This window comes from Microbacterium sp. SORGH_AS_1204, assembly GCF_030818935.1.
Taxonomy (GTDB): Bacteria; Actinomycetota; Actinomycetes; order Actinomycetales; family Microbacteriaceae; genus Microbacterium.
On sequence record NZ_JAUTBD010000001.1, the window covers coordinates 1,135,146 to 2,057,891 of the forward strand.

Here is a 922,746-nt window from a genome sequence, read left to right on the forward strand (position 1 = left end):
CAACCGGCGACGACGCCGAGCGTGGCGATGACGGCCACGGTGCCGAGCAGCTTCCTTGCTGTGTTCATCATTCTTCTTTCTTCAGTATCCGGAGATGTCCGGCCAGTGGATCTCCACCCCGGCGGCGGTGAGTCGGCTCTGCAGCCGCTGTGTCCACTCGGGGTCGGAGACGATCTCTTGGGGGGTGACCTGGTGCTCGAGGCACAAGGCCGCGAGTTCACCGGCGGATTCGCCGATGTTCCACTCCACGGGGTGCAGGCGGTACGCCCCGTTCGTGATGTGCGTGGTGCCGATGTTCTTCGCGGCGGGCAGGAGGTTGGACATGCGCACGGGGACGAGCGCCCCCAGGGGAATCTCGAACGGCGCGCATTCCACGTCGATGTAGTTGTCGCCGCCGGTCGAGGGGTGCAGGTCGATGCGGTACATGCCCACCCCCACCGAGTCGGGGAACGTCGCGGGTGCGGCGCTCCCGCGCACGGCGACCGAGATGTCCTGTTCGCGCACCGTACGCATCGCTGTGATACGCCGGGATTCGCGAATGTACGGGGCCTGCGCGAACCCGTCAGCCGTGCCCGTGACATCACCGCGCGGTCGCAGGCCGGGCCAGCCCCGACCCCCGTCGGGGCGCGGCGCTTCGGTCTGCAGCCAATACAGGTACGAGAGAGACTGCGCCTTGGCTTCGGCGAGGTGCCGTTCGCGATCGGGCGTGTCGATGATCGAGCCGCCGAGGTAGTCGAGCTGCGGCCAGTTGGCGAGCACGATGTCGCTGTCGTAGGCGCCCTCGATGAAGTTCTCGCGCGCGATGATCCGCCGGAACTCCCACAGGTCGCGATCACCGGCGTCGACGCGCGGATCCGCATCTTCTCCGCTCCGGGCCGACCGGGGCGGGTTCACGAGCAGGGTTCGCTCCTCGGGGGCGAGGGTGCGCGGATTCGGAGCGATGAACGACAACATCGGAGCGCCCCAGAATTCGGGTTCCACTGCCCGCCATCGGTCGTAGTCGACCGGGCGAGGGATGGTGTGATCGCCCGGGACGTGATCGAACACGAAGCACCACGAGATCGCCTGCACGTTCTGGGGGTCGGCGGTCTCCGGTGCGCTCGGCTCACCCGTGTCGCTTCGGGCCTCGGCGCCGACGACGTACTCCGTGCCGGTGAGGGGGAGCAGATCACCGGTCTCGGTGGCATCCAGGATCATGGACGCCTCGATGACCAGCTCGTCGTCGCCGCCGACCTCGCGCACGGTCACACTCTCGACGCGACTGCCGGTCACCACCGCGTCGGTGGGCGTATATGGCTGCAACACTGTCAGCCTGCCCGCGGAGAGGTGCGGAGCAAGCATCGCGGTGAGCACCGCGACGGCGACGGTGGGTTCGTGGCAGAGCTTGCTGACACGACCCAGACCCGGGTTCAGCGCGGGATCGGCGCGGGCGGCATGCGTGAGCGGGTAATTGTCGCGGTAGTACCGACGGATCGCATCGCGCAGAGCGCGGTAGCTCGCGGTGATCCCGAACTGCTCGACCCAGATGTGCTCGTCAGGCGGCACCGCCTGCGAGGTGAGCTGCCCGCCGAGCCAGGGATACTCTTCGGTCAGGACGACGCTGTTGCCGCGACGCAGGGCCGCCAGCGCGGCGGCCACACCGCCGAGGCCGCCGCCGATGACCGCGATGTCGGCGTGCACAGTGCGCGCGGTCATCGCTCGGACGCCGGGGACGCGAGGGTGTCGCCAGGCTCGACGGTGCCGGAAAGCAATTGCTGGACCTCGATCGCGGACCATTCATCGGCGGGAAGATGGATGAGCGACTGCACCAGATCGAGGGCGGCGGCGGCGACGCGCGTGCGGGGAATGTGGAAGCCACTGAGCGTGCGACCGGCGACCACGTGCCCGCGCACTTCGCCGAGCGCGGCGAGTGAGACGTCATCAGGGACGGAGAGTCCGCTGCGGTGCAGTGCGTGCGCCAGGTCCTCGGCGAGGAAGGTGTCTTCGGCGAAGAACACCGTCGCGTCGCCGGCCTGCGCGCGGGCGACCAGCGGGGCGAGGTCATCGCGGGCGACCGCCTCCGGGATCTGGATGCCGAGCGTGGCCGCAGAGGAAGCGATCTGGGCGCGGCGGTCGCGAGCGGCGGGCGAATCGGTATCGCGGTGGACGTAGAGTCCGCGTCGGTGGCCGCGGGCGTAGGCCTGGTCCACGAGCCCGGCCGTCATGCTCGCGTAGTCGATACCGACGTACGGCACACGCGCTGCCGTCTCGTCACGGCGTCCGACCGCGACGAACGGGAACCCTTCATCGACGAGCCGCTCCAGATCGCCGCCGTCCATGCTCTGGCCGAGCAGGACGCATCCGTCGGCCAGACGGAGGCGCGTCTGCCGGTGGAACAACCGTCGGCGCCCCTCTTCGACGGGTGAGCTCGTGAAGAACAGCAGGTCGCACTGGGCTTCCTCGGCGGCTCGCTCGAGTCCGGTCAAGAGCGGACCGTAGAAATCCATGCTTTCGGGGGACAGGGCCGGTTCATAGGTGAAGATCCCGATGATCTTGTTGTCGAGCCCGGCGAGGCGTCGTGCCGCGGGATCGGCGACATAGGTCGATTGCTCGATGGCCCGTTTCACACGCTCGCGTGTGGCGTCGGGGATGCGGACGTTCGTACCGTCGCGGTCGTTCAGGACCATCGACACGGTCGTCTGGCTCACCCCGGCGAGTTGGGCGATCTCCTTCTGCGTGACCTTGCGCGTCTTCGGTGACATGCGATGCCTATCTGCTCTGATAATGCCTATTAGCACTGGATGCCGCCACGCTAATACGTATCTGCAACCGGCGCAAGTCGTTCTTGACTCCGTTGTCTGGCCGCGGGAGACTCTCTGATCAACGGCTGCTAATGCGTATTAGCGGCCAGCCCGCATTCAACGGTGAAGGAGCCGCGATGACGCCCGCACGCACACCCCACATCTCGCGACGAGGATTCCTCGGTGCGACCGTCGCAGCGGGAGTTCTTCTCGTAGCCGACCCCACGCCCATTCGCGCGCATGCGGCGGCGGGAGACGTCACTCTGGCGGCGGGCGGCATCAGCGTCGTGGCGAGCGTCGGCGGCCGCATCGCCATCCGCAATGCAGGCGGCGTCGTTCGCTCTCAGGGCTCGAGATTCCAGATCAAGGACTCCGAGGCCGGAGCCGTGATCTCCACCGGCGGCAGTCCGTCGCTGATCACCCTGACCGATGGGACACCGGCGATTCGCATGGACTATTCCTTCCCCGCGACGGCCGGGGCGGTGAGCGTATATGCCCTCATCACGGTGACCACGCAGCGGGCGCACCTCGAGTGGCATGTGAGCGGCCCGTCGACTCTGCGACCTGAGGGGTTCTCGTTCAGCCGAGCGATCCAGTCCGCCACCGAGCCCGAACGCTTCGTGCCGGTGAGTTCCTGGGTGCGCGACGCGGGAGGCGGCATCCCGTACGAGGCGCCCGTCGGTGTCGCGTACGCCTCGTCGTGGGGCGACGAGCACGGCATGTTCCTGCTCGAGCGCTCGCGGCAGTCGTGGACGAACACGAGCTGGATCCACGCGCCGGCACAGTCCCAGCCCGACGGAACGTATCTGACCACCGCCGACTTCTTCTTCGGCGCGACGCGTCCTTCGGCGACCGCCGTGATCGGAACCGGCGAGAAACTCGGCGTGGAGATCTGGACCGACCGCGACTTCAATCTCTGTGATGCCGGTGGGCAGCAGATCACTGTCACGGCACTCGTGGCCAATGGCGACACAGCCCCCCAGACGGTGTCGCTGCGCTGCTGGGTTCGTGATTTCGACGGGGTCGTCCTTTTCGACGAGACAGTTCCGATCGCGGTCGGTGCCCGAACGGCCGTCCAGCACTCGTTCACGCTGCTGTCGCCGGATCAGGGCATCGTGACCACGGAGGTGTCGGCGACGGTGGGACCGGATGAGGCCTTCGCGCGCACGACGATCGCGACGCTCCCGGCTTTCGCCTACACGGCGGGACAGGACAGCATGTTCGGCATCGCGAACTACCCGTGGCTGCAAGTGCCCTCGGCGACGGCTCTACTGGACCTCTGGCAGCGTGTGGGGATCTCGTGGGTTCGCATCGCGTACGACGGCGGGCCGGGGCTGCCCCCCGCCGCGTACGACGCCCGGGGGATGTTCCACAACATCGAGCTGCAGCCGTCTCTGACCGTCAGCGACGCGGATGCCGAGGCGTGGGCCGAGGCCAACCTCGCTGTCGCCGTGAACGCCGGAGCGCGCTACTTCGAGGTCGGCAACGAGCTGAACCGTCCGTTCAACACCGGTCAGGCCGCACAGGCGTACATCGACAAGGCCCTCCGACCCGTCGTCGATCGGGCTCGTCAGCTGACGAACCCGCCGAAGATCCTCAACAACGGCCTCGCGGGCATGGACAAGCCGTGGGTGGAGAACTTTCACGCTGCGGGCGGCTGGGAGCTCATCGACGGGTTCGCGTACCACCCGGGACGTGGAAACTTCACCCCTGACTACATCCCTGGTGGGCAATCCTGGGAAGCGGGTGCGAACGGGAAGTACTGGAACTTCGGTGGCGGTCTCCGCGACATCCTTGCGCTCATGGAGCAGTACGGTCCCAAGGAGATCTGGCTGACCGAGGCGTATGCGTGCACGCGTCCGAACGCGTGGTGGAACGACACGTATCGTCACGCAGCGGAGAACGTCCTGCTCACTCTGGTGATGGCCAAAGCGGCGGGCGTGCGCGCGGTGTGCTGGTATCAGTTCCACGACAGCGTGCGGGGGATGCCGCAGGTGGCGAACGCCGAGAACGTGGAGTATCACTTCGGACTGATGAACCGGGACATCAGCGCCAAGCCCTCGCTCCTGGCGTACGCGACAGCCGCTCGTGTCCTCGATGAGGCGGTCTTCCTGCGTCACCTGAGCTTCCCCGACGAGCAGATCAAGGGTGAATTGTTCGCCACTCCCACCGGGCAGACCGCGGTCATCTGGGCGCGCCACGACGGCTATATCCTCAACGCCAACCACGACCCCGCCACAGATTACTTCCCCGCGCCCGAGGTCTGGGTGGACCCCTGGCCGACCAAGACCAACCTCTCCCTTCCGGCTGCGGGGGCGAGCGTGGAGGAGATCGATGTGATCGGTCGCGGGCGCGTGCTCTCGGCATCCGGTGGGGAGGTGTCCGTCGTCGTGGACGGGGCGCCGCGCATCTTCCGAGGTGTCAGCTTCCCCGCCGCGACCTGATCGGCCCGTCGATCCGCTTCTCTCAGCACGGTCGAAACGGTGTAGCCGCCGTGATCGTGGTGGCGAGCGCCGAGGCGGTCGTGCGCAAGGTCGGCGGGCGCGCGTGCGGGTCGACGCGCGAAGCCGTCGGACCTGAACCTGGGCGGGCGGCGCCGGGCTGCGCCGCGGTCTCCTCGATTCGGGTGCCGACGTCGCGGGCCCGCCAACCGATCCGCCGATCGCGGCGCAGTAGGCTGGACGCACCCCGCCTCCGTAGCTCAGGGGATAGAGCGCCGCACTCCTAACGCGGGCGTCGCAGGTTCGAATCCTGTCGGGGGCACCAGATCCGCCGCGTCCGGCGTCGAGCGATGGCCGCGGCGGGACCGGCACAGTGCCCGTGCGTGCCCTTCGGCCTGCGCACCGGCACCCCGCGGGCGGTGCCCGATCGGCCATCACCCGCCCGCACTCCGCGGCCGTCACGTGACGGGTGCCGATGTGCCGGAACACGTGCTCGCGGGGGTGTTTCGCGTTCGTTTCTTGGCGGGGGCGAGCACGCACCAGGTTCTGGGGCGGGAGGGCCGGGTGTTTCGGCTCCGTTTCGGAGGAGTAAAAGTCGATAGTGAAAGGTGATCGAAACAATCACATTCGTCGTAGTCTCATGAACATTCCACTCGGTAATCGATCGACCAGGAGACGAACAGTTCATGTCAGAGGCAGGGCGCAGCACCCGCGAGACGGTTCTTGCGACGATCGACGCCCGGTTCGACGGCTCGGTCCAGCTGCTGCGCGACATGATCGACGTCCCGAGCGTCGGACCGTGGTTCGGGGAGCCCGCCGAAGTCTCGGGCGAAGGGCGCATCCAAGCCCTCCTCCGGGCGCGACTGGAGGCACTGGGCGCTGAGATCGACGAGTGGGAACCCTCGGCGCTCGACCTCGCCCACCACGCGGGCGGCCCCGGGTACTTCGCCGACCGTGACTTCACGGGGCGTCCCAACCTCGTCGCGACGCTCGCGCCCACCTCCCCGGCGGCGGCTCCCGACGCGGGTGCGCTCATGTTCCTCGGACACTGCGACGTCGTCCCCGGCGGGACGGGATGGACCGCGGCCGAGCCGTTCCGCAGCACTCTGGCGGACGGACGCGTCTACGGCCGCGGGGCCTGCGACATGAAGGGCGGCATGGCTGCCGCGCTCGCCGCGATCGAAGCCGTCCAGACCTGCGGTGTCGCCCTGACCCACCCCGTGTCGTTCGCCTCCGTCACCGAGGAGGAGACCGGCGGGATGGGAACCCTCGCCCTCGTCGACCGCGGGTACCGCCCCGGGATCGGCATCGTGATCCCCGAGCCGACCAGCCTCGCCGTCGCCCCGCTGTGCCGCGGCATCCTGTGGGGCGAGATCACGATCCCCGGTCGCAGCGGCCACATCGAGATCGAGCAGCCCGGCTGGCGCGAGGGCGGCGCGGTCGACGCGATCGCCTACGGACGCCGCCTTCTCGACGCGATCGACGAGATGAACACGGCGTGGAGCACGCTGCCGACGAAGACCCACCGGTACATGCCGCTGCCGTGCCAGATGAATGTCGCGGTCATCGACGCCGGAACCTACCCCAGCGCATGGGCCAGCTCGTTCACCATCCGCTTCGACATCCAGTACCTCCCCGCCGAGCTCGACGAGCGCGGGGGAGGGGGGCTCGTCCGCGCGCAGATCGAGCGCCTCCTCGCCGACTTCGTCGGGGACGACGACTGGCTCACCGCGCACCCTCCCGTGCTGACCTGGTTGGTCGACGCGGACTGCGGCGAGACCGCCGACACCGAGGCCGTCGTGACCTCGCCCCTGCGCGCGCTCCGCGCGCTCGGCGTGGAGCCCGTCATCCAGGGCGTCACCGCGCACACCGACATGGGACTGCCGATCAAGGCGGGAGTGCCCTCGGTCACCTTCGGCCCCGGACAGCTGTCGATCGCGCACCAGCCCGACGAATTCCTCGACCTCGAGGAGTACCGCACGGCGATCCGCGCGATGGCGCTCATGATCCTCGACCTGTGCACCGACGCCGACCCGGACGGCGAGGACGAGGCATGATCGGCGTCGACGACCTCTCGGTCGATCTCGTGGACCGCGGGGTGAGCGGCATCCGTTCCATCAGCGCGACGCCCAGCGAGGCCGACCGCACCCTGCTGGTGCGCGCGGACTCCGGCGACGTCGTCGTCAAAGAGTTCCCGGCAGACAGCACGGCTGCGCGCATGCAGGTCGAGCTGTTGAACGCCGTCGCGGCGGGAGCGCCCGCCCTCCCCGTGCCCCGAGTGATCGCCGACGCGCGCACCGGCTCGGACCTCGACGCGACCGGGACCGTGTTCGTCTCGACCCTGCTTGCGGGCCGGCCGCTCGAAGACGCCACCGTGACGGAGAGCCTGGTCGACGAGATCGCCGACGCGCAGGCCCTGCTGCTGTCCGCGCTCGCAGCGGTCGACGCGGGCTCCGCCGGAGTGCCGCCGACGAACGAGTGGGCGATCGACGCGATCCGCCGGCACCGAGCGCTCTTCGCCACGCACCTGGATGCCGACGAGCTCCGCCGCGCCGAGCAGGTGTTCCACGCCTACACGGCGATCGAGCCCGCCGTCGCGGCCTTGCCCCGGCAGGTGCTCCACGCCGACTTCAACCTCTCGAACCTCCTCGTCACGGACGGTTCGCTGACGGGGATCATCGACTTCGGCGACGCGATCGAGGCGCCCCGCGTCTTCGACGTCGCCGTGACCTGCGCGTACCTGGCCATGCACCTCGGGTCTCTCACGCACCCTCTCGTCGAGCGCTACCTCGACCGGATCGCCGGTGCCGCGGAATTGGGCACCGCCGAGCTCGCCCTCGTGCCGACGCTTGCGCTCTGCCGCGTCGTCATCGTGCTCGCGCTCGGACGCGAGACGGCGACGCGGTGGCCCGACCGCGCCGCCTACCAGCGGCGGTACGACTCCCTCGCCGCGCGGGTTCTCGCGGACGCCGATGTCTCCGTCTCCCCGCCCCATCAGCCGCCAACGAAAGTGCCACCAGTGACGACGACCACGCCCGCCGGCGAACAGATGATCAACAGGTTCGACCCCGCCCGTGCGGCGGGTCTCTCGGAGGCGGACCAGGTGCTGCTCGCGCGTCGCCGCGCGACGCTCGGCGACATCTACCCCCTGTTCTACGACAAGCCCGTGCACGTGGTGCGCGGCAGTGGGGCCCGACTCATCGACGCCGACGGGATCGAGTACCTCGACGCGTACAACAACGTCCCCGCCGTCGGGCACGCCAACCCGCGCGTCGCCGAGGCGGTGTACCGCCAGCTGACCCGTATGAACACCCACACCCGCTACCTGCAGGACGGCGTCGTCGACTACGCCGAGCGCTTCCTCGCCACGTACCCGGCCGCCCTCGACCACGTCATCTTCACCAACTCCGGGTCGGAGGCCAACGACCTCGCCCTCGCGATCGCCGCGTGGCGCACCGGTCGCACCGGCGTCATCGTCACACGCGTCGCCTACCACGGCACGACCACGGTCCTGGCCGGGGTCTCGCCCGAGAACGGCCCCTCGATGCCCCTCGCCCCTTACGTCCGCGTCGTCGACGCGCCTGACACCCTGGTCCACGGCGACCGCGCCGGCGCCGTCTTCGCCGACGCCGTCTCGGCAGCGATCGCCGACCTCGACGCCGCGGGCTTGGGCGTACGGGCACTGCTCATCGACACGATCATGTCGACCGACGGCATCTACCCGGGCCCGTGCGGCATGCTCGCCGACGCGTTCGCGCGGGTGCAGGCGGCCGGCGGCCTCGTCATCGCCGATGAAGTGCAGCCGGGCATGGGACGTCTCGGGGAGCACATGTGGGGCTTTCAGCGGCACACCGACACGGTCGACATGGTGACGTGCGGCAAGCCGCTCGCCGGAGGCCTGCCGATCGGCAGCCTCGTCCTCTCGCGAGAGCTGTCCGACGACTACGCCCGCGAACACCGCTACTTCAACACGTTCGGCGGCAACCCGGCCTCGATCGCGGCCGCCACGGCGGTCCTCGACGAGATCGAGGACCGCGGACTCCTCGGCAGCGCCCTCCAGGTCGGAGGCCTGCTGCGCGACGGGATCGCCGTGGCGAGCCGCGACAGCGCCCTCGTCGCCGACGTGCGCGGTGTCGGTCTCTTCGTCGGCGTGGAGATGTCGGCCACCGACGACCGCTCCGCCCGCGAGGTCGCGCGCGCAATGGTCAACGGACTCCGCGACCGCAACGTGCTCATCTCCGCCGTCGGCATCGACGGGCAGGTGCTCAAGGTGCGCCCGCCCCTGGTGTTCACCGCTGACGACACCACGGAGTTCCTGTCCGTCTACGCCGACGTCCTCTCGGACGTCGAGAAGAAGGGAGTCGCGCGATGAGCGACGAAGTCCTCACCATCACCGATCTCGGCAAGAACTTCGGTGCCGTCACCGCGCTGCGCGACGTCAACCTCACCGTCCACGCCGGTGAGATCGTGGCCCTCCTCGGTGACAACGGCGCGGGCAAGTCGACGTTGATGAACATCATCTGCGGCTCGCAGCCCGCCGACGCGGGGTCGATCAAGGTCAAGGGCGGAGAACTCACCTCCCTCGCCGACGCCCGGCGTCTCGGCGTGGGCGTGGTCTACCAGGACCTGGCCCTCGCACCCGACCTGAGCGTGGCCGAGAACCTCTTCCTGGGCAACGAGATCGTGCGCACGGTCGGTCCGTTGCGCATCGTCGACCGCCCCGCGATGCGGTCGGCCGCGAAGAAGGCCATCGAACACCTCGGCATCTCGACACTGAGGGACGTGCGGCTGCCGGTCCTGAGCCTCTCGGGAGGTCAGCGCCAGGTTCTGGCCGTCGCCCGCGCGATGAAGTGGGCCGAGAACGTCATCCTGCTCGACGAACCCACCGCCGCCCTCGGACCAAAGCAGGTCGGCATGGTGCTCGACTCGATCAAACGCGCCGCCGATCACGGTCTGGGCGTGATCCTCGTCTCCCACGACATCCCGAGCGTCCTCAAGCTCGCGGACCGCGTCGTGGTCCTGCGCCACGGCACGATCGTGGCCGACGTCCCGCCCGCGGGACTCTCCGTTTCCGATGTCGTCACCGTCATGGTGGGGGAGGACTGACCATGAGCGAGGCAACCAAAGCCGCGCTGACCGCCGCGGACTCGACGACGGCGTCCGCGGGCTCCGCGAAGCACGGCATCGCGCGCGTGCTGTCGAACCGAGCCGTCCAGATCATCCTCGTCGAGGTCGTGATCATCGCGATCTTCCAGACGCTCTCGCCCGGGGGTGCGTTCCTGAGCGAAGCCAACATCCGCGGCATGATGCTCACCGCGTCGCAGGTCCTGCTGCTGGCCATCGGCCAGGCGATCCTGATGTCGGCGGGCCAGATCGACATCTCGCAGGGTGCCGCCGTGATCCTGGCATCCGTCATCTCGGGTCAGTTGATGATCGCCCTCGCCGACAGTGCACCCGTGCCGCTCGTGCTTCTGCTCGGGGTCGTGACCGCGATCCTCGTGGGGGTCATCATCGGTGTGGTCAACGGCGTCATGGTCGGGGTCGTCCGCGTCAACGCGCTCGTCGCGACCCTCGGCATGCTCTCGGTCGCCACGGGTGTCGCGCAGGTGGTCACCGGAGGCGTGAACCTCTTCGGGATGCCGAAGGAGCTGCAGACCTCATTCGGTGCGGTGTCGTTCGGCTTCCTGCCGTTGCCGATGCTCGTGAGCCTGCTCATCATCACCGTCATCTGGTTCCTCTTCCGCTTCACGCCGTGGGGGACGCACACCCTCGCGATGGGGTCGAACAGCCTCGCGGCGCGGCGCGTCGGCATCCAGACGCTGCGCAACACGATCGCGATCTTCGTCCTGTCGTCGGCCCTCGCCGGTGTCGCGGGGTTCATCGACCTCGCCCGCTACTCCACGACCAACATCTCGGGCCACCTCAACGACTCGCTCGCCGCCATCGCCGCGGCGCTGATCGGCGGCACGGCCTTGACGGGCGGCCGGATCAGCTTCCTCGGCGCGATCGTCGGCGCGTTCCTCGCGATCATCCTCCAGTCGGGACTCGTGATCGTGAACCTCTCGCCCTTCTACCAGACCATCGCGATCGGAGTCATGCTCCTGGTCGCGGTCAGCTTGGACCGCTCCAGCCGCGCCGCCGCCAAACGCACACAGTGACGGCCAGCGCCCAAGCACCCTGCTCCACCCTGCCCCACCCCTTCATACGCTCCACCCGTTCGTTTCCGCCCCATCAGGCTCACGAGGAGAAAAAGTCCATGTCTCACAGCATCCGCACGCGCGCCCGTTACGCGCTCGGCACCGGAGCACTGCTCATCACGACCGCGATCGTCGCGGGATGTTCGTCGCCCGCCGCGAGCAGCCCCGCGGGCTCCGGCGGCTCCAGCGACATCACCGTTGCGATGGTGACGCCCGAGAGCACCGGAGAGTTCTACGGCGCCATGTACTGCGGCGCGAAGGCCGCCGCCGCGGAGCAGGGCATCACCCTGAACATCCAGGGCTCGCCCGGCGTCTCGACCGAGGAGGTCATGCAGGTGCTGCAGTCGGTGCTCGCCACCGACCCCGACGGTCTGCTGCTCACCGTCTGGGACAACAACGCCTTCAACTCGACCCTCGAGCCCTACACCGCCGCGGGCCACCCGCTCGTCATGCCGGACTCGTTCCTGTCGGACGACAACTTCGTCCAGAGCATCCGCACCGACAACTACCAGTCCTCGTACGACGCCGCCGTCCAGGCGCTGGAGGACTTCAAGATCACGTCAGGCAAGGTGCTGATCGTCACCGACGCGCCCGGCAACGCGGTGCAGTCGTCGCGTGCCGAGGGCTTCCGCGACGCGATCGCCGACAAGAGCGACCTCGACGTGCTCGAGTTCCAGTACGTCGGCGGCGACTCGGCCAAGGCCTCGCAGGCGGTCTCGTCGGCGCTCGCGGCGAACCCCGACATCAGCGTCGTCTTCACGACGAACATCGGTGCGGGCACGGGTGCCGCCAACGGCATCAGCACCGCCGGTTCCGACGCGAAGCTCATCGGCTTCGACACGGCCTCCTCGCAGGTCCAGGAGCTGCGCGACGGCGCGTACGACGCGCTCATCGGTCAAAGCCCTTACCAGATGGGTTACGAGTCCACGACGCTGATCTCGAAGATCCTGAAGGACGAGGAGTCGGCCACCGACGTCACCGAGAAGGTGAAGTGGTCGCCCTGGGCCCTCGTGACGGCCGAGAACGTCGACAGCTCCGAGATCGCTCCGTACCTGTACTCGAGCACCTGCAGCTGATCCACCCCTCCCCGGGGATCCGGCCGACGAGTCTCTCGTGGCCGGGTCCCCGGCCCCTTCCCCAGACAGGACGAGAGATGACGCCAGTCCCCGCCGCGCTCCCCGGCATCGCCGCGGTGCGAGCCGACCTGCGCGCCGGTCGGACCACCTGCGTCGCCCTCGCCGACGCCGCGCTGGCCCGCTCGTCCGCCCTCCGCGATCTCGGCGCCCTCGCGGTCATCGACCCCGCGCTGCGCGAGAACGCGAGCGCGCGAGACGCCGAGCTTGCGCGCGGCGTCGACCGCGGTCCCCTGCACGGGGTGCCCTACACCGTCAAGGCGAGCTTCGCCGTCGCGGGTCTGCCGAACACCGCCGGCTCGCCGGCCTTCGCCGACCTCCGTGCCACCACCGACGCCGTCGTCGTCGAGCGCCTGCGCGCAGCGGGCGCCCTTCTCGTCGGCACGACCACGATGCCGCCCATGGCGATCGGGGGCGGGCAGGCCGGCCTCTACGGTCGTACCCGCAGTCCGTACTCCCCGCACTGGCTGGCCGCCGCCTGGCACTCGGGGTCATCGATCGGCTCGGGGGTCGCCGTCGCCGCCGGTCTGTGCGCGTTCGGCATCGGCGAGGAGACGGTGTCGTCCGGGCGCTCTCCCGCCTCGAACAACGCGCTCGTCGCCTACACGCCGTCCTGGGGCATCGTGCCGAGCGCGGGCAATTGGCCCCTGCATCCCTACCGCGACGTCGTGGTGCCGCACACCCTCGACGTCTCCGACCTGCGCGACGTGCTGGCCGTCATCGCGGGCCCGGACGAGCGCGATGTGTGGCAGCGACAGGATGCCGTCGACGTCTCGCCCGCGGCGGGCATCGCCGAGCGGCTGCGGCACGCGACGCCCGCGAGCGGCACCGCGCACGGCATCCGGCTCGGCGTCCCTCGCCTGTACCTCGGTGAGGACGACGGCGATGTCGCCGCGATCCCGCTGCGCCCCTCGATCCGGGCGCTCTGGGACGACGCCGCCGCACGGCTGGCGGAGGCGGGCGTCGAGATCGTCGCGGTCGACTTCCCCCTCGTCGAGGCGTACGAGCAGCGCTCCGCCTCGCGTCCGTCGCTGCGCGACGAGGGCCTACTGTCCGACGAGTGGACGCGCTTCGAACTCTCCGATCTGCTGACCACCGCCTGGCAGGAGCACCTGGACGCGTTCGGCGACGGCCGTCGCCTGCGCGACGTCGACCCCGCGCAGCTGCGACCGACGCCCCCCGGCGCCCTCGACGACATGGCGGGCGACCCGCATCCCGGTCGCGACAGCTTCGACTTCGCCGCCGTCCTCCGCGCCGACCCCCTGCCGGCGGGGCACGCCGCCGAGATCGCGCGCCCCGCTCTGCGCGGATTCGTCGAGGCGCGCGAGCGCTTCTTCGACGCGTGGATGGCAGATCGCGGAGTCGACGCCGTCGTCTTTCCCGCCAACAGCGACATCGGCCGCTGGGAGAGCGATGTCGACCTCGCCGCCGCGACCGCGTCGTGGGCCGACGGGACGCTGTTCTCGTCGATGAACCACGTGCTCCGCCGCGTCGGACTACCCAGCGTCACTCTGCCGATGGGGATCATGGCCGACACCGGGATGCCGGTGGGCCTGACAGTCGTCGCCCCGGCGTACGACGATGAACGCCTGCTCGATGTCGCGCAGCTCGTCGAGGCGATCCTCCCTGCCCGCGTCCCGCCGCCGCTCGCCCCCGTCCCGCTCCACCGATGAACCCGACCCGCCGCACCACCGGAGAGATGTCATGACACATACCGACGCCGATCAGCCGCTGTACTTCTGGAACGCCACCCGCCTGCGCGACGCCCTGCGCGACGGCGAGCTCACCGCGGTCGAGGTCATGACCGCCTTTCTCGACCGGATCGACGCCACCGACGACGCCGTCAACGTCATGGTCTACGTCCTGCCGCGTGACGAGGCGCTCGCGCTCGCCGCCGACGCCGACGCTCGGCGTGCCGCGGGGGAACCCCTGGGTCCCCTGCACGGCCTGCCGATCGCGATCAAAGACCTCGTCGACGTCGCCGGGATGCCGACGTCGCGCGGTTCGCGGTCGTTCGTCGGTCGCGGCCCGCAGCCCGAAGACGCCCCGCACGTCGCCAAGCTGCGCGCCGCAGGAGCACTCCTGATCGGGAAGACGAACTCGCCCGAGTTCGGGGTCGGCACGGTCACCTGGAACGACGTCTTCGGGATCACCCGCAACCCCTTCGACCTCGAGCGTCACGCCGGTGGTTCCACGGGCGGCGTCGCGGCGGTCGCCGCGGGCATGCTCCCCTTCTGCGACGGGTCCGACTCGGGAGGGAGCCTGCGGTACCCGGCATCCTTCTGCAATGTGGTCGGACTGCGGACGACGCCGGGCGTCGTCCCGGCGGTCGCGGGCGGAGGATCCTGGTCGCCGCACTCTGTCAACGGTCCCGTGGCGCGCACGTGTCGCGACGCGGCCCTGCTGTTGTCGGGCATGAGCGGACCGGACGTGCTCAGCCCGCTGTCGTCGATGACGCCCGCCACCGCCGAGCTCGGCGAGGTGCGCACGGGCCCGCTCCGCGTGGCGTGGAGCGAAGACCTGGGTGAACTTCCGATCTCGCGTGAGGTGCGCGAGGTGTTCGCGCGTACGCGCGCGACGCTCGAGGCCGCCGGGGTCGAGGTCGTCGACGTCGATGTCGATTTCACCGGGGCGGGCCGCGCGTGGGAGGTCATCGAGCTCGTCGGGTGGTTCTCCCTCCTCGGACGCGACCCGCTCGAACACCCCGAGAAGTACCGCGACGACTTCTCTCGCAACGTCGCCGAGGCGGCGGTGTTCTCCACCACCGAGCTCATCGAGGCCGAGGCGCTGCGCTATCGGCTGTTCACCGAGTTCGTCGCCCTGCTCGGCGAGTTCGACGCCTTCATCTGTCCCGGCGCGCCCGTCGTGGCTCCGCCGGCAGACCTCAAATGGGTGCCCCGGATCGAGGATGCCGAGTTCGACCGCTACTTCCAGTGGCAACGGCTCGCGTGCTACCTCGTCATGACCCAGCATCCGGTCCTCGCGATGCCCGCGGGCTTCTTCGAGGGGCTGCCGGTCGGTCTGCAGGTGGTCGGACGCTACGGCCAGGACGTCGACCTGCTGGCCGTCGGCGAGCAGCTCGAGCGGATCCTCGGAGTCGTCGATGTGCACCCGCAGCTGGGCTGACCCGGCCGGCGGAGCGCCTACCGCTAGGTTCACGTGTGGGGGCGGGAACATCCGATCGCCGCGAGGGGGACACCGTGGGTGACAAGAAGCAGCGTCAGCAGAAGATCGTCGAGCTGCTCGAGCAGGGCGGGAAGGTTGAGACCGCCGCTCTCGCGCAGCACCTGGGCGTGACCGAACTCACGATCCGTCGCGACATCGACCAGCTCGACGGCCTCGGCATCGTGCGCCGGGTGTTCGGCGGGGCGGTGCTGAACTCGGGACGCAGCTTCGAGCCGCCGTTCGCGGTGCGTCTGAAGGCCAACATCGAGGGCAAGAAGGCGATCGCCGCCGCGGCGGCGGGTCTCATCTCGCGCGGAGAGAACATCTCGATCGATTTCGGCACCAAGACCTACTACCTCGCCGCCGAGATGCGGCGACGGCACGTGCAGGTGCTGGCCGCGCCGACGAGCCTGCAGGTCATGGAGGTGCTGGCCAACGACGCCGACATCCGCGTGGTCACGCCCGGCGGCGACCTCAAACCGGGCGAGCTGAGTATCCGCGGCTCGGCCGCGGAGCAGTTCTTCCGCGAGCGCCGGTGGGACCTCGCCTTCGTCGGGGTGGCGGGCATCAACACCGAGACCAACGTCATGTCGGACTTCGACGAGACCGACGCCCGCCTCAAGGCCGCGATGGTGGCCGCCGCGGACCGCGTCGTGCTGCTCGCAGAGAGCAAGCACCTTGGGGCGACCTCGTTCGCCCCGGTCGGGCCGCTGGAGCGGGTCACCACCGTCGTGACCGACGCGGTCGGCGAGAACGACACCCTGTCCGCCCTCGAGCAGCGCGGCATCGAAGTCATCCGAGCGATGAAGGAATGAGGACGCAATGACGACGAGTGCACGACGCGTCGCCGCCGCCTATGCGGCGATCCGCGAGGCCGAACGGCCCGAGGTGTGGATCACGCTGCGGGCCGAAGCCGACGCCGTCCGTGAGGCCGCCGAGGTCGACGAGCGGGCGGCGACGGGGACGGACCTCCCGCTGCGGGGCATGGTCGTGGCGGTGAAAGACAACATCGACGTCGCCGGACTCCCCACGACGGCGGGTTACCCCGCGGCCGCCGCAGTGCCGGCGACGGATGCGACGGCCGTCGCGCTCCTGCGCGCGGCGGGCGCCGTCGTGATCGGCAAGACCAATCTCGATCAGTTCGCCACGGGCCTGGTCGGGACACGCAGCCCGTACGGGGCCGTCCGCAACGCGCTCCACCCCGATCGGATCAGCGGCGGATCGAGCTCGGGTTCCGCCGTGGCGGTCGCGCTCGGAATGGTCGACATCGCGCTCGGCACCGACACGGCGGGATCGGGGCGCGTGCCCGCGGCGCTCAACGCGATCGTGGGCATCAAACCCACCCTCGGGCTGGTCTCGACGACGGGAATGCTCCCGGCCTGTCACCCCTACGACACCATCACGGTCTTCGCCCGCGCGCTCGACACCGCCGTCCGGGCGACGGCGGTCATCGCCCGACCCGACGGCTCCGACCCGCGATCGCGCTCGTGGCCCGCCGACGTGCGCATCGGCGTCGCCGATCGCCCCGTCGTCGCGGTGCCCTCGGCGGCCGACCTGACCGCGCTCGACCAGGTCTCCCGGGCGTCGTGGGAGGCCGCGTGCGCGCGTCTGGCGAAGGTGGCCACCCTGCGCGAGGTGGAGATCGCCCCGCTGCTCGGGGCGGCGAAGCTGCTCTACGAGGGGGCTATCGTCGCGGGGCGGTACGCCGCCGCCGGTGCCTGGGTCGACGCGGCCGACGGGGCGGACGCGGAGTCGCTCGACCCGACCGTGGCCGGGATCGTCCGCGGAGCGCGAGACGTCCGCGCCGTCGACTACATCCGCGATCGCGCCGAGCTCGACGGCATCGCCGCGCTGGCCCGCGAGATCCTCGACGGCTGCGCGGTGCTGGCCGTGCCGAGTGCGCCGCTGCATCCGACGATCGCCGAGGTGAACGCCGAGCCGCTGGCAGTGAACGCGCGCATGGGGACCTTCACGAACTTCGTGAACCTCCTCGACATGGCGGCCGCGGCGGTCCCCGCATCCTCGCGCGCCGACGGCGAGTTCGGGGTGACGTTCATCGCCGACGCCTTCGACGATCAGCTCGCTCTCGACGTCGCGGCGTCGTTTCTCGCGGGCCTGCCCACGTCTGCTCCGCTGCTCGTCGGCGAGGACGCCTCGGTCCCGTTGGCGGTGTTCGGGGCTCACCTGCGCGGCGAGCCGTTGAACCCGCAGCTCGTCGAGCTCGGCGCGCGGTTCGTCGGCGATGTCGTGACGAGCCCCGACTATCGCCTCTTCGCCCTGAACACCGAGCCGCCCAAACCGGGTCTCGTCGAGGTCGAGGCCGACGGCGCGTCGATCGCCGGAGAGCTGTGGCGCCTGTCGCCGGCCGCGCTCGGGCGCTTCCTGGCGGCGTTGCCGGCACCCATGACGCTCGGCCGGGTCCGTCTCGACGACGGCAGCGAGGTCGTCGGCTTCGGATGCGCCCCTGGGGCGCTCGCCGCGGCCGACGACATCACGGCGTTCGGAGGCTGGCGCGCCTTCCGTCGGGCGGGGGCGTGACGGCCGCCCGTTGCGGCGATCGGATCAGAGGATGCCGGGTGCAGTGAACCGGTCCGCTCGGGGCAGCGCGTCGACGAGGTGGGCCGCGAGTCCGATGGTCCACTCGATGTTCGCGGCGATGCCCTCGTTGGGCAGATCGTCGGGCTGGTGGAGGCGATGCAGGTCGTTGAAGGTCATGAAGGCGCTCGGCACTCCGGCGCGGTAGAAGGAGGCGTCGTCGGTTCCCGTGGTCGGCGGGAACCGCGAGACCAGACGCAGCTCCCGTGACGTTCGCCGGGCGTACTCCTCGATCTCGACGTGCAGGGCGGTGTCGAACGTCTCGGGCGAAGCGAACGCCTCGAGGAACGATCCCCGCCCCAGCCCGTCGATGTTCAGCATGAAGTCGAGCCCCTCGAGGGACTCGGCCGCCCCGGCGCCGGGCGCACCGGCGACCTCGACATAGTGCCGGGATCCGCCCAGATGCCATTCCTCAGCGGTGAAGAACACCGCGCGGACCGACCGCGCCGGCGGATGCATCGCCCACCGGCGGACGAGGTGGAGCAGGGCGATGGTGCCGCTGCCGTTGTCGTACGCGCCGACGGTGTTGAAGAAGGTGTCGTAGTGCGCGCCGACGAGGACGCGGTCGTCGGATCGTCCGGGCACATCGACGACGAGGTTGTCGCCGACGGCGTCGTCGCTCGCCCCCGCGTCGCAGGCGACCTCGACGACCGGTGCCTTGCCGTCGACGATCCACTCGGTGAGCTGCTGCGCATCGAAGTGTCCGATCGCGAGGTGGGGGAGGGTGGCATCCGATCCCGCCGGCAGGGGCTGCGGGGCCGCCGGTCCGCCGTCGCGCCCGTGCAGGTAGGCGAGCGGGGTGCCGTCGTCGGCGAGCACGACGAAGCGCTGCCAGATCTGCGAGTCGCCCCACAGTCCCTGCGGCCCGAGTTCTTTCACGCGGCCGCGCACCGGACCGGGGGAGCCGCCGCTGCCGAGCATGGGCCACGCGGGAAGGGTGCGGTCCCACGGCTCGACGACGCGCACGCTCGATACGGTGCCGGGGAGCCACCCGGCGAGGTGCACGCGCTGGCGGCGCACGGACAGACCGGTGGCGGCGACGGCCATCCGCCAGCCAGTCCGCGGCGGCGTGGATCCCCGCACCGCCGTGGAAGCGGGGACCGAAGGCGACGAGGGCGGTGAGGTCGTCGAGGGCGGTGCTCATGCGCACGCACCCCCGGTGGGCTCGACGTGCCCGAGGTGGCGCGCGATGTCGTGGATGGTCGCGGAAGGCCCGCGGAACCACCACGTCAGGACGCGGTCGGTCACCGGGCGGTCGGTGCCGTCGGCGCAGCGGACCGCCGCGACCGGGGTGCCGCGCGCCTCGAGCTCGGCGAAGCCGCCGAGACCGCCGTCGTCGTTGTAGATGTGCAGGGCGTCTCCCCGGTGGCCCGGGAGGAAGTCGGGTTCCTCGCTGTACGCGAACCCGGGCCACACCGCGCTGCAGCGGACGACGAGCACCGCGCGGTCGTCGTCGAGCTCGCGCAGGTACGCCATCCGCCCCGACACGTGCGCCGCGGCGAACCCGATCTTGAACCGGTCGGCTCCCGTGATCGTCACGGCGCTGCCGCCGGGGCGCGGCCCTAGCAGGGCTCCGACGGGCTCGTAGTAGTCGGTGACCGTCTGTGCGGCCGCTCCCGCGATGAGGGCCGTACCTCCGGCGCGCACCTGCAAGAGCGTCCACGCCTCCGCATCGAGCGGCACGTTCGTCGCCTGCGACAGCGTGAGCTCGGTGCGGTAGCCGCCGTACTCGACCTCGTCGGCCCCCGCCACGGGCACCGGGAGGTGGCGCAGCGGGTCCGCAGTGGCGCGGATCCGGATGCCGAGATCGAGCGACCCGAAGACCTCGGTGCCGTTCGCCCGGGAGCGCTGGTGCCCACGCAGGCGCAGGTGCCGGTGCATGGTCGGCTCGTCGGCGTCTCCGGAGAGGACGTGCTCGGCCGGGTCCAGGACGGCGGGAAGGTCGTAGGTCTCCCAGTAGCGGTCCCGGTCGGGGATCATGTACTCGATCTCGGGGCCGATCCACACGCGGTCCCCGCCGACGTTCCAGGCACCGCTCTCGTGCAGGGCGGCGAAGCCGCTCGCGTCGGCGAAGGCGTCGGGCATCCAGGACTCCGACGCCTCCGAGCCGAAGAACGGACCGTACACCCGCGCCCCGTAGGCGGACACGACGATGTGCGCGTCCGGCCCCACGCGGACGCGACGGTGGGCGATGCCCCGCTCCGTCAGTCGGGTGACGACGGTCTCGAGGTCGAGGGGAGCGGTCACGGTGGCGGTCATCGGGGTTCTCCTCGATAGGCGGAATGGTGGAAGACGTCCTCGGCGGCGAGCATTCGCGAGAACCACTGGTCGAGCTGACGGTCGTCGACGTCCGTGCGGGTGGGGAGGCGGTCGACCATCGCGAGCCACGCCGCGACGCCGTCGGTGAACGCCGTCGTGGTGTGCAGGTCGATCCACTCCTGCACGGCCGCGGGACGCGACGCGGACTGGGCGGCGGCACGCGCGCACCACGACGCGTAGAGGGTCTCGGCCGCCGCGAAACAGACGGGGATCGCGGCCGTCCCGAAGTGGGACACCACCTCGAGCACGTGCGCGGTCAGGGCATCGGGACCCTCGTCGATGACGGCGGTGAGGCCGGCGGCACGGTCGAAGTAGGCGCGCTGGTCTCCGCGCAGGTGGGTCAGCAGAACCTCGAGTCGCGCCTCGTCCGCGGGGTCGGGACCGTCCTCGAGGAGGCGCTCCACGAGGACGGCCGCGGTCTCGACGAAACGCCCTTCGAGCGCGAGGTAGCGCGAGAAGACCGACGCCGGCACGGTGCCGTCGGTCATCGCCACCAGCAGCGGGTGCGCGGCGGAGGCCGCGACGGCATCCGCCTGCCGCTCGAGAAGGCGCGTCGATCGGGTCATCAGCGAGCGGTCACCCAGTCGACGATGCCGTTGAACAGCAGGCCGTAGCCGTCCCAGTCGTCGCTGAAGGCCGGCGGTGCCCAGTGGGGCGAGCAGTCGCTGGTGAAGACGGCCGAGCGTCCGGCGCCGTAGTCCCAGACGGCGACGAGCGGGTCGTCGCCGAGGGTCGCGAGCACGCTCGCGCCGTCTTTCGGCAGCACCCGGTTGTAGCCGAGAAGTGCCGGCCACTCGCCCTGGATGCCGCCCAGCGCGGGGTGCGCGGCATCGTGGATCGTGGCCACCACGCCCGCGGGACGCTCGACGTGGTCGTCTCCGGGGAGCATCTCGACCGGGAGCACCGCGGCGATCTCGGTCTCGCGGAACGCCGCGAGCGCCTGGAACCCGGTGAACGACAGGTATCCGCCGATCATGACGAGCGCGCCGCCCGCCTCGACCCACGCCGCCAGCTCGTGGAGCCGATCGCGCCCGGGGATCGATCGCTCGAAGACGTCGGGGGCGAGCTGGATCGAGTTGGATCCGATGTCGGAGAGGATGACGACGTCGAACGCCGCAAGCTCGTCCGGCGTCTCGGGGAAGTCGGTGGGGACGAGGTGACCGGGCAGGTGCACCACCTCGTGGCCACCGGCCTCGAGCGCGGCACGCAGCTGCGCGACGCCTTCGACGTAGGAGTGGACCGTGAACGCGTCGACGCCCTTGGTGTGCGTGCTCGTGGTCATCCAGCTCTCGCCGGCGATGAGGACACGGGACATGGTGTTTCCTTTCGATTCACACGCGCGCCGCGAGCTCGAACAGATCGCGCACGTTCGTGGTGTTGAGGGAGCGGACGACCGTCTCGTCGACGCCGAGGTCGAGAAGACGGTCGAGGAAGACCGCGGGGATGTAGGCGAGCCCGTTGCCGCCGTTCTTGCGCAGCATGCTCTTGAGGAAGAGGTCGTGGCTGATGAGGATCCGGCCGCCGAAGCCCGCCCGGCAGAGCCGCTGGATGGCGATCGCGCTCTCGTGCGGCGCGGGGGACTGGCCCTCTCCCGCCAGCGTGAAGCGGTACGGCATCCCGATCATGTCGAACTCGAGCCACACCCCGCGTTCCGCGAGCGAGCGCTGATAGTCGGGGTCGGCGCCCGAGGGGTCCATGTGGCAGAGGACGACCGCGGCGGGGTCGACGCGCTCCTCTTCGAGGACGACGTCGAGGACGCGGCCGCCGTGGCGGACGAAGCCGGGGAGGTGGATCCACATCGGCAGACCGGTGGCGAGCTGCAGCCGGCAGGCGGCGCGGAGCGACTTCTCCTCGCGCGCGGTGAACGCGGGTGACACACCGATCTCGCCGATGACACCGGAACGGGGACCCGCGCTGTCGTCCGTCCGTGCATAGTCGGCCAGAAGTATCCTGGTGAGGGCGTCGACGTCGTCGCCGCGCGTCGCGTCGGGGTGGAAGCGCTCGAGGTACCACCCACCGCCGGCGATGATCTGCACGCCCGTGCGGTGCGACAGCGACGCGAGCCCGGGACGGTCACGACCCTGCCCCTCGGAGGTGACCTCGATCACGGTCGTCCCGCCGAGCGCGCGGAAGTGGGCCAGCTCGGCCGCGGCGTCGTCGGGCTCGTCGAGCACGCAGTTGTCGCGGTTGGCGTAGGGGCGGTCGCGCAGGATCCACGCCAGTTCAGGGCCGACCGGCTGATCGAAGAGCTCGGGGAAGTCGGGGTCGGGGGTGAGGCCGCCTGCCTCGATGCTGTTGAGGAGGTGTTCGTGGGGGAGGACGAACCCGAGGGCGTCGCTCGACACCTCGCCGGTGACAGTGCGGACCGTGACCACGGTGCTCCCTTCATTGCGTCGGTCGGGGGCGGATCCTGGGATAACGATTACCCGCCGGTGATGCTCACCAGAGTGAGGTCTGGTCGTTTCGCCGACGTGCGCGCTGTATTAAGGCGCTGTAAATTGACGGCAACGCGGGAAAAGGATTGCCCAACTTTCGACAAGAACCGTCGCGAATGTGATGTGATGCACGTGTGAGCAGCGTGACCCTCGCCGACGTGGCCCAAGCGGCCGGCGTCTCGACCGCCACCGTTTCGCGCGTCCTGTCCGGCTCCCGGCCGGTCCGCGCCGACATCGCCCGCCAGGTGCGAACGACCGCCGATCGCCTCGGCTATCGCGGCAACGGCATCGCGCGTGCGCTGCGGCAACAGCGCACGGATGCCGTGGGCGTGGTCGTCCCGAGCATCCTGAACCCCTTCTTCACCGCGCTCGTCGACAGCATCGAGGGCGCGCTCCACGACACGGGCAAGCAGCTCGTGCTCTGCGACTCGCGGCAGGATCCCGAGCTCGAGGCGCAGCACCTCCGCCTCCTGGTCGAGCGGCACGTCGACGGCATCGTCGTCAGCCCGTGCGACGCGACCGCCAGCATCGACGCCGTCAGCCGCACCGCCGCGCTCGTGCCGCTGGTGCAGCTGGACCGGCGCGTCGACGTCGCCGAGACGGACTGGGTGGGGCTCGACGACGACCGGGCGCTGGGGATCGTGCTCGAACACCTGCACGCGCGGGGAGCGCGCCGCGTGGCCTTCGTCACGTCGCGCATGACCAACTCATCGACGGTCGACCGTCTGCGCGGCTTCGAGGACGGCGTCCGCCGGCTGGGGCTCTCTGTCGTTCCGGACGGCATCGTCCTCGACGACTTCTCCGTCGACAGCGGCGAACGGGCGGCGGGCGCCCTCCTCGACCGGGAGACCGACCGACGACCCGACGCAATCGTGTGCGCCGACGATCTGCTCGCCATCGGCGTGCTGCGCGCGTGCCATGAGCGCGGTGTGGCGGTGCCCGACGAGGTGCAGGTGACGGGTATAGACGACATCGTCTTCAGTCGCTACGTCTCGCCGCGGCTCACCACCCTCGCGCAGCCGACGGCGCAGATGGCCGAAGAGGCGCTGCGTCTTCTGGCGCAACGCGCCGTCGGGGCAGCCCGCGACGCTCCGACCATCCGTCTCGCGCTGCGCCCGAGTCTCGTCGAGCGCGAGAGCACGAGGGGACAGGCGTGACCGCGCCGATCGCGTCCACGGCATCCGTCATCGAGCTCACTCGGCACCTGCTGCGCCGCGACGCCACGACCGGCACCCCGGGAGAACGCGTGGCTCTCGCCGAGCTCGCGGAGCTGGTCGGCAGCCTCGTCGGCGACCTCGCCGACGTCCGCCTCGATTCCGATGGCGGCGCGCTGGCCGTCGTGCCCGACCGTACCGCCGGTCCGGTGCTGTTGTTCTCATGCCACATCGACACGGTGCCCGTCGACGACGCGGAGGCGTGGGAGCATCCCCCCTTCGGGGCCGTTCTGCGTGACGGCGTTCTCCACGGCCGCGGGGCGTCGGACATGAAGTCCGGACTCGCCGCGGCGATCCTCGCCGTGCGCGACGGCCTGCGCGGCGGCCGCGACATCGCTCTTGCGGTCACGACCGGAGAAGAGGCGGGATGCCTCGGGGCTCCCGCCCTCGGCGCGCTCCTCGGCGACGAGGTGCTGCGCCGGGTGGCTGCCGTGATCGTGCCGGAGTCGACCGACAATGCCGTCGCGCTCGGGCACCGCGGAGCCTTCTGGGTGAGCGTCGAGATGGAGGGTGTGGCCGCGCACGGCAGCACACCCGAGCGCGGCGTCAACGCGGTCCTGCGGCTGGCCGACGCGATCGGCGGCCTGAACACGCTCCCCCTGCGCGAGCACGCCGCCCTGGGCCGTGAATCGGTCAACGTCGGCACGTTCGTGGGCGGGATCGCTCCGAACATCGTCCCGGCCGCGGCGCTCGCCCGCATTGACCATCGCGTGGTGGATGCCGACGTCTCCGCGATCGCGGACTGGTGGCGCGCGCGGGCCGACGACGTGCGCACCGAGCTGAGGCTCGATCCGGTCTGGTCGGACGCGACCCACGACTGGATCGCGTCGCTCCCGGCGCCGCCTGCGCCCGGTCCGGTGTCGTACTTCACCGACGCCTCCGTGCTCGTCGGCCTTCTCGCGCCGTCCACCCCGATCGTCGTGTGGGGACCGGGCGATCCGTCGACCGTGCACGCTCGCAACGAACGGGTCGAGGCGGCTGCCGTCGAACGGGCCGCGGAGCTGTACCGCGTCGTGGTCGACGCGTGGCATCCCCGGGGCGGACGTCCCCGGGGCTGACGTCCGCGCCGCTACGAGGGGCCGCGGCACGCCTTCGGGCGCCCTCGGAGCGTGTGCGCTCGGCGGGAGCGTGTGGTTTCGGCGGGAGCGCACGCCGGGCGCCGGCCGGGGGCCGGGCCGCCGCGCGGCCTCGTTGCCTCCCGCGGCATCCTCTGGCATGATTACTGAACGATCGGTCGGAAAACCTCGCGGGTGAGGTGGAGGCGACCCCGCCAGAGTCGGCGGGGGAGAGGATGGCGATGTCGCAGGCGTTTCTCATCGGCGGTGCGCGCACCCCGGTCGGGCGGTACGGCGGGGCGCTGGCATCCGTTCGTCCCGACGATCTGGCGGCCCTGGTGGTCGGCGAAGCCGTGAGGCGCGTGGGCGTTCCCGTCGAGGCGATCGACGAGGTCATCCTCGGGGCCGCCAACCAGGCCGGCGAAGACAACCGCAACGTCGCGCGCATGGCGGTTCTGCTCGCGGGGCTCCCGGATGCCGTTCCCGGGCTGACCGTCAACCGCCTCTGCGCCTCGGGCATGAGCGCGATCGCGCTGGCCGCGCAGGCCGTGCGGGCCGGAGACGCCGACGTCGTCGTCGCCGGCGGTGTTGAGTCGATGACCCGCGCGCCCTGGGTGCAGGCGAAGCCCGAGAAGGCGTGGGCGAAGCCGGGAGCAACGTTCGACACCTCGATCGGCTGGCGCTTCACCAACCCGCGGCTCGCTGCGCGCGACAAGGCGACCTTCACGATGCCCGAGACCGCTGAAGAGGTGGCCCGCGTCGACGGCATCTCGCGAGCCGACGCCGACGCGTTCGCCCTGCGCAGCCACGAGCGGGCGGTCGGGGCACAGGATGCCGGGCGCTTCGCCGACGAGATCGTCGCCGTCGAGACCGCCCGAGGAACCGTCGACACCGATGAGGGGCCCCGCCGGGACACCTCCCTCGAGGTGCTCGCGGGCCTTCGACCCGTCGTGAAGGGCGGCGAGGTGGTGACCGCGGGCAACGCGAGTTCGCTCAACGACGGAGCGTCGGCGATCGTCGTGGCCAGCGCCGAGGCGGTCGAGCGATACGGCCTGCGACCGCGGGCCCGGATCGTCGCGCACGCGTCGGCGGGTGTCGCGCCCGAGATCATGGGACTCGGACCCGTGCCCGCGACCGAGAGAGCGCTCGCGAAGGCCGGGCTTTCGGCATCCGATCTCGGCGCCGTCGAACTCAACGAGGCGTTCGCCTCTCAATCGCTCGCGTGCATACGCCGGCTCGGCCTCGACTCCGAGACCGTCAACGCCGACGGCGGGGCGATCGCGCTGGGCCACCCGCTCGGGTCGAGCGGATCGCGGCTGCTGGTGACACTGCTCGGCCGGCTCGAACGCGAGGGTGCGCGATACGGCCTCGCGACGATGTGCGTCGGGGTGGGGCAGGGGGCGGCGATGATCGTGGAGCGGGTCGATGGGTGAGACCGCGGGGCCCGACGCAAAGTCAGCGATGGGCACAATCTCCGTTCCGAAAGCCGCGCGGGCGGCTGAGGATACGCGAATCGCTGAGGTTGTGCGCGAGTCCGCGCCCGCCGCGCAGTCCGACGCGCCCCGCCTCCGCATCGACGCCCGTGACGACCGCGTGATCGCGACCCTCGACCGCCCCGAGCGCCGCAACGCGATCGACCAGGCCATGGTCGACGAGCTGCACGCGCTGTGCGCCGACCTCGAGGAGCATCCGCGCACCCTCGTCGTCACCGGGGCGGGCGGGATCTTCGCCGCGGGTGCCGACATCGCCCAGCTGCGCGAGCGCACCGGCGACGACGCCCGCCGCGGCATCAACGCGACCGTCTTCGACCGCATCCGTCACCTGCCCATGCCTGTGATCGCCGCGGTCGACGGCTACGCGCTGGGCGGGGGAGCCGAGCTCGCGTACGCCGCCGACATCCGCATTGGCAGCCCGCGCGTGCGCTTCGGCAACCCCGAGCCCGGCCTCGGCATCATCGCAGCCGCGGGTGCCGCGTGGCGCCTGCCCGAGATCGTCGGCCACGCCCGCGCGAGCGAGCTGCTGCTGACCACCCGGGTGATCGACGCCGACGAGGCGCTCGCCTGGGGGTTGCTCTCGAGCGTGCACGAGCCCGACGACCTGCTTGCTGCCGCCCACGCGATCGCCGACCGCATCGCCGCCAACTCCGTGCGCGCGACGATCCTCACCAAGCGTGCTCTCCTCGCCCCTCGGTCGCATCACCCCGCGATCGACGGCGAGCTGCAGGCCGAACTCTTCGACAGCGCCGACAAGCGTGCGCGCATGACCGCGTTCCTGGAGAGGAAGAAGAAGTGACCCAGCTCGACACCACGTCTCCCGCCCGCGCGGGGGCCGCGCCCGGAACCGACACCGCGCTCACGCCCGACACCGCGTCGGCCGGCATCACGGCATCCCTCCCCGAAACCGTCGGCGTGCTCGGCGGCGGGCGCATGGGCGCCGGGATCGCGCACGCGTTCCTGCTCGCCGGCGCCCGCGTCCACGTCGTCGAGCGCGACGCCGCGGCAGCCGATGCCGCGCGCGAGCGCGTCGAGACGGCCCTGACCCGCTCGGCGCAGAGGGGCGCGAAGACCCCGGATGCCGACACCCTCACCCTCGGCACCGACCCGGCCGCGTTCGCCGACGCGGGTCTCGTCGTCGAGGCCGTCCCCGAGGACCGCGCCCTGAAGCTCGACGCCCACGCGCGCATCGAGGCAGCCGTGCGCGACGGCGCGGTCGTGGCATCCAACACCTCCTCCATCTCGATCGACGCGCTCGCCGCGTCGCTCGCCCGGCCTGAGCGCTTCCTCGGCCTGCACTTCTTCAATCCCGTGCCCGCGTCGGCGCTGGTCGAGGTCGTCACGGGAGCCGCCACCGCACCGGAGGTGGTCAGCGCGGCGACGACCTGGGTCGAGGCCATCGGCAAGACCGCCGTCGTCGTGCGCGATGCGCCGGGCTTCGCGTCGAGCCGGCTCGGCGTCGCCCTCGGCCTCGAGGCGATCCGCATGCTCGAGGAGGGCGTCGCCTCCGCGCACGACATCGACACGGCGATGGAGTTGGGCTACCGGCATCCCATGGGACCCCTGCGCACGACCGACATCGTCGGGCTCGACGTGCGTCTGGGCATCGCCGAAGAACTCGAGCGCGCGTTCGGCGCGCGCTTCACCCCGCCCGCACTGCTGCGAGAGCTCGTCGCCCAGGGCCACCTGGGCCGCAAGACCGGCCGCGGATTCTACGAATGGAGCGCACGATGACGTTTCTCCCCAGCTACGTGAACGGGTCCTGGTGGACGCCCGATGCCGATCCCGATGCCGCGGTCGTGCGCGACGCCTCCACGGGTGACGAGATCGTGCGGGTGAGCACGAAGGGGCTCGATCTGGCGGGAGCCATCGCCTACGCCCGCGAGACCGGACAGCGCAGTCTCGGCGCGCTCACCTTCCCCCAGCGCGCGATGGTGCTGAAGAACCTCGCGATCGCGCTGAACGAGCGCCGCGAGGAGCTCTACGCCCTGTCGGAGCGCTCCGGGTCGACCCGCCGAGACTCGCTCAGCGACGTCGACGGCGGCATCGGCGTGCTCTTCACCTTCTCGTCGAAGGCGCGACGGGAGCTCCCCGCGGGGACGGTCGTGCTCGACGGCCCGGTCGAGCCCCTGTCGAAGGACGGCTCGTTCCTCGGCCGGCACGTCTACACGCGCCTGCCCGGGGTCGCCGTGCAGATCAACGCCTTCAACTTCCCGATGTGGGGCGCGCTGGAGAAGTTCGCGCCCGCGTTCCTGGCCGGGCTCCCCACGATCGTCAAGCCCGCGACCCCGACGGCGTACATCGCCGAGGCGTGGGTGCGGATCGTCGTCGAGACCGGACTCCTGCCCGAGGGCTCACTGCAGCTGGTCAGTGGCAGCGTTCCGGGGCTCTTCGACCTGCTCAACCTCGGCGACACGGTCGGCTTCACCGGCAGCGCCTCGACCGCCGAGCGCCTGCGCGCCCAGGCGAAGCCCGGTGTGCGTTTCACGAGCGAGACCGACTCGATCAACGCCTCGATCCTCGGCCCTGACGCCGTGCCGGGAACCCCCGAGTTCGACGCGTACGTGAAGCAGCTCCTCGTCGAGCTGACCACAAAGGCGGGCCAGAAGTGCACGGCGATCCGCCGCGCGATCGTGCCCTCGGGAATGACGGATGCCGTGGCCGAGGCGTTGCGCGCGAAGATCGCCGAGCGGGTGGTCATCGGCGACCCGCGCGCCGAGGGCGTGACGATGGGGCCCGTCGTGTCGGTCGAGCAGCGCGACGAGGTGCTGCGTCAGGTCCGCGCGCTCGCCGACGCCGGCGGCCGTTTCGTCGTCGGATCCACCGAGGCCCCCGCGGGGGTGCCCGCCGAGGGGGCGTTCCTGCAGCCGATGCTCCTGTCCTTCGCGGATGCCACGACCCCGGCCGTCAACGACATCGAGGCGTTCGGGCCGGTCGCGAGCATCGTCGAATACGCCGACGTCGCCGAGGCGGCGGCCATCGTCGCCCGGGGTGGGGGTTCGCTCGTCACCAGCGTCGCCACCCACGACCCCGGCGTCGCGACCGAGCTGCTCACGCGCATGGGCGCGATGAACGGCCGCGTGCTCTTCCTCGACCGCGACGATGCCCGCACCTCGACCGGCCACGGTGCGCCCGTCCCGCACCTCGTGCACGGCGGCCCGGGCCGCGCGGGCGGCGGTGAGGAGCTCGGCGGCATCCGTTCGGTGCTCCACTACATGCAGCGCACGGCGATCCAGGGCTCCCCGCGTATGTTGACCGCGCTCACCGGGGTGTGGCATCCGGGAGCCGACGTCGACGCCACCGGCATCCATCCGTTCCGCAAACCGCTGTCCGATCTCCGGATCGGGGATGCCGTGGAGTCGGCCGAGCGCGAGGTCACCCTCGACGACATCGAGGTGTTCGCGCGCTTCACCGGAGACACGTTCTACGCGCACATGGACGAGGAGTCCGCCGCGGCGAACCCCTTCTTCCCGGGGCGCGTGGCGCACGGGTACCTGCTCGTGTCGTGGGCGGCGGGCCTCTTCGTCGACCCGGAGCCGGGGCCGGTGCTCGCGAACTCGGGCCTGGAGAACCTGCGCTTCGTGACGCCCGTGTCGCCGGGCGACCGCATCCGGGTGTCGCTCACGGCGAAGCAGATCACCCCGCGCGAGACCGACGAGTACGGCGAGGTGCGCTGGGATGCCGTGATCCGCAATCAGGATGCCGAGATCGTCGCGCAGTACGACGTGCTGACGCTCGTGGCGAAGACGTGGGCTCCGGCGGGAGCGCTCGAGGTGGAGCCCGCCGCGCAGCCCGCGGGAGTGCCCGCATGAGCCTGCGGCCGATGATGCAGCGCGACCGGGCGTCGGCGATGCTCGGGATGGTCGTCGAGCACGACGCCCCGGGGGAGTCGCGCGTGTCGATGACCGTGCGCGACGACATGCTCAACGGCTTCGCCATCACCCACGGCGGGCTCGTCTTCACTCTCGCCGACACCGCGTTCGCCATCGCCTGCAACGAGGACGAGCGGGTCACCGTCGCCGGCGGTGCCGACATCACGTTCCTGAAGTCGACGACCGCGGGGCAGACGCTCACCGCAACGGCCGCACGGCGGGCTCGAAGCGGACGCACCGGCCTCTACGACATCCGCGTCACCGATGAGACGGGCGACCTCGTCGCCGAGGTGCGCGGTCGCAGCATCACGACCGACCGGCAGCCGCCGGTGGCTGAGCCCGTTGAGGCCCGGCGGGCTCCGGTCCCTTCGACGGGCTCAGGGGCCTCGGCTGCTCCGGTGGCTGAGCCTGTTGCGGCCCGGCGGGCTCCGGTCCCTTCGACGGGCTCAGGGACCTCGGCTGCTCCGGTGGCTGAGCCTGTCGAAGCCTCCGGCCCCCGACCAGCGAACAACCCCGAGCGCGACGGCGCGCTCGCCACCACGGAGGTGTCTCGATGACCATGACCGTTTTCTCGCGCCCCGACTTCCTGGCATCCGTCGATCCCACCGGCATCCCACTCGAGAGGCTCCGCGCCCTGCAGCTCGAGCGCCTGCGGGGGACCGCGCGCCACGCGTACGACAACGTCGCGCTGTACCGCCGCAAGTTCGACGAGGCGGGCGTCCACCCCGATGACATCCGGAGCCTCGACGACATCCGCCTGCTGCCGTTCACGACCAAGGCCGACCTGCGCGAGACCTACCCCTTCGGCATGTTCGCCGTACCGATGTCGGACGTGCGTCGCATCCATGCCTCCTCTGGCACGACCGGGCGTCCCACGGTGGTCGGATACACCGCCGGCGACCTCGACCGCTGGGCCGACCTCGTCGCGCGCTCGCTCAGCGCGGCCGGCATCCGCGCGGGCGACCGCGTGCACAACGCCTACGGCTACGGCCTGTTCACCGGCGGCCTCGGCGCGCACGCCGGTATCGAGCGGCTCGGCGCCACGGTCATCCCGATGTCGGGTGGGCAGACCGCGCGCCAGGCGCAGCTCATCCAGGACTTCGCACCGGATGCCATCCTCTGCACGCCGAGCTACCTCCTCACCATCGCCGACGCACTGGAGGCGGCGGGCGTCGACCCGCGGTCGACCTCCTTGCGGGTCGCCGTGCTCGGGGCGGAGCCCTGGACCAACGAGATGCGCCGCGAGATCGAACGCCGCCTCGACCTCGTCGCCGTCGACATCTACGGCCTGAGCGAGGTGATGGGCCCGGGTGTGGCATCCGAGAGCGCGTTGACGAAAGACGGCCCGCACATCTGGGAGGACCACTTCCTCCCCGAGACGATCGACGGCGACACCGGTCAGCCCGTGGCCGACGGCGCGCTCGGCGAACTGGTGTTCACCTCGCTCACGAAGGAGGCGTTCCCGGTCATCCGCTACCGCACCCGCGACCTCACCCGCCTGCAGCCCGGCACCGCGTTCCCGGCGATGCGGCGCATCGAGAAGATCACCGGCCGCAACGACGACATGATCATCCTGCGCGGCGTGAACCTCTTCCCGACGCAGATCGAGGAGATCGTGCTCGGCATCGAGAAGCTGACCCCGCACTTCGTGCTCGAGCTGCGTCGCGAGGGGCGAATGGATGCCATGACCGTGCGCATCGAACGGCATCCGGCCCTGGAGCGAGAGGTGTGCGAGGCCGCCGGTGTCGTGCTGCAGCAGCGCATCAAGGTGCTGATCGGCACGACGGTCGACGTCCGCGTCGAGGAGCCCGGGGTGCTGCCCCGCAGCGAGGGCAAGTACAAGCGGGTGTACGACCTGCGCTGACCCGACGGCTCGCGGGCCGTGGCCGCGTGCCCGCGTGGCCCCGTGGCCCGTGGCCCCTGCCTGTGGCCCCTGCCTGTGGCGTGCGACTCGCGTCCGTGGGTGGGGTGACTTGCGCCGTGTGTTCGTCGGGAGGCTGTTGCGCCGTGCACAGAGCGCAAGTCATCCAGGGGTGGGGCGTGTGGGCGGGGTCGTTGCGGCGGTTCGCGCCCTCGCGTACAGTTTTACTGAACGATCGGTCTGTAAAAGGAGTCGACGATGACGATGACCGCACCCCCCACGGACGCCCTCGACGGCGAGGCGATGTTCGACGCCCTCATCGAGGCCGACGGGCGCATCGAACCGCGCGATTGGATGCCGGAGGGCTACCGCCGCACGCTGATCCGCCAGATCTCGCAGCACGCGCACTCCGAGATCATCGGCATGCAGCCCGAGGGGGCGTGGATCACCCGAGCGCCGAGCTTGAAGCGCAAGGCGATCCTGCTCGCCAAGGTGCAGGACGAAGCCGGCCACGGCCTCTACCTCTATTCCGCGGCGCAGACCCTCGGCATCACGCGCGACGAGATGACCCGGCAGCTGGTCGACGGCGAGGCGCGGTACTCCTCGATCTTCAACTACCCGACCCCGACCTGGGCCGACATGGGCGCGATCGGCTGGCTCGTCGACGGCGCCGCGATCTGCAACCAGGTGCCGCTGTGCCGCGCCTCGTACGGCCCGTACGGTCGCGCGATGGTGCGCATCTGCAAGGAGGAGTCGTTTCACCAGCGCCAGGGTTTCGAGATCCTGCTGACGCTCATGCGGGGCACCGACGCCCAGCGCGACATGGCTCAGGATGCCGTGAACCGCTGGTACTGGCCGAGCCTGATGATGTTCGGACCCCCCGACGACGACTCGCCGAACTCGGCGCAGTCGATGGCGTGGAACATCAAGCGCTTCAGCAACGACGAGCTGCGTCAGCGTTTCGTGTCGATGCTCGTGCCGCAGGCGGCCGTGCTCGGCGTGACGCTGCCAGACCCCGAGCTGCGCTACAACGACGAGACGGGGCGGTACGACATGGGCGAGATCGACTGGAGCGAGTTCCACGAGGTGCTCGCCGGCCGCGGGCCGCTGAACACGATGCGCCGCCAGCACCGCCGCGACGCCCACGAAGAGGGCGCATGGGTGCGCGAGGCCGCCGCGGCGTACGCCGCGAAGAAGAGCGTGAAGGCGGCGGCCTGATGGCCACCCCCGGCGGAAGCCCCGCCGAGACCTGGCCCCTGTGGGAGGTGTTCGTGCGCGCCGGGCGCGGCCTGAGCCACGTGCACGTCGGATCGCTTCACGCCCCCGACGCCGAACTCGCTGTGCGCAACGCCCGCGATCTCTACACGCGTCGCGGTGAGGGCGTGTCGGTCTGGGTCGTTCCCTCGGATGCCGTGACCACGAGCGACCCGGGACAGAAGGGCGCCTTCTTCGAGTCGCCGGCGGGCAAGAACTACCGGCACGCGGTGTACTACACCGCCTCCGAGGGGGTGCCGCACCTGTGAGCACCTCGACCGATTCCGATGGCGTGGGGGTGGCTGAGCTTGTCGAAGCCCCCGGCGTGACGGTCCCGTCCCTTCGACAGGCTCAGGGACCACTGCCGAGCGAGACGCACGACGACCCGCACGCCCACGACCCGCACGGCGACGACCCGCACGGCGACGACCCGCACGGCCACGACCCGCACGGCGACGTCTCGCTCGACGCCCGCGATCTCGCCGCCGAGCTCGCCGGGGGAGAGGACCGCGCCACCGACCCCGACGTCGCGGCCTACGCGTTGCGGCTCGGCGACGACGCGCTGATCCTCGCGCAGAACCTCTGCGGCTGGATCGCCCGCGCCCCGGAGCTCGAAGAAGACGTCGCCCTCGGCAACATCGCGCTCGACCTGCTCGGTCACGCCCGCTCGCTGCTGCGCTACGCCGGCAGCTACGACGGCCGCAGCGAAGACGACCTCGCCTACTGGCGCGACGAGCGCGAGTTCCGCTGCGCCTGGCTCTTCGAGCTCCCGAACGGCGACTTCGCGCACACGATCGCGCGCCAGCTCCTGGCATCCACCTACCTGCTCGAGCTGTACCGCGACCTGGCGGCATCCCCCGATCCGGTGCTCTCTGCGGTCGCCGCGAAGGCCGAGAAGGAGGTCGACTACCACCGCGATCACGCCGTGCAGTGGACGCTGCGCCTCGCCGGCGGCACCGACGAGTCACGCCGGCGTATGCGCGTGGCCCTCGACGACACGTGGGCGTTCCTCGACGAGGTGTTCCGCGACGAGCCGCTGCACGACCGCCTCGAGGGCATCGCCGTGCGGCCGTCGAGCCTGCGCGCCCGTGTCGACGACGTGCTCACCGCGGTGCTCGCCGAGGAAGGCGTGCCGGTCCCCGCGATCCCCGCCTCCTCCGCGGGGGGCCGCCATGGCATCCATCACCCCGCCTTCGGGCCGCTCCTCGCCGAGATGCAGGTGCTGGCACGCCGCCACCCGGGGGCGTCGTGGTGAGCGTCGAACGTGCGAGAGAGGTCGCGGCATCCGTCGTCGATCCGGAGGTGCCCGTGCTCACCATCGACGATCTCGGAGTGCTGCGCGACGTACGCCTCGACGGCGACACCGTCACCGTCACGATCACCCCGACCTACTCGGGATGCCCGGCCGTCGACGCCATCCGCGACGACATCGTGCTCGCCCTCACCGCCGCCGGTTTCGACCACGCCGTGGTGCAGACGACCCTGACCCCCGCGTGGACCACCGACTGGATGAGCGACGCCGGAAAACGCAAGCTCACCGAGTACGGCATCGCCCCACCCACCGGGCGCGCCCCCGCCGGGCCCATCCGCCTGACGCTCAGCGTCGCGTGCCCCCGCTGCGGCTCGCTCGACACCCGCGAGGTCTCGCGTTTCGGCTCGACCTCGTGCAAGTCGTTGTGGGAGTGCCGCGCCTGCCTCGAACCCTTCGACCACTTCAAGGCCCTCTGATGACGATGACGGATGCCACCCCCTCGGGCCCGGCGCACGCGCGACCCCTCGCTCCCACCGTGATGGATGCCACTCCCGCGGTCCCCGACGCTGCGGCCGCCGCCGCGCGAACCACCGGCCTCGGGCCGACGGATGCCACCCCCGCGGTCTCGGCCCCGGGCTCCGTGCGCTCGACCCGTGCGCGCGCCCGCTTCCACACCCTGCGCGTCGCCGACGTGCGGCCTCTCACCCCGACCGCGATCGAGGTGACCTTCGCGGTCCCCGACGAACTCGCCGACGCTTTCGATTACGCGCCCGGTCAGTACGTCGCCCTGCGCGCCACGGTCGAGGGCGAAGAGCTTCGCCGCTCGTACTCGCTGTGCCGCCCGCCCGCCCGCGGTGCGATCAGCGTGGGCATCAAGCGCGACCCCGACGGCCGCTTCTCGAGCTGGGCGCACGAGGGACTGCGTCCCGGCGACGAGGTCGACGTCATGAGCCCGCAGGGCACATTCGTGTCGACGGCGTCGACGGCCACCGGGCACGTCGTCGCGATCGCCGCCGGCTCCGGCATCACGCCGATCATGGCGCTCGCCGCGGGCGTGCTCGAACGCTCCGTCGACAGCCGCATGACCATCGTCTACGCGAACCGCTCCTCGACCGACGTGATGTTCGTCGACGAGCTCGCCGATCTGAAGGACCGCTACCCCTCGCGTCTCACGCTGCACCACGTGCTCTCGCGCGAGCAGCGCGCCGCGCCGGTGTTCTCGGGCCGGCTCGACGAGGAGCGCCTGCGCCTGATCCTGTCGCGGCTCATCGACCCGGCATCCGTCGACGAGTGGTTCCTGTGCGGACCCTTCGCGCTCGTCGAGGTCTGCCGCGAGGCGCTCGCCGGGGCCGGTGTGCCGCGCGAGCGCGTGCGCTTCGAGCTGTTCACCGCCGGCGACGGCGACGCCCCTGCGCACACGGGCGGCGCGCGGCCCGTACGCGTGCGCGCCGACGAGCCCGTCCGCTCGATCGACTTCACCCTCGACGGGCAGTCCGCCCACGTCGACAGCCCGGTCGCCGCGAACGAGACGATCCTCGCCGCGGCCCTGCGCGTGCGCCCCGACGTGCCGTTCGCGTGCGCCGGCGGGGTGTGCGGCACCTGTCGCGCCCGCGTCGTCGAGGGGTCGGTGTCGATGACCGAGAACTACGCCCTCGAGCCCGACGAGATCGAGCGCGGCTACGTGCTCACCTGCCAGTCGCACCCGACCTCCGACGCCGTGCGCGTCGACTACGACGGATAGGGGATGCCGTGATCGACTACGCCGACGCCGGTGACCTCGCCGTCATCACGCTGAACGCGCCCGCGCGTCGCAACGCGCTCGACCTCGACGCCCTGCGCGCGCTCGCGGAGGCGTACGACCGCGCCGAGGCCGACGGGGCGCGCGCCGTGCTGCTGCGCGGCGAGGGACCGTCGTTCTGCGCGGGCCGCGACATCTCCGGCGTCGACCCGGCCACCGACGACGTCGCCGGGTATCTCGACGGCACCCTCGCGCCGCTGCTGCGCCGCATGGCATCCTTTCCTGCTCCGACCTTCGCGGCCGCCCACGGGGCGTGCCTGGGCGTGGGGCTCGGGCTGCTCATCGCGACCGACGTCGTCTTCGTCGCCGACGACGCGAAGATCGGCTCGCCCTTCGCCGCACTCGGCGCAACCCTCGACTCCGGCGGTCACGCCCTCTTCGTCGAGCGCCTCGGCACTCACGCCGCCCTCGACCTCGTCTACACCGGGCGGATGCTGACGGGGGAGGAGGCCGTGCGCGCCGGACTCTTCTCGCGGGTGGTCCCGGCATCCGAGGTGCAGGACGCAACCGAGCTCGCCGCCCGTCGCACCGCGAGTGGTCCCACGGAGGCGTTCCGCGCGAGCAAGCGCATCGTCACGGCGATCCGCGACGAGCGGCTGGGGCTGTGGGAGGCGATGGCGCTCGAGAACCGCGCGCAGGCCGCCCTCGCGCGCACCGACGACTACCGCGAGGGCTTCGCGGCATTCCAGGCGAAGCGTGTCCCGGCGTTCACCGGTCGTTGACCCATCCGCACGGCGGGCGCTCCCGCACGGAGCGCCCTCTCGCACGGCGGGCGTTTCCGCACGGCGGGCGTTTCCGCACGGAGCGCCGCAGACCTCCCGCTGCCCGCGCCAACACCTGCGGCGGCGTCGAGTGCGCGCACCCCGCGAGAGCCGGGACATGCCCACCAGCCGGGGTGCCGCGCGACGCGAGCCGCTCCGCTTGATTGAATCGCCTCATGTCTTTCGACGACGACGCCGAACTCGCGCACCTGCGCCGCCGGGCCTACTCGCCCTCCGCGGACATCGCTGCCGACCCCGCCGCCCTTCGCCGACTCATCGAGCTGGAAGAGCGCGCGGGCACCACCAAGGCTGTCGCTGCGTCGGCCGAGGCGGTCGCGGAGCCCGATGTCGCGGACGCCGAGCAGACCCCGGATGCCGAGCCCGCCGCGCCCGCCGAGCCCGCCGCGCGCCCGTTCACCCTGCCGCGCCTGCGCCGGTCGACGGTGATCCTGCTGGTGGGCGCGGCCCTCGTGCTCGCGACCCTCGCCACGGCCCTGACCCTCGTACAGCGTGTGCAGGCCGACCCCCTGCAGGCGGGGGCGACGCAAATCGCTCGCCTGTCACCGGATCCGGCATTCCAGGTTCCCACCGCCCTCGCGCAGGGGATCACCGGCGAGATCACCGCCTACGCGGAGTTCGACGGCTTCCGCGTCATCACCCTGCCCTCCTATCGCAGCTCCGAGAACCCCTCCCGCTGCATGACGGTGTGGCAGCCCGCGCTGCTGTCGACGGTCGAGGCAGGCGGATTCTCGTACGACGGCGATTCGTTCCTGATGAGCATCTGCGGCGCCGGCGTCTTTCCCCCCAGCTCCACGATCTTCCTCCGCCAGGACTCACCCGAACGGGCGCAGACCAGCTTCCCCGCCGGCACGGCTCTGCAGTTCGTCTACGACGCGGCGAACGACGAGATCGTCGTCTTCCGCGGCTGACCGCCAGGCACCGCACGCGAGTTTCGGACGGACAGGGCGAACACCTTCCCCGCCGCGGCGACCGTGCGCCTGCTCCCCGGATCGCCCGAACTCGAGCACACGGACTTCCCCGCCGACACCGCGCTGCAGTTCATCTATGACCAGCCGACCAACGAGGTCGTGCTCTTCCGCGGCTGACGCGGGCGCGGCTCGCGCGCGGTCGCCCCAGGAAGGCCAAGAGACGGCATCTGGGCTGCGGCCCGCGACGGTCTCGGGCCGGATGCCGTCTGGCCGGCGGCGCGGCCGACGCGCGACCCCGCGCAGACACGACGATGCCCCGGCGCACGACCGGGGCATCGTTCGCACAGGCGACGTGCTCAGGCGGCGGTGGTCACCGCGAACTGCACAGCGCCCTGCGGGTCGATCTGCGCGTCGAGCACGCGGTCGTCGAGCACCGCGGCGGCATCGGTGTCGAGGAAGACACGCGCTCCGGCGTTCTCGACGACGGCGTCGCCCGAGACGGGTGCGTCGACAACCGACAGCCGGAACTGCGACTCGGGCGAGCCCGCGCCCTCGATGCGCACACCGCCCGCGGCGGCATCCGGGAACTGCGCGGTGATGGTCCTCACAGCGGTCGTGGCCTCTTCGGTGAGCGTCAGCATGGGTGACTCTCCTTCTCTGATCGACGACAGGAGTCAGCCACGATGCCGAGAATCGGCGGCGTCCTCAACCTCTGGCATCCATTGCCAGGGTTTTCCCACGTGCGTGGCCGCCGTCAGGGGAGCAGTCCCGCGCGACGCGCGCGGGTGACCGCGGCGTGGCGCGTGGAGGCGTCGAGCTTCGACATCGCCGAGGCGAGGTACGACTTCACGGTGGTCTCTCGAAGACCGAGGGATGCCGCGATCTCGCCGTTCGTCGAGCCCACGGCCGCGCACGCGAGCACGTCGACCTCGCGCCGTGACAGGTGCACGTCGGCGTCGGCCGACGTGCTCGGCGCGTCGCCCGTGAGGGCTGCGAGGCGGGCCTCGACCTCTTCGAGACGTCGTCGCACGGCGTCGTCGCCGATCGCCGCGGCGATGCTGCGCAACTGCGCGTAGCTCTCCCGGATCTCTTCGCGTGCTCCAGCGCCCAGACCACCCTCCGGCGCGGGGGTGTCGGCCAGCCGTCTCTCGACCTCGGCGCGCACGTGCAGCTCGACACCGAGTTCGCCGGCGACGTCGAAGGCGGGACGAGCCTGGATGTCGTCGACCGGCGACTGCGCCCACGACCCGCAGTACAGCACGCCGCGCGCGGCGCCGCCGACGAGCACGGGCACGGCGAACAGCGTCGCGATGCCCTCGCCGAGGATGGCGCGGTCGTAGTCGTGGGTGATCGAGCGGGAGGTGCGGTAGTCGAGCGTCATCCGCGGACGCCGTTCGACGAGTGCGCGGCCGCCGAGCCCGCGGGACGCGTGCACGACCAGGCCGTCGATGCTGCGGGTGCGCGCGCCGACGATCGTCGTGACGTGCACGGCGCCGTTGTGCTCCAACCCGCCGAAGGCGACGGGGAAGTGCGTGCGCCGAGCGAGTTCGGCGACCGCGTGCGACACCAGGCTCGCGTCGTCTCGAAGAGCGGACGGTGCTGCCACGCACTACCTACTTCCGGGGGTGACGGCTTCGTCGCCGCGTTTCGTAGCGTCGACCCTACCACCGGGAGCGTTTCCACAGCCCGGTCCCCCCAATGGCGCAGTGCTGCGTCGCATTCATGAGGCAAGGAGGCCACATGACGGATCGTCGCATCGACGACGCCCATACGGGCGGCATCGATTACATCGCGGTCGAGGAGTCCGCCCCGTTCCAGGAGTTGAAGCGGCGTCAGCGCAGTTTCGTCTTCCCGCTGGCCGTGGCGTTCCTCGTCTGGTACTTCGTCTACGTTCTGCTGTCGTCGTTCGCGCCCGGGTTTATGGCCCAGCCGGTGTCGGGGGCGATCACGGTCGGGCTGCTGTTCGGACTCGGGCAGTTCGTCACCACGTTCGCCATCACGATGGGCTACGTCGCGTACGCCAACCGGCGGCTCGACCCGGGTGCTGAGCAGCTGCGCGCCGAGCTCGAAAAGGCTGAGGAGGGCCGTTCATGAACGACGTCTTGACCCAGCTCGACGCGGCCGTGCAGACGGTCGAGAACAACCCGGTGCTGAACATCTCGATCTTCGGCGCGTTCGTGGCGGTGACGTTGTTCATCGTCATCCGCGCCAGCCGCAACAGCAAGACCGCGGCCGACTACTACGCCGCGGGCAGGTCGTTCACCGGCCCCCAGAACGGCTTCGCCATCGCCGGCGATTACCTGTCGGCGGCGTCGTTCCTCGGCATCGTCGGGGCGATCGCGATCAACGGGTACGACGGCTTCCTCTACTCCATCGGCTTCCTCGTGGCGTGGCTGGTGGCCTTGCTGCTGGTGGCCGAGCTCATGCGCAACACCGGCAAGTTCACGATGGCCGACGTGCTGTCGTTCCGCCTGAAGGAGCGCCCCGTGCGCATGGCCGCGGCCATCACCACCCTCGCCGTGTGCTTCTTCTACCTGCTCGCGCAGATGGCCGGCGCCGGCGGACTGGTGTCGCTGCTGCTGGGCATCACCGAGCGCGTGGGTCAGTCCATCGTGGTCGCGGTCGTCGGCATCCTGATGATCGTCTACGTGCTCATCGGCGGCATGAAGGGCACGACCTGGGTGCAGATCGTCAAGGCGTTCCTGCTCATCGGCGGTGCGCTGGTCATGACGGTGTGGGTGCTGGCGATCAACGGCTTCAACCTCAACACCCTGCTCGAGAGCGCGGTCGCCGCCTCTCCGAAGGGGGATGCCGTTCTGGCTCCGGGCCTGCAGTACGGCAAGAATCCGTGGGACTTCATCTCGCTGGCCCTGGCCCTCGTGCTGGGCACCGCGGGCCTGCCGCACGTGCTGATGCGCTTCTACACCGTGCCGACCGCCAAGGAAGCGCGTCGATCGGTGGTGTGGGCCATCTGGCTGATCGGTCTGTTCTACATCCTCACTCTCGTGCTGGGCTACGGTGCGGGCGCGCTCGTGGGATCCGAGGCGATCCTCGCCGCTCCCGGTGGCGTGAACGCGGCCGCCCCGCTGCTGGCGCTCGCCCTCGGCGGGCCCCTTCTGCTCGGGTTCATCTCGGCGGTGGCCTTCGCCACGATCCTCGCGGTGGTGGCGGGGCTGACGATCACCGCGGCGGCGTCGTTCGCGCACGACATCTACGCCAACGTGGTGAAGAAGGGCGACGTCCCGCCCGACGGCGAGGTCAAGGTGGCGCGGCGAACCGTCATCGTCATCGGTGTGCTCGCGATCCTCGGCGGTATCGGTGTGCAGGGGCAGAACGTGGCGTTCTTGGTGGCCCTCGCCTTCGCGGTGGCGGCATCGGCGAACCTGCCGACCATCCTGTTCTCGCTCTTCTGGCGCCGGTTCACCACGCGGGGCGCCGTGTGGAGCATGTACGGCGGTCTCGGTTCCGCCCTGGTGCTGATCCTGCTGTCGCCGGTGTTCTGGGGCACGCCCACCAGCGTGTTCGTGAACACCGGAGTGGCGATCTGGCCGCTGAACAACCCCGGGATCGTGTCGATCCCCCTCGGGTTCTTCCTCGGCTGGCTCGGTTCGGTCACCTCCCGCACCGCCGAGGACCGCCGCAAGGCCGCTGAGATGGATGTGCGCTCGCTCACCGGCTTCGGCGCGGAGAAGGCGTCGAACCACTGACACCACCCGATGCCCGGTCTCCGCTCGCGGGGGCCGGGCATCGTCGCGCCCAGGGCACGCCCGCGCTCATGCCGCCGTCTTCGCCCCGGACGTCACGGGCCGAAGATCCCGGTTCCCCACCGCGCCTGCCTCGGGGTCACCGCGCCACGAGCCCGCGCGTCGCCCGCGCCGTCACGCCCCGACGCGAAGCCCCTCGGCCAGCACCGTCTCGTTCTCGAGGGACAGCAGGAACTCCTTCACCTCGGGATGCCCGCCGTACTCCCCGAGGCCGCCGTCTGCCCGCACGACCCGGTGCACCGGCACGACGATCGAGAACGGACTCGACGCGCACGCCGTTCCGACCGCGCGTGCAGCTCTGGGGGCTCCGGCCATCACCGCCACCTCGCCGTACGAGGCGACCTCGCCGTAGGGGATCTCGAGCGACGCCTCCAGCGCCGCGCGGCTGAAACCGCGCACGAGGCGCCAGTCCAGAGCGAGGTCGAACGCCCGCCGCTTTCCGTCGAAGTACTCGTCGAGCTGCCGCGCGAGCGCGGCACCGGTGGTCGAGGCGGGTTCGGGCACGACCCCCAATCGCTGCGCGATCTCGGCCAGGGCCAGGTCGATCCCTCCGTGGGCCACCTGAAGCCGCACGAGGGCGTCATCGACGAAGGTGAGCAGGATCGGCCCGACGGGGCTGTCGTATTCGGTGCTGGTGACTGTGTTCATGGGCCCATCCTCATGAGGCGCGAGCTCCCGCGCTCGCGTCGTGCGGCGATCGGAGGAGGATGCCGCCGACCTCCCTGCGGGGGAGGAAGCGCCGGTGGTGCGGCGTGTCGCCGATTACCGCGAAACTCGCGCCCGCTGCAAGCGATCCTCAGGTGCCCGGCTTAGTCTGGCAGGTGTGTGGCGAGCTGAGGACGGTGCCGTGAGCGGCGCCGACGGAGACGAGACGGCGTCGTCCGTCGATCCGGGCGAGCTGCGATTGTCGGAGCCCGGCATCGTGGTCCGCCATGTCGCCGACCCCGAGCGCGACCGCATCCGCGCCGAGGCCGCGGCCCTCGGGGGACGCTCGACGCTCCTGCGTTTCGACGACGCACGAGATGCCGGCATCGACATCACCAAGGCGCACCCGGGCTCGCTCCCGCAGTTCATCACGGGCCGCGCGACGATGCTGTCGAACCTGTTCCGCGACGAGGTGGCGCTGCGCACGGCGCGTCTGGCCGCCGAGCGCATCACCGCCAAGAACGTCGAGCTGCGCACGGCGCGAGGGCTCGAGCCCGTGCACCTGGCCGTCGGTCTCTCCGCGTGGAAGATCGGGGGAGTGGAGTGGTCGGCCCCCGTCCTCCTCCGCCCGCTCGCCATCCGTCGCCATCACGGCGACTTCGAGCTCAAGCTGCACGGCGCCTTCGTCATGAACCCCGAGCTGGCCCGTGCCTTCCGCACGCACCTCGGCATCCAGATCGACAGTGCGGCCCTGGCGGGTCTCGCGTACGACCAGGGCGTGTTCAAGCCGCAGCCGGTCATCGACCACATCCGGCGCCTCACGACGCACGTGCCGACTTTCGTCGTGCACCCGCGTCTGGTGATCTCGTCGTTCGCCGACGTGTCGTCGGGCATGGCCCGCGACACGATGGATCTCGACGACACGCTGCTCAACGCGCTCGCCGGCCACCACGACGACCGTGCGCGCATCACCGTGCGTCGCGATGACCCGGTGATCGTCAGCCCCGACGAGCGCAGCCCCGCCGCTGACACGCTGCTGCTCGACGCCGACGCCGAGCAGGAGCGCGTGCTCGCGCGTATCGCCGCCGGCCACTCGCTCGCGGTGCACACCCTCCCCGGTACGGGTGGCACCCAGACCGTCATCAATGCGATCGGCCAGCTCGTGCGCGACAACAAGCGCGTGCTCGTCGTGAGCGCGCGCCGGTCGACGCTCGACGGCATCCGGCACCGCCTCGCCGGGGTGGGACTCACGGGCCTCGCCGTCTCGCCGAACCACGTGCGTCGCGACCTCATCCGCGCGATCAGCCGCAACGAGAAGGCCGAGCAGCCGAAGGTCGCCGAGATCGACGACGCGCTGGTGCGCCTTCGCACGGTCCTGCGCGACTACCGTTCGGCGGTGACGGAGCCGCACCTGGCGCTGGGCGTCTCGGCGCTCGAGGTCCTGCGCGCCCTGACCTCCCTGGCATCCACTTCTCCGGCGCCCTCGACCGAGGCCCGGTTCGACATCGCGACCCTCGAGAAGCTCGCCGGACGACGGGATGCCGCGGCGCGCGCGCTCGCGATGGCCGCTCGTCTGGGGGAGTTCCGGTTCGGACCCGACGACTCGCCCTGGTACGGCGTCAGCTTCACGCGCACCGAAGACGCCCGCGCCGCGCACGATCTGGCCGGCAAGCTCCACACGCACGAGGTGCCGCGCCTGCTCGAGCGCGGGTACGAGCTCATCGCCAAGACGCGCATGCGCCCCTTCCAGACGGTGTCGGAGCTGGGGGCGTACCTGAAGCTCCTGCAGGGCATCCGGGAGTCGCTCGACCGCTTCAGCCCGAGCGTGTTCGAGCGGCCGCTGGGCGAGCTGATCGACGCGCACTCGCCCCGCCGCGACGCCTCGGCGATGAGCGGCCCCAATCGTCGTCGCCTCAAGCGCCTGTCGAAGGAGTACGTGCGCCCCGGCGTCCACGTCCCCGACATGTACGAGGCGCTGGTGCGCATCCAGCAGCAGCGCACGGAATGGCAGCGCGTGGTCGAGGCCGGCGTCGCCCCCGAGGTGCCGCTGGGCCTTGCCGACGTCCACGTCGCGTGGCAGCGCACCGACGCCCTGCTCGGCGAGCTCGATCAGATCCTCGGCCGTCAGGGATCCGAGCGTCTCACGACGTTGCCGGTGCAGCGGCTCGTGCGCACGCTCGCGGGCCTGGCCGCGGAGTCGACGTTCTTCGACAACCTCGTCGAGCGCGCGCAGCTGCGTTCCGAGCTCGCTCGTCTGGGCCTCGAGCAGTTGCTGGTCGAGCTCTCGGTCCGCCACGTCCCCGAGGAGCGCGTCGGCGCCGAGCTCGAGTTCGCGTGGTGGCAGTCGGCGCTGGAGCACCTGCTGCGCACCGACCGGGCGCTGCTGGGTGCGAACACGAGCGTCGTCGACCGCCTCGAACGCGATTTCCGCCTCGTCGACGAGGCGCACGCTGCGGCGGCCGGTCCGCTGCTGGCCGCGCAGCTCGCGACGCGGTGGCGCATCGGCATCGTCGATCACGCCGACGAGGCCGACGCCCTCAAGCGCGCGCTGAAAGACGGTCTGCACAGCGCGCAGGAGATCTCGGATGCCGCGCCCCTGCTGCTGCGCACGCTCGCGCCCGTGTGGCTCGCCTCGCCGTACGAGGTGCCCGACGTGCCGAAGGATCTCGCGTTCGACGTGGTGATCGTCGCGGATGCCGCGGCCCTGTGCCTCGCCGAGGCGACGCCGGCGTTGCGCCGCGCCCGTCAGGTCGTGCTCTTCGGCGATCCGGTCGTGCAGAAGCCCACACCGTTCCGCGTGAGCGCCGCGATCACTCCCGCGCCCGACGACGCCGACGAGGTCCCGTTCGACGAGGTGTCGGTCTTCGAGCGCATCGCCGAGCTGCTTCCGGTCGAGACCCTGACGCGCAGCTATCGCGCGGGCGGCGAAGACCTGTCGCAGCTGGTCAACGACGCCTTCTACGGCGGCGAGATCGTGTCGCTGCCGTGGGCGGGGTCGTATCTCGGCCGCGGCAGCTTGAGCGTCGACTACGTCGAGGGCGGTGTCGGCGCGCCCGACCCGATCAGCGGTGCGGTCGAGAGCCCCGACGCCGAGGTCGCTCGCGTGGTGACCCTCGTCGTCGAGCACGCCGTGAACCGCGCGTCCGAATCGCTGATGGTGGTGACCGCCAGTCGCAGGCACGCCGAGCGCATCCGCGCGGCCGTGGTGGCCGCCCTCGCCGGTCGGTCCGATGTGGCGGAGTTCGTCTCGCGCGATGCCGCCGAACCCTTCGCCGTGCTGACCCTCGAAGAGTCCGTGGCCGAGAGTCGTGACCGCGTGGTCTTCTCGCTCGGTTTCGGGCTCACCCGCCACGGTCGCGTCCTCAGCGATTTCGGCGACCTCTCCACGCCCGACGGCGAACGACTGCTGACGGTCGGTATGACCCGTGCGCGCCGCTCGATGGTGATCGTGTCGTCGATCCGCCCGTCGGCGTTCGACGACGGGCGCCTCGAGCACGGTGCGGCCACGCTCATGGGCATCCTCGGCAACGTCGCCTCGCGCGGCCGCGAGAGCCGGCTCGAAGACCTCGCCGACCCGCTCACCCGTGCCCTCGCGCGGGAGCTCCGACGCCTCGGCGTCGAGGTCGACGTCGATTACCGCGGCCTGCTGCCGCTGGTCGCGCGATACAAGGGCAAGGCCGTCGTCGCCGAGAGCGATCCCGAGACAATCGGGGAGTCCCTGCGAGAGACGCTGCGCCTGCGCCCGCAGATTCTGCGGCGCCTCGGCTGGCACTACGTGCGCGTGCACGCGTTCGACCTCTACAGCGACCCCGCGGGCGTCGCGACGCGGATCGCCGAACTGCTCGGCGCGGTGCCCGACGCGGGCGCGCCCGAGTCGACGACCGAGCCGCTCGATCTCCCCGGCTGAGAGTCGATGACCGACAGCCTGGATGCCGCCCGGGGCGGCGCCTCACGCGCGGCCCCGGTCCCTTCGACAGGCTCAGGGACCTCCGCTTCGCCGCAGGAGGCCGAGCCCGTCGAAGCCCCGGAGCCCCGTGCCGGAACGCGGGAGGCTGAGCCTGTCGAAGCCTCCGGGACCCGTGCCGCAACGCGGGAGGCTGAGCCTGTCGAAGCCTCCGGGACCCGTGCCGCAACGCGGGAGGCTGAGCCCGTCGAAGCCTCCGGGTCCCGTGTCGGAATGCGGAAAGCTGAGCCCGTCGGAGCCTCCGGGGCCCGCGACCAGCCCGTGCGGCAGCCGGTCGTCCGCGTGCGCGGGTCGCGCCGCGCACGGCTTCTGCCGGCACCCGGCACCACGGCCGAACCCGCACCGGTCGATGACCGCGAGCGGGGTGCCGGCGCCAAGCCTGCGGCATCCGGCCCCAACGACGATCGCATGCTGCGCGACGTCCCGCCTCATTATTGAGGCGAGAACCGAAACGGCGCCCGCACCGGGAGGTCTCCGGGTGCGGGCGCCGTTCGCGGGTCACGCTCTGTCGTTCTGGCGCTCCAGCAGATCGCGGATCTGCACGAGCAGCTCCTGTTCGGTGGGCAGCTTGGGCTCGTCGGTCGCCGAGTCCTTGACGCCCGCGCGTGCCGCGGCCAGAGCCTTCCACCGGTTCATCGGGTAGACGAACACCAGGTAGACCACGAGAGCGACGGCGAAGAAGCTGATCACGGCGGTCAGCAGTCCACCGAGCGGGAACACGACCTGCTGCCCGTAGATGCCGGTGAATGTCGGCCCGACCTCGCCGCTCTCATTCGGCACGTAGAAGATCTCGATCAGCGGGTTGATGAGCGCCGTGACGATGGCGTTCACCACCGCCGTGAACGCGGCGCCGATGACGACGGCGACCGCGAGGTCGATGACGTTGCCGCGGAGGATGAACTCCTTGAATCCCTTGATCATGCGCTGGCTCCCCTTCTGCCGCGCCGACCGCGGCTCAGGAGGCCGAGGACGGGGCGGACGCCTTCGTTTCCGACTTCGATGATGTCGAAGATGACGACGAGCCGCCACCGCTTGCGTTCGACGACGCGGTCGAGCCGTTCGCTGACGATCCGCGCGAGTCGGTGCGGTAGAAGCCCGACCCGTTGAAGGTTACGCCGATCGACCCGTACTGCTTTCGCACCTCGCCGCCGCATTCGGGGCACTCGGTGAGGGCGGCGTCCGAGAAGGACTGCACGGCGTCGAAACGGTGGCCGCACTGTTTGCAGGCGTATGAGTAGGTGGGCATCGGGTTTCCTTCGGGTGTTCAGGCGGTGCGAGAGGTGATCGCGAGTGTCCGCGTGGGGGTGACCACGCCCGTCACGGGCTGGTCGTGCACGTCGCGGGGCACGTGGTCGACGAACTCGGAATCGAAGATCACGGCGTAGACGGGCGGGCACTTCTCCATCGAGCCCAGCGTCTTGTCGTAGTAGCCGCGGCCCCAGCCGAGTCGCATCCCGGTGCGGTCGACGGCGGCCGCGGGGATGATCAGAAGGTCGACGTCGTTGACCGCGATGGGACCGAGCACGTCGCCGACGGGTTCGGGCATGCCGAAGAGCCCCTCGGCGATCTCGGCGTCGGGGGTGGCGACGCTCCAATCGAGCAACCCGTCATCGCGGGAGATCGGGAGCAGGACCCGGATGCCACGGGCCACGGCGCCGGCCACGAAGGCGTGGGTGCCGGGCTCGGTCGGCGTCGAGAGGAAGCACGAGATGCTGCGCGCACCGAGACGCTCGACCAGCGCATCGAGTTGCTGCGCGACGCCGGCCTCGGCTACCTCGCGGGCGTGCGCTGAGAGGGTCTGGCGGCGTTCGCGCAGGTCGGCGCGAAGCGCGCGTTTGGCCTGCTCGATGCGGTCCGGCATGGGCGTAAGTCTACGTGCGCGGCTGTTACAGCAGCGTCATCGGTGCCCGCTAAGGTATGCCCATGCCTCATAAGCCCTTCAAGGCCGTCATCCCGGCCGCCGGTCTCGGTACGCGCTTCCTTCCTGCCACCAAGGCGATGCCCAAGGAGATGCTCCCGGTCGTCGACAAGCCCGCCATCCAGTACGTCGTCGAAGAGGCGACGGGAGCCGGCATCGATGACGTCCTGATCATCATCGGGCGCAACAAGAACAACATCGCCAACCACTTCGACTCCATGCCCGAGCTCGAAGCGAAGCTGCGCGAGAAGGGCGACGACGACAAGCTCGCCAAGGTCGAGCACTCGTCCGACCTGGCCGACATCCACCTCGTCCGTCAGGGCGAGCCGCGCGGTCTCGGTCACGCGGTGCTCCGCGCGCGCAGCCACGTGGGCGACCACCCCTTCGCCGTGCTCCTGGGCGACGACCTCATCGACGAGCGCGATCCGCTGCTCACCAAGATGATGGAGGAGTACGACAAGCGCAGCGCCACGGTCATCGCCCTCATGGAGGTCGATCCCGAGCACATCCACCTCTACGGTGTCGCCGCGGTCGAGCCCACCGACGAAGACGGTGTCGTCAAGGTCACCAAGCTCGTCGAGAAGCCCAAGGCCGAAGACGCCCCCTCGAACCTGGCGATCATCGGTCGCTACGTGCTCGGCCCCGACGTGTTCGGCATCCTGGAGCACACCGAGCCCGGCAAGGGCGGCGAGATCCAGCTGACCGACGCCCTCGAGGAGCTCGCCACCGGTGGCGGCGACGGCGGCGGGGTGTACGGCGTGGTCTTCCGCGGTCGCCGCTACGACACCGGTGACCGTGTCGACTACATCAAGGCGATCGTCCAGCTCGCCGCCGACCGTGACGACCTGGGCCCCGCCCTGCGTCCGTGGTTCAAGGAGTTCGCGCAGGGTCTCTGACTCCGCGAGGTTGCATGGATCTCTCCATCCCGAGGCGGCACGGTGAGGTGTCGATCCGTCTCATTCGCAATCGCGACGCACGCGTCCTTCAGCAGCAGCTGATCGACAACCGCACGTGGTTGCGGCGCTGGGAGGCGACGAGCCCGGATGGGCCGGTGTCGTTCGACATGCGGCTGGGTATCCGTCGCCTCCTGCAGCAGTACCGCGACGGCCTCGGCGTCCCCTTCGTCATGGAGTGGGACGACGAGGTCGCCGGTCAGCTTAACGTCTGGGGCGTCTCGCGCGGGTCTCTCGCCTCGGCCACCATCGGGTACTGGATCGCCGAGGGCTTCGCCGGACGAGGCATCACCACCGTGTCGGTCGCCATGGCCACCGACATCTGCTTCACGTCGCTCAATCTGCACCGGGTCGAGATCTGCATCCGTCCCGAGAATCACGCCAGCCTGCGCGTGGTGGAGAAGCTGGGCTTCCGTTACGAGGGGCTGCGCCGCAAGTACATCCACATCGACGGCGACTGGCGCGACCACTATGCCTTCGCCCTCGTGCGCGAAGAGGTCCCGCACGGCGTGCTCGACCGATGGGACCGCGGCCAGGTCCCGCCCGACGCCGCGCGCGTGCCCCCGTCCGACCGCATCTGAGCGCCCTCACGCATTCATTGCGCCACGGTCGCGGCGACACGCGGGGGGATGTCACGTCGTGATCTCCCGGTGACCTACCTTTGACCCATGGGTGGGCAGGTTCTGGGCGGTGGCGTGATCGTCTTCGTCGCGGTTGCGCTGTGGTTGGTGTACCTGCTGCCCTCGTGGCAGAGCCGGCACCGCTTCACCTCTGCCGAGCGCAATGCCGTCCGTCTCAATCAGGCCCTCCGCGTGCTCGCCGAGACGGCTGAGACCCCGCGAGAGGTGCGGCTGGAGCTGACCGCGCGCACCGCCCACCAGCAGCAGAAGCTCGCCCGCCAGATCCAGGCCAAGAAGACCAAGACCGAACTGGCGGCGGCGAAAGCCCGTCTCGAGGTCGCACGGCTCGAGAGCGCACGCGACCGCGACCTGGTGCGGGAGCAGCGCGCCGCGGCGGTGCAGGTCGCTCGCGCCGAACGTGCGGCGGCCGTCGAGCTGGCCCGTGCGGAACGTGCGGCGGCTGTCGAGGTCGCTCGTGCCGAGCGCGCCGCGGCGCTCGAGAAGACGCATGCCGAGAAGATCGCGGCCGTCGAGCGCGCCCACGCGGAACGCGCGGCGGTCGCTGTTCGGCCCGAAGCGCGCCGGGCTCAGGCGCGTCGACGCTTCCGCCTCGCTCTCACCGCTTCCGGGCTCGTCGGTCTCGCGGCGCTCATCACGGGTGTCGTGCCGGCCGTCGGAGCGGCGGCCCCCGTGCTGCTCATCACGGGCACCGTCGTCGTCGTGGCGTCTCTCGTCGCGCTCCGCCGCCTCGCGGTCGTCGCCGCCCGCGGAGCGAAGGCTCCCCGCGCGGCCGTCGTCGTCCGCACGTCGTCGCCCGAGCTGCAGGATGTCGCCCTGGTACCGACGCCCCGCCCCACGTGGACGCCGCGTGAGCTGCCACGCCCCCTGGTCGCGTCGGCGGGCTCGCGCGCCGCGGCCGTCGTCGACGAGCAGATCGCCCGCGAGGCCCTCCGTGCCGCCGCCCGTGAGGAGGCGGCCCGAGAGATCGCCGCGGAGCAGGCGCCCACACCGATCGAGTCGGTGCGGCCCGCGGCGGCAGCCCCTTCGCCGTACGCCGCGATGGGCTACGTCGACGACACCGAGATCGAAGACCACGTGCGCCGTCTGCTGGAACGCCGCGCGTCGGGGCAATAGGGTCCGCTTCGACGCCGTCTCCGCGCGAGCTCGGCCACTCGAGCGCCGCACCGGGTGTGCGGCGTGCCGACGATCGGACTCACCGCGCGGGTGAGAGCCTGTGCCATCGCCGGGGGGCTTTTATGCGAAGCACGGCATGCGATGGATGCCGAGACTCGCCGACGTCGCGCGGCGTCCGGTCGCGGGCGCCGGACGTGATAGTGTTTACGAGGTTTCCGGGCCTGTGGCGCAGTTGGTAGCGCGCCTCGTTCGCATCGAGGAGGTCAGGGGTTCGAATCCCCTCAGGTCCACCGACTGAAAGCCCGACCAGGCACACGAAAATGCGTCTGGTCGGGCTTTCCTCATTCCCTATCGGGACATGCCCGGGCACGTTCCAGCCCTCTCGGGTCAACGCGATCTCCGCCGAGCGGGGGAGTCGCTCGTAGACCGGGCTTTCGCTGATACCCCCGTTTCATGCCACTCCCTTTCCGGCTGTTTGCAGTCGTCAGGGTGCTGCCTCGGCGCGGCTACGACGCGCTCTGACGAGAGCAACGGCGAGAAGCGTGAACGCGGTCGTCGTCAGTGTCAGGACGCCGAGGGTGATCGCGTTCTCAAGAGTGATCGATTGCGTCGATGTCCATCCCTCTGCGATGAGGGGGCCGCTGGTTGATGCGGCGACGACCAAGCCGACGATCACAATGCCGATTCCGGCGGCGAGCTCTTGTGCGGTGTCGTTGAGGGCGGCACCGATAGATGTGCGGTCGGAGGGGAGGCCGCGCATGACGTTGATCGTGGCGGTGATCATGGTCACGCGCATGCCTGCGGCGACGAGCATGATCGCAATGGCAATGAGGACATAGCTCAAGCGCGCGAAGAGGGCGTAGAGCAGGAGCCCGGTGATGACCGCGCAGGAGCCGAATAGCGCGGATTTGTCGATGCCGAATGTCTTGACGATTCGTTCGACGAAGGGTCCGATCGCGATCATGGTGATGACTTGCGGAAGCACACCGAGTGCGGCGAGTGCAGGTGGCCATCCCCACACGAGCTGCAGTTGCAGGGTGACGGTGTAGCCGAGGCCGGCGGTCGCGAGTCCGAGCGCCGCTTGATAAATCAATCCCGTCGAGACGGGGCGGCGTCGGAGTAGCGCCATGTCGATGAGCGGGTGCGACGCTCGGCGCTGACGGACGACGAAGGCAGCGAGGGCGACCACGGCTGCCACGCCGACCGCCCATGCACCTGGAATCGCGTCGAGGAGCATCGTGGGGGTGAGTAGCGCGAGGACAATCGCGGCAGTGCCCAAGATAGCCCCGAGCACATCGATGGGAACAAGGCGCAGCTCATCCGGACGGTCGGCGCGGATCCCGAGACGAATCCCGAGAAAAGCCAGTACAGCGATGGGGACGTTCATCAACAAGAGCGTCTGCCAAGGAGCGACCTCGAGAACCAGCCCGCCGATTGTCGGTCCGACTGCGAGGCCGACGAGTCCGACCGTGGAGATCAGGGCGGTCGCCCGCACGCGGAGTGCATCGTCATCGAAGAGTCGAAACGACAACGCCATCGAACCGGGGGCGGTCATGGCCGCGGCGACACCGATCAGCGCCCTAAGAAGGACCAGTTCCTCGGGAGTCGACACGAACAAGACTGCCGCGCTTGACACGCCGAACAGCGCGAGGCCGATGAGCATCATGCGGCGGCGACCGAATCGATCAGCGATGGATCCGAAGACCAGCATCAATGCGCCGAACATCAACGCATAGGCGCCGCTCACCCACTGCAATTCTGATGCGGAGGCTGCCAGATCCTTCGCGATCGTCGGCAGTGCGACGTTCAGCACAGAGGTGTCGAGCATTTCGATGAGGAACACTGCCGCAAGACCCGTGAGGGCAAGCCCCGCAGCGCGAAGCGACTGCGGGCGGGTGCCCGCGTTCGGGTGCTGCTGTGAATTGGATCGCTGTTCCATAATCTCATATTGGATTGCCGTTCCATTTGTGTCAAGATGGAAGCATGCCTGCTTCACACACCACGGGTCGGCGACGCAAAGACGCTTCCCTGTCGAAGGAGCAGATCGTGCGTGTGGCGATCGAGATCCTCGAAGAGTCCGGCGAAACGGGGCTAACCTTTCGAATGCTCTCAGAACGGTTGCGTAGCGGGTCGGGCGCGATCTACTGGCATGTCTCGAATCGAAACGAACTTCTCGACCTCGCCTGCGAGCAGGTGCTCGCGAACGTCGCCACGGCAAACGACCAGAAGCCCATACGGGAGCTTGAGGCCATCCGCAGCATCGCGCTGTCGCTCTTCGATACCCTCGACCGCCACCCCTGGGTAGGCGCGCGACTCCCCAAGAGTCCCGGGCTCCACGGAACACTGAGAGTGCTGGATCGGATCGGCGGACTCCTCGACTCCTACGGCGTCCCGGCCAAACGCCAGTTTTACGTTGCAACGGCAATCGTCACCTACGTGATGGGAGTGGCCGCACAAATGGCCGACAACGCCCAGTCGGTGACTCCCGGGCAGACGCAGGACGAGTGGCTCATGGAACAGTCCAAACGATGGGAAGAGCTTGACGCCGAGCGGTACCCGTTCCTTCACGCCACCGCGTCGGACTTCCGTCACCATGACGACCGAAGCCAGTTCACCGTCGGATTGGACTTGATCCTGCTGGGAATCCAGAGAGACGTCGATTCCCCCGGGCGGTGAATGATCCTAGGCGCTGAGTCGGGTCCTCTTCGGCGCCGGTGGTTTCACTGCATTCAGTGAGGTTGTCGCCATCCAGGGGCCGCTCCACCAGCCGCGCCAGCCGAGCGGTTGGGTTGTGACGTGTAGGCCCGCTGCGCGGAGGTCTTGGGCGTACTGCTTCGTGCGTCGGATGTCCGCGATGAGGATCGTCCCTCCGTCCGAAAGCACTCGCACGGCCTCGTTGATTGCGTCGCGGCGTCCTTCTCGGGAAGGGATGTTGTGAATGGCGAGGCTGGCAGTGATGAGGTCGAACGAGTTCGACTCGTATGGCAGCGCGGTCATGTCTCCGGTGTCGAATCGGACTCGATCATCGACGCCGTTCATCCTTGCGTTCGCCTGTGCGGCCTCCGGGGTGTTCCCGGATTGGTCGACGCTACGCCAGAGATCGATACCGACGACGGTCATCGCTGGGGCTCGTCGTGCCGTCATGATTGCGACCATGCCGTGCCCGCACCCGAGATCGAGTGCGTTCCGGCGATCGCATACGTTCGCGGACCGCAGAATCTGCTCCCAGAGGATGAATTTGCCGCGCAGTGAGGCATACCAGAACAGCGCTGCCCCGAGTACCGAGGCTAAGGCGACGACGCAGAGGAGGACTGTGATGGGCCGCCACGCAGACCATAAGACCACCGATGCGATGGCAAGGCAGGTGTAGAGGATGGCGTAGCCGATCCACATCCACGGAACCCAGGGGGCGTCCACCCCGTAGCTGCCTAGCGGTCTTTCGCTTCTCATGTCATCATGGTACTATAGTTTTAGTAACGAGCATGGGACGTGGTTAATGTCACGGCAGACGACAAAGATCATGGTGTTGGGAATCGTTGCGTATCGCGGTCCCATCGGTGCGTACGGCATCGAGAAGGTGCTGAAGGAGTGGGCGGTCTCTCGCTGGACGACCATCGCCGCACCGTCGATCTATCAGCAGCTCCGCACCCTGAGCTCGCGCGGTTTCATCGACGTGACGAGCGGCGAGAGCGAACGGGCAACGCAATACGTCTGCACTACAAAGGGTCGTGAGCAGTTGCTCTCCTTGCTGCGGTCACTGCTGGAAGAGCGAGACTTTCAACCGCTGAGCCTGATTCCGCTGCTCTACTTCACGCCCACACTGACGATTGATGAACTTCGTCGCGGACTCTCTGCACGAGTGGCCGCTATCGAGACGGTGCTCGCCCATGAGCAGGAGTTTCTTGATCAGTCGCGAGATCTCGGACCCGCGCATGCCATGGAGATCCTCCGCCTCACGTGGCATGGCTTTCGGGCCGATCGAGACTGGTGTCTCGATTACCTGGCACGTCTTCCGGAATCATGGCAGGTCGCTGGCTGGATTGATTGCGACTGATCTCAGGCGGCCTTACCTTCGCCCACTCGAACACACGCCGCTGACTTCCCTCAGTTGACTGCCACGCCAATCGGCGACCGCTGGCGTACGAGTGACCGCTCTCGTCATGAGGCTCAGTCGAAGTCCGGGTTCGAGCAGATTCCCAAGCGCCGGTGCGGCTCGCGAGAGAACGTCGCGCGGAGTGGCATCCCCCTTCGTTTTCCGAGGGCATATGAACTGCCGTCAGCGTGGTCCTTGGCGGTCGCGCCCGGGACGCGCGCGGATCGGAACCTCAACGCTTCGCAGTCCGTTGAGCACGGTCTGCGGGTCGAACCCGAGTCTGCGTCCGATGATCGCGGCCGAACGTCCTTCGCGATACAGCGCCGCCGCGGTCGAGATATCCGCCTCGCTCATCCGGCGAACGGTCTGGATTCCGCGCGAGGCGAGATGCGCACCGACGGTCTGCCGTGTGACACCGAAGTGTCGTGCTACCTCGGCCACGTTGCGCACTTCCTGGTAGTGAGCGACCAGGTCATCTACCTGCGCAGCGCGTAGCTGGCGAGCAGTACCACTCCGCTGCGTAACGGATCGTACTCTGCGGGACTGCGCTGCTTGCACCGCCAGCTCTGCCGGACCGCGGCCGTCGCAATGTTTGGAGTAGGCGTGCAGTAGGTCCACCAACGAGATAATGATTCCCATTCGCAACAGGGGTTATGTTCGATCCGACAGGCCCACCGGTACATGCTGGTGGGCTTTTTGGATGGGGAGGTAGTTACGCGCGACCCCTGTTGATCTGTTCGTATCCGATTAAGGTCCTTCGCACCGGTACGTTCGAGCGGGCAAAACGCCACCTCTGGTGGATGTACCGGTGGTGTTGTGCCGTAAGCAACAAGGCCGATGTTCAGGCACTTGCAAAATGAGGTCACAAGGCGCATAAATAGGGCACATGAGCGAGACAGAGCAGCCCCGCGAGAAGCCACCGATTGATGCCCCGATCAAGTCGTCAGCTGATGATGACCTCGGGCGAGCTCCTGTTGCGCACGACTTCGTCGAGTCGATCCGAGAACTAGACGCCAGCGAAGGTCTGGTCGTCGGCGTGCTCGGCCCCTGGGGACATGGCAAGAGTTCGTTCATCAATCTGATGCGCGAGCAGTTCGAGCAGGAACCGAAGCTGACGGTCGTCGACTTCAATCCGTGGATGTTCTCCGGCTCGAACCAGCTCGTCAATTTCTTCTTCACGGAGATTGGCGCCGAGCTAAACGTGAAGAACAAGAGCAAGTTCGGCCAGGCGGCTGACTGGCTCGCGAAGTACGCAGGCATACTCAAGCCGGTTTCGCAGTTCGTTCCGGTCCCTGGAGCAAGCATCGTCGGAGAGGCCGCTGCAGCTGCATTGGGCGGATTGGCGGACACTACCAATGCCGATCGGAGCGCGAAGAAGGTACGGGACCAGATAACCAAGGAGTTGAGAGCGCTTGCGGAGCCCATTGTCGTGGTGATCGACGACATCGATCGGCTTACGACTCGAGAGATACGTGAGATCTTCAAGCTTGTTCGCCTGACGGCCAGCTTCCCGAACATCGTCTACGTGCTCGCGTTCGACCGCGCGAGGGTAGAGCAGGCACTCACCGAGGATGGCGTCCCGGGCCGCGCCTATCTCGAGAAAATCGTTCAGCTGAGCTTCGACGTTCCGCAGGCTCCAGAGGTACTTCTTCGTTCCCAGGTCTTCAGCGAGCTCAACCGTGTCCTCACGCCAGTCGCCGATGTCGAACTCGACGAGGATCGTTGGGGAGACGCTTACTTCGAGATTATTGACCCGCTGCTCTCAAACATGCGGGACGTCACCCGATACGCAATTTCGTCGAAGGCGACGATTAAGAGTCTCGGTGCGGAAATCGACCTCGTCGACCTCTTGGCGATGGAAGCCGTTCGCGTGTTCCGTCCTGACCTCATGCAGCGGCTGACGCAGCTCCGGACTGAGCTCACGAAGACGCGCGGCTACTCATCGGGTAAGGACGACGAAGCGCAGAAGGCGATAGATGCACTTCTAAAAGACTTTCCCGACGACGCACTGCTCATACGGGCGCTGTTCAACCGGCTCTTCCCGGTCGCGCTGCAGTACGTGGAGAACAGCACCTACGGCTCAGACTGGCTTGGCACCTGGCGCACCGCACATCGGATGGCGCACGCCGACTACCTCAACCTCTACTTCGACCGAGTCGCACCCGACACCCTTGTCGCGTTCAGGAGTACCGAAGGCGCCTTCGCCGTGCTCGACGACGCAGAAGCGCTCAAAGCGCTCTTGTCGGAGCTGGACCCAGACCAGCTGGACACAGTCCTCGAAGGCCTAACGTCATACGAGGCGAAGTTCACAACGGAGATGATCGTCCCCGCGGCAACGACCCTGTTGAACCTCATCGACAAGATCCCAGAGAAGAAGCATGCTGGGATGTTCGACCTCAGTCGTCCGGACCTCACGGTAGGACGAGTAGTTCTTCGCCTTCTTCGCAACGTTCAGGATGAAGCCGATCGGGAAGCGCTGGTTACCGAGATCATGGCGGGCATCGAGACGTATTCGTCGCAGCTCGACTTCATTCACAGCATGGGCCACCGTGAAGGCTCCGGCCACAAGCTCGTGAGCGAGACCTTCGATCAGCAACTGCAAGACGAGTTTGTGAGCCGACTTCAGGCGTCGCCGCCAGCCGAGCCCGAACGCGAATGGGACGCGTGGCGCATCTACGACGCGGTGCGCGACGCGACTGGCGAGTCGCCGCTCACAGCCGCCTCGGACCCAGTCTTGGTCAGGTCGGTTCTCCGATCAGCGAAGTCGACGGCTCGATCTCAGTCGATGGGTTCAAGGAAAGTCCGGACTGAGGACCGCCTCGCGTGGGAGTTTGTAGTGGGGTTATTCGGCTCAGAGGAGGAGGTCAAGCAGGCCGTGGCGGAAGTCCGGGAGAAGATCGGCGATGACGACATTCTCCGACTGGCCGACAAGTATCTTGAGGGTTGGCGACCTGAACGGTAATGCCGCGAAGCTCCGGTAACGCGCACCTCCGTCATCCGCGCTGCTTTGATCGTGAATCCTGAGCCGGACTACGAAAAGCTGGCCGGTGCGTTCTTCGAGCTGGCCCGACTCATCCGTGAGGGGAAGGATCGAGATCCTGACTCTGGATCATCTTCTTGACTGTGGCTGGATCACGCTTCAGCTGCCGACTAATCTCCGCGTAGGTGGTACCACTTTCGAAGAGCTCTCGAGCTTTCGCTTTCTCGCTGTCTGTGATCGTTCGTCTCATCACAACGCCAGCCGCGGTGAGGTGCTGGGACACGGTGTAGCGGTGTAGTCCGTGCTTGCGAGCTAGTTCGTAGATGCCAAGCCCAGCACGGTAGTCCGCCGCGAGCTGATCGCGAACGAGGGGGGTGACCTGCTTCATCCGTCTCGTCCCAGGCGGGATTTGACGGACCGGGCTGATGAGGACTCGGGTGATCTCACCCTCATGTAGCGCCGCCTTGAGCGCCAACAGGGGTCGTGAATTAATCGAAAGCGCTTCCGATGGGGCCACCGACTGAAAGCCCGACCAGGCACACGAAAATGCGTCTGGTCGGGCGCTTCTTATTGGTCGCCTTCCGGGTCGTACTGCTTCTCAGGCTTATAGGCCAGAAATAGTGGATGGGTCGGGCGTGTCATCCTCGTCCTGCCCATCCTGTTCTGAGCCAGAGGCCTTCTGAGGCGTCGAGGCCCTTGTCGTAGAGGACTGGGGTCGGGTCCTGGAGTTCGACGGTGGAGTCGGCTTTCAGCGTGTGTGTTGCGGGGGCGTGGGCGTATGTGTGGGCGTGGTCGATGGGGACTTCGTGCAGCAGGAGGAACCATTCGACGGCGCGGCGTTGATGCGGGATCGGCATGCCGCGGTGATGGCGGAGCAGGTGCCTGATCTGGGAGTTGAGTCCTTCGAGGCGTGAGGTGGTGCGCGGGGCGTCATGGCGGACGAAAGTGAACATGTGTTCGTTCTCGGCGACGCGGTGCAAGATCGCCCAGGCTTTGCGGAGCGGTTTGTGGGTGTAACCGAAGTGGCCGTTGTCGTAGAGGGTGCGCTCGCGCAGGAGGTGCCCGTGGGTCTTCCACCAGGCTTCCAGCGTGAGGCGCCAGGTGATGGCGTCGTCGACGGTGTGGATGCTGCTGAGGGTGAGGGCGATTTGGCGCAGGTCTTTGCCGGCGCGTAGGCGCGGGTTCCTTGTCAGTTCGCGGGTGACGTTCAGTTGGAGGTGGAAGATGCAGCGTTGGATGGCCGCTTCGGGCCAGTGTAGGGCGAGAGCGGAACGGATTCCGGAACCCCCGTCGGTGACCACCACCGTCGGCGCCGGGATGCTCTCGAACAGCGCGCCCCACGCAGCAGCGGATTCGCGGGCTGCCCACTGCCATCCCACGACGGTGTTGGTGGTGGTGAGGGCAATCAGCAGGCACCACGTTTCGATCCAGATCCCATCGACCAGGATCACCTCGTGTACTTCGCCTGTAACAGGCAGGCGTGGTTCGAGGTCCCAGCACCAGGCGGTATCGCGCCGGAAGGAGCGGGCGCTGCGGGCGCCGGCGAGCTCGGCCTGTGAGGCCTTGCCCATCAGCCAGGTCAGGAACCGGTGCAACTGTTCGCGGCGGGTGACGTCGGGCCGCCGACGGACGCTGGAGGACCCGCACGACCGGCACCGCCACCGCTGCGTCCCCGAGGGATGCCGGCCGTTCTTCACCAGCTTCGACCCGCATACCACGCACGAGCCCTGATTCGAGGGAAGGTCCACGACTAAGGGTCGCGGACCATACCAATCCCCGTTTCACCGCGGAATCACGCGGCTAGATCGAGGTTCCATCCACTATTTCTGGCCTATAAGCCGCTTCTCATCTGTCCCCACGCCCACGCCCACGCGACCGCTGTGGAGCACGTGAATCCGATCAGGCTCATAGGCCGGAAATGGTGGATGGGCCGGGCGTGTCATGCGTGGCCTGCCCATCCTGTTCTGAGCCAGAGGCCTTCTGTAGCGTCGAGACCCTTGTCGTAGAGGGCTGGGGTCGGGTCCTCGAGTTCGACGGTGGAGTCGTCCTGCCCGGGGGGTGCTCCTATGACCTTTGTCAAGCTGCGGTGGGTGTTCGGGGTTCGTAGATGGTGCCGTCGCGGAGCATGGCGAAGAGGACGTCGGATCGGCGCCTGGCTAGGGCTATGAGGGCCTGGTTATGGCGTTTGCCTTGGGTGATTTTGCGGTCGTAGTAGGCGCGTGATTCGGGGTCGCGCAGCGCTGCGAAGGCAGAGAGGAGCAGGGTTCGTTTGAGGATCTTGTTGCCGCGGCGGGAGGGGTGCTCGCCGCGGATGGAGGTGCCGGATCTGCGGGTGACGGGAGCGAGGCCGGCGTAGGCGGCGAGGTGGCTGGCGGTGGGAAAGGTTTTCCCGGCGACTTCGGTGAGGAGTCTGGCTGCCGTCCTGACGCCGACTCCCGGCATGCTCGTCAGGACGGGGTGAAGAGGGTGCGCCTCGACGAGGCGTTCGACTTCGGCGGCGATCTGGTTGCGTTGGGTGCGAAGCGTTTCGAGCTGTTCCGCCAGTCGCGGTAGGACGAGGGCTGCGGCGTTCGTGCCGGTGACGGTGACGCTCTGCTGCCCGAGTGCTGCGGTGATCTCCTCTGCCCAGACCTGTCCTTTGCGGGGTGCGTGCTTGAGGAGCAGGTTCCCGAGGCGCTTCACGCCAGCGGTGCGCAGCGCGTCTGGGGAGGGGTGCTTGCACGATCCCTGACTTGAGGGAAGGCCCACGCCTGCGGGTCGCGGACCATACCGACCCCCGTGTCACCGCGGAATCACGGGGCTAGATCGAGATTCCACCCACTCCTTCTGGCCCTATAGGCCTCCGAACACAGTGGGTCTGATGTGACGAACGGAGGGCGCATCGATGGCGGCCGTGCCGCTCAACGATCCGTTTTCAGCCTCAATCCCGGGTGTCGTGTCCCGGACGGCAGCGACCGGCTCGATGCGTACCTCGCGCCGCAGCATGCGTTGCCATCCGGTCTCCGTCTTCGGCGGCACCGCGAAGATTACGGAACTACGTTGGGCTGGTGCCTGGGGCGACGGAAATATCTCGCCGGACACGTTCGAGCGCATGGGCGAGACGCCGCAGATAGGTCTCGGAGTCGCCGCTGAGGAGCCATTGTGTTTGCAGCCCGTCCATGAGTGCGATGGTTTCCGCGGCAATCCCGCCGGCATCTGTGTCGGGTCGGGCGTGCCCGGACGCGGTCGCGGCGCGGATAGCGGATGTGATCTCGTCGCTCAAACTCGCGTAGTGGTGGCGGAACCAGTCGGCGGCCGGACTCTCCGTCGCCACGGCCTCTCCGAGCAGCACGGCGAAACCTCGTGTTCGCACCTCATCGGCAACGTCGCGTCGGGCAACGGCGAGGAGCGTGTCGAACACGCGCAGTGAGGACGGCTCGCGCCCGACGTCGGCTAGGGCCTCGTTCTCCCGTGCCGTGAGCACCGCGTGGAGCAGATCGAGCTTGGTGGCGAAATGGTGAAGGAGGCCGGGCTTGGTGATGCCGGCATCCTGGGCGATCCGGTCGAGCGACGAGCCGTTGAACCCTTGACGGGCGAAGGCCGACCCGGCGGACTCGAGGATGCGAGCTCGGGCCTGATCGCCACGCACGAGGTGCGCCGCGCGCTCCTGGACGTATCCCACGGTGCCCTCCGGTACTCGGTTCGGTTCGATTCACATACTTCACCTCGATGGTATGTCGTGGAGCTTTCGCCTCCGACCGGACAGGCACAGGGCGGCGGACGGATCAGGCGTCCTCGAGCCACTCCCGGCCGGCCAGCATCACCTTGATCGCGCGGCGCTCGTGCATCAGCCGATATCCCTCCGGTGCTTCGTCGAGCCGCATGCGATGCGTGAACACCGCGCCGGGGTGTGCGTTGATGGATGCCAACGCGTCACGCGCGTGGTGAATGGTCGCACGCGGCGAAGACATGCCGCCGGCGACCGTGATGTTGCGGGCGAACAGGGACGCCAGATCAATGGTCGTCCCATGCGGCAGTCCGACGGTACCAACCCGACCCCCCGATCGGACGCATCCGAGGGCGGTGTCCAGGGCTTCTTGCGTCCCCACGCACTCGATGACGCCGTCGGCGCCACCCGGGAGCAGGGTGCGCACCGCGTCGACGGCACCCGGCCCGCGCTCGCCGATCACCTCGGTCGCACCGAAGCTGGCACCCAATCGCGCGCGTTCCCCGTGGCGGGACAGCAGGATAATGCTCGCCGCCCCCGCCACGTGGGCGGCGAGCACGGCGGACAGGCCAACGGCACCGTCGCCGACCACGACGACGGCGTCACCCCGCCCGACGGCGGCCGAGCGCACGCCGTGCAGCCCCGTGCTGTACACATCGCACAGGGCCAGCGCGTCGGCCAGCTCGTCGATCGTCGTCGGGGCGGGAACGGCCACGAGCGTGGCGTCGGCGAACGGGACCAAAACCTGCTCGCCTTGCCCTCCGTCGATTCCCGGTGATCCGAACGGGGCTCCGTTCTCGCACGCACTGTAGACCTCGTGCGCGCAGTTCTCGCAGGTGCCGTCGGAGAACGTGAACGGGGCGATCACGAAATCGCCCGGGCGCACCGACGCGACGTCGGGCCCGACGCTGTGGACCCTGCCGACGAACTCGTGGCCGAGCCGGGCCCCTGGAGCCAGGGCGGGCTGCCCACGGTAGAACCAGAGGTCTGTGCCACAGATACCGGCGGCCTGTACCGAGATCACCGCCGCGCCTGGACCGGGAGGGGGGCAATCGTCGACCTTGCCGACCCGCACGTCGAAAGGACCGTTCCACACGACGGCCTTCATTTGGCGATTCCCGCTCCTCGAACGACGCCATGCCAGGACTTGGAGATGATTCCCCATCCGCCCGAGGTGCGAAGCAGCGTGAGTTCATCGGTGTAGTCGGTCTCGGCGTCCACGTCGTGGACGCGCGCGAGGGCGGTCACGGGGCTGCCGGTGGTGATGAACTCGATGCGGTCTCGACGGGTGACGCCACGGGCCTGCAGCGACGGACCGACGGTGACGGCGGCGACGAACTCGTCCCGAGAGAGCGCGATCACCGTGCCGTCGCCGGCGACCGAGGTGAGACGGCATTCGGGGAGCATCGCCCCGGTGAGTGCCGTGGCATCGCCGAGGAAGAACCCGTCGAGGTACGCCTGCACCGCTGATTCGGCTGTCGCGTGCCTCATGATCGCGTCCCAACAGAAGCCGCGGACGGGACGGAGACGGGAGGGGTGGCCGCGTCGAAGACGATGCGGCCACCGATCACGGTGACGTGTGTCTGCGTCGTGAGCAGCCCCTCGACGTCCTCATCGTCGGGCCATGGCCCGTCGAGCACGACAAGATCGGCGAGCATGCCCGGGCGCAGCGCGCCCCGCAGATGCTCTGCGTTCTCTTGTCGGGCAGGCATCACCGTCAGCATGGCCAGCGCATCGATTCCGCTGACGCCTTCGGTGTCGTCCGGGCGTGGTGACCGGTACAGCTGCGAACGCCGGACGGCATGCACCAGGTTCGGTCTCCAGTCCGGATGCACGATGGGGGAGTCGGTCATCGTCGAAACGGTCACACCGGCGTGAAGCAACGAGCGAAGCGGCTCATGGTGGTTCTGAGGTGCGGCGGGCTCGGGGCGCTCATCCCGGCCAAGGCGCGTGATAACGGGGTTCGCCGCCAGACCGATGCCTGCGGCCGCCATTCGCGGCCGCAGGCCGGGGTCTACGACCGAGGCGTGGATCAGGTAGTGGCGTCGTGGGTCGCCTCCCCGCGTGCGTTCGATCCGCGCGAGGATCTCCACCACGGCGTCCGCGCTGGCGTCACCGATCGCGTGGACGCCTGCGCGCAGTCCCGCGTCGTCGATGGCCTCCAGGATGCCGCTGAGTTCCTCGAGTCGTTCCTGCTCGGTGTCGCCGACGACGACGAGGGCTCCGCGATCGTTCTCGTCTCCGTAGGGTTCGTGGAACCAGCAGGTGTGGTTCATCGGCACGCCGTCGGAGAACACCTTCACGCCCGAGATACGGAGCCTCGTGGGATCGAGACCATCGAAGACATGGCGCAGCGGGCCTGCGATCCCCTGGGCGACGGCGGCGCGGTTCGCTCCGCCCGTCCCGGTGAACAGCAGGAGCACGCCGATGCGAAGGGTGAGTTCGCCATCCCGGGCCATCTTCGCGAGCGTCTCGAGCGCCTCGCGGTCACCCGTGCCATCCAGGAGTGCCGGCGCACCGGGACCGAGACCCGGCTCGGTGAGCGCTGTGATGCCGAGGCTGTGCAGCTCGCGTTGGGTCGAGCGGTAGGCGTTGAGGCGAACGAATCGGTCGATGGGAGGCATCGCGGCAGTCACCAACGCCATGGCACCGTCACCGACGAGTCCCGTCGGCTCGCCGCGCTCATCGCACTGGATCATTCCGCCCGTCGGTACGGGGGTGTCGCGCTCGATCCCGGCCCGTTGCAGTGCTGCTGTGCCGGCGACGAGCGTGTGACCCGACCAGTCGAAGAGCACCGTCGGCACATCGAGGATGCCATTGGCCAGGAGTGCTCGGTCGACGTCGTCCTTCGTCCCGCAGCGACCCAACGCGATCTCACTCCATCCGTGAGCACGTATCCAGCCGTCCGGCCCCACCGCGTCGCGGGTGAGCACGGTCGAGAGCTGCGACCATTCCGTCACGGCGGTGGGGCTCACGTCGATGTACGCGCCGCGGGCCATGCTCAGCGCGTTGAAGTGCAGATGCGCATCGGCGATGCCGGGGATGACACAGCGCCCGTCGAGTGCGACGACGCGCGTGGACGGCCCGATGAGTGCACGAGAATCCTCGTCGCCGACGGCGATGATGCGATCACCGCGGATGGCGAGAGCGGTCGGAGCGGTGTCCCGGACGCGCGAGGTGTCGGCGCCCGGCTCCCACCCGTCGAGCGTGAGGATCGGCCCTCCCAGGAAGACCAGGTCGGCGGCGGGAGGTTCGGTCATAAAGGGTGTCCTTTCGCTGTGCCTTCACTCTCATCCGCGCACATTGCCGTCCGGGCGTTCGCGGGTTTCGATAAGGTTAATTATCTCCAGCTGTAGATACAAAGTCGCGAACTGCGTTGTTGACGAGGCGCGTCTTATAGTTGCGATGAGGAAGGTGAGCGGATGCCGAAGGTCGTCGACCATAATCAGCGTCGCCGTGACATCATCGATGCCGCCTGGCGTTTGATCGTGCGAGGTGGCTTCGAGACGGCAACGATGCGCGAGATCGCCGCCGAGACGGGTTTTGCCAACGGGGCACTCAAGCTCTACTTCTCGACGAAAGAACAGCTCGTGCATGAGCTGTTCGAGACCACGCTCGCTCAGTTCAGCGCTCGTATCGCCGCCGAGACCCAAGGGTTGCGCGGTCTCGACGCGCTGCGACGGTCGGCCCTGATCACGCTTCCCATCAGCGTCGAGGCGACCACGGCGTCGCATATCTTCATGGCGCTCTGGCACCTGTCAACTACCGACGTCACCCTCCGCGAGCGTTACCGCGTACACCTCGTCGATTGGTACGAGGGGCTGAGCGGGTACGTCCGTGACGCCAAGGCGGACGGCGAGGTCGCGGCCGGAGTGTCCGAGTCCGCTGTCGCAAAGCAGCTCATCCACTACGTGATCGGCGCGAACGTGCTCGTGGCGATCGGTGGGAACTTCGCCGGGGGGCGTGACCATCGCGCATACCTCTCGGATCTCCTCGAGAGTCTGCGCGTCACGGCGCGCGTCTGAGCGCACCGCTTCTCGTCGAACGCCGCGCGGATCCGCGCGGCGTTTCGTTCGTCGAGCGCACTTCGGCGACCCCGCTCGCGAAACGAACTTGTAACCGAGGCGACACGCGTTTTTCTACAACAGGAGAAATAATCGATCCGACCCCGAGTCATCCGGGTGCGACCCGGTGCACCAGACCCGCTGCATTCCTTTCGCCGATGGCCCCCACCTGGCCGTCCGGCCCTTCACAGAGACGGATCATCTATGAAGCACCTCCCGCTGAAAGTCGGCGCGGGCCTCCTCGCGCTCGCGCTGCCCCTCTCGCTCGCCGCGTGCGCCGGCCCGACCGGTGAGTCATCCTCGTCGGCGCTCACGATCGCCGTCCCCTTCGACGTGACCAACTGGAACCCCGCGCTGACGGTCAACCCCGCGATGGAGGCGCTGTACGACAACCTCATCGACGTCGGACTCGATGGCAGCTACCAACCGAACGTCGCCACGTCCTGGGAGTGGGACGCCGCGGCCACCACCCTCACGATCACGCTGCGGGACGACGTGGTGTTCACGGACGGCACGCCTGTGACCGCGGACAGCGTCGTGACCGCACTGCAGTTCCAGAAGGATTCCGGTGCCAACGGGTACGACATCATCACCGGGATGACGGTGGTCGACGCGCACACCGTCGCGCTCACGGTCGCCTCTCCCAACCCGGGGCTCGTCGCCGCTCTCGCCGAATCGAGCGAGATCGTCGAGCCCGCGGCCGATCCCTCCGCGCAACTCTCGTCGCCGCTGGTGGGCACAGGCCCGTACACCTACGATGCGACGTCGTCGGTGACCGGCTCGTCCCTCGTCTTCCAGCGCAACGCGGATTACTGGAACAAGGCTGCCTGGGACTACGACCGCATCACGCTGAGCATCATCGGCGACGCCAATGCACGATTCAATGCCGTGCAGTCCGGCCAGGCCGACGCCTTGCAGTTCGGTACCCCCGCGATGGTCAAGAACGCCGAGGGGGCGGGCCTGACGGTGGAGAAGGCATCGATCGACTGGTTGGGGTACAACATCAGCGATTGGGAGGGCAAGGTCAACGCGCCCCTCGGGAACAAGCTCCTCCGGCAGGCGATCTTCTACGCGCTGGATCGCGACGCGCTCCTACAGACGGTCGATCTCGGCATGGGCACTCTCACCAACCAGGTGTTCCCGACGACGAGCGACGCGTACGTCGCCGCTCTCGATGACGTCTACAGCTACGACCCGGCGAAGGCCAAAGAGTTGGTGGTGAAGGCGGGTTACCCGGACGGCGTCACCGTCCCGATCCCCGCCTCCGAGGCCGACCGGCCCTACCAGCCGCTCATCGAGCAGAACCTCAAGGACGTCGGCATTACTGTGCAGTGGCAGAGCGTTCCGCTCAGCGACTACTTCAACGCGGTCGACAAGTACGGCGTCTTCAGCATGCGTCTGTCGTCCTCGCCGTCCGCCTACTTCGACGCGGTGCGCAACTTCGGCACGAGCTCCGTGCTGAACCAGAACGACGAAGTGGATCAGACCGCGCAGGACTTCCTCGAAAAGGCGCGGCTGACATCGGACGAGGCAGAGCGCAACGGCATCCTGCAGCAGTTGAACGCCTACATGGTGGACCAGGCCACGATCATCCCGTGGTACCGGGTCGACGCGATCGCCGTGACGAACTCGAAGGTCACGCTCGACTTCGAGACGGCCCAGGGCTCGGCCATGGGTCTCCTGCGCAACTACCACCCCGCGAAATGACCCCGCGAGGGGACGGGGCATCTACCCGTCCCCTCCGCCTTCCCGAGGACACGCGATGATCCCCTTCCTTCTCCGGCGCGCCGTCGCTGCGGTCGTACTCGTTGCGATCGTCTGCACGGCGGCTTTCTTCCTCCTCTTCGCAGTCTCATCCGACCCGACTTCGGCTCTTCTCGGGAACAATCCGACCGACGCACAGCGCGCCGCGCTTCGTGCACAACTGGGTCTGGACCAGCCCGTCTACGTTCAGTACCTCAGATGGATCGGCGGCGCGCTGCACGGCGACCTCGGGATGACGTGGAGTGGTGGACAGCCGGTGCTGCAGGTCCTGGCCACGCGACTCCCCGTCACCCTGTCGATCGTGATCGGCGCGCTCATCCTGTCGGCCGCGGTCGGTATCGTCGCCGGCCTGTACGCCGGCGTTCATCAGGGAACCGCGGTCGATCGCACCATCCTCGGGCTCTCTGTGGCCGGCTTCGCCCTCCCGAGCTTCTGGATCTGCCTGCTCCTGGTCTACTTCTTCGCGATCACCCTCCATTGGTTGCCTGCCACCGGATACGTGCCGATCGAACGGTCTATCGACGGATGGCTGAGCTCCATCATCCTTCCCGTCGTTGCCCTGTCCCTCGGGTGCGTGGCGGCGTTGGCCCAGACCCTGCGCACGAGCACGATCGAGGTCTACCGCCAGGACTTCGTGCGAACACTACGCTGCCGGGGGCTGTCGGAGCGGCGGATCCTCTTCACGCATGTTCTCCGCAATGCCGCACCCGCGGGGCTCACGGTGCTCAGCCTGCAGTTCGTGGGACTGATCGGAGGCGCGGTCGTCGTGGAGTCGATCTTCGCGCTCCCCGGCATCGGCTCGTTTGCCAGCCGCAGCACGATGGTCGGTGATCTTCCCGCCGTGCTCGGGGTGGTCGTGGTCTCGGTCATCGTCGTCGTTGTGGTCAACCTGCTCCTCGACCTCGCGGTCGCCTGGATCAATCCGAAAGCGAGACTCTTGTGAGCGCTGACCCCATGCCGACGGCCCCCGGGGCCGTCCGCCGGTTCTTCCGCAATCCGTTCGCCCTCATTCCCCTGGCCATCGTGGCCGTGCTCGGCCTCCTGTCGGTCCTGGCACCCCTCGTCGCCCCCGTCGATCCCAACGCGGTGTTCACGGCCAGCGTGGGTGGGGGCCCGACCTCGGGGCATCCGCTCGGGTTCGACGCCTCCGGACGCGACGTATGGTCCCGCCTCGTCTATGGCGGGCGCACGAGCCTGAGCTCCGCACTGATCGTGGTGGTGATCGCCGTCGCGTTCGGGACCCCTGTCGGCTTGGTTGCGGGCTACTTCCGCGGCACGTTCGAGCGGATCGCCAGCGCCGTCAGCGACATCCTGCAGTCGGTGCCGGCGATGATCCTGCTCCTGGTCATCGCCGCTGCCACATCCAACAACTACGTCGCCGTCATGACGGTCCTCGGGGTGATGTTCGCCCCCGGGTTCTATCGGCTCACACGTTCCTCGGTGATCGCGGTGCGAGGCGAACTCTTCATCGATGCGGCTCGGGTGTCCGGCCTCACCGACGGACGCATCATCGCGAGACACGTACTCGGCGTTGTGCGCGGACCTCTTCTGGTCAACGCTGCCCTGTCGAGCGGACTGGCGATCAGCATCCAGGGTGGTCTGGAGTTCCTCGGACTCGGCCTGCCGGGCGTGCCGAGCTGGGGGGGAATGCTCAACGACGCGTTCAAGAACATCTTCAGCTATCCCCAGCTGATGATCGCACCCGGCATCGTCATGGGAGTCGCGATCGCCTCGCTCGCGCTGATCGGATCGGGAGTGTCCGACGCGCTCTCCGTCTCGGCGGTGCAGGCCCGCCGCACGAGCAGACGCGGCCACGCCGAGGCATCCGTCGGCGGGCGGCCTGAGAGCGCCGTGTCGGTGAGAGGCCTGCGTGTGTCCTACGGCGGCAGGGAGGTGGTGCACGGCACCGACCTGGATGTGCGAGTCGATCGCGTCATGGGCATCGTGGGGGAGTCCGGGTCCGGGAAGACGCAGACCGCCTTCGCGATTCTCGGAGTCCTCCCTCCCGAGGCGGAGGTCAGCGCCGGTGCCCTTCTGGTCGACGGCGTCGATGTGCAGGCATTGTCGCCGTCCCGGCGGAGCGCCCTGCTCGGAACGACTGTCGGGTACATCCCGCAGGAGCCGAGCGCCAATCTCGACCCCACCTTCACGATCGGTCATCAGCTGACGCTTCCGCTGCGGAAGAAGCGGGGGATGAGCCGCGCCACTGCCTCCGCTGAGGCGGCACGGTTGCTCGCTCGAGTGGGCATCGTCGACCCCGCTCGCACGATGCGCGCCTACCCGCACCAGATCTCCGGAGGAATGGCGCAGCGTGTTCTCATCGCCGGTGCCGTGTCGCTGCGGCCGCACCTGCTCATCGCGGACGAGCCCACGACGGCACTCGATGTCACGGTGCAGGCGGAGGTTCTCGACCTCCTGCGCGACCTGCGCGAGGAGTACGGCATGGCGCTGGTGGTCGTCACGCACAACCTCGGGGTCGTCGCCGACATCTGCGACGAGGTCACCGTGATGCGCGCGGGGGAGATCGTCGAGCGCGGTGACGTGCGGGAGGTCCTCACCGCGCCGCGCTCGGATTACACCCGGGCACTCCTGGCGGCGTCCCTCGAGGGAATGCCCGACCGCCGGTCGCGGGACCGCGACGCTGCGAGAGCTGGCGTCCCGTCCCAGCCGGCTCTCTCCGAAGACGACACCGAGGCGGTGCGGCCATGAACCGGACATCCATCGACCCGGGGCCGCTCCTCGCCGTCAACGGTCTCGACGTCATCTACCCGGGCGTGCGCGGTGGGGCACCGTTTCCGGCGCTGCACGACGTGTCGCTGAGCGTGGCACCCGGTGAGTGCGTCGGTCTCGTGGGCGAATCCGGCAGCGGGAAGACGACGCTCGGCAAGGCCGTGCTGGGACTCGCGCCCGTCAGCGCGGGAACGGTGATGTACGGCGACGAGGAGATCTCGCACGCCTCACGGCTGACCCGTCGGCGTCTGGCCAGCGAGCTGCAGGTGGTGTTTCAAGACCCCTACCGCTCGATGAACCCCTCGATGACGGTCGGCGACGTTCTCGCCGAGCCCCTGATCATCACCGGCCGCGGTCGTCGGGCCGCGCGGCAGCGCGTCGTCGAGCTCTTGGACCGGGTAGGCCTTCCCGCTGACGCCGAGCGCCGGTATCCCGGCGAGTTCTCCGGCGGACAACGGCAGCGCATCGCGATCGCGCGCGCACTGTGCCGTTCTCCGCGCCTGGTCGTGTGCGATGAACCCGTCAGCGCTCTGGACCTCACGACGCAACAGTCGGTTCTCGACCTCTTCATCGAGCTGCAGCGCGACCTCGGCATCGCCTACCTCTTCGTGACGCACGACCTCGCGGTCGTGCGCTACGTCGCGCACCGGGTCGCGGTGATGCGCGGGGGTCGCATCGTCGAAGAAGGCGAAACGAGCCTCGTCACGACCACGCCCCAGCACGCCTACACGCGTTCGCTCATGCTCGCGTCGCCGGTCGCCGACCCCGACGCGCAAGCGGAGCGACGTTCTCAACGACACGCGTTCGCTCGATCCGCGGAGGCGAGAGCATGAGCGTGCGGGTCCACCTCGTGCGTCACGGGCGCACGGTGTACAACGACGAAGAGCGCTTGCAGGGCTGGTCGGACTCCGCCCTCACGGAGGTCGGACGTGCCGCGGCCCACCGCGAGGCATCTCGGTGGGCGTCGACGGACGTCGTGGCCCTTTACAGCTCCCCGTCCCCGCGCGCCGCGGCGACCGCGCGTCTTCTCTTTCCCGCCGCCGAGCCGATCTTCGACCCTGACCTGCGCGAGTATCACTTCGGGGAGTGGGAGGCACGGCGCGCCGAGGACATCGTGCGCGACCCCGACGTCCTCGCCCTCGGCTGGTCGTTCGAATCGCTGGTGGACGGAACGGCGCCAGCGCTTCCCGGCGGAGAGTCCGCGCAGTCCTTCGACAGCCGCGTCCTCGCCGCCCTCACGCGTATCCGCAGCGCTCACGAATTCGGAGACGTCGTGGTGGTGACACACGGGATCACGATCGCTTCGCTCATGCGCCAGCACGGGCGTCCCGCCCGTCCCGTCGAGAACCTCGCAGCCGTGACTCTCGAGTTCTCCCCGGTGCGCAGGGGGTCGACTCGATGAACACGACAGCTGCCGAGATGCGCCCCCTCGCGACCGCGTCTCTCGACGATCTCGTCGCGGAGCTCACACTCGCCGAGAAGTGCGCCCTGGTCTCGGGGGCGACCTTCTGGGGCACCACGGCGATCCCGCGCATCGGACTGGCTTCCATGACGCTCTCGGATGGGCCCGCGGGAGTACGCGGGCGCGTGTGGAGCGAGAAGTCGCCGTCGTACGCGCTCCCGTCCGCCACGGCGATCGCGGCGGCGTTCGACGACTCCGTGGCGGAGCGTCTCGGTCGACTGATCGGCGACGAGGCGAGGAGGAAGGGGATCGATGTCGTCCTCGGTCCGACCGTCAACCTGCATCGTTCACCCCTGGGCGGACGCAACTTCGAAGCCTTCTCGGAAGACCCCGTGCTGACGGGGCGGACCGGGGCGGCGATGGTGCGTGGCATCCAATCCCGAGGGGTCGCTGCGTGCGCCAAGCACTTCCTCCTCAACGATGCCGAGACGGACCGCTTCGACGTCGACTGCCGAGCGAGCGAGGACACGGTGCGGCGCGTGTACGCGGCGGCCTTCGAGCCGCTCGTTCGCGAGGCCGCGGTGCAGACGGTCATGACCAGTTACAACTCCGTCGACGGGGTCCGTGCGACGGAGTCGACCCGGCTCGATGACCTGCTGCGAGGCGAGTGGGGGTTCGAGGGGGTGGCGCTGTCGGACTGGGGCGCGGTCCGATCTGTGGCCGCAGCCTTCGCCGCCGGGACCGACCTGGCCATGCCGGGGCCCGACACCCCCTGGAGTGCGGGGCTTGAGGCGGCAGTCCTCGCCGGTGAGATCGACGTGGACCTCGTCGATCGACGCGTCCGCCGCCTGCTCGGCCTCGCGGCGCGCGTGGGCGCGCTCGTGACGGACGAGCGGGGAGCCTCCGTGCATAGATCAGCCGCCGCCGAGCGCGATGACCGGGATGCCGTGCGAGAACTGCTGACCGACGCGGCGGCCCGAGCAGCCGTGCTGCTGCGCAACGATGTCGGCGCGACGCCGGGCTCACCGATCCTTCCGTTCCACGGCGGGATCCGACGCATCGCCGTCTTCGGCGCGCACGCGGTGCGTATGCGCACCGGCGGCGGCGGGAGTGCGAGCGTCGTCCCCGAGCACACGACGGACTTCCTCGCCGGCATCGAGGATGCCTTCCCCGCCGCAGAGGTGCGCTGGAGTGTCGGAGCGGACCCCTTCGCGTACTTTCCCGACGGGATCGCCCATATCGAGGACGCGCGCGTCGATGTCGAGTTCGTGGATGCCGATGGGGTGGTCATCGGTTCCGAGGAGCGCGCGAGTCTGGACCTGGTCTATGGCCTGGGCTATCCGGACGGGCTCGACGCCGCCAGGGTCGCCGAGATCCACGTGAACGCGGTGCTCATGCCCGGGCGTTGGAATCTGGAGTGCGCCGCGGTGGGAGACGTGCGACTGACGCTCGACGGCGTCGCGACCATCGACGAGCAGCTGCACGCCGCACCGGGTGATGAGATCGGCAGCCTCAGCGCCCCGCCGAAGACCCGCGCGACGGTGTCGATCTCCGACGCTGCCGTCCTGCACGTGCGCTACACACCGCAACGCGACATGATCGCCGCCCTGCGTGTGGGCATTGTGCCGGAGGGTACGGGCGTGGATGCCGAGGAGGTCGCCGCACTGGTCGACTGGGCAGATGCCGCCGTGGTCGTGGTCGGGACGACCGAGCTCGACGAGTCCGAGGGCTTCGACCGGGCGAGCCTGCATCTTCCAGGCGACCAGGATGCGCTCGTTGAGACGGTGGCTAGGAGCGACGTCCCCACCGTGGTCGTCATCAACGCGGGAGCCCCCGTGGCGACCCCCTGGCGAGAGAACGTCGAGGCGATCCTCCTGATGCACTTCCCCGGGCAGGAGGGCGGCGCCGCCCTGGGACGTATTCTCTCCGGAAGAGCCGAGCCCACCGGTCGTCTGACGACGACCTGGCCCTCCGGCGACCATGTCGCGGTTCCCCCCGTGGATCCGGTCGACGGCCTGCTCGTGTACGAAGAGGGCGAGGCATTCGGCTACCGCGCGCGCCGCCATCCGGGGGATGTGGCGTACGCGTTCGGCGAGGGCCAGGGTTTCGCCTCTTGGCGCCTCGACGACGTGCAACGCGTTTCCCGAACCCGTGTGCGCGCCACACTCACCGTCGATGCCGCGGGCACCGCACGCCCCGAGAGCGGAGTGTTCGTGCAACACGTGCAGCTGTATGCCCTCCGGGATGGTGCGCATTGCACCGTCGACGACACGCGCGTCCGGTTCCTCGCGAGCTCCCGCATCGAGCTGGTCGCGGGCGAAACGGCGCTCGTGGACATGGACGTCGACCCGGCGGTATGGAATCGCATCCTCGCCCCCGACGAAGAGATCGAGCTCGCACTCGGCTTCTCCTCGCACGACCTGACGCGCGCGGCACCCCACCCGCGAGCGGACCATCTCGCCACCACCCAGGAGGACTCATGAACACGCACACAGGTCTCATCAGGCCCACAGCGAGCGGACTCACCGAGCAGGACGTGCTCGACACGCGATCTATCCTGACGGCAGCGGGGCTCGTCGACGAGAACACACGTTTCGCCTACGTCATGCCCGACGACGCCGAGACACGTGTCGTTACCGGTCTGCTCGTGGACCTCCCCACGGCACGGACCACGTTCGTCGTGGTCGATCTGACGCTCGGATCAGTGCGGTCCACGCGCGAGCTCGACACTCGGGCCGAGGGGCACGCACCCGTCTTCGACGAGGACTTCGCCACCGCGGATCGCGCGGTCAAATCGGATCCGGAGTGGCTGGCGGCGATGGCGCGGCGCGGTATCACCGACCTCACACTCGTGCGTATCGTCGCCCTCTCCGCCGGGTCGTTCGGGTACGACGACGAGGTGGGCATCCGCGTCGCTCGAGCCCTCGCCTTCCGTGCGGACTATCCGGCGGACTCGCAGTGGGCCCACCCGATCGACGGCGTCATCGCGCACGTCGATGTCACCAACGGGCGCGTCCTGCGTGTGATCGAGACCGACATCGAGCACGTGCCCGCAGAGTCGGGTGACTACCTCGCTCCGGCTGTCCGTGGCCCCGAACGTGCCGACCTGACCCCGTTGCACATCGTGCAGCCCGCCGGTGTCGGGTTCGACATCGTCGACGGTGTGCTGACGTGGCAGAACTGGCGCTTCACGGTGGGCTTCAACGGGCGTGAGGGCCTGACCCTGCACGACATCGCCTTCCGTGACGGTGGCGAATGGCGCGATATCGTCCGCCGCGCCTCGATCTCGGAGATGGTCGTTCCGTATGCCGACCCCACCCCCACGCACGACTGGCAGAACTACTTCGACGCGGGCGAGTATCAATTCGGTCGTCTGGCCAACTCCCTCGAACTCGGATGCGATTGTCTCGGGGAGATCCGCTATCTGGACGCGGTCGTCGTCGGTGACGACGGGTACCCGCGGACCATCCGCAACGCGATCTGCATCCATGAGGAAGATTTCGGCGTGCTCTGGAAGCACAACGACGGTTTCGCCGGCACGAACGAGACGCGCCGTCAGCGTCGCCTGATCGTGTCGTTCTTCGTCACGGTCGGGAACTACGACTACGGGTTCTACTGGGCGTTCAGTCTCGACGGGGCGATCGAGCTCGAAGCCAAGGCGACGGGCATCGTGTTCACCGCGGGGTACCCCGAGGGACGCGACGACTACCCGTACTCGAGTCAGCTGGCGCCCGGACTCGCCGCGCCGTATCACCAGCACCTGTTCTCGGCGCGTCTGGACATGGCGATCGACGGCGACGCGCACATCGTGGAGGAGATCGATGCCGTCCGGGTGCCGATGGGCCCGGGCAACGAGCGCGGTAACGCCTTCACCAAGTCGACCTCACGTTTGACCAGCGAGCGGCAGGCCCGCCGCGACGCGGCGACGGACCGCGGTCGCGTGTGGTTCGTCGGTAGCGCTGATCGCCGCAACCGCATGGGTGCCCCCACGGGGTACGTCCTCGTTCCCGAGGGTCTTCCGCTTCTGCTGGCTGACGATGACTCGTCCATCGCGGCGCGCGCCGGCTTCGCACGGCATCATCTCTGGGTCAGCCGCTACGAGCCCGGCGAGCTCTGGGCGGCCGGATACACCCCCAACCAGCATCCGGGTGGCGCGGGGCTTCCCCAGTACACCGCCGGCGACCGTTCCATCGACGGCGAGCACGTCGTCCTGTGGCACACCTTCGGGTTGACGCACTTCCCGCGGCTGGAGGACTGGCCGATCATGCCCGTCGACTACGCCGGGTTCGCCCTGAAGCCGCACGGATTCTTCGACCGGAACCCGACGCTGGACGTGCCCGATCTCGCCCGCGTCGGCTCGACCGGCGAGTCCTGCGCCTCGTCGGAGACGCGGTCCCCTGATCTCGCCGGTGTCCCTTCATGCTGCGCGGCGCCGGAGGGCGCACCGCTCGACTACGCCACGCACATCACGAACGGAGACGCGCGATGACCGAAGTCAGTTTCGACCGCAGGGATTGGGTTGCTCTGGAAGAGATGGCGGACGGCTTCGACGAATACCTTCCCGAGAGTTCGAATGCTCTCGCCGGTCGCACCCTGCACGTGTCCCTGCAGACCGATCACGTCGCGGGCACGGGCCTCGAGCTGCACTTCGGCACCGCCGACATCACCGTCACCGGGCCCGCGGCCGAGGCGCTCGCCGCGACCGCCGCGCGACCCGTCCCGTACACCGCGGTCGAGCTGACCACCGGACTCTTCTTCGTGCACGTGCGACTTCGCGAGCGCGCGGTGATGAGCTTCTCCTGGGACGAGGTCGCAGGTTCCCTCGTCGGTGCCGTGGGCGACCTCGGTGAGGGGGACGGCTATCACGTGGCTCAGGCGTGGTTCACGGGTGTCGATGCCTCCCGGCCCGACGCTGCCCTGCCCCGGCCGACCACTGAGCTCGTCGGTCGGCGGATGCGGTACCGCTACAGCTCCGACGACGTGTACGACCACGTCTACGTCACGCCGGACCGCTACACCTGGGTGTGCATGTCGGGTGCGGAAGCAGGCCAGTGCGACACGGAACCCACCCGTGCCTACCACGTTCGCGAGGGCGTGGTGCTCTTCTCCTGGCTCGAACGAGTGCTCGGTGTCGAAGGAATGGTCCTGATCGACTTCGCGCAGGAACGGACCGTCGGCATCCAGTTCGCCGTCGATCAGTTCAGCGGGGCCGTCATCGACCTGTTGATGGGTGCGTACGCGGCCGAGGTCAGCACCTCGCCGGGCCTGGATGCCATCGACCCACGCCCGGGCGCCGTCTGAGGGGTCGGAGATGAAGTCGAGCGCAGCGCACGGCGTCGCGGACGTCGTCGTGCGCGGTCCGATCCACACGATGGCGGACGGCGACGATGTGCCGCACACGGCCGCAGCGGTGCGCGGCGGCGAGTTCGTCGCGATGGATGCCGAAGCGGAGTCCCTCATCGGCCCGGAAACGCATGTGTTGATCACGCCGCCCGGGGCCTGCGTGATGCCGGGACTGGGGGATATCCACACGCATCTCGAACTCGCCGGCGGGTCCCTGTTCGATCGTGTGCAGCTAGACCCGGCGGCGGGCGTGGACGAGATGATCGAACGGATCAGCGAGGCGGCCCAGAGGACACCCGAAGGCGAATGGATCGTGGGCGGCCTCTGGGGAGTCGGGCTTCTCGAGGAGCTGGACTCCCTGGAAACCCGTGCGCGGATCGACGCCGCGACAGCGGAACATCCGCTCCTCTTGCGTGACGAGACGGCACACCACCGACTCGTCAACTCGGCCACCTTGCGTCTGATGGGCTTGGGCGGCGACGCGTCCTCGTGGGCACCAGACGTCTCCATCGACTCGCTGTCCGGTCGAGCGACCGGTGTGCTCGTCGAGTCCGGCAGTCGCCGTGCCGAGGAGTGTCTCGAACGCGAGCGTCCCCGCACGGACACCGAACTACGGGACGTAATGCGCGCTGCCACGACGGTGCTCTCGTCGGTCGGGGTGACCATGACCCAAGAGGCCGCGACGGGCGAGCGTGCCCTGGCCGCCTTGGCCGCTCTCGATCGGACGGACGATCTGGGGTGCTGGATCACAACGAGTGCGTCGGTGAACGATCTGATCTTCGGCTTCACGCCGGTCGGCGAGCGGTTGCTGGATCGTGTGGCCGAGTACGCGACACCGCGGGTGCGGCCGACGTACGCCAAGATCTTCCTCGACGGGACGCCTCCGACCTTCACTGCGAGCTTCCATGACCCGTACCCGGCGTCGTTTGCCCCCGAGCACGGTCGCGGCCCCGACTTTCGGGGGACCACCACGATGCCCCTGGCGCGCCTGGTGGAGTGGTTGTGCCAGCTGCACGCACGGGGCCTCGGCGCCAAGGTGCATTGCACCGGCGACGCCTCCGTCACGATGGTGCTGGACGCGGTGGATGCCGCGCGCGAGCGCGGCGTCGTCCTTCCGGTGCAGCTCGCGCACGCGCAGTTCATCGCGTCAACGGACTATGCCCGACTCGCCGAAGCGGACATCCCCGTCGATATCTGTCCGCAGCTCTGGTACCCCTCGACCTTCCAACGAGCCGCGGTGGCGATGGTCCCGGTGAGCGTGCGCGCGACCATGTGTGCGTTCCGGGAGCAACTCGATGCCGGCGTGCGCCTGGTGGGGGGATCGGACTGGCCGGTCTCTCCGTCTCCCAATCCGTGGCCGGCGATTCACGGTCTCGTCACCCGTGCCCATCCGGAAGGGACGTTCCCGGGGGTGTTTCTCCCCGAACAGGCCGTCGGCGTGCGCGAGGCGGTGGCGATGTTCACTCGGGAGTGCGCACGGGCGATGGGGATCGCCGCGCACACGGGCACGATCGAGGTCGGCAAGTCGGCGGACTTCGTCGTCATCGATCGCGACCCGTTCGCCATCGCTGCGACACGACTCGGCGGCACGCGCACGCTGCAGACGTGGATGGGAGGACGTCCGCGGTTCGCCGCGTGACGGGAACGACCGGCATGGACGTCATCGCGCTGGGGTTCGCCGTTCTCGGCGCAGTGGGCGCCATCATCGGTGCGCTGATGCCGGGCAGGGCCGACCCCTCCCGCGTCGAGCGCGGGCGAGTGGTCGTCATCGCGATCGGGATGGTGGCCGCGATGGCGGTGATGACCCGGCCACTCGGCCCTCTTGAAGCGCTCGTGCTCGCCTGCGCGGGGTTCGTGTGGGCGGTCGTCGCTGCTGCGGGTGACGCTGGTGCATCCCTGCGGGTGCATCGGGGAATGGGGTTCGTCGCCATGAGCGTCCTGCTCATCGCGTGCGGCCTGCCCCGAGCGGGTGATCGGCAGGACACCGCCCCCTCCCCGCACGTGCACGCATTCGCCGCGGGTGCACCCGACGTGGTGACCATGCTGTTCGTCCTCGCCACTGTCGCCGCTGCGGTGAGCACTGTGGCCGGCGCAGGGGCCGTCGGGGGTCATGCGCGCGCGATGTCGACGGCGGGCCGAGCGTCTCTGCTCGTGAGCGTGGAGTGCGGGGCGATGACTCTGGCGCAGCTCGCGTGCGTCGCGCACACCGTCCTGGCGTGAGGACGCCGGACGGTCGAGCGCGTCGGGACACGGCCGCCCCGACCGCGGAGGGTCTACGGCGTCGTCAGGATCCGCCGCAGCCACGACGATCGCGCGTCGAGAGCGGCCCGGGTGATCTCCGCGTCTGGGCAGAACATGTCGAATCCGTGGCATCCGCCCGACCAGACGTGCAGCTCGGCGCTGCCGCCCACGCGCCAGATACGCGTGGCGTAGTCGACGTCCTCGTCGCGGAACATCTCCGCCGAGCCGACCTCGATGAAGGCCGGGGGAAGACCGCTCAGATCCGTCGCTCGGGAGGGGGAGGCGGCCGGAGGGGCGTCGGGGGAGGTCGCGTCTGCGCCGAGAACGCATTCCCACGCCATCAGGTTCGACGATCGTTGCCACGTGCCGATTCCGTCGAACTGTCGGCTGGATGCCGATGAGTTGGTGTTGTCGAGCATCGGGCACAGCAGCAGTTGTCCCCGCGGACGCGGGCCGGACCGTTCACGCGCCAGCAGTGAGACCGCCGCGGCGAAGCCGCCCCCGGCGCTTCCTCCCATCACGATGATGCGGTCGGGGTCGATCGCCAGCTCGGTGGCATTGTTCGCGAGCCAGACGAACCCCTCATAGCAGTCCTCCACACCGGCGGGGTACGGGTGCTCCGGGGCGAGACGGTACTCGACGGTGACACCGACGATCTGGTGTTCCTCGACGAGGTCGACCACCCGTGCGGTCTCCCATGAGCGATGCCCGACGACCATTCCGCCACCGTGGATGTTATAGAGCACCGCGAGCCGCTCGCCCTCGTGTCCTCGCGGACGAAACACCGACAGCTCGATGTGCTCCCCGGACTCCGGACTCGTGAATCGGTACTCGCTGACATCGATGGCACGTTCGGCGATGACGGTGGGGGCATCGGGGAACATGGTCGCCACGCCGTCGCGGGGCAGCGACTCGCGCCGCAACGGAGCCGAGAGCGCGGGTTCGGCGGCCAGCACACGCGCGACGGCGGGGTCGAACGCCGGCGCGGGGCCGACGGATGCTGTCGGAGGAGGGAGGGTCATCGGGGCCGGCCTTTCCATGGTCATCCGCGCGACGGGATCGCGCTATATTCTACGCACATAGATTAAAAAGACTGCGATGGGCATCGCCGCACGGTCCATCTCCTCGAGCAAAAGGGAAGTCAATGACCGTTCACGTGACAGCCGACCGCATCCTCCGCATCGCGACGGGGTACATGGACTCGCAACTGCTGTTCCAGGCCAGCCGGGTGGGGCTCTTCGACGCGGTCGCGGCAGGCGCGACCACGGTCGACCAGATCTCGGATGCCACCGGGATCTCCCCGACGATCGCCCGCATCCTGGCAGACGCGATGGCCGCTCAGGGGATGCTGCAGCGCCAGACCGATCGGTATGCCCTCGAGGCCGACGCTGCGGCCTACTTGACGGGCGGGCCCGAGTCCTTGCATCCCTTCCTGCATTTCCTCGACCAGATCAGCTACCCGCACTGGATGCAGTTCGCGCGAACGGTCGATTCGGGGGAGCCGGGTGACTTGGGTATGAATCCGGAGCGGTGGGACGTGTTCCTCGACGGTGTCATGACCTACAACCGCCTCCACGCGAGGGAGTACGCGCGCTTGATCGACCTCGCCGACGCGAGGACGGTGCTCGACTTCGGCGGTCTCTCGGCCGCCTTCGCGGTCGAAACCATGCTTCGACATCCTCTGCAGCACACGACATTCCTCTACGAGGAAGCGTTTCTCGGCGGTGTGGCCGAGGCGATCGACGCGGCGGGTCTGTCGGATCGAGTCGACATCGTTGCCGGCGAGACGGCCACGGCCGAGCCGATCGGTGCCTACGATGCGGTCTTCGCGAACCACGTGATCCATCGTTTCGACGCCGAAGCGAATGCCGCGATCTTCGCGCGCCTTCGTAGGGCGGCGAGGGCGGGGGCGGTGCTGACCGTGCTCGACTTCTTCTCGGATGTCGACGACGTCCCGCGTCGCCTCGACGCGCGCCACGCGGCCGAGTACCTCGTCATCGATGGCACCGTCGTCTACCCGGAAGTACAGGTGCGGCGGTGGCTGGCCGATGCGGGATGGCGTGTCGAGCGGCGCGTCGCCCTTCCGGGTAGTCCTCGCGTTCTCGTCGCTGTGGCGGTCTGACCGGGGCAGGCGTCCGCGTGCGCCCTCAGTCCGCAGCGTAGACGGTGCGTCCGCCGCATATCGTGCGGCGGACGGTGATCTCGGGGAAGGGTGTTCCCGGCTCCAGCGGATCGGCGGAAAGGACGACGGCGTCAGCGGCCATGCCGACGTCCAGCGTGCCCTTCCAGCTCGCTGCGCCGTCCTGCACGGCGGGAGCGGCGGTGACGGCGCGCATCAGCAGCCGTCGGAGGTCGACATCGTCGCGGCCCACGAGGGTGAGAGCGGCATCGAGAGCCCTCCTCCAGTCCGGCTCGACGACCGGTGCATCGCTGGAGATCGTCGCGAACGGGAGTGTGCGCAGTATCCGCTCGATCGGCCAGGCGGCAGCCGCCCGCTTCTGCCCGATGACCTCCGACGCCCAGGCGCGCGTCCGGAGGGCGATCAGGGGCTGTATCGTCGCGCCCAGGCCTGCCGCGCTCATGGCGGCGAGTTCGTCCTCGCCCGCCATGTCGGCGTGGACGATGTAGGACGGTGGCGCGCTGCGGGCAGCCCCGTTGAGCTGCGCTGCCGCGGCGGTGAGGGCGATCGTGCGGTCTCCCGTGGCGTGGACGGCGAGCTGACGTCCGCTGTCGTGCACGAGAGCGATCATCTCTGCCAGCGTGTCCTCTCGCGCGCGCTCGTGTTCGTCGTCGTACGTCAGAAGGCTGCCGTGAGTCCCGTCGTCGTAGGCGTGCGAGACGCACGCGGTGCGGAGCGGGGGGATGCCGTCCGCAAAGACCTTCACGCCCGATATGTTCAGCCACGATCGGTCGGTGTGGGGGAGGGCTCGTGCGAGTCCCGCGCGGAGGGCGCGCAGCGTCCCCTCTCCGTCCAGCCGCCCGAACAGTTGAAGAAGGGTGACGCGGACCGTTCGGACTCCTCGGTTGTGGAGGTTCAGGTAGGCCTCGAGCATCTGGGTGTCGAATGCCCCGGTCCCGTCGTCCTCTCCGGGACCGATGCCCGGCTCGGTGTAGCTGGTGATGCCGAGGGCGGCGAGGATCGTCCAGGTCCTCTCGAGAGCGGCTGCGCGTTCGGCTGGCGATTGGAGCGTCGGCTCCGCGGACAGGGGGGAAGGCGTCGTGTCCGACGCGGGAAGGATCGTATGCGGCCAGCGGGCGCCGAGCCACCCCGCGTGCAGGTGGGCATCGTTGACACCGGGTACGACGACCGCGCCGTCGAGGTCGACGACGGTCGCGCCCCCCTCGCGCGCCAAGGGTTCTGCGGCGGGCCCGAGGGCGACGACGCGCCCGCCCGCGAACGCGATCGCCGAGCGGGATGCGGAGCCGTCCAGCGTGTGCACGACGCCGCCGCGCAGGACTGTCATCGTCATGATGGTCTCCCTCTTTATTTCTCCCACTGTAGGCATAAAAGCGGGTCGACGATGGTCGGTACCGAATCCTCGAATGTGTCGAAATCGACACAAGCCGGAAACCTACCATCCGATCGGTAGTGCTTGACTGCTTCCATCGTCGGTCGCATCTTCGAGTGGTGGAGCCGACGAAGGTCCGTCCGATCGTCATCTTCAGGAGCCCTCATGTCCACTGCTGCCGCGTCTCACGACGCACCCGGTGTCGCGACTCCCGCTCGTCCCGGGACGCCGCTTTTCGTCGCGCTCGTCGTGGCCTATTTCGGCGCCTACATCGGCGTGCTGGGTCCCGGCATCCTGGCGCTCTACACGCGCCTGGCGGAACTCTTCCCGGCTGAGGGTGTCGGGGTCACGTCGGTGGACGCGCTCGCGATCGTCTCCGGTACGGGCGCCATCGCCGCGGCTCTGGCGAACCCCTTCATCGGCCGGCTCAGTGACAGAACGACGTCGCGATCGGGGATGCGTCGTCCGTGGATCCTCGCGAGTGCGGCCATCTTCGCCGCGGGTCTCCTCGTGGTCGCCTTCGGGCCGGCGAACCTCGCGGTCATCACGATCGGGTGGGCCATCAGCCAGGTCGGATGCAACGGGCTCCTCGCCGTCTACACCGCGATCCTCCCGGACCAGGTGCCCGAGCGCCGGCGTGGGGCCGTGGCATCCTGGCTCGGGGTGGCGATGAACGTGTCCGCCCTCCCCGCCATCTGGCTCGTGGGCCTGTTCGCGGCAGGGTCGGTGACCTTCGACGAGGCCGGTGTCGCGACGGGTGGAGCGGCGGGAAGCCCGTGGCGTTTCCTCGCACCTCTGGCGGTCGCGATCGTGACGGCTCTCGTCCTGTACATCGCCCTCGCGCCCTTTGACCGTCGGCTGGGTCGCGACTCGGTGCCGGGCTATTCGGCGCGGGAGTTCTTCGGATCCTTCGTCTTCAACCCCCTGCGCAATCCCGACTTTACCTGGGCGTGGATCAGTCGCTTCTTCTTCATGCTCGGGATCGCCTACCTGCTTGTGTACCAAGCGCCGTACTCGCAGCTTCATCTCGGATTCGAGGGTGCCGAGCTGGACGCCGTCGTGCTGTGGGGGACGATCGCGACCGTCGTCGGTGCGTTCCTCACGGGCTATGTGTCGGGTCGGCTGTCCGACGTGCTGAAGCGTCGAAAGGTCTTCGTCATCGTCTCGGCGTCTTTGTACGCCGTCAGCCTCCTCTTCCTCGTCTTCGCCGCGCCCGACCCCTCCGGGCTCCCGGTCGCCCTCATCGGTCTCTTCCTCGGCGGTCTTGCTCAGGGTGTCTACTTCGGCGTCGATCTTGCGCTCGCCACGGATGTGCTGCCGGACTCGGAAGCCGATGCGGCGAAGGATCTCGGCGTCTTCAACATCGCCTCCGCCGTACCGCAGTTCATCGCACCCTTCGTCGCCCCGGTGTTCCTCGGACTGCAGGTGTTCGGACGGGAGGGCGGTTCCAACTTCGCAGCACTCTTCCTGTTCGCCGCCATCTGTTCGGCCGCCGGGGCGGTGCTCGTCGGGTTCATTCGCTCGGTGCGCTGAGTTCGGTCGTTCGTAGAGCCAGCTGCACTCTGCACTCGGCTACGAGGGGTAGCAGAGCTCGCGTGGGCGTGTCTAGCGCTCTCGTGGGGGGAGACTCTCCGAGATGCGGGCGGTTGGAGTACGTCGGTCTTTGAGGAGACGCCGCTGAGCGGCCGGGCTCACTCTGCATCTGATCTGAAGCTCGAAGTGGCGAAGTGTGATGAGAAGACGAAGCGCGCTGAGCATGTTGGAGGCTCCTGACCTTGCAAACGAGGCTGGGGTTATGCCGAAGGAACACTCTGCGGGGAAGCCGCCAACGCGTCGCGATTCGACTCGGATTCGGGGGTGAGTCCGTACGAACTTGGGAGAAGCAGGCAGGCGTGAGGAACGAAATAGTGAAGACGTGACCGATCCGGTCCTCACGCCCGTGCATTTTGGGCGGGCGCACTCTCAGTAGACAACTAAGGCTGCTGTTTCGGCTTTGTCCTGGGCGCGCCGTACGAGTGACTGGACTTGATCCTGCTTGGAACCGACGGGAAGTCACTTCTTGCGGCGCTTGACAGAGATAAGTCTCCATGCGTGGGGTTCAGTAGATGATTGAACCCGAGCGGTCATTCAGAGTGTCCAAGTGATTTCTCCGGAACCGGCGAGCGCGCGCCTCTACGATGCTGTGGGACGCATGATCATGCGGACATCAGGGCCGCACACCTCCTCGACTACCTTGGTGTTCTGCCGGGTCGTGGCCGGATCGGAACCCCGACACTGCGAAGGCCCTTGATCACAGTCTGCGGGTCGAACCCCAACCGGCGTCCGATCGTGGCAGCCGAGTGCCCGTCGCTGTAAAGCGCAGCAGCAGTCGTGATTTCGGTATCGCTCATCCGGCGAACGGTCTGGATTCCGCGCGAGGCGAGGTGGGCACCGACGGTCTGCCGTGTGACACCGAAGTGTCGTGCAACCTCGGCTATGTTGCGCACTTCCTGGTAGTGAGCGACCAGGTCATCTACCTGGGCAGCGCGGAGCTGGCGAGCAGTACCACTCCGCTGCGCAACGGATCTTGCTCTGCGGGACTGCGCTGCTTGCGCCGCCAGCTCTGCCGGACCGCGGACGTCGCAATGTTTGGAGTAGGCATGCAGCAGGTCCACCACACGGGTTTTCCCGTCATCCAATCACTGCACAACGGCGCCCCTCGAGGCGCCGTTGTTCGTTTCGGTGAGGCCCACCTCGCGCAGCGAAACGCTCTGCGCCGCTCCGAGCTCCGCTCTCTTTCGCGCACCGCGTGCGGTGCGGTGTCGATGTTCCGACGTCTCGTCCGGCTCGACATCGCGGGCTCGCTCGTGCTCTCGCCCCGGCCCGCACCCCGCTGATTGACGACACCTGAAGGGGGAGTGCCCGCCTTCCGGGCCTCCGCGCCAGGATGAAGCGCGGGGGCAGGGAACAATGGACACCATTTCGTCCTCGGATGGCACGATATGCGCACGAACAAGACGCTGAGCGACCAGTGTGAGACGTTGCCCGAAAAGACCGAGTGAATCGACGAGGCTCGCCGAGACTGCGCCGCTCATGTCCTCGTCGCGCACGAGAAACGAGGAGGCCACGCCATTTCGATAATGTCCTTTTGTGGGCAGAGAGAGACGCCGCATAAAAGCGCATGATCGGCGTACGAACGTTCACGGTGCCCCGTCCGTCCGCCTCGCCAAGACTGTCTCGAGTCTGCTCGTCGCGCTTTTCGTCGCGCTGACGGTCGGCGTCACTCCGGCTGCGGCGACGACGCGAAGCCCCTCCGACGACCTCGTTCCGGCGTCCGGGGCGTACTTCGGCTCCATCCTCGACTGGGGGAGCGACAGCGTGGCCGACCAAGCCGATCGACTCGGCTCTCCCAGCGCGCTTTACCAGCGAGAAGTGGCGTACCCGCTCACCGACGCAGAGCGCACCTATCTCGCCGGGTTCTTCCAGCAGACGGCCGCCGCTGGCGCCATCGCGTTGGTGGTGCTTCGGCCCACGATGCCGCTCGCCGATCTGGGGGAGGCCCAGGCGCAGGATTTCGTCGCCGCGCTGCAAGAGGTGTCACGTCCCGCCGGAGCGCCCGTCTACCTCAGTTTCGCGCCCGATATGAACACCACGTGGGCGCCGTGGGGACAGCGGCCTGCCGCCTACCGCGCCGCGTTCCAGAGGTTCGCCGACGTGGTCCACGATCGGCTTCCGCGCGCGGCCGTCGTCTGGTCGCCGTTCTGGGGCGGCGACTATCCCTTCCGCGGCGACGCGCCCGCCGCAGCAGACGGAGCGGACACCGACGGCGACGGGGTCCTGACCGGCGGCGACGATCCCTACGCTCCGTACTACCCCGGCGATGCATCGGTGGATGCCGTGGGACTGTCGCTCTACTTCGACGCGACCGGCGGACAGGGGGCGCGCAACGTCGTACCCGGGCCCGACGACTTCGTCTCGCGCCTCACCGGGACCGACGGTTCCGGCGCCCCCGACTTCTCCGGTGTCTACGCCTCAGCCGAGCGCCCCCTCCTCATCCAGACGGCCGCCTTCTACAGCTCCAGCGTCGGCGGACCGAGTGAAATCGAGGTGAAATCGGCATGGTGGCGTCAGATCATGGCGGCGGTCGGATCGGGGCAGGTCGACGATCTCGATGCGGTCGTGTGGCAGGAGACGGCCACCACGCGCGGCGTCGTCGGTGAGACGGTCATCGACTGGTCGGTGACGCTGACCTCCGACGACGTGCGCTCCGCCTTCGTGGACGATCTCCGCTCGTCGGACCTCGTGCTCGGTCCGGTCCGAGATCGAACGGGCTCGTCGGCGGCCTCGTCGCAGGCAAGCGGAGCGATGAGCTGGGCGGTCGCGGCGATCGTCGCGGCTCTGGCCGCGGCACTCGTCATCTTCGCCGTGCGCGGATCGCCCCGCGCGCGGCGATGGCGGTACGCCGGTGTCCCTTCGCGAGACGCCCGCATCGACCTCTTCCGCGGTCTCGCGATCGTGTTCGTCGTCGTGAATCACCTGGGCCTGATGAGCTTCTTCCAGATCGGAACGCAGGAATTCCTCGGCGTCGTCTCGGGCGCCGAGCTCTTCGTCCTCCTCTCCGGCCTGGTCCTCGGGCTGGTCTACCGCCCGAAGCTGGTCTCCGGCGGGATCGGCGAGGTCGTCATCCGCACGTTCGGCCGGTCGGCGAAGCTGTACCGCACGGCCCTCGCGGTGGTCGTCCTCATCTTCTTCCTCGCCCTGATCCCCTTCCTCCGCGGCCAGGCCGTGACGACCTTCACCGACCAGGGCACGGGGGCTGCGGGCCCCGGTGCGACGGGCCGGGTGTACGACCTCTACGCCGGAGCCGACCGCCTCCTGCAGTACCCCGTCGACCCGCAGGTCGTCGTCGATTTCCTGCTGCTGCGCATGGGGCCGTGGCAGTTCAACGTCATGGGTCTGTACGTCGTCCTGCTGCTGCTCTCACCGCTCGTGCTGTGGGCTCTGGGGCGTCGGTGGTGGCCGTGGGTGCTGGGCATCAGCGCGACGCTCTACGTCGTCGGCTACACCACGAGGCTCCGCCTGCTCCCCTCGCAGTTCGAGGATTCGTTCCCCCTGCTCGTCTGGCAGCTGCTCTTCGTGGTGGGCATGGTCGCGGGATTCCATCGCCGGGAACTGCTCGGCTGGTTCGCCACGCGAACGGGGCGGTTCGTTCTCATCGCTCTGGTCGTGGTCGCGGTGGCGCTCATGCTGTTCTCCTGGAACAACCCCTACAGCCCGGCTCCCGGAGATCCGCGGCTCAGCCTCGTGCCCGACAACACCTTCCGCGACGTGTACGCCACGCTTTTCGAGCGCACGTACCTCGCGCCCGGTCGCCTGGTGAACGTGCTGGTAGTGGTCGTCGTCATGTACGCGCTGCTCACGGCGTACTGGAAGCCGATATCCACGGTCGCGGGTCGATTCCTCGTCCCGTTGGGCGAGGCCACGCTCTACGTCTTCATCATGCACGTCTTCTTCGCGCTCGCGGTCGCCAGCATCCCGCTGCTGAACGAGGGCGACCTTCTGTACAACACGCTCGCGAACGTGCTGATCCTCGCCCTGCTCTGGGTCATGGTGCGGACGCGATTCCTCTTCGGGGTGGTGCCGCGATGAACGCGACGGAAGAGAACGACCGGATGCCGGAGGACACCCGCATCAGCGAAGGACGCCTTCTGCTCATGCGGATCGTCGTGGTGCTGACGATCCTGCTCGGCGTCAACTACGTCACCTGGCGCTGGCTGTTCTCGCTCAATTGGGACGCCTGGTGGATCGCCGTGCCCCTCATCGTCGCCGAGACCTACAGCCTGATCGATGTGTGCCTGTTCGGGATGATGATGTGGAAGGCGCGCGGCCGGTCCGCACCGCCCGCGCCGCCCTCGGGCCTCGAGGTCGACGTCTTCATCGCCACCTACAACGAACCCGTGGAGCTGGTCATGACGACCGCGCTCGCCGCGCAGCGCATCCGCTACCCGCACCGCACGTGGATCCTCGACGACGGATCACGTGAAGAGATGCGCGAGCAGGCGGAGGCGGCGGGCATCGGTTACATCTCCCGGGGCACGGAGTGGGACGACCGACCGCGGCACGCCAAAGCCGGCAACATCAACAACGCCCTGCAGATCACCGACGGCGAGTTCATCCTCATCCTGGACGCGGACATGATCCCGCGTCCCGAGATCCTCGACCGCACGCTCGGCTACTTCACCGATCCGCTGGTCGCCCTCGTGCAGACGCCCCAAGTCTTCAGCAACGTCGCCACCGGCGACCCCCTCGGCAGTCAAGCGCCGCTGTTCTACGGTCCGATCCAGCAGGGAAAGGACGGCTGGAACGCCGCGTTCTTCTGCGGGTCGAACGCCATTCTCCGCCGCGACGCCCTCATGCAGCTCGGCATCGTCGGATACGTGCGCGAACTCGATCGCTCGGTCGCCACCGCCCTGCGCAGCGCGGGGCGGGTCATCGAGAAGGCGCGGGCACACCCCGCGGCATCCGATCCCGCCATCGCGACGGCGCTCGACGACGTCGCCGATGCGGTCCGGGATGCCCGAGAAGCGCTGCGCGCCCGCCAGCCTCTCGGGGAGGTGACCTACCGCCTGCATCGACGGGTGGATGCCGCGACGCAATCGATCGTCGCCTCCGACGTCGCGGGGATCGAAGCCGACCTGCGCGAGCTGGCGGCACTCGCCGGCCCCGGGGGCGCCGGTGCCACCCCGGAGGAGCAGGCGTTCGACGTGGAGCAGGCCGTCAACGCCCTCGCGACGCGCGAGTTGTCGCCCCTCAACGCGCTCGAGGCGGTGCAAGCGGTGCTGCGCACCATCGGCGTGGATCGTGCCGCGGAGGCGCAGCCGGTCATGCCGCTGGCGACCATCTCGGTGACCGAGGACATGGCCACGTCGATGCGCATGCACGGGATGGGGTGGAAGAGCGTCTACCACCACGAACTGCTCGCCGACGGCCTCGCGCCCGAGGACCTCGGAACGATGCTCACCCAGCGGCTGCGCTGGGCGCAGGGGACCATGCAGGTGCTTCTGCGCGAGAACCCGCTCGTGCAATGGGGGATGTCGCTTCCGCAGCGGCTGATGTACTTCGCCACGATGTGGAGCTACCTGTCGGGGTACGCCGCGGTCGTCTACTTCGCCGCGCCGATCATCTTCCTCGTTCTCGGAATCCTTCCCGTTCACGCGTATGCCGTGGAATTCTTCGCCCGGTTCATCCCCTTCATGATCGTGAACCAGCTGCTGTTCGTGATCGCGGCGAGGGGCGCGCCCACCTGGCGTGGGCAGCAGTACAGTCTCGCCCTTTTCCCGGTCTGGCTGAAGGCGTGCTCGACCGCGTTCAACAACGTCGTGCTGCGTATTCCGCTGGGCTTCGCCGTGACCCCGAAGACGCGTCCGAGCAACGACGGGCCGCAGTGGCACCTCATCAAGACCCAGCTGGTCGTGATGGTGCTCCTCGTGCTGGCGATCATCGCCGGCTGCATCCGGTTGTTCGTCGATGGGGCCGAGCCGGTGGGCACCGCGGTGAACATCGCGTGGGCCGTCTACGACCTCGTCGTCCTGAGCGTGCTGTTCCAGGCGGCGACCTTCAAGGGCTACGCCCCCGTCGCCGAGGCGCAGCGCCTCGCTGATCACGCCCGGAATCCTCGCAGGAAGGCCTCCCGATGACGATTCACCCCGTACCCCTCGACGATGCGGCGAGTCAGATCGCGATCGAAGCGCTCGGCATCCTCGATACGCCCCGCGACGAACGCTTCGATCGCATCACCCGCATCGCGCAGGAGATGTTCGCGGTGCCGATGGTCAGCGTGACCCTGCTCGACCGCGACCGGCAGTGGCGTAAGTCCGAGATCGGTCTCGGAGGTCGTGAAGCGCCGCGGCAGGACGCGTTCTGCGACTTCACGGTTCGCGAGGGACGCACGGTGGTCATCCCCGACGCGAGCATCGACGAACGGTGGGCGGCGAACCCTTTCGTCGAGGGCGAGCCGCACCTGCGGTTCTACGCGGGTCACCCCCTGCAGGCGGGACCGGGCGAACGAATCGGCACCCTGTGCCTCATGGACACCCGGCCGCGCGTGCTCGACGAGCGCGAGAAGACCCTCTTGCGGGACCTGGCGAGCTGGGTGCAGTCGGAGATCCTGCGGCAGAACGAGATCGATGACGCGTCGAGCATGCAGCGGATGCTCCGACCGCGGACCACGGCCGAGATCGCCGGATACGAGGTCGCGGCCGTCACCATCCCCGCGGGGCTGATCGCGGGCGACTTCTACGACTGGTACTCCGTCGGTTCCCGGGTACGGTTCACCCTCGCCGACGTTATGGGCAAAGGCCACGCCCCCGCGCTCCTCGCGGCGGGGCTGCGAGCGTCACTGCGGACCGAGCCCGGTCGCGACCTGCTGGAGACCGTCCGCGAAGCCGACCGCCTGCTCAGCGCCGACCTCGAAGACCTCGGCACGTTCGTCACCGCCTTCCACGCCGAGCTCGACCCGGCGAGCGGATCGCTGCGCTTCGTCGACGCCGGTCACAGTCTCGGCTACGTCCTGCGCGCCGACGACACGTGGGAGCACCTCACTTCTACGGGAGTCCCCCTCGGCATGGGCCTGCAAGAAGTGCGCGCGGCGTCGCAGGTGCAGCTCTCGCCGGGCGACATCTTCATGGTCTGCAGCGACGGACTGCTCGACGTCCTCGATCCTCACGACCCCCTCGGGCACGTTCTGCGCGTCATCCGGGAGCGGGGGATCACCGGTGCCCTCGACGAGGCCGCGCGTCTCACCCGCCAGACGAGCGACCCCGACGACCTGACCCTGCTGGTGGTGGAGCGCACGCACGCCTCCACCGAGAAAGGAACGGCATGAACATCGAACGACGAGACCTCGCACACGCGGTGGTGCTGGAGGTCGAAGGTCGCCTCACGGCGGCCGTCGCCCCGCAGCTCCGCAACGAGGTCGCCCATCTCGTCGCCGCCGGGCGCACGAGCGTCGCGATCGACCTCGCGAAGGTCGACTTCATCGACTCCTCGGGCCTCGGCGCCCTGATCGGCGCGCTCAAGGCCACCCGTGTCGCGGGCGGCGACCTCCGCATCGCGGCCGCCGGTGACCAGGTGAAGCAGGTGCTGCGATTGACCAACCTCGACAGGGTACTGGCGGTGTACCCGGACGCCGAGCGAGCCTTCGATGGCTCCTGACAGTGTCGTCACCCGCGAAGGGGTGGCGACACTGGCGTTCGTCGAGACCCTCCACGACGCCCTGTCCGAACTCGCTACGCGAGCGCCCAGCATCCCGGAGGCCGACTTCAGCCTCTTCTCCTTGGCGGTGATCGAGATCGCGACCAACATCGCGGTGCACGGCGCGCGCGGGGAGGAAGACGTGAAGCTGGCCGTCGAACTGTCGGCGGGGGAGGCGCTGCGCGCGACGCTCCGCGACGACGCGCCGCCCGTCGACTTCGATCCGACCGCCCAGACCATGGTCGACGCGCTCGCCGAGTCCGGCCGCGGACTCGCTCTCGCGGCCGCGGTGTGCGACGAGCTCTCGGTCGAACGGCGAGGGGGCAACCTGTGGAAGCTGGCCCGCCACATCGGATGACCCCGGGTCCGGCGAGGAGAGTGCGAGGGCTCAGGCGCCCTCGGCCCACCCTCCGGGGGCGGCGATGTTGAACATCCAGGCCACACCCCACGGGTCGATCACTTCGCCGTAGAGGTCGCCCCACACCTGCTTCTCGAGCGAGGCAACCACCTTGGCGCCGCGCTCGACGAAGCGGCCGTAGAAGCCCTGTACCCGCTCGGTCTCGTCGCTCATGAAGGCGGCATGGATGCGGCCCGTGCCCCACCCACCGTCGGGCTCGGTGAAGGAGTCCGCGCCCATGACGGTGAAGCCGTCGGCGCGCAGCTCGGAGTGCATCACGCCCTCGGCGGGGGCGTCGGTGATGCCGAAGTCGGAGAAGGTGTGGACGGCCAGCTCACCCCCGAACACCGTCTGATAGAACGTCATCGCTTCGCGGGCGGAGCCATCGAACGACAGGTACACGACGAGCGAGGTCGACATCGGGGCATCCTTCGGTCGGAGACGAGTGGCCCCACCCTATTCCCGGAGCGCCCCGCAGCGAACACCCCGGACCAGGGTGTCGGCGGGCGGACGGCGTGGTCCCGGGCTTCGCGATGAAGAACAGCGCCGAGGCCGTGGCATCCCTCTCCTAGACCGGCCGATGCGACCGACGGGGCGCATCAGTAGCGGATCGCGTCGATCACCTTCACGCGCACGGCGACGAGCGCGGGCAGCAGTCCCGCCAGTGCGCCGACGGCGGTCGCCGCGACGAGGCCCGTGATCGCGGCGTCCACGGGGAAGGGCAGGAAGTCGCTGACCATGCCCTGACCGACGAGATCCCGCACGGCGGGGGACTGCACCACCAGGATCGAGACGATCACGCCGACGGCGCCGGCGACCACCGTGGCCACCACGCTCTCCATCATGACGGCGAAGAACACCCGGCTCGCCGTCGCGCCGAAGCTGCGCCGGATGCCGATCTCGCGCACGCGCTGCTTCACCGTGACGAGCGCGATGTTGACCAGGCCCAGCGCGCCCAGCAGCAGCACGAGCACGGCGATGCCGATGACGACCGTGCGCGTGACAGCGAACGGATCGTCGCCGTAGGTCGCCCAGTCCTGCCGGTTGATGTCGACCTGGGCGCCGTCGCCGAGCGCCCCGGCGAGGTCGCGCGTGACGAGGGTCGTCAGCTGCTCCGAGAGCTCCGGAGGCACCCACATCTCGTACTGCGTCTGCGGCGCACCGCCGCCATACGGGTCGGAGGCGGCCACTGCTCCCGATCCGCGCTCACCGGCGGCGGCATCCTGGAGCGCCTGCAGGTGATCGGCGAGCATGAACATCGACGGGTAGGTGTCCCACGTCGGCGACGGGGTGACGCCGACGACGACGGCGCGCACCCCGCCGGAGGGGATGCCGGATGCCGAGCCGGGCACGCCCTGACCTCCGAGCGCGACGACGGGGTGGCTCGACAGGGGCGGGCGTCCCATGCGGTCCCAGAAGACCTCGTTCACGATCACCTGGGGCGCGAGCTGCTGGGCGTCGAGCGGGGTGAACCACTCGCCCTCCTGCATCCGCACGCGATGCATCTCGCCGTAAGGCTGGTCCACGGCCTGCGTTCCGACGTCGACGACCCCGTCGGGGAAGGGCACGCGTTGCATCGTGGACTGCATGCGGCTCGCATAGGTCACGCCGTAGCGATCCACGACCTCGGCCCAGGCGGCATCCACCAGGTCGGGATCCAGGGGCTGCCCGCCGGTGGCGTACATGGAGACGAGCAGGGTGGCGGGGCGACCGGAGGAGCGCTCGCTGAGCTCTAGGTTCGCCTGCTGCACGATGGCGCCCAGAGCGACCACCGTGGTGAGCGAGCACACGGCGACGGCGACGCCCACGAGCGAGAGGAGCACGCGGGTGCGGTGCACCCGCACCTCTTGCCACGCCTCGAGCAGGGCGCCGACGAAAGCGGTGAGGGCGCGCATCAGCCCTCCGTCCGTTCGGGGTCCGTGGCCGTGGCGGAGACGAAACCGAGGCGGGCGAGGTCATCGTCGGCGTCGCGGGGTTCGTCGGTCGTGGACGCCGGGGGATGCGGGGCCGTCTCCCGCCGGTCGCGGCGCGTGAGGGGTTCGAGCGTCGGGTCGTCGACCGCCGTCAGCACGCCCCGCTCGAGCCGGAAGTGCCGGCGGGCACGTCGGGCGATGGTGGGGTCGTGCGTGATCGTCACCTGCGCGGCCCCCGTGCGGGCGGCGACGTCGTCGATCAGCTCCATGACGCTCTGGCCGGTGTCGAGGTCCAACGCGCCGGTCGGCTCGTCGGCGAGGATCAGGCGCGGACCGCGCACCAGGGAGCGGGCGATGGCGACGCGCTGCTGCTCACCGCCGGACAGGCGGTCGGGCATGCTGCTGAGACGGTGACCCAGCCCCACGAGCTCGAGCATCTCGGCGGCGATCCGCTTGCGGCGCCAGAACGTACGGCCGGTCGAGTACAGCAGCGGCATCGTCACGTTCTCGAGCGCCGTGCGCCCGGGGAGCAGATTGAACTGCTGGAAGACGAACCCGATGGCGGCCCCCCGCAGCCGGTCGCGTTTCGCGGCGGAGTACGCCTTGACCGGGCGGTCGTCGAAGGTGATCTCGCCGCTGGTGGGGAGGTCGAGAAGCCCCAGCATGTTCAACAGGGTCGACTTGCCCGACCCCGATCGCCCGACGATCGACACGTGATCACCGGGATCGATCTCGAGATCGATGCCCGACAGGATCGTCAGCGCAGGCTGATCGGGCGGGATCACCGTGCGGGTGACCTCGCGCAGCGTGAGCAGGCTCACGACGCGGGGGCCTGGTCGCAGAACATCGAGCCGTCGGGATAGACGGTGCATCCGTCGTCGGGAACCGACAGCGCGCCGGGAGCGAACTCGAGGATCTCGTCTCCGTCGTTCAGTCCCTCGGTGATCTGCACCTGCGTGCCGTCGGTGAGGCCGAGGGCGACCGGGCGCTCCTCGGTGGAGCCGTCGGCCGCGGTCACCCAGACGGTGCCGCTCTGCGCGGCACCCCGCACGGCGGTGGTGGGAACGACCAGCACGTTCTCGGCGCGGCCGCCCGCGATGGTCATCTCGGCGGCGAGCCCGGAGAAGACGGTGACGTCTCCCGGAACGGAGCACGTGGCCGTCGTGCCCGAGCCCGTCGTGCCCGATGCCGTCCCGCTGGCGGCGTCGGCCGCGCCGGTGCCCGCGCCGTCGCCGCCGGTGCTGCCGGCCAGCGGCGTCGTGATGCGCAGGTTGCCGCAGGTGAAGGCCGCGGGGCCGCCGGTGATGGTCACCGACGCCTCGGTCGGCCGGTCGAGCAGGCGGTACTGCTGCGCGGGCTCGAGCGTTCCCGTCACGGAGAAGGTGGGGGGAGCCACGGTACCGGCCGTCATACCGATCGTGACCTCCTGGCCGGCGATGACCGACAGCGAGCTGAGCGTGCCCGCGGCGGGCGCCGTGACCTCGACGTAGCGGAAGATCGCCGGCTTCGTCTTGCCCTCGGCATCGACGCTGTCGGCGGGGTCGCGCTCGATCGGCACCTTCACGTCAAAGACGACGTCGCCCTGGGCGACGGTGGCACCCTGCGCGACGAAGATCTTGTTCACGGTGCCCGCCGCCGTCGCCTTCATGGGCACGGCGGCATCGGCCGAGACCGTGGCCTTCAGCACGACGTCGTTGGTGATGGTGCCGAGGGCTGCGACCGTGCGCGGCTCGACGATCGCCCCCGTGGGCACGGCCGGCGAGGCGTCGGCGGGCCGATCGGGGAAGAACGCCAGTTTGATCAGCGCGGCCGCCACGAGGGCCACCAGAAGAAGACGCAGAATCGGAAAGACCCACGTGCGTGCGATCCCCATGAAACCCCCCGGAACGGAAACCGTCGTCATCGAACGCTCCCCACCCTAGGGGGCCGGAGGCGGAGCCGACGCGCACAGCTCATCCGCTGCGGCGGTTCCGGCCGGACGCAGCCGGCGAGGTTCATCCTTTCGGGTGAGCCTGCGATCGCCGGCGGGTGCGGGTCGAGAGGGGCTTCGGACGACGGATGCCACGACCCCGGCCGCGGTGGGCGGCGGGGCCGTGGCATCCGGTGCTTGCTCTGCTCTCACTCCTTCGGGGGAGCGACCACGCGCGGGGCGAGGAATTCGCCCGTGCCGAGCCGAGAGTTGCGGCGCGAGTACGCGAAGTAGATCGCGAAACCGAGGGCGAGCCAGATGAGGAAGCGCAGCCAGGTCTCGACCGACAGGTTGAGCATCAGGTACGTGCAGATGAGCGCCGACAGGATCGGCAGCACCGGGCTCAGCGGCACGCGGAATCCGCGCTTGAGGTCGGGACGCTTGCGACGCAGCACCAGCACGCCGATGGAAACGAGCACGAACGCCGAGAGGGTTCCGATGTTGACCATCTCTTCGAGCACGCCGATGGGGGTGAGACCCGCCACGACCGCCACGATCACGGTGACGAGCAGCGAGATGACCCACGGGGTGCGGAAACGCGGGTGCACCTTCGCGAGACCGCCCGGCAGCAGCCGGTCGCGCGACATCGCGAAGATGATGCGGGTCGCGCCGATCATCAGGGTGAGTACCACGGTGGTGAGGCCCGCGACGGCGCCGGCGGCGATCACGGTCGCCATCCACGTCTGCCCGTGGAAGGCGAAGGCGTTCGCGAGCGCCGCAGACGGGTTCAGTTCGCTGTAGGGGACCATGCCCGTCACGACGACCGCGACGGCGCAGTAGAGGATCGTGCAGATCACGAGCGACGCGATGATGCCGATGGGCAGGTCGCGCTGCGGGCGCTTGGTCTCCTCGGCCGTGGTGGCCACGACGTCGAAGCCGATGTAGGCGAAGAACACCAGCGCGGCACCGGCGAGGATGCCGCCCACACCGAAGGTGGCGGGTTCCAGGCCCGACAGGAACTGCAGCAGCGGCTGCGTGAGGCCCGACGTCGACTCGGTGGGCACCGATTGCGGCACGAAGGGCGTGTAGTTCGCGGGGTTGATGAACATGATGCCCGCGATGATGACGAAGAGGACGATGAAGAGCTTGACCGCGACGAGGACGAGGTTGACGCGCAGCGATTCTTTGATGCCGAGGGTCATCAGGCCGCCGAGCACGAGCACCAGCAGGATCGCGGGCAGGTCCACGACACCGCCGTACGAGATCGCCTCGGGAAGGACGATGCCGATCTGCTGGAGGAAGGTGCCGAGGTAGGCGCTCCACCCCTGTGCGACGACGCTCGCCCCGAGGAACATCTCGAGGATGAGGTCCCAGCCGATGATCCACGCGAAGAGCTCGCCGAGCGAGGCGTAAGAGAAGGTGTACGCCGATCCCGACACGGGGACGGTCGAGGCGAACTCCGCGTAGCACATGGCGGCGAGACCGCAGGCGATGGCCGCGATGATGAAGCTGATGACGACGGCCGGTCCGGCGACGTCGTGAGCGGCACGGCCGGTCAGGGTGAAGATGCCGGCACCGATCACGACGCCCACGCCGAAGACGGTCAGGTCGACGGCGGTCAGCGACTTCTTGAGCCGGAACTCCGGCTCGTCGGTGTCGGCGATGGACTGCTCCACCGACTTGGTACGGAAAAGGCTCACGCGGTGCTTCCTCTGTCTCGGGCAGCGCCCGGGGAGCGGACACCACCCCCGGAGGATAGTCGCTCGCGCGCCTCCTGCCTATCCGTCGACGTGCGCGCGCCCGCGATGATGACACACAATTCGCGATGTCGTGTGTATCAATTCCAATAGGTGTATTCTTTTATGCATTATGGCTATGAAGCACATCACCCACCTCGTGGATGACCTCGACGGCACAGTTCTCGAAGACGGTCAGGGAAAGCAGATCACGTTCTCAGTCGAGGGGCGTGCCTATGAGATCGACCTTTCCGATCGCAATGCAGACAAATTCTTTTCGGCGATCGCCCCCTACGTGGATGCCGCTCGCTCGGTATCGCGCGGGAACTCGGCGCCTCGTCGTGGACGCGCGGCACGTCGTCCGAGCGACGTCGATCTCGGCGCCGTCCGCGAATGGGCGCGCGCGAACGGACACACCGTGAGCGACCGCGGTCGTGTGCCCGGAACCGTCCTCGACGCCTATAACGAAGCGAATTCCTGACTTTCGTCGGGACACGTCCGAAACGGACATGCCCGTCCGATTGGCGTCGGGCGCCGTCACGCAATTCGCGGTGCTCGACGCGCTTCTCGCCGGTGTGTATTCGCAGGGATCACCGGCCGCAGATGTGAGGGCCGCCGGCGACACCGGCGTGGGGTGCTGCGAGGGGCTCGGCGGCGAGGTCGTCATCGTCGACGGCGAAGTGTGGGAGTGCACGGCCGACGCCCCGCCGCGCCCGATGGCCGACGATGAGTTCCTGCCGTTCGTCGACGTCTGTCGTCTCGGGGACGCTCGCGCCGACCCGGTCGCCGACCTCGACCTCGCCGGCCTGGACGCGGCGGTGCAGGAGCGCCTGCTCAGTCGCAACCTCTTCCATGCGGTGCGGGTCGACGGCGTCTTCGCCCACGTCCTCACGCGTGTCACGCATCGTCAGCGACCGCCTTTCCGGCCGCTCGCCGACGTCGCGGCGAAGCAGCTCGAGACCACCACTCGTGAATGCGCGGGATCTCTCATCGGATTCTGGCTGCCGCGCCTCTATCAGGGCATCACGGTGGCGGGTCTGCATCTGCATTTCCTCAGCGACGACCGCAGCATCGGGGGGCATGTGCTGGATGTCAGCGTTCACGAGGGTGGGCTCCGACTCTCGGCGTTCGCCGACCTTCATCTTCGGCTGCCCCGCGACGGTGAATTCCTTGCGACGGAACTCACGCATGACGATGACCATCGGATCGTCGCGGTCGAGAGCAGCGGCGGAACGGCGGCTTCTGCACAAGAATGACGCCGCCGTCGGGATTGTGGGCGAATAAGAGGGTGAATTCTCATTGCATCCGGCGGCTCGGTTGTGGCGAGCGCCCTAAGGTCGGCGCATGGCGAAAAAGCACTTCACACAGGTAATCGACGATCTCGACGGATCGGTCATCGACGATGGCGCGACCGTGCAGTTCTCGTTCGACGGGCGCGCGTACGAGATCGATCTGTCGACGCAGAATGCCGAGAAGATGCGTGACGCGCTCCGGCCGTACATCACCGCCGGTCGCAGCGCCGAATCGCACCATGCCCTGCCCCGGCGCACGCCGCGTGGCCGTGCGATTCCGTCGAGAGATCTCGCTGATGTGCGGTCCTGGGCCCAGAAGAACGGGCATTCCGTCAATACGCGGGGGCGAATCTCCGCCGCGGTCCTCGAGGCGTACGACGCCGCCCACTGATCGCGAAGAGGGAACCGGATGCCGCGGGCTGGTGGCATCCGGTTCTCTCGTGCATCGTCGAGGCGGCCCCGTCGAGAAGTCGGCCTCGTCGGGCGGTTGAGCGTCAAGCCGTACGCGTAGATCCTCGGACGACGCTCGGGGCAGTGGCGACGGTGCGCGGAGTCCTCGGGCGCCACCCGATGTCGTCTTCTCGCAGTCGGTTCAGGTCGTCGCGCGCAGTCGGTGGGTCAGACGAGGGCGGTGCTGCAAGCCCCCACCGCGAGGCGCTCGGCGGCCAGTCCTTCGGCCGCTGCCAGCGGGGTGACCCGGCGGGCATCCGCCTCATCGAAGACGCGGCGGATCGTGTCGCCGATCGCCGCGACCCGACCCATGATCTCGTCCATCGTGCCGCGCTGCTTCGCGACGCCGTCGAGGTAGATCACCCCGCCGGCGTTCACGACGAAGTCCGGCGCATACAGGATGCCGCGCTGCGCCAGGCGGTCGGCACCCGAACGCTCGGCCAGCGGGTTGTTGGCGGGGCCGCACACCGCGCGGGCATCGAGGGCGTCGATGACGTCGTCGGTGAGCACACCGCCGATACCGGCGGGCACGAAGACGTCGGCGGCGACGAGGTGCGCCTCGCTCGGCTCGACCCACGCGGCGCCGAGGTCGGCGGCCAGCGCCCGCTTCGCGGGGTTGACGTCGGTGACGGTCAGGGCCGCGTGCTCGGAAGCGAGGCGTTCGGCCAGACGGCCTCCGACCTGGCCGAGACCGGCGATGGTGATGCGGCGGCCGGCGACGTCGGCGGTGCCCACCGCGCGTTCGAGCGTGGCGACGAGCGAGGCGTAGACGCCGAGGCTCGTGGGCCCCGCGGGCTCACCGGAGCCGCCCACCGAATCGGGCAGCCCGACCACGTGCGCGGTGCGCTCGCTGACGACCAGCATGTCGTCGGTCGTCGATCCCACGTCTTCGGCCGTGCGGTACAGACCGCCCAGGCTCTCGACCGCGTCACCGAGGTCGAGGAAGGCCGCGCGGCGGCGGTCGGCGTCGAGCACGGTGCCCTCGGGCAGACAGATGACGCTCTTGCCGCCACCGGCGTCGAGTCCGGCAGCGGCGTTCTTCAACGTCATGGCGGCCGACAGGCGCAGGGCATCGCCGAGCGCGTCGGTCCACGAGGGGTAGGTCCACAAGCGGGCACCGCCGAGGGCGGAGCCGAGCACGGAGGAGTGCAGCGCCACGGCGACGAACAGACCGCTGCGTCGTCCCGTGATCACCTCCACACGTTCGTGCGTGAAATCGGGCAGGGGCAGAGCGTTGGTCATCGCGTTCCTTGTCGTCGGCCGCTTCGTGGGCGGCACTGTGCGGATGCCGCAACGTCGCGGCATCCGTCTCCATTGTGGCGCGCGTGGGCTGCGCATGCGAGGGCTGTGCGGGCGAGGGGTGTGGGCGCGAGGGGTGTGCGTGTGAGGGCTGTGCGGGCGAGGGCTGTGAGTGCGAGGGGTGGGCGTACGAGGGCTGCGCGCGTGAGGGCTGCCCTCGTGAGGGCTATGCGTGCGAGGGCTGTGCGCGTGAGGGGTGGGCGGGCGAGGGCTGTGGGCGCGAGGGGTGTGGGCGCGAGGGGTGGGTCGCCGGGCCGGGTCGTGTCGCGGGTGGGCGGCCGAGGTCGCACGCTCGTCGCGAGGCCACGCCGTCCCGCGGGCGGGAGCCGGTGACCTCGTGCGCATCGCACGACCTCGTGGACGGGGCGCCCCTAGGCTGGCAGGCATGACCGATGCGCTCCCCGCCCGCAGCCGTCTCGTCGCCGCCTCATTGCAGGCGGCGGGGATCCCCGGTGAGATCGTCGTGCTCCCGGATGCCGCGTCGACGGCCGCCCTCGCCGCGGCGGCACTCGGTGTCGAGGTCGGCGCCATCGCCAACAGCCTGGTGTTCTGGAGCGACGACGAGCCGCTGCTCGTCATGACCAGCGGCGCGCACCGCGTCGACACGGCGGCGCTCGCGCAGCGGCTCGGGCGGGGCGGCATCCGCCGGGCGACGCCCGAGCAGGTGCTCGCGGCGACGGGGCAGCCGATCGGGGGCGTCGCGCCGACCGGCCACCCGGCGCCGTTGACGACGATCGTGGATGAAGCGCTGTCGGCGTTCCCCGAGATCTGGGCCGCGGGTGGCACGCCGCACACGGTGTTCCCGCTGACCTTCGACGAGCTCGTGCGCCTGACGGGCGGTCCGGTGATGCGCGTCGCGTGAGTGCCGAGGGTCGCCGGCGCGGGGCGCCGCCGGTCCGAAGGTGCCGGGGCGCGAAATGTGCAGTGGGGCGCATGGTGCCCGCCCCGGTGCACATTCCGTGCCCCGAGCCGTGATCGCGAGCCGACCGCGAGAGGTCGCGGGGAGCGCCATGGGCAGCGCCACCGACGAGACGGTGCGCTGAGGCGCGGGGGTTCGGGCGCGAGGACGCGGGGTTCGGGCGCTGAGGCGCGCAGGTTTGTGCGGCGGGGCGCGGGGCTTGGGCGCCGGGGCGCGGGGCCTGTGCGCCGAGGCGCGGTCGCCTTTGGTTTGGGGCGGGATCGGCCGGTTGGGGCGGGTGAATCACGCCCCGAGCCGCGGAATCTGCCCCAATCGGCGGGATCTGCCCCGAACCGGTGGTGGTGCGTGAGCACCGGGGCGGGGAATGTGCACCGGGGCGGGTGGTGTGCGCCCCGGTGCACGTATCGTGCCCCGAACCGGCGGGGGTGGGATGCCGCGGTGGTCGCGCGTGCCGCGGAGGGTTTGGGGCGGGATCGGCCGGTTGGGGCGGGTGTATCACGCCCCGAACGGCGGGATCTGCCCCGAACCCGACTCGGTGGTGGTGCGTGAGCACCGGGGCGGGTGGTGTCCGCCCCAAGCGGGCAGGGGGATGCCGCGGTGGTCGCGCGTGCCGCGGAGGGTTTGGGGCGGGATCGGCCGGTTGGGGCGGGTGTATCACGCCCCGAACGGCGGGATCTGCCCCGAACCCGACTCGGTGGTGGTGCGTGAGCACCGGGGCGGGTGGTGTCCGCCCCAAGCGGGCAGGGGGATGCCGCGGTGGTCGCGAGTGCCGCGAAGGGTTTGGGGCGGGATCGGCCGGTTGGGGCGGGTGAATCACGCCCCGAGCGGCGGAATCTGCCCCGAACGGCGGGATCTGCCCCGAGCAGCGGGTCTGCCCCGAACGGCGGGATCTGCCCCGAACGGCGGCGATGCGTGAGCTCCGGGGCGGGGAATGCGCAGCGGGGCGGGCGGTGGGCGCCCCGGTGCACGTCGTGCACCCCGCACCGGCGGGGGCTCGGCAGCGGCGGCCGGCCGGCCTGTGCGTCAGGCGTGGCGGCCGATGCGGCGGGCGAGCTCGGCGGCGGCGGTGGATGCCGCGGAGGCCAGGGCCGTGGCATCCCTCTCCGCGCCGTCGCTCGGCCACGTGATCGCCACGGCGGCGGCGGGCCAGCCGGCGTGATCGAGCACGGCCGCGGCGACCGAGCGGAACCCGGGTGTGACCTCGCCGTCTTCACTGGCGTAGCCCGCGGCGCGCACCTCCCGCAGCAGCTCCCGCAGCGCGCGCGGGGTCGCGGGGCCCAGACCGTGGCGTTGCGTGAGGGCCGTGGCATCCGGGAACGACGCCCGCACCTGCTCGCGGGGGAGAGCGGCGAGCATGGCGCGGCCCGTCGCGGTGAGGTGCGCGGGAAGGCGCACGCCGACGTCGGTCACCAGCGCCGGCCGCCGCGGGGCGCGCTCCTCGACGATGTAGAGCACGTCGCGGCCGGCGAGCACGGCGAGGTGCGCGGACTCGCCCACGCGGTCCGACAGCGCGGCCAGCACTGGTCTGCCCAGGCGCGCGAGGGGCTGCTGGCGGGCGTAGCCGCCGCCGAGCTCGAACGCGGCGGTGCCCAGCCCCCACCGCCGGTCGCCCGGGAGGTGCACGACGTATCCGTGCTGTTCGAGGGTCGCGAGCAGGTGGTAGGTGCTCGAGCGGGGGATGCCCAGCGTTGTGGCGATCGATTGCGCGGCCATCGGTCCCGGCTGCCGTGCGAGCAGCGAGAGGATCCGCAGCGTCTGATCGGCGGCGGGAACCTGCGGGCGCGGATTGTCTGGCATGACAGACACAGGATGCCAGAACACCCTCGCCGAGGGCCATCGCCCGCGGTGGAATCGGCGTATGAACGACAGCGTCACCCTCGGATCCCGGCCCCTCACCCCGCGCGAGGTGGTGGATGTCGCGCGGCTCGGCATGCGGGTCGACGTCGACGCCGACGCCCTCCAGCGCGTGGCCGACACGCGCGCGCTCATCGAGGGCCTCGCCGACGACCCGCAGCCGCACTACGGCATCTCGACGGGCTTCGGCGCCCTCGCGACGACGTTCATCGCGGAGGACCGCCGCGCGCAGCTGCAAGCGAGTCTCATCCGTTCCCACGCGGCCGGCACCGGCGCCGAGGTCGAGCGCGAGGTGGTGCGCGCCCTCATGCTGCTGCGGCTGCAGACGCTGTGCACCGGTCGCACGGGCGTCCGCCCCGTCGTCGTCGAGACCTACGCCGCGCTGCTGAACGCCGGCATCACCCCGGTCGTGCGCGAGTACGGCTCCCTCGGCTGCTCGGGCGACCTGGCCCCGCTGTCGCACGTCGCGCTCGCGGTGATGGGCGAGGGCGAGGTGCGCGATGCGTCCGGCACCCTCCGGTCGGCCGCCGAGGCCCTCGCCGCGGCCGGCATCGAGCCCGTGGCCCTGCGCGAGAAGGAGGGGCTCGCCCTCATCAACGGCACCGACGGCATGCTCGGCATGCTGCTGCTCGCGCTGCACGACCTCGAGGTGCTCCTCACCACCGCCGATGTGGCGGCGGCGGTCTCGATCGAGTCGCAGCTCGGGACGGCTGCCGTCTTCGCCGCCGACCTCATGGCGTTGCGGCCGCAGCACGGGCAGGCCGAGTCGGCCGCGCACCTGCGCGCGTTCCTGGCCGGCTCGGCGATCGTCGCGAGCCACCGCGGACCCGAATGCACCCGCGTGCAGGACGCGTACTCGCTGCGGTGCGCACCCCAGGTGCACGGCGCCGCCCGCGACACGATGGCGCACGCGACGGTCGTCGCCGAGCGGGAGCTCGAGTCCGCCGTCGACAACCCCGTCGTCACCGTCGACGGTCGTGTCGAGTCGAACGGCAACTTCCACGGCGCGCCGGTGGCGTACGTGCTCGACTTCCTCGCGATCGCCGTGGCCGATGTGGCATCCATGTCGGAACGGCGCACCGACCGCGCACTCGACGTGGCGCGCAGCAACGGCCTGCCGCCGTTCCTCGCCGACGAGGTGGGGGTCGACTCGGGGCTCATGATCGCGCAGTACGCCGCCGCCGGCATCGTGTCGGAGCTCAAGCGCCTCGCCGCTCCCGCCTCGGTGGATTCGATCCCCTCGAGCGCCATGCAGGAGGACCATGTCTCGATGGGCTGGGCCGGGGCCCGCAAGCTCCGTCGCGCGATCGACGGTCTCGCGCGGGTGCTCGCCATCGAGGTGATGACCGGATGCCGCGCCCTCGACCTGCGCGCTCCGCTGACGCCCGCCGCCGCGACCGGTGCCGTGCGCGACCTCGTGCGCACGCGCGTCGCCGGCCCGGGCCCCGACCGCTTCGTCTCGCCCGAGATCGAGGCGGTGACCGAACTCGTCGCCTCGGGTGAGATCGTCCGCGCCGCCCTCGCCGTCGCGTTCCCCGGGTAGGCCCCGCCCGCTTCCGTCCGATCGAAGGAGATCCGCCATGACCGACACCCCCATGACCGCCGACCCGACCACGACCGGCGCCACCCTGGCAGCCGATGTCGCTGGCGATCCCGCACCGGGCGGCGACCCCACTGCGGCCGCCCCCGCCGCCGTGGCGTCCGTCATCCGCGCCGCCCGCGGCACCACGCGCACCGCGAAGAGCTGGGGCGCCGAGGCCGCCAAGCGCATGCTCATGAACAACCTCGACCCCGAGGTCGCCGAGCGCCCCGGTGACCTCGTCGTCTACGGCGGCACGGGCAAGGCCGCGCGGTCGTGGGCGGCGTACGAGGCGATCGTCCGGACCCTCGACCAGCTCGAACCCGACGAGACCCTGCTGGTGCAGTCGGGCAAGCCCGTGGGCGTCTTCCGCACGCACGAGTGGGCGCCCGCGCGTGCTCATCGCCAACTCGAACCTCGTCGGCGACTGGGCGACGTGGCCCGAGTTCCGCCGGCTCGAGGAGCTCGGTCTGACGATGTACGGCCAGATGACCGCGGGGTCGTGGATCTACATCGGCACGCAGGGCATCCTGCAGGGCACGTACGAGACCTTCGCGGCGGTGGCGCGGTCGCTCGGACGCGCCTCGCTCGCCGGCACCCTCACCCTCACCGCCGGCTGCGGCGGCATGGGCGGCGCGCAACCGCTCGCCGTGACGATGAACGGCGGGGCGGTGCTCATCGTCGACGTCGACCGCGCGCGGCTCGACCGCCGTGTCGCTCGTGGCTATCTCGACGAGGTCGCCGACGATCTCGATGCCGCCGTGGAACGGGTGACCGCCGCGCGCGATGCGGGTGAGGCGCTGTCGGTCGGCGTCGAGGGGAACGCGGCCGAGATCTTCCCGGAACTCCTCGCCCGCGGCATCCGCTGCGACATCGTCACCGACCAGACGAGCGCCCACGACCCCCTGTCGTACCTGCCGATCGGCACGTCCCTCGAGCAATGGCAGGCTGAGGCCGCACGCGACCCCGCGGACTTCACCCGCCGCGCGCGCGAGAGCATGGCGGTGCACGTGCAGGCGATGGTGCAGTTCCAGGATGCCGGCGCGGCGGTGTTCGACTACGGCAACTCGATCCGCCGAGAGGCCGAGCTCGGCGGGTACGACCGCGCGTTCGCCTTCCCGGGTTTCGTGCCCGCCTACATCCGTCCGCTCTTCGCCGAGGGAAAGGGACCGTTCCGCTGGGTGGCGCTCTCGGGTGACCCGGAGGACATCGCCAAGACCGACCGGGCCGTCGCCGAACTGTTCCCCGAGGACGCCGCCCTGCACCGGTGGCTGCAGACGGCCGGAGAGCAGGTGCACGTCGAGGGACTCCCGGCGCGCATCTGCTGGCTCGGGTACAAGGAGCGCCACCTCGCCGGCCTGCGGTTCAACGAGATGGTGGCATCCGGTGAGCTGTCGGGACCCATCGTGATCGGCCGCGACCACCTCGACGCAGGCTCCGTGGCCTCGCCCTACCGCGAGACCGAGGCGATGGCCGACGGATCGGATGCCATCGCCGACTGGCCCCTGCTCAACGCGCTGCTCAACACCGCGAGCGGCGCGTCGTGGGTGTCAATCCACCACGGCGGTGGCGTCGGCATCGGCCGCAGCATCCACGCGGGACAGGTGTGCGTCGCCGACGGCACCGCCCTGGCCGCGGAGAAGCTCGCACGCGTGCTCGTCAACGACCCCGGCACCGGCGTCATGCGACACGTGGATGCCGGATACGACCGGGCGCGGGAGGTCGCGGCCGAGCGGGGCCTCACGGTGCCGATGTGGTGAGCGTGCCCGCGCCGACGGGGGCGGATGCGGTGGGCGCCTCCGTGCTGTCCGGAGCGCTGGGCGATCCCGCGCGGACCGATGGGGGCGTTACCTTCCTGCTGACCAACATCGGCGAGCTCACGACGAACGTCGCCGTCGACGGCGACCCGTGCGGGACCGTCCGCGACGCGGCCGTGCTCGTGAGCGACGGGCGGGTGGTGTGGGCCGGCTCCGCGCACGCCGTGCCCCCACGCCCGGATGCGCTCGTCATCGACGCCGGCGGTCGCGCCGTCGTCCCCGGGTTCGTCGACAGCCACACGCACCTCGTGTTCGGGGGAGACCGGGCGGAAGAGTTCGCCGCGCGCATGGCGGGGGAGCGTTACGCCGCCGGCGGCATCCGCACCACCGTGGCCGCCACCCGCGCGGCCAGCGATGACGACCTGCGGGCCCGCCTCGCCGCCCTCGTCGTCGAATGCCGTGCGCAGGGCACCACGACCCTCGAGATCAAGACCGGCTACGGCCTCGACGTCGCCACCGAGAAGCGGCTCGCGCGTCTCGCCGCCGAGGTCACCGACGATGTCACCTTCCTCGGCGCGCACGTCGTCGCCCCCGAGTACGCCGACCGCGCGGACGACTACGTCTCCCTCGTCACGGGCGACATGCTGGCCGCCGTCGCACCGCACGCGCGCTGGATCGACGTGTTCTGCGAGGACGGCGCGTTCACGGCCCGGCAGAGCCGGCGCGTGCTCGACGCAGGTCGGGCGGCGGGACTCGGCATCCGGGTCCACGGCAACCAGCTCGGGTTCGGCGACGGCGTGCGGCTGGCGATCGAGCTCGGCGCCGCCGCGGTGGACCACTGCACGTACCTCTCCGACGACGACGTCGCCGCGCTCGCCGCGTCGGACACCGTCGCCACGCTGCTGCCGGGCGTCGAGTTCTCGACGCGACAGCCGTACCCGGATGCCAGGCGGTTGCTCGATGCCGGGGTCATCGTCGCCCTCGCCAGCGACTGCAACCCGGGCTCCAGCTTCACCAGTTCGATGCCGCTGATGATCGCGCTCGCCGTGCGCGAGATGGGGATGACGCCGGCCGAAGCGGTGTGGGCGGCCACGGCCGGGGGTGCACGGGCGCTGCGACGCGCCGACGTGGGCGTCGTCGAGCCCGGTGCGCGCGCGGACCTCGTGCTTCTCGACGCGCCGACGCGGGTGCACCTGGCCTATCGGCTCGGCGTTCCGCTCGTGCATCGCGTGTGGAAGGACGGCCGAGAGCAGGGGAGCCGGAACCCGTTCAGGGACAGCCGACGATGAGGGCCTTCGCGAATCCGCCCGTCTGATAAGCGAACTGGTAGATCCACTGCCCCAGGTCGATGGTCGTCGGAACGGCCACGACGGTGACCTCTGCATCGGCGCAGCGTTCGGCGATGAAGCGCGTGCGGCTCACGTGCGGGGTGAAGGTGATGACGATCGCGCGCGTCGAGGCGTCGTAGCGTTCGTTCAGGGCCGCCGTCTCCCCGGCGGTGGTGAACGGCTCCGGGTGCACGCAACGCACGTAGGCCTCTTGGCAGGCCGCCAGCTTCGCCGCCGACTGCTCTCCGTCCGTGGGGACCGAGATGAGGATGTCGTCGGCCACTCCGTCGGCGTGCAGTTGTTCGGCGAGGGCGATGCGTCCCTCGGTGGGTGGGCCGATGACGTAGATGACGTCGGCGTGGGCGGGTAACGGCGCCACGGCGGGGAACACGTACGCCGGCACGGTGATCGATGCCGCCACGAGGATGACGCCCGACACGACCGCGATGATCGCGACCCACCGGCGGCGGAGCGTGCGTGCGGCGCGGATGTCAGCGTCCCCGTCCGGTCGCGAGGCGGTGGGTCTGCAGCCGGCGTCCCGTGACGCGCTGAACCGAGGCGGGGAGGGGGAAGATGCCCGAAACGGAACCGACGGCGCGGCGGACGACGAGCGCCATGGTGGTCTGCCAGATGTCGGCGGTCATGACCATCCCCCTCCGGGTCGATCGGGCGCGCTCAGCGCATCCGGCACGGCGGCGCCTGCACTCCGGCGCTGGTCCAGTCCTATCAGACGGATATCCGCGTTGACGGCGACCCGGATGACGAGCGGATGACGAAAAGCCGATGACACGCTGCGAGGCCCCCGGAGTTGCGGGGAAGGTCCCGTGCAGGCCGTCGGCTCCTGGCGTTGCGGGAGCTCAGGGCGTGTAGAGGGTGAACTCGTCGGGCGGGATCGCATCGACGGCGTCCCAGGTCGCGTCGTGCCAGGTGAACACGGCGACCGCGCAGGTCACCATGCGCTCGTGCCGGTCGGCGAGACGCGACACCAGGGCGCTCATTCCGGGATCGTGCGCCACGACCATGACCTCGTCGGCGCCGCTGGAGCGGGCGGCCCGGAGCAGCCGGTCGGGCGGGGCGAGGTAGAGCTCCGGCTGCTCGGTGATGTCGATCTCGAAGGCGTCTGCGAAGACCGCTGCCGTCTCTCGTGCACGTACGGCCGTGCTCGACAGCAGCATCGTGGGCCGCACCCCGGCCCGTCTGAGCGTGCGCGCCATCGCGGGCGCGTCGCGCCGCCCGCGGTCGTCGAGGGGGCGGTCGTGGTCGTCGAGCCCGTCTTCGGCCCAGTCCGATTTCGCGTGTCGCGCGAGCACCAGTTGGATCATCGTCGTTCCACCAATCCAGCGAGAAGTTCGAGAACGCACAGAGCGGCGAGCCGCACGGTGCGGGCGTCGGCGGCGTCGGCCGTGGCATCCACTTCGACGATGTCGGCGCTCGTGACGTGGGGGTCGCGGGCGAGGCGGCGCACCAGCGCGCGCAGCTCCCATGCGGCGAGCCCTCCCGGGACGCTCGCGGGGCAACCCGGTGCCACGGATCGATCGCAGACGTCCACGTCGATGTCGAGGTGGATGCCGCCGGGGTGGATGCCGTCGAGCGATGCGTGCGGTGCGATCCCGGGTCCCGCGCCGGCCGCGGGCGTAGGGCCCGATTCGTCCTCCGCGCCCGCCGCGGTCGCGGCGCCCGATTCGTCCTCCGCGCCGGCCGCGGTCGCAGCACCCGATTCGTCCTCCGCGCTCGCCGCGGGTTCGGCGACTGCTTCGGGCCGGCTGTGGGCCGCGGGTTCGGCGCCGGGTTGGCGGTGAGACGCGGGTTCGGCGCCGGGCTGGCGGTGAGACGCGGGTTCGGCGCCGGCTCCGGGCTGATGGCCCGACGCGGCATCGGTACCGGCTCCGCGGTGGCGGTCCGACGCGGTCGCCACGTCGGTGCCGGTCGCGATGCGCAGAGCCTCCGCGGCGACGGCATCGATGCCGCGCCGGCGTACGTCGTCGAGCGTGATGACGGTGATACCGGCGTCGGCAGCGCGCCGCGCGTACGCCGCGGAGTTGGCGAAGTCGGCGATGCCGATCTGCACGACCCGCCGCGGGTCGAGGCCGTCGTCGAGCAGGCGCCGCACGGGCGAGCCGTTCGACTCGCCGTCACGCAGGTCGAAGTGGGCGTCGAGGGTGATGAGGCCGCGCGCCCCGCGCCCCTGCGCCACCGCGTAGGTCGTCGAGTTGTCGCCGCCGAGCGCGATGAGCAGGGCCGCGTCGGCCGATGCTGCCACGGCCGCGCGCACGCGCGCCTCGCCCTCCCGCCCGTCGGGTTCGTCGACGTCGCCCGCATCGGCGACGCGCAGGTGTGTGTTCAGGTCGACGGGTGGCGGACCCACGAGAGTGGGCGAGTACCGGCGCAGCGCTGCGCGGATGGCCGCGGGCGTCTGGCCCGCGCCCGTCGGCGAGAGCGACGTGCGCCAGGCGGGAACGCCGAGCAGGACGGCATCCGGCGCCTCGTCGCTCACCGGCGTGGGCCAGTCACCGGCGCGCGGCCACAGTGGGTCGATGGGGAGGGCGCTCATGCGGCCACGTAGACCCAGGCGGCCACCCCGCTGACCAGCACGACCGAGACGCGGCGCGAGCCCGACATCAGGTACTCGTCGGCGGCCTCGAGTTCGGCCGGGCTGAGATGAAGCACCGTGCCGAAGACACGGTCGAGGGGATCACCGGTGTGGCGCAGGGTGCGCCGGCGATGACCGTGCATCGTCGCAGCGCCCCGCTCGGCGGGGCCCTCGCCGTCATCGAGGCGGAAGCCGGAGAGGGTGTCGTCGTCGCCACCGACGAGACGACCGAAGGTGTCGAGTTGCACATCGGGCGCCTGCAGCGCCCCATAGGTGAAAAGAGACTCCCTGGTCCCCGAACCGTCGTTCACGGGGCTCACAGTACTCACCCGCTCACGGGGCACGACATCACGACGCGGGCCCCTGCGCATACCGGCCACCACGTGCGGAACGCCGCCGCCGGCGGCCCGCCTCGAAGGGTGCCGCCCGACGCATACGAACTCCCTCATGGCGGACGGCGTCGCGCCTCGCCGTCCAGCGGAGCTCACGAGCCCCACGTGAAGTGGGCGATGGTGAAGATCACCAGCCCCGCGAGCGCGCCCACGACCGTGCCGTTGAGCCGGATGTACTGCAGGTCGCGGCCGACCATGAGTTCGATCTTCTCGGTGGTCTCGTCGGCATCCCACCGCTCGACCGTGTCGGTGATGATCGAGGCGATGTCGTGACGGTAGCGGCCGACCACGAAAACGGCGGCGTCGGTGATCCACCCGTCGACGCGCTTCTGCAAATGGTCATCGCGCTGCAGGCGGGAACCGACCTCGGCGAGGGCGGCCGACGCACGGCGGCGCAAGCCGCTCTCGGGGTTGGCGAGCGAGCGCAGCAGACCCGTTTTGGCGGTGTTCCACGCGTCGGCGGCGAGCTGGCGCACCCGGGGGCTGTCGAACACCGCCGCCTTCGCCTCTTCGAGGCGCACCATGGTCGCCGGGTCGTGCTGCAGGTTGTCGGCGAGGCGCCGCAGGTAGCCGTCGATGGCACCGCGCGCCTGATGCCGCGGGTCGGCGCGTACCGCGTCGACGAACTGCACGGCCTCGCGATAGACGGTGTCGTCGACGAGGCGCGCGGCGACGCCGGGGACCCAGGCGGGCAGTCGCCGCGACACCAGGCCGTGGAAGGTGTCGCGGTTGTTGCCGAGCCAGACGCCGATGTTGTCGAGCGCGAGGTCGACCGCTCCGTGATGGGCTCCGGAGTCGACGACACGCTCCAGCCACCCGCCGATCGATGGACCCCAATCCGGGGAGAGCAGGTGCTCGCGCGCGAGGTCTTCGATGAGACCCTGCACGTCGTCGTCGTCGAGTGCGGTGAGCACGCTCGAGGCCAGGGTCGCCGCTTCCGCAGCGACGCGGTCGGCGTGCGCGGGGTGGGCGAGCCAGGCGCCCGCGCGGGCGGACAGCGGCGTCGATTCGAGCTTGGTGCGCACGACGTCGCCCTCGAGGAAGTTCGTCTCGACGAACTCACCCAGTTGACGGCCGATCTCGTCTTTGCGTCGCGGGATGATCGCGGTGTGCGGGATGGGCAGCCCGAGCGGATGCCGGAACAGCGCCGTCACCGCGAACCAGTCGGCGAGGGCGCCGACCATGCCGCCTTCGGCCGCCGCGCGGACGTATTGCAGCCACTCCACCTCGCGTTGCAGCGAGAACGAGATCGCGAAGACGATCGCCATTGCCCCCAGCGCGCCGAGGGCGACGCCCTTCATCACGCGCAGGGCGCGACGACGTTCTTGATCGGCCGGGCTCAGCTCGGCCAGGGGAGTGCGGGCCATCAGCCGGTCACCGGTCCGAGCCACGCCGATGCGGCGGTCGAGTGTGCGGATTCGGCGTCGGAGGGGTGGAACATGCCGGCCAGCACGTCACGGTAGAGGCGGCTGAGTTCGTTCTGCGTGAAGTACGCCGACCCGCCCCCCACCAGGATGGCGTCGTCGACGACCTCTTTGGCCATCGCGACCGCGCGGTACTTCACGCCGGAGAGAAGCGAGAACCACCGCCCTGCGTGGTCGGCGACGTCGTCGACGTCGCGTGCCAGTGCCGCGAGTTGCGGCGGCAGCGCCTCGTAGGCCAGCGCCATGTCGGCCACCCTCCAACGGATGTCGGGGTCGTTCGCATACGTCGTGCCCGTCTTCTTCGAGCGGCGAGACGTGGCCGCGTCGACCGCGAGGTCGAGCGCACGCCGCGCGATGCCGGTGTAGACCGAGGCGAGCAGTATTTCGAAGACCGCGAAGATGCCGAAGACCAGCGGGTCGGGCTGGGGTCCGGGGTCGATCCTGCGCACGACGCGGTCGGCGGACGCGTGCGCTCCGTGGAGCTCGGTCGTGCGGCTCTGCGTACCCCGCATGCCGAGGGTGTCCCAGTCGTCGCGGGTGACGACGGCGTCGCTGCGGTCGAGGAACGCGAAGACCATCTTGGGCCCGTCGGGCGAGGTGGAGTCCAACCCGTGCACACCCAGGTGCTGCCAGACGGGCGAGAGCGACGTGAAGATCTTCGTGCCGGTGAAGGAGTAGCCGCCCTCTCCGTCGGGCTCGGCGACGGTGTCGCTGCCGAACAGGACCAGGTCGTTGCCGGCCTCGCTGATGCCGAACGCGAACACCTCACCGGCCGCGGCGCCCGCCTCGATGAACGCGAGGTCGTCGATACCGCGGTCGCGCAGCACTTTGGCCACGCCCGTCCACACGAGGTGCATGTTGACGGCGAGCGCCGTCGCCGGCGCGGCGCCCGCGAGACGCTGCTGCAGCAGCGACGCTTCGGCGAGACTCAACCCCGCGCCGCCGGCCGCTTCGGGAACGAGGATGCCGAGATAACCGGCGGCTCGAAGCTCATCGAGGTCGTCGTGGGGGAACGTGTTCTCGCGGTCGTGCACGGCCGCCCGTTCCCGGATGCGCGCCAGCAGGTCGTCGGGCAGATACCGAGCCGGATCGAACGAGGTCATGGCATCCATTCTGCTCGCGACCTCCGACATCGCACCCGGGGGTGACACGGAGTGCGCAGACGGTCACCCTCCTCTGCGACGCACCGCCCGCCTACCGCAGTGCGTCGAGCAGCGCCTCGACCGCGGCTTCGGGCCGATCGCGGTGCGGTGAGTGCCCGGCGTCCGCGACGACGCTCATGGTGACGGCGGGGTTCCGCAGCACCTCGGCAGCGAGCTCGCCCGTGAAGATCGAGTGCACCGCCGGGTCGGCGCCGATGACGTGGGTGGGCACCGTGAGCGCTGCGGCTTCGGCGCGGACGTCCCACCTGGCGTTCTGAACGCTGGTCTGCTCGACCGCCCAACGGCTCGCGCGCCGGGTGGCCCGGGCCTTGAGCTCGACGTCGATCGGATGCCAGGTCGGGTGAGCCGCTCGCACCGCCGCCTCGCTCGGGTCGGCGAACGCCTGCTCCTGGCTCGTGCGCACGATCTCGCGATCTTCGTCGGAGAGCGCGATCGCCGGGTCGATCAGCACGAGCCGCCGCGTCCAGTGGGGCCGGTCGGCGGCCGCGACGGTCGCCGCGGCGCCTCCGAGCGAGTGCGCGACGACGGCGTCCCACGGAGCATCCGTCCCGGGGGTGGTGCTCGCGAGGTCGGCGGCGTACGCCGCGATCGAGTAGTCGAGGGCGCGCGGGGCGACCCCGTGCCCGCGCAGGTCGACGGCGACGGCCTGCCAGCCCGCGTCGGCCAGCGCCGTTGCGTACCGCCACATGAGCGCACCGTCGGATCCGAGGCCGTGAGCGAGCAGGGCTCGGGGGCCGCCAGGCGACCCCCACGTCAGAGAAGGAAGCGTCACGGGTGCGGGCATGGCATCCATTCTTCCTCCGTCGAGCGGCGCGCAACGGACCCTCAGCGACGTATCCCCGCCAGAATGGATGCCATGATCTCGACCGAGATGGCCCTGGCTCTGCGCGCGGCGGGACTGGTGTGGCATCCGCGTTCCGGCGACCGATTCCAGCTGGACGAACCCGAGTTCGAGGCCGACGTCTTCACGGTGAGCGACATGACCGTCGAGCCGCGCGACTATCCCACCGGGCGCATTCTGGCCTTCAACGGCACGACGGAGTGGGCGCTGGACTCCGTCGCCACCGAGGATGCGTTGTGGCTGCCGTCGGAGTCGCAGTTGCGCGAAATGCTGCGCGCGACGTTCCGGTCACTGCGCCGCTTGTCGGACACGTACGAGGTCGAGATCTCGATCGGTGGATCGACAATGGTCTTCGATCACCCCGCGCCGGCCGACGCGTACGCGCTCGCCGTGCTGGAGCTGCTGCGCCGCACGCATTGACGCGCGCACCCTCGTGCGGCGTGACGCCGGGCTGAGCCGTCCGGGACGGGGCCCGCGCGTTCGGGGCGGATTCTGGCGTTTGGGGCGGGATTTTTGCGCCCCGATGTGCGGATCGCGCCCCAAACCCGTGTGCTCGGTAGGGGTTGCTGGGTTTGGGGCGGATTCTGGCGTTTGGGGCGGGTTTAGTGCGCCCCGATGTGCGGATCGCGCCCCGAACCGCTGTGCTCGGTAGGGGCTGCTGGGTTCGGGGCGGATTCTGGCGTTCGGGGCGGGATTCTTGCGCCCCGATGTGCGGATCGCGCCCCAAACCCGTGTCCTCGGTAGGGGCTGCTGGGTTTGGGGCGGATCCTGGCGTTCGGGGCGGGATTTTCGCGCCCCGATGTGCGGATCGCGCCCCGAACAAGGGGGCCCATGTGCATCTCGGGCCCAAGGAGAGGGGATGCCGGGCCCACCGGCATCCGGGGTCAGGTGATGGTCTCGACGGGCTCGGTGTCGGGGATGGGGCTCGCGTCGCGGTGGCGGAGGTCGGGGAAGCCCCGCACGAAGACGGCCGAGACGATGAACCCGGCGACCGCGAACCCGGCTGCGGCGATGTACGCGCCCGTCGGGCCGACGCCGTCGACGAGGAAGCCCGCGACGGCGGAGCCCGCCGCCGCGCCGATGAGCTGACCGGTGCCGATCCAACCGTAGGCCTCGGCCGTCTCGCTGAAGCGCACGCTCGCCGAGGTCATCGCGAACATGACGGCCAGGGCGGGCGCGATGCCGGCGCCCGCGACGAGAAGGGTCGCGCCCAGCCACCACGCGTTCAGCGACACGACCGTCAGCGACAGACCCAGTGCGACGATGGCGAAGCGGCGTGCCATCGCCCACGGACCGATCGGGATGTGGCCGAACGACAGGCCGCCGGCGAGGCTGCCCACCGCGAAGACGGCGAGGATGAGGCCCGCCTCGAGTCCGCCGTGGTCGAACGTCGCCACGACACCCGCTTCGACGGCCGCGCACGCGCCGATGAGGAGGAAGCCTGTGGCGGTGGCGAGGATGACGGGTGGCTTGGTCAGCACGCGCCCCAGCGCGCGGCGGCTGCGTGGGATGCGGACCCGGCCCACCTCGGGACTGAGGATGAACCACGCGCCACCGCCCAGCAGGATCAGCACCACCAGCAGCAGACCCGGCACGGTGCCCACCTGGGTCGCGACGAGCGTGATGACCACGGGCGCGAGCACCCAGATGATCTCTTGCAGCGAGGCGTCGAGCGAATAGAGCGGGGTGAGCTGCGTGGACGGCACCATCTTGGGGTAGATGGTGCGCACCGCCGACTGGATCGGGGGAGTCGAGAGGCCCGCGAGGAGGCCGAGCGCCATGTAGAGGGGGAGCGGCATCTCGATGAGCGCGAGGGCCGCGATGGCGGCGGCGCACACGAGCAGCGTGACCGTGAGCACGCGCCGCATGCCCCAGATGCCCATCCAGCGACTGGTGACCGGGCCGGCGATGGCCTGACCGATGCTGGTGGCCGCGAGCACCAGGCCCGCCGCGCCGTACGAACCGGTCACGTGTTCGATGTGCAGCAGGACGGCGAGGCTCGTCATGCCGTTGGGAAAGCGTGCCGTCAGCTGCGCGGCGATGATGCGCCCCACGCCAGGGGTTCGAAGGAGTACGCGGTAGCCGGCCACCGAACCACGCTACCGCCCACCCCCGACACCCGCTTCGACCCCTCGGATGCCGGATGCCACGACACGCCGCGACACGCCGGTCGACGAAATCGACGCCCTGTGCGATGTCGGAACCCCCGTCTACCGTCCGAACTGTGGACAACGACCGGCAGACGCTCCGACAACCGCGGAATCGCGCCTGTCAACACGACGCCGGAAGGGGGTCGATCTGTGGATGAAATCGTGGACAACCTGTGTTGTACATGGGGAGAGATGGTGGAAAATCACACTGATGTAACTACTACCCCTTGTGGTGCCTCCCGATGTCCGCACCCATATGTAGTATTGAGGTCCCGGCGAGCCCTGCCCGCCCGGATGACGAATTTCCAGGGGAGAGAGAGAACGACATGGCGATCACGGTCTACACCAAGCCGTCCTGCGTCCAGTGCACCGCGACCTACCGCGCACTCGACTCGAAGGGTATCGAGTACAACGTGCTCGACCTGTCCGAAGACCCGTCGGCGCTCGAGCAGGTCAAGTCGCTCGGATACCTGCAGGCACCCGTCGTCATCACCGACGAAGACCACTGGTCGGGCTTCCGTCCCGACAAGATCGACGAGCTCGCGTCGCGTCTCGCCTGATCCCGCGACAGGCTCTCAGACCCCCGTCATGAGCGCTGTCATGTCGGCGACCCAGGCTCCGCTGCTGGTCTACTTCTCGAGCGTGTCGGGAAACACCGCGCGTTTCATCGAGAAACTCGGCAAGCGGGCCGTGCGCATTCCGCTGTTGCCGACAGACCCGCCCCTCGAGGTCGACGAACCCTTCGTCCTGGTCACCCCCACCTACGGTGGGGGTGCCGGTCGGGGCGTCGAGAAGGGCGCGGTCCCCAAGCAAGTCATCCGGTTCCTCAACGAGGAGCGGAACCGACGCAACATCCGCGGAGTGATCTCCGCAGGAAACACGAACTTCGGCGAGGCGTTCTGCCTCGCCGGCGACATCGTCGCGCGCAAGTGCGCGGTGCCGCACCTGTACAGGCTGGAAGTTTTCGGGACCCCCGACGATGTCGAACGGGTCAACGAGGGATTGGAACGATGGTGGAAGTTGAGCTGACCGACGTGGACTTCAAGACCGAAGCGCGCTTCGAGGGACTGGACTACCACGCCCTCAACGCGATGCTGAACCTCTACGACGCCGAGGGCAAGATCCAGTTCGACGCCGACAAGCGCGCGGCGCGGGAGTACTTCCTGCAGCACGTCAACCAGAACACGGTCTTCTTCCACTCGCTCAAGGAGCGCCTCGACTACCTCGTCGAGAAGGAGTACTACGAGCCCACCGTGCTCGCGAAGTACTCGATGGAGTTCATCCAGGAGCTCAACGACCGCGCCTATGGCGCGAAGTTCCGCTTCGAGACCTTCCTCGGCGCGTTCAAGTACTACACGAGCTACACGCTGAAGACCTTCGACGGAAAGCGCTACCTCGAGCGCTTCGAGGACCGCGTCGTCATGACCGCCCTCGCCCTCGCCGACGGCGACCAGCGTCTCGCGGTGCAGCTCGTCGACGAGATCATCTCGGGCCGCTTCCAGCCCGCGACCCCGACGTTCCTCAACGCCGGCAAGGCGCAGCGCGGGGAGCTCGTGTCGTGCTTCCTGCTGCGCATCGAAGACAACATGGAGTCGATCGCCCGCGGCATCAACTCCGCGCTGCAGCTGTCGAAGCGCGGCGGCGGCGTCGCCCTGCTGCTGTCGAACATCCGCGAGTCGGGTGCGCCGATCAAGCAGATCGAGAACCAGTCGTCGGGCATCATCCCCGTGATGAAGCTGCTCGAAGACAGCTTCAGCTACGCCAACCAGCTCGGTGCACGTCAGGGCGCCGGGGCGGTGTACCTCAACGCGCACCACCCCGACATCCTGCGCTTCCTCGACACCAAGCGCGAGAACGCCGACGAGAAGATCCGCATCAAGACGCTGTCGCTGGGTGTCGTCATCCCCGACGTCACGTTCGAGCTCGCCAAGAACGGCGAAGACATGTACCTCTTCTCGCCGTACGACGTCGAGAAGGTCTACAAGAAGCCGTTCGGCGACATCTCGGTCACCGAGAAGTACCGCGAGATGGTCGACGACCCGCGCATCAAGAAGACGAAGATCAACGCGCGCGAGTTCTTCCAGACCCTCGCCGAGATCCAGTTCGAGTCGGGCTACCCGTACATCATGTTCGAAGACACGGTGAACAAGGCGAACCCCATCGCCGGCCGCATCAACATGTCGAACCTGTGCTCGGAGATCCTGCAGGTCAACACGCCTACGACCTACAACGAAGACCTGTCCTACGCCGAGATCGGCAAAGACATCTCGTGCAACCTCGGCTCGATGAACATCGCCCTGGCGATGGACGGCGGCGACCTCGGCCTCACGGTCGAGACGGCAATCCGCGCCCTCACCGCGGTCAGCGACCAGAGCCACATCGCCTCGGTGCGCTCCATCGAAGACGGCAACGACCGCTCGCACGCCATCGGCCTCGGCCAGATGAACCTGCACGGCTACCTCGCTCGCGAGCACGTGTACTACGGCTCCGAAGAGGGCATCGACTTCACGAACATCTACTTCTACACGGTGCTGTTCCACGCGCTGCGGGCCTCCAACCGCCTCGCGATCGAGCGCGGCACCTCGTTCGACGGGTTCGAGAACTCGACCTACGCGTCGGGGGAGTTCTTCGACAAGTACACCGAGCAGGTGTGGGCACCCGAGACCGAGAAGACGAAGCAGCTGTTCGCCGGCATCCAGATCCCCACGCAGGACGACTGGCGTGAACTGAAGGCGTCGGTGCAGGCTCACGGCATCTACAACCAGAACCTGCAGGCGGTGCCCCCGACCGGCTCGATCTCCTACATCAACAACTCGACGAGCTCGATCCACCCGATCGCGTCGAAGATCGAGATCCGCAAGGAAGGCAAGCTCGGTCGCGTCTACTACCCGGCGCCGTTCATGACGAACGAGAACCTGGAGTACTACCAGGACGCCTACGAGATCGGCTACGAGAAGGTCATCGACACCTACGCCGCCGCCACGCAGCACGTCGACCAGGGCCTGTCGCTGACGCTCTTCTTCAAAGACACCGTCACCACGCGCGACATCAACAAGGCGCAGATCTACGCGTGGCGCAAGGGCATCAAGACCATCTACTACATCCGCCTCCGTCAGCTGGCGCTCGAGGGCACCGACATGACCGAGTGCGTCTCGTGCATGCTCTGAGCCGCTGACCACCCCACTCACACACCGATAGAGGACGCAGGAACCGCCATGGCTGAGAAGCTGCAGCTGTTGAACCACGTGCAGGCCATCAACTGGAACCGCATCCAAGACGACAAAGACCTCGAGGTCTGGAACCGTCTGGTGAACAACTTCTGGCTGCCCGAGAAGGTGCCGCTGTCGAACGACATCCAGTCGTGGAACACGCTCACTCCCGAAGAGCAGACGCTCACCATGCGCGTGTTCACGGGGCTCACGCTCCTCGACACGATCCAGGGCACGGTCGGCGCGGTATCGCTCATCCCCGACGCGATCACCCCGCACGAGGAGGCCGTCTACACGAACATCGCGTTCATGGAGTCGGTGCACGCGAAGAGCTACTCGTCGATCTTCTCGACCCTGTGCTCGACGAAGGAGATCGACGAGGCGTTCCGCTGGTCGACCGAGAACGAGTTCCTTCAGAAGAAGGCGCGCATCGTCATGGACTACTACCGAGGCGATGACCCCCTGAAGCGCAAGGTCGCCTCGACCCTGCTCGAGTCCTTCCTGTTCTACTCGGGCTTCTACCTGCCCATGCACTGGTCGAGCCGCGCCAAGCTCACCAACACGGCCGACCTCATCCGCCTCATCATCCGTGACGAGGCCGTGCACGGCTACTACATCGGCTACAAGTTCCAGCGCGGTCTCGAGACCGTCGACGAGGCCCGTCGTCAGGACATCAAGGACTACACGTTCTCGCTGATGTACGAGCTCTATGACAACGAGGTGCACTATACGCAGAGCCTCTACGATTCGGTCGGCCTGAGCGAAGACGTCAAGAAGTTCCTGCACTACAACGCCAACAAGGCGCTCATGAACCTCGGCTACGAGGCCATGTTCCCCGCCTCGGTCACGAACGTGAACCCGGCGATCCTGTCGGCCCTCTCACCGAACGCCGACGAGAACCACGACTTCTTCAGCGGATCAGGCTCGTCGTACGTCATCGGCAAGGCCGAGGCGACGGAAGACGACGACTGGGACTTCTGAGCGTCAATAAGACGTCCTCGAAGCTGGCCGATCGATACGACGAAGGTGGCCAGCCATTTCGAACGTGGCTTAATCCGACCCATCGGGAAGCCCGCTGACGACGGAACGAAGACGCATGGGCGAGCGACCCCGCTGAGCCGACCACCGAGTGACCGGCTCAGCGGGGTACGAGCCACCACGTCAACGTGCTCGCGGAACTCCTCCGGGTACGGATCGGGCGGGATGGCATCCTCCCCGCCAGCGACTCTTGACAGTGACGGTCAGTTGTCGCCCGCTCGTGCCTCACACCGCATTGGCCCCTCGTGCTGAACGTGAGGCGTTCCGCACGGTCTTCCTCGGCTGTCTGCGCAAACGCGCTTCCGTAGAAGAGCGGGCGCTCGGCACGAGTTACCGCACCCGCCCCACGATGACCGCGCGGCTGTCCTTCAGTCTCGGATGAGGCGGCGGGCGACGTCGACGAATCGACGGAGCCCCTCCTCGAGGTGCGCATCGTCCGAGGCGAATGAGAGACGGACGTGTCCCTCGCCCGACGGGCCGTACTCCGACCCGGCGCGCAGCAGGACACCCCCGTCGGCGAGACGTTGCACGAGCGTCTGCGAATCGACGTCGGTGTGCACCCGCGGGAAGGCGTAGAACGCGCCCGCGGGGCGGGCCAGGTCGATGCCCGGGATGCCATCGAGATGGTCGACGACGAGGTCGCGGCGGCGCTGGTATGTATCGCGCATCCGCACGAGTTCGCCGGGAGGAGTCCGGAGCGCGACCAGGCCGGCATCCTGGACGAACGTGGTGAGGGCCCCGTTCAGGGTGCGGTGCACCAGATTGATACGCGCGGCGTGCTCCTCGTTCGCGACGACGTAGCCCAGGCGCCACCCGGTCATCGCGTACGACTTCGAGAAGGTGCCGACGAGGACGACCTGATCGCGGATGCCGGGGAGTGCGGCGGCGGAGAGGAAGTCGGCGCCGTCGAAGACGATGTCGCAATACGCCTCGTCGGACACGAGGACCAGCGACGGGTGCGCGGCCACGATCGCGGCGATCTCAGCCAGCTCCGCCGCGGTGTGGACGGCACCGGTGGGGTTCGCCGGATTGCACAGCACGAGCATGCGCGCGTCAGCGGCGAGGGCGCGCAGGCCGACGAGGTCGATGCGACCGGCGGGGGTGGGGGCGAGCCACACCTGTTCCGCGCCGATCATGGCCAGGTGATCGGTGTAGAGCGAGTAGGTCGGCTCGGGCACGATCACGCGGTCGCCCGGACGGAGCAGGGCGAGCATGGTCGCTGCCAGCCCCGCGCTGCCCCCGTGCGTCGTGACCACCTCTGCGGCGCTGGTCGGCCGGCCGGTGCCGCTGGTGATGTGCTCGGCGAGGGCGCTGCGCAGCGCGGGCGCTCCGGTCAGGGCTTCGTAGCGGGTGCGTCCGGCGCGCAGCGCGGTGACCGCGGCGGTGGTTATGGCGGGGGAGGTGTCGGCGTCGGGTTCACCCATCGCCAAGGAGATCGCACCCGCCGGCGTCGCACCCAGCCCGGCGGGGCGGCGGGAGGCGGCCATGATGCGGTCGGTGACGGTGGGTGAGGACGTGAGGACGGGGGAGAGCAATGTCACTCCTGGGGGGAGAAGGTGTCGTCGTGTCGGGGCACGACGAGGGGCAGGGCATGGGTCTGGCAGGCGGGGGTGGCCGTGAGGCCGCACACCCAGCAGAACGAGCGGGCGGAGGGCGATGTCATCAGGAGTCCTCGATGCGGTTCTAGGGGGCGGAGGCCGCTTCCGACCTCCGCCCACCGGTCACTGGATGGGCTTTCGTGCTCCGTCCTTCATGAACAGCGCAGCGATGCCGCTGCCCACGGCGGTGAGCACGACGTAGTACGCCGGGATCGCCGTCTGCCCGGTCGCCGCGATCAGGCTGGTCATCACGAGCGGGGCCGCCCCGCCGAAGATGGCCGTGGCGATGTTGTAGCCCAGGGAGTACGCGGTTCCGCGCACGCGGGTGGGGAAGAGCTCCACGAGACACACCGCGATCAGGGCGGAGTGACCGGCGAAGCACAGGGCCATGAGCGCCGCGCCGAGGACGGCGAGTCCGAAGTCGCCCGTCGAGGCGAGGGCGTACCCGGGGATGGCGGCGATCGCCGAGGTGGCGGCGGCGGCGATCATGACCGGCTTGCGGCCGATGCGGTCGGACAGGCGGGCGAGCGACGGCATCGCGACGAGCATGACGACGATCGACAGCGAGGTGATGGCCAGGCCGTTGCCGGTCGTGAACCCGAACTCGCGCGTGAGGAAGCTCGGCATGTAGTTGAAGAGGATGTAGTAGCCGCTGCTGTTGAGCAGGGCCAACGCCACGGCGAAGAACACCTTGCGCAGGACGCTCTTGTCGCGGATGGTCTCGGCGAGCGGGTTGTGCGCCACGTCGTCGTTCTTCTTGGTCTCCAGGAACGCCACGGTGTCGTCGAGGCTGCGGCGGATCCAGAAGCCGAGCAGGCCGAGGGGCGCGGCGACGAGGAACGGCACGCGCCATGCCCACTCCTCGAGCGAGCCGGCGGGAAGGAAGGTCGCCAGCGCGACGCCGAGGCTGGTGCCGCACAGCATGGCCAGGTAGGAGCCCACCTGGGGAAGGGAGGTGAGGAAACCGCGGGACTGGTTCGGAGCGTTCTCGGCGACGAACGAGTAGGCGCTGGCCACCTCGCCGCCGGCGGAGAAGCCCTGGATGAGGCGCAGGAGCAGCAGGAGGATGGGTGCGGCCACCCCGATGACGGCGTAGCCGGGCAGCAGGCCGATGCCGACGGTCGCACCGGACATGAGGGTCAGGGAGAGGACGAGGGCGGGGCGGCGTCCGATGCGGTCGGCGATGGAGCCGATGACCAGTCCGCCGATCGGGCGGACCAGGAACGTCAGGGCGAAGATTCCCCACGTCATGATGATGCCCGCGGTGGGTGCGGTGGGCGGGAAGAAGACCAGCGCGAGGGTGCTGGCGAGGAATCCGTAGATGCCGTAGTCGAAGAACTCGACGAAGACGCCGGCGGAGCCTCCGAAGACGACCTTGCGGAGTTGCTTCTTGCTGAGCTGCGTCTGCGGTGCGGCAGAGGTGGTGGTCATGCGCTCGCTTTCTGTGCGGGTGAGAGGGTGGAGCAGGTTCGGGAACGGTCGAAGAGACCGCAGGCGTCGTACATCGCGGTGGCCCGCCGACGCAGATCGTTCAGCGACGTGTCGATGTCGGCGAGGCGACGCAGCGCGTCGGCGCGGTCGACGAGCCGCAGACGCACGTCGTCGCCTGGGCGGACCTGCGCGAGCAGGTGGTGCGAGGCGCGCGCGACGACGACGGCGACGGGATAGCCGGCGGTCATGGGGCGCCCACGCTGGAGGGCGATCAGCCCGCCCGCCGGGGGGATCTCCACCGCACCCAGCGGGACACCGCGCGACAGGATCTCGTGCGAGGCGATGCGCCGGAACGTCTGGCCTTCCAGACGCGTGCCGGCCTGGTCGCTGTCCGTGCCGACACTGAAGACGGTATGGGGCAGCGCATCGATCAGGCCGGGGAACTGCCCGGCCTCGGGACCCGCGAGAACATCCAGGGTCCACGTATGCGTGTGCTCCGGTGCCGGAGCGTTCAGACGGAAGAGGGGGAGGAAGGGCGGCAGGTTGACGTCGGCGTCGTCCACCTCGACCGAGTCGCCGGCGGCGAGTCGACGACCGCGCCCCAGCAAGGGGTCGACGGCGACACTTCCGCGGAACAGGTCGCCGCGCAGTGTTCCATGGACCGCGAGGTACGAATGAACGCCGGCCCTCGCCGGCTCGATGCGCACTTCGGCGCCGGGCCAGGTGAGTACAGGCGTGCGCAGGGGCAGCTCGACGCCGTCGATCGTGGCGGCGCCGACGGCACCGGTGACCGCGATGAGTGCCGTCGTCTGCGTGCGGACGCCGAGGGGAGTGAGGGACGTCTCGAGCACGGGTGCGCCGTCGGGGTTGCCGACGAGGATGTTCGCTGTGCGGGCGGACACCTGGTCGGCAGCGCCGTTCACCTGGATGCCGAGATGAGCAGACCCGAACCGACCGAGGTCGGTCACGGCGGCACGGGTGGCCTCGACGACGGTGAGATTCGCGGTCATTGCCGACTCCCGACGAACTCGGGCTTGGTCGCGGCGAACTCGGCGGCCGAGATCGGACGAAAACGCAGGACGTCGCCGGGCTGGATCGCGACGAACTCGGGTCGCTCAGGCGCGATGAGGCGCAGCGGGGTGCGACCGATCAGACGCCAGCCTCCGGGAGCGGGAATCGTGTAGAAGGTGCCCTGATGACCGGCGACGGCGAGGGAGCCGGCCGGGATACGGATACGCGGTTCGGGACGTCGGCGGATCGATGAGGCGAACGGCGACCCTTCGTGCAGCGGCGCGCCGCCGGGCGCTCCGTTGAACGCCACCCGCCAGGATGCCGAGGAGTGCTGGTCGACGAAGTCGTCGGGCGTCATGCCCAGTTCGTCGGCGACCGCGACCATGTCGGGCCCGGCGTCGCCGCCGTACAGGATCGGGATGACCCACTCGCGGCCGGGCGCCGCCCCACGGGCCGGAGCGGCGCTCTCCGCGAGCAGACGGGAGGTGAGCTCGGCGACATCCGTCCGGAGCGGGTCGAACTCCACCACCAGGGTGTCGAAAGTGGCGATGATCCCCTCCACACCGGGGGGAGTCGACGCGCGCAGCGAGGCGCCGAGCCGGTGGGCGGCCTCCCACCTCTGCGTGACGTGCGGTGCGTCGGATTCGACGAGGAGAGCTGAGTCCCCGAACGGCGTGACGCGGGTGGAGTTCACGGGTTCAGGACCTCCCGCAGCGGGGCGATGCGGGCTCCGCTCGCGCGGAGCGTGTCGCGGATGCGCAGGGCCAGGGACACCGCCCCCGGTGTGTCGCCGTGGAGGAGGATCGAATCGGCGTCGGCCGGGATGACGGTGCCGTCGACGGCCGTGATCGTGTCCGTCTCGACGAGCTGGGCGAGCCGGTCCAGGATCTGTTCCGGGTCGTGGAGGACGGCTCCGGGCCGGCGTCGCGAGACGAGCGTTCCGTCGGGTTCATACGCCCGATCCGCGAGGACCAGGCGGGCCACGGTCAGCCCGCGCGCGCGGGCGATGTCGACGATCACGCCGGGAGGAGTGACGATCGGCAGTGTCGGGTCGAACTTCTCGACCGCGTCCACGATGCCCGTCGCATAGGTCCGATCGGTCATGCTGAGGTTGCCGAGACGTCCGTGCGGCGTGACGTGTTCGAGGGGGACCTGCTCCGCTCGTGCGAAGGCCGAGATCGCGCCCAGCTGATAGAGCACGTCCTGGCGGACTTCGTCGGCGGTCATTTCGATCGTGCGCCGTCCGAACCCGCGACGGTCGTCGAACCCGGGGTGGGCTCCGACCGCGACGCCGAGATCGCGGCACCTCGACACCGTCGACTCCATCACCGCGGGGTCTCCGGCGTGGAAGCCGCAGGCGATGTTGGCGGACGTCAGCAGAGGAAGCAGCTCGGCGTCGTCGCCGAGTTCGTAGGGGCCGTACCCCTCGCCGACGTCGGCGATGAGGTCGATGGTGCGCGTCATCTCTGCTCCTAAAACACAAACGTTGTTGCATTTATGGTGTGACGGACGGAGGGCGGATGCAAGTGTGACGCGGGGAATTTCAGCGCTAGAAACACGAATGAAACATCCGCAGCTCTCGGTATGGGGCGATACGAGATGGTGAACCTCGTGCTTGAAGTGAGAGTTGTGTTAGTTTTTCTTCGCGCTTTGGAGAGAGGACCACCCGTGGCGAGAAGACCCCGCAAAGACGTCGTGCGAAACAACCGTGCGATCCTGCGCGCGACCGGTGAGCTTCTCCGCGATGATCCGACGGGCGTCAACATCCCCGCCGTCGCGGGCAGAGCGGGCCTGTCGGCGCCGACGGTGTATCGGTACTACGCCTCCACGGACGCCCTGCTGGGGCGTTACATGATCGAGGTCCTCGCGCAGCTCAGGGACTTCTCGCACGAATGCGAGGCCCCCGGCATCCATCTGTTCGCCCAGGTTTTGACCGAGTGGGGATCGATCATCGAGGTCTACGGGTCGGGGCTGGTGCAGTTGCGGTCGCGGCGCGGATATCTCGAGCGCTTGGACGCGCAGGACCCCCTGATCTCCACCACTCGGGAGGCGTGGGAGCGACCGCTGCGACGGCTGCTGAAGGCGGAGCAGATCGAGGAGGACCGCTTCGAGAGCGCCCTCTTCCTCCTCAACCTGATGTTCGACCCGCGCGATCTGCTCGACCTCTCCGCCCGCGGCCATGCCATGCCCGACGCGATCGAGCTGATGCGGATCGCCTATGTCGCCGCTCTGCGCGAGTGGCGTTCTCTCGACGCCGCGCGCGTCTGACCCTCCCCCCGACAGAAAGAGACCTCATGCCCGATCCCCGTTACACCGCCCTCGCGGCCCTCGGCGCGGCGACCGTCTACGAAGCCAACGGGCAGCGGGGCGCCATCGACCCCGCGATCAAGCCCCTGGACCCGACGTCGCGCGTCGCCGGACGAGCGGTGACCGTCCGCTTGGAGCCGGCGGACAACTGGTTCATCCACGTCGGTCTGCTCCACGCGGGTCCCGGCGACGTTCTCGTCGTCGACGCCGGGGGCTACGTCGAAGCCGGCCCGTGGGGCGACGTGCTCACTCTCGCGGCGCAACAGCGAGGCCTGGCGGCCCTGGTCATCGACGGTGCCGTTCGCGACAGTCAGGACATCGTCGCGGCGGGGTTCCCCGTCTTCACGCGCGGTGTGTGCATCCGCAAGACGACCAAGGTGCAGCGCGGAGACGTCGACATCCCGGTCACGATCGGGGGACAGCTCGTGCGTCCCGGCGACGCGATCCTCGGAGACGCCGACGGACTCGTCGTCGTCCCGGCCGCCGAACTCGATCAGGCCATCGCGAGCGGGCAGGAGCGCGAACGCAAGGAGAACGAGATGCGGCGGCGGATTCTCGAGGGCGCCACCACCCTCGACCTGCTCGGTCTGCCTCAGCCGAGCTAGCGCCCTCGATCGTCACCGCCGGTCGCGGGTGGAGCGCTTCGGGGGGAGCGAATCCTTCGCCGAGCGCTCCGAGCGTGATGCGGCGCACCACGGCGGTGCGAGTGCTCTTCACCGTGCGGGCGCGGGCTGCAGCAGGTCGGTCATCGCCGCGGTGATTCGAGAACTCTCGGCCGGTGAGCGGTAGCGGCCGACGATGTGAGCGTCGGGACGCACGAGCACGGCCCCGTCGGGGAGGAGCCCGAGCAGTTCGGGCCACCAGGCATCCTCTTCCGAGGCGGGCTCGACTTCGAAGACGCGCAATGCGGGTGTCGACCCGGCGAGAGCCGCCTCCCAGGTGACGCCGCTGCCGGGTGCGACCAGCAGGGAGAAGCCGTTGCGATCGATGAGCGAACGGACTCCTCCGCCGAGTGCGAGACGTACCGCCGGTACGTGGTCGCCGACTTCCGCCGTGGGCTCGTGGGTCAGGACCGTGATCTCCTTCCCCCCGCCGTAGCGGTAGCCCAGTTGCAGGCCGATGGTGTTGACGGCGGCCAGCTGGCGGTCGATCTTGTGCTGCAAGAGTTCGTCGTCGCGGTGCTCGTCGTACGTGAGCATGGCGGGGTACAGCTGCATGAGGTCGACGAGGTTGGCCAGGCTCTGGTCGCGGTTCTGCTCGCCCACCGGCCGTCGCTCGCTGTCGTAGGTGTCGAGCAGCGCGGGAGCAGCCCGGCCCTGCAGGACGGCGGAGAGTTTCCAGGTCAGATTGTCGGCATCGCCCAGCCCGGTGTTCAGGCCCAGACCCCCGGTGGGCGGGAAGCGGTGCGCGGCGTCGCCGACAAGGAAGGTCCGGCCGTCGGTGTAGCGCTCGGCCACCTCAGCGGCCACGGTCCACGAGGAGATGCCCCGGATCTGGAAGGGATGATCGGCTCCGATCGCTGCGCGGATGATTTCGACGGCGTCCGTCTCCGCCGTCTTGGGGTCCAGTGGGGCGCACAGGTACGCCCACGTGGAGGCGGCGTCGTAAGCGAGGAGCGTGCCCTCGGTGCGCGGATTCGCCACGAAATACAGCATCCCCTGGCGATCGTCCACGAGCTCGCGCAGGTCGGCTTCGAAGTGGATCGTCGCGCGGGCGTCGGGCGGCGGCGGGCCTTGCATGCGGATACCGAGGGACTCGCGGATGCCGCTGCCCGCCCCGTCTGCGGCGATCAGGTACGAGCTCCGGAGGCGATAGGGCCCGTCCGGACCGACGACCTCGGACACCACGGCGTCGTCATCGGTGAGGGAGCTGATCCACCGGTGCTCGGTCCGCAACGCGCGGGGTGCGACGGACCTGAGGCGCTCTCGGAGTTCGCGCTCGAGGAGGGGCTGCGCGATGTTGAGGCGCTCCGCGAACTGACCCCGCTCGGCGCCGGGCTCGTAGGGCCGCGAACCGAATGCCCGACCCGCGAGGGAGTCGACGTACCACGCCATGGTGTTGCGGGAGCGTGGCGGGGCGAGGGCCTCGAGGCGTTCCAGACGGACGCCGGCGGCGTCGAGGATCTCGAGCGAGCGGGGGCTGACGAGGTGCGCCTTGGGTGCGGCGAGCATCGACGGATAGCGTTCGAGCACGACCACGTCCAGCCCGGAGCGGATGAGCAGAAGGGCCGCGACGATGCCGACCGGTCCACCCCCGACGATGGTCACGGCGACTTTTTGATCTGCGGTGGGGACGGACACGGTGGACATTCCTTCGGTGGGGGTGCTGAGGGCGGTGAGTGGCTGCGCGGACGCCTCAGCCTTTGAGCTCGACGCGCAGCAGGCGGATCGGTGCGTCAGTCGGGTTCTCGACGTAGTGCAGGGCCTCGGACTCCTTCCACACCGCGGACATCGGCGCCAGAGGTCCGATTCCGTCGCGGGTGTCGAGGAGCACCTCTCCGGTGACTCCGTCGTGATCGATGAGATGCTGCCCCTCGAGCATGCAGACAAGGCTCGGCCAGCGGTGGTGGTGCGCGGGCTCGATCGAGTGGAGCGGTTGGAGCACCTCCAGCACGCGGATCCGCTCGTTCTCGAAAAGGAGACGGTGGTTATCGGGAGCGGCCGACAGCGCGTCCAGCTCGGGCGCCCAGGTGCTCGGGTCGGAACCGACGGGCTCCGGCACCGGGAGAGTCTCGGGCTTTCGATCCACGGTCATCGTGTTCTCCTTCTCGCGTCGGTGCGATCGCCGTCACGGGGCGGCGTCGTCAGGCTACCGAGGACAACATCGACAGTCAACCTAAATATCGATATTAAGGATGCCTGTCGTCCAGAGGGCTGACACGTACGGGGCCCGCGGTCGGGAAGAAACGAAGCACAATATCGAGATTGTGCTAAGTTCTCGAATATCTCGGCGAGCTCCGCGCGGCGGAGCGGCCCAGAGCGCACCGTGTCGTGCCGCGTCAGAATCGAGGGATCCAGAATGAGTGTGGCCAGGAGCGACAACGCCCGGTCGGGCGATCAAGGATCGGCCATCCCCACGCGAGGAGAACTGGCGTACGAGGTCATCCGCGAGGCGATCATCGCGGGGGAGTTCGAGCCGGGGATGCGCCTGCGACTGGGGGAGCTGACGAAGAGGTACGGGTTCGCGGCCGGCGTCCTGCGCGAAGCATTGCCCCGCCTGGTGGCTGAAGGTTTCCTGGAATCGCAGGCCCAGCTCGGGTTCCGCGTCGTGGAATTGACCCCGACCGACCTGATCCACCTGACCGAGGTCCGTCTGCTCATCGAGGCCGAGGCGCTGCGCCAAGCGATCCGTCACGGTGACAGCGCCTGGGAGGCCTCGATCGTGTCGAGTGCGTATCTGCTCGAGAAAGCGACGACCGCGTCCACGGCCGATGCGCTCGCGCCGGAATGGCTCACGGCGCACAGTCGCTTCCATGCCGCGCTTCTCGCGGCCTGCCCCAACACCCATCTCCGCGAACTCTCGAACCATCTCCGCGACCGCGGGGAGATCTTCCGAGCGTGGGGCCGGGGGGCCGGCACCCATCGCGACGTCGCCGCGGAGCACCGCGCCATCGCGGATGCCGTGCTCGCTCGTGACGAGGACGAGGCGGTGTGGCGCAGCTCGAGAGTCACATCCGACTCACCGCATCCGTGTACCTCGAGTCCGACCGCTCGCGGCTCGTCGAGGAGGACTGAGAAGTCATGCACCTGGGCATTTCGGGGCGGCGCGCGCTCGTCGCGGCATCCTCCGGCGGGCTGGGGCACGCTATCGCGGAGTCGCTCTGCCGCGAAGGGGTCGGTGTCGTCCTCAACGGGCGGAACGAGGAGCGTCTCGACGCCGCTGCGGCCCGGCTACGCGAACGGTATCCCGTGCAGGTCGAGGCGGTTCGGTCCGACCTCGATGAAGCGGACGGATGGCGTCGCCTGGTCGATGCGGGCGGCGACGTCGACATCCTCATCACCAACAACGGCGGCCCGGCGCCCGTCCCCTTCGCCTCGACGACACGGGTGCAGTGGGACCGAGCCATCCAGGCCCAATTCCTCAGCGCCATGGCCCTCATCCAGGCCTGCCTGCCCGGCATGCGTCAGCGTCGCTTCGGCCGGATCGTGAACATCACCTCCGCGATGGTCACGTCGCCCCGACCGATGATGACGCTGTCCACCGTGCCGCGGGCGGGACTCACGGCCCTGTCCAAGGCACTGTCGCGCGAGGTCGCCGGAGACAACGTGACCATCAACAACGTGCTCCCGGAGCGGATCGACACGGATCGCCAGAAGTACATGGTCGCCCAGCAGGCGGCGCACGAGAACCAGTCCGTCGAGGTGATGCGATCGCGCATCACCGCCGGCATCCCCGCGGGACGGTTCGGTCGTCCGGACGAGGTCGCCGACACCTGCGTCTTCCTGTGCAGCGAGCAGGCGGCCTTCATCACGGGCCAGAATCTCCACCTCGACGGTGGGGCCTACTCCGGGCTGGTGTAGCGCGACCGGTCGTGCAACGGGCCGCGCGACCGGCGGCGAATGAGCGCCGGTCGCGCGGCCCGCGGCGGTCAGCGGGCGACCGCCGAGCCGTGATCGGGTCACGCCCCTGTCAGCAGAACCCCTCGCACGAACCCGGCGGCGAACGCCAGCTCGGTCCGCGCTTCGGGAACGGCGGCGCCATTCGTCAGGAAGCCGTGCACGTGCGCGGGCATGTGACGTCGGACCACTCGCACCCCCTCGTCTTCGAGCCGATCACCGAGCGCCAGCCCTTCGTCGCGCAGCGGGTCGTGCCCGACGGTGAGCAGGAACGTCGGAGGACTCATCGCCAGGGAGCCGGCGCGCAGCGGCGACGCCCGCCAGTCGTCGGCGAGATCCGGTGAGGGCAGGTAGGAGCGTGTGAACCAGAGGCCGTCCGGGCCGGTGACCGGGTACCCGGACGCGATTTCGTGGAACGACGCCGTGTCGCAGTGCAGATCGGTCGCGGGATAGAAGAGGCACTGTGCGGCGATGCGCTCGCGGCCGGGCGCCCCGATCGACATGACCGCGGCGAGGCACGCCCCCGCACTGTCGCCGGCGAGCACGATGCGATCGGCGTCCACATCGAGTTCGGAAGCGGCCTCGACGACGGCTTCGATCACCGTCAGCGCGAAATCGGGAGCAGCGGGGAAGGGATGCTCGGGTGCCAGGGGGTAGTCCACGGCGATGACCGGCAACCCGCTCGCTCCGCTGAGCTCCTTGCAGACGCTGTCGTGGGTCTCGAGGTCGCCCATCACGAACCCTCCGCCGTGCAGGTACACGATCGGCGTCAGAGCGCGGCGGGCGCCGCGCGGGCGGTAGACGCGCGTTCGGCCGAGGTTCGCGAGATCGACGTCGCGCGCGTCGACGGGATACGTCGGCTCCCACGCGCCGCGCGCCGTGGAACGTCGGTACGCGGCGCGCGAGCCCTCGGCACCCGTCCGGGCGTAACCGGGCGCCCCACTGCGCGACCATGCCGCCATCGCCTCCGCCATCTGCGGCGTCAGCTCCGACATCAGCGTCGACGGGCCGCTCATCGGTCCCCGGCCGCCGTCCCGTTGAAGCGGAAGTCCTCGGCGATCGGCCCGCGAGTCATCTCGAAGTAGGCGCGCATGTCGTGCGGCCACGTCTGCGACGCGCGGCCCTTCTTGTTCAGATACCAGCCGCGCACGCCGGACCACGCCCGAAGGTCGTTGGCCGCGTCGATCTCGGCGATGAACCGGTCCAGCGCCTCCTGCGTCGGCTCGAGCGACCTCGCGCCGCTCTCCAGCAGCACCCGCACGCATTCCAGGGTGAAGTCGGCGGCGCACTCGGCCAGATACGTACCGCTGCCGTTCGCGGCGATGGCGGTGTTCGGCCCCGAGGTCAGGAAGAGGTTGGGGAACCGGGGCACCATGATCGTGTTGTAGGCCTTCGTGTCGCCGTTCCAGTAGTCGTGGATCTCGGTGCCGTCGCGACCGGTCACGTCGAGTCCGTACAGGTGCTCCTCCGCCCGGAATCCCGTGGCGTACACGATCGCATCGACCTCGTGGAGGGTGCCGTCGGCGGTCCGGATGCCGGTCGGCTCGATGCGGACGATGTCGCTGCCGACGAGCTCGACGTTCTCGCGCTGTAGCGTCTGCGCCCAGACCCCGTTGTCGCGCAGCATCCGCTTCGCCCCGGGCGGATAGGGCGGGATGACCTTCTCGATCAGGTCCGGCCGACGTGAGTACTGCGCCGTGATGTGACGGATGAGGGCTTGGCGCAGGTCCTGATTGATCGCGGACACGCTGCCGGGCGTCTGCCAGGCGGGGTCGCGGGTGACCGAGGGGAGCCGCCCCTCCGTCGCCTGCCACAGCTGCCACAGCCGGAACCAGTCGGCATAGCCGGGCACGTGTCGAAGCAGCCAGAGCATCCCCTCGGGGACGTCGGCGTAGTAGGCGGGCGTCGGCATTCCCCACGGGGCCGTCCGCTGGAAGAGCGTCATGTGACGCACGATGGGCGCGAGGGCCGGCCCGACCTGGAAGGCGCTCGCCCCCGACCCGATGACCGCGATACGTCGACCCGCGAACTCGATGTCGTCATCCCAGCGCGCCGTGTGCACCTGGGGTCCGGTGAAGGTCTCCCGCCCCTCCACATCCGGGATCTTCGGGGTGTTGAGCTGCCCGATCGTGGGGATGACGACATCCACCCGTACCGTCTGCTCGGAGCCGTCCGACGAACGCAGCAGCACCTCCCAGAGGTCAGCGGCGGCGTCGTAGGCCATCCGCACCACCTCGGTCTCGAAGCGGATGTGTCGGCGGAGGTCGAAGCGGTCGGTGACCTCCCTCAGGTAGTTCAGGATCTCCGGTTGCCGCGAGAACTGCTGCGGCCAGTCGCCCTTGCGGGCGAAGGAGTAACTGTAGGCGTAGTTGTTCGTGTCCAGACGGCATCCGGGGTACCGGTTGTTCCACCAGGTCCCGCCGACCTCGCTCTCCTTCTCGACCGCGATCACGTCCACGCCGGCCTGGGCGAATCGATGCAGCAGAGCGATTCCGGACACGCCGACGCCGATGACGAGTGCGGTGAAGGCGCGGTCGGGTGCGACGGTGGACTTGTGCCACCGGGGTGCTCCCGGGTCCTCGTTCTCGACCTCTCGGAGCAGGTAGCCGCGATACGCGTCGATGTCCTTCGCGATCACGAACCTCATCGCCCTGTCGAGTTCCTCGGCGGATGGGGGGCCGGACGGGCCGGGCGTATCGCGCAGGGTTCGCAGACCGCGCAGGGCCAGTCGGCGTGCCTCCGCCTGCTGGGCTTCGTCCCACCCGCCGTGCGGCAGGGGCACCCAGTTCTCGCCCTTCGTGTGCGGGGGCGTGAGGTGAGAGGGGATGAGGTCGGCGTCGTGCGTCGCCAGGGCGAGCGCGATCAGCAACGCGGGCAGTTCCGCGTGCGCGACGAACGCCTCGAGCTCGGCGTCGGTGGCATCGATCGGGTCGATGCGGGTGAACGGGTACCGGGCGTCGACCGGCGGGCTTGAGGGGAGGTCGCCGGTCGGGGCCGTGGGGGTGGTGGTGGTCATGATGCGCTTTCTTGGCGGGGGTGAGCCGTCGTCGGGGTGGCGAGCGGGGGAACGAGGTGGTCGAGAACGATGACCTGGCGCAGAGCGCGACCCTCGCGCAGCGAGTCCATCGCCTCGTTGATCTGGGAGAGCGGGATGCGGGAGGAGATCAGCCGTTCCACCGGCAGTCGCCCCTCGCGCCAGAGGCGCTCGAAGAACGGGATGTCTCGCGACGGCACGGCGTTGCCCAGGTAGCTCCCGGTGATCCGACGTGCCTCCGCGGTGAGGACGAGCGGGCTGATGAGCGAACGCTCGGACGGGTCGGGCAGTCCGACCGTGACGGTGTTGCCCCCGGGCGCCGTCAGTTCGAAGGCGGTGTCGAAGGCGCGAGCCCGGCCGGCCGCCTCGATCACGATGTCGAACCGTTCGCCCTGGCCCACGGCCTCGTCGGGGGTCGATGCGGCCGTCGCCCCGAGGGTCAGAGCGAGGGCGAGTTTGTCGGATGCGGTGTCGACCGCCACGACACGGCGGACCCCGAGGGCGGCGGCCGTCATGACGGCCGCCATACCGACGCCGCCGAGCCCCACGACGGCGATGGTGTCCGTGGGGGCGGGGGCTGCGGCGTTCACGACGGCGCCGCCCCCGGTGAGGACCGCGCACCCGAGCATGGCCGCCACCTCGAACGGCACGTCGTCGTCGATGCGCACGACAGAACTCCGGTGCACCACGGCATGCGTGGCGAACCCGGATACGCCCAGGTGATGATCGAGCGGGTGGCCATCGCGATGCAGCCGGCGCTCGCCGGAGAGCAGGCGACCCTCGCCGTTCGCGACCGAGCCGGGGATGCAGGGGCGACCGGAGTCCGCCAGACACGCCTCGCACGTCCCGCACCGCGGAAGGAAGACCAGGACGACGTGGTCCCCTTGCGCCACGTCTTCGACACGGTGTCCGACGGAGACCACGGTGCCCGCGCTCTCGTGCCCGAGCACGAGGGGAGTGCGCCGCGGGCGGGAGCCGTCGACGGTGGAGAGGTCGGAGTGGCACACGCTGGCGGCGGCGATCCGTACGAGAACCTCCTCCGGCCCCGGCGGATCCAGTTCGAGGTCGGACACCGTGATCGGCGTGGATCGCGCGTACGGTGCGGGTGCTCCCGAGCGCTCGAGCACCGCCCCGATGACGGCGGTCATCGGGGGGTCTTCCGGGACGAACACGTGGTGCGTCGGGGTGGCGCGGACGGGCACCGCGCGGTCGTGGGCAGACCGATCGACATGATTCTCCTTCGAATTCCGGCGGTACGCGGGGTCCGAACACTCCCCGACGAACCTGTCGTTCGCCCCACTATCGGTGACGCATCGTCGCTCACCCATGTCAAAATCTCCATAAAACAGCCCCCTGCAGGGAGGATTCTCCATCCATGAGCGCTTCCGTCGAGAAGAGCGAGACGATCGCCCGCGAGCTGATCGAGTCCGTCGACGTCTTCGCGGGGGCTCAGGATGCCGGTGCCCTGCGCGCCCAGATCCTGCATCGTGCCCGCGTCCTCGTGCCGTCGGACGCGGCCCTGCTCGTCAGCAGGCGAGACGGAGCGGATGGGACGAGCACCGTCCTGGCGGAGGGGCTTCACGGACGGACGGTGGCCCGGCTGGAAGCGGTGCTGGCCGACCCCGCCTTCGCACCAGGTCTGCCCTCGTTCGCCCTGCCGTGGGATGAGGCCGTCCGGGGGGACGAGGATGCCGAGATCACGGCTGCCGTCGCCGCGGACGGGATGACATCGGTCCTGGGTGCGCCCCTGGAGGGGGCGGATGGTCGGGAGGGGATGCTCCTGCTCGCCCGCCGGTCCAGCTCGGGCTTCGATCGCGAGGAGGCCGATGCGCTCGAGATGCTCGCGCGCTGTGCCGCTGCGCTGCACCGCCGCGCCCGCATCGCCCAGTCCGAGCGAGAGCGCCTGGTCGCCCTCGAGCAGAGCTCGGCCGAGGCGGTCGCGCGTCTGAGCGGTCTGCGGGAGCTCGTCGCGATGGAGCAGGACCTCCTCGCGGCGATCCTCCCGTCCGTGCGCCAGGATGCCTTCGCCGAGCGCGTCAGTCGGACGCTCGGATTCCACGTCGACGTCGTGGACGCGGGGGTCCCGCTGTGGGACCAGCCGCTGGAGGCCGATCTGGTCGAAGTCGTGTCCCGACAGCTCCACGTCGGACAGTCGACGCTCGAGCCGACGGCCGTGGGGACGACCGTCGACGGTCGCGCCGTCGTGTGGATGGCGGTGGGCGTGCAGGGCGAGCTCCTCGGCGGCGTCGCGACGTCCGAGGTGCTGAGCGAAAGAGACCGGCAGCGGCTGCGTCACGCTCGAGCGGCCGTATCGGCCTACTTGGCGTGGATGCGTTCCCTTCGCGAACTGCAATTCCGCGAGCAGGTGGAGCTCGTGGAGGAACTGCTGTCGGCCGACCACGGAGCGGACTCCTCGCTTCTGAGTGCGCGGCTCGCCGATCACGGGTTGACCTCCCCGCCGTTCTCGGTGGTCGTGGCGGCCGTCGACCCCGCCCACCGCACCGAGGGCGTCAAGGCGCTCTCGCGCGCCATCCGCCCCAGCGTCAGTGCTGTTCACGGGGGCAGCCTGTGCGTCATCGGTCGTGCGGAGCCCTCGCTCGCTCTGGCCGAGCGGGTGCGCCGGGTGCTGGCCGATCACGGGATCCCCGCCGCGGTGGGGTGCGATGGTCCCTCCGTCTCCCCACTCGGCATCCGCGCCAACTACGACGTCGCCCGCTCGATCGTCGGGACGCTGGTGGCCACGGGCCGCACCGACCAGGCGGGCGACCGCTTCACGGTCGGTGCCCTCGGCTTGTTGATCAGTCACGGTGGGGCGGAGAGCTCGCGGATCCTGGTGCAGCGCATGATCGGCGCCGTTCTCGCTCACGACGCGGATCGGGGCACGCCCTTGGCATCGACGGCGCTGGTATACCTCGACGCCAACCAGAGCGTTCGCGCCAGCGCCCGCGAACTCCGGGTGCACGAGAACACCGTGCGGCAGCGATTGGAGCGAATCGATCAGCTGCTGACGGATGCCTGGCGCGTGGGCCCGCGCGCGTTGGACCACCACGTGGCGTTCCGTCTGTGGTCCACCCTCGAACACTTGCCGGACTGAGCCGCGATATCGACGGGTATATGGAATATCGATATTCTTCTTGACTGTCGACGTTCTGCTGTTTACGCTCGCGAAAGCGGGTGCACCGATGCGCCCCGAGGTACGCGGCACGAGCCGGCGACCGCGAGGAGATCACATGGGCGTGACGACGACATCCCCCCGACCGCACCGTGATGGCGGGTCGCCGTGTCGGATCCCGTGAACCGTTACCTGCGCCGCTTCGAGCCGTCGCGACTCGATCGCGACGCGTTCGACTACCAGGTTCTCGCCGACCTGGAGAGCTGCCTGCTCGTCGGATGCCGGGCGCCCGGCGCATCGCGGGGCTACCCGCGGCACCGTCATCCCCAGAGCGATCAGATCTACTACGTGTTGCGCGGGCGGATGGTGCTCGAAGCGGAGGGCGTGAAGTACTCGGTGGAGCCGGGCACCGCCGTGGTGATCCCGGCCGGCACGGCACACCAGAACAGGTATCCGGAGGCGAGTGAGGAACTCCATCTCGATCTCCTGGTGCCTCCGCCCGAACGCGGCCACCCGCTGGCAGAGCCCGCGCCGGAGGGCGCGGCATCCCTCGCACCGCCGGACCGGGGCCTCGTCATCCGCACGGTGGCGGAGTCGACGCCCTCTCACCCGGTCCCCGGTTTCACCGCCCGGCCCCTGCTGACGCCGGGACTCGGCTCACCGGAGCTCATCCTGGTCGACGCCTCCGTCGACGCGGAGGAGGGAGCGGGCGTGCCTTGGCACATCCACCCGGTCGATCAGCTCTACTTCCTCCTGGAAGGACGACTGCACGTCGAAGTGGCCGACGTCATGTTCGTGGCCGAACCCTTCGACCTCGTCGTCCTGCCCGCGGGCGTCCCGCACCGCAATTGGAACCCCGGCCCGGGCGTGGAGCGCCACCTCGCGGTCCTCGTTCCCGCCGTCGGGCTCGGACGGGACCTCGACACGTTCGTCGACTTCTCTCTCCGGGACGAGCGCATCCGCGTCCTCTAGGACTGTGAAACCCCGCGTGCGCTCTCCCGACTCGACACTCGATCAGAAAGACCAACGACCATGATCTTCGGCAATCTCTCCGGCCGTTCGACCCTCTTCTCCGACGCCCTCGCCTACGACGTCGCCACGCTCAGCGGCGGTTCCTTCAGCGATGATCCGATGCGGGTCCTCGCCGTCTGGGACCACTTCCGCGACTGGGCGTCCCGGGCGACGCTGACGGGCGGTCGCGCGTTCGCCGAGGCCGATCTGGGTGCGCCCGCCCCGCGCCCCGGGCAGATCTTCGCGATCGGGCTGAACTATCGCGACCACGCCGCCGAGGCGGGCCTTCCCCTGCCGGGCGACCTCACCGTCTTCACCAAGTTCTCCTCCTCGCTCACCGGTCCCGTCTCCGAAGTGACCCTGTCCGGCTCCTCCGTCGACTGGGAAGCCGAACTGGTCGTCGTCCTGGGCCGGACGGCGCGCCGGGTCTCGGCGGAAGAAGCCTGGTCGTACGTCGCCGGCCTGATGGTCGGTCAGGACCTCTCCGACCGGGTCGTGCAGACGGCCGGTCCGGTCCCGCAGTTCAGCCTCGGCAAGTCCTTCGCCGGGTACAGCCCCGTCGGACCGTGGCTGGTCACCCCCGACGAGGTGTCCGATCCCGACGATCTGGCGATCGAGACCCGAGTCTCGGGTGTCATCGTGCAGAGCGGGCGAACCAGCGACATGGTGTTCGGGGTGTCCGAGGCGATCGCGCGACTCTCGCGCATCGTGACCCTGGAGCCGGGCGACCTCATCTTCACCGGAACCCCCGCGGGCGTCGGGATGAGCGCCAAGCCGCCCCGCTTCCTGCGCGACGGCGACACCCTCGAGACGACGATCCACGGCATCGGCTCTCTCCGTCAGTCCTTCGCCGCGGCCGGCGAGCCGGTCGAGGTCGCCTGAACAGCACGACAGCGTCGCCGCGGCGGCATCCGAACAACCCGCACCACCCGAACCGAAGGAGATGCAATGAAGCAGTCACCCCTCACCCCGCCGCGCTCCCGCGCGCTCACCCGCACCCTCGCGGCGCTCGCCGTCGCCGCGTGCGCCGCCTCGATGCTCTCCGCCTGCAGCGGCGCGGAGGCGGCACAGGAGGGATCGTCGGAGGACTTCGCCGCCGCCGTCTCGGCCGCGGCGGATCGCGTCGACAGCCTCAAAGGCCCGATCGACGAGGTCGCCCTCGATGCGCCGGCGCTGCCCGCGGGCGCGGCCGACCTGTCCGGCAAGACGATCATGGTCATTCCCCTGGCCACCACTATCTTCGCCAACGTCATCGACGCGATCGACGCCGCTCTCGCGCCGACGGGATCCGCTCTCACGGTGTGCGACGGTCAAGCCCAACCGACCGAGATCGTGAACTGCATGAACAACGCCGCAACCCTCGGAGTGGCCGGCGTCATCACCCTCGCCGTCTCGCCGGAGGTCGCCTCGACCGGGTACACAGCGCTGGAGAAGGCGGGGATTCCCACCCTGAGCGGGTGGCAGCCCGCCGAGGGGACCGCCGAGACGGACACCCTGCGCTTCGTGGATTCTTCGACGCCACTGCAGACGGCGCTCTCGAGCGCGGTCGACTACACGGTGTCGACGGCGACGTCCCCGCGCTCGACGATCTTCGTCCGTCTGGCGGACTCCGGTACGACCACGCGGATCAGCGACGACGTCGCGTCCTATTACGAGAAGGTCTGCCCCGGATGCGACCTCGTGCAGGTCGACACCACCAGCGCTCGCGTCTCGGACGCGGCCAGCGCCATCTCGGCGCAGCTCCTCGTCGACGACCAGGTCGACAGCATCTTCGCTTTCAACCTGGACACCCTCGGGACCTCGATCGTCGACGGGATCGGTTCAGCCGGCACCGTGAGCGCGGCGGACCTCGAGGCCGGGGGACAGGGCGGATCCATCCAGACCCTTCAACTCGTCTCGCAGGGCGCGCTGGACTACGTGGTCCTGCAATCCTCCGATTTCATGGGCTGGTCCATCAGCGACGCCTTCCTGCGGCTGTACACCGACCAGGCGGCCATCGAATACCCCACGGTGCAGCGTCTGTTCGACTCCGAGAACATCGGCGAGATCACCCTGGATGCGGCGCAGGCGTCGAGCTTCGACTGGTTCGGCACTCCCACGTTCCACGAGACGTTCCTCTCCTCGTGGGGGCTCGGATGACGTCGGTCGTCGACGCCGGGGGCGCCCCGGCCCTCGAGGCCGCGGGAGAGGAGCTGCTCCGTCTCGAGGGGATCACTGTCCTCTTCGGCGGGAGGGCTGCGCTGGACTCGGCCTCCCTGACGGTGCGGCGGGGCGAGGTGCACGCCATCGTCGGGCAGAACGGATCCGGCAAATCCACGCTTATCAAGGTGCTGGCCGGCATCCACACTCCGGCGCAGGGGCGGCTCGTCGTCGACGGTCAGCACCTCAGCCTGCCGCCCTCCTCCCATGACCTCATCCGCCATCGCGTGTCGTTCGTGCACCAGGATCTCGGACTCATCGACGCGCTCTCGGTCACCGACAACATCTGCATCGGCAAGCTCGAGCACAGCCGGATCCTGCGCTACATCGCCGACGCGCGCCAGGCGGTGAGCGCTCGCCGCGTGTTGGACGCGCTCGGTACTCCCCTCGACGAGAGCACGAAGGTCGCGACCTTGGCGCCCGCCGAGCGCACCATGGTGGCGATGGCGCGCGGCCTGCTGGTCCAGGGCGACAGGCCGGGGCTGATCGTGCTGGACGAGGCCACCCGGACACTGACCGAGGCCTCGGCCGAGCCGATCTACGCCGCGATCCGCTCGATCGTCGCGGCCGGTGGCGGGGTGCTCCTGATCAGCCACAACCTCGAGGAGGTCCTGGCCATCGCCGACAGGGTGACCGTCCTGCGCGACGGTCGCGTCGTCGCCGCGGGTGCGCCCGTGGAAGACCTGGACGAGCGCGAGATCGCACGCCTGATGCTCGGGCGCGACGTCAGTCCCGACTTCCTCCACTCCGCCGCGGCCCCCGCATCCACAGAGCCGCTCGTGAGAATCTCCGATGTGCGCGGGCGCCGTGTGCACGGCGTCGACCTCACCCTCGGCCGAGGTGAGATCGTCGGGATCACGGGGCTGGAGGGATCGGGCTTCGAGGACCTGCCGTACCTGGTCTCCGGTGCTCTGGAGGCATCGGGCGGAACGGTGTCGCTGCCGTCGCACCGGCTGGACGTGCGACGCACGAGCGTGCGGACGGCTTTGCGTGCGGGCGTGGTGGTGGTGCCCGAGGAGCGGCACCGCGACGGGATCGCGCTCTCGGAGAGCATCGAGGCCAATGTGTCGTTGCCCCGCATCGCGTCGCGCAGCAGACGGTGGTGGCTTGCGCGTGACTGGCAGCGTCGGGAGGCGCGGGAGGTCATCGAGAGGCTGGGTGTCTCGCCTCCCGATCCCCAGATGCTCGTCGGTCGGCTCAGCGGGGGGAATCAGCAGAAGGTCCTCGTCGGCAAATGGCTCCTCGACGACCCGACGCTGCTCTTCCTGCATGAACCGACGCAGGCCGTCGATGTCGGCGCCCGCATGGACATCCTGTCGGCCATCCGCGAGTTGACGACCTCCGAGGTCTCGATCGTCCTGGTGTCGCGCGAGGCCGGCGATCTGGCGGCGATCTGCGATCGCGTTCCCATCTTCCGCGACGGACGGATCGCCCGAGAACTGGTCACCAGCGACCCTGACGACATCATCGAAGCGGTCTACGGGACGCCCCGCGCTGCCCGAGGCCCGATCACGACCGTGGAAAGAGGTGGAGCATGACCTCCCGTATCGATGCCTCCGTGGCATCCCCCTCCCTGGTGACCCCGTCGAGGGCGCCCCGTAAGACCCGAACGGGTTCCCCGTTCTGGCAGCGTTATCTGCTGGTCGGACTGTGGCTGGCGCTGATCGTCGTGTTCGTCTCGATCAGTCCGGAGCGGTTCCTCTCCCTGCCCGTGGCGCTGAGCGTGTTCAGCTCCGCCGACGTGTACGTCTTCCTCGGGCTCGCCGTGCTCTTGACGTTCTACGTCGGCGAGATCGACCTCTCGGTGCCGTTCGTCTTCGGCCTGTCCGCCACGCTCGTTCCCTCTCTGTCGGGCCTCTACGGTGTCCCGCTCTGGCTCTCCATCGCCCTCGCCCTCGTGGCCTCTGTCGTCGTCGGGATCGTCAACGCCTTCTTCGTCCTGCGCATCGGCGTCGATCCGCTCGTGACGACTCTCGGAGTCGGGGCGGTCGTGCAAGGTCTCGCGCTCGTCGTCTCGAACGAGATGCCGCAAGCGGGCCTTCCGCCCGCGTTCACTGCTTTCGCCTCGACGCGCCTGCTCGGTCTGACCGTCACGTTCTGGTCGGGTCTGCTGCTCGCGATCCTCCTGGCCTACATCCTGTATCGGACTCCGCTCGGGCGTCGGATGACGTTCGTGGGCGCCAATCACGAGGTCGCGCGGCTCTCGGGGATCTCGGTGGATCGCGTGCGCGCGGGCAGCTACGTCTTCGGCTCGCTGATCGCTGGAATCGGCGGGGTGTTCGTGGTGGCACGGCTGGGCGGATTCGATGCGAGCAGCTCCACGAGCTACCTGATGCCGATGTTCGCCACGGTCTTCGCCAGTGCTGCCGTGATCACCCTGGGCCGCTTCAACCCGTTCGGTGTTCTCATCGGCGCCTACTTCATCTCCACGGGAACGCTCGGTCTGAAGGTGCTCGGGCTGACCGGATGGACCCAGCAGGTCTTCTACGGGGGCGCGCTGATCCTGGCCGTGTCGATGGTCACCCTGGTGCGCAAGAGGAGCGGCGGCGCATGACGACGGTGTCGCGGGTGCCGGGACCGGCATCCAGGATCGAAGGAGGACACGCATGACGACGACGAAGGACGCACGCTCCGCAGCGACGATGAGGGCGGTGCTGTTCGACCGGGTCGGGGAGGCGCGGACGGCGTTACGCGTCGTCGAACGACCGATCCCCGTCCCCGGCCCGGGCGAGGTGCTCGTGCGCATCGAGGCGGCGGGAGTCAACTACTCGGACACCGTGCGTCGGCGCGGTGAGCCGTATCCGACGAACCTGCGACCGCCCTACGTCCTCGGCGGTGAGGCCGTCGGAGAGGTCGTCGCGCATGGCGATCGTGCGACGGCGGAATGGGACGGACGCCGGGTGTTCGTGTGGCCTGACTCGGGCTGCTACGCCGAGTACGTCGTCGCCGCCGTGTCGGAGATCGCGGAGGTACCCACGGACCTGCCGGCAACCACCCTGCTCGCCCTCGGGATCCAGGGGATGACGGCGTGGGGTGCTCTGACGGACGCGGGGCGACTCGCCCCCGGCGACCGGGTCCTCGTGTGGGGGGCGGCGGGAGGCGTGGGCACCATGGCGGTGCAACTGGCGCAGATCCTGGGAGCCGGCGCCGTCCTCGGCGCGGCGAGCAGCGAATCCCGTCGGTCCGAGGTCGCCCGCTCCGGCGGCATCCCCGTCGATCCGGCGAGCCCCGACTGGGTCCGCGCGGTGCGTGAGGCGACCGAGGGCAACGGGGTAGACGTCGTCCTGCAGGTGGCGGCCGGGCGGAGCTTCCGTCAGTCGCTCGATGTGCTCGCATACGGCGGACGCATCGTCATCGTCGGAGCGATTCCCGACGAGGACGGGGATACCGATCTCACGGTCGCAGCGCCCCGGATGATCGCGGGAGGCGTGGGCGTTCGCGGCTACTTCCTCGGCCACCACCTCGCCGAGCCCGGTTTCGCCGACTCCGCGATGGCCCGACTGGCCGACCTCGTCCGCGGCGGGCGGTTGCGCGTCGCTGCGTCCGACGAGTTCGGCCTCGCCGAGGCCGCCGCCGCTCACGAGGCTCTCGAGCAGCGCAGCCGCGTGGGAAAGGTCGTCCTGCGCGTCAGCGGATGAGCGGGCGTTCCGGGTTCGCCGGCTGAGGGGCAGTGAAGGCGTCGCGTTCCTCGGCCCCACGACCGCGCGACGCGCGTGCGCCGGTCGCAGCACCCGGGACGCTCCGACGGCGCCGTGGGCCGTCAGCCGTCGCGCGAACTGTCCGGGTCGGTGGGGGAGAGGACGCGCCGCAGCAGGGCGACGCACGAGGTCATCGCGACGCGGGGTTCGAGGATCCACTGGGTCTGCAGTCCGTCGAGGGCCGCCACCGCGAGGGTGACCAGATCGCGGGCTCGCTCAGGCGAGAGGGCACCGCCCCACTCGGCCTGGATCTTGTCGGTGAGGTGACCGCGCGTCTGCGCGAACCGCGCGCGGAAGAACTCCTGCGCGGGATGCTCCTCGGTCGTGCTCTCGGCCGAGAGCACCGCGTAGAAGCGCACCAGGTCTGCGCGGCGCTCGTTGGTGGCGGCGGCGAGCTCGAGGTAGTCGGGAACCGGCATCTCGTCGATGCCCCGGCCCTCGGGATCGCGCAGCGTGCCGTGTTCGTCGTAGAAGTGCTCGAGCGTGGCCAGGAGCAGCTTCTCCTTGGTGGAGAAGTGGTGCAGGATCGCGGACTGGACGATGCCGGCGTCGGCGGCGATACGTGCGAGAGAGGTTCCGCGATAGCCGAATCGGCCGAAGTTGTGCACGGCCGAGGCGAAGATCGCCTCCCGGGTCGAGTCGCCCTGAGCGACGATCCGGGGGGCACGGGGCATGGTTCTCATCCTAGGGCGGCGGCCTCGCGGACCGCCGCCCGGTCGGATCAGCGCACGCCGCGGATGACGGCGATCGCTGCTGCGCCCAGCAGGGCGAAGACCGCCGCGCCGACGTAGAGCGCGACGTAGTTCTGGCTGCCGGGCGTCGCCCCGATCAGCAGAAGCACCGGCGCGAGCACGGGGGCGACCGTCTGGGGCACGGTGCTGGAGAGGTTGAACACGCCCATGCCCTTCGCGGCCTCTGTGTCGGAGTCGGGCAGCACGTCCGAGACGAGCGCGTAGTCGACGCCCATGTACGCCCCCTGCGACAGGCCGCCGATGACCACGCCGAGCAGGAACCCGTCGAAGCCGGTGGCGGTGGCCACCACGATTATCGCGGCCGCGTAGCCGAGCGACGCGGCGATGACGAAGACCTTGCGTCGCTTGACGATGTCGCTCAGCCAGCCGGCGAGCAGGCTGCTGACGAACACGCTGGCGGCGAGAGCCAGCATGGAGATGAACAGCAGATTCGGCAGCGACTCCTTGGGGAGGCCGAGGTGGTCGCTGAGGAAGTAGGTCTTGTACGTCGTCAGCAGGGCCAGTGCGGTCCAGACGAGGAAGCGACCCACCCACGCCAGTCCGAAGGCCCGGAACGGAACGGGTTGATCCACAGGGCGGTGAAGATGTCGGCGAGACGGAACCGCCCGACCTCCGCGCGGGTGCGCGGCGCTTCCTTGAGACCGGCGACGAAGATGACGACGAGCACGAGGGCGAGCGCGGCGGGGGCCAGGAACATCCACACGCCCTGCGTGCCCGTCCCCTGCACGAGGAACGTCCCGGCCACGGCACCGACCTGACTGCCCGAGCCGAGCCACGCCGACACCCGACCCCGCTTGTGTGCGGGAACGCGTTCGGGCAGCACGGCCACGGTCGCGGCGAGGGCGGTGTTGAAGCCGACCTGCGCGATGCACCAGGCGACGGCGATCATCGGAATGGTCGTCGCCGCTCCGAGGAAGAACGTCGCGATGATTCCCACGAGCACGCCGCCGAGGATGAAGGGGCGCCGCTGGCCGAAGCGCGAGGTCGACTTGTCGCTGAGGCGCCCGAAGATCGGGTTGGCGAACAGCGCACAGGCGGCGCCGAGCCCGGCGATGAGCGAGAGGGATGCCGCTTTGTTCGCCGGATCCACGTCGCCGACGCGAAGCGAGAGGGTGACGGCGGCGGGGGTCATGAGGGCGATCCACACCCCCAGCTGGCCGAGGACGTAGCGCGTGATGAATCCGGCGCCGACGTGCTGGCCCGTCAGCCGCATCATGCGCTCGGCGGTGCTCTCGGCCGTGCTGCCGGCGGTCGCCGGGACGGGATGCTGTGTCTGTGTCATGGTGTCTCCTTTGACGAGGGGTGGGGGGTGGGGGTCAGGCCTGCGGGGTGAGGCCGTGTCCGTAGGGGAACAGCGGCGCTTCGGTGTCGAAGGGCACGTCTTCGCGCGAGCGCTCGACGGCAGCCATCGACGAGGGGAGCTCGAACGGCAGCCGCCCCTCCGCGCGCGCACGGCCGAAGAGGACCTCGAGGTATGCGCGATCTCCGCTGCCGAACGATCCCGTCACCGCCGCCGCCGCGGCGACGACGTCGGTGAGGATGGCCGGTCGGTCCAGGAACACGTCGACGACGGTCGGCACGGCGCGGCAGAGCGCGTCGATGTGGGCGGCCTCGTCGGGCGAGAACTCGAGCGAGCCCTGGTGGAAGAACGTCTCGAAGTAGAAGGTCTGTCGCACCTCGCTCGGCGCTTTCACGCGGAGGATCGCGATGTCGGCATCCCGGGGGTCGTCCGCCACCTCGGCGAAGTCGGCCAGGATCGCCGGGTCCACGCCCTCGGCGTAGACCCGCAGGCCGGCCGCGAGCGGGACGACCGAGCGGCCGGCGTCGCCGTTGGCGAGAACGGTGATGCTGCGCTGCTGGGCCGCGTGACCGGCGGCGACCGCGTCGGCGGCCCCCGCGACGGCGCGCGCGTGATCGAGGTCGAGGAACGGGTCGTCGAACAGTCCGAGGGCGAACTTCACCCGCAGCAGACGCCGCACGGACTCGTCGATGCGCTGCTCGGTGATCTCGCCGCTCTCGACGAGGTCGACGACGATCTCGGGGCACTTCTCGCCGCCGAGCTGATCGGCTCCGGCATCGAGGATCTTCTTCACGCGTGTGCGTGCGTCGGCGTGCTCCATGCCCCATGCCTTCGGGGGCAGCTCTCGCCCGGGCGTCGTGTACCCGTGCACGAGGGCCCAGTCGGTGCAGATGACCCCGTCGTAGCCGAGCTTCTCGCGCAGCAGACCGGTCAGGATCTGCTTGTTGAAGCCGAACCCGACTTCTTCGACCGGCTCGCCGTCGAGGACGAGTCCCTCGGGCAGGCCGTAATAGGGCATGATGCCCGCCGTGCCCGCCGCGATCGCGGCGCGGAACGGCTCGAGGTGGTAGTCGAAGTTGTCGCCCGGGTAGACCTGCTCCCGCCCGTAGGGGAAGTGCGCGTCCTCGCCGTTCTTCTGGAGACCGCCGCCGGGGAAGTGCTTGGTGGTGCAGGCGACCGACGTCGCGCCCAGCTCGGCACCCTGGAACCCGTCGAGGTAGGCGCGCACGTAGGCGGACGCGAGCTCGGCATCCTCTCCGAACGTGTGGATCTGGCGTGCCCAGCGCGGCTCGGTCGTGAGGTCGACGGTGGGGTGGAGTGCGGCGCGGATGCCGACGGAGGCATACTCGGCGCGCGCGATGTCGGCGAATTCCCGGACCGTGTCGACGTCGCGGAGAGCGGCGAGCCCCAGGGGCTCCGGCCACTTCGAGAAGAACGCGGAGGGGAGCGACGCGCCGACGTTGCGGACGAAGGCGTGCCGCGGATCGGTGGAGAGGGTGACGGGGATGCCGAGTCTCGTGCGCGACGCTGCGTCTTGCAGGGCGTTGCTCCAGGCCACGGCCTGCTCGACGCTCTCGAGCTCGAGGACGTTGAAGTGCGTCATGTGCTTCTCGCCGAGCAGATCGCTGGTCGCCGTCTTGTTGTAGCGCTCGGCTCCGACGACGTCATCGTCGGGGGTGTCGTGCTCGACGACGACTCCGCCGCGTCCGGACTCGATGACCGACTGGAACATCTGCCCGGCCTTCTCGGCCAGTGTCATCCGCGACAGCAGGTCGTCGACGCGGTCGTCGATGCGTGCCGTCGGGTTCTCGTAGACCGCCATGATGCCGTCGTGGTCGAGGTCGCGGAAGCGGGTTCCGTCGGGCGCGGTGCGCACCGAGCGCGCCGCGGTGGTGGGGAACGATGTGACTGACATGGGGGAGCCTCCGGAGTGATCTGCACTGACTGTATGAACAGTCAGTCTGTTTTGCAAGCATGGGGGAAGGGGACTTTCGATTCGCAGGACGCCACGAGCCCGCGTGATCACCGGGCGAGTACCTCACCCAGCACGCGCTCCGCGAACTCCCGCTCGCCCGGGGTGATGTTGGTGAGCATGATCAGCCCCTTCCACAGGGTCCAGCCCGCCCCGCGCGCCCACGTGGCATCGTCGAGGTCGAGCACCTCGCAGAAGACGCGTCGAGCCGGCCCGCGGAATTGGCTCCAGCGGATAACGGTGTCGCACGCGGGATCGCCGACCGCCGAGCAGCCGAAGTCGATCACCGCCGACAGGCGGTGCTCGGCATCGACGAGCAGGTTGCCGATCGCGACGTCGCCGTGCACCCACACCGGCGGCCCCGTGGATTCCGCGGCGAGCGCATCGCGCCACACGCCCTGCGCGCGGTCTCGCTGCGCTCCATCCAGCAGATAGAACCGGCGCGTGACCTGCTCGTCCCACTGCGACACGGGGTCGCCGCGGAACGCGCTGTGCTCACCGGGGGCGGGGCCGCCCGTGGCATCCGTGGTCCGGAGGGCGACGAGGAAGTGGGCGAGCCGCTCCGCGAGCGCCACATCGTCTCGAACGCGGACGGCGTCGGGGCGGATGCCATCGAGCCAGCCGTACACCGACCACGGGGACGGGAACCGAGGCGAGGCTCGCCCGACGCCCACGACCGCGGGGATGGGCACCGGCAGGTGCGGAGCCAGAAACGGCAGGTACTTCTGCTCTTTCGCGACCTGCGGGACGAATCCGAGGTCGGCGGGCAGGCGGGCCACCAGTGCGTCGCCCAGGCGGAACGTACGGTGGTCGTTGCCCGACTCCCGGACAGCGGCCACCGTGAGCCCCGCCCACTGCGGGAACTGTTCGCGGACGAGCGCTGCGGCGAGCGCCTCGTCGATGGCATCCCGAGCGGGGAAGGCGGCGGGCATCGGCCCAGGCTAGCTCTTCGCCTCGTACGCTGAATGACATGGAACGCGACGCGGACGAGCAGGAGCGTCGAGCCCTCCGGTCGATCGAGGCCATCAACGCCGGCGCCGACGTCGGCGCGGAGGCCCTTGCGCTGTCGAACGAGTTCACCGACCGCCACACCGACCGCATGAAGGCGTGGGTGAAGCGGCGGTTCCGCCGCACGGAGGGCGACTCGCCCACACGATGACGTTCGCCGACAGGGGCCCGTGCTTCCCGCGCGTGGCCGGCGGGTGCGTCAGAATGAGCACATGATCACCGGACGCACACGCCGATACGTCGCCGCGGCCGCGTCGGTCGTCTTCGCCGCGGTGCTCACGTCGTGTTCCGACGCCGGCGTCGCCGACTCGCGAGCGCCCGGCGTGCCCACTGGCATCCCCGTGGACGGCCCCGGTGCCGAACCGGCGGTCCACCTGCAGTCGGATGGATCGATCGCGGTCGTGACGTGGGGGAGCAGCAGTTGCCCGCCCACGGCGACGGCGTTCGACACCACCGGGGAATCGCTCGTCGTCTCCTTCTCGACGTCGAGCAACGGTGTGTGCACGGCCGACCTCGCGGCGACGACGCACATCTTCTCCGCCGATCGCGTCGGCGACACCGTGCCCCTCGAGGCAACCGTCTCGTACCCCGAGTTCGACGAGACACTCGTCGTGGAGATCACACGGCCCTAGCAGTCGCCCGCGGCCGATCTCACCCCGGCCACTCCCGCGCCTCCAACCGCGCGAGCAGCAACTCCACCGCCGACCCCTCCATGCCGCGCACCCACCGCTGCGTCGACGACCCACGCGACGACACGGTGCGCCCGCGTTCACCGCGCTCGAGCCGCACCTGCACCTGACCCGACGACACGCTGACGCCCCGCAGCGAGCCGGCGGCGACCATCGCGGCCAGCGGATCGTGCAACGCGCACCGCCGGTCGGCGAAGACGCGACCGGCGTAGAAGTCGAGGTAGAGCGGCAGCATCGCGGCCAATGCCTGCGGAAGCGCGCCGGGGATCGCTTCGAGGCGCACGAGGTCGGCGGCATCCAGTGTCTGCGTCATCGTCACGTCGAGGGGGACGAGAGTGGTGTCCCAGTCCTGCGCGAAGACGAGGGCGGCGGCCTCGGGGTCGTTGTGGATGTTGGCCTCGGCCCACGGCGTGACGTTGCCCGAGTGCGCGAACGCGCCGCCCATCACGACGAGGCGGTCGAAGCGGGTGACGTCGGGCGCCTCGGCGTAGGCGGCGAGGTTGGTCAGGGGGCCGAGGGCGAGCACGGTGAGGTCCGGATGCCGTCCCGCCAGGTGATCGATCAGCTCGACGGCCGCGCGGGCATCGTGTGCGCGGGCCGCGGCCGTCAGTGCGATTCCGCCGACACCGTCGTCGCCGTGCACGTGCGGCGCGCCGCCCGCGTACGCGCGGGTGCGGAAGTCGTGCGCGCCGACGGCGACGGGGATGTCGTGCTCACCGGCCAGATCGAACAGCGACAGGGTGTTGGCGGCGGCGCGGGCGGCATCCGTGTTGCCGGAGACCGTGGTGACGCCGACGATCTCGACGGCGGGCTCGGCCAGCAGGTAGGCCAGCGCGAGGGCGTCGTCGATGCCGGTGTCGCAGTCGACGAGGATCGGACGGCGGCTCACAGGGTCGCTCCGTACGCGTCGAGGGGCTGCAGTGCGGGTTGCGAGGCGTCGTCGGCGACGGCGGCGGCCCCGACGGCGCAGGCGCGAGTCAGGGCGTCGACCTCGGAGTCGCCGCGCAAGAGCCCCACGACGAGCGCGGCGCAGAACGCATCCCCCGCGCCGACCGTGTTGACGACGGTCGTCGCGACCCCGGGGGCGGATGCCACGAGCTCACCGTGGCGGTACAGCCGCGCGCCGTCGGCGCCGAGCGTGACGCACAGCAGTGGCGCGCCGTGCACCTCGGGCAGCTGCGCGTACTCCGTCTCATTCACGATGACGAGGTCGCAGCGTTCGAGCACGCCATCGGGCAGGTGGCGGGCGGGGGCGGCATTGAGCGCCAAGAACCCCGCGGCGCGCGCGGCGGCCGAGACCACGGCATCCGACACCTCCAACTGCATGAGCACCGCGGCGCCGTGTTCGATGCCGAGCGTCTCCGCGTCGATCGCCGCGTTGGCGCCCGCGCACACGACGATCGAGTTCTCACCCGTCGCATCGACGACGATGAGGGCGGTTCCGGTGGCGGCATCCGTGGTCTGGACGCGAGTGGCATCCACCCCGAGGGAGGCGAAGCGGTCCCGGATGCCACGGCCCTCGGCGTCGTCGCCCACGGCGCCGATCATGCGCACGGCGGCGCCGAGCCGGGCCGCGGCGACCGCTTGATTGGCGCCCTTGCCGCCCGGTCCGCGATGGAGGACGCCGTCGGCGACGGTCTCGCCCGCCGCCGGCGACCGCTCGACGCGGGCGGTGAGGTCGACGTTGATCGCACCGACGACGGTGAGCTGCGGAGCCGGGGGAGAGGGGGTCACGAGAACCCACCCTGTCACGACGCCCTGCGTCCGTCGCTGCGACACGGGATGATGTGAGACGTGACCGACTTCGACGAGGCGCTGCACGCGGTGGCGGAGGCTCTGGATGCCATGGGCCACGGCGACCCGCGCCCGTTCGCGGCCCTGTGGACGACGACCGACGACGCCACTCTCATGGGCGGGTTCGGCACGCACGCGCTGACAGCGGCCGACGTCGCGTCGACACTCGCCGCGGTCGCGCGACGGTTCCGCGGCGGTGCGCTGGTGCCGGAGTACGACCGGGTGCTCGTCTCGGGCGACTGGGCGATGACCGCGGGACGCGAACGCGGCGTGCTGTCGGTCGACGGGGCGGAGCCCGGCGAATTCGTCGTGCGGGTGACGCACGTGTGGCGCCGAGAGGAGGGCGGCTGGCGGATCGTCCACCGCCACGGCGATCACACGACGAGGGCGGTCCGAGCAGAACCGGCCCCGCCGAACACGGAAGGCGCGGTCTGAACGCAGGCGCGCCGGGTCGGCATCCAGGATGCCGCCGGGTCGCGCGCCCGCGCGTCAGTGCAACAGCAGCTTCGCCACGATCAGCAGCGCCGAGATGACGGCCGCCCCGATCGCCGTGAGCACGACGACCACGGGGGAGGAGCCCCGCAGGCGCGCACCGGCGGTGGCAACGACGACGAGGTACGACATCGCGACACCGACACCCCACAGCAGCGCCGTCTCGAGCCCCACGCCCGCCGCGGACAGGATCACCACCAGCAGCAGCGGCAGGAACGTCACCGACACCATCGGCGCCCCGACCGCGAGGTGATGACGGACGATCGGCCACGGGCGCCGCGACGACGTGTCGCCGAGCGAGTAGGCGAAGACGTGCGTGGCGAAGTAGACGATGTTCGTCAGCGCGACGACCGCGATCACGTCGCCCAGGTCGGCGTCGCCCAGGCCGATGAGGGTGGATGCCGAGACGAGGGCGCCGTAGCACCCCGCGCTGATGCGTTCGGCGGCGTCGTGTCCGAGGCGGGGTCGGGCGGGCGAGGCGGTGTCACTCATATCGGGTGTCACCCTAGCGGCGAACGGTGCCCGCGTCGTGGCGGGTCAGGCGTGCGGCGATCGACGGCGCAGGACCGCCGAGACGATGGCGACGACCGTGCCCACGGCGACACCGATCACCGTCTCGAGAACCCGGTCGCGCAGCAGGATCTGGGGCGCGACGGGGGAGGCGAGCGACACCATCAGCAGTGCGAGCGGGGTGATGAACAGCATCGCGATGCCGTAGTTGCGGCCGACGAACAGCTCGGCGCCGGCCTGCATCACGACGGCCACGACGACGACGAGCCAGGGCGGGAGCTGGAGGGCGAGCAGTCCGGCCGCGATCAGCACACCCAGCAGCGTCCCGGTGAGGCGTTGCACGCCGCGGATCAGCCGGGCGGTGACATGCGCCCCGCCGACGGCGGCGACCGCGCCGACCATCGCCCAATACCAGTGGGTGCCGACGAGCAGCACACCCGCGACGCCCGCGAGCAGGGCGGCGATGCCGACGGTGGCGGTCATCTCCCACGCGACCGGCCCGATCGGCGGACGAGGCCTCTTCGGGCGTGCCCACGATCCGCGGCGCAACAGCACGAAGGCCGTCGTCACGATCAGGCTCCACGCCACGCTCGCGCCGCCCACGAGCAGCGCCGTTGCGAAGGTGGCGGCCGTCGCCGGGAAGCTCGCGGTCGCCCCGGCCGCGAAGACCGCGAACAGCGCGCCGGGCGGATGCCACTGCGCCCGGTACGCGAACAACGTGACGGCTGCCGCGAGGGCGGCGACGACGGCGACGCTCCCGAGCGCGGGAACGGCGAGGAACGACACCGCCGTGCCCACGAGCATCGAGGCGACGAGGATCGCGCCCGCGGTGACCTGCATGCCGACGCGTGCGCGGGGGCCGTCGGTGCGTCCGTACAGAGCGGCGAAGGCGCCGAAGCTGGCGTAGACGCTGAGGTCGAGGCGATCGGTGAGCAGCAGCACCAGCAGGGGGACGCCGACACTCAGCACGGCCCGCAGGGCGACCCGGTGATCGCCGCGGTGCGGCCCGACGCGGATGACCCCGGTCCACACGCGCCCCCGGGATTCCGCCACCCGTCCACCTTACGCGGGCCGCGCGGGGCGGGCGGCGTGCGTCGGAACCGGCGGGCGTGTGCGGTGGGGCGCGGGGCGGGCGGCGTGCGCGGACGGGTAGGCCGGGGCCGCCGCGCGCGAGGTCGTTCAAGACGGCGCGGCGGACACGACTCCGGACGGAGTGCGTCTTCGGCCGGGTCCGACGGGCGGCTCGGCGATCTCTGCAGGAGTCGTGCGCGCTCGCGGGGCGAGGGTGAGCGAGCCGAGGGCGGCGGCGTCAAGGCCGTGGCATCCGTCGCCGCATCTGATGGGGTGGGTGCATGGATGCCGAACGCGAGAAGCCCCCGATCGAGCCGGGCCCGGAGCCCGATACGTCGACGGCGGGCGAGGCCTCGACATCCGATCCGTCGCTCGACGACGACGACCAGCCGATCGAGTGACTCCTCGACGTCGAGGCGAGCGGCCGGGTCGGGGGGACGCCCCTGCGTAGGGTGGGGAGTCCGTCCCCGAGCCGAGGAGAGACGTGTTCCGCACGCCCCTGAACCTGTTCCGCACGCTCGCGATCGCCGAGGCGGTCTCATGGACGCTGCTCATCGGCGGCCTGATTCTGCGCGCCGCCGCTGACCTCCCCGTCGCGGTGACGATCGGCGGTGGCATCCACGGGTTCGTCTTCCTCGCTTACGGCGCGACCGCCGTGCTCGTGGCGCTGAACCAACGGTGGGGCGTCGGCCCGACGGCGCTCGCGGTCGTGAGCGCCGTCATCCCCTACGCCACGGTGCCGACCGAGATCCGGCTGCACCGCACCGGACGGCTGCGGGGTGCGTGGCGGCTCGACGAGACCGACGATCCGCGCGACAGGCGACCGATTGATCGGCTGCTGCGCTTCTTCCTGCGGCGCCCGTGGGTGCTCGCCGCCGCGCTCGTCGTCGCGGTGGCGGTGGTGTTCGTCGTGCTGCTGATCGTGGGCCCGCCGGGCGGCAAGGGCTGAGTCGAGGCTGCACGCAGGTCACGCCCGCCCGGGCGCGAGGCAGGGCCGACGCTGCTCCGGCGTTGCGTCGCGGCGGGCCGGTCGCCGGGGCTCAGCGCAGGTGCACCCGCACGCTCGCCGGCGCGATGCGGCACGTGGCCGCGAAGGTCTCGACGGTACCCGACATCGTCGCGGTCGCCCGTCCGACCCCGAGGAACGCGATCGTGCTGCCGGCCGCATGGGGCGCGGGTTCGCGCATCGAGAAGCGCCGCATGGTGCCTCCCGCTCGGCCCGAGAACGCCGCGTCGAGCTCGACGTCGACGATGGGCCCCGAGGTGGATGCCACGCGCCACGCGATCGTGGCGAGCCCCCCGCCACGGCTGGTCACCGTCAGAGAGGCCGTTCCGCACTCCTCGCCGCCGACGGCTTCGACGCGCAACGGTCGATCGAGCGGGATCGTGTCGGCACCGCACAGCGCGATGCCGTGGAGCTGGGCGTAGCCGCGACCGTTGACGGTCATAGTCGAGCAGTCGACGAGCAGGGGCGAGGACACGGTCTCGGACAACGGCATCCGGGGAATCTCGGCGGAGCTCGCCGGGCCCGTCGCCCACAGCGCGGTCACCACGCCGATGCCGCCCAGCGCTGCGGCGGTCGTGCGCACCCGCATGCCGCACCTCCCTGTGGACGTCTGCGAATCTACGCCCGACCGGGGGTCGCCGCCATGGGGCGTGCGCGTGGCTGCGACACGCACGCCCCACACGACGCGCGAGGTCGGCGAGGGATGCGCTGCCCCTGCCCGAGACGCCGTGCGAGGCGGGTCAGCGTTTCGTCGACACCGTCACGGTGAACTTGCGGTCGCGCGCGACCTGCCGGGTCGGTCCGACGAGGCGTTCGAGCGCGGGACGGTACTGCAGCGCCGAGTTCCACACGGTCCACAACTCTCCGCCCGACTGCAGCACCCGCGCCGCATCGGCGAACATGCGGGGAGCCAGCCGCTGGTCGATGGCGGCTCCCGCATGAAAGGGCGGATTGAGCGCGATGAACGAGGTGCTGGCATCCGGTCGCGAGCGCAGGATGTCATCGCGCACCACCGTGACGCGGTCGGCGACACCGTTCGCGTCGGCGGTGGCGCGGGCCGAGGTGACGGCCACGGCGGACTGGTCGCACGCGATCACCCGGAGGGACGGATGCCGTGCGGCCAGCGCTGTCGCGACCACCCCGGTGCCGCACGCGAGGTCGATGGCCGTGCCCCCGCGCGGCTCGGGAAGGTGCGCGAGCAGCAGACGCGTTCCGATGTCGATGGACGCGCCGGCGAAGGCGCCGCCGAAGGCACGGATGCGGATGCCGTCGACGTCGGCCTCCTCGGGCGTGGGCTCAGCGCCGTTGCGCGGCTCGCGGGCGATGAGCACGCGGGATTTCTGGCGGGCGTGCGTGACGTCGAGGCGGTCGAAACGCGCCCGGAGCACGTCGTTCATCGACACGCTCATGTGCTTGAGGCGTCCTCCGGCGAAGACCACGACGTCGGGAGCCGCGTGGAGGGCGATGAGCCCTGCGACGTCATCGAGCGCGCGAAGCGAACGGGGCAGGCGCACGAGGACGACCCGGGCTCCCTCGAGCAGGGCGGCGTTCAACCCGTGCGGCTGGAACGTGCCGGTCAGCCCGGTGTCGTCGGCGTTCGCGGCGAGCGCTTCTTCGCCGAGCAGCTCGTCCTGGTGCACGCGGATGCCGCGGGCACCGGCATCCGCCGAGCCGAGGGTGAGAGCACCGTAGGCGTCTCCGATGACGACCAGGTCGCCCGGCGCGAGACCCGCGCGGGCGTCGACGGACTCGTCGAGGATCAGCCGGTCTGCGGCGTCGACGGCCGGCAGCTCCGAGCCCTCGAGGTCGGGGCGGCGGCGGAGCGCATCGAACGAGAAGGGCACCGGCTCGACCGAGGCGGCGCGTTTACCGGGTGCCGAAGTGGAAGGGGAGGGCCAGCGAGGCCGACACGAGGATGATGCCGAGCGCGAAGAACAGCGCGGGCGCGGCGAGCGAGAACGACAGCCCGAACAGCAGCATGCCGCCGACGAACAGGATGAGCGAGACGATGAACATGAGGATCCCTTCGGTCGCTCCAGGCTATCGTGCCCGATCGGTCGGTTCGGTCGCCGATGGCGCGGGTTGCGCAGTCCGAGGCGCGTTCGGGGCGGGCGCGGAGGCCGGGTCGGACTCCGAGGGGCCGGTGCCGCGGGTCGCGAGTCGCGGGGCATCCGCCGGGCGGGCGCCGTTCGAGCCCGCCGTGCGGGGCGTCAGCCCGAGCGCGGCGTGCGCCCACAGGGTGCTGCCCGCCACCGCGGCGGGCATCACGGCCACGGCTCCGAGCGGCACGAGGAAGCACAGCTGCGTCGCGACGCCGAAGCCCAGCGCGCGGGCACGGTTCGCGCGCAGGAGTGCCCGGCGAGCGCGACGATCGAGTCCACGAGCCGAGAGCGCGCGCGAGGTGAGCTCGTCGGCGAGGAGCCAGCCCGTCAGGCTCACGCCGGTGACGAAGCCGAGCGCACCTCCGACGAGCGGCACGAGCCCGACCGCCCACGCCACGGCGGCGGCCAGGACGCCGCGGAGGACGAGTCGCGCGCTGTCGCCCGCTGCGCGCCAGAATCCGTAATCGGCGTCCGGGACCGTTCCGATCGCGCTGCGCTCGGTCGCACGCCAGATGCGGTCGTAGACCGGTTCGCCGATGGCGAGGGTCACGGCCGTGAACGACACGATGGCCACGAGCGCGGCCGCGCCGAAGGAGGCGATGCCGATGGCGGTGCGCAGCACGCCCGCCCAGGTGGGCGACCAGTCCTCGGCGAACGGGGTCCAGTCGTCGACGAGCCCGGGAAGCGCGAGACCCCATGCGACGAGGGCCGCACCGAAGACGAGCCCGACGACAGCCCCCGGGATGAGACCGAGCGCCATCGCGCCGGGCGTGCGACGCCATTGACCGAGCCCGTGGGCGAGCATGCCCGCTCCCGCGAAGAAGTCCTTCATGACGGAGAGTTTCTCAGTCGACGGGCGTCGACCCCAGGAATTTGACAGCCGAGGTCGCGGGGCGACAGGATGAACCCGTTCTTTTGATAATCATTATCAATAACGCCGCCGGGCGAAGGAGGCATCGTTGACACCCCCTCCCCACCTCCATGCCGCCGGTCACCTGGCGGCGGGCGGCGTGCGTCGCTGCGGGTGCGCGCCGGCTCACGCCGCCGAACCACCCGTCCTTCCGGCGCCGGCGGCGCAGCTTGCGTGGACCCCCTTCCGTCGCAAGCGCGTCGCCTTCGTGCGCGCGCACCTCATCTACTCCGACCGAATGCTCCGCCTCGGAGCCTGACGCCCCGTCTCACGACGGCGACCTCGATCGCGCGCGGACACAGGCATCCGAGTCGCGTCCGCGCGTCCGCGCGTTCGTCATCCCCTTTCCTCTTCCTCGTTTCAGGAGAACCACCGTCATGAGCATCACCACCGAGGCGACGTACGCCTCCCCGTCTCGATCGGCGCGGAGCCCGATCGCCCGTATCGTCCTCGCCCTCGTCGCCGCTCTCGCGTTGACGCTGGGTGTCAGCGCCCCGTCCTATGCCGCCACGGGCGCGCAGACCGGCGAATGGGACATCCTCGCGCTGTCGGCATCCGCGTCGCCACGTCTGCAGAGCTACAACCACTCCACCGAGTCATGGGACACCGTCCCCAGCGGTTCCGCGTCGTTCGCCGTGGGGAGTGGCAAGCTCATCGATGGCGACGACGAGACCGCCACGTCTGCCGTCTCGGGCGGCGGCATCCGCTTCAAGAACACCGCCGCGACGACCAAGACGGCGGCGTTCACCATCACCGTGCCCAACGGCACGGGCTTGAGCATCACCGATGTCGAGAGCGGGCAGGTTCGCAGCGTCGCCGTGTCGGGCGGCACGCGCACGATCACCCTGTCGAGTGGGGCGGTCGCGGCCGGCGGCGAGGGCCACCGTCACTACACCTGGCAGTTCAGCGGAAGCAGCACCGCTGTCACCCTGTCGGTGTCGGCGAGTGTGAGCGGTTCGGGTGCGGGCAACTTCACCACCTCGTCGAGCTACGACTTCACCTTCTGATCCCTCGTGCGGGGGCGGCGATTCGTCCCGCCCCCGCACTCCCTCTCTGGAAAGACCTCGAATGCCGCGCCCCGTTCGTCCCCGGTTCATCGCTCCCGCCGCTCGAACGCCGGCCGTGCGCGCGCGCGTCGCGGCGGCGATCCTCGCCGCCGCCATGATCGCGACCATGGTCGCCCCCGCCCACGCCAGCGCTGATCCGGCGCAGGATGTCGGGTCGATCGCGGATACCGCTGATTCAGGGGGGCTCGACGGCGGTCCGGCCTCTCCTTCGGCCTCCCCCACCCCCACCTCCACGTCCACTCCGAATGCGATGCCCGCTGACTCCCCGGCCCCGGAGGCGACCTCGGCGCCGGACGCTCCTACCGTCTCCTCTTCTGCTGCCGCGACGGCTGACGCCGACGTCGAGACGGCCGCCGAGCCCGGTTCCGTCGTCGTCGACGAGGGCCAGGTCGCCCTGGCGTCGCGGATCGTCGACGGCGACCTCCGCGTGGACCTGACCAACGCCGGGGGGATTCTCGATCCCGCGAAGACGGTCTTGGTCGTCCGCGATGCCGAAGCCTGGCCGGGCGAGGCCGAGGGGCAGGACCCGGCGTTCTGGACCGAGATGTCGCCAGAGCGCGCGCCGATCTGGAGAACCCCCACCCCGTCGACACCCGGTACCGGGCCTTCTCTCGTCCTGGATGCGAGCGGCGTCGACCCCACCTCCCTCTTCGTCCCCGTCTCCGCCGTCGAAGCGACCATCCGTACGTCGCTCGTCGCCGCATCGGGTCCGGCCACGATGGGCCTGCTCAGCGACGGGGCCTACGACCTCGGCACGTCGCAGCGTCCGGCGCGCAGTATCCCCGTCGCCCAGACCTACCCCCAGCCGGACAGCGTCTGGGGGCCGACCAGGCTGCCGCTCGGAGCGGCGTTCGCTGCGGAGGGTGCATACTGCGTCACGATCGGCACGCACGCCCAACTCGTCGACGGGACGTTCGTCAACCACGACGTCACGATCACCTTCGCCGTCGGCGCCGTGGACATCGCGACGGTGACTCCCTGCGCGCAACCCGCCGCGATCCCGCCGCAGGAACCGCAGCCCCGCCCCGCGACCACGACGGGCGTGACCGTGGTGTCGTCGGGAACGGCACTGCTGGCCACGACCCTGCGCGAGGGGTCCCTCTCGCTCGACGCCGTCGTCGAGGATCGCGGACGCACCACCTCGTACGACCCGTCTCGCGTGGTGTTCTCGCTGCCCACCCGCGACACGCGCTGGCCGGCGACCGGGTACCGGGCGACGCAGCAGGACATCTGGGCGCGCCACCTCGCCCCGGAGGAACGGGCCTACCGGACGCTCGGGCGCTTCATCGCGCCGGGCACCGCACCGTCGGAGCGCGACGAGTGGAGCAACGACCTCACGCTGGACCTCGAGGCACGCTTCGTCGACGCGGCGTCGCTGGCGCCCGATTCCGGGGTCGACTACTCCTTCCTGGGAGCGACCAGCACCGCGCAAAGCGGTCGGTTCTTCGCCTATTGGCAAACGGGTGCCGTCGTGCCGTCCCCGGATGCCATCGGCTTCTGGAGCACGCGCGCTCCCGAGGAGGCCGTTCCCCAGTGGCGCCCGGCCTCCGGACCAGATGCCCCGTTCTACGACCGCGAGAAGCAGTACACCGGTGCGGAGGCTCTCGGCACCGCCTTCACCGAGCCCGGCGTGTACTGCGTCACGCTGGAATCGTCGACGAGACTCATCGACGGCACCCCCGTGTCCGACCGGGCGACCTTCACGTTCGCCGTCGGCACGGATGCCGACGCCGTCGTGCCGTGCGCACAGGACACCGACGCCACCACCGTCGTCCGGGAGGGCGACGTGCGCGTCGCCGCGCACGTGACAGACGGCGATCTGGTGCAGGAACTCGTCGTGGGAGACACCGTGCTCGATCCCGCCCGCACGGTGTTCGCCCTTCCCACGAGCGAGCAGCGCCCGGAATCCGCCGACGGTCAGGGCTCCGCCTTCTGGGACGAGGTCGCGCCGCAGGGCGGCGCCATCTGGCGATCGCGGACGCCCGAGAACGCCGGAAACGCCCTCTCCTTCGCCCTCGACACCAGCGGCATCCCGTTGACCGCTCTGTATGACCCCGAATGGGCCCCAGAGCAGGCCAAGCTCCGCACCTGGCTCGGATCGGTGCTCGGTTCTCGGGGCGGACTGCTGGCGGACGGCAGGACCGACGCCGGAACGAGCAGTCGTGCCGGTGATGCGGCCCCGCGCCTGCGCACACGGGTCGGCGAGGGGACCGAGCCGCGGCCTTTCTCGCTGGCGTTCGGGGAAGCCGGCCGCGCCTGTGTCACGCTCGACAATCACGCGCAGCTCGCCGACGGCACCTTCGTCAACCGCGACCTCACCCTCACCTTCGCGGTGGGCGTGGATCCCCAGACGGTGGAGCCGTGCGCGCAGCCCGCCGCCATCGCGCCGCAAGCGCCGCACCCGATCGCATCGGCGGCGACGGGAACCACCGTGCTCGACTCGGGCACGGTGCTGATGGCGCCCACCCTGGCCGACGGCGCGCTCACCCTGAACGCCGTGACCGTGGATCGCGGCCGCACCACTGCTTACGACCCCGCGCGCGTCGTGTTGTCGGTGCCGTACGAGGACACTCAGTGGCCCGCTCACGACGGCACGGTCAACGACAAGGAGATCTGGGCGCAATACCTCCCCGAGGGGAGCACGGCATACCGTACCTCCGGTCGGTTCGTCCCGGACGACCGTCGCCTCGACGACGAGCACGCGAACGATCTCGTCGTCGACGTGGACGCACGCTTCGTCTCGGCGGACGGCCTCCGCGTGATGCCGGACGAGGGTGCGACCGTCGCTTTCGACTTCAGCGGCACGACGAACGCTTCGGGGAACGGGCGGTTCTTCACCTACCGGCAGGACTACTCCCGGCACGTGGACGGACCCGAGAACATCGGGTTCTGGGACAGCGCCCCCGAGGCGGAGCGGATGACGATCGCGCGCGCAACCGCGACGACCGAGGAATGGGGCGAGCCGTTCTACAACCGCGCCGAGGAGTACGCGGGAGCGGGAGCCCTGGGCACCGTCTTCACCGAAGCGGGCGTGTACTGCGTGAGCGTGCGCTCCTCGGCGACGCGCGTCGACGGCGTCGCCATCGAGGACAGCGCGACGTTCACCTTCGCCGTCGGCGTGGACGCGTCGGCCGTGAAACCGTGCGACCAGGACGACCCGGACGGCCCCGACGACCCGGACGGCCCCGACGACCCGGACGGCCCCGACACGCTGGACCCCTCCGTCGCGTGGCTGCAGAAGGGGCACACCGATCTCGCCGTCCGCGAGAACGGGCGAGGCGGCATCGAGTTCGCCACCGGCGACGGGCACACCGACGTCGGCATGCACGGCTTGAAGGACACGGTGTGGGTCGGGCGCGGCGAGTACGCGCGATTCACCGTGCGTGAGCCGGACGCCGGCGACGACAGGACGTTCATCGGACCTCCCGGTACGACGTACTACGGCTTCTCCGCCGGCAGCCAGTACGTCGACTACACGCTCTGGCCGGGCCTGAGCACGCTGTATCTGCCCGTGGGATTCACTCAGCGTCACACCACCTGGTCGCTGCAGAAGGTCTCCGGCCCCGGGGAAGCGTACGCGTGGTCGAACAGTTCGTTCATGCTCGATTCGCGCCGCTCGACCCCCGTCCCCTTCTCCCTGGCGCGCACGCACCGGCACCTCAACTGGGCGTTCACCGAGCCCGGCGTGTACTGCCTCGCCGTGCGCGCCGACCTCCGCACCACCGCCGACGAGAGCCGTGATGTCTCCACAGCCTCGCTGCTGACGGTGGCCGTGGGCGACATCGATCTGTCGACGGTCCAGCCGTGCGAGCGCACGACCGCGATCCCGGATGCACCGTCACCCGGGGGCGTGGCTCTCTCGACCGCTCCCGCCGTCGTCGACGGCGAGACTCTCGCGCCCTCCCTCGAACTGCGTCGTGTGAACGGCGTGCCCGATGTCGTGGGGTCGACGGAGGAGAAGAACACCCCCCGCACGATCTTCTTCGACCCGGAGCGGACGATCTACTCGGCGTCGGCGACCGCCGAGACGTACCGAATTCAAGACCGCTGGCGCACACTCGAATGGGATGCCGGAGGCAGCGACGTCACCCTCACCCTCGGGGACGTGAGAGGCCCGGGCTCGTACGCACGCCGTGGCAACAGCATCGATTCTCAGGCGGTGCAGCTCGACTCGGGTTCGACCCCCGCGAGAACGACGGAGACCCTCTGGCCGAACTCGAATTTCCCGGCCACCCACGTCTTCTCGGCGGCCGGGGTGTACTGCGTGCCAGTGACGTGGTCGGGCACCCTCGCTGACGGCACCGCCTTCCGCGTGACCAAGACGCTGACCTTCGCCGCCGGTGTCGACACCGCGGGCATCACCCCCTGCGCCGACGGGGGCGGCGGCACCGAGCCCGTCGATCCCGACCCCGAGACGCCCGACGCGGAATGGGACGTGCCCAACCACACGCGCACCGAGTCCGGTGCCACCATCGTGGCCGCCGGTCACGTCGACGTCGCGGCGCGCCTGGACGGCGATCGGCTGACCACGGTGATCGCCGACGCGAGCGACGCCGCGCAGGAAGAGGCGCTGCGGGCACCCTCCGACACCGTGCTGCAGGTGCGTCCCGAGGCGCAGAGCACCGTCCCCGCCGATGCCGCGTACGCGTTCCTCGGCGCGGCGGGTGCGAAGACCTGGCTCCTGCCCGAGACGGAGGCCGAAGGCATCCTGTGGCCGGGGTGGTCCACCGAGGCCATTCCCACGACGGCGACGACCGGCGGGGTGACGTGGTCCCTCGATCGCGCCGAAGGACCGGGGGAGTTCGCGCTGTATCAGACGCCGTTCACCGGCCCGCGGGTCTTCTTCGACACCCGTGACGGCATCGACGCGGCCGATGCCTTCGAGATTCCGAAGAACATCCACGCGCACGGTACCTGGGCGTTCAGCGCGGAAGGCACGTACTGCCTCGGCTTCACGCGCTCGGCGACACTCGCCTCGGGCCAGGCGGTGAGCGATTCGTTCACGCTCGCGTTCGCGGTCGGCGCCGTCGCGGTCAAGAAGGTCGACCCCACGCGCTGCTTCCAGGCACCCGACGGTGCGCCGACGGAACCCGACACGACGCCCATCGCCCGCGACGGTCTCACGGATGCCACCCGCGGCGGTGTGCAGGTGCTGAACGCCGACACGGGGATCACCGCGGGCCAGCTGGTCACGGTGCAGGTCGACCGGGCCCGCGCGGGCCAGTGGGTCTCGCTGTGGCTCGACGACACCGCATGGCTCGGCTGGGCGCGCATCGGCTCGTCCGGCGCGGTGCAGGTGCGCCTGCCCGCCGACGCGGACACCGGAGCGCACGTCGTCGTCGTCAAGGATCGGGCGGGCGCCCTGTCGGGATGGGATGACCTGCAGATCGTGGCATCCTCCGTTCCCGAGAACCCGGGGGACCCCGAGCCCGCGACCCCCGGGGCGTGGGACGTGGCGAACGGCACGGTCAACCGTGCGGGTGCGGTTGTGCTGAACGACGGACACGTCGACATCGCCTCACTCGTGCAGGACGGCACGCTCGTCACGCGCATCAAGGACTCGGCATCCGTCACCGAACCCGTGTACCGCGACGTCTCCCGCACCGTGCTGCAGCTCAAGCCCGGCTCGCGTGCGAGCGTGCCCGACGGCGACGCATGGCGGTTCCTGGGCGACCCCGGCTCGCCGTTCTACCAGGTGACGCAGACGCAGCAGAGCGGACTCGTCTGGCCCGGCTGGTCGACCGAGGGCATCCCGCTGTCGGCGACGACCGGCGGCGTGACGTGGTCGCTGGTCGACGTCTCGGGACCGGGACGGTTCGCCCTGTACGAGACCGGTGCCTTCGGGCAGCCGACGGTGCTGTTCACCACGCACGACGGCATCTCGTCCGCCGATCGCGTGACGATCCCGAAGAACACGCACGCGCACGGCTCGTGGGCGTTCAGCGCCGAGGGGAACTACTGCCTCTCGATGCAGCGCACCGCCGAGCTGAGCGACGGGCGGGTGTCGAGCGACACGTTCGTGCTCGCCGTGGCCGTCGGCACGGCCGACGTGATGTCGGTGAACCCCGCGCGCTGCGGACAGACCGTCGACACCGGGACGATCGAGGTGCCCGTGCCGCCGCGGGACGACGCCCGGTCCGCAACCCCCGCGGTGCAGCAGCTCGCCGCCGCCGCGTGCGTCGCGAGCGCGAGCGTCGTCTCGTCGGGTCACGTCGACTACGCCTCGCGCATCGTCGACGGGTCGCTGCAGTCGCTCATCGGCGACGACACCTCCGGCACCAAGGTGTACCGGGAACCCTCGAGTACGGTGCTCTGGCTGAAGCCCTCGGCGCGAGTCACCCTGCCCGCCGGCTTCGGCCAGGTCGGGGCGGCCGGATCCACCGTCTGGCAGGTGCCGCAGACGCAGAACCCCGACCTGGTCTGGCTCGGCTGGAACACCGAAGCGCTCAACGCCGGGAACACGGCGGGACCGGTGCGGTGGACGATCGACGGCATCGACGGGCCGGGACGCGTGAGCGTGTACCTCTCCGGTGCCTTCGGCGGCATCCAGCAGACCATCTTCTCGGACGGTGGGTCGTACGACATCCCGCTCGGAGTCCACGCGCACGCCAACTGGGCCTTCAGTGCGGAGGGGGTCTACCGGATCACCTCGACCCAGACGGCCACTCTCGCCGATGGCCGCGTCTCGCGCGACCGCGAGACGCTCACGATCGTCGTGGGCGACGTCGATCCGCGCACCGCCGTCGCAGGCGGAGCGGGGTGCGCGGTCACTGCTGCGCTCGTCACCCCCGCCCCGGCTGCGGTGGCGGCGGAGCAGGCCGCGGTAGAGGCCGCGGACGCCGCCCGACGCACCCTGCCCGGACAGGGATCGGATGCCGACGGCTCCGCGGATCCGCTGGCCTCGCTGGCATCCGCGGGCCCCGTTCCCCTGCTGCTGGCGATCCTCGGCGGACTGTTGGCGGTCGGTGCGGCCGGGTCGGGTGTGCTGTGGTGGCGTTCGCGACGGCGACTCGGCGGGCTGGCTCCGTGAGGCGTGGCGGCGCGGTCGCGGCGGTGGCGGTCTGCGCGCTCGCGATGACCGGCTGTGCGGGGCCGCCCTCGCTCTCCGCCGACGGCGGTCGCTTGCGCGTGGTCACCACCACCGGCATCCTGCGGGATCTCGTGCACAACGTCGGCGGTGATCGCGTGGACGTGGTCTCGCTCGTGCCCGACCGCGCCGACCCTCACGCGTACGAGCCGACGCTGCGCGACGCCCGCAACGTCGTCTACGCCGACGTGGCCTTCTCGAACTACGCGATGCTCGAGGAGCAGGCGGTCATCAAGACCCTGGATGCCAACCTGCGCGGCGACGCGGTGAGCGTCTCGCTCGCCGAAGAATCGGTGAAGTACGCGGCCGAGATCATTCCGCTCGTCGAGGACGTCTCGCTCGACACCGTGTGGCTCGGGCTCCGCGCGCACGGGCGGGGGGCCGCGTACGAGGCGACCCGGACGTCGGAGGTGGAATTGTCGGCGGTCGCGGCGACCGGGCCGGGCTCCATCGTGGCGTACCTCACCGGGTCGTTCGGCGACACCGACCGCTACATCGACTCGTCCGACGGGTTCGACCCCGCGGACGGGTATCGCGACGACACGGTGACCCTTCCTGCCGACGCGCACACGCACCTGTCGTGGGCGTTCACCGAACCCGGCACCTATACGCTGACGCTCCGCGCGCGCCTGCAGGTCGACGACACCGCGCGCCCGGTCGACCTCGGCGAGGCGACCTACGTCTTCGCCGTGGGCATCGACCCGGGGGAGGCCGCGGTCGACGCCGGGCTCACCGATCCCGTCGTGCTCGACAGGGGGCACGCCGATCTCACGGTCGACGTGGATGCCGCCCGCCTGGGGGTGCGATACGACCCGAGCGGCGGAGGAGACCACACGCAGCAGACCCTTGCCGCTGACCGCGTGATCGTCGCGGTTCCCGGGAAAGCGCGAACGGAGATCCCCGCGGGGGAGGAGTTCCGCTTCCTCGGGCGCGCGGGTCAGCCCGTGTACCAGCTCGCGCAGGCGGTGCTCGGCAAGCACGTGCACGGCGAGATCGACCCGCACCTCTGGCAGGACGTGCGCAACGCGATCGCCTACGTGCAGCTCATCCGCGACACCCTCATCGCCGCCGACCCCGCCCACGCGCGCGACTACACCGAGAACGCGCGACGCTACCTCGCGGAGCTGGATGCCGTGGATGCCGAGGTGCGCGCGGTGTACGCGAGCATCCCGCCGGGGGATCGCTCCCTGGTGACCACGCACGACGCCTTCGGCTATCTCGCTCACGCCTACGGACTCGAGATCGCCGGTTTCGTCACGCCGAACCCCGCGGTCGAGCCCTCGCTCGCCGACCGCCGCCGCCTCGCCGACACGATCCGGAACCTTCACGTGCCCGCGGTCTTCCTCGAGCCGAACCTGGCGGCGCGCTCGTCGACCCTCACCGACGTCGCCGACGACCTCGGTGTCCGGGTCTGCCCCATTTACGGAGACGCCTTCTCCGACACCGTGACCACCTACGTGCAGCTCGTGCGCGCCAACGCCGACAGTGTGCGCTCGTGCCTGTCCCCCTCCGCGGAAGGAACCCCATGATCCCGTCCCTGCGTGCGCGTGCGCGGGCTGCCGTCGTCGTTGTGGCGGCGGTGCTCGTGTCGGGCCCCGCCGCTGCGGCATCCGCTCTCCCCGGCGGTCCCGGAGCGCCGTCCGCTCGTACCGCCGCGGCATCCACTCTGCCCGCTGTGCGCTCGGCGACCGGTGAGGACCCGAACCTCGACCAGACGCTCGGCGAGCTTGCGATCGTCCACGGCGAGCGCGTGCTCGAGGCGGGCCACCTCGACATGGGCCCGAAGTACGACGACGACGGGGTGTGGCGCTTCCTCATCCACGACGACGTCGCCAAGGCCGATGCAGGCGCCACGAGCGTGTGGCGCTACCCGGATGAGACCGTGCTCCACGTGCGCGACGAGGGCAAGCTCGTCGTGCCCGACGATGCCGCGTACGCCTTCGTGGGCGCGGACCCGGGGAGCGAGGTGTGGGTCGCGCCGCAGACGCAGGATCCCGACGTCGTCTGGATCGGATGGAACACGCAGGACCCCACGGTCATGCAGACCGTCGACCGCGGCGTCACGCTGTCGCTGCGGGCCGTCGAGGGACCCGGGACCATGACGACCTACCTGCAGTCCGGCTCGTTCGGCGCGCCGCAGGTGCTCTGGGACTCCCGCGTCGCCGAGGCGCAGCCGGTGTGGGTCGACGTGAACACCCACACCCACGCGAACTGGGTCTTCACGGCCCCGGGGGTCTACCTCGTCGAGCTGACCGCCGAAGCCGACCTGATCGACGGCTCGCACGTGTCGGACACGCAGCGTCTGCGGCTCGCCGTGGGTACGGCCACCTCGCCCGACGAGGCGTTCGCGGCGACGTGGGCCGGGGGAGGGGATGCCGAATCCGCGGCGCCGATGGATGCCGAGACCGCTGCGCCGAGCTCCGAACCACCCCTCGTGCCGATCCTCGTCACGGCGATCGTCGTCGTGGCGGCGGGCATCGTCGGCGGGGCGATCGCCGTCTCCGTCCGCTCGGCGCGGGCCAAGCGCGTCGCCCTCGGACGAGGGGCCTCGGGAGCGGATGCCGACGCGGGGGTGCGATCGTGACCGGCGCGGCAGCGGCTCTCGAGGTGAGCGATGTCGCGGTCGATCTGGGCGGCCGACGCGTGCTGCAGGACGTCGACCTCGTCGTCGAGCGGGGAGAGCTCGTCGGGCTCCTCGGGCCGAACGGCGCGGGCAAGACGACGTTGCTGCGCACGGTGCTCGGGCTCCAGCCGACAGTCGCGGGCCGGGTCCTCGTCGAGGGGCGGGTGACTCGCCCGGGCCGCGCGGCCATCGGCTACGTGCCCCAGCGGCACGAGTTCGCCTGGGACTTCCCGATCTCGGTCGCCGATGTCGTGATGACGGGCCTGACCGGACGGCTGGGACTGCTGCGCCGACCCGGTCGCCGGGAGTGGGAGGCCGTGGCCGAAGCCCTCGAGCGGGTGCGGATGTCCGAGCTCGCCGAGCGCCCCGTCGGGCAGCTGTCGGGCGGCCAGCGACAGCGCGTCCTGGTGGCACGAGCTCTGGCCCTGCAGCCCGCCGTCCTCCTGCTCGACGAGCCCTTCACGGGTCTCGACATGCCGACCCAGGGCCTGCTCGCGGCGCTCTTCGCCGATCTCGCCCACGAAGGGCACGCCGTGCTCATGACCACGCACGATCTGCTCGGCGCGATCGACGGCGCCGATCGCCTCGCGTTGCTCAACCGCACGATCGTCGCTGCCGGAACGCCCGCGCATCTCGCGCGAGACACACGGGCGTGGCGCGGGGCTTTCGGTGTCGGACCGGACTCCGCGCTCGTCCGCATGGTGCGGAGCGTCGCATGAGCCCCGTCGACTTCGTCGCAGACCTGCTCAATCCCGACCTCGCGTTCCTCCCGAAGGCCCTGGCGGTGGCGGTGATGTCGTCGATCGTGTGCGGCATCGTCGGCACCTATGTGGTGCTGCGCGGGATGGCCTTCATCGGCGACGCGGTCGCGCACGCGGTGTTCCCGGGACTCGCCGTCGCCTTCGTCGTGTCGGGCAACCTCGTGCTGGGCGGGACGATCGCCGGCGTCCTCACCGCGGTACTCGTGGCCGTGTTCGCCCAGAACCGCCGGCTCAAAGAGGACTCGATCATCGGGATCTTCTTCGTCGCCGCCTTCGCGCTCGGCATCGTGGTCATCTCGCAGGCGCCGGGGTACGCGGGATCGCTCCCGCAGTTCCTCTTCGGCTCGATCACCGGCATCCCCGACGAGGACCTCCCCGTCATCGCCGCGACGTCCGTCGTCGTCCTCGCCGCGGTGCTCCTGCTGAACAAGGAGCTCGTCACGGTGAGCCTGGACCGAGAATCTGCCCGGGCGCTCGGCCTGCGGGTGTTCTGGCTCGACCTGGCGCTCTACGTGCTGGTGACCCTCGCCGTCGTCATCAGCGTCCAGACCATCGGCAACATCCTCGTGCTCGCGCTGTTGGTCACCCCGGCCGCCACCGCGCGGCTGCTCACCGACCGCCTGGGCATCATGATGCTGCTCGCGCCGGCCATCGGAGCGGGCGCCGCGCTCATCGGGCTCTACCTCTCGTGGTCGTGGGCCCTGCCCACCGGCGGGACGATCGTCCTCGTGCTGACCGCGGTGTTCCTCGGGGCCTGGACGCTGTCTCCGCGCCAGGGGGTGATCGGCCGTGTCCTCGCTCGGCGCCGGCCGACGCCCTCGTCTCGCGACCGCCTTCCGCCCGGAACGACCCGGTCGGAGGCCGCCCCTCTCGCGCCCGACCTCGCTCCGGAAGGACGACCATGACCGCCCCCGAACCTCTGCTCCCGCCCGTCTCGCGCTCGCGGCTGTGGCCCGTCGTGACGGTCGCGCTCGCGCTGCTCGCCGCGGGCGCCCTCGCCGGTGCCGTCGGCGCGCTGGCGGTGACCCCCTCGGCTCCGCAGGGCGTCGTCTCGTCGTCGACCTCCCCGGGGGGAGCCGACTCGGTCGCGTCGCCTGCGCCGACCCCTGAGCGCTCCGTCGCCGTGACCGAAGCGGTGGACGGCGCGGCCGCGGCGCGAACGCCCGTGTCGGCGCTTGCCGACCCGGACTGGATCGACCGGGTCTCGGCATCCACCGGCATCCCGGGCCGGGCGCTCGCCGCCTACGCGGGCGCCGTCATCGACGTCTCTCGCACCCACCCCGGCTGCGGGATCGGGTGGAACACCGTCGCGGCGGTGGGTCTCGTCGAGAGCGAGCACGGCAGCATGAACGGCGCGCACCTCGCGGCCGACGGCACGGTGTCGCCCGCGATCATCGGCATCCCTCTCGACGGGAACGGCACCGAGGTCGTGCGCGACACCGATCAGGGGGCGATCGACGGCGACGCCGTGTGGGACCGCGCCGTGGGGCCGCTGCAGTTCATTCCTTCCACGTGGGCGCAGGTCGGGCGTGACGGCAACCGCGACGGGGTCGTCGACGTCAACCAGATCGACGACGCGGCCCTGTCGACCGCCGAGCACCTGTGCGACGTGGGCGGTGACCTCAGCCGGCCGCAGAACTGGATCGCCGCGGTCCACGCGTACAACCCGTCGGTGGAGTACAACAACCGTGTGGCCGCCGCCGCGGAGCAGTACGCGGCGGCGCGCTGAGGCACACCGCCGCGGTGTCGGAACCGGATGCCACAGTGCCCTCGTGCGCCTGCGGACCGCCTCGACGCAGCGGACGTACCCGCGTGGGAGCGTCTGCGCACCCTCGAAGAACTCCCGCATGCCTTCCGGATCTCAGGCTCGACGGGTGGCCGCCCGAGGAGCGCGGGGCGGTGTCACCGCGCGGGGAGTTGCTGAAGGGTCCACCGGTTGCCGTCGGGGTCGGCGAAGGTGACGAAGCGCCCCCACGCCTGCTCGTCGACGCCCTCCGCGGTGGCGCCAGCGGCCCGAAGCTGTTGCAGGGCCGCAGCGGCGTCGGCGACGACGACCTGGATGGTGTCTTGCTGCCCGGGCTCGAGGGTGAGCCCGAGCCCGGTGCCGAACGCGATCGAACACGCGGAGCCCGGCGGAGTCATCTGCACGAAGCGCAGGGCCTCGTCGACCTGTTGGTCGTGGTCGGCGTGGAAGCCGATCGATTCGTAGAACGCTTTCGCCCGGTCGACGTCGGAAACCGGCACGAAGATGAGCTCGATCTTCCAGTCCATGTGCACACCCTCCTCGATGTGCGGCCAGTATGGCCCCGGCCTCCGACATCGGAAAGGGGGGCGGTGTCGGAACGGGATGTCAGGATGCCGGTATGCGCGTCCGCACCACCTCGACTCAGCGCACCTACCGCTACGTGCGGCTCGCCCTGATCGGCGCGACCGTCCTCGTCGGTGTCGCCGTGGGGATCGAGCTCGTGGCCGGAGCATCGCTGCCCTCGATCAGCGCGGCGTATTACGGTCCCGCGGGTCCGGTATTCGTCGGTGGGCTCACCGCGATCGCCCTCGCGCTTCTCGCGCTGTCGGGTCGGAGTGTCGAGCAGGCTCTGCTCGACATCGCCGCCGTCCTCGCGCTCGCCGTGGCCTACATCCCCACCACCGTCGCCGCGGGCGCATGCGAGCCGGTGCTGAGGTGTGTGCCGCCCGACGTACGAGCGACGGTGGTCAACAACGGTGCGGCCGTCGCATCCATGGTCCTGCTCGGGGCGGTCGCGGCGGCGATCATCGCCCTCGTGCAGCGGACCGCGAGCCGTGGAGTGGGGGCAACGATCGGGGTGATCGTCTCGCTCACGGTCGCGGGGGTGGCGTGGGCTCTGGTGTCGCCCGAGAGCTTCCTCGCGCGGGCGCACGAGGTCGCCGCCGTGGCGTTCTTCGTGCTGATCGCGGCGGTGGCGGCCATCGCCGCGTGGCGTCCGCACGCGATCGGCCGCCGGGGTGTCTTGCTGCGGCGCATGTACGCAGCCTCGGCGGTCGGCATCCTGTCGACGCTCGTGCTCATCGTCGTCGGACTCCTCTCCGGCGTCGCCCGCTCGGGCTTCCCCGTCGTGCTCGTGGGGGAGTCGGTCGCTCTGGCGTTGTTCGGGGTGTTCTGGGTGGTGCAGACGGCGGAGCTGTGGAACGAGCCCGATCCGCGCCTGCGGGAATAGCCGCGACACCCTGGCGTTGAAGTTGATACGAGCGCGCTCAAGTCGCGTTCGCATCCACGGATCACAGGAGACGGAATTGCCCGAAGACTTCACCCCCGGCGCCGGGGACGACGGCGCCCAGTCGTTCGACGAGTTCCTCGCGCGCTACCTCGCGGGCGAGCAGGCGCGCGCCGAGCGTTCCATCGACCTCAGCCGCTTCCTCAGCGCCCGCACTCAGGACGCCCTGCAGGCAGCCGGCCGCTTCGCCCTCGGACGCGGTCAGCGCGAACTCGACGCGCTGCACGTGCTCCACGTGCTGGTCGGTCGCTCGCCCGCCAAGGACGCGGTCGCGCGCCTCGGCGCCGACCCCGCGGCGATCGCCCGTGCCGCCGAGAGCCGCCTGCCCGCCGCGGGCGCCCCGGCGCACGTCGACGGCGCCGTGGTCGCCGGTTCGGTGCAACGCGCCCTGTTCCACGCGTTCCAAGTCGCTCGCGCTGCGGGCTCGACCTACGTCGACCCCGACCACCTGTTCTTCGCGCTCGTGCTCGCGCAGGACGCCCCCGCCGGGCAGATCCTCGCGCAGGCCGGTGTCACCGCCGAGGCCCTGACCCAGGGCGTGCGCGAGACCGTGGTCGGTGAGCCCGAGACCCCCGCGGAGGCGATGAGCGCCACCCCGAACCTCGACCGCTTCGGCACCGACCTCACCGCGCGCGCCGCCGCCGGCGAGCTCGACCCGGTGATCGGCCGCGCCGACGAGATCGAGCAGACGATCGAGATCCTCAGCCGTCGCACCAAGAACAACCCCGTGCTCATCGGCGAGGCCGGCGTCGGCAAGACCGCCGTCGTCGAGGGGCTCGCGCGTGCGATCGTCGCGAACGAGGTGCCCGAGCAGCTGCGCGATACGCGCGTGGTCGCGATCGACCTCGCCGCGATGCTCGCGGGCGCCCGCTATCGCGGTGACTTCGAGGAGCGTCTCACCCAGACGATGGACGAGATCGCGGCATCCGAGAAGCTCGTCGTCTTCATCGACGAGGTGCACACCCTCGTCGGTGCGGGCGGCAGCGGCGACGGATCCATGGATGCCGGCAACATCCTCAAGCCCCGCCTCGCCCGCGGCGACGTGCACCTCATCGGCGCGACCACCCTGCGCGAGTACCGCACGATCGAGAAGGACCCGGCGCTCGAGCGTCGCCTGCAGCCCGTGCGCGTGGGTGAGCCGTCGATCCCGGATGCCGTGGAGATCCTGAAGGGGCTCCGCCCGGCGTACGAGCAGCACCACGCCGTCAGCTACACCGACGACGCCCTGCGCGCCGCGGTGGAGCTCAGCGACCGCTACCTCTCCGACCGTGTGCTTCCCGACAAGGCGATCGACCTCATCGACCAGGCCGGCGCGCGGTTGCGGCTGCGACTGGGCGTCTCCGTCGACACGTCGTCGCTGATCGAGCGGCTCGCGACTCTCGAGGCCGACAAGAACGCCGCCGTCTCGGGCGAGCACTACGAGGAGGCATCGCGTCTGCGCGACGAGATCGCCGCGGTGCAGACGCAGCTCGAGGAGGCGACGGCCGGCCCCCGTACGGCCGCGATCGTCGACGAGCCCGAGATCGCCGCGGTGATCAGCCGGGCCACCGGCATTCCGGTCGCGCGTCTCACCGCCACCGAGCGCGGACGCCTCGCCGACCTCGAGACCGAGCTGCACGCCCGGGTCATCGGACAGGATGACGCGGTGGCCGCCGTGGCGAAGGCCGTGCGCCGCAACCGCACGGGCATGGGCGATGAGAACCGTCCGGTCGGATCGTTCCTCTTCCTCGGACCCACGGGCGTCGGAAAGACCGAGCTCGCGAAAGCCCTCGCCGGGTCGTTGTTCGACGACGACGGCGCGGTGATCCGCTTCGACATGAGCGAGTTCGGCGAGCGGCACACCGTCTCGCGGCTGATCGGCGCCCCTCCGGGATACGTCGGCTACGACGAGGCCGGTCAACTCACTGAGCGCGTGCGCCGCAACCCGTATGCGGTCGTGCTCTTCGACGAGATCGAAAAGGCCCACCCCGATGTCTTCACGCTGCTGCTGCAGGTGCTCGACGACGGTCGCCTCACCGACGGCCAAGGGCGCACGGTCGACTTCCGCAACACGGTCATCGTGATGACCTCGAACCTGGGCGCCGAGGTGCTGGCATCCCGTTCCGGGGCCATCGGCTTCACCACGACCGGGCGCGACTTCGCCGAGAACGACCTGCGCGACCGGGTGATGGGTAAGCTCCGCGAGGCCATGCGGCCGGAGTTCCTCAACCGCATCGACGACATCGTGCTGTTCCGCAAGCTCGAGAAGGACCAGCTGCGCGAGATCGTGCGGCTGCTGCTGGGAGCCTCCGCGCGGCGGTTGGCTGCGCGAGGCATCTCGCTCGAGGTCACCGAGGCGGCCGTCGACCGGCTCGCCGATGTCGGCTACGAGCCCGAGTACGGTGCGCGGCCGCTGCGCCGCGTCATCCAGCGAGAGGTCGACGACCGGATCGCCGACCTGTTCGTCTCGGGTGAGCTGAGCGACGGGGGCCGGGTGCACGTGGATGCCGACGGCTCGGGCTTCGTCGTGAGGGCTTCGGCCGCGGCCGTGCTCGCGGCGTGACGCGACGGCTGGACGCCGCCGGTGCTTCGGTGCCGGCGGCGTTTCGCTGCGCGGGTGGGCTGCCCGGCGGGGTGTTCGCCGTGCGGGCGCGGGTCTGCCGGCCGCGTGGGTGGGGTGCCCGGCGGGGTGTTCGCCGTGCGGGCTGCGGGTCCGCCGGCCGCGTGGGTGGGCTGCCCGGCGGGGCGTTCGCCGTGCGGGCTGCGGGTCCGCCGGCCGCTTGGGTGGGGTGCCCGGCGGGGCGTTCGCCGTGCGGGCTGCGGGTCCGCCGGCCGCGTGGGTGGGTGTCCGTCGCGTGGGTGCGAGGCTGCCCACGGCGGAGTCGCACAACTCCTGCAGAGTTCGGCAGAACCGGCGCCTGCCCGCCCGCAGCCCCGCACCTGCAGGAGTTGTGCGGCACGCGAAACCCCCTGCCGCGATGTCGGAGGGGCGCGGCAGAGTAGACGCATGAGTCGTATCGGCACGATCTTCAGCCCGTACCCGCATCCGCCCGAAGAACTGCGCGACGCCGCGCGGGCGGCTGAAGACGCGGGGATCGAGGAGCTCTGGCTCTGGGAGGACTGCTTCCGCTCGTCGGCGTGGGCAGCGGCGGCGGCAGCCCTCGCCGTCACCGACCACCTTCGCATCGGCGTCGGCATCGCGCCCCTGCCGCTTCGCAACGTCGCGGCATCCGCCATGGAGATCGCCACCATCGAGCGCATGTTCCCCGGTCGCCTGCTGCCCGGGTTCGGCCACGGCGTGCAGGACTGGATGCGACAGGTCGGCGCCAAAGCCGCCTCGCCGCTCACGCTCATGCACGAGCAGCTGCCCGCCCTGCGCGCGCTGCTCGCGGGCGAGACGGTCACCACCGAGGGGCGATACGTCCGGCTGCGCGACGTCACGCTCGACTGGCCGCCCACCCAGGCCCCCCTCGTCTACGCCGCAGCCGAGGGCCCGAAGACCCTCGCCCTTGCGGGAGCCGTGGCTGACGGCGTCGTGCTCGACAGTCGTCACACCGTCGCAGAGGTCGCCGCGGCGGTCGAGACCGTGCAGGCGGGCCGATCCGGCGCCGGACGCGAGGGTCGCGCCGATGTCGTCGCCTACGTGCTCACCGCCTTCGGTCCCGGCGCGCGCGAGCGGGCGACCGCGGTGCTCGGCGACCGCCCCGACGCGGTCGATCGAGTGCTCGCGGGCTCCGTGTCGGAGGTGGCCGAGGGGGTCGCGCGGTTCCAGGCGGCTGGCGTCGACGACGTGGTGCTGCTTCCCACCGACGACGTCGACCTGGCGGCCTTCTTCGCCGCCGTCGGTCAGGTCGCGGTGTCGGTGCCGCACGCCGGAGGCGTCTCGTGAGCCGCGGCGTGGTCTCGCTCGGGCTCGCCGGGTCGTTGGGACCCGAGGCGATCGCCCGCATCGCGCCCGCGGTCGAGAGTGCCGGTTTCCACACGCTGTGGGTCAACGACACCCCCGACGGCGACGCACTGGCGGCTCTGGCCGCCGCCTCGCGGGTGACCGAACGGCTGCACCTCGCGACCGGGGTCGTGCCGGTCGACCGCCGTCCGGCTCATGCGATCGCCGCCGACGTCGCATCGCTCGGCCTTCCTCTCGACCGGCTGACGCTCGGCATCGGTTCAGGCGCGTCGAAAGCGGGGGCCCTCGCCCGCGTGCGCGACGCGATCGAGGTGCTTCACGACGAGGGGATGCCCCGCGTGCTGGTCGGAGCACTCGGGCCGAAGATGCGCCGTACCGGAGCCGAGCAGGCCGAGGGGGTGCTGCTCAACTGGGTGCCGCCCACCGAAGCACACGCGCAAGCCGGCGCCCTGCACGCGATCGCCCCCGCGGCCCACGTCGCCGTCTACGTGCGCACCGCGATCGTCTCGGCCGCCCGCTCCCGGCTCGACGCCGAGACGGCGCGCTACGCGTCGTTTCCGAATTACGCCGCCAACTTCGAACGGATGGGGGTGAATGCCGCTGACACGACCATCCGCGATGTCACCGAACTGGGCGATGCGCTCCAGGCGTACACCGCAGCCGCCGACGAGGTGGTGCTGCGCGCCATCGTGCCGGAGGACACCGTCGAGGCGTACGTCGAGTTCGCCCGCCGGACGGCCCCGTCGCCGGGGTGAGTGCGCGTCGCGCTGCCCGGGTGAGCGCGCAGCGCGCTGCGCGGCGGGCGCGCCGTGCGGTGCCTGGGCGAGTGCGCCGCGCTGCCTGGGTGATCGCCTGCGGTGTTTCCCGGGTGAGTGCCCGCCGCACCGCGCGGGGGAGCGCCCGCCGCACCGCGCGAGGGAGCGCCTGCCGCACCGCGCGGGGGAGCGCCTGCCACACCGCGCGGGGGAGCGCCTGCCGCACCGCGCGGGGGAGCGCCCGCCGCACCGCGCGGGTGAATGCGCAGCGCCCTGCCCGGTCAGCGCGCACCGGGTTGCCGGGGCGGTCGTCGCCTGCGACATAGCATGGGCCCATGCGACGACTCCTGGTGACGGCAACGGCCGTCTTCGCCGCCACGGCTCTTCTCGCCGGGTGTGCCGGCGTGCCCGCGGCCGACACCGCGGCGGTGACCGAGACGACCCCCCGTGTCGGGCCGCCGCCCGCGACGCAGGAGCCGTACCTCGGTTCCGAGCCGTCACCGACGGCCCCGGCCACGCCCGACCCCGCCGCCGCCGTCGCACAGGCTGCCGCCTGGCTCGACGCGATCGTGCTGCCCGAGGGAGCGGCGCGCGTCGACGGCGGAGCCGTGGGCTTCTCGTCCCACACGGGCTGGATCTGCAGCCCGATCGCCGAGGAGGGCGCCGTGTGGCGCATCCCCGGGGCGAGCGTGGCACAGACGGTCAATTGGATCCGTGAGAACCCGCCCGCCGATCTGGTGAGCACGGCCTACGGCTTGCTTTCCGACGACCCGGTCGTTTCGTCCGCGGCGACCGGCTTCACCCCGGCCGATCGCTCGCAGCAGGGGGTCGTCCTCACCGTCGAGAAGAACGGCGACGGGGTGGCCGTGCGTGCCGAGGTCGCGGCCCTGTCGGCGGGATCGGTGTGTCAGCCCCCGCCCGCCGGCAGCACCTGGGGACTCCCCGGGCAGGGCTGAGGACCGCACCCGCAGCGCCGGCGGGAGCGGCCCGCCCGCGGGGCCCGTACGGTCGGAGCGCGCCCGCTACCGTGGACGACATGCCCGACCCTCGCCGTGCCCTCGACGCCATGGTCGCGGCGATCGACGACGAGGGGCTCGAGGCCCACGGGGTGCACGTCCTCATCGGCGACGAGGGCGTCGAGCATCGATGGGCCCCCGATGAGCCCGCCGACGTGTACTCCGCGTCGAAGGGGGTGAGCGTCGTCGCCGCCGGCATCGCGGTCGACGAGGGCGTCCTCACACCGGATACGCGAGCCGTCGACGTGCTGCCTCTCGGCGACGTCGGCGCGGGCGCCGAGGCGGTCACCCTGCGGCACCTGCTGACGATGACGAGCGGCATCGACTTCGAATGGTTCGCCGGCGACCCGATCCCCGACGTCGATCTCGCCGCGGCGGTGCTGCGCACGCCGTCGCGGGGACCGGGCCGCGTATTCCAGTACTCCGATGCGAGCACGTACGTCGCGATGCGGATGCTCGCGGCCCGCGTCGGCGACGTGCACGACTGGCTCCGCCCGCGCCTGTTCGAGCCCCTCGGCATCCTCGATCCGACATGGCGGCGGTGTCCGCTCGGACACATGCTCGGCGGCAGCGGGCTCGAGCTGCGCACGAGCGAACTAGCGCGCATCGGACGACTTCTCCGCGACGGCGGTCGCGTCGGGGATCGGCGAGTCGTGGATGCCACCTGGGTCGCGGCGATGCACGATGACTGCTTCGACACCGGCGCGCCGTCCCCCTGGTCACGCTACGGGCGGGGGTGCTGGAGCGGGCCGGGCAGCGGGTGGCGCCTCGACGGCCTCTATGGCCAGTACGTTCTCGTCGTCCCCGCGCGCGACGCCGTCGTCACGATCACGGCACACGAGGAGGAGCGCGATCACCGCCTCGTCGAGATCGCGGCCGAGGCGATCGAGGCGGCCTGATGCGTGGGCGGGCTCAGCGGACGAGTCGCACGGTGCGGGGGATCGGCCCGAACGACGACTCTGCCCCGTCGGGGCGGAAGCCGTTGCGCCGGTAGAACGCGTGCGCGCGGGGATTGTCGGCGGCGACCCACAGCTGCGCCGGACGGTCGCCGAGCACGGCGTCGAGCAGCGCCTGACCCGCGCCGCTGCCGTGGGCGCGGGCGAGGACGTAGAGCATCGTCAGTTCTTCCGCCCGCGCCGCCGCCGGATCGTCGACCGCCTGGACGGCGGCGAAGCCCACGACCTCGCCATCGATGCGGGCGACCAGCGTCGTGAAGGCGCCGTGGTCGAGGTTCTCGCGCCACATGCCGATCCGCCGATCGACGGCGAACCACGGGCTCGTGTCGGGGTCGTCGACGAAGCGTCCGTAGGTCTCGCGCCACGATGTCGCGTGGATCGTCGCGATCGTCACGGCGTCGTCGCGCTCCGCGGGGCGGACGTCGAGGGCATCGTCGTCGGTCGTCGGCATGTCGGGAGCCTACGGCCCGAGGCGGTGCAGCGGGTGCAAGACTGACCGGATGCCACGTCGTCGAGGTCTCACCGTCCGATCGGCCGCGCGCGGGGCGCTCGCCCTGCTGCTGGTCGGAGCCGGAAGCGGCCACCTCACGTGGGGGAGGCGTGGCTACCGCATCGTCGTGCCGGGCTGGGCGACGCGTCTGCTGCACACCGACAAAGACGCCATCGTCGTGGCATCCGGTGCCGTCGAGATCGTGCTCGGCGTCGCGCTCATCGCGCTGCCGGGGGAACGCCGACGCATCGGTACGGCCATCGCGGCCTTCTTCGTCGCCGTGTTCCCCGGCAACGTGCACCAGTGGCGCACCGGTCGATCGGCGCCGGGACTCACCACCGATCGCGCGCGCCTCGTGCGGCTGTTCCTGCAGCCGGTGCTCGTCGCGTGGGCGTGGTGGGCGACGCGCGCACGCTGACGCGCCCCCGGGTCGCCCGTCCGCGCGGACTCGCACGGCTACGCCGCCTCGCCGAGCTCCAGGATGCCGCTGTCGAAAGCCGCGCGGGCGAGCACCTTGTACCCGTGCTCGGGGAAGAACACGGTGAGCCGGTCGTCTTCGATCCCCATGACGGTGCCGGTGCCGAACTCGCCGTGCTCCACGATGGAGTCGATGCGGATGCCGTCTCCCTCGGCGTCTTCGGTCGGGGCGTCGGCGGGGGCCGATGCGCCGGCGTCGCAGCGGTCGCACGCCCCGCACTGCGCCGGCGTCTCCACGCCGAAGTACTCCAGCAGTGCCCGCCGGCGACAGCGGGTCGTCTCGGCGTAGCCGCGCATGATCTCGATGCGCGAGGCGCGGATGCGCTCCTCGGCCTCGTCGCGCTCGCGCACGGCATCCACGGCATCGCCGGCCGTCACCTTCTTCACCACGGAGACCCCCTCGGGTCCTGACGCCGCCAGTCCGCACGCGACGAGCTGGTTCAGCACGCGGCCGATCGCGCGCGTCGAGCGCCCGCTCTCGTCGGCGATGGCCTTCGCGCGCAGCGGCTTCTCCGCCCGTCGCAGCGCGTCCCACACCCCGGCGATGTCGGCGCGCTTGGTGTGCCCGCCGGCGAAGAACGACCGGAGCGAGAAGTCCTCGGCACGGTAGTGCAGTATCGCCCGTGCCGGCTCCCCGTCGCGGGCCGCGCGGCCGATCTCCTGGGCGTACGAGTCGAGCGACTCGGTGACGTCGGCGTGCACGACCAGGCGCACATCGCTCTTGTCGACGCCCATGCCGAACGCCGACGTCGCCACCACGACGTCGAGCTCGCCCGCGCTCCAGGCGGAGTGCACCTCGTCGCGCTTCTTCTGCGCCATGGCCCCGTGGTACGCGGCGGCCCGCAGCCCCAGGGCGGTGAGCTCGTCGGCGTACGCGTCGGTCTCTTTGCGCGTCGCCACGTACAACAGCGCCGGGCCACCGGCATCCTGCACGTCGGCGACGACCGCGCGACGCTTGTCGGCGTCGTGCTCGTGACGGCGCACGGCCATGTGGATCTCGGGGCGATCCATGCCGCGCACCTCGAGGTGCGGTTCGCGCATGCCGAGGCTCGACACGATGTCGTCGCGCACGGGAGCGGATGCCGTGGCCGTCAGCGCCAGCACGGGCGGGTGCCCGAGGGCGTCGACGGCGTCGCCGATCCGGGCGTAGTCGGGTCGGAAATCGTGGCCCCAGGCCGAAACGCAGTGCGCTTCGTCGACGACGACGAGGCGCACATCGGCGTTCGCCAGGCGGTCGAAGACCTCGGTGTTGGCGAGCTGCTCGGGAGCCAGGAAGGCGTACACGGCGTCGCCGCTCTCGATCGCGGCCCACGCCGCCTTCTTCGCGGACGCGCTGGTGCGGGAGTTCAGAGCGACCGCGGCGGGAGCGTCGGGGGCGGCGTCGATCGAGTCGATCTGGTCGCGCTGCAACGCGAGAAGCGGCGAGATCACGACGGTCACGCCGCCGAGCTCGCAGCCCGCGATCTGGTACACCGCCGATTTGCCCGCGCCGGTGGGGAAGACGACCAGGGTGTCACGACCGCCGACGACCGCGTCGATCGCCTCGGCCTGCCCGGGCAGCAGGTCGTCCCAGCCGAACACCTCACGGGCGGTGCGGGCGGACTGTTCGAGAGTTGCGGGAGCGTTCACGGGGACCTCATTCCTGGGGAGGCACCAGCACACCTCAGACCTCCGACATCGCGCCGGGGGTTGCGGCCTCGGGCGACGTGTGGTGTGCGTCATCCGTCCTCGCGCTCGAGGTGCATGGTGCGGGCGGCGCGAGCAGGACTCCTGCGATCCGGTGCGGTGTGGGCGGTGCGCTCGCGTCCGGAGCCGGTTCCGCAGGAGGTGTGCGCGACCGATCGGCTCTGAGCGTCGGGGGAGCGCGGGTCAGCGGCGATCGGCGCCGCGGATGCGGAGCCCCCGGGGAGGACGGATGCCACGACAGCGGCGCCGACGCAAGTGCGCGGGCGATGTCGGAGGGGGATGCCAGGATGCCGACATGCTCTTCGGCGACATCGAGACGGCCCTCGCGGCGGTGACGAAGACGCGCTCGCGCCTGGCCAAGGTCGACGCGCTCGCGGAGGTCCTGCGCGCGCTGTCGCCCGACGAGGTCGTCCCGGCGGTCGGCCTGCTCACGGCGGCGCCCCGCCAGGGGCGGCTCGGTGTCGGGTGGCGCACCCTGTCGAGCCGCGGCGGAACGCACGCCGACACGCCCATGCTCACGGTGGGCGACGTCGACGAGACATTCACGCGGTTGACCGAGATCGGCGGCGCCGGTTCGGCGGCGCGACGCACCGCCCTGCTCGACGACCTCGCCGAGCGTGCGACGCTCGCCGAGTGGCAGTTGCTCATCCGCGTCATGACCGGCGAACTGCGCACCGGCGCCCTCGAGGGAGTGCTCCTGGATGCCATCGCCCGCGCATCCGACCGCGACGGTGCCGCGGTGCGGCGCGCCGCGATGCTCTCGGGCGACCTGGGCGAGACCGCCCGCGTCGCCCTCACCGGCTCGGCCGACGATCTCGCCGAGGTGGGCCTCGTCGTCGGGCGCGGGGTGCAGCCGATGCGCGCCTCGACGGCCGGCTCCGTCGCCGAGGCGCTCGAGATCGCGGGCGTCGCGTCGGTGGAGTACAAGCTCGACGGGGCACGCGTGCAGGTGCATCGCCGGGGCGACGAGGTGCGCGTCTTCACCCGCACGCTGGCCGATGTCACGCACCGGGTCCCCGAGATCGTCGAGGTGGTGCGCGCTCTGCCGGTGACCGACGTGATCCTCGACGGTGAGACGCTGTCGCTCGACGATGACGGCGCTCCGCGCCCGTTCCAAGACACGATGGCCCGCTTCGGAGCCGAGACCGCGAGAGAGATCGCGCTGAGGCCGTGGTTCTTCGACGTGCTCCACGTCGACGGCCGAGATCTTGTCGATCACCCGCTCTCGGCTCGGCTCTCCGAGCTCGATCGCATCGCCGCTGCCTGGCGCATCCCCGCCGTGACCACCGGAGATCCCGAGGCGGCCGACTCCTTCGCCCGGTCGGCTCTCGCGGCCGGCCACGAGGGCGTGATGGTGAAGGGGCTCGACGCCCCGTACACGGCGGGCCGGCGCGGCAAGAGCTGGCTGAAGGTCAAACCCGTGCACACGTTCGACCTCGTCGTGCTCGGCGTCGAGCGCGGCTCGGGCCGACGCGCGCAATGGTTCAGCAATCTGCATCTGGGTGCCCGCGATCCCGACGGGCTGTTCGCTGAGCCGGGCGGCTTCGTCATGGTCGGCAAGACCTTCAAGGGCCTCACCGACCAGCTGTTGACGTGGCAGACGGCGCACTTCGCCGAACGCGAGACGGGTGAGGTGCCCGGCGGCATCCGCGTCGTGCCCGACACCGTCGTCGAGATCGCCATCGACGGCGTGCAACGCTCGGTGCGCTATCCCGGCGGTGTGGCCCTGCGCTTCGCGCGCGTGAAGGCGTACCGCCCCGACAAGCCTGCGGCCGAGGCCGACACCATCGACACATTGCGGGCCATGCTGCCCGGCGGCGGCCCCGACGACGAAAGGACGACGCGATGAGTCTGGCCCCCTGGCTCGACGGCGAGCTCGGCTACCGCAGTTTCGGCACCCCGGGGGCACCGCGCGCGGTGTTCGTGCTCCGCACCGGGGACGTGGCGACCACCGATCCCGATGCGCGGGTCACGTCCGCCTACGACGTCCGGGTCGTCGCGGTCGGGCTCGATGCCCCCGAGCTCGAAGATCCTCCGGTCTTCGGCGGTCAGACCCCCGCGGGCCTCACCGTCGAGGCTCTGCGCGCGTTGCTGGAACGCGAGGCGCCCGAGGCGAAGGTGGGGCTGGTGGGGGAGCGCTCCGCCGGGCCGATCGCGATCTACCTTGCGGCGGCTATGGGACCGATCGTCGACCGCCTCGCGATCGTCGGCGTGCAGAGTCCGTCCGACCCGCTCAGCCGCGACCTGCGCACGCCGCTGCTCGACCACCTCGACGCCGAGGTCCTCGTCGTGGTCGGCGGCGACGGTCCCGCCGACGCCGCCGATGCCGACTGGTACGTCGACCGGATGAGGTCGGCCGAGGCCGAGGTCGTTCCCTCCGACGAGATCGCCTCGGTCAACGGCCACGTGACGCTGACCTCGGTGTGGGACCGTGTCCTCGCTCACGTCGCACCGGGCGCCGAACGACGCTGACCCGCCGGCGTGAAGGCGTCGCCCGCCGCGTCGCGGCGCGAGGGTCCGCGCCTCAGGCCCGAGTGACCGCCTTGACCTGCACGACATTGGACTCCTCATCCACCTCGACGTGGTCGGTCTGCGCCTTGAGGAAGTCGGAGAAGCTCCGGAATCCGAGCGCCTTCTCGCTGAACGACGGGTCGAGACGCTTCATGAGGTCCTTCACGGCCGACGCGTGCAGCCATTCGCCGTCGGCGCGCTCTCCCTCGAGCTGCATGGCACGCTCGAGCAGGTCGACGGCGGGATCCTTCGAGCGCTTTCGCGTACGGGGACGTGAGGGTGTGGCATCCTTCTTCGTCTCCGACAGCTTCGGGATGCCCGGCAGCGAGTCGTACGCGTCGAAGCGATCGCACGCCGCCGCGAGCGATTTGGCGGTCGAGCCCGCGACGCCGACGCCGACCACGTAGCGACCCAGCCGCTTGCACCGCTGGGCGAGGGGCACGTAGTCGCTGTCGCCGGCGACGATGACCACGTGCGTCAGATCGGGCAGTCGGAACATGTCTTCCACGGCATCGACCGCGAGGCGGATGTCCGCACCGTTCTTGGCGTACGCCGCGGCCGGGAACAGCTGCACGAGGTCGACCGCTCGGGCCACGAGCTGAGAGCGGTACTCGGCGTTCACCGGTGCGGACCAGTCGGCATATGCCCGCGTGAGAACGAGCGTGCCGAAGGATGCCGCGTAGTCGATGATCGCGCCCACGTCGATCGTCGCTTTGGTCAGGCGCTCGGTGATCTCGGGGTCGACGGGGGTGTCGGCGATCTTCTGCCGGTCACGCGAGTAGGCGTTGCGCCCGTGCACGCGGTCGTACCACGACATGACGATGTTGTCGAAGTCGAGGTAGACGGCGACGCGGGCGCTCTGAGTGTCGGGCATGCGTCCAGTCTGGCCCGTCTGCGCGGGCCGCACATCAGCCCGCCCCGTGAGGCAGCGCCGCACACCAGCCCGCGCCGTGGAGCAGCGCCGCACCCCCTGCGCCGTCGACCCGCGTCGCAACCCTGCGCCGTCGACTCGCGCCGCACCCGGTGCGCCGTCGACCCGCGCCGCACCCGGTGCGCCGTCGACCCGCGCCGCAGCCCCGCGCCGTGGGCCTGTCCGAAACCACGCCGAGGACCCGCGCCGGCGATCGCGCGCCGTGACCAGCGCGTCAGCCCGCTGCCGGACTGCTCAGCGCTCCCCGGGGTAGACGACGCCGATCTGCCGGCGCACCTCGTCGAGCACGCCCATGATCGCGACGCTCTCGTCGATCGAGAGCACGTCGTTCGTCGTGCCGTCACCCGCGGCGAAGCGTTCCGCGGCGAGGGCCTGATACTGCATCCCGCGTCCCTCGACCTCCGAGACGAAGTCCTCGAGCACGTCACCGTCGGGCGAGACCACCCGGAACGAGGTCGGGGTGTACCAGACGCGATCGATCTCGATGCGGGCCTCGGTTCCGACGATCTGCGCCGCGTTCGCACCGGCACCGCGCGACGACGACACGGTGGTCGAGACGGCCCCACCCGCGTGGGTGAAGATCGTGGCGACCTCGGCGTCGCTCTCGGCATCCGAGAGACGGGCGAGCGCCGTGATGCGCTCCGGCAGACCCAGCACGTCGACGGCGAACGAGATCGGATAGATGCCGAGATCCAGCAGCGCGCCGCCCCCGAGCGCGAGGTCGTTCAGCCTGTGCGCGGGGTCGCTCGGCAGTTTCTGCGTGTGGTCGGCCGAGACGACGCGCACCTCGCCGAGCGTGCCGGCGGCGAGGATCTCGCGGATGCGCACCATGTGCGGCAGATAACGCGTCCACATCGCCTCCATGGCGAGCAGCCCCTTCGCCGCCGCCCGGTCGCGGATCATCGCGGCCTCGGTGGCGTTGAGGGTGAGTGGCTTCTCGACGAGGACGTGCTTGCCGTGGTCGAGTGCCAGCAGTGCACTGTCGACGTGCCCGGGGTGGGGTGTGGCGATGTACACGATGTCGACGTCGGGGTCGGCGACGAGTTCTTCGTACGAGCCGTGCGCGTTCGGGATGCCGTCCTGCTCCGCGAATTCGCGGGCGCTGTCGAGCCGGCGCGAGCCGACGGCGGCGATGTCGAGACCCGCGGTGCGCAGGTCGGAGGTGAAGGCGTGGGCGATGCCGCCCGTCGCGAGGATGCCCCAGTGCAGTCCGGTCATGGCCTCCACCGTATCGGCGTGGAGCGAGGACGCGGGCCGTGCTCCGTGGCATCCGTCCGCTCGCGCCTCCACGGCGGCTGGTCCGCAGGCGCCTCTCCCTCCGCCGCGCAGCCCCGACGAGCCCGACGGCCCCTCGAGACGGACGCCCCGCACACTCGGCACGCCTGTCGTCGCGTCGTCGGTTATCCTCGTGTGACCGGTCACGCCAGAGCGCGTGACCCGCAATGAGGCGGATCATGAGCGACACCGACATCCCGGAGGCGACGGGGCGCGCCCCGAGCATCCGTGACGTCGCGCGGTTGGCAGGGGTGTCGTACCAGACCGTCTCGCGCGTCATCAACAACAGCTCGCAGCTGCGCCCCGAGACGGCCGAGAAGGTGCGTTCGGCGATCGCCGAGCTGAAGTTCGTGCCGAATCAGGCTGCCCGGGCGCTCGCGACCAGTCGCTCGCGCCTGATCGGGGTGCTGGGTCCGCGCGTGACGACCCATGGCGCGGCCTCCACCGTGCAGGCCATCGAATCCGCCGCCCGCGCAGCGGGGTACCGCCTCACCGTCACCAATCTCGCCACGAGTGATCCCGACGACGTCCGCGCCTCGATCGACCACCTCATGCATCAGTCGATCGAGGGGCTCATCGCGGTGGCGCCGCAGACACGGGTGGTCCCCGTCCTCGAGGAGCTGAAACTTCCCGTTCCGGTGCAGACCGTGGCGTCCACCGGCGTGTCCACCTCGCACAACGACCAGGCGGCGGGGGCGCGCGCTGCGGTGCGTCACCTCATCGAGCTCGGACACACCCGCATCCTGCACATCGCCGGACCCCGCGACTGGATCGAGGCCGACCACCGCATGCGGGGCTACCTCGCCGAGATGGATGCCAACGATCTGACGCCGCGACCCCCGGTGCTGGGCGACTGGTCGGCGCAGTTCGGGTACGAGGCGGGTCTGGAGCTGTTGCGGACCGAGGATGCCACGGCGGTCTTCGCGGGCAACGATCTGATGGCTCTGGGGTTCATGCATGCCGTTCGCGCCATAGGTCGCTCGGTGCCGGAGGACATCTCGGTCGTCGGCTTCGACGACGTGCCCGAGTCGGCGCACCTGTGGCCGCCGTTGACGACGGTGCGGCAGGACTTCGTGGGGATCGGCACCCGCGCCGTGGCCGATCTGCTCGCGGCTCTGGGGGAGTCGCCGGGCGACGCTCCCGCGGCGGTGCCCGACCACCTGCGGCTGATCGTCCGATCGTCGACGGCTCCGCCCTCCCGCTGAATCGTCACGTTTCGGCAACGGCGACACGTCATTCGTACCGGGACTTGACAGGTCGGCCTGAGGGCGATGTACCATCGCACACACAATGTGAACGGTCACATGACCGGGTCACACGGCCGACGGGACTCGCTGCGGAGCGGATCCGTCGAGACGAAGACGTTTCGAACGACGCGGGTGCACCGGGTCGCCGACCGGCCCTTCGTTTCGCCCCCGAGGTCGTGCGCCTGATCTGGTCCGTCAGCAGTGCCGGCGGTGAACTCCCGAGAGACACCGCGACTAACACCCAATGGAGGGAACCAGAGTGAAGAAGCACAGCATGCTCAAGGCGGTCGCCGGAGCCGGCGTCCTGGCGCTCGGCATCGGTCTGGCCGGCTGCGCCGGTGACCGCACCGGCGGCGGCAGCGGCGAGGGCGAGCAGGAGGCGGGCGGCATCATCGGTGTCGCGATGCCCACGCAGCAGTCGGAGCGCTGGATCGCGGACGGCAACAACGTCAAGTCGCAGCTCGAGGAGCTGGGCTACCAGGTCGACCTGCAGTACGCCAACGACGACATCCCCACCCAGGTCTCGCAGATCGAGAACATGATCACCACGGGCGCCAAGGCCCTGATCATCGCCTCCATCGACGGCACCACGCTCACCGACGTGCTGCAGCAGGCCAAGGACGCGAACATCCCCGTCATCGCGTACGACCGCCTCATCAACGGTACCGAGAACGTCGACTACTACACGACGTTCGACAACTACAAGGTCGGCGTCCAGCAGGCCACCTCGCTCCTCACCGGCCTCGGCGTGCTCGACGCCTCGGGCGCCGACACGGGCGCGGCGGGTCCCTTCAACGTCGAACTGTTCGCCGGCAGCCCCGACGACAACAACGCCACCTTCTTCTGGAAGGGCGCGATCGACACCCTGCAGCCCTACCTCGACAAGGGCACGCTGGTCGTCCCGTCGGGTCAGACCGACTTCGGTCAGGCCGCGATCCTGCGCTGGCTGCCCGAGACGGCGCAGAAGCGCATGGAGAACATCCTCACCGTCATCGGCGGCACCAAGCTCGACGGTGTCCTCTCGCCCTACGACGGCCTCTCGATCGGCATCATCTCGGCCCTCACCTCGGGCGGTTACGCGGCCGACGCGCTGCCGGTCATCACCGGTCAGGACGCCGAGGTCGGCTCGATCAAGTCGATCATCGCCGGCGAGCAGTACTCGACGATCTTCAAGGACACGCGCGAGCTCGCCAAGCAGGCCGTGAGCATGGTCGACGACATCCGCAAGGGCGAGACGCCCGAGGTCAACGACGAAGAGACCTACGACAACGGCAGCAAGGTCGTCCCGTCGTACCTGCTCGAGTCGACGATCGTGACGAAGGACAACTACAAGGAGATCCTCGTCGACAGCGGTTACTACACCGAGGCCGACCTGGGCTGATCCCGCGGGGAGGGCTCCGGCCCTCCCGCTCCGCCTCCGCCGCGGCCCGTCCGGGTCGCGGCGGAGGTTCCCGCGGGTGCGCACGATGCGCGCCCGCCCCATCATCCCGACCGGCCGAGAGCCGGTTCTGCAAGGAGGACCTCGTGAGCACCATCCTCGAGATGCGCTCGATCACCAAGGAGTTCCCCGGCGTCATCGCGCTCGCCGACGTGTCGCTGACCGTCGAGCGCGGAACGGTTCACGCCATCTGCGGCGAGAACGGCGCCGGGAAGTCGACCCTCATGAAGGTGCTCAGCGGTGTGTACCCCGCGGGCGACTACCGCGGCGAGATCGTCTTCGACGGCAACACCGTCGAGTTCAAAGACATCCGCGACAGCGAAGCGGCCGGCATCGTCATCATCCACCAGGAGCTGGCCCTCAGCCCCTACCTCTCGATCGCCGAGAACATCTTCCTCGGCAACGAGATCACCCACCGCGGTCTCATCGACTGGGATGCCACGAACCGCGAAGCGGCGAAGCTCCTCGCCCGCGTGGGTCTCGGCGACAGCCCCGACGTGCCCGTCAACGAGATCGGCGTCGGCAAGCAGCAGCTCGTCGAGATCGCCAAGGCGCTGTCGAAAGACGTCAAGCTCCTCATCCTCGACGAGCCGACCGCCGCACTCAACGACGACGACTCCGAGCACCTGCTCGACCTGATCCGCCACCTCAAGGGCCAGGGGATCACCTCGATCATCATCAGCCACAAGCTCAACGAGATCCGCGCGATCGCCGACGAGGTCACCATCATCCGCGACGGTCGCACGATCGAGACGCTGGATGTGGCCACCGGCGGCACCAGCGAAGACCGCATCATCCGCGGCATGGTCGGCCGCGAGCTCGAGAACCGCTACCCCGACCGCGACGTCGAGATCGGCGACGAGGTCCTGCGCATCGAGGACTGGAACGTCAGCCACCCCACGGATGCCACCCGCACCGTCATCCATCAGGCGAACCTGAACGTGCGCGCGGGCGAGGTCGTCGGCATCGCCGGCCTCATGGGCGCGGGCCGCACGGAGCTGGCGATGAGCGTGTTCGGCAAGAGCTTCGGCTCGCGCATCTCGGGCACCGTCTACATCAACGGCAAGAAGGCCGACACCTCCACGGTCCCCAACGCCATCCGCAGCGGCCTCGCGTACGTGACCGAGGACCGCAAGGGCGCCGGACTCAACCTCATCGACACGATCAAGCGCAACATCTCGCTCGCCGGGATGCGCAAGCTCGTCAAGGGCGGGTTCGTCGACGGCGATGAGGAGTACATGGTCGCCAACCGCTACCGCAAGTCGATGAACATCAAGGCGCCCAGCGTCGATGTCGTGGTCGGCAAGCTCTCGGGCGGAAACCAGCAGAAGGTCGTGCTGTCGCAGTGGCTCTTCTCCGACCCCGAGGTGTTGATCCTCGACGAGCCCACCCGCGGCATCGACGTCGGAGCGAAGTACGAGATCTACACGATCATCAACGCCCTCGCGGCGCAGGGCAAGGGGGTGCTGGTCATCTCGAGCGAGCTGCCCGAGCTCCTCGGCATCTGCGACCGCATCTACACCCTCAGCGAAGGCCACATCACCGGCCAGCTGCCCATCGAACAGGCCACTCCCGAGGCACTCATGGTGCTCATGACGAAGGAAAAGGAAGCCGACCATGTCAGCGCTTGACAACACCGTGACCCCGAAGGGTCCCGCCACGCCGAAGGGTCCCGTCGGCGGCGGCGCCGGCAGCGGTGCCGGGGGCATCGTGCAGTTCTTCACCTCGCGCCTGCGCGAGATCGGCATCTTCATCGCCCTCATCGTCATCGTGCTGCTCTTCCAGGCACTGACCGGCGGGCGCCTGCTTACCGCGGGCAACGTGTCGAACATCATCGTCCAGAACAGCTACATCCTGATCCTGGCGATCGGAATGGTGATGATCATCATCGCCGGCCACATCGACCTGTCGGTCGGATCGGTCGCCGCCTTCGTCGGTGCCGTCTCGGGTGTGCTCATCGTGCAGTGGGGTCTGCCCTGGTGGCTCGGCATCACGCTGTCGCTGCTGCTCGGTGCCGTGGTCGGCATGTGGCAGGGCTTCTGGGTGGCCTACATCGGCATCCCGGCATTCATCGTGACCCTGGCGGGCATGCTCCTGTTCCGCGGTCTGACGCAGATGACCCTGGGCAACACGCAGATCACGCCGTTCCCGACCGAGTACCGCCAGCTCGGCGGCGGGTACCTCTTCCCCGACCTGTTCCCGGCGTCCTCGTCGCCCGCGGAGTGGATCACCGTCGCCCTCGGCGTGCTGACGCTGGTGCTCTTCGTGACGTCGCAGGTGCGTCAGCGCACCAAGCGTGCGGCGCTGGAACTGCAGAACGAGCCCCAGGTGGCGTTCCTCGTCAAGGTCATCGGTGGCGGTGCGCTCATCGCCTACCTGACCTACCTGCTGGGCGTCGCTCCCGGCTCGCGCGGCACGCCCATCGTGCTCGTGGTGCTCGCCGTGCTGATCATCGGCTACTCCACGGTCATGAGCCGCAGCGTCTTCGGCCGCCACATCTACGCCATCGGTGGCAACCGCACCGCGGCGAAGCTGTCGGGCATCAACACCCGTCGCGTCGACTTCATGCTCTTCGTCAACATGGGCGTGCTCGCGGCCCTGGCCGGCATCGTGTTCACGGGCCGCCTGAACTCCGCCGGTCCCGGCGCCGGAAACCTCTTCGAGTTGGATGCCATCGCGGCATCCTTCATCGGTGGCGCCGCCGTGCAGGGTGGTGTCGGCCGCGTGGTCGGCGCGATCGCCGGTGGTCTGGTCATGGGTGTGCTCAACAACGGCATGTCGCTCATGGGCATCTCGACCGACGTGCAGCAGTTCATCAAGGGTCTCGTGCTGCTGCTGGCCGTCGCCTTCGACGTGTGGAACAAGAACCGCACCCGCGGTTGATCCACGCTCTCCCCGAACGCCCCGTCGCTTCTTGCGGCGGGGCGTTCGCGCGTCCCCGGCAGCCCGCGCGCCGCGTGAGGGGTCGCCTTCTGTCGCCTAGGACCGCCTGCGGCGACAAGAATCGACGCCTCACGCGCGTTCGGGATAACCCGAACGGCGCCGGGGGCTGACCGGGCGGTGCCGCGCGGGGCGGAGTCATAGCGTGGATGCCATGACTTCGGCATCCGTTCTCCCGCCCCCGCCGCCGCTGCCCGGCGCCTCCTCCGCGCCCGGTGCCTCCGCGCCCGACGCCCCCGCCTCGCGCGACGCCGCGACACCCACCGCACCGCCCGCCCCGTCCCCGGTCGCGGTGCCGCCGAAGGTGCGCATCTCGTCGCCCGGGCGCGTGGCCGGCGCCGCAGCCCACCTCGCCGCCCTCGGCGTGGTCGGCCCCGCCGTCTTCACCGCCCTGTTCAGCCTGTTCGGCTCGGGGTTCGGGCTGCTTCCGGCTCTGCTCATCGGCGTCGTCGTTCTCGTCGCCTTCGTCTACGCGCTGTTCGCGGTGGCCTGGTTCGAGCGGGCCCGCGTCGATGGCCTCTACCGCCTGGGGCTCGCGCCCTTCCGCCCGCGTCGCAGTGAGAAGCCGGGCTTCGTCGGCGTGCTGCACACGATCTGGCTGCAGGCCATCGATCCGTTGCAGTGGCGGGCCGTGGCGTCCTTCGCCATCGCGACCGTGCTGGGGCTGATCACCGTCACGGCCATCGGCATCGTCTCGTGGGGCATCGGCCTGGTCGTCAGCCCGATCTTCGGCTGGTCCGACACGCGCCTGCTCGGCATCGTGCCGCTGCCGGGCGTCGCCGCGCCCCTCACCGGAGCGGCCGCCATCGTCGTCGCGCTCGGCGCGATCGTGGGACTCGCGATCCTGCACGGCGTGATCGTGCGGGCGATCTTCGTCCCCTCCCGCGAGGCGCAGCTCGTGGAGCAGGCCCGCACCTCCGATACGCGTCGAGCCGGCGCCGTGCGCGCCGCCGAGGTCGAACGAACCCGCATCGAGCGTGACCTGCACGACGGCGTCCAGCCGCGCCTGGTCTCGATCGGCATGACACTGGGCCTGGCTCAGACGAAGATCGACGACGACCCCGAGGCGGCGAAAGCCCTCGTCGCCGAGGCGCACGCCTCGACCAAGTCGGCCATCACCGAGCTCCGGCAGCTCGCCCGCGGCATCCACGCCTCGGTGCTCGAAGACAGGGGACTGGATGCCGCGCTGTCGGCCCTGGCATCCCGATCCCACATCCCGGTGACCCTCGACGTACGGCTGCCCCGCCGCTGCGGGCGCGCTGCCGAGGAGGCCGTGTACTTTGCCATCGCCGAGACCCTCACCAACGCCGCCAAGCACTCCCGCGCCGCCGCGTGCCGGGTCGACGTGCGGGTGCGCGAAGACGGGTCGCTGTGGGCGCGCGTCGAAGACGACGGGCTCGGCGGGGCGCGCGTCGTGCCCGGAGGCGGCCTCGACGGCATCGTCAACCGGGTCACCGCGGCCGGCGGCACGGCGCGCATCGACAGCCCCCAGGGTGGACCGACGACGGTGGAGGTGAACGTCCCGTGCGCGTCCTGATCTGCGAAGACTCGGTGCTGCTGCGCGAGGGGCTCGTGCGTCTGCTCGCCGACGACGGTCACGAGGTCGTCGCCGCGCTTCCGGATGCCGCAGGCCTCGAGGCCGCGGTCGCCGAGACGACGCCCGACCTCTGCATCCTCGACGTACGGCTGCCGCCGACCTGGACCGACGAGGGCATTCGCGCGGCGATCGCGCTGCGACAGCGGCATCCGGGGCTCGCGGTGCTCGTGCTGTCGCAGTACGTCGAGGAGCGTTACGCCAGCGATCTCATCGCCGACGGACAGGGAGCGCTCGGCTACCTGCTGAAGGACCGGGTGGCCGACGTCGCCGACTTCCTCGCCGCCGTCGCGTCGATCGCGGGCGGGGCCACCGTGCTCGACCCGGAGGTCGTCGCGCAGCTGCTGACGCGTCGCCGCCGTGACGAGCGGCTGCAGAGCCTCACCGAACGCGAGAGGTCGGTGCTCGCTCTCATCGCCGAGGGACGCTCGAACCAGGCGATCGCGAACGCGCTGTTCGTGTCGGAGGCCAGCGTCGAGAAGTACATCACCGCCATCTTCACCAAGCTCGGCCTGGAGCAGGACGAGACCGGCAACCGCCGCGTCATCGCCGCTCTCGTGCACCTGGGCCACGACCACACCGGAGCGACCTCATGACCACTTCCGCCCCCACCCCCGCGCCCTCCGCTTCCGAGCCGCCCCGTCGCCGCGGCGCCGCGTTCGCCGTGTCAGTGATCACCATCGCGGTCGGCGCCTGCGTGGCCGTCGGCACCCTCGCCGGCACGGGAGTGTCGGCCGTGGCGAGCATGGCCGACTGGCGCGGACAGACCGCCACGTACGACAGCTCGACCGATGGCACGACGGAGCAGCTGACCGAGCTCGACATCGACCTCGCCGGTGGCGCGCTGACGGTCGAGTTCGGCGACGTCGCGTTCGCGCAGCTCGATGCCGACAGCCACGGTCGGAAGGGCTGGACGTTCGAGCGCGACGGCGACTCCCTGCGCGTCGTATCGCCCTCGGGCTCGTTCGCCGATTGGGGGAGCGGCTCGCGCGCCACGCTCGTCTTGCCGCAGGACCTCGATGGATCCGGCATTCGGGCCGACATCCAGGTCACCGGCGGGGCGCTCGAGATGACCGGCGGATTCGGCGACGTCACGGTGGAGGTCGCGGGCGGCACGGCCTCTGTCGACGGCGTCGCGCGCGACATCGACCTGACGCTGTCGGGCGGTTCCGCGACGGCGCGGCTCACGGATGTCGAGACCGCAGCGTTCGAGGTCGCCGGTGGCGAACTGACCGCAACGCTCGACGGGGTCGCCCCCACGCGCACCGACGTCGAGGTGACCGCCGGCTCCGCCGACATCACCCTGCCCGACGACGAGTACGACGTGCGCATCGACGACGGTCTCGGCTCGGTCGACAACGGCCTGCTCACGAGCTCGTCGGCCGTCGCCGAGGTCGACGTGCAGGCGACGATGGGGTCGGTGCGCCTGCGCTGACGCGCCGCGCTCGCGCGAGACGGCCGGGGGCGGGCGATTCACTCACGCCGGTTCACGCTCGTTGCCGGCCTCTCGCGCCACGGGTTTCAGGCCCCTCCCACCGCTCGTGACGGCGATCGCTGCGAGCACCAGCAGGATGCCGAGCACCTGCGCCGGCGCGAGCGACTCGCCGCCGACGGCAACGCCGAGCAGCACGCCGGTGACGGGGTTCAGCAAGCCGATCAGGCCGACCGTCCCCGCCGGGAGGTGCCGCAGCCCGGTGAACCAGCACACGAAGGCCAACGCCGTGGCGACGACCGCGATACCGGCGTAGGCGGCGACGCCCGCGGCATCCACCCGCGGTGGGGGACCCTCGACGACACCCGCGACGGCGACCAGCACGATGCCTCCGGCCGTCAGCTGCCACGAGGTGGTGGCCAGCAGGGGCGTCTCGTCTCGCCACCGGGTGGTGAGGATCGCACCCAGCGACGACGCGAGAAGCGCGACGACGGATGCCACCACTCCGGCCGCGGATACCGCGCCGGTGCCGAGGCCGACGACGAGCAGGACGCCGGCGAGGCCGCCCGCCGCCCCGACCGCCCACCGTGCCGTGGGGCGTTGGGAGAGCAGGGGCCACGCGAGTCCGGCGAGGGCCAGCGGGGCGAGGGCCATGATCGACGCGGCGATCGATGACGGCAGAAGCTGGGCTGCGACATAGACGAGCACGAAGAAGGCGCCGAAGTTCAGCATCCCCAGCACGGGCGCTCTCCACCACCACGCCCCGTGCGGCCGCCGTCTCGCGAGTGCACACAGCAGCAGGCCCGCCGGCAGGGCGCGAAAAGCCGCACCCCACAGCGGCGCGTCCGCCGGCAGCAGGTGCCGCGTGACGACGTACGTCGCGCCCCACGCGATCGGTGCGACGGCGGTGACGGCGACGATCCGCCATGTGTTTTCCATGGAAGACACTATAGTTTCCACGGAAGATATAATGGATGCCATGACTGAGACGACGGACCGCGTCGACACCATCACCGCCCAATGGAGGGCCGAAAGACCCGACATCGACGTCACGCCGATGCAGGTGATCGGACGTCTGCACCGCCTCGCCGATCATCTGCGCGACGAGCTGCTCGCGGTCTACCGCCGGTACGGCCTTGGCGAGGGCGAGTTCGACATCCTCGCCGCCCTCCGCCGATCGGGGGAGCCGTTCGCCGCGGCCCCGGGCGCGCTCGCGCGCCACACGATGGTCACCAGCGGGGCGGTGACCAAGCGCGTCGACCGGCTCCTGGCATCCGGTCTCGTGGTGCGCGACGACGACGCCGACGACGGGCGGGCGCGCGTCATCCGGCTGACGTCGGCCGGACGGCGGCTGATCGACGAGGCCTACACGGCGCACATCGCGAACGAGCAGCGCCTGCTCGCCGGGCTCGATCCCGACCAACGGCGTTCACTCGAGGCACTGTTGCGTGCGTGGGGTGCGTCGCTCGGCGTGTGAGCCGCCGACGACTATCGATTCGTCGGTTGCGCCTCAGGGGCGGGGGAGCAGGGGCCGCTGGATCCTTCGCTCGTATCGCACGATGCAACGCGTGCGCTGGGCGAGTTCGTATGCCTCGACGCTGTCGGGGTCCACGAGCGATGCCTCCCGATATCGTTCGTACTCCGCCAACGACGGGAACGAGAACAGCGCGAAGGCCTCGTCGCTGTCGCCTTCCGCGGGCAGGAAGTATCCGTGGTGGGTGCCGCCGAACCGGGGGATGATCTTCATCCATCGCTCGGCGTACTCGACGAACGAGTCGATCGCCGCCACGTCGATCCGGTAGCGGAGGTGGATCGTGATCATGCTTCTCTTCTTTCGCCGAGGCGTGAGTGATTCAGCGCTTCCGTGTTGGACGACAGAAGGATGACGTCGCGGTGAGGCGCTCTCCTCGCCGGGGCGTATCCGATCGTCACTCCGCCCGGCTCGCTGCTGATCCGACGATAATCCGGCGGCGCCCTCCGACGAGGTCCGGTCAGCGGACAGGTCTCCGCGGAAAACTGCCACGAGACGGCAGGCCCGACCGTGCGACGGCCGTGAAACGTTGCACGTCAGTCGCCAGACGATGTCGCCTCGGGTGTTACGCAGGCGACATCGTGTGGCGACTCACGCGCCCTTCAGGGCCTTTGCGATGCGCTGGGGCGAGACTGGCTCGGCGGTGCCGAGGCGCTGGGCGAACAGGCTCACGCGGAGTTCTTCGAGCAGCCACCGCGTCTGCACGAGATTCGCCGGCGCGTCCGCGGGGAGGGGCACCGAGCCCCCGGCATCCACGAATCCGGCGGCGGCGCGCTCGTACTCGGTCATGCGCTGGCGGTCGCGGCCGGGGTTGTCGGACAGCGTCTTCACCCGCTCCAACGCGCCCGCGAGGTAGCGGGGATAGTGCTGCAGGCGCTGCAGGCCGGTGCGCACAAGGAAGCCGGGGAAGAGAAGCCCCTTCACCTGGCCGCGCACGTCGTTGAGGGCTCCCAGCAGCGTGATGGATGCGGCATCCTTCATCGCCCGCTCCACCTCGCGCTGCGCGAGCAGGATCTTCGCCGCCAGCGACACGGTCTGGAACGTGCGCTCGACCGACGCGGCCGAGAACGCATCGCGCACCTTCTCGAATTCTGCTCTCGTGCGGACCACGCCCGTCGGGGCCTCACGCAGGAGGATGTCGTCGGCGAGAGCCACCCGTGCGTCCTCGATGAGGGCCTTCGCGTTCTGGTACGGGGATGCCGCGAGCGCGAGCTTCTCGTTCGCGGTGAGGTGGTCGAGCACGTACGTGGCGGGGGAGGGGACGGCGAGCAGCATCAGACGCCGGATGCCGGCGCGGGTGTGCCGCGCAGCATCCTCGGGTGTCGCCTCGACCCGCAGCGCGACGCTGTCGCCCTCGTCGACGAGCGCCGGGTAGCCGCGCACGACACCGCCGGCGACGGGGGTGTCGACGACCTCGGTGAGCTCGTCGAAGTCCCAGGTGGTGAGCTTCGTGCGCGAGGCGAAGGCGGGGGAGGCCTCGGCGACCTTGGCGGCGGTCCGAGCCGCGGGGCGTGCGACCGTCGCTTCCACACTCGAGCGGGCCCGGTCGGCGAGACGTCGCTGCAGGGCACCGAGGTCACGATCGCTGCCGATGGCCCGCCCACGGGCGTCGACGGCGCGGAACGACGGCAACAGGTGCGCGGGAACCCGGTCGAGCTCGAAGTCGGCGGCGCTCACGCGCTGGTTCGCAACGCGCTGCACGAGCGCGGCGAGGGCATCGACGAGCGTCGTTCGCGGCAGGCCGTTCGCGTGCTCGGGGCCCTTCTCGGCGAGCTCGGCGCTGAATTTCTCGGCCCAGTCCGCGGCCGGAACGACGTTGCGTCGGATCGTCTTGGGCAGCGCCCGCAGCAGCGCGGTGACCAGCTCATCGCGCATGCCCGGGACCTGCCAGTCGAAGCCGTCGGGGCGAAGCTGCGCGAGCAGCGGCAGCGGCACCACGACCGTGACGCCGTCATCGGGCGCACCCGGCTCGAATCGGTACGCGAGGTTGAGGGTCTGGTCGCCCTGGCGCCAGCGCGCGGGGAACGCGCGGTCGTCGCCCTGCGCCCGGTCACCGGTGAGGTCGGACTCCCGCAGGTCGAGCAGGTGCGGCGTGCGGTGGACGGCATCCTTCCACCACGCCTCGAACGAGCGCACGTCGGTGACGTCGGCGGGGATGCGGGCGTTGTAGAACGCGAACACCGCCTCGTCGCCGACGAGGATGTCGCGGCGACGCTCGCGCTCCTCGATCTTCTCGAGCAGTCGGCGCTGCTCGACGTTGCGTCGGAGGAACGCCGTGAGGCGCTTGTCGAGCACCGACGGGTCCCACTCGCCCTCCACCAGCGCGTGGCGCACGAACATCTCGCGGGCGAGTGGACGGTCGAAACGTGCAAGCTGCACCCGGCGGCGGCCGACGAGCTCGACCCCGAAGAGGGTGACCTTCTCGTAGGCGGCGGCGGAGCCGGCATCCTTCGACCAGTGCGGTTCGCTGAGCGAGCGCTTCACGAGGTCGGGGGCGAGGTCTTCGGCCCACGCCGGGTCGACGGCGGCGACGGTGCGGGCGAACAGGCGCGAGGTCTCGACGAGCTCGGCCGCCATGACGGCGGAGGGACGCTTCTTCTTCAGCCCCGAGCCGGGGAAGATCGCGAAGCGCGCGCCGCGCGCGCCGATGTACTCGCCCTTGGTCGGCCGGGCGTCGCCGGGAGCCTTTCGGTCCTTCGTCTGCGCGATCGTGCGGGGGTCCAGGATGCCGATGTGCGACAGCAACCCGGAGAGGATCGCGCGGTGGATGGCATCCCCCTGCGCGTGGCCCTCCGGTGCGGCGCCGTCGCCACGCTGCGATCCGTGTCCCGATTTGTGCGAAGCGTGTCCCGAATCGTGCGGCCTGGAGGGGTCTGAGGCAGCCGAAAGTGGGACACGGTTTCGACTGCCGCGCTCGCCCTCGCCCCGCTCGGCACCGAGCGACCGCAGCTGTCGGTGCACGTCGACCCACTCGCGCACGCGCACGTAGTTGAGGTGCTCGCTGCGGCACAGCCGCCGGAAGGCGCTCGAACCGAGTTCGGCCTGCTTTTCCTGCAGGTAGTCCCACAGATTGAGCAGCGACAGGAAGTCGCTGGTCGGGTCGGTGAAGCGCGCGTGGAAGCGGTCTGCCTCCTCGCGGCGCTCCTCGGGGCGTTCGCGCACGTCTTGGATGGACATGCCCGACACGATGGCCAGCACCTCGGACTGCACGCCGGTGCGCCGCGCCTCGATGAGCATGCGGGCGAAGCGCGGGTCGATCGGCAAGCGGGCGATCTCGCGGCCGATCTCGGTCAGGCGGGGGCCGCGGTCGTCGTCTCGTCCGCCGCGGCCGGCGCGCTCGCGGGACGGGTCGCGGTCGGGGCGGTCGTCACGCGACCGCGCGCCCGGCGCGGGCAGTTTCACGGCGCCGAGTTCGACGAGCAGGTCGAACGCGGCCTTGACGCCCCGCGAGTCGGGCGGGGTGAGGAAGGGGAACGCCTGGATGTCGCCGAACCCGAGCGACAGCATCTGCAGGATGACGGATGCCAGCGACGTGCGCAGAATTTCGGGCTCGGTGTACTCGGGGCGACGGGTGAAGTCGTCTTCGGAGTAGAGCCGGATGGCGACGCCCGGCGAGGTGCGTCCCGCGCGGCCCGAGCGCTGCTGCGCCGACGCCTGCGACACCGCCTCGATCGGCAGGCGTTGGATCTTCGACCGGTTGCTGTAGCGCGAGATGCGGGCGGTGCCGGTGTCGACGACGTACCGGATGCCGGGGACGGTGAGACTCGTCTCGGCGACGTTGGTCGCGAGGATGACGCGGCGGCGCACGCCCGCGACGGTGGAGCGCTCGAACACCCGGTGCTGCTCGGCCGCGGAGAGGCGACCGTACAGGGGCAGCACCTCGGTGGGCGCTGCGTCACGCTGGTACGCCCCGCGGATGGCATCCGCCGCATCCCGGATCTCGGCCTCACCGGGGAAGAAGACGAGCACGTCGCCCGCCGGCTCGCGGTCGAGTTCGCGCAGGGCCGCGACGACGGCTCCGACCTCGTCGGCGTCGTCTTCGGAACGGCCGGGTCTGCCCGTGGGCCGGGCCGGGCTCCGGGGCTTCTTCGGCTGTGGCGCCGGGATGCCGGCATCCAAGGTCGCGTCGTCGGAATCCTCCGGAGCCTGGTCCGCTCCATCGAGCGGCCGATACCGGATCTCGACCGGGTAGGTACGCCCCGAGACCTCGATGACCGGCGCCGGCACCGGGTCGCCGCCGGGCTGAGCGGGGACCGCGGCGAAGTGGCGCGCGAAGCTCTCCGGGTCGATCGTGGCCGAGGTGACGATGACCTTGAGGTCGGGTCGCTTCGGCAGGATGCGACGGAGGTAGCCGAGCAAGAAGTCGATGTTCAGCGAACGCTCGTGCGCCTCGTCGACGATGATCGTGTCGTAGCGGCGCAGCAACCGGTCGCGGTGGATCTCGTTGAGCAGGATGCCGTCGGTCACCAGCGCCACGCGCGTGTCGGCCGACACCTTGTCGGTGAAACGCACCTTGTAGCCGACGGTCGACCCGAGAGGCACCTGCATCTCTTCGGCGATGCGCTCGGCGATCGTGCGTGCGGCGATGCGGCGCGGCTGCGTGTGGGCAATCGAGGTGCGGCCGAGCTCGAGGCAGATCTTCGGCAGCTGCGTCGTCTTGCCCGACCCGGTCGCGCCGGCGACGATCACGACCTGGTGGTCGCGGATGGCGCGCGCGATCTCGTCCCGCGCGGCGCTGACGGGCAGCTCGGGCGGGTAGACGATGACGGGTTCGGCAGACACAGCCTTCCAGTTTATCCCGCACGCACGACGGAAGAGGCGCCCGTCCGGCGCCCGTTCGGTCGGGGCCGCCCGGGCCGGCTGGTGTGGTCGGTCGCTGCGAGCCGCGACGAGAAACGCTCCGCCGCGCGGGAAACGTCTCGTCGCGCCGTGTACGGCGGCGAACAGCGTTTCTCGCCGCGCATGCGCGCTCTCGCCGCTGCGCACGCCGCCGCCCCTCGTCGACCCACGCCGCCGCCCCGTGTCGCCGCGCCGCCGTGTCGCCGCCGCCCCGCGCCCCCGCCGCTGTCGCATCGATAAACGCCTTCCCGCAGAAGAAACGCCCCAGCACGCCGTGTCTCGCACGGGGCGGCGTTTCTCGGGGCCCCGCCGGCAACCGCAGCGCCACGGGCCCCCGCGTCAGGGCATCGACGCCTTCTGGGCCAGAATGCGCACCACCGCGGCATCCACCTTCTCGGCGAACGCCGGGTCGGCCTGGGCGCGCGAGCGCACGGCATCCCGCATCTCGGGATAGACCGACGGGTCGGCCGACACCAGCAGCAGGTCGACCCCCGCGTCGACGGCCCGCGTCGCGCGCTCGCCGGGGGAGTACTCCTCGACCTGGTCGGCGGCCGAGAGGTCATCGCACGTCACGACCCCGTCGAAGCCGAGGGTGTCACGCAGCACGCCGACGACCGCGGGCGAGAACGCCGCGGGCACACCGGGGTCGATCAGCGCGTAATCGGCCGTCGAGAGCATCACCACCGCCGGGCCCTGCGGCAGCACCGTGGAGTACACGCCCACGTCGGGTCCGTCGGCGGTGACGACGTCGTCGGTCACCCCGGTGGAGTAGTCGGTGTTGTCGTCGACGTGACCCAGCCCCGGGAAGTGCTTGAACGTCGGCAGCACGCCGCCGTCGCGCATCCCGGCGGCGAACGCCCCGGACTTCACGGCGACCGTGGCGGCGTCATAGCCGTACTCCCGCCCGAGCGCCCCGATCGGGGGGTTGGATGCCGCGAACTCGGGGCTCGTGACGATGTCGGCCACCGGCGCGAGATTCATCGTCACTCCGGCCTGCGCGAGCTGACCGGCCCACGACGCCGCGCTCGCGCGCAGAGCGCCGTCGTCCTGCGCCGATTGTTCGAGCGCAGACGGGATGTCGTCGAATCCGGGACCCGACAGCACCTGCACGGTGCCGCCCTCCTGGTCGGTGGCGACCCACAGCTCGGGTGAGCCCGCGCCGACGGCGGCGGTGAACTGGCCGACGAGTCCGGCGATCGCTTGCGTGCCGGCATCCGAGCGTCCGTGCAAGAAGATGCCGCCGATGTGGTCGTCGGTCACGGCGGCGAGCGTGGTCGGGTCGGCGCCGTCGACCGAGGTGCCGACCATGAACATCTGCCCGACCTTGTCGTCGAGGCCCATGCCCGCCAACGGATCGGGCGTCGGAGTGGGGGTGGGGCTGGGTGTCGGCGTCGGCGAAGCCGCCGCCGATGACGACGGCGGGGGCGCGGGAGTCGGCGCGCACGCGGTGAGCGCCAGCGCCGCGAGCAGCAGGGCGGCCGGGCGCACGAGACTCTTCACCCCTCGATCGTCGCTCATGATCCTGAGCGCTCCGAGCGTCTTGACTCTGCCGCAGCGTCGACCGGCAGGGCGGATGCCAGGGACGAACAGCTCATCGCCGAGGTCGCCCGCGCGGTGAGCGCGCCGCCGCCCGACCTCGCCGGAACTCAGCCGAGGCCGGCGGAGCAGGTCGCTTGGCCCGCTTTGCTGCCGTTGATGTTCTCGGGCAGCTCGACCGTTCCGGGCGTCGCGCTCGGCGCGGGAGTGGTGTCGGCGTCCGGGGTGGGTGTGTTCTCGTCGGGGGCCGGCGCGCTCGGCTCCGGGCTGGGTGCCGACGGGTCGGCCACCACGCCGCGCCCCGCATCGCCGGTGACGACGAGGGGTGCGTTGTCGTTCAGCGCCTGCCAGAGGATGCCAGCCGAGTACTCGTCGGGGATGACGTGGTTGCTGTTGTCGGGATCGTCGAGCACCGGCATCTGCACGAACGTGATGTCGTCGAACGGGACGTCTTTCAGCGTGTACGCGAGCTGCGCGATGCGCACCGGGTCGGCCAGACTCTCGCTCGGTTGGATGTTGCGCACGGCCGTGCTGGCGAGGTTCAGCAGGGTACCGGGGTTGCTGAGGACCTCGTCGCTTCGGAGCTTGGTCATCAGGCGCGACAGGTATTGCTGCTGGTTGCCGATGCGCGCGATGTCGCTCTGGTCGCCGATGCCCTTTCGGGTGCGCAGGAACGCCAGGGCGTCGAAGCCCTGTACCGTCCGAGGACCCGCCTCCCACGAGATCCCGGCATCCGGGTCGTCGATGCCGTCGCCGCCGATGCAGACCTCCACCCCGCCGATCGCGTCGGTGATGTTGACGACGTTGCCGAAGCTCACCTTGGCCGCGAACGGGATGCTCTGACCGCTGAGCTGCGAGACCGTGTCGGCCACGCACGACAGGCCGCCGGCCTCGTAGGCGGTGTTGATCGACGCTTTCCAGGCGCCCGGGAAGACGGTGCCGTCTTCGCTCGTGCACTCGGGGATCTCGACCTGCAGGTCGCGGGGGAACGACACCACGCTCACGCGCCGCGGGTTCGCCGACACGTGCACGAGCATGTTGACGTCGTTGCGCGTGCCGGCGTTCTCGGGGTCGGTGCAGCGCTCACCGAATGCCGATGACACCACGTCGTCGCACTCGTCGGTGCCGACGACGAGCACGGCGAACGGCTCGTCGTAGGTGCTCAGCGCGGGCGGCGCCGACGGGGTGTCCTTGAGCGGAACGGCCGCCTCTTTGAGCGTCTGCGTCAGAGACAACGCGTAGAAACCGCCGACGGCGACGGCGGCGACCACGGCCACGATGACACCGATGGCCAGCAGCTTCGCACCCCGGCGCCACGCCGAGACGGGCGGGCGATGCGCGTGACGGGCGGGAGGAGGCGTCATGTCGCCAGTCAACCATGCACCGCCCGCCGCGTCACGGACGCCACGGTGGGACGGTCGCCACCGGCGACCGCCCCACCGGACGACGGGCTTACTTGCCGCCCTCGGTGAGCGTCACCTCGATCGGCGTGTAGTCGCCGTCGACGGTGACCCCCTCGTCTTTCAGCTCGCTGAGCGCGGACTCGATGTAGTCGTTCGAGTACGCCGAGTCGGCGGGCTCGGTGGTGATGAGGTTGAGGCCGTCCTGGTTGACGGCCTTCAGGGCGCCCTCGACCGTCTTGTCCCATGCAGCGGAGTCGATCATGCCGAACTCGCCACCGGTCCAGATGAGCTTGTTGACCTCGTTCATCTGCCACAGCTGGTGCGTGGGGCCGACGGGGAACGCGTCGACGCCCGGAGCGGTCGCGGCGGCGTAGGTGATCTCGGCCGCTTCGGTGGGGTTGTCGCGGGCGAAGACCCAGCCCTTCACGACGGCCTTGAGGAAGCGCTTGGCGGCGTCGGCGTACGCCGGGTCGTCGGCCAGGCGCTGCGTGTCGGCCCAGATGGCATCCTGCAGCATCGCGCCCGCGGTGTCCTCGTACGAGATGATGTCGACGTCGGCCTCGGTGTAGAGCTGGCCGGTGGCGGGGTTGACCGTCTCGAACAGCTGCGCGAGCTCGTTGTAGGTCATCGCCTGCGCGGCATCCACGTCACGGTCGAGCAGGGCGTTCATCGAGAAGTCCTGCGTGGTGATCTGCACCGTGGAGGCGTCGAGGCCCTTGTCGGCCATCGCGGCGAAGATCTCCCACTCGTTGCCGAAGCCCCACGAGCCGATGCGCTTGCCCTCGAAGTCGTCGACGCCGGTGATGTTCGAGTCCTTCCACGACACCTGGGTCGTGCCCGACTTCTGGAACACCTGGGCGATGTCGGTGAGTTCGACGCCCTGGTTCTCGAGCGTGCCGAGCACCTTGGGCACCCAGGCGACGGCGAAGTCGACATCGCCGGCGACGAGGGCGTCCTGCGGCACGATGTCGCCGCCCGAGGGCAGCACCTCCACGTCGTCGAAGCCCTCTTCCTGGAAGTAGCCCTGGTCGAGGGCGACGTAGTAGCCGGCGAACTGCGCCTGCGGAAGCCACTGCAGCTGCAGCTTCACGGAGGTGAGAGGAGTGAAGTCTTCGTCGGATGCCGCGGTGTCGGAGCCGCCGCCCGAGCAGGCGGAGAGGGTGAGGGCAGCGATCGCGACTCCCGTGATCGCACCGAGGGTGCGACGGGTGCTGTGTCTCATGGGTGGTCCTTCCGGTTCTGGTGGAGCAGGTGTCGGGTGGAGCAGGCTGTGAGGTCTAGGGGCGCAGGGCGCCGAGGCGGCGCGCGACGAGTCGCTCGAGCAGGGCGGTGACGACGAAGAAGATCAGGCCGATGGCGATGCCTCCGCCCACGAACGCCCACGCGAGGGCCGCACGCCCCGATTTGGCGTAGGTGGCGATTGCGGTGCCGATGCCGTCGGCAGGGCCGCCGAAGTACTCGGCGACGAGGGCGGAGATGACGGCGAGAGATGCCGCGACCCGCACGCCCGTGAGCAGGTACGGCAGCGCGACGGGCAGCGTCAGGCGCCAGAACGTCTGACCGCTCGTCGCGGCCGTGGCCCGGAACAGATCGCGTTGCACCGGGCGGGTCTGCCGGAGCCCGCGGAGGGTATTGACGAACACGGGCACGAACGCGGCGATCCCAGCTACGGCTTGACGGCCGAACTGGCTCGACGCGCCGAACATCGTGTTGAGGATGGGGGTGAGGGCGACGATCGGCACCACCGCGAGGGCGGCGACGAGCGGCGCGGTCATCCCATCGACAGGGCGCCAGGTCGCCGCCAGCGCGGCGAGCAGCACCGCGATGACGGTGCCCGCGAGAAGACCCACGAGCGCGTTGGTGCCCGTGACCCCCGCGGCCTCCCACACCAGAGGGAAGCGCTCGACCAGCTCGGTCGCCACGGCCACCGGATCGGGCAGCATGCGCGGGGCGCTGCCCGAGGCGACGAAGGCGTACCAGGCGAGCAGGCCCGCGAGGCCGACGACGACGGGGGCGACCAGGCGCGCCCAGGCGGGAAGGCGAACGGCGTTCATCGCGCACCTCCGGCGGTGGTGGATGCTATGGGGCGCCGGCTCACGGCATCCGGTGACACACTCACGGCGGCAACGGATGCCACGGTGTGCCGGCTCACGGCATCCGCTGTCCCGCTCCGGCCTGAGGATTCCACGGCGCGCCGGCTCACGGCATCCGGTGTTCTGGTCGCGAACGCGGATGCCGCGGCATCCCCTGCCCCGAAGTACGGCGCGGCTCCGGACGCCACGGCATCCCGCACCGCGCTCATCGCTCGTTCGCCCGGTGGACGGGGGCGCCGTGCAGCGCTTCGCGGACGGCGGTGACCCGCGCGAAGAACTCCGGCGACTCGCGCAGCGCCTCGTCGCGCGCGCGTCCGGGGCGCGTGTCGATGACGTCGGTGATGCGTCCGGGCCGCGGGCTCATGACCACGACCCGGTCCGAGAGGAACACCGCCTCGGGGATCGAGTGCGTGACGAACACCACGGCGGCGCCGGTCTCGGCGGCGATGCGGGCGAGCTCCGACTGCAGGCGTTCGCGGGTCATCTCATCGAGCGCGCCGAACGGCTCGTCCATCAGCAGCAGCTTGGGCTGCGCGGCGAGGGAGCGGGCGATCGCGACGCGCTGCTGCATGCCGCCGGAGAGCTGGTCGGGGTAGCGGCCGGTGAAGTCGGTGAGCCCCACGAGCTCGGCGAGCTCGGCCACCCGCGCATCGCGGCGGGCCTTGGGCCACTTGTGCAGGTCGAGCGGCAGGGCGATGTTCGCCGCGACCGTCAGCCACGGCAGCAGCGCCGCCTGCTGGAAGGCGATGCCGTAGTCCTGGTCGAGCCGCGCCTGGCGCGCGGTCTTGCCGTACAGCGTGAGCTCGCCGCCGGTCGGGCTGTCAAGATCGGCGATGAGGCGCAGCAGCGTCGACTTGCCGCAGCCCGAGGGGCCGATGAGCGAGACGAACTCGCCGGCGGCCACCTCGAGTTCGACGCCGGTGAGGGCGGTCACCTCGCCGCCCGCGCTCGGGAACACCTTGCCGATGCCGGTTGCCCGGACGGCGAGGTCGGTGAGAGTGGTCATGCGGTGTCCTCCCCGCGACGGAAACGATGAAGCGCGACGCCGATGAGGGCGACCCCGCCGGCGGCGAGGAGTCCCATGACGACGGTGCCGAAGGTGGGCGCCCAGGGGGCGGCGGGATCCGACGACGCCTGCCCCGCGAGCTGGATGAGCATGCGGCCGATGCCGCCGCGCAGACCGATCGACACCTCGGCGACGACGGCGCCAACCACGGCGGAGGCCGCGGCGAGGCGCAGGGCGGGCAGCAGGTGCGGCACGGCCGCGGGCAGCCGCAGGCGCAGGAGCGTCTGCCACCACCCGGCCGAGGTGGCGCGCATGAGGTCGAGGTGCATCGCATCCGGCGCCGAGAGCCCGCGCAGCATGCCGATCGCGACGGGGAAGAACGCCAGATACGACGCGATCAGCGCGACCGAGAACCACGGCGGCCAGGGGAAGCCGGAACGGTCCACCTGCGTGCCGATGGCGTTGACGACCGGGGCGAACGCGATGAGCGGAACGATCTGGCTGACGACGATCCAGGGCAGCAGGCCCGCTTCGACGAGGCGCCAGCGCTGCATCGCGATGCCCAGGAGCGAGCCGACCACCACGCCGATGAGCCAGCCGAGCGCGGCCAGGCTCAGCGTCATCCCAGCGGCTCCCGCGACCGAGACGATCAGCGGGGGCGTGTCTCCACCGCTGGTGGGGGCGAACATGCGCGCGAGCATCTCCCACACGTGCGGCATGGCGCGGTCGTTGGTGCGGGGAAGCAGGATGACGCCCGACCCCGCCGACCCGTCGGAGCCGACGGTCAGACCGTCGGCGGGACCCAGCAGCTTGTACAGCTCCCAGACCGCAACGACCACCGCGACACCGGCCACGCCCCAGCCGACGCGGGTCGCGGTGGCGCGCCCCCGGGAGGAACGGATGCCACGCGGCATCCGCTCCTCGGCGACGACCTCGGTCGTGGCCCCGGGCGCCAGCAGCTGGTCGGTCACCGCTTCGCCGTCACCGGGGGAGTGAGAGCGGGGATCACGGTTTCGCCGTAGACCCGCATCGTCTCCTCCTTGTTGTCGTGCTGCAGGTAGCCAGCGAACTGGGTGACGCCGAGCGCCCGCAGCTTCTCGAGCTTGGCGATGTGCTCCTCGGCGGTGCCGAGCACGCAGAAGCGCTCGACGATCTCGTCGGGCACGAAGTCGACGTGGTCGTTGCTGCTCTTGCCGTGCGAGTTGTAGTCGTACCCCGTGCGTCCGGCGATGTAGTCGGTGAGCGCTGCGGGGACGTCCGAGCCCGTGCCGTACTTCGACACGATGTCGGCGACGTGGTTACCCACCATCCCGCCGAACCACCGGCACTGCTCGATCATGTGCGCGCGGGACTCGGGGGTGTCGTCGCCGATGTACATGGGAGCGGCGACGCAGAAGGCGATCTCGTCGGGGTCACGGCCGACGTTCTCGGCGGCCTTGCGCACGGTCGCGATCATCCACTCCGCGATGTCGAGGTCGGCCAGCTGCAGGATGAAGCCGTCGCCGACCTCACCGGTGAGCTTGAGCGCGAGGGGGCCGTACGCTGCGACCCACACGTCGAGCTTCGATCCGCGACTCCACGGGAACCGCAGCGTCGCACCGTTGTACTCCACCGCGCGGGAGTTGCCGAGTTCGCGGATGACGTGGATCGACTCCCGCAGCGCCTTGAGCGTCGTGGGCCGGCCGTTGGTCACCCGCACGGCCGAGTCGCCCCGGCCGATGCCGCAGATGGTGCGGTTGCCGTACATCTCGTTGAGGGTCGCGAAGGTGGATGCCGTGACGGTCCAGTCACGGGTCGCGGGATTCGTCACGAACGGCCCCACCGTCACCCGGCGGGTGGCGGCGAGGATCGCCGAGTGGATGACGTAGGGCTCCTGCCACAGCAGGTGCGAGTCGAAGGTCCACACGTGACTGAATCCGTGCGCCTCGGCCAGCTGCGACAGCTGGACGGTGCGCGCTGCGGGCGGGTTGGTCTGCAGGACGACGCCGAAGTCCATGTCGTTCCTCTCAGATCAGGTACTGGCTGAGGCCGCGCTTGACGAAGCGACCGTCGCCCTTGGTGCCGATGTACGAGCCGTCGTCGACGACGACCTTGCCGCGCGAGATGACGGTGTCGACGTGCCCGTCGATCTCGTAGCCCTCCCACGCGGAGTGGTCCATGTTCATGTGATGGGTCTTCCCGACGCCGATCGAGGTGTGCCCGGCCGGGTCGTAGACGACGATGTCGGCGTCGGCGCCGGGGGCGATGACGCCCTTCTTGCCGTACATGCCGAACATGCGCGCCGGCGTCGTGCTGGTCAGCTCCACCCAGCGCTCCAGCGTGATCTGCCCGGTGACGACGCCCTGGTACATGAGGTCCATGCGGTGTTCGACCGAACCGATGCCGTTGGGGATCGCGCGGAAGTCGCCCTGGCCGAGCGTCTTCTGGTCCTTCATGCAGAACGGGCAGTGGTCGGTCGAGACCATCTGGATGTCGTTGGTGCGCAGCGCCTGCCACATGTGGTGCTGGTGGCCCTCGTGCTTCGAGCGGAGCGGGGTGGAGCACACCCACTTCGCGCCCTCGAAGTCACCCCACTCCTCGCTCGATGCGCCGAGCTGATCTTCGAGCGAGAGGTAGAGGTATTGCGGGCACGTCTCGCCGAACACGTTCTGGCCGTTGTCGCGGGCCCACGCGAGCTGCTCGACGGCCTGTTTCGCGCTCACATGCACGACATAGAGTGGCGCACCGGTCAGGTGCGACAGCATGATCGCCCGGTGCGTGGCCTCTTCTTCCATCTGCCAGGCGCGCGCGACGCCGTGGAAGTACGGCGAGGTCTTGCCCTTCTCGATGAGCTGCTCGGCGAGCACGTCGATGACGGGGCCGTTCTCGGCGTGCATCATCGTCAGGAGCCCCGTGTCGGCGGCGACCTGCATCGCGCGCAGGATCTGCGCATCGTCGGCGTAGAAGACGCCCGGGTACGCCATGAACATCTTGAAGCTCGAGATGCCCTCGTCGATCAAGCCGGGCAGGGCCGCGAGCGAGTCGGCATCCACCCCTCCGACGATCTGATGGAAGCCGTAGTCGATCGCGCAGTTGCCCGCGGCGAGCTCGTGCCAGTGCGCGAGGCCGTCCTGCACGCGCTCGCCGGCGCGCTGCACCGCGAAGTCGACGATGGTCGTCGTGCCGCCCCAGGCCGCGGCGCGGGTGCCGGTCTCGAAGGTGTCGGAGGCGCTCGTGCCGCCGAAGGGCAGCTGCATGTGCGTGTGCGCGTCGATCCCGCCCGGGATGACGTACTTGCCCGTCGCGTCGATGACGGTGTCGACGGATGCCGCGAGGTCGTGGCCCAGCAGAGTGGAGCCCGGCGCGAGGACGGCGGCGATGGTCTCGCCGTCCAGCAGCACGTCGGCGGCGGTGCGCCCGGTCGCCGAGACGACGGTTCCGCCGGTGAGCAGGGTGGTCGCCATCTCAGGCCTCCACGATCTCGCCGTAGGTGTCGGGCCGGCGGTCGCGGTAGAACTGCCAGTCGTCGCGCATCTGCTGCACGAGGTCCATGTCGAGGTCGCGGATGAGCACCTCCTCGTGCTCCGACGAGCCGACGGCGCCGACGTGGTTGCCGCGCGGGTCGATGACCTGGCTCGTGCCGTAGAAGGTCACGGCATCCTCGCCGTACTCGTTGTCTTCGCGGCCGACGCGATTGGGCTGCAGCACGAAGTAGCCGTTGGCCACCGCGGCGCACGGGCCCTCCACCTCCCACAGACGGTTCGACAGGCCCGGCTTGGTGGCGTTGGGGTTGAAGACCATGTGCGCGCCGTTCAGGCCCAGCTCGCGCCAGCCCTCGGGGAAGTGCCGGTCGTAGCAGATGTACATGCCGACCTTGCCGACGGCGGTGTCGAAGACGGGGTAGCCGAGGTTGCCCGGGCGGAAGTAGAACTTCTCCCAGAACTTGTCGAGGTGCGGGATGTGGTTCTTGCGGTAGCTGCCGAGCACGGTGCCGTCGGCATCGACGAGCACCGAGGTGTTGTAGTAGACGCCGGTCTGCGCCTCTTCGTAGATGGGCAGCACGCTCACCACACCCAGCTCCTTGGCGAGGGCGGCGAAGCGCTGCACGATGGGTCCGTCGACCGGCTCGGCGTAGCGGTAGTACTTCTGGTCCTGCGTGATGCCGAAGTAGGGGCCGTAGAACAGCTCCTGGAAGCACACCACCTGGGCGCCGCCCGCGGCGGCATCCCGCGCGAACTGCTCGTGCTTGTCGAGCATCGATTCCTTGTCGCCGGTCCACGTGGTCTGCGTGATGGCTGCGCGCACGGTCGTCATGTCTGATTCCCCCGATCTCACGGCGCCTGCCGTGTTCTGTTACTGTCACGCCTGAACATTTCCCGACCATTTCCACGAGTGACACCGCCGTAAATTGGAGGCCGATGTTCTCGCCTGACGTCCTCGTCGAGCGCTCGTCCGCCGGGATAGCCGCCGAAATCGCGCGTCTCGTGCGCGACGGTGTGATCCAGGCCGGGGAACGGCTGCCGACGGTTCGCGAGGTCGCGGCGGTGCGGGGAGTGTCGACCGGAACCGTCGCCACTGCGTGGCGGGCTCTCGCCGACGCCGGGGTGATCGTGTCGCGCGGACGAGCCGGGACCTTCGTGCGGGCGGAGCGGCGCGAGTGGCTGAGTCCGCGCGTTCGTGGCCTGGCGGCGCCCGAGAGCCCGCGCGCGCCCGCACCCCCGCGCGGCCTCGGCGGCCGAGTCGCGGCCTCAGCGCTCTTGGACCTGTCGCTCGGAACCCCCGATCCCGCGCTGCTGCCCTCCATCGAACGCGCATTGTCGCTCGCGCGCCCCCGCGCCGATACCGGGCGCTATCACGATCTGCCGGTGCTGCCCGAGCTGTACGACGTGCTGCGCGAGCAGTGGCCCGTGAGCGGTGTCGAGGCGCTGACGGTGGTCGACGGCGCGTTCGACGGGATCTCCCGCACCGTCGACCAGGTGGTGCGCTTCGGTGACAGGGTGGCGGTGGAATCCCCCGGTTTCCCCTACATCTTCGACCTCGTCGAGGCTGCCGGCGGCATCCCGCTCGCTCTCCAGAGTGATGCCGACGGCATCCTGCCGTCGTCGCTCGCGCGTGCTCTTGCCCACAGGCCGTCGGCCCTCGTCCTGCAGTCGCGCGCGCAGAACCCGACCGGGGTGTCGATGTCGGCCGAACGAGCGCGGCGCCTGGCCAACGTGCTGCTGACCATGCCCGGGGGCCGCCGGGTGACGGTGATCGAAGACGATCACTCGGCCCTCATCGCGACGGCTCCGGCGGTGACCCTGGCGCGCTGGATCCCCGGTCAGGTGGTGCACGTGCGCGGATTCTCGAAATCGCACGGTCCCGATCTGCGCATCGCGGCGCTGGGGGGCCCGGCCGACATCGTCGAGCGCATCGTCAGACGACGAATGCTCGGCCCGGGGTGGACGTCGCGTCTGCTGCAGACGGTCCTGCGCGCATTGCTGACCGACCCGAGCTCGATCGCCGCCGTGAGCACCGCGCGGCTGATCTACCGCGACCGCCTCGACCGGCTGGCCGCGGCCCTCCGGCGCCTCGGCGTCGACGTCGGCGCTCCCGACGGCATCAATCTGTGGCTGCCGGTGCGCGATGAGAGGGCGGCGATCGTGCACCTGGCCGCCGAGGGCATCGCCGTCGCGGCGGGGGAGCCGTTCGTCATCGAGGCGCCTCCGGGGTCGATCTCTGCGGACGCAGGTGTCGCGGCGAACGATGACAGCGCGCGCGAGGGTGTCGTGCCGCCCGGCGCCCGTGTGCGCGTGACCGCCGGCTCGGTGTCGGAGAACGTCCGGCTGGTCGCGGAGGCTCTCGCACGGGCGGCCTCGGCACCTCCGCTGTCATAGCCCGCGCGTCAACCCCGAAGGAGCTTCGAATCGATTCGCCTAGGCTCGTCGCATGACCGTTCCTTCTGTTCAGCTCAACGACGGAAACTCCATCCCCCAGCTCGGTTACGGCGTGTTCCTCGTGCCCGCCGACGACGCCGAGCGCGCCGTGTCCGAGGCCCTCGAGGTCGGCTACCGCCACATCGACACCGCGGCGATCTACAAGAACGAGGAGGGGGTCGGCCGGGCCATCGCCGCCAGCGGCATCCCCCGCGACGAGCTCTTCGTCACCACCAAGCTCTGGAACGACCGCCACGACGGCGACGACGCGCACGCCGCGATCGACGAGAGCCTCCAGAAGCTGCAGCTCGACGCTGTCGACCTCTACCTGATCCATTGGCCCACCCCGAAGAACGACAACTACGTCAACGCGTGGCAGAAGCTCATCGAGATCCGCGAAGCCGGCAAGACCCGGTCGATCGGCGTCTCGAACTTCCTCGTGCCGCACCTCGAGCGCATCGTCGCCGAGACGGGTGTGACGCCCGCGGTCAACCAGATCGAGCTGCACCCGGCTCTCAGCCAGCGCGAGATCGCCGCGTGGGGTCACGAGCACGACATGCACATCGAGTCGTGGGGTCCGCTTGGCCAGGGCAAGTACGACCTGTTCGACCTCCCCGCGGTGAAGGCCGCCGCCGAGGCACACGGAAAGAGCCCGGCGCAGGCGGTGCTGCGCTGGCACATCCAGCACGGCTTCATCGTGTTCCCCAAGTCGGTGCGCCGCGAGCGCCTCGAGGAGAACTTCGACCTGTTCGACTTCGAGCTCACCGCCGACGAGATGGCCGCGATCGACGCCATCGACCCGGGCGACGGCTCGGGCCGCGTGGGCACGCACCCCGACGACCTGAACTGACCCCGCGCACCCGGGCATGAACCGCCTCGCGAACGCCTCGAGCCCCTACCTGCGGGCCCACGCCGACAATCCCGTCGCGTGGTACCCTTGGGGGGCCGAGGCGTTCGCGCTCGCGGCCGAGAGAGACGTGCCCGTCATGGTCTCTATCGGTTACAGCACCTGCCACTGGTGCCACGTCATGGCGCGCGAGTCTTTCCAGGATGCCGAGACAGCCGCCGTCCTGAACGAGGGCTTCGTCGCGATCAAGGTCGACCGCGAAGAGCACCCCGACGTGGATGCCGCCTACCTCGACGCCGCCAGCGCCTTCACCCCCCACCTCGGCTGGCCGCTCACCGTCTTCGCCAGCCCCGAGGGGCGCGTCTTCTACGCCGGCACCTACTTTCCGCCGACGCCCCGGCCCCCGCAGCCCTCGTTCCGGCAGGTTCTCGCGGCGGTCCGTGAGGCGTGGACCGAGCGGCGCAGCGAAGTGGATGCCACCGGTTCCTCCCTGCGCGAAGCCCTCGCCGCGGCGGCTACCGCCCCCGCCGACGCCCCGCCGTCGCTCGAACAGCTGGCAGCCGCCGCGCGCACCGTCGCCGCGCGCGAGGACCGCGAGTACTTCGGCTTCGCGGCCGGTCCCGCCTTCGAGACGCCGAAGTTCCCCAACACCCCGGTGCTGCGCTTCCTGCAGCACCCCGCTCTGGCGACGGAGGCTCCGGATGCCGCGGCTGTGGCATCCCGTGCCCTGGCGGCCATGGCCGGCTCCGACCTGCACGACACCGTCGAGGGCGGCTTCTTCCGCTACGCCACCCGCCGCGACTGGAGCGTGCCGCACTACGAGCGCATGCTCACCGACAACGCCGGTCTGGTGGAGGTCGCCCTCGCCGCCGGCGATGAGGCAACCGCGACCGACGCCGCCCGCTTCATGGTCGACGTGCTGCAATTACCTACCGGCGGCATCGCCGCAGCCCAGGACTCCGAGTCGATCATCGACGGCGTTCGCAACGAGGGCGGCTATTACCGGGTGACCGACCGGTCGGGTCTCCAGCCCCCGGCTCTGGATGCCAAGGTCGTCACCGGCTGGAACGGCCACGCGATCGCCGCGCTCGCGGCCGCCGGTACCCGCACCGACCCGCGGTTCGTGGAGGCCGCGCGGTGGGCGGCGGATGCCGTGCTCGAGAGCAACGTCGCCGACGACGGAACCCTCCGCCGCGCCTCGCTCGACGAGATGCGCTCCACCGCTCCCGCAACGCTCGAGGATTACGGCGGACTCGCGCGGGGCCTTCTCGCGCTCGCGCGTGCGACCGGCGAGGTCGCCTACGCCGAGCGGGCGCGGGCCCTGGTCGACCTGTGCCTCGGCGACGACGGCATCCGTCCTCCCGGCGGTGGCGATCCGGTGCTCGTCGCGCAGGGCATGCAGCCGCACGGTGTGCCGAGCGATGGCGCTTCCCCCTCCGGGCCGTCGATCTTCGCTGCCGCGGCTCTCGACCTGTGGCGCCTCGGGGCGGGGGAGCGCTACCGCGACGCCGCGGAGGCGCTCGTGCGCGCGGCGGCGGACGCGGCGCTGGCGACGCCTCTCGCGCACGGAGCAATCCTCGAGGTCGCGCTGGGGCTGGCATCCGCTCCCCGCCAGGTGGTCGTGGTGGGCGAACCGGATGCCGAGATCGCCGACGCCGCCCGCCGCGTCGCCGCTGACGTGGTCGCGGTGGTCTCGCCCGCGCAGGCGCTCGCCTTCGCCGGCGCGGGGTTCGAGTTGTTCGAGGGCAAGGCCGCCCTCGGCGGCGAGGCCACGGCCTACGACTGCCGCGCGTTCACGTGCGCGCTGCCCACGTCGGACCCTGCCGCGCTGGTGTGACCCCCCGCCGTCCCTCGGCACGCGGGCGAGCACGGCGGAGAACGCGAGGGGCCGCGTCCCAGCGCGCCAGGGGGGTCCTGCACCAGGTACCCCGCACTACAGTGAGCGGGTGGCTCACGTCTCCACCCCACGCTGCCCGCATTGTCGACACTTCCTGTTCCTCGACAAGCTGATCTGCCCGGAGTGCGACGGGCAGCTCGCGTACCACCCGCGTCTGCGCCAGTTCGTCGGCATCCACAAGGGAAAAGCCGTCGTCGGCGGCGAGACCTGGTACACCTGCTCGAACCGCGGGTGGCGATGCAACTGGCTCGTCCGCGACGACGCGCCCAGTGGTCGCTGCTTCTCGTGCCGGCTGACCCGCGCCACCCCCGACGGCGACGACACAGTCGCCCTCGAGAAGCTTGCGAAGACCGAGGAGGCGAAGCGTCGGCTCGTGCTGCAGCTCGGCGACCTCGGACTGCCGATCAGACCCTGGTACGAGGGCGCGGGAGGCCTCGGATTCGACTTCCTGTCGAGCATCTCGCTCGGGCGATCCGTCACCATCGGCCACAAGAACGGCATCATCACGCTCGACCTCGCCGAGAGTCTCGACGACCGCCGCGAGGCCCTGCGCATCAAGCTCGGCGAGCCCTACCGCACCATGCTGGGTCACCTGCGCCACGAGGTCGGTCACTATTACCAGAGGGTGCTCATCACCGATGAGCAGACGTGGGCCGAGTGTCGCGCGCTCTTCGGCGACGAGCGGGCGAACTATCGCGACGCCATCGCCCGCCACTACCGCGAGGGGGCGCCCGAGGGGTGGGCGCAGGCGTACATCTCCGAGTACGCCACCATGCACCCGTGGGAGGACTTCGCAGAGACCTTCGCGCACTACCTGCACATCACCGCCACCCTGCAGACGGCGAATGCCACCGGTATGCGGCTCGACGGCGAAGCGTTCGCCCACCGCGACTCCGATGTGAACCCCTTGCCCAGCTACGCCGACCAGCCCGTGCACCGGCTCGTGGGCGACTGGCGGTGGATGTCGCATGCGTTCAACCGCGTCAATCGCTCGATGGGCATGGGCGACCTGTACCCGTTCGAGATCGTCGCGACCGTGGTGCGCAAGCTCGCGTTCATCCACGACATCGTCACGCGCTCGCCCCAGCCTGCCGCCGAGCAGCAGGTCGTGGCGCTGGCCGCCGCCACCGCCGCGGCGACGACGCCCGACACCGGCTTCGCCTGACGGGTGCCGGCTGCGCGCCGCCGCCTCAGTCCAGCAGGTGACGCAGGAACCGCTGCGGCGCGTCGAGGAAGTTCCGGTGCAACCGCACCACCACGAGGTCTTCCCACGCGCTCTCGCGGATGCCCCACTCACCCAGCTCGAGGATCGTCGCGCCCGGCAACGCCGCCAGCACGGGGGAGTGGGTCGCGCAGATCACCTGCGTGCCGCGCGAGCGCATGCGATCGAGGGATGCCAGCCAACGCAGCGTCGACGAGAACGACAGCGCCGCCTCCGGCTCGTCGAGGCACGCCAGACCCGCGACGTACTGCGGATGGTCGAGGGCTTCGTCGAGCAGGGCGTTGAACGACTCGCCGTGGCTCATCGGATGCAGACTCGGCGGCGCGTCGGGCAGGTCGTCGCGCCACGAGTAGTAGCTGTGCATCGTCTCCGCCCGCAGGAAGAAGCCCCAGCGCGGCGCGCGCGGGCTCCGCTCGATGCGCAGCCACTCGCTCAGCGGGCTCTCGGTGCGCCGCGTCTCGCCGCCGCCGTTGCTCGACCCGCCCTCGGCGGGCAGGCCGTACGCCTCCGCGATCCCCTCGATGAGGGTCGACTTGCCCGACCCGTTCTCGCCCACGAGAAAAGTCACGCCCGGTGCGAACTCCCACCCGTCGCGGCCGGCGACGTCGAAAAAGTGCGCGACGGCGGGGATGCTCGCCGGCCAGGCTCCGGGCTGCACAGCCGCATCAGAGAAGACCTTGACCCGCTGTATCGGCCGGGGATCATGCAGCCAGTCGTCGCCGCGGCCCACGTCAGATCCAGCTGGGCAGCCAGTTGTGCAGCCGCCAGAACTCGTACGAGACGGGCAGACCCGCCCACACGGGGTACCAGAACGCCGAGATGCCGACGCACGCGACCACGAACACGGCGACGAGCACCTGCCCCCGGGCGCGCGACAGGCCGCCCACGCCCCGCGCGATGTCCTGCAGCGCGAAAGTGAGTGCCAGCACGAGGAAGGGCACCATCGCCACCGTGTAGAACTGGAAGATCGTGCGCTCGGGGTACAGCAGCCACGGCAGATAGGTGGCGGCCAGCCCCGTCAGCACGAGCGCGTGGCGCCAGTCGCGCACCAGGATGAACCGCACGAGCAGATACACGGATGCCGCGATCCCCGCCCACCAGATGAGCGGGTTCGAGTTGCTCGCAATCGCTTCGGTGCAGCCGTTCGGCAGGCCGCAGCCGTTCACCCCGACGTCGTCCTGGTGCCAGTACATCGAGGTGGGACGGATGAGGAACGGCCACTGCCACGCCGGGCTGGCGTAGCTGTGCGGGGTGACGAGTCCGACGTGGAAGCCGTACATCGACTGGTGGTAGGCCCACAGGTTCTGCAACGGTCCGGGCAGCAGCGCCATCAGCCCCGTGCCGGCCGGCTCGTTGCCGCGGTCATATCCGCCGGTCGTGAAGAGCCACCCCGACCAACTCGTCACGTAGACGACGAGCGACACCGGCACGATCAGCACGAACGAGATGAGGCCCTGACGCACGGCATCCATCGGCCACTGCACGATCCCGACGCGGCGGCGGGCGATGGCGTCGGTGACGACCACGTAGATGCCGATCGCAGCCAGCACGTACAGCCCCGACCACTTCACCGCCGTCGCCGCGCCGGCGGCCGCGCCGGCGGCCAGCAGCCACGGGCGGTCCCACAGCAGCGGACCCCAGTTGTGGGTGGAGCCGGGCAGACGATCCATGGCGGCGTCGAGGATGTCACCGGTGCGCCGATGATCGAGCACCACGAACCAGAACGTCAGCACGACGAAGAAGGTCAAGAACACATCGAGCAGCGAGATGCGGCTCAGCACGATGCTCACGCCCTCGACGGCGATCAGACCGGATGCCACGGTCGCGAACGGGATCGAGCGGGTGATGCTGTGCGCGATCAGGTAGACCAGCAGCACGGTCGCCGTGCCGAACAGCGCCGCCGACAGGCGCCACCCGGTCGCGGAGTCGGGGCCCAGCAGCGCCATGCCCGCGCCGATCAGGATGCGGCCGAGCGGGGGGTGCACGACGTAGCTGCCGACGCCGGTGAAGATGTCGGTGTCACCCGCGATGAAGCTCGCGTCGGCGTTCTCGGGCCACCCCGAGGGGTAGCCGAGCACCCACTGGCTCCATGAGTCCTTGACGTAATAGGTCTCGTCGAACACCAGGGCGTGCGGGTTTCCGAGGTCGAACAGGCGCAGCACGGCCGCGACGACGGTGACGAGCGCGGGAGCGAGCCAGCGCCACAGACGCGCGCTCCGGGGGGCCGCGAGCACGGCGTCGCGCCATCGGTCGAGGCGCGTGTACTCGACGGCGTCGGGGCGCAGCACAGGGGCGTCGGAACTCACGGGCCCCAGCCTAAGGTGGAACGGTGATCATCCTCGCGGCGACCCCGATCGGCAACCTCGGTGACGCCTCGAAACGCCTCGTGGAGGCGCTCGAGAACGCCCGCGTCGTCGCCGCCGAAGACACCCGCACCACGCAGCGCCTGCTGGCCGGTCTCGGCATCGAGAACCGCCCGCGACTCATCGCCCTGCATGATCACAACGAGAAGGAGCGCGCCGCCGAGCTCGTCGAGCTCGCGCGGGAGGACGACCTCCTCGTGCTCAGCGACGCCGGCATGCCGACCGTCAGCGACCCGGGATTCGGCCTCGTTGCCGCCGCCGCGGCCGCCGGCGTGACGGTCACGGCCCTGCCCGGACCGAGTGCCGTCGTGACCGCGCTCGCCGTCGCGGGTCTTCCCACCGACCGGTTCGCCTTCGAGGGCTTCCCCCGCCGCAAGCCCGGCGAGCGCCGCAAGGCCTTCGCGCAGCTGGCGTCGGAGGAGCGGACCCTGGTGTTCTTCGAGTCGCCGTCGCGGCTGGCATCCACCCTCGACGACCTCGCGTCCGCCTTCGGTGCCGACCGCCCGGCCGCCGTCTGCCGCGAATTGACGAAACTGTACGAGGAGGTGCGGCGCGGAACGCTCGGCGAACTGGCCGCATGGGCCGCCGAGGGCGTGCGTGGCGAGATCGCGATCGTGGTGGGCGGTGCCGAGGCGCGCGAGGTGGCGTTCCCGGATGCCGTGACCCAGGTGCTCGAGCTCGTGAGAGGCGGCGCGCGCCTGAAGGAGGCCGCAGCCGAGGTGGCGTCGCAAACGGGCCACTCCTCACGCGAGCTGTACCAGGCGGCCCTGGCCGCCAAGCGCTGACCCCCGCTCTCCTCTCGCGTGAGGGGTCAAGAAGTGTCGCCGGGCAGCGGCCCAGGCGACAGAAACTGACCCCTCACGCGGCGGGGGCGGGGCGCCGTCACACGCGCCGGGGCCTTCGGCGCGGCCCCGTAGAATCCTTCAGTGACTTCCGGCCGATCCTTCTACATCACGACGCCGATCTACTACCCCAGCGATCTGCCCCACATCGGGCACGGGTACACGACCGTGGCCGTCGACACGCTCGCGCGCTGGCACCGCCAGGCGGGCGACGACACCTGGATGCTGACCGGCACCGACGAGCACGGCCAGAAGATGCTGCGTGCCGCCGCCGCCAACGGCGTGACGCCGCAGGAGTGGGTCGACAAGCTCGTCACCGAGTCGTGGTTCCCGCTGCTCGAGACCCTCGATGTCGCCAACGACGACTTCATCCGCACGACCCAGCCCCGCCATGAGGAGCGCGTGCAGCAGTTCGTGCAGGCGCTGTTCGACCGTGGCTACATCTATGCGGGCGAGTACGAGGCGCTCTACTGCGTCGGCTGCGAGGAGTTCAAGCCCGAGGCGGAGATCGTCGACGGCACCGGGCCCTTCGAGGGGCTGAAGGTCTGCGCCATCCACTCGAAGCCGCTGGAGCTGCTGCAGGAGAAGAACTATTTCTTCAAGCTCAGCGAGTTCCAGGACCGCCTGCTCGAGCTGTACAAGACCGAGCCCGATTTCGTGCGGCCCGAGTCGGCCCGCAACGAGGTCGTGTCGTTCGTGCGCAGCGGGCTGAAGGATTTGTCGATCTCGCGCTCGGCATTCGACTGGGGCATCACCGTGCCCTGGGATCCCGCGCACGTCATCTACGTGTGGGTCGACGCGCTGCTCAACTACGCAACGGCGGTGGGGTACGGCAACGACCCCGAGCAGTTCGCCCGCCGCTGGCCCGCATTCCACGTGGTCGGCAAAGACATCCTGCGCTTCCACGCCGTCATCTGGCCCGCCATGCTCATGGCGGCCGGTCTCGACGTGCCGCGCGGCGTCTTCGCGCACGGCTGGCTGCTGGTCGGCGGCGAGAAGATGTCGAAGTCGAAGCTCACCGGCATCGCCCCGACCGAGATCACCGACGTGTTCGGCTCCGACGCGTACCGGTTCTACTTCCTCTCGGCGATCGCGTTCGGCCAAGACGGCTCGTTCTCGTGGGAAGACCTCTCGGCCCGCTACCAGGCCGAGCTCGCCAACGGCTTCGGCAACCTGGCATCGCGCACCGTCGCGATGATCTCGAAGTACTTCGAGGGCGTCGTGCCCGCACCCGGCGAGTACACCGAGGGCGATCTGACGATCCAGAAGATCGTGGCGGATGCCGCGGCGAACGCCGATGCCGCCGTCGAACGCTTCCGCATCGACGAGGCCATCGCCGCGATCTGGACCATCGTCGACGCGCTGAACGGGTACATCACCGAGAACGAGCCGTGGGCCCTGGCCAAAGACGAGGCGACGCGCGAGCGCCTCGGCACCGTGCTGTACACCGCGGCCGAGGGCCTGCGCGCCCTCGCGGTGCTGCTGTCGCCGGTCATGCCCGCCTCGACCGAGAAGCTGTGGGTCGCCCTGGGCGCGTCCGAGGGCCTGGGTCGTCTGCACGACCAGCCGTTGCGCGAAGCCGGAGCGTGGGGCGTGCTGCGTCCTGGCGCGACGGTCGAAGCACTCACTCCGCTCTTCCCGCGCGTCGAGCAGGCGTGACGACCGTGCCCGGCGCCGCGGCGTCCTCTGAGCCCGGGGCGGCCCTGGAGCGCGCGGCGTCCGCGGAGCCCTCGGCGTCCCCTGATTCCGCAGCGTCCCGTAATCCCCCGGCGGCCCCTGAGCCTGTCGAAGGGTCCGCCCCCCGAGCTGCGGCCCCCGGCTCCACCCCCGTCGAGCGTCCTCGCGACACGATCCAGGGTGGCGACCCCAGCCAGTACGTGCGCGAGCGCTCGGCCGACGGTCGCCGCGATGTGAGTTATCCGCCGGCGCCCGAGCCCCTCGGCATCCCGGTCTACGACAATCACACGCACCTCGAGATCGAAGACGGCGAGACCGGTCTGTCGCTCGACGCGCAGCTCGAGCGGGCTCTGGCGGTCGGTGTGCACGGGGTCGTGCAGGCCGGTGGCGACATCGATTCCTCACGGTGGTCGGCGTGGGCCGCGCGCACGCATCCCCGCGTGCTCGCGGCGGTGGCCATCCACCCCAACGAGGCGCCGGTGTACGAGCGGGCGGGGGAACTGGATGCCGCGATCGCGATCATCGACGACCTCGCCGCCGAGCCGCGCGTGCGGGCGATCGGCGAGACGGGCCTGGACTTCTTCCGCACCGAGGCCGATGGCATCCCGGCGCAGATGCGCTCGTTCGAGGCGCACATCGCGCTGGCCAAGAAGCACGGCATCGCCATGCAGATCCACGACCGCGACGCCCACGACGCGGTGCTCGAGACGCTCGAGCGTGTCGGTGCGCCCGACAAGACGGTGTTCCACTGCTTCTCGGGCGACGCCGATATGGCGCGCATCGCCGCCGACCGCGGGTACTACCTCTCGTTCGCGGGCAACGTCACGTTCAAGAACGCGCAGAACCTGCGCGACGCCCTCGCCGTCACGCCGCTCGAGCGCATCCTCGTCGAGACCGACGCGCCTTTCCTCACCCCGGCGCCCTATCGGGGCCGCCCGAACGCGCCGTACCTGATCCCCGTGACGTTGCGGTTCCTCGCGGCCGAGCGGGGCGTCGACGCCGACGAGCTCGCCGCGCAGGTCGCCGCGAACACTCAGCAGGTCTACGGCCCGTTCGAGGACTGACTTTCGCGCCCGCAGCTCCGACCGGGCGGATGCCGCCGCGCCGGTAGCCTGACCGGGCGGATGCCGCCGCGCCGGTAGCTCCGACCGGGCGGATGCCGCCGCGCCCGCAGCTCCGACCGGGCGGATGCCGCCGCGCCTATCGCTGAGGTCGCGGGCAGGCCGGGATGCCGCGTGCATAACCTCCGTGATGTGCACATCCTCCGTCGCGTGGCCCCGGATGCCACTGACTTCGTGCGGATCGCGGAGGTTGTGAACGCGCCGGCTCCACACCGACACGCAGAAGGCCGGCACCCCGCGGGGCGCCGGCCTTCTGGCATCCGTCACGCCTTCGCTCGGGCCTTCGGCTTGTCGACGAAGAGGGTCTCGGTCTGCTCGAGCTCCATGCCCTTGGTCTCGGGGATGCGGAACGCGACGTAGAAGAACGACAGCGCCGCGAACAGGGCGTACATGCCGTAGGTCAGCGGCAGCGACCAGCTCGACATCGCCGGGAACGACACCGTGATGGCGAAGTTCGCGATCCACTGCGCACCCGCGGCGACACCCAGCGCCTTGCCGCGGATGCGGCTGGGGAAGATCTCGCCCAGCAGCACCCAGACCAACGGGCCCCACGAGGCGCCGAAGCCGACGACGAACAGGTTCGCCGCGACCAGCGCGACCGTGCCCCACGGGGCGGGAAGCGAGACGTCGTCGCCGCTTCCCTGCGCGAAGGTGAACGACAGAGCCATCGCCGCCAGAGACACCGTCATCAGCACCGAACCGGTCAGCAGGATGGGCTTGCGACCCACGCGGTCGACGAGGAAGATCGCCACGAGCGTCACCAGGACGTTCGTGACCGACGTGATCACCGAGATGAGCAGCGAATCGCTCTCCTGGAAGCCGACCGCCTTCCACAGGGTCGTCGAGTAGTAGAAGATCACGTTGATGCCGACGAACTGCTGGAACGCCGACAGGATGATGCCGATCCAGACGATGCGCTGAAGGCCGAGCACGGGTCCGCGCAACGAGACGTTCGCGTTCTTCCGGTCGGTCTCGATCGCCTGCGTGAGGTCTTTCATCGTCTTCTCGAGATCGGCCGGGGGCACCAGCCGGGCGAAGATCGCACGGGCTTCGTCGACCTTGCCCCTGGCCAGCAGGAAACGCGGCGATTCGGGCACGGTGAACGACAGGATGCCGTAGACCGCCGCCGGAACGACACCGACGAGGAACATCCAGCGCCAGGCCTCCATGCCGAGCCACAGCTCGTTCGCGGCGCCGCCGGCGCTGTTCGCCAGCACCGCGTCGGACAGCAGCGCGCCGAAGATACCGAGAGTGATCGCGAGCTGCTGCAGCGAGGCGAGCGAACCGCGGATCTGGCGCGGTGCGACCTCGGCGATGTAGGCCGGGGCGACGACCGAGGCGATGCCGATACCGAGGCCACTCATCACGCGCCACAGGATGAGATCCGGGACGCTGAAGGTGAGCGCGGCGCCGATGGATGACACGCAGAACAGCACGGCGCCCAGCAGCATGACCTTCAGACGACCCCAGCGGTCCGACAGCGCGCCGGCGACGACCGCGCCGACCGCGCAACCGAGCAGAGCCACGGCGACGACGAAGCCGGTGAGCACCTGCGTCAGCTCGAAGTTGCTCTCGACGGCATCGACGGCGCCGTTGATGACGGAGGAGTCGAATCCGAAGAGGAACCCGCCCACGGCGGCGGCGACGGACAGCCCGATGGCCCGGCGGCCATATGGGCTGCGGAGCGTGAAGGCGTTGGATGGGATGGACTGCGTGTGATTCACCCGCCTACGCTACTCCCGCGCCGCGGGGAGGGGTTACGGCGGCGCCCTGACTACAGTGGAACAATGCCCGTTTCGCTGCTCGGCGCCACCGAGATCCGCCGGCTCGCCGCCGACCTCGACGTCACCCCGACGAAGAAGCTCGGGCAGAATTTCGTCGTCGACGCCAACACGGTGCGCAAGATCGTCCAGGCTGCGCGTGTCACGGCATCCGATCGGGTCGTCGAGATCGGTCCCGGGCTGGGCTCGCTCACGCTGGCGATCCTCGAGACGGGAGCCTCGGTGGTGGCGGTCGAGATCGACCACCGTCTGGCCGAGCGTCTGCCGACGACCGCCGCGGCGCACGACGTGCCCGCCGATCGCCTCACCGTCATTGATGCCGACGCGTTGCGCGTCGACGAGCTGCCGGGCGAGCCGGCCGTGCTGGTCGCGAACCTGCCGTACAACGTCTCGGTGCCGGTGCTGCTGCACTTCCTCGAGACCTTTCCGTACCTGCAGCGCGGGGTCGTGATGGTGCAGGCCGAGGTGGGGGAGCGACTCGCCGCCCCTCCCGGGTCGAAAATCTACGGCGCCCCGAGCGTGAAGGCCGCGTGGTACGGCTCATGGCGGCTGGCGGGAACGGTGTCACGGCAGGTGTTCTGGCCGGTCCCCAATGTCGACAGCGTGCTCGTCGGTTTCGACCGGGATGCCGAGCCTCGCGGCACCGAAGAGCACCGGCTCCGGACTTTCGAGATCGTGGATGCCGCGTTCCAGCAGCGCCGCAAGATGTTGCGGCAGGCGCTGTCGGGGGTGCTCGGCGGCTCGGCGGCCGCGGCGTCGGCGGTGCTCGAGAGCGCCGGTGTCGACCCGACGCTGCGCGGCGAGCAGCTCACCGTCGACGATTACGCCCGCATCGCCGCCGTCTGACGCGGCCGCCTGCCCGCCGGCGGGCGCTGCCGTGACGCGGGCCGGTGCACAACGGCGGTGTTTTCGTGCGGCGCGCCGTTCGGCGGGGCGTGGAGGCGGTATGTCGGGGAAATTCCTGCCGTTGTGCTCGCGGGTGGTCTCGGGGCGGTGTGCGGTGTGCGGCCCCGGTGCACAACGGCGGTGTTTTTGCGCGGCGCGCCGTTCGGCGGGGTGCGGAGCCGGCGTGTCGGGGAAGATTGCTGCCGTTGTGCTCGCCAGTGGTCTCGGGGCGGTGGGCGCCGCGGGCCGGTGCACAACTGCGGTGTTTCCGTGCGGCGCGCCGTTCGGCGGGGTGCGGAGGCGGCGTGTCGGGGAAGATTCCTGCCGTTGTGCTCGCGGGTGGTCCCGCGGGCCGGTGCACAACTGCGGTGTTTCCGTGCGGCGCGCCGTTCGGCGGGGTGCGGAGGCGGCGTGTCGGGGAAGATTCCTGCCGTTGTGCTCGCCGGCGGCCCCGTCGCCGCGCCGCGCCGGTGGTGAGGGCGACGCGGGGACGGAGCCCCGCATTACCGAGCGTGACGCGTCAGGGTGAATTCTCGACGTGTTCATCGCGCGTTCGCGAAACATGTCTGTAACATTTCGAGGCACCGGGAGCATCACGCCGGTGACGAGGCCGCGCCCGACGGCCCGAAAGGAACTCGAGATGCGCTACTCCGAATACCCCCGTGCCGAACGCGTGCTGCTGCACCTGAGCGACACGCACCTGCGCGCCGGCGGCACGCCCCTCTACGACGACGTCGATTCCGAGGCGTACCTCGCCCGTGCGGTCGCGGCGATCGAGGGGTCCGGCATCCGCCCCAACGCCTTGATCTTCACCGGCGACCTGGCCGACTTCGGAGAGGCCGACGCCTACGAGCGCGTGCGCGCCCTCGTGGAGCCGCTCGCCGAACGCCTCGCCACGCGCGTGGTGTGGGTGATGGGCAACCACGACGACCGCACGGCCTTCCGCGCCAGCCTGCTGCCCGGCGACGACGCCGACCCCACGGCGCCGGTCGACCGGGTCGACGAGTTCGACGGCCTGCGCATCGTCACCCTCGACACGTCTGTGCCGGGCGCGCACCACGGTGAGGTCACCGCCGCGCAGCTGGCGTGGCTGGCCGACGTGCTCGCCACTCCCGCGCCGCTGGGCACGATCCTCGCGATGCACCACCCGCCGGTGCCGAGCGTGCTCGACCTGGCCGCCTCCGTCGAGCTCCGCGACCAGCGGAGCCTCGCCGCCGTGCTCCGCGGCACCGATGTGCGGGCGATCCTCGCCGGCCACCTGCACTATTCGACGTTCGCCACCTTCGCCGGCATCCCCGTCTCGGTGGCGTCCGCGACCTGCTACACGCAGGATCTGATGGTCCCGGTGGGCGGCACGCGCCCGCAGGACGCGGCGCAGGGCTTCAACATCGTGCACGTGTACGACGAGACGGTCGTGCACTCGGTCGTGCCCCTCGGTTCCGCCGAGGCCCTTCAATACGTGGATGCCGCTGAGTCGCAGCGACGCCTGCGGGAGGCCGGGTTGGTCGTGCCGACCTCGCGCGATCTCAGCGGACGGGTGTCGCCGCCGACGACGCCGTTGCCGATCCTGCGCTGAGCGCCGGCTTCTCCCACGGTGCCGCGACCGGGAAGTACCGTTCCAGACACGCGCGGAGCGCCGGAACCCGGACCTCTTCGGGGATCTCGGGAACGCTGCCGTCGTTCAGGCAGAACATGTCGGTGTCACGTCGTGAGACGAGGCGCTCCATGGTGCGCAGCGAGTCGAGCTGCGTGGTCTGCACGTAGCGGGTGCGCGGCTCGGTGGTCACGATCGCGCGTCCGGTCGCCAGTGCGTAGTAGTGGTACAGGCTGTTGGTGACCGAGATGTCGGTGGCCGAGCGGAAGCGGCTCGCGGCGGTTCGGGCGTAGTCGTCGGCGAACTCCTTCTCGAGCTCGAACGCCACCGAGCGGCGCAGCGGCGTCGCGCAGTGCTCGAGGTCGAGGGTGATCACGCGCCCGAATCGCTCCTTGAGCAGGGCGCGGTTGACGCGCAGGCCGTTGTCGTGACCGGAGCGATCGATGTGCGCCGGGCCACTGCCGATGCGCACGCCGCTCTCGACGAAGCGGCTGACGCCGCCGCCGCTGAAGAACAGCTCGGGGGTCACGGGCCGACCGAAGAACATGTCGTCGTTGCTGTAGAGGAAGTGCTCGGCGAGACCCGGGATGCGATGCAGCTGCGCTTCGACGGCGTGGGAGTTGTGCGTGGGCAGCACCGACGGGTCGGCGAAGAACTCCTCGCTGCGCACGATGGTGACCTTGGGGTGGTCGGCGAGCCACTCGGGCGTGGGGGAGTCGGTCGCGATGAAGATGCGGCGCACCCAGGGGGCGTACATGTGGACGCTCCGCAGCGCGTAGCGCAGCTCGTCGACCTGGCGATAGCGGGCGGCGTTGTCGTCGCCGTCGCCGACGACGTACCCCTTCATGCGGGCGGCGCGCTGGCGCTGGAATTCGCTGGACGAACCGTCCACCCACGAGAACACCATGTCGACGTCGGCGGTGAATTCGTTCGGGTGCGGGTCGAACATGCCCGAGATGGTCGTCCAGCGGCGTCCGTAGCGTTCCACTTCGACGAGATCGAGGTCGGCTGCGGCGAAGCGCCGGCGGCTGAGGGCGCTGGGGCGCGGGGCCTCGATCGTCTTCTCGCCGAAACGCCACAGTTCGAGGCGGGGAGCGAGCGATGAGCCGTAGCGGTAGGAGCCCTCTGTCGAGGTGCGCGGGCGGAACACCGCGAAGGCCTGCACCGAGCCGGCCGAGGGGCGCACGCTGTGCGCGGGCACCGGGTCTTCGCCGCGGGCCTTGAGATACACCGGACCGAGCTCGGGGTCGTGCAGCGCGGTGATGGCGGCCTCGGCGTCGGCGGTGTCGACGACGAGCTTCGGGCGACGGTTCGCGTCGCGCACCAGCAGCACGCGCACGCCCGCGGCTTCGATGGCTGCGGCGGCCGTGAGCAGGTCGTCGCGCTCGGCCAGGGCGGGCGTCGCGGTGTCGTCGACGATGTGCAGGATGCCGTCGTGCATCCGGATGTCGGGGCGTGACAGCAGGGCGCGCCAGGGGTCGGCGTCGATCGACAGGGGGACCATCGGGCGCATGCTGCCTCCTCGGGGGTGGGGGACGGGATCCCGTCACCGTACGGTTGCGGGGTTTCGAAGACGTTTCGGCGACGGCGGCGAACGTCGGGGAGCGGAGCGCTACTGTCGAAGAGTGACTCAGATCGCTCGCTCCGGCCCGGACCTGCCCGTACCGCCAGGCGAGCATCGGGAGGACGCGGACCGAAGCATCAGTCTCGCACACGCCGCTCCCGCCGGGCGCGCGGAGAGAGGGGCCAGCAGATGACGCCGCACACCCCGGCATCCGTGCGTGTCCGCGCGCCGGGCAAGATCAACGTCTTCCTCGAGGTCGGAGACGTGCAAGACGACGGCTACCACGAGCTCGCCACCGCGTTTCAGGCGGTGTCGCTGTACGAAGAGATGACGGCGACGCCCGCCGACGATTTCTCGCTCGCGGTGTCGGCGCGCGGGCCCGTCGACGTCGAGGGCGTGCCCACCGACGACAGAAACCTCGCGATCCGCGCGGCGAGGCTGCTGGCGCAGACCGCCGGCATCGACGGCGGCGCGCACCTCTCGGTTCGCAAGTCCGTTCCGGTGGCCGGCGGTATGGGTGGGGGATCGGCCGACGCGGCCGCCGCCCTCGTCGCCTGCGACGCGCTGTGGGGGCTCGGGATGCCCACGAGCGAACTCGCCCGTCTGGCCGCTCGCCTCGGGGCCGACGTGCCTTTCGCCCTGATGGGGGGGACCGCGGTGGGAACGGGGCGAGGCGACGAGCTCAGCCCGGCCCTCGCCCGCGGGCGGTTCGACTGGGTGCTCGTGCCGAACGAGGTCGGCATGTCGACGCCGGTCGTGTACGGCGAGCTCGACGCGCACCGGGAGCGCCACGCCGTCGACATCGGCCCGGCACCGCGCGTGCCGGCGGTCGACCCCGACGTGCTGCACGCCCTGCGCCAGGGCGACGCGAAGATGTTGGCTGCGACACTGCGCAACGATCTGCAGGCGCCCGCTCTGCACCTGCGTCCCGACCTGGCGGCCGTGCTGGAACGCGGTGAGAGTTCGGGCGCGCTCGCGGGGCTGGTCTCGGGTTCCGGTCCCACGCTGGCCTTCCTCGCTGCCGACGAGGCCTCCGCCATCGATCTGCAGGTGACCCTGAGTGCGGCGGGTCTGGTGGCGCTGCACGTGCATGGGCCGGTGCCGGGAGCCCGCGTGGTCTGACTCCGGCGGCCGGTTCCGTCCTCCCCGACGGGCCGGTAGGCGGGATGCCGTGGACGCGCCGCTCGACGGGCGCAGCGACGGCGCGCGCGGTGCGAGACGGCGCACGCGGGGTCGATCGCCCCGCGGAGGTCGCTCGGGTGAGGGCCGGGGCCCTCGCGCCGCGGCACCATAGCCCAGGTCGACATACGGGGCAATGTTCGGATTGCGCGATGGGTGCCTCGCTAGCCTCGACCGAGAGTGGTCCGCCGCCGACGGGTGCCGTGCCCGCGGGGGCCACGGAGGGGGAATCCCATGAAGGCAACGCTCGACGGCGTCGTGATCGCCGAAGCCGACCGCGACGACCTGGCCTCGATCGAGGGCAACTGGTACTTCCCGCCGCAGGCCGTGCGCGAGGGGGCCCTGCAGCAGAGCCCGACGCCGTACACGTGCCCGTGGAAGGGTGCCGCGCAGTACTGGAACATCTCGCTCGACGGCGCGGAGCTGACCGACGGCGCCTGGTCGTACCCCGACCTGCGTCCGGGCGCGGTCGAGCGTGTGGGCAAGGACTTCGCCGGCTACGTCGCTTTCGACCGCAGGATCGTGGTCTCCGACTGAGGTCGGTTCACCCCATGATCGAGTTCTCGGCCGTCTCCAAGGTCTTCCCCGACGGCACCCGCGCCGTCGATGACTTCCACCTCGTCATCCCGTCGCGCAAGACCACGGTGTTCGTCGGTTCGTCCGGCTGCGGCAAGACGACCCTGCTGCGCATGATCAACCGCATGGTCGAGCCCTCGTCGGGCACGATCGCGATCGACGGCGACGACATCGGGGCCAGGCCCGCCGTGCAGCTGCGCCGCAGCATCGGTTACGTCATGCAGAACTCCGGCCTGCTGCCGCACTTCACGGTCGCCGACAACATCGCGACGGTGCCGGTGCTGCAGGGCCAGAACCGCAAGACGGCCCGCGCCCGCGCCCTCGAATTGATGAAGACCGTCGGACTCGACGTCGCCATGGCCGACCGTTACCCGAGTCAGCTCTCGGGCGGTCAGCAGCAGCGCGTCGGCGTCGCCCGCGGCCTCGCGGCCGACCCCAACATCCTGCTGATGGACGAGCCGTTCGGCGCCGTCGACCCCATCGTGCGCGACGAGCTGCAGCAGGAGCTGATCCGCTTGCAGAACGACATCGGCAAGACCATCGTCTTCGTCACCCACGACATCGACGAGGCGTTCCTGCTGGGCGATCAGGTCGTCATCCTCGAGAAGGGCGCAAAGATCGCGCAGGTCGGCACCCCGAGCGAGATCGTCGAGAACCCGGCATCCGACTTCGTGGCGAGCTTCATCGGGGCCGTGAAGGGCAAGCGCGCGCTGCACCTCAAGCAGACCGCGAACGGCACGGTCGTGGTGGATGCCGAGGGTCGCACGCAGGGCGCCCTGGTGGAGGACACCCGCCCGTGAACTGGGTAGGGAACAACCTCGAGCTCATCGGGGATCTGACGCTGGTGCATCTGCGCCAGAGTCTCATCGCCCTGATCGCGGGCTTCATCGTCAGCATCCCGCTCGGGTGGGTGGCGTGGCGCTACCGGCTCGTGCGCAGCAGCGTCATCACCATCACGGGCCTGCTCTACACGATCCCCTCGCTCGCTCTGCTGATCCTCGTGCCGGTCGTCACCGGCTGGTACAGCATCGTCAGCGAGACGAATCTGATCGTGGCCCTCGCCATCTACGCCGTCGCCATCCTCGTGCGCGCGGTCGCGGACGGTCTGGACTCCGTGGATGCCGGGGTGCGCCAGGCATCCACGGCGATCGGCTACGGCTCGTTCCGACGGTTCTGGGCGGTGGAGTTCCCGCTCGCCGGTCCCGTCGTGCTGGCGGGTCTGCGGGTCACCTCGGCGAGCACCATCGCCCTGGCCACGGTCGGCATCCTGGTCGGCATCCAGAACCTCGGCTACCTGTTCACGAACGGACTTCAGCGGCGCATCATCCCCGAGGTGTTCGCCGGCGTCGTCGCGGTCGTCGTGCTCGCGCTCGTCATCGACCTGCTGCTCGTGATCGCGGGGCGCCTGCTCATGCCCTGGACGCGCGGCGCGAAGACCGTGTCGCGCCAGGGCAACCGGACGTTGGTGAAGGCATGAACCTCGTCGGCGAAGCGATCGCCTGGATCTTCTCGGGAGATCCGGGGCAGTTCGACTCGATCCCCGTCGCGATCGGCGTGCAGCTGCTCTACACGCTCATCTCGATCCTGATCGCGGGAGCCATCGCCATCCCGCTCGGCTGGTACATCGGTCACACCGGCAAGGGCCGCGAGACCGCGGTCGCGATCTCGGGCGCGGCGCGCGCGATCCCGTCCTTCGGCCTGCTCATCCTGCTGACGCTGCTGCTGGGTGTGCTGCACAAACCCGAGGCGGCGGTCATCTCGTTCGTCATCCTCGCCATTCCCTCGCTGTTGGCCGGTGCATACACCGGCTTCGAGGCGATCGACCGGCGTGTCATCGACGCGGGCCGCTCGATGGGCATGACCGAGACGCAGATCCTCTGGCGCATCGAAGTGCCCCTCGGGCTCCCCCTTCTCGTCGGCGGCATCCGCGCGGCCACGCTGCAGGTGCTGGCGACCGTCACGATCGCCGCCTACATCGGACTCGGCGGACTGGGGCAGTACATCATCGCCGCGATCCCGCTCCGCCGCTTCGACATCCTGATCGGCGGCGCGATCCTGGTCGCCCTGCTCGCGCTGATCACCGACGGGCTGTTCGCCCTGCTGCAGCATCTCGTCGTGCCCCGTGGCATCCGCGCCGCCGGCGTTTCCCAGCCCCAGCGCCGCTCCGCCCGGCAGCGTCGCGCCGAGACCATCGCCGTGGGCGCCCCGACGGCGCCGCCGGCGACTCCCTGACCCACCCGAACCCTGTTCACCAGAAAGAGAGCACCCATGTTCACAGCACGAACCCGGAAGGGCCTCGGCGTTCTCGCCGGCCTCGCTGTCGCCTCGATCACCCTCGCCGGTTGCGCCGGCGGATCGAGCGACCCCCTCAGCAACGGCGGCGGAGACGCCTCGGCTTCGTCCGACACCATCGTCGTCGGCTCGCAGGCGTACTACTCGAACGAGATCATCGCCGAGATCTACGCGCAGGCGCTCGAGGGCGCCGGCCTGAACGTCGAGCGCCAGTTCCAGATCGGTCAGCGCGACGCCTACATCCCGCTGCTCGAAGACGGAACCGTATCGGTGTTCCCGGAGTACACGGGCAACCTGCTGCAGTTCTTCGACGCCGAGACGACGGCTCGCACCTCCGAAGAGGTCTACGGCGCTCTGCCCGCGGCGCTGCCGGAGGGTCTCGAGGTGCTCGACCAGTCCGAGGCCACCGACCAGGACTCCTACACCGTGACCTCGGCGTTCGCCCAGGCGAACGGCCTGACCAGCATCGCCGACCTCGCCAAGGTCACCTCGGGCCTGACCCTCGGCGGCAACGCCGAGCTGGCCGAGCGCCCCTACGGCCCCACCGGACTGCAGTCCACCTACGGCGTGACGGTCCAGTTCTCGCCCACCGGTGAGACGACGGTCGACGACCTCGTCGCCGGCACGATCCAGGTCGCGAACGTCTACACGGCCGACCCGCGCATCCAGACCGATGACCTGGTGACGCTGACCGACCCCGAGGGTCTCTTCCTCGCGTCGAACGTCGTGCCCGTCGTCAACTCGAACATCGCTTCCGAGGTGTCCGACGTGCTGAACAAGGTCAGCGCGGCGCTCACGCCCGAGGGCCTGGTCGAGCTCAACGTCAAGTCGACCGTCGACCAGGAGTCGTCGGCCGACATCGCCAAGGAGTGGCTCGCCGCCAACGGCTTCTGAGCCGTTCGTTTCTCGCGGGGTCGTCCGGTTCGCCGGGCGGCCCCGCTGTGGTTTCGGTCGGGTGGGTCGTCCGGTTCGCCGGGCGGCCCCGCTGTGGTTTCGGTCGGGTGGGTCGTCCGGTTCGCCGGGCGGCCCCGCTGCATTTCGCGGGTGCGGCGCCCGGGTCGGGCATCCGCGAGACTGCACGCGGCTGCAGCAGAGACGTCAGCCGGATGCCGTCTCGCGGCCGCGGCGGGTCTTGTCGCTCGAACCGGCGGATGCCGGGCGTCCGGGCACCGCGTAGCCTGGGACGGATATGGCACATCTGCTCGGGGGCGAAGCCCTGCACCTGGAATACCCGACCAAGGTCGTCTTCGACTCCGTCTCGCTGGGCGTGAACGAGGGCGATCGGATCGGCATCGTCGGCCGCAACGGCGACGGCAAGTCGAGCCTGCTCGGCATGCTCGCCGGCATCCGCGAACCCGACGGCGGGCGCGTCACGGTACGCGGCGGGGTGACCGTGGGCGTGCTCGACCAGCAGGACACCCTCGACGACGACGACACGATCGGCCACGCGGTGGTGGGCGACCGGCCCGAGCACGAGTGGGCGGGCGACGCGCGCACGCGCGACGTCATCGCAGGTCTCCTCGGCGACCTGGCCTGGGACGCGCGCCTCGGCGACCTCTCGGGCGGGCAGCGCCGCCGCGTCGCGCTGGCGAAGCTGCTCTCGGGCGACTGGGACGTCATGTTCCTCGACGAGCCCACCAACCACCTCGACGTCGAGGCGATCACGTGGCTCGCCGGACACCTCAAGAAGCGCTGGGCCCCGAGCGCCGGCGGCCTTCTCGTCGTCACGCACGACCGGTGGTTCCTCGACGAGATCTGCAACACGACGTGGGAAGTGCACGACCGCATCGTCGAGCCCTTCGAGGGCGGGTACGCCGCGTACATCCTGCAGCGGGTCGAGCGCGACCGCCAGGCGGCATCCATCGAACAACGCCGTCAGAACCTCGCCCGCAAAGAACTCGCGTGGCTGCGCCGTGGGGCGCCCGCCCGCACGTCGAAGCCGAAGTTCCGCATCGACGCGGCGAACGAGCTCATCGCCGACGTGCCCGAGATTCGCGACAAGGTCGCCCTGCAGTCGCTCGCCGTCGCGCGCCTCGGCAAAGACGTCGTCGACCTGCTCGACGCGGGCGTCTCGTACGGCGACCACGTCGTGCTGAAAGACGTCGAGTGGCGCATCGCGCCGGGGGAGCGCACCGGCATCCTGGGGGTGAACGGCGCCGGGAAGTCGACGCTGCTGAACTTGGTGACCGGCTCGCTCGAGCCGACCACCGGGCGGGTGAAGCGCGGCAAGACCGTCAAGGTCGCGACGCTGACCCAGCGCTTGGACGAACTCGACCAGCACCTGAACGACCCGGTGCGCGTGGTGATCTCGAACCTGCGCACCACCTACGCCTTCGGGACCGGATCCAAGGCGCAGGAGCTGACCCCTGGGCAGCTGCTGGAGCGACTCGGGTTCTCCAGCGCCCAGCTCTCGACACCGGTGAAAGACCTCTCGGGCGGACAGAAGCGGCGCCTGCAGCTGCTTCTGGTGATCCTCGACCAGCCGAACGTGCTCATCCTCGACGAGCCCACCAACGACCTCGACACCGACATGCTCGCCGCGATGGAAGACCTGCTCGACTCGTGGTCGGGCACCCTCATCGTCGTGTCGCACGACCGCTACTTCCTCGAACGCGTCACCGATCAGCAGTACGCGATCCTCGACACCAAGCTCCGCCACCTCCCCGGCGGCGTCGACGAGTACCTGCGCCTGCGGGCGATCCAGGATGCCGAGCCCTCGCGGCCCGCACCGTCGGGCGCGGCGGCAGCAACGCCGGGTCTGCAGGGCGCGGAATTGCGCGCGGCGCAGAAGGAGGCCTCCGCCACCGAGCGACGCATCGAGAAGCTGCAGCAGCAGATCGACAGGGCCAAGGCGGCCCTCGCCGGTCACGACCAGGCGGACTACGTCGGCCTCGGCAAGGAGATGCAGCGCATCTCGGAGCTGGAATCCGAGCGCGACGAGCTCGAGACGCAGTGGTTCGAGTTGACCGAGGCGATCGGCTGAGCCCCACACCGCCGGGAACGTGAGCGCCGCGAGCGGAGGGGATTCCGGGTGCGCAGGACCGGCGCCGCGGCATCCGATTTGCGTTCCCGGAATGCCCTTCCGGCACGAAGGGGCGGCGGCCCGCGGCCTCAGTGCACCGCGTACTCGAGCACGACGATGAACAGGCCCAGGCATGCGGTCGCGAACGCGCCGAGCAGGCGCATCACCAGGTGCGCCCTGCGCCGCGCGTACGCGAAATAGCCGAGGATCCCCAGCACCACGAAGGTCGCCCACCCGCACAGCTCGGACGCGTCGTCGACCGACATCCCCGCCGCATCGGCGAACACCAGCGCCAGCACCAACGGCACCGAGGCGTACAGCATGCCCACGCCATGACGGATGCCGTCGGCGGTGGCGTGGCGCAGACCGTGCTCCGCGTGCTGGGTGAGGGTATACGCGAAGACGTGGGCGATGAAGAACACCACGAGCGAGCTCGACGCGCTGAGCAGCACCTCGCCCACCGTCTCGGCGTGGTCGTCGGCGATGGTCACGAACGCGGCGAAGACGATCAGGCCGTAGATCGCGGCGGGGGAGCGGAAGCGCACATCGAACCAGGTGCGCACGCCCCGCCAGCGCGACGGCGACGTCACGGGGCCGCTCATGCGTCAAACCCGAGGCTGAGCTTGCGCAGCAACGTCGCCAGGCGCTCCCGGTCGCCGCGCGAGAGGCCCTCGAGCAGGAGCGCTTCGGCATCGACGAGGCGGGTGATGGCGGCATCCACGCGCACGCGGCCGTCATCGGTCAGGGTCACGAGGATGCTCCGTCCGTCTCCGGGATCGGCTTCTCGCCGCACGAAGCGGCGGGCGACGAGACGGTCGATGCGGTTGGTCATGGTGCCGCTGGAGACGAGGGTCTGCTGCAGCAGCTGCTTCGGACTGAGCTGATAGGGCTCGCCGGCACGACGGAGCGCCGAGAGCACGTCCCATTCCCATGACTCGATGTCGCTGCGGCGGAACGCCTCTTTGCGTGCGATGTCGAGATGACGCGACAGTCGCGCCACCCGGGACAGCACCTCGAGGGGCGAAAAATCCAGGTCGGGACGCTGCCGGATCCAGGCGTCGACGATGCGGTCGACCTCGTCGCTGTCCCGGCTCACGGTCTCATTATGGCGGTCCGTGTGTGAAGGCGCGGGTGCGGGGCCGCGCCGTCTGGCAGACTTGACCGGTGCCCGCGGGCACGGTCCGCCGTGGTGTAACGGCAGCACGACAGCCTTTGGAGCTGTTAGGTCTAGGTTCGAATCCTGGCGGCGGAGCATGACATCACCCACCGAGTTGGCCGTCGTCGTCCTCGCTGCGGGCCAGGGAACGCGCATGCGCTCTCGTACTCCCAAGGTGCTGCATCCGGTCGGCGGTCGTCCGCTCGTGGGCCACGTGCTCGACACCGCGGCATCCCTCGATCCGGCGCGCATCGTCGTCGTCGTCCGGCATGAGCGCGAGCTCGTCGCCGAGACCGTCGCGGAGCTGGCGCCCGGAGTCATCGTCGTCGATCAAGACGAGGTGCCCGGCACCGGACGCGCGGTGGAGGCCGCGATGGGCGCGCTCGAGGGCTTCGAGGGCGACGTGCTCGTCCTGAGCGCCGACGTGCCCCTGCTCGAGACCGGCACCCTCACCGAGCTGCTCGCGACCCACCGCACGGGCGGCACCGCCGTGACGCTGCTGAGCGCCCGCGTCGACCAGCCGTTCGGCTACGGCCGCATCCTGCGCGACGAGGTCGACGGCGTGCGCCGCATCGTCGAGCAGAAGGATGCCACCGACGACGAGGCGGCCGTCACCGAGATCAACGTGGGCGTGTACGTCTTCCAGGCCGCCCCCCTGCGCACCCAGCTCGCGCTCGTCGGCACCGACAACGCGCAGGGCGAGAAGTACCTCACCGACGTCATCGGCCTCCTGCGCGATGCGCAGCTCGGGGTCGCGGCATCCGTCACCCCCGACGCCTCGGCCGCCCTCGGCGTGAACGACCGGGTGCAGCTGTCGGAGGCGGGGCGCACGCTCAACGCCCGCACCGTGCGGCGCTGGCAGCTCGAGGGCGTCACGGTCGTCGACCCCGCCACGACGTGGATCGACGTGACGGCGACCCTCGCCCCCGACGTGACGATCCTGCCCAACACGCACGTGCGCGGCGCCACCGTCATCGCCTCGGGCGCGACGATCGGCCCCGACACCAGCCTCGTCGACTGCGAGGTAGGAGAGGATGCGACGATCACCCGCTCCGACGCGACGCTCGCCGTCGTCGATGCGGGCGCGACCGTCGGGCCTTTCGCCTACCTCCGCGCCAACGCCCGCGTGGGCGTGAAGGGCAAGGTCGGCACCTTCGTCGAGGTGAAGAACTCCTCCATCGGCGAGGGGAGCAAGGTGCCCCATCTCTCCTACATCGGAGACACCGACATCGGCCGCGGGGTCAACCTCGGCGCCGGCGCGATCACCGCGAACTACGACGATCTCACCAAGCACCGCACGGTCATCGGCGACGAGGTGCACAGCGGGTCGCACAACGTCTTCGTGGCGCCGGTTACGATTGGTGACGGCGCCAAGACGGGTGCCGGCGCGGTCATCCGCAAGGACGTCCCGGCCGGTGCACTGGCACTGAGCGTGGCACCCCAGCGGAACATCGAGGGGTGGGTCGAGAAGAACCGACCGGGCACCGCGGCGGCTGACGTGGCCGCGCGGGCTCGGGCTGAACAGGAAGCGGCCGATGGCTCGTAAGAAGAACCGTGTAGACCTCGACCGCGACAACGGCATCGCCCCCGGGCTCGTCGCGAAGACCAAGAAGCGTCTCGTCGTCGCCTCCGGGCGCTCTCACCCCGAACTGGCCGCGCAGGTGGCTCAGCACCTGGGCACCGAGCTCGCCCCGACCGAGCACCGCACGTTCGCCTCGGGTGAGATCTACACCCGTTTCGAGGTGTCGATCCGCGGATGCGACGTGTTCGTCGTGCAGTCGTTCGGTCCGCCGGTCAACGAGTGGCTCATGGAGCTGCTCATCATGCTCGATGCGCTCAAGCGCGCGTCGGCCAAGCGCATCACCGTGGTCGCGCCGTATTACCCGTACTCGCGTCAAGACAAGAAGGGCCGCGGCCGCGAGCCGATCAGCGCCCGCCTCGTCGCCGACCTGCTCAAGACCGCCGGCGCCGACCGCATCATGAGCGTCGACCTGCACGCCGCCCAGATCCAGGGCTTCTTCGACGGCCCCGTCGACCACCTCTTCGCCAAGCCCGTGCTGCTCGAGCACTTCGAGCAGAAGCTCACCGGCGAAGATCGCGAGACGCTCACGGTCGTCTCGCCCGACATGGGCCGCGTGCGCGTGGCCGACACGTGGTCCGACAGCCTGGGCGCGCCGCTGGCGATCATCCACAAGCGTCGCGACCCGAAGGTCGCCAACCAGGTCTCGGTGCACGAGATCGTCGGTGACGTGACAGGCCGCACCTGCCTGCTCGTCGACGACATGATCGACACGGGCGGGACGATCCAGAAGGCGGCGCAGGCGCTCAAGGCCAACGGCGCCCGCAAGGTCATCGTCGCGGCGACCCACGCGATCTTCAGCGACCCGGCCACCGAACGGCTCCAGGATGCCGCGATCGACGAGGTCGTGATTACCGACACCGTTCCGCTGGCCCCTGAGCGTCACTTCGAGCGCCTCACCGTGTTGCCGATCGCCCCGCTGCTGGCCCGCGCCATCCACGAGGTCTTCGAAGACGGCTCGGTCACGAGCATGTTCGGCGGCGACGCGTAAGCGCCGCACACCCTCTTTCGGCCACCTCCTCGCGCGGGAGGTGGCCGAATGCGTCTCCCGGCGCCCCGCGTATCCTCAGCGATCCGCACAAAGTCCGTGCGAGGGGGCGGATGCCGGCGGGAGGTTGGGCGGATCGCGGAGCGTGTGCGCGGTACCCCGGGACGTTCCGCCTCGGCGGAACATGCCGCCACTTGCCGCGAGACAGCCGTCTCACAGCCCGCACAAAGGTATGAACCGGAGCGTCGTCAAGGTCGTGTCCCTACCGTGAGCAGCACCCCGCCGCGAGGCACGACCGAAGGAGGACCCTCATGATCCGCACCACAGCCGTACCCCGTCCCGTCCGCATCGGCACCGCTCTGCTGGGCGTCGCCGGCATCGTGACCCTCGCGGGCTGCGCAGGCGGCACCGACAGCGATGCCGCCGCCCCCGCCGAATCGGCCTCCGCCCCCGCCGCCACGTCGGCGCCGAGCGCCGGCGCCACCGCCGGCGCGAGCGCCGCCGCCGGCAGCGCGACCTCGTCCGGCACTTACGCCGACGGCACGTACGAGGCGACCGGCCAGTACGCCACCCCCGAGAGCGTCGAGACGGTCGACGTGACCCTGACGATTGCCGACGACACGATCACGGCGGTCGAGGTGACCGGCGATCCGCAGGCCGCGGAGTCGAAGCGCTATCAGAGCGAGTTCATCGGCGGTATCCAGGGCGAGGTCGTGGGCAAGAAGCTCGACGAGATCTCGGTCAGCAAGGTGGCGGGTTCGTCGCTGACCAGCGGCGGATTCAACAACGCCGTCGAGACCATCAAGACCGAGGCCAAGGCCTGACGATCGTGACCACCCCGACCGCGACGGGCTCGACCTGGGACTTCGCCGCGATCGGCACGTCGTGGACGATTGATACGGCCGAGCCGCTGTCGACGCTCGCCCGCGGCGCCGTGTCGGGCCTGGTCGAGCAGTTCGACCGCGATTGGTCGCGCTTCCGCGATGATTCGCCCGTCACGGCTCTTGCGCAGGGCCGCGCGGCATCCGTTCCCGCACCCGTCGATGCGGATGCCATGCTCTCGCTGTACGACGAGCTCGACCGGGCGACGGCTGGGGCCGTCAACCCGCTGGTCGGCGACGCGCTCGCCCGCCTCGGCTACGACGCCCGGCTGTCGCTCGCCCCGTCGGGTGAGCCCGAGCGGTCGCCGTCGTGGCGCGAGACGGTGTCTCTGCGCGAGGGGCGGCTGAGCGTGACGGCGCCGTCGACTATCGACGTGGGGGCGCTGGGCAAGGGGCGCCTCGTCGACCTCGTGCTCGCTGTCGTGCGCGCGCACGTCGACGGCGACGTCGTCGTCGACGCCTCCGGCGACCTCGCGGCGTGCGGAACGCCGCTGCGGGTGGGGCTCGAGCACCCCTACGACCCCAGGCTCGCGATCGGGGTGGTCACGGTCACCGACGGCGCGCTGTGTGCGTCGGCCATCAACCGCCGCGCCTGGGGCGACGGTCTGCACCACGTGCTGGATGCCCGCACGGGGGCGCCGGTTCGCGCCTTCGCCGCCACGTGGGCGCTCGCCGACACGGCCATGCGGGCCGACGCCCTCGCCACGGCGTTGTTCTTCGACGGCGGGCCCGAGCTCGCGGCATCCTGGAAGGCACACTGGGTGCGCATGCGCACCGACGGCCGCGTGGAGTGGTCGCCCGGATTCCCTGGAGAGGTCTTCTCATGAGCGCCACCCTCACGGCGGGCTCGACCCGTGTGCTCGGTGTGATCGGCCGCGTGTCGATGTACCGGCTCGTCTTGTCATCGCTCGGCCTGCTCGTGCTCGTCGCACTTGTGCTGTCGTTCGCCGGGCTCGTCGTACCCGAGCCCCTCGAACTCGTCGCGAGCGCCCTCGTGCTCGCGCTCGCGTGCGCCGCGACGGACCTGGTCGCGCAGAGCGTGCTCCGGATGCCACGGCGCCTGGAGTCTTCGCTGATCACCGCGCTGATCCTGCTGTTCGTGCTGCGTCCCAGCATCGAGCCGGTGGGCCTCGCCGGTCTCGCGGTGGCCGGGGTCGTGGCATCCGCGTCGAAATACCTGCTGGTCTGGCGCGGGCGACACGTCTTCAACCCGGCCGCGACCGGCGCCAGCGTGCTGACGATCGTGAGCATCTGGGTGCCCGACCTCGGCTCGTCGGCGTGGTGGGTGGGCTCGCCCTGGCTCGCCGCGCCCGTGCTGGGGCTCGGCGTGCTGCTGCTGCTGCGCACCGACAAACTGCCGATCGTCGCAGTGTTCTGGGTCGTCGCCATGGTCGTCGCTTTCACCCGGACGACGGTGCAGTTCACGGCCGCGGGCTTCCCCGTCGACGTTCCGTCCGTGCTGCTGCAGGTGGCGTTCTCGTCGCCGTTCCTGTTCCTCGGTGCCTTCATGCTGTCGGAACCGCTCACGCTCCCTCCGCGCCGCCGGCAGCAATACCTCGTCGCGATCGTCGTCGGCGTCCTGGCCGGCTGGCCGTTGCCCGTCGGTGAGATCACCCTCGGTCAGGAGCGGGCCCTGCTGATCGGCAACCTGCTGGCGTTCCTGCTGTGCCTGCGGGCGGCCGTGCGGCTGCGCGTGGAGCGGCGCCGCGACCTCACGCCCACCGTGCGCGAGGTGACGTTCCGCGCCGCGCGACCCTTCTCGTTCTCGCCGGGGCAGTACCTCGAACTCGACGTGCCGCACCGCCGGCCCGATGCCCGCGGCACCCGCCGGGAGTTCTCGATCGCCTCGGCGCCCGAAGACCTGCCCGAGGTGCGCATCGCCTTCAAGGACGGGTCGCAGTCGTCGTACAAGCGGGCCCTCGCCGCGGTCGAGACGGGGTCGACCCTCACCGTCACCGGCGTCTGGGGCGACTTCGTGCTCCCGTCGCGCCCGACCGAGCCCGTGCTGCTGGTGGCCGCCGGTGTCGGTGTGACACCGTTCGTCTCCCAGCTGCGCCACATCGCTGCCACGGGTCAGGAGCGCGACGTGGTGCTCGTCTACGTGGTGGCGGAGGCGGCAGAGCTGGCGTTCCGCGACGACATCGCCGCCAGCGGCATCCCGGTTGTCGTGTACTCGCGCGACGAGCCGGTCGACCTGCCGGCGCGCTGGACGTGGGCGGGTCCCGATCGGGTGGATGCCGAGGGGCTCGTGCGCGCGGTCCCCGATATCGCGCAGCGCGCGGCCTACGTCTCCGGCCCGCCTCGGCTGATCTCCGCTCTCGCGCCCGCGTTGTCGAAAGCGAAGTCGCTGACGACCGACGCGTTCGCGGGGTACTGATCCGGTAGCCGTCGGTGGGCGTCGTGCCCACGTCTGCCGATCACGACGAGAGCGAGCTCCAGAGCTGCCACCACGCATAGCCGTTCATCGTGACCCCGACGAGGGCGACGACCGCCCCCGCGACTCCGACCCGGAACGGACCCTGCAGACGTTCGGTGCGTTCGCCGGGACCGCTCGTAACCCGTCGCTTCGGCGCCCGCACCGCGGCTGCATACACGGGGCCGCGATACCTCACGATCAGGAGTCCGCCGACGAGGACCATCATCCCGACGAGCAGGTTGGCCACGGTGGGGACGGGAGCTTTCTGCGTCGACGTCGGGCGCATCGCCGCGCCCGACCCGGCCGGTTCTCGCGCAACCACGGGGGACGGTGACGCGGTGGCGCCGACGGGGGTGGGCGACGTGATGCCGACACCGGGGGAGGGCGATGTGGTGGGGAGGTCCGGCCGCTCCTCCTCTGGCTCGACGCTTCGAGGAGCGGGGGAGGTGGTGCGGGGCGCCTCAGCGCCCGTCCCGCCCGGCGTCGTCGCGTTTCCCGAGCGGAAGTATTCGACGACGGTGCCGACGGGGCGGGTCGGCTCGAAGGTCGCGGTGCCCACGGGCGCCGGGGGAGGCACGATCGGCACGGCAGTCGGCACCGGCTCCGTCGGAGCGGGCTCGACGCTCTCTTCTGGTGCCGAAGGCTCGGAGGAAGGGAGCGGGTCCGGAGTCACCGGCTGATCGACGACCTCGTCGACGGTCTCCTCCGGCGCGGGGATCACATCAGCGTGTGCCGGAACGGCGGTCGAGATGACCAACGCGAAGACGGCAACCGCGAAAGCTCCGCAATCGCGTGCACGAATCAGCACACATACCTCCGAATGCTCCACCTCGATAGCCGCGAGAAGGACCTGGGTTCCCAGGTGTCGCTCAGCTTATCGAAAGGGACATTCCCGGCAGAAAATCGACTCCGCATTCACCATTCCGGTATCCGCGTGAATGCGAGCCCCGGCCTTCAGGCCGGATCGGCCGGCTTCGCCGGCAGCCGCACCTCGAACGTGGTGTCGCCGGGGGTGCTGCGCACCGTGATCGTGCCACGGTGGGCCTCGACGATGGCGCGCGCGATCGAGAGTCCGAGGCCCGTACCGCCGGTCTTGCGGTCGCGCGAGCGGTCGGCCCGAGCGAAACGCTCGAACAGCTGCGGCGCGACCGACGGATCGATGCCGGGGCCGTCGTCATGCACCCGCAGCACCGCTTCGGCGCCTTCGTGCGCGACCGACACGGCGACCTCGCTTCCCGGGGGAGTGTGGGTCCGGGCGTTGGCCAGCAGATTGGCCACGACCTGGTGCAGGCGCGAGGCGTCGCCGGCGAGTTCGACCGGCTGGTCGGGCACATCGATCGTCCACGAGTGGTCGGGGCCGGCCGGACGGGCGTCGCCGACGGCTTCCACCGCGAGGCGTGTCAGGTCGACGGAGCCGTAGACGAGCTCCTGCCCCTCGTCGAGGCGGGCCAGCAGCAGCAGGTCTTCGACCAGCGTGGTCATGCGGATCGACTGCGCCTGGATGCGTTCGAGCGACTGCTCAGTGGTCTCCACGGCCAGGGCGACGCGCTGGCGGCTCTCATCGTCCTGCGCCTGCCGCATGGCGCGCAGCGACAACTCGCTGAACCCGCGGATGGATGCCAGGGGCGTGCGCAGTTCGTGACTGGCATCCGCCACGAATCGGCGCATCAGGTCTTCGTTGCGTTGGCGAGCGGTGAGCGAGGCGTCGACGCGGTCGAGCAGGGTGTTCAGCGCCGCACCGACCTGCCCGATCTCGGTGGTCGTGTCGACCTGATCGGCCGGGACGCGCTCGGTGATCGAGACGTCGCCCTCCTCCATGCGCAGCGAGGCGACGCGCGTGGCGGTTTCGGCGACGGCGCGCAAGGGGCGAAGGCCCAAGCGGATGACGATCGCGATGATCACGGCGAGAAGCAGCAGCCCCCCGGCGGTCACGAGGGCGACGGTGGTGAGGATCGCGCCGATTGTGCCGGTCACGTTCGACAGGGGCAGGCCCACGAGGAAGGCACCGCCGCCGGGAGCGGCGTACGAACGCACGAGGTACTCGCCCAGGTTGGGCAGGTCGACGGTCAGCGCCGAGTCGTCGGCGGCCTGCAGGCTCTTGGCGATCTGGCTGAGGTCGTCGTCGGTGAGGGCACGGGGCCCGTCGGAGTCGACGACCGCCGCGGTGATGCGTTCCGAGGTCAGCGAGTTGAGCACCAGGAGGGTGCCGTCGGGGAAGCGCGTCGATTCGAGCACGCTCTCGGCGCTGGATTGGAAGGCGGCACGGGGCTGAATGGATGACGCGGTGTCGGTGACGGAGGCGTCGAGGTTGTAGATCAGCACCTGACTGAGGATCGCGCTGGTCGAGATGCCGATCATCACGAGGATGAACGCGACCATCCCGATCACCGCGGTCATCAGACGCGCCTGCAGCGTCCACGGACGTCGCAGCCGCGCGCGCACGCCCTCGCGCGGGGCCGCGTCCGCAAGCGGGGGAGCGGGCCGGGGCGGAATGCTCACTGAGGAGCTTTGATCATGTAGCCGACGCCGCGGACGGTGTGGATGAGCGGCTCGTGGTCCGCGTCGATCTTCTTGCGCAGGTACGAGATGTACAGTTCGACCACGCTGGAGCGGCCGCCGAAGTCGTAGTTCCACACGCGGTCGAGGATCTGCGCCTTCGACACCACGCGACGCTGGTTGCGCATGAGGAAGCGCAGCAGCTCGAATTCGGTCGCCGTCAGCTCGATCTCCTTGCCCGCGCGCACGACCTCGTGGCTGTCCTCGTTCAGAGACAGGTCGCCGACGCGCAGGATCGGCTCCGAGTCACGCGTGAGGGCGGTGCCGGCGCGTCGCATGAGGCCGCGCAGGCGCGCCACGACCTCTTCGAGGCTGAAGGGCTTGGTGACGTAGTCGTCGCCGCCCGCGGTGAGACCGGCGACGCGGTCGGCCACGGCGTCTTTGGCGGTGAGGAAGAGCACGGGCACGTCGTTGCCGGAGTGCCGCAGCCGCTGCAGCACCGCCATGCCGTCGAGGTCGGGCATCATGATGTCGAGCACCATGGCATCCGGTTCGAACTCGCGAGCCGACTGCAGCGCGTCGAATCCGGAGCCGGCGGTCTTGACGTCCCAGCCCTCCATGCGCAGGGCCATCGACAGCAGGTCGGTGAGCATCTGCTCGTCGTCGACGACGAGCACGCGCAAGGCGCTCCCGTCGGGGCGGGTGAAGGCGGGGGCGGCGGCGGTCGCGGTCATGGAACTCATTGTGCTCTCGTATCTATGAGCTTTCTATGGCGACGCTTATGCGGTCGCTGTGAAGCCGCGAAGCCGCGAGAGCGAGAGCGACGCCGATCATCGCGCCGGCCGTGTTGGCGACCAGATCGCGCACATCGGCAACCCGCGTCGGCAGGAACAGCAGCTGAATCGTCTCGATCAGCGCGCTCGTCAGCACAGCGATGAGGATGCCGTGCCACCACCGCCCGCGCCACGCGATGACGAGCATGCCCAGGGGCACGAACAGGGCGACGTTGGCGACGAACTCGACCAGGTCGAGGGTGACCCACGCCGTCTGCTGCCACGACCGGAGCGTGCTCACGACGGTGTCGAGGACGCTCGCGGTGCCCGCGTCATAGATCGAGGGGCGCAGCGTCATCCACCAGAGACCGAACGCGTACGACGCCGAAGCGGCGACGAGCAGTGCCCGTCGCCGCTTCGTGATCTTCGAGGTCAGTGGGTGTCCTCGGCCTCGATCTCGGTGCGGTCGCCCGACCAGAGGGTGTGGAAGGTGCCCTCCTTGTCGATGCGGCGGTAGGTGTGGGCGCCGAAGAAGTCGCGCTGGCCCTGGACGAGGGCGGCGGGCAGGCGCTCGGCGCGCAGGCCGTCGTAGTAGGCCAGCGACGAGCTGAACGCGGGAGCCGGGATACCGCCGGCGGCGGCGAGCGAGACGATGGTGCGCCACGAGTCCTGGGCGCGGCCGAGGGCCTCGACGAAGTACGGCGCGGTCAGCAGCACGGGCAGCTCGGGCTGTGCGTCGTAGGCCTCGGCGATGCGGTTGAGGAACTGCGCGCGGATGATGCAGCCGCCGCGGAAGATCTTCGACACGGCGCCGAGGTCGATCTTCCAGTCGTACTGTGCGGCGCCGGCACGGATCTCGTCGAAGCCCTGGCTGTAGGCGACGATCTTGGAGGCGTACAGCGCCAGACGCACCTGCTCGATGAACGCATCGGCATCCTCGCCCGAGAGCACGTCGGCGCCCGAAGGGCCGGGGAGCTCACGCGAGACCTCGCGCTGCTCCGGGTGGCTCGACAGCGACCGGGCGAAGGTGGCCTCGGCGATGCCCGAGACGGGAACGCCCAGATCGAGCGCGGTCTGCACGGTCCACGCGCCGGTGCCCTTGGCGCCGGCCTGGTCGAGGATGATGTCGACGAGCGGCTTGCCGGTGTCGGCGTCGACCTGGCGCAGCACCTCGGCGGTGATCTCGATGAGGTACGACTCCAGCTCGCCACGGTTCCACTCGGCGAACACGTCGGCGATCTCGGCGGGGGTCTTGCCGGTGGCGTGGCGGATGAGGTCGTACGCCTCGGCGATGAGCTGCATGTCGGCGTATTCGATGCCGTTGTGCACCATCTTGACGAAGTGCCCGGCGCCGTCGTGGCCGACGTGGGTGACGCACGGCTCGCCCTCGGCCACCGCCGCGATCGATTTCAGGATTGGGCCGAGCGTGGCCCAGGCCTCGTCGGAGCCGCCGGGCATGATCGAGGGGCCCAGCAGGGCACCCTCCTCACCGCCCGAGACGCCCATGCCAACGAAGTTGATGCCGGTGTCGCGCACGGCCTTCTCACGGCGGATCGTGTCGGTGAACAGAGCGTTGCCGCCGTCGACGATGATGTCGCCGGGCTCGAACACCTTCACCAGCTCGTCGATGACGAAGTCGGTGGGGCGGCCGGCCTTGACCATGATGATCGCGGTGCGCGGCTTCGACAGCGACGCAGCGAAATCCTCGTACGAGAACGACGGCACGAACTCCGCCTCGGGGTGCGCCTCGAGCAGCTCGTCGGTCTTCGAGCGCGAACGGTTGAACACCGCCACGGTGTTGCCCTCGCGGCTGGCGAGGTTGCGGGCCAGGTTCGACCCCATCACGGCGAGTCCGACCACGCCGATGTTCGCGGTGGCGTCGCCCTCACCCTCCGGCGCGGAGTCGGCCTCAGCGGTGGGGCGGTCGACCTCTTCGATACCGGGCGCACCCTCGTGCACCTGCGCGGCCTCGTGCGGGGCCTGGTCCTGGTCGGTCGAGGGGCCGGTCGGGGAGGAAGTGGACGTCATTCGTTGCTCCGTAATTCGGCTGCGAGGAAAGGGGTTCGGGCGCACGTGGGGTTGCCGATGACACTTTATCGGCTCGGGTCCCGCGTGTTTCAGGCGGGGGAGAGGCGGAGGCGATCGACGACCTCCTGCACCTGCTGCGGGGGCGTGAGGTCGAGGTCTATGCGGATCGCCCGCTCATCGGCATCCGGCATCTGCAGGGTGTCGAACTGGGAGGTGAGCAGCGACGGCGGCATGTAGTGGCCCTGGCGGCGCAAAAGCCGCTCGAGCACGAGGGCGGGGTCGCCCATGAGGAGCACGAAGGTCACCTCGTCGCGGCGCAGCACGTCGCGGTAGCTGCGTTTGAGGGCCGAGCACGTGATGACACCGGGGCGACCGGCGGCGATCTGTCCGTCGATCCAGCCGGCGACACGGTCGAGCCAGGGCCAGCGGTCGTCGTCGTTCAGAGCGTGGCCGGAGGCCATCTTGCGGACGTTCGCCTCGGGGTGCAGGTCGTCGCCTTCCTGGAAATCCCAGCCGAGGCGACCGGCGAGCATGCCGGCGACGGTGGACTTGCCGGTACCGGCGGGGCCCATGAACACGAGGACGGGAACGGTCATAGCTTCTCTCTTCATCGGGGGAAGGGGGTCAGATGGTGAGGCGGACTTCGCTGAGCACCGCGGCGACGTACTGCCGCGTGTGCTCCTCGGCGGCGTCGGCGTCGGCTCGCCCGATGGCGGCGGCCGTCGCCACGTGGTTCTCGAGCGCATCGGGGTTCGGGATGCCGGGAGTCAGGCCGTGCATCGCGCGCCCCTCGATCGCGGCGGCGATGGGAGCGCGCGCGGCGGCGAGCATGAGGTTGCCGCTGGAGAGCAGGATCAGGTCGTGGAAGGCGATGTCGGCCGCGAGGTACTCGGGGGAGTTTCCGAGACCGGCCGCGCCGAGTCGCTCCAGCTCCTCGGCCAGGCGCAGGATCTCGCCGCGCTGCAGGTCGGTCGCCCGACGTGCGCTCAGACGCGCCGCCACGGGCTCGATCGCGGCGCGCAGTTCGGTGGTGTTGACGATCAGCTGGTCGCGCCGGCGCCCGGCCAGCTGCCAGCCGATCAGCCGCGTGTCGAGGGCGCTCCAGTGGGCGGCGGCGCGCACGGTGATGCCCACGCGGCGGCGCTGCTCCAGCATCCCCATCGCCTCGAGCACCCGCACGGCCTCGCGGACCACCGTGCGCGAGACGGCGTACTCCTGCTCGAGGGCGGCGAGGGTCAGCACGTGGCCGGCCGGGAGGTCGCCGTCGACGAGCCGCATGCCGATGGCATCGATCAGCGATCCGTGTGACGCGCGGGCCATGACCCCTCCTCAGGTCGTTTCGTACGACCATATCTTGTCAAAAATATGATCATTGTGTGAAGATGCCGTGACCCCCGGCGGACGCACGGCGCTCACAGCACGCGCACATCGCATCCGATCGACTGAATCAACGGAGATCCCTTGGACGACTGGACCCAGACACTCGGCACGGCGCCACTGCTCGCCATCGCCGCGGGCGCGATCGCGCTCATCCTCGTGCTCATCATCTGGCTGAAGGTGCACGCCTTCCTCGCGCTCATCATCGTGTCGCTCGTGACGGCGTTCGTCGCCGGCATCCCGGTGTCGGCGATCGTCACCACCCTGACGGGAGGATTCGGAGGCACCCTCGGCACCGTCGCGCTGCTCGTCGCCCTCGGTGCGATGCTCGGCCGCCTGATCGAGCACTCCGGCGGCGCGCAATCGCTCGCCGAGACCTTCGTGCGCGTCTTCGGCGAGAAACGTGCGCCCTTCGCCCTCGGCATCGTGTCGCTGATCCTCGGCTTCCCGATGTTCTTCGACGCCGGCCTCGTCATGATGCTGCCCATCATCTTCGCGATCGCCCGCCGCGTCTCGGGCAACAACGTGCTGCTGTTCGGCCTCCCGGCCGCCGCCGCCTTCTCGGTCATGCACGTCTTCCTGCCGCCGCACCCCGGTCCGGTCACGGCGACCGAGCTGTACGGCGCGAACCTCGGCCTGGTGCTGATCGTCGGCCTGATCATCGCCTTCCCGATCTGGTACCTCTCGGGTTACCTGTGGGGGAAGTTCATCGCCCGCCGCATCGTGCTGCCGGTTCCGGCGCTCTTCGGCGACGTCGACGCCGACCAGCCCAGCAACCCGCCCAAGCCCGTGACCGTGATCGCGGTGCTGCTGCTGCCGATGCTGCTGATCTTCCTCAACACCGGCCTCACCACCCTCGGTACCGCCGGGGTCGTCGACCCCGACAACGTCGTCGTGCAGGTGCTCGTGCTGCTCGGCAACTCGCCGGTCGCGCTGCTCATCACCGTGCTGGTCGCGACCGTGGTCTTCGGCTTCCGCCGCGGCGAGAACGGCACGGCGCTCGAGAAGGTCGTCGACTCCGCGCTCGGCCCGGTGTGCTCGGTCATCCTGATCACCGGCGCCGGCGGCATGTTCGGCGCCGTCCTTCGCGCGTCGGGCATCGGCGACGCCCTCGCCGACAGCCTGAGCGATCTCGGCATGCCGGTCATCGTGGCCGCTTATGTCATCGCCGTCATCCTGCGCCTCGCGCAGGGCTCGGCCACCGTCGCACTCGTCACCGCCGCGGGTCTGGCGGCGCCCGCCGTCATGTCGGGGGACTTCTCGCCCCTGCAGGTCGTCGCGATCACGCTCGCCACCGCCGCCGGATCCGTCTTCGCGGGCCACGTCAACGACTCGGGCTTCTGGCTCGTCGGCCGTCTGATGGGCATGGACGTCAAGACCACCCTCAAGACCTGGACGGTTCAGCAGGCGATCGAATCGGTGCTCGGTTTCATCGCCGCCCTGCTCGTCTTCGGGATCGGAGCCCTCCTGTGACCGGTTCGAACGCCGACCTCTTCGACGTCTCCGATCGTCTCGCCCTCGTCACGGGTTCGTCGCGCGGCCTGGGGCGAGCCCTGGCGCTGACGCTCGCCCGCGGCGGGGCCCGCGTCGTCGTGCACGGGCGCGATGCGGGCGCGGTCGAAGACACCCGCGCCGAGGCCGAAGAGCTGTCCGGACGCCCCGCGCACGCGGTGACCTTCGACGTCACCGACGCCGCCGCCGTCGAGTCCGCGGTGGGCGGTCTGCTCGACGACGTGGGCGTCCCCGACATCCTCGTCAACAACGCCGGCGTGCAACGCCGGGCGCCGATCCACGAGTTCTCCGTCGCCGACTGGGACGACATCGTCGCAGCGAACCTGTCCGGGGTGTTCTACGTCTCGCGGTTCGTCACGCCGGCGATGGTCGCCCGCGGGTCGGGCAAGATCGTCAACGTCGCCTCGGTGCAGTCGCGCCTCGCGCGGCAGACGATCGCGCCGTACTCGGCCACGAAGGGCGGCGTCGCCCAATTGACGGCCGGGATGGCCGCTGACCTCGCGCGGTTCGGCATCCAGGTCAATGCGCTGAGCCCGGGATATTTCGCGACCGAGATGAACAAAGCCCTCGTCGACGACCCCGAGTTCACGCGCTGGCTGACCCAGCGCACGCCCGCCGCGCGCTGGGGCGACTTCGACGAGTTGCGCGGGGCGCTGCTGTTCCTCGCCTCCGACGCGTCGAGCTTCGTCTCGGGCCAGAACATCTTCGTCGACGGCGGGATGACGGCGGTCGTCTGACCGCGGAGAGGAATGACGATGAAGTCTCTGCTGATCGAGAAGGCGCTCACCGCCGATGTGCGCGAGGTCGCCGTGCCCCAGCCGGGCGAAGGCCAGGTGCGTCTGCGGGTGCAGTACGTCGGCATCTGCGGATCCGACCTGCACTATTTCTACGAGGGCGCGAACGGCGCGTTCGTCGTGCGCGAGTCGCTGGTCCCGGGCCACGAGCTCTCGGGGCGGGTCGACCTCGACCCCTCCGGCGTCCTGGCGGAGGGCACGCCCGTCACGGTGCACCCGGCCCGCTTCGGCACACCGCGCGAGGGCATCGAGAACGCGCCCCACCTGTGGCCGGGCGGCTCGTACCTCGGCAGCGCCTCGACCTGGCCGCACACCCAGGGCGCCGCGTCGGAGTACCTCGTCGTCGAGGCCGGCATGGTTCGCGTGCTCCCCGACGCGCTGCCGGTCCGCCGTGCCGTGCTGGCCGAGCCCCTCGCCGTCGCCCTGCACGCGCTCGGCAAGGCAGGCGACGTCGAAGGACTCGACGTGCTGGTCACCGGGTCGGGGCCGATCGGCCTCATGGCCGTGGCCGCCGCCGTCGCCGCGGGCGCGCGCGTCACCGCGACCGACGTCCTCGCCGGCCCCCTCGAGCGTGCCGAGGCGGTGGGCGCTGCGGCGACCATCGACGTGACGACCGAGGCGGTCGAGCCGAACGCCTACGCCGTGGTCCTGGAATGCTCGGGCGTGCCGGTCTCCATCTCGACCGCGTTGAAGGCCGTGCGCCCCGGCGGCACGGTCGTTCAGGTCGGGATGCTGCCCGACGATCCGCGACCGGTCAATCTCGCCCCCTTCATCTCGAAGGAGGTGCGTTACCTGGGCGCGTTCCGTTTCCATGACGAGATCGACCAGGCGATCGCGCTGCTGGCGGCGAACCCCGGCATCGAGAGCGCCGTGACGCACGAGTTCGCGCTGACGGATGCCGACCAGGCCTTCGCCACGGCACGCGACTCGCAGCGCTCGGGCAAGGTCGTCTTCGCGCTCTGACGAGCAGACGCGACCCGGGGCGCCCGCTCGAGGGCGTATCCCGGGTCGTGCGTCGGTTCTAGCCGTCGCTGCGGACCGCGGTGAACCGCCGCGTCACCGCGATGTCGCGCTCGCCCAGACCCCGGTCGACGATCTCGTCGAAGGCTGCGCGGAGAGCGGGCAGGAGTGCCGGTCGCGTGTCGGTGGCCGTGGCGATGTCCGCCGCGAAGCGCAGGTCTTTCACCATGTACGCCGCGACGCCGCTGGGGGAGTCGTCGCCGGAGACGAGCTTCTCCCGGCGGCTCTCGAGCAGGTTCGACCCCGCGTATCCGCCGCCGAGCAGCGCCCACAGCGCGGCCGGGTCGACGTCGGAGCGGGCGGCGAGCTCCGTCGCCTCGCCGAGGGCCAGGATCGTCGCCGCCACGACCATTTGATTGCAGGCCTTGGCGACCTCGCCCGCGCCCAGCGGGCCGAGGCGCACCGGCGTGCCGCACGGGGCGAGCAGGGCGGCGGCGAGGTCGGCATCAGCGGGGGAGCCGCCGAGCATGATCGACAGGCGCCCGGCTCTGGCTCCGTCTTCCCCGCCCGAAACGGGGCAGTCCACGACCCGGATGTCGGAGGGCAGGCGCTCCGCGAGCTCGCGCACGCCGACCGGTGACGACGTCGAGCCGATCATCAGCAGGAACTCCCGCTCACCGATGCCGGCCAGCAGCCCGTCGGGCCCGTCCAGATGTTTTTCGAGCTGGGGCAGATCCGGCAGCATCACCAGCACCGCGTCGCAGGCGGTACCGAGCTCGCGTGCCGTCGCGGCCCAGGCTGCGCCGGCCTCGGTCAGGCGGGGCCGTTCGCGCCGGGCGTGCACGGTCAGTGCGCCGCGCGCACCGAGAAGGTGCTGAGCCATGGGCTCGCCCATGGCGCCGAGGCCCCAGACGCCGAGGCGGATGGATGCGAGATTCTCTTCGTCGAGTGCGCTCATGATGTCATCCTATCGGCTGGACAACTGGTTGAACAGGATTCAGTATGGTGGACGAGGATTCATGCGAGTCGTGACGGTCGCACCCGTTTCGGCAGAGGGAGAGACGACGATGTCGACGAACGAAACACTACGCGCCGTGGTCGCGGTGCCCCTGAAAGAGGAACACTGCCGCCTCATCGAGCGTCTCGAGCCGCGTGTGGAACTCGTGCGCGATGCGCGTCTGACCCACCCCATGCGAGGCCCCGCCGACTGGTCGGGCGACCCGCACCACACGCGCACGGCGCAGGAGCAGGCGGAGTTCGACGCCATGGTCGACTCGGCCGACGCGCTCTTCGGCATCCCCGATGTCGACCCCGCGGCCCTCGCCCGCACGGTCGCCGCGAACCCCCGTCTGCGGTGGGTGATGACCACGGCGGCCGGCGGTGGCGGACAAGTCAAGGCCGCCGGTCTCGACCGCGGCGCGCTCGAGCGCGTCGTCTTCACCACCAGCGCCGGTGTGCACGGCGGTCCGCTCGCCGAATTCGCGGTGTTCGGCGTGATGGCCGGAGCGAAAGACCTCCCGCGCCTCGCGCGCCAGCAGGCCGAACGACGATGGACCGACCGGTGGGAGATGCGCCAGGTCGACGAGATGACGGTCCTCGTGGTGGGGCTCGGGGGGATCGGCGCCGAGTGCGCGCGTCGCTTCCATGCCCTCGGTGCCGAGGTATGGGGCACCACCCGCTCCGGCGCCCCGGTCGACGCGGTCGATCGCCTGGTTCCACTCGACGATCTGGAGCGGGCCGTCGCCGAGGTGGATGCCATCGTGGTCACCCTCCCCGGTACCGATCAGACGCACCATCTCATCGATGAGAAAATTCTCGCCGCGGTCAAGCCCGGTGTCATCCTCGCCAGTGTCGGTCGTGGCTCGGTCATCGACGAGGCGGCGCTGCGGGGCGCGCTCGACGACGGCCGGGTGTCGTTCGCAGCCCTCGACGTGTTCGAGGTGGAGCCGTTGCCCGCGGACTCCCCGCTGTGGCGGCATCCGAATGTGCTGGTGAGCCCGCACACCGCCGCGCTCAGCAGCAAGGAGGAGGAGCGTATCGCCCGCCGCTTCGCCGAGAACGCCACGCGCCTGCTCGACGGTCAGTCGATGCGTGCGGTTGTCGATACGGTCGAGTTCTACTGACGCGTCGCCCACGGGCGGTGCCGGCACGACGGGAGGTCGCAGTGAGCGATGACGCAGCGGGCGGGGTCGCGCGGGATCCCGCGCCGGCGGTGGGGCGCAGCATCCGCCTGCTCGGTCTGCTGGCCGAAGCCCGACGAGCGCTGACGCTCACCGAACTCGCCGCGGGGCTCGGCCTGGCGAAGTCGTCGACGGCCAACCTGTGCCTCTCGCTCGAGGCCGAGCGCATGATCGAGCGCGTGCCGCTCGGCTATCGCCTCGGCATCCGCACTGCCGAGCTGGGCGGCGCCTTCGCCGCACAGTTCAATCAGGTGCGCGAGTTCTACGCCGTCTGCGAGACGTCGCCGGTGCTGGCGACCGAGCTCGTGCAGGTGGCCGTGCTCGACGACACCGACGCTCTGTACCTCGCCCGGTACGAGGGGTCGCGTTCGGTGCGGTTGGGAACACCGCTCGGTTCGCGGCTGCCCGCGGCCTTGTCGGCCACGGGCCGCGCGCTGTTGATGACGCGCACCGACGACGACGTCCGCGAGATGCTGTCGACAGGGCGCCCTCTGCCGCAGCTCACCTCGCACAGCACCATCGACGTCGATGCCGTGCTCGCCAAGATCGCTGCCGCGCGTGAACGCGGCTGGTCGGTCGACGAGGAGGAGTCGTTCCGCGGCATCGTGGGTGTCGCCGTGCCCCTCGAAGGCTGGGCGCCGGGCGACCCGCAGCTGGCGCTGGGGGTCGGCCTTCCGGTGGCGGATGCCACGTCCGAGCGCATCGCGCGCGTCGGCGCCGCGTTGCGCGAGGCCGCCCGGGCGCTGACGAATCCGTTCAGCGCGTCCCGCTCCGCCTGACGTCGCCGGCCCCGGGCGGCGCATCCGAGCCGCGCCCGCCCGCGCGCCGACCTCACCCCGCCCACCGCGCCCGCTCGCGCCCACCGCGCCCGCGCGCGCCCCGCGCCCGCTCGCGCCCCCGTCCGCGCCCCGCGCCCGCGCCCGCCCGCGCCCCCACGCCCTCCACCGCCCCTGCACGCGTTTGGGGCAGATTCCGCGTCTTGGGGCGAAAACCGCCCGCCCCAGTCGGCCGACACCGCCCCAATACGCCGTCACCGCCGACCGCCTCCCGACTTCTGTTCAACATATTGAACTCTGTACACAGGGTTGGTACAGTCGCCTCGTCGCAAGACCCCAGCCGATCGAAGGAGATGGCCGTGACCACAGCATCCACACCGACGCCGCAGCCGACGGATGACCCCGAATACGCCGCGAACCTGCGGCGCGCGACGCTCGCCTCGAGCATCGGCAGCGCGTTGGAGTACTTCGACTTCGCGCTCTACGGTCTCTCCACGGCGCTGATCTTCAACGTCCTGTTCTTCTCGCAGGACGACCCGGCCCTCGCCACCGTCGCCGCCTTCGCGACCTACGGCGTCGGCTTCCTCGCCCGACCCTTTGGTGGACTGTTCTTCGGCGTCCTGGGTGACAAGCTCGGCCGCAAGTGGGTGCTCGTCATCACGATCCTGCTGATGGGCGGTGCCTCCACGGCCATCGGTCTGCTGCCCACGTACGAGGCGGTCGGCATCCTGGCCCCCATCCTGCTCGTGATCATGCGCCTGCTGCAGGGTTTCGGCGCCGGCGCCGAGCAGGCGGGTGCCACCGTGCTCATGGCCGAGTACGCGCCGGTCAAGCGCCGTGGGTTCTTCTCGGCGCTGCCGTTCATCGGCATCCAGGCGGGAACGCTGCTCGCCGCCGTCGTGTTCAGCCTGATCTCGCTGCTGCCGGAAGGACCAGCTGCTCAGCTGGGGCTGGCGCGTGCCGTTCCTGGCGTCGTTCGTGCTCATCCTGCTCGCGCTGTTCATCCGCATGCGTCTGCGGGAGACGCCCACGTTCATCGAGCTCGAGAAGAGCGAGCAGATCGCTGAGCGTCCCATCCGCGACATCTTCACCCGCGGCCTGCCCGGAGTCATCGTCGGCATCGGCCTGCGCATGGCCGAGAACGGCGGCTCGTACATGTTCAACACCCTCGCGTTGACCTTCTTCGTCGCCAGTGTCGGCGGTCAGGCCGACCGCAGCCTGCTCACCTGGGGTGTCACGCTGGGCTCGCTCATCGGCATCTTCTCGGTGCCGCTGACGGGGGCCCTCTCCGACCGCATGGGTCGCCGCACCGTCTACCGTGCGGGCGCGCTGTTCATGCTGCTGTTCACCTTCCCGGCGTGGTGGCTGATGTCGCTGGGCAACTACCCGATCACCATCGCCGTCATCGCGATCGGCATCGGTGTCGCGGTCACAACTCCATGCTCGGACCCCAGTGCGCCATGCTCCCCGAGCTGTTCGGCAACCGCCACCGCTACCTCGGCGTCGCGATGGCGCGTGAGATCTCCGCCGTTCTCGCCGGTGGTCTCGCCGGCGTGCTGGGCGCGTACATCATCGCCGTCAGCGATGCGAACTGGCTGCTGCTGGCCATCTACATGGCGACGCTCGCGCTGATCACCACCGCCTCCACCTTCCTGGTGCCCGAGACCCTGCGCCGCGACCTCACCCGCACCGATGACGCGATCAAGGTGTCGCGTGAAGAGGCCGGCGAGGGCGTGGATGCCACCACCGTCACCGTCCGGACCATCCGATGACCGGCGGGTTCCCCCTCACCGGCACCCCCGCACTCGCCTCGGGGTCCCGCCTCGGGGTGCGCCGCACCCTCGCCGGGGGACGCGCCGGGGTCGGTGCCCCGGTGGTCCTGCACGGGCCGGATGCCGCCACCGTCGGACGCCCCGCCGACGGCGGCACGTCGGCACCTCGCACGCAGACGCGCACCCCGGCGGGTCGAGGGGAGTGCGCCGGCGTCCCGGTGGGGGCGCCGGCGTCGCTTCCCCGTTCGACCCGCGATCCCGTGCACGGTCGGCCGATCGTCGTCGACCTCGGTACGACGGCGGTGCTCTGATGCGTATCGCTCGCGTGGTCACCACGCACGGTGTCCAGACCGTCCGCGTCGCCGAAGACGGACGTTACGTGCCGATCGACGACCCGTACGCCGCATTCGCGGCGGGTGCGGAACCTCGGGATGCCGCTGGCCCCGTCGAGGGAGAGCTCACCGCCCCGTGCGCGCCGACGGTGGTCGTCGGCATCGCGCAGAACGGTCCCGGTCACGCGTCGCCCGTGCAGGCGTGGCTGAAGAGCCCTCGAACGGTCGTCGGTCCCGCGACGGCCGTGCGTCTGCGTCGTGACGCCGGTCAGACCGTGGCCGAGGCCGAAGTCGCCGTCGTCATCGGGCGTGGTACGACGGGACTCACGGCCGGCAACGCGCACGAGTACGTGCTCGGCATCACGGCCGTGAATGATCTGTCGAGCCCCGACCGTGCCGCCGCCGACCCGCGCAATTTCGAGTCGAAGTCGGGGGTGGGGTACACCCCGCTGGGGCCCTGGATCGACACGACGCTCTCCCTCGACGACGATCTGCCGATGACGCTGCGAACTGCCGGCGAGACCCGAGCCGAGACGTCCGCCGGCCGACTGCCCATGACGCCGCGCGAGTGTCTCGCCTACGTCGCGGGGTGGTCGACCCTCGGCGCCGGCGACGTCGTCATGATGGGCGCCCCGCACTCGCAGGCCACTGTCCGTCCCGGTGAGCTGATCGAGGTCGTCATCGGAGACCTGCACCTGGCCACCCCCACCTCCTGAGCGACCTCGATCGGCGGCGGCCCGCCGCCATCGGCGACCTCGACCTCGACGACGGCGGTGCGCCCCCACCGGATGCCGCTGAGGGGCCGTCCGGGTCGCTTACGGCGGGGTCTGCGGCTGCGAGCCGCGCTCCCCACGGCGCGGCACAGCCGGTGCGAGGGGGTGGCCGCCGTCGTTCACGCGCCCGCCTGCGCGTCGATCGACGTCGGCGGGATCATCACGCTCATCGCACCGACCCCGGCTGCCACGGCCGCTTTCGCAATCGCCGCCGACGCGTCCGGGTCGGCAGGCGTGGGCGCGCTCCGCGAGAGCCGGAAGGGGTGTCGAGCGCCGCCTCGTCGGGAGGCTGCGGCGTCAATGCTTCTTGTAGCCGGCGTTGCGGCCCATCGAGAACAGGGCGCCGACGGTGCCGACGAGGCCGATCGTGGCGATGCCGCCGATGACCCAGAGCACGACGTGTGAGAAGAAGCCGCTGTCCATGATTGTCCTCCGGGTCGGTGTGGCACATCGATCCTACCGGCGCGCGAGGGGGCTTTCCGCCCGCGCTCGGGGGAGCCGTTCGTCACGCGGGCGTGTCGCTGGTAGACTTCCCGGGAACTTCGGCGAGGGATTGCCGCGCACCTGTCGGTGCACGTGGCATCCGTGATCGACGCGGTGATGCAGGCTCCCCGGCTTTCCTCACGCGCTCGCGTTCGAGTCGAATCCAGACCACACAGGCGCGGGCCACGTCCCGCGCACGAGCTGCGGGCCGCGTGCTCGCGAGGAGAACATCATGTCGGAAGACAACAAGGTCGTCGCGGAGCTCCGCGAGAACTTCGGCAAGGGCTTCGCCCGTCGCCTCCGCGCCGCGGGCAAGATCCCGGCCGTCATCTACGGTCACGGCACCGAGCCCCAGCACGTCGCGCTGCCCGGCCACCAGGTCGCGCTGCTCATCCGTCGCGCCAACGCGCTGCTCGACCTCGACATCGCGGGCAAGAGCCAGCTGGTGCTCGTCAAGGACGTGCAGAAGGACCCCGTGCGTCAGATCATCGAGCACATCGACCTCATCGTCGTGAAGAAGGGCGAGAAGGTCCAGGTCGACGTGCCCGTGATCGTCGTGGGCGAGCCCTTCTCCGGCACCATCGCCAACCTCGACAACGCCACCGTGTCGCTCGAGGTCGAGGCCACCCACATCCCCCAGAACATCGAGGTCGACGTCGAGGGCGCCGAGGACGGCACGCAGATCACCGCTGCCGACCTGAAGCTGCCGCAGGGCGCCACCCTCGTCACCGAGCCCGAGACCCTCATCGTGGGCGTCTCGGTTCCGCTCGACACGATCGCCGCCGACGCCGAGATCGCCGAGGCCGACGCCGAGGTCGCCGAAGAGCAGGCCGAAGACGCCGAGGCCAACGAGGGCGACGACAAGTAATCCCGGGCGGGCTTCGCTCGCCGACCACGAGGGGGCGCGTTCTCGCGCCCCCTCGTTCTCATTCCCCGGGTCGTCACGGCCCGCTCACCCCGCGCGGACCCGGTTCGCCCTTCCGGAAGGATGGATGCCATGGCAGACACCTGGCTCATCGTCGGTCTCGGCAACCCCGGCCCGCGCTACGAGGCGACGCGGCACAACATCGGTCAGATGGTCATGGACGAGCTCGCCGCCCGCCGGCGCGAATCCTTCCGCGCCCACAAGGCCAACGCGCGCGTCGTCGAGACGTGGCTGCGGCCGGGGGCGGCGAAGCTCGTGCTCGCCAAGCTCAACTGCTTCATGAACGTCTCGGGCGGGCCCGTCGCATCCCTCGCCCGCTTCTACGGCGTCGAGGCCGACCGCGTCGTCGTCGTGCACGACGAGCTCGACATCCCCTACGACACGATCAAGCTGAAGATCGGCGGCGGCCACGGCGGACACAACGGCGTCCGCGACATCGCCAAAGCGCTGAGCACGGCCGATTTCCCCCGCGTCCGCGTGGGCATCGGTCGTCCCGTCGGTCGTCAGGACCCCGCCGACTGGGTGCTCGATCCGTTCGGCTCGGCCGAGCGTCAGACGCTCCCGATCCTGATCTCGGATGCCGCGGATGCCGTGGAGCTGCTCGTCGACGAGGGCGTGATCGCCGCTCAGCAGCGCTTCCACGCCCCGCGTTCCTGAGGGTCGCGGTCCCTGGCGGGGTCTGCGAGCCCGTCGATGCTCGCGTCTCGATCCGATCCGCCGGCCCCGGCCATGCGGAGGTCGACATGCCGGGCGGGGGTCCGTCACCCACCGCCCACCTTCGACCCTGTCATCTCACGACGAGACCCCGGCCTCGAAAGGCCGGGGTCTCGTCGTGAGACTGACTGTCACATCGTCGAACCGACTCCGGCGGCCGCCCCGACGCCCAGGGCGGTGATGACGACGATTCCACCGAGTACGGCGATGACGATCGCGGCGATGCCCCACCCGCGCCCGCGGTTCTTGATCGCGGCGACGATGCCCTGGATGAATCCCCAGAGGCCCAGGATGCCGTACACGGCGAATGCGGCGACCGAGAGTCCGGCGACCGCGATCGCGGTCTGCTCGGCCCCCGGGGGAAGCGTGTTCGGATCGAGCTGGCCGGTCGAAGTGTCGGCGTACTGGGCGATCTCCGCCGTCTGCAGACCCGCGACGAAGGCGAGGATCGCACCGATCACCACGCCGAGCAGGGCTGCGACGAAGGCGATGATGCCGAGCTTCTTCGACACCGGTGCGCGGTGCCCCGGTGCAAAGGGGGGTGCGTTGTATCCGGCGGCTGCGGCGTGCGCATCGTTGCGCGTCGGGGGCGGGTCGTACGGCTCCGGCGGCGGCGGGGTGGTGCTCACGAGATGCTCCTCTGGTCGTCACGGGCAGAAGCTGCCCGGATCGGCGTGTAGTGGGTGCGGTGCGCCCGTTGCCGCGAGTGTAAAGACGTTCCGGGTGCGACCTCGCGGGGCTGGACGCGCCCCCTACCGGCGGGGTAACGCACTCACACCGGGGTGACGCCGCTCGTCGTGACGGCAAGGCCGGCCATCAGGCCGACGGCGGTGAGGCCCCCGAAGACGAAGGGGCCGAGCGCGGAGACGACGATCGCGGCGATACCGGCGCCGCGCCCCGAGCCGAGAGCCGTCGCGACGATTCCGAGAACGAGCGCCGCGATGCCGATGACGCTGCCGGCCCAGAAGGCGACTTCGCCGACGAGCACGACGTCTCGCACGGGCGACAGCACACGCCAGTCGAAGGGGCCGGCGGAAAGCGTTTCGAGACCGGGCGCCGCGCCCCGGGCGGTGCGGAAGGCCGCGAAGCCCCCGACGGCGGATGCCAGGACGGTGGCCACGATCGACAACAGCAGCGCCGCGGTCCCGAGCGGGCGCCGGCGGCGGCGGGAAGGCGGGGGAGTCAGCAGCGTCCCGACGGGCGGCGCGACGTGCGGCGCAGCGAAGACCGGGCCGTCCGGCGTGCGGGGGGAGGTCATGCGGTCACTCTACGAGACGCGGGCGCCGCCGCAGCCGGCCCGATGTCGGAGGCCCCGCGTAAACTCATCCGAGTGACAGTTCCCGGGATCGTGCGCGCCCTCGAGCAGGCTGAGTCGTACCGTGGGGCCGCTTCCGCGGCATCCGCCGACCTTTCTCTCTCCCTCGTCGATGGCCTCGACGCCCCCGTCATCGGCGGGCTCGTCGAGCGGCGGCGCGCCGCGGGCCAGCCCGGCGCCGTGCTGGTGATCGCCCCGACGGGACGCCGCGCCGAGTCCTTGGGGCCGGCCCTGGATGCCGTGCTCCCCGGTGCTCATGTGCTGCATTTCCCCGCGTGGGAGACCTTGCCGCACGAGCGCCTCAGCCCCAGCCCCGAGACGGTCGGTCGGCGCCTCGACGTGTTGCGCCGGATCGCCGCCTGGGACGGGGAGACGCCGCTCATCGTGACCGCGTCGGTGCGCAGCGCGCTGCAACCCCTCGCCCCCGGCCTCGGCGACGTCAAACCCGTCGAGCTCGTCGTCGGCGGTCGCGGGCACGAGCTCGAGACGGTGACGACGCGCCTGGTCGAGCTGGCGTATCACCGCGTCGACATGGTGTCGCGCCGAGGCGAGTTCGCCGTGCGCGGCGGCATCCTCGATGTCTTCCCGCCGGTGGCCGACCACCCGTATCGCGTGGAGTTCTTCGGCGACGAGGTCGACCAGATCCGCGCCTTCTCCGTCGCCGATCAGCGCTCGCTCCCGGGCGAGGTCACCACGGTCACCCTCGTGCCCAGCCGCGAGTTGCTGCTCACCGCCGAGGTGCGGGCGCGCGCCGCCGAGCTGCGCGACGGCTACCCGGGCCTGCGCCAGCTGCTCGAGAAGATGGCCGAGGGCATCCCGGCAGAGGGCATGGAGTCGCTCATCCCGGTACTCATCGACGACCTCATCACGCTCGTCGACTATCTGCCTGGCGGCAGCGCCGTGGCCCTCGTCGACCCGGAGCGCTCGCTCGCGCGCGCGACGACCCTCGGCGACACCAACCGCGAGTTCCTCGAGGCCGCATGGTCGGCGGCCACCGCGGGTGCCGACACCCCGGTCGACCTGGACTCCGGCGACTTCGTCACGCTCGACGACCTGCACGAGCGGGCCGGCGGCCGCGGCGGCGTGTGGTGGCAGTTCAGTGCCTTCGACTCGGGCGCGGCGGATGCCGAAGACGAGGGTCTCGTCGTCGGTGACGACTCCGCCCACCGCATCAAGGCCGACGCCGTGCCGTCGTTCCAGGGCAACGTCGACGGTGCCACGGCGCACGTAGGTCAGCTCCTCAGCGACGGGTGGTCCGTGGTCGTCACGGCATCCGGCCCCGGCATGGTGGATCGCGCCCGCGACGTTCTCGCCGAGCGGGGGATCGCCGCGCGCCGCGTCGACGACGTGCGCACCGTTCCCGAGCCGGGGGTGGCGCACGTCGTGTGCGCACCGCTCGAGCGCGGCTTCGAGCTGACCGAGGCGAAGTTCGCCGTCATCACCGAGACCGAGTTCTACGGGCGGTCGGTGAGCGGCGACAACCGGGGCGTCAAGAAGCTCGCGTCGCGTCGGCGCAACGTCGTCGACCCGCTGCAGCTCAAGCCGGGCGATGTCGTCGTGCACGCCACCCACGGCATCGGCAAGTTCATCGAGCTGACGCAGCGCGAGGTCTCCAGCGGCGGGCGCAACGCGGTGAAGACGACGAAGGAGTACCTCGTCCTCGAGTACGCGCCGTCCAAGCGCGGGTACCCGGGCGACAAGCTGTTCGTGCCCACCGATCAGCTCGACCTGCTCTCCAAGTACGTCGGCGGCGAAGCGCCGACGCTGTCGAAGATGGGCGGCAGCGACTGGGCCGCGGCCAAGGGGCGCGCGCGCAAGGCTGTCCGCGACATCGCGGTCGAGCTGGTGAAGCTGTACTCGGCACGCATGGCATCCAAGGGCTACGCTTTCGGGCCCGACACCCCGTGGCAGCGTGAGCTCGAAGAGGCCTTCCCGTTCGCCGAGACGCAGGATCAGCTGCAGACGATCGACGAGATCAAGGCCGACATGGAGAAGCCGATCCCGATGGACCGCCTGCTCTCGGGCGACGTGGGCTTCGGCAAGACCGAGGTCGCGGTCCGCGCGGCGTTCAAGGCCATCCAGGACGGCAAGCAGGTCGCGATGCTCGTACCGACGACGCTGTTGGTCAAGCAGCACCTCGAGACCTTCGCCGAGCGTTTCGCGGGTTTCCCGGTGACCGTGCGTCCGCTCTCGCGCTTCCAGAGCGACAAGGAAGCGAAGGCGACGCTCGCGGGCCTGACCGACGGCACCGTCGACATGGTCATCGGCACGCACCGCATCCTGACCGAGAAGGTCATCTTCAAGGATCTCGGGCTGATGATCATCGACGAGGAGCAGCGGTTCGGCGTCGAGCACAAAGACGCGCTGAAGAAGCTCAAGACCAACGTCGACATCCTCGCGATGAGCGCGACGCCCATCCCGCGCACGCTCGAAATGGCCGTCACCGGTATCCGCGAGATGTCGACGCTCGCGACGCCGCCCGAGGATCGGCATCCGATCCTCAGCTACGTCGGTCCCCGCAACGACAAGCAGATCGCCGCCGCCATCCGCCGCGAGCTGCTGCGCGAGGGACAGGTGTTCTACGTACACAACCGCGTGTCGTCGATCCAGCGGGTCGCCGCGCACCTCGCCGAACTCGTGCCCGAGGCGCGCATCGTCGTCGCCCACGGGCAGATGGGGGAGCACGCGCTCGAGCAGGTCGTCGACGACTTCTGGGAGCGCCGCGCCGACGTGCTCGTGTCGACGACGATCATCGAGACCGGTCTCGACATCTCCAACGCGAACACGATCATCATCGACCGCGCCGACAAGTACGGCCTGTCGCAGCTGCACCAGCTCCGCGGGCGCGTCGGCCGCGGGCGCGACCGCGCGTACGCGTACTTCCTGTACGACGAGATGAAGCCGCTGTCCGAGACCGCGGCAGACCGCCTCGAGACCATCGCCGTCAACAACGACCTCGGCTCCGGCATGCAGGTCGCGCTGAAAGACCTCGAGCTGCGCGGGGCGGGAAACCTCCTCGGCGCCGAGCAGGCCGGTCACATCGCGGGCGTCGGGTTCGACCTGTACCTGCGCATGATCGGCGAGGCCGTGTCGACGTTCCGCGGAGAGGACGTCGACGGTCCCACCGAGCTGCGCCTCGAGCTGCCGGTCGACGCGCGCCTGCCCGAGTTCTACATCGACAGCGAGCGGCTGCGCCTCGAGGCGTACCAGAAGCTGTCGGCCGCGGCATCCGCCACGGCCAAGGACGACGCGATCGACCTCGTCGTCGAAGAGCTGCGCGACCGCTACGGCGAGCCGCCGGCCGAGGTCGAGGGGCTCATCGCGGTCGCGCGCCTGCGCCGGCGCGCCGCGCAGGCCGGTCTCGCCGACGTCGTCGCAATGGGCTCCAACCTGCGCATCGCCCCCGCGAACCTGGCGGAGTCCATGCGCGTGCGCCTCCAGCGCCTGTATCCGAAGGCGAAGCTGGTGGCGGGAGGGGATGCCATGGTGGTGCCGCTCCCGCAGGACGCCGACGATGCCAACCTCATCGCCTGGGTGCGCCAGCTGCTCGATGCGCTGTGGCCGCTCGCCGTCGAGAAGACGGTGGAGACGGCGAAGGCCTGAGCGATGCCGCGGGCGATGACGCCTGACGAGAGCCCGATCGACTGACCGTCGATCGGGCTCTCGTCGTTCAGCCGCATGTTTCCGGGACTTCACGCGTGCGACACGCCCGGGATGCGGTGCGGATTCGACCGATCGTGGGATCGCACGTAAGTTATTACTTGTTCGCCCCACAGGGGAGAGCGGAGCGGCCGGAAGGCCCCGCGTCCTCTCAAGTGGTGAGCCGCCCCGAGACCTGCGCTGGATGGTGTAGAGTTTCGGTTCTAGTCATTCGACCGGTTTTCACGACGTTGATCTTTTGATAGGTCCCACGGTGAGAGCCAGAGGGTCGAGTGGTCTCGTATTGAAGTGAACTGCCTCATGGGTTGGTCGAGATGACTGTTTCTGTGGGTGCGTCCGTTCCTTGAGAACTCAACAGCGTGCACTTGTCAAATGCCAATTTATTCCTCGTTGGTCTTCGGACTGCGAGAAATTCCTTTGGATCAAAGACCAGCCCTTTTGGGGGTTGGCGATGGATAGTCAGTAATGATTTATCTCTTTGGTCAGTTTCAAACTCGCGGCGGCATCGTTTTCCCGGTGTTGTTTGCATTTTTTCTTTTACGGAGAGTTTGATCCTGGCTCAGGATGAACGCTGGCGGCGTGCTTAACACATGCAAGTCGAACGGTGAAGCCAAGCTTGCTTGGTGGATCAGTGGCGAACGGGTGAGTAACACGTGAGCAACCTGCCCTGGACTCTGGGATAAGCGCTGGAAACGGTGTCTAATACTGGATATGAGGCGTGATCGCATGGTCATGTTTGGAAAGATTTTTCGGTCTGGGATGGGCTCGCGGCCTATCAGCTTGTTGGTGAGGTAATGGCTCACCAAGGCGTCGACGGGTAGCCGGCCTGAGAGGGTGACCGGCCACACTGGGACTGAGACACGGCCCAGACTCCTACGGGAGGCAGCAGTGGGGAATATTGCACAATGGGCGGAAGCCTGATGCAGCAACGCCGCGTGAGGGATGACGGCCTTCGGGTTGTAAACCTCTTTTAGCAGGGAAGAAGCGTGAGTGACGGTACCTGCAGAAAAAGCGCCGGCTAACTACGTGCCAGCAGCCGCGGTAATACGTAGGGCGCAAGCGTTATCCGGAATTATTGGGCGTAAAGAGCTCGTAGGCGGTTTGTCGCGTCTGCTGTGAAATCCCGAGGCTCAACCTCGGGCCTGCAGTGGGTACGGGCAGACTAGAGTGCGGTAGGGGAGATTGGAATTCCTGGTGTAGCGGTGGAATGCGCAGATATCAGGAGGAACACCGATGGCGAAGGCAGATCTCTGGGCCGTAACTGACGCTGAGGAGCGAAAGGGTGGGGAGCAAACAGGCTTAGATACCCTGGTAGTCCACCCCGTAAACGTTGGGAACTAGTTGTGGGGACCATTCCACGGTTTCCGTGACGCAGCTAACGCATTAAGTTCCCCGCCTGGGGAGTACGGCCGCAAGGCTAAAACTCAAAGGAATTGACGGGGACCCGCACAAGCGGCGGAGCATGCGGATTAATTCGATGCAACGCGAAGAACCTTACCAAGGCTTGACATACACCAGAACACCGTAGAAATACGGGACTCTTTGGACACTGGTGAACAGGTGGTGCATGGTTGTCGTCAGCTCGTGTCGTGAGATGTTGGGTTAAGTCCCGCAACGAGCGCAACCCTCGTTCTATGTTGCCAGCACGTAATGGTGGGAACTCATGGGATACTGCCGGGGTCAACTCGGAGGAAGGTGGGGATGACGTCAAATCATCATGCCCCTTATGTCTTGGGCTTCACGCATGCTACAATGGCCGGTACAAAGGGCTGCAATACCGTGAGGTGGAGCGAATCCCAAAAAGCCGGTCCCAGTTCGGATTGAGGTCTGCAACTCGACCTCATGAAGTCGGAGTCGCTAGTAATCGCAGATCAGCAACGCTGCGGTGAATACGTTCCCGGGTCTTGTACACACCGCCCGTCAAGTCATGAAAGTCGGTAACACCTGAAGCCGGTGGCCTAACCCTTGTGGAGGGAGCCGTCGAAGGTGGGATCGGTAATTAGGACTAAGTCGTAACAAGGTAGCCGTACCGGAAGGTGCGGCTGGATCACCTCCTTTCTAAGGAGCATCTGGCGTCACAGTCTGTGGGTTGTGGTGTCCAGGCGCCAGGTCGGGACCGAATGTGTCTCGCTGGTTAGCTCATGGGTGGAACATTTGACGAGGCCTCATTGGTGGGGGTTTCTGCTGAGTACATCACTTCGGTGGTCGGAAAGGTGGGGGCTCTCGGTGGTGGGGCATGCACGCTGTTGGGTCCTGAGGGGCCGGGCGCTGATCGCGCTAGTCGGAAGGCTGGTGGTGGTTGGTGTGTGTTCCTCTGGGCCTCTTTTGTGCCTGCCGGTTGGTGGGTGTGGAGGGGGTTCCGCCCGTACTTTGAGAACTACACAGTGGACGCGAGCATCTTCCATGCAACTCTTCGGGGTTGTGTGGTGAAGATGATCTTAAAGATCATTAGTCAATTTTTTGACGATTCAACTCATGTGATTTCAAGTCTTTAAGAGCAAACGGTGGATGCCTTGGCATCTGGAGCCGAAGAAGGACGTAGCAATCTGCGATAAGCCTCGGGGAACTGATAAGCGAGTTTTGATCCGAGGGTGTCCGAATGGGGAAACCCCGCCAGGGCGCGTGCGTACCTGGTGACTCCCGCCTGAATATATAGGGCGGGTAGAGGGAACGTGGGGAAGTGAAACATCTCAGTACCCACAGGAAGAGAAAGCAACAGCGATTCCGTGAGTAGTGGCGAGCGAAACCGGATCAGGCTAAACCTTATGCGTGTGATACCCGGCAGGGGTTGCGTGTGGGGGGTTGTGGGACTTTTCGGATTGTTCTGCCGAGCAGTCGACGTGACAAGAGGGTATAGACGAACGGTTTTGAATGGCCGGTCATAGAGGGTGCGAACCCCGTAGTCGAAATGCTTGTTCTTGGCGTGAAGAGTATCCCAAGTAGCACGGGGCCCGAGAAATCCCGTGTGAATCTGTCAGGACCACCTGATAAGCCTAAATACTCCCAGATGACCGATAGCGGACAAGTACCGTGAGGGAAAGGTGAAAAGTACCCCGGGAGGGGAGTGAAATAGTACCTGAAACCGTTTGCTTACAAACCGTTGGAGCCTCCTTAGTAGGGGTGACAGCGTGCCTTTTGAAGAATGAGCCTGCGAGTTAGCGATACGTGGCGAGGTTAACCCGTGTGGGGTAGCCGTAGCGAAAGCGAGTCTGAATAGGGCAATTCAGTCGCGTGTCCTAGACCCGAAGCGAAGTGATCTATCCATGGCCAGGTTGAAGCGACGGTAAGACGTCGTGGAGGACCGAACCCACTTAGGTTGAAAACTGAGGGGATGAGCTGTGGATAGGGGTGAAAGGCCAATCAAACTTCGTGATAGCTGGTTCTCTCCGAAATGCATTTAGGTGCAGCGTTGCGTGTTTCTTGCCGGAGGTAGAGCTACTGGATGGCCGATGGGCCCTACAAGGTTACTGACGTCAGCCAAACTCCGAATGCCGGTAAGTGAGAGCGCAGCAGTGAGACTGTGGGGGATAAGCTTCATAGTCGAGAGGGAAACAACCCAGACCACCAACTAAGGTCCCTAAGCGCGTGCTAAGTGGGAAAGGATGTGGAGTTGCTTTGACAACCAGGAGGTTGGCTTAGAAGCAGCCACCCTTGAAAGAGTGCGTAATAGCTCACTGGTCAAGTGATTCCGCGCCGACAATGTAACGGGGCTCAAGCACGCCACCGAAGTTGTGGCATTGACATTTTTGGTAGGCCTTCGTGGTCCAGCCGTGTTGATGGGTAGGAGAGCGTCGTGTGGCGAGTGAAGCGGCGGGGTGACCCAGCCGTGGACGCTACACGAGTGAGAATGCAGGCATGAGTAGCGAAAGACGTGTGAGAAACACGTCCTCCGAAAGACCAAGGGTTCCAGGGTCAAGCTAATCTTCCCTGGGTAAGTCGGGACCTAAGGCGAGGCCGACAGGCGTAGTCGATGGACAACGGGTTGATATTCCCGTACCGGCGAAGAACCGCCCCAGTCAATCCAGTGGTGCTAAGAGTCCTAGCTCGGAATGTTCCGGATCCCTTCGGGGTGATGGTCGTCCGTGTGAACGCTCGACCCCATGCTGGTGCGGCTAGCGTATTAACAGGTGTGACGCAGGAAGGTAGCCCAAGCCAGGCGATGGTTGTCCTGGTGCAAGTGCGTAGGCCGACTCTTAGGCAAATCCGGGAGTCATGCAGGCTGAGACACGATGCGGATAAAAAGTGGGTGATCCTATGCTGCCGAGAAAAGCATCGACGCGAGGTTCAAGCCGCCCGTACCCCAAACCGACTCAGGTGGTCAGGTAGAGAATACCAAGGAGATCGAGAGAATCGTGGTTAAGGAACTCGGCAAAATGCCCCCGTAACTTCGGGAGAAGGGGGGCCATCCACTTATTAGGACTTGCTCCGAAAGGGTGTGGTGGCCGCAGAGACTAGTGGGTAGCGACTGTTTACTAAAAACACAGGTCCGTGCCAAGTCGCAAGACGATGTATACGGACTGACGCCTGCCCGGTGCTGGAAGGTTAAGAGGACCGGTTAGCCGCAAGGCGAAGCTGAGAATTTAAGCCCCAGTAAACGGCGGTGGTAACTATAACCATCCTAAGGTAGCGAAATTCCTTGTCGGGTAAGTTCCGACCTGCACGAATGGCGTAACGACTTCCCAACTGTCTCAACCGCGAACTCGGCGAAATTGCATTACGAGTAAAGATGCTCGTTACGCGCAGCAGGACGGAAAGACCCCGTGACCTTTACTACAGCTTGGTATTGGTGTTCGGTGTGGCTTGTGTAGGATAGGTGGGAGACGGTGAAGCATTCACGCCAGTGAGTGTGGAGTCATTGTTGAAATACCACTCTGGTCACTCTGGATATCTAACTTAGGACCGTGATCCGGTTCAGGGACAGTGCCTGGTGGGTAGTTTAACTGGGGCGGTTGCCTCCCAAAATGTAACGGAGGCGCCCAAAGGTTCCCTCAACCTGGTTGGCAATCAGGTGGCGAGTGTAAGTGCACAAGGGAGCTTGACTGTGAGACTGACAGGTCGAGCAGGGACGAAAGTCGGGACTAGTGATCCGGCAGTGGCTTGTGGAAGCGCTGTCGCTCAACGGATAAAAGGTACCTCGGGGATAACAGGCTGATCTTGCCCAAGAGTCCATATCGACGGCATGGTTTGGCACCTCGATGTCGGCTCGTCGCATCCTGGGGCTGGAGTAGGTCCCAAGGGTTGGGCTGTTCGCCCATTAAAGCGGTACGCGAGCTGGGTTTAGAACGTCGTGAGACAGTTCGGTCCCTATCCGCTGCGCGCGTAGGAAGTTTGAGAGGATCTGACCCTAGTACGAGAGGACCGGGTTGGACGAACCTCTGGTGTGTCAGTTGTTCCGCCAGGAGCACCGCTGATTAGCTACGTTCGGGATGGATAACCGCTGAAAGCATCTAAGCGGGAAGCCGGCCTCAAGATGAGACTTCCATGCCCCTTGTGGGTGAGAGGCTCCCAGCCAGACTACTGGGTTGATAGGCCGGATGTGGAAGCGTAGTAATACGTGAAGCTGACCGGTACTAATAAGCCGATGACTTGATAACACACCTGTTTTTGGTGCTTGCGTCCACTGAGTGGTTCTCGATGTACGGTCGAGAACAACAACAATGAAACAATCGTTGTTGGTTTACGAACACATCAATAGTGTTTCGGCGGCCATAGCGAGAGGGAAACGCCCGGTCACATTCCGAACCCGGAAGCTAAGCCTCTCAGCGCCGATGGTACTGCAGGGGGGACCCTGTGGGAGAGTAGGACACCGCCGGACTTCCTTTAACGAAATGGCCACCCAACGCTGGGTGGCCATTTCGCATTTACGGACACAATCGCCGGGCAGCGGATACCCGGCACAACCCCGCGCGCGAGGGCGGGTGGGCCCTCCGCCCCACCCGCCGCGAAGTACTGTCGAACGGTGAGCGACTTCTCTGGACACCTCCCGGGGAGCCGCGCATACCGGCGACTGCTGATCGGACTCTTCTTCGGCGGTGTCGCGACTTTCGCGCAGCTGTACGCGACCCAGGCCGTGCTGCCGGTCATCGCCGCAGACGTCGGAGCCTCTCCGTCGGGCGCGGCGCTGACGGTGTCGGCATCCACTCTGGGGCTTGCCGTCGCCGTCATCCCCTGGTCGATCGTCGCCGACCGGGTCGGCCGGGTGCCGGCCATGGCCATCGGCCTGATCGCCGCAACCCTTCTCGGCGGCATCACTCCGTTCGCGCATGATCTCGGCATCCTGCTCGCCCTTCGTCTGCTCGAGGGCGCGGCGCTCGGGGCGGTACCTGCCGTCGCGCTCGCGTATCTGAGCGAAGAGGTCGACGCGCGCCACGTCGCCGCGGCGGCGGGGTCGTACATCGCGGGCACCACGGTGGGCGGGCTGACCGGCCGCGTCGTCTCGGGGTGGGTCGCGGAGCTGGCCGGATGGCGGTGGGGCGTGGCATCCGTCGTCCTGCTGTGCGTGGTGGCGGCGGTGCTGTTCCTGGCGCTCGTGCCGGCCGCCCGGGGTTTCATGCCGGGCAGATTCCGGTCGACGCCGGGGCCATCGGTGCGGCGTCGGCTGTGGCTGAACCTGCGGTCACCGGTTCAGCTCGCCCTCTACGCACAGGGCTTCCTGCTGATGGGGGCGTTCGTCGCGGTCTACAACTACCTCGGCTTCCATCTGAGCGAGCCGCCCTTCTCGCTCCCGCCCGTGGTGATCACGCTGCTGTTCCTGGCCTACCTGGCGGGAACGGTGTCGTCCCCGCGCGCGGGAGCGCTGGCGGTTCGGCACGGTCGGCTCCCCGTCCTGCTGGCGTGCGCTGTGGTGATGACGGGTGGTGTCGCTCTGATGTTCGTCCCGGCCACGGCGGCGGCGGTCGTGGGACTGGTCGCCTTCACGGCGGGATTCTTCGGCGCGCACGCCGTGGCATCCGGATGGACGCCGGTCGCGGCGGACCCGCGGGCTCGCGCCCAGGCGTCGTCGCTGTACTACTTGGGCTACTACGCCGGTTCGAGCGTCTTCGGGTGGGCGCTGGGCCTGGTCTTCGGCTCGGCGGGGTGGGGATGGTTCCTCGGGGCGGTGCTCGCGATGTGCGTCGTGGCGATGGGGCTCGCCTTCGCCGCCCTGCGGCCCGTCTCACCCTGAGCGGAACAGTCCCGGTTTTCGTCGTTCAGGTCAATGCCTCCGTGCGTTGTCGGTGCGACCGACTAGCGTCGATGAAGACGTGAGGGAGGTCGGGAGTGGACGATGCCGGCGAGCGCAGCATGACGGACGATGAGAGGGCGGAGTCGGTCGCGGTCGATGCCGAAGAGGTGGTCGAGACGGTGACCGAGATCAGTTACGACGAGCAGCGCTATCCGGCACGCCCGCGGCGATTGCGCCCGCGCGACCAGTTCCGCGGCGGTACGCTGCGTCGTTTTCTCACCGACCCGCGCAATGCCAACGGTCTGAACCCGTCGTACGTCGAGTGGCTCGTCCGGCAGTCGATGCTCAAGGACGCCGACGTCTTGAGCCGACAGTTGTCGGGGCAGCCGTCGATGTGGCGGAACCCGTACGCGCGTCCCGACGCCCGGCGGGCGATCGAATCCACCGACGTGTGGTTCACCGCATACCCCATCTCGCTCATCACCCGGCCGGGGGAGTCCTTCCTCGACGCCCTCGGTGACGAGGCGCTGTGGGAGGCCTTCGAGTGGGTCGGCATCAACGGCATCCACACCGGTCCGGTCAAGCGGGCGGGCGGGATCACGGGATGGCAGGAGACTCCGAGCGTCGACGGGCACTTCGACCGCATCAGCACCCAGATCGACCCCGAGTTCGGCGACGAGAACGCTTTCCGGCGCATGGCGGACATGGCGGAGGCGCACGGTGGCAGCGTGATCGACGACATCGTGCCCGGTCACACGGGCAAGGGGGCGGACTTCCGCCTCGCGGAGATGGCCTTCAAGGATTACCCCGGCATCTACCACATGGTCGAGATCCCCCGCGAGGACTGGGAGTTGCTGCCCGACGTGCCCGCCGGACGAGACTCGGTCAACCTCGATGCCGAGACCGAGCGCGAGCTCAGCGCACGCGGGTACATCATCGGCGAGTTGCAGCGCGTGATCTTCTACACGCCCGGGGTGAAAGAGACCAACTGGAGCGTGACGGCGCCCGTCGTCGGTGTCGACGGTCTCGAGCGCCGGTGGGTCTACCTGCACTACTTCAAGGAGGGTCAGCCGTCGATCAACTGGCTCGACCCGACCTTCGCGGGCATGCGTCTCGTCATCGGCGACGCACTGCACTCCCTCGGCGATCTGGGGACGAGTGCACTCCGCCTGGACGCGAACGGCTTCCTCGGGGTGGAGAAGAGCGCGGAGGGGCTGCCGGCGTGGTCGGAGGGGCACCCGCTCTCGCACGCCGCGAACCACATCATCGCGGGCATGGTGAGAAAGGTCGGCGGCTTCACCTTCCAGGAGCTCAACCTGACGATGGAGGACATCCGCGACACCGGTGCGGTCGGGGCCGATCTGTCGTACGACTTCGTCACGCGTCCGGGCTATCATCACGCTCTCGCCACGGCGAACACGGAGTTCCTGCGGCTCGCGCTGAACACCGCGCTCGAGACCGGGGTCGAGCCCGTGCAACTCGTGCACGGCATGCAGAACCACGACGAGCTGACCTACGAGCTCGTGCACTGGGCGACGACGCACCGCGACACGGTCTATCCTTTCCGTCACGCCGAGCACACGGGAGGGGAGATCGCCGAGATGGTGCGCGCGGACCTGACCGAGAAGCTCACCGTCGAGGCCGATTACAACCTCGTCTTCACGCAGAACGGGATCGCCTGCACGACGGCATCCCTCATCGCCGCCACCCAGGGGAAGGCGACGCTCGGCGACATCACCGACGCCGACGTCCCCGCCATCCGCGACGCGCACCTGCTGCTGGCGAAGTGACAACTCGTGGCAGCCCGGGGTGTTCGCCTTGTCGGGGTGGGATCTCACCGGCTCGCTGACGCTTCCCGCCGACGAGGTGCGCCACCTCATCTCGTCGGGTGACACGCGTTGGATCGAGCGAGGCGCCCACGACCTGCTCGACGTCGCTCCCGAGGCGGCGTCATCGGTCTCGGGGATGCCGCGGGCGCGGTCGCTCTACGGATCTCTCGGTGATCAGCAGGCGGACCCGGAATCGTTCCTGTCGGGGCTGCGGGACGTGCTCCGCATCCGCGGCGAGCACGGTATCGCCATCGCCTCGCAGGTCGACATCCCGCAGGTGGGTCACCCCAGCATGCTCGTTCTGGTGCACCGACTCGACGGCGGCGATCGTCGTGCGGACGATGCGCCGCTGCAGATCACGGTGCTGAATTTCTCGGGCGAGACCATCGAGGGCACGGTGCGCTCGGAGTATCTCGTGCCGCAGAGCACCGCGGTGGATGCCGCAACGCGCGAGGTCGTCGGTCGTGTCGACGAGCTGCAGAGCTTCTCGCTCGAACTCGGCCCGTACGCGGGACTGTTCCTTCTGCTGGAGGCCCCCGAGAGCGACGACTGAGCCGATGTCGGGGGCCGGGCGTAGCGTGAACGCATGCCCGCCCCCGTCTGTCTCGTCGACGCGTGCACCGGAGCGGTGATGCCCTCCGCGCCCGTGGCGCTGTGCGCGTGGCACGCTGCGGTGAGCGCGGACTGGGTCACCGCGCACGACGGGGTGACCGACGTCCTCCCGGCACCCTGCCGACTGTGCGGATCGCGGCTGGGGGTGCGATGGCCGAGCGGGTGGCTCTGCGCGGTCTGCGAGTGGCGGATCGGCGACCCGGTCGACGACGAACTGCCCCCGCCCCGCGTCGATGTCGTCTACTACCTCCGGTACGGCGACCGGATCAAGATCGGCACGACGGCGCAGCCCCGCCGGCGACTCGCCGCCATCTGGCACGATGAGCTGCTCGCCTTCGAACGCGGCGACCGCATGGTCGAGAGGCGACGGCATGCGCTCTTCGCCGAAGAACGGTTCGAGCGCACGGAATGGTTCCGGCGATCGCCGGCCCTCGACGCGCACGTGGCTTCCCTGGCTGCCGGAGTCGATGATCCGTGGGCGCTGTTCGCCCGATGGACGAGTGAGGCGATCGCGAGGCGGGGCTGAGGAACACTCCCTCCCACAGGCGGCAAGCCCCCGTCTCCGGTCCCGCGTCGCGTCTACCGTGGGAGGACACGACGCGGAAGGTGATGCAGCATGGGCTTTCTCGACCGACTCTTCGGTTCCGGTGACGACACGCCGCCGCGAACGTCGGCGGCACCTCGACCGACCGCGAGCGACTCGCGCGACGCCGACGGGCGCTACGCGCCGCCGCCGGCCGGGGGCGGTGCGCCCGTGGCATCCGGGTCGGACGAGGACCGGCAGGCGGTCGAGCGCTATCGGTACCTCCTGCGGACGGCCCCGCCGGAGACCGTGGAGCAGGTGCACGCCGAGGCGTTCGGCAAGCTGACGCCGGCACAGCGTCAGCAGGTGCTTCAGGATCTGTCATCGGGGCTGGCGCCGTCCGAGCGCCCCGCGAACGACGACCCCGCGACGCTCGCCCGCGCGGCGACCCGCGCGGAGTACTCGCAGCCGGGCTTCATGGAGCGCACGTTCGGCGGGAGATCCTTCTCGGGCGGCCCGGGCTTCGGCTCGATGCTGGGCGCGTCGATGCTCGGCACCATCGGCGGCTACGTGGTCGGATCGGCGCTGGTCGGGGCGATGTTCGACCCGGGCTACGACGCCGGGTACGCCGACGGCGCGGCGACCGAGGCCGGGACGGGGGAGATGGGGGCGACGGATGCCGGCGCGGTCGACCCGGGCGCCGGCGGCGACGTCGGGGCGGACTTCGGCGGCGATCTCGGCGGGGACTTCGGGTTCTGATCCGCCGGGAGCGCCCGCGCGGGGTTCGCCGCGGACGGGCGGGTATGTGGCATCCTCGTCGGGTGCCTCTTCTCGCGCTGACGGGTGGGATCGCCTCGGGCAAGTCCACCATCGCGATCGCCCTCGCCGCCCACGGAGCCGTCGTCGTCGACGCCGACGCCATCGTGCGGGAGGTGCAGTCGCCCGGATCGGCTGTCCTCGAGGCGATCGCCGGCGAGTTCGGCGCCGACGTCGTCCGCGCCGACGGTTCGCTCGACCGGCCCGCGCTCGGCGCACGGGTCTTCGGCCGGCCCGACCGGCTCGCGGCGCTGAACGCCCTCGTGCACCCCGCCGTCCGGACGGAGTCGCAGCGGCGCTTCGACGCCGCGTTCGCCGCGAATCCGGATGCCGTCGTCGTCTACGACGTGCCCCTGCTCGCCGAAGCGCGTGCCGGTGACGCGTGGGACCTCGTCGTGGTCGCGCACGCGCCCGTCGAGGAGCGCGTGCGACGGCTCGTCTCGATCCGTGGCCTCAGCGAGGCCGACGCGCGCGCCCGCATCGGCTCCCAGGTGAGCGACGAGGAGCGCCTGGCGCTCGCCGACGTCGTGATCGACACGAGCACGACACTGGAGGCCACGCGGCGGCAGGTCGACGAGCTCTGGGAGCGTGTCGCCCGCTCCTCGTGAGGCTGCCCGGGCGCCCTCCGCTCGCGCACGGCGAACACAACCCGACCCCGATGTCGGAGGCCCCGCCTACGCTGGAATCATGCAGGCAACGCGTTCCGTCCGCCCCTTCGAGGTCGTCAGCGAATACTCGCCGTCCGGCGACCAACCCCAGGCGATCGCCGATCTCGCGGCGCGCATCAACGCCGGTGAGACCGACGTGGTGCTGCTCGGCGCGACCGGTACCGGAAAGTCGGCGACGACGGCCTGGCTGGTCGAGCAGGTGCAGCGCCCGACGCTGGTGCTCGCGCACAACAAGACGCTCGCGGCCCAGCTGGCGAACGAGTTCCGCGAGCTCATGCCGAACAACGCGGTGGAGTACTTCGTCTCGTACTACGACTACTACCAGCCCGAGGCGTACGTGCCGCAGACCGACACCTTCATCGAGAAGGACTCCTCGATCAACGCCGAGGTCGAGCGACTGCGCCACTCGACGACGAATTCGCTGCTGTCACGGCGCGACGTCGTCGTGGTGTCGACCGTGTCGTGCATCTACGGCCTCGGTGCGCCCGAAGAGTACCTGCGCGCCATGGTCGCCCTGCAGGTGGGGGAGCGCTACGACCGTGACGCGCTCATCCGCAAGTTCATCTCGATGCAGTACAACCGCAACGATGTCGACTTCTCGCGCGGCAACTTCCGCGTGCGCGGCGACACGATCGAGATCATCCCGGTGTACGAGGAGTACGCGATCCGCATCGAGATGTTCGGCGACGAGATCGAGGCGCTGTACACGCTGCACCCGCTGACCGGCGACGTCATCGAGAAGATGGATTCCGTGCCGATCTTCCCCGCCTCTCACTACGTCGCCGGCACCGAGACGGTGCAGCGCGCCATCGGCACCATCGAGCACGAGCTCGAGGAGCGGCTGAAGGAGTTCGAGTCGCAGGGCAAACTGCTCGAGGCGCAGCGCCTGCGCATGCGCACGACCTTCGACCTCGAGATGCTGCAGCAGCTCGGTTTCTGCTCGGGCATCGAGAACTACTCGCGGCACATGGACGGCCGCATGCCCGGCGACCCCCCGCACACGCTGCTGGACTTCTTCCCCGACGATTTCCTGCTCGTGATCGACGAGTCGCACGTGACCGTGCCGCAGATCGGCGCGATGTACGAGGGAGACGCCTCGCGCAAGCGCACGCTCGTCGAGCACGGCTTCCGACTGCCCAGCGCCATGGACAACCGCCCGCTGCGGTGGGATGAGTTCAAAGAGCGCGTCGGCCAGACCGTCTACCTCTCGGCGACCCCCGGACGCTACGAGATGGGCATCGCCGACGGCGTCGTCGAGCAGATCATCCGCCCGACCGGCTTGGTCGATCCCGAGATCATCGTGAAGCCCTCCAAGGGACAGATCGACGACCTGCTCGAGGAGATCCGCGTGCGCGTGGAGCGTGACGAGCGTGTGCTCGTCACGACCCTGACGAAGAAGATGGCCGAGGAGCTCACCGACTTCCTCGGCGAGCACGGCGTGCGCGTGCGCTATCTGCACTCCGACGTCGACACCCTGCGCCGCGTCGAGCTGCTGACCGAGCTGCGGGCGGGCGTGTACGACGTGCTCGTCGGCATCAACCTGCTGCGAGAAGGACTCGACCTCCCCGAGGTGTCGCTGGTGGCGATCCTGGATGCCGACAAAGAGGGGTTCCTCCGCAGCGGCACCTCGCTCATCCAGACCATCGGCCGCGCCGCACGAAACGTGTCGGGTCAGGTGCACATGTACGCCGACAAGATCACCGACTCCATGCGCAACGCGATCGACGAGACCGAACGCCGCCGGGAGAAGCAGATCGCGTACAACACCGAGAACGGCATCGACCCGCAGCCCCTGCGCAAGAAGATCGCCGACATCACCGAGGTCCTGAACCGGGAGGCCACCGACACCAAGAAGCTCCTCGCTCGCAACGACAAGGCGAGCAAGGGCAAGTCGCCGACACCGTCGTTGCGGCGCACGGGCATCGCCGCCGAGGGCGCCGATCAGCTGGAGTCGACCATCGCCGACCTGACGCAGCAGATGCTGGCGGCAGCGGCCGAGCTCAAGTTCGAATTGGCCGGGCGGCTCCGCGACGAGGTGCAGGACATGAAGAAGGAGCTGCGGGCGATGGAGCGGGCCGGGCACGCCTGAGCCCGAACGCGATCATGGATCAACGGGTGACTCTCGTGACCCTGGGCGTGCACGATCTCTCACGCGCGGTCACGTTCTACGAAGCTCTCGGCTGGGAGGCGCACACGGCATCGGTCGGCGGCGAGGTGGCGTTCTTCGACGCCGGAGGGATGGTCGTCGCGCTCTGGGGCCGCGACAAGCTCGCAGAGGACTCCGGCGTCGTCGACCCCGGCGGGTGGGGTGGTGTGACGCTCGCGCACAATGTCTCGGAGCCCGCGGAGGTCGATGCGATCCTGGCGGTCGCCCGCGCGGCGGGTGCGATCGTGGCGCGGTCTGCGGCGCCGACGCCGTGGGGCGGATACTCGGGCGTCTTCGTCGACCCCGACGGCCACCCGTGGGAGGTGGCCGTCAACCCCGGCTGGCCCTTGGATGCCGACGGGCGGCCGCAATTGAACTGAGCCGTCCGTCAGACGACGTACCCGAGTCGATCTGAGGAGGGCGGCGAACGAGAGCGCTTCGCCGCCCCGGAGGTCGCGTGAGGCCGGCTGGATCAGGGGCAGTGCAGCAACGGCTTCGGGCCGGAGCGGTCCACGCTGTGCTCGGCCATCGGATGACCGCACAGGGGGCAGGGACGACCCGTGCGGACGGGCTCGGGCGTCGTCTCGTAGGGTCCGACCGAGGCGGGTCCGGCCACGCGGATCAGTCGGGTGTTGAGGTACTGGTACCAGCCGCCGGCTTCGCGCACACGCTCTCGGAGCGGCGGGCGATCGGCATCCTTTCGTGTCATGATTATTAGTGTACTAACGATTTGGAGGGATGGCGCATGCAAGATCCGCTCGCGCTCGAGAATCAGGTGTGCTTCGCCCTCGTCACGGCGGCGCGCAACGTCGTATCCATCTATCGGCCCGTGTTGGAGCCGCTCGGTCTCACCCATCCGCAGTACCTCGTGATGCTGGCGCTCTGGGAGCAGTCGCCGCGATCGCTCCGTGCGCTCGCGGCGGAACTTGCCATGGAGCCGGCGACGTTGTCGCCACTGGTTAAGCGACTTGAGGCCCAGGGGCGGGTGGTGCGTTCCCGCCGCGCCGACGATGAGCGAGTGCTCGACATCGGCCTCACCGACGAGGGCCGCGCGCTGCGCGAGGCCGCGCTCGCGGTACCCGGCCAGGTCATGGCGCGAGTCGGCGTCGACGAGCCGGCGCTGATCGCCCTGCGAGACGGTCTGGCACCCTTCGCGGGCAGCCTCCGCGAACGGGAGTGACGGCCCCTCGGAGCCGCCGCACCTTCGCACATCCGTGCGCTCGCGGCGAACCCGGGACCGATGTCGGAGGCCCGACCTAGACTTAACACGTGCCGATCGTTCCTGTTGATACCCCCTCGTCGTCCGCCGTTTCCGGTGCCAGCGCAAAGCCCGGCGCCAATGGAAAGCTCACCGTGCGGGGTGCGCGCGTGCACAACCTCAAAGACGTCGACCTCGACATCCCCCGCGACTCGCTCGTCGTCTTCACCGGTCTGTCGGGGTCGGGCAAGTCGAGCCTGGCGTTCGACACGATCTTCGCCGAGGGCCAGCGGCGCTACGTCGAGTCGCTCAGCGCGTACGCGCGGCAGTTCCTCGGGCAGGTCGACCGCCCCGACGTCGACTTCATCGAAGGGCTGAGCCCCGCCGTCTCGATCGACCAGAAGTCGACGAACCGCAACCCGCGCTCGACGGTCGGCACGATCACCGAGATCCACGACTACATGCGTCTGCTGTGGGCCCGCATCGGCGTGCCGCACTGCCCCGACTGCGGCGCCCGCATCCAGCGTCAGACGATCCAGCAGATCGCCGACCAGCTCATGGAGCTTCCCGAGCGCACGCGCTACCAGATCGTCGCTCCGGTGGTCACGCAGAAGAAGGGCGAGTTCGTCGACCTCTTCAAAGAGCTCAGCGCGAAGGGGTACGCCCGCGCGGTCGTCGACGGTGAGCTGATCCAGCTCGCCGAGCCCCCGACGCTGAAGAAGAGCTACAAGCACGACATCGCCGTGGTGGTCGACAGGCTGGTGGCATCCGGAGACAACCTCAGCCGTGTGACCGACTCGGTCGAGACGGCGATGGGGCTTGCCGGCGGCATCATGCAGGTCAATTACGTCGACGAAGAGGGCGACGACGCATGGCAGTCGTTCTCCGAGAAGCTCGCGTGCCCCAACGGCCACCCGCTGCAGCTCACCGAGATCGAGCCGCGCACGTTCTCGTTCAACGCCCCCTTCGGTGCCTGTCCCGTCTGCTCGGGCCTGGGAACGCGCATGTCGGTCGACGTCGACCTCATGCTCGGCGACGAGGAGCTGTCGATCCGTGACGGGGCGATCCTGCCGTGGACCACGCAGGGCAAGGGTCTTTTCCAGTACTACGAGCGTCTCCTCGAGGGCCTCGCGCGCGACCTCGACTTCTCGCTCGACACACCGTGGAACAAGCTGTCGAAAGACGTTCAGCAGGCGGTGCTGCGCGGCGAGAACTACAAGGTCACGGTCAAGTGGAAGAACCGGTACGGCCGCGAGATGCGCTATTCGTCGGGCTTCGAAGGTGTGGTGCCGTACATCGAACGCCAGTACCTGCAGGCCGAGTCCGACGCGCAGCGTCAGCGCTGGTCGGAGTACCTGCGCGAGGTCCCGTGCGCGGTGTGCGACGGCGACCGCCTCAAGCCCGAGGTGCTCGCCGTGCTCGTCGACGGCACGTCGATCGCCGCGGCCTCGCGCATGAGCCTCGCCGACGCGCGCGAGTTCTTCTCGCAACTGACACTGACCGATCGCGAGGCGACCATCGCCGCGGCCGTGCTGCGAGAGATCCGCGCCCGCCTGGACTTCCTGCTGCAGGTGGGGCTCAACTACCTCAGCCTCGGCCGCGCGGCCGGAACCCTCTCGGGCGGCGAGGCTCAGCGCATCCGCCTGGCGACGCAGATCGGTTCCGGACTGACCGGCGTGCTGTACGTGCTCGACGAGCCCTCGATCGGACTCCACCAGCGCGACAACCGGCGCCTCATCCAGACGCTCGAGACCCTCCGGGACCTCGGCAACACCCTCATCGTCGTCGAGCACGACGAAGAGACCATCCACGCGGCCGACTGGGTCGTCGACATCGGGCCCCGGGCCGGCGTCGACGGCGGCAACGTCGTGCACTCCGGACCCCTCGCCGAGCTGCTGGACGACGAGCGATCGCTCACCGGGGCCTACCTCTCGGGTCGTCGCGCGATCGAGGCGCCGAAGAAGCGTCGCAAGATCGACAAGAAGCGACAGATCACGGTCGTCGGCGCGCGCGAGAACAACCTCCAGAACGTCACGGTCGACTTCCCCCTGGGCGTCCTGACGTCGGTCACCGGCGTGAGCGGGTCGGGCAAATCGACGCTGGTGAACGGCATCCTGTACGAAGTCCTCGCGTCCAAGCTGAACGGCGCGCGTCGCGTGCCCGGCAAGCACACCCGCGTCACGGGTCTCGACAACCTCGACAAGGTCGTGCACGTCGACCAGGCGCCCATCGGCCGCACCCCGCGCTCCAACCCGGCGACCTACACCGGCGTCTTCGACCGCATCCGCAGCCTCTTCGCGGAGACGCCCGAGGCGAAGGTGCGCGGCTACCAGGCCGGGCGCTTCAGCTTCAACGTCAAGGGCGGCCGCTGCGAGGCCTGCTCGGGCGACGGCACGCTGAAGATCGAGATGAACTTCCTGCCCGACGTCTACGTCGACTGCGAGGTCTGCCACGGCAAGCGGTACAACCGTGACACCCTCTCGGTGCACTACAAGGGCAAGAACATCGCCGAGGTGCTCGAAATGCCGATCTCGGAGGCGGCGGAGTTCTTCGAGCCCATCCAGGCCATCCACCGCTACCTCAAGACCCTCGTCGACGTGGGCCTCGGCTACGTGCGGCTCGGACAGTCGGCCACCACCCTGTCGGGCGGTGAGGCGCAGCGCGTCAAGCTCGCCACCGAGCTGCAGCGTCGGAGCAACGGCCGCTCGATCTACGTGCTCGACGAGCCCACGACAGGTCTGCACTTCGAAGACGTCTCGCTGCTTCTGAAGGTGCTCAACGGTCTCGTCGACAAGGGCAACTCGGTCATCGTCATCGAGCACAACCTCGACGTCATCAAGAGCAGCGACTGGGTGATCGACCTCGGGCCCGAGGGCGGCGCCGGCGGCGGCACGATCGTGGCCACCGGCACGCCGGAGCAGGTCGCGAAGGTCGAGGGCAGCCACACCGGCGCCTTCCTCGCCGAGCTGCTCGAGACCGGCCGCACGGGGACGCAGCGCAACGCGCCCCCGCTCGACGCGGACGACGCCGAGCGGGAGCTCGTGAGCGCGGCGGGCTGAGCCATGGCATCCCGAGAACGGATGTCGCAGCTGCCCTACCGTCCGAAGGCCGGTGAGATCCCCACCAATCCGGGGGTCTACCGCTTTCGCGACGCCGAGGGCCGCGTGCTGTACGTCGGCAAGGCGAAGAACCTGCGGGCGCGCCTGTCGAACTACTTCGCTCCGCTGTACTCGTTGCACGAGCGCACCCGTCGAATGGTGACGACCGCGGCGAGCGTCGAGTGGACGGTCGTTCCCAGCGACATCGACTCGCTGCAGTTGGAGTACATGTGGATCAAGGAGTTCGATCCGCCCTTCAACGTGCGCTACAAGGACGACAAGTCGTACCCCTTCATGGCCATCACCCTGGCCGATGAGGCGCCGCGGGTCATCGTCACGCGCAACCCCAAGATCCGCGGGGCGAAGTACTTCGGGCCGTACCCGAAGGTGTGGGCGGTGCACGACACGATCGACCTGATGATCAAGGTGTTCCCGATCCGCACGTGCAGCGACTCCTCGTACAAGAAGGCGATGGCATCCGGCCGGCCCTGCTTCCCGGGGCAGATCGGCCGTTGCGGCGGACCGTGCTCGATGAAGGTCACGATCGAGGAGCACCGCGCGATCGTCAACGACTTCGTCGCCTTCATGTCGGGTGGCGACCAGCGCTTCGCGAAAGAATTGACGTCTCGCATGAAAGAGGCGTCCGCGGCGATGGACTACGAGTCGGCCGCGCATTACCGCGACCGCCTGCAGGCCATCGACGCCGTGCTGGGCAAGAGCGCCCTGGTACTGGCGTCCGACACGGATGCCGACCTGTTCGGCATCGCCGAAGACGAGCTCGCCGCGACCGTGCAGCACTTCGTCGTGCGTGGGGGCCGCGTACGGGGAGTGCGGGCCACGACCATCGAGAAGGAGATCGACATCTCCGGAGCCGAGCTCGTCGATCAGGTTCTCCAGCGCACGTACGGCGATGCGGATGCCGACGACATCCCCCGTCAGGTGCTCGTCCCCGAACTGCCCGACGACGCCGACCAGCTCGAGGACTGGCTGCGAGAACGGCGCGGGCGGCCCGTCACCCTCCAGGTCGCCCAGCGGGGGCGCAAAGCCGACCTGCTGAAGACGGCGACCCTCAACGCACAGCAGGCGCTCATGCTCCACAAGACGCGCCGCACGAGCGACTACGTCGCCCGGTCACAGGCCCTCACCGATCTGCAGGAGGCCCTCGGCATGACCGAGGCGCCGCTGCGGATCGAGTGCTTCGACATATCGCACCTCTCGGGCACCAACGTCGTGGCATCCATGGTCGTCTTCGAAGACGGGCTGCCCCGCAAAGACCAGTACCGCTCGTTCGGTGTCGCCGAGACCACGGACGACACCGATTCGATGTACCAGGTGCTCACGCGACGTCTGGCGTACCTCGACCGTCCGGAGGAGATCGAGCCCGAGACCGTCGGCGGTGCGATCGTGGCCGCACCGGAGTCCGCTGAAGCAACGGCCGACGGGGAGGTCGTGACGGCGCGGAAGCGTCCGCGCTTCGCCTACCGGCCCCAGCTGCTCGTCGTCGACGGCGGTCAGCCGCAGGTCGCGGCGGCGGCTCGTGCACTCGCCGATGCGGGCCACGAGGAGATCGCGCTCTGCGGGATCGCCAAGCGCCTCGAAGAGGTCTGGCTGCCGGGGGAGGAGTACCCGGTCATCCTGCCGCGGACGTCGGAGTCGCTGTACCTGCTGCAACGTCTGCGCGACGAAGCCCACCGCTTCGCCATCGTGCATCAGCGCAAGCGTCGTAAGCGCGACATCACCAGCGTGCTCGCGGAGGTCCCGGGGCTCGGCGAGGCCCGCATCAAAGCCCTGCTGCGGCACTTCGGATCGGTCTCCGCACTGAAGGAAGCCAGCGCGGAGGAGATCACGGCTCTGCCCGGCATCGGCCCGACCCTCGCCGACGCGATCCACGCGCACCTGGCTCGGTAGGCTGGAACGACACGACGGGAGGCTCACGCGCATGGATCCGGCACGCGATGAACCAGGCGAGGTGCTGATCGTCACCGGGATGTCGGGGGCCGGGCGATCGACGGTCGCCAACGCCCTCGAAGACCTCGACTGGTACGTGGTCGACAACCTGCCGCCGCAGATGCTGCGCCCCCTGCTCGAACTCACCGAGCTCGCCGGTGGGGCCGTGCCACGGGTGGCGGTGGTCGTCGACGTCCGCGGTCGCTCGCTGTTCAGCGACCTCCCCGAGGCGATGCGCACGTTGCAGGCGGGCCGTCAGGTGCGCGTCGTCTTCCTGGATGCCAGTGACGCCGTGCTCGTGCGCCGGTTCGAGGCCGTACGCCGACCGCATCCCCTGCAGGGCGACGGAACCATCCTCGACGGCATCCGTCGCGAGCGGGAACGGCTCGCACCGTTGCGCGAGGCCGCCGACGTCGTCATCGACACCTCGGCGCTGAACGTCCACCAGCTGTCCCTGCGCACGGTGGCGCTCTTCGGGGAAGAGGGCGCGGCCCGGCACACGATCACCCTCATGAGCTTCGGCTTCAAGTACGGCCTCCCGCCCGACGTCGACCTCGTCGCCGACATGCGCTTCCTGCCGAATCCGTTCTGGAACGAGAATCTCCGCCCGCTCACCGGCGAAGATCCCCAGGTGCGGGAATACGTGCTGGGCCAGACGGGCGCGTCGGACTTCCTCGACGCGTACGCGGCGGCTCTGCGACCGGTGTTGGAGGGCTATCAGCGCGAGAACAAGCGCCATTCCGTGGTGGCCGTGGGGTGCACGGGCGGCAAGCACCGCTCGGTCGTGATGGCGCGGGAACTCGCTGCACGTCTGGCCGACGTGCCCGGGGTGGCGGTGCGAGTGGCTCATCGAGACCTCGGTCGCGAGTAGGCTGTACCGTCGTCCCCGCCGCCCCCACCCGAGGAGAACCGTGCCGCTGACCGCCGACGTGAAGGCCGAACTCATCACCGTTCGCGACCCGCGCCCGACCGCGCGCGTCGCCGAACTCACGGCCCTCCTGCGCTTCTCCGGTGGTCTGCACTCCATCGCCAACCGCGTCGCCGTCGAGGCCGAACTGGACTCCGACATCCTCGCGCGCCGCGTCGCCCGCGACCTGATGGAGCTCTACGGCGTGCGTCCCGAGCTGCACCACGTGCAGGGCTCCGGCGGGCGCACCGGCGGCCACTTCGCCGTCCGCGTCATCGAGGCGGGGGAGACCCTCGCCCGTCAGACGGGTCTGCTCGACCAGCGCCGCCGGCCCGTGCGAGGGCTCCCGAACAAGCTGACGACCGGTTCGCGCCCCGACCTCAGCGCCATCTGGCGCGGCGCGTTCCTCGCGAGCGGGTCGCTCAGTGACCCGGGTCGTTCGGCGGCCCTCGAGATCTCGTGCCCGTCGTCGGAGGCCGCGATGGCGCTCGTCGGCGCGGGGCACCGCATCGGCATCCCCGCCAAGGCCCGCGAGGTGCGCGGCGTTCCGCGCGTCGTCGTGCGTGACGGCGAGGCCATCCGCGGCGCGCTCTACGAGATGGGCGCCCGCCGCACCGCGGGCGAGTGGGACCAGATGCGTCAGCGCCGAGAGGTGCGTGCCGGCGTCAACCGTCTCGTCAACTTCGACGACGCGAACCTGCGTCGATCGGCGCAGGCCGCGGTGGCCGCGTGCGCCCGTGTCGAGCGCGCACTCGAGATCCTCGGCGACGAGGTTCCCGATCACCTGCAGCAGGCCGGCGAGCTGCGCCTGGCGCACCGCGACGCCAGCCTCGACGAGCTCGGCCACCACGCCGACCCGCCCCTCACCAAGGACGCCGTGGCCGGCCGCATCCGCCGACTGCTGGCCATGGCCGACAAGAAGGCCGAGGCCGACGGCATCCCGGGCACCGAGGCCGCCGTGCCGGTGGGCGCGGACGACTGACGTCCCCGGGGCGGGGTTGCCCGGCATCCTCCCGCCGTCGCGGAACGCGCGACGCGCCCGGGCGGGCTATCCACCGTCATCCGGGGAAGCAACCCCGATGCGCCGTGGTTAGCCCTCAGTAGGATGAACTCGTCACCCTCGCTGCTCGATTCCTCGGCACGTCGTCACGGCGAAGAGGTCTCGGCAGCGCCCGATTCGGAAGTTGAGATCATGGCGAAGTACACGCTGCCCGAACTGCCCTACGACTACTCGGCGCTGGAGCCGCACATCAGTGCGACCATCATGGAGCTGCACCACAGCAAGCACCACCAGACCTACGTCAACGGTGCGAACACCACTCTCGACCTCCTCGCCGAGGCGCGGGAGAAGGGCGATTTCGCGAACATCAACCGCCTGCAGAAAGACCTCGCGTTCAACCTCGGCGGTCACACGAACCACTCGATCTTCTGGACGAACCTCTCGCCCAACGGTGGTGACAAGCCCACCGGAGACCTCGAGTCCGCGATCGACGACCAGTTCGGCTCGTTCGACGCCTTCCGCGCCCAGTTCACCGCCGCCGCCCTCGGCGTGCAGGGTTCGGGTTGGGCGGGGCTGTTCTGGGACTCGATCGGCGAGAACCTCGTCATCCAGCAGTTCTTCGACCAGCAGGGCCAGATCGTCGCGGGCACAGTGCCGATCTTGCTCCTCGACGTCTGGGAGCACGCGTACTACCTCGACTACAAGAACGTCCGCGGCGACTACGTGAAGGCGTTCTGGAACATCGCCAACTGGGATGACGCCCAGAAGCGCTTCGCCGCGGCCCGGGAGAAGACCTCGGGTCTGCTGGTACTGTCGTAAACGGTGCGGCGTCCCGGTGGGACACCTCACCGGGACGCCGTTGTCCGCCAGCGAACACCGCAATCACGCGCATATCGCGCACAACTGATTCAGGAGAAATTCCGTGACCGTCAAGATCGGAATCAACGGCTTCGGCCGTATCGGACGCAACTACCTCCGCGCGGCTCTCGCGCAGGGTGCCGACCTCGAAATCGTGGCGGTGAACGACCTCACCGACAACAAGTCGCTGGCGCACCTCCTCAAGTACGACTCCGTCGGCGGCGTGCTGACCGAAGACGTCTCGTACACCGCAGACTCCATCACCGTCGGCGACAAGACCATCAAGGTCTTCGAAGAGCGCGACCCGGCCAACCTCCCCTGGGGCGAGCTCGGTGTCGACATCGTCATCGAGTCGACCGGTCGCTTCACCAAGGCCGAAGACGCCAAGAAGCACATCACGGGCGGCGCCAAGAAGGTCCTCATCTCCGCACCCGCCACGGGCGACGACGCCACGATCGTCATGGGCGTCAACGAAGAGACCTACAACCCCGAGACCGACGTCATCATCTCGAACGCGTCGTGCACCACGAACTGCCTGGCGCCCCTCGCGCAGGTGTTCCACGAGGCCTTCGGCATCGAGCGCGGCTTCATGATGACCGCGCACGCCTACACCGCAGACCAGAACCTGCAGGACGGCCCGCACAGCGACCTGCGTCGTGCCCGCGGTGCCGCGATCAACATCGTGCCCGCCTCCACCGGTGCCGCGAAGGCCATCGGCCTCGTGCTGCCCGAGCTGAACGGAAAGCTCAGCGGCTCGTCGTACCGCGTTCCGGTCCCCACCGGCTCGATCGTCGACCTCACCATCGTCACCCCCACCGAGGGCCTGACCGCCGACCAGATCAACGAGGTCTACAAGAAGGCCGCTGCCGAGGGTCGCCTCAACGGCATCCTGCAGTACACCGAGGACCCGATCGTCTCCAGCGACATCCAGGGCAACCCGCACTCCTCGATCTTCGACGCCGAACTGACCAACGTCAGCGGCAACCTGGTCAAGGTGTCGTCGTGGTACGACAACGAGTGGGGTTACTCGAACCGCCTCGTCGACCTGACCGAGTACGTCGCCGAGCGCCTGTAATCCTTCATGGCTCTGCGCACCCTCGATTCGCTGGGGTCGCTGGCCGGCACGCGTGTCATCGTCCGTTGTGACCTGAACGTCCCTCTCAAGGACGGCGTCATCACGGACGATGGCCGCGTGCGCGCGTCGCTGCCGACTCTCAACGCACTGATCAACGCCGGCGCGCGTGTGGTCGTGTGCTCGCACCTGGGCCGCCCCGATGGGGCGCCCGACCCGAAGTACTCGCTCGAACCGGTCGCTCAGCGCCTGTCCGAGCTGCTCGGCCAGCCGGTCGCGTTCGCGCGCGACACGGTCGGCGAGTCGGCTCAGGATGCCGTCGCCTCGCTCGAGAACGGTGAGGTCGCCGTCATCGAGAACCTCCGCTTCAATGCGGGCGAGACCTCGAAGGACGAGGGCGAGCGTCAGGCGTTCGCCCGCGAGCTCGCCGCCCTCGGCGACGCTCTCGTGTCCGACGGCTTCGGCGTCGTGCACCGCAAGCAGGCGAGCGTCTACGACCTCGCGCAGCTCGTGCCCTCGGCCGCGGGTCTGCTCATCCAGAAGGAGCTCGAGGTCCTCGACCGACTGACCGAGAACCCCGAGCGCCCCTACACGGTCGTGCTCGGCGGCTCGAAGGTCAGCGACAAGCTGGGCGTCATCGAGCACCTCCTCCCGCGCGTGGACAAGCTCCTCGTCGGCGGCGGCATGATGTTCACGTTCCTCGTCGCCGAGGGCCACAAGGTCGGCTCGAGCCTGCTCGAGCAGGACCAGATCGACACCGTGAAGGGCTACCTCGCCACGGCGAAGGAGCGCGGCGTCGAGATCGTCCTCCCCGTGGATGCCGTCGTCGCGGCGTCGTTCTCCGCCGACGCCGACCACGTCGTCGCCGACGCCGACAAGCTGGAGGACACGTCCTTCGGCGCCTCCGGTCTGGGTCTCGACATCGGCCCCCGCACGGCGGAGCTGTTCGCCGAGGCTATCCGCGGTTCGCGCACCGTCTTCTGGAACGGCCCCATGGGCGTGTTCGAGATGAAGGCGTTCGAGGCCGGCACCAAGACGGTCGCGAAGGCCCTCACCGAGGTCGACGGCCTCAGCGTCGTCGGCGGTGGCGACTCCGCCGCGGCCGTGCGCCAGCTCGGCTTCTCCGACGACGAGTTCGGACACATCTCCACCGGCGGCGGTGCCAGCCTGGAGTTCCTCGAAGGCAAGAAACTCCCCGGACTGGAGGTCCTCGGATGGGTGTGACCAGAACCCCCCTCATCGCCGGCAACTGGAAGATGAACCTCGACCACCTGCAGGCGGTCGCGTTCGTCCAGAAGCTGCACTGGACGCTGAAGGAAGCGAAGCACGAGAACGGCAGCGTCGAGGTCGCGGTGTTCCCGCCGTACACCGACCTGCGCACCGTGCAGACGCTGCTCGATGCCGACAAGATCGAATTCGCGCTCGGCGGGCAAGATTTGTCGGCACACGATTCCGGTGCCTACACCGGCGAGATCTCGGGCCAGTTCCTCGCCAAGCTCGACGCGACGTACGTCATCATCGGGCACTCCGAGCGTCGCCAGTTCCACCACGAGACCGATGAGGTCATCGCGGCGAAGACCCAGGCGGCACTGCGTCACGGCCTCGTGCCCGTGATCTGCGTCGGCGAGACCAGCGAAGACCTCGAGAAGTTCGGCGCCAGCGCCGTTCCCGTGGGGCAGCTCGAGGTCGCCCTCGAGGGCGTGTCGGCGGACGCCGACATCGTCGTCGCGTACGAGCCCGTCTGGGCCATCGGTTCCGGTCAGGCCGCAACTCCCGACCAGGCTCAGGAGGTCTGCGCGAAACTTCGCGCGGTCGTCGCCGACAAGCTGGGGGCCGACGCCGCCGCACGCACGCGCGTGCTCTACGGCGGTTCGGTGAAGTCGAGCAACATCGCCGGCTTCATGCGTGAGCCCGATGTCGACGGCGCCCTGGTGGGTGGCGCGAGCCTCGTCGTCGACGAGTTCGCGGCGATCATCCGCTTCCAGAAGCACGTCGGCGTCTGACGCCACCGGATGCCCGCGGCGACGAGCCGCGGGCATCCGTGCGTCGGGACACCCGCCCCCTATACTTGACGCTTGTGCGGTCGACAGTGCCGCGCGCGAAAGGCTTTCGACAGTGCAGATTCTCGAGTTCGTCCTGCAGGTGCTGCTGGGTGTCACCAGCCTCCTGCTGACCCTGCTCATCCTGCTCCACAAGGGTCGCGGTGGCGGTCTGTCCGACATGTTCGGCGGCGGCATGAGCTCCGCCCTCGGCTCGTCCGGACTCGCGGAGCGCAACCTCAACCGTTTCACGGTCGTCCTGGCGCTGGTGTGGTTCGTCACCATCGTCGGACTCGGCCTGCTGACCAAGTTCGCGGAGCTCTGACATGGCCACTGGCGGCAATGCGATCCGCGGCTCCCGCGTCGGCGCGGGCCCGATGGGCGAACAGGACCACGGCTTCCACGCCGATCGCGTGGCGGTGTCGTACTGGGACGCACTCGGCAACGAGACGGTGCGCTACTTCGCGGCGGGCATCCCCGACGACGAGATCCCCGAGACCATCGACTCCCCGCACTCCGGTCTTCCCGCCGGTCGCGACAAGGCGAACCCGCCGGCTCTGGCCAAGGCGGAGCCGTACAAGACACACCTGGCCTACGTGAAAGAGCGCCGAAGCGACGAAGAAGCCGCCTCACTGCTCGACGACGCGTTGCAGCAGTTGCGCGAGCGCCGCGGTCAGTGACGTCGAAGAGGGCCGGATGCCATGGCATCCGGCCCTCTTCTCATCCAGCCGTCCACGGCACGGGCTCACCGCACGGGGCTGCGGGTGATCAGCTTCGTCCAGGGGCCCGGCGGGACATCGTCGTCGTCGACGAACGCCCAATCGACGCGGTCGCCGTCGCCGTCGAGGTCGGCGAAGCCGAGGCATCCGTTCAGCGCCGGTGAGACGTCCAGCCCCGCCCCGTTGAAGCGCGTGTTCGTCGGACGTCGATCGTCGTCGCCGAACACGTACGCGGCGTCACGGTACTCGCCGGGTCCGGCATCCTGGATCTGCCCGTAGCAGACCCGTCCGTCGCGGTGCAGCACGACCCAGCGGTTCTTCATGAGGCTGATGTCGGGGTCGTCGACCGCGGACGCGTAGAGCGGGTCGGCGGCCCAGGGCACGACCTCACCTCGGGTGGCGAAGCCGGTTTCGTCGTTGAGGTCGTCGAACGGCAGGTCGAGGTAGAAGGGGTTCTCGCGCGGGGTCATGCGCGTCGGGAAGTAGTCCGCCTCCGCCGTGCGCGGCTCCGTCCGGCATTCCCCGTCGGCCTCGATGCCGTCGCATCCGCCGTAGGAGCCCAGCCAGTCGGAATCGTAGGTCGAGACCCGCTGGCTGCCGTCCGCCGCGCCGGGGTCGAACACCTCGCCGACCCAGAACGTGGTGGCGACGATGTCGGTGTGCCAGGGATAGCCCGTGTCGGGGCGGGGAGATGGCATCCCGGCGCAGGCGGGCAGCGCGACGGCGACGACCACCGCGAGGGTGATCGTCGCCGTCGGCCGGTGGCGCCGCGTCATCCGGAGACGGTGCTCTCGGTGGGCCGGAAGACCTCGACCGGGCCGGCGGGCGGCTCCCCCGAGGTGTCGGCGGTGGATCGCGTCACAGCGCCGGCCGCCGGCAACGGCGGGGCGCCGGCGCTGTCGTAGAGCTGCAGGTCGTCGGTGCGCAGGGTTCCGTCGGCGAAGATCGTCAGCGCGAAACTGATTCCGTCGTAGCCCGCCGGGATGGCGGGGGTCGTCCAATCCGCCTGCGTCCACGCGGTCGCCGAACCGAACCACGGGCTCGACGTCCAGTACGTCCACGCGCCGCTCGAGGCGCGGAGGTAGACCGCGAACTGGGTGACGCCGCTGGAGAGGTACCACTCGCGCAGGGTGTACGTCCGGCCGGCGGTCACGGTCGGCGCGCACTGTCCGAGATCGAACTGGGGCAGCAGCTTCGCGTCGCCGTCGACGTAGTCCGACATGGTGATGCCGCTGGCGATGGCCCCGGTATGCGCCGGAGACCCGGTGCTGAACACGGGGGAGTTGCTGCCGTATCCGCCGCGCATCCAGCAGTCCGGCGCACCGACCTCCAGGCTCGGGTTCACGATGCCGTTGGTCGCGCCGGTGGGCGCGGGGACGGCGGGCCCGCTCACGACCGGTTTCGCCGCGCCGCCGATGACGTCGCCGACCGTGCGCACGACCGTCCCCACCGCCTGGCGCGTCTTGAGCCACGTCAGGAAGCGCGAGAAGACGGCCGGGGTGACGGCCAGGTCGCTGCAGGCGTCGGCGCACACGTCGTGGAAGGTGTACTGCACCCACCCGCCGCCGTTGCGTTCGGCGTTCGTGACGCCCGCCTTGAGATCGTCGAGCGTCCAGGTGGCATCCACCTGATCGAGCGCCCGCAGAGCGAAACGATCGGCGGGCGGGGTCGACTCGGCGAAGGAGCATTCCGGGCAGCCGAAGCGGCTGCGGATGTCGCCGAGAAGCCGTGCGCTGCTGTAGCCGCAGGACGCCGCCGCCTTCTCGACCTCGGGGGTGCTGGATGCGAAGGGATAGGCGAAGCTGCGTACGACGAAGCCCCACGACGTGAGGTTCTTGCGGTCGGTGCAGATCTGCCGCTTCGCCTCGTCGACGCTGACCTGTGCGAGGTCGGGGTGGTTCACGGTGTGGCCGCCGATCTCGTGACCGGCGTTCTTCAGCGACGTGAGGTCGGCGCGCGTCATGTGACTCGCGGCGCCGATGAAACCGGACGGCACGTAGAACGTGGCCTTCATCCCGTTCGACCGCAACGCCGGGAGCGCTTGCAGCTGATTGGCGTTGGCATCGTCGAACGTGAGACTCACGATCGTGCGGGTGGCGGCCGTGGCGGGCGGGGCGGGCGCGACCCCGATGAGACCGCCGAGGACGGCGGCGACCGCCGTCACGACGGCCAGGGGGCGGCGGACCCGTCGCGCCGCGACCGACGTCGGGGGGTGCGGAATCCGGATGCGCATCACACCACACCCCGGAACGTCGCCGCGCCCGCCAGGGGCATGGCATCCGACCCCAGCCGCTCACGCGAGAGCAGGTCGGCGGCGACGCGCATGATCGTCGAGGTCAACGACGTGTGCGGTTCGTAGCCGACGAGCGCGTGGGCCTTGGTGTTGTCGGGGACACGGCGGCGCATGTCTTCGAAGCCGGGCGCATACGCGCGCTCGTACGGCACCAGCTCGACCGTGCTGCGACTGTCGAGCGTGCGGATGATCTCGTGCGCGAGGTCGAGGATGGAGATCTCGCGGGCGCCCCCGAGGTTGTACGCCTCGCCGCGCGCTCGCGGGTCGCGCTCGATCGCGACCATCGCGGGGACGACGTCTTCGACGGCCGAGAAGCAGCGCGTCTGCCGCCCGTCGCCGAAGACGGTGAGGGGTTGATTGCGCAGGGCCTGACCGACGAGGTTGGGCAGCACCATGCCGTACCGCCCGGTCTGACGCGGGCCGACCGTGTTGAACAGTCGCACGATGGACACGTCGAGGCCTTCTTGATCGCAGTAGGCCTTCGCGAAGGCTTCGTCGATCCCCTTCGCACCCGCGTACGTCCAGCGCGAGAGGAGGGGATCGCCGAGCACCCGATCGGAGTCCTCGCGAAGGCGGTCGGCGGTGTTCTTGCCGTAGACCTCGCTCGTGGACACCAGCAGCACGGATGCCTGGTGCTCGATCGCGGCGGTCAGCACGTTCTCGGTGCCGTGGATGTTGATGCGCAGACCCCGCAGCGGCTGCTCGACGATCAGCTTCACCCCGACGGCCGCCGCGAGGTGGAACACCCGGTCGCACGATCGCATCGCCTGTCCGACGGTGGTGGGGTTGAGGATGGAGCCGTGGATCATCGTCAGGCGCGGGTTGTCGGCGACGCCGGCGAGATTGCGCGCCGAGCCGGTGGAGAGGTCGTCGAGCACGACCACCTCGTCGCCGAGGTCGAGCAGATGCTCGACGAGATGGCTGCCGACGAACCCGGCGCCGCCGGTGACCAGGGACGTGCGGCCCGTCCCGCGGCCGGGGTAGATCGGCACGCTCACAGCAGCACCCGCCCCGCGATGTCGGCGCTGCGGTAGGTGCCGTCGACGACGACCGTGTCGGCATCCAGCCATCCGAGGTCGCTGTCGTGGTGCCGGGTGTGCACGAGCACGACGTCGGGGTGGAACGCGCCGGGATCGGCGAGCGAATCGCGCTCCCTCCCGGATACGAGGTGGATGTGCGGCGCGTGCGTGTCGACGTACTGCACCTCGGCGCCGAGGTCGGCGAGCAGGTCGATGATCTCCAGCGCGGGCGATTCGCGCAGATCGGCGACGTCGGGCTTGTACGTCACGCCCACGACGAGGACCCGGGCGCCCAGGGTGCCCTTGCCGGCTCGTCCGAGCACGTCGCGGATGCGCTCGACCACGCGGCGAGGGCGCGCGGCGATACGCGTCATCGCCTCGGTGATGACGCCGGCATCTACGTGCAGGGCCTTCAACTGCCAGAGCAGATAGTGCGGATCACACGGGATGCAGTGGCCGCCGACGCCCGGACCCGGGTAGAACGCCATGAACCCGTACGGCTTCGTGCTCGCCGCTTCGATGACCTCGGTGACGGGCACGTCGAGTGCGCCGCAGATGTCGGCGAACTCGTTCGCGAGCGCGATGTTGACCGCGCGGAAGGTGTTCTCGAGCAGCTTCGTCATCTCGGCCGTCGCCAGGCTCGACACCCGGTGCACGCGGTCGGCGTAGCGGGCGAGCAGGCGCGCGCCCTTCTCCTCGCACGCCGCGGTGGCCCCACCCACCACGCGGGGGACAACCTCCTGGGCGAAGCCGACGTTGCCCGGGTCGATGCGTTCGGCGCTGAAGGCGACGAAGACGTCGACGCCGACCTCCATCCCTCGTTCGCGCAATGGCCGTTCGACGAGATCGCGCGTGCAGCCGACGTAGGTGGTGGAGGTGAGCATGACGAGTTGCCCGGGCCGCGCGGCGGCGACGACGGTGGCGCACGCCGCGCGGAGTGCGGTGAGATCGGGTACCTGGCGGGCGTCGACGGGCGTGGGGACGCACACGACGACGGCGGCGGCGCGCGACAGCTCAGTGACGTCGCCGGTGAGACGGAAGGCGGCGGGGGCGCGCAGGGCGACGTCGAGTCGCTCGCGGTCTGAGTCGATGAGGTCGGCGCCGCGCGCAGCGATCGTGCGGAGGCGGCGGGACGAGGCATCCACCGCGATCACGCGCGATCCGCTGGCGTGGTAGGCGAGCGCCGTCGGGAGTCCCACGTAGCCGAGTCCGACGATGGCGACGTCGTAGTCGAAGGCGGCGGTGGGGGGCGGCGGCGGGGACGGGGCGTCCCACAGATCGGCCCGGACATCGAGTGTGGACATCTTCATCCTCCAGAGTGCAGGTACCGGTGGCCCCTCGCTTCGGGGCGCCGGACGATTCGGGTGCGGTGCGGGCGGCGCGTGCTGGTCGCGCCGATCCACCGCTCACCCTCATCCCGTCTCTCGCCGAGGGTCAAGGATCGGGCACCGATCATGCGGGTCACCGCGCGCGGCCGCGATTCGTGCGGGAAACCGCAATGCCCGTGCGGTTCGAGTGGCACGCGTGCGGGGGACGCGCCGCGTACGGTCGAGCCGAGACCGCGATCGGGGAGGATGCCATGACCCACACCGCCGAGGGGACGCCGGCGTTTTGTCCGTCGCCCGCGCCGGTCGTCGCGTCGCGGCTTCAGCGGGGCGGGGGCGCGTGAGCACGCTCGCCGCGCTCCTTGTCGCGGCCTGCACCATCGGCGTCTCCACCCTCGTGTGGGGGGCGGTGGCGCTGTGCCGCCTCGCCGCCGCGGGACGCAAGGACTCGGGGCTGCTGACGCCGTCGATGTACTTCCGGCCGGAGGAGGTCGCGGTGCTGATTGCCGCCCACGACGAGCAGCTCGTCATCGCCGACGCCGTTCGCGCCGCCCGCGCCCTCGTGCCCGCGCAGAACGTCTTCGTGGTGTCGGACGGCTCCCACGACGACACCGTGGGTCGGGCGCGCGAGGCCGGGGCCACGGCGTGGGATCTCGTGCCCAACCGCGGCAAGGCCGGTGCCATCCGCGCGGGCCTCGCGCACTTCCGCATCCCGGATCGCTTTCCGCTCCTGCTGCTGCTCGATGCCGACTCGCGGCCGCGGCCGGACTACCTGCGCACGGGCCTGCCCCTGTTCACCGACGACGAGGTCGTGGCCGTGGCCGGCCGCGCGACGACCGCGACGGATGCCATGGCGGGCGGCATGGGGCGGTTCTTGACGTCGTACCGCGAGCGCACCTACGTCTTTACGCAGTACGTGCACAAGTTCGGTCAGGCCGCGCGTGCCGCTGACGCGGTGGCCATCGTGCCCGGGTTCGCCAGCATGTATCGCACCGACGTCCTCGACCGCATCGACATCGATGCCCCGGGTCTGTCGATCGAGGACTTCAACATGACCTTCGAGGTGCACGCCAAGAGGCTGGGGCGCATCGCCTTCCGTCCGGACTGCGCCGTCGCCGAGACCCAGGATCCGGCGATCTTCCGCGACTACTCCGCGCAGATGCGGCGGTGGAGTCTCGGTTTCTGGCAGACCGTCCGCCGCCACGGTCCGCGGCGCGGGCTGTTCTGGTCGTCGGTGGGTGTGTTCGCCCTCGAAACCGTCGTGTCGAGTCTCGTGCTCGCCGCGATCCTGCCCATGCTGCTGCTCGGGGCGATAGCGGCGTCGGCGAGTGTCGTGCTGTCGGGTGAGGCGGCGGCGACGGCGGCAGCGGTCGCCGCGTTCCTGCCCGTCATCCCCCTCGCCGCCGGGTTCCTGGCGGCGGACGCGGCGATGACGGTGTTCGTGTGCGCGGTGTCGCGCACGCGTCCGCATGTCTGGATGCTGCTCTACCCGCTCATGCGGGTATGGGATGCCGTGCTGTGCCTGCGCGCGCTGCTCGCGGCGCTCGGACGTCCCTCCGACGGGCGGTGGCGGAGCCCCGATCGACGCGCGGCGCTGTCCCACGCCCCGCTCTCCGCCGTCGACGGCCGGTGAGGCCGGGCGCCCGGCATCCGGATTCTAGGAGCGCGTCGCGCCGTGCAGGAGGGCGACCAGCTGCACGCGCGAATTCACGCCCAGTTTGCGATAGATGCCGGTCAGGCGCAGCTCCACGGTGCGCAGCGAGATGAACAGGGATGCCGCGATCTCCCGGTTGCGCAGGCCGCGGCCCACGAGAGCGACGACCTCGCGCTCTTGCGAGGTGAGGGTGCGGCTCCTCTCGTTCGTGCCCGAGGGCGGGGTAGGGAGCGGGGGATCGCTCGACGGAAGGCACCTTTCGCGTGCCGCCGCCAGCCGGACGCGCTCGTACGGCGCGTCGTCGGTGCGCAGGATCGCCTCCGCCGCCCGGAACGCGGCGGCCCCGTCGGCGTCGCTGCGGCACACGGCCCGCGAGCGGGCGACGGCGATGGTGGTCCACCGGCGGGGACTGCGCGCCGACGCCGCTTCGAGATGGGCCAGCTCGACGCGTGCCTCGGTGCGCAGGCCGCTCAGCCAGAGCGCTTCGACGAGGTCGGCGTCGGCGCGCAGGAACGAGGGGTCGTCGACGGGAACCGCTTCCTTGGCGGTGCGGAGGGCGGTGACGGCATCGTCGAAACGCCCCTCGGCCAGCGCCGTTCCGCCTTCGATGACGGCGAACCACGGCAGCAGCGTCGGGGTCCCCTCGCGCCGACACAGGTCGCGTCCCTGTCGAACGAGGTCGGCCGCGCCCGGACCGACGGGATCGAGCGCGGCGGCACTCGCCAGCACGAGGATGTTCGCCACATCGGGCGCGCGGCCGGGAAACCACTCCCGCCGCCAGTCCGCGACGGCTTCGCGCGCCGCGGCCGGATCGCCGCCGCGCACCTCCGTCGTCACGAGCAGGCACCCCACCTGGTCACGCCAGAACGGCGCGAGCCGCGGCGTCTGATCGAGGAGCACGCGGATACGTCGGCGGACGAGGGCGTACTCCTCGCGCATGATCCCGACACTCAGTTCGATGAGGGTCTGCTCCAGGGAGGCCGGAGGAGCGGCCGCTGCGGAGCCGACCCCGGTGTCCACGGTCACGGGGAGGACGACGTCGGCCCCCACCTCTTCGAGGAGCCGCGCGACCAGCGCGCTCTCGACCGAGGCCAGACCCCTCTCGACCGCGATCTCGAGCAGCGTCCGCGCTCGGGCGGCCTCCCCGCGCCAGAGGTGCAGTCGCGCGCTCTCGCACAGCAGGCGTTCCACGGCACGGGGATCGTCGAGCTCGGCGGCGACGTCGAGCATGGCGTCGTCGACGACGTGATCGGTGGCCGCGGTCGCCCGGAGCCACGCGAGCGCGGCACGTGCACGCACGGCGGGCTCGCTCGATGTCCCGGCTCGCCGGAGGTAGAACCGCGCCCGCACGTCGTCGCCCTGGAGCACGAGCGCCTCGCCGAGGTCGACGAGCAGACGGCAGCGCGCTGCGGCGTCGAGTGGGCCGGCCAGCGCGCGTTCGGCGAACTCGACCGCCGTCGACGGCTCTCCCGTCTGGGCGAGGTCGACCGCGGCGACGAGCAGACGCTCGCGGTCGATGCCGGGGTCGGCGAAGCTCTCGTGCCAGAGCACGGTCGCCGGGTAGGCGCCCGCGTGTTCGGTGGCGGCGCGCGCGTGCAGCCGGTGTCGCTCGTCCGCGCTCAAAGCGCTCAGGTGTCGGAGACGGCGTGCGGGATCCGCGATGCGTGCGAGTTCGCCGTGGACGTCGACGAGGCCGTCGTCGATGAGCGCGTCGACCTCGACGCCGAGGGCCGCGGCCGCCCCGCGCAGGCGGTCATGGCCGAACACGGGAGCCACCGACAGCAGATCCATGACCGCGGCGACCGCGGGGTCGCGCACGAGCGTGTCTCCGGCGCCGCGTCGGCCGGCCGCGTCGTCCGCCAGGCGCAGCGGGAAGGGGAGAGGGACATCGCCCACCGTCTCGCGGGGCGTGAGGCGCACGCGGGCGAGAAGCCCGGGGTGCCCGCCCGTGCTCGCCACGACGTTACGGAGGACGGCGGGGGCGGCATGCGTGCCCAGCACCGCACGGGCGAGCTCGAGGGACTCCTCCACGCCCAGCCGGCCGATGACCTCCCGCCGCATCCCGGCGAAATCGGATCGCCCGCCCAGCGGCCCCGAGGTCGCGATCACGTGCAGACCCGTGCCGCGGAGTCGACCGAGGACGTACGAGAGCACGGTGACACTCGCGCCGTCCAGCTGGTCGATGTCATCGACGACGACGACATCGGGTTCTTCGCGCACGAGCTGGAGCGTGCGGCTGAGGTGTTCCGCGAGAAGGTGCTCGGGCCAATCCCCGCCGCGATCCAGAAGAGCGTCGACGGCCGCTCGGCGTTCTCCGCCGAGGCCCGCCGCCACGGCGGACAACCCCGAATAGGGCCACATGCGCTCGCTCGGGCTGGCCACCACCACGACGGCATCGTGGCCGGCGGCGATGTGGCCGGCCAGCGCCGACTTCCCCACACCCGGTTCGCCGGTGAACAGGCAGGCACCACCGCCCGCGGACCCGATCAGCTCGTCGGCGATCCGGTTCTCGCGCGCGCGACCAAAAAATGGCATCCGGACGCTCCCTCGTGCGTCGGCCGGAGCAGGGATACGGATCCCCTCCCGGGCAGATGCCCCCCGTCGCCAGGCTAAGCGGCGGTGTCCGCGCAGGCAAGGGTGCTTCTCCCCTCGGGCGGAGGCGAAAGAAGGGGGCCCGGATGCCGTCGGCATCCGGGCCCCCTAGGGGTCCCTCGCTCAGTACTCGCGGTCGATGAGCTGCGGCGGCACCTGATCGGCGGCGACCTCGTCGACGAAGAAGGCCGTACGACGGCGCCCCTTCGCGCCCGCGGCGGGGACGCTCTGGTAGCTCGCTCCGGCCAGGGCGAGGCCGAGGGCGGCGGCCTTGTCGGCGCCGGCGATGACCATCCACACCCGCTTGGAGCTGTTGATCACGGGCCGTGTCAACGACACCCGGTCGCTCGGCGGCTTCGGCGACTCGCGCACCGGCACGGTCGCCCGGTCGGTCACCGAGATCTCGGGACGATCGGGGAACAGCGAGGCGATGTGCGCGTCGGGACCGACACCCAGGAAGCAGATGTCGAACGACGGCCAGGGACCCGTCTCGCTGCGGTCCGACGGCGCGAACTGCGCGAGCTCGTCGGCGTACGCGATCGCCGCGGCATCCAGGTCGACCCCGTCGTCGCTCGAGGCGACGGAGTGGATGTTCGCGGCGGGAACCGCGAGGTGGTCGAGGAACGCCTCGCGCGCCTGCTTCTCGTTGCGGTCGTCACTGTCGCGCGGCACGAACCGTTCGTCGCCGAACCAGAAGTGCACGAGCGACCAGTCGATGTCGGCGACGCGCTCGTCGCGCGCGGCCGCCCGCAGCACCGCCCCGCCCATCGTGCCGCCGGTGAGGCAGATGTGCATGCGCTTTCCCTCGGCGACGCGCTTGACGATGCGATTCACGAATCGCGTCGCCACGTACTCGGCCAGCGTGTCGGCGTCGGGCTTGATGATGACGCGCTTGGCCGCGCCGCCGTCGGTCACGACCCGCTCTTCTCGCGCGCCGCATGCAGCAGGTCGTGCCCGGCGGTGATGACGCGACCGTAGAGCAGGTCGGGGTCGAGTCGGCGCAGTTCCTCGGCCAGGCACTCGCGCAGCGTCCGCCGCGGGAAGGCGAGGTCGTGCGTGGGCTGGCCGGGCTGGCTGAGGATCGCCACCCCCGCCTCCGGACGCTCGAGCAGCGTGTCGCCGCTCGCGCGCGTGAGGCGCACCGACTTGATGCCGCTGGCCCACTCCTCGGCGGGGAGGTAGGCGTAGTCGACCGGGGCGTCGAGCTTCATCCCGAGCCAGGCGGCGAGCAGCGCCGTCGACGGGGAGTCCGATGCGCCGCGCACCTCGATGGCGGTGACGGGCTCGTACGGCGGCTGGTCGAGAACCGCCGCGAGCTGCTCGCGCCAGCGGGTGACGCGCGTCCATGCGAAGTCCGTGTCGCCGGGGGCGTAGTGCTCCCCGAGCTCGGCGACCCACGCGGCCGGGTCGGCCTGGGAGGAGGCGTCGGTGATGCGGCGCTGGGCGATGCGCCCGATGGCCGAGCGCGCCGGGTCGGCGGGAGCCTCGGCGGGCCACCACGCGACGACGGGGGCGTCGGGCAGCAGTAGCCCCGTGACGAGGCTCTCCGCATTGGAGCCGGCGGCACCGTGGGCGCGCAGCACCACGACCTCACTCGCGCCGGCGTCGCCGCCCACACGGATCTGCGCGTCGAGGCGCGGCTCTTCGTCCTCGTCGCCGAACAGCACGGCGATGACGCGCATCGGGTGCTCGCGCGAGGCGTCGTTCGCGGCCTCGATGACCTCTTCTTCGGCGCCGTGGTGCGTGACGATGATGAGCGTCAGCACGCGCCCGAGGGCGACGGCACCGCCCTCTTCGCGGACGCTGACGAGCTTCTTCGAGATCGCGCTGACGGTGGTGTCGGGCAGGTCGATGATCACGGGCGCCTCCACGTGCGGCCATCGCGGGCCAGGAGCTCGTCGGCGGATGCCGGCCCCCACGACCCGGGCGAATACTGTTCCAACGGACCGCCCTCGGCGGCCCAGAACTCCTCGATCGGGTCGAGGATCTTCCAGCTGAGCTCGACCTCTTCGTGCCGCGGGAACAGCGGCGGGTCGCCGAGCAGCACATCGAGGATGAGGCGCTCGTAGGCCTCGGGGCTGGCCTCGGTGAAGGCGTGCCCGTAGCCGAAGTCCATGGTCACATCGCGCACCTGGGTGCCGTCGCCGGGGACCTTCGAGCCGAAGCGGATCGTCACGCCCTCGTCGGGCTGCACGCGGATGACCAGCGCGTTCTGCCCCAGCTCCTGCGTCTGGCTCTGCGAGAACAGCTGCTGCGGCGCGCGCTTGAACACCACGGCCACCTCGGTGACGCGGCGCCCGAGGCGCTTTCCGCTGCGCACGTAGAAGGGCACGCCCGACCAGCGGCGCGTGTTGATCTCGAGCTTGATCGCCGCGTACGTCTCGGTGACCGATTCGGGATTCATGCCGTCTTCTTCGAGGAAGCCCAGCACCTCCTCGCCACCCTGCCAGCCGCCGGCGTACTGACCACGAGCAGTCGCCTCGGCGAGGTTCTCGGGCAGGCGCACCGCGGCGAGCACCTTCTCTTTCTCGGCGCGCAGGTCGGCGGCGTTGAAGCTGATGGGCTCTTCCATCGCCGTGAGCGCGAGCAGCTGCAGCAGGTGGTTCTGGATGACGTCGCGCGCCGCGCCGATGCCGTCGTAGTAGCCCGCGCGACCGCCCACGCCGATGTCTTCGGCCATCGTGATCTGCACGTGGTCGACGTAGTTGCGGTTCCAGATGGGCTCGTACAGCTCGTTCGCGAAGCGCAGCGCCAGGATGTTCTGCACCGTCTCTTTGCCGAGGTAGTGGTCGATGCGGAAGATCGAGTCGGCGGGGAACGCGCTCTCGACGACCTCGTTCAGCTCGCGGGCCGAGGCGAGGTCGTGGCCGAAGGGCTTCTCGATGACCACGCGGCGCCAGCCGGTCGTGTCCTCGGACGAGTCGCCGACGAGCCCCGACGCCTTGAGCTGAGTCGTGACGAGCGGGAAGGCCTTGGGCGGGATCGACAGGTAGTACGCGTGGTTGCCCATCGTGCCGCGCTCGGTGTCGAGCTTGTCGACCGTGTCGCGCAGACGCTGGAAGGCCTCGGGATCGTCGAACTCGCCCTGAACGAAGCGAATGCCCTGCAGCAGCTCCTTCCACGTCTCCTCCCGGAATTCGGTGCGCGCGTACTTCTTGACCGAGTCGTACACGACCTCGGCGAAGTCCTGGTCCTCCCAGTCGCGGCGCGCGAAGCCGACCAGGGCGAACCCCGGGGGCAGAAGGCCGCGGTTGGCGAGGTCATAGACCGCCGGCATGAGCTTTTTGCGCGAGAGGTCGCCGGTGACGCCGAAGATCACGAGGGCGCTGGGCCCCGCGATCCGGCTCAAACGGCGATCCTCGGGATCGCGCAGGGGATTGTGACCCGGTGTGATCTTTACGACCATGTCTTACTGTGCCGCCTCGAAGAGTGAGAGCACCTCGGCCTGCGGGTCGGTCAGCGTCAGCGTGACGACGGGACGGCCGTGACCGTCCGCCAGCACGCTCGCGTCTCCCGCGGCCTGTGCCTGGATGAGTTGTCCGAACGTGAACGGTCGACCGGGGATCTCGAGGTCGACGTCGGTGCGTTCGAGGATTTGGAGGAAGACACCGGTGGCGGGTCCTCCCTTGTGGTACTGGCCCGTGGAGTGCAGGAACCGGGGACCCCAGCCGAAGGTGACGGGGCGACCGGCGTCAGCGGCCACGAGCTCGCGAAGGCCGACGAGCTGCGGGAGCTCGAGGCGGTTCACGTAGGCCTGGATGCCGATGTAGCCATCGGCCGGCACTTGCGCGTACAGCGCCGCGAGGACGCTCGCGACGGTACCGCCGGCCGCCAGAGCCGGGTCGGACACGCGCACCTCGACGCCGTCGGCGACGAACGCCGGGGCGGTGGGGGCGGGCTGCGCGTCGAGGAGACCGCGAGCGGCCTCCTTCGCCGACTCGACGTCGGGCTGGTTGAAGGGGTCGATGCCGAGCAGTCGTCCCGCGATCGCGGTGGCGTACTCCCACACGACGAACTGCGCGCCCAGCGAACCGCTGACCAGCACCTCGTCGGTGTGACGTTCGAACAGGTGGAATGCCTGCGCGTCGTCGACGAACCGCACGATCTGCAGATCGTCGGGCGTCGCTTCGACCTCCGGCGAGACCGGCAGCAGCACGACGGGAAGGATGCCGGAGCCGTCCTTGCCCGTGGACTCGGCGACGAGCTGCTCGATCCAGTCGGGCAGCCCGATGATGTGCGTGCCGTCGGTGATCAGGCCGAGCTTGTCACGACGCCGAGCGCCCCCGCCGGCGATCGCGGCGGCGAGCACAAGTGCGGGGTTCTCGGGCGAATCGATCGCGACCTCGAGCAGGGTGGCATCCGCCTCGTCGAGGAGCTCGTCGATGTCGACGCCCGCGAGCCCCGTCGGGACCAGGCCGAAGGCGGTGAGCGCCGAGTAGCGGCCACCCACGTCGGGGTCGGCCGTGAAGACGCGGTAGCCGTCGGCACGCGCCGACGCCTCGAGCGGCGAGCCGGGGTCGGTCACGACGACGATGCGCTCGGTGGGATCGATGCCGAGATCGCGGAACGCGGCCTCGAAGGCGCGCTTCGCGGAATCGGTTTCGATGGTCGAACCGGACTTGCTCGACACCACCAGCACGGTCCGCGCGAGCCCGCCGGTCTCGGCGTCGCCGTCGATCGCGGCGAGCACCTGGCCGGGGGCGGTGGAGTCGAGGATGACCAGCGGCACGCCGGCCGTCTGCGCGATGACCTCGGGCGCGAGCGACGAGCCGCCCATCCCCGCGAGAACGACGCGGGTCACGCCCTGCGCGACGAGCTCGTCGCGCAGGGCGGTGATCTCGGGCACGAGCGGGCGCGAGACGGAGACCGCCCGCACCCACCCGAGACGACGAGACGCTTCGTCTTCCGCGGCCGGGCCCCACAGGCTCGCATCGCCGGCGGTGATGCCCGACGCGATCAGCGAGCCGGTCAGGCCCGGCAGCTCGGCCTGAACGACCGAGCCGACGCGACCCGTGACCTTGACCGCGAAGCTCACTTCGCGGCCTGGGCGCTTCCGGCTTCGAGGGCGGTCTTGACCGTGTCCTGCAGTTCGTGCCACGAGGCGATGAACTTCTCGACACCCTCGTCTTCGAGCGTCTGCGTCGCGTCGGCGACGTCGACGCCCGCGGCGGCGAGACGGTCGAACACCTCGTGGGCCTCGGCGTAGGCGCCGGTCACGGTGTCACCCGTGATGACACCGTGGTCGAAGGTCGCTTCGAGGGTCTTCTCGGGCATCGTGTTGACGGTGCCGGGGGCGACGAGCTCGGTCACGTAGAGCGTGTCGGGCAGCGCCGGGTCCTTCACACCCGTCGAGGCCCACAGCGGACGCTGGACGGTGGCACCGGCATCCAAGAGCTTCTTCGCGCGGTCCTCGGCGAACTTCTTCTCGAAGAGCTCGTACGCGAGGCGTGCGTTGGCGATGCCGGCCTTGCCCTTGAGCTGGGCGGCCTCGTCGGTGCCGAGGGCGGCGAGACGCTTGTCGATCTCGGTGTCGACGCGCGAGACGAAGAACGAGGCGACCGACTGCAGGGTCGAGATGTCGTGACCGGCGGCCTGCGCCTTCTCGACACCCGCGAGGTACGCGTCGATGACCTCTTCGTAGCGCTCGAGGCTGAAGATCAGCGTGACGTTGACGGAGATGCCGGCACCGATGACCTCGGTGATGGCCGGAAGGCCCGCCTTGGTCGCGGGGATCTTGATCAGCACGTTCTTGCGGTCGACCCGCGCCGACAGGTCTTTCGCCTGTGCAACGGTGCCCTCGGTGTCGTGGGCGAGGTCGGGGGAGACCTCGATCGACACGCGGCCGTCGACACCGTCGGTGGCCTCGAAGACGGGCAGGAAGATGTCGCACGCGTCGCGGACGTCGTCGGTGGTGATCGAGAAGATCGCCTCGTCGACATCGGCGCCGGCGGCGGCGAGTTCCTTGACCTCGCCCTCGTAGGCCTCGCCCTTCGAGAGGGCGCCGGCGAAGATGGTCGGGTTGGTCGTGACGCCCGAGACGTTGCGCGACTCGATGAGCTCGGCGAGGTTGCCGGACTGGATGCGCTGACGCGACAGGTCGTCGAGCCAGATGCTGACGCCTGCGGCGGCGAGGTCTGCGGTGGGAGTGCTCATGTCGTTAATCTCCTCGGATTACTTCTTGGCCGCGGCGAGCGACTCGCGGGCGGCCTCGACGACGGCCTCGGCCGTGATGCCGAACTTCTGGAACAGGGTCTTGTAGTCGGCCGACGCACCGAAGTGGTCGATCGCGACCGAGCGGCCGGCGTCGCCGACGATGCCGGCCCAGCTGAGGGCGGAGCCGGCCTCGACCGACACGCGCGCCTTCACCGACGACGGCAGAACCGACTCGCGGTACGCCTCGTCCTGCTCGGCGAACCACTCGAGCGACGGGGCCGACACCACGCGGGCGTGCACGCCCTCGGCGGCGAGGGTCTCGCGGGCCTGGACGGCCAGCTGCACCTCGGAACCGGTGGCGATGAGGATGACGTCGGGCTCGCCGCCTGCTGCTTCGGCCAGCACGTAGGCGCCCTTGACGGCACCTTCGGCGGAGGCGAACTCGTCACCGGATGCCGCGCCCTCGCCGCGGGCGAAGACGGGGATGTTCTGACGGGTCAGCGCGATACCGGCAGGACCCGCGGTGCGGCGCAGCATCTCGAGCCACACGACACTGGTCTCGTTGGCATCCGCGGGCCGCACGAGGGCGAAGTTCGGGATGGCGCGGAGGGTGGCCAGCTGCTCGATCGGCTGGTGGGTGGGTCCGTCTTCGCCGAGGGCGACGGAGTCGTGCGTCCAGACGAAGATGGTCGGGATGTTCATCAGGGCGGCTAGACGCACCGGCGGGCGCATGTAGTCGCTGAAGATGAGGAACGTGCCGCCGAACGGACGGGTGGGTCCGTGCAGGACGATGCCGTTGAGGATCGCGCCCATCGCGTGCTCGCGGATGCCGAAGTGCAGCACGCGGCCGTAGGGGTCGCCCGACCACTCGTGCGTCGACCACGACGAGGGAATGAAGCTCTTTGCATCCTTGATCGTCGTCAGGTTCGATTCCGCGAGGTCGGCCGAACCGCCCCACAGCTCGGGGAGCGAGGCTGCGAGGGCGTTGATGACCGTGCCGCTCGCCGCACGGGTCGAGACGTCTTTACCGGCCTCGAAGGCGGGAAGGGCATCGGCGATGTCGGCGGGGAGCTCGCGGGCCTGCAGGCGGTCCCACAGCTGCTTGCGCTCGGGGTTCGCGGCGGCCCACGCGTCGAACGTCTCCTGCCAGGCGGCCTTCTCGGCCTCTCCGCGCTCGACGAGCTGACGGGTGTGGGCAATGACGTCGTCGGCGACGGCGAAGTGCTGCTCGGGGTCGAAGCCGAGCACCTCCTTGGTGGCCTTCAGCTCGTCGGCACCCAGAGCGGAGCCGTGGATCTTGCCGGAGTTCTGCTTGCCGGGCGAGGGCCAGCCGATGATCGTCTTGAGGATGATGAGCGAGGGCTTGCTCGTCTCGCCCTTCGCGGCCTCGATGGCGGCGTGGAGCTCGGCGACGTCTTCGACGTACTCGCCGGTCTTCTTCCAGTCGACCGTCTGCACCTGCCAGCCGTAGGACTCGTAGCGCTTCGCCACGTCTTCGGTGAAGGCGACGTTGGTGTCGTCTTCGATGGAGATCTGGTTGGAGTCGTAGATCGCGATGAGGTTGCCGAGCTCCTGGTGGCCGGCGAGCGAGGAGGCCTCGCTCGTCACGCCCTCCTGGAGGTCGCCATCGCCGGCGATCACGTAGACGAAGTGGTCGAACGGGCTCTCACCGGCCGGGGTCTCGGCATCGAAGAGACCGCGCTCGTAGCGGGCGGCGTAGGCGAAGCCGACGGCGGATGCCAGTCCCTGGCCCAGCGGGCCGGTCGTGATCTCGACGCCGTCGGTGTGGCCGTACTCGGGGTGGCCGGGGGTGAGCGATCCCCACGTGCGCAGCGCCTCGAGGTCTTTCAGCTCGAGGCCGAAACCGCCGAGGTAGAGCTGGACGTACTGCGTCAGCGAGGAGTGACCCGCCGACAGGATGAAACGGTCACGACCGGGCCAGTGCGTGTCGGCCGGGTCGTGGCGGAGGACCCGCTGGTACAGCAGGTACGCCGCGGGTGCGAGCGACATCGCGGTTCCGGGGTGGCCGTTGCCCACCTTCTCGACGGCGTCGGCCGCCAGAATGCGAGCGGTGTCCACCGCGCGCCGATCGATGTCATCCCATTCGAAGTCCGACAAAACGGTGCCTCTCTCGATCTGCGCCCGTTCACGGCCGACGTCCGCGCTCACCACCGTAGGAGTGGGAGGGGGGTGGGGGTGTCGTCGCGGGGCGCGCGTTCATCGTCAGCATAGCGAGAACGACGGCGGCTGTTGTGGATCGTGACGGGGGTCGACAGGCGGCCGGGCGTGTGGTGCGGATGCCATAGAATCGGTGAGGATCATTACGCTCTACCCCGGGGGACGATGGACATCTCGACGACGTCGCACGTCATTGCGACGACCGATCGCCGCTCCGTCGGACGCACCGTCCGGGCCTACGTCGCGCTGACCAAGCCCCGCGTCCTCGAGTTGTTGCTGGTCACCACCGTTCCGGTGATGATCCTCGCGCAGGGCGGCCTGCCCGACCTGTGGCTCATCTTCGCGACGGTCATCGGCGGATCGCTGAGCGCCGGTTCGGCGGCGGCGTTCAACATGTACCTCGACCGCGACATCGACGCGCACATGCAGCGCACCGAGAACCGCCCGCTGGTCACCGGCGAGGTCTCGCCGCGCGGTGCCGTCGTCTTCGCGTGGACGCTCGCCGCCGTCTCGACGGTGTGGCTCTGGGCGTTCACCAACCCTCTCGCGGCCGGTCTGTCGGCCGCGGCCATCTTCTTCTACGTCGTGATCTACACGATGATCCTCAAGCGCCGTACCGAGCAGAACATCGTGTGGGGCGGCATCGCGGGCTGCTTCCCGGTGCTCATCGGCTGGTCGGCCGTCACGGGGTCGCTCTCGTGGGCGCCGTTCATCCTGTTCGCGCTCGTCTTCCTGTGGACGCCGCCGCACTACTGGCCGCTGTCGATGAAGTACGCCGCACAGTACGAAGAGGTCGATGTGCCCATGCTGGGCGCGACCCGAAGCGGCTCGCAGGTGGGCCTGCAGGTCATCCTCTACGCGTGGGCGACGGTGGCGTGCTCGCTGCTGCTCATCCCGGTCGCCTCCATGGGCCTCGTCTACAGCGTCTCGGCGCTGGTTTTCGGCGGGTGGTTCATCTACGAGTCGCACCGCCTGTACTCGCGCGCCGTGCGCGGTGGGGAGCCCCGCCCGATGCGTGTGTTCCACGCGTCCATCACGTACCTCACGCTGCTGTTCGTCGCGATCGCCGTCGACCCGCTGCTGCCGTTCTGAGCTGATCCGCGAGCGCCCGTCCCTTCGGGGGCGGGCGCTTTCGCGTGCGGCGTCGTTCCGGGCGGCGACGGGGGTGGGTGCCGTCCAGATCCCGGATGCCACGCGCTGCGGCATCGACGACCGATGTGCCGCGATCCGAGGGCGAGCGTGCGGGTTGCTGCGCGGGGACTCGGGGAGCGGAGGAGATCCCGCGACGGGGGACGGGGTCGCGATATCCCTCGTCCGCTCCGCAAAGCTCCTCCGTCGGGGAGCCGTGGCGAGCGGGAACGCGAAAGCGCCCGCCCCGGTGGGATCGGGGCGGGCGCTTCCACGTACGGGATCAGCGACGCGGGGTGTCGTCTCCCGCGTCGAGCCGGGGCTCGTCGTGGCGCGCGGCGGAGGCGGCCTGCGGCGGGGCCGTCGCGGTCGACGGTGTCTCGACGTCGGCATCCTCGACTGCCAGGGGAGCGGCGGAGGTGTACGGAGCCGGCGCAGGCTCGAGAGCCGTCTCGTCGTCGCTGTTCCAGTCGATGGTCTCGACGGCGACGTCGGGGCGGCGGGTCAGGGCGCTGGCGGCGGCGAGGGCCAGCACGGCCACGATGCCGACGGCACCGGCGCCGAGGACGGCGGCACCGACGACGACCCAGGACTGGCCGACGTAGACCTGCACGACGGTGGCGTTCGGGTCGTTGAGAACCTGCTCCATCGCGTTGATCCCGTTCAGGACGATCGCGAGCCCGCCGATGATGGCGGCCAGGGATGCGACGACGAGCACCCAGAACGGGATGCTGGTCAGCAGACGGGGACGAGTCTTCATGGGGAGTACTCCTTGTCGTTCCGACCCGGGGGAGTCGGACAGCGTCACCCGACGCGGTGGCATCGGGTGGGTCACGGGCGGCGATCACCCGGATCACCAGCCTGTCTCATCCGCCCTCACCGCTCCTAGGGGTCGCCGATGAAAGCCCTATGAGCGTATAAGGGCGTCACACGCCTTCCGGGCGGCGGGGGCGTCAGCCGCGTACCGAGGCCGTTTCGCGCGGAACGACCCGCCCGGTCGCGACGACGGGCCGCTTCAGGCGCAGCACGACCACCGTCATCGTCGCGGCGGCCAGCGCTGCGAGCACCATGTGCGTTCCGACGGCGATCTCGGGCAGGCCGTTGCGGGCCTGATAGAGACCGACGGCGATCTGCACGAGTTCGACGGCCAGCAGCGCGACGGCCCAGCGGCGCACATCGAGACGCAGGCGCCGCGCGAACACGGCGACGACGAGCGTGAGGGCGAACAGCGCGTACCCGGGCCACGCGTGCACGTGCTCGAGCACCTCGGCGTTGAAGCCGTTGCGCACCGACGCCTCGTCGCCGGAGTGGGGTCCCGCGCCCGTGGTGAGCACGCCGAACACGATGGTCAGCGCCAGCACCGCCGTGGTCGCGTGCACGAGACCGGCGAACCACCGGGGGGCGGCGAGCGTGCGGGGCCCCGCCGGCTGGTACATGCGCACGAGGAACGCCGCGCACACCGCGACGAGCGAGACCGAGGCGACGTAGTGGAATCCGACGATGAACGGGTTCAGTCCCGTGAGCACGGTGATGCCGCCGACGACGGCCTGGGCGACGATGCCCAGCAGCACGACCAGCGAGAGCACGAAGAGCACGCGGCGCTCGCGACGCATGCGCCACACCAGCACGACGACGGCCAGGGCGAGGATGCCGACCAGCCCGGTGAGGGTGCGGTTGCCGAACTCGATGATGCCGTGGATGCCCATCTCGGGGGTGTTCACGAGCGAGTCGGGGGTGCAGCGGGGCCAGGTCGGGCAGCCGAGCCCCGATCCGGTCAGACGCACGGCGCCGCCGGTGGCGATGATGAGCACCTCGGCGACGAACGACAGCCAGGCGAACACGCGCACTCGCCGGTCGACGTCGGCGGGCAGCCACGCGATGACGCGCTGCAGGGGCGCCGGAACGCGTGACGGGGCGGTGGGGGACGAGGCGGAGGGCATGCGTGCGGCTTCCTGGCATCGAGGCGGCCCCGGCGTACCCGGCGTGCGGGGGAGCGGTGCTGCCATGCCGGGAGCGGGTGTTGCCTGTAGAATCGAAGGGTCCGGGTGCAGCGCTCACGCGATCCGCACCACAGACAGTCTAGGCGCGCAGCCAGCGCCTTCGAGCGGGCCCACCAGCGACATTCCTGGGACTTCGTCCGGAGTCCGGAATGCCGGGGCGGATGACACCGTTGGAGCCCGAGAAGGAGAGTGATCACCATGTCCGATGTCCTCATCGACCGACCCGAGCTCGAAAGCCTGGGGCAATACGAGTTCGGCTGGCACGACACCGATGCCGCCGGCGCGATCGCGCAGCGCGGGATCAACGAGGACGTCGTGCGCGGCATCTCCTCGTTGAAGTCCGAGCCGGAGTGGATGCTGAAGACGCGCCTCAAGGGCTACCAGCTCTTCGGTCGCAAGCCCATGCCCACGTGGGGCGCCGATCTCAGCGAGATCGACTTCGACAACATCAAATACTTCGTGCGGTCCACCGAGAAGCAGGCGCAGACCTGGGAAGACCTTCCGGAAGAGATCCGCAACACCTACGAGAAGCTCGGCATCCCCGAGGCCGAGCGTCAGCGCCTGGTCGCCGGCGTCGCCGCGCAGTACGAGTCCGAGGTGGTCTACCACCAGATCCGCGAAGACCTCGAGCAGCAGGGTGTCATCTTCATGGACACCGACACGGCGCTGCGCGAGCACCCCGAGTTCTTCGAGGAGTACTTCGGCACCGTCATCCCCGCCGGCGACAACAAGTTCGCGGCGCTGAACACGGCGGTGTGGTCGGGCGGCTCGTTCGTCTACGTCCCGAAGGGCGTGCACGTCGAGATCCCGCTGCAGGCGTACTTCCGCATCAACACCGAGAACATGGGTCAGTTCGAGCGGACCCTGATCATCGCCGACGAAGACAGCTACGTCCACTACATCGAGGGCTGCACCGCCCCGATCTACAAGAGCGACTCGCTGCACTCGGCCGTGGTCGAGATCATCGTGAAGAAGAACGCCCGCGTGCGTTACACGACGATCCAGAACTGGTCGAACAACGTCTACAACCTCGTCACCAAGCGCGCGGTCGCCCACGAGGGCGCCACCATGGAGTGGGTCGACGGCAACATCGGCTCCAAGGTGACGATGAAGTACCCCTCCATCTACCTGATGGGCGAGCACGCCAAGGGCGAGACCCTGTCGGTCGCCTTCGCCGGTCCCGGTCAGCACCAGGACGCCGGCGCGAAGATGATCCACATGGCGCCGTACACGCAGTCGTCGATCGTGTCGAAGTCGATCGCCCGCGGCGGCGGTCGCGCCGGCTACCGCGGCGAGGTGCGAGTGGATGCCAACGCGCACCACTCCGCCAACACGGTGCGCTGCGACGCGCTGCTGGTCGACACCATCTCGCGCAGCGACACGTACCCCGCGATCGACATCCGCGTCGACGACGTGCAGCTCGGCCACGAAGCAACCGTCTCGAAGGTCAGCGAGGAGCAGCTCTTCTACCTGCAGTCGCGCGGCCTGCCTGAAGACGAGGCCATGGCCATGATCGTGCGCGGGTTCATCGAGCCCATCGCGCGTGAACTGCCCATGGAGTACGCGCTCGAACTGAACAAGCTCATCGAGATGGGCATGGAAGGATCCGTAGGCTAAATGTCGACTGCGACGCAGACCCCCGCAGCCGCCGCGGAGGGTCACATCGACCCTGCCGCCCTCGTGGCATCCGTCGTTCCGGTGCAGACGCGCTCGGAGCGGGCGACCTCGTTCGACCCGGCCGATTTCGGCACGCCGACGGGCCGCGAGGTCAACTGGAAGCTCAGCCCGATCGACCGGCTCGCGCCGTTGTTCGCCGATGAGGCCGGACCGACCGGCGTCATGCGCGTCGAGGTCGAGGCACCGGCCGAGGTGCAGCAGTCGCGCCTCGCCGCCGGTGACGCCCCGCGCGGCGAGCACTTCCGTCCCGAAGACCTGACCGCCGCCCTCGCCTGGACGCACGAGAGCGAGGCGCCGTTGCTGCGGATCCCCGCGAACGTCGAACTCGACGCGCCCGTCGTCGTGCGGCTCACCGGCACCGGTGGCCTCGCGCACGCCCATGTCGTGATCGAGGCGCAGCCGAACTCGCGCGGCACCGTCGTGCTGCGACACGAGGGCACGGCCCAGCACGCGCAGAACGTCGAGATCATCGTGCGCGACGGCGCCGACCTCACCGTCGTGTCGGTGCAGAAGTGGGATGACGACGCGATCCACGCCTCCGCCCACCAGGCCCGCGTCGACCGGGACGCGAAGCTGACGCACGTCGTGGTCAGCTTCGGCGGCGGTGTCGTGCGCGTGAATCCGTCGGTCGAGCTGGCGGGTGCCGGGTCGGAGGGGCGCCTGTACGGCCTGTCGTTCTCCGACGCCGGCCAGCACCTCGAGTCGCAGGTGTACCTGCACCACAAGGGACCGCACACGGTCGGCGACGTGCTCTACAAGGGGGCTCTGCAGGGCGCCAGCGCCCGCAGCGTCTGGATCGGCGACGTGCTCATCGGACCGGATGCCACGGGCACCGACTCCTACGAGGCCAACCGCAACCTCGTGCTCACCGACGGTGCCCGCGCCGACTCGATCCCGAACCTCGAGATCGAGACCGGTGACATCCAGGGCGCGGGCCACGCCAGCGCCACGGGTCGTTTCGACGACGAGCAGCTGTTCTACCTGCAGGCCCGCGGCATCGCCGAAGACGAGGCGCGTCGCCTGGTCGTGCTCGGCTTCCTCAGCGAGATCGTCCAGCGGATCGGCATCCCCGAGCTCGAGACCGAGCTGACCGAGGCGATCGAGCGCGAGCTGGCCGAGGGAGCTGCCGCGTGAGCGCCTCCCGCGCCTGCGCGCTGAGCGACCTCGTGCAAGACGAAGCACACCGCGTCGAGATCGACGGCGTCGCGATCGCCGTCGTGCTCGACGGCAACGGCGACGTGCACGCGATCGGCGACGTCTGCACCCACGGCGACATCTCGCTCTCGGACGGCTTCGTCGAGGGCGAGACGCTGGAATGCTGGGCGCACGGCTCGGCGTTCTCGCTCAAGACCGGTCGCCCGCTCAACCTCCCGGCCTTCGAGCCGGTGCCCGTGTACGAGGTCGTGATCGACGGAGACGACGTGCTCATCGATCCGTCCGTCACCAAGGCGACGGCCTGAGCCTCGCCACCACGACCCAGATTTACGTAAGGAAACCCATGTCTGTCCTCGAGATCCGCGACCTCCACGTGACGGTCGAGACGGAGAACGGTACGACCCCGATCCTCAACGGTGTCACGCTGACGCTGCGCACCGGTGAGACCCACGCCATCATGGGCCCCAACGGCTCCGGCAAGTCGACCCTGGCGTACACGATCGCCGGTCACCCCAAGTACACCGTCACGAGCGGCTCGATCATGCTCGACGGCGAAGACGTGCTCGAGATGAGCGTCGACGAGCGCGCCCGTGCGGGTCTCTTCCTGGCGATGCAGTACCCGGTCGAGATCCCCGGCGTCACCGTCACCAACTTCCTGCGCACGGCCAAGACGGCCATCGACGGGGAGGCTCCGGCCATCCGCTCGTGGACGAAGGACGTCAAGGGTGCCATGCAGAACCTGCGCATGGACGCGAAGTTCGCGGCCCGCAACGTCAACGAGGGCTTCTCGGGTGGCGAGAAGAAGCGCCACGAGATCCTGCAGCTCGAACTGCTCGAGCCGAAGATCGCCGTGCTCGACGAGACCGACTCCGGTCTCGACGTCGACGCGCTGAAGATCGTGTCGGAGGGTGTGAACCGCGCCAAGGAGCAGACCGACCTCGGTGTGCTGCTCATCACGCACTACACCCGCATCCTGCGCTACATCCGGCCCGACTTCGTGCACGTCGTCGTCAAGGGCAAGATCGTCGAAGAGGGCGGCCCCGAGCTCGCCGACCGTCTCGAAGAAGAGGGCTACGACCGTTTCCTCGAGGCCGGTACGCCGGTCGACGCGTAAGATCGTTACATGACCGCAACCCTCGCGCCCGAAAAGTACGACGAGGTCACCGAGGCCCTGAAAGACGTCATGGACCCCGAACTGGGGATCAACGTCGTCGATCTGGGACTCATCTACGACCTCGCGTGGGATGACGAGAACGACGCCCTCGTCATCCACATGACCTTGACGTCGGCCGGCTGCCCCCTGACCGATGTGCTCGAAGAGCAGACGGCTCAGGCCCTCGACAACGTCGTGGACCGCTTCCGCATCAACTGGGTGTGGATGCCGCCGTGGGGTCCCGAGCGGATCACCGACGACGGCCGTGACATGATGCGCGCCCTCGGCTTCGCGATCTGAGGCTGAGTCCCGACCGCGGCGGACGAGTGATGTGTGCCCGCGATCTGAGATCGAGTCCCGAACGCCCGTCCCTCCATGGGGCGGGCGTTCGCCTTTTCCGGGTGCGGGGGCCCACGCCCGTGTTTCGCTGTCTGACGCCGTGATTCCGTGGCATCCGCAGCCCTCAATAGGCTTTGCAGATGAGCGTTCCTCCGTTGCAGGCCCTGCCGCTCGAGCTCCTGCGTCAGCGTTCGAGCACGAAGTGGCGCTCGTACGGCGACGACGTCATCCCGATGTTCGTGGCCGAGACCGACTTCGCCCTGGCGCCCGCGATCACCGCGGCGCTGCAGCGCGCCGTCGAGATCGGCGACACCGGATACACCCCGCCGCGGCCGGGGATCGACCTCGACTTCGCCGACTACGCCGAGCGCCTGTGGGGCTGGCGACCCGACACGGCGCGTATCCGCTGGACGGGCGACGTGATGATGGGCGTCGTCGAGGTGCTGCGCGCGGTGACGGCCCCCGGCGATCGGGTCGTCGTCACTCCTCCCGTCTACCCGCCGTTCTACGACACGGTGGAGGAGGCCGGTGCCGTGGTCGAGCGGGTGCCGCTGGTCGACGACGGCGAGCGGTGGTCTCTCGATCTCGACGGCATCGAACGAGCGCTGGCCGACGGCGCGCGGTCGGTACTGCTGTGCAACCCGCACAACCCGACCGGTACGGTGCACTCCCGGGAGTCGCTCGCCGCCCTCGCGCGCCTCGCGCACCGTTACGGTGCCACGGTCGTCAGCGACGAGATCCACGCGCCGCTGACGCATGCGCCCGCCGTGTTCACCCCGTTCCTGGATGCCGCGCCCGAGGCGGCGGCGGTGGGGTACACCGTGACCAGCGCGAGCAAGACCTACAACCTCGCGGGCCTGAAGTGCGCCGTGATCGTGACCGGCTCCGAGGAGACGGCCGCGGTGGTGCGGGCTCTGCCGTGGGAGGTCGAGTGGCGGGCCGGGCTGTTCGGCGTGATCGCCAACCGCGCAGCGTTCGCGCCCGACAGCGACGAGTGGCTCGAGGGGCTGCTGGCGGCCCTCGATCACAACCGCCGGTTGCTGGCCGACCTGTTGGCCGAGCACCTGCCGCTGGCCCGATACCGGACCCCGGATGCCGGCTTCCTCGCCTGGGTCGACGTCTCGGCCTACGGGTGGGGTGACAATCCCGCGCCGTTCATCCGCCGCGAGGCGAAGGTCGCGCTGCACCACGGACCGCTCTTCGGCGAAGAGGGCGTGGGGCACGTGCGCATCAACGTCGGGTGCGACCCGGAGGTGCTGCGCGACGCGGTCGAGCGGATCGGTCGTCTCGCCGTCGCGGCCGGTGCGGACGCGGGCGGATCGCCCATCGTCGAGAGGTCGCTCGTGGCATCCGAAGATAGGTAAGGGTATCCTTATCGAGTGATCACCGCCACGCGCCCCGCCTACCGCCCGTACGTCGCGACGGTGAAGGCCGCGCAGCGGCTGTCGCCGCACTTCGTGCGCGTGACCTTCACGTGCCCCGACTTCGACGTCTTCGGCACCGATCGCCGTGATCAGCGCGTCAAGCTCGTGCTGCCCGGGGCCGATGGGCGCGTCTGCGACATCGGGCAGGACGATCCGGATGCCATCGCGAACGGCGAGTGGTACACCCGGTGGCGCGATCTGCCCGATGAGGAGCGGATGCCGTTCCGCACCTACACCGTGCGACGCATCGATCCCGATGCGCTCGAGCTCGACATCGACTTCGTCGTGCACCACGACGCGGGTCCGGCGGGGTCATGGGCGGAGGCGGCGACGGTCGGCGACCAGCTCGTCGTGGTGGGCCCCGACGCCCGCAGCCCGGAGTCGGCGCAGGGCATCGACTTCCACCCCGGCACGGCGCGTCGCATCCTGCTCGCCGGCGACGAGACCGCGGCTCCGGCGATCTGCGCCGTGCTCGAGGGGCTGGAGCCCGGCCTCGACGTCGACGCGTTCATCGAGGTGCCGACCATCGACGACGCCCTGACGGTGCGCTGCGGCGACGCGCGCGTGCACTGGTTGGCGCGCAGCGACCGCCCCCACGGGGAGGCCCTGATCGAGGCCATCGAGGGGTGGACGACGGCATCCTCCGACGTGCTGGCGCGCGCGGCGGCGCCGCGTCCGCAGGTTCTCGAAGACATCGACCTCGAGGTCGAGCTGCTGTGGGACAGCCCCGACGACGCCGAGGGTGAGTTCTACGCGTGGATCGCGGGGGAGTCCTCGACCGTCAAGCTGCTGCGTCGCATGCTGGTGTCGGGGTGCGGCGTCGACCGCGGCCGCGTGGCCTTCATGGGGTACTGGCGCGCGGGTCAGGTCGAACGGACGGCCTGACACCGGCACCCTGCCCTGGATGACGACAAGCCCCGGCCGCGGCCGGCGCTTGTCGTCGTTACTCGAGCGTGTCAGCGGGTGTGCGCCTGCGCGGTGGCGCTGCGCGTGCGCGGCCGTCTGCACCTCCCGGGCGGGCTATACGTGCGAGACCGTCTCCGCCTGCTCGGGCTCGGTGACGGTGTGGTGGCGGCCGATGGGGATGACCATGGGACGCCCGGTCAGCGGATCCGGTACCACGCGGCTGTCGAGGCCGAAGACGCTTCGCACCGTCTCTTCGGTGAGGACCTCGGCGGGGTCCCCCGCGGCGATCACCTGACCCTGCGCCATGGCGACGAGGTGGTCGGCGTAGCGCGCGGCGAGGTTCAGGTCGTGCAGCACCATGGCGACCGTCGTGCCCCGCTCGCGATTGAGGTCGGTCAGCAGGTCGAGCACGTCGATCTGGTGGCTGATGTCGAGGAACGTGGTGGGCTCGTCGAGCAGCAGCACGTCGGTCTCCTGCGCCAGAGCCATGGCGATCCACACGCGTTGGCGCTGCCCACCGCTCAGCTCGTCGACCGGACGATCGGCCAGGTGCGTGACGTCGGTCGCCTCGAGGGCTCGGGCGACGGCGGTGTCATCGGCGCTCGTCCACCGCGACAGGGCGCCCTGGTGGGGGTGTCGGCCACGGCTGACGAGGTCGGAGACGGCGATGCCGTCGGGGGCGATCGGCGACTGCGGCAGCAGGCCGAGCACGCGTGCGACCTGCTTGGTCGGGAGTCGGTGGATGGCCTTGCCGTCGAGGAGCACCTGACCGGACGACGGGGTGAGCAGCCGCGCCATCGCCTTGAGCAGCGTCGACTTGCCGCACGCGTTGGCGCCGACGATCGTGGTCACCCGGCCGGCGGGGATTCGAAGGTCGAGGGAATCGACGATGGTCCGGTCGCCGTAGCCGAGGGTGACGCCCTCGGCCGCCAGGGAGCGCTCGATGGTCATAGCGTGGTACCTCCGGATCGACTGCTTCGAACGAGCAGGTAGATGAGATAAGGGGCGCCCAGCACGCCCGTGATGACGCCCACCGGCAGTCGCGTGCCGAAGGCGAACTGCGCGCAATAGTCGGCCACGAGCACCAGGAGTGCCCCCACGAGGCCCGCCGGCAGCACGGGGGAGCCGACCGGGCCGAGCAGGCGCACGGCGATGGGGCCGGCGAGGAACGACACGAACGCGATGGGGCCGGCGGCGGCCGTGCCGAAGGCGAGCAGACCGACCGCCGCGACGATCAGCAGCACCCGACTGCGCTCGACGGGGAGGCCGACGGCCGCGGCCGTCTCGTCGCCCATGCGCAGGATTTCGAGACGGTGCGCGAGCACCAGGAGGACGGGTGCGAGCACGATCACGGCACCTGCCACGGGCAGCGCGCGGTCCCAGGTGGCGTCGTTGAGGTTGCCGGTGATCCAGCGCATGGCGGCGGGGAGGTCCCACTCGGCCGCGCGTGAGATGACGTACGAGACGACGGCCTGGCACATGGCGGCGACGCCGATGCCCACGAGGATGAGGCGCGCCCCCGAGCCGCCCTTGCGGTAGGCGAGAAGGTAGATCGACAGGGCGACGGTGAGGGCGGCGGCCATGGCCATGACCGACACGGCGGTCTCGCCGACACCCAGCACGACGATGCCGATCACGGCGGCGGCGCTGGCGCCGGTGTTGATGCCGATGACGTCGGGGCTTGCGAGGGCATTGCGGAGCATCGACTGGAACACGACTCCGCCCATGCCGAAGCACAGGCCCGTCAGCAGGCCCGTGACGGCGCGCGGCAGGCGCAGCTCGCCGACGGTGAAGGACGCACCGGGCACACGCTGACCGATCAGTACGCCCCAGACCTCGGCGGGGGAGTATACGGTCTGGCCGAGCATGAGCGAGAGGACGAAGGCGGTCACGACGGCCGCGGCCAGGATGCCGGTGACCACCGCCCACCGCGTGCGACGGCGGCGGCGCCCTGCCCGCACGAGGGTGGCGGCGTCGACCGCGGGCGTCGGGAGGAGGTCGGTGCTCACAGGGCCCTCATCTTCTGGCGGCGCACGAGGGCGATGAAGAACGGCGCGCCGATCAGAGCGGTGACGATGCCGACCTCGATCTCTTCGGGACGCGCGATGACACGGCCCACGACGTCGGAGACCGTGAGCAGGATGGCGCCGCCGGCCGCGGACACGGGCAGGAGCCAGCGGTGATCGACCCCGACGATGAGCCGGCAGATGTGGGGGACGACGAGACCGACGAAACCGATGGGACCGGCGACGGCGGTGGCCGCGCCGCACAGGATGACGGCTCCCGCCGATGCGGTGAGGCGTGCGGTGCGCACGCGGGCGCCCAGGCCCGCGGCGAGTTCGTCGCCGAGGGCGAGGGTGTTCAAGGCGGAGGCGCTGAGCAGGCAGATCACGAAGCCCACGACGAGGAAGGGAAGCACCTGACCGATCGTGTCGGGGGTAGCGCCTCCGACACCGCCCACCTGCCAGAACCGGAAGACGCTCATCACGTTGATCCGGGGCAGCAGGATGGCGCTGATGAGCGAGCTGAAGGCGACCGCGGTGACCGCGCCCGCCAGCGCGAGCCGCAGAGGGGTCGGGCCCCCGCGGCCGAGGGAACCGATCGCGTAGACGAAGACGGCTGCGGCGCCCGCACCGATCATGCCGGTCCAGATGTAGCCCGAAGCGGAGCTGAGGCCGAAGAACGCGATACCGGTGACGATCGCGAGCGACGCGCCGCCGTTGATGCCGAGGATCTGCGGGTCGGCGAGCGGATTGCGGGTGGCTCCCTGCAGCACGGCCCCGGCGACCGCGAGGGCGGCACCGACGAGCATGGCCAGGATCGTGCGAGGGACGCGCTTGCCGACCGCGGCCGCCGACGCGGTATCGGTCGACCCGGTCAGGCCCGCCCAGATGTCGGCGAACGCGACGTCGCGCGCGCCGAAGGTGACCGAGAGCACTCCGGCGACGAGAAGGGCCGCCACGAGCACGACGAGCCAGAGCACGCGTCGCCGCCCCCGGGCACGCGAGCGCGTGACGCCGGGGGCGGTCGAGGCCGGAGCGAGAACGGTCATCGCGCCGAGGAGTGCCGCTGCGGCATCAGGAGCCGGCCTTCTCCGAGGCGGCGCCCACGAGGTCGATGTACTCGTCGCCGTAGGACGTGCCGATCGACAGCGGGCTGGGGTTGGCCGCCGCGGCGATGGTGGTGTCGTCGGTCAGAGTGGCGAAGGCCCCGGACTTGATGGCCGGGATGCGCGACCACAGCGGGTCGGCCTGCAGCTGAGCGAGCAGCTCGGGTGTGCCGTAGCCGACGATGACGTCGACATCGGAGAAGGTCTCGATGTTCTCGGTGCTCTGCGTGAACCAGAAGGTCGCGGCATCCTTGCTGGACTCCTCGACGGCCGACGACGGGGTGAGCCCGAGCTCGGTGAGGTACGCGGCGCGCGGGTCGAGCGTCGAATAGTAGCCCAGCGTGCTGAGGTCGGTCGGGTCGAGGTAGGTGAAGAGCGTCTTCTTGCCCGCAAGGGCGGGGTAGTTCGCGGACGCGTCGGTGACGTGCTTCTCGAGGTCGGCGATGAGCTCCTCCGCCTGCTCCTCGCGGCCGAGGGCCTTGGCATCCGTCAGGGTCATCTCCTGCCACGAGGTGCCCCAGGCGACCTCGGGGAACGCCACGACGGGGGCGATCTTGCTGAGGGTGTCGTACTGCTCCTGCGTCATGCCGGAGTAGGCGCCGAGAATGACGTCGGGCTGAGCGTCGGCGATGGCCTCGTAGTCGAAGCCGTCGGTCTCATCCATGAGGGTCGGGGTCTCGGCGCCGAGCTCGTCGAGCTTGTCCTTGACCCAGGGGAGCAGGCCGTCGCCGTCTTCATCGCCCCACGTGACCTTCGGCATGGCGACCGGTACGACGCCGAGGGCGAGGGCGGCCTCCTGGTTGCCCCAGCTGACGGTGACGACGCGCTCGGGCTGGGCCTCGATCGTCGTCTCGCCGAAGGCGTGGTCGATCGTCACCGGGAAGGAGCCGCCGGCGGACTCGGTCGAGCCCTCCTCGGCGCCCGGTGCGGCGGAGGTGCCAGCGCAGCCGGTGAGGACGAGGGCGGAACCGGCGGCGAGGGCCACCAGAGCGCGGAATCGGGACACGAAGAGCCTCCTGCGTGTTAGGTAAGGATAGGCTTAGTTTAGGTCAGGCATCGGGTGAGAACGCAAACCCGGATGCTGATCGCCCGGGCGTTCGTCTCGACGCCGAGACAACGGCATCCGGGCTGTTCGGCGACCGTCGGAGGCGGCGGAGGGCCGGTGGAACGGGGTCTCGGCGACGAGGCTGTCGGCGGGCTCGCAGGGGCGCCTCTTATACTGGGTGGCTGGCCTCTTCGGCCGGTTCCCCTTCCCCGACTGAACGGACGTTCGCTGTGCTCGCCGTGCACGACCTCGAGATCCGCGTGGGCGCCCGCGTGCTCATGTCCGACGTGGCGTTCCGCGTCTCCGACGGCGACAAGATCGGCCTCGTCGGACGCAACGGCGCGGGGAAAACCACGCTGACCAAGGTGCTCGCGGGCGATCTGCTGCCCTCGAACGGCAGCGTCGACCGGTCGGGCGAGCTCGGCTACCTGCCGCAGGACCCGCGCTCGGGAGATCCCGAGATGCTCGCGCGCACGCGCATCCTCGACGCCCGTGGGCTCGGTTCGCTCGCCCTGGGCATGCACGAGGCGTCGCTGGCGATGGCCGACGATGACGCCGCGGTGGCGGCGAAGGCGATGAAGAAGTACGCCCGGCTCACCGAGCAGTTCGAGGCGGCCGGTGGGTACGCGGCCGAGGCCGAGGCGGCATCCATCGCCCACAACCTCTCGCTGCCCGACCGCATCCTCGACCAGCCGCTCAAGACCCTCTCGGGTGGTCAGCGCCGACGCATCGAGCTCGCGCGCATCCTCTTCTCCGACGCGCAGACGATGATCCTCGACGAGCCGACCAACCACCTCGACGCCGACAGTGTCGTGTGGCTGCGCGAGTTCCTCAAGGGCTACAAGGGCGGGCTCATCGTCATCTCGCACGACGTCGAGCTGGTGGGAGAGACGGTCAACCGCGTCTTCTACCTCGATGCCAACCGCCAGGTCATCGACGTCTACAACATGAACTGGAAGAACTACCTGCGCCAGCGGGTGGCCGACGAGGAGCGCCGCAAGAAGGAGCGCGCCAACGTCGAGAAGAAGGCGACCGCGCTGCAGCTGCAGGCCGCGCGCTTCGGCGCCAAGGCGTCGAAGGCCGCCGCCGCGCACCAGATGGTCGCCCGTGCCGAGAAGATGCTCTCGGGCCTGGATGACGTCCGTCAGGACGAGCGGGTCGCCAAGCTCCGCTTCCCCAAGCCCGCGCCGTGCGGCAAGACCCCGCTCATGGCATCCGGTCTGTCGAAGTCGTACGGGTCGCTGGAGATCTTCACCGACGTCGACCTCGCGATCGACCGCGGCTCGCGCGTCGTCATCCTGGGTCTGAACGGTGCGGGCAAGACGACGCTGCTGCGCATCCTCGCGGGCGTCGACAAGCCCGACACCGGGCAGCTCGAGCCCGGCCACGGCCTGAAGATCGGCTACTACGCGCAGGAGCACGAGAACCTCGACGTGCACCGCTCGGTGCTCGACAACATGATGTCGGCCGCGCCCCACATCACGGCGACCGAGGCGCGCAAGGTGCTGGGGTCGTTCCTCTTCGTCGGCGACGACGTGCTCAAACCCGCGGGCGTGCTCTCGGGCGGCGAGAAGACGCGCCTCTCGCTCGCGACGCTGGTGGTGTCGTCGGCCAACATGCTGCTGCTCGACGAGCCCACGAACAACCTCGACCCCGCCTCGCGCGAGGAGATCCTCGGTGCGCTCGCGCACTACGAGGGCGCGGTCGTGCTCGTCTCGCACGACGAGGGTGCCGTCGAGGCGCTGAACCCCGAGCGCGTGCTCATCCTCCCCGACGGGGTGGAAGACATCTGGGGCCGCGACTACGCGGATCTCATCACGCTGGCCTGAGCGCAGGGCCCGGACCGAGCGCAGCCGAGACCGAGATCTCGCTCTGCCCTTGCGGATGCCGGAGTCCTGGCATCCGCGAGACTCAGCGGGCGTCGAGCAGCGCGTCCTCGTCGTCGGCGTCGTGGTCGCGCGGGCGTTTGCGCGACCGGTGCAGGGCGACCGGGTCGACCCGTCGGCGCTCGGTCGGCGCCTTCTCGCGAGCCGGGGCCGGGAGCTCCTCATCGTCGTCGTCGTCGCCTTCGCGGCGCAGACGGCGCTCGTTCACGATGACGTAGCCGATGAAGGCGAAGCCCATCACGGCGAACAGGATCCATTGGATCGCGTACGACAGGTACGGGCCCGGGTCGTCGCTGGGGGGATCGACGGGTTGGGGCGCCGTCGCGGGCGCGGGCGACTCGGACACGAGCAGACCGTAGGCGCCGGGCTCGATCGGGCCGGTCTGCTCGGCGACGAGCCCGAGGTTGATCGTGGGGACCTGTCCCGCCTCGGCGGAGCGGCCCGAGGTCGGCGCGGCCTCTTCGGGACGAAGGCGCACCTCGACCGTCACGTCGCCCGGCGGAGGCGCGGGGATCTCGTCGGGCAGGGACTGCCGGTCGCCGGGGGCGAGCCATCCGCGGTCGACGAGGAACGTGCGCCCGTCGATCAGTTGGAAGGGCACGAGCTGCTCGTAGGCGGCCGATCCTCCGTGCGCGCGGTTGCGCACGAGCAGTTGGTCCTCCGGCAGGTAGCGGCCCTCGAGGCGCACCGGGCGCCATTCGTCGGTCGGGTCGAGCGTCGCCCCGGGGGTGAGCAGCGTCTCCAGCGGCACCGCGGGCTGGTCGTAGTTGTTCGCGACGAGCTCGAGCTGCTCGGTGCGTTCGGCGTTGCGCGAGAACTGCCAGTGCGAGAGGAACGCGCAGGCGACCGCGAAGAGGATCGCGACGCCGATGTACATCGCCCAGCGCGCGGCGGCGGGGGTTTCGCGCACGCTCACGGGCGGTCTGGCGTCGACGCGCGCTCCGCGATCGCTCACGTCGTCTGTCTTCGCCACATCTCCCAGGGTACGTCGCTCAGGCCGCGGGCGCGCTCACGCCGGATCGGCCGCGAGGGAGCCGACCTCGACGGGGAAGTCGCGCGCCGTCAAGAACTCGCGGAGGTACACGACGTGCTCATCGCAGGCGACCCACGTCTTGCGTCGGTCGACGGCGTGGATACGAGGATTGCGCCACCGCAGGGCCCAGACGGCCTGGTCACGGCATCCCGCTCGTGAGCACTCGGTCTGTTCGGGGGTCACGCGTCGTTCTCGCGCGGCGGATCGATGCGGGGTGTCTCGGCGATGCGGATGACGACGGGGGCATCGGATGCCGTCGGCGCGGTCGGTGCGGCACGCGGCGCCTCGATGGCGCGTTCGGGGTCGATCCGCGTGGTCTCAGCGGCATCTTGGCCCACGTTGGCGACGATGACGGCGATGTACGGGAGGAAGATCGCGCCCGCGGCGAAGACGAAGGTGTACCAGCCGTAGGGCGTGACGACGGCCATCGCGATGAAGCATGCGATGCGGATCCCCATCATCAGCATGTACTTCGCGAAACGACCATCGGCGTCCTCCCGGGGAGCCGTGGGGAGCGACGTCGCAGACTGGGCGCGGTTTGTCTTCACAGTGGTCTCAGGGTACGCCCGTCTCGGCGGGGTGCGGCGCGTTCGGGCGGCCGTCTTCTCGACGTCATGACAAGCCGTCCGAGAACAGCGATGCGGGTGCCGCCCACACAGGCGGCACCCGCATCGCGGCGTCGTGGTGTCAGGCGCCGTAGCGCACGTCGGACCCGCCCGTGGTGGCGATGACGATCGCCGTGAAGACGATGAGCAGGATGCCGAGTCCGAGGCTGATGTATCCGATCAGCACGCCCGACAGTGCCATGCCGCGTCCGCGTTCTCCGGTCGTCTTGATCTGCTTCAGCGAGATGTGGCCGGTGATGATGCCGACGATCTGGCCGATGACGGGGATGACGAACAGGCCCACCAGTGACGAGACGAGCGCCACGATCGCCAGCGGGTTCACACGGGGAGTCGCGCCGTAGCCGTACGCGGGCGCGTTGTAGCCCTGCTGGCCGTAGCCCTGCTGGCCGTAGCCCTGCTGCCCGTAGTCCTGCTGGCCGGAGGGCGGCGTGCCGGTGCCCGACGCCGACGGGGCGGGGGGCGGGGAGAAGGGCGCGCCGTAGGGCGGAGCCGGGGGCACGGGGGAGTCCGACGACGTGGCCGAGGTGCCGGATGCCGCGGGAGCCTCGTACGGGGGCGCGGGAGGCACGCCGTCGTTCGCCGGCCGCGACGGCGCGTCGGGGCCGGTCGGCTCGGGCGCACGGCCGTACGGGGAGGGGTCGTTGGTGCGGTCGTCGCTCACAGGATGCCTTTCGTCGTGCTCCCCTTCAGCGTTTCAGCGGCGCTCGCCCCCTGTCAAACCACCCGTCACGAACACTCTCCGCTTTCACCCCGCGGTGCGGGCGCGATCGGTGCACGTCGTGCTCGCTAGGCTGGGCCGGTTACGTCCCCGCACGCACAGGAGTGTCACCATGTCCCAGGACCGCGTCGTCGTCGTCACCGGAGGAAACCGGGGCATCGGTCGTGCCATCGCCGAGCGTTTCGTCGCCGAGGGGTGGAAGGTCGCCGTCACCGCCCGCTCGGGTGAGGGGCCCGAGGGAACGCTGACCGTTCGCGCCGACGTCACGGATGCGGCCGCCGTCGACGCCGCTTTCTCGCAGGTCGAGGCCGAACTCGGTCCGATCGCCGTGGTCGTCGCCAACGCCGGTGTGACCAAGGACACCCTGCTGCTGCGCATGAGCGAAGACGACTTCGACAGCGTCGTCAGCACCAACCTCGGCGGTGCGTTCCGCGTCGTCAAGCGCGCGTCGAAGGGCATGCTCAAGGCGCGTTGGGGGCGCGTCATCCTCATCTCCAGCGTCGTGGGGCTCTACGGCTCGGCCGGGCAGGTCAACTACGCCGCCTCCAAGAGCGCACTCGTCGGCTTCGCCCGTTCCCTGACGCGCGAGCTCGGCGGTCGCGGAATCACCGCGAACGTCGTGGCTCCCGGCTTCATCGAGACCGACATGACCGCCGAACTGCCCGCCGACACGCAGGCCGAGTACAAGAAGAACATCCCGGCAGGGCGCTTCGCCTCGCCCGACGAGGTCGCCGGCGTCGTGACATGGCTGGCCGGCGACGGCGCGGCCTACATCTCCGGCGCCGTCATCCCGGTCGACGGCGGTCTCGGTATGGGGCACTGACACACCTCGCGTCGTCGCCGCGAGGGCGCGCTGCGCAGATGCCGTCGCCGCGAGCGTCCTTCGCCGTGCGGTGCATCCGGCCGGTCCCGCGCGCGGCGCGCGGCACTCGATTCTCGTCGTTCGACGCCCGTTTCTCGTCGCCCGACGCGCGTTCCTCCTCGCCCGGCGCGGGCCGTTCATCTCACCGCGGCGACCAGCTTCTTCGAGAACTCCGCGGGCTGCGAGAACTGCGGCCAATGGCCCGAGCCCAGGTGCACCACCTCGACGTCGTCGAGGCGACCGAATTCGGCGGCGTAGGCGCCCCAGTCGGCCAGCACGCGCGGCAGGGCCTCGGCATCGAGCTGACCGGACAGGATCGTCACCGGAATCGCGAAGCGTCGGTCGTCGCCGAGCGTGACGGGTGAGGTGGGCACCCGGCCCGGGACGTCGACCACCTGCTTCGCGGTCCGGCGGCGGGTGTCGTCGTCGATGTCGGCGACGTCGTCGGCGTCGAAGGAGTCCCACCCCGGGAAGTGCACGACACCGTCGTCGACGGGGAACTCCGAGATCATGGCGCCCGGGTGCGGCACGATCGTGTCGACCAGGATGACGCGTGCGACGCTGTCGGGTCTGCGGTCGGGCCGCGCCCCAGGCGACGTTGCCGCCGCCCGAATGCCCGACGAGGACGACCGGGTGGTCGAATCGATCGATCTCGGACGCGACCGCGTCGACCCAGTCGTCGATCACGAGGTCGCCGACGGCCGGCCCGGGCAGGCTCAGCGGGTGCGGTCGGTGCCCCGCCGCTTCGAGGGCGGGGATGACGGCGTCCCACGACGACGCGGTGAGCCAGAGACCCGGTATGAGGATGATGTCCATGCCGGGATGGTAGAGCGGGGTCCCGACATCGGGAAGCGGGGTGTGGGACGGGTCCGGGGCGCTGCGACGGGCCCGGGCCCGGGGCGTCGGGCTCCGGGCGGATCGGGTCAGCGCGGGAGCAGCGGGATGACCTCGGCCAGGTCGACGGCGCCGATCACGAGGTCGGCGCGCTCGCGTACCGCGGGTTTGGCGTTGAAGGCCAGACCGAGACCCGCAACGGCCATCATCTCGAGATCGTTCGCGCCGTCGCCGATCGCGAACGTCAGCTCCCGGGGCACGCCGTGCTGGGCCGCCCACTCCTGGAGCGTCTCGGCCTTGGCCGTGGCATCCACGATTCCTCCGTCGACCTCGCCGGTGAGGACGCCGTTCGACGCCGCCAGCCTGTTGGCGCGCCAGAGGTCGACGCCCAGGTCGGGTGCGACGGTGTCGAGCACCTCGTGGAACCCGCCCGAGACGACTCCCACCACACCGCCGCGCTCGTGCACGGCCGCGATGAGCTCGCGCACGCCCGGAGTGGGCTCGATGCGCGCGATCGCGCGGGCGAAGGCATCGGTGGAGACCCCGGCGAGAGCGTGCACGCGCGAGCGCAGGCTGCTGGCGAAGTCCACCTCGCCGCGCATCGCGGCCTCGGTGGCCGCGGCGACCTCGGCGCCGCGGCCGGCTTCGTCGGCGAGGAGTTCGATGACCTCGTTGCGGATCAGGGTGGAGTCGGCGTCGAGCACGACGAGGAAACGGGCGGGCGCAGGCACGCGCTCGACCCTAGCGGGTCGGGAGGAGCCGCATCGCGCACTCGGGCGTCGACGGCCGCGCCGATGGGTCTCAATGTCTTCCCACGTCTTCCGCGGCTCGCACGTCGGCGGTCGCGCGTAGGCTCGTCCGGTACCCCAGACCTTCAGAAGGGACTCCTCCATGGCCGATGTCGAGAGCTTCACCCTGGACCACACCGCCGTGCTCGCGCCCTACGTCCGCCTGATCGGCACCGAGGCGGGGCCGCGCGGCGACGTCATCTCGAACTTCGATCTGCGTCTCGTGCAGCCGAACGAGGGCGAGATCCCGACCGCGGGTCTGCACACCATCGAGCACCTGCTCGCCAGCCTCGTGCGCGACCGCATCGACGGCCTGATCGACATCTCGCCCTTCGGATGCCGCACCGGCTTCCACGTCATCATGTGGGGCGAGCCCGACGTGGCCGCCCTCGTCGACGCCATCAGCGATTCGCTGCGCGCCATCGCGGAGGACGTGCAGTGGGAAGACGTGCCCGGAACCGACGCATACAGCTGCGGCAACTACCGCGACCACAGCCTGCACAGCGCCCGCGAGTGGTCGAAGGCCGTGCTCGAGAAGGGAATCTCCCGCGACGCGTTCGCGCGCGTCGGCGTCTGACCCGCGCCCTCCCGCGTGGTGGCGTGATCGCACACGTCTCAGGATGCCGAAGAGGCGGTGACCCACTCGGGCACCGCCTCTTCTGGCATCCGCGCATCCTGGCATCCAGGACCCGGCGCGATGTCACGCGTGGACGTGCACGTCCTTTCCGACGACGGTGATGCCCGTCTCGGTGACGGTGAAGCCGCGGGCCACATCGCGGTCACGGTCGACGCCGATGGTGGCGCCGGGCTCGAGCACGACGTTCTTGTCGAGGATCGCGCGGTGGATGCGCGCTCCCGCACCGACCTGCACGCTGTCGAACAGCACCGAGTCGGTGATGGTGGACCCGCCTCCGGCGAGGGCCCACGGGCCGACGACGCTGTGCTCGAGGTGTGTTCCTGAGAGCACCGAACCGAGCGAGACGATGGAGTCGATCGCGTTGCCGATGCGTCCGACCGAGTCGCGGACGAACTTCGCCGGCGGGGCGTTGAAGGTCTGTGAGTAGATCGGCCAGTCGTTGTTGTACAAGTTGAACACGGGCAGCGTCGAGATCAGGTCCATGTGCGCGTCGTAGAACGACTCGATCGTGCCGACGTCGCGCCAGTACGACCGGTCGCGCGGCGTCGACCCCGGCACGTCGTTGCGCTGGAAGTCGTAGACGGCGGCCTCACCGCGGTTGACGAAATAGGGGACGATGTCGCCGCCCATGTCGTGCGCCGACGTCGGCAGTTCGCCGTCGTGCGTGACGGCCTCGACCAGGGCATCGGCGTCGAAGATGTAGTTGCCCATCGACGCGAGCACCTCGTGCGGCGCGTCGGACAGTCCCGCGGGGTTCTGCGGCTTCTCGAGGAACTCGCGGATCCTCGTCGGGTCTTCCGGGTCGGTGTCGATGACACCGAACTGGTTCGCCAAGCCGATGGGCTGACGGATGCCGGCCACGGTGGCGCGCGCGTCGGACGCGATGTGCGCGTCGAGCATCTGCTTGAAGTCCATGCGGTAGACGTGGTCGGCACCGATGACGACGACGATGTCGGGCTTCTCATCGCGGATGAGGTTCATCGACTGCAGGATCGCGTCGGCGGAGCCGGAGAACCAGCGCTTGCCGAGACGCTGCTGCGCCGGCACCGAGGCGACGTACGCACCGAGCATCGGCGACATGCGCCAGGTCTGCGAGATGTGGCGGTCGAGACTGTGCGACTTGTACTGCGTCAGGACGACCAGTTGTCGAAGCCCCGAGTTGATGAGGTTCGAGATCGCGAAGTCGATCAGGCGGTACTGACCGCCGAACGGGACGGCGGGTTTCGCGCGATCGGCCGTGAGGGGCATGAGTCGCTTTCCCTCGCCGCCGGCGAGGATGATTCCGAAGACCTTCGGCGCTGCAGGCATGGCACAACACTAGGGGTCACGAAGGCGTGCGGGAACACGTTCCCGGCGCGCCGTCCGCTGTACTACGGTTCGTCTCATGCGCGTCGACATCGTGACCAAGGAGTACCCGCCGGAGATCTACGGGGGAGCCGGGGTCCACGCCACCGAACTCGTCAAGGCGCTCCGCGCCGAGGGCACCGAGGTGCAGGTCCGCGCGTTCGGCGCGTCACGCGAGGAGGCCGACACCACGTCGTACGGCGTACCCGCTGAGCTGTCCTCCGCGAACGGCGCGATCCAGACCCTGGGCACCGACCTCGAGATCGTCTCCGATGTCGCGGGTGCCCACGTCGTGCACTCGCACACCTGGTACGCGAACTTCGCCGGGCACCTGGCATCCCTTCTCCACGGCATCCCGCACGTGGTCACCGCCCACAGCCTCGAACCGCTCCGTCCGTGGAAGGCCGAGCAGCTGGGCGGCGGCTACGCCGTGTCGAGCTACATCGAGAAGACCGCGTACGAGGGTGCCGCGGCGGTCGTGGCGGTGAGCTCGGGGATGCGCGACGACATCCTGCGCAGCTACCCGTCGCTGGATCCCGACAAGGTGCGGGTGATCTACAACGGCATCGACACCGCGTCGTGGCATCCGGTGTCGGATGACGCGTTCCTCGCGTCGCAGGGAATCAATCCGTCGCGTCCGTCGGTCGTCTTCGTCGGACGCATCACACGGCAGAAGGGGCTGCCGTACCTGCTGCGCGCTGCCGAGCTGCTGCCGCCGGAGGTGCAGCTCATCCTGTGCGCGGGCGCGCCCGACACTCCTCAGATCATGGCCGAGGTGCAGGAGCTCGTGCGCGGGCTGCAGGCGACCCGCGACGGTGTCGTGTGGATCGAGAAGCTGCTGCCGCGAGATGAACTGTGCGCGATCCTGACCTCGGCGACGACATTCGTCTGCCCGTCGGTGTACGAGCCGCTCGGAATCGTCAACCTCGAGGCGATGGCGTGCGGTGCCGCCGTCGTCGGCACGGCCACCGGGGGCATCCCCGAGGTGGTCGTCGACGGCGTCACGGGTCGTCTCGTGCCGATCGAGCAGGTGCAGGACGGCACCGGCACGCCCGTCGACCCCGAGCAGTTCGTGTCGGACCTCGCCCGCGTGCTCACCGAGGTGGTGACGGATGCCGACACCGCCCGCGCGTACGGAGAGGCGGGGCGTCAGCGGGCCATCGACGCCTTCAGCTGGGCGGCCATCGCGAAGGAGACGGCGGCGCTGTATGCGGAGGTCGCGGCGAAGTAGGGCGCGCTGCGACGGTGCGCCGGCGGCGTCGCCGCCGATCGTGTCTCGGCCCTCCACAGCGGGCCGCGTGGCATCCGGTCGCCCGGGGTCGGGCCAGTAGGCTAGCGTCATGCCGCAGGTGCTCGAGTTCTCCGATGTCGTCGTCCGCCGCAACGGTCGGGACATCGTGTCCCACCTCGACTGGACGGTGTCGGATGACGAGCGCTGGGTGGTGCTCGGACCGAACGGCGCCGGCAAGACCACCGTGTTGCAGCTGGCCGACACGCTGCTGCACCCCACGTCGGGCGCGGTGACGATCCTCGGTGAGCGTCTCGGTCGGACCGACGTATTCGAGCTGCGTCCGCGGATCGGGTTCGCCTCGTCGGCGATGGCGCGTCGCGTGCCGCCGGAGGAGACGGTGCTCGACGTCGTGCTGACCGCGGCGTTCTCGGTCGTCGGGCGATGGCGCGAGGACTACGACGACATCGACGAGCGCCGCGCGCTGCGCGTGCTCGCCGAGTGGAAGCTCGACCACCTCGCCGACCGCACCTTCGGCACGCTCAGCGACGGCGAGCAGAAGCGCGTGCAGATCGCGCGTGCCGTGATGACCGATCCCGAGCTGCTGCTGCTCGATGAGCCCACCGCCAGCCTCGACCTCGGTGCGCGTGAAGAGCTGCTCGGGCTGTTGTCGGGCTATGCGCAGGCGCCGACGACGCCGGCGATGGTCATGGTCACCCATCACGTCGAGGAGATCCCCGTCGGCTTCACGCACGTGCTGCTGCTGCGTGACGGCGAGGTCGTGGCATCCGGTCCTCTCGACGAGGCGCTGACGGCCGAGAACCTGACGGCGACGTTCGGACTCGAGATCACGCTGACGCACGAAGCCGGGCGCTACGCGGCGCGGGCGGTGTAAGGCGGCATCGAGTGCCGCGTCTCCTGCTCGGGGCGCGCTGACCGAGGCTCTGCGCCGGGCCTGATAGACTCTGTCGTTGGTGCCTCCGGCGCCGCAGACTTTGACGTCCTGGCAGAATCCAGGGCACCACTTCTCAAAGGACCTCCCATGAAGACTGACATCCACCCCACGTACAAGGCCGTCGTGTTCCGCGACCTCGGCTCGGGCGACACGTTCCTCACGCGCTCGACCGTCTCGAGCGACAAGACGATCGAGCTCGACGGTGTCGAGTACCCCGTCATCGACGTGGAGATCTCGTCGGCTTCGCACCCGTTCTACACGGGCAAGCAGCGCATCATGGACTCGGCCGGTCGCGTCGAGAAGTTCAACCAGCGCTTCAAGAACTTCGGCGGTCGTTGATCCTCAGCGGATCCGCTTCGAGAGCCCCTCGTCCTTCGGGACGGGGGGCTCTCGTGTTTCGCGGGGCTCTGCGAGCAGATGGGGTGCGCTGCGGGCGTTACAGCGGTGCCGGACGCGGACCATGCGGATCTAGTTCACCCGAACGCTCGAAAAGACCCAGGTCTGCGCGGCGATCCGTCCACATGCGCTGGTCGCGGCGGACCTCGTCGACGACAGCGGAGTCGATGTCGACGACCGCCAGGCCTTCGCGCCCGTCGACGGCGGTGACGCGATGGCCGAGCGGGTCGAAGACGGCCGAGCCGCCGATGAACCCGCTGGGGGCTCCGACCAGCCCGCTGTAGACGACGTACATGCTGTTGTCGAGGGCGCGCGCAGCCAGGTGAAGGTCGCGTCGGCGTTCTCCGCCCGGGAAATACGCTCCGCTGTTCAGGTAGACCGTGGCTCCGGCGGTGGCGGCTGTCGCGGCGTGCTCGGGAAAATTCGCGTCGTAACAGACGGACAGGGCGAGGTCGACGTCGCCGAGCCGGAACGAGTACCCGCCCGCGCCCGGGGTGAAGAGCTCGCGCTCGGAAGCATAGAGGTGTTGCTTGGCATAGGCGGGCAGCGGGGGCCTGCCGGGGGCGATGACGAGGTCGGTCAGCGTGCGGTGCGCGCCTCGCTGAAGTGCGGTGTTCACGACGGCGATGACGCGGGTTTCGTCGACGGCGTCCTGCAGGGGGCTGAGCCACCCGAGATCGTCGAGGCGCGGCAGGACGCCGGCGAAGACGGTGTCGTCATAGCCGGTGAGGAAAGCCTCGGGGAAGAGGATGACGTTCGCACCGGCGGTCGCGCTGTCGCCGACGTAGCGCGCAGCCTGAGCGACGTTGCGGCCGATGGCGCCGGGGACGGCCTCGGCCTGCACGGTGGCGATGCGGACGGTCACGGAATCAGTGTGGCAGGGGCGTGGACGGTCACGGAATCGGTGTGGCGGGGGCGTGGACGGTCACGGAATCGGTGTGGCGGGGGCGTGGACGGTCACGGAATCGGTGTGGCGGGGGCGTGGACGGTCATGGAATCGGTGTGGCGGGGGCGTGGATGGTCGCGAAATCGGTGTGGCGGGGGCGCGCGGATGGACACGCGGTCAGTTCGGCGAGGCGCGGACGGGGGCGTACTCAGAACGGCGGCGGGTCGGTGCCGTATCTGCCGCCCAAGGGAGAGACCCAGACGGTGTCCTCGCCGGGCGGGTGGTCGATATCCCACCGACTTTCGTGGCGCAGACGGTGGTGATGTCGGCACTTCGGATCGAGGTTGTCGTCGTCGGTGGTTCCGCCGTCCGCCCAGGCGGTGCGGTGGTCTATGTCGCACTCCCGAGCGGCGCGACCACACCCGGGGAAGACGCAGGTGGGCGAGGTCACTCCGAGCCACCGGCGAAGAGCCGTGGGCACGCGGTAGGCCTTCCGGTCGAGCACGAGCGGTGCGCCGTTCACGGGGTGGGTGAGGAGTCGGATCCAGGATGTCGCCGAGCCCGCCAAACGCCGAGCCGTGTCGAGGTCGATCGGTCCGTAGCCCTCGAGCACGGCGGGCTCCGTGCCGCGGCCGAGAAGCGTCAGCGCCGGAATGGTGACGACGACGGTTGCCGGCGGAGCGGACCGGAACGTGCGTGGCGCATCGAACGGCGGAGGCGCGTGGCATCCGTCGGTCTCGGGCGGCGGATGCGCGGCCGACGGCTCCGCCGGTGGGCTCTCCGTCATCGTCACGAGGTCGGCGAAGGCGTCTGCCCGTAACTGCGCGAGCGTGCGAGATTCGTCGGGGGCCGCACGAAGATGCCGTGCGGCGCGGTCGAGTCGCGACATCACGGCGCGAGCGCGGTCCCCCGGGAGCAGCGCATGAAGCGACGCCATGCCGTCGAGCTCGGCCGTCATCCACACGCCGCGGTCCTGAGCCGCGCGACGATGACGGCTCTCGATCGACTCGGCATGCACGCGCTCGCGAATCGCCCGGGCGGCCACCGCGAACGTGGCCGGAGGCAGCACCAGCGCGGACGGGCAGGCCTCCTCGTCGAAGCGATCGAACGTTTCGTTGTCTCCCGCTGGGAGGGTCGACGCGAGTCGGGCTGCGTCGACGGCGTGCTTCTCGGAGAGGCGTCCGTCGCCGAAGGCGGCCCACAACCGCGGGCACCCCTCGGCCAGGGTGCGCGCATGCGCGGCGCGTGTACGGACGGTCTGCTCGGACAGGTGAAGGCGCACCGCGATCTCGGCGACGGCGGCACGTTCGGCCAGGTCGATGCGGTCGCGACGCACGGCGCGCGGCGTGCGGCCGCGAGGATCCTGCCGGGCGCAATCGACCGTGGGATCGGGGCCAACCCAGGGCGTCGGGTCGAACGCGGCATCGTCGAGGATCGCCAGGATCAGGCGGTACTCGTCGGCGGTCGCTCGCCGTCGATCGCGTACGACGCACTCGAGATGTCCGAGCCGCGCGTCGAGATCGACGACCGAAGCGACGGCCTCAGACAGCGGGTTCGCACAGTCATCCGGATGCCACAGCGCGGCGTCGTCGAGCGCATCGTGTTCGTTCGCGCGTTCGTGGTCGAGGCGCCCGTCTGCGGTGAATGGTGAGTCGGTGGACGCGAGCGCCGCAGTCCCGTGCCGTTTGTGGGCGCTCTCGCGGAAAGCCGCCCACTCCGCGTCGAGATCCAGCTCGTTCTCGGTGGGCCAAGGCGCTCCGTCGCACGCCCGGAACACCGGCCGGGGCCGGTCGGCGGAGCGTGCGGTGCGGGTCATGGAAGAACGCTATCGGCGACCTCCGAAATTGCGCCGGGAGCGTGCGATGCGCGCCGAGCGCCGTCGAGAGGGTCGGCTATCCGGTCTGCCGGATGTCGCCGGGCGCAATGCCTTCGGCGGAGATGCCCCACTTCGGCGAGGGATTCCGGACCGGACGGCGCTGTCTAGGCGTCTCTCATGTCGACGGATGGGCCGTGTTCTGTAGAGCGGGGCGTCGCGGTATCCGGGTGTCCGGCGCCTCTGCGGATGGTTCACATTCCGTCGGGCGGGTGTCGCGGTCTCCGGGTGTTCGGCATGTCAGTGGATGGTTCACGTCTCGTCGGGCGGGGGTGCCGTGGCATCCGGGTGTTCGGCGCCTCTGCGGATCGTTCACGCCCGGTAGGGCGGGGCGCCGTGGCATCCGGGTGTCCGGCGCCTCTGCGGATGGTTCACATTCCGTCGGGCGGGGTGCCGTGGCATCCGGGAGGCCCGCGGTTCAGCGGATGGGCCACGCTCCGTCGAGCGGGGCGTCGCGGTATCCGGGTGTCCGGCGCCTCTGCGGATGGCTCACATTCCGTCGGGCGGGGGTGCCATGGCATCCGGGTGTCCCGCGGTTCAGCGGATGGGCCACGCTCCGTCGAGCGGGGGAGCCGTGGCATCCAGGCGTCCGATCTTGACGAAGTACTCGGTCAGACTCGCGGCTTGAGCGCGGGCCCACGCGATCTGGCGGGTGTGGAGTTCGTCGAGGGTGGGTGGCATCCACGGTCCGAACTTCTCGGCGAGGGCCAGGGCCACGCGGCCGGCGGCCACCGCGTCGGCGCAGGCTTCGTGCGCGGCGTCGAGCGAGACCGCGTAATGCTCGGCGACGACCGACAGGGTGCGCTTGCCGCGACGATAGCGGTCGTAGGTCTTGTCGACGACGAGCGGGTCGATGACGGGAGAGGGCGCGTGGATCGGTGCCACGCCGTGACGCACGGCCTCGTTCTTGAGCATCGAGAAGTCGAAGGGCGCGTTGTACGCCACGACGGGAATGCCGGCGGCGAACAACGCCCCCAACGCCTCGACGACTTCGGCGACCACACGAGGCGCCGGAGCGCCGTCGGCGCGCGCCCGCTCCGTCGAGATGCCGTGAATGGCGGCGGCGCCGGCCGGGATCTCGACGCCGGGATCGGCCAGCCAATCGCGCGCGTCGACCACGTTGCCGTCGGCGTCGAGCACGCCCACGTGGGCTGAGACGATGCGATCGTTCTCGACGTCGATTCCGGTCGTCTCGAGGTCGAACACGCCGACGAGGCGCGCCCAATCGGGCGTCTGGAAGAGGGGGAGCGGCTCGGCCTGCCACGTGGTCATGTCGTCACCGTAGAACGGGGCTCCGACATCGCCGTCGAGGCGCGCAGAACGGGGTGGATGCCGGGGCTCGAGCACATGGAGGGCGGGCCTGGGACGAACGGTAATGGATGCCGGGGCGCGAGCGGCGAGAAGGCGGGCGTGCGGAGAGGGGAACCGTATGCCGGGATGCGCGGCTGCGAGGTGTGGAGCGTCGCGACGGGGACGGGATGCCGCGGGGTGAGCGGGTGCAAGGTGTGGAGCGTCGCGACGGGGACGGGATGCCGCGGGGTGAGCGGGTGTGAGGTGAGGCGTAGGGAGATGGGAACCGTATGCGGGGGTGTGGCGCCCGCGCGGGGGAGGGGTGGGGTGCGCGGAACCGCCCAGAACGGGGGTGAACGCGCGCGGTGAACACGTGGAAGGGGGCGAGCAGTTGCAGGGGCTGGATGCCGGGGTGCAGGACGATCGCGCGCTGAAACGGCGGTGTTCGCCGGGACGGGACACCCGCTAGCGACCGCGGGAGGCCGTGAGCGCAGGAGATTCGGGCGGTTGCGGACACGGCCCACCGGCGACGCGACGGGGAGGGCGCGACCGGCACGCGGCATCCTCCGCTCCGCCGATCTCCTGCGTTGCGGGCCCGGCCCACCGGCGACGCGACGGGGGAGGGCACGACCGGCACGTGGCATCCTCCGTTCCGTCGGTCTCTTGCGTTGCGCGCCCGGTCCACCGGCGACGCGACGGGGAGGGTGCGACCGGCACGTGGCATCCTCCGTTCCGTCGGTCTCCTATGTTGCGGGCCCGGCCCACCGGCGAGGCGCCCGCGGACGCGGCGATGTCGGAGGCCCCTCCTAGACTCGATTCCATGCCCAATCCCTACGCCGACCGCCTCGCCGCGATCCCCGTCGACCGCCGTGAGGCCGGGGTACTGGGCGGTACGACGGCCTACTGGGTCTACGGTGACGACGACGCCGACACGACGATCGTGGCGGTGCACGGGTTCCGCGGCGAGCACCATGGACTCGATCCGGTCGTGGCGCACCTGCCCGGCATCCGGGTCGTCTCGCCCGACCTCCCGGGCTTCGGCGAGTCGGCCCCCCTGCCGGGTCGCGCGCACGATCTCGGCACGTACGCGCGCTGGCTGCGCGCGTTCGTCGAGACGGTGGCTCCGCAGGCCGTCGTGCTCGGCCACTCCTTCGGCTCGATCGTCGCGGCGGCGGCGGTGGCGGGCGGACTGGCGACGCCGAAGCTGATCCTCGTGAACCCGATCGGGGCACCGGCGCTCGAGGGGCCCCGCGGCATCCTCACCCGCCTCGCGGTGTTCTACTACCTGGCCGGGGCGAAACTTCCGCGCGCGCTCGGCGAGGGGCTGCTGCGCAACCGGCTCATCGTCCGCGTGATGAGCAACGCCATGGCCAAGACCCCTGATCCCGAGCTTCGACGCTTCGTGCACGAGCAGCACGACGAGTACTTCTCGCGCTTCGCCGACCGCGACGTGCTGCACGAGGCGTTCGTGACGAGCGTGTCGCACGACGTGCGCGAGTTCGCTCCGCGCATCTCGCAGCCGACGTTGCTCATCGCCGCCGAGAAAGACGACATCACCCCCATCGAGGCCGAGCGGCACCTCGCGACGCTGTTTCCGCATGCCGAGCTGGTCGAGATCCCCGAGGTGGGGCACCTGATCCACTACGAGACGCCGCAGGCCGCGGCAGAGGCCATTCGGAGGTTCCTGGGGTGACGAAGGCCCGCCGACGCCACGTCGGTCGGTGGGCGCCGACGATCACGGCCGTCGTCGTCATCGTCGGGGGAGCAACCGGCGGAGCGACGATGCGGGTCGCGATCGGCTGACGCGCCACGAGATGCCGGCGGCGACGAAGGTCCGTCGCGGCCCGTCGTGTCACTCGAGCCCGTCGAAGCACCCGACAGCTCTCGCTCGTCAGGCGGGTGCCTCCGCCTTGCGCTTGCGGTACGCGTTGACGTTCATGCGGTTGCCACAGTTGCCGGCGTCGCAGTAGCGCTTGGAGCCGTTCTTCGAGAAGTCGACGTAGACCCCGTCGCAATCGTCGGCGTCGCACACGCGCACGCGGGCGTACTCGTCGGCGCGGATCACGTCGACGAACGCCAGCGCCGACTCCACGAGGATGCGAATCGCCAACGGATCGTCGGGGTCGCTGGCGTGGATGTGCCAGTCGAGACCGTCGTGCCGCACCAGCTGGGGCAGCGCCCGACCGTCGGCGAGCATCGCATTGACCAGCGGCACCGCCCCGTCGCGATCAGTGCTCCACAGTTGCAGCAGGCGGGGACGGATGCCGCGCACCGCGGCGAGCTCGCGTGCGTCGCGCGTGCGCGAACCGGTGTACCCGTGCCGCTCGGTGAACGCCTCCAGATCGGCGACCTCGACAAGGGTGTCGACACCGCTGACGTCGGTCTGCGGCAGCGTGTTCACCAGTTCGACGGCAGCACGCAGCACCAATTCGGTGTCACGGATGAAGACCATGTTGACTCCTGACAGGTGCGGCCCGTACTGTCACGAGTGTAAACGCTCTTCACTCCTGACAGCAGGCCCGCATGACCACGTCGTCCGTCACCCTTCCGCGCTCCACCCGCCACGGCTCTGGAGCCGTCACCGGCCTCCTCATCGCCGTCGCTTCCGCGCTGGCGTTCTCGTCGAGCGGCCCGTTCGTCAAGCCGCTGCTCGACGGCGGCTGGTCGCTCGGCACGGTGCTGCTCGTACGCATGAGCTGCGCCGCGCTCCTGCTCTCACCCGCGCTGATCATCGCCATCCGGCGTCAACCCGGATTCCTGCGTCGCCACGGCCTGCTCATCGTCGCGTTCGGTCTCACCGCCGTCGCCGGATGCCAGCTGTTCTACTTCGCCGCCATGCAGCGGATGCCGGTGGCCGTGGCCCTGCTCATCCAGTACATCGCCCCTGTGCTCATCGTCATCGCCGTGTGGGCGCGTACACGGCGCGCACCGTCGAAGGCGGTGCTGATCGGCTCGGTCGTCGCCATGGCGGGCCTCGTGCTCGTCGTCGACATCAGCGGCGCCCGCTTCGACCTGCTCGGGACCGTGTTCGCCCTGTGCGCCGCAGTGTGCGCCGCCGCCTACTTCGTCATCGCCGGCCGCGCCGGAGACGACCTCCCCCCGCTCGCCCTCGCCTCCGGCGGCCTGCTCATCGGCGCCCTGGTCATGGGAGTGCTCGTGGGCACCGGCATCCTGCCCTTCGCCGCCCCTTCGATCACCGTGTCGCTCGCGGGCTTCGAGGTTCCCGGCATCCTGCCCCTGCTCTGGGTGGGTGCGGTCGCGACGACCCTCGGCTACGCGCTCGGCGTCATCGCCGTGCCGCTGATCGGGTCGCGCCTGGCCTCGTTCGTCGGACTCAGCGAGGTGCTTTTCGCCCTCGGTTTCGCCTGGTTGCTGCTGGGTGAGACCCCCGCGCCGGTCCAGTTCGTGGGCGGCGCGCTGATCCTCGCGGGCGTGGTGCTGGTGAAGATGGATGCCGGCAGCCCGGCCGAACAGAAGACCGAGACGGCGAGCATCCCGGTGGTGCCGGCGCCGTAGAGTCGCGGCGCCCCCGTGGTCGAGCGGGCGTCCGCGCGTGCACAACGGCAGGGGAAACGGGCGACACGCCGGGGGTGGAGACCGTGTGGCGGCGTGTCGCGCGAAAGTCCTGCGGTTGTGTCCGGGATGCCGCTGGCGCCGTCGGGCCTCGTCAACGGCCGCTGCCCGTGCACAGCGGCGGAGGGAAGGGGCGACACCCCGGGGGCGGAGACCGTGTGGCGGCGTGTCGCGGGAAAGTCCTGCGGTTGTGTCCGGGATGCCGCTGGCGCGGCCGGGTCTCGTCAACGGCCGCTGGTCGTGCACCTCGGCTGTCGGCTGTGCACAACGGCAGGTAAAGGGGCCGACACGCGGCGGCTATGCGCCGGGCGGCGGCGTGTTGCGGGAAAGTCCTGCGGTTGTGTCCGCGGTGCCGCTGGCGCCGCCGGGCGTCATCGACGGCCGCTGCCCGTGCACAACGGCTGCCGGCTGTGCACAACGGCAGGAAAAGGGGCCGACACGCCGCGGCTGTGCGCAGGGCGGCGCCGTGTCGCGGAAACGTCCTGCGGTTGTGTCCAGGATGCCGCTGACGCCGAGCCGCGGTGTGAGCAGTGACGTGCTTAGCGATCCGGCACCGGCCCGTCGGTGGAGGAGGCCGCTACACGCCGTCGCGCGCCAGCTCCATCAGCGGGCCGACGCGATACCCGATCACCTCGCCCATGACGAGCGACGTCTCGGTGCGCTCCACGCCCTCGATCGCGAGGATCCGGGCGTCGGTGTCGAACAGATGCTGCGTGTCGCGGCAGGCGACGCGCACCAGCAGGTCGACCTGACCGCTCAGGCCGTGCGCCTGCAGCACCTCGGGCACCTTCGCCAGGTCTTCGCGGATCGCCGGCAGCTCCGCCTGGCGCACTGTGACCTGCAGGAACGCCTCGATCGGAAACCCCAGCGCCTCGGCCGACAGCGTGCGCTCGAACGAGAGGAAGACGCCCCCGCGCTCGAGGCGGCTCATGCGCGCCTGGACGGTGTTGCGCGAGAGTCCGAGCTTCTCGGCGAGCGCGACGACGGTGGCGCGCGGATCGGCGGACAGGGCGCGGAGGAGGTCGAGGTCGACCGCGTCGAGCTTGCTCATGATGCGAAACATTAGCAGCGTCGAGACCGAGCGCAATGGGCACTGTGCTCAACATGACGTCGAGGTCTTGAGCGGGGTGCGTTCCGAGCGTACCGTCGCGCGTGTCGGCACCGCAGCCGACGCCCGGACCGCCGCGGCTCTCAAAAGGAACCCCGGCCGCACCTGGAGGGATGACGATGACGTACACCCAGACCTCGCCGGATCACGGAGCCGCGAACCCCGCCGGCGACGTGGCCGACGCCGCCCGAGTGCTCGAGCCCGACGGCACACGCGTGCCCGACGCGGCGCTCGACCCGTGGATCGCCGACCTCTCGCCCCACGATCTGCGCGCCCTGCACCGCGACATGGTCCTGACCCGTCGAGTGGATGCCGAGGGCGTCGCCCTGCAACGCCAGGGTCAGCTCGCGCTGTGGGCACCCTGCCGCGGACAGGAGGCCGTGCAGGTCGGAACCGCCCACGCGCTCGCCCCCGGCGACTTCGTGTTCCCGAGCTACCGCGAGCACGGCGTGCTGCTCGGCCGCGGCGCACGACCCGCCGACTACGTGCTCGCCTGGCGCGGCGAGGAGCACTCGGCCTACGACCACACGACCATCAACGCCGCTCCTCCCCAGATCATCATCGGCGCGCAGTCTCTGCACGCGACCGGCTGGGCGATGGGTGCTCAGCGCGACGGCTCCACCGACGTCGCCGTCGCCTACTACGGCGACGGTGCCACCAGCCAGGGCGACGTCAACGAGGCGATGGTGTTCGCCTCGTCGTTCCGGGCCCCGGTCGTGTTCGTCTGCTCGAACAACCAGTGGGCGATCTCCGAGCCCGTCACCGTCCAGGCGAAACACCCGATCGCGGGCCGAGCGCCGGGTTTCGGCATCCCCAGCATGCGCATCGACGGCAATGACGCCCTCGCCTGCGTCGCCGCGATGCGGTGGGCGCTCGACCGCGCCCGCCGCAACGAGGGTCCTTCGTTCATCGAGGCGGTGACCTACCGGATGGGACCGCACACCACCAGCGACGATCCGACCCGTTACCGCGATGCCGACGAGGTCGAAGCATGGACGAGGCGCGACCCGATCGCGCGCCTCGAGGCGTACCTGCGCGCCGAGGGGATCCTCGACGACTCGGGACTGGCCGAGGTCGCCCGTGCCGCCGACGCGCTCGCCGCCGAGGTGCGCGCCGCGTGCATCGGTGCGACCACGCGCGATCCCGCGACGATGTTCGACCACGTGTACGCCGAACCGCACGGTCCGCTCGAGAGACAGAAGGCGGAGTACGTGGAGTACCTGGCGGGGTTCGAGAAATGACCGCGCTGACACTTCGCGCGGCGCAGGCTGCCGGCCGGCCGGGCACCCGCGGGATCGACGAGGGGGTCTCGCGATGACCGCGCTCACGCTCGGCGCCGCGATCAACGCCGGCCTGTCGAAGGCCCTCGAGACCGACGACAAAGTGCTGATCATGGGCGAGGACATCGGCAAGCTCGGCGGCGTCTTCCGCGTGACCGACGGCCTGCAGCAGCGCTTCGGCGCACAGCGCGTCGTCGACACCCCGCTCGCGGAAGCCGGCATCGTCGGCACCGCCGTGGGTCTCGCGCTCCGCGGCTACCGGCCGGTCGTCGAGATCCAGTTCGACGGCTTCGTCTACCCCGCCTTCGATCAGATCGTCTGCCAGGTCGCCAAGCTCCACTACCGCAGCAACGGGCGGATCCGGATGCCGTTGGTCATCCGCATCCCGTGGGCCGGGGGTGTCGGAGCGGCCGAGCATCACTCCGAATCGCCCGAGGCCTACTTCGTGCACACCGCCGGCCTCCGCGTCGTCGCCGCCAGCACCCCCCAGGACGCCTACGTCATGCTGCAGCAGGCCGTGGCATCCGATGATCCCGTCATCTTCTTCGAGCCCAAGCGCCTCTATCACGCGAAGGGCGAGGTCGATCTGGATGCCGACCTCGCCGACGCCCCGCCGATGCACCTCGCCCGCGTCGCCCGCGAGGGCACCGACGCCACGATCGTGACCTACGGTGCGCAGGTGCGGACGGCTCTGGACGCCGCGCTCGCCGCGGAAGACGAGGGGCTCTCGCTCGAGGTCATCGACCTGCGTTCGCTCTCACCGATCGACATGAACACGGTCGCGGCATCCGTCCGCAAGACCGGGCGCGTCGTAGTGACCCATGAGGCCGCCCGCGAGGCGGGGGTGGGGGCGGAGCTCGTCGCGAGCATCACCGAGCAGTGCTTCGAGTACCTCGAGGCGCCGCCGCAGCGCGTCACCGGGCACGACATCCCCTACCCGCCGTCGAAGCTCGAGAAGCATCACGTGCCGGATCTCGATCGGATCCTCTTCGCGGTCGACCGTGTGGTGGAGCGCGGGACGGCTCCCTCGGCGGCGAGCGCGGCGGCGATCGAGGGAGGCGTCCGATGATCGCGGAGTTCCTGCTTCCCGACCTCGGCGAGGGGCTTCCCGAGGCCGAGATTGTGCAGTGGCACGTGGCCGAGGGCGACGACGTCACCCTCAACCAGACCATCGCCGAGGTCGAGACGGCCAAGGCCATCGTCGAGATCCCCTCGCCGTACACGGGGACCGTGCAGGGACTGCACGCCGCCGCGGGCGACGTCGTCGCGGTCGGATCGCCGTTGGTGTCGTTCGCGGTGGAGGGGGCGGATGCCGTGAGCGCGGCGCCCGCGGGAACGGCCGAGGCAGCAGCGGGCAAGGCCGAGGCGGAGACGGGGGAGCCCGCTACGGGCTCGACCCAACGTCCTGCGGAGTTCCGTTCCGACGCGTCCCGGCTGGAGACCGCCGAGGCGCAGCCCGGCGCGGGCGTGGCGCGTGGCGCGGCCGAGGTGCATGGCGCGGGCGTGGTGCATGGCGCGGGCGTGGTGCATGGCGCGGGCGTGGTGCGTGGTGCGGCCGAGGCGCAGCCCGGCGCGGGCGTGCGTGGCGCGGGCGTGGTGCGTGGCGCGGCCGAGGTGCATGGCGCGGGCGTGCGTGGTGCGGTCGAGGCGCGTGGCACGGCCGAGGGGCGTGGTGGCCCCGACGGTCGCACGACGGCGTCGGCAGCGGGCGACCTGGAACGCGCCACGCCCAACCTCGTCGGATACGGCGCGGCGCCCGCGTCGGGGAGCCGACCCCGGCGACGCGCGCGCTACAGCGGCACCGCGGTCGTCGAGAGCGACCACGCCGTGCGCGAAGCGGCACCCCACGATGTGCTGCACACCGGACCGATCGAGATACCGGGGGAGCGTCCCCGGTCCACCCCGCCCGTGCGCAAACTCGCGAAAGACCTCGGCATCGACCTCGTGCTCGTCGCCGCGGCCCATCCCGGAGAGGCGGTGACCCGCGCGCACGTCGAGGAGTTCGCGTCGCGTGAGCCCGCGGCATCCGGTGTCTCTTCGCAGACGTCGGAGGGCCGCCCGACGGCGAGGGATGTGTCCTCTTCCGCATCGACGGTCGGCCCGATGGAGGCCCGGCCGTTCTCTCCTTCCGCGTCGACGGTCCCCCCGGCCGTGCCCGCAACGCCGCTCCGGCCCGGTCAGGACCGCGCCGCGCGCGTCACGCGGACGCCGATCCGCGGCGTGCGCAAGCACACGGCGGCGGCGATGGTGCGCAGTGCCTTCACCGCTCCGCACGCGACGACCTTCCTGACGGTCGACGTGACCGCGACGACCGAGCTGCTGGCATCCCTGAAGTCCGATCGAGCCCTCGACGGGCACAGGATCGGGGTGCTCGCGATCGTCGCGAAGGCGGTGTGCCTCGCGCTCGGGCGTACTCCCGCGCTGAATGCGGAATGGGACGACGCGGCGGGCGAGATCGTCGCGCACCACTACGTCAACCTGGGCATCGCCGCGGCAACCGAGCGCGGGCTGGTGGTGCCCGTCATCGCGGACGCCGACGCCCTGCCGCTCGTCGACCTCGCCGACGCGATCGCCGATCTCGCCGCGACCGCCCGCGCAGGACGCACCGCTCCCTCCGCCATGACCGGTGGAACGTTCACGATCACCAACGTGGGCGTGTTCGGAGTGGATGCCGGCACGCCCATCCTCAACCCCGGTGAGGCCGGAATCCTCGCCGTCGGCGCCGTACGCCGTACGCCGTGGGAGCACGACGGCGACATCGCCCTGCGCGATGTGCTCACCCTCAGCCTCTCGTTCGACCACCGGCTGGTCGACGGTGCCGAGGCGGCGCGTTTCCTCACCGACGTGGCCGGGGTGCTGCGCGAACCCGGGAGGGCCATGCTGCTGCGCTGAATCGCGGCGTCGGGCCCCGGCTACGCGGCGCGGCTCGAGGCCGGCGCGGACCGGGTGCCGGGGGAGTGGTCGCCCTCGGCACCTTTCCGCCGGACGGCGTTACGGGGGGTCTCAAAGACCCGGACCGTGGCTCCGGGGCCGGAACCCGCTCGGCGCCGCCGGCGCGAGCGGACCGCTCGGTCCAGACGGCGGAAGGGGATGTTCCCCCGCCCCGTCACGCCGTCAGGGCGGCCAGCGCCATGCGCGCCAGGGCGGGGCGCACGCGCGCTGCCGGAACGCCGCGGACACTGTGCGGTGTGGAGTTGATGAGCCCGAAGCAGGCCAGCGCCCGCACGCGGCGTTCGGCCGGGGTCTCGGCATCCGGGAACGCAGTGGCGAGGGCGTCGGTCCACACGGTGACGTAGGCGTTCTGCAGGCGCCGGACGGTGCGACGGTCGGCGTCGGAGAGGCGGTCGAGGTCGCGGTCCTGCACGCGGATGACGTCGGCTTCGGCGAGCGCGAAGGCGACGTGGAAGTCGACCAGCGCGCGCAGCACGGCATCCGGGTTCTCGGGACCGTCGGGGAGGGATGCCGTGTGTGCACTGCTGCGGGGGTTGTCGGCGACACGCCGGTCGCGGGTGGCCTGGGACGGCGTGTCGTCGTGGATGTCTGCCCTTGTGCTCGTGTCGCGGGGGTGGCCGGCGATGTTCGGGGCGAGTGCGTCGGGGTGTGGCGGCGGTGCGGGGGCGGATGCCGTGTGTGCACGGCTGCGGGAGTTGTCGGCGACACGCCGGTCGCGGGTGGTCTGAGACGGCGTGTCGTCGTGGATGTCCGCCGTTGTGCTCGTGTCGCGGGGGTGGCCGGCGGTGTTGGGGGCGAGTGCGTCGGGGTGTGGCGGCGGTGCGGGGGCGGATGCCGTGCGTGCACGGCTGCGGGAGTTGTCGGCGACACGCCGGTCACGGGTGGCCTGGGACGGCGTGTCGTCGTGAATGTCTGCCCTTGTGCTCGTGTCGACGGGGTGGCCGGCGATGTTCGGGGCGAGTGCGTCGGGGTGTGGCGGCGGTGCGGGGGCGGATGCCGTGTGTGCACAGCTGCGGGAGTTGTCGGCGACACGCCGGTCGCGGGCGGCCTGGGACGGCGTGTCGGCGAACACGTCTGCCGTTGTGCTCGCGGCGACGGCGCGCCCACCCCGCAGCAACCGCTCGCTGACGTCGACGAGGATCGCGCCGAGCAGCGCCTGCTTGCTCGCGACGTGCCGGTAGACGGCGGGGCCGCTCACCCCGGCCGCTTCGCCGATGTCGCCGAGGGTCACGCCGTCGAACCCGCGCTCGGCGAACAGACGCGCGGCGGCGGCGAGCAGCGCCGTGCGGCGCTCCGCCTTGGCGCGGTCGCGTGCGGTGCCGGCGGGGGTCGGTGCCGGCGTCGCACTGGGACGCGCCGGGCCGGTCCCCGTTCGCGGGTCGTGGCCGGCTTCCGCCTGGGGCGCGTGGCCGGCGCCCGGCACGGGCTCCCCGCCGGTGCCCGTCCGGCGCGCGTGGCCGGCGCTCGGCGGAGACTCCCCGCCGGTGCCCGTTCGGGGCGCGCGGTCGGTGCTCGGCGGAGGCTCCCCGCCGGCCCCCGGCACGGGCTCCCCACCGGTGCCCGTTCGGGGCGCGTGGCCGGCGCCCGCTCCAGGCTCCCCACCGGTGCCCGTTCGGGGCGCGTGGCCGGCGCCCGCTCCAGGCTCCCCGCCGGTGCCCGTCCGGGGCTTTTCGTTGGCTCTTGTCATCGGCATCCGCTCGGGCTAGCCTGGCATCTCAGTTAGCCAACATTAACTGAAACCCCACCCCGCGGGAACGACCCCGACGGGAACGACGGTGCCGTCGACGACGCGGCGCCGAGACGGAGCCGCCATGAGCACAGCACCGGTCATCGAGACAGCGTCCGCCGTGCCCTCGCGCGCCGAGGCAGCCGCGACACAGCTCGAGCTCGCCGCTCAGCTGCGCGCCATCCTCGCCCGCGCCGCCCGCGGAGGGTCGGACACCGCGCGCGAGCGCCACACGGCCCGCGGCAAACTCCTCGCGCGCGAGCGCATCGACCGGTTGCTCGACGAGGGGAGTCCGTTCCTCGAAATCGCCCCGCTCGCCGCCCACGGCCTTTACGACGGGCAGGCGCCCGGCGCCGGGGTCGTCGCGGGGATCGGGCTCGTGCACGGGCGTCACGTCATGGTGATCGCCAATGACGCCACCGTGAAGGGCGGGGCGTACTTCCCCCTCACCGTGAAGAAGCACCTGCGCGCGCAAGAGATCGCGCGCGAGAACCGCCTGCCCTGCGTCTGCCTCGTCGACTCCGGCGGCGCCTACCTGCCGATGCAGGACGAGGTGTTCCCCGACCGCGACCACTTCGGCCGCATCTTCCGCAACCAGGCGCAGCTGTCGGCCCTCGGCATCCCGCAGATCGCCGCCGTCATGGGCTCGTGCACCGCGGGCGGCGCCTACGTTCCCGCGATGAGCGACGAGAGCGTGATCGTGCGCAACCAGGGCACGGTGTTCCTCGGCGGTCCGCCCCTGGTCAAGGCCGCGATCGGCGAAGACGTCACCGCCGAGCAGCTCGGCGGCGGCGACCTGCACGCCCGGCGCTCGGGGGTGGTCGACCACCTCGCCGACGACGACGAGCACGCGCTCGAGATCGTCCGCGACATCGTGCGCACCCTGTCGCCCACCCCGGCGCCGATCTGGCACGTCGAACCCGCGAAAGACCCCGTCCGCCCCGCGGAGGACCTCTACGACATCGTCCCCTCCGACATCTCGCAGTCCGTCGACATGCGCGCGATCATCGACACCCTCGTCGACGCCGACTCGCTCCACGAATTCAAAGCGCTGTACGGCGACACGGTCATCACCACCTTCGCGCGCCTGCACGGCCACCCCGTCGCCATCATCGCCAACGACGGCGTGCTCTTCCGCGAATCCGCCCTCAAGGCCGCGCACTTCATCGAGCTCGCCGACCAGCGCGGCATCCCCCTGCTGTTCCTCCAGAACATCACCGGGTTCATGGTGGGCCGGGATGCCGAGGCCGGCGGCATCGCGAAAGACGGCGCCAAGATGGTCACCGCCGTCGCCTCCACCCGCGTTCCTAAGCTGACGGTCATCGTCGGCGGGTCGTACGGCGCCGGCAATTACGCGATGTGCGGGCGGGCCTACGACCCGCGGTTCCTCTGGACCTGGCCGTCGAGCCGCATCTCGGTCATGGGCGGGGCGCAGGCGGCATCCGTGCTCTCCACCGTGACGCGCGATCAGCGTGCCGCGCGCGGCGAGGAGTGGACGGATGCCGACGACCAGGCGTTCCAAGCACCGATCCGCGAGCGGTACGAACAGCAGGGCAGCCCGTACTACGCCACCGCCCGGCTCTGGGACGACGGTGTCATCGACCCCGCCGACACCCGCACGATGCTCGGGCTCGCCCTCGACGTCGTCAGCCGGGTGCCGCTCGCAGACCGCGGCTTCGGCCTGTTCCGGATGTGAGCGGGGTGAGGGAGATGATCGATTACGCCGTGCCGGGCTCCGTCGCCGCCCCGCGCCCGGGCTCGGACGGGCCGCCCCCGGGCCCCCGCGCCGGCGCGGGCCACTTCACTGCGCCCCGCCTGTTCTCGTGCGTGCTCGTCGCCAACCGCGGCGAGATCGCACGCCGCGTGTTCCGCACGCTCCGGCGTCTCGGCATCCGTTCCGTCGCCGTCCACACCGACACGGATGCCGATGCGCCCCACGCTCGCGAGGCCGATCACGCTGTGCGGGTGCCCTCGTACCTCGATGTCGACGCGGTGGTCGCCGCCGCGATGGCGACGGGGGCGGATGCCGTGCACCCGGGCTACGGCTTCCTCAGCGAGAACGCCGGCTTCGCGCGGGCGTGCGCGGCGGCGGGCATCGTGTTCGTCGGTCCGGGCGTCGAGGCGCTCGAGGTCATGGGCGACAAGATCCGCGCGAAAGAGCACGTCGCGCGGCATGACGTGCCGACGGTGCCGGGGTTCTCGGCGGCAGGACTCTCCGATGCCGAGATCGCCGCCGAGGCCGACCGCGCGGGGTACCCGTTGCTCGTGAAACCGTCCGCGGGCGGTGGGGGAAAGGGGATGACGGTCGCCCGCGGTCGCGACGACCTCGCCGACGCGCTCGCCACCGCCCGTCGGGTCGCCGCCGCAGCCTTCGGCGACGACGCGCTGCTGCTCGAGCGACTGCTGGAGCGCCCACGCCACATCGAGGTGCAGGTGCTCGCCGACGCGCACGGCACGACGATCTCGCTCGGCGAGCGCGAGTGCACGCTGCAGCGGCGACATCAGAAGGTCATCGAAGAAGCACCGTCGCCCGTGGTCGACGCCTCCGCGCGGGCCCGCCTGGGTGAGGCCGCCGTCGCCGCCGCCCGCAGCGTCGGCTACCTCGGCGCGGGGACGGTGGAGTTCCTCACCGCCGGAGATCGCCTCGACGAGCCGTTCTTCATCGAGATGAACACGCGCCTGCAGGTCGAGCACCCCGTGACCGAGCTGGTCACGGGCATCGACCTCGTGGAGCAGCAGCTGCGGGTCGCCGCGGGCCTCGCGCTCGACCTGCCGCAGATCCGGCTCGACGGGCACGCGATCGAAGCCCGGGTGTACGCCGAGACGCCCGCGCGCGGCTACCTCCCCGCCACCGGCACGGTGAGCCTGTGGCATCCGGGAACCGCCCGCGTCGACAGCGCCGTCGAGACCGGCAGCGTGATCAGTGCGCTGTACGACCCCATGATCGCGAAAGTCATCGCGCACGGGCCCGACCGCGAGACCGCGCTCGCCCGCCTCGACGCAGCCCTCGCCGACACCGTCGTGCTCGGCGTCGATACGAACATCGCCGACCTCCGGGCCCTGCTGGCAGACCCCGCCGTGCGCGCGGGGGATCTCGATACCGGACTGCTCGACCGCCGGGGCACGCCCGAACACCCGTCGCCGACGCCCGCCGCGCTCGCCGCGGCGGCGCAGAAGGTCGTGGATGCCGAAGCCCCGGCCGACGGTACGGTGTGGGGCCGCGTCGGTGCCTGGCGTGCCGGGGGAGCGCACACCGGTCGCACGGTGTGGCTCGAGGACGACGCGGGGCGCGTGTACGCGACCGAGCCGGCGCCGGGTGACGCGGTGGTCGTGGGCGGCCCCGAGGAGTTCTGGGTGCACGCCGACGGCGCAGCCCACCGTGTGCGCGTGGTGTCGCGGCGCGATGCGTCGGCGCGCCGCCGCGCCGCGACGGGGCGCGCCGAGGGAGCCGTCGATCCCGATCTCGTCGCGCCTCTTCCGGGAACCGTCGTGGCCGTGCACGTCTCCGACGGCGACGCCGTCGACGCCGGTGCCCGGGTCGTGACGATCGAAGCCATGAAGATGGAGCACACCGTGGCCGCGCCGCACGCCGGCACCGTGCGACTGCGCACGACGGCGGGTGCGCAGGTCGCCCGCGACGCGGTCGTCGCGACGGTGACCCCCGACGCCCAGGCCGCTGAGCCCCAGGTCCCTGAGCCCGAGGTCCCTGAGCCCGAGGTCCCTGAGCCCGAGGTCCCCGCGCCCGAGGTTCCCGCGCCCGAGGTCCCTGAGCCCGAGGTCCCCATGCCCGACGTCCCCGCGCCCGAGGTCCCGGCGCCCGAGGTCCCGGCGCCCGAGGTCCCTGAGCCCGAGGTCCCTGAGCCTGTCGAAGGGTCCGGCACCCCCGCGCACCTCGCACCGCACGACATCGCCGGCATCCCGGCATCCACCCCATCCCACAAGGAGACCCTCTCGTGAGCATCGACAGCCAGCAGGCCTTCACCGACGACGAGCGCGAGCTGAGCGCCATGGTGCGCGAGTTCGCCGACGAGGTGATCGCGCCCCGCTCGTACGACGCCGACCGCGCGCACGAGCTCCCCCTCGACATCGTCGAGCAGATGGGCGAGATCGGCCTGTTCGGCCTGCCGTTCCCCGAAGAGGTGGGCGGACAGGGCGGCGACTACGCCAGCCTGTGCGTCGCGATCGAGGGCGTGGCGCGCGTCGACCAGTCGCTCGCCATCACGCTCGAAGCCGGAGTGGGCCTGGGCGCCATGCCGCTGTACCGCTACGGCACCGTCGCGCAGAAAGAGAAGTACCTGCCCGACCTCGTCGCCGGGCGGGCGCTCGCCGGATTCGGCCTGACCGAGGCCGAGGCCGGCAGCGACGCCGGAGCCACGCGCACGACGGCGCGGCTGGACGGCGACGAGTGGGTGATCGACGGGTCGAAGCAGTTCATCACCAACTCCGGCACCGCGATCACCCGTTTCGTCACGGTCACCGCGGTCACGGGTCGCGCCGGCGACCGGCCTGAGATCTCGGCAATCATCGTTCCGAATGGCACGCCCGGGTTCACCGTCGGCCCCGCCTACGACAAGGTCGGCTGGAACGCCTCCGACACCCACCCCCTCACCCTCGACGGCGTCCGCGTCGCCGCCGACAACCTGCTCGGCGAGCGCGGGCAGGGCCTGAAGAACTTCCTCCGCACGCTCGACGAGGGTCGCGTCGCCATCGCCGCCCTCGCCACGGGAGCTGCCGAGGGCTGTCTCGAAGCCGCCGTCGACTACGCACGCAGCCGCACGGTGTTCGGCGAGCGCCTGTCGACGCGGCAGAGCATCCAGTTCCTGCTCGCGCGCATGCACGCCCGCGTGCACACCGCCCGCCTCGCCTGGGTGCACGCCGCGCGCCTGTGCGACGCCGGCAAGCCGTTCTCGGTGGATGCCGCGGTCGCCAAGATGACCGCGAGCGACGCCGCCATGGCCAATGCGCGCGATGCGACGCAGGTATTCGGCGGCAACGGGTTCATCAACGAGTACCCGGTCGCCCGGCACTACCGCGACTCCAAGATCCTCGAGATCGGCGAGGGCACCACCGAGGTGCAGCTCATGGTGATCTCGCGCGCGCTGGGACTCACCGGTACCGTTGCCGCATGATCGAGCAGCGCGGCCTGTTTCTGGAGGAGTTCGTCGTCGGCGAGCGCTACGCGCACCGGCCCGGACGCACCGTCACCGACGCCGACAACGTGCTGTTCACCACCCTCACGATGAACACCCAGGCCCTCCACCTGGATGCCGCTTACTCGGCGACCCAGCCCTTCGGCCGGCCGCTCGTGAATTCGATGTGGACGCTGTCGACCCTCATCGGCCTGTCGGTCGCGCAGCTGACGCAGGGCACGCTCGTCGCCCAGCTCGGCCTCACCGATGTCAGCTTCCCCGCGCCGCTGTTCGTCGGTGACACCCTCACGGCCGAGACCGAGGTGATGTCGGTGCGGCCCTCGGCATCCCGTCCGGGCCAGGGGGTGGTCGTGCTCGCGCACACCGGTCGGTCGCAGAACGACGAGGTGGCTGTCACCGCCACCCGAACGGTGCTCGTGTGGACGAAAGACGGCGCGGCGTGAGCGGCGCGCAGCCCGATGCGCGCGCCTTCGCTCCGGGGCCCGCGCTGCTGTTCGTCCCGGGTGATCGGCCTGAGAGGCTCCCCAAGGCCCTCGACCGGGCGGATGCCGCAATCCTTGACCTCGAAGACGCCGTCGCCGGGCACGCCAAGACCGTCGCGCGCGAGGCGATGATCGCCGCCGATCCTGACCCCGACCGTGTCATCGTGCGCGTGAACGGGCCGAAGACCCCCGACTTCACGCGCGATCTCGCCGCACTGGCAGAGACCCGCATCCGCACGGTCATGGTCGCCAAGGCCGAGGACCCGGCATCCCTCGCCGCTCTCGAGGGGTACGACGTGATCGCGTTGTGCGAGACCGCCCGCGGAGTGGCGAATGCCGAGCACTTCGCGGCGCTGCCGCAGGTCGTCGCCCTCATGTGGGGCGCCGAAGACCTCGTCGCAAGCCTCGGGGGCACCTCCAGCCGGTTCGCGGACGGGACCTACCGCGATGTCGCCCGCCTCGCACGGGCTCGGGTGCTGCTGGCCGCCGGCGCCGTCGGCAAGCGCGCGATCGACGCCGTCCACGTCGACCTTGACGACCTCGACGGCCTGGCGTCGGAGGCTCAGGATGCCGCCGCCTCGGGGTTCGTCGCCAGCGCGTGCATCCACCCGGGGCAGGTCGAGACGATCCGCGCCGCGTACGCCCCGACGGCGGAGCAGCTGCGGTGGGCACGTGGAGTGCTCGCGCAGGCCGAGGAGGGCGCGTTCCGGTACGAGGGGCGCATGATCGACGAGCCCATCCTGCGCCACGCGCGGTCGCTCGTCGCACGGGCGAGGAAGTAGCGGGCCTGCGAGGCGGTGGCTGAGCCTGTCGAAGCCGCCGGGTGCGCGCGTGGTCGTGGGGAGGTGGCTGAGCGTGTCGAAGCCGCCGGGCGCGCGCGTGGTCGTGGGGAGGTGGCTGAGCCTGTCGAAGCCCCAGGGGGCGCGCGTGGTCGTGGGGGAGGCGGCTGAGCGTGTCGAAGACCCAGGGAAGCCGCGCCGGCCTAGCCGGCGACGCCCGCGTACGCGAGCATCTCCCAGGAGTCGCCGTCGAGGCGGAACGTCGTCGCCGAGCAGTTCGGCAGCCGCTCGCCCTCGCGGGGGAACTCCCCGGCGGTGGCGAACATGATGACCTCGCGGATCAGCGCGCCGTGCGCGACCGCGATGACGTCGACGCCGTCGGGTGTCTCGGCGACGACCTCGGCCAGCGCGGCGAGCGCGCGTTCGCGTACCACCGGCCACGACTCGGCGTTCGGCACGTCGGCGGCGTGCCACGGGCCGTACGTCTCGTAGAAGGTGGGGGCGTCCATGCCCTCGGCGTCGCCGTAGGAGCGCTCCTGCAGTCCCGGCATCCGTCGGCTGACCGTCGTTCCGAGCGCCGCGGCGATCACATCGGCGGTCTCGGCCGCGCGCGACAGGTCGCTCGAGACGATGACGACGTCGTGCCCCGCGTACTCGGCGGCGAGACGCTCGGCGAGCTCGCGCGCCTGCGCGCGACCGGTGTCGTTGAGGGGGATGTCGGTCGAGCCCTGGATGCGACCGCCGGAGTTCCAGTCGGTTTCGCCGTGGCGTACGAGGGTGAGGATCGTCACGCGTCGAGCCTAACCCGGGGTGGCATCCGTGGTCCCGGCGGAGACGGGGCGCGACCCTCGCGCCCGGGGACGTCATGGCGCGAGCGGCGTGGGGAGCGGAGGAGATGGGGGGAGGGGAGGATGCCCGGCGGCGGTTCATCCTCCGCTCGCCCCTCGTCCTCCGCTCGTGACACCGGACCGCGCGGACGCCGAGAACATTCCGGGCAGCCGCTCGGCCAGTGCCTGTCAGGCGTCGGTCGTGGCGCCGCGCGCGGGAGCGGCGTCAGAGCAGTCCGGGCAGCCGCTGCGCCAGCGCCCGCAGCGCGTCGGTCGTGCCGCCGTCGATCTTGACCGTCGCGCGCTGATCGGCCCGTGTCTCGCCGCGGTTGATGATGACGACCGGCAGGCGCTTGCGCCGTGCGCGCTCGACCAGCCGGATGCCCGAGTTCACGACGAGCGACGACCCCGCCACGACGAGCGCGCCGCTGGTGTGGACGAGCTGCTCGGCCTCGCGGAACTTCTCCACCGGGATGTACTCGCCGAAGAACACGACGTCGGGCTTGAGCGTGCCCCCGCACACCGAGCACACCGGCACGATGAAACCGTCGGCGGATGCGGGTGTCACATCGCCGTCGGGACCCAGTTCGACGTTGTCGGGCAGGGTGATCCACGGGTTGTCGGCCTCGACCCGCTCGGCGAGGTCGCGCCGGTCGAAGACCTGGCCGCACTGCAGGCAGCCCACCCGGCGCATGGTGCCGTGCAGCTCCACGACCCGTCCGCTGCCGGCGCGCACGTGCAGTCCGTCGACGTTCTGCGTGACGACGCCGTTCGCGACCCCCGCGGCCTCGAGTTCGGCGAGGGCGTGATGCCCGTCGTTGGGTTCGGCGGCGGCGAACACCTTCCACCCGAGATGACTGCCCACCCAGTAGCGCCGGCGCGCGTCGGCACTGGCGAGGAACTGCTGCGCCGTCATCGGCGTCCGCGTCGGCGCACCCTTGCCGCGATAGTCGGGGATCCCCGAGTCGGTCGACACGCCGGCGCCCGTCAGCACCGCGATCCGGCGGCCGGCGAGCACCTCGACAGCCCGATCGATGGATGCCGAGAACCCGGCATCCTTCGTCGTGTCGGTCATGCACACCTCCGTCGCATCGAGTCTAGAGCGGGGCGCCGACACCCGAGGCGCGATGCGCGCCGCGCGGCTCGGGCATCCCTGCGGTTCGTGCGGACACCGGGGCGAGTGTGCCCGACACCCGGGCCGTCTTCGCCGGCGTCCGCGTGCCGGGGACACCGAACGGACGGGGGCGCTCGACGCGGGCGGGGCGAGGCGAGGGGGAGCGCGGCTGGCACGATGGGACGATGCCCGTCATCCCCCTCGACTCCGCCGACGACCCGCGCCTCGCCGACTACCGCGACCTCACCGACGTGTCGCTGCGGCGCGTGACCGAGCCCGCGGGCGGGCTGTACATCGCCGAGTCGTCGAAGGTGCTCGACCGGGCGCTCCGCGCCGGCCACCGCCCACGGTCGGTCCTCGTGCAGGAGAAGTTCCTCGCCGACGCGCTCGCTCTCGTGGGGGAGGATGCCGAGGTGTACGTCGTCCCGGCCGAGATCGCCGAGCAGGTCACCGGATACACCGTGCACCGGGGGCTGCTGGCATCCATGCATCGCCCCGCCCTGGCATCCGTCGCGGAGGTCGTGAAGGACGCCCGTCTCGTCGTGGTGCTCGAAGACATCGTCGACCACACCAACATCGGTGCCGCCTTCCGCTCGGCCGCTGCCCTCGGAGCGGATGCCGTGCTCGTGACGCCCCGGTGCGCCGACCCGCTCTACCGGCGCAGTGTGCGCGTGAGCATGGGCACCGTCTTTCAGGTGCCGTGGACGCGGCTGCCGGAATGGTCGGATGCCGCGCCGCTGCTGCACGACGCGGGGCTGCACCTCGCGGCGCTCGCGCTCTCGGACGACGCGGTCACCCTCGACGTGTTCTCGGCCGCGGGTCATGAGCGCGTCGCCCTGCTGCTCGGCGCCGAGGGCGACGGCCTCTCGCGCCGCGCGCTGGACGCCGCCGACACGGTCGTCACCATCCCCATGGCCGGGGGAGTGGACTCGCTCAACGTCGCCGCGGCGAGCGCCGTCGCGCTGTGGGAGTTGGGGCGCGGGCGGCGCTGAGGCGGGCGCACGGGTCGTCGCCGAGGACTCAGGCCGCGTCGATGGGGTAGATGTCGCGGTACAGGCGCAGCCGACCTGCGCGATGCGAGGGTCGCGGTCTGTCGTGCGTGCGCTGCGGCGCTCTTCTGTCGTGCCGGCGTGCGGCCGCTCCCGGCCGACCCTCGACCTCGGCGCGGGAGGTGTTACCTGACCGAAACACCCGCGTCACCCATTCGGCAAGCGTCAATGCGTCAATAAGTCATGACACATTCACGTCGGTCGCCGGCCGTCCCTCGGTCCGGTGATCGCAACGCTCGACGGAAGGACCGAACATGGCCGTGACCCGCCCGACGAAGGACGACGTGAGGGCGTTCGCGCAACGCTTCCGCTACGACTACGACGAGTCCGAGGTCCACGAGCTGCACGCTCTCGCGGTCGGCGGGCTCGCCAGCTACGACGTGGTCGATCGGCTCTACGCGGCGCACGTCGAGGTCGAACCGCCCGTCCGGGAATCCCACCGCCCCCGCGACGAGGACAACCCGCTCGGGGCCTGGTATGTCCGCACCGAGATCGCTCCCACCTCCGGGGGAGTCCTCGACGGGCGCACGGTCGCCGTCAAGGACAACATCGCGGTCGCCGGCGTCCCGATGACGAACGGCTCGCGGACTCTTGAGGGCTACGTGCCCCGCGAGGATGCGACCGTCGTCACGCGCGTCCTTGCGGCGGGAGCGACGATCCTCGGCAAGGCGGTATGCGAAGACCTGTGCTTCTCCGGGTCGAGTTTCACCTCGTCCACCGGGCCGGTGCGCAATCCCTGGGACCACGGGCGCACGACGGGCGGATCCTCCAGCGGCAACGCCGCGCTGCTCGCCTCGGGAGAGGTCGATCTCGCGATCGGCGGCGACCAGGGCGGCTCGGTGCGCCTCCCGGCATCCTTCTCGGGCGTCGTCGGACACAAGCCGACTTTCGGCCTCGTCCCCTACACCGGAGCCTTCCCGATCGAGCGGACGATCGACCACCTCGGCCCGATGGCCCGCACCGTCGAAGATGCCGCGCTGCTGCTGTCCGTGCTCGCCGGTGCGGACGGGCTCGACGCGCGTCAGGCGGAGGCTTTCCGTGGTCCGGGAGATCTCTCGACCATCGGCGCCGGAGTCTCGGGGCTGCGGATCGGCCTCGTCACCGAGGGATTCGGCATCCCGGGCCTCTCCGATCCCGAGGTGGACGACATCGTCACCGCGGCGGCCGAGGCGCTGTCCGCGGACGGTGCCACGGTCACCCGCATCAGCGTTCCCGAGCACGCCGACGCCGGCGCTCTGTGGGGTGTCATCGCGACCGACGGGGCGACGTACCAGATGCTCGACGGCAATGGCTACGGCCTGGGTGTCCCCGGCTATTACGACCCGCACCAGATGGAGCACTTCGCGCGGGGCAAGCTCGAGCGCGGTCACGCGCTCGCGGAGTCGGTCAAGGTGACGGCCCTGACGGGCGCTTGGGGGCTGCACGGCCTCGGCGGTGCCTCGTACGCCAAGGCCCAGCGCCTCGTGCCGTACGTGCGGGCCGGGTACGACGCGGCGCTGGCGCAGGTCGACGTGCTCGTCATGCCCACCGCCCCATTCACCGCGCTCGAGCTGCTGGAGGCCGGCGACGATCGCCCCGAATACCTCCGCAAGGCGCTCAGCATGATCGGGAACACGGCGCCCTTCGACGTCACCGGACACCCCGCCACCTCGGTGCCGGCGGGCTTGGCATCCGGTCTCCCGGTCGGACTCATGGTCGTCGCGCCGCGCTTCGACGATGCGCTCGCCCTGCGCGTGGCCGCCGCCGTTCAGGCCCGGTGCGGCACTCTGACGCCGCCCGCGCTGGCCCAGCACGCCTGAGACACCCCCACCTCACCCCTTCCACGCAACCCCTACAGGAGAAATTATGAGCACTCACTCCGAGGTCCTGGCCGTTCCCACGGTCCGCACCGCGAGCACGGCCGTCCGCGTCCTCTGGATCGCCGGCGCGGTCCTCGTCGCCGTCGCGGCCTCCTATTTCGTCGGAATCGACCAGGGTGTCGTGTCGGTCTTCGGATCCGACACGCACATCCACGAGATGATGCACGACGGCCGCCACCTGCTCGGCTTCCCGTGCCACTGAGGACGGATGTTATGAGTGCGGAGTCGCGGATTGTCCTCGCCGGCGCGGGTGCCGGCCTCGTCGCCGGCCTGCTCGGTGCGGTGGTGTCGCTGATCACCGTGGAGCCGTCGCTGTCGGCCGCGATCGACTACGAGTCGATGCGGTCGGCGGCCGAGGCGGCGATCGGCACCGGAACCGCGACCGGCGGCCATCACCACGGTGCGATCGACCTCGCGGCGGGCGGCAGTGAAGAGGAGGTCGTGCCGCGCGCGGTGCAGGCGAGCGTCGGCGTCTTCCTGTCGGTGGGGCTGTTCGGGATGGCGATGGGTCTTCTCATCGCCGTCGCCGCGTACGGGCTGCAGAAGGTGGTCCCCGACCTGTCCGCCCGCCGGGCGGCGCTCGTCGCGGGAACCCTCGCTCTCATCGGCGGGTTCCTGGTGCCGTACGCGAAGTACCCGAGCAACCCTCCGGCGATCGGCTCGCACGACGACCTCGTCGCTCGGACGCTCGCGTGGTATTCGATGTTCGCGATCTCGGTGTTCGCCATGACGATCGCCGTCGTGGTCGCTGCCCGGCTGTCCGCCCGATGGGGATGGTTCGCCGCCATCGTGGCCGTCGGCGTGGGGTACCTCGTCGTCGTGCTCGCGGCCGCGGCGTTCCTGCCCTCGGTTGCACAGATGGTGGGGGCGGCGTCGGAGATGCCGGGGCCCGTCATGGACGGCGACGACATCGTGCTCGACGGTTACCCGGCCGCGGTCATCGGCGGCTTCCGGCTGGGGTCGCTGCTGGTGGCGACGACGATCTTCGGCGGCGCGACCGTGCTGCTGGCCGCGGTGCTCGGATTCCGGGGGCGCGGGCGTGGTGCCGCCGTCGCCACGCCGGGCACCGCTTCGGGTGAGCTCGTGCCGGCGCGGTGAGTGTCGTCGACGGGAGCGCCGCCCGCGCGGAGATCGTGTTCGTCGTGCAAGCGACGACCGCGTCCCAGCTGCGGGCGGCTTTTCCCGCGTCGGACGACGAGCTGGCGGCATCCGGCCTCCAGCTGTGTCGAAGGTCGTCGCTCCATCCGGGGCGCCACGAGGTGCTCTCGGCGCCCGAATCGACGTGCGTGCAGACCGTCGCCGCGCTCGGCTGGTCGGCACCTCGCATCGTGACCGACCTGCGCGACGGGGGCGCCGGCGAGTGGCGCGGCAGAGACCTGGCGTCGCTCTCACCCGATGAACTCCAGCGCTGGCGATCCGGGGAGGCGCCCCCCGGCGGGGAGTCCGTCGACGATCTGTGCGGGCGCATCCGTCGCGTCATCGCGGGGGTCGGTGGCGGGCGATACGTCGCGGTCGTTCCGCAGGGAGTCGCGCGCGCGGCCGTGCTCGTCGCACTCGGGCTGCCGGCGTCGAGGATCTGGCGGATGGATGCCGAACCCCTGGCGGCCGTCGCCGTCGCGCGCCGATCGGATGGCGAGCTTCGATTGCGGCTGCGGACGGTATGAGCGTGCGGCGGGGAGGTGCCGTCGCGCCTGACGGCGATGAGTCCGCGGCGGGCGGTAGACTCGCGGCACCAGGACGGCGACGAGGAGAAGAGGGAGAGCATGGATGCCGATAGCGTGTTCGACTCGCTCTCGAGTTCCGTCCGCCGTGACATCCTGACCTTCCTCTCGACGCACGGCGACGCCAGTGCGGGCGAGATCGCCGATGCCATCTCCGACGTCGGGCGGACGGCGGTGTCCACGCATCTGAGGATCCTTCGTTCGTCGGGCCTGGTCAGCGAGCGTCGTGCCGGCAGGCAGCGGTTCTACTCCCTCGATCGCGAGGGTTCGGCGATGATCGCCGTCGGGTACTTTCAGGCGCTGATGAACAGTGCACTCGAGCAGGCCGAGGGCGAGACGCTCGCGGCGCCCTCCCTGTCGGCCCCGCCCGCCGCGCGGGCTCGACGCGCCGGCTGATCGACGCGCGTGTCGAGCATCGTCCTCACGGCGACGCGCGACGTGGCGTTGACGCCCGAGGCTGTTTTCGAGACCCTCGGCGGCTGGTTGTTCGACGCGTCGTTCGAACGGCTCGAGGTCGGCCGGCCGATAACGTTGACCGTGCCGTTCGGGGGTGCGGCGTCGGGCTTCACCATCTTCGGGCGGATCAGGCGGATCGTCTGGGGACAGTCGATCGTCATCGAGCACTCGCAACCGTGGCGCGGCGTCGTGCGTCTTCGCCTCACGCCCCTGCCGACCGGTGCGCGCGTGACGATGATGTGCGACGTCGATGACGCCGGCGTCGACTGGATGGTCCGCCGCGCCGGCATGCCGTCATCCGTGCCGGACAGCGCGCGGGGGCGCCGCTGGGGCCTGTTGACGACCAAGTCCGGATCGGGTGCGGTGTTCGCCCTCGGCACCGAGAATGCGGCGCTGCTGGCGATCGACGAACTCAACGCGGCGAGCGCGAGCGGCGAGAACGACCTCATCGTCGGAGACGACGGGACGGATCCGGCGATGGCGGCTCTCGAAGCCGAGCGCCTCATCGCCGCGGGGTGTCGGATCATCGTGGCCGCCGTGATTTCGGCAAGCTTCACGGCCGTGCAGCAGGTCGCGCGTCGCCACGGCGTGCTGGCGGTCCATTCGGTGCTCAACGAGGGCGGCCGCCCGGCGCGTTCGGCGCTGCGACTCGGTGAGCGGCCGGCGCACCAGCTGCGGGCGGCGCTCACGCCGCTCATGCGCGAGACCGGCGGGTCGCGCTGCTACATCGTGGGGCACACGTACTCGTGGTCGCGCTCCGCGGCTCGCGTCGCGCGAGGAATGCTCGCGGAGCGGGGAGCCTGCGTGGTCGGTGAGGCACGCCTCCCGTTGCGCCACCCCGACTACATGCCCGTGGTCGAGCGCATCCGGCGGTCGGGTGCCGACCTGGTGATCTCGACCCTCGTCGGAGACGACGAAGTGCGTTTCGAGCGCGCCAGCCACGAGCTCGGACTTCGATCGACCGCCACCACACTGTCGCTCGTCCTCGACGAATCGACCCGCGAGCACATCGGGGCTGAGCAGAGCGCGGGGCTCTGGGCGGCGATGGGGTATTTCGAGGCATCGTGCTCTCCGGTCAACCGGGCGTTCGTCGCCCGCTATCGCGATCGCTTCGGTGCCTGGGCGCCGCCGTTGTCGAGCATGTCGGAGTCGGTCTACAGCACGATCCTGCTCCTCGACCGCGCCCTGGTGACCGAACCGGATGCCGCGCCCGCGGCGCTCGTGCGGGCGGTGCGCCGCGTGCGACTGGAGACGCCGCGCGGCTTGCTCCGCTTCGGTGACGAAGAGACCTACGCGTCCACGACCCGCGTGGCCGTCGCCGGGCAATCGGGCTTCCATCTGCTCTGAACCCACATTTGTGTCGGGCGTGTGAAGTTTTCCGCGCGATGCGATGTCGCCGCTTGACGGCCCGGACCGATGCGCGTTCTGTATATAACAACGTGTCAGTACGTGTTGACGCAATGACACGAGGGGGATATTCCGTCCCCGTCTGATCGAGAAAGAGAGCGAGATATGAACGGAGTGTTCGACCTCGCCGGCACCGACGGAATCGGCCCCGTCGTCGTGCCGGAGAGCGAGCCTGTCTTCCGCAGCGAGTGGGAGAAAGCCGTCTTCCCGATGTTCGCGATGTGCTTCCGTGCGGGCTTCTTCGGCGTCGACGAGTTCCGGCACGGGATCGAACTCATCGACCCCGTGGTGTACCTCACGTCGCCGTACTACGAGCACTGGGTGCACACCGTCGAGCATTACGGCGAGAAGCGCGGCGTGCTGGATCTCGAGGAGCTGGACCGCCGCACCGCGTATTACCTCGCGAATCCCGACGCCCCTCTGCCGGAGCACGCCGACGACCCCGAGCTGCTCGCGTTCGTCGAGGCCGTCGTGAAGGCCGGCGCCACCGCGAAGCGCGAGTCCGAGGCACCGGCGGCCTTCGCGGTCGGAGACCTCGTCCGCGTCGAGCGCGACGCGCCCCAGGGGCACACCCGCCGAGCGCGCTACGTCCGCGGGGCGGTCGGGGAGATCGTGATGGCTCACGGGGTCTTCATCTACCCCGACACCGCCGGCAACGGCCTGGGTGAGGCGCCGGAGCACGTCTACACCGTCAAGTTCACCGCCCAAGAACTCTGGGGATCCGGCGCCGATCAGCCGCGGGACTCCGTCTATTTCGATGTCTGGGAGCCGTACATCGAGCTCGTCGAGCGCAAGGGAGAAGCCGCAGCATGAGCGCACACATCCGCAGCCGGGAAGAGATCGCCGCGCGCGTGAAGGCGCTGGAGTCGATGTTGATCGACAAAGGCATCATGACCACGCAGGCGATCGATCGCATGGTCGAGATTTACGAGAACGAGGTCGGCCCCCAGTTGGGCGCTCGTGTCGTCGCCAAGGCATGGGCGGACCCGGAGTTCAAAGCCCGCCTGCTCCACGACGCGTCGGAGGCCTGCGCAGAGTTGGGCATCAGCGGCCTGCAGGGCGAGGACATGGTCGTAGTCGAGGACACCCCCGAGGTGCACAACGTGATCGTCTGCACGCTGTGCTCCTGCTACCCGTGGCCCGTGCTGGGCCTGCCGCCGAACTGGTACAAGGACCCCCAGTACCGCGCCGCGATCACGCGCGAGCCGCGGAAGGTGCTCAGCGAAGCGTTTTCGTACGATCTGCCGACTGACGTCGAGGTACGCGTATGGGACTCCAGCAGTGAAATGCGGTACTGGGTCCTCCCGCAGCGCCCCGCGGGCACCGAGGGATGGTCCGAGGAGCAGCTCTACGAGCTCGTCACGCGCGACTCCATGATCGGTGTCGGAACAACGAAGAGCGCAGAGGACGTGGCATGACGCCGGTGCTGCCGTCGCCGTACGTCGACGAGAGCGATCTGGAACGGGATCGTCGCCTCGTCGAGGAGCTCGTGTGCGACCTGCCCGGCGGCTCGCCCGATCAGCTGTCGTTCGAGAGCCCGTGGGAGATTCGCGCGTTCGCTCTCGCCATCACCGCCTACCACGCCAAAAAGTTCGACTGGGAGCAGTTCCAGGGCGCGTTGATCGCTTCCATCTCCGAGTGGGAGGCCCGGGGCGGTGATCGCGAGAGCGAGCCCTGGTCGTACTACGCCCACTGGGTCGTCGCTCTCGAGGACGTGATGGTGCAGGCCGGCGACCTCGATCCCGCGGCGCTCGATGCTCGCACGGCCGAGGTGCTGGCCACCCCGGCCAACAGCAACCACCACGAGGCCCACCCGGAGCCGATCGCGATCGATCCCGCGCGCTGACTGTCGTGGTGAACGAGGGGGACGCGATCGCGTCCCCCTCGTTCCGCGTTCGCCGGGTGAGAGCCTGGCGCGAGCGCGGCGCGGAGCTGGGCGGGTCGGGTGCCGTCAGCGTCGAAGCCACGCCCTGGCGCTCGCCCGGAATGTGTCCGGCTGCTCGATCCAGGGGTAGTGGCCGCAGTCCGCGAGCATCGTCAGGCTGGCGCCGAGAGCGTCGGCGTAGGACCGCACCGGTGCCACGCCCGTCAGCAGGTCGCGGTCGCCGCCGATGACGAGCGTGGGCGGCAGATCCGCGCCGAGGATACGTCCGGCAGCGTCGGCGGGAATGTCGCGGAACCACGCGTGTGCGGCATCCCGGTCCAGCCGTCCGACGCGGGCGTGCGCGCTCTCGCGGGCTGTCCAGTGCGCGTACGACGCCGGAGCCTGGCGCAGGAACTGCTCCTGGAAGGATGCCGGGGTGTCGGCGTCGTTTTCGGCGAGCGCCCGGTAGCCCGCGCGGACCTCCGGATCGGCGTCGGTGAGGAGGGCCTCGGCATCGGATGCCGTGCCCGTCAGCCATGACGCCGGCGGGGTGATGAGCGCGAGCGAGCGGACGCGGTCGGGGTGTCGGACCGCCGCCGCCAGTGCGAGCCGCGTGCCGGCGGAGTGGCCGACGAGGTCGACGCGGTCGAGACCGAGCGCGTCGGCGAGGAGCACGACGTCGTCGGCATCGGTCCACCACCCGCGCGAGAGACCGCCGGTGGTCAGCGTGCCGCGTGGATGCAGCACGAAGAGCGACCGGTCGTCGCCGAGCCCGGCGAGATCGCCGAGGTACTCCACCCCGCGGCACGGCCCGCCGGGGAGGACGATCGCGGGCTCGCCCATGGAGGTGCCCAGCGACGAGGCAGCGAAAGGCAGATCGGCGAGGCTCACCGTGCCAGCTTCGCATGCGCTTTCCAGCCGAGCGGTGCGGTACCGTGCGGAAGCAGTCGACTCGAGGAGCATCCCGATGAGCATTGCGTTCCTGCTGACCACGCTGGTCGTCGTCGCCACACCCGGCACCGGTGCGGTGTACTCCATCGCCGCGGGTCTCTCGCGCGGATCGCGTGCCGGTGTCAGCGCGGCCTTCGGCTGCACGCTGGGCGTCGTCCCGCACATGATCGCCGCCATCACGGGCCTTGCCGCCATCCTCAACGCCTCCGCGATTGCGTTCCAGACCATCAAATGGCTGGGCGTGGCGTATCTGCTCTACCTCGCATGGCAGGTGTGGCGCGATCGTTCGCTCATCGACGTGGATGCCGACACCACCCCCGTCTCGTTTTGGCGCGTCATCCGCACGGCGGTGCTCATCAACCTCCTCAACCCGAAGCTCACGATCTTCTTCTTCGCGTTCCTGCCGCAGTTCGTCCCCGCGGGGGAGGCGGACGGCACCTGGCACATGATCGGTCTGAGCCTGGTGTTCATGGCGCTGACGTTCCTCGTGTTCGCCCTCTACGGAGTCTTCGCCGCCGCGATGCGCGCCCAGGTCATCACGCGCCCGAAGGTCATGGCGTGGCTCCGCCGCACCTTCGCGGCGACGTACGTGCTGCTCGCGGGGCGTCTGGCGTTCGAGAGCCGCTGAGTCCACGGCATCCCTCGCCCCTGTCCCTCGGGAACGGGGATGCCATGACTTCCGCGCTCTGGCCCGCTCACCGCCGCCGCACGCCGATGAGCAGCGTCAGCAGGTACGCCCCGCCGAGGGAGAGGGTGACGAGACCGACGGGAGCGGCGATACCCGCGAGACCCAGCGCGAGCGCGACGAACTGCGCGGAGGTGAGGAGGAACGCCCCGGCACCGATCGCCGGGATGAGCCCCGTGCCGGGAGCGAGGCGCCGGGCGACGTGAGGAGCCGCGAGCGCGACGAACGCGAGCGGACCGGTGTTGGCGGTTACGACCGCGGTCACGACGACGGCGAGAGCGATCAGCGTCAGACGCAGGCGCACGACGGCGACGCCGTGAGCGGTGGCGACGTCGTCGCCGAGATCGAGGCTGCGCAGCGATCGGGTGGTGAGGAGCGCGGCGGCGCCGACGAGCACGAGGATCACCACGCTCGGCACGAGGCTCTGCCACGACACGCGGGTGAGCGAGCCCGCTCCCCAGAGGCCGACCGACATCGCGTCGCCCACATCGGCACGCGTCACGAGGTAGGCGTTGATCGATCCGAGGGCCGCGGCCACGGCGATGCCGACGACGATGAGGCGGAACGTCGACAGCCCGCCCCGATACGCGAGCGCCGTCACCAGCGCGGCGGTGAGCAGACCGCCGAGGGATGCCGCGGCGGCGATCGGCCAGAAGCCCTTGGCTCCGAGCAGGATCATCGCGATCGCCACGCCCGTGAAGGCGCCCACGTCGATGCCGACGAGGTCGGGGGAGCCGAGCGGGTTGCGGGTGAGGCGCTGAACGATCGCGCCGGCGAGGCCCAGGGCGGCACCGAAGACGACCGCGGCGATCGCCGTCGGCAGTCGCCACTCCATCAGCACGAGTCGTTCGAAGTCGCTACCGGTGCCCAGGGCCAGGGCGAGGAGGCGGTCGGGGGAGATGGGGTACTTCCCGAGCGTGAGGCTGAGGATCGCGAGCGCCACAGCGCCGAGGAAAAACCCGACCGTCACGAGGACGACGCGGCGCGTGGCGCGGCGGCGCGGGGGCGCCGGGCGGGCGGTGTCGGCGACGACGCTCACAGCCCGCTCACCTCCCGACGGCGGACCATCGCGATGAGCACCGGTGCCCCGACGACCGCGACGACCACGCCCACGGGGATCTCTCCGGGGGCGGCGATGAGCCGCCCGATGACGTCGGCGACGAGCACGAGCGCGGGGCCGGCGAGCAGCGACGTCGCGAGGATCCCGCGTTGGTCGGGGCCGACGACCCAGCGCATCGCGTGCGGCACCATGAGGCCCAGGAAGACGATCCCGCCGGTCAGGGCCGTCGCCCCGCCGGCTGTCAGGGCGATGGCGACGACAGCGGCGCCGCGCACCCAGGCGGCCCGCGTGCCGAGCGCGGTGGCGAGTTCGTCGCCGAGCGCGAGGGCGTTGAGGCCGGGCGCGCACACGAACGCCAGCACCACCCCGGCGGCGATCACGAGGCCCATGACCCGGGCCTCGTCGTATCCGGTCGCCACGATCGACCCGAGCGCCCAGTTGCGCACCGCCGTGAACGCCGTGCTGTCACGCAGGGAGATCGCCGTCGACAGGCCGCCGAGGATCGCCGCGATCGCGACTCCGGCCAGAAGCATGCGCGCTGAGCCGCCCGGGCGCCCGGCGCGCCCGATGGCGAGCACGACGGCGGTGGTGAGCAGGGCACCGGCGAAGGCCGTCCCGGCCACGGCGGAGGGCGAGGCGATGCCCCACACGGCGGCGGCGAGCGTCACGGCGAACCCGGCGCCGGCACTCACGCCGACGATTCCCGGCTCGGCGAGGGGGTTGCGCGACACGGCCTGGATCAGCGCTCCGGCGACGGCGAATCCGGCGCCGGCCAGGATTCCGACTACGGTTCGCGGCAGACGCAGTCCCCAGATGACCGCGGCCTGATCGGCGGTTCCGGGTGCGATGATCGCATCGGCGAACGCGGTGACGGAGATCTCCCGGCCTCCCAGCATCAGGCTCAGGCCCACCGCGACGACCAGCGCCACGGCGAGCAGCGGCAGCGCCACCCGGCGCCGGTGCTGTGCGGGCGGCATCCGGCGATCATGCCGTGCGGGCATGCGGGAGCGTGTCATGTCTCCGGGGTCCTTCCGATGCTCCCCCTGCGGCACGACCCGCAGCCCGAGCGAGACGGGAGAAATCTGTGCCTCAAATATCGACGTCGAAGTCGTCGGCGCCGTCGGCCGACCCCGTCGACGTGAGCAGCGCGGCGAAGTGATCGAGTCGTTTGGCGTCGATCACGCTGTTGCTCACGCCGCGCTTCCAGTAGCCGAAGACACGGAGGTCGGCCTTGTCCATGCCGGCCGCGATGCACCGCGCGCGCAGAGCTCGCATGTCGTCGCGCTCTCCGGCCGCCCACAGCACTGAGTCGATCGGTGCGGTGACGTCGGCCACGGCAGTGATGCGCTCGACGGTGACTCCGGGCACCGCGGGCAGCTGGCTCAGCACGACCTCGTCGAGGCTGGGGGAGCGCACGCGTCCGCGGCTGCCGTCGGGCCACGCGGCGAGGATGGAGGCGACAGCGGGAAGCGCGGAGTCATCAGCCACGAGTTCGATCGGGCGTCCGTCATGAGGGGGAAGCAGGTGTGTGCGCGGACCGATCACGCGAACGCGGTCGCCGGGGCGGATGCCGCTGAGCCACGCCGTCATCGGGGTGCGATGACCGTGGCGCACCACGTCGACTTCGATCGTGCGCGGCGCCTCGAAACGGCGGACCGTGTACACGCGCGAGACGAGCGCGGTGTCGTCGTCGAGCGCGGGGACCTCGATGCGGATCGCTGTGTTGGGTTTCGCCCACTCCGCCGCCTCCGGCTCGCCGCCCAGATCGATCGTGACGCGCGTGACGAGCGACGACACCTTCACGGCTTCGCGAACGAGCGCCATCTCGTCCACTAGACCGTGGGCGTGTGCGGTATGGGCGATCACCTCGCGCTGGGTCTGGGTCAATCGCAGCTCGCGGCTCATGGGGTCCCCTCGTTCGTCGCCCGGTCACCTCGACGACTCGCGGGCGTCGATGTCTCTAAGGTTAGGCTAACCTATCCCGCGGGGCTGGACGAGCCGCGCGCCGGCCGCCTCTCCCCCCGCCGTAGTTCGCCATCCGAAGGAGTTCCATGTCTCTCGCCCGCTTCCTCCGTCCGGCCCGCGCGGTCGCCACGGCCGCCGCCCTCGCGGTCAGCGCCGCGCTGCTGTCGGGCTGCGCCACGGGCGCCGCCGACGCCGGCAGCACGCCCGCATCGACCTCGGGCGGGTTCCCCGTCACGGTCGACCACGCTTACGGCGAAGCCAGCATCCCCGCCGCTCCCGAGCGTGTTGTGACCCTCGGCTGGATGGAGGCCGACATCGTCACGGCGCTGGGCGTGGAACCTGTCGCGACCTCGGCGTTCCCCTTCGACACGTCCGGCATCGCCCCCTGGCTCGCCCCGAAGCTCACCACGACACCCGCGCTCATTCAGACCGCCGCCGCCGGTGCCGACCGCGCGCCTCTCGACCTCGAGGCCATCGCGGCACTGGACCCCGACCTCATCGTCGCAACCTCGTACGTCGACCTCGAGGCGAACTATGCCGCACTCTCGGCTATCGCGCCGGTCGTGGGCCCCAGCGCGAAGAACATCCACCACCTCGATTGGAAGGTCGAGGCTCCGCTCATCGCCGAGGCCCTCGGCACCTCGGATGCCGTGCAGCCGCTCATCGACACCGACGCAGCCGTGTTCGCCGAGGCGGGCGCGAGCCACCCCGAGCTGAAGGGCCTGACCTACACGCTGTCGCTCGGGACCCCCAACGCCCTCAAGGTCGTCAACGACCCCGAGGACGGCAGCGTCCGCGCCTTCGACGCGCTCGGCATGACGTTCAGCACGACCGCGGCCGCCCTTCCCTCCCTCGATGACGGCTCGGGGGCCGCGGGCCTGTCATTCGAGACCGTCGACAAGGCGGACGCCGACCGCATGTACATCGCCTTCCTCAGCGCCGACGTGAAGACCGCCTGGGAGAACAGTGCCGTCTACCCGACGCTGTCGGCGGTCGAAGACGGTCACGTCGTCGCCCTGACGATGGTGCAGATCGCGGCGCTGCGCAATCCGTCCCCGTTGAATGCGTCATACGCGTTGAGTGCGATCGCAGGCTCGTGACGCATCGGTGAGGTCCGTCCCCGGGCTCGTCCGACCTACGCCGCTCTTTGCTGACCCCCGTCGAAATCGGGGGTCAGGAGGGGCGTGGACGGAGAGTGCGGGCCGGATCTCACGGCGTCGAGATCGCGATGGTCACACCGGCGTCCCCGGCGAGGCCGCGGCATCCTGACCCGGCGCGAGGGTGATGACGGGCAGCGGCTCGGGACGCTTGGCCTGGATGTGGTCGCCCGACGACTGGTGCCGCAGGCGCCGCAGCACCCAGGGCACGAGGTACGACCGCGCCCACACAAGGTCTTTCTCGCGCGCGGCGCGCCACGTCGTGGCGGTCACGGCCTCGGGTTGCTGCGGCTGGAGGTCGTTCGGCACGTTGAGCGCGCGCAAGACCATCCGGGCCACCTCGTGATGGCCGAGGGCGTTGTAGTGCAGCCGATCGTCGTCGAAGAAGCGCATGTCCTGCACCTCTTTCAGCCCCCACTGATCGGCGACGACGCAGTCGTGGGCGTCGGCGATCGCGCGGATGTTCTCGTTGTAGATCGCGACCTTGCCCCGGATGCCACGGAACACGGGCGTGAACTCGGTGTCGATCCCCGTGAAGACGACGACGGTGGCGTTGTCTCGGCGCAGGCGGATGACGGCATCCTCGAACTGCTGGGCGACCGCGTCGGGATCGGAACCCGGACGGATGACGTCGTTGCCGCCGGCGGAGAACGTGATGAGGTCGGGCTTCAGCGCCAGCGCGGGCTCGATCTGGTCGGCGACGATCTGCCCGATCAGCTTGCCGCGGACGGCGAGGTTTGCGTAGGCGAAGTCGTCGACCTGCGCGGCGAGCACCTCGGCGACGCGATCGGCCCACCCGCGGTGGCCGCCGTCGGGCAGAGGGTCGCCGATGCCCTCCGTAAACGAGTCGCCGAGGGCGACGTACCGGCGCCAGGGGTGCGGGCCGGGGTTGTCGGGCGAGGGCGAGGTGCGGGGCGAGTGCGGATCGAGTGTCATCGAAACCTCCGACCTCCAGGCTAACCCCGGCCTCCGACAGTGCCGACGAGGGCATGGGGGGCTCGCGCCGGTGACCCCGCAGAAACGCGATTCGCGCGCAGAAACGCGCTGTCATCGCGTTTCTGCGCGTGAATCGCGTTTATCGCCGATGGGAGGGCGGAACCATTCACAGGGCGACGCCGGCCCGCGGCAGAACCGCCTATCGTGGATGTTCGCGCTCGCGAGGGATGGAGGTTCGATGCTGGAAGAAGAAGCCCGCACCCCGAACCTTCCGCCGTCGCCGACGGGGACGGATGCCGCGAAACCGGCGCGCATCGCCAGTCCCGGTCCCGTCGCATCCCCGGCGCGCATCGCGAGCCCGGGCCCGGTCGCCAGTCCCGGCCTCGTCGCGGGCCCGGTTGCGAGCCCCGGCTCGGTCGCGAGCCCCGGCCCGGTTGCGAGCCCCGGCCCGGTTGCGAGCCCCGGCCCGGTCGCGAGCCCCGGCCCCGTCGCGAGCACGCTGCCCACGGCGTCCGCGCCCGTCACCGCCCCCGCGGCGCCGGACGTCGCGTCCGCGCCGGTCCCCGCGGCATCCCCCCTCGCCGACCCGGCGCACGCCACCTCCCCGATCGCCGACCACCCCATCGCCGGTGACGCGCCCGCGCCCATCGACGGCGTCGAACCCCACTTCGGCTCCTTCGCCGCCGAACACCTGTCGCCGTCGTTCCCGCAGCGCGCGCCGTGGGGCACCGCCCAGCGCCTGCGCGCGTGGCAGGCCGAGGCGCTCGACCTGTACTTCGGTCTCGACGGACCCGACGGCGAGGGCAAGGGACCCCGCGACTTCCTCGCCGCCGCGACCCCCGGCGCCGGTAAGACGACGTTCGCCCTGCGTCTCGCGTCCGAGCTCATGCGCCGTCGCGTCGTCGACCGCATCGTCGTGGTCGCCCCCACCGAGCACCTCAAGACCCAGTGGGCCGAGGCGGCCGCACGCGTGGGCATCCGTCTCGATCCGTTCTTCTCCAACCGTCACGCCACGCCCTCGCGGCAGTACCACGGCGTCGCGGTCACCTACGCGCAGGTCGCGGTGAAGGCCGAGGTGCACCAGCGCCTGACGATGGATGCCCGCACCCTCGTCATCCTCGACGAGGTGCACCACGGCGGCGACGCCCTCAGCTGGGGCGACGCCCTGCGCGAGGCGTACAGCCGCGCGACCCGCCGCCTGCTGTTGTCGGGAACGCCGTTCCGCAGCGACACCGCGCCCATCCCGTTCGTGGAGTATCACCCGAACGCCAAGGGCATCCGCCTCTCGCGCACCGACTACGCCTACGGCTACAAACGCGCCCTCGAAGACGGCGTCGTGCGCCCGGTCTTCTTCCTCGTCTACGCCGGCCAGATGCGCTGGCGCACCAAGGCGGGCGAAGAGATGGAGGCCCAGCTCGGCCAGGACAACACCAAAGACATCACGTCGCAGGCTTGGCGCACCGCGCTCGACCCGAACGGCGACTGGATCCCGGCCGTTCTCCGTTCCGCCGATCGTCGCCTGACCGAGGTGCGCGAGACGGTGCCGGATGCCGGGGGCCTGGTCATCGCGACCGACCAGACCGCGGCGCGGGCGTACGCCGCCATCCTCGAAGACATCAGCGGCGAGAAGGTCACCGTCGTGCTCTCCGACGAGGCCGAGGCCTCGGGCCGCATCGAGACGTTCTCGAAGGGCACGAGCCGCTGGATGGTCGCCGTCCGCATGGTGTCGGAGGGCGTCGACGTTCCACGCCTCGCCGTCGGCGTCTATGCCACGAGCGCTTCGACGCCGCTGTTCTTCGCGCAGGCCATCGGCCGTTTCGTGCGCGCTCGCCGTCGTGGTGAGACGGCGAGCGTGTTCCTGCCGAACGTGCCGCAGCTGCTCGCCCTCGCCGGTGAGATGGAGGCGCAGCGCGAGCACGCCCTCGACCGCGACAGCGACGCGGACGACCAGTGGAACGCCGAAGAAGACCTGATGGATGCCGCCGAGCGCGAAGACAAGGCCTCCGACGCGCTCGAGCAGGAGTTCGAGTATCAGGCGCTCGGCTCGCTCGCCCACTTCGACCGCGTGATGTTCGACGGGCAGGAGTTCGGTCAGCTCGCCGTGCCGGGAACCATCGAGGAGGAGGAGTTCCTCGGCATCCCGGGTCTGCTCGAACCCGAGCAGGTCCACGAGGTGCTCATGTCGCGCGCGACCCGGCAGTCGCGGCATCGCTCCACGCGTGAGGCGACCGAGAAGGAGAACGGCGTCGAACCGCCGAGCGTCGACGACGGCGGGCTCCCGGCACCGCTCCACCGCACGCTGAAGGAGCAGCGGCAGCTGCTGAACACCATGGTCGGCCTGTACGCGCGTCAGAGCGGCGAGCCGCACGGTCTCGTGCACGCCGAGCTGCGGCGCATCTGCGGCGGTCCCGCGGTGTCGCACGCGACCGTCGCGCAGTTGCAGGCGCGCATCGACGTGCTGCGCAAGCGCGTGCACTCCTGATCGTCCCGGGGCCATTTCGCGTGCCCGAAACGCTGGCACCGTGACGCGGCATCCGCGTCTTTCCAGGCTTCGGAGGCCCGAAATGCTGTCAGTTTCGATCGACGCGCCCGGGGGAGCGCGGTCGCCTCATTACGGTTGTGGGCGACCCGAAGGAGCCCCAGTGACGACCCTTGCCACCCCCACCGCTCGCGACCGCCGCCGCTGGGCGCGCTATCTCGTCGACGAACGCGCCGAGGCACGCGTGTACCGCGAACTGGCCTCGCGTCGCACCGGCGAGGAGCGCGACATCCTGCTCGCGCTCGCCGAGGCCGAGGGGCGCCATGAGCAGCACTGGATCGAGCTGCTGGGGGAGAAGCCCCAGCGACTCCCGCAGCCCGGCATCGGAACGCGCATGCTCGCGTGGATGGCCCGCCGTTTCGGCTCCATCTTCGTGCTCGCGCTCGCGCAGAACGCCGAGGCCCGTTCGCCCTACGCCGATGAGCCGTACGCGACCGCCGCGATGGCCGCCGACGAGCGCGTGCACCACGAGGTCGTGCGCGGGCTCGCCGCCCGCGGCCGCCGCCGCCTCTCCGGCACCTTCCGCGCCGCCGTGTTCGGCGCCAACGACGGCCTCGTGTCCAACCTCGCGCTCGTCATGGGTGTCGGGGCGACTGGCGTCGCCCCGAGCTTCGTGCTGTTCAGCGGCATCGCGGGCCTGCTCGCGGGAGCCCTGTCGATGGGCGCGGGGGAGTTCGTCTCGGTGCGCTCGCAGCGCGAGCTGCTGAAAGCCACCGAAGAGAGCGACTTCGCCGACTCGGCCCTGCCCCACCTCGACCTGAATGCCAACGAGCTCGCCCTCGTGTACCGCACGCGCGGCATGGATCCGGATGCCGCACTGACCAAGGCCCGCGAGGTGGTCACGGCCGCGCAGTCCGGCACCGCCCCGGCGGCCGCCGCCCCGGGGGAGAGCGCGCACGACGTCGTCGGCAGCGCGTGGGGCGCGTCGATCTCGAGCTTCCTGTTCTTCGCGTCGGGTGCGGTCGTCCCGGTGCTGCCGTGGATCTTCGGCATGAGCGGCGTCGGCGCGGTCGTGCTCGCTCTCGTACTCGTCGGCATCGCCCTCATGGCGACCGGCGCCATGGTGGGGCTGCTCTCGGGTGCCTCGCCGCTCAAGCGCGGGCTGCGCCAACTCGCGATCGGCTTCGGCGCCGCCGCCATCACCTACGTGCTCGGCCTGCTGTTCGGAGTCTCCGCGGCCTGACGAGCGCCGCCGCCGCGGCGCGGGCGGTAAGAGCGGCTCGACCGGCGGCAGCGACTCGACCGGCGGCGCCGCCGAAAAACGCTCTTTGCGTCGAGACACGTCGCGTCGTGGCGTTTCCCAAAGCGAACGGCGTTTCTCGCGCGCGGGGGCGCCGGCGCGGCGGGGCTGCCGACGGCGACTCGACCGGCGGGGGCGCCGGCGCGGCGGGGCTGGCAACGGCAACTCGACCGGCACTGCCGCCGAGAAACGCTGTTTGCGACGAGACACGCCGCGTCGTGGCGTCTTTCAGAGCGAACGGCGTTTGTCGCGCGCGGCGGCGCCGCTGCCGCCGGCGGCGGCGCCGCTGTCGCCGCGGGGCCGGTGCCGCGGCGGGGCCGGCGATAGCGGCGGGGCCGGTGCCCCCATCGAGAAACGCCGTTCGTGACGAGACACGCGCCGTCATGGCGTTTTTCAGAGCGAATAGCGTTTCTCACGCGCGTCGCCGGCGGCGGCGCCGCGGCGGGTCCGGCGCCAGCGGCTCGGTCGCCGCCGCCGCCGAGAAACGCTGTTCGCGATGAGACACGCGGCGTCGTGGCGTTCCCGGTCGCGAACGGCGTTTCTCCCACGCGGCGGCGCCGCTGTCGGCACCAACGCGCGGCGGCGGCGCCGCTGTCGGCGCTGGAGCGCCGCTGCCAGCGCCGGAGCGCAGAGGCGCCGAAGTACGGGGCCGGCGTCAGCCGCGCGTCGCCGCCGCCACCCGTGCGGCCTCGCGCACCGCGCCGACGTTCTTCCGACCCGCGCGTGAGCCCGCGAGTTTGGCCGTGATGTGCTCGCGCACCGTCACGGGGTCGTACAACGCCGGTGCCTCGGGCGACACGAAATGCGGCAGCGGTGCGATGACGGCATCCGCGTTCCCGTCGTGGAAGAACGCCGCCGACCGCCGCCGCTCGATCGTGCCGTCGATGACGGGCGGCTTCACCCGGTGCAGCGTCGACAGCCACTTGTCGTTCGTGAGGCGCGCGGCCACGTCGCCGAGGTTGACCAGCAGAGCGCCTTCGGCGGGCGCCACGTCGTTCCACGAGCCATCGAACCCGAGCACCTGGAGCCCCGCCACCCGATCCGCCCACAGCACCGTGACCAGACCGAAGTCGGTGTGCTCGCCCATCCCCGTCAGCTCCGCGCCGAGCTCGATCGACCCCGGCGGCAGGGCGTAGTTGTTCATCCGCAGCACGTCGATGGAGTGACCCGTGATGCCGTCGAAGAAGTCGTCGGGCACCCGCAGCGCCGCCGCGAACACCCGTGTCAGCGTCCGGGCCACGCGTCGCGCTTCGTCGTAGTACGCGGTCACGGCCGGCTCGAAGGTCGAGGCCTCATCGGGCCAGGTGTTCTCGGCGTAATCGGCGGGCGTCGCGGTCGTCCCCGGATACTCCCGCCACGACGTCCCCACGTTGAACGCCTCGAAGAAGTCGTTCATCCGCGTGACGGGGTCGACGCCGAGGCTATAGCTGAGCGACTCGCTCTTCGGCGGGCTGTACCCCCGGTTCTCGGCCCCCGGTCGCACGTACCGCTTCTTCTCGTCCAGCGGCAACGCGAAGAACGCGTCGAGCGCCGCCGTGAAGTCACTCAGAACCCCATCCGGGATGCCGTGCCCCACCACCTGCATGAATCCGACGGTGCGGCACGCGTGATCGACGGCGGCGACGACCGCCGCGCGCGCATCGGGCGAGCCGGGGCCCTCCCACGCGGAGATGTCGATCGTGGGCACACGGAAGGAAGGCATGCTCCGACGCTAGGCGGGGCGTGTCACGCCGGTGTTTCGCGGGAGTCACGCGCGCGTGGATGCCGGGAGGCCAGCGCGGATAGATGGATGCCGCGGAGCCCGGCACGAATGGGCCGGGAGCGGGTGACGCCGCCGCGGGCGGGCGTGCGGGGCGGCCACGAGCGGCGTGGGCCCAACCCCGAACGGGTTCGCGGCCGACCCGCCCGCAGATAACGAAGAAGGCCCCGGGATGAACCCGGGGCCTTCTTGTTCTGTGCGCGAGGGGGGACTTTCCCCACCGCCCCTCCACCCGCCGCTACGCGGCGCGCGGAGCCTCCGGCGGCGTGGGCCCAACCCCGAACGGGTTCGGGGTTATAGGTCAGGAATAGTGGATGAATCCTCGATCTAGCCGCGTGATTCCGGGGTAGAACGGGGATCGGTATGGTCCGCGACCCTTAGTCGTGGACCTTCCCTCGAATCAGGGCTCGTGCGTGGTATGCGGGTCGAAGCTGGTGAAGAACGGACGACACCCCTCAGGAACGCAGCGGTGGCGGTGCCGGCCGTGCGGGTCCTCCACTATCCGTCGGCGCCCTGACGTTACCCGCCGCGAACAGCTGCACCGGTTCCTGACCTGGCTGATGGGCAAGGCCTCACAGGCCGAGCTCGCCAGCTCCCGCAGCGCCCGCTCGTTCCGTCGCGACACCGCGTGGTGCTGGGCCCTCGAGCCGCGCCTGCCCGTCACAGGCGAAGTACACGAGGTGATCCTGGTCGATGGGATCTGGATCGAAACGTGGTGTCTACTCATCGCCCTCACCACCACCAACACCGTCGTGGGATGGCAGTGGGCCGCCCGCGAATCGGCTGCTGCCTGGGGCGCGCTGTTCGAGAGCATTCCCGCCCCGACGGTGGTGGTCACCGACGGCGGCTCCGGGATCCGTTCCGCCCTCGCCCTGCACTGGCCCGCCACCGCCATCCAACGCTGCATCTTCCACCTGCAGCTGAACGTCACCCGCGAACTGACAAGGAACCCGCGCCTGCGCGCCGGCAAAGACCTGCGCCAGATCGCCCTCGCCCTCAGCGGCATCCACACCGTCGACGACGCCATCACCTGGCGCCTCACGCTGGAAGCCTGGTGGAAGACCTACGGGCACCTCCTGCGCGAACGCACCCTCTATGACAACGGCCACTTCGGTTACACCCACAAACCGCTCCGCAAAGCCTGGGCGATCTTGCACCGCGTCGCCGAGAACGAACACATGTTCACCTTCATCCGCCACGACGCCCCGCGCACCACCTCACGCCTCGAAGGACTCAACGCCCAGATCAGGCACCTCCTTCGCCATCACCGGGGCATGCCGATCCAGCATCAACGCCGCGCCGTCGAATGGTTCCTGCTGCTGCACGAAGTCCCCATCGACCACGCCCACAGCTACGCCCACGCCCCCACAACGCCAACCCCGCACGAGGACGCCACCATCGACCTCGAGGACCCCACCCCAACCCTCTACGACAACGGCCTCGACGCCACCGAAGGCCTCTGGCTCAGAACAGGATGGGCAGGACGAGGATGACACGCCCGACCCCATCCACTATTTCTGGCCTATAAGCCCCGCCTCGCGGCCGCCCCTCCCGCAGATAACGAAGAAGGCCCCGGGGATGAACCCGGGGCCTTCTTCGTTCTGTGCGCGAGGGGGGACTTGAACCCCCACGCCCGTTAAAGGGCACTAGCACCTCAAGCTAGCGCGTCTACCTATTCCGCCACCCGCGCATCTGGGTGAATTGTCGCTTGCGCAACGAGGAACGACATTACCACGCCGCGAAGCCCGACTCGAACCAGCGACGCAGCCCGGGCGCGTCCGACCGCGCCACCCACAGCGGACCCCGGTCGTCCATCGGCCGGCCACCCGTCCTCCCCAGGGCGCGCGGCGAGGGAACCGAGGGACATGCGACGGGAGTCGTCCTCGCGTCCCGGTACGGTAGTGCGCATGTCCGAGCCCGAAAACGTCGTCCCCGAGGTCGCGCGCATCGCGTCCGACCTCATCCGGTTCGACACCTCGAACTACGGCGGAGGCCGCTCCAACGGCGAGCGCGAGGCGGCCGAGTACGTCGGCGCCTATCTCGAAGCACTCGGGCTCGACACCGACTACTACGAACCCGTCGCGCGCCGCACGAACGTCTGCGCCCGCGTCCCCGGCCGCAATCCCGACAAGCCCGCGCTCGTGCTGCACGGCCACCTCGACGTCGTGCCCGCCGTCGCCGACGACTGGAGCGTCGATCCCTTCGCCGGCGAGATCCGCGACGGCATCCTCTGGGGCCGCGGAGCGGTCGACATGAAGAACATGGACGCCATGATCCTCACCGCCGTCGCCGACCTGCTGCGGGCGGGCGAACGGCCCGAGCGCGACGTGATCGTGACGTTCTTCGCCGACGAGGAGAACGGTGGCGTCGAAGGCTCGGGTCGGGTGGTCAAGGACCGTCCCGAATGGTTCGCCGGGGCCACCGAGGCCATCAGCGAGGTGGGCGGCTATTCCATCGCCGTCGGCGACCGGCGCGCCTACCTGCTGCAGGTCGGAGAGAAGGCGCTGCTGTGGATCAAGCTGGTGGCCCGCGGCCGTGCCGGCCACGGGAGCCGCCTGCATCCCGACAATGCGGTCACCCGTCTCGCCGAAGCCGTCGCCGCCCTCGGGCGCACCGAGTGGCCCATCCGGCTCACCGACACCACCGCCGCCCTGCTGGCGGGATTGGCCGAGATCACGGGTGACCACGCGGGCGATCCTGACGCCCTCGCGCGGCGTACCGGCGCGGCGGCGAGCTTCGTCCAGTCCACCCTGCGCACCACGACGAACCCGACGGGCCTGACCGCCGGCTACAAGCACAACGTGATCCCCGATCGCGCCGAGGCGCTCATCGATGTGCGGGTGCTGCCCGGCACCGAGGAGGCCGCCCTCGCCGACGTCCGTCGGATCGTGGGCGACGGCGTCGACATCGAGATCGTCCATCGAGACGTCGGACTCGAGGTGCCCTTCGCCGGCGACCTGGTCGACGCGATGGTCGCGCAGCTCGGTCGCCACGACCCGGGCGTTCCCGTCGTCCCCTACCTGCTGGGCGCGGGGACCGACAACAAGGCCCTCTCCACCCTCGGAATCTCCGGTTACGGATTCGCGCCGCTGCGACTTCCCGCCGATCTCGACTTCACCGGAATGTTCCACGGTGTCGACGAGCGCGTCCCCGTCGACGCGCTCGAGTTCGGTCGACGTGTTCTCGCCGACCTCCTCCGGACGTACTGAAGGACCGCATGCATATCTTCGAGGTCATCATCCTCGGGCTCGTTCAGGGCCTCACCGAATTCCTCCCCATCTCTTCCAGTGCGCACCTGCGCATCGTGGGCGAGTTCCTCCCGTCGCAGACCGACCCCGGCGCGACCTTCACCGCCATCACGCAGATCGGCACCGAGCTCGCCGTGCTGATCTACTTCCGCGCGAAGATCGCCCGCGTCATCTCGCGGTGGTTCCTTTCGCTCAGCGGCAAGGTGCCGCGCAACGACCCCGACGCCCGCATGGGCTGGCTCGTGATCATCGGCACCATCCCCATCGCCCTCCTCGGCGTGCTGCTGCAGAGCCTGATCCGCGACAACTTCCGCAGCCTCTGGATCACCGCTGTCGTGCTCATCGTCTTCGGCATCCTGCTGGGCCTCGCCGACCACTACGGCAAGCGCCGCCGCGACCTCGACGACCTCACCTACCCGCACGGCATCGCGTACGGATTCGCCCAGGCCCTCGCCCTCGTTCCCGGCGTCTCGCGGTCGGGCGCCACCACCACGCTGGGCCGCGCGCTCGGCTACAAGCGCACCGCCGTGGCCGAGTACTCGTTCCTGCTGGCGGTGCCCGCCGTGTTCGCTAGCGGACTGTTCGAGCTGTACAAGAGCTTCGACGAAGGCACCGGCCCCTACAACCTGGGCGAGACGGCCGTCGCGACGGTCATCGCGTTCGTCGTCGGTTACCTCGTGATCGCCTTCCTGATGCAGTACCTCAAGCGCGGCAGCTTCCTGCCGTTCGTGATCTACCGCGTGGCGCTCGGCATCCTCGTCATCGTGCTGCTGCTGCTCGGTGTCGTTCCGGCCGAGTCGGCCATCATGGCCGGCTGACCGCCCGTCTCACTCCACCGGCGCCGAGCCCTACGGAGTCGGATGCCACGGCATCCGTCGTTCCGCGGGGCTCGGCGCCGTCGTTCCTGCCGTAGCGCGCGGAGCCGGGTCCCCCAGCGTCCGTCCTCCCCAGGGCTCGGCACCGTCGTTCCCGCCGAGACGGCGGCGAGCCTGCGCGCGAGCGATTGGCAGCGAGCGGCCGACGTGCTCGTCCTCGTTCGGCACCACCGGCCGGCGGCCCAGTCCGCCCCGCAGCGGCAGAGCGAAGGCCCGCCCCCGATACGGGAGCGGGCCTGTCGGCATCCGGGATCAGAACCCGATGGCCGCCCGGTAGCGCGGCTTGTGTCCGGTGCGGATACCGGTGACGCTCGGCTTGTTCTCGTACACGCCCGCGCCCCAGTTGCCCTCGACGAGCACGGGGCCGTCGGGGCCGACGACGATGTCCCAACCGACGTACTGCACCTGGGGCACGACGCGGGCGACCTGGTCGACGAACGCCGTGACCTCGTCGATCATCGGCAGCTGGAAGTCGGCGATGCGCACGCCCGAGTCGGGGTGCACCTCGTGCACGTGGCCGTGCGAGTCGTAGCCGGCCCCGAGGGCGTGACCGTTCTCGTCGAGCATCGTGTAGAAGCCGCCGAAGGTCATCTGGTCGCTGACGGCGCCGCGGCCGAACTTCTGCGCCATCGCGAGGATGTGGGTCTTCTGCCCGTCGAAGAACGCTGTCACGCGCGTGGTGTTCACGGTTCCGGGGCAGACGGCAGCGAGGTCGTCGTGCTGGCGGATGACCTCTTCGACGAGGATCTCGCCCCGCTCGAGCAGGCCACGGTGGAATGCGCCCCAGTCCTCGACCTCGGCGGCGTGGTAGCGGTGCACGCCGGTGCCGGCCTGACCGACCGGCTCCTTGGTGACGATGGTGCCGAGGCGCTCGGTGAACGCGCGCAGCTCGTCGGCGTTGTCGGCATCCACCACCATCCAGTCCCGGCGCAGGAACTCGCTGAAGCGGCGGTCGAAGGCCACCTTGTCTTGGAAGATGCCGCGGAAGTCGGGGTGGTCGTACTTCTGCGAGATCTGGTTCGACACCGGGTGCGTCATGTAGGTCGCACGCTCGGCCGGGGTGAGGATGGCGAAGTCGTAGTCGATGTAGTCCTGGAACCCGACGTTCTTCACGCCCGCCTGGAAGAGCATGTCGGCGACGACCAGCGGCATGGCCTTGCCGTGCTGGGCCGACGCCTCTTTGGCTCGTTCGATCACCGAGCCCACATCGATGCGGCGGGCGCGATCGGCGAGGTAGCGCAGACGGGTGACGGGGGAGAAGCCCTGGCTAGGCATGCACGCTCCGGGGTCGGGGATGACGGACCCCGTTAGTCTAGATGCGTGACCTCCACGCTCCCCGCCCGCACGCCCGGGGCCGGGGGAGTCGCCCCGGTGGCCCTCCTCTCCAAGGCCGCGCTACGGCGCAATGCGTCGCGGGCGGTGGGCGGTGACGACGACGTGCTCGCTGCCGACGGCTGGGGCCACGGTGCCGAGTGGGTGGCATCCGTGCTGTCTGAACAGGGCTTGGATGCCGCCGGCCTCGACGCCGCGACACTGTTCGGTCTGCCGGGCTCCGACGCGCGACCGGTGCTGTCGCTGCGCGGCCGCGCGTTGGGTACGAAGCCGCTGCTGCGGGGCGAGGGAGTGTCGTACGGGTACACGCACCGCGCGGCGGACGACACCACCGTCGCCCTGGTGACGGGGGGCTACGCACAGGGCATCGTGCGTTCGCTGGGGAACACCGCCACCGTCGCGATCGACGGGCGCCGCCACCGGATCGTGGGCCGCGTGGCGATGGACGTCTGCGTCGTCGACGTCGGCCACACGCCGGTCTCCCGCGGGGCGGAGGTCGTGTTCTTCGGCGATCCGGCGCGCGACGAGCCCTCCCTGGCGGAATGGACGGATGCCACGGGCTGGAGCGCAGCCGAGATCGTCGCCGTCGTGGGCGCGCGAGCCGAGCGCCGGGTGTCGGCGTGAGCGCCGAGTATCGCGTCGACCTGGGCGCCTTCCGTCAAAACCTCCGCCGCGTCCGCGAGGCCGTCGCCCCGGCGGCGCACATGCTCGTCGTGAAAGACGATGCGTACGCCCACGGTCTCGAGACGCTCGTTCGCGAAGCCCGGGACGAGGGCGTGCGCTGGTTCGGGGCGTTCGATGTCGCCACCGGCGCGGCCGTGCGGGCGATCACCGGCCCCGACGCGCGCATCTTCGTCTGGCTGATCGGGGGCGCCGACGACCTGCGCGCCGGCGTCGCCGCCGACCTCGATCTCGGCATCGGCGACGAGGCGCTCCTCGACGACCTCGCGGCTCTCTCAGCCGCTCCGGCCCGCCTGCACCTGAAGATCGACACGGGCCTGCACCGCAACGGCATCCGTCCGGAGCGCTGGGATGCTGCGCTCACACGCACCGCCGAGCTCGTCGGTCAGGGCCGAGCGGTTCTCGAGGGGATCTGGTCGCACATCTCGGAAGCCTCGGATGCCGACGACGACGACGCCCGCGCGCTCTTCCTCGCCGCGCGCGACGCGGCGCGCGCCGCCGGCCTCGTGCCCCGTTACTCGCACCTCGCCGCCAGCGCCGCCGGATTCGCTCGCGGAGAGTTCCGCGAAGACCTCGTGCGCGTCGGGGCGTTCTCGTACGGCATCCGTCCTGCCGGAGGCCCGGGCGAGGCGGAGCTCGGCATCGAGCCCATCGCGGCCCTGGTCGCCACGGTCACCGCCGTCGGCCCGGCGGGCGTGCATCTCGACATCGGCAGCCTGCACGGGCTCCCGAGCGCCCTGAGCGGTCGGTTCGATGTCGCCACCCCGGCGGGGCCGCGCCGCGTGGAGGCGATCGGTGCGACCTCGACGGCCGTCGCCGTGTGGGACGACGCGCGGGTCGGCGACGAGATCGCCGTCTTCGGGCGGGGAGCCCTGCGAAGCGCGACGGACCTCGCCGAGCTGATCGACACCATCGGCGAAGAGATCGCGTTGCGCGTCTCCCCGTCGATACCCCGGGTGTACCGGGGCTGAAACGCAGAACGGGCCCCGCCTCACTCGCTCAGGGAGTGATCGGGGCCCGTTGCCGACGGAGGGCTCAGTCGGCGGAGGTGAGGCGTGCCGTCTCGTCGTGCCACGAGGTGGCGACGCTGCGGAGCTTCTCTTCGTACTTGCGGCCGTGGTGAGCGCAGAACAGCAGCTCGCTGCCGTTCACCTCCGCGGCGATGTAGGCCTGTGCGCCGCAGGAGTCGCAGCGATCCGCCGCCGTCAGGCGGTGGTCGAGAACAGTCGCGTCGGGTGCAGTCGTGGTGGTCATCTCGGGTGCCCTCCTCATGTGGTCGTGGGCGAGTCTCCATATACAACCACGCGGATGTTTCCCCTATGCCGCGCCTTGATCACATTTCGCTGTGCGCGTACGGTGGCCCAGGCCCGCTGTGTGTCTGGCAGGCGATGTCGGTGGCCCCGATTACGCTGGCTAACCGTGACGTCCGAGTACTCCGCCCACCACCTGCAGGTCCTCGAGGGTCTCGAGGCCGTGCGCAAGCGCCCCGGCATGTACATCGGCTCCACGGACTCCCGCGGCCTCATGCACTGCCTCTGGGAGATCATCGACAACTCCGTCGACGAAGCGCTCGCCGGTCACGGCAGTCGCATCGACATCGTCCTCCACGCCGACGGCAGCGTCGAAGTCCGCGACCGCGCGCGCGGCATCCCTGTCGACGTCGAGCCGCGCACGGGTCTCACCGGTGTCGAGGTGGTCTTCACCAAGCTCCACGCGGGCGGCAAGTTCGGCGGCGGCTCGTACGCGGCATCCGGTGGTCTGCACGGTGTGGGCGCGTCGGTGGTGAACGCGCTGTCCGAGCGCCTCGACGTCGAGGTCGACCGCGGGGGCAAGACCTACGCGATGTCGTTCCACCGCGGCGAGCCCGGCCTCTTCGCCGGCGACGGCCCCGACTCGCCCTTCACCCCGTTCGAGCGCAGCAGCGAGCTGCGCGTCGTGGGCAAGGCTCCTCGCGGCGTGACGGGCACCCGCATCCGCTACTGGGCCGACCGGCAGATCTTCACGAAAGACGCCGCCTTCGGCCACGACGAGCTCGTGCAGCGGGTGCGCCAGACGGCGTTCCTCGTGCCGGGGCTCGAGATCGTCGTGCTCGACGAGCGCGCCGAGAAGCATGTCGAGACGAGCTACCGTTTCGACGGCGGGATCTCGGAGTTCGCCGAGTTCCTCGCCCCGGATGCCGCGGTCACCGACACCTGGCGCCTCACCGGCACCGGAACCTTCACCGAGACCGTTCCGGTGCTGCAGCCGGGCGGATCGATGGTGCCCACCGAGGTGCAGCGCGAGTGCGCGGTCGACATCGCGGTGCGGTGGGGCACCGGCTACGACACCACCTCCCGTTCGTTCGTCAACATCATCGCCACCCCCAAGGGCGGCACGCACCAGCAGGGCTTCGAGCTGGGCCTGATGAAGGTTCTCCGCGCGCAGGTCGAGCAGAACGCCCGCAAACTCAAGGTCGGCAACGACAAGATCGAGAAAGACGACCTGCTCGCAGGGCTCACTGCCGTGTTGACGGTGCGTCTGCCCGAGCCGCAGTTCGAGGGCCAGACGAAAGAAGTGCTGGGCACTCCCGCGGTGCGGCAGATCGTGGCATCCGTCGTGCAGAAAGAGCTCGCGGCACGCTTCGCGTCGGTCAAACGCGACGACAAGACGCAGACCGCGCAACTGCTCGAGAAGATCGTCTCCGAGATGAAGGCGCGCATCTCGGCGCGCACGCACAAAGAGACGCAGCGGCGCAAGAACGCGCTCGAGTCGTCGTCGCTGCCGTCGAAGCTCGTGGATTGCCGCTCGAACGACGTCGACAACTCCGAGCTGTTCATCGTCGAGGGGAACTCCGCGCTCGGCACCGCGCGCGACGCCCGCAACAGCGAATACCAGGCGCTGCTGCCGATCCGCGGCAAGATCCTGAACACGCAGAAGGCCTCGATCAGTGACATGCTGTCGAACGCCGAGTGCGCGTCGATCATCCAGGTGATCGGCGCGGGGTCGGGGCGCTCCTTCGATCTCAGCGCAGCGCGCTACGGCAAGATCATCCTCATGAGCGACGCCGACGTCGACGGCGCGCACATCCGCACCCTGCTGCTGACACTGTTCTTCCGGTACATGCGGCCGCTCGTCGAGGCCGGCCGCGTGTTCGCCGCCGTCCCGCCGCTGCACCGCGTCATCGTGATGAACCCCGGCTCCAAGCCGAACGAGACGATCTACACCTACAGCGAGCAGGAGCTGCACGCGCTGCTCGCGCGCCTGAAGAAGGCGAACAAGCGGTGGCAAGAGCCCATCCAGCGGTACAAGGGACTCGGAGAGATGGATGCCGACCAGCTCGCCACCACCACGATGGACCGTGCCGGCCGCACCCTGCGGCGCGTGCAGGTGGAGCACATCGAGCGGGCGGCGGAGGTGTTCGACCTGCTGATGGGCAGCGAGGTCGCACCCCGCCGGGAGTTCATCATCGACTCGAGCGACCGCCTGGCGCGCGAGAGCATCGACGTCTGACCGCACCGCCGCACGGGCCCGCTCGGTGCGGCGGTGCGCACGCGCCACGGGACGTGGGCGATACGCCGCGCCGCCGCCGTTTCGTGCCGGCGCGCCGCTGACGATCGCCCCGCGGCCGTGCCCGGGCGTCACCGCCGCACGGCCGCGCCCGTGCACAATGGCAGAGATCCCGCACGACACGCCGCGACGCCGGCGTCTGCACCGGCGTGTCTCCCACAATCCCCGCAGCTGTGCACGGGCACCGCGACCGCGGGGCCTCCCCGCAGCTGTGCGCGGGCACCGGGGCCGCGGGGCATTCCCGCAGCGCCGCCGCGGGCACCGCCGCCCCCGTGCACAACGGCAGAGGTCATACCCGACACGCCGCGTCGACGGCGTCTGCACCGGCGTGTCTCCCACAATCCCCGCAGCTGTGCACGGGCGCCGCGACCGCGGGGCACCCCGCAGCTGTGCACGGGCGCCGCGACCGCGGCGACGCCCGCCGGCTCGGGCTCAGCGCACGACGGTGCCGATGGCGCCGACGACGGCGTCGAGCGGTTGGCCCGACGCGTCGCGCTTCGCGCCCGGCTCGGGCAGCGTCCGCATGGACCCGTCGCTGCCGACCGCGCGCGGCTCGGTGCCGATCCATGCGAGCACGAGCGCGTCCTCGCCGCGAAGCAGACGCTGCGCACGCACACCGCCCGTGGCACGCCCCTTCGCCGGGAATTCGGTGAAGGCTGAGACCTTCGCGCTCCCGGCATCCGTTCCGGCAAGCGCCGCCGTGGAGCCGGCGACCGTCACCACGACCGCGTCGAACGACGAGGCCCCGACGACCGCGAAGGCGATCACGCGCGCGCCGTCCGACAACCGGATGCCGGCCATGCCTCCGGCGGAGCGTCCCTGCGGCCGGACCGACGAGGCGTCGAAGCGCAGCAACTGCGCGTCGCTGGCGACGAAGACCAGCTCGGCGTTGTCTCCCGCGGGCGCGGCGCCCACCACCCGGTCGCCGTTGCGCAGCGCGATGATCTCGATCTCGTCCTTCGCGCCCAGCTCGCTCGCAGCGACGCGCTTGACGACACCCTGCTCGGTGCCGAGGGCGATCGTCGGACCACCGGTGAGGGGAACGAGGGCGACCAGCTGTTCGCCCTTGCCGAGCGGCAGATACTGCTCGACCTTGATCCCCGCGGCCATCTGTACCGAATTGGCCGGCACGGACGGCAGGTCGACGGGGGAGAAGCGCACCAGACGCCCTGCCGATGTCACCGCGCCGACGTCGCCGCGCGTCGTCGTGTCGACCGAGGACCGGATCGCGTCGTGCTTCGAGCGGCGCGTCGGAGCCACCACACCCCCGCCCGGTGCGTCGGCGACGAGCTCGGCGCGCACCATGCGTCCGGTGGCCGAGAGGTAGACGCGGCACGGGGCGTCGGCGATCTGCAGGTCGGCGGCGGCCGCGGCCTTCGCCGACCGCGGTTGCACCGGCCCGCCGTTGAGCAGCATCGTGCGCCGCGGGGTGCCGTACGCCTCGGCAGCGGCATCCAGTTCCTTCGCGACCTGCTGGCGCAGCAGCGTCTGGCTGCCGAGCAGCTCGACGAGCTCGGCGATCTCGGCGTTCAACTGGTCGCGCTCGGCCTCGAGCTCGATGCGCGAGAACTTCGTCAGGCGCCGCAGCCGCAGCTCGAGGATGTACTCGGCCTGCGCGTGCGACAGATCGAAGACCTCTTGCAGACGCGTGCGTGCGGCCTCCCCGTCATCGGAGGAGCGGATGACCTGGATGACCTCGTCGATGTCGAGGATCGCGATGAGCAGACCCTCGACGAGGTGCAGGCGCTCGCGCTTTCGCGCCAGGCGGTACTCGCTACGCCGCGTGACGACGCGGATGCGGTGATCGAGGTACACGCGAAGCAGGTCGCGGAGCCCGAGCGTCTGCGGCTGGCCGTCGACGAGGGCGACGTTGTTGATGCCGAACGAATCCTCGAGCGGGGTCAGGCGGTAGAGGTGCTCGAGCACGGCCTTGGGGTCGAACCCGGTCTTGATGCCGATGACGAGACGCAGACCGTGGTGGCGGTCGGACAGGTCGGTGACGTCGGCGATGCCCGTCAGCTTCTTGGCCTGAACGGCATCCTTGATCTTCTCGATGACGCGCTCGGCGCCGACGAGGTAGGGCAGTTCGGTGATGACGATGCCGGTGCGTCGCGGGCCGAGCGACTCGATCGACGCCTTCGCGCGCGTGCGGAAGGTGCCGCGACCGTTGGTGTAGGCGTCTTTGATGCCGTCGAGGCCGACGATGATGCCGCCCGTCGGCAGGTCGGGTCCGGGGACGAACTCCATGAGCTCTTCCACCGTGGCATCCGGATGCTGGAGCAGATGCGTCGCCGCGGCGACGACCTCGACGAGGTTGTGCGGCGCCATGTTCGTCGCCATACCGACCGCGATACCGGTCGCGCCGTTGACCAGCAGGTTGGGGAACGCCGCCGGCAGCACCTCGGGCTGCTGGAACTGTCCGTCGTAGTTGGGGATGAAGTCGACGACGTCTTCGTCGAGGTTCTCGGTCAGGGCGAGGGCGGGGGGAGCGAGGCGCGCCTCGGTGTAGCGCGAGGCCGCGGGGCCGTCGTCGAGCGAACCGAAGTTGCCGTGACCGTCGACCAGGGGTACGCGCAGCGTGAAGTGCTGCGCGAGACGCACGAGCGCGTCGTAGATCGGGGCGTCGCCGTGGGGGTGGAGCTTTCCCATCACCTCGCCCACCACGCGGGCGCTCTTGACGTGCCCGCGGTCGGGCCGCAGGCCCATCTCGGCCATCTGGTAGAGGATGCGCCGCTGCACGGGCTTCAGTCCGTCGCGGGCGTCGGGGAGCGCGCGCGAGTAGATGACGGAGTAGGCGTATTCGAGGAACGACCCCTGCATCTCGGTCGAGACATCGACGTCTTCGATGCGCTCGGCGACGGCGGACGACGCGGAGGAAGAGGAACGGGAATCGGGCATGTGAAGGGCCTCGGGTCGAGCGGGCGTCCGGGACGGACGGGGATCGGGCGTCGTGTGGAAGACTTGCCCCGATGTCACTCAGCCTACCGGCGGACCCGCCGCGTTCCCGGAGCCTCACCGGTGTGCTGGCGCAGTCGATCGCCGCACTCGAGGGCGCGTCGCACTGGCTCCCGCCGGCCCGCAGCGTGATCGTCTTCCTCGTCGACGGCCTCGGCGCCCACAACCTCGCCGCCCGCCGCGGTCACGCGCGCTTCCTCGCGGCGGCCGGCGGTCGGCGCGATGTGGCCCGCACCGTCTTCCCGTCGACGACGGCCGCCGCCCTCACGAGCCTGCTCACCGGTGTCGATCCCGGCACCCATGGCATCGTCGGCTACCGCACGCGAATCCCCGGCACCCTGAGCGCACCGAACCAGTTGCACGGGTGGGAGACCGACGGACTGGACCCGCTCACCTGGCAGCGGGCGGAGCCGCTCTTCGCCGAGCGTGCCGGCCGCGCCTTCGTGGTGTCGAAACCCAGCTACACCGGCACCGGCTTCACCGAGGCCACGCTGCGGGGGGCGTCGTTCTTCCCCTCCGACGACCTCGACGAGCGCGTGCGCATCGCCGCCGACCTGGCCGCACGGCATCCGGGATCCGTCACCTATCTCTACGCCCCCGAGCTCGACACCGCGGGGCATCGCGACGGGTGGGAGTCGGATCGCTGGACCGACACCCTCGAGCGCGTCGACGCCGCCGCCCGGCGACTCGCCGGCCTCATCGACGCGCGCACCGGTGTGCTCGTCACCGCCGATCACGGCATGGTCGACGTGCCCGCGCACAAGCACGTGCTGCTGCGCGCGGGCAATCCCCGGCTCGACGGCGTCGCCCTGCTCGGCGGGGAGCCGCGCATGCTCCACCTCTACGCGGAGGAGGGGCGGGCGGATGCCGTGGCCTCGACGTGGGCGCAGAGCGAGGCAACGCGCGCCTGGGTCATGACGCGCGACGAGGCGATCGGCGCCGGGTTGTTCGGCGCGGTCGACGACGAGGTGCGCCCCCGCATCGGCGACGTCCTGGTCGCTGCGCGCGGACGCACCGCGTACTACGACGACCGCGAGCCCGACAAGCGTCCCCAGAAGATGGTCGGCCAGCACGGATCGCTCACCGATGAGGAGCGCACGGTCCCGCTCCTGCGTCTGGGTGCGTTCGCCTGACGGTGCCGGATGCCGGGCGCCCGGCATCCGTTCCGCTCGCCGCTCCGCCGCACGGTGACGATGCCGTCACCGCCGCGGCATCCGCTCGAGGGATTCAGCTCTCGTCGGAGCGGGCTCCGAAGACGATCTCGTCCCATGACGGCATCGACGGTCGGCCTTTCGCGCGTCGCGCCGGGTCGGGCTGCGCACGCTCGGGCTCCGGCGCCGGCGGCTCGGGCTCGGCGACGTATTTCGGCTCGACGGCGTCGAACAGTGCGACGGGGGGACCGACCGGACGCAGCTCGGGCTCCGTCTCGGTCGTGCCGGGGAGCGGCTCGCGCTGACCGCGACGGCGCCGGAGCGCCTCGAGCAGGTCGGCCGTCTCCGACGACGTGACGGGGGCGTCGGGGGCGCGCTTGATCGCCGCGGCCTGCACGGCGGGGGCGACCGGGCCGGTGGCCTCGACCCCCGGTTCGTCCTCGATATCGAGGCGGCGCGGGCCGAAGGATCCGCTGTCGAAGCGGGACTCGTCCTTCTGCACGCTGTCGAGGGCGCGCAGACGGGGGATGAGGCCCTCGGGCAGCGAACCCTGGCGCGAGAGTTGGATCGCGTCGGCGTTCTGCGGCGAGAGGGTGCTGCGGCGCGGATCGAAGCCCCATCGCGCGTCGTGGTCGATGCCGTTGGCGGTGAACTCGAGCTTGACCATCCAGCTCGTGCCCTCCTTCCAACTCGTCCATCGCTCGGCCGAAGCGCCGGCTTCGGCGAGTTTCGCGCGCACCGCCGCGCCGAAGGTGATCGGGGCGTCGTGCTCGAGCGTGCCGCCGAGCAGCACCGGCACGGCCAGCGCTTGGCTGACGACGTGCTCGCGCTCGGCGAGCACCGGACCCTCGAAGCGCTCGATGTCCTCGACGCGTGCGTTCAACAAAGACGCCACCTCGCGGGCCGACATGCCGGCTCGGATGTGCGCCTGGATCTCGCGGGGGCTGGGACGCGGGGCGCGGTCGTCGTCCTCGCGGTCCCGGCGGGCACGGCGCGCTTCGGCGCGCAGTACCTCGTCGAGGGGGAGGGCGAAGCGCTCTCCCGCCTGGGTCGCCACGACGAGGACGTCATCCTCGGTTCCGATGACTTTGAGCTGTTCCATGCGAAACACCCCTCCGATCTGCGGTCAGCGCCCATGCTGACATGCGCGCGGCGCGCATCACGGAATATCGCGGGCGCGCCGCGAGTTTCACGCCTCGCCCGACATGCACACGCCCGCAAGAGCATTTGCTTATCGAAGACGTGTCATGCAAACTATGGCCGCCCGATCGGGCACCCGATGGGGCACAGCACCACGAATTCCGGAAGTTGAGACCTGCACGCATGGCAACCGATTACGACGCACCGCGCAAGACCGAGGACGACAGCGAGTCGATCGAGGCCCTCAAGGAGCGCGTGCCCGACAAGGCGTCGGGGTCGATCGACAACGAGGATGCCGACAACCCCTCGGGCTTCGAACTGCCCGGCGCCGACCTCTCCGACATCGAGCTCGACGTCGTCGTGCTCCCCGCTCAGGAAGACGAGTTCACCTGCATGAACTGCTTCCTGGTGAAGCACCGCTCGCAGATCGCGGAAGAGAGCGGCCCCGGCTTCATCTGCCTGGAGTGCGCAGCCTGACCTGAGCGCGCTGGATCGCCGCCACCAGGCGATCCGGCGTGCGGGTGGAGATCACCCATGACGGCGTCGGGTCATCGGGATCGATGACCGGCACCACGACGATGCCGTCGATGCCACCCCGGATGACGTGCCACGCCCGACGGTCGAGACCACTCCCGCGGGCCGTACGCGCCTCTTCTGCGACGACACCCGACGGCGAACCGAGCAGCGCGACGGGGATGTGCGCACGCCCGGCACGCAGCTCGCCGCCGCTCACCTCGACCACGGGCGATACGGCGAGCAGGCCCGCGACGATCGCGACCGACACGACGAGTCCGATGAACAGGGCGAGCGTGGTGTCGAGCGGGGAGAACACCACAGCGGCCATCGGCCCGCACACGGCGGCGGCCGCCAGAGCCCACAGGGATGGACTCAGACGCTCGCGGTACTCGATTGCGGTGCGGATGCCGCACCCCCTCTTCTGCATTACCCTCGTGGGGTGACCGAAACGGTGGATGTCCTCATTGTCGCATCCGAGTCCCCGCTCTTCGCCCACCCGGGCGACGCCGGGGCCGACCTGACGGCTGCCGAAGCCGTGCGGCTGGAGCCCGGTCGCCGGGCTCTCGTGTCGACGGGCGTGCGGATCGCGCTGCCGGAGGGCCACGCGGCGTTCGTGGTGCCGCGCAGCGGCCTGGCGGCCAAGCACGGCATCACCATCGTCAACTCTCCGGGGACGATCGACGCGGGTTACCGCGGCGAGATCAAAGTCGCGCTGCTGAACACCGACCTCGACGAGGCCTACGACATCGCGGTCGGAGACCGCATCGCCCAGCTCATCGTGATGCCCGTCCCGCCCGTGCGCTTCGTCCCCGTCGACGAACTTCCCGACAGCGTGCGCGGCGACGGCGGTTTCGGATCGAGCGGATACCAGAGCCTGCAAGGGAGCACCCGATGACCGACGACGAGACGCAGACCACCCCCGAGGTGGAACAGGCGGCCGGCCCTGCGGCGCCGCCCGTCAAGAGCGCGCCCATCGACCGTGAGAGCGCGGGCCCCTTCGACGAGTCCGAGGCGAACCCGGTGCGCCCCTACATCGACCTGGGCGGCATCAAGATCCTCCCGCGCGAGGGCCTCAACCTCCGCCTCGAGGTCGAGGAGCAGACCAAGCGCATCGTCGCCGTCGGTCTCGACTACGCCGACTCGACGCTGCAGGTGCAGCCCTTCGCCGCCCCCCGCACGAGCGGCCTCTGGGAAGAGACGCGCGAGCAGATCCGTCAGCAGGTGAAGCAGCAGGGCGGTCGCGTCGAGGAGCGCGAGGGTCCGCTCGGCCCCGAGCTGCTCGCCGAAGTGCCCGTCACGGGCGGCGCCGACGCCGATTCGAAGCGTCTGGCGAGGTTCGTGGGTGTCGACGGTCCGCGGTGGTTCCTGCGCGGCGTCGTCGGGGGAGCGGCGACCAGCGACATCGAGGCCGCGGCCGCGGTCGAAGACCTCTTCCGCTCCATCGTCGTCGTCCGTGGATCCTCGCCGATGCCGCCGCGCGATCTGATCCCGCTCCGGATGCCGGCCACCCCCGGCACCGCATGAGCGACGACACGACCAGGCCGGGGCCCGACGGCGACCGGGTGCCGCTCGATCCCCCCTCCGCCGCCGACAGCGTCGGTGCGGCGCTGGGCAACGCGGCACGGCGCGCGGGGCTCGACCCCGCGGCGCACGGCTCCACCGGAGCGGCCGTGTGGTCGGCGATGGGGGGAGTGCGCGGCATCCTCGAATCGGTGCTGCCGTCGCTGGCGTTCGTCGTGCTGTTCACCCTCACGATCGACCCGGAGACGCGCCAGGGCAACCTCTGGCTGAGCCTCGGGGTGTCGGTCGGACTCGCGGTCGTGTTCACCCTCGCGCGGCTGATCGCGAAGTCGCCGCCGAGCGCCGCGATCGGCGGCCTGCTCGCCACCGCCGGTGCCGCGGTGCTGGCGCTGGTGACGGGGCGCGGGCAGGACAACTTCGTCTTCGGCTTCTTCACCAACGGCGCCTACGGCACGGCCTTCCTCGTCTCGGCGCTCATCGGCTGGCCGCTCATCGGCCTGGCCGCGGGCTACCTGCTGGGCGAGGGCACGCGATGGCGGGCGGACCGCCGCAAGCGTCTGGCTTACACCTGGCTGTCACTGGCGTGGGCGGCGCTGTTCGCGGCGCGGCTGATCGTGCAGCTGCCGCTGTATTTCGCGGGCGACGTCACCGCGCTGGGCACGCTGAAGATCGTCATGGGCTTGCCGCTGTTCGCCCCGATGCTCGCGGTGACGTGGCTCGTAGTGCGTTCTCTCTCACCTCGCCGCGAGTCCTGATATTATCTTGACATCAAGATAAATCCGTCCGTCCGCACGGTTAGGTCGACCTTCCTGGAATCGGCTCCGCCACGCGGGGAAGATGGACGACAGCGGGCCGACGCCTGCGCATTCGCCGACGAAGGAGACGATCGTGTCCACGGTTGACAGCTTCGGTGCCAAGAGCACCCTGACAGTCGGCAGCACCGACTACGAGATCTTCCGTATCGACACGGTCGCCGGTCACGAGAAGCTCCCCTTCAGCCTCAAGGTGCTGCTGGAGAACCTGCTTCGCACCGAAGACGGCGCCAACGTCACGAAGGAGCAGATCGAGGCCCTCGGCTCGTGGGTGCCCACGGCCGACCCCGACACCGAGATCCAGTTCACGCCCGCGCGCGTGGTCATGCAGGACTTCACCGGTGTTCCCTGCATCGTCGACCTCGCCACCATGCGCGAGGCGGTCACGGCGCTGGGCGGCGACCCCAACAAGATCAACCCGCTCTCGCCCGCCGAGATGGTCATCGACCACTCCGTCATCGCCGACCTCTTCGGCAGCGAGAACGCGCTCGAGCGCAACGTCGAGATCGAGTACGAGCGCAACGGCGAGCGGTACCAGTTCCTGCGCTGGGGCCAGACGGCGTTCGACGACTTCAAGGTCGTCCCCCCGGGCACCGGCATCGTGCACCAGGTCAACATCGAGCACCTGGCCAAGGTCATCTACGACCGCACCGTCGACGGCGTGCTGCGCGCCTACCCCGACACCTGCGTCGGCACCGACTCGCACACCACGATGGTCAACGGCCTGGGCGTGCTCGGGTGGGGCGTCGGCGGCATCGAGGCCGAGGCCGCGATGCTCGGCCAGCCGGTGTCGATGCTCATCCCGCGCGTCGTCGGCTTCAAGCTCTCGGGCGAGATCCCCGCCGGCGTGACCGCGACCGACGTCGTGCTCACCATCACCGACATGCTCCGCAAGCACGGCGTGGTCGGCAAGTTCGTCGAGTTCTACGGCGAGGGCGTCGCCTCGGTGCCGCTGGCCAACCGCGCCACCATCGGCAACATGAGCCCCGAGTTCGGCTCGACCGCCGCGATGTTCCCCATCGACGACGTCACGCTCGACTACCTGCGTCTCACCGGCCGCGACGAGCAGACCGTCGCGCTCGTCGAGGCGTACGCCAAGGAGCAGAAGCTCTGGCACGACCCGGCCCGTGAGCTCGTGTTCAGCGAGTACATGGAGCTCGACCTCGGCACCGTCGTGCCCTCGATCGCCGGTCCGAAGCGCCCGCAGGACCGCATCCTGCTCTCCGAGGCCAAGAACCAGTTCGAGAAGGACATCCTCAACTACGCCGGCGGCGCGGTGTCCGACTCGGTCGTCGACCTCGAGGTCGACGGCACGTTCCCGGCATCCGACCCGGGCTCCGTCCCCGGCGAAGAGCACGAGCACGTGACCGAGAGAGAGGTGCTGATCTCCTCCGGGCACCCCGCCAACGCGTCGAATCCGGTCAAGGTCACCACGCCCGAGGGCCAGTCCTACCTGCTCGACAATGGTGCGGTCACCCTCGCGGCGATCACCTCGTGCACGAACACGTCGAACCCCTCCGTCATGATCGCGGCCGGCCTGCTCGCCAAGAACGCCGTCGACAAGGGCCTGAAGCGCAAGCCGTGGGTCAAGACGACCCTCGGCCCGGGCTCCAAGGTCGTCACCGACTACTACGAGAAGTCCGGCCTCGACAAGGCGCTCGAGGGCCTCGACTTCTACACCGTCGGCTACGGCTGCACGATCTGCATCGGCAACTCCGGCCCGCTGATCGAAGAGGTCTCCGAGGCGATCAACGAGAACGACCTCGCCGTCACCGCCGTCCTCTCGGGCAACCGCAACTTCGAGGGTCGCATCAGCCCCGACGTGAAGATGAACTACCTGGCATCCCCGCCGCTGGTGGTCGCCTACGCCCTCGCCGGGTCGATGAACTTCGACTTCGAGACCGACGCCCTCGGTAAGGACCAGAACGGCGACGACGTCTTCCTCAAGGACATCTGGCCCGCGCCCGACCAGGTGCAGACCATCATCGACGCGTCGATCTCGCGCGAGCAGTTTATCCAGCAGTACGCCACCGTCTTCGAGGGGGACGAGCGCTGGAAGAACCTGCCGACGCCGACCGGCCCGGTCTTCGAGTGGGATGCCGACTCGACCTATGTGCGCAAGGCTCCCTACTTCGACGGCATGTCGATGGAGCCGTCGCCGGTCACCGACATCACCGGTGCACGCGTCATGGCCACCCTGGGCGACTCGGTCACGACCGACCACATCAGCCCGGCCGGCAACATCAAGGCCGGCACCCCGGCCGCGCAGTACCTCACCGAGCACGGTGTCGCGCAGAAGGACTTCAACTCCTACGGCTCGCGCCGCGGCAACCACGAGGTCATGATCCGCGGCACGTTCGCCAACATCCGCCTCAAGAACGAGCTCACCGCGGCGGTCAACGACGGCACCGTCGTCGAGGGCGGGTACACCCGTGACTTCACGCAGGAGGGCGGCCCGCAGTCGTTCATCTACGACGCGAGCAAGAACTACCAGGATCAGGGCATCCCGCTGGTGATCTTCGGTGGCAAGGAGTACGGCTCGGGCTCGTCGCGCGACTGGGCGGCCAAGGGCACGAACCTGCTCGGCGTCAAGGCGGTCATCACCGAGAGCTTCGAGCGCATCCACCGCTCCAACCTCATCGGCATGGGCGTCGTGCCGCTGCAGTTCCCGGCCGGCGAGAGCTGGAAGTCCCTGGGCCTCGACGGCACCGAGATCGTCTCGATCGAGGGCATCGAGCAGCTCAACGAGGGCGTCACGCCCAAGACCGTGAAGGTCACCGCCGAGCCGAGCGAGTTCTCGCCCGAGGGCAAGCAGACCATCACGTTCGACGCCGTGGTCCGCATCGACACCCCCGGTGAGGCCGACTACTACCGCAACGGCGGCATCCTGCAGTACGTGCTGCGTTCGCTGGTCTGATCCCGCACGCACCGTCCGAGCGCCCGTCCCGATCCGTCGGGGCGGGCGCTCGCGTGTCGCCGAGACCGTCGCATCCCCTCGAAAAACGGTCGCCGCCGGCAGAAACGCCCCGTGCCCGCGTTTATCGCCGCAACAGGCGTTTATCGGTGCAGCGAACTTCGGTGCGGCGCGGTCTCGTCGGCGCAGCGGACGTTTCTCGCGCGCGGGCCGGTGCTGTGCGGTTTCGTCGGCGCAGCGGGCGTTTCTCGCGTGGGCGATCGGATGCCAGCGCGCACCGCTGCGAGACCGCCCCGCAAGCCGTTGCCGGGCCGCTGTCAGCCCCCGAGACTAGAATCGACAGATGCGCAGGCCTCTGCGCGCACCGCACGAGAGGAGTCGTATGGCTCTGCTGCCCGGCATTCACGGACCCCGCAATCTCGACGCGCTCACCCCCGACCAGCTGCGTCAGCTGGCCACCGAGGTGCGTTCGTTCCTCGTCGAGAACGTCGCCCGCACCGGCGGACACCTCGGGCCCAACCTCGGTGTCGTCGAGCTGACGATCGCCCTGCACAAGGTGTTCGACTCGCCGTCAGACCCCATCATCTTCGACACCGGCCACCAGTCGTACGTGCACAAGATCCTCACGGGCCGGCAGGACTTCTCCGAGCTCCGCTCTCGCGGCGGTCTCGCCGGCTACCCGCAGCGCTCTGAGAGCGAGCACGACGTCGTCGAGTCGTCGCACGCCTCGAGTTCGCTGAGCTGGGCCGACGGTGTGTCCCGCGCGTTCCACCGCACCGGGCGCCGCGACCGTCACGTCGTCGCCGTCGTGGGTGACGGCGCCCTGACGGGCGGCATGACGTGGGAGGCGCTCAACAACATCAGCGACGACAACGACCGCAACCTCGTCATCGTCGTCAACGACAACGGCCGTTCCTACGCCCCGACGATCGGCGGCATGGCGCGCTACCTCAACCGGGTGCGCACCAACGACGCGTACCGCACGCTGCACCGCGGCTCCGACACGCTTTTCCGTCGTCTCGGGCCCGCCGCGCGCGCGGTCTATCGGGGTGTGCGCGGAGGAACGCACGGCTTCCTCTCGCGCTTCACCAACAACGAAGCGCTCTACAGCAACCTCGACATCAAGTACCTCGGCCCCATCGACGGCCACGACTTCGAGTCGCTCATCGAGACCCTCGAGCTGGCGAAATCGTACGGTGCGCCGGTCATCGTGCACGCGATCACCGACAAAGGCAGCGGTTATGCCCCGGCCATGAGCGACGAGGCCGACCAGTTCCACGCCGTTGGCAAGATCGACCCGATCACCGGCGAGGCACTCGGTGCGGGCGGCGGACTGCAGTGGACCGACGTCTTCGCCGAAGAACTCGTGACGGTCGGCGCCGAGCGCCACGACGTGATCGCGATGACCGCGGCGATGCTGCGTCCCACGGGTCTGCAGCAGTTCGCCGAACGCTTCCCCGAGCGCGTGTACGACGTCGGCATCGCCGAGCAGCACGCCGTGGCATCCGCCGCCGGTCTCGCCTTCGGTGGCCTGCACCCCGTCGTCGCCATCTACGCGACGTTCATGAACCGCGCGTTCGACCAGGTGATGATGGATGTCGCGCTGCACAAGGCCGGCGTCACCTTCGTGCTCGATCGCGCCGGCGTCACCGGCCCCGACGGCCCGAGTCATCACGGCATCTGGGATCTCGCGATGCTGCAGTTGGTTCCCGGCATCCGCATCGCCGCCCCCCGCGACGCCGCGCGCCTGCGCGAGGAGTTCCGCGAGGCCACCGCCGTCGAAGACGCGCCCACGGTGGTCCGCTACCCGAAGGGCAAGGTGCCCGCCGACCTCGAGGCGATCGAACGCCTGCCCGACGGCGTCGATGTGCTCGCCCGCGGCGGCGGAGAAGACGTGCTGCTGATCGGCATCGGCCCGATGGTGCACCTCGCGATGGAGGTCGCCGAGCGGCTCCGCGCGCAGGGCATCGGGGCGACGGTGATCGACCCGCGCTGGGCGATTCCGGTGCAGCCGTCGATCGTCGACCTCGCCCGCGAGCACCGCCTCGTCATCACCATCGAAGACGGCATCCGCGTCGGCGGCGTCGGCACGCGGGTGCGCCAGGTGCTGCGCGAGGCCGGCGTCGACACGGCCGTCGACGAGCTCGGCATCCCCGACGAGTTCATCGACCACGCCACGCGTGAGCAGATCCTCGAAGACGCCGGCCTGACGGCATCCAAGATCGCCCACGACGTCGTCGCCCAGGTGCTCGGCACCCGCATCCCCGTCGCGCGGCAGACGCCGACCGGCTCGATCCCCACGATGGACGAATGGGAGAAGTCGCGCCCCTGAGCCGCTGACGAACGGGCCGGGATGCCGACATCCCGGCCCGTTCTTCGCGCCCGCGCGTCACCAGAACAGGGGATGCCACGAGAACAGGCCGGACAAGCTGGCATCGCTCTCTTCTCGGTGCACCGGCCTGCTCTCATGACCGGTCGAACTTCCCGCGCGTCTCCGCCGCCTAGCGACCAGAACAGGGGATGCCACGAGAACAGGCCGAACCAGCTGCTATCGCCATGTTGTCGGCGCACCGGCCTGTTCCCATGACGAGGGCCGGCACGAACGACGGCGGCGCCGCCCCCGGAGGAGCGGCGCCGCGTAGCGAGCCGGATCAGTCGCCGATGCCGCGGATGGGCGGGTGGTGGAACGTGTCGCCGAAGGCGCGCTCCGACGCCCCCTCGCGGTCGAGGTAGGGCGACGCTCCGCCGTCGATGAAGGGCCAGCCGGCGCCGAGGATGAGGCACAGGTCGATGTCCTGCACCTCGGGGACCACGCCCTCGTCGAGCATGATCTTGATCTCTTGCGCCAGACCGTCCTGCACGCGAGCCAGGATCGTCTCGGGCGCCACCGGGGTCTTGCCGGTGACGAGCACCTTCTGCGCGGCTTTTGTCCACCCGGTCACGCGGCCGCCCTTGTCTTTCTCGACGACCTCGGGCAGCGCCGCGAGCTCGTGGAAGTTCTCGGATGCGAAGAACCGGTCGGGGAAGGCGTGCGCCATGGTGTCCTGCACATGGGCGGCGACCTTCCAGCCCACGAGGTCGATGAGCTGGAACGGTCCCATCGGCAGGCCGAGGGGCGCGAACGCCTTCTCCACCGTCGCGATGGGGGTGCCCTCGTACACAGCTCGCGCTGCCTCGCCCATGACCTTCGCCAGGAGGCGGTTCACGACGAAGCCCGGGGCATCGGCGGTGAGCACCGCGTTCTTGCCCAGGCCCTTCGCGACCACGAAGGCGGTGGACAGAGCCGCGTCGCTCGTGGCATCCGTCTTGACGACCTCGATGAGCGGCATGACCGCGACGGGGTTGAAGAAGTGGAAGCCGACGAGGCGCTCGGGGTGCTGCAGCACGGAGCCGATTTCGGCGACCGAAAGCGACGACGTGTTCGTGGCGAGGATCGCATCCTCCGCGACGATTCTCTCGATCGCGGAGAACACTTCCTGCTTGACCCCGACCTCTTCGAACACCGCCTCGATGACGAAGTCGCAGTCCGCGAACTCGGTGCGGTCGGTCGTCCCGTGCACGAGGGCCCGCAGCTGATTGGCGGTGTCGCCGTCCAGGCGGCCCTTCGCCTCGAGCTTGCCGATCTCCTCGTGAATGGATGCCACGCCCTTGTCGACGCGACCCTGATCGAGGTCGGTGATGATGACGGGCACCCGCAGCTTCCGCACGAACAGCAGCGCGAACTGCGAGGCCATGAGTCCGGCACCGATGATGCCGACTTTCGTGACCTTCTTCGCCAGCGTCTTGTCGGGTGCTCCGACCGGACGCTTCGCGCGCTTCTGCACGAGGTCGAACGCATACATGGATGCCGCGAACTGGTCGCCCGTGATGAGATCGGCGAGCGCTTCGTCTTCGCGGGCGAACCCCTCGGCCTTCGTGCCGTTCTTGGCCTTGTCGAGGAGGTCGAGGGCGACGTAGGGAGAGCGGGGGACGGTGCCGATCTTCGACTCGAGCATGCCACGGGCCATCTTGATCGCGATGGGCCACTTCGTCAGGCGCTCGAGCTTGCCCGGCTCGTTCTTGCGCTCGACGCGCACGCGGCCGGTCAGCACGCCGTCGGCCCACCGCAGCGAGTCCTCGAGGTAAGAGGCCGCCGGGAAGATGGCATCCATGATCCCGAGGTCGAAGGCCTGCTGCGGCTTGAGCATGCGGTTCTGCTTGAGCGGGTTCGAGATCACGACCTCGAGCGCGTTCTCGATGCCGATGAGGTTCGGCAGCAGGTAGGCGCCTCCCCAGCCGGGGATGATTCCGAGGAATACCTCGGGCAGCGCGATCGCCGCTGCCGAAGAGTCGACAGTGCGGTAGGTCGAGTTCAGCGCGATCTCGAGACCGCCGCCGAGGGCGAGGCCGTTCACGAACGCGAACGAGGGCACACCCAGGTCGGACAGCGAGCCGATGACCTGATGCCCGCGCTGCGCGATGAGCCGCGCGACCTCTTTCGACGGGAGCTTCGCCACGTCGGAGAGGTCGGCGCCGGCGGCGAGGATGTACTGCTTGCCCGTGATCGCCACCGCGTGGATCTCACCCGCGTCCGCCCGCTTCTTCAGCGTCGCGAGGGTCTCGCCGAGCTCGGCGAGGGTCGCGGGCCCGAGGGTGTTCGGGCGGGTGTGGTCGCGGCCGTTGTCGAGCGTGATCAGCGCGAGCACGTTGCCCGATGGCAGGCGCACGTCGCGGACGGGGGAGTGGGTCACCACCTCGTCGCCGGTGAGGGCGTCGAGGGGCGAGAAGTCGATCGTCGAGTAGTCGGTCACTTGCGCTTCTTCTTTCCGTCGAAGAACGGGTTCTCCCAGATCACCGAGCCGCCCTGGCCGAGGCCCACGCACATCGCGGTCAGGCCGTAGCGCACGTCGGGTCGCTCGGCGAACTGCGCGGCGAGCTGGATCATCAGGCGCACACCGGATGCCGCGAGCGGGTGGCCCAGGGCGATCGCGCCGCCCCAGGGGTTCACGCGCGGATCGTCGTCGGCGATACCGAAGTGATCGAGCAGCGAGATCACCTGGATGGCGAAGGCCTCGTTGAGCTCGAACAGGCCGATGTCGTCGATCGTGAGACCGGCCTTCTTCAGGGCCTTCTCGGTCGACGGGATCGGGCCGATGCCCATGATCTCGGGCTCGACGCCGGCGAAGGCGAACGACACCATGCGCATCTTGGGCGCGAGGCCGAACTCCTTCACGGCGCCGGCGCCGGCGAGCAGGCTGATCGTCGCGCCGTCAGTAAGAGGCGACGAGGTCCCCGCGGTGACGCGGCCGTGCGGACGGAACGGCGTCTTGAGCGTGGCGAGGCCTTCGAGGGTCGTCTCGGGGCGGCGTCCCTCGTCCTCGGTGGCGAGGCCCCAGGCGCCGTCGGCGTTCTTCACAGCGACCGGCACGAGGTCGGGCTGGATCTTGCCCGCCTCGTACGCCGCCTGCACCTTGTGCTGGCTGGCGACGCCGAAGCGGTCGGCGCGCTCCTTCGTGAGGTGCGGGAAACGGTCGTGGATGCGCTCCGCCGTCACGCCCATGTTCAGGGCACCCGGGTCGACGAGCTTCTCGGCGACGAAGCGGGGGTTGGGGTCGACGTTGCCGCCGATGGGGTGACGACCCATGTGCTCGACGCCGCCGGCGAGGGCGAGGTCGTACATGCCGACGCCGATCGAGGCACCCATGGTGGTGACGCTCGTCATCGCGCCCGCGCACATCCGCTCGATCGCCAGGCCGGGAACGGTCAGGGGCAGTCCCGCGAGGATCGCCGCCGTGCGTCCGAGGGTCAGCCCCTGGTCACCGGTCTGCGAGGTCGCGGCGATCGCCACGTCGTCGATCCGGTCCTTCGGCACGTCGCCGTTGCGCTCCATCAACCCGATGATCGCCTTGACCACCAGGTCATCGGCGCGGGTGTTCCAATACATGCCCTTTTCGCCGGCGCGCCCGAAGGGTGTGCGCATTCCGTCGACGAAGAAGACGTCCGTCATCTCGGCCACTCTGCCTCCTATGTTGGGGTTGGACCCAGCCTAGGAAGGGCGGTTTCGCGCCGAAGAATCGGTTGTCCGAACCTACGAATCCGCGCCGGGCGCCTCATCGACGGTGTTGACGGAAGCTACAAAGCTATCCGCGATCACCTGTGCAGTCTGGTCAACCTGCCAGGGGCGCGCGCCGAGCTCGGAGAGGGCGGCACCCACCGACTCCGCCGAGATCTCCGCCGGGGGCGCCCACGCCACGCGACGCAGCGTCTCGGGCGTCAGCAGGTTCTCGGTCGGCATCCGGAGCTCCTCCGCCCGCGCCTCGACGGCGGGGCGGGCCGCCTTGAGCCGGCGATCGGCCTCGGGGTTGCGATCGGCCCAGGCCCGCGGGGGCGGCAGGGTGTCGCTCGGCACGCGATCGGGGGGAAGCTCCGTCGACTCACGGCCGGCCACGATCGCGTTCCACCACCGGTCGAGCTGCGTGCGGCTCGCGCGCCCGTTGAACTCCTTGACCCCGGCCAGCGCCTGCTTGCTCGCAGGATCCGCCAGCACCGCCGCGACCAGGGCGCGGTCGGGCACGAGGCGTCCGGGAGCGACGTCCTGCTCGCGCGCGAAGTCCTCGCGGGCCTGCCAGAGGGAGCGGGCGACGGCCAGCGCGCGACGCCCGCGCACCGCGTGCAGTCCGCTCAGGCGGCGCCACGGGTCGTCGCGGGCGGGCTTGGGCAGGCGGTCGAGGACGGCCTGGAACTCCTCCCGGGCGAACTGCGTCTTGTGCTGCTCGTCGAGCTCCGCGGCGAGCACGTCGCGCACGTCGATGAGATGCTCCACGTCGAGGGCGGCGTACTCGAGCCAGGATGCCGGCAGCGGCCGTGTCGACCAGTCGGCGGCCGAGTGCGCTTTGGCGAGGGTGATCCCCAGGGTGTGCTCGACGACGGCGCCGAGGCCCACACGCTCATGACCGAGCAGGCGCGAGCCCAGCTCGGTGTCGAAGATCGACGGCGGCTCGAGCCCCCGCTCGCGCAGCGACGGCAGGTCTTGGCTGGCCGCGTGGAACACCCACTCGGTGTCGCCGATCGCCGCCTGCAGCGGGGCGAAGTCGTCGATGGTCGACGGGTCGAACAGGAAGACGCCGGCCCCACGGCGGAACACCTGGATCAGATACGCGCGCTGCGAGTAGCGGAAGCCCGACGCCCGCTCGACGTCGACCGCGACCGGGCCGCTCCCCGCGGCGAGGGTCTCACAGGCGGCGAGGAAGCCCTCGGCATCCTCGATGACGATGTACTCAACCACGCGGGGGCCTCCGGGCTCCGAGAACAGCGACGCCCTCCGACCCCGGGGGGAGGCCGGCGAGCATGCACACGAGCTCCGCCCACGCCTCCAGGTGCGGGCGGAAGGGACCGCGCGGCGACCACGACGCGCGAAGTTCGATCTGCGACCCCTCGCCCTGCGCGGCCAGCGCGCCGAAGCCGGTGGAGAGGGTCTTGGTGGCGGTGCCCGACTCGGAGTGCCGCTTCGCGCCTCGCGAGTCCAGAGCGTCGATGAGCCACGACCACGCCACCTCGGCCAGCAGGGGGTCGACGCCGATCTCCGGCTCGAGGGGGGCCTGCGCGAAACAGACGACGCGCCACGCGCCACCCCAGGGCTCGGGCTCCTCGGGATCGTGCAGCAGGATGAAGCGCCCCGTGCCGAAGGGCGAATCCGTCGCGTGCTCCTCGGGGCGCACGTCTCCGGCCAACGCCAGCGAGAACGGTGCGAGACCCGCCGGGGAGGGGATCTCACGGACCACGAGGTCTTCTCGGAAGCTCGTCGCGCGCATCTCGTCGGCGGTCCGCGCGAAGGGGCTGGCGGCCTCCGCCGGGCGCTGGTCACTCACGGCCACAGACTAGAGTGAGGCCTCGATGAACGGTCCCAGGCGCGCCGCAGGTCTGCGCGCAACGCAGCGCCGCGCCACCGGCATCCCGCTCGCCCTCTCGGTGCTCACCGTCGCGCTCGCCGCGTCGTCCGCCGCCCTGACCGCGGTGTCGCTGCGCGTGGCCCGGACCGTCGTGCGCCCCGCCGGACGTGTGCCCGACACCCGCATCGTCGGTCTCGACGCCGCCGCCCAGACCATCACCCTGGCGCGCACACCCGATACGGCGCTGCCGGGCCGGTACGGCCTCTTCACGGTCGGCTCGGTCGACTACCTGCGCCTGGGGTCCATCGTGGGTGGCGACGACGACACCGTGACCCGCAAGCTGCTGACGCACGTCGCCGCCGACGGCGACCTGGCTCCCGAAGCGGCGTTCAGCGGGTGGTACTACGACCGGCCCGACGATCTGCACCGCCCGTTCCGCACGGTCGAGATCGAAACCGGGGTCGGCCCGTGCCCGGCGTGGGAGTTCCCCGCCGCCGCTGACACCGACGTCTGGGCCATCCAGGTGCACGGCCGGGGCACGACGAAGGCCGAGGCGCTGCGGGCGGTGCCCGTCTTCCACGACCTGGGGATCACGAGCCTCGTCGTGTCGTACCGCAACGACGGCGAGGCCCCCAGGAGCCCCTCGGGCACGTACGCGCTCGGCGCCACCGAATGGCGCGACGTGGATGCCGCGATCGGCTACGCGCGCCGTCACGGCGCTCGGCGCATCATCCTCATGGGGTGGTCGATGGGCGGAGCCCTCGCCCTGCAGGCGGCATTCGAATCCCCGCACGCCGATGTCATCGCGGGTCTCGTCCTCGAATCCCCGGTCGTCGACTGGCGCACCGTGCTGCGTTTCCATGGACGCCTCATGCGGCTGCCCGCGCCCGTCATCGCCGTCGCACAGAGCGCGATCGCCTCGAACTGGGGAGCGACGGTGCTGCGCAGCGGCGAGCCGATCCCGCTCGACCGGCTCGACGGCGTCGCCCGCGCGCGCGAGCTGCGGCATCCGATCCTCGTGCTGCACAGCGACGACGACGGGTTCGTGCCCTCCGACGCATCCCACGCCCTCGCCGCCGCACGGCCCGACCTCGTCACGATGGAGACGTTCCAGGTGGCCCGCCACACCAAGCTCTGGAACTACGACGAGACGCGCTGGGTCACCGCCATCACCGACTGGGTACGCGCCCGGGGGCTGACGCGCGGCTGATCCCGGATGCCACGTCGGTGCGGCTTCAGCCCATCCGGTTCGGCGCCGCGCGCCCAGATGTCTGTGGTTCGGGGCGGGATCGGCCGGTCGGGGCGGTCGTTTCGCGCCCCAAGGCGCCAAGTCCGCCCCAAACCCGACGAGGCGAACGCGCGCCCCGTCGGGCGTGAGGATGCCGAGGCTCAGGCGGCGCGCTTCGCGCTCACCTGGCGCTTCGCGCGCATCAGCATCCCGGTCATGCCCGCGATGCGCAGCGGACTCACCGCGCGGGTGAGGCCGATGCTCTGCGGGAAATCGTCGGGAACGGCGAGCACCTCATCGGCGCTCAGACCGGTCAGCCCCTGCGCGAGGATGCTGGCGAACCCGCGCGTCGTCGGCGCCTCCGCCGGCGCGGTCGCGTGCATCGCCACGGTGTCGTCGGCATCGACGGTGACGATGATGTACACGGGCGACTGGCACTCGACGACGCGTTCGCGCATCTCGGGATGGTCGGCGTACTCCGCCGGCACCTCGGGCAGTTCCTGGGAGAACTCCAGCAGCAGCTGCAGCCGGTCGGGCTCGTCGAGCTCGAGGAACTCGTCGCGGATCGCGGCGAGGGTGGCGGGGAGGGCGTAGTCGGACATCACCGTCATCCTCCCACGCCCGCGGCCGTCAGGCTCGGGATGCCGCCGCCCGGCGGACGAGATCACACGATCGGTCCGACAGGACACGTCTTCGGCGGCGCGGATCGCGTGACCTCGAGCCGAGCGTGCGACCTCGGCGGGGGGCCAGGCGGAGCGGGCTCAGCGCCCGGGAACCTCGCCGGGCTCGGAACCCGAGACGATCGGCACGCGCACCGCGCTGCCCCACTCGGTCCAGGAGCCGTCGTAATTGCGCACGTCGTCGAAGCCCAGCAGGTGCTTGAGCACGAACCACGTGTGGCTCGAGCGCTCGCCGATGCGGCAGTACGCGACGATCTTGTCGCCGTCGGCGAGGCCCGCGCCATCGCGATAGATGGCATCCAGTTCTTCGCGCGACTTGAAACCACCGTCCTCGGCGACGGCCTTGCCCCACGGGACGCTCTGCGCGCTCGGGATGTGACCGGCCCGCAGCGCCCCCTCTTCGGGGTAGGCGGGGGCGGTGGTGCGCTCACCCGAGTACTCCTCGGGGGAGCGCACGTCGATGAGCGGGTTGCCGAGGTGGGCGAGCACGTCGTCTTTGTATGCGCGCAGGAGCGAGTCGTCGCGCTCGACGACGGGGTAGTCGGTCGGTGTCACGTCGGTCTTGTCGGTGGTGAGCGGCCGCCCCTCGGCGGTCCACTTATCGCGGCCGCCGTCGAGCAGGCGCACGTCTTCGTGGCCGAAGAGCGAGAACACCCACAGCGCGTACGCGGCCCACCAGTTGTTCTTGTCGCCGTAGATGACGACGGTGTCGTCGCGGGAGATGCCCTTGCGGCTCAGCAGCTTCGCGAAGCCCGCGCCGTCGACGTAGTCGCGCACGACGGGGTCGTTCAGCTCCGTGTGCCAGTCCACTTTGACGGCGCCCGGGATGTGCCCCGTCTCGTAGAGGAGCACGTCTTCGTCGGACTCGACCACGACGAGACCCGGCTGGCCGAGACGTTCCTGCAGCCACTCCCCGGTGACGAGCCGCCCGGGCTCGGCGTACGCGGCGAACTTGGACGAGGTGGTGTCGAACTCGACGGTCACGGGAACTCCTCGGTCGGGGCTGTGGATGCGGCGGCATAGGCTGGACACCGCACCTTCGACCCTAGATCCGCCGCGTCGGGGCAGGCACCCTCTTGTAAGACTCGGACACAGGACGACCATGACTTCGACTCCCGCCACGACCGGGCTCATCCACCTCACCGAGCGCGAGCCTGCGGTCACGGGCGCCGAGATGGTCAGCGCCCTCGTGCCCCCGCCGCAGTTCGACGGGGCGACCTTCGAGTCGTACCGGGCGGATGCCGCCTACCCCTCGCAACAGGAGGCGAAGGAGCTGCTGCAGGCGTTCGCGGGCACGCAGGCCGCCCCGGCGAAGAAGGGCGGGTTCTTCCGCAGGGCGGAGAAGGCGGCGCCGGTCAAACCCGGCGTCTATCTCGACGGCGGATTCGGCGTCGGCAAGACCCACCTCTTGGCGTCGATCTACCACGCCATGCCCGCCCGTCGGAAGTACTTCGGCTCGTTCATCGAATACACCGCCCTCGTCGGCGTGCTCGGCTACGCCAAGGCGGTGGAGTTGTTCCGCGGCTCTGACCTGCTGTGCATCGACGAGTTCGAGCTCGACGACCCGGGCGACACGATGGTCATGACGCGTCTGCTCGGCGAGCTCGTGGCATCCGGGACCCGACTCGCGGCTACCTCGAACACCCCTCCCAACGCGCTCGGCGAAGGGCGCTTCGCGGCGCAGGACTTCCTGCGCGAGATCCAGTCGATGGCCGACAGCTTCCGTACGATCCGCATCGACGGCACCGACTACCGCCAGCGCGCGATCGACGGCGCGGCCCGCGTGCTCGCCGACGACGAGTACCGCCAGGCGGTGGATGCCGCCTCCGCCGGGGGAGTGGCATCCGATGACGCCTTCTCCGACCTCGTGGGCCATCTCGCGCGCGTGCACCCCTCGCGCTTCATCCGCCTCATCGACGGCGTCACCACGATCGGCCTGCGCGACGTGCAGGTGCTGCACGACCAGTCGGCGGCGCTGCGTCTGGTCGCCTTCGTCGACCGGGCCTACGACGCGCAGATCCCCATCCGCGCCACCGGCGCTCCGTTGAGCAGCGTGTTCAGCGACGAGATGCTCGCCGGCGGGTATCGCAAGAAATACCTGCGCGCCGTGTCGCGCATGGTCGCGCTCACGCATTCTTGACCCGTTCATCAGCGGCATCCAGTTTCGCGAAACGCACTGTTTACCTCCGTGAGGTCGCTGTAACGTGCACGAAACACGAGGCGAACGGCGGCGGTAACCGGGGGTCGGAACACTGAAGGGACCCGACGCTTTACCTGCGTCCCTGCAGAGAGGTTCCCTCCGAGATGGATCAAGGCAACACCGCATTCATCCTGATAGCAGCCGCCCTCGTGCTGCTCATGACGCCAGGACTCGCGTTCTTCTACGGCGGTCTGGTCAAGGCCAAGAGCGTCATCAGCATGATGATGATGAGCTTCGGCGCCATGGGCCTGATGGGCGTGCTGTGGGTGCTCTACGGCTACTCCATCGCCTTCCCCACCACCGCTGAGGGCACCACCCAGGTGCCGTGGGCGATCGACTTCACCAACTTCAGCCTCGCCGGCGTGCTCGAAGCGCCCGAGGGTGCGGCCTACCCGCCGCTCGCGTTCGTCGCGTTCCAGGCCACCTTCGCCATCATCACTGTCGCCCTGGTCTCGGGTGCCATCGCCGACCGCGCCAAGTTCGGCGCGTGGATGGTCTTCGCGGCCATCTGGGCGACGGTCGTCTACTTCCCCGTCGCCAGCTGGGTGTTCAACTTCGGCCTCGCCGAGGACGGATCCTTCGCGTACGGCGGCTGGATCACCCACGGTCTGCAGGACGTCTTCGGCGTCGGCGCGATCGACTTCGCCGGTGGTACCGCGGTGCACATCAACGCCGGTGCCGCCGCCCTCGCTCTGGCCCTGGTGCTCGGCAAGCGCGTCGGCTTCCAGAAGGGCGCGCACGTTCCTCACAACCCGCCGTTCGTCCTGCTGGGTGCGGGCCTGCTGTGGTTCGGCTGGTTCGGCTTCAACGCCGGCTCCGAGCTCGCCGCCGACAACACCGCCGCCCTCGCCTTCGTCAACACGATCGCCGCTCCCGCCGCTGCCCTGCTCGCGTGGCTGATCGTCGAGAAGATCAAGGACGGCAAGCCCACCTCGGTCGGCGCCGCCTCGGGTGCCGTCGCGGGTCTCGTCGCCATCACCCCGGCCTGCGCTTCACTCGACCCCATCTGGGCGATCGTGCTCGGCCTCATCGCCGGTGCCGTCTGCGCCCTGGCGATCGAGCTGAAGTTCAAGCTCGGCTTCGACGACTCGCTCGACGTCGTCGGCATCCACCTCGTCGGCGGTCTCATCGGCACCCTCTACCTCGGTATCTTCGCCCGGGGCACGGGCCTCATCGAGAGCGGCTCGATCAACCAGCTGCTCGTGCAGGCCATCGCCGCCTTCGCGGTGCTGATCTACTCGTTCGTGCTCGCCTTCGTCATCGGCTTCGCGGTCGAGAAGACGATCGGCTTCCGCGTCAAGAACGAGGACGAGATCGCCGGCATCGACACCGTCGTGCACGGTGAAGAGGGCTACGTGCTCTCCGACACCCGCGGCTGACCCGCTTTACCCCGAACGGGGCGTCACCGAGGAATCGGTGGCGCCCCGTTCAGTGTGTCGCCCGCTCACGCATCGGACGGCATGGTCTCCACGCGCTGCCAGACCCCGAAGCGGCTGCCGCTCGGGTCGGAAAGATGAGCGAAGCGGATGACGCCGGTGTCGATGATGGGTCGTACGACCTCCGCTCCCGCCTGCACCGCCGCGTCGACGATCGCCCGGATGTCGGTCACCTCGATGTAGAACACCGCCCATGCCTCGGCGCCGATGTCTGCGGTGTTCCACAACCCGCCGGCGTTGCCGTTCACGGGCGCGTAGTCGCCGTCGGCCGCACCGAACTCCCACCCGAACACCGATCCATAGAATCGCCGGGCCGCCTCGGGGTCGGGGGTGCCGATCTCGACGTAGTTCGCGGGGTTCACGCTCGTCGACTCACTCATGTCGCCTTCGTCCTGTCTCTCTGCGGCTGCGCCGGATGCGCAGCCCTGGCGAAGACGAGCGTGAAGCCTCCCACCGTGAGAGGGTCAAGTGCACGACGTCAACCGATGGGGATGTTCACCTCGGTCATCCACTTCGACGGGTCGAGCTGTCGTCCGGGACCGACCACATACAGGTTGAACGGGGGCCCGACGCGGCGCAGTCCGCGGTGAGCAATCCATCGACCCACCTCTTCGAGCGCGGACTCGATGCCCTCGTAGGGACCCCGGTGCGTGGTCCACGCCACGCGCTGCGGGGGAAGGTCTGCAACGGAGAACCCGTTTCCACGACCGAGGGGGCCGTCGTACTCGCGCCATACAGCCATCTCGACGTCGTCGTCGCGGTACTCCTCGTCGTAGTAGGTCGAGCCGACCGTCGCGCCGAGGCGGTCGGCATCCACTGCGCCAGGCGTGTTCAGGAAGTCGCTGAAGTCTGCCCAGAGTTCATGTTCCGCCGGGTACGACGAGACGGTGCGCCGCAGAAGGAGCACACGCGCACCCGGGACGGTCCGCTCGCCCACACGTCGCGGGGCCGCCAGGACGGAATCCGCCAGCGCGAGCGCGAGTCGTCGTTGCACGGCCAGATCTGCAACCGTTCGATCGAGCGACGCGACATGGGCGTCTAACCGTGCCCGCAGCGTTTCGGGATCTGCGAAGAGCGGCAGCAGTTCCGCGATCAGCGTGATGCCGCATCCGGCGTCGCGGAGGTCACGGATGCGACCCGCGACGCGCAACTGGTCCGGTGAGTAGCGGCGGTAGCCCGACGAGCGGTCCACCTCGGCCGGCGGCAGGAGGCCACGCTGGTCGTAGTGTCGCAGCATCCGCACGCTGAGGCCGGCGTATCGCGAGAAGTCGCCGATACCGAGCAGGGGTTCCGAGGCGTTCTTCCGGTCCATCGGTCAAGTCCCGTGGCGTGGTGTTATTCCGTTGTTTCCTGATGGTGGGTGATGGTCAGGCGGTGAGGTAGAGCTCGGGGCGTGCGGGTTCGACGGTCTCGTGGAGGGTGTGGACCAGTTTCCGCATGGAGATGTCGGAGAAGTAGCGTCGTTCGCCATAGGACCATTCCTCGTGCTGCTCTTGCAGGACGGCGCCGATCAGGCGGGTGACGGAGTCGCGGTCGGGGAAGATCTGCACCACGTCGGCGCGGCGTTTGATCTCGCGGTTGAGGCGCTCGATCGGGTTGTTCGACCACACCTTCTGCCAGTGCTCCCGTGGGAGCGGCGCGAACGCGGTGAGGTCGGGTTCGGCGGCTTCGAGCATCGCTGCGATGTCCGGGAAGGAGCTGCGGAGGCTGTCGATGACGGCCTGGTACTGGGCGAGCACGGCCTCCGTCGTGGTCTGCGCGAAGATCGTCGAGATCAGCGCGTTGACGGGCTTGGAGCGCGCCGAGCCAATCTTCTGAGTGACGTTACGGGCGAAATGGACCCGGCATCTTTGCCACCCGCTCCCGGGCAGGATCGCCTTGACCGCAGCCTTCAGCCCGGCATGGGCATCGGAGGTGACCAGGGTGACGCCGAGCGAGTCGGTGGCGGTGGCGACCTTCAGGCCGCGGTCTCGCAGGCCGCGGAGGAACTCGGTTCAGAAGTCCGTGGTCTCCGCGTCTCCGAGCGCCATGCCGAGGATCTCCCGGCGGCCCTCGCCGCTGACACCGGTCGCGACGACGAGGGCTTGCGAGACGACCCGGCCGCGGACCCGGACGTCGAGGTAGGTGGCGTCGAGGAACAGGTACGGGAACCAGGTGTGATCGATCCGGCGGTGCAGGAACTCATGCACGGCCTCGTCGATCTCGGAGCAGATCCGCGACACCGTCGACCTCGAAATCCCGGTGTCGTTGCCGAGGGCGCGGACGAGCTGGTCGACCTTCCGTGTGGACACTCCGTCGATCCAGGCTTGGCAGATCACCGCGTAGAGCGCCTTATCGACCCGGCGCCGCGGGGACAGCAGCGACGGGAAGAACGACCCTTCCCGCAGCTTCGGAATCGCCAGGTCGACCTCCCCGGCGGGCGTGGCGAGCGTCTTGGGGCGTGTGCCGTTGCGGCGGGTGGTACGTTCCGGGGTGCGCTCGTGCGGGGCTGCACCGATCTTCACGGTCGCTTCCGCGTTGATCAGGTCCTGCAGGCCGGCTTGCAGCATCCGACGGAACACGTCCGAGTGGGCGAGGTCAGGGTCGGCGAGGACTTCGCCGATGAGGGTCGTCAAGGCAGACTGGTTGTGGGTCATCGTGGGATTCACTTCTTTGCTTCTTGCCGGAAACAACTGGGTATCCCACGGTGGCCCGTCATTCGTCTACGACGACGACGACCCCGCGGGAAATGACACCACGCTACGAGACTCACCCGGTCCATCGAGTCGCTCACGGCCCGATTATGGTCAACCGCTCGTCGGTACGATGACAGCCGTGTCCGCGGAGCACGCGGACCATGAGCCTCGCCGGCGCCGAGGCGTCGGTCGATACCGCAGAAGATGCACCGCGTCCCTATGGTGAAGGCATGGGAACTGCTTCTCGCATCGTGTCAGCGCTCATCGACCTCGCACGCTCCTCGTTGTCGGGGCCGCGGCCGAAAGCTCACGGCTCACCTGAGAAGACGTCGGCGAACGCGGGGCGGCGAGCCTCTGCGCCGGCGGGACGGCCGACGTTCCGGGGTGCGTCCGCCTCGGCTCGCCGCGAGCGTCCTCGCCCGAACGCCGCGCCCGATAACGCATCCGATGCGGTGCCGACCGGCCTGGCGACCGTCGAGATCGACCCTCCGCGGCGTCTGACGCTGACGTACGCCCCCGAGCGCGACAGCGCGCCCGACGGCGGCGAGATCGTCTGGACGTGGGTGCCGTACGAAGAGCGCGACGGCCGCGGCAAGGACCGCCCCGTGCTCGTGATCGGGCGGGCGGATGCCAGCCGCTCGTACGCCGTGCGCCTGACCAGCAAGCCGCACGACGGCGATCGGCAGTATCTTCCGCTCGGTGCGGGGGAGTGGGACCCGCAGGGCCGCCCCTCGTGGGTCGACGTCGATCAGCTCTACCTGGTGCACGACGCGGGTATGCGCCGTGAGGCCGCGGCACTCGACCGCACGCGCTTCGACGCGGTGGCCGCGGCATTGGCGGCGCGGTACGGGTGGGTGAGGGGCTGAGGGGGCGTCACCCGCCCGCGTGCAGCGCGTCACGGGCAGGTGAGGGGCGGAGCGGATGCCAGCATCCCAGGGGGACGCGCCGAGAGCCGGCGCGGCGGCCGCGGTACGGCCGCGTGCGGCGGTGGAACGACGAAGCCCCCGGCGAACCGGGGGCTTCGTTTCGGTGGGCGATACCAGACTCGAACTGATGACCTCTTCCGTGTGAAGGAAGCGCGCTACCAACTGCGCCAATCGCCCGCATCCCGAACGGGACTCATCGATCGTACCGGATGCCGAGAGGTGGTTCTGACCATGAAGGCAAGACACACCCGGGCCGCGCGTGGTTTTGCGTGACCGCTCAGATCGGGTAATGTCTTACGAGTGCTCGGGGCAAGCCCCGGGAACGAAATGCGGATGTAGCGCAGTTGGTAGCGCACAACCTTGCCAAGGTTGGGGTCGCGAGTTCGAGTCTCGTCATCCGCTCGAGTGGAGGGATCTCCGTCAGGGAAACCGATGGAGCATCACGACACGTGGGTCGAACCACACACGGTGGCGTGGCCGAGCGGCTAGGCACCGGCCTGCAAAGCCGTTTACACGGGTTCGAATCCCGTCGCCACCTCACCTCACAATAGAACAGCCTGTATAGGCGCGATTGGCGCAGCGGTAGCGCGCTTCCCTGACACGGAAGAGGTCACTGGTTCGATCCCAGTATCGCGCACCGAATGAAACCCCCGGCTTGCCGGGGGTTTTTGGTTTTCCCGCGGCCGACGTGACCGGACCGGCGCGGCGCCCCGCCCGCGACCGAGTCCCTGCAGATGCAGGCGGCGAACACCAAGACGCCGGCGCCTGCCGTGCGGTGTCGAACACCAAGGCGCCGGCGCCTGCCGTGCGGCGTCGACCGCCGCCTCGTCGAGAGCGGGGAGCCGCCACGCTCGACTCGGCGCGTGCGGGGTTGTCGCGCTGACGCGGGCGCTCGGCGAGCAGGCGTCGACGTCCGCCCGTCCCCGTCGCGGGGTGCGCGCGGCGGCCCTCGTTCCTGTTCGACTCGCCGCGTGCGAAGGCGGCGGCAGGTGAACCGGCGGCGCGTCACACGATCGCCGCGGCCGGAGCCGGCGGGAGAGTGGTCGCCCCCGCCGCCAGTAAGGGGGGCTGCGGAGTGCCTGGCGGCGGGGACACTTAAAAGGTATCCCATGTCCGCCAAATGGGGGACATGAATCCGTACATCTTCGTGCGCTCTTCAGACGATGTTGAGCTTGCGCAGAGCTGCGCACAGCTTCGACGAGTCCGCGACCACGACTCGGCTCGACGCGGGCCAGACGACTCCGCATCCTCACCGAGCGGTCGTCGGCGGCGGAGCAGGCCGTGCGGTGAGGAGCTCGCGGCAAGCGCTCGACTCGAGGGGGAATCGTCCCCGCCGCTGCTGGAACGGGTGTGGGGTCTGACCGTGCGGCGGGGACACCACGAACGTAGAGGACGGGGGAGCCCCGAAATCGCTCTCCGACCGATCCTTGCCATGCTCTTGCGTGTTCCTTGCGGCGCCCTTGACCCTCAGGCGGTGCCGTCGTCCAGATGCGGCTCGCCCTGCCGGTGCCGCCCGTCGACGGCGCAGTAGCCTGACGGACATGACTGTTCCCGACACCCTGTGGCGTGAGATCGCGGCATCCCCGTTCGTCTCCCTCGGCACGTACCGACGCAACGGCGCCCTCGTCGCCGTACCGGTGTGGATCGCGCGCGACGGTGACGAGCTCGTCGTCACCAGCGAGCGGGCGACGGGCAAGGTCAAACGCCTCCGCAACGATGGCCGCGTCACGCTCCGACCGTGCAGCCGCATGGGTGCTGTCGAGCCGGATGCCATCACCGTCGAGGCCACCGGCCGCATCGCCGGCCCCGCCACCGACGATGCGCGCGCCGACACCGCGCTGCGCCGCAAGTACGGGCTGCAGTATCGGGCCATCCTGGGAGTCGAAGCCTTCGTGCGACGGCTTCAGCGCAGACCCGGCGACCGCGTCATCGTCCGTATCTCGCGCGCCCCGTAGCGAAACACCGCCGAACGAAGCGGGCTATCCACGAAGCGACACCCCAGCAAGGGGGTTTGCCGCGCTCGTCCGTCCGCGAGACAGTACAGACAAGACAGCGGTCAACGCCCCCGAGTTCCGCGTTCGAATTCTCGCCTGGAGATGCGCACACGGTGGCGGCCCGATGGAGGCGTCATGGGCAAGTTCATCTACGACGGAGATGTGAAGGTCGACTTCGAAGACCGCCTCCTCGCCCATCTCCAGGCTGTGATCATGGCGAAGGTGCGGCGTGGTGAAAGCTTCCCCTTCACGTGGAAAGACGACCTCAGCACGGGCGGAGGACGCACGACGGTCTACATCCACCCCAACGTGTCGCTCGTCTTCAAGTACCACGGCAGCCGATCGCCGCAGATGAGTGCCGCGTGGCTTCACGCACTGACGTACAACGCCAACTCGGGCCGAGGGTTGTACGTCGTCCCCGAACCCGACGAATTCGCTCCCCGCGAGGGGTCGCGGCGTGACGAGATGGTGTTCCGCGAGGTGCCGAACGAGCAGGCGCCGGCGTAAGCGGGAATTCGCGGAGTCCGTTGCGGTTGACACGAGCATGAGCGACTGGACGCTGGCCAAGCCCTTCTTCGAGACGGATGCCGTGGCCCACCTGGCGACCCTCATGCGTGACGGGTCGCCGCACTCGGTGCCCCTGTGGGTGGGCGTCGAGGGGGACCGGCTCGTGATCTTCACCGAGGTCGATACGTTGAAAGACCGCAATCTGCGGCGCGACCCCCGCGTGGCGATCTCGGTCACCGGCGCCGACAATCCCTACGCGATGGCCTTCGTGCGCGGCGACGCGGTCGAGCGGATCGACGGCGACGACGCGTTGCCCTACGTCGACCGCATCTCGGCGCTCTACACCGGCGCCCCCTACGGAATGCGCGAGGGCCTCGCCGTCTGGTTCATCGAACCGCGCAAGGCCTGGGCGCGCACCTACGAGGACTGAAGCGGGCTGCGACCGCCGCCTCACCGCCCGCGTCACCGGCCGAGCGGCAGCACGCCCAGCAGCAGGATGAGCGGCGCGATCACGGCGCCCAGCACGATGAAGCGGCTCCATTTCACCTCGACGCCGGCGGCGACGAGACGGTCGTGCCACAGCAGTGTCGCCAGCGACGCCCACGGCGTGACGATGGGCCCCGCATTGACCCCGACGAGCAAAGCGGCCAGGCGCGCGGGGGAGCCCGCGACCGACTCGAGCGCAAGGTACGCGGGCAGATTGTTGATGCCGTTGGCCGCGAGGGCGCCGACGCCCGCGAGCTGCCAGAGCGAGGGAAGGTCCTCACCCGTGCCGGCCAGCACCGCGGTGACCTGCCCGATGCCCAGCGACTCGAGCGCTCCGACCGCGAGGAACAACCCGCCCGCGAACACCAGCAGCGACCAGGGCACGAGCCGGATGCCGAGCGCCCGCGGCGCGCGCCACGCGAACACGGCCACGAGCACGATCGCGGCGCCGAGTGCCGGCATCCACGGTTCGAGCCCGACCACGAGCAGCGGGAGCAACGCCAGCGTCACGACGCCGGACACACGGAGCAGGACCCGATCCGAGACGGTGGGAGAGGCGGCATCCGGATACGTCTTCGGCAGCTTCGGGAGGAACGCCACCGTCAGCACGACGACCGAGACCGCGATCGCGATGAGCGCCGAGGGGCCGAGCAGGGCGAGGAATGCGATCGGGTCGTGCCCGCCGCCCAGGGCCTCGGATGCCAGCAGGTTGGTGAGATTCGACACCGGAAGCACGAGGGAGGCGGTGTTGGCCAGCACGACGGTGACGAACGCGAAGGGCAATGGGTCGAGCTTGCGCGCGACCGCCATGGAGACGACCACCGGAGTCAGCAATACCGCGGTGGTGTCGAGGGAGAGGAACGCCGTCGCCACCGTCGCCAAGGCCACCACGAGCACCCAGAGCCACACCGTGCGGCCCCGCGCGATGCGGGCCAGGCGTGCGGCGACGACGTCGAAGAGTCCCGCCTTGGATGCCAGCTCGGCCACGACCGTGACGGCGACGACGAACAGCAGGATTGGCCACACGCGATCGGCGACCGCGACGGCCTCGTTCGCGGGGAGGGTGCCGGTGAGCAGCGCGACGATCCCGAGGATCCAGAGCACGCCGCCGATGATGGCCAGAGTCACCGCTCCACTATGGGGCACGTGCCGTGCGAACGAGACCATGCCCGCCCGGTAGCCTGGAATCGACCCCTTCAGGAGATGTGCTGTGACTGATTTCCCCGCCGATGGCTTCGCCCTCTTCCCCGACCGTTCGGTCGTCGCGCTGCGCGTGAACGGAGAGCTGAAAGACCTGGCCACGACCGTGACCGCCGACGACGTCGTCGAACCGGTCACGATCGACAGCGCCGACGGCCTTTCGATCCTGCGGCACTCGACGGCGCACGTGCTCGCGCAGGCCGTGCAGCGTGTCAAGCCCCAGGCGAACCTCGGCATCGGCCCGCCCGTCACCGACGGCTTCTACTACGACTTCCAGGTCGACGAGCCCTTCACCCCTGACGACCTCAAGGTCATCAAGAAGGAGATGGAGCGCATCGTCCGCGAGAACCAGCGGTTCGTGCGTCGCGTCGTCACCGACGACGAGGCCCGCGCCGAGCTCTCCGACGAGCCGTTCAAGCTCGAGCTGATCGGCCTCAAGGGCGGTTCGGCCGAGGCCGCCGAGGGCGCGTCGGTCGAGGTCGGCGCCGGCGAGCTGACGATCTACGACAACGTCACCCGCGACGGCGAGACCGCGTGGAAGGACCTCTGCCGCGGACCCCACGTGCCCGGCACGCGTCTCATCGGCAACGGCTGGGACCTCACCCGCATTGCCGGCGCCTACTGGCGCGGCAGCGAGAAGAACCCGCAGCTCCAGCGCATCTACGGCACCGCGTGGCCCACCAAAGACGAGCTGCGCGCGTACCAGCATCGTTTGGAAGAGGCCGCCAAGCGCGACCACCGCAAGCTCGGCAAAGAACTCGACCTGTTCTCGTTCCCCGACGAGATCGGCCCCGGACTCTCGGTGTTCCACCCCAAGGGCGGCATCATCCGCTACGAGATCGAGCGGTACATGCGCGAGCGCCTGCTCGCCAGCGGCTACGAGGTCGTGAACACCCCCCACATCACCAAGGGCGACCTGTTCATGACCAGCGGTCACCTGCAGTGGTACGCCGACGGCATGTACCCCCCGATGGTGCTCGACGAGGTCGTGGATGCCGACGGGCACGTGTCGCGTGAGGGCCAGGAGTACTACCTGAAGCCCATGAACTGCCCGTTCCACAACCTGATCTTCCGCTCGCGCGGGCGCAGCTACCGCGAGCTGCCGCTGCGCCTCAGCGAGTTCGGGTCGGTCTACCGTTACGAGAAGAGCGGCACCCTCTCGGGCCTCACCCGTGTGCGCGGGATGACGCAGGACGACACCCACATCTACGTCACCGCCGACCAGGTGAAGGGGGAGCTGACCCACAGCCTCGACTTCGTGCTGCAGACGCTGCGCGACTACGGCCTGAACGACTTCTACCTCGAGCTGTCGACCAAAGAAGACGGCAACCCGAAATTCATCGGCGACGACGCCCTCTGGACCGAGGCGACCGAGACGCTGCGCGAGGTCGCCGAGGCCTCCGGTCTCGAGCTCGTGCCCGACCCGGGTGGAGCGGCGTTCTACGGCCCGAAGATCTCGGTGCAGGCGCGCGACGCGATCGGCCGCACGTGGCAGATGTCGACCATCCAGCTCGACTTCAACCAGCCCGAGCGCTTCGAGCTCGAATACACCGGCCCCGACGGCGAGAAGCACCGCCCCGTCATGATCCACCGCGCCCTCTTCGGCTCGGTCGAGCGCTTCTTCGCGATCCTGCTCGAGCACTACGCCGGCGCCTTCCCGGTGTGGCTCGCGCCGGTGCAGGTCGTGGCCGTCCCTGTCGCCGCCGAATACGGCGACTACCTGCAGGGGATCGTCGCCGATCTCAAGACCAAGGGCGTCCGCGCCGAGGCCGATCACAGCGACGACCGCATGCAGAAGAAGATCCGCACGCACACCACGCAGAAGGTGCCGCTCATGCTGATCGCCGGCGAGCAGGACCGCTCCAACGGCACGGTCTCGTTCCGCTTCCGCGACGGCACGCAGCTCAACGGCATCCCCGTCGGCGAGGCGGTGGCGCGCATCACCGGCGCGATCTCGGCGCGCACGCTCGTCAACACCGCCGAGGATCTCGCGTGACGAGCGATCCGGATGCCGCGGCCGCGGGCTCGTCGCCGGTGACCGGTGCGACGTCCGCCGTCGGCGGGTCCGGATCGGCGAACCCCGACGCGGAGCTCGTCGACGCGATGACGATGGGCGGCGTTCCCGACGAGTTCCAGCGCCTGTGGACGCCCCACCGCATGGCGTACATCTCGGCGGGACGCGAGCCGATGGAGAAGAACTGCCCGTTCTGCGCGGCGCCCGACAAGAGCGATGAGGACGGGTTGATCGTCGCGCGCGGGCGGACGGCCTACGTGCTGCTGAACCTCTTCCCCTACAACTCCGGGCACCTGCTCGTCTGCCCCTACCGTCACATCGCCACCTACGACCAGGCGACCGACGAAGAGGTGGCCGAGATCGGAGCTCTCACGCAGCGCGGAATGCGGGTGCTCCGTGCGGTCTCACGCTGCGATGGCTTCAACCTCGGCATGAACCAGGGAGCGATCGCCGGGGCCGGAGTCGACGCTCACCTGCACCAGCACATCGTGCCGCGGTGGGCGTCGGATGCGAATTTCTTCCCGATCATCGCCAAGACGAAGGCGCTCCCGCAGATGCTCGGCGACGTGCGGCGCACGGTCGCGGAGGCCTGGGGGAACTGACGGCGGTCGGCGCTTTCGCCACGGAGTACAGAAAGCGCTTGACAGGGGCCGTAAAACGACGGCAGAATCGCCTGCAAGCGGATTGTGAGCGATAACACCGGTGTTGTCGCCCCGCGATGATGCGTCTCGGTGTCTCTGTGAACAGGGCGCCGGCGGGCCGAGTACCCCCCTGCTTGGCGACGCGCCGTCGCGCGCCCGAGGTCGGTTCCGGCGGCCCACGGCGCTCGGCGTTCCCCCACCCCGGATCGCCTCGCGGCGACCCGGCACAACGGAAGGTAATCCCCATGTCCCGGACGACGACGTCCCGCATCACGGGTCGAGGATGGAGCGCGTGCGGCGCGCTGCTGGCATCCATCGCCCTCGGCCTCACCCTCTTCGGCGCTGCCTCTCCCGCCTCGGCAGCCGCGCCGGTGGGCACGGGCACGAACCAGGAGATCCGAAACCAGCAGAACACCCTCTGCATGGACGACTACGCCTTCAACACCCAGCCCGGCGCGGAGGTGCGTCAGTGGACGTGCCTCGAGGGCCAGAACCAGCTGTGGGCGATCACCGACCTGGGCAACGGCTATGCCGAGATCAAGAACAAGCACAGCAACCTCTGCCTCGACAACTTCAACTTCGCCACCGCCCCCGGTTCCGAGGTGCGGCAGTGGACCTGCAACGGCGCCGACGTGCAGCAGTGGCAGCTCACCGACGTCGGCGGCGGCTGGACCGAGATCCGCAACAAGTACAACAACCTCTGCGTGACGAGCGACGCCTCACCCGTCGACGGCGTGCTGCTGGCCCAGCAGACCTGTAACAACTCCGGCGTGCAGCGCTGGCGTCTGACCGACCCGAACGTGTCGAAGATCACCTGGAGCCTTTCGCGGTCGGCCAACCCCACGGAGGACGAGGCCGATGCCTACGCCCGCATCACCGACGCGATGAACCGCGCCGTCGCTCGCTACAACAAGTTCAACAACACGTGGCGGCACCTGACGGTGGAGTACGCGCCCTGGGTGCAGACGGCTGACGCCAGCATCAACGGCAACATCCGCTTCGGCTCGAACCGTGGCTTCATGCAGGAGGGCACGGCCCTTCACGAGATGTCCCACACCGTCGGTGTCGGCACCGCCGGGCACTTCCAGGGCAAGTGCGACGCGCAGGACTGGCCCTCCGCCCTTCCCCTGCTGCGCACATGGGACGGCCCCGATGCTCGGATCAACTGCGGCGGCAGCCACTTCTGGCCCTACGGGCTGAACTACTCGAACGAGTACAACGAGACCAACTTCGACCGCAACGTGCGACTGGTGCAGGCGATGCACCACGACGGCCTCTGATTTCGTACACCGCGTGACCGACGCCGGTCCCGTCGAGTCGCCCCGAACGGGCGGGTCGGCGCGACCGGCGTCGCCGTGTCAGCGCACCTGGCGCACCGAGAACTGCAGTCGAGGGTGGGCGTAGGCCTCCTGCGACTCGATGAGGCGGAGCTCGCGCGAGCCCGCCTCGTACGTGTTGCTGAGCAGGTCGAACACACTGGATGCCGTGCGAGCCAACGCGTCGGCGGCGTCACCGCCGCTGCGGCGGTAGTGCGCCGTGAAGAGGGCGGCGGTCACGTCGCCCGAGCCGTTGGCCTTCATGGGGATGAGCGGGGTCTGAACGATCCACGCGCCGGCGTCGTCGACGACCATCATCTCGATGGTGTCGGGCTCGCGGTCGGGGCGCTCGACGCTTGTGGCGAGTATTGTGCGGGGGCCGCGGGCGCGGAGAGCATCCGCCGATTCCAGGGTGGATTCGATGCTGCCGGGCTCCGTGCCCGTCAGGAAGCCGAGTTCGAACTGGTTGGGGGTGAGGATGTCCGCGACCGGCACGACCCGCTCGCGCAGCAGCTCGGGGATGGCCGGCGCGACGAAGCAGCCCGACTTGGCATTGCCCATGACGGGGTCGCAGGCGTACACGGCATCCGGGTTCGCCTTCTTCACCCGCGCAACGGTGTCGATGATGACGTCGGCGATGCCCTCGCCGCCCTGGTACCCCGAGAGCACCACGTCGATCTCGGGGAACACCCCGCGATCCTCGATACCGGCGATGACGGCGGCCACGTCGTCGGGCGAGATCAGCGGGCCGCGCCACGCGCCGTAGCCGGTGTGGTTGGAGAAGTTGACCGTGTAGACGGGCAGAACCTCGACGCCGATACGTTGGAGGGGGAAGACGGCGGCGGAGTTGCCGACATGCCCGTACGCCACGGCGGACTGGATCGAGAGAACCTTCATGCCTCGATCCTTCCACCTCGCGAGCCCGGGCGACGCGTCCCCGCGGCGGCGGCGATGTCGTCGGCGAGGGCCGCCGCGGACGCCTCGTCGAGGTCGTGCACGGTGAGGCGCAGGAAATCGCCGGCGGGGGCGGGGGAGAGGAAGAACGGATCGCCCTCGCGCACCAGCCAGCCGCGGCGCATGAGGTCGTCGCGCACGGACGCCGCCGGCACCGGCAGCGGCACCCACAGGTTGAGTCCGTCGCCCGGGGTGGTGGGCAGTCCCCGCTCCGTGAGGCTCCGGGCGAAGGCGGCGTTGCGCGCGGCGTAGTGCACGGCCGCCCTCTCGATGTCGGCGCGCACCTCGTCGTCGGTGACGAGCGCGAGCGTGAGGCGCTGCAGGATGTGACTGACCCACGTGGTACCGGGGGTCAGGCGCACGGCGAGCCCGTCGGCGGTGTCGGGATCGGATGCCGTGACGGCGAGGCAGGTGTCGGGTCCGAGGAATTTCGACATCGACCGGATGCGCGCCCAGCGCTTCTGCGTCGGGCCGATGACCGAATGCAACGGTGACCGGGACAGCAGCGAGAAGTGGTCGTCTTCGATGACGAGCACGTACGGGTGCTCGGCGAGGACCGCGCGAAGAGCGGCGGCACGTCGCTCGCTCAAGCTCGCGCCCGTGGGGTTGTGCGCGCGCGGTGTGCAGATCACGGCCCGCACCCCCGCCTCGAGGGCGGCGCGGAGGCCGTCGACCGTCATGCCCTCGGTGTCCACGTCTACCGGGACGGCGCGGTAGCCGCCGGTGCGCACGGTGTGCAGCGCCGAGAGGAAGCAGGGGTCCTCGAGTGCGACCGCGTCGTCGCGTTGGAGGGCCTGAGCGAGCAGTCGCTCGATCGCATCGCTGGCGCCGCTGGTGACGGTGATGCGCACGTCGTCGTGGGGGAGCTGATCCGTCATCCACGCCCGCGCCCACGCTTCGAGACCGGGGTCGATGACGGGCTCGCCGTACAGGACCGGCCGCGCCGAACGGGCGAGCGCGGCGGTGGGGTCGGGGATGCGGGCGGGGTCGGGGTTGCCCGTGCCCACGTCGCGCAGCACGGTGTCGGGCGCGTACCCCTCTTGCGCGACCGCCGCGCGATCGGCCACTCGCGTGCCGCCGCGCCCGCGCGTCTCGACCAGACCCGCCTGCGCGAGCTGTCGGTAGGCGGCGACGACGGTGTTGCGGTTGACGCCGAGGTCGACGGCCACGGCGCGCACCGAGGGCAGAAGCGTTCCGGGAGCGAGTTCGCCGCGTTCGATGCGGGTGCGCAACGCGGAGGCGATACCGGATGCCGAGTTGCCGGTCATGTCGATGCTCATACGCCCCCTCTCGCGTGCTCCCAGCTTATGTCCTCAGCCATGCTACGGTTTGGCCTAAGCCAAATGAATCGCGCCCCGAAGCGCGGAACGTCGCGCCGCCGGGCGCGGAATGGAGTGGACATGACCGACACCGGAACCGCCCGCGTCAAGCGCGGCCTCGCCGAGATGCTCAAGGGCGGCGTGATCATGGACGTGGTCACCGCCGAGCAGGCTCGCATCGCCGAAGACGCCGGCGCCGTCGCCGTCATGGCGCTGGAGCGCGTGCCCGCCGACATCCGGGCCCAGGGCGGCGTCGCCCGCATGAGCGACCCCGACCTCATCGACGACATCATCGCGTCGGTGTCGATCCCCGTCATGGCCAAGGCCCGCATCGGCCACTTCGTCGAGGCGCAGATCCTGCAGGAGCTCGGTGTCGACTACATCGACGAATCCGAGGTGCTCTCGCCCGCCGACTACGTCAACCACATCGACAAGTACGACTTCACCGTCCCGTTCGTGTGCGGCGCCACCAACCTCGGCGAAGCGCTCCGCCGTATCACCGAGGGAGCGGCGATGATCCGTTCCAAGGGCGAGGCGGGCACCGGCGACGTGTCGGAGGCGACCAAGCACATCCGCACCATCCGCGGTGAGATCAACGCCCTGCGCGCCAAGACCAAGGACGAGCTCTACGTCGCCGCGAAAGAACTGCAGGCGCCCTACGACCTCGTCGTCGAGATCGCCGAGACCGGCACGCTCCCTGTCGTGCTCTTCACCGCGGGAGGGGTCGCAACCCCCGCCGACGCCGCCATGATGATGCAGCTCGGCGCCGACGGCGTCTTCGTGGGCTCGGGCATCTTCAAGTCGGGCAACCCCGCCCAGCGCGCCGCGGCGATCGTGAAGGCAACCACCTTCCACGACGACCCCAAGGTCGTCGCCGAGGCCTCGCGCGGGCTCGGCGAGGCGATGGTGGGCATCAACGTCGCCGACCTCCCCGCCCCGCACCGCCTCGCCGAGCGTGGCTGGTAAACCGCGCGTCGGCGTGCTCGCCCTGCAGGGCGACGTGCGCGAGCACCTCGCGGTGCTGACCGCCCTCGGCGCCGACGCACGACCCGTGCGTCGGCGCGAGGAGCTCGCCGCCGTGCAGGGCCTCGTCCTCCCCGGCGGCGAGTCGAGCGTCATCGACAAGCTCGCCCGCGCCTTCGGCCTGTTCGACCCCATCCGCGCCGCGATCGCCGACGGCATGCCGATGTACGGCACGTGTGCCGGCCTCATCCTGCTTGCCGACCGCATCGACGGCGCCATCGCGGGCCAGCAGACCTTCGGCGGCCTCGATGCGCGCGTCGCCCGCAACGTGTTCGGGAGCCAGACGGCCTCGTTCGAGACCGACCTCGACGTCCCCGCCCTCGGCGACCCGCCCGTGCACGCCGTCTTCATCCGCGCTCCCGCGGTGGTGGAGTGGGGTCCGGATGCCGAGCCCCTGGCATCCCTCCCCGATGGGCGCGTCGTCGCCATCGAGCAGGGCGCGCTGCTCGGCACGGCGTTCCACCCCGAATCGACCGGCGAGACGCGCTTCCACCAGCGCTTCCTGGCCCGTGTGCACGCGCGGAGCGGCGCAGACGCGCCCGCGTTCTAGACTGGAAGCTATGTCCGGACACTCCAAATGGGCCACGACCAAGCACAAGAAGGCGGTCGTCGACGCCCGCCGCGCCAAGTCGTGGGCCAAGCTCATCAAGAACATCGAGGTCGCGGCCAAGCTCGGCGGCGCCGACCTGCAGGGCAACCCGACCCTCTTCGACGCCGTGCTCAAGGCCAAGAAGACCTCGGTCCCCAAAGACAACATCGACCGTGCCATCAAGCGCGGAGCCGGTATCGGCGGCGAAGCGGTCGAGTACGCCTCGATCATGTACGAGGGCTACGGCCCCAACGGTGTCGCTTTCCTCATCGAGTGTCTGACCGACAACAAGAACCGGGCGGCGGCCGAGGTGCGCACCGCCCTCAGTCGTAACGGCGGCACGCTCGCCGACCCCGGCAGCGTCGCGTACAACTTCAGCCGCAAGGGCGTCATCGTGGTCCCCGCCGAGGGCACCAGCGAAGACGACGTCATGCTCGCCGTCCTCGAGGCGGGCGCCGAAGAGGTCGAGCCCCACGGTGAGGGCTTCGGCGTCATCACCGAGGCGAGCGACCTGGTCTCGGTCCGCAGCGCGCTTCAGGATGCCGGCATCGAGTACGACTCCGCCGACGTCGAGTTCGTCCCCTCGCTGAAGATCGAGGTCGACGCCGACACCGCCCGCAAGGTGTTCCGCCTCATCGACGCACTGGAAGACAGCGACGACGTGCAGAACGTCTACACGAACTTCGACCTCACCCCCGAGGTGCAGGCCGAGCTCGAGAACGACGAGTAAGGGCGCGCCCTTCACGACGACACGGCCCCTGCGCATAGCGTGGGGGCCGTGTCCCGTTCTCTGCGCGTTCTCGGCATCGACCCGGGCCTGACGCGGTGCGGCATCGGCGTCGTCGACGTCTCGCCGAACCGCACGGCCTCGCTCGTGCACGTCGGCGTCGTGCGGTCGGAGACGTCGGATCCGATCGAGAAGCGTCTGGCGGCCATCGCCGCCGGCATCCGCTCCGTGCTGCAGGAACACGACCCGATGGTCGTCGCCGTCGAGCGGGTGTTCGCGCAGAACAATCGGCACTCGGTCATGGGAACCGCGCAGGCGAGCGGCATCGCCCTGCTGCTCGCCGCCGAGCACGGCATCCCCGCGGCCACGCACACGCCCAGCGAGGTCAAGGCCGCCATCACCGGCTACGGATCGGCGGACAAACTCCAGGTGCAGACCATGGTCGCCCGGGTCCTGCGCCTGGACGCGCTGCCGCAGCCCGCGGATGCCGCCGACGCCCTCGCGATCGCGCTGTGTCACGCCTGGCGCGGGGGAGCGGCTCCGGCATCGTCCGATTCGGCGCTGACGCCCGCCCAGCGCGCGTGGAGGGATGCCGAGAAGCGGCGTTCTCCACAGCCACGTGTCGCTCGAACGCATGTACGAACGGGCGCGTAAGCTGGCCGCATGATCTCTTCGCTGCACGGCACGGCGGCCCACGTCGCCGACGATTCGCTGGTGGTCGTGGTGGGGGGCGTCGGCTTCTCCGTCGCCGTGACCGCGCAGATGGCGCGCACCGTGCACGCGGGGTCGGAGGTGCACCTGCACACGAACCTCATCGTTCGCGAAGACGCCCTGTCGCTCTACGGGTTCGAGAGCCGTGAAGAGCTGACCGTGTTCACGCAGCTCATCAGCGTGACCGGCGTCGGGCCGAAGTCCGCGCTCGGGGTGCTCTCGTCGCTCACGGTGCCGCAGATCGCCCAGGCCGTGGCCGACGACGACGACGCTCCGTTCCGCCGGGTGTCGGGCATCGGCCCGAAGACGGCGAAGCTCATCGTCGTGCAGCTCGCCGGCAAGCTCGCCGTCGTCCCCGCCGCCGCCCCGGCGGCCGTCGCCGCGCACGGGCAGGTGCCGCTGCAGGTGACGCAGGCCCTCGTCGGCCTCGGGTGGACCGAGCGCACCGCGGCCGAGGCCGTGGCATCCGTCGCCGAGAACGCCTCCGACGCCGACCGCGCGTCGGTGCAGGCGCTGCTGCGCCTGACGCTGGCCCTGCTCGGTCCCGCACGCAAGGAGACCGTGGGTGGCTGACGTCCGCGACGCCGGTACGCCCGACGACGAGACCGAACTCGCGATCGAAGGGGCTCTGCGCCCCGTCTCGCTCGCCGAATTCGTCGGACAGCACAAGGTGCGCGGCCAGCTTCAGCTGCTGCTCGACGCCGCGCGCATCCAGCAGCGCTCGCCCGACCACATTCTTCTGTCCGGCCCTCCCGGCCTCGGCAAGACCACGCTCGCGATGATCGTCGCGCACGAGAGTGGCCGTCCCCTGCGCCTCTCGAGCGGTCCGGCCATTCAGCACGCGGGTGATCTGGCTGCTCTGCTGTCGTCGCTCACGCCGGGTGAGGTGCTGTTCATCGACGAGATCCACCGCATGGCGCGTTCCGCCGAAGAGATGCTGTACCTCGCCATGGAAGACTTCCGCATCGACATCATGGTGGGCAAGGGCGCAGGCGCCACCAGCATCCCCCTCGACCTGGCCCCGTTCACCCTCGTGGGCGCCACGACACGCGCGGGACTGCTGCCCAATCCCCTTCGCGATCGCTTCGGCTTCACCGCCCACCTCGAGTACTACGAGCCGGAAGAGCTCGAGCAGGTCGTGTCGCGTTCGGCATCGATGCTCGACGTGGGACTGCCTGCCGCGGCGCGTTCCGAGATCGCGCGACGGTCGCGCGGGACGCCGCGAATCGCCAACCGCCTCCTGCGCCGCGTCCGCGACTATCTCGTCGTCCACGGCCCCTCGGCGGGTGCCGACGACGGTCACGCCGATGTCCGCACGGTCAACGCCGCGCTCGATCTCTACGACGTCGATGCCATCGGTCTCGACCGTCTGGACCGGGCGGTGCTCGACGCCCTCGTGCGCCGGTTCCGTGGGGGACCGGTCGGCCTCAGCACCCTCGCCGTCACGGTGGGCGAGGAGGCCGAGACCATCGAGTCCGTCGTGGAGCCGTACCTCGTGCGCATCGGATTCATGGGTCGTACGCCGCGCGGTCGCGTCGCCACGCCCGAGGCCTACGACCACCTCGGTGCGCCCCACCCCGACGGCCTTCTCCGGTTCAGCCAGGGCGTATGACCTATACTCGGCGGGGGATTCCCCGACCCTCGCAAGGCAGTGCCGCACGGCGCGCCTGATCTGAAAGGTGCACCGCCTCCATGGATAGCTTCCCCCTTCTGATTCTGCTGGCCGGTCTGCTCGTCTTCATGTTCGTGAGCTCGCGCCGCCGCATGAAGAAGCAGAAGGCCGAGCAGGAGAAGAAGGCCCGCGAGACCGTTCCCGGCGCCGAGGTGCTGCTGCAGGGTGGCCTCTACGGCACCATCGTGGAGTACGACGGCGAAGACCTCGACAAGCCCGCCCTGGTCGAGATCGCCCCCGGCACCGTCATCAAGGTGCACAGCCAGGCCATTCTGCGCATCGTCGACCCGGCCGAAGGAGTCGTCACCGAAGACGAGTTCATCGACGCCGAAGAGGCCGAGGCCGAGTACGTCGCCGGCGTCGCCGACGGCGACACCAGCTCGATCAGCGACGACCAGCGTGCGGCCCGTCAGCGCGCCGTCGACCCGGAGCGCGACGACAAAGACCGCCCTGCGGTCTGATCGCCCCCCTCTTTCCGTTCACCGCCGCACAGAAAGCCGACTTCGTGGCGCCCTCTACCCCTGTCCGTCATGCCTGGCGCGTGTTGACCGGATTGCTCGCCATCACCGGCGTGCTCTTCGGTATCAACGCCCTGGGCGTGCACGTCTTCAACGCCAGTTCCTGGACCCCCGATCTCGCCCTCGACCTCCAGGGCGGGACGCAGATCATCCTCCAGGCCCAGACCACCGACGGTGCCGCGCCCGACAGCGAACAGCTGCAGCAGGCCGTCACGATCATCCGCCAGCGCGTCGACGCGTCCGGCGTGGGCGAGACCGATGTGGCGACCGAGGGCGGTCGCAACATCGTCGTGCAGATCCCCGGTCAGGCCGATGAGGCCACGCGTGAGCGCATCCAGAGCTCGGCGCAGCTGCAACTGCGCCCGGTGCTCTTCACGGGCGCGCAGGCCACCTCGTTCGTCGGCGCGGACGGCAACTCCACGCCGTATCCGACGCCGGACCCCGCGCTGCCGGCGACACCGACCGCCTCGCCGACCAATGCGAGCGACCCCGCGTACATCACGCCGGCGCTCCAGGCGCAGTTCCTCGCCTACGACTGCGCCAACCCGCCGTCCAACCCCTCCGAGGCGCCCGCGGATCAGCCGATGATCACGTGCGGTATCGAGGACGGACAGAAGTACATCCTCGGCCCCGTCGAGCTCAACGGCACCGACATCTCCGACGCCACCAACGGCCAGGAGCAGAACACGGGCCGCTGGGCCGTCAACCTCGTCTTCAACGACCAGGGCACCCAGAAGTTCGGCGAGATCAGCCAGCGCCTCGTCGCGCTTCAGGCGCCGCTGAACCAGTTCGCCTTCGTGCTCGACGGCTCGGTGCTGTCGGCCCCCGTCATGCAGGGCACCATCCTCGACGGTCGCCCGAGCATCACCGGCAGCTTCACCCAGGAGTCGTCGAAGGCCCTCGCCGACCAGCTGAAGTACGGCGCGCTGCCGCTCAGCTTTACGGTCGTCAGCTCCGACACCGTCTCGGCCACCCTCGGTTCGCAGCAGCTGCAGATCGGCTTCATCGCGGGTCTGATCGGTCTCGGTCTCGTCGCGATCTACTCGCTGATCGTCTACCGCGCCCTGGGCACCGTGATCATCGCCTCGCTCGGCGTGATGGCGGTCCTGACGTACGTCGCGCTGTGCATCCTGGCGTGGCGGGCCGGCTTCCGCCTCTCGCTCGCCGGTGTCGCAGGTCTGATCGTGACGATCGGCTTCACCGCCGACTCGTTCATCGTCTACTTCGAACGCATCCGAGACGAGCTGCGCGACGGCAAGTCGATCACCGCGGCCGTCGAAGACGGCTGGGCCCGCGCGAAGCGCACGATCTACATCTCGAAGTCGATCAACATCCTGGCCGCCGTCGTGCTGTACATCCTCGCGGATGCCACGGTGAAGGGCTTCGCCTTCACGCTGGGCCTCACGACCGCGATCGACATCCTGATCTTCGTCCTGTTCACCCACCCGGTCATGCAGCTGCTCGCCCGCACGCGCTTCTTCGGCTCCGGGCACCCGCTCTCGGGTATGGACCCGACCGCACTGGGCGCCGTCTACCGTGGTCGCGCGCAGTTCCGGGCGCCGGTCGTGGACGCTCCGCGCGTGCAGCGCTCCCGCGGGGAGGCGCAGCGCCGTCAGACCATCGCGGAACGCAAGCAGGCGGAGCTCGCCGCCGCCGGCCGCGGCGATAGCCGCTCCACGAAGGAGGGAGACAACTGATGCGCTCCATGTCGCAGCTCGGCAACGACCTCTACTCGGGCAAGACCTCCTTCCCGTTCGTGCAGCGTCGTCGCCTGTGGTTCATCATCGCCGCGGTGCTCGTCATCGGTGCGGCCCTCGTGCCGCTGTTCCGCCCCGTGCAGTTCTCCATCGAGTTCACCGGTGGCGCGCAGTTCACGGTGTCGAACCCGGCGTCGCTCGATCAGTCCCTCGCGACCGACGCCGTCGCGTCCGTGCTCCCGGGTGCCACCACGCGCGTCTCGACGATCAACGACCAGGCCGTGCGTGTCCAGACCGACCAGCTCGACAACGACGAGGCGCAGGCCGTCTCGGCCGCCCTCGCCACCGCCTACGACGTTCCGACGTCGGAGATCACGAACTCGTTCATCGGCCCGACCTGGGGCAACGACGTCACCCGGCAGTCGCTGTGGGGTCTGTCGATCTTCCTGGCGTTGACCTTCCTCATCCTGGCCATCTACTTCCGCACGTGGAAGATGTCGGTCGCAGCCATCATCGGCCTCGTCGACGTGCTCGTCATCACCATCGGCGTGTACGCCGTGTTCGGGTTCGAGATCTCACCGGCGGCCGTCATCGGCTTCCTCACGATCCTCTCGTACGCGCTCTACGACACCACCGTCGTCTTCGACAAGGTGCGCGAGAACACCAGAGAAGACGGCGAGATCTCGGGCCGCACCTTCGCCGAGTCGGTCAACCTCGCCGCCAACCAGACCCTCATCCGCTCGATCAACACCACCGTGGTCGCGATCCTGCCGGTCGGCGCGATCCTCTTCATCGGTGTGCCCCTCGGCGCCCGGACGCTGAGCGACATCTCGCTGTCGATCTTCGTCGGAACGATCGTCGCGGCCTACTCCACGCTGTTCGTCGCCGTGCCGATGTACGCGCTGCTGCGCGAGAAGGAGCAGCCCGTCGCGCAGCGCGATGCGCGCGTGCTCGCCGCGCGTGAGAAGGCAGGCGTCCCGGCCTGACCAGGAGCGACGTGATGACAGGTGGGGCCCCGGCGTGAGCCGGGGCCCCACCTGTCTGGGCATAGACTTGACCGACCGGCCACAGGGAGGGGTGGAGATGACCGAGACCGCTTCCGCTGCGCCGCCGCCGTCCTCGCTGCGCCGCCTCGTTCCGCGCATCTTCTCGCGCGCCGCGCGCCGCGACGACGTCGACAAGCTGCTGCGCACCGTCCGCACGCACCACCCCAAGGGTGACCTCGCGATCATCGAGCGCGCCTACGCCGTCGCCGACAAGGCGCACGACGGACAGAAGCGTCAGAGCGGCGAGCCCTACATCACGCACCCGCTCGCGGTCGCTCAGATCCTCGCCGAGCTCGGTCTGGGTCCGAAGGCCATCGCCGCCGCCCTGCTGCACGACACGGTCGAAGACACCGGCTACCCGCTCGACGAGTTGGCCGCCGATTTCGGTGACGAAGTCGCCATGCTCGTCGACGGCGTCACGAAGCTCGACCGGGTCAAGTACGGAGACAGCGCTCAGGCCGAGACCGTGCGCAAGATGATCGTGGCGATGTCGAAAGACATCCGCGTCCTGCTCATCAAACTCGCCGACCGTCTGCACAACGCGCGCACGTGGGGGTTCGTCCCGCCGCACAAGGCCGCGAAGAAGGCCACCGAGACGCTCGAGATCTACGCGCCCCTCGCTCACCGCCTCGGCATCCAGGCCATCAAGAGCGAGCTCGAAGACCTGTCGTTCGCGGTGATGCACCCCAAGCTCTACGCCGAGATCGAGAGTCTGGTCAAGCAGCGCACCCCGCAGCGCGAGCAGTACGTGCAGAACGTCATCGACGCGGTCGACGCCGACCTTCGTGAGCTGCGCGTGCGGGGCCGCGTCATGGGCCGGCCGAAGCAGCTGTACTCGGTGTACCAGAAGATGGTCGTGCGCGGCCGTGAATTCGACGACATCTACGACCTCATCGGCATCCGGATCCTCGTGGGCACCGTCCGTGACTGCTACGCGGTGCTCGGGGCGATCCACGCGCGGTGGACTCCGCTGCCGGGGCGCTTCAAGGACTACATCGCCACCCCGAAGTTCAACCTCTACCAGTCGCTGCACACCACGGTCATCGGCCCCGGTGGCCGCACCGTCGAGATCCAGATCCGCACGCACGAGATGCATCAGCAGGCCGAGTTCGGCGTCGCTGCGCACTGGAAGTACAAAGAGCGGATGGCCGGCGGCAAGGCGGATGCCAAGGCCGTCGACGCCGACATGGCCTGGATCGCCCACATCTCCGACTGGCAGGCAGAGACCGCAGACCCGGGGGAGTTCCTCGACTCGCTGCGCTTCGAGATCGGCGCCAAAGAGGTCTACGTCTTCACCCCGAAGGGACGCGTCGTCGGGCTCCCCACCGGGGCGACGCCCGTCGATTTCGCCTACGCCGTGCACACCGAGATCGGGCACCGCACGATGGGGGCCAAGGTCAACGGTCGTCTCGTGCCGCTGGAGTCCACGCTGCAGAGCGGCGATGTCGTCGAGGTGTTCACGTCGAAGAACCCCGACGCCGGCCCGAGCCAGGACTGGCTCGGCTTCGTCAAGAGCACGCGTGCGCGCAACAAGATCCGCGGCTGGTTCACGAAGGAGCGTCGCGAAGAAGCCATCGAGCAGGGCAAGGACTCCATCGCCCGCGCCATGCGCCGGCAGAACCTGCCGCTGCAGCGGCTGATGAGCCAGGACTCCTTCACCGAGGTGGCCCGACTGTTCCACTACGAGGACGTCTCGGCGCTGTACGCGGCGGTCGGCGAAGGCCACGTCTCCACGCAGTCGGTGATCGAGAAGGTCACCGCCCTCGTCAGCGTCGAAGAGACCAACACCGGCCCGATCGACATCCCCGTCGGGCGCAGTCGCGCCCCGCGCGGCGGCGACTCCGGCGTGCTCGTGCGCGGAGCTCCCGACATCCTCGTCAAGCTCGCCAAGTGCTGCACTCCCGTGCCCGGCGACGAGATCGTCGGATTCGTCACGCGCGGCAGCGGCGTGTCGGTGCACCGCGGCGACTGCACGAACGTCAAGGCGCTGAAAGAAGAGCCCGACCGTCTCATCGACGTCGAGTGGGCGCCGACCACCAAGAGCGTGTTCCTCGTGCAGATCCAGGTCGAGGCGCTGGATCGCTCGGGCCTGTTGAGCGACGTCACGCGAGTGCTCAGCGAGCACCACGTGAATATCTTGTCGGCCACGGTCTCGACGACGAACGACCGACTGGCGCTCAGCAAGTTCGTCTTCGAGATGGGCGACACCGTTCACCTCGACCGCGTCCTGAACGCCGTCCGCCGCATCGACGCCGTCTACGACGTCTACCGCGTCACGTCGTCCTGACGGGGTCGTCACATGCGAGGCGGAGGGTGTGCCCCTGTGCCGGCGGGGCACGGCTCATGAACCGATCTTCGCCGCGGTCACCCGGTGCGCTACGCGTGACGGGCGTCGACGCCGCCACCTGCGGCGTCGCACCCCGCCGTGGTCGCGGCGCCGGGGTCGTGGCATCCGTTCGCGATCGCCGCCGTCTCGCCGCCAAGGACAGCCCCCGCGCGTCGCGCGTGCGGAAACCGCGGATGCCACGCGAGCCACGCCTCGGCGGCGCGCTTCGTCAGCGGGTCGGTGGAGGCCCACGACCGTGCGAGCGCGAGGTCGACGTCGTCGTCGGAGCGCGCCAGGTCGACGAGCGTCCGCTCCGGGGTCGTCACGTGCACGCCGGCCACCCGGCGGACATCGCCCGGGTCGAGGCGCACGTCGTGGTACACGGTGCGGGCGTCGGAACGCGTCCGCACCCGCGTCGCACCGGCTCGCTGCACATGGTGCGGTGAAGGCTCCGAAGCGAGCGCGCCATGGATCCACGCGGCGCTGCGCCGCACGGCCGCCCAGCGTTCACCCAGGAGGGGGCGCAGACTGCGCGCGCGCATCCAGGGCGTCTCGGCCGCGTCGGCGGGCATGAAGCCCTCACCCAGCGGGACCAGCAGCCCGTCGAGACACGCGGCCGACAGCTCGGCGAGCGAGAGGCGTTCGTCGGCGAAGAACAGGAAGGGCGACACCATCCCGCCAGTGTGGCGGGGCGATGTCGCCCGTGACGCCGCAGCGTCAGACCTGTGGAGAACCCGCTCAGCCGCCGAGGGCGCGCAGCCAGGTGCGGCGAGCCTCGAGCGCCTCCCGCGCCTGAGCCGCGGCGCGCTTGTCGCCGCGCGCCTCGGCCTCGGCGACCTCGGCCTCGAGCTTGTCGATCGCATCGGTCAGCTGGCGCGTCATGTCGTTGGCGCGCGCCTTCTGTTCGGGGTCGTTGCGCTTCCAGTCGGCGTCTTCGCGCGTGCGCACGCTCTGCTCGATCTTGCGCAGCTCGTCGTCGAGCGCCCGCTCCTTGTCGCGCGGGAAGATGCGACCGATCTCGTCCCACTGGCGCTGGATGGCGGTGAGCTTCTGACGGGCGGTCGCGAGGTTCTTCTCGTCGACGATCGGCGCAGCCTCGTCGAGGAGTGCGCGCTTCTGCTCGATCTTCTCTTTCGACGCTTCGTTCTCGGCGGACTCGCGCTCGATGCGCGCCCCGTACAGGGCGTCGCCGGCGGCCTTGAACCGCGCCCAGAGCGCGTCGTCGACCTTGCGGCCGGCACGCCCCGACGCCTTCCAGGCGTCGAGCAAGTCGCGGTACGCCCCGATCCCGTCCTCACCGCGTGGTGCGAGGGCCTCGGCGCGCTCGACGAGACGCGTCTTGGCTTCGCGGGCGGCCTTGTGCGTCTCGTCCAGGGAGGAGAAGAACTCGCGACGGTGACGGTCGACCGTCGCGCGTGCGTCGCGGAAGCGGCGCCACAGCTGCTGGGCGGTCGACTTCGACAGGCGCGGGCCGTTCTGCTGGTGGGCCTGCCACCGGTCGAACAGCGCCGTCATGTCGGCGGTCATCTGCTTCCACTGCACCGTCTGCGGGTCGCGGGCGGCGAGCGCCTCGGCTTCTTCGACGATGACCGTGCGCTCGCGCACGGCCTCTTCGCTCGCCTGCTTGGCGGCGGCGGCTTCGCTCTCGCTGGCCTCCGCCAGCTCGGCGGTCAGGGCGTCGACGCGGGCGATGAGCGCGGCGAGGTCGCCCACGGCGGCCGCACCGTCGAGCTTTCCGCGGAGGGCCTTCGCGGTCGAGCGCAGATCGGATGCCGATGCGCCGCCGCGGCGGTGACGGGTCTCGAGCAGCGTGACTTCGCCTGCCAGGTCGGAGAACTTGCGCTGGTAGTACGCCAGCGCCTCGGCGGGGGTGCCGTCGGGGTACTGCCCGACCTCGCGCCACTCATCGCCCTCGCGGACCGACACGGTGCCGTCGTCGTCGACCCGTCCCCAGGGCAGGGTGGTCGTCTTGGATGCCGTCGCGCCCGGGGGTGGTCCGGGCAGACGCGGGCCGGGGCGGGCCGCCGGCTGTGCGGGGGCGGGCGGGGCGTCGCTCGTCGCGCCCGAGGCGGGCTCGGCGTCGGCCGCGGGCTCGGCCTCCGGCGTGCTCTCCGCGTCGGCGGGAGCCTCGGCGTCGGGTGCCGTGTCGGCCGCGGGCTCGGCCTCACCGGCATCGGCGGGTTCTTCCTCGGCGGAAGTGCCACCCTCGGACGGGGCGTCGACGTCTACGTCGGTGACGGACGCGGCCTCGACGGCCGATTCGTCGGTCGTCGCCTGGTCGGCGTCGGGACCGGTGGCCCCGGCGTCGGCCTCGATCGTGGAAGGAGCGTCGACCTCGGCGTCGGTCGCGGCGTCGCGCGGGTCGGAGGTCTCGGGGGTGGAAGCGGAAGACACGGATAGCACCTCATCGCGGCAGAACCGCCTGGGGGAGAAGGACCCTCCGAGCCTAGTACGACCGGCCGCACCGGCACAGGATCAGGGTGCCGTCGTCTCCGTGGCATCCGGAGCCGGCGTCGCCGGTGCATCGGTCGCCGGCGTGCTGGGCGCGTCGGTCGTGGGAGCGGTGGGCGTGGTGGACGGCACGGGCTCGGGAGCTCCCGGACCCGCGACGAAGTACGCCGTCTGCGCACCGACCGCACCCAGGATGACGACCAGTCCGACCACGACGGCGGTCACGTTGTCGCGCGTGCGGCGGCGGAACTGCCGCTGGTGCAGCTCCACTCGCGCCGCATAGGTGCGGGCGCGTTCCCGCTGCTCTCGCGTCTGCCGGTCTCTCCCGCGCGTCGCCACATCGACCTCCTCCGCCCGTCCGGGCGACTCGATCCTACAAAGCCCCCGTCCTTCGCCCGCGATAGGCCGGAGGCCGCGCCGACCCGATGTCGGGGGCCCCGGTTAGCCTGGACCGGTGACCGCTTCTTCCGCGCTCTTCCAGGGCCAGACGCCGCTGGCCGTGCGCATGCGCCCCGTGAGCCTCGACGAGGTCGCCGGTCAGGGGCACCTGCTGCGGCCGGGCTCTCCGCTGGTCACGCTCGCCACGACCGACTCGTCGTCATCCGGGTCGGCCGTCTCGGTCATCCTGTGGGGGCCGCCCGGCACAGGCAAGACGACCCTGGCCCAGGCGATCGCGCGTTCGTCGGGGCGGCGGTTCGTGGAGCTGTCGGCGATCACCGCCGGCGTCAAAGACGTGCGCGAGGTCATGCAAGAAGCACTGACCCAGCGCGATCTCTACGGGCAGTCGACCATCCTGTTCCTCGACGAGATCCACCGCTTCACCAAGGCCCAGCAAGATGCCCTGCTGCCGGGTGTCGAGAACGGATGGGTCGTCCTGATCGCGGCCACCACCGAGAATCCATCGTTCTCGGTCATCTCGCCCCTGCTCTCGCGGTCGCTGCTGCTCACCCTGCGGCCCCTGGGTGACGACGACCTCGGCGCCCTGGTGGACCGGGCCGTGACCGACCCCCGCGGTCTCGCCGGTCGCGTCGTGCTCGACGACGATGCGCGCGCCGCCCTCGTGCGCCTGGCATCCGGCGACGCTCGTCGGGCACTCACCGCCCTCGAGGCGGCGGCCTCGGTCGCGGGCGACGACGCGAGCGCGGCGGTGCCGGGCGTCGACGACGACGAATACGAAGACGAAGACGACGCGCACGACCCGGGGCCGTTCACCGGCGACGGCACCGAGGTTCCTGTCATCACCGAGGACCACATCGCCCAGGCCGTCGACCGCGCGCTGCTGCGCTACGACCGTCAGGGCGATGAGCACTACGACGTCATCAGCGCATTCATCAAGTCGGTTCGGGGGTCCGATCCCGATGCCGCGATCCACTACCTCGCGCGCATGATCGAGGCCGGCGAAGACCCGCGTTTCATCGCCCGGCGGCTGGTGATCTCGGCGGCCGAAGACATCGGCATGGCCGACCCCCAGGCGCTGCAGATCGCCGTGGCCGCCGCCGACGCCGTCGCCTTCATCGGTATGCCGGAGGGGCGCATCCCGCTGGCCGAGGCCACCGTCTACCTCGCCACCACCGCCAAGTCGAACGCCGCCTACAACGCCATCAACGCCGCCATCGCCGACGTGCGCGCGGGCGGCTTCGGGCGCGTGCCGATGCACCTGCGCGACGCGCACTATCCCGGTGCCAAGCGGCTCGGCCACGGCAGGGGCTACAAGTACGCGCACGACAGCGAGATCGGCATCGTCGCGCAGCAGTACCTGCCCGACGAGCTGCGCGGACGCCGCTATTACGAGCCCACGAACCATGGCGCCGAGCGCGATGTGTCCGCCCGGCTGGAGAAGATCCGCCGCATCCTCGACGGGCAGTGACGCCCTCGGCTGGTTCTTGACGGCCTCTGCTATCATGAATCGGCTCGAAACAGGGTTTTCGGGCATCCCCTCCTTCCAGTGATCACCTTCCGGTGCGCCCCGGCGTGCGCCCCGGACCGGGCGGAAGGGGGCGATACGCCCGCGAGCCGCGAAAGGCGCGGCCGCGTCATCGGAAGGAGAACTTCGTGACCACGAAGTCTCAGGACCGCCGCAAGGTGCGTCTGTCGCGCGCCCTCGGCGTCGCGCTCACCCCCAAGGCCGCCCGCTACCTCGAGAAGCGTCCCTACGCTCCCGGCGAGCACGGCCGCACCAAGCGCAAGGCCGACAGCGACTACGCCGTGCGTCTGCGCGAGAAGCAGCGTCTGCGCGAGCAGTACGGCATCCGCGAGAAGCAGCTGCGCATCGCGTTCAACGAGGCCCGCCGCACCGACGGCCTGACCGGTGAGAACCTGGTCGAGCTGCTCGAGATGCGTCTGGACGCCCTCGTCGTGCGTTCGGGCTTCGCCCGCACCACCGCGCAGGCTCGCCAGCTCGTCGTGCACCGCCACATCCTGGTCGACGGCCAGCTCGTGGACCGCCCGTCGTTCCGCGTGAAGCCGGGTCAGCAGATTCACGTCAAGCCCAAGAGCGAGGGCCTCGAGCCCTTCCAGGTCGCCGCCGCCGGCGGGCACGCCGAAGTGCTGCCCCCCGTTCCGGGTTACCTCGAGGTCGACCTCTCGACGCTCCAGGCGAAGCTCGTGCGTCGCCCCAAGCGCGCCGAGGTACCCGTCACCTGTGACGTGCAGCTCGTCGTCGAGTACTACGCCGCCCGCTGACACCAGCGAGCACACGAAGGGCGTCGGGGTTCCCCGGCGCCCTTCGTCGTCTCCGCTCGCCAGACGGCTGCGATGCCGAACCCCTGCCGACCGCGACGGGGGAGCGCCTCCGACCGAATGCATGGCATCCACCCGGTCACCGGTTGCGCAGCGCACAGGGGCCCTCGCCTACGATGGGGGATGCCGCGAACGCGGCGTCGTATCGAGGAAGAAGTGGTGATCGTGAAAAGCCTCGTCTGGTTCGCGTTGGGTATCGCCGGTGGGTTCGTCGCCGCCCACCTCGTCAACAAGGACCCCCGCGGGCAGGAGCTGTTCGCGCAGCTCGACGCGCGCATCGGCGAGTTCACCGACCACATGAGCGACGCCTATCACCAGCAGGAGACCCGCCTGTCGGAGATCATCGACGACGCCAAGGGCGTCGCCGCCTCCGCCGTCGACCGGGCCTCCGAGGCCGTCGGCGACGCCGCCGCCGCGAAGACCGCCGCCACCTCGTCCGACTGACCTCCCCGGCATCCGGCCCCCGACGCCCGGGGGCCGTCACCGCACGCGCACCGAAAGACCCGCCATGAAAACCGCCGAGATCGCCCAGCGCTTCCTCGACTTCTTCGAGAAGAAGAACCACACGATCGTCCCCTCGGCCTCGCTCGTCACCGACGACCCGGCCCTGCTGTTCACCGTGGCGGGCATGGTGCCCTTCATCCCCTACCTCAGCGGTGTCGTGCCGCCGCCGTACCCGCGTGCGGCCGACGTGCAGAAGTGCATCCGCACCAACGACATCGAGGAGGTCGGCAAGACCCCTCGTCACGGCACCTTCTTCCAGATGCTCGGCAACTGGTCGTTCGGCGACTACTTCAAAGAAGACGCGATCCGCTTCGCGTGGGAGCTGCTGACCGCTCCCGAGGCGGAGGGCGGCCTCGCCTTCGACCCGAAGGACCTCTGGGTCACGGTGTACGAGGAGGACGACGAGGCGCACGAGCTGTGGCGCCGTCTGACGCACCTTCCCGAGGAGCGCATCCAGCGTCTCGGCAAGGACACCAACTACTGGTCGACCGGGCTCCCGGGCCCCGCCGGCCCCTGCTCCGAGATCTTCTTCGACCGCGGACCCGCGTACGGCATCGACGGCGGCCCCGCCACCGACGACGACCGCTACGTCGAGATCTGGAACCTCGTGTTCATGCAGTACGAGATCACCAACGTGCGCTCGAAGTACGACTTCGACATCGTGGGCGAACTCCCCGCCAAGAACATCGACACCGGCATGGGCCTGGAGCGCATCGCGTTCATCAAGCAGGGCGTCGACAACATGTACGAGACCGACCAGGTGCGCCCCGTGCTCGATCTGGCGGCGAAACTCGCAGGCAAGTCGTACGGCGCCGAATCGCACGACGACGACGTGCGCCTGCGCATCGTCGCCGACCACGTGCGCTCGTCGCTCATGCTGCTCGCCGACGGCGTCACCCCCTCGAACGAGGGCCGCGGCTACATCCTCCGCCGCATCATGCGTCGCGCCATCCGCTCGATGCGCCTGCTCGGCGTCGAGGGCGCCACCTTCCCCGAGCTCTTCGCCGCGTCGCGCGACGCGATGAAGGAGTCGTACCCCGAGGTCGAGGCCGACTACGCACGCCTCTCGGCCTACGCGATCGCCGAAGAGCAGACGTTCCTGCGCACGCTCGCGGCGGGGTCGGCCATCCTCGACCAGTCCGTCGCCGAGGCGAAGACCGGCGGCGGGACCACCCTGTCGGGCTCCGAGGCGTTCCTTCTGCACGACACGTACGGTTTCCCGATCGACCTCACGCTCGAGATCGCCGAAGAGGCGGGTCTCACCGTCGACCGCGGCGCCTTCGATCAGCTCATGCAGGAGCAGCGCACCCGCGCGAAGGCCGACGCCCGCGCCCGTAAGGGTGCCATCGCCGACCAGAGCGCCTACCGCGAGTTCCGCGCGCTCGGCGAGACCGTATTCACCGGGTACACCGAGCTGCAGACCGAGTCGACCGTCCTCGGCATCCTGGTTCAGGGTCAGGGCACCGACCGGGCGTCCGAGGGCCAGATCGCCGAGATCATCACGGCCGAGACCGCTCTCTACGCCGAGTCGGGCGGTCAGGTCGCCGACAAGGGCGTCATCGTCGGCCCCGGCTACGAGCTCGAGGTGCTCGACGTGCAGCGCCCCGTTCCGGGCCTGGTCAGCCACACCGTCGAGGTCACCACCGGCGAGGTGTCGGTCGGCGCCCCCGCGACCACCGTGGTCGACGCTCTGAACCGCCACTCGGCCCAGCAGGCGCACACTGCCACGCACCTCGTGCACGCGGCCATCCGCGACACACTCGGCAAGACCGCCACCCAGACCGGGTCGCTCAACCGCGCCGGCTACATGCGCTTCGACTTCAGCTGGGGCTCGGCGCTGTCGCCCGAGACCCGCACCGAGATCGAAGACATCGCCAACAACGCCGTGCGCGACAACCTCGAGGTCACCACGCGCGTGATGTCGCTCGACGAGGCGAAGGCCGCCGGCGCCATGGCGCTGTTCGGCGAGAAGTACGGCGACACCGTGCGCATGGTCGACATCGGCGGCCCGTGGTCGCGCGAGCTCTGCGGCGGAACGCACGTATCACGCAGCTCCGAGATCGGTCTGGTCAACCTCGTCGGCGAGCAGTCGGTGGGCGCCTCGAACCGCCGCGTCGAAGCGCTGGTGGGCCTCGACGCGTTCCGCGACCTCGCCGCCGAGCGTGCGATCGTGTCGCAGCTCAGCACGAGCCTGAAAACCCCGCGCGACCAGCTCACGTCGCGCATCGCCGAGCTCGCCGCGAGCTTGAAAGCCGCGGAGAAGAAGATCGCCGCGTTCGAGGCGCAGGCCCTGACCGGGCGCCTGCCGCAGCTGGTCGAATCCGCGAGCACGGTCGGCACCGTGCGCGTCGTCGCCCAGAGCCTCGGCGAGGGCGCGTCGGCCGACGACGTGCGCTCACTCGCGCTGCAGGTGCGCGACCGTCTCGGCACCGACCCCGCCGTCGTCGCGCTGGCTTCGGTGACCGGCGGTCGGGCCACGGTCGTCGTCGTCACCAACGACGCCGCTCGCGAGCGCGGTATCGCCGCCGGCGCTCTCGCCAAGGCCGCCGCGGGCGTGCTCGGCGGTGGGGGAGGCGGTCGACCGGATGTCGCACAGGGCGGTGGAACGGATGCCGCGGCCCTGCCGCAGGCGCTCGACGGCATCGTCGCAGGCGTTCGGGCGACCACCGCGTGACGACGTTCCGGCGCGGCATCCGGCTGGGGATCGATGTCGGGCGCGCGCGCGTCGGCGTGGCGCGCTCGGACCCGGACGGGGTGCTCGCCGTTCCCGTCGAGACGGTTCCTCGCAAGGGCGAGCCGGTCCGGCGCATCGCGGCCCTCGCGGCCGAATACGAGGCGTTCGAGGTGCTCGTCGGTCTGCCCCTGAACCTCCGGGGCGAGGACACGCCGTCGACGACCGACGCGCGCCGATTCGCCGAGGCCCTCGCGGCGTCGCTCCCGATGCCCGTCCGACTGGTCGACGAGCGGCTCAGCACCGTTTCGGCGCACGGTGTGCTGAGAGAAGCAGGGCGTTCCCAGCGGGATTCTCGTAGCATTGTGGACCAAGTCGCCGCTGTGGTGCTGCTGCAGCAGGCGCTCGACGTGGAGCGACAGTCCGGTGCCCCGGCCGGACCCGCCGTATCACCGGGACAGGAGCCCGCCTGACATGCCCGAGAACCAGCCGCCCGAGAGCGATCCGTTCGCCGACCTCTACGGGCGACTGCCCGACCCGCGCACCACAGCGCGAGCCGATGACGCGCCGCCCTCGCGCAGGGCCGCCCGCGAAGCCCGTCGCGCCGAGAACGGCACGACCGACGTCGGCGACACCGCACGGAGGTCGCCGGGTGCGACGTCATCGACGCCCTCGCCCGCATCGCCCAGCGGGGCGCCCACCCCGGGCCGACCGGCTCGCGCCGAGGCGGCACCCCGCAGCGCCGCAGCCGCTGCGGACTCGGCCCGCTCGAGCGCGGATGTTTCGGGTGCCGCTGGCGCCCCCGCGGCCGGCGGCACCCCCGCCGGTGCCGGCCGTCGCACCGCCGCTGACAGCGACGCCCCCGCCGGTGCCGGCCGTCGCACCGTCGCTGACAGCGGCACCCCCGTCGGTCCGCGCCGCAGCGTTGCTGCCGCGGCCGAGACCCGCCCGGCACGCGAACCCGCACTCGTGGGCGCCGGTTCCGCCGGGGCCGCCGTCGCGTCGACACAGGGTGCCGTGGCATCCGGATCTCTCGAGCAACTCTTCACCGGCCAGACCACGACGCACGAGATCGGTCACGCCGCACCGGAGCCGACGCGCAGGCGACGTCGCGTGGGGCCGTGGATCGCCCTCGCGGTCGTGGTGCTGCTCGTCGGCGGCATCGCCGGCGGCGGTCTCGCCCTCTGGAACACCTACGGCGAGCGGGTGCAGGCGTTCTTCGGCGGCGACGAGCCCCTCGACTACGAAGCGGGTCAGGCCACGGGCGAGACGCGCGTCACCATCGTCTCGGGCGACACCGGAGCGTCGGTCTCGCCGAAGATGTTCGAGGCGGGCGTGACCAAGGCGTCGAACTCGCTCTACAAGTACATGGTCGACAACAACGTCGCCTTCACCTTCCAGCCGGGCGTCTACAAGCTCCAGCAGCAGATGACCTCCGAGGCCGTGCTGCTCGCCCTCCGTCAGCCCGAGAACCGTCTGAACTACTCCGTGCAGCTGCGCGAGGGTCTCACCCTGGCACAGTCGCTCGACCTCATCACGGAGCAGCTCGGCATCGCTCGCGCCGATCTCGACGCGGCCGTCGCCGACCCGTCGCAGTACGGCGTACCGGCGTCGACGCTCGAGGGATGGATCTTCCCGGCCACCTACGACTTCGACGAGGGCGTCACCGCACAGCAGGTCATCGACACGATGGTCGCGCGCACCGTGCAGTCGCTCGACGCGGCCGGCGTGCCCGAGGGCGACCGCGAGCGGATCCTCATCATCGCGTCGATCATCGAGCGCGAGGCGCGCAGCAGCGAGGACTTCTACAAGGTGTCGCGGGTGATCGAGAATCGCCTGCAGCCCACCAACCAGGAGACCTTCGGCAAGCTCGAGATGGACTCCACCGTGCAGTACGGCGCGGGCGAGATGGGCAGCGGGTCGGTGAGCACCTCCGAAGAAGCCCGCAACAGCGACAACCCGTGGAACACCTACATGTACCCGGGTCTGCCCATCGGCCCCATCGCGAACGCCGGCGATCTCGCCATCGACGCCGCGATGAAGCCGGCCGACGGTCCGTGGCTGTACTTCGTCACCGTCAACCTCGACACCGGCGAGACCGTCTTCACCTCCACGCTCAGCGAGCACGAGCAGGCCGTCGCGCAGTGGCGGGCGTGGTGCGCCGAGAACCCGAACTCGGGATGCTGACCGACCGCACGCGCCTCGCCGTGTGGGGCGACCCGATCGCGCACTCGCGGTCGCCCCGTCTGCACGCCGCGGCCTACGGCGTGCTGGGGCTCGACTGGGACTACGAACGCCGTCAGGTCGGTGAGGCGGGGTTCGCGAACGCCCTCACCGATATGGATGCCACGTGGCGGGGCCTGTCCCTCACCATGCCGTTGAAGCACGTTGCGGCGAAGACGGCCGTGTCGCTCGATGACGCGGCGCGGTTCACGGGCGCGGTGAACACCTACCTGCTCACGGACGACGGTCCCCGCGGCTTCAACACCGACGTGGGGGGACTGGCGCGCGCGCTGCACGAGGCGGGAGTCGCCGAGCCCCGCGCCGCCCGCATCCTCGGCGCGGGTGCGACGGCGACCTCCGCCGTCCTCTCGCTGAAGGAACGGGGTGTCCGGCGTGTCGAGGTCGTCGCGCGGCGCCCCGAGGCGGTGGCGTCGCTCGCGCAGATGGGCGAGGCCGTCGGCGTCGAGGTGGTCGGGTCCTCCTTCGCCAACGCCGAGACGCCGGCGCCGGTCGACGTGACGATCGCGGCCCTGCCGGGGAACGTCGATGCGGGTCCCGGCATCCGCCCCTTCGCCGAGAACGGCGGACTGCTGGTCGATGTCGTGTACGGCACCTGGCCGACCGCGCTCGCGCAGGAATGGATCGCGGTCGGCAACGAGGCGATCAACGGCCTCCCGATGCTGCTGCACCAGGCCCTGCTGCAGGTGCGCGTGTTCGTCAACGGCGACCCCGGCAGACCGCTCCACCGCGAGGATGCGGTGCTGTCCGCGATGCGCACCGCGCTCGTGGGAGACTAGACGAATGCTTCGCGTTCTCACGGCCGGCGAGTCCCACGGCCCCGAACTGATCGCCCTCATGGAGGGGATGCCGGCCGGCGTGCCCGTCTCGTCCGCGCAGATCCGCGCCGAACTCGCGCGTCGTCGCCTGGGGTACGGCCGGGGCTCGCGCATGAAGTTCGAAGAAGACGAGCTCACGCTCTCCACCGGCATCGTGCACGGTTTCACCATCGGCAGCCCGATCGCGCTGCGCATCGGCAATACGGAGTGGCCGAAGTGGACCGAGGTCATGAGCCCCGAGCCGATCGAGCTGTCCGACCGCTCGCGCGGCCGTGGCGCCGCGCTCACGCGCCCGCGACCCGGGCACGCCGACCTCGTCGGCATGCAGAAGTACGGCTTCGACGAGGCCCGCCCGATCCTCGAGCGCGCCTCGGCGCGCGAGACCGCGGCGCGCGTCGCCCTGGGTGCCGTCGCCCGGTCGTTCCTCAACGAGCTCGGCATCCGCCTGGTCAGCCACACGCTCTCGATCGGCCCGGTGCGCGTGCCCGACGACGCGCCGTTCCCCGCGCCCGACGACGTCGACCTGCTCGACGCCGATCCGTTGCGCTGCTTCCACCCCGAGACCAGCGCCGCCATGGTGGCCGAGGTCGACGACGCCAAGAAGGCCGGTGACACGCTCGGCGGCATCGTCGAGGTGCTCGCCTACGGCCTGCCGCCGGGGCTCGGCTCGCACGTGCAGTGGGACCGCCGACTCGATGCCCGGCTCGCGCAGGCGCTGATGAGCATCCAGGCGATCAAGGGCGTCGAGGTCGGCGACGGCTTCCTCACCACGACCCGTCGCGGCTCGCAGGCGCACGACGAACTCTTCGCGACCGGCGACGGCATCACGCGCTCGTCCGATCGCGCGGGCGGCACGGAGGGCGGCATGTCGACCGGCACCGTGCTGCGCGTGCGCGCCGGCATGAAGCCGATCGCCACCATCCCCAAGGCCCTGCGCACGGTCGACGTCGCCACCGGCGACACCGCCGCGGCCCACCACCAGCGCTCCGACGTGTGCGCCGTACCGGCGGCCGGCGTCGTGGCCGAAGCCATGGTCGCCGTCACCCTCGCCGACGCGATCCTCGAGAAGTTCGGCGGCGACAACATCGTCGAGACCCGCCGCAACGTCGAGACCTACCTCGCGAACCTGCCCGAGACGCTGCGCACGACCGACGCGTCCGACGCGGCGCTCCTCGCGCATGACCTCGCCTGAGTCGGTATCCGACGCGGTGCCCGGTCCGGCCGTCGTCCTGATCGGACCGATGGGCGCCGGCAAGACCAGTGTCGGCCGCCGCGTCGCGCGGGCGCTCGGCACGCCGTTCACCGACACCGACAAGCTGGTCGTGCGCGATCACGGGCCCATCCCGGCGCTCTTCGTCGCCCACGGCGAGCCGCACTTCCGCGCCCTCGAACGTGACGCGGTCGCCGAGGCGCTCGCCCGCGGCGGCGTCGTCGCACTCGGCGGCGGGGCCGTGCTCGACCCCGTGACCCGCGAGCGCCTCACCGCGCACCGCGTGGTGCTGCTCACGGTGGCGCCGCACGTCGTGGCATCCCGTATCCACGGTGACGAGCGTCCGCTGCTGGGCGGGGAGGACCCCGTCGCCCGCTGGCAGCGCATCTACGACGAACGCCGGTCGGTCTACGAGCGGACCGCCGACATCACCTTCGACACCTCGTCGGGACCGCTCGTGCGCGTCGTCGACGACATCGTGGCCTGGGCACGCCGTGTGCCGGCCGGAGAGACGGCATGACCGACACCACCACCATCAGCGTCGCCGGTGACTCCGGCTACGACATCACGATCGGTCGCGGCCTGCTGGCCTCGCTCGGCGAGAAGCTGCCGGCGGCGGCGCAGAAGGTGCTGGTGGTGCACCCGCCGACCCTCGCGAAGCAGGCCGAGGCCCTGCGCGCCCAGCTCATGGGCGATCGCCAGGTGCTGCTCGCCGAGATCCCCGATGCCGAGGCCGGTAAGCGCGTCGAGGTGGCGGCGTTCTGCTGGCAGGTGATGGGGCAGGCCGACTTCACCCGCACCGACGTCGTCATCGGCTTCGGCGGGGGAGCGGTCACCGACCTCGCCGGTTTCGTGGCGGCGACCTGGCTGCGCGGCGTCGCCCTCGTGCAGGTGCCGACGACCGTGCTCGGCATGGTGGATGCCGCGGTGGGAGGGAAGACCGGCATCAACACCGCCGAGGGGAAGAACCTCGTGGGCGCCTTCTGGCCCCCGATCGTGGTGGTGTGCGACCTCGACCTGCTCGACACGCTGTCGAAGAACGAGGCGACCGCCGGCTTCGCCGAGGTGGTCAAGGCCGGGTTCATCTGGCATCCGGAAATCCTCGATCTCATCGAGGCCGACCCCACCGGGATCGTCGACCCGCGCGGTGATGCGTTCCGGCGCTGCGTCGAACTCGCCATCGACATGAAGGCGCGTGTGGTCGGCGAAGACCTGCGCGAGGCGGGGCTTCGCGAGGTGCTCAACTACGGACACACCCTCGGCCACGCGATCGAGCACGCCGAGCGCTACCGCTGGCGTCACGGTGCCGCGATCTCGGTGGGTATGGTGTTCGCCGCCGAGCTGTCGCGCCTCGCCGGACGGCTGTCGGATGACGTGGCTCAGCGTCACCGCACGATCCTCGAGTCGCTCGGGCTGCCGACGACCTACCGGGCGGGGGCGTTCCAGACGCTCAAGGCCACGATGCAGCGCGACAAGAAGAGCCGCGGCGCGATGCTGCGGTTCATCGTGCTCGACGACCTGGCACGTCCGACGGTGCTGCAGGCGCCCGATGAGTCGCTGCTGTTCGCGGCGTACCAGGAGGTCGGGGCGTAGCCTCGGCGGCCTCGCACGGCAGCGCGAACCTCGCAGGATCGGCCGGGACGTCGGGAAGATCTGCGACGTTGTGACAGCAATCGGCGCTCCGGGCACCGGATGCCGCGTCATCCGGTCCCCGGTTCCCTAACCGAAGCGCCCGGATCTCGACGTATTCGCCCCGGGGACGGCGGGTGGCGCCGCGGTCGCGAGAGGCGCAACGCCCCCCACTCATACGCGGAACGGCCCCGCCTTGATGCAAGGCGGGGCCGTTCCGCGTACCGGATCAGACCGAGACGCTCTCGCGACGCTCGGCGACGAGGCCGAGCCGGTCAGTCGGGACGTCCTTCGTCTCGCGCGCGGTGAGGGCGCTGACCGACGCGATGATCGCGATCGCGGCGGTGAAGAGGCTGATGACGACCCAGCCCCCCGCGCCGCCGCCACCGAGGGCCGCGACGATGCTGGGCGCGAACCCGGCCATGAGGAAGCCGAGCTGCGTGCCGATGGCCATGCCCGAGAAACGGACGCGGGTACTGAACATCTCGCCGTAGAACGACGGCCACACGGCGTTGGCCGCGGCGTATCCGCAGGAGAACGTCAAGATCGCGAGACCGAAGGTGAGCAGGTCGTTCCCGGCGCCCATCGACAGCATGTAGAACGGCATGAACGCCGCCGACGACAGGGCGCCGTAGATGAAGACGGGCTTGCGGCCGACCCGGTCGGCGAGCTTGCCGAACAGCGGCTGCGTGAACAACGCCACGACATTGGCGACGACGACGAGCCAGAGCGTCACGCTAGCGGCGAGGCCGACCTCTTTGCCGTACGCGATCGCGAGGGTGCCGAACACGGTCGAGACCGCGGCGATGAAGGCGCAGAAGATCACGCGGAGCACATCGCGCCAGTGGTTCTTCAGCAGCGGGACGAGCGGCATCCGGGCGATCTGTCCCGTCGCCTTCGCCTGCTCGAACTCCGGCGTCTCGTGCAGGCTCCGGCGGATGAAGAACGCCACCACCACGACCACCGCGCTCAACCAGAACGGCACGCGCCAGCCCCACGAGAACTTGATGTCGTCGGGGAGGGCGACGACGGGGATGAAGACGAGCGCCGCGAGGATCTGCCCGCCCTGGGTGCCGGTCAGGGTCCACGAGGTGAAGAACGAACGGCGGCCGTCGGGCGCGTGCTCGAGCGTCAGCGACGACGCCCCGGCCTGCTCACCGGCGGCCGACAGGCCCTGCGCGAGGCGGCACAGCACGAGCAGTGCGGGGGCGAACCACCCGATCTGCGCGAAGCCGGGGAGGCAGCCGATGATGAAGGTCGACAGGCCCATCAGGAGCAGCGTGAACATCAGCACCTTCTGGCGGCCGATGCGGTCGCCGAAGTGACCGAGGATGATCGCGCCGAACGGACGCGCGATGTAGGCGAACCCGAAGGTCGCGAACGACATCACCAGAGCCGCCTGGTCGCCCGAGGGGAAGAACACGGTCGGGAAGATGAGGGCGGCGGCGGAGCCGAAGAGGAAGAAGTCGTAGTACTCCACGGCGCTGCCCATGAAGCTGGCGGTGGCCGCCTTCACGGGGGTCTTCCGCGTCGTTGCGGTGGTGGTCATGGGCAAGGGCTCCTTAGCGGGCGAGGGCCGGATCGACGGGGCTGTCGGCGGCGACGAGATCGAGGAAGTGGGCGGTCATGCGGTCGGGATCGGGTCGCGTCCCGGTGATGAGGGCGAACGCGTCGACGGCCTGGTGGACCGCCATGCGCCCGCCGCTGAGGGTGCGGCAGCCGCGCTCGCGCGCGGTGACGAGGAGTTCGGTGTCGAGCGGCCGATACACGATGTCGGCGACCCACAGGTCGGGGCGCAGCAGCGCGGCGTCGAGGGGGAGCCCCGGGTGCTCGGCCATGCCGACGGGCGTGCAGTGCACGAGACCGTCCGCGTCGGCCAGGATCTCGGCGAGCTGCGGAGGTGCCGCGGTGTCGACGGCGGCGAGGGGATGCCGGGCGGCCAGATCGGCTGCCAGCGCTCCGGCTCGCGCGGGGTCGAGATCGACGATGCTGAGACGCGCGGTACCGAGTCGGAGCAGCGCGTCGGCCACGGCGGAACCCGCCCCGCCGGCGCCGAGCTGGACGACGTGGCGGGTCTCGGCATCCGGAAGCCCGTCGGTGAACGCGGCGGCGAAGCCCGTGGTGTCGGTGTTGTAGCCCACGCGACCGGCGGGGGTGAAGAGCACCGTGTTGACAGCGCCGAGGGCGGCGGCGACCGGATCGATGCGGTCGAGGTGGGCGAGCACGCTCTGCTTGCAGGGGTGGGTGACGTTGACGGCGTCGTAGCCGAGACGCTCGGCCCACGCGAGCACCTCGCCGATGCGATCGGGGTCGATGCCGAGGGCGGTCAGGTCGAGCGGGCGGTAGACGTACGTCAGCCCGAGGGCCCGTGCTTCGGCCATGTGCATCGGCGGCGTGAGCGAGGGGAGGACCCCCGTGCCGATGAGGCCGACGAGGTACGGGTGCGCGTCGATCACGGTACTCCTTCGTTTCCGCGAGCCGGTTATGTACTAACCGGTACGTTCAGAGGAAACCACGGCGAGGGCGTGGTGTCAACGATGCGTCGGGATCCCCTTCGACAGAGGTCCGAGGGCGGCGTTGCCCATGCGCCCGCGTCGGCGATGCACAACTCCGGCATATCGGGGCATTGCGCGAGCCCTGAAGCTTCGGGGGCGGGGAACTTATGAGATGTGCAGCTACGAACACCACCGGCCGATGAGCAGCAAACCCGCCGGCGACGGCGAGGCCGGGGAGCGCGCACGGTGAGGCCGGGGAGCGCGCGCGGCGCCGAGCGGTGCACAACTCCTGCAGAAGGGGGCTCCGAGTCAGCCGTGACCCCGCACGATCCCCAACAGCAGGAGTCGTGCATCGCGGGGGCGGTGGGTCGGTCGACGGGGCAGCGCCTTCACGTGCCGGTGGTCAGGCCGCCGGAGCCGTCAGCCAGCCGACCACGACATCGCCGATCACGCCGCGGAGGTGGGCGCGACGGTCGGGGGAGGACAGGTCGACATCGAAGAGGTGACCGAAGGTGTACTGGTTGGCCACCTGGAAGACGCAGTACGAGCTGATGACGAGGTGCACGTCGATTGCATCGACGTCGGAACGGAACACGCCGGCGGCGCGACCGCGTTCGAGGATCTCGTCGAGCAGACTCTTCGCCGGCTGTGACAGCGTGCGCAGGCCCTCGATCTGGCGGATGAACTCGCCGCGGTGGATGTTCTCGATCGCGACGAGGCGGATGAAGGCGTCGTGGCCGACGTGGTGGTCGAAGGTCAGTTCGGCGAGGGCGCGGATGGCATCCACCGGGTCGGCGTGATCGACGTCGATCGAGCGCTCGGCCTCGCGGATGCCGCGGTAGGCCTCCTCGAGCACGGCCCGGTAGAGGCCCTCTTTGCCGCCGAAGTAGTAGTAGATCATCCGCTTCGTCGTGCGGGTGCGCGCGGCGATCTCATCCACCCGGGCACCCGAGAACCCGTCCTCGGCGAAGACCTCGGTGGCGACGGCGAGGAGTTCCGACCGAGTCCGTTCGGCGTCTCTGCGTGCCTCGGCCATTCGGTCAGACTAGTGGACCCACTTTGTACCAGATGGTACATTCGGCGCCCATGAGGACCTCGATGGCGACCGTCTGTATCAGCGGCACCCTGGCCGACAAGCTGCACGCGTGCGCGGAGGCCGGCTTCGACGGCGTCGAGATCTTCGAGCCCGACCTGCTCGCCGCCCCCGAGAGCCCCGAGGAGATCGCCGCGCTCGCCGCGCGCCTGGGCCTCGGTCTCGACCTCTACCAGCCGATGCGCGACGTCGAAGGCGTCGACGAGGAGACGTTCGCCGCGGTCCTGCGTCGCGCCGACGCCAAGTTCCGCCTCATGCGGCGTCTCGGCATCGACCTGGTGCTGTGCTGCAGCAACGTGGCGACCGCCACCATCGACGACGACGCCGTGTCCGCCGACCAGTTGCGGCGCCTCGGCGACCTCGCCGAGGGGTATGGCATCCGCATCGCCTTCGAGGCCCTCGCGTGGGGCCGCTTCGTCGACGACTACCGCCGCGCGTGGCGCATCGTCGAGCTCGCCGACCACCCCGCCGTCGGGGTGTGCCTCGACTCGTTCCACATCCTGTCGCGCGGCCACGACCCGGCCGCCATCAGCGGCATCCCGGGCGAGAAGATCTTCTTCGTGCAGCTCGCCGACGCCCCGCGCCTGAGCATGGACGTCCTGTCGTGGAGCCGGCACCACCGCCTCTTCCCGGGCGAGGGCGACTTCGACCTCGCCGACTTCACGGCACGGATCGTGGATGCCGGATACGCGGGCCCGTGGTCGCTCGAGGTGTTCAACGACACCTTCCGCCAGACCGACGCCCGTCGTACGGCCCGGCACGCCCGCCGGTCGCTGCGGTGGCTCGAGGACGCGGTCTCACGTGCGCTGCCGGCCTCGCCCGACGGCTTCGAGATGCTCCCCGACTCCGCCGCCCCCTCCGGCGTCGACTTCGTCGAGGTCAAAGCCGAGGACACCTCGACGATCGAGGAACTGCTCGGCCAGCTCGGCTTCACCTCGCGCGGACGCCACCGCACCAAGCCCGTGACGCTGTGGACGGCGGGGGATGCGCGCGTCATCCTGAACGAGCAGCACGCGCGCGGGTGGGAGCCGCGGCTGGCGGCCATCGGCCTCGAGGTCGACGACGCCGAAGCGGTCGATCTGCGCATGGGCGAGCTGCGCGTACCGCGGGCCTACCGGCGCACGTACGCGACCGAGGAGCGCCTCGACGGCGCGGTGGCGCCCGATGGCACCGAGGTGTACTGGGCCCAGGCGGCCGACGAGGGTGATCCGGCCTGGGTCGCCGAGTTCGAACACGGCGAGCCGCTCCGCGAGAGCGCCGTCACCGGCGTCGACCACGTCAGTCTGAGTCAGCCCTGGGATGCCATCGAAGAGGCGACCCTGTTCTACACAGCGGGCTTCGCCCTGCGCGTCGACAGCAGCACGGAGGTGCCCGGCCCGCGAGGTCTCGTCGCCAGCCGCGTGCTCGTCGCGCCGGGAGGGACCGTTCGGCTGCCGCTGAACGTCGCCCCGCCGATCCTCGCCTCCGAGCGGGCCGGCGCAGCCCTTCCGCAGCACGTCGCCTTCTCGTGCGACGACGTGCGCGAGGTCGCCCGCACCGCCCGCGACCGCGGCTTCGCTCCGCTGGAGATGCCCGGCAACTACTACGACGACATCGCCGCCCGCTTCGAGCTCACCGACGCCGAGGTCGACGAGCTCCGCGACCTGCACCTCGGGTACGACCAGGATGCCGCGGGCGCCTACCTCCACTTCTACACGCGCACGATCGGTGAGGTGTTCTTCGAATTCGTGCAGCGCGTCGACGCGTACGCGGGGTACGGCGCGGGCACCGCACCCGTGCGCCTCACCGCGCAGGGACGGCGCTGATAACGTGCCGGGAATGACCACGCCCCGCCGCCTGCTGCTCGTCAACGGTCCGAACCTCAACCTGCTCGGCACCCGCCAGCCCGAGATCTACGGCTCCGACACCCTCGCCGACGTCGAGCGCGTGACGACCGCAGCCGCCGCCGCGCACGGGTTCGAGGTGCGCGCGCTGCAGAGCAACCATGAGGGCGTGCTGATCGACGCCATCCACGCCGCGCGGCTGGACTGCGCGGGAATCGTCATCAACGCCGGAGGGCTCACGCACACCTCGGTCGCGTTGCGCGACGCCCTGGCATCCGTCGCCCTTCCCGTCGCCGAGGTGCACATCTCGAACATCAAGGAGCGGGAGGAGTTCCGGCACTTCTCGTACATCGAAGACGTCGCCGCGGTGCACGTCGTGGGCGAGGGCGTGCAGGGCTACGCGCGGGCGGTCGACCTGCTCGTCGAGGTGATCGCGGGGCGTGCCGACGGGTGAGCGGCCGGTAGTCGAGGTGATCGCGGGGCGCGCTCAAGGTCGCGGGGCCCTGGCGCGGCGCGGTGTCCACACGGTCGACCGCGTCCGAGGGAGGCATCGCGTAGACTCGGTCGCTGGGTGTGCGCCGGAGCGCCGCCTCTCCTCACACGAAACGGAACACGGGCACTCATGGCATCCACCGCAGACATCAAGAACGGCGTCGTCCTCAGCATCGACGGTCAGCTCTGGAGCGTCGTGGAGTTCCAGCACGTCAAGCCCGGCAAGGGCGGCGCGTTCGTGCGCACCAAGCTCAAGAACGTCATGAGCGGCAAGGTCGTCGACCGCACGTTCAACGCCGGCGCCAAGGTTGACATCGAGAACGTCGACCGCCGCGACTTCACCTACCTCTACAACGACGGCGAGGGCTTCGTCTTCATGGACGTCGCCGACTACGACCAGATCACCGTGGGCGCCGCCACCGTCGGCGACGCCGCCAACTTCCTGCTCGAGAACCAGCAGGTGCAGATCGCGCTCAACAACGGCAACCCGCTCTACGTCGAGATGCCGCCGTCGGTCGTGCTCGAGGTCACCTACACCGAGCCGGGCCTGCAGGGCGACCGCTCGTCGGCCGGCACCAAGCCCGCCACGGTCGAGACCGGCTACGAGATGCAGGTTCCGCTGTTCCTCGAGACCGGCACGAAGATCAAGGTCGACACTCGCACCGGCGAGTACCTCGGCCGCATCAGCTGACGTTGTCCGCCCGCACCAAGGCGCGCAAGCGCGCCCTCGACATCCTCTTCCAGGCCGACGTGCGCGGCGAGGAGCTCGCGATCATGCTGGCCACCGAGGCCAAGCGCGCGGCATCCGAGCCCGACCGCCAGGCGTCGTGGCTGTACGCCCGCGACATCGTCGACGGTGTCATCGATAACCGTGACGCGATCGACGAGCAGATCACCACGTTCGCCAAGGACTGGTCGCTGCAGCGCATGCCCGCCGTCGACCGTGCCCTGCTGCGCATCGGCACGTGGGAGATCCTCTACAACGACGAGGTCCCGACGGCCGTCGCCATCGACGAGGCGGTGGAGCTCGCGAAGGAGTTCTCGACCGACGACTCCGGCTCGTTCGTGCACGGCGTGCTGGCGCGGATCGCTCGCTCGTCCTGAGCGCTGCACCTTCGCTGCGACGCGGCCTCGGCTCTTGGCCGGCGGCCGCGTCGCGGCGTTTGCGGGGACCGCGAGGTGCGGGGGCCGACGCGGAGACGGCGGCGCCGGGAGCTGCGGTTCCGGCCCGCAGCGACGCGCTGCCGGCACTCATAAACGCGATGCGCGGGCGCAAACGCGCCGCCCACGCGTTTCTGCGCGCCGATGCCGTTCATCGACGAGGGGTTCCGCGGCCGGGCGATCGGGCGCCCGGCCGGATGTCGGAGGTCTGCGACAGGATGCTGTGGTGACTTCGTGGCGTGACCTCCTCCCCGCGGGCGCGCCGGTGGCGTTCGAGCCCCTCGCCCTCGGCATCGAGCTGCGCCAGCGCGAGGCATACGACCCGGCCCGGTGGGAGGCTCGCGCCGTGGCGCCCGTCACACCCCGCATGCTCGCCGCACGCAGCGACGACCTGCAGCTGGTCGCGCGTCCCCTCGTGCGAGGCGCGCGCGACGGCTGGATCCGAGCGGATGCCACGTGGGATGTCGTCCGTCGATCCTCCGGCCGCTTCGATCCGGCGCATGTGCGCTGGTTCGCCGAGCTGCACGCGCTTTCCCAGGCCCTGCGCACCGCCGGGCCGTTCGCCGCCTCGGGTGACACCGTCGCCCTCGACACCGTGGACTCGCCCCTGCTGTGGCCGCATCTGGCCGCGGCGGCGGATCTCGGCATCCCCATCGTGTCGATGCACGCGCAGCAGCACGTGCGCCTGGGCAGCGCGGCGGTCGCCCGGGTCGCCGTCGACGCGGTCGGCGGGGGATCACTGCGCGTCTCGGCCGACATCGAGATCGACGGGCACCGGGTGGATGCCGCCCGAGTGCGCGCCATCGGCACGTCGGGGCTGTTCGCGTTCGAGCTCGATCGAGATCCGGTGCCGCTCGTGCTCGCCGCCGTCGACCTGCCCGCGCCGCTGCCCGTGCTGCTGGGCGGCCGGGTCGTCGAGGTTCCGGCGGGCGAGGCGGCGGACTTCGTCGCGCAGGTCTACCCGCGGTTGGCGCGTCGTGTGCCGCTCTCGGTGGGTGCGGGCGTTCCGCCGCCGCCGCCGGCCCGACCGACCCTCACGGTCGAGGTGTCCTACCTCGACGGTGACGAAGTGCAGTACCGCCTCGATTGGGTGTACCCCGGGGGACACCGCGCCGCCTGGGACGACGACGGGGAGCACCCCGATCGCGACGACCGCGCCGAGGCGCAGATCGGCGAACGTTTCGAGATGGCGTGGCGTGCGGCATCCGATCTGCCGGTCGAGCCGCGGGCGCACCTGCGCGATGTGGATGCCGTGGTGTTCAGCGCGCACGTGCTGCCCGCGATCGACGTGCTCGACGAGGTGCGGGTGCGCATGCGCGGCACCCGGCCGACGTTCCGCGAGCTGCGCGGTGACCCGTCGCTGCGCCTCACGACGGTGGAGTCGCCCGACCGCGATTGGCTCGACCTCGGCATCGCCGTGACGATCGACGGCCGACTCATCCCGTTCGGCGTCCTGTTCACGGCGCTGTCGCGCGGGCGCACGCGCATCAAGCTGTCCGACGGGGCGTGGTTCTCGCTCGCGCACCCGGCGCTGCAGCGGTTGCGCGAGCTGCTCGAGGAGGCAGCCGCGCTCGACGAGTGGGAGACAGGTCCGCGCGTGCCGCGCACGCATCTCGCGCTCTGGGCGGAGTTCGAAGACCTCGCCGATCAGTCCGACGCGGCGGTGGAATGGCGCCGGCTCGCCAAGGCTCTGCGCGACGTCGCCGACGTGCCCGAGGTGGCGTCGCCGCCCGGTTTCCTCGCCGACCTGCGTCCCTATCAGCGCGAGGGCCTGTCGTGGCTGGCGCTTCTGCACGCTCACCGGCTCGGCGGCATCCTGGCCGATGACATGGGGCTCGGTAAGACGCTGCAGCTGCTCGCGCTCATCGCGCACACACGGTCGCGGGGCGATGCGCGGCCGTGGCTCGTGGTCGCCCCCACATCGGTGCTGCCGACCTGGCGCGCAGAGGCCGCACGCTTCGCTCCCGACCTGAGGGTCGCCGTCGTCGACGCCACGTCCAAGCGGCGAGACAGCCCGATCGCCCAGATCGCCGAGGACGTCGATCTCATCGTCGCGCCGTACGGGGTCGTGCGAACGGATGCCGACGAGTTCGCCGCGCCGCACTGGTGCGGCGTGGTGCTCGATGAGGCGCAGTTCGTGAAGAACCCCGCCACGCGCATCCACCGCGCCATCGCGGCGCTGCGCACCGACGCGGTCTTCGCCGCCACCGGCACGCCGATCGAGAACGGCCTCGACGACCTGTGGGCTTTGCTCGCGCTGACCGCGCCGGGGCTGTTCCCCTCGATACGGCAGTTCCGCGAGGACTACACCCGCGCGATCGAACGACTGCCCACCGACGCCCCCACCGCGCTGTCAGCCGCCGCGACCGGTGCGCACCGCGACAAGACGCTCGAGAAGCTGCGTCGTCGGGTGCGGCCGTTCCTGTTGCGCCGCACGAAAGACGTCGTGGCATCCGATCTCCCCGCGAAACAGGAGCAGGAGATCGCGGTACCCCTGCGCCCCGCGCACCAAGCGGTATACGACCGGGTGCTGCAGCGCGAGCGGCAGAAGGTGCTCGGCCTGCTCGACGATCTCGACCGGCAGCGCTTCATCGTGTTCCGCTCCCTCACGCTGCTGCGCATGCTGGCGCTCGCGCCCGGCCTCGTCGACGAGCGTGACGCGCACCTCGGCTCCGCCAAGCTCGACGTGCTGCTCGACCGGCTCGTCGAGGTCGCTGCCGAGGGGCACCGCGCGCTGGTGTTCAGCCAGTTCACCTCTTTCCTCGACATGGCGGCCGAACGACTGGATGCCGCGGGCCTGGCGTACGCGCACCTCGACGGCAGCACGGCGCGGCGTGGCGAGGTGATCGCGGGGTTCCGCGAGGGTGACGCGCCCGTGTTCCTGATCAGCTTGAAGGCCGGAGGGTTCGGTCTGACTCTCACCGAGGCGGAGTACGTGTTCCTGCTCGACCCGTGGTGGAACCCCGCCGCCGAGGCCCAGGCCGTCGATCGCGCCCACCGGATCGGCCAGGACAAGAGCGTGTTCGTCTACCGGCTCATCGCCGCGGGCACGATCGAAGAGAAGGTGCTCGCGCTGCAGCGTCGCAAGGCGGCCCTGTTCGGTGCGGTGATCGACGACGACGACGCCTTCGCGGCTGCTCTCGATGCCGCCGACATCCGGGCGTTGCTGGGGCCGTGACGTCGAGGGCCTCGCGCGGTCAGAACAGGCCGTCGAGCACCGCCCCCGCGGGATCCAGAGCGTGGTCGGCCGTGACGTCGAGGGCCTCGCGCGGTCAGAACAGGCCGTCGAGCACCGCCCCCGCGGCATCCAGAGCATGGTCCGTCGCGAACACGATGTTGACCACGCCCTTCACCGTCGCCTCGATATCCATCACCTGAAGGAACCCGTCGCCGACCTCGGCCAGCGTGTGCGGAGACGTCTGGCCCAGCTCGTCGTAGCCGATCTTCAGGGTGGTGAGCCACTCCGGGGTCAGGCCGAACATGACCGCGTACGGAAGCAGGCGCTCGTTCACCGCGAACCGTTCCACGGCGTCACCCGCCTGCTGGCGTGATCCCGCGGGCGACTGCAAGACCCGCAGTCGATCGGCCTCGGCGAGCGTCAGGTACTGACGGATGCCGTCAAGGTGCTCTCGCCGGGGCGTCGCCGCGGGTGTGAAGCGACGCGCGAGACCCCGCGGAACGACGGCGAGCGCGACGAGCGCCAGGGCCAGCGCTGCGACACCGACCCCGAAGGCGGCGGGTGCGGGTGCCGTCGACAGGAAGAACCCGACCCCGAGGACGAGGAGCGCGCTGCTCCATCGGATCACCGACCGACCGGGATGCCATCCCCTCAGGAGGCCCTCGCGCTGGAGGCGGCGTCCGCGCTGGGCGACGAACGCACGGACGCCTCGCGCGATCCGGCGTCGGTCGCGAGACAACCGGCGGGAGTACCCGCTGGGTGTCTCCGGGCCGCACACCACCTCGAGCAGACGACGTTCGTCGTCGGTCAGAGTCTCGGGGGCGATGACCTGCACCGCCATGCTCTTGCGTGAGACGCCGTTCTCGGTCAGCAGGTGGACGCGACCGCGCACGACGAGGTCGACGAGACCGGCCGCGACCGCGCGACGCTCCTGTCCCGCGAGGATGGCGTCGTCGACGACGGTGGCTCGCGGGCGCGGCGCGTACTCCACCACCAGCGAATGCGGCAGACGCAATGAGCGCACCCGTACGACGATCGCCGCGACCACGAGCGCGGTCGCCACCGCGAGGAGCACGAGCGCACCCGCCATCTCGTCATCGTACGATTCCCGCACCGCGCCCACCGCCCACCCAGGCACCCCCGCGTAGACTCGACAGGTTCCGTCCACGACACAGGAGCGACATGAAAGTCACCGGCCTCGGCCACGCAGGCATGTTCATCGAGACGGCGGGCGGCAGCATCCTCTGCGACCCCGTCATCGGTCCGAGCTTCTTCGGCTCGTGGTTCCCGTTCCCCGACAACCGCGCCCTCGACTGGGAGCGCTTCGGCCAGGCGGACTTCCTCTACATCTCGCACCGCCACCGCGACCACTTCGACCCGGCACTGCTCGAGCGCTACGTGTCGAAAGACATCCAGGTGCTCCTGCCCGAGTACCCCACCGACGACCTCGAGCAAGACCTGATCGCCCTCGGCTACACGAACCTCGTCCGCACCGAGGCCGGTGTACCGCTGCAGTTCGGCGACCTGAAACTCATGGTGACGCCGCTGCGCGCCCCCTCCGACGGCCCCATCGGCGACTCGTCGCTCTCGGTCGACGACGGCACGGCATCCATCCTCAACCAGAACGACTCGCACCCCCTGGATCTGGAGAAGCTCTTCGACTTCGGCAAGCCCGACGCGTACTTCACCCAGGTCTCGGGCGCCATCTGGTGGCCCATGGTCTACGACCTGCCGCAGGATGCGAAGCAGAACTTCGCGCAGCTCAAGCGCGACGCGCAGAACAAGCGCGCGATGTACTACATCGAGAAAGTGGATGCCGAGCACGTCTTCCCCATGGCGGGCCCGCCGATGTTCCTGCGCGAGGCGCTGTTCCGCTACAACGGCACGGGCCTCGAGAACGACTCGATCTTCACCGATCAGCGCGAGTTCCTCGCCCACATGAAGCAGCAGCGCCCCGACCAGAAGGGCTACCTGTTCCTGCCCGGCACGGAGGTCGAGGTGCAGGGGCCCGACGTCACCGTCACGCAGACGCTCTACACCGACGACGAGATCGAGCGCGTGTTCGGCGACAAGTGGAACTACCTCGCCGAGCAGCGCGACAGCCGCCAGGGCGAGATCCAGGCCGAGGAGGCCTCGCGCGCCGAGATCCTGCCGCCGGCGGAGATGCTGGCGGCGATCAAGGAGTGGTGGGAGCCGCTTCTGCGTCGCGCCCGCACCATCCGCAACGGCGTCGGGGGAGCGGTGCGTTTCCGCATCGGCGAGCTCGACCTCGTCGTCGACTTCCCCAAGGCGAAGGTGCGCGAATACGCCGGCGAGGAGTGCATCTACTGGTACACGATTCCCGCCGACCTCGTGTCGACGAACATCCGCGACCACGAGATCGACTGGTCGAACTCGATCTTCCTGTCGATGCAGTTCGAGGTGGGCCGCTCGGGCAAGTTCAACGAGTTCCTCACCACGTTCCTCAAGTGCCTCTCGCGCGACCGCATCGAGTACGTCGAGAACTGGTACGCCGAGCAGTCGGATCAGACCGAGGACGCCGAGATCGACGGCTGGACCGTGCAGCGCCGCTGCCCGCACCTGCGCGCCGACCTGACGAAGACCGGCAAGATCGAGAACGGCGTGCTCACCTGCTCGCTGCACGACTGGAAGTGGGACCTCGCCTCGGGCCGCTGCCTGACGACCACCGGTCACCCGATCCGCTCGACGCCCAGCGGGGAGCGCGCCGCCGCCGAGCGTGCCACCGCCGAGGTCGCCGCGGGCTGAGCCCACGGCATCCGCTCGCCCGTCGTCCGCGCCGGTGACCGCCGGAGGACGAGGGACGAGCGGAGGACGGATGCCGCGTGGCGGCCCTCCCGTCGCCCCGAGCCCTCCGCTGGTCACCATCGCGCGCGCCCGCCCCGATGGAGAGGCCCCCGTCACGCCCGTTCGTCGCGCGCCGCACGGGCTGCGACGGTGCCCCCTCGCTCCCGAGGGAGCACCCATGTCGCACATCACACGTGAGGCGGCGTGGCCGCGATCGTCGCGGCGCTCATCGGACGCATCCCCGTCTTCTTCGGCGCCCCCGAGGTAGCGCCGCTCATTCGACTCATCCCCGTCTTCTTCGGCGCCCCCGAGCTCGCGCCGCTCGTCGGCTGGGAGGTTGCCGCCGGTGTGTTCCTGGCCCGTGGCCTGGCCCGTGGCCTGGCCCGCCGACCCCGAGAGGCCACGGCTCCCCGGCGAGCGACCGGCGCCGCACGGCCCGGCATCCACGCATAAACGCGATTCACGCGCATAAACGGGGGGAGATCGCGTTTCCGCGCGTCGATCGCGTTTATGCGCACATCACAGGTGCCCCGGATGCCACGACCTCGACGCCGTCACACGATCGAGGCCAGAGCATCCCGACGAGCGCCCGTCGGCGCCGCACCACGTATAAATACGATTGGCGCACATAAACGCGGGGAGATCGCGTTCATGCGCGCCGATCGCGTTTATGCGCACACTGCGAGTCCCCCGGATGCCACGACCCCGACGCCGTCACGCACCTCGGCCCCGACGCACGCCACACACGCCGCGCCGCACCACCCGGCATCCGCCCGGCGCACCCGCTAAGATTGCTTTCGAACCACAGCAACCTTTAACCCCGTCCCGTGAGGCGGAGAAGGGAGCAGCGGATGAGTACGCGCACCGTCATGCACGATGCCGATATCGCCCGCGCTTTGACGCGCATCTCGCACGAGATCCTGGAGTCCAATAAGGGACCGGAGGGACTCGTCCTCCTCGGCATCCCGACCCGCGGGGTCACTCTCGCCGAACGCATCGCCTCGATGATCGGCGAGTTCGGCGGCGCACAAGTCCCGGTCGGCGCGCTCGACGTGACGATGTACCGCGACGACCTGCACCGCAACCCCACGCGGGCACCGCGCAAGACCGAGATCCCCGCCGGCGGCATCGACGGCAAGACCGTCGTGCTGGTCGACGACGTGTTGTTCTCGGGCCGCAGCATCCGCGCCGCGCTCGACGCCCTGCAAGACATCGGGCGTCCCGCCGCCGTGCGCCTCGCGACGCTGATCGACCGCGGCCACCGCCAGCTGCCGATCCGCCCCGACTTCGTGGGCAAGAACCTCCCCAGCGCCCGTGACGAGCGCGTGAACGTGCGCCTCGCCGAGACCGACGGCGTCGAAGAGGTGACGATCGAGTCATGAGGCACCTTCTCGACACCCAGCACCTCTCGCGCGACGAGGCCCTGACGATCCTCGACGTCGCCGAAGACATGGCCGACACCCAGCGCCGCGAGGTCAAGAAGCTCCCGACGCTGCGCGGCAAGACCGTGGTCAACCTCTTCTTCGAGGACTCCACGCGCACGCGCATCTCGTTCGAGGCCGCAGCCAAGCGCCTGAGCGCCGACGTCATCAACTTCTCGGCGAAGGGCTCCAGCGTCAGCAAGGGCGAGTCGCTGCAGGACACGGCGCAGACGCTCCAGGCGATGGGGGCGGATGCCGTCGTCATCCGCCACGGCGCGTCCGGAGCCCCGCGCACGCTCGCGACCTCCGGTTGGATCAGCGCGGGCGTCGTCAACGCCGGCGACGGCACGCACGAGCACCCCACGCAGGCGCTGCTCGACGCGTTCACCATCCGCAAGCGCCTGTTCGGCGACCACAGCCGCGGCCGCGACCTCGACGGCATCCGGGTCACCATCGTCGGCGACGTGCTGCATTCCCGGGTCGCACGGTCGAACGTGTGGTTGCTGCGCACTCTCGGCGCCCACGTCACGCTGGTCGCCCCGCCGACACTCGTTCCGCAGGATGTCAGCGGCTGGCCGGTCGAGGTCGACTACGACCTCGATCACGCCATCTCCACAGGCCCCGATGCGCTCATGATGCTCCGCATCCAGCTCGAGCGCATGTCGGCGGCGTATTTCCCGACTGAACGGGAGTATTCGCGCCGTTACGGGCTCGACGCGCGACGTCTGGAGGCCCTGCCGACCGATAGCATTGTCTTGCACCCCGGTCCGATGAACCGAGGTCTGGAGATTTCCGCCGAAGCCGCCGATTCGCCTCGTTCGACGGTGCTCGAACAGGTCACGAACGGCGTCTCCGTGCGGATGGCCGTGCTCTACCTGCTGCTCGCGGGCGAGCGCCCCGACACCGAGAAAGAGGACCTCCGATGAGCCACGCCACCCCCCAGACGCTTCTGGTGCGCGGCGCGCGCATCGAGGGTCAGGATGCCACCGACCTCCTCGTCCGTGACGGCGTCATCGCCGAGACCGGCACCGGCCTGTCGCACACGGGCGCCACCGTCGTCGACGCCGACGGACTCATCGCCCTGCCCGGACTGGTCGATCTGCACGTGCACCTGCGCGAGCCCGGGTTCGAGGCATCCGAGACCGTGCTCACCGGGTCCCGCGCCGCCGCGGCCGGCGGCTTCACCACCGTCTTCGCGATGCCGAACACCTCGCCCACCGCCGACACCGCCGGCGTCGTCGAGCAGGAGCTCGCGCTCGGCGAGGCCGCCGGGTACGTGCACGTGCAGCCGATTGGGGCCGTGACGGTCGGGCAGAAGGGTGAGCGGCTCGCCGAACTCGGCGCGATGGCCGACTCCCGCGCCCGCGTGCGCGTGTTCAGCGACGACGGCTTCTGCGTCTTCGACCCGCTGATCATGCGCCGGGCGCTGGAGTACGTGAAGGCGTTCGACGGCGTGATCGCCCAGCACGCGCAAGACCCGCGGCTCACCGAGGGCGCGCAGATGAACGAGGGCGTCGTGTCGGCCGAGCTCGGCCTGACCGGCTGGCCGGCCGTCGCCGAAGAGTCGATCATCGCCCGCGACGTGCTGTTGGCCGAGCACGTGGGCTCGCGCCTGCACGTGTGCCACCTCAGCACCGCCGGCTCGGTCGACATCATCCGCTGGGCCAAGAAGCGCGGGGTGAACGTCACCGCCGAGGTGACCCCGCACCACCTGCTGCTGACCGACGAGCTCGTGCGCGACTACGACGCCCGCTACAAGGTCAACCCGCCGCTGCGCCGCGAAGAAGACGTGATGGCCGTGCGCGAGGGCCTGGCCGACGGCACGATCGACATCGTCGCGACCGACCACGCCCCGCACCCCGCCGAGGCCAAGGCCTGCGAGTGGGCCGCGGCGGCGAACGGCATGGTGGGCCTCGAGAGCGCCCTGCGCGTCGTCCACCACGCCATGGTCGACACCGGCCTGCTGGAGTGGACGGACGTCGCCCGCGTGATGTCGGCGGCCCCGGCGCGCATCGGTCGCCTCGACGGCCATGGCACGCCGGTCGCCGTGGGGCAGCCCGCGAGCTTCACGCTGTACGACCCGCGCCCCTCGCGCACGTTCGGCCTCGACGACCTGCGCGGCCGCAGCAAGAACTCGCCGTACCTCGGGCGGGAGCTGCCCGGCGAGGTCCGCTGGACCGTGCGCGCCGGCATCCCCACCGTCGTCGACGGCGCGCTGCTCGACGCCCCCGGAGCGCTCGCGTGAGTCGCGAGGGCGCCCTGCTCGTCATGGCCGGTGTGGCCGTCGTGCTGCTGGCCCTGCTCGCGTGGGCGTGGGTGCGACGAACGCGGCGCGATGCGCGCTTCACCGCCCCGGTGGGGGAGCTGCCCGCGGACGCTGTCGAGACGGCGGTGTTCCCGGGGCTCTACGTCGCCACGACCCGTCACGACGAGCCGCTCGAGCGTCTCGCCATCAAGGGCCTCGGCTTCCGCTCCCGCGTCGACGTCACCGTCACCACGGCCGGCGTCGCCCTCGACCTTCCGGGCCAGCCCCGCATCGCGCTCACCCGCGACCGCCTGGTGGATGCCGCCCAAGCCACCGTCGCCATCGACCGCGTGGTCGAGCCGGGCGGCCTGACGCGCGTCAGCTGGCGCATCGACGACGACACGGTCGTCGACACCTACCTCCGTCCTCAGGATGCCTCGGCGAAAGCCCTCGCCGACGCCATCCGTCCCCTCATCACCACGACAGGAAGCGACGCATGACCGCCCTGATCCCTTCCGCGCGCCTGACGCGCGACCCGGCCGTCCTCGTGCTCGAAGACGGCACCCGTTACACCGGCCGCGCGTACGGCGCGCGCGGCGAGACCCTCGGCGAGGTCGTCTTCGCCACGGGCATGACCGGCTACCAGGAGACGATCACCGACCCCTCGTACGCGGGCCAGATCGTGCTGCAGACCGCCCCGCACATCGGCAACACCGGCGTGAACGACGAAGACCCCGAATCCCGCCGCATCTGGGTCGCCGGCTACGTCGTGCGCGACCCCTCGCGCATGGTGTCGAACTGGCGCGCCAACCGCTCGCTCGACGACGCGCTCGTCGAAGACGGCATCGTCGGCATCTCCGGCATCGACACCCGCGCGGTGACCCGCCGCATCCGCTCCTCGGGCAGCATGCGCGGTGGCGTCTTCTCGGGCGAGGCGGCCGATCTCGATGCCGACGAGCAGCTGCGCCGCGTGCGCGAAGCGCCGGGCATGGCGGGCCGCAACCTCTCGGCCGAGGTCTCGGTCACCGAGGTCGAGGTGACCCCCGCCACCGCCGAGCGCATCGGCAACCTCGCCGTGCTCGACCTGGGTGTGAAGAAGTCGACGATCGACAACCTCGCCGCCCGCGGGTTCGACGTGCACGTGTTCCCGCAGTCGGCGACGATCGACGAGATCCGCGCCATCGAGCCCGTCGCGGCCTTCTACTCCAACGGCCCCGGCGACCCCGCGGCATCCGACCAGCACGTCGAACTGCTGCGCGCCGTGCTCGGCGACGGGCTGCCCTTCTTCGGCATCTGCTTCGGCAACCAGCTGCTGGGCCGCGCACTCGGCTTCGGCACGTACAAGCTGCCGTTCGGCCACCGCGGCATCAACCAGCCGGTGCTCGACAAGACCACCGGCCGCGTCGAGATCACCTCGCAGAACCACGGCTTCGCCGTCGACGCCCCCCTGAACGAGGTCGTCGACAGCCCGAACGGCTTCGGCCGCGTCGAGGTGAGCCACATCGGTCTCAACGACAACGTCGTCGAGGGTCTGCGCGCCCTCGACATCCCCGCGTTCAGCGTGCAGTACCACCCCGAGGCCGCCTCGGGCCCGCACGACGCCAACTACCTGTTCGACCGCTTCCGCGAGATGGTTCTCGCGACCCTTCGACAGGCTCAGGGCACCGCCCTTCGACAGGCTCAGGGACCGGACGCTGCGGCTCAGGCCCCGAACGACGCTCAGGACTCGACCCAGGAAGACACCAATGCCTAAGCGCGACGACATCAACTCCGTCCTCGTCATCGGCTCCGGCCCGATCGTCATCGGTCAGGCCTGCGAGTTCGACTACTCCGGCACCCAGGCGTGCCGCGTCCTGCGTGAAGAGGGGGTGCGCGTCATCCTCGTCAACTCCAACCCGGCGACGATCATGACCGACCCCGACTTCGCCGACGCGACCTACATCGAGCCCATCACCCCCGAGGTGATCGAGTCGATCATCGCCAAAGAGAAGCCGGATGCCGTGCTCCCCACCCTCGGTGGGCAGACGGCCCTGAACGCGGCGATCCAGCTGCACAAGCGCGGCATCCTCGAGAAGTACGACGTCGAGCTCATCGGCGCCGACTTCGACGCGATCAACCGCGGTGAGGACCGCCAGATCTTCAAGGAGCTCGTCATCGAGGCGGGCGCCGACGTCGCGGCATCCGTCATCTGCCACACGATGGACGAGCTCCTCGCCGGTGCCGAGAAACTCGGCTACCCGTTGGTGGTCCGCCCCTCGTTCACGATGGGGGGCCTCGGCTCGGGCTTCGCGTACGACGAAGCCGACCTGCGCCGCATCGGCGGCGCGGGCCTGCACGACTCGCCCACCAACGAGGTGCTGCTCGAAGAGTCGATCCTCGGGTGGAAGGAATACGAGCTCGAGCTCATGCGCGACACCGCCGACAACACGGTGGTCGTGTGCTCGATCGAGAACGTCGACCCCGTCGGCGTGCACACCGGTGACTCGATCACCGTCGCCCCCGCGCTCACGTTGACCGACCGCGAGTACCAGCGGCTGCGCGACATCGGCATCGACATCATCCGCGCCGTCGGCGTCGACACCGGTGGCTGCAACATCCAGTTCGCCGTCGACCCGAAGACGGGCCGCATCATCGTCATCGAGATGAATCCCCGCGTGTCGCGTTCGAGCGCGCTGGCGTCGAAGGCCACCGGCTTCCCGATCGCGAAGATCGCGGCGAAGCTGGCCATCGGCTACCGCCTCGACGAGATCCCCAACGACATCACGAAGGTGACCCCGGCCAGCTTCGAGCCCACGCTCGACTACGTCGTGGTCAAGGTGCCGCGGTTCAACTTCGAGAAGTTCCCCGCCGCCGACACCACGCTCACCACCACCATGAAGTCGGTGGGCGAGGCGATGGCGATCGGCCGCAACTACACCACGGCCCTTCAGAAGGCGCTGCGTTCGCTCGAGAAGCGCGGCTCCAGCTTTCACTGGGGCGAGGAGTCGCGCTCGGTCGACGAGCTGCTCGAGATCGCGAAGACCCCGACCGACGGCCGCATCGTCGTGCTGCAGCAGGCTCTGCGCAAGGGCGCCACGCCCGAGCAGGCGTTCGACGCGACGGCGATCGACCCGTGGTTCATCGACCAGATGGTGCTCATCAACGAGGTCGCCGCGTTCATCGGCGCGGCTGAGGACCTGGATGCCGACACCCTCCGCGTCGCGAAGGAGCACGGTTTCAGCGATGCCCAGATCGCCGAGATCCGCGGCCTCGACGAGGCCGAGGTGCGCGAGGCGCGTTACGCGCTCGACGTGCGCCCGGTCTACAAGACCGTCGACACCTGCGCGGGGGAGTTCCCGGCTCTGACGCCGTACCACTACTCCTCGTACGACGCCGAGACCGAGGTCACCCCCTCCGACCGCACGAAGGTCGTCATCATCGGCTCCGGACCCAACCGCATCGGCCAGGGCGTCGAGTTCGACTACTCGTGCGTGCACGCCTCGTTCGCGCTGTCGGATGCCGGCTACGAGACCGTCATGGTCAACTGCAACCCCGAGACCGTGTCGACCGACTACGACACCTCCGACCGCCTGTACTTCGAGCCGCTGACGCTCGAAGACGTGCTCGAGGTGCTGCACGCCGAGAGCCAGTCGGGCACCATCCTCGGCGTCGTCTGCCAGCTCGGCGGTCAGACGCCGCTGGGCCTGGCGAAGGGCATCGAGGCCGCCGGTTACACCATCCTCGGAACCAGCCCCGAGGCGATCGACCTCGCCGAGGAGCGCGAGCTGTTCTCGCGCCTGCTCGACGACGCCGGCCTCGTCGCCCCCCGCAACGGCACCGCGATCGACGTCGAGGGCGCGGTCACCGTGGCCGAGGAGATCGGCTACCCCGTGCTCGTGCGTCCGAGCTTCGTGCTCGGCGGCCGCGGCATGGAGATCGTCTACTCGACCGAGGCGCTGCGCGACTACTTCGTGCGCGTCGCCGACCAGGCGATCATCGGTCCCGGACTCCCGCTGCTCGTCGACCGCTTCCTCGACGACGCGATCGAGCTCGACGTCGACGCGCTGTACGACGGCACCGACCTCTACATCGGCGGCGTCATGGAGCACCTCGAGGAGGCCGGCATCCACTCCGGCGACTCGTCGTGCACGCTCCCGCCGGTCTCGCTCGGTCGCACCGAGGTCGACCGCGTGCGCGAGGCGACGCTGGCGATCGCGAAGGGCGTCGGCGTCCGCGGCCTATTGAACGTGCAGTTCGCGATCTCGGCGGGCGTGCTCTACGTCATCGAGGCGAACCCCCGCGCCAGCCGCACCGTGCCGTTCGTCTCGAAGGCGCTCGGCATCCCGCTCGCCAAGGCCGCCAGCCGCATCATGGCCGGCAGCACGATCGCCGAGCTGATCACCGAGGGTCTGCTGCCCGCGCAGGACGGGTCGCGAGTGCCGCTCGACGCGCCCGTCGCCGTGAAGGAGGCCGTGCTGCCCTTCAAGCGGTTCCGCACCGCCGACGGCCACACCGTCGACAGCGTGCTCGGACCCGAGATGCGCTCGACCGGCGAGGTCATGGGCATCGACCGCGACTTCCCGACCGCGTTCGCGAAGTCGCAGGAGGCGGCCTACGGCGGCATGCCGACCTCGGGCACCGTGTTCATCTCGGTCGCCGACGCCGACAAGCGCGCCGTGATCCTGCCCGCGCACCGCCTGCAGGAGCTCGGCTTCGAGCTCATGGCCACCGAGGGCACGGCCGAGATCCTCGCGCGAAACGGCATCCGGGTCCAGGTCGTGGAGAAGTACTCCGAGACGCAGGGGTCGGGCCAGCAGAACGTGGTCGACCTCATCAACGCGGGGCAGATCGACATGATCGTCAACACGCCCAGCGGCGGTTCGGCGCGCGCCGACGGATACGAGATCCGTGCGGCCGCGGTCGCCGCCGACAAGGCCCTCTTCACCACCATGGCCGTGCTCGGCGCGGCCGTCAGCGCGCTCGGTGCGATGAAGGACGGCTTCGCCGTCCGCAGCCTGCAGGAGTACGCCGGCGATCGCGCAGGCCGTCTGTGAGCGAGACGTTCGGTCAGCGGCTCTCCGCCGCGCTCGACGCCCACGGCGCCCTGTGCGTCGGCATCGACCCCCACGCCGCACTGCTGTCGGCGTGGGGGCTGGATGCCACGGCCGACGGCGTGCGCGAGTTCGGCCTGCGAGTGGTCGAGGCGGCAGCCGGCCGCGTCGGCGTGGTGAAGCCCCAGGTGGCGTTCTACGAGCGATACGGCTCCCGCGGGTTCGCCGCCCTCGAGGACGTGATGGCCGCCGCCCGCGCGGCGGGCCTGCTCGTCATCGCCGACGCCAAGCGCGGCGACATCGGCACGACCATGCAGGGGTACGCCCACGCGTGGCTCGAGACCGGTTCGCCCCTCGAGGCGGATGCCGTGACGCTGGCGCCGTACATGGGCGCCGACTCGCTGCGCGAGACGCTCTCGTTCGCGGTGCGCCACGGCAAGGGTGCGTTCGTGTTGACGGCGACGAGCAATCCCGAAGCTCGTGCGCTACAGAGCGCCATCGTCGACGACGCCCTCGCCGTGGGCGACCACGAGTACGTCGCGGCCCGCGTCGCGCACGACGTCAATGAGGCGAACATCGGCGCTCCCGGGGCGTTCGGTTCGATCGGCGTCGTCGTCGGCGCCACCGTCGACCGGGCGGCGTTCGGCCTGGGCGATGTGGCACTGGCGGGCATGCCGATCCTCGCGCCCGGCTTCGGGGCGCAGGGCGCCGAGCCCGCCGACCTGCATCGGCTCTTCGGCTACGTCGCGAAGGCGGTCGTGGCGAACGAGAGCCGGAGCATCCTCGCGGTCGGCCCCGACCGCCTGACCGCCCGCATCGAGCAGCGCGCCGCGCTCTACCGGGAGACCCTGCATGGTTGACGTCCGCCGCCCGCCCGAGGTCGACCGCGCCGCAGCGTCCCGCCGCGCCGTCGAGGCGCGCCGCGAACGCGCCGCGCTCAAGCGCGATGTGTCGAGCCGTGTCATCTCGCCGCAAGAACTGCTGCGGCGCGGCCTCGCCGACCCGCTGTCGTCGGCGGGCGCGATGCGCGTCACCGAGTTCCTCACCGCGATCCCGGCGATCGGCGAGAGCAAGCGCGACCGCATCCTCGCCTCGCTCGGCATCTCACCGGTCAAGCGTCTCGGCGGTCTCGGTACGCGTCAGCGCGACGCGCTGCGGGCTTTCCTCGACAGCCGTTGGCCCGAGCCGGGTCCCCGCGAAGGACGCAGCCGCCTGATCGTGCTGGCCGGGCCCACGGCCGTCGGCAAGGGCACGGTGGCCGCGCACATCAAGCAGAACTACCCGCAGATCCACCTCTCGGTCTCGGCGACGACGCGCAAGCCCCGTCCCGGCGAGGTCGAGGGCCAGCACTACTACTTCGTCGACGACGCGGAGTTCGACCGCATGGTCGCCGCGGGGGAGCTGCTCGAGTGGGCGGTGGTGCACAACCAGAACCGTTACGGCACGCCGCGCGCGCCGATCGAGCGCGTGCTGGACGCGGGCGGCACCGCCCTGCTCGAGATCGACCTGCAGGGCGCTCGTCAGGTGCGCGCCGCCGACCCGTCGGCGACGCTGGTGTTCCTCCTCCCGCCGAGCTGGGACGAGCTCGTCCAGCGTCTCGTCGGACGGGGCACCGAGGATGCCGAGGAGCGCGCGCGCCGCCTTCGCACGGCCCGGGTCGAACTCGCCGCGCAGAACGAGTTCGACTATCGCGTCGTGAACGAAGACGTGGCATCCGCCGCTGCCGAGGTCGTCTCCCTCGCCGCCGCGCAGCGCTGACGCGGGTCTTCTGCAGGTTCGGGGCGGATTACGCGTTTCGGGGCGTGCGTTTCGCGCCCCGAAGGGCAGAATCCGCCCCGAACCGGGGATACCAGGTCACCCCCACATGGCCGGAGCGAGGCCGCTCGCGCGCCCATGCCGTCGATGTCGGGCGGCCTCCCTGACGGACGAAACCCGCCCCGGACCGTGAGAGCCCGACCCACCCGACGCCCCTCCGCACGCGCCGTGCCGGCGTCGGCTAGAATCAGAGGATGCTTCGGCGCTTCCGGCGCCGCATCCACCCCATCCCGCCGAACCAGGAGGTTCCCCATGGCCGGACGTGACAAGGGCATCATCGACCCGCCCATCGACGCTCTGCTCGACAAGGTCGACTCGAAGTACCAGCTCGTCATCTACGCGTCCAAGCGCGCGCGCCAGATCAACGACTACTACTCCGATCTGCACGAGGGAAACCTCTTCGACAACGTCGGCCCGCTGGTCGACTCCACCGTCGAAGACAAGCCCCTCACGATCGCGCTGCACGAGATCCACGAAGACAAGCTGCGCCTGCGCGCTGCGGAGTGATCCACAGCCCCGCACTCTCGTGATCTGTTCACAGATGTGACGATGCCCCGGGCGGCTCATCGCCGTCCGGGGCATACTTGTGCCCATCCCCGCTCGCTCACCCTCGGAGTCACCTTGACCGACCTGCGCCTGTTCACGTCCGAGTCCGTCACCGAAGGACACCCCGACAAGATCTGCGATCAGATCTCCGACAGCATCCTCGATGCCATCCTCACCGACGACCCCACCGGGCGCGTCGCCGTCGAGACCCTCGTCACGACCGGGCTTGTGCACGTGGCGGGTGAGGTGTCCACGAGCGCCTACGTCGAGATCCCGGCGATCGTGCGCGACGTGGTGAACCGCATCGGCTACACCTCGAGCGAGACCGGCTTCGACGGCGAGTCGTGCGGCGTGTCCGTGTCGATCGGGGCGCAGTCCTCCGACATCGCCGCGGGCGTCAACAAGGCGTTCGAGCAGCGCGAGCGCGGTTCGGTCGACCCCCGCGACCTGCAGGGCGCCGGCGATCAGGGCATCATGTTCGGCTTCGCCACCAACGAGACGCCGCAGCTCATGCCGATGGCGATCTGGACGGCGCACCGCATCGCCGAGCGCCTGGCCGCCGTTCGCACGAGCGGAGCGTTGCCGTTCCTTCGCCCCGACGGCAAGACGCAGGTCACGCTCGGCTACGACGGCCTCGTGCCCCGCACCGTCGACTCCGTGGTGCTCTCGACGCAGCACCACCCCGACATCTCCCAAGAAGACCTGCGCGCGCAGGTGCAGGCCGAGGTCATCGACCCGGTGCTCGCCGAGACGGGACTCGACCTTCCCGACGTCAAGTACTACATCAACCCGGCCGGGCCGTTCGTCATCGGCGGCCCCAAGGGCGATGCCGGTCTCACCGGCCGCAAGATCATCATCGACACCTACGGCGGGGCATCTCGTCACGGCGGTGGCGCCTTCAGTGGCAAAGACCCGTCGAAGGTCGACCGCTCCGCCGCCTACGCCATGCGCTGGGTCGCCAAGAACGCGGTCGCGGCGGGCCTCGCCGACCGCCTCGAAGTGCAGGTCGCGTACGCGATCGGCAAGGCCAACCCGGTCGGTCTGTACGTGGAGTCGTTCGGTACCGCGCACGTGGCCGACGACGTGATCGTGGGCGCCATCCGCGAGGTGTTCGATCTGCGCCCCGCGGCCATCGTCGAGCAGCTCGACCTGCTGCGCCCGATCTACGCGCAGACCGCCACGTACGGCCACTTCGGGCGCGAACTGCCCGCATTCACGTGGGAGCGCACCGACCGCGTCGACGAGCTGCGCGCCGCCGCCGGTCTCTGACCGTGCGGGCGGGCGTCGTGGGTTGCGGCCGCGGCGGCATCTCGACGGCGCCGCGTTCTCGGCGTTCCGACGGTGCGGGGCGGCCGTCGGCGACGAAAGAGGCGCGCTCGTGCGGTCGCTTCCGGGCCGCGTGGCGGCGTGGCACCGAGTCGGCGCGCGAGGGGCGCCGATCGGGCTCCAGCGGCGCGGCATCGCGCCCTGACGCCGGCCGCGCACCGTCGGCGCACTCCTCCGGCCGCGCACCGTCGGCGCACTCCTCCGGCCGCTCCCGGCCCGGGTCGCGCTGCGCGTGCGACCCGGCGCCCGTCGGCGGCGGCGTCGAGAGCGGCCCTGTCGCAGACGGCGGGCGTTCGTGAGCGAGCGTCGCGTCGCGCGGGTGCAGCTCGAATCACCCGTGCCCCAGCTCGACCGTCTGTTCGATTACGCCGTTCCGCACCCCCTCGTCGCCGACATCGCACCGGGCGTGCGGGTGAAGGTGCCGCTGCGCTCCGCGGGGCGCATGATGGACGCCTTCGTGGTCGACGTGGTCGCCGACGACGGCACGGAGCGACCGCTGTCGTCGGTCGAGGCGGTGGTGTCGCCGACGCCGGTGCTGCCCCGACGTCTGTACACGCTCGCGCGGCGCGTGGCCGACCGCGCCGCCGGTTCGGTGAGCGATGTGCTGCGCCTCGCCGTGCCCAAGCGCATGGTCCGCGCCGAGAAGGCGTGGGCCGCCGCTCCGCCGCCCGAGCCGCCCGAGGTGGGACCCGCCGCCCGCGAGCGCTCCGACGCGCTGCTGCAGCCCTACCCCGGTCTCGCCGATGCGCTCGACGCGCGACAGCGCATCGCGCTCGATGCGCCCGCGCGGCCGCACGCCGAGCTGCCGCGCGGCGCGTGGGCCGACCTGCTCGCCGCGTGCGCGGTGCACACCCTCGCGCAGGGGCGCAGCGCCGTTCTCGTCGTCCCCGACTACCGCGACCAGGCGCAGCTGCTCGCCGCCCTCGGTGAGCTCGTGACCCCGGATGCCATCGTGCGCGACGACGCCGACCAGTCGGGCCCCGCGCGCTACGCGCAGTATCTGCGCACTCTCGCACCCGTGCCCTGCATCGTCGTGGGCCGCCGTTCCGGGGTGTACACGCCCGCGCACGACACCGGTCTCGTGGCGATCTGGGACGACGGCGACTCCCTGCTCTCGGAGCCGCTCGCCCCCGGCGTGCACGCACGCGACGCCGCTCTCGTGCGCCAGGAGCTCGAAGGGTCGGCCCTCGTCTTCGCCGGCCACACCCGCACGACCGACGTGCAGCGGCTGATCGATGTCGGCTACGTACGCGAGATCGCGCCGGCACGCCGATCGAGCCCCCGTGTCGTGCTCAGTGCGACCCGCGAAGGCGAGCAGCGGCAATCACGCGTTCCGTCGTCGGCGTTCGCCGCCGCGCGCGAGGCGTTGCAGCACGGTCCCGTGCTGGTGCAGGTCGCCCGCCCCGGTTATGCGCCGTCGCTCGTGTGCGCCGACTGCCGCCGCCCCGCCCGGTGCCCGCACTGCGCGGGGCCGCTGCGCGCCGCCCGCCCCGGTGCGACGCCCGTATGCGCCTGGTGCGGACGCAGTGCACACGCGTGGACGTGCGGGCACTGCGGCTCGGCGAAGCTGCGCATGGCGTCGTCGGGCAGCGAACGCACCGCCGACGAGCTGGGCCGCGCCTTCCCGAACACCCGGGTCATCGTCGCCGACGGCGCACACCCCGTCGCCGAGGTCGACCCCCATCCCGCCCTCGTCATCGCCACCCGCGGCGCCGAGCCGATCGCCCGCGGCGGGTATCGCGCCGTCATCCTGCTCGACGGCGACCGGATGCTGCAGAGCGAGGCCCTGCGCATCGGCGAGAGCTGTCTGCGCTGGTGGTCCAATGCCGCCGCCCTGGCGGCACCCGGCGCCCCCGTGCACCTGGTCGGCGTCGCCGGCCCCGTCGCCCGCGCCCTCGCGACGTGGACGCAGCCCGCCTACGCCCGCGCGGAGCTCGCCGACCGCGCCCCCCTCCGCATGCCCCCGGCCGTGCGCGTCGCCGGCATCGACGGACACGCGCGCAGCGTCGACACCCTGCTCGCCTCGCTGCGTGAAGCGGTGCCCGAGCTCGACGCCCTCGCCGTCCTCGGCCCGGTGGACACGTCGCAGACGCCCGAGATCGCGACCTCGCGCGCTCTCGTACGCTTCGACTACGCCCACGGTCGGGCCGTCGCCGAGGCTCTGCGCGCGGGTGTCGTCGCCGACGCCCTGCGTGCGCGCAAGCCCCGCAAAGACCGCGGTCCGAAGCCGCGCAGTACGCTCAGAGTTCGTCTCGACATCCCCGAGCCCGATCTGTGAGCGGTGCCCGCACCGAGCCGGCGCAGCCCGCGTCCGGCGAGAGAACGCCCCGACCCGCCTGAGGAGAACCATGCGCCTCGTCTTCGCCGGCACGCCCGCCGTCGCCGTCCCCTCCCTCCGCGCGCTGGCGGCCGGCCCGCACGAGGTCGTCGCCGTCGTCACCCGCGGCGACGCACCGCTCGGACGCAAGCGCGTGCTCACCCCGTCGCCGGTCGCGCAGGCCGCGGACGAGCTCGGCATCCCGATCATCAAGGCCGACCGCCTCGACGCCGACGCGACCGCCGAGATCGCCGCCCTGGCACCCGAGCTCGGCGTGATCGTCGCGTACGGCGGACTCGTGCGCGAGCCGCTGCTGTCGACTCCCGCGCACGGCTGGATCAACCTGCACTTCTCGCTCCTGCCGCGCTGGCGCGGCGCCGCGCCCGTTCAGCGCGCCCTCATCGCGGGCGACACCGTGACCGGTGCGAGCGTTTTCCAGTTGGTGGCCGCCCTCGACGCGGGCGACGTCTTCGCCGAGGAGCGCTACGCGGTCCCCTCCGGCGCCACCACCGCCGACGTGCTCGAGGACCTCGCCGGGATCGGCGCGCCGCTACTGGCCCGCGTGGTCGACGACATCGCCGCCGGCACCGCGATCGCCCGCGCGCAACAGGGTGAACCCACGCTCGCTCCGAAGCTCACCCTCGAAGACGGCGCCCTTGACTTCGCGCAGGATGCCAGGAGCCTCCTGCACCGCATCGCCGGTGTCACCCCCGAGCCCGGCGCCCACACCACGCTCGACGGCGCGCGCTTCAAAGTGTTGCGCGCCGCCCCGAGTGATGCGCCGCCGCTTCCGCCGGGGCGCGTTGCGGCCTCCGGAAAGAGCGTGATCGTCGGTACCGGCACGACGCCGCTCCGCCTCGAGACGGTCCAACCCGCGGGCAAGGGCGCCATGGCCGCCGGAGATTGGTTCCGCGGCCTTCGCTCCGACGAGCCGGTGCTCGGCGCATGAGCGTGCAGGGAGCGCGTGCCGTCGCCTATGAGGTCCTGCGCGCCGTGTCGGGCGACGAGGCATACGCCAATCTGCTGCTGCCGCACGCCATCGTGCGGGCGAAGCTGGATGCCAAGGACGCAGGTCTCGCGACGGAACTGACCTACGGCACGCTGCGTCGGCGAGGCACCTACGACGCGATCATCGCCGCCGCGGCCGATCGCACAGTGGACCGCATCGACCCGAACGTGCTCGACGCGCTCCGCCTCGGCGTGCATCAGCTTCTGTCGACGCGGGTCGCCTCGCACGCGGCGGTCAACGAGTCGGTGGAGCTGGCGCGCCGCCACGGCGGCGGCAAGGGGGCGGCGGGCTTCGTCAACGCCGTGCTCCGCCGTGTCTCGCGCGACACGCCCGGAGAGTGGATGCAGCGCATCGCCGCCGGCGCGCGCAGCGACGACGAGCGCATCGGCCTCACGACCTCGCATCCCGTGTGGATCGTGCGTGCCCTCCGGCGCGCCCTGACCGCCGAGGGCCGTGTCGAAGAGCTGGGTGCGCTGCTCGAGGCCGACAATGTCGCTCCCCGCGTGGCCATGGTCGCGCTGCCGGGGCTCGCCGAGGTCCCCGACGACGCCGCCGCGGCGCGTTTCGCCCCGACGGCGTTCACGACCCGTGGGGGAGACCCCGAGAAACTCATCCGCGCCTCCGACGGCCGGATCCGCGTGCAAGACGAGGGGTCGCAGTTGGCCGCCCTCGCCCTCAGCCGGGCGGTGCCCGTGCGAGAGGGGGAGCGGTGGCTCGACCTGTGCGCCGGCCCCGGGGGCAAGACCGCCCTGCTCGCCGCCGAGGCGCTCGCTCACGGCGCGACCCTGGACGCCAACGAGATCGCGCCGGCGCGCGCAGGGCTCGTGCGCCAGGCCGTGGCATCCGTGCCGCTCGACGTCGAGGTGAGCGAAGAAGACGGGCGCGAGCGCGCGGCCCGGATGCCGGGGGAGTACGACCGCATCCTGGTCGACGCCCCGTGCACCGGCATCGGCGCGTTGCGGCGGCGGCCCGAGGCGCGGTGGCGCAAGACGCCGTCCGACGTGCCCGACCTGACGGCGCTGCAGCAGGAGCTCGTGCTGGCGGCGTTCCAGGCGCTCGCACCCGGTGGCGTCGTCGCCTACGTCACGTGCTCGCCGCACCTCGCCGAGACCTCCGGCGTGCTGGCCGAGGTCACGCGCGAGCTCGGCGACGCGGTCGAAGAGCTCGACGCCCGTGCGGTCGTGCGCGCGATCGCCGTCGCTGAGATCGACCTGCCCGAGCAGGCCGACGGATCGCTGCGCGCCCAGCTGTGGCCCCACCGCCACGGCACCGATGCGATGTCGATCGCGCTGCTGCGCAAGCGCTGACCCGCCCTCACCTCGGATTCCCGCGCCCGGTTCGCGCCAGTCCGCGACACGCCGCGTCCGGCGAGCGAGGTGCGGCGTGCCGACGACACCGACGATCGGAGGCGGGCAGCCGAGCGCCCGCGCGGTGGACGCTCGCCCGCGCGGGGTGGACGCGCGCCCGCGCGGGGTGGACGCTCTCCCGCGTGGGTCGGACGCTCGCCCGCGCCGGGTGGACGTGCACCCGCGCCCATAATGGTCGGGTGCCTACCGACGCCCCCCGCATCAACCCGAGCATCCTCGCCGCCGACTTCGTGAACATGGAGGCCGAGCTCGCGCGCATCGCGGGCGCCGATTTCGTGCACGTCGACGTCATGGACAACCACTTCGTGCCCAACCTCACGTTCGGGCCGCAGATGGTGGGTCGCATCCAGGAGACCAGCCCGGTGCCGCTGGACGTGCACCTGATGATCGACGACCCCGACCGCTGGGCTCCGGTCTACGCCGAGCTGGGCGCGGCATCGGTCACCTTCCACCTCGAGGCCGCGGCATCCCCCGTGGCTCTCGCTCGCCAGCTCCGGTCGATCGGCGCGCGCGCCGGCGTCGCGGTGAAGCCCGGCACGCCCGTCGAGAACCTGTTCGAGGCGCTGAACGAGTTCGACCAGATCCTCGTCATGACCGTCGAGCCGGGCTTCGGCGGGCAGTCGTTCATGCCCGAGACAATGCCCAAGCTCCGCGCCCTCGCTGACGAGGCCAAGCGGCGCGGTTCGAGCGTCTGGCTGCAGGTCGACGGCGGCATCGGTGAATCGACGATCGCGCAGGCCGCCGAGGCCGGTGCCGACACCTTCGTCGCCGGATCCGCCGTGTTCGGCGCCGACGACCCCGACCGCGCGATCCAGTCGCTCCGCGCCTCGGCCGCGCGCCACCGCCACTGACGCGCGCCGTCGGCGTTCGCGTCCTCCCGTCGCCCCCGCCCGCCGCCGCCCCCACGCATAAACGCGATCCGCGCGCAGAAACGCGCTCTCCCCGCGTTTCCCCGTGCAGGAAGTGTTTCTGCGCGCCCGGCACCCGGCATCCGGATGCCCCGACCTCACGGCACCGCCCGCGGCCACGCCGCACCGCGCACTAGGCGACGTCGCCCGGGGCCCCATGCACGCCGCGGCTCTGCCGCCCCGGTGTCGCCCCCACGCATAAACGCGATCCGCGCGCAGAAACGCGCTCTCGCCGCGTTTCCCCGTGCAGGAAGCGTTTCTGCGCGCCCGGTACCCGGCATCCGGATGCCGCGACCCCACGGCCTCGCCCGGGGCCGCGCCGCGCAACGCACCCCACGCCGCCGCCCGGCGCCCCATGCACGCCGCGGCTCTGCCGCCCCGGCGTCGCCCCCCCCGCATAAACGCGATCCGCGCTCAGAAACGCGCTCTCCCCGCGTTTCCTCGTGCAGGAAGCGTTTCTGCGCGCCCGGCCCCCGGCACCCGGATGCCACGACCCCACGGCGCCGCCGGGGGCCGCGCCGCACCGCGCGCCCCACGCCGCCGCCCGGGGCCGCGCCGCGCAACGCACCCCAGCCGCCGCCCGGCGCCGCGCCGCACCCCGCACTCCACGCCGCGCCCGGGGCCGCGCCGCACCACGCACTCCACGGCCCCGCCGGGGACCGCGCTGCACCACCGGCCCCCCGGCAGCGCCGGCCCGCGTCGCCCCCCGCGGCACCGTCCACCCCCGCCGACCCGATACCCTGGATGCGTGAAGACCTTCGACGACCTGTTCGCGGAACTCAGCGCCAAGGCCGTCGAGCGACCCGAGGGGTCGGGCACCGTCGCGCAGCTCGACGCCGGCGTGCACGCCATCGGCAAGAAGATCGTCGAAGAGGCCGCCGAGGTGTGGATGGCCGCCGAGTACGAGTCCGACGCTGCGGCCGCCGAGGAGATCTCGCAGCTGCTGTACCACCTGCAGACGCTCATGCTCGCGAAGGGCCTGTCGCTCGAAGACGTCTACCGACATCTCTGAGCCCGCGCCCCGCCCCGCTCACCCCAACACGAAAGCCCCCGTCATGCTGCGCATCGCCGTGCCGAACAAGGGGTCGCTCGCCGAGACCGCCGCCGAGATGCTCTCGGAGGCCGGGTACACCGGACGACGCGACTCGAAAGACCTGTACACCGTCGACCCCGTCAACGAGGTCGAGTTCTTCTACCTCCGTCCGCGCGACATCGCGACCTACGTCGGCTCCGGCGCGCTCGACGTCGGCATCACCGGCCGCGACCTGCTGCTGGATGCCCGCATGCCGGGCGCGCGCGAGGTCGAGTCGCTCGGTTTCGCGGGCTCGACCTTCCGCTTCGCCGGCCGCCCGGGCCGCTTCACCGATGTGAGCGACCTGCAGGGCCTGCGCGTCGCGACGGCGTACCCGGGCCTGGTCGACGCGTTCCTCGACGAGCGCGGTATCGCCGTCGACATCGTGCCGCTCGACGGCGCGGTCGAATCGGCCGTGCAGCTCGGAGTGGCGGATGCCGTGGCCGACGTCGTCTCCACCGGCACGACGCTGCGACAGGCGGGGCTCGAGATCTTCGGCCCCGTCCTGCTCGAGAGCGACGCCGTGCTCATCGCCGGCCCGAACGAGGTCGAAGGAACCGAGACGCTCCTGCGGCGTCTTCGCGGCGTGCTCGCCGCGCGTAAGTACGTGCTCATCGACTACGACCTGCCGGCCCACCTGGTCGAGCAGGCGATCGCCGTGGCGCCCGGCCTGGAGTCGCCGACGATCTCGCCGCTGCGCGACCCCGAGTGGGTGGCCGTGCGCGTGATGAGCCCGCGCCGAGACGTGAACCGCGTCATGGACGAGCTGTACGCCATCGGTGCGCGCGCCATCCTCGTCACCGAGATCCTCGCCGCGAGGCTCTGATGACCCTCGCGCGTCGCGTCATCCCGTGCCTCGACGTCGCGGCCGGCCGCGTCGTCAAGGGCGTGAACTTCCTCGACCTGCGCGACATGGGCGACCCCGTCGAGCTCGCCGAGCTCTACTTCGAGCAGGGCGCCGACGAGGTCACCTTCCTCGACGTCACCGCCACGGTCGACGAGCGTTCGACCACCTACGACGTGGTGCGCCGCACCGCGGAACAGGTGTTCATCCCGCTCACCGTCGGCGGGGGAGTGCGATCGGCCGACGACGTCGCGCGCCTGCTCGCGGTCGGCGCCGACAAGATCGGCGTGAACTCCGCCGCGATCGCCCGCCCCGCGCTGATCGGCGAGATCGCCGACCGGTTCGGGGCGCAGGTCGTCGTACTGTCGCTCGACGTCAAGCGCGCGGCATCCACCCCCTCCGGGTTCGTCGTGACCACACACGGTGGCCGCACCGAGACGACGCTCGACGCCCTCGAGTGGGCGCGCGAGGCCGTCGAGCGCGGCGCGGGTGAGCTGCTGGTGAACTCGATCGACGCCGACGGCACCAAGCAGGGTTTCGACCTCGAGCTCGTCCGCCTCATGCGCCAGGTCGCCGCGGTCCCGGTCATCGCCTCGGGCGGCGCGGGGGAGCTGGAACACTTCGCCCCTGCCATCCACGCCGGCGCCGACGCCGTGCTCGCGGCATCCGTCTTCCACTCCGGGCAGCTGACTGTCGGACAGGTGAAAGAGGCGATGGCCGCCGAGGGGATCGAGGTGCGCCGATGAGCGTCGACCGCGTGACCTACAACGCCGACGGCCTGGTCCCCGCCGTCATCCAGCAGTTCGACTCGCGCGAAGTGCTCATGATGGGGTGGATGGATGCCGAGGCCCTGAACCGCACCCTCACCACCGGCCGCGTGACGTTCTGGTCGCGCTCGCGTCAGGAGTACTGGCGCAAGGGCGACACCTCGGGCCACTTTCAGCTGGTGAAGGGTGCGCGCCTCGACTGCGACGGCGACACCCTGCTCATCGAGGTCGACCAGATCGGCGCGGCCTGCCACACCGGCGACCACACGTGCTTCGACGCCGACGATCTGCATCCGGTCGTGGGGGAGCGCTGATGCGGCGCGCCCGCTCCACGGCGGTGCTGGGCATGCTGTTGGCCGGAGCGGTCGGTGTCATCGCGTCGACGCAGACGTGGATCGACGTCACCCTCGACGACGGCGCGCAGCAGACCCTCGCGGTCGCGGGCGCCGAGGCCTTGCCGGTGCTCACCCCGCTCAGCCTCGCGGCGCTCGCGCTCGGGGCCGCTCTCTCGATCGTCGGTCCGGTGCTGCGCTACGTCTTCGGCGTGCTCGGCGCGATGATCGCCGTCCTGACCGGCGTCGGAACGGCCCAGGTCGTCTTCGCGACACCGGTCTCGGCGACGGCGGCCACCGTGACCGACGCCACCGGCATCTCGGGAACGGATGCCGTCGCCTCGCTCGTGACGGACCTCTCGCTGACACCGTGGCCCGCCGTGACGCTGCTGGCCCAGGTGCTGCTCGCCGCCGCGGCCGTCTTCACCCTCGTCACCGCGCGTCGCTGGACGTCGGGAGCGAGCCGCAAGTACCGCACGGCCACCGAGGCGGGGGCCGACACGGGTCGCCCGCACGACGCGATCGACTCGTGGGACGACCTCTCCCGCGGCGACGACCCCACGGCCTGACGACCTTGTCGTCGGCCAGGGCGACGGCCGCGCTCGAGAGTTGTACGCGAGAAACGCCATCGGCGTGCAGAAACGGCACGAGCGCGCGTGTGTCGCCGTCGATGGCGTTTCTCGGCGGGAACGGCGCACGCCTCCGCGCCGGAACCGCGCACGCCTCCGCGCGGGAACCCCGCACGCCTCCGCATGGAATCCCCGCCCGCGCCGGCGCCGCCGACCTCGCGACATCGAGACGTCGACGCCGGGACCGGCCTCGCGTTTCGATAGACTGATCGGACGCTTTCCCCCGCGCCCGCGCGCGACTGTAAGGAGCCCCATGAGCAACCCCATCGGCGATCCCGGCCACGGACACTCGCCCGCCGCCTGGACGGCCGTGATCATCATGCTCGTCGCGATCACGCTCGGCACGCTGTTCTTCTGGTTCGACATGCCGGTGCTCGTGTGGGCGTCGGTCGGTCTGCTCGTCGTCGGCGCGATCGTGGGTTGGGTCATGACCAAGGCCGGTTACGGCGCGAACGGCGCGAAGTCCAACCCGAAGGCGCACTGACCGTGCTGGCCGATCTCACGGCCGGAGCGGTTGAAGATGCCGAGCAGCGCGCCGAGACGCGTTCGCTCGCCGACGTCGAGCGCGACGCCCTGGCGCAGACGCCCGCGCGAGACGCGCTGGCCATGCTCGCCCCCGCCGACCGGGTGAAGATCATCGCAGAGGTCAAGCGCGCGAGCCCCTCGCGCGGCGACCTCGCCGCGATTCCCGACCCCGCTCGTCAGGCGCGCCTGTACGAAGAGGGCGGCGCTTCGGCCATCTCGGTCCTGACCGAAGGACGCAAGTTCAAGGGAAGCCTCGCCGATCTCGAGGCCGTGCGCGCCGCCGTGAGCGTGCCGGTGCTGCGCAAAGACTTCCTCGCCACGCCCTACCAGGTGCTCGAGGCCCGTGCCTCCGGCGCCGACCTCGTGCTGCTGATCGTCGCGGCGCTCGATCAGAAGACGCTCACCGAGCTGTACGCACTCTCGACCGAGCTCGGTATGACGGCGCTCGTCGAGACGCACTCGGCCGACGAGCTCGAGCGCGCCAAAGATCTCGGTGCGAAGCTCATCGGCGTCAACGCCCGTAACCTCTCGACGTTCGAGCTCGACCGCGACCTGTTCGGCTCGCTCGCCGACCGCTTCCCGGGCGACGCCGTCAAGATCGCCGAGTCCGCCGTGCTCGCGCCCGCCGACGTCGCCCACTACCGCGCCGCGGGCGCCGACGTCGTGCTCGTGGGCGAGGCCCTCGTCACCGGCGACCCCGTCGCCACGCTCCGCGCGTTCCTCCAGGAGGGTTCATGACCACGCCTCTGCGCGACCAGCCGACGAGCCTGCGGGCGCAGAAGGGGCCGTTCTTCGGCGACTTCGGCGGCCGGTACATGCCCGAGTCGCTCATCGCCGCCATCGACGAGCTGACCGAGGTCTACGAGTCGGCCATGGCCGACCCGGCTTTCCACGCCGAGCTCACCGCACTGCTGCGCGACTACGCGGGCCGGCCCTCGGCGCTGACCGAGGTGCCCCGCTTCGCCGAGCACGCCGGCGGTGCCCGCGTCTTCCTCAAGCGCGAAGACCTGAACCACACCGGCTCGCACAAGATCAACAACGTCCTCGGTCAGGCCCTCCTCACCAAGCGCCTCGGCAAGACCCGCGTCATCGCCGAGACCGGCGCCGGCCAGCACGGTGTCGCCACCGCCACCGCAGCCGCGCTGTTCGGTCTCGACTGCGTCATCTACATGGGCGAGGTCGACACCGAGCGTCAGGCCCTCAACGTCGCGCGTATGCGCCTGCTGGGCGCCGAGGTCGTGCCCGTCACGACCGGGTCTCGCACCCTGAAAGATGCGATCAACGAGGCCTACCGCGACTGGGTCGCCTCGGTCGAGACGACCAACTACATCTTCGGCACCGCCGCCGGTCCGCACCCGTTCCCGGCGATGGTCCGCGACTTCCAGAAGATCATCGGTGAGGAGACGCGCGCCGAGTTCCTCGAGCGCCTCGGTCGGCTTCCGGATGCCGTGTTCGCCTGCGTCGGCGGCGGATCCAACGCCATCGGCATGTTCGACGCCTTCCTCGACGACCCGAGCGTCGCGCTGTACGGCGTCGAGGCCGCCGGCGACGGCGTCGACACCCCGAAGCACGCGGCATCCATCGGTCGCGGTCGCCCCGGCGTCCTCCACGGCGCGCGCACCTACGTGCTGCAGGACGAAGACGGTCAGACCACCGAGTCGCACTCGATCTCAGCCGGCCTCGACTACCCGGGCGTCGGCCCCGAGCACGCGTGGCTCGCCGACCTCGGTCGCGCGCAGTACATACCGGCGACCGACGACGAGGCGATGCAGGCACTGCGCCTGCTGTCGCGCACCGAGGGCATCATCCCGGCGATCGAGTCCGCCCACGCCCTGGCCGGAGCCCTGCGCATCGGTCGCGAGCTGGGTCCGGATGCCGTGATCGCGATCAACCTGTCCGGTCGCGGTGACAAAGATATGGACACCGCGGCGCGCTACTTCGACCTTTACGACGCCGAGCACGCGCCGGAGGTGGCGGAGGGCCGGGGCCAGACGCGTGCCGCCGAGGCCGTGGCATCTGCTGACGGCTCACCCGTCGACGTCGTGCCGGGGCCCGACGCCGCAAGTGGCGCGGGGGTCGAGCTGTGACCTCGCGCGTCTCGGCGGCCATCGACGCCGCCCACGCCGAGGGCCGCGGCGCCTTCGTCGGCTACCTGCCCGCGGGATTCCCCGATGTCGCCACCAGCATCGAGGCGGCCGTCGCCCTCGCCGAGGCGGGTGTCGACGTCATCGAGCTCGGCCCGCCCTACAGCGACCCCGTGATGGACGGTCTGGTCATCCAGGAGGCGACGCAGACGGCACTCGCGAACGGGTTCCGCATGCGCGACCTGTTCACGATCATCCGCGAGGTCACGGCGCGCACCGACGTTCCCATCCTCGTCATGACCTACTGGAACCTCGTCGAGCAGTACGGGGTCGATCGCTACGCCGACGAGCTCGTCGCTGCGGGCGGCGCGGGTCTGATCACGCCCGACATCACCCCTGACGCCGGCAGCGCGTGGATCGCGGCGAGCGAGCGTACGGGACTCGATCGTGTCTTCCTCGCCGCCCCCACCTCGTCCGACGAGCGCCTGAAGATGATCGTCGAGGCCTCCACCGGCTTCGTCTACACGGTCTCGACCATGGGGATCACAGGGGAGCGGGCGCAGCTGGATGCCGCCGCCCGCGGCCTCGTCGAGCGTCTGCGCACGTTCGGCGTGCAGCACGCGTGCGTGGGCATCGGCATCTCCAACGCCGATCAGGTCGCGGGCGTCGTCGACTACGCCGACGGCGCGATCGTCGGCACGGCGCTGGTGAAAGCACTGCGTGACGCCGGGGTCGACGGCCTGTCGACGCTCGCGCGCGAGCTGTCCGCGGGCACCGCGCGCCGCGCCTAGACTCGTTCGCATGACGTTCGCCCTCTCGAGCGCCGCCTCCGGCGTGCTCGCCAGCATCCCGAGCCCGACGATCTCCTACGTCGATCTCGGTCCGCTCCGCATCCACTTCTACGCCCTGTGCATCGTCGCGGGCATCATCGTGGCGATCCTCCTCACCAACGCGCGCCTGACGCGTCGGGGCGCCGAGAAGTGGGTCGTCATCGACATCTGCCTGCTGGCGGTTCCGCTCGCGATCGTGGTGGCACGCATCTACCACGTGGTCACGCATCTCGGCTTCTACTTCGGTCCGGGCTCCAACCCGTGGAACATCACGCAGCCGGGTTCGGTGTGGGCGATCTGGGAGGGCGGCATCGCCATCTACGGCGCCCTGATCGGTGGCGCCATCGGTGCGATCCTCGGCTGCAAGTGGACCGGCATCCGGTTTCTGGACCTTCGCCGACGCCGTCGCCCCCGGCCTCATCATCGCGCAGGCGATGGGCCGCTTCGGCAACTGGTTCAACCAGGAGTTGTTCGGTCAGCCCACCGACCTGCCGTGGGGTCTCGAGATCGCCGCGGGCAATCCGGCCATCCCCGTCGGACTGCCATCCGGCACGCTTTTCCAGCCGACCTTCCTCTACGAAGTCGTCTGGAACCTTCTCGGTGCCGCTGTCATCCTGTGGGCCGGTAAGCGCTTCGGGCTGCAGTGGGGAAAGCAGTTCGCGATCTACCTCGTGTGGTATTCCGCGGGCCGTATCGCCTGGGAATCCATCCGTATCGACCCCAGCGACATCATCCTGGGTCTGCGCACCAATGTCTGGGCCGCCATCTTCGGCGTCGTGCTCGGCGTCGTCATCTTCCTCGTGCAGTCGCGTCGTCACCTCGGTCTGGAGCCGTCGCCGTACGTGCCGGGGCGCGAGAACACGGCTGCGGGGGCTGTAGACTCAGGCGACCCCTCTGACTTCGTCGATGTGAGCGAGCCGCCCGCGACGAGCAGCACCGTCGGCACCAGCGCCACAAGCAGCTCCGCGACGAACTAATACCTGGGCCGACGTCGTCCCATCCCGAAGCATCAACGTGAGGACGGTTGATATGGCTTCCAGCCTGCGTTCCGACACCGTCGGAGGCTCATTCCCGGCCCGACAGGGAATGTACGACCCGTCGTTCGAGAAAGACGCCTGTGGCCTCGCCATGGTCGCCACTCTCCGCGGCGAAGCCGGTCACGACATCATCGATCTGGCGCTGACGGCGCTGCGCAACCTCGAGCACCGCGGTGCCATCGGCTCCGACGCGGGCACCGGTGACGGTGCCGGCATCCTGACCCAGATGCCCGACGCGTTCCTGCGCGCCGTCGTCGACTTCGACCTGCCGCCGGTGGGGGAGTACGCCGCCGGCATGGTCTTCCTGCCTCTCGGCCACGACGAGCGTGCCGCGATGAAGAGCGGGATCGAAGAGATCGCGCGCCACGAGAACCTCGAGGTGCTCGGCTGGCGCGGGGTGCCCGTCGAACCCGAGAACCTCGGCAAGCTCGCGTACGACGCGCGACCCGCCTTCGAGCAGCTGTTCGTCTCGCGCCCCGCCGTCGGCGATCAGCCCGCGCTGTCGGGCATCGCGCTCGATCGCCGCGTGTACCGGTTGCGCAAGCGCGCCCGCCGCGAGCTCGAGGCCTACTTCGTCTCGCTGTCCAGCCGCACGCTCGGCTACAAGGGCATGGTCACGACGCTGCAGCTCGAGCCGTTCTACCCCGATCTGCAAGACGAGCGCTTCGCCTCTGAGCTCGCCGTCGTGCACTCGCGGTACTCGACCAACACCTTCCCGTCGTGGCCGCTCGCGCAGCCGCTGCGCATGCTCGCGCACAACGGTGAGATCAACACCGTCAAGGGCAACCGCAACTGGATGCGCGCCCGTCAGTCGCAGCTCGAGTCCGAGCTGATCGGCGACGTGCGCCCGCTGCTGCCCATCTGCACCGAGGGCGCCAGCGACTCGGCATCCTTCGACGAGGTGCTCGAGCTGCTCACGCTCACCGGGCGCAGTCTGCCCCACGCCATCATGATGATGGTGCCCGAGGCCTACGAGAAGCAGGCGACGATCGCCCCCGATCTGCGTGCCTTCTACGACTACCACTCCATGCAGATGGAGCCGTGGGACGGCCCCGCCGCGCTCATCTTCACCGATGGGACGCTCGTGGGCGCCACCCTCGACCGCAACGGTCTGCGTCCGGGCCGGTGGACCGAGACCACCGACGGCCTCGTCGTCATCGGGTCCGAGACCGGTGTGCTCGACTTCGCGCCCGAGCGCATCAAGCGCCGTGGGCGCCTGCAGCCCGGTCGTATGTTCCTCGTCGACACGGCCCAGCGCCGCATCGTCGAAGACGAAGAGATCAAGGCCGAGCTCGCCGCCCTGCAGCCCTGGCAGGAGTGGCTCGACAAGGGCCGCGTCAAGCTGAGCGAGCTGCCCGAGCGCGAGCACATCGTGCACCCGATCGCCTCGATCACCCGCCGCCAGCGCACCTTCGGCTACACCGAAGAAGAGGTGCGCATCCTGCTGACCCCGATGGGTCAGGGTGGTGCCGAGCCGCTCGGCGCCATGGGCAGTGACGCACCGGTCGCGGTGCTCAGCGACCGCCCGCGCCTGCTGTTCGACTACTTCTCGCAGCAGTTCGCCCAGGTGACCAACCCGCCGCTCGACTCGATCCGCGAAGAGGTCGTGACCTCGCTGTCGCTGGGCCTCGGCCCCGAGCGCAACCTCCTCGACTGGGGCCCCGAGCACACCCGTACGGTGACGCTCGACTTCCCCGTCATCGACAACGACGAGCTCGCCAAGATCCAGCACATCGACACGGCCCTCCCGGGTCGGTCGTCGGTGACGATCCGTGGCCTCTACCGCGTCGAGGCCGGTCACAAGGGGCTCCAGAAGCGCCTCGTGCAGATGTGCTCCGAGGTCGACGCGGCCATCGAAGACGGCGCCGAGTTCATCGTGTTGAGCGACCGCGACTCCAACAAAGACCTCGCTCCCATCCCGTCGCTGCTCATGCTCGCGGCCGTGCACCACCACCTCATCCGCAAAGAGACCCGCATGAAGGTCGGTCTCGTGGTCGAGGCCGGCGATGTGCGCGAGGTGCACCACGTGGCCACCCTCATCGGCTACGGCGCCTCGGCGGTCAACCCGTACCTGGCGATGGAGACGGTCGAGTACCTCGTGCGCGCCGGTTTCATCACGGGCGTCACGCCCGAGAAGGCCGTCAAGAACCTGATCTACGCGCTCGGCAAGGGCGTGCTCAAGATCATGTCGAAGATGGGCATCTCGACCGTGTCGTCGTACGCGGGCGCCCAGGTGTTCGAGGCGGTGGGCCTGTCGCGCGAGTTCGTCGACGCCTACTTCACCGGTACGGAGTCGAAGCTCGGCGGTGTCGGGCTCGACATCATCGCGGCCGAGAACGCCGCGCGCCATGAGTACGCCTACCCGCAGGATGCGGCCGCCCGGGCGCACGAGCGCCTCTGGACCGGCGGCGAGTACCAGTGGCGCCGCGACGGTGCCCCGCACCTGTTCAACCCCGACACGGTGTTCCGCCTGCAGCACGCCACGCGCGAGCGCCGGTACGACATCTTCCGCGAGTACACGCAGCTCATCGACGACCAGGCGCACGAGCTCAAGACGCTCCGCGGGCTCTTCGGCCTGCGCACGGGTCTGCGTCCCGCGGTGCCGATCGACGAGGTCGAGCCGGTCTCGGCGATCGTCAAGCGGTTCTCCACCGGCGCGATGAGCTACGGCTCCATCTCGCAGGAGGCGCACGAGGTCCTCGCCGTGGCGATGAACCAGATCGGCGGCAAGAGCAACACCGGCGAGGGCGGCGAAGACGTCGACCGGCTCCTCGACCCCACGCGGCGCAGCGCCATCAAGCAGGTGGCATCCGGTCGCTTCGGTGTGACGAGCCTCTACCTCACCGAGGCCGACGACATCCAGATCAAGCTCGCCCAGGGCGCCAAGCCCGGCGAGGGCGGTCAGCTGCCGCCGACCAAGGTGTACCCGTGGGTGGCGCGCACGCGTCACGCGACCGCGGGCGTCGGGCTCATCTCACCGCCGCCGCACCACGACATCTACTCGATCGAAGACCTCAAGCAGCTCATCTTCGACCTCAAGCGCGCCAACCCCAAGGCCCGTATCCACACCAAGCTCGTCAGTCAGTCGGGCATCGGTGCGGTCGCGGCCGGTGTGGCCAAGGCGCTGAGCGACGTCATCCTGGTCTCGGGGCAAGACGGCGGAACGGGTGCGAGCCCGATGAACTCGCTCAAGCACGCGGGCACGCCGTGGGAGCTGGGCCTCGCCGAGACCCAGCAGACGCTCATGCTCAACGGCATGCGCGACCGCGTCGTCGTGCAGGTCGACGGTCAGATGAAGACCGGACGCGACGTCATCATCGGCGCCCTGCTCGGCGCCGAGGAGTTCGGCTTCGCCACCGCGCCGCTGGTGGTCTCGGGCTGCATCATGATGCGCGTGTGCCACCTCGACACCTGCCCCGTGGGCGTGGCGACGCAGAACCCCGTGCTGCGCTCGCGCTTCACCGGCAAGGCCGAGTACATCGTCAACTTCATGGAGTTCATCGCGCAGGAGGTGCGCGAGTACCTCGCCGCCCTCGGCTACCGCTCGATCGACGAGATCGTCGGGCGCTCGGAGCTGCTCGATGCGAATGAGGCGATCCAGCACTGGAAGGCGCGCGGTCTCAACCTCGCACCGATCCTCGAGGGACCCCGTTTCGCCGACGACGAGCCGCGCCGCCACGCGCGCAACCAGGACCACGAGCTCGAGGACCACTTCGACGTGCAGCTCATCGAGCGCGCGCAGGACGTCATCGCGCACGGCGGCCAGCTGACGGTCGACCTGCCGATCCGCAACACCGCCCGTGCGGTGGGGACTATGCTGGGCCACCACGTCACCAAGGCGCGGGGCGAGCACGGTCTGCCCGAGAACTCGATCGACGTGCGCCTGACCGGCTCGGCCGGGCAGTCGTTCGGCGCCTTCATGCCCGCGGGCATCACGCTGCGCCTCGAGGGCGACTCGAACGACTACGTCGGCAAGGGCCTGTCGGGCGGCACCATCGTCGTGCGCCCGCCGCGCGGGTCGTCGTTCGCGGCCTCCGAGAACGTCATCGCCGGAAACGTCATCGGCTACGGCGCCACGCAGGGACAGATGTTCCTGGGCGGTGTCGTGGGCGAGCGGTTCCTCGTGCGAAACTCCGGCGCCACGGCCGTGGTCGAGGGCGTGGGCGACCACGCGCTCGAGTACATGACCGGTGGCCTCGCCGTGATCCTCGGCGCCACGGGCCGCAACCTCGGCGCCGGCATGTCAGGCGGACAGGCCTACGTCTACAAGCTCGACCGCGACCTCGTGAACCGCGAGGCCATGGCATCCGGTGAGCTCGTGCTCGGCACCCTCGGATCCGGGGATGCCGAGATCCTCCGCGACCTGCTCGAGAAGCACGTCGCCGAGACCGATTCCACGCTCGCTCGTCGTCTGCTCGACGACTTCGAGGCCGAGGTGGACAATTTCGTCCGGGTGCTGCCGCGTGACTACGCCGCTGTGCTGCAGACCCGCCAGGAGGCGGTCGCCGAGGGGCTCGACCCCGACGGCGACGTCGTCTGGACGCGCATTCTGGAGGTGACGGGTGGCTGACCCGAAGGGCTTTCTCAAGACCACGGAGCGCGAGCTCCCCAAGCGTCGACCGGTGCCCGTGCGCATCATGGACTGGAAAGAGGTGTACGAGCCGGGGGATTCGGCCGTCATCCGTCGCCAGGCCGGTCGCTGCATGGACTGCGGCATCCCGTTCTGTCACAAGGGCTGCCCGCTCGGGAACCTGATCCCCGAGTGGAACGACCTGACGTGGCGCGGCGAGGGCCGCTCCGCGATCGAGCGCCTGCACGCGACGAACAACTTCCCCGAGTTCACCGGACGCCTGTGCCCCGCGCCCTGCGAGAGCTCGTGCGTGCTCGGCATCAACCAGCCGGCCGTCACGATCAAGCAGGTCGAGGTCTCGATCATCGACGAGGCGTTCGCCAACGGCTGGGTCGAGCCCGAGCCGCCGGAGCGTCTGACGGGCAAGACCGTCGCCGTCGTGGGCTCCGGCCCCGCCGGCCTCGCCGCGGCCCAGCAGCTCACGCGCGCCGGCCACACGGTCGCGGTGTTCGAGCGCGACGACCGCATCGGTGGTCTCATGCGTTACGGCATCCCCGACTTCAAGATGGAGAAGCGCCACCTCGAGCTGCGCCTTCGCCAGATGCAGGCCGAGGGCACGCGCTTCCGCGCCGGCGTCGAGATCGGCAAGGACATCTCGTGGAGCGATCTGCGGGCGCGCTATGACGCTGTCGTGGTGGCCACCGGCGCCACGGTGCCGCGCGACCTGCCGATCCCGGGCCGTGACCTCGACGGCGTCCACTACGCCATGGAGTACCTCGTCGAGGGCAACAAGGCCGTCGCGGGCGACCAGATCCCGCAGCAGATCACCGCAGAGGGCAAGCACGTCGTCGTCATCGGCGGTGGCGACACCGGCGCCGACTGCATCGGCACCGCGCACCGCCAGGGTGCGCTGAGTGTGACGAACCTCGCGATCGGCAAGCAGCCGCCGTCGGAGCGCCCCGCCGAGCAGCCCTGGCCGATGATGCCGAACCTGTTCGAGATGGCATCGGCCCACGAAGAGGGCGGGGAGCGCACGTTCCTCGCCTCGACCGTGGAGTTCCTCGGCAATGCCGCGGGCGAGGTACGTGCCCTGCGGGTGGCCGAGACCGAATACGTCGACGGCCGTCGCGTGCCCAAGAGCGGCACCGAGCGCGAGATCCCGGCCGACCTCGTGCTCATCGCGATGGGCTTCACCGGTCCGGAGCGCGAGCACCTCGAAGACCAGCTCGGGACGCAGTTCACCGGACGAGGCAACGTCGAGCGCGACGCCACGTACGCCACGACGACGCCCGGTGTGTTCGTCGCCGGTGACGCGGGCCGCGGCCAGTCGCTCATCGTGTGGGCCATCGCCGAGGGCCGCGCGGCCGCCGCCGAGGTCGACACGTTCCTCATGGGCGAGACGGTGCTTCCCGCGCCGGTGCGCCCGACCGATGTCGCCATCGGCCTCCTGCCCGCCTAAGCTGGCAAGGGCCGATCGGCCACTTCCCGAAAATCCTCACGGAGCTTGAAAACGGATGAGACGCGCCAAGATCGTCGCAACACTCGGGCCCGCCACGTCGTCGTATGAGATGGTTCGCGCCATCATCGACGCCGGGGTGGACGTCGCCCGCCTCAACCTGAGCCACGGAGACTACTCCGTGCACGACGCCAACTTCGCCAATGTGCGCAAGGCCGCAGAGGACGCCGGCCGCCCGGTCGCCGCCCTCGTCGACCTGCAGGGCCCCAAGATCCGCCTCGGCAAGTTCGAGAACGGCCCCCACGACCTGCTGCCCGGTGACATCTTCAAGATCACCGTCGAAGACATCCTCGGCACCAAGGAGATCGTCGGCACGACGTTCAAGGGCCTGCCCCAAGACGTCAAGCCCGGTGACTTCCTGCTCATCGACGACGGCAAGGTGCGCGTGCGCGTCGTCGAGACCGACGGCACCGTCGTGACGACCGAGGTCGTCGTGGGTGGTCCCGTGTCGAACAACAAGGGCATCAACCTCCCCGGCGTCGCCGTCAACGTCCCCGCCCTGAGCGAGAAGGACGAGTCCGATCTGCGCTGGGGTCTGAAGGCCGGCGCCGACCTCATCGCGCTGTCGTTCGTGCGCGACGCCTCAGACATCGTGCGCGTGCACGAGATCATGGCCGAGGAGGGGCGCTACGTGCCCGTCATCGCCAAGATCGAGAAGCCGCAGGCCGTCGACAACCTCGAGGAGATCATCGACGCCTTCGACGGCATCATGGTCGCCCGTGGCGACCTCGGCGTCGAGCTGCCGCTGGAGGCCGTGCCGATCGTGCAGAAGCGCGCGGTCGAGCTGGCCCGTCGCATGGCCAAGCCCGTCATCGTCGCGACGCAGATGCTCGAGTCGATGATCAGCAACCCGGTGCCCACGCGCGCCGAGACCTCCGACGTCGCCAACGCGGTGCTCGACGGCGCGGACGCGGTCATGCTCTCGGGCGAGACCAGCGTCGGCGACTACCCGGTGGTCGTCGTCGAGACGATGGCGCGCATCGTCGAGTCCACCGAGGAGCACGGTCTCGAGCGCATCGCGCCGCTGACCAACAAGCCCCGCACCCAGGGTGGCGCCATCACCCTCGCCGCCGTCGAGGTCGCGGACTTCGTCGAGGCGAAGTACCTCTGCGTCTTCACCGAGTCGGGCGACTCCGCCCGCCGCATGTCGCGCCTGCGTTCGACCATCCCCATGATCGCGTTCACGCCCGAGCCCGGTATCCGCCGTCGCCTGGCGCTGACGTGGGGCGTGCGCTCGACGCTGGTCGAGCACGTGTCGCACACCCGACAAGATGTTCCTGCAGGTCGACGACTACCTGCTCTCGCACGACCTTGCCAAGGTCGGCGACAAGGTGGTCGTCATCTCCGGTTCCCCTCCCGGAATCGCCGGTTCCACCAACGACCTGCGCGTGCACCGCGTGGGCGACGCCGTGCACGGCGCGGCACCCGGGTACCAGGAGGTCTGATCCCTCGCGACGCGCGCCGGTGCGAACCGGCGCGCGTCGTGGCGTTCCCCCTCGATAGGGTGGGAGCGCAACACTTGCCGGTGTGGCGGAATGGCAGACGCGGGGCACTCAAAATGCTCTGTCGAAAGACGTGTGGGTTCGAGTCCCACCACCGGTACCCGTACAGCATCCCGTGCGATCCAGGGCTTGTCGCCCTTCCAGACTTAGGATGGTTCCGTGACTGATCAAGAAGCCGTTCCCGCCAACGCCCCCGCGGCTCCGCGCCGCGTCGTCGTCGCGGAAGACGAGTCGCTCATCCGCCTCGACATCGTCGAGATCCTCCGCGACAACGGCTTCGACGTCGTCGGCGAGGCCGGCGACGGCGAGACCGCCGTGCAGCTGGCCACCGAACTCCGCCCCGATCTCGTGATCATGGACGTCAAGATGCCGCAGCTCGACGGCATCAGCGCCGCCGAGAAGCTCAGCAAGAATCACATCGCCCCCGTCGTGCTGCTCACGGCGTTCAGCCAGAAAGAGCTCGTCGAGCGCGCGAGCGAGGCCGGCGCCCTGGCGTACGTGGTCAAGCCCTTCACGCCCAACGATCTGCTGCCGGCGATCGAGATCGCCCTCGCCCGCTACGAGCAGATCATCACGCTCGAGGCCGAGGTCGCCGACATGGTCGAGCGCTTCGAGACCCGCAAGCTCGTCGACCGCGCCAAGGGCCTGCTGAACGAGAAGATGGGCCTGAGCGAGCCCGAGGCGTTCCGCTGGATCCAGAAGGCGTCGATGGACCGCCGCCTCACCATGCAAGACGTCGCGAAGGCGATCATCGAGCAGCTGGCCCCCAAGAAGGCCTGACGAGACTCGTCGTGAAATGGATGCCACCGCGGTGGCATCCATTTTTCGTGTGCGGGGGAGTGGGGTGCGGTGGCCCCGCGCGCTCAGGTGGCTGAGCCTGTCGAAGCCACCGGACGCACACGCGGGTTCCGGGCCCTTCGACGAGTTCAGGGTCCTCCCGCAACCTCGCGTCAGGCCTGGGGGGCGTCTTTGATCATGTTCGTGATCCGCACGGTCGAGCAGCGGCGACCCTGCTCGTCGGTCACGGCGATCTCGTGCACCGTGAGCGAGCGACCGAGGTGGATCGGCGTGCAGACGCCGGTCACGATGCCCGACGTCGCCGAGCGCGTGTGTGTGGCGTTGATGTCGATGCCGACGGCGAGGCGACCCGCGCCCGCGTGAAGATTCGCCGCCATCGACCCGAGCGATTCGCCGAGCACGACGTATGCGCCGCCGTGGAGGAGCCCGACGGGCTGCGTGTTGCCCTCGACGGGCATGGTGGCGACGCAGCGCTCGACGGTGAACTCGACCCACTCGATGCCCATCTTCTCGGCGAGGGCGCCCATTCCGCGCTGCTTCGCCCAGTCGAGACCGGAGGTGTTGCCGTGGGAGGTGGAAGTCATCGTCGCCTTCGTGGTGAATCGGCGCAGGCCGGGGGAGTGTCCGAGGTTCTCGTTACGCTGGAGGGGTGACGGATGCCGAAAAGCCTACTCTCCTCGTCGTCGACGGCCATTCGCTGGCGTACCGGGCGTTCTACGCCCTGCCGGTCGACAACTTCTCGACGAAAGACGGCCAGCACACCAACGGCATCTACGGCTTCCTGTCGATGTTCGTGAACCTGGTCAAGGCCGAGAAACCGACGCATCTCGCGGTCGCCTTCGACACGTCGCGGCAGTCGTTCCGCACGCAGCAGTACGCCGAGTACAAGGCCAACCGCAGCGAGTCGCCCGTCGAGTTCAAGGGGCAGATCCCTCTGCTGCAAGACTGTCTGCGCGCGATGGGCGTGCCGGTGCTGACGAAAGAAGAGGTCGAGGCCGACGACATCCTCGCCACCCTCGCCACGCAGGGCGAGGAGCAGGGCTACACCGTGCTGGTGTGTTCGGGCGACCGCGACACCATCCAGCTCGTCAACGACGACATCACGCTGCTGTACCCGAACGTGCAGGGCGTCTCTCAGCTCAAGCGCTACGACACCGACGCGGTCATCGAGAAGTACGGATTGCCCCCCGCGCAGTACCCCGAGATCGCCGCTCTCGTCGGTGAGACCAGCGACAACCTCCCCGGCGTGCCGAAGGTCGGCGAGAAGACGGCCGTGAAGTGGCTCACCCAGTGGGGATCGCTCGAAGCGCTGCTCGACAACGCCGACAAGATCACCGGCGTGGTGGGCAACAATCTGCGCGAGCACCTCGACGGCGTGAAGCGCAATCGCGCGCTCAACCGCCTGCTGCGCGACGTCGAGCTGCCCGTCGGTCCGGGCGACCTCGAGATCAAGCCGCTCGACGCGCAGGCCGTGCGCGACATCTTCGCGCGACTGGAGTTCCGCACGCTGCTGCCGCGGGTGTTCGACGCGCTCGGCGGCGACGCGGGCGAGGTCGAAGAAGCGCGGCCCACCGCCACCGCCCCGGCCCCGACGCGCCTCGACGCCGACGCCCTGGCGGCGTGGGCGGCGGCAGCCGACGGCTCCGTGGGCGTCACGCTGACCCTGGTCGGCGCCGCACCCGTGCAGATCGGGCTCGCCTCGGCATCCGCCGCGGTCGAGGCCGACTGGTCGCCGGCGGTGCGCGACGCGCTGGCCGGGTGGCTGGCATCCGATGCCCCCAAGGTGTTCGCCGACGCGAAGCCGCAGCTGAAGGCCCTCGCGAAAGAGGGCGTGACGGTGGGCGGGGTCACCTTCGACGTGATCCTGGCCGGATGGCTCGTGCGCCCGAGCTTCCCCGACAAGACGCTCGGCGACCTCGTCGAGCGCACCCTCGACGAGAAGCTCCCGGTGGCCGACCCGACGCAGCTCGTCCCCGAGACAGAGGGGGCGACACCCGGGCAGCTGTCATGGTTCACGCGACGGGTGGCCGAGGCGCAGCGCGCCGAGATGCCCGAGCGGGTCGCCGAGGTGCTCGATGACATCGAGATGCCGACGCTCACCGCCCTGGCCGACATGGAGCTCGCCGGCGTGGCCGTGTCGCACGAGAAGCTCGCCGGGTTCTCGGCCGAGTTGGGTGCCCGCGCCGACGCCCTGGCGCGCGATGCGTACGCCGCCATCGGGCACGAGGTGAACCTCGGCTCGCCGAAGCAGCTGCAGGAGGTGCTGTTCGACGAGCTGCAGTTGCCGAGAACCCGCAAGACGAAGAGCGGGTACACCACCGATGCCGCAGCCCTCGCCGATCTGCAAGAGAGCGCCCCGCATCCCTTCCTCGACCTGCTGCTCAAGCACCGCGAGGCGACGAAGCTCAAGCAGATCATCGACGCGCTCGACACCGCGACCGGCGCGGATGGACGCATCCACACCACGTACGTGCAGACCGGCAGCCAGACGGGCCGCCTCTCCAGCACCGACCCGAACCTCCAGAACATCCCGATCCGTACCGAAGAGAGCCGGCGTATCCGCGCGGCGTTCGAAGTCGGCGAGGGCTACGAGACGCTGCTGACGGCCGACTACTCGCAGATCGAGATGCGCATCATGGCGCACCTGTCGGGCGATCCGGGGCTGATCGAAGCCTTCAACTCGGGCGAAGACCTGCACCGCTTCGTCGGCGCGCGGGTGTTCGGCGTCGAGCCGTCCGAGGTGACCCCCGCCATGCGCACGAAGGTCAAGGCCATGTCGTACGGCCTCGTCTACGGCCTGTCGGCGTTCGGGCTGTCGAAGCAGCTGCGCATCGAGCAGTCCGAGGCTAAGAAGCTGATGCTGGAGTACTTCGCCCGCTTCGGCGCGGTGCGCGACTACTTGCGCGGATCCGTCGAGCAGGCCCGCCAAGACGGCTACACCGAGACGATCTTCGGCCGTCGGCGCCCGTTCCCCGACCTGACGAGCATGAACCGCGTGCTGCGCGAGAACGCCGAGCGCGCCGCGCTGAACGCGCCCATCCAGGGCAGTGCCGCCGACATCATGAAGGTCGCGCTGTTCCGTATCCGAGACGAGCTGGCATCCGCGGGACTGCGCTCGCGCGTGCTGCTGCAGATCCATGACGAACTCGTCGTCGAGGTGGCGGCGGGGGAGTGGGATGCCGTGGAGCAGATCGTGCGCGCACGCATGGCCGACGCGGCCGAGTTGACTGTGCCGCTCGACGTGCAGATCGGCCGTGGCGGCGACTGGGACGAGGCGGGGCACTGAGGCGAGGGGGCGCTGACTTCCAGCCCGCGCCGCCGTGCCGGGATCCGTCGTCCGGGGTGTGCGCGCCCGACCACGCTTCCCTAGGCTCGGAGGATGACTGACGCACAACGCACCCCCACGCCGATCGACACGATCGCGGACGCGTGGGTCGACACCCTGGCCGAGCGCGAGCCGACGCTCGCGACTTACATCGGGCGCTTCGAGCACAACGGACGCTTCGGCGACTACAGTCCCGAGGGCGCCGACGCTCTGATCGCAGACGCCCGGGCCGCCAAGGCCGCCCTCGACGCCGCGGAAGCGGTCGACCCCGTCGACACCGTCACGAAGATGGACCTCTCCCGCGAGCTCGATCTGCTGATCGAGAAGCACGAGGCCAAGACGCATCTGCGCGACCTGAACGTCATCGCCTCTCCCGCGCAGGACATCCGGTCGACCTTCGACCTCATGCCCACCGCGACCGTCGACGACTGGGCGACGATCTCGGTGCGACTCAAGGCCCTCCCGGCCGCCATCGACGGGTACGTCGCGACGCTGCGCCGCGGTATCGCCGAAGGCGTCGTGCCGGCTCGCCGCCAGGTGCGCGAGGTCGTCACGCAGATCGCGCGCTACACCGCCGACACGGGGTTCTTCGCCGAGTTCGTCGGCGACGCCGCTCCCGACGAGGGCCAGCTGCCGGCATCCCTCGCCCGCGACCTGTCGACGAACGCCAACGCCGCCCGTCTGGCGTACGACGCGCTGGCGAGCTTCCTGTCGTCGGAGCTGGCCCCGGCCGCGGGCGACTCGGATGCCGTCGGGCGGGAGCTGTACGCCCTGCACTCGCGCCACTTCCTCGGGGCCGAGATCGACCTCGACGAGACCTACGAGTGGGGCGTCGAGGAGCTCGCGCGCATGGTGGCCGAGCAGGAGGCGATCGCGAACGAGATCCTCCCGGGCGCCGGCGTCGAAGAGGCGGTGGCGTTCCTCGAGAACGACGAGTCGCGCAAGCTCCGCGGCACGGCGGCGCTGCAGGAGTGGATGCAGCGCACGAGCGACGAGGCCGTCGAAGAGCTCGGACGCACGCACTTCGACATCGCCGAGCCCATCCGCCGCCTCGAGTGCATGATCGCGCCCACGAAGGAGGGCGGGATCTACTACACCGGTCCGACCGACGACTTCTCGCGGCCGGGGCGTATGTGGTGGTCGGTGCCCGAGGGCGTCGACACCTTCGACACCTGGCGCGAACTGACGACGGTTTATCACGAGGGCGTTCCGGGCCATCACCTGCAGATCGCGCAGGCAGTGTACAACCGCGCCCAGTTGAACTCGTGGCGGCGGCTGCTCGCCGGCACGAGCGGGCACGCCGAGGGCTGGGCGCTGTACGCCGAGCGCCTCATGGAGCAGCTCGGCTACCTCGACGACCCCGCCGACCGCCTCGGCATGCTCGACGGACAGCGCATGCGCGCCGCCCGCGTGGTGCTCGACATCGGTGTGCACCTGCAGAAGCCGCGCCTCGACGGCACCGGCACCTGGGACCACGACTACGCGCTGGCGTTCATGCGGAAGAACGTCAACATGAGCGAGGAGTTCGTGCGCTTCGAGGTGAACCGCTACCTCGGGTGGCCGGGCCAAGCGCCGTCGTACAAGGTCGGCCAGCGCATCTGGGAGCAGGTGCGCGACGAGGAGCAGGAGCGCCGCGGCGCCGACTTCTCGATGAAGCGCTTCCACACCCGCGCCCTCGACATCGGCGGCGTCGGTCTCGACACGCTGCGCGCGGCGCTGGCATCCGCGTGATCTTCCGGAGGGGCATCGCCGCGGCGGTGCCCCTCCGACGGTCCGGTCGTCGTGACGTCGTCGGTTGTCGCGTCGGTCGAGCGGCTCCCTCGGCGCCTACGGCGCCTGACACCTCTCGCGATGCGGGGGAATACCCTCCCGTCCCGTAAAGTTCATGCATCCGAATGCAAGGAGACCCCATGGGCGACCGTCCCCTCGAGCTCGGGCTCGACACCTTCGGAGACATCTCGCGCGGCCCCGACGGGTCGCTGCAGTCCGACGCCCAGACGATCCGCAACGTCGTCGAGCAGGCCGTCCTCGCCGATCAGGTGGGCCTGTCGTTCTTCGGCGTGGGGGAGCACCACCGCAAGGACTTCGCGGTGACCAGCCCCGAGATCGTGCTCGCGGCCGCCGCGGCCCGCACGACGAGCATCCACCTGGGCACCGCCGTGACCGTGCTCTCGAGCGACGACCCCGTGCGGGTCTACGAGCGCTTCGCGACGCTAGATGCCGTGTCGAACGGTCGCGCCGAGGTCATCCTCGGTCGCGGGTCGTTCATCGAATCGTTCCCGCTCTTCGGCTATGACCTCGCCGACTACGAGCAACTGTTCGAAGAGAAACTCGAGCTGTTCTCGCTGCTGCGCGACGAGAAGCCCGTCACCTGGTCGGGACGCACGCGCGCAGGGCTGCAGGATGCCGATGTGTACCCGAAGACCGAGAAGGGGCTGACCGCGTGGGTCGGCGTCGGCGGGTCTCCCGAGTCGGTGGTGCGCGCCGCGCGCTACGGCTACGGCCTCGTGCTCGCCATCATCGGCGGGTCGTCGGCGCGGTTCCGTCCGTACGCCGACCTCTACCGTCGGTCGCTGCAAGAACTGGGCAGGCCGCAACTGCCCATCTCCGTGCACTCGCCCGGGCACATCGCCGAGACCGACCAGCAGGCGTGGGACGAGGCGTACGAGGGCGTCGCCGAATTGAACACCACGATCGGACGCGAGCGCGGCTGGCCGGCCTACAACCGCCTGCGCTTCCAGCAAGACGTCGGCCCCGACGGGGCGATGTACATCGGCTCGCCCGAGACCGTCGCACGCAAGATCGTCGCGACGGTGCAGGCGTTGGGGAACACCCGCTTCCAGCTGAAGTTCGCCAGCGGCTCCATCTCGCACGACCGCCTCATGTCGAGCATCAAGCTCTACGGCACGCGCGTTCTGCCGCTCGTGCACGAGATGCTCGCCGATGCTCCCGCAGGCGCCGACTCCGCCGGCATCCGGTGAGCACGACGACCGACACCATCCGGGTGTCCGAACGCCTCGACGCCCTGCCTTTCACCCGTCGCCACGGGCGGATCCTCGGTGGATCGGGGCTGGGGTGGGCCCTGGATGCCATGGACGTGGGGCTCATCTCGTTCGTCATCGCCGCGCTCAGCGTGCAGTGGCAGCTGGCCCCGACCGAGGCGTCGTGGATCGCATCGGCCGGCTTCGCCGGTATGGCGATCGGTGCGAGTGTGGGCGGGCTCCTGGCCGACCGTTTCGGTCGCCGGCACGTCTTCGCATTGACGCTGCTCGTCTACGGCCTCGCCACGGGCGCGAGCGCGCTCGTCGGGGGGCTCGCGGCTCTGCTCGTGCTGCGTTTCATCGTGGGGCTCGGGCTCGGCGCCGAGCTGCCGGTCGCCTCCACCTACGTCAGCGAGTTCGCCCCGGCGCGTATGCGCGGCCGGTTGATCGTCTTCCTCGAGGCGTTCTGGGCGATCGGGTGGACCGCCGCAGCGCTCATCGGCTATCTCGTCGTACCGGCGTCGGCCGACGGGTGGCGCTGGGCGTTCGCGCTCGGGGCGATCCCCGCGGTCTACGCGCTGATCGTGCGCTGGGGACTCCCCGAATCACCGCGTTGGCTCGCCTCGCGGGGCCGAAACGCCGAGGCGATAGTGATCGTGCGCGATCTCGAGGCCGCGGCGGGTCGCATCGCGCTGGAGGCGTCGACGGAAGGGGTCTCGGCATCAGCCCCGGCAGCCCGGCCGAGGGTGAGCGCCCTGTGGGCACCCGCGCTGCGAGCGCGCACGGCGAGCCTGTGGGTGCTGTGGTTCTGTGTGAACTTCTCGTACTACGGCGCCTTCATCTGGATCCCCACGATCCTCGTCGCGCAGGGCTACGACCTCGTGCGGTCGTTCGGGTTCACCCTCATCATCACCCTCGCGCAGCTGCCCGGCTACGCCGTGGCCGCGTGGCTCATCGAGGCGTGGGGGAGACGTGCGACCCTCGCGACGTTCCTCGCCGGCTCCGCCATCGCGGCGGTGCTGTTCGGCACCGCGTCGGGCGAGACGGCCGTCATCGCCACGGGCATGATGCTGTCGTTCTTCAACCTCGGCGCCTGGGGGGCGTTGTACGCCGCCACCCCGGAGACCTACCCCACCGCTCTGCGGGCGACGGGTGCCGGCTGGGCGGCCGGGATCGGGCGCATCGCATCGATCCTCGCGCCCCTCGCGGTGCCGCCACTGCTCGGCCTCGGCGGCGCGCCGTTGCTGTTCGTCGTGTTCGCGGCGTTCTTCGCCGTCGCGGTGGTGGCGGCGCTGTTCCTGCGCGAGCAGCGTGGGCGGTCCCTGGCGTAGGCCTGCTCGGGCTCGTGGCGGGTTCGGGCTCGGGCTCGGGCTCGGGGCGGGGTCGGGTTCGGGGCGGGGTCGGGTTCGGGGCGGGGTCGGCTTCGGGTTCGGGGCGGGACCGGCGCCGTGGGGCGGGGGATCCGCGCTCCCTCGGCCGAGAGTGCCCACCCGGCCGAAAGCGCGCCGAACGATGCGCGGGTGCACGCCCGGTCTCGGTCCCGCTGGCGCGCGGCCGGTGCCTGTGTGCCGGCATCGGGGATCGGGGCGGATTCTGCCTTTCGGGGCGGGAGATTCTCGCCCCAACCGGCGGAATCCGCCCCAATCCGGGGTGCCGGCCGCCCGGCGCGCCCCGAACGGCGGCACGCGCCCCGAACCGCACGAACGGCGGCGCGCGCCCCGAACCGCGCGAACGGCGGCACGCGCCTCGACCCGCGCGAACGGCCTTGGGCGGCAGTTCCCCTGATGCGCGCGCGTAGGCTCGGGGAATGGCATCCGTCCGCTACGTCGCGATCGGCGACTCGTTCACCGAAGGAGTCGGCGACGAGCTGCCCGACGGCACCGTGCGGGGGTGGGCCGACCTGGCAGCCCAGGGATGGGCGGATGCCGCGGGCGAGCCGATCCAGTACGCGAATCTCGCAATCCGCGGGAAGCTCATCCGGCCGATCGTCGAGCAGCAGCTCGAGCCCGCGCTGGCGCTGAAGCCGACGCATCTGTCGTTCAACGGCGGGGGCAACGACATGCTGAGGCCGCGTGCCGACCTCGAGGGCATCGTCGGGGTGTTCGAGCACGTTCTGCGCCGCTGCGACGAGGAGGGCGTGCAGCTCATCGTGCTGTCGGGGGCGAACCCGTCGGCGGGACTCCCGCTCGGGCGCGTGCTGAACGCGCGCGGCGATCGGCTATCGAGCGCGGTCGAGCAGCGCCTCGCCGCACGCACCGACGTGCTCACCGCCTACAACTGGTTCGATCGCGAGCTGGCGGGCGGGGAATTCTGGTCGGTCGATCGCCTGCACATGAACACCCGCGGACATCACCGTGTCGCCGCGCGCGTGATCTCCGCGGTGGGGCTGACTCCGCCGAGCGACTGGTGGCATCTGCGCGAGATCCCTGAGATCGAGCGCCTGAAGGGCACGGCCTACTACCGCGAGCACGTGGGCCCATGGGTGCGGCGCCGCCTGGCCGGTACGTCTTCGGGCGACGGTCGTTCCGCGAAGTTCGGCGGTCAGTGGGTCGAGCTGACGCCGGGCGGGTGATCCGGTCACCGCCACCGCCAGGATCGCTTCGCAGCACCTCGGTGTTCGCACGCCCACGACGCTCCCTCCGCGCGCACGACCAGGCCGTCGGACACCGGTCCGCGAGACGAACGCCCACACCCCGCGCATCGGATCCCGGCGCATGATGAGGGCATGACTCTCGCGCTCGTCACCGGTACATCCAGCGGCATCGGCCTGCACACCGCCATCGGTCTGGCACGGTCGGGGATCGACGTCGTCGCCACCGTCCGCGACGACTCCCGCGCCGCAGCACTGCGCTCCGCGGCATCCGAGGCGGGAGTGAAGCTCGACATTCGCTCCCTGGAGGTGACGGATGCCACGGCGGCGCGCGCGCTCATCGGAGCGGTCGGGCCCGTCGACATCCTCGTCAACAACGCCGGCCGCGGCGCCGTCGGCACGCTCGAGCAGTTGAGCGACGACGAGCTGCAGGAGCAACTCGAGACGAACTACCTCTCGGCCGCGCGCCTGACGCGTCTCGTGCTTCCGGGCATGCGCGAGCGGGGCCGCGGACGCATCGTGACCGTGACCAGCGTCGGGGGAGCGGTCGGTCAGCCGTTCGCCGACCGCGTACTGCGCGGCCAAGTTCGCCGTCGAGGGTCTCATGCAATCGCTCGCCCCGGTGGTCGCTCCGTTCGGCGTCGACGTATCGATCGTCGAGCCCGCGGCCGTGGCGTCATCGTTCACCGAGTCCGTGCATCGTGCCGCGCCCGGACCGTACGCCGACCTGCAGCAGGCATACCTCGACCGCACGTCTCAGGCGTTCGCGTCCGCCCAGCCGGCGGAGGATGCAGCCATGACGGTCGTCGAGGCCGCCACGACGTCGGCGCCGCGTTTCCGGTGGCAGACGTCCGACGCGGCGATTCGCTTCGCAAGCCTCTCACTGGGCGACCTCGACGGCTCGCGGGTGCTCGGCGTCACACGCACGTGGCTGCGCTCCGACACCTGAGGCGGCGGTAGGGGCGCCATCGGTCGGTGTCGACGCGTCCAGCGGCGACGCAGAGGAGGTGGGACGAACGCAAACTGACATAATGTGCATTATCGGCGCGACCGAGCAGGCCGAGAGTGAGGTCGACTCACCGACGTCGACGTGGCAACGACACCGGCCCCGAGTGAATGCCGCAGCGAGACCCCGGGCGGGCCTGCGGTATCCGGAGGGTCACCGTTCTGCGCGGTCCCGAGTGGATGCCGCAGCGACGGCCCCGGGCGGGCCTGCGGTATCCGGAGGGTCACCGTTCTGCGCGGACGGCGGTGGGCGGCGCGTCTTGTCGCGACCGACCGTTAGCGATAACATTTCTCCCGTTCCCCGGAACTTCCCTCGCGGCCAATGCTGGCCCTCGAAAGGATCGCAATGAAGCAGACCCTTCCTCGGCGTGCCCTCGCCACGACCACGGCGCTCGCGCTCGCGCTCACCGGCGCGCTCGTCGCCTCTCAACCAGCGGCCGCAGCCGACTCCCGGTTGGTCGCCCACTACCCCCTGACCGAGACCTCGGGAACGACCGCGGCCGACGTCTCCGGCTCGGGGCGCAACGCCAGCTACGTCGGCGGGCCCGCACTCGCCGGCGGCGAGGGCGTGCGTCTCGACGGCAGCGACGACTACGTCGACCTGCCCGACAACCTGCTCGCCGGGCTCGACTCGATCACCGTCAGCACCGAGGTGCTGATCCGCGCCGACCAGGGCACGCCGTACTTCATCTACGGTCTCGGCAACACCTCGGGCGGGGCCGGCAACGGCTACCTCTTCTCGACGGGCAACTCCTACCGGACGTCGATCGCCACGGGCAACTGGCAGACGGAGCAGACCGCCAACAGCAACGCCGACCTCCCGCGCGATGTGTGGAAGACGATCACGTACACCCTCGACGACGCGACCGACACGGCTCGCATCTACCTCGACGGCACGCAGGTGGGTCAGGCGACCGGCGTCACGACCAAGCCGAGCGCGATCGGAGGCGGGGTGACGACGGCCAACTACATCGGCCGTTCCGTGTACGACGCCGACCGCCGCCTCGCCGGCAGCGTCCGCGATTTCCGCGTGTACAACGCGGCCCTCTCGGCATCCGAGGTGGCCGCGCTCGTCCCGACCGACGCCACCCGACTGCAGCGCGACGCCGCGGCCCTCTCGCTCGGCGACCTGAGCGCCGTCACGGCCGACCTCGCCCTGCCCGCCACCGGCGTCAACGGCTCGACGATCGCCTGGTCGACGAGCAACGCCGACGTCGTGAGCGCCACCGGCAAGGTCACGCGTCCCGCCGTCGGCCAGCCCGCGGCCACCGCCACCCTGACGGCGAAGCTCACTCGCAACTCGGCCACCCAGACGAAGACCTTCGCGGTCACCGTCGCGCCGATGCCCGGTGCCGCCGAGCTCGCCAAGGCCGACCTCGACGCCATCAGCATCCCCAACGCGAACGACGTGCGCGGCAACATCACGCTTCCCGCCAAGGGATCGGTCAACGGCACCGCCATCACCTGGTCGGCCTCTCCCGCCGGCGTCATCACCACCTCGGCGGCCGGCGGCAAGGCCGCGGGTGTCGTCACCCGCGGCGGCACCGACACGAAGGTGACATTGACCGCCGCGGCATCCGGAACCTCCGTCACCCGACAGATCGAGGTCACCGTCAAGGCGGCGCCCGCAGGGCTCGACAAGGACTACTCGGCCGGCTACCTGTGGACGCACTTCGGCGTCGAGGGCGGCTACGAGAAGATCTTCTACGGCCACAGCACCGACGGTCTGCACTGGGAGAAGCTGAACGACAACCGGTCGATCCTCGCCAACCTCGGCGGTGACCTCGGCGTGCGCGACCCGCACCTCGTCCGCTCCCCCGAGGGCGACAAGTACTGGATCATCGGCACCGACCTGCACGCCGAAGGCGGCGGCGCGGGCGGATCGGGGTGGGACCAGCTGAACGCGAGCAAGAACCTCGTCGTCTGGGAGTCCACCGACCTCGTCAACTGGAGCGACCAGCGCATCGTCTTCGCCGGTCTCGACAAGGCCGGCTGCGTGTGGGCACCCGAGGCCATCTACAACGAGGCCACCGGCGAGTACTACGTCTACTGGGCTGCACGCGACCAGACCGACAACAACACCCCGGACTGGGCCCTGCGCATGTACCTGACGAAGACCCGCGACTTCGTCACGTTCACCACGCCCGAGATCTGGACGACGATGAACCCCAAGGGCGACGGCCAGAGCGGTCGCAACATCATCGACTCGACCATCGCCAAGGAGGGCGACACCTACTACCGCTTCTCGACCTCCGACTGGGACACGCTCGTCGACACGGCGCCGTCGCTCGACGGCCCCTGGACGCGGAAGATCGAGCCCGGACAGGCCGCAGCCGCCGGCATGCGCACCCGCATGGAGGGCCTGACGGTCTACCGGCTGCCCGACGGCCGCTGGTCGGTCATGGGCGACGAGTTCAGCTACTACGGTCACATCGCCGACACGCTGTCGAGCCTGAAGTTCCGTCAGCTCAGCAGTGGGTCGGGCGCCGACCAGTTCTCGTTCGACCAGACCTTCCGTCACGGGTCGGTCCTGCGCCTGTCGAAGGCGGAGGAGGCGCGTCTGCTCGCCGCCTACGGCGACCAGCCGGTCGAGCCGGAGGAGCCGCAGCAGGGCCCGATCGCCGAGTACACCTTCGAGAACGGCTCGCTCGCCGACTCGATCGGTGACGCCGACCTCACGGCATCCGGCACGGCCGCCATCGCGACGGATGCCACGAAGGGATCGGCGCTGAAGCTGACCGGTGCGACGGGCGGGTTCGCCTCGTTCCCGACCGGCTTCTTCGACGGCCGCAACACGATGACCGTGTCGATGGACGTCAAGTCCGAGCGCACGAGCGGCAACTTCTTCACCTTCGCCTTCGGCCAGAGCCAGGACCGCTACTCGTTCCTGCGGGTTCGTGGCGACGAGGCGCGCAACGCCATCACGAAGGCGACGTGGCAGGGAGAATCCGACGTCACGGGCACCATCTCGAGCGGCCAGTGGCACAAGTACGACCTCGTATACGACGGCCGAATCATGCGCATGTACATCGACGGTGTGAAGGTCGACGAGAACCTCGCGCTGAACGCCACGGTGAGCGAGCTCGGCTCGAACCTCGCCGGGTATCTGGGCCGGTCGTTCTACGGCGCAGACGGCTACTTCCAGGGCTGGTACGACAACATCCGCGTGTACAACCGTGCACTGTCGAGCATCGAGATCCTGCAGAATGCGGGTGTCGAGGACCAGCTGGTCGACGTCTCGTTGACCCAGCCCGAGAAGCTGAAGATGGCGCCGATCGTCGACAACGCGGCGCGCACGGTGAAGCTGCCGGTGGTCAAGGGAACCGACGTGACGAAGCTGGCTCCGACCTTCGGTCTGGTCCCCGGGTCGACGGCGTCGCCGGCGTCGGGCACCACGGTCGACCTGCGCTCCCCCGTCACCTACACCGTGACGACCTCGAAGGGGGCCAAGACGGAGTGGAAGATCGAAGCGCTCGTCGTCAACAGCCCCGTGCTGCCGGGTCTGTACGCCGACCCGAACATCGCGGTGTTCGGCGACACGTACTACATCTACGCCACGACCGACGGCTTCGACGGCTGGGGCGGCAAGGAGTTCTACGTCTGGAAGTCGAAGAACCTGGTCGACTGGACGCGCTCCGACAAGCCGTTCCTGACGCTCGACGGTGCCAACGGCAACGTCCCGTGGGCGACGGGCAACGCGTGGGCGCCGACGATCATCGAGCGCGACGGGAAGTACTACTTCTACTTCAGCGGCCACAACCCGACCTACGACCGCAAGACGATCGGCGTCGCCGTCGCCGACAGCCCCGAGGGGCCGTTCACGGCGGAACCGAACGCGATGATCCTCAACAATGAGGCCGTCACGTCGGGCCAGGCGATCGACCCCGCGGCGTTCCACGACCCGGTGACGGGCAAGTGGTACCTGGGCTGGGGCAACGGTTCACCCGTGCTGGCGGAGCTGTCCGACGACATGAAGTCGATCAAGCCGGGGACGTATCAGCGCATCAACGGTCTGACCGACTTCCGCGAGGGCGTCTTCTTCAACTACCGCAATGGGCTGTACCACCTGACGTACGCCATCGACGACACCGGAAGCGAGAACTACCGGGTCGGCTACGCCACGGCCACCAGCATGAACGGCCCGTGGACCTACCGCGGGGTGATCCTCGAGAAGGACCTGTCGCTCGGCATCAAGGGACCGGCCCACAGCTCGATCATCAACGTGCCCGGCACCGACGACTGGTACATCGCCTACCACCGCTTCGCGATGCCGAACGGCAACGGCACCAACCGCGAGACGACGATCGATCGGGTCGAGTTCGGCGCCGACGGTCTGATGAAGAAGGTCACGCCGACGCTGCAGAGCGTGTCGGCGCAGACGGTGCCCTCTCCGGGCCCCGAGGTCGAGACGACCGCCTCGACCCGCTGCGTCGCCGGCAAGGTCGTGCTGACGACCCAGATCGTCAACCGCGACGACGAGGCCGTCTCGGTGAACGTGACGACGCCCTTCGGAACCAAGTCGGTCGTCTCGTTGGCACCGGGCAAGACGGTGTCGCAGGCGTTCACCACGCGGCAGGTGTCGATCGCGGCCGGCTCGGTCTCGACGGTCGCCACCGCGGGCGGGCAGTCCAAGACCACCACGACGGCGTACAGCTCTCGCAGCTGCGGCTGATCTCCGGCGGGAGGCGGGCGTCGGTCTGACCGGCGCCCGCCTCTTCGTGTCCGCGCGGGCGATCGACGCCGGATCGGCGCCCGCCGGCGGCGATAGGCTGGAGGCGATGCCTCTCGATCACCCCTCCCGGTCACTCCGCGCATGACCGGCGTGCTCACCGGGTTCGCGGTCGTCGGTCTCGCCGTCGTCGTGGGCTACGTCATCGCGCGGATCGACCTGCTCGGCCCGCATGCCCGGCACGTTCTCAGCCGCCTGACGTTCTTCGTGCTGTCGCCGTTCCTGCTGTTCACGGTTCTGGCCCGGGCCGATGTGGCCACCCTGTTTTCCGCGCTGCTCCCGGTCTCCATGATCACGGCCGCCGTCATCATCGCCCTCTACGTCCTCGTCTCGACGCTGATCCTGCGCCGCCCCGCCGGCGAGACGGTGATCGGCGCCCTGTCGGCCGGGCAGGTCAACAGCAACAACATCGGCATCCCGATCTCGCTGTACATGCTCGGCAACGCCGCGTACTCCGCGCCGGTCATCCTGTTCCAGCTGCTCCTGCTGATGCCGATCGCGCTGTCGATCCTGGATGCCGCGACCTCGGGCTCGCGCAACATCGGGCGCATCCTGCTGCAGACGGCGAAGAACCCGATGCTCATCGCCTCCGCCCTCGGGGTGGGCGTGGCGCTGCTCGGCGTCGAGCTGCCTCCGATCGTCTTCGACCCGCTGCACCTCATCGCCGGCGCGTGCGTGCCGGTGCTGCTGATGTCGTACGGGATGTCTCTGTACGGGCAGCGGGTGCTGACCGAGCCGGGCCGTCGCGTCGACGTGGTGATCGCCTCGATGCTCAAGCTGCTCGCCATGCCGGCGCTGGCCTTCCTGGTGGCCACGCTGTTCGGCTTGCCCGCCGACCAGGTGTTCATCGTGGTGGTGCTGGCGGCCCTGCCGACGGCGCAGAACGTGTTCAACTTCGCGCAACGCTACGGTGTCGGCGAGATCCTCTCGAGGGATGTCGTCTTCATCTCGACGCTGGGCTGTCTTCCCGTGCTCTTCGCGGTGGCCCTGCTGCTCCCCCACACCGCGACCGGATGACTCGCGCCGCCTGAATCGCCGGGTCTAGGGTGAGACCTGTTCTCAGGTTTCACTCAGAAAGGCTCGCCATGTCTTCCGCCACCGCGTCCAATCCCGTCATCGGAGCAGTCCGTACCGCTCTCGGCGTCAGCGGCGTCCTCTCGCTCGTGATCGGCGCCTTGATCCTCATCTGGCCGGGGCGCACCGCCGAAGTGGCGGTCGCCATCGTCTCGGTCTACGTCATCATCGCGGGTCTGGTTAACATCGCCATCGGCCTGTTCTGGCGCTCTGGATGGGCGCGTCTCGGCTACATCGCGCTGGGCGTGCTGTTCATCGTCGCGGGCATCTTCTCGTTCGCGAACCTCTCGGCCACGACCGCGTGGTTCGGCGTCTTCATCGGCACGCTCGTCGGTATCCTGTGGATCATCGAGGGCGTCGTCTCGCTCACCACCCTCGGCCACGGTTCCAAGGCCCGCGCGTGGACGATGTTCTTCGCGATCGTCAGCATCGTCGCGGGCGTCGTCCTGCTCTTCTCGCCGTTGCTCGGCGCGGTCACCCTGTTCCTGCTGATCGGCGTCTCGCTGGTCGTCTTGGGCATCTTCCAGATCGTCCGCGCGATCCAGTTCGGCAAGGCCGTGTGAGACGGGGACCGGATGCCATGGCATCCGGTCCCCCCTCGCCTCAGCGGATCGGAAGGTACCGGCTCCACCAGTCGAGCACCGCGTCGAAGCGCTGCACGCGATGCCGGGGCCGACCGGCGCGCGTGAGCTCGTGGTCTTCGCCGGGGAAGATCAGCATCTCGGCTTCGGTCCCCTGCGCCTTCAGCGCCGCGTAATAGCGGGTGGCCTGCTCGATCGGGCAGCGGAAGTCGCGTTCGGAGTGCAGCACGAGGGTGGGCGTCGTGACCTGATGGACCACGGCCATCGGACTCTGGGCGGCGACCCGCAGCGGGTCGGTGCCGACGTACTCCTGACCGAAGAACGAGCCGATGTCGCTGGCGCCCGGGAAGGCGGTGGGGTCGAGGAATCCCCGTTCCACGATCGCGCCGGCGAAGCGGTGGTCGTGGGCGATGACCCACGCGGTCATGTACCCGCCGTACGAGCCGCCCATCACGCCCACCCGCTCGCCGTCGAGGCGCGGGTCGGCCGCGACGACGCCGTCGAAGAAGTCGATGACGTCGAAGAAGTCGAGGGTGCCCATGCGGCGGCGGATCGACCGCCCGTGCGCGCGGCCGTAACCGGCGCTCCCCCGCGGGTTGCTGTAGACCACGGCGTAGCCGGCGTCGACGAGCACCTGGGTCTCGTCGAACAGGTGCACGCCGTACGATGCGTACGGACCGCCGTGGATCTGCAGGATGACCGGGAACGGCCCCTCCCCCTCGGGCGTCGCCACCCAGCCGTGCACCGGGTAGCCGTCACGACCGGTGATCTCGTGCTCGACCGGCAGGACGATGCCGGCATCGCGTGCGGCCGCGCCGAATGCCGTGAGCGCCCGCATCTCGTGCCCGTCCACCACGACGAGTTCGCCGAACGACTCGGGAGAAGAGACGGATGCCACGACCCGCCCGCCCGCGACCGCGTGGCCCGCGACTTCGAGGTCGCCGCCCAGCACCGGGGAGACCCGTCCGTCGCGCGAGACGCGCAGCAGCCGCAGCCGACCGCGCGTGCGGTCCTGCACCAGCACGTCGCCCCCGTCGAACGACAGGTGGCTGCCGACCTCGCCGAGGTCGATCGTCTCGGGGTCGGTGAGCAGGCGCGGCCCGTCGGCGTCGAGGGCGAAAAGCGCGACGCCGGGCGCCACGAAATCGGTGCCCTCGTCTCCCACGTCGTTCGCGAGCAGGAACACGGCCCCGTCGGGCGCGACGTCGACCGACGCGACCGAGAGGTTCTCGGCCGTGCTGAGCACCTCGCGCTGCTCGCCGCTGTCGACGGCGATCGCGACGACGCGGTCGCGCAGGTCGCGGCGCGCGGTCTCGATCACGTCGGGCACGCCGAGCAGCTCAGCGCCGTCGGCCGACCAGACCACACCGTTCCAGCTCGTCTCGCCGTGGGTCAGCTGCACGGCGGGCGCGGGTACGACGCGCCTCTCCGGCGCCTCGAGTGCCGGTGCCGGTTCGTAGAACGGCTCGAGATCGGGAGCGGGCGCGTCGACGACGAAGACCTGCGCGGGCCGATCGAGGTAGCCGAGACCGTTCGCGTGCCACCGGATGCCGGTGATCCGGCGCGGCGGCTCGGCGGTGGCATCCCGCCCCTCGACGGTGCCGTAGCGTCCCGGCTCGGGCACGCGCGCGGTGAACGCCAGCCGCGAACCGTCGGGCGAGAACGCCAGGTCGGTCACTCCCCCGGGCTGATCGGTGACCTGCACGGGTTCGCCGCCGTGCGCGGCGACGACGAACACCTGCGCGCGGCCTTTCGCATCGGAACGGAGGAACGCCACCGTGCCGTCGTCGGGAGACAGGCGCGGAGAACGGTCGGCGACTCCACGCGTGATGCGACGCGGGGACCCCGCGGGCAGATCGACCCGCCAGAGCTGTCCGACGGCGCGATCGGCGTCGAGATCGGGACGCGAGGTCGCGAAGATCGCGAAGACCCCCGTGGCGGCGATCGCGGGCCGACCGACCCCGATCAGTGTCTGGATGTCGGTCGGCCGCATGCTCACTCGTCTCCGAACGAACCCGTGTCTCCGACGAGGCGGGTGTTGTCGGCCGGGACCGGGTCGACGGCCGCCTGAGCGACCTCGGCCGCGAATTCCGACACGTTGTAGAGCTTGCCGGCGTCTTCGCGGCGTGCCGAGATGGCGCCGGGGTTCGCCCGCTCGAGCAGGGTCGCCGTGATGGTGCCCCCTCGATCATGTCGCCCGAGACGACGGTGAAGCCGATGCCGCGCTCCTCGAGGGCGGGGATCTTCTCGCGCAGCGCGTCTTCGCCGGCCCGCTTGGAGAGGGCGACGGGCTCGTACTCGGGCATGGTCGGGGTGGAGCGGATGAAGTGCGCCTGGTGGCTGGTGACGAAGACCACGCGGGCGTCGTCCTTCAGCAGGGGCAGAGCCGTCTCGAGCACGTTGACCTGCGCGTCGCGGTTGAGGAGCAGTGCATAGTCCTCGGCCATGCCCGACTCCATGCCGCCCGAGGCGTTCAGCACGAGGATGTCGAGGCCGCCGAACGTGCGCTGCACCTCGTCGAACATCGCGCGCACCGACTCGGGATCGGTCAGATCGGCGCCGACCACGAGGGCCTCGACACCCAGCTCGCGCAGCTGCGTCGCGAGCTTCTCGGCGCGCGGCGCCTTGTTGCGGAAGTTGATGACAACGTTCGCGCCGGCCTCGGCGAAGTAGCGCACGGTGTCGGCGCCGATGCCGCGCGACGAGCCGGTGACGAGGGCGGTCTTGCCGCTCAGGGATCCGGACGGAAGGGTCTGAGACACGCGTTTCTCCTGACGATGAATCGGTTGTCGTCGGCCGACGCGGGCGCACACGACACCCGCCAGCCTATCGACCCGGCCGTCGCCGCCCGGCGATGCGTGCCGGCTGCGCGCACCGTGTCCAGGCCCGGAATGCCCCCCGCGCCGCGTGCTACGTTCGCGATCGGAGGCCCCGATCATGAACGCATCCCCCGCCGAGCGGCATCCGTACCTCTCCCCCGACGCCCCGCGCGTGCTCGCCCACCGGGGTCTGGTGAGTCCGGATGCCGCCGCACACGGCGTCGCCGAGAACTCCTTCGCCGCGGTCGCGGAGGCGCACGCCGCGGGACTCGCCTACGTCGAGTCGGACTGCCACCTCACCGCCGACGGGCAGGTGGTGCTCTTCCACGACGACGACCTCCGGCGAGTCGCCGACGACCCGCGCCGGATCGCCGACGTACGCGTCCACGAGCTCGAAGAGATCATGTCCGATCGCGGCGGCCTGATCACGCTCGCCCAGGCCCTCGACGCGTTCCCCGAGGTGCGTTTCAACCTCGACGTCAAAGCCGCGGCGGCGGCCGGGAGCGTCGGACGGCTCGTCGCCCCGCACGCCGAGCGAGTGCTCGTGACGAGCTTCTCCGATGCCCGCCGCCGGGAGGCGCTCGACGCCGCGCGGTCGGCCGGCGCTGTGCGACGACCCGCCACCTCGCCCGGTCTCGACACCGTGAGGCATCTCCTCGTCGCCCGGGCGCTGCGTCAGACGACCCGCGTGCGGGCCCTGCTGGCCGATGTGGACGCCCTGCAGCTCCCCGAGCGGCGTGGCCCGATCCGCGTCGTCACCCGCGGTCTCGTGCGCGACGCCCACGCCGCCGGCGTCGAGGTGCACGTGTGGACGGTCAATGCCGAAGACGACATGGAGCGGCTGCTCGATCTGGGCGTCGACGGACTCGTCACCGACCGCGCCGACGTCGCTTTCGCGGTGGTGAAGAGACGGGGAACGACAGCTGTCTGAGCATCGTCTGTGAAAGCCGCCGGGAGACGCGAGGTTCGAATAAAGCGCACAGGTGCAGACGTTATACATGGTGACCGACGAGAGGACCACACAATGGCAGACCGCAGTCTCCGCGGCATCCGACTCGGCGCCCAGAGCCTCCAAAGCGAAGATGGCGTCGTGTTCCACGACCGTGCACAGCACACCTACACCTGCAGCACGTGCGGACGTGACACCACCCTCACCTTCGCGGCCGACGCCGAGGTTCCCGAGGCGTGGGAGTGCCGCACGTGCGGCGCCGAGGCGCTGCTGCGCATCGGTGACGGCACCGCGACCGTCGACCACAGCGGCGACAAGGCCGCGCGCACGCACTGGGACATGCTCCTGGAGCGTCGCACCCTCCCCGAGCTGGAAGAGCTGCTCGAAGAGCGCCTCGCCTTCGTCCGCGCCCGCCGTGGCGCCGGCGGCGAGAAGCTCAGCGCCTGACGCTGACAGACGAGTTCAGACGTCGGCCCCTTCGGGGGTCGGCGTCTTTCTCGTTCTGCGAGCGCGCACGCCGACCGCGAGGCCGGCGTACAGCAGGGCGGCGAGACTCCCCCAGCCCAGCACGATCTTCACCGCGGGCCCGATGACGACGGCGGGGGTGAGACCGGTGCGCAGCGGAACGTCGGTGAGCATGTGGCCCGCCGTGTCGATGGGCAGCGCGTCGATGGTCGACCCGTTGGGCGCGATCACCTGACTGGTCCCGACGGTCGAGAGGTTCACGACCGAACGACCGGTTTCGATCGCGCGCATCTGCGCGAACGCGAGCTGCTGCAGGTTCTCGTCGGTGCCGCGGAAGTCGGCGTTGTTCGTCTGGAACATGTATACCTCGGCGCCTTCGCTCGCGCCGTCCCAGACGACGTCGTCGTAGATGACGTCGAAGCAGATGGCCAGGCCCACGTCGACGCCGTTCACGTCGATGAGCGGCGGCGCGCTGCCGGGGGTGTACTCCCGGCCGATCAGTCCGATCAGGTCGGGGGCGAAGGGCTCCCAGAAGGCGCGGTCGGGCACGTACTCGCCGAACGGCACCGGGTGGCGCTTGTCGTAGGTGGCGCCCTGCTGCCCGTCGGCGGTCCACAGCAGCGAGGAGTTGAACAGCTGCGACCCCCGCTCCGTGACCGCCGAGATGAGCAGCGGCGCGTCGACCCGTCGCGACAGCTCCCGCAGCACGCGCGACGTCGTCTCGTTCGCGGTGGGGTCGGAGTCCACCCCGCCCTCCGGCCACAGCAGCACGTCCATGTCCTGTCCGAGCAGCGGGGCGGATGCCGCGAGCTGCGCATCCAACACGGCGCCGCGGGCGCGCTGGTCGAAGTATCCCGCCGGGCCGTTGCCCTGCACCGCTCCCACGCGCATCGACCCGGCCTCGGTCGTGGGGAACTGCGGAACGGCCACGAGGGCGAGCGCGACGAGCGCCGGCGCCGCGGCGCCCAGGTGACGACCGCGATGCCGCCCTCGCGTCGGCCGAAGCCGAACGACCTCGACGGCCGCGGCGCACACGAGCACGACGAGGAAGGACAGCCCCGACATCCCCACCCACGAGGCGACCTCGGCGAACGGACCGTTCACCTGCGAGACACCGATGCGCCCCCACGGGAACCCGCCGTACGGCCACGAACCGACCACCTGCTCGCGCAGCGTCCACAGCCCGGCGACGAGAGCGGGCAGCACGATGACCCGGCCCACGACTCCCGGGGCGACCCGCGGCATCCAGCGGTAGGCCAGGGCGATGGGCACGGCGAACACGGCGGTCAGCAGCGACTCGAGGAGCGACAGCGCCACCCACGGCACGGGACCGAGGTAGCGGGCGGTGAAGAGCAGATTGACCGAGAAGAACGCCGCTCCGAAGAGGAAGCCGACGAGCACGGCCGACCAGAACCGTCGGTCGACGAGGGTGACGAGCGCGAGCGCGACCGCGGGCAGCGCCATGGGCCACCAAGCCAGCGCGGGGTAGGCGGTCACCAGCAGCAGACCGGCCACGACGGCGAGCGGAGCGGCGAATGCCAGACGTAGGAGCGGTTCGGGCGCCGCGGCCGGCGCAGCGGCGCGTCGGCCGCGGGAGGGTGCGGCGCTCATGCAGAGGTGTACGCCACGATGCCGCGGCGCACGGCATCCAGCGCCGTCCGCGCCGTCTTGGCGAGCTTGGGCTCGGCCACCAGCGAGATCTGATCGAGCAGGTCGATCGTCTGCTTCGCCCAGCGCACGAAGTCACCCGCCGCCATGTCGGCGAGGGTCAGCACACTGTCGAGCGGCAGACCCTTCGCCCACGCGTGCATCGCCGGTGCGAGACCCGACGCCGGAGATTCGGAACCGGGCAGACGGTGGTCGCGCTCGAGATCGTCGAGCTGCTGCCACAGGGTCTGCGTGGCATCCAGGGCTCCGCGGAACGCGCCGCGCGGCAGGCCCCGCTCCCCCGGGCCCGCCTCGTCGCGGCGCGGTTCGTACACCAGGCAGCAGGCGAGGGCGGCGAGCGAGGGGGCGTCGAGGCCCTCCCACAGCCCCTGACGCAGCGACTCGGCGACGAGCAGGTCGCGTTCGCCGTAGATGCGGCGCATGGTGCGGCCGGACGGGGTCAGTACGGTGCCGCCGTCTTCGTCGATGCCGACGTACTCGAGGGCCGCGAGCACCTCGACGACGCGGTCGAACACGCGCGCGACGGTACCCGTGCGCTGGTCGATCTGCTGCCGGGTCTTGTCGGTGGAGCGCTTGAGCTTCCAGTACCGCTCCGCCCAGCGCGCGTGCGCCTCGCGGTCGGGGCACGAGTGACACGGATGCCGTTGCATGCGCTTGCGCAGGGATTGGATCTGATTCTGCCGCTCGTCGCGCAGGCGCCGGGGAGCCGTCGCGTCCCGACGGTTGATCTTCTCGAGATCGCTGAGCTCGCGACGGATGGTGGAGTACTCGCGGAAGTCGCCCCGGTCGCACGTCATCGCCTGCTCGTAGCCGGCGAGCGACTCCTCGGCATCCTTCACCTGACGCGCCAGGCCCACGACCGAGCGATCGGCCTGAAACTGCGCGAACGACGACTCCAGGATCTCGCGCGCTCGGGCACGCCCGAACTGGTCGATGAGGTTCACGGCCATGTTGTACGTCGGCCGGAAGCTGGAGTTCAGCGGATACGTGCGGCGCGACGCGAGGGCGGCGACCGACTGCGGGTCGAGCCCCTCGGTGAACTGCACCACGGCGTGGCCCTCGACGTCGATACCGCGGCGGCCGGCGCGACCGGTGAGCTGCGTGTACTCCCCCGAGGTGATGGCGACGCGCGCTTCGCCGTTGAACTTCTCGAGCTTCTCGAGCACGACGGTGCGCGCGGGCATGTTGATGCCGAGGGCGAGGGTCTCGGTCGCGAAGACCACCTTGACGAGCTTGCGGCGGAAGAGCTCCTCGACGACCTCTTTGAACGCCGGGAGGAGTCCCGCGTGGTGGGCGGCCATGCCGCGCTCGAGGTTGTCGCGCCACTCCCAGAAGTGCAGCACGGCGAGGTCTTCGTCTTTGAGGGTGAAGGTCAGCTCGTCGACGATCTGCCGGATCTCGGCCCGTTCCTCGGCCGAGGTGAGCCGCACGTTCGCCCGGCGCAGCTGCTGCACGGCGGCGTCGCACCCGGCGCGGCTGAAGATGAAGAAGATCGCCGGCAGCAGGTGGTTGCGCTGCAGCAGCTCGACGACCTCGGGCCGATCGATGCGCTCGATGCGGGGACCCTGCTGAGCACGCAGCGGCTTGTGTCCGCCGCGGCGCTGATGCGCGTGACGGGGACCCCCGGCGTGGCGTTGCGAGCGGTACTCCTGCGCGCGACGGTTGTTCTCGTACCCGCCGGCGTTGCCGCCGCGGATGCGCAGCAGCTCCTGGTTGACCTGCGCGGTGGCGACCCCCGCGCGGTCGTCGAAGAGCGGCAGCAGATCACCGCGCACGAGCACATGCTGCTCGAGCGGCACGGGACGCGTCTCGCTCACGATCACCTCGGTGTCGCCGCGCACCGTGTCGAGCCAGTCGCCGAACTCCTCGGCGTTCGACACCGTCGCCGACAGCGACACCAGCTTCACCGACGGCGGGAGGTGGATGATCACTTCCTCCCACACCGCGCCGCGGAACCGGTCGGCGAGGTAATGCACCTCGTCCATCACGACGAACCGCAAACCCCGCAGCGCCGGCGAGTCGGCGTACAGCATGTTGCGCAGCACCTCGGTGGTCATCACGACGATGCGCGCCGAGGCGTTGATGTTGGTGTCGCCGGTGAGCAGGCCGACCTCGTCGTCGCCGTAGACCTCTTGCAGTTCGTGGAACTTCTGGTTCGACAGCGCCTTGATGGGCGTGGTGTAGAACGCCTTGTCGCCGGGTTCGAGCATCGCGAGGTGGATCGCGAACTCACCGACGATGGTCTTGCCGGCGCCGGTGGGAGCGGCCACCAGCACGCTCCCGCCCGTCCTCGAGGGCGTGGCATCCGGCGAGCTGGAAGTCGTCGAGCTCGAAACGCTGCATCTCGGCGAAGTCCGCGGTGTGCGGGTGCGTCGAGCGGGCGCTGGCCCGAGCGAAACGCTCGGCCGGACTGGGGGAACTCACGCGATGGGCCCCGATGCCATCTCCGCCGCGACACGACGCGCCTTGCGGCGGTCGAACAGCATCGAGAGCCCGGCCGCGGCGAAGAACAGCACGATCAGGATGCCGGCGAGCATGAGCATGCTGACCACGTCGGCCGCGGGCGTCGCGAGCGCCGAGAAGATCGTCGCGATGAGGATGGCCACGCGCCATCCCTTGAGGATCGCCTTGCCGCTCATGACGCCCGCCACGTTCAACGCCACGAGGAACACCGGCAGCACGAACGAGACGCCCACCACGATCAGCAGTTTGAAGACGAAGTCGTAGTAATCGACGGCGTTGTAGAAGTTCACGCCGCCCTCGGGGGTGAAGCCCCACATGAGTTCGATCACGTGCGGCACGATCAGAAGACCCACCCAGCAGCCCACGAAGAACAGCGGGACGGCGGATGCCACGAAGGCGACCGTGTAGCGGATCTCTTTCCGCGTGAGCCCGGGCATGATGAACGCCCAGATCTGCCACAGCCACACCGGTGCCGACAGGAAGATGCCGATCGAGAACGCGATGCGCATGCGCAGGTCGAACGCCGAGGTCACCGAGGTGAAGTTCAGCGCCGAGAAGTCGTCGCCGCGACGCTCCGCGATGACGCGGATCGGCTCGGTGATGAGGTGGATGATCGGGTCGGTGATGATGAACGCGACCACCATGCCCACCACGAGCGCCGCAGCCGCCCACATGAGGCGCTTGCGGAGCTCGACCAGGTGCGCCCCGATCGACATGCGCTTGTCTCGCCGCGGCCCCTCGGGTACGTCGATGCGCGGCGGTCCGGCCGTGGCCACCGGTTAGACGGTGGGGTCGTTCGACCTGCGCTGCTCCGGCGCCACGGTCGGAGACGTGCCGGCGTCGGTCGGACGCGGGGCCTCGGAGGACTGCGCGGCGATCTCGTCGTCGCGCTTCATCTCTTTCATCTCGCTCTTGAAGACGCGAGCGGACTGCCCCATGCTCTTCGCGAGGGCGGGAAGCTTCGCGGCGCCGAAGAGCAGCAGGATGACCGCGAGGACGACCAGCAGGTGCCATCCGGTGAGGTTGCCGAACATGAGGACTCCTCGTCGTTGTCGGGCGTGGCTCTCAGTCTAACCCGGCGACCTCTTCACAGGCCGGGAAGCGAAGCCGGTCGGTGCACCGGGGCGTTCACGACGATGTCGGCGCGTACTGCGCGAGGCCCGCCGCCGCCCATTCGGCCGCGGCTCGACGCGCGCCGGCGGGCTCGAGCAGCTCGACGTCACCGCCGCGGCGCGCGGCGAGGCGCTTGAGACTCTGCTCGTCGGCGAGGCGCAGGGATGCCACCGAGGTGTCGTCGTCGATCGGCGTGATCTCGGCCCGTTCGAGGTAATCGGCCAGCAACGGAGCCACCGCCCGAGGGAAGCGCAGACGCGCCACCACCTCGTCCTCCGACGGTGCGAAGAGCTCGGGCACCTCATCGCCGCCGTGCGCCGCCGGGATGTCGGTGACGACGGCGTCGCTCACGCGGTCGAGGTGGAACGTGCGCACCGCCTGGCGCAGATGGTCCCAGCCCTGGAGGTACCACTGGTCGTTGGCGATGTGCACTTTGATCGGATCGACCGTGCGGGTGGCCGGCTTCGCTCCGGGCGCGCGATAGGTGAAGGTCACGGCCACGCGCTCGCGTAGTGCGCGGTCGACGACGTCGCGCACCCCGTCCACGGGCCCGGGGGCGACGATGACGGCGGGTGGCGCGGCCGCCGCGCCCCGCGCGAGTTTGCCGAGGAGCCCCGTGACGAGCTCGCTGTCGCCGAACCCGGGCAGACTCCGCGCCAGCTGCAGGCCGGCCAGCAACGCCGCCGCCTCTCGGGCGGTGAGTCGCGGGGAGCGTTCGAGGCCCACCGTGTTGGTGATGGCGATGACATCGTCGCGGTCGAGCAGATCCCAGTCGATGTCGAAGAGGTCGTGCGGCAGCTGCCAGTATCCGCTCTCCCCGGGGAGGCCGATCACGGTCAGTCGCTCGACCATCGCGCGCATCTCCGCGGGCGCCACGTCGAAGTCGGCGGCCGCCTCGGCGACCGGTACCTCGCCCTTGCCCAGCAGATACGGCACGAGCTGCAGAAGAAGCGCCGCGCGATCCAGGGCCGCGACCGGACGCTCCGCGTTCACGCGGCGCCTCCGTGCAGTGCGACGGTCGCCTCGAGCCGACGCACGACCTCGGCGCGGAGGTCGGCGGGCTCCACCACACGCACCTCCGGGCCGTACGAGGCGAGCTCGTCGGCGAAGACGTGCAGGTCGACGAACGGCACGATGATCCCCTGCGGGGCCTCCTCGGCCCGTCGGGCGAGCCGCAGCGCAGCCTCGGTGCCGGGATGCACCTCGAGCAATGCCCGTTGACGGCCGGCGACGGCGTGCAGGCCCGCGAGCGCCCGCTCCCCCGCTCCCAGGCGCAGTTCCGCGGGGAAGGTGGCGCGCGTCACGGTGACATCGCCGACGATGCGCGACAACAGGAACGTGCGGTCGGCATCCATGTTCAGATCGAACCCGAAGACGTGCCACCGTGCCTCGTACTCGAGCAGCGCCAGCGGGCGGATGCGTCGCTCCCGCGGGCGCGCCTCGCCGGGACGCAGGTAGGTGAAGGTCACGACGCGGCACTGCTCGATCGCACGCTGCAGCGCGGGGAACGACGCGTCGCGCACGCGGATGCGGGGGGCGTAGCCGATGATCGGCTCGTCGACGGGGATGCCGAGGGCGCGGATCTTGCGCAGCCCGCTGCGCGCGTCGGCCGACAGCGACTCGCTCCCCCAGACGCTGCCCGCGATGTTGAGCAGCGCGACCTCGGCCGGGCTGAACGAGATGTCCTCGGGCAGGGCGTACTCCGCGGTGGGGACCCGGTACCGCGCCTCGCGGAGATCGTCGGGATCGGTGCGGTTGCCGATCGTCTCGATCGGCACACCGAGGCCTCGCAGGTTCTCCTTGTCGCGCTCGAACATCTTCTCGAGTGCATCTTTCGAAGCGCCCGTCTCGAGCTGTTCCCGGTATCCGGCGACGGAGGCGAGGATCGTGTCCTTCGTCAGACCCTGTTCGGTCGCCATCAGGGCCACGACGAGGTTCACCAAGCGCTCCTCGGGAGCACTACGGAAAGAGGCGGCGGACACCCGCCCATCCTAGGCGTCGCGAGCGGAGACACCGCCGACGAACGTCGTCGGGTCGGCCCGTCGAACAGACCGACGGGTCTCACTCCCGCGGGATCAACCCGCGGTGCCCAGGATGTCGACGACGTACACCAGGGCCGTGCCGGAGGGGGCCCGCAGGATCTGCTGGTCCTGCTCGGTCTGGTCGGCGGGCACCACGATCAGCACCTGCGACCCGACGGTCTGCCCCTCGAGGGCGGAGGCCATCGCCGGGGGCAGCACCGAGACCTGCGCCTGGCCCGGCGCGCCGTTCTTCCACGTGGAGGCGAAGGTCGTGTCGGCGCCCCAGGCGACGCCCTGCACGTGGATGACCACGGAGGAGTCGGCGGTGAGGGTCTCGCCGTCGCCCTTCTTGATGGTCTGCGAGCGCACCTCGGTCGGGGCGTTGCCCGCGGGGATGACCACACCGGGCTGCCCGTCGGGCGCGCGTACGACCGACGGCATGCCCGAATCGGCGTTGTACTGGTCGGCGCCGTCGGCGGCGGGGAGGAAGACCTTGCGCACGTCGAACAGGAAGATCGCGCCCTCACCCTCGGCGACACCGAGGGCCTGTGCGCCCTGCGCTCCGAGATCGTCGCCAGGAATGGCGACGGCGACGCGCGAGCCCTCGGCCACGCACTGCAGCAGGGGTGCCAGCGACGGGACGGCCTGCGTCAGGCGCGGCAGCGGAGTCGCCGTGGCGACGTCGGCGTCGTAGGGCGTCGCCACGAGCTCTTCGCCGGATGCGGCGTCGAATACCGTCACGTCGACGAGGGCCAGCTGCGACTCGGTGGTGATGCGCGGGCCGTCGCCCTCGATGAGGGTCGCGGTGCCCGCCTCCGACGGCACGAAGGGCGACCGCACCGATGCGGTGGGGAGCGTACCGACCTCACCCGGCGCGTCGACGACCGACGCGATCGCGTCGTCGGTGGGCGTCGGGCACGACGAGGCAGCGGATGCCGAGCACCCGACGAGGCCGAATCCGGCCAGGGCGGTCACGGCAACGAGAGCGGGGAGTCTGCGCACCGGAACAGTTTAGGCGGTCGAGCCGGGCTCCCCCGACGCGGCCCCCGCGACGGACTGCCGGACGCCCTCGGCGGACTTCTGCGCCTCGCGCACGCGCTTGCGGAGGTTCTTGTCGGTGATCTCGCGATCGCCCACCGCACCCGGGGTCCACAGCTCCACGTCTTCGTCGCCGTAGCTGGACTTCGACGCGCGACGCTTCACCTCGGGCGGGATCGCACCGGGCGCCAGACGGCGGGCGGTGATGAGGAAGCCGGTGTGCGCGACCATGCGGTGGTCGGGGCGCACCGCGAGCCCCTCGACGTGCCAGCCGCGCACCATCGTCTCGCTGGCATCCGGTTCGGTGAAGAGGCCGGTCGCGCGGATGTACTCGGCCACGCGGCTGAGCTGCGTGGCGGTGGCGATGTAGCAGAGCACCACGCCGCCAGGGGTCAGCGCGTCGGCGGCGGCGTCGATGCATTCCCAGGGCGCCAGCATGTCGAGCACGATGCGATCGACGGATGCCGGGGCCACGGCATCCGGAAGGCTCTCGACGAGATCGCCCACGATCACCTGCCACGTGGCCGGCAGCTCGCCGTGGAAGGTCTCGACGTTCGCGCGGGCGACGTCGGCGAACTCCTCGCGGCGCTCGAACGACAGCAGGCGGCCGGCGGGACCGATCGCCCGCAGGAGCCAGAGCGACAGCGCGCCCGACCCGACGCCGGCTTCGACGACCGTCGCCCCGGGGAAGATGTCGGCCTGCGCGAGGATCTGGGCGGCATCCTTCGGGTAGACGATGGCGGCACCGCGGGGCATCGACATGACGAAGTCGCGCAGCAGGGGACGCACGGCCAGATAGTCGTGCCCGGAGCTGTTGGTGACGACGCTGCCGTCGGGCTGGCCGACGAGGAGCTCGTGTTTGAGCACGCCGTTGTGGGTGTGCAGTTCGCCTTGATCGCGCAGGGTGATCGTGTGCATGCGGCCCTTCGGGCCGGTCAGCTGCACCCGGTCGCCGACCCGGAAGGGGCCGCTCAGGTGGGGGGTCTCGCTCATCGGTTCACTCGCGTTTCAGTGGGGCGGGCCAGCGCGTGCGCAGCGTGCAGGTCGCGCAGGTCGGCGGTCGTGCGGCCCGCGAGGCTCGGCCAGAGGGCGTGCGCGCCGACGCCGTCGAGCGGCACCATCAGCGGCACGCCCAGCGACACCGCGCCGCTGGCGAGAGCCGAGCGCAGGCCGTTGGGGCTGTCTTCGACGGCGACGGTGTCGCGGATGTCGACGCCGAGGACCGCCGCGGCCTGCAGGTAGGGGTCGGGGTGGGGCTTGGGCCGTTCGACGTCGTCGCCCGCGACCACGACGTCGAAGGCCGCGAAATCGATCAGGCCGACGACGGAGAGAGCCATGCGCCGCATCGACATCGTCACCAGCGCCGTCTTGACCCCGTTCGCCTTCAGATCGGCCAGCAGCTCTCGCGCCCCGGGCCGGAACGGCACACCGGTGGTGGCGAGCTGGCGCAGCACCTCGTCGGTGAGGTAGGCGATGATGTCGTCGACACCCCACGGCACGCCCGCGTTCTGCAGCAGGCGCGCGGAGTCCTCGAGGGCGAGGCCCACCATGCCGAGGGCTTGTTCGTGCGTCCACGTGCCGCCGAAGCGTTCGACCAGCGGAGTCTCGGCGGCCATCCAGTAGGGCTCGGTGTCGACGAGCGTGCCGTCCATGTCCCAGAGGACCGCGGCGGGGGCCGGAGAAGTCATCGTTCCATCGTATCGACGGCGGACGGCGGCGCCGTCCGGCCCCTCGCTCGTGCGCCTATTCTGGAAGCCAGCCCCGACGGGGCAGAGGAGGTTGCGTGGACGCACTGGGTCGCCGGATCATCGTCGCTGCTTTCGACGGCTGGAACGACGCCGGAGAGGCCGCGTCGGCGGCAGCGTCCCTGCTGCGCGCCGACGTGGAGTACGAGGTCGTGCACTCGGTCGATCCCGAGCTGTACTTCGACTACCAGTACACCCGGCCCCAGATCGGACTGGATGCCGAGGGGCGTCGCACCCTGACCTGGCCCGAGGCCACGCTGCTGCGTCCGGTCGGCCGTTCGGACGACGCCGAGATCTGGTTGCTCGTCGGTGTCGAACCCGCGCGCGCCTGGCAGGCGTTCGCGGCGGAGTTCATCGACGTCGCCCTGCGCGAAGACGTCACGGGGTTCGTCGCGCTCGGCTCGATGATGTCGGACGTGCCGCACACGCGCCCCATCTCCGTCTTCGCCGGCAGCGACAACGAGGCCGTCCGTCAGTCGCTCGGGCTCGAGCGGAGCCTCTACGAGGGGCCCGTCGGCATCCTGAGCGCCATCGGCCACGCGTCCGAGCAGGTCGGGATCCCCACGGCGAGCCTGTGGGCGAGCGTGCCGCACTACGTCGCCGGCCACACCCCGTCGCCGAAGGCGACCCTCGCGCTGCTGGAACGGCTCGAGTCGATCACCGGCATCACCGTGCCGCGCGGCGACCTCGAGGCCGAGTCACGGCAGTGGGAGGCATCGATCGACGCCGCCGCGGCCGACGACGAAGAGATGAGCGACTACATCCGCCAGCTCGAGCAGACGCGCGACACGTGGGACTCCCCCGAAGCCTCGGGTGATGCCATCGCGCAGGAGTTCGAGCGGTACCTGCGTCGCGGCGGCGAGGGGCCGGCCAAACCCGGGCGCGACGACCCGCCGCGTCGCTGACGCCCTTCGTCGACGCCGTGCCGGCGCCTGCCGTGGGCACCCCGTATGTCGGCGTGTTCGCGCGCTCCCGTTGAGCGTCCCGCCCACCGCTGCGTCGGCGCCTTGCATGCCGCTGCGCCTGTGCGCTGCGTGGCGCCGCCGGGGCGCCCCGGCCGCCGCCCGGCATCCGGAAACGCTCGAGGCCCGCCCCGCGTACGGGACGGGCCTCGAGGGTGGTGCTGTCAGCCGTGGCGGACGATGCCGAGCGGTGTCGACTCGTGGCCCTGGCCGAGCGGGTTGTCTTTCAGGATCGCGACGAGACGCTTCTCGCCGGCCTTGTCCATGGTCGAGCCGAGGATGTTGCCGCCCAGGTCGTTGATGTCGACCACGGCCACCTGCAGGTCGCCGCCGAGCAGCTTCTTGAGGCGCGCGGCGACCTCGCGAGGCCGCTCCGGGCCGAGTACGACGGCCTGGTTGTAGGGCGGAATCGTGCCGCTGGTGGGGCCGTCGATCGCGCGGGCCTTGTCGCCGGCGATGCGGTAGAAGTCGCCCTTGCGGCCCAGCGCCTTGGTGACGGCCGAGACCGCCGCGGCGACCAGGATGCGGGGCGTTCCACACTCGCGCAGCGCCATCTCCATCGTCTCGGGCATGCCCAGGCCGATGCCGTAGGGCGTGCGGGTGACGTACTTCGACAGGAACAGCGCGAGCTTGCGGGGCTTGATCGCGTCGAGCTTGTAGGAGCGGCCCTGCGTGATCGCCACGATCTTCTCGGTGACGAACAGCAGGTCGCCCGGCTGCACGGCATCCTTCGCGTATTCGAGGATGAAGGCGTCGAGGTCGTCGCCCGGCATGACGACCCGCGTGCGGATCGGAATGCGAGCGTACGAGGTGCCCTCGACGGTTCGGGTGAGCGCCTTGCCGGCGTTGGCCTCGCCGCTCATTCGAGGTAGTCCCGGAGCGACTGCGAGCGGCTGGGATGACGCAGCTTCGCCATGGTCTTCGACTCGATCTGACGGATGCGCTCACGCGTCACGCCGAACGTGTCGCCGATCTGGTCGAGGGTCTTGGGCTGACCGTCGCCGAGGCCGAAGCGCATGCGGATCACGCCGGCCTCGCGCTCGCTGAGCGAGTCGAGGAGCGACTCCAGCTGGCGCTGCAGCATCGTGAAGCCGACCGCGTCGGCGGGCACGACAGCCTCGGTGTCCTCGATGAGGTCACCGAACTCGCTGTCGCCGTCTTCACCGAGGGGCGTGTGCAGCGAGATGGGCTCGCGGCCGTACTTCTGCACCTCGATGACCTTCTCGGGGGTCATGTCGAGCTCGCGGCTCAGCTCTTCCGGAGTGGGTTCGCGACCGAGATCCTGCAGCATCTGGCGCTGGACACGGGCGAGCTTGTTGATGACCTCGACCATGTGCACGGGGATGCGGATGGTGCGGGCCTGGTCGGCCATCGCGCGCGTGATCGCCTGACGGATCCACCACGTGGCGTAGGTCGAGAACTTGAAGCCCTTGGTGTAGTCGAACTTCTCGACCGCACGGATGAGGCCCAGGTTTCCCTCCTGGATCAGATCCAGAAACTGCATGCCGCGACCGGTGTAGCGCTTGGCGAGCGAGACCACCAGACGCAGGTTGGCGCCGAGCAGGTGGCTCTTGGCGCGCTGACCGTCGCGGGCCACCCACTGCAGGTCGAGCCCGAGCTGGCTGGTCTTCTCGGCGGCCGACATGTTCGACAGCTTCTCTTCCGCGAACAGGCCCGCCTCGATTCGCATGGCGAGCTCGACCTCTTCGGCCGCGTTCAGCAGCGGGACCTTGCCGATCTGCTTCAGGTAGTCCTTGACCGGGTCTGCCGTGGCGCCGGTGATCTGCGCCGAGTAGACGGGGACGTCTTCGTCGTCGCTGGAGGAGATGACGATCGCGCCCTGGGGCAGCGCCTCGGCCGGCTTGACGGGAGCCTCGTCATCGTCGTCGTCCGACTTCTTCGCGTCGCCCTTGGCGGCGTCGTCGGAGTCATCGGCGTCGTCGCTGTCGTCGACCTCGATCTCGACGTCGTCCTCGTCATCGACGTCCTCTTCGTCTTCGAGGTCGTCGTCGGTCTTCGCCTTGGTCTTCGCCTTGGCGGGCGTCGCCTTGGCTTTGGCGGGGGCCTTCTTGGCGGGAGCCTTCTTCGCGGCCGTCGTCGTCGACGCCGTTACGGTCTCCTCGGAGTCCTCGAGCTCGGTGTCCTTCGCACTCCGGGAGCGGGTCTTGGTTGTCGTGCCTGCCACGTTTCGCCTTTCACCGGGAACGTACGTTGCACGGCCGCCGGTCGTTCTCGGACACTAGTAAGACCCTTGTCAAGTCCCGAGCCGAGGAGCGGGGGCTCCTGGTCCGGTTGACAACGGGTCAGGTTCTTCATTGTCTCACATCCTCGGACCGGGACTTGACGCGGACCGGGGATCTATGCGTAGACAACGCTCCGCGACATCCATGCATTCCCGGATGCCGGTGACCTGGCATCCGATGATCTCGGGGCGACCGCGGGATCGGCGCGAGAGGCTCAGCCGAGCTTGCCGCGGCGATCGTCGTCGCCGGGGCGCGACGCGAGGAAACGCTCCAACTCGGCGGCGAGTTCGTCGGCACTCGGCAGATCACCGGTGTGGATGATCGGCGTCGCCTGGGTGGAGCCGGCCATGTACGCGTCGTAGCGCTCCTCGAGGTTCTCGAGCATGCGCGTCAGTTCGTCGCTGGCTTCGACCTGCTCGGTGACCTTGGCGAGGAACTCGCGGTTCTCTTCGCGGAGCACCTCGCCCGAGAAGACGAGTCCGGTCGCGACGGTGAGGCTGTCGAGGGCGGCCAGAGCCGCTGCCGGGTACTCGGTGTCGCCGAGGTAGTGCGGAACGAGGAGTGCGAAACCCGCCACCTTGGCGCCCGCTTCGGCGAAGCGGTACTCCAGCAGATGCCCCGCCGTGGAGGGGACTTGCGTGTGCGGACGCCACACCGAGTGCGCCTCGGCGAGGTCGGGACGCGTGCCGCTGACGGTCGTGCCGATGGGGCGGGTGTGCGGCACCGGCATGGGGATGGCGTGGACCCAGGTGATCGACGACACCTGCAGCCCGGCGGCGAGTTCGAGGACCGACTCGGCGAACGCCTCCCAGAGGAAGTCGGGCTCGTACCCCGCGAGCAGCAGGAACGGCGCACCCAGCGAATCGTGCGCCAGCGACAGCTCGAGACGCGCGGGGCGGTAGTCGGTGAGGTGGTCTTCGACGAAGGTGATGAGGGGACGGCGAGCCCGGTAGTCGAGCAGCGTGTCGTTGTCGAAGACGACCAGCGGATTCGGGTCGAGGTCGTTGCGGAAGTACTCGACCAGGCGCGTCACCGCGCCGCCGGCGTCGGTGAACCCGGTGAGCGAGATCACCAGCGGCAGGCCCGACGGCACGGGCGGCGCCGTGGGGGCACGGTCGTACAGCGGTGCGGATGCGGGCATACGACCACTTTACGAGCGGTCGCGGATGACTCGGCCGCGGTGCGTCCCGCTGCTAGCGAACACACCCGAACCTAGGATGGATGCCATGCCCTTCCCCTCTGTGGCGTACACCGACGCCCCCGTACGCGAGTCCGACGCCGACGCGATCCTGCTGATCGTCCCGACCCTCTCGGAAGGGGCACCCGACCCCTACGGATGGGACGGCCTCGGCGCCGCGCTGACGGCGGTCGGCTTCACGGGAGCGACCGGTTCGTTCCAGCGTGTGCACGTACCGGGCGTGCAGACGCCGCTCGCTGTCGCGGGAGCGGGCACCGACCCGGGGGAAGCCGCCCTGCGGGATGCCGCGGGCGTGGGCCTTCGCCAATTGACCGGTTTCGCGCACGTGGCGGTCGAGGCGCTCATCGACGCCCCGTGGCGCCCGCTCGCCGAGGGCGCGGCCCTCGGCGGCTACCGCTTCGCCGACTACAAGAAGAAGTCGCCCAAGGCGCGGGCCGCCCGCGTGAGCGTGGCCGCCTCCGCCGCACCGTCGGAGGCCGACGTCGCGGCCGTGGCGGCCATCGGCGGTGCCGTGGCGCTCGTGAAGGATCTCGTCACCACCCCGGCCGAGTGGCTCGGGCCCGCCGACTTCGCCGACGCCGCCGTGAAGGCGGTGGACGGGCTGCCCGTCGACGTCGAGGTGCTCGACGAGACCGCGCTGCGCGACGGCGGGTACGGCGGCATCCTGGGCGTGGGGCAGGGCTCGGATCGCCCGCCCCGTCTCGTGCGACTCGACTACTCCCCCGCCGGTGCGGTGCGTCACGTCGCCCTCGTGGGCAAGGGCATCACGTTCGACACCGGTGGTCTCTCGCTCAAGCCGGCGGCATCCATGGTCGGCATGAAGTACGACATGTGCGGCGCGGCGACGGTGCTCGCCGTGCTGAAGGCCGCCGCCGAGATGCAGCTGCCCGTGCGACTCAGCGTGTGGTTGTGCATCGCCGACAACATGCCGTCGGGTCGGGCCACCCGCCCGGGCGACGTGCTGCGCACGCTCGACGGCACCACGGTCGAGGTGCTCAACACCGATGCCGAGGGGCGTCTCGTGCTCGCCGACGGCCTGGCTGCCGCGAGCCGTGAGAAACCCGACCTCATCGTCGATGTCGCGACGCTCACCGGCGCCATCACCGTCGCCCTCGGCAACCGCCACACCGGCGTCATGGGAGACGACGATGCGGTGGCCTCGTACCTGGCCGCGGCCGGCCGTGCCGCCGAGCTCGCGTGGCAGCTCCCGCTGCCCGACCACATGGTCGACGACCTCGACTCCCCCATCGCCGACCTGCAGAACGCGAAGATCGGTGACCCGGCCGGAGGCTCGCTGTTCGCAGGCCTCTTCCTCCGGCACTTCGTCGGTCGTGTCTCGGAAGACGCCGACGCCGCCCGCATCCCGTGGGTGCACCTCGATATCGCGGGTGTCGGCATGAACAAGTCGGCGCCCTTCGGATACACCGACAAGGGCGTGACCGGCGCAACGGTGCGCTCGCTCGTCGAGATGCTCGCTGCTGAGGCCGCCCGATGACCGACTATACGGCCGACGTCGTCGTCCTGGGCGGTGGAAGCGGCGGGTACGCGGCCGCTCTGCGTCTCGCCGAGCTGGGCAAGGACGTCGTCCTCGTCGAGAAGGACAAGCTCGGCGGCACGTGCCTGCACCGCGGGTGCATCCCCACCAAGGCGCTGCTGCACGCCGGCGAGGTGGCCGATGCCGCCCGCTCGGCCGCCGACATCGGCGTCGAGGTCACTCTCGGAGGAATCGACCCGGTACGCGTGCGCGCTTACCGCGAGGGCATCGTCGCCAAGAAGTTCAAGGGCCTCGAGGGGCTGATCTCCGCCCGCGGCATCCGTGTCGTCTCGGGTGAGGGCGCGCTCGAGGCGGGCCCCGCCGTGCGCGTCGGAGACGACCTGTACCGCGGCGCCGACGTCATCCTCGCCACCGGCTCCTACAGCCGGAGCTTGCCGGGTCTGGAGATCGGCGGCCGCGTGCTCACCAGCGAGCAGGCCCTCGATCTCGACGTCATCCCGGAGCGCGTCATCGTGCTCGGCGGCGGTGTCATCGGCGTCGAGTTCGCGAGCGTGTGGCGCTCGTTCGGCGTCGACGTCACCATCGTCGAGGCGCTGCCGCACCTGCTCCCCGCCGAGGACGTCTCCTCCAGCAAGGCGTTGGAGCGGGCTTTCCGTAAGCGCGGCATCGCATTCCAGCTGGGCCGACGCTTCGCCTCGCTGACGCAGACGGCGGATGCCGCGACGGTCACGCTCGACGACGGGTCGGAGCTGTCGGCCGACTACGTCCTCGTGGCCGTCGGCCGCGGCCCCGCCACTGCGGGCCTCGGATACGAGGAGGCGGGGGTCGTGCTCGACCGCGGCTTCGTGCAGACCGACGAGCGCCTGCGCACCGCCGCCGCGCACGTCTGGGCCGTGGGTGACATCGTTCCCGGCCTGCAGCTCGCCCACCGCGGGTTCCAGCAGGGGATCTTCGTCGCCGAGGAGATCGCGGGTCTCTCGCCCGTGCTCGTTCCCGACGTCGACGTCCCGCGCGTCGCGTATTCGCACCCGGAGGTGGCCTCCGTCGGGCTCACCGAGGCCCAGGCTCAGGATCGTTATGGATCCGAGGCCGTGAAGGCGTACGAGTACAACCTGGCCGGCAACGGCCGCAGCGAGATCATCGGCACGTCAGGCATCGTCAAGATCGTTCGCCGGGTCGACGGGCCCGTCGTGGGCGCGCATCTCGTGGGCGATCGCGTCGGAGAGCTGATCTCCGAGGCGCAGCTCGCCGTCGGCTGGGAGGCGCACCCCGAAGACATCGCGCCGTTCGTTCACGCGCACCCCACCCAGAGCGAGGCGCTCGGCGAGGCCTTCCTGGCCCTCGCCGGCAAGCCCCTGCACGCACTCTGACCGCCAACCGGTCACTAAGCTAGATACCGCATCCGGTACGAAGGAGACATATCCATGAGCACTTCCGTCGTCCTCCCCGCTCTCGGCGAGAGCGTCACCGAGGGAACGGTCACCCGCTGGCTCAAGCAGGTCGGTGACACCGTCCAGGAGGACGAGGGCCTGTTGGAGATCTCGACCGACAAGGTCGACACCGAGATCCCCTCCCCCATCTCGGGAGTCATCGAGGAGATCCTCGTCCAGGAAGACGAGACCGTCGAGGTCGGTGCCGTCCTCGCCAAGATCGGTGACGGCTCGGGTGCCGCGTCGTCCGACGATGCCCCGCAGGCCGCTCCGGCCGAGCAGGAGTCGGAGCCGGCTCAGGAGGCCGCGCCCGCCGAGGCCGCTCCGGCTGAGCAGGCTGCTCCCGCTGAGCAGTCCGCCCCCGCCGCCGGTGGCGACTCGACCGAGGTGAAGCTCCCCGAACTGGGCGAGAGCGTGACCGAGGGCACCGTGACCCGCTGGCTGAAGGCCGTCGGCGACGATGTCGCCGTCGACGAGCCGCTCCTCGAGATCTCGACCGACAAGGTCGACACCGAGATCCCGTCGCCGGTCGCCGGCACGCTGCAGGAGATCCTCGTTCAGGAAGACGAGACGGTCAACGTCGGCGCTGCGCTCGCGCGCATCGGCAGCGGCGCGGCCCCCGCCGCGCAGCCCGAGGCGCCCGCTCCGGCCGCGGAAGAGAAGCCCGCTGCTCCCGCCGCGGAAGAGAAGCCCGCCGCTCCCGCCGCGGAAGAGAAGCCCGCCGCTCCCGCCGCCGAGGAGAAGCCTGCTGTTCCTGCCGCCGAGGAGAAGCCGGTTGCTCCCGCTGCCGCCGCGTCGTCGAACGACGACATCACCTACGTGACCCCCCTCGTGCGTCGCCTCGCGCAGCAGCAGGGCGTCGACCTCTCGTCGGTGATGGGGAGCGGTGTCGGCGGTCGTATCCGCAAGGAAGACGTCTTGAAGGCGGCGGAGGCGGCCAAGTCGGTGCCCGCCGCGTCGTCGGCACCCGCGGCCGCGGCTTCGGCCGCCGCTCCGGCCCCCGTCGAGGTCTCGCCGCTGCGCGGCACGACGCAGAAGATGTCGCGTCTGCGCAAGGTCATCGCCGAGCGCGCCGTGGCGTCGATGCAGGCCACTGCGCAGCTGACCACCGTGGTCGAGGTCGACGTGACGAAGGTCGCCGCCCTCCGCGATCGTGTGAAGGGCGAGTTCCAGCAGAAGACCGGCGACAAGCTGTCGTTCCTGCCGTTCTTCGCGATCGCCGCCATCGAGGCGCTCAAGACGTACCCGATCATCAACTCCACGGTCGAGGGCGACGAGATCGTCTACCCCGCCCAGGAGAACATCGCGATCGCGGTCGACACCGAGCGCGGTCTGCTCACCCCCGTGATCAAGGAGGCGGGCGACAAGAACATCGCGCAGCTCGCTCGTGAGATCGCCGACCTGGCGGCACGCACGCGCGACAACAAGCTGAAGCCCGACGAGCTCGCGGGCGGCACGTTCACGCTGACCAACACCGGTTCGCGCGGCGCGCTGTTCGACACTCCGATCGTCTTCCTGCCGCAGTCGGCCATCCTCGGTCTCGGCGCCGTGGTGAAGAAGCCGGGCGTCGTGTCGGTCGACGGCAAGGATGCGATCTCCGTGCGCTCGTACGTGTACCTCGCGCTGTCGTACGATCACCGCACGATCGACGGTGCCGACGCCGCCCGCTTCCTCGGCGCGGTCAAGGCCCGCCTCGAGGCGGCGCAGTTCGAGGGCGACCTCGGCTACTGACACCGCTGACCACCGGCTCATGATGGCTGGTCCGCGCCCCCGACGGCGCGGACCAGCCATCGGTCTTTCTGCCTCACGATGGTCACGTAGTGCGCTGTCGACTCGACCGTGAGGCGCACGACGAACACCCCGCCGAAGTCGTCGATCAGCTCGATGTCGGCCTCCGCCGCGCCGGCGGGGAGCGGTTCTCGCAAATCGGCCGAGATGTCCGTGAACGAGGTCACGCAGGCGACGTCGTCGGCGCACCGGTCGACATCCGCGAAGAGGGTACGCGCGATCTCGACGGGGTCGTCGGACGGCGCAGGAGCAGAGCTGCGCGATGGGGCGGTCGAGGCGTCCTCCTCGGCCTCCCCCTGCACCGGGATGGAGGGGGTCGTCGTCGGAACCGACGCCGTCGACGGCCCCGCGGTCGGAGCCGCGACGCGGATGACACCCGCGGGGAGGCCGCCGGGGTCGGATGCCCTTTCGTGGTTCGGCTGCGGCCACAGCAGCACCGCCGCGACGATGATCAGCGCGGCGGCCGCACCGGTCATGCCGAGTCGTACCGCTGGCGAGGTGCGCCACCGCTCGCGGAGATCTCGCAGCGCCTCCTGCACGGTGAGCGCCAGGTCCGCATCGACGAGCGCGAGTACGCGCGACACCGGCGCGACGGTTTCGGGTGCGGGGGGCGGGGGCGGCTCGCCGCCGACCGGCGTCAGCGGGCCGAGGATGAGCGGCAGGGGGTCGGCGTGCTGGAAGAGACGCCTTTCCAGCGATTCCCACTCCCGCGGCGGCAGGGTGAGCACGCTTTCTCGCGCTCGCGCCAGGATGCCGCGCGTGGAGTCGTCGGACGCGTTGGCCGCGACCCTCTCGAGGACGTCGGCCGTTGCCGCGACGGCATCCGGACCGTCCCCCTCCTCCCGCACGATCGGACACCCGTCCGCCCGGAGCCACCACCGCGTGCCCACGAACGTCCCGGTCGCCCGGCGGCACCCGCGCAGGAGCGCGACGGCCGCGGTCACGGCCTCACCCGGAGCGAACGGGAGGTTGCTGCGCGCACGACGATCGAGATAGGCCTCGAACGGCTCGGCGAGAACGGATGCCGGGGAATCGCTCATTCCCCGATGGTCTCGGACCGAGGCCCCTGGCCGCGGCGTGACGACACCCGATCGGGGATGGTCGGCGTGATCAGGAGGCTGGGGAGGAGGGGGCGGCGGCGAAGATAGAATCGACCCATGGCCGCTCGCACTTCCACGCCCGAGAAGCGTCCGGGCTTCTTCTCGCAGCTCAAAACGCTCTACACCTTCACCCAGAAGGAGTACCGGTGGCTGCCGTTCCTGCTGGCGGGCATCGTGCTCGTGGGCATCGCCCTCGGCGTGCTCATCGGCTTCCTGATCCCACCGCTGGCGGTCTGGAGCATCATCCTCTGGGGTGTCACGGGCCTGCTGGCCGGCATCCTGGCCTCGATGATCACCATGACGCGTCTGTCGACCACGGCGATGTATAAGAAGATCGACGGGATGCCGGGGGCCACCGGCCACGTGCTGTCGTCGTCGCTCGGCCGCAACTGGCAGGCGTCGGAGACCCCCGTCGCGGTGAACCCGCGCACGCAAGAGGCCCTGTACCGCGCCATCGGGCGTGGTGGTGTCGTCCTCATCGGCGAGGGCAACCGCAGTCGTCTGACCCGTCTCGTGGGCGAGGAGCGCGGTCGCGTGCAGCGTGTCGCCTCGGGCGTGCCCGTCACGGTTCTCTACGTCGGTCACGGCGACGACGAGGTGCCGATCGCCAAGCTCGCCTCCTCCATCAAGGCGCTGCCCAAGAAAGTCGATCGGGCCACGATGGCCGCCGTCATCAAGCGCGTGTCTTCGGTCTCGCAGGGCCTGTCGTCCTTGCCGATCCCGAAGGGCGTCGACCCGACGAAGATGCGGTCGCCGCGACCACGCTGACCCATGACATGACGAAGGCCCCCGCCGGTGCGGGGGCCTTCGTCATGTCATCAGGTGCGGACGAGGACGGTGTCGACCGCCTTGTCGTGAAGGCCGCGTTGATCGGCGTCCCATACGACCGCGGGGATGATGAGTGCCAGGAGCACCGTGCGCACGATCGGCCGCCATACCCCCACCCATCCCCCGGCTGCCCGTTCGAGACGCATGCCCATGATGCGGTGGCCGGGGCTTCCCCCGATCAGCGGGATGAACAGGATCTGCACGGCGAAGAAGATGACGTTGGCCGCGACCGGATTCGCGAACGGGACGCCGGTCACCGGATCGGGGGTCGAGAAGAAGGCGAAGCCGACGAGCCCGGCGCTCGCGACGTCGATCAGCAGAGCGGCGATCCGGCGGCCCGGGCGGGCGATGGAGCCGCGTCCCTCGCGGGGAAGGCCGAGCCGCTGGCCCGGGTATTCGTACTCGGCGGGTGCGGTCACGGCATCCACAGTAATCGGCTCCGCGTAACATGCCGGAAACATGCGAGATATCGCCGAGACACCGGTTCTGTATAGGGTCGAGGAGGCTGGGCGAGGCCCGCCAATCCCGAATGTTCTACCTCTGGAGTCTTCATGTTCAAAGATTCGTCCGAGGTGCTCAAGTTCATCCAGGACGAGGACGTCAAGTTCCTCGACATCCGCTTCACGGATCTTCCTGGTGTGCAGCAGCACTTCAACATCCCCGCCTCGACCGTCGACGAGGAGTTCTTCACCGTCGGACAGCTGTTCGATGGCTCGTCGATCCGCGGGTTCGCGAACATCCATGAGTCGGACATGCAGCTGATCCCCGACGTGACCACGGCGTACGTCGACCAGTTCCGCGAGGCCAAGACCCTCGTGATGATCTTCGACATCTACAACCCGCGCAACGGTGAGATCTACTCCAAGGACCCGCGTCAGGTCGCCAAGAAGGCTGAGAAGTACCTCGCCTCCACCGGCATCGCCGACACCGCGTTCTTCGCCCCCGAGGCCGAGTTCTACATCTTCGACGACGTTCGTTACGAAGTGAAGCAGAACTCGAGCTTCTTCTCGGTCGACTCCGAGGAGGGCGCCTGGAACACCGGTCGCGTGGAAGAGGGCGGAAACCTCGCCAACAAGACCCCCTACAAGGGCGGCTACTTCCCGGTCTCGCCCGTCGACAAGACGGCCGACCTGCGCGACGACATCACGCTGAAGCTGATCGAGGCGGGCTTCGCCCTCGAGCGCTCGCACCACGAGGTCGGCACCGGTGGTCAGCAGGAGATCAACTACCGCTTCGACACGATGCTGCACGCGGCCGACGACATCCTGAAGTTCAAGTACATCGTCAAGAACACCGCCGAGCTGTGGGGCAAGGTCGCGACCTTCATGCCCAAGCCGCTCTTCGGTGACAACGGCTCGGGCATGCACACCCACCAGTCGCTGTGGAACGACGGCAAGCCGCTGTTCTACGACGAGACCGGTTACGGCGGCCTCTCCGACATCGCGCGCTGGTACATCGGTGGTCTGCTGGCGCACGCGCCCGCCGTCCTCGCCTTCACCAACCCGACCCTCAACAGCTACCACCGTCTGGTGAAGGGCTTCGAGGCTCCGGTCAACCTGGTCTACTCGGCCGGTAACCGCTCCGCGGCCATCCGTATCCCGATCACGGGCACCAACCCCAAGGCCAAGCGCATCGAGTTCCGCGCCCCCGACGCCTCGGGCAACCCGTACCTCGCGTTCGCGGCGCAGCTCATGGCCGGCATCGACGGCATCAAGAACCGCATCGAGCCCCACGAGCCCGTCGACAAGGACCTCTACGAGCTCCCCGCCGAAGAGGCCGCGAACATCCCGCAGGTTCCGAACTCGCTGCTCGACTCGCTCGAGGCACTGCGCGCCGACCACGAGTTCCTGCTCGCCGGTGGCGTCTTCACGCAGGAGCTCATCGACACCTGGATCGAGTACAAGATCGAGAACGAGATCCAGCCGATGGCCCAGCGCCCGCACCCCTTCGAGTACGAGCTGTACTTCGGGGTCTGATCGCCTCAGCATCACGTCGACGCCCGTCCCCGCCGTTTCGCGGGGGCGGGCGTCGTCCGTTTTCGACGCGCTCGCGTCATCAGCCCGTTCGTCAGAGGCACCCCGCGGATCTGCCGCGGATCGTCGACGTCTTCTGATCGGCTGGTCAACGATGCGGGAGACGACGGAAGTACCCCTCCCCACGACGGTGCGAGAGCGGCGTCTGCCGATTCCCTCGAGTCCGTCGAGGCAGAGGCCGTCACGCTCGCGTTCACATCGGCGGTGGCCGAGGTCCATCAGCTGAGCGGCCCGCTGACCGCAGTGCCCGAGGACACCGGCATCCCGGATCTGGAGAGCGCCGACGCCACTCCCCTGTTCGAGCGCTTCGCAGAGGGGTGAGCGCGTTCTACCCGGCTCGTTCGGCTCTCTTCTGCTCCTGGAACACCCGGATCGCTTCGTATCGTTCGGCAGAGCGCGCCTGGCGCTTGGCGGCCTCGACCTCGCGGACTTTCGGGGGCGCGGCGGTGACGAGGCCGTCGAGGAGCACACGAACGGATGCCGCGATCTCGGTCACGGCGTGATCGAACACCGCCTGGTTGGCCCGCGACGGGGTGGTGGTGCCGACGATCTTGCGCACGAACTGCAGCGCGGCGTCGTGGCACTCGGCATCCGTCGCCGGAGGCGTGAAGTTGTGCAGGGGAACGATGTTGCGGCACATGTCCGACAGGCTAGGCCGATCGCGCGACCCGCGCGAGGGGTGCTCAGCCCGCGGGGATCTCGACCAGCCGGAACCACCGGCCGAGCGGCTGCAGACGCACCAGCGTGGGCAGGAAGTGAGGGTCGCTCACGTGCCCGTCGAAGTCGACGCGGGCGTGTCCGCGATCGGCCAGCCGGTCGAGCGACCGGCGTACGCACCCCTCGACGAGAAGCTCGCCATCGGGCTGCGCACGCGAGGTGGTCTCGGTGACGACGAGCGCCGGATCCCCGTCACTGAAGACCAGCGACAGGGCCAGGATGCCACCGGCGGGGTCCACGGCGACCGACGACGCGTCGACGTCGATCTCGTTCCACAGATCCTCGTTGAGGGCGTCGGCGAAACCGTCACGGACGGAACTCCACGACTCGTGGACCCAGCGATACATGTCGGCGTGGGCCGCCTCGACCCGGGAGCGGTCGACTCCGGCGAGCGGTTGCACGCGGGAATCGGAGCGCAACGCCTCGCGCATCGTCAGCTCCACCCGCACCGGGGGGATGACCTGTGTCGTCGTCGCCCCGAGGGCGTCGGCGAAACGCAGTGACTCGTCTCCGACGTATCCCCGCGCCGCGAACGGGAGGTCGCGACAGCGCAGGGATGCGAGATGGCGCACCAGCCCGGAACCCACTCCACGTCGGCGATGCGCCGGATGCACGACCACCTCGAGCCAGAACCGATCGTCATGCACGCGCGACAGCCAGATCGCCCCGGCGCCGATGATCTCGCCGCCCTCGAGAGCGACGGCCGAGCGCGTCTCGTCTCCTCGCCAGCGGTCTTGCGCCAGTGTGCGCCCCTCCCACCAGTCGGGCGAGGCGGACAGGTCGGTCTCGGTCAGCGCGCGATAGGCCACGTCCCCATCGAAGCAGACGACCGGCGCCGCTGCGGTCAAGCGCCGAGGCGATGTCGGAGGGGCTTGGAAAGATGGAGTCATGCCGGACTCCCCCTACGCCTCGCGCCCGTGGTCGACGTCGTACGCCGAGGGGGTGCCGCTCGAGATCGACCACCCCTCGCAGACGCTCCCCGAGATGCTGGCGGCCGCGGTCACGACCTACGGCAAGAAGGTCGCGCTCGAATTCTTCGGCGCATCGACGACGTACGCCGAGCTCGGAGATCAGGTCTCACGTGCAGCCGAGGGCCTTCGCCGCCTGGGCGTGCGCGCCGGCGATCGGGTCGCCCTCGTGCTGCCCAACTGCCCGCAGCACGTCGTCGTGTTCTACGCGGCGCTCCGCCTCGGCGCGATCGTGATCGAGCACAACCCGCTCTACACGGCCCGCGAACTGCGCCACCAGTTCGAAGACCACGGCGCTCGATTCGCCGTCGTGTGGGACAAGCTGGCCGACACCGTCGCGGACTTCCCCTCCGACCTGGCGCTCGAGCACATCGTGAGCGTCGACATCACGGAGGCATTGCCGCTGGGTAAGCGTCTCGCCCTGCGCCTCCCGGTGGCGAAGGCACGGCAGGCCCGGGCGCAGCTCACCGCGGCGGCCACGTCGAAACGGCCGTCTCGCTGGAAGACGCTGTCGACGCACGGCCGCCTGTCGAAGAAGCACTCCGGGCCCCGACTCGACGACATCGCCCTGCTGCAGTACACCAGCGGCACGACAGGCACCCCCAAGGGAGCGATCCTCACACACGCCAACCTGCGCGCGAACGCGATGCAGGGACGGGCCTGGGTACCCGGCCTGCACGACGGTCAAGAGACGTTCTACGGCGTGCTGCCGCTCTTCCACGCCTACGGCCTGACCCTGTGCCTGACGTTCGCGATGAGCATCGGGGCGAAGCTCGTGCTGTTCCCGAAGTACGACCTCGACCTCGTCGTCGCCGCGGCGAAGAAGAGCCCCCCGACGTTCCTGCCGGCGGTGCCGCCGATCTACGACCAACTGGCCCGGGCGGCCGCACGGGGCACGATCGACCTGACCAGCGTGCGATTCGCCATCTCGGGGGCGATGAGCCTGCCGGTCGCGACCGTCGATCGTTGGGAGCAGGCGACCGGCGGCCTGCTCGTCGAGGGGTACGGCATGACCGAGTCCTCCCCGGTCGCGCTCGGCAATCCCATCGGCCCCTCGCGACGTCTGGGCACGGTCGGTGTGCCGTTCCCCAGCACCGATATCCGTGTCGTCGACCCCGAGAACCCCTCCGTCGACCGCGCGCTCGGAGAGGCGGGCGAGTTGCTTCTGCGCGGTCCCCAGGTCTTCCAGGGCTACTGGCAGCGACCCGCCGACACCGCCGACACGCTTCTCCCCGGCGGGTGGCTCCGCACGGGAGACATCGCGACGGTCTCGTCCGACGGGTTCGTGACGATCGTCGACCGGCTGAAAGAGATCATCATCACCGGCGGGTTCAACGTCGCGCCGAGCGAAGTCGAAGACGTCCTCGTCTCGCATCCCGACATCGATTCCGCCGCGGTCGTGGCGCTCCCCAAGCCCCGCGGCGGAGAAGACGTGGCCGCGGCGATAGTCGTGCGCGACGGCGTCGAGATCGAGCCCGAGGCCGTGCGCGACTTCTGCAAGACGCGGCTGGCCGCCTACAAGGTGCCGCGGCGCATCGTCGTCGTCGACGAGCTGCCGCGCTCGCTCATCGGCAAGGTGCTGCGGCGCGAGGTGCGCGAGCGTCTGATGTCGTGACGGTGAGGGTCACCGGGGCGTCGAGTAGACGGCGCCAGGCGGTGCGGATGCCAGGGCTCCCGGCATCCGTCCCCCGGCGACGCGAGAGCCGACTCAGCCGTAGAACAGCTTGTCGAACACCCGTCGGGCGCGTCGCGTCGCGCCGAGGTAGTCCTCCTCGACGCGCGTGGCGGAGCGCGGCGGGTACTCCAGAATGCGTCCGATCCCGTCGAGTCGCACCCGGTCAGCCGGCAGCACGTCGCTCGTCTGGCCCGAGAGCAGGGTGTTGGCCGACCGCAGGCGGCTCGCCAGGTGCCATGCCGCGGCGAGCTTCTGCCCCGCGTCGGGCTCGACGATCCCCGCGTCGACCGCGGCCGCCAGGGCCGTCAGGGTGGAGGTCGTGCGCATCGCCGGCACGGCGCGGGCATGCTGCAGCTGCAGCAGCTGCACGAGCCACTCGACGTCGCTGAGCGATCCGGGCCCGAGCTTCAGGTGGCGGGCGGGGTCGGCGCCCTGCGGCAGACGCTCGTTCTCGACGCGGGCCTTGATGCGTCGGATCTCGCGCAGGCCGTTCTGATCGGCCGACTCGGGGTAGCGCACCTCGTCGGCGAGGTCCATGAACGCCCGGATGAGCTTCACACTGCCCGCCACGCCGCGCGCTCGAAGCAACGCCTGGGCCTCCCACGACAGCGACCAGCGCCGGTAGTACTCCGCGTACGCCTCGATCGAGCGGGCGAGCGGACCGCTCCGGCCCTCGGGCCTCAGTTCGGCATCGAGGTCGAGGGGCAGGCGATGGTCCTCGGAATGCTCGCGGAGGCCCGCCACCAGCTTCAACGCGAGCTGGCTCGCGCGCTGCGGGTCGACGCCGTTCGCACGGTAGACGTACATGACGTCGGCATCCGATCCGAAGCCCATCTCCCGCCCGCCGAAGCGGCCCATCGCGATGACCGCGAAGTCGAGGTCGTCGTCTTCGGGAGGCACGACGACGCGTCGCACCGCGCGCAGCGTCGCCTGGATCGTGACCTCGGTGATGGTCGAGAGCGCGTCGGCCAGTTCTTCGAGCGAGACGGTGCCGAGGACGGCAGCCATCGCCACCCGCAGCATCTCGCGGCGGCGCAGCGCCCGAACCGACCGCATGGCGTCGTCGATGTTCTGCCAGCGGGTCTGGATCGCCCGCGCCTCTTCTTCGAGCGCTTTGCCCGAGCGGGGCCGTAGCAGCGCGTCGTCGTCGAGCCAGGCGACGGACTCGGGGATCCACTCCATCAGCTCGCCGATGTAGCGCGAGCCCGACAGCACGCGGGTGAGGCTCTCGGCCGCCCCTGCGGAGTCGCGCAGCATGCGCAGGAACCACGGGGTGTTGCCCAGCCGCTCGCTGATGCGGCGGAAGACGAGCAGGCCGTAGTCGGGGTCGACGCCGTCGGCGAACCACCGGATCATGACGGGCATGAGGTGCCGCTGGATCGTGGCCTTGCGGCTCAGACCGCTGGTCAGCGCCGCGATGTGGCGGAGTGCGCCCGCGGGGTCGCGGAAGCCGATCGCCGCGAGACGGTCGCGCGCCTGCTCGGTCGACAGCGTCCGCTCCCCTTCGGGGAGAGACGCGACGGCCGACAGGAGGGGGCGGTAGAACAGGCGCACGTGGATGTCGCGCACCTCGCGTTTGATGCTCTCCCACGCCGCCTGCACCCCGGATGCCGAGTCGGCCAGGCGCGTGGCCCGTGCGAGCACGCGCAGGTCGTCGTCTTTCTCGGGAAGCAGTGCGGTGCGACGGAGGCCGCGAAGCTGCAGACGGTGCTCCAGCAGGCGCAGGAGGCGGTAGTCGCGTCCGAAGGCCTCAGCCTCGGAGCGCCCGATGTACCCCTCGGCCACCAGAGCGTCGAGCGCCTCGAGGCTGCCGCGCTGACGGATGCGCTCGTCGGTGAGGCCGTGCACGAGCTGCAGCAGCTGCACGGTGAACTCGACGTCGCGGATGCCGCCGGGTCCGAGCTTGAGCTGACGGTTCACCTCGCCCGCGGGGATATGCTCGGTCACGCGCTCGCGCATGCGCTGCACGCCCTCGACGAAGTTCTCGCGCGCCGCGCTGTGCCAGACGAGCGGCTGCACCGCGGCCACGTACTCGGCGCCGAGCACGGGATCGCCGGCGATCGCCCGCGCCTTGAGCAGCGCCTGGAACTCCCAGCTCTTCGCCCAACGGTCGTAGTACTGCCGGTGCGAGGCCAGGGTGCGAACGAGCGCTCCCTGCTTGCCCTCGGGGCGGAGGTTCGGATCGACTTCCCACAGCGGCGGTTCGATCTCGGGGTTCGAGATGCCGCGCATGGTCTGCACCGCGAGGCGGGTGCCGATGTCAATCGCCCGTGCTTCCGACACGACCTCTTCGTCGGCCGTGCCGCCCACGAAGATGACGTCGACGTCGCTGACGTAGTTGAGCTCGCGCGCGCCGGTCTTGCCCATCGCGATGATGGCGAAGCGCGTGGCCTCGACCTGCTCGCGCGGGAACGCCCCCGGTCCGGGCGTCGACACGCGCGTTCGCGCGACGCTCAGCGAGGCTTCGAGCGCGGCCCCGGCGATGTCGGCGAGAGCGGCCGAGACGACGTCGATCGCGCCCGCCGGGTCGTCTTGCGCGAGGTCATAGGCGGCGATGCGGGCCAGCAGACGGCGGTACCGCACCCGGAGGGCGACCCACGCGGCATCCGTTGCGTCGGCGGCGAACCCGTCGACGTCACCGACGGATGCCAGCAGCTCGGCGCGCATCGTCTGCTCGTCGGGGAGGGTGAGCCCCGCCCCGGAGAGGTGGACGAGTTCGCCGGGGTGGCGGAGGTAGAACTCGGCGAAGCCGTCGGAGGCGCCGACGAGATCCCAGAACGCCCGCCAGGCGCCCGCGTCGGCGGCTGCCGCGCGCACCGCGGCGACGTCGCGACGAGCCACCTGCAGAATGGCGCGGAGGGCGCCGTCGGGGTTGGCGACGCGTTGCGCCGACTGCATGGCATCCGCCCGATCGACGCCGACAGTCTCCTGGAGCTCGCCGAGGAGGGTGTCGGCCTCGGCGAGCCGGGAGAAGCCGGTGCGAGCGAGCGCGGTGAGCGCGGTGGAGCGGTCGCCCGAGCTCATCGGTCGACCGTCAGAGTGCTTCGAGGTTGCTCGCGAGCTCGAACGGCGTCACCTGGGCGCGGTACTGCTGCCACTCGCGACGCTTGTTGAGCAGCACGTACTTGAAGACCGTCTCGCCCAGCGTCTCGGCGACGAGCTCGGACTCCTCGAGGTATTCGAGAGCGTGGTCGAGGCTCGCGGGCAGCGGCGCGTAGCCGAGAGCACGGCGTTCGGCGTCGCTGAGCGACCAGACGTTGTCTTCGGCCTCGGCGGGGAGCTCGTACTCTTCCTCGATGCCCTTCAATCCCGCCGCGAGCATGAGCGCGTACGACAGGTACGGGTTGGCCGCGGAGTCGAGCGCGCGGTACTCCACGCGGGTGGACTGGCCCTTGTTGGGCTTGTACAGCGGCACGCGCACCAGGGCCGAGCGGTTGTTGTGGCCCCAGCAGATGAAGCTGGGCGCCTCGTCGCCGCCCCACAGGCGCTTGTACGAGTTCACGAACTGGTTCGTCACGGCCGAGATCTCGCTGGCGTGACGCAGCAGCCCCGCGATGAAATGACGGCCCACCTTCGACAGCTGGTACTGCGCGCCCTCTTCGTAGAACGCGTTCATGTCGCCCTCGAAGAGCGACAGGTGCGTGTGCATGCCGCTGCCGGGCTGGCCGCTGATCGGTTTGGGCATGAACGTTGCGTACACGCCCTGCTCGATCGCCACCTCCTTCACGACCGTGCGGAAGGTCATGATGTTGTCGGCCGTCGTGAGCGCATCGGCGTAGCGGAGGTCGATCTCGTTCTGACCCGGGCCGCCCTCGTGGTGGCTGAACTCCACCGAGATGCCGAGGTCTTCGAGCATGCGCACCGAACGGCGGCGGAAGTCGTGAGCCGTGCCGCCGGGGACGTTGTCGAAGTAGCCGGCCGAGTCGACGGGCTGCGGGCGCCCGTCGGCGCCGAGCTGCGACGACTTGAGCAGGTAGAACTCGATCTCGGGGTGCGTGTAGAACGTGAACCCTGCGTCGGCGGCCTTGGCGAGCGTGCGCTTGAGCACGTGGCGCGGGTCGGCGACGGCGGGCTGGCCGTCGGGCGTGGTGATGTCGCAGAACATGCGCGCCGTCGGGTCGATCTCGCCGCGCCACGGCAGGATCTGGAACGTCGTGGGGTCGGGGTGCGCGAGCAGGTCGGACTCGTACGAACGGGTGAGCCCCTCGATCGCCGAACCGTCGAAACCGAGGCCCTCGGTGAAGGCCCCCTCGACCTCGGCCGGGGCGATCGCCACCGACTTCAGCGTCCCCACCACGTCGGTGAACCACAGGCGCACGAACTTGACGCCGCGCTCCTCGATCGTGCGCAGGACGAAATCACGCTGCTTGTCCATCGTCATCCCTCGTATCGGTGCGGTCAGCGAGCGGAGCTCGAGCCCCAGTCGTCGTTCGCTTCATCTTCGGCCCACTTCTTCGAGCGCTCCTTGAAGAGCTGCGGCGCGTTGGCCGCCTCCTCGGCGGTGTCGAAGGGACCGGCGCGGTCGATCGCGGGCGACTCGTACCCCTGCTCGACCTGGCCGGTCTCGAGGTTGTACCAGTACTTCGTGTTGTCGTCGCTCACGATGCTCCTCACATGGGTCTCGCGTCTCGGCGCGAACCGCCGGTGCTCCCCCGATCCTACTGATGCCGACCGTGCGGCTGGATAGGCTGAGGGGTATGGCAACGAATGCGTCTCGTGCGGTCGGAGTGGACATCGGTGGAACCGGCATCAAGGCCGGAATCGTCGATCTGGACGCCGGGGAGCTCATCAGCGATCGCGTGAAGGTCGCGACCCCCGCCGGAGCCGAACCCGCCGACGTCCTCACCGCGGTGCGCAAGGTGCTCGAGACCCTCGAGGCCCCCGCCGACCTGCCGCTGGGCGTCGCCTTCCCGGCCATCGTGAAGAGCGGCAAGACGCTGTCGGCGGCGAACGTGTCGAAGTCGTGGATCGGTTTCGAGGCCGAGAAGTTCTTCGAAGACGGCCTGTCGCGTGGCATCCATTTCGCCAACGACGCCGACGTCGCCGGCATCGCCGAGGTGCGGTACGGCGCGGCGAAGGGCGTGGAGGGGCTCGTCATCCTGACCACCCTCGGCACCGGCATCGGCTCGGCCATGATCTACGACGGCGTGCTCGTGCCCAACAGCGAGCTCGGGCACCTCCAGCGCGCCGGTCACAAGAAGGATGCCGAGCACTTCGCGGCGTATTCCGCGATGGAGCGCGAGGAGCTGTCGTGGGACAAGTGGGCCAAGCGCCTGCAGTGGTACTACGACTACGTCGAGTTCCTCTTCAGCCCCGACCTGATCGTCGTCGGCGGTGGCGTGTCGAAGCACTCCGAGCACTTCCTGCCGCTGCTGAAGCTGCGTGCGCCGATCGTCCCGGCGAAGCACCGCAACAACGCGGGCATCATCGGTGCGGCGTCGCTCGCGGTGCCGGTGCCGGAGGCTCTGCCCGCGGTGAAGTAGGCCCGGCCGGCGCCGTCGAATGCCGCCGGCGCCGAGAGTGCGTCACGCTCGCCGTCTGGCGAATCAGGCCGCTTCGTCGATCCGGCGCACGCTGACGGCGTTCCGCCAGACGACGGGCGCCCAGTGCCCGCCCTCGCACGGCACCTCGAGCATGATCACGCGGTCGTTGCCGCCGGTCGCCCACGCCGGCTCCCGTGTCGCGGCGCGGTTCGGCCACGTCACCCACGCCCACACCGGGCGTTTGTGTGCGTACCACTCGATGGGTCGGGCGCCCCACGTCTCGGGCTGCAGCGTGCAGGGGGCGATGGATGCCAGCACCCGCGCGACCATCTCGTCGCTGACTCTCGTCGACCCCATGCACCGGACCCCTTCCCCGGCCGTGCTCGATCGTAGAACATAACTACGACATTCGCCCGGGGCTGGACGGACGGCGCAAGCGGTTCACCCGCTCATACGAAGCGACCCTCCCGAGGCAGGGGGCCAACGGGAGGGTCGATGGGTATTCGGCGCCGATCGCCGATCGGGTTGGACGCGTCACAGCGTCGGCGTGTCGCGGTAGCGTCGCTCGCCGCCTGCCGGGCAGCACCACCCCGTGGCGTTGCCCGCCGTCTGCCGGGTGGCATCTCGGCGGCGTCCGACATGCGGCCGCCCGAGGTGTCCCCGCTCACGGCAGGGGGCGAATGGGCCGGCCTGTACGCCGGGTTCTGTCCGGGGGCCCTTCGACAAACTCGGGGCCCCGTGGACGGTCATCTCTCTCGGCGACACGTTGCCGTGCCGCTCCAGCGGCCTACCCGGGGACTCGGCGAGCCGCGTCGTCATCCCCTGTCTGGCCTTGCTCCGGACGAGGTTTACCTGGCGGGTCGTGTCACCACGACCCCCGGTGGTCTCTTACACCACCCTTTCACCCTTACCCCGACGGCCCTTCGACAAGCTCAGGGACCGATGAGGCGGTCTGCTCTCTGTGGCACTGTCTCGCGGATTGCTCCGGGTGGGTGTTACCCACCGTCCTGCCCTGTGGAGCCCGGACGTTCCTCGGCACGGGCGAACCCGTGACGCGACCGTCCAGCCGACCCATTCGCACCGCCCAGTCTACTCGGGCGACTCCGCGGCTCTCGTGCGCTCTCAGCCCTTCTCGGCCGTCTCGCCGATGCGCAGGTCGAGCGGGAAGTCGATCGGGAACGTCCCGAACAACAGCCGGCCCGCGGATGCCGCGGACTCCCGCACCGCGTCGGCCACGGCATCCGTGTGCTCGAGCGGGGTGTGCACGACGATCTCGTCGTGCAGGAAGAACGCCAGGTGCGGCCTGCGCTGGAACACCGGTCCCGACGCGGCCGCCGCGCGTGTGGCATCCACCTCGGGGAGGGCGGCGAGGCGCGCGCGCAGGTCGGCCAGCCAGGCGAGCGCCCACTCGGCGGCCGTGCCCTGGACGACGAAGTTGCGGGTGAAGCGCCCGCGGTCGCGGGCCGAGCGGCGGGCGCGGGTCTCGTCGATTCCGGATGCCGCGGCGTCGCTGGCGAGAGACTGCAGCGCTCGCCACGACTCCTCCGCGGCCGGAGACGTGCGCCCGAGCCAGGTCTGCACCACTCCGCCGTCCTCACCCGTTCGGGCGGCGTCGTCGACGAGCTGCATCGCCCGCGGGAAGGTGCGCCGCAGGCGCGGAAGGAGCCGCCCGCTCTCGCCGGTGGTCGCGCCGTACATGGCGCCGAGCATCGCGAGCTTCGCCTCGCCGCGGCTGGCGACGGCACCGCGCTCGACGATGCCGGCGTAGAGGTCGCGTCCGGATGCCGCCTCGGCCAACGCCGTGTCGCGCGCCATCGCGGCGAGCACGCGCGGTTCGAGCTGTGCGACGTCGGCGGTGACGAGCGTCCAGCCCGGGTCGGCGCGGACGGCCGTGCGCAGCGACCGCGGGATCTGCAGCGCTCCCCCGCCCGACGACGCCCAGCGGCCGGTGACCACGCCTGCGGGGACGTAGACGGGGCGGAACCGATCGTCGCGCACCCACTCGTCGAGCCAGGCCCAGCCGTTGGCCGTGTAGAGGCGCATGAGCTTCTTGTACGCGATGAGCGGGGCGACGGCGGGGTGGTCGTGCTCGGCGAGCTCCCAGCGGGAGGTGGACTGCACCATGAGCCCGACGCGATGCAGCGACCGCAGCAGCCGAGGCTGCGAGTCGAGTGAGGCCGCCGGGTCGTCCAGCGCGGCGCGCACGACGGCGGCGGTCTGCTCGATGCGGGCGGGTAGCCCTCCCCCGCGGCGCGCGCCGAGCTCGCGCTCGAGCAGGTGCTCGTGGGCGGCGCGGCTCCACGGCACGCCCGCCGTGTGCAGCTCGACCGCGATCAGTGCACCCGCCGACTCGGCCGCGCACAGGAGGCGCAGCGCTCCCGGCGCCTCCGACGACGCGATCGCGGCGACCTGACGGCGGTATTCGGCGACGGCGGCTTCGACGGTTTCGGGGATTCCGGATGCCGCGTCGCCCAGGTCGAAGAGGGTGTCGCCGTCTGCGGGCGCCGCGGTATCGGCATCCCATTCGGTGCGCGTGCGGAGACCGTGGTCGTCGGTCACCGTCCGGGCGTTGCGGAGGATGGCGTGCACGAGCCGCAGGTCCCACGCGCGGGCGACGCGGACACCCGCCTCGATCAGGCGCGGGTAGATGGCCGCGGTGTCGGCCCAGACCCAGCGCACGTCGCCGTCGTTCTCGCGTGCCGCGACGGCGGCGGCGAGGGCGTCGATGTCGATCTCGGTCGCCACGGGATGGTCGACGAGGGCGACGAGGGCCATGCGGCCGGTGGCGGTGCGTCCGACGATGACCGTGTCAGAGGCCACGGCCGCCGCTCGGTGTCATCGTGATTCTTCGGTGCGTACGAGGATCGCCCCGCACTCGGGGCAGAACACGACCTCGTCGGTCTGCGAACGGCGCACGGTCGCCAGGTCGCTGGGCGGAAGCACCATGCGGCAGGCCTCGCACGCGCCGGCACGGAGGAGGCCCGCGCCGTTGCCGCGCGACGCCAGGCGCTCGTAGAGGGCGAGCAGGTCGGTCGGAACGGCGGCGGCGACGGCGTCGCGATCGCGCCGCGCGCCCTCGAGACGCGTCGTCGCATCGGCGACGGTCGCCTTGCCCTCGGCGCTCAGTTGCGCGCCCTGCGCGTTGGTCTCGGCGATCAATGCTTCTTGCTCGGCGACGGCGGCATCCGCCGCTTCGAGGCGCTCCATCAGGGCGATCTCGGTGTCTTCGAGATCGCTCTTGCGGCGCTGCAGCGACGCGAGCTCGCTCTCGAAGCCCTGCGCCTGCTTGGCGTTCGACGACGCGGCGAGGCGCTCGGTGTCGCGCGCGATGCGGGCGTCGACGACGGCGACGTCGGACTCGAGACGCTTCAGCTCGGCGGTGATGTCGTCGCGCGCGTTGGCGCGGGCACCCAGCTCTTGCGACAGGGTCGAGCGCTGGGCGATCAACGCGCGCACGCGCTCCGCCTGGGGCGGGTTCGCGGCGACCTTCTGGTCGCGGTGGATCCGCGCGTCGAGGTCGGCGAGGTCGAGCAGTTTGCGCTGGTCGGCGGGGTCGGCGTTCACAGGTTCCACGCTACCCCGGGGGTGGGACATCGGCGGTGCTGGGTAGCCTGGATGCCCGGACCCCCGAGGAAGGAACGCCCGCCGTGCCTGACCCACTCGAGCCCCTCCACAGCCGATGACCGGCGGCATCGTCGGAAGCGTCGTCTTCCTCCTTCTCGGCGCGCTCGCGTACTCCGGTCGCTGGAAAGGCTGGATCAGGGTCCGCCGCGGGTACGGGTCGACGATGGGTTTCGCCTGGCTGTGGCTCGGTCTCGCGTTCGCGGTGTGCACCGTCGCGCTGCTGACGGAGCCGTACTCCCGTCCCGCGTTCTTCGTCCTCTGTGCGGCGGCGGCGTTCTTGCTCGTCGTCAGTCTCGTCGCGATGTTCTGGCTCCCGCGTTTCCTGCTCCCCGCATGGTTCCGCGTGCTGCGCGGAGACCGGCCGGCGGTTGGGCGTTCGCGCGACGCCCGGTAGACTCGTCGAATCCAGGGCCTTTAGCTCAGCTGGTAGAGCGCCACGTTTACACCGTGGATGTCGTCGGTTCGATCCCGGCAGGGCCCACAGCAAAACACCCCCGGAAATCCGCGGGTCTTTCACTTTGTGCGGGGTGGTCCCCCGTTCCCAGTTTCTCCTCGTGTCTCCCGGCGTCCCTGATCGCGCCGGGCGTCTGGGGTTGGTGGTCGGCCGATCCCCCACGCCACCGCGGCTCGCGACACGCCGGCGACACGCCGGTACGCCGATTCGACACCCTGTGCGATGTCGGGCCCCACTCGTACAGTGCAATCTGTGGAGAAAATCGTACAGATGTGCGAAAAAGCCGGAGATTCCGCGGTTCCTGGGAGCGCAGCGCAACCCTCAAGCTGTGGATGAAAGAGTGGACAAGCTGTGTTGTATATGGGGATGGTCGTGCGAAAACCACACTCGTGTAACTACTGACCCCTTGTGGTTCCCCCCGATGTCCGTCCCCATATGTAGCATTGAGCCTGAGAACGCAGCACGACCCCGGCACCAGTCGGGGAAGCCGAGCGGTTCGGGGTCGAGGCACCAGTTGGGAAGCCGGTCGTCCGACTCTAACACCGCAGAGCAGGAGCGCCGGTCAACCTGACCGGGGCACCTGTCGGCCTACGCGAGGCTCGTTCCTGATTGGAACTGAGATGGCTAAGAAGCCCACTCTCTCGCCCGGCAACATCACTCCCGACTCGGGCCAGTACGAGATCGTCGGCCCTCGTGGCGGGCGTACTGGTCGTGAGCGCACGTCGACTGAGGGTCACCCCCTCCCGCCGACGCCGCAGCGCGGTCAGGGCTACATCCTCGTCGACCGCACCCGGCACTGAGCATGGTTATCAAGCGGGTCAACGGCCCGATCTTTGTGACCTGCCCGAACCCGGGTTGTCGCCGTAAGCTCGGCCCTTACTCGCGGCTGAGTAGCGGTAACGCCCGCTGCGCCCACTGCGGCACGGCGTTCACCGTTCGCATCTAAGCGGTCCAGCGAGCAGAAGGCGCACTCCCTCCGGGGGTGCGCCTTCTGTCTGTCACGCGGCGTCGTTGGGTATGACCTCGAAGGTCACCATCCACCGTCCCCCAGTTACCTCATCGCGTCGGCCCACGATCCGGTAGTCCCTGATCGGTACCTTCTCGCGGACAATTTTGATGCGGCCCTGGATGTCGAGGCGTGCGGCGAAAACCGGGTCTTCTTGAGCGTTCAAGCGAATAGAGGAAATGCACGGGAACGGGACAGAGTAGTCCTCGACCACGGCAACCGTTCGGGCGTCGTAGATGGTCGAGTCCTGGTGGCGTCACAACCCGAGGACATCGAAGAAGTACACCTGGGAGTCATCCTCCGACACGGAAAAGCCGTCTCGGTACGGCTCGTCATCGACCGCGGGCGCAACGCCACGAACGGCGGCAAGGCCCGGACGGTGCCCTTGACCACCGAGGCGGCGTCGATCGTCCTGCCGCTGCTTGCGGGGCGCTCCCCCGACGATCTTGTGTTCCCTCGGCATCCGGGAACTTTCGAGCGGATAACAACTGGAAGCGGGATGTCCGCTGGAAGGACTACGGCAAGGGGCGTCGGGTCCAAGACCTCCGTCACACCGCCGCCACCCGCTGGGTGAGCCACGGCGTAGACCTCAAGACGGTGCAGTCATGGTTGGGTCACTCGTCCGCGAGCCCCGCGCCGACCGCGAGGGCGATGAGCACCGGCCACCGGTGCTCGGGACGGGTGCGGAACGCGGCGGGATCCTGCGGGCTCACGTGCTCAGGCTAGACCCGCGAGGGCGGCAGTCCGGCGCGATCCGGCCGGTCCTGGCATCCCTCTTTCCCGCTCCTCGGATGCCGCAAACTTCTCGACGTCGAACGGTCGCCGTGACCGTACGGCGAGGCGCGTCGTCGCCGCGCATCCGATGTCGGCGCGACTCGCTAGGGTGGACTCTGGTTGATTGTGCGGAGCAGACAAGGGTTGCCGCACTCGTATGGCGATTCTCTGGCATGACCTGCCAGACGACGAAAGGTCTTCCGTGACTGTTCACGACCAGGATCCGTATTCGCAGGGGCCGCAGGACAGCGACCCGGAAGAGACCGGGGAGTGGCAGGAATCCCTGCGCCAGCTGGTCCAGGCCAAGGGCCCTGCCCGCGCGCGCGAGATCATGCTGAGCCTGCTGAAGGGCTCGAAGGAACTGCACCTCAACGTGCCGATGGTTCCGACCACCGACTACATCAACACCATCTCGCAGAAGAACGAGCCCGAGTTCCCCGGTGATGAGGAGCTCGAGCGCCGCTACCGCAAGTGGATCCGCTGGAACGCCGCGGTCACCGTGCACCGCGCGCAGCGCCCCGGCATCGGCGTCGGCGGCCACATCTCGACCTACGCCTCGTCGGCGGCGCTGTACGAGGTCGGCTTCAACCACTTCTTCCGCGGCCTCGACGACCCCTCCGGCGGCGACCAGATCTTCATCCAGGGCCACGCCTCCCCCGGCGCCTACGCCCGCGCATTCCTCGAGGGCCGTCTCACCGAGGCGCAGCTCGACGGCTTCCGCCAGGAGAAGTCCGCCGCGCCCAACGGCATCCCGTCGTACCCCCACCCTCGTCTCATGCCGGAGTTCTGGCAGTTCCCGACGGTGTCGATGGGTCTCGGTCCGATCAACGCCATCTACCAGGCGATGTCGAACAAGTACCTCGCCAACCGCGGCATCAAAGACGTCGGCGACTCGCAGGTGTGGGCCTACCTCGGTGACGGCGAGATGGACGAGGTCGAGAGCCGCGGTCAGCTGCAGGTCGCGGCCAACGAGGGTCTCGACAACCTCAACTTCATCATCAACTGCAACCTCCAGCGCCTCGACGGTCCGGTCCGCGGCAACGGCAAGATCATCCAGGAGCTCGAGAGCTTCTTCCGCGGTGCCGGCTGGAACGTCATCAAGGTCGTCTGGGGCCGCGAGTGGGACGACCTGCTCGCCCGCGACACCGAGGGTGCGCTGCTCAACCTGATGAACACCACCCCCGACGGCGACTACCAGACCTACAAGGCCGAGAACGGCGCCTACGTGCGCGAGAACTTCTTCGGTCGCGACCCGCGCGCCCTCGAGCTGGTCAAGGACTACACCGACGAGCAGGTCTGGGGCCTCAAGCGCGGTGGACACGACTACCGCAAGGTCTACGCGGCGTTCAAGGCGGCGGCCGAGCACAAGGGCCAGCCGACTGTCATCCTCGCCAAGACCATCAAGGGCTACGGCCTGGGCCCCCACTTCGAGGGTCGCAACGCCACGCACCAGATGAAGAAGCTGACGCTCGACGACCTCAAGTCGTTCCGCGACGCCATGGAGATCCCGGTCACCGACGCGCAGCTCGAAGAGAACCCGTACCAGCCGCCGTACTACACCCCCGGTGAGAAGGACGAGACGATCCAGTACATGCTGGAGCGTCGTCGTTCGCTCGGTGGCTTCCTGCCCGAGCGCCGCACCACCCACGTCGGTCTCGAACTGCCCGGGGATGCCGCCTACGCGCTGCCCAAGAAGGGCTCGGGCACGCAGGAGATCGCCACGACCATGGCGTTCGTGCGTCTGCTGAAGGACCTGCTGCGGGTCAAGGACTTCGGTCACCGCATCGTTCCGATCATCCCCGACGAGGCCCGCACGTTCGGCATGGACGCGTACTTCCCGACGGCGAAGATCTACAACCCCAAGGGTCAGCACTACACCTCGGTCGACCGCGAACTGCTGCTCGCCTACAAGGAGAGCCCGCAGGGCCAGATCGTGCACGTCGGCATCAACGAGGCGGGCGCCCTCGCGGCGTTCACCGCGGCGGGCACGGCCTACTCGACCCACGGTCAGCCGCTCATCCCGGTGTACGTCTTCTACTCGATGTTCGGCTTCCAGCGCACGGGCGACGCCCAGTGGGCCGCCGGCGACCAGATGGCGCGCGGCTTCATCATCGGCGCGACTGCCGGCCGCACGACCCTGACCGGTGAGGGCCTGCAGCACGCCGACGGCCACTCGCAGCTGCTGGCATCGACCAACCCGGCGACCGTGTCGTACGACCCGGCCTACGGCTACGAGATCTCGCACATCGTGCGCTCGGGCATCGAGCGCATGTACGGCGGAAACCACCCCGACCCCAACGTCATGTACTACATGACGGTCTACAACGAGCCGTACGTGCAGCCCGCCGAGCCCGAGGGGGTCGACGTCGACGGCATCGTCCGCGGCATCCACCACATCTCGTCGGGTGAGGGCGACGGCCCCCGCACGCAGCTGCTCGCCTCGGGCGTCGGTGTGCCGTGGGCGTTCGAGGCCCAGCGTCTGCTGAAGGACGACTGGGGCGTCGTCGCCGACGTCTGGTCGGTGACCTCGTGGAGCGAGCTGCGCCGCGACGGTCTCGCCGCCGACGAGCACAACTTCCTGCACCCCGATGAGGAGCGCCGCGTGCCCTACCTCACCGACAAGCTGAAGGAGGCCGAGGGCCCGGTCGTCGCCGTCAGCGACTGGATGCACGCCGTCCAGGACCAGATCCGCCAGTGGGTCCCGCAGAACTACTGGACGCTCGGCGCCGACGGCTTCGGCTTCTCCGACACCCGCGCCGCGGCCCGTCGCTTCTTCAAGATCGACGGCCCCTCGCTCGCCGTCCGCGCCCTCCAGGCGCTGGCCGAAGAGGGCAAGGTCGACCGTGCGGTCGTCGGACAGGCGATCGAGAAGTACCGCCTGCACGACGTCAACGCCGGCACCAGCGGCAACGCGGGCGGCGAGGCCTGATCCACGTGACGGATTCCCCCGTCGGACCCGGTTCCCCCTCCACGGGCGGGACCGGGTCCGACCGGTCTTCGGGCGAGAACGTGCGTGCGGAGGCGGCCGTCGAGAAGGCCGAGACGCTGGCGTGGCTGCGCCGCATCTCGGGCGACCTCGCCACCGCCACGATCCAGCGCCTCGAAGAGACACTGCCCTGGTACGCCGAGATGCCGCCGGCGCGGCGCTCGGCCGTCGGTCTCGTCGCGCAGGCCGGCATCACGTCGTTCCTGCAGTGGTTCGAAGAACCGGCATCCACTCCGGCGATCGCGGCCGACATCTTCGCCGCCGCCCCCCGCGAGCTGCTGCGCAGCGTCAGCCTCACGCAGACCCTGCAGCTCGTGCGCGTCACCGTGGAGGTGATGGAGGAGCGGGTCGCCGGCCGCAGCGAGAAGGTGCGCGAGGCGATGCTGTCGTACTCGCGCGAAGTGGCGTTCGCCGCCGCCGACGTCTACGCGCGCGCCGCCGAAGCGCGGGGCCTGTGGGACGCCCGCCTCGAGGCCCTCGTCGTCGACTCGATCCTCACCGGCGAAGCCGATGACGAGTTGCCCAGCCGCATCGCCGCGCTCGGCTGGCACGGCCACGGCGAGGTGTCGGTGCTCGTGGGCACCACTCCCCCCCAGCTCGACGTCGATCAGGTGCGCCGGACGGCACGCAAGCTCGGGGTCGACGTGCTCATCGGCGTGCAGGGCCTGCGCCTCGTGCTCGTGCTCGGCCGCGCCGACCTGCCCGCGCGCGGCGGCGCCGAGGTGGCCGAATTGCCGTTCACCGATATCGCGAAGCGTCTCGAGCCCGGCTTCGGCTCGGGGCATCTCGTGCTGGGCCCCCCGGTTCCCGCCCTGGTCGACGCGGGTCAGAGCGCTCGCGCCGCCCTCGCGGGCTTCGCCGTCGCCCGCGCCTGGCGCCACGCCCCACGCCCCGTCGAGGCCGACGACCTGCTGCCCGAACGCGCTCTCGCCGGCGACACGGTGGCCAAGCAGACGCTCGTCGACCGGGTGTACCGACCGTTGCACGCGCACAGCGCCGACCTCGTCGCCACACTGTGGAGCTACCTCGACAACGGACGCTCGCTCGAGGCGACGGCGCGCGAGTTGTACGTGCACCCCAACACCGTCCGCTACCGCCTGAAGCGCGTGTCGGAGGTCATCGGCTGGGATGCCACGGGCCCACGCGAAGCGCTCATCCTGCAGACGGCCCTCATCCTCGGCTCGATCGGAACCGACGCCACGCGCCGGCGCGGGGTCGGAAAACGGCGACCGCCACAGCCCCATTGATGCACGGCACGCACAAAGACACGCCGCATATCTGTGTCGATATCTCCAGAAGTGGTCGCCGGATGCCTGTCAGGATGGATTCGTGATCATCGCCGTCTTCCCGGGTCAGGGTTCGCAGACCCCGGGCTTCCTCACCCCCTGGCTCGAGCTCGACGGGGCGCGCGAGCGCCTCGAGGTCTTCTCCGAGCAGTCGGGCGTCGACCTCGTCGCCGCCGGAACCGAGTGGGATGCCGATCGCATCCGCGACACCAGCGTCGCCCAGCCCCTGATCGTTGCGGCGAGCCTGCTGTCGTGGGCCGCGCTGAACGAGCGGGCCGGTCAGCCGGTCGCCGGTGTCGCGGGACACTCGGTCGGTGAGATCGCCGCGCTGGTGGCATCCGGTGTCGTGAGCGACGACGACGCGCTGCGCCTGGTCGGCCTGCGCGGGCGTGCCATGGCCGAGGCCGCGACTGCGGTCGAGACGGGCATGAGCGCCGTCGTCGGCGGAGACGAGGCGGCCGTGCTCGAGCGGCTCGAGGCCCTCGGCCTCACCCCGGCCAATTACAACGGCGGTGGCCAGATCGTCGCCGCCGGAGAGCTGCCCGCCCTCGCCGAGCTCGCCGCCGATGCGCCCCGCGCCGCCCGTGTCATCCCGCTGCAGGTGGCGGGCGCTTTCCACACGCGCTTCATGGAACCCGCCGTCGAGGCGCTGCGCACGGCCGCGGCCGACGTCACGGCATCCGACCCGACCACGCTGCTGTGGACCAACTCCGACGGCTCCGTCGTCGCCGACGGCCGCCACGCGCTCGACCTGGTCGTCGCACAGGTCGCCTCGCCCGTGCGCTGGGACCGGTGCATGGCATCCTTCGCCGAGAGCGGCGTGACCGGCATTATCGAACTCGCCCCCGCGGGCGCCCTCACCGGGCTCGCCAAGCGCGCCCTGCGCGGCACGCCCACCGTGGCGGTGAAGACCCCTGACGACCTCGACGCGGCCGTCTCACTCCTGAAAGAAGACCAGGCATGAGCACCCCCACCCTCCGCCAGCTGCAGGGCCCGGCCCACACGCGCATCTACTCCTACGGCGCGGCGCGCGGCGAGAACTTCGTGCCCAACGACGACCTCGTCGGGCCCATCGACTCCAGCGACGAGTGGATCCGTCAGCGCACGGGCATCGTCACGCGCGTCCGCGCCAATAAGGAGACGGATGCCATCGACCTCGCCGCCGACGCCGCGCGCGAGGCCGTCGAGAAGTCGGGCGTCGCACCCGAAGACATCGACGCCGTGATCGTGGCCACCATCAGCAACCCGAAGCAGACGCCGTCGGCGTCCGCCATCGTCGCCGACCGGATCGGCGCCAACCCCGCTGCCGCGTACGACGTCAACGCCGCGTGCGCCGGGTTCGCGTACGGCGTGGGTCAGGCCGATGCGCTGATCCGTGGCGGGCTCGCGAAGCACGTCGTCGTCGTGGGCGCCGAGAAGCTCAGCGACATCGTCGACCCGACGGACCGCAGCATCTCGTTCCTGCTGGGCGACGGCGCGGGCGCCGTGGTCGTCGGCCCGAGCGACACTCCCGGCATCGGACCCACCGTCTGGGGCTCCGACGGCTCGAAGGCCGACGCCGTGAGCATGAACGCCCCCCTCACCGACTTCCGCGACGGCACGGCCCCGTGGCCGACGCTGCGCCAGGAGGGCCCGACGGTCTTCCGCTGGGCCGTCTGGGAGATGGTCAAGGTCGCGCGTCAGGCGATCGAGGCGGCCGGTATCGAGCCCGCCGACCTCGCCGCCTTCGTGCCCCACCAGGCGAACATGCGCATCATCGACGAGTTCGCCAAGCAGCTGGGACTTCCCGAGACCGTCGTCATCGGGCGCGACATCGAGACCACGGGCAACACGTCGGCGGCATCCATCCCGCTCGCCACGCACCGCCTGCTCGAGGAGCACCCCGAGCTCAGCGGCGGACTCGCCCTGCAGATCGGTTTCGGCGCCGGACTCGTGTTCGGCGCGCAGGTCGTCGTCCTCCCCTGACACGTCGTCGTCGAACCCTAAACTGATCCAGGCTCGTTAGGGCCGACCCCCAAGAAACAGGAGACATCATGGCATTCACCAACGACGAGGTTCTCGCCGGCCTTGCCGAGCTCATCACCGACGAGACCGGTATCTCGGCCGACGAGGTCGCCCTCGAGAAGTCCTTCACCGACGACCTCGACATCGACTCCATCTCGATGATGACGATCGTCGTCAACGCCGAGGAGAAGTTCGGCGTCACGATCCCCGACGACGAGGTCAAGAACCTCAAGACCGTCGGCGACGCCGTGACCTTCATCACGTCGAACCAGTCCTGACACCTCCCGGTGGGGGCTGCGGCCCCCACCGGTCACGACCCATCGCCGCACCAAGGATTCTTCGCTCATGAGCACACCCCGCATCGTCGTCACCGGTATCGGTGCCACCTCGCCCATCGGCGGCACCGCCCCCGAGAGCTGGTCGGCGCTGCTCGCCGGCACCTCGGGAGCGCGCACCCTCGAGCACGAATGGGTCGAGAAGTACAACCTGCCCGTCACCTTCGCCGCCGAAGCGCTCGTGCGGCCCGAGACGGTGCTCGAGCGCCCCGTCGCCAAGCGGCTCGACCCCTCGTCGCAGCTGGCGATGGTCGCCGCGAAAGAGGCGTGGGAAGACGCCGGCTCCCCCGACATCGATCCCGATCGCCTGGGCGTCGACTTCGCCACCGGCATCGGCGGTGTCTGGACGCTGCTCGACGCCTGGGACGTGCTGCGCGAGAAGGGCCCGCGCCGCGTCATGCCGATGACGGTGCCCATGCTCATGCCGAACGCCGCAGCCGGCAACCTCTCGCTGCACTTCAACGCCCGTGCGTTCGCGCGCACCGTGGCCTCGGCGTGCGCCTCGAGCACCGAGTCGATCGTGAACGCGGTGCAGCACATCCGCGACGGCCTGGCCGACGTCGTGATCGCCGGCGGTACTGAATCGGCGATCCACCCCATCACCATCGCGTCGTTCGCGTCGATGCAGGCGCTGTCGAAGCGCAACGACTCCCCCGAGACGGCGTCGCGTCCGGCCAGCATCGACCGTGACGGCTTCGTCATGGGCGAGGGCGCCGGCGTGCTGATCCTCGAGACCGAGGAGCACGCCAAGGCGCGCGGCGCGAAGATCTACGCGTCGATCGTGGGTGGCGGCGTCACCGCCGATTCGTACCACATCACCGCCAACGACCCCGAGGGCACCGGTGCGGCGCGCGCCGTGCGCATGGCGCTCGAGATGGCCGGCGCCTCGGCCGACGACGTCACGCACATCAACGCGCACGCCACCTCGACCCCCGTGGGCGACCCCAACGAGTACAAGGCCCTGCACACCGTCTTCGGCGACCGGATCGACGAGATCCCCGTGTCGGCGACGAAGGCCTCGACCGGTCACCTGCTCGGCGGGACCGGCGCGCTGGAGGCCATCTTCACCGTCCTCGCCCTGCAGAACCGCGTCGCCCCGCCCACGATCAACCTCACCGAGCAGGACCCCGACGTCCCGTTCGCCCTGTCGGGCTCGCCCGTCGAGCTCGGCGCCGGCGACCAGCTCGCCATCAGCAACTCGTTCGGCTTCGGCGGCCACAACGCCGTCGTCGCGATCGCCTCGGTCTGATCCGAACGAACGCCCCCTGGCATCCCCCCGACGAAGATCGAGGATGCCAGGGGGCGTTCGCCGTGCCGAGCGAGGGATACGCGGTCCCGGTGCCGGGTGTGGTCACCGACCTCCGGTAATGGCGCCTCCCCCGTCGACGTCTGGGGCGCTCAGCCGACCTTGTGGAGCCAGATGATCTGCTGATCGTCGCCGGCGTGGCGGAAGGGCTCGAGCTCCTCGTCCCACGCGGAGCCGAGCGCGACGTCGAGTTCGCGCTGCAGCTCGAAGGGATCGCCCGCGGCGACCTCCATCGCGTAACGCACCCGGTCTTCACCGATGACGATGTTGCCGGTCGCATCGGTCTGGGCGTAGTGGATGCCGAGACCCGGCGTGTGCATCCACCGTCCACCGTCGCTGCGCGGCGTGGGGTCTTCGCTCACCTCGAAGCGCAGGTGCTCCCACCCGCGGATGGCGCTGGCGAGGGCCGCGCCGGAGCCGACCGGGCCCTCCCAGTAGAACTCCGCGCGGCGGCTGCCCACGAGCACGGGCTGATCGGCCCAGTCGAAGTTGACGGCGCGGCCGAGAGCGCGTCCTACTGCCCACTCGAGGTGGGGGCACAACGCGCGGGGCGCGGAGTGGATCAGGATCACTCCGCGCGAAGACGTGATCGCCATGTTCTCTCCTTCGTCAGGTACGTCTTCCCCTACGACCTGTGATGGAGTGCGGCGAGTGTTCGGTTGTCCCGGCAATTATCGCCGCTGCATAACGAAATCACAACACTGTGATTCCCGTGGTCCGGATCACGGGGGTGGGCGGTGTTCGCAAGCTCGGTGATCTGCACAGGGTCAGTGGCATCCGGTGGCTGAGGGCTGAGCTTATGCGGATCGCTGAGCGTGTGCGACGATCAGCTGAACCAGACGGCCCTGAGGTCATGCGGATCGCTGAGTACGTGCGGCGGTCAGGCGAACCAGAGGGCCCAGTACAGGGCGAAATTGCGGTTCCCATAGGCGGAGCATCCGTCGCCGGTGCCCCAGCGGGCGGCGAGGGCGGCGGGGTTCGGCTGGTAGGGCGTGTAGTTGTACAGCGCCGCGGTCGCCTCGTTGGTGATCGTCACGTCGGTGCCCCCGCACGTCGGGTCGGGCGAATAGGCGATGTAGTGCGTGCCCGGCTGCCGCATGAAGTCGGAGGCGCTGTACGACTTCAGGTCGGTCGCGCCCTGGGCGACCTGATCGGCGAAGCCGGCGGCGCCCGGATCGCAGGCGGCATCGTCGGGGCAGCGTGCCCCCATCGCCGCGCCGAGCTGCTCCGCCGTCGGGGCGCGGGCGACGCGTCCCGAGACGAGACTCTGCTCTTTCTGCAGGGTGACCAGCAGCACCTTCGCCGAGATGCCGCACGCGCGCTGCACGCGGTCGATGATCTCGGCCGCGGTGAGGTCACCGCCGTCGAAGCCCTCGCAGACCGTCTCGCCCGTCGAACTCGAGACGACCGGGTCGCGGCTGTCTACCGGCATCCTCAAGCGGGCGAGGCAGGAGTCGTTCGCGCACCGTCCGATCTGCTCGTCGAGGAAGCGCTGGATGTCGTCGGCGGTCATCGCATCGGCGTCGTAGAAATCCTCGTCGGAGATGAGCGTGCCGGGGTCGAAGCCCGTCAGATCGACGCTCTCGCGGCGTGCCTCGGTGTTCCACGCGGCGTTCCACCCCGAGACGAGCGAGACCAGCGGTACCACGGTCACGACGACGAGGGTGACGAGCACAGCCGCCAGCACGCCGAAGACGATCCGGCGACGACGGAGCACGCGTGCCCGGGTCGTGCGGCGCCGCCGCGTGGGTGTTCTCGCCACCCCTCGATCGTGCCGCACCGCGCTGACCGCGCGCTGCACATCTCACGATGTGGCGCGCCGGCCAGCGCGGTCGCGGGCGCACGGATAACCGGCGGCGTGCGGCGCTCAGCTGCGGGGCTGCGCCGGCGGGGTGGGGGCGCTGCCCTCGGCGGGCGGGGTGGGGGCCGTTCCGTCAGCCGGGGGCGCCGGCGGGGTGGGGGCGGTGCCGTCGGCCGGCGGGGTGGGGGCGGTGCCGTCAGCCGGCGGCGTGGGCTTTTCGCCCTTTCCTTCGCCCTTCGGTCCGTGTCCGGCACCGGCGGGGCCGCCCCCGGGACCGCACTCACCCGGACCGCCGCCCTCACCCGGAGCGGGAGGCGTCGGCGTCGTGCCGTCGGCGGGCGGGGTGGGGGCGGTACCGTCGGCGGGGGCGCCGGTCGGTGCGGAGCCGGGCGTGGCTGCCGGGCCCGGGGTCGGTGCGGTGCCGGGACCTGTGGACCCGCCGTCGGCGCTGGGCGCCGACGTGGCCGCGGTGAGGGTCGATCCGCCGTTGGTCTGCGCGGCGAGGGCGGCGCTTCCGCCCGTGAGGCCGGCGGCCACGATGACCGCACCGGCGATCAGTGCGGGGCGTCGCCACGACCGGCGGCGGGGCTCGGCGGTGTCGTCCAGTCGCGGCAGGGGCATGGTGGGGTTGTCGTCGTTCATGTCGTCCTCTCGGCCGGTGGCGTTCACCGGCGCTGAGACCAGACTTGGAGCCGGGACTGAAGCGAACCTGAAGCCGGATGCCGACGGGCATGCGCATACGCAAGCCATATCCGCCGTTCAGCAACCGCCCCTATCGTCGGCCGAATGTCCGCTGCCGCCCGTGTGCTCGTCGTCGACGATGACGAGACCATCCGCCTCGCCGTCTCGACGGCTCTGCGCGCCGAGGGATTCGCCACCGACGCCGCCGCCGACGGCGTCGATCTGGCGGAGCGCCTCGCGGCGTTCCGCCCCGACCTGGTGGTGCTGGACTGGATGATGCCGGGGCCCAGTGGCATCCGGTTGCTCCCTCTCGTGCGCGCCGCCGGTGACGCCGCCGTCATCATGCTCACTGCGCGCGACGAAGTGGACGACCGTCTGCGCGGGTTCGCCGAGGGAGCCGACGACTACGTCATGAAGCCCTTCACGATGGCCGAGCTCGTCGCGCGCGCGGGTGCCGTGCTGCGCCGTCGGGGGCGGCTCCCCCAGACGATCTCGGTGGGCGATCTCGTGGTCGACCCGGATGCCACGACCGCCCACCGCGCCGGAGTGGCGCTGGATCTGACGGCCACCGAGTTCCGCCTGCTGCACCTGCTCGCCGACGGGCGCGGCCGGACGCTGTCGAAGGCGCAGATCCTCACGCAGGTGTGGGGGTACGAGGACTACGACCCCAACCTCGTCGAGGTGCACCTCAGCGCCCTGCGACGCAAGATGGAGCAGCACGGTCCCCGCTTGATCCACACCGTGCGCGGGCTCGGCTACCGCTTGAGCGCGGCGACATGACCTCCACGCCGACGCTCCGGTCGGGGTCGCTGCGTCGCCGCACGATCCTGGCCGTCCTGGCGCTCGTCGCGCTGCTTCTCGTGGTGCTGGCCGTGGTGGTCGACCTCGCGCTCGGCGCCCGGCTGCGCGGACAGATCGAGGAGCGGCTGCGTGACCGGGCCGCGGCGGCTGCGTCGCTCGTCGGCACCGTCGACGACGCCGACCTCGCCGAGCGCCTGTCGTACCAGGGATTGTCGGTGCGCATCGACGGCGCGGGCGGCGACTCCGTCGTCGCGGGTCCGAGTCCCGAGCAGTTGCGCGATGCTCCCCCGGGGCCGGGCGGCGGACCCGGGCCGGGTGAGCGGTCGGCGCCGCAGCCCTCCGCCTCCAGCGACGTGCAGGTTTTGGCATCCGAGGTGTCGGGCGACGACCAGCTCGTGACGCTGCGCTCGACGCTGAGCGACGGGTCGACGCTGAGTCTCACCGCGTCCGCGGTCGGCGTCGGCGAGACGCTCGGGCAGGTGCGGTGGATCATGGCGGTCGCCTCCGTCGGAGTGCTCGTGCTGGCCGCCGGTGCCGTCACCGTCGTCGTGCGCCGGAGCCTGCGGCCCCTCGACCAGGTGTCGCAGGTCGCGCGGGCCATCGGCTCCGGCGAGCGGGAACGACGTCTGCGTCCGACCCGACCCGATACCGAGATCGGACGCGTCGCCACAGCCCTCGACGACATGCTCGACGACGTGGTGGGGGCGGAGCAGGCAGCGCGCGATGCCGAGGCGCGACTGCGGGCGTTCCTCTCCGACGCCGCGCACGAGCTGCGGACGCCCGTCGCCGGCATCCGGGCCGCCGCCGACACCCTGGTACGCGCCGATCTCGACGGGCCCGAGCGCGAGCGGCTCGCCGCGCACGTCGCTCGTGAGGCGACGCGAGCGTCGCGGCTCGTCGACGACCTACTGACGATGGCCCGGGTGGATCGGGGTCTCGAGCTGCACCGGGTCGACGCAGACCTTCGAACCGTCGTCGAGGCCGAGGCGCGTCGCGCGCCGCTCGTGCATCCGTCCCTGCGGATCCGGGCGGAGATCCCGGATGCCGCGGTGCCCGTGCACATCGATGTCGACCGTATCGCTCAGGTGTTGTCGAACCTGGTCGAGAACGCCGCACGCGCGACGGCGGGGCGGGGGTCGGTCACGTTGTCGGTCCGGACGGAGGGCCGCACGGCCCGCGTGGTCGTCGACGACGACGGGCCGGGGGTTCCGGCCGCCGATCGCGAGCGCATCTTCGAGCGGCTCGTGCGGCTCGACGAGGGACGGGCGGCCTCCGGCGGAGTCGGCCTCGGCCTGCCCATCGCCCGCGGCATCTCCCGGGCGCACGGCGGAGACGTGCGCTGCGTTCCGGCGGCGAACGGCGCGCGGTTCGAGGTGACGGTGCCGCTCAGCTGATCCGCGCGACGTCACGGCATCCGTCGTCTTCGAGAAAGACGGATGCCGCGTCGTTGGACACCTGCGCGCACACGCCCCGCTGGGGGGCGGCAGTCGGCGGGGGCGTGCACGGCGGACCGCTGCGGTCACCGGCGCCGCGGGCCCAGCGGGCGGTCAGGGGCGCGCGCGGCCGCCGACGGGCTGGCGCGTCGGAGTCGGCTGCGGGGCGATGCCGGCGGCGGTCAGGGTGAGGCCGTCGGCGCCGCTCGCGTCGTGCATCATCTGGTCGACCAGGTTGCGGTCGATCGCCGGTTCCCGGCCGCCGTAGAACTGCATGACGAGGGCGTTCGAGGCGTGGATCCACAGGCTCGCCTGACGGACGCCCTCGTTGACGGGCAACTGGAGCATGAACCCCTCGTTGCGTCGGAGCTTGTTCATCACGACGATGCGGAGGTGAGCGAGGATGCGGTCGTCGATGTCGAACGATGCGCGGTCTCGGTAGATGAGGCGTCCCACGGCTGGTCCTTTTCTGGCGCGCCAAGGCGTGCCGGTTGAGCAAGGGGCGGGACCACGCCGGGAAGCGAGGCAATGCGGGGACTTCAGTATCCCACTTCGCGAGGCATATCGGTCGCGTCCTGCCGATATATCGCGGAACTCCCGCCGAGGCCCTCGCCCGGACGGATCGAGCGTCGGCCGACCGACCTCTTGACATCCTCCAATCCGTTGTTGCATGGTTACCTAGTCAACTAATGAACCAGTACACGGAGGTCGCATGATCGACGACGGCAGAGCGCTGTTCCTCCAGATCGCCGAGAGCGTGGAGGACCAGATCGTCGACGGTTCCCTCCTCGAAGAGACTCGCGCGCCCTCGACCAACGAGCTGGCCGCCTTCCACCGCATCAACCCCGCCACCGCAGCGAAAGGAATCGCCATGCTCGTCGATAAGGGAGTGCTCTACAAACGCCGTGGGATCGGGATGTTCGTCGCATCCGGGGCGCGCGATCAGCTGCTCGGCGAGCGGCGGTCCGCTTTCGCCGACCGTTTCGTCGATCCCCTCCTCTCCGAGGCGCGCACGCTGGGACTCGGACCCGACGACCTGACCGAACTGATCCGCCAGCGCGCGGCGCTCGCCGCGTCGTCCGATCGTCCGGAGCGCTCGACCGCAGGGACCGCACGATGACCGCCGTCATCCAGGTCGAGGGTCTTCACAAGCGCTACCGCGACGCCGATGCCCTGGCCGATGTGTCGTTCTCCCTCGAACAGGACGCGATTCACGGGCTTCTCGGCCGCAACGGCGCCGGTAAGACGACCCTGATGTCCATCCTCACCGCCCAGAATTTCGCGACCAGCGGAAGGGTCCGGGTGTTCGGCGAGAACCCCTATGAGAATCCGCGCGTGCTGTCGCGCATGTGCTTCGTGCGTGAGAGTCAGAAGTACCCCGACGACGCGAAGCCTCGCCATGCTTTCGCGGCCGCGCGCCTGTTCTTCCCGAACTGGGACGAAGCCGTCGCCGGCGAGCTGATCACGGCGTTCCAGATCCCGGTCGAACGCCCGATCAAGAAGCTCTCGCGTGGACAGCTCTCTGCGGTCGGCGTCGTCATCGGAATCGCTTCCCGTGCAGAGGTCACGTTCTTCGACGAGCCGTACCTCGGCCTCGACGCCGTCGCTCGCCAGACCTTCTACGACCGTCTGCTGCGCGACTACTCGCTGCATCCGCGAACGATCGTCCTCTCCAGCCATCTGATCGACGAGGTCGCCAACCTTCTCGAACGCGTCATCGTGCTCGACGGCGGGCGCGTGGTGATGGACGAAGACACGGATGCCGTGCGTGATCGCGCGGCGACCATCGTCGGCGACGCCGCCGCCGTCGACGCCTTCTGTGCGGATCGCGACGTGCTGCACCGTGAATCGTTGGGGCGCGTCGCGTCGGCCACGGTCCTCGGCCCTTTGGCATCCGAGGACCGCCGCGCCCTGGCGGACGCTCGCCTGGAGGTGTCCCCGGTCTCCTTGCAGGAGTACATCGTCCGATCCACCCAACGGGCGGCGCACGTGCCGGCCGGTGTCGCGCAGGAAGGAGCGCTGCGATGAACCGCGCGCTGAACGTCGTCCGGCTGCAACTGATCAATCGCCAGACCTTCGTCTGGATCCCGCTCATCATCCTGTTCGGGTCGCTCGCGATCAGCCTTCTGATCTACGGCATCATCCAGTCATCGGGGGCTCGAGGCGTCATGATCAGCGGTGGCGTGCAGGCGCCGCTGTGGTATTTCGGCGTCATCGGCGCGCAGGCACTGACCCGGACGTTCCCGTTCTCGCAGGCCATGAGCATCACCCGACGGGACTTCTTCATCGGGACGCTGCTGACGGCCGTCCTCACCGCGGGCCTGCTCGCGGTGGTGTTCGTCGTCGGGGGGCTGATCGAGCAGGCGACGAACGGGTACGGGATGAACGGGTGGTTCTTCTACCTGCCCTGGGTCTGGGAGGCAGGTCCTCTCGCTGCCGGTGTCGCCTACTTCGCCCTCGCGATGCTCGCGTTCGTCATCGGTTTCTGGGCGGCGACCGTCTTCAAACGCTTCGGGTCCTTGGTGACGGTCGTCACGCTCGTGGGGGTGGGCCTCGTGGCGGTCGCGGTGGCGTGGCTCGTCACAGCGACGCGATCGTGGCCGGCGGTCGTCGACACGGTCGTGACGCTGGGGGCGTTCGGCCTCGCCGTGTGCGGCATCCTCGTCACCCTCGTTCTCGCAACGTCGTCGTTCGCGACGTTGCGTCGCGCGGTCCCCTGACACCGGATGCCGGGGCCGGGCCGCGCGTGCGGCCCGGCCCTTCGTCGTCCGGAGGGTGAGGCGACGACAGGCGTGTTGCACGCCGTGGTCGCGTGGACCTAGCCGGCCCGTCAGGCACATGGCGACCGCGGGGCACGCCCGCGCGTCGGTGCGGCGGAAGCCAGGTGTCGAGGCGAATCCCCAGCATCGGCGGCGGCGATCTCGGTATCGTCGAAGAGATCTGCGATCACCCGACCCACGAGAGAGAAAACCCGTGAGCCATCACCGCACCTCCCCCGACCAGGAGGGCCGATCTTCGAGCCCCCTCTTTCCGAGAGGGGGTGAGATCTGATGCTGGCTGCGGCCCTGACGCTCCTGGTGGGCGTCATCGTGACACTCGCGATCATCGTCGCGTGCGGCTTCTTCGTCGCGCAGGAGTTCGCGTACATGTCGGTGGACCGCTCGCGCATGGCGGCGCTGGCCGAGAAGGGCGACGCGCAGGCCAAACGCGTGCTCGCCATCACCAAGCGCACGTCATTCATGCTGTCCGGCGCCCAACTGGGCATCACCGTGACCGGACTGCTGATCGGTTATGTCGCCGAACCGCTGATCGGCGAATCGATCGGCACGCTGCTGGGCGGCGTGGGAATCGACCCGGCCGTGTCGATCCTCATCGGAACCGTCGGCGCGCTGCTGCTGGCGACGGTCGTGACGATGATCTTCGGTGAGCTGTACCCGAAGAACCTCGCCATCGCGAGCCCCGAGCCCCTCGCCCGCGCGCTGGCCGTGCCGACGCGCATCTACCTGATGCTGTTCGGCTGGCTCATCACCGTCTTCGACGTCGCCGCCAACGCCCTGCTGCGCCTGCTGCGCATCGAGCCGCTCGAGGATGTCGACGAGAGCGCCACCGCGCGCGACCTCGAGGCGATCATCGAGGAGTCGCGCCAGAGCGGTGACCTCCCCGACGACCTGTCGATGATCATCGACCGCATCCTCGACTTCCCGCAGCGCGACGTCGAACACGCCATGGTGCCGCGCTCCCAGATCGACTCCGTCACCCCCGACACCACCGTCGGCGAGGTGCGCGCGCTCATGGCCACCGGCCACACGCGCTACCCGGTCATCGGCGACGAGGACTCCCCCGTCGGCGTCGTCGAGCTCATCGACCTGCTCCGCGAGCAGCCCGCAGACGACGCACCCGTGGCCTCCGTCATGCGTGCGGCGGTCGTCATCCCCACCTCGATGCTGCTGCCCGTCGCCCTCGACCGCATGCGCCAGTCGCGCAACGAGCTGGCCTGCGTCGTCGACGAGTACGGCAACTTCGACGGCATCCTGACCATCGAAGACCTCACCGAGGAGGTGATCGGCGAGCTCTCCGACGAGCACGACGTCGAGATCGCCGAGGCGGCGTCGGTCGGTGAGGACGCCTGGAGCGTGCCGGGCGACCTGCACCTCGACGAGCTCGAGCGTCTCATCGGGCACGATCTCGCCGAGAGCGATGTCGAGACCGTGGCGGGCCTCGTGATCGAGACGCACGGCGACCTGCCGACGGTCGGCGCCGTCGTGCGCATCGACCTGTCCGAGCGTGCGAGTGAGACCGTGCAGGGCCTCGACATCGAGCGCTGGCTCGCGGTGGAGGTCGCCGAGGTCGACCGCCACGTGCCGTCGCAGCTGAACGTGCAGCTGCACGAGATCGATCGGGATGCCGAGCCCGCCGACGAAGCGTCCGCGTCGAACGAGGAGGTGGCCCGATGAACGGCTGGACCGTCGCCCTCGTCACGACCGCACTCATCGTCGCGAGCGCGTTCTTCGTCATCGTCGAATTCGCGTTGCTCGCTGCCCGCCGCCACCGCCTGGAGGAGGAGGCTGCGACCAGCGCCTCCGCCCGCGCGGCGCTGCGCGGTGTGAACGAGCTGACCGTCATGCTGGCGTTCGCGCAGCTCGGTATCACCGCGTGCACCTTCCTGCTCGGCGCGATCACCAAACCCGCCATCGATTACGCCCTCGCGCCGGTGTTCGAGATGTGGGGCCTGCCGTACGTGCTGGCCGACATCATCGCGTTCATGCTGGCGCTGATCGTGGTGACCTTCCTGCACCTCGTCATCGGCGAGATGGCGCCGAAGTCGTGGGCGATCGCGCACCCCGAGACCGCGGCGAAGGCCACCGGCATCCTGGCCCGTGCACTGACGTGGCCGCTGCGTCCGTTCCTGCTGTGGATCAACCACATCGCCAACCGCCTCGTGAAGGCCTCGGGCGTGGAGCCGGTCGACAAGGCCGCCGCGGGCGGGCAGGACGCCGACACGATCCGCGAGCTCGTCGCGCACTCGCGCCAGGCGGGCACACTCGAGCAGCAGTACTCCGAGCCGATTGCGCAGGCGATCGCCCTGGGCACGCTGACCGTGGGCGACATCGTGCGCACCGATCGCTCCCCCACCGCGGTGTCGATGGATGCCACGGTCGCCGACATCCAGGCGGTCGCCGCCTCGTCGACGCACCTGCGCATCCTCGTCGGTTCGGGTGCGGCGTCCCGCGTGGCGCACGTGCGCGATACGCTCGCCGTCGACCCGGCGACGCCGGCGCTCGACATCGCGCGGGAGCCCCTGCGGCTGGAACCGGGTGCCTCGGCGTACGACGCCCTCGCGCGCATGCGTCGCGGACGTGTGCAGCTCGCGACGGTGGTCGAGGGCGAGCGCCTCGTCGGCGTCGTGACGCTGGACGATCTGCTGCGCGAGATCCTGCCCGGGCCGGGCGAGCTGGCGGAGGTTGCGGCGCGGTAGGCGCGGTTTCGAGTTCGGGGCGGGTTCTGCGCGTCGGGGCGGGATTTCTCCGCCCCGAGCGGCGGGATCCGCCCCGAACCGTGTGGGACGGGGGTGCGATGGCTCCGAACCGCGCGAGGCGGCTGCGCGATGGCCGCGAACCGCGCGAGGCGGCCACGCTGGGCCCGAACCGCGCACCGCTCCGAACCTCGGGGGCCGTGGGCCTATCGCTCGCGCACGGGGTGTCAAGCCGTCACGGGCCCGGGGTGCAGCGGCGTACCGTCGCCCGCGTTCACCCCTCCCCTCTTTGCAAGGACTCCCATGAGCAAGATCTGGTTCATCACCGGCGCATCCAAGGGCTTCGGCCGCGAGTGGGCCGAAGCGGCCCTCGAGCGCGGCGACAGCGTCGCGGGCACGGCGCGCAACCTCGACGACGTCACCGAGCTCGTCGACGCCTACCCCGACACCTTCCTGCCGCTGCAGCTCGACGTCACCGATCACGCCGCCGACACGGCCGCCGTGCAGGCGGCGCACAAGCGGTTCGGGCGTCTGGACGTCGTCGTCAACAACGCCGGATTCGGGCACTTCGGAATGGTGGAGGAACTCGCCGAGGACGAGGTGCGCGCGCAACTCGAGACGAATTTCTTCGGTGCCCTGTGGGTGACGCAGGCGGCGTTGCCGATCATGCGTGCGCAAGGATCCGGACACATCATCCAGGTCTCGAGCATCGGCGGGATCAGCGCCTTCCCGACGGTGGGCGTCTACCACGCGTCGAAGTGGGCGCTGGAGGGGCTGTCGCAGTCGCTCGCGCAGGAGGTCGCCGGCTTCGGCATCCACGTGACCCTCATCGAGCCCGGGGGCTACTCCACCGACTGGTCGGGTGCGTCGGCGAAGCGCAGCGAGGAGATCGCGGCGTACGCCGGGGTGCGCGAGCAGGCGGCGAACCGCCCGTCGGCTGCCGACCCCGGAAAGCCGGAGGCCACGCGTTCGGCGATTCTGAAGGTCGTGGATGCCGAGAACCCGCCGCTGCGCATCTTCTTCGGCAAGGCGCCCCTGGGTATCGCCGAGAAGGACTACGCGTCGCGCCTCGAGACGTGGCGCGAGTGGCAGCCGGTGTCGGAGGAGGCGCACGGGTCCTGAGCCGACGCGTGGCATGGGGCGACGGGGTCAACGCAGGTAGGAGTCGACGACGAGTGGACCGCGGATGCCGCGGAGCACGTCGATGAGCTTTGCGAGGCCTGCCGTGTTCCAGCTCGACAGTTGCAGGTCGTGGGGCCCGAGCGGTTCGAGGCGTCCGATGCGCAGCCGCACCACCTCCCACCCGGCTGAGCGCAGCGCCCGATCCTTGCGTCGGTCGGCCTCCTCTCGGCGTCCGACGTGTTCGAGACCGTGGCGGCCGATCGTGTCGTACTCGACGGCGATCCGGAGCTCGGGGAAGACAATGTCGGGCCAGACTTCGAGATGGTCGAAGAACGGGCGGGCGACCCGGACGGCGTTGAAGCCCTCGGCGAGTGCCAGCCGGTCGCGCAGGTCGGCGCGCACGCGGTCTTCGACGGCCGAGGCGGGCTTCGGCGCGCAGACCGAGACGAAGGCCTCGCCGACGGCGACCGGCGGCGTCTTGCGGCAGAGCTTCGACGGGGGCCGAGGGCGGCGGGGACGCAGCACCGCGTTCGCCGTGATGGCCGGCGCTTCGACCGACTCGCGCATCGGCAGAGCGACGACCCGTGCGGGATCGGCCAGCTCAGCGCACTCGGGACACCAGGCGCTGCGCCGGCGCTCCCGGCCCGGCCGGTGCCGCTGCTCATGGGGCGTCGCGGCGAAGCGGTGCCCCGCATCGCACTGCCAGAGCAGGAGCACCTCGGCCGCGGGCGGGACCTGGCTGAGGGCGATCCCCGCGTTGAGATCGGGGTGGTATTGCCGGATCAAGGCGGGGTAGGCCGCCCACGCTTCACGGTAAGCGCCCACCGCATAGGGCACGTCGAGCCCCTTCGACCACTGCCGTCGGGCCCACCACGCCTGCACTCTCTCCGCCACGCGAGGGAGGCTATCGATGACCTCCGACACTGCCTGTCAGCGGAGCAGCTGCTCCCTGGGCCGCCGCCGCAGCGCGGTCTGGGTGGCGGGTCGTGGTCGGCACGAGAAGAGCCCTCCGACCAGCGTGCTTCTGGCGGAGGGCCTCGGTAGGGCGGGTGGGACTTGAACCCACGATCGTCGGGTTATGAGCCCGCTGCCTTGACCAGCTTGGCCACCGCCCCCAGCGACGACGAGCCTACCGGCATCCGTCCTGCCGTGCCGACAGCGGTCGCGTCGCCGCCGCGTCGGGCGGTCGCGGTCCGAACTCGTCGCGGTCCGCGTGAGCATGCGTGGCAGCGCGCCGCGCGGCCGCCAGACGTCTTCGCGGAAGCCAATGAGGCCGCACGCGTTCGACGAGGCCGCACGCGATCGGCATCCATCGGGTGCGTCCTCGGCGAACCCCTGCGGTCTCGGCGGAACCGGCGCTCCACCGGGCCATGCGCCGCATCGACCTCGGGATCAACGACCCCGCAGGCCCGTCAGTGCACGCGCGGCTTCTTGGGCTTGCCGTCGGCGGTGATCTGCGGGTGGTGCTTGGTCAGCTGGATGACGCCCCATGTGGCGATCGCGCCGGCGATGACGAAGCCGATGAGCGCCCAGGCGGGAGCGGTCGAGGCCTCGCCGAGCACGAGCAGGCCGATCAGCACGGCGACGATCGGGTCGATCACGGTGAGGCCGGCGATGACGAGATCGGGCGGGCCGACCGAGTACGCGGTCTGCACGAAGTAGGCGCCGACGGCGACGGCGGCCAGCAGCGCCACGAGGCAGAGCAGGGTCAGCCACTCGAAGTTCCCCGCCTGCGCGCGGCTGATCACGACCTTGGCGAGGGTCGCGACGAAGCCGTAGATGACACCCGCGGCCATGATGTAGAACAACGCCTGCGCGCGGCGGCGCACGAGCACCCAGAAGACGCCGAACACGATGACGACCACGGCCAGGATGCCGAGGATGATCAGCAGCTCCCGCTCGGTGATCAGCTTCTCGGTGGCGAAGAAGGCTGCGATGGTGACGAAGATGAAGATGCCGCCCACGCACAGCGCGATGGCGATGAGCGACTGTCGCGTCGGCTTGTGCCGTGAGACACGTGCGTTGAGGACGGTGGTGATCACCAGGGCGATCGCGCCGAGAGGCTGCACGAGGATCAGCGGGGCGACCGACAGCGCCGCCAGCTGACACACGATCGCCAGGCCCAGCATCACCGTGCCCGCCACCCACGACGGCCGGGTCAGCAACGAGGTCAGCTGCGAGCGCGAGAGGCCGCCGGTGGTCTTGCCGCCCGAGAGGCGCTCGACCTTCTGCACGCCGCGGTGCTGGTACTGCGCGCCGAACGACATGAACACCGCGCCCAGCAGGGCGAGCGGGATGCCGAGCAGGATGCGCGGGTCGCGGAAGACACCGACGAGTTGGTCGATTCCATCGGTGAGGGTGGTATCGAGCGGAATCACCCCTCGACAGTAGCCGCCGCTCCCCTGGTTAGGCTGGAGGCGTGGCCGTACTCCCGATTCGCATCATGGGCGACCCCGTGCTGCACGCTCCCGCCGCCCGCGTCGACGAGATCGACGACGAGGTGCGCCAGCTCGTCGCCGACATGTTCGAGACCATGGATGCCGCGCCGGGCGTCGGCCTCGCCGCGCCGCAGGTGGGCGTGGGTCTTCGCATCTTCACCTTTACGTACGAAGACGACGAGGGCCTGCCGTGGCGCGGTGTCGTCATCAACCCGGAGCTGTGGATCCGTCCGCTCGAGCCCGGCTACCCCGACCCCGACGAGGAGAGCGAGGGATGCCTGTCGTTCCCCGGCGAGCGCTTCCCGCTGCGGCGCTCCGAGGCGGCTCTGCTGACGGGTGTCGACCTCGACGGACAACCCGTGCGCATCGAGGTGACGGGGTGGCGTGCCCGCATCCTGCAGCACGAGTTCGACCACCTCGACGGCGTGCTCTACGTCGACCGCCTCGACGACGAAGACAGCCGCGTGGTCGCCAAGATCGCGAAGAAGCGCAAGTGGGGCAAACCCGGGGCGCAGTGGATGCCGGGAGTCGACGACATCGACGCGTGAGCGCGCGTGGCGCGGGGTCGCGGCATCTTGGATCACCGCGGGCGCGCGAGCGCTGAGGCCGTGACGGCGGATCCGCGGCGCCGGGTCGCGGCATCCTGGATCACCGCACTCGCACGAACGCCGAGGCGGTGAGAACGGGTCGACGGCCGGGGCGCGTGAGTCTGCGCGGCACCGGGCGCGCGGCATCCGGGATCAGGGTTCGATGATGTTCGGCACGAACCGGCAGAAGTAGTCGGTGATGGGGCCGTCGGACTCGCGGATGCCGACGCCGTACGCCTCGTCGTTCACGACCCATGAGCCGAGCACCGGGTGATTGCTGCCGTTGGAGCCGCGGAAGTCGGGCAGCTCGTGGTACTGCTGCCAGACGCGTTCGCGGCCGGTGCCCTCGCGGCGGTACTCCTTGCCGTTCGAGGTGACCGTGCCGTCGGCGCGGTGGACGTGGATGCCGTCGCCCTCACGGCCGAAGACCGGTTTGACGACGTAGTCCGTGAGGCCGTTCGGGCCGTCGGCGTAGGCGGGGAGCAGGTTGGGGTGGCCGGGGAACAGTCGCCAGAGGGCGACGAGCAGCAGCTTGTTGGAGAGGAACATCTTCCACGCCGGCTCGTACCACCGGCCGAACAGTCCGCGCCCGGCGATGAGCAGTGCGCCGAACTCCTGGTCGCCGACGACGCGGTCGTCGCCCGAGACGAGGTCTTCCCACGGGTACAGCTTGAAGAGGTTCCGGATGACGGGGTACTGCGTGCCGGGCTCGTCGCCCGGCAGCGCGGCGATGCTGCGCGAGGATCCCCACGGCTCGGGGACGCCGACGAACTGGCGGGCGCCATGGTGCCAGCCGATGTCCTTCATCTCGATGCCGGTGTGCTCCCACCCGGCCTCGCCGGCGAGGTCGCGCATGTAGGCGACGGTGTCCCAGTCCTCGCCGTAGATGTCGGCATCCGAGTGGGCGACGAAGAGGCGTCCGCCCTCGCCCTCGCTGAGCGAGCGGTGAAGGAGCGCGCGCCAGCGGTCGACGAGGGCTTCGTGCAGGCCGTTCCACTGGTCGGTGTCGGCGGCGACGGCGCCGGACTTGAGCCGATCCTGCAGCCAGAACCACTGCGTGACCGAGGCCTCGATGAGTCCCGTCGGGGTGTCGGCGTTGTACTCCAGCATCTTCGCGGGGCTGCCGTCGCCGGCATAGGCGAGGTCGAACCGCGCGTAGACGTCGGGTTCGTCCTGCTCGAGCGACCATTGCGCGAACTCGAACGCTTTCGTGTCGAGCCCCAGATGACCGAGTTCTCCGGATGCCAGGTAGCGCGCGGCCTCGCGGCTCATGCGGTGCAGCTCTTCGGTCTGCTTCTCGAGCTGTTCCACCTCGGGCAGGGTGAAGACGTAGGCGGCGCCGTCGTTCCAGTAGTCGACAGCGGTGCCGTCGTCGCGCACGGAGTGCGAGTAGATGAGGCCGGACTGCTTGATGGTTCGTTCCCAGTCGGGGCGCGGGGTCAGTTCGATGCGGCGCATCAGCTGCCGTGGCTGCCGTCGGAGCCGGAGCCGCCGAAGCCGCCGCGCGAGACGCTCGCTCCGTCACCGGAGATCCCGCGCGCGGCGGTCTTGCCCGCGGGCAGGGTGTCGGTACCGCCGGTGGCCGGCTGCCCCACGGCGGGGACCGTGCGGCTGTTCGAGCCGAGCGCGTAGTAGTACCAGCCGGCGCTGCCGCCGTGGTTGTTGCAGTCGTCGTCGGGCAGGCGCTTCTCGGTGGAGTTGTCGCGGCAGATCTGCGCGTAGTCCTCCGACACGTTGCTGCCCTGCCCGCAGCCGGTGAGGGAGGCGGCGAGCGCGGCGACGACGCCGACGGTGACGGTTCGCGAGGCGCGGCGGCGCGCGACGGGATGCATGCGCCGATGCTCTCACATCGTCGTTGCCTCCTCGTCCACTCGCGCCCTTCATGGCGGTGCGGGAACGACGACCTCGCGGCGGCTGCGCTGTCAGACGAGCTGGTGGTCTCAGATCAGAACAGGCACCGGCGCGAGGGTGGTCGCTATCTTGTTCGCCTCACCATGACCAGTCCTTCCACCGACCTTCCAATTGAGGCGATCTCGCCGATCGCACCACCCCGAAGTCTGCGCTCCTCGGGGACGCCGCACCGGAGGATGACCGCTCTATCGGGCCGCACCCCGGCGAAGTGATCGGCTGGGCGGTCGCGCTCAGCGTCGCAGCTGAGCGGATGCGCCGGCGCACCATCTCAGGGGCATGCCCGGCCGGTATCGGCGGCCGGCGAGCGTTGCCGGAGAAGGGGAGACGCCGGTGATGCATACGGTCTCCGGCGGCAGCTGCGAGTGCACCTCGAGACCTCACCACGGGCCTGGTTCAACCAGGATGCGCCGCTGGATAGAAGCATGATCAAGGACGCTCCCTCGCCGCGGGCTGATTCCTATCGACTACGGGTGCTTTTCATCCGACAACGGATGCAGGAGGCGACGGCACTCCCGCGGGGTACGACTGCGCAAGGCCGCACCGATCCATTCGTCGCCGCCGAGAGGGGTGTACTTGCCCACCTTGAGCGGCTTGTCTGCGCGTCGTCGACCCGCCCAGAGGTAGAGACCCAGCACGATGCCTGCGGCTGCGGTGGTAGCCCCGACCGTTTGTTCTCTCCCTGCGACGAGAAGCACCACCGCGAGAGTGAGCGCCCAGGTAGCCGTGGCCAAGACAGCTGCCCTTCGGCGGACGCGGCCTCGAGCCGATACCAATACCTGGGCGGTGGTCGTGTGCCACAGGTCCTTGTAGAGTCGGGCCTCCTGCCGCGCGTTCTCCAGATCCGTGCGATGTGTTCGTTCTTGGGACGCCTCTCTCTCCTGTCTCTCTCGCGCCTTACGCTTTCGGATGGCTTCGTCGGCGCGCGCACGGGCCTTCAGCCGAAGGTGCAGAATGCTTTTCGCGGCGTGTGTCGGCGTGTGCCATGCGTAAGTAGCCACCTGCCCTGCAAGGAAGTCGTCATCGTGGGTGTGCCCGACAGCAAGGCCCACCGGGACCGGTCGTGCTGCGATGGCCCGCACAACCTGTTCGTCGTCGAAAGCCCGAAGAGCAAACCGATCCCCACCACCACGAAGGATGATGATCGCATCGGCTCCGTCGTGCTCCTTGAGCTGTGTGACGATGGAGGCCGGCGCGTCTGGGCCCTCCGTCACGATGTGGCGGTAGGAGAAGCTGACGCCCGCGTTGTCGAGACGTGCAACGGAAGTTTTGAAGTCTTTCAGGCCGGCACTGCCGACGGGCGCCAGGACCAGAATCCGACGAGCGTCCTGGAACGCCTCGAGGCCCCGCTGACTTTTCGAGGACAGCACCCCCTCCTCCTCGAGCTTTCGCCGAACTTCGCGACGCTTGGTATGAAGAGGACCGAGCCGTCCGGCCTCGATGCGAATGGAGCTCGCAGCGAAAGCGACGGTCATGAGCTCCCCGCGAAGGGTTGGTATGCCCTCGAAACGACATACCGCTCCGGGAGCGAGTGCGGTCGGCGCGGAACCAAACAGGCGCACAGTGAGAACAGTCATCTGACGCTCGGCGTTCTGAGCGGCGACGCGAATGAGGGCGAGGCGATCCCGCCGATCGACGCTGATCACTTCGGCCTCGTCGAGGCTCAACTTCTGCGCGGGAGTCAGCAGACGCTCCAACTGCTGACGAAGCTCCGAAAGGTCCATCCGCCGATGGTGACACGAAGCATCGACACTACTGTGACGAGGCTCGTGCCGGGATCGAATGGACAGGCTCAACCGGAGGTCGTGCTGCGGCGCGTTCGCTCAGAACCACGACGCTTCGTCGTCGTGGGAGCTTCGCAGCGCCGCTGTCGGCGACGGTCACGCCGATCGCGATAATTCACCCCGCGGACGAGGTCGGACGGCTCGCCTACTCGGCTCGACAGGTCCACATGAACGATGGCCTGCGTCTCCAAGGCCTCTGCGTGATCAGGCGACCTGCAGCCGGCTATCTCCGGCGACGTACTCGATGACGAGGTCTCCCCCGACGGCCTCGACGTACTTGCGGACCGTGCTGATCCGTGCGCTGTCGAGATCGCCGTTCTCGATCTTCGAAACTTGACGCTGACCGACGCCGATCCGCTGGGCGAGCTGCTGCTGAGTGAGTCCGAGCTGCTCGCGGAGTTCGCGCAGCCGGTACGCCCGTACCTCTCCCCGCATCCGCTCTTTGTGTGCGTCAACGCGCGCGCGGTTCGCAGGACGCTTCTCGAGCAGCTGCTGCGGGGTAAGAGCCATCGCGATCACTTCCCTTTCGTCTTGTCGTTCTTCGTCGTCTTCACTCGAGCCAAATGCTCTGCGAACCGGGCGTCCGCGATCGGGATGTTCTCCCGGTACCACTTCTTCCAGTTGCCGGACTTGTCGCCCGCGACCAGCATGATCGCTTGGCGCTTCGGGTCGAAGGCGAAGAGCACCCGCAGCTCTGACGCGCCGGAGGAACCGGGACGAAGCTCTTTCATGTTCTTGTATTTAGACGCCTTCACCGTGTCCACGATGGGGCGTCCCAGCTGTGGACCGTGCTCTTGGAGGAGCTCGATGGCGGCGATGACCTGGTCGTACGTGTCATCGTCCAGTCCCAACAGCCACCCCTCGATCGGCTCGAGGTCGACGGTCCACACATTCAGAAGTGTAGACCTCTTATGGTCTGAAAGGAGGCGTGAACTGCGCAGCCTGTTCCGGCGAGCATGCCCCTCGACGGGTCAAGAGCGCCACGATCCTTGCAAGTCAGTGCAGCTGGCACGAGTAGGGCCTGTGTTCTGGGGTGTTCCACAATCCGAGCCCTCTGCGCCCCCGCAGACGTCCACCACTCCATCGCTCGCTACTCGTCAGCGCGCGGCGAAGCTGTGCAGATGCAGGTCGTCGCTGAGCGCTTCGCTCGCGAGCCGGCCGCGGACGCTGGTGCCCTGGACGTCGAGGGGCGGGCTCACCACCGCCGCGCCGAGGCGTCCGGGAGCGGCGAGCACGATGGCGCCCGACACGCTCGATTTCGCCGGGATGCCGACCGCGCGCATCCACCGCCCCGACCCGTCGTAGACGCCGCAGGTCGCCATGACCGACACGACATCGCGGGCCACGCGCTCGGGCACCACACGTCGACCCGTGCGCGGGTTCACCCCGCCGCACGCGAGGGTCGCGCCCATGACGGCGAGGGTCTCGGCATCCACCAGGGTCGCGCAGGCGCGCGCATAGACGGCCACGGCGTCGTCGGCGCCGACCCGCATCGTCCCTTCGGCGCGCATGAGGTGCGCGAGGGCGTGATTGCGGTCGCCGAGCAGGTGCTCGTTGTGCGCGACGTCTTCGTCGACGGCGAGGTCGCGTCCGGCGAAGGCGGCGAGCCCCTCGGCGATGCGCGCGTCGCGCTCGGCCGCGTCGGATCCGCGGACGAGGGATGCCGTGAGCAGGGCGCCCGCGTTGACCATCGGGTTGGGCGGACGCCCGGTGTCGCTCTCGAGCTTGATGGCGTTGAAGGCCTCCCCCGTCGGTTCGATCCCGACCCGGTCGAGGGCGGCGCCGTCGGTGTCGAGCAGCGCGAGGGCGAAGAGGAACGGTTTGACGGCGGACTGCACGCTGAAGGCGACGTCGGCGTCGACGCTGGTGCGGGTGGTGCCGTCGGGCAGCACGAGGGCGATCGCGCACAAGGCAGGGTCGGCGGTGGCGAGCTGGGGGATGCTGTCATCGACCTCGCCTTCGCTTCCGCCGTCGTCTTCGCCGTGGTCGAGGAGGCGCGAGCGCAGCGCGTCGAGGTCGTAACGATGGGGATCGGGGGTCACTCCCCCACCTTCGTCCACCGACGCTGCCGCGCCGACCGGGTTGCACGGGTCGACGTCGTGCGGCAGAACCCCGCATTATGCGCGCCGCGTCTCAGCGCCGCCAGCCCCCGTGGCATCCCTTCGCCCGCGCAATAGTGTGCGTGCAGACGGCGATCCCGCGCCGTCGTCTCGCAGCATCGCGAAGGATCCGATGAGTCACGCTCCCGACCTCTCGCTGGCGCACACGGGCGACATCCTCGGTGGGCGCTACATTTTGCGCGAGCGCCTTGGTGCCGGCGGAATGGGGCGCGTCTTCCGTGCCCGCGACGAAGTGCTGGCGCGAGATGTCGCGATCAAGATCTTCCACGCTGACGGCGCCGGCGGACCCGAGCCGTTGCGGCGCATGTCGGAGGCGCGCGCACTGGCGGCCCTCGACCACCCCTCGCTGGTCACCCTCTTCGACGCGCGGCTGGTGGGCGAGGACCACGTCTACCTCGTGATGGAGCTGATCACCGGTCCGTCGCTGCAGCGTCGGATCGAGCAGGAGGCCGTTCCGTCGCGGGAGCTGGCCGGCATCCTGGGCGATCTCGCCGGGGCGCTCGCGGTCGTGCACGGCGCGGGGATCGTGCACCGTGACGTCAAACCCTCCAACGTGCTGCTGCGTCCGCTCCACGGGGCGCCTCGAGAGGCCGAGGCCGTGCTCGCCGACTTCGGTGTCGCCCACCTCATCGACGCCACGCGGCTGACCACCCCCGGCACCGTCATCGGCACCGCCGCGTACCTCGCGCCCGAGCAGGTGCGGGGCGAGGCGCCGCAGGCGGCGTCCGACATCTACGCTCTCGGGCTGCTGGCCATCGAGGCGCTGACGCGTCTGCACCCGTTCGGCGGCGGATCGCTGCAGGAGACCCTGCTCGCACGCCTGGCCCGTCAGCCCGACGTTCCGGGGTCGCTGAGCCCACGGTGGCGATCCCTGCTGACCGCCATGACAGCCACGGATGCCGCGGCGCGACCGTCGGCGGCGGAGGTCGCGCGGCGCGCGGAGGCGCTCGCGGAAGAGGAACCGGCGCTCGTTCCGGATGCCACGCAGTATCTCGCGGGGTGGATGATGCCGACCGCACCGATTCCCGCGTCCACGGTGGCCGCCGGGGCCCTGGACGCGGGCGCGTCGACGGCGGCCACCGGGCCCATGCCCCCGGGCGGGTCGACGGCCGCCGCCGAGGCCCTTGTCACGCGGGCGTCGGAAGAGAGCGCGTCCGGGCAGATCGCTCTTGCGCCCGGCGATCGGACTGCGGCGCATACTGCGGCGTCGCGTCGCGCGTCCGCCCGCCGTCCGCGTCGCCGCGGTTGGACATGGGTGGCCGCGAGCGCCGGTGCGGCGCTCATCGTCGGCGGACACCTCGCGGCCTTCTCGCTCGGGGCGGCGCATGACGTGACGACGGATCGCGCCCGCGCCTCAACCCCTGCTCCGGCGCGCAGCGATTCGCCGCCGGTGGCCGACGACACCCCCGTCGCCACGCCCGCCCCTGTCGCGACGTCGGCACCCGTCTCGACGTCGGCACCCGTCGCATCGCCGTCGCCCGTGGTCGAGACCGACGCCACGGTACAGCCGAGCCCCGATGCGTCGACGCCGGCGCAATCAGCGCAGCCCGCGCCCGTCGTGGTCGAGCCGGTCGTCTCCCGGGCGACCGGTCCGAGCGGTGGCGGCGAGACGACCGGCGCCGCCGCGAACCCGGCGCCGCCCGTCCCCTCCGCGGAAGCGACCCGCTCTCCCGGCCGGGGAGCGCCGGAGGGCACAGGACGGCCCGACTCCCCCGGGAGGTCGGAGGACGCCGGCCCTGGCCGCGGCGTCGGCCCTTCGGGGTAGAACTGACCGCTGTCAACGGTGATGACCGACGCGGCGGCGCCGTGGTGACATCCCGAGTATGAGCGATCCTGACCGTCTCCCCGTGCCCGACCCCGCCGCCCAGAAGACCGACCGCGACGACACCTCGATCGTGCCCGATATGGAGGCCGATCCCGTCGAGCGCGAGCGACAGCGAACCGAACAGGGCGACGCGGGCGACGACGTTCCTGCCTGAATCCGTCGGCGGTTCTCGGGGCGACGGGAGCGCAAGCCCTGTCTCCGCGGTCGTCGGCGCGCAGCGGGTGAGAAGCCTGGTGGCACGTCCGCCACGGTCCGATGAAGTGCTCCCCGTCGCGATCGGTCGACCCGGGAACGACGAAGGCCCGCCTCTGACGAGACGGGCCTTTCGCTGGCTCCCCGGCTTGGACTCGAACCAAGAACCTATCGGTTAACAGCCGATTGCTCTGCCAATTGAGCTACCGAGGATCATACCCGCCTTGCGGTGGGCAACCCCACGATACTAACAGCACGCGGGGCCGGCGAGAAAATCAGGGGGCCGAAAGACGACGCTCGGGCGTGCCGTCGGGCGTCCACTGCAGGGCTTCGCCTCCATGGCCGAGACCCACCGCGTGACCCGCGTGCAGCACGAGCACATCGGCATCCAGCTCCCGGGGTGCTTCGGCGTCGTTCGTGACGATCAACGACGCCATCCCCCGCTCGTCGCGTCGGCGGGTGATCGCCGAGCGCGCCGCGGCCCGCACCTCGAGATCGAGGTTGGCGTAGAGGTCGTCGGCGACGAGCAGGCGGGGCTCGAGCACGAGAGCGCGGGCCAGGGCGACGCGCTGTCGCATCCCCGCGCTCAGTTCGTACGGGTACTTCGGCGCGGTGCCGAGCGGCAGCTCCATCTCGTCGAGGAGCGTGGCGACCCGCACCGCGAGCGCACGCGTGTTGACGCGACGGTCGCGGCTGGTGATCGGCTCCGAGATGACGTCGTGCACGGTCAGCCGCGACGGGAGCGCCGCGCCCGCGCCCTGCGGTAGGTAACCCGTGTGGAACACCCACTCGCGACGCGCGCGCCCGGGGTGGCGCGCGGAGATGCCGTGCACCCGCGCGTCTCCTCCGACCACGCCGAGGCCATCGTCGGGGTCGCCCGACAGAAGCGATACGAGCGATGTCTTGCCGGAACCCGTCGCTCCCCGCACCACGAGCGTCCGCCCCGGCAAGAGGGTGAAGGTGATGCCGTCGATGACCCGCACGCCGTTGCGAGCCAGGGAGAGGTCGTCGGCGCGGAGGACGACGTCGGTGTCGAGAGTCCGGGGCATTCCTTCATCCTCGCCCACCCGGAGAACGGATGCCAGCGGCGCGCCCGAGCAGGCCGGTTCGGTACGGTCGCGCACGCGTGGGCACGCAGCGCGTGTCGCCGCCGAAATTCCGGTCACCGTCGAGGTGGCCTGCCTCGCCGGCGTCGCATGCGCCGGCCCGCCGCAGAGGTCTCACGCGGGGGCCACGCAGCGCGTGTCGCCGCCGAAATTCCGGTCGCCGTCGAGGTCGCCTGCCGCGCACGCGGCGACCCGCCGCAAGGGGCCTCACGCGGCGACCCATCTGTGCGTGAGCCCCGGCACCCGCGTCGACGCTACGACGCGATCAACCTCTGCCGGTCGGCATCCAATTCCCGCAGGCGCAGGCGCAGCCGACGCCCCTCTTCGGAGTCGGCGGGCACGCGCTGGATCCCCCGCAGCAGTTCGTCTTTCTCGCGCTGCAGCTCGCGCACGAGCAGGCCGCGGGCGAGGTCGTTCGCCGACGCGACCGCTCCCCCTCTTCGGTGCGGGCGGGGAACTCCGCCGTGAGCAGTTCGGCCGCGAGCGACCGGAACGGCTCCCGCACCGCCTCGACAGCAGCCACCGCCCAGCCGGGCTGCGACAGATCGGTGGATGCCAGGGAGCTGCGGACGGCTTCGAGGGCGGGGTGGCCGAAAGGTAGCTGAAGCGCGCGCAGGAACACGTCGGGGTCGATCCGATGCCCGTACTGCAGGAATGCCATCATGGCGCCGCGCTCGAGGGCGACGTCGCGGGTGTTGGGAAGGGAGGCCATCGTGACCGAGACAGCAATAGGGACGGGCTCGGCGACGCGGGCGTTCTCGCGCTGCTCAGCGCGGTCGGCTCCGCGCGCGGCGCGCTCCACCGCGGCCTGCACCTCGGGCATGTCGAGGCCCAAACGGCGGGCGAGCACGCGCACGTATCCGGGGCGAAGAGAGGGATCGCGGATATCGGCGACGATGGGTGCCGCCGCGCGCAACGCGCCCGCGCGGCCCTCCACACTGCCCAGATCGAAGTCTTTCAGTCGCTGGTCGATGACGAACTCGAACATGGGGTTCTTGTTCTCCATCAACGCACGCACCGCCCCGTCGCCGCGCTGCAGCCGCAGGTCGCAAGGATCGAGTCCCTCGGGGGCGACGGCGACATAGGTCTGGGCGGCGAAGCGCTTCTCGTCGGCGAAGGCGCGCAGCGCCGCCTTCTGCCCCGCGGCATCCGGGTCGAAGGTGAAGACGACCTCGCCCGAAGAGCTGTCATCGCCCATCACGCGACGCAGCACGGTGATGTGGTCGCTGCCGAACGCCGTACCGCACGAGGCGATCGCGGTGGTGACACCGGCGAGGTGACAGGCCATCACGTCGGTGTACCCCTCGACCACGACCACCCGGTGCGAGCGCGAGATGTCGCGCTTGGCCAGGTCGAGGCCGTAGAGCACCTGCGCCTTCTTGTAGATCGGCGTCTCGGGCGTGTTGAGGTACTTCGGGCCCTGATCGTCGTCGAACGAGCTTGCGCGCGCCGAATCCGATGACCTGACCGGTCACGTCGCGGATCGGCCACACCAGTCGCCCGCGGAAGCGGTCATAGACGCCGCGCTGGCCCTGCGACACCAGCCCCGCCTGCACGAGCTCGTCGCGGCTGAACTTCTGCGTCGACAGGTGGTCGAGCAGGTTTGACCACCCCTTCGGGGCATAGCCCACGCCGAAGTGCGCCGCCGCCCCGGCGTCGAAACCGCGCTCGCCGAGGAACCGGCGTCCGGTCTCGGCCTCGGGGCTCATCAGCTGCGCGCGGAAGTACTCCGCCGCCGCCGCGTTCGCGGCGTACAACCGCGAACGGCCGGTCGTCTCGGGGGCCGCTCCCCCGTCTTCGTAGTGCAAGGTGTAGCCGACGCGCGCAGCCATGCGTTCGACCGCCTCGGTGAACGACACGTGGTCCATCGCGCGCAGGAACGAGTAGACGTCGCCCGACTCGCCGCAGCCGAAGCAGTGGTAGTACCCGACCTGGGGGCGCACGTTGAAGCTCGGCGAGCGTTCGTCGTGGAAGGGGCAGAGTCCCTTCATCGAGCCGACGCCGGCGGGCTTCAAGGCGACGCGTTCCCCGATGACGTCGGCGATGTTGACCCGCGCCTTCACCTCATCGACGTCGGCTTGGCGGATGCGGGCCATCAGGCATCCGCTCCCCGGGCGGCGCGGGCGCCGGGCGCCCAGACGCCGAGCTCGGCGGCATCCACTTCTCCGACGAGTCGGCCGTGCCACGCGATGGCGAGCTGGTCGGTGAGGCTCGCGACCTGGTCGACGACCACGCGGCGCCGCGCGGTGTCGTCGGTGGCCGCGGCGAAGTCGGGGGCGTGCAGGGCGTCGAGCGCGCCGGGGTTCTCCCACAGGGCGGATGCCAGGCGCTTGAGCACATTGCGTTGCTCGCGGTACAGCACCTTGCGGCCGTCGATCGAGACCACGGTGGCACCGATGATGCCCTTGAGCACCGCCATCTCGACCTCGACGTCGGCGGGCACGACGACGTGCGCCCGGTAGCGCGTGAGCTGATCGGTCGGGTACGCCTCGCGGGTGGCCGAGGTCGCGGCGCGCGCGAAGCGGCCGATGAGGTCGGACGTGAGGTTCTTCAGACGCGCGAGGGCGGGACGCGTGCCATCGAACGAGGGGATCCACTCCGGCATCGCCATCAGGCGCTCGAGGCCGGCGTCGAGGTCGTCGCGCACGAAGTCATAACCCACCCAGCGCTGGATCGCGTCGAGCAGACCCTCGCGGCCGACCCGGGATGCCAGGCGCGCGGGGTCGACGTACCGGTTGACGACCGCGTCTTCGAAGTCGTGCACCGAGTAGGCGATGTCGTCGGAGAGGTCCATGACCTCGGCTTCGATGCAGCGCCGGCGGGCGGGGGCCTCCCCGCGCATCCAGTGGAACACCGGCTCGTCGTCGGGGTACACGCCGAACTTCAGGCGCCCGCCCGGGTCGGGGACCGGCTCATCGGCGGTCCACGGGTACTTGCACGTGGCGTCGAGGCTCGAGCGCGTCAGGTTGAGCCCGAACGGCTCGCCCTCGGCTCCGAACACCTTCGGCTCGAGGCGAGTCAGGATGCGCAGCGTCTGCGCGTTGCCCTCGAAGCCGCCGATGCCCTCGGCCCACTCGTTCAGCGCCCGCTCGCCGTTGTGGCCGAACGGGGGGTGGCCCAGGTCGTGGCTGAGGCACGCCGTGTCGACGACGTCGGGTGACAGCTGAAGTGCGGTCGCCAGCTCGCGCCCCACCTGCGCGACCTCGAGCGAGTGCGTGAGGCGGTTGCGGGCGAAGTCGGCGGGGCTCGCCGGGCTCAGCACCTGGGTCTTGGCGGCGAGACGGCGAAGGGCCGCCGAGTGCAGCACGCGCGCGCGGTCGCGGGCGAAATCGTCGCGCTGCGAGCGATGCTTCTCGACGTGGAACCGCGCGGCATCCGCGTCGTCGTAACCGAGGGGGCGGGCGGCGGTCACCGCCACCTCACCCGCCACTGTGGTGCAGTTCTGCTGCGGCGAGCTCGCGGCCGGCCTCGTCGCCGATCTCGTGCGAGTCGAGCCAGCGGTCGGGAAGCGCCGGACGCTTCGGGGTGCCCGCGCGACCGCGCTGGCCTTCGGCCGCGGCCCCGGGGTAGGGCGCGTCGAGCTCCATCGTGGCGAGCAGCTCGTCGATCTCGTCGAGTGTCGAGGCCGTCGCCAGCGCTGCGCGCAGTTCGCCCCCGACCGGATACCCCTTGAAGTACCAGGCGACGTGCTTGCGGATGTCTCGGCATCCTCGCCCCTCGTCGTCGAAGAACTCCACCAGCAGCTCGGCGTGCCGGCGGAACGCGCGCGCAACGAAGCCGAGGGTCGCGTCGACGGGTTCGCCGTGCGCGGCACCGGGGCCGCCCAGGGCACGCGCCAGGTCGCCGAAGAGCCAGGGGCGCCCGAGGCAGCCGCGACCGACGACCACGCCGTCGCAGCTGGTCTCGTCCATCATGCGCACGGCGTCGTCGGCCGACCAGATGTCGCCGTTGCCGAGCACGGGCACGCTCGTGACCGTCTCTTTCAGCTTCGCGATCGCCGACCAGTCGGCGTGGCCCGAGTAGAACTCGCTGGCGGTGCGGGCGTGCAGGGCGATGGATGCCACCCCCGCCCCCTCGGCGATACGGCCGGCCTCGAGGTAGGTGAGGTGATCGGCGTCGATGCCCTTGCGCATCTTGATGGTCAGCGGCTTGTCGCCCGCGGCGCGTACCGCTCGCTCGACGATCTCGCGAAACAGCGTCGTCTTCCAGGGAAGGGCGGCGCCGCCGCCACGGCGGGTGACCTTGGGGACCGGACAGCCGAAGTTGAGGTCGATGTGGTCGGCGTGGTCTTCGTCGACGATCATCGTCACCGCCGCCTCGACGGTGGCCGGATCGACGCCGTAGAGCTGGATCGAGCGCGGTGTCTCCGACTCGTGGTGACGGATGAGTCGCATCGTGGTGTCGTTGCGTTCGACGAGCGCGCGCGTCGTGATCATCTCGCTGACGTAGAGACCGGCACCGTACTCGCGGCACAGCCGGCGGAACGCGGTGTTCGTGATGCCGGCCATGGGCGCGAGCACGACCGGAGCGTCGAGCTCGATGTTGCCGATGCGGAGCGTCCGCGCCGGAGCCAATGCCGTGGTCATCGTTCCATTCTCCCAGACGGTAACCGACGGCGGACCTCATCCACAGGTGGTTCGCTCAGACTTTACTTCACCCACGAACGGCGAAACCGGTGTTGCGCGAAGGTGAATCGTCCCCGGTTCTCTGCCGTTCCTCTGCGGGTGTCAGCGCCGGGTGGGCTCGTGTTTTGGAGTCAGCGTGGTTCGCGGTCTCGAATTCCTCGGGTGGGACGTCGCCGAGGGTGCGGTGTAGGCGCTGGTTGTACCAGTCGACCCGGGCGAGCGTGACCCACTCAACATCGGCGAGCTGACGGAGCGGGCCGTCGAGAAATGGGGAGTCGTCGCGGATCGCTTCGTGTGAGAACAGCCCGATGGTAGGGTCCGCGAGAGCATTGTCGTAGGCGTCGCCGGCGGATCCGATGGACGCGGCGATGCCTTCCAACGCGGGCGTCTCGGCGAAGCTGACCGAGGTGAACTGGCTGCCGGTGTCGCTGTGGTGTGCGAGTCCGTCGCCCGCGGGGCGGCTGGCCCGATCACGGCGCCAGAGCCCCATCCGCAGCGCCGTGGTGAGATCAGGAGCCCGCGCCGCATTCCGATCCGGGATCGTGGTGCGGACTCCCTGCCCGCGAACACGTCCGTTCAAGTCGAGGTGGCGCATCAGCCGGTCGACCTGCCGCGCGAAGACGTCGTGGCGTCGGCGACGGAGGAGCGCGACCATCTTCCGTCGCCCATACATCGCCTTCGCCGTCCCGAAGGTCGCCAGCAGCGCGTCGATGATGACCGCGTCCGCCAGGTCACGGTTGCTGGGGTGGGCTCGGGTCCGTGCCCGGCAGGTTTGCGCGGCGACCTGCACGCCCTGCTCGTGCAGAACCTGGCAGATCGACTCGACCGCGCGACCTCTGGCTCGTTGTTCGTCGATCAACGCGACGATCAGCGGCGTCGGGGGTCGAGTTTCCCGGCGTAGGATCCGCCGCATCCCTCAAGATCGCGTTGGCCCCACGCAGCTCCCGGCGCAACGCTCGAACTTCCTGGTTCTCCATGGAGGTCACCCGCCCCGGCCGGGCACCCTCGTCGACCTGCGCCTGACGCACCCACCGGCGCAACGACTCAGCCCCAACCCGAGGCGCTTGGAGATCGTCTCGCACGCAGCCGTGATGTTTGGGTACTCATCGAGGTGATCCGACACGAGCCGAATCGCTCGCTGCTGCTGCTGCTCCTCCTCGGGAATCCTCTTCGGCATTATCAACATCTTCCTTCCAGGCCCGAAAGGAAACGGCATCAAACCGGAGACGGTTCAGGTCATGGGTTGTCCCGATCGGTATCGGTCCGCCCACCGCTTGGCCGTCGCCGGCGCGCACTGAAAGCGCTCAACAGCCCTCCGCAGCGACCAGTCGTCCTCCATGATCAAGACAGCCAGACGACGACGCCCCTCGGGCGCCATGGGCGCGTCACCGTGAGGCACGAAGACCTCCGTGGAACGAGTGTGCGGCTGTTACCCACATCGTCCCGGAGGTCTTTGCCTTACCTCGGCTGTTCACAACGTGTCGGGGAAGCACACCCGGGTCTTGCGGAAGCTTCGGATGGCTGGCACTCTCTGGGTGACTGACCGCGCCGCTGCGATACAACAACGACGCTTCCAACCGGCGCTCTTCCATCGGGAATGGAGTTCCACTGTGTACAACATGCCTCAGAAGGCTCTTGCCGCCGGAATTGCAGCAGTGCTGGCGCTCGGCATCGGTGCGGTCGCCCCGGCTCAGGCGGATACTAGGAGCTACGGGGGCGCACAAGATTGGACCATCCCGACCGCTGCCTCTCCGGGCGTGACGGACCTACCGTTGGACGCCTTTCCGGAGGACGCCTTGAGTCCGGTCCCGCTGGCGGTTCACTCAGTATTGGCTGGTAACGCCTTCGGTGCAGTCGCTCCCGTGGTTCACGGCGTCGCCTGGGATCATGGTGCCGGTGTCGCTCGTGTGTATGCAGACAGGGATGTTTCGACAGCGTGGCCGCTGCTCTCCAACCTCACTCGTCGCTCTTCGCCGTGACTCCGACACTTTTCACGAACCGGGAGCTGAGTGATGCGACCTATTTGGTCATCGAGCGATGGCGCCTCATCGCCGGCGGCAATGATTCCTTCTCGGTCATCCCGGCCCTCGATGGCAGCTCTCTTCATCTCGAGATTGAGGATGGGCCACGAGAGTCTGACCTTCTCGATCGGGCTCCCGGGCTTTCCGAGGAGTCATTCGGTAACCTCGGTGTTCCTTACGAGGTCAGCAAGTCATCTGCCGAAGCGGCAACTCGCTATCAGACGCAACCGCCTTACGCGGCCGGTAGTTCGGCGCTGTACCGAGTCTCGAATGGGGAATGGCGCAGCTGCACTAACGGCTTCTATGTGATCGACACCGGAACTCGTGCCACGTACAACCTCACTGCTGATCATTGCTCTGATGCGATCGGACAGATGTGGTGGATCGCGAACAATGAGGCAGGAGTCACCCCGTCGCTCACTGCCGGTACGCGTCTTGGCCAATCTCTCGGCCAAGCGAATGGCGGCAACAATAATACGGATCATGAACTTCTCCGGGCCTTCAATTCTCAGGAGCCGTATGTGCTGACTGGCGGCCCGGACAACCCCGGGCCCAAATCGCCGATCCGGGGCTGGACGGCGCCTGTCGTTAATGATGTCGTCTGTTACTCAGGATCGCCGTCCGGTCTTCGTTGTGGAAACATTGTGGGAGGTACCGAGATAACCACTTGTTACAATGGCATCCCATATTGCTATTACGGTTTGACGCGCACGTACCAGCAGAATGGCCTACCGGCAGCAGGTCAGGGAGACAGTGGCGGCCCGGTCATTCAAGTGTTCGCGGGTTCTGGTGGCACGGCGCGGGTTTTCGCAACCGGTGTTGTGAGCGGCATCTATGACTACGCAGGCAAGCCTTGCGCGGGCAAACAGGGCCGGTCTTGCTCTGACCTCGTGTCGTACGCACCACTCAGTCGATTCTTCCCGAACAACCAGCAGTATGGTCTCGCGATTGTCCCTTAGCCGCCGTGGGGTTCCCGGTCGAGGAGGCGCAGCTGCTCTTGGAGCAGCGTTCCTCGCCCTACATCTCACGGGCTGTGCCGGCGTCGAGGCATGCCCACCAATCGGTTTGCTCGCGACGCTTGAGGTGCAGACAGATGCGTCAGCCCATTTGCTGTCCGCGTGCGCAGACGAGTGTCCCGGTGAGGTTTCCGCAAGTGTTCAGCGTGTAGATGACACGTCTTGGATCGTGTCGTTTGACCAGGCGCAGGAGACTGTTGAACTCGTCGTTACCGATGTAGTGGGTGGGGAAGAAGTCAGTGTGGTGGTCAGGCCCGACTGGGGCGGGACTCAAGCCGCAGGTTGCGGCAATCCGGTGCATGCTGAAGTAGATATCGGCGGTCGCGGAGTCATGTGACCAGCGCTTGATCCGATAGACGGAGCGGCAGAGACTGTTCAAGAAGGACAGCGTGAGCATCCGACGTGTCTTCGTCCTTCTCTTTCCGACGCTTCCACGGCGTTGCTGACGCCCGAATGATCGTACCCACTACGAGCAGGGGCACGCTGAGCCACGGAACACACAGAACAACGAGGCCGCCCGCCAAGAGCAACCCGAGACGGTCAGCGTGACAGACGCGAAACGGTGGGCGTAGTGTCTCAGCCACCGCCACAAGCCGACCAACGGGTCCGCGGGCGGGCTCTCGGGCAATCCGGGAAGCGTAGCGTCTGGCCGGGGTCGAACCGGAGGCGGACACCGCTGTGGAGGAAGAGTCAGGCGTCGGCAGTCGCGGATGCCTTGCGGCGCTCGCCCCACACCTGACGGGCGATCTGGCTGAACGCCTCGACCGGCTGCGCTCCACTCACCCCGTACTTGCCGTCGATCACGAAGAACGGCACGCCCGTGATCCCGAACTGCTGCGCCTGCTCTTGATCGGCACGGACCGCGGCACGGTAGCGCTGCGATGCGAGCGCCTCGCGGGCGGCATCCTGGTCGAGACCGACCTCGACCGCCAGGGCGACGAGGTCGTCGTCGCGACCCACGTGCTTGCCCTCGAGGAAGTACGCCGACATGAGCACCTCGGCCAGCTCCAGCTGCTTGCCGTTCTGCTTCGCGAAGTGCAGCAGCTCGTGCGCTTTGACGGTGTTGGTGTGCTGGAGGATGTCGAAGCGGTAGGCGAGACCGGCCTCGGCGGCGACGCCGGTCACGCGGTCGAGCATGTCGCGCGCCTGCTCGGGTGAGATGCCCTTGTGCTGCGAGAGGTAGTCGACCTCACCGCCGTGGAAGTCCTCGGGGGTGTCGGGCGAGAGCTCGAACGAGTGGTACTCGATCTCGACGACGGGAGCGTCGTCATCGGCGGCCGTGGCGGCCAGGCCGTTCTCGAGGTTGCGCTTGCCGATGTAGCACCAGGGGCAGGCGATGTCGCTCCACACGTCGATCTTGATGGCATCCGTCATATCGCGTGCAACCTTCCGGGTCGGGGATCTATTCCGTTCGCGGCATCCGTCCGTGCCGGCTCTGCTGGGTGCGAGAGCGGCTACGCCGTCGGCGCGTCCACGGCCCCGCCGAACCGCCGGTCGCGCGAGAGGTACAACCCGATGGCATCCCACAGGTGGGTTCGGCGGAAGTCGGGCCACAGCGTGTCGAGGAACACCATCTCGGCGTACGCCGACTCCCAGAGCAGGAAGTTCGAGGTGCGCTGCTCGCCGCTGGAGCGCACGAAGAGGTCGACGTCGGGCATGTCGGGCTGGTAGAGGTGCTTGCGGATCAGCTTCTCGGTCACGGCCGACGGCTTCAGCTTTCCCGCGGCGATGTCGTCGCCGATGCGGCGCATGGCATCCACGATCTCCACGCGCCCCGCCGTAATTGACGCACATCGTCAGGGTGAGGGTGGAGTTGCCCTCGGTGAGACGCTCGGCGTGCTGCAGTTCTTTGATGACCGAGCCCCACAGGCGCGGCTTACGGCCCGACCACCGGATGCGAACGTCCCACTCGTTCAATTGGTCGCGGCGGCGGTGCAGCACCTCGCGGTTGAAACCCATGAGAAAACGCACCTCATCGGGTGAGCGCGACCAGTTCTCGGTCGAGAAGGCGTACACCGACAGGTGCTTCACGCCCGCCTGGATCGCCCCGGCGACGACGTCGAGCAGAGCCGCCTCACCCGCGCGGTGCCCCTCGATGCGCGTGAGGCCCTGGCGGTTTGCCCAGCGGCCGTTGCCGTCCATCACGATCGCGACGTGCTCGGGCACCGACCCCTTCGGGTACGCCGGTGGGTACTCCCCCGTCCAGTCGAGGGGGCGGTAGGGCACGGCGTCGCGGTGCGTGAACGGCTTCGGTGTCATCGATGCGACTCCAGGTGCGTGAGGGAACGGATGCCGCGTTCCAGGTGGAACTGCGCGTAGGCGGCCACGAGGCCCGAGGCGGCCGCGACCGTGCGGCCGGGTGCGTCGTCGATGGTCTCCCACTCCCCCGCCATGAGGGCGCGGAGCATGTCGACCGTGTCACGGGCCACCCGCGGGGAGCCCGCCGGCGCGCAGGTCGAGCAGACCACACCGCCGAGCTGGGCGAGGAAGTACGGGTGATCGCCGACCGTGCCGCACCGCGCGCACTCGGTGAGCCCGGGCGCCCACCCCGAGAGGGCCATGGCGCGCAGCAGATACGAATCGAGCACGCTGCGCTCGGAATGATCGCCGCGCGCGAGCGAGCGCAGCCCGCCGACGAGCAGCAGATACTGCTGGGGCGTGGCCTCGGCCTCGTTCAGCCGGTCAGCGGTTTCGACCATGGCGCTGGCGGTGGTGTACCGGTCGTAGTTCACGACGATGTCGGCGCCGTACGACCCCAGCGACTCGGCCTGCTGAACGATGTCGAGGTTGCGTCCCTTGAACAGCTGCACGTCGGCGACCATGAACGGCTCCAGACGAGAGCCGAAACGCGACGAGGTGCGCCGCACGCCCTTCGCGACGGCGCGGATCTTGCCGTTGCGCCGGCTGAGGAGGGTGAGGATGCGGTCCGCCTCCCCGAGTTTGTGGGTACGCAGGACCACGACTTCGTCGCGGTAGGTGGGCACAGTCCATTATCGACCTCGCCCGCTGCGAGGGGCCTGCGCGGCGCACCGCCCGGCGCGCCTCGCGAACGGAACAATGGATGCCGTGGACACGCCGACCTTCGTCATCCCCCTGTGGGCGGATCTCACCGCCGTCGCCCTCGGCGGCGTGCAAGGGGCGCTGTTCGCCTCCGGCTTCCAGGGTCAGCGGCGCCTCGACCTGCTCGGGGTGGCGATCATCGGCATCCTGCTGGGAATGGGCGGTGGCCTCATCCGCGACCTGTTGTTGGGGCTGACCCCCGCGACGTTGCAGAGCAACTGGTACCTCGTCACCGCGACCCTGGCATCGCTCGTCGGTATGCTGCTGTCGGGCATCTTCCAGCGCCTCAACCGCGCGATCGTCATGCTCGATGCCCTCGTGATCGGCCTGTTCGGCGCGTTCGGCACGTCGAAGGCCCTCGCGCTCGGCATGCCGGCGGTGCCCGCGATCTTCGTCGGTGTGCTCGCGGCCGTCGGCGGCAGCGTGCTGCGCGACGTGCTGATGGGCCTTCCCGTCGCGATCATGCACGTCGGTTCGCTCTACGCGGTGGCGGCCGGCGGCGGATGCGCCGTGCTCGCCCTCACGGCGTCGTTCGGCGTGCCGCTTCCGATCGCGGCGGTGGTCGGACTGGCCGTGACCACCGTGGTGCGCGTGCTGGCGGTGCTGTTCGACCTGTCACTCCCCGAACAGCGCAAGCTCTACCGCCGCAAGGTCGCGGTCGAGACCACCGGCATCCCGATCATCCGCCCCGACGACGCGTGATCGCGCGAGGGGTCAGGAAGTGTCGCCTCCGCGGCGCCCCGGCGACACTTCTTGACTCCTCACGCGATGAGGGTGACCTCGTCGCCGATGCGGATCGTGCCGCCGCCGTCGGTGGGGAGGAGCAGGATGCCGAGGGTCGGCTCGTCCTGGCCGAACGCGGTCGTGAGCACGCGCAGCAGCCGCGCATCGCGGACGCCCGTGTCGGGGTTGGCGGTGATCGCGGCGCAGCGCTCGATGGGCTTCTGCACCTCGAACTCCACCCCACCGATCCGAACGCGTCCGCGCCAGTCGAGCTCGGCCCACGCCTCGACGCCCGACACCACGATGTTCGAGCGGAAACGCCGGTCGTCGACGGGCGCGGGCACCGCGGCATCCAGTGCGTCGACCGAGGCCGCGCCGTGCAGGGAGACGAAACCGCGGGGTCGGTCCTGAAAACGCGCGGTCACGCCGTCGCCGAGGAGGCCGAGGGGCAGGATGCCGTCGGCGTCGAGGAGCTTCGCGTCGCTGGTCGTGCGCAGGTACGCCGTGACGGCGTCGGAGAGGCGCGCGCGGCCGGACTCGCTGAGGTCGGCCGTGAGATCGATGTCGTCGACGCGAAGGCGAAGTGTGCCCGCCGCGTCGTCGAAGGTGAGGTCGACACGAGCGAGCGTGGGGAACGTCATCAACGCGAGTCCGCGGCTCTTCGGATAGGTGGCGTCCGCGGGCTCGAGGGCGTCGGCGAAACGGAACACGAGCGCGCGGTCGCCCTGCACGCGACCGTCGGACTGGATGACGAGACTCTCACGCCTCTCGGGCGTGAAGCCCTTCACGGGGTAACGGTAGAGGGCGTCGACGCGGATCACGCCTTCATCCTCGCAGGCGGAGGCTCGGAGACGGCGAAGCGCCGCCGAGGTCTGCTCGGCGGCGCTTCACACGCGGTCAGACGCCGGCGAGGGCGGCGGTGGCCTGACGCGTGCGGATGGCGCGGTTCACGCCCGACACGATCGCCTTGAGCGACGCGGTCGAGATGTCGTTGTCGATGCCGACGCCCCACAGGCGCTGGTCGTCGACCTGCAACTCGACGTAGGCGGCGGCCTGCGCGTCACCGCCAGAGCTGAGGGCGTGCTCGACGTAGTCGTACAGCGTCACGTCGAAGCCCTGCGACCGGACGATCTCGAGGAACGCGGCGACGGGCCCGTTGCCCACGGCCGAGGCCGGGTGCACCGCCTCGCCGTCGCGCAGCGAGACGTCGAGGTGCACGTCGCCCGACATGTCGCTCGACGAACGCGTCGAGAGCAGCTCGAAGCGGCCCCAGCGCTGGTCGTCGTCTTTCGACGGCAGGTACTCGTCGGTGAAAATGTCCCAGATCTGGCTGCTGGATACCTCGCCACCCTCAGCATCAGTGCGGGTCTGCACGACGCCCGAGAACTCGATCTGGAGCTTGCGGGGCAGGTCGATCGCGTGGTCGGCCTTCAGCAGGTAGGCGACGCCGCCCTTGCCCGACTGCGAGTTGACGCGGATGACGGCCTCGTACGAGCGGCCCAGGTCTTTCGGGTCGATCGGCAGGTACGGCACGGCCCACTCGATGTCGTCGATGCTCTTGCCCTCGGCCTGCGCACGGGCCTCCATCGCCTCGAAGCCCTTCTTGATGGCATCCTGATGCGAACCGCTGAACGCGGTGAAGACCAGGTCGCCGGCCCAGGGGCTGCGCTCCGGCACGGGCAGCTGGTTGCAGTATTCGACGGTGCGCTTGACCTGGTCGATGTCGCTGAAGTCGATCTGCGGGTCGATGCCCTGCGTCAGCAGGTTGATGCCCAGGGCGACGAGGTCGACGTTGCCGGTGCGCTCACCGTTGCCGAACAGGCAGCCCTCGATGCGGTCGGCGCCGGCCATGTATCCCAGTTCCGCGGCGGCCACGGCGGTGCCGCGGTCGTTGTGCGGGTGCAGCGACAGGATGACGTTCTCGCGGTGGTTGAGGTTCCGCGACATCCACTCGATCGAGTCGGCGTAGACATTGGGGGTCGCCATCTCGACGGTGGCGGGCAGGTTCAGGATGACCTTGCGCTCAGGCGTCGGCTGGAAGACCTCGAGCACCTCGTTGCAGATGCGCAGCGCGAACTCCAGCTCGGTGCCGGTGTAGCTCTCGGGCGAGTACTCGTAGTAGACCTCGGTCTGCGGGATCGTCGCCTCGTACTTCTTGCACAGACGCGCGCCCTCGAGCGCGATGTCGACGATGCCCTGCTGGTCGGTGCGGAACACGACCTCGCGCTGCAGCACGCTGGTCGAGTTGTACAGGTGCACGATCGCCTGCTTCGCGCCGGCGATGGCCTCGTACGTGCGGGCGATGAGGTGCTCACGGGCCTGCGTCAGCACCTGGATGGTGACGTCGTCGGGGATCAGGTCTTCTTCGATCAGCTGGCGCACGAAGTCGAAATCGGTCTGGCTCGCGCTGGGGAAGCCGACCTCGATCTCCTTGTAGCCCATCTTCACGAGCAGGTCGAACATGACCCGCTTGCGCTCGGGGCTCATCGGGTCGATGAGGGCCTGGTTTCCGTCGCGCAGGTCGACGGCGCACCAGCGCGGTGCGACCTCGATGCGCTTCGACGGCCACGTGCGGTCGGGCAGGTCGACCCGGATCTGCTCGTGGAAAGGACGGTACTTGTGCACCGGAGCGGACGTGGGCTTCTGGGTGTTCTTCATGATGTGTCGCTTCTTTAGATTCGTTCGGTGGGGCCGACGACGATCTCCGCGACGAGGGAGGCCCTTAGAACGAGGACTCGTCGCGGCAGCTAAGAAGAAGCAGGCCACCGAAGCGCATCCTGCGATCGTAGCAGTGTCGCGCGGGGCGCTCGACTCTCACGGCAGCAGCGCCACCTTGCCGCCGGGGTGCCCGTCCATCACGAACCGCACGGCCGCGACCGCGTCGGCGAGCGGGTAGGTACGCGCGATGGGCACCTCGAGGGCACCGGATGCCGCGAGCTCGAGCACCCGCGCGCGGGCGATGTCGCGAAAGCGTGCACTTTCAGGTCGCGAACCGGCGATCCACAGCACGCCCTCCGTCTTCGCCCGCTCGGGGTCGACGATCGTGACGATGCGGTCCCGCTCCGCGACGAGGGCGAGAGAGACCTCGAACGCCTCGTCGGTGCCGACGGCATCCCACGCGGCAGCGACGGGGGCGCCCTCCGCGGCCGCCTCGACGCGCTCGCGCAGCCCGTCGCCGTAGGCCACCGGGATTCCGCCGTACCGACGCACGCGTTCGGCCGAGAGCTCGGCATCCGGGCCCACCGTGCCGATCACGCGCACACCGAGCTCGCGCGCCTGCTGGAGCAGGCTCACCCCGACCGCGCCGGAGGCGGCGTGCAGCAGAACGGTCTCGCCCTTCCCGACGCGGGTCACCTGGATCATCTCGGCCGCGGTGGTGCCGGCGAGCAGCAGGTTCGCTGCCTCGGGGTGGGTGAGCTTCGCCGGCTTGGCGAAGACGTCGCGCGCGGGGACCGTGAGCTCGGTGGCGTACGCCCCCTGCACCCGGAACGCGACGACCTCGTCGCCCACCGCGAGAGCGCCCGAGCCGCCGACGGCATCGGGGCCGACGGCCGTGACCTCCCCCGACAGCTCGTAGCCGATCGGCATCGGGTAGGCGGCACCGGGGCGCGCTGTGGCGACGTGCTTGGCATCCGCGGGGTTGACGCCCGCCGCCCGGATCCGCACGGTCACCTCGCCCGGGCCGGGAGGCGCGACCTCTGCCTCGTCGAAGCGCCAGTCCTCGATCGGGCCCGGAGCGGGTGCCGTCCACCTCATCGCCATGGTCACGCCTTTCGTCGCGGTCGGTCGGCGCCGAGCGCAGCCCGCACCGGAAGAGTCGGGTGGGGCCCGTCAGAAGCCGAGACGCCCCAGCTGCTTCGGGTCGCGCTGCCATTCCTTCGCCACGCGCACGTGCAGCGACAGGTACACGCGACCGCCGACGAGCGGTTCGATGCCCTGACGCGAGCGGGCCCCCACATCGGCCAGGCGCGAGCCCTTCTTGCCGATGATGATGGCCTTCTGACTGTCGCGCTCGACCACGATGTTGGCGTACACGTCGGTCAGGTCGCTGTCTTCGCGCTTGGCGACGTCGTCGACGGTCACGGCGATGGAGTGCGGCAGCTCGTCGCGCACGCCGTGCAGCGCCGCCTCGCGGATGATCTCGGCGATACGGTCTTCGAGCGTCTCATCGGTCACGACGTCGTCGTCGTACAGAGCGGGACCCACGGGCATGAGCGCGAGCAGTTCGTCGCTCAGCACGTCGAGCTGATCGTTCGTGACGGCCGAGAGCGGGATGACGGCGGCCCAGTCCTCGCGCAGCGCGTCGACCTCGACGAGGCGCTCGGTGATCTGGTCGCGCGTGGCGGCATCGGTTTTGGTGACCAGCGCGACCTTCTTGGCGCGCGGATAGCCTGAGAGCGACTCGGCGATGCGGCGGTCGCCGGGGCCGACCTTTTCGGTCGCCGGGGCGCAGAACGCGATCACGTCGACATCGCCCAGCACCTGCTCGACGAGGTCGTTCAGCCGCTGGCCGAGGAGGGTGCGAGGGCGATGGATGCCGGGGGTGTCGACGACCACGAGCTGACCGCCGGGGCGGTTCACGATTCCGCGGATGGCGCGGCGGGTGGTCTGCGGCTTCTCGCTCGTGATGGCGACCTTCTCGCCGACGAGGGCGTTGGTCAGCGTGGACTTGCCGACGTTCGGTCGACCCACGAAGGTCACGAATCCGGAGCGGGTGTCGGTCATCTGTCGTTCCTCTCACGCGCCGGGGCATCGGCCTCGGCGTCTTCGTCTGCGGGGGTCTCGGCGCGTTCGACGATGACCGTGGCGATGCCGCGGTTGCGGCCGCGCGAGGCGCCGCCGGTCAGCACGAGACCCGAATGCTCGGCCGTGGCCCCGGGCTGCGGGATGCGCCCGAGCGCCTTGCCGAGCAGCCCGCCGACCGAGTCGACGTCGTCATCGTCGAGTTCGAGGCCGAACAGGTCGCCCACCTCGTCGAGGCTCAGCCGGGCGTTGACCCGGTAGCGCCCGTCGCCCAGCTCGACGACTTCGGTCGAGGGCGCGTCGTACTCGTCGGCGATCTCGCCCACGAGTTCCTCGATGAGGTCTTCCATCGTCACCAGGCCCGCCACGCCGCCGTACTCGTCGACGACGAGGCACACGTGCACGGCATCCTTCTTCATCTGCTGCAGCAGGGTCTCGGCCTTCATCGACTCGGGCACGAAGACCGCCGGACGGGCGATGCGGCGGATGGGCGCGTCACGCCAGCCCGCCTCGTCGCGGAAGCCGTACTGGACGAGGTCTTTGAGGTAGAGCATGCCCACGACGTCGTCGGCCTCGTCGTCGGCCAGCGGAACGCGCGAGACGCCCTTCTCGAGGAACAGCGACAGTGCTTCGCGGGAGGTGGCCGCGGCATCCACGCTCACCATGTCGGTGCGCGGCACCATGACCTCGCGCACGTAGCGGTCGGTGAAGTCGAAGACGGAGTGGATCAGCTCGCGGTCGTCTTCTTCGATGAGCTCGTTCTCGGCGGCCTCGTCGATGATGCTGAGCAGCTGCTCTTCCGACGCGAACGACGTCGAGTGCGAGACACCCGGTGTGACGCGGTTGCCGACGGCGACCAGACCGTGGGCGAGCGGGCCGAGCAGGATGCGCATGCCGCGCACGACCGGTGCGCCGCCGGTCAGCAACCCTCGCGCGTGCTGCCGGCCCACAGACCGGGGGCTGGCGCCCACCGCGACGAACGAGATGCCGGTCATCAGCACGGCCGCGGCGATCACCGCGAGAAGGATGTTGTCGAACATCAGCATGAACGCGGCCGCCACGAGCACGGCGGCCGTGGTTTCGGAGAGCACGCGGATAAACGACACCGCTGTGATGTGCGCGTTGGTGTCGTCGGCGATGCGCCGCAATGCTCGGGCGTTGCGGCCGGAGACGCCGAGGTCGAGCAGGTCGGCTCGCGAGGTGACTCCGAGTGCTGCCTCGAATGCCGCCATCAAGCCGCCGAAGGCGACGAGCAGGAAGGCGACGACGAGGAGCAGCGCCTCGGTCATGCGCGACGCTGGCGCTCGACGGCCTGGAATCCGGCGATGAGTTCGCGCTGCAGACCGAACATCTCGCGCTCCTCGTCGGGTTCGGCGTGGTCGAAACCGAGCAGGTGCAGCAGACCGTGGGTCGTGAGCAGGATCAGCTCGTCTTGCGTGGAGTGCTTCGCGGCGACGGCCTGCGTCTCGGCCACGGCCGGGCAGAGCACGATGTCGCCGAGCAGGCCCGCGGGCGTCGGGGCGTCTTCGGAGCCGGGACGCAACTCATCCATGGGAAAGCTGAGCACGTCAGTGGGACCGGGCTCGTCCATCCACTGCACGTGGAGCGACTCCATGGCACCCTCGTCGACGAGCACGATGGCGACGTCGGCGTCGGCGCTGACGTGCAGCTCGGCCAGGTTGTACTCCATCAGACGCAGCAGCACCTGCTCGTCGATCTGGTGGTCGGACTCGTTGTTGATCTCGATCGTCATGAGCGGCTTCGTCTCGGGAGGTGATCGCGGGGACCGGCGGCGCCCTGGCCGCGTCGCTCCGCACGGGTGGCGAATTCGGAGGCTTCGTCGCGCTCGCGGCGCGCGGCGAGGCGTTTCTCGTCGTACTCGCTGTAGGCGTCGACGATGCGCCCGACGAGCGAGTGGCGCACGACGTCGTCGCTGGTCAGGCGCGAGAAGTGGATGTCGTCGATGTCGCTCAGCACGCGGGTGACAAGCCGCAGACCCGAGGCACCCTGGGGCAGGTCGACCTGGGTGATGTCGCCGGTCACGACCATGCGCGTGCCGAAGCCGAGGCGGGTGAGGAACATCTTCATCTGCTCGGGCGTGGTGTTCTGCGCCTCGTCGAGCACGACGAAGGAGTCGTTGAGCGTGCGACCGCGCATGTACGCCAGCGGCGCGACCTCGATCGTGCCCGTGGCCATGAGCTTGGGGACGATGTCGGGGTCCATCATCTCGTTGAGCGCGTCGTAGAGCGGACGCAGGTAGGGGTCGATCTTGTCGGTGAGGGTTCCGGGCAGGAACCCGAGCCGCTCGCCCGCCTCGACCGCCGGGCGCGTGAGGATGATGCGGTTGACCTCTTTGCGCTGCAGCGCCTGCACGGCCTTCGCCATGGCGAGGTAGGTCTTGCCGGTACCGGCGGGACCGATGCCGAACACGATGGTGTTCTCGTCGATCGCGTCGACGTACTCTTTCTGGCCGGCGGTCTTCGGTCGTATCACCTTGCCGCGCGACGAGAGGATGGCCTCGCCCATCACTTCGGAGGGACGCGGGCCCCCGTCGGAGCGCAGCATGCGGTTGGAGCTGGACACGTCGGACGGGTCGAGACCCTGTCCGGAACGCTTCATCGACAGCAGCTCGTCGACGAGCCCGCGAGCTGCCCGCACCGCGTCGGGCGCGCCCGACAGGGTGATCTCGTTGCCGCGCACGTGCACGTCGACATCGGGATGCTCTTTCTCGACGACGCGCAGCAGACGGTCCTGCGGGCCGAGGAGCTGCACCATGGCCACGCCGTCGACCTCGATGCGGTCGGAGACGGTCTCTTCGGGGAAATCAGCCACCCAGGCTCTTTTCGTTCAGGCCACCCGCGAGGACGTGGGCGTGCACATGGAAGACGGTCTGACCGGCGCCCTCGCCGGTGTTGAAGATCAGGCGGAAATCGCCGTCGGCGTGCTCGGCGGCGACGGCGTTTGCAAGGCCCACGACCTCGGTGAGCAGATCGGGGTCGCCCGCGGCCAGCTCGACGACGTTGCGGTACTGCGACGTCTTGGGGATGACGAGCAGATGCACCGGCGCCTGCGGTGCGATGTCGCGGATCGCGAAGGCGTTCTCGGTCTCGGCGACGATCTCGGCGGGGATCTCGCCCTGCAGGATGCGCGTGAAGATCGACGGTTCGCTCATGGCATCCAGTCTAGTGAGGGCCTCCGACACCGGGGCGGGCGCGCCGGCGAGCGGTGGCAGGCATGGGCGAGAGGATGCGAGCCGTGGCGTCGGCCGCGGCGGCGCTGCTTCTCTCGGCGTGGGGCGGATTCGCCGGTTGGGGCGGGTCTCGCCGGTTGGGGCAGGTCTCGCTGTTCGGCGCAGGATCCGCCCGCCCCAAGGCGCCGATTCCGCCCCGAACCCGGGGAACGTCTTCGTTCCGCGATCCGCAGACGCGCCGACGGGTCGCGCCGCCCCCGACCGCGCGAGCCGCTCGCCCCGCAGCGCGTGAAGCCGTGCGCGTCACCAGCGCCCGTGCGCCGCCGACAGCACCGAGAGGGCCGCAGCGCCCGCGGTCGAGGTGCGCAGCACCGTGTCGCCGAGGCGCACGAGCCGGGCGCCCGCGTCGGCCAGCGCCGACAGCTCCTCGGGCGCGATGCCGCCTTCGGGACCGACGATCAGCACCACGTCGCGCTCGTCCGACGGGTCGGTCGCGACAGCCGTCAGCCGAGTGGATGCCGAGGGCTCCAGCACGAGCACCAGCGCGGTCTGCGCGAGGGAGACCAGGTCGGCCGTTCGTGCGACGCCCCCGACCTCGGGTATCCACGCGCGGTGCGCCTGCTTGGCGGCCTCGCGCGCGATCGTCTGCCAGCGGGCGATGCCCTTGTCGGCCTTCGCATCCCACCGCGAGACGCTGCGCGCGGCCTGCCACGGCACGATGGCGTCGACGCCGAGCTCCGTCGCGGCTTGCACCGCGAGCTCGTCGCGATCGCCCTTGGCCAGGGCCTGCACGAGCACGAAGCGCGGCGACGGGGCCGGGCGTTCGTCGCGCGCCGTCACAACGACCTCGACCTGCTTCGGGCTGGTCGCGCTCACCGTGCCGTCGAGCCAGACGCCGCGACCGTCGCCGAGCGTCACCGCTTCGTCGACCCGCACACGCCGTACGCTCGCGGCGTGGTGCGCCTCAGCGCCCGTGAGCACCACGGTGTCGCCCGGCTGAGCGGATGCCGCCTCGTCGGTGACGAAGTGCAGCGCCATCGTCAGTGCCGGAAGCGGTCGCGGAACTTGCTGAACATGCCCTGCTGGTGCTCGGCGAGCCGCGGCTTGGGGGCCTTCGTGCGCTTCGCGAACTCCTCGATGAGGGCGCGTTCCTTGTGGTCGAGGCGTGTGGGTGTGACCACGTGCACACCGACCTTCAGGTCGCCGCGCTGACTGCCGCGCAGTGGCGTGATGCCGCGGCCCTTGATGGTCAGCACGTCGCCGGACTGCACGCCCGGACGCACCTCGAGGTCGACGCTGCCGTCGAGAGACTGGATGGTCGTTGTGGCGCCGAGGATGGCATCCGGCATCGAGACCTCGAGGGTCGCGACGAGGTCGTCTCCTTCGCGGCTGAAGGCGTCGTGCGCCTCGACGGTGATCTCGAGGTAGAGGTCGCCGTTGGGGCCGCCGGCGGGGCCCACCTCACCCGACCCGGGCAGCTGCAGGCGCAGCCCCGACTCGACGCCGGCGGGGATGTCGACCGACACGGTGCGGCGGGCGCGCACGCGTCCCTGGCCCTGGCAGGTGCCACAGGGGTACGGGATGGTCGTGCCGTGGCCCTGGCAGACGGTGCAGGGGGCGCTGGTGACGACGTTGCCCAGCAGGCTGCGGACCGAGCGCTGCACGTGACCGGAGCCGTGGCAGATGTCGCACGTGACCTCGCTCGTGCCGGGCTGCGTGCACGCGCCCTGGCACGTCTCGCACAGCACGGCCGTGTCGACCTCGAGGTCGCGGTGCGTGCCGAACACGACATCGCCGAGCTGCAGGGTGACGCGCACGAGGGCGTCCTGTCCGCGCTCCCGGCGCGACCGCGGACGCGGGCCACGACCTCCGCCGCCCTGGGCGCCGCCGAAGAACGTCTCGAAGATGTCGCTGAAGCCGCCGAAGCCGCCCGCTCCCCCGCCACCGAAGGGGCCCTGATCGCCACCCATGTCGTAACGGCGGCGCTGCTCGGGGTCGCTGAGCACGTCGTAGGCGTGCGTGACGAGCTTGAATCGCTCCGACGCATCGTCGCCGGGGTTCACGTCGGGGTGCAGTTGGCGTGCCAGGCGTCGATACGCCTTCTTGATGTCTTCGGGGCTGGCGTCGCGTTCGACGCCCAGGACCTCGTAGTGGTCAGCCACAATCGCCTTCCTGCCCGCTCGCGCGGGGTCGTTCGGGTGGGATGCTCGTCAGCGCGCGCTGTCGTCGTCTTCGAGCATGCGGGTCAGATAGTGCGCGACGGCACGGACCGCCGCGAGGTTCGAGGAGTAGTCCATGCGCATCGGTCCGAGCAGGCCCACTCGGGCGCCGCCGGTCGAGCCGTCGTACCGGCTGGCGAGCACGGAGGCCTCGACCAGACCGAACGGCTCGTTCTCCCGGCCGATGCTTGCCGACAGTCCCTTGTCGTCGGCCACCATCTCGCTCATCAGTCGCAGCAGGGTCACCTGCTCTTCGATGGCCTCGAGCAGAGGGTAGATGCTGCCGCGGAAGTCTTGCTCGCGCTTGGCGAGCGTGGCCGCGCCCGCCATGACGAGGCGGTCTTGACGGAACTCTTCGAGCTCCTCGCCCACGATGCGCAGCACCGCGTCGGCGATGGCGTCGAGGGCGACGCCCGGGCGCGGTCCGGCGGCGACCGCGTCGGCCACCCGCTGGACGCAGTCGGCGACGCTGCGCCCCACCAGCACGGCGCCCACGCGGGCACGGAGTTGGATGATGTCGGCTTCGGTCGGCTCGGCGGGCACGAGGGCGATGCGCTGCGAGACCCGGCCGGTGTCGGTGACCAGGATGACGAGCACACGGGGCCCGCCGAGGGCGACCAGCTCGACGTGCGTGAGGTTGGCGCGTGCGAAAGAGGGGTACTGCACGATCGCGACCTGGCCGGTCAGTTGCGTGAGCGCGCGCACGGTGCGGGCCAGGAGGTCGTCGAGATCGCCCGCTTCGTCGAGGAACGAGGTGATGGCGCTGCGCTGCGCGCTGGAGAGCGGGCGCAGCTCGGCGAGATGGTCGACGAAGACGCGGTAGCCCTTGTCGGTGGGTACGCGCCCCGACGAGGTGTGCGGGGCGACGATGAGCTCCTCGTCTTCGAGCAGCGCCATGTCGTTGCGGATCGTCGCGGCTGACACACCGAACGCGTGACGGTCGACGATGGCCTTGCTGCCGACGGGCTCGCGCGTGTCGACGTAGTCCTGCACGATTGCGCGGAGCACCTGAAGGCCGCGTTCCGACACCATGCGCTGCTCCTCCCGTTTGGCACTCGGCTCGACTGAGTGCCAATTCTACGCGATGGGTGCGACACCGCGTCGGGGGCTCGCTGCGCGTCTTCCGCCCCCCTCAGCGGCGCAGCGCGGCGTGCTGCTCTCGGGAGGAACGCTCCGCCGGGCGCGGCGCTTCCGCGAGAAACGCTCCGCCGGGCGCGGCGGTCTTCCGAGAAACGCTCCGCCGGTTGCGGCGCTTTCGCGAGAAACGCCTCGCCGGTCGCGGCGCCTCCGCGAGAAACGCCTCGTCGTAGAGGAAACGGCGCGACGCGGCGTTTCTGCCGGGCGATCGCGTTTCTCGGCATCCCGGTCCCCATCCCGCCGTCGGCGACTGCGCGCGCGGTCACGTCGAGTCGAGGATGCGGCGCGCGGGGCGCGCGCGGTCGCGACAAACGCTCCGCCGGTCGCGACGCCTCCGCGAGAAACGCCTCGTCGTGGAGGAAACGGCGCGACGCGGCGTTTCTCTCGGGCGATCGCGTTTCTCGGCATCCCGGTCCCCATCCCGCCGTCGGCGACTGCGCGCGCGGTCACGTCGACTTGGGGATGCCGCGCGGCGGGCGCGCGCGGTAGCGACAAACGCTCCGTCGGGCGCGCGCGGTCACGAGAAACGCTTCGACGGGCGCGGCGCTTCCGCGACAAACGCCTCGCCGTGGAGGAAACGGCGCGACGCGGCGTTTCTGCCGGGCGATCGCGTTTCTCGGCATCGATCTGCGCGTCCCGCCGCCGGCAGATCCTCGAACGGCCGCTCCGGCCTCGGGATGCTGCGCGACGGCCGCGCGACGTCGCGGGAAACGCTTCGACGGGCGCGAGCTCGGGTGCGGCGACCGGAGGGCGAGGGCTTCGTGAGAAACGCTCCGCCGCCGAGGAAACGGCGCGACACAGCGTTTCGTCCGCGCGATGCCGTTTCTCGGCGATCCGCGGGAGACCGCGGCCCCGACGCGATCGCACCGGGCGACTGCGACGCCGACGCGACCGCTCCGGGCGACCGCCCTACTCTGTCAGCGCCCGCACCACGGCATCCGCCAAGAGGCGTCCTCGGCGCGTGAGCACGATGCGCCCGCGCACGGCATCCGCCCCCTCGACGAGTCCGTCGGCGATGAGGGATGCCACGGCCTTGCGCCCTGCGCCCTGAATCTCGGATACCGCCAGGCCCTCGCGGATGCGGCTCCGCAGCAGCACCGACTCGAGGCGCCGGGCCGTCTCGTCGGGCCGTTCGCGGGCGGCGGCGGGTGATTCGCCGGCGGCGAGTCGCTGCGCGTAGGCGGCGGGGTGCTTGACGTTCCACCAGCGCAGGCCGGCCACATGGCTGTGCGCGCCGGGCCCGAAGCCCCACCAGTCGGTTCCGCGCCAGTAGGCGAGGTTGTGTCGCGAGCGGTGGGTCACGCCCCGCGACCAGTTCGACACTTCGTACCAGTCGTACCCGGCGGCGGCGAGCAGATCGTCGGCCAGCTCGTACATGTCGGCCTGCAGGTCGTCGGAGGGCTGCGCCACGACACCCGAGCGGATCTGCCGGGCGAGCTTCGTGCCGTCTTCGACGATGAGCGCGTACGCCGAGATGTGATCCGGCTCGAGCACGATCGCCGCCTCGAGTGACGCGCGCCAGTCGCCGAGCGACTCCCCCGGTGCGCCGTAGATGAGGTCGAGCGACACGTCGAGGCCTGCGCGGCGCGCGGCGGCGACGGCGGTCGCAACGTTGGCGGGGTCGTGCGTGCGATCCAGAGCGGCGAGCACGTGCGGCCGGGCCGACTGCATGCCGATCGACACACGGGTCACGCCGGCTGCGGCGAGGGTCGCCATGACGGCGTCGTCGACGGTGTCGGGGTTGGCCTCGACCGTGACTTCGGCGCCGTCGGCGATGCCGAACTCGGCACGCACGGCATCCAGCATGCGAGCCAGATCACCGGCCGGGAGCAGCGTCGGCGTCCCACCCCCGAAGAAGACGGTGGATGCCGTGCGCCGGCCGCCCGCGACACCCATGACCGCACCTGCCAGGCGCACCTCGGCGACGAGCGTGTCGGCGAAGTCATCTTGCCGCGCGCCGCGGAGCTCGCTCGCGGTGTAGGTGTTGAAGTCGCAGTAGCCGCATCGCACCCGGCAGAACGGGACGTGCAGGTAGACGCCGAAATCGGTGGCGTTGTCGATCGGCAGGTCGCCGGGGAGGCGACCGTCGGCGGGAGCGGGGTCTCCGAGCGGAAGGGGACCGCCCATCAGGACGTGTACAGCGGCGAGATCGCGCGCAGATACCGCGCGAACAGCGCCTTGCGGCGGCGGCGCACGCGGCTGGTGAAGAGCTTGTAGGTGGGCGCGGTCGGACGATCGAACGCGCGCACGACGAACCAGACCTCGTCGTTGTCGCGCCATTCGAGCGAGAACAGCTCTTCGCCGCTGACGATGGAGTGACCGACGGTCCCGAGGATGAAGCCCACGCGGCGGGGCTCCTCGAAGACGGAGATGACCCGCAGCTCGGCGTCGGCGCGGTGACCGTCGACCTTGCCGTGCAGTCGGACGCCCGTGCCGGGGCTCACGAACGGGGTGCCGTCGGCGGCGAAGCGCTGTTCGGCCTCGAGGCGGCTCGGGGCGACGGGTGCGCCCTCGGCGTCGAAGCCGACGCCGGCGTAGCCCTCTCCGGAGGCCGGCCGCACGTCGGTGATGCTGAGCTCCTCGACGCGCAGCGGCGCCCACGACAGCAGCAGCTCGCCGGCCGCGGCGAAGCGTTCCTCGCCGCTGCCGATACGCCAGGCGTCTTCGGCGGGCACGGAGTGCTCCGGCGGATACTGCATCAGATCGGGCGCCTGAGTCGCACCGACTGCCGCGTAGTCGACCGTGTCATCGGTGAAGTTCTGCCGTCGCATGATCCACCCCTCTCGGTTGTCGTGCGTTACTTCTTGGCTTCGACGTCGCCCGACAGCGCCGCGATGAAGGCCTCTTGCGGCACTTCGACGCGACCCACCATCTTCATGCGCTTCTTGCCCTCTTTCTGCTTCTCGAGCAGTTTGCGCTTGCGGGTGATGTCACCGCCGTAGCACTTGGCGAGCACGTCTTTACGGATCGCGCGGATGGTCTCGCGCGCGATGATGCGGGCGCCGATCGCGGCCTGGATGGGCACCTCGAACTGCTGGCGCGGGATGAGCTTGCGCAGGCGCTCGGCCATGAGCGTGCCGTACGCGTAGGCCTTCTCGCGGTGCACGATCGAGCTGAACGCGTCGACCTTCTCGCCCTGCAGCAGGATGTCGACCTTGACGAGGTCGGCGGTCTGCGATCCGGCCGGTTCGTAGTCGAGGCTCGCGTAGCCCTGGGTGCGGCTCTTGAGGTGGTCGAAGAAGTCGAACACGATCTCACCGAGGGGCATGTGGTAGCGCAGCTCGACGCGGTCTTCGCTGAGGTACTCCATGCCGAGCAGGGTGCCGCGGCGCGACTGGCAGAGCTCCATGACCGTGCCGACGTAGTCCTTCGGGAGCAGGATGCCGACCTTGACGATCGGCTCCGACACCGAGGCCACGCGCCCGTCGGGGTATTCGCTGGGGTTCGTGACCGACACGGTCTCGCCGGTGTCGGTGGTGACCTCGTACGTCACCGACGGGGCGGTGGTGATGAGGTCGAGTCCGAACTCGCGCGAGAGCCGCTCGGTGATGATCTCGAGGTGCAGCAGGCCGAGGAAGCCGGCGCGGAAGCCGAAGCCGAGCGCGACGGAGGTCTCGGGCTCGTACTGGAGCGACGCGTCGGACAGCTTGAGCTTATCGAGCGCTTCGCGCAGTTCGGCGTAGTCGCTGCCGTCGATCGGGTAGATGCCCGAGAAGACCATGGGCTTCGGGTCGGTGTACCCGGCGAGGGCCTCGGTGGCGGGCTTGCGCTGGTTGGTGATGGTGTCACCGACCTTGGACTGGCGCACGTCTTTCACGCCCGTGATGAGGTAGCCCACCTCGCCGACGCCGAGACCCCTGGTGGGGATCGGCTCGGGGCTCGAGACGCCGATCTCGAGCAGCTCGTGCGTCGCGGTCGTGGACATCATCTGAATGCGCTCGCGCGGCGACAGGGAGCCGTCGACCATGCGGACGTACGTGACGACGCCGCGGTAGGCGTCGTAGACGGAATCGAAGATCATCGCGCGCGCCGGGGCGTCGGCCGTGCCGACGGGGGCGGGGATCTTGTCGACGATGAGGTCGAGCAGTTCTTCGACGCCCATGCCCGTCTTGCCGCTGACGCGCAGCACGTCGGCGGGGTCTCCCCCGATGAGGCCGGCGAGCTCGGCAGCGTACTTCTCGGGGTCGGCCGCGGGCAGGTCGATCTTGTTGAGCACGGGGATGATCGTCAGATCGTTCTCGAGCGCGAGGTAGAGGTTGGCCAGCGTCTGCGCCTCGATACCCTGGGCCGCGTCGACGAGCAGGATCGCGCCCTCGCACGCGGCGAGCGATCGGCTGACCTCGTAGGTGAAGTCGACGTGGCCGGGCGTGTCGATCATGTTGAGGGCGAACGTGCCGTCGGCGGTGGACCACGGCATCCGCACCGCCTGCGACTTGATCGTGATGCCGCGCTCGCGCTCGATGTCCATGCGGTCGAGATATTGCGCGCGCATGTCGCGGTCGGCGACGACGCCGGTGATCTGCAGCATGCGGTCGGCCAACGTCGACTTGCCGTGGTCGATGTGAGCGATGATGCAGAAGTTGCGGATCTGCTCCGGCGGAGTGGCAGACGGCTCGAGGGGCTTCAGGGCGCGCGGTGACATGTTCCGTCGATTCTACGGTGGCCCGCCGACATCGCCGTCCCCGGATGCCCAGGCAGGTGGCATCCCGCGTCCCGCACGCGACTCATTGGGCGCGAGATCACGTGATCTGGACGAGACCACACGTCAATTCGTGCGATCTCGCCGAATGCACGTGATGTCGTCGGAGCGTCGGAGCGTCGGAGCGTCGGAGCGTCGGAGCGCCGGAGTGCCGGGTCCAGGGGGATGCTGCGCTCGTAGGGTGGATGCCATGGCGGTCCAGGTCGTGCTCGTGCACGGCATCCGCACGTCGGCAACGATGTGGCGAGCGCAGCTCGTATACCTCGCAGAGCGGGGCACGACGGCGGTCGCCGTCGACCTGCCCGGTCACGGCACGCGCCGGGGTGAGCCGTTCACCCTCGACGAGGCGTTCGAGACCATCGATCGGGCGGTTCGGGATGCCGCCACCCGCGGCCCCGTGCTGCTGGTGGGGCACTCGATGGGCGGGCTGTTGTGCATCGAGTACGTCGGGCGGGAGGAAGCGCCGCCGGTCGCCGCCCTCGTCGCGGCGTCGTGCACGTCGATCCCGCGCGGCGCGGGACTCGCGGCCTACCGGTTCTTCACGCGGCGCTTCGACAGCCTCCCCGACCGCGGTCTCGGGCTGACCAATCGCGTGCTCGATCGCACGCTGCCGCCGGAGACGCGTCCGGACTTCGGAGCCGGCGGGTACGCCTTCGACGCGCAGGACACGGCGCTCGCCTCGCTCTCAATGCTCGACCTGCTGGCATCCCTTCGACGGATCGAGATCCCGCTGTGGTTCGTCAACGGCCAGTGGGATCAGCTGCGTATGAACGAGAAGCTGTTCTTGTCTGTGGCCCGTCATGCGGAGCTCGTCGTTGTGCCCCGCACCACCCATCTCGTGACCGCAATGCGGCCCAGGGTGTTCAACGCGGTGCTGAACGTGGCGCTCACCACGGTGGAGGCGTGTTGCTGATAGACTCGGCTCTTGGCTTGCGTGTGGGGTTTTTCCCGACCTCCACGATCGCCGGTGCGGCGTCCCTCTACCGCTCGCCCGGCACTTCCAACACCCATTTCAAACGAAAGACCGTCGACGTGGCGAACATCAAGTCGCAGATCAAGCGCAACAAGACCAACGAGAAGGCGCACGAGCGCAACAAGGCCGTCAAGAGCGAGCTGAAGACGCACGTGCGTCGCACCCGCGAGGCCATCCTGGCCGGTGACAAGGAGGCTGCCGAGAAGGCCCTCCTGTCGGCGACCCGCAAGCTCGACAAGGCCGTGAGCAAGGGTGTCATCCACCAGAACCAGGCCGCGAACCGCAAGTCGGCCATCGCGAAGGCGGTCGCCGCTCTCTGAGCCGCCCGACTTCTTCGACAGCCCGTCCCGCTTCGGCGGGGCGGGCTTCGTCGTTTCGGAGGCGCTTCCCCGCCGGAGCCGGCGCCATCGAGCGCGCATTCTACGCTCACCGGCCAGGTGGGCCGTCTCCGGCCGTCTGACGTCGGGTGACCGGCGACAATCGAGCGATGCCGACAACATCCGCAGACCTGACCGCCGTGCGACCGGGCGTCGATCCCCGCGTCACAGCCCTGATACTCGAGCACCGCGGGCTGACGCTGCGCGGCTGGCAGTGGGATGACGGGGCGCCCGCCGTGGACGCACCTCGGGTGCTTTTCGTCCATGGCTTCAGCAGCACATCGGCGGGTTCGACGCAGCTTTTCGTGCAGGCAGCGCGGCACCTCGTGTCGCGGGGCGCCGTGGCGCGATCCTACGATCGTCTCGGGCAGGGGGTGAGCGACGGCGACTTCTTCGAGATCACCGTGCGCGACGAGGTCGACCAGGTCGTCGCGATGATCCGCGAGACCGCGGGTGACGGACGTGTGCACGTGGTCGCTCACAGCCTCGGCGGGGTGGAATCGGCCCTCGCCGCGGCGCGGGAGCCTGATCGAGTGGCATCGGTGACGCTGTGGTCGCCGGCGGGAGTGGTGGTCGACGACATCACCGTGCACGACCGCGTCATGGGCGAGCCGCTTTCGGCGATGCGGGAGCGCGGCTTCGTCGATCTCGGGGGCATGGCGGTGGGCCCGGCGCTCGTCGAAGACGTGCGCGATGGCCTCGACGTCTATGGACCGGTCGCCGCGTACACGGGGCCTGTTGACGTGATGCACGGCTCGGCCGACGAGGTGGTGCCCTTCTCGTACGGGCAGCGGTACGCCGATGCGATGCCCGGCGGCACGATGACCCTCGTCGACGGTGCCGATCACGGGTGGTCGTCGCTGGCGTGGCGCCGTCTGCTGTTCGACGCGCTCGACCGGCGGCTGGACGCGACGGCCTGAGGGTGCGCACGCAGCGGGCGTGGCGTCGTCGGTGTGACGCGCTCGACCGGTGGCTGCACGCAACGGTCTGACGGTGCGCACGCAGTCGGCGTGGCGTCGTCTGTGTGGCGTGCTCGACCGGTGGCTGCACGCGACCGCCTGAGGGGGCTCCCGTGCATCCGGTGCGATGGCGGGATGCCGTGCACCCGCGGCCGTCGAGCCGGGGTCGGCCCGGCGGATCAGTCGCCGTAGGGCGCGCGGGTGGCGATGATCGTGATCATGCGTTCGAGGGCGAACACGGGGTCGCGCGATGCGCCCTTGACCTCGGCGTCGGCGCGGGCGGTGGCGTGGATGGCCATGCCGAGCGTGTTGCCGGTCCACCCGACGAGGTCGCGGCGAGCCCGGTCGACCTGCCAGTCCTTCATGCCCAGCCGCTGGGCGAGCATCGACGACGACTCACGGGTGCCGGCGACGCGCGCCATCGTGCGCAGCTTCATGGCGACGGCGGCGACGAGGGGCACGGGGTCGGCTCCGGATGCCAGGGCGTGCCGCAGCGCGAGCAGCGCGGGCCCGTACTGACCGGCGATGGCGGTGTCGGCCACGGTGAAGGCGGAGGTCTCGACGCGGCCGCCGTAGTAGCGCTCGACCGTGCGCTCGTCGATGTCGCCGGGTACGTCGGCGATGAGCTGCTGGCAGGCGGCGGCGAGCTCGGTGAGGTCGTCGGCGAAGGCGGAGACGAGCGAGCGCAGGGCGACGGGGGCGATGCGCTTGTGCGCCGCCTTGAACTCCCCGACGGCGAAGTCGAACCGGTCGGAATCGCGCTTGACGGCGGGGCACGCGATCTCGATCCCGCCGCCCTGGCCGGATCGGATGCCGTCGAGCAGCTTCTTGCCGCGCACGCTCGCCCCGGTGTGCCGGAGCACCACGGTCGCGCCGTCTTGCGGGTGGGCCAGGTACGACACAGCCTCGGTGAGGAAGGTGTCGCTGCACTTCTCGACCCCGGTTACACGGACGAGCCGGGGCTCGCCGAACAGCGACGGCGAGGTGACGCTCAGCAGGGTGCCGGCGGCGTAGTCATCGGCGCGGATGTCGGTGACCTCGAGGCTCGGGTCTTCGCTCTTCAGCATGGCCCGGATGCCGGCCGTCGCGCGCTCGGCGCAGACCTCTTCGGGACCCGAGACGAGCACGATCGGCGCCGGCTGGGGGCTGCGCCACGACACCTGCGGGATGGCCGACTTCGCCTTCGCGGGGGCTGCGCGTCGAGGAGCCGGAGTCACTCCCCCAGCCTACCGACCGGCTCCGACATCCCGTCTCGGAGGGTCCCGAGCGGGCGACGCGGTAGACGCGGTCGACGCGCCGAGCCACGACGCCGTCGTCGCCCGTTCCCGCCAGAACGTGAGGCCGCCGTCGGCGTCGATCCACAGGGCCAGCGCCCCGTCCTGATCGGTTCGCCCGACCGTCGCACCGAGCGCGGTCAGCATCGAGAGCAGTTTCGCCGTCGGGTGACCGTAGGTGTTGTCGGCGCCGACGCCGATCAGACCGACGGCGGGATGCAGCGCCCGGTACAGTCCGGCATCCTGATCCGCGCTGCCGTGGTGCGACACCTTGACGACCTGCACGCGGGGGACGTCGACGCGCGCGCGCAACGCCGCTTGCGACCGTTCGCCGAGGTCTCCGAGCAGCACGGTGCGGGGGAAGCCCACACCGGCGACGTCGATCGCGACGCTCGCGTCGTTGCCGGGCGCGGCACGGGGAGGCGGCCCGAGAGCCTGCCAGCGGGTCGCGCCGAGCGTTCCGCTCGTGCCGGTCGTCGCTTCCTGCAGCCGGGCGCCCGCGGCCTCGAAGCGATCGAGCAACCGCTGGTCGGCAACGCCGTCGATGGGACCGTGCACGACAAGGGCCGCGTGCCCGATGACGGCGGGCGAGCCTCCGACGTGGTCGAGATCGAAATGCGTCAGAACGAGCAGGTCGAGTCGCTCGATGCCGAACTGCGTCAGACAGCGTGCGAGAGCCTCGGGCTCGGGACCCGTGTCGACCAGGGCGACGGCGGTCCCGGAGCGCCACAGGGTCGCGTCGCCTTGCCCGACGTCGCACATCGCCACCTGCCAGGCCGATGGCACGGTCAGCGGCCCCGCGACCGTGCGCACGGCGGTGCTGCCCAGCACGAGTCCCGCCACGACGGCCATCGCCACGGTGGCCACGCCGACGAGGCGGGGCGCACTCCGAGGCCGCACCACGACGAGAGAGATCGCCGCCCCGACGAGCGCGAGCATCGCTGCGCCCGTCAGTCCGTCGGGCCAGGGGAGGTTCTGCGCGCCCACCGATGCGCTCGTGTGCGCCACCGCGGCGATCCACGCCGCCGGTACCCACGCCAGCGCCGTCAGCCCGTCGCGCAGCCAGGGGAACGGCGCGATGCAGGCGAGGGCTCCGGCGATGGTGGCCGGAGCCGCCGCCGGGTCGGCGACGATATTGGCGGCGATACCGAGCAGCGGCACGTGCGGATCGATCAGCACGACGAGCGGCCCGCAGACCAGCTGCGCCGACGTCGGCACCGCAATGGCCAGGGCGAGGGCGCGTGGCATCCATCGCTCGAGTCCGCCGGCCAACGGGCGCGCGAGCAGGAGCAAAGCAGCCGTCGCCGCGGCCGAGAGCGCGAAGCCCAGGGAGCGCGCCAGCCACGGATCGAGCACCAGCAGCACGGTGACCGCGAGCGACAGCACCGCGATGCCCACGGCGGGGCGGCCCAGCGCCAGCGCGAGCATCGCGACCGATGCCATGGCCGCCGCTCGCACGACGCTGGGTTCTGGTGTGACGAGGGCGACGAAGGCGGCGAGCACGACGAACGCTCCGACGACGCGGAGCCCCCGCGAGGCCCCGCACAGCGCGAGAAGGGCGAAGGCCGCGCCGACGACGATCGCGCAGTTGGCACCCGAGACGGCCGTCAGATGAGACAGCGACGAGGCGTTCATCGCGGCTTCGGTCGCCGGGTCGAGACTCGACGTATCGCCGACGGCGAGTCCCGGTACGAGCCCCGCGCCCGGCTGCGGCAGACCTGTCGTCGAGGCGACGAGTGCGTCGCGCAAGTTCTCGAACCACGCCCAGACGCCGCCCGGTTCGGTGGCCGAGTCGATGTCGCCCGCGCGGACGATCAGCGCCGCCCGCTCCCCCGGGTCGGCGGGGATCGCTCGGCCCGACAGCGCCACGACGCTTCCCATGCTCGCCCGCGTCAGCGCGGCTCTGCCGTCGGCGTCGACGAGCACGCGGGCGGGGATGGCGCCGGCCACGGTCGCATCGCCCGCGCGCACCGTCGAGGCCACCGCATCGAACCACGCTCCCCCGTCTGCCGAGCCGTCGATGCGCCCGGTGACCGTCACGTCGAGCTCGAGGTGCCGACCACCGTCGGCCTGCAGCGCGGCGATCTGCGACCGGACGGGAGCGAGGGATGCCACCGTGCCCGCCGTGGCGGCGGCGCAGGCCAGCGCGACAGCGGCGACGGCGATCGCCGGATGCCGCCACCGCACCAGGACGACGGTGGCCAGGCAGGACAGGAGGCCGCATGAGACGGCGAGGAGGATGGCATCCGGGATCGACGTCGCCACGCCCGCGCCGACCCACGTCGCCGCCGCGACGGAGACCGGCCGCAGCGCCCGGCGCCGCAGCGCCTTCACACCCGCACCAGGTCGCGGAGAGCCGCCAGCATCTTCTCGCCGAATCCGGGCACGGACTGCAGGTCGTCGACGCTGGTGAAACGGCCGTTCGTCTCGCGCCACTCGATGATGCGGTCGGCCATCGCGGGACCGACACGGGGAAGCGTGTCGAGCTCTTCGCGGGTCGCCGTGTTCAGGTCGATCAACCCGTCGCCGGCGGCACCGCCCTGCGCGTTGCCGGACGGCTCCGCCCCGACCACCGGTACGACGATCTGCTCGCCGTCGGCCACCTGTCGCGCGAGATTCACGGCATCACGGGCCGCGTCATCGGCGAAGCCGCCCGCCCGCGCGATCGCGTCGGCCACCCGGTCGCCCGCATCAAGGCGGTACAGCCCCGCCGCGCGCACGGCCCCCGCGACGTGGACGAACAGGCCGGCCTCGGCGGGCAGGAGCGGTTCAGACGATGCCGTCGACACGGGCTCGACGACCTGCGTCCCCGTCGCGCCGCGCAGCATTCCGATGCCGATCGTCACCGCGAACGCCAGCAGCACCAGCACGATGACCGCGCCGATGCCGAGCCGCGTGCGCGGCGGCAGGCGGTCGCTGGCTCCGTCGGTCGGGGGTGTCTCGGTCACGGCACGAAGCTAGACAGTCGTGCGCGTGCGCCGTCGTCGACACCGTCCGATCCGTGGACGCGCCGAAGGATCCGAGACGCGGGGAGGAGCCGCGCCCAGCCTGATGTCCGAAAACTCCCGGCATCCCCTCGTCGATGACCGGGCTCGCGAGGTCTACGCGCACCTCCGCAGCACCGTGACGAACGACGGATGCCACGCCCCCGACCCTCCGCAGAGAGCCGGCCGACGTGGCATCCGGTCGTCGACGCTTACTTCGTCGAGAAGCTGACCACCTTCGGCGGGCGCACGACCGCGCGGACGATCTCGCGGTCGCCCAGCGCTCGGCGCACCTTCTCGTCGGCCCGGGCGAGCTTCTCGAGCTCGTCGGCGCCGATCTTGGCCGAGACCTCGAGGGTGCCGCGCACCTTGCCGTCGATCTGCACGACGGCCACGACGTTGTCTTCGACGAGCAGAGTCGGGTCGGCCTGACGCCAGGTCGCAAGACCCACGAAGCCGTCGTAGCCGAGCGTCTGCCACATCTCTTCGGCCGTGTGCGGCGCGAACAGGTCGAGGGTCATCGCGATGACCTCGGCGGCCTCGCGCACGGCGGGGTCGCTCGCGCCGGCCGCGCCGTCGATGGTCTTGCGGGTGACGTTGACCAGCTCCATCAGGCGCGCGACGACGACGTTGAACTTCGTCTGCTCGACGAGGTTCGGCGCCTCGGCCAGCAGGCGGTGCGTCGCGCGGCGGAGCGCCTTGTCGCCCTCGGCCCACACGACGTCGGTCTCGCTGTCGACGTCGTGCGCGATGCGCAGGGCGCGGGCGAGGAACTTCGCCGCACCGGTCGTGGAGACGTCGTTCCAGTCCTTGTCGTCCTCCACCGGGCCGGCGAAGGCGAGGGCCACGCGCAGCGCGTCGGCGCCGTGGGCGTCGAGCTCCTCCTGGAACAGCACGAGGTTGCCCTTGCTCTTCGACATCTTGGCGCCGTCGAGGATGACCATGCCCTGGTTGATGAGGCTCGAGAACGGCTCGGTGAACTCAACCAGCCCCATGTCGAACAGCGCCTTCGTGATGAAGCGCGCGTACAGCAGGTGCAGGATCGCGTGCTCCACACCGCCGATGTAGAAGTCGACCGGACCCCACTTCGCCGCCTCGCGACCCGAGAACGCCTCGGTCTCGCTGTTCGGCGACAGGAAGCGCAGGTAGTACCACGAGCTGTCGACGAAGGTGTCCATCGTGTCGGGGTCGCGCAGCAGCGTCTGACCCGTCTCGGGGTCGGCGACCTGCACCCACTCGGTCGCAGCTCCCAGCGGCGAGGTGCCCTTGGGCTTCAGGTCGAGACCCTCGACAGAGGGCAGCACGACCGGCAGCTGGTCGGCCGGCACGGGCGTGATCGACCCGTCTTCGCCGTGCAGCATCGGAATCGGCGTTCCCCAGTAGCGCTGGCGCGAGATCAGCCAGTCGCGCAGGCGGTAGGTCTTGGCCGCACGGCCGACGCCCTTGGCCTCGAGCTCCTCGATCATGCGGGCGATCGCGTGACGCTTGGACAGTCCGTTCAGCGAGCCCGAGTTCATCATGCGGCCGTCGCCGGTCAGGGCGATGCCGGTCTTGACCGGGTCGAGATCGTCGATGTCGCCGAACGGGTCGATCGGCACACCGTCGTCATCCAGCTCGATGACCGGGATCGCACCCGTGACGGGGGCGTTCGTGTCGACGACCACCTTCACGGGCAGGTCGAACGCGCGGGCGAAGTCGAGGTCGCGCTGGTCGTGCGCGGGCACGGCCATGACGGCGCCGTGACCGTAGTCGGCCAGCACGTAGTCGGCGGCCCAGATCGGCAGCTTCTCGCCGTTGATCGGGTTGATCGCGTAGTGGCCGAGGAACACGCCCGTCTTGGGACGGTCGGTCGCCTGACGCTCGATGTCGGTCGCGCGCTGCACCTGCGCGAGGTACGCCTCGAACGTCTCGCGCACGCCCTGATCAGCGGATGCCGCCAGCTCGGCCGCGAGGTCGGACTCGGGCGCCACGACGAAGAACGTCGCGCCGTGCAGCGTGTCGGGGCGCGTGGAGAAGACCGTGATCTTCTCGTCGCGGCCCTCGATCTCGAACTCGATGTCGGCGCCGACCGAGCGGCCGATCCAGTTGCGCTGCATCTGGATGACCTTGCTCGGCCAGAAGCCCTCGAGCTGGTTGAGGTCGTCGAGCAGGCGGTCGGCGTAGTCGGTGATGCGCAGGAACCACTGCGTCAGCTTCTTCTTCACCACGACGGCACCGCTGCGCTCGGACGTGCCGTCGGGCAGCACCTGCTCGTTGGCGAGCACGGTCTGGTCGACCGGGTCCCAGTTGACCAGCGCGTCCTTGCGGTACGCCAGGCCCTTCTCGTACAGCTTCTGGAACAGCCACTGGTTCCAGCGGTAGTACTCGGGGTCGCTGGTGTGCAGCACGCGGCTCCAGTCGAACGAGACGCCGTAGTCCTTCAGGCTCGCCTTCTGCTGGGCGATGTTGGCGTAGGTCCACTCGACGGGGTCGGCGCCGCGCTTGATGGCGGCGTTCTCGGCGGGCAAACCGAACGAGTCCCACCCGATGGGGTTCAGGACGTTGTAGCCGCGGTGGCGCCAGAAGCGCGCCACGATGTCACTGTAGAGGTAGTTCTCGGCGTGGCCCATGTGCAGGTCGCCCGAGGGGTACGGGAACATCGCGAGCACGTACTTGCGGGGGCGGGTATCGTCGTCGCCGCCGGCGCGGAACGGGTCTTTCTCGGCCCACGCCTGCTGCCACTTCGCCTGGATGGCGTGGGTGTCGAAGCCACCGTCGCGGGCGTCGGGTGCGGAGTTCTGAGACACGGAAAAGCCAATCGTGTGAGTCGGGAGGCCGCGAGGCCAGCGTCCAGGCTATCGGAACCGCGCGTCACCACCCGGGCGGCACCACGGCCCCGAGGGCCGCGAGCGGGGCGCGCGCCTTGATGCCGACCTCGGCGACCTCGGATGCCGCGGCCGACCGCCACGTGATCCCTCCCCCGGCGCCGACCCAGGCGGCATCCGGTTGCGCGACGATGCTGCGGATCACCATGGCGAGATCCGCCGCCCCGTCGTCGCCGATCCACCCGAACGCCCCCGAGTACAGACCCCGCGGGGCGGCCTCGAGATCGGCGAGGATGTGCATCGCCGACTCCTTCGGCGCGCCGGTCATGCTGCCGGCCGGGAAGGTCGCGTCGAGCAGCGCGCCGATCGTCGTGCCGGCCGTCAGCCGACCCGACACCTCGCTGACGAGCTGGTGCACGTGCGGGTAGCTCTCGACCTCGAGCAGCCGGTCGACGCCCACCGTCGACGGCTCGCACACGCGAGAGAGGTCGTTGCGCATCAGGTCGACGATCATGACGTTCTCGGCCCGCTCCTTCGCATCCGTCCGCAGGTCGTCGGCGAGGGCCGCATCGCGCGCCGGATCGGCCGCACGAGGGCGGGTGCCCTTGATCGGGTGCGTGTGCACGGCACCGCCGCGCACCTCGAGGAAGCGCTCGGGCGATGCGCTCACCAACGTCGTCTCCGCGATGCGCACGAAGCCGGCGTGGTGCGAGGTCGACGCCCGGCGGAGCCGCCGGAACACCGCCAGCGCATCCGTGGGCCCGGCGACGGTGAAGCGCGTGGTGAGGCACAGCTGGTACGCGTCGCCCTCGCGGATGCGGTCGCGGCACGCGGCGATGAGCTCGGCGTAGCGTTCGGGGGTGACGCGGGCGGATGCCACGCCGCGGTCGTCGGCGGGGGCGACGTCCCGGGGCGCGGGGGCGTCGGCGATGCGCTCGGCGAGGGCCGGGTCGCCGATGGCGTACGCCTGCCGCGACGCGTGGTCGAAGGCGAGCATCGCGTCGACGCGCAGCCACGACCCCTCGCCCTCGTACGTACGCCAGCCGACCCATCCGCCGCGGAACGGACCGCCTTCGCCTCCACGGGCACCGGATGCCGCGGCATCCTGCTGCATCGGGCGGGACGACGCGTCGAGGTGCCCCGTGCCCATCCAGCTCCACCCGGCGGTGGCGGCGGGCCCCGCATCGAGCCAGAAGGCTCCCGGAGCGTCGGCGAACAGGTGCAGGAACGCCGCCTCGGGATCGACCCACGCGGCGCGGGTGAACGAGGGGGCGGAGTGCGGCACGCTCCCAGGCTAGGGGTGCGTGACGGCTCTAGGCTGACGGGGGTGAACGAGATCCTCACGTGGCTGCTCGACGTCGTCCAGAACGTCGACCCCGTGCTGCGCACCGTCATCGCCGGTATCGCGGTCATGCTCGAGACGAGCGTGCTGGTGGGTCTCATCGTTCCCGGCGACACGATGGTCATCGTGGCGGGGACGGCCGTCGGGTCGCCGCTCGAAGGCGTGGTGCTCGCCGCAGCCGTGGTGCTGGGCGCGCTGCTGGGCGAGAGTTTCGGGTTCTGGCTCGGACGCTACTTCGGTCCTCGCATCCGCGCGTCGCGACTCGGCCGCAAGCTGGGCGAGCGCAACTGGGACCGCGCCGACCGCTATCTCCGGCGCCGCGGCGGCCTGGCGATCTTCCTGTCGCGGTTCCTGCCCGTGCTGCACTCGCTCGTGCCGCTCACGGTGGGGATGAGCGGCTACAGCTACCGGAGATTTCTCGCCTGGACCACCCCGGCGTGCGTCATCTGGGCATCGCTGTACATCTCGGTGGCGGCGACCGCCGCGGGAACCTATCGCGAGCTCGCGGATCGCCTTCATTACGCGGGGTACATCTTCGTCGGCATCCTCGTGGTCTTCCTCGTGCTCGTCTTCGTCGGCAAGAAGCTCATCGAGCGGGCGGAGCGCCGACATCTCGCCGAAGACGAACAGAACCTCGAACACGCGGACGGTGACGTGAAAGACTGAGGCGGATGCCTCGTTCTTCCCGCTCCACTCGCGTCAAGGTGCTCTGGTTCGCCCGTCTCGAACGCCGCTTCCACCGCTGGCGCGAGCGGCGCGCCCGCGCGCGCGGCCTGCGGCCCTCCGTCGTGGGCTTCCCCGGCTACGGCACCGAGGAATGGGTCCGCGTCCTCGGGCGGGTGCTCATCGCCCCGCCGCAGAAGCGCACGTCCACCGGCGAGTTCGCCAGCCTCCGCGGGTGGCGCAGTTTCGCGGCGGTGCCGGTCGGCATGGCCAAGGTCGAGGTGGTCATCGACGGCGTCACCCACCGCCTCGCGGCCGATCGCGGCGGCGTCATCGACGCGAAGCTCCCCGCAACGCTCGCGCCCGGGTGGCAGACCGTGACGATGTCGGTGGAGGGCAGCGAACCGACCGAGACGCGGGTCTTCATCGTGGGGGCCGACGTGCGTTTCGGCGTCGTCAGCGACATCGACGACACCGTGATGGTCACCGCCCTCCCCCGCCCGCTGCTCGCGGCCTGGAACTCGTTCGTCGTCGACGAGCACGCGCGTCAGCCCGTGCCCGGCATGGCGGTGATGCTCGAACGGCTCTCGCGCGAGCACCCCGGCACCCCGGTGATCTACCTCTCGACCGGCGCGTGGAACGTCGCGCCGACGCTGACGCGTTTCATGCGCCGACACCTGTTCCCGTCGGGGTCGTTCCTGCTCACCGACTGGGGGCCGACGCACGACCGCTGGTTCCGCAGCGGCCGCGACCACAAAGAAGTGAGCCTCCGCCGCATTGCGCAGGAGTTCCCGCACGTGAAGTGGCTGCTCGTCGGCGACGACGGTCAGCACGACGATGCGATCTACACGGGCTTCGCGATCGAACGGCCGCAGAGCGTCGCCGCGGTCGCCATCCGCCGCCTTCTGCCCGCCGAGGCCGTTCTCGCCGGTGGACGCACGGTGGTCGACGACCACTCCGCGGCCGAGGTGCCGTGGGTGACCGGCTCCGACGGCGCGGCGCTGCTCGACCGGCTGCAAGACGTCGGGGTCGTCTCGCGCGACGCCTGACCCGCGCACGGCCGGCCCGCACGGATGCCGCCGGCGCACCCGGCAGGGCGCGATGTCGGAGGGGGCGCGTACGGTGGAAGCATGTGCGGTCGATTCGTCGTGGCCAATGTGGCATCCGAGCTCGTGGGGGTGCTGCGCGTCGATGTCGAGGCCGACGAGCTGCCCCCGCCCTCGTACAACATCGCACCGACCTCGCGCGTCGGCATCGTGCTCGACTCGATCAAGAGCGAGCCGCCCGTGCGGCGGCTCGAGGTCGCCCGGTGGGGGCTCGTTCCCGGGTGGGCGAAAGACGTCAAGATCGGCGCGCGGGCGTTCAACGCCCGCTTCGAAGAGGTCGAAGACAAGCCGATGTTCCGCAACGCCCTCATCAAACGGCGCGCGGTGATCCCGGCATCCGGGTACTACGAGTGGAAGACCACCGACGCGGGCAAGACGCCCCATTACATCCATCCGGCCGACGGCTCGCCGCTGTTCTTCGCCGGGCTCTACGAGTGGTGGAAAGACCCCGCGCTGGCCGACGACGACCCCGCTCGATGGGTGTTGAGCTGCACGATCCTCACGCGCGACTCCATCGGGCGACTCGGGTCGATCCACGACCGCATGCCCCTGTTCATGGACCCCGACTTCGCCGACGCCTGGCTCGACCCGACCACCGAGAACGTCGGTGACATTTTGGATGCCGCGATCGACGCCGCCCCCGATGTCGCCGAGACCCTCGACGACCATGTCGTCTCGCTCGCGGTCGGCAACGTGCGCAATGATTCCCCCGACCTCATTGAAGCGGTCGAGTGAGCACGCTGGTCGACACCCCCACGCTGACCCGCGCGGAATGGACCGCTGCCGCGGCCGCGCACGCTGAGCGCGCCGACGCGCTCACCGCCGACCATCGGGCGCGCGCGAGCCGCGCCGAGAAGCACCCGGTCGAGGACTTCCTGTTCACGTACTACTCGTACAAGCCCGCCATCCTCCGGCGCTGGCATCCCGGGCCCGGCGTCGTGCTCGCCGACGCGCACGAGCGCGCCGGCTGGCGGTGGTACGTCTCGCACGGCGAGGGCGTCGAGGTGGATGCCGCGCGCTTCCGCGTCGAGCGCGGATCGCTGTACCGCGGGGTCGTCAACCTGCTGCGGGCGACGCGCGACCGTCCGGCGCAGTTCGGTTGCTTCGGTCTGCACGAATGGGCGATGGCCTACCGCGTCGACGATGTGCGCCACGCCGTGCCCCTGCGACTCGGACGCGACGGCACCGACGCGGTCGTCGAGGCGCACGAGCTCAAGTGCACGCATTTCGACGCGTTCCGCTTCTTCACGCCCGACGCCGTACCGCGCAACCGTCGGCTCCTCTCGCGCGACGAGCAGGCCGAGCACGAGCAGCCCGGCTGCCTTCACGCCGGCATGGACGTCTACAAGTGGGCGGTCAAGCTCGGCCCGCTCGTACCGGGCCCGTTGCTGCTCGACGCGTTCGCGCTCGCGCGCGACATCCGCACCCTCGACATGGAGGCGTCGCCCTACGATCTCACCGCCTGGGGGTACCGCTCCGTGGCCATCGAGACCGCCGACGGCAAAGCCGAGTACGTCACCCGTCAGCGGGCTCTGAGCGAGCGCGGACAGCTGCTCCGCCGGGCCGTGATCGACGCCGTCACGGGTACCGGCGACACGCCCGGCGGCGCCGATTTCTTGCCGTCGCGAACTGTGTTGTAAGCTCATGGAGTTGCCTCGAACGGGGCGGAAAACAAAACATACGGGCCTGTGGCGCAGCTGGTAGCGCACCTGCATGGCATGCAGGGGGTCAGGGGTTCGAGTCCCCTCAGGTCCACCCAGAAAGAAAGCCTCCGCTTCGGCGGGGGCTTTCTTCGTTCCGGCGTGGCGCGCGGCTCCGGGTCTCTCACAGGCTCCAACACCTCGCAGCGCGACGAGGTGTTCAGGCTCGTCGACGCCTCCCGCACCGCGCACGCCGGAATGGCGCGGCATCCCTCCCCGTCATGCCCGAAGGCGCGGACGCCCCTCGACGCTAGAGGGACGTCCGCGCGGGCGGGGTCAGCGCGACGCGACCGGCACGCGGGTCTTCGTCTGCTGCGCCTCGCGCATGACGAGCTCGTCGTCGAGCCAGTTGGGCGCCTTGTTGCGCAGCGCGAAGATGTACACCGCAAGCGAGGCGGCGATGATGACCGTCACGTACACGATGAACAGCGGCACCTGCTCGGTGGACTGCGCTCCGGCGTACAACAGGGGCGCCGTGCCGCCGAACAGCGAGTTGGCGAGCGCGTACCCGAGGCCGACGCCGAGCGCCCGCACGTGGGTCGGGAACAGCTGCGCCTTCACGAGCGCGTTGATCGAGGTGTATCCGGTGAGGATGACGAAACCGCCCAGCAGGATGGCGAAGGCCGCGAACTCGTTCGTCTGCTGCGGGAGCATCGTGATGAGGAACCAGGTGTAGACAACTCCGCCGACGCCGAAGAAGACCAGGAGCGACTTGCGGCCGACCTTGTCGCTCAGCCACCCGCCGAGCGGCTGCATGAGCATGAGCGCCGTGAGGGCGATGAGGTTGATGACGGTGCCGGTGACGACGTCACCGCCCGAGAACGCCGTCTTGACGATGTTCGGGCCCGTGACGGAGTAGGTGTAGAACGCGACCGTGCCGCCCGCGGTGACGGCGAAGCAGAGCAGCAGCGGACGCCAGTTGTTCACGAGCAGGTCGCGCATCGAGCCCGAGTCCTTCGACCGGCCCGACTTCGTGTCGGCGATGACGCTCTTCTCCAACGACTCGTCCATGGTGCGCCGCATCCAGAAGACGGCGACCGCGGCGACGCCGCCGATGGCGAAGGCGACGCGCCAGCCCCACGACGTGATCGCTTCTTCGTCGAGGGTCAGCACCATGATCAGCAGCGTCGTCTGCGCCAGCACGTGGCCGCCGACGAGGGTGACGTAGTGGAACGACGACAGGAAGCCGCGTCGGCCCGGCATGGCGGCCTCCGACATGTAGGTCGCGCTCGTGCCGTACTCGCCGCCGGTCGCGAACCCCTGCACGAGACGGGCGAAGACGAGGATGACGACAGCGCCGACGCCGATCATCTCCGCTGTGGGAGCGAAAGCGATCACCAGCGAGCAGAACGCCATGAGCGAGACCGAGACGGTGAGTGAGAGGCGGCGGCCGTACCGGTCGGCGAACCTCCCGAAGAACCACGACCCGATCGGACGCATGAGGAAGGTCACGGCGAAGATCGCCCACACGTAGATCGTGGAGTTCTTGTCGTCGGAGCTGAAGAACTGCGACTCGAAGTACACCGCGAACACCGAGTAGACGTACACGTCGTACCACTCGACGAGGTTGCCCGCCGAGCCCTTCAGGGTGTTCGAGATCGAGCGTCGGAGGCTCGTCGGAATCGTCGTGGTGGTGGCCGGTGTCGTCGTCGTTGACATGAAGGATCCGATCGGTCGATGGACGCGTTGTCGTCTCGCATGCCGTCGGACGGTCCCGGCGACGGCGACGAGGCGTATGCAGACATCCTGGTGGGGTCGCCACCGCCAGCGACGGATCCTTACGTGCGCCTTACATTCGGATCCTTCCGGCCGCCCGGTTCGACGCACCGGCATGCCTACGATGAAGGCATGCACGTACTCGTCGCGGAGGACGACGGCTCCGTCGCCGCAGCCCTCGTGTCGGCGCTGCAGCGCGCCGGGCACAGCTGCACGCGCGTCGCCCGCGGCAGCGACCTACTGCTGCGCCACCACGACGCGCACATCGTGCTGCTCGACCTGGGCCTGGAAGACATGGACGGCCTCGACGCCCTGCGCCGGTTGCGGGCGGTGAGCCAGGTGCCCGTGATCGTCGTCACGGCCCGCGGCGACGAGCGCTCCACCGTGAAGGCCCTGTCCCTCGGCGCCGACGACTACCTCGTCAAGCCCGTGCGCCTGCACGAGCTGCTGGCGCGTCTGGTGGCCGTCACGCGGCGGTACACCCCGCCTGACGAGCCGATGAGAGTGCTCGCCGGGAGCATCGACATCGACATCGAAGCCCGGCGCGTCACCGCGGGCGAGCGCGAGGTGTCGCTGACCCCCAACGAATTCGGCATCCTGGTCTCGCTCGCCCGTCGCGCGGGGCAGATCGTCACGCGCAGACAGGTGCTGGATGAGGTGTGGGGCGACGCGTACGCGACCTCGTCGCGGTCGTTCGACGTGCATCTCGGCCAACTGCGCCAGAAGCTGCCCGAGGCGACCATCACGACCGTCCGGGGCGTCGGCTATCGCTTCGAGCACAGGCCATGAAACTGCGCGTGCTGCTCCCGCTGCTGGTGTTCGGGTTGATCACCGTGGTCGCGGTGCTCGCCCCGGTCGCGCAGTCGATCGCCGATTCGCGGACGCAGCAGCTCGCCCTGCAGCGCACCGCCGCTCTCGACCAGGTCGTGCAGCGTGCCCGCACCGCGCTCGTCCAGGGCGATGTCGATGGCCTGCAGACGTACCTCGAGCGGTTCCACGCGGTGTACGCCGAGTCCGTCCTGGTGCTCGACGAGGGCGGGGATGCCGTCGCCTCCGCCGGCGACCTCGTGCGCGACGAGCGGGTCGACGAGCTCGTCACCGCGGCATCCCGAGCCCTTCCCCAGCTCTCGCTCCCCCGCGTCACACCGTGGGCGCCCAGCACCGCCCTCGTTGCCGTGCCGGTGATCGCTGCGGGCGACCTGTCCACCGGTGTCGTGGTGCTGCGCGTCGACCTCCGGGGTGCGCAGACGGACGTGCTTCGCGCGTGGGCCCTCATCGCCGTGACCGGAGTGCTGCTGCTCAGCGCGCTGATGGGCGCGTCGCTGCTGTGGACGCGCTGGATCCTGCGGCCGGTGCGCGCCCTGGACGCCGCCGTCGCCGACGTCACCGCGCACCGCGACCCCGCTCTGCTGCATCCCACCGGCCCGCCCGAACTGCGCCGGCTGAGTCGCGCATTCCTGACGATGACGGAGGAGGTCGAGAACAGTCTCGAGCAGCAACGCGGTTTCGTCGCCGACGCGTCGCACCAGCTGCGCACGCCGCTGGCCGCGATCCGGCTCCGCGTCGACGGTCTGCCGCGCGAGGGGGAAGCCGCAGACGATCTCGCGGCGGTCGACGACGACCTCGATCGCCTCGAACACACGGTGGAGCGGATGCTGACGCTCGCCAACGCCGAGCACCGGGCGTCGGCGCAGTCGCAGGGGCGCGACGTCGCCCGCGACGAGGGGGCGCCGCGGGAGTGCACGGTCACCGTCGCCGAGCTCGTGGCGCGGCACCGCGAAGGCGTCGAGGCGGCAGGCCTCCGGCTCGTCGCCGAGGCGGGACCGGCGGTGACCGTTCCGTGCGGACGCGCCGACCTCGACGAGATGGTTGACGTGCTGCTCGACAACGCGACGAAGTACGCCGGCGCCGGAGCGACCGTGCACGTGAGCCTCGCCCAGGATGCCGACGGCACCCGGCTCGCGGTCGACGACTCCGGGACGCGGCTCGCCGACGACGACCTCGCCCGCATGGGAACGCGGTTCTGGCGGGCCGGGCGCGACGCGACGCAGACCGGCTCCGGGCTCGGACTGGCCATCGTCGCCCAGCTGATGCGCGCCGCCGGCGGACGGCTCGACCTCGACCGCTCCGCTTGCGGGGGCCTCGCCGCGCGTCTCGTCTGGGAGCAACCATGACGGGGCTGACCCGACGCGGGTTCCTCCACGCCGGCGTGGTCGCGGGCGGCCTGGCTCTCGCGGGCTGCGCCCCCGCCCCGCCCCGCGTTCTCGTCCTCGGCTGCGGCGAGGCGGGAGGCAGTTACCTGCAGTTCGGCGAGCTGCTGAGCTCCGTCGCTCGCGACGACGGGGGCGTCGCGATCACGGCGCTCGCCACCGAGGGCAGCGTCGAGAACCTCGCCCTGCTCGATGCCGGACGAGTCGACCTGGCGCTCTCGCTCGCCGACTCGGCTGCGGCGGCGAGCACGCGCGCCGACCTCGTCGCCATCGGTCGCGTGTACCAGAACTACCTGCAGTGCATCGTGCGCTCAGCCGATGGGATGACCTCGCTCGGCGATCTGGCGGGCCGGACCGTCTCGCTGGGCGCGTCCGGATCGGGGGCCGCGGCCACCGCACGTCGACTTCTGGATGCCGCGGGTCTGACAGCGACGCCGGAGGCCCCCCCTCACCGTCGAACGGCCGTTCCGTGACGCGATCGACGACCTCGAGCGGGGCCGCATCGACGCCCTCTTCTGGTCGGGCGGTGTGCCGACGCCCCAGATCGCCGAGCTCGCCGACCGCACCTCGATCCGCGTGCTCGACACGACGCCGGTGCTGCCGGCACTCCTGCGCCGCTACCCCGACGCCTACGTGTCGACCACGATCCCCGCGGGCGTCTACGGCGCAGACGCGCCCGTCCCCGCGATCGGTGTCGCCAACCTGCTGCTCGCCCACCCCGACCTCGACGACGACCTCGCCCGGCGGCTCGTCGACGTGCTCATCGACGACGCTGCCCGTCTCGTGCCGCCCGGCTCGCTCGGCATCCAATATCTGACGCCGGCGAGTCTGATCGACACGGTTCCGGTGGCGCTGCACCCCGCCGCCGAGCGACGCTACCGCGAGCGGTACGGCTGACGACGCTGGCTGATCCGGCGTGCGCCGCGCGGGTGCCCGCGCGAGATGCCGCCCTCGCCGGGACAGCCGCGACGACGAACGCCCCCGGCTGGAACGGCCGAGGGCGTACGAAGCGGGTGTATCAGTCGGCCGTCGCCGGCGTCGGGATCTCGAGGGGCACGACGGGACAGTCTTTCCACAGGCGCTCCAGGCCGTAGTAGACGCGCTCCTCTTCGTGGAAGACGTGCACGACGAGGTCGCCGAAGTCGAGCAGCACCCAGCGGGACTCCTGACGGCCCTCGCGGCGCAGACGCTTGTGGCCGGCCTCGAGCAGTTTCTCTTCGACCTCGTCGGCGATCGCGGCGACGTTGCGCTCGTTGCGACCGGTGACCAAGAGGAAGACGTCGACGAGGGGAAGCGGCTCCGACACGTCGAGGGCGACGAGGTCGTCGCCGCCCTTCGCGTCGGCGGCGAGGGCGGCGATCTGCGCCATCTCTTTGCCGTTGGTGGTGGCGGTCATCGGAAGACTCCTGTCGTGAAGGCGAGGCCGAGAGTGACGGCCACCCCCAGTGCGAGAACGCCCGTGGTGATGATGAGGGCGATGAGGAGCTTGCTCCCCTTCTCGGGTGCCGGGGGGCGGATGATCTCGCCGGGTTGCTTGACGGTGCTGATCGCGGCGCTCGCGGCGATCGGGGTTGGTGACGAGGCGGCGGGGAGTTCCCCGTCGAGGAGGACGGCGTCGGCGTCGCGTCCGTCGGTGGTGCCGGGGGCGTGCCCGACGGAGCCGAGCCCCTCGGGAAGGTCGAACGTGCCCGTGATCATGATCTCGCCGGTGGCGTTGACGGGGCCGACGAGCGGCACACCGGCCGGCGTCTGCGACAGGATCAGGGAGTTCGGGGTCGAGACGGTTCCCGTCGCGCCCGTGGTGCGGGACAACAGCTGGTCGAACGACGCGGGCAGAGTGACGTCGGGCGTCGCGCCCTCGAGCAGCTCGGAACCGAGCGCGGGATTCACGACCGACGCCGCGGGGGTGTCGACCGGCGCGGGCTCCTCTGCCGCCGCCGGGCGGAAGATGGCCGGCAGCGACGATTCGTCGTGCGTCGTCGAGGTGCCGACGAGTGAGGGAGAGGGCTCGAGGTCGGGGCTGATGACGGGCACGGATGCCGTGCGGATCTTCTCCTGCGCGCGCGCCTGCCGGCGCGTGAGCCCGGCGACGCCCAGGTCTGCGGAGGCATCGGGGTACGACCCGAAGGCGGCGGGCGACGCGGAATCGTCGGTCGGGGCGGGACGCTTCGCGGAGGCGGCGCCCATGCGCGGCGCGTGGGTGGACGGCTGTTCGCCGGGCGTCTGCCGCGCATCGGCCCCGGGCACCGCCTCGATGACGGACGGCGCGTCGGCCTGGGCGGCGGGGGCCTCGGGTGCGGGGGCCTCGGGCTCGGGTGCGGGGGCCTCGGGCTGGGGTGCGGCGGCGGGGGCCTCCGCAGCGGGTGCCTGGGGCTCGGCGGCGGGCTCGGCCTCGGCTGCCTGCATCTGCGGCGTGATGATCGGCGTCGCGCCGGTCTGACGCAGCTCGCGCAACTGACGGCGGGTCAGGGCGGGCGTCTCGGGGGTGTCGGGAGTGCTCATGCCTTGCTCCGGTAGAGATGGTGCTTCGCGATGTACTGCACGACGCCGTCGGGCACGAGGTACCACACCGGGTGTCCTCGGCGCACGCGGGCGCGGCAGTCTGTGGACGAGATCGACAGGGCGGGGATCTCCAGTTGGCTCACGTTCTCGGAGGGAAGGCCCTCGGTGTTCAAGACGTGCCCGGGGCGGGAGACGGCGACGAAGTGCGCCAGATCCCACAACTGCTGATGGTTGCGCCAGCTCAGGATCTGCGCGACCGCGTCGGCGCCGGTGATGAAGAACAGCTCGGCACCGGGGCGCTGCTGTTTCAGGTCGCGCAACGTGTCGATCGTGTAGGTCGGGCCCGCGCGGTCCACGTCAACCCGGCTCACGGTGAACTGCGGATTGGATGCCGTCGCGATCACCGTCATGAGGTAGCGGTGCTCGCTCTCGGTGACGTCGTCTTTCTGCCACGGGCGGCCCGTGGGGACGAACACCACCTCATCGAGGTCGAACGACTGCGCGACCTCGGACGCAGCGACCAGGTGACCGTGATGGATGGGATCGAACGTCCCACCCATGACCCCGATGCGAGGGGCGCGCGTCACCGACATATGGTGGGCCTCAGTGGCCGTGCGCCTCGGGGACGGGAGTGCCGTGCTTCTGCGTGTAGGCCTCGGCCTTGTGCGCGTGACGGTTGGCCACGTTGCGGTACGACAGCGTGACCAGGCTCAGGCACACGAAGACAACGAACGCCACGGCACCGATCCAGAACGTCTCGGCCTGCACGTTGCCGCCGTGGTGACCGCCCTCTTCAGCGGCGTGGGCGAGAAGCGTGGCGAAAGTCATCAGTACTCCGTTCGAGTGGTCTGCGCGGCGCGCAAAGCCATTTTAGGCGGTCAGGCGCGGACCTGGCCGTCGCCGCGCCCGAGCCACTTGGTGCTCGTCAGCTCGGCGAGACCCATGGGGCCGCGGGCGTGCAGTTTCTGGGTCGAGATGCCGACCTCGGCGCCGAAGCCGAACTCGCCCCCGTCGGTGAAGCGGGTGGACGCGTTGACGAGCACCACGGCCGAGTCGACCTCGGCGAGGAAGCGGTCGGCCGCGGCCTGGTCGGCGGTCACGATCGACTCGGTGTGGTGGGTCGAGAAGCGGCGGATGTGGGCGAGAGCGTCGTCGAGATCGTCGACGACGCGTACGGCGAGGTCGAGCGTGCCGTACTCGCGAGCCCAGTCGTCGTCGGTGGCGGCGACGACGCGCTCGTCGTGCGCGCGGGTCGCCTCGTCACCGTGCACGGTGACACCGGCATCCGACAGGGATGCCAGCAGCTCCGGCAGCAGACGGTCGGCGGCCCCGCGGTGCACGAGCACGGTCTCGACGGCGTTGCACACGCTCGGACGCTGGGTCTTGGCGTTGAGGACGATGTCACGGGCCCAGTCGTCGCGGGCGGTCGCGTCGAGGAAGACATGCACGACACCCGCACCCGTCTCGATCACCGGCACCGTGGACTCGGTGACCACGGTCTCGATGAGCCCGGCGCTCCCACGGGGAACGAGCACATCGACGAGTCCGCGGGCGTTCATGAGGGCGCGGGCTCCCTCGCGACCGAAGTCGTCGACGCTCTGGACGGCCTCGGGCGAGACCCCCTGCGCCTGCAGGGAATCGCGCATGACGGCGACGAGCACCGCATTGGTGCTCTGCGCCGCCGATCCCCCGCGCAGCACGACGGCGTTGCCGGAGCGCAGCGCCAGCGCGGCGATGTCGACCGTGACGTTGGGCCGCGCCTCGTAGATCGATCCGACCACACCGAACGGCACCGCGACCTTCTGCAGGCGCAGCCCGTTGGGCAGGGTGCGCTCGTCGAGCACGCGCCCGACCGGATCGGGCAGCACGGCGACGTCGCGCACGGCGGCGGCCAGCGCGGCCACGCGCTTGTCGTCGAGACGTAGACGGTCGAGCAGCGCCTCGCCGATGGCATCCGCCCGACCGCGTTCGAGGTCTTCGGCGTTGGCCGCGACGATGTCGTCGGAGCCGGCGATCAGCGCGTCGGCGACGGCGAGCAGCAGCGCGCTCTTCTGCGCGGAATCGAGCAGGGCGATCTCGCGCGCCGCGTCTTTCGCCAGACGCAGGCGCTCGTCGACGGAGGCGGCGATGACGGTCATGCGCTCAGTGTACCGGCGCGCCCACGGCACCCACGGGACCGGTGGCGAGGGTGACAGGATCGGGGTTGGGGGCGAACCACGTGCCGACGGACTCGCCGGCGAGGGCGGATGCCACCAGATCGGCGCTCGTGACGAGCACGCCCACACCGGCGGTCGAGGCGAGCTTCGCGGCGGAGGCCTTGGTGGCCGCTCCCCCGGTGCCCACGCCGTTGACGACGCCCGCGCCGAACTCGAACTCCGACAGGTCGTGACCCCACTCCACGTCGGTGATGGGGCGCGCACCCGGCTCGCTCGGGGGGCGGGTGAAGAGCGTCTCGATGTCGCTCAGGAGCACCAGGGCGTCGGCGCCGATGAGCTGGGCGACCAGGGCTGCGAGGCGGTCGTTGTCGCCGAAGCGGATCTCGTGGGTCGCGACGGTGTCGTTCTCGTTGACGATCGGGAGGATGCCGAGACCCAGCAGGCGCTCCATGGCACGCCGGGCGTTGGAGCGGTGCGTGGCGTTCTCGAGGTCGCCGGCGGTGAGCAGCACCTGACCCGCGAGCAGACCGAAGCGGTCGAGTGATGTCTGATAGCGCCACATGAGCACGTTCTGGCCCACGGCGGCCGCGGCCTGCTGAGTGGCCAGGTCGTTCGGGCGTCCCCCGAGATCGAGCAGCGGCAGGGCGGTCGCGATCGCACCCGACGACACCAGCACCACCTCGGTGCCGGCGCCGTGCGCGCGCGAGAGCGCCTCGACGATGGTGTCGATGCGGTGCGCGCCGTCGCCGCTGATCGACGACGAGCCCACCTTCACCACGACGCGGGCCGCGCCGGGGATGTCGGCGCGGGTCTCGGCGGTCACCGGGCGTCGTCCTCGTCGGCGAGCACCGTCGAGTCGCCGTCGGGGGTGATGCCCGCGGCGCGCGCGGCCCGACGCTCGGCCTCGAGTTCGGCGCGGGCCGCCGCCTTGGCATCCATCCGCTCGTGGTACTGCTCGCGGCGCTCCGAGGAGGTGCGGCGAGAGTTCTGCACGAGCCGCGGGTCGGTGCCGCGCGGGGCGGTCATGAGTTCGGCCGCCGAGGTGAGCGTGGGCTCCCAGTCGAAGACGATGCCGTCGCCGGGGCCGATGACCACGGTGGCGCCGGCGACCGCACCGGCCTTGAACAGGCCGTCTTCGACGCCGAGGCGTGCGAGACGGTCGGCGAGGTAGCCCACGGCCTCCTCGTTCTGGAAGTCGGTCTGCTGCACCCACTTGACGGGCTTCTCGCCGAGGATCCGGTAGACCGGGCCGTACGTCCCGCCCTCGACCTTGATCTCGAAGTCTTTCTCGGCACCCTTCGGGCGGATGACGATGCGCTCGGTCGGAGCGTCGTCGATCGTGGCGGTGCGGTGCTGTTCGACCACGTCGGCCAGCGCGAACGTCAGCTCGCGCAGACCGGAACGGCTGACCGTGGAGATCTCGAACACGCGGAAGCCGCGGGCCTCGAGATCGGGGCGCACGAAGTCGGCGAGCTCGCGCGCCTCGGGGACGTCGACCTTGTTGAGCGCGACGATCTGCGGGCGCTCGAGCAGCGGCGTCTGCCCCTCGGGCACCGGGTAGGCGCCGAGTTCGGCGAGGATGACGTCGAGGTCGCTCAGCGGGTCGCGTCCCGGGTCGAGGGTGGCGCAGTCGAGAACGTGCACGAGGGCCGTGCAGCGTTCGACGTGGCGCAGGAACTCCAGGCCCAGACCCTTGCCCTCGCTCGCGCCCTCGATCAGGCCGGGAACGTCGGCGATGGTGAAGCGCACGTCGCCGGACTGGACGACGCCGAGGTTGGGGTGCAGCGTCGTGAAGGGGTAGTCGGCGATCTTGGGGCGCGCCGCCGACACGGCGGCGATGAGGCTCGACTTGCCCGCCGAGGGGAAGCCCACCAGCGCGACATCGGCGACGGTCTTGAGCTCGAGGACGACGTCGCCCTCCCAGCCGGGGGTTCCCAGCAGCGCGAAGCCGGGGGCCTTGCGCTTGGGTGACGCCAGCGACGCGTTGCCCAGGCCGCCGAGGCCGCCCTGCGCGGCGACGAAGCGCATGCCGGGGGTGAGCATGTCGACGAGCACGGTGCCGTCGGGGTCTTTCACGACGGTGCCGAGCGGGACGGGCAGCTCCTGGTCTTCACCGAGGGCGCCCGAGCGGTGGTCGCCCATGCCGAAGCCGCCGTTGCCCGCCGAGCGGTGCGGCGAGTGGTGGTACGACAGCAGCGTCGTGACCTGCGGGTCGGCGACGAGCACGACGTCGCCGCCGCTGCCGCCGTTGCCGCCGTCGGGACCGGCCAGAGGCTTGAACTTCTCACGGCGCACCGAGACGCAGCCGTTGCCGCCCTTGCCCGCACGCAGGTGCAGGGTGACGCGGTCGACGAAGGTGACCATGGCGGGTCCTTCCGGGTGTGGCCGGCGAGGCCGACGAGAAAAAGAAGAGGGGGTGGGCAGCGCCCACCCCCTCGTGCGCCGAAGCGCGGGAATTACTCCGCTGCGGCGGTGACGATGTTGACGACCTTGCGGCCGCCCTTCGCGCCGAACTGGACCGCACCGGGGGCCAGGGCGAACAGCGTGTCGTCGCCACCACGGCCGACGTTGGCGCCGGGGTGGAAGTGCGTGCCGCGCTGGCGGACGATGATCTCGCCGGCGAGGACGACCTGACCGCCGAAGCGCTTCACGCCGAGGCGCTGTGCGTTGGAGTCACGACCGTTACGGGTGGAGCTTGCGCCCTTTTTGTGTGCCATCTCTGCGTCTCCTGGCTCTTACTTGATGCCGGTGATCTTGACGCGCGTGAGGTCCTGACGGTGGCCCTGGCGCTTCTTGTAGCCGGTCTTGTTCTTGAACTTCTGGATCACGATCTTCGGACCGCGCTCCTCGCCGAGCACCTCGGCCGTGACCGAGACCTTCGCGAGCTTGTCGGCGTCGGTCGTGACCGCGTCGCCGTCGACGAACAGGACGGCGGGCAGCTGGATGCTCTCGCCGATCTTCGCCTTCTGGCGGTCGAGCACGACGACCGTGCCGACCTGGACCTTCTCCTGGCGGCCGCCGGCGCGCACAACTGCGTAAACCACTTCACACCTGTTTCATTCGGGAGCGCGGGGCTCCGGTTGTCTGATGACGTTGGGAGGGTCTGATGACCCAAGTCTCGGTGCGATCCGGCCGACGAAAGTCAGCGGGGTCACGCTCCCGTAGGGCGGACGCGACGCACCAAGGGTCAAGTTTAGCTCACCGGGCGGCATCCGGCAAAAGCATCCGACCCGCGTGTCGATCGTAGGATCGCGGGATGGCGATCCTCATCGATGACCCGCAGTGGCCTGCGCACGGACGCCTGTGGGCGCACCTGGTGAGCGACAGCGACCTCGACGAGCTGCACGCCTTCGCCGCCGCGACGGGAATCCCCCGCCGCGCGTTCGACCGCGACCACTACGACGTGCCCGACGAGCGCCATGCCGATTTGGTCGCGGCCGGCGCCGAGCACATCGGCGGCAAGGAGCTCGTGCGTCGTTTGCGTGCCTCGGGCCTGCGCATCACCGCGCGGGAGCGCCGGGGCGGCGTCTGAGGGAATGCCGCGGCCGTCGGCGCTGGCTGCGCCCGCCCAGCGCGGGGCGCGGCCGCGCGGCGGGGCACCGCGGCGCGTCGGGGCACCGCTGGCCGCGATAAACGCTATCCGCGGGGGGAAACGCGCCGACGATGTGTGTTCCCCCGCGGATGGCGTTTATCGACAGATGGACGCCACGTTGCGGCATCCGTCTGTCCTCACGGAACGGCTGAGGTGCCGGCATCCGTCGTCCCATCGAGGGGACGCCGGACCCCGGCACCTCGCACGCCTCTTACGCCTCGGAGGGCGGCTGCGCGTTGACCGGGGTGCCGGTGAGGGCGGCCGTCGTGACGCGGCGGCGCGAGCGCCCCTGACCGGGCGCCTTCGGCTCGGGGAGCGCCTCGAGCACCGATTCCAGTAGCGCGTCCTTCTCGGTGCGCGGCGCCTTCGGCTCGCGCTTCTTGCGCGGACGCTTCTCGCGCGCCGGGGCCGGCGCCTCGTTCTCGGTCTTGGCGTCGAGCACGGCCTCGACGGATGCCACGACAGCCGCCTCGACGACGGCGGGGTCGTCGATGCTCGGCTTGACGGTGGATGCCGCGATCTGCGCGAGCGCCGACTTCACGCCCTCGGTGATGACGTGCGTGCCGCCGTTCGGGGCCGCCGCGGCGCCGTTCTGGCCGCCGTTCGCGGTGGATGCCGATGCGCCGTTCGTCGAGCCGCCGTTGCCTCCGCGTCCGCGACGGTTGGAGGAGCCGTTGCCGTTTCCGCCACCGTTCGGGGAGCCGGTGGGCCGGTGCTTGACCACGGGGTCGTGGTGCACGACGACGCCGCGACCGGCGCACACCTCGCACGCCTCGCTGAAGGTTTCGAGCAGTCCGAGACCGAGCTTCTTGCGGGTCATCTGCACGAGACCCAGCGAGGTCACCTCGGCGACCTGGTGCTTCGTGCGGTCGCGGCTGAGGCACTCGATGAGGCGGCGCAGCACGAGGTCGCGGTTGGACTCGAGGACCATGTCGATGAAGTCGACGACGATGATGCCGCCGATGTCGCGCAGGCGCAGCTGGCGCACGATCTCTTCGGCCGCCTCGAGGTTGTTCTTGGTGACCGTCTCTTCGAGGTTGCCGCCCGAGCCGACGAACTTGCCGGTGTTGACGTCGACGACGGTCATGGCCTCGGTGCGGTCAATGACGAGCGATCCGCCGGAGGGCAGCCAGACCTTGCGGTCGAGGGCCTTCTCGATCTGCTCGGTCACGCGGAAGGCGTCGAACGGGTCCTGCTCGCCCTCGTACTTCTCGACCCGCTCGAGCAGGTCGGGCGCGACGCCCTGGAGGTAGCTCGAGATCGTCTGCAGCGCTTCGTCGCCCTGGATGAGCATGCGCGTGAAGTCCTCGTTGAAGACGTCGCGCACGATCTTGACCAGCAGATCGGGCTCGGAGTGCAGCAGCGACGGGGCCTGGATCGTCTTGACCTGGCTGGAGACGTGCTCCCACTGCGAGGTGAGGCGCTGCACGTCGAGCGTCAGCTGCTCCTCTGTCGCGCCCTCTGCCGCCGTGCGGACGATGACGCCCGACGACTCGGGCAGCACCTCTTTGAGGATCTTCTTCAGGCGGGCGCGCTCGGTGTCGGGGAGCTTGCGCGAGATGCCGTTCATCGTGCCGTTGGGCACGTAGACGAGGTAGCGGCCGGGTAGCGAGATCTGGCTCGTCAGGCGAGCGCCCTTGTGGCCCACGGGGTCTTTCGTGACCTGCACGAGCACGCGGTCGCCCGACTTGAGCGCGAGCTCGATGCGTCGCGGCTGGTTGTTGGTCTCGACGCCGTCCCAGTCGACCTCGCCGGAGTAGAGCACCGCGTTACGACCGCGGCCGATGTCGACGAACGCCGCCTCCATGCTGGGCAGCACGTTCTGCACACGGCCGAGGTAGACGTTGCCGATGAGCGAGGCGTCCTGATTGCGGGCGACGTAGTGCTCGACGAGCACGTTGTCTTCGAGCACGGCGATCTGGATGCGACCGGCCTTGGAGCGCACGACCATGACGCGGTCGACGGCCTCGCGGCGTGCGAGGAACTCGGCCTCGGTCACGACGGGGCGACGGCGTCCGGCCTCGCGGCCGTCACGGCGACGCTGCTTCTTGGCCTCGAGACGCGTCGAGCCCTTGATGCGCTGCGGCTCGGTGATGACCTCGACGGCGCGCTGGCGAACGGGCGCGGCGGGCGCGTCGTTCTGCTCGACGGGGGCCGCATCGCTGCCGCCGCGGCGGCGGTTGCGGCGGCGGGCATTGGCCGACCCGCGCTCGGCGGGGCCGTCGTCGTCGCGGTCGTCGCGGTCGAAGTACGTCTCGCGGGCGGGGAGGGGCGGCAGCTCGGGCGCGTAGAAGTGCAGCGCCGTCGTCACGGCCGAGACGAAGTTCTCCGGCAGCAGTCCGAGCGAGACCGCCGTCGGGCGCGCCGGCTTCTGCGGCTCGGCGGGGACTTCGGGCTCGGCGGCCGCCGCGGGCTCGGACGGAGCCTCGGTTGCGGCGGCAGCCTTCGTGTCCGTGGTCGACGCCGGCTCGGCCGAGGCGTCGGTGTCGGACTCCGTGGCGGCCGTCGATTCGCTCGCCGCCGCGTCGTCGGCACCGGATGCCACGGGGGCGACCTCGGCATCGACGACGCTCGTCAGGGCTGCGTCGTCGCCCGCGGGCAGGTCAGCGGCCTCGACCGCCGGTGCGCCAGCGGCTTCGGACGCCGCGTCGGACGACGGAGCATCCGTCGCCGCCTCGGCGTCAGCGGATGCGGGGGCGTCACTCTCTGCGGGCGTCGTCGCGTCGTCGGCGGCGGGCGTCTCGTCGCCGCCGGCCGGTGCGGCATGGGCCGCGAGCACCGCGGGCTCCTGGGTGTCGTCGGCAGCGGCCTCGACGGCATCCTGAACCGCCGCCTCTTCCTCGTCGACCGAGCCGGCATCGGTGTCGGCCGGAGCCTCCGTGGGAGCCGTGGTGTCGGGCGCCTGTGCGTCGGGGGTGTCGGGCGTCGTCTCGTCGGCGGGGGTCTGATCGTCGGTCACATCGGCCATATCGGGGTTTCTCCCTGGCGGGCGACACCGCGCGTCGCCCGACGAAATCTCATGCGGCGCCGCACCCGGCGGGGCCGCGAACTCATTCGGTCTGCAGCAGGCCTGTGGCGCGTGCTGCGAAGGGCGGTCATCGCCCGAAGTCTTCTGGTGATGTTCCTGCAGCGCGGCCGCGGTCACATCAGCCTTCATTATCGCACGGACCGGCGTCACGACCAGCGGACGCGTCCGTTCGCCGTCCGCGGAACGCCCTCGGCGCTGCCGTCCGGTGCGGATGCCGCGCCCTCAGCGACCCCGAAACCGCGCGGTGGCAGGATTGCGGCATGAGCGAAACCGTCACCCCTCGTCGCCCGATCGTCGTCGCGGTCTGGCTGATCTTCGCCGGCGTGATCGGCTGGTGGGCGGCGTTCTCCCTGACGATGGAGCGCTTCCACCAGCTGCAGAACCCGGGCGAGGCGGCATCCTGCGACTTCAGCGTGCTCGTGCAGTGCTCGACCAACCTGCAGTCCGCGCAGGGAGCGGTCTTCGGTTTCCCCAACCCGATCATCGGCCTCGGCGCGTGGATCGCCCCGATCGTCGTCGGAGCCGCGCTCCTGGCCGGTGCCCGATTCGCGCGGTGGTTCTGGGCCCTGTTCTGGCTCGGCTTCGCCTTCGCCCTGTCGTTCGTGATCTGGCTCATCGCGCAGAGCCTGTTCGTGCTGTCGACCCTGTGCCCGTGGTGCATGGTGACGTGGTCGGTGGTGATCCCGTCGTTCTTCGTCGTGACGCTGCACGTTCTGCGCGAGGGCGTCCTCCCCGGCGCGCGGGTCCGCGAGGTGGCGGACCGCCTCTTCGTGTGGGTGCCGCTGATGACGATCGTCGCGTTCGCCGTCGTCGCGGTGCTGGCGCAGGTGCGCCTGAACGTGCTCGCGCAGTTCTGATCCCGCGGGTTCGACGGCCGAGGTCCCTGAGCCTGTCGAAGGGACCGGTCTCACGCGCCGGGCCCGAATTCGGCGGTCTGCGCGAGCTCCGCCCGCCCCGGGTGCGACTGCCCTGACACCGACTTCGTACCCACAGCCCCCCGCGACATCGGAGGCCGTGCACAACCTCAGCGATGTGCACGAACTCCGCCCGATGGCCCCGGATGCCACTGATGTGACGCACATCACTGACTTTGTGCGCGGACTCCTGGAGGGTCGGCCTCCGCTCAGGGCCTCAGCGATTCCCGCCGGCCACCCTGCGCACCGACGAAGGCCGTCACCCTCATGGGGTGACGGCCTTCACGGCATCCGGGGTCAGGCGAACCAGATCGCGAGCTCGCGCTCGGCGGACTCGACGCTGTCGCTGCCGTGGACGAGGTTCTGCTGCACCTTCAGGCCCCAGTCGCGGCCGAAGTCGCCGCGGATCGTGCCGGGGGCGGCGGTGGTGGGGTCGGTGGTGCCGGCCAGCGAGCGGAAGCCCTCGATGACGCGGTTGCCGGCGAGGCGGATGGCGACGGAGGGGCCGGAGAGCATGAACTCCAGCAGCGGCTCGTAGAACGGCTTGCCCTCGTGCTCGGCATAGTGCCGGGCGAGGGTCTCACGGTCGGGCTCGACGAGGCGGATGTCGACGAGGGCGTAGCCCTTCGCCTCGATGCGGGCGAGGATCGCACCGGTCAGTCCGCGGGCGACGCCGTCGGGCTTGACCAGGACGAGGGTCTCTTCGGTGGCCATGGGTCATTCTCCGTTCGAGAGGTCGGGGTCAGCGGCGAACCGGGCGTTGCGTCGGTCGAGCGCCGCTCCCTTGATCGTCGCATACGCCCACATGCCGCCGAAAATGACGGCGACCACCGCCAGCGCCGGCACGAGGAAACCGCCGAGCAGGAGCAGGACCTGCAGGCCCCATCCGGCGAACAGCGCCCAGCGGTGCCGGAGCATGCCCGATACCGCGACCATCGCGACGGCCATCACGACACCGCCGACGATCCCCCACCACGGCTCGATGCCGAACGGCAGCGCCTTGAGGCCGTACACGACGAGCCCGCCGAGGAAGACGACGATCGACTCGAAGCCGAGCACGACGGCGCCGAGCGACTCCAACGCTCCGCGCTGACGACGGGGGCGTGGAACCCGGGGCTCGCGCGGACTCACGCCTGCCACCCGGCCTTCCAGTCCTCGAGCTCCGACAGGCGCAGCGCCTCCCCGGCGAGCACGACGCTTCCCGCGATCACCACGGCGCGGCGGTCGGACTCCGCGGCCCACGAGCGCGCGGCGTCCGCGGCGTCCTCAAGGGTGGGGTGCACGGTGACAGGCAGATCCGCGGCCTCGGCGACGTCGGCGATCGCGTCGGGATCGGTGGCGCGGTCGCTGTCGGGCGCGGTGGCGAACACGCGCGCCACGGCCGGAACGAGCGCCGACACGATGCCGGCGGCATCCTTGCCGTCGAGGATGCCGACCACGGCGCCCCACTCGTCGATGTCGAACGACTCGTCGAGCGCGGCGACCAGCGCGCGAGCGCCGTGCGGGTTGTGGGCGGCGTCGACGAGCACGGTCGGAGCGGTGCCGACGAGCTGCAGGCGCCCGGGCGAGGTGGCGGTGCCGAGGCCGTCGGCGACGACGTCGGCGGCGAGGGGCTGCGTGCCCCCGCCGATGAGCGATTCGACCGCGGCGACGGCGAGGGCGGCGTTGTGTCCCTGGTGGGCGCCGTACTGCGGCAGGTAGACCTCCGGGTAGCTTCCGGCCACACCGCGGACGGTGAGCTGCTGCCCGCCCACCGCGAGCGTCTGCGCCTCGAGACCGAACGCGGAGCCCTCGACGGCGAGCGTCGCGCCCTCCTTCTCGGCCCGGGCGCGGAGGACGCGCAGCGCCTCTGCGGGCTGCTCGGCCGAGACGACCGCGGCGCCCGGCTTGATGATCCCGGCCTTGACGGTGGCGATCTCGGCGACGGTCGAGCCCAGCCGGTCGACGTGGTCGATGTCGATGGGGGTGAACACGGCGACGTCGCCGTCGGCGGTGTTCGTCGAGTCCCACTCTCCGCCCATGCCGACCTCGAGCACGAGCACGTCGATCGGCGCGTCCGCGCACGCGACGAAGGCCAGCACCGTCAGCAGCTCGAAGAACGTCAGCGGAGCGTCCCCGGATGCCGCGAGCTCGGCATCCACCATGTCGACGAACGGCTGGATCTCGTCCCACGCGTCAGCGATCGCGGCATCCGACACGGGCTCGCCGTCGATGAGGATGCGCTCGGTGAACCGCTCAAGGTGCGGGCTGGTGAACAGGCCCGTCCGAAGCCCCATCGCGCGCAGCAAGCTCTCGATCATGCGGCTCGTCGAGGTCTTGCCGTTCGTGCCGGTCACGTGGATCACGCGGTACGTGCGCTGCGGGTCGGCGAGCAGTTCGAGCACGCGGCGCGTGCGCTCGACGCGCGGCTGCACCCACTGCTCGCCCTGACGCTCCAGCAGCGCGCCGTAGACGGCGTCGGCCCGGGTGCGGTCGCTCATGCGGTTCCTCCGATCCGGGCGACGGCCACCGTGACGGCGCCGGCGTTCGCGTAGGTCTTGGCGGCGATCTGCGTCTCGTACTCGGCGGGCAGGGCCGCGCCGCGCTTGATGAGTCGGCCCTGCGGACCGGCCAGCACGACCGCCTCCGCCAGGGTCTCGGATGCCACACCCGCGACCTCGAACGCCTGGGCGACGGCCTGCGCGTCGGCGTCGTCGACGAACGTCAGCGACAGGAAGATGCGGTCGCTCACGTCGAAGCCGGCGGCCTTGCGGGTGTCCTGGATGCCGCGGATCATGTCGCGCGCCAAGCCCTCGGCCTCGAGCTCGGGGGTGGTGACGGTGTCGAGCAGCACGAAACCTCCGCTCGACAGCACCGCGAGAGCTTCGCCTTCGGGGCGACCGGCGGTCTCGACGACGAGGTCGTACTCGGCGGGCTCCAGCGGGATGCCGCCGGCGACGACCCGACCGTCGACCTCGCTCCAATCGCCCTCGCGGGCGGCCTTGATGGCCTGCTGAACCTGCTTGCCGAGGCGCGGGCCCGCGGCGCGCGCGTTCACCGAGAGGCGGTGGGTGATGCCGTACTCCCCCGCCGTGCCTTCTTCGAGGGCGACCTGCTCGACGGCCTTGACATTCAGCTCTTCGCGCAGGATGTCGTCGAACTGCGCCAAGCCCGTGGCATCCGGGGTCACCACCGTCAGACGCGGCAGCGGCAGGCGCACGCGCTTGCCCTCCTTCTTGCGCAAGGCGTTGGCGACGCTGGAGACCTCACGGACCGTGTCCATCGCGGTGCGGATGTCTGCCGCCGCGGGGAAGACCGACGCGTCGGGCCAGTCCTCGAGGTGCACGCTGCGGCCGCCCGTGAGGCCCTGCCACACGCGCTCCGAGACGAGCGGGATGAGCGGGGCCGCGACGCGCGTCAGCGTCTCGAGCACCGTGTACAGCGTGTCGAAGGCCTCGCGGCTCGACGGATCGTCGGTCACGCCCACCCAGAAGCGGTCGCGCGAGCGGCGGATGTACCAGTTGGTCAGCACCTCGGCGAAGTCGCGCAGGCGCTCGGCCGCGGTCGTGGAGTCGAGGCCCTCGAGGTCGGCGGCGACATCGCGCACGAGGTCGCCGGTCAGCGCGAGGATGTACCGGTCGAGCACGTCGGTCGAGTCGGTGCGCCACTCGGCGGTGTACCCGCCGGGACCCGAAGCGTTGGCGTAGGTCGCGAAGAAGTACCACGCGTTCCACAGCGGCAGCAGGAACTCGCGCACGCCCGAGCGGATGCCCTCCTCGGTCACGACGAGGTTTCCACCCCGCAGCACGCTGGACGACATGAGGAACCACCGCATGGCATCCGACCCGTCGCGGTCGAAGACCTCGCGCACGTCGGGGTAGTTGCGCAGCGACTTCGACATCTTCTGCCCGTCGTTGCCGAGCACGATGCCGTGGCACGAGACGCCGGTGTACGCCGGGCGGTCGAACAGCGCGGTCGAGAGCACGTGCATCACGTAGAACCAGCCGCGGGTCTGCCCGATGTACTCGACGATGAAGTCGGCCGGGGCGTGCTCGTCGAACCACTCGTGGTTCTCGAACGGGTAGTGCACCTGCGCGAACGGCATCGAGCCCGAGTCGAACCACACGTCGAGCACGTCTTCGATGCGGCGCATCGTCGACTGACCCGTCGGATCGTCGGGGTTGGGGCGTGTGAGGTCGTCGATGTAGGGACGGTGCAGGTCGACCTCGCCGTCGGCGTTCACCGGCAGGCGGCCGAAGTCGGCCTCCATCTCGGCGAGCGAGCCGTAGACGTCGACGCGCGGGTGGTTCGGGTCGTCGCTCTTCCAGACCGGGATCGGCGAGCCCCAGTAGCGGTTGCGGCTGATAGACCAGTCGCGCGCGCCCTCGAGCCACTTGCCGAACTGGCCCTCCTTGACGTTCTCGGGCACCCAGGTGATTCGCTGGTTGTTCGCCAGCAAGTCGTCCTTGATGTCGGTCACGCGCACGAACCAGCTCGACACGGCCTTGTAGATGAGGGGGTTCCGGCAGCGCCAGCAGTGCGGGTACGAGTGCTCGTACGACGCCTCGCGCAGCAGCCGGCCCTCCTGCTTCAGCAGGCGGATGAGGGGGCGGTTGGCGTCCAGCCACAGCTCCCCCGCGACGTCGGTCACGGCCGAGAGGAACCGGCCGCCGTCGTCGAGCGAGATGATCGTCGGCAGGCCCGCAGCATCCGCGAGGCGCTTGTCGTCCTCACCGTAGGCGGGAGCCTGGTGCACGATGCCCGTGCCGTCCGAGACGGTGACGTAGTCGTCGACGAGGATCTTCCAGGCGTCCTGCGTGCCCCACACGGAGGCATCGGCGTAGTAGTCGAAGAGGCGGTCGTAAGAGACGCCCTCGAGCTCGGCGCCCGAGATGGTCGTCTGCACGGCCGCGCGGGCGGCATCCGCGCTCTCGTACCCGAGATCCTTGGCGTAGTTCGCCAGCAGATCTTCGGCGAGCAGGTAGCGGTGCGCGACGGCTTCGAACGCCTCGTCGGGCGTGCCGTCGGGGGTCGTGTGCACGTCGGCGGCGCCGTTCGGCCCGCCCTCGATGACGGCATAACGGATGCCGGGGCCCACCGCGAGAGCGAGGTTCGTCGGCAGGGTCCACGGCGTCGTCGTCCACGCGAGCGCCCGGACGCCGGTGAGGCCCAGCGCCTCGGCCTTCGCGCCGACGAGCGGGAAGGTGACGGTGACCGAGGGGTCCTGCCGCATCTTGTAGACGTCGTCGTCCATGCGCAGCTCGTGCGTCGACAGCGGCGTCTCGTCGCGCCAGCAGTACGGCAGCACGCGGTACCCCTCGTAGGCGAGGCCCTTGTCGTGCAGGGTCTTGAACGCCCAGAGGACGCTCTCCATGTACGTGGTGTCGAGCGTCTTGTACCCGCGCTCGAAGTCGACCCAGCGCGCCTGACGGGTGACGTAGTCCTGCCACTCGCGCGTGTACTCGAGCACCGACTCGCGGGCCTTGGCGTTGAAGGTCGCCACACCCATGGCCTCGATCTCGTCTTTCTCGGTGATCCCGAGCTGCTTCATGGCCTCGAGCTCGGCCGGCAGGCCGTGCGTGTCCCACCCGAAGACGCGGTCGACCTTCTTGCCGCGCATCGTCTGGAAGCGCGGGAAGACGTCCTTGGCGTACCCGGTCAGCAGGTGCCCGTAGTGCGGCAGGCCGTTGGCGAACGGCGGGCCGTCGTAGAACACCCACTCCTCGGCGCCCTCGCGGTTCGCGATCGAGGCGCGGAAGGTGTCGTCGGCCGCCCAGAACGCAAGAGTGTCGTTCTCGATCTGGGGGAAGCGAGGGCTGGGGACGACGGATGCCGTCGCGGCGGCGCCCTGCGCGGTCGCCGGGGCCGTGGCATCCGAGGAAGACGCGTCGGCGGCGGGGCCGAAGGATGAGGGGCGTGGGTAGGTCATGTCACTCCGCGGGTCGAGGTCTGCTCGCCGGGACGATCCATGCGGACCGCGGTACCACCCTGCATTGCGCCGGACCCTTCGACGAGCTCAGGGGCCGATGCCGCTCTCACTGCGGCTGTGACGGGCCTGCCCCGCGCGGTTCTAGTGATTCGGTCCTCGAGCGTGTCGAAGGACCGGACGTTCTTCCGCGAGCTCCCCGGTGATGGCCGGATCGGTGCTGATCACTCCAGTCTACGCGGTCAGGGCGACGCGCCGGGGCCGAGGCCGGCGGCGTCCAGCAGCTCACGGGTGAACGGATGCCGCGGCGCGGTGAACACGGTCGCAAGCGGGCCCGCGTCGACGACCCGCCCGTCCTTCATCACCAGCACGTCGTCGGCGATCGCGGCCACCACGTCGAGGTCGTGCGTGACGAAGACCATCGCGAGGTCGCGCTCGGCCTGCAGCGCCCTCAGCCGGTCGAGGATCCGCGCGCGCACCGTCGCATCCAGCGCCGACACCGGCTCGTCGAGCACGAGCAGGTCGGGCGAGACGGCGAGGGCGCGGGCGATGGCGACGCGCTGGCGCTGACCGCCGGACAGTTGGGCGGGTCGCCGCCCGGCGAAGGCGGCTGTGAGCCCCACCTCGTCGAGCAGCGCCAAGACGGTGCGCCGCCGGTCGGAGCGTGCCACCCCCGCCGCGGCCACGGCCTCGGTGAGCGTGCGGCCGACGCTCCATCGCGGGTCGAGCGCGCCCCACGGATTCTGCTGCACGAGCTGCACACGCCGCCGGTCCGCCCCGCGGGCGATCGACACGCCCCACGGACGTCCGTCGAAGACGAGCTGCCCCGCGTCAGCCGCGGTCACCCCCACCACCATGCGCGCGAGCGTCGTCTTGCCCGACCCCGACTCCCCGACGACGGCGAGCGTGCGACCGCGACGCACCTCGAACGACACGTCGTCGACGGCGACCCGATCGCCGAACCGCTTGCTCACCCGCGTGGCCGTGAACAGAGCCGCATCGGTGCGCGGGGCCCGAGCGAGCGGTTCATGCGACACGGCCGTGACGAGTTCGCGGGTCACCGGATGCCCGGGGGATGCCAGCACCTCGGCCGTGACGCCCGTCTCGACCACACGCCCGTCATGCATGACCACGATGCGATCGGCCACCCGCGCGACGGCGCCGAGGTCGTGACTGATGAAGACCACGGCCACCCCGTCGTCGGCGATGCGGCGCACGAGGTCGAGCACTCGCGCCTGCACCGTGGCATCCAGGGCCGTCGTCGGTTCATCGGCCACGAGAACCGACGGCGTCGCGGCGAGTGCCGAGGCGATGAGCGCGCGCTGGCGCAGTCCCCCGGAGAGCTCGTGCGGGTACTGCCGGGCGCGCAGGTCGGGCTCGGGAAGCGAGACGCGTTCGAGGTTTCCGCGCACGCGTGCGGCGAGGGCTGCGCCGCGGACGGAGGGGTCGTGGATGCGGATGGGCTCGGCCACCTCGGCGCCGATGCGGCGCAGCGGGTCGAGCGAGACGAGCGCGTCCTGCGAGACCAGGGCGATGCGGCGGCCGCGCAGAGCACGCCACTGCCTCTCGGTGGCCGCGCGGACGTCGACCCCGTCGACCGAGAGGGCGTCGACGGCGCTCGTGAGGCCGTCGGGCACGATGCCGAGCAGAGCCCGCGCGCTGAGCGACTTGCCGGCGCCGGACTCCCCCACGATCGCGACGCACTCCCCCGGCGCGACGTCGAGGTCGAGGCCGTCGACGATGGCACCTGAAGGGCCGGCGATGCGCAGGCCGCGGAGGTGGAGACCGGACGCGGGCGGTGCTTCGCGGCGGGCGGCAGCGGCTCCCCCGGCGCGCGGCGGGGTGGCATCCGCGGCCCCCGCCGTCGGCGGAGCGTCTGTCGCATCGGCATCCCTTTCGTTCACGCGCCGTGCGGCGTCGTCTGCGCCGGGCACCCCGGCATCCCGCCCGCTCATGCCCCGCGCTCCTCGGTCCGCGCGCGCAAGGTCCGTCCGACCACGCTCATGCCCCACGCTCCTCGGTCCGCGCGCGCAAGGTCCGCCCGACCACGCTCACGCTGACCACCGTCGCGGTGATCGCCAGCCCCGGGAACACGGCGACCCAGGGCGCCTGCAGCAGCAGGTTGCGCCCGGCCGACAACATGAGCCCCCACTCGGGCGTGGGCTCGGTGGGGCCGAGGCCGAGGAAGCTGAGACCGGCGGCGGCCAGGATGCTGGTGCCCACCCCGATCGTCGCGAGCACGCTCACGGCCCCGAGAACGCCGGGCAGCACATGCCGTACGTGCACGAGCACCGCGGGCACGCCGCTGATGCGCGCGGCCTCGACGTACTCGGCGGCGGCGAGCGTGCGGGTCTGCGCCCGCGCCAGGCGGATGTACACGGGCACGGCGGCGATCGTCACCGCGAGGGCGACATTCGTCGGCCCCGGTCCGAGCACCGCCACCACGAGTAGCGCGACGAGGAACTCGGGGAACGCCAGAAGCACGTCGACGATGCGCATCGCGACGGTGTCGACGAGACGGTGGGCGACCGCGGTGAGCGAGCCGGTGACGACCCCGATGGCGAGAGCGAGTCCGGTGGCCAGCAGGCCGATCCCGACCGAGCGTCCGGCGCCGAAGACGACGCGCGAGTACACATCGCGTCCGCTCTGGTCGGTGCCGAACCAGTGCGCCGCGCTCGGCGGCTGCAGCGCCGCGCGCACGTCGGTGAGGAGCGGATCGTGCGTCGCCACCAGCCCCGGAGCGACAGCGGCGAGGGCGATGATCGCGAGCACCGCGCCGGCGACCGAGAGAGCGACCGTGCGACCGCGTCGGCGCGTCCGGCCGCGGCTAGGAGCGACGCTCACGAGGCCACCGCCGACCGCACCGCGACGTCGTCGACGTCGCCGCCCCGCGTTGCCGCACCCGCCCCGACGACGCTCACGCCGGCGCCCCCGCGCGCACGCGCAGCGCCGCCGGCGCGCTGCGCGGTCGCGGATCGATGAGCGGCACGACCAGGTCGACCAGCGTGTTGACGAGCACGAAGACGAGCGCGCTCAACATGATCACGCCCGTGATGACCGGCAGATCGCGGTCGGTGATCGCCGTGAGCGTCACGCGCCCGATCCCGGGTCGCGCGAAGACCGTCTCCACCAGCACCGCACCGCCCAGCAACGACCCCACCAGGTACGCCGCCAGGGTCACTCCCCCCACGCTCGCGTGGCGCAGCGAGTGGTGCAGGCTCTCGCGAAGCGGTCCCGCCCCGCGGGCGCGCACCGTCAGCAGGAACGGCTCGCGCTCCGCCGCCTCGACCCCGTCGCGCAGCACCTGCGACAGCAGCGCCGCGACCGGCAGGGCGAGGGTCACCGCCGGCAGCACGATCGCGGCGGCATCCCGTGCCCCCGACACCGGGAACCACCCGAGTTGGAACGAGAACACGCTCAGCAGCACCAGGCCCGTCCAGAACACCGGCGACGACAGCACGACGAGTTCGACCCCGGATGCCACGGCCCGCCCGGTGCGCCCCCGCACGAGCAGGGCGGATGCCAGTGCCAGCACCACCGCGATCACCAGCGCGAGGGCCGAGAGCTGCAGCGTCGGTCCGAGTTGACGGCCGATGACCTCGGCCACCGGGAGCCGGAGCTGGTACGACTCCCCCAGGTCGCCGCGCACGAGCCGTCCGAGGAACGCGCCGTACTGCTCGACCACGGGTCGGTCGAGCCCGAGGTCGGCCCGCATCCCGTCCTTGACCGCGTCGCTCACCTGGGCCTGCGGCCCGAGCATCACCTCGACCGGATCGCCCGGGATGATCCGGAACGCCACGAACGCCAGCGTCGCCGCCCCCCACAGCACCAGGACGACGGATGCCACGATTCCGCCGAGGCGACTCAGCAGAGCGCGAGGGCGGGGTCGTGGCATCCGAGGGTCCGAGCTCAGCCGACCGAGGCGGTGGCGAACAGCGGGCGACCGTACAGGTCGAACGTGAGGCCGGTGACATCGGGGCGCACGGCGCTGATGAGCGAGGGGCTGTACAGCGGCACGATGGCGGCGTGCTGGGCGTTCCACTGCTGCACCTGGGCGTACACGGCGTTGCGCGCGGCCTGGTCGGTCGTCGACGCGCCCTCTTCGAGCAGCGCGTCGAGGGCCGGGTCGCTCACCTGCGAGGCGTTCTGGAAACCGTCGGTCTCGAGGTGGCTGCGCAGCAGATCGGCGTCCACGCCCGAGAAGCCCCAGTCGGTGACGTCGAACGTCTTGGGACCGTACTGCTCGTTGTACGCACCGGGCTCGAGCACCTCGCGCTGCAGGTCGAAGCCGACCGCCTTCAGGTCGCTCTGCACGGCGTTGGCGAGGGCGGCGCGGTCGTCGGGCACCGGGGTCCAGGCGATCCAGCGAGCCGTGAGGCGCTGGCCGTCCTTGGTGCGGACGCCGTCGGCATCCCGTCCCGTCCAGCCGGCCTCGTCGAGCAGGGCGTTGGCGGCGGCCTGGTCGACGGGCCACGAGTTCTCGAGACTCGCGTCGTAGCCGGGGGTGGTGGAACCGAGGATGCTCCACGCGCGGGGGTACTGGCCGAAGAAGATCTCCTGCACCGCGGTGTCGACGTCGATCGCGCGGGTGAACGCCTGGCGCACCTTCTCGTCGGCGAAGACGCCGTACTTCTCGTTGAGGAAGAGCGAGTAGGGCAGGCCCGGGTACTCGAGCGACTCGACCGTGGCGTCGGCGGGCACCTGGCTGACGAGGTTCGGCGGGAGGTTCGTCACGACGTCGGCCTGGCCGCTCGACAGCGCGCCCACGCGCACCGACGCCTCGGGCAGGATGTCGACGCGCAGCGTCTGGAAGCTCGGCTTCCCGGCGCCGTCGGGGCCCCAGGTGTAGTCGTCGTTGCGGGTGTACACGATGTCCTGGTCGGGCGTGTACTCGGTCAGCTCGAACGGGCCGGTACCCACCGTGACGCCGGGTCCGCCCGCGGCGAGCTGATCGGCCTTCGTCTCGAGCACGGCGGGTGAGTAGAAGCCGAGCAGCGCCGTGCTGGCCGCCTGCAGGAACGGTGCGTACGGCTGCGTGAAACGCACGCGCACGGTGTGGTCGTCGACCACGTCGGTGCCGGCATAGAGCTCGCCGCCGAGCACGGATGCCGCCTGCGCCGACGCCGTCTCCGGGTCGGCGATGCGGTCGAAGTTCGCCTTCACGGCCGCCGCGTCGAACGGCATGTCGTCGTGGAAGGTGACGTCGTCACGCAGCGTGAACAGGTAGCTCGCGCCGCCGTCCTCGACCTCCCACGAACTCGCGAGCCACGGCGAGAACGAGCCGTCGGCCTCCTGGAAGACGAGCGAGTCGAGCACGGCGCGCTGCACCATCGCGGTGACGTCGAGCTGACTGGTCTGGGGGTCCATCTTGCCGGCCGAGAGGTTCGCGCCCTCGATCGCCCAGACGATCTCGCCGTCGCCCGCGGCTTCGGGGTCGGAGCCGGCGCACGCCGACAGCGACAGGGCGGCGACCGCGGCGACCGCCACCGTGGAGAGCACGCGGCGGGAAAGCTGTGAAGGCATGACGAAACCTCGAAGTGTTCGGTGGGGAAGCCTCAGCCTACCCGCGTTCCTGGACCGCGTGCGGAAAGTCGGGATCCCCGCGCGCCCACGAGCGCCGCCCCACCCGTGCACAACCTCCGCGATGTGCACAGACTCCGTCGGCATCCCGCGCGTCCCGCCGACTTTGTGCACATCTTTCACCTTGCGCACAGCGCGGGCTGTGCGCGCGCCGTCCCACCCGTGCACAACCTCCGCGATGTGCACAAACTCCGTCGGCATCCGCACCCTGCCGCTGACTTTATGCACATCTCTCACCTTGCGCACAGCGCGGGCTGTGCGCGCGCCGTCCCACCCGTGCACAACCTCCGCGATGTGCACAAACTCCGTCGGCATCCCGCGCCTCCCGCTGACTTTGTGCACACCACCGACCTTGCGCACGTCGCCGGACGCCGAAACCCCCGGCGCACCCGTGCGATTCACGCGCGATGAAGACCTTGCGCCACCGCCTGCATGATCTGCTCCTGCACCTCGGGCCATCGATGCACCACCAGCTCGTAACTCACGCGGATGACGCGGAAACCGAGCAGCATGAGCGCTGCATCGTGCCGGATGTCCTCCGACCGCTGTCGGCCGACATGGTGACCGCCGTCGGTCTGCACCACGAGTCGTTCCCCGATAAGAAAGTCCACGCGGTGACCCTCGATCCATATCTGCGTCCGAATCGGCAGGCGGAGCCAGCCCAGGCGCGTCACGAAGTAGGTCTCCAGTCCCGAGTCCGCCCAGGGCGTCACCTCCTGCGCGAGGCGCCGCGCGACGCCGACCCAGGGAAGTCGCTCCAGCCTGGGCCGGTCGACGAGTCGTTTGTTGAGCGCCGACTCCCACACCGCGCGGGCTTGTTCGTAGGGGCGGCACGCGGCGACGGTCATCAGCACGTTCTCTATGCCGTCTTCGAGAAGATCAGGATGCCGAGGAACGATCGCGCGCTGCCAATGCACGACCGCTGTCGTCGCGGCGATCTTCCCCCGCCCGGGATGGGCGACGTGCGGCTGGGGTGGACGCTCGTGCACCCAGAGTCCGAGTCGTTCCGCGGCCGTGACGCAGGACAGAACGGTTCCGGTCCTCGCCGCCGCGACCAGGTACTCGTCGGCGCCGGGGCTCGCGATCCAGTCGCGCCGCACTCGTGCCACGAGACCGCGTGAAACGGCCTCCGAGACCTGGCGACGCCCGTGGCCTTCCCGTACGAGTCGCGTGGGTCGGGCCACGCCGCCCAGCTCGGCGACGCGGTCGGCGACGGCGCGTACGCGATCGATCTGCATGACCACATGCTCCGCGACCGCCGCGCGCGCGAGGACGCATCCCGTCGCTTTCGGGGACAAGGTCGGCCTGTGGAGGACGGGTGAGGTCGTGGGCGCACCCGCGCACAACCTCCGCGATGTGCACAAACTCCGTCGGCATCCTGCCCCTCCGGCTGACTTCGTGCACATCACCGACCTTGCGCACACCCGGGACGCGCCGACAACGACACGCGCGCCCCGCACAACCCCCGTGCCCCGGACGCGACGAGCCCGGCCCGATACGATGGATGCCATACCCATCAGGCACGCTCACACAGTGCCGCCCATATCGCTCGAGGAGTATCCCCATGGCCACCATTCCCGATAAGCCCGCCCTGGAAGGCCTCGAGCAGAAGTGGGATGCCGCGTGGAACGAGCGCGGCACGTACGTGTTCGACCGTATCCGCGCCGCCGAGGCCGGTCGTCAGGGCGTCTACTCGGTCGACACGCCGCCGCCGACGGCATCCGGAAGCCTCCACATCGGCCACGTGTTCTCGTTCACGCACACCGACGTGAAGGTGCGCTTCGAGCGCATGCGCGGCAAGACGGTGTTCTACCCGATGGGCTGGGACGACAACGGCCTGCCCACCGAGCGCCGCGTGCAGAACTACTACGGCGTGCGCTGCGACCCCTCGCTCCCCTACGAGGCCGACTTCACCCCGCCGTTCGCGGGCGGCGACAACAAGAGCGGCAAGGCCGCCGACCAGGTGCCCATCAGCCGCCGCAACTTCATCGAGCTGTGCGAGCAGCTCACCGTCGAAGACGAGAAGCAGTTCGAAGACCTGTTCCGCGAGCTGGGCCTCAGCGTCGACTGGACGCAGACCTACCGCACGATCTCGGACGACTCGATCCGCACGAGCCAGCTGGCGTTCCTGCGCAACATCGAGCGCGGCGAGGCGTACCAGGCGCTCGCGCCGACCCTGTGGGACGTGGACTTCCGCTCGGCGATCGCCCAGGCGGAGCTCGAGGACCGCGACCAGCCCGCCGCCTACCACCGCGTGGGCTTCGTCAAGACCGACGGATCCGGCGACGTGTTCATCGAGACGACGCGCCCCGAGCTGCTCGCCGCGTGCGTCGCGCTCGTGGCCAACCCCGACGACGAGCGCTACCAACCCCTCTTCGGCACAACGGTGCGCACCCCGCTCTTCGACGTCGAGGTACCGGTGCTCGCCCACCCGCTCGCGCAGAAGGACAAGGGATCGGGCATCGCCATGATCTGCACCTTCGGCGACGTGACCGACATCATCTGGTGGCGCGAGCTCGACCTTCCCAACCGCACGATCATCGGCAAAGACGGTCGGATCGTCGCCGAGGCTCCCGACGTGATCGTGACGGATGCCGCGAAGGCGGCGTACGACGAGCTCGCGGGCAAGACCGTGTTCAGCGCCAAGAAGCGCATCGTCGAGCTGCTGCAGGAGTCCGGGGCCATGGAGGGCGCTCCCAAGCCCTTCACTCACCCGGTGAAGTTCTTCGAGAAGGGCGACCGGCCGCTCGAGATCGTGTCGACGCGCCAGTGGTACATCCGCAACGGCGCGCGCGACGCCGAGCTGCGCGAGCGTCTGATCTCTCTCGGGCGCGGAATGTCGTGGCATCCGGACTTCATGCGCGTGCGCTTCGAGAACTGGACCAACGGCCTCACCGGCGACTGGCTCGTGTCGCGCCAGCGCTTCTTCGGCGTGCCGATCCCGGTCTGGTACGCGCTGGATGAGAACGGCGAACGCGACTACGACCGCGTGCTCACGCCCGACCTCGCATCGCTCCCCGTCGACCCGACCACCGACGTGCCCCCGGGCTACACCGAGGAGCAGCGCGGTGTCGCGGGCGGCTTCGACGCCGAGCGCGACATCCTCGACACGTGGGCGACCTCGTCGCTCACCCCGCAGCTGGCCGGCGGCTGGCAGCGCGACGAGGAGCTGTGGAACCTCGTGTCGCCGTTCGACCTGCGTCCGCAGGGGCAGGACATCATCCGCACCTGGCTCTTCTCGACCATGCTGCGAAGCGCCCTCGAAGACGACCGGAGCCCGTGGTCGGATGCCGCGATCTCGGGCTTCATCGTCGACCCCGACCGCAAGAAGATGTCGAAGTCCAAGGGCAACGTGGTCACGCCCGCCGACATCCTGAAGCAGCACGGCTCGGATGCCGTGCGCTACTGGTCGGCCTCGAGCCGCCTGGGCACGGATGCGGCCTTCGACCCGCAGAACCCGACGCAGGTGAAGATCGGCCGGCGCCTGGCGATCAAGCTGCTCAACGCGGCGAAATTCGTGCTGTCGTTCCCCGTGCCCGAGGGCGCCGAGGTCACGCACGCGCTCGACGCGTCGATGCTCGCGACCCTGGATGCCGTCGTGCGCGACGCCACCGCGGCCTTCGAGGCCTACGACCATGCCCGCGCGCTGGAGATCACCGAGTCGTTCTTCTGGACGTTCTGCGACGACTACCTCGAGCTGGTCAAGGAGCGCGCCTACGACCAGACCGATGTCGGTCAGGCCTCGGCGGCTCTCGCCCTGCGCACGGCGCTGTCGACGCTCGTGCGCCTGTTCGCGCCCGTGCTGTCTTTCGCCGCGGAAGAGGTGTGGTCGTGGTTCGAGGAGGGCTCCGTGCACACCGCCGCGTGGCCCGAGCCGAGCGGCATCGAGGGCGACCCGGCCGTGCTCACCGCCGTGAGTGCCGCGCTGATCGGCATCCGTCGGGCCAAGACCGAGGCCAAGGCCTCGCAGAAGACGCCCGTGACCTCGCTCACCGTGGCAGGACCGAACGTCGAGGCTCTCCGCCTCGCCGAGGGCGACCTGCGCGCCGTGGGGCGCATCGAGACGATCTCGTTCGCCGAGGCCGACACCACCACCATCACCGACATCGTGTTCGCACCCCAGGAGGCCTGATGCAACTCGGAACCCGTTGGACCGCCCGCGAGCAGCCGCCGAAGGCCGTTCCCGAGGCGCTGCACGCCCAGATCGCCGCGGTCGAGGCCGCGCTCACGCCCGACGGGCTGAGCGCCCCCGCTCCGCGATGGACGCTGACCTTCCTCGAGGGGCGCCCCGTCGCCGAACTCGACACCGGAGTCATCGTGACCCAGGATGCCGCGGGAGAGGTCGTCGTGCGCTACGACGACGACGCCGAATTCGCCTGAGCCGCGCTCACCACGGAGCCCGCTGCGCCCTTCGGGGCGTCAGCGGGCTTCGTCACGTCCGGCTCCCGCACCGCGATCCGCCGCCCCGGCCGAAAGCCCTCCCCCGGCCGAAAGCCCTCCCTCCGCCGAGATTCCTCCCCCCGTAACCGTCGCCCCTGCTCGTAGGCTGGAACGATGACGGATGCCGTGACCAATCCCCTCCTCGCGCCGCCCTCGCTCCCCTTCGATCTGCCGCCCTACGGCCGCATCCGCGCGGAGCACTACCTGCCGGCGTTCCGCGAGGGGTTCGCCGCTCAGCGCGCCGAGGTCGACGCGATCACGGCGCAGACGAAGCCCGCGACGTTCGAGAACACCCTCGTCGCGCTCGAACGCAGCGGAGAACTGCTGGGGCGCGTGTCGCGCACGTTCTACACGGTGACGGGTGCCGACGGCACTGCCGAAATTCAGGCGATCGAGGAGCAGCTCGCGCCCCTCATGTCGGCGCACCGCGACGCCATCCAGCTCGACGCCGCACTGTTCGCCCGGATCGCCGCCGTGCACGCCCAGCTCGCCGACCTCGAATTGGATGCCGAGAGCCGGTACCTCGTCGAGAGGTACCACCGCGAGATGTCACTGGCCGGTGCGGGGCTCGACGACGAGCAGAAGCAGCGCCTGACCGACCTCAACCAACGTCTGTCGGTGTTGACCAACACGTTCGAGAAGAACCTCCTCGCCGATACGAACGATCTCGCCGTGGTCTTCGACACCGCCGCGGAGCTCGATGGTCTGAGCGACGGCGAACTCTCGGCCGCCGCACAAGCCGCCACGACGCGGGGTCTCGACGGCCGATACGTCGTCACTTTGACCCTGTACACCGGCCACCCGTATCTCGCGTCGCTGACGAATCGCGAGAGCCGCCGCCGCCTGCTCGAGGCGTCGCGGTCGCGCGCCGCGCGGGGCAACGCGCACGACAACCGCGCGGTGCTGCGCGACATCGTGCGTCTCCGCGCTGAGCGTGCCGCCCTGCTCGGCTATCCCTCGCACGCCGCGGCGGTCCTCGCCGACCAGACCGCGGGGTCCCCGGATGCCGTGCACGACCTCCTCCGCCGGCTCGCCGCTCCCGCCGCCGCCAACGCCCGCAGCGAAGAGGCCACGCTGCAGCGGATCGCCGATGCCGATGGCATCCGGATCGACGCGCACGACTGGGCGTTCTACACCGAGAAGGTCCGCGCCGAGCGCTACGAGCTCGACCGCGCGGCGCTGCGACCGTGGTTCGAGGCGGAGCGCGTGCTGCGTGACGGTGTTTTCTTCGCCGCCGAGCAGCTGTACGGCGTGACCATCGCGGAGCGCCACGACCTGCAGGGCTACCACCCCGATGTTCGCGTGTTCGAGGTGCGCAACGCCGACGGCGGCGAGCTCGGACTGTTCCTGCTCGACCTGTACACCCGCGACACCAAGCGCGGCGGCGCGTGGATGAACTCGATCGTCACGCAATCGGCCCTCCGCGGCACCGCGCCGGTCGTGGCGAACAACCTCAACGTGAACAAGCCCGCGCCGGGCACCCCGACCCTTCTGACGCTCGACGAGGTCACGACCCTCTTCCACGAGTTCGGCCACGCGCTGCACGGCCTGTTCGCCACCGTGACGTACCCGCACTTCGCCGGCACGGCGGTCCATCGCGACTTCGTCGAGTTCCCCAGCCAGGTGAACGAGATGTGGATCCTCTGGCCTGAGATCCTCACCCACTACGCGCGGCACATCGACACCGGCGAGCCGCTTCCGGCCGACGTCGTCGAGCGGCTGCACGCCTCGGAGGCGTTCGATCAGGGTTTCGCGACGAGCGAGTACTTGGCGGCATCCTGGATCGACCAGGCATGGCACCGACTCTCCGTCGAGGAGGCGTCCGCAGACATCGACGTCGCCGCATTCGAAGCCGCGGCTCTCGCCGATATCGGCCTCGACAACCCGGCCGTTCCCACCCGTTACGCGTCGACCTACTTCGCGCACGTGTTCTCGGGCGGGTACAGCGCCGGGTACTACTCGTACATCTGGAGCGAGGTGCTCGACGCCGACACGGTCGAGTGGTTCCGCGAGAACGGTGGCCTCACCCGCGCGAACGGTGACCGGTTCCGTCAGCGGCTGCTCGGCGTCGGCGGTTCGGGCGACCCGCTCGCGGCGTACCGCGATTTCCGGGGACGGGATGCCGAGATCGAGCCGCTGCTCAAGCGACGCGGGCTGACCGGCTGAGGTCGGCCGCGGGCTCCGGGGCCTGAGGCGCGCTCGGCGGGTCAGCTCCCGACGGTGCGCTTGAAGCCGATGTGCGAGTCGGCGAAGCCCAGTCGTGTGTAGAAGCGATGGGCGTCGACCCTCGCCGCGTCGGACGTCAGCTGCACCAGCGACGTTCCGGTGGCGGGGGCCGCGACGTGCACCACCCACTGCATGACGGCGCTGCCGATGCCTCCGGAGCGCCGACTCGATGCCACGCGCACGGCTTCGACCAGCAGGCGCGTGGCGCCCCTTCGAGCCATGCCCGGGATGACGGTGAGCTGCAGCGTGCCCACGAGCGCCCCGGTCGCGTCGTCGACGACGAGGAGGTCGTTCAGCGGAGCGTCGAGCACGCTGCGCAGGGCGGCCTCGTAGGTCGCCGCGTCCGCGGTGTCGGCCCGGTCTCCGCGCGCGGCGCTGATGGGGTCGTCGGCGAGAAGCGCCATGAGAGCGGGCAGGTCAGTCGGCGTCGCCCGCCGCACGGTGAGGGCGCCGGCGCGTGCGGTCAGGGTGGCGGGCAGGGCGAGATCGGCGAGCACGCTCCCATTCTGCCGTGCACGATCGGGCAGGGTCGGACCGCGCAACGGACGCGATCGCCGGCGCCGTCGAGAGGGCGACGCACGGTGTGCCGGCGTCGCCGCTCAGGCGCTCCGACGCTTCTGCGCGAGCACGATGGTCGGCTGGGCACCGTCTTCGACCGCCGCCCGGGTGATGACGACCTTCGCGATGTCGTCGGACGAGGGCACGTCGAACATGATGGGACCGAGCACGTCTTCGAGGATCGCGCGAAGGCCGCGCGCGCCGGTCTTGCGGGCCACGGCGAGGTCGGCGATGGCACGCAGCGCGTCGTCGTCGAACTCCAGTTGCACGCCGTCGAGCTCGAACATGCGCTGGTACTGCTTGACGAGCGCGTTGCGCGGCGCCGTGAGGATCTCCATCAGCGCGTCTTGGTCGAGGGGCGAGACGGATGCCACGACGGGCAGGCGGCCGATGAACTCGGGGATCAGACCGAACTTGTGCAGGTCTTCGGGAAGCGCCTCGCTGAAGAGGTCGGGCGCGTCCTCTTTGCGGTGCAGCGGTGCCCCGAAGCCGACGCCGTGCTTGCCGACGCGGGCCGAGATGATCTCTTCGAGCCCGGCGAAGGCGCCGGCCACGATGAACAGCACGTTCGTCGTGTCGATCTGGATGAACTCCTGGTGCGGGTGCTTACGACCGCCCTGCGGGGGCACCGAGGCGACCGTGCCCTCGAGGATCTTAAGCAGCGCCTGCTGCACGCCCTCGCCCGACACGTCGCGCGTGATGGAGGGGTTCTCGGCCTTACGGGCGATCTTGTCGACCTCGTCGATGTAGATGATGCCGGTCTCGGCGCGCTTGACGTCGAAGTCGGCGGCCTGCAGAAGCTTGAGGAGGATGTTCTCGACGTCTTCGCCGACGTAGCCGGCCTCGGTGAGCGCCGTGGCATCCGCCACCGCGAACGGCACATTGAGGCGCTTCGCGAGCGTCTGCGCGAGATACGTCTTGCCGCACCCGGTCGGACCGAGGAGCAGGATGTTGCTCTTGGCGATGTCGATCTCTTCGGCCCGCGCCTCGGCCGGCTGCAGGGTGCCGTGGGCGCGCACGCGCTTGTAGTGGTTGTAGACCGCGACGGCGAGGGCGCGCTTGGCGGGCTCCTGGCCGACGACGTACTCCTCGAGGAACGAGAAGATCTCGCGAGGCTTGGGGAGGTCGAACTCGGCGACGTCGCCGGCCGACGACTCGGCCATGCGCTCTTCGATGATCTCGTTGCAGAGTTCGACGCACTCGTCGCAGATGTACACGCCGGGTCCGGCGATCAGCTGCTGCACCTGCTTCTGGCTCTTGCCGCAGAAGGAGCACTTGAACAGGTCGGCGCTCTCACCGATGCGTGCCATGCCGGTTCCTCCCGTCACCCGGCCTCCGCCGGTGTGTTACCCGAGCCTAACCCGAGCCCACGACATCCGAGGGCATTTGCGCGCGCCGCGGCGACATGATCGCCGACGGCGGACACGAAGCGCCGCCAGGTGCCTCGGTGCGGTCGGGCTTCGGCGCGGTCGGGCTTCGGCGCGGTCGCGGCCGCGCCGGGCCGCGGCCCGCCCCTCTATACCCGCGAGACGGCATCTCGACGACGCGCCGATTGCACGCTGCAGCCGATTCGTCGGTGGGATGCCGTCTCGCGATCGGCACCGCGAGCGAGCGAGCCACCCGTGCACGACGAAGCCCCGCAGACCGAAACGGGTCTGCGGGGCTGGTCGGGGCGCGAGAGCGTCAGGCGGTGAGGGCCGCCGGAACGCGCTTGCGGGTCGTGAGCACCTGGTCGACGATGCCGTACTCCATCGCCTCGGCGGCGGAGAGGATCTTGTCGCGGTCGATGTCTTTGTTGATCTTCGCGACGTCCTGTCCGGTGTGGCGGGCCATCGTCTCTTCGAGCCAGGTGCGCATGCGGAGGATCTCCTGCGCCTGGATCTCGATGTCGGATGCCTGGCCGTGACCGGCCTCGCCCATGGCGGGCTGGTGGATCAGGATGCGGGCGTTCGGCAGGGCGAGACGCTTTCCGGGTGCGCCGGCGGCGAGCAGCACGGATGCCGCGGAGGCGGCCTGTCCGAGCACGACCGTCTGAATCTGCGGCGAGACGTACTGCATCGTGTCGTAGATCGCCGTCATGGCCGTGAACGAGCCACCGGGCGAGTTGATGTACATGATGATGTCGCGGTCGGGGTCCTGCGACTCGAGAACGAGCAGCTGGGCCATGACGTCGTCGGCCGAGGCGTCGTCGACCTGCACGCCGAGGAAGATCACGCGGTCTTCGAACAGCTTGTTGTACGGGTCCTGGCGCTTGTAGCCGTAGGCCGTGCGCTCCTCGAACTGGGGCAGGACGTAACGGCTGCTCGGCATGTGGGCTGCGGCGCCGCCGAAGGTGGGGATGTTCATGTCGGTGTCCTATTCCTCTCGGCTCAGGCCGCGGTCCCGCCGCCGCCGGTGACGTCGGTGGCGTGCTCGCGCATGTGGTCGACGAAGCCGTACTCCAGGGCTTCTTGAGCGGTGAACCAGCGGTCGCGGTCGCCGTCGGCGTTGATCTGCTCGACGCTCTTGCCGGTCTGGTTCGCGGTGATCTCGGCGAGACGGCGCTTCATGTCGAGGATGAGCTGCGCCTGCGTCTGGATGTCGCTCGAGGTGCCGCCGAAGCCGCCGTGCGGCTGGTGCAGGAGCACGCGGGCGTTGGGCGTGATGTAGCGCTTGCCCTTGGTGCCGCTGGTCAGCAGCAGCTGGCCCATCGACGCCGCCATGCCGATGCCGACGGTGACGATGTCGTTCGGCACGAACTGCATCGTGTCGTAGATCGCCATGCCGGCCGTGATCGAGCCGCCGGGCGAGTTGATGTAGAGGTAGATGTCCTTCTGCGGGTCTTCGGCTGCGAGCAGCAGGATCTTCGCGCAGATCTCGTTGGCGTTCTCATCGCGCACCTCGGAACCGAGCCAGATGATGCGGTCCTTCAGCAGCCTGTCGAAGACGCTCGTTGCCATAAGGGGTTCGGGCATTGGTGCTCCTCTTCCGTGATCTGCAACGAATCTACCGGCGCGTTCCGGGGCGGGATGCCGTGTTCGCCGCGGGCGGATCAGCGCGGTTCGTCGGCGATTTCTCGCGCGTATCCGGTCACCGAACGGGTATAGCGCGGCAGATGCGGAGCGAGGGCCTGAAGGGCGATGGATGCCGCCCGCTCCCGCTCCCCGCTCGACACGAGCGCGAGGGCGTAGAAGGCGGCCGTGGCGTCGTGCAGTGCACCGCGCGGTTCGCGCTCGTACTCCTCGCGGAGGAGCGCGAGGGCCTCGTCGGTCTTGCCGAGATTGCGGATCGTGCTCGCGAGCTGAATGGTCGCCTGCGTACGTCGATCGTCGTCGAGGCCGAGCGCCAGCGCACGGCGGTAGAGCGGTTCCGCCTCTCGCTCGAGCCCGGCCGAGTCGCGGGCGCCGGCGCGCTCGAACAGTGCGACCGCGTCATCCGCCGGCCGCTCTTCGGCCAGCGCGTCGATCCGCGCGATGACCTCGGCCGGGCCGAGCCCGCCGTCGGCCCACACGGCATCCACTCTGTCCTGCCAGTCGCCCATCGACCTGCCCACTCTTCCTCTCATCGTCGATTTCCGGCGCCCCCACCACGTCGCTGACTTGCGGCGTATGCACGCGCGAAGCCCCGCCGCACGCGCATTCGGCGCAAGTCACCGTCCCGGAGGCGCCGACACCCCCGCATCCCGCTGACTTGCGGCTTGTGCACGCCGAAAGCCGTTCCGCGCGAAAATTCGGCGCAAGTCACCGTGTCGGCGCCGTCCACGCCTCCGCGCCACCGCCACGCCGGGCAGCACCGACACCTCCGCATCCCGCTAGCTTGCGGCTTGTGCACGCGGAGAGCCCTCTCGCGCGGACATGCGGCGCAAGTCACCGTCCCGGAGTCGCCGACGCCGCCACCTGAGCGACGACCACCGACAGCAGAACCCCGGGACGACGAAGGGGGCGGATGCCGCAGCATCCGCCCCCTCGTCACGACTTACTCGCTGTCGGCGGCCTTCTTCTTGGCCGGCGCGCGCTTCTTGGCGGGGGCCTTCTTGGGGGCCTCCTCGGCGGGCGCCTCTTCGGCGTCGATGACGGCGTCGGCGTCGGCCGCGGCGTCGGCGATCTCCTGCGCCTCTTCGACGACCTCGTCCTCGGCGTCGGCGGGCTCTTCGCCCTCGACGGCGACGAAGCCGGTCAGGTCGACGGGCTTGCCGTCGGTGTCGACGACGGTGACCTTGCCGAGCGCGATCGCGAGGGCCTTGTTGCGGGCGACCTCACCGACGAGCTGGGGCAGCTGGTTGCCCTGCTGCAGTGCGTTGACGAAGTCCTGCGGCGCCATGTTGTACTGCGCGGCTGACTGGATCAGGTACTGGGTCAGCTCGTCCTGCGACACCTGCACGTTGGCGTCTTCGGCGATCTTGTCGAGGATCATCTGGGTGCGGAACTGCTTCTCGCTGGCCTCGGTGACCTCGGCGCGGTGCTCGTCGTCTTCGAGACGGTTCTCGCCCTCGAGGTGGTTGTGTACCTCGTCTTCGATGAGCTGCGGCGGGACGGGGATCTCGACGGCGTCGAGGAGAGCCTCGATGAACTTGTCGCGCGCTGCCGCGCCCTGCGTGAATACGGACTGCTGCGACACGCGCTCGCTCAGCGACTCGCGCAGCTCGCCGATGGTGTCGAACTCGGATGCCATTTGGGCGAAGTCGTCGTCGGCGTCGGGCAGCTCGCGCTCCTTGACGGCCTTGATGGTGACGGCCACCTCGGCCTCTTCGCCGGCGTGCTCGCCGCCGACGAGCTTCGAGCGGAACGTGGTCTCTTCGTCGGCGGTGAGCGACTCGATGGCCTCGTCGATGCCCTCGAGCAGCTCGCCGGAGCCGATCTCGTACGACACGCCCTCGGCGCGGTCGATCTCGTTGCCATCGATGGTGGCGACCAGGTCGAGCTCGACGAAGTCACCCGTCTTGGCGGGGCGGTCGACGGTGACGAGCGTGCCGAAGCGGGCGCGCAGACGGTCGAGCTCGGCGTCGATGCCGGCTTCGTCGACCTCGGCGGCATCCACGGTCACGGTGATGGTGTCGTAGGCGGGGAGCTCGAACTCGGGGCGCACGTCGACCTCGACGTCGACGACCAGGTCGCCGGAGAAGTCCTTCAGCTCGGGGAGCTCCACGATCTCGGCGCTCGGGCGACCGATCACGCGCAGCTCCTGCGCCTCGACGGCCTCGCGGTAGAACCCGTCGAGACCCTCGTTGACGGCGTGCTCGATGACCGCGCCGCGGCCCATGCGCTGGTCGATGATGGGCGCGGGCACCTTGCCCTTGCGGAAGCCGGGGATCTGCACGTCTTTCGCGATGTGCTCGTAGGCGTGGGCGATGCTCGGCTTGAGCTCGTCGGGCGAGACCGTGATGTGGAGCTTGACCCGGGTGGGGCTGAGCTTCTCGACGGTGCTGTTGACCATGCGGTTCGTTCTCCTCGTGTGGCCCGCGCGCACGCGGGGGCCGGCTAGGCCTGTGGTCTGTGGGGCCGTGACGTCGGGGCGACAGGATTTGAACCTGCGGCCTCCCGCTCCCAAAGCGGGCGCTCTACCAAGCTGAGCTACGCCCCGGGGCGGCGCGCGGCACGCGCCGACGAAACGACCGCTGAAAGTCTAGTCGATCGGCCTGAGGGCGCAGGTCTCGGCACACAGGAACGGATGCCGAACGACGCGGCTCGGGTTCGCACCACCCGCGCGCGTGTCGTAGAGTGGTTGAGTTCGAGTTCGTCATCCCCCTCAGGATGCCGAAATTCGGGGCTGTAGCTTAGTGGTAAAGCCTCTGTCTTCCAAACAGATGATGCGAGTTCGATTCTCGTCAGCCCCTCCATATCTTCAGAGTCGGTCGCTGCACCCACAAGCGCCGTCGGGCGGAGTTGGCTCATCACGGACGCGGCGTTGCACCTGCCGATCGATGCGGATGCCTCGCCGCGCGATCATGGCCGGATGGCACGCATCAGGTCTGTTCCGCCTAGCGGGCGACCGCGATCACCGCCAGGACGAGGAACACACCGAAGAGTGCGGTGATACCGCCCCAGATGAGGGTGGCCCGCCACTTCGAGGACGAGGCGCACCACACCGTGCCGAGTGCGAGGGCGGACAACATGGCGCAGCCCGTGACCAGCGTCCACGTTCGAGCGATCCCCTGGATGTCGTCGGCGCCCAGCATGGCGGCGGCGTAGACGACGAACACCGCGATCGAGGCGACCAGGAACACCGCGCCCCAGGCGAACCCGACGACCACGCCCCACGGGCGCCAGTCGTCGACGAATGGTCCTGCTTCGATTGCCTTCCGTACCTTCTCAGGCAGTTCCCGATCGGACGGGAGGAGGCTCAGCGTGCGCACCCTCTTCTCGTCCGCCCCCAGCCCGCGCACCATGCCCGCGTAGGCGGAGAGCTCGTCGCGCCGCGCTCCCTCATCGAGCCCGATGGCGTAGCGTCCCGCTTGATCGAGGTGGCCGAGCGAACGGTAGACCCGGACGATGTCGGCGCGGGTCGTCGCGTCGGCGGGGTCGTTGCGTAGCCTGACTTTCAGCGCTCCCATGGCCTCCCGGTCGAGGGGAGGACCGCCGGTCACCGTCTCCTCCGGCGCAGGTCGCGAAGCCATGAAGACAGTATGGCCGGGCGCCACCGACACCCGCACTGCGTCTTGGCGACACCCCCGAGAAGCTCACCGCGTGACGCGGAAGGACTCCGGCAGCACGACGTTGTCACCGGCACCCGCGAAGAAACCCGCCACCTGTTCCGGGCGGTACCCGGCGATGCCGCAGCCCACCTCGGTGACGAGGAAACGCAACTCGGGGTGCTCGGCGGCGAAGGCGACGAACCGCCGCGCCTGCTCCTCGAACACCGCGAGGCCCGACATCGTGTCGATCCCGTAGGACTGCCCCTGCAGCCCCTCGCCCTGGCCCCACACGGCGCCGAAGCGGTCGTACGCGAACCGCGCCGCGCCCCCGCCGTGCGCGCCGGAGGCGTTGGATCCGAAGACGAAGATCTCGCCCGGCTGCAACGACGTGATGTGCATGGCGTGAGCCTACGGACGCCGTCGCAGGTCGCAAGGGGGTTCACTCGTCGGCGACCACCGCCTCACGGTGCCGCTCACTGTGGGCCAGGTAGGTCTGCGCGTTCCGCAGGATCTTCTCCCGCTCCTCGTCGGTGAGTGCCCGCCGCACCTTGGCGGGCACGCCGGCGACGAGCGAGCCGGCCGGCACCACGGTGCCTTCGAGCACGACCGCTCCCCCGGCCACGAGGCATCCCGATCCGATCTCGGCGCCCGAGAGTACGACGCTGCCCATGCCGATCAGCGACCCGTCACCGATGGTGCACCCGTGCACGACGGCGTTGTGACCCACCGACACGTCGGCCCCGATGCGCACCGGTCGTCCGGCGTCGACGTGCACGGAGACGTTGTCCTGGAGGTTGCTGCGCGGACCCACGTGAATGGGCGCGCTGTCGCCGCGGAGCACCGCGTTGTACCAGACGCTCGCACCCTCGCCGAGGTGCACCTCGCCCACGATCCGGGCACCGGATGCCACGAACGCGGTCTCGGCGACGACAGGGGTCGCATCGGGGAGGGCGAGCACGGCGGCATCCGGGGCGATCGTCATGCGCCGACCCTACCCGGGTGCACGACATGGCCCTCGACGAAGGTGAGGATTGCCTATTCACCAGGTATTTAGCCGAGCCTCATCTTGCTTGCGGAATGCTCCCACGTGAGTAGCGTTGCATCCATCGAGACTTCGAACGTCGCCTAAGGAGCAAAAATGAGCACCGTTCAGACCCCCGCCGCCACCACCGTCGACCCGACCATGGCCGCCGGCACCGCCCAGTTCCTCTCCCCCGTCGTGATCGGCCTCGAGGCCCTCGTCGTCAACGGCAAGCAGGCCCACTGGCACGTGCGCGGCTCGAACTTCATCGGCGTGCACGAGCTGCTCGACACGGTCGTCGCTCACGCGCAGGACTGGGCCGACCTGGCCGCCGAGCGCATCGTCGCCCTGGGCCTGCCGATCGACTCGCGTCTGTCGACGGTCGCCGCCAAGGCCAAGGCCACCGAGGTGCCCGCGGGCTTCGCGCAGTCCGACGTCGTCATCCGTGCCGTGATCGCTGACATCGACGCCGTGCTCGTCGACATCGAGGCCGCGATCGAGGGCCTCGACGAGATCGACATGTCGAGCCAGGACGTCGCCATCGAGATCAAGCGCGGCCTCGACAAGGACCGCTGGTTCCTCTTCGCGCACCTCGCCGCGTAAGCGTTCTCTTCCCCGACGGGGGCGGTGCTTCGGCACCGCCCCCGTCGTCGTCTGTCCGCGCATCGTACGCGTGAGGGGTCAAGGATTGTCGCCGAGCGGACTCCTAGGCGACAGTTTTTGACCCCTCACGCGTGAAGACTCACGCGCTGTGGGTCATGCGACCGGCGAGAAGGGTCGTGCGTACGGGCATGGCGCGGAGGGACCGTTCGTTGGCGGTCAACGGATCCGCGTCGACGATGACGAGGTCGGCCAGGGCACCGGGCGAGATCTCGGCCGGAGCCGTCGACCCGCCGGCGGTGGATGCCGCGATCGCCGTGCCGATGTCGACCCGCTGATGCGGCTGCCAGGCGTCCCGCCCGTCGCGCGTGCGGAACACCGCCGACGCCATCGCCGCCCAGGGGTCGAAAGGTGCCACCGGGGCGTCGGACCCGAAGCGGACGTTGGCGCCGCTGTCGACCAGCGCCCGCAGCGGGTAGGGCTGCGCGGACTGCTCGGCCCAGATGGCATCGGTCATGTCGCGGTCGTCGAGCGCATGCTCGGGCTGCACGCTCGCCGCGACCCCGAGGCGGGCGAAGCGCGGGATGTCGGCGTGCGCGACCAGCTGTGCGTGCTCGATGGTGCCGACCGCGCCGGTCAGCGCGTATGCGTCGAGCGCATGCGCGTTCGCGATGTCGCCGATGGCGTGGATGGCGCACTCGAGCCCGGCTGCCGTCGCCCGCGTCATCATCTCGACGAGCTCGTCGGGCGCGACCGTCAACAGACCGTGGTTGCCGACATCTCCCGGGTAATGGTGCGCGCAGGCGGCGGTGCGCGTACCGAGCGACCCGTCGGTGATGGCTTTCAGCGGTCCGACACGGATGAGATCGTTCACCGCACCGCGCACGAGATCGCCCGTGCGCAGCCCCTCGGTGATCGCCCGGTCGAGGTCCTGCGGATAGGTGCCGTACGAGACGCGCAGCGCATCGAAGCCGCGCGCGGCCCGGCGCTGCCACGGCTCGTCGTTCCACGTCATGTCGAGATCGACCATGCCGACCACTCCGCGGGCGGCCGCCGCGCGGGCCATGCGCTCCACGGCACGATCTGCGATCTCCGGTGCGACGGCATTGAGTCGCCGCGAGATCTCGAACGCGTCCTCCTCGCGCAGCACACCGGATGCCACCGGCTCGAAGCCCTCGCGGCGGAACGCGGCGCTGTTCAGCCACACGCTGTGCACGTCGGCATTGATGAGGTACGTCGGCACGTCACCGGTCGCCGCATCCAGCGTCGCCAACGCGGTCTCGTCAGGCCAGAGGCCGTCGCGGAACCCCGTCCCGACGCGGCACCCGTCGCTCACCGGCGCCGCGCCCATGACTGCGGCGGCCTCACGGGCGGACGACACGTCGCCGAGGGGCACACGATCGGCGGCCAGTGCCCACTGGATCGCGTGCACGTGGTGGTCCCAGAGCCCCGGGAGCAGCCACCCGCCCTCGCCGTCGACGACGAGACCGGTGGGTCGCAGGTTGCCGGTCGGAGCGATGTCGACGATGCGGCCGCCGGCGAGGACGATGTCGACCGGCTCGTCGGTGGGGAGGAACTCCCTGCCCGGACCGGCGACGCGCACCGCGCGGATGAACCCCGCGTTCTCGCCGATCACGGGCGCACCCGGGCGTCGGCGGAGCGGCGCATCTCAGCAGCGAGCCCCACGCGCCCCTCAGCGGTGAGACCGTCGATGATCGTCTCGACCACCTCGGGCGAGCGGTTCTGGCTCAGCTTGCGCTTCGCCGTGACGCGCGTCGGCGTCAGCCGGAAGCCGACCGTCCCCCGTTCGAGGCGCTCGACGAAGGCCGCGTCGTTCGGCAGGGTGTACAGCCCGCGGGCGTCGTCACCGTCGCCCTCGAAACGGTCGACCAGGCGGTCGAGCACCCGGAGGTTCTCGTCGGGCGTCAGCAGTTCGGGGATGCCGCTCAGGTGCGCCGACACGAAGTTCCACGTCGGCACGGCAGCGACGTCGCCGTACCACCGCGGGGTGATGTAGCCGTGCGGCCCCTGCACGATGACGAGCAGTTCGCGATCGCCCAGGCCCAGGATGAGATCGTCGGGTTTGCCGACGTGCCCGACGAGGGTGAGGTCGTCGCGCTCGTCATCGAGCATGACGGCGTAGTGAGAGGCGACGAGTCCGTCGTCGGTCTGGCTGACGAGAGTGACCCATGGGTTGAGGTCGATGAGACGGCGGATCTCGCCGACGTCGGTCATGGCGAAGCTCGGGTTCTGACGCACCGGATCAGCCTAGAACGGCTGTGCCGGCGGCTTCGACGGGCTCAGGCACCCCGCGCGAGGTTCCCGAGCCTGACGAGCGGACCGTGCGCCCCGCTGAGCCACCCCCGAGCGAGTCCCTGAGCCTGTCGAAGGGACCGGGCCCCGGAGTGCCGGCGGCTTCGACGGGCTCAGCCACCCCCGCGCAAGGTCCCTGAGCCTGTCGAAGGGACCGGGCCCCGAGTCACGCCTGGCAGTTCGGGCACCAGTAGAGCTTGCGCCCCGCGGCCTCTTCCATCAGTACCGTCGTGCCGCACACGCGGCACGGCAGGCCCGCGCGGTGGTAGACCCAGTGCCGGTCGTCGCGATGGGCCATGGCGCGGCGGTACGCCTCGGGGTCGAGGTCGTCCATCGTCATCATCTGTCCGGTCTCGACGCCGATCGGCAGCAGCCGCGCCCAGTCGCGCCAGATGCCGCGCACCACTTCTTCGGGCACGTCACGGCCCGGCGTGTGCGGGTTCTGCCGCGCGCGGAACAACAGCTCGGCGCGGTAGACGTTGCCGATGCCGCTGACCACCGCCTGATCCATCAGCAGCAGCCCGATGGCCGTGGGTTTCTTCTTCACCGTCGCGGTGAAGCGCTCTTCGCCGTCGGTGACGTCGTCGACCAAGGGGTCGGGCCCGAGCTTCGCGATCGTGGCCACGACCTCGTCGGGCGTCTGCAGCACGCACGCCGTCGGGCCGCGCAGATCGGCACACGTCTTCTCGGTGAGCAGGCGCAGGCGCACCGCCCCGACGACCGGCGGCGGCCACTCGGTCTGCTCCTCGAGCCCGGTGGTCTGCTCCGACATGCGCACGCGCGCGCGCCGCGGAGCGCCGATCGAGCTCAGGGAGTTCTCGCCGGCGGCATCCATGATCGGGCCGTCGTCGAGCACGGTGCCGCGCTGGTTGGTCTGGCCCATCCGCCCGTTCGACGACGCGATCGTCGCATCGACCGAGACGTCGCCCGAGAAGTCCCACGCGCCGTACATGCCGAGGTGCACCCGCAACCAGACGTCGCCGTCGAAGCGCAGGAACATCTGCTTCGCCACCGCGCGCACCTCGACCGCCTCTCGCCCGTCGATGACCGCCGCGCCTTCGACGAACCGGCCCTGGGGACTGGATGCCGCGACCGTGCGGCCCACGATGTTGCGCTCGAACTGCCGCGCGATGCGGTGGACGGAATGCCCTTCGGGCATCAGCCTGCCTCGGGGTCGAACGAGTCGCTCGCGTCGGTCATGGTGTTCTCGGAGCGGCCGGCGCGCGGGTCGGGCAGCAACGCGCCGTCTTGCTCGTAGGCGGCGAGCTGTCCGATGCGGCGCGCGTGGCGTTCCTCGCCCGAGAAGGGCGTGGCGATGAAGCGGTCGATGAACGACGCGGCCTCGTCGAACGTGTGCTGGCGAGCGCCGATCGAGATCACGTTGGCGTCGTTGTGCTCGCGGGCAAGCTCGGCGGTGGAGATGTTCCACACCAGAGCCGCGCGAACGCCCTGCACCTTGTTGGCGGCGATCTGCTCGCCGTTGCCCGAGCCGCCGAAGACGACGCCGAGGGCCTCGATGCCTTCGGCCTGGTCGCGGACGACGGCCTGCGCCGCGCGGATGCAGAACGCGGGGTAGTCGTCGAGGGCGTCGTACTCGATCGGCCCGTGGTCGATCACCTCGTGCCCCTGCGACGCGAGGTGGTGCTGGATCTGGGTGGAGAACTCGAGACCGGCGTGATCGGTGCCGATGTGGATGCGCATGCGCTCATCCTATTGACGACCGCCGACATCACGGGCGGAATGACGATGCCGCGCGCCCACTAGGCTGCGATCGGAGCGGCGAGCCGCTCGGCGTGCGATGTGCGCGTTTGCAGACGAAGAAAGCAGAACCTCATGCCGGTCGAGCAGCATGCGAGTCCTGTCATTCCGCCATTCGGTGACCTGGGCGAACTCCGCTTTTCTCTTGCGGTGCAGGAGCGCTACCGCACGTTGGCAGAGCTGCGTGCCCTCGTCAAGCGAACGGTGTCCACGTCGAGACTGTGGCTCGATGCGGGCCTCCTGGGTGCGACCGCTGTGCTGTCAGCGATCACCCTGACAACGGGTCTGCCGGCACCGAGTATCGGGGCGTTCATCCTCCTGCTCGGATACGGCGTACCGAGGCTCCTGCTCGCTCGTCAGGCCCTCAATGCCTACGCCGTCCTCGCCGATGATCCCGTGACAGTTCTGGCCCCGATCGAAAAAGAGAGGTTGCCGCTCCCGCTCCACGCCCCGGCCGATGCTCGCACACTCGGCGAGTTGGACAGAATGCTCCGACCATCGACGTTCCTCATCTCCCTCCGCGGAGCCTCTGTCATGCTGGTGTGTTTCTGGATCGTTGCGCTGGTGAATCTCGGCTTCATCACCGTCTCACTCGCGACGAACGGCCCGGAGATCGGCAGAGTCGCGGCGGTCCAGATGCTCGTCGCGACGCTTGTCCCACACGTCGTCGCTTCGCTCTTCGCCTGGGCCAATCAGCGACACGTCAACGCGATCTTCGATCAAGCGCAGCGCGTACTGGCTGTCGGCCACCTTCCGGCCGGCGACCTCGACCCAGAGGGCGCTATCCGACTCCTCGCGAACGGCTCCGCGTCGATCGACCCCAAACGACTCTTGAGGACGGTGCGTCCACGGCGGAGAACATCAAACCGCCCGCCCGCCCTCCCGGTCGCTGTGTTCGGAATGGGCGTGCTGATGGAAGTCCTCACCCTCTCCTTCGCATTCGCTCCGCCGCTGTGAGGGCAGTCCACCGCCCCCGCTCGGAGACGATGCCGCCCGCCCCGCGAGGGGCACGGGCGGCATCGCAGAAGGTCAGGGCCGAAGACCCGCCGCGACCGGCTTGAAGCCGGCGCGGATGTTCTCGCAGCACCCGGGGCGGCACACGTCGTACCAGGGGCCCAGGTCGGTGAGCGACGGACGCTCGGCCTTGGGGGTGCCCTTCAAGCGCTCCTCGACCAGGTCGATCAGACCCGAGACGTACGCCGGATCGATGCCGGGCGTCGGGGTGCGCACGGCCTTGATACCGGCTTCTTCTGCGGCCTCCATCGCCTCGGTGTCGAGGTCCCAGAGCACCTCCATGTGATCGCTGACGAAGCCGAGCGGCACGATGACGACGGCCTCGGCACCGCGGCCGGGGAGCTCGGCGATGACGTCGTTGACGTCGGGCTCCAACCACGGCTGGGTGGGCGGGCCTGAGCGCGACTGGTAGACGAGCTCCCATTCGACGTCGGCGACGGCGGCGGCCACCTCGGCCATGACGAACGCGGCGACGGCCTTGTGCTGCGCGGCGTACGCCCCGCCCTCGCCGAAATCGACATCTCGCGGGCCGGAGCGCTCGGCGTCGGCGGTGGGGATGGAGTGGGTGGAGAAGAGCACGCGGATCTTCTCGGGCGCCGTGCCCTCGGCGACGAAGGCCGACACGGCATCCGTCACACCCCGAACGAACGTGGTCACGAAGCCGGGGTGGTCGAAGAACTGACGCACCTTGTCGATGGTCACCGTCTCGCCCAGCCCGGTCGCCTCGAGCACGCGCGCGTAGTCCTCGCGGTACTGACGGCAGCTCGAGAACGAGCTGTAGGCGCTCGTCGCGATCGCGATGAGGGTCGTGTCACCGGCCTCGGCGGCTTCGGTGACGGCCTCTTCGAGGTAGGGCTCCCAGTTGCGGTTGCCCCAGTACACCGGCAGACCCAGGCCGCGCTTGGCGATCTCCGCCTCCAGCGCCGCCTTGAGCTCGCGGTTGTGCTGGTTGATGGGGCTCACACCGCCGAAGTGGCGGTAGTGGTGGGCGACCTCCTCGAGCCGCTCATCGGGGATGCCGCGGCCGCGGGTCACGTTGCGCAGGAACGGGATGACGTCGTCCTGCCCCTCGGGACCGCCGAAGCCGGCGAGGAGGATGCCGTCGTAGGCCACCGGCGTCTCGACCCACTTCGGGCCGGACTTCGCCGCGGGCGACGCGTAGAGGACGGTGTCGGTGGTGGAATCCGTGTCGGTCGTGCTCACGCACTCATCCTCCCACCTGCCCGATGGGCCTGGACGCGTGGTATCTCGTCACTAGGCTTATGTGGTTGTCATCGTCGCCGACGGCGTCCGTCGTCATCCGCGCCACCCGCATCGTCCGCGTCGATCCGCCCCTCATCCCCGGGAGAACGCCAGTGCCAGGAGAGAACCTCACCCGCATCGAAGCGCAGGAGCGACGCGCGATCGTCGACACCCGCGCGTACGACGTGCAGCTCGACCTCACCCGCGGAGACGAGGTGTTCGCCTCGCGCACGACCGTCACCTTCACCGCGACGGAGGGGGCGTCGACCTTCATCGACCTCATCGCCCGCACCGTTCACTCCGTGACGCTGAACGGCCGCTCGCTCGACCCCGCCGCCGTGTTCGCCGACTCGCGTATCGCGCTCGAGGGTCTGGCATCCGAGAACGAGCTCGTCGTCGAGGCAGACTGCGAATACACCAACACCGGTGAAGGCCTGCACCGCTTCGTCGACCCCGTCGACGGCGAGGTCTACCTCTACTCGCAGTTCGAGGTGCCCGACTCCCGCCGCGTGTACACGGTGTTCGAGCAGCCCGACCTCAAGGCGGAGTTCACGTTCTCGGTCACCGCACCCGCGCGCTGGAAGGTCGTCTCCAACTCCCCCACGCCCGAGCCGGTCGCCGTCTCCGACGACACCGCCCGCTGGGACTTCCCCGCGACCCCGCGCATCTCGTCGTACATCACCGCGCTGGTGGCCGGTCCGTACGAGGCCACCTACAGCGAGCTGACGAGCGCCGACGGCCGCGTCATCCCTCTCGGCGTGTTCGCCCGCAAGAGCCTCTGGCAGTACCTCGACGCCGACTACGTCTTCGAGAAGACCCGCCAGGGCTTCGCGTACTTCGAGGAGAAGTTCGGCTTCCCCTACCCCTTCGCCAAGTACGACCAGCTGTTCGTGCCCGAGTTCAACGCGGGCGCCATGGAGAACGCCGGCGCGGTGACCTTCACCGAGACCTACGTCTTCCGCTCCAAGGTGACCGATGCCGTCAAGGAGCGCCGCGTCGTCACGATCCTGCACGAGCTGGCGCACATGTGGTTCGGCGACCTCGTCACCATGAAGTGGTGGAACGACCTGTGGCTGAACGAGTCGTTCGCCGAGTGGGCATCGACCATTGCCACCGCCGAGGCGACCGAGTGGGAGGCGGCCTGGACCACCTTCAACGCGATGGAGAAGACCTGGGCCTACCGTCAGGATCAGCTCCCCTCGACTCACCCGGTCGTCGCCGAGATCAACGACCTCGAAGACGTGCAGGTCAACTTCGACGGCATCACGTACGCCAAGGGCGGTTCCGTCCTGAAGCAGCTGGCCGCGTGGGTGGGCATCGAGCAGTTCTTCGCCGGCGTCGCCGCCTACTTCCAGAAGCACCAGTGGTCGAACACCGAGGTGGGCGACCTGCTCGCAGAGCTCGAGACCACGAGCGGTCGCGACCTCGGCGACTGGGCGAAGAAGTGGCTCGAGACGGCGGGCGTGAACACCCTGGCGCCGCTGATCGAAGAGGGCGCCGACGGCACCATCTCGCGCTTCGCGATCGTGCAGACCGCGCCGAGCGACTACCCGACCATCCGCCCGCACCGCCTGGGCATCGGCTTCTACTCGCTCACCGACGCGGGGGCGCTGGAGCGCGTGCACCAGGTCGAGCTCGACGTCGACGGCGACCGCACCGAGGTCGCGGAGCTGCGCGGCATCCGTCGCCCCGATCTCGTGCTGCTCAACGACGACGACCTCGCCTACGCCAAGATCCGGCTCGACGAGCGGTCGCTGGCCACGGCGATCGCGCACCTCAAGGACATCTCCGACCCCCTCGCCCGCTCGCTCGTCTGGGGCGCGGCGTGGGATCAGACCCGGGATGCCGAGGCCTCGGCGACCGACTACCTCGACCTCGTGCTGCGCAACATCGGCTCCGAGACCGAATCGACCACGGTGCGCACGACGCTCGCGCAGCTGCAGCTCGCGGCCAACTCCTACGTTGCTCCCGCGACGCGCGACGCGGCTCGTGAGCGCGTCGCCGATGGCCTGTGGGAACTCGCCCAGTCGGCTGAGCCCGGGAGCGACAGCCAGCTGCAGTTCGTCACGGCGTTCGCGTCAGCGGCATCCACCCCGGCGCACGCCGAGACGGTGCGCGCCCTGCGTGAGGGCGACACCGCGCTCGAGGGACTTGAGATCGACACCGATCTGTCGTGGCAGCTCCTCATCGCGCTGGCCTCCGCGGGCGTGGCGACCGAGGCCGACATCGAGGCCGCCCGGGCCGCCGACAACACCGCCAAGGGCGGTGAGTTCGCGGCGACCGCTCTCGCAGCGCTCCCCTCGCGCGAGGCGAAGCAGAAGGCGTGGAGCTCGCTGATCGACTCCGCCGACGCGCCGAACACCATCGTGCGCGCCACCGCCGCCGGCTTCACCCACCCCGCGACCGTCGACGCGCTCACCGACTTCGTCGAGCCCTACTTCGCGATGCTGCTGCCGATCTGGGAGTCGCGCAGCTATCAGATCGCGCAGTACCTCATCGTGGGGCTCTACCCGGCGGGGCTGGCGAACACGGCGCTGCGCGACGCGACGCGCGCGTGGCTGTCGCAGCACGCCGACGCCGCTCCCGCGCTGCGTCGTCTCGTCGGCGAGAACCTCGCCGGTGTCGAGCGCGCCCTCGCCGTGCAGGAGCGCGACGCGCAGTAGGCACCACCCGTCGGATGCCCTCTCCCCTCCGGGAGGGGGCATCCGTCGTTCGCGAGGATCATCCTCTCGTCGCGTCGGGGTCATCCCCGCGGAGGACGACCCGGCCGGGGGCCGCTTCCTAACGTGGAGGCATGATCGTTGCAGACAACCTCACCAAGAGATACGGCGCCAAGACCGCGGTCGACGGCGTCTCGTTCACCGTCGCGCCCGGCCGGGTGACCGGCTTCCTCGGTCCGAACGGCGCAGGCAAGTCCACGACGATGCGCATGATCGTCGGCCTCGACCGGCCCACCGCCGGGCGAGTCACCGTCGGCGGCCACGACTACCGGCACCTGCGCTCCCCCCTCACCGAAGTCGGTGTGCTGCTGGATGCCAAGGCCATCCACACCGGACGCTCCGCCCGCAACCACCTGCGCGCGATGGCCGCGACCCACGGCATCGGCCGTGCCCGCGTCGACGAGGTCATCGAGCTCACCGGCATCGGTTCCGTCGCCGGAAAGCGCGCGGGCGGCTTCTCGCTCGGCATGGGCCAGCGCCTCGGTATCGCCGCCGCCCTCCTCGGCGACCCCCACACGCTCATCCTCGACGAGCCGGTCAACGGCCTCGACCCCGAGGGCGTGCGCTGGGTGCGCCAGTTCGTGCGTCACCTCGCCGCGGAGGGCCGGACGGTCCTGCTGTCGAGCCACCTCATGAGCGAGATGTCGCAGACCGCCGACCATGTGATCGTCCTCGGCCGGGGGCGGGTGCTCGCCGACGCGTCACTGGCCGACCTCGTCGGTTCGTGGACGACGACGACGCTGCTCGTCCGCTCACCACGGCTGTCCGACCTCGTCGCCGCCCTCCAGATCCCGGATGCCACCGTCTCGGCGCTCGAACCCGGAGCGGCGCAGATCACCGGGGTCACGGCCCAGACCATCGGCGACCTCGCCGCCCGGCACGGCATCCCCCTCTACGAACTCACGCCGCGCAGCGGCTCGCTCGAAGACGCCTACCTCGCCCTGACCGACGACTCGGTCGAGTACAAGACCAAGGAGATCGCATGACCGCCCTCGCCTCGTCGCCCACGCGCGCCGACTACCGACTGAGCTTCGTTCACCTGCTGCGAAGCGAGGCGATCAAGGTCCTGACGTTGCGGTCCACCTGGTGGTCGCTGGGCATCACCGCCGCCCTGTCGATCGCCGTGTCGCTCCTGATCGCCGCCGCCGCGAGCGACTTCCAGGGATTCGCCGCCGTGAACGTCGTTCTCATGCCCACGCAGTTCACGATGCTCGTCGCCGGAATCCTCGGTGCCATCGTCATCACCGGCGAGTACTCCACCGGCATGATCCGTTCGACCCTCACCGCCCAGCCCCGCCGCGGCGCGGTGCTGCTGGCCAAGGCCGTCGTCGTCTCGCTCGTCATGGCCGCCACCACCGTGGTCACCTATGCCGCGGCGATCATTCTGACCGCGCCGATGCTGAGCACCGGGATCGACTGGTCGGACCCGGCTCAGTCGACCGTGCCGCTGCTGTTCGGCGTGCTGTCGATGGTGGTGTTCACCCTCCTCGGACTCGGCCTCGGCTTCGCCATCCGCGCCGGCGCCGGCGCGATCGCGGCGACGGTGGGGGTGCTGTTCGTGCTCCCCATTGTGGTGTCGCTGTTCACCTTCGGTGGCCCGAACTGGCAGTGGCTCGTCGAGCTGGGGGCCTACCTCCCCTCCAGCGCCGCGTCGGAACTGACCACCCCGGGCGCCGAGATCGGTGCCGACCTGATGACCCTGCTCGCGTGGGCGGCGGGCCCGCTGGTGCTCGGGTGGGTGGCGCTGCGCTTCCGCGACGCCTGACCCCTCCTCCCCCGCCTCGTCCTCGGACGGATGCCTCGACGCTCAGCCGGCGCCGAGGCATCCGTCGTTACTCTGGATGCGATGTTCGTTCTCGCCGAAGCCACCCCCACCCCGTCGCCCGCCATCACGTCTCCCGCCGATTTCGCCCATCTCGACACCTGGACGTGGATCGGCGGCCGCCTGCTCGAATTCGGCGGCACGATGCTCCGGGTCGTCGGAATCATCATCGGTGTCGCCGTCGCCGCCTGGATCCTCCGCGTGGTCATCCGTCGCGTCGTCGACCGCATCGTTAACGGCGCCAAGGTCAAGGCGCGGGTCGACGACACCCAGGCGCTCGACCGGTCGCCCCTGAGTGCCGTCCGTCTCGTGCAGCGCACCCGCACGCTCGGGACGATCCTGCAGAACATCGTCAACGTCATCCTCGTCATCGTGGCGCTCGTCTGGATCGCCGGGATCGTCGCCCCCGACGCCCTGGCATCGCTCACGTTGCTGACGGCGGCGGTCGGCGCCGGTCTCGGCTTCGGCGCGCAGAACATCGTCAAAGACGTGCTCAACGGCATCTTCATCGTCGCCGAAGACCAGATCGGCATCGGCGATGTCGTCGACCTCGGTCTCGCCACCGGCATCGTCGAGTTCGTGAGCGTGCGGATCACCCACGTGCGCGACGTCAACGGCACGCTCTGGTACGTGCGCAACGGCGAGATCACCCGCATCGGCAACATGTCGCAAGGCTGGTCGCGCGTCATCATCGACCTGGCTGTCCCCGTGGATGCCGACCTCGACGACGTCGAGAAGGCGATGCTCGACGCCGCGAAGGCGATGGCGAAAGAGACCAAGTGGCGCTCGCGCATCATCGAGCAGCCCGAGATCTGGGGTCTGGAGTCCATCGGCGGCGACGCGCTCGTCATCCGTCTGGTGATGAAGACGCGTTCGAGCGCGAAAGACGACGTCGCGCGCGAACTGCGCGCCCGCCTCAAGCGCGCGATCGACGAGCTCGGTATCGCCCTGCCGCACCTCAACTCGATCGTGTTGACCGGAGCCGAGGGCGCGCAGAGCGTCCGCGGTGCGCATCCGCCGAAGACGAAGGAGACACCCGTCGCCTCGGATGCCGCCCGACCGGTGTGGAAGCCCCGCCGGCGCAGCAAGCCTCTCGCCTCCGCCACGCCCGACGACGATGCCGATCCCGCACCGCGGAAGAAGACGATCCGCGACGCGGCGCCCACCACGACGGTCGATCTCCCCGCTGCCGACGCGCCCAAGCCGACACCCCCGGCCGTCCGCGCCGACGAGGACGGCACGACATGAGCGAGCCGGTGAGCTTCTACGACCAGGTCGGCGGCATGGACACGTTCCGCCGTCTGGTCGACACGTTCTACCGCGGGGTCGCGTCCGACGAGGTGCTCAAGCCCATGTACCCCGAAGAAGACCTCGGCCCCGCGGCCGAGCGCCTGACGCTCTTCCTCGCGCAGTACTGGGGCGGGCCGACGACCTACGGCGAGACGCGTGGGCACCCGCGGCTGCGCATGCGCCACATGCCGTTCCATGTCGATCCCGATGCCCGCGACCGCTGGCTCCGGCACATGCGGGTCGCCGTCGACGAACTCGCACTCCCTCCGGCGTTCGAAGCGCCCCTGTGGGACTACCTCGAGCGCGCCGCGCACGCCATGGTGAACACGTTCGAGCCGCGCGGCATCGGGCCCGAGCAGAACGGTCGTCACGACACCGGGCTGCCGCTCCGCTCAGCCGACTGAGGTCCGCCCGCGGTATCCCGCCGCTGGCTCGGCGCGCCCGACTCGGCCACCCGCGACTGGCCGCGGGCACGGCGCCCGACCCGGCCACCCGCGACTCGCGGCCGGCACGGCGCGGGCTCAGCGGCCGAGGAAGTCGCCGAACCCCGGCAGGTCGAAGTTCGACAGACTCTCGCCGAAACCGCTGATCTGGTCGCCGGCGCCGCTCACGGCATCCTGAGCCCCTCCGGCCCACTCGCCCGCGGCGCCGAGGTCGACGCCCTCGGCGAGGCTCGCGAGATCGACCCCGGATGCCAGACCCTCCAGGTCCACACCCTCCGCGAGGCCGACGAAGTCGACGCCCATCTGGCCCGCCTGGGCGAGCAGCGGCCCCGCGACGGCGCTGACGACGGCTCCGCCGGCGACTGCGGCCAGGAGCCCGCCCGCTCCGACGACGCCCGCACCGATCAGCCCACCGCGGCCGGCACGCGCGAGCAGGGTCGACATGCGCCCCGGCCGTGCGGCCTCCGCGCGAGCCGCCGTGCGCGCGAGGTCGTCGGCGCTGTCGGAGCGCGGGCGCTCGTGAGGAGCCAGGTCGGCATCCATCCGCTCCCGCACGTGCGCGCGCTGCGCGGGCGTCAAGCGCGCGAAGGCTTCGCGGTGCATCTGCTCGACGCGGTCGGGGTCGGCCGTTCGCAGCAGGTAGTCGTACCGGGCGATCGCGGCGCGGTCCTCCGACGAGAGGCGCGAGGACGAACCGGATGCCGCGGGCGGAGCGTAGCGCGAGGTCGGCGGCGCGGTTCGGGGCGCGGGCGTGGGGGCGTCGGCTCGGCGGTCGCCCTTCACGGCGTCCGCCGCCGAGCGCACCATGTCGCGCCAATCCTTTCCGCCGCCGGCTCCTGACGGGCGAGCCGACGACGACGAAGACGACGCCTTGTCGACGGCCTTTGAGGCGAGCGAGATGAGACGGGACAGAGAGACCATGGAAGACCTTTCGACGGGCAGCACGCGGCTGCGACGTCAAGGTCTCCTCCGCCCGGACCGGACCGACGCACCCGGAGACCAACGGTGGCCTCGTGATGACGGATGCATCGCGACGGGAGTACTCCCCTTGCGTGCTCCAGCGTATGGCGGCCACCTATGCGCTCGCTGGATCAGCTCCCGGTGGCACGGACGGGCGTGAGCCCCGAGCGCACCGGACCGCGCACGAGCACGTGACCGCGCGCGAGGGTCACGCGCGTCCATGCCCCGCTCGTGCGCACCGCCGCCGACTCGCCACCGGCGATGAACCCCAGCGCGAAGGCGGCGAAGGCGGTGCCCAGCGGCAGACCGCCCAGCGCCTCGTCGGCCTGACCCCACACCTGAGCGCGCACGACACGCACCACGTCCTCGCCGGCGTCTGCGGGCAGGGCGTCGGCGACGGCGGCGACGCCGTACTGGGCACGGGATGCCAGGACGGCGGCGTCGATGGCATCCGTCTGCTCCCACCCCCCGCGCGGCGGCGAGATGCCCGCCCACGCCGGTGACGTCGCCGTCTCGGGCAGCACGACAGCCTGGGCGTCGTCGGGAGCGGGCAGGAGGGCCGCGGCATCCACGACGAGATCGCACTCGAGCTCGGGATCGATGGCCGACACCCGCAGCCCCAGCACGGTGGGGGTGGTGTCGAAGAGGCCGCGCGGGGCGAGGGGCGCGGCGGTGGTGACGAGAACGCCCGCGTCGGCGCGCAGGCGCACCGTGCCGTCACCGAGACGGATCGCGCGGGACGCGAAGGTGAGCAGGTCGGCTGCCGCCTGCGGATCGAGGAACAACAGACGCGCGGACACCCGCCCTAAACTACCAAGCGGTGCGGACCCGTCGTACCGGAACGGAGTCAGCGTGACCGACGCCCTCGATCCCGTGGCGTCGTTGCTCGCCGTGCTCGACCTCCGCGATGCCGGAGCCCGCACCACCGAAGACATCTTCACCGGCGTGTCGCAGCCCATGCCGTTCGGCCGCGTCTACGGCGGGCAGGTGCTGGCGCAGTCGATCGTCGCGGCCTCACGCACGCTGTCGCCCGAACGCACCGTGCACTCGATGCACGGGTACTTCCTGCGCCCGGGCGATCCGGCCGACGGCATCACGTTCTCGGTGGATCGCATCCACGACGGCCGCTCGTTCTCGACGCGGCGCACGCAAGCGTTTCAGGCGGGCGTGCCGATCTTCTCGATGATCGCGTCGTTCCAAGACGACGACCCGGGCCTCGAGCACGCGGAGCCCATGCCCGACGGCATCCCACAGCCGGAAGACCTGCCCGCGTTCGACATCGAGGGTCTTCACCCGCTGAGTCGCCGCATGTTCTCGGAGCGGCCGGTCGACGTGCTGCACGTGCCGTCTCCGCTTTATACGTCCGTCGAGGGACCCCACGTACCGCGCCAGGCCGTGTGGATGCGCACGCGTCGGGCCCTTCCCGACGATCCCGCGATCCACCGCGCCGCCCTCGCCTACCTCAGCGACCTGACCATCCAGGAGTCGATCCTGCGCGCGCACGGCGTCGCCTGGAGCACGCCGGGGCTGAAGGTCGCGAGCCTCGATCACGCGATGTGGTGGCACCGACCCGGTCGGGTCGACGAGTGGCTGCTCTACGTGCAGGAGTCGCCCACCGCGCGCGGCGGCCGAGGCCTGTCGACCGGGCGAATCTACACGCGCGAGGGCGTGCTCGTCGCCAGCGTCGCGCAGGAGGTCATGGTGCGAGTTCCGCGCGACTGATCCCGGATGCCGCCGTCGCGCCGGGGATGCCGCCGTCACGCCGGGGATGCCGCCGTCACGCCGGGGATGCCGCCGTCGCGCCGGGCGAGTGAGTTCGGGCGGGGCCTGATCGAGGACCCGTCGGTCACGTCGCGGGTCACCGCATCCCCGTCGAGAAACGCGATCCACACGAGGAAACGGGACGACGAAGCATTTCTCCCCGCCGACGGCGTTTCTCGGCGGGAACGGATGCCGCTCCGACGACCCACGAATGCGCGGCGCACCCCCGCGGCATCCCGCGCGGGTCAGCCGCGAGCGGAACGTCGGCGGTAATGGATGGGGTCGCCCACATAGGGCGCCCAGGCTGAGCGTTCGCGCTCGTTCCAGCGGATGGGGCGCCCGCTGGCGGTGTCGACGAGCACGACGACGACGGTGGCGCGGGCGTACAGCACCGGAGCGGAGTCACCCGCGGGGCTGAAGACCTCGAAGCAGATGTCGGCGCTCGACCCGCCCATCGCCCCGATCCACATACGCACATCGAGGGGACGCTGGCTGTATGGAACCGGACGGAGGTACTCGATCTCCTGGTGAGCGATGAGCGTGGCACGGTCGCCACCGCTGTCGAGCACGTCCATGTCGAAGACCGCGGTGGGCAGAGGCTCGCCCTCGCCGTCGCTGAACCAGAACGCGCGCAGGCGCGCCTCTTCGAGCAGCTTCAGCATCGAGGTGTTGTTGACGTGACCGAGGGCGTCGAGGTCGCCCCACCGCAGCTGGATCGGCACATGCACCCGCTCGGGTCCGGCCGAAACCGGACCCGAGCCGGGAGCCACGGGGGTGTCAGTCACGCGTGAGCTTGCGGTACGTCGATCGCGAGGGATTCGCGGCATCGGCGCCGAGGCGCTCGACCTTGTTGGCCTCGTACGCCTCGAAGTTGCCCTCGAACCAGTGCCACTGGTCGGGGTGCTCCTCGGTGCCCTCGTAGGCCAAGATGTGCGTCCGCGATGCGGTCGAGGAACCACCGGTCGTGAGTGATGACCACGGCGCAGCCGGGGAACTCCAGCAGCGCGTTCTCGAGCGAGCTCAGGGTCTCGACGTCGAGGTCGTTCGTCGGCTCGTCGAGGAGAAGCAGGTTGCCGCCCTCTTTCAACGTCAGCGCGAGGTTCAGACGGTTGCGCTCACCGCCGGACAGCACGCCCGCCTTCTTCTGCTGGTCGGGACCCTTGAAGCCGAACTTCGACACGTAGGCGCGCGAGGGGATCTCGGTCTTGCCGACGGTGATGATGTCGAGCCCGTCGGAGACGACCTCCCACAGCGTTTTCTCGGGGTCGATGTTGGCGCGCGACTGGTCGACGTAGCTGATCTTGACCGTCTCGCCCATCTTGAGCGTGCCGCCGTCGAGGGGCTCGAGGCCCACGATCGTCTTGAACAGCGTCGTCTTTCCGACACCGTTGGGGCCGATGACGCCGACGATGCCGTTCGGCGGCAGGTTGAAGCTGAGGTTGCTGATCAGCGAGCGGTCGCCGAAGCGCTTCTCAAGCTTCTTGGCGTCGATGACGATGCTGCCCAGGCGCGGACCCGCGGGGATCTGGATCTCATCGAAGTCCAACTTGCGCGTGCGCTCGGCCTCGGCGGCCATCTCCTCGTAGCGGGCGAGGCGTGCCTTGGACTTGACCTGGCGGCCCTTCGCGTTGGAGCGGACCCACTCCAGCTCTTCCTTCAGGCGCTTGGCCAGCTTGGCGTCCTTCTTGCCCTGGACGTCGAGGCGCTGCGCCTTCTTGTCGAGGTAGGTGGAGTAGTTGCCCTCGTAGGGGTAGAGGTGACCACGGTCGACCTCGGCGATCCATTCCGCGACGTTGTCGAGGAAGTACCGGTCGTGGGTGATGGCGATGACCGCACCCTTGTACGCCTTGAGGTGCTGCTCGAGCCACAGGACGCTTTCGGCGTCGAGGTGGTTGGTGGGCTCGTCGAGAAGGAGCAGGTCGGGCTTCTGCAGCAGCAGCTTGGCAAGGGCGACGCGGCGGCGCTCACCACCCGAGAGGGGCACGACCGAGGCGTCGGCAGGCGGGGTGCGCAGCGCGTCCATCGCCTGCTCGAGCTGGGAGTCGAGGTCCCAGCCGTCGGCGGCGTCGATCTCTTCCTGCAGGGTGCCCATCTCGGCCAGCAGCGCGTCGAAGTCGGCGTCGGGGTCGGCCATGAGGGCCGAGATCTCGTTGAAGCGGTCGAGCTTGGGCTTGATGGCGACGCCGTCTTGGATGTTCTCCAGGACGGTCTTGGTCTCGTCGAGCTCGGGCTCCTGCATCAGGATGCCGACGGTGAAGCCCGGGCTGAGCCGCGCCTCGCCGTTGGAGGGGTTGTCGAGCCCCGCCATGATCTTGAGGATCGTCGATTTTCCGGCGCCGTTCGGGCCGACCATCCCGATCTTCGCACCGGGGAGGAACGACATGGTGACGTCGTCGAGGATGAGCTTGTCGCCCACAGCCTTGCGGGCACGGACCATGGAGTAGATGTATTCGGCCATAACCCGTCCAGTCTAGGGGCGGCATGCCACGCGGGCCGACGTGCGCCGGCGACCGGTCACCAGTCGATCGGGCGGGTCTGCCCGATCAGGCATCCGCCCGACGACAGACCGGGGAGCACCGCCGTGACGGGGTTCCCGATCGAAGGTCCCACCTGGCCGACGAGACAGTCGTCGCCGAGGCGCACCGAGAACTCGATGCTCTCCGCCGCATTTCCGATGGTCGACTCGTCGGGCGTCACCTGCATCGCACCCTTGTCGAAACCTGCCGCTGTGAGGGCGTCGATGTAGGCCCGACCGGCGACCGGCTCCGGTCCGCCCCACACCGTCGAGACGACCTGGGTGAAGGACGGGAGGTTCTCCGAGGCGCTTCCGCCGGGAACGAGTGCCGCGGATGCCGAGGTGGCGGACGGTGTCGCGGCATCGGTCGGGGCGGACGATCCCGACGACGTGTCGGCGGTCTCGCTCGGCGCGGGCGCGGGCTGCTCCCCCGTGCAGCCGGCGAGGGCGAGCACGGCCGCGAGGGTCAGAGCGGCGACGGGGCGACCGAGGGAGCGAGACACGCGTCCGAGTCTACGGAACGCCGCGGCCGCGCCCGATCGGCCGCCCCTGGGGCGCTGATCAGAACGGTGTCTCGTCGCCCGACGAGATCGCCTCTGCGCTCGGACCCGCACCGACCCCGACGACGATATCCGCCGACTCCGCCGGCGCGCCCGGTACCGACCAGGCCGCGTCATCCGGCGTCGCACCGTCTGCGGCACCGGCGGAGGCGGGAGCGGTCCCCGCCTGCGCATTCGGCTTCGGAGTTCGTTCGAATCGCGTCGTGCCCCAGCGCAGGTCGTGTCCGATGGCGTCGGCGACGACATCGGCGCTCACCCCGCGTTTGGTCTCGGTCTCCCATTCCCGGAGGCGGAGCCGCCCGCTCAACACGACGCGCTCGCCCTTGTGCAGGGACCGCAGCGCATTGGCGCCGAGTTCGCCGAAGACCGATATCGCGTAGTAGTTCGTGTGCGCGTCGACCCACTCGCCGCGTTCCCTGTCGAGCTTGCGCTCGCCGACGGCGAGGCGGAACGCGGCGACGGAGCCGCCGCCGCGCGTAGACCGCTGCTCGAGGTCCCCGACGATGTTGCCCACGAGGGTGATGTGATCGCTCATGATGTGTCCTCTCGGTGATGTGCGCTCCGGCATCCGTGTGCCCGACGGATGCCGGAGCACGCTCAGGATGACCTTCGATCCCCCTCCCGCGCCGCCCCGAGAACCGCTTCGGTGGACAACCGGTGCCTCTTCGCAACTGGGGAGAACGGCGTGGCTGACGCCCGGATCCCGATGTCGGAGGTTGGTTCTACCGTCATCGACATGAGCACCGCACTGTGGAACGACCTCGCCCCGGCCCCGCGCCCGGCCGGGTGGGGGGCGGCGACCCATGTCGCCGCGGGCCTGTGGCGCATCGCCGACCCGAGGGGTATCGTGGTCGGCCACATCCGCGCGGTCGCGGCCGACGGCGACTGGCGGTACGCGGCCGAGCGGTTCCACGCGGCATCCGGTCGCTTTCGTCGCCTCGGCGAGTTCTGGTCGTCGAGCGATGCCCTCGAATGCCTGCGCTACGCCCGGTGAGGTGTCGACGCGGCCGAGGTCAGATCACGGTGGCGAAATCCTCACGCGCCGGACTCGTGCGTCCGCCCCTCACGTCGTCCCACGCCAGGCGCAGCACGTCCACGGCTCTTTCGAGCGTCGCCGGAGGCGCGGTGAAGGGAACACGCAGCCGTCGATCGTGGCCCCCCTCGACCGCGAACCGCGAACCCGCCGACAACGCCAACCCGCGTGCGCGGGCGTTCATGACGAGCGGAGTGCTCAGGGGTTCGCCGAGTCCCACCCAGAGCGACACTCCGCCGTCCACGTCGGGAACCTCCCACCCGGGCAGCTCCCGACGCAGCGCGGCCGCCAGGGCGTTACGGCCCTCGCGCAGCAGAGCGCCCCGTTGGCGGGAGATCTCGTCGAGCCGCGGCACGAGACGCGTGGCGATCGCCTGCTCGATCTCCGGCGTGCCGAGGTCGTGCACCGGCCGGCCACTCGCGAGGCGTCGCACGATGTCGGGTGCGGCGCGGATCCAGCCGACTCGCAGGCCGCCCCACACCGTCTTGCCGAGCGAGGCCACGCGGATGATGCGCTCATCGTCGGGAAACGGAGCCGGCCCGGTCTGGCGATCGATATCGAGCTGGGCCGTCGTCTCGTCGAGCACGAGGAGCGTGCCGGCAGCCTGCGCGCCCGAGACGAAGGCCGACACCTCCCGCGACGTCATCGTGCGACCCGTCGGGTTGTGGAAGTCGGGCATGAGATACGCGAGGGTCGGCAGGGCGCGGGTGAAGCTCTGGGCGGCTCGTTCGACGTCCCACCCGGCGGAGCTGTCGACCGGTACGCCGATCAGGCGGGCACCGACACGGCGGAAGGCATCGGCGGCGTGCGGATAAGTGGGCGTCTCGAGCATCACGCGGTCAGCCCGGCTCAGCATCACGGAGGCGATGAGGTGGATGGCGCTCTGCGCTCCGGTCGTGACCAGGATCTGCTCCGGCGATGTGAGCATGCCCCGCGACGTATAGTGCGTGGCGATCGCGGCCCGCAGGGTCGTGTCGCCGACGACGTCGTAGCCGATGCGCGCGACCAGCGCGGGTGCGTCCTGCATCGCTTCGGCGATGACCGCGGGCAAGCCGGGCCACGCGGCCGGACTCGCCTGCTGCAGGTCGATCGATACCCCGGCGCCGTCGAGACGGCCGGGGTCATTGCGACGCAGCGGCAGCGTCACGCTGCCGCTGCCGCGCAGGCTCTCGATGTGGCGAGTGTCGCGCAGGCTCCGGTACGCCGCCGCCACGGTGGTGCGGCTCAGTCCCAGCGCCGCGGCGAGCTCGCGCTCGGCGGGCAATGCCGTCGACGGGGCCAGACGGTTGTCGAGGCAGAGGAGCCTCACGCCATCGGCGAGCGCTTCGTAGGCGGGACCAGTGCCCCGCCACCCACCCAGGGCGGAGGCCAGGGCGCGTGCGGAGATGCGCGAATCCATGGGGCCACATTAGCCCAATTGGCATCCTGTCGAATGTCCAATCAAATGATTGGATTCACTCATGCTCTCCCGGATCACCCGCCTTCTCGTCGGACTCGTGCTCTACGGCGTCGGCTGCGCACTGACCGTGGCGGCCGGTCTCGGCGTCGACCCCTGGACGGTCTTCGCGCAGGGCCTCTCGCGCGTCACGGGCGTGGGAATCGGGTGGATCACCAACATCGTCGGCCTCGCCGTGCTGCTGCTCTGGATCCCCCTGCGACAGAAGCCCGGCCTCGGCACGATCGCCAACATCCTCCTGGTCGGCACGAGCATGCAGATCGCCCTCGGCGTGCTCCCCCACCCCGACCAGCTCTGGCTCCAGGCGCTGCTGCTGGTGTCGGGCGTCGTGCTGGTCGCCGTGGCATCCGGTCTCTACATCGGCGCGCAGTACGGTCCCGGGCCGCGCGACGGCTTGATGACGGGGCTGCACGGCCGCTTCGGATGGCCCATCTGGGCGTGTCGGCTGCTCGTCGAAGGATCGGTCCTCGTGCTCGGGTGGCTTCTCGGCGGAACCGTCGGCGTCGGCACGGTGGTCTTCGCCCTCGGCATCGGACCGCTCGTCCACCTCGCGATGCCGATGCTCTCCTTCACCACACCCGCACCGCGCGCTCGGCGACTCGCGCGCGCGTGAGGCGACGCCTGTGGCCCGGGCGCGCCGACGGGACCCCCGCCCATCCGGTGTCTCCCGGGTGGGCGGGGAGGTCGGCTGCGCGCGAAGCGGGCTCGACGGCACGCCCGAGCTGGCCGCGCGCGAGTCAGGGCATGACCGCACGACCCAGCCGGCCGCGCGCAAGGCAAGGCATGACCGCACGACCGAGCCGGCCGCGCGCAAGACGGGGCCCGACCCCACGACCGGGCCGGCCGCGCGCAGAGCGGGGATATCCGCACCAAGTCGGCCACGCGCAAGGCGGGGCCCGAACCCCACGTCCGAGCCGGGCGCGCAGGCCCGGCCGCGAGGCGCCGACGACCCGCCTCAGTGCTCGCGGAACTCCGGGCGGTCGCTTCCGGGCTTCAGGTGCGAGTGCAGGGCGTTCTTGGCGATCTCCATCGACGGGTAGACGCCCAGCCGCTCATCCTTGCCCGCCATGTGCACGCTGTAGCCCTCGGCATCCTGCTGGATCTTGCCGACGACGCCATTGGGTCCGTACGCCACCCACAGTCGATTGGTCACGGTGTCAGACATGAGTGCTCCTTCGCTCTCGTTGGCCGGGACGATACGCCAGCGTGCAGCGGCGCGCCAGGGGCTGGTGCTGACGGCGCGGGACGACCGATATCCTGGGGGCGACCCCCAGTAGCTCAGTGGATAGAGCAGCGGCCTTCTAATCCGCCGGTCACACGTTCGAATCGTGTCTGGGGGACCAGACCCCATGTCGGAGCCCCTCACTAGGATGTGGGGATGGTAAATGCCTCCGAGAACGACCGGCTCGTCTGGATCGACTGCGAGATGACGGGCCTCGACCTCGCGGTCGACGAACTCGTCGAGATCGCCGTCGTCATCACCGATTTCGAGTTGAACGTCCTCGACCCGGGTTTTCAGATCGTCATCAAGCCCGACGACTCCGCGCTGGCGAACATGGGCGAGTTCGTGACCGAGATGCACCGCTCGTCCGGTCTGCTCGACGAGATCCCGAACGGCGTCAGCCTCGCGGATGCCGAGTTCCAGGCGCTCGAGTACATCCAGCGGTTCGCACCGGTGGAGGGCAAGGCTCCCCTCGCCGGCAACACCATCGGGACCGACCGCATGTTCCTCGCCAAGTACATGCCGCGTGTCGACCGGTGGCTCCACTACCGCAACGTCGACGTCTCGAGCATCAAAGAGCTGTCGCGCCGGTGGTACCCGCGCGCCTACTTCCAGGCGCCGGCGAAGCACGGCGGCCACCGGGCTCTCGCTGACATCCGCGAATCGATCCGCGAGCTCGCCTACTACCGCGCCGCAGTCTTCGTGCCGCAGCCCGGGCCCACGAGCGATGAGGCGAAGGCCGTCTCGACGGCGGCCGTGTCGTCGTTTGCGCTCGACGTATGACATAATCGTTCAGTTGTCTGCTGCGGCAGACACATGGTGGCTATAGCTCAGTTGGTAGAGCACCGCGTTGTGGTCGCGGGGGTCGCGGGTTCAAGTCCCGTTAGCCACCCCACACCCATCGAGAGCCCGGCGGAGACGATCCGCCGGGCTCTCGTGTTCCCGGCTCGCGGCGGTCCCCGGCCCGTAGAATCGACCGTGGATGCCGTGTCCCGCCGACGTCATCCGTTTCTCACACTCCGGGAGGCCCGCGTGCAACACGCCGACAGCCCGCTCGTGCTCGACCACGAGGCTTTCGAACGACTCGTGGTCGATGAACTCGACCAACTCCCCGACGACATGGTCGAGGGACTCGACAACGTCGTGTTCGTCGTCGAGGACCGGCCCGAAGACGGCTCCCTCGATCTGCTCGGCCTCTACGACGGGTGGGCCTTGACCGAGCGCGACCGGTACGGCGTGGGCGAACTGCCCGACCGCATCATCGTGTACCGCGAGCCCCATCTCGCGGCGTGCGCCGACGAAGACGAGCTCCGTGACGAGATCCACACCACACTCGTGCACGAGATCGCCCACTTCTACGGCATCGACGACGGACGACTGCACGAACTGGGATGGGCGTGATGGGCGCACTCGCAACCCCTGACCTCGACTCCTCTCTCGAGCACGACCTGTCGCAGCAGCCCCCGGCAGCGTGGCAGACGGTCGTCTGGAACGATCCCGTCAACCTCATGAGCTACGTCACCCACGTCTTCCGCAGCTATTTCGGTTTCGACGCCGCCACCGCCCATCGGCTCATGCTCGCCGTGCACCACGACGGACACGCCATCGTCGCCCGCGGACCGCGCGAGGTGATGGAGGCCCACACCCAGGCCATGCACGACTACGGTCTCTGGGCCACCGTCAGGAAGGACCCGTCGTGAGCGAACGCATCGTCGTGCTCGAGATCAGCGGCCTCGAAGCACTCCATCTCGCCGGCATCGTCGGCCAGTTCCGCGACCTGCTCACCGCGTCGCGGTCGACCGACGACCCCGCCGTGGCGCGTCTCACGCCCGACGCCTACCCCGACGACGACTCGGCGAGCCGTGAGTTCCGACGTCTCACCGGCGGCGATCTGTTGGAGCGACGAGGACAGGATGCCGAGACGGTGCTGCGCACGCTCGGGATCGACGGTGCCGACCTGGATCCGGCGAGCGACCCCGACGCCACGATCGCCGTCGCCCTCGGCGAAAGCGAGGCCCAGGCCTGGATGCGGACGCTCTCGGCGGTGCGACTCGTGCTCGCCACGCGGCTCGGCATCCAGACGGAAGACGACCACGAGCCGGACGATCCGCGTTTCGGCGTCTACGACTGGATCGGCTACCGTCTCGACGGACTCATCACGGCACTCGACCGCACCTGAGCACGCCCGTCACGGGATGCCGACGACCACCGTCGCAAGCGATGCGGGGTCGTGCGCGTCGATGTGCGCCTCTTCCTGGCGTGCCCACCGGTCCCAGTGCGGACGATACGTGTCGCCGTCGCGATCAAGGGCACGGGTGCGCCGTGACGACGTCGGCGCATCCACCCACACCGAGACGTCGGCCAGCCGGGCCACCTCGGGGGTCAGCAGCCCGGCGCCCTCGACGAGCAGTGGAAGTGACGGGTCGACTGCGTGCGCCTCGGCGCGCGCGCCCTCGTCCCAATCCCACCGCTGCCAGACGCCGATGAGGCCGCGGGCGTGAGGGCGGAGAATCATCTCGCACGCGTATGCCGCACCGTCGGCGAGTCCGTCCCAGCCCGGGTAGACGTCGTCGAGGGCCACGAGCTGCACGCGGCCCGAGCCCGGCCACTGCGCCACGAGGCGCCGGGCGAGCGAGCTCTTCCCGGCGCCGCTGCGCCCGTCGAGCACGACGACGGGATTGGGAGCCGTGACCGCGATGATGCGCTCCGCCACCGCGGCGACCGCCGCGGTGAGCGCATCGTCGACGGCGTCGGCGTTACTTCTTGAGGGCGCGGATGACACGGCTGAGCGCGCGACCGGCGACCCACGCGAACGGGATGCCGACGGCGAGCAGCGACACGAGGTTCGGGTCGAAACGCAGGTCGTCGCCGCGGCGGATGTACGCGCCGAGCGGCAGCGTGTATCCACCGCCGCCGCCTCCGCCGTTGCCCTGCTCGTCGGAACCGCCGCCGTACCCGGCCCAGACGAGGGCGACGGGGACGATGCGCACGCCGTCGACGTCCTGCTGCTCGCCGTAGGCGGCGGTGACGCCGAACTGAGTGGACTGCTTGCCGAGTTCGAGTGCGATGTTGGGCATGTCCCCACCGTAGCGGCGCCGCCCCGCAATCGGTGAGGGTGTTGCGTCCTGTCTCGGCGCGTGCGACGCGCCGCGGGCATCAGTGGTCGTATGACGGCCGCGGGTTCGTCGGCAACGCTCCCCCGCCCCGCGACGGACCGAGAAGCGACCCGCGGGTGACCGCCCCGCGCCCGAACCGCGCCGTCGCACCGTCGAGCGCGCCCTCGACCCGTCGCCACTCGGCGTCGTCGTCCCACAGGGTCGCCGCCATCGCCGCCGGCTTCAGCTTCTCACCGCGTACGCCGACGAGCCGCACCGCCTGGCGCCGGTCGATCGAGTCGAACAGCTCGATGGCCGCGTCGCCGATCCGCTGACCGACCGAAGTCGGCTCGGGAAGGGTGCGGGACCGACTCAACGTCGTGAAGTCGGAGAACCGCACCTTGATCGAGATCGTCGACGCCTCGTACTGCTGCGCGCGCAACCGCGCGCCCACGCGATCTGCGAGACGCCGCAGCTCCACGTGCAGGGTGCGCGTGTCGGAGATGTCGGCGTGGAACGTCTCTTCGTGACCGACGCTCTTCTCGGCGCGGCCGGTGTGCACCTCTCGCGCGTCGATCCCCCGCGAGAGGTGCCAGATGCGCTCCCCCATCGCCGCTCCGAGCACCTGGTCGAGCGCGTGCCGGGGCGTGTCGAGGATGTCGGACACGAACCGGATGCCACGGGACTCCAGTGCTTCGGCCGCCTTCGGCCCGACGCCCCAGAGCGCGCGCACGGAGCGGGGCCGGAGGAAGGCCTCGGTGTCGGCTGCGGCCACGATGAGGAGCCCGTCGGGCTTGGAGATCGTCGAGGCCATCTTGGCGACGTGCTTCGTCGCCGCGACCCCGATGCTGCATGTCAGCCCGGTCTCGGCCTTCACCCGCGCCCGCAGGTCGCGCGCGATGGTTCCGGGACTCCCCCACAGCCGACGCGCGCCCCGCACGTCGAGGAACGCCTCGTCGATCGAGAGGGGTTCGACCAGGGGCGTGACGTCGTGGAAGATGGCCATGACCTGCCGCGACATCTCGGTGTAGCGGTGGTACGGCGGGTTGACGACGATCGCCGTCGGGCACAGGCGCAGCGCGATCGACACCGGCATGGCGGATTTCACCCCGTAACGCCGCGCCTCGTACGAGGCGCTCGAGACCACCCCGCGCCCCTCGGATCCGCCGATGATGAGGGGCTTGCCCGCCAGCGACGGATCGTCGAGCACGGCGACCGACGCGAAGAAGGCATCCATGTCGACGTGAAGGATGCCGGTGCCGGTGTCATCGGCATCGGGGCGCGAGACGATGCGCCCCGTACCGTCTCCGCGTCCCATGGCATCCATTCTCCCCCGCACCTCCGACATCGGGCCGGACGCCCGGAGCCTGTCGGGCCCAGGACCCCGCAGCCCACCCCGGCGTGTGACGATCCCGGCGCTTCGCGCGAACTCCGCCGGACGCCCATCGAGCCGTCCGAGGTGGCGTTCGTGCACGCCGCGGCGCCGCGCGAGGGGGACGTGCGCGGCGCGAGGGGGCGTACGCGGCGCGAGGGGGCGTACGCGGCGCGAGGGGGCGTACGCGGCGCGAGGGGGCGTGCGCGGCGCGAGGGGGCGTGCATGGCGCACGGCGGGAACGACGGATGCCACGACCCTAAGCCGCAGCGTGCGGCCGGGGTCGTGGCATCCGGTGCCTTACTGGGCGGCGGCGCGCTCCAGGACGAGCTCGCGCACGCGCGCGGCGTCGGCCTGACCCTTCATCGCCTTCATGACGGCGCCGATGACGGCGCCGGCGGCCTGCACCTTGCCGTCGCGGATCTTCGCGAGCACGTCGGGCTGCGCAGCGAGGGCCGTATCGATCGCGGCGATGAGCGCACCGTCGTCGGACACGACGGCGAGGCCGCGGGCGTCGACAACCTCTTGCGGGGTGCCCTCTCCGGCGATGACGCCCTCCAGCACCTGACGGGCGAGCTTGTCGGTGAGGGTGCCGGCGTCGACGAGCTGCTGCAGGGCGGCGACGTGCGCGGCCGACACGAGGTCGGCGGCATCCCGTTCCTGGGCGTTCGCGATGCGGGTGATCTCACCCGTCCACCACTTGCGCGCGGCGGCGGGCGCGGCACCGGCGGCCACCGTCTCGGCGACGGCGTCGAGCAGACCGCCGTTGGCCACGTCTTGGAACTCCAGGTCGGTGAAGCCCCACTCGGTCTTGAGGCGCCGACGACGAGCGGCGGGCGGCTCGGGCAGAGCCGCGCGCAGCTCCTCGATCAGCTCCGGCGCCGGAACGACCGGCAGCAGGTCGGGCTCGGGGAAGTAGCGGTAGTCGTCGGCATCGGATTTCGGACGACCCGGGGAGGTGCGCCCGGTGTCTTCGTGCCAGTGCCGCGTCTCCTGCGTGATGGTGCCGCCCTTGGCGAGGATCGCGGCCTGCCGCTGGATCTCGTAGCGCACCGCGCGCTCGACCGAGCGCATCGAGTTGACGTTCTTCGTCTCGGTGCGGGTGCCCAGCTTCTCCTGGCCGCGCGGGCGCAGGGAGACGTTCGCGTCGCAGCGCAGGTTGCCGCGCTCCAGACGCGCCTCGGAGATGCCCAGAGCGCGAACGATGTCGCGGATCGTCGCCACGTACGCCTTCGCCAGGTCGGGGGCCGCGTGCTCCGCACCGAAGATCGGCTTGGTGACGATCTCCACCAGCGGCACGCCCGCGCGGTTGTAGTCGACCAGCGAGTACTCGGCGCCCTGGATGCGACCGGTCGAGCCGCCCATGTGGGTGAGCTTGCCGGCATCCTCTTCCATGTGCGCCCGCTCGATCGGCACGGTGACGATGGTGCCGTCGGCGAGCTCGACCTCGACCGAGCCCTCGAACGCGATCGGCTCGTCGTACTGCGAGATCTGGTAGTTCTTGCCCAGGTCGGGGTAGAAGTAGTTCTTCCGCGCGAACCGGCTCGACGGCGCGATCGAGCAGCCGAGGGCGAGGCCCAGGCTGATGGAGGAGCGGATGGCCTCCTGATTCACCACGGGAAGAGCCCCGGGAAGGCCCATGTCGACGGGGGCGACGAGCGTATTGGGCTCGGCGCCGTGGTTCGCCTCGTTGGCCGGGTTGGGCGCCGACGAGAACATCTTGGTGGCGGTGTTCAACTCGACGTGCACCTCGAAGCCGAGCACGGGCTCGAACCGCTCGAGTGCCTCGTCGAAGTCCATGAGTGCGTCTTTCGCCATCAGAGCGACGCTCCATTCGTCAGAGAGGGGGCCTTGTCGAGCAGCGGTCCACCCCACTGGTCGATGAGCAGCGCCTCCAGCGCGGCGCCGACACGGTAGAGGCGCGCGTCTTCACGGGCGGGCGCCAGGAACTGGATGCCGACGGGCAGGCCGTCTTCGTCGGCCAGGCCGCTCGGGATCGAGATCCCGGGGACGCCGGCGAGATTGGCGGGGATGGTGGTGATGTCGTTGAGGTACATCTGCAGCGGGTCGTCGATCTTCTCGCCCAACCGGAACGCCGTGGTCGGCGCCGAGGGCGTCGCGATGACGTCGACCTGCGCGAAGGCGGCGCCGAAGTCCTGCTGGATGAGGGTGCGCACCTTCTGCGCGCTGCCGTAGTACGCGTCGTAGTACCCGGCCGACAGGGCGTACGTGCCGAGGATGATGCGACGCTTGACCTCGGGACCGAAGCCGGCATCGCGCGTGGCGGCCATGACGTTCTCGACGGTGGCCGCGCCCTGCGGGTTCACACGGAGGCCGAAGCGCACCGAGTCGAACTTGGCGAGGTTGCTCGACGCCTCGGCCGGGAGGATGAGGTAGTACGCGGCGACGCCGTACTCGAAGTGCGGGGCGCTGATCTCGACGATCTCGGCCCCCTGCGCCTCCATGGCGGCGAGGGCCGCCCGGAACGAGGCGGTCACGCCCGCCTGGAAGCCGGTGCCGTCGAGCTCGCGCACGACGCCGACCTTCAGTCCCTTGAGCACCTGACCGGTGGCACCCTCGCGGGCGGCGGCGGCGAACGACGGCCACGCGTCGGCGAGCGACGTGGAGTCGTTGGGGTCGTGCCCGCCGATGACGTCGTGGAGCAGCCCCGCGTCGAGGACGGTTCGGGTGACCGGGCCGACCTGATCGAGGCTGGATGCCAAGGCGATCGCGCCATAGCGACTGACACCGCCGTAGGTGGGTTTGATGCCGACCGTGCCCGTGACGTGCGCCGGCTGGCGGATCGAGCCGCCGGTGTCGGAGCCGAGGGCGAGCGGCGCCTCGAAGGCGGCGACGGCCGCGGCGGAGCCACCGCCCGATCCGCCCGGGATGCGGTCGAGGTCCCAGGGGTTGCGGGTCGGCCCGTACGCCGAGAACTCGGTCGAGGAGCCCATGGCGAATTCGTCCATGTTGGTCTTGCCGAGCGGCACGAGGCCTGCGGCGCGCGAGCGCGCGACGACCGTGGCGTCGTACGGCGACATGTAGCCCTCGAGGATCTTCGATCCGCTGGTGGAGGGCATGTCGGTCGTGACGAGCACGTCTTTGACCGCGAGCGGCACGCCGGCCAGCTCGTGCAACTGCTCGCCGGCGGCGCGGCGACGGTCGATGTCGGCCGCGACGTCGAGAGCGTGGTCACTGACGTGCAGGAAGGCGTGCACGTCGCCGTCGACGGCGGCGATGCGGTCGAGGTGCGCCTGCGTCGCCTCGACGCTGGAGATCTCGGATGCCGACAGCTTCGCGGCCAGCTCGGCCGCGGTCAGACGCGTGAGGTCGCTCACTGTTCCTCCCCCAGGATCGCGGTGACCCGGAACCGGCCGTCGGCCTGATCGGGCGCGTTCTGCAGCACCTGCTCGCGCGTGAGCTGCTGCTGCACGACGTCGGGGCGGAAGACGTTCTCGAGCGGGATCGGGTGGCTCGTCGCGACGACCTCAGGGGTCGCCACCTCGGACACCTTCGCGATGTTGTCGACGATGGCATCCAGCTGGCCGGTGAGGCTGTGGATCTCCTCGTCGCTCAACTGGATCCGGGCGAGCACACCGAGATGGCGCACGAGATCAGGAGTGATTTCAGACACTCGTCGATTCTAGTTCGCGAGCCGTCGCCGCTTCGGACGGGACGAGACGAGCGGGGCGCGCAAGGGGTGTGGACAAGCCCGGCGGTGTCGAAACGGCACGCCCTAGGCTGGCGGGGTGACGAGCTTCGACCCGCCTCGACCCTGGACCTCGAGCTACGCCGCGGGGGTCCCCGCCGATCTGGAGCCCCAGAGCGGTTCGCTCATCGATATCGTCGACGCCTCGGTGCGCGACTATCCCGACGCTCCCGCCCTCCAGTTCTTCGGGCGCGAGACCTCCTACGCCGAGCTGTCGGATCAGATCGCTCGCGCCGCTGCCGCGCTGCAGGCGCGCGGCGTGCGGGCCGGAGACCCCGTCGCCATCGTCCTGCCGAACTGTCCGCAACACATCGTCGCGTTCTACGCGGTGCTGCGGCTGGGCGCGATCGTCGTCGAGCACAACCCGCTGTACACCCCGCGGGAGCTGCGCAAACAATTCGAAGACCACGGCGCGAAACACGCGATCGTCTGGAGCAAAGTCGTGGCGACGGTGCAGGAGTTCCCGGCCGACCTGCGCGTGGACACCCTCGTGTCCGTCGACGTGACGCACGCGATGCCGTGGACGACGCGCCTCGCCCTGCGTCTGCCCGTGACGAAGGCGCGGGAGTCGCGTGCCGCCCTGCACGCCAAGACGAAGGGCGCGATCGACTGGGACGACGTCGTCCGTCACGCGGCCCTCGACCCGTCGCACCCTCGGCCGGCGGCGGAAGACCTCGCCATCATCCAGTACACGAGCGGAACGACCGGAACGCCGAAAGGCGCCATGCTGACGCACGCCAACCTGCTCGCCAACGCCGCGCAGGCGCGGGCGTGGGTACCGCAGATCGTCCGTGGCGAGGGCTGCGTGGTGTACGCCGTGCTCCCGATGTTCCATGCCTACGGCCTCACCCTCTGTCTGACGTTCGCGATGTCGATGGGCGCGCGTCTGGTGCTCTTCCCGAAGTTCGATCCCGACCTCGTGCTCGCCGTGACGAAGAAGCACCCCGCGACCTTCCTGCCGCTCGTGCCGCCGATCGCCGACCGCCTGCTGAAGACCGCCCAGGAGCGCGGTGTGTCGCTCGCGGGCACCGACGTCGCCATCTCCGGTGCGATGGCCCTGCCGCACGATCTCGTCGTGCCCTTCGAGGAAGCCACCGGCGGGTATCTCGTCGAGGGCTACGGGCTGAGCGAGTGCTCCCCCGTCCTCATGGCGAATCCCGTGGCCGACAATCGCGTGGCGGGCACAGTGGGCCTTCCCCTCCCCGGGACGGAGTGCCGGGTCGTCGACCCCGACGACCCGCACACCGACGTCGAGCGCGGCGAACTGCTCGTCCGCGGACCGCAGGTCTTCTGGGGCTATTACGGCAAACTGGAGGAGACGGCCGCCGTCTTCGTCGACGACTGGTTCCGCACCGGCGACATCGTCACGATCGACGAGGCCGGCTTCGTCCGCATCGTCGACCGCATCAAGGAACTCATCATCACCGGGGGCTTCAACGTCGCCCCGACCGAGGTGGAGAGCGTGCTGCGGCAACACCCGTCCGTCGCGGACGTCGCCGTCGTCGGACTTCCCGACGAGCACTCGGGTGAGCAGGTCGTGGCCGCCGTCGTGCCCGTCGACCCCGCGTCGTTCGACGCCGAAGCCGTGCGGGCGTTCGCGCGCGGCATCCTGACCCCGTACAAGGTGCCCAAGCGTCTCGAGGTGGTCGAAGACCTCCCGCGATCGCTCATCGGCAAGGTGCTCCGCCGGCAGGTGCGCGACCGACTGCTGTCGTCATGACACAACGGTCGGCCGGGAGACCCTGACGGACTCCCGCCACTCGCTACGGTGGACGTTCCGGCCCGACCAAGACCTCTGGGGGATCTCTTGACCATGACTCGTGCGCCGTTCGCGCTCGCCACCGCCGCTGCCCTGCTCCTGCTCGCCGGATGCTCGGGGGGCACCTCGACCACGACCGACGCGGCGCCCGCCGAGTCCGTCGCTCCGACGCCGGTCGCCTCGGCATCGGCCTCCTCGACGCCCGAGTCCGGCACCGACGCGACGGGACAGTCCAAGGTCGACGCCTGCCAGATCATCATCGCCTCGTTCAACGACGTCGTGTCGACCAGCCAGTCGATGGACTCGGCGGACCCCCAGGGCAATCTCACGCGGTTCCAGGAGCTCAGCGAGAAGGTGCAGGGTGACTTCGCGCAGATCACCCACGCCGACGTCGCACCGGCCGCGCAGAAGGCGAGCGCGCAACTCGACGAGTACGCCGCGTTCCTCGCGAGCGTCACGGCCGACCCCGGCAAGCTCGGCGAGCTCAGCACACAGGTCACGGCGCTGCAGCAGAGCTTCACCGAGGCCGGCACGGCCTGCCAGGGCTGACGACGAACGAGGGGCAGGAGCGGAGGTCACTGCCCCCCGTCTGCGCGCAGGCGGGGGCGACACGGGCGGAAGCCACTGCCCCCCGTCTGCGCGCAGGCCGAGGCGAGACAGGGCGCAAACCCCTGCCCCTCTAATCGGCGCGGGCGTGGCCCGCACCGCGGCGCTGTCCGACTCAGTCGGTCTCTGTCGCAGGTGAGCCACCGTCGACGCTCTCGGCGTCGTCGACACTCTCGGAAGCGCCTGCGTCTCCCGCGTCGAGGGCCGCCGGTCCCTGCTCGACGAGGATGCGGAACTGCGCGGCATCCAGAATGCGGAGCCCCAGTTCTTCGGCCTTCGCGAGCTTGGAACCTGCGCCCGGACCGGCCGCGACGAAGTCGGTCTTCTTGGACACGCTCGACGCCGCCTTGCCGCCGGCGGCGAGGATGGCCTCTTGCGCGCCCTCGCGGGTGTATCCCTCGAGCGAACCCGTCGCGACGATCGTGAGCCCGGCGAGCACGCCGCCCGCCGCGGCCGCAGCCCCGGGGCCGGGGTGGCCGGGGATGGCGAAACGCACACCCGCCGCCTGCCACCGCTCGACGATCTCGCGATGCCAGTCGACGTCGAACCAGTCGATCACCGCGTCGGCGATGATGCCGCCGACGCCCTCGACGGCCGCGAGCTCGTCGCGAGAGGCTGCGCGAATGGCATCGAGCGAGCCGAACCACTGCGCGAGGGCACGCGCGGCGACCGGACCGACGTGACGGATGTTGAGCGAGACCAGCAGGCGCCACAGGTCTTTCGACTTCGCCCTCTCGAGTTCGGCGATGAGCTTCGTCGCCTGTTCCGAGGGCCGCACCTCGCGGAAATCCTTGCGGATGCCACGGCGCCGCCGCTCGGCCGCATCGAGGTCTTCCGAACCCGGCGGGTACGACGAGGGACCGAGCTTCTGGAACGGCGCCCGTCGCACGAGCTCGCCCGTGCCGGGATCGACCTTGCGCTCGCCGGTCTCGGAGTCGCGCACGACGACTTCGATCGGCACCAGTTGCTCGATCGTGAGGTCGAACAACCCGGCCTCTGTGTCGAGCGGGGGCCGGTCGGGCACCTCGGGCTGCGTGAGAGCCGCCGCGGTGACCTCGCCGAGCGCCTCGATGTCGAGCGCTCCGCGGGATCCGATGTGTTCGACGCGTCCGCGCACCTGCGCCGGACACGACCTCGCGTTCGGGCACCGCAGATCGATGTCGCCCTCTTTGGCAGGTCGCAGGGGTGTGCCGCACTCGGGGCAATCCGCGGGCATGACGAAGGCCCGCTCGCTCCCGTCGCGCAACTCGACCACGGGCCCGAGGACCTCGGGGATGACGTCGCCCGCCTTACGCAGCACGACGGTGTCGCCGATGAGGACGCCCTTGACCTTCACGACGTCTTGATTGTGCAGGGTGGCCTGTCGCACGACGCTGCCCGCGACCTTCGCCGGCTCCATCACCGCGAACGGGGTCGCCCGGCCGGTCCGCCCGACCGACACGACGATGTCGAGCAGCTTCGTGTTCACCTGCTCGGGCGGGTACTTGTATGCGATCGCCCAGCGCGGGGCGCGACTGGTGGTGCCCAGTTCGTCGTGCAGAGCGAGCTCGTCGACCTTGACGACGACGCCGTCGATCTCGTGCTCGACATCGTGACGGTGTTCCCCGTGGTGCGCGACGAACGACAGCACCCCGTCGATGGTCGATTCGACACGGCTGTAGGGCGAGGTCGGCAGGCCCCACGACGCCAGCAGCTCGTAGACCTCGCTCTGCGCCGCCACCGGCGGGTCGGGCCAGGCGCCGATGCCGTGCACGTAGAGGGCGAGCGAGTCGATGCGGGCGAGTCCGGCCTCGAGCTCGAGGCCGGACTTCTTCTCGATCTGCTGGCGCAGCCCGCCGCTCGCGGCGTTGCGGGGGTTGGCGAAGGCCGGGAATCGACGTGCGGCGGCGGCCTCGACCTTCTCTTCGTCGAAGACGCGGCCGCCCCGTCGCCCGGCGGCACGCTCGCGCGCCTCGGCCACCGCGCGATCACGGTACTCCCCCTGCAGGCGGTTCAGGTTCTCGAACTTCGCGACCGGGATGAACACCTCACCACGCACCTCGACGAGCGACGGGTGCCCCTCACCCGACAGCTGTCGCGGCACTCCCGCGACGCGGAGGGCGTTGTCGGTGACGATCTCGCCGACCCGACCGTCGCCGCGCGTCGCGGCCGAGGTCAGCAGACCGTTCTCGTAGCGCAGGCTGATGGCCAGCCCGTCGATCTTGAGCTCGCTGAGCCAGTGCACCTTGCGCCCGGCCGCGGCCTCGGTCTTCACGGCCCAGTCGCGCAGCTCGTCGTGCGAGAAGACGTTGTCGAGGCTGAGCATGCGCTCGGCATGCTCGATCGTCGCGAGATCGGTCGCCTCGGCCGCGCCCACCGACAGGGTCGGGCTGTCTTGCCCCTGCAGTTCGGGGTACAGGCGTTCGAGGGCCTCGAGCCGGTGCATCCACCCGTCGTAGGTCGCGTCGTCGACGAGTTCGGCATCCCGGCCGTAATACGCCTCGCGGGCGTCGACGATGCGCTGCGTGAGAGCGGCCGCCTCGACGCGCGCGTCGTCGAGGATGAGGTCGGGAAGCTGGTCGGGGGAAGTCACCGTCTCAGCTTAGAGACGGGGTCCGACATCGCCTGAGGGCCTTGCGACCGTGTCGGACCCGCCCCGACGGGCACCGCCACCTGAGAACGGAGAGCTCAGGCCTCGACCGGCACTGCCGACACCGTACGGTCGATCGTGAACTGCCCGATCACGCGGGTGCCGTCGTAGAGCACCGCGGTCTGCCCCGGGGCGACGCCGTCGAACGGGCTGTCGGGCCGAACCGTGAGCAGCCCGTCGCTCAACGATGCGGTCGCCGGCACCGGGTCGGCATGCGCGCGGATCTGCGCGTCGCACGCGAACTCCGTCGCCGACGGCGCACGGCCCGCCCACGTGAACCGCTCCCCCGCGATCTCGGCGCACGCGAGCGCCTCTTTCGGACCCACCACGACGGTGTTGTTCACCGGCCGCACCTCGAGCACGAACCGCGGCTTACCATCGGCGGCGGGGACGCCCAGCTGCAACCCGCGGCGCTGACCGACGGTGAAGGCGTGCGCACCCTCGTGCGAGCCGACGACGGCGCCCGTGCGATCGAGGATGTCGCCGCGCTCGGCACCCACCTTGTCGGCGAGCCAGCCGCGGGTGTCGCCGTCGGGGATGAAGCAGATGTCGTGGCTGTCGGGCTTCTGCGCCACCGAGAGCCCCCGCTCCTCAGCCTCGGCGCGCACGAGCGCCTTCGACGGCGTGGAGCCGAGCGGAAAGTACGTGTGGGCCAGCTGTTCGGCGGTCAGGACGCCGAGAACATAGGACTGGTCCTTGGCGTTGTCGGAGGCCCGGTGCAGCTCCCGCCCGTCCGGGGTGTCGATCAGGGTGGCGTAGTGGCCGGTGCACACGGCGTCGAAGCCGAGCTCGATCGCACGTTCCAGAAGGGCGGCGAACTTGATCTTCTCGTTGCACCGCATGCAGGGGTTGGGGGTGCGACCGGCGCGGTACTCGGCGACGAAGTCGTCGATCACGTCGTCGCGGAAACGCTCCGAGAAGTCCCACACGTAGAACGGCATGCCGAGCTTGTCCGCCGCGCGGCGCGCGTCCATGGCGTCTTCGATCGTGCAGCATCCGCGGCTGCCGGCCCGCAAAGTTCCTCCCGCGCGCGACAGCGCGAGGTGCACGCCGACCACGTCGTGCCCCGCCTCGACGGCGCGGGCCGCCGCCACCGCGGAGTCGACGCCACCGCTCATCGCCGCCAGAACTCGCATGCGTCCAGTCTACGAAGCGCGGCCTGAACGGGCCCCGGATGCCACGGCCCGGGCGTACGCGTCGGGAAGGCGGGCGAGCACGGCGTCGACGTCGGCTTCCGTCGAGGTGTAGCCGAGGGTGAAACGCAGCACCGAGCGCGCCGCGCGGTCGTCGAGGCCGAGCGCGAGCACGACGTGCGAGGGCTCGGCGACGCCGGCCTGGCACGCCGACCCGGTCGAGACCGCGATCCCCGCCATGTCGAGCAGGAAGAGCAGCGTCTCGCCCGCGGCATCCGGGAACAGCACGTGCGCGTTGCCGGGCAGGCGCTCCGCCGGATCGCCGAGCAGTCGCGCCGCGGGGATCGAGGACCGGATGCCGTCGATGAGGCGCTCCCGCAGGGTGGTGAGCCGTGCGGTCTCGGCGACGCGCTCCGCCTCCGCGACCCACGCGGCCGCGGCGAACGCGGCCGCTCCCGCGACGTCTTGCGTGCCCGCGCGCAGGCTCCGCTGCTGACCGCCGCCGTGCACGAGCGGCGTCAGACGCGCGTGCCGCGACACCACGGCGGCACCGACCCCGACCGGGCCGCCCACCTTGTGCGCCGACACCGACATCGCCGCCAGTCCTCCGGGCAAGCTTCCGCCACCGCGCCAGCCGGCGAAGTCGACCTCGACATGTCCGAGCGCCGAGACGGCGTCGAGATGCAGGGGAACGCCCGCCCCGGATGCCGCCGAGGCCAGGCCCGCGGCATCCTGAAGCGTCCCGACCTCGTTGTTGGCCACGAGCGCCGTGGCGACGGCCGCCCCGGGCAGGGCTGTGCAGAAGGCGTCGAGATCGATCCGGCCGCGCTCGTCGAGACGCACGGCGCGCACCGCCGCGTGCTCGGCCGACGCCAGCCACGCCACGACGTCGAGCGTCGCGTGATGCTCGCCGTCGGGCAGCACGACGGCATCCGTTCCTTCCGGGCGCGCCCACCACAGGCCCTTGAGCGCGAGGTTGGCCGCCTCGGTGCCGCCCGAGGTGAAGACGATCTCGATGGGCTGGCAACCGAGGACCACGGCGAGCTGATCGCGCGCGTCTTCGAGCAACCGCCGCGCCGCTTGGCCCGCGCCATGGATGGACGACGGATTGCCGAGCACCTCGTGCGCGGCGAGCCACGCCTCACGCGCCTCTGCGCGCAACGGCGTGGTCGCTGCGTGATCGAGGTAGACCTGCACCGTACGCCCCCTCTCGCGCTGTCCGCGGCCTTCACTACCCTAAGACGCATGGTCCGACCCGAGCCCGCCCTCGCAACCCGCCCCGCTCTGCTGAGTCCCGCATTCGACGACCTCGGCGTGCGCCTCGGGCCCGACGGGGGCACGCTGCGCGTCTGGTCGGAGTCGGCCGAGGCGATGCAGCTGTTGATCTTCGACGACGTCGACCTCGACTGGGCCACCGACACGATCCCCCTTGCGCCCGTGGGCGGCGGCGTCTTCGAAGCCACCACCCCACTGCTGCGTCCGGGGGCGCGCTACGCGATCCGCGTCGGCGGACCGCACGGCGCCGGTCACACCTTCAACCCGCAGTCGCTTCTCATCGAGCCCTACTCGCGCGGGCTGGTGTCGGGCAGCTTCGGCGATTGGCGTTCGGTCGTCGTCGACGGCACCTTCGACTGGGGCACCTCGACCAAGCCGCGCGTACCGCTGGATCGCACCGTGATCTACGAGGGCCACGTGAAAGGACTGACGAAGCGGCATCCGTTCATCCCGCCGGCCCTGCACGGCACCTACGCGGGCCTGGCGCACCCGGCGATGATCGAGCATCTGCTCTCGCTGGGGGTGACGAGCGTCGAGCTCCTCCCCGTGCACGCGTTCGCCACCGAACCGCGCCTGCTGCACCTGGGGCTGACGAATTACTGGGGCTACAACTCGCTGAACTTCTTCACCCCGCACGCGCCCTACGCGACCGCCGCCAACCGCGCCGAGGGGCCGGAGGCCGTGCTCCGCGAATTCAAGGGCATGGTCAAGCTGCTGCACGAGGCAGGGCTCGAGGTCATCCTCGACGTCGTCTACAACCACACCGCCGAAGAGGGCATCGGCGGACCGCGCACCAGCTTCCGCGGCATCGACAACCGCGCCTACTACCGCCAGACCGCCGAGGGCGCCTACATCGACGAGACCGGCTGCGGCAACGCGGTGAACACATCGACCGATGCCGCCGCCCGCCTCGTCCTCGACTCGCTGCGCTATTGGGCGAACGAGGTGCAGATCGACGGGTTCCGCTTCGACCTGGCCGTCACCCTGGGCCGTGACGAGCGGCATTCCTTCACCCCCGACCACCCGCTTCTCCGCGCCATCCGCGATGATGCCGCGCTGTCGGAGACCAAGCTCATCGCCGAACCGTGGGACGTCGGAATGGGCGGCTGGCAGACCGGCAACTTCGGCGACGGGTGGCTGGAGTGGAACGACCGCTACCGCGACCGCGTGCGCAATTTCTGGCTCAGCGACATCGATTACGCGCGTCGCGCCGACACCGCACCGGTCGGCATCGGCGGCTTCGCCACGCGACTCGCCGGTTCGTCGAACACCTTCAGCGAAGACCGCGGGCCGCTCGCGAGCGTCAACTTCGTCACCGCGCACGACGGGTTCACCCTCAACGACCTCGTCTCGTACGACGTCAAGCACAATCTCGGCAACGGCGAGCAGAACCGCGACGGCGCCGACACCAACCGCTCGTTCAATCACGGGGCCGAGGGTCCGACCGACGACGAGCGCGTGCTCGCGACGCGCCGCAGGGCCATGCGCAACCTGATGGGCACGCTCCTGCTGTCGGCGGGGGTGCCGATGATCACCGCCGGCGACGAGATGGGCCGCACGCAACGCGGCAACAACAACGCCTACTGCCACGACTCGGCACTGACCTGGCTGTCGTGGGAGCTGTCGCCGTGGCAGCGCGACCTGTTCGCGCACACCCAGCGCCTGCTGCAGGTGCGGCGCGAGAACCCCGCGCTGCGACCGAAGCGCTTCGCCCGGCTCGGGGAACGCATCCCGTCGGCCTCGGTCATGGAGTGGTTCGACGAGCACGGCCGGACCATGTCGAGCGACCGGTGGAACGACCCCGCCCACCGCACACTTCAATACCTGGCGACGTCGACACCGGAGCACGAGGAGCCCAACCGGGTGCTGCTGGTCATCCACGGGACGGAGACCCCGACCGACATCGCGCTCCCCGACATCGACGATGCCGTGTTCGTCGAACTCTGGTCGAGTGCCGACGAGCGCCCCTCCGACGCTCGCGCGACATTCGCTCCCGGCGACGTGGTCGCCGTCGAGGGCGCGTCGATGCGGCTGTTCCGCGTCGACTGATCGGCGCCCGCTGTCAAGGCCGCACAAATCGATGCGGCAACGTCGGTGGCCCACGGTAGGTTCAAACCGTGGCCACCACGACGACTCCCTCGCCCGAGCTGCCCTGGCGCAGCGCCGCCTCGATCCCCGTGCGTCCGGTCAAACCGACGCCGACGTCGCGACGCGTGGTCACCCCGCGCATCCCCATGGCCCTGCCTCACCCCAGCGTGCCCGGCGGAGCGTTCCGCCCGTCGGCCTACGTGGGCGAAGCAGTGCCGTTCACGGTGACGGCTTTCCGCGAGGGGCACGACCGCATCGGCGTCAACGTGCGCCTCTTCTCCCCCTCCGGCGATGAGTCGCTGCACCGCTTGAGCCCCATGAACGACGGTTTCGACCGCTGGTCCGTGCTCATCGCCCCGCTCGAGCAGGGCGTCTGGCGCTTCCGCTTCGAGTCCTTCGCCGACGACTTCGCGACGTGGGAGCACGCCGCCGAGCTGAAGATCGCGGCCGGTGTCGACACCGCTCTCATGCGGGAGATGGGCGCGCAGCTCTTCGATCGCGCGCGCGGTGAGAAGAAGCGTCCGGGCACCGACAAAGACGCCCTGTACGAGGCTGCCCGCGCTCTGCGCGACCCCGACGTGCACGACGACGTCGCACTGTCGATCGTGCGCGACCCCGCGATCGCCGCGCTCTTCGCCGCGCGTCCGATGATGGGCCTGGTCTCGGTGGGCCGCGATGCCGAGCTTCTCGTCGAGCGCGAACGCGCCGGCGTGGGCGCCTGGTACGAGTTCTTCCCGCGTTCCGAGGGCGCCACGCGCGCCGACGACGGTTCTGTCGTCAGCGGCACCTTCCGCACCGCGATCGACCGCCTGCCGGGTGTCGCCGGCATGGGCTTCGACGTGCTCTACCTGCCGCCGATCCACCCGATCGGCGAGACCAACCGCAAGGGACCGAACAACACCCTCGTCACCCAGCCGGGCGACCCGGGCTCGCCATGGGCCATCGGTGGCGCCGCCGGCGGCCACGACACCGTGCATCCCGACCTCGGTACGCTCGACGATTTCCGGGCCTTCGTCACCGCGGCGCGCGACAACGGCATCGAGGTGGCCCTCGACCTCGCCCTGCAGGCCTCCCCCGACCACCCGTGGGTCGCCGAGCACCCCGAGTGGTTCACGACGCTCCCCGACGGCTCGATCGCGTTCGCCGAGAACCCGCCGAAGAAGTATCAAGACATCTACCCCGTCAACTTCGACAACGATCCCGAGGGCATCCGTGCCGAGGTGCTGCGCGTGGTGCGCCACTGGATCGCGCAGGGCGTGACGATCTTCCGCGTCGACAACCCGCACACCAAGCCGCTGCAGTTCTGGGAATGGCTGATCGCCACCGTCAGCGCCGAGGAGCCCGACGCGGTGTTCCTCGCCGAGGCGTTCACGCGGCCCGCTCCGCTGCAGGGTCTGGCCATGGCCGGATTCCAGCAGAGCTACACGTACTTCACATGGCGCAACACCAAGGAAGAGCTCGAGGAGTTCCTCGGAGCACTCGCGCACGAGACGGCCGACTTCCTGCGACCCAATCTCTTCGTCAACACCCCCGACATCCTCACCGAATACCTGCAGTACGGCGGACGTCCGGCCTACAAGATCCGCGCCGCGATCGCCGCGACCGCCGCGCCGACCTACGGTGTCTACGCGGGCTACGAACTCATCGAGAACGTCGCCCGCCCCGGGTCGGAAGAGAACATCGACAACGAGAAGTACGAGTACAAGTTCCGCGACTGGGACCAGGCCGAAGCCTCGGGCGCCTCGATCGCGCCGTACCTGCGCATGCTCAACGCCGCCCGTCGCGACCACCCCGCGCTGCGCCAGCTGCGCAACCTCGAGGTCCACTGGAGCGACGACGACGCCATCCTGGTCTACTCCAAGCACCTGCCCGCGGAGCTGTCGCCGACCGGCGCTTCCGACACCGTCATCGTCGTGGCGAACGTCGACCCGCACTCCGCCCGCGAGACGACCGTCCACCTCGACACGAGCGTCTTCGGTATCGAGCCGGGCACGTCGTACGACGTCGAAGACCTCGTGACCGGCCAGGTGTGGATCTGGGCCGACCACAACTTCGTGCGTCTCGACGCCTTCAACGAGCCCGTGCACATCCTGCACGTCAAGGAGAACCGATGACCATGCTTCCCCCCGAGATCCTGGATGCCGTGGCCCACGGTGCTCACCACGACCCGCACAGCGTGCTGGGTGTGCATGAGACCGGCGAGGGATGGGTGATCCGGTCGCGGCGGCCGCTCGCCCGCGAGGTGATCGCCGAACTCGCGAACGGAGACACCGTCGGCCTCGAGCACGTCCGGGGTGGCATCTGGGAGGCGCGTGTCGAGTCCTTCCCCGGGGCATACACGGTGCGAGCGAGCTACGACGGCGCCGAGCACGTCGCCGACGACGGCTACCGGCACGCGCCCTCGATCGGCGAGCTCGACCTGCACCTCGTCTCCGAGGGGCGTCACGAAGAGCTGTGGCGTGTGCTGGGGGCGCACGTGCGCGAGCTCGACGGCTCCCGCGGCGTCGCGTTCACCGTGTGGGCCCCCGACGCCCGCGCCCTGCGTGTCATCGGCGATTTCAACGGCTGGGACGGCGCGGGCAACGCGATGCGCTCTATGGGCGGCAGCGGCGTGTGGGAGCTCTTCGTCCCCGGCATCGGCGCGGGCACCCGCTACAAGTTCGAGATCCTCACCCGCGGCGGCCAGTGGATCGAGAAGGCCGACCCGATGGCCCGTCTTGCCGAGGTGCCGCCGGCGACCGCATCGGTGGTCACCGAATCCGACTACACCTGGTCCGACGATGCGTGGATCGAGCATCGGTCCACCACCGCACCGATCGATCGGCCCATGTCGATCTACGAGCTGCACCTCGGTTCGTGGAAGCAGGGGCTGTCGTACCGGGATGCCGCCGACGAGATCATCGACTACGTCGGCGCCCAGGGGTTCACCCACGTCGAATTCCTCCCGCTCTCCGAGCACCCGTTCGGCGGTTCGTGGGGCTATCAGGTCTCCGGCTATTACGCCCCCACCAGTCGTTTCGGTGACCCCGACGACCTGCGCTACCTGATCGACCGCCTTCACCAGGCGAATATCGGCGTCATCATGGACTGGGTCCCCGGTCACTTCCCCAAAGACGACTTCGCGCTGGCGCGCTTCGACGGCGAGGCGCTGTACGAGCACCCCGACCCTCGTCGCGGCGAGCACAAAGACTGGGGCACGCTGATCTTCGACTACGGCCGCAACGAGGTGCGCAACTTCCTCGTGGCGAACGCGCTGTATTGGTTCGAGGAGTTCCACGTCGACGGCCTGCGGGTGGATGCCGTGGCATCCATGCTCTACCTCGATTACTCCCGCAACGACGGCGAGTGGGCGCCCAACCAGTTCGGGGGACGCGAGAACCTCGAAGCCATCCGCTTCCTGCAGGAGGTCAACGCGACCTCCTACAAGCGCTATCCCGGCATCGCGCTCATCGCCGAGGAGTCCACCAGCTTCCCGGGCGTGACCGCGCCCACCTCGGCTGCGGGCCTGGGCTTCGGCTTCAAGTGGAACATGGGCTGGATGAACGACTCGCTTCAGTACATCGGGCGTGACCCCATGTACCGCTCGCATCACGAGGGCGAGCTGTCGTTCTCGTTCGTCTACGCGTTCAGTGAGAACTTCATCCTGCCGATCAGCCACGACGAGGTCGTGCACGGCAAAGGCAGCCTGTTTGGACGCATGCCCGGCGACCACTGGCAGAAGCTCGCGAACATGCGCGCCTTCCTCGCCTACATGTGGGGTCACCCCGGCAAGCAGCTGCTGTTCATGGGCCAGGAGTTCGGGCAGATGTCGGAATGGTCCGAGTCGCGCAGTCTCGACTGGTGGATGCTGGACCAGCCGGCGCACCGGCAGCTGCACGACTTCGTCGCCGAGCTCAACCGCGTCTACATAGACCAGGCCGCGCTGTGGTCACGCGACCACGACGGCGCAGCCTTCTCGCGTCTGGGCGCACCGGCGTGGAACCCGAACGTCCTCGCCTTCGCCCGCCGCGACCATCACGGCAACACCGTCGCGGTCGTCTGCAACTTCTCGGGCGTCCCACTGGGCGACTTCCCGCTCGACCTGCCCGAGGCGGGCACCTGGACCGAGGTGCTCAACAGCGACGCCGAGGTGTTCGGCGGTTCCGGCCAGGGCAACCTCGGCGCCGTCACGACCGATGGGCGCGGCAGCGCGACGCTGACCCTCCCGCCGCTGGGCGTGCTCTGGCTCCACCACCGCGCCGGCGCCTGACCTACCACGCGAACCACGAATGCCCCGTCCGAGGACGGGGCATTCGTGCGTGTGCGGCGCTGTCGCGCGGGATCAGAAGAGCAGCGATGCCAGGCGGGTACGCGCACGAATGACGCGAGGGTCGTCGTCGCCGATGAGGCCGAACAGCTCGAGCAGCCGCTCGCGCACGGGTGCCCGCTCCTCGGCGGGAAGAGCCGCGAACAGCTCCAGCAGGCGCCCGAAGGCGTCGTCGACGTGCCCTCCGACGACGTCCAGATCGGCGACGAGGAACTGCGCCTCGATGCCCGTGGGTTCCGCGGCGGCCGCTGCGCGCGCAGCCTGCAGATCGGCTCCCTGCACACGGTCGAGCAGGCGCACCTGACCGAGACCGGCACGCGCATCGGCGTCTCGGGGGTTCTCGACGAGCGCCTTCTCGTACGCGGCGATCGCGCGGGCGTAATCACCTTCTTCGATGGCGGCGAACGCCTCGGCGTGCAGCGGCGGCAGGGCCTCCTCCGCGGGCGTCTCGCCGGCCGGAAGACCGTCGATGGGAACCGTGCCCGTCACGCCGTGCTGGGCGGCGAGCTGCAGCAGCTGCGCGAACACGTCGCGCACCTGCTGCTCGGGCACCGCGCCGGTGAACAGCGGAACGGGCTGCCCCGCGACGAGCGCGAGCACCATCGGGATCGACTGCGCGCGGAAGCCCTGTGCGAGCTGCGGGTTGGCGTCCACGTCGACCTTCGCGAGCACCAGACGGCCGCCGAGCTCGGTGACGACCTTCTCGAGCACGGGGCTGAGCTGCTTGCACGGTCCGCACCACTCCGCCCACAGGTCGACGACGACGGGCACGGTGCGCGACAGTTCGAGGACCTCACCGAAGGTGGCATCCGTCACGTCGAAGACGAGCGGAGTGGCACCGCCGTCTTGAGCGGTCGCGGGGGCGGCGGCGGGCGCGGGATTCTGCGGGCGGTTGCGCAGCGACGAGAGGTCGACGGCACCGCGCATGACGGAACCGGGGGCGGGAGTGCTCACGGGGACACCTTCGCTTCGAGGAGGCTGGATCGGTAACCGAGCAGACGGATCTGATCGTCGGACCCCTGGCCGGGGACGTAGAAGAAGACCTGGTCGGAATAGGTCGTGGTGAATCCGGTCGCCGACTGATCGACACCGGTCAGCGCCTTGACCGCGGGGTTGTTGTCGAGCTTGATGACCGCGTCGGCGTTGGTCGGCTTCGCGGTGTCGCTCTCGTACACGTTCACGGCGACGATCGCACCGCTGTCGAGGGTGGCCAGCGCGATCGGCGCGGCCGGGCCCGCGGAGGCCGAGAAGCTGATCTCGGCGGTGCCCGCACCGGTCTGGTTCAGCTCGTCGGTGCGCTTGGTCTTGTTGTCTTGGATCGCGGCGAGCAGCAGGTCGTTGGCCGTGTCGAAGGTGGACCACGACGCGCTGTTCTGTCCGTTGTTGATGATGTCGGCGTAGGCCGCCGCCACTTTCTCGGGCGCCAGCACGAGGAAGTTCGAATCGGGTGAGACCTGCGTCGCACCGACGTATTCGGCCGCGAGTTCGGGCAGGTTGGTGGATGCCTCGAGGTTGCCGACGTAGGACGCCTTGTACGGGGCCCACGGGTTCTCCTGCGTCATCATCATGATCGTCGTGGTCGGTGTCGCGGCATCCGCGGACTCGACGACGGTCATGAGCGTGCGCGGCCACGTGCCCGTGGTCTGCGGCAGGACGATCTGCACGGGTTCCGCCGGGATCGCCGGAAGGGCGGCACGGTCGGGGATGGCGGCGCGCAGCGTGTAGTTGGTCTGGCGTTCGGCCAGCGCAGGTCCGGAGAGACGCTCCGCGACGGCGGTGGCGTCGAGAGCGGCGTCGGCCTGCGCCACCGTCGACGACACGCGCGAGACGATGCGCTGCGCCTGTGCTTCGGTGACGGCGGGGGGGAACTGGCCTTCGGGGACCACGACGGTCGGGGTCGGGCTGGGCGACGCGGGAGCTGCGAACTGCGGCCAGGCGTCGGCGGAGCAGCCGGCGAGGAGCGCCACCGAGACACCCAGAGCGGGTACGGCCACCAGGGCGCGTCGCCCACCGAGGGCGCCGCGGACGCGCGAACCGCGTCCGGCAGGGCTCTGGCTGATGACGCCCTTCGCGTCGCCGTCGCCGTCGACGGTGGAGATCGGTTCGGTCACGGGGAGGGGCAGACCCTTGCGCCGCGGACGTCGCGATCGACGCACGTGGCGGATGCCGAGCAGGTACAGCACGAGCCCTGCGAGCAGCGCGATGCCGCCGCCGACGATGAGGGGGCCGGCCCAGGGGGTGGAATCGTCGATGGGCCAGGTCACGCTGACGTTGGCGGGCGCGGGTGCGGTGCCGTCGGAAGCGATCAGAACGCTCATCTCCCCGGGGAGCTGCAGCGTGGCCGACAGCGTGCCGGTCTGCTCGTACTCGTCGAGCCAGAGGTCGGAGTCGACGGGACTCCGGCCGGCCACTTCCGCCGTTCCCGTGGCGGAGGGCCCGACCTCGGTCGTCTGGACCACTCCCTCGCCGTCGACGGTCACGGCGGTGTAAGAGGTGTCGGACAACCAGGCCTTCACGTCGGCCGTGCGGCCGTAGGCGGCGAAGACCTGCCCGTCACCCTCGACCCGGAGCGTCTGCGCACCCGGAACGCTGGTGAGGAGGGCGCCGTCGATGAGCGTGTACGCGGTCGTCCCCTCGGTCTGCACGGTCGCCGAGGTCTCGGAGGGCCCCTGGAACACCGTCCTCTGGGCGATACCGGCACCGATCATGACGGCGGCGATGACGAACGCCACCACAGCCCAGACGAATCTCACGCTTCACACCATCCCCACCGGCGGCTCGGGCCCACCGAAGAATCGACGTTTCAGACTATCCGAGGGCGGCTGAAAGTTCGCGGCGAGGCCCGTCGCGCGCGGCCGCGGGCGCGCACGTCAGTATCCTGACGTCACGGGCACGAACGCCCGGCTGAGGCGGGAGTCTGTCGGGATGAAGATCCACAACCCATTCCGGGTCGCACTGCTGGCCACGCTCGGCGTCGGCGTCGGCCTGCTTCTGATCGGCAGCGTGCAGAACCTGTCGACGATCCTCCTGTACGTCGGCACCGCGCTGTTCCTCTCGCTCGGCCTCGACCCCGTCGTGTCGTTCCTGGAGAAGAGGGGCCTGCCCCGTTGGGCGGCGGTGCTCGTCACGATCCTCGGCGTGCTCGGCATCTTCGCCGGCATCATCGTGATGGTCGTGCCCATCATCGTGGGCCAGATCACGCAGCTCGTCGTGCAGGTGGAGCAACTCCTGCAACCCGATCGATGGAACGAGGTCGTGCGACAGGTGCAGGACTGGGCCTCCCGCACCCTCCCCTGGCTCCGCCTCGACGACGTCTGGGCGGGTGTGCAGCAGTGGATCTCGACCCTCGACGTCGGCTCCATCTCCACGATGGTCGGCAACAGCATCCTCACCATCGGCGGCGCGGTGGCGGCGGGCCTGGGCGGCGCCTTCATCGTGCTCATCCTGACCATCTACTTCACGGCATCCACCCCGTCGCTGAAGTCTGCCGTGTACCAGCTCGTGCCGGCGTCGAAACGTGCGCGCTTCATCGAGCTCGCCGAGAAAATCACCGACTCGGTGGGCTACTACGTCATGGGCCAGGTGAGCCTCGGCGTCATCAACGGCGTGCTGAGTGCCGTCTTCCTGTCGATCATCCAGGCGCCGTTCCCGGCCGTGCTCGCGGTGATCGCCTTCTTCTTCTCGCTGATCCCCCTCGTCGGAACGCTGACCGGCTCGACGATCATCGTGCTGACGTGCCTCATCCCGGGCCTGGGGTCGCCGACGATCGCGATCATCGCGGCGGTCTACTACCTCATCTACATGCAGATCGAGGCGTACATCATCTCGCCGCGCATCATGAGCCGCGCGGTCTCGGTGCCGGGGTCGGTGGTCGTCATCTCCGCCCTCGCCGGCGGTGCGCTGCTCAACCTGCTGGGAGCGCTCATCGCGATCCCGGTCGCCGCGAGCATCCTCATCATCTACCGCGAGGTCATCATCCCGCGGCAGAACGAACGCTGACCTCAGCCGACGACGTCGCCGTCCCACTCGGTGGGCAGCGGAAGAGCGTCGGGGTTCACCGCTGCAACGATCTCGGTGAGCACGCGACGGGTCTGGGTCTCGCCCACCCACAGGTGCTTGCCGCCCTCGACGGCGATGAGGGTGGCATCCGGAACCGATGCGAAGCGCTCGCGCGCCTCATCGGGGCGCAGGTAGTCGTCGAACTCGGGGACGAGCACCACCATGCGCCGCGCCTCTCCGGCCCAGGCCGCGACCTCTTCGGCGGTGGCGCGGTGAAGCGGCGGAGACAGCAGGATGACGCCTTCGATGTCGTGGTCGCGACCGTACTTGAGGGCCAGCTCGGTGCCGAACGACCAGCCCACCAACCACGGTCGCGGCAACCCCCGCTCGCGGGCGAAGTCGACGGCCGCGGCGACGTCGAAGCACTCGTTCGCTCCCCCGTCGAAGCTGCCCTCGCTCGTGCCGCGCGGCGACGTCGTGCCGCGGGTGTTGAAGCGCAGCACGGCGAGGTCGGCGAGGGCGGGCAGGCGCCCCGCGGCCTTGCGCAGGATGTGGGAGTCCATGAAGCCGCCCGCCGTCGGCAGTGGATGCAGCGTCACGAGGGTTGCGACCGGCTCTCGCTCGGCAGGCAGGGCCAGCTCGCCCACGAGGGTGAGCTCGTCGACCGTGTGCAACTCGATGTCTTCGCGACGTGCGGGCAGCAGAACGGGTCCGCGAATCTCCATCAGGCGATCCTCCAACAGTGAGTGTGCCAGTGGCGGCGCGCCGCCAGGTCGGCGGCGTCGCCGAGCACGCCATCGGCCCGCCACACCACCAGATGCGCGGTCCCGGCGGAGACGGCGCGCCCGCAACCCGGGCAGACGTAATCCTTCTGCGCCTGCGGCGCCGAGAGGGGTTGCACGGTCCATTCCGTGCCGCGGCGCACTTCTGTGCGCTTCCACCCGGCGATCAGGCGGTCGAGCGAATCATCGCCGCGATTCGCGTCGGGGCGGCGTTTACGGGAGCGGGGCATGGATGCCACTCACCACCAGTGGTTGCTCGTCCAGAACGCGTAGGCGCCGGCCCAGCTGCCATAGCGGCCCGTCGCGTACCCGGTGGCCCACCGCAGGTTGTCGACCGGGTCGTACCCGTTGCCGGGCACCTTGCTGCACGGCAGCGCTTGCACGAGCCCGCATGCCCCCGGACGAGCGGTTCGTCGCATTGGGGTTCCACCCGCTCTCACGGCTGACGATGTAGTCGACGTAGCCCATGTCGGACTCGGCGATCCCCGCCGCGGCCATCCATTCTGCGGGCGCTCCGCCACCCGAGTAGAACAGCGGCCCGGAACTACTCGCCGACGACGAGGAGTCGGACTCCCGCGAACGCGTGGGCGTGGGGGTCGGAGTCGGGGTCGGCTTCGGCTTGACGTAGACGTTGTAGCTCGAGCGGTCGAGCTGCGGCGACTGCTTCTCACCGGCGACCGACACCGCCTGCGCGTCGTCGAGACCCTCGGCGTACAGGGTGACCGTGCGGGGCACGTCGGCCTGCGCGGGCGAGAGGGCCGCGCCCATCGGCCCCACGTAGGCCGCGGCGAAAAGGACGGCCGCACAGGCGCCGAAGGCACCGACCACACCGCGGCGGCGGGACCACCGGGGCGTCGACCGCCGCGTGATCACCGGAGGGATCACGTCTACCCCGGTGTCGCCTCGACGGGCGACACGGGACGATGAGCGTACGGGGCGCGAACCGGAAGTCACAGTGCCGTCGAGTCTACCGAGGCGCCGCGGCGAGTGTCATCCGCGCTCATCCGATGGCGAGCATGACGTCGACGACGGAGTCGAGCACTGCATCGACCTGGGCCTCGCGGTACCCGCCCCGCTGCATGCGGAACGCGACCGAGCGCACCTGCTCGGGCGTCACCGGGTCACCGGCGGCGAGGTAGCGCGCCACCCGGTCGGCGACGACGTCGACCTCGTCGACGCGGTAGCCGTAGCGCAGGATGCCGACCCGCTCGAACCGGGCGCCACGGGGGCGTCGCAGGCGGTCGAGCACGACCTGCGCCGTGTCGCGCGTCTCGGCGACCCAGGCGCGTGCACCGAGGTTCGAGAGCGCGTGCTCGCGCTCGCGCGCGGCGAAAGCGTCTTCGACGCGGCCCAGCGCAGCATCCACGGCCGGCACGGAGTAGCCGCCGCGCACGAGGGGGAAGGCCGCGGCGCGCACCTCCGACGAGCGGAGTGCGCCGACGTCGTCGTTCTCGAACACCTCGCGCGCACGGGCGAGGAAGACGTCGACGGCGCGTTTCTCGTACCCTTTCGCGCGGCCGGAATCCGGGAACGGCGTGGCAGCGACCTGATCATGGATCGGCGTCTCGGTCATGACACTCCCAACGGGGTGAGGAGGTAGTACGTCACCAGTGCGGCGGTGGCCGACGGCAGGATGGAGTCGAGGCGATCGAGCACCCCGCCATGACCGGGCAGCCACGAACTCATGTCTTTGATGCCGAGGTCGCGCTTGACCATCGATTCACCCAGATCGCCCACGGTGGCCGTGGCCAGCACGACGGCGCCGAAGACGAGTCCCGCCCACCACGGGATCTGCAGCATGAACATCGCCAGCAGTGCGCCCGCGACGAGGGCCGCGACGCACGCGCCGGCGAAGCCTTCCCACGTCTTCTTGGGGCTGATGCGCGGGGCCATCGGATGCCGCCCGCCCCGCCCGAACGTCAGGCCCGAGACGTAGGCACCGGTGTCGGCGGCGACAGCGAGGATGATGAACGCCAGCACCCACCATTCCCCACGCGGCTGTGCGAGCAGCACCATCGCCATGCTCGTGAGGAAGGGCACGTACAACTGCACGAAGCCCGCGACGAGCACGTCGCCGATGACGTCGATCCGCGCGCGACCGTCGGACGCCGCCATCTGCGCGATCACCCGCCAGACGACGACCACGACCACCGCGCTCAGGGCTGCGATCCAGTGCACCCAGGGCTGGAGAAAGAACCCGCTGAGCAGCACCAGCGACCCCGTGAGGAGTTGCGGGACGACGTCGACACGGCGTCCCGCGACCTGCAGGGCACGGGAGAACTCCAGCACCCCGAGCACCATCGCCGCGCCCGCGAAGAACACGAACAACCACTTGACGAAGATGAGCGAGGCGATCAGCACCGCGCCGATGCCGACGCCGATGATCGTGGCGACGATGAGGTCACGACCCGTGCGCTGTTTGAGCCGTTCGTTCGCCTGCCCGAACTCCGCGCGCGCGTGCGCGATGTGCTGTTCGGCGTCGGTGCGCATCGCGCGCAGCTGCGACTCGATGGCCGTCACCCCCTCGCCCGTCATCGGCGAACGGCGTGCCGCCGCGTCCCGACGGGAACCGGGGGGATCGACCGGCTGACCTTCGCCGGCCTCAGGGGCGTCGGGCATGCGGGTCAGACCTCGAGCAGCTCTGCCTCTTTGCGCTTCAGCGCCTCGTCGATTAGGTCGACGTGCGTGCGCGTGATGCCGTCGAGCTCCTTCTCGGCGCGGACGAGCTCGTCTTCGCCGACATCGCTCTTGAGCGCGTCGAGGTCGTCCTTGGCCTTGCGGCGGAGGTTGCGCACCTGCACCTTGGCGTCTTCGCCCTTGCCGCGCACGATCTTGACGTACTCTTTGCGGCGGTCCTGCGTGAGCTCGGGCATGGTGACGCGCACGATGGTGCCGTCGTTGGTGGGGTTCACGCCGAGGTTCGGCATGTCGCGGATCGCCTGTTCGATGGCCTTCAACGCCGACTTGTCGTACGGGTTGATGACGAGTGTGCGGGCCTCGGGGTTGTTGAGCGAGGCGAGCTGCGCGAGAGGCGTCGGCGATCCGTAGTAGTCGACGAGCACCTTCTGGAACATCTGGGGGTTCGCGCGCCCGGTGCGGACGGTCGCGAAGTCCTCCTTGGCGGCCTCCACGGCGCGATCCATACGCGCTCCGGCATCGGCGAGGACATCGGCGATCACGGTGACTCCATTCGTTGGGACTGACTTCTCAGTCTAGTCGCGTGCGGGCCCGGCACCCGGGCCCGCACGGCGCGTCACGCCGTGACCAGGGTGCCCATGGTCTCGCCCAGCAGCGCCTGCGTGACGTTGCCGGCGGGCTCCATGCCGAACACGCGCATGTCGATGCCGTTGTCCATGCAGAGGCTGAACGCGGTGGAGTCCACGACCTTCAGGCCCTTCTGCAGAGCGTCGCGGTAGGTGATGTGGTCGAGCTTCTCGGCGGAGGAATCGGTGCGCGGGTCGGCGGTGTAGACGCCGTCGACGCCGTTCTTCGCCACGAGCACCTCGGTGGCGCCGATCTCCAGCGCACGCTGGGCGGCGACGGTGTCGGTCGAGAAGTACGGCAGCCCCGCGCCGGCGCCGAAGATGACGACACGGCCCTTCTCGAGGTGGCGCACGGCACGACGCGGGATGTAGGGCTCGGCGACCTGGGTCATCGAGATGGCGGACTGCACGCGCGTGGCGGCACCGGCCTGCTCGAGGAAGTCCTGCAGGGCCAGCGAGTTCATCACCGTGCCCAGCATGCCCATGTAGTCGGCACGGCCGCGGTCCATGCCCCGCTGGCTGAGCTCGGCACCCCGGAAGAAGTTGCCCCCGCCCACGACGATCGCGATCTCGACCCGGTCGACCGCGGCGGCGATCTCGCGCGCGATCTGACTCACGACATCCGGGTTGACGCCCAACTGGCCTCCCCCGAACGCCTCTCCCGACAGCTTCAGCAGTACTCGGCGGCGCTTGCTGGCCTCATCGATCACGTGTGGTGTCCTCTCGTCTTGAACAAACTATCCCCCGCTCGTTTCCGGCGCGCGTCCGCAGCGCATCCGGGCAGGGAAAAGGCCCGGGATGCCGTGGCATCCCGGGCCTCATCATGTACGGGTTACGCGCCGACCTTGAAGCGGGCGAAGTCGGTCAGCGTGAGACCGGCGTCGGACGCGACCTTGGCGACGGACAGCTTGTTGTCCTTCGCGTAGTCCTGGTCGAGCAGCGAGACCTGCTTGAAGAACGCGTTGACGCGGCCCTCGACGATCTTCGGCAGCGCGGCCTCGGGCTTGCCCTCGTTGCGGGAGATCTCGGTGACGATCTCGCGCTCCTTCTCGACGTCGGCCTCGGGCACGGCGTCGCGGGTGAGGTACGAGGGGTTCGCGAACGAGATGTGCTGCGCGATCGAGCGCGCCGTCTCGGCGTCGTCACCGGTGTAGGCGAGCACCACGCCGACCTGCGGGGGCAGGTCCTTGCTGGTCTTGTGCAGGTAGACCTCGAACTTGTCGCCCGAGATCGTGCGCACGCGACGCAGTTCGACCTTCTCGCCGATGATCGCGGCCTCGTCGGAGATGAGCTGCTCGACGGTCTTGCCGTCGGCGTCGGCGGCGAGGGCGGCCTCGACCGAGTCGGCACCGGCGGCGGCCGCGGCATCGACGACCTTGTCGGCCAGAGCGATGAAGCGGTCGTTCTTCGCGACGAAGTCGGTCTCGCAGGCGAGCTCGAGGAGGGTCACGGATCCGTCGTTCTCGCGAGCGGCGACGAGGCCCTCGCTGGTCGAACGGTCGGCGCGCTTGGCGTTGCCCTTCGCGCCCTTGAGGCGCAGGATCTCGACGGCCTTCTCGACGTCGCCGTCAGCCTCTTCGAGCGCCTTCTTGGTGTCGACCATGCCCGTGCCGAGCTGCTCGCGCAGCGCCTTGATGTCGGCGATCGTGAAGTTTGCCATGGTGTGGCGGTCTCCTTGTCGTTTCGGTTCTGAATGTGAGCCCGGCGGGGCCGTGCGCCGCCCTCGCGTGAGGGGGCCGTCACGACCCCGCCGGATCGTAGCCTGTGCGGGTGACGCGCCGCTCACGCGATGGTGAAGCGGACGTCGCGCGGCTTACTTGCTGTCGGTGGCCTCGGCGTCGGCGGCCGGAGCCTCGGTCGCCTCGGCCGCGGGGGCCTCGGCCGCGGGGGCATCGGCCGACTCGGCCGCGGGCGCCTCGGTGGTCTCGGCGGGGGTCTCGAGCAGTTCGCGCTCCCACTCGGCGAGGGGCTCGGCGGCCTCTTCTTCACCGGCGGGCTGGTGACGCTGGATCAGGCCCTCTGCGGCGGCGTCGGCGATGATGCGGGTGAGCAGGCTCACCGAGCGGATCGCGTCGTCGTTGCCGGGGATCGGGTACTGGAACTCGTCGGGGTCGGCATTGGTGTCGAGGATGCCGATGACGGGGATACCGAGCTTCTTGGCCTCGTCGACGGCGAGGTGCTCGCGCTTGGCGTCGACGACCCAGATGGCCGACGGGGTCTTCTGCAGGTTGCGGATGCCGCCGAGCGACTTGTGCAGCTTGTCGAGCTCGCGCTTCTTGAGCAGGAGCTCCTTCTTGGTGAAGCCGCTCTCAGCCGGGTTCTCGTAGTCGAGCTCCTCGAGCTCCTTCATGCGGGCGAGGCGCTTCGACACCGTCTGGAAGTTGGTGAGGAGGCCACCGAGCCAGCGCTGGTTGACGTAGGGCTGGCCCACGCGCGTCGCTTGCTCGGCGAGGACTTCCTGCGCCTGCTTCTTGGTCCCGACGAAGAGGATGGTGCCGCCGTGCGCGACGGTCTCCTTGACGAACTCGTACGCCTTGTCGATGTACCCGAGCGACTGCTGCAGGTCGATGATGTGGATGCCGGAGCGCTCCGTGAGGATGAAGCGCTTCACCTTCGGGTTCCACCGGCGGGTCTGGTGTCCGAAGTGGACGCCGCTGTCGAGCAGCTGGCGGATGGTGACGACGGCCATGGTCGTACTCCTGTTTCTGGGCGCTCTCGCGCCGTGGTTGTGGTTGTTCGCGTCGGACGGTCCGCCCGACGAGCCTGGTGCCCGGCGCACACCCGCCACCCGCCGGAGCGGAGGACCATGGGGTGTGGATGCCACGCGATGCACTGTCTCGGAAGACTGTGCGATGCGCTCTGGGCACGCGGAGTCATCCCGACATGCGGGATGCGTCCCCCAGCATACAGGACGCCTCCTCCCCGACGCGTGTTCGTCCCCCGTCGTGCCCCGCCATCCGGTTCCCGCTCGTGAAGGCGTAAGACTTCCCCGGTGATCACGGCACCGTTGCGCTCTCTCGCCCTCATCATGGCGCTCGTCCTCCCCATCTCCGACCCGCTCTCGACTCTCGGATGGGTGTGGCCCGTCGAGCAAGTGCGTATCGTGCGTCCCTACGAAGCGCCCGCGCACGCATACGGTCCCGGACACCGAGGCCTCGACCTGGCATCCGGAACGCTCGTACGCTCCCCCGCTGACGGACACGTCGCGTTCGCGGGGTCGGTGGCCGGTCGGCCTGTCGTGACGATCGATCACGGCGGCGGGCTGGTGACGACGCTCGAACCCGTCGTCTCCGACCTGGCCGTCGGCGACGTCGTCGCGCGGGCGGCGGTGGTCGGGCACCTCGGCCAGGGTGGGCACACCGCACCCGGCAGCGTGCATTTCGGGGTGCGCCTGAACGGCGAGTACGTCAATCCGCTGCGGCTGCTGGGCGGAGTCCCACGCGCGGTGCTGCTGCCGTGCTGCTGAGGGGTGTTCAGTTAATCCTCACGGCGGCAGCTCGGTCGAGTCGAGCGGTCAGCTGACGGTGTTGCCGCTGCCCTCGACGACGGCCGAACCGACGCGGCCTCCGGAGCGCACGACGTTGTCGTCTCCGCGCACCCTGACCGCCGGGATGCCCGACGCCGCCTCGGTGACGGTGCGGTCGCCCGAGATCTCGAGCCGCCCGATCGCCGCCGCCGACCTCACCGTGCCGTCATCGCCCTGCACGACGACCTCATCGGCACCGGCGATGTCGGCGCGGATGCCGTCTCCCGCGACGCGGAGTGTGCCGATGGTCGCGCCGGAGGCGTCGACGGTGAGGCGGGAGCCCGACACCACCAGCTCGATGCACGTGCCGGTGACGCGGAACGTCTGCGCCGTCCCCGACACGTTCTGACTGCCGCCGTCGGAGCAGTCGCGGGTTTCGGCGGCGGTGGGAGTGGCGGGCGATGCCGGCGAGCCGGGTCCGGTCGACGAATCCGTGGTCGGGCGGGCGGTCTCGCCCACGCTCGGAACCCCCGTCGCGACCGGACCCGGGAGGGTGATGGAGATGCAGCCCGCCAGGGTTACGGTGAGAGCCGCGACGCCGAACACGGCGGGCACACGACGGAGGCGCATGCGCATACCGTAGGCGTCGGCAGCGATCTCCGTCAGGGGGGGCGCATCCCCCTTCTTGCCGGGAGAGTGTGCGGAACGGTGGACGCGGAGCGGCGGCTAGACGGCGAGACCGCGTGAGATCCCCGCCGCCAGCTCAGGCGCGCGGGTGCGCCAGGCGATACGCCTCGCGCAGACGCTCGGCTGAGACGTGCGTGTAGATCTGGGTCGTGCCCAGACTCGCGTGGCCCAGGATCTCCTGCACGGCACGCAGGTCGGCACCCCCGTCGAGCAGGTGCGTCGCCGCGGAGTGGCGGAGGGCGTGCGGTCCGAGCGCCTCGGCGCCGACACGCGGAGCGAGCGTGCGCGAGACGAGGGCGTGCACCGCCCGCGGCCCGAGTCGCGCCCCCTTGGCCCCGAGAAAGACCGCCCGTCCGGCGTCCGGCGCAGGGCGCACGGACCCCACGGCGGCCCGCACCACCTGCCCCTCGTCCGGAATCCGCGTGTGAGCGCGCGCTTGGAGCACGGGGCGTGAGCGCACGAGGTAGGCCTGCAGCGCCCGCTCCGCCGGAAGCCCATAGGGCACGACGCGCTCCTTGTCGCCCTTGCCTCGGAGGCGGAGCGTCCGGCGCTCGTGGTCGACGTCGTCGAGGTCGAGACCGCAGACTTCCGACACGCGTGCGCCCGAGCCGTAGAGCACTTCGAGCAGCGCGTGGTCGCGGAGAGCCAGCGCGTCTCCCCCCTCGGCGAGGGCTGCGGCATCCGTGAGAACCGCGTCGAGCGCGTCGGCCGTGGCCACAGCCGGAAGCGTCCTTCCGCGCTTGGGCGACACCATGCGCAGCGAAGGGTCGTGCGTCAGGAGCCCCTGTTCCACCGCCCACCCGAACAGTCCACGGACGGTCGAGGCGCGCCGCGCCGCTGTCGCCTTCGACTGACCGGCTTTGGTCGCCGCCCACTGCCATTCGCGGAGGTTCTCGACCTCGACGTCGGACAGTGGACGGTCGCCGATCGCCGCCACGAGCGCGGCCAGGTCGGCTCGGTAGGCGCGCACGGTCGCGGGAGAAAGTCGTCGCACGTCCGCGACGTGGGTGAGGTAGGCCTCGACGGCCTCCGACGTGCGCATACCCCCAGCCTGCCCTGATGCCGCCGGATCGCCGGGGGCACGCGCCGGGAGATGTCATCGGCACACCGTCTCGCCCGACCGCGCGGCTCCCGACCACGCGTGACCCCGCCGCCGTCGTGTGGATTGCGCGACACCCCCACCGACGGATCACCCCGCCCGCCGCCGTCCGGACGGATCGCGCGCGGCCGTGCGCCATCACTCCCTCGTCGTGGCGACGCCCATCTCCGAGGATCAGCCCGTTCGCCGCCGTCCGGACGCATCGCGCGCGGCCGTGCGCCACTCCGCCGCGTCGTCAAGAGACCCCCATCACCGACGAATCACCCCGCTCGTCGGCCTCCTGACGCATCGCGTGCGACCGTGCGCCACTCGCCCGCGTCATCGCGCGTCACCCTCCCCTCGAGCTCGGCGAAGCCCAACAGGATCGCCGCTTCATCCGGAGCGAGCCCGCTCCGGCGCGCGACGTCGGCGGTCGAGCGCGCGCTGCGCGGCGACAGCGCATCCAGCAAGCGCGTGGTCGTATCGGTGTGCGCCTGCTCCCCCGCAGGCGGCGGCATGTCCCCCGCACCGAGCATCTCGAGTACGTCGTTCGACGACGTCACGCACACCCCGTCGAATTCGCGGAGGACGCGATGGCACCCCGCCGAGGCAGCGCTGGTCACCGGTCCCGGAACAGCCCCGAGGGCCCGACCCAGTGTCGCTGCGTGAGCGGCGGTGTTCAACGACCCGCTTCGCCAACCCGCCTCGACCACCACGACAGCGTCCGCCATCGCCGCGATCAGACGGTTGCGGCTCAGGAACCGCCACTTCGTCGGCGCAGCACCGCACGGCGTCTCGCTCCACACCGCTCCCGTCGCCGCGATCTGCGCGAGGAGGTTCTCGTGGCCGCGCGGATAGGGACGATCCACGCCGCCCGCGAGGAAGGCGACGGTCGAGGCGCCCACCGACAGCGCCGCCCGGTGGCAGGCGCCGTCGATGCCGTACGCGGCCCCCGAGACGATCGCGACTCCCGCCCCGCCCAGCTCGGCCGCGAGGTCGGCCGCCACGGTCTCCCCGTAGGCCGTCGACGCCCGAGCACCGACGAGAGCCACGGCCGGGCCGCGGGCCGGTACCGTCGTGCCCCGTCGCCACAGCGCGATCGGCGCGTGAACGCCGAGGTCGTCGAGACGGGTCGGCCACTCGGAGTCACCCGGTACGACGAGCGCCGCTTCGCAGCGCCGTGCCGCGTCGAGGGCGGCCTCGATCGCCGCGGGCTGCAGGCGCGGCATCCATCGAGACCGCGCCGAACGCAGCTCGGCGTCGCCGCTGCTCAGAGCGTGCCGGAGCGCATCGACCGCACCGTGCGTCGCGACGAGCGCCCCGGCGACACCGTCACCCGGTTCGACGAGCACGCTCCACACCGCGCGGGCGTACGCCTCTTCGGCGGCGGCACCGTCGGGCCCGCGGAGGCCCCTCAAAGCCACCGCCGCCGTAGCGGAATTGAGACGGATCATACGTTCGCCCCCTGCCGAAGGCTGATCGCCCGACCCACGTCCTCGAGGCGCAGCTGGTCGTGCCCGGCGATGTCCGCGACGGTCCAGGCGACCCGCAGCAGACGGTCGTACCCCCTCAGGGTCAGCGCCCCGCGACGCAGGGCCACATCGAGCGGGCGGAGCACCTCGGGCGGCGGTGCGGCCGCACCCCGCAGCCAGGCGCCGGGCACATCGGCGTTGCGCCGCCAGGCAGTGGAGGCCCACCGGCGAGCGGCCCGGTCCCTCGCGGCGTCGACCACGCGCCGAGCGGCGGCGGTCGTCACCACCCGTGCATCCGCCTCCTGCCGGGCCGATGACACACGCTGCAGCCGCAGGTCGATGTCGATGCGGTCGAGAAGGGGCCCCGACAGCCGTCGGGTGTAGCGACGGATCGCCTGCGGGGCGCACTCGCACACCGCGCCCCGGACGCCGGAGAGACCGCAGGGGCAGGGGTTCGTGGCGATGACGAGCTGGAAGCGCGCGGGAAACGTCGCCGCCGCGCCCGAGCGGTGCACGTGGATCGTGCCGCTCTCGAGGGGCTGGCGCAAAGCGTCGAGCACGGAGGCGGGGAACTCACCGCCCTCGTCGAGAAACAGCACGCCCTCGCTCGCCCGGGCGATGGCGCCGGGGCGGACGACGCCCGATCCACCGCCGATGAGCGCCGCGGCCGTCGCGCCGTGGTGCGGGCTCTCGAACGGCGGGATACGCGACAGGCGCGTCACCGGCTCGCCTGCGAGCGAACGGATCGAGGCGACCGAGAGCGCGGCGTCGTCATCGAGCGGCGGCAGGATGCCGGGCAGCCGGCGCGCGAGCATGGTCTTGCCGGCCCCCGGTGGCCCGCTCATCAGCAGGTGGTGGCCGCCGGCGGCGGCAACGACGAGGGCGTCGACCGCCTCGGGCTGTCCGACGACGTCTGCGAGATCGAGTGGCGCGTCGTCGGCGCCGTCGGCGATCGGCGCCTCAACCGGTGCCAATTCCGCGGCCTCCGTGCGTCCACCGTGCCATCGCACCACCTCGGCGAGGCAGGCCGCGGCGTGCACCTCGACGCCGTCGACGAGGCGTGCTTCGGCCGCGTTGGCGGTCGGGACGACGACCCTCGTGTGACCGGCGCGGTGCGCGGCGACCACGGCGGGCAGGACGCCCGGTACGGGCCGCAGTCGACCGTCGAGACCCAGCTCGCCGATGTGCACGGTAGAGGCGACACGCGCGGCATCCATCTCCACGGAGGTCGCCAGCGCGGCCACCGCGATCGCCACGTCGAAACCGGCACCGCGCTTCGGAAGGCTCGCGGGCGAGAGGTTGACCGTGATGCGGCGCTTCGGCAGATCGAGACCACGGTTGGTGCAGGCGTTGCGCACGCGCCGCCCGGCCTCACCCAGCGCCTTGTCGGGGAGTCCGATGATCGAGAACTCCGGCGTCTGCGACGACACGTCGGCCTCGACCTCGACGAGGTCGCCGCGCAACCCCGACAGCGCCACCGCCCACGTGCGCGCGACGGTCACAGGGCATCCTCGAGATGCTCGAGCCGAGCGGTGGCCGGGTCGGCGCCCGTCAGTCCGATCGCATCCACGCGAAGCCGTCGGCCGCGCGCCAGGTCGGGGTGGGCGGCGAGCCACGCCATCGCCAGGCGCCACAGACGTGTCGCCTTGCGCTTGTCGATCGCCTCGAACGGATGCCCGTAGTCCTCGCTGCGCCGAGTCTTCACCTCCACGACGACGAGCGTGCCGTCGCGCTCCGCGATGATGTCGATCTCGCCCTGCGGGCATCGCCAGTTGCGGGCGATGATGCGGTAGCCGTCGCCGATCAGGTGGGCGACGGCGCGGTCCTCCCCGGCTCGGCCGAGGTCGTCTTTCGCTGCCATGCCCGAGAGCGTGGCATCCGCCTCACTCGGCCCGTCCGCCGGATCGACTCATCCGTGGAGAGCCCAAGAAATTCGCCCCTGGGGAGAAGCCTCAGTTGTCGAGCGACAGCTCGTCGGGAAGCTGGAAGTCGTGACGCGAGAGCTCCTCGACGTTGACGTCTTTGAACGTCAGCACGCGCACCGACTTCACGAACCGATCGGCGCGGTAGATGTCCCACACCCACACGTCGGTCATCGAGATCTCGAAGTAGAAGTCGTGCTCGGTGTCGCGCCGCACGACGTTGACGTCGTTGGCGAGGTAGAACCGACGCTCGGTCTCGATCACGTAGGTGAATTGGCGCACGACATCGCGGTACTCGCGGTACAGGGCCAGCTCGAGTTCGCGGTCGTAGTCCTCGAAGACGTCGTCATCCATGGTCTTTCCATCCTAGGCGCGCCCCACGGCACGGGCCGCACGGTGACGGACGCCCGGGCGCGTCTCCCCCACCGGCGGGACGCACGGACGCGGAGGCGGGACGCCGGGGTCAGAACAGCGTCGGCGCCGCGGCGATCGCCCACGAATGCCGGTGGTGCACGCTCATGCCGTGCGCGGTGATCGCGTCGCGGTGGTCGAGGCTCGCGTAGCCCTTGTTGCGCGCCCAGCCGTAGGCCGGCAGGTCGTCGTGCAGCCCCGTCATGAGCGTGTCGCGCGCGACCTTGGCGATGACGGATGCCGCGGCCGCGCTCGCGCAGTCGCGGTCGGCCTTGATGACGGGCTTCACGGTCAGACCGGACTCGCCCGCCGGCGTGATGTAGTCGTGGTTGCCGTCGAGGATGACGAGGGCCTCCTCGGGCACCACACCGTGCGCGCGCAGATCGGCGATCGCACGGACCGCGGCGAGCCCGAGGGCACGGATGATGCCGATCTCGTCGATCTCGACCGAGCTCGCCCACCCGACGGCACTGTGCTGCACGAAAGCAGCCGCCCGCGCCGCCACCTCGGGACGACGCGCCTCGGGAACGAGCTTCGAATCCCGCAGCCCGTGCGGCACGCGCTTGCGCGAGCGCGATGGGTCGATGACGGCCGCGCCGACCGCCACGGGTCCCGCGAGCGCACCGCGACCGACCTCGTCGCACGCGATGACGATCGCGTGCTCCTTCAGCACGCGACGCTCGAGGGTCAGGGTCGGTTCGATCACTGCTCGGCCGGCGCGGGAACCCCCGCGAACACCTCGTGGTGGAAGTCGATCAGCCCGAACCGCGTGAACGGCCAGGTGATGAGGAACGCCCGGCCCACGACGTTGTCGACGGGCACGAACCCCTTGCTCGGCTGATCCTGGTTGTAGCGGGAATCGCGCGAGCTGTTGCGATTGTCGCCCAGCACCCACAGCGACCCGTCGGGCACCGTCACGTCGTACGGCACCGGCTCGGGCGCGGTGGCACCGGGGGCGAGGCGCACGTACGGCTCTTCGATCGGCACGCCGTTCACGGTCGTCTGGCCGAGCGCGTTGCAGCACACGACGTGGTCGCCCGCGGTGCCGATCACACGTTTGATGAGGTGGTCGTCGCTGTCGGGGGCGGACAGGCCGAAGAGCGAGAGCACCCAGTCCGCGCCCTCGACGACCGGGGAGCGCTCCTCGACCGGGCTCGCCGGGAGCCATCCGCCCGGATCGCGGAAGACGACGACATCGCCGCGGGAGTACTCGCCGAAGCGCGGGGTCAGCTCGTCGACCAGGATGCGGTCCTTGATGAGGAGCGTGTCCTCCATCGACGCCGACGGGATGTAGAACGAGCGCACCACGAAGGTCTTCACGAGGAACGACACCAGCAGCGCGATGGCGATGATGACGATCAGGTCGCGGAAGAATGCGCCCCACCCGCGGCGGCGTCGCTCGGGAGCGGCGGAGGCCGTGGCATCCGGGGTCGAGGCGGTCTGGTCGCTCATGTGTTCCTTCACCGGGTTCGTCGCACGCCGACAGAACCGCACAGACCAGGGTCGCACACCCGGATGCCGCGCGACGACAGGGCCGCCCCCGAAAACGCCGAACGCCCCGCGGGTGAAACCCACGGGGCGTTCGGGAGGGAGCGGACTCAGCGGTCGCGCTTCTCCTTGATCTTGGCCTTCTTGCCACGCAGGCTGCGGAGGTAGTACAGCTTCGCGCGACGCACGTCACCGCGGGTGACGACCTCGATGTGGTCGATCACGGGGCTGTGCACCGGGAAGGTACGCTCGACGCCGACCTGGAAGCTGACCTTGCGGACGCAGAAGGTCTCGCGCACGCCGTCGCCCGAGCGGCCGATGACGACGCCCTGGAAGACCTGGATACGCGAACGGTTGCCTTCGGTGATGTTCACGTGCACCTTGACGGTGTCACCGGGAGCGAAGGCGGGGATGTCGGAGCGCAGCGAAGCCGCGTCGACGGAGTCGAGGATCTGCATGATCGTCACTTCCTGCGACCGCCACAGGTCGATCGCACGATAAGAGGGAAAAGGATGAGGCGTACCCGAGGCCGCGAATGCGACGTGACTCCCCTGAGGCAGAGCCGGTCAGGGCACAATCGACTATTCTGCCACGCCCGGGCCGCCCGGCCAAAACGGGCTCAGTCGGGTCGCCGGCTCTCGGGGACCACGATGACCTCGCCCCCGACCGGCGGCTGCGACCGTTCGCGCGTCGGCGGGATGTACGCCGTGCCGTCGGTGCTGTGCAGCACGGTCACCGCGCCGCGCGCCTCGTTCCAGAGCTGCGCGAGCGACGACCAGAACAGCAGCAGTGCGCCGACGATCGACAGCACCAGCAGCGGGAAGAACACCCGCGAGTCGAAGACACCCAGCGCGACGATCACCAGCTGCCACACGCCGACACCCGCCAGGTCGCGCCACGACACCGCGCGCGTCTCGCGCACGCTGGCTCGACCCCGGATCAGCAGGACCAGCACGAGCTGCGACACGAACACCGCGGGCACCGCGACGAACAGCCACAGAAGCGCCCACCCACTGCCGCCCGAGAACACGATCCATCCGACGAAGAGCCACAGCGGCAGCACGAAGGCGGCCGGGAACAGCCAGCGGAGGAAGAGTCGGCGCAGCACCATGACCCGATGCTACGGCCCGCCGATGTGCGGCACCTTTGAGAACGCCATGCCGCGGCAGCACCCGACCCGCGGACATCCATCGGGGAGAATGGGGGTTCGACGAAAGGGAACCACCATGATCGAACTGCGCACCCCGGCCGAGATCGACGCGATGCGCCCCGCCGGACGCTTCGTCGCGGAGGTGCTGGCCACGCTGCGCGACGAGACCAAGGTGGGCACCAACCTGCTGCACCTCGACCGCCGGGCGCACGACATGATCCGTGCCGCGGGAGCCGAGTCCTGCTACATCGACTACCACCCGTCGTTCGGCGCGAGTCCGTTCGGCAAGGTGCTGTGCACCTCGATCAACGACGCGGTGCTGCACGGGCTCCCCCACGACTACGCCCTGCGCGACGGAGACCTCGTCACGCTCGACTTCGCGGCATCCGTCGACGGCTGGGTGGCCGACTCGGCCGTCTCGTTCGTCGTCGGCACCGCGCGCGACGAAGACCTCGCGCTCATCGACACCACCCAGCGGGCCCTCGCAGCCGCCATCGAGACCGCCACCGTGGGCAAGAAGATCGGCGACATCTCGGCCGCCATCGCCGCCGTCGCCCACGCCGAGGGCCTGTCGATCAACACCGACTTCGGCGGCCATGGCGTCGGCCGCACGATGCACGGCGATCCCCACGTCGCCAACGACGGCAAAGCCGGCCGCGGATACCCGCTGCGCGCGGGCCTCGTCGTGGCGCTCGAGCCGTGGTTCCTGCACACCACCGACGAACTCGTCACCGACCCCGACGGGTGGACACTGCGCAGCGCCGACGGCTCTCGCGGCTCGCACTCCGAGCACACCGTCGCGATCACGCCCGACGGGCCGATCGTGCTGACCGACCGCTCGTTCCTCGGCGTCGACTGACGGAGGGTTCCGGATGCCGCGGCCTCGACGTCGCGGCATCCGTCACACCCGCGCCGTGCGGCGTCGAACGCCCGCAGCTGCGCGGCGGTGTCTCCGGGCCTCGACGTCGCGGCATCCGCGTCATCCCCGGGCCGTCGGCGTCGAATGCTCGCGATCGGCGCCTTCTCGCAGAGCCCGCGAGGAACGCCCCGAGAAAAGAGATCTCCAAGACCGAAGATCTCGGATGCCGCTATCGGGCGCAACTGCCGCCGAAGAACGGCGCCGCGGACCCAGCCGGGCCGTGGGGCACCGCGAGGTCAGTCGGCGAGCAGGTCGGGACGTCGCTCGCGCGTGCGCATGAGCTGCTGTTCACGCCGCCACGCGGCGACCGCGCCGTGATTGCCGCTCAGCAGCACCGGCGGCACCTCGCGCTCGCGCCAGACGGCGGGCTTGGTGAACGACGGATACTCGAGCAGGCCGTCCTCGTGCGACTCCTCGACGAGGCTCTCGGGGTTGCCGACGACGCCGGGGATGAGCCGGCCGATCGCCTCGACCATCGCCATGACGGCGACCTCTCCCCCGTTCAGCACGTAGTCGCCGAGGCTGATGAGACGCACCTCGCCGAGCTCACCGGCGTAGTCGAACACCCGCTCGTCGATGCCCTCGTACCGGCCGCACCCGAAAACGAGGTGCGAGGCGGTCGAGAGTTCGCGCGCGGTGGCCTGCGTGAACCGCTCGCCGGCGGGCGACGGGAAGATGATGACGGGACGCTCGGGGGCGTCGCGCACGATGCCGTCCAACGCCTCTCCCCAGGGCTCGGGCTTCATCACCATGCCGGCTCCCCCGCCGTAGGGGGTGTCGTCGACGGTGCGATGGCGGTCCCGCGTGTGCTCGCGCAGATCGTGCACGTTCACGTCGAGCAGACCGCTCTGCCGCGCCTTGCCCAGCAGCGACACCTCGAGGGCGTCGAAGATCGTGGGGAAGATCGACACGATGTCGATGCGCACGTCAGTCCTCGCGGGTGGCGGTGTTCTCGTCGCCCTCGGTGTCGATGTCGGCGGCGCCCGCCTCGTCGGTGTCAGCGGATGCCGCGCTCTCGCGCTCCGGCTCGTCACCGTCGTCGCTGGGCAGATCTTCGAACAGGCCCGCGGGCGGGGTGACGACCACGCGACCGCCGGCGATGTCGACCTCGGGCACGATGGCGCTCACGAAGGGCACGAGCACCTCGCGGTCTTCGCCCGAGGGGCGAACGATCAGCAGGTCTTGCGCGGGGAAGTGGTCCACCCGCACGACGCGGCCGATGACGCTCCCGTCGCGCACGACGTCGAGGCCCACGAGCTGGTGGTCGTACCAGGCGTCGTCTTCGGCGGGCGCCGTCTCGGTGTCCTGGTCAATCCACAGGATCGCCTTGACGAGCTCTTCGGCGGCGGTGCGGTCGTCGACGCCTTCGAAGAAGACAACGGGGTGGGAGTTCATCCAGCGGAACTCGCGGACCGTCAGCTCGCGGCCGTGCCACGGCGAGGATTTCGGCACCTGCAGGGTGAACGTGCTGCCCGACACGAAACGACCGTCGGGATCGTCGGTGTACAGCTCGAGCTTGAATGCGCCCTTCAGGCCGTGGGCCTTGACGAGGCGTCCGACGCGGAGCTGGGTCTTGGCGGGCTGTGCGCCCGCGGTGTCGCCGGCCGCCATCAGTCGTCGGCGACGTCGACGCGCACGCGGCGACCGTCTGCGAGAGCGGTGATGAGCGTGCGCAGCGCCTTGACGGTGCGTCCGCCGCGCCCGATCACGCGACCCCGGTCATCGGGGTGCACGCGAACCTCCAGCACGTCTCCGCGGGGAGAGGTGCTGGAACGGATGGTCACGGCATCCGGGTGATCGACGATCCCCTTGACGACGTGTTCGAGCGCGGCAGACAGCACGGGGATTACTCGGCCGAGGTCTCGGCGGCGTCCTCAGCGGGCGCCTCGGCGGGAGCGTCGGCCTTCTTCTCGGCCTTGGGCTTGACGACCGACTTCTTCGAGGCGTCGGCCTCGAACGCGGCCTTGGGCTCGCGCACCTTGACGGTGGAGACGGCGTCCTTGTCGCCCTTGAACTTGCCCCAGTCGCCCGTGAGCTTAAGGATGGCGGCGACCTGCTCGGTGGGCTGCGCGCCGACCGAGAGCCAGTACTGCGCGCGGTCCGAGTCGACCTCGATGAGCGAGGGCTCCTCGGTCGGGTGGTACTTGCCGATCTCCTCGATGACACGACCATCGCGCTTGGTGCGCGAGTCGGCGACGACGATGCGGTAGTAGGGCGCGCGGATCTTTCCGAGGCGCTTGAGACGGATCTTGACAGCCACGATGACTCCAAATGATGAAAACGAACGAACCGAACGCCTGGAGAGTGGGGTGCACACCCGGCGGAAGCTCAAAAGGGTGGACCGACACTGGATAGAGGGTCGAGTGGCGGGTCCAGCCCTCTATTCTGCCAGATCCTCGCGCCCCGCCGTGACAGGTGAAGCGAAACGACACGGTGCGTCGCGCAGCGTAGCGGAACGGCACCGCGAGAGGGCGCCGTGCGAGACTGAGCCGCATGAGGCTGCCGTTCGCTGCATCGATGCGTTCGTCCGTGGGTCTGGAGTGGGAGCTCATGCTCGCCGACCGCGGGACCGGCGATCTGGTCGCCCGCGCACCGGAGATCCTGGAGCATCTCGAGGACAAGACCGCGCTCGAGCGTTTCACCGTCACCGGCGAGTTGCTGACGAACACCGTCGAGGTCACCAGCGGTGTCGGCCACACCGTCGCCGAGGCCGTGGACGACATCGGCGACGCCATCTGCGCCCTGCGCGAAGAGACCGAGCCCCGCGGGATCGAGATGCTGTGCGCCGGAAGCCATCCGTTCGCCCAGTGGTACGACCAGCAGGTCACCGACAAGACGCGCTACCACACCCTCATCGAGCGCACCCAGTGGTGGGGTCGCAACATGATGATCTGGGGTATCCACGTGCACATCGGCGTCGACGACGTCGAGAAGGTCATCCCGATCGTCAACGCACTGACCGTCTTCCTCCCCCACCTGCAGGCGCTGTCGGCATCCAGCCCGTTCTGGGCGGGCGAGCGCACCGGATACGCGTCGAACCGCGCGCTCGTGTTCCAGCAGCTGCCCACGGCGGGGCTCCCGTGGCAGCTCGACACCTGGGGTGACTTCGAGAACTACCTCGACGACATGGTGCGCACGGGCGTCATGGCGGATGCCAGCGAGGTGCGGTGGGACATCCGTCCGGCGCCGAAGTGGGGCACGGTCGAGATCCGCGCGTGCGACGGCATGTCGACACTGCCCGAGCTCGCCGCCGTCGCCGCCCTCGCACAGACGCTCGTCGAGCACTTCTCGCGCCTCATCGACGAGGGCCGCGAGCTCCCCGGCATCCCGCCCTGGTACGCGCGCGAGAACAAGTGGCGCGCCGCGCGCTATGGACTCGACGCGCGGGTGATCGTGGACCGCAGTGGTACGCAGCGCCCGGTCGTCGAACACCTGCGCGAGACGATGGAAGAGCTGGCCGACGTCGCGCTCGAGCTGCACTGCGCGAAGGAGTTCGCCAGCCTCGAGACGATCCTGGCCACGGGCGGCAGCTCCGCGCGGCAGATCGCGGTGGCCGAGGCCGCCGACGGCGATCTGCGCGAGGTTGTGCAGCACCTGATCCGCGAGTTCCGCGGCGGTCCCACGCTGCGCGAGCACCTGGCCGCCCTCCGGGTCTGATTCGACGCTCGCTCATAGCCGGGCGCTCGTAGGATCACGGAATGATCTTCCGACGCCGCGCGACGGCTCTTTCGTTCGCGGTGCTGTCCGCCGTCGCCGCGGCGATCCTCTCGGGGTGCACGGCCGAGCCGGTCACCGCGACGCCGACGTTCGCAGGGCCGCCCCTAGCCGCGCCGGCACGGGGGGCTACCGCATCTCCGGTGTCGTCGTCGGCTCAGACGGCGACCGAGCACGTCGTCACGCTCGGGGACTCGATCATGTCGGGGTTCGGTCTTTCGCCGCGCGACGCATGGCCCTCTCTGCTGGCCGAGCGCGCGCGCATCTCGGTGACCAATCTCGCGTGCCCGGGGATGGGGTTCGTCGTGCAGGGCGACTGCGGCACGCCGTACTCGGGACTGATCCCCGCGATCGCCGCGCTTCAGCCCGATCTGCTCATCGTGCAGTCGTCGAGCAATGACTTCTGGTTGGACTCCGACGAGATCTCGGACGACACCGTCGACACCATCGAGACCCTGCATGCCGCGGCGCCCGCCGCGCGCATCATCGCGCTCAGCACGATCTGGAACGACGACCCGGAGGTGCCCGACGACACCGCGGTCACCTCCGAAGCCCTGCGCGACGCCGTCGAGTCGGTCGGCGGCGTGTACATCGACCTCGGTCAGCCCCTGGCCGGGCACCCCGACTGGCTGCAGCCCGACGACGTGCACCCCACGGCGCGCGGGCAGCGGGCGATCGAGCAGACGGTCATGTCGGCCCTGCAAGACGCCGGCGTCTTGCCCTGAGTCTGTGCGCGGTCAGCCCTTGCCGAGCATCTTCTGCAGCTCGGCGAGGTCGGCCTCGCTCGGCATGGCCTGACCGCCCAGGCCGAAGCCCGATCCCGTCGCCGGAGCGGCCGCGGCGATGCCGGCGTTCTCGGCGGCGCGCTTGGCCGGGTTGCCGGAACGCGAGCCCTTCGCCTTCTGCTGCTTACCGCGCTTCGACGAGGCACCGGGCTTGCCGCCCACCGGCCCCATGCCGGGGATGTTGGGCACGCCACCGCGGGCGACGGTCTTCATCATCTTGGCGGCCTGGTCGAAACGCTGCACGAGCTGGTTGACGTCGGTGACGGTCATGCCCGAACCGCGGGCGATGCGCAGACGCCGCGAGCCGTTGAGGATCTTGGGGTTGCGACGCTCCGCCAGCGTCATGGAGCGGATGATGGCCTCGGTGCGGTCGATCTCGCGCTCGTCGAAGTCTTCCAGCTGCTGCTTCATGTTGCCCATGCCCGGGAGCATCCCGAGCATCTTCTTCATGGAGCCCATCTTCTTCATCTGCTGCATCTGCTGCAGGAAGTCCTCGAGCGTGAAGGTGTCGGTGGCGAACTTCTCGGCGACCTTCAGCGCCTCGGCCTCGTCGAAGGCCTGCTGCGCCTGTTCGATCAGGGTGAGGATGTCACCGAGGTCGAGGATGCGGGATGCCATGCGGTCGGGGTGGAAGGGCTCGACGTCGTCGAGTCCCTCACCGGTGGACGCGAAGATGATGGGGCGTCCCGTGACGGAGGCGACAGAGAGGGCGGCGCCACCGCGGGCGTCACCGTCGAGCTTCGACAGCACGACACCGGTGAAGTCGACGCCGTCTTGGAAGGCTTTCGCCGTGTTGACGGCATCCTGACCGATCATCGTGTCGATGACGAAGAGAACCTCGTCGGGCTGGGTGGCCTTGCGGATGTCGGAGGCCTGCTTCATCAGCTCGGCGTCGACGCCGAGACGACCGGCGGTGTCGATGATGACGATGTCGTGCTGCTGGCGCGTCGCGTGGGCGACGCCGTCACGGGCGACCTTGACCGGATCGCCGACGCCGTTGCCGGGCTCGGGCGCGTAGATGGCGGCGCCGGCGCGCTCGGCGACGACCTGCAGCTGGTTCACGGCGTTCGGACGCTGGAGGTCGCACGCGACGAGGAGCGGGGTGTGCCCGTCTTTCTCGAGCATCTTGGCGAGCTTGCCGGCGAAGGTCGTCTTACCCGACCCCTGAAGACCGGCCAGCATGATGACGGTCGGGGGGTTCTTGGCGAACTGCAGTCGGCGCTGTTGACCACCCAGGATGCCGATGAGCTCGTCGTTGACGATCTGCACGACCTGCTGCGCGGGGTTCAGGGCACGGTTGACCTCGTCGCCGAGGGCGCGTTCGCGCACCGCGGCGGTGAACTCCTTGACGACGGGCAGGGCGACGTCGGCGTCGAGCAGGGCACGGCGGATCTCGCGTACCGTCCCGTCGACGTCGGCGGGCGTGAGCTGGCCCTTCTTCCGGAGGTTGCGGAAGGTCTCTGTGAGCCGGTCGGAGAGGGTGCCGAAAGTCGCCATGATGAGACGAGTTTACGCGGGCGCCGCGCACGGCGCTGCCGCCCGTGCCCGCCGCCCCATGCGAGGCCACGGCCCGGGAAAGCCGCAGCGATCCGCACGACCTGCGCCCGATGATCTCGGATGCCACTCACCGGACGTGAATCGCTGAGGTTACGCACCCGACCCGAACCCGCTGTCCGGCGCAACCTTTGCGATCTGCACAACCTCAGCCCGATGAACCTGGATGCCACTCACCTGCCGCGGATCGCTGAGGTTACGCCCGCGACCGAACTCGCTGCGCGGCTACGTCTCCGATCGCTCAGCGCTGCCGTCGGCTCAGACGAGGGCGAGCGCCTCGGCGAGCACCTCGTCGAGCGGACGCCCCGCCGCGGTGCGGTCCGCCCACGACCAGACGGCGGCCAGCACGGCGGCCGACAGCGCGCCCGCGCGGACCTCGGCGAGCAGCCGCGGCATCCCTTCGCGCGAGAAGCGCGCCGCGACGTGATGCTGCAGACGGAACTGCCGCACGGCGCGATCGCGGTCGAGCTCGGCGGCGATGTCCATGGCCTCGGCGTTGGTGATGGCCAGGGCGAGGGCATCGGGCGTGAGGCCCCGGCCGATCGTCGACAGGGCGACGACGACCTCGACGCCGTCGTGGAGGAGAGCGACGCTCGCGGCGACCTGCTCGTCGAAACCCGACCACAGCACGTCGCTCTTGGCCGCGAAGTAGTTGAAGAAGCTGGAGCGACTCACTCCGGCGCGGCGCGTGATGTCGGAGACGCTGGTGGCGTCGTACCCCTTCTCGAGGAAGAGCTCGCATGCCGCCTCCGACAGCACCTCGCGGGACGAGGCGCGGGGGCGTCCGCTGCGGGGCTCGGGGGTCACTGCCCCAGACTAGACGGCCGACACCGGTGTATTGTTGGACGCAATCCAACATCGGAGGCCGTCGATGATCGACATCCACCTCGCGGGGCTCGCCCCGCTGTACGTGCCCTACCTCGACGGGTGGGCCCACCAGCGTCGCATCCATTCCGAGGTGGTCGCCGACGAACGCCCCGACACCCTGCTGCTGCTCGAACACGAGGCCGTCTACACGGCGGGCAAACGCACACAGGCGCACGAGCGTCCCGACGACGGCACACCCGTCATCGACGTCGACCGCGGGGGCAAGATCACCTGGCACGGCCCGGGCCAGCTCGTCGGCTACCCGATCGTGCGCCTGCCCGAACCGATCGACGTGGTCGCGCACGTGCGCCGGCTGGAGGCGCTGCTCATCGACGGCCTCCGCGAGCACGGCGTCGACGGCTTCCGCGTCGACGGCCGCAGTGGCGTCTGGGTGAAGCGTCCGCTCGGCGTCGACAAGGTCGCGGCCATCGGCGTGCGCGTCGAGAAGGGCGTCACCATGCACGGCTTCGCGGTCAACTGCGACAACAGTCTCGCCGCATTCCGGCGCATCGTCCCCTGCGGGATCACGGATGCCGGAGTCACGACCGTCAGCGAGGTGGTCGGCGCCGATGTCTCCCCCGCCGACCTCGTCCCGGCCATCGAGCGCGTCTTCCGCGCCGAGTACGCGGCGGTGGCGGCGTGAGCGCCTGCGGGACCGGCAACGCCGGGGCCCCGGCATCCACCGCTCCGAACGGGCGGAAGCTCCTGCGCCTCGAGGTGCGCAACGCCGAAACCCCCATCGAGCGCAAGCCCGAGTGGATCAAAACCAAGGCCAAGATGGGCCCGGAGTACACGGCGCTGCAGAAGCTCGTGAAGGGCGAGGACCTGCACACCGTGTGCCAGGAGGCCGGCTGCCCGAACATCTTCGAGTGCTGGGAGGACCGCGAGGCGACCTTCCTCATCGGCGGTTCGCAGTGCACGCGCCGGTGCGACTTCTGCCAGATCGACACCGGCAAGCCCGCCGACTACGACCGCGACGAGCCGCGCCGCGTCGCCGAGAGCGTCACGCGCATGCAGCTGCGGTACGCCACCGTGACCGGCGTCGCCCGCGACGACCTGCCCGATGAGGGCGCGTGGCTGCACGCCGAGACCGTCCGCCGCATCCACGCCGAAAATCCCGGTACGGGGGTCGAGATCCTCGCGACCGACTTCTCGGGCAACCCCGCTCACCTCGAAGAAGTCTTCTCGTCGCGGCCCGAGGTGTTCGCCCACAACGTCGAGACGGTGCCGCGCATCTTCAAGCGCATCCGCCCCGCCTTCCGCTACGACCGTTCGCTCGGGGTGCTCAGCGCCGCGCGCGATGCCGGCCTCATCACGAAGTCGAACCTCATCCTCGGTATGGGCGAAGAGCCCGAGGAGGTCGTGCAGGCCCTCGAAGACCTGCACGAAGCCGGCACCGACATCATCACGATCACGCAATACCTCCGCCCGACTCCGCGTCACCTGCCGGTGCAGCGCTGGGTGAAGCCGGCGGAATTCGTGGAGTTCAAGGAAGAGGCCGAGCGCATCGGCTTCCTCGGTGTGCTGGCCGGTCCCCTCGTGCGTTCGTCGTACCGGGCGGGGCGCCTGTGGGCGCAGTCGATGGTGTCGAAGGGCCGCGAGATCCCGCCGCACCTCGGGCACCTCGCGAAGGACATCGCGAACGCCGACGCCGGTTTCGCGCAGGCCGTGTGACGCCGCACCGGCCGCGGGCCGGCCGTGATCGCGGCCGGTGCGCCGCGGCATCCCTCTCTCGCCGGAGCTCGCACGGCGCCTCGGTATCGCGTCAGACGGCGCCGGGCTCAGACCGGCCAGATGTAGGGCAGGTCGTCGGGCACGTCGCCGAACCGCGGCACGTAGAACTCCGCGTCCTTGCGGATGAGGTTGGACCGGTGCGCCCGATGGAACGCCTCGTCGCCGAGCCAGGGCGGCAGATCGAGCTCGTGCTGAGCGACCCCGTCGACGTCGGGTGCGAAGACGCGGATCTTCTCGCGGACGGTGTCGCTGCGCCCCTGCGCGATCCACTCGTCGGTCATCACGAGACCGTAGGAGACCAGACCCGGCAGGTACCCGGCCCACATCTTCGCCGCCGGGTGGTTGCGCCAGCCGTGACCCGGAACGGTGAGAGCCCGCAGCAGCTGGAACGTCTCGACGCGCTGTTTGCCCAGCCGCTTCGCGTCGAGCGCCCGCGCGGAGTCGACGAACGAGGGGTAGGGCAGAAAGGTCTGCACGGGTTCAGTCGGCGCTGGTGACCGACTGCACGCGGCCGTCGGACGCGAGATTGACCAGCAGCACGTCGTCGGTCGCGTCGGGGTCGAGCGCGTACTCGAGCACCGCGAAGGGGTCGGCTCCCCCGTGCTCATCGGCGAGGATGGTCATGCTCATCAGCTGCAGGGCCTTGATGACGTCGATGTGCGTGTCGCCCGAGACGTCGGTGAGCAGATCGTCGAGCTCGTCGCCGAGCGTCGCCTGCTGCTGCAGGATGTACTCGGTCACCTCGCTCGTGCGGGAGTCGAGCTCGTTCACCATGGCGTTGCGGGCGGCGAGATCGATGGCCTCGAGCGACGACACCATGGATGCCGCGACGTCGAGCGCCTCGGCAGACACGTCGTCTTGATCGGGCGCGGTCAGATCGACGGTGACGCTCTGGTCGCCGAACTCCACGTTCTCACTCCAGAAGATCGACCCGTCGGGGCCCGACTCGAGGAGTCCGAAGAAGTCGTGCTCGATGGCCATGAGTCCATGTAAGCAGTCCGCCCCGGCTTCGGGAAGACGACCCGCCCGACCCGCCGCGTGCGGTATGCGTCAGTCGACGAGCGAAGCCGCGAACACGTGCGGGGTGAAGCCGGTGAGGTCGCCGATGCCCTCGCCCTGCCCGAGGAGCTTGACGGGGATGCCGGTGAGCTCCTGCACCGCCAGGACGAAGCCGCCCTTCGCCGATCCGTCGAGCTTGGTCAGCACGAGGCCGGTCACGCCGGCGCTGTCGAGGAACGCCTGCGCCTGCATCAGGCCGTTCTGACCGGTCGTGGCATCGAGCACGAGAAGCACCTCGGCGATCGGCGACTGCTTCTCGATCACGCGCTTGATCTTGCCGAGCTCGTCCATGAGCCCGCCCTTGGTGTGCAGGCGCCCGGCGGTGTCGACGAGCACGATCTCGGTGCCTGTCTCTTTGGCGTGGGCGACGGTCTGGAACGCGACGGATGCCGGGTCCTGCCCCTCGTGCTGGGGGCGGACGATCGTCGCTCCCCCGCGCTCGGCCCACGTTGCGAGCTGGTCGACGGCCGCGGCGCGGAAGGTGTCGGCGGCGCCCACGACGACCGTGCGCCCATAGCGCTGCAAGAACTTCGCGAACTTGCCGATCGTCGTCGTCTTGCCCACGCCGTTGACGCCGACCACGAGCACCACGGCCGGACGCTCGGTGAGGCGCAGGGTCGTGTCGAACTTCGCGAAGTGCTCCTCGAGGGTCTCGCGGAGCATCCGCTGCAGGTCGCGCGGGTCGGTGGTGCGGTAGCGCTCGACCTTCTCGCGCAGCTCGTCGATGAGGCGCTCGGTGACGTCGGGGCCGAAATCGGCGGTCAGCAGCGCCGTTTCGAGGTCGTCCCACGTCGTCTCGTCGATCGTGGGCTTGACGAACAACCCGCGCAGCGCGCGGCCCAGCGACCAGGAGTTCTCAGCCATTGCTTCAGCTTACGGGCGCGGCTTCGGCCCGGCTCGCCGCCCGGTCGCCGACGCGCTGTCCCACGACGGCGGACACCCCGTCCTGCCGCATGGACACGCCGTAGAGGGCGTCGGCGATCTCCATCGTGCGCTTCTGGTGCGTGATGACGATGAGCTGACTGCTCGCCCGGAGCTTCTCGAACACCCCGAGCAGCCGCCCGAGATTGGCGTCGTCGAGGGCCGCCTCGACCTCGTCGAGGATATAGAAGGGGCTCGGACGCGCGGTGAAGATCGAGGTCAGGAAGGCGACGGCGGCCAACGAGCGCTCGCCGCCCGAGAGCAGGGAGAGGCGCTCGATCTTCTTCCCCACGGGTCGCACCGACACCTCGATCCCGGTGGTCAACGGGTTGTCGGGGTCGGTGAGCGAGATGCTGCCGGAGCCCCCCGGGAAGAGGATCGGGAAGATGTCGGTAAAGGCGGCCCGGGTGTCCTCGAACGCGGCGACGAAGATGGTCTGCATCCGCTCGTCGAGGTCGGCGATGATCGTCTGCAGGTCGGCGCGGGTCTGCTGCAGGTCGGCCAGCTGTTCGGTGAGGAAGGCGTGGCGCTGCTCGAGCGCGGCGAACTCCTCGAGCGCGAGCGGGTTGACCCGGCCCAGCTGCGACAGCTTGCGCTCGGCATCCTGAAGCCGACGCTTCTGGGCGGCACGGTCGAAGGGATCGCCCTCCGCGTCGTTCGGCACGAGCTGGTCGGGACCGTACTCCGCGATCAGCACGGCCTCGTCGAGCGCGAGCTCGGACTGCACGCGCTCCAGCAGGCTCGTGACGTGGAGCTTCTTCTCGTGCATCTGCAGCTCGAGACCGTGGACGCTCTCGGTCAGGCGCGCGAGACGCTCGCGGACGCGGGCCTCATCGGCGCGAGCACGGGCGAGCTCTTCGGTGATCGCGGTGCGCGCCGACTCCGCGGCCGCGAGTTCGACGCGCGCCTGGCTGACCGATCGGTCCACCGAGTCCAGGAGGGCGGGCAGCTGACCCGCCACCTCCGAGGCGATTTCTCGCTGCGCGCGGCGCAGAACCGCGCGTCGGGCCGCCTCCGCCGCGGCGGCGCGCTCGCGCTCGCGCTGCTGCTCCAGCTGGACGATGCGCGCTTCGCCCGCGCGCACGCGTTCTTTCAGCGTCTCGATGTCGAGCCGCGCACGTATCTCCGCCTCGCGGGCGGCGTCGACCTCAGCGGCCATCCCCTCGCGGGCGGACGCGTCGAGCAGCGGGCGAGGCGCCTCCCGGGCGCGCGACAGGGCCTCGTCGGCGCGGCGGGCTGCGTCCTCGGCTTCGGCGACCGCCGCCTCGGTCTGCGCGAGAGCGGCGGCGAGGCGATCGCACTCGGCGACGGCGGCCTCGTGGCGTACCGTCACGCGGTTGACCTTCTCGGCGTGCGCGGCCAACGCGGCATCGTGCTCACGGAGCGTCGACAGCGCTTGTTTCGTGCGGTGGCGCGCATCGGTCAGCGCGCGCTGTTCGTCGGAGAGGGCCTCGCGCAGCGAGTCCGCGACGACGACGATCTCGGCGAGCCGTTCCGCGGCGGCATCCCGCTCGGCCGCGAGCTCCAGCCGCGATCGGCCCGACCCGGAGCCCGCCTTCACCGTGCGCGAGGTCACGACCTCACCCGTGCGGGTGACCACGGTCACATCGCGCGCGAGCGACGGCTGCAGCAACCGGACGGCGTCGAGGTCGTCGACGATCACCGTACGCGACAGGATGCCACGCACCCCGGCGGGCGCGGTGACCACGTCGAGGGCCGGCACCGCGCCGGCCACCGTGGGGGCCGCCTCATCGGCCTCGCCGTGGGCGATGACGATCTCGACCACACCGAGATCCCCCTCGGTCGCGTCGAGCGCAGCGCGGAACGCGGCGTCGGCGTCGTCGACCAGCAGTCCTTCCGCGAGCGAGCCGAGGGCGGCGGCGATGGCTGCCTCGTACCCGGGAGCGACCTTGACGTCGTCGCCCACCAGCCCGCGCACCCCCGTGCCTCCCGCCGCGCTCAGGTCGGCGGCGGCGTTGCGCAGGTCGAGTGCGCGCCCCAGGGCCGTCGTCTGCGCGGTGAGGGCGTCGCGCTCGCGTTCGGCGGCGTGCAGGCGTTCGCGAAGGCCCGCGACGGCGGCCTCGACGTCGTTCGCGTCGCGTTGCGCCCGCTCGTACGCAGCGGCGTGTTCGGCGGTGGACGCCTCCGGCTCGACGTCGGGGTCGAGCTCGGCGCGGGCCCGCTCGGCCTCGACACGACGCTGTAGAGCGGCGTCGAGAGCCCGTTGCTGTCGCTCGACGCCGGCGCGGACCGCGTTCAGCGCCGACGTCGCGGCATCCGCCGTCCCCCGCAGGGCCTGGATCTTCATGTCGTGCTCGCTGACGAGCGCGCTCTGTGCAGCGATGTCGACGTCGAGGGCGTCGAGATCGGCCCGGGCGCGTGCGACGGCGCGTGCGGCTTCGGCCGCGGCATCCTGGGCATCGCCGAGCCCCTGCGCGATGTCGTCGATCTCGGCGCGGACGTCGTCGATCGCGGTCTGCGACACGGTGGGGGCGAAGCCCGCGGGGTCGGCGTCGTCGTCGGCGAGCAGCGTCAGGCGCTGACCCGCCAGGGTGTAGAGACCGCGCAGCCGCTCCTGCACCTGCTCGAGCGAGAAGGCCACGCTGCGCGCGCGATCGACCGCCTCGGAACGCTGGTCGTTCTCGAGCCTCTCGACGCGCTGGCGGAGTCCGTCGGCCTGTTCCTGCAGCCCGAGACGCTCCGTGTGCCGCTCGCTCTCGGCCCGGGCGGCGTCGGCGAGCTGCGTCCGCAGCCGCACGAGGTCGTCGGCGTACAGCCGAGCCTTGGCATCGCGCACCACGGCGGCGATGGTGGCCGCCTCCCGCGCGATCTCGGCCTGCTTGCCGAGGGGCTTGAGCTGTCGCCGCAGCTCGCCCGCCAGATCGCTCAGCCGGGTGAGGTTGGTCTCCATCGCCTCGAGCTTGCGGACGGTCTTCTCTTTGCGTCGCCGGTGCTTCAGGATGCCGGCGGCCTCCTCGATGAACCCCCGGCGATCCTCCGCGGTGGCCTGCAGCACCGTGTCGAGACGGCCTTGACCGATGATGACGTGCATCTCGCGCCCGAGGCCGGAATCGCTGAGCAGCTCCTGCACATCGAGCAACCGACACGTCTGCCCGTTGATGGCGTACTCGCTGGCGCCGGTGCGGAACAGCGTCCGGCTGATCGTGACCTCGCTGTAATCGATGGGCAGCGCCCCGTCGCCGTTGTCGATGGTCAGCTGCACCTCCGCGCGGCCGAGGGGGCCGCGAGTCGACGTGCCGGCGAAGATGACGTCTTCCATCTTCCCGCCGCGCAGCGTCTTGGCGCCCTGCTCCCCCATCACCCAGGCGAGCGCGTCGACCACGTTGGACTTGCCCGAGCCGTTCGGCCCGACGATGCAGGTCACGCCGGGTTCGAGCGCGAAGGTCGTCGACTGGGCGAAGGACTTGAAGCCTTTGAGCGTCACGCTCTTCAGGTGCATGTCACCCGCCTTCCCGCCCGGTCGAATTCTCGCCTCACGGTAGCCGAGAAGCCCCGGAAATCCGCGGCGGCGGGCCGGAGTTCACCGTCCGCCACGCCCGGAAGTCCGCCCTCTCTGGGAAATCGCTTGACGGATGCCGCGGACCTCCGCTAGCGTCAGGGGTCGCAACCGACGTCGAAAGGAGGTCACTTCCATGATTCGCAGCACCATCGGCTTCACCGCCATCGGCTTCACCGCCGCTCCCGCGCTGTCCGCACCCGTCACCGGAGTGACCACCGCCGTCGGCATGCCCTCCCGTCTGGGCTGATCCGTCGCGTCGAGACGCCTCAGGCGTCTCCGCCCCCCGTGAGCACGTCGCTCTGACGCGCTCCTCTCGATCCTCGGGATCCTCTTCAGCGCCCTCGCGCGCATGACACACCTCTTCCTCGGAGCCTCCGCATGAACGCCCTGTTCGCGCGCGCGCCGCAGCACACCGCGGCCGCGCCCACGTCCCCGTCCACCCCGTCGACCGTCACGTTCGACACCACCGCCTACCGCCCGCTGGGCCTGCTCGACCGACTGTCGCTGCGCCTCGGCCTGTGGCTGCTCACGCGCCATGCCGACCGCGCGCGGGCGCTCGACCATCAGGCCGTCGCCGCCCACCGCGCACGCGATGCCTTCGCCGAGCGCGAGCAGCGCGAACGCGCCTGGCAGAGCACGGCCGCCTTCAGCCGACTCCCCTTCTGAAACGGTGGGGGCGACCATCGTGTCGCCCCCACCGCCTTCTCTCTCCCCCCCCCCCCCCCCCGGACACGAAAGTCCCCTCATGACCGATCTTCCGGCCGGCATCGAGCTGCGCCCCCTGCACATCCCGGCATCCATCGACGCCCCCGACGCCGCGGACTTCCGCGAGATGGTGCGCGTGCGCAATCTCGTCTATGCCGAAGTCTCCGGCCACGACGACGCATCCATGCCGGCCGACGAACTGCTGCCCCTGTATCAGCCGCAGCCCGAGACGAAGCGCTTCGCGTGGATCGCCGTCCGCGACGGCGAGGTCGTCGGCCGCGCGGGTCTCGACCTCCCCCAGGAGGACGGCGCCCGCACCGGCAACTGGCTCGTCGAACTCCGCCGCTCCGCCTGGGGTCTCGGCATCGGTCGCGCCGCCTTCGCCGAGATCGAACGCGTCGCACGAGCGGAGGGGCGCACGATCCTGCAGTCGTGGGCCGAGCACCCCGCCGCCGACGGCCCCCGACTCGAGGCCCCCACGGGCTTCGGATCCATCCCGCGTGACCACGCGGCGAGGTTCTTCCTTGCATCCGGCTGTTCGCTCGAGCAGATCGTGCGCGTCAGCGCCCTTTCGCTCGCCGACGCACGCCCGCGCCTGGAGGAGCTTCTCGCCGAAGCGGAAGAGGCGGCGGTCGGCTATCGCGTGGTGCAGTGGACCCTGCCGACTCCCGACGAGTTCGTCGACGGCTTCGCGGCGATGAAGGCACGCATGGTCACCGACGCCCCCTCGGCCGACCTCGAGTTCGACGAGGAGATCTGGGATGCCGCGCGCCTCCGGCGTTACGAGGCCGGATATCTCGACGCCGGCCGCCACATGCTCGTCACCGCGGCGCAGCACGTCGACACCGGCGAACTCGCGGCGTTCAACGAGCTCGTCATCGGCAAGGACCGGACCGCGGCCACCAGCCAGGAGGACACCCTGGTCGTCGCGGCGCACCGCGGCCACCGCCTCGGCATGCTGGTGAAATGCGCCGGCCTGCTCGCCTGGCACGACGTCGCGCCCCACTCGCCGCGCGTGATCACCTACAACGCCGAGGAGAACCGCCCGATGCTGTCGATCAACGAACGGATCGGCTTCGCGGCGACGTCGTACGAGGGGGTGTGGAAGAAGGTGCTGGCCTGATCGCGGGCTCCCGGCATCCAGCATTATCGAGACACGGGATGCCGGCAGCCCGCCCCGGTCAGCGGACTCGCTGGCAGTGCGGGCAGAAGTGGCTCGAGCGGTTCATGAACGACACGCGCACGATCGGCCGCCCGCAGCGCGGGCACGGTTGCCCGGTGCGACCGTAGGCGTTCAGCGAGTGCGCGAAGTACCCGGCCTGCCCGTTGACGTTGACGTACTGCGCGTCGAAGCTCGTGCCACCCTCGGCCAGCGCCTTCTCGAGCACGGCCTGCACCTCGCCGAGCAGGCGGTTGACGGCGCGGGTCGAAAGGGCGGATGCCGGCGTCTCGGGGTGGATGCGCGCCGCCCACAGCGCCTCGTCGGCGTAGATGTTGCCGATACCGCTCGCGGCGGTCTGATCGAGCAGCACCCGCTTGATGCCCGAGGACGTCCGGGCCAGTCGCGCCCGGAACCGTTTCGCACTGAAGGCCGGGTCGAGCGGGTCGCGGCCGATGTGCGCGACCTGCGTGGGCACGCGGGCGAGGTCGGAGCCGCGTCCGCCCGCCGCCCCGTCTGGCGTGTCGACGAGCTCGTCGATCGCGAGCGAGCCGAACGTCCGCTGGTCGGCGAACACCACCGACAACGAGCCGTGGTCGGGGTGCTCCAGCTCGATGCGGATGCGCTCGTGACGTTCCGCGGGAGCGCCCGGCACACGCAGCAGCATCTGCCCGCTCATCCCCAGGTGCGTGACGATGGCTTCGTCGTCGGCCACCGGCATCCACAAGAACTTGCCCCGCCGCGCGGCCGCGGTGATGCGCCGCCCCGTGAGCTCCGCCTCGAAGTGGGCCGCTCCCCCGGTGTGGCGTGTGAGCGCGCGTTCGTCGCGCACGTCGACCGAGGTGATCAGCGCACCGCTGACCGCGGGTTCGAGGCCGGCACGGACGACCTCGACCTCGGGAAGCTCAGGCACGCGCGTCGAGCTCGCGCCACGCCGCGAGGGCCGCAGCCATCTCGGCCTGCTTCTTGCTGGAGCCGTTACCGGTGGTCGCGAGGTCGCCCACGGTGACCGTGGCGGTGAACCGGCGGTCGTGGTCGGGGCCCGTCGCTTCGACGCTGTAGACGGGGGCGACGAGTCCCAGCCGCGCGGCGATCTCTTGCAGGCTCGTCTTCGGATCCATCGCGGCCCCGTACCGTTCGGGGTCGGCGAGCAGCGGCTCCACCAGACGCAGAACCATGGCCGTCGCCGCGTCGGGACCCGCCGAGAGGTAGGCCGCTCCGATGAGCGCCTCCATCGTGTCGGCCAGGATGGAGTCCTTGTCACGTCCACCCGTCAGTAACTCCCCGCGGCCGAGTCGCACGTGGGCACCGAGACTGATCCGTCGCGCCACTTCGGCCAGCGCCACGGTCGACACGACGCTGGCGCGGCGCTTGGCGAGGCTGCCCTCTTCGAGCTCAGGATGCCGGGTGTACAGGCGGACCGTGACGGCCTGCCCCAGCACCGAGTCGCCGAGGAATTCAAGGCGCTCGTTGTGGGGGATGCCGCCGTTCTCGTAGGCGAAGGAGCGGTGCGTCAGGGCAAGAGAAAGAAGCTCGGGGTCGATCTCGACCCCGAGCTTCTCAGTGAGCGCTCCGCGCTCGACGTTCTTAGGCGTCACGAATCGCCGATCAGACGTCGGCGACCTTGCGGCCCTTGTACTCGAGGAAGAGCTCGGTGCCCTGCGAGTCGGTGACGACCTTCGCCTGGTGGGGGCGGCTGTAGACGACCTTGCCATTCTCGATGGTCTTGACCAGCGCGGGGGCTTCGGCCTTCCACTGCGCGCGACGCGAGCGGGTGTTGGAGCGGGAGACCTTCCGCTTCGGGGGGTTACCTGCCATGACTAGCTCTTCTCTGTCTTGGGGGCGGCGCGGTGCGCATCGCCGTCGTCTGGGGTGTACTGCTGGAGCGCTGCCCATCGGCTGTCGACAGGCGTCTGCTCCGTGTCGCCGGGGCTTTCCGTCAGCCTCTCGCCCGTGTTCGGGTCGAGCCCGGGGCAGTCCGGCTGACACACCGGCTGGAACGGAAGCGACAGGACAATGGCATCCCGGACCAGATTTTCAAGATCCACGTGGTCGTCTTGAACGTCGAAGTCACTCGCTTCGTCCCCAGGATACGCGAAAAGTTCCTGGAACTCGACTTCGACAGGCTCTTCGATGTCGATGAGGCAGCGTCCGCACACGCCCGTGGCCGTCGTGTCGACGGTGCCGGAGACGAGGATGCCCTCGTGCACCGACTCCAACCGCACCTCGAGGTCGAGCGGCTCGGCCTCGGGAACGGAGACCAATCCCTCGCCCCATTTCTCGGGTGCGGGGATCTCGAGGCTGTGCTCGCGCATCTCACCGGGCTTGCGCTCGATGTCGCGCACGGGCAGCTGGAAGGGGCCGGGTCGACGGGTTCTCACGGTCGTCCATGCTACCCGCGCGCCCCTGGACGGGGGCCGGGCGGCGCACGGCGCCTCCGCCGGTGCGGGGTGAAGTGGCGCGGAGCGCCTGCGCCGATGCGGAGAGGTGGCGGGGGCACACGTGGGGGCGCGTTCGAGGTTCGGGGCGGAGTCGTGCGCGTTCCCGGGATTGGGGCGGGTTTCGCCGCTCGGGGCATGGAATTCCTGCCCCGAACGGCCGATTCCGCCCCGAACCCGGCCAGGGCGACGCCGGAGGGTGCCGAGAACAGGGCGAGCCGCGCGCGACATAGCCTCCTCTTGGAAGCGGGCCGGTGGATGCGAGGACCGCGCGGCGGGCCGGCATCCGAGGTGCGTGCGCGTCAGATGCCGCGGGCGCCCGTGTCGAGGAAACGCGCCACTGCCGGGGGGACGTACGGCGAGACGTCGCCGCCGAGTCCCGCCACCTGTCGTACGAGTGAGCTCGACACCAGGGCGTGCGAGGGGTCGGGCAGCAGGAACACCGTCTCGACGTGCGCGAGGTCGCGGTTCACGATCGCCATCGGCGTCTCGTAGGCGACGTCGACCTGCGAGCGGATGCCCTTCACGAGAACTTTGGCACCCACGTCGGTGGCATAGTCGACGAGCAGGCCCATGCTCCACGCGGCGACGATCACGTCTCCCTCGACACCGGCCTCGGCGATGGACTGCTCGAGCAATCGCTGTCGCTCGGCGATGGGCAGCAACGCTTCTTTGCCGGGATTGTGCACGACGAGCACATGCAACTGATCGAACAGTCCGGCGGCCCGACGGATGACGTCGAGGTGACCGAGCGTGGGCGGGTCGAACGAGCCGGGCACGACGGCGATCCGGGGATCCATGCCGCCAGCCTAGCGACGCGGCCCGTCGCAGGGCCCCGCGTTCACGGCATCCACAGCGCGGCGCGCGGCGTTGCGCGCGAGCCTCGCTCAGGATGCCATCCGCTCGGGGCAGCGACAGGACGTGCGCTCCTCCGCCGGCCTGCGATGCTCCTCACCACACCATCCGCGCGCTACGGCGGCCCCGACACGCACCCATCCGCGCGCTACGGCGGCCCCGACACGCGCCCATCCGCTCCACCTGCGGCACCACACCACCGGTACGCCGCCGCGAGACGACATGCGCGCCCTCCGCGGCGACGAGCCCTCACGACTTCGCCAGCGCGGCGCGTTCTTCGACGCCGACCCGGCGCTCCAGCGCGGCCGCGAGCCCCGGATGCCGCACCAGCGCCGGATCGTCGGCGAGCAGACGCTCCCCCTCGGCGCGCGCCTCGGTGATGAGGTCGGCGTCGGTCACCACGCGCAGCAGGCGCAGCGATGAGCGCGCGCCGGATTGTGCCCCGCCCAGCACATCCCCCTCGCCGCGCAGTTCCACGTCGATCTCGGCGAGGGCGAAGCCATCGAGCGTGGCGGCCACCGCTTCGACGCGCGATCGCGACGACGTGCCCGACGACGCCTCGGTGACCAGCAGGCAGAGTCCCGGCAGGCCGCCGCGTCCGACGCGACCGCGCAGCTGGTGCAGTTGCGACACTCCGAACCGGTCGGCCTCGAGGATGACCATCGTCGAGGCGTTCGGCACGTCGACACCGACCTCGATGACCGTCGTCGCGACGAGCACGTCGATGTCACCGCGGGCGAAGGCCTGCATCACGGCATCCTTCTCGTCGGAGGGCATCTTGCCGTGCAGGATCTGCACCCGGATGCCGTCGAAGGCCGGCAACCGCGACAACAGCGCCGCAACCTGCACCACGCCCCAGCGCGTGCGATTGCTCTCACCCGCCGGGGCCGAACCGGCCGGCGCGTCGGCGGGCTCGTCGGTCTTCTCGTCGGCCGCGAGCTGGTCTGAATCGATCGCGGCGCAGACGACGAACGCCTGGCGGCCCTGCGCGACCTCTTCGGCCACTCGGTCCCAGACCCGGGCGAACCAGCCCGGCTTCTCGGCGAGCGGGGCGACGAACGACTGGATGCCGGCACGCCCGGCCGGCATGGTGCGGATGGTGGAGACGTCGAGGTCGCCGAACACCGTCATTGCCACCGTGCGCGGAATGGGCGTGGCCGTCAGCACCAGCGTGTGCGGGGAATCGCCTTTCGAGCGCAGCGCCTCGCGCTGGTCGACGCCGAAGCGGTGTTGTTCGTCGACGACGACGAACCCGAGGTCGGCGAAGGTGGTGGTGGCGCTCAGGAGCGCGTGCGTGCCGACGACGATCCGCGCCTGCCCGGATGCCACACGCAGGGCGGCGCGACGTCGCTCGGCGGCCGGCATCTGCCCCGTCAGCAGCGTGGGCATGAGTTCGGGCGCGAGGTCGGGGCCGAGCATGCGGGCGATGGAACGCAGGTGCTGCCCCGCGAGCACCTCGGTCGGGGCGATGAGGGCGGACTGCCCGCCCGACTCCGCCACCTGCAGCATGGCCCGCAGCGCGACCAGTGTCTTGCCCGAGCCGACCTCGCCCTGCACGAGACGGCTCATGGGCCAGTCGCCGACGAGATCGGCGGCCAGCTGTGCGCCGACGGTCTGCTGATCGGGGGTCAGGTCGAACGGCAGGATGGCGTCGAAGCGCTCGAGGAGCCCACCCGGCGCCGCAGGCCGCTTCGTCGCCGACAGCGCACGGACGAACTGTCGCTGCTGCAGCAGCGCCGTCTGCAGCACGAACGCCTCTTGCATGCGCAGCGTCGCGACCGCCGGCGGGATGTCGTCGTCGTTCTCGGGGCGGTGGATCTGCTCGAGCGCCGCGCGGGCCGGCAACAGCCCGCGCCGGGCCCGCAGATCGTCGGGCAACGGATCGTCGACCTCGCCGAGGGTGTCGAGCACGAGCGCGATCGTCTTCTGCACGAGCGTGCTCGGCACGGAACTGGTCGCGGGATAGATCGGGATGGGTCGTCTCGCCGTCACCTCCGCCTCGACGCGCGCCTCTTCGATGTCGTCGAACAACTCGTAATCGGGGTTGGCGAGCTGCGTCTGACGCCGGTACTCGCCCACCTTGCCCGAGAAGATGCCGCGCCGGCCGGGTGTGAGGTCTTTCAGGCGCCACGGCTGGTTGAAGAAGGTCAGCGACATGCGGCCGTCGCCGTCGCTGATGACGACCTCGAGGAGCGATCCGCGCCGGTTCTGCATGCGCCGCTCGGTCGCACTGACCACCTCGGCGACGATGGTGACGGGTTCGCCCAGCGGGAGCGACGCGATGGGCGTGAGCTCACCGCGTCGGGCGTAGCGCCGCGGATAGTGCTCGAGCAGCTCGCCCACCGTCTTGACCCCGAACGCGCGGTCGAACGCCGATGCCGTCTTGCCGCCCACGGCGCCGTCGAGCCGGGAGGCGAGCGAGAGACCAGGCATGCCCACGAGTCTAGGCAGGGCCTCCGACATCGCCGCTTCGACCTTCGCTGCACGGTCGGCGTTCGCGAAGCGCTCGGTCGCATGACGCCGTCCGGCCCCACGGCCACCGAGCCGACGGCATCCACACCGCTCGGCATCGGCGACCCTAGGCTGAGACGGTGACGCGCATCATCTCCGGCCGCGCGGGCGGCACCGTGCTCGACGTCCCCCCGAGGGGCACACGCCCCACGAGCGACCGCGTGCGAGAGTCGCTGTTCGGCGCGCTCGAGTCGGCGGGCGTGATCGACGACGCGCGGGTGGCCGACCTCTTCGCCGGCTCAGGCGCTCTCGGGCTCGAGAGCCTGAGTCGCGGCGCCGCCTCGGCCGACCTGGTCGAACTCTCGGCCCCCGCCGCGTCACTCATCCGCAAGAACGCCGAACGCGTGCGCGCCGCGGGCGTCAGCGCCGCCGCGCGGGTGCATCGCGCGAACGTCACGACGTACCTGTCGGCATCCACCGCCGAATGGGACCTGGTGTTCCTCGACCCGCCCTACGACATCGCCGATCACGACCTGACGAAGGCGCTCGTCGCTCTCGCACCGCGTCTGAGCCCGGATGCCACCGTGATCGTCGAGCGGGCGAAGCGCTCCGCCGCTCCCGACTGGGCGGCGGCCGGGCTCGAAGCCGAACGCGATCGCGCCTACGGCGACACGACGATGTGGTGGGGCCGCCCGGTCGCGACACGCTCGTGAGCCGGGCGTTCGGCAGGCCGGCCCTTCCGGCTCTGCGCCCTCCCGAGGTCGATTAGCCCCGACCGGCGTCCCAGTCGCGGTACGGATCCCAGCCCGCACGGCCCGTCCACGCCCACCCGTCGACGGTGACGGCATCGGCGCCCCGCGCCACGACGGTGCCGATGCGCCGGCCGAGAGGTTCGGCATCCGGGGCGAAGGCGACGAGGAAGCCGTGATCCTCTCCCCCGCCGAGCGCCCCCGCGGGGTCGTCACCCAGGGTCGCCGAATCGAACGCGATCGTGACCCCCGACGCGTCCGCCAGGCGGGTGGCATCGAGTGCGAGTCCGTCCGAGACGTCCATCATGGCGGTGGCACCGGATGCCGCGGCCCGCAGCGCCTCGGCCAGCGGCGGGCGCGGAGTGAGCTGACGCGACAGCGCCTTGGCCTCGGCGGGGGCGAGCGCATCGCGCGCCTCGGCGGTCAGCGCGACGGGGGAACCGTCGGCATCCGTGAAGCGCTCGAAGAGCACGTCGAGCCCGCGGGCCGCCTCGCCCAGTTCGCCGATGATGTACACGCCGTCGCCGACGCGTGCGCCGGACCGGCGCACGGGGGCGCGACCGTCGAGACTGCCGAGGGCGGTCACCGCGATCGTCAACGTGTCGGAGACCGTGAGATCGCCGCCCTCCACCGCGCAGTCGGGCGCGAGCTCGGCGCAGGCCGCGGCCAGGCCGTCGGCGAAGCCGCGCACGAACGACACCGGCGTCGCGTCGGGCATCGCCAACGCCACGAGCAGTGCGATCGGGCGGGCGCCCATCGCCGCGACATCGGCGAGGTTGACCGCCGCGGCTTTGAAGCCGAGATCGAACGGCGCCGACCATGCCAGCCGGAAGTCGGGACCGTGCACGAGCGTGTCCGTCGTGGCGACGACCCGCCCGTCGGGCACCGACAGCACGGCGGCGTCGTCGCCCGGGCCGACGGGGGCGGTGGAGGGCGGGAGGCGGTCGAGGATGCCACGCAGGATCTGCCCCTCGGACAGCTCCCCCACGGTGGTCTCACGGCTGGGCTCAGCGTCGGTCACCCCACCACGCTATTAGCCTGGACGGGTGCCCCGCTCCTCCCGCCCCCTCGCGCTTCTGGCCGCCCTCGTTCTGCTTCCGGGGCTCGCGGCATGCAGCACGACGGTCGCAATGGAACCGGCGAAGCTCGCCAATGACCCGGCCTGCGCCTCGGTCATCGCGAAGCTGCCGAAGACCATCTCGGGGCAGCAGCGCCGGTGGACCGACGCGCAGGCGACGGGGGCCTGGGGCGACCCGGCATCCATTCTGATGACGTGCGGACTCGAGCCGCCCGCGCCGTCTACCCTGCCGTGCCGCACGTTCGACGGCGTCGACTGGCTCGTCGACGAGTCGCAGGCCGCCGACAACCGGTACACGCTGACGACGTTCGGACGCACTCCCGCCCTGCAGGTCTACCTCGACTTCGATGTCGCCAGCAGCGGCGACGTCGCGCAGGCCCTGGGCCCTCTCATCCGCGACTATCTGCAGCCGACGGGTTCGGCCTGCACGGCGTTGTCCGACGCGACGGCCGCCCCGACCCCGTAGGCATCGAATCGTCGCGGGGGGCACGACGGTTTCTGCGCCCCCGGAGCGAGCACAACTGCGGAGGTCATGTACGACACGCCGTCGTCCGGGCCCGGCGCACGGCGTGTCGCCCACGAACGCCGCGGTTGTGCACGGCCCGGGGACCCGCCGGTCGGGGAGCCGCCGCCCGAGGACCTGCCGCCCGGGGTTGTCCGGCGCCCGGCGGGCACAACTGCAGAGGTTCTCGACGACACGCCGTCTCACCGACACGGCACACGGCGCGTCGTCCACGAACGCCGCCGTTGTGCACGGCCCGGGGACCAGCCGCCCGGGGGTTGTCGGGGGCCCGGCGGGCACAACTGCGGAGGTTCTCGACGACACGCCGTCTCACCGACACGACACACGGCGTGTCGCGCACGAACGCCGCCGTTGTGCACGGCCCGGGGACCCGCCACCGGGGACCCGGCACCCGGGGTTGTCCGGCGCTCGGCGGGCACAACTGCAGGGGTTCTCGACGACACGCCGTCCCACCGACACGACACACGGCGCGTCATCCACGAACGCCGCCGTTGTGCACGGCCCGGCCGCACGCACAGCCGGGCAGACCCGCCGGGCACGGCAGGGGGCGGACCCGCCGGGCACGGCAGGGGCAGACCCGCCGACCACGGCAGGGGGCAGACCCGCCGAGCCACGGCAGGGGGCAGAACCGCCCGCCGCCCGTGCGGGACTCAGGCCTTCGCGAGCGCCGCGTCGAGAAGGTCGCTGATCAGGTCGGGGTAGCTCAGCCCCGACGCGATCCAGCACGTCGGGAACATCGAGATCGGCGTGAAGCCGGGCATCGTGTTGACCTCGTTCACGTAGAACTCGGTGCCCGTGTAGAAGAAGTCCACGCGCGCGAGACCCTGCCCGCCGATCGCCTCGAACGCCTTCGCGGCGATCCGCTGCATCTCGGCCAGCTCTCCGTCGCCCAGCTCAGCGGGGCACACGAGGTCGACGCCCGGCGCATCGAGGTACTTCGCCTCGAAGTCGTAGAACTCCCGGCCCGTGACGACGATCTCGCCCGCCACCGAGACCCGCACCGGTCCCCCGTCGCGTCCGGGCAGCACGCCGCACTCCAGCTCACGGCCGACGATCGCCTGCTCGACGAGCACGAGACCGTCTTCGGCGAAGGCGGTGTCGAGGGCGGCATCCAGGTCGTCCCAGGCCGACACCTTGGTCACGCCGACGCTGGAGCCCGCCTCGTTGGGCTTGACGAACACGGGCAGGTCGAGGGCGCGCATGCGGCGCTCCCACAGTGCCCGATCGCGTGCGAGGTCGGCTCGCGTGACGGCCACCCACGGCACGACCGGCACGTTCGCCGAACGCAGCACCTGCTTCGTGACGTTCTTGTTCATGCCGATGGCCGACATGAGCACGCCGCCGCCGGCGTACGGGATGCCGAGCAGTTCGAGCAGCCCCTGCACGGTGCCGTCCTCACCGAAGCGTCCGTGCAGGATCGGCAGCACGACGTCGACCTCGCCGAGCGAGCGGGTGCCCTCGGCGTCGGTCACGGTCCACTCGCGCGACAGCGTCGAGTCGGGCAGCCGCACGCGCGTGCCGTTGTCGACCACCTCGGGCAGGGCCTCGGGACGTAGGGCGAACTTATCGGGATCGTCGTCTTCGAGCACGAACGCCCCGTCGCGGGTGATACCGACCGGGATCACCCGGAAGCGGTCACGGTCGATCGCCCGCAGCACCCCGCCCGCCGTGGCGGAACTGATCGAGTGCTCGCTGGAGCGCCCGCCGAAGAGCACCACCACCACCGGATTGGTCATTCTGCGTCCTCTCGCCCTGCGGCTGGTCGTCGTCTGTCGTCAGGTGCGGTGCGATGTCGCGCGGGTCCATCGTCCCGTCGAGCACCATCTTCACCTGCTGCACGATGGGCATGTCGACGCCGACCTGCTTCGCGAGCTGGAGCACGGGGGCCACGGATGCCAGGCCCTCGGCGGTCTGCTGCATCTGGGTCACGACCTCTTTGTAGCCGTACCCCTGACCGAGCAGCCGCCCGGCGGTGTTGTTGCGGCTGAGCGGCGACTGGCACGTGGCGATCAGGTCGCCCAAGCCCGCGAGCCCCTGCAGGGTCTCGGGCTGCGCGCCCTGCGCGACGGCGAAGTCGGTCATCTCGACCAGACCGCGCGTGATGATCGACGCTTTGGTGTTCTCGCCGTAGCCGACGCCGTCGACGATGCCGATGGCGACCGCGATGAGGTTCTTCAGCACCCCGCCGAACTCGGTGCCGATCACGTCGGTGTTCACGAACGAGCGGAAGTACGTGTTGCGGGCGCGACGCGCGACGGCCTCGGCCGTCTCGGGGCTGAGCGAGCTGATGACGGCCGCGGTCGGCTGCTCGCGCGCGATCTCGAGGGCGAGGTTGGGGCCGGATGCCACGGCGATCCGCGCCGGATCGCACTGCAGCACCTGTTCGATGACCTGGCTCATGCGCAGCCCGGTGGACTTCTCGACGCCCTTCATGAGCGAGACGATCGGCACGTCGGTGTGTTCGACGAACGGCCTGATCGCGGCGAGGTTCTCGCGCAGCGATTGACTCGGCACCGACAGGTAGATCTGCTCGGCGCCGTTCAGCGCCTCGGCGAGGTCGGTGGTCGCGGTCATGGTGCGGGGAAGGTTGATGCCCGAGAGGTACCGACTGTTGCGCTTGGACTCGGTGATCTCGGCCGCCAGCTCGGGTCGCCGTGCCCACATGACGACCGAAGCCCCGCCGTCGGCGAGGATCTTACCGAACGTCGTGCCCCAGCTGCCGGCGCCGACGACGGCGACCTTCGGCCCCACCGCGGGGAGGGCGTTCTTACGGCTCAAGGCGCCCCGTCTCGTTCTGGCCGTGCTTGGTCGGATCCCAGCGCTCCGCCGGTGCGGGAAGGCCCCGGATGCCGGACAGCATCGCCGCGACCCGGTTCATCATCGCGTCGGTCGCTGCGACGAGCGCCGACGGCTGCGGCGGCGTGCCCGCGTACGAGGAGAGGTCCATCGCGGGTCCGAACTCCACGACGACGTGAGACCGCCGCGGGAACTTGAGCTTGCCGTACCGGGGAAGGATCTCCTGAACGCCCCATTGCGCCATCGGAATGAGCGGCAGATCGCCGGCCAGCGCGAGACGCACGGCGCCGGTCTTGCCGCGCATCGGCCAGAGGTCGGGGTCGCGGGTGAGGGTGCCCTCGGCGTAGACGATGACGCCGCGGCCGTCGCGGGCGATCTGCTCGGCCGCCTTCATCGACTGGCTCGCCCCCGACGACGCGCGGGGAACCGGCACCATCCCCGTCGCCTTCAACGCCGCGCCCAGAACGGGGACGCGGAACAGGCTCTCTTTCGCCATGAACCGCGGCGCGCGGCCGAGGCGCCACACGGCCACGGCCACGACGAGGGGGTCGAACTCGGAGTTGTGGTTGGGTGCGAGCACGTACGCGCCCTCGCGCGGCAGGTTCTCGGCGCCGCGCACCTCGATACGGGCGAACAGCCCCACCGCGGGCAGGATGATCGCCGCGAGCGGCCAGAAGACGCTCGGGCGACTCGTCTCGGGCGTCGCGCTCACCGCGGTCACTCGGCGACGTCGAAGTCGGCGTCGAGGGCCGTGAGCTTCTCGAGGAACTTCTCGTAGCCGCGACGGATGATCCCGATGTTGCGCACCGTCGATTCGCCCTTCGCGGCGAGGGCGGCGATGACGTAGCTGTACCCGCCGCGCAGGTCGGGAACCTCGACGTCGGCTGCGTGCAACGGCGTCGGACCGTTGATGACGGCGGCCTGCTCGAGGTCGCGGCGCGGAACACGTCGGTCGGCGCTGGCGAGGCCCTTGGGGTGCACGACGATGTCGGCGCCCATCTTGTTGAGGGCCTCGGTGAACCCGAGGCGGTTCTCGTACACCGTCTCGTGCACCACCGATGTGCCCGCCGCCTGGGTGAGCGCGACGATGAGCGGCTGCTGCCAGTCGGTCATGAAGCCGGGGTGCACGTCGGTCTCGACCATGACGGGCTTGAGCGCGTCGCCACGGCGGAACAGGATGCCGTCCTCACGGACGTCGAACCACCCGCCGGCCTTGCGGAAGACGTTGAGGAAGGTCAGCATGTCCTGCTGGCGGGCGCCCTTGGCGAAGATCTCGCCGTCGGTCGCCAGCGCCGCGCACGCCCAGGAGGCGGCCTCGTTGCGGTCGAAGATCGCCCGGTGGTCATAGCCGTCGAGACGCTCGACGCCCTCGATGAAGATCACGCGGTTGGGCTCGTACGAGATGATCGCGCCCATCTTCTGCAGCACCGCGATGAGGTCCATGATCTCGGGCTCGATCGCGGCGTTGCGCAGCTCCGTCACGCCCTTGGCGCGCACGGCGGTGAGCAGCACCTGCTCGGTCGCCCCGACACTCGGGTACGGCAGCGTGATGTTCGCCCCGTGCAGGCCGTTGGGGGCGGTGATGCGGATGCCCTCGTAGCTCTTGTCGACGACGGCGCCGAAGGCGCGGAGTGCGTCCATGTGGAAGTTGATCGGCCGGTCGCCGATGCGGCATCCACCCAGGTCGGGGATGAGCGCCTCGCCGAGCAGGTGCAGCAGCGGACCGCAGAACAGGATCGGGATGCGCGAGGCGCCGGCGTGCGCGTCGATCTCCTCGAAGTGCGCGGCGACCGCGCCCGAGGGGTCGAGGTGCAGCGTGCCCTCTTCGTCGCCCTCGGTGACGGTGACGCCGTGCACTTCGAGGAGCGACCGCACGACCTTGACGTCGCTGATCATCGGCACGTCGCGCAGCGTACTCGTGGTGTCGCCGAGGAGGGCCGCCACCATCGCCTTGGTGACGAGGTTCTTGGCCCCCTTGACCTCGACCGTGCCACGCAGCGGACGCCCTCCACGGATCGTGAGGGTCTCTGCCGCCTCCCAGTCCGGCTGCCCGGGGGTGTGGTCTCCGGAATCGGTGACGAGTGTGCTCATAGGGGGGTGGACCTCACTTCGTTGACGAGGGGCGGCGAATCGACCCGACCGGGTCGATCGGGCTCAGCGGACGGGGAGTGTCCGCGGCCGCCATGCCTCGCGGCGCGCCTCGAACTGCGTGATCTTGTCTTCGTCACGCAGCGTGAGCCCGATGTCGTCGAGCCCTTCGAGAAGCCGCCACCTAGTGTAATCGTCGATGTCGAACGAGACCTGGAGGTCGCCCACCGTGGCGGTCTTCGCGGTGAGGTCCACGGTCATCTCGGTGCCGGGGTTCGCCTCGAGGACGGCCCAGATCTGCTCGACCTCGTCTTCGGTGATCACACCGGTGACCAGGCCTTGCTTGCCCGAGTTGCCGCGGAAGATGTCGGCGAACTTGGGGCTCAGCACGACCTGGAAGCCGTAGTCGCGCAGCGCCCACACGGCGTGTTCGCGGCTGGATCCGGTGCCGAAGTCGGGCCCTGCGACGAGGATGGATGCCGAGCGGTAGGCGTCCTGGTTGAGGACGAACTCCGGGTCCTGTCGCCAGTTCGCGAACAGCGCGTCATCGAAGCCGGTCTTGGTGACCCGCTTGAGGAACACCGCGGGGATGATCTGGTCGGTGTCGACCGCCGACCTCTTCAGGGGGGCGGCGACGCCGGTGTGCGTGGTGAACTTCTCCATGTCAGGCCTCCGACCCGGTCGAAACGGATGCGTCGGTGCGGATCAGCGTGCCCTCCGTTGTTTCGGTCCCTGAGCCCGTCGAAGGGCGGTGCCCTGAGCCTGTCGAAGGGCGGTGCCCTGAGCCTGTCGAAGGGTCGAGGTCCGCCGGGCTCGACAGGGTTCCGCGGACGGCTGTCGCCGCCGCGACCAGCGGCGAGACGAGGTGCGTGCGACCGCCCTTGCCCTGGCGTCCCTCGAAGTTGCGGTTGGAGGTCGAGGCGCAGCGCTCCCCCGGGGCCAATTGGTCGGGGTTCATGCCCAGGCACATCGAGCACCCGGCGAAGCGCCATTCGGCACCGAACGCGGTGAACACCTTGTCGAGGCCCTCGGCCTCGGCTTCGAGTCGCACGCGCGCCGAACCCGGCACCACCATCACGCGCACGTTCTCGGCCTTGGTGCGGCCCTGGATGACGGACGCGAAGGCGCGCAGGTCTTCGATGCGGCTGTTGGTGCACGACCCCATGAAGACGGCATCCACGGGGATGTCCTTCATCGGGGTGCCGGCCTGAAGGTCCATGTACTCGAGAGCCCGCTCGGCGGCGGCGCGCTCGTTGGGGTCGGTGATGTCGGCCGGGGTGGGCACGACATCCGATAGCGAGACGCCCTGACCGGGGTTGGTGCCCCAGGTGACGAAGGGCTCGAGCTCGTTCGCGTCGAGGAACACCTCGGCGTCGTAGACCGCGCCCTCATCGCTCGGGAGCGTGCGCCAGTAGGCGACGGCGTCGTCCCAGTCCTGACCCTGGGGGGCGTGCGGCTTGTCTTTGACGTAGGCGAAGGTCGTCTCGTCGGGGGCGATCATGCCGGCACGGGCACCGGCCTCGATCGACATGTTGCACATCGTCATGCGCCCCTCCATCGAGAGGGAGCGGATCGCGCTGCCGCGGAATTCGAGCACGTAGCCCTGGCCGCCGTTGGCGCCGATCTTGGCGATGATCGCGAGGATGATGTCTTTCGCCGTGACACCCGGCTTGAGCTCGCCCTCGACCGTGATCGCCATCGTCTTGAACGGCTTCAGAGGAAGGGTCTGGGTGGCGAGCACGTGCTCGACCTCGCTCGTGCCGATGCCGAACGCCATCGCGCCGAAGGCGCCGTGGGTCGAGGTGTGCGAGTCGCCGCAGACGACCGTGATCCCCGGCATGGTGAGCCCGAGCTGCGGGCCCACGACGTGGACGATGCCCTGCTCCTTGTCGCCGAGGGAGTGGATGCGCACGTCGAACTCGGCGGCGTTGCGGCGCAGCGTCTCGATCTGCGTGCGGCTGGTGAGGTCGGCGATCGGCTTGTCGATGTCGAGCGTCGGGGTGTTGTGGTCTTCGGTCGCGATCGTCAGGTCGAGCCGGCGCACGGGCCGACCTTCGGCGCGCAGACCGTCGAACGCCTGAGGGCTGGTGACCTCGTGCACGAGGTGCAGGTCGATGTAGATGAGGTCGGGCTGACCGTTCTCGCCCTTGACGACGAGGTGGTCGTCCCAGACCTTCTCGGCCAGGGTGCGAGGGTTCTCGGGAATGGTGCTCATGGTTTGCGTTTCTCCTCGGGAGGGGTGTGAGGCCCGCGACGAACTCCGCGACGAGAAAGGCCTAGAACAAGGTCTCGTCGCGGCCGCTAAGGAGGAGGCCGGCGATCCGCACCTGGTCACGATACCACCGGGCCCCTCAACGGCTCCCCCGTAACACGACGCCGCATGTTTCGGTGATGCGCGCACACGCGTGCGAGCCTGGGCCGACCCGAAGGAAGGAGCGCGCCCCATGGCCGCAGACGCCGTCACCGGATTCTCGACGCGACAGGTGCACGCCGGTTCCGCGACCGCGCCCGCCACGCCGCGGGCGACCCCCATCTACCTGACCGCGGGCTTCACGTTCAGCGACCTCGAGGAGTCGGCCGCGCACTTCGGCGCCGGCACCGGCTTCGGCTACACCCGCACCGGCAACCCGACCGTGCACGCCGTCGAGGAGCGCCTCGCCTCGCTCGAGGGCGGCGATCAAGCGGTCCTCGTCTCGAGCGGGCAAGCCGCGGTGACGGTCGCACTGCTCGCTCTGGCCGGTGCGGGCGACCACGTCGTCGTCTCGGAGCACATCTACGAGGGCACCCGCGGACTGCTGCTCGACAATCTCGCACGCCTCGGCATCGAGACGACGTTCGTCGACGCTTCCGACCTCGATGCGTGGCGGGGTGCCATCACCCCGCGCACGAGAGCCTTCTTCGCCGAGACGCTCTCCAACGCCCGGAATGACGTGCTCGATGTCGCCGCGATCTCGGCGATCGGTCGGGAGCACGGCATCCCCCTCGTCGTCGACAGCACCTTCACCACGCCGTACCTGCTGCGCCCCATCGAGCACGGCGCCGCCGTCGTCGTGCACTCGGCGAGCAAGTTCCTCGCCGGCCAGGGCGCGGTGCTCGGCGGGGTCATCGTCGACGATGGACGCTTCGACGCCGCGGCATCCGGTCACCGTTTTTCCCACCTCGTGCAGACCGACCGCCTCGGCGGGGCGAGCTACGCCGAGAAGCACGGGCCGCGCGCCCGCGGTGCGTACATCCGTGAGAGCGTCGCCCCGCGCTTCGGCCCGGCGCCGTCGCCGCTGAACGCGTTCCTCATCGGCCAGGGCATCGAGACGCTGAGCCTGCGTGTCGAGCGGCAGTCGCAGAACGCGCTGACCGTGGCCCGCTGGCTCGAGGCGCGACCCGAGGTGGAGCGCGTCGACTACGTCGGCCTGGAGTCGCACCCGCATCACGACCTCGGCCGGCGATACCTCACGCGCGGAAGCGGGTCGGTGTTCACTGTGACGCTGCGCGGCGGTCTCGAGGCCGCGCGGCACGTCGTGCAGTCGGTGCAGCTCATCACGCACATGACCCACCTCGGTGACGTGCGCTCGCTCGTGCTGCATCCGCAGAGCACCTCGCACTCCGCCCGCACGGTCGAGGAGCGCGAGCGCGCGGGCGTCTTCCCCGGCACGATCCGCCTGTCGATCGGCATCGAGGACATCACCGACATCCTCGCCGACCTCGATCAGGCATTTGCCGGTGTGCCGGCCCTCGAGCGCGAGACGGTCGTGCTGTGACCCGGCTGCAGCACTTTGGCTGGTTCCTCGCGCGCGGGTTCGGTCCGCACGGCTGGGGGCACCCGTACCTGCGATGGAACCACCGTTGGACCGAGCCGGGGCTCTACCAGGACTCCGCCCGCACGCTCGAGCAGGCCGGCTTCGACCTGCTCATCATCGAGGACGCCCCCTCGCTCGGCAGCGCCGAGACGATCGACCTGCGCGTGCGCCACGCTTTCGGCGGGCCGAAGCACGACCCGCTGCTGCTCGCGCCCTACCTCTTCGCCGCCACGCGGCACCTCGGCGTCGTACCGACGGTGAATCCGGCGGCATACCTGCCGTACACGGCGGCCCGGCAGTTCGCCACGCTCCAGCACCTCAGCGGCCACCGCCTCGGACTCAACGTCGTCACCGATACCGGCAGCGCCCGCCACTTCTCCACCGCCCCCCAGCTCGGGCACGACGCGGCGTACGACCGTGCGGAGGAGTGGCTTCGTGGCATCCGGGATCTCTGGCGCAGCTGGGGCGAAGGCGCACTCGTCGTCGACGAGGAATCGGGCGTCTACGCCGACGGCACGAGACTGGATGCCACGCGGCACCGCGGCGAGTACTTCGGTTTCGACGGGCCGCTCAACGCCATCCCGTTCACCGACGGCGAGCCGGCCATCGTGTCCCCCGGCGGGTCGGGGCGCGGGCTGGCGTTCGCCGGTCTCAATTCCGACGTGCAGTTGGCTCTCGCACCGCTCGACGAGGCGAGCATCCGGGCATATCGCGGTCGCATCCATGTCGCCGCCGAGGCCGCGGGCCGCTCGGCCGACGACATCAAGATCCTCTTCGCAATCCAGCCCGTACTGGTGTCGTCACCGGAAGAGGCCGATCGCCTGGTCGCGGCATCCGCTCATCCCTCCGACGAGGCGCTCGTCGCGATCGCGCGCAAGCAATCGAGCGACCTCGAGACCGACCTCACCGGCCTCGACCTCGACAGGCCGCTCGACCGGTCGATCTTCGGCGAGCACGTGTCGGAGGGCAGCATCAAACGGCTGGTCGGTGCACACGACGCGAACACGCCCCTGCGGACCGTGCTGGCCGCGCATGCGCGCCTGGGGCGACTGAACGACGGCTCGGGCTTCGTCGGCACCGCCGACGAGTTCGCCGACCGCATCGAAGAGCTCGGCGACTGGGGCAACGACGGCGTGCTGCTGTGGGGCGACCTGCACCCGGTCACCGTGCACCGCGTGCTCGACGACCTCGTGCCGATCCTGCGCCGCCGCGGCATTCTGCGCGAGGAGCACGTCGACGGCGGCCTGCAGGCGAACCTGCGCGCGTTCTGAGCCGCCCCTCGCGGTGGTGCGTCCCGGGTAGCCGGGCCAGGTCAGCAAGGCGTGTCCCACTCCGTGCAGATACAGCCCGCCTATCCTGCACAAAGCGGGACAAGCCTCCGACAGTCAGAGGAGGGTGTCCCACTCCGTGCAGATACAGCCTGCCTATCCTGCACAAAGCGGGACAAGCCTCCGACAGCCAGAGGAGCATGTCCCACTCCGTGCAGATACAGCCCGCCGATCCTGCACGAAGTGGGACAGGCCTCCGACAGCCAGAGGAGCGTTTCCCACTCCGTGCAGATACAGCCCGCCTATCCTGCACGAAGTGGGACACGGACTGACCCGGGGGGCGAGCACGCCGGGTCAGTCGCGCCGGGGATGCTCCACGGTCGCGGGGGTGCCCTTCTCGTCGGCGACCTCCGCCGCGGCATCCTGAGCTCCGACGGCAGAGGGCTCACGACGTGCCGCGACCAGGCTGGCGATCGTCGCCACCGCCATCGACAGGATGATCACGGCCAGCGAGACCCACGTCGAGATCTCGGGGGCCCACTCGATGTGCTCGCCGCCGTTGAGGAACGGCAGCTCGTTGACGTGCATGGCGTGGAGGATCAGCTTCACGCCGATGAAGGCGAGGATGAACGCGATGCCGTAGTGCAGGTACTTCAGGCGGTCGAGCAGGTCGCCGAGCAGGAAGTACAGCTGGCGAAGGCCCATCAGCGCGAAGAGGTTCGCGGTGAACACGATGAACGGGCTCTGCGTGATGCCGAAGATCGCGGGGATCGAGTCAATCGCGAAGAGCAGGTCGGTGACGCCGATCGCGACGAAGACGATGATCATCGGGGTGAACAGCTTCTTGCCGTTCACACGCGTGATGACCTTCTTACCGTCGTACGAGTCGCTCATGGGCAGCACGCGGCGAAGCGTGCGCACGATGAGGTTCTCTTTCTGCGTGTCGTCGTCATGGTCGCCGCCCGGGAACGCCTGGCGGACGGCGGTGTAGATGAGGAACAGGCCGAACAGGTAGAAGATCGGGCTGAAGTTCTCGATGATCGTGGCGCCGACAAGGATGAACGCCCCTCGCAGCACGAGCGCGATGATGATGCCCACCATCAGTACCTCCTGCTGGTAGCGGCGCGGCACGGCGAACTGCCCCATGATCAGCACGAACACGAACAGGTTGTCGATCGACAGGCTGTACTCCGTCAACCACCCGGCGACGAATTGTCCCGCCACCTCTCCCCCGGCGACGATCCACATCACGCCCGCGAAGATGAGCGCCAGGGTGACGTAGAACACGACCCACAGCGTCGATTCCTTCGGCGAGGGGATGTGCGGGCGCTTCAGGATGATGAGCAGGTCGGCAACCAGGATCAGGACGAGCACCGCCAGGGTGATCGTCTGGAAGAGCGGGTCGAGCTGCAGCTCCATCGCGGAGGCCTTTCGTCGGGGAAACGCTCGAGTTTATCCGCCCGGCGGGGGTGTCCGAGAGGTTATGTAACTAGATGGTCTTCGCGGGTGCTCCACACTCGGCGGACGACGCGGTCTGAGACGATCCGCTGCGGTGAGACACCCCTTCGATGAGAGAGTGCTCACGACGGCCTCGGCCGACCAGCAGAACGGATGCCATGACCGACGACGTGATCGACGACAGGGCGCTCGTGGCGCGCGCAGCCGCCGGCTCGGAACAGGCGTTCCGCGAGCTGTATCGCGCCTACGCGCGGCCGGTGTACTGGGTCGCCTTCGGGCTCGTCGGCGACGCCGCCGATGCCGAGGACGTCGCGCAGGAGACCTTCGTCGTCGCCTGGCGCAAGCTCCCGTCTCTGCGGCTCGAGGGCGCGTCGCTGCTGCCCTGGCTGGCCACCGTGTGTCGGTTGCAGGCGCAGAACCGCCTGCGCGCCCGGCGCCGCCACGGCTCGCACGCCGAACTCGACGAGCAGACCCCCGCCGTCGTCGACGTCGAGGCGCAGGTGGTGCAGGCGCAGACCGTCGCGGCGATCATTGCGGCCGTCGATCGGCTGAGCGCCTTGGATCGGGAGATCTTCCGGCTCTGCGCCGCCGAGGGCTACGGCTACGAAGCCGCGGCGGCGACCCTGGGCGTCTCGCACGGCACCGTGCGCAACCGCCTCTCCCGCATCCGATCACGGATGCGCGCCACCGCGATGGAGACGGAGACCCCATGACCACCCCCACCTTGCCCACGCTGTCCGCCGAGCGGATGGATGCCATCGAGGCAGCGGTCTTCGGCCGGATCGCCGACGAGCGGCACCGCGCGCGCCGCCGTCGCCGGAACGTCTGGACGGGCGTCGGCGCCGCCGCAGCGGTCGTGGTGATCGCCGCCGTGGTCGGCCCGTCTCTCTCGACGACGCAGAGCACCAGCGGTTCGGCCGTCGTCGGTGCGAGCGGCGCCGAGAGTGCACCGGACTTCTCGCAGCAGTACGAGCCCGGCACCATCGAGGTGATCCCCGGCCAGGATGCCGCGGGCTCCAGCGCCCTTCCGGAGGGATCGGCGGCCCGTGACGCCGGAACGCGCGACATCGTCGCGACGGGCTCCGCCACGGTCGAGGTCGACGACATCCGCGCCGCGATCGACGAGGTCACCTCCGCCGCGACGGCGGTGGGCGGATACGTGGAATCGTCGCAGCTCGGCGGCGGAGTGGCCGGGGTCCCCATCGAGGGTTCCGCGACGTCGGCCGCGGCATCCTCGGGCTACATCACCGTGCGCGTCCCCGCCGACACCCTGCAGCAGGTCATGGACGGCCTCCGCGCCGTCGGCGACGTCACGGCGACGAGCGTCAACCGTTCCGACGTGACCGAGCAGACCGTCGACCTGCGCGCGCGCGTCGCCGCCGGCGAAGCTTCGGTCGCGCGCCTCACCGAGCTGATGGCGCAGGCGGGGTCGGTGTCCGACCTCATCACCGCGGAATCGGCGCTCGCCGAGCGGCAGGCCCAGCTCGACAGCGACCGTCAGGTGCTGCAGTCGCTGGAGTCGCAGGTAGCGATGTCGTCGCTGAGCGTGCAGCTCACCGTGCGCACGGCATCCGTCACCGCCGACCCCGCCGGCTTCGGCGACGGGCTGCTCGCCGGCTGGAACGGACTGGTCGCGACGCTGAACGGTGTCGTCATCGGCGTCGGCTTCCTGCTGCCGTGGATCGTGGTGGCCGGCGCGGCATGGTCGATCGTGTGGGGCGTGCGGCGGGTTGCGCGACGGCGGCGGGAGGCTCGCGAGGGGTGATTCGCGCCGAGCGCGAATGGGGAATGGATGCCGGGGTGCCGGCGTCCGATCCGATGGGAGGCCTCGGATCCCGGCGGCAGGCGCGAGCCCCCTCTCGTTGCGCGGCGCGTGACACCCGCCGGGCAAAGTCAACCCACGCATGCGGCTCCTCGTCCTGCCCGCCGCCACAACGAAAAAGAGCCCCGACCTTCCGGTCGGAGCTCTTTTTCGTGTTGGTGACCCCAGCGGGATTCTCCCTTCGCCCCCTCCACCCGCCGCTGCGCGGCGCGCGGAGCCTCCGGGCGAGGGGGCCCAACCCGCACATGCGGCTCCTCGTCCGGGTTATAGGTCAGGAATAGTGGATGAATCCTCGATCTAGCCGCGTGATTCCGGGGTAGAACGGGGATTGGTATGGTCCGCGACCCTTAGTCGTGGACCTTCCCTCGAATCAGGGCTCGTGCGTGGTATGCGGGTCGAAGCTGGTGAAGAACGGACGACACCCCTCAGGAACGCAGCGGTGGCGGTGCCGGCCGTGCGGGTCCTCCACTATCCGTCGGCGCCCTGACGTTACCCGCCGCGAACAGCTGCACCGGTTCCTGACCTGGCTGATGGGCAAGGCCTCACAGGCCGAGCTCGCCAGCTCCCGCAGCGCCCGCTCGTTCCGTCGCGACACCGCGTGGTGCTGGGCCCTCGAGCCGCGCCTGCCCGTCACAGGCGAAGTACACGAGGTGATCCTGGTCGATGGGATCTGGATCGAAACGTGGTGTCTACTCATCGCCCTCACCACCACCAACACCGTCGTGGGATGGCAGTGGGCCGCCCGCGAATCGGCTGCTGCCTGGGGCGCGCTGTTCGAGAGCATTCCCGCCCCGACGGTGGTGGTCACCGACGGCGGCTCCGGGATCCGTTCCGCCCTCGCCCTGCACTGGCCCGCCACCGCCATCCAACGCTGCATCTTCCACCTGCAGCTGAACGTCACCCGCGAACTGACAAGGAACCCGCGCCTGCGCGCCGGCAAAGACCTGCGCCAGATCGCCCTCGCCCTCAGCGGCATCCACACCGTCGACGACGCCATCACCTGGCGCCTCACGCTGGAAGCCTGGTGGAAGACCTACGGGCACCTCCTGCGCGAACGCACCCTCTATGACAACGGCCACTTCGGTTACACCCACAAACCGCTCCGCAAAGCCTGGGCGATCTTGCACCGCGTCGCCGAGAACGAACACATGTTCACCTTCATCCGCCACGACGCCCCGCGCACCACCTCACGCCTCGAAGGACTCAACGCCCAGATCAGGCACCTCCTTCGCCATCACCGGGGCATGCCGATCCCGCATCAACGCCGCGCCGTCGAATGGTTCCTGCTGCTGCACGAAGTCCCCATCGACCACGCCCACAGCTACGCCCACGCCCCCCACAACGCCAACCCCGCACGAGGACGCCACCATCGACCTCGAGGACCCCACCCCAACCCTCTACGACAACGGCCTCGACGCCACCGAAGGCCTCTGGCTCAGAACAGGATGGGCAGGACGAGGATGACACGCCCGACCCCATCCACTATTTCTGGCCTATAAGCCCCTCGTCCTGCCACCGCCGCCACAACGAAAAAGAGCCCCGACCTTCCGGTCGGAGCTCTTTTTCGTGTTGGTGACCCCAGCGGGATTCGAACCCGCGTTACCGCCGTGAGAGGGCGGCGTACTAGGCCGCTATACGATGGGGCCGCGTCGCAACCATCTAAGTATGCATCACGATTGACGCGCACGCAAAATCGAGGCCGAGCCACCGAGATCCCGGGCGTGTCCCTGCACGGTACCGCGAACCGGCGGACGAGGGAAGAGGTATTGCACGCTGTTCACCCGACGCGCCACCGGTTGCCGCACTGCCCCGACGAGGAGTTGACTCGGACCATGCGTCTCACGAAGCACGAACATGCCGCCCTCGTCGTCGTCGAATCGGGCCACACGTTGGTCATCGACCCCGGCAGCTTCACCTCCCCGCTCGAGGACCTCGTCGGTCTCGTTGGCGTCGTCATCACGCACGAGCACCCCGACCACTGGACGCCCGAGCACCTCGCCCGCCTGCAGAAGGCGCATCCCGGTGTTCCGATCTACGGCCCCGAGGGGGTCGTCAACGCCGCCGCCGGGTTCGACGTCATCGCGGTGCATCCGGGCGATCGACTGGAACTCGACCCGTTCCACCTCGAGTTCTCCGGCGGCGAGCACGCCGTCATCCACGAGTCGATCCCCGTGGTCGACAACGTCGGCGTCCTGGTGAACGACGCCCTGTACTACCCCGGCGACTCGTACACGGTGCCCAAGCACGCGAAGGTGAAGCTGCTCGCCGCCCCGGTCGGCGCCCCGTGGCTCAAGATCGCGGAGGCGATGGACTACGTCCTCGCCGTCAAACCTGAGCGCGTCTTCGCCACCCACGACATGACGCTGTCGGTGGCCGGGAAGCAGATGGGCGACGCACGCCTCACCTGGGCGGTTGAGCAGAACGGCGGCTCGTTCGTCGACCTCAAGCCCGGCGACACCGTCGACGTCTGAGCGGGCTGAGCGACGCGCCACGGTTCGGGGCGCGATCGGCCGGTTGGGGCGGATACCGCCCGCCCCAACCGGCGAAATCCGCCCCGAAACCGGGGTAGCCACCCCTTCGCGCGCCTAACGCCCGCCCCAAACAGTCGAACCCGCCCCGAACCCGGAACGTCCGCATTGGCGGCGAAGCTGTCCGTTCGGACGCACGCCACACCGGCCCCCACGATCCGCTCGACGGACGTCCACGCGGCCCGCGAGCGCCCACGACCACGCGCCACGGTTCGGGGCGCGATCGGCTGCTTGGGGCCGAAATCGCCCGCCCCAACCGGCGGAACCCGCCCCGAAACCGGGAGAGCCTCCCCTTCGGGCGCGAAACGCCCGCCCCAACCGGCGAAATCCGCCCCAACCGGCGAAATCCGCCTCGAACAGGAACAGCCAGCCGTTCGGGCGCGAACCTCGCGCCCCAAGCGGAGGAACCCGCCCCGAACCGGAAAGACCCTGACGAGCGAGCACCAGGGGCAGAGCCGCCTCCCACGCCGCACGCGAAAACACCGGATGCCACGAGCCCTGGGGCCCGTGGCATCCGGTGTTCTGTGACGCTGTGCTTACTGCGCGTCGAGGTCGGTCTCGAGAAGGGCGACGAGCTCGTCGAGAGCCTGCTCGGCGCCTTCACCCTCGGCCTTCAGGGTCACGACGGTGCCGTGACCGGCGCCGAGGCCCATGAGCGACAGGATGCTGCCGGCGTTGAGGTCGGCACCGCCGTTCGCCGAGATCGTGACGGGGATCTTCTTCTCCTGCACAGCCTGCACGAAGAGCTTCGCGGGGCGGGCGTGGAGTCCCGAGCTGCTGGCGATGGTGGCCTGACGTTCTGCCATGGTGAATCCTCTCGATTCGACGGGGTCTTAAGCGGCGACCGTGACGGCGGGAGCGGCCTCGGCGGCAGCGACGTCCTTCGTGCTGCGACCGATGCCCTTCAGCGCGACCACGATCAGCGCAGTGACGACGGTACCCGCGATGATCGCGAGCGGGAAACCCCACACCGGGTTGATGGCGAAGAGCACGAAGATTCCGCCGTGCGGGGCGTACGACTGCACACCGATCAGCATGCTGAGACCGCCGGTGATCGCACCTCCCACCATCGAGGCGGGGATGACGCGCAGCGGGTCGGCCGCGGCGAAGGGGATCGCACCCTCGGAGATGAACGAGGCGCCGAGCAGCCACGCGGCCGCGCCGTTCTCGCGCTCGACCGGGGTGAACTTGCCACGGGCCAGGATCGTGGAGGCCAGGGCCATCGCGAGCGGGGGCACCATACCGGCGGCCATGACCGCGGCCATGATCAGGTACGGCGCGGTGTTCGTCTGGCTGGCTGCCGCCAGGCCTGTGGTGGCGAAGACGTAGGCGACCTTGTTGACGGGTCCGCCGAGGTCGAAGCACATCATGAGGCCCAGGATCACGCCGAGCAGGATGGCGCCGGCACCGCTGCCCGCGAGCGAGGTGAGGCCGTCGGTCAGAGCGGCCATGAGCGCGGCGATCGGGCGGCCGAGGAAGAGGATCATCAGGCCCGAGGCGAAGATCGAGCCGAGGAACGGCACGATGACGACCGGCATAAGTCCGCGCAGCCAGCGCGGTGCGTCGAAACGACCGAGCCACCAGGCGATGAAACCGGCGAGCAGACCGCCGATGATTCCGCCGATGAAGCCGGCGTTCATGAGCACCGCGACGGCACCGGCGACGAAACCGGGGGCGATGCCGGGACGGTCGGCGATCGCGTACGCGATGAAGCCCGCGAGCACCGCGACGATGAAGCCCATCGACGTCGCGCCGATCATGAAGAAGACCGAGCCGAGGTACTGGCCGATGCCACCGAGCGGCGAGGTGATGTCCTGGGTGGGCAGGTCCCAGAGCGAGTTCTGGATGATGACGTTCGCCGCGTTCTGCGTGACCTGGTAGCCGCCGAGCAGGAAGCCCAGGGCGATCAGCAGACCACCACCGGCGACGAAGGGGATCATGTAGCTGACACCGGTCAGCAGCCACCGCTGAATGCGGCGACCGACCGACTGCTGCGCGACCGGAGCGTCGGAGACGGATGCCGCGGCACCGCCCTGCACGCGGGCCGCGTTCGGGTTGTCGCTGGCCGCGACGGCCTCCGCGATGAGCTGCTTCGGCTGCTCGATGCCGCGCTTGACGCCGGCGCGCACGACGGGCTTGCCCGCGAAACGCTGGGGCTCGCGCACGTCGACGTCGACAGCGAAGATCACCGCGTCAGCCTCGTCGATGACGCTCTGCGGCAGGGCCTTGTAGCCGCTCGATCCCTGGGGCTCCACGACGAGCTCGACACCGTCGGTCTCGGCGCCGGCCGCGGTGAGCGCGTCGGCGGCCATGAAGGTGTGGGCGATACCGGTGGCGCACGCGGTGACGGCGACGATCTTCTTCGTCTTCGTCGCGGTACGGGCCTCGGCGCGCGTCGCGGCCGGGGCGGCGGCGGCCGCGGCGGACGGAGCGGGCTCGGCGGCCGGGGTGACGGCATCCGTGATGATGCGGACGGCCTCGCCGGGGTTCTGTGCGGCGCGCAGGCCCGACATGAAGTCGTCGCGCATGAGGCTGCGGGCGAGCTGCGACAGCACCGACAGGTGCGCCTCGTCGGCACCCGCGGGCGCGGCGATGAGGAACACGATGTCGGCCGGGCCGTCGGGCGCGCCGAAGTCGACGCCGGGCGCGAGGCGGGCGAAGGCGAGGGTCGGCTCGGTGACCGAGGCGCTGCGCGCGTGCGGGATGCCGATGCCGCCGGGCAGGCCGGTCTCGTCTTTCTGCTCGCGCGCCCAGGCGTCGTCGAACAGCTCTTGAGCGCTGGTCGCGCGGCCCTGCGCGACGACGCGCTCGGCGAGGGCGCGGATCACCGACTGCTTGTCGGTGCCCAGGGGCACGTCGAGCGTGACGAGCTCCGGAGTGATGATGTCGGACATTGTCAATGACCTCCGTGGTCAGGATGTTGCGGTAGGGGTGGCGAAGTCGGACACGACGATCGGCGCTGCCGGCAGATCGTCGGGCGTCGGGGCTTGGGTCCCCGGCAGGGTCGCGGCAGCGGCGCCGTAGGCGATGCTGCGCGCGAGACGGTCGGGGGCTGCGGCCCCCTCGAGGTCGGCCAGCAGGTAGCCGGCGAGCGAGCTGTCGCCCGCGCCGACCGTGCTGGCGACCTGGATCTTGGGGGCGAGCCCGCGCCACGCGCTGTCTGCCGTGAACAGCAGTGCGCCGTCGGCGCCGAGGGTCACCAGGGCGGATGCCACGCGGCCGGGCACGAGCTCATGCGCGCGACGTGCGGCCTCGGCGAGCACGTCGACGTCGGCGGCGGCGTCTTCACCGACGAGTTCGGCGAGTTCTTCATGGTTGGGCTTGATGAGGTCGGGGCGGGCGCTCTCGACGACGGCGCGCAACGCCTCGCCCGACGCGTCCACCGCGACGCGGGGCGCGTCGTCGCCCCAGCGCGCGCGGACGGCGTCGATGAGACCCGCGTAGAAGCTCGCGGGCACTCCGGGCGGGAGCGATCCGGCGAGCACGAGCCAGGTCGCGCCTTCGGCGGCGGCGACGACACCGGCGACGAGCGCCTCGGCTTCTGCGGGCGCGAGCTCGGCCCCGGGGAGGTTGAGCTTGGTGGTCTCGCCCGCCGGATCGGTGATCGTGAGGTTGGCGCGGGCACGACCGGCGACCTCGACGAGGTCGAGGGCGATGCCGGTGTCTTCGAGCAGCATGCGGTAGGGGTCGTGGGCGTTCACCGGAACGACGGCGCGGGCCGGAGCACCGGCGGCGGTGACGACGCGGGCGACGTTGACGCCCTTTCCGCCGGCATCCTCTCGCGACGACAGGGCGCGCTGCACCTCGCCGGGGGCGAGGGCGTCGGAGAGCACCACGGCGCGATCGGCCGACGGGTTGGCGGTCAGAGTGACGATCATGCGACGCGCACCTCCACGTCGGCGTCGGCGAGTGCCTCGGCCAGAGGGGCGGGCGGGGCCGCGTCGGTGACGAGCACGTCGATCTCGTCGAGTCGGGCGAAGCGCACGAGCAGTTCCTCTCCGAATTTGGCCGCGTCGGCGACGAGCACGACGCGACGGGCCGACTGGATGATGGCGGACTTCACGGCCGCCTCCTCGGGGTCGGGCGTGCTCAGGCCGAACCCGGCGCTGAGCCCGTTCGTTCCGACGAACGCGATGTCGGGACGCAGCTGGGCGATCGCGTTCACCGTGTGCGCGCCGACCGCGGCCGCGGTGACGCCGCGGACACGGCCGCCGATGGTGGTGAGCGAGAGCTGGTCGTCTCCGGCGAGGAGGTGGGCCGCTTCGAGCGAGTGCGTGACGACCTCGACGCCGCTCCCCGCGGTCCCGAGGGTGTCGGGCAGCATCGCCGCGACGGCGGCCGGGGTGGTGCCGCCGTCGAAGAAGATCGAACCGCGGAAGCCGCCGCCCAGCAGCGAGGCCGCCTCGGCCGCGATCGCGCGCTTCGCGTCTCCCTGGCGGTCGCGACGCTCGGTCAGCGTCGTCTCGGCCGTGCTGGCGCGGTCGGTGCTGACGGCCCCGCCGTGCACGCGGCGGAGGGAGCCGGAGGTCTCGAGGCGGTCGAGGTCGCGGCGGACGGTCTCGGTCGTGACGTCGAAGCGACGGGCGAGGTCGACGACGCTGACGCGTCCGACCTCGCGCAGTTCGCGCTCGATGAGCTGCTGGCGCTCCATTGCGTACACGGAATCTCCTTCGAAGATTCCCACACGATACAACACAGAACCACACAGGGCAACAGATTCCCACGAACGTCCCCGGCGATGCGGTGCGCGAATCGTCCTCGCGTCGGCCGGGATATCCCCGGAACGAGCCGCCGATTGTGCGTTCCGCGGGTAAGTGAGGCTATCCTTACCCACGGTCCGCCGTCGGGCCCACGCCACACGATCCCTACGGAGTTCCCGGATGCCACGCGCCCGCGCCCTCGCCCTGTCCCTCGTCGTCGCGACGACCGCCGCCCTCGTCACCGGGTGCGGAGCGTCGGAGGTCGTCCCGGAGTCGTCTGCCTCCGCCGGCGAAGGCTCGACGGCGTATCCGTTCACGATCGAGAACTGCGGACGCGAGATCACCGTCGACGCCCCGCCGAGCCGCGTCGTCTCGCTCGATCAAGACTCCACCGAGATCCTGCTCTCGCTCGGCCTGCAAGACCGCGTGGTGGGCACGGCATCCTGGACCGATCCGGTGCTCGACACGCTCGCCGACGCGAACGCTGGCGTGCCCCGCCTGTCGGACAACGCCCCCTCCTACGAAGTCGTGCTGGGCGCCGACCCCGACTTCGTCACCGCCTCGTTCGGCCGCCACTTCGCCCAGGGCGGCGTCGCCACCCGCGACCGCTTCGCCGAGACCGGCATCGCCTCGTACCTCTCCCCCACGGACTGCGACGGCGACGTCAGCTTCAACGCGGGCGGCACGCGCACCACCCCCCTCACGATCGACGTGCTGTACAGCGAGATCCGCGACCTGGCGCGCCTCTTCGACGTCGCCGACCGCGGTGAGGCCCTCGTCGCTTCGCTGAAGGAACGCGCCGCCGCCGCGACCGACGGCATCGACTTCGAGGGCCACTCCGTCGCCTTCTGGTTCGCCGACACCAAGACGCCCTACATCGCCGGCGGCTACTCCAACGCCGCGCTGCTGGCATCCACCACCGACATGACCAACGTCTTCGCCGACCAGAGCGACGACTGGCCCGCCGTCGGCTGGGAGAGCATGGTCGCCGCCGACCCCGACGTGCTCGTGCTCGGCGATCTGCAGCGCGACCGCTTCCCCGGAGACCGCCTCGACGACAAGATCGCGTTCCTCGAGAGCGACCCGCTCACCAGCACGATGACGGCCGTGAAGAACAAGCGGTACATCGCCCTGCACGGCGCCGAGCTGAACCCCTCGATCCGCTTCGTCGACGCGCTCGACAAGATCCGCGCGTGGTGGGATGCCAACGGGAGCATGCTCTGAGCACCACCGTCGTCTCGCGCGCCCGGCTCGGGCGCGGCACCGCGGGTCTCGGCATCCTGCTCGCCGTCGTCGGGGTCGTCGTGCTCGCCCTGTCGGTCGGCGTCGCCGTGACGCTCGGGCCCGCCGAGGTGTCGCTGGTGAACGTGCGCGACGTACTGCTGAACCACCTGGGCGTGGCCGACATCCCCGTCAAGGCCGCCAAGAACGCCATCGTGTGGGAGGAGCGCCTCCCCCGCGCCCTCGTCGCCGCGTGCGCGGGCGCAGGCCTTGCACTGTGCGGCGTCGTGATGCAGTCGCTGCTGCGAAACCCCCTCGCCGAGCCGTTCGTGCTGGGCGTGTCATCGGGAGCGTCGACCGGTGCGGTCGTCATCGGCGTGCTCGGGATCGGCGGCGGCGCGCTGGGGCTCTCGGGCGGCGCGTTCGTGGGTGCGCTCGTGGCGTTCGGGCTCGTGCTGCTGCTGGCCCGCTTCACCTCCGGCGGCACGTCGGGTGTCATCCTCGCCGGTGTCGCCGGCACGCAGTTCTTCTCGGCGCTGACCTCTCTCGTGGTGTTCGCCGTGGCCGACAGCGACGAGACGCGTGGCGTGATGTTCTGGCTGCTCGGCTCGCTCGAGGGCATGCGGTGGGACGACGTCGCGCTGTGCGCCGGGGTCGTCGTCGTCGGCGGCGTGCTCTGCACGGCAGCGGCCCGCGCCCTCGACGCGTTCACCTTCGGCGACGACGTCGCCGCCTCTCTCGGCATCCCGGTCGCTCAGACCCGGATCGGGCTGCTGGTCGTGACGGCACTCATGACCGCGGCACTGGTCAGCGTCGTCGGTGCGGTCGGTTTCGTCGGCCTGGTCGTGCCGCACGCGGTGCGCCTGCTCGTCGGCCAGCGCCATGCGCGCGTCGTGCCGCTCGCCGCCGTCGTGGGCGCGGTGTTCATGGTGTGGGTGGATGCCGCCACCCGCACGCTCTTCGCGCCCACGCCGTTGCCGGTCGGTGTGGGAACGGCGATCGTCGGCGTCCCCGTCTTCGTCGCCCTGCTGCTGAGACGGAGGGGCCGCGCATGACGCTGGAAACCCGTGAGGCGCGCTGGACGCGCGGCGGCGCGCTGGTCGTCGACGGCGTCTCCGTCCACCCCGAGCCCGGGACGACCGTCGGCCTGCTCGGCCCCAACGGGTCGGGCAAATCGTCGCTGCTGCGTCTGCTGCAGGGAGCCGCGCGCCCCGACGCCGGCGAGGTGCTCCTCGACGACCGTCCCCTCGCCTCCTGGCGCCGACGAGACGTCGCCCGCGCGGTGGCGGTGGTGACGCAGCACGCCGAGACCGACGCCGACATCGTCGTCCGCGACGTGGTGCGCCTCGGTCGCACGCCCCATCGACCCGTCTGGGGCGGGTCCACCACGGGCGACGAACAGGCGGTCGACGCCGCGCTCGCGCGGGTGGGCCTGACCGACAAAGCCGATCGCCTCTGGCACGCGCTTTCGGGCGGCGAGCGTCAGCGGGCGCAGATCGCGCGCGCCCTCGCGCAGGAACCGCGCGAGCTGCTGCTGGACGAACCGACCAACCATCTCGACATCCGCCACCAGCTCGAGATCCTCGCGCTGGTCTCAGCGCTCCCGGTGACGAGCATCGTCGCGCTGCACGACCTCAATCTGGCGGCGACCTACTGCGACAGCGTGCTCGTGCTGCGCGAGGGCAGGGTGGTGGCGGCGGGAGCGCCCGCCGACGTGCTCACTCCCGCCCTGATCGCCGACGTCTACGGTGTGCGGGCTCGGGTGATTCCGGATGCCGCGACGAGTCGCACGACGATCCTGTTCGACGGTCCGCTGGACGGCTGAGGTCGTCCCTCGCCCGGCCACACCGCACGGGCGCATCCGTCAGTATTCGGTGACGGTGATCGTGAAGGCGACCGTCGCGCCGTCGGGACCGGTCACGGTGGCATTCGTGCTCCCGATCTCGCGCACGATGAAACCCGGGCGGAACACCGCGCCCTCGGACGGACCGCCCGGTGAGAACTCGGCGATCGCGACGTCGGCGGTGGTGCCGGTCCACTCCGCCTCGGTTCCGTCCGCAACGGCCAATACCAGCGACGTTCCCCGGATGACGCGCACGTCGGTGCCCGCGAGATCGGCGGGGACGACGGTCGTCGGCGGCAACAGCTGATCCGCCGCCGAGGCGGACGGAGCCGCAGAGCCCTCGGGGACCCCGCCCGACGTGCCCTCGGATGTCGTGGGCGCGCACCCGGCGATGAGCAGCGGCAGGGCGGCGGCGAGGGCGACGGTGCGGATGCGCTTCACGAGGACCTTCTTCCGGCGAGGGCGACCTCGGACCGGCCGCTGCTCGGATGCTATCCCGCCCGCCGACGCGGACGTGGAGATCGCGCCGTGTCGACGGCGTATCCGAGCGTCAGTCCGTGTCGCCGGCATCGGCGGGGTCGTGCAAGGGGATCTCCAGCGACGTCGTGGAGGTGCCGCCGAGTCCCAGCAGCCCGGTCGGCGACGCTGCGGGCGGGTCGTCGTCGGGCAGGAGCTCGGCCCGCGTGCGCGGTCGCGCCGGCTCGCCGGGCAGGCCGGCCCACTCGCTCGGTTCCTCGGGCCGTTGAACGAAGAGTCCCATCGACCCATTGTCGCTCGTGCGCGCCCAGCGGGTAGCCCGCTCGCCCGCGCCCCGCGGGTAGCCCGCTCGCCCAGGTAAGCAAGCTACCCGTCGCGCAACGGCGCGGCGGAGTCGACGGCCGAGACAGCATGGTCATCGCGTACGCCGCAGCGGCGATGAGCAGCCTCACCCGCATCAGTTGTACGGAGACCGGTTTCCGCGACGAGAACCACCTGCAGGCGAAGGCGGGCACCACTTACCTGTTCCAGGTGACCGATGACGCGTACGACGCGGCATCCACCGACACCGCGTCGCTGTGGATCCGGGCCAGCGCGCCGATCTCCAACCTGTCCCCCGCAACGGCTTCCTCCGTCTCGGTGCCGAGCACGGTGACGGGGTCGATCGCGAAGGTCGACAACAACTGGTACGAGCCGTACGCCGGGATGTGCGGCGACGGATTCGCCACCCTGCTGGGGACGCGATGGTACGAGTACGTCGCCACGGGCACGACCGGTGTGCGTGTCGACCTGCGCGACAGTTACTACGACGCGGATGCCGTGGTGTGGGCGTCCGACGGATCGGTCCCCACGTCGGTGCTGACCTGCCCCGCGCAGCAGCGGGGCGACGGCGGCGCCACGGGCTTCTACGAGAAGACCAACGCGTACGCCGACTTCGCGGTGGAACCCGGCAAGACCTACTTCATCCAGGTCGGCGGCTGGAACTTCAGCGTCGGCGACTACGTGATGAAGCTCTCCACCTATCAGCTCCCGCTTCTGACCCAGATGCCGACGCCCAAGATCACGGGCACCGCGCAGGTCGGTTCGACGCTCACTGTGAACCCGGGCACGTGGGACGAGGGCACCACCCTCACCTATCAGTGGATGCGCGGCAACGGCAGCTACATCTTCGGTGCGAAGGGCACGACCTACACCGTCGGGGCCGCCGACGTGGGCACGCAGATCACCGTCGCCGTCAGCGCGACGAAACCCGGCTACTCCCCCGCCCGCAAGACGAGCGCCCCCACGGCCGTGGTGGTGAAGGGGACGCTCAGCGGCGCGACGCCCACCATCACGGGCACGACCAAGGTGGGATACACCCTGACCGCGCGCGCCGGCACCTGGGCCCCGGCGCCTGTCGCACTGAGCTACCAGTGGTCGCGCAACGGCGTCGCCATCTCGGGCGCGACCTCGAGCACCTACAAGTTGACGTCATCCGATAAGGGCAAGCGCATCACCGTCAAGGTCACGGGCACCAAGACGGGCTACACGACCCTCGCGAAGACCAGCGCGGCCACCGCCACGATCGGCTGACGGTCCCTGACCGGGCGCTCGCCGCTTCGCGCTCGACGCGGGGCGGCGGGCGTCGCCGTTTGGCGCCGCGGGCGGCCACGGCCGCCGCTTCGGGTCGGACGCGGGGCGGCGGGCGTCGCCATTCGGCGCGGCGGGCGGCCACGGCGGGCGGCGAGCGTAACCGGCGCGGTGCCCGGGCGTCCGCGCGCGGGCTCGTCGGCGTCACCGGGCGGAGCGGCCGACGCTTGTGTGCGGAGTCGCGAGCGGGCCCGCAGATGCGTGCCCCTCAGCGGACCGCTGGCGTGGCGAGCGCGTTCGCGGAGCTCGCACATGCCGGCATCCCGAATCGATCTCGCTCACGCCGAAACGAAAGCCCCGGCCTGTCACGCTGTGCGTGATGACCGGGGCTTTTCGTCTTGCTGGGGTACCTGGACTCGAACCAAGAACAACGGAACCAGAAACCGCCGTGTTGCCAATTACACCATACCCCAAGGCTGTGAGCCGTAACTCGTGCCGAGGATCAAGCTTACGTGAGAGCGGGGCGCCTGCCAAATCACGCCCCGCCCGCGCGCGTCGCTCGCCGGAGAGGCGGCCTCAGCCGAGGTGGGCCACCAGCGCGTTCAGCCGCGTGAGCGTCTCGTCTTTGCCGAGCAGCTCCATCGACTCGAACAGCGGCGGCGACACGCGACGGCCGGTGAGCGCGACGCGCGGCGGCCCGTAGGCGACGCGGGGCTTGAGACCCAGCTCGTCGACGAGGGCGGTCGACAGGGCGGCCTGCACGCTGGCAGCGGTGAAGTCGTCGACGGGCTCCAGAGCGCGGACGGATGCCGTGAGCACCTCGGCCGCGTTCGCGGGCAGGCCCTTCAGCGCGTCCTCCGCGTAGTCGACGCTCGACACGAAGAGGAAGCCGAGCATGCCCGGCACCTCGCCGAGCAGCTGCACGCGCTCCTGCACGAGCGGGGCCGCGGCGGCGATGATCGCCCGGTGCTCGGCCGACGGCTCTTCGGCGATGAGGCCAGCACCGGCGAGGTAGGGCACGATCCGGGCGGCGAAGTCGTCGGCATCCAGCATCCGGATGTGGTCGCCGTTGATCGCCTCGGCCTTCTTCTGGTCGAAGCGCGCGGGGTTGGGGTTCACATCGGCGATGTCGAAGGCGGCGATCATCTCGTCGAGCGAGAAGACGTCGCGGTCGCTCGCGAGCGACCAGCCGAGCAACGACAGGTAGTTGAGCAGCCCCTCGTGGATGAAGCCCTTCTCGCGCTGCAGGAACAGGTCGGCCTGCGGGTCGCGCTTCGAGAGCTTCTTGTTGCCGGTCTCACCCAGCACCAGCGGCATGTGGCCGAAGCGCGGGATGAACGTCGTGACCCCGGCATCCACCAGGGCGGAGTACAGCGCGAGCTGGCGCGCGGTCGAGGGCATGAGGTCTTCGCCGCGGATGACGTGGGTGATGCCCATGAGAGCGTCGTCGACAGGGTTCACGAACGGGTAGAGCGGCACTCCCCCGGCGCGCACGAGCACGAAGTCGGGGAAGGAACCCGCGGGGAAGGTGACCTCGCCGCGGATCAGGTCGACGTAGCTGAGGTCGTGATCGGGCACGCGCAGGCGCCACGCGGGCTGACGCCCCTCGGCGCGGAAGGCCGCCTTCTGCTCGTCGGTCAGGTCGCGGTCGTAGTTGTCGTAGCCGAGCTGCTTCGCGCGCCCGTTCGCCTCATTGCGCGCGTCGATCTCTTCGGCGGTCGAGTAGCTCTCGTACACCGCGCCGGCCGCGACGAGCTTGTCGAGCACCTCGCGGTAGATCTCGTGGCGCTCGGACTGCCGGTACGGCGCGTGCGGGCCGCCGACCTCGACGCCCTCGTCCCAGTCGAGGTTCATCCACCGCAACGCGTCGAGGAGCTGCTGGTAGCTCTCTTCGCTGTCGCGCGCGGCGTCGGTGTCTTCGATGCGGAAGACGAGCGTGCCGCCGTTGTGCCGGGCATAGGCCCAGTTGAACAGGACGGTGCGGATGAGACCCACGTGCGGCAGGCCCGTCGGAGACGGGCAGAAGCGGACGCGAACGTCGGCGCCGGAGGCGGTCGTGGTGCGGGGATCGGGCGTGGCAGACATCCCCCCGATCCTACCGGCGGGCGCTCTCCCGCCCCGAAGGGAGGGGATACTCGGCGAGCACCTCACCGATCACCGTGAGCGCGACCCCGACGGCGGGCACGTTCTCGGCCCCGCGGGCGGTTACCACGTGCAGCGTGCGAGCCTCGGCATCCGGAAGACGAGGAGCCGCGATCCCCGTGAGGAGGGGGAAGGATGCCACGGCCATGCGCGGCAGGATCGCCACTCCCACGCCCTGGGCGACGAGGTTCTCGACGGCGATGTAGTTGTCGGTCTCGAACGCGATGTCGGGCACGAATCCGGCGCGGGCGCACGCCTCGAGCAGGTGACCGCGACACTGGGGGCACCCGGCGATCCACCGCTCCCCCGCGAGGCGCGACAGATCGATGGGCCCGTCGGCCGCCGGGTGGTCGACGGGCAGGACCAGGACGGTGTCGTCCCCGCCGACCGTACGCACCGACAGCCCCGTCGCGGCGAGGTCGAGCTCACGCCGGTCGCCCGGGTAGCTGTAGGTGAGCGCGATGTCGGCGCGATCCTCGCGCACCGCCAGGATCGCCTCCGGCGGCTCGGCCTCGACGAAGCTGATCGAGACACCGGGACGACGTGCGGAGACGGCAGCGATCACGCGCGGCACGACCGTCGATGACGCGGAGGGGAACGCCGCGATGCGGATGCGCCCGGCGCGCAGGCCCCGGAGCTCGGCCAGGTCGCCCGCCGCAGCGTCCAGGGCGGTCGTCACCGCGGCGGCGTGGCGGGCCAGCACGCGCCCCGCCTCGGTGAGACGCACCCCGCGTCCGACGCGCTCGACGATCGGCATCCCGGCCCGCCGTTCAAGGCGCCGCACCTGCTGGCTGACAGCGGGCTGGCTGTAGCCCAGCGACCGGGCGGCGGCGGTGATCGACCCCGTGTCGGCGATGGCCTTCACGACCCGGAGCGAGTGCGCGTCGAGGTCGTCATCGGCATCCGTCACACGAACACATAATCAGAGGCGATGCTTTTCATGCAACACCTGGCCTGGTGCAATGACCCATCGCGCGCGAGTCTAGACCCATGAGCAGCCTCGCATCGCACTTCGCCGGCGGCCGCGACTACCTCGCCGCCTGCACCGTCGGCCTGCCCGCACGCGCCACGGTCCGTGCCCTGCGTGCGGACCTGGATGCCGCGGCATCCGGACGCCCCGACGTCGCCGCCGCGACGCGCGCCGTCGAAGACGCCCGGGCGGCCTACGCGCGCCTGGTGCGCTCCCCCGTCGGCGAGGTCGCCATCGCGTCGCAGACGTCGGTCATGGTCTCGCTCATCACCGCCTCGGTGCCCGACGGTGCCGAGGTGTTGTGCCCCGAGGGCGACTTCGCCTCCCTCGTCGCCCCGTTCGCCCGCGCCGGACGCGGCATCCGCCTGCGTACAGCACCTCTCGCGCACCTGGCCGACGCCGTGTCGACCGACACCTGGCTCGTGGCGTTCTCGCTCGTGCAGTCGGCCACGGGCGAGGTGGCGGATGCCGCGGGCATCGCCGCCGCCGCGGCCCGCGCCGGCGCCCGCACGCTCTGCGACCTCACCCAGGCCGCCGGGTGGCTGCCGGTCGACGCGACGCTCTTCGACGCCACCGTCTGCCACGCGTACAAGTGGCTGTGCTGCCCGCGCGGTGTCGGCTTCCTCACCGTGCGCCCCGACTTCGCGCAATCGCTGCGCCCGGTGCAGGCCGGCTGGTACTCCGGCGACGACCCGTGGTCGTCGTGCTACGGCACCGGCGGAACGCTCGCGGCCGACGCGCGCCGCTTCGACGTCTCGCCGGCGTGGCAGGCGTTCGTCGGTGCGGCGCCCGCCCTGACCATGTTCGCCGACGCGGACATCACCGAGTCGTACACGCACGCGACCGGTCTCGCGGCACGCTTCCGCGCGGGCCTCGGCCTCGCGCAGCCGGCGCGTGCGTCGGCGATCGTCACCTGGCCGGATGCCACCGGCGATGCGCTGGCGCGACTGGCCGCACACGGCATCACGGCCTCGGGACGCGCCGGGCGCGCGCGGGTGGCGTTCCACGTCTTCAACGTCGACGCCGACGTGGACCGCGCGCTGCGCGCTCTCGGCAGCGACGCCCCCGTTGCCGAGCCGGTCGCGCTGAGTTTCTCGATCTGACCGCCCGCGTCGGGCGCCGGTCTCGTCTCAGTCGGTGCGCACGCGCACGACCGCCGCGCCCGCGCACACCAGGGCGACGGGCAGGAACGCCCACAACGCGAGCCCCTCGTACCCGGCGACGCCGAGGATCAGTCCCGCGAGCACGGAGCCGACGGCGGCCGACGCCGTCATGATCGTGTCGCTGCGGCCCTGGCGACGCGGACGCGAGGCGACAGGGGTCGCTTCGGTGAGCAACGCGGAACCGGCGACCGTCGCGGCGCTCCATCCGAGCCCGAGCAGCACGAGGGCGACGAGCACGCCGGCCTGCGCATCGGCGAAGACCGCGGCGGTCACCAGCGCGCTCGCCAGGAGCAGCTGACCAAACAGGATGACGGGGACCCGGCCGACGCGATCGGCGAGGATGCCGAACACCGGGGACAACCCGTACATGCCGAACACGTGCAGAGCGATGGTCGTGCCGACGGCGAGAGTCACGGCATCCGGGGCCACGATGTGCGACAGATGCACCGGCGTCATCGCCATCACCGCGGCCATCGTCACGTGCGACGCGGACACGGCGAGCATTGCGAAGCGGGCCAGCCGCGGCCGATCCGCCTCGGGCGCCGCACCCGACGACACGGGCTTCTCGCGTTCGAGGCGCTGGGCGAGCAGCAGAGGATCGGGCCGCAGCACGAGCAGGTAGAGACCGAACGCGCACGCCTGCGCGGCGAACGAGAAGAGGTACGCGCCGGTGAGGCGCGGCATGCCGATGCTGGCGCCCACGAGCTCGCCCGGCGCGAGCAGCAGCGGCCCGACGACGCCTCCGACCGTGGTCGCCCAGACGACCGTGGCGAGGTCGCGACCGCGGCGCGCCGTGCTCGCGAGGTCGGTCGCCGCGAACCGCGACTGGAGCGTGCCGGCATTGCCCGCACCGATCAGGGCGATGCCGACCAGAAGCAGCGGGAAGACGCGCAGCGCAGCCGCCGCGATCACGACCGCGATGCCCAGCAGAGCCGCGAGATTGCCGGTCGTCAACGCGAACCGCCGACCGCGACGAGCCGCGAGACGAGCGAGCGGGATCGCCGTGAGCGCCGCCCCCAGGGTCACCGCGGCGGTCGCGAACCCCGAGAGTGCTTCTTGACCCGAGAGATCGCTGGCCAGGAGCGCGCCGAGCGACAGGGTCGCGCCGAAGGCGACCCCCGTCAGCACCTGCCCGGCGGCGAGCACCCGCACCGTGCGGCGCTGCGTGGCGGAGAGGTCGAGCGCCGCCGGAGCGGGCGCCTCAGGCATCGCGCGCGGTGTTGCGCAGAATACCGACGCCCTCGATCTCGATCTCGATCGCGTCGCCCGCCTCGAATGAGCCGATGCCCGCCGGTGTGCCGGTGAGCAGCAGATCGCCCGGGAGGAGCGTGAAGACCGCGGACGCGTAGGCGATGAGAGCCGGGATGCCGTGCACCATGTCGGACACCGGACCGTTCTGACGCACCTCGCCGTTGACGCGCGTGGTGATGACGGCCGCGTCGAGGTCGAGGTCGGTCTCGATGACCGGACCGACGGGGCAGAACGTGTCGAAGCCCTTGGCGCGCGACCACTGTCCGTCGGCGCGCTGCAGATCGCGGGCGGTGACGTCGTTGGCGACCGTGTAGCCGAAGATGTACTCGCTCGCGCGCTCCGCCGGGACGTTCTTGGCGACGCGCCCGATGACGACGGCCAGTTCACCCTCGTAGTCGGTCTGGGAGCTGAGCGCGGTGGGCCGCACGATGACGTCACCCGGGCCGATCACCGATGTGTTGGGCTTGAGGAACATGAGCGGCTCGGCCGGCGCCTCGCCCCCCATCTCGGCGGCGTGATCGCGGTAGTTCTTGCCGATGCACACGACCTTGGATCGCGGGATCACCGGGGCGAGCAGAGCAACCTCGGCGAGGGGCACGCGCTCCCCCGTCGTCTCGTATCCGGCGAACATCGGGTCGCCGGCGAGCACCACGAGCTCGCCGTCGTCGACGATTCCGTAGCGAATGGCATCCTGATGGCTGAATCGAGCGATCTTCACGGTGTCAGCCTATCCGCGGGCTTCCGCGTCCGCCGTGTCCCCTCACAGGCTGCTGATGCGACATCCGCAAGAAGAAGAACGGAGGGACCCCCGGGATCCGGGAGCCCCTCCGTGCGCGCGCGCCGACGGTTACGCGTCGAGGCGGTACAACCAGCCGTGCTTGTCTTCGGCGCGGCCGTACTGGATGTTCGTGAGCTCTTCGCGCAGCTCGAGAGCGAGGGTGCCCGACGGCTGCTCGTCGATGAAGTCGCGGCCCTTGAGCGTGCCGATCGGGGTGACCACCGCGGCGGTGCCGCAGGCGAACACCTCGACGATGTCTCCGGATGCCACTCCCTCGCGCCATTCCGTCAGCGAGACGTTGCGTCCTTCGACGTGGTGTCCGCGGTCGCGGGCGAGCTGCAGGAGCGAGTCGCGCGTGATGCCCTCGAGGATCGAGTCGGACTGCGGGGTGACGATGGTGCCGTCCTTGTAGACGAAGACGACGTTCATGCCACCGAGCTCTTCGACGTTGCGGTCCTGGTCGAGGAAGACGACCTGGTCGCACTCGTTCTCGTACGCCTCCGACTGCGGCAGCAGGCTGGCTGCGTAGTTGCCGCCGGTCTTGGCCGCTCCCGTGCCGCCCTTGCCTGCGCGCGAGTAGTCCTCGCTGAGCCAGATCGACACGGGCTTCACTCCGCCCTTGAAGTACGCGCCGGCGGGGCTGGCGATCAGGTAGTAGGCGACCTTGTGCGCGGGCCGCACACCCAGGAACGCTTCTTTCGCGAACATGAAGGGGCGCAGGTAGAGGCTCTGGTCGTCTCCCGAGGGAACCCACGCGCCGTCGACGGCGATGAGCTCGCGCAGCGACTGCAGGAAGTAGGGCACCGGCAGTTCGGGCAGGGCCAGTCGGCGCGCCGAGCGCTGCAGGCGACTACCGTTCTGGTCGGGGCGGAACGTGTGCACTGAGCCGTCGGCGTGGCGGTAGGCCTTGATGCCCTCGAAGATCTCCTGGCCGTAGTGCAGCACGGCGGCCGCCGGGTCGAGCGAGATCGGGCCGTAGGGCGAGACGCGAGGACGGTGCCAGCCGCCGCGGACGGACCAGCAGATGTCGACCATGTGGTCGGTGAAGCTCTGTCCGAAGCCGGGGCTGGCGAGGATGGCGTCGCGGTCGGCGGCGCTCTTGGCCGCGAGGTTGCGGGTGACGGCGAACTCGAGGGGCTCGAGTCCGGTGTCGGGATCGGTGTCGATGGTGGTCATGTGGGATCCAAAACTCTTCGTGCGCGGGGGCGATGCGGGCCGATCGGTCCAGGTTACGCCTGGACGCGGTCGGCGATGGCGTCACCGATCTGCGCGGTGGTGCGGTCGCCGTCGCGGCTCGCGATGTCGCTCTCGACCGCGCGGGTGACGCGGGCGGCTTCGTCAGCGAGCCCGAGGTGATCGAGCAGGAGGGCGACGGAGAGGATCGCGGCCGTGGGGTCGGCCTTCTGGGTGCCCGCGATGTCAGGCGCCGAACCGTGGACGGGCTCGAACATCGAGGGGAACGCGCCGTCGGGGTTGATGTTGCCCGATGCGGCGAGACCGATGCCTCCGGTGACGGCGCCGGCCAAGTCGGTCAGGATGTCGCCGAAGAGGTTGTCGGTGACGATCACGTCGAAGCGACCCGGGTTCGTGACCAGGAAGATGGTTGCCGCGTCGACGTGCAGGTAGTCTACGTCGACCCCCGGGAACTCCTGCGCCACGGCGTCGACGATCCGCTTCCACATGCCGCCCGCGTGGACGAGCACGTTCGTCTTGTGCACGAGGGTGAGCTTGCGGCGCCGGCGCTCGGCGAGGGCGAAGGCGTAGCGGACGACGCGCTCGACGCCGTAGGCGGTGTTGACGGACGTCTCGTTCGCCACCTCGTGCGGGGTGCCGCGGCGGATGGCGCCGCCGTTGCCGACGTAGGGGCCCTCGGTGCCCTCGCGCACGACGACGAAGTCGATGTCGCCCGGCTCGGCGAGGGGACCCGTCGCGCCCGGGTACAGCTTCGAAGGACGCAGGTTGACGTAGTGGTCGAGCTCGAAGCGCAGCTTGAGCAGCAGGCCACGCTCGATGTTGGCGTCTTTCAGGCGCGGGTCGCCGGGCACGCCCCCCACGGCGCCGAGCAGGATCGCGTCATGACTCGCGATGGCCTCGAGGTCGTCGTCGGTGAGCGTGTCGCCGGTCTCGAGGTAGCGCCCGGCGCCGAGCGAGAAGGGCGTCTTCTCGAACGTGACCCCCGAGCCGGCGGTGACGGCGTCGAGCACCTTCACGGCCTCGGCAACGACTTCGGGACCGATGCCGTCACCGGGGATGACGGCCAACTTCACGACACGCGACATCGCTCTCCTCAGAGCTCGGGGCACGTCACCTCGTCGACGTGCTGCGGGATCCTCCCAGGGTAGTAGCAGCGATCGCCGCAGCCACGACGATCAGCACGGCGCCGATGAGAGCCGTGACCACGACGCCCGAGTCGAAGGCGTGGGCCGCGGCGGCACGAAGCGCGTCGGCCAGCGCGGCGTCGTCGAGCGTATGAGACACGGCCACCGCTCCGGCGAGCGTCTCGCGCGACGCCTGCGCGGCTGCCTCGGACAGCCCCGCGGGTAGCACCAGATGCGAGCGATAGAAGGCGGCGAGGATGCCACCGAGCACCGCCGTGCCGAGCACGGCGCCCACCTCGTACGCGGTCTCGGACACGGCGCTGGCCGCGCCGGCCTTGGCAGCCGGGGCGCTGGAGAGGATCAATTCGTTCGACACGGTCTCGGCTGCGCCGATGCCGATGCCCAGCAGCGCGAAGGCGATGATGAGCGGCACGAGATCGGCGGTGGAGAGCGCGACCATCACGTACGCGACCACCGAGAAAGCCAGGGCGACGGGCACGACGACCCGCGGCGCGTATCTCTTGGCGACGGGCACGACGGCCAGGCCCGCGACGATCATGAGCGCAAGACCCGGCACGAGCGCGAACCCGGCGGTCATGGGCGACAGCCCCACGACGAGCTGCAGGTGCTGCGCGACGAAGTAGAGGAAGCCCACGAGGCCCACGACGCTCAGGAGGTTCACGAGGATCGCCCCCGAGAACGTTCCACGCTGGAAGAGCGTCATGTCGAGCATGGGCGAGGCCATGCGACGCTGGCGGCGTACGAACAGCCAGCCGAGGACGGCGCCGACGATGAAGAGCACGGGGGCGAGGGACAGCGGCCCCTCGACCGCGAGCTTCTTGATGCCGTAGACGATCGGCACCATCGTGGCCAGCGACAACACCACGCTGACCGGGTCGAAACGCCCGGGCGCCGGGTCGCGACTCTCGGGGACGAAGAAGGGGGCGAGCACGAGGAGCGGCACCAGCACCGGCACCGCCATGAGGAACACCGAGCCCCACGAGAAGTGCTCGAGCAGGAACCCCCCGACGATCGGGCCGAGGGCGGCCCCTGCCGAGAAGCCCGACGCCCAGATGGCGATGGCGAAGCGACGCTGGTCGCGGTCTCGGAAGATGCTGCGCAGCAAAGACAGGGTCGACGGCATGAGCATCGCCCCGAACACGCCCATGAGCGCGCGGCCGGCGATGAGCAGGGCAGCCGTGGGCGCGAACGCCGACAGGGCCGACACCGCGGCGAAACCGGTCGCGCCGACGAGCAGCATCCGCTTGCGCCCGAACCGGTCGCCGAGCGTGCCCATCGTCACCAGGAGACCGGCGAGGACGAGCGGGTAGACGTCGATGATCCAGAGCTGCTCGATGCTGGAGGGCTGCAGGTCGAGCGCGATCTCGGGCAGCGCGAAGCTGAGCACCGTGTTGTCGACCGAGACCAGCAGCACCGGCAGCATCAGCACCGCGAGCGCGAACCATCCGCGCCACCCTGCACGGGTCACTGTGATGTCTTCGGTGGGCAACGACGAGGTGAGCATTCTTCCGATCCGTTTCTAAACCGTCCAGCCGGTATAGTAACAGATACATGACAGTGCCCACCAGTACGATCGAGAAGCCATGAGCCGCCCCCCACTCGCCCGCGACGCCGTCCTCGACGCCTTCACCCGCATCCTCGTCGACGAGGGCGAACGCGCCGCGACGATGGATGCCACCGCCCGAGCCGCCGGTGTGTCGAAGGGCGGGCTGCTGTACCACTTCCACTCGAAAAGCGCACTCGAAGCAGCGCTCGTGGAGCGGCTCGAACGCCTCGCCCAAGACGACGTCGATGAGATCGAGCGGTCCGATGAGGGCGTCGTCGCCGCACACCTGCGCTCGTCGCAGAACACGGGCTCACCGCTCGACGTCACCATCTTGGCCGTCTCGCGCCTCGCGCAGAACGGCAGCGATGCCGCCTCGGCATCCCTTCGCCGTGTGCGCGAGTTGTGGGAGGAGAGCCTCCGTTCGCACACGCGCGACGAGACGGCGTTGCAGATGGTGCTGCTGGTCAGCGACGGCCTTTACTTCAACGCGGTGCTCGACCTGAACGCCGTGCCGGGGCCCCAGCTCGAGGGCGCCGATCTCGACCGGCTCATCGCCGCCGTCGTCGCCGCGACCACCTGACGCACCCGCGCCACGGCCCGAGCGCGACCGCCGAAGCAGAGCGCTCCCTCGACCGGCGACCGCGGCATCCGCTGCCGATGGGCCGTGTCAGCGCGTGGACAGCGAGGGAGGAGACTCCGCGGCGGGAGGACCGCCCGAGCGCGGGCATCCTCCCCTGCCCGAACACCCTCCGCCCCGCGAGCGGTGAACGCCTCAGCCAGACGGCCCTGGAACGACGGAGGGGGCCGCCGCAGCGACCCCCTCCCCGATGACTCGAGCCTCAGCCCTCGTCGACGATGTCGATCTGACGGAACAGGTCCGCACCGACGGCCTCGCGCATGGCGCCGAGGATCTCATCGGGCACCGGCGAGTCGACCGTGAGCACCGAGAGCGCGCGGCCCGTGGCATCCGGGGCCGCCACCTGGAGACCGGCGATGTTGATGCCCGCGTCGCCCAGCTTCTGGCCGTAGATCGCGACGATGCCGGGGCGGTCGGCATAGCGCATGACGACGTGGTGCTGCGCGATGGGCACCTCGATCTCGTAGCCGTTGATCGAGACCACCTTGGGCACCATGCGCGTGCCGGCGAGCGTGCCCGCGACCTCGAGGGTCGAACCGTCGGCGAGAGTGCCGCGCAGGATCGTGATGTTGCGGTACAGCGGGCTCTCGGCCTCGACGACAAGGCGCGCCTCGACGCCGCGCTGCTCGGCGAACAGCGGAGCGTTGACGTACGACACGCTCTCGCTGACGATGCGGCTGAAGTATCCCTTGAGGGCCGCGAGGCGGTAGACGCTCACGTCGTACGCGGCGAGCTCACCGCGCACCTCGATGTCGAGGTTCGTCAGAGCGGAGTCGGCGAGGCCGCTGAAGAACTGGCCGAGCATCTCGACGAGCGCGATACCGGGACGAACGAACGGGTCGATCGCGCCGCCGGCGACGTTCACGGCATCCGGAACGAGGTCGCCCTCGAGCGCCAGCTTGACCGAACGGGCGACCGAGACGCCCGCCTTCTCTTGCGCCTCCTCGGTGCTGGCACCGAGGTGCGGGGTGACGACGACGTTCGGCAGGTCGAGAAGCTTGCGTGCGGGGCCGCCCTCGGCGGGGGGCTCGGTCGAGAACACATCGAGACCGGCACCGGCGATCTCGCCCGTGGTGAGCGCGTCGAACAGGGCCTCCTCGTCGATGAGGCCGCCGCGCGCGACGTTGATGACGTACGCGGACTTCTTCATGCGCCGCAGCTGCTCGGCGCCGATCATGCCGGTCGTCTCGGGCGTCTTCGGCATGTGGATGGTGACGAAGTCGCTCTGCTCGAGGAGTTCGTCGAGCGAGACCAGCTGCACGCCGAGCTGCTGCGCACGGGCCGCGGTGACGTACGGGTCGTACGCGATGACGCGCATGTCGAAGCCCTGCAGGCGAGCGGCGATGAGCGCACCGATGCGGCCGAGGCCGATGATGCCGATGGTCTTCTCGAACAGCTCGGTGCCGGTGAACGAGCTGCGCTTCCACAGGCCCTGGGCGAGCGAGGCGTGCGCGGCGGGGATGCGGCGCGCCAGGCTCAGAACGTGACCGACGGTGAGCTCGGCGGCCGAGATGATGTTCGAGGTCGGGGCGTTCACGACCATGACGCCGGCCGCGGTGGCCGACTTGATGTCGACGTTGTCGAGTCCGACACCGGCGCGGGCGACGACCTTCAGCGACGGCGCGGCGGCCAGGGCCTCAGCGTCGATCTGGGTGGCCGAGCGCACGAGCACCGCGTGCGCGTCGGCCAGGGCCGAGAGCAGTGCGGGGCGATCGGTCCCGTCGACGTTACGCACGTCGAAGTCGGGGCCGAGCGCGTCGATCGTGGCGGGAGAGAGTTCTTCGGCGATGAGCACGACGGGCTTCGTCACGGGAGCGTCCTTCGAAACGGTGCTGGGGACAGCCGCGCACCATCGCACCGCCGGCGCGAACCGGGCGCGCGACCCGTGCGGGCCGTCTGCCAGCCTAGCGCGCGGGCGGAGCGGACCCCGACCGTGTGACGGCGGGCGTCGGATGCCGCGCCCGCGGGCGGTCGCACAACGCCGCGCGCGCGGAACGGCATCTCGGCGACGCGGCGTCTGCGGGCTGCAACGTATTCGTCGGCCGGATGCGATCTCGCGGCGCACGCGCGTGCGAGTCCGGACGCGGCGCCACGACACGAGCACGCGCGAGCGCCGCCGACCGCGAGCCGTTCGTTCGAGCCAACGCCAGCGCGTCGCCGACTGCGAGCCGGTCGTTTGAGCGCACACCAGCGCGCCACCGGACGCGAGCCGTCCCGCGAGGCGAGCTATCCAGCCAAGCCCGCCGTCCAGCCAAGCGAGCCGTTCCCCGAAGCGAGCCGTCCCGCCAAGCGAGCCGTCCAGCCCAGCGAACCGTCCGGCGAGGCGCGCCCGCACCGGACGGCGGACCGCCGTCAGCCGCCGTACAGCCCGTACGACGTCGTGCCGTACCCCACGATGGCGAGCCAGAACGCCGCCGAGACCGTCAGGCCCGCCAGCAGCGCGATCGCCAGCTCGCCCGCGCGGCGCCGCGCCCCGACGGCGAAGGCGATGCCGAACGCCACGAGCGGGAAGACGATCGGCAGGATGTACACGAACCAGCCCAACCCGTTCAGGCCGAGCGGGCCGTTCACCTGCTGGATCAGCAGGGCGACCGCACTCCAGACGACGTAGGCGTAGAACAGGCCGAAGAGTCCGGCGATCGTCACGATCAGCCAGGTGGGGAGGAGGCGCGTGCGCGCGACGTCGCTCATGCGAAGACTCCCAACGACAGGAAAGGCCAGGGAACGAGCAGCACGATCCCGAGGATGAGCAGCAGGAAGCGCTGCCACGTGCGCCACCCGCGGGTCAGCGCGAGCACGGCGACGAACCAGACGATCGGCGCGAGGGCGGCGCCGATCGTGAACGCGATGATCGTGACCGACGGGATGGGCAGCCCGAGGCCGTTCAATTGCAGCCCCGCGAGCAGCCACCCGACCGCGAAGAGAAGGAAGGTCGCCGCCACCATCCCGATGCCCACGAGGCCCACGTTGCCCAGCGGCGCCGAGTGCCCGGCATCCGTCTGCTCGCCCTCGGAGGGCTGATCGGGCTCCGGATGCCGCGCCGCCGGCGACGCGACCTCGGCGCGCGGCTGCAGGGGCTCCGTCGCGGGCTGCAACGGCTCAGGGCCGCGGGATGCGAGCGGTTCGTCGCGGCCTCCCACCGGCGCACCGACGTCGGTGCGCCCGGGCTCGCGCTTGTCCCCGACGTCGAGGGTCGGATCGTCGTCACCGCCCCACGAGAGGGCGTCGTCATCACGCGGAGTGCTCACGCGTCCACGGTAGCGGCGCTCCCCCGCGACCGGGCCGCGCCCCGCCGGAGGCCCCGATCCGCGGCATCCGAAACTGCGGCAACGGGAACGGCCGCGGTGCATAACGGCGGATGCGACAGCCGACACGCCGCGTCAGACGTCGCGGCACCGGCGTGTCGCCCAGTTCTCCCGCCGTTGTGCGCGGGGACCCGGAACCGTTGGGCGCGCCCGCGGACCCGGAACCGTTGCGCGCCCGCGGAGCCGTTACGCGCGGCGGCGGACCCGGAGCCGTTACGCGCGCCCGCGGACCCGGAGCCGTTGTGCGCGGCCGCGGACCCGGAGCAGTTGCGCGCGGCGGCGAATCCGGAGCCGTTGGGCGCGCCCGCGGACCCGGAACCGTTGCGCGCGGCCGCGGCCCCGTGCCGCCTTGAGGCCGTCGGCCGCACCGGCCGGGTCGGCGCACCCGCCGGGCAGCACGTGTGCGCGACCTGCGCCGGCTCCATGACGCTGGGCACCGCTGCACGGAAACGGCGAACGCCCCGGAACCGTGAGGTCCCGGGGCGTTCGTGAGGGAGAACTCAGCGCTCGGCCGAGCCCACCGCGATCGCCTGGGCGATCGCTATGGATGACGTAGCCTCCGGCGGAGGTCAGCGCGCAGCGCTGCCCTCGACGTAGTCGCTGTCCTGCTGCTTCCACGCGAACAGACCGCGCAGCTCCTTGCCGGTGGCCTCGATGGGGTGACCCTGCTCCTTCTCGCGGAGCTCGAGGAACTCGGTGGCGCCGTTGTCCTGGTCGTCGATGAAGCGCTTCGCGAACGCGCCCGACTGGATGTCGGCGAGGACTGCCTGCATGCTCGTCTTGACCTCGGGCGAGATGACACGGGGGCCCGAGACGTAGTCGCCGTACTCGGCGGTGTCGGAGATCGACCAGCGCTGCTTGGCGATGCCGCCCTCCCACATGAGGTCGACGATGAGCTTGAGCTCGTGCAGCACCTCGAAGTAGGCGATCTGGGGCTGGTAGCCGGCCTCGACGAGGGTCTCGAAACCGTACTGCACGAGGTGGCTCATGCCACCGCAGAGCACGGCCTGCTCACCGAACAAGTCGGTCTCGGTCTCTTCGGTGAAGGTCGTCTTGATGACGCCGGCGCGGGTGCCGCCGATGGCCTTGGCGTACGACAGCGCGGTGTCCCAGGCCGAGCCCGAGGCGTCGCGCTCGACGGCGATGATGTCGGGGATGCCGCGACCGGCGACGTACTCGCGACGCACGGTGTGGCCGGGCGCCTTCGGGGCGACGAGGATGACGTCGACACCCTCGGGGGCGTCGATGTAGCCGAAGCGGATGTTGAAGCCGTGCGCGAAGGCGAGCGTCTTGCCCTCGGTCAGCTTGTCTTTGATGGAGTCGGCGTAGATCGAGCGCTGGTGCTGGTCGGGCGCGAGGATCATGATGAGGTCGGCCCACTCGGCGGCGTCGGCGACGCTCTTGACATCGAAGCCGTCTTCCTGCGCCTTGGCGGCCGACTTGGAGCCGTCCTTCAACGCGATGACGACCTCGACACCCGAGTCGCGAAGGTTCTGCGCGTGAGCGTGACCCTGCGAGCCGTAGCCGACGATCGCGACCTTCTTGCCCTGGATGATCGCGAGGTCGGCGTCGTCGTCGTAGAAGATCTCTGCCATGAGGATGTTTCTCCTTGAGTCAGGTCCCTGAGCTTGTCGAAGGGACCGGGGGTTGTGGGACGTGTGAAGTTCGGGGAGTCGGGCCCTTCGACAGACTCGGGGACCGACGGGTCGGGGTGTCGGTCCCTTCGACGGGCTCAGGGACCGACCGGGTTCAGCCGCGCAGGACGCGCTCTGTGATGCTCTTGCCGCCGCGACCCACGGCGAGCAGGCCCGACTGCGCGAGCTCCTTCACGCCGAACGGCTCGATCGCCTTGAGGAAGGCCCCGACCTTGCCGGAGTCTCCGGTGATCTCGATCACCATGGCATCGGGGGCGTAGTCGACCACCGAGGCACGGAACAGATTGACCACCTCGACGACGTTCGAGCGGGTGGCGTTGTCGGCGCGCACCTTCACGAGCACGTGCTCGCGCTGCACGGATGCCGCGGGGTCGAGCTCGACGATCTTGATGACGTTGATCAGCTTGTTGAGCTGCTTCGTCACCTGCTCGAGCGGCAGGCCCTCGACGTCGACGACGACCGTGATGCGGGACAGCCCCGGCACCTCGGTGACGCCCACGGCGAGCGACTCGATGTTGAAACCGCGACGGGCGAACAGCCCCGCGACGCGAGTGAGCAGACCCGGTTTGTCCTCGACGAGGAGGCTCAGAACATGACGAGACATCTCAGTCCTCCTGCTCGGCGAAGGCCGGCGAGTGGTCGCGCGCGTACTGCACGTAGCTGTTGCTGACGCCCTGCGGCACCATCGGCCACACCATGGCGTCGGCGCTCACGACGAAGTCGATCACCACGGGGCGGTCGTTCGTGTCGAGCGCGAGCTGGATCGCGGCGTCGATCTCGTCTTCTTTCTCAACGCGGATCGCGAGGCACCCGTAGGCCTCGGCGAGCTTGACGAAGTCGGGGATGCGGCGCGTGCCGTGCCCCGTGTTCAGGTCGGTGTTGGAGTGACGGCCGTCAAAGAACAGCGTCTGCCACTGGCGCACCATGCCGAGCGAGGAGTTGTTGATGATCGCGACCTTGATCGGGATGTCGTTGATGACGCAGGTCGCCAGCTCCTGGTTGGTCATCTGGAAGCAGCCGTCGCCGTCGATCGCCCACACGGCGCGCTCGGGCTGGGCCACCTTGGCGCCCATGGCCGCGGGTACCGCGTACCCCATGGTGCCGGCGCCGCCGGAGTTCAGCCAGGCGTTGGGACGCTCGTACTTGATGAACTGCGCCGCCCACATCTGGTGCTGGCCGACGCCGGAGGCGTAGACGCCCTCGGGACCGGTCAGCTCGCCGATGCGCTGGATCACGTGCTGCGGCGAGAGCAGGCCGTCGGTGGTCGGCGTGTAGCCGAGGGGGAACTCCTCGCGCAGGCCGTTCAGATACGTCCACCACTCGGTGTAGTCGTGCGGGTGCTCGGCGTCGGCGGCGCGGAACGCGGCATCCAGGTCGACGAGCACCTCGCGCAGGTCGCCCACGATCGGCACGTCGGCGGTACGGATCTTGGAGATCTCGGCGGGGTCGATGTCGACGTGCACGACCTGGGCGTGCGGCGCGAACAGCGCCGCCTTGCCGGTGACGCGGTCGTCGAAGCGAGCGCCGAGCGAGACGATCAGGTCGCTCTCTTGCAAGGCCAGCACGGCGGGCACGGTGCCGTGCATGCCGGGCATGCCGAGGTGCTGCTCGTGCGAGTCGGGGAAGGCCCCGCGCGCCATGAGCGTGGTCACGACGGGCGCGCCCGTGGCCTCGGCGAGCACCTTCAGCTCCGCCGACGCGTTCGAGCGGATCGCGCCGCCACCCACGTAGAGCACGGGCTTCTTGGCGGTGGCCAGCAGCTGGGCCGCGGCCTGGATCTGCTTGCCGTGCGCCTTGGTCACCGGCCGGTAGCCGGGCAGGTCGATCTTCGGCGGCCACACGAACGCCGCCTCGGCCTGCTGCGCGTCTTTGGTGATGTCGACGAGCACGGGGCCGGGACGACCGGTCGAGGCGATCTCGAATGCGGCGGCGATGGCGCCGGGAATGTCCTCCGCCGACTTGACCAGGAACGAGTGCTTCGTGATCGGCATCGTGATGCCGACGATGTCGGCCTCCTGGAAGGCGTCGGTTCCCATCAGGGTGGAGAACACCTGACCGGTGATGCACACCAGCGGCACCGAGTCCATGTAGGCGTCGGCGATCGCCGTGACGAGGTTCGTGGCTCCGGGGCCGGATGTCGCGATGGCGACGCCGACCTTGCCGGAGGCCGCGGCATAGCCCTCTGCCGCGTGGCCGGCGCCCTGCTCGTGGCGCACGAGGATGTGGCGCACGTGCTCGTCATCCATGAGGGGGTCGTAGACGGGCATGATCGCCCCGCCCGGCAGACCGAACACGTCGGTCACGCCGAGCAGGTCGAGCGAGCGGACGACCGCCTGCGCGCCCGTCATCACGGGCGCGGGCGCCGTGCGCGCGGGCGGCCGGGGCACGGCCGCGGTGGGGGAATCGATGGACATAGGAGTACCTCGAGAACCGTAAGAAGGTGAGAAAGGGGGACGGCCGTCAGCCCGTGACAGCGCCTTCCGCGGCGGAACGCACGAGCTTGGAGTACTTGGCCAGAACGCCACGGGTATAGCGCGGGGGAAGAGGTTCCCAGCCTTCGCGGCGGGAACTCAGCTCGGCCTCATCGACGATCAAGTCGAGACTGCGAGCGGCGATATCGACCCGTATCAGATCACCATCGCGCACGAAGGCGATCGGACCTGCGTCGACCGCTTCGGGAGCTATGTGGCCGATGCAGAGGCCGGTTGTGCCGCCTGAGAATCGACCGTCCGTCAAGAGTAGTACATCTTTTCCGAGGCCCGCGCCCTTGATGGCCGCCGTGATGGCGAGCATCTCGCGCATGCCGGGGCCGCCCTTGGGGCCCTCGTACCGGATGACGACGACGTCGCCGGCGTTGATCTCGCCCGCCTCGAGGGCGTCCATGGCGGCACGCTCGCGCTCGAACACACGGGCGGGGCCCTCGAAGACGTTGCCGGTGAAGCCGGCCGACTTCACGACCGCACCCTCGGGCGCCATCGAGCCGTGCAGGATCGTGATGCCGCCGGTGGTGTGGATCGGGTCGTCGAACGAGTGGATGACCTTGCCGTCGACGGGGTCGGGCTCGAGGTCGCGGAGGTTCTCGGCGAGCGTCTTGCCCGTGACGGTGAGGGCGTCGCCGTGCAGCAGGCCCTCGTCGAGCATGGCCTTGAGCACGACCGGGATGCCACCGTGGCGGTCGACGTCGTTCATCACGTACTGACCGAACGGCTTCATGTCGGCCACGTGCGGCGTCTTGTCGCCGATGCGGTTGAAGTCGTGGAGCGTGAGCTCGACCTCGGCCTCGCGGGCGATGGCCAGCAGGTGCAGCACGACGTTGGTCGAGCCGCCGAGTGCCATGGCGAGGGCGATGGCGTTCTCGAACGCCTCTTTGGTGAGGATGTCACGCGTGGTGATGCCCTGGCGCAGCAGGTTGACCACGGCCTCGCCCGAGCGGTGGGCGAAGTAGTCGCGGCGGCGGTCGGCCGACGGCGGGGCGGCCGAGCCGGGGAGGCTCAGGCCGAGCGCCTCGGCGACGGAGGCCATGGTGTTGGCGGTGTACATGCCGCCGCAGGCGCCCTCACCGGGGGCGAAGGAGCACTCGATGCGCTTGAGGTCGGCCTCGCTCATGCGACCCGCGAGGCACGCACCGACACCCTCGAAGGAGTCGATGATCGTGATCTCTTTCTCGGTGCCGTCGGAGAGCTTGACCCAGCCCGGGGCGATCGAGCCGGCGTAGAGGAAGACGCTCGAGAGGTCGAGGCGGGCGGATGCCATGAGCATGCCGGGGATCGACTTGTCGCAGCCGGCGAGCAGCACGGAGCCGTCGAGGCGCTCGGCCATCATCACGGTCTCGACGCTGTCGGCGATGACTTCGCGCGAGACGAGCGAGAAATGCATGCCCTCGTGGCCCATCGAGATGCCGTCGGAGACGGAGATGGTGCCGAACTGCAGCGGGTAGCCGCCGCCGGAGTGCACGCCCTCTTTCGCGCCCTGCGCGAGGCGGTCGAGGCTGAGGTTGCAGGGAGTGATCTCGTTCCAGCTCGACGCGATGCCGATCTGGGGCTTGTCCCAGTCGTCGTCGCCCATGCCGACGCCGCGGAGCATGCCTCGCGAGGTCGTGGCTTCGATGCCGTCGGTGATGACGCGGCTGCGGGGCTTGATGTCGAACTCGCCGGTGTTCGGATTGTGCGGTGCGGGCATCCTGAAAGTCTATTGCGCGCGCGGGCACGGCCGATGCGCAACGGGCGATGAACGGCCGATTGATGGCGGTGTGCAGGAGGGGTCGGCGGGAACGACGACGGTTGCGACGGTCGCAGCGTCCCCGCCGTCGCGGACGTCAGCCGCCGTGGGCCCGACGCAGCCGCGCCACCTCCGCGAGCACGGCGACGAACGCCTCGATGTCGTCGACCCGAAGGGTGGCCGCCGTCTCTCCCCCGCCGACCCGGATGCCGAGGTCTCCCGGCCCGAGCGAGCGCAGCGCGTCTTCGTCGGTGACGTCGTCTCCGGCGAACAGCACGGCCGATGCGCCCACGCGCTCGCGCAGCAGTGCGATGGCGGAGTCCTTGCCCTCGTGCCGGAACGCGAACTCGAGGATGTCGTGGCCGGTGCGGCGGCGCCACGTGGGCGCGGCGGCCCCGACCAGCTCGTCGACGAGGCTCCGCGCGGCGTTCGCGACCTCGGCTTCCGCGGTGCGCGTGTGCACACCGAGTCCGTACTCCTTCGGCTCGATCCACACCCCGGCCATCTCGGCCGTGGCCGACGACGCCTCGCGGAAGAGCCGGTCGCGCAGCGCGAGGTCGGCAGCCGCGTCGGCGGTCGCCTCGATGCCCGTGCCCGGCACCCAGTACTGCGCGCCGTGCGATCCCGCGAGCCACACCGGCGAATCGTCGGCGTGCTCCGCGATTTCACGCAGGTGTCCGAGTGAGCGACCCGACACCAGCGCCACCACCGTGCGCGGGAGCCGGGCGAGCTCGTCGAGCACGTCGCGGGCTCCCGGCGTCATGCGCGCCGTCATCGGTTCGTCGACCAGGGGCGACAGGGTGCCGTCGAAGTCGAGGGCGACCAGCAGGGTGTCGGTGGTGGCGACGGCTTCGACCGCGGCGTCGGCGGCGGTCATTCGGCATCCATCACGTCGTCGTCGACATCGCTCGCGTCGACCTCGGCGGCGGCCGCCGCGCTCGACGAGCGCTCGTGGAACACCGACAGGGCGTCGAGGAAGCCCCGCGACCAGTCCTCGACGTCGTGCTCGCGCACGCGTCTGCGCAGCGTCCGCATGCGCCGCCCCTGCTCGGCGGCGGGCATGTCGATCGCGCGGACGATGGCATCCTTCAATCCGTCGATGTCGTGGGGGTTGATCAGCAGCGCGCTGCCCATCTCGTCGGCGGCTCCGGCGAACTCGCTCAGCACCAGGACGCCGCGGTTGTCGGTGCGGCTGGCGACATACTCCTTCGCGACGAGGTTCATGCCGTCGCGGAGCGCCGTGACGAGCATCACGTCGGCGGCGAGGAAGAGCGCCACCATCTCTTCGCGCGGGTACGACTGGTGCAGATACCGGATCGCGGTGTGCGTCGTGCTGTCGTGGTCGCCGTTGATGCGTCCCACGGTCATCTCGATCTCATCGCGCAACTGCACGTAGGCGTCGACGCGCTCGCGGCTGGGGCTCGCGACCTGAACGAGAGTGGCGTCTTCGACGGTCGCCCGGCCGTCTTCGAGCAGCTCGCCCCATGCCTTCAGGCGGTGTCGGATGCCCTTTGTGTAGTCGAGACGGTCGACGCCGAGCAGGATCTTCCGCGGGTTGCCCAGGCCCTCGCGGATCTCTTTCGCCCGCTGCTGGATCTCGGGCTTCTGCGCCAGCTCGATGTACGACTCCGCGTCGATCGAGATGGGGAACGCCTTCGCCAGGGCGACGCGCGTGCCGCCGTCGCCGTCGGGGACGAGGATGCCGCTCGCCTTGGTCTCGTACCGCAGCTGGCGCCGGACGGCGCGCGCGAAGTTGCCGGCGTCCGCCACCCGCTGGAAGCCGATGACGTCGGCGCCGAGCAGCCCTTCGAGCACCTGCTTGCGCCACGGGAGCTGCGCGTAGAGGCCGTAAGCGGGGAAGGGGATGTGGTGGAAGTAGCCGATGGTGAGGTCGGGGCGGAGCTCCCGCAGCATCTTCGGCACGAGCTGCAGCTGGTAGTCCTGCACCCACACGATGCCGCCCTCGGCGGCGACGTCGGCAGCGGCGTCGGCGAAACGCTTGTTCACCTTGACGTAAGCGTCCCACCACGCGCGCTTGTACGTCGGCGCGGCGATCACGTCGTGGTACAGCGGCCAGATCGTGTCGTTCGAGAAGCCCTCGTAGTACAGCTGCACGTCGGCGGCGGAGAGCGTCACGGGAACGAGGTGGGTGCCGTCGAATTCGAAGGGCTCGACGTCGACGTCGGCTTGGCCGGCCCACCCCACCCACGCGCCCTCGGCGCGGCGCATGACGGGCTCGAGGGCGGTGACGAGACCGCCCGGCGAGCGCCGCCAGCCCTCTCCATCGGGGGTGCGGTCGACGGGCAAGCGGTTGGCGACGACGACGAAATCGGCCTGGGTCACAGGTCCTCCTCGGGGATCTTTTCCAGGCTAACAGCGGGTCGCTTCCGGTCGAGGGGGTGGACGGCGACGCCGGAAACGCCCCACCCCGGATGACACCCGGCGGCGCGCGGCGTCTCGCCGTCGTCGCGCACGAAGCGTACGGGTGTCAAGGCGCGGCACGTCGACGCGCGCATCGATAGGTTTGTGTGCATGCGGCAGTACATCTTCGGAACGGGTCTTCTCAGCGCCATCACCGGCGGCGTCACGCTCCTGCGGGCACTCAAGAACGACGAGCCGTTCACGTGGCGCACGGCGTTGGCGTGGCTGAGCTGGGGCATCACCCTCGCGCTCGCCATCGGGTCGGTGGTGGACACTCGCCGCGCGCGCCGCGGCAAGGTCATCGCCGGCGACTCCCCCATCGCCAAGAAGCAGCAGAAGCTGCTGAAGAAGCGCCTCGCGCGCTGACCCACGACACGAGCGAACGGATGCCGCGGCCTCGAGGTCGCGGCATCCGTTCGTCGTTTTCGCGGGGCATGGCCGCGGCGGCCTGAAGCTTCGGCATCCGCCCTCAGGCCCGGGGGCTGCGCCGTCGCCCCGTGCAGGGCGCCCGTCGCGGGTCAGCGGGTCAGGATCAGCGCGTCGCCCTGACCGCCGCCGCCGCAGAGCGCGACCGCCGCCGTGCCGCTCCCCCGCCGCACGAGCTCGTGCACGGCGTGCACGACGAGGCGGTTGCCCGACGCGCCAATGGGGTGGCCGATCGCGATGCCGCCGCCGTGCGGGTTAACGACGTCGTCGGAGAGGCCGAGCGCGGCCTGGGAGCGGGCCACGACGGCGCCGAACGCCTCGTTGATCTCGACGTGATCGAGGACGGATGCCGCGATGCCCTGCTTCTCGAGCGCTCGGGCGATGGCGCGGGCGGGCTGATCGTGCAGGGAGTTGTCGGGGCCGGCGACCTGGCCCGCGGCGCCGACGACGGCGAGCACGTTCCAGCCGTGCTGCGCGGCGACCGCGCGGGTGGTGACGACGACGGCGGAGGCGCCGTCGGAGATCTGCGAGGCGTTGCCCGCGGTGATCGACCCGCCCCCGGCGAAGGCCGGCCGCAGCTTCGCAAGGGTCTCGACCGTCGTGTCGGCGCGGATGCCCTCGTCGGCGCTCACGACGACCGGGGCGCCCTTTCGCTGCGGGATCTCGACCGGCACGATCTCGGCGTCGAAGATGCCGGCGCTCTGCGCGGCGGCGGCACGCTCGTGTGAGCGGGCGGCCACGGCATCCTGCGCCTTGCGGGTGACCTCGTACCGGGCGTTGGCGCGCTCGGTCGAGGCGCCCATGCTCTCGCGGTCGTAGGCGTCGGTCAGGCCGTCGAAGGCCATGTGGTCGAGCACCTCGACCGAGCCGTAGGCGTAGCCCTCGCGGGAGTTCATGAGCAGGTGCGGGGCGCGGGTCATCGACTCCATGCCCGCGGCGACCACGACCGTGGCGTCTCCGAGGCGCAGCATGCGGGCGGCGTCGATGATCGCGGTGAGCCCCGAGAGGCAGACCTTGTTGATGGTCGCGGCGTGCACGTCCCAGCCGATCCCCGCTGCGATCGCCGCCTGGCGCGCGGCGTTCTGCCCGGCGCCGGCCTGCAGCACCTGTCCGACCAGCACGGCGTCGACCGTGTCGGCCGGGATGCCGCCGCGCTCGAGCGCTCCGCGGATCGCGGCGGCGCCCAGCTGCACGGCGGTGAGCGGCGCGAGCTGACCCTTCAGCCGTCCCTGCGGGGTGCGGGCGGCGGCGACGATGACGATGTCGTTCTGGGCGGTCATGCGGTCTGGATCTCCTCGGTGAGTCTCACGGTCAGATCGGGCTCGGTGGCATCCCGCACCTCGTCGACGCTGACGCCGGGGGCGAGCTCGACGAGCACGAGTCCATCGTGCGTCACATCGATGACGGCGAGGTCGGTGATGATGCGGTCGACCACGCCGCGACCGGTGAGCGGCAGGGAGCACGCGTCGACGATCTTCGGCGAGCCGTCTTTGGCGACGTGCTCCATCAGCACGATCACCCGCGCCGCGCCGTGCACGAGGTCCATCGCGCCGCCCGGGCCCTTCACCATCTTCCCCGGGATCATCCAGTTCGCCAGGTCTCCGGATGCCGACACCTGCATGGCCCCGAGAATCGCGGCGTCGATCTTGCCGCCGCGGATCATTCCGAAGCTCAGCGCCGAGTCGAAGAACGCCGCTCCCGGGAGCGTCGTCACCGTCTCTTTGCCGGCGTTGATGAGGTCGGCGTCCACCGCGTCCTCGGTCGGGTACGGCCCCACGCCCAGGATGCCGTTCTCGGACTGCAGCACGACGGTCACGCCCTCGGGCACGTGATTCGGCACGAGGGTGGGCAGGCCGATGCCGAGGTTGACATAGGAGCCGTCGGCGAGCTCTCGCGCGGCGCGGGCGGCCATCTCGATCCGGGTGAGGGGCATGTCACCACTCCTTCGTCGTCGCGGCGGTGGCCCCTGAGCCGGTCGGAGCGACCACTGCCGCACGAACCGTGCGCTTCTCGATGCGCTTGTCGACCGCGCCCACCTCGACGATGCGGTGCACGAAGACGCCCGGTAGGTGCACGGCATCCGGGTCGATCTCGCCGGGTTCGACGAGGTGCTCGACCTGCACGATGCACGTACGTCCGGCCATCGCCGCGAGGGGGTTGAAGCTGCGCGCGGCCTTGCGGAAGACGAGGTTGCCGTGGCGATCCCCCTTGTAGGCATGCACCAGGGCGAAGTCGGTGGTGATGGCCTCCTCCAGCACGAAGTCGCGCGGCTCACCTCCCACGGCGAAGGTGCGCACGTCTTTGGGCGGGGATGCCACGGCGATACCGCCGGAGCCGTCGTAGCGCCGCGGCAGACCGCCCTCGGCGACCTGCGTGCCCACGCCGGTCCGCGTGTAGAAGGCGGCGATCCCCGCTCCGCCGGCGCGCAGCTTCTCCGCGAGGGTGCCCTGGGGGGTGAGCTCGAGCTCGAGTTCCCCCGACAGGAACCGCCGCTCGAACTCCTTGTTCTCGCCCACGTACGACGACGTCATCTTGCGGATGCGACCGGCTCCAAGCAGGATGCCGAGCCCCCAGTCGTCGACGCCGCAGTTGTTCGACACGACCGAGAGGTCGCGCGTGCCCTGGGCGAGGAGCGCCTCGATGAGCGCGATGGGGTTGCCGGACAGGCCGAACCCTCCGACGGCGAGCGAGGCCCCGTCGGGGATGTCGGCGACGGCGTCGGCTGCTGTCGGCCAGGTCTTGTCGATCACGCGCACTCCTTCGAACAGCGTGTTCCCATGCTGCGTTCGCCGCCGCCGCCGCATCGAGCGAGTTCTTGCGATGTGGATGCCACGCGGCGTACCGTCCACATCGTGGACAACCCCGATACGCGGGGCCCGCGGAGCACCGTCCCGGGCGCCCAGGTCATCGCGCGTGCCGCGCACCTGCTCCGACTCGTCACCGCGGCCGGCGACGCGGGCGCGACCGTCGGCGACCTGGCGCACGACGCCGACCTGACCCGCCCCACCGCCCACCGCCTGCTCAACGCGCTGCGAATCGAGGGGCTCGTCGATCGCGACGACACGACCGGGCACTGGCTCCCGGGGCCCGAGCTCTTTCTGATGGGCAGCGTCGCGGCATCCCGGTTCGACGTCACCGCCGTCGCCCGCGACATCGTGCGCTCTCTCGCTGTGCGCACGGAGGAGAGCGCATTCCTCTCGGTCAGGCGGGGTGACGAGACGGTGTGCCTCCTGCGCGAAGACGGCAGCTTCCCCATCCGCTCGTTCGTGCTGTCGGAGGGGGTGCGGTTCCCGCTCGGCGTCGCGTCGGCGGGATTGGCGATCCTGGCGTTCCTCCCGCCCCAGGATGTGGACGCCTACCTGGATCGGCACCCCGAGCTCGCCGACCGCTGGGGCGCGTCGCACTCCCCCGCACGTCTGCGCACACGCATCGCCGACACGATGGCCCGCGGCTACGCCGTGAACCCGGGCCTGATCGTCGAGGGCAGCTGGGGTGTCGGTGCCGCGGTGTTCACGCGGTCCGGCGACCCGCAGTGGGCGCTGAGCCTCACCGGGGTGGAGTTCCGCTTCGGCGGCGAGCGGCTCGCGGAGCTGGGGCGCATCCTGCTCGCCCACGCGCACCAGCTCTCGACACGCATCGCCGCCCGCTGATCTGCGTCGATTAGATACCTCCGGTATATACCTGCGGTATGGTTTACGTCATGACCCGCGACGACGATCTGCAGACACTCCTGCTCGCGGTGCACGCCCTCACGCGCATCGCGGCCCTCGACACCCATAACGACGCCCCCGCCGCGCAGTGGCGCACCCTGACGCTGCTGCGCGACCACGGACCGCAGCGTCTCGGCGACCTGGCCACCCTCAGCCGGGTGACGCAGCCCGGCATGACCCGCCTCGTGCACCAGATGGATGCCGCGGGTCTGGTCGAGCGCGCCGCGCACCCGACGGATTCGCGCGTCAGCGTCGTGCGCGCCACCGCCCGCGGTCTCGAGGCGCTCGCCGTGTGGTTCGAGCAGTTCCGCGCGGCGCTGGCTCCGCACGTCGCCGATCTGTCGGAGGCGGAATGGGATGCCGTCGGCGTCGCGGCGTCCGCGCTGTCGCTGCGCGTCGGGCTGGTGCCCGTCGCCACCCTCGACACGTCACGCGAGAAGAAGGAGGTCGTCCGGTGAGCACCGACACCGCCCCCGTCACGGGCCCGGCCGCCACGCGGCAGGAGGCGCCCGCGGCATCCCGGATCTGGAAGCAGCCCGCGCAGGTGTGGGCCGTCGCCTTCGCGTGCGTCGTGGCCTTCATGGGCATCGGGCTCGTCGACCCGATCCTGCCCGCCATCGCCGAGTCGCTCGAGGCGAGCCCCGTCGAGACCGAGCTGCTCTTCACCAGCTATCTCGTCGTCACCGGCCTGGCCATGCTCGTCACCAGCTGGATCTCGAGCCGCATCGGCGCGAAGGCGACGCTGCTGGTGGGCCTCGCGCTGATCGTCGTCTTCTCGCTGCTGTGCGCCCTCAGCGGCAGCGTCGACGCGATCATCGGCTTCCGCGCCGGATGGGGCCTGGGCAACGCCCTCTTCATCTCCACCGCCCTCGCCACGATCGTGGGGGCGGCGTCCGGTGGCAGTTCGGCGGCCATCATCCTCTACGAAGCCGCTCTGGGCCTCGGCATCGCCATCGGGCCGCTGCTCGGCGGCATCCTGGGTGAGATGAGCTGGCGCGGCCCGTTCTTCGGCGTCGTCGCCCTCATGGCCATCGCCTTCGTCGCGGTGACGGTGCTGCTGCGCGGACCCTCGCCCGAGCGCACGCCGCTCGCGTTCAGCGCGCCGTTCCGCGCGCTCGGGCGTCCGGCGCTCGCGATCCTCGCCGCGACCGCGCTGTTCTACAACATCGGCTTCTTCACCCTGCTGGCGTTCTCGCCGTTCCCGCTCGGCTTCGGTGCGATGGGCATCGGGCTGACGTTCTTCGGCTGGGGCGTCGGGCTCGCCGTCACGAGTGTGTGGGTGGCCCCCATCCTGCTGCGGCGGCTGCGGCTGACCACCGTTCTGCTGATCGCGCTGCCGTTGCTCGCCCTCGATCTGCTCGTGGCGGCATTCGTCGTGGCATCGGCTCCGGCGCTGGTGGCCTGCATCGTCGTGGGGGGTCTCGTGCTCGGCGTCGTCAACACGGCCCTCACCGAGGCCGTCATGGAGGCGACCGACCTCCCCCGGTCGGTGGCGTCGTCGGCGTACTCGGCCGTGCGCTTCCTCGGGGGCGCGGTCGCTCCCCCGCTCGCCGCTCTGCTGTGGCACACCTACAACGCGGGCGTGCCGTATGTCGTCGCCGCGGGAGCCGTCGTCATCGCCGGCGCCTGCATTCTGTTCGGGCGCCGCACGCTCGCCCACATCGACGGCGCGCACCCGGATGCCGCCGACGAGGGCGCCGCCGTTCTGGTCGGAGACGCGGCGTGAGACGCAGCCATTGACCGCGCCGCACCGCGAACGACCGAGGCGCCGGATGCCGACACGTCGATCACGTGCGGCCTCCGGCGCCTCGGTGGTTTCGGTGAGTCAGCCCCAGATGGCGGCCAGACGCTCGGCCGTGGGGACGGGCGCCATCTCGTCCAGGTCGGCGAGGGTCAAGGGCACCAGCTTGCTGAAGCCGCGATCGCCCTTCGTGCTCGCCGAGGCCTCCACCGTCGAGAACGAGTACGACGACGAGACGCTGCCCGCGACGGTGGACGTCTCCACCGCCAGGTTCGACCAGGTGCCGTGCAGCGAGTTGGCGGCGACGATGGGCTGGCCGCCCTCGTACACCGGGTAGCGAAGCTGGCTCGTCTTGCCGCCGACGACGAGGGTGTTGCGCATCTCTCCGCCGCTGTTGCTTCCGGCGATGATGCCCTGGTTCGACGACTGGAAGATCGCGGAATCCTCGAGGAGGACGTTCGTGATCGTGCCGCTACCGGTCGTGGTGACGAACTGGATCGTGTCGGTGTGCGCATTGGAACCGCGCTCTTTGTAGTGCGGCGCGGCGTAGAGCCCCGAGAAGCTCAGATCGTTGACGCTGTAGCCGTCCGCCGACTTCACCTCCATGCGGTCGTACCCGACGCCCGTCACCGCTTCGGCTCCGGCGACGACCTCGACCACGTCGGCGTTCTGCACGCCGCGACCGCCGTTGGCGGTCACCAGCAGAGTGCCGACGGTGGTGTATCCGAAACCGAACGCCTCGACGTTGCGGAGCATCACCGACGTCGAGCCCATGTCGATGCCGACGATCGACACGCCCCGGACTCCGACGAAAGCGATGCCCTTGTCGCCGGCCGTCTTCACCGTGCCGACGCCGGCGCACGCGCTGACGAGGATGCGAGAGGTGCGCGACGCGTTGCCGATGTCCTGCAAGACGCCCTTCGCGCTGGAGCCGGCACCATTGCCGCCGGTGATGGTGCCCGGCGCAACGCAGATCACGACGTCGTCAGAGGTCTTCGACTCGGCGGTGATCGCCGCTGCGATCGCGGACCAAGTCGGTTTGACGTTGACGACGCGCGCGGCGTCGGCACGGGGCGTGTTCTCGGGCCAGTGGGTGCCGTCGGGGCCCACGGCGCTCACGGGTCCCGCGGGGTCCGGCGTGGGCGCAGCCGTCACCGGATCCGTGGGCTCGGGCTCGCTCGGCTCGGAGCCCGACTCGAGATCGGGGTTGGCCGTGAAGGCGACGTCGACGAGGCCGCTGGAGGTCTGGCCGATGGTGGGGAATCCGGCCGAAGACTTGTACACGCCTGCCTTCGCAGCCGTGACGATTCCATTGGTGGTCTTCGGCTCGGCGAAGAAGTTCTCGATGGCGGGGATGCGTCCGTCGTTGTCGAGCACGCTGACGGTGTAGGTGACATCGGCGTCGAGGTCGAGCTCGATCGGAACGGTTCGCCACCCGACGGCCGCGGCGGGGTTCACCGGCGCCTGCGCGAGCAGCACCCCGGTCGACGACCACACCGACGCGCTGACCACGCCGGAGTTCGACGCGTTCTGGTAGAAGCGCACGCCCGACAGGGTGCCTGACTCGGCGGGCTTGAAGGTGAACCCGACCTCGAGGGGCCCCGGGACGGGCATCGCGAGAACCTGCGGCCGGGTGCCGTCGGGGTGAACGCCGACGGGGGCGGTCACCGCGGCGACGCTGGGGGTGGCACTGCCGGCGACGAGCGCGGCGGCGGTGAGGAGAGTCGTGAGGAGCATCGTGCGCCGGCGAGGGGCGGACGAACGGGACGAAACACCGGAGACGGCGTTGGGTTCCATGGGCGCATTGTGCTTTCGGCTTGTGCTCGGGTGCGCATTGTTTTGTGTACGCCCCGCGGCGGGTGTGAATGCCAGGACCGCTGCAGGGGCAGCAAAGTCGACCATATACCCCGGCCTATTACGGGGCGATTAATAATGGACCGCGAAGACCGCACGAATCAGACGCGCGGGCGCGTTCGATCGCGCACGGAACGGGGAAAACCCGCGAGAACACGGGCGACTTCGCCGAGCGTACGACCGCGCGAAGAGGAACCGGACCCTTCCGCGTCGTGGGGCCCGCACACCCTTTGGGAACGGCGTCAGAATTTCATCCTGGACACCGCGCCTCTTTCTGCTCCAAAATCTTCTGCCGAGAACCCGCGCGAAGCGTCTGTCACGGTGTCGAGCGCGTCTGCCCCACCCGCTCGACCAGCACGTCCCGAGCCAGGGGGTGCGCGCCACGCGTCCATGCTGACGGGTGACCGAGAAGATCGGCCCGGGTGACCGATGCGATGAGATCGGAGAAAAGCGAAGATCCCCTCCCGGCCAGGGCCGTGGAGGGGATCTTCGGTGGTGGTGCACCCCCTGGGACTCGAACCCAGAACCCACTGATTAAGAGTCAGTTGCTCTGCCGATTGAGCTAGAGGTGCGTTCCGTTTCGGCCCGAAACTTGCGTTCCGAACCGAGGGATTACGTTACCAGGCATGACGCGGGCACACCAAATCGGCCGCGGATCGACCGTTATCCTTGAGCCGTGCCCCCTCTCGAAGCGCCCGCGCCGACGCTCACCGACGACCTCGCCCTCGCCCTTCGCCTGGCCGATGCCGCCGACGCCGTGTCGATGCAGCGCTTCGACGCCGCAGACCTCCGCGTCGCCACCAAACCCGACCGCACGCACGTCACCGAGGCCGACCTCGCGACCGAGCGCGCGATCCGGCAGGTCCTCGACGCCGAGCGACCCGACGATGCGGTACTCGGCGAAGAATTCGGCGCGTCGGGCCACACGACACGGCGGTGGGTGATCGACCCCATCGATGGCACGCACAACTACATGCGCGGCATCCCGGTCTGGGCGACGCTCATCGCCCTCACCGTCGACGGTGTGCCGCAGGTGGGCGTGGTCAGTCAGCCCGCCATCGGGCGCCGCTGGTGGGCCGCCGTGGGCCACGGGGCCTGGACCTCGACCGCGTCGGGCGAGACGCGTGGCATCCGGGTATCGGGCGTCGACGAGATCGGCGCCGCGAGCATCAGCTTCCAGAGCATCGAGCAGTGGGACGACGCAGGACTCCTCCCTGCGCTCGAGAACCTCACGCGTGCGGTCTGGCGGGATCGCGCCTACGGCGACGCCCTGCCGTACATGTGGCTCGCCGAGGGTCGGCTGGAGCTGGTCGCCGAATTCGACGTGAAAGAGTACGACATCGCCGCGATCGCGCCCATCGTGCGCGAGGCCGGCGGGCGGTTCACCGCCTTCGACGGCTCCGACCGGCTCGACGCGGGCTCGTCGTTCGCGACCAACGGCATTCTTCACGAGGCCTTCTCGGCCGTCCTGCGCGACGGGGCCGGCCGATGATGGGGGCGCGTCGGCGCGTGGTGTTCGCTGCGGCCGCTGTCGTTCTCACCGGCGCCGTCTCGACCGCCTGCACCGCGGCGACCCCCGATGCGGCGCCCAGCGTCGCGGAGTCAGCCGCGGGTCCGACGATCGCGCCGCCCCCGACCACGGCGACGCCCGCGTCGGAAACGCCCGACCCGACGTGCGAGAACATCATTCCCCAGGCCACGGCCGACGACTTCACGAGCCTCGGCTGGGTCAGTCAAGAAGAGCCGTTCCGCATCGGCGCGACCACCCTCGACGACGGCATCCAGTGCAAGTGGGGTGACGAGAAGATCGCGTCCGACCGCGTGCAGATCTTCGGGTGGGCACCGATCGACGAGGCCGCCGCGAAGACGGCGCGCGACGAGCTCGTCGCGTCGGGCTGGCAGGTCGAGGTCGACGCCGACGGAACGTATGTCACCGAGAACCCGGAGTGGCTGGGCGGGCGCGGCGTCGACGGTTATGGCCTGACCTACCTGTTCGGCGACGGGTGGGTGAAGCTGGCCGACACGCGCCAGAGCCTGATTCTCGTCGACGCTCCGCGCTAGCGGCGGGCGTCACCGGTACGGGTTAACCGCCGCCGCATCGCGCGCTGCGGCGAACCCCTCGTCCCACGCGTCACCGCGCGCCTCGCTCGCCCGCCACAGTTCGTCGGCGCGCAGCACCTTCTGCGCGAAGACGACCCAGTCGTTCCAGGCTGCCGTGATCTCCGGCGGAGACGTCTCCGACCCGCCGGCCACGGGCGCCCGGCCCCCGGGGGCGGAGCGCGGTGCGGCCGTCCAGGTCGTCGCCTCGGGCGTGGGCGCGAGATGGAAGGGGCCGACGTCGATGCGGAGCGCGCGAGGGTCAGGCATGACCCGACCCTAGACGGCGCGGAGCCCGCCGTCTCGGCGCCGCTCGCGTAGGCTCGACCCTCGTGGCTATCGGCTCGACCATTCACACGTTCACGGTGCAGCTCTCCGACGTCGATCGCGGCGTCTACGACGAGCTGCAGCTGCGCGTCGCCCGGCATCCGTCCGAGACCGCCCCGTACATGCTCACGCGCGTGCTGGCCTACTGCCTCGAGTTCGAGGAGGGCATCGGCTTCAGCGAGGGCGTCGCCGCCACCGACGAGCCCGCCGTGATGGTCACCGACCTCACCGGCGCCCTCGTCGCGTGGATCGAGGTCGGAGCTCCGGATGCCGCCCGCCTGCACACCGGCAGCATGAAGGCCGAGAGGGTCGCGGTCTACACGCACCGCGACCCCGACAAGGTCGCGGCCCCCTGGGCCGGCAAGCGCATCCACCGCGCCGATGACGTGCTGCTGCACAGCTTCGACCCCGGTTTCGTCGAGCGCCTCGCCGACAGCATCGAGCGACGCAGCACCGCCACCCTCACCCGCACCGAAGGACGCATCTACCTCGAGCTGAACGGCGTGGCGGGCGAGAGCGACATCCACACCCGCAGCGCCGGCTGACGAGCCACCGACGCAAGAAGCCCCCGCGCCCGCCGAAACGGGCGGGCGCGGGGGCTTCTTCGTGAAACTCGATCGTGACAACGGCTCGTGGAGCTGGGGGGAATCGAACCCCCGTCCAACGCTGGGTCTCCGCGTTTTCTCCGGGCGCAGTCTGTGCAGACGTTCTGCTCGGCTCCGACCTTTGTCACAGACACCTAAGTCGACGAGCCCAGCCTGGGAAAAGTCCCGCGTGACGTCCAGACGCCGTCACGCAGCAAGACCCCTAAATGACGCCAGGATCCGTGGCGGGGTCACACACGGTCTGACGGACTATCGGGCTCGCTTAGGCAGCGAGGGCGAAGTCAGTGCGCTTAGCATCGGCACTTATTGTTTTGCAGGGAGCGTTTACGAGATAACCCCACATCCTCGGCCCGCTTCTCGCGGGTTCGCAGGCGCTGTCGAAACCGATCAGCCCCGGGAACTCCGTGAAGGAGCGGCCGTTGTCACACTGTTGAGTTACCACGCCGGGAACCGAAGCACCCGAGCATCACAGTCTACAACGGATCGCGAGACGCAGACATTCCCGCGCGCCGGCCGACCACCGAGCCGGCTCCACAGACGACGCTCGCGGCCCCCACCCACCGTCCGGGGATGACCGAGCCCCGCATGGCGGTCGACGGGCGCAGGGGCGGCCCGGCGCCCACCTCCCGTAGGCTCACCGCATGAGCGACGTCGTCATCACCGTCCGAGGCGAGAGCAACGCCCGCGTGCGCGCGGAAGAGGCGGCCGTGCGTGTCACCGTCTCCACCGACGGCCCCGCCCGCGGGCCCGTCGTCGAACAAGCGCAGGAACGCGCATCGACCGTGCAGGACGGCCTGGTAGCGCACCTGCGTTCCGGCGAGGTGTCGGAGTGGTCGAGCGCGCGCGTATCGGTGTGGTCGGACAGACCGTGGAACTCCGAGGGCGTCCAGCTCCCCCTCGTTCACCACGCCAGCGTCGAGGTGTCGGCGACCTTCACCGATGCCGGCGCGCTGTCGTGGTGGCTGGGCGATGTCGCCGAGTCCGACGACGTGCAGGTCACGGCCGTCGAGTGGCGCCTCTCCCCCGACACCCGCGCGCGCGTCGAGCGCGAGGTCGCCGCCGAGGCGGTGCACGTGGCCGTCGAACGCGCCGCCGCGTACGCGGACGCACTGGGGCTGGCATCCGTCTCCGCCGTCGAGATCGCCGACGCCGGGCTGCTCGGCGCTCGTCCGGAGGCCCCGGCGCCGATGGGCGCGCGCCTGATGGCCGCGAGCGGCAGCGGGCCGTCGTTCAGCCTGCAGCCGCCCGAGATCGTCGTGACGTCGGTGGTGGAGGGGCGCTTCCGCGCCGAGTGACGCGACGTCGATCGGGCGCCCCACCGAAATCGCCCGACGAAGTCGTGGCGATCTGCGGCGAGCCGAGACGGGTCTACTCGCCCAGGCGGTTCTTCGTGCGCATCGCCCGCTCGGCCTCGCGCTTATCTTCGCGCTCGCGGATCGTCTGGCGCTTCTCGAACTCGCGCTTGCCCTTGGCCACCGCGATCTCGACCTTCGCCCGCCCGTCGAGGAAGTACAGCCGCAGCGGAACGAGCGTGTACCCGCCCGCCGACACGGCATGCGAGAGCTTGATGATCTCGTCTTTGTGCAGGAGCAGCTTGCGCGTGCGCTTCGCGGAGTGGTTGGTCCAGTGCCCCTGCGAGTACTCGGGGATGTGCACGGCATCGAGATACGCCTGGCCGCCGTCGATGTACGCGTAGCCGTCGGTGAGGTTCGCGCGCCCCTGGCGCAGGGACTTCACCTCGGTGCCGGTCAGGATCAGACCGGCCTCGTAGGTCTTCTCGATGGCGTAGTCGTGACGCGCCTTCTTGTTCGACGCGATGAGCTTCTCACCCTGCTCACGAGGCATGGTGCCACCTCCTCATGATCATGGGCACACGGAGCCTTACAGATTACCCCACACCCGAGGCCGGCTTGTCACGGGGCGCCGGTCGATCAGGCGCGGAGCCACCGTCGGATGGCGAAGCTGGCGCTCAAGGCGGCCAGGACGACGCCCACGACGACGATCGTGGGGATGACGATGGCCACATCGCCGATGCCGACCCACGACGTGATGAATCCGACGCGATCACGCAGGTACTGATCGACGCCGACACCCACGATCGCCCACACGGCGACGCTCGCGAGCGCCGAGCCGACGAGCGCGGCGATCACACCCTCCACCACGAACGGTGTCTGGATGAAGCGGTTCGAGGCCCCCACCAGGCGCATGATGCCGAGCTCTCGGCGGCGGGCGAAGGCCGACAGCCGGATCGTCGTGGCGATCAGCAGCACCGCAGCGATGAGCATCAGGGCAGCGATGCCGACGGCCACGTAGGTCGCCACCGTCAGTGCTTGGAACAGCGGTTCGAGGTACTGCAGCTGATCGGTGACGTCTTCGACACCGGTCTGACCGCTGAAGGCCTCGATGATGACGTCGGACTGGCTCTGGTCGACGAGGTTGATGCTGAAGGTGGCGTTGAACTGGTCGGCGGTGACCACGCCGAGGATGTCTTCGGGAAGCAGTCCTTTGGCGTTCTCGAACACCTGCTCACTGGTCGCGTACGTGTAGTCACGGATCAGCGGGGCGAGAGCGGGTCCGTCGAGCTTGGCCTCGACGGCGTCGATCTGGTCCTGGGTCGCGGCCTGGCCGGCCTGACAGGTGTCGACGTCGGACACCGTCGCGCACATCGACACCGCCACCTGGGCCCGGTCGGCCCAGTACGACTGCATCTTGCCGATCTGCATCTGCATGAGCATCGCCGCGCCGACAAAGGTCAGCGACACGAAGGTGACGAGGATGACGGAGATCACCATCGACGCGTTGCGGCGCAGGCCCGTGAAGGCCTCCGACAGGATGAGTCCGAGCCTCATGTCGTGGGTCCCACTTCGTCGCTGCGGTCTGTCTTCTTGCCGAGCCCCAGCCGGTCGGCCAGGCCGAGCTCATCGACGTCGGGGGTCGTGACCGGGATGAAACCGGTGTTCGTCCCGGGCTCGCGGAGCGGGCGCGGAGGCTCGTCGCCGGAATCCGCCGCGACGGGCACCGCGGGGGCGGATGCCGCGGGGGCCGACGCCGCGGGAGCGGACGCCGCAGGGGCCGATGCCGCGGGAGCGGACGCCGCGGCATCCGATGACGACTCCGCCCGGGGTGCGGGCGCGGCATCCGTCTGCGGGAGCGGCTCGACCGGGCCGGTGAGACCGGTGACCCTCGCGCTGCACCTCGAGCACGGCCGTGAGGGCGGCGACGGCTGCCGCGCCCTTCTCGACCTCGGGCGTCAGACGCGGGATGCTGGTGGTGTCGCCGTAGCCGCCGCCGCGCTCGTCGCGCACCAGCTCGCCGCCGCGCAGCTCGATCACGCGTCGCTGCATCTGGTCGACGAAGCCCGCCTCGTGCGTCGCCATGACGACGGTGGTGCCGCCGGCGTTGATGCGCGCGAGCAGGCGCATGATGTCGGTCGAGGTACCCGGGTCGAGGTTTCCGGTCGGCTCGTCGGCGAGCAGCACCTGGGGGCGGTTGACGAGTGCGCGCGCGATCGCGACGCGCTGCTGCTCCCCACCCGACAGCTCGTGCGGCAGGCGCTTCTCTTTGCCGTCGAGGCCGACGAGCGCGAGCACCTCGGGCACGGCCTGCTGGATGAAGCCCCGCGACGAGCCGGTCACCTGCAGCGTGAAGGCGACGTTCTGGAAGACGGTCTTGTTCGGCAGCAGGCGGAAGTCCTGGAACACCGAGCCGATCTCGCGACGGAAGTAGGGCACCTTGCGGTTGGACAGGGTGCGCAGGTCGCGGCCGAGCACGACGACGCGCCCCTCACTGGGGGTCTCCGCCCGCAGGATGAGCTGCAGGCACGACGATTTGCCCGACCCCGACGCGCCGACGAGGAAGACGAACTCACCGCGGAGCACTTCGAAGTCGACGGCGTTCAGGGCGGGCTTCGCGGTGCCGCGATACCGCTTGGTGACGTTCTCGAACCGGATCATGGCTCGACGAGCCTAGACGCGGCATCTGAGCACACCCTTGAGACGCGCCGTGTCCGGAAACGGAGAAAGCCCTGTGGATGCCGGTGTGCCGGCATCCACAGGGCTTCTCGCGAGACGGCAGACGCGTCAGTCGTCGTCGTCTTTGCGCTTGCGCCACCGGATGCCGGCCGCGATCAGACCGTCGAGGTCACCGTCGAAGACGACCGCGGGGTTTCCGACCTCGTAACCGGTGCGGAGGTCTTTCACGAGCTGCTGGCCGTAGAGGAAGTACGAGCGCATCTGGTCGCCCCAGCTGGCGGTGATGGTGCCCGCGAGCTCTTTCTTCTTGGCCGCCTCTTCTTCGCGCTTGAGCAGGAGCAGACGGGTCTGCAGCACGCGCATGGCAGCCGCGCGGTTCTGGATCTGCGACTTCTCGTTCTGCATCGACACGACGAGACCGGTGGGGATGTGGGTGATGCGAACGGCGGAGTCGGTCGTGTTGACCGACTGACCACCGGGCCCCGAGGAACGGAAGACGTCGACGCGGATGTCACCCTCGGGCACGTCGACCTCGACGGCCTCTTCCATCACCGGAATGACCTCGACCGCAGCGAAGCTCGTCTGGCGCTTGTCGGCGCCGCCGAAGGGGCTGATGCGCGCGAGGCGGTGCGTGCCCGCCTCGACCGAGAGCGTGCCGTAGGCGTAGGGCACGTCGACCTCGAAGGTGGCCGACTTGATGCCAGCGCCCTCGGCGTACGACATGTCCATGACCTTGGCGGGGTACTTGTGACGCTCGCACCAGCGCAGGTACATGCGCAGCAGCATCTCGGCGAAGTCGGTGGCGTCGTCGCCGCCGGCGCCGGAGCGGATGGTCACGACCGCGGAGCGCGCGTCGTACTCGCCGTCGAGGAGCGTCTGCACCTCGAGCTGGCCGATGACCTCTTTCAGCGACGCGAGTTCGCGGCGGGCCTCGTCGGCGGAGTCTTCGTCGTCCATCTCGATCGCGAGCTCGACGAGCACCTCGAGGTCATCGAGACGCTGCTCGATCTCGGTGATGCGCTTGAGCTCAGCCTGGCGGTGGCTGAGACGGCTGGTCACCTTCTGCGCGTTGTCGACGTCGTCCCAGAGGTCGGGGGCACCCGCCTCTTCGCTCAGGCGGTCGATGTCAGCGGTGAGTGCGTCGACGTCGACCACGGCCTGGATATCGGCGAAGGTCGAGCGCAGCGCCTGGATGTCGGCGGTCAAATCGAGTTCGAGCATTTGCGATCAAGCCTATCGTGGAGACGGTGACAGCCGACTCTCCCCGGAACGTGCTGGTGCGCTTCGCCCCGATGATCTACGGCCCCACGCTGTTGTTCTCGCTGGGCGAGGGTGCCGTCATCCCCCTCATCCCCGTCATCGCCGACCGCCTCGGCGCCGATGTCGCCCTTGCCGCACTGGTGGCCGCTGCCCTCGTCGTGGGGCAGCTGTGCGGCAACATCCCCGCCGGATGGGCCGTCGCCCGCTTCGGCGAGCGCCTCACCATGGGCACCGCCGGAATCGTCGTGCTGGCCGGGCTCGTGGGGATCGTGTTCGCTCCCTCGTTGCTGATCTTCACGGCGGCCGTCTTCCTCATCGGATTCTGCGCCGCATCGTTCGCGCTCGCCCGCCACTCGTTCATGACCACGCGCGTGCCCCTGCACTTCCGCGCGCGAGCACTGTCACTGCTGGGCGGCACGTTCCGCCTGGGGATGTTCGTCGGGCCGTTCATCTCCGCGGCACTGCTGACCGTCTTCGGCGACGAAGCGGCATCCGTCGTCTTCTTCGCCGTCTGCCAGGTCGCGACCATCCTGCTCGTGTTCTTCGGCCCCGACCCCGAGAAGGCCGTGCCGGTGGGCGCCGGCTCCCCCACCCGTCGCGAGCCCGACGCGACGGCCGACGCCGAAGACAGCGGCGAGCCCGTCACCGGCGCGATCCCCACTATCGAACGTGCCGGCGTCTTCCGGACGATGTGGCGTTACCGCGGTGTGCTCGCGCGCCTGGGTCTGGCCGCGGCATCGCTGTCGGCCGTGCGCTCGGCCCGCCAGGTCGTGCTGCCGCTGTGGGGCGTGTCGCTCGGCCTCGACGCCGGCACGATCGCGGTCGTCGTCGGCGTGTCGGGGGCGATCGACTTCGCCCTCTTCTACGCCAGTGGCCAGGTGATGGACCGCTTCGGGCGCCTGTGGGCGGCTCTGCCGGCGATGATCCTCATGGGCGCGGGGTTCTTCGCGTTGTCGTTCACGCACGATCTCGCCTCCGCGGCGATGTGGTACTCCCTGTTCGCGGCCGTGCTGGGGGTGGGCAACGGCCTGTCCAGCGGCATCCTGCTCACCCTCGGAGCGGATATCGCTCCGCCGAACGACCCGGCGGCGTTCCTCGGGTCGTGGCGCACCCTCACCGACGGCGGGGGTGCGGTCGCGCCGCTGATCGTCTCGGCCCTCACCGCGGCGGTGTCGATCTCGGTCGGAGTGGGCGCCATGGGTGTCATCGCGGTCTTGGGCGCGGTGGGTTTCGTCCGGTGGGTACCGCGGTACGTGCCGCGGGCGCGGTGAGGAAACTCTCCGGACGTCACGCCGGTGGATACGGCTGGGAATGGCCGACGAAGGTTTCCGCGCCGTAAACATTCCGGAGATCGATGGCGAATCGAGGGTCTTCCGGTAAGAATCGACGCGTGCTCGCCTCCTCGGGTGAGCGCGTCATTCCCCCCTGGATGATGCGGGCGTCGACGCCCGCAGAGAGGTGCCTTCACCGTGCCCCGAAACACCCCCCACTCCCCGCCCGTGCGCGCCCGTCGGCTCTCCGCCGTCGTCGCCACGACCGCCCTCGTCGGCGGGACGCTGATGCTCGCGCCCGCCGCCACCGCCGCGGTCGCACCCGGCGAGGCTCCGAACGACCTCGGCCTGACCGGCGCCGACGTCATGAGCCACCTGACCGAGATCTCGGAGATCAGCGAGTCGTTCGCGGGTCAGGGCTACCGCGCGTGGAACGCGCCGGGTTACGAGGCCGCCGCCGAGTATGCCGAGGAGGTGCTCGAGGCGACCGGAGCCTTCACGGTCACGCGCGACGAGTTCGACGTGCCCTACTCCGAGTTCGGCGAAGCATCGCTGACTGTCGCAGGCACCACGTACGAGGGCTCGCATTTCGACACCAGCGAGGGGCTCGACGACGAGTACACCGCAGCCCTCGCACTGCCCGCGGCCGGCGCCGACGGTCTGCGTCTCGGCTGCGAGCCGACCGACTTCGCGGCCGTCCCGGCCGGCGCGATCGTGCTCGTGCAGCGCGGCGTCTGCACCTTCGAGGCCAAGATCGACAACGCCACCGCCGCCGGCGCCGGCGCCGTCTTCGTCTACAACAACGCCCGCCCCGCGGGCGAAGGCACCACGCCGCAGGACCAGCTCACCAACGTCTCCTCGGGTCCGCGCAACACGGAGGACTCGCCGGCGGCGACCCTGCCGCAGGCCAGCGGTGAGACGCTGGCGGCTCTCATCACCGCCGCTCCTGCGGACTCACCCGTCGAGGGCACCGCCGTGATCGAGAAGGAGTTCCTCGTCGGCAAGACCTTCAACATCATCGCCGACACGAAGGTCGGCGACCCCGACGACACCATCGTCATCGGCGCGCACCTCGACGGCGTCTCCGAGGGCCCGGGCGTCAACGACAACGCCTCGGGCTCCGCGGCGATCCTCGCCCTGGCCGAGAAGATCGCGGCATCCGAGGTCCCGAACGACAAGCGCATCCGTCTCGCGCTGTGGGGCGCAGAGGAGATCGGCCTGCTCGGCTCCTGGGCGTACGTCGATCAGCTCGTCGCGGAAGACCCGGCCGAGCTCGCGCGCATCTCGGCGTACCTCAACTACGACATGATCGGGTCGGAGAACTTCACCGTGGGCGTCTACGACGCCGACCAGTCGACCTTCGAGGCACCCGTCGCCATTCCGGACGGATCGGTCGAGCTCGAGAGCATCTACACCGACTACTTCGACGCGATCGACCAGCCGTGGATCGACACCGAGTATTCGGGCCGCAGCGACTACCAGGCGTTCATCGAGAACGGCATTCCCGCGGGCGGTCTGTTCTCGGGTGCGGACGACATCAAGACCGAAGAGCAGGTGCAGCTGTTCGGCGGCACCGCCGGGGTCTTCATGGACCGCAACTATCACACAGTGAATGACACCCTCGCGAACGTCAACCGCGACTCGGTCGACATCTTCGCGCCGGCGATCGGCCACGCCGCGTACGCGCTGGCATGGGATGCCGTCGAGCCCACGCCGACGCCAACCCCCACCGCCGAGCCCACGCCGACGCCAACCCCCACCGCGGAGCCGACTGCCACGGCGGAGCCGACCCCCACCGCGGAGCCGACGGCGACTGCGGTGCCCACCGCCGGCCCCTCCCCCACGGCGACGGCCCTGCCGGGGGCGCAGCGTCCGGGCGGAGGCCTGGCCAAGACCGGCTCGGAGCTCGACGGTTCGCCGCTGCCCCTGATCGGCGCGGGCATGCTCGCCTTCGGTCTGATCGTGGCGGCCGGAACGGCGATCGTCCGCCGACGCGCTCAGCAGTAATCCTCTGGCATCACTCGACGGTTCCCCCCCGGACCGCGAACCGCCGGGGTCGCGCCTCACGCGCGGCCCCGGCGGTTCGGTGCGTCCGGGCGCGGCCGGCCGATTTGGCCCTCGCCGCCCGGCGGCCCACGATGATCCTCGAAGCGGCGAGCTGACGGAGGAAGCATGAAGGACATCGATCGTGGCGCGCTGACGCTGTCCGCCGTCCTCGCGGGGGTGGCCGGATTCGTGGATGCCGTGGGCTTCCTCGACACGGGCGGGTTCTTCGTGTCGTTCATGAGCGGCAACTCCACCCAGGGCGCCGTCGATCTGCTCCGCGGCGACGCGAGCGTCGCACTCGTCTCGGCCGGGCTGATCGCGGCGTTCGTGGGAGGTGTGGCCGTCGGGGGAATCGTCTCCGCACGCACGGCGCGGTCGCAGACGTGGGTGGTGGCCGGTGCTGCGGGCGCCGTCGCGCTGGCCGCCGCACTGTCGCTCGCCGGCACGGCGACGCTGTGGCGCGTCGCCCTCCTCGCGGCCGCGATGGGGGCGCTGAACACGCTGTTCCTCGCTGACGGACGCGCCCGCGTCGCGATCACCTACTCCACCGGCACCCTCGTGAGCCTGGGTCTCGGTCTCGCCTCCCTCGTCACGGGTGGATCGCGCGCGGCGTGGCGGCGGCCCCTGCTGCTGTGGTCGGCGCTCGTCTGCGGCGCAGTGATCGGCGGCCTCGCCCATGGGCTGGGAAGCGCGGCGGCGCTGGGCACGGCCGCGGCGGTGCTCGCCGCGGCCGCGGTCGTGGTCGCGGTGCGCGCGCGGCGCGGCTGACGGCGCAGCCCGTCCGCCGGCCTCTGCGCGCACGGCGCCATCGCGGCGAGCGCGCGGTTCACGCCGCCGGTGCCGCGCGACGGCCACATCGCGGCGAGCTGGCCGTCCCGACCTCAGTTCTCGTCGGAGACGCGGATGAGCACCTTGCTCGTCGCGCCCTTTGCGACGGCGTCGTGGGCTGCGGCGGTCTCGGCCAAGCCGAACCACGTCAGCGGCAGCCCGGCATCCGCTCCCACGGGAAGGGCCCCGGCCGCGACGGCCGCCGAGACGTCTTCCGCCGCGGCGGCGAGCGCGTCCTCCCCCACCGTGTAGAGCAGAAGACCCTGCCAGCGGACGTTTCTGGCGAAGCTCGCGCGCACTGCGGCGCTGAAGCGGTCGCCGCCGTTGTCGGCGTAGTAGCCGATCGAGCCGTGGTTCGCGATCACCTCGACATCGAGGGCGGCGTTGTCGGCGACGGCGACCTCGACGATGTGGTCGACCCCGTCCGGGGCGAACTCGCGGATGCCATCGGCCAGGGCGTTGCTCGGGTACTGCACGACGTGGTGGGCACCGGCCGCGCGGGCCAATGCCTGTTTCTCGTCGCTGCTGACGGTGGCGATGACGGTCGCGCCGGCCCACACCGCGAGTTGGATCGCGGCGTGCCCGACGGCGCCGGCGCCTCCCTGCACGAGGACGGTGCGTCCCTGCAGCGCGCCCGAGGCGAGTCGCGACGGTCCGTGCTCGTGCACGGTGAGCGCGCGGTGCGCCGTCATGGCGGGAACGCCGAGGCTGGCGCCCAGGGCGAACGAGGCGTCCTCGGCCAGCGGCACGGCGCGAGACGCCGGGATGACGGCGTACTCGGCGGCCGTGCCGGTCGGGCGCTCGTGCTGGGCGAGGTAGACCCACACCCGCTGGCCCACCGCGATGTCGTCGACGCCGTCGCCGACGGCATCCACCGTTCCCGCACCGTCCTGGTTCGGGGTCACCTCGTCCCACGAGAAGGGCCGTCCGCCCTCGCGTGCCTTCCAGTCGGTCGGGTTGACCCCCGACACGGCGATGCGCACGCGCACCTCGCCGGGCCCAGGTTCGGGCAGAGGACGCTCGACGAGCGAGAGGACGGAGGAGTCACCGGTCTGGGAGTACGTGATCGCCTGCATACAGAGGGACAAGGGGCGGGCGGCGGACCGCATTCCCGCTCGGCGTGTCGCGATGGCGCCCGCCACACTGGGGCGGTGAGCGCTCTGATCATCGGCAACGCGGTCGTCTTCTCGGACGGACGGGTACAGGATGCCGACACCATCGGCATCCGAGACGGGATCATCGTCGCGGTCGGGACTCTGACGTCGGTCCGGGATGCCGTGGGCGCGGGCGCGGACGACATCGACGCCCGCGGCGGCCTCGTGACCCCGGGCTTCGTCGACGCGCACGTGCACCTGGGCGTCGGGGCCATGGATGCGTTGCGCTGCGATCTGTCGGGCGCGGCCTCGCTCGAGGAGATCGACGCGCGCGTGCGGGCCTTCGCGGCGGACTCCCCCGCGCCGTGGGTGGTCGGCGGTGGGTGGGATCCGACGCTGTTCCCAGCCTCCGGGCCGCAGGCGACGCATCTCGACGCTCTCGTGCCCGACCGGCCCGCCCTGCTGCTGGATGCCGATCACCACGGCGCGTGGGCCAACTCGGCGGCGCTAGCGGCGGCGGGGCTCGACGCCTCGACACCCGACCCCGCCGACGGGCGCATCGAGAGGCGCGCCGACGGCCGACCGAGCGGTGCCCTGCGGGAGGGGGCGATGCAGCTCGTCGCCCGCCTACTGCCCGCCCCCGCGACGGCCGATGTGGCCCGCGGCATCCTGCGCCTGTCGCGCGACCTGCTCGGCGCCGGGATCACGGGATGGCAGGAGGCGGCGCTCGGCCCCTACGGCGGATTCCCCGACTTCACCGACGCCTACCTCCACCTTCTTCGCGAGGGCTCCCTGCGCGGACGCGCGACCGGGGCGATCTGGGTGCCGCGCGATCTGACCCCCGACGGCGTCGACGCCTTCGTCGCGCACGCCGTCAACCGCTCACGCGCCAACGCCGCGGCGGGCCTGCCGAGTGCCACGGCGAAGCTCATGCTCGACGGGATCGTCGAGACCCGCACCGCCCACCTTCTCGAGCCCTACGTGGGCAGCGACGAGCGCGGCCTGTCGTACTTCCCGCCCGCGCTGGTGCAGCGGCTGGTGCCGGCCCTCAACGCCGCCGGGATCGCCGTGCACGCGCACGCCATCGGGGATGCGGCCGTGCGCGACGCGCTCGACGGTTTCGCCCGCGTGCCCGCCGAGCATCGACGGCGCGTTCGCAATCACATCGCGCACATCCAGCTCATCCACCCCGACGACGTCGCCCGCTTCGCCGCGCTCGAGGTGACCGCCAACGCCCAACCGTTCTGGGCCTGTGCGACCGCGCTCACACGGCAGGCGACGCTGCCGGTCATCGGCGACGACCGCGCCGACGCGCTCTACGTCTTCGGCTCGTTGCACCGCGCGGGCGCGCATCTGGCGATGGGCTCCGACTGGCCCGTGTCGAACTTCGACCCGTGGCAGGGCGTGCACGTCGCCGTGACGCGCCGGCCGCCCACCGAACCGGATGCCGCGCCCCTCGGCGCCGGCGAAGCCCTCGATCTCGCAGCCTCGATCGACGCCTACACGCGCGGCTCGGCCCGACTGCTCGGGCTCCCCGGTGGGGCGATCGCCCCGGGCCGCGCGGCCGACCTCGCCATCGCCGACCGCAACCCGTTCGCGGCTGACACCGCCGGCATCCACGAGACCCGCAACGCCGCGACGATCGTCGCGGGTGAGGTGGCGGGCGGTTGACGGCCGCTTCACATCGGGGACGCGCGGCTCACGCTTAGACTGAACCCACTCGCGGGAGTGGTGAAATCGGCAGACACGCAGGATTTAGGTTCCTGTGCCTTCGGGCGTGGGGGTTCAAGTCCCCCCTTCCGCACGTTCTTCCGTTCCACCCGCACCAGCGCGACTGCTCCGACCCGACGGGACCGATGTGATCCACACCACCGCCGCTCTGCTCCCGTGGCTCGACCCCGCGACGATCATCACGAACTCGCAGCCGTGGGCTCTGCTGGTGGTCTGCTTCATCATCTTCGCCGAGACGGGCCTGCTGATCGGGTTCCTGCTGCCCGGTGACACGCTGCTGATCATGGCCGGCCTGCTGTCGCATTCGACACCCGCGGCCCCCAACGGCGTGTTCGGCATCAACGCGTGGTGGGTCGCCCTCGCCATCGGCGTCGCCGCGTTCGTCGGCGGTGAGGTCGGGTACTACATCGGCCACAAGGCCGGTCCCTCGATCTTCGAGCGCAAAGAATCGGGCATCTTCAGCAAGAAGAACGTCGAGCGCACGAACGCCTTCTTCGAACGGTTCGGCGGACTCACCGTCATCCTCGCCCGCTTCGTGCCGGTGGTGCGCACCTTCGCCCCCATCGCGGCCGGCGTCGGGCACATGCCGTGGCGCAAGTACACGCTCTACAACTTCATCGGTGCGGTCATCTGGGGCATCGGCCTCACCATGCTCGGGTACGCAGTGGGCTACATCCCCTTCATCCGCGACATCGTGACCGAGTACATCGACGTCATCCTGCTCGCCGCCGTCGCCGGCACCGCACTGTTCATCGCGATCCACTACTTCCGCGAGCGCGCCGCCGCCAAGCGCGAGGGCGCCGTGACGCACGCCGAAGCCGAGGCCCTCACGCTCGACGCCCAGACCCTCGAAGACGGCGACCAGCCCGCACGCTGAGCTGACACGGCCGCGACGACTCGGCCTGCCGCTGGCCGAGGTGCGCCCGATCCGCCGCTCGGGCCTGTAGCTGCTGCTGTCACCCGGCGGCGAGCGCCGCGATCACGAGGCTTTCGAGCTCTTCTTCTTGGCGGGCGCTTTCTTCGCGGGCGCGTCCTTCTCGGCCCGCGCCGCACGACTGCGCTCCACGCTCGCGCGCAACGCCTCCATCAGGTCGATGACCTCACCGCCGTCGTCGTCCTCGGCCTTGCCGAAGGTGGCATCGGTGTCGAGGGCATCGCCCTGCTCGAGCTTCGCGTCGATGAGGGTGCGCAGCTCCACCTGGTACTCGTCGGTGAACTCCTCGGGGTCGAAGTCCTTCGAGAAGCTGTCGACGAGGGATGCCGACATCTCCAGCTCCTTCGCCGAGATGCGCACGCTTTCATCCAGCGCCGGGAACGCCGCCTCGCGCACCTCGTCGGCCCACAGCAGCGTCTGCAGCACGAGCACGTCGCCGCGCACGCGGAGGGCTGCCAGCCGCGTCTTCTGCCGCAGCGAGAAACGCACGATGGCCGTGCGGTCGGTCTGCTCCAGCGTCTTGCGCAGCAGCACGTACGCCTTCGGCGACGACGAGTCGGGCTCGAGGTAGTAGGCCTTGTCGAGGGTGAGCAGGTCGACCTGGTCGCTGGGCACGAACTCGACGACCTCGATCTCGCGGCTGCGTTCGCTCGGTAGCGACGCGAGGTCGTCCTTGGTCAGCACGACCGTCTGCTCGCCATCGTCGTACGCCTTGTCGATGTCGCTGTACGGCACCACCTCGCCGTCGATCTCGCAGATGCGCTGGTACCGGATGCGCCCGCCGTCGGCGTTGTGCACCTGGTGCAGCGAGACGTCGTGGTCTTCGGTGGCCGAGTACACCTTGACGGGCACGTTGACGAGGCCGAACGTCAGGGCGCCCTTCCAGATCGATCGCATGGATCCAGTGAACACCGGAACAGGGGCGGATGCCGAGGGGGTTGTGTCCGCGGGCCGCACACAACTCCTGCAACACAGTTCGCGATCGCGGCCCGCAACCCCCTCGGCATCCCGAACCGCCCCGGCTCTACGCTGGGGCGATGGTGGAGCAGACGGTGCAGATCGGCGGGCGTCGCCTGCGGCTGTCGAACCTCGACAAGGTGCTCTACCCCGAGACGGGCACCACCAAGGGCGAGATCATCGACTACTACTCGCGCATCGCCCCGCGCCTGCTCCCCCACGTCGCCGACCGCCCCGTCACGCGCAAACGCTGGCCCGACGGTGTGGGCACGGCGGAGGATGCCACCGAGCCGTTCTTCGCCAAGGCCCTCGAGCCGGGCGCCCCGGCGTGGGTGCGGCGGTTTCCGATCGACCACTCCTCCGGCGCGAAGGACTACCCGCTCGTCGATGACCTGCCGACGCTGGTGTACCTGGCGCAGGTCGCCAGCCTCGAGTTGCACGTGCCGCAGTGGCGGTTCTCCCCCGACGGGGAGCGGCAGAACCCCGACAGGCTCGTGCTCGACCTCGACCCGGGGCCGGGCGTGGGTCTGCCCGAATGTGCTGAGGTCGCGCGGTGGGCGCGCGCGATCCTCCAGGACATCGGCCTGGACCCGCTGCCGGTCACGAGCGGCAGCAAGGGCATTCACCTCTATGCGCACCTCGACGGTCGGCAGTCGAGCGACGCGGCGAGCGCGATCGCGAAAGAGCTCGCGCGGGCGATCGAAGCCGATCACCCCGACCTCGTGGTCAGCCAGATGGCGAAGGCGGCCCGCCCCGGCAAAGTGTTCATCGACTGGAGCCAGAACAACGGCTCCAAGACGACCATCGCCCCATACTCCCTGCGCGGACGGGCGCACCCCACCGTCGCCGCACCCCGCACGTGGGAGGAGCTCGACGACCCCGACCTGCGCCACCTGCTGTTCACCGAGGTGCTCGCGCGCGCGGGCGACCCGCTCGCCCCCGTCGAGCGCGACAGCGGTCCCCTGCGTTCGTATATCTCCAAGCGCACGGCGGGGAGAACACCCGAGCCCGTTCCGCAGGCTCCGCACGGCGAGGCCGCGCCCGAGGGGCTCCCCCGCTTCGTCATCCAGGAGCACCACGCCACGCGCCTCCACTGGGACCTGCGGCTCGAACACGACGGCGTGCTGGTGAGCTGGGCGGTGCCCAAGGGCGTGCCCCCGACGACCGCGAAGAACAGCCTCGCCGTCATGACCGAGGACCACCCGATGCAGTACCTCGACTTCGCGGGCGAGATCCCCCGCGGCGAGTACGGCGCCGGCATCATGACCGTCTGGGACACCGGCACCTACGAGCTCGAGAAGTGGCGCGACGACGAGGTGATCGCCACCCTGCAGGGTCGCGCCGACGGTCCGCTCGGCCGAGTGCGCCTCGCCCTCATTCGCACCGAGGGCCGCGGCGAGAAGTCGCAGTGGCTGCTGCACCGGATGAAGACGGATGCCGAGGGCCGCCCGCAGGGCGAGGGAGAGCCGGTGGTCCCGCTCGACCACGGCGCGCATGCTGCCGCGTCCGTACCGGAGACCGCCACGCCCAGAAAGGAATCGTCAGCGCCCGCGACGACGACGCCGAAGCACGACTCCCCCGCCGCGCCCCCGAAGGAATCGCCAACACCCGCGAAGACGACGACATCGAAGACCCCGCACCGCTCCCCCGCCGCCGCCGACCTCCGCCCGATGCTTGCGACCTCCGCGACCCCGGGCCTCGCGCGTGCCGCCGCCGAGCGGTGGGGCCGGGCTTGGGTGGAGATGAAGTGGGACGGCATCCGGGGTCTGGGCATCTGGGACGGTGAGCGACTTCGGCTGCGTTCGCGCAACGGCAACGACCTCACCGCGACCTACCCCGAACTCACGACGGCCGACCTGGGCCTCGGCCCCGAGCCCGCGGTCGTCGACGGCGAGATCGTCGCCCTCGACGCGCAGGGGCGACCGAGCTTCCCGCTCCTGCAGAAGCGCATGAACCTCGCCCAGCCGCGGGAGATCGATCGTGAGGCCTGGCGCACCCCCGTCCAGCTCTATCTGTTCGACGTCCTCGTCGTGGGCGAGCGCGACGTGGCCGCGCTGCCGCTGGCCGAGCGGCGCGGCATCCTGGAGGACCTCGCTCGGGATGCCGCCGCCCCCGTCGTCGTGCCGCCGGTCTTCGACGACGTGGATGCCGCCGTCGCCACGAGCGGCCGGTTCGGGCTCGAGGGGGTCGTCGTCAAAGACCCGTCGTCGACCTATCGCCGCGGCGAACGGTCGGAGCTGTGGTTGAAGGTGAAGCACTCGCGCACGCAGGAGGTCGTGATCGGCGGCATCCGTCCGGGTAAGGGAAACCGTTCGGGCACGATCGGATCGCTGCTGGTCGGCGTGCCCGGCCCGGAGGGGTTGCAGTACGCCGGCCGCGTCGGTTCGGGTTTCGGCGAACAGACGCTGACGCGGCTGACCGAACTTCTCGCGCCCCTCGGCAGCGCGGACGATCCGTTCGTCGGCGTGCCCGCGGCCGACGCGCGCGACGCGATCTGGGTTCGGCCCGAACTCGTCGCCGAGGTCGAGTTCGCGGAGTTCACCCCCGGCGGCATCCTGCGACAGGCACGGTGGCGAGGGCTGCGGCCCGACAAGGACGCGGGCGACGTGGTGCGGGAGGACTCGCTCTCGAGCGGGGGGTGAGACGCCGTCGCCGGCCGAGGCGTTCCTGCAGCACGTCGTGGACTGCACGCACGACATGCTCACCCGGTGCCCGTCGTGCTCCCGCTACCCCGACACGTCTTCGCTCTCCCTCCCGTCGACACCACGGCCGGACGCGTCGTCGCTTGCTCGCGGGGGCCGAAGCCGCCCGGACCATTTCCTACGCTCAGGAACCACCCTCAGCACAGGTGGCTGAGCCCGTCGAAGCCACCGGCACCCGCCCTAACCCTGGCCGGCGCAAGGTCCTCCGCCGCGACCCGTCGGCGTTACGCGTGCCGCGAATCGTGCTCGACGTGGCCCGCGGGCTCGAGTTGGAAGGTCGAGTGCTCCACGTCGAAGTGATCGCTGAGGCACCCCTGCAGCGACGACAGGATGCCGGCGGCCCGGCCGTCAGAGAATGCGGCGTCGTCGACTATCACGTGGGCGCTGAACACCGGCGCTCCCCGCGTGAGCTGCCACACGTGCACATCGTGCACATCGACGACGCCGTCGGCACCGCGCAGATGCTCGCGGATCTCGGCCACGTGCACGCCGACCGGCGCCGATTCGGTCAACACGACGACCACTTCGCGCAGCAGACCGATGGCCCGCGGCACGATCATGACCGCGATGAGCAGCGAGGCGACGGCATCCGCCTGCGTGAAACCGGTCGTCACGATCACGACGGCCGCGACGATCACGGCCACCGAGCCGATGAGATCGCCGAGCACTTCGAGGTAGGCGCCCCGCACGTTGATGCTGCGCTTCTGCGCCCGGCCGAGCAGCCACATCGACACGGCGTTCGCGGTCATGCCGACGCTCGCGACGACGAGCATGAGCCCGCCCTGCACCTCCGCCTCGGCCGGCGCGAGCAGGCGCTGGGCGGCTTCGATCCCCACCCACACGCACAGCACGATCAGGATGACGCCGTTGGCGAGGGCGCCGAGCACTTCGGCGCGCTGGTATCCGTAGGTCTGCCGGTCGTCGGCCGGTCGGGCGGCGATAGCCGTCGCGATGAGAGCGACGACCAGGGCCGCTGCGTCGGTGAACATGTGCGCCGCGTCGGCCAACAGGGCGAGCGAGCCCGACAGGATCGCCCCGACGATCTGCACGACCATCACGGTCGCGGTCAGCGCGAGGGCCGTCGCGAGCAGCCGCCTGTTGCCGGCATCCCGGATGCCACCGGACGGCGCGTGATCGTGCATGAGTTCAGGCTAGAACCGACCTCCGACATCGAGGCGGTCGAGGGGCCTGTCGGGAATGAGAACCGCTGTCGCCTCCGAGCCGCGCACGCTGCCGCCGGCGCCGCGTTGCCGCCGCCGGCCCCGCGCTGCCGCCGCCGACCCCGCGCCCGCTTCGCCTCACCCCGCACCGCTGTCGCCTCCGCGCCGGCCCCGCGCCGCTGCCGCCGACCCCGCGCCCGCTTCGCCTCACCCCGCACCGCTGTCGCCTCCGCGCCGGCGCTTCGCGTCAGCCGCGCAGCGCCCGCACCCGCGCTTGCACGCGCCGGTGCACGTGCAACGCCGGGTAGACGCCCAAGAACACCGCCATCGGCGCCCGCAGCCGCACGTCGCGGATGTCGTGCGCCGCGTAGGTGTTCTCGAAGCGGTCGACGTACCGGCGGAAGTCACGCGGACGATCGTCCAGCCGCCGCGCCGACATCCCGGCCACCATGTCGGAGCAATACCCGATGCGGTGTCCGCCGAGGGCGAAATGGATCGCGATGTCGAGGTCTTCGTGCATGACGTCGGCGTGGTCGTCGCACAGGAACTCGCGCACGTCGCGCCAGGCCTCGGCCCGCACGGCCATGTTGCTGCCGAAGAGGAAGACGAAGTCCCCGGCGAGCTTCACCTGCAACCGCCGCAACCGGTCGTCGATCTGCTGTCCGATAGCCCGCAGGGGCAGGTCGTAGTACTCGACCGGGCCCGAGACGGCATCCATCGATCCCGTCGCGAACACGCGCGAGACCTGGGCCACCCAGTCGGGCTTAAGCACCGTGTCGGCGTCGATGCGACCGAGCACGTCGCCCGTGGCGGCATCCATCCCGAGATTGCGAGTCGGCACGAGGCCCTGACGCTCGTCTTGGCGCAGCAGACGGATGCCGGCGGCCGGGTAATCGTCGATGGCGCGCTGCACCAGCTCGCGTGTGCCGTCGGTCGATCGGTTGTCGACCACGAGCACCTCGGCCGCGGGCACGCTCTGCCGCACGATCGCCCGCAGACACCGCTCGATGACCGCTTCCTCGTTGAATGCGGGAACGACGATCGACACCGAGGGCATTGCGGTCACCACACGGGTCTACACGCTCAGAGTGACGCGAGAAGGGGCGCGAGCTGAACGAACGCCCGGGCGCGGTGCGACTCGGCGTTCTTCTCGTCAGCCGTCCACTCACCCACCGTGCGCTCGGCGTCCGCGGGCTGACCGTCGGGGATGAAGATCGGGTCATACCCGAAACCACCCGGCCCCGCCGGCGCGTTCGCCAGGCGACCCGGCCAACGGCCCTCGACCGTCTGCTCGCTCCCGTCGGGACGCACCAGAGCGATGACCGACACGAACTGCGCCGTGCGGTGCGGGTCGGCGACGTCAGAGAGCTGGTCGAGCAGCAGCGCGAGGTTGGCCGCGGCGTCTTTCTTGTGCCCGGCCCAGTACGCCGAGAACACCCCGGGCGACCCGCCGAGCACGTCGACGGCGACGCCGGAGTCGTCGGCCAGGGCCGGGAGCCCCGTGTGGACCGCCGCCGCACGCGCCTTGATCAAGGCGTTCGCGGCGAAGGTCACACCGTCTTCGACCGGCTCGGGGCCGTCGTAGCCCACGACCTCGAGGTCGGGGCGCACCGCGGCGACGATCGCCTGGAACTCCTCGACCTTGTGCGGGTTGTGCGTGGCGAGCACGACGCGGGCCATGTCAGCCCTCGAGAGCCGCGGTCTGGATGCCGCGCAGCTCGGCGCAGCCGTTCACACCGAGTTCGAGCAACTGGTCGAGCTCGCGCTTGTCGAAGGGGGCGCCCTCGGCGGTGCCCTGCACCTCGACGAAGAGACCGCGACCGGTGACGACGACGTTCATGTCGGTCTCGGCGCGCACGTCTTCGACGTACGCAAGGTCGAGCATCGGCTCGCCGTCGATGATGCCCACCGACACCGCGGCGACCGAGTCGCGCAACACCTCGGCGCGCTGGCCGATGAACTTCTTCTCGCGGCCCCAGGCGATGGCATCCGCCAAGGCGACGTACGCGCCCGTGATGGCCGCGGTGCGCGTGCCGCCGTCTGCCTGCAGCACGTCGCAGTCGATGACGATCGTGTTCTCGCCGAGGGCCTTGGTGTCGACGACGGCGCGCAGCGCCCGGCCGATCAGGCGCGAGATCTCGTGCGTTCGACCGCCGACCTTGCCCTTGATGCTCTCGCGGTCGTTGCGGCTGTTGGTCGCGCGCGGCAGCATGGCGTACTCCGCCGTGACCCAGCCCTTGCCCTTGCCGGTCAGCCAGCGCGGCACGCCGTTGGTGAACGACGCGGTGCACAGCACCTTGGTGCCGCCGAACGTGATGAGCGCCGAGCCCTCGGCGTGCGCCGACCAGCCGCGCTCGATCGTGACGGGGCGGAGCTGATCGGTGGTGCGACCGTCTTTGCGGGTCATGGGTCCTCCAGAGGAACGGAAAGGGGATGCCACGCCTCAGCGCGGCAGGTCGATGGCGCCGGTCTGCACGAGCTGCACCTCGCGCACCTCGCGGCCCATGAGGCGGTTCGCGAGGTTGACGAAGTCGTCGGCCGACGAGCCGGTGGCTTCGTAGCGGTGTCGGGGCGTGGCATCCGGACTCGCCAGCAGGTCGCGCGAGACGAGCTGACGGAAGACGTCTTTGGCGGTCTCACTGTCGCTCGAGACGAGGCTGACGTCGGGCCCCATCACGTAGCTGATCGCCCCTTCGAGGAACGGGTAGTGCGTGCAGCCGAGCACGAGGGTGTCGACGCCGGCGTGGCGCAGCGGCGCGAGATACCGCTCAGCGGTGTCCAGCACCTCGGGCGAATCGGTGACGCCCGCCTCGACGAACTCCACGAACCGCGGGCACGCCTCGGCGAAGACCGTGAGGCGTTCGTTCACCTCGAGCATGTCTTGGTAGGCGCGCGAGCCGATGGTGCCGGCCGTGCCGATCACGCCGATGCGGCCGTTGCGGGTGGTCGACATCGCGGTGCGCACCGCCGGGCCGATGACCTCGACGACGGGAACGTCGTAACGCTCCCGCGCGTCGCGGAGCATCGCGGCCGACGCGGTGTTGCAGGCGATGACGAGCATCTTCACGCCCTGTTCGACCAGGGTGTCGAGCACTTCTAGCGCGTACCGGCGCACGTCGGCGATCGGCTTGGGACCGTACGGCGAGCGGGCGGTGTCGCCGATGTAGAGGATCGATTCGCGCGGCAGCTGCTGCGACACGGCCCGGGCGACGGTGAGACCGCCGACTCCCGAGTCGAAGATCCCGATCGGCGCGTCATCCATAGGAGCCCAGCCTATCGGGCGGGGGTGGGCGAGCGCGGTGGCGCGGCGGCCCGCCGGATCTCCTGCGTCGTGTCGTGGCGGATGGGCGCGTCAAGGGGCAGCGGGCGACCCGGCATCCGAGAACCGGCGGCAATAGGCTGGCGCCATGACCCGCAGCACGGCCCTGCACACCGACCGTTACGAACTGACGATGCTCGACGCGGCCCTTCGCGACGGCACCGCCTCGCGCCGCTGCGTGTTCGAGGTGTTCGGGCGGCGGCTCTCGGGAGGACGCCGCTTCGGCGTCGTCGCGGGCACCGGCCGCCTGCTCGAGGCCATCCGCGACTTCCGCTTCGGCGACGACGAGCTGCGGTACCTGCGCGACAACCGCATCGTGGATGCCGCGACCCTCGACTTCCTCGCCGGGTACCGCTTCACCGGGTCGGTGACCGGATACCGCGAGGGCGAGGTGTACTTCCCCGGCTCGCCGCTGCTCACCATCGAGGGCACGTTCGCCGAGGCCGTTCTGCTGGAGACGGTGGCGCTCAGCATCCTGAACTACGACAGCGCCGTCGCCACCGCCGCCGCCCGCATGAGCGTCGCCGCCGGCGATCGCCCGCTGGCCGAGATGGGATCGCGCCGGGCGAGCGAACAGGCGGCGGTCGCGGCGGCGCGTGCGGCGTACATCGCCGGCTTCTCGGCCACGAGCAACCTGGAGGCGGGCCGCCGCTGGGGCGTGCCGACGATGGGCACGGCCGCGCACGCGTGGACGCTGCTGCACGACAGCGAAGAAGAGGCGTTCCGCTCGCAGATCAACGCCCTCGGCACCGACACGACGCTCCTCGTCGACACGTACGACATCGCCGAGGGCGTCCGCACGGCCGTCCGCGTGGCGGGGACCGAGCTCGGTGGTGTGCGGATCGACTCCGGCGACCTGCCGATCGTCGCGGGTGAGGTGCGGGCGCTGCTCGACGAGCTCGGCGCGACCGGCACCCGCATCACCGTGACCAGCGACCTCGACGAGTACGCCCTCGCCGCCCTCGCGGCATCCCCCGTCGACTCGTACGGAGTGGGCACGTCGGTGGCGACCGGATCGGGCGTGCCGACGGCGGGTCTCGTCTTCAAGCTCGTCGCGCGCGAAGCCGTCGACGGATCGTGGGTCGCGGTTGCCAAGGCCTCGGCGCAGAAGGCGTCGCACGGGGGCCGCAAGGCCGCGTTCCGCACGCTCGACGCGGGCACGGCGACGGCGGAGGTCATCGTCGTCAGCGACGGGTTCGAAGCGCTGTCGACGGCCGCTGAGCATCCCGACGCCCGCGCCCTGCAGACGATGCTGATGTCCGGCGGAGAGGCGGATGCCGCTGCCCTCGGTGCCGCCGGTGTGCAGGCCGCGCGGGCTCATCACGCCCGTGTGCGCGAGGAGCTGCCGGTGCGCGCCCTCGCGCTCAGCAAGGCCGATCCGGCGCTGGCGACGGAGTACCGCGAGGCCCCGTGACCCCGGGCCGCCTTGTCGGCGGGTGAGATCGCACCTTCGCTCGGGTGACCGCCGACGCGAGTCCTCCGGGCCGGTTCCGACGGCGATCTAGCGTGGGAGCTCCGTCCCGTGCCGGCTCCGGAGGTCGCCCGTGCCCCTCACGTCATCGCACCCGTCGCACGCACAGCCGTCCCGGCGCGGTCTCATCGGCGCGGCGGCATGGGCGGTGCCGGCCATCGTCGCCTCCACCGCCACTCCTGCCTTCGCCGTCTCGGGCGGGAGCGTGCCGGTGGCCAAGATCCGCCCCAGCTCCGACTTCGCCGTCGAGGACCGACGACAGTACGACGCCGCGACGAATGCCAACCGGGGCCCACTGACCGTGTACGTGCCGGGTACCTCGATCACGGTGTCGAGAGGGTCGTCAGCTGACGAGCGACTCGTAGATCTCTTTGCACTGCGGGCAGACCGGGAACTTCTCGGGGTCGCGACCGGGCGTCCACTTCTTGCCGCACAGTGCCCGCACGGGCTTGCCGGTGATCGCGGATTCGAGGATCTTGTCTTTCTTGACGTAGTGCGAGAAGCGCTCATGGTCGCCGGGCTCGATGTTCTCTTCGCGGATGAGCTCTTCGAGCTCACGATCCAGGGTCGCGAGACCCCCGCTGTCAGGACTGTCGAGAGGCGTGCTCATGGAGAGCCAGTGTAGCCGCGGACCGCGCCCGACGGTCGGGTCGTCGGGTTCAGGTCGCTTCGGCGAACTCCATGAGACGCGTCGCGCGGCGTTCGTAGATCACGGCTCCGAGGAGGATTCCCACGACGAGCACGAACGCGCCGGCTCCGACACCGACCCACAGCGCGAGCACGGAGTCGATGGTGTCGCCATCGATCGCCTGCCAGGTGAGCCAGCCGGCCGGAAGCGCTGTCAGGACCGCGCCGAGCATCACCAGGCCCTGCGCGATGACCCCGCCGGAGCCGGTGCGCTGCGGCTGCTGGAACGGGCTGTCGCCGGGTCGGGAGACGGCGTAGGGCGCGAGCACCGACGAGATGCTCGACAGGCCCAGACCGCCGAGGAACAGCGCCGCGCACACGCCGACCATCGCGGGGAAGATGGCCCACCGGCCGTGCGCGACGATGGCGAGCGGCAGGCTGACGGCCAGGATCGGGATGGCGATGAGCAGAACCGGCACGAGACGCCCCACGCGGTCGGGGATGCCGCGGATGCCGCTGGCGATGTGCATCCATAGGGCCGTGGAGTCGTAGGCGAGGTCGTTGTGCGGCAGCCAGCCGAAGAAGACCGCCATGATGGGCACCGGCAGCAGCACGGCGAGCTCGAACGGCACCCCCGCCACCAGCAGGGGCACGGTCGACACCACGGCGGCGATCGGCACGATCACGACGTTGACGATGTAGCGACGGTCGCGCAGCCAGTACGACAGGCTCCGGGCCGCGACCGCTCCTCCGGGGGTTCCCGGCAGCAGAGCGAACCATCCCAGTCCACCCCGCTCGCGTGCGGCGGCGGGGCGGCGGGTTGTGGTGAGCAGCACCCGCACGAGGGCGAACCACGCAACGGTCAGCACCGCCACCGTGGCGAGAGCGACGACGAGACTGCCCGCCGCGGCGCCGGCGGTGGGCGCGAGGCCGACCGACCACGCCGCACCGATCGGTGTCCACGACAGGATCTCGGCGGCGGAGGCCAGCTGCGTGGGCACGGCACCGCGCCATTCGAGCGACCCGAGGAACACCCCGATCGGCACCACGACGACGAGCACGGCGATCAGGTAGACGCTCACGAGTTCGCGCGATTGCCGGGGCCGCTGCACGAGCGCCCCGAGGGCCATGCTGACGCGCGCGAACAGCACGCACGTCGTCAGGCCCAGGATGACGGATGCCGTACTCGCCACCGCCGACGCGCCCTGCGCGCCCCACGCGACGGCGAGGCTCACGCCGAGGGCGAGCATGACGAGCACCGGCACGCTGAGGAATCCGGCGAGCAGCAGAGCCGCGGCGAGGGGGCGTGGTTCGGGGCCGATCACGGCGAAGCGTCTGGGGTCGAGCGGGTCGACCGAGGCAGTCACGGGCGGGCCGACCGCGAATCCGAGCGTCACCGCGGAGCCTGCGAGCACGCTCACGACCGCGGTGGTGAGACGGTCGGCCTCGGCGAGGCCCGCGGCACTCATCGCCGCGACGACGGTGGCGCCGACGAGGAGCACCACGCCGATCACTCGCCGGATCACGTCGCGCCGGTCGCCGCGGAGGGCGCCCAGCATCATCGCCAGTCTCAGGCGGAGAACGTGTGCAACCACTCGAGGCCCTCCACGTCGCCCAGCCCGCCCGACAGTTCACGGAAACGCTCTTCGAGGGTGCCTTCGCCGCGTACCTCGTCTACGGTGCCTTCGGCGAGCACCTGTCCCGACACGATGACCGCGACGCGCGAGCACACCCGCTCGACGAGTTCCATGCCGTGGCTCGAGAGGATCACAGTGCCGCCGTGATCGACGTAGGTGCGGAGGATGTCGAGGATGACGCCGCTGGAGACGGGGTCGACGGCCTCGAAGGGTTCGTCGAGCACGAGGAGCCGGGGCGAGTGGATCATCGCGCCCGCGAGCATGACCTTCTTGGTCATGCCGGCCGAGTAGTCGGAGACCGGCCGCGCGAGCGCGTCGACGAGGTCGAAGGCGCGGGCCAGGTCGGCCATACGGCTCTCGACGAGACCGCCGGGGAGTCCGCGCAGCGCGCCGTAGTACGACAGCAGCTGACGCCCGGTCAGACGGTCGAAGGTGCGCAGACGATCCGGCAGAACGCCGATGAGCTTCTTCGCCTCGCGCGCCCGCTTCTTGGCATCGACTCCGTTGATGGTGACGTCGCCCGCGTCGGCGCGGAGCAGGCCCGCGATGATCGACAGGGTCGTGGTCTTGCCGGCGCCGTTAGGGCCGACCAGGCCATAGAACGAGCCGGCGGGAACGGTGAGGTCGATCGCGTCGACGGCCCGAAGGTCGCCGAAGGTCTTGGTGATGTGGCGCAGAGTGAGCGCCGGAACCGCAGCGCCCGTCTCGGCATCGTCGTCGGCGGCCGCCTCGGCGCGGGTGGCGACCGCGTGCTCGTCGGTGTCGACGACGTCGGCATCTGCCGCGTCGGTCGTGTCTGCGGCCGCAGCGTCGGCGAGCGGCGCGTCGGTAGACGGCACGTCGACCGCCGTGGGGGCGACGACAGGCGCGTCGACGACCGACGAGTGCTCCACCGCGGCATCAGCGAGCGGCGCATCGGTCGGCGCGGCATCGGTCGGCGGTGCGGCATCCGCGGGCGGCGCATCCGTCGGCGCGTCCCCTACGCGCACATCCGGCGGAGTCGGGTCGTGCACGTCGTTCGCGGGCGCGGGATCGCCGGCGACTTCGTCGTCGGGGATCGACTCGACAGCCGCTTCGTCGTCCGTTCGAACGTCTGAGCGGGAGACGCCGTCGACCTCGAGCGGAGTGTCGGCGATGACCTCGACCTCGGATGACGAGGGCTCGGCGGATTCCGAGACGGCGACGGCGTCGGATGCCCGCCCGGGCTCGTCGACCGCGGTGTCAGGGCCGACGATCACCGGCTCTTCGACGGCGACGTCGGCGGCCGTGGGGTCTTCGGGCGACGACTCGACGCCGGCGTCGTGCTTATCGACCTCGACATCGGCGGATGCGGCGTCATCGACCGAGGTGTCGGGGCCGACGGTCACCGGCTGCTCGACGGCGACATCGGCGGGCGTCGGGTCGGCGCCCGCCTCGGCGGCTCGGTCGTCGGTCGTCGCGGCGTCGACGGCACCCGGCACCGGCAGCGGCGGGCGCGGCGGAATGACGATGTCGTCGAAAGCGATCACCGGCGCCGCCGCCGCGTGCGGAGCCGACGCCGCCTCGACACGGTCGTCGGCACTCGCGGCCACGTCGGCGGGCACAACGGCATCCGGGGCATCGTCGTCATCGCTCTGCCCCGCAGCGACCTCATCAGCGGCGCCATCCGACGCACTGTCGTCGGCATCCTTCTGCGCGGGCGCACTCGCACCTCCGTCGCCGGCGTTGCTCAGCTCTGGGGCGACCGCAGGGGCGTCGTGGGGGTCACCGTCTCGAGCTGACGTGTCGAGGCCACCGGCGCCGTCGCCCGCGTTCGCTCCCGACGGTGACGTCGGCGGCGACACGGGTTCCGCCCCGCCGCCCGTCGACGTCTGGTCGTCGGTGACCGACGACTCGGGGAACGTCATCACATCGGACGACCCGGGCGCCGCGACGGCGTGCGCCCCCGTTGTCGCGGGCGTCTCGACGTCATCGGTCGAGGCGGCCGCCACGGTGGCTGCGGTCGCGGAGGTTGCCGAGTCGCGCGGCGTCGCCGGCTTCTTCGCCGCGGAGGTGCGGGGGGCGGCCGGCCTCTTGGCCGCGGCGGTCTTCTTCGCGGCCGCAGTGCGGGCGGTGCCGCCGGCCGCCGACGTGCGAGCGGCGCCACCAGTCGTCGGAGTACGCCCGCCACCGCCCGCCGCTGCGCGCGCGGCGCTCGCGGTGCGGGGCGCACGCGGCTTGGGCGCCGGCTTGCTCGCCGCCTCGGCTGAAACCCCGGAGTTCGGCTCGCTGTCGCCCTGCGAACGCGCGGGCGGACGCTTCGACGCGGTGCCGCGCGGACTGCGCGGCTTCGGCGCTGCGGTGGCCGCGGGTTCGACGCTCGCCGCGACGCCCTCGGTCTCGGAGGAGGACGATTCGGGGAGATCCGGCAGCGACGCTGTCATCGCACCAAACTATCAACCCCCTCCGACACCACCCGCCTCTTGCCGATGCGCGCGGACCGTGCGAGGCGGTCCCGACGGCCCACCGGCGACCCGTCAAGGCACGGCCGACGCCGAGGCGCCCGGGAGAAGATGAGGTCATGGCTGAGAAGGTGCATCGCATCCATTCCCTCCCGAACGACGCGCCCTGGACGGGCGGGCTCCCGCCGGTCGGGTCGGAGGAGCATCCCCGTGCGATCCGCATGCTCGACCGCGTGCTCTCGGTGCAGCGCCCCGTGGTGCTCGCGCACCTGCGCGGCATCCGTCTACGGCATCCGGATGCAACGGTCGACGACATCCTCAAGATCCTCGAGCGCCGCTACCTCGCGGCGGTGACCACGGGAGGGGCGGCAGTCGGGGCCACCGCCGTCGTACCGGGCATCGGCACGAGTGTCACGCTCGCGTTGAGCGGGGTCGAGACCGTCGGGTTCCTCGAGGCGACCGCCCTGTTCGCGCAGTCGGTAGCCGAGGTGCACGGCGTCGCCGTCGAAGACCCCGACCGCGGGCGGGCCCTCGTGCTGGCGCTCATGCTCGGCAAAGAAGGCGTCGATCTCGTGTCGCAGCTCGCCGCGCAGGCCGCCGGTCGCGGCACGACCCGATCCGGATACTGGGGGGAGCTCATCACGAAGACGCTGCCGCGCGCCGCGGTGGGTCCCCTCGTCGACCGCTTGAAGACCTCGTTCGTGCGGCAGTTCGCCACCCGCGGCGGCGCATCATTTCTGGGCAAGGCGCTGCCCTTCGGCGTCGGCGCCGTCGTCGGCGGTACGGGCAACCACATCCTCGGCCGCCGCGTGCTGGTCAACGCCCGACGCGCGTTCGGTGCGCCGCCACTCACCCTGCCCGCCGATCTCGAGCCGCGCCCCGGCAGCGCTCCGATCGAGCGCAACGCCGTCAACGGCGTGCGCCGAGCGATCAGCGAGGCCGGACGCCTCACCGGCTCGGTGGCCCGCAAAGCCCTCCCCCGCCGACGCTCACACGACGACGACGAGAGGTCACGCGAGACCGGTGAGGGTCAGGGCGGGTTGCCCTCGGCATCCTGACCCTCTCTCATCGACACGGCCCCGCGCGCAAGTCCCGCGCGCTCGACGGGCGGGCGCGTTAGCCTCGCGGCATGGGCGACCTCCTCGATCTCCTCGCAGTGTGGATGCCGCGTCAGCGGTGGTACGGCACCAAGGGCCGCGACCCGCGTCTGACCGTCGTGGCCGACTGGCCGCTCGACGACGACGCTCGTCTGCTGCTCGTGCGCGACGAAGCGGTGCAGCCGGCCATCGTCTATCAGGTGCCGGTCGTGCGGCGCGCCGAGGGGTCGGTGCCGCCCGGCAGCCTGATCGGCGCCTGCGGCGAGGGTCACGTGTGGGCGGATGCCACGACCGACGCCGGCTTCACCGACCAGCTCTACGCGTGGGTCACCGCGGGCGGCGCGGTCGGAACGCCGGAGGACGGTTTCGTCGGCTTCACCCTCGCGCGGCCGGCGGGCAAGGCCCCGGCGCCGCGGGCGGTGGCGAAGGTGCTGAGCGGCGAGCAGTCGAACACCTCGCTCATCTTCCGCCCCGACGAGGGTGCCGACGGCATCCCGGTCATCTGCAAGCTGTTCCGGCAGGTGAACCCCGGCATCAACCCCGACGTGGAGCTGCAGTCGGCGCTGGCCGCCGGAGGGGCGCACTTTGTACCTGCGGCCATCGGCGAGGTGCAGGGGTCGTGGGTGACGCCCGAGGGCGTGCCGGTCAGCGGCTCACTCGCCTTCGCCCAGGAGTTCTTCGAGGGTGTCGAAGACGCCTGGCGGGTCGCTCTCGACGCGGCCGCGGCGGGCGAGGACTTCGCCGCACGCGCCCGCGCGCTGGGCGCCAGCGTCGCCGGCATGCACGTCGCCCTCGCCGCGGAGTTTCCGACGCGCGAACCGGATGACGCCGACCGCGCCGCCGTGGTGGGGGCGTGGGATCGCCGACTCGCCATCGCCCTGGCCGAGGTGCCGGCGCTCGCCCCCTATGCCGATCGCATCCGCGAGGTGTACGCCACCGCTGCCCGCGCGCCGTGGCCGGCGCTGCAGCGCGTGCACGGCGATCTGCATCTCGGGCAGGTGCTGCACACGCCGACCAACGGGTGGGTGCTGCTCGACTTCGAGGGCGAGCCCCTGCGCCCGATCGAGGAACGGTTGATGCCGGATGTCGCGGTGCGCGACGTCGCCGGCATGCTGCGCTCGTTCGACTACGTCTCGGGCGCCGTCGCCGACGACGACGGTGAGGCCGTGCGCGCCTGGGTCATCGCGGCGCAGCAGGCGTTCCTCGCCGGCTACGCCGAGACCGCGCACACCGAACCCACCGACGCCGACCCCCTGCTCGCCGCCTTCGAGCTCGACAAGGCGGTCTACGAGGCGATCTACGAGACGCGCAACCGCCCCGACTGGATCGGCATCCCGCTCGCCGCGATCGGCCGTCTCGCGCCGCTCGACTGACCGGGTACAGGACTGCACGCCGCCGGGCCGTGCCCCCGACGCGCGAAAACGCCACCCCGCGATCTTGCTGCGGGGCGGCGTCTTCGACGTAAGACTCGGAATCAGCTGGCCGGCATCGATCCCAGCGTGACCTCGGCGGTCTTCTGCTGGCCGCCGCGCAGGTAGGTGACCTCGGCCTTCGCGCCCGCGGCGAGCGCGCGCACCTGGGCGGTGAGGTCGATGGAGTTCGTCACGGGGATGCCGTTGAACGCGGTGATGACGTCACCCTCGGTCAGGCCTGCGGCTTGCGCGGCGCCGCCGCTGACGGCCTCGGCCACCAGAGCGCCGGTGGTGGTCGCCCCCTGCTGCGAGGCGGCATCCTGGACCGACGCGCCCAGGAGGCCGTGGGTGGCGGAGCCGTTCTCGATGATCTCCGACGAGATGCGCTTGGCGATGTCGGAGGGGATCGAGAAGCCGACGCCGATGTTGCCCGACTGCCCGCCCGACGACGATCCGCCGGCGCTCGCGATGGCGACGTTGATGCCGATGAGCTTGCCCTCGTCGTCGACGAGCGCGCCGCCGGAATTGCCGGGGTTGATGGCGGCGTCGGTCTGGATGACGGCGATCTTGATGGTCTGGCTCGCCGACTGCGACTGCTGTCCCTGACCGAAGTCGAAGCGGAACGGGCTCTCCTCCCCCGGCTCCTGCTGCTGCTGGTCGGATCCGTCGCTGGGGGCGGCCGACGACGCGACCTGGATCGATCGGTTGAGCGCGCTGACGATACCGGTGGTGACCGTGTTGGGCAGGTCGAGCGGCGCGCCCACGGCGATGGTGGCGTCGCCGACGTTGAGCTTCGACGAGTCGGCGAACTCGATGGGGGTCAGACCCGTCGCGTTCTGCAGCTTGATGACGGCGAGGTCGTAGGTGGGGTCGGTGCCCACGACGGTCGCGGCGTACACCTTGCCGTCGGAGGTGGTGACCGAGATCTTGGCGTTGCCGGTCTGGCCGTCGAGGGTGACGACGTGCGTGTTGGTGAGCACGTATCCGTCGCGGCTCAGCACGACGCCCGATCCGGTGCCGCCGCCCTGGGAGCCGGTGGCGCTGATGGTGACGACGCTCGGTACAACCTTCGAGGCGACCGCGGCGGTGGCGTTGACGTCTTGCGGGTCGTTGACGGTGATCGCGGTGGGACCTGAGACGCTCGAGGCGTTCTCGCCGCCCCAGAGGCTCAAGCCGGCGTACGTGCCGCCGAGGCCTGCGCCGCCGCCGACGAGGGCAGCGGCCACCAGCAGCGCGGCGATGCGCGGCGCCGAGCTCTTCTTGCGGGGGCCGGCGGATGCCGATTCCGGCATCACGAGCGTGGGGTGCGCGCTCGTGGCGCCCGGGCCGAAGGCCTGACCGCTGGGGGCGGCGGCGCCGGAGGGGGCCGAGGCGTAGTCGCCTGCGGAGGTGCGAGGCTGCGGCGCGGCGGTGCCGGCGGCGGGCGGGGGCCACGCGGCGGCGGCTGCAGCCGGCGAGCGCGTCGGCATGGGCGGCACGTCGGAACGCGGGGACGGGGCCGACTGCGTCTGCGCGGCCGGTGCGGTGGTCTCGTGCTGCGGCGAAGGCTCGACGCTGTCGCTGCGGTCGTTACCCTCGGGACGGTTGTCCGTGGTGTCGCTCATGGGATGCTCCTTCTTCCAGGCGCTTCTACGATGACCACGGTTGCTGTGGGTCACCTATGACAGAAGTGAGCCGCCTCTATGGGTCTAGCAGCAACGCACCGCGAAGCATTCCCCCTTGCCCTCGCGGCGGGTGCGGCATGCTGGATGCATGCACCAGCTTCCCGGCGCTTGGCAGCGCACGGCCCGCGGCGCGGGACTGCTCGCTCCCGACGGCTCCCCCGTTCCCACGATCTTCGCCGAGATGAGCGCGCTCGCCGCCTCCACCGGCGCGCTGAATCTCGGTCAGGGTTTCCCCGACGAAGACGGTCCCGAGCCGGTGCTCGAGGCGGCCCGGGATGCCATCGCCCGCGGCGTCAATCAGTACGCGCCCGGACGCGGCTTCCCCGACCTGCTGTCGGCCGTCTCCGAGCATCAAAAGCGCTTCTACGGCATCGAGCTCGACCCGCAGCGCGAGGTGCTGATCACTGTCGGTGCGACCGAGGCGCTCGCGGCGACGCTGCTGGCCCTCATCGATTCCCCCGACGACGAGGTCGTCGTCTTCGAGCCGTATTACGACTCCTACGCCGCGTGCGTCGCGCTCTCGGGGGCCAAGCTCGTGCCGGTTCCTCTGCGCTGGCCCGACTTTCAACCCGACCTCGATCAGCTGGCATCCGCCGTCACCGATCGCACGCGCGTGATCCTCGTGAACGATCCGCACAATCCCACGGGCAGCGTGTTCTCGCGCGAGGTGCTCGACGAGGTGGTGCGCCTGGCCCACCGGCACGACGCGATCATCGTCACCGACGAGGTGTACGAGCACCTGGTCTTCGACGGCCCGCACGTGCCGATCGCCACGCTCCCGGGCGCGGCCGAACGCACGCTGTCGATCTCGTCGGCGGGCAAGACCTTCTCGCTCACCGGCTGGAAGACCGGTTGGGTGACCGGCCCCGCCGACCTCGTGACCGCGGTGCTCGCCGTCAAGCAGTTCCTCACGTACGTGGGGGGCTCACCGTTCCAGCCCGCCATCGCGGTGGGCCTGCGCCTACCCGAGGAGTTCTTCGCGTCGGTCGCGTCGGAGATGGCCGCCAAGGCCGCCCTGCTGGGCACGGGGCTGCGCGCGGCCGGGTTCGACGTGTCGTCGCCCGGGGGCTCCTACTTCACCGTGGTGGATGCCGCTCCGCTCGGCGCCACCGATGCCGATGCGTTCTGCCGCGAGCTGCCTGCCCGCGCCGGAGTCGTCGGCATCCCCCTCACCGCCTTCGTCTCGCCCGCCCATCGCGCGCAGTACGCCACGCTGGTGCGCTTCGCGGCGTGCAAGAGGGTGGAAGTGCTCGCCGATGCGGCACAACGGCTGGCCGGGATGACGGTGGCGTAGACCGCCCTGACCGGGGCCGTCGGGCCTTATCGGTGACCGACGGTCGTGCGAAGTACCACGTCTACATGGTAGGTTCGGCTCGGATCCCCCATCCAGCCGGCTGTGTCGCCGAAAACCTAGGGGGAACCATGTCTCGCCGACGCCTTCACCTCGACGCCCGCCCGCCGCGCATCGTCGAGCTTTACGGTCAAGATCTGCGCTGGACCGACGCTGACCGTGGACTGCGCCTCGACGCCGACACCGCCGCCCGCCTTCACAGCGAGGGGTTCACGATGGCGACGGTGCGCACCGGTCTGTGGCGGACCAAGCAGGTCTCGCTCATCCGCTGGGCACAGCGGGATTCCGCGGGGCGCTGACGGCGGTCGCGCGCCGCATCACGATCGCCGACGGGCTGAACGCAGAGCGCCTGAGGTTCTCAGCGCGGCGTCACCCGAAAACGCCGCAGCTCGAGTGCGGGGTTCACGCGCCGCACGCGGCCGATGGCTTCTCGATCGATGTGGGCGACGGCCACATCGGTCGCCGTGCCGATCTGCGCGACGGTCACCCCTTGCGGGTCGATGACCATCGAATGCCCCACTCCGAGGGGCGGCGGGTGGTCGGCTGCGGCGACGAAGATCGTGTTCTCGATCGCGCGTGCCTGCAGCAGCGTGCGCCAGTGGTGTTCTTTGAGGGCACCGCGCACCCACTCGGCCGGCACGAGGGCCACGTCGACGCCGGCGTCGGCGAGCGTGCGCGCCACCTCGGGGAAGCGCAGGTCGTAGCAGGTCATCAGCCCGAAGCGCAGGCCGCCCGCCTCGAACGTCTGCGGCGGGGCGATCTCGCCGGGTTCCACCCAATCGGACTCCCGCTGCCCGAAGGCGTCGTACAGGTGCAGTTTGCGATAGACCGACCGGATGCCGTCGGCACCCACCGCCACGACCGCGTTGCGCACTCGACGGCCGTCGTCGGCCTTCTCGAGCAGGCCCGCCACGATGACCACGTCGAGCTCGTCCGCGAGCACGGTGAGGGCGCGCACGAACGGCCCGTCGAGATCTTCGGCGTTCTCGGCGAGCGTTTCGTCGAACGGGTCGACGAAGTAGCTCGAGTATTCCGGGAACACCACCACTCGAGCGCCCCGGGCAGCCGCGGCACGGGCGGCGGCGGCGATGTCGACCAGGTTGTCGGCGCGGGATGCGACGGGCGCGAACTGCGCGACGGCGACGCCGACCGTGTCGTGACTCATTGAGAGCTCCTCTTGCCGTGGCGCCGGACGAACAGCGGCACCACGATCCACAGTACGAGGATGACGAGCCCCAACACGACTCCGGCCGTCACGGCCGCGCTGAAGCTGACGACGACGTCGAACACGAAGACGACCACGCCGACTAGAAGTAACGACACGAGTGCGAGCGCGCCGCGCAGGGCCTCATGCGCCACGCGAACGAGCTCGGGCTTCACCTGGTGACCGAAGACCGCCCGGTGCAGCGCGACCGGCGCGAGGGCGACCACAGCGCTCAGGGCGGAGAGCCCGATGAGCCCCAGGTACAGCACCCGCTGGCCGCCGTCGAGTTCGGCGAACGACGGCTGGAACGCCAGAGCGAGCAGGAACCCGGTGAGGATCTGCGTACCCGTCTGCAGCACGCGCAGTTCTTGCAGAATCTCGTTCCAGTTGCGATCGGCTCGCTGCGCCGGGGTCTCGGGTCGTCCGTCATCGAGATCGTCGAAGGTGTTGCTCACCGGGACATTCTCTCGCGACACTCCCGGGCGGTACGTCAGGATTTGCCATGTCGCCCATCTCGGCGTAATGTTTTCTCTTGTGCCGCGGGGTGGAGCAGCTCGGTAGCTCGCTGGGCTCATAACCCAGAGGTCGCAGGTTCAAATCCTGTCCCCGCAACAAGAAGAAGGCCCCGGATCGCAAGATCCGGGGCCTTCTGCCTTTGCAGCGGATCGACGCGCAGACTCACCGCCTCGCAGAACGCGGCACTCGCAGCTCGCGAGGAGCCCGTCCTGATCTCTTACCCGACGGCGATGATTCCCGCCCTATGTGCGTCATCACCGCACAAGCTCGGGGCGCCGCATAAGCCGCCGCGACGACCGCACGCTCACCGCATCGACGTGAATGAACCATGTATGCCTGGTATTGTCTGGTCAGGATCTGAATCGGCACAGCGCGTGCGTTGAAATCGACCATTCTCCGGGGGGGGGCAGAGTGCAAAGGTGTCGATAACGCGCGCACGCCAGACGCGCTCATCGCTCCGCCCCACTCAGGCAGAAACGCTATGAGTGCCAAGCCCCACCACTTACGGCTAAGACGCAGTGCACTCGAATTATCGTGCACACTCTTGCGTATCCTCGATCGCCCTGTCAGGCGCCCCACTCACTGAAAGAACGGATTTCCGCAGTGCAACACAGCTGCCCTCCTTGGTGCAACGGGGTTCACGAGGTCGCCGACGATTTCTCCGTTTCTCACCGAAGCGAGGTGGTGGCCGTCCCCGCCATCGTCCGTTACCCCGACGCCTCCAGCATGAACGTCCAATTGGTCGCCGTGAACCTCGCGTTGGGCCTCGAGCAGAGAAGTGGCGAAACGTGGGTGTGGATCTCACCCGAAGACGACGTCGCTCGGGGGATTGTCATGAGCGCAGAGTCCGGACGCCGGCTCTCCCGCCAGCTGACATCACTGCTCGGCGAGTGCGAGCCTTCCTCACGCCATTGCTGATCAGAGAAGCGAACGCTGGAGCACAGCCTTTTCCAGGTTGGCCGAGACCCGGGGTAGGAGTCGGCAGAGATCTTCCTCGAGCACGACAGAGAGGCAGATGAGCGTCTGGAGCCGGGGATTCGACGGTGTCCCCGGGTTCGATTCCCCGTTCTCCATCTTCTGGTAGGTGAAGGTGGAGATGCCGGCACTCAGGGCTACTCGCTCTTGGGTGAGACCCACGCGGGATCGCGCCGCCTGCAGGTTACGCCCGAGATCTCGGGAGTAAGCGACCCAGGGATCTAGACCATCAGGCTTCACAGTCAGTAACCGTTCCCCGCGATCGAGGCAGGGCGCCCGGGAGCTGTGCCGTGGTCATGAACCATATTCTACCGCCGACCTGGAGGCGACCGGTCGATCGCCTAACTTCCCGCAAAACGACCGGCCGCGCCGTCCGTCAAAACGACGAAATCCCACCTCAGACAGCACTTTCGCGCCGTCGAATGATGTACCATGTACACATGGCAAAGGGGTGATTCGCCCCGCCGCTCAGCCCATAGATGCAATCGCCGCATGGCGAGTAGAACGTCCGTCATTCCCCGATGGCGGATGGCCGTTCCCATCGGGAGCGGTTGGCCCCCGGCGCCCGATGACCCCTACCTCAGCGCCGGGGGCCGCTCTTCTTGCCTCATTCACACAGCCGATCGTCAGTGGTTGTCGCGATAGCTTGATCCCGCAGCCGCGGGGGCGGCCAGAATGAGGGCGATGAGAAGCAGCACTGCTCCCCCGTCGCCGTGGTTGGGAATGGTCAACGCGCCCGCCACTGCGAACGCGATGACTGCCGTCCAGAGGACGACGGTGGCGAACGGGGAGGCCCAGAAAGGCCGATGTGCGACAGGGTGCGCGTAAGGGTGATGCATGGCTCCTCGCCTTCGAGTTGCTCTGAATGAAGCCTGTCCAGGGGGTGCGACAGGGCCGAGTCGGACACCGACGTCGACTGCGTTAATAGTATGCGGTCGTTGCGCTTCTGCCTATGCATTGCGCACAGCATTCTTTCCCTGGTACGGCCGTTGAGAAATGCCCGCGAGGCCGACGAGACAGAGTCCGACGACGCCGGCTGGAATCGCCGCGGGATCCTCCCGGTCGCCCGGCCTCGGCGGCTAGGCTGGGGTGTCGGCTCAGCCGCGTGAGTTCTGCCTCTTGAAAACTTGGATCATCGTGCTCAACATTCTCACGGTATGCACCGGAAATATTTGCCGGTCTCCGCTGGCGGCTCAAGTTCTCTCAGCGCGACTTCTGCCTTTGGGCGTTCACGTGTCGAGCGCCGGCACTCGCGCGCCGGCTGGACGCCCGATGACGCCGGAGGCGAGAAGTCTCGCCGCCGCACGCGGCGTGGGTGACGACGAGAGCGGGCAACACCGCAGTCGCCTTCTCACGTCTGATCTGCTTCGGTCGGCAGATCTCATCCTCGCGATGTCTCGAGAGCATAGACGTGCCATTGTCGAGATGGAGCCGGCGCAGCTGCGACGCGTTTTCACGATTCGAGAGTTCGCGCGTTTGACGGAGGGTGTTCCCGACGAGGAGTTCACCCGCCTCCGCGCCTCAGCCCCCACTGAGGGTGACGACGAACGGTATCGGCCATTCGACGACGTTCTCGCTGCCGTCGCCGCGCGACGCGGGTTTGTTGAAGCCCCCGCGAACGCCAGCGACGATGACGTGATCGATCCGTATCTTCAGCCGATCGACGTGTACGAGAGGTGCGGAGAAGAACTGGGCCCTGCAATCGATGCCGTCGAACGAGTCGTGAGGCTCGCGCACCGCGGCCGGTGATCCGGCCGGGCCGCGAAGATCCGACCGGCAGCACATCGTTCTGTGATGTGCTGCCGGTTCGGCTTCGCGGAGGGTTGCAGAGCTTATGAACGCTCGATGTCGCCTACCCACCAGTCCGAGATCTGTGCCATGCGACCGGCGACGCGCCCATGGTCCGCTCCCCCGCGCCACGACTCGAACGCGCCTGCGTCGACGAAGGTGGCATCCTCGACGATGATGCGCCCCTTGCGGGTGTCGAGCGACAGCGCGACGTTCCACTCGATGATGCCGGGATCGTCGCCGAGCGCTCTCAACGCGGAGAGGGCATCCGACAAATCTGCATCCGTGATCTCGTCATGCACACGGAACAGCACGATGTGTCGGAACATCTATTCGCGGATGGTGTCGACGTGGTCGCGATACCAGGCGACGGTGCGCTCCATGCCCTCTTCGAGGGAGATGGATGCCGTCCATCCGGCCTCGGCGAGCTTTGAGACGTCGAGCAGCTTCTGCGGGGTTCCGTCGGGCTTCGAGGTGTCCCACTCGGTCTCGCCGGTGTAGCCCGTGACCCGCGCGATGGTCTCGGCGATCTCGCGGATCGTGACGTCGCTGCCGGTGCCGACGTTGACCTGATCGGGTCCGTCGTAGTGCTCCATGAGGTGCAGGCAGGCGTCGGCCATGTCATCGGCGTGCAGGAATTCGCGGCGAGGCGTGCCGGTCCCCCAGTTGGTGACGCTGCCGGCGCCCGTCTGGGCGGCCTCGTCGTAGCGGCGGATGAGCGCCGGCAGCACGTGCGAACCCTTGGGCGAGAAGTTGTCGTTGGGCCCGTAGAGGTTCGTCGGCATGGCGCTGATCCACGGTAGCCCGTACTGACGGCGCACCGCCTGGGTCTGCAGGATGCCGGCGATCTTGGCGATCGCGTACGCGTCGTTCGTCGGCTCGAGGTGGCCGGTGAGCAGCGAGTCCTCGCGGATGGGCTGTTCGGCGAACTTCGGGTAGATGCACGACGACCCGAGGAAGAGCACGCGTTCCACGTCGTTCGCCAGCGCGGCGTCGAGCACGTTCACCTGGATGCGCATGTTGTCGCTGAGGAAGTCCACCGGGTAGGTGGAGTTGGCCAGGATGCCCCCGACTTTCGCCGCGGCGAGCACCACGTATTTGGGCTTCGTCTCCCCCATGTATGCGAAGACCGCGTCGCGGTCTTTCAGGTCGAGCTCTGCGGAGGTCTTGCCGATGATGTGGGCGAAGCCCGACGATTCGAGCTTGCGGACGATTGCCGAGCCGACGAGACCGCGGTGTCCGGCGACGTAGAACGTCGCGTCTCGGTCCAGTTCTTGCGGGGTGTATGCGACGCCGTCGACCGCAGTGGTCACGCGCGAGCTCCGAGAAGCTCCGCGTTGCCCCAGGTGGGCAGCTTCACGGTGTCGATCCAGTCGGCGCCGCGCTCGAGCGCCGTGACGTCGGCGTCGACCATGAGCTTCGCCAGCTCGTTGCCGTCGATGGTGGGCACCCAGCCGAGCTTGTCGGCGGCCTTGGAGGGGTCGCCGATGAGGGCGTCGACCTCGGTGGGACGCAGGTAACGCTCGTCGAACTTGACGAATTCCTGCCAGTCGAGTCCGACGTGTCCGAATGACGTCTCGAGGAAGTCGCGGATGGTGTACCCGACACCCGTGGCCAGCACGAAGTCTTCCGGCGTGTCTGCTTGCAGCATGCGCCACATGCCCTCGACGTACTCGGCGGCGTACCCCCAGTCGCGGATCGAGTCGAGGTTGCCCAGGTAGAGGTTCTTTTCCAGGCCGGCGTTGATGCGTGCCACGGCGCGGGTGATCTTGCGGGTCACGAACGTTTCACCGCGGCGCGGGGATTCGTGGTTGAACAGGATGCCGTTGACCGCGAACATGTCGTAGGCCTCGCGGTAGTTCTTGGTGATCCAGTAGCTGTAGAGCTTGGCGGCCGCGTAGGGCGAGCGCGGGTAGAACGGCGTTTCTTCGTTCTGCGGCGGCGGGGTCGCCCCGTACAGCTCCGACGTGGAGGCCTGGTAGTACTTCGTGTCGATGCCGGAGAGCCGAACGGCCTCGAGAAGGCGGATGGTGCCGGTGCCCGTGGTGTCAGCGGTGTGCTCGGGCTCGTCGAACGAAACGCGCACGTGCGATTGCGCGGCGAGGTTGTAGACCTCGTCGGGGTTGATCTCCGCCATGAGCGTCACGAGCCGCGCACCGTCGGAGAGGTCGCCGTAGTGCAAGAAGAGCTTCGCCTCGGGGTCGTGCGGGTCGACGTAGAGGTGGTCGATGCGGTGGGTGTTGAACGTCGAGGCGCGGCGAATGAGGCCGTGCACTTCATACCCCTTAGACAGGAGCAGTTCTGCGAGGTAAGAGCCGTCCTGGCCGGTGATGCCAGTGATGAGAGCGCGCTTCGTCAAGAGAAGATACCGTTCTTTGTCGATTTTTTCGGGCGAGGAGGAGTCTGTCCAGCGGCAGTGGTCAGATCCGTGAGGAGCCTATCGAAACGGTCGATCGCAGATGTTTCCTCGAGCACTCTCTCTTTGTAACGTCTGCCGTTCTCGCCGAGCCGGGACGCTTCGTCACGGTCGGACGCGAGCACTTTCACGCCGTCGAGGAGAGCGACCGGGTCGCCCGCGCCGACGACGATTCCGGCCTGCGCAGTGACAATTTCTTGCGCGGTGATGCCCGAGCTATCGGTGGCAGCCAGTACGGGGCGTCCCGACGCGAAATACGACGTCAACTTGCTGGGAACGCACATTTCCGACACACCCGGCAATTCGTTCACCAAGAGAACATCGGCCGCCTGCAGCACCTCAGAGAACGCTCCGTGATCGAGCGGCGGCATGATCTCGGTGGTCGTCGCCTCGCCCGCGATGCGGTCGACCAACTCGTCGCGCTGCGAACCGCGTCCGACGAGAACGAATCGAACCCTTTCCCCCAACCGGTGAGCAAGGCGGCCGGCGTCGACGACGTGGTGCAGCCCCTGCTTCACGCCCATGTTGCCGGTGTGCACGACGACGACCTCGTCATCGCTCCATCCATGTGATCGCCGCACAGCAGCGACGTCGACCTTCGGCATCGGGGGCAGATGCGTCCAGTTGCGCACGACCGCGGTGCGGTCGAGCGGCACGTCGAAGTCGCGGTGGACCCGCTCAGCAAAACGATCGTGGATGACGACGACCATCGTGGCCGATCGGAGGAGCCATTTCTCGATCCCCCGGATCACCCGTGCTGCCATCCCGGAACCTTGGCCGGTCTCCGCAAGCCCGAGACCGTAAAGGTCCTGCACCCAGATGACGAACGGTGTCGTCGGATGCGTGATCCGCGACCGCAGACGAACCAAAGCCGACGAGATCAGCGCGGGAGAGACGGCGACGACAACGTCTGGGCGCCCCCAGCGGGTAAATACCTGCCGCAAACCGAAGGTGACCTCGGCCGCCAAACGAGGCACAGGCGTGGGGCGAGACGGAATGAAATGACGGAGCCGGTGGACGGAAACGCCGTCGACGTTTTCGCGACGTGACCATTGCCCGTAACCTGGCGCGACTTTCCAGTCGGGATAATGAGGGTGCCCTGCGAGCGCGCGAACCGCCCGACCACGCCGGGCCAGCCCGGCGGCCATGGCACCTGTGTAGGGAGAGATTCCCGTAGTCTCCGGGGGGTAGTTCAGCCCAAAGAACAGCGTCGGCGAGGTTTGTTGCACACCGCAAAGAATACAGCCGAACGCGTTACATGACCGTTACAGGAAGGCACAAGTGAGCGACGTCCCCGTGATAGATCTCTCCCAAGCACCCGGCGAGCGGGCTGCGTGGGATCAGCCCGCGTGGAAGGTCTATCTGTGGGCCGTTTGTGAGCTACTATTCGTGACGAATCCGTGGCAGATCAGCTCGGGCCTGCGCATCCGCATTCTCCGCGGGTTCGGCGCGAAGATCGGAGAGGATGTCATTTTCCGCCCCCGTACGCGCGTGAAGTTCCCGTGGAAGCTCGTGATCGGCGATCGTTCATGGATAGGCGAGGGAGTGTGGTTTCACAACCAGGACGACATCTTGATCGGCAATGACGTCGTTATATCGCAGGAAACATTTCTCACAACCGGTAGTCACGCGCACCGGCGAGATATGGCACTGCTGACGCGCCCGATCCGCATCTCAGACGGCGTCTGGATCACCTCTCGATGCATGATTCTGGGAGGGAGCAACATCGGCCGGTCTACCTTGATCCGGCCCCTATCGCTTGTCTCGGGCGACACGCTGCCTGATGCTGAGGTGTGGGGGGGAAATCCATTGCGCTACATCCAACCACGATTTGAAAAGACATCCAGGTGACCATCACTGAGATTTCCGTAATTGTTTTGACCAAGAACGAAGAAGCCGGGCTAGCCAACACGCTACGACGGTTGAGCGACTTCGACGACCTGATTGTCGTGGATTCGGGCAGCAGCGATCGGACCGTCGAGATAGCAAAAGCTCACGGAGCGCGCGTCGTCGATTTCTCGTGGGACGGCCGTTATCCCAAGAAGAAGCAATGGTCCCTCGAACACGCCAAGCCGCGGAACCCCTGGGTCCTGTTGCTGGACGCCGATGAGTACCCCTCTCCGGCGCTGGTCGCGGAATTGCACCGTTTGGCACCGAAGCTTAGCGGGTTACCAAATGGCGCTTTTGATATCCAGCTGCTGTATCGATTCGCAGGAAAGCTGTTACGCCACGGACATGTCGTGACTAAACGATCTCTCTTGCACACGTCCCGCGCTCGCTTCCCGGAGATAGATGACCTGTCCGCTCCGGGAATCCGCGAAGTTGAAGGCCATTATCAGCCGGATTCAGCATCGCCTATCGGTCGGCTTAGCCAACGAATTGTCCACGACGACCGCGACCCCGTCAACAGTTGGTTCTCTCGCCACAATCGCTATTCCGACTGGGAGGCCCATTTGCGACTCAATGACGCTCTCCGATCACAAGTCGCGAGCAAGCGGACAAAGAAGGGCCGCGTCTTCGACGCCGTGCCCTTCAAACCCGTATTGTTCTTCGTATACGCATATATCGCACGAGCCGGCTTCCTCGATGGTCGCGCTGGGTTTGATTATGCCGCCGCCCTGTCGATGTACTACTGGCAAATTGGCGTGAAATACCGGGAGTTGCAACGCGACCAGAAGGAGCACGATGCGCCGCGCTAGTACCAAGGCAGTCTTCTATCTGGCAGTCTTACCCGCATACCGCCAGCGCTGCATGAGCATCTTGCTCGATGCAGCGCCTGAAACAGTCTTGATGTGTTCCGCCGCCCATCTTGACAGATCCGTGAGAACGGGTATTGAGAGCCGACAGTACAGGCAAATTCCTATGGTGCGGCTGTTCGGTCGAGCCTTCGTCCAGTACGGCGGCTTAATGACCGCGATGAGTGCGCGAGTACTCGTTGTCGATTTGAATCCTCGCAGCCTGACGGCCTGGATACTGCTTGCTATTCGCCGGGTGCTCAGGCGTCGATCACTCGTCTGGGGCCATCTTTTTCCCCAGGCGGGCAGCGATTCTTCGACACGAATGCTACGGCTGGCTATGCGTCGGTTGTCGAACGGTACGATCAGCTACTCGTATGCAAATAAGCGTCAGGCCGAACTCGAGATGCCGGACCGGCCCGTGTGGGTGGCGCCGAACGCAATCTATACACGAAGCGAATTGAGTCACGCACTTGCTACGGATACCGAAAGAGGGGCACTCGTCTACGTCGGCAGATTTGAACACGCCAAGAAGGTGGAGGTTCTAATCCAGGCGTTCTCGAAGTCGCGGGCCGCCGCGGAAGGGGCAATGCTACACCTCGTTGGTGATGGTTCGCAGCGTGAAGAACTATCTCAGCTCGTGTCAAGCCTTGGCCTGCTCTCATCAGTCACCTTTTACGGATGGATCCAAGACTTCGAAGTTCTAGAGGGCGTCTACAGCACAGCATTCGCCAGCACCTCACCCGGATTCGCAGGGCTTGGCCTCACACAGTCCCTCGGCTTCGGGGTTCCAATGATCGTAAGTAAAGGTGAGCCTCACTCACCCGAGATTGAGCTTTCCGAAACAGGCGGTGTCTTGTGGGCAGACGAAAGCACAGTGGAAGCATGGGTTGAAGCAATTAATCGGGCATGGGCCAGCAGAACAGCGCCACGACCGGAGTTACGGGACTTCGTAGTCGAAAGATACTCGGCCGATGCGATGGCCGAGGGGCTGTTGTTGGCGCTGGCAGACGAGAGTTACTGAGATGGACAAGCTGAACACTATCGGCCGGTCAACCCTATCCGGGTGGCGCCAATCCTTGATGCGCGCGGCGCTTCGAAAGATCTGCGTTCACGAGAACGTGCAGTACGGCGAGCAATTTAGAGTCGGGCGCGGGGCCGTGATTAGCTCACCGCACGGACTGGTCATCGGCAATTCTGTGTCAGTCGGACCGCACTCGATTGTGCAGGTGGACGGCGAGATCGGCGACTATGCACTTATTGGCATGGGAGTACAGATCGTCGGCCGAGATGATCACGCTATACACGAAGTCGGCGTTCCATATGTCCTTTCTACCTGGGTAGCCGACCGTCCCCGGAGAACACGCGACGCTGTTCATATTGGTCGAGATGTTTGGATCGGAGGACGGGCGACCGTACTCGGCGGGGTCTCTATCGGCGAGGGGGCACTGATCGGCTCCGCGGCGGTCGTCACACGCGATGTTCCCGCATACGCAATCGCTGTCGGTAATCCGGCGCGCGTTGTGGGACACCGATTCGATCCTGCCGCGCAGGCGCGTCATTCGGCCTCTCTCGATCGGCTGACCGCCCAGAATGAAGTCCGGTTCGAATGATTCGCATGGCTCGACCTAAGTTGGTTGCTGTCGCGAAAATCGCGAACTCCGCGTGGTGGCGCACCTACCTGAAACTGCGCTTTCCAGGAGCTGATGTGCACATCAAGCATTCTTGGATCAAATCATTGCGGGCTCGCCTGGCTCCAGGAACTTCCTTGACAATAACGAACTGCGTTATAGCGGGTCTGAAGGTAACTCTTAGGGACTCCCACAGCCATGCCTCCGCTGACGGCGTCCGCGTGTCCGAATCGCTGCATCTTTGGATCGACTCCGGCGGTGGAATAGACGTGCATGGCGGAACGTCAGTGGAAAGCGCACATCTAGCTTCAACAGAAGGCTGCATGTTGACGGTCGAAGCCGACTCAATGATCTCCACAGATGTCGAGATTCGAACCGGCGATTCGCACAGTATCGTCATGGATGGCTCACGAATAAATCCAGCTCGGGACGTCACCATCGGAGAGCGTGTTTGGGTTGGCGCGGGAGCGACCATTTTGAAAGGCGTGCGGATCGGCGCGGACAGCGTAGTCGCGACGAAGGCTGTGGTCACGGGTGGGCCTTTCCCCCCTGGTTCACTTATTGCGGGCACGCCCGGTAGAATCGTCCGCAACAATGTCACCTGGGTCCGCGAGAGACTCCTTCCCGAAACAGAACTGAAGTGAAAAGTCGGACAGCAGTCTGGGACCCCAATCCGTTCAATCCGTATGGCTCGGAAGTCGCCCGGTGCCTTACCGGTGGCGGAAACTCGGTAGTGCGGGTTGGGCGACAGGGCTTGTCGTTTGCGTGGCAGGGGGTGGACAGCCGATGGAAACTTCCGGCGCCCGCGCAAGGTGACCGCACATTCCGTGGTCTGCTCACATATGGGTTCGTAGTTACATGGCGGCTCATCCAGCTTCGGACGCTGAGCTGGCGACCCGTGATACTAGTAACGTGGACGAACTCGGCCTGGGAACGACTTCTACTATCCGCACTCAGCTTCACAGGAGTTCGACTCGTTGTAGTTGAACACAACCCCGTCGCCTCCCGCGATAACACGCGCGGATTCTCGCTTGCAAGACTGCTTAGGCTACGCGCAAGACGACTGGTGGTCCATAGCACTAGCTTGAGAGATTCACTGTCCGAAATTGAGCCACGCGTTCAGTCACGTATCCGTGTGGCGCCGCACCCCACTTATCTGGCATGGAAAAGCGCCCACGACACTGTGAAGCCGGTGGGCGTGGCAAACTGTGGTAGCTCCGTATTGTTCGCAGGTTCGATCCGGGCAGATAAAGGTGTGCAGTATCTGCCGGAGGTAGCCACGCGGCTTCAGGGGGTAGCTTGCGTAGAGCTGGCAGTCGGAATAGTCCCAAGCGGACTCCTGGCCCAACTTACCTCGGCGGCGAATCTCCACCTAGTTGGAGACGGTAGATCATACCTCCCTGATCGAGCGTTTTTCGAAGCATTAAGCCGCGCAAGCGTGATGGTCGCACCGTACTCCGACGTCACAACCTCAGGCACGGTCATGATGGCAGCGACAATGGCAGTGCCCGTCGTGGCATTCGAGTCGGAAGGGTTGGCGAGGGTGCCGGGCCGCGTCCACACCGTTCGGACTGGCAATGTCCAGGGCCTTGCAGACGAATGCGCGCAGGTCATAAGAAGACCGAGTCCTCTTGGAGCTGAGACCCTTGCCGCCTACGACGAATCTGCAGGCGCGGCGTGGAAAGAAGTCGCGCGCTTCGACAAGGAATAAAGATGCACGAACTAGAACCAACGCTGTCTATCATTACTATCTGCTTCAACGATATTGATGGGCTTTCGCAAACTCTGCAATCCCTTCCCGAAGAGCGCGCGGTGGACTGGGAACACATCATTATTGATGGTGGGTCTACTGATGGATCAGCTGAGATGGCGTTGCACTATGCATCCACTAGGCCCTGGGTGCGAGTGGTTTCGGAAGCCGATGAAGGCATCTACGACGCCATGAACAAGGGACTCGCCCTGAGTCGAGGTCGCTTCGTGTGGTATCTCAACGCCGGAGATCGCTCGACAGGAAAACGTTCCCTGTCCACCATCCTCGATCATCTGCAATCCACTACCGGAGTGTGGGCGATGGGACACGTCTATCACGAGGAGATTGGGCGTAGATCGACCTCACTACCGTTCGATAACTGGGCGTTCTGGACCGGACGGCAGGGCTACAACCATCAGGGTCTGTTCATGTCTAGCCGCTTTCTCCGCGCCGTGGGAGGACACAACGCAGCGAACGGCTTCGCCGCCGACCTGCATGTGCTGGCGAAAGCTGTTGCAGTCAGCAGGCCCACCGAGATCCCGATGGATGTCGCTTCGTACAAAGGGGGTGGATTCTCGTCAGCCAAGGTCGCTGGGACGCCTTTCGAGTTTCACCGGATTCGAGCCGATTTACTCGGAATTACAGGTTTCACCTCGGCTGCGAGTTTGATTTTTGCCTATCTTCAGGTCGCGCGGCGGCACGGATTTGGTATCGCGCGCCGCGAGTACGCGATACGCAAGAAAACAGCAAGTTGAAACGGTATATCAAGCCATTAGCAACACGACTTGTAGGATCGGTCATATCCTTCATCTGCGGCGTACTTTACGCCCGTATGGTCATATCGAGCTACGGATTTGACACTTACGCGGTCGCCTCACTTCTAGCTGCGATCCCCGCGCTTCTGCCCTTCGCGGACCTGGGACTGGGCGCGTCAGTAGTGAACGCATCGAGCGACTTGACTCGAGATCGAACCAATGCGCGCGCCAAGGATACCGTGGTATTGGCAGTCAGAGCTACAGTTCTGAGTGCAATCGGTTTGGCTTCTGTGGGATGTATCACCGCAGCCATCGACGCGTGGCCATCGCTACTCGGTGTGGGTGCAGCTGCATCCGATGTCAGCCTAGCTGGTGCTATCGCGCTGACCTTCGTCGGAATCGGGGTTGTCCTCGCCATGGCTGGTCGAGCATTGCAAGGTATGGGCAGGGTGAGCCAAGTTTACCTGTTGACCTCTATCGGCCCCATTCTGGGACTGCTGGTCGCACTCGCTGTCGTCTCCAGTCACCCGGCGACTGCGTTGGTGGGACTAGCGCCATTTGCGGGAGCCATCATTGCGAGCTGTCTATGCGTATTTCCTGCGCGTAGGGCGTATCCAGGCCCGATATTGAGAGACCTTTTGTCGCGGAAAATTCATTCGGGCTTGACGCGCGAGATAGTCTCGACATCTTCTTCGTCACTCATCGTAACTTTAGGAACGGTCCTCGCGTTCCAAGCAGATCGGGTCATCCTCGGCCATTTCTCCTCCGTTGACCAAGTTGGGCAATATTCTCTCGTAGCTCCCATGTACATTGCGGGATATGCCTTGCTCAACGCAGTCGGACAGAATCTCTGGCCTCATTATCGAGATCTGAAGGCACGCAGCATGATGAGCACCTCCGTGCTAAACCTGGACGTTCTGCGATCGGGGTTGTTGGCAGCCCTCGGCGGCCTCGCAATTGTGTTGGCCGGCCCGTCTATTACTTCGCTCATGACCGGCGACACCGATGTTGATGTGAACAGCGCCCTATTCTTTGCTTTCGCAGGACTAGCCATAATTCAAGGCATTCACTTGCCTAGTGCCATGCTATTGACAGATTCCGGCGGATGGCGTTTCCAGCGCAATGTGGTCATCGTCATGGCGGTCGCGAAACTCATTCTGTCTGTTCTGTTCGCACCTTCAATGGGTTCCGTTGGGGTTGTCGCCGCCACTCTCGCGTCAGTGACTATTTTGCAGGTTCCATTGACATACCTGAAGGCGAGACGCGCCGCTGCTGCTTGAAGGTACTGGAAGCCGTCGCGTCAATCTGCTTACCATTTTCTGTATTTGCGTCGTCCACTTTGATAACGAGAAGCAAAAGAATTGACCATGACAACCAATCGGCTATTCCGAGTGTCCAGGGCCGTTCGGTCGAGCCGATCACGAGCGCGGGGGCCAGAATGGACAACAGCGGTACGAGCGCTTCACGCATACGGACGATCAGACCAGTAATGAGTACGATGTAAAGGCAAAGGCCAACAATCCCCGACACATACAGAATTTCGATTAACTGATTATGCGTTGAGTACGCACTCACATAGGAGATGGCTCCGTCATCGACTTGCGCCGCCCAAGAATCCGGTCCTAAGCCAAACAGCCAAGACCCTCGCATCTGACTGAGTGCCAAATCCCACAATCCGACTCGTCCCGTAAACTCGCCTGGGTCGAGCTTCATGAACGGCAGCATCACGATAAACAAGGCACTTGCTCCGCAGACTGCCGAAGGAAGGAAAAGCCGCAGGGCATGGTTCTGCCGGCCGAGCAGGCGGTTCAAGTAGAGTAAGACGACAACGATGGCGCTCGCCAGTTGTGCTGTGCGAGAGCCAGTTGCGAAGACTGCGATAAGAGCGAAGCCGGTGAAGTATTCGCGAAATTTGTCTAGCCCGAAATACATTACGGGGATCGCCAAGGCCATCAGAAGGCCGAATCCGTTGAAGTTAAAGGCAACGCCGTTAAAGAGTGAACCAAATACGCCGCACTTGCGTGCGTCACACACGGCGCTGGCTTGGTCAGGAGACACTAGCGCCAGCACGCCACTCAAACATAGAAGAGTAGCAAGCGCGACCGCAGCCCCTTTAATAGCGCCGGCGCTCGGACGACCGAGGAGTAAGGCCACGACGGGGAGTAGAAGCGTCAACCGCGCAGTCGTTATGAAGTTCCCACCACCCAGCACTGAGCCCATACTGCTGAATACGAGAAGCATTAGATACGTTGCTGCAAGTCCATTGATCGCTACGCCGCGGCGATATTGAGCGACTACGTAGCCGAGGACTACAACGAACATCACCGGGAGGGTGAACTTGCTGAACTGTTCGGCAGCTGGAGAGAGCACCGCTACGTAACTGTCTACGCCTGAAAGAACGAGAGTACGCCCCCCGCTGAATTGGGATACGACCGCGGTGCCATTGGCAAGCATCACCGCTGTGCCGATGAGGATGTAGTTCGAGTCGAGCTCGCGCGCGCGGACGTGAGCGACGACGCGGAGGGCTACGAATAGGAGCCCTGTGACGCCCAGCGCGAAGAAGAGGATAGACACTGCTGGTGACACTAGGACTCCCCGAGAATCGACAGACGGTTCAGACCCAGGCGCATCGGCAACCGCTGTCTCGAGCGTAGCGGCAGATTGTGTTTTCGTCGGTGTCTAGTCGGCCAACGGTCCTCGAGCCGCTTGGGTCGCTGCGGCTACGCCAGCAACGTCCCAATCGAAGCGAGAACGATGTAGCCCCCGTTGTACGTGACGTGCGCGATGAGCGCGGGCCATATACGCCCCGTCAAGATGACAATCACGGAGAACGCACTTCCGAGAACGACCATCTGCAGGACGTCGGCCGGAGCAAGCGACGCGTACGAAACGTGCAGCAGGGCGAAAGCAATCGTAGAAACAATGATAGAAGCGACGGAGGAGAGTCGCAACGAAATGGTCTCGCGGAGGACGCCGTAGACCGCGACCAAAAGGGTCGCTCGAAAGAACAGTTCCTCCGCGGCTGGCCCGAAGAGAAGGGACGGAAGCACTTGAACCGCCATCCACCGCTCGGATGGGTGGTCAGCGAGAGATGCCTGCGGGAATGGGCGGCCGTCTACCTGACTGGCGTATCCCTGGCCAACTCTCAGGATGATGCCCACCGCGATTCCCCAGAGGACGTCGAGCGGATGGAACGTGCAGATGCCCCGTGGACCGTTTCGCAGAAGGTAGAGCAAGGAAGCTACGGCAAGACCGGACCAGAGTGCTATGACGGACACTGCTTGCGATGCCGCGCCGAGAGACGCACTCAGCAGCTTGGAGGCCAGTACGCCGACCCCCGCGACAAGAAGGGCGATTGCAAGTTCTCTGCTGGGCCTACGCTGACGCTTGAACTGACATCGCCGCCAATCGCCTGCGCTTGCACAAACGCGCGTATGCGTCTGCCGTGTGGCATTCGATTGTGGCGCGATCGTCTGCATAGTTCTCGATTCGACCGGGGAGGCGGTTCGTTCCCTTACAATCTAACGCTCGTCGGTTCGTCTTCGGCGTTTCAGGTGATGGATCGTTACGGGGGGGGGGGGGAGCTATGAAGGGCCTGAGACGGTTCATCTGCCGTGGACCTCTTGTTGCCGACTGCTTCGAGACACGAGCTCGTCGGCAATCAGAGAACGCCTGACCGAACGCCTCTTTTCCAGACCGCGTCAGCCCGTCCGAACCTCGATAATTGGTCGCCTTGAACGCGCCCGCACGCGCGACTCGCCCGTCCATAGGCTGCCATCGAGCGAGAAACGTCTGTTGTGGCAGACTTGAATCGCTTCCCCTGTCCGGGTTGGCACGGCTTGTCGAAGGGCACCATGGAGCTCCGTGATTTCATCCGCCTTTTTCGAAAGAACTGGCTTACGCTGGTCGCACTCACCGCGATGGGTCTGAGTGGGGCTGTTCTTTACACGGCCACTCGGACGCCTGAGTATGAGTCGGCCAGTACAATCTTTGTCTCGACACAGGCGGGCAGTAGCGCCGCTGAACTGCAGCAGGGCTCAAGCTTCACGCAAGCGCGCATCAACACATACGTCGGACTGGTGACTACGCCCGTTGTGCTCGAGCCGGTCATTGAACAGCTAGGTCTTGAGACAACACCCCAAGCGCTGGCTAGTCGGGTCCGTTCGTCCGCGGCGCTCAACTCGAGCCTGATCACGATCTCCGTTTCGGATACCGACCCGCAGAACGCAGCGAGCATCGCGAACGCCGTAGCAGCCAGTCTCTCCCGGGCCGTTCCGCAACTAGAGACCGAAGCAAGCGATGGTTCTAGCCCAGTCCGTCTATCGAGGGTCAGTGAGGCACAGCCTGCGCTCAAGCCTTCCACCCCGATTGCACCGCTCAATCTGGGCCTGGGGACTCTCCTCGGTCTGACGTTGGGAGTCGGAATTGCCTTACTGCGGGGCAGCCTCGACAACCGCGTTCGTACGCCACGTGATGCAGAGGAGGTAACAAACGCCCCTGGCATCGGCGCGATCGCTTTCGATGCGAAGGCCAAGGAACGCCCTCTGATCGTTCACGTGGACCCGCTGAGCCCGCGAGCAGAGTCTTTCCGCGCCCTCCGCACGAACCTCCAGTTCCTCGACATGGGTGGACGATCGAGCTTCGTCATCACCAGCTCCATTCCCAGCGAGGGTAAGTCGACGACGACCATCAACCTCGCCATCGCCCTGGCCGATGCGGGCAAGCGTGTCGCGCTCATCGACACGGACCTCCGTAAGCCCAAGGTTGCGGAGTACCTCGGCATCGAAGGTGGCGCGGGGCTGACGGACGTGCTGATCGGCCGCGCACAGGTCAACGACGTGATGCTGCCGTGGGGTGGCCGGAGCCTCTATGTACTGCCCGCCGGAAAGATTCCGCCGAACCCGAGCGAGCTTCTCGGCTCTGCGCGGATGGGCACGCTCATCTCAACGCTCGAGGAAGATTTCGACGTCGTTCTCTGCGACGCTCCACCGCTGCTCCCTGTCACTGACGCGGCAATCCTCGCGCGGGTAACCAGCGGGGCACTGATGGTCATCTCGGCCGGTAAAGCCACCCGTCATCAACTCACGCTGGCGACCGAGGCCCTGGGAACGGTCGGAGCGAAGCTCGCTGGTTTCGTGATGTCGATGGTGCCCACGCGCGGTCCGGATTCCTACTACTCCGCCTATGGGTACGGCTACGGCTACACCTACAGCGAACCGGCCGATGCGAGCGGCAAGGCCGCCCGGCGACGCGCGAAGCAACGAGACGCTGGCAAAAGGCGTGCCGCAGAAGCCGCTCCCCCGACCGCTGGAGAGGCCGGATTCTCGCCGCGCCGCACATCTCGCGAGGCGAACCGAGGAGACTGACCCGTGGCGGGCTCTCACTTCTTGCCGCCCCGGATGCTTCGCCTCGGACGCGTGTTCGCGTGGGTCCTTGCGTCATGGCTTCTCCTCGGTGCCGCCATGGCCGTTTGGGTGGGAGTCACGGGCGCCCTGGCGTACCAGCACCTGGCCCGCGTGCAATCGGGTGCGGCGGATACGGTCGAGGCCGTCACAACGGACCCCGCCTCCGCGGTGACTCGGCTTGAAGCGCTGGCCGACGAGACATCCGCTGCACGCGCTCTGACCTCCGGACCCATCTGGGGCCTCGCATCGCTGACGCCATGGGTGGGACCACAACTCTCCGCCTTCCAGACCGTCACAGCGTCGGCCGACGAACTCGTGACCCGAAGCTTCATCCCCCTGGCCATGGCCGCCGAAGGGGTCTCCATCGAGAGCCTCCGGCCGGCCGCAGGGCGTTTCGACCCGGGCGCACTGAGCCGACTGGCGGAGCCCGCTCATATGGCTACCGGCCCGGCGAGAGACGCCGCAGAGGCCGTTCGCGACATCGACCGCACGCCACTCGTCGGCGTTCTGGGGCGAGCGGTCGACCAGGCGGACGACGTGTTCACGCAATCCGCCACCTTCATCGACGCCCTCTCACGCACCTCGCGCCTCCTGCCCGACATGCTCGGGCAGGACGGTGAGCGTCACTACCTCGTCCTCGTGCAGAACAACGCCGAGTGGCGCTCGCTCGGTGGCATCTCGGGCAGCGCCATTCTGCTCACCACCAACAACGGAGCCGTGTCGCTCGACACGACCGAATCCGCCACGGGCCTTTCTCGGAACACGACACAACCCATCGTCGACCTGCCCGAAGACATCACGAAGATTTACGGCACAAGGCCGGCACGTTATTTCCACAATCTGACGGAGATTCCCGACTTCTCGATCGACGGTCCTCTGGCACAGGCGTTCTTCGCGCAAAAGACGGGCGTCTCCGTCGATGGCGTGATCACCATCGACCCCGTCGTGCTCTCGTACATCCTTCTCGCCACCGGACCGATCACCCTGCCCGACGGCGAAACACTGTCGTCCGATAATGCGGCATCCCTTCTCATGAACGAGGTCTACGAGCGCTACCCCGACCCCGCTCAGCAAGACACGTTCTTCGCGGCCTCGACCGGCGCCGTCTTCCACGCGCTTCTCGAAGGACGCGGCTCGGCGTCGGCCTTCATCTCGGCGCTCAACCGCGCGGGGAACGAGCATCGCCTCCTCATGTGGAGCGCCGACGCAGACGAGCAGGCGGTGCTCGCCGGAACCACGATCGCAGGCCCCCTCCCCTCCACCGACGAGCACACCGCCCGCTTCGGGCTCTACCTCAACGACGGAACGGGATCGAAGATGAGCTACTACCTCACTCCGACGACATCGCTCGCGTGGGACTCCTGTCCGTCATCCGATTCGCGCACGCAGCGCCAGCTCAGCCTGCACCTCGACCTCGCCAACGGGGCCCCCGCCGACGCAGCCACGTCGCTGCCCCTCTACATCACGGGCAACGGCGCGTACGGGACCGCCCCGGGACACGCGAAAGTGGTCGGCAACGTCTACCTCCCCGAAGGGTTCGAACTGGTCTCGGCGCAGACGACGACCGGCGCAGATTTCACGCAGGCAACCCTCGAGGGGCGAACGGTGCTGACGTTCGGTGTCGACGTGGCACCCCAGCAGACCATCGGTGTCGACGTCGTCGTCCGCGGAACGTCGACGGCATCTCACGCCGAGGCTCACGTCACCCCCACGGCCGACGCCTCCCTCGACCCGATCGTCCGAGCATCCTGCGAGAACCGCGCGGTCGCCATCCTGGAATGAGCCCGCACAGACGCGCGGGCGGTCTTTTTCCCCTGCATTCCTGTGGCATTCCCTGCCCGAACACGAGCACGAGCGGAGCGTATCCTCGCCGCGCCCTCGCTGACCTGGTTGCGAAATGTTTACGCGTCGGAAACCGACTCGGTTTGCAACGCAGACGACACTTAGGCAATACTCAGGAAAGCTCTCAACACACGAATCCACTCCCTTTTCGGTCTTGCCCGTGCATCACCGTCAAGATCAAGCGGACCGTCACTCCCCGGCATCCCAAAATCGAAAGCAGGCAGTCATGAAGCACCTCGCCAAGGCAGCGACCGCGGCCACGATTGCGGGCGGACTGCTCCTCGCAGTCCCCGCCGTCGCCCAGGCCTACGTGTCGGTCGGCCCCGACACCCAGACGTTCACGATCACCTCCAACGGCCCCGTGCCGGTCTCGGGCTTCACGCCCGGCGCTGAAACCACCTTCACCCTCGTCGGTGTCGGCGTCACCGGAGCCAACATCGCGACGGCGAACCTGCCCGTCAGCTCCGCATCGGTCACCAAGGTCGCCGACGCCAACGGCGTCGCCACGGCCACGGTCACCCTGCCCGCCAACCCCGTCGGCACCTACACCCTCGCGGTGACCGGTGCCCGCGCCGCGAACAACGGCGGTGGCACGGGTGCAGGCACCGACGCCGGCGCGGCCGGCGGTGGCAGCAACAACGCCAGTGGCAGCACCGCCCTTCCCGCCACGGGCATGGACACCGAATCGCTCCTCGGCATCTGGGTCGGTGGCGGCGCGCTCGTGCTCGCCGGCGGCGCGATCGCCGTGGGTGCCAAAGTGCGCCGGGCCCGCCAGGAGAACCACTCCTGAGGCACACGCCTTTCACGAAGGGGCCGTCTCGACTCACGTCGGGGCGGCCCCTTCGGCATTCACTCCGAGCCGACCGCCGACGCGGCGTCAAGCCACCGCCGACCAGAACCGCGGCCCGATTTACTCGACGCCATGCACACCACGACGACCGCCCCGCTCGACAACGACGGCCGCGACGACACCACTCCCCCGGCATTGCCTTTCGTGCACATGTGGAGCGACATCGACGGCACGAGCCGGCTCGACGAATCGACGCTCCGAGGTTTCGGCCTGCAGAGCGTCGGCGGCGGCGCCGACCCGCAATGGATACGACCGTTTCCCGGGGAGGTCACGGCCGTCCTCTTCGCGGCGCTCCCGGTCGGGTGGGTCGGGCAGTGGCATCCGTCCCCTCACCCGCAATGGGTCATTCCCCTTCGCGGACGCTGGTTTCTTGAAACGCAAGACGGCTCGCGCGTCGAGATGGGGCCCGGGGACATCCACTTCGGTCAAGACACAGAGTCGGCCGAGATCGACGGCACGCGGGGACACCTCTCCGGAACGATCGGCGACGAGCCGTGCCTGCAGGTGCTGCTCCAGTTCGCGACATCGCCCGCCGCACCGACACCCCACCCCTTCGGCTGAGTCCGTCAACCCGCGGGACCCCGCCGCGTCGACGCGCTTGACTGGACGCATGCCCCAGATCCCCATCGACGGCCGTGTCCTCCAGTCGCCGCGTGAACCCCACGCGGTCGACGTCGCTCCCCCGCGCGTATGGGACGAACGCCTGACGGCCGTCCTGCCGGCATCCTCTCGCCTGCTGTCGCTCTACGACGACGCCACCTGGGCCGAGGGGCCGGTGTGGTGGCCCGCCGAGCACGCGCTGATCTTCAGCGACGTCATCGGCCGCCGCACCCTGGCGCGATACGACGACGGTCGCATCGTCACGGTGCGCGACCGCAGCGACTTCGCCAACGGCAACGCGATGGACGCCGACGGCCGACTCGTGCAGGCCGAGCACGGCCGCCGCGGCATCAGCCGAACGGACGCCAACGGCACCGAGCTCCTGGTCGACGCATACGAGGGCGCCCCGCTGAACTCGCCGAACGACCTCGTCGTGGCATCCGATGGCGCCATCTGGTTCACCGACCCCACCTACGGCATCTCGGATCCGCGCGAGGGTTACCCCGCCGAACCCGCCCTGTCGCACCAGAGCGTGTACCGCTGGCGCGACGACGAGGGTCTGCGGCGCATGATCGACCTCGATCAGCCCAACGGCCTCGCCTTCAGCCGCGACGAGAAGACCCTGTACGTCGCGGAATCCCGCGCCGACGGCCTGCCCCGCGTCGTCGCCTGCAGCTGGGACGGCGAGACGCTCGGCGCCCCGCGCACCTTCGCGACGGTGGATGCCGGCATCCCCGATGGATTCGTCGTCGACAGCCGCGATTGGCTCTGGATCTCGAGCGAAGCGGGTGTCGTGATCGTCGACGAACGAGGTCAGCGACTCGGCGTCATCCCCACCCCGCACGTCGTCAGCAACTGCGCCTTCGACGCCGACGAGAAGCGTCTCTTCATCACGGGTGACAGCGATCTGTGGATGATCCGGCTCGCGTGACGCGCGGAGCAGGCCCCGCTGGGCATCACCGATCCCCCTGAGACTCCTCTCAACCACAAGAGCCGCCGGGAGAACGTCAAGACGCTTGTCCCCCAACTGGGGGACACGTATGGTGTGTTCTCAGTTCGCTCGACCCGGGGAGGTCAACCGGCGGGCTGGAGACCCCAGGGGACCAGATGAATACTTTGTTGCGGCGCGTGAGAGACGGCGTGAACGCCATCGTCTACGGCCGTTCGACGGTCACCTGCGAGACCTGCGGAACCGGTCTGCGCCCGAGCCGAGCCGTGTGGAGGGGTGCGCGGCCGTACTGCTCGGCGCAGCACGAGCACGATGACTTCGACCTCTAGGTCCATCCTGGATGCCGCGCCGTTGCGCCGGCGCCGACCCGGACACCGACGATCGCAGCCCGGCTCCTGTGTGCAGGATTTGCCCGCGACCCTCGGTCGATTCCCAACGTCTCGACAATGCAATCAAAAGACCACGCCCGAGTCGCAAGGTCTCGCAAGAAATACCCCAAGTACGTCGTCCCCCACCCGGGGCACAAATATTCTCGTGAATAGAGCCCGCACCAACCGAATTCCGGGGGCTACATGAGGAATCAGGGGATCCCGATGAAGACCACGCGCATGCGCCTTCGAGGCAGCGTCAGCACCTACCTCTACGGGAGTCAGTACGTGCGATGCCAGACGTGCGGAGCATCGGTCAGGCCCGGTCGGGCCGTATGGCGCGGCGCGCGACCCTATTGCTCAGCACGCCACGAGCACGACGACTTCGACATCTGAATGCCGCCGCCCGTCGGCGTCGCGCGGCGATCCCACCCTGCGACCGATGACGGCGCAGCCAGGGCACGAAACGCCGAGGCTGTCACCCCGGGCCTGCTCACCGCGAATGTACGCCACTGTGGATCATCGAGACCGTGTGGCCGTCCGCTCCGGTCGACGCCCCTGACAGATGAATGGTGAGCAACGTTGAGTGACGTCGAGATGGCATCCATCCCCGCCGGCCGCGTGCTGCGGGGTGACCTGCGCGGAGCGGAGCGGCGCGAGATCGTCGTCGACGCGTTCGAGATCGGCGTCTACCCCATCACCGAGGAACAGCTCGCCGAACTGCTCGGCATCCCGTCTCGTCATCCCCGTCGGCCGGCGACGCAGATCAGCTGGCTGCGCGCCATCCGCCTGTGCAACGCGCTCAGCGAATGGGAGGGACTCGACCCGGTGTACTCCTTCGACGGAGAGGTCGTCGAAGGGGATGCCGAGGCCGACGGCTTCCGTCTCCCCACCGAAGACGAGTGGGAGTACGCGTGCCGCGCGGGCTCGGTCTCGTCGGCGTACGGGCCGGTGCGCGAGGTCGCGTGGACGGCCGCCGACGGCGTCGGTCACCCGTCGGACGTCGGCGCGCGCCTGCCCAACCTGCACGGGATGTTCGACACCCTCGGCAACGTGTGGGAGTGGTGCATGGACCCCTTCGACGCCGACGGCGACAGCGACGCGCGCGTCTTCCGCGGCGGCGGCTGGTCGGACGCACCTGCGCTGGTGCGGGCGACGGCACGGCGCGGCGGGCGACCGCGAGACGCGTTCGACGACGTCGGTGTGCGGGTCGCGCGGACGCGGTGACGGCGGGGGGTGCTGGAGGCTGGTGGTCGGCGCCGGGGCCTTCGACAGGCTCAGGGGCCTCGGTCGGCACGGGCGCGAGTGGTCACCGGGCCCTTCGACGGGCTCAGGGTCCTCCGCCGGCACGGGCGCGAGTGGTCACCGGACCCTTCGACGGGCTCAGGGGCCTCGGTCGGCACGGGCGCGAGTGGGTCACCGGACCCTTCGACGGGCTCAGGGTCCTCCGCCGGGGAGGCGGCGCGGTCAGTCGTCGGTGGTTATGGCCTCGGTGAGTTCGTCCATGAAGCGGGTCACCGTCTCGAGCTCGGCGTCGTCGAAGCGGTCAGCGATCTCGCGCATCGCGCCCAGGTGCACGCCGAAGTGCTGGAAGAACTCGCGCCGCGACTTGTCGGTGAGCACCACCACGCGGGCGCGGCCGTCGGAGGGGTGCGGACGACGCTCGAGGTGCCCCGAGGCGACGAGGCGGTCGATGAGCTTCGTCGTCGACGCCGTCGAGATGCGCAGGTGCGTGGCGACGTCGTGCGGGCTCACCATCTGGCCGCGGTGTTCGCGGATCGTCAGCATGCGCAGGGTGGCGAGGTCGCTGGCGTTCATGTCCATGTCGCCCTTCATGCCGCTGTGCATGCGATCGAGGGCGTCGCTGAGCGTCTGGATGGCGCGCAGCGACTGGGTCACGGCGGCACGCCTACCAAACGTCGACACGGGGTCTGCCACGGTGGACACCCTCTTTCCGCCTGGGTATAGTCAGGCTCACATCGCTAGCTAAACTAGCAAACAGGAGGCACGATGAGCGAGACCGAGTATGTCGTCCTCCTGGACGACTTCGGAAACGAGATCGGCACCGCGCCCAAGGCGAGCGTGCACGGCACCGAGACCCACCTGCACCTCGCTTTCTCGTGTCACGTGGTCAACAGCGTCGGCCAGGTGCTCGTCACGCGCCGCGCGCTGCACAAGAAGACCTGGCCCGGCGTCTGGACCAACTCGTTCTGCGGACACCCCGCCCCCGCCGAGCCCGTGCTGGCCGCCGTGCACCGCCGCGCCGAGTTCGAGGTCGGCCTGCGCGTGCGCGACCTCGAGCTCGCCCTCCCCCTCTTCCGCTACCGGGCCGTGGATGCCAGCGGCATCGTCGAGCACGAGATCTGCCCCGTCTACGTCGCCCGCACCGACGACGAACCGCAGCCCAACCCCGACGAGGTCGCCGAGTACCGCTGGGTCGACCCGCTCGAGCTCGCCGCCTCGCTCGACGCCACGCCGTGGGCATTCAGCCCGTGGCTCGTGCTGCAGGCGCAGCAGCTCCACCTGTTCCAGACCCCACCCGCCGTGAGGAGAGCATCGTGATCGTCGCCGTCCCGTCCGCGCCCACCGCCCGGCAAGAGATCGAAGACGCGATCGAGACGGCCCTCGAACGCCTGGAGTACCGCGTCGTGCCGCTGGGTGAGGGCGCCCGCGCCCTGGCATCCGCCATCCGCCGTGCGACCACCGGGGGCAAGCGCTTCCGCCCGCTGCTCGTCGCCGCGGCCTACGACACCCTCGACGGCGACGCCGTGGCCCTGTCGGCGCTGTGGCAGGTGGCTGCGGCCTTCGAGCTGCTGCACACCGCGTTCGTCGTGCACGACGACGTCATCGACCACGACCTCGAGCGCCGTGGCATCCCGAACATCGGCGGCGAGTTCCGCCAACGCGGTCTCGACAAGGGTGCCGACGAAGACGGTGCCGCCCTGCTCGGAAACGCCGCGGGCATCCTCGCCGGCGACATGCTGCTGCACGAGGCCGCCCGCCTCGTGGCCCTGGCCGACGTGCCCGCCGAGATGCGCGCCGACCTCATGCACCTCATCGAGGATGCCGTGATCGTCTCGGCCGCGGGCGAGCTGGCCGACGTCGAGAACGCCGTCTCGGCCGGCGACGTCGACGTGATGACCGTGCTCAAGGCGACGCGCGACAAGACCGCCGTCTACTCGTTCTCGGCGCCGCTCCAAGCCGGCGCCGTCATGGCCGGCGCGAGCGACGCCGCGCTGCACGCGCTGGAACGCTTCGGCGAACGGCTCGGCCTCGCCTACCAACTCATCGACGACCTCATCGGCGCGTTCGCCACGACCGCCGTGTCGGGCAAAGACGAGGGCTGCGACCTGCGCGAAGCGAAGAAGACGCACCTCATCTCGCTCGCCCGCGAAACCGCCGACTGGCCCGAGGTGAGCGTCGCCCTCGCGCAGGCGCACACCGGTCCCGTCGCCATCCGTGCCGCCCAGGCCGCGCTCTCGGCATCCGGTGCCCGAAAGGCCCTCGAACGCATGGTCTACGAGACGCTCGAAGAGGCCACCATGATCGTCGAAGGCGCCACCCTGCCGTCGGCCTGCAAGGCCATGCTGCTCGATCTCGTCGACACCGTGGCGGAGCGCGTTCCGTGACCACCGCCCACACGGGACTCGCACTCTATTCGCAGACAGCCGACGACGCCGCCGCAGCGGTGATCAACCGCTACTCCACCTCGTTCGGCGTCGCCACGCGGCTCCTCGGCGTGCGGCCGCGCCCGCACGTGCGCAATATCTACGCCCTCGTGCGCGTGGCCGACGAGATCGTCGACGGCCCCGCCCACGACGCGGGGCTCACCCCCGAGAAGGAACGTGCGGTCCTCGACGCCCTCGAGACCGAGGTGATGGATGCCATCGCCACCGGCTTCAGCGCCAACCTCGTCGTGCACGCCTTCGCGCGGACCGCCCGCGAATGCGGCATCGGCGCCGACCTCATCGCCCCGTTCTTCGCCTCGATGCGCACCGACATCGACACCGCCAATCACGACGACCTGTCGCACGACGCGTACGTCTACGGTTCGGCCGAGGTCGTCGGACTGATGTGCCTGCAGGTGTTCCTCAACGCAGGGCTCTCGGCCCCGGCCCAGCCCGCCGCCGACCTGGTCGACGGTGCCCGGCGCCTCGGAGCCGCCTTCCAAGACGTCAACTTCCTCCGCGACCTCGCCGACGACGCCGACCGTCTCGGCCGCGACTATCTCGACGGCGCGGCCGACGACGACCGCCGCATCGAGGTGCTCGACCGCATCGACGCCGACCTCGCCGCCGCGGCATCCGTCATCCCGCACCTGCCGCCAGACTGCCGCGCCGCGGTCACCACGGCGCACGACCTTTTCGCGGAGCTGTCACGACGGCTGCGCTCCTCCCCCGCCGGCGCGCCCCGCGTCCGCGTCCCCGACGGTGTCAAAGCCACCCTCGCCGCCCGCGCCCTCCTGGGGCGTCCACCGAAAGGTCCCCGCTCATGAGCGCCCAGCGCATCGTCGTCGTCGGAGGCGGAATCGCCGGTCTCGGAACCGCGGCCCTGCTCGCCAATCGCGGACACGACGTCCACCTCTTCGAAGCCCGCGACGCGCTCGGCGGGCGGGCAGGCTCGTGGGAGAGCGACGGGTTCCGCTTCGACACCGGCCCCAGCTGGTACCTCATGCCCGAGGTGTTCGACCACTTCTTCCGGCTGCTGGGCACCAGCGCCGACGAACAGCTCGACCTCGTGCGCCTCGACCCGGCGTACCGCGTCTACGGCCCTCCCGGAAAGGGAGAGCCCATCGACATCGTCTCGGGCCGCGAAGCCGTTCGCGCCCTGTTCGAAGAGCACGAGCCCGGCTCGGGCGACAACATCGACGCCTACCTCGACTCGGCGAAAGACGCCTACGAGCTGTCGACGTCGAAGTTCTTGTACGACCCGTACTCGTCGACAAAGGGCCTGCGCGACCCCGCCCTCGTCAAGCGTCTGCCCACCCTCATCCCGCTGCTCACCCGCACGCTGTGGAACCGCGTCACCACCGACTTCCAGAACACCCGGCTGCAGCAGATCCTCGCGTACCCCGCGGTCTTCCTCGGCGGCTCGCCCTTCGAGGTGCCGAGCCTGTACCACCTCATGAGCCACCTCGACCTCGGAGACGGCGTGCTGTACCCCAAGGGCGGCATGACCGAGATCATCACGGCCATCGAGAAGCTCGCGCGCGAGCGCGGCGTGCAGATCGAGACCTCGTCGCCCGTGGACGCCATCATCACCGAGGCGGGTGTCGCGCGCGGCGTGCGTCTCGCCGACGGACGGGTGATCTCCGCGGATGCCGTGGTCTCGGGCGCCGACCTGCACCACACCGAGAACGACCTGCTCGAGGCGAAGGACCGTCAGTACCCCGAGAAGTGGTGGAAAGACAAGGTGCCGAGCCCCGGCGCCCTGCTGCTGCTGCTCGGCGTGAAGGGCGAACTGCCGCAGCTGACCCACCACACGCTGCTGTTCACCGACGACTGGCACACCAACTTCGACGCGATCTTCGGCGAGAACAAGAAGATCCCCGACCCCGCGTCGATCTATATCTGCCGCCCCAGCGCATCCGACGACTCCGTCGCCCCCGCCGGACACGAGAACCTCTTCGTGCTCGTCCCCGTGCCCGCCGACCCCGACAGCGGTCGCGGCGGCGTCTCAGGCGCCGGCGACGAACGCATCGAGAAGGCGGCCGACCGGGTGATCGCGCAGATCGCCGAGTGGACCGGCATCCCGGATCTCGCCGAACGCATCGTCGTGCGCAAGACGATCGCCCCCGAGGACTTCAAGGAAGACCTGCACGCGTGGCACGGCAATTCGCTGGGCCTCGCGCACACGCTCACGCAGAGCGCGATCTTCCGCCCCAAGAACCGGTCCCGCAAGGTCAAGAACCTCTACTACGCGGGCACGTCGGTGCTGCCGGGCATCGGTCTGCCGATGTGCCTCATCTCGGCGGAGCTCGTGGTCAAGCGCCTGACGGGCGACACCACGGCCGGTCCCCTGGCGGAACCCGCACGCGCGGCGGTCTGACATGCCCGGGCTTTACCTGGGCGCGATCCTGTTCTCGATGGTCGGCATGATGCTGATCGACTGGAAGTACTCGCTCGCGCTGCGGGTCGCTCCCTGGCGGACGGTGCTGACCGTCGTCGCGGGAACGGTGTTCTTCCTCGCGTGGGATCTCGTCGGGATCGTCACGGGCGTGTTCGTGAAGGGCGAGAGCCCGCTGTTCGTGGGGATCGTGCTCGCGCCGCACCTGCCGCTGGAGGAAGTGTTCTTCCTGCTGTTCCTGAGCTACCTGACGGTGGTGATGTTCGCCGTGTTCGAGCGGCGTTCGCGCGCACGCGCCCGGAACGCGGATGCCACGGGCTCGGGCGCCGCGGGGCGCTCGGGGTCCGACGCCGGGGGACGCTCGGGTTCTGACGCTGCAGGGCGCTCGGGTTCCGACGCTGCGGGGCGCTCGGGTGCTGAGGCCGCGGGACGCCCGGGCACCGACGCAGCAGGGCGCCCGGGTGCTGAGGGGCGGCGCGCGTGACGTATCCGCTCATCGTGCTGCCGTTCGTCGCGGTGACCGTCGTCGTCACCCTCGCGACGCTCCCGCGCCCGCGGTTCCGCGAGCGCATGGCATCCTCGGGTCTGACGGCCCTCGTGCTGGTGGGCCTCACCCTCGTGTTCGACAACCTCATGATCGCCGTCGATCTGTTCTCGTATCCTCAGGAACACCTGAGCGGGCTCGCCCTCGGACTCGCGCCGATCGAGGACTTCGCCTATCCCCTGTGCGCCGCGTTCCTGCTGCCCGCGCTGTACACACTCTTCGCTCCCCCGCCCCCGAAGGACACCGCATGACCGCCCCCGCCGCCCTCACCCCCGGCCGCGTGCTGCGGGAGCTGTTCGTGTCGTCGCGGCCGGTCAGCTGGATCAACACCGCGTTCCCGTTCGCCGCCGCCTACCTGCTGACCACCCGGCAGATCGATGCGACGCTGATCGTCGGCATCCTGTTCTTCCTCGTGCCGTACAACCTCGCGATGTACGGCGTGAACGACGTCTTCGACTACGAAAGCGACCTGCGCAACCCGCGCAAGGGCGGCACACACGGCGCCGTGCTCGACAAGCGCATGCATCCGATCACGCTGTGGGCCTCGGCGCTGACGTGCCTGCCGTTCGTGGTGTACCTCGTGCTCGTCGGCTCGCCGCTGTCGTGGCTCGTGCTGGCGCTGAGCCTCTTCTTCGTCGTGTTCTACTCCGCTCCCCCGCTGCGGCTGAAGGAGCGGCCGTTCGCCGACTCGATGACGAGCAGCATCCACTTCTTCTCGCCCGCCGTGTACGGTCTCGTGCTCGCCGGTGCCACGTGGACGCCGCAGCTCGTGTTCGTCTTCGTCGCGTTCGCGCTGTGGGGCATCGCCTCGCACGCCTTCGGCGCCGTGCAAGACGTCGAGGCCGATCGCGCCGCCGACATCTCCTCGATCGCGACCGCCCGTGGGGCGCGGTGGACCGTGCGCTTCGCACTCGTCGCCTACGCCCTCGCGGGGGTGGCGATGCTGTTCACCGCGTGGCCCGGGCCGCTGGCCGCCGTGCTGGTGGTGCCGTACCTCGTCGTCTGCTGGCCGTACCGCAATGTGACGGATGCCGACTCCGACCGCGCCACGGCGGGCTGGAACCGTTTCTTGTGGCTGAACCAGATCGCCGGCTTCGGCACGACGATGCTGCTGATCTGGTGGTGGTTCCTCAGCGCGTAGCGCGGGGCGCGTAGCGCGGGGCGCGTAGCGCGGGGCGCGTAGCGCGGGGCGCGTAGCGCGGGGCGCGTAGCGCGTAGCGCGGGGCGCGTAGCGCGGGGCGCGTAGCGCGGGGCGCGGGGCGCGGGTTGCACACCTGCACCGGCCCCGGTGGCTTCGACGGCTCAGCCACCTCCACCGCGGCTCGAACCGAGGTCCCTGAGCCTGTCGAAGGGGCCGGCACCCGCTGCGTGCTGGCACCACGCCGCCCGGTGACGTCGACGGCTCAGCCACCTGCACCGCGGCCCGAACCCAGGTCCCTGATCCACCGCGGCTCGAACCGAGGTCCCTGAGCCTGTCGAAGGGACCGGCACCCGCAGCGCGCAACAATGACGACGCCGGCGCCCCGCGGATGCGGAGCGCCGGCGTCGGTGAAGGGTGTCAGCCCGCGGGCGTGGCCTCGGGCGTCGGGGCCGGGGTCGCCGACCCGCCGCCCTGGCCTTCGGCCTCGAGGGCCAGCAGGCGCTGGACGGCCGCGGTGAGGCGCGCGTCCTGGGTGGCGAACGCGGCCAGGTCGCCGCTGGTCAGCGCGGCCTGTCGAGCGGTCAGCGCGTCGCCGGCTTCCTGCAGGGCCGCGGCGTAGTCACCGGTGGGGGCCGCCGTGCCGCCGCCTCCGGTGCTCCCGCCCTCGCCCTGGTCGCTCGGGGTGACGGTCTCGTCACCCGTGTTGGCGCCGGAATCACCGCCGAACAAGGTGTCGAGCGCTTCGCTGAGGGTGTTCTCGAACGCGATCTCGTTGCCGAAGGCGACCAGCACGCGCCGCAGCTGCGGCAGCTGGGTGTCACCCGACGACTGCACGAACACCGGCTGTACGTAGAGCAGACCGCCGCCCACCGGGAGCGTGAGGAGGTTGCCGTTGAGCACCTCCGACTGTCCCTGCTGCAGGATGTTGATCTGCGAAGAGACCGCCGTATCGGAGTCGAAGGTGTTCTGCACCTGACCGGGCCCCGGCACCGTCGTCGCCGCGTCGATGACGAGCATGCGCAAGCGGCCGTAGTCCTCGCGTTTCGTGCCCTGCGCATTGCCGGCGTTGGAGTCGACGGCGAGGTAGCCGGTGAGCACGTTGCGGGCCTGTCCGCCCTGGGATGCCGGGATGAAGCTCGTGAACATCGAGTACGACGGCTGTTCCTGGCTCGGCATCTTCATCGTCAGGTAGTACGGCGGCTGGAACGTCGCCGGGTCCTGCGGGTCGTTGGGCGTGGTCCAGCGGTTGTCCTGTCGGTAGAACGAGACCGCGTCGTCGACGTGGTAGACGCCGAGCATGGAGCGCTGCACCTTCATCAGGTCGGTCGGGTAACGCACGTGGCTCATCAGATCGGACGACATCGCGCTCCACGGCTGCAGGGACGACGGGTACACCTTCTGCCACGCCTGCAGCAGCGGGTCTTCGTCATCCCACGCGTAGAGGTCGACCGAGCCGTCGTAGGCGTCGACCGTGGCCTTGACCGAGTTGCGGATGTAGTTGATGTCATCCAGCGCGTAGGTGGGGGCCGGGTTGTTCGAATCGGCGATCGCGCGCGAGAGCGAGACGCCCGTGGAGTACGGGTAATTCGCGCTCGTGGTGTAACCGTCGATGACCCACTTGATGCGGCCGTCGACCACCGTGGGGTACGGGTCGCTGTCGAGGGTCAGGTAAGGAGCGACCTTCTGCACGCGCTCCTTGGGGTCGCGGTCGTACAGGATCTGCGAGTCGTTGTTCACGCTGTCCGAGAAGAGGATCTGCTCCGACTGAAACTTCAGCGCGTAGATGAGGCGGTTGAAGACGTTGCCGACGCTCGGTCCGCCCTCGCCCGAGAACGTCGTGCGGGTCTCGGTGCCGCCGTCGGCGCCCAACGGGTAGTCGAGCTCGATCGGGTCGGTGCCCTCGGGCGCCCCGACGATCGAGTACGTCGGCGACGACTCGCCGAAGTACACACGCGGCTCGTACTGGAGGTCGGTGAGGAAGCCGGTGCCGGGGATCGCCTGCTCGAGGAACACCGGGTCGCCGTCGGCGGTGCGCTCGTTGCCGGCGGCCGCGACCATGCCGTAGCCGTGGGTGTAGACGAGCGTGGTGTTCTGCCACGAGGCGGCGTCACCGAGCTGGCCGATGTTGAGCTCGCGCAGCGACACCACGGTGTCCTGGGTCTGTCCGCCGATCGTGTAGCGGTCGACGTCGAGAGGGTTCGTGAACTGGTAGTACGCGCGGTACTGCTCGAGCTGCCGCACGGTGGGCCCGATGATCGCAGGGTCCATGATGCGCAGCTGGGCGGTGGACTCGGCATCGTTGCGCAGCTGACCGGCCTCGGCCTCGGTGGTGGCCTGGAAGTTCTCCTTCTCGACCTTGTCGATGCCGTACGCGGCCTTCGTGCCGTCGAGGTTGCGCTGGTAGTACTGGCTCTCGAGGGTGAGTTCGTTCGGACGCACCTGGAAGGTCGTGACCGCCCACGGAATGGCCGCGCCCACCACGATGGCCGAGACCACGAGCAGAGCGGTTCCGATGAGGGGGTAGCGCCAGCGGCCGAGGAAGGCGGTGACGAAGAAGGCCAGGGCCACGATGACCGCGGCGATGGCGAGGATCGTCTGACCGGGGATGACGGCGTTCGCCGCCACGTAGCCGGGTCCGGTGATGCGCTCCGACGGCTCCACGAGGGTGCGGAAGCGATCGAGCCACAGGCTCGCACCCTGCAGCAGCAGGTAGAGGCCGGCGAGGATCGCGAGCTGGATGCGGGCCGCCTTCGAGATGCGCAGCTCCCGCTGGCCGACGCGGACGGAGCCGTAGAGGTACGACACGACGCCGGTCAGCAGCAGGCACACGAGCACCACGGCGGAGGCGAAACCGAGAGCCGCCGAGTAGAACGGCATCCCGAACAGGTAGAAACCGGTGTCGAGGCCGAACTGCGGGTCGGTGACCGAGGTGGCGACGCCGTTGACCCACAGCCACGTGGTCTCCCACTGCGCGGACGCGGCGAAGCCGGCGAAGAAGCCGAAGAAGATCGGGATGCCCCACATCGCCAGGCGCCGCAGGGGCTCGACGACCTCTTGATAGCGGTCGAGCTGCGAGCTGAGACGCGCGTACACCGGGCGCAGGCGGTAGGCGAGCTGGATGACGCCCCACACCGGCACCGCCATCGCCAAGAAGCCGACGACGAACATCACGCTGCGGCCGATCCACTGGGTGGTCAGCACGCCGGTGAAGCCCAGCTGCGCGAACCACAGCCAGTCGGAGTACAGGTTGGCGAAGACGAAGAACGCCACGACGAGCGCGGCGATCACCGCCAGCGTGATGGAGACGATCCGTCGGGAGCGGTTGGGGGGCGTGGCCTGGTTCGGCGCTGAGGTCGTGGTCACCTCTTCATCCTAGGCGCGCCGTTCTCGGGGTTCGCCGTGAATGCTACGATCCCGAGCCACACGTGGGCAGCGCGTCGAGATCGCCCCCGTCGCGCACCGTTTCGAGCACCGTCAGCGACTGCTCGAGCGTCGATGTCGAGAAGACCCGGATGCCGTCGGGCACATGGCCCACGACCTCGTTGCAGTTCGCCTCGGGAGCCAGGAAGTAGGTCGCACCGGCATCCCGTGCGCCGTACAGCTTCTGACGGATGCCGCCGATCGGACCCACGTTGCCGTCGGCGTCGATCGTGCCCGTGCCCGCGAAGTGATCGCCGCCGGTGAGGTCGCCCGTGGACAATTTGTCGATGATGCCGAGCGCGAACATCATGCCGGCGCTCGGGCCGCCCACGTCGTTCAATTGGATGGTCACATCGACGGGTAGGTCGAACGAGATGCCCAGACCGACGCCCAGCAGGTACTGCGTCTGACCGTCGGAGACGGTCTCGCGCGGGGTGACCTGCACGGAATTCGGGATGCCGCTGCGCTCGAAGCCGACCGTGACCGGGGCCCCCGCGGCATCCTGGACCTTCGAACGGATGGATTCGACGCTCGTGACGTCCGCGCCGTCGACCGACGTGATGATGTCGCCCTGCTGAAGCAGACCGGCCGAGGCGCCGGCGTCGTCGATCGTCATCACCGAGATCTGCTGCGGCACGTCGTACCCGAGCTCCCGCAGGGCGGCGGCGCTGGCCTCGTTCTGCGAATCGGTCATGAGGGCGGCGTTCTCGGTGTTGCGCTGCTCGGTGCTCTGCCCGGCCGGGAAGATGCGGTCGATCGGCACCACGGCGCGCGAACGGTCGAACCAGGCCAGCGCGAGCTCGAGCCAGGTGGGCGTCCTCTCGCGATTGCCGCTGACCTGCACCGTCAGCAGGTCGAGCTGGCCGGTGGAGGGGGAATCCTTCTCGTCGGGGACGGAGATCAGGGGCACCTCTTCGCCGTCGGCGTTCTTGGAGGTGCCGAGGGTGTCGAACACCGGCCCCGGCTGCTGGATGACGTATGCCGACGGCAGGAACGTCAGGGCGAAGAGGATGAGCGCGGCGAGGGCGATCGACCACACGCCGACGACCGTGCTGCGGCGCCACGGCTGGCGGGGAGCGGGCTCGACAGAGACGTTCTCATCGAACAGGGTCACGGTGGGGAGTCCTTTGCCGGGTCGTTCGCGCGCGGCGTAAGCGGCACGGGGCCGGGCCGGCAGATGCGGGGAAGCGTGCGACTAGCGTAGGACTCGTTCCCCCAGACCTGGCTGAAAGGCGGCCGTAATGGCAGACGAGAACCGCGGGCCCGACGACCGGAGCCCCGAGGAGGAGTTCCAAGAGCTCATGCGCCGCCTGATGTCGGGCGACACCAGCGGCATCGACCCCGAGCAGCTCTCGCGTCTGTCGGGCATGCAGATCGACCCCGCGATGCTGCAGCAGGTCATGAACCAGTTGCAGGGGGCGTTCGCCGGCACGCAGGAGGGCGTCGACTGGAGCCTCGCCGAACGGCAGGCCCTGCACATCGCCAACCAGGACGGGCTCGGGGTGACCACCGGTCAGCGCACCGATCTCGACCAGGCCTTCACCCTCGCCGGTCTCTGGCTCGGTGAGGCCACCACCATCCCCGACCTGCCGCGTCCGGCCCGCGCCGTCACCCGCGGCGCCTGGGTGAGCGCCACGCTGCCGGTGTGGCAGGAGCTCGCCGAGCCCGTCGCCACGAGCATCGCCGACGCGCTCACCGCCGCCCTCGGCCAGCAGGCACCCGACGAGATGCAGGAGATGATCGCCGGCGCCGGTCGCCTGATGCGCACGGTGGGCGGTTCGCTGTTCGCCACGCAGCTGGGGCACGTCGTCGGTCGGCTGTCGACCGAGGTCGTCGGCGGCGGCGACGTCGGCATCCCGGTCATGCCCGACGGCGACGCGGCGATCCTGCCGCAGAACTTCGCCGATTTCGGCCGCGACCTCGAGATCCCCGACGACCAGTTGGCGCTGTACCTCGCGACGCGCGAGCTCGCGCACGCGCGCCTGTTCCGTCACGCGCGATGGCTGCGCCTGCACGTGATCTCGCAGGTGCGCGACTTCGCCCACGGCATCCGTGTCGACACCGACGCCCTCGAAGACCTCGCGTCGCGTTTCGACCCGTCGCAGCCCGAAGAGCTGCGCGGCGCGCTCGAGAGCGGGGCCCTGCTGCCCGAACGCTCCGAGGAGCAGACCGCGGCCCTCACCCGCCTCGAGAACCTCCTCGCCACCATCGAGGGCTGGGTCGACGTGGTCACCGAAGACGCGACCTCCCGGCTGCCGGCCGCCGCCCGCATCGCCGAGGCGGTGCGTCGCCGTCGCGCCGTCGGCGGACCCGCCGAGCAGGCGCTCGGTTCGCTCGTCGGGTTGGAGCTGCGTCCCCGTCGCATGCGCGAAGCCGCCGCCCTCTGGCGCCAGGTGACCGACGCGGTCGGCGTCGACGGCCGCGACGCGCTGTGGGACTACCCCGACCTGATGCCCACCGCCGAAGACATCGACGACCCGGCCGCCCTGATCGCACGCCTCACCGCCGCGTCTCGCGGCGAGGCGGCCCCCGCGGATGCCATGGACGACGCGCTCGCGCAGCTGCTCGCCGAAGAGGCGCAGGGCGGGCGCTACGCGGATGCCGGCGACCCCGGCCGCACGTCGCACGACGGTTCGGACGACGCCGCGCCCGACGACGACGCTGCGCCGGGTGATCAGCGGCCGGTGTGAGACGCGAGGAGCGCGCCCGGGGTGGTGATCGCCCCGGGCGCGCCGTCGTCTTCGGGCGGGTTGCGGGACGTTGACGCGTGCGGGGTGCTTGCGGCTCCTCCCCACGCGCGGAGTCGTCTTCGAGCGGGTTGCGGGACGTTGACGCGTGCGGGGTGCTTGCGGCTCCTCCCCACGCGCAGAATCTTCGCGAGAGCTGGGGACAACGGCATCCGGGGTCGGCGCGCTCGACATGATCGGGCGATGATCCGACTCCATCCCTCCGCTCCCCCGCTCTGGCGCGACGACGGGCGCGTGCAGTTCGGCGCCCCCGCCGTGGCGACTTCCCCCTTCGTCGCCCCGTGGGTCGACGTCGTCGTCGCCGCACTGGTGACCGGCACGACGCGTGCCGAAGTACGCGCGATCGCGGGCGTGCACGGCGCAGCCGGGGGCGAGAGCGACGCCCTGCTCGACGCCCTCGCTCCCGCTCTCGCGACCAGACGGCAGCAGGCCCCCATCGCCGTGCAGGTCGCCGACGATCTGCCCGAACGCGCCATCCGCGCCGTACTCGCCGCGCTGCCCGCCCGGGCGAGCGTCTACCCGTGGGCGGGTGCGGCCGGCCCGAGGGTTCCGACCGGCACGCGGGTGCTGATGCTCGCCGCCCATCGCGTCGATCCGCGGCGCGCGGCGGGTCTCGTCCGCGACGACGTCACGCACGTGCCGCTCGCCCTCGACGGCGGGAGCGCCACCGTCGGCCCGGTCGTGGTGCCCGGCCGGACGGCCTGTCTGGCGTGCCTCGACGCGGCGCGCCATCGCGACGACCCGCACTGGCCCACGGTCGCCGCGCAATTGCTGGGGCGCCCGCGACCCGCGGTCGACGTGGCCCTCGCTGCCGAGGCCGGGCGCGCGGCCCGGTTCCTCCTCAGCGCGCCGGCCGCGGAGACGACGAGGTCGCTGCGCCTCTGCGCCGATTCGTCCCGGCGGGTCTGGGAGACGCATCGGCCGAGCGAAGACTGCCATTGCCGATCTCTTGAAGGAAGCGCGACGGCGAGCGTTCCCCTCGTCCGCGACCGCGCGACCAACTCACCGACAGCGTCCGCGCTGCCCGCGTGACACCCACGTAGGCGAGTCGACGCTCCTCGTCGACCGCCTCGAACGTCTTGGCGTACGAGATGGGCAGGAGCCCCTCGCTCACCCCCACGAGGTACACGTGATCCCACTCCAGACCCTTCGCCGCGTGCAGCGTGGCCAGGGTGACCGTGCGCGTGGTCGGTTCGTGCTGATCGCGGGCGCGTGCCTGCAGGTCATCTGTGAACGCGCGCAGGTCGGTGCCCGCCGGGGCCTCCTCCGCGAGGCGCAGCAGAGCCGCCCGGGCCTCCCACGCCTCGCGGAGCGCGCCGCCCGCCTCGGGCGGATCGTCGGTCAGCCCGACACCGCGAAGCACGTCACGCACGGTGGCGAGGAAGCCCGTCTCCATCGGCGCCACCGATGCCGCCCGAAGCGCCATGAGAGCCTGTCGCACCTCGGGCAGGTCGAAGAACTTGCGCCCGCCGAGCACCGACGCAGCCACGCCCACGGCCGACAACGCCGACAACAGCGCGGCCGACTGGGCGTGCGAGCGGTAGAGCACCGCGATGTCGTGCGGGTCGATGCCGCGGGCCAGCGAGTCGGCGATCGAGCGGGCGACCGCCGCCGCCTCCTCTTCGTCGTCGTCGAACGCCCGCACGGTGGGTGCCGGCGTCTCGACGCTGCTCGCCGCGACGAGCTCCAAAGCACCGGCGCGACCGCGCATGAGGTCGTTGGCCACCGCGAGCACGGGCGCCGTGGAGCGGTAGTTGCGTTCGAGCCGCACGACGCGCGCGCCCTCGTGCGTGCGCTCGAACTCGAGCAGGTAGCGCGCGTCGGCGCCGGTGAACGAGTACACCGTCTGGCTCGCGTCGCCGACGACGCAGAGGTCGCGTCGATCGCCCAGCCACAACTCGAGCACGCGGTTCTGCAGCGGGGAGACGTCTTGGTACTCGTCGACGGTGAAGTGACGGTACTGCTCGCGCACCGCCGCCGCGACGCGCGGCTCGGCCTCGATCATGCCCGCGCACGTGAGCAGGACGGTCTTCGAAGTCCATCTGGCGCCGCTCGTCTTTGAGCTTCTCGTACGCGCGCTGCAGCGCGACGACCTGGTCCACGCTCAGCCGCCCCACCCCCTCGGGGCGATCCGCGGCGTACTGATCGATGGAGCGCAGGGTCACCTTGCGCCATTCGATGGCGGCGGCGACGTCACGCAACGTGGCGGTGTCGGGCGCGAGTCCGACGCCGTCGGCCGCGTGCGCGAGCATGCGCACCTTGTTGTCGATGATCGACGGGGCCTGGTCGCCGGCGAGCGTGGGCCAGAAGTAGTTGACCTGCGCGAGCGCAGCCGCGTGGAAGGTCCGCGCCGACACCCCCGACACCCCGAGCGCGCGCAGACGCCCGCGCATCTCCCCCGCCGCCTTCGCCGTGAACGTCACCGCCATCACCCGCTGCGGCGAGTACGCCCCCGTGTCGACACCGTGGGCGATGCGCCGCGTGATCACGCGCGTCTTGCCCGTCCCGGCCCCCGCAAGCACGCACACCGGTCCCCGCAACGCGCGCGCCGCCTCGAGCTGATGGTCGTCGAGACCTTCGAGCGGGCCGGTCATGCGACGCCCCGGTACCAGTCGTCGATGAGGCGTCGAGCGATGGATGCCGCGCCCGGCAGCTGCACGTCGGCCTCGCCGCGCAGAGCCGCACCGATCTCGTCGCGAGTGAACCACCGCACCTCGACGATCTCCTGCCCGTCGGGGCGAGCGTCGTCGTCGTCGATGACCGCGGCTCGGAAACCGAGCATTAGCGACCGCGGATACGGCCACGCCTGCGATGACCGATACGCGATGTCACGCAGACGCACACCCGCCTCCTCTTCGACCTCGCGGGCCACCGCGTCTTCCAGCGATTCCCCCGCTTCGGCGAATCCGGCGAAGCAGGAGTACCGCCGGCCCGCCCACGCCGCGTTCGCACCGAGCAGGATCCTGTCGTCGGATCGCGCCGAGGTGACCAGCACGATGACCGCGGGATCGGTGCGCGGAAAGTGCTCTCGTCCGCACGCAGGACAGTGGCGCGACCACCCGGCGTGGCGCAGCTGCGTGCGCGCGCCGCACGCGGGGCAGAAGGGTGCGTCGCGCAGCCACCCCGCCAGCGCGACGGCGGTGGTGAGCAGCTCCGCCTCGACCTCGGCCAGGTCGCCGCCGGCGGCGCGCAGGGGCGCCCACGTGGCATCCGCGCCAAAGGGGTCGGGAGCGTCGTCCGCGAGGACGGCCAGCACGATCGCTGCCCCCTCGCCGTCGCGCCCGAGGAACGCCCACTCCCGCACGTCGGGATCGCCGTCGACGCCGACGGTCGTTGCGGTCTCCGCCTCGCGGAGCTCATCGACGCCCTTGGTCGCCGCGATCCCCGGCCCTCGGAACTCGTTGACGCCGACGGCCGTTGCCGTCTCTGCCTGGAAATCGTCCACCCCGACGGCCACCGCAGCAGCCTCGCCGAGCTCGTCGACGCCCTTGGTCGCCGCGGTCTCCGCCACGCGAAGCTCGTCCACCCCGACGAGCAGCAGGCGCCCGTCCGTGAGGGGCGCGGCATCGCGCCGCACGGCGAGGACCCGGGTGCGCGGGTCGGTCAGAACGCGATCCAGCAGATGGTCGTCCTCGCGTTCCGCGCCCGACCGGTCGACGTGCAGAACGGGTTCCGCTGCGGACGGCGAAGATGCGGAACGCGACATCGAGCACCTCTCTGACGGGTGGACGGGGCGGGCGGTCACGCCGGACCTCCCCGCTCAAGGGCGTGGCGTGGACGGAGGGGCGAGGGGCCCACCTACCCTGGGGGTCATGGCACGCTCGCCCCTCATTTTAGCCGCGTCCGCGACGACGGCCCTGCCCGGCACCGTGTTCACCAGTGCTCGCGCACTGACCGAGAACGCGGGCGGACGATTCGACGCAGCCCTCGCGCGCACCGACGACGGCCGCGAGGTGGTCGTGCGCATGCCCGCGGGCGAAGACGGTGCTCGCGACCTCGCCGCCGAGTCACGAGCGCTGCAGGCGATGACGGCCGGCGTGCGCGCCCTGCTGCCGTTCGCGGTCCCCGAGGTTCTCGGCGAAAGCGGCTCCGGCACGCAGCGCGTGCTCGTAGTCGACCACATCGAGGGGTATCGCATCGACCCCGCGCACCTGCCGAAGGGCCCGGGGTACGCCTCCGCCATCGGCGGCGCGATCGCTGCCGTGCACGCGCTGCCGGCATCCATCGTGCGCACCGACGGTCTGCCCGTGCGCACGGCGGTGCAGGTGCGAGACGACGTTCGACGCCTGCTCGATCGCGCCGACGCGACCGGCCGGGTCAGCGACGACCTCATGCTGCGCTGGCGGCGCGCGCTCGAGGTCGACGACCTCTGGCGCTTCGAGTCCGCCGTCGTCCTCGGCGGTACGAGCAGCTCCTCGATCGTTCTCGTCGACGATGAAGACGGCGTGCCGCACGTCGTCGGCATCCTCGACTGGTCCGGTCTCAGTGTCGGTGACCCCGCCGTCGACCTGCGGTGGCTGGCATCCGCCCCCGCCGCCGCCGACGACGTTCATGAGGGATACGCCGCGGCGGGCGAGCGCTCCCCCGATCCACTGCTGCGCGAGCGCGCACGGCTGTACGCCGAACTCGAGTTCGCCCGCTGGCTCGTCCACGGTCACGACGCGGGCGATGCCGAGGTCGTCGCCGACGCGGTCGCACTGCTCGACGCCCTTGCCGACGGGGTGCGCGGCGACCACATCGTGTCCGACACCCGCAGCGACATCCACGACGCGATGGCCCTCGTCGAGAGCGTGCCGCCGGTCTCGGCGCCCGGTGGTGTCGACACCTCGATGCAGACCGACGCGTACGACCCCGAGGCACTGTCACTGTACGTCGCGGCGGAACGCGACCGCGCGGCCGCGGCCGAAGCGCTCGCCAACGCGCTCGACACGCGCACGAACCCGGATGCCGACACCGGTGCCATCCACGTCGATCAACTGCCCCGCCCCGACGAGATCGACCACGATGCCACCGCCCCGGTGGACCTGGACGGCTGGACCGATCCGCCGTCGCCGACGCGGGACCCGCAAGACGCGCCCGCAGCCGGGGGTTCGCCGGAGAGCTCGGATCGGAGCCCGTGGAAGGATTCGCAGGCGCCCGACGGCGGGGAGCGCTCGGGCGACGACCGGGGGCGCTCGGGCGACGACCGGGAGCGCTGGAGCGACGACCGTGCGCAGGACCGGGTCATCGACGACGAAGAAGACGCCGCCCGCGCGAGTCGTGCGGCGCTGCGCCGCTGGGGCGTGTCGGGCGACACCGTCTGAGACGTCCCGAACACGTTCGCCGCGGGAGGGGCGGGGGCTGTCAAGCAACACCGGCTCGATCGTCCCCAACACGTCCGCCGCGTGACGGGCTCGGCCGGGCGCGGGCACCGCGCCGTGGGTCCGGTGGCGCGCCGCGCACAGGCCCGCGTCACCCGGAACCGTGCGCCGCCACCGTGACGGCGCGCGGACCCCGCACGGGTCAGCCCCGCAGCACCAGCTCATCCCCGACGTAGAACAGCGCCACGTCGATCAAGTCGAGGTCGACTCCGTGCTTCGCGTGATAGGCCTCGCGGTACAGCTCGAGTTGCAGCATGCGCGCTCGACGATCGGCTTCGGTGGCGGGCGGGCGGCCCGTCTTCCAGTCGACGATCTCGTAGCGCTCGCCGCGGCGATATACGGCGTCGAGTTTGCAGATGACGACGTGCTCCCGCCCGTCGAGCCGCGTGGTCACGAAGTCGATCTCGGTCTCGACCTCGAGGGGACGCAGGCTCGCCCATTCCGACCGCTCGAAGCATTCGCGCAAGCGTTGCAGTTCTGCGGCGTCGGCGGCCGAGGCGCCGATCTCCTCGTCGTCCCACAGACCATCGTCATCCAAACCGACACCCGCGCCCACCTGACCCGATCGCTGTTCCACCCAGGCGTGGAACAGCGTGCCGAGCCTCGTCTGCCGGTAGGGCCGCTCGGGCATTGGCCGGCGCAGGTCGTCGACCGCGCGGGCGTAGTCGGCGACGAAGTCCTTAAATTTCGACGCCGGGATCCGCGTGGGTGCCGGCGCGTGCGAGGGCCGTAGCCGGTCGGCGCGCTCGGCCAGCAGCAACTCGAGGTCGGGATCGGCGCGGACGGCGTCGTCGTTGCGCGCGGTATCGGCCGCCGCGACGGCCGCCATGATCGCTGTCCGCCGCGCGCCGAGGGGGTCGAGCGGCCAATGCAAGAGCCGACGCTCGCCGTCGTAGGGGTCGTCGCCCAGTTCGCCGAGCGCGAGGTCGATCTCCAAGGCGTCTGCGGCCTCCTCGAGGAAGACGCTCGGGCGACGGGGCCGCTTCGTCCCCGACCAGCTCGATCCCGACAGCAGCAGGTGGTCTCGGGCGCGAGTGAAAGCGACGTAGGCCAAACGGCGATCCTCGTCGAGCTGACGCGCGCGGTTGTCTGCCACGAACGCCTCGATGGCGGCCTTAAGATCTTGCTGCGTCTCGGCACCGCGCCACCCGAAGACGGGGAGCCAAGCGGAGTCTCCGCGGAACTCCGACGGAAGGATGCCGAACCCCAGCCAGCCCTTCGTGTCGCGCGGCAGTGACGGCAGCTCGTCGGTGACGAGTCGCACGACCGCGACGGCATCCCATTCGAGACCCTTCGAGCCGTGGATCGTCAGCAGCTGCACGACGTCGGACTCCGGAGGCTCCGTGCGCGGGGCGAACTCGTCGGCCTGTTCGGCGTGGTCGAGCCAGGCGAGCAGGCTGCTGATCGATCCCGATTCGTCGGCGGCGAGGAAGCCGCGGATCTCGTCGACGAAGGCGCGCAGCTGCGCCGAGGCGATGCGCGCCGGGCCTCGGGACTCGTTCGCGGCGAGCTCGATGTCGAGCCGCAACTCCGCTTCGATGAGCCTGATCACCTCGGGGATCGGCGCTCCGATGCTGCGCCGGAGCCCCGCGAACGCGGCTCCCGCTTCGCGCAGGCGTGCCCGTCCTTCGGGGGTGATCTCGGTGAGCCAGCCGTGTCCGTCGCTCTGGCGGGTGACGAAGTCGAGGGCATCGACGAGCGACGCTCGGTCGGCACCCGGCGTCGACCGCAAGCGCTCCACTACCTCGGTGTCGAGCGGCTGCAGGGCGACGTCGTGTGTGGCGAGGCGACGAGCCACTTGCGCGAGCGCGCGAAGGTCACTGAGTCCGATCGCCCACCGGGGTCCCGACAGCAGCCGGATCAGGGCGGACCCGGCCTCCGGATCGCTGATCACCCGCAGCACCGACACCACGTCGACCACCTCGGGGGTCGTCAGCAGTCCGCCGAGGCCGAGGATGCGGTGAGGGATGCCGCGTCGTCCGAGTGCGTCGCCGAAACGCACCATGTGCTTCTTGCTGCGGAAAAGCAACGCTCCGGTGGTCGCACGCCCCTCGGCGGCGCGCGCGGCGCGCACGCCCACGAACCACGACGCGACGCGATCGGCCTCGGCGTCGAGGTCGTTCTCGAACACCGTCTCGACGACGCCGACTGGCGCACCCGGGCGCGACCGGAGCGGCTCGACAGCAACCGCGGCGCGGGCGGCGAGCGGCGCCAGCACCGCGTTCGCGGCATCCAGAACGCGCGAACTGTTACGCCAACTGGTCAGCAATGAGAAATGCTGGCATCCGCCCTCCGGCGAGAATGCTGTGGGGAACCCGCCCAGGTTTCCCGCGCTCGCGCCGCGCCACGCGTAGATCGCCTGATGCGGGTCGCCCACGGCCATGACACCCGTGCCGCCGAAAAGCGTCGCGAGCAAGTCGGTCTGCACCACAGAGGTGTCTTGATACTCGTCGAGGAGCACGACACGGTATCGCGCCCGCAACTCGTCGACGACGGCCGGGTGCTCCTGGGCGATCCGGAGCGCGCCGGCGACCTGGTCGGCGAAGTCCATGACGCCGAGCCGGGCCTTCTCGCAGTCGTAGGCCGCAGCGAGGCTCGCGAGAAGCGACAGCGCCGACACCTTCGCTGCCGCGTCGCCGACCTCTTTGTAGACGTCGACCCGTGCCGATGTCGACGGGCGTTCGATAATGCGCCCGAACTCTTCGGGAAACGCGGCGAGCCGGTCAAGGTCGACCAGGTTGTCGACACCGTCGCGGGCGATCCTCAGCGCGGCGTCGATGAGCGTTCGCGGTGACTCCTGCCGCTCCTCCAGCCGGGGGTCGTCGGAGGAGAAGACGACGCGCCGCATGAGCAGCCACGCTGCGGACTCCGACAGCACCGCGGACTCGGCATCCCGACCGATACGCAGCCCGTGCTCGCGCACGATGGAGTCGGCGAAGCTGTTGTAGGTCGACACCGTCGGGCGGTGCAGCAGCTGATCGCCGTCGGGAGTCTGCTCTGCGCGCACGCCGGAATCGGCGACCAGAGCGTCCAGGGCCTCCCGCCGAGCACTGTCGCCGCGGATCCCCTCGATCGACGCCAGCTCACTGAACACAGCCAGCTTTCCCGCGGCGTGCAGGGCGGGAAGCAGGGGCAAGAGTCCTCGCGCTTCGAACTCCGACAGTCGCTGCAGTCTCTTCTGAATGCGCTCGGCCAACTCGCCGGCCGCTTTGCGCGTGAAGGTGAGACCCAGCACCTCATCGCGTCGCACGTGCCCGTTCGCGACGAGCCACACCACACGGCCGGCCATCGTCTCGGTCTTGCCGCTGCCGGCCCCCGCGACCACCAGGGCGGGGGCGAGGGGCGCCTCGATCACCGCCGTCTGCTCAGCGGTGGGAGGGAACTGCCCGAGCGCGGCCGCGATGGTCGCGGCGGAGAGCACGCCGGTCACGAGGCGCTCACCGCCGAGACCGTGTGGATGCGGCAGAGGCCGTACGAGAATTCGTCGCGGCAGTGCACCTCGTAAGGCGCGGCGAAGCGCGTGCCCCGCATGACACCCACCGCGCGCTGCACACGACCGACGAACTCTTCTCGCTGCGCGTCGTCAAACGGCTTCTGCGTGGGTTCGGCGTAGTCCTTCTTCGTCGCGCTCGGGCGCAGGACGAGCAGCTTCGCTCCCCCCGAGGGCAGGCCCGCGACCTGCTCGATCGCGCCCGACGAGAACGCGAGCTGGTACGCCGCGAGCTGGGGATTGTCGGCGACCTTCTGGTCGGTCTGGGGTTCGTTCTTGCCCGTCTTGAGGTCGACGATCACGACCTCGCCTGACGGCGTGATCTCGACGCGGTCGATGTCGCCGCTGAGCACAGCACCATGCGCGCCGGCGTCGGCCACCGGGATGGGCACCTCGAAATGCCGCTCCGCGCCGATGAGCCGGCCGCCCGCGTCGTCGAACCGGCGTAGATACGCAGCGAGCCGTCGCACGAGGTCCCGCGCACGGGTGCGCTCCGCCCGGTCCCGCCACGCGGCGTCGAAGACGAGTTCTCCCCAGCGCTCCTCGACGACCGCCCACAGATCGTCTTCGGAGCCGGATGCCGCGGTCTCGAGAGCGGCATGGATGATGGTGCCGATGCCGGCCGTCGTGCCCCCGCGGTCACCTCCGAGGTCGGCGATGACCCAATCGAGCTCGCATTCCTCGAGCGCGTGCAAGCGCGACGGCGAGACGCGCACGTCTTCTCGCTCGAGGTCGCGCAGCGGCGCCGTCGAGGTCGGCGGTGCGACGCCGTACCACTCCTCGGTCGCGGCGCCCGCCACCCCGGCGGCGGCCAGGATCGCCAGCTGCCCGGCCGCGTGCGCGCGTTCCGCAGCAGGCACGCGCGGTGCGGTCAGCGAGCGCCGGTGACGCGCGACGAGTCCTCGCAGCGACAGCGGGTGTTCGGGAATGGATGCCGCGGGTTCCGGTGTCGGGAGCATCTCGAAGAGCACACTGGGGCCGGTGTCGTCGTCGTCGACCGCGGTGACGATCAGCATGTTCTCTGCGCGGCTGAGCGCTCGCACGAACAGCCGCAGTTCGTCGTGCATCGCCGCTCGACGACGGTCGAGCATTCCCGCGGCCGGCAGGTCGGGGTTCTGCACCACGTCGGCGAGGCGCCAGGTCTCGAGCAACCCCCCGCGCAGACGCGTGTTCGGCCAGACGCCCTCTTGCACACCGGCGATGATGACGGTGTCGAAAGACGTGCCGGCGGCGGCCGCCGGGGTGAGGATGCGTACCGTGTCGACGACGGCCGGCTGCTCGATCCGGTCTTCGGCCACGTCGCTGTCGAGGACGGCACGCAAGAACGTGGATGCTTCGCCGTCGGGCTCACGCTCGGTGTACCGCTTCGCCGCCTGGAACAACGCGACGACGGCGTCGAGGTCGCGGTCGGCCTGCTCGGCGAGAGGTCCGTGCCCCCGCGCCGCCTCGCGCCACGTTCGGGCGAGGGAGCTGCGTTCCCACGCCGTCCACAGCATCTCGTGCGCGGTGGCGCGTGAAAGCGATTGCACGTGCAGCGCGGCGAGGGTCTCGCCGACCCGGATCGCCCGTCGCGCCTCGCGACTGTCGACGCCCGCGAGCTCGAGCGGGAAACGCACGCCCGAGACCAGCAGTTCCGTCGCGGAGCGCACTCCCCCGACGGAGACTTCCGCGTGTCGCAGGGCGGTGCGCAGCCGCCGCAATTCAATCGGGTCGAGACCGCCGAAGGTTCCCAGCAGCGCGTCGACGACGTCGTCGGGCGACCACTCGGCGGGGTCGGTCATGCCCAACTCGACCAGCCGCACGAGATCGCGCACGGGACGTTGCGTGCCCAACGCCAGGCCGGGTCCGCTGGCTCGAGCCGGGACTTCGCGCGCTGCCAGCTCGGACTCGAGTGTGGCGACTTGCCGCGAGTCGTGGGCGATCACCGCGCACGAGCCCCACGGAACGCCCTCGAGCACGTGGCGCTCCCGCAGGAGCCGTGAGATGGCGTCGATCTCTTCGGCGGGCGATCGGAGCAGGTACGTGCGCACCGAGCCCATCGCCGGCGCACCGACCGGGGCACGACGATGCGCCACGACGCCGGCGGCACCGATTCGGGATGCCACCTGCCGCACGAGATCGATCTGCTCGGGCGTTCCCCGGTGCGGCGTGCCGAGCGCGATCGTCGTCCCGAGCTCGCGCGTCAGTCGGGCGAAGTTCTCGGGGGTCGCGCCGCGGAACGCGCCCGAGCCCACGTCGGGGTCTCCGAAGGCGACCACACCGATGCCGAGCGCGCGACAGGCCCTCAGGAGGTCGATGCCGCCCGGGGTCAGCTCTTGCGCATCGTCGACGAGGATGCACCGCAGGTCGGCGAACCGACCGAGCAGGTCGCGGTCGGATCGTGCGTCGTCGAGCACCGCTCCGGCCTCACGGGCCAGATCGGCGGCGTCGCGGTGTGCGCCGCGCATGGCCGCACGCACCGCGCGGTACTCGTCGGAGAACGATGCCAGGGACGCCCAGACGGGGACGTCGAGGTGCTGCGCCAGGTCGGCGAGATCCGCCGATGACACCCCGAGATCGGTGCACTCGGCGAGGAAGGCGCGCAGATCGCCGCGGAAGCCGCGCGTCGCACGGATGGCCGGGCTCAACCACTCGGGCCAGCGCGAGACGCCGCCGACCTCGTCGAGTGCGTCGCCCTCGAGCAGGTCGCGGATGATCTGGTCTTCGTCGCCGCCCGTGAGTAGTTGCGGGGGCTCGGCGCCGCGCCGCACCTCGGCGCCGCGAACCACCTGGAACGCGAACGATGCGACGGATCGGGCGAGCGCCCCCGAGGTCGCGCGCCCCACGGCGAGGGCGAGCGGGTCACGCAATGCCGTCGCGGCCGGCCTCGTCGGAGTGAGCACCAGCACGTGGTCGGGGTCGACCCCGGATGCCACGAGCTCTCGCACCCGCGCCAGCAGCGTCGTCGTCTTGCCGGAACCGGGCGCTCCGACGACGACGCCGCTCACCTCCGCCGCCCATTCGACCACCACCCGCTGATCGACATCGAGGACGGCTCCGAGCAGGGGGGACGCCTCGGCTGTCATGGCGTCCGGATTCTGCATGCGTCCACGCTAAACCGCACCTCCGACATCGCCTCCCCGCCCCTCCGGCAGCCTCCACCCCGAGCGGATGTGGAGGAGCGTTCGCCGTCCGCGAAGCGCCGCCCCCGCCGGGTCGGGGGGCCGCGAGCCTGCCCTAGAGTCGAAGGACGCGCCGGGCCGACCGTGGCCCGCGGGGAAAGGACGCATCGTGGAGATCCGCATCGGCATCACCAACACCGGCCGCGAACTCAACTTCGAGACGAACGAGAGCTCCGACGCCGTCAAGACCGCCGTCGCCACGGCCCTCGACAACTCGGCCAGCCACGTCACCTTCACCGACGTGAAGGGCAACTCCTACCTCGTCCCCACCGCCAACCTCGCGTTCGTCGAACTGGGCACCGAAGAGTCGCGTCGCGTCGGCTTCGTCGCCTGAGCCCACGACCGTGCAGATCCTGCTCGGGCTGATCCTCGGCGCCGTCATCGGCCTGGCGGCGCATTTCACGCTGCCGCATCGCGAGGTGCGCGGAGCCGCGCTGGCGCCGCTCGCCGGCGCGGCGGCCGCGGCCGTGGTGTGGACGGCGCTCACCTGGATGGGGTTCGGCGTCGACGCGCCGGTGCTGTGGCTCGTCGCGGTGCTCGCACCGGCCGCGACCGTGTTCGCGCTGCTTCCGCTTCTTTCCCGCGCGCGCCTCTCCCGCGACGCCGCCGATCGAGCACGCCTCGGGTTGTGACCTCCGCGCGTCGCCCGCGACGGACGCCAGCACATCTTCCGCGGGCCGGGTCCCGCCTGTTCCGCCTGCGCGGCGGACGCCGCTGAACCCGCACGCGCGGCCGATCCCGCCGACCCCGCACGCGAGCCGGACGCCACTGCAACCTCCGGGGGCACGCTCCCGCCGCCCCTGCGCGCGAGCCGGATGCCAACGCAACCTCCGCGGGCATGCTTCCGCTGACCCCGCACGCCGAGCCGGCTGCCGCTGCCCCCGCACGCCGAGCCATCTGCCGCCGAGGCGGGCGAGTGCCACGCAAGATGCACGCGGGCGTGTACCGCTGCCTAGGCCGCGAGCCCCATGGCATCCATGCGCCGTGCGTGCGCGCCCATCAGCTCGCTGAACACGGGTTCGACCTTCGCCTCTTCGGCGCTGTCGAGGTGGCCGTGACGCAGCGCCGCGCGGGCGACGAGCAGGGTGTCGCCGACGAGGCGTCGACCCCACAGGGCCAGCAGCCAGCGCCACTCCTCGTCGCTGTCGATGGCGGCCGCGAGGATGTCGACGATCGCCTGCCGATCGTCGTCGGCTTGCAGGATGCGGGCGACGCGGCGGCCGGTGTCGCCGTAGCTCGACGACAGAGCGAGGTAGAAGTCGTCGAGGAGCCCCGCCGTGATGTGCACGGTGAGCATGGTCTCTTGCGGGCGCACTCCGTGGGTGTTGCGCCGGAACGCGTCGAGCGACTCGCGGAACGGCAGCATCAGCTGCGTCGGATCGGCGCCGCGGTCGCGGATCAGCGCGACGAGCTCCTGGTGCTTGATCAGCGCCGCCCCGGCCGCTCGCGAGAGCGATTCCTTCTCGGCGAGCTCGGGCGTGAGGGCGATCAATTCGCTCAGCGTCTCGAAGAAGCCCAGTTGCAGATACGCAGCCTGACCGAGGAAGGTCTCGACCTCGGGCGCGAGCTCGGCGAAATCGACGCGCATCGCCTCGCCGAGGTCGCCGCGGGAGCGCAACTGAAGTGTGCGGCCCACCGGGCGCTGACGACGACGGAACCACGCGAACACGTACGACAGCCTAGGCGTCGGGGGCGTCGGAGACACGCCGGGTAGAGTGGTCGGGTCCCGGCACTGGATCGGGACCCCGCGCCTGTGGACGAGTGAGGGCGTGGATCCGACTCCCCAGGCGGTCTCTCGCCGCCGGAACAGGCACGCTCATGACGACATTCGCCGAGCTCGGCATCGACCAGGACATCGTCGATGCCCTGGCATCCAAAGGCATCGTGGATGCCTTCCCCATCCAGGAGCAGACCATCCCCCTGGGCCTGCCCGGTCAGGACATCATCGGTCAGGCCAAGACCGGTACCGGCAAGACGTTCGGCTTCGGCATCCCCGTGGTGCAGCGTCTCGGGCCGAACCCCGAGCCCGGCGTGAAGGCGCTCATCGTGGTGCCGACCCGCGAGCTCGCCGTGCAGGTGTACGAAGACATCGACATGCTTACCTCGAACCGCCCCACCAGCGTCGTCGCGATCTACGGCGGCAAGGCGTACGAGGGTCAGATCGACCAGCTGAAGGCCGGCGCGCAGATCGTCGTCGGAACCCCCGGTCGTCTCATCGACCTCGCCAACCAGCGCCTGCTCGACCTCTCGCACGCGACCGAGGTCGTGCTCGACGAGGCCGACAAGATGCTCGATCTCGGCTTCCTCGCCGACATCGAGAAGATCTTCTCGAAGGTCCCCGCGGTGCGTCACACGCAGCTGTTCTCGGCCACCATGCCGGGGCCCATCGTCGCCCTCGCGCGCCGCTTCATGTCGAACCCGATCCACATGCGCGCGAACGACCCCGACGAGGGTCTGACGCAGGCGAACATCAAGCACCTCGTCTACCGCGCCCACTCCCTCGACAAAGACGAGGTCATCGCCCGCATCCTGCAGGCCGAGGGTCGCGAGAAGGCCGTCATCTTCACGCGCACCAAGCGCGCTGCGCAGAAGCTCGTCGACGAGCTCGGCGACCGCGGCTTCAATGCCGCAGCGGTCCACGGCGACATGAGCCAAGAGGCCCGCGAGCGCTCGATGGCCGCCTTCAAGGCCGGCAAGAAAGACGTTCTGATCGCCACCGACGTCGCCGCGCGCGGCATCGACGTCAACGACGTCACACACGTGATCAACCACACGATCCCCGACGACGAGAAGACCTACCTGCACCGCGCGGGTCGCACCGGCCGCGCCGGCCGCACGGGCATCGCCGTGACCTTCGTCGACTGGGACGACGTGCACAAGTGGGCGCTCATCAACCGGGCCCTGGAGTTCGGCCAGCCCGAACCCACCGAGACCTACTCGTCGAGCCCGCACCTGTTCACCGACCTCAACATCCCCGAGGGCACGAAGGGTCGCCTCGTCACCGCCCCGAAGGCGGCCCGCCCCCCGCGCCGAGAAGAAGAGCGAGGGTCAGGATGCCGAGGGCACCCGCGCCCCGCGTCGTCGCCGCCGCGGCGGATCGTCGTCGGCCGAGGGTCCCGCCCCCACAGGTGACGCCACCCCACGCGAAGAGGGTGGCGCCGGCACGCACGATGGCGCCGGCAAGGAGCACCACGACGGCAACGCGGCCCCGCGTCGTCGCCGTCGTCGCCGCGGCAGCGGCAGCTCGGGAACGCCGACGGCTCCCGTCGCCTGACGCTTTCACTTCGAGACGGCGCCGATCCCCGCGGGGTCGGCGCCGTTCTCGCGTGCGGGGGGCCCGATGCTCAGGGGAAGACCGGCGCCGTGCCGCGCCCGAGGGTGAAGATGCGCTCGACCATGGCATCCGCCGTGGTGTTCTCCCCCGGCACGTTCGGCTTGCCGAGGCCGTGATAATCGCTGGATCCGGTGACGATGAGGTTGCGCTTCACGGCCAGTTCGGCCAGCATCGCGGTCGGCTCCGGCAGGTTCTCGCGGTGCGCGAGTTCGAAGCCCGCGAGTCCCGCCGCCAACATGGCCTCGAGCACGCTGTCGGGCAGCAGGGCCCGCCCCGCGGGGTGCGCCACGATCGGCACGCCGCCCGCACCGACCACGAGTTCCACCGCGGTCACGGGGTCGGGGGCGTACAGCGCGACGTAGTAGTCGCCCGACGGGTGCAGGATGCCGGCGAACGCCTCGGTGCGGTCGGCGACGATTCCGCGCGCGACGAGCGCGTCAGCGATGTGCGGACGTCCGACGGTCGCACCGTCGGTGGTCTGCGCGACGATGTCGTCCCAGGCGATGTCATAGTCGTGCGAGATCCGCTCCGCCATGATCTGCGCGCGGTCCAGACGCGACGAGCGGATGCGATCGGTCATCGCCCGCAGCCCCTCGTGGTCGGGGTCGACGAGGTAGGCGAGCAGATGGACGCTGCGCCACCGGTGACGCGCCGACAGCTCCATGCCCGGCACGAACGTCATCCCGAGCGAGGTCGCCGCCTCCGCCGCTTCCGCCCACCCCGAGGTGGTGTCGTGATCGGTGAGAGCCGCCGTGTGCAGACCGTGCCGGTGGGCCGCAGCCATGACCTCGGCCGGGGGTTCCGTCCCGTCGGAGTGCGACGAGTGCAGGTGCAGGTCGCTCGGCCCGGTGAATCGACGAACGTGCGGCACCCGTCGAGCGTAGCGCCCCCCGTCCCGACCGGACGGCGCTCACCCGGTCGGCTACGCAGGCGGCATCCGGTCGATGTCCGTCGATCTCACAGATGTCTGACCTAAGGTCGGGTGCGTGCGTCGACTGCTGGGTACCCTCGTCGCGCTTGCCGTCGCGGCGGGCGCCGCGGTGCTCACGTGGCCCTCGGCGTTCGGGCTCGAGCGCACGTTCCCCCTCGCGCAGGTGATCTCGTTCCGCGCTCCGCTGGCGGCCGCGCTGCTCGCAGCGACACTGCTCATGCTGCTGTTCGCCCTCATCCGCCCCCTGCGGGCCCTGGCCCTGGTGCTCGCCCTCATCCTGGGCGTATCGGGCGGCATCAATGTCGCGATCCTCTCGCAGCGCGGGCTCGGGTCGGAGGACCTCCCCGAGAAGACCGCGACGAGCCTGCGCGTCATGACGTGGAACACGGCGGGTTCTGCGACGTCCGCCGAGTCGATCGCGCGCTTCGCCGTCGGCATGCAGGCCGATGTGGTCACGCTCCCCGAGACCACGATCGACACGGGGGCCCAGGTGGCCGAGATGATGCGCGACATGGGCCAACCCATGTGGGCGCACCACGCGGAATACGGCGAGTACGGCATCACCGGGTGGGATGCCACCTCGACCACCGTGCTCATCCGCCCCGAGCTCGGCGACTACTCCGTCATCCAGTCTTCGCTCGACGGTTCGAGCAACACCTCCACCGTCCCCAGCGCGGTGGCGATGCCCACCTCCGGCGACGGACCCATCATCGTCGCCGCGCACGCGGTCGCCCCCCGCCAGGAGTACATGACGCAGTGGCGCAGCGACCTGCAGTGGCTGGCCGATCAATGCGCGAGCGACAACGTGATCCTCGCCGGTGATTTCAACGCGACCCTCGACCACATGACGGGCATGGGCGTCGACGGCGGCACCCTTGGACGCTGTCACGACACCGCCTCCGAGAGCGGAAACGGCGGCGTCGGCACCTGGCCGACCTATGCGCCCGCGATTCTCGGCGCGCCCATCGACCACGTGATGGCGACGCCCGACTGGACCGTCTCGGGCTCGGTCGTGATGCGCTCGCTCGACGGCTCGGGCAGCGATCATCGGCCCATCGTCGTGCAGCTCGAGCGCACCGCGGGCTGACCCCGACCGCAGCGACGTGCTCGAACCGTCGGCCGATCGGATGCCACGACCCACCGGACGACGAGCCGCCTGAGGCCGTCGACGAACCGGATGACGCCTCCTCCCCCGCCCGGGCGGCGAGGCCGTGCGCGCGTTCCCCGTGCACCCGCCGCGATGCGGTGCGAGACTGGAACGATGGATGCCCCCTCGACCAGCGACACGACCGCGCAGACCGCTGAGCCCCAGGCCGACGCCGCCGAGCTCGATGCCCCCAGCAACCGCAAGGCGCCGTTCCCCGGCGGCTTCCTCGAGACGATCTCGACCGGCTGGGCCGAGCACCCGGCCTCGCTGCCCGAGCCGCGCGAGCAGGCGGCATGGGCCGCCCGACGGCGCGAGCGCGTCTCGCGGGCGTTCCCCGGTCAGCGCGTCGTCGTCCCGGCCGGCGCGCTGAAGCAGCGCAGCAACGACACCGATTACCCCTTCCGCGCGCACTCCGCGTTCTCGCACCTCACCGGCTGGGGCAGCGACGCCGAGCCCGACGCCGTCCTCGTCTTCGAGCCGCGCGACGAGGGCCACGAGGCCGTGCTCTACTTCCGCGAGCGTGCCGACCGCACGACCGCCGAGTTCTATTCGGATGCCACGATCGGCGAGTTCTGGATCGGCCCCCGTCCGGCACTCGACGGCGTCGCCGCCGATCTGGCGATCGCGACAGCCCACCTCGACGACTTCGCCGCGACCGACGACGACCGCACGGTCGGTGAAGACGACGCGGTCACCCGCTTCGTCTCCGAACTGCGACTCGTCAAAGACGAATACGAGCTGGCCCAGCTGGCTCTCGCCGTCGAGGTCACGGGCCGGGGCTTCGACGACATCGTCGCCGAACTCCCCCGCATCATCGAGCATCCGCGCGGCGAGCGCGTCGTCGAAGGGGTCTTCCATCAACGCGCCCGCTCCGACGGCAACAGCGTCGGCTACGACACCATCGCCGCCTCCGGCCCGCACGCCTGCTACCTGCACTGGACGCGCAACGACGGCGCCGTGAAGCCCGGCGACCTGATCCTCGTCGACGCCGGCGTCGAAGTCGACAGCCTCTACACCGCCGACATCACCCGCACGCTTCCCGTGTCGGGCACGTTCACCGACATCCAGCGCCGCATCTACGAGACGGTGCGCGAGGCGGCCGATGCGTCGTTCGCCGCCGCGAAGGTCGGCGTGCCGTTCCGGCGACTGCACGAAGCCGCGATGGAGGTCATCGCCGCCCGCGTCGCCGAGTGGGGCCTGCTGCCCGTGACCGCCGAAGAGGCGCTGGACGCCGACACCGGCGGCCAGCACCGTCGCTACATGGTGCACGGCACCAGCCATCACCTCGGCATCGACGTGCACGATTGCGCGCAGGCACGACGCGACATGTACTACGACGGGCTGCTCGAACCGGGCATGGTCTTCACGATCGAACCCGGACTGTACTTCCAGATCGACGACCTCACCGTGCCCGAGGAGTACCGCGGCATCGGCGCCCGCATCGAAGACGACATCGTCATGACCGCCGACGGCCCGGTCAACCTGTCGGCGGGGATCCCGCGCACCGCCGACGAGGTCGAGGAGTGGATCGCCCGGCTCTCGCGATGAGCTTCACGCCGCCGGCGGCCTTCACCACGCGGCCGACCCTCCGGGGCACGTTCGGCATGTGCGCCTCCACGCATTGGACGGCGACGGCTACCGCGCAGGCGGTGCTCGAGCGCGGCGGCAACGCGTTCGACGCCGCCGTCGCGGGCGCGTTCGTGCTGCACGTGGTCGAACCGCACCTGAACGGCCCCGGCGGAGACCTCGTCGCGCTCATCCGTCCAGCCGGCGCGGATCTTCCCGTCGTCCTGATGGGCCAGGGACCGGCGCCCGCGGGTGCGACCATCGAGCACTTCGTCGCGCGCGGCCTCGACCTCGTTCCGGGCGCCGGCGGGCTGGCCGCCGCTGTTCCCGGTGCGGTCGACGCCTGGTTACTGCTCCTGCGCGACCACGGCACCTGGGAGCTCGCCGACGTGCTGGCCTACGCCATCGGCTACGCCCGTGACGGGCACCCGCTCGTCGCGGGCGCCGCCGCCACGATCGCGAGGGTCGCCGACCTGTTCGCGGAGCACTGGCCGACGTCGGCGGAGCGATGGATGCCAGACGGCTCCCCGCCCGCGCCCGACACCCTCGTGCGCAACCCCGTGTGGGCCGACGTGCTCGAGGGTCTCGTCGGCGCGGGCGGCGCCGACCGCGAGGCACGGATCGACGCCGCGCGAACGCGGTGGATGACCGAGGTGCTGCCCGAAGCCGCGGCGTTCATCCGCCGCCCGCATCGGCACGCCGACGGCGGCGACCACCCCGGCATCCTGACCGCTGACGACCTGGCATCCTGGCGCGCTGACTACGAGGCGGCGGAGACGGTGACGTTCCGCGGGTGGGGCGTCTTCAAGGCCGGCCCCTGGTCGCAGGGGCCCGCGTTGCTGCAGACGCTGCGACTCATCGAGCATGCCGCCGACGAGCATCTCGATCCCGCGACCGCCGACGGCGCTCACCTGCTGCTCGAAGCGCAGAAGCTCGCGTACGCCGACCGCGACGCCTGGTTCGGCGACAGTGACGGTGCCGTCTCCGCCGACGCGGTGCTCGCCGACGACTACATCGCTCAGCGGCGAGCACTCATCGGCCGCGAGGCGTCGCCGCTGCTGCGCCCGGGCTCGCCGGACGGTCGCTCACCGCAGCTCCCGCCGCTGCGCACCGACGCGGCCGTCGCCGATGGGTCGACGGGCGAACCCACCGTCGACCGCTCGGGGCAGACGCGCGGCGATACGTGCCACATCGACGTGATCGACCGCTGGGGCAACGCCATCTCCGCGACCCCGTCCGGAGGGTGGCTGCAGTCCTCGCCGACCGTGTCCAGCCTGGGCTTCTGCCTCGGCACACGGCTGCAGGCGACGTGGCTCCTTCCCGGGCATCCCGCATCCCTCACGCCCGGGCGTCGTCCGCGCACCACGCTCACCCCGACCCTGCTCACGCGCGGCTCCGAGGTGATCGCGATGGGCTCGCCGGGCGGCGACCAGCAGGATCAGTGGCAGCTGCCGGTGATCCTGCGGATCCTGGTCGGCGGTTACACGGGCCAACAGGCGATCGACGCCCCCACGCTGAACACGACCGCCTTGATCGATTCGTTCTGGCCGCGCACCTGGACCCCCGCCGGGGTCACCGTCGAAGACAGAATGGATGCCGGTGTCGTCGCCGCCCTCGAAGCGCGCGGTCACCGGGTGCGTCTGACCGGCGACTGGTCGCTCGGCCGTGTCACCGCCGTCGGCCGTGACGCCGACGGCATCTTGTGGGCCGCCGCCAACCCGCGCGGCGCGCAGGGATACGCCGCCGGGCGCTGACCGCGCGACCGTCCGCGGGCGAGCGGTCTGGTGAACTCCAGCGCGTTATCCACAGGGCCGCAACGGGCGTGGCGGCGCTTTCATTAGCATCCGGTCATGTCTTTCTCCGTCCAGGCCGATGAGGCCATCGGCATCGCCGAACGCGTGCGTCTCGCCCTCGACGATGCCCTCGATCGTTCGGCGGCGCTGCGCGACGCGGTCGACGCCCTCAGCGACGCGCTCACCGGACTCTCGCCGGCGCGCGACGCGTTCGACGAGGTCACGCGCGCCCGGGTCGACCTGTCGCGCGGCATCGTGTCGCTGGGTCGGTCGGCTCTGACGACCCCTCCGTGCGGTCGTCCTCACCTACGTGGCGGCCGACGACGAGATGGCGTCCACGACGTCACGGGCCGACGCCGGCGCCGCACTCTTCGACCCGTCGCGATTCGGTCGGGGGCCTCTGTGACCCTCTCGCTCGACGACATCCCTCCGTGTCCAGCCGACCCCGAACAACTCCGCCGACTCGCGGCGTCCCTCGAGGCCGCGGGTTCCGCCACGCGTCTGGCGGCCGACCACGTGCTCTTCTCGTGGGGCTTGCTTCCCGGCGTCTACCGCGCCCCTGAGGCCTCCGAGTTGCAGCAGAGCCTGCGCCAGCTCAGCCCTGCCGCCGCCGAGATCGACACGGGTCTACGCCGCGCCCGAGCGGCGATCGAATCACTGGCAGAGGATCTAGAGGCAGCCAACCGTCGACGCGACGCCCTGATCGCACGACGTGAGGAGCAGGCGGCCACCGCGGGTCTCGCCTTCCCCGAAGCGAGCGACCCTTTCGGCCGCCGCCTTCGCGACATCGAGCAGGCCGACCGCGAGCGCGCGTTCCGTCGCGACTGCGCCCAACTCGTCGAGGAGTGGGACGCCGCGGGGCGCGCGTGCGCCGCGGCGCTCCGCGCGATCCCCGATGTGTCGTGGACCCTCACTCGCGACCTCCCCGCCGATGAATCCCTGCTGGCCACCCCGTCGAGGTCCGTCCTCGACGACGCCGTGCTCCCTCTGCTGCACCGTCTCGCCCGGAGAGGCGGCGCGAACGCGGCGCGCCTGCTGCGTGAGCACCCCGAATGGGCCGACATCATCCGGCGCGGCCGGCCCGAGGCGGTAGCGACGTGGTGGGCGAGCCTTTCCCCCACCGTCGCCGCCGCACTGGTCGCGGGCCTTCCCGCCCTCATCGGCAACCTCGACGGCGTCGCTCTCGCCGACCGGGTGGCCGCCAACCGCGCTCGCGCGGCGGGTCATCTCGCCGACCTCGCTCGTCGACGGGAGGAAGCGATCCTCACGGGGCGCCGGCCGGTCCTCCGCTCCGATCCCGATCTGTACGCCACCCAGGCGCGCATCGCCGCGATCGACCGTGAGATCGCCTACTTCAGGGGCGTGCGCGACGGCACGAAGCAGCTCTACGCGTGGGATCCCGGCCACGGCTCGCTCATCGAGATGTCGGGCGACCCGTCGACGGCGAAGGCCGCGCTGTTCGTCGTGCCGGGCACGAACACGACAGCCGACTCCTTCTACGGCGAGGAACCTGTTACGCGGTTCGCGGAGTGGCAGTCCGCTCAGGCATCGGGAACGGTGGTGTCTTTCACGGTGATGACCGGCCCCATGCCGCAGCTCAGTCTCCTCATGCTCGACGGACCGCAGCTCAACACCTTCGCCGCGGCGCGGGCACCTGAGTACGCGGCCTTCGTGCGCGGTGTTGAGGCTGCTCGCGCTGACCTCTACACCGTGAGCTACGAGCACTCATACGCGGGTGCTATCGGCAGTGCCGCTGAGGCATACGACGGAACCGTGGATGCCAGATTCATGGCCGCCGCCGTGGGGGCTGTGGGTCCTTACGAGCCCTCGCCCGGGACCGACTACTACGCGGCACAGGGTCCCGATGACATCAACCGCTATTACGCCGGGCAGCGGATGGGATACCTCGGCTTCGACGTCCCGCCCGAGCAATTCCGCGGTGTACACATCGTTGATACTGGGCTCCCGGGATCCAGCATGTGGAAACTGGCAGGAGCATCGCCACTCGTGGTGAAGGACAGCGTCGAGCACCACAACGCTCTGATGAGCGACGACGAAAGAGTGAATGGCAACGTGCTGCGTTTCGTGAAGAAGATCTTGAAGGAGGCGACTGCGTGGGACGGAAATTGACTGCGGCTTTGCTTTTGCCATTGACGCTCGGACTTGGAGGATGTGGTTTGAACGCACCAACCTATGAAGCGGTTCGCGATGAAGTGACGTCTTCCCTAGACCGGATCGTGGCGGTCGTCCCCAACCCGAAAGAAGTCGTGCCACAGCCTGGAAGCGATCCTTACCCCTGCGACAATCCTCTGCTCCTGAGCAGACATCAAGGAGCGTTCTTCACCGGACATTGGTTCGTCTATGTCCCGGAAGACTTCGACATCGACTTGTTCATCGAATCATTGCCGGGTCTGCTCGGCGACGACTGGGAAAGGGTCGATCCGCAAGTCAGTGTTTCCTTCTCCAACGTAGACGTGCTGTACAAGCCGCTTGGCCTCACCGTCAGCGTAGAAGACGCGTTATCCGACGGACGCCCCGCTTTGGAACTGCTCGCTATCTCACGCTGCGGCACCCTGACAGGCGAAGAAACAACTCCTGTACCGTCGGCGCCGCCCACCTCCGATCCCCTGACCTGACGGGTCTCGATTCCCGACCCACCCCGCGAGCAGTGGGCACTCGCTAGACATCAGGTCGCGGCCACAAATGCTGGTCTCACACCCCGCGCACGAACTCCCCCACCGCGCCCGCCAGCCCCGCACCGATCTCCTGCGCCGGTCGCCGCGCGCCCTTCACCTCGAACGAATGATTGCCGTCGGCCACCCAGTGCACCCGGGCGTTCTGACACGACTCGATCACCTCGTCGAACTGCGGGCGAGGGTGGATGAACGGGTCGTTCTCCCCCTCGACGAACAACTGCGGCGCCGCGATCGCGGGCAGGTGCTCGCTGCGGGGTTTGTCGGGCCGCCCGGGCGGATGCAAGGGGTAGCCGAGGTACACCAGCGCGGCCGGCGCGATGACCTCCTCGGCGCATGCGACGGATGCCATCCGCCCTCCGTACGACTTCCCCGCCGCAATCCACGGTCCCGGCGCGGCCACCGCCAGCCACGCCTGCACGCCCCTCCACGTGGCCACGGCGTGGGCGGCGGGTCCTGGCATCCGTCGTCCGGCCTCCACGTAGGGGAAGACGAAGCGCAGCACGGAGACGCCGTCCGCGACCAGTGCGTCCGCGAGCCCCTCGAGGAAGGGGTGCTCCATCCCCGCGCCCGCACCGTGGGCCAGCGCGATCGTCGCCCGTGCCGAGGGCGCGAGCGACCAGAGGCCCGACACCTCCGAAGGACCCGTCGGCAGCGCGACGGCGATGCGGACCGGCTGACCGCTCACGAACCGGTGGGCGCGTGCTCCGACCCGCCGCGAGACTCGTCGTCGTCGCCGCGCGGAGCGGGAGTCGGCGAGATGCGCTCGCCGTAGCGGGGCGGCTCCTCGTCAGCGGGAGGAGCAGCCGGAGCCGGCGGACGCGGCGGCACTACCGGCGCCTCAGAACCCGGGGCCACGCGTTCGCCGTACCGCGGCGGAGCGGTCTCGGCCGCCGCGGGACGCGACACGACCGTGCGCTGCGCGCCCGAGGGGCCGACGATCCCCCGCGCCTTCTGCAGGCTCGACGCTGCGACGCACACGTCGTAATGATCGGCGGCGACCTGCATCACCGACGCGAAATCGCGACGACGGCGCACGATCGAATAGGTCCCGAGGCTCAGCAGCATCCCGAGCGCCATACCGACCAGCAGCACGCCGATGAACGCCGAGATCTGCACCGTCGGAGTGCCCAGCACGAAGATGAAAGCGAACAGCAGACCGAGCATGAGCCCGTTGAGGGCCCCGGAGCGGGCGGCGGTGGCGTACCCCAGCTTCCCCGTGATCCGTTCGATCGAGCGGAGCCCCGAGCCGACGATGGCGATGTCGCGTGCGGGCACCTCGCCGGCGATCAGGGACGAGACGGCCTTCTGCGCCTGCTCGTATGTCGGGAACGACGCGACCTTCTCGCCGACCTCGTCGCGACCGGCTCCCGGTCTCTGCGCGAACATACTCATTTCACCATCCTGTCACGCACATCTGGGGGGTTCCGAGGTGTTGCGCATGAGCCGCGGACTACGCTGGTCCGGTGAGCACGCAGAGGGTTTTCGTCGCCCGCTTGGCGGGCTGCACGGTGTTCGACCCGGCGGGCGACCGCCTGGGGAAGGTGCGTGACGTCGTGGTGATCTACCGCGCGTCGGCCGCGCCGCGCGTCGTGGGCCTCGTCGTCGAGATCCCCGGGCGTCGACATGTGTTCGTGTCCATCGGGCGCGTGACATCGATCCAGGCCGGTCAGGTCATCACCACCGGTCTCATCAACGTCCGCCGCTTCCAGCAGCGCGGCGGCGAGGTGCGGGTCATGGCCGAGATGCTCGGCCGCCGCGTCAGCCTCGTCGACGGTTCGGGCAGCGCTGTCATCGAAGACGTCGCCATCGAGCGCAACCGCCTCGGCGAATGGGACGTGGGCCAGCTCTTCCTGCGTCGCCCCCGCACGAGCGCATCGCCGTTCGCGAAGGGCGCGACGACGTTCGCCGCCTGGAGCGCGGTCCGCGAGAACCAGACGCCCGGCGAGGCCCAGTCCGCCGAGCAGCTCGTCGCGACCTACTCCGAGCTCAAGCCCGCAGACCTCGCCAACACCCTGCTCGACCTTCCCGAAGAGCGCCTGATCGAGGTCGCCGAGGAGCTCAGCGACGACCGCCTCGCCGACGCCCTCGAAGAGATGCCCGAAGACGAGCAGGTGCACATCCTCGAGCAGCTCGGCGACGAACGTGCCGCCGACATCCTGGATGCCATGGAGCCCGACGACGCGGCCGACCTCCTCGGTCAGCTGCCCGAGTCCCGCTCCGAGCAGCTCCTCGAGCTGATGGAGCCCGAAGAAGCCGACGACGTGCGCGCGCTGCTGCAGTACGGCCCCGACACCGCGGGCGGTCTGATGACGCCCGAACCCATCGTGCTGTCGGCGGATGCCACGGTCGCCGAGGCCCTGGCCCTCATCCGGCGCCACGAACTGCACCCCGCGCTCGCGGCATCCGTGTTCATCACCCTGCCGCCGTACGAGACACCGACGGGCCGCCTGCTCGGCACGGTGCACTTCCAGCGGATGCTGCGCTACCCGCCGCACGAGCGTCTCGGCACGATCATCGACGACACGCTCGAGCCGGTACCCGCCGACGCCACCGCCGCCGAGGTGGCGCGCCTGCTCGCGAGCTACAACCTCGTCTCGCTGCCGGTGGTCGATCAGGCGCACCGTCTCGTCGGCTGCGTGAGCGTCGACGACGTGCTCGACTATCTGCTGCCCGACGACTGGCGCACCCACGACAGCGACGATCCCCACCCGAAAGCCACGGTCAGGCCGACCCTGACGCAGAGCATTCCCACGCAGATCCCGCAGACCCCGAGGAGGCGCTGATGGCACGCAACAACAAGACGCCCGCCCTCGATGCGCCCCGCGGGCGTACCGGTGTGCTGGCCCCGCGCGCGCCGCAGCCCTCTCGGGATCGTTTCGGACGCTTCACCGAGTGGGTGGCCCGCGCCATGGGGACGCCGACGTTCCTGCTGTCGTTGACCCTGTTCTGCGTGCTCTGGATGGGGTGGAACTCGATCGCCCCCGAAGACTGGCGCTTCGACTCCGCCGCGATCGGCTTCACGGCGCTGACGCTGGTGCTCTCCCTGCAGGCGTCGTACGCAGCCCCCCTCATCCTCCTCGCGCAGAACCGTCAAGACGACCGCGACCGTGTACAGATCGAGCAGGACCGCCAACGCGCCGAGCGCAACCTCGCCGACACCGAGTACCTCGCCCGGGAGATCGTGGCACTGCGCATGGCGGTGCGCGACCTGACCGACGAGGTCATCACGAAAGACACCCTGCGCGCCGAGCTCAAGGCCGCCCTCGAACGCCTCGACGACAGCGACGAGCACAGCCGGGCGACCTCGTGACCGCCGAGCTCGCCGAACGCGTTCGCGCGGCCGTCGCGGCCGTCACCGACCCCGAACTCCGCCGGCCCCTGGGCGAACTCGACATGGTGCGCGCCATCGACGTGCACGGTTCGACCGCCGACGTCGCTATCGCGCTGACGATCGTCGGCTGCCCGGCCGCTGATCGCATCGAACGCGACGTTCGGGATGCCGCGGCCTCGGTCGCGGGGATCGACGCGGTCGACGTGCGGGTCGGCGTGATGTCGCCCGACGAGCGCAAAGCGCTCACCGAGAAGCTCCGGGGCGGCCGGGCGAAGCGTGAGATGCCCTTCGGCCCCGATTCGCTCACCCGGGTCATCGCGGTGACCAGCGGAAAGGGCGGCGTCGGCAAGTCGACCGTCACGGCCAATCTCGCGGTCGCCCTCGCGGCGCGGGGGCTCCGCGTCGGACTGGTGGATGCCGACGTGCACGGCTTCTCGATACCGGGTCTGCTGGGGCTCGTCGACGCCGACGGCCTGCCCCCGGCCCCCACCAAGCTCGACGACCTCATCCTCCCGCCCGTCGCCTACGGCGTGAAGGTCATCTCCATCGGAATGTTCCTGCGCCGCCCGGGAGAGGATGCCGCGGGCGCCGTGGCGTGGCGCGGTCCGATGCTGCACCGCACCGTGCAGCAGTTCCTCACCGACGTGTTCTTCGGCGACCTCGACGTGCTGCTTCTCGACATGCCTCCGGGCACCGGAGACGTGGCGATCTCGGTCGGACAGCTACTCCCCCACGCCGACGTCCTGGTCGTCACGACACCGCAGGCGGCCGCCGCCGAGGTAGCCGTCCGGTCGGGGCTCGTGGCCCGCCAGACCGGGCAGAAGCCGATCGGCGTCATCGAGAACATGGCCGCCATGACCCTCCCCGACGGAACGGTGCTCGATCTCTTCGGCGCGGGCGGCGGCGAAGAGGTGGCCCGCGCGCTGTCGAGCGACGGTGACGAGGTGCCGCTTCTGGCATCCGTTCCCCTCAGCCCCGCCCTGCGCACGGGCGGCGACGACGGACGCCCGGTGGTCATCGCGCAGCCCGACGACCCGGCCGCTCGCGCGATCGACGCCGCCGCGGCGGCGCTGTCGGTTCGCCCGCGCGGCCTCTCGGGCAAGCCGCTGCGCCTCAACGTCTGACGGGGGCTCGCCGCGTCGCCCGTCACCAGAACAGGACGTTGCATCGAGAACAGGCAGCGTCGGGCCTGATCGCCCTGTTCCGGTGACATCCCCTGTTGCCGTGACACCCCCTGTTCCGGTGACACCAGGAGCGATGCACCCACGGCATCCGAGCTCGCAGAGCCGCCCGTCACGCTGCGGTTGCGACCGGTCGAGCCTCTACCGGGTGACCTTGGGGGGGGGAGCCTGCGTCAGGTCGCTTCGTCGTCGAACGGGGGACGCTCGCCCGCCAGAAACGGCGCCGTATCCGGCTTCTCGCGAGCCGCGAGGGCCGCGGCGCCCGCCGCGCGCATTGTCGCGGTGGGGGTGTCTTCGAGCAGGGCTTCGCGGATGATGCGGCGCGGGTCGTACTGGCGCGGATCGAGCTTCTTCCAGTCGACGTCGTCGAACTCGGGGCCCATCTCGTCACGCATCCGCGACCGCGCGCCCTGCATCGTCTCTTTCGCGCGCTTGGTGAACTTCGCCAGCGCTTCCGCGTAGCGCGGCAGACGCTCGGGGCCGATGATCACCGCGGCGATCACGCCGATCAGCATCAGCTTCTCGATCGTGAGGCCGAAGAACATGGCACCAGATTACCGGCCGCGCCTGGGGGGCCCGCACCGATCGGCCGTCTAGCCTGAATGATGGAGGTCCACGTGAGCGGTCAGCAGGCGAACGAGCGGTTCGTGCAGGAGTCGACGGTCGAGCCCGAGCACATCGCTCGGGCACGGGCGCACGCCCTCGAACTGGGAGCCGCGCCGATCAGCGCGGCGGTCGGCGCACAGGCGGCCGTCATCGCCGCGGCATCCCGTGCCCTTAACATCGTGGAGGTGGGCACCGGCGGCGGCGTGTCGGGGCTGTGGCTGCTGCACGGCTCGCCTCGCGCCACCCTGACGACGATCGACAACGAGCCCGAGCATCTCGGCGCCGCCCGTTCCGCGTTCGTCGACGCGCGCATCCCCGCGGCGCGGGCCCGTTTCATCACCGGCCGGGCGTCGCACGTTCTGCCGCGCATGAACGAGGCGTCGTACGACATCGTCTTCATCGACGCCGACCCCGAGGGCGTCATCGAGTACGTCGAGCACGGTCTGCGCCTCGTCCGTGCGGGCGGTACGGTTCTCATCCCCCGGGTGCTGGCCAACGGCGCGGTGGCCGACCCCGTGCGTCGCGACGCCGTCACGACGGCGTACCGCTCGCTCATCCAGGAGATCCAGTCGTCGCCCGCGGTCATCGGTGCGCTCTCGACGACGGGTGAAGGCCTCTTGCAGCTCACCACGCGCCCCGCCGACGCCTGAGCGCGAAGCACGGACCCCTGCGCAGTTCCGCTCGATCGGACCCGCGCGCCCGTCCTCACCGAGTCGTTGCGTCAGCCCACGACACGGTGACGAGCGCCCGCTCTCGACGCAGCTTGCCGAGCCCACGGAAGCGACGCGGCCCGCCGGGCGCCCCACCCTGCGCGAGCCCGATGACTGTCCG

The 922,746-nt window shown here is 70.0% G+C and carries 799 protein-coding genes, 22 tRNA genes, 3 rRNA genes, 2 other RNA genes and 18 pseudogenes (1 of these 844 cut by a window edge); 442 read left to right on the forward strand and 402 right to left on the reverse strand.

All coding sequences use genetic code 11. The features are described from left to right. The 3 genes in view from QE410_RS05215 to QE410_RS05225 are tightly spaced (at most 10 nt apart) and all read right to left on the reverse strand, a layout consistent with a single transcriptional unit that may run on beyond the window. A protein-coding gene (locus QE410_RS05215; RefSeq protein WP_307328817.1) for an ABC transporter substrate-binding protein crosses the window boundary here: on the reverse strand, nucleotides 1-71 show its 5' portion. 1,210 nt of this gene lie to the left of the window's left edge; 71 of the gene's 1,281 nt are visible here — the first part of the coding sequence; its start codon is at nucleotides 69-71; the stop codon falls past the left edge of the window. A 10-nt stretch (nucleotides 72-81) separates the two neighbouring features. After that, nucleotides 82-1,695: an FAD-dependent oxidoreductase gene (locus tag QE410_RS05220; RefSeq protein ID WP_307328820.1), complete on the reverse strand. Its 1,614-nt coding sequence runs from the start codon at nucleotides 1,693-1,695 to the stop codon at nucleotides 82-84. Next, nucleotides 1,692-2,741: a LacI family DNA-binding transcriptional regulator gene (locus tag QE410_RS05225; RefSeq protein ID WP_307328823.1), complete on the reverse strand. Its 1,050-nt coding sequence runs from the start codon at nucleotides 2,739-2,741 to the stop codon at nucleotides 1,692-1,694. Before QE410_RS05225 ends, QE410_RS05220 begins: the two co-directional genes overlap by 4 nt. A gap of 176 nt (nucleotides 2,742-2,917) precedes the next feature. Here QE410_RS05225 and QE410_RS05230 point away from each other — a divergent pair, with 176 nt between their 5' ends. From QE410_RS05230 to atzF, 11 genes are all read left to right on the forward strand, one after another. Further along, the gene (locus QE410_RS05230; RefSeq protein ID WP_307328826.1) at nucleotides 2,918-5,224 is read left to right on the forward strand and encodes a hypothetical protein; all 2,307 of its coding nucleotides are present in this window, start codon (nucleotides 2,918-2,920) and stop codon (nucleotides 5,222-5,224) included. A 246-nt stretch (nucleotides 5,225-5,470) separates the two neighbouring features. After that, a tRNA-Arg gene (locus QE410_RS05235) sits at nucleotides 5,471-5,546 on the forward strand. 361 nt (nucleotides 5,547-5,907) lie between these two features. Continuing rightward, nucleotides 5,908-7,278 carry a M20 family metallopeptidase gene (locus QE410_RS05240; protein WP_307328828.1) on the forward strand — a complete coding sequence of 457 codons (1,371 nt, stop codon included), beginning with the start codon at nucleotides 5,908-5,910 and terminating at the stop codon, nucleotides 7,276-7,278. Then, the gene (locus QE410_RS05245; protein WP_307328831.1) at nucleotides 7,275-9,593 is read left to right on the forward strand and encodes an aminotransferase class III-fold pyridoxal phosphate-dependent enzyme; all 2,319 of its coding nucleotides are present in this window, start codon (nucleotides 7,275-7,277) and stop codon (nucleotides 9,591-9,593) included. Before QE410_RS05240 ends, QE410_RS05245 begins: the two co-directional genes overlap by 4 nt. Next, nucleotides 9,590-10,327 (forward strand): ATP-binding cassette domain-containing protein, encoded by a 738-nt coding sequence (locus tag QE410_RS05250; protein ID WP_307328834.1) that lies wholly within the window; start codon nucleotides 9,590-9,592, stop codon nucleotides 10,325-10,327. Before QE410_RS05245 ends, QE410_RS05250 begins: the two co-directional genes overlap by 4 nt. Nucleotides 10,328-10,329: 2 nt before the next feature. Next, nucleotides 10,330-11,379, forward strand: a complete 1,050-nt coding sequence (locus QE410_RS05255) for an ABC transporter permease (protein WP_307328837.1) — start codon at nucleotides 10,330-10,332, stop codon at nucleotides 11,377-11,379. A gap of 98 nt (nucleotides 11,380-11,477) precedes the next feature. Continuing rightward, complete coding sequence (locus tag QE410_RS05260; RefSeq protein ID WP_307328840.1) at nucleotides 11,478-12,494, forward strand: substrate-binding domain-containing protein; 1,017 nt, start codon at nucleotides 11,478-11,480, stop codon at nucleotides 12,492-12,494. Between the two features lie 77 nt (nucleotides 12,495-12,571). After that, entirely contained in the window at nucleotides 12,572-14,224 is a 1,653-nt protein-coding gene (locus QE410_RS05265) for an amidase family protein (protein WP_307328842.1), read from the forward strand. Nucleotides 14,225-14,255: 31 nt separating this feature from the next. Then, nucleotides 14,256-15,677, forward strand: a complete 1,422-nt coding sequence (locus tag QE410_RS05270; protein WP_307328845.1) for an amidase — start codon at nucleotides 14,256-14,258, stop codon at nucleotides 15,675-15,677. A gap of 74 nt (nucleotides 15,678-15,751) precedes the next feature. Next, a complete protein-coding gene (locus QE410_RS05275; RefSeq protein ID WP_307328848.1) occupies nucleotides 15,752-16,531 on the forward strand; it encodes a DeoR/GlpR family DNA-binding transcription regulator in 780 nt (259 codons plus the stop codon). A gap of 7 nt (nucleotides 16,532-16,538) precedes the next feature. Then, on the forward strand, nucleotides 16,539-18,254 hold the full coding sequence (atzF, locus tag QE410_RS05280; protein ID WP_307328851.1) for an allophanate hydrolase: 1,716 nt from the start codon (nucleotides 16,539-16,541) through the stop codon (nucleotides 18,252-18,254). Nucleotides 18,255-18,278: 24 nt separating this feature from the next. On the opposite strand, the gene QE410_RS05285 is transcribed toward atzF, so the two are convergent. From QE410_RS05285 to QE410_RS05305, 5 genes are all read right to left on the reverse strand, one after another. Beyond that, on the reverse strand, nucleotides 18,279-19,358 hold the full coding sequence (locus tag QE410_RS05285) for a M28 family metallopeptidase (RefSeq protein WP_307328855.1): 1,080 nt from the start codon (nucleotides 19,356-19,358) through the stop codon (nucleotides 18,279-18,281). A 93-nt stretch (nucleotides 19,359-19,451) separates the two neighbouring features. Continuing rightward, on the reverse strand, nucleotides 19,452-20,570 hold the full coding sequence (locus tag QE410_RS05290) for a hypothetical protein (protein WP_307328858.1): 1,119 nt from the start codon (nucleotides 20,568-20,570) through the stop codon (nucleotides 19,452-19,454). Continuing rightward, a complete protein-coding gene (locus QE410_RS05295; protein WP_307328861.1) occupies nucleotides 20,567-21,196 on the reverse strand; it encodes a hypothetical protein in 630 nt (209 codons plus the stop codon). Before QE410_RS05295 ends, QE410_RS05290 begins: the two co-directional genes overlap by 4 nt. Continuing rightward, the gene (locus QE410_RS05300; RefSeq protein WP_307328864.1) at nucleotides 21,196-21,945 is read right to left on the reverse strand and encodes a glutamine amidotransferase; all 750 of its coding nucleotides are present in this window, start codon (nucleotides 21,943-21,945) and stop codon (nucleotides 21,196-21,198) included. Before QE410_RS05300 ends, QE410_RS05295 begins: the two co-directional genes overlap by 1 nt. 16 nt (nucleotides 21,946-21,961) lie before the next feature. After that, nucleotides 21,962-23,005 carry a phosphotriesterase gene (locus QE410_RS05305; protein WP_307328867.1) on the reverse strand — a complete coding sequence of 348 codons (1,044 nt, stop codon included), beginning with the start codon at nucleotides 23,003-23,005 and terminating at the stop codon, nucleotides 21,962-21,964. Nucleotides 23,006-23,199: 194 nt separating this feature from the next. Between QE410_RS05305 and QE410_RS05310 the strand changes: the two genes are divergently transcribed. The 15 genes from QE410_RS05310 (at nucleotide 23,200) to QE410_RS05380 (ending at nucleotide 38,554) form a co-directional block, all read left to right on the forward strand. Beyond that, entirely contained in the window at nucleotides 23,200-24,222 is a 1,023-nt protein-coding gene (locus QE410_RS05310; RefSeq protein ID WP_307328870.1) for a LacI family DNA-binding transcriptional regulator, read from the forward strand. Beyond that, nucleotides 24,219-25,337 carry a M20 family metallopeptidase gene (locus QE410_RS05315; RefSeq protein ID WP_307328873.1) on the forward strand — a complete coding sequence of 373 codons (1,119 nt, stop codon included), beginning with the start codon at nucleotides 24,219-24,221 and terminating at the stop codon, nucleotides 25,335-25,337. The genes QE410_RS05310 and QE410_RS05315 overlap by 4 nt, the downstream gene beginning before the upstream one ends. Before the next feature lie 239 nt (nucleotides 25,338-25,576). Further along, a complete protein-coding gene (locus QE410_RS05320; protein ID WP_307328876.1) occupies nucleotides 25,577-26,767 on the forward strand; it encodes an acetyl-CoA C-acyltransferase in 1,191 nt (396 codons plus the stop codon). A gap of 91 nt (nucleotides 26,768-26,858) precedes the next feature. After that, entirely contained in the window at nucleotides 26,859-27,626 is a 768-nt protein-coding gene (locus tag QE410_RS05325) for an enoyl-CoA hydratase/isomerase family protein (protein ID WP_307328879.1), read from the forward strand. 86 nt (nucleotides 27,627-27,712) lie between these two features. Next, on the forward strand, nucleotides 27,713-28,561 hold the full coding sequence (locus QE410_RS05330) for a 3-hydroxyacyl-CoA dehydrogenase family protein (protein WP_307334357.1): 849 nt from the start codon (nucleotides 27,713-27,715) through the stop codon (nucleotides 28,559-28,561). After that, on the forward strand, nucleotides 28,558-30,639 hold the full coding sequence (paaZ, locus tag QE410_RS05335; RefSeq protein ID WP_307328882.1) for a phenylacetic acid degradation bifunctional protein PaaZ: 2,082 nt from the start codon (nucleotides 28,558-28,560) through the stop codon (nucleotides 30,637-30,639). Before QE410_RS05330 ends, paaZ begins: the two co-directional genes overlap by 4 nt. Beyond that, nucleotides 30,636-31,256: a hydroxyphenylacetyl-CoA thioesterase PaaI gene (paaI, locus tag QE410_RS05340; protein WP_307328885.1), complete on the forward strand. Its 621-nt coding sequence runs from the start codon at nucleotides 30,636-30,638 to the stop codon at nucleotides 31,254-31,256. Before paaZ ends, paaI begins: the two co-directional genes overlap by 4 nt. Further along, entirely contained in the window at nucleotides 31,253-32,563 is a 1,311-nt protein-coding gene (locus QE410_RS05345) for an AMP-binding protein (RefSeq protein ID WP_373459322.1), read from the forward strand. Before paaI ends, QE410_RS05345 begins: the two co-directional genes overlap by 4 nt. Before the next feature lie 255 nt (nucleotides 32,564-32,818). Then, nucleotides 32,819-33,778 carry a 1,2-phenylacetyl-CoA epoxidase subunit PaaA gene (gene paaA / locus QE410_RS05350; RefSeq protein WP_307328889.1) on the forward strand — a complete coding sequence of 320 codons (960 nt, stop codon included), beginning with the start codon at nucleotides 32,819-32,821 and terminating at the stop codon, nucleotides 33,776-33,778. Then, on the forward strand, nucleotides 33,778-34,083 hold the full coding sequence (paaB, locus tag QE410_RS05355) for a 1,2-phenylacetyl-CoA epoxidase subunit PaaB (protein WP_251538213.1): 306 nt from the start codon (nucleotides 33,778-33,780) through the stop codon (nucleotides 34,081-34,083). The genes paaA and paaB overlap by 1 nt, the downstream gene beginning before the upstream one ends. A 29-nt stretch (nucleotides 34,084-34,112) precedes the next feature. Next, complete coding sequence (gene paaC, locus QE410_RS05360; protein WP_307328896.1) at nucleotides 34,113-35,069, forward strand: 1,2-phenylacetyl-CoA epoxidase subunit PaaC; 957 nt, start codon at nucleotides 34,113-34,115, stop codon at nucleotides 35,067-35,069. Continuing rightward, nucleotides 35,063-35,542, forward strand: a complete 480-nt coding sequence (paaD, locus tag QE410_RS05365; RefSeq protein ID WP_307328899.1) for a 1,2-phenylacetyl-CoA epoxidase subunit PaaD — start codon at nucleotides 35,063-35,065, stop codon at nucleotides 35,540-35,542. Before paaC ends, paaD begins: the two co-directional genes overlap by 7 nt. 62 nt (nucleotides 35,543-35,604) lie before the next feature. After that, nucleotides 35,605-36,807, forward strand: a complete 1,203-nt coding sequence (paaE, locus tag QE410_RS05370; RefSeq protein ID WP_373459364.1) for a 1,2-phenylacetyl-CoA epoxidase subunit PaaE — start codon at nucleotides 35,605-35,607, stop codon at nucleotides 36,805-36,807. A gap of 8 nt (nucleotides 36,808-36,815) precedes the next feature. Continuing rightward, nucleotides 36,816-37,586: an enoyl-CoA hydratase/isomerase family protein gene (locus QE410_RS05375; protein WP_307328905.1), complete on the forward strand. Its 771-nt coding sequence runs from the start codon at nucleotides 36,816-36,818 to the stop codon at nucleotides 37,584-37,586. 215 nt (nucleotides 37,587-37,801) lie between these two features. After that, entirely contained in the window at nucleotides 37,802-38,554 is a 753-nt protein-coding gene (locus QE410_RS05380) for a hypothetical protein (RefSeq protein WP_307328909.1), read from the forward strand. A gap of 356 nt (nucleotides 38,555-38,910) precedes the next feature. On the opposite strand, the gene QE410_RS05385 is transcribed toward QE410_RS05380, so the two are convergent. After that, nucleotides 38,911-39,195, reverse strand: coding sequence for a Fe-S cluster assembly protein HesB (locus QE410_RS05385; protein ID WP_307328911.1), 285 nt, complete (start codon nucleotides 39,193-39,195; stop codon nucleotides 38,911-38,913). A gap of 113 nt (nucleotides 39,196-39,308) precedes the next feature. Further along, on the reverse strand, nucleotides 39,309-40,160 hold the full coding sequence (locus QE410_RS05390) for a LuxR C-terminal-related transcriptional regulator (protein ID WP_307328913.1): 852 nt from the start codon (nucleotides 40,158-40,160) through the stop codon (nucleotides 39,309-39,311). Nucleotides 40,161-40,294: 134 nt separating this feature from the next. Here QE410_RS05390 and QE410_RS05395 point away from each other — a divergent pair, with 134 nt between their 5' ends. After that, nucleotides 40,295-40,648 carry a DUF485 domain-containing protein gene (locus QE410_RS05395; RefSeq protein WP_307328917.1) on the forward strand — a complete coding sequence of 118 codons (354 nt, stop codon included), beginning with the start codon at nucleotides 40,295-40,297 and terminating at the stop codon, nucleotides 40,646-40,648. Beyond that, on the forward strand, nucleotides 40,645-42,261 hold the full coding sequence (locus QE410_RS05400) for a cation acetate symporter (RefSeq protein ID WP_307328920.1): 1,617 nt from the start codon (nucleotides 40,645-40,647) through the stop codon (nucleotides 42,259-42,261). Before QE410_RS05395 ends, QE410_RS05400 begins: the two co-directional genes overlap by 4 nt. 171 nt (nucleotides 42,262-42,432) lie before the next feature. Here QE410_RS05400 and QE410_RS05405 read toward each other — a convergent pair whose 3' ends face one another. After that, entirely contained in the window at nucleotides 42,433-42,966 is a 534-nt protein-coding gene (locus QE410_RS05405; RefSeq protein ID WP_307328923.1) for a methylated-DNA--[protein]-cysteine S-methyltransferase, read from the reverse strand. 199 nt (nucleotides 42,967-43,165) lie between these two features. Here QE410_RS05405 and QE410_RS05410 point away from each other — a divergent pair, with 199 nt between their 5' ends. After that, nucleotides 43,166-46,870 carry an AAA family ATPase gene (locus QE410_RS05410; RefSeq protein ID WP_307328925.1) on the forward strand — a complete coding sequence of 1,235 codons (3,705 nt, stop codon included), beginning with the start codon at nucleotides 43,166-43,168 and terminating at the stop codon, nucleotides 46,868-46,870. 270 nt (nucleotides 46,871-47,140) lie between these two features. After that, nucleotides 47,141-47,365, forward strand: a complete 225-nt coding sequence (locus tag QE410_RS05415; protein WP_307328928.1) for a hypothetical protein — start codon at nucleotides 47,141-47,143, stop codon at nucleotides 47,363-47,365. Between the two features lie 60 nt (nucleotides 47,366-47,425). Here QE410_RS05415 and mscL read toward each other — a convergent pair whose 3' ends face one another. Genes mscL through QE410_RS05430 form a run of 3 tightly spaced genes read right to left on the reverse strand, consistent with a single transcriptional unit; the run spans nucleotide 47,426 to nucleotide 48,788 of the window. After that, entirely contained in the window at nucleotides 47,426-47,848 is a 423-nt protein-coding gene (mscL, locus tag QE410_RS05420; RefSeq protein WP_307328929.1) for a large conductance mechanosensitive channel protein MscL, read from the reverse strand. Nucleotides 47,849-47,882: 34 nt separating this feature from the next. Further along, nucleotides 47,883-48,173: an FmdB family zinc ribbon protein gene (locus tag QE410_RS05425; RefSeq protein WP_307328931.1), complete on the reverse strand. Its 291-nt coding sequence runs from the start codon at nucleotides 48,171-48,173 to the stop codon at nucleotides 47,883-47,885. A gap of 18 nt (nucleotides 48,174-48,191) precedes the next feature. Next, a complete protein-coding gene (locus tag QE410_RS05430; protein ID WP_307328935.1) occupies nucleotides 48,192-48,788 on the reverse strand; it encodes a 5-formyltetrahydrofolate cyclo-ligase in 597 nt (198 codons plus the stop codon). A gap of 62 nt (nucleotides 48,789-48,850) precedes the next feature. Here QE410_RS05430 and galU point away from each other — a divergent pair, with 62 nt between their 5' ends. The 4 genes from galU to QE410_RS05450 all read left to right on the forward strand — a co-directional run bounded on the left by galU (nucleotide 48,851) and on the right by QE410_RS05450 (nucleotide 51,842). After that, nucleotides 48,851-49,741: a UTP--glucose-1-phosphate uridylyltransferase GalU gene (gene galU / locus QE410_RS05435; RefSeq protein ID WP_307328938.1), complete on the forward strand. Its 891-nt coding sequence runs from the start codon at nucleotides 48,851-48,853 to the stop codon at nucleotides 49,739-49,741. Nucleotides 49,742-49,755: 14 nt separating this feature from the next. Beyond that, nucleotides 49,756-50,379, forward strand: coding sequence for a GNAT family N-acetyltransferase (locus QE410_RS05440; protein WP_307328941.1), 624 nt, complete (start codon nucleotides 49,756-49,758; stop codon nucleotides 50,377-50,379). An 87-nt stretch (nucleotides 50,380-50,466) separates the two neighbouring features. Beyond that, nucleotides 50,467-51,552 (forward strand): large exoprotein, encoded by a 1,086-nt coding sequence (locus tag QE410_RS05445; RefSeq protein WP_307328944.1) that lies wholly within the window; start codon nucleotides 50,467-50,469, stop codon nucleotides 51,550-51,552. A 217-nt stretch (nucleotides 51,553-51,769) separates the two neighbouring features. Then, a tRNA-Ala gene (locus tag QE410_RS05450) sits at nucleotides 51,770-51,842 on the forward strand. A 194-nt stretch (nucleotides 51,843-52,036) separates the two neighbouring features. On the opposite strand, the gene QE410_RS05455 is transcribed toward QE410_RS05450, so the two are convergent. Beyond that, nucleotides 52,037-53,491: an MFS transporter gene (locus QE410_RS05455; RefSeq protein WP_307328947.1), complete on the reverse strand. Its 1,455-nt coding sequence runs from the start codon at nucleotides 53,489-53,491 to the stop codon at nucleotides 52,037-52,039. Nucleotides 53,492-53,598: 107 nt separating this feature from the next. On the opposite strand from QE410_RS05455, the gene QE410_RS05460 reads away from it, so the two are divergent. Then, entirely contained in the window at nucleotides 53,599-54,228 is a 630-nt protein-coding gene (locus QE410_RS05460) for a TetR/AcrR family transcriptional regulator (protein ID WP_307328951.1), read from the forward strand. Between the two features lie 6 nt (nucleotides 54,229-54,234). Here QE410_RS05460 and QE410_RS05465 read toward each other — a convergent pair whose 3' ends face one another. Then, nucleotides 54,235-55,002: a class I SAM-dependent methyltransferase gene (locus QE410_RS05465; protein WP_307328954.1), complete on the reverse strand. Its 768-nt coding sequence runs from the start codon at nucleotides 55,000-55,002 to the stop codon at nucleotides 54,235-54,237. 70 nt (nucleotides 55,003-55,072) lie between these two features. Here QE410_RS05465 and QE410_RS05470 point away from each other — a divergent pair, with 70 nt between their 5' ends. After that, nucleotides 55,073-55,606 carry a hypothetical protein gene (locus QE410_RS05470; RefSeq protein ID WP_307328957.1) on the forward strand — a complete coding sequence of 178 codons (534 nt, stop codon included), beginning with the start codon at nucleotides 55,073-55,075 and terminating at the stop codon, nucleotides 55,604-55,606. 222 nt (nucleotides 55,607-55,828) lie between these two features. Here the strand turns inward: QE410_RS05470 and QE410_RS05475 are convergent, their stop codons facing one another. Further along, nucleotides 55,829-56,284, reverse strand: a complete 456-nt coding sequence (locus QE410_RS05475) for a hypothetical protein (protein WP_307328960.1) — start codon at nucleotides 56,282-56,284, stop codon at nucleotides 55,829-55,831. A 247-nt stretch (nucleotides 56,285-56,531) separates the two neighbouring features. Between QE410_RS05475 and QE410_RS05480 the strand changes: the two genes are divergently transcribed. Further along, nucleotides 56,532-58,607 (forward strand): P-loop NTPase fold protein, encoded by a 2,076-nt coding sequence (locus QE410_RS05480; RefSeq protein ID WP_307328962.1) that lies wholly within the window; start codon nucleotides 56,532-56,534, stop codon nucleotides 58,605-58,607. Between the two features lie 109 nt (nucleotides 58,608-58,716). Here QE410_RS05480 and QE410_RS05485 read toward each other — a convergent pair whose 3' ends face one another. The 7 genes and pseudogenes from QE410_RS05485 to QE410_RS05515 form a co-directional block, all read right to left on the reverse strand. Next, on the reverse strand, nucleotides 58,717-59,013 hold the full coding sequence (locus tag QE410_RS05485) for a hypothetical protein (RefSeq protein ID WP_307328965.1): 297 nt from the start codon (nucleotides 59,011-59,013) through the stop codon (nucleotides 58,717-58,719). 250 nt (nucleotides 59,014-59,263) lie between these two features. Then, nucleotides 59,264-60,373, reverse strand: coding sequence for an IS1249 family transposase (locus QE410_RS05490; RefSeq protein WP_307328968.1), 1,110 nt, complete (start codon nucleotides 60,371-60,373; stop codon nucleotides 59,264-59,266). A 328-nt stretch (nucleotides 60,374-60,701) separates the two neighbouring features. Next, a pseudogene (locus QE410_RS05495) lies at nucleotides 60,702-61,343 on the reverse strand (transposase); the annotation flags it as partial. A 316-nt stretch (nucleotides 61,344-61,659) separates the two neighbouring features. Then, complete coding sequence (locus QE410_RS05500; RefSeq protein WP_307328971.1) at nucleotides 61,660-62,286, reverse strand: TetR/AcrR family transcriptional regulator; 627 nt, start codon at nucleotides 62,284-62,286, stop codon at nucleotides 61,660-61,662. 103 nt (nucleotides 62,287-62,389) lie between these two features. Further along, nucleotides 62,390-63,439 (reverse strand): zinc-binding dehydrogenase, encoded by a 1,050-nt coding sequence (locus QE410_RS05505; RefSeq protein WP_307328975.1) that lies wholly within the window; start codon nucleotides 63,437-63,439, stop codon nucleotides 62,390-62,392. After that, entirely contained in the window at nucleotides 63,436-63,822 is a 387-nt protein-coding gene (locus QE410_RS05510; protein WP_307328978.1) for a nuclear transport factor 2 family protein, read from the reverse strand. Before QE410_RS05510 ends, QE410_RS05505 begins: the two co-directional genes overlap by 4 nt. After that, the gene (locus QE410_RS05515; protein WP_307328981.1) at nucleotides 63,819-65,591 is read right to left on the reverse strand and encodes an amidohydrolase; all 1,773 of its coding nucleotides are present in this window, start codon (nucleotides 65,589-65,591) and stop codon (nucleotides 63,819-63,821) included. Before QE410_RS05515 ends, QE410_RS05510 begins: the two co-directional genes overlap by 4 nt. Nucleotides 65,592-65,753: 162 nt before the next feature. Between QE410_RS05515 and QE410_RS05520 the strand changes: the two genes are divergently transcribed. The 11 genes from QE410_RS05520 (at nucleotide 65,754) to QE410_RS05570 (ending at nucleotide 79,854) form a co-directional block, all read left to right on the forward strand. Next, nucleotides 65,754-66,356: a TetR/AcrR family transcriptional regulator gene (locus QE410_RS05520; protein WP_307328984.1), complete on the forward strand. Its 603-nt coding sequence runs from the start codon at nucleotides 65,754-65,756 to the stop codon at nucleotides 66,354-66,356. Nucleotides 66,357-66,599: 243 nt separating this feature from the next. Further along, a complete protein-coding gene (locus QE410_RS05525) occupies nucleotides 66,600-68,102 on the forward strand; it encodes an ABC transporter substrate-binding protein (protein WP_307328987.1) in 1,503 nt (500 codons plus the stop codon). Between the two features lie 55 nt (nucleotides 68,103-68,157). Beyond that, a complete protein-coding gene (locus tag QE410_RS05530; protein WP_307328990.1) occupies nucleotides 68,158-69,102 on the forward strand; it encodes an ABC transporter permease in 945 nt (314 codons plus the stop codon). Between the two features lie 11 nt (nucleotides 69,103-69,113). Next, nucleotides 69,114-70,868: a dipeptide/oligopeptide/nickel ABC transporter permease/ATP-binding protein gene (locus tag QE410_RS05535; protein ID WP_307328994.1), complete on the forward strand. Its 1,755-nt coding sequence runs from the start codon at nucleotides 69,114-69,116 to the stop codon at nucleotides 70,866-70,868. Next, complete coding sequence (locus QE410_RS05540; RefSeq protein ID WP_307328997.1) at nucleotides 70,865-71,722, forward strand: ABC transporter ATP-binding protein; 858 nt, start codon at nucleotides 70,865-70,867, stop codon at nucleotides 71,720-71,722. The genes QE410_RS05535 and QE410_RS05540 overlap by 4 nt, the downstream gene beginning before the upstream one ends. Beyond that, nucleotides 71,719-72,291, forward strand: a complete 573-nt coding sequence (locus tag QE410_RS05545) for a histidine phosphatase family protein (RefSeq protein WP_307329000.1) — start codon at nucleotides 71,719-71,721, stop codon at nucleotides 72,289-72,291. Before QE410_RS05540 ends, QE410_RS05545 begins: the two co-directional genes overlap by 4 nt. Further along, nucleotides 72,288-74,774, forward strand: a complete 2,487-nt coding sequence (locus QE410_RS05550; RefSeq protein WP_307329003.1) for a glycoside hydrolase family 3 protein — start codon at nucleotides 72,288-72,290, stop codon at nucleotides 74,772-74,774. The genes QE410_RS05545 and QE410_RS05550 overlap by 4 nt, the downstream gene beginning before the upstream one ends. Continuing rightward, a complete protein-coding gene (locus QE410_RS05555) occupies nucleotides 74,771-76,780 on the forward strand; it encodes a primary-amine oxidase (protein WP_307329006.1) in 2,010 nt (669 codons plus the stop codon). The genes QE410_RS05550 and QE410_RS05555 overlap by 4 nt, the downstream gene beginning before the upstream one ends. Further along, nucleotides 76,777-77,592 (forward strand): MoaF C-terminal domain-containing protein, encoded by an 816-nt coding sequence (locus QE410_RS05560; protein ID WP_307329009.1) that lies wholly within the window; start codon nucleotides 76,777-76,779, stop codon nucleotides 77,590-77,592. The genes QE410_RS05555 and QE410_RS05560 overlap by 4 nt, the downstream gene beginning before the upstream one ends. A gap of 109 nt (nucleotides 77,593-77,701) precedes the next feature. Further along, nucleotides 77,702-79,273, forward strand: a complete 1,572-nt coding sequence (locus QE410_RS05565; RefSeq protein WP_307329012.1) for an amidohydrolase — start codon at nucleotides 77,702-77,704, stop codon at nucleotides 79,271-79,273. Beyond that, nucleotides 79,270-79,854: a hypothetical protein gene (locus QE410_RS05570; RefSeq protein ID WP_307329014.1), complete on the forward strand. Its 585-nt coding sequence runs from the start codon at nucleotides 79,270-79,272 to the stop codon at nucleotides 79,852-79,854. Before QE410_RS05565 ends, QE410_RS05570 begins: the two co-directional genes overlap by 4 nt. Nucleotides 79,855-79,907: 53 nt before the next feature. Here the strand turns inward: QE410_RS05570 and QE410_RS05575 are convergent, their stop codons facing one another. Next, nucleotides 79,908-80,897, reverse strand: coding sequence for an alpha/beta hydrolase (locus QE410_RS05575; RefSeq protein ID WP_307329016.1), 990 nt, complete (start codon nucleotides 80,895-80,897; stop codon nucleotides 79,908-79,910). A gap of 122 nt (nucleotides 80,898-81,019) precedes the next feature. Here QE410_RS05575 and QE410_RS05580 point away from each other — a divergent pair, with 122 nt between their 5' ends. Further along, nucleotides 81,020-81,997, forward strand: a complete 978-nt coding sequence (locus tag QE410_RS05580) for a methyltransferase dimerization domain-containing protein (RefSeq protein ID WP_307329020.1) — start codon at nucleotides 81,020-81,022, stop codon at nucleotides 81,995-81,997. Nucleotides 81,998-82,022: 25 nt separating this feature from the next. Here the strand turns inward: QE410_RS05580 and QE410_RS05585 are convergent, their stop codons facing one another. Then, entirely contained in the window at nucleotides 82,023-83,345 is a 1,323-nt protein-coding gene (locus QE410_RS05585) for an amidohydrolase family protein (RefSeq protein WP_307329023.1), read from the reverse strand. Between the two features lie 204 nt (nucleotides 83,346-83,549). Between QE410_RS05585 and QE410_RS05590 the strand changes: the two genes are divergently transcribed. Beyond that, nucleotides 83,550-84,917 (forward strand): MFS transporter, encoded by a 1,368-nt coding sequence (locus QE410_RS05590; RefSeq protein ID WP_307329025.1) that lies wholly within the window; start codon nucleotides 83,550-83,552, stop codon nucleotides 84,915-84,917. 695 nt (nucleotides 84,918-85,612) lie between these two features. Here the strand turns inward: QE410_RS05590 and QE410_RS17105 are convergent. After that, a complete protein-coding gene (locus QE410_RS17105) occupies nucleotides 85,613-85,774 on the reverse strand; it encodes a helix-turn-helix domain-containing protein (RefSeq protein WP_373459365.1) in 162 nt (53 codons plus the stop codon). A gap of 739 nt (nucleotides 85,775-86,513) precedes the next feature. Between QE410_RS17105 and opgC the strand changes: the two genes are divergently transcribed. The 5 genes from opgC to QE410_RS05615 are packed head-to-tail and all read left to right on the forward strand — an operon-like array spanning nucleotide 86,514 to nucleotide 92,973. Beyond that, nucleotides 86,514-89,012: an OpgC domain-containing protein gene (gene opgC, locus QE410_RS05595; protein WP_307329028.1), complete on the forward strand. Its 2,499-nt coding sequence runs from the start codon at nucleotides 86,514-86,516 to the stop codon at nucleotides 89,010-89,012. 23 nt (nucleotides 89,013-89,035) lie between these two features. Continuing rightward, nucleotides 89,036-91,060: a glycosyltransferase gene (locus QE410_RS05600; protein WP_307329031.1), complete on the forward strand. Its 2,025-nt coding sequence runs from the start codon at nucleotides 89,036-89,038 to the stop codon at nucleotides 91,058-91,060. Then, the gene (locus QE410_RS05605; protein WP_307329034.1) at nucleotides 91,057-92,247 is read left to right on the forward strand and encodes a PP2C family protein-serine/threonine phosphatase; all 1,191 of its coding nucleotides are present in this window, start codon (nucleotides 91,057-91,059) and stop codon (nucleotides 92,245-92,247) included. Before QE410_RS05600 ends, QE410_RS05605 begins: the two co-directional genes overlap by 4 nt. Further along, nucleotides 92,244-92,576 carry an STAS domain-containing protein gene (locus QE410_RS05610; protein ID WP_307329037.1) on the forward strand — a complete coding sequence of 111 codons (333 nt, stop codon included), beginning with the start codon at nucleotides 92,244-92,246 and terminating at the stop codon, nucleotides 92,574-92,576. Before QE410_RS05605 ends, QE410_RS05610 begins: the two co-directional genes overlap by 4 nt. Beyond that, nucleotides 92,566-92,973, forward strand: a complete 408-nt coding sequence (locus tag QE410_RS05615) for an ATP-binding protein (protein ID WP_307329041.1) — start codon at nucleotides 92,566-92,568, stop codon at nucleotides 92,971-92,973. Before QE410_RS05610 ends, QE410_RS05615 begins: the two co-directional genes overlap by 11 nt. 30 nt (nucleotides 92,974-93,003) lie before the next feature. On the opposite strand, the gene QE410_RS05620 is transcribed toward QE410_RS05615, so the two are convergent. The 5 genes from QE410_RS05620 to QE410_RS05640 form a co-directional block, all read right to left on the reverse strand. Next, on the reverse strand, nucleotides 93,004-93,432 hold the full coding sequence (locus tag QE410_RS05620; protein ID WP_307329044.1) for a VOC family protein: 429 nt from the start codon (nucleotides 93,430-93,432) through the stop codon (nucleotides 93,004-93,006). 179 nt (nucleotides 93,433-93,611) lie between these two features. Then, nucleotides 93,612-94,907, reverse strand: coding sequence for an ABC transporter permease (locus QE410_RS05625; RefSeq protein ID WP_307329046.1), 1,296 nt, complete (start codon nucleotides 94,905-94,907; stop codon nucleotides 93,612-93,614). Beyond that, nucleotides 94,907-95,746: an ABC transporter ATP-binding protein gene (locus QE410_RS05630; RefSeq protein WP_307329049.1), complete on the reverse strand. Its 840-nt coding sequence runs from the start codon at nucleotides 95,744-95,746 to the stop codon at nucleotides 94,907-94,909. Before QE410_RS05630 ends, QE410_RS05625 begins: the two co-directional genes overlap by 1 nt. After that, nucleotides 95,743-96,828: a hypothetical protein gene (locus QE410_RS05635; protein ID WP_307329051.1), complete on the reverse strand. Its 1,086-nt coding sequence runs from the start codon at nucleotides 96,826-96,828 to the stop codon at nucleotides 95,743-95,745. The genes QE410_RS05630 and QE410_RS05635 overlap by 4 nt, the downstream gene beginning before the upstream one ends. Nucleotides 96,829-97,043: 215 nt before the next feature. After that, entirely contained in the window at nucleotides 97,044-98,534 is a 1,491-nt protein-coding gene (locus tag QE410_RS05640) for an amino acid permease (protein WP_307329054.1), read from the reverse strand. Nucleotides 98,535-98,730: 196 nt separating this feature from the next. Between QE410_RS05640 and QE410_RS05645 the strand changes: the two genes are divergently transcribed. The 3 genes from QE410_RS05645 (at nucleotide 98,731) to QE410_RS05655 (ending at nucleotide 100,253) form a co-directional block, all read left to right on the forward strand. Next, the gene (locus tag QE410_RS05645) at nucleotides 98,731-99,051 is read left to right on the forward strand and encodes an Lsr2 family protein (RefSeq protein ID WP_307329057.1); all 321 of its coding nucleotides are present in this window, start codon (nucleotides 98,731-98,733) and stop codon (nucleotides 99,049-99,051) included. Next, the gene (locus QE410_RS05650; protein WP_307329060.1) at nucleotides 99,005-99,826 is read left to right on the forward strand and encodes an acetolactate decarboxylase; all 822 of its coding nucleotides are present in this window, start codon (nucleotides 99,005-99,007) and stop codon (nucleotides 99,824-99,826) included. Before QE410_RS05645 ends, QE410_RS05650 begins: the two co-directional genes overlap by 47 nt. A gap of 88 nt (nucleotides 99,827-99,914) precedes the next feature. After that, a complete protein-coding gene (locus tag QE410_RS05655; RefSeq protein WP_307329063.1) occupies nucleotides 99,915-100,253 on the forward strand; it encodes an Lsr2 family protein in 339 nt (112 codons plus the stop codon). Between the two features lie 227 nt (nucleotides 100,254-100,480). Here the strand turns inward: QE410_RS05655 and QE410_RS05660 are convergent, their stop codons facing one another. Continuing rightward, nucleotides 100,481-101,554, reverse strand: a complete 1,074-nt coding sequence (locus tag QE410_RS05660; protein WP_307329066.1) for a Glu/Leu/Phe/Val dehydrogenase family protein — start codon at nucleotides 101,552-101,554, stop codon at nucleotides 100,481-100,483. A gap of 442 nt (nucleotides 101,555-101,996) precedes the next feature. Here QE410_RS05660 and QE410_RS05665 point away from each other — a divergent pair, with 442 nt between their 5' ends. Then, nucleotides 101,997-102,473: a YbaK/EbsC family protein gene (locus QE410_RS05665; protein ID WP_307329069.1), complete on the forward strand. Its 477-nt coding sequence runs from the start codon at nucleotides 101,997-101,999 to the stop codon at nucleotides 102,471-102,473. A 1,080-nt stretch (nucleotides 102,474-103,553) separates the two neighbouring features. On the opposite strand, the gene QE410_RS05670 is transcribed toward QE410_RS05665, so the two are convergent. Next, nucleotides 103,554-104,327: an IclR family transcriptional regulator gene (locus QE410_RS05670; RefSeq protein WP_307329072.1), complete on the reverse strand. Its 774-nt coding sequence runs from the start codon at nucleotides 104,325-104,327 to the stop codon at nucleotides 103,554-103,556. A gap of 61 nt (nucleotides 104,328-104,388) precedes the next feature. Between QE410_RS05670 and hutH the strand changes: the two genes are divergently transcribed. From hutH to hutI, 3 genes and pseudogenes are all read left to right on the forward strand, one after another. Continuing rightward, nucleotides 104,389-105,927: a histidine ammonia-lyase gene (hutH, locus tag QE410_RS05675; protein WP_307329075.1), complete on the forward strand. Its 1,539-nt coding sequence runs from the start codon at nucleotides 104,389-104,391 to the stop codon at nucleotides 105,925-105,927. A gap of 52 nt (nucleotides 105,928-105,979) precedes the next feature. Next, nucleotides 105,980-107,723, forward strand: a pseudogene (locus QE410_RS05680) (urocanate hydratase). A 56-nt stretch (nucleotides 107,724-107,779) separates the two neighbouring features. After that, a complete protein-coding gene (hutI, locus tag QE410_RS05685) occupies nucleotides 107,780-109,009 on the forward strand; it encodes an imidazolonepropionase (protein ID WP_307334364.1) in 1,230 nt (409 codons plus the stop codon). Here the strand turns inward: hutI and QE410_RS05690 are convergent. The 8 genes from QE410_RS05690 to QE410_RS05725 form a co-directional block, all read right to left on the reverse strand. Further along, entirely contained in the window at nucleotides 108,990-109,487 is a 498-nt protein-coding gene (locus QE410_RS05690) for a YdcF family protein (protein ID WP_307329078.1), read from the reverse strand. The two genes, hutI and QE410_RS05690, sit on opposite strands and share 20 nt — an antisense overlap. A 52-nt stretch (nucleotides 109,488-109,539) precedes the next feature. Beyond that, nucleotides 109,540-109,692 (reverse strand): hypothetical protein, encoded by a 153-nt coding sequence (locus tag QE410_RS05695; protein WP_307329081.1) that lies wholly within the window; start codon nucleotides 109,690-109,692, stop codon nucleotides 109,540-109,542. A gap of 213 nt (nucleotides 109,693-109,905) precedes the next feature. After that, on the reverse strand, nucleotides 109,906-110,370 hold the full coding sequence (locus QE410_RS05700; protein ID WP_307329084.1) for a histidine phosphatase family protein: 465 nt from the start codon (nucleotides 110,368-110,370) through the stop codon (nucleotides 109,906-109,908). Then, entirely contained in the window at nucleotides 110,367-111,599 is a 1,233-nt protein-coding gene (locus QE410_RS05705; RefSeq protein WP_307329086.1) for an arginase family protein, read from the reverse strand. Before QE410_RS05705 ends, QE410_RS05700 begins: the two co-directional genes overlap by 4 nt. Further along, entirely contained in the window at nucleotides 111,596-111,949 is a 354-nt protein-coding gene (locus QE410_RS05710; RefSeq protein ID WP_307329089.1) for a gamma-glutamylcyclotransferase family protein, read from the reverse strand. Before QE410_RS05710 ends, QE410_RS05705 begins: the two co-directional genes overlap by 4 nt. Before the next feature lie 173 nt (nucleotides 111,950-112,122). Continuing rightward, complete coding sequence (locus QE410_RS05715) at nucleotides 112,123-113,397, reverse strand: DUF445 domain-containing protein (protein ID WP_307329091.1); 1,275 nt, start codon at nucleotides 113,395-113,397, stop codon at nucleotides 112,123-112,125. Beyond that, nucleotides 113,397-114,557, reverse strand: coding sequence for an acyl-CoA dehydrogenase family protein (locus tag QE410_RS05720; protein ID WP_307329094.1), 1,161 nt, complete (start codon nucleotides 114,555-114,557; stop codon nucleotides 113,397-113,399). Before QE410_RS05720 ends, QE410_RS05715 begins: the two co-directional genes overlap by 1 nt. Before the next feature lie 91 nt (nucleotides 114,558-114,648). Next, nucleotides 114,649-115,401, reverse strand: coding sequence for an alpha/beta fold hydrolase (locus QE410_RS05725; RefSeq protein WP_307329097.1), 753 nt, complete (start codon nucleotides 115,399-115,401; stop codon nucleotides 114,649-114,651). Nucleotides 115,402-115,473: 72 nt separating this feature from the next. Between QE410_RS05725 and QE410_RS05730 the strand changes: the two genes are divergently transcribed. Then, nucleotides 115,474-115,878 (forward strand): pilus assembly protein CpaE, encoded by a 405-nt coding sequence (locus QE410_RS05730; RefSeq protein WP_307329100.1) that lies wholly within the window; start codon nucleotides 115,474-115,476, stop codon nucleotides 115,876-115,878. Nucleotides 115,879-116,342: 464 nt separating this feature from the next. Here QE410_RS05730 and QE410_RS05735 read toward each other — a convergent pair whose 3' ends face one another. Further along, nucleotides 116,343-117,548, reverse strand: a complete 1,206-nt coding sequence (locus QE410_RS05735; protein ID WP_307329102.1) for an MFS transporter — start codon at nucleotides 117,546-117,548, stop codon at nucleotides 116,343-116,345. A 386-nt stretch (nucleotides 117,549-117,934) separates the two neighbouring features. On the opposite strand from QE410_RS05735, the gene nrdH reads away from it, so the two are divergent. From nrdH to nrdF, 4 genes are read left to right on the forward strand one after another with little or no spacing between them, the layout of a single operon-like run. Beyond that, the gene (gene nrdH, locus QE410_RS05740; RefSeq protein ID WP_055838040.1) at nucleotides 117,935-118,168 is read left to right on the forward strand and encodes a glutaredoxin-like protein NrdH; all 234 of its coding nucleotides are present in this window, start codon (nucleotides 117,935-117,937) and stop codon (nucleotides 118,166-118,168) included. A gap of 28 nt (nucleotides 118,169-118,196) precedes the next feature. After that, on the forward strand, nucleotides 118,197-118,637 hold the full coding sequence (gene nrdI, locus QE410_RS05745) for a class Ib ribonucleoside-diphosphate reductase assembly flavoprotein NrdI (RefSeq protein ID WP_307329105.1): 441 nt from the start codon (nucleotides 118,197-118,199) through the stop codon (nucleotides 118,635-118,637). Beyond that, nucleotides 118,619-120,775 (forward strand): class 1b ribonucleoside-diphosphate reductase subunit alpha, encoded by a 2,157-nt coding sequence (gene nrdE, locus QE410_RS05750; RefSeq protein ID WP_307329108.1) that lies wholly within the window; start codon nucleotides 118,619-118,621, stop codon nucleotides 120,773-120,775. Before nrdI ends, nrdE begins: the two co-directional genes overlap by 19 nt. Before the next feature lie 48 nt (nucleotides 120,776-120,823). Then, nucleotides 120,824-121,798, forward strand: coding sequence for a class 1b ribonucleoside-diphosphate reductase subunit beta (gene nrdF, locus QE410_RS05755; RefSeq protein WP_307329111.1), 975 nt, complete (start codon nucleotides 120,824-120,826; stop codon nucleotides 121,796-121,798). Nucleotides 121,799-122,223: 425 nt separating this feature from the next. Here nrdF and QE410_RS05760 read toward each other — a convergent pair whose 3' ends face one another. Genes QE410_RS05760 through QE410_RS05785 form a run of 6 tightly spaced genes read right to left on the reverse strand, consistent with a single transcriptional unit; the run spans nucleotide 122,224 to nucleotide 127,359 of the window. Continuing rightward, nucleotides 122,224-123,390, reverse strand: a complete 1,167-nt coding sequence (locus tag QE410_RS05760) for a pyridoxal phosphate-dependent aminotransferase (protein ID WP_307329113.1) — start codon at nucleotides 123,388-123,390, stop codon at nucleotides 122,224-122,226. A 2-nt stretch (nucleotides 123,391-123,392) separates the two neighbouring features. Further along, complete coding sequence (locus tag QE410_RS05765; RefSeq protein WP_307329116.1) at nucleotides 123,393-123,518, reverse strand: hypothetical protein; 126 nt, start codon at nucleotides 123,516-123,518, stop codon at nucleotides 123,393-123,395. 58 nt (nucleotides 123,519-123,576) lie between these two features. Beyond that, nucleotides 123,577-124,884: an MFS transporter gene (locus QE410_RS05770; RefSeq protein WP_307329119.1), complete on the reverse strand. Its 1,308-nt coding sequence runs from the start codon at nucleotides 124,882-124,884 to the stop codon at nucleotides 123,577-123,579. Then, entirely contained in the window at nucleotides 124,881-125,894 is a 1,014-nt protein-coding gene (locus QE410_RS05775) for a biotin-dependent carboxyltransferase family protein (protein WP_307329121.1), read from the reverse strand. Before QE410_RS05775 ends, QE410_RS05770 begins: the two co-directional genes overlap by 4 nt. Next, nucleotides 125,891-126,589, reverse strand: coding sequence for an allophanate hydrolase subunit 1 (locus QE410_RS05780; RefSeq protein WP_307329123.1), 699 nt, complete (start codon nucleotides 126,587-126,589; stop codon nucleotides 125,891-125,893). Before QE410_RS05780 ends, QE410_RS05775 begins: the two co-directional genes overlap by 4 nt. Continuing rightward, entirely contained in the window at nucleotides 126,586-127,359 is a 774-nt protein-coding gene (locus QE410_RS05785; RefSeq protein WP_307329126.1) for a LamB/YcsF family protein, read from the reverse strand. The genes QE410_RS05780 and QE410_RS05785 overlap by 4 nt, the downstream gene beginning before the upstream one ends. A gap of 204 nt (nucleotides 127,360-127,563) precedes the next feature. Between QE410_RS05785 and QE410_RS05790 the strand changes: the two genes are divergently transcribed. After that, a complete protein-coding gene (locus tag QE410_RS05790) occupies nucleotides 127,564-128,163 on the forward strand; it encodes a TetR/AcrR family transcriptional regulator (protein WP_307329129.1) in 600 nt (199 codons plus the stop codon). 26 nt (nucleotides 128,164-128,189) lie between these two features. Then, nucleotides 128,190-128,807 (forward strand): 4-carboxy-4-hydroxy-2-oxoadipate aldolase/oxaloacetate decarboxylase, encoded by a 618-nt coding sequence (locus QE410_RS05795; protein ID WP_307329131.1) that lies wholly within the window; start codon nucleotides 128,190-128,192, stop codon nucleotides 128,805-128,807. A 108-nt stretch (nucleotides 128,808-128,915) separates the two neighbouring features. On the opposite strand, the gene QE410_RS05800 is transcribed toward QE410_RS05795, so the two are convergent. Beyond that, nucleotides 128,916-130,502, reverse strand: a complete 1,587-nt coding sequence (locus QE410_RS05800; protein WP_307329134.1) for an FAD-dependent monooxygenase — start codon at nucleotides 130,500-130,502, stop codon at nucleotides 128,916-128,918. A gap of 55 nt (nucleotides 130,503-130,557) precedes the next feature. Then, nucleotides 130,558-130,956, reverse strand: coding sequence for a hypothetical protein (locus tag QE410_RS05805; protein WP_307329137.1), 399 nt, complete (start codon nucleotides 130,954-130,956; stop codon nucleotides 130,558-130,560). A 264-nt stretch (nucleotides 130,957-131,220) separates the two neighbouring features. Between QE410_RS05805 and QE410_RS17110 the strand changes: the two are divergent. Beyond that, nucleotides 131,221-131,841 (forward strand): annotated as a pseudogene (locus tag QE410_RS17110) (GntR family transcriptional regulator); the annotation flags it as partial. A 101-nt stretch (nucleotides 131,842-131,942) separates the two neighbouring features. Then, nucleotides 131,943-132,722, forward strand: coding sequence for an SDR family oxidoreductase (locus QE410_RS05810; protein WP_307329140.1), 780 nt, complete (start codon nucleotides 131,943-131,945; stop codon nucleotides 132,720-132,722). Nucleotides 132,723-132,820: 98 nt separating this feature from the next. On the opposite strand, the gene QE410_RS05815 is transcribed toward QE410_RS05810, so the two are convergent. Genes QE410_RS05815 through QE410_RS05825 form a run of 3 tightly spaced genes read right to left on the reverse strand, consistent with a single transcriptional unit; the run spans nucleotide 132,821 to nucleotide 136,940 of the window. Continuing rightward, complete coding sequence (locus QE410_RS05815; protein WP_307329143.1) at nucleotides 132,821-133,774, reverse strand: alpha/beta hydrolase; 954 nt, start codon at nucleotides 133,772-133,774, stop codon at nucleotides 132,821-132,823. Further along, a complete protein-coding gene (locus tag QE410_RS05820; RefSeq protein WP_307329145.1) occupies nucleotides 133,771-135,774 on the reverse strand; it encodes an NAD(P)/FAD-dependent oxidoreductase in 2,004 nt (667 codons plus the stop codon). Before QE410_RS05820 ends, QE410_RS05815 begins: the two co-directional genes overlap by 4 nt. Next, nucleotides 135,771-136,940, reverse strand: coding sequence for an alcohol dehydrogenase catalytic domain-containing protein (locus QE410_RS05825; RefSeq protein WP_307329148.1), 1,170 nt, complete (start codon nucleotides 136,938-136,940; stop codon nucleotides 135,771-135,773). Before QE410_RS05825 ends, QE410_RS05820 begins: the two co-directional genes overlap by 4 nt. 227 nt (nucleotides 136,941-137,167) lie before the next feature. On the opposite strand from QE410_RS05825, the gene QE410_RS05830 reads away from it, so the two are divergent. The 7 genes from QE410_RS05830 to QE410_RS05860 all read left to right on the forward strand — a co-directional run bounded on the left by QE410_RS05830 (nucleotide 137,168) and on the right by QE410_RS05860 (nucleotide 145,752). After that, the gene (locus QE410_RS05830) at nucleotides 137,168-138,886 is read left to right on the forward strand and encodes a helix-turn-helix domain-containing protein (protein WP_307329151.1); all 1,719 of its coding nucleotides are present in this window, start codon (nucleotides 137,168-137,170) and stop codon (nucleotides 138,884-138,886) included. A 186-nt stretch (nucleotides 138,887-139,072) separates the two neighbouring features. Next, complete coding sequence (locus tag QE410_RS05835) at nucleotides 139,073-139,876, forward strand: cupin domain-containing protein (protein ID WP_307329153.1); 804 nt, start codon at nucleotides 139,073-139,075, stop codon at nucleotides 139,874-139,876. Between the two features lie 60 nt (nucleotides 139,877-139,936). Next, nucleotides 139,937-140,797 carry a fumarylacetoacetate hydrolase family protein gene (locus QE410_RS05840; RefSeq protein ID WP_307329156.1) on the forward strand — a complete coding sequence of 287 codons (861 nt, stop codon included), beginning with the start codon at nucleotides 139,937-139,939 and terminating at the stop codon, nucleotides 140,795-140,797. Between the two features lie 66 nt (nucleotides 140,798-140,863). Next, on the forward strand, nucleotides 140,864-142,054 hold the full coding sequence (locus tag QE410_RS05845) for a hypothetical protein (RefSeq protein WP_307329158.1): 1,191 nt from the start codon (nucleotides 140,864-140,866) through the stop codon (nucleotides 142,052-142,054). Next, nucleotides 142,051-143,652, forward strand: a complete 1,602-nt coding sequence (locus QE410_RS05850; protein ID WP_307329160.1) for a sugar ABC transporter ATP-binding protein — start codon at nucleotides 142,051-142,053, stop codon at nucleotides 143,650-143,652. The genes QE410_RS05845 and QE410_RS05850 overlap by 4 nt, the downstream gene beginning before the upstream one ends. Continuing rightward, nucleotides 143,649-144,668, forward strand: a complete 1,020-nt coding sequence (locus QE410_RS05855; protein ID WP_307329163.1) for an ABC transporter permease — start codon at nucleotides 143,649-143,651, stop codon at nucleotides 144,666-144,668. Before QE410_RS05850 ends, QE410_RS05855 begins: the two co-directional genes overlap by 4 nt. Nucleotides 144,669-144,720: 52 nt before the next feature. Further along, nucleotides 144,721-145,752: a zinc-binding alcohol dehydrogenase family protein gene (locus QE410_RS05860; RefSeq protein ID WP_307329166.1), complete on the forward strand. Its 1,032-nt coding sequence runs from the start codon at nucleotides 144,721-144,723 to the stop codon at nucleotides 145,750-145,752. A gap of 122 nt (nucleotides 145,753-145,874) precedes the next feature. On the opposite strand, the gene QE410_RS05865 is transcribed toward QE410_RS05860, so the two are convergent. The 5 genes from QE410_RS05865 to QE410_RS05885 all read right to left on the reverse strand — a co-directional run bounded on the left by QE410_RS05865 (nucleotide 145,875) and on the right by QE410_RS05885 (nucleotide 150,768). Next, nucleotides 145,875-146,486, reverse strand: coding sequence for a TetR/AcrR family transcriptional regulator (locus tag QE410_RS05865; protein ID WP_307329169.1), 612 nt, complete (start codon nucleotides 146,484-146,486; stop codon nucleotides 145,875-145,877). Nucleotides 146,487-146,533: 47 nt separating this feature from the next. Further along, on the reverse strand, nucleotides 146,534-147,094 hold the full coding sequence (locus QE410_RS05870) for an MFS transporter (RefSeq protein WP_307329172.1): 561 nt from the start codon (nucleotides 147,092-147,094) through the stop codon (nucleotides 146,534-146,536). After that, entirely contained in the window at nucleotides 147,055-147,846 is a 792-nt protein-coding gene (locus tag QE410_RS05875; RefSeq protein ID WP_307329175.1) for an MFS transporter, read from the reverse strand. Before QE410_RS05875 ends, QE410_RS05870 begins: the two co-directional genes overlap by 40 nt. A 34-nt stretch (nucleotides 147,847-147,880) precedes the next feature. Next, nucleotides 147,881-149,779 (reverse strand): glycoside hydrolase family 3 N-terminal domain-containing protein, encoded by a 1,899-nt coding sequence (locus tag QE410_RS05880; protein ID WP_307329179.1) that lies wholly within the window; start codon nucleotides 149,777-149,779, stop codon nucleotides 147,881-147,883. A gap of 107 nt (nucleotides 149,780-149,886) precedes the next feature. Further along, nucleotides 149,887-150,768, reverse strand: a complete 882-nt coding sequence (locus tag QE410_RS05885; RefSeq protein WP_307329182.1) for an aminoglycoside phosphotransferase family protein — start codon at nucleotides 150,766-150,768, stop codon at nucleotides 149,887-149,889. A gap of 38 nt (nucleotides 150,769-150,806) precedes the next feature. Here QE410_RS05885 and QE410_RS05890 point away from each other — a divergent pair, with 38 nt between their 5' ends. Then, nucleotides 150,807-150,995: a hypothetical protein gene (locus QE410_RS05890; protein WP_307329184.1), complete on the forward strand. Its 189-nt coding sequence runs from the start codon at nucleotides 150,807-150,809 to the stop codon at nucleotides 150,993-150,995. 61 nt (nucleotides 150,996-151,056) lie between these two features. Next, on the forward strand, nucleotides 151,057-151,476 hold the full coding sequence (locus tag QE410_RS05895; protein WP_307329188.1) for a hypothetical protein: 420 nt from the start codon (nucleotides 151,057-151,059) through the stop codon (nucleotides 151,474-151,476). 19 nt (nucleotides 151,477-151,495) lie between these two features. On the opposite strand, the gene QE410_RS05900 is transcribed toward QE410_RS05895, so the two are convergent. After that, entirely contained in the window at nucleotides 151,496-152,422 is a 927-nt protein-coding gene (locus QE410_RS05900) for a nucleoside hydrolase (RefSeq protein ID WP_307329192.1), read from the reverse strand. Further along, entirely contained in the window at nucleotides 152,419-153,267 is an 849-nt protein-coding gene (locus tag QE410_RS05905) for a PfkB family carbohydrate kinase (RefSeq protein ID WP_307329194.1), read from the reverse strand. Before QE410_RS05905 ends, QE410_RS05900 begins: the two co-directional genes overlap by 4 nt. 60 nt (nucleotides 153,268-153,327) lie before the next feature. Between QE410_RS05905 and QE410_RS05910 the strand changes: the two genes are divergently transcribed. Beyond that, the gene (locus QE410_RS05910; protein ID WP_307329197.1) at nucleotides 153,328-153,762 is read left to right on the forward strand and encodes a nuclear transport factor 2 family protein; all 435 of its coding nucleotides are present in this window, start codon (nucleotides 153,328-153,330) and stop codon (nucleotides 153,760-153,762) included. A gap of 54 nt (nucleotides 153,763-153,816) precedes the next feature. Here the strand turns inward: QE410_RS05910 and QE410_RS05915 are convergent, their stop codons facing one another. Both QE410_RS05915 and QE410_RS05920 read right to left on the reverse strand, forming a co-directional pair. Beyond that, nucleotides 153,817-154,311: a hypothetical protein gene (locus tag QE410_RS05915; RefSeq protein WP_307329199.1), complete on the reverse strand. Its 495-nt coding sequence runs from the start codon at nucleotides 154,309-154,311 to the stop codon at nucleotides 153,817-153,819. Nucleotides 154,312-154,356: 45 nt separating this feature from the next. Continuing rightward, nucleotides 154,357-155,382: an FUSC family protein gene (locus QE410_RS05920; RefSeq protein ID WP_307329202.1), complete on the reverse strand. Its 1,026-nt coding sequence runs from the start codon at nucleotides 155,380-155,382 to the stop codon at nucleotides 154,357-154,359. Between the two features lie 502 nt (nucleotides 155,383-155,884). Between QE410_RS05920 and QE410_RS05925 the strand changes: the two genes are divergently transcribed. Next, on the forward strand, nucleotides 155,885-156,349 hold the full coding sequence (locus QE410_RS05925; protein ID WP_307329204.1) for a DUF3817 domain-containing protein: 465 nt from the start codon (nucleotides 155,885-155,887) through the stop codon (nucleotides 156,347-156,349). A 91-nt stretch (nucleotides 156,350-156,440) separates the two neighbouring features. On the opposite strand, the gene QE410_RS05930 is transcribed toward QE410_RS05925, so the two are convergent. From QE410_RS05930 to QE410_RS05945, 4 genes are all read right to left on the reverse strand, one after another. Continuing rightward, complete coding sequence (locus QE410_RS05930) at nucleotides 156,441-156,995, reverse strand: hypothetical protein (RefSeq protein ID WP_307329207.1); 555 nt, start codon at nucleotides 156,993-156,995, stop codon at nucleotides 156,441-156,443. A gap of 151 nt (nucleotides 156,996-157,146) precedes the next feature. Beyond that, complete coding sequence (locus tag QE410_RS05935; protein ID WP_307329209.1) at nucleotides 157,147-158,250, reverse strand: class I SAM-dependent methyltransferase; 1,104 nt, start codon at nucleotides 158,248-158,250, stop codon at nucleotides 157,147-157,149. A gap of 22 nt (nucleotides 158,251-158,272) precedes the next feature. Further along, complete coding sequence (locus tag QE410_RS05940) at nucleotides 158,273-158,422, reverse strand: hypothetical protein (RefSeq protein ID WP_307329211.1); 150 nt, start codon at nucleotides 158,420-158,422, stop codon at nucleotides 158,273-158,275. 24 nt (nucleotides 158,423-158,446) lie between these two features. Further along, on the reverse strand, nucleotides 158,447-159,340 hold the full coding sequence (locus QE410_RS05945) for an EI24 domain-containing protein (protein ID WP_307329213.1): 894 nt from the start codon (nucleotides 159,338-159,340) through the stop codon (nucleotides 158,447-158,449). Nucleotides 159,341-159,795: 455 nt separating this feature from the next. Between QE410_RS05945 and QE410_RS05950 the strand changes: the two genes are divergently transcribed. The 7 genes from QE410_RS05950 (at nucleotide 159,796) to QE410_RS05980 (ending at nucleotide 172,685) form a co-directional block, all read left to right on the forward strand. Further along, the gene (locus tag QE410_RS05950; RefSeq protein WP_307329214.1) at nucleotides 159,796-160,425 is read left to right on the forward strand and encodes a hypothetical protein; all 630 of its coding nucleotides are present in this window, start codon (nucleotides 159,796-159,798) and stop codon (nucleotides 160,423-160,425) included. A 61-nt stretch (nucleotides 160,426-160,486) separates the two neighbouring features. Beyond that, on the forward strand, nucleotides 160,487-167,515 hold the full coding sequence (locus tag QE410_RS05955) for a TIGR03773 family transporter-associated surface protein (RefSeq protein ID WP_307329217.1): 7,029 nt from the start codon (nucleotides 160,487-160,489) through the stop codon (nucleotides 167,513-167,515). Between the two features lie 98 nt (nucleotides 167,516-167,613). Continuing rightward, entirely contained in the window at nucleotides 167,614-169,101 is a 1,488-nt protein-coding gene (locus tag QE410_RS05960; protein WP_307329220.1) for an anchored repeat ABC transporter, substrate-binding protein, read from the forward strand. After that, the gene (locus QE410_RS05965) at nucleotides 169,098-170,156 is read left to right on the forward strand and encodes a choice-of-anchor M domain-containing protein (RefSeq protein WP_307329223.1); all 1,059 of its coding nucleotides are present in this window, start codon (nucleotides 169,098-169,100) and stop codon (nucleotides 170,154-170,156) included. The genes QE410_RS05960 and QE410_RS05965 overlap by 4 nt, the downstream gene beginning before the upstream one ends. Continuing rightward, a complete protein-coding gene (locus tag QE410_RS05970; protein WP_307329227.1) occupies nucleotides 170,153-170,914 on the forward strand; it encodes an anchored repeat-type ABC transporter ATP-binding subunit in 762 nt (253 codons plus the stop codon). Before QE410_RS05965 ends, QE410_RS05970 begins: the two co-directional genes overlap by 4 nt. Beyond that, nucleotides 170,911-171,861, forward strand: a complete 951-nt coding sequence (locus tag QE410_RS05975) for an anchored repeat-type ABC transporter permease subunit (RefSeq protein WP_307329230.1) — start codon at nucleotides 170,911-170,913, stop codon at nucleotides 171,859-171,861. The genes QE410_RS05970 and QE410_RS05975 overlap by 4 nt, the downstream gene beginning before the upstream one ends. Further along, on the forward strand, nucleotides 171,858-172,685 hold the full coding sequence (locus QE410_RS05980) for a lytic transglycosylase domain-containing protein (RefSeq protein ID WP_307329233.1): 828 nt from the start codon (nucleotides 171,858-171,860) through the stop codon (nucleotides 172,683-172,685). The genes QE410_RS05975 and QE410_RS05980 overlap by 4 nt, the downstream gene beginning before the upstream one ends. A gap of 173 nt (nucleotides 172,686-172,858) precedes the next feature. Here QE410_RS05980 and QE410_RS05985 read toward each other — a convergent pair whose 3' ends face one another. Continuing rightward, a complete protein-coding gene (locus QE410_RS05985; RefSeq protein WP_307329235.1) occupies nucleotides 172,859-173,227 on the reverse strand; it encodes a VOC family protein in 369 nt (122 codons plus the stop codon). A 92-nt stretch (nucleotides 173,228-173,319) separates the two neighbouring features. Between QE410_RS05985 and QE410_RS05990 the strand changes: the two genes are divergently transcribed. The 6 genes from QE410_RS05990 (at nucleotide 173,320) to QE410_RS06015 (ending at nucleotide 180,763) form a co-directional block, all read left to right on the forward strand. Beyond that, a complete protein-coding gene (locus QE410_RS05990; protein WP_307329238.1) occupies nucleotides 173,320-174,150 on the forward strand; it encodes a hypothetical protein in 831 nt (276 codons plus the stop codon). Between the two features lie 76 nt (nucleotides 174,151-174,226). Further along, nucleotides 174,227-176,749 (forward strand): ATP-dependent Clp protease ATP-binding subunit, encoded by a 2,523-nt coding sequence (locus QE410_RS05995; RefSeq protein ID WP_307329241.1) that lies wholly within the window; start codon nucleotides 174,227-174,229, stop codon nucleotides 176,747-176,749. A gap of 444 nt (nucleotides 176,750-177,193) precedes the next feature. Further along, complete coding sequence (locus QE410_RS06000) at nucleotides 177,194-178,075, forward strand: LLM class flavin-dependent oxidoreductase (RefSeq protein WP_307329244.1); 882 nt, start codon at nucleotides 177,194-177,196, stop codon at nucleotides 178,073-178,075. After that, nucleotides 178,072-178,848, forward strand: a complete 777-nt coding sequence (locus tag QE410_RS06005) for an LLM class flavin-dependent oxidoreductase (protein ID WP_307329247.1) — start codon at nucleotides 178,072-178,074, stop codon at nucleotides 178,846-178,848. Before QE410_RS06000 ends, QE410_RS06005 begins: the two co-directional genes overlap by 4 nt. Before the next feature lie 335 nt (nucleotides 178,849-179,183). After that, nucleotides 179,184-179,804 carry a hypothetical protein gene (locus QE410_RS06010; protein ID WP_307329249.1) on the forward strand — a complete coding sequence of 207 codons (621 nt, stop codon included), beginning with the start codon at nucleotides 179,184-179,186 and terminating at the stop codon, nucleotides 179,802-179,804. An 80-nt stretch (nucleotides 179,805-179,884) separates the two neighbouring features. Next, entirely contained in the window at nucleotides 179,885-180,763 is an 879-nt protein-coding gene (locus tag QE410_RS06015) for a serine hydrolase (RefSeq protein WP_307329252.1), read from the forward strand. A gap of 13 nt (nucleotides 180,764-180,776) precedes the next feature. Here QE410_RS06015 and QE410_RS06020 read toward each other — a convergent pair whose 3' ends face one another. Next, the gene (locus tag QE410_RS06020) at nucleotides 180,777-181,271 is read right to left on the reverse strand and encodes a GNAT family N-acetyltransferase (RefSeq protein WP_307329254.1); all 495 of its coding nucleotides are present in this window, start codon (nucleotides 181,269-181,271) and stop codon (nucleotides 180,777-180,779) included. A 49-nt stretch (nucleotides 181,272-181,320) separates the two neighbouring features. On the opposite strand from QE410_RS06020, the gene QE410_RS06025 reads away from it, so the two are divergent. Then, a complete protein-coding gene (locus QE410_RS06025; RefSeq protein WP_307329257.1) occupies nucleotides 181,321-181,728 on the forward strand; it encodes a hypothetical protein in 408 nt (135 codons plus the stop codon). 38 nt (nucleotides 181,729-181,766) lie between these two features. On the opposite strand, the gene QE410_RS06030 is transcribed toward QE410_RS06025, so the two are convergent. After that, complete coding sequence (locus QE410_RS06030) at nucleotides 181,767-183,416, reverse strand: ATP-dependent DNA helicase RecQ (protein ID WP_307329261.1); 1,650 nt, start codon at nucleotides 183,414-183,416, stop codon at nucleotides 181,767-181,769. Between the two features lie 352 nt (nucleotides 183,417-183,768). Here QE410_RS06030 and QE410_RS06035 point away from each other — a divergent pair, with 352 nt between their 5' ends. Continuing rightward, nucleotides 183,769-185,322, forward strand: coding sequence for an ATP-dependent DNA ligase (locus QE410_RS06035; protein WP_307329264.1), 1,554 nt, complete (start codon nucleotides 183,769-183,771; stop codon nucleotides 185,320-185,322). Next, nucleotides 185,319-185,945, forward strand: coding sequence for a hypothetical protein (locus QE410_RS06040; RefSeq protein ID WP_307329266.1), 627 nt, complete (start codon nucleotides 185,319-185,321; stop codon nucleotides 185,943-185,945). Before QE410_RS06035 ends, QE410_RS06040 begins: the two co-directional genes overlap by 4 nt. Before the next feature lie 52 nt (nucleotides 185,946-185,997). On the opposite strand, the gene QE410_RS06045 is transcribed toward QE410_RS06040, so the two are convergent. Both QE410_RS06045 and QE410_RS06050 read right to left on the reverse strand, forming a co-directional pair. Then, complete coding sequence (locus QE410_RS06045; RefSeq protein WP_307329270.1) at nucleotides 185,998-186,858, reverse strand: NYN domain-containing protein; 861 nt, start codon at nucleotides 186,856-186,858, stop codon at nucleotides 185,998-186,000. Between the two features lie 291 nt (nucleotides 186,859-187,149). Beyond that, nucleotides 187,150-188,133, reverse strand: coding sequence for a Gfo/Idh/MocA family protein (locus QE410_RS06050; protein ID WP_307329273.1), 984 nt, complete (start codon nucleotides 188,131-188,133; stop codon nucleotides 187,150-187,152). A 236-nt stretch (nucleotides 188,134-188,369) separates the two neighbouring features. Here QE410_RS06050 and QE410_RS06055 point away from each other — a divergent pair, with 236 nt between their 5' ends. The 7 genes from QE410_RS06055 (at nucleotide 188,370) to QE410_RS06085 (ending at nucleotide 196,844) form a co-directional block, all read left to right on the forward strand. After that, the gene (locus tag QE410_RS06055; RefSeq protein WP_307329276.1) at nucleotides 188,370-189,395 is read left to right on the forward strand and encodes a LacI family DNA-binding transcriptional regulator; all 1,026 of its coding nucleotides are present in this window, start codon (nucleotides 188,370-188,372) and stop codon (nucleotides 189,393-189,395) included. A gap of 316 nt (nucleotides 189,396-189,711) precedes the next feature. After that, complete coding sequence (gene chvE, locus QE410_RS06060) at nucleotides 189,712-190,818, forward strand: multiple monosaccharide ABC transporter substrate-binding protein (protein ID WP_307334366.1); 1,107 nt, start codon at nucleotides 189,712-189,714, stop codon at nucleotides 190,816-190,818. A gap of 161 nt (nucleotides 190,819-190,979) precedes the next feature. Continuing rightward, on the forward strand, nucleotides 190,980-192,506 hold the full coding sequence (gene mmsA, locus QE410_RS06065; protein WP_307334369.1) for a multiple monosaccharide ABC transporter ATP-binding protein: 1,527 nt from the start codon (nucleotides 190,980-190,982) through the stop codon (nucleotides 192,504-192,506). Next, the gene (mmsB, locus tag QE410_RS06070; protein ID WP_307329279.1) at nucleotides 192,493-193,758 is read left to right on the forward strand and encodes a multiple monosaccharide ABC transporter permease; all 1,266 of its coding nucleotides are present in this window, start codon (nucleotides 192,493-192,495) and stop codon (nucleotides 193,756-193,758) included. Before mmsA ends, mmsB begins: the two co-directional genes overlap by 14 nt. A gap of 211 nt (nucleotides 193,759-193,969) precedes the next feature. Beyond that, nucleotides 193,970-195,352, forward strand: a complete 1,383-nt coding sequence (locus tag QE410_RS06075; protein WP_307329283.1) for a sensor histidine kinase — start codon at nucleotides 193,970-193,972, stop codon at nucleotides 195,350-195,352. Beyond that, nucleotides 195,340-196,005, forward strand: coding sequence for a response regulator transcription factor (locus QE410_RS06080; protein WP_307329284.1), 666 nt, complete (start codon nucleotides 195,340-195,342; stop codon nucleotides 196,003-196,005). The genes QE410_RS06075 and QE410_RS06080 overlap by 13 nt, the downstream gene beginning before the upstream one ends. Continuing rightward, nucleotides 196,002-196,844, forward strand: coding sequence for a hypothetical protein (locus QE410_RS06085; protein ID WP_307329287.1), 843 nt, complete (start codon nucleotides 196,002-196,004; stop codon nucleotides 196,842-196,844). The genes QE410_RS06080 and QE410_RS06085 overlap by 4 nt, the downstream gene beginning before the upstream one ends. Before the next feature lie 42 nt (nucleotides 196,845-196,886). Here the strand turns inward: QE410_RS06085 and QE410_RS06090 are convergent, their stop codons facing one another. Beyond that, nucleotides 196,887-197,780 carry an EamA family transporter gene (locus QE410_RS06090; RefSeq protein ID WP_307329290.1) on the reverse strand — a complete coding sequence of 298 codons (894 nt, stop codon included), beginning with the start codon at nucleotides 197,778-197,780 and terminating at the stop codon, nucleotides 196,887-196,889. A gap of 40 nt (nucleotides 197,781-197,820) precedes the next feature. On the opposite strand from QE410_RS06090, the gene QE410_RS06095 reads away from it, so the two are divergent. After that, the gene (locus QE410_RS06095) at nucleotides 197,821-198,318 is read left to right on the forward strand and encodes a MarR family winged helix-turn-helix transcriptional regulator (protein ID WP_307329292.1); all 498 of its coding nucleotides are present in this window, start codon (nucleotides 197,821-197,823) and stop codon (nucleotides 198,316-198,318) included. 33 nt (nucleotides 198,319-198,351) lie between these two features. Here the strand turns inward: QE410_RS06095 and QE410_RS06100 are convergent, their stop codons facing one another. From QE410_RS06100 to QE410_RS06155, 12 genes are all read right to left on the reverse strand, one after another. Further along, on the reverse strand, nucleotides 198,352-198,663 hold the full coding sequence (locus tag QE410_RS06100) for an NIPSNAP family protein (RefSeq protein ID WP_307329296.1): 312 nt from the start codon (nucleotides 198,661-198,663) through the stop codon (nucleotides 198,352-198,354). 300 nt (nucleotides 198,664-198,963) lie between these two features. Next, nucleotides 198,964-203,154, reverse strand: coding sequence for a DUF3418 domain-containing protein (locus tag QE410_RS06105; protein ID WP_307329299.1), 4,191 nt, complete (start codon nucleotides 203,152-203,154; stop codon nucleotides 198,964-198,966). A gap of 396 nt (nucleotides 203,155-203,550) precedes the next feature. Further along, a complete protein-coding gene (locus QE410_RS06110) occupies nucleotides 203,551-204,729 on the reverse strand; it encodes a glycoside hydrolase family 3 N-terminal domain-containing protein (RefSeq protein WP_307329302.1) in 1,179 nt (392 codons plus the stop codon). A gap of 128 nt (nucleotides 204,730-204,857) precedes the next feature. Then, complete coding sequence (locus QE410_RS06115) at nucleotides 204,858-206,111, reverse strand: LCP family protein (RefSeq protein WP_307329306.1); 1,254 nt, start codon at nucleotides 206,109-206,111, stop codon at nucleotides 204,858-204,860. An 88-nt stretch (nucleotides 206,112-206,199) separates the two neighbouring features. Then, a complete protein-coding gene (locus QE410_RS06120; protein ID WP_307329310.1) occupies nucleotides 206,200-207,372 on the reverse strand; it encodes an ABC transporter substrate-binding protein in 1,173 nt (390 codons plus the stop codon). Nucleotides 207,373-207,427: 55 nt separating this feature from the next. Then, the gene (locus tag QE410_RS06125; RefSeq protein ID WP_307329312.1) at nucleotides 207,428-208,204 is read right to left on the reverse strand and encodes an ABC transporter permease; all 777 of its coding nucleotides are present in this window, start codon (nucleotides 208,202-208,204) and stop codon (nucleotides 207,428-207,430) included. Beyond that, on the reverse strand, nucleotides 208,201-208,452 hold the full coding sequence (locus QE410_RS06130) for a hypothetical protein (protein WP_307329315.1): 252 nt from the start codon (nucleotides 208,450-208,452) through the stop codon (nucleotides 208,201-208,203). The genes QE410_RS06125 and QE410_RS06130 overlap by 4 nt, the downstream gene beginning before the upstream one ends. Beyond that, complete coding sequence (locus QE410_RS06135) at nucleotides 208,449-209,249, reverse strand: ABC transporter ATP-binding protein (protein ID WP_307329318.1); 801 nt, start codon at nucleotides 209,247-209,249, stop codon at nucleotides 208,449-208,451. Before QE410_RS06135 ends, QE410_RS06130 begins: the two co-directional genes overlap by 4 nt. Then, entirely contained in the window at nucleotides 209,246-210,220 is a 975-nt protein-coding gene (locus QE410_RS06140) for an ABC transporter permease (protein ID WP_307329321.1), read from the reverse strand. Before QE410_RS06140 ends, QE410_RS06135 begins: the two co-directional genes overlap by 4 nt. Next, the gene (locus tag QE410_RS06145; protein ID WP_307329324.1) at nucleotides 210,217-211,245 is read right to left on the reverse strand and encodes a TIGR03842 family LLM class F420-dependent oxidoreductase; all 1,029 of its coding nucleotides are present in this window, start codon (nucleotides 211,243-211,245) and stop codon (nucleotides 210,217-210,219) included. Before QE410_RS06145 ends, QE410_RS06140 begins: the two co-directional genes overlap by 4 nt. Nucleotides 211,246-211,255: 10 nt before the next feature. Beyond that, nucleotides 211,256-212,692 carry a dihydropyrimidinase gene (gene hydA / locus QE410_RS06150; RefSeq protein WP_307329328.1) on the reverse strand — a complete coding sequence of 479 codons (1,437 nt, stop codon included), beginning with the start codon at nucleotides 212,690-212,692 and terminating at the stop codon, nucleotides 211,256-211,258. Nucleotide 212,693: 1 nt separating this feature from the next. Further along, the gene (locus tag QE410_RS06155; protein WP_307329331.1) at nucleotides 212,694-213,542 is read right to left on the reverse strand and encodes a nitrilase-related carbon-nitrogen hydrolase; all 849 of its coding nucleotides are present in this window, start codon (nucleotides 213,540-213,542) and stop codon (nucleotides 212,694-212,696) included. A 104-nt stretch (nucleotides 213,543-213,646) separates the two neighbouring features. Between QE410_RS06155 and QE410_RS06160 the strand changes: the two genes are divergently transcribed. The 4 genes from QE410_RS06160 (at nucleotide 213,647) to QE410_RS06175 (ending at nucleotide 219,052) form a co-directional block, all read left to right on the forward strand. Further along, nucleotides 213,647-215,104, forward strand: coding sequence for an aminotransferase class I/II-fold pyridoxal phosphate-dependent enzyme (locus QE410_RS06160; RefSeq protein WP_307329334.1), 1,458 nt, complete (start codon nucleotides 213,647-213,649; stop codon nucleotides 215,102-215,104). Between the two features lie 52 nt (nucleotides 215,105-215,156). Continuing rightward, nucleotides 215,157-215,993, forward strand: a complete 837-nt coding sequence (locus tag QE410_RS06165; protein WP_307329337.1) for an aldo/keto reductase — start codon at nucleotides 215,157-215,159, stop codon at nucleotides 215,991-215,993. A 16-nt stretch (nucleotides 215,994-216,009) separates the two neighbouring features. Then, nucleotides 216,010-217,827, forward strand: coding sequence for a thioredoxin domain-containing protein (locus QE410_RS06170; RefSeq protein WP_307329340.1), 1,818 nt, complete (start codon nucleotides 216,010-216,012; stop codon nucleotides 217,825-217,827). A gap of 109 nt (nucleotides 217,828-217,936) precedes the next feature. Then, the gene (locus tag QE410_RS06175; RefSeq protein WP_307329343.1) at nucleotides 217,937-219,052 is read left to right on the forward strand and encodes a putative zinc-binding metallopeptidase; all 1,116 of its coding nucleotides are present in this window, start codon (nucleotides 217,937-217,939) and stop codon (nucleotides 219,050-219,052) included. A 25-nt stretch (nucleotides 219,053-219,077) separates the two neighbouring features. On the opposite strand, the gene QE410_RS06180 is transcribed toward QE410_RS06175, so the two are convergent. Beyond that, nucleotides 219,078-219,767, reverse strand: coding sequence for an AAA family ATPase (locus QE410_RS06180; protein ID WP_307329347.1), 690 nt, complete (start codon nucleotides 219,765-219,767; stop codon nucleotides 219,078-219,080). Nucleotides 219,768-219,840: 73 nt separating this feature from the next. Next, nucleotides 219,841-221,415, reverse strand: a complete 1,575-nt coding sequence (locus QE410_RS06185; RefSeq protein WP_307329349.1) for a dolichyl-phosphate-mannose--protein mannosyltransferase — start codon at nucleotides 221,413-221,415, stop codon at nucleotides 219,841-219,843. A 23-nt stretch (nucleotides 221,416-221,438) separates the two neighbouring features. Between QE410_RS06185 and rsmI the strand changes: the two genes are divergently transcribed. From rsmI to QE410_RS06200, 3 genes are all read left to right on the forward strand, one after another. After that, nucleotides 221,439-222,257, forward strand: coding sequence for a 16S rRNA (cytidine(1402)-2'-O)-methyltransferase (gene rsmI, locus QE410_RS06190; RefSeq protein WP_307329353.1), 819 nt, complete (start codon nucleotides 221,439-221,441; stop codon nucleotides 222,255-222,257). A gap of 141 nt (nucleotides 222,258-222,398) precedes the next feature. Further along, complete coding sequence (metG, locus tag QE410_RS06195; RefSeq protein ID WP_307329356.1) at nucleotides 222,399-223,973, forward strand: methionine--tRNA ligase; 1,575 nt, start codon at nucleotides 222,399-222,401, stop codon at nucleotides 223,971-223,973. 191 nt (nucleotides 223,974-224,164) lie between these two features. After that, nucleotides 224,165-225,055 carry a TatD family hydrolase gene (locus tag QE410_RS06200; protein ID WP_307334371.1) on the forward strand — a complete coding sequence of 297 codons (891 nt, stop codon included), beginning with the start codon at nucleotides 224,165-224,167 and terminating at the stop codon, nucleotides 225,053-225,055. Between the two features lie 320 nt (nucleotides 225,056-225,375). Here QE410_RS06200 and QE410_RS06205 read toward each other — a convergent pair whose 3' ends face one another. Beyond that, nucleotides 225,376-226,836 carry a sugar porter family MFS transporter gene (locus QE410_RS06205; protein WP_307329359.1) on the reverse strand — a complete coding sequence of 487 codons (1,461 nt, stop codon included), beginning with the start codon at nucleotides 226,834-226,836 and terminating at the stop codon, nucleotides 225,376-225,378. A 63-nt stretch (nucleotides 226,837-226,899) separates the two neighbouring features. On the opposite strand from QE410_RS06205, the gene rsmA reads away from it, so the two are divergent. Further along, nucleotides 226,900-227,739: a 16S rRNA (adenine(1518)-N(6)/adenine(1519)-N(6))-dimethyltransferase RsmA gene (gene rsmA / locus QE410_RS06210; protein ID WP_307329362.1), complete on the forward strand. Its 840-nt coding sequence runs from the start codon at nucleotides 226,900-226,902 to the stop codon at nucleotides 227,737-227,739. Between the two features lie 679 nt (nucleotides 227,740-228,418). Further along, the gene (locus QE410_RS06215; RefSeq protein ID WP_307329365.1) at nucleotides 228,419-229,354 is read left to right on the forward strand and encodes a phosphodiesterase; all 936 of its coding nucleotides are present in this window, start codon (nucleotides 228,419-228,421) and stop codon (nucleotides 229,352-229,354) included. On the opposite strand, the gene QE410_RS06220 is transcribed toward QE410_RS06215, so the two are convergent. Continuing rightward, nucleotides 229,305-230,885, reverse strand: coding sequence for a stealth family protein (locus QE410_RS06220; RefSeq protein WP_307329368.1), 1,581 nt, complete (start codon nucleotides 230,883-230,885; stop codon nucleotides 229,305-229,307). The genes QE410_RS06215 and QE410_RS06220 overlap by 50 nt on opposite strands. A gap of 240 nt (nucleotides 230,886-231,125) precedes the next feature. Between QE410_RS06220 and QE410_RS06225 the strand changes: the two genes are divergently transcribed. From QE410_RS06225 to QE410_RS06255, 7 genes are all read left to right on the forward strand, one after another. Next, nucleotides 231,126-232,058, forward strand: coding sequence for a 4-(cytidine 5'-diphospho)-2-C-methyl-D-erythritol kinase (locus QE410_RS06225; RefSeq protein WP_307329373.1), 933 nt, complete (start codon nucleotides 231,126-231,128; stop codon nucleotides 232,056-232,058). 291 nt (nucleotides 232,059-232,349) lie between these two features. Then, a complete protein-coding gene (locus QE410_RS06230; protein WP_307329376.1) occupies nucleotides 232,350-232,652 on the forward strand; it encodes a DUF427 domain-containing protein in 303 nt (100 codons plus the stop codon). Nucleotides 232,653-232,666: 14 nt separating this feature from the next. Further along, entirely contained in the window at nucleotides 232,667-233,491 is an 825-nt protein-coding gene (locus QE410_RS06235) for an ABC transporter ATP-binding protein (RefSeq protein WP_307329378.1), read from the forward strand. Continuing rightward, on the forward strand, nucleotides 233,488-234,168 hold the full coding sequence (locus QE410_RS06240; protein ID WP_154923959.1) for an ABC transporter permease: 681 nt from the start codon (nucleotides 233,488-233,490) through the stop codon (nucleotides 234,166-234,168). Before QE410_RS06235 ends, QE410_RS06240 begins: the two co-directional genes overlap by 4 nt. Then, nucleotides 234,165-234,923 (forward strand): ABC transporter permease, encoded by a 759-nt coding sequence (locus QE410_RS06245; protein ID WP_307329383.1) that lies wholly within the window; start codon nucleotides 234,165-234,167, stop codon nucleotides 234,921-234,923. Before QE410_RS06240 ends, QE410_RS06245 begins: the two co-directional genes overlap by 4 nt. Nucleotides 234,924-234,959: 36 nt before the next feature. Further along, nucleotides 234,960-235,877 carry an ABC transporter substrate-binding protein gene (locus QE410_RS06250; protein ID WP_307329386.1) on the forward strand — a complete coding sequence of 306 codons (918 nt, stop codon included), beginning with the start codon at nucleotides 234,960-234,962 and terminating at the stop codon, nucleotides 235,875-235,877. 295 nt (nucleotides 235,878-236,172) lie between these two features. Beyond that, nucleotides 236,173-237,966 (forward strand): ABC-F family ATP-binding cassette domain-containing protein, encoded by a 1,794-nt coding sequence (locus QE410_RS06255; protein ID WP_307329389.1) that lies wholly within the window; start codon nucleotides 236,173-236,175, stop codon nucleotides 237,964-237,966. A gap of 128 nt (nucleotides 237,967-238,094) precedes the next feature. On the opposite strand, the gene QE410_RS06260 is transcribed toward QE410_RS06255, so the two are convergent. Together QE410_RS06260 and QE410_RS06265 are read right to left on the reverse strand one after the other, a co-directional pair. Beyond that, nucleotides 238,095-238,607, reverse strand: coding sequence for a hypothetical protein (locus tag QE410_RS06260; RefSeq protein WP_307329392.1), 513 nt, complete (start codon nucleotides 238,605-238,607; stop codon nucleotides 238,095-238,097). Continuing rightward, nucleotides 238,604-239,101, reverse strand: a complete 498-nt coding sequence (locus tag QE410_RS06265; RefSeq protein ID WP_307329396.1) for a MarR family winged helix-turn-helix transcriptional regulator — start codon at nucleotides 239,099-239,101, stop codon at nucleotides 238,604-238,606. Before QE410_RS06265 ends, QE410_RS06260 begins: the two co-directional genes overlap by 4 nt. Nucleotides 239,102-239,185: 84 nt before the next feature. Here QE410_RS06265 and QE410_RS06270 point away from each other — a divergent pair. From QE410_RS06270 to QE410_RS06295, 6 genes are all read left to right on the forward strand, one after another. Continuing rightward, nucleotides 239,186-239,257 (forward strand) — tRNA-Gln (locus tag QE410_RS06270). 1 nt (nucleotide 239,258) lies between these two features. Next, entirely contained in the window at nucleotides 239,259-240,707 is a 1,449-nt protein-coding gene (glmU, locus tag QE410_RS06275; protein WP_307329399.1) for a bifunctional UDP-N-acetylglucosamine diphosphorylase/glucosamine-1-phosphate N-acetyltransferase GlmU, read from the forward strand. Next, nucleotides 240,697-241,731 carry a ribose-phosphate diphosphokinase gene (locus QE410_RS06280; protein ID WP_307329402.1) on the forward strand — a complete coding sequence of 345 codons (1,035 nt, stop codon included), beginning with the start codon at nucleotides 240,697-240,699 and terminating at the stop codon, nucleotides 241,729-241,731. Before glmU ends, QE410_RS06280 begins: the two co-directional genes overlap by 11 nt. Before the next feature lie 308 nt (nucleotides 241,732-242,039). Beyond that, on the forward strand, nucleotides 242,040-242,552 hold the full coding sequence (locus tag QE410_RS06285; protein ID WP_307329405.1) for an FMN-binding protein: 513 nt from the start codon (nucleotides 242,040-242,042) through the stop codon (nucleotides 242,550-242,552). A gap of 5 nt (nucleotides 242,553-242,557) precedes the next feature. Beyond that, nucleotides 242,558-243,436, forward strand: a complete 879-nt coding sequence (locus QE410_RS06290; protein ID WP_307329408.1) for an FAD:protein FMN transferase — start codon at nucleotides 242,558-242,560, stop codon at nucleotides 243,434-243,436. After that, nucleotides 243,433-244,986 carry an FAD-dependent oxidoreductase gene (locus QE410_RS06295; protein WP_307329411.1) on the forward strand — a complete coding sequence of 518 codons (1,554 nt, stop codon included), beginning with the start codon at nucleotides 243,433-243,435 and terminating at the stop codon, nucleotides 244,984-244,986. The genes QE410_RS06290 and QE410_RS06295 overlap by 4 nt, the downstream gene beginning before the upstream one ends. Before the next feature lie 40 nt (nucleotides 244,987-245,026). On the opposite strand, the gene QE410_RS06300 is transcribed toward QE410_RS06295, so the two are convergent. The 7 genes from QE410_RS06300 to QE410_RS06330 form a co-directional block, all read right to left on the reverse strand. Next, nucleotides 245,027-245,833 (reverse strand): hypothetical protein, encoded by an 807-nt coding sequence (locus QE410_RS06300; RefSeq protein ID WP_307329414.1) that lies wholly within the window; start codon nucleotides 245,831-245,833, stop codon nucleotides 245,027-245,029. A 146-nt stretch (nucleotides 245,834-245,979) separates the two neighbouring features. After that, nucleotides 245,980-247,524, reverse strand: a complete 1,545-nt coding sequence (locus QE410_RS06305) for a cell wall metabolism sensor histidine kinase WalK (RefSeq protein WP_307329417.1) — start codon at nucleotides 247,522-247,524, stop codon at nucleotides 245,980-245,982. Next, nucleotides 247,521-248,255 (reverse strand): response regulator transcription factor, encoded by a 735-nt coding sequence (locus QE410_RS06310; RefSeq protein ID WP_307329420.1) that lies wholly within the window; start codon nucleotides 248,253-248,255, stop codon nucleotides 247,521-247,523. Before QE410_RS06310 ends, QE410_RS06305 begins: the two co-directional genes overlap by 4 nt. A 22-nt stretch (nucleotides 248,256-248,277) precedes the next feature. Continuing rightward, nucleotides 248,278-248,772: a VanZ family protein gene (locus QE410_RS06315; RefSeq protein ID WP_307334373.1), complete on the reverse strand. Its 495-nt coding sequence runs from the start codon at nucleotides 248,770-248,772 to the stop codon at nucleotides 248,278-248,280. After that, a complete protein-coding gene (gene gndA / locus QE410_RS06320; protein WP_307329423.1) occupies nucleotides 248,727-250,322 on the reverse strand; it encodes an NADP-dependent phosphogluconate dehydrogenase in 1,596 nt (531 codons plus the stop codon). Before gndA ends, QE410_RS06315 begins: the two co-directional genes overlap by 46 nt. 89 nt (nucleotides 250,323-250,411) lie before the next feature. Further along, nucleotides 250,412-250,918: a gluconokinase gene (locus QE410_RS06325; RefSeq protein ID WP_307329425.1), complete on the reverse strand. Its 507-nt coding sequence runs from the start codon at nucleotides 250,916-250,918 to the stop codon at nucleotides 250,412-250,414. Nucleotides 250,919-250,946: 28 nt separating this feature from the next. Further along, on the reverse strand, nucleotides 250,947-251,642 hold the full coding sequence (locus QE410_RS06330; RefSeq protein WP_307329427.1) for a FadR/GntR family transcriptional regulator: 696 nt from the start codon (nucleotides 251,640-251,642) through the stop codon (nucleotides 250,947-250,949). Between the two features lie 141 nt (nucleotides 251,643-251,783). Here QE410_RS06330 and QE410_RS06335 point away from each other — a divergent pair, with 141 nt between their 5' ends. Genes QE410_RS06335 through QE410_RS06345 form a run of 3 tightly spaced genes read left to right on the forward strand, consistent with a single transcriptional unit; the run spans nucleotide 251,784 to nucleotide 254,968 of the window. Then, complete coding sequence (locus QE410_RS06335; protein WP_307329430.1) at nucleotides 251,784-253,172, forward strand: GntP family permease; 1,389 nt, start codon at nucleotides 251,784-251,786, stop codon at nucleotides 253,170-253,172. Further along, nucleotides 253,169-253,948, forward strand: a complete 780-nt coding sequence (locus QE410_RS06340) for an SDR family oxidoreductase (protein ID WP_307329433.1) — start codon at nucleotides 253,169-253,171, stop codon at nucleotides 253,946-253,948. Before QE410_RS06335 ends, QE410_RS06340 begins: the two co-directional genes overlap by 4 nt. Before the next feature lie 18 nt (nucleotides 253,949-253,966). Continuing rightward, the gene (locus tag QE410_RS06345) at nucleotides 253,967-254,968 is read left to right on the forward strand and encodes a zinc-binding dehydrogenase (RefSeq protein WP_307329435.1); all 1,002 of its coding nucleotides are present in this window, start codon (nucleotides 253,967-253,969) and stop codon (nucleotides 254,966-254,968) included. A 58-nt stretch (nucleotides 254,969-255,026) separates the two neighbouring features. Here QE410_RS06345 and QE410_RS06350 read toward each other — a convergent pair whose 3' ends face one another. Then, nucleotides 255,027-255,923 carry an NAD(P)-dependent oxidoreductase gene (locus QE410_RS06350; protein ID WP_307329437.1) on the reverse strand — a complete coding sequence of 299 codons (897 nt, stop codon included), beginning with the start codon at nucleotides 255,921-255,923 and terminating at the stop codon, nucleotides 255,027-255,029. Nucleotides 255,924-256,032: 109 nt separating this feature from the next. Between QE410_RS06350 and QE410_RS06355 the strand changes: the two genes are divergently transcribed. The 5 genes and pseudogenes from QE410_RS06355 to QE410_RS06375 all read left to right on the forward strand — a co-directional run bounded on the left by QE410_RS06355 (nucleotide 256,033) and on the right by QE410_RS06375 (nucleotide 260,741). Next, nucleotides 256,033-257,088 (forward strand): D-2-hydroxyacid dehydrogenase, encoded by a 1,056-nt coding sequence (locus QE410_RS06355; protein WP_307329440.1) that lies wholly within the window; start codon nucleotides 256,033-256,035, stop codon nucleotides 257,086-257,088. Nucleotides 257,089-257,129: 41 nt separating this feature from the next. Then, complete coding sequence (locus QE410_RS06360; RefSeq protein ID WP_307329443.1) at nucleotides 257,130-257,924, forward strand: IclR family transcriptional regulator; 795 nt, start codon at nucleotides 257,130-257,132, stop codon at nucleotides 257,922-257,924. Nucleotides 257,925-258,274: 350 nt separating this feature from the next. Further along, nucleotides 258,275-259,693 (forward strand): annotated as a pseudogene (locus QE410_RS06365) (MFS transporter). Further along, the gene (locus tag QE410_RS06370; RefSeq protein WP_307329445.1) at nucleotides 259,690-260,004 is read left to right on the forward strand and encodes a hypothetical protein; all 315 of its coding nucleotides are present in this window, start codon (nucleotides 259,690-259,692) and stop codon (nucleotides 260,002-260,004) included. The pseudogene QE410_RS06365 and the gene QE410_RS06370 overlap by 4 nt, the downstream one beginning before the upstream one ends. Continuing rightward, nucleotides 260,004-260,741 carry a fumarylacetoacetate hydrolase family protein gene (locus QE410_RS06375; RefSeq protein WP_307329448.1) on the forward strand — a complete coding sequence of 246 codons (738 nt, stop codon included), beginning with the start codon at nucleotides 260,004-260,006 and terminating at the stop codon, nucleotides 260,739-260,741. Before QE410_RS06370 ends, QE410_RS06375 begins: the two co-directional genes overlap by 1 nt. A 354-nt stretch (nucleotides 260,742-261,095) precedes the next feature. Here QE410_RS06375 and QE410_RS06380 read toward each other — a convergent pair whose 3' ends face one another. Beyond that, nucleotides 261,096-261,221 (reverse strand): hypothetical protein, encoded by a 126-nt coding sequence (locus tag QE410_RS06380; RefSeq protein WP_261742869.1) that lies wholly within the window; start codon nucleotides 261,219-261,221, stop codon nucleotides 261,096-261,098. 292 nt (nucleotides 261,222-261,513) lie between these two features. Between QE410_RS06380 and QE410_RS06385 the strand changes: the two genes are divergently transcribed. Both QE410_RS06385 and pth read left to right on the forward strand, forming a co-directional pair. Continuing rightward, complete coding sequence (locus QE410_RS06385) at nucleotides 261,514-262,149, forward strand: 50S ribosomal protein L25/general stress protein Ctc (protein ID WP_307329453.1); 636 nt, start codon at nucleotides 261,514-261,516, stop codon at nucleotides 262,147-262,149. 129 nt (nucleotides 262,150-262,278) lie between these two features. Then, nucleotides 262,279-262,863: an aminoacyl-tRNA hydrolase gene (gene pth / locus QE410_RS06390; RefSeq protein ID WP_307329455.1), complete on the forward strand. Its 585-nt coding sequence runs from the start codon at nucleotides 262,279-262,281 to the stop codon at nucleotides 262,861-262,863. A 188-nt stretch (nucleotides 262,864-263,051) separates the two neighbouring features. Here the strand turns inward: pth and QE410_RS06395 are convergent, their stop codons facing one another. Together QE410_RS06395 and QE410_RS06400 are read right to left on the reverse strand one after the other, a co-directional pair. Then, nucleotides 263,052-263,549, reverse strand: a complete 498-nt coding sequence (locus QE410_RS06395; RefSeq protein WP_307329457.1) for a hypothetical protein — start codon at nucleotides 263,547-263,549, stop codon at nucleotides 263,052-263,054. Nucleotides 263,550-263,692: 143 nt separating this feature from the next. Beyond that, complete coding sequence (locus QE410_RS06400) at nucleotides 263,693-264,178, reverse strand: hypothetical protein (RefSeq protein WP_307329460.1); 486 nt, start codon at nucleotides 264,176-264,178, stop codon at nucleotides 263,693-263,695. Nucleotides 264,179-264,250: 72 nt separating this feature from the next. On the opposite strand from QE410_RS06400, the gene mfd reads away from it, so the two are divergent. The 11 genes and pseudogenes from mfd to QE410_RS06455 all read left to right on the forward strand — a co-directional run bounded on the left by mfd (nucleotide 264,251) and on the right by QE410_RS06455 (nucleotide 282,034). Continuing rightward, the gene (gene mfd / locus QE410_RS06405; protein ID WP_307329462.1) at nucleotides 264,251-267,838 is read left to right on the forward strand and encodes a transcription-repair coupling factor; all 3,588 of its coding nucleotides are present in this window, start codon (nucleotides 264,251-264,253) and stop codon (nucleotides 267,836-267,838) included. A 593-nt stretch (nucleotides 267,839-268,431) separates the two neighbouring features. Then, nucleotides 268,432-269,953, forward strand: a 16S ribosomal RNA gene (locus tag QE410_RS06410). 423 nt (nucleotides 269,954-270,376) lie between these two features. Then, a 23S ribosomal RNA gene (locus tag QE410_RS06415) occupies nucleotides 270,377-273,489 on the forward strand. A gap of 104 nt (nucleotides 273,490-273,593) precedes the next feature. Next, a 5S ribosomal RNA gene (gene rrf, locus QE410_RS06420) occupies nucleotides 273,594-273,710 on the forward strand. Together the 16S, 23S and 5S rRNA genes form the textbook arrangement of a ribosomal RNA operon. A 144-nt stretch (nucleotides 273,711-273,854) precedes the next feature. Further along, nucleotides 273,855-275,060, forward strand: a complete 1,206-nt coding sequence (locus tag QE410_RS06425) for an MFS transporter (RefSeq protein WP_307329465.1) — start codon at nucleotides 273,855-273,857, stop codon at nucleotides 275,058-275,060. Between the two features lie 119 nt (nucleotides 275,061-275,179). Further along, nucleotides 275,180-277,442 (forward strand): annotated as a pseudogene (gene treS / locus QE410_RS06430) (maltose alpha-D-glucosyltransferase). A 33-nt stretch (nucleotides 277,443-277,475) separates the two neighbouring features. Next, nucleotides 277,476-278,027 (forward strand): GIY-YIG nuclease family protein, encoded by a 552-nt coding sequence (locus QE410_RS06435; RefSeq protein ID WP_307329468.1) that lies wholly within the window; start codon nucleotides 277,476-277,478, stop codon nucleotides 278,025-278,027. A 90-nt stretch (nucleotides 278,028-278,117) separates the two neighbouring features. After that, nucleotides 278,118-278,783, forward strand: a complete 666-nt coding sequence (locus QE410_RS06440; RefSeq protein WP_307329471.1) for a hypothetical protein — start codon at nucleotides 278,118-278,120, stop codon at nucleotides 278,781-278,783. 62 nt (nucleotides 278,784-278,845) lie between these two features. After that, nucleotides 278,846-279,448 (forward strand): dephospho-CoA kinase, encoded by a 603-nt coding sequence (coaE, locus tag QE410_RS06445; protein ID WP_307329474.1) that lies wholly within the window; start codon nucleotides 278,846-278,848, stop codon nucleotides 279,446-279,448. Between the two features lie 79 nt (nucleotides 279,449-279,527). Continuing rightward, a complete protein-coding gene (uvrB, locus tag QE410_RS06450) occupies nucleotides 279,528-281,597 on the forward strand; it encodes an excinuclease ABC subunit UvrB (RefSeq protein ID WP_307329478.1) in 2,070 nt (689 codons plus the stop codon). 26 nt (nucleotides 281,598-281,623) lie between these two features. Next, nucleotides 281,624-282,034 (forward strand): VOC family protein, encoded by a 411-nt coding sequence (locus QE410_RS06455; RefSeq protein ID WP_307329484.1) that lies wholly within the window; start codon nucleotides 281,624-281,626, stop codon nucleotides 282,032-282,034. Between the two features lie 92 nt (nucleotides 282,035-282,126). Here the strand turns inward: QE410_RS06455 and QE410_RS06460 are convergent, their stop codons facing one another. Next, nucleotides 282,127-282,363 carry a hypothetical protein gene (locus tag QE410_RS06460; RefSeq protein ID WP_307329486.1) on the reverse strand — a complete coding sequence of 79 codons (237 nt, stop codon included), beginning with the start codon at nucleotides 282,361-282,363 and terminating at the stop codon, nucleotides 282,127-282,129. 36 nt (nucleotides 282,364-282,399) lie between these two features. On the opposite strand from QE410_RS06460, the gene QE410_RS06465 reads away from it, so the two are divergent. From QE410_RS06465 to QE410_RS06515, 11 genes are all read left to right on the forward strand, one after another. Next, nucleotides 282,400-282,834, forward strand: a complete 435-nt coding sequence (locus QE410_RS06465; RefSeq protein WP_307329489.1) for a MarR family winged helix-turn-helix transcriptional regulator — start codon at nucleotides 282,400-282,402, stop codon at nucleotides 282,832-282,834. Nucleotides 282,835-282,923: 89 nt separating this feature from the next. Continuing rightward, nucleotides 282,924-285,911: an excinuclease ABC subunit UvrA gene (gene uvrA / locus QE410_RS06470; protein WP_373459323.1), complete on the forward strand. Its 2,988-nt coding sequence runs from the start codon at nucleotides 282,924-282,926 to the stop codon at nucleotides 285,909-285,911. A gap of 3 nt (nucleotides 285,912-285,914) precedes the next feature. Further along, entirely contained in the window at nucleotides 285,915-287,858 is a 1,944-nt protein-coding gene (gene uvrC / locus QE410_RS06475; RefSeq protein ID WP_307329491.1) for an excinuclease ABC subunit UvrC, read from the forward strand. Nucleotides 287,859-287,889: 31 nt separating this feature from the next. Continuing rightward, nucleotides 287,890-288,768, forward strand: a complete 879-nt coding sequence (gene rapZ, locus QE410_RS06480) for an RNase adapter RapZ (protein ID WP_307329493.1) — start codon at nucleotides 287,890-287,892, stop codon at nucleotides 288,766-288,768. Nucleotides 288,769-288,808: 40 nt separating this feature from the next. Continuing rightward, complete coding sequence (whiA, locus tag QE410_RS06485) at nucleotides 288,809-289,786, forward strand: DNA-binding protein WhiA (protein ID WP_307329496.1); 978 nt, start codon at nucleotides 288,809-288,811, stop codon at nucleotides 289,784-289,786. Between the two features lie 210 nt (nucleotides 289,787-289,996). After that, on the forward strand, nucleotides 289,997-290,623 hold the full coding sequence (locus tag QE410_RS06490) for a superoxide dismutase (protein WP_307334380.1): 627 nt from the start codon (nucleotides 289,997-289,999) through the stop codon (nucleotides 290,621-290,623). A gap of 103 nt (nucleotides 290,624-290,726) precedes the next feature. Then, nucleotides 290,727-291,737: a type I glyceraldehyde-3-phosphate dehydrogenase gene (gap, locus tag QE410_RS06495; RefSeq protein ID WP_307329498.1), complete on the forward strand. Its 1,011-nt coding sequence runs from the start codon at nucleotides 290,727-290,729 to the stop codon at nucleotides 291,735-291,737. Nucleotides 291,738-291,743: 6 nt separating this feature from the next. Further along, nucleotides 291,744-292,958: a phosphoglycerate kinase gene (pgk, locus tag QE410_RS06500; RefSeq protein ID WP_307329500.1), complete on the forward strand. Its 1,215-nt coding sequence runs from the start codon at nucleotides 291,744-291,746 to the stop codon at nucleotides 292,956-292,958. Next, complete coding sequence (gene tpiA / locus QE410_RS06505) at nucleotides 292,949-293,737, forward strand: triose-phosphate isomerase (RefSeq protein WP_307329502.1); 789 nt, start codon at nucleotides 292,949-292,951, stop codon at nucleotides 293,735-293,737. The genes pgk and tpiA overlap by 10 nt, the downstream gene beginning before the upstream one ends. Nucleotides 293,738-293,849: 112 nt before the next feature. Continuing rightward, nucleotides 293,850-294,098, forward strand: coding sequence for a preprotein translocase subunit SecG (secG, locus tag QE410_RS06510; RefSeq protein WP_243499120.1), 249 nt, complete (start codon nucleotides 293,850-293,852; stop codon nucleotides 294,096-294,098). A gap of 1 nt (nucleotide 294,099) precedes the next feature. Next, nucleotides 294,100-294,453: an RNA polymerase-binding protein RbpA gene (locus QE410_RS06515; RefSeq protein WP_055955187.1), complete on the forward strand. Its 354-nt coding sequence runs from the start codon at nucleotides 294,100-294,102 to the stop codon at nucleotides 294,451-294,453. Between the two features lie 65 nt (nucleotides 294,454-294,518). Here QE410_RS06515 and QE410_RS06520 read toward each other — a convergent pair whose 3' ends face one another. The 4 genes from QE410_RS06520 to QE410_RS06535 all read right to left on the reverse strand — a co-directional run bounded on the left by QE410_RS06520 (nucleotide 294,519) and on the right by QE410_RS06535 (nucleotide 299,108). After that, complete coding sequence (locus tag QE410_RS06520) at nucleotides 294,519-295,268, reverse strand: hypothetical protein (protein WP_307329507.1); 750 nt, start codon at nucleotides 295,266-295,268, stop codon at nucleotides 294,519-294,521. Beyond that, nucleotides 295,265-296,656 carry a polysaccharide deacetylase family protein gene (locus QE410_RS06525; protein ID WP_307329509.1) on the reverse strand — a complete coding sequence of 464 codons (1,392 nt, stop codon included), beginning with the start codon at nucleotides 296,654-296,656 and terminating at the stop codon, nucleotides 295,265-295,267. Before QE410_RS06525 ends, QE410_RS06520 begins: the two co-directional genes overlap by 4 nt. A gap of 68 nt (nucleotides 296,657-296,724) precedes the next feature. Further along, complete coding sequence (locus QE410_RS06530; protein ID WP_307329510.1) at nucleotides 296,725-297,777, reverse strand: NAD(P)-dependent oxidoreductase; 1,053 nt, start codon at nucleotides 297,775-297,777, stop codon at nucleotides 296,725-296,727. Nucleotides 297,778-297,779: 2 nt separating this feature from the next. Next, entirely contained in the window at nucleotides 297,780-299,108 is a 1,329-nt protein-coding gene (locus tag QE410_RS06535) for a nucleotide sugar dehydrogenase (RefSeq protein ID WP_307329514.1), read from the reverse strand. Nucleotides 299,109-299,469: 361 nt separating this feature from the next. Here QE410_RS06535 and QE410_RS06540 point away from each other — a divergent pair, with 361 nt between their 5' ends. Beyond that, nucleotides 299,470-300,762: a glycosyltransferase family 2 protein gene (locus tag QE410_RS06540; protein WP_307329516.1), complete on the forward strand. Its 1,293-nt coding sequence runs from the start codon at nucleotides 299,470-299,472 to the stop codon at nucleotides 300,760-300,762. A gap of 24 nt (nucleotides 300,763-300,786) precedes the next feature. Here the strand turns inward: QE410_RS06540 and QE410_RS06545 are convergent, their stop codons facing one another. The 7 genes from QE410_RS06545 to tkt all read right to left on the reverse strand — a co-directional run bounded on the left by QE410_RS06545 (nucleotide 300,787) and on the right by tkt (nucleotide 311,646). Further along, nucleotides 300,787-303,318: a helix-turn-helix transcriptional regulator gene (locus QE410_RS06545; RefSeq protein ID WP_307329518.1), complete on the reverse strand. Its 2,532-nt coding sequence runs from the start codon at nucleotides 303,316-303,318 to the stop codon at nucleotides 300,787-300,789. Between the two features lie 180 nt (nucleotides 303,319-303,498). Beyond that, complete coding sequence (gene pgl, locus QE410_RS06550; protein WP_307329520.1) at nucleotides 303,499-304,290, reverse strand: 6-phosphogluconolactonase; 792 nt, start codon at nucleotides 304,288-304,290, stop codon at nucleotides 303,499-303,501. Then, complete coding sequence (locus QE410_RS06555; RefSeq protein WP_307329523.1) at nucleotides 304,287-305,234, reverse strand: glucose-6-phosphate dehydrogenase assembly protein OpcA; 948 nt, start codon at nucleotides 305,232-305,234, stop codon at nucleotides 304,287-304,289. Before QE410_RS06555 ends, pgl begins: the two co-directional genes overlap by 4 nt. Beyond that, complete coding sequence (gene zwf, locus QE410_RS06560; RefSeq protein ID WP_307329526.1) at nucleotides 305,231-306,781, reverse strand: glucose-6-phosphate dehydrogenase; 1,551 nt, start codon at nucleotides 306,779-306,781, stop codon at nucleotides 305,231-305,233. Before zwf ends, QE410_RS06555 begins: the two co-directional genes overlap by 4 nt. Nucleotides 306,782-306,784: 3 nt before the next feature. Beyond that, a complete protein-coding gene (locus QE410_RS06565; RefSeq protein ID WP_307329530.1) occupies nucleotides 306,785-308,410 on the reverse strand; it encodes a glucose-6-phosphate isomerase in 1,626 nt (541 codons plus the stop codon). Continuing rightward, nucleotides 308,407-309,528, reverse strand: coding sequence for a transaldolase (gene tal, locus QE410_RS06570; RefSeq protein WP_307329533.1), 1,122 nt, complete (start codon nucleotides 309,526-309,528; stop codon nucleotides 308,407-308,409). Before tal ends, QE410_RS06565 begins: the two co-directional genes overlap by 4 nt. A gap of 18 nt (nucleotides 309,529-309,546) precedes the next feature. Further along, nucleotides 309,547-311,646: a transketolase gene (gene tkt / locus QE410_RS06575; protein WP_307334383.1), complete on the reverse strand. Its 2,100-nt coding sequence runs from the start codon at nucleotides 311,644-311,646 to the stop codon at nucleotides 309,547-309,549. A 225-nt stretch (nucleotides 311,647-311,871) separates the two neighbouring features. Between tkt and QE410_RS06580 the strand changes: the two genes are divergently transcribed. Next, the gene (locus QE410_RS06580; protein WP_307329536.1) at nucleotides 311,872-312,798 is read left to right on the forward strand and encodes a heme o synthase; all 927 of its coding nucleotides are present in this window, start codon (nucleotides 311,872-311,874) and stop codon (nucleotides 312,796-312,798) included. A 319-nt stretch (nucleotides 312,799-313,117) separates the two neighbouring features. Here the strand turns inward: QE410_RS06580 and QE410_RS06585 are convergent, their stop codons facing one another. Beyond that, complete coding sequence (locus QE410_RS06585) at nucleotides 313,118-313,594, reverse strand: dinucleotide-utilizing enzyme (protein WP_307329539.1); 477 nt, start codon at nucleotides 313,592-313,594, stop codon at nucleotides 313,118-313,120. A gap of 193 nt (nucleotides 313,595-313,787) precedes the next feature. Then, nucleotides 313,788-314,774 carry a heme A synthase gene (locus tag QE410_RS06590; RefSeq protein ID WP_307329542.1) on the reverse strand — a complete coding sequence of 329 codons (987 nt, stop codon included), beginning with the start codon at nucleotides 314,772-314,774 and terminating at the stop codon, nucleotides 313,788-313,790. A 258-nt stretch (nucleotides 314,775-315,032) separates the two neighbouring features. Here QE410_RS06590 and sufB point away from each other — a divergent pair, with 258 nt between their 5' ends. The 7 genes from sufB to QE410_RS06625 all read left to right on the forward strand — a co-directional run bounded on the left by sufB (nucleotide 315,033) and on the right by QE410_RS06625 (nucleotide 321,467). After that, nucleotides 315,033-316,451: a Fe-S cluster assembly protein SufB gene (gene sufB / locus QE410_RS06595; RefSeq protein WP_058233263.1), complete on the forward strand. Its 1,419-nt coding sequence runs from the start codon at nucleotides 315,033-315,035 to the stop codon at nucleotides 316,449-316,451. Then, nucleotides 316,452-317,645, forward strand: a complete 1,194-nt coding sequence (gene sufD / locus QE410_RS06600; RefSeq protein WP_307329546.1) for a Fe-S cluster assembly protein SufD — start codon at nucleotides 316,452-316,454, stop codon at nucleotides 317,643-317,645. It abuts the gene before it with no gap. Then, complete coding sequence (locus tag QE410_RS06605) at nucleotides 317,642-317,971, forward strand: non-heme iron oxygenase ferredoxin subunit (RefSeq protein WP_058233135.1); 330 nt, start codon at nucleotides 317,642-317,644, stop codon at nucleotides 317,969-317,971. The genes sufD and QE410_RS06605 overlap by 4 nt, the downstream gene beginning before the upstream one ends. Nucleotides 317,972-318,009: 38 nt before the next feature. After that, nucleotides 318,010-318,780, forward strand: a complete 771-nt coding sequence (gene sufC, locus QE410_RS06610; RefSeq protein WP_307329552.1) for a Fe-S cluster assembly ATPase SufC — start codon at nucleotides 318,010-318,012, stop codon at nucleotides 318,778-318,780. A 9-nt stretch (nucleotides 318,781-318,789) separates the two neighbouring features. Then, complete coding sequence (locus tag QE410_RS06615; RefSeq protein WP_013586729.1) at nucleotides 318,790-319,119, forward strand: metal-sulfur cluster assembly factor; 330 nt, start codon at nucleotides 318,790-318,792, stop codon at nucleotides 319,117-319,119. Between the two features lie 179 nt (nucleotides 319,120-319,298). Continuing rightward, a complete protein-coding gene (locus QE410_RS06620; protein ID WP_307329555.1) occupies nucleotides 319,299-320,522 on the forward strand; it encodes a MalY/PatB family protein in 1,224 nt (407 codons plus the stop codon). 15 nt (nucleotides 320,523-320,537) lie between these two features. Next, entirely contained in the window at nucleotides 320,538-321,467 is a 930-nt protein-coding gene (locus QE410_RS06625; RefSeq protein ID WP_307329558.1) for a siderophore-interacting protein, read from the forward strand. A gap of 135 nt (nucleotides 321,468-321,602) precedes the next feature. Here the strand turns inward: QE410_RS06625 and QE410_RS06630 are convergent, their stop codons facing one another. From QE410_RS06630 to QE410_RS06645, 4 genes are read right to left on the reverse strand one after another with little or no spacing between them, the layout of a single operon-like run. After that, nucleotides 321,603-322,439: an ABC transporter ATP-binding protein gene (locus QE410_RS06630; protein ID WP_307329560.1), complete on the reverse strand. Its 837-nt coding sequence runs from the start codon at nucleotides 322,437-322,439 to the stop codon at nucleotides 321,603-321,605. Next, nucleotides 322,436-323,497 (reverse strand): iron chelate uptake ABC transporter family permease subunit, encoded by a 1,062-nt coding sequence (locus QE410_RS06635; RefSeq protein WP_307329563.1) that lies wholly within the window; start codon nucleotides 323,495-323,497, stop codon nucleotides 322,436-322,438. The genes QE410_RS06630 and QE410_RS06635 overlap by 4 nt, the downstream gene beginning before the upstream one ends. Further along, nucleotides 323,494-324,540, reverse strand: a complete 1,047-nt coding sequence (locus tag QE410_RS06640; RefSeq protein WP_307329566.1) for an iron ABC transporter permease — start codon at nucleotides 324,538-324,540, stop codon at nucleotides 323,494-323,496. Before QE410_RS06640 ends, QE410_RS06635 begins: the two co-directional genes overlap by 4 nt. Nucleotides 324,541-324,565: 25 nt before the next feature. Further along, nucleotides 324,566-325,603 carry an iron-siderophore ABC transporter substrate-binding protein gene (locus QE410_RS06645; RefSeq protein ID WP_307329569.1) on the reverse strand — a complete coding sequence of 346 codons (1,038 nt, stop codon included), beginning with the start codon at nucleotides 325,601-325,603 and terminating at the stop codon, nucleotides 324,566-324,568. Between the two features lie 269 nt (nucleotides 325,604-325,872). Here QE410_RS06645 and QE410_RS06650 point away from each other — a divergent pair, with 269 nt between their 5' ends. After that, on the forward strand, nucleotides 325,873-327,471 hold the full coding sequence (locus QE410_RS06650) for an ABC-F family ATP-binding cassette domain-containing protein (protein ID WP_307329572.1): 1,599 nt from the start codon (nucleotides 325,873-325,875) through the stop codon (nucleotides 327,469-327,471). Between the two features lie 82 nt (nucleotides 327,472-327,553). Here QE410_RS06650 and QE410_RS06655 read toward each other — a convergent pair whose 3' ends face one another. The 4 genes from QE410_RS06655 to QE410_RS06670 all read right to left on the reverse strand — a co-directional run bounded on the left by QE410_RS06655 (nucleotide 327,554) and on the right by QE410_RS06670 (nucleotide 329,848). After that, nucleotides 327,554-328,405, reverse strand: a complete 852-nt coding sequence (locus QE410_RS06655; protein ID WP_373459366.1) for an SURF1 family protein — start codon at nucleotides 328,403-328,405, stop codon at nucleotides 327,554-327,556. A 132-nt stretch (nucleotides 328,406-328,537) separates the two neighbouring features. After that, nucleotides 328,538-328,744 carry a hypothetical protein gene (locus QE410_RS06660; RefSeq protein ID WP_307329577.1) on the reverse strand — a complete coding sequence of 69 codons (207 nt, stop codon included), beginning with the start codon at nucleotides 328,742-328,744 and terminating at the stop codon, nucleotides 328,538-328,540. Continuing rightward, the gene (locus QE410_RS06665; protein ID WP_307329580.1) at nucleotides 328,741-329,109 is read right to left on the reverse strand and encodes a DUF3099 domain-containing protein; all 369 of its coding nucleotides are present in this window, start codon (nucleotides 329,107-329,109) and stop codon (nucleotides 328,741-328,743) included. Before QE410_RS06665 ends, QE410_RS06660 begins: the two co-directional genes overlap by 4 nt. 139 nt (nucleotides 329,110-329,248) lie before the next feature. Further along, on the reverse strand, nucleotides 329,249-329,848 hold the full coding sequence (locus tag QE410_RS06670; RefSeq protein WP_307329582.1) for a DUF4190 domain-containing protein: 600 nt from the start codon (nucleotides 329,846-329,848) through the stop codon (nucleotides 329,249-329,251). Between the two features lie 169 nt (nucleotides 329,849-330,017). On the opposite strand from QE410_RS06670, the gene fabG reads away from it, so the two are divergent. Then, on the forward strand, nucleotides 330,018-330,728 hold the full coding sequence (gene fabG, locus QE410_RS06675) for a 3-oxoacyl-ACP reductase FabG (RefSeq protein WP_307329585.1): 711 nt from the start codon (nucleotides 330,018-330,020) through the stop codon (nucleotides 330,726-330,728). A 176-nt stretch (nucleotides 330,729-330,904) separates the two neighbouring features. Here the strand turns inward: fabG and QE410_RS06680 are convergent, their stop codons facing one another. Next, a complete protein-coding gene (locus QE410_RS06680) occupies nucleotides 330,905-331,279 on the reverse strand; it encodes an alpha/beta fold hydrolase (protein ID WP_307329588.1) in 375 nt (124 codons plus the stop codon). A 411-nt stretch (nucleotides 331,280-331,690) separates the two neighbouring features. After that, complete coding sequence (serB, locus tag QE410_RS06685) at nucleotides 331,691-332,332, reverse strand: phosphoserine phosphatase SerB (RefSeq protein ID WP_307329591.1); 642 nt, start codon at nucleotides 332,330-332,332, stop codon at nucleotides 331,691-331,693. A gap of 160 nt (nucleotides 332,333-332,492) precedes the next feature. Between serB and QE410_RS06690 the strand changes: the two genes are divergently transcribed. Beyond that, nucleotides 332,493-332,966 carry an S-ribosylhomocysteine lyase gene (locus QE410_RS06690; RefSeq protein ID WP_058233149.1) on the forward strand — a complete coding sequence of 158 codons (474 nt, stop codon included), beginning with the start codon at nucleotides 332,493-332,495 and terminating at the stop codon, nucleotides 332,964-332,966. Nucleotides 332,967-333,089: 123 nt separating this feature from the next. Here the strand turns inward: QE410_RS06690 and glgC are convergent, their stop codons facing one another. Next, nucleotides 333,090-334,334, reverse strand: coding sequence for a glucose-1-phosphate adenylyltransferase (gene glgC, locus QE410_RS06695; RefSeq protein ID WP_307329596.1), 1,245 nt, complete (start codon nucleotides 334,332-334,334; stop codon nucleotides 333,090-333,092). Nucleotides 334,335-334,410: 76 nt separating this feature from the next. Between glgC and glgA the strand changes: the two genes are divergently transcribed. The 3 genes from glgA (at nucleotide 334,411) to QE410_RS06710 (ending at nucleotide 336,892) form a co-directional block, all read left to right on the forward strand. Continuing rightward, entirely contained in the window at nucleotides 334,411-335,601 is a 1,191-nt protein-coding gene (gene glgA, locus QE410_RS06700; RefSeq protein ID WP_307329599.1) for a glycogen synthase, read from the forward strand. Between the two features lie 109 nt (nucleotides 335,602-335,710). Then, nucleotides 335,711-336,493, forward strand: a complete 783-nt coding sequence (locus QE410_RS06705; RefSeq protein ID WP_307329601.1) for an ABC transporter ATP-binding protein — start codon at nucleotides 335,711-335,713, stop codon at nucleotides 336,491-336,493. A gap of 147 nt (nucleotides 336,494-336,640) precedes the next feature. After that, a complete protein-coding gene (locus QE410_RS06710) occupies nucleotides 336,641-336,892 on the forward strand; it encodes a type B 50S ribosomal protein L31 (protein ID WP_013586710.1) in 252 nt (83 codons plus the stop codon). Between the two features lie 97 nt (nucleotides 336,893-336,989). Here the strand turns inward: QE410_RS06710 and QE410_RS06715 are convergent, their stop codons facing one another. The 3 genes from QE410_RS06715 to QE410_RS06725 form a co-directional block, all read right to left on the reverse strand. Beyond that, nucleotides 336,990-337,814, reverse strand: a complete 825-nt coding sequence (locus QE410_RS06715; protein ID WP_307329604.1) for a carbon-nitrogen hydrolase family protein — start codon at nucleotides 337,812-337,814, stop codon at nucleotides 336,990-336,992. 229 nt (nucleotides 337,815-338,043) lie between these two features. Beyond that, the gene (locus QE410_RS06720) at nucleotides 338,044-339,651 is read right to left on the reverse strand and encodes an HNH endonuclease signature motif containing protein (RefSeq protein WP_307329607.1); all 1,608 of its coding nucleotides are present in this window, start codon (nucleotides 339,649-339,651) and stop codon (nucleotides 338,044-338,046) included. Between the two features lie 594 nt (nucleotides 339,652-340,245). Beyond that, entirely contained in the window at nucleotides 340,246-340,980 is a 735-nt protein-coding gene (locus QE410_RS06725; RefSeq protein WP_307329610.1) for a 3'-5' exonuclease, read from the reverse strand. Nucleotides 340,981-341,818: 838 nt separating this feature from the next. Here QE410_RS06725 and QE410_RS06730 point away from each other — a divergent pair. Beyond that, nucleotides 341,819-342,691, forward strand: coding sequence for an alpha/beta fold hydrolase (locus QE410_RS06730; RefSeq protein WP_307329613.1), 873 nt, complete (start codon nucleotides 341,819-341,821; stop codon nucleotides 342,689-342,691). A gap of 198 nt (nucleotides 342,692-342,889) precedes the next feature. Here QE410_RS06730 and QE410_RS06735 read toward each other — a convergent pair whose 3' ends face one another. After that, nucleotides 342,890-343,450 carry a CGNR zinc finger domain-containing protein gene (locus QE410_RS06735; protein WP_307329616.1) on the reverse strand — a complete coding sequence of 187 codons (561 nt, stop codon included), beginning with the start codon at nucleotides 343,448-343,450 and terminating at the stop codon, nucleotides 342,890-342,892. A 71-nt stretch (nucleotides 343,451-343,521) separates the two neighbouring features. On the opposite strand from QE410_RS06735, the gene QE410_RS06740 reads away from it, so the two are divergent. Next, entirely contained in the window at nucleotides 343,522-344,514 is a 993-nt protein-coding gene (locus QE410_RS06740; RefSeq protein WP_307329619.1) for a DMT family transporter, read from the forward strand. 634 nt (nucleotides 344,515-345,148) lie between these two features. Here the strand turns inward: QE410_RS06740 and QE410_RS06745 are convergent. After that, entirely contained in the window at nucleotides 345,149-345,622 is a 474-nt protein-coding gene (locus QE410_RS06745) for an Lrp/AsnC family transcriptional regulator (RefSeq protein WP_058233266.1), read from the reverse strand. Between the two features lie 176 nt (nucleotides 345,623-345,798). Between QE410_RS06745 and pdhA the strand changes: the two genes are divergently transcribed. The 3 genes from pdhA (at nucleotide 345,799) to QE410_RS06760 (ending at nucleotide 349,851) form a co-directional block, all read left to right on the forward strand. Further along, nucleotides 345,799-346,920 carry a pyruvate dehydrogenase (acetyl-transferring) E1 component subunit alpha gene (gene pdhA, locus QE410_RS06750; protein ID WP_373459324.1) on the forward strand — a complete coding sequence of 374 codons (1,122 nt, stop codon included), beginning with the start codon at nucleotides 345,799-345,801 and terminating at the stop codon, nucleotides 346,918-346,920. A gap of 73 nt (nucleotides 346,921-346,993) precedes the next feature. Continuing rightward, nucleotides 346,994-348,028, forward strand: a complete 1,035-nt coding sequence (locus QE410_RS06755; protein ID WP_307329627.1) for an alpha-ketoacid dehydrogenase subunit beta — start codon at nucleotides 346,994-346,996, stop codon at nucleotides 348,026-348,028. Further along, nucleotides 348,025-349,851, forward strand: coding sequence for a 2-oxo acid dehydrogenase subunit E2 (locus tag QE410_RS06760; protein ID WP_307329630.1), 1,827 nt, complete (start codon nucleotides 348,025-348,027; stop codon nucleotides 349,849-349,851). The genes QE410_RS06755 and QE410_RS06760 overlap by 4 nt, the downstream gene beginning before the upstream one ends. A 214-nt stretch (nucleotides 349,852-350,065) precedes the next feature. On the opposite strand, the gene QE410_RS06765 is transcribed toward QE410_RS06760, so the two are convergent. Next, nucleotides 350,066-351,334: a TetR/AcrR family transcriptional regulator gene (locus QE410_RS06765; protein ID WP_373459325.1), complete on the reverse strand. Its 1,269-nt coding sequence runs from the start codon at nucleotides 351,332-351,334 to the stop codon at nucleotides 350,066-350,068. Nucleotides 351,335-351,722: 388 nt separating this feature from the next. Here QE410_RS06765 and QE410_RS06775 point away from each other — a divergent pair, with 388 nt between their 5' ends. From QE410_RS06775 to QE410_RS06795, 5 genes are read left to right on the forward strand one after another with little or no spacing between them, the layout of a single operon-like run. Then, entirely contained in the window at nucleotides 351,723-353,333 is a 1,611-nt protein-coding gene (locus QE410_RS06775; protein ID WP_307329633.1) for a carboxyl transferase domain-containing protein, read from the forward strand. Between the two features lie 14 nt (nucleotides 353,334-353,347). Continuing rightward, nucleotides 353,348-355,594 (forward strand): biotin carboxylase N-terminal domain-containing protein, encoded by a 2,247-nt coding sequence (locus QE410_RS06780; RefSeq protein WP_307329636.1) that lies wholly within the window; start codon nucleotides 353,348-353,350, stop codon nucleotides 355,592-355,594. A gap of 50 nt (nucleotides 355,595-355,644) precedes the next feature. After that, entirely contained in the window at nucleotides 355,645-356,766 is a 1,122-nt protein-coding gene (locus tag QE410_RS06785) for an acyl-CoA dehydrogenase family protein (RefSeq protein ID WP_373459367.1), read from the forward strand. After that, nucleotides 356,763-357,230 carry a MaoC family dehydratase gene (locus tag QE410_RS06790; RefSeq protein ID WP_307329642.1) on the forward strand — a complete coding sequence of 156 codons (468 nt, stop codon included), beginning with the start codon at nucleotides 356,763-356,765 and terminating at the stop codon, nucleotides 357,228-357,230. The genes QE410_RS06785 and QE410_RS06790 overlap by 4 nt, the downstream gene beginning before the upstream one ends. Beyond that, nucleotides 357,227-358,051, forward strand: coding sequence for a CoA ester lyase (locus QE410_RS06795; RefSeq protein WP_307329645.1), 825 nt, complete (start codon nucleotides 357,227-357,229; stop codon nucleotides 358,049-358,051). The genes QE410_RS06790 and QE410_RS06795 overlap by 4 nt, the downstream gene beginning before the upstream one ends. A 200-nt stretch (nucleotides 358,052-358,251) precedes the next feature. On the opposite strand, the gene QE410_RS06800 is transcribed toward QE410_RS06795, so the two are convergent. After that, on the reverse strand, nucleotides 358,252-358,839 hold the full coding sequence (locus QE410_RS06800; RefSeq protein ID WP_307329647.1) for a histidine phosphatase family protein: 588 nt from the start codon (nucleotides 358,837-358,839) through the stop codon (nucleotides 358,252-358,254). A 262-nt stretch (nucleotides 358,840-359,101) separates the two neighbouring features. Beyond that, nucleotides 359,102-359,950 (reverse strand): Sir2 family NAD-dependent protein deacetylase, encoded by an 849-nt coding sequence (locus tag QE410_RS06805; RefSeq protein WP_307329649.1) that lies wholly within the window; start codon nucleotides 359,948-359,950, stop codon nucleotides 359,102-359,104. Between the two features lie 224 nt (nucleotides 359,951-360,174). On the opposite strand from QE410_RS06805, the gene QE410_RS06810 reads away from it, so the two are divergent. The 10 genes from QE410_RS06810 to QE410_RS06855 all read left to right on the forward strand — a co-directional run bounded on the left by QE410_RS06810 (nucleotide 360,175) and on the right by QE410_RS06855 (nucleotide 368,327). Then, nucleotides 360,175-360,981, forward strand: coding sequence for an RNA methyltransferase (locus QE410_RS06810; RefSeq protein ID WP_307329652.1), 807 nt, complete (start codon nucleotides 360,175-360,177; stop codon nucleotides 360,979-360,981). A gap of 311 nt (nucleotides 360,982-361,292) precedes the next feature. Beyond that, entirely contained in the window at nucleotides 361,293-362,837 is a 1,545-nt protein-coding gene (locus QE410_RS06815) for an amidase (RefSeq protein WP_307329655.1), read from the forward strand. Nucleotides 362,838-362,883: 46 nt separating this feature from the next. Next, complete coding sequence (locus QE410_RS06820; RefSeq protein WP_307329658.1) at nucleotides 362,884-363,099, forward strand: CbtB-domain containing protein; 216 nt, start codon at nucleotides 362,884-362,886, stop codon at nucleotides 363,097-363,099. 11 nt (nucleotides 363,100-363,110) lie between these two features. Further along, the gene (locus QE410_RS06825; RefSeq protein WP_307329661.1) at nucleotides 363,111-363,995 is read left to right on the forward strand and encodes a CbtA family protein; all 885 of its coding nucleotides are present in this window, start codon (nucleotides 363,111-363,113) and stop codon (nucleotides 363,993-363,995) included. Next, nucleotides 363,992-364,561: a histidine phosphatase family protein gene (locus QE410_RS06830; protein ID WP_307329664.1), complete on the forward strand. Its 570-nt coding sequence runs from the start codon at nucleotides 363,992-363,994 to the stop codon at nucleotides 364,559-364,561. Before QE410_RS06825 ends, QE410_RS06830 begins: the two co-directional genes overlap by 4 nt. Nucleotides 364,562-364,660: 99 nt before the next feature. Continuing rightward, nucleotides 364,661-365,014, forward strand: a complete 354-nt coding sequence (locus QE410_RS06835; protein ID WP_307329667.1) for a helix-turn-helix transcriptional regulator — start codon at nucleotides 364,661-364,663, stop codon at nucleotides 365,012-365,014. Nucleotides 365,015-365,023: 9 nt separating this feature from the next. Beyond that, on the forward strand, nucleotides 365,024-366,421 hold the full coding sequence (locus QE410_RS06840; protein ID WP_307329670.1) for an ABC transporter substrate-binding protein: 1,398 nt from the start codon (nucleotides 365,024-365,026) through the stop codon (nucleotides 366,419-366,421). A 165-nt stretch (nucleotides 366,422-366,586) separates the two neighbouring features. Beyond that, nucleotides 366,587-367,294 (forward strand): nitrile hydratase subunit beta, encoded by a 708-nt coding sequence (gene nthB / locus QE410_RS06845; RefSeq protein WP_307329673.1) that lies wholly within the window; start codon nucleotides 366,587-366,589, stop codon nucleotides 367,292-367,294. Beyond that, nucleotides 367,291-367,899, forward strand: a complete 609-nt coding sequence (nthA, locus tag QE410_RS06850) for a nitrile hydratase subunit alpha (protein ID WP_307329677.1) — start codon at nucleotides 367,291-367,293, stop codon at nucleotides 367,897-367,899. Before nthB ends, nthA begins: the two co-directional genes overlap by 4 nt. Beyond that, nucleotides 367,896-368,327 (forward strand): nitrile hydratase accessory protein, encoded by a 432-nt coding sequence (locus tag QE410_RS06855; RefSeq protein ID WP_307329679.1) that lies wholly within the window; start codon nucleotides 367,896-367,898, stop codon nucleotides 368,325-368,327. Before nthA ends, QE410_RS06855 begins: the two co-directional genes overlap by 4 nt. 105 nt (nucleotides 368,328-368,432) lie before the next feature. On the opposite strand, the gene QE410_RS06860 is transcribed toward QE410_RS06855, so the two are convergent. Further along, nucleotides 368,433-369,236, reverse strand: coding sequence for an alpha/beta fold hydrolase (locus QE410_RS06860; RefSeq protein ID WP_307329682.1), 804 nt, complete (start codon nucleotides 369,234-369,236; stop codon nucleotides 368,433-368,435). Nucleotides 369,237-369,312: 76 nt separating this feature from the next. Between QE410_RS06860 and QE410_RS06865 the strand changes: the two genes are divergently transcribed. Continuing rightward, nucleotides 369,313-369,924, forward strand: coding sequence for a LysE family translocator (locus tag QE410_RS06865; protein ID WP_307329685.1), 612 nt, complete (start codon nucleotides 369,313-369,315; stop codon nucleotides 369,922-369,924). 67 nt (nucleotides 369,925-369,991) lie between these two features. On the opposite strand, the gene QE410_RS06870 is transcribed toward QE410_RS06865, so the two are convergent. The 3 genes from QE410_RS06870 to QE410_RS06880 all read right to left on the reverse strand — a co-directional run bounded on the left by QE410_RS06870 (nucleotide 369,992) and on the right by QE410_RS06880 (nucleotide 372,946). After that, nucleotides 369,992-371,020, reverse strand: coding sequence for an iron chelate uptake ABC transporter family permease subunit (locus tag QE410_RS06870; protein ID WP_307329687.1), 1,029 nt, complete (start codon nucleotides 371,018-371,020; stop codon nucleotides 369,992-369,994). Then, nucleotides 371,017-372,018, reverse strand: a complete 1,002-nt coding sequence (locus QE410_RS06875) for an iron ABC transporter permease (protein ID WP_307329690.1) — start codon at nucleotides 372,016-372,018, stop codon at nucleotides 371,017-371,019. Before QE410_RS06875 ends, QE410_RS06870 begins: the two co-directional genes overlap by 4 nt. Before the next feature lie 112 nt (nucleotides 372,019-372,130). After that, nucleotides 372,131-372,946, reverse strand: a complete 816-nt coding sequence (locus QE410_RS06880; RefSeq protein ID WP_307329693.1) for a siderophore-interacting protein — start codon at nucleotides 372,944-372,946, stop codon at nucleotides 372,131-372,133. A gap of 146 nt (nucleotides 372,947-373,092) precedes the next feature. On the opposite strand from QE410_RS06880, the gene QE410_RS06885 reads away from it, so the two are divergent. Further along, nucleotides 373,093-374,106 carry an ABC transporter substrate-binding protein gene (locus QE410_RS06885; protein WP_307329695.1) on the forward strand — a complete coding sequence of 338 codons (1,014 nt, stop codon included), beginning with the start codon at nucleotides 373,093-373,095 and terminating at the stop codon, nucleotides 374,104-374,106. 132 nt (nucleotides 374,107-374,238) lie between these two features. On the opposite strand, the gene QE410_RS06890 is transcribed toward QE410_RS06885, so the two are convergent. Continuing rightward, nucleotides 374,239-375,099, reverse strand: a complete 861-nt coding sequence (locus QE410_RS06890) for an SGNH/GDSL hydrolase family protein (protein ID WP_307329698.1) — start codon at nucleotides 375,097-375,099, stop codon at nucleotides 374,239-374,241. A 238-nt stretch (nucleotides 375,100-375,337) separates the two neighbouring features. On the opposite strand from QE410_RS06890, the gene QE410_RS06895 reads away from it, so the two are divergent. Beyond that, complete coding sequence (locus QE410_RS06895; protein ID WP_307329701.1) at nucleotides 375,338-377,581, forward strand: DEAD/DEAH box helicase; 2,244 nt, start codon at nucleotides 375,338-375,340, stop codon at nucleotides 377,579-377,581. A 160-nt stretch (nucleotides 377,582-377,741) separates the two neighbouring features. Then, nucleotides 377,742-378,821 (forward strand): VIT1/CCC1 family protein, encoded by a 1,080-nt coding sequence (locus QE410_RS06900; RefSeq protein ID WP_307329704.1) that lies wholly within the window; start codon nucleotides 377,742-377,744, stop codon nucleotides 378,819-378,821. A 712-nt stretch (nucleotides 378,822-379,533) separates the two neighbouring features. On the opposite strand, the gene QE410_RS06905 is transcribed toward QE410_RS06900, so the two are convergent. After that, nucleotides 379,534-380,580: an isopenicillin N synthase family oxygenase gene (locus QE410_RS06905; RefSeq protein ID WP_307329707.1), complete on the reverse strand. Its 1,047-nt coding sequence runs from the start codon at nucleotides 380,578-380,580 to the stop codon at nucleotides 379,534-379,536. A gap of 470 nt (nucleotides 380,581-381,050) precedes the next feature. Between QE410_RS06905 and QE410_RS06910 the strand changes: the two genes are divergently transcribed. Next, a complete protein-coding gene (locus QE410_RS06910) occupies nucleotides 381,051-382,130 on the forward strand; it encodes an IS1249 family transposase (protein ID WP_307334389.1) in 1,080 nt (359 codons plus the stop codon). A 111-nt stretch (nucleotides 382,131-382,241) separates the two neighbouring features. On the opposite strand, the gene QE410_RS06915 is transcribed toward QE410_RS06910, so the two are convergent. After that, nucleotides 382,242-382,327 (reverse strand) — tRNA-Leu (locus tag QE410_RS06915). A gap of 217 nt (nucleotides 382,328-382,544) precedes the next feature. Between QE410_RS06915 and QE410_RS06920 the strand changes: the two genes are divergently transcribed. Together QE410_RS06920 and QE410_RS06925 are read left to right on the forward strand one after the other, a co-directional pair. Then, a complete protein-coding gene (locus QE410_RS06920) occupies nucleotides 382,545-383,846 on the forward strand; it encodes a M20/M25/M40 family metallo-hydrolase (protein WP_307329710.1) in 1,302 nt (433 codons plus the stop codon). A gap of 8 nt (nucleotides 383,847-383,854) precedes the next feature. Continuing rightward, on the forward strand, nucleotides 383,855-384,703 hold the full coding sequence (locus tag QE410_RS06925) for an undecaprenyl-diphosphate phosphatase (RefSeq protein WP_307329712.1): 849 nt from the start codon (nucleotides 383,855-383,857) through the stop codon (nucleotides 384,701-384,703). A gap of 309 nt (nucleotides 384,704-385,012) precedes the next feature. On the opposite strand, the gene QE410_RS06930 is transcribed toward QE410_RS06925, so the two are convergent. After that, complete coding sequence (locus QE410_RS06930) at nucleotides 385,013-386,035, reverse strand: sugar-transfer associated ATP-grasp domain-containing protein (protein ID WP_307329715.1); 1,023 nt, start codon at nucleotides 386,033-386,035, stop codon at nucleotides 385,013-385,015. Between the two features lie 45 nt (nucleotides 386,036-386,080). On the opposite strand from QE410_RS06930, the gene QE410_RS06935 reads away from it, so the two are divergent. Together QE410_RS06935 and QE410_RS06940 are read left to right on the forward strand one after the other, a co-directional pair. After that, the gene (locus tag QE410_RS06935) at nucleotides 386,081-386,716 is read left to right on the forward strand and encodes an alanine racemase (protein WP_307329718.1); all 636 of its coding nucleotides are present in this window, start codon (nucleotides 386,081-386,083) and stop codon (nucleotides 386,714-386,716) included. Further along, entirely contained in the window at nucleotides 386,713-387,744 is a 1,032-nt protein-coding gene (locus QE410_RS06940; protein ID WP_307329721.1) for an alanine racemase, read from the forward strand. The genes QE410_RS06935 and QE410_RS06940 overlap by 4 nt, the downstream gene beginning before the upstream one ends. A 64-nt stretch (nucleotides 387,745-387,808) precedes the next feature. Here QE410_RS06940 and QE410_RS06945 read toward each other — a convergent pair whose 3' ends face one another. Continuing rightward, nucleotides 387,809-388,027 (reverse strand): hypothetical protein, encoded by a 219-nt coding sequence (locus QE410_RS06945; RefSeq protein WP_154924054.1) that lies wholly within the window; start codon nucleotides 388,025-388,027, stop codon nucleotides 387,809-387,811. A gap of 165 nt (nucleotides 388,028-388,192) precedes the next feature. On the opposite strand from QE410_RS06945, the gene QE410_RS06950 reads away from it, so the two are divergent. Continuing rightward, nucleotides 388,193-390,262: a type IIA DNA topoisomerase subunit B gene (locus QE410_RS06950; protein ID WP_307329726.1), complete on the forward strand. Its 2,070-nt coding sequence runs from the start codon at nucleotides 388,193-388,195 to the stop codon at nucleotides 390,260-390,262. A 489-nt stretch (nucleotides 390,263-390,751) separates the two neighbouring features. On the opposite strand, the gene QE410_RS06955 is transcribed toward QE410_RS06950, so the two are convergent. Then, nucleotides 390,752-393,217 carry a DNA topoisomerase (ATP-hydrolyzing) subunit A gene (locus QE410_RS06955; protein WP_307329729.1) on the reverse strand — a complete coding sequence of 822 codons (2,466 nt, stop codon included), beginning with the start codon at nucleotides 393,215-393,217 and terminating at the stop codon, nucleotides 390,752-390,754. A gap of 71 nt (nucleotides 393,218-393,288) precedes the next feature. On the opposite strand from QE410_RS06955, the gene QE410_RS06960 reads away from it, so the two are divergent. After that, nucleotides 393,289-394,407: an alkaline phosphatase family protein gene (locus QE410_RS06960; protein ID WP_307329731.1), complete on the forward strand. Its 1,119-nt coding sequence runs from the start codon at nucleotides 393,289-393,291 to the stop codon at nucleotides 394,405-394,407. 94 nt (nucleotides 394,408-394,501) lie between these two features. Here QE410_RS06960 and sepH read toward each other — a convergent pair whose 3' ends face one another. Then, a complete protein-coding gene (sepH, locus tag QE410_RS06965; protein ID WP_307329734.1) occupies nucleotides 394,502-395,527 on the reverse strand; it encodes a septation protein SepH in 1,026 nt (341 codons plus the stop codon). A 221-nt stretch (nucleotides 395,528-395,748) separates the two neighbouring features. Between sepH and QE410_RS06970 the strand changes: the two genes are divergently transcribed. After that, nucleotides 395,749-396,042 carry a DUF4193 domain-containing protein gene (locus QE410_RS06970; RefSeq protein WP_055837222.1) on the forward strand — a complete coding sequence of 98 codons (294 nt, stop codon included), beginning with the start codon at nucleotides 395,749-395,751 and terminating at the stop codon, nucleotides 396,040-396,042. Here QE410_RS06970 and QE410_RS06975 read toward each other — a convergent pair. Then, complete coding sequence (locus QE410_RS06975; RefSeq protein ID WP_307329738.1) at nucleotides 396,017-396,508, reverse strand: DUF3093 domain-containing protein; 492 nt, start codon at nucleotides 396,506-396,508, stop codon at nucleotides 396,017-396,019. The two genes, QE410_RS06970 and QE410_RS06975, sit on opposite strands and share 26 nt — an antisense overlap. 12 nt (nucleotides 396,509-396,520) lie before the next feature. Here QE410_RS06975 and dut point away from each other — a divergent pair, with 12 nt between their 5' ends. The 5 genes from dut (at nucleotide 396,521) to dxs (ending at nucleotide 403,660) form a co-directional block, all read left to right on the forward strand. Next, nucleotides 396,521-396,976, forward strand: coding sequence for a dUTP diphosphatase (gene dut, locus QE410_RS06980; RefSeq protein ID WP_307329742.1), 456 nt, complete (start codon nucleotides 396,521-396,523; stop codon nucleotides 396,974-396,976). Then, nucleotides 396,973-397,605, forward strand: a complete 633-nt coding sequence (locus tag QE410_RS06985; RefSeq protein ID WP_307329745.1) for a DUF3710 domain-containing protein — start codon at nucleotides 396,973-396,975, stop codon at nucleotides 397,603-397,605. Before dut ends, QE410_RS06985 begins: the two co-directional genes overlap by 4 nt. Next, nucleotides 397,602-398,357, forward strand: coding sequence for a DUF3159 domain-containing protein (locus QE410_RS06990; RefSeq protein ID WP_307329748.1), 756 nt, complete (start codon nucleotides 397,602-397,604; stop codon nucleotides 398,355-398,357). Before QE410_RS06985 ends, QE410_RS06990 begins: the two co-directional genes overlap by 4 nt. Nucleotides 398,358-398,490: 133 nt before the next feature. Continuing rightward, nucleotides 398,491-401,331, forward strand: a complete 2,841-nt coding sequence (gene acnA, locus QE410_RS06995) for an aconitate hydratase AcnA (protein WP_307329750.1) — start codon at nucleotides 398,491-398,493, stop codon at nucleotides 401,329-401,331. 379 nt (nucleotides 401,332-401,710) lie between these two features. Beyond that, nucleotides 401,711-403,660, forward strand: a complete 1,950-nt coding sequence (gene dxs / locus QE410_RS07000; protein WP_307329753.1) for a 1-deoxy-D-xylulose-5-phosphate synthase — start codon at nucleotides 401,711-401,713, stop codon at nucleotides 403,658-403,660. A gap of 319 nt (nucleotides 403,661-403,979) precedes the next feature. Here the strand turns inward: dxs and QE410_RS07005 are convergent, their stop codons facing one another. The 4 genes from QE410_RS07005 to QE410_RS07020 all read right to left on the reverse strand — a co-directional run bounded on the left by QE410_RS07005 (nucleotide 403,980) and on the right by QE410_RS07020 (nucleotide 409,118). Continuing rightward, nucleotides 403,980-406,118, reverse strand: a complete 2,139-nt coding sequence (locus QE410_RS07005; RefSeq protein WP_307329756.1) for a 3-hydroxyacyl-CoA dehydrogenase NAD-binding domain-containing protein — start codon at nucleotides 406,116-406,118, stop codon at nucleotides 403,980-403,982. Beyond that, on the reverse strand, nucleotides 406,115-407,323 hold the full coding sequence (locus tag QE410_RS07010) for a thiolase family protein (protein ID WP_307329758.1): 1,209 nt from the start codon (nucleotides 407,321-407,323) through the stop codon (nucleotides 406,115-406,117). Before QE410_RS07010 ends, QE410_RS07005 begins: the two co-directional genes overlap by 4 nt. A gap of 72 nt (nucleotides 407,324-407,395) precedes the next feature. Continuing rightward, complete coding sequence (locus tag QE410_RS07015) at nucleotides 407,396-408,592, reverse strand: HRDC domain-containing protein (protein WP_307329761.1); 1,197 nt, start codon at nucleotides 408,590-408,592, stop codon at nucleotides 407,396-407,398. Continuing rightward, entirely contained in the window at nucleotides 408,585-409,118 is a 534-nt protein-coding gene (locus QE410_RS07020; RefSeq protein WP_373459368.1) for a DUF3000 domain-containing protein, read from the reverse strand. The genes QE410_RS07015 and QE410_RS07020 overlap by 8 nt, the downstream gene beginning before the upstream one ends. Nucleotides 409,119-409,200: 82 nt before the next feature. Between QE410_RS07020 and QE410_RS07025 the strand changes: the two genes are divergently transcribed. Then, complete coding sequence (locus QE410_RS07025; protein WP_307329766.1) at nucleotides 409,201-410,406, forward strand: S9 family peptidase; 1,206 nt, start codon at nucleotides 409,201-409,203, stop codon at nucleotides 410,404-410,406. Between the two features lie 179 nt (nucleotides 410,407-410,585). Here QE410_RS07025 and QE410_RS07030 read toward each other — a convergent pair whose 3' ends face one another. Further along, nucleotides 410,586-411,026, reverse strand: a complete 441-nt coding sequence (locus QE410_RS07030; protein ID WP_307329769.1) for a SufE family protein — start codon at nucleotides 411,024-411,026, stop codon at nucleotides 410,586-410,588. A gap of 159 nt (nucleotides 411,027-411,185) precedes the next feature. After that, a complete protein-coding gene (locus QE410_RS07035) occupies nucleotides 411,186-412,088 on the reverse strand; it encodes a sulfurtransferase (RefSeq protein WP_307329773.1) in 903 nt (300 codons plus the stop codon). Nucleotides 412,089-412,206: 118 nt separating this feature from the next. On the opposite strand from QE410_RS07035, the gene zapE reads away from it, so the two are divergent. Next, nucleotides 412,207-413,244 carry a cell division protein ZapE gene (zapE, locus tag QE410_RS07040; protein WP_307329777.1) on the forward strand — a complete coding sequence of 346 codons (1,038 nt, stop codon included), beginning with the start codon at nucleotides 412,207-412,209 and terminating at the stop codon, nucleotides 413,242-413,244. A gap of 164 nt (nucleotides 413,245-413,408) precedes the next feature. Next, nucleotides 413,409-414,683, forward strand: coding sequence for an ammonium transporter (locus tag QE410_RS07045; protein WP_307329780.1), 1,275 nt, complete (start codon nucleotides 413,409-413,411; stop codon nucleotides 414,681-414,683). 65 nt (nucleotides 414,684-414,748) lie between these two features. On the opposite strand, the gene QE410_RS07050 is transcribed toward QE410_RS07045, so the two are convergent. From QE410_RS07050 to QE410_RS07060, 3 genes and pseudogenes are all read right to left on the reverse strand, one after another. Next, the gene (locus tag QE410_RS07050; protein WP_307329781.1) at nucleotides 414,749-415,120 is read right to left on the reverse strand and encodes a VOC family protein; all 372 of its coding nucleotides are present in this window, start codon (nucleotides 415,118-415,120) and stop codon (nucleotides 414,749-414,751) included. Between the two features lie 98 nt (nucleotides 415,121-415,218). Next, entirely contained in the window at nucleotides 415,219-416,052 is an 834-nt protein-coding gene (locus QE410_RS07055) for a MerR family transcriptional regulator (RefSeq protein ID WP_307329784.1), read from the reverse strand. Between the two features lie 55 nt (nucleotides 416,053-416,107). Continuing rightward, nucleotides 416,108-417,376, reverse strand: a pseudogene (locus tag QE410_RS07060) (IS256 family transposase). 491 nt (nucleotides 417,377-417,867) lie between these two features. Between QE410_RS07060 and QE410_RS07065 the strand changes: the two are divergent. Continuing rightward, nucleotides 417,868-418,281, forward strand: coding sequence for a type II toxin-antitoxin system PemK/MazF family toxin (locus QE410_RS07065; RefSeq protein ID WP_307329786.1), 414 nt, complete (start codon nucleotides 417,868-417,870; stop codon nucleotides 418,279-418,281). Nucleotides 418,282-418,445: 164 nt separating this feature from the next. On the opposite strand, the gene QE410_RS07070 is transcribed toward QE410_RS07065, so the two are convergent. After that, a tRNA-Val gene (locus QE410_RS07070) sits at nucleotides 418,446-418,518 on the reverse strand. 152 nt (nucleotides 418,519-418,670) lie between these two features. Between QE410_RS07070 and QE410_RS07075 the strand changes: the two genes are divergently transcribed. The 6 genes from QE410_RS07075 to QE410_RS07100 all read left to right on the forward strand — a co-directional run bounded on the left by QE410_RS07075 (nucleotide 418,671) and on the right by QE410_RS07100 (nucleotide 421,272). Then, nucleotides 418,671-418,743: transfer RNA gene (locus QE410_RS07075), tRNA-Gly, on the forward strand. Between the two features lie 65 nt (nucleotides 418,744-418,808). After that, a tRNA-Cys gene (locus tag QE410_RS07080) sits at nucleotides 418,809-418,879 on the forward strand. A 27-nt stretch (nucleotides 418,880-418,906) separates the two neighbouring features. Continuing rightward, nucleotides 418,907-418,978: transfer RNA gene (locus tag QE410_RS07085), tRNA-Val, on the forward strand. A gap of 904 nt (nucleotides 418,979-419,882) precedes the next feature. Continuing rightward, the gene (locus tag QE410_RS07090) at nucleotides 419,883-420,296 is read left to right on the forward strand and encodes a PPOX class F420-dependent oxidoreductase (RefSeq protein ID WP_307329790.1); all 414 of its coding nucleotides are present in this window, start codon (nucleotides 419,883-419,885) and stop codon (nucleotides 420,294-420,296) included. A gap of 174 nt (nucleotides 420,297-420,470) precedes the next feature. Beyond that, the gene (locus QE410_RS07095; RefSeq protein WP_307329794.1) at nucleotides 420,471-420,842 is read left to right on the forward strand and encodes an ATP-dependent DNA ligase; all 372 of its coding nucleotides are present in this window, start codon (nucleotides 420,471-420,473) and stop codon (nucleotides 420,840-420,842) included. Nucleotides 420,843-420,879: 37 nt separating this feature from the next. Next, nucleotides 420,880-421,272: a TIGR03618 family F420-dependent PPOX class oxidoreductase gene (locus tag QE410_RS07100; RefSeq protein ID WP_307329797.1), complete on the forward strand. Its 393-nt coding sequence runs from the start codon at nucleotides 420,880-420,882 to the stop codon at nucleotides 421,270-421,272. A 32-nt stretch (nucleotides 421,273-421,304) separates the two neighbouring features. Here QE410_RS07100 and QE410_RS07105 read toward each other — a convergent pair whose 3' ends face one another. Continuing rightward, complete coding sequence (locus QE410_RS07105; protein ID WP_307329800.1) at nucleotides 421,305-422,456, reverse strand: SLC13 family permease; 1,152 nt, start codon at nucleotides 422,454-422,456, stop codon at nucleotides 421,305-421,307. Between the two features lie 82 nt (nucleotides 422,457-422,538). On the opposite strand from QE410_RS07105, the gene thrS reads away from it, so the two are divergent. From thrS to QE410_RS07120, 3 genes are all read left to right on the forward strand, one after another. Next, on the forward strand, nucleotides 422,539-424,524 hold the full coding sequence (thrS, locus tag QE410_RS07110; RefSeq protein WP_307329801.1) for a threonine--tRNA ligase: 1,986 nt from the start codon (nucleotides 422,539-422,541) through the stop codon (nucleotides 424,522-424,524). A 107-nt stretch (nucleotides 424,525-424,631) separates the two neighbouring features. Beyond that, nucleotides 424,632-425,144 (forward strand): HIT domain-containing protein, encoded by a 513-nt coding sequence (locus QE410_RS07115; RefSeq protein ID WP_307334392.1) that lies wholly within the window; start codon nucleotides 424,632-424,634, stop codon nucleotides 425,142-425,144. 284 nt (nucleotides 425,145-425,428) lie between these two features. After that, entirely contained in the window at nucleotides 425,429-426,463 is a 1,035-nt protein-coding gene (locus QE410_RS07120; RefSeq protein ID WP_307329803.1) for an RICIN domain-containing protein, read from the forward strand. 78 nt (nucleotides 426,464-426,541) lie between these two features. Here the strand turns inward: QE410_RS07120 and pdxY are convergent, their stop codons facing one another. Together pdxY and QE410_RS07130 are read right to left on the reverse strand one after the other, a co-directional pair. Continuing rightward, nucleotides 426,542-427,396, reverse strand: coding sequence for a pyridoxal kinase PdxY (pdxY, locus tag QE410_RS07125; RefSeq protein ID WP_307329807.1), 855 nt, complete (start codon nucleotides 427,394-427,396; stop codon nucleotides 426,542-426,544). Continuing rightward, complete coding sequence (locus tag QE410_RS07130) at nucleotides 427,393-428,733, reverse strand: aminotransferase class I/II-fold pyridoxal phosphate-dependent enzyme (RefSeq protein WP_307329810.1); 1,341 nt, start codon at nucleotides 428,731-428,733, stop codon at nucleotides 427,393-427,395. Before QE410_RS07130 ends, pdxY begins: the two co-directional genes overlap by 4 nt. Nucleotides 428,734-428,853: 120 nt before the next feature. Here QE410_RS07130 and pdxS point away from each other — a divergent pair, with 120 nt between their 5' ends. The 10 genes from pdxS to QE410_RS07180 all read left to right on the forward strand — a co-directional run bounded on the left by pdxS (nucleotide 428,854) and on the right by QE410_RS07180 (nucleotide 439,042). After that, entirely contained in the window at nucleotides 428,854-429,738 is an 885-nt protein-coding gene (gene pdxS, locus QE410_RS07135; protein ID WP_307329814.1) for a pyridoxal 5'-phosphate synthase lyase subunit PdxS, read from the forward strand. Further along, entirely contained in the window at nucleotides 429,728-430,345 is a 618-nt protein-coding gene (gene pdxT, locus QE410_RS07140; protein ID WP_307329817.1) for a pyridoxal 5'-phosphate synthase glutaminase subunit PdxT, read from the forward strand. The genes pdxS and pdxT overlap by 11 nt, the downstream gene beginning before the upstream one ends. Before the next feature lie 10 nt (nucleotides 430,346-430,355). After that, the gene (locus QE410_RS07145) at nucleotides 430,356-431,114 is read left to right on the forward strand and encodes a YebC/PmpR family DNA-binding transcriptional regulator (RefSeq protein WP_307329820.1); all 759 of its coding nucleotides are present in this window, start codon (nucleotides 430,356-430,358) and stop codon (nucleotides 431,112-431,114) included. A gap of 48 nt (nucleotides 431,115-431,162) precedes the next feature. Continuing rightward, complete coding sequence (ruvC, locus tag QE410_RS07150; protein ID WP_307329823.1) at nucleotides 431,163-431,765, forward strand: crossover junction endodeoxyribonuclease RuvC; 603 nt, start codon at nucleotides 431,163-431,165, stop codon at nucleotides 431,763-431,765. A gap of 9 nt (nucleotides 431,766-431,774) precedes the next feature. After that, on the forward strand, nucleotides 431,775-432,395 hold the full coding sequence (ruvA, locus tag QE410_RS07155; protein ID WP_307329827.1) for a Holliday junction branch migration protein RuvA: 621 nt from the start codon (nucleotides 431,775-431,777) through the stop codon (nucleotides 432,393-432,395). Then, a complete protein-coding gene (gene ruvB, locus QE410_RS07160; protein WP_307329830.1) occupies nucleotides 432,388-433,434 on the forward strand; it encodes a Holliday junction branch migration DNA helicase RuvB in 1,047 nt (348 codons plus the stop codon). The genes ruvA and ruvB overlap by 8 nt, the downstream gene beginning before the upstream one ends. 80 nt (nucleotides 433,435-433,514) lie before the next feature. Further along, entirely contained in the window at nucleotides 433,515-433,955 is a 441-nt protein-coding gene (locus QE410_RS07165) for a preprotein translocase subunit YajC (protein ID WP_307329833.1), read from the forward strand. A gap of 44 nt (nucleotides 433,956-433,999) precedes the next feature. Beyond that, nucleotides 434,000-435,709 carry a protein translocase subunit SecD gene (gene secD, locus QE410_RS07170; protein WP_307329836.1) on the forward strand — a complete coding sequence of 570 codons (1,710 nt, stop codon included), beginning with the start codon at nucleotides 434,000-434,002 and terminating at the stop codon, nucleotides 435,707-435,709. Next, nucleotides 435,709-436,695 (forward strand): protein translocase subunit SecF, encoded by a 987-nt coding sequence (gene secF / locus QE410_RS07175; RefSeq protein ID WP_307329839.1) that lies wholly within the window; start codon nucleotides 435,709-435,711, stop codon nucleotides 436,693-436,695. The genes secD and secF overlap by 1 nt, the downstream gene beginning before the upstream one ends. 97 nt (nucleotides 436,696-436,792) lie before the next feature. Next, on the forward strand, nucleotides 436,793-439,042 hold the full coding sequence (locus QE410_RS07180; RefSeq protein WP_307329842.1) for a bifunctional (p)ppGpp synthetase/guanosine-3',5'-bis(diphosphate) 3'-pyrophosphohydrolase: 2,250 nt from the start codon (nucleotides 436,793-436,795) through the stop codon (nucleotides 439,040-439,042). Nucleotides 439,043-439,131: 89 nt separating this feature from the next. On the opposite strand, the gene QE410_RS07185 is transcribed toward QE410_RS07180, so the two are convergent. The 3 genes from QE410_RS07185 to QE410_RS07195 form a co-directional block, all read right to left on the reverse strand. Then, nucleotides 439,132-439,755, reverse strand: coding sequence for a hypothetical protein (locus QE410_RS07185; protein WP_307329845.1), 624 nt, complete (start codon nucleotides 439,753-439,755; stop codon nucleotides 439,132-439,134). 64 nt (nucleotides 439,756-439,819) lie between these two features. Continuing rightward, entirely contained in the window at nucleotides 439,820-441,475 is a 1,656-nt protein-coding gene (locus QE410_RS07190) for a DUF349 domain-containing protein (protein WP_373459326.1), read from the reverse strand. Nucleotides 441,476-441,556: 81 nt separating this feature from the next. Continuing rightward, nucleotides 441,557-441,871, reverse strand: a complete 315-nt coding sequence (locus tag QE410_RS07195) for a dioxygenase (RefSeq protein WP_307329849.1) — start codon at nucleotides 441,869-441,871, stop codon at nucleotides 441,557-441,559. 115 nt (nucleotides 441,872-441,986) lie between these two features. On the opposite strand from QE410_RS07195, the gene QE410_RS07200 reads away from it, so the two are divergent. The 10 genes from QE410_RS07200 to aroB all read left to right on the forward strand — a co-directional run bounded on the left by QE410_RS07200 (nucleotide 441,987) and on the right by aroB (nucleotide 453,308). After that, entirely contained in the window at nucleotides 441,987-443,399 is a 1,413-nt protein-coding gene (locus tag QE410_RS07200; protein WP_307329852.1) for a replication-associated recombination protein A, read from the forward strand. Between the two features lie 185 nt (nucleotides 443,400-443,584). Continuing rightward, nucleotides 443,585-444,214: a 30S ribosomal protein S4 gene (gene rpsD / locus QE410_RS07205; protein ID WP_013586600.1), complete on the forward strand. Its 630-nt coding sequence runs from the start codon at nucleotides 443,585-443,587 to the stop codon at nucleotides 444,212-444,214. A 216-nt stretch (nucleotides 444,215-444,430) separates the two neighbouring features. Next, on the forward strand, nucleotides 444,431-444,715 hold the full coding sequence (locus QE410_RS07210; RefSeq protein ID WP_307329858.1) for an ATPase: 285 nt from the start codon (nucleotides 444,431-444,433) through the stop codon (nucleotides 444,713-444,715). 64 nt (nucleotides 444,716-444,779) lie between these two features. Next, nucleotides 444,780-447,449 (forward strand): alanine--tRNA ligase, encoded by a 2,670-nt coding sequence (alaS, locus tag QE410_RS07215; protein ID WP_307329862.1) that lies wholly within the window; start codon nucleotides 444,780-444,782, stop codon nucleotides 447,447-447,449. Beyond that, complete coding sequence (ruvX, locus tag QE410_RS07220; RefSeq protein WP_307329866.1) at nucleotides 447,446-447,919, forward strand: Holliday junction resolvase RuvX; 474 nt, start codon at nucleotides 447,446-447,448, stop codon at nucleotides 447,917-447,919. Before alaS ends, ruvX begins: the two co-directional genes overlap by 4 nt. Before the next feature lies 1 nt (nucleotide 447,920). Then, nucleotides 447,921-449,633 carry an endolytic transglycosylase MltG gene (mltG, locus tag QE410_RS07225; protein ID WP_307329869.1) on the forward strand — a complete coding sequence of 571 codons (1,713 nt, stop codon included), beginning with the start codon at nucleotides 447,921-447,923 and terminating at the stop codon, nucleotides 449,631-449,633. Further along, nucleotides 449,627-450,466, forward strand: a complete 840-nt coding sequence (locus tag QE410_RS07230) for a shikimate dehydrogenase (RefSeq protein WP_307329872.1) — start codon at nucleotides 449,627-449,629, stop codon at nucleotides 450,464-450,466. Before mltG ends, QE410_RS07230 begins: the two co-directional genes overlap by 7 nt. A 4-nt stretch (nucleotides 450,467-450,470) precedes the next feature. Next, on the forward strand, nucleotides 450,471-451,697 hold the full coding sequence (gene aroC, locus QE410_RS07235; RefSeq protein ID WP_307329874.1) for a chorismate synthase: 1,227 nt from the start codon (nucleotides 450,471-450,473) through the stop codon (nucleotides 451,695-451,697). Continuing rightward, a complete protein-coding gene (locus tag QE410_RS07240) occupies nucleotides 451,684-452,235 on the forward strand; it encodes a shikimate kinase (RefSeq protein WP_307329878.1) in 552 nt (183 codons plus the stop codon). Before aroC ends, QE410_RS07240 begins: the two co-directional genes overlap by 14 nt. Continuing rightward, on the forward strand, nucleotides 452,232-453,308 hold the full coding sequence (gene aroB / locus QE410_RS07245) for a 3-dehydroquinate synthase (protein ID WP_307329881.1): 1,077 nt from the start codon (nucleotides 452,232-452,234) through the stop codon (nucleotides 453,306-453,308). Before QE410_RS07240 ends, aroB begins: the two co-directional genes overlap by 4 nt. A gap of 265 nt (nucleotides 453,309-453,573) precedes the next feature. Here aroB and QE410_RS07250 read toward each other — a convergent pair whose 3' ends face one another. From QE410_RS07250 to QE410_RS07260, 3 genes are all read right to left on the reverse strand, one after another. Next, the gene (locus QE410_RS07250) at nucleotides 453,574-454,893 is read right to left on the reverse strand and encodes an MFS transporter (RefSeq protein WP_307329884.1); all 1,320 of its coding nucleotides are present in this window, start codon (nucleotides 454,891-454,893) and stop codon (nucleotides 453,574-453,576) included. Between the two features lie 13 nt (nucleotides 454,894-454,906). Further along, on the reverse strand, nucleotides 454,907-455,800 hold the full coding sequence (locus QE410_RS07255; RefSeq protein WP_307329887.1) for a shikimate dehydrogenase: 894 nt from the start codon (nucleotides 455,798-455,800) through the stop codon (nucleotides 454,907-454,909). Between the two features lie 442 nt (nucleotides 455,801-456,242). Next, nucleotides 456,243-456,875, reverse strand: coding sequence for a TetR/AcrR family transcriptional regulator (locus QE410_RS07260; protein ID WP_307329892.1), 633 nt, complete (start codon nucleotides 456,873-456,875; stop codon nucleotides 456,243-456,245). Nucleotides 456,876-456,937: 62 nt separating this feature from the next. Between QE410_RS07260 and QE410_RS07265 the strand changes: the two genes are divergently transcribed. The 5 genes from QE410_RS07265 (at nucleotide 456,938) to QE410_RS07285 (ending at nucleotide 463,586) form a co-directional block, all read left to right on the forward strand. Then, on the forward strand, nucleotides 456,938-458,737 hold the full coding sequence (locus tag QE410_RS07265; protein WP_373459327.1) for a bifunctional sugar phosphate isomerase/epimerase/4-hydroxyphenylpyruvate dioxygenase family protein: 1,800 nt from the start codon (nucleotides 456,938-456,940) through the stop codon (nucleotides 458,735-458,737). A gap of 13 nt (nucleotides 458,738-458,750) precedes the next feature. Further along, on the forward strand, nucleotides 458,751-459,209 hold the full coding sequence (gene aroQ, locus QE410_RS07270) for a type II 3-dehydroquinate dehydratase (RefSeq protein WP_307329898.1): 459 nt from the start codon (nucleotides 458,751-458,753) through the stop codon (nucleotides 459,207-459,209). 168 nt (nucleotides 459,210-459,377) lie between these two features. After that, the gene (gene efp / locus QE410_RS07275) at nucleotides 459,378-459,938 is read left to right on the forward strand and encodes an elongation factor P (RefSeq protein WP_307329900.1); all 561 of its coding nucleotides are present in this window, start codon (nucleotides 459,378-459,380) and stop codon (nucleotides 459,936-459,938) included. A 2-nt stretch (nucleotides 459,939-459,940) separates the two neighbouring features. Next, nucleotides 459,941-460,351, forward strand: a complete 411-nt coding sequence (gene nusB, locus QE410_RS07280) for a transcription antitermination factor NusB (RefSeq protein ID WP_058233224.1) — start codon at nucleotides 459,941-459,943, stop codon at nucleotides 460,349-460,351. A 283-nt stretch (nucleotides 460,352-460,634) separates the two neighbouring features. Continuing rightward, on the forward strand, nucleotides 460,635-463,586 hold the full coding sequence (locus QE410_RS07285) for a DEAD/DEAH box helicase (protein WP_307329907.1): 2,952 nt from the start codon (nucleotides 460,635-460,637) through the stop codon (nucleotides 463,584-463,586). Between the two features lie 94 nt (nucleotides 463,587-463,680). Here the strand turns inward: QE410_RS07285 and QE410_RS07290 are convergent, their stop codons facing one another. Next, nucleotides 463,681-464,676: a DUF2207 domain-containing protein gene (locus QE410_RS07290; protein WP_307329910.1), complete on the reverse strand. Its 996-nt coding sequence runs from the start codon at nucleotides 464,674-464,676 to the stop codon at nucleotides 463,681-463,683. A gap of 92 nt (nucleotides 464,677-464,768) precedes the next feature. Between QE410_RS07290 and QE410_RS07295 the strand changes: the two genes are divergently transcribed. The 31 genes and pseudogenes from QE410_RS07295 (at nucleotide 464,769) to QE410_RS07445 (ending at nucleotide 500,863) form a co-directional block, all read left to right on the forward strand. Continuing rightward, nucleotides 464,769-466,352: a Rieske 2Fe-2S domain-containing protein gene (locus tag QE410_RS07295; protein ID WP_307329913.1), complete on the forward strand. Its 1,584-nt coding sequence runs from the start codon at nucleotides 464,769-464,771 to the stop codon at nucleotides 466,350-466,352. Nucleotides 466,353-466,595: 243 nt separating this feature from the next. Next, nucleotides 466,596-466,844: a hypothetical protein gene (locus QE410_RS07300; RefSeq protein WP_307329916.1), complete on the forward strand. Its 249-nt coding sequence runs from the start codon at nucleotides 466,596-466,598 to the stop codon at nucleotides 466,842-466,844. Between the two features lie 398 nt (nucleotides 466,845-467,242). Beyond that, entirely contained in the window at nucleotides 467,243-467,773 is a 531-nt protein-coding gene (gene pyrR / locus QE410_RS07305; RefSeq protein WP_307329918.1) for a bifunctional pyr operon transcriptional regulator/uracil phosphoribosyltransferase PyrR, read from the forward strand. Continuing rightward, on the forward strand, nucleotides 467,770-468,738 hold the full coding sequence (locus QE410_RS07310; RefSeq protein WP_307329921.1) for an aspartate carbamoyltransferase catalytic subunit: 969 nt from the start codon (nucleotides 467,770-467,772) through the stop codon (nucleotides 468,736-468,738). Before pyrR ends, QE410_RS07310 begins: the two co-directional genes overlap by 4 nt. Continuing rightward, nucleotides 468,735-470,057 (forward strand): dihydroorotase, encoded by a 1,323-nt coding sequence (locus QE410_RS07315; RefSeq protein ID WP_307329924.1) that lies wholly within the window; start codon nucleotides 468,735-468,737, stop codon nucleotides 470,055-470,057. The genes QE410_RS07310 and QE410_RS07315 overlap by 4 nt, the downstream gene beginning before the upstream one ends. Beyond that, a complete protein-coding gene (locus QE410_RS07320) occupies nucleotides 470,054-470,557 on the forward strand; it encodes a hypothetical protein (RefSeq protein ID WP_307329927.1) in 504 nt (167 codons plus the stop codon). The genes QE410_RS07315 and QE410_RS07320 overlap by 4 nt, the downstream gene beginning before the upstream one ends. Continuing rightward, on the forward strand, nucleotides 470,554-471,810 hold the full coding sequence (carA, locus tag QE410_RS07325; RefSeq protein WP_307329930.1) for a glutamine-hydrolyzing carbamoyl-phosphate synthase small subunit: 1,257 nt from the start codon (nucleotides 470,554-470,556) through the stop codon (nucleotides 471,808-471,810). Before QE410_RS07320 ends, carA begins: the two co-directional genes overlap by 4 nt. After that, nucleotides 471,803-475,090, forward strand: coding sequence for a carbamoyl-phosphate synthase large subunit (gene carB, locus QE410_RS07330; protein ID WP_307329933.1), 3,288 nt, complete (start codon nucleotides 471,803-471,805; stop codon nucleotides 475,088-475,090). The genes carA and carB overlap by 8 nt, the downstream gene beginning before the upstream one ends. Beyond that, the gene (gene pyrF / locus QE410_RS07335; protein ID WP_307329936.1) at nucleotides 475,087-475,947 is read left to right on the forward strand and encodes an orotidine-5'-phosphate decarboxylase; all 861 of its coding nucleotides are present in this window, start codon (nucleotides 475,087-475,089) and stop codon (nucleotides 475,945-475,947) included. Before carB ends, pyrF begins: the two co-directional genes overlap by 4 nt. Beyond that, nucleotides 475,940-476,845 (forward strand): guanylate kinase, encoded by a 906-nt coding sequence (gene gmk / locus QE410_RS07340; RefSeq protein WP_307329939.1) that lies wholly within the window; start codon nucleotides 475,940-475,942, stop codon nucleotides 476,843-476,845. Before pyrF ends, gmk begins: the two co-directional genes overlap by 8 nt. Nucleotides 476,846-477,154: 309 nt before the next feature. Continuing rightward, entirely contained in the window at nucleotides 477,155-477,409 is a 255-nt protein-coding gene (gene rpoZ / locus QE410_RS07345) for a DNA-directed RNA polymerase subunit omega (RefSeq protein ID WP_055837405.1), read from the forward strand. 114 nt (nucleotides 477,410-477,523) lie between these two features. Next, nucleotides 477,524-478,717, forward strand: a complete 1,194-nt coding sequence (gene metK, locus QE410_RS07350; RefSeq protein WP_307329943.1) for a methionine adenosyltransferase — start codon at nucleotides 477,524-477,526, stop codon at nucleotides 478,715-478,717. A gap of 352 nt (nucleotides 478,718-479,069) precedes the next feature. Beyond that, complete coding sequence (locus QE410_RS07355; RefSeq protein ID WP_307329946.1) at nucleotides 479,070-481,052, forward strand: primosomal protein N'; 1,983 nt, start codon at nucleotides 479,070-479,072, stop codon at nucleotides 481,050-481,052. A gap of 70 nt (nucleotides 481,053-481,122) precedes the next feature. After that, nucleotides 481,123-482,040: a methionyl-tRNA formyltransferase gene (gene fmt / locus QE410_RS07360; RefSeq protein ID WP_307329949.1), complete on the forward strand. Its 918-nt coding sequence runs from the start codon at nucleotides 481,123-481,125 to the stop codon at nucleotides 482,038-482,040. After that, nucleotides 482,037-483,407: a transcription antitermination factor NusB gene (locus QE410_RS07365; protein WP_307329953.1), complete on the forward strand. Its 1,371-nt coding sequence runs from the start codon at nucleotides 482,037-482,039 to the stop codon at nucleotides 483,405-483,407. The genes fmt and QE410_RS07365 overlap by 4 nt, the downstream gene beginning before the upstream one ends. A gap of 239 nt (nucleotides 483,408-483,646) precedes the next feature. Then, complete coding sequence (rpe, locus tag QE410_RS07370; protein WP_307329955.1) at nucleotides 483,647-484,318, forward strand: ribulose-phosphate 3-epimerase; 672 nt, start codon at nucleotides 483,647-483,649, stop codon at nucleotides 484,316-484,318. An 805-nt stretch (nucleotides 484,319-485,123) separates the two neighbouring features. Beyond that, nucleotides 485,124-485,387 carry a phosphoribosyl-ATP diphosphatase gene (locus QE410_RS07375; RefSeq protein WP_055837422.1) on the forward strand — a complete coding sequence of 88 codons (264 nt, stop codon included), beginning with the start codon at nucleotides 485,124-485,126 and terminating at the stop codon, nucleotides 485,385-485,387. 43 nt (nucleotides 485,388-485,430) lie between these two features. After that, a complete protein-coding gene (gene hisG, locus QE410_RS07380) occupies nucleotides 485,431-486,273 on the forward strand; it encodes an ATP phosphoribosyltransferase (RefSeq protein WP_307329961.1) in 843 nt (280 codons plus the stop codon). Next, nucleotides 486,273-487,037, forward strand: coding sequence for an imidazole glycerol phosphate synthase subunit HisF (gene hisF / locus QE410_RS07385; RefSeq protein ID WP_307329965.1), 765 nt, complete (start codon nucleotides 486,273-486,275; stop codon nucleotides 487,035-487,037). The genes hisG and hisF overlap by 1 nt, the downstream gene beginning before the upstream one ends. Then, nucleotides 487,034-487,372 (forward strand): phosphoribosyl-AMP cyclohydrolase, encoded by a 339-nt coding sequence (gene hisI / locus QE410_RS07390; protein WP_307329968.1) that lies wholly within the window; start codon nucleotides 487,034-487,036, stop codon nucleotides 487,370-487,372. The genes hisF and hisI overlap by 4 nt, the downstream gene beginning before the upstream one ends. Further along, complete coding sequence (locus tag QE410_RS07395; RefSeq protein WP_307329971.1) at nucleotides 487,372-487,959, forward strand: Trp biosynthesis-associated membrane protein; 588 nt, start codon at nucleotides 487,372-487,374, stop codon at nucleotides 487,957-487,959. The genes hisI and QE410_RS07395 overlap by 1 nt, the downstream gene beginning before the upstream one ends. Before the next feature lie 313 nt (nucleotides 487,960-488,272). Then, the gene (locus QE410_RS07400; protein WP_058233246.1) at nucleotides 488,273-488,503 is read left to right on the forward strand and encodes a DUF6704 family protein; all 231 of its coding nucleotides are present in this window, start codon (nucleotides 488,273-488,275) and stop codon (nucleotides 488,501-488,503) included. Between the two features lie 2 nt (nucleotides 488,504-488,505). Continuing rightward, on the forward strand, nucleotides 488,506-489,282 hold the full coding sequence (trpC, locus tag QE410_RS07405; protein WP_307329974.1) for an indole-3-glycerol phosphate synthase TrpC: 777 nt from the start codon (nucleotides 488,506-488,508) through the stop codon (nucleotides 489,280-489,282). After that, the gene (gene trpB, locus QE410_RS07410; RefSeq protein ID WP_307329978.1) at nucleotides 489,279-490,631 is read left to right on the forward strand and encodes a tryptophan synthase subunit beta; all 1,353 of its coding nucleotides are present in this window, start codon (nucleotides 489,279-489,281) and stop codon (nucleotides 490,629-490,631) included. Before trpC ends, trpB begins: the two co-directional genes overlap by 4 nt. Beyond that, nucleotides 490,628-491,419: a tryptophan synthase subunit alpha gene (trpA, locus tag QE410_RS07415; protein WP_307329981.1), complete on the forward strand. Its 792-nt coding sequence runs from the start codon at nucleotides 490,628-490,630 to the stop codon at nucleotides 491,417-491,419. The genes trpB and trpA overlap by 4 nt, the downstream gene beginning before the upstream one ends. A 10-nt stretch (nucleotides 491,420-491,429) precedes the next feature. Beyond that, nucleotides 491,430-492,435, forward strand: a pseudogene (lgt, locus tag QE410_RS07420) (prolipoprotein diacylglyceryl transferase). A gap of 52 nt (nucleotides 492,436-492,487) precedes the next feature. After that, nucleotides 492,488-497,065 carry a glutamate synthase large subunit gene (gene gltB / locus QE410_RS07425; protein WP_307329984.1) on the forward strand — a complete coding sequence of 1,526 codons (4,578 nt, stop codon included), beginning with the start codon at nucleotides 492,488-492,490 and terminating at the stop codon, nucleotides 497,063-497,065. Further along, complete coding sequence (locus tag QE410_RS07430) at nucleotides 497,058-498,524, forward strand: glutamate synthase subunit beta (protein ID WP_058233252.1); 1,467 nt, start codon at nucleotides 497,058-497,060, stop codon at nucleotides 498,522-498,524. The genes gltB and QE410_RS07430 overlap by 8 nt, the downstream gene beginning before the upstream one ends. A gap of 55 nt (nucleotides 498,525-498,579) precedes the next feature. Continuing rightward, nucleotides 498,580-500,026, forward strand: a pseudogene (pyk, locus tag QE410_RS07435) (pyruvate kinase). A 76-nt stretch (nucleotides 500,027-500,102) separates the two neighbouring features. Then, a tRNA-Leu gene (locus QE410_RS07440) sits at nucleotides 500,103-500,183 on the forward strand. A gap of 59 nt (nucleotides 500,184-500,242) precedes the next feature. Further along, nucleotides 500,243-500,863, forward strand: a complete 621-nt coding sequence (locus tag QE410_RS07445) for an ANTAR domain-containing response regulator (protein WP_115918621.1) — start codon at nucleotides 500,243-500,245, stop codon at nucleotides 500,861-500,863. Nucleotides 500,864-501,033: 170 nt separating this feature from the next. On the opposite strand, the gene QE410_RS07450 is transcribed toward QE410_RS07445, so the two are convergent. Then, entirely contained in the window at nucleotides 501,034-501,465 is a 432-nt protein-coding gene (locus QE410_RS07450; protein ID WP_307329988.1) for a hotdog fold thioesterase, read from the reverse strand. A 65-nt stretch (nucleotides 501,466-501,530) separates the two neighbouring features. Here QE410_RS07450 and polA point away from each other — a divergent pair, with 65 nt between their 5' ends. The 10 genes and pseudogenes from polA (at nucleotide 501,531) to QE410_RS07500 (ending at nucleotide 517,148) form a co-directional block, all read left to right on the forward strand. After that, the gene (polA, locus tag QE410_RS07455; RefSeq protein WP_307329991.1) at nucleotides 501,531-504,167 is read left to right on the forward strand and encodes a DNA polymerase I; all 2,637 of its coding nucleotides are present in this window, start codon (nucleotides 501,531-501,533) and stop codon (nucleotides 504,165-504,167) included. Between the two features lie 93 nt (nucleotides 504,168-504,260). Beyond that, nucleotides 504,261-505,937 carry a DUF885 domain-containing protein gene (locus QE410_RS07460; RefSeq protein ID WP_307329993.1) on the forward strand — a complete coding sequence of 559 codons (1,677 nt, stop codon included), beginning with the start codon at nucleotides 504,261-504,263 and terminating at the stop codon, nucleotides 505,935-505,937. A gap of 179 nt (nucleotides 505,938-506,116) precedes the next feature. Then, complete coding sequence (locus QE410_RS07465) at nucleotides 506,117-507,187, forward strand: LLM class flavin-dependent oxidoreductase (RefSeq protein WP_307329996.1); 1,071 nt, start codon at nucleotides 506,117-506,119, stop codon at nucleotides 507,185-507,187. Next, nucleotides 507,184-508,518 (forward strand): MFS transporter, encoded by a 1,335-nt coding sequence (locus QE410_RS07470; RefSeq protein ID WP_307329998.1) that lies wholly within the window; start codon nucleotides 507,184-507,186, stop codon nucleotides 508,516-508,518. The genes QE410_RS07465 and QE410_RS07470 overlap by 4 nt, the downstream gene beginning before the upstream one ends. A gap of 476 nt (nucleotides 508,519-508,994) precedes the next feature. Continuing rightward, nucleotides 508,995-509,759, forward strand: a complete 765-nt coding sequence (locus tag QE410_RS07475) for an SGNH/GDSL hydrolase family protein (protein ID WP_307330001.1) — start codon at nucleotides 508,995-508,997, stop codon at nucleotides 509,757-509,759. A 153-nt stretch (nucleotides 509,760-509,912) separates the two neighbouring features. Continuing rightward, nucleotides 509,913-510,302 (forward strand): annotated as a pseudogene (locus QE410_RS07480) (SDR family NAD(P)-dependent oxidoreductase); the annotation flags it as partial. Between the two features lie 79 nt (nucleotides 510,303-510,381). After that, nucleotides 510,382-510,726, forward strand: coding sequence for a hypothetical protein (locus tag QE410_RS07485; RefSeq protein ID WP_307330004.1), 345 nt, complete (start codon nucleotides 510,382-510,384; stop codon nucleotides 510,724-510,726). Nucleotides 510,727-511,128: 402 nt separating this feature from the next. After that, a complete protein-coding gene (locus tag QE410_RS07490) occupies nucleotides 511,129-515,454 on the forward strand; it encodes a family 43 glycosylhydrolase (RefSeq protein WP_307330007.1) in 4,326 nt (1,441 codons plus the stop codon). A gap of 141 nt (nucleotides 515,455-515,595) precedes the next feature. Further along, the gene (locus tag QE410_RS07495) at nucleotides 515,596-516,528 is read left to right on the forward strand and encodes an AEC family transporter (protein WP_307330010.1); all 933 of its coding nucleotides are present in this window, start codon (nucleotides 515,596-515,598) and stop codon (nucleotides 516,526-516,528) included. Nucleotides 516,529-516,596: 68 nt separating this feature from the next. Then, nucleotides 516,597-517,148 (forward strand): HdeD family acid-resistance protein, encoded by a 552-nt coding sequence (locus QE410_RS07500; protein ID WP_307330012.1) that lies wholly within the window; start codon nucleotides 516,597-516,599, stop codon nucleotides 517,146-517,148. A 40-nt stretch (nucleotides 517,149-517,188) separates the two neighbouring features. Here the strand turns inward: QE410_RS07500 and QE410_RS07505 are convergent, their stop codons facing one another. Together QE410_RS07505 and QE410_RS07510 are read right to left on the reverse strand one after the other, a co-directional pair. Next, entirely contained in the window at nucleotides 517,189-519,159 is a 1,971-nt protein-coding gene (locus QE410_RS07505) for a S9 family peptidase (protein WP_307330015.1), read from the reverse strand. Between the two features lie 2 nt (nucleotides 519,160-519,161). Then, nucleotides 519,162-519,928: pseudogene (locus QE410_RS07510) on the reverse strand (SDR family oxidoreductase). Between the two features lie 175 nt (nucleotides 519,929-520,103). Between QE410_RS07510 and QE410_RS07515 the strand changes: the two are divergent. Together QE410_RS07515 and QE410_RS07520 are read left to right on the forward strand one after the other, a co-directional pair. Then, nucleotides 520,104-520,916, forward strand: coding sequence for a glycerophosphodiester phosphodiesterase family protein (locus tag QE410_RS07515; RefSeq protein WP_307330018.1), 813 nt, complete (start codon nucleotides 520,104-520,106; stop codon nucleotides 520,914-520,916). A 93-nt stretch (nucleotides 520,917-521,009) separates the two neighbouring features. After that, nucleotides 521,010-521,381 carry an RNA polymerase-binding protein RbpA gene (locus QE410_RS07520; protein ID WP_058231613.1) on the forward strand — a complete coding sequence of 124 codons (372 nt, stop codon included), beginning with the start codon at nucleotides 521,010-521,012 and terminating at the stop codon, nucleotides 521,379-521,381. A gap of 15 nt (nucleotides 521,382-521,396) precedes the next feature. Here the strand turns inward: QE410_RS07520 and lnt are convergent, their stop codons facing one another. The 9 genes and pseudogenes from lnt to QE410_RS07565 all read right to left on the reverse strand — a co-directional run bounded on the left by lnt (nucleotide 521,397) and on the right by QE410_RS07565 (nucleotide 531,390). Further along, complete coding sequence (gene lnt / locus QE410_RS07525) at nucleotides 521,397-523,010, reverse strand: apolipoprotein N-acyltransferase (RefSeq protein ID WP_307330026.1); 1,614 nt, start codon at nucleotides 523,008-523,010, stop codon at nucleotides 521,397-521,399. Beyond that, nucleotides 523,007-525,491, reverse strand: a pseudogene (locus QE410_RS07530) (DEAD/DEAH box helicase). Before QE410_RS07530 ends, lnt begins: the two are co-directional and overlap by 4 nt. Beyond that, nucleotides 525,488-526,246, reverse strand: a complete 759-nt coding sequence (tatC, locus tag QE410_RS07535) for a twin-arginine translocase subunit TatC (RefSeq protein WP_307334398.1) — start codon at nucleotides 526,244-526,246, stop codon at nucleotides 525,488-525,490. Before tatC ends, QE410_RS07530 begins: the two are co-directional and overlap by 4 nt. Nucleotides 526,247-526,309: 63 nt before the next feature. Beyond that, nucleotides 526,310-526,564 carry a Sec-independent protein translocase subunit TatA gene (gene tatA / locus QE410_RS07540; protein ID WP_307330029.1) on the reverse strand — a complete coding sequence of 85 codons (255 nt, stop codon included), beginning with the start codon at nucleotides 526,562-526,564 and terminating at the stop codon, nucleotides 526,310-526,312. 94 nt (nucleotides 526,565-526,658) lie between these two features. Continuing rightward, nucleotides 526,659-527,636 (reverse strand): YafY family protein, encoded by a 978-nt coding sequence (locus QE410_RS07545; protein ID WP_307330032.1) that lies wholly within the window; start codon nucleotides 527,634-527,636, stop codon nucleotides 526,659-526,661. Then, nucleotides 527,633-528,625 carry a YafY family protein gene (locus QE410_RS07550; RefSeq protein ID WP_307330035.1) on the reverse strand — a complete coding sequence of 331 codons (993 nt, stop codon included), beginning with the start codon at nucleotides 528,623-528,625 and terminating at the stop codon, nucleotides 527,633-527,635. The genes QE410_RS07545 and QE410_RS07550 overlap by 4 nt, the downstream gene beginning before the upstream one ends. A gap of 93 nt (nucleotides 528,626-528,718) precedes the next feature. Further along, nucleotides 528,719-529,666, reverse strand: coding sequence for an FKBP-type peptidyl-prolyl cis-trans isomerase (locus QE410_RS07555; RefSeq protein ID WP_307330037.1), 948 nt, complete (start codon nucleotides 529,664-529,666; stop codon nucleotides 528,719-528,721). Between the two features lie 9 nt (nucleotides 529,667-529,675). Further along, complete coding sequence (locus QE410_RS07560; protein WP_307330039.1) at nucleotides 529,676-530,695, reverse strand: tRNA (adenine-N1)-methyltransferase; 1,020 nt, start codon at nucleotides 530,693-530,695, stop codon at nucleotides 529,676-529,678. Further along, complete coding sequence (locus QE410_RS07565; protein WP_307330042.1) at nucleotides 530,692-531,390, reverse strand: HAD family phosphatase; 699 nt, start codon at nucleotides 531,388-531,390, stop codon at nucleotides 530,692-530,694. Before QE410_RS07565 ends, QE410_RS07560 begins: the two co-directional genes overlap by 4 nt. Nucleotides 531,391-531,485: 95 nt before the next feature. Between QE410_RS07565 and QE410_RS07570 the strand changes: the two genes are divergently transcribed. Then, nucleotides 531,486-532,352: a PAC2 family protein gene (locus QE410_RS07570; RefSeq protein WP_307330045.1), complete on the forward strand. Its 867-nt coding sequence runs from the start codon at nucleotides 531,486-531,488 to the stop codon at nucleotides 532,350-532,352. 221 nt (nucleotides 532,353-532,573) lie between these two features. On the opposite strand, the gene QE410_RS07575 is transcribed toward QE410_RS07570, so the two are convergent. From QE410_RS07575 to QE410_RS07585, 3 genes are all read right to left on the reverse strand, one after another. Continuing rightward, a complete protein-coding gene (locus QE410_RS07575) occupies nucleotides 532,574-533,272 on the reverse strand; it encodes a coenzyme F420-0:L-glutamate ligase (protein ID WP_058231602.1) in 699 nt (232 codons plus the stop codon). Next, on the reverse strand, nucleotides 533,269-534,594 hold the full coding sequence (locus tag QE410_RS07580; protein WP_307330050.1) for an RNA polymerase sigma factor: 1,326 nt from the start codon (nucleotides 534,592-534,594) through the stop codon (nucleotides 533,269-533,271). Before QE410_RS07580 ends, QE410_RS07575 begins: the two co-directional genes overlap by 4 nt. A gap of 272 nt (nucleotides 534,595-534,866) precedes the next feature. Continuing rightward, a complete protein-coding gene (locus QE410_RS07585; RefSeq protein WP_307330052.1) occupies nucleotides 534,867-535,793 on the reverse strand; it encodes a proteasome assembly chaperone family protein in 927 nt (308 codons plus the stop codon). An 85-nt stretch (nucleotides 535,794-535,878) separates the two neighbouring features. On the opposite strand from QE410_RS07585, the gene QE410_RS07590 reads away from it, so the two are divergent. From QE410_RS07590 to sucB, 3 genes are read left to right on the forward strand one after another with little or no spacing between them, the layout of a single operon-like run. After that, complete coding sequence (locus tag QE410_RS07590) at nucleotides 535,879-537,345, forward strand: leucyl aminopeptidase (RefSeq protein ID WP_307330055.1); 1,467 nt, start codon at nucleotides 535,879-535,881, stop codon at nucleotides 537,343-537,345. Next, nucleotides 537,342-538,715 (forward strand): dihydrolipoyl dehydrogenase, encoded by a 1,374-nt coding sequence (gene lpdA, locus QE410_RS07595; RefSeq protein ID WP_307330058.1) that lies wholly within the window; start codon nucleotides 537,342-537,344, stop codon nucleotides 538,713-538,715. Before QE410_RS07590 ends, lpdA begins: the two co-directional genes overlap by 4 nt. Nucleotides 538,716-538,769: 54 nt before the next feature. Next, nucleotides 538,770-540,506, forward strand: coding sequence for a 2-oxoglutarate dehydrogenase, E2 component, dihydrolipoamide succinyltransferase (gene sucB, locus QE410_RS07600; protein WP_307330061.1), 1,737 nt, complete (start codon nucleotides 538,770-538,772; stop codon nucleotides 540,504-540,506). Between the two features lie 17 nt (nucleotides 540,507-540,523). On the opposite strand, the gene QE410_RS07605 is transcribed toward sucB, so the two are convergent. Beyond that, nucleotides 540,524-541,603, reverse strand: coding sequence for a hypothetical protein (locus QE410_RS07605; protein WP_307330066.1), 1,080 nt, complete (start codon nucleotides 541,601-541,603; stop codon nucleotides 540,524-540,526). Nucleotides 541,604-541,720: 117 nt separating this feature from the next. On the opposite strand from QE410_RS07605, the gene QE410_RS07610 reads away from it, so the two are divergent. After that, entirely contained in the window at nucleotides 541,721-542,431 is a 711-nt protein-coding gene (locus QE410_RS07610) for a DUF4191 domain-containing protein (protein WP_307330068.1), read from the forward strand. 50 nt (nucleotides 542,432-542,481) lie between these two features. Here QE410_RS07610 and QE410_RS07615 read toward each other — a convergent pair whose 3' ends face one another. Then, nucleotides 542,482-542,910: an RDD family protein gene (locus tag QE410_RS07615; RefSeq protein WP_307330071.1), complete on the reverse strand. Its 429-nt coding sequence runs from the start codon at nucleotides 542,908-542,910 to the stop codon at nucleotides 542,482-542,484. A 132-nt stretch (nucleotides 542,911-543,042) separates the two neighbouring features. On the opposite strand from QE410_RS07615, the gene glnA (QE410_RS07620) reads away from it, so the two are divergent. After that, complete coding sequence (glnA, locus tag QE410_RS07620) at nucleotides 543,043-544,467, forward strand: type I glutamate--ammonia ligase (protein ID WP_058231593.1); 1,425 nt, start codon at nucleotides 543,043-543,045, stop codon at nucleotides 544,465-544,467. 385 nt (nucleotides 544,468-544,852) lie between these two features. Here glnA (QE410_RS07620) and QE410_RS07625 read toward each other — a convergent pair whose 3' ends face one another. Both QE410_RS07625 and QE410_RS07630 read right to left on the reverse strand, forming a co-directional pair. Further along, a complete protein-coding gene (locus QE410_RS07625) occupies nucleotides 544,853-545,164 on the reverse strand; it encodes a DUF2277 domain-containing protein (RefSeq protein WP_307330075.1) in 312 nt (103 codons plus the stop codon). Nucleotides 545,165-545,207: 43 nt separating this feature from the next. Then, nucleotides 545,208-546,050 (reverse strand): GNAT family N-acetyltransferase, encoded by an 843-nt coding sequence (locus tag QE410_RS07630; protein ID WP_307330078.1) that lies wholly within the window; start codon nucleotides 546,048-546,050, stop codon nucleotides 545,208-545,210. A 79-nt stretch (nucleotides 546,051-546,129) separates the two neighbouring features. On the opposite strand from QE410_RS07630, the gene QE410_RS07635 reads away from it, so the two are divergent. Continuing rightward, the gene (locus tag QE410_RS07635; protein ID WP_307330081.1) at nucleotides 546,130-547,824 is read left to right on the forward strand and encodes a long-chain-fatty-acid--CoA ligase; all 1,695 of its coding nucleotides are present in this window, start codon (nucleotides 546,130-546,132) and stop codon (nucleotides 547,822-547,824) included. 93 nt (nucleotides 547,825-547,917) lie between these two features. On the opposite strand, the gene QE410_RS07640 is transcribed toward QE410_RS07635, so the two are convergent. From QE410_RS07640 to QE410_RS07650, 3 genes are read right to left on the reverse strand one after another with little or no spacing between them, the layout of a single operon-like run. Continuing rightward, entirely contained in the window at nucleotides 547,918-550,908 is a 2,991-nt protein-coding gene (locus QE410_RS07640; protein ID WP_307330084.1) for a bifunctional [glutamine synthetase] adenylyltransferase/[glutamine synthetase]-adenylyl-L-tyrosine phosphorylase, read from the reverse strand. A 10-nt stretch (nucleotides 550,909-550,918) separates the two neighbouring features. Beyond that, the gene (gene glnA / locus QE410_RS07645) at nucleotides 550,919-552,259 is read right to left on the reverse strand and encodes a type I glutamate--ammonia ligase (RefSeq protein ID WP_307330087.1); all 1,341 of its coding nucleotides are present in this window, start codon (nucleotides 552,257-552,259) and stop codon (nucleotides 550,919-550,921) included. Between the two features lie 23 nt (nucleotides 552,260-552,282). Continuing rightward, complete coding sequence (locus QE410_RS07650) at nucleotides 552,283-552,486, reverse strand: SPOR domain-containing protein (protein ID WP_307330090.1); 204 nt, start codon at nucleotides 552,484-552,486, stop codon at nucleotides 552,283-552,285. 95 nt (nucleotides 552,487-552,581) lie between these two features. On the opposite strand from QE410_RS07650, the gene ppgK reads away from it, so the two are divergent. Beyond that, a complete protein-coding gene (gene ppgK, locus QE410_RS07655) occupies nucleotides 552,582-553,367 on the forward strand; it encodes a polyphosphate--glucose phosphotransferase (RefSeq protein WP_307330093.1) in 786 nt (261 codons plus the stop codon). Nucleotides 553,368-553,430: 63 nt separating this feature from the next. Here the strand turns inward: ppgK and QE410_RS07660 are convergent, their stop codons facing one another. The 4 genes from QE410_RS07660 to QE410_RS07675 all read right to left on the reverse strand — a co-directional run bounded on the left by QE410_RS07660 (nucleotide 553,431) and on the right by QE410_RS07675 (nucleotide 556,931). Next, a complete protein-coding gene (locus QE410_RS07660) occupies nucleotides 553,431-553,724 on the reverse strand; it encodes a hypothetical protein (protein WP_307330096.1) in 294 nt (97 codons plus the stop codon). Between the two features lie 320 nt (nucleotides 553,725-554,044). Further along, nucleotides 554,045-554,441: RNase P RNA component class A (gene rnpB / locus QE410_RS07665), an RNA gene on the reverse strand. A 48-nt stretch (nucleotides 554,442-554,489) separates the two neighbouring features. After that, nucleotides 554,490-556,187, reverse strand: a complete 1,698-nt coding sequence (locus QE410_RS07670; protein ID WP_307330099.1) for a bifunctional 3'-5' exonuclease/DNA polymerase — start codon at nucleotides 556,185-556,187, stop codon at nucleotides 554,490-554,492. A gap of 15 nt (nucleotides 556,188-556,202) precedes the next feature. Further along, nucleotides 556,203-556,931 carry a zinc ribbon domain-containing protein gene (locus QE410_RS07675; protein ID WP_307330102.1) on the reverse strand — a complete coding sequence of 243 codons (729 nt, stop codon included), beginning with the start codon at nucleotides 556,929-556,931 and terminating at the stop codon, nucleotides 556,203-556,205. Nucleotides 556,932-557,046: 115 nt separating this feature from the next. Between QE410_RS07675 and QE410_RS07680 the strand changes: the two genes are divergently transcribed. From QE410_RS07680 to QE410_RS07690, 3 genes are all read left to right on the forward strand, one after another. Continuing rightward, nucleotides 557,047-557,385: a hypothetical protein gene (locus QE410_RS07680; RefSeq protein WP_307330105.1), complete on the forward strand. Its 339-nt coding sequence runs from the start codon at nucleotides 557,047-557,049 to the stop codon at nucleotides 557,383-557,385. Nucleotides 557,386-557,399: 14 nt separating this feature from the next. After that, nucleotides 557,400-557,472 (forward strand) — tRNA-Val (locus QE410_RS07685). Nucleotides 557,473-558,065: 593 nt separating this feature from the next. Beyond that, a complete protein-coding gene (locus tag QE410_RS07690; protein WP_307330108.1) occupies nucleotides 558,066-558,245 on the forward strand; it encodes a hypothetical protein in 180 nt (59 codons plus the stop codon). Nucleotides 558,246-558,443: 198 nt separating this feature from the next. Here QE410_RS07690 and QE410_RS07695 read toward each other — a convergent pair whose 3' ends face one another. Beyond that, complete coding sequence (locus tag QE410_RS07695) at nucleotides 558,444-558,665, reverse strand: hypothetical protein (protein WP_307330111.1); 222 nt, start codon at nucleotides 558,663-558,665, stop codon at nucleotides 558,444-558,446. 762 nt (nucleotides 558,666-559,427) lie between these two features. Between QE410_RS07695 and aceE the strand changes: the two genes are divergently transcribed. The 6 genes from aceE to QE410_RS07725 all read left to right on the forward strand — a co-directional run bounded on the left by aceE (nucleotide 559,428) and on the right by QE410_RS07725 (nucleotide 567,085). Beyond that, a complete protein-coding gene (aceE, locus tag QE410_RS07700) occupies nucleotides 559,428-562,154 on the forward strand; it encodes a pyruvate dehydrogenase (acetyl-transferring), homodimeric type (RefSeq protein ID WP_307330114.1) in 2,727 nt (908 codons plus the stop codon). A gap of 80 nt (nucleotides 562,155-562,234) precedes the next feature. Beyond that, a complete protein-coding gene (locus QE410_RS07705) occupies nucleotides 562,235-563,458 on the forward strand; it encodes a CdaR family transcriptional regulator (RefSeq protein ID WP_307334401.1) in 1,224 nt (407 codons plus the stop codon). Between the two features lie 82 nt (nucleotides 563,459-563,540). Beyond that, on the forward strand, nucleotides 563,541-564,461 hold the full coding sequence (locus tag QE410_RS07710; protein ID WP_307330117.1) for an ACP S-malonyltransferase: 921 nt from the start codon (nucleotides 563,541-563,543) through the stop codon (nucleotides 564,459-564,461). Continuing rightward, nucleotides 564,458-565,462: a beta-ketoacyl-ACP synthase III gene (locus QE410_RS07715; protein ID WP_307330118.1), complete on the forward strand. Its 1,005-nt coding sequence runs from the start codon at nucleotides 564,458-564,460 to the stop codon at nucleotides 565,460-565,462. Before QE410_RS07710 ends, QE410_RS07715 begins: the two co-directional genes overlap by 4 nt. Before the next feature lie 68 nt (nucleotides 565,463-565,530). Continuing rightward, a complete protein-coding gene (locus tag QE410_RS07720) occupies nucleotides 565,531-565,779 on the forward strand; it encodes an acyl carrier protein (protein ID WP_022880558.1) in 249 nt (82 codons plus the stop codon). A gap of 67 nt (nucleotides 565,780-565,846) precedes the next feature. Continuing rightward, on the forward strand, nucleotides 565,847-567,085 hold the full coding sequence (locus tag QE410_RS07725) for a beta-ketoacyl synthase (protein ID WP_307330121.1): 1,239 nt from the start codon (nucleotides 565,847-565,849) through the stop codon (nucleotides 567,083-567,085). Nucleotides 567,086-567,234: 149 nt separating this feature from the next. Here QE410_RS07725 and QE410_RS07730 read toward each other — a convergent pair whose 3' ends face one another. From QE410_RS07730 to QE410_RS07740, 3 genes are all read right to left on the reverse strand, one after another. Next, nucleotides 567,235-567,738, reverse strand: coding sequence for a DUF3145 domain-containing protein (locus QE410_RS07730; protein ID WP_307330122.1), 504 nt, complete (start codon nucleotides 567,736-567,738; stop codon nucleotides 567,235-567,237). 284 nt (nucleotides 567,739-568,022) lie between these two features. Beyond that, nucleotides 568,023-568,904: a hypothetical protein gene (locus QE410_RS07735; protein WP_307330125.1), complete on the reverse strand. Its 882-nt coding sequence runs from the start codon at nucleotides 568,902-568,904 to the stop codon at nucleotides 568,023-568,025. A 105-nt stretch (nucleotides 568,905-569,009) separates the two neighbouring features. Beyond that, nucleotides 569,010-569,585: a hypothetical protein gene (locus tag QE410_RS07740; RefSeq protein WP_307330128.1), complete on the reverse strand. Its 576-nt coding sequence runs from the start codon at nucleotides 569,583-569,585 to the stop codon at nucleotides 569,010-569,012. Nucleotides 569,586-569,729: 144 nt separating this feature from the next. Between QE410_RS07740 and QE410_RS07745 the strand changes: the two genes are divergently transcribed. After that, the gene (locus QE410_RS07745) at nucleotides 569,730-570,404 is read left to right on the forward strand and encodes a response regulator transcription factor (RefSeq protein ID WP_307330131.1); all 675 of its coding nucleotides are present in this window, start codon (nucleotides 569,730-569,732) and stop codon (nucleotides 570,402-570,404) included. Then, entirely contained in the window at nucleotides 570,401-571,819 is a 1,419-nt protein-coding gene (locus tag QE410_RS07750) for a HAMP domain-containing sensor histidine kinase (RefSeq protein WP_307330133.1), read from the forward strand. Before QE410_RS07745 ends, QE410_RS07750 begins: the two co-directional genes overlap by 4 nt. Before the next feature lie 153 nt (nucleotides 571,820-571,972). Here the strand turns inward: QE410_RS07750 and QE410_RS07755 are convergent, their stop codons facing one another. Then, nucleotides 571,973-572,314: an ATP-dependent DNA ligase gene (locus QE410_RS07755; RefSeq protein ID WP_307330136.1), complete on the reverse strand. Its 342-nt coding sequence runs from the start codon at nucleotides 572,312-572,314 to the stop codon at nucleotides 571,973-571,975. 256 nt (nucleotides 572,315-572,570) lie between these two features. Between QE410_RS07755 and QE410_RS07760 the strand changes: the two genes are divergently transcribed. From QE410_RS07760 to QE410_RS07785, 6 genes are all read left to right on the forward strand, one after another. Further along, nucleotides 572,571-572,978 (forward strand): GntR family transcriptional regulator, encoded by a 408-nt coding sequence (locus QE410_RS07760; protein ID WP_154922437.1) that lies wholly within the window; start codon nucleotides 572,571-572,573, stop codon nucleotides 572,976-572,978. After that, a complete protein-coding gene (locus tag QE410_RS07765) occupies nucleotides 572,975-573,886 on the forward strand; it encodes an ABC transporter ATP-binding protein (RefSeq protein ID WP_307330140.1) in 912 nt (303 codons plus the stop codon). The genes QE410_RS07760 and QE410_RS07765 overlap by 4 nt, the downstream gene beginning before the upstream one ends. Continuing rightward, nucleotides 573,883-574,578 (forward strand): hypothetical protein, encoded by a 696-nt coding sequence (locus QE410_RS07770; protein ID WP_307330143.1) that lies wholly within the window; start codon nucleotides 573,883-573,885, stop codon nucleotides 574,576-574,578. Before QE410_RS07765 ends, QE410_RS07770 begins: the two co-directional genes overlap by 4 nt. A gap of 330 nt (nucleotides 574,579-574,908) precedes the next feature. Further along, the gene (locus QE410_RS07775) at nucleotides 574,909-576,312 is read left to right on the forward strand and encodes a hemolysin family protein (protein WP_307330145.1); all 1,404 of its coding nucleotides are present in this window, start codon (nucleotides 574,909-574,911) and stop codon (nucleotides 576,310-576,312) included. Further along, nucleotides 576,309-577,334, forward strand: coding sequence for a CNNM domain-containing protein (locus QE410_RS07780; RefSeq protein WP_307330149.1), 1,026 nt, complete (start codon nucleotides 576,309-576,311; stop codon nucleotides 577,332-577,334). Before QE410_RS07775 ends, QE410_RS07780 begins: the two co-directional genes overlap by 4 nt. 300 nt (nucleotides 577,335-577,634) lie before the next feature. Then, a complete protein-coding gene (locus QE410_RS07785; protein WP_307330152.1) occupies nucleotides 577,635-578,453 on the forward strand; it encodes an SDR family oxidoreductase in 819 nt (272 codons plus the stop codon). A 27-nt stretch (nucleotides 578,454-578,480) separates the two neighbouring features. Here QE410_RS07785 and QE410_RS07790 read toward each other — a convergent pair whose 3' ends face one another. The 3 genes from QE410_RS07790 to QE410_RS07800 form a co-directional block, all read right to left on the reverse strand. Continuing rightward, complete coding sequence (locus tag QE410_RS07790; protein ID WP_307330155.1) at nucleotides 578,481-579,347, reverse strand: zinc-ribbon domain-containing protein; 867 nt, start codon at nucleotides 579,345-579,347, stop codon at nucleotides 578,481-578,483. A gap of 147 nt (nucleotides 579,348-579,494) precedes the next feature. Then, a tRNA-Ile gene (locus tag QE410_RS07795) sits at nucleotides 579,495-579,568 on the reverse strand. A gap of 297 nt (nucleotides 579,569-579,865) precedes the next feature. Continuing rightward, a complete protein-coding gene (locus QE410_RS07800) occupies nucleotides 579,866-580,831 on the reverse strand; it encodes a DMT family transporter (protein WP_261742793.1) in 966 nt (321 codons plus the stop codon). Nucleotides 580,832-580,872: 41 nt separating this feature from the next. On the opposite strand from QE410_RS07800, the gene def reads away from it, so the two are divergent. Then, nucleotides 580,873-581,439: a peptide deformylase gene (gene def / locus QE410_RS07805; protein WP_307330159.1), complete on the forward strand. Its 567-nt coding sequence runs from the start codon at nucleotides 580,873-580,875 to the stop codon at nucleotides 581,437-581,439. 192 nt (nucleotides 581,440-581,631) lie between these two features. Here the strand turns inward: def and QE410_RS07810 are convergent, their stop codons facing one another. The 6 genes from QE410_RS07810 to glsA all read right to left on the reverse strand — a co-directional run bounded on the left by QE410_RS07810 (nucleotide 581,632) and on the right by glsA (nucleotide 587,212). Then, nucleotides 581,632-582,936 carry a glutathionylspermidine synthase family protein gene (locus tag QE410_RS07810; protein ID WP_307330160.1) on the reverse strand — a complete coding sequence of 435 codons (1,305 nt, stop codon included), beginning with the start codon at nucleotides 582,934-582,936 and terminating at the stop codon, nucleotides 581,632-581,634. After that, nucleotides 582,936-583,310, reverse strand: coding sequence for a tRNA-dihydrouridine synthase (locus tag QE410_RS07815; protein WP_307330163.1), 375 nt, complete (start codon nucleotides 583,308-583,310; stop codon nucleotides 582,936-582,938). The genes QE410_RS07810 and QE410_RS07815 overlap by 1 nt, the downstream gene beginning before the upstream one ends. A gap of 543 nt (nucleotides 583,311-583,853) precedes the next feature. Beyond that, nucleotides 583,854-585,110 carry an exodeoxyribonuclease VII large subunit gene (locus QE410_RS07820; RefSeq protein WP_307330165.1) on the reverse strand — a complete coding sequence of 419 codons (1,257 nt, stop codon included), beginning with the start codon at nucleotides 585,108-585,110 and terminating at the stop codon, nucleotides 583,854-583,856. A gap of 264 nt (nucleotides 585,111-585,374) precedes the next feature. Continuing rightward, entirely contained in the window at nucleotides 585,375-585,680 is a 306-nt protein-coding gene (locus QE410_RS07825; RefSeq protein ID WP_307330168.1) for a helix-turn-helix domain-containing protein, read from the reverse strand. A gap of 5 nt (nucleotides 585,681-585,685) precedes the next feature. Further along, nucleotides 585,686-586,060 carry a type II toxin-antitoxin system RelE/ParE family toxin gene (locus QE410_RS07830; RefSeq protein WP_307330171.1) on the reverse strand — a complete coding sequence of 125 codons (375 nt, stop codon included), beginning with the start codon at nucleotides 586,058-586,060 and terminating at the stop codon, nucleotides 585,686-585,688. A 207-nt stretch (nucleotides 586,061-586,267) separates the two neighbouring features. Next, nucleotides 586,268-587,212, reverse strand: coding sequence for a glutaminase A (glsA, locus tag QE410_RS07835; protein WP_307330173.1), 945 nt, complete (start codon nucleotides 587,210-587,212; stop codon nucleotides 586,268-586,270). Between the two features lie 190 nt (nucleotides 587,213-587,402). On the opposite strand from glsA, the gene QE410_RS07840 reads away from it, so the two are divergent. Both QE410_RS07840 and QE410_RS07845 read left to right on the forward strand, forming a co-directional pair. Then, nucleotides 587,403-589,055, forward strand: coding sequence for a protein kinase (locus QE410_RS07840; protein WP_307330176.1), 1,653 nt, complete (start codon nucleotides 587,403-587,405; stop codon nucleotides 589,053-589,055). Between the two features lie 58 nt (nucleotides 589,056-589,113). Further along, complete coding sequence (locus QE410_RS07845) at nucleotides 589,114-589,269, forward strand: hypothetical protein (RefSeq protein WP_307330178.1); 156 nt, start codon at nucleotides 589,114-589,116, stop codon at nucleotides 589,267-589,269. 175 nt (nucleotides 589,270-589,444) lie between these two features. Here the strand turns inward: QE410_RS07845 and QE410_RS07850 are convergent. The 7 genes and pseudogenes from QE410_RS07850 to QE410_RS07880 all read right to left on the reverse strand — a co-directional run. Then, a tRNA-Asn gene (locus QE410_RS07850) sits at nucleotides 589,445-589,520 on the reverse strand. Nucleotides 589,521-589,582: 62 nt separating this feature from the next. Further along, nucleotides 589,583-590,356, reverse strand: coding sequence for an ATP-binding cassette domain-containing protein (locus QE410_RS07855; RefSeq protein ID WP_307330181.1), 774 nt, complete (start codon nucleotides 590,354-590,356; stop codon nucleotides 589,583-589,585). 311 nt (nucleotides 590,357-590,667) lie between these two features. Beyond that, a pseudogene (gene dnaG / locus QE410_RS07860) lies at nucleotides 590,668-592,509 on the reverse strand (DNA primase). Beyond that, on the reverse strand, nucleotides 592,509-593,831 hold the full coding sequence (locus QE410_RS07865) for a deoxyguanosinetriphosphate triphosphohydrolase (protein WP_373426463.1): 1,323 nt from the start codon (nucleotides 593,829-593,831) through the stop codon (nucleotides 592,509-592,511). The pseudogene dnaG and the gene QE410_RS07865 overlap by 1 nt, the downstream one beginning before the upstream one ends. A 1-nt stretch (nucleotide 593,832) precedes the next feature. Continuing rightward, nucleotides 593,833-594,999 carry a tRNA dihydrouridine synthase DusB gene (dusB, locus tag QE410_RS07870; RefSeq protein ID WP_307330186.1) on the reverse strand — a complete coding sequence of 389 codons (1,167 nt, stop codon included), beginning with the start codon at nucleotides 594,997-594,999 and terminating at the stop codon, nucleotides 593,833-593,835. A gap of 67 nt (nucleotides 595,000-595,066) precedes the next feature. Continuing rightward, complete coding sequence (locus QE410_RS07875; RefSeq protein WP_373459328.1) at nucleotides 595,067-595,897, reverse strand: transposase; 831 nt, start codon at nucleotides 595,895-595,897, stop codon at nucleotides 595,067-595,069. Between the two features lie 378 nt (nucleotides 595,898-596,275). Further along, a pseudogene (locus tag QE410_RS07880) lies at nucleotides 596,276-596,437 on the reverse strand (helix-turn-helix domain-containing protein); the annotation flags it as partial. 537 nt (nucleotides 596,438-596,974) lie between these two features. Between QE410_RS07880 and QE410_RS07885 the strand changes: the two are divergent. Next, nucleotides 596,975-598,018, forward strand: coding sequence for a hypothetical protein (locus tag QE410_RS07885; RefSeq protein WP_307330188.1), 1,044 nt, complete (start codon nucleotides 596,975-596,977; stop codon nucleotides 598,016-598,018). 139 nt (nucleotides 598,019-598,157) lie between these two features. On the opposite strand, the gene QE410_RS07890 is transcribed toward QE410_RS07885, so the two are convergent. From QE410_RS07890 to recO, 4 genes and pseudogenes are all read right to left on the reverse strand, one after another. Further along, entirely contained in the window at nucleotides 598,158-598,472 is a 315-nt protein-coding gene (locus tag QE410_RS07890; protein ID WP_307330192.1) for a hypothetical protein, read from the reverse strand. A 293-nt stretch (nucleotides 598,473-598,765) separates the two neighbouring features. Then, nucleotides 598,766-599,449 (reverse strand): DsbA family protein, encoded by a 684-nt coding sequence (locus QE410_RS07895; protein WP_307330195.1) that lies wholly within the window; start codon nucleotides 599,447-599,449, stop codon nucleotides 598,766-598,768. 80 nt (nucleotides 599,450-599,529) lie between these two features. Continuing rightward, nucleotides 599,530-600,334: pseudogene (locus tag QE410_RS07900) on the reverse strand (isoprenyl transferase). Next, nucleotides 600,331-601,059 (reverse strand): DNA repair protein RecO, encoded by a 729-nt coding sequence (gene recO, locus QE410_RS07905; protein WP_307330198.1) that lies wholly within the window; start codon nucleotides 601,057-601,059, stop codon nucleotides 600,331-600,333. Before recO ends, QE410_RS07900 begins: the two are co-directional and overlap by 4 nt. Before the next feature lie 82 nt (nucleotides 601,060-601,141). Here recO and QE410_RS07910 point away from each other — a divergent pair, with 82 nt between their 5' ends. Continuing rightward, nucleotides 601,142-601,837, forward strand: a complete 696-nt coding sequence (locus QE410_RS07910; RefSeq protein WP_307330200.1) for a trimeric intracellular cation channel family protein — start codon at nucleotides 601,142-601,144, stop codon at nucleotides 601,835-601,837. A 59-nt stretch (nucleotides 601,838-601,896) separates the two neighbouring features. Here QE410_RS07910 and QE410_RS07915 read toward each other — a convergent pair whose 3' ends face one another. The 14 genes from QE410_RS07915 to lepA form a co-directional block, all read right to left on the reverse strand. Beyond that, the gene (locus QE410_RS07915) at nucleotides 601,897-602,679 is read right to left on the reverse strand and encodes an MOSC domain-containing protein (RefSeq protein WP_307330202.1); all 783 of its coding nucleotides are present in this window, start codon (nucleotides 602,677-602,679) and stop codon (nucleotides 601,897-601,899) included. 76 nt (nucleotides 602,680-602,755) lie between these two features. Beyond that, nucleotides 602,756-604,516 (reverse strand): 2-isopropylmalate synthase, encoded by a 1,761-nt coding sequence (gene leuA, locus QE410_RS07920; protein ID WP_307330205.1) that lies wholly within the window; start codon nucleotides 604,514-604,516, stop codon nucleotides 602,756-602,758. 156 nt (nucleotides 604,517-604,672) lie between these two features. Continuing rightward, nucleotides 604,673-605,620, reverse strand: coding sequence for an NADP-dependent oxidoreductase (locus QE410_RS07925; protein ID WP_307330207.1), 948 nt, complete (start codon nucleotides 605,618-605,620; stop codon nucleotides 604,673-604,675). 69 nt (nucleotides 605,621-605,689) lie between these two features. Continuing rightward, entirely contained in the window at nucleotides 605,690-606,583 is an 894-nt protein-coding gene (gene era / locus QE410_RS07930) for a GTPase Era (RefSeq protein WP_307330210.1), read from the reverse strand. Further along, a complete protein-coding gene (locus QE410_RS07935) occupies nucleotides 606,580-607,890 on the reverse strand; it encodes a hemolysin family protein (protein ID WP_307330213.1) in 1,311 nt (436 codons plus the stop codon). The genes era and QE410_RS07935 overlap by 4 nt, the downstream gene beginning before the upstream one ends. Next, nucleotides 607,887-608,354, reverse strand: coding sequence for an rRNA maturation RNase YbeY (gene ybeY, locus QE410_RS07940; protein WP_058231539.1), 468 nt, complete (start codon nucleotides 608,352-608,354; stop codon nucleotides 607,887-607,889). Before ybeY ends, QE410_RS07935 begins: the two co-directional genes overlap by 4 nt. Next, complete coding sequence (locus QE410_RS07945; RefSeq protein WP_307334403.1) at nucleotides 608,351-609,376, reverse strand: PhoH family protein; 1,026 nt, start codon at nucleotides 609,374-609,376, stop codon at nucleotides 608,351-608,353. Before QE410_RS07945 ends, ybeY begins: the two co-directional genes overlap by 4 nt. Nucleotides 609,377-609,425: 49 nt before the next feature. Further along, complete coding sequence (locus QE410_RS07950; protein ID WP_307330217.1) at nucleotides 609,426-609,773, reverse strand: HIT domain-containing protein; 348 nt, start codon at nucleotides 609,771-609,773, stop codon at nucleotides 609,426-609,428. 321 nt (nucleotides 609,774-610,094) lie between these two features. After that, nucleotides 610,095-610,829 carry a 16S rRNA (uracil(1498)-N(3))-methyltransferase gene (locus tag QE410_RS07955; RefSeq protein ID WP_307330220.1) on the reverse strand — a complete coding sequence of 245 codons (735 nt, stop codon included), beginning with the start codon at nucleotides 610,827-610,829 and terminating at the stop codon, nucleotides 610,095-610,097. Between the two features lie 2 nt (nucleotides 610,830-610,831). Next, on the reverse strand, nucleotides 610,832-611,953 hold the full coding sequence (gene dnaJ, locus QE410_RS07960; RefSeq protein WP_307330223.1) for a molecular chaperone DnaJ: 1,122 nt from the start codon (nucleotides 611,951-611,953) through the stop codon (nucleotides 610,832-610,834). A gap of 48 nt (nucleotides 611,954-612,001) precedes the next feature. Further along, nucleotides 612,002-613,042 carry a heat-inducible transcriptional repressor HrcA gene (gene hrcA / locus QE410_RS07965; protein ID WP_307330227.1) on the reverse strand — a complete coding sequence of 347 codons (1,041 nt, stop codon included), beginning with the start codon at nucleotides 613,040-613,042 and terminating at the stop codon, nucleotides 612,002-612,004. Between the two features lie 1,014 nt (nucleotides 613,043-614,056). Next, nucleotides 614,057-615,274, reverse strand: coding sequence for a radical SAM family heme chaperone HemW (gene hemW / locus QE410_RS07970; protein ID WP_307330229.1), 1,218 nt, complete (start codon nucleotides 615,272-615,274; stop codon nucleotides 614,057-614,059). Continuing rightward, nucleotides 615,274-615,918, reverse strand: coding sequence for a DUF1990 family protein (locus QE410_RS07975; RefSeq protein ID WP_307330232.1), 645 nt, complete (start codon nucleotides 615,916-615,918; stop codon nucleotides 615,274-615,276). Before QE410_RS07975 ends, hemW begins: the two co-directional genes overlap by 1 nt. Before the next feature lie 26 nt (nucleotides 615,919-615,944). After that, entirely contained in the window at nucleotides 615,945-617,789 is a 1,845-nt protein-coding gene (lepA, locus tag QE410_RS07980; RefSeq protein ID WP_307330236.1) for a translation elongation factor 4, read from the reverse strand. Nucleotides 617,790-618,036: 247 nt separating this feature from the next. Here lepA and QE410_RS07985 point away from each other — a divergent pair, with 247 nt between their 5' ends. The 3 genes from QE410_RS07985 to QE410_RS07995 all read left to right on the forward strand — a co-directional run bounded on the left by QE410_RS07985 (nucleotide 618,037) and on the right by QE410_RS07995 (nucleotide 620,116). Further along, nucleotides 618,037-618,759, forward strand: a complete 723-nt coding sequence (locus QE410_RS07985) for an alpha/beta fold hydrolase (RefSeq protein WP_307330239.1) — start codon at nucleotides 618,037-618,039, stop codon at nucleotides 618,757-618,759. A 119-nt stretch (nucleotides 618,760-618,878) separates the two neighbouring features. Next, a complete protein-coding gene (gene rpsT, locus QE410_RS07990) occupies nucleotides 618,879-619,139 on the forward strand; it encodes a 30S ribosomal protein S20 (RefSeq protein WP_058231669.1) in 261 nt (86 codons plus the stop codon). Between the two features lie 167 nt (nucleotides 619,140-619,306). Beyond that, complete coding sequence (locus tag QE410_RS07995) at nucleotides 619,307-620,116, forward strand: alpha/beta hydrolase (RefSeq protein WP_307330241.1); 810 nt, start codon at nucleotides 619,307-619,309, stop codon at nucleotides 620,114-620,116. A gap of 218 nt (nucleotides 620,117-620,334) precedes the next feature. Here QE410_RS07995 and holA read toward each other — a convergent pair whose 3' ends face one another. The 5 genes from holA to QE410_RS08020 all read right to left on the reverse strand — a co-directional run bounded on the left by holA (nucleotide 620,335) and on the right by QE410_RS08020 (nucleotide 628,502). Next, a complete protein-coding gene (gene holA, locus QE410_RS08000) occupies nucleotides 620,335-621,372 on the reverse strand; it encodes a DNA polymerase III subunit delta (protein WP_307330244.1) in 1,038 nt (345 codons plus the stop codon). Between the two features lie 9 nt (nucleotides 621,373-621,381). Next, on the reverse strand, nucleotides 621,382-623,763 hold the full coding sequence (locus QE410_RS08005; RefSeq protein WP_307330247.1) for a ComEC/Rec2 family competence protein: 2,382 nt from the start codon (nucleotides 623,761-623,763) through the stop codon (nucleotides 621,382-621,384). Continuing rightward, nucleotides 623,760-624,377: a helix-hairpin-helix domain-containing protein gene (locus QE410_RS08010; protein ID WP_307330249.1), complete on the reverse strand. Its 618-nt coding sequence runs from the start codon at nucleotides 624,375-624,377 to the stop codon at nucleotides 623,760-623,762. The genes QE410_RS08005 and QE410_RS08010 overlap by 4 nt, the downstream gene beginning before the upstream one ends. Nucleotides 624,378-624,625: 248 nt before the next feature. Next, the gene (leuS, locus tag QE410_RS08015) at nucleotides 624,626-627,199 is read right to left on the reverse strand and encodes a leucine--tRNA ligase (RefSeq protein WP_307330252.1); all 2,574 of its coding nucleotides are present in this window, start codon (nucleotides 627,197-627,199) and stop codon (nucleotides 624,626-624,628) included. A gap of 64 nt (nucleotides 627,200-627,263) precedes the next feature. Next, nucleotides 627,264-628,502: an anthranilate synthase component I family protein gene (locus tag QE410_RS08020; RefSeq protein ID WP_307330254.1), complete on the reverse strand. Its 1,239-nt coding sequence runs from the start codon at nucleotides 628,500-628,502 to the stop codon at nucleotides 627,264-627,266. Nucleotides 628,503-628,544: 42 nt separating this feature from the next. Between QE410_RS08020 and QE410_RS08025 the strand changes: the two genes are divergently transcribed. From QE410_RS08025 to QE410_RS08045, 5 genes are all read left to right on the forward strand, one after another. Beyond that, nucleotides 628,545-629,225: a DedA family protein gene (locus QE410_RS08025; protein ID WP_307330258.1), complete on the forward strand. Its 681-nt coding sequence runs from the start codon at nucleotides 628,545-628,547 to the stop codon at nucleotides 629,223-629,225. Nucleotides 629,226-629,230: 5 nt separating this feature from the next. Continuing rightward, nucleotides 629,231-630,271, forward strand: a complete 1,041-nt coding sequence (locus tag QE410_RS08030) for an App1 family protein (RefSeq protein WP_307330261.1) — start codon at nucleotides 629,231-629,233, stop codon at nucleotides 630,269-630,271. Between the two features lie 81 nt (nucleotides 630,272-630,352). Continuing rightward, nucleotides 630,353-631,063: an SOS response-associated peptidase gene (locus QE410_RS08035; RefSeq protein WP_307330265.1), complete on the forward strand. Its 711-nt coding sequence runs from the start codon at nucleotides 630,353-630,355 to the stop codon at nucleotides 631,061-631,063. After that, nucleotides 631,060-631,968: a 3-methyladenine DNA glycosylase gene (locus QE410_RS08040; RefSeq protein ID WP_307330268.1), complete on the forward strand. Its 909-nt coding sequence runs from the start codon at nucleotides 631,060-631,062 to the stop codon at nucleotides 631,966-631,968. Before QE410_RS08035 ends, QE410_RS08040 begins: the two co-directional genes overlap by 4 nt. Nucleotides 631,969-632,010: 42 nt before the next feature. Continuing rightward, nucleotides 632,011-632,083 (forward strand) — tRNA-Ala (locus QE410_RS08045). A gap of 221 nt (nucleotides 632,084-632,304) precedes the next feature. Here the strand turns inward: QE410_RS08045 and QE410_RS08050 are convergent. Continuing rightward, on the reverse strand, nucleotides 632,305-633,687 hold the full coding sequence (locus QE410_RS08050; protein ID WP_307330271.1) for an MFS transporter: 1,383 nt from the start codon (nucleotides 633,685-633,687) through the stop codon (nucleotides 632,305-632,307). A gap of 189 nt (nucleotides 633,688-633,876) precedes the next feature. On the opposite strand from QE410_RS08050, the gene QE410_RS08055 reads away from it, so the two are divergent. The 4 genes from QE410_RS08055 to QE410_RS08070 are packed head-to-tail and all read left to right on the forward strand — an operon-like array spanning nucleotide 633,877 to nucleotide 636,851. After that, the gene (locus QE410_RS08055; RefSeq protein ID WP_307330274.1) at nucleotides 633,877-634,533 is read left to right on the forward strand and encodes a response regulator transcription factor; all 657 of its coding nucleotides are present in this window, start codon (nucleotides 633,877-633,879) and stop codon (nucleotides 634,531-634,533) included. Then, nucleotides 634,530-635,918 carry a HAMP domain-containing sensor histidine kinase gene (locus QE410_RS08060; RefSeq protein ID WP_307330277.1) on the forward strand — a complete coding sequence of 463 codons (1,389 nt, stop codon included), beginning with the start codon at nucleotides 634,530-634,532 and terminating at the stop codon, nucleotides 635,916-635,918. The genes QE410_RS08055 and QE410_RS08060 overlap by 4 nt, the downstream gene beginning before the upstream one ends. After that, nucleotides 635,915-636,427: a TAXI family TRAP transporter solute-binding subunit gene (locus QE410_RS08065; RefSeq protein WP_307330279.1), complete on the forward strand. Its 513-nt coding sequence runs from the start codon at nucleotides 635,915-635,917 to the stop codon at nucleotides 636,425-636,427. The genes QE410_RS08060 and QE410_RS08065 overlap by 4 nt, the downstream gene beginning before the upstream one ends. A gap of 28 nt (nucleotides 636,428-636,455) precedes the next feature. Further along, nucleotides 636,456-636,851 carry a TAXI family TRAP transporter solute-binding subunit gene (locus QE410_RS08070; protein WP_307334406.1) on the forward strand — a complete coding sequence of 132 codons (396 nt, stop codon included), beginning with the start codon at nucleotides 636,456-636,458 and terminating at the stop codon, nucleotides 636,849-636,851. A gap of 121 nt (nucleotides 636,852-636,972) precedes the next feature. Here QE410_RS08070 and rsfS read toward each other — a convergent pair whose 3' ends face one another. The 9 genes from rsfS to rplU form a co-directional block, all read right to left on the reverse strand. Further along, nucleotides 636,973-637,350, reverse strand: a complete 378-nt coding sequence (gene rsfS, locus QE410_RS08075) for a ribosome silencing factor (RefSeq protein ID WP_058231515.1) — start codon at nucleotides 637,348-637,350, stop codon at nucleotides 636,973-636,975. Then, the gene (locus tag QE410_RS08080) at nucleotides 637,347-638,456 is read right to left on the reverse strand and encodes a hypothetical protein (protein WP_307330285.1); all 1,110 of its coding nucleotides are present in this window, start codon (nucleotides 638,454-638,456) and stop codon (nucleotides 637,347-637,349) included. Before QE410_RS08080 ends, rsfS begins: the two co-directional genes overlap by 4 nt. Further along, entirely contained in the window at nucleotides 638,453-639,049 is a 597-nt protein-coding gene (gene nadD, locus QE410_RS08085) for a nicotinate-nucleotide adenylyltransferase (RefSeq protein ID WP_058231513.1), read from the reverse strand. The genes QE410_RS08080 and nadD overlap by 4 nt, the downstream gene beginning before the upstream one ends. A 10-nt stretch (nucleotides 639,050-639,059) precedes the next feature. Beyond that, a complete protein-coding gene (locus QE410_RS08090; protein WP_058231512.1) occupies nucleotides 639,060-639,284 on the reverse strand; it encodes a hypothetical protein in 225 nt (74 codons plus the stop codon). A 50-nt stretch (nucleotides 639,285-639,334) separates the two neighbouring features. Then, nucleotides 639,335-640,594: a glutamate-5-semialdehyde dehydrogenase gene (locus tag QE410_RS08095; protein WP_307330290.1), complete on the reverse strand. Its 1,260-nt coding sequence runs from the start codon at nucleotides 640,592-640,594 to the stop codon at nucleotides 639,335-639,337. 4 nt (nucleotides 640,595-640,598) lie between these two features. Further along, on the reverse strand, nucleotides 640,599-641,435 hold the full coding sequence (proB, locus tag QE410_RS08100) for a glutamate 5-kinase (RefSeq protein ID WP_307330292.1): 837 nt from the start codon (nucleotides 641,433-641,435) through the stop codon (nucleotides 640,599-640,601). Beyond that, nucleotides 641,432-642,976: a GTPase ObgE gene (gene obgE, locus QE410_RS08105; protein WP_307330297.1), complete on the reverse strand. Its 1,545-nt coding sequence runs from the start codon at nucleotides 642,974-642,976 to the stop codon at nucleotides 641,432-641,434. Before obgE ends, proB begins: the two co-directional genes overlap by 4 nt. A 92-nt stretch (nucleotides 642,977-643,068) precedes the next feature. Then, entirely contained in the window at nucleotides 643,069-643,329 is a 261-nt protein-coding gene (gene rpmA, locus QE410_RS08110) for a 50S ribosomal protein L27 (protein WP_055836932.1), read from the reverse strand. 18 nt (nucleotides 643,330-643,347) lie between these two features. Next, on the reverse strand, nucleotides 643,348-643,656 hold the full coding sequence (rplU, locus tag QE410_RS08115) for a 50S ribosomal protein L21 (protein ID WP_055836929.1): 309 nt from the start codon (nucleotides 643,654-643,656) through the stop codon (nucleotides 643,348-643,350). Between the two features lie 212 nt (nucleotides 643,657-643,868). Here rplU and QE410_RS08120 point away from each other — a divergent pair, with 212 nt between their 5' ends. Further along, nucleotides 643,869-644,144: a DUF4031 domain-containing protein gene (locus QE410_RS08120; RefSeq protein WP_307330299.1), complete on the forward strand. Its 276-nt coding sequence runs from the start codon at nucleotides 643,869-643,871 to the stop codon at nucleotides 644,142-644,144. 271 nt (nucleotides 644,145-644,415) lie between these two features. On the opposite strand, the gene QE410_RS08125 is transcribed toward QE410_RS08120, so the two are convergent. Continuing rightward, on the reverse strand, nucleotides 644,416-647,172 hold the full coding sequence (locus QE410_RS08125; RefSeq protein WP_307330302.1) for an Rne/Rng family ribonuclease: 2,757 nt from the start codon (nucleotides 647,170-647,172) through the stop codon (nucleotides 644,416-644,418). Between the two features lie 320 nt (nucleotides 647,173-647,492). Here QE410_RS08125 and QE410_RS08130 point away from each other — a divergent pair, with 320 nt between their 5' ends. Next, nucleotides 647,493-648,089 carry a vitamin K epoxide reductase family protein gene (locus QE410_RS08130; RefSeq protein WP_307330305.1) on the forward strand — a complete coding sequence of 199 codons (597 nt, stop codon included), beginning with the start codon at nucleotides 647,493-647,495 and terminating at the stop codon, nucleotides 648,087-648,089. A 354-nt stretch (nucleotides 648,090-648,443) separates the two neighbouring features. Here QE410_RS08130 and ndk read toward each other — a convergent pair whose 3' ends face one another. The 9 genes from ndk to QE410_RS08175 form a co-directional block, all read right to left on the reverse strand. Next, a complete protein-coding gene (gene ndk, locus QE410_RS08135; protein WP_058231506.1) occupies nucleotides 648,444-648,860 on the reverse strand; it encodes a nucleoside-diphosphate kinase in 417 nt (138 codons plus the stop codon). 3 nt (nucleotides 648,861-648,863) lie between these two features. Then, nucleotides 648,864-649,286: a DUF4233 domain-containing protein gene (locus tag QE410_RS08140; protein WP_307330311.1), complete on the reverse strand. Its 423-nt coding sequence runs from the start codon at nucleotides 649,284-649,286 to the stop codon at nucleotides 648,864-648,866. Next, nucleotides 649,274-650,626 carry a folylpolyglutamate synthase/dihydrofolate synthase family protein gene (locus tag QE410_RS08145; protein ID WP_307330313.1) on the reverse strand — a complete coding sequence of 451 codons (1,353 nt, stop codon included), beginning with the start codon at nucleotides 650,624-650,626 and terminating at the stop codon, nucleotides 649,274-649,276. Before QE410_RS08145 ends, QE410_RS08140 begins: the two co-directional genes overlap by 13 nt. Beyond that, complete coding sequence (gene ileS, locus QE410_RS08150; protein ID WP_307330316.1) at nucleotides 650,623-654,054, reverse strand: isoleucine--tRNA ligase; 3,432 nt, start codon at nucleotides 654,052-654,054, stop codon at nucleotides 650,623-650,625. Before ileS ends, QE410_RS08145 begins: the two co-directional genes overlap by 4 nt. A 239-nt stretch (nucleotides 654,055-654,293) precedes the next feature. Further along, entirely contained in the window at nucleotides 654,294-656,006 is a 1,713-nt protein-coding gene (locus QE410_RS08155; protein ID WP_307330319.1) for an ABC transporter ATP-binding protein, read from the reverse strand. Between the two features lie 46 nt (nucleotides 656,007-656,052). Beyond that, a complete protein-coding gene (locus QE410_RS08160) occupies nucleotides 656,053-656,895 on the reverse strand; it encodes an ABC transporter permease (protein ID WP_307330321.1) in 843 nt (280 codons plus the stop codon). A 73-nt stretch (nucleotides 656,896-656,968) separates the two neighbouring features. Further along, complete coding sequence (locus tag QE410_RS08165) at nucleotides 656,969-657,946, reverse strand: ABC transporter permease (RefSeq protein WP_307330323.1); 978 nt, start codon at nucleotides 657,944-657,946, stop codon at nucleotides 656,969-656,971. Nucleotides 657,947-657,960: 14 nt separating this feature from the next. Further along, nucleotides 657,961-659,574, reverse strand: a complete 1,614-nt coding sequence (locus QE410_RS08170; RefSeq protein WP_307330326.1) for an ABC transporter substrate-binding protein — start codon at nucleotides 659,572-659,574, stop codon at nucleotides 657,961-657,963. A 455-nt stretch (nucleotides 659,575-660,029) separates the two neighbouring features. After that, nucleotides 660,030-660,869 carry an endonuclease domain-containing protein gene (locus QE410_RS08175; RefSeq protein ID WP_307330329.1) on the reverse strand — a complete coding sequence of 280 codons (840 nt, stop codon included), beginning with the start codon at nucleotides 660,867-660,869 and terminating at the stop codon, nucleotides 660,030-660,032. Between the two features lie 326 nt (nucleotides 660,870-661,195). Between QE410_RS08175 and valS the strand changes: the two genes are divergently transcribed. The 3 genes from valS to QE410_RS08190 all read left to right on the forward strand — a co-directional run bounded on the left by valS (nucleotide 661,196) and on the right by QE410_RS08190 (nucleotide 666,237). Further along, nucleotides 661,196-663,763, forward strand: coding sequence for a valine--tRNA ligase (valS, locus tag QE410_RS08180; protein ID WP_307330332.1), 2,568 nt, complete (start codon nucleotides 661,196-661,198; stop codon nucleotides 663,761-663,763). Beyond that, nucleotides 663,763-664,011 (forward strand): hypothetical protein, encoded by a 249-nt coding sequence (locus tag QE410_RS08185; RefSeq protein ID WP_058231500.1) that lies wholly within the window; start codon nucleotides 663,763-663,765, stop codon nucleotides 664,009-664,011. The genes valS and QE410_RS08185 overlap by 1 nt, the downstream gene beginning before the upstream one ends. A gap of 174 nt (nucleotides 664,012-664,185) precedes the next feature. Next, entirely contained in the window at nucleotides 664,186-666,237 is a 2,052-nt protein-coding gene (locus QE410_RS08190; RefSeq protein ID WP_307330335.1) for a M3 family metallopeptidase, read from the forward strand. Between the two features lie 41 nt (nucleotides 666,238-666,278). Here the strand turns inward: QE410_RS08190 and QE410_RS08195 are convergent, their stop codons facing one another. From QE410_RS08195 to QE410_RS08225, 7 genes are all read right to left on the reverse strand, one after another. Beyond that, nucleotides 666,279-666,794, reverse strand: a complete 516-nt coding sequence (locus QE410_RS08195; RefSeq protein WP_307330338.1) for a GNAT family N-acetyltransferase — start codon at nucleotides 666,792-666,794, stop codon at nucleotides 666,279-666,281. Between the two features lie 102 nt (nucleotides 666,795-666,896). Further along, nucleotides 666,897-668,165 carry an ATP-dependent Clp protease ATP-binding subunit ClpX gene (gene clpX / locus QE410_RS08200; RefSeq protein WP_307330340.1) on the reverse strand — a complete coding sequence of 423 codons (1,269 nt, stop codon included), beginning with the start codon at nucleotides 668,163-668,165 and terminating at the stop codon, nucleotides 666,897-666,899. Nucleotides 668,166-668,538: 373 nt separating this feature from the next. Continuing rightward, on the reverse strand, nucleotides 668,539-669,201 hold the full coding sequence (locus QE410_RS08205) for an ATP-dependent Clp protease proteolytic subunit (protein ID WP_058231494.1): 663 nt from the start codon (nucleotides 669,199-669,201) through the stop codon (nucleotides 668,539-668,541). A 23-nt stretch (nucleotides 669,202-669,224) separates the two neighbouring features. Then, nucleotides 669,225-669,809 (reverse strand): ATP-dependent Clp protease proteolytic subunit, encoded by a 585-nt coding sequence (locus QE410_RS08210; RefSeq protein ID WP_058231493.1) that lies wholly within the window; start codon nucleotides 669,807-669,809, stop codon nucleotides 669,225-669,227. Between the two features lie 77 nt (nucleotides 669,810-669,886). After that, complete coding sequence (locus QE410_RS08215) at nucleotides 669,887-670,375, reverse strand: tetratricopeptide repeat protein (RefSeq protein WP_307330345.1); 489 nt, start codon at nucleotides 670,373-670,375, stop codon at nucleotides 669,887-669,889. A gap of 434 nt (nucleotides 670,376-670,809) precedes the next feature. Continuing rightward, complete coding sequence (tig, locus tag QE410_RS08220; protein ID WP_307330348.1) at nucleotides 670,810-672,267, reverse strand: trigger factor; 1,458 nt, start codon at nucleotides 672,265-672,267, stop codon at nucleotides 670,810-670,812. 73 nt (nucleotides 672,268-672,340) lie between these two features. Continuing rightward, nucleotides 672,341-672,414 (reverse strand) — tRNA-Pro (locus QE410_RS08225). Between the two features lie 182 nt (nucleotides 672,415-672,596). Here QE410_RS08225 and QE410_RS08230 point away from each other — a divergent pair. Then, nucleotides 672,597-672,670 (forward strand) — tRNA-Gly (locus QE410_RS08230). Between the two features lie 141 nt (nucleotides 672,671-672,811). On the opposite strand, the gene QE410_RS08235 is transcribed toward QE410_RS08230, so the two are convergent. The 3 genes from QE410_RS08235 to QE410_RS08245 form a co-directional block, all read right to left on the reverse strand. Further along, nucleotides 672,812-673,447 carry a hypothetical protein gene (locus QE410_RS08235; RefSeq protein ID WP_307330351.1) on the reverse strand — a complete coding sequence of 212 codons (636 nt, stop codon included), beginning with the start codon at nucleotides 673,445-673,447 and terminating at the stop codon, nucleotides 672,812-672,814. Nucleotides 673,448-673,510: 63 nt separating this feature from the next. Beyond that, entirely contained in the window at nucleotides 673,511-673,864 is a 354-nt protein-coding gene (locus QE410_RS08240; protein WP_307330354.1) for a hypothetical protein, read from the reverse strand. Nucleotides 673,865-673,904: 40 nt separating this feature from the next. Then, nucleotides 673,905-674,447, reverse strand: coding sequence for a gamma carbonic anhydrase family protein (locus QE410_RS08245; RefSeq protein ID WP_307330358.1), 543 nt, complete (start codon nucleotides 674,445-674,447; stop codon nucleotides 673,905-673,907). A gap of 156 nt (nucleotides 674,448-674,603) precedes the next feature. Between QE410_RS08245 and QE410_RS08250 the strand changes: the two genes are divergently transcribed. After that, complete coding sequence (locus tag QE410_RS08250; protein ID WP_076675873.1) at nucleotides 674,604-675,089, forward strand: Dps family protein; 486 nt, start codon at nucleotides 674,604-674,606, stop codon at nucleotides 675,087-675,089. A gap of 139 nt (nucleotides 675,090-675,228) precedes the next feature. Here QE410_RS08250 and QE410_RS08255 read toward each other — a convergent pair whose 3' ends face one another. The 4 genes from QE410_RS08255 to QE410_RS08270 form a co-directional block, all read right to left on the reverse strand. Further along, nucleotides 675,229-676,722, reverse strand: a complete 1,494-nt coding sequence (locus tag QE410_RS08255; RefSeq protein WP_373459329.1) for an amidohydrolase — start codon at nucleotides 676,720-676,722, stop codon at nucleotides 675,229-675,231. Further along, nucleotides 676,719-677,345: an FMN-binding negative transcriptional regulator gene (locus tag QE410_RS08260; RefSeq protein ID WP_307330363.1), complete on the reverse strand. Its 627-nt coding sequence runs from the start codon at nucleotides 677,343-677,345 to the stop codon at nucleotides 676,719-676,721. Before QE410_RS08260 ends, QE410_RS08255 begins: the two co-directional genes overlap by 4 nt. Before the next feature lie 220 nt (nucleotides 677,346-677,565). Continuing rightward, a complete protein-coding gene (locus QE410_RS08265; protein WP_307330366.1) occupies nucleotides 677,566-678,558 on the reverse strand; it encodes an Fpg/Nei family DNA glycosylase in 993 nt (330 codons plus the stop codon). Continuing rightward, complete coding sequence (locus QE410_RS08270; RefSeq protein ID WP_307330369.1) at nucleotides 678,558-679,100, reverse strand: ribose-5-phosphate isomerase; 543 nt, start codon at nucleotides 679,098-679,100, stop codon at nucleotides 678,558-678,560. Before QE410_RS08270 ends, QE410_RS08265 begins: the two co-directional genes overlap by 1 nt. A gap of 132 nt (nucleotides 679,101-679,232) precedes the next feature. Between QE410_RS08270 and QE410_RS08275 the strand changes: the two genes are divergently transcribed. Then, nucleotides 679,233-680,114, forward strand: a complete 882-nt coding sequence (locus QE410_RS08275) for a hypothetical protein (RefSeq protein WP_307330372.1) — start codon at nucleotides 679,233-679,235, stop codon at nucleotides 680,112-680,114. Nucleotides 680,115-680,186: 72 nt separating this feature from the next. On the opposite strand, the gene QE410_RS08280 is transcribed toward QE410_RS08275, so the two are convergent. After that, the gene (locus tag QE410_RS08280) at nucleotides 680,187-681,374 is read right to left on the reverse strand and encodes a ferrochelatase (protein WP_307330375.1); all 1,188 of its coding nucleotides are present in this window, start codon (nucleotides 681,372-681,374) and stop codon (nucleotides 680,187-680,189) included. Between the two features lie 152 nt (nucleotides 681,375-681,526). Between QE410_RS08280 and pepN the strand changes: the two genes are divergently transcribed. The 5 genes from pepN (at nucleotide 681,527) to QE410_RS08305 (ending at nucleotide 687,649) form a co-directional block, all read left to right on the forward strand. Further along, a complete protein-coding gene (pepN, locus tag QE410_RS08285) occupies nucleotides 681,527-684,076 on the forward strand; it encodes an aminopeptidase N (RefSeq protein WP_307334412.1) in 2,550 nt (849 codons plus the stop codon). Between the two features lie 131 nt (nucleotides 684,077-684,207). Continuing rightward, nucleotides 684,208-685,119, forward strand: a complete 912-nt coding sequence (locus QE410_RS08290) for an ABC transporter ATP-binding protein (RefSeq protein WP_307330376.1) — start codon at nucleotides 684,208-684,210, stop codon at nucleotides 685,117-685,119. Further along, a complete protein-coding gene (locus QE410_RS08295; RefSeq protein ID WP_307330380.1) occupies nucleotides 685,116-685,898 on the forward strand; it encodes an ABC transporter permease subunit in 783 nt (260 codons plus the stop codon). Before QE410_RS08290 ends, QE410_RS08295 begins: the two co-directional genes overlap by 4 nt. Nucleotides 685,899-685,979: 81 nt before the next feature. Beyond that, complete coding sequence (locus QE410_RS08300; RefSeq protein ID WP_373459330.1) at nucleotides 685,980-687,203, forward strand: mechanosensitive ion channel domain-containing protein; 1,224 nt, start codon at nucleotides 685,980-685,982, stop codon at nucleotides 687,201-687,203. Further along, nucleotides 687,200-687,649: a globin gene (locus tag QE410_RS08305; protein ID WP_307330382.1), complete on the forward strand. Its 450-nt coding sequence runs from the start codon at nucleotides 687,200-687,202 to the stop codon at nucleotides 687,647-687,649. Before QE410_RS08300 ends, QE410_RS08305 begins: the two co-directional genes overlap by 4 nt. A 117-nt stretch (nucleotides 687,650-687,766) precedes the next feature. Here the strand turns inward: QE410_RS08305 and QE410_RS08310 are convergent, their stop codons facing one another. Next, nucleotides 687,767-688,609 (reverse strand): cation-transporting ATPase, encoded by an 843-nt coding sequence (locus QE410_RS08310; protein WP_307330385.1) that lies wholly within the window; start codon nucleotides 688,607-688,609, stop codon nucleotides 687,767-687,769. Between the two features lie 170 nt (nucleotides 688,610-688,779). Continuing rightward, nucleotides 688,780-689,448 (reverse strand): hypothetical protein, encoded by a 669-nt coding sequence (locus QE410_RS08315; RefSeq protein ID WP_307330387.1) that lies wholly within the window; start codon nucleotides 689,446-689,448, stop codon nucleotides 688,780-688,782. 52 nt (nucleotides 689,449-689,500) lie between these two features. On the opposite strand from QE410_RS08315, the gene QE410_RS08320 reads away from it, so the two are divergent. Beyond that, nucleotides 689,501-690,370, forward strand: coding sequence for an acyl-CoA thioesterase II (locus tag QE410_RS08320; protein ID WP_307330390.1), 870 nt, complete (start codon nucleotides 689,501-689,503; stop codon nucleotides 690,368-690,370). A gap of 284 nt (nucleotides 690,371-690,654) precedes the next feature. On the opposite strand, the gene QE410_RS08325 is transcribed toward QE410_RS08320, so the two are convergent. The 4 genes and pseudogenes from QE410_RS08325 to QE410_RS08340 form a co-directional block, all read right to left on the reverse strand. Further along, a complete protein-coding gene (locus tag QE410_RS08325; RefSeq protein WP_307330392.1) occupies nucleotides 690,655-691,194 on the reverse strand; it encodes a thioesterase family protein in 540 nt (179 codons plus the stop codon). Continuing rightward, a pseudogene (ettA, locus tag QE410_RS08330) lies at nucleotides 691,187-692,867 on the reverse strand (energy-dependent translational throttle protein EttA). Before ettA ends, QE410_RS08325 begins: the two are co-directional and overlap by 8 nt. Before the next feature lie 56 nt (nucleotides 692,868-692,923). Further along, the gene (locus QE410_RS08335) at nucleotides 692,924-693,427 is read right to left on the reverse strand and encodes a hypothetical protein (RefSeq protein ID WP_307330394.1); all 504 of its coding nucleotides are present in this window, start codon (nucleotides 693,425-693,427) and stop codon (nucleotides 692,924-692,926) included. A gap of 58 nt (nucleotides 693,428-693,485) precedes the next feature. After that, a complete protein-coding gene (locus QE410_RS08340) occupies nucleotides 693,486-694,019 on the reverse strand; it encodes a single-stranded DNA-binding protein (RefSeq protein WP_307330396.1) in 534 nt (177 codons plus the stop codon). Between the two features lie 201 nt (nucleotides 694,020-694,220). Here QE410_RS08340 and QE410_RS08345 point away from each other — a divergent pair, with 201 nt between their 5' ends. Next, nucleotides 694,221-694,478: a hypothetical protein gene (locus QE410_RS08345; RefSeq protein ID WP_307330398.1), complete on the forward strand. Its 258-nt coding sequence runs from the start codon at nucleotides 694,221-694,223 to the stop codon at nucleotides 694,476-694,478. 19 nt (nucleotides 694,479-694,497) lie between these two features. On the opposite strand, the gene QE410_RS08350 is transcribed toward QE410_RS08345, so the two are convergent. Then, entirely contained in the window at nucleotides 694,498-695,916 is a 1,419-nt protein-coding gene (locus QE410_RS08350) for a PLP-dependent aminotransferase family protein (protein ID WP_307330400.1), read from the reverse strand. A gap of 61 nt (nucleotides 695,917-695,977) precedes the next feature. On the opposite strand from QE410_RS08350, the gene QE410_RS08355 reads away from it, so the two are divergent. Continuing rightward, complete coding sequence (locus tag QE410_RS08355; protein ID WP_307330403.1) at nucleotides 695,978-696,586, forward strand: YitT family protein; 609 nt, start codon at nucleotides 695,978-695,980, stop codon at nucleotides 696,584-696,586. A gap of 342 nt (nucleotides 696,587-696,928) precedes the next feature. On the opposite strand, the gene QE410_RS08360 is transcribed toward QE410_RS08355, so the two are convergent. After that, entirely contained in the window at nucleotides 696,929-697,138 is a 210-nt protein-coding gene (locus QE410_RS08360; protein ID WP_307330405.1) for a methyltransferase, read from the reverse strand. A 102-nt stretch (nucleotides 697,139-697,240) separates the two neighbouring features. Here QE410_RS08360 and QE410_RS08365 point away from each other — a divergent pair. The 6 genes from QE410_RS08365 (at nucleotide 697,241) to QE410_RS08390 (ending at nucleotide 699,374) form a co-directional block, all read left to right on the forward strand. After that, nucleotides 697,241-697,316: transfer RNA gene (locus QE410_RS08365), tRNA-Arg, on the forward strand. A gap of 35 nt (nucleotides 697,317-697,351) precedes the next feature. After that, on the forward strand, nucleotides 697,352-697,978 hold the full coding sequence (orn, locus tag QE410_RS08370; protein WP_307330407.1) for an oligoribonuclease: 627 nt from the start codon (nucleotides 697,352-697,354) through the stop codon (nucleotides 697,976-697,978). 36 nt (nucleotides 697,979-698,014) lie between these two features. Next, nucleotides 698,015-698,090, forward strand: a tRNA-His gene (locus QE410_RS08375). A gap of 137 nt (nucleotides 698,091-698,227) precedes the next feature. Continuing rightward, nucleotides 698,228-698,596, forward strand: a complete 369-nt coding sequence (locus QE410_RS08380) for a metallopeptidase family protein (RefSeq protein ID WP_307330409.1) — start codon at nucleotides 698,228-698,230, stop codon at nucleotides 698,594-698,596. After that, nucleotides 698,587-698,895, forward strand: coding sequence for an ATP-dependent Clp protease adapter ClpS (gene clpS / locus QE410_RS08385; protein WP_307330412.1), 309 nt, complete (start codon nucleotides 698,587-698,589; stop codon nucleotides 698,893-698,895). The genes QE410_RS08380 and clpS overlap by 10 nt, the downstream gene beginning before the upstream one ends. Next, on the forward strand, nucleotides 698,892-699,374 hold the full coding sequence (locus QE410_RS08390) for a DUF2017 family protein (RefSeq protein ID WP_307330414.1): 483 nt from the start codon (nucleotides 698,892-698,894) through the stop codon (nucleotides 699,372-699,374). Before clpS ends, QE410_RS08390 begins: the two co-directional genes overlap by 4 nt. Nucleotides 699,375-699,383: 9 nt before the next feature. Here QE410_RS08390 and QE410_RS08395 read toward each other — a convergent pair whose 3' ends face one another. From QE410_RS08395 to gatC, 6 genes are all read right to left on the reverse strand, one after another. Continuing rightward, on the reverse strand, nucleotides 699,384-699,977 hold the full coding sequence (locus QE410_RS08395; RefSeq protein WP_307330417.1) for a hypothetical protein: 594 nt from the start codon (nucleotides 699,975-699,977) through the stop codon (nucleotides 699,384-699,386). Continuing rightward, nucleotides 699,952-700,272 (reverse strand): hypothetical protein, encoded by a 321-nt coding sequence (locus tag QE410_RS08400; RefSeq protein WP_307330422.1) that lies wholly within the window; start codon nucleotides 700,270-700,272, stop codon nucleotides 699,952-699,954. The genes QE410_RS08395 and QE410_RS08400 overlap by 26 nt, the downstream gene beginning before the upstream one ends. Nucleotides 700,273-700,351: 79 nt before the next feature. After that, entirely contained in the window at nucleotides 700,352-701,608 is a 1,257-nt protein-coding gene (locus QE410_RS08405; RefSeq protein ID WP_307330424.1) for a DNA polymerase IV, read from the reverse strand. A gap of 354 nt (nucleotides 701,609-701,962) precedes the next feature. Beyond that, on the reverse strand, nucleotides 701,963-703,480 hold the full coding sequence (gene gatB / locus QE410_RS08410) for an Asp-tRNA(Asn)/Glu-tRNA(Gln) amidotransferase subunit GatB (protein ID WP_307330428.1): 1,518 nt from the start codon (nucleotides 703,478-703,480) through the stop codon (nucleotides 701,963-701,965). Further along, entirely contained in the window at nucleotides 703,480-705,000 is a 1,521-nt protein-coding gene (gene gatA / locus QE410_RS08415) for an Asp-tRNA(Asn)/Glu-tRNA(Gln) amidotransferase subunit GatA (RefSeq protein WP_307330431.1), read from the reverse strand. Before gatA ends, gatB begins: the two co-directional genes overlap by 1 nt. Beyond that, nucleotides 704,997-705,296, reverse strand: a complete 300-nt coding sequence (gatC, locus tag QE410_RS08420; protein WP_307330434.1) for an Asp-tRNA(Asn)/Glu-tRNA(Gln) amidotransferase subunit GatC — start codon at nucleotides 705,294-705,296, stop codon at nucleotides 704,997-704,999. Before gatC ends, gatA begins: the two co-directional genes overlap by 4 nt. 115 nt (nucleotides 705,297-705,411) lie before the next feature. Here gatC and QE410_RS08425 point away from each other — a divergent pair, with 115 nt between their 5' ends. After that, complete coding sequence (locus QE410_RS08425) at nucleotides 705,412-707,091, forward strand: long-chain-fatty-acid--CoA ligase (RefSeq protein WP_307330437.1); 1,680 nt, start codon at nucleotides 705,412-705,414, stop codon at nucleotides 707,089-707,091. Between the two features lie 93 nt (nucleotides 707,092-707,184). Further along, nucleotides 707,185-707,679, forward strand: a complete 495-nt coding sequence (locus QE410_RS08430; RefSeq protein WP_307330440.1) for a hypothetical protein — start codon at nucleotides 707,185-707,187, stop codon at nucleotides 707,677-707,679. A 172-nt stretch (nucleotides 707,680-707,851) separates the two neighbouring features. On the opposite strand, the gene ligA is transcribed toward QE410_RS08430, so the two are convergent. The 3 genes from ligA to QE410_RS08445 all read right to left on the reverse strand — a co-directional run bounded on the left by ligA (nucleotide 707,852) and on the right by QE410_RS08445 (nucleotide 712,695). Then, the gene (gene ligA, locus QE410_RS08435) at nucleotides 707,852-710,308 is read right to left on the reverse strand and encodes an NAD-dependent DNA ligase LigA (RefSeq protein ID WP_307330442.1); all 2,457 of its coding nucleotides are present in this window, start codon (nucleotides 710,306-710,308) and stop codon (nucleotides 707,852-707,854) included. Between the two features lie 95 nt (nucleotides 710,309-710,403). Beyond that, complete coding sequence (gene mnmA / locus QE410_RS08440; protein WP_307330445.1) at nucleotides 710,404-711,501, reverse strand: tRNA 2-thiouridine(34) synthase MnmA; 1,098 nt, start codon at nucleotides 711,499-711,501, stop codon at nucleotides 710,404-710,406. Between the two features lie 9 nt (nucleotides 711,502-711,510). Next, complete coding sequence (locus tag QE410_RS08445) at nucleotides 711,511-712,695, reverse strand: cysteine desulfurase family protein (protein WP_307330448.1); 1,185 nt, start codon at nucleotides 712,693-712,695, stop codon at nucleotides 711,511-711,513. Between the two features lie 48 nt (nucleotides 712,696-712,743). On the opposite strand from QE410_RS08445, the gene glgX reads away from it, so the two are divergent. From glgX to glgB, 3 genes are all read left to right on the forward strand, one after another. After that, nucleotides 712,744-714,822, forward strand: coding sequence for a glycogen debranching protein GlgX (glgX, locus tag QE410_RS08450; RefSeq protein WP_307330451.1), 2,079 nt, complete (start codon nucleotides 712,744-712,746; stop codon nucleotides 714,820-714,822). A gap of 185 nt (nucleotides 714,823-715,007) precedes the next feature. After that, nucleotides 715,008-716,975 carry an alpha-1,4-glucan--maltose-1-phosphate maltosyltransferase gene (locus QE410_RS08455; protein ID WP_307334418.1) on the forward strand — a complete coding sequence of 656 codons (1,968 nt, stop codon included), beginning with the start codon at nucleotides 715,008-715,010 and terminating at the stop codon, nucleotides 716,973-716,975. Further along, complete coding sequence (gene glgB, locus QE410_RS08460; RefSeq protein ID WP_307330454.1) at nucleotides 716,972-719,110, forward strand: 1,4-alpha-glucan branching protein GlgB; 2,139 nt, start codon at nucleotides 716,972-716,974, stop codon at nucleotides 719,108-719,110. The genes QE410_RS08455 and glgB overlap by 4 nt, the downstream gene beginning before the upstream one ends. 72 nt (nucleotides 719,111-719,182) lie before the next feature. Here the strand turns inward: glgB and QE410_RS08465 are convergent, their stop codons facing one another. Then, a complete protein-coding gene (locus QE410_RS08465) occupies nucleotides 719,183-720,121 on the reverse strand; it encodes a tetratricopeptide repeat protein (protein ID WP_307330457.1) in 939 nt (312 codons plus the stop codon). Next, nucleotides 720,118-721,920 carry a glycosyl transferase gene (locus QE410_RS08470; protein ID WP_307330458.1) on the reverse strand — a complete coding sequence of 601 codons (1,803 nt, stop codon included), beginning with the start codon at nucleotides 721,918-721,920 and terminating at the stop codon, nucleotides 720,118-720,120. The genes QE410_RS08465 and QE410_RS08470 overlap by 4 nt, the downstream gene beginning before the upstream one ends. 172 nt (nucleotides 721,921-722,092) lie before the next feature. On the opposite strand from QE410_RS08470, the gene QE410_RS08475 reads away from it, so the two are divergent. After that, a complete protein-coding gene (locus QE410_RS08475; protein ID WP_307330461.1) occupies nucleotides 722,093-723,166 on the forward strand; it encodes an AI-2E family transporter in 1,074 nt (357 codons plus the stop codon). A gap of 2 nt (nucleotides 723,167-723,168) precedes the next feature. Here the strand turns inward: QE410_RS08475 and QE410_RS08480 are convergent, their stop codons facing one another. The 9 genes from QE410_RS08480 to rpsB all read right to left on the reverse strand — a co-directional run bounded on the left by QE410_RS08480 (nucleotide 723,169) and on the right by rpsB (nucleotide 729,900). Next, the gene (locus QE410_RS08480; protein ID WP_307330464.1) at nucleotides 723,169-723,891 is read right to left on the reverse strand and encodes an alpha/beta hydrolase; all 723 of its coding nucleotides are present in this window, start codon (nucleotides 723,889-723,891) and stop codon (nucleotides 723,169-723,171) included. Next, nucleotides 723,891-724,178 carry a hypothetical protein gene (locus tag QE410_RS08485; protein WP_307330467.1) on the reverse strand — a complete coding sequence of 96 codons (288 nt, stop codon included), beginning with the start codon at nucleotides 724,176-724,178 and terminating at the stop codon, nucleotides 723,891-723,893. The genes QE410_RS08480 and QE410_RS08485 overlap by 1 nt, the downstream gene beginning before the upstream one ends. Further along, complete coding sequence (locus tag QE410_RS08490; RefSeq protein ID WP_307330470.1) at nucleotides 724,162-724,833, reverse strand: lytic transglycosylase domain-containing protein; 672 nt, start codon at nucleotides 724,831-724,833, stop codon at nucleotides 724,162-724,164. Before QE410_RS08490 ends, QE410_RS08485 begins: the two co-directional genes overlap by 17 nt. Nucleotides 724,834-724,948: 115 nt before the next feature. Continuing rightward, nucleotides 724,949-725,521, reverse strand: coding sequence for a DivIVA domain-containing protein (locus QE410_RS08495; protein WP_307330474.1), 573 nt, complete (start codon nucleotides 725,519-725,521; stop codon nucleotides 724,949-724,951). Further along, nucleotides 725,518-726,567 carry a phosphatidate cytidylyltransferase gene (locus QE410_RS08500; RefSeq protein WP_307330477.1) on the reverse strand — a complete coding sequence of 350 codons (1,050 nt, stop codon included), beginning with the start codon at nucleotides 726,565-726,567 and terminating at the stop codon, nucleotides 725,518-725,520. The genes QE410_RS08495 and QE410_RS08500 overlap by 4 nt, the downstream gene beginning before the upstream one ends. A 5-nt stretch (nucleotides 726,568-726,572) precedes the next feature. Beyond that, on the reverse strand, nucleotides 726,573-727,127 hold the full coding sequence (frr, locus tag QE410_RS08505) for a ribosome recycling factor (RefSeq protein WP_058231446.1): 555 nt from the start codon (nucleotides 727,125-727,127) through the stop codon (nucleotides 726,573-726,575). 74 nt (nucleotides 727,128-727,201) lie between these two features. After that, entirely contained in the window at nucleotides 727,202-727,921 is a 720-nt protein-coding gene (gene pyrH, locus QE410_RS08510; protein WP_154922146.1) for a UMP kinase, read from the reverse strand. A 122-nt stretch (nucleotides 727,922-728,043) separates the two neighbouring features. Next, nucleotides 728,044-728,871 carry a translation elongation factor Ts gene (tsf, locus tag QE410_RS08515; protein WP_058231444.1) on the reverse strand — a complete coding sequence of 276 codons (828 nt, stop codon included), beginning with the start codon at nucleotides 728,869-728,871 and terminating at the stop codon, nucleotides 728,044-728,046. A gap of 153 nt (nucleotides 728,872-729,024) precedes the next feature. After that, nucleotides 729,025-729,900 carry a 30S ribosomal protein S2 gene (rpsB, locus tag QE410_RS08520; protein WP_307330482.1) on the reverse strand — a complete coding sequence of 292 codons (876 nt, stop codon included), beginning with the start codon at nucleotides 729,898-729,900 and terminating at the stop codon, nucleotides 729,025-729,027. 303 nt (nucleotides 729,901-730,203) lie between these two features. Between rpsB and QE410_RS08525 the strand changes: the two genes are divergently transcribed. Further along, nucleotides 730,204-730,677, forward strand: coding sequence for a murein hydrolase activator EnvC (locus tag QE410_RS08525; protein ID WP_307330488.1), 474 nt, complete (start codon nucleotides 730,204-730,206; stop codon nucleotides 730,675-730,677). A gap of 48 nt (nucleotides 730,678-730,725) precedes the next feature. Here the strand turns inward: QE410_RS08525 and QE410_RS08530 are convergent, their stop codons facing one another. From QE410_RS08530 to QE410_RS08575, 10 genes are all read right to left on the reverse strand, one after another. Further along, nucleotides 730,726-731,307 (reverse strand): hypothetical protein, encoded by a 582-nt coding sequence (locus QE410_RS08530; protein ID WP_307330490.1) that lies wholly within the window; start codon nucleotides 731,305-731,307, stop codon nucleotides 730,726-730,728. 133 nt (nucleotides 731,308-731,440) lie between these two features. Beyond that, nucleotides 731,441-732,406: a tyrosine recombinase XerC gene (locus tag QE410_RS08535; RefSeq protein WP_307330493.1), complete on the reverse strand. Its 966-nt coding sequence runs from the start codon at nucleotides 732,404-732,406 to the stop codon at nucleotides 731,441-731,443. Nucleotides 732,407-732,723: 317 nt separating this feature from the next. Beyond that, nucleotides 732,724-733,896 (reverse strand): DNA-processing protein DprA, encoded by a 1,173-nt coding sequence (dprA, locus tag QE410_RS08540; RefSeq protein ID WP_307330496.1) that lies wholly within the window; start codon nucleotides 733,894-733,896, stop codon nucleotides 732,724-732,726. Further along, a complete protein-coding gene (locus QE410_RS08545; protein ID WP_307330498.1) occupies nucleotides 733,893-735,416 on the reverse strand; it encodes a YifB family Mg chelatase-like AAA ATPase in 1,524 nt (507 codons plus the stop codon). The genes dprA and QE410_RS08545 overlap by 4 nt, the downstream gene beginning before the upstream one ends. Then, a complete protein-coding gene (locus tag QE410_RS08550) occupies nucleotides 735,413-735,775 on the reverse strand; it encodes a YraN family protein (RefSeq protein ID WP_307330501.1) in 363 nt (120 codons plus the stop codon). Before QE410_RS08550 ends, QE410_RS08545 begins: the two co-directional genes overlap by 4 nt. A gap of 91 nt (nucleotides 735,776-735,866) precedes the next feature. Beyond that, a complete protein-coding gene (locus tag QE410_RS08555; RefSeq protein ID WP_055836674.1) occupies nucleotides 735,867-736,190 on the reverse strand; it encodes a DUF2469 family protein in 324 nt (107 codons plus the stop codon). A 109-nt stretch (nucleotides 736,191-736,299) separates the two neighbouring features. Then, the gene (locus QE410_RS08560; RefSeq protein WP_307330504.1) at nucleotides 736,300-736,953 is read right to left on the reverse strand and encodes a ribonuclease HII; all 654 of its coding nucleotides are present in this window, start codon (nucleotides 736,951-736,953) and stop codon (nucleotides 736,300-736,302) included. Next, nucleotides 736,950-737,699, reverse strand: a complete 750-nt coding sequence (gene lepB, locus QE410_RS08565) for a signal peptidase I (RefSeq protein ID WP_307330507.1) — start codon at nucleotides 737,697-737,699, stop codon at nucleotides 736,950-736,952. The genes QE410_RS08560 and lepB overlap by 4 nt, the downstream gene beginning before the upstream one ends. A 146-nt stretch (nucleotides 737,700-737,845) precedes the next feature. Then, complete coding sequence (gene rplS / locus QE410_RS08570; protein ID WP_058231655.1) at nucleotides 737,846-738,193, reverse strand: 50S ribosomal protein L19; 348 nt, start codon at nucleotides 738,191-738,193, stop codon at nucleotides 737,846-737,848. Between the two features lie 161 nt (nucleotides 738,194-738,354). Further along, nucleotides 738,355-738,846, reverse strand: a complete 492-nt coding sequence (locus QE410_RS08575) for an MFS transporter permease (RefSeq protein ID WP_307330512.1) — start codon at nucleotides 738,844-738,846, stop codon at nucleotides 738,355-738,357. Nucleotides 738,847-738,961: 115 nt separating this feature from the next. Here QE410_RS08575 and map point away from each other — a divergent pair, with 115 nt between their 5' ends. Then, nucleotides 738,962-739,744 carry a type I methionyl aminopeptidase gene (gene map / locus QE410_RS08580; protein WP_307330515.1) on the forward strand — a complete coding sequence of 261 codons (783 nt, stop codon included), beginning with the start codon at nucleotides 738,962-738,964 and terminating at the stop codon, nucleotides 739,742-739,744. Nucleotides 739,745-740,040: 296 nt separating this feature from the next. On the opposite strand, the gene trmD is transcribed toward map, so the two are convergent. Genes trmD through rpsP form a run of 4 tightly spaced genes read right to left on the reverse strand, consistent with a single transcriptional unit; the run spans nucleotide 740,041 to nucleotide 742,064 of the window. Then, the gene (gene trmD / locus QE410_RS08585) at nucleotides 740,041-740,730 is read right to left on the reverse strand and encodes a tRNA (guanosine(37)-N1)-methyltransferase TrmD (protein WP_307330518.1); all 690 of its coding nucleotides are present in this window, start codon (nucleotides 740,728-740,730) and stop codon (nucleotides 740,041-740,043) included. 1 nt (nucleotide 740,731) lies between these two features. Further along, nucleotides 740,732-741,415: a ribosome maturation factor RimM gene (gene rimM, locus QE410_RS08590; protein ID WP_307330521.1), complete on the reverse strand. Its 684-nt coding sequence runs from the start codon at nucleotides 741,413-741,415 to the stop codon at nucleotides 740,732-740,734. Then, entirely contained in the window at nucleotides 741,415-741,645 is a 231-nt protein-coding gene (locus tag QE410_RS08595; protein ID WP_307330524.1) for an RNA-binding protein, read from the reverse strand. The genes rimM and QE410_RS08595 overlap by 1 nt, the downstream gene beginning before the upstream one ends. 5 nt (nucleotides 741,646-741,650) lie before the next feature. Continuing rightward, nucleotides 741,651-742,064, reverse strand: a complete 414-nt coding sequence (gene rpsP, locus QE410_RS08600) for a 30S ribosomal protein S16 (RefSeq protein WP_307330526.1) — start codon at nucleotides 742,062-742,064, stop codon at nucleotides 741,651-741,653. A 233-nt stretch (nucleotides 742,065-742,297) separates the two neighbouring features. Here rpsP and QE410_RS08605 point away from each other — a divergent pair, with 233 nt between their 5' ends. After that, a complete protein-coding gene (locus QE410_RS08605) occupies nucleotides 742,298-743,461 on the forward strand; it encodes a glutamate--cysteine ligase (RefSeq protein ID WP_307330529.1) in 1,164 nt (387 codons plus the stop codon). 41 nt (nucleotides 743,462-743,502) lie between these two features. Continuing rightward, nucleotides 743,503-744,243: an SGNH/GDSL hydrolase family protein gene (locus QE410_RS08610; RefSeq protein ID WP_307330531.1), complete on the forward strand. Its 741-nt coding sequence runs from the start codon at nucleotides 743,503-743,505 to the stop codon at nucleotides 744,241-744,243. Nucleotides 744,244-744,255: 12 nt separating this feature from the next. On the opposite strand, the gene ffh is transcribed toward QE410_RS08610, so the two are convergent. Together ffh and QE410_RS08620 are read right to left on the reverse strand one after the other, a co-directional pair. Then, the gene (gene ffh / locus QE410_RS08615) at nucleotides 744,256-745,800 is read right to left on the reverse strand and encodes a signal recognition particle protein (RefSeq protein ID WP_307330534.1); all 1,545 of its coding nucleotides are present in this window, start codon (nucleotides 745,798-745,800) and stop codon (nucleotides 744,256-744,258) included. Between the two features lie 315 nt (nucleotides 745,801-746,115). Beyond that, entirely contained in the window at nucleotides 746,116-746,664 is a 549-nt protein-coding gene (locus tag QE410_RS08620) for a helix-turn-helix domain-containing protein (protein ID WP_307330536.1), read from the reverse strand. Between the two features lie 64 nt (nucleotides 746,665-746,728). Here QE410_RS08620 and lipB point away from each other — a divergent pair, with 64 nt between their 5' ends. Both lipB and lipA read left to right on the forward strand, forming a co-directional pair. Then, on the forward strand, nucleotides 746,729-747,367 hold the full coding sequence (gene lipB / locus QE410_RS08625; RefSeq protein WP_307330538.1) for a lipoyl(octanoyl) transferase LipB: 639 nt from the start codon (nucleotides 746,729-746,731) through the stop codon (nucleotides 747,365-747,367). After that, nucleotides 747,364-748,398 (forward strand): lipoyl synthase, encoded by a 1,035-nt coding sequence (gene lipA, locus QE410_RS08630; RefSeq protein ID WP_307330540.1) that lies wholly within the window; start codon nucleotides 747,364-747,366, stop codon nucleotides 748,396-748,398. Before lipB ends, lipA begins: the two co-directional genes overlap by 4 nt. A gap of 107 nt (nucleotides 748,399-748,505) precedes the next feature. On the opposite strand, the gene QE410_RS08635 is transcribed toward lipA, so the two are convergent. From QE410_RS08635 to smc, 4 genes are all read right to left on the reverse strand, one after another. Then, on the reverse strand, nucleotides 748,506-748,934 hold the full coding sequence (locus QE410_RS08635; RefSeq protein WP_307330542.1) for an MSMEG_6728 family protein: 429 nt from the start codon (nucleotides 748,932-748,934) through the stop codon (nucleotides 748,506-748,508). A gap of 4 nt (nucleotides 748,935-748,938) precedes the next feature. Continuing rightward, complete coding sequence (locus tag QE410_RS08640; RefSeq protein ID WP_307330546.1) at nucleotides 748,939-749,439, reverse strand: DUF2004 domain-containing protein; 501 nt, start codon at nucleotides 749,437-749,439, stop codon at nucleotides 748,939-748,941. 69 nt (nucleotides 749,440-749,508) lie between these two features. Continuing rightward, nucleotides 749,509-750,381 carry a signal recognition particle-docking protein FtsY gene (gene ftsY / locus QE410_RS08645; RefSeq protein ID WP_307330547.1) on the reverse strand — a complete coding sequence of 291 codons (873 nt, stop codon included), beginning with the start codon at nucleotides 750,379-750,381 and terminating at the stop codon, nucleotides 749,509-749,511. 4 nt (nucleotides 750,382-750,385) lie between these two features. Further along, entirely contained in the window at nucleotides 750,386-753,898 is a 3,513-nt protein-coding gene (smc, locus tag QE410_RS08650) for a chromosome segregation protein SMC (RefSeq protein WP_307330549.1), read from the reverse strand. Nucleotides 753,899-754,336: 438 nt separating this feature from the next. Here smc and QE410_RS08655 point away from each other — a divergent pair, with 438 nt between their 5' ends. Together QE410_RS08655 and QE410_RS08660 are read left to right on the forward strand one after the other, a co-directional pair. Then, nucleotides 754,337-754,624, forward strand: a complete 288-nt coding sequence (locus QE410_RS08655) for a hypothetical protein (protein WP_307330555.1) — start codon at nucleotides 754,337-754,339, stop codon at nucleotides 754,622-754,624. A 79-nt stretch (nucleotides 754,625-754,703) separates the two neighbouring features. Further along, nucleotides 754,704-755,786 carry a GNAT family N-acetyltransferase gene (locus QE410_RS08660; protein ID WP_307330557.1) on the forward strand — a complete coding sequence of 361 codons (1,083 nt, stop codon included), beginning with the start codon at nucleotides 754,704-754,706 and terminating at the stop codon, nucleotides 755,784-755,786. A gap of 58 nt (nucleotides 755,787-755,844) precedes the next feature. Here the strand turns inward: QE410_RS08660 and mutM are convergent, their stop codons facing one another. The 6 genes from mutM to QE410_RS08690 all read right to left on the reverse strand — a co-directional run bounded on the left by mutM (nucleotide 755,845) and on the right by QE410_RS08690 (nucleotide 761,548). Then, a complete protein-coding gene (mutM, locus tag QE410_RS08665; protein ID WP_307330565.1) occupies nucleotides 755,845-756,735 on the reverse strand; it encodes a bifunctional DNA-formamidopyrimidine glycosylase/DNA-(apurinic or apyrimidinic site) lyase in 891 nt (296 codons plus the stop codon). Next, nucleotides 756,728-757,420, reverse strand: coding sequence for a ribonuclease III (rnc, locus tag QE410_RS08670; RefSeq protein WP_307330566.1), 693 nt, complete (start codon nucleotides 757,418-757,420; stop codon nucleotides 756,728-756,730). The genes mutM and rnc overlap by 8 nt, the downstream gene beginning before the upstream one ends. A 10-nt stretch (nucleotides 757,421-757,430) precedes the next feature. After that, nucleotides 757,431-757,640, reverse strand: coding sequence for a 50S ribosomal protein L32 (gene rpmF / locus QE410_RS08675; protein WP_013586329.1), 210 nt, complete (start codon nucleotides 757,638-757,640; stop codon nucleotides 757,431-757,433). 2 nt (nucleotides 757,641-757,642) lie between these two features. Next, on the reverse strand, nucleotides 757,643-758,137 hold the full coding sequence (locus QE410_RS08680; RefSeq protein WP_307334421.1) for a DUF177 domain-containing protein: 495 nt from the start codon (nucleotides 758,135-758,137) through the stop codon (nucleotides 757,643-757,645). A 425-nt stretch (nucleotides 758,138-758,562) separates the two neighbouring features. After that, a complete protein-coding gene (gene coaD / locus QE410_RS08685; RefSeq protein WP_307330576.1) occupies nucleotides 758,563-759,060 on the reverse strand; it encodes a pantetheine-phosphate adenylyltransferase in 498 nt (165 codons plus the stop codon). 304 nt (nucleotides 759,061-759,364) lie between these two features. Beyond that, nucleotides 759,365-761,548 (reverse strand): ATP-dependent DNA helicase RecG, encoded by a 2,184-nt coding sequence (locus tag QE410_RS08690; protein WP_307330578.1) that lies wholly within the window; start codon nucleotides 761,546-761,548, stop codon nucleotides 759,365-759,367. A 158-nt stretch (nucleotides 761,549-761,706) separates the two neighbouring features. Between QE410_RS08690 and rsmD the strand changes: the two genes are divergently transcribed. Continuing rightward, nucleotides 761,707-762,279 (forward strand): 16S rRNA (guanine(966)-N(2))-methyltransferase RsmD, encoded by a 573-nt coding sequence (rsmD, locus tag QE410_RS08695; RefSeq protein WP_307330580.1) that lies wholly within the window; start codon nucleotides 761,707-761,709, stop codon nucleotides 762,277-762,279. A 52-nt stretch (nucleotides 762,280-762,331) separates the two neighbouring features. On the opposite strand, the gene thiL is transcribed toward rsmD, so the two are convergent. Continuing rightward, on the reverse strand, nucleotides 762,332-763,336 hold the full coding sequence (thiL, locus tag QE410_RS08700) for a thiamine-phosphate kinase (protein WP_307330582.1): 1,005 nt from the start codon (nucleotides 763,334-763,336) through the stop codon (nucleotides 762,332-762,334). A 25-nt stretch (nucleotides 763,337-763,361) separates the two neighbouring features. Here thiL and QE410_RS08705 point away from each other — a divergent pair, with 25 nt between their 5' ends. Beyond that, complete coding sequence (locus QE410_RS08705) at nucleotides 763,362-763,859, forward strand: DUF3515 family protein (protein ID WP_307330585.1); 498 nt, start codon at nucleotides 763,362-763,364, stop codon at nucleotides 763,857-763,859. A gap of 707 nt (nucleotides 763,860-764,566) precedes the next feature. On the opposite strand, the gene QE410_RS08710 is transcribed toward QE410_RS08705, so the two are convergent. From QE410_RS08710 to leuC, 6 genes are all read right to left on the reverse strand, one after another. After that, nucleotides 764,567-765,652, reverse strand: a complete 1,086-nt coding sequence (locus QE410_RS08710; protein ID WP_307330588.1) for a D-alanine--D-alanine ligase family protein — start codon at nucleotides 765,650-765,652, stop codon at nucleotides 764,567-764,569. Next, the gene (locus tag QE410_RS08715) at nucleotides 765,552-766,694 is read right to left on the reverse strand and encodes an NAD(P)H-dependent glycerol-3-phosphate dehydrogenase (protein WP_307330591.1); all 1,143 of its coding nucleotides are present in this window, start codon (nucleotides 766,692-766,694) and stop codon (nucleotides 765,552-765,554) included. Before QE410_RS08715 ends, QE410_RS08710 begins: the two co-directional genes overlap by 101 nt. After that, entirely contained in the window at nucleotides 766,684-767,433 is a 750-nt protein-coding gene (locus QE410_RS08720; protein WP_373459331.1) for a lysophospholipid acyltransferase family protein, read from the reverse strand. The genes QE410_RS08715 and QE410_RS08720 overlap by 11 nt, the downstream gene beginning before the upstream one ends. Continuing rightward, nucleotides 767,430-768,803: a UDP-N-acetylglucosamine 1-carboxyvinyltransferase gene (murA, locus tag QE410_RS08725; RefSeq protein ID WP_154922103.1), complete on the reverse strand. Its 1,374-nt coding sequence runs from the start codon at nucleotides 768,801-768,803 to the stop codon at nucleotides 767,430-767,432. Before murA ends, QE410_RS08720 begins: the two co-directional genes overlap by 4 nt. Before the next feature lie 63 nt (nucleotides 768,804-768,866). Next, nucleotides 768,867-769,463 (reverse strand): 3-isopropylmalate dehydratase small subunit, encoded by a 597-nt coding sequence (leuD, locus tag QE410_RS08730; protein ID WP_307330599.1) that lies wholly within the window; start codon nucleotides 769,461-769,463, stop codon nucleotides 768,867-768,869. 1 nt (nucleotide 769,464) lies between these two features. After that, complete coding sequence (gene leuC / locus QE410_RS08735) at nucleotides 769,465-771,015, reverse strand: 3-isopropylmalate dehydratase large subunit (RefSeq protein WP_373459332.1); 1,551 nt, start codon at nucleotides 771,013-771,015, stop codon at nucleotides 769,465-769,467. A gap of 229 nt (nucleotides 771,016-771,244) precedes the next feature. Between leuC and QE410_RS08740 the strand changes: the two genes are divergently transcribed. Together QE410_RS08740 and QE410_RS08745 are read left to right on the forward strand one after the other, a co-directional pair. Next, entirely contained in the window at nucleotides 771,245-772,555 is a 1,311-nt protein-coding gene (locus QE410_RS08740) for an O-acetylhomoserine aminocarboxypropyltransferase/cysteine synthase family protein (RefSeq protein WP_307330602.1), read from the forward strand. Beyond that, complete coding sequence (locus tag QE410_RS08745; RefSeq protein WP_307330607.1) at nucleotides 772,552-773,865, forward strand: LLM class flavin-dependent oxidoreductase; 1,314 nt, start codon at nucleotides 772,552-772,554, stop codon at nucleotides 773,863-773,865. Before QE410_RS08740 ends, QE410_RS08745 begins: the two co-directional genes overlap by 4 nt. A gap of 351 nt (nucleotides 773,866-774,216) precedes the next feature. On the opposite strand, the gene QE410_RS08750 is transcribed toward QE410_RS08745, so the two are convergent. Continuing rightward, entirely contained in the window at nucleotides 774,217-775,281 is a 1,065-nt protein-coding gene (locus QE410_RS08750) for a TerC family protein (protein ID WP_307330610.1), read from the reverse strand. Between the two features lie 197 nt (nucleotides 775,282-775,478). Between QE410_RS08750 and QE410_RS08755 the strand changes: the two genes are divergently transcribed. From QE410_RS08755 to QE410_RS08765, 3 genes are all read left to right on the forward strand, one after another. Then, nucleotides 775,479-776,033 (forward strand): RNA polymerase sigma factor, encoded by a 555-nt coding sequence (locus QE410_RS08755; protein ID WP_307330613.1) that lies wholly within the window; start codon nucleotides 775,479-775,481, stop codon nucleotides 776,031-776,033. Next, nucleotides 776,030-777,085: a DUF4349 domain-containing protein gene (locus QE410_RS08760; RefSeq protein ID WP_307330616.1), complete on the forward strand. Its 1,056-nt coding sequence runs from the start codon at nucleotides 776,030-776,032 to the stop codon at nucleotides 777,083-777,085. The genes QE410_RS08755 and QE410_RS08760 overlap by 4 nt, the downstream gene beginning before the upstream one ends. Nucleotides 777,086-777,525: 440 nt before the next feature. Further along, nucleotides 777,526-778,641 (forward strand): IS1249 family transposase, encoded by a 1,116-nt coding sequence (locus QE410_RS08765; protein WP_307334424.1) that lies wholly within the window; start codon nucleotides 777,526-777,528, stop codon nucleotides 778,639-778,641. A 71-nt stretch (nucleotides 778,642-778,712) separates the two neighbouring features. On the opposite strand, the gene QE410_RS08770 is transcribed toward QE410_RS08765, so the two are convergent. Continuing rightward, nucleotides 778,713-778,788 (reverse strand) — tRNA-Glu (locus tag QE410_RS08770). Between the two features lie 186 nt (nucleotides 778,789-778,974). Here QE410_RS08770 and QE410_RS08775 point away from each other — a divergent pair. Next, on the forward strand, nucleotides 778,975-779,613 hold the full coding sequence (locus tag QE410_RS08775) for an MBL fold metallo-hydrolase (protein ID WP_307330619.1): 639 nt from the start codon (nucleotides 778,975-778,977) through the stop codon (nucleotides 779,611-779,613). 593 nt (nucleotides 779,614-780,206) lie between these two features. Here the strand turns inward: QE410_RS08775 and QE410_RS08780 are convergent. Genes QE410_RS08780 through QE410_RS08795 form a run of 4 tightly spaced genes read right to left on the reverse strand, consistent with a single transcriptional unit; the run spans nucleotide 780,207 to nucleotide 784,330 of the window. Further along, complete coding sequence (locus QE410_RS08780; protein WP_058231399.1) at nucleotides 780,207-780,476, reverse strand: HPr family phosphocarrier protein; 270 nt, start codon at nucleotides 780,474-780,476, stop codon at nucleotides 780,207-780,209. A 27-nt stretch (nucleotides 780,477-780,503) separates the two neighbouring features. After that, nucleotides 780,504-782,564, reverse strand: coding sequence for a fructose-specific PTS transporter subunit EIIC (locus QE410_RS08785; protein WP_307330632.1), 2,061 nt, complete (start codon nucleotides 782,562-782,564; stop codon nucleotides 780,504-780,506). A gap of 18 nt (nucleotides 782,565-782,582) precedes the next feature. Continuing rightward, a complete protein-coding gene (locus QE410_RS08790) occupies nucleotides 782,583-783,548 on the reverse strand; it encodes a 1-phosphofructokinase family hexose kinase (protein ID WP_307330635.1) in 966 nt (321 codons plus the stop codon). Continuing rightward, complete coding sequence (locus tag QE410_RS08795) at nucleotides 783,545-784,330, reverse strand: DeoR/GlpR family DNA-binding transcription regulator (RefSeq protein WP_307330638.1); 786 nt, start codon at nucleotides 784,328-784,330, stop codon at nucleotides 783,545-783,547. Before QE410_RS08795 ends, QE410_RS08790 begins: the two co-directional genes overlap by 4 nt. 220 nt (nucleotides 784,331-784,550) lie before the next feature. Here QE410_RS08795 and QE410_RS08800 point away from each other — a divergent pair, with 220 nt between their 5' ends. From QE410_RS08800 to QE410_RS08810, 3 genes are read left to right on the forward strand one after another with little or no spacing between them, the layout of a single operon-like run. Further along, nucleotides 784,551-785,594 (forward strand): ABC transporter substrate-binding protein, encoded by a 1,044-nt coding sequence (locus QE410_RS08800; protein ID WP_307330640.1) that lies wholly within the window; start codon nucleotides 784,551-784,553, stop codon nucleotides 785,592-785,594. A gap of 53 nt (nucleotides 785,595-785,647) precedes the next feature. Continuing rightward, on the forward strand, nucleotides 785,648-786,646 hold the full coding sequence (locus QE410_RS08805; RefSeq protein WP_307334428.1) for an iron ABC transporter permease: 999 nt from the start codon (nucleotides 785,648-785,650) through the stop codon (nucleotides 786,644-786,646). After that, on the forward strand, nucleotides 786,643-787,416 hold the full coding sequence (locus QE410_RS08810; RefSeq protein WP_307330643.1) for an ABC transporter ATP-binding protein: 774 nt from the start codon (nucleotides 786,643-786,645) through the stop codon (nucleotides 787,414-787,416). Before QE410_RS08805 ends, QE410_RS08810 begins: the two co-directional genes overlap by 4 nt. 39 nt (nucleotides 787,417-787,455) lie before the next feature. Here QE410_RS08810 and QE410_RS08815 read toward each other — a convergent pair whose 3' ends face one another. Beyond that, entirely contained in the window at nucleotides 787,456-787,875 is a 420-nt protein-coding gene (locus QE410_RS08815) for a hypothetical protein (RefSeq protein ID WP_307330646.1), read from the reverse strand. 109 nt (nucleotides 787,876-787,984) lie between these two features. Next, nucleotides 787,985-788,194, reverse strand: a complete 210-nt coding sequence (locus QE410_RS08820) for a hypothetical protein (protein WP_307330649.1) — start codon at nucleotides 788,192-788,194, stop codon at nucleotides 787,985-787,987. Between the two features lie 128 nt (nucleotides 788,195-788,322). On the opposite strand from QE410_RS08820, the gene QE410_RS08825 reads away from it, so the two are divergent. Continuing rightward, complete coding sequence (locus QE410_RS08825) at nucleotides 788,323-789,483, forward strand: hypothetical protein (protein WP_307330652.1); 1,161 nt, start codon at nucleotides 788,323-788,325, stop codon at nucleotides 789,481-789,483. Between the two features lie 398 nt (nucleotides 789,484-789,881). Here QE410_RS08825 and QE410_RS08830 read toward each other — a convergent pair. The 3 genes from QE410_RS08830 to QE410_RS08840 form a co-directional block, all read right to left on the reverse strand. After that, nucleotides 789,882-789,953, reverse strand: a tRNA-Gln gene (locus QE410_RS08830). A 103-nt stretch (nucleotides 789,954-790,056) separates the two neighbouring features. Next, the gene (gene gltX, locus QE410_RS08835) at nucleotides 790,057-791,565 is read right to left on the reverse strand and encodes a glutamate--tRNA ligase (RefSeq protein WP_307330653.1); all 1,509 of its coding nucleotides are present in this window, start codon (nucleotides 791,563-791,565) and stop codon (nucleotides 790,057-790,059) included. 10 nt (nucleotides 791,566-791,575) lie between these two features. Continuing rightward, nucleotides 791,576-792,532 (reverse strand): LysR family transcriptional regulator, encoded by a 957-nt coding sequence (locus QE410_RS08840; protein ID WP_307330659.1) that lies wholly within the window; start codon nucleotides 792,530-792,532, stop codon nucleotides 791,576-791,578. Nucleotides 792,533-792,612: 80 nt separating this feature from the next. On the opposite strand from QE410_RS08840, the gene QE410_RS08845 reads away from it, so the two are divergent. After that, the gene (locus QE410_RS08845; protein WP_307330662.1) at nucleotides 792,613-793,695 is read left to right on the forward strand and encodes an aminotransferase class V-fold PLP-dependent enzyme; all 1,083 of its coding nucleotides are present in this window, start codon (nucleotides 792,613-792,615) and stop codon (nucleotides 793,693-793,695) included. 27 nt (nucleotides 793,696-793,722) lie between these two features. Here QE410_RS08845 and QE410_RS08850 read toward each other — a convergent pair whose 3' ends face one another. The 5 genes from QE410_RS08850 to QE410_RS08870 form a co-directional block, all read right to left on the reverse strand. Beyond that, on the reverse strand, nucleotides 793,723-794,964 hold the full coding sequence (locus QE410_RS08850; protein WP_307330664.1) for an MFS transporter: 1,242 nt from the start codon (nucleotides 794,962-794,964) through the stop codon (nucleotides 793,723-793,725). Next, complete coding sequence (locus QE410_RS08855) at nucleotides 794,957-795,724, reverse strand: fumarylacetoacetate hydrolase family protein (RefSeq protein ID WP_307330665.1); 768 nt, start codon at nucleotides 795,722-795,724, stop codon at nucleotides 794,957-794,959. The genes QE410_RS08850 and QE410_RS08855 overlap by 8 nt, the downstream gene beginning before the upstream one ends. A gap of 129 nt (nucleotides 795,725-795,853) precedes the next feature. Continuing rightward, nucleotides 795,854-796,960, reverse strand: a complete 1,107-nt coding sequence (locus tag QE410_RS08860) for a branched-chain amino acid aminotransferase (RefSeq protein WP_307330668.1) — start codon at nucleotides 796,958-796,960, stop codon at nucleotides 795,854-795,856. Nucleotides 796,961-797,013: 53 nt separating this feature from the next. Continuing rightward, a complete protein-coding gene (locus QE410_RS08865) occupies nucleotides 797,014-798,063 on the reverse strand; it encodes a 3-isopropylmalate dehydrogenase (RefSeq protein ID WP_307330670.1) in 1,050 nt (349 codons plus the stop codon). A 25-nt stretch (nucleotides 798,064-798,088) separates the two neighbouring features. Then, nucleotides 798,089-799,627, reverse strand: a complete 1,539-nt coding sequence (locus QE410_RS08870) for an MFS transporter (RefSeq protein ID WP_307330673.1) — start codon at nucleotides 799,625-799,627, stop codon at nucleotides 798,089-798,091. A 79-nt stretch (nucleotides 799,628-799,706) separates the two neighbouring features. On the opposite strand from QE410_RS08870, the gene QE410_RS08875 reads away from it, so the two are divergent. Continuing rightward, complete coding sequence (locus tag QE410_RS08875; RefSeq protein WP_307330676.1) at nucleotides 799,707-800,249, forward strand: TetR/AcrR family transcriptional regulator; 543 nt, start codon at nucleotides 799,707-799,709, stop codon at nucleotides 800,247-800,249. A gap of 259 nt (nucleotides 800,250-800,508) precedes the next feature. Here QE410_RS08875 and serA read toward each other — a convergent pair whose 3' ends face one another. From serA to otsA, 9 genes are all read right to left on the reverse strand, one after another. Then, nucleotides 800,509-802,116, reverse strand: coding sequence for a phosphoglycerate dehydrogenase (gene serA, locus QE410_RS08880; RefSeq protein ID WP_307330678.1), 1,608 nt, complete (start codon nucleotides 802,114-802,116; stop codon nucleotides 800,509-800,511). A gap of 542 nt (nucleotides 802,117-802,658) precedes the next feature. Continuing rightward, nucleotides 802,659-802,997, reverse strand: a complete 339-nt coding sequence (locus tag QE410_RS08885) for a bacitracin resistance protein (protein ID WP_307330680.1) — start codon at nucleotides 802,995-802,997, stop codon at nucleotides 802,659-802,661. Further along, nucleotides 802,994-803,554 carry a hypothetical protein gene (locus QE410_RS08890; RefSeq protein WP_307330683.1) on the reverse strand — a complete coding sequence of 187 codons (561 nt, stop codon included), beginning with the start codon at nucleotides 803,552-803,554 and terminating at the stop codon, nucleotides 802,994-802,996. Before QE410_RS08890 ends, QE410_RS08885 begins: the two co-directional genes overlap by 4 nt. Before the next feature lie 626 nt (nucleotides 803,555-804,180). Then, nucleotides 804,181-805,206: a ketol-acid reductoisomerase gene (ilvC, locus tag QE410_RS08895; protein WP_307330686.1), complete on the reverse strand. Its 1,026-nt coding sequence runs from the start codon at nucleotides 805,204-805,206 to the stop codon at nucleotides 804,181-804,183. Between the two features lie 154 nt (nucleotides 805,207-805,360). Then, nucleotides 805,361-805,870, reverse strand: a complete 510-nt coding sequence (gene ilvN, locus QE410_RS08900) for an acetolactate synthase small subunit (protein ID WP_055953948.1) — start codon at nucleotides 805,868-805,870, stop codon at nucleotides 805,361-805,363. A gap of 1 nt (nucleotide 805,871) precedes the next feature. Then, complete coding sequence (locus QE410_RS08905) at nucleotides 805,872-807,680, reverse strand: acetolactate synthase large subunit (RefSeq protein WP_307330694.1); 1,809 nt, start codon at nucleotides 807,678-807,680, stop codon at nucleotides 805,872-805,874. A 46-nt stretch (nucleotides 807,681-807,726) separates the two neighbouring features. Then, nucleotides 807,727-809,445 carry a dihydroxy-acid dehydratase gene (gene ilvD, locus QE410_RS08910; RefSeq protein ID WP_307330697.1) on the reverse strand — a complete coding sequence of 573 codons (1,719 nt, stop codon included), beginning with the start codon at nucleotides 809,443-809,445 and terminating at the stop codon, nucleotides 807,727-807,729. A 136-nt stretch (nucleotides 809,446-809,581) separates the two neighbouring features. Then, entirely contained in the window at nucleotides 809,582-810,361 is a 780-nt protein-coding gene (gene otsB, locus QE410_RS08915) for a trehalose-phosphatase (protein ID WP_307330700.1), read from the reverse strand. Continuing rightward, complete coding sequence (gene otsA / locus QE410_RS08920) at nucleotides 810,358-811,827, reverse strand: alpha,alpha-trehalose-phosphate synthase (UDP-forming) (protein WP_307330702.1); 1,470 nt, start codon at nucleotides 811,825-811,827, stop codon at nucleotides 810,358-810,360. The genes otsB and otsA overlap by 4 nt, the downstream gene beginning before the upstream one ends. A 189-nt stretch (nucleotides 811,828-812,016) precedes the next feature. Between otsA and QE410_RS08925 the strand changes: the two genes are divergently transcribed. Then, nucleotides 812,017-812,271, forward strand: coding sequence for a hypothetical protein (locus QE410_RS08925; protein WP_058231373.1), 255 nt, complete (start codon nucleotides 812,017-812,019; stop codon nucleotides 812,269-812,271). Nucleotides 812,272-812,423: 152 nt separating this feature from the next. Here QE410_RS08925 and QE410_RS08930 read toward each other — a convergent pair whose 3' ends face one another. The 3 genes from QE410_RS08930 to QE410_RS08940 are packed head-to-tail and all read right to left on the reverse strand — an operon-like array spanning nucleotide 812,424 to nucleotide 815,081. Beyond that, nucleotides 812,424-813,611: an acetyl-CoA C-acetyltransferase gene (locus tag QE410_RS08930; RefSeq protein WP_307330706.1), complete on the reverse strand. Its 1,188-nt coding sequence runs from the start codon at nucleotides 813,609-813,611 to the stop codon at nucleotides 812,424-812,426. After that, nucleotides 813,608-814,264, reverse strand: a complete 657-nt coding sequence (locus QE410_RS08935; protein ID WP_307330709.1) for a CoA transferase subunit B — start codon at nucleotides 814,262-814,264, stop codon at nucleotides 813,608-813,610. Before QE410_RS08935 ends, QE410_RS08930 begins: the two co-directional genes overlap by 4 nt. Before the next feature lies 1 nt (nucleotide 814,265). Further along, nucleotides 814,266-815,081 (reverse strand): CoA transferase subunit A, encoded by an 816-nt coding sequence (locus QE410_RS08940; RefSeq protein ID WP_307330712.1) that lies wholly within the window; start codon nucleotides 815,079-815,081, stop codon nucleotides 814,266-814,268. Nucleotides 815,082-815,183: 102 nt separating this feature from the next. Here QE410_RS08940 and QE410_RS08945 point away from each other — a divergent pair, with 102 nt between their 5' ends. The 3 genes from QE410_RS08945 (at nucleotide 815,184) to QE410_RS08955 (ending at nucleotide 817,767) form a co-directional block, all read left to right on the forward strand. Then, entirely contained in the window at nucleotides 815,184-815,981 is a 798-nt protein-coding gene (locus tag QE410_RS08945; RefSeq protein WP_307330716.1) for an IclR family transcriptional regulator, read from the forward strand. Between the two features lie 50 nt (nucleotides 815,982-816,031). Next, nucleotides 816,032-816,499, forward strand: a complete 468-nt coding sequence (locus QE410_RS08950; RefSeq protein ID WP_307330719.1) for a MarR family winged helix-turn-helix transcriptional regulator — start codon at nucleotides 816,032-816,034, stop codon at nucleotides 816,497-816,499. A gap of 65 nt (nucleotides 816,500-816,564) precedes the next feature. Then, complete coding sequence (locus tag QE410_RS08955) at nucleotides 816,565-817,767, forward strand: MFS transporter (protein ID WP_307334431.1); 1,203 nt, start codon at nucleotides 816,565-816,567, stop codon at nucleotides 817,765-817,767. A 99-nt stretch (nucleotides 817,768-817,866) separates the two neighbouring features. Here the strand turns inward: QE410_RS08955 and QE410_RS08960 are convergent, their stop codons facing one another. Beyond that, the gene (locus QE410_RS08960) at nucleotides 817,867-819,519 is read right to left on the reverse strand and encodes a DUF4082 domain-containing protein (RefSeq protein WP_307330721.1); all 1,653 of its coding nucleotides are present in this window, start codon (nucleotides 819,517-819,519) and stop codon (nucleotides 817,867-817,869) included. 613 nt (nucleotides 819,520-820,132) lie between these two features. Then, a tRNA-Lys gene (locus QE410_RS08965) sits at nucleotides 820,133-820,208 on the reverse strand. 104 nt (nucleotides 820,209-820,312) lie between these two features. On the opposite strand from QE410_RS08965, the gene QE410_RS08970 reads away from it, so the two are divergent. Together QE410_RS08970 and QE410_RS08975 are read left to right on the forward strand one after the other, a co-directional pair. After that, nucleotides 820,313-821,128: an inositol monophosphatase family protein gene (locus tag QE410_RS08970; protein WP_307330724.1), complete on the forward strand. Its 816-nt coding sequence runs from the start codon at nucleotides 820,313-820,315 to the stop codon at nucleotides 821,126-821,128. Nucleotides 821,129-821,145: 17 nt separating this feature from the next. Further along, nucleotides 821,146-821,697 carry a hypothetical protein gene (locus tag QE410_RS08975; protein WP_307330727.1) on the forward strand — a complete coding sequence of 184 codons (552 nt, stop codon included), beginning with the start codon at nucleotides 821,146-821,148 and terminating at the stop codon, nucleotides 821,695-821,697. 9 nt (nucleotides 821,698-821,706) lie between these two features. Here the strand turns inward: QE410_RS08975 and QE410_RS08980 are convergent, their stop codons facing one another. Next, on the reverse strand, nucleotides 821,707-822,003 hold the full coding sequence (locus QE410_RS08980; RefSeq protein WP_307330729.1) for a hypothetical protein: 297 nt from the start codon (nucleotides 822,001-822,003) through the stop codon (nucleotides 821,707-821,709). A gap of 62 nt (nucleotides 822,004-822,065) precedes the next feature. On the opposite strand from QE410_RS08980, the gene QE410_RS08985 reads away from it, so the two are divergent. Further along, a complete protein-coding gene (locus QE410_RS08985; RefSeq protein ID WP_307330732.1) occupies nucleotides 822,066-822,605 on the forward strand; it encodes a YaeQ family protein in 540 nt (179 codons plus the stop codon). Between the two features lie 85 nt (nucleotides 822,606-822,690). Here the strand turns inward: QE410_RS08985 and ssrA are convergent. Next, nucleotides 822,691-823,060, reverse strand: a transfer-messenger RNA (tmRNA) gene (ssrA, locus tag QE410_RS08990). Nucleotides 823,061-823,306: 246 nt separating this feature from the next. Here ssrA and QE410_RS08995 point away from each other — a divergent pair. Further along, a complete protein-coding gene (locus tag QE410_RS08995) occupies nucleotides 823,307-823,960 on the forward strand; it encodes an SIMPL domain-containing protein (RefSeq protein WP_307330735.1) in 654 nt (217 codons plus the stop codon). Between the two features lie 73 nt (nucleotides 823,961-824,033). Here the strand turns inward: QE410_RS08995 and smpB are convergent, their stop codons facing one another. From smpB to prfB, 4 genes and pseudogenes are all read right to left on the reverse strand, one after another. After that, nucleotides 824,034-824,510, reverse strand: a complete 477-nt coding sequence (gene smpB, locus QE410_RS09000) for an SsrA-binding protein SmpB (RefSeq protein WP_307330738.1) — start codon at nucleotides 824,508-824,510, stop codon at nucleotides 824,034-824,036. 86 nt (nucleotides 824,511-824,596) lie between these two features. After that, on the reverse strand, nucleotides 824,597-825,514 hold the full coding sequence (gene ftsX, locus QE410_RS09005) for a permease-like cell division protein FtsX (RefSeq protein WP_307330740.1): 918 nt from the start codon (nucleotides 825,512-825,514) through the stop codon (nucleotides 824,597-824,599). Further along, nucleotides 825,511-826,618 (reverse strand): annotated as a pseudogene (ftsE, locus tag QE410_RS09010) (cell division ATP-binding protein FtsE). Before ftsE ends, ftsX begins: the two are co-directional and overlap by 4 nt. A gap of 126 nt (nucleotides 826,619-826,744) precedes the next feature. Next, nucleotides 826,745-827,857, reverse strand: coding sequence for a peptide chain release factor 2 (gene prfB / locus QE410_RS09015; protein WP_307330745.1), 1,113 nt, complete (start codon nucleotides 827,855-827,857; stop codon nucleotides 826,745-826,747). 71 nt (nucleotides 827,858-827,928) lie between these two features. Here prfB and QE410_RS09020 point away from each other — a divergent pair, with 71 nt between their 5' ends. From QE410_RS09020 to QE410_RS09030, 3 genes are all read left to right on the forward strand, one after another. Then, a complete protein-coding gene (locus QE410_RS09020; protein WP_307334434.1) occupies nucleotides 827,929-829,167 on the forward strand; it encodes an MFS transporter in 1,239 nt (412 codons plus the stop codon). A 198-nt stretch (nucleotides 829,168-829,365) separates the two neighbouring features. Beyond that, a complete protein-coding gene (locus QE410_RS09025) occupies nucleotides 829,366-831,174 on the forward strand; it encodes a M20/M25/M40 family metallo-hydrolase (protein WP_307330747.1) in 1,809 nt (602 codons plus the stop codon). A gap of 165 nt (nucleotides 831,175-831,339) precedes the next feature. Beyond that, nucleotides 831,340-831,981, forward strand: coding sequence for a DUF1275 family protein (locus QE410_RS09030; RefSeq protein WP_307330750.1), 642 nt, complete (start codon nucleotides 831,340-831,342; stop codon nucleotides 831,979-831,981). Between the two features lie 113 nt (nucleotides 831,982-832,094). Here the strand turns inward: QE410_RS09030 and QE410_RS09035 are convergent, their stop codons facing one another. Continuing rightward, nucleotides 832,095-833,117, reverse strand: coding sequence for an NADPH:quinone reductase (locus QE410_RS09035; RefSeq protein ID WP_307330753.1), 1,023 nt, complete (start codon nucleotides 833,115-833,117; stop codon nucleotides 832,095-832,097). Between the two features lie 75 nt (nucleotides 833,118-833,192). Between QE410_RS09035 and QE410_RS09040 the strand changes: the two genes are divergently transcribed. The 3 genes from QE410_RS09040 (at nucleotide 833,193) to QE410_RS09050 (ending at nucleotide 835,743) form a co-directional block, all read left to right on the forward strand. Beyond that, on the forward strand, nucleotides 833,193-834,806 hold the full coding sequence (locus QE410_RS09040; protein WP_307330756.1) for an amidohydrolase: 1,614 nt from the start codon (nucleotides 833,193-833,195) through the stop codon (nucleotides 834,804-834,806). 51 nt (nucleotides 834,807-834,857) lie between these two features. Continuing rightward, nucleotides 834,858-834,939 (forward strand) — tRNA-Leu (locus QE410_RS09045). A 54-nt stretch (nucleotides 834,940-834,993) separates the two neighbouring features. Continuing rightward, nucleotides 834,994-835,743, forward strand: coding sequence for a DedA family protein (locus tag QE410_RS09050; protein WP_307330758.1), 750 nt, complete (start codon nucleotides 834,994-834,996; stop codon nucleotides 835,741-835,743). A 102-nt stretch (nucleotides 835,744-835,845) separates the two neighbouring features. On the opposite strand, the gene QE410_RS09055 is transcribed toward QE410_RS09050, so the two are convergent. Further along, nucleotides 835,846-836,697, reverse strand: coding sequence for a Ku protein (locus QE410_RS09055; RefSeq protein ID WP_307330760.1), 852 nt, complete (start codon nucleotides 836,695-836,697; stop codon nucleotides 835,846-835,848). A 140-nt stretch (nucleotides 836,698-836,837) separates the two neighbouring features. Between QE410_RS09055 and QE410_RS09060 the strand changes: the two genes are divergently transcribed. Beyond that, nucleotides 836,838-839,399: an ATP-dependent DNA ligase gene (locus tag QE410_RS09060; RefSeq protein ID WP_307330762.1), complete on the forward strand. Its 2,562-nt coding sequence runs from the start codon at nucleotides 836,838-836,840 to the stop codon at nucleotides 839,397-839,399. A gap of 284 nt (nucleotides 839,400-839,683) precedes the next feature. Here the strand turns inward: QE410_RS09060 and QE410_RS09065 are convergent, their stop codons facing one another. From QE410_RS09065 to murI, 5 genes are all read right to left on the reverse strand, one after another. Beyond that, a complete protein-coding gene (locus QE410_RS09065; protein ID WP_307330764.1) occupies nucleotides 839,684-840,601 on the reverse strand; it encodes a cation diffusion facilitator family transporter in 918 nt (305 codons plus the stop codon). Between the two features lie 265 nt (nucleotides 840,602-840,866). Next, nucleotides 840,867-841,676 (reverse strand): glycosyltransferase family 2 protein, encoded by an 810-nt coding sequence (locus QE410_RS09070; RefSeq protein ID WP_307334437.1) that lies wholly within the window; start codon nucleotides 841,674-841,676, stop codon nucleotides 840,867-840,869. 26 nt (nucleotides 841,677-841,702) lie between these two features. Beyond that, nucleotides 841,703-842,299: an RdgB/HAM1 family non-canonical purine NTP pyrophosphatase gene (gene rdgB / locus QE410_RS09075; RefSeq protein ID WP_307330767.1), complete on the reverse strand. Its 597-nt coding sequence runs from the start codon at nucleotides 842,297-842,299 to the stop codon at nucleotides 841,703-841,705. A 1-nt stretch (nucleotide 842,300) separates the two neighbouring features. Further along, nucleotides 842,301-843,026, reverse strand: a complete 726-nt coding sequence (gene rph, locus QE410_RS09080; RefSeq protein ID WP_058231352.1) for a ribonuclease PH — start codon at nucleotides 843,024-843,026, stop codon at nucleotides 842,301-842,303. 36 nt (nucleotides 843,027-843,062) lie between these two features. Beyond that, on the reverse strand, nucleotides 843,063-843,881 hold the full coding sequence (murI, locus tag QE410_RS09085; protein WP_307330771.1) for a glutamate racemase: 819 nt from the start codon (nucleotides 843,879-843,881) through the stop codon (nucleotides 843,063-843,065). A gap of 145 nt (nucleotides 843,882-844,026) precedes the next feature. On the opposite strand from murI, the gene QE410_RS09090 reads away from it, so the two are divergent. Next, on the forward strand, nucleotides 844,027-845,352 hold the full coding sequence (locus QE410_RS09090) for a nicotinate phosphoribosyltransferase (RefSeq protein ID WP_307330774.1): 1,326 nt from the start codon (nucleotides 844,027-844,029) through the stop codon (nucleotides 845,350-845,352). 400 nt (nucleotides 845,353-845,752) lie between these two features. Here the strand turns inward: QE410_RS09090 and QE410_RS09095 are convergent, their stop codons facing one another. The 3 genes from QE410_RS09095 to QE410_RS09105 are packed head-to-tail and all read right to left on the reverse strand — an operon-like array spanning nucleotide 845,753 to nucleotide 850,075. After that, the gene (locus QE410_RS09095; RefSeq protein WP_058231349.1) at nucleotides 845,753-846,019 is read right to left on the reverse strand and encodes a DUF3039 domain-containing protein; all 267 of its coding nucleotides are present in this window, start codon (nucleotides 846,017-846,019) and stop codon (nucleotides 845,753-845,755) included. A gap of 49 nt (nucleotides 846,020-846,068) precedes the next feature. Further along, nucleotides 846,069-847,595 carry a hypothetical protein gene (locus tag QE410_RS09100; RefSeq protein ID WP_307330777.1) on the reverse strand — a complete coding sequence of 509 codons (1,527 nt, stop codon included), beginning with the start codon at nucleotides 847,593-847,595 and terminating at the stop codon, nucleotides 846,069-846,071. A gap of 11 nt (nucleotides 847,596-847,606) precedes the next feature. Further along, complete coding sequence (locus QE410_RS09105; RefSeq protein WP_307330779.1) at nucleotides 847,607-850,075, reverse strand: ABC transporter ATP-binding protein; 2,469 nt, start codon at nucleotides 850,073-850,075, stop codon at nucleotides 847,607-847,609. Between the two features lie 137 nt (nucleotides 850,076-850,212). Between QE410_RS09105 and QE410_RS09110 the strand changes: the two genes are divergently transcribed. Both QE410_RS09110 and QE410_RS09115 read left to right on the forward strand, forming a co-directional pair. Beyond that, a complete protein-coding gene (locus QE410_RS09110) occupies nucleotides 850,213-851,151 on the forward strand; it encodes a hypothetical protein (RefSeq protein ID WP_307330781.1) in 939 nt (312 codons plus the stop codon). Nucleotides 851,152-851,222: 71 nt separating this feature from the next. After that, entirely contained in the window at nucleotides 851,223-852,563 is a 1,341-nt protein-coding gene (locus tag QE410_RS09115) for a phosphotransferase (RefSeq protein ID WP_307330783.1), read from the forward strand. A gap of 101 nt (nucleotides 852,564-852,664) precedes the next feature. Here QE410_RS09115 and QE410_RS09120 read toward each other — a convergent pair whose 3' ends face one another. Continuing rightward, a complete protein-coding gene (locus QE410_RS09120; protein WP_307330785.1) occupies nucleotides 852,665-854,206 on the reverse strand; it encodes a S1C family serine protease in 1,542 nt (513 codons plus the stop codon). A gap of 148 nt (nucleotides 854,207-854,354) precedes the next feature. Between QE410_RS09120 and QE410_RS09125 the strand changes: the two genes are divergently transcribed. Both QE410_RS09125 and QE410_RS09130 read left to right on the forward strand, forming a co-directional pair. Beyond that, complete coding sequence (locus tag QE410_RS09125; RefSeq protein WP_307330788.1) at nucleotides 854,355-855,560, forward strand: aminotransferase class I/II-fold pyridoxal phosphate-dependent enzyme; 1,206 nt, start codon at nucleotides 854,355-854,357, stop codon at nucleotides 855,558-855,560. A gap of 128 nt (nucleotides 855,561-855,688) precedes the next feature. After that, entirely contained in the window at nucleotides 855,689-855,916 is a 228-nt protein-coding gene (locus QE410_RS09130; RefSeq protein WP_307330791.1) for a hypothetical protein, read from the forward strand. A 59-nt stretch (nucleotides 855,917-855,975) separates the two neighbouring features. Here the strand turns inward: QE410_RS09130 and QE410_RS09135 are convergent, their stop codons facing one another. Together QE410_RS09135 and QE410_RS09140 are read right to left on the reverse strand one after the other, a co-directional pair. Next, complete coding sequence (locus QE410_RS09135) at nucleotides 855,976-856,782, reverse strand: carbon-nitrogen hydrolase family protein (RefSeq protein ID WP_307330794.1); 807 nt, start codon at nucleotides 856,780-856,782, stop codon at nucleotides 855,976-855,978. After that, entirely contained in the window at nucleotides 856,779-857,276 is a 498-nt protein-coding gene (locus QE410_RS09140; RefSeq protein ID WP_307330797.1) for a DUF6328 family protein, read from the reverse strand. Before QE410_RS09140 ends, QE410_RS09135 begins: the two co-directional genes overlap by 4 nt. Before the next feature lie 83 nt (nucleotides 857,277-857,359). Between QE410_RS09140 and QE410_RS09145 the strand changes: the two genes are divergently transcribed. Then, nucleotides 857,360-857,433, forward strand: a tRNA-Met gene (locus tag QE410_RS09145). An 822-nt stretch (nucleotides 857,434-858,255) separates the two neighbouring features. Here the strand turns inward: QE410_RS09145 and QE410_RS09150 are convergent. Next, nucleotides 858,256-858,552 (reverse strand): helix-turn-helix domain-containing protein, encoded by a 297-nt coding sequence (locus tag QE410_RS09150; protein ID WP_307330800.1) that lies wholly within the window; start codon nucleotides 858,550-858,552, stop codon nucleotides 858,256-858,258. Nucleotides 858,553-858,938: 386 nt separating this feature from the next. Next, nucleotides 858,939-859,151 carry a hypothetical protein gene (locus QE410_RS09155; RefSeq protein ID WP_307330804.1) on the reverse strand — a complete coding sequence of 71 codons (213 nt, stop codon included), beginning with the start codon at nucleotides 859,149-859,151 and terminating at the stop codon, nucleotides 858,939-858,941. A 298-nt stretch (nucleotides 859,152-859,449) separates the two neighbouring features. Between QE410_RS09155 and QE410_RS09160 the strand changes: the two genes are divergently transcribed. After that, on the forward strand, nucleotides 859,450-860,061 hold the full coding sequence (locus tag QE410_RS09160) for a low molecular weight phosphatase family protein (protein ID WP_307330808.1): 612 nt from the start codon (nucleotides 859,450-859,452) through the stop codon (nucleotides 860,059-860,061). Between the two features lie 83 nt (nucleotides 860,062-860,144). Here the strand turns inward: QE410_RS09160 and QE410_RS09165 are convergent, their stop codons facing one another. From QE410_RS09165 to QE410_RS09180, 4 genes are read right to left on the reverse strand one after another with little or no spacing between them, the layout of a single operon-like run. After that, nucleotides 860,145-860,429 (reverse strand): Dabb family protein, encoded by a 285-nt coding sequence (locus tag QE410_RS09165; RefSeq protein ID WP_307330810.1) that lies wholly within the window; start codon nucleotides 860,427-860,429, stop codon nucleotides 860,145-860,147. Then, nucleotides 860,430-861,413, reverse strand: coding sequence for a GDP-L-fucose synthase (locus tag QE410_RS09170; protein ID WP_307330814.1), 984 nt, complete (start codon nucleotides 861,411-861,413; stop codon nucleotides 860,430-860,432). Beyond that, nucleotides 861,410-862,459: a GDP-mannose 4,6-dehydratase gene (gmd, locus tag QE410_RS09175; protein WP_307330817.1), complete on the reverse strand. Its 1,050-nt coding sequence runs from the start codon at nucleotides 862,457-862,459 to the stop codon at nucleotides 861,410-861,412. The genes QE410_RS09170 and gmd overlap by 4 nt, the downstream gene beginning before the upstream one ends. Next, nucleotides 862,456-863,745: a glycosyltransferase gene (locus tag QE410_RS09180; RefSeq protein WP_307330820.1), complete on the reverse strand. Its 1,290-nt coding sequence runs from the start codon at nucleotides 863,743-863,745 to the stop codon at nucleotides 862,456-862,458. The genes gmd and QE410_RS09180 overlap by 4 nt, the downstream gene beginning before the upstream one ends. A gap of 52 nt (nucleotides 863,746-863,797) precedes the next feature. On the opposite strand from QE410_RS09180, the gene QE410_RS09185 reads away from it, so the two are divergent. The 8 genes from QE410_RS09185 to QE410_RS09215 all read left to right on the forward strand — a co-directional run bounded on the left by QE410_RS09185 (nucleotide 863,798) and on the right by QE410_RS09215 (nucleotide 870,667). Continuing rightward, on the forward strand, nucleotides 863,798-864,367 hold the full coding sequence (locus QE410_RS09185; RefSeq protein WP_307330823.1) for an acetyltransferase: 570 nt from the start codon (nucleotides 863,798-863,800) through the stop codon (nucleotides 864,365-864,367). Further along, the gene (locus QE410_RS09190; protein ID WP_307330825.1) at nucleotides 864,364-865,215 is read left to right on the forward strand and encodes a glycosyltransferase family 2 protein; all 852 of its coding nucleotides are present in this window, start codon (nucleotides 864,364-864,366) and stop codon (nucleotides 865,213-865,215) included. Before QE410_RS09185 ends, QE410_RS09190 begins: the two co-directional genes overlap by 4 nt. 52 nt (nucleotides 865,216-865,267) lie before the next feature. After that, entirely contained in the window at nucleotides 865,268-866,275 is a 1,008-nt protein-coding gene (locus QE410_RS09195) for a glycosyltransferase (RefSeq protein WP_307330828.1), read from the forward strand. A gap of 1 nt (nucleotide 866,276) precedes the next feature. Next, the gene (locus tag QE410_RS09200) at nucleotides 866,277-866,864 is read left to right on the forward strand and encodes an acetyltransferase (protein ID WP_307330830.1); all 588 of its coding nucleotides are present in this window, start codon (nucleotides 866,277-866,279) and stop codon (nucleotides 866,862-866,864) included. A 239-nt stretch (nucleotides 866,865-867,103) separates the two neighbouring features. Continuing rightward, the gene (locus QE410_RS09205) at nucleotides 867,104-867,526 is read left to right on the forward strand and encodes a DapH/DapD/GlmU-related protein (RefSeq protein WP_307330833.1); all 423 of its coding nucleotides are present in this window, start codon (nucleotides 867,104-867,106) and stop codon (nucleotides 867,524-867,526) included. A 554-nt stretch (nucleotides 867,527-868,080) separates the two neighbouring features. Beyond that, complete coding sequence (locus tag QE410_RS17115) at nucleotides 868,081-868,593, forward strand: glycosyltransferase (protein WP_373459333.1); 513 nt, start codon at nucleotides 868,081-868,083, stop codon at nucleotides 868,591-868,593. 2 nt (nucleotides 868,594-868,595) lie between these two features. Beyond that, nucleotides 868,596-869,387: a glycosyltransferase gene (locus QE410_RS09210; RefSeq protein WP_307330836.1), complete on the forward strand. Its 792-nt coding sequence runs from the start codon at nucleotides 868,596-868,598 to the stop codon at nucleotides 869,385-869,387. Then, nucleotides 869,384-870,667: an oligosaccharide flippase family protein gene (locus tag QE410_RS09215; protein WP_307330839.1), complete on the forward strand. Its 1,284-nt coding sequence runs from the start codon at nucleotides 869,384-869,386 to the stop codon at nucleotides 870,665-870,667. Before QE410_RS09210 ends, QE410_RS09215 begins: the two co-directional genes overlap by 4 nt. On the opposite strand, the gene QE410_RS09220 is transcribed toward QE410_RS09215, so the two are convergent. Both QE410_RS09220 and QE410_RS09225 read right to left on the reverse strand, forming a co-directional pair. Continuing rightward, a complete protein-coding gene (locus tag QE410_RS09220) occupies nucleotides 870,612-871,961 on the reverse strand; it encodes an O-antigen ligase (protein ID WP_307330843.1) in 1,350 nt (449 codons plus the stop codon). The genes QE410_RS09215 and QE410_RS09220 overlap by 56 nt on opposite strands. 146 nt (nucleotides 871,962-872,107) lie before the next feature. Beyond that, nucleotides 872,108-872,548, reverse strand: coding sequence for a CPBP family intramembrane glutamic endopeptidase (locus QE410_RS09225; protein WP_307330846.1), 441 nt, complete (start codon nucleotides 872,546-872,548; stop codon nucleotides 872,108-872,110). Between the two features lie 693 nt (nucleotides 872,549-873,241). On the opposite strand from QE410_RS09225, the gene QE410_RS09230 reads away from it, so the two are divergent. The 6 genes from QE410_RS09230 (at nucleotide 873,242) to QE410_RS09255 (ending at nucleotide 880,628) form a co-directional block, all read left to right on the forward strand. After that, nucleotides 873,242-874,753, forward strand: a complete 1,512-nt coding sequence (locus QE410_RS09230) for a polysaccharide biosynthesis tyrosine autokinase (protein ID WP_307330849.1) — start codon at nucleotides 873,242-873,244, stop codon at nucleotides 874,751-874,753. 96 nt (nucleotides 874,754-874,849) lie between these two features. Further along, nucleotides 874,850-876,574, forward strand: a complete 1,725-nt coding sequence (locus QE410_RS09235) for a DUF4012 domain-containing protein (RefSeq protein WP_307330852.1) — start codon at nucleotides 874,850-874,852, stop codon at nucleotides 876,572-876,574. Nucleotides 876,575-876,860: 286 nt separating this feature from the next. Beyond that, complete coding sequence (locus QE410_RS09240; RefSeq protein ID WP_307330855.1) at nucleotides 876,861-877,424, forward strand: LPXTG cell wall anchor domain-containing protein; 564 nt, start codon at nucleotides 876,861-876,863, stop codon at nucleotides 877,422-877,424. A 132-nt stretch (nucleotides 877,425-877,556) separates the two neighbouring features. After that, nucleotides 877,557-878,045, forward strand: coding sequence for a hypothetical protein (locus QE410_RS09245; protein WP_307330858.1), 489 nt, complete (start codon nucleotides 877,557-877,559; stop codon nucleotides 878,043-878,045). Nucleotides 878,046-878,094: 49 nt separating this feature from the next. Next, nucleotides 878,095-879,015 (forward strand): SMP-30/gluconolactonase/LRE family protein, encoded by a 921-nt coding sequence (locus QE410_RS09250; protein ID WP_307330861.1) that lies wholly within the window; start codon nucleotides 878,095-878,097, stop codon nucleotides 879,013-879,015. Between the two features lie 968 nt (nucleotides 879,016-879,983). After that, nucleotides 879,984-880,628 carry an SUMF1/EgtB/PvdO family nonheme iron enzyme gene (locus tag QE410_RS09255; protein WP_307330864.1) on the forward strand — a complete coding sequence of 215 codons (645 nt, stop codon included), beginning with the start codon at nucleotides 879,984-879,986 and terminating at the stop codon, nucleotides 880,626-880,628. 240 nt (nucleotides 880,629-880,868) lie between these two features. Here the strand turns inward: QE410_RS09255 and QE410_RS09260 are convergent, their stop codons facing one another. Then, entirely contained in the window at nucleotides 880,869-881,300 is a 432-nt protein-coding gene (locus tag QE410_RS09260; protein ID WP_307330867.1) for a MarR family winged helix-turn-helix transcriptional regulator, read from the reverse strand. A 111-nt stretch (nucleotides 881,301-881,411) separates the two neighbouring features. Here QE410_RS09260 and idi point away from each other — a divergent pair, with 111 nt between their 5' ends. Genes idi through QE410_RS09295 form a run of 7 tightly spaced genes read left to right on the forward strand, consistent with a single transcriptional unit; the run spans nucleotide 881,412 to nucleotide 887,152 of the window. Further along, entirely contained in the window at nucleotides 881,412-881,963 is a 552-nt protein-coding gene (gene idi, locus QE410_RS09265; protein WP_307330870.1) for an isopentenyl-diphosphate Delta-isomerase, read from the forward strand. Then, nucleotides 881,960-883,030 (forward strand): polyprenyl synthetase family protein, encoded by a 1,071-nt coding sequence (locus QE410_RS09270; protein WP_307330873.1) that lies wholly within the window; start codon nucleotides 881,960-881,962, stop codon nucleotides 883,028-883,030. Before idi ends, QE410_RS09270 begins: the two co-directional genes overlap by 4 nt. Further along, the gene (locus tag QE410_RS09275) at nucleotides 883,027-883,896 is read left to right on the forward strand and encodes a squalene/phytoene synthase family protein (protein WP_307330877.1); all 870 of its coding nucleotides are present in this window, start codon (nucleotides 883,027-883,029) and stop codon (nucleotides 883,894-883,896) included. Before QE410_RS09270 ends, QE410_RS09275 begins: the two co-directional genes overlap by 4 nt. Then, nucleotides 883,893-885,449 carry a phytoene desaturase family protein gene (gene crtI / locus QE410_RS09280; RefSeq protein WP_307330879.1) on the forward strand — a complete coding sequence of 519 codons (1,557 nt, stop codon included), beginning with the start codon at nucleotides 883,893-883,895 and terminating at the stop codon, nucleotides 885,447-885,449. The genes QE410_RS09275 and crtI overlap by 4 nt, the downstream gene beginning before the upstream one ends. Before the next feature lies 1 nt (nucleotide 885,450). Continuing rightward, nucleotides 885,451-885,951: a lycopene cyclase domain-containing protein gene (locus QE410_RS09285; RefSeq protein ID WP_307330882.1), complete on the forward strand. Its 501-nt coding sequence runs from the start codon at nucleotides 885,451-885,453 to the stop codon at nucleotides 885,949-885,951. Next, a complete protein-coding gene (locus QE410_RS09290) occupies nucleotides 885,948-886,262 on the forward strand; it encodes a lycopene cyclase domain-containing protein (protein WP_307330885.1) in 315 nt (104 codons plus the stop codon). The genes QE410_RS09285 and QE410_RS09290 overlap by 4 nt, the downstream gene beginning before the upstream one ends. After that, nucleotides 886,259-887,152 (forward strand): prenyltransferase, encoded by an 894-nt coding sequence (locus QE410_RS09295; RefSeq protein ID WP_307330888.1) that lies wholly within the window; start codon nucleotides 886,259-886,261, stop codon nucleotides 887,150-887,152. The genes QE410_RS09290 and QE410_RS09295 overlap by 4 nt, the downstream gene beginning before the upstream one ends. A gap of 417 nt (nucleotides 887,153-887,569) precedes the next feature. Here QE410_RS09295 and QE410_RS09300 read toward each other — a convergent pair whose 3' ends face one another. Then, on the reverse strand, nucleotides 887,570-890,515 hold the full coding sequence (locus QE410_RS09300) for a UPF0182 family protein (RefSeq protein WP_307330892.1): 2,946 nt from the start codon (nucleotides 890,513-890,515) through the stop codon (nucleotides 887,570-887,572). Between the two features lie 43 nt (nucleotides 890,516-890,558). Continuing rightward, nucleotides 890,559-891,686: a PDZ domain-containing protein gene (locus tag QE410_RS09305; RefSeq protein WP_307330895.1), complete on the reverse strand. Its 1,128-nt coding sequence runs from the start codon at nucleotides 891,684-891,686 to the stop codon at nucleotides 890,559-890,561. A 127-nt stretch (nucleotides 891,687-891,813) separates the two neighbouring features. Here QE410_RS09305 and QE410_RS09310 point away from each other — a divergent pair, with 127 nt between their 5' ends. After that, nucleotides 891,814-893,262 carry a zinc-dependent metalloprotease gene (locus tag QE410_RS09310; protein WP_307330898.1) on the forward strand — a complete coding sequence of 483 codons (1,449 nt, stop codon included), beginning with the start codon at nucleotides 891,814-891,816 and terminating at the stop codon, nucleotides 893,260-893,262. 898 nt (nucleotides 893,263-894,160) lie between these two features. Here QE410_RS09310 and QE410_RS09315 read toward each other — a convergent pair. Both QE410_RS09315 and nudC read right to left on the reverse strand, forming a co-directional pair. After that, nucleotides 894,161-895,913 (reverse strand): annotated as a pseudogene (locus QE410_RS09315) (ATP-dependent helicase). Beyond that, nucleotides 895,910-897,025, reverse strand: coding sequence for an NAD(+) diphosphatase (gene nudC / locus QE410_RS09320; protein WP_307330900.1), 1,116 nt, complete (start codon nucleotides 897,023-897,025; stop codon nucleotides 895,910-895,912). The pseudogene QE410_RS09315 and the gene nudC overlap by 4 nt, the downstream one beginning before the upstream one ends. Nucleotides 897,026-897,131: 106 nt before the next feature. Between nudC and QE410_RS09325 the strand changes: the two genes are divergently transcribed. Continuing rightward, nucleotides 897,132-898,622, forward strand: a complete 1,491-nt coding sequence (locus tag QE410_RS09325; protein ID WP_307330903.1) for a phosphotransferase — start codon at nucleotides 897,132-897,134, stop codon at nucleotides 898,620-898,622. Nucleotides 898,623-898,821: 199 nt separating this feature from the next. On the opposite strand, the gene QE410_RS09330 is transcribed toward QE410_RS09325, so the two are convergent. Both QE410_RS09330 and QE410_RS09335 read right to left on the reverse strand, forming a co-directional pair. Beyond that, entirely contained in the window at nucleotides 898,822-902,109 is a 3,288-nt protein-coding gene (locus QE410_RS09330) for an ATP-dependent DNA helicase (RefSeq protein WP_307330906.1), read from the reverse strand. Beyond that, a complete protein-coding gene (locus QE410_RS09335) occupies nucleotides 902,106-905,252 on the reverse strand; it encodes an ATP-dependent DNA helicase (RefSeq protein ID WP_307330909.1) in 3,147 nt (1,048 codons plus the stop codon). Before QE410_RS09335 ends, QE410_RS09330 begins: the two co-directional genes overlap by 4 nt. Before the next feature lie 187 nt (nucleotides 905,253-905,439). Here QE410_RS09335 and QE410_RS09340 point away from each other — a divergent pair, with 187 nt between their 5' ends. Both QE410_RS09340 and QE410_RS09345 read left to right on the forward strand, forming a co-directional pair. Continuing rightward, nucleotides 905,440-905,664, forward strand: a complete 225-nt coding sequence (locus tag QE410_RS09340) for a DUF3107 domain-containing protein (protein WP_058231307.1) — start codon at nucleotides 905,440-905,442, stop codon at nucleotides 905,662-905,664. 10 nt (nucleotides 905,665-905,674) lie between these two features. Continuing rightward, the gene (locus QE410_RS09345) at nucleotides 905,675-905,962 is read left to right on the forward strand and encodes a hypothetical protein (protein ID WP_307330913.1); all 288 of its coding nucleotides are present in this window, start codon (nucleotides 905,675-905,677) and stop codon (nucleotides 905,960-905,962) included. 320 nt (nucleotides 905,963-906,282) lie between these two features. Here QE410_RS09345 and QE410_RS09350 read toward each other — a convergent pair whose 3' ends face one another. After that, nucleotides 906,283-906,999, reverse strand: a complete 717-nt coding sequence (locus tag QE410_RS09350; RefSeq protein WP_307334438.1) for a ferritin-like fold-containing protein — start codon at nucleotides 906,997-906,999, stop codon at nucleotides 906,283-906,285. A gap of 149 nt (nucleotides 907,000-907,148) precedes the next feature. On the opposite strand from QE410_RS09350, the pseudogene QE410_RS09355 reads away from it, so the two are divergent. Next, nucleotides 907,149-908,604: pseudogene (locus tag QE410_RS09355) on the forward strand (DEAD/DEAH box helicase). A 70-nt stretch (nucleotides 908,605-908,674) separates the two neighbouring features. Here QE410_RS09355 and QE410_RS09360 read toward each other — a convergent pair. Then, a complete protein-coding gene (locus tag QE410_RS09360; protein ID WP_307330915.1) occupies nucleotides 908,675-909,535 on the reverse strand; it encodes a PHP domain-containing protein in 861 nt (286 codons plus the stop codon). Nucleotides 909,536-909,650: 115 nt separating this feature from the next. On the opposite strand from QE410_RS09360, the gene QE410_RS09365 reads away from it, so the two are divergent. The 5 genes from QE410_RS09365 (at nucleotide 909,651) to QE410_RS09385 (ending at nucleotide 916,737) form a co-directional block, all read left to right on the forward strand. Further along, nucleotides 909,651-910,682, forward strand: a complete 1,032-nt coding sequence (locus QE410_RS09365) for an endonuclease/exonuclease/phosphatase family protein (RefSeq protein ID WP_307330918.1) — start codon at nucleotides 909,651-909,653, stop codon at nucleotides 910,680-910,682. Between the two features lie 174 nt (nucleotides 910,683-910,856). After that, nucleotides 910,857-912,290: an aminopeptidase P family protein gene (locus QE410_RS09370; protein ID WP_307330921.1), complete on the forward strand. Its 1,434-nt coding sequence runs from the start codon at nucleotides 910,857-910,859 to the stop codon at nucleotides 912,288-912,290. Continuing rightward, on the forward strand, nucleotides 912,287-914,062 hold the full coding sequence (locus tag QE410_RS09375; protein ID WP_307330924.1) for a gamma-glutamyltransferase family protein: 1,776 nt from the start codon (nucleotides 912,287-912,289) through the stop codon (nucleotides 914,060-914,062). Before QE410_RS09370 ends, QE410_RS09375 begins: the two co-directional genes overlap by 4 nt. Nucleotides 914,063-914,158: 96 nt before the next feature. Next, entirely contained in the window at nucleotides 914,159-916,231 is a 2,073-nt protein-coding gene (locus QE410_RS09380) for a hypothetical protein (protein ID WP_307330927.1), read from the forward strand. Continuing rightward, a complete protein-coding gene (locus QE410_RS09385) occupies nucleotides 916,216-916,737 on the forward strand; it encodes a hypothetical protein (RefSeq protein ID WP_307330930.1) in 522 nt (173 codons plus the stop codon). The genes QE410_RS09380 and QE410_RS09385 overlap by 16 nt, the downstream gene beginning before the upstream one ends. Before the next feature lie 76 nt (nucleotides 916,738-916,813). Here the strand turns inward: QE410_RS09385 and QE410_RS09390 are convergent, their stop codons facing one another. Continuing rightward, nucleotides 916,814-917,482 (reverse strand): alpha/beta family hydrolase, encoded by a 669-nt coding sequence (locus QE410_RS09390; RefSeq protein ID WP_307330934.1) that lies wholly within the window; start codon nucleotides 917,480-917,482, stop codon nucleotides 916,814-916,816. Next, a complete protein-coding gene (locus tag QE410_RS09395) occupies nucleotides 917,479-918,189 on the reverse strand; it encodes a general stress protein (RefSeq protein WP_307330937.1) in 711 nt (236 codons plus the stop codon). Before QE410_RS09395 ends, QE410_RS09390 begins: the two co-directional genes overlap by 4 nt. A gap of 71 nt (nucleotides 918,190-918,260) precedes the next feature. On the opposite strand from QE410_RS09395, the gene QE410_RS09400 reads away from it, so the two are divergent. The 3 genes from QE410_RS09400 to QE410_RS09410 are packed head-to-tail and all read left to right on the forward strand — an operon-like array spanning nucleotide 918,261 to nucleotide 921,252. Next, nucleotides 918,261-919,580, forward strand: a complete 1,320-nt coding sequence (locus tag QE410_RS09400) for a magnesium transporter (RefSeq protein ID WP_058231293.1) — start codon at nucleotides 918,261-918,263, stop codon at nucleotides 919,578-919,580. Further along, nucleotides 919,580-920,107 (forward strand): DUF1003 domain-containing protein, encoded by a 528-nt coding sequence (locus tag QE410_RS09405; RefSeq protein ID WP_307330940.1) that lies wholly within the window; start codon nucleotides 919,580-919,582, stop codon nucleotides 920,105-920,107. Before QE410_RS09400 ends, QE410_RS09405 begins: the two co-directional genes overlap by 1 nt. After that, nucleotides 920,104-921,252 carry an Mrp/NBP35 family ATP-binding protein gene (locus tag QE410_RS09410; protein ID WP_307330943.1) on the forward strand — a complete coding sequence of 383 codons (1,149 nt, stop codon included), beginning with the start codon at nucleotides 920,104-920,106 and terminating at the stop codon, nucleotides 921,250-921,252. The genes QE410_RS09405 and QE410_RS09410 overlap by 4 nt, the downstream gene beginning before the upstream one ends. A gap of 230 nt (nucleotides 921,253-921,482) precedes the next feature. On the opposite strand, the gene QE410_RS09415 is transcribed toward QE410_RS09410, so the two are convergent. Next, nucleotides 921,483-921,854: a Sec-independent protein translocase TatB gene (locus tag QE410_RS09415; protein WP_307330946.1), complete on the reverse strand. Its 372-nt coding sequence runs from the start codon at nucleotides 921,852-921,854 to the stop codon at nucleotides 921,483-921,485. A 72-nt stretch (nucleotides 921,855-921,926) separates the two neighbouring features. Between QE410_RS09415 and QE410_RS09420 the strand changes: the two genes are divergently transcribed. Then, the gene (locus QE410_RS09420; RefSeq protein WP_307330949.1) at nucleotides 921,927-922,565 is read left to right on the forward strand and encodes an O-methyltransferase; all 639 of its coding nucleotides are present in this window, start codon (nucleotides 921,927-921,929) and stop codon (nucleotides 922,563-922,565) included. Nucleotides 922,566-922,746 lie beyond the last annotated feature (181 nt).

Bases quoted from the DNA above. Each gene is read 5' to 3' on its own strand.
- dusB (WP_307330186.1), bottom strand. From the start codon at position 594,999: ATGACCACGGCATTGGCTCCGGCGCGGACGCTCCGCATCGGCAACATC.
- QE410_RS07610 (WP_307330068.1), top strand. From the start codon at position 541,721: ATGGCCGCTCGCACTTCCACGCCCGAGAAGCGTCCGGGCTTCTTCTCG.
- QE410_RS08065 (WP_307330279.1), top strand. From the start codon at position 635,915: ATGACGGGGCTGACCCGACGCGGGTTCCTCCACGCCGGCGTGGTCGCG.
- ffh (WP_307330534.1), bottom strand. From the start codon at position 745,800: ATGGCGACTTTCGGCACCCTCTCCGACCGGCTCACAGAGACCTTCCGC.
- rpoZ (WP_055837405.1), top strand. From the start codon at position 477,155: ATGGCCGGACGTGACAAGGGCATCATCGACCCGCCCATCGACGCTCTG.
- QE410_RS08035 (WP_307330265.1), top strand. From the start codon at position 630,353: ATGTGCGGTCGATTCGTCGTGGCCAATGTGGCATCCGAGCTCGTGGGG.
- QE410_RS05915 (WP_307329199.1), bottom strand. From the start codon at position 154,311: ATGAGTGACACCGCCTCGCCCGCCCGACCCCGCCTCGGACACGACGCC.
- QE410_RS07725 (WP_307330121.1), top strand. From the start codon at position 565,847: ATGAGCACACCCCGCATCGTCGTCACCGGTATCGGTGCCACCTCGCCC.
- QE410_RS07855 (WP_307330181.1), bottom strand. From the start codon at position 590,356: ATGCCCCGGACTCTCGACACCGACGTCGTCCTCCGCGCCGACGACCTC.
- QE410_RS09405 (WP_307330940.1), top strand. From the start codon at position 919,580: ATGGCACGCAACAACAAGACGCCCGCCCTCGATGCGCCCCGCGGGCGT.
- QE410_RS05285 (WP_307328855.1), bottom strand. From the start codon at position 19,358: ATGGCCGTCGCCGCCACCGGTCTGTCCGTGCGCCGCCAGCGCGTGCAC.
- QE410_RS07020 (WP_373459368.1), bottom strand. From the start codon at position 409,118: ATGCGCGCGACGAGCTTCCGAGAAGACCTCGTGGTCCGTGAGATCCCC.
- QE410_RS06545 (WP_307329518.1), bottom strand. From the start codon at position 303,318: ATGCCATTTTTTGGTCGCGCGCGCGAGAACCGGATCGCCGACGAGCTG.
- QE410_RS06815 (WP_307329655.1), top strand. From the start codon at position 361,293: ATGGCCGTGACCCGCCCGACGAAGGACGACGTGAGGGCGTTCGCGCAA.
- QE410_RS05455 (WP_307328947.1), bottom strand. From the start codon at position 53,491: ATGGAACAGCGATCCAATTCACAGCAGCACCCGAACGCGGGCACCCGC.
- QE410_RS06655 (WP_373459366.1), bottom strand. From the start codon at position 328,405: ATGTACATCGGCGTCGCGATCCTCTTCGCGGTCGCCTGCGCGTTCCTC.
- QE410_RS07775 (WP_307330145.1), top strand. From the start codon at position 574,909: ATGCTGGCTGCGGCCCTGACGCTCCTGGTGGGCGTCATCGTGACACTC.
- pgk (WP_307329500.1), top strand. From the start codon at position 291,744: ATGGCTCTGCGCACCCTCGATTCGCTGGGGTCGCTGGCCGGCACGCGT.
- QE410_RS06075 (WP_307329283.1), top strand. From the start codon at position 193,970: ATGACTTCGGCATCCGTTCTCCCGCCCCCGCCGCCGCTGCCCGGCGCC.
- QE410_RS05600 (WP_307329031.1), top strand. From the start codon at position 89,036: ATGCCGGAGGACACCCGCATCAGCGAAGGACGCCTTCTGCTCATGCGG.
- gatB (WP_307330428.1), bottom strand. From the start codon at position 703,480: ATGGCGAAAGACGCACTCATGGACTTCGACGAGGCACTCGAGCGGTTC.
- QE410_RS06955 (WP_307329729.1), bottom strand. From the start codon at position 393,217: ATGCCCGATTCCCGTTCCTCTTCCTCCGCGTCGTCCGCCGTCGCCGAG.
- QE410_RS05250 (WP_307328834.1), top strand. From the start codon at position 9,590: ATGAGCGACGAAGTCCTCACCATCACCGATCTCGGCAAGAACTTCGGT.
- QE410_RS05610 (WP_307329037.1), top strand. From the start codon at position 92,244: ATGAACATCGAACGACGAGACCTCGCACACGCGGTGGTGCTGGAGGTC.
- QE410_RS08165 (WP_307330323.1), bottom strand. From the start codon at position 657,946: ATGCCACGACCCCGCCCTCGCGCTCTGCTGAGTCGCCTCGGCGGAATC.
- QE410_RS05225 (WP_307328823.1), bottom strand. From the start codon at position 2,741: ATGTCACCGAAGACGCGCAAGGTCACGCAGAAGGAGATCGCCCAACTC.
- QE410_RS06085 (WP_307329287.1), top strand. From the start codon at position 196,002: ATGACCACTTCCGCCCCCACCCCCGCGCCCTCCGCTTCCGAGCCGCCC.
- QE410_RS06895 (WP_307329701.1), top strand. From the start codon at position 375,338: ATGCTGGAAGAAGAAGCCCGCACCCCGAACCTTCCGCCGTCGCCGACG.
- QE410_RS05670 (WP_307329072.1), bottom strand. From the start codon at position 104,327: ATGCCAGACAATCCGCGCCCGCAGGTTCCCGCCGCCGATCAGACGCTG.
- QE410_RS06590 (WP_307329542.1), bottom strand. From the start codon at position 314,774: ATGCCCTCCGCCTCGTCCCCCACCGCCCCGTCACGCGTTCCGGCGCCC.
- QE410_RS08960 (WP_307330721.1), bottom strand. From the start codon at position 819,519: ATGCTCCTCACGACTCTCCTCACCGCCGCCGCGCTCGTCGCCGGCAGT.
- QE410_RS08120 (WP_307330299.1), top strand. From the start codon at position 643,869: ATGGCGATCCTCATCGATGACCCGCAGTGGCCTGCGCACGGACGCCTG.
- QE410_RS08995 (WP_307330735.1), top strand. From the start codon at position 823,307: ATGAGCGACGTCGTCATCACCGTCCGAGGCGAGAGCAACGCCCGCGTG.
- QE410_RS07395 (WP_307329971.1), top strand. From the start codon at position 487,372: ATGCGGCGCGCCCGCTCCACGGCGGTGCTGGGCATGCTGTTGGCCGGA.
- QE410_RS05705 (WP_307329086.1), bottom strand. From the start codon at position 111,599: ATGAGCGCCCTCCCCATCGACCCACTGTGGCCGCGCGCCGGTGACTGG.
- paaE (WP_373459364.1), top strand. From the start codon at position 35,605: ATGGATGCCACTCCCGCGGTCCCCGACGCTGCGGCCGCCGCCGCGCGA.
- QE410_RS08355 (WP_307330403.1), top strand. From the start codon at position 695,978: ATGCTCTCCCGGATCACCCGCCTTCTCGTCGGACTCGTGCTCTACGGC.
- tatC (WP_307334398.1), bottom strand. From the start codon at position 526,246: ATGTCGATCGGGGCGCACCTGGTCGAGCTCCGCAAGCGCCTCATGTGG.
- nudC (WP_307330900.1), bottom strand. From the start codon at position 897,025: ATGTCGCGTTCCGCATCTTCGCCGTCCGCAGCGGAACCCGTTCTGCAC.
- QE410_RS09060 (WP_307330762.1), top strand. From the start codon at position 836,838: ATGGTGGAGCAGACGGTGCAGATCGGCGGGCGTCGCCTGCGGCTGTCG.
- QE410_RS08290 (WP_307330376.1), top strand. From the start codon at position 684,208: ATGATCGTTGCAGACAACCTCACCAAGAGATACGGCGCCAAGACCGCG.
- QE410_RS06215 (WP_307329365.1), top strand. From the start codon at position 228,419: ATGCGCTACTCCGAATACCCCCGTGCCGAACGCGTGCTGCTGCACCTG.
- QE410_RS08250 (WP_076675873.1), top strand. From the start codon at position 674,604: ATGAGCACCGTTCAGACCCCCGCCGCCACCACCGTCGACCCGACCATG.
- QE410_RS08885 (WP_307330680.1), bottom strand. From the start codon at position 802,997: ATGAGCGACGTCGCGCGCACGCGCCTCCTCCCCACCTGGCTGATCGTG.
- QE410_RS06865 (WP_307329685.1), top strand. From the start codon at position 369,313: ATGAGCATTGCGTTCCTGCTGACCACGCTGGTCGTCGTCGCCACACCC.
- sufC (WP_307329552.1), top strand. From the start codon at position 318,010: ATGTCTGTCCTCGAGATCCGCGACCTCCACGTGACGGTCGAGACGGAG.
- QE410_RS05425 (WP_307328931.1), bottom strand. From the start codon at position 48,173: ATGCCCACCTACTCATACGCCTGCAAACAGTGCGGCCACCGTTTCGAC.
- QE410_RS08750 (WP_307330610.1), bottom strand. From the start codon at position 775,281: ATGGAGCTGCAGCTCGACCCGCTCTTCCAGACGATCACCCTGGCGGTG.
- QE410_RS06985 (WP_307329745.1), top strand. From the start codon at position 396,973: ATGACCGACGACGAGACGCAGACCACCCCCGAGGTGGAACAGGCGGCC.
- QE410_RS08060 (WP_307330277.1), top strand. From the start codon at position 634,530: ATGAAACTGCGCGTGCTGCTCCCGCTGCTGGTGTTCGGGTTGATCACC.
- hisI (WP_307329968.1), top strand. From the start codon at position 487,034: ATGAGCGTCGACCGCGTGACCTACAACGCCGACGGCCTGGTCCCCGCC.
- QE410_RS07625 (WP_307330075.1), bottom strand. From the start codon at position 545,164: ATGTGCCGCAACATCGTTCCCCTGCACAACTTCACGCCTCCGGCGACG.
- nrdH (WP_055838040.1), top strand. From the start codon at position 117,935: ATGGCGATCACGGTCTACACCAAGCCGTCCTGCGTCCAGTGCACCGCG.
- zapE (WP_307329777.1), top strand. From the start codon at position 412,207: ATGACTTCGACTCCCGCCACGACCGGGCTCATCCACCTCACCGAGCGC.
- QE410_RS06760 (WP_307329630.1), top strand. From the start codon at position 348,025: ATGATCGCGGAGTTCCTGCTTCCCGACCTCGGCGAGGGGCTTCCCGAG.
- QE410_RS06580 (WP_307329536.1), top strand. From the start codon at position 311,872: ATGGACATCTCGACGACGTCGCACGTCATTGCGACGACCGATCGCCGC.
- QE410_RS07560 (WP_307330039.1), bottom strand. From the start codon at position 530,695: ATGAGCGAGACCCCCCACCTGAGCGGCCCCTTCCGGGTCGGCGACCGG.
- QE410_RS08680 (WP_307334421.1), bottom strand. From the start codon at position 758,137: ATGCGCGAGCACAGCCTCGAGATCCCCGCACCCGAGAAATGGGGCGAG.
- QE410_RS08810 (WP_307330643.1), top strand. From the start codon at position 786,643: ATGACGCTGGAAACCCGTGAGGCGCGCTGGACGCGCGGCGGCGCGCTG.
- QE410_RS06355 (WP_307329440.1), top strand. From the start codon at position 256,033: ATGTCGACGAACGAAACACTACGCGCCGTGGTCGCGGTGCCCCTGAAA.
- hrcA (WP_307330227.1), bottom strand. From the start codon at position 613,042: ATGGTGTCGGAACGCGGCCTTCAGGTGCTCCGCGCAATCGTGCAGGAC.
- QE410_RS09135 (WP_307330794.1), bottom strand. From the start codon at position 856,782: ATGAGTCACGACACGGTCGGCGTCGCCGTCGCGCAGTTCGCGCCCGTC.
- QE410_RS05830 (WP_307329151.1), top strand. From the start codon at position 137,168: ATGAGCGCTTCCGTCGAGAAGAGCGAGACGATCGCCCGCGAGCTGATC.
- QE410_RS09090 (WP_307330774.1), top strand. From the start codon at position 844,027: ATGACCCGCAGCACGGCCCTGCACACCGACCGTTACGAACTGACGATG.
- QE410_RS08530 (WP_307330490.1), bottom strand. From the start codon at position 731,307: ATGCGCCTCCGTCGTGTGCCCGCCGTGTTCGGCGTCGCGGCTCTCACC.
- QE410_RS07975 (WP_307330232.1), bottom strand. From the start codon at position 615,918: ATGCGACGGCAGAACTTCACCGATGACACGGTCGACTACGCGGCAGTC.
- QE410_RS06440 (WP_307329471.1), top strand. From the start codon at position 278,118: ATGGGCTTTCTCGACCGACTCTTCGGTTCCGGTGACGACACGCCGCCG.
- QE410_RS05300 (WP_307328864.1), bottom strand. From the start codon at position 21,945: ATGTCCCGTGTCCTCATCGCCGGCGAGAGCTGGATGACCACGAGCACG.
- QE410_RS06015 (WP_307329252.1), top strand. From the start codon at position 179,885: ATGCCCGACCCTCGCCGTGCCCTCGACGCCATGGTCGCGGCGATCGAC.
- nadD (WP_058231513.1), bottom strand. From the start codon at position 639,049: ATGTCGGTGACGCGCGCCCCTCGCATCGGGGTCATGGGTGGGACGTTC.
- QE410_RS08400 (WP_307330422.1), bottom strand. From the start codon at position 700,272: ATGCCCAACATCGCACTCGAACTCGGCAAGCAGTCCACTCAGTTCGGC.
- mltG (WP_307329869.1), top strand. From the start codon at position 447,921: ATGCCCGAGAACCAGCCGCCCGAGAGCGATCCGTTCGCCGACCTCTAC.
- QE410_RS05395 (WP_307328917.1), top strand. From the start codon at position 40,295: ATGACGGATCGTCGCATCGACGACGCCCATACGGGCGGCATCGATTAC.
- QE410_RS09250 (WP_307330861.1), top strand. From the start codon at position 878,095: ATGCCCCAGATCCCCATCGACGGCCGTGTCCTCCAGTCGCCGCGTGAA.
- QE410_RS05345 (WP_373459322.1), top strand. From the start codon at position 31,253: ATGACCATGACCGTTTTCTCGCGCCCCGACTTCCTGGCATCCGTCGAT.
- smc (WP_307330549.1), bottom strand. From the start codon at position 753,898: ATGCACCTGAAGAGCGTGACGCTCAAAGGCTTCAAGTCCTTCGCCCAG.
- QE410_RS08245 (WP_307330358.1), bottom strand. From the start codon at position 674,447: ATGACGATCGCCCCGGATGCCGCCGTGCTCGCCCTCCCCGATGCGACC.
- clpS (WP_307330412.1), top strand. From the start codon at position 698,587: ATGGGCGTGATGGGCGCACTCGCAACCCCTGACCTCGACTCCTCTCTC.
- QE410_RS05720 (WP_307329094.1), bottom strand. From the start codon at position 114,557: ATGACCTCGTTCGATCCGGCTCGGTATCTGCCCGACGACCTGCTGGCG.
- QE410_RS05665 (WP_307329069.1), top strand. From the start codon at position 101,997: ATGACCGATGCGCTCCCCGCCCGCAGCCGTCTCGTCGCCGCCTCATTG.
- QE410_RS06025 (WP_307329257.1), top strand. From the start codon at position 181,321: ATGCCACGTCGTCGAGGTCTCACCGTCCGATCGGCCGCGCGCGGGGCG.
- QE410_RS08215 (WP_307330345.1), bottom strand. From the start codon at position 670,375: ATGGGCGACTGGCAGGACAGAGTGGATGCCGTGTGGGCCGACGGCGGG.
- QE410_RS09065 (WP_307330764.1), bottom strand. From the start codon at position 840,601: ATGCACGATCACGCGCCGTCCGGTGGCATCCGGGATGCCGGCAACAGG.
- QE410_RS09055 (WP_307330760.1), bottom strand. From the start codon at position 836,697: ATGCGATCGATCTGGAAGGGCGCCCTGACGTTCGGCCTCGTCAACGTG.
- gndA (WP_307329423.1), bottom strand. From the start codon at position 250,322: ATGACGTCCACTTCCTCCCCGACCGGCCCCTCGACCGACCAGGACCAG.
- QE410_RS05785 (WP_307329126.1), bottom strand. From the start codon at position 127,359: ATGACGCGCACCATCGACCTCATCGCCGACGTCGGCGAGGGGTACGGC.
- QE410_RS07485 (WP_307330004.1), top strand. From the start codon at position 510,382: ATGCAATCGCTCGCCCCGGTGGTCGCTCCGTTCGGCGTCGACGTATCG.
- QE410_RS07185 (WP_307329845.1), bottom strand. From the start codon at position 439,755: ATGGTGTCGCCCTTCCTGTTCTTCGCCGACGAACGCCTCTCGCTCGCC.
- QE410_RS05795 (WP_307329131.1), top strand. From the start codon at position 128,190: ATGCCCGATCCCCGTTACACCGCCCTCGCGGCCCTCGGCGCGGCGACC.
- QE410_RS06880 (WP_307329693.1), bottom strand. From the start codon at position 372,946: ATGAGCCGCGAGCTGCGATTGACCCAGACCCAGCGCGAGGTGATCGCC.
- QE410_RS08185 (WP_058231500.1), top strand. From the start codon at position 663,763: ATGCAACTCGGAACCCGTTGGACCGCCCGCGAGCAGCCGCCGAAGGCC.
- ilvN (WP_055953948.1), bottom strand. From the start codon at position 805,870: ATGTCTCGTCATGTTCTGAGCCTCCTCGTCGAGGACAAACCGGGTCTG.
- rpsB (WP_307330482.1), bottom strand. From the start codon at position 729,900: ATGGCCGTCGTCACCATCCGCCAGCTGCTCGACAGCGGCGTCCACTTC.
- rplS (WP_058231655.1), bottom strand. From the start codon at position 738,193: ATGCAGATCCTCGACTCCGTCGACGCGGCTTCGCTGCGCTCCGACATC.
- QE410_RS06385 (WP_307329453.1), top strand. From the start codon at position 261,514: ATGTCGGAAGACAACAAGGTCGTCGCGGAGCTCCGCGAGAACTTCGGC.
- ileS (WP_307330316.1), bottom strand. From the start codon at position 654,054: ATGACCTACCCACGCCCCTCATCCTTCGGCCCCGCCGCCGACGCGTCT.
- glmU (WP_307329399.1), top strand. From the start codon at position 239,259: ATGACATCACCCACCGAGTTGGCCGTCGTCGTCCTCGCTGCGGGCCAG.
- QE410_RS09095 (WP_058231349.1), bottom strand. From the start codon at position 846,019: ATGAGCACGCCTCTCGACAGTCCTGACAGCGGGGGTCTCGCGACCCTG.
- QE410_RS07840 (WP_307330176.1), top strand. From the start codon at position 587,403: ATGAGTCACGCTCCCGACCTCTCGCTGGCGCACACGGGCGACATCCTC.
- QE410_RS08775 (WP_307330619.1), top strand. From the start codon at position 778,975: ATGCGTCTCACGAAGCACGAACATGCCGCCCTCGTCGTCGTCGAATCG.
- zwf (WP_307329526.1), bottom strand. From the start codon at position 306,781: ATGGTCGTAAAGATCACACCGGGTCACAATCCCCTGCGCGATCCCGAG.
- QE410_RS05445 (WP_307328944.1), top strand. From the start codon at position 50,467: ATGGGTGGGCAGGTTCTGGGCGGTGGCGTGATCGTCTTCGTCGCGGTT.
- QE410_RS07945 (WP_307334403.1), bottom strand. From the start codon at position 609,376: ATGGTGCAGCTCCTCGGCCCGCAGGACCGTCTGCTGCGCGTCGTCGAG.
- QE410_RS09100 (WP_307330777.1), bottom strand. From the start codon at position 847,595: ATGCTGGGCGCCCTCCGCGGCGACCGGCGCGACGTGATCCGGCGAGTG.
- QE410_RS07935 (WP_307330213.1), bottom strand. From the start codon at position 607,890: ATGACCGAGGCGCTGCTCCTCGTCGTCGCCTTCCTGCTCGTCGCCTTC.
- QE410_RS08130 (WP_307330305.1), top strand. From the start codon at position 647,493: ATGAGCGAAACCGTCACCCCTCGTCGCCCGATCGTCGTCGCGGTCTGG.
- leuD (WP_307330599.1), bottom strand. From the start codon at position 769,463: ATGGAGAAGTTCACCACGCACACCGGCGTCGCCGCCCCCCTGAAGAGG.
- QE410_RS07635 (WP_307330081.1), top strand. From the start codon at position 546,130: ATGCCGGACTCCCCCTACGCCTCGCGCCCGTGGTCGACGTCGTACGCC.
- QE410_RS07785 (WP_307330152.1), top strand. From the start codon at position 577,635: ATGAGCAAGATCTGGTTCATCACCGGCGCATCCAAGGGCTTCGGCCGC.
- QE410_RS09070 (WP_307334437.1), bottom strand. From the start codon at position 841,676: ATGCCCTCGGTGTCGATCGTCGTTCCCGCATTCAACGAGGAAGCGGTC.
- QE410_RS08710 (WP_307330588.1), bottom strand. From the start codon at position 765,652: ATGACCAATCCGGTGGTGGTGGTGCTCTTCGGCGGGCGCTCCAGCGAG.
- QE410_RS06160 (WP_307329334.1), top strand. From the start codon at position 213,647: ATGTTCTCGCCTGACGTCCTCGTCGAGCGCTCGTCCGCCGGGATAGCC.
- QE410_RS07240 (WP_307329878.1), top strand. From the start codon at position 451,684: ATGACCTCGCCTGAGTCGGTATCCGACGCGGTGCCCGGTCCGGCCGTC.
- QE410_RS06380 (WP_261742869.1), bottom strand. From the start codon at position 261,221: ATGGACAGCGGCTTCTTCTCACACGTCGTGCTCTGGGTCATCGGCGGC.
- QE410_RS08050 (WP_307330271.1), bottom strand. From the start codon at position 633,687: ATGTCAACGACGACGACACCGGCCACCACCACGACGATTCCGACGAGC.
- QE410_RS08155 (WP_307330319.1), bottom strand. From the start codon at position 656,006: ATGAGCGGGCGGGATGCCGGGGTGCCCGGCGCAGACGACGCCGCACGG.
- QE410_RS06435 (WP_307329468.1), top strand. From the start codon at position 277,476: ATGCCCGCCCCCGTCTGTCTCGTCGACGCGTGCACCGGAGCGGTGATG.
- QE410_RS08350 (WP_307330400.1), bottom strand. From the start codon at position 695,916: ATGGATTCGCGCATCTCCGCACGCGCCCTGGCCTCCGCCCTGGGTGGG.
- QE410_RS08755 (WP_307330613.1), top strand. From the start codon at position 775,479: ATGACCGACGACGTGATCGACGACAGGGCGCTCGTGGCGCGCGCAGCC.
- QE410_RS07815 (WP_307330163.1), bottom strand. From the start codon at position 583,310: ATGCATCCCGTCGCGCGCCGCCGCGCCTCGCGAACCGTCACCGTCGGC.
- QE410_RS05400 (WP_307328920.1), top strand. From the start codon at position 40,645: ATGAACGACGTCTTGACCCAGCTCGACGCGGCCGTGCAGACGGTCGAG.
- QE410_RS06020 (WP_307329254.1), bottom strand. From the start codon at position 181,271: ATGCCGACGACCGACGACGATGCCCTCGACGTCCGCCCCGCGGAGCGC.
- QE410_RS07290 (WP_307329910.1), bottom strand. From the start codon at position 464,676: ATGGCGGGTGCGCTCGTGCTCCTCGCGGTGGCGACCGCGCTCGTGGTC.
- QE410_RS05430 (WP_307328935.1), bottom strand. From the start codon at position 48,788: ATGCCGGACCGCATCGAGCAGGCCAAACGCGCGCTTCGCGCCGACCTG.
- QE410_RS06250 (WP_307329386.1), top strand. From the start codon at position 234,960: ATGTTCACAGCACGAACCCGGAAGGGCCTCGGCGTTCTCGCCGGCCTC.
- QE410_RS05660 (WP_307329066.1), bottom strand. From the start codon at position 101,554: ATGACCAACGCTCTGCCCCTGCCCGATTTCACGCACGAACGTGTGGAG.
- paaZ (WP_307328882.1), top strand. From the start codon at position 28,558: ATGACGTTTCTCCCCAGCTACGTGAACGGGTCCTGGTGGACGCCCGAT.
- QE410_RS08340 (WP_307330396.1), bottom strand. From the start codon at position 694,019: ATGAGCGATCACATCACCCTCGTGGGCAACATCGTCGGGGACCTCGAG.
- orn (WP_307330407.1), top strand. From the start codon at position 697,352: ATGGTAAATGCCTCCGAGAACGACCGGCTCGTCTGGATCGACTGCGAG.
- QE410_RS09030 (WP_307330750.1), top strand. From the start codon at position 831,340: ATGAAGGACATCGATCGTGGCGCGCTGACGCTGTCCGCCGTCCTCGCG.
- QE410_RS05290 (WP_307328858.1), bottom strand. From the start codon at position 20,570: ATGACCGCCACCGTGACCGCTCCCCTCGACCTCGAGACCGTCGTCACC.
- QE410_RS06375 (WP_307329448.1), top strand. From the start codon at position 260,004: ATGCGTATCGCTCGCGTGGTCACCACGCACGGTGTCCAGACCGTCCGC.
- QE410_RS05380 (WP_307328909.1), top strand. From the start codon at position 37,802: ATGTCTTTCGACGACGACGCCGAACTCGCGCACCTGCGCCGCCGGGCC.
- QE410_RS05485 (WP_307328965.1), bottom strand. From the start codon at position 59,013: ATGAAGCAGGTCACCCCCCTCGTTCGCGATCAGCTCGCGGCGGACTAC.
- QE410_RS08485 (WP_307330467.1), bottom strand. From the start codon at position 724,178: ATGCCCCGCTCCCGTAAACGCCGCCCCGACGCGAATCGCGGCGATGAT.
- QE410_RS07590 (WP_307330055.1), top strand. From the start codon at position 535,879: ATGCCCTTCCCCTCTGTGGCGTACACCGACGCCCCCGTACGCGAGTCC.
- QE410_RS06165 (WP_307329337.1), top strand. From the start codon at position 215,157: ATGACCGTTCCTTCTGTTCAGCTCAACGACGGAAACTCCATCCCCCAG.
- QE410_RS05245 (WP_307328831.1), top strand. From the start codon at position 7,275: ATGATCGGCGTCGACGACCTCTCGGTCGATCTCGTGGACCGCGGGGTG.
- QE410_RS05840 (WP_307329156.1), top strand. From the start codon at position 139,937: ATGATCTTCGGCAATCTCTCCGGCCGTTCGACCCTCTTCTCCGACGCC.
- QE410_RS07520 (WP_058231613.1), top strand. From the start codon at position 521,010: ATGGCAGACCGCAGTCTCCGCGGCATCCGACTCGGCGCCCAGAGCCTC.
- QE410_RS06945 (WP_154924054.1), bottom strand. From the start codon at position 388,027: ATGACCACCACGACTGCACCCGACGCGACTGTTCTCGACCACCGCCTG.
- era (WP_307330210.1), bottom strand. From the start codon at position 606,583: ATGACCGACACCCGCTCCGGATTCGTGACCTTCGTGGGTCGACCGAAC.
- QE410_RS08850 (WP_307330664.1), bottom strand. From the start codon at position 794,964: ATGCCTGAGGCGCCCGCTCCGGCGGCGCTCGACCTCTCCGCCACGCAG.
- ybeY (WP_058231539.1), bottom strand. From the start codon at position 608,354: ATGACGATCGAGATCAACAACGAGTCCGACCACCAGATCGACGAGCAG.
- QE410_RS05480 (WP_307328962.1), top strand. From the start codon at position 56,532: ATGAGCGAGACAGAGCAGCCCCGCGAGAAGCCACCGATTGATGCCCCG.
- QE410_RS06120 (WP_307329310.1), bottom strand. From the start codon at position 207,372: ATGAGACACAGCACCCGTCGCACCCTCGGTGCGATCACGGGAGTCGCG.
- QE410_RS07760 (WP_154922437.1), top strand. From the start codon at position 572,571: ATGATCGACGACGGCAGAGCGCTGTTCCTCCAGATCGCCGAGAGCGTG.
- QE410_RS06775 (WP_307329633.1), top strand. From the start codon at position 351,723: ATGAGCACAGCACCGGTCATCGAGACAGCGTCCGCCGTGCCCTCGCGC.
- QE410_RS08210 (WP_058231493.1), bottom strand. From the start codon at position 669,809: ATGCCCGAACCCCTTATGGCAACGAGCGTCTTCGACAGGCTGCTGAAG.
- murI (WP_307330771.1), bottom strand. From the start codon at position 843,881: ATGGATGACGCGCCGATCGGGATCTTCGACTCGGGAGTCGGCGGTCTC.
- QE410_RS09130 (WP_307330791.1), top strand. From the start codon at position 855,689: ATGTCTCGCCGACGCCTTCACCTCGACGCCCGCCCGCCGCGCATCGTC.
- hutH (WP_307329075.1), top strand. From the start codon at position 104,389: ATGAACGACAGCGTCACCCTCGGATCCCGGCCCCTCACCCCGCGCGAG.
- QE410_RS08610 (WP_307330531.1), top strand. From the start codon at position 743,503: ATGATCTTCCGACGCCGCGCGACGGCTCTTTCGTTCGCGGTGCTGTCC.
- QE410_RS08640 (WP_307330546.1), bottom strand. From the start codon at position 749,439: ATGGCCATCGAGCACGACTTCTTCGGACTCCTCGAGTCGGGCCCCGAC.
- QE410_RS08345 (WP_307330398.1), top strand. From the start codon at position 694,221: ATGAGCACCGCACTGTGGAACGACCTCGCCCCGGCCCCGCGCCCGGCC.
- QE410_RS06130 (WP_307329315.1), bottom strand. From the start codon at position 208,452: ATGAGCGCGGTGCGGGATGCCGTGGCGTCCGGAGCCGCGCCGTACTTC.
- QE410_RS05230 (WP_307328826.1), top strand. From the start codon at position 2,918: ATGACGCCCGCACGCACACCCCACATCTCGCGACGAGGATTCCTCGGT.
- alaS (WP_307329862.1), top strand. From the start codon at position 444,780: ATGAAAACCGCCGAGATCGCCCAGCGCTTCCTCGACTTCTTCGAGAAG.
- QE410_RS06125 (WP_307329312.1), bottom strand. From the start codon at position 208,204: ATGAACGCCGTTCGCCTTCCCGCCTGGGCGCGCCTGGTCGCCCCCGTC.
- QE410_RS08905 (WP_307330694.1), bottom strand. From the start codon at position 807,680: ATGTCCATCGATTCCCCCACCGCGGCCGTGCCCCGGCCGCCCGCGCGC.
- QE410_RS06710 (WP_013586710.1), top strand. From the start codon at position 336,641: ATGAAGACTGACATCCACCCCACGTACAAGGCCGTCGTGTTCCGCGAC.
- sufD (WP_307329546.1), top strand. From the start codon at position 316,452: ATGTCGACTGCGACGCAGACCCCCGCAGCCGCCGCGGAGGGTCACATC.
- QE410_RS07605 (WP_307330066.1), bottom strand. From the start codon at position 541,603: ATGAGCGATTCCCCGGCATCCGTTCTCGCCGAGCCGTTCGAGGCCTAT.
- QE410_RS07715 (WP_307330118.1), top strand. From the start codon at position 564,458: ATGAGCACCCCCACCCTCCGCCAGCTGCAGGGCCCGGCCCACACGCGC.
- QE410_RS05295 (WP_307328861.1), bottom strand. From the start codon at position 21,196: ATGACCCGATCGACGCGCCTTCTCGAGCGGCAGGCGGATGCCGTCGCG.
- QE410_RS06310 (WP_307329420.1), bottom strand. From the start codon at position 248,255: ATGACCGCGACCGCCGCCGCCCCCGCCTTCACCCGCCCCGACGGGAGC.
- lpdA (WP_307330058.1), top strand. From the start codon at position 537,342: ATGACCGACTATACGGCCGACGTCGTCGTCCTGGGCGGTGGAAGCGGC.
- QE410_RS05945 (WP_307329213.1), bottom strand. From the start codon at position 159,340: ATGAAGGACTTCTTCGCGGGAGCGGGCATGCTCGCCCACGGGCTCGGT.
- QE410_RS05550 (WP_307329003.1), top strand. From the start codon at position 72,288: ATGAACACGACAGCTGCCGAGATGCGCCCCCTCGCGACCGCGTCTCTC.
- QE410_RS07460 (WP_307329993.1), top strand. From the start codon at position 504,261: ATGACTGACGCACAACGCACCCCCACGCCGATCGACACGATCGCGGAC.
- QE410_RS06855 (WP_307329679.1), top strand. From the start codon at position 367,896: ATGACGCCGGTGCTGCCGTCGCCGTACGTCGACGAGAGCGATCTGGAA.
- lepB (WP_307330507.1), bottom strand. From the start codon at position 737,699: ATGAGCGACCAGACCGCCTCGACCCCGGATGCCACGGCCTCCGCCGCT.
- ilvC (WP_307330686.1), bottom strand. From the start codon at position 805,206: ATGGCAGAGATCTTCTACGACGACGACGCCGACCTCGCGATCATCCAG.
- QE410_RS05930 (WP_307329207.1), bottom strand. From the start codon at position 156,995: ATGCGGGTGCGCACGACCGCCGCAGCGCTGGGCGGCATCGGCGTGGTG.
- mmsA (WP_307334369.1), top strand. From the start codon at position 190,980: ATGCGCTCGATCACCAAGGAGTTCCCCGGCGTCATCGCGCTCGCCGAC.
- QE410_RS07095 (WP_307329794.1), top strand. From the start codon at position 420,471: ATGGGCAAGTTCATCTACGACGGAGATGTGAAGGTCGACTTCGAAGAC.
- QE410_RS06090 (WP_307329290.1), bottom strand. From the start codon at position 197,780: ATGGAAAACACATGGCGGATCGTCGCCGTCACCGCCGTCGCACCGATC.
- hemW (WP_307330229.1), bottom strand. From the start codon at position 615,274: ATGGGCGGTCCCCTTCCGCTCGGAGACCCCGCTCCCGCCGACGGTCGC.
- QE410_RS06040 (WP_307329266.1), top strand. From the start codon at position 185,319: ATGAGTCTGGCCCCCTGGCTCGACGGCGAGCTCGGCTACCGCAGTTTC.
- QE410_RS06730 (WP_307329613.1), top strand. From the start codon at position 341,819: ATGCCCAATCCCTACGCCGACCGCCTCGCCGCGATCCCCGTCGACCGC.
- QE410_RS06230 (WP_307329376.1), top strand. From the start codon at position 232,350: ATGAAGGCAACGCTCGACGGCGTCGTGATCGCCGAAGCCGACCGCGAC.
- QE410_RS07825 (WP_307330168.1), bottom strand. From the start codon at position 585,680: ATGGCTCTTACCCCGCAGCAGCTGCTCGAGAAGCGTCCTGCGAACCGC.
- QE410_RS08785 (WP_307330632.1), bottom strand. From the start codon at position 782,564: ATGTCCGACATCATCACTCCGGAGCTCGTCACGCTCGACGTGCCCCTG.
- QE410_RS07690 (WP_307330108.1), top strand. From the start codon at position 558,066: ATGGCTAAGAAGCCCACTCTCTCGCCCGGCAACATCACTCCCGACTCG.
- QE410_RS06285 (WP_307329405.1), top strand. From the start codon at position 242,040: ATGATCCGCACCACAGCCGTACCCCGTCCCGTCCGCATCGGCACCGCT.
- QE410_RS09375 (WP_307330924.1), top strand. From the start codon at position 912,287: ATGAGCTTCACGCCGCCGGCGGCCTTCACCACGCGGCCGACCCTCCGG.
- QE410_RS06790 (WP_307329642.1), top strand. From the start codon at position 356,763: ATGATCGAGCAGCGCGGCCTGTTTCTGGAGGAGTTCGTCGTCGGCGAG.
- carB (WP_307329933.1), top strand. From the start codon at position 471,803: ATGCCTAAGCGCGACGACATCAACTCCGTCCTCGTCATCGGCTCCGGC.
- QE410_RS06705 (WP_307329601.1), top strand. From the start codon at position 335,711: ATGCCGCAGGTGCTCGAGTTCTCCGATGTCGTCGTCCGCCGCAACGGT.
- QE410_RS08235 (WP_307330351.1), bottom strand. From the start codon at position 673,447: ATGGCTTCGCGACCTGCGCCGGAGGAGACGGTGACCGGCGGTCCTCCC.
- QE410_RS08865 (WP_307330670.1), bottom strand. From the start codon at position 798,063: ATGTCGCGTGTCGTGAAGTTGGCCGTCATCCCCGGTGACGGCATCGGT.
- otsB (WP_307330700.1), bottom strand. From the start codon at position 810,361: ATGACCGCCGCCGACGCCGCGGTCGAAGCCGTCGCCACCACCGACACC.
- QE410_RS06370 (WP_307329445.1), top strand. From the start codon at position 259,690: ATGACCGGCGGGTTCCCCCTCACCGGCACCCCCGCACTCGCCTCGGGG.
- QE410_RS08475 (WP_307330461.1), top strand. From the start codon at position 722,093: ATGAAGATCCACAACCCATTCCGGGTCGCACTGCTGGCCACGCTCGGC.
- QE410_RS05805 (WP_307329137.1), bottom strand. From the start codon at position 130,956: ATGACCGTGGATCGAAAGCCCGAGACTCTCCCGGTGCCGGAGCCCGTC.
- glnA (WP_058231593.1), top strand. From the start codon at position 543,043: ATGTTCAAAGATTCGTCCGAGGTGCTCAAGTTCATCCAGGACGAGGAC.
- ftsY (WP_307330547.1), bottom strand. From the start codon at position 750,381: ATGGCTGAGAACTCCTGGTCGCTGGGCCGCGCGCTGCGCGGGTTGTTC.
- gmk (WP_307329939.1), top strand. From the start codon at position 475,940: ATGGTTGACGTCCGCCGCCCGCCCGAGGTCGACCGCGCCGCAGCGTCC.
- QE410_RS05575 (WP_307329016.1), bottom strand. From the start codon at position 80,897: ATGACCCTCCCTCCTCCGACAGCATCCGTCGGCCCCGCGCCGGCGTTC.
- sucB (WP_307330061.1), top strand. From the start codon at position 538,770: ATGAGCACTTCCGTCGTCCTCCCCGCTCTCGGCGAGAGCGTCACCGAG.
- QE410_RS08360 (WP_307330405.1), bottom strand. From the start codon at position 697,138: ATGTCTGACACCGTGACCAATCGACTGTGGGTGGCGTACGGACCCAAT.
- QE410_RS05465 (WP_307328954.1), bottom strand. From the start codon at position 55,002: ATGAGAAGCGAAAGACCGCTAGGCAGCTACGGGGTGGACGCCCCCTGG.
- QE410_RS06010 (WP_307329249.1), top strand. From the start codon at position 179,184: ATGCGACGACTCCTGGTGACGGCAACGGCCGTCTTCGCCGCCACGGCT.
- QE410_RS08170 (WP_307330326.1), bottom strand. From the start codon at position 659,574: ATGCCTTCACAGCTTTCCCGCCGCGTGCTCTCCACGGTGGCGGTCGCC.
- QE410_RS07315 (WP_307329924.1), top strand. From the start codon at position 468,735: ATGAGCCACGCCACCCCCCAGACGCTTCTGGTGCGCGGCGCGCGCATC.
- QE410_RS07720 (WP_022880558.1), top strand. From the start codon at position 565,531: ATGGCATTCACCAACGACGAGGTTCTCGCCGGCCTTGCCGAGCTCATC.
- QE410_RS06330 (WP_307329427.1), bottom strand. From the start codon at position 251,642: ATGGCCCGCGCGTCACACGGATCGCTGATCGATGCCATCGGCATGCGG.
- tal (WP_307329533.1), bottom strand. From the start codon at position 309,528: ATGAGCACTCCCACCGCAGACCTCGCCGCCGCAGGCGTCAGCATCTGG.
- QE410_RS05255 (WP_307328837.1), top strand. From the start codon at position 10,330: ATGAGCGAGGCAACCAAAGCCGCGCTGACCGCCGCGGACTCGACGACG.
- QE410_RS06785 (WP_373459367.1), top strand. From the start codon at position 355,645: ATGGTGCGCGAGTTCGCCGACGAGGTGATCGCGCCCCGCTCGTACGAC.
- QE410_RS07950 (WP_307330217.1), bottom strand. From the start codon at position 609,773: ATGAGCGAACCGTCGATCTTCACGCGCATCCTGCAGGGCGAGATCCCC.
- QE410_RS05475 (WP_307328960.1), bottom strand. From the start codon at position 56,284: ATGGGAATCATTATCTCGTTGGTGGACCTACTGCACGCCTACTCCAAA.
- QE410_RS07660 (WP_307330096.1), bottom strand. From the start codon at position 553,724: ATGGGGTCGACGAGAGTCAGCGACGAGATGGTCGCGCGGGTGCTGGCA.
- sepH (WP_307329734.1), bottom strand. From the start codon at position 395,527: ATGGAACAGCTCAAAGTCATCGGAACCGAGGATGACGTCCTCGTCGTG.
- QE410_RS05440 (WP_307328941.1), top strand. From the start codon at position 49,756: ATGGATCTCTCCATCCCGAGGCGGCACGGTGAGGTGTCGATCCGTCTC.
- QE410_RS06345 (WP_307329435.1), top strand. From the start codon at position 253,967: ATGAAGTCTCTGCTGATCGAGAAGGCGCTCACCGCCGATGTGCGCGAG.
- valS (WP_307330332.1), top strand. From the start codon at position 661,196: ATGGCCACCATTCCCGATAAGCCCGCCCTGGAAGGCCTCGAGCAGAAG.
- obgE (WP_307330297.1), bottom strand. From the start codon at position 642,976: ATGGTCACCTTCGTCGACCGCGTCACCCTGCACCTGCGTGCGGGCAAG.
- rimM (WP_307330521.1), bottom strand. From the start codon at position 741,415: ATGGCGGCCGGCGACACCGCGGGCGCACAGCCCGCCAAGACCCAGCTC.
- QE410_RS05765 (WP_307329116.1), bottom strand. From the start codon at position 123,518: ATGACATCGCCCTCCGCCCGCTCGTTCTGCTGGGTGTGCGGCCTCACG.
- uvrB (WP_307329478.1), top strand. From the start codon at position 279,528: ATGCAGGCAACGCGTTCCGTCCGCCCCTTCGAGGTCGTCAGCGAATAC.
- QE410_RS06110 (WP_307329302.1), bottom strand. From the start codon at position 204,729: ATGAGCGACGATCGAGGGGTGAAGAGTCTCGTGCGCCCGGCCGCCCTG.
- QE410_RS05770 (WP_307329119.1), bottom strand. From the start codon at position 124,884: ATGACCACCACCTCTGCCGCACCGCAGACGCAGCTCAGCAAGAAGCAA.
- QE410_RS07265 (WP_373459327.1), top strand. From the start codon at position 456,938: ATGGCGACCGTCTGTATCAGCGGCACCCTGGCCGACAAGCTGCACGCG.
- rsfS (WP_058231515.1), bottom strand. From the start codon at position 637,350: ATGACCGCCACCACCAACGGCAAAGAGATGGCGCAGATCGCCGCCCTC.
- QE410_RS08495 (WP_307330474.1), bottom strand. From the start codon at position 725,521: ATGACCGAGACGCCGATCCATGATCAGGTCGCTGCCACGCCGTTCCCG.
- rpmA (WP_055836932.1), bottom strand. From the start codon at position 643,329: ATGGCACACAAAAAGGGCGCAAGCTCCACCCGTAACGGTCGTGACTCC.
- QE410_RS06930 (WP_307329715.1), bottom strand. From the start codon at position 386,035: ATGCCTAGCCAGGGCTTCTCCCCCGTCACCCGTCTGCGCTACCTCGCC.
- QE410_RS06170 (WP_307329340.1), top strand. From the start codon at position 216,010: ATGAACCGCCTCGCGAACGCCTCGAGCCCCTACCTGCGGGCCCACGCC.
- dprA (WP_307330496.1), bottom strand. From the start codon at position 733,896: ATGATCCGTCTCAATTCCGCTACGGCGGCGGTGGCTTTGAGGGGCCTC.
- paaA (WP_307328889.1), top strand. From the start codon at position 32,819: ATGACGATGACCGCACCCCCCACGGACGCCCTCGACGGCGAGGCGATG.
- QE410_RS05580 (WP_307329020.1), top strand. From the start codon at position 81,020: ATGACCGTTCACGTGACAGCCGACCGCATCCTCCGCATCGCGACGGGG.
- QE410_RS06835 (WP_307329667.1), top strand. From the start codon at position 364,661: ATGGATGCCGATAGCGTGTTCGACTCGCTCTCGAGTTCCGTCCGCCGT.
- pdxS (WP_307329814.1), top strand. From the start codon at position 428,854: ATGACCGACACCGGAACCGCCCGCGTCAAGCGCGGCCTCGCCGAGATG.
- QE410_RS05825 (WP_307329148.1), bottom strand. From the start codon at position 136,940: ATGACCGCCGTCATCGGGGCGGTGCTCGAGCGCTCGGGAGCACCCGCA.
- QE410_RS07490 (WP_307330007.1), top strand. From the start codon at position 511,129: ATGAAGCAGACCCTTCCTCGGCGTGCCCTCGCCACGACCACGGCGCTC.
- QE410_RS05470 (WP_307328957.1), top strand. From the start codon at position 55,073: ATGGTGTTGGGAATCGTTGCGTATCGCGGTCCCATCGGTGCGTACGGC.
- QE410_RS07250 (WP_307329884.1), bottom strand. From the start codon at position 454,893: ATGACCACCACCGCAACGACGCGGAAGACCCCCGTGAAGGCGGCCACC.
- QE410_RS06975 (WP_307329738.1), bottom strand. From the start codon at position 396,508: ATGCAGAAGAGGGGGTGCGGCATCCGCACCGCAATCGAGTACCGCGAG.
- QE410_RS08145 (WP_307330313.1), bottom strand. From the start codon at position 650,626: ATGAGCGACCGCACCCGGGCCGACGCCGTCTACGGCGCGCTGCTGGAG.
- QE410_RS08845 (WP_307330662.1), top strand. From the start codon at position 792,613: ATGAGCAGCCTCGCATCGCACTTCGCCGGCGGCCGCGACTACCTCGCC.
- QE410_RS09120 (WP_307330785.1), bottom strand. From the start codon at position 854,206: ATGAGCGACACCACGGACAACCGTCCCGAGGGTAACGACCGCAGCGAC.
- QE410_RS08205 (WP_058231494.1), bottom strand. From the start codon at position 669,201: ATGAACATCCCCACCTTCGGCGGCGCCGCAGCCCACATGCCGAGCAGC.
- QE410_RS06925 (WP_307329712.1), top strand. From the start codon at position 383,855: ATGCATATCTTCGAGGTCATCATCCTCGGGCTCGTTCAGGGCCTCACC.
- QE410_RS06820 (WP_307329658.1), top strand. From the start codon at position 362,884: ATGAGCACTCACTCCGAGGTCCTGGCCGTTCCCACGGTCCGCACCGCG.
- QE410_RS07030 (WP_307329769.1), bottom strand. From the start codon at position 411,026: ATGTCCGACTACGCCCTCCCCGCCACCCTCGCCGCGATCCGCGACGAG.
- fmt (WP_307329949.1), top strand. From the start codon at position 481,123: ATGCGCCTCGTCTTCGCCGGCACGCCCGCCGTCGCCGTCCCCTCCCTC.
- QE410_RS06400 (WP_307329460.1), bottom strand. From the start codon at position 264,178: ATGACCTCCCCCCGCACGCCGGACGGCCCGGTCTTCGCTGCGCCGCAC.
- QE410_RS06905 (WP_307329707.1), bottom strand. From the start codon at position 380,580: ATGCCTTCCTTCCGTGTGCCCACGATCGACATCTCCGCGTGGGAGGGC.
- QE410_RS06155 (WP_307329331.1), bottom strand. From the start codon at position 213,542: ATGACGACCGTGCGCGCAGCCATCACGCAGACCACGTGGACCGGCGAC.
- rapZ (WP_307329493.1), top strand. From the start codon at position 287,890: ATGGATCCGGCACGCGATGAACCAGGCGAGGTGCTGATCGTCACCGGG.
- QE410_RS06280 (WP_307329402.1), top strand. From the start codon at position 240,697: ATGGCTCGTAAGAAGAACCGTGTAGACCTCGACCGCGACAACGGCATC.
- QE410_RS09155 (WP_307330804.1), bottom strand. From the start codon at position 859,151: ATGCATCACCCTTACGCGCACCCTGTCGCACATCGGCCTTTCTGGGCC.
- QE410_RS05725 (WP_307329097.1), bottom strand. From the start codon at position 115,401: ATGCCCGCACCCGTGACGCTTCCTTCTCTGACGTGGGGGTCGCCTGGC.
- QE410_RS05590 (WP_307329025.1), top strand. From the start codon at position 83,550: ATGTCCACTGCTGCCGCGTCTCACGACGCACCCGGTGTCGCGACTCCC.
- QE410_RS09105 (WP_307330779.1), bottom strand. From the start codon at position 850,075: ATGACAGCGTCGCTGCCGGATCTCCCCGAATCGTCCTCCTCCGAGACC.
- QE410_RS05940 (WP_307329211.1), bottom strand. From the start codon at position 158,422: ATGTTCATCGTCTCGCTCATCCTGTTCGTCGGCGGCATGCTGCTGTTC.
- QE410_RS07450 (WP_307329988.1), bottom strand. From the start codon at position 501,465: ATGACTTCCACCTCCCACGGCAACACCTCCGGTCTCGACTGGGCGAAG.
- QE410_RS05895 (WP_307329188.1), top strand. From the start codon at position 151,057: ATGATCACCGGACGCACACGCCGATACGTCGCCGCGGCCGCGTCGGTC.
- smpB (WP_307330738.1), bottom strand. From the start codon at position 824,510: ATGCCTCGTGAGCAGGGTGAGAAGCTCATCGCGTCGAACAAGAAGGCG.
- QE410_RS07230 (WP_307329872.1), top strand. From the start codon at position 449,627: ATGCTGACCGACCGCACGCGCCTCGCCGTGTGGGGCGACCCGATCGCG.
- QE410_RS05730 (WP_307329100.1), top strand. From the start codon at position 115,474: ATGATCTCGACCGAGATGGCCCTGGCTCTGCGCGCGGCGGGACTGGTG.
- galU (WP_307328938.1), top strand. From the start codon at position 48,851: ATGCCTCATAAGCCCTTCAAGGCCGTCATCCCGGCCGCCGGTCTCGGT.
- QE410_RS05510 (WP_307328978.1), bottom strand. From the start codon at position 63,822: ATGAGGCACGCGACAGCCGAATCAGCGGTGCAGGCGTACCTCGACGGG.
- QE410_RS05950 (WP_307329214.1), top strand. From the start codon at position 159,796: ATGAGCATCACCACCGAGGCGACGTACGCCTCCCCGTCTCGATCGGCG.
- QE410_RS07585 (WP_307330052.1), bottom strand. From the start codon at position 535,793: ATGCCCGCATCCGCACCGCTGTACGACCGTGCCCCCACGGCGCCGCCC.
- paaI (WP_307328885.1), top strand. From the start codon at position 30,636: ATGAGCCTGCGGCCGATGATGCAGCGCGACCGGGCGTCGGCGATGCTC.
- QE410_RS09035 (WP_307330753.1), bottom strand. From the start codon at position 833,117: ATGCAGGCGATCACGTACTCCCAGACCGGTGACTCCTCCGTCCTCTCG.
- QE410_RS09200 (WP_307330830.1), top strand. From the start codon at position 866,277: ATGGACAAGCTGAACACTATCGGCCGGTCAACCCTATCCGGGTGGCGC.
- QE410_RS06235 (WP_307329378.1), top strand. From the start codon at position 232,667: ATGATCGAGTTCTCGGCCGTCTCCAAGGTCTTCCCCGACGGCACCCGC.
- QE410_RS07050 (WP_307329781.1), bottom strand. From the start codon at position 415,120: ATGAGTGAGTCGACGAGCGTGAACCCCGCGAACTACGTCGAGATCGGC.
- QE410_RS05845 (WP_307329158.1), top strand. From the start codon at position 140,864: ATGAAGCAGTCACCCCTCACCCCGCCGCGCTCCCGCGCGCTCACCCGC.
- QE410_RS05615 (WP_307329041.1), top strand. From the start codon at position 92,566: ATGGCTCCTGACAGTGTCGTCACCCGCGAAGGGGTGGCGACACTGGCG.
- QE410_RS05265 (WP_307328842.1), top strand. From the start codon at position 12,572: ATGACGCCAGTCCCCGCCGCGCTCCCCGGCATCGCCGCGGTGCGAGCC.
- QE410_RS08055 (WP_307330274.1), top strand. From the start codon at position 633,877: ATGCACGTACTCGTCGCGGAGGACGACGGCTCCGTCGCCGCAGCCCTC.
- QE410_RS07925 (WP_307330207.1), bottom strand. From the start codon at position 605,620: ATGGCGATGAGGTGGACGGCACCCGCTCCGGGCCCGATCGAGGACTGG.
- QE410_RS08095 (WP_307330290.1), bottom strand. From the start codon at position 640,594: ATGACCGTCATCGCCGCCTCCGTCGACGAGCGCCTGCGTCTGGCGAAA.
- QE410_RS08800 (WP_307330640.1), top strand. From the start codon at position 784,551: ATGCCACGCGCCCGCGCCCTCGCCCTGTCCCTCGTCGTCGCGACGACC.
- QE410_RS05875 (WP_307329175.1), bottom strand. From the start codon at position 147,846: ATGACACAGACACAGCATCCCGTCCCGGCGACCGCCGGCAGCACGGCC.
- QE410_RS05885 (WP_307329182.1), bottom strand. From the start codon at position 150,768: ATGCCCGCCGCCTTCCCCGCTCGGGATGCCATCGACGAGGCGCTCGCC.
- QE410_RS07730 (WP_307330122.1), bottom strand. From the start codon at position 567,738: ATGGCGATCACGTCTTCGCGCGGAGTGATCCTGATCCACTCCGCGCCC.
- QE410_RS07890 (WP_307330192.1), bottom strand. From the start codon at position 598,472: ATGCTCACGCTGTCCTTCTTGAACAGTCTCTGCCGCTCCGTCTATCGG.
- QE410_RS05955 (WP_307329217.1), top strand. From the start codon at position 160,487: ATGCCGCGCCCCGTTCGTCCCCGGTTCATCGCTCCCGCCGCTCGAACG.
- QE410_RS05260 (WP_307328840.1), top strand. From the start codon at position 11,478: ATGTCTCACAGCATCCGCACGCGCGCCCGTTACGCGCTCGGCACCGGA.
- coaD (WP_307330576.1), bottom strand. From the start codon at position 759,060: ATGGATCCCCGGATCGCCGTCGTGCCCGGCTCGTTCGACCCGCCCACG.
- tig (WP_307330348.1), bottom strand. From the start codon at position 672,267: ATGGTCAACAGCACCGTCGAGAAGCTCAGCCCCACCCGGGTCAAGCTC.
- QE410_RS08740 (WP_307330602.1), top strand. From the start codon at position 771,245: ATGGCCGCAGACGCCGTCACCGGATTCTCGACGCGACAGGTGCACGCC.
- QE410_RS05535 (WP_307328994.1), top strand. From the start codon at position 69,114: ATGCCGACGGCCCCCGGGGCCGTCCGCCGGTTCTTCCGCAATCCGTTC.
- QE410_RS07045 (WP_307329780.1), top strand. From the start codon at position 413,409: ATGGATCAAGGCAACACCGCATTCATCCTGATAGCAGCCGCCCTCGTG.
- QE410_RS05220 (WP_307328820.1), bottom strand. From the start codon at position 1,695: ATGACCGCGCGCACTGTGCACGCCGACATCGCGGTCATCGGCGGCGGC.
- QE410_RS06890 (WP_307329698.1), bottom strand. From the start codon at position 375,099: ATGACACTCGATCCGCACTCGCCCCGCACCTCGCCCTCGCCCGACAAC.
- QE410_RS09310 (WP_307330898.1), top strand. From the start codon at position 891,814: ATGGCAGACGAGAACCGCGGGCCCGACGACCGGAGCCCCGAGGAGGAG.
- QE410_RS08575 (WP_307330512.1), bottom strand. From the start codon at position 738,846: ATGGTGCTGCGCCGACTCTTCCTCCGCTGGCTGTTCCCGGCCGCCTTC.
- QE410_RS07780 (WP_307330149.1), top strand. From the start codon at position 576,309: ATGAACGGCTGGACCGTCGCCCTCGTCACGACCGCACTCATCGTCGCG.
- QE410_RS08430 (WP_307330440.1), top strand. From the start codon at position 707,185: ATGACTCGTGCGCCGTTCGCGCTCGCCACCGCCGCTGCCCTGCTCCTG.
- QE410_RS08275 (WP_307330372.1), top strand. From the start codon at position 679,233: ATGCCGGTCGAGCAGCATGCGAGTCCTGTCATTCCGCCATTCGGTGAC.
- QE410_RS07295 (WP_307329913.1), top strand. From the start codon at position 464,769: ATGAAAGTCACCGGCCTCGGCCACGCAGGCATGTTCATCGAGACGGCG.
- map (WP_307330515.1), top strand. From the start codon at position 738,962: ATGATCGAACTGCGCACCCCGGCCGAGATCGACGCGATGCGCCCCGCC.
- QE410_RS05965 (WP_307329223.1), top strand. From the start codon at position 169,098: ATGATCCCGTCCCTGCGTGCGCGTGCGCGGGCTGCCGTCGTCGTTGTG.
- rpmF (WP_013586329.1), bottom strand. From the start codon at position 757,640: ATGGCAGGTAACCCCCCGAAGCGGAAGGTCTCCCGCTCCAACACCCGC.
- leuA (WP_307330205.1), bottom strand. From the start codon at position 604,516: ATGAAGAACACCCAGAAGCCCACGTCCGCTCCGGTGCACAAGTACCGT.
- QE410_RS08080 (WP_307330285.1), bottom strand. From the start codon at position 638,456: ATGAGCACTCCCGACACCCCCGAGACGCCCGCCCTGACCCGCCGTCAG.
- QE410_RS05525 (WP_307328987.1), top strand. From the start codon at position 66,600: ATGAAGCACCTCCCGCTGAAAGTCGGCGCGGGCCTCCTCGCGCTCGCG.
- QE410_RS05890 (WP_307329184.1), top strand. From the start codon at position 150,807: ATGGAACGCGACGCGGACGAGCAGGAGCGTCGAGCCCTCCGGTCGATC.
- QE410_RS07740 (WP_307330128.1), bottom strand. From the start codon at position 569,585: ATGAACGACGACAACCCCACCATGCCCCTGCCGCGACTGGACGACACC.
- QE410_RS05880 (WP_307329179.1), bottom strand. From the start codon at position 149,779: ATGTCAGTCACATCGTTCCCCACCACCGCGGCGCGCTCGGTGCGCACC.
- QE410_RS08265 (WP_307330366.1), bottom strand. From the start codon at position 678,558: ATGCCCGAAGGGCATTCCGTCCACCGCATCGCGCGGCAGTTCGAGCGC.
- QE410_RS06115 (WP_307329306.1), bottom strand. From the start codon at position 206,111: ATGACGCCTCCTCCCGCCCGTCACGCGCATCGCCCGCCCGTCTCGGCG.
- QE410_RS09240 (WP_307330855.1), top strand. From the start codon at position 876,861: ATGAAGCACCTCGCCAAGGCAGCGACCGCGGCCACGATTGCGGGCGGA.
- QE410_RS08405 (WP_307330424.1), bottom strand. From the start codon at position 701,608: ATGGGACGCGGAGACGGTACGGGGCGCATCGTCTCGCGCCCCGATGCC.
- mscL (WP_307328929.1), bottom strand. From the start codon at position 47,848: ATGATCAAGGGATTCAAGGAGTTCATCCTCCGCGGCAACGTCATCGAC.
- QE410_RS07845 (WP_307330178.1), top strand. From the start codon at position 589,114: ATGAGCGATCCTGACCGTCTCCCCGTGCCCGACCCCGCCGCCCAGAAG.
- QE410_RS05815 (WP_307329143.1), bottom strand. From the start codon at position 133,774: ATGAGCGGCCCGTCGACGCTGATGTCGGAGCTGACGCCGCAGATGGCG.
- QE410_RS08875 (WP_307330676.1), top strand. From the start codon at position 799,707: ATGAGCCGCCCCCCACTCGCCCGCGACGCCGTCCTCGACGCCTTCACC.
- QE410_RS06690 (WP_058233149.1), top strand. From the start codon at position 332,493: ATGGCCGATGTCGAGAGCTTCACCCTGGACCACACCGCCGTGCTCGCG.
- QE410_RS06490 (WP_307334380.1), top strand. From the start codon at position 289,997: ATGGCGAAGTACACGCTGCCCGAACTGCCCTACGACTACTCGGCGCTG.
- QE410_RS07895 (WP_307330195.1), bottom strand. From the start codon at position 599,449: ATGACGGATGCCATCAAGATCGACGTGTGGAGCGACATCGCCTGCCCC.
- rdgB (WP_307330767.1), bottom strand. From the start codon at position 842,299: ATGGCCCGCGTCGTGCTCGCCACGCACAACCCGCACAAGGTCGAGGAG.
- QE410_RS07475 (WP_307330001.1), top strand. From the start codon at position 508,995: ATGGCATCCGTCCGCTACGTCGCGATCGGCGACTCGTTCACCGAAGGA.
- QE410_RS07575 (WP_058231602.1), bottom strand. From the start codon at position 533,272: ATGAGCGGCGAGGCCAACGCCGGCAAGGCGCTCACCCGAACCGTCGAG.
- nrdF (WP_307329111.1), top strand. From the start codon at position 120,824: ATGGCTGAGAAGCTGCAGCTGTTGAACCACGTGCAGGCCATCAACTGG.
- tsf (WP_058231444.1), bottom strand. From the start codon at position 728,871: ATGGCAAACTTCACGATCGCCGACATCAAGGCGCTGCGCGAGCAGCTC.
- QE410_RS07995 (WP_307330241.1), top strand. From the start codon at position 619,307: ATGCCGACAACATCCGCAGACCTGACCGCCGTGCGACCGGGCGTCGAT.
- carA (WP_307329930.1), top strand. From the start codon at position 470,554: ATGACCGCCCTGATCCCTTCCGCGCGCCTGACGCGCGACCCGGCCGTC.
- pdhA (WP_373459324.1), top strand. From the start codon at position 345,799: ATGACGTACACCCAGACCTCGCCGGATCACGGAGCCGCGAACCCCGCC.
- QE410_RS05620 (WP_307329044.1), bottom strand. From the start codon at position 93,432: ATGTCGACCTCGCTCGTCGTGTACCTGTCGTTCGATGGCTCCGCCCGC.
- secF (WP_307329839.1), top strand. From the start codon at position 435,709: ATGCGCTCCATGTCGCAGCTCGGCAACGACCTCTACTCGGGCAAGACC.
- chvE (WP_307334366.1), top strand. From the start codon at position 189,712: ATGCTCAAGGCGGTCGCCGGAGCCGGCGTCCTGGCGCTCGGCATCGGT.
- glgA (WP_307329599.1), top strand. From the start codon at position 334,411: ATGCGCGTCGACATCGTGACCAAGGAGTACCCGCCGGAGATCTACGGG.
- hisG (WP_307329961.1), top strand. From the start codon at position 485,431: ATGCTGCGCATCGCCGTGCCGAACAAGGGGTCGCTCGCCGAGACCGCC.
- QE410_RS08790 (WP_307330635.1), bottom strand. From the start codon at position 783,548: ATGATCGTCACTCTGACCGCCAACCCGTCGGCCGATCGCGCCGTGGTG.
- glnA (WP_307330087.1), bottom strand. From the start codon at position 552,259: ATGGACAAGCAGCGTGATTTCGTCCTGCGCACGATCGAGGAGCGCGGC.
- QE410_RS09020 (WP_307334434.1), top strand. From the start codon at position 827,929: ATGATCTACGGCCCCACGCTGTTGTTCTCGCTGGGCGAGGGTGCCGTC.
- QE410_RS07055 (WP_307329784.1), bottom strand. From the start codon at position 416,052: ATGGACCGGAAGAACGCCTCGGAACCCCTGCTCGGTATCGGCGACTTC.
- QE410_RS09230 (WP_307330849.1), top strand. From the start codon at position 873,242: ATGGAGCTCCGTGATTTCATCCGCCTTTTTCGAAAGAACTGGCTTACG.
- QE410_RS05850 (WP_307329160.1), top strand. From the start codon at position 142,051: ATGACGTCGGTCGTCGACGCCGGGGGCGCCCCGGCCCTCGAGGCCGCG.
- QE410_RS08305 (WP_307330382.1), top strand. From the start codon at position 687,200: ATGAGCGAGCCGGTGAGCTTCTACGACCAGGTCGGCGGCATGGACACG.
- QE410_RS08780 (WP_058231399.1), bottom strand. From the start codon at position 780,476: ATGGCAGAACGTCAGGCCACCATCGCCAGCAGCTCGGGACTCCACGCC.
- QE410_RS08925 (WP_058231373.1), top strand. From the start codon at position 812,017: ATGCGGCAGTACATCTTCGGAACGGGTCTTCTCAGCGCCATCACCGGC.
- QE410_RS06825 (WP_307329661.1), top strand. From the start codon at position 363,111: ATGAGTGCGGAGTCGCGGATTGTCCTCGCCGGCGCGGGTGCCGGCCTC.
- QE410_RS05980 (WP_307329233.1), top strand. From the start codon at position 171,858: ATGACCGCCCCCGAACCTCTGCTCCCGCCCGTCTCGCGCTCGCGGCTG.
- lipB (WP_307330538.1), top strand. From the start codon at position 746,729: ATGATCGACATCCACCTCGCGGGGCTCGCCCCGCTGTACGTGCCCTAC.
- QE410_RS06735 (WP_307329616.1), bottom strand. From the start codon at position 343,450: ATGGTCTTCATCCGTGACACCGAATTGGTGCTGCGTGCTGCCGTCGAA.
- ndk (WP_058231506.1), bottom strand. From the start codon at position 648,860: ATGGCCACCGAAGAGACCCTCGTCCTGGTCAAGCCCGACGGCGTCGCC.
- QE410_RS05515 (WP_307328981.1), bottom strand. From the start codon at position 65,591: ATGACCGAACCTCCCGCCGCCGACCTGGTCTTCCTGGGAGGGCCGATC.
- QE410_RS06920 (WP_307329710.1), top strand. From the start codon at position 382,545: ATGTCCGAGCCCGAAAACGTCGTCCCCGAGGTCGCGCGCATCGCGTCC.
- QE410_RS09125 (WP_307330788.1), top strand. From the start codon at position 854,355: ATGCACCAGCTTCCCGGCGCTTGGCAGCGCACGGCCCGCGGCGCGGGA.
- QE410_RS07820 (WP_307330165.1), bottom strand. From the start codon at position 585,110: ATGGACCTTTCGGAGCTTCGTCAGCAGTTGGAGCGTCTGCTGACTCCC.
- QE410_RS06725 (WP_307329610.1), bottom strand. From the start codon at position 340,980: ATGACCACGTGGCAGGCCGAGCCGCTCCCCCTCTTCCAGACGCCCGAT.
- QE410_RS09335 (WP_307330909.1), bottom strand. From the start codon at position 905,252: ATGCAGAATCCGGACGCCATGACAGCCGAGGCGTCCCCCCTGCTCGGA.
- QE410_RS06805 (WP_307329649.1), bottom strand. From the start codon at position 359,950: ATGACCGACACGACGAAGGATGCCGGGTTCTCGGCATCCATCGATCGG.
- paaB (WP_251538213.1), top strand. From the start codon at position 33,778: ATGGCCACCCCCGGCGGAAGCCCCGCCGAGACCTGGCCCCTGTGGGAG.
- QE410_RS06045 (WP_307329270.1), bottom strand. From the start codon at position 186,858: ATGCCCGACACTCAGAGCGCCCGCGTCGCCGTCTACCTCGACTTCGAC.
- pyrR (WP_307329918.1), top strand. From the start codon at position 467,243: ATGAGTACGCGCACCGTCATGCACGATGCCGATATCGCCCGCGCTTTG.
- QE410_RS08125 (WP_307330302.1), bottom strand. From the start codon at position 647,172: ATGGCCGATGTGACCGACGATCAGACCCCCGCCGACGAGACGACGCCC.
- QE410_RS05505 (WP_307328975.1), bottom strand. From the start codon at position 63,439: ATGAAGGCCGTCGTGTGGAACGGTCCTTTCGACGTGCGGGTCGGCAAG.
- QE410_RS05320 (WP_307328876.1), top strand. From the start codon at position 25,577: ATGTCGCAGGCGTTTCTCATCGGCGGTGCGCGCACCCCGGTCGGGCGG.
- QE410_RS09235 (WP_307330852.1), top strand. From the start codon at position 874,850: ATGGCCGTTTGGGTGGGAGTCACGGGCGCCCTGGCGTACCAGCACCTG.
- QE410_RS07640 (WP_307330084.1), bottom strand. From the start codon at position 550,908: ATGAGCTCGGGCGACCGCTCCACCGCGCTCACCGCGCTCGCTCGCACC.
- QE410_RS05635 (WP_307329051.1), bottom strand. From the start codon at position 96,828: ATGACGACGGTTTCCGTTCCGGGGGGTTTCATGGGGATCGCACGCACG.
- QE410_RS09415 (WP_307330946.1), bottom strand. From the start codon at position 921,854: ATGTTCTTCGGCCTCACGATCGAGAAGCTGATGCTGATCGGCGTGATC.
- QE410_RS05715 (WP_307329091.1), bottom strand. From the start codon at position 113,397: ATGGCCCGCACTCCCCTGGCCGAGCTGAGCCCGGCCGATCAAGAACGT.
- prfB (WP_307330745.1), bottom strand. From the start codon at position 827,857: ATGCTCGAACTCGATTTGACCGCCGACATCCAGGCGCTGCGCTCGACC.
- QE410_RS05860 (WP_307329166.1), top strand. From the start codon at position 144,721: ATGACGACGACGAAGGACGCACGCTCCGCAGCGACGATGAGGGCGGTG.
- QE410_RS07810 (WP_307330160.1), bottom strand. From the start codon at position 582,936: ATGCGCCGCATCGAACTGACCCCGCGCCCCGACTGGGAACGAACCATC.
- ruvA (WP_307329827.1), top strand. From the start codon at position 431,775: ATGATCTCTTCGCTGCACGGCACGGCGGCCCACGTCGCCGACGATTCG.
- QE410_RS08870 (WP_307330673.1), bottom strand. From the start codon at position 799,627: ATGCTCACCTCGTCGTTGCCCACCGAAGACATCACAGTGACCCGTGCA.
- QE410_RS05405 (WP_307328923.1), bottom strand. From the start codon at position 42,966: ATGAACACAGTCACCAGCACCGAATACGACAGCCCCGTCGGGCCGATC.
- QE410_RS07090 (WP_307329790.1), top strand. From the start codon at position 419,883: ATGACTGTTCCCGACACCCTGTGGCGTGAGATCGCGGCATCCCCGTTC.
- QE410_RS17105 (WP_373459365.1), bottom strand. From the start codon at position 85,774: ATGAGCGATACCGAAATCACGACTGCTGCTGCGCTTTACAGCGACGGG.
- QE410_RS05655 (WP_307329063.1), top strand. From the start codon at position 99,915: ATGGCGAAAAAGCACTTCACACAGGTAATCGACGATCTCGACGGATCG.
- fabG (WP_307329585.1), top strand. From the start codon at position 330,018: ATGTCCCAGGACCGCGTCGTCGTCGTCACCGGAGGAAACCGGGGCATC.
- idi (WP_307330870.1), top strand. From the start codon at position 881,412: ATGAGCGAGACCGAGTATGTCGTCCTCCTGGACGACTTCGGAAACGAG.
- QE410_RS06100 (WP_307329296.1), bottom strand. From the start codon at position 198,663: ATGATCACGATCCACCTCCGCTACCGGATCGACGTGGCGGCGATCGAC.
- QE410_RS08550 (WP_307330501.1), bottom strand. From the start codon at position 735,775: ATGGCAGCGAAAGACGACCTCGGCCGAGCCGGGGAGGACCGCGCCGTC.
- rsmA (WP_307329362.1), top strand. From the start codon at position 226,900: ATGCCCGTTTCGCTGCTCGGCGCCACCGAGATCCGCCGGCTCGCCGCC.
- QE410_RS07260 (WP_307329892.1), bottom strand. From the start codon at position 456,875: ATGGCCGAGGCACGCAGAGACGCCGAACGGACTCGGTCGGAACTCCTC.
- mmsB (WP_307329279.1), top strand. From the start codon at position 192,493: ATGTCAGCGCTTGACAACACCGTGACCCCGAAGGGTCCCGCCACGCCG.
- QE410_RS07115 (WP_307334392.1), top strand. From the start codon at position 424,632: ATGACGATGGGCGGCGTTCCCGACGAGTTCCAGCGCCTGTGGACGCCC.
- QE410_RS08190 (WP_307330335.1), top strand. From the start codon at position 664,186: ATGACGGATGCCGTGACCAATCCCCTCCTCGCGCCGCCCTCGCTCCCC.
- QE410_RS05270 (WP_307328845.1), top strand. From the start codon at position 14,256: ATGACACATACCGACGCCGATCAGCCGCTGTACTTCTGGAACGCCACC.
- QE410_RS09115 (WP_307330783.1), top strand. From the start codon at position 851,223: ATGGGCGACCTCCTCGATCTCCTCGCAGTGTGGATGCCGCGTCAGCGG.
- QE410_RS07680 (WP_307330105.1), top strand. From the start codon at position 557,047: ATGACCGGCGGCATCGTCGGAAGCGTCGTCTTCCTCCTTCTCGGCGCG.
- sufB (WP_058233263.1), top strand. From the start codon at position 315,033: ATGTCCGATGTCCTCATCGACCGACCCGAGCTCGAAAGCCTGGGGCAA.
- QE410_RS06615 (WP_013586729.1), top strand. From the start codon at position 318,790: ATGACCGCAACCCTCGCGCCCGAAAAGTACGACGAGGTCACCGAGGCC.
- QE410_RS06520 (WP_307329507.1), bottom strand. From the start codon at position 295,268: ATGACGCGGCGCCACCGGCCGACGGCGACGATCACCCTCGCGGTGGTC.
- QE410_RS08655 (WP_307330555.1), top strand. From the start codon at position 754,337: ATGAACGCCCTGTTCGCGCGCGCGCCGCAGCACACCGCGGCCGCGCCC.
- QE410_RS07100 (WP_307329797.1), top strand. From the start codon at position 420,880: ATGAGCGACTGGACGCTGGCCAAGCCCTTCTTCGAGACGGATGCCGTG.
- nrdI (WP_307329105.1), top strand. From the start codon at position 118,197: ATGAGCGCTGTCATGTCGGCGACCCAGGCTCCGCTGCTGGTCTACTTC.
- QE410_RS05530 (WP_307328990.1), top strand. From the start codon at position 68,158: ATGATCCCCTTCCTTCTCCGGCGCGCCGTCGCTGCGGTCGTACTCGTT.
- QE410_RS09245 (WP_307330858.1), top strand. From the start codon at position 877,557: ATGCACACCACGACGACCGCCCCGCTCGACAACGACGGCCGCGACGAC.
- QE410_RS07750 (WP_307330133.1), top strand. From the start codon at position 570,401: ATGACCTCCACGCCGACGCTCCGGTCGGGGTCGCTGCGTCGCCGCACG.
- QE410_RS06050 (WP_307329273.1), bottom strand. From the start codon at position 188,133: ATGACCGGACTGCACTGGGGCATCCTCGCGACGGGCGGCATCGCCCAC.
- QE410_RS05985 (WP_307329235.1), bottom strand. From the start codon at position 173,227: ATGGACTGGAAGATCGAGCTCATCTTCGTGCCGGTTTCCGACGTCGAC.
- leuC (WP_373459332.1), bottom strand. From the start codon at position 771,015: ATGAGCACCATTCCCGAGAACCCTCGCACCCTGGCCGAGAAGGTCTGG.
- QE410_RS08690 (WP_307330578.1), bottom strand. From the start codon at position 761,548: ATGCCTGGTCTCTCGCTCGCCTCCCGGCTCGACGGCGCCGTGGGCGGC.
- QE410_RS06135 (WP_307329318.1), bottom strand. From the start codon at position 209,249: ATGACCACTCTCACCGACCTCGCCGTCCGGGCAACCGGCATCGGCAAG.
- QE410_RS07515 (WP_307330018.1), top strand. From the start codon at position 520,104: ATGAACGCATCCCCCGCCGAGCGGCATCCGTACCTCTCCCCCGACGCC.
- QE410_RS07165 (WP_307329833.1), top strand. From the start codon at position 433,515: ATGGATAGCTTCCCCCTTCTGATTCTGCTGGCCGGTCTGCTCGTCTTC.
- QE410_RS07180 (WP_307329842.1), top strand. From the start codon at position 436,793: ATGACCGAGACCGCTTCCGCTGCGCCGCCGCCGTCCTCGCTGCGCCGC.
- QE410_RS09285 (WP_307330882.1), top strand. From the start codon at position 885,451: ATGCCCGGGCTTTACCTGGGCGCGATCCTGTTCTCGATGGTCGGCATG.
- QE410_RS09195 (WP_307330828.1), top strand. From the start codon at position 865,268: ATGAGCATCTTGCTCGATGCAGCGCCTGAAACAGTCTTGATGTGTTCC.
- efp (WP_307329900.1), top strand. From the start codon at position 459,378: ATGGCATCCACCGCAGACATCAAGAACGGCGTCGTCCTCAGCATCGAC.
- QE410_RS06245 (WP_307329383.1), top strand. From the start codon at position 234,165: ATGAACCTCGTCGGCGAAGCGATCGCCTGGATCTTCTCGGGAGATCCG.
- aroC (WP_307329874.1), top strand. From the start codon at position 450,471: ATGCTTCGCGTTCTCACGGCCGGCGAGTCCCACGGCCCCGAACTGATC.
- QE410_RS06990 (WP_307329748.1), top strand. From the start codon at position 397,602: ATGAGCGACGACACGACCAGGCCGGGGCCCGACGGCGACCGGGTGCCG.
- QE410_RS09380 (WP_307330927.1), top strand. From the start codon at position 914,159: ATGTCTTTCTCCGTCCAGGCCGATGAGGCCATCGGCATCGCCGAACGC.
- ppgK (WP_307330093.1), top strand. From the start codon at position 552,582: ATGGCAACGAATGCGTCTCGTGCGGTCGGAGTGGACATCGGTGGAACC.
- crtI (WP_307330879.1), top strand. From the start codon at position 883,893: ATGAGCGCCCAGCGCATCGTCGTCGTCGGAGGCGGAATCGCCGGTCTC.
- QE410_RS08455 (WP_307334418.1), top strand. From the start codon at position 715,008: ATGGCCCTGCCTCACCCCAGCGTGCCCGGCGGAGCGTTCCGCCCGTCG.
- QE410_RS08310 (WP_307330385.1), bottom strand. From the start codon at position 688,609: ATGGTCTCTCTGTCCCGTCTCATCTCGCTCGCCTCAAAGGCCGTCGAC.
- QE410_RS08240 (WP_307330354.1), bottom strand. From the start codon at position 673,864: ATGCACATCACGTCGTTGCAGCCGGGCGAGATCTTCGTCTTCGGATCC.
- QE410_RS06535 (WP_307329514.1), bottom strand. From the start codon at position 299,108: ATGTCCACACTCGATGTCCGGGCCGATCTGTGGGACGCCCCGTCCCCG.
- QE410_RS08300 (WP_373459330.1), top strand. From the start codon at position 685,980: ATGTTCGTTCTCGCCGAAGCCACCCCCACCCCGTCGCCCGCCATCACG.
- QE410_RS08480 (WP_307330464.1), bottom strand. From the start codon at position 723,891: ATGGAGATTCGCGGACCCGTTCTGCTGCCCGCACGTCGCGAAGACATC.
- QE410_RS08935 (WP_307330709.1), bottom strand. From the start codon at position 814,264: ATGCCCCTCACCCGGATCGAGATGGCCGCCCGCGCCGCGCGAGAGCTC.
- QE410_RS06630 (WP_307329560.1), bottom strand. From the start codon at position 322,439: ATGACCATCGAGCGCTCCCTGGCGGCCGAGGGCGTCACCCTCGGCTAC.
- QE410_RS06755 (WP_307329627.1), top strand. From the start codon at position 346,994: ATGACCGCGCTCACGCTCGGCGCCGCGATCAACGCCGGCCTGTCGAAG.
- pth (WP_307329455.1), top strand. From the start codon at position 262,279: ATGGCAGACACCTGGCTCATCGTCGGTCTCGGCAACCCCGGCCCGCGC.
- QE410_RS09325 (WP_307330903.1), top strand. From the start codon at position 897,132: ATGGCACGCTCGCCCCTCATTTTAGCCGCGTCCGCGACGACGGCCCTG.
- QE410_RS05625 (WP_307329046.1), bottom strand. From the start codon at position 94,907: ATGCGCGCCCTCACCGCTTTCGTCGGCGCCCTGCTCGAGGCGTGGCAA.
- QE410_RS08030 (WP_307330261.1), top strand. From the start codon at position 629,231: ATGCCTCGTTCTTCCCGCTCCACTCGCGTCAAGGTGCTCTGGTTCGCC.
- QE410_RS05820 (WP_307329145.1), bottom strand. From the start codon at position 135,774: ATGACCACCACCACCCCCACGGCCCCGACCGGCGACCTCCCCTCAAGC.
- QE410_RS05855 (WP_307329163.1), top strand. From the start codon at position 143,649: ATGACCTCCCGTATCGATGCCTCCGTGGCATCCCCCTCCCTGGTGACC.
- QE410_RS07025 (WP_307329766.1), top strand. From the start codon at position 409,201: ATGAACGGTCCCAGGCGCGCCGCAGGTCTGCGCGCAACGCAGCGCCGC.
- QE410_RS07500 (WP_307330012.1), top strand. From the start codon at position 516,597: ATGTCTTCCGCCACCGCGTCCAATCCCGTCATCGGAGCAGTCCGTACC.
- QE410_RS08820 (WP_307330649.1), bottom strand. From the start codon at position 788,194: ATGGGACTCTTCGTTCAACGGCCCGAGGAACCGAGCGAGTGGGCCGGC.
- QE410_RS09210 (WP_307330836.1), top strand. From the start codon at position 868,596: ATGCACGAACTAGAACCAACGCTGTCTATCATTACTATCTGCTTCAAC.
- QE410_RS05775 (WP_307329121.1), bottom strand. From the start codon at position 125,894: ATGACCGCGAATCTCACCGTCGTCGAGGCCACCCGTGCCGCCGTGACC.
- murA (WP_154922103.1), bottom strand. From the start codon at position 768,803: ATGAGCACACTCGTCACCGATTCCGGAGACCACACCCCCGGGCAGCCG.
- QE410_RS07765 (WP_307330140.1), top strand. From the start codon at position 572,975: ATGACCGCCGTCATCCAGGTCGAGGGTCTTCACAAGCGCTACCGCGAC.
- QE410_RS07955 (WP_307330220.1), bottom strand. From the start codon at position 610,829: ATGGCGCTGCACTTCGTCACCGACGAGGCGGCATCCGCTCAGCCGGGC.
- gltB (WP_307329984.1), top strand. From the start codon at position 492,488: ATGGCTTCCAGCCTGCGTTCCGACACCGTCGGAGGCTCATTCCCGGCC.
- QE410_RS05695 (WP_307329081.1), bottom strand. From the start codon at position 109,692: ATGACCGCCGACATCTGGCAGACCACCATGGCGCTCGTCGTCCGCCGC.
- QE410_RS06960 (WP_307329731.1), top strand. From the start codon at position 393,289: ATGTCACTCAGCCTACCGGCGGACCCGCCGCGTTCCCGGAGCCTCACC.
- QE410_RS06095 (WP_307329292.1), top strand. From the start codon at position 197,821: ATGACTGAGACGACGGACCGCGTCGACACCATCACCGCCCAATGGAGG.
- QE410_RS05240 (WP_307328828.1), top strand. From the start codon at position 5,908: ATGTCAGAGGCAGGGCGCAGCACCCGCGAGACGGTTCTTGCGACGATC.
- QE410_RS07145 (WP_307329820.1), top strand. From the start codon at position 430,356: ATGTCCGGACACTCCAAATGGGCCACGACCAAGCACAAGAAGGCGGTC.
- pdxY (WP_307329807.1), bottom strand. From the start codon at position 427,396: ATGAAGGTTCTCTCGATCCAGTCCGCCGTGGCGTACGGGCATGTCGGC.
- QE410_RS08930 (WP_307330706.1), bottom strand. From the start codon at position 813,611: ATGACCGCCCAGAACGACATCGTCATCGTCGCCGCCGCCCGCACCCCG.
- gltX (WP_307330653.1), bottom strand. From the start codon at position 791,565: ATGTCTGCCACGCCCGATCCCCGCACCACGACCGCCTCCGGCGCCGAC.
- QE410_RS09395 (WP_307330937.1), bottom strand. From the start codon at position 918,189: ATGAGTATGTTCGCGCAGAGACCGGGAGCCGGTCGCGACGAGGTCGGC.
- QE410_RS06780 (WP_307329636.1), top strand. From the start codon at position 353,348: ATGATCGATTACGCCGTGCCGGGCTCCGTCGCCGCCCCGCGCCCGGGC.
- QE410_RS05385 (WP_307328911.1), bottom strand. From the start codon at position 39,195: ATGCTGACGCTCACCGAAGAGGCCACGACCGCTGTGAGGACCATCACC.
- QE410_RS06295 (WP_307329411.1), top strand. From the start codon at position 243,433: ATGAGCGCCACCCTCACGGCGGGCTCGACCCGTGTGCTCGGTGTGATC.
- QE410_RS05520 (WP_307328984.1), top strand. From the start codon at position 65,754: ATGCCGAAGGTCGTCGACCATAATCAGCGTCGCCGTGACATCATCGAT.
- aroB (WP_307329881.1), top strand. From the start codon at position 452,232: ATGACCGACACCACCACCATCAGCGTCGCCGGTGACTCCGGCTACGAC.
- mnmA (WP_307330445.1), bottom strand. From the start codon at position 711,501: ATGCGAGTTCTGGCGGCGATGAGCGGTGGCGTCGACTCCGCGGTGGCG.
- QE410_RS09370 (WP_307330921.1), top strand. From the start codon at position 910,857: ATGGATGCCCCCTCGACCAGCGACACGACCGCGCAGACCGCTGAGCCC.
- glgX (WP_307330451.1), top strand. From the start codon at position 712,744: ATGGTCCGACCCGAGCCCGCCCTCGCAACCCGCCCCGCTCTGCTGAGT.
- lepA (WP_307330236.1), bottom strand. From the start codon at position 617,789: ATGTCACCGCGCGCCCTGAAGCCCCTCGAGCCGTCTGCCACTCCGCCG.
- QE410_RS05555 (WP_307329006.1), top strand. From the start codon at position 74,771: ATGAACACGCACACAGGTCTCATCAGGCCCACAGCGAGCGGACTCACC.
- dxs (WP_307329753.1), top strand. From the start codon at position 401,711: ATGGCTCTGCTGCCCGGCATTCACGGACCCCGCAATCTCGACGCGCTC.
- QE410_RS05810 (WP_307329140.1), top strand. From the start codon at position 131,943: ATGCACCTGGGCATTTCGGGGCGGCGCGCGCTCGTCGCGGCATCCTCC.
- QE410_RS07120 (WP_307329803.1), top strand. From the start codon at position 425,429: ATGTCCCGGACGACGACGTCCCGCATCACGGGTCGAGGATGGAGCGCG.
- QE410_RS07365 (WP_307329953.1), top strand. From the start codon at position 482,037: ATGAGCGTGCAGGGAGCGCGTGCCGTCGCCTATGAGGTCCTGCGCGCC.
- QE410_RS06885 (WP_307329695.1), top strand. From the start codon at position 373,093: ATGTCTCTCGCCCGCTTCCTCCGTCCGGCCCGCGCGGTCGCCACGGCC.
- QE410_RS08605 (WP_307330529.1), top strand. From the start codon at position 742,298: ATGAGGCTGCCGTTCGCTGCATCGATGCGTTCGTCCGTGGGTCTGGAG.
- nrdE (WP_307329108.1), top strand. From the start codon at position 118,619: ATGGTGGAAGTTGAGCTGACCGACGTGGACTTCAAGACCGAAGCGCGC.
- QE410_RS06220 (WP_307329368.1), bottom strand. From the start codon at position 230,885: ATGCGCCCGATGGTCCCCCTGTCGATCGACGCCGACCCCTGGCGCGCC.
- QE410_RS09165 (WP_307330810.1), bottom strand. From the start codon at position 860,429: ATGTTCCGACACATCGTGCTGTTCCGTGTGCATGACGAGATCACGGAT.
- QE410_RS06745 (WP_058233266.1), bottom strand. From the start codon at position 345,622: ATGAGCAAGCTCGACGCGGTCGACCTCGACCTCCTCCGCGCCCTGTCC.
- QE410_RS08760 (WP_307330616.1), top strand. From the start codon at position 776,030: ATGACCACCCCCACCTTGCCCACGCTGTCCGCCGAGCGGATGGATGCC.
- QE410_RS08555 (WP_055836674.1), bottom strand. From the start codon at position 736,190: ATGGATGACGACGTCTTCGAGGACTACGACCGCGAACTCGAGCTGGCC.
- QE410_RS05990 (WP_307329238.1), top strand. From the start codon at position 173,320: ATGCGCGTCCGCACCACCTCGACTCAGCGCACCTACCGCTACGTGCGG.
- aroQ (WP_307329898.1), top strand. From the start codon at position 458,751: ATGACCACGCCCCGCCGCCTGCTGCTCGTCAACGGTCCGAACCTCAAC.
- QE410_RS05865 (WP_307329169.1), bottom strand. From the start codon at position 146,486: ATGCCCCGTGCCCCCCGGATCGTCGCTCAGGGCGACTCGACCCGGGAG.
- tpiA (WP_307329502.1), top strand. From the start codon at position 292,949: ATGGGTGTGACCAGAACCCCCCTCATCGCCGGCAACTGGAAGATGAAC.
- QE410_RS08295 (WP_307330380.1), top strand. From the start codon at position 685,116: ATGACCGCCCTCGCCTCGTCGCCCACGCGCGCCGACTACCGACTGAGC.
- QE410_RS08270 (WP_307330369.1), bottom strand. From the start codon at position 679,100: ATGCGCATCCACATCGGCACCGATCACGCCGGTCTCGAGTTCTCCACC.
- QE410_RS05975 (WP_307329230.1), top strand. From the start codon at position 170,911: ATGAGCCCCGTCGACTTCGTCGCAGACCTGCTCAATCCCGACCTCGCG.
- QE410_RS08090 (WP_058231512.1), bottom strand. From the start codon at position 639,284: ATGACTTTCGCCACGCTTCTCGCCCACGCCGCTGAAGAGGGCGGTCAC.
- QE410_RS06000 (WP_307329244.1), top strand. From the start codon at position 177,194: ATGAGTCGTATCGGCACGATCTTCAGCCCGTACCCGCATCCGCCCGAA.
- atzF (WP_307328851.1), top strand. From the start codon at position 16,539: ATGACGACGAGTGCACGACGCGTCGCCGCCGCCTATGCGGCGATCCGC.
- QE410_RS06620 (WP_307329555.1), top strand. From the start codon at position 319,299: ATGAGCGTTCCTCCGTTGCAGGCCCTGCCGCTCGAGCTCCTGCGTCAG.
- QE410_RS06055 (WP_307329276.1), top strand. From the start codon at position 188,370: ATGAGCGACACCGACATCCCGGAGGCGACGGGGCGCGCCCCGAGCATC.
- glgB (WP_307330454.1), top strand. From the start codon at position 716,972: ATGACCATGCTTCCCCCCGAGATCCTGGATGCCGTGGCCCACGGTGCT.
- QE410_RS07310 (WP_307329921.1), top strand. From the start codon at position 467,770: ATGAGGCACCTTCTCGACACCCAGCACCTCTCGCGCGACGAGGCCCTG.
- lnt (WP_307330026.1), bottom strand. From the start codon at position 523,010: ATGAGCGCCGCACCCTCCCGCGGCCGACGCGCCGCTGCGCCGGCCGCG.
- QE410_RS07770 (WP_307330143.1), top strand. From the start codon at position 573,883: ATGAACCGCGCGCTGAACGTCGTCCGGCTGCAACTGATCAATCGCCAG.
- QE410_RS08980 (WP_307330729.1), bottom strand. From the start codon at position 822,003: ATGCCTGACCCTCGCGCGCTCCGCATCGACGTCGGCCCCTTCCATCTC.
- QE410_RS05540 (WP_307328997.1), top strand. From the start codon at position 70,865: ATGAACCGGACATCCATCGACCCGGGGCCGCTCCTCGCCGTCAACGGT.
- rph (WP_058231352.1), bottom strand. From the start codon at position 843,026: ATGACCCGCAAAGACGGTCGCACCACCGATCAGCTCCGCCCCGTCACG.
- QE410_RS06740 (WP_307329619.1), top strand. From the start codon at position 343,522: ATGACCACGTCGTCCGTCACCCTTCCGCGCTCCACCCGCCACGGCTCT.
- QE410_RS06515 (WP_055955187.1), top strand. From the start codon at position 294,100: ATGGCCACTGGCGGCAATGCGATCCGCGGCTCCCGCGTCGGCGCGGGC.
- QE410_RS08660 (WP_307330557.1), top strand. From the start codon at position 754,704: ATGACCGATCTTCCGGCCGGCATCGAGCTGCGCCCCCTGCACATCCCG.
- glgC (WP_307329596.1), bottom strand. From the start codon at position 334,334: ATGCCTGCAGCGCCGAAGGTCTTCGGAATCATCCTCGCCGGCGGCGAG.
- QE410_RS05560 (WP_307329009.1), top strand. From the start codon at position 76,777: ATGACCGAAGTCAGTTTCGACCGCAGGGATTGGGTTGCTCTGGAAGAG.
- QE410_RS07465 (WP_307329996.1), top strand. From the start codon at position 506,117: ATGGGCGACCGTCCCCTCGAGCTCGGGCTCGACACCTTCGGAGACATC.
- QE410_RS06640 (WP_307329566.1), bottom strand. From the start codon at position 324,540: ATGACCGTTCTCGCTCCGGCCTCGACCGCCCCCGGCGTCACGCGCTCG.
- uvrC (WP_307329491.1), top strand. From the start codon at position 285,915: ATGGCATCCCGAGAACGGATGTCGCAGCTGCCCTACCGTCCGAAGGCC.
- QE410_RS07130 (WP_307329810.1), bottom strand. From the start codon at position 428,733: ATGAGCATCGACATGACCGGCAACTCGGCATCCGGTATCGCCTCCGCG.
- QE410_RS09295 (WP_307330888.1), top strand. From the start codon at position 886,259: ATGACCGCCCCCGCCGCCCTCACCCCCGGCCGCGTGCTGCGGGAGCTG.
- QE410_RS07400 (WP_058233246.1), top strand. From the start codon at position 488,273: ATGAGCAACCCCATCGGCGATCCCGGCCACGGACACTCGCCCGCCGCC.
- QE410_RS06810 (WP_307329652.1), top strand. From the start codon at position 360,175: ATGCCCGTCATCCCCCTCGACTCCGCCGACGACCCGCGCCTCGCCGAC.
- nthA (WP_307329677.1), top strand. From the start codon at position 367,291: ATGAGCGCACACATCCGCAGCCGGGAAGAGATCGCCGCGCGCGTGAAG.
- QE410_RS06255 (WP_307329389.1), top strand. From the start codon at position 236,173: ATGGCACATCTGCTCGGGGGCGAAGCCCTGCACCTGGAATACCCGACC.
- QE410_RS06720 (WP_307329607.1), bottom strand. From the start codon at position 339,651: ATGACCCGCACCGCACGCTCCGCCGACCGGCCCCGGCCGGTGTTCCGG.
- QE410_RS09110 (WP_307330781.1), top strand. From the start codon at position 850,213: ATGGCTGAGAAGGTGCATCGCATCCATTCCCTCCCGAACGACGCGCCC.
- QE410_RS06465 (WP_307329489.1), top strand. From the start codon at position 282,400: ATGCAAGATCCGCTCGCGCTCGAGAATCAGGTGTGCTTCGCCCTCGTC.
- ftsX (WP_307330740.1), bottom strand. From the start codon at position 825,514: ATGAGGCTCGGACTCATCCTGTCGGAGGCCTTCACGGGCCTGCGCCGC.
- QE410_RS08860 (WP_307330668.1), bottom strand. From the start codon at position 796,960: ATGACCACCATCGACACCGATCCCGACACCGGACTCGAGCCCCTCGAG.
- clpX (WP_307330340.1), bottom strand. From the start codon at position 668,165: ATGGCACGCATCGGTGAGAGCGCCGACCTGTTCAAGTGCTCCTTCTGC.
- QE410_RS05415 (WP_307328928.1), top strand. From the start codon at position 47,141: ATGCGGAAAGCTGAGCCCGTCGGAGCCTCCGGGGCCCGCGACCAGCCC.
- QE410_RS05605 (WP_307329034.1), top strand. From the start codon at position 91,057: ATGACGATTCACCCCGTACCCCTCGACGATGCGGCGAGTCAGATCGCG.
- QE410_RS05585 (WP_307329023.1), bottom strand. From the start codon at position 83,345: ATGACGATGACAGTCCTGCGCGGCGGCGTCGTGCACACGCTGGACGGC.
- QE410_RS06260 (WP_307329392.1), bottom strand. From the start codon at position 238,607: ATGAGCGGCCCCGTGACGTCGCCGTCGCGCTGGCGGGGCGTGCGCACC.
- QE410_RS05545 (WP_307329000.1), top strand. From the start codon at position 71,719: ATGAGCGTGCGGGTCCACCTCGTGCGTCACGGGCGCACGGTGTACAAC.
- nthB (WP_307329673.1), top strand. From the start codon at position 366,587: ATGAACGGAGTGTTCGACCTCGCCGGCACCGACGGAATCGGCCCCGTC.
- QE410_RS07505 (WP_307330015.1), bottom strand. From the start codon at position 519,159: ATGCGGCCGACCGACATCCAGACACTGATCGGGGTCGGTCGGCCCGCG.
- QE410_RS06035 (WP_307329264.1), top strand. From the start codon at position 183,769: ATGCTCTTCGGCGACATCGAGACGGCCCTCGCGGCGGTGACGAAGACG.
- QE410_RS06350 (WP_307329437.1), bottom strand. From the start codon at position 255,923: ATGAGCGCACTCGACGAAGAGAATCTCGCATCCATCCGCCTCGGCGTC.
- hisF (WP_307329965.1), top strand. From the start codon at position 486,273: ATGACCCTCGCGCGTCGCGTCATCCCGTGCCTCGACGTCGCGGCCGGC.
- QE410_RS08500 (WP_307330477.1), bottom strand. From the start codon at position 726,567: ATGCCCGACGCCCCTGAGGCCGGCGAAGGTCAGCCGGTCGATCCCCCC.
- QE410_RS08825 (WP_307330652.1), top strand. From the start codon at position 788,323: ATGGTCATCGCGTACGCCGCAGCGGCGATGAGCAGCCTCACCCGCATC.
- QE410_RS05700 (WP_307329084.1), bottom strand. From the start codon at position 110,370: ATGATCCAACTGGTGCTCGCGCGACACGCGAAATCGGACTGGGCCGAA.
- QE410_RS07985 (WP_307330239.1), top strand. From the start codon at position 618,037: ATGGCGGTCCAGGTCGTGCTCGTGCACGGCATCCGCACGTCGGCAACG.
- QE410_RS07495 (WP_307330010.1), top strand. From the start codon at position 515,596: ATGACCGGCGTGCTCACCGGGTTCGCGGTCGTCGGTCTCGCCGTCGTC.
- QE410_RS06875 (WP_307329690.1), bottom strand. From the start codon at position 372,018: ATGCCGCCCGCACAGCACCGGCGCCGGGTGGCGCTGCCGCTGCTCGCC.
- QE410_RS06585 (WP_307329539.1), bottom strand. From the start codon at position 313,594: ATGAAGACTCGTCCCCGTCTGCTGACCAGCATCCCGTTCTGGGTGCTC.
- QE410_RS08535 (WP_307330493.1), bottom strand. From the start codon at position 732,406: ATGCGCACGTCGGAGGCCGTCGAGGCCTACCTCACCCACGTCGCGGAC.
- trpB (WP_307329978.1), top strand. From the start codon at position 489,279: ATGACCACGCCTCTGCGCGACCAGCCGACGAGCCTGCGGGCGCAGAAG.
- tatA (WP_307330029.1), bottom strand. From the start codon at position 526,564: ATGTTCGGCAACCTCACCGGATGGCACCTGCTGGTCGTCCTCGCGGTC.
- QE410_RS07565 (WP_307330042.1), bottom strand. From the start codon at position 531,390: ATGACTTCTCCGGCCCCCGCCGCGGTCCTCTGGGACATGGACGGCACG.
- QE410_RS06145 (WP_307329324.1), bottom strand. From the start codon at position 211,245: ATGGACTTCGGCGTCGTCCTGCAGACCAACCCGCCCGCAGCGCGCACC.
- QE410_RS06680 (WP_307329588.1), bottom strand. From the start codon at position 331,279: ATGATCTCGGAGTTCCCCGTCGACGACGGTGTCGTGCACTTCCCGGGG.
- QE410_RS06970 (WP_055837222.1), top strand. From the start codon at position 395,749: ATGGCAACCGATTACGACGCACCGCGCAAGACCGAGGACGACAGCGAG.
- hydA (WP_307329328.1), bottom strand. From the start codon at position 212,692: ATGGCGACCACCCTGCTCACCGGCGGAACCGTCGTCTCGGCGACCGGG.
- ilvD (WP_307330697.1), bottom strand. From the start codon at position 809,445: ATGCCCGCACCGCACAATCCGAACACCGGCGAGTTCGACATCAAGCCC.
- QE410_RS08950 (WP_307330719.1), top strand. From the start codon at position 816,032: ATGACCCGCGACGACGATCTGCAGACACTCCTGCTCGCGGTGCACGCC.
- QE410_RS08175 (WP_307330329.1), bottom strand. From the start codon at position 660,869: ATGCAGATCGATCGCGTACGCGCCGTCGCCGACCGCGTCGCCGAGCTG.
- QE410_RS06325 (WP_307329425.1), bottom strand. From the start codon at position 250,918: ATGACCGTTCCCGTCCTCGTGTTCATGGGCCCCGCCGGTACCGGCAAG.
- QE410_RS06460 (WP_307329486.1), bottom strand. From the start codon at position 282,363: ATGACACGAAAGGATGCCGATCGCCCGCCGCTCCGAGAGCGTGTGCGC.
- QE410_RS06225 (WP_307329373.1), top strand. From the start codon at position 231,126: ATGACGCCGCACACCCCGGCATCCGTGCGTGTCCGCGCGCCGGGCAAG.
- QE410_RS07745 (WP_307330131.1), top strand. From the start codon at position 569,730: ATGTCCGCTGCCGCCCGTGTGCTCGTCGTCGACGATGACGAGACCATC.